The organism is Candidatus Thioglobus autotrophicus, from assembly GCF_001293165.1.
GTDB classification, from domain to species: domain Bacteria; phylum Pseudomonadota; class Gammaproteobacteria; order PS1; family Pseudothioglobaceae; genus Thioglobus_A; species Thioglobus_A autotrophicus.
In genome coordinates, this window is the sequence record NZ_CP010552.1 from 1 (window position 1) to 922746 (window position 922746).

Consider the following 922746-nt stretch of genomic DNA (forward strand, 5'->3'; position numbering starts at 1 on the left):
GTTGTTAATAACTGTATTATTTATTATTAAAGATGTTAACTTACTTACATGGGTGGTAAAAAATAACTATAATAGGTAAAAAATATAAGCAAAAATAGACAAAAAATATGGCTAATAAAACCAAAGACTATCTCACCAAAGTACGCAAAAAGACTGGCTTTTCAGACTATAAAATATCGCAAGAATACGGCATTAATCAATCCAATTTAAGTAAATATAAATCAGGAAAATCCGCCCTTTCTGAAACGCATGCTTGGCTGTTTGCTGATATTTTGAATATTAATCCTGCCGAGGTGGTTGCTAATACTAAACTTGAGCATGCAAAAATGAAAGGTGATAAACCGAAGGCTATATTTTGGCAGGAACAACTAGAAAATCTATCAAACACCTCTGAGTCTATCAAAATCGATATTGCGCAAATTAACCCTATTGTTGGCGATTTAAACAATAACGCTCAACAAATTATTGATTTAAGTGTTAAGGCCGCCCAACAAGGTACCGATCTATTGGTTTTTCCAGAATTATCATTAACAGGCTATCTGCCCGAAGATTTATTATTACGCGCTGGATTTATTCAGCAAGTTGAAGAAGTGGTTAATAAGATTAAAAATGCCATCCCTGAAACTATTGCTATTATTTTTGGCGCACCTCATCAACAAGCCAGTCATTTATACAATGCTGCCTATCTTGTTCAGGCGCAAGCGATTCAAATTTATCACAAACAACAGCTACCCAATTACAGTGTTTTTGATGAAAAACGCTACTTTAGCGCTGGTAGTGAGCCATTTGTTTTTACAATCAAAGGCCAGCGTATTGGCTTACTCGTATGTGCTGATATCTGGAATGCTGATACAGTTAGTGAAACTGTCAAATATGGTGTGAGTAGCATTATTAGCATTAACGCCTCCCCTTTTCATATGGGCAAACACCAGAGACGACTCGAGGAAGTTAAAAAACGCGTACTTGAGAATCAAGTGGAATTTATCTATGTCAACTTAGTCGGTGGCCAAGATGAAATTGTCTTTGATGGTGGCTCATTTGCTATGAACGCCAAAGCACAAATCACTCACCAATTGCCTTTTTTTGAAGCCACAACAGCTTCATTAGCAACCCCGCAAGATCCAGTACAAGAAGAAAGTATTGAAAAAACGATTTATGATGCTCTAGTACTGGCCACTAAAGATTACATTGAAAAAAATGGTGTTTTTAACGGGGTTGTTATCGGACTATCTGGCGGCATTGATTCTGCACTTACGCTAGCTATTGCTGCAGATGCCATTGGCCCTGAAAATATTAAAGCCATTATGATGCCTTACACCTACACATCAAATATGAGCCTAGAAGATGCTAAAGCGCAAGCTAGCACTATGAATATTGATTATCAAGAAATCAGCATTCACACTATGGTTGAGAGTTTTAATACTCAATTAAGTGGTGTTTTTAGCGGCATGCAAGCTGATACCACTGAAGAGAACTTACAAGCTCGAGTGCGTGGAACCCTACTGATGGCTGTCTCCAACAAACTCGAAAAAATTGTTTTAACCACCGGCAACAAATCAGAAATGGCTGTGGGTTATGCTACTTTATATGGCGATATGTCAGGTGGATTTGCGCCACTTAAAGATGTGTCAAAAACTATGGTTTACCGTTTGGCAAAATACCGAAATACCCAATCCTATATCATTCCTGGTCGGGTGATTGATCGTGAGCCTTCTGCAGAGCTTGCCCCTGATCAAGTTGATCAAGACTCTTTGCCACCATACGATGAACTAGATGCGATTCTTGAGCTGTTTATCGAGCAAAGACTTTCGGTTAAAGAGATTGTTAAACAAGGCTTTAACCAGCAAATCGTAGAGCGTATTAGCCGACTGGTGCTTAATAATGAATATAAACGCAGACAAAGCGCTCCGGGGCCAAAAATTAGCCAAAATGCATTTGGTAAAGAGCGTCGCTACCCTATGACCTCAAAATTTAAACCTTAAGAGAACACCTTTAAAATTCCTTGTGCTTTATGCGTCGTTTCTTCTAGTTCGCGATCAGCATTAGAATCAAACACAATACCTGCACCCGCTCTAAAGCTTAAGTCTTTCTGTTGTTTAATGAGTGTGCGAATTAAGATGTTGAAATCCATCTTACCATTATTACTAATATAGCCTAATGAGCCTGTATAAGCCTCTCGAGGCTCTTGCTCTAGTTCAGAAATAATCTGCATACAACGAATCTTGGGGCACCCAGTAATAGTTCCTCCTGGGAACAACGCCTCTACCAAATGCTTAATATTAACCAAAGGCTTTAGCCTACCCTGAATATTGGAAACAATATGATGTACATACGGATAGGTTTCTAAAACCATAACTTCATTCACCTCAATTGAGCCATACTCACATACCCTACCCAAATCATTACGCTCCAAATCAAGTAGCATAATATGCTCAGCTTGTTCCTTAGGATGGTTAATCAAACGCTGCTTCAGTAGCTCATCATCCTGCGCTCCTGTTCCTCTAGGATGCGTCCCTGCAATAGGACGGGTTTCAACCTTTTTGCCATCCACACTAAACAAGCGCTCAGGCGATGAAGAAATAATGCTAAAGTTTTGAAATTGAGCGAGTGCTGAAAATGGTGCTGGATTAGACTGCTTTAAAGCCTTATAGAGTTGTGTGGCAGAACAATCATTCTCGAGAGTATATTGCCAGGCACGCGATAAGTTCACTTGAAAAACATCGCCCGCTTCAATATAGCGCTTAATTTTGTCAACACCGGATAAAAACTTGACGTCTGCCTCACAGCTTAATAGACCTGCAAAATCGGGCAAGTTTTCCTCTAATTTAACTTGTTTAATATCAGCTAATAGCTGATCTATTCTTAATTGCTCACCCTGCTCATCTAGTAAATAGGTTTTGTCTAGCTGGTGATCGACAATAATCGCACTAGGGATTTTGACCGCAACTGCAATTGGCAGATTGCTATCATGCATATCTTTTGCCAGTGTTGGCTCGATTTGACCAACCAGCTCATAGGATAAATAAACAAACCACCCACCCGTAAAAGGCAAGTGTGAAAATTGAGTAGTCTCATTTACAACTTGAGAAGAAAATGCGTCTAAAAAATTAAAATCCGTTAAATTTTCTAAAACCAATTCTTGCTGTGGATGTGCAAACAAAATAGAATAGCGGTTATTGCCATTATGATTAACACTTTCTAGTAAAAAAGGATAGCGTTGAGCATTTAATTGGCACAAAGCATCCAAAGAAAAATTTGGAATTTCTAAAACTTTCATACTAATTCAACTGCTCAGACTCGCTTGCAATGGGTTTAATTGGGGCAATTTTACTAAGCAACTGCTGAGCTCGGTCGGCCACACGATGAGAGGGGAATTTGTCCAACATACTTTCAAGTAGTTTTTTAGCTTGATCAGTCTGCTTTAGCTCAACATACACCCTGGCTAATTCAAATAAAGAATTGGCATATTTATGATGCAGTGGGCTATTTTGCTGAAATGCTACAAATGTATTTTTCGCTAAAGTATGCTGCCCTTGTGCTAAATAGGTTTTGGCCAGCCAATAATGTGCATCTGAAGCATGATTGTTATCGGGATAAATATCTAAGTACTGCTTAAACAAGCTAACAGCCTGCTCATATTGATCAGTGACCAAGAGTGAGCGTGCATTGGTGTATATTTTTTTGGCTTTTTTATTATGTTCGCGCACTCGCAACATGGTTTGCTCAACCACTGCACTGGATTTTTTGTATTCCATCAAGTTAAACAATTCTGTAATTTTTTGACGACTTTCTTGCTGCTGTTGCTCTAATTGTTCAATTTTTCCTTTAAGAGATTTATTAGCACGCACTAAGCGCTTAATTTTTTTATTATGATCCACAATCACTTTTTCGGTATTAATGCCCGCAGAAACAGGCTGCCAAGAAAATGCGACCAATAAAAATATTAAGAAAAAACCCTGCATAATATTTTACTGATAAATAAACTCAACACGTCTGTTTTGCTGCCAAGCACTTTCATCGTGCAATTGCACAGTAGGGTTTTCTTCACCGAAGCTAATCACTTGAACGCGAGAAGACAACTCGTACAAGCCTAAAATCTCTTTAACTGCCAAGGCGCGATTCTCACCCAATGCTAAATTATATTCTCGAGTACCGCGCTCATCTGCATGCCCTTCTAGACGTAAATTAAGCGCTGGATTATCACGCATAAAGTTCGCATGTTTAATCACTTCTTGCGTTGCTGACTCATCAATTTCACTACCGTCGTAAGAAAAATGCAAGACAAACTTAGTATTTGAATTTTTTAGCTGAGCCACCGCCATTCGAGCAGCACTATTTTGAGCTGCTGATCGCGCGTGATTACCTGCAAACTCTTGTGGCCGAAAGCTTGAAGAGTCTGCAGCGATAACACTCTCTTGAGTGTCCGCTAAATTTTGTTGATCTGTGATTACGCTAGGTCTGGGCGCGACTTTTTCATAGAGCTGATCGATGGTTGATGTACAAGAAGAGAGTAATACGGCAACTGTCATTAATGAGGTAATTTTTAACATGTAAATCTCCTGATATTATTTAGAATAATGCGACCAATTCGGCTCTCGAACTTCACCCGCTTTACTGGTTAACTCAAAGGTTTGATGACCCAAAATAGAAACCACAGATAACACACCTGAATCACCTTTGTTAGTGGCAAAGATAATCATACTACCATTTGGTGAAAAGAAGGGAGATTCATCCAATTTGTTTTGGGTCATAACCATTAAGTCTTTCGTAGCGATATCCAACAACGCGATGCGATAATCCCTATTCACCCGGTGCACCAGCGCCAAACTCTTACCATCTGGTGAAAATACCGCCTTGGCATTATAGCTTCCTGCAAAAGTAGCACGTTTAATCTTGCCAGTTTTTAAATGCTTAATATAGACTTGCACTTGCCCCGAGCGGTTCGAGGTAAAGGCAATACGCTCACCATCTGCAGAATAACTTGCCTCTGTGTCAATACTGATATCATGGGTTAATCGCGTTAATTTCTTATCTTTAAGATGGTAAGAGTAAATATCTTTATTGCCATCTTTAGACAAGGTTAGAACAATACTTTCGCCATTAGGGTGCCAAGCAGGTGCTGAAGCAATGCCATCAAAATAAGGCAATTTTTGCGTTTTACGGCGCATAAATGGATATTGAATAAAAACCTCAGAGCGTCCATTTTTAAACGATACATAAGCAATTTTATTTTGATCAGGCGACCAAGCGGGCGATAAAATTGGGCTAGCAGCTCTCAAAATAGTTTGCGGATTTTGCGCGTCTGAATCAGCTATTTCTAGCTTGTATTCACGATTTCCTCGGCCTTTATTAGCCACAGTGACGTATGCTAAGCGTGTATCAAACGAGCCTTTTTCACCCAATAAGGCAAAATAAATTTGGTCAGACAGGTAATGGGTAATACGTCTAATACCACTATTATGTACGGCAAATTTTTTTGCATAGAGTGTTTTTTTTGAGTATACATCTAGTAGCTCAATTTCAACATTAAAAATTTTCTGACTGACTTGCTCGAGTTTGCCAATGACAATGGCTTCAACTTTTTTGGCCTGCCACTTGTCAAAATCAACCTGGCTGGTGATAATGTAATCAGCGCTGGAAGCGCTAAATTCACCAGAACGGTTAAAATTGTCGCGCATAATATGTGCAATAGATTCACCTTGTTTAGCATCTCCCTTGACTAAAAATGGAGAGATGACAATCGGAAAGGCATCTTCAGCTTTTTTTAAAACAGTGACTTCTAAAACGGCAAAAGCTGTTGCACTATAAAATGTTAAAAAAGCAGCTAGCAGTCTAATCATTCTCTTTCTTCAATCCAGTTCATTTGAATGGCTTCCAGAATTTTTTCCCCTGTTTTTTCAGCATCATCTTCAAATTCTTCCAATGCCATAACCATTTCCATCAAATCAACAAATCCAATGGTTAAAGGGTTAATATCAGGATGTGCTTCATCTAGTGCGATGGCAATATCAAGAGAGTCTGTCCAGTTCATAAAAAATACCTAAAAATAATTAACTTAATTTTAAACAAATAGCTAGTAATAATGTGCCCTTTTGACTAGGGATATCAGCCTAAATTCGACGCACACTCTGAATAAATTTAAGCGTTTTTAAGGATTGCGTGATTTCATACAAATGTTTAGAATCGACCACACTAATCACTAAATCGAGTGATTTAATGGAATTATCCTTTTCTTGCACTTCAATATGCTCAATATTGCTTTCCAGCTTTGATATCATGTTGGCAATTGAGGCAAGTGTACCGCGCTGATTATCCACATCCACCGCAACCTTAACATCAAAACTCTCGCTCTCGTCACTTTGCCAATCAATACTCAACCATTGGGCTTGCTTACTCTTTAAGCGCACCAAATTTGCACAATCAGAGCGGTGCATAACTAACCCCTTTGAAGTGGTTAAAATGCCAGAAACCTTATCCCCAGGAATAGGGTAACAACAATGAGCAAAGCTGATGGCTTTATCTCGAGTTGAGCTAATTCTGATATTTTGTACTGCGTACTTGTCATTATCGTATTGCAGCTTGTTCAACACTACTGAAACCAAAATTTCGCTTAAACCAATGCCTAAATGCAACTCCTCTAAGGAGTTACACCCCAGCTCATCCAAACAAGTTTGCCACTTTTCAGCACTAATACTAACCATATCAATCGTTAAATAATCAAGCGCATTAGAGAGTAGGTACTCACCCAGCTGAATCAGCTCAGAAGCAGATTGTGATTTTAGATAAGCCTTAATGGCAGATTTAGCTTTAGCAGTGACCGCCATTTGTAGCCAAGATGGATGAGGCTTTGCCTGTTCATCGGTAATAACCTCCACCGTTTGTCCTGAGTGTAGTCGTGCTGAAATGGGTGCACTCACTTGATCGATTTTAGCTTTAATCGTTTTATGGCCAATATTGGTGTGCACCATATAGGCAAAATCTAGCACGGTTGAACGATAAGGTAGTTGCATAATATCGCCACCTGGCGTAAATACAAATACCTCTGATGGAAATAGATCGTTCTTAGTTTCTTCTAAAAATTCAACCGAAGTGCCCGAATTTTGCTGAATATCCAACAACGAACCCAACCAATTATTCGCCAATTCAGAATCATTATCCGAATCACTCTTATAATGCCAGTGCGCCGCAATACCATATTCAGAAACAAAATGCATGTCTTCAGAACGAATTTGCACTTCGATAAAGATCTTATTAGGGCCAAATAAAATAGTGTGTAATGACTGATAGCCATTGGATTTTGGCAGAGCTACATAGTCTTTAAACTTGCCTGGTAGAGGTTTATACAAGTTATGAATAATACCAAGTGCCTGATAACACTGTGCCACATCCTTAACAATTACCCGAAAAGCATACATATCTAACACTTGAGTAAATTTCAACTGCTTATTTTTCATTTTTTTATAAATACTGCAGGGTTGTTTTCGTCGTCCGCCGATCTCCACCTCAGGCAATCCCTCTTGTACTAAACGATTATTGAGTTGCTCTTGAATATGCTTAATTACCTTGGCACGATTACCACATTGCTTTTTAATTTGGCTAACCAGCACTTTGTGACGAAAGGGATGAATAATAGCGAAACACAAATTATCCAACTCCACTCTAATACTATTCAAACCCAATCTTCTAGCAATTGGCGCATGAATTTCAACAGTTTCTTTAGCAATTCTTAGTTGCTTGTCCCTACGCATAGAGCCCAAAGTACGCATATTATGTAAGCGATCGGCCAGTTTAATTACCATAACCCTCATATCATCACTCATTGCCAAAAACAACTTACGAAAGTTTTGCGCCTGTTTATCAACAGTTGTATGGAATTCTAACCCTGTTAATTTAGAAACACCTTCAACAATATGAGCAATTTCATAGCCAAAATCATATTTAATTTCTTCATAAGTGACACTGGTATCTTCAATACAGTCGTGTAATAGTGCAGCCACAATACAGTAATAATCCAGCTGTAATTCTGCCAAAATCATGGCTACAGATAAAGGGTGAAATACATAAGCTTCGCCCGATTTTCGATACTGACCATCATGCGCCGTCGCTGCTACCACATAGGCCTGGTAAACCCCTTCCACCTGAGATTTGGGCATATACAATTCAAGCACTTCACAAAGATCGCTAATTAGAATTCTTGAATTATTTTTTGACATGTAATTTGAGTTGAATCTAGAATTAAGTTTTGCCATTATAATACTTATGCATCAGTATAATGTTGTGCATATTTATAATAAATTTACGCAATAATTCATGAAAAAACTTATTCTAATCCTGCCATTACTTAGCTTATTTCTAGGAGGCTGCTTCTGGGAAGAAGAGAAAAAACGCGAATCAATTACCAAAGGCTGGTCTCCAAAAACCTTCTTCAATCAAGCAAAAGAGCAGGTTTCAGCTGGCTCTATGGATAAAGCCATTGAACTTTTTGAGCAGCTTCAGGCAGCCTATCCTGGCTCAAAATACGCCTTACAATCTAAGTTAGAAATCGCCTACGCACTCTACAAGAGCGAAGATTACGATCCAGCTATTGAGCGCCTAAACAGCTATATTAAACTCTACCCTAATCATTTTTCCACGCCATACGCTTATTACCTGCGCGGGGTTGTTTCAGAAGACAAGTCGCGCTCAATCCTAGATGACTATATTACTGACAACGCTCAACGTGACGTTAATTCTGTACGTGATGCATTTAATTACTACTTAGCGCTAATCGATAAATTCCCTAAAACAGAATACACCGAAGAAGCCAAAACTCGCTTAATAGTACTTAGAAATATCTTGTCTCGTCATGAATTATTTGTCGCTATTTACTACACCAAAAAAGGCGCTAACATCGCTGCCATTAATCGCAGTAAATACATCATTGAAAAATACCCAAACACACCATCTGTGCCTGCTGCACTACACCTAATGGCGCACAACTACGATATTATAAAAGCCCCAATTTTGGCCAAAGATGCGCGTCGCGTCTTAAAGCAAAGCTACCCTTTATACACGCCCCACTACTCACTAGAAAACTAGTTAACACGCACCGCTCATGACCAAACTAGAGCGATCTTTCGCATTCAAAATATCTCTCATCATGGCTACACGCATGTTGGGATTGTTTATGATTTTCCCTGTTTTTTCCGTCTATGCTAATAATTACACCAGTGTTACACCTCTATTAATTGGCGTAGCCATTGGTGCATACGGCCTAACACAAGCGTTTTTCCAAATCCCGTTTGGCTATTTATCAGATAAATACGGACGTAAGCCTTTACTGATATTTGGACTTATCATTTTCTTTATCGGTAGTGTTGTTGCAGCTAATGCAGATGATATTTTCCAAGTTGTGTTCGGTAGAGCTCTGCAAGGCGCAGGCGCCATTTCTGCTGTACTAATGGCGTTTTTAGCAGACTACGTTAGTGAAGATGAGCGCCCTAAAGCCAATGCCTTTGTTGGCGTACAAATTGGCATGGCATTTATGTTGGCCTTATTATTAGGCCCTATTATTAGTCACCAGATCGGTATTTCTGGATTATTTTGGATTATTGCAGCGCTCTCAGTTGTGGCTTTGTTAGTTGTAGCTACCTTGCCACATGCTAAACCAAAAAAACAATACAGTCTATCGCTTAATAATTTTAAACGTATTCTAACGCCCGCCCTACTCAGACTCGATTTTAGTGTGTTTGCGCTACATTTAATTCTCACCAGTGCTTTTATCGCTATTCCTATTTTCTTGGTTGATAACAATATTCTCAACATTCAAGATAATTGGCAAATTTATCTACCCGTTATTGTTTTGTCTTTTGTAGGCATGATTCCAATGATCATTGTTGCGACTAAATTTCAAAAAACTAAAACCGTTTTCCTGCTCGCTATTTTCTTACTGGCATTAAGCCAAATACTGTTTTATCAAACCGCCCTAAACTACACCACATTCTTCATTATTCTAACGGTATTTTTTACCGCATTTAACGCCTTAGAGGCACTACTACCCTCACTCATCGCCAAAACAGCGAGTAGCGACAAACGCGGGCTAGCAATGGGTTTTTACGCTAGCTCACAATTTTTAGGTGCGTTTGCAGGCGGGATTTTTGGTGGATGGATTTATCACACACTCGGGCTAAATAGTGTATTCTTATTCACCACATTTATCGCACTTATTTGGTGGCTAGTTGCCCTAAGTATGAGCACCGAAAAAACTTAAAAACTAACTGGAGAAAATACAATGGCAGGCATCAATAAGGTAATTTTAGTAGGTAACTTAGGCCAAAAGCCAGAAGTAAAATTTGCATCAAATGGCAATGCAATTGCCAACCTTTCAGTAGCAACAAGCGAATCTTGGACGGATAAAAACACTGGTCAAAAACAAGAAAAAACAGAATGGCACCGTGTTAGTTTGTTTGGCAAGCTTGCAGAAATTGCAGGCCAATATTTAGATAAAGGCTCTAAAGTTTACGTTGAAGGTAAACTTCAAACCCGTAAATGGCAAGATAAATCTGGCGCTGATCGCTACACAACTGAAGTAGTAGTTTCTGGCTTTAATGGTACTTTACAAATGCTTGATCGTCGTGATGGTGCTGGTAGCGCACCTCAAGCAGGCGGCCAACAATCTGCGCCAAGTGCGCCTCGAGCACAAGCACCTACTCAAGACCCAATTACACCTGTTGACAACGGTTTTGATGATGACATTCCGTTCTAGAGTCTTACTTTAAAACTAATTCAAAACCTCGCTCCTGCGGGGTTTTTTATTGTCTTTAAGTTTTTTATACTCTTTTGATACCATGGTTATACATTCTCGCCATACCTTTGAGTCCTCGACTATTTAGCTTGGCCCATGGCTGAATATCTTGTTGATAACCCTTATGCCACGGCTGAAATGATTCGGTACCAATCTTAGCCTGAGTATGTACAGATTGTGCATAATCTTTAGCAAATGTTTGCGCAGCCATAGAGGTTCCAGCTGTTGAGATTGTTGCTGTAACCGCCATCACCATACTTTTAACTTTCATACTAGCTCCTATTTTTTAGTGGTTCACTTTTACTATACGCCTTATGTCTAATAGATTCAACCCATCTGTTTTTTCAGCATCCTATAAAATCTACACACTTACCCACCAATAGGGATAATCAGTCTTATCGATATATTAACAAATCATCTATGAGTGACAAACGCCCAACACAAATTTGGATTGACGCTGACGCCTGTCCAGTGGTTATTAAAGAAATACTCTTTAAGGCAGCTGATCGCACGCAAACTCAAATAACCTTGGTGGCAAATCATGCACTACACTTGCCACCCTCTCAATATTTAAGTTTTATTCAGGTTATACCAGGGTTTGATGTAGCTGATAATGAAATTGTTAAGCGTTTAAATTCAGGCGATTTAGTGATCACTAGCGATATACCTCTGGCGGATGAAGTGATCACTAAAGGCGGACTTGCTCTAAGCCCACGAGGGGAATTGTTTAGCGCTAGTAATATTAAATCAAAACTCAGTATGCGAGATTTTATGGATGTGATACGCTCAAGTGGCGTGCAAACAGGTGGTCCTGCACCGCTTAACCAAGCAGACCGACAAGCCTTTGCCAATCACTTAGATCGCTGGCTAAATCAATCTAAAGTCTAACGCCAAGTTGGCTTCATATAGACGCCAGGTGTTGCCTCTTCAGCCATAATCTTTCCTGGCTCCATCATCGTGCGAATACCTTGATCCATCCCCGGCATCATAAAGGCAGATTGAGATTGAGGCTGACGATATTGTTTTTGAGGCTGCATACCTGGATTAAAAGGCATCATGCTCATACCGCCAAACTGCTGGGATGGCTGCGCTTGAGGCCTTGAAGCCCCACCCATTGTCCACGGCATAGAATTATAAGCGGGCTGAGTGTATCTTTGTCTTGGGGCAGTGTATCTAGTATTGGAATATCTAGGTTGAGCATAGTCTTGACCACCCCACGGCATAGAGCGCCCAAACGACTGCATTTGCTGCGGCTGACCAAAGCTCTGAGCGCCAAATGGCGACATCATCGATGATGGATTGCTAAAATTAGCGCTCGACATTGTGCTAATAGCCAATGTTAGTCCAGCACAAGCTTTGATTATGCAACGTCCTGTGTTATTCATATAAACTCTCCTTAAGAATTAAATAGTATGAGTTTGAACTATACACTGAGACTAAGCCATCAATCTTGGTTTTTTTAATTTAAAAACAAAAAAAATGAAGACTTGTACGCCATTATTATTTTTTCGCCTTATCTCGATCATCCCAATAATTAGCTTTATTTTTTAAGATCCAGCGAACGCCGCCTTTTGGATCTTCAACATCACCCTTATATCTTGGAATCAAGTGCACGTGTAAATGCTTAACGCTCTGCCCTGCCATCTCGCCATTGTTTACGCCAATGTTATATGCATCAGGTGAAAACTCCTCATCTAGAACTAGCTTAGCCTTTTGTACGGCAACACCAATTGCCAATAACTCTGCCTCAGTTGCCTCAAAATAGGTGGCGAAATGGCGCTTTGGAATAACCAATGTATGGCCAGGAGAAGCGGGAAAATTATCAATAAAAGTGATGGTTAAATCGCACTCACCGATAATTCTTTCTTGGTTTCTTAATTCACAAAATAAACATTCTGTTGCCATACTTTTGCCTTGTTTTAAAGATAGTTAATTTGGAGAGCTATTTTACCCCAACCACCTATCTAGCGTTAAGACGCTTTTCTTTAGGCGTAAAAAAGCCGGCAATTAGCCGGCTTTCATGTCAATAGCTAAAACTTACTCAACTATTTCAGCTGCAGGTGTTGCGTTTGTTGTTTCAGCTGTTGCTGGAATGGCTTGATTGTAGCCGTAGTTCCAAGGCGCTTGGTTCATATTCATAGGGCCAAATGAGTTTGAGCCTGTACCCATCTTAAACGGAGAAGTGCTCGTACCAAAGTTAAATGGCTGACCACTGTTACCGCCATTAAATGGGTTGAAGTTTGAGTTTGTCTTCATAGGGCCAAAGTTGTTGCTATTACCCCAAGGAGCGTTGTTAAAATTAGCATTATTCATTGGCATGTTTTTACCCCAATTGCCATTGTTCGACCACGGGCCGTTGTTAAAGCTTTGACCATTCCAAGGTGTATTTCCCCAAGAGTTGTTGTTCCATGGGCTATTGTTCATATTGCCAAAATTGCCACCATTGCTCCAAGGTGTATTGCTACCAAAGTTCATAGGATCGTTGCTATTCCAGTTATTGCTAAAAGCAGTTGCACTTAGCGCTACTGTCATTAATGTTGTTGCGATGATTTTTTTCATGATTTTCCTTGTTTTATTATATTTATTTTGTTTGTGTATTGCGTACAGGTGTTGCGTTATTCCACGGGCCATTGTTCATCGGTCCAAATGAATTGTTACGGAAGTTAAGCGGCTGTGAATTACCCCATGGTGAGCGATTCCAGTTGTTATTTTGCCAAGGTGTATTATTGCCAAAATTGCGATTATTCCATGGACTGCTGTTGTTATTCCATGGGCCATTGTTATTAAAACCGTTAGAATTCCAAGGTGTATTATTGCCATCAAATTCATCCATCATATCATCCATTTCTTCACTGAACCAGTCAGGTGTAAATAGTGAATTTGGATTATGTGCAATAAAACCATTATTAGCATTATTACCACCCCAGCCGCTGTTACCCCATGGGCCATTACCAAAGCCTGCTGACGCACTCAGTGCGACTGTCATCAATGACGCAGTTATTATTTTTTTCATGTACTCTCCCCCTTTATTGTTTAATAATAAACCTTAATTATAAACCACTTACAGACATTTAATAGACGAAAAAAAACCAGCAACAAGTGCTGGCTTTTCTTAAAACTAACTAAAACTACTTAGTTGGTGCGATCGGTGCTTGTGGCGCCTGTGAACCATTCCAAGGGTTGTTGAAGTTGTTGTATGGGTTGTAACCGTTAAAGTTATTGTTGTTCCAACCATTGTTGTTGTTATTGAATTCATCATCAAACTCATCTACCATGTTTGACATTTCTTCCATGTACCAACGTGGATCCCAGTAATCGTATGGGTTGTAACCAAACATGCCGTTATCTTGTTGGTAGCCATTGTTGTTATAGTTGTTGCCATTCCATGGCATATCGTTATTGTTAAAGAATGCGTTTGCACTTAAAGAAGCTGCAACTAATGCGATTGCTAAAAGTTTTTTCATTGTCTTATCTCCATATCTAAATTATTTAAGAAACTATATTATAACACTATAATGTATATTTGCAAGCTTTAATTAAAAACCGCGACCATAAGGACTTCTAGGTTCTGAAAAATTATAATTAGCTGGATAAGGGCTGGGTACATTAGCCACTGGTGGTGCCACCCTATTGCTTACATTAGAAAACGACATAGCCGCAGGTGTATTGTAAGTGGGCCTTGGAATTTGTTGCGACTCAGCTTGAAAAGCCTGATTAGGGGTTGGCATCTTGGACATATTAAACTGGGAAGCGCCTACATTATAAGGGCGATTGTTGTATGGATAACCATACTGAGAATTACTGTTATTTGGAAACATATTGCTATCTGTGGCCTTTTCCATCCAAAACATCGGCGTCCAAACTGGCCAATCGTTGTTTTTGTAATCAGAGCCGTAGCTATTAAAATCTAAAAATGCTGACGCATTAAAGCTAGCCACCAACAATCCAACTAATAATATTTTTTTCATAAACATTTTTTTTAAAACCTGTAATTTTAATTCTATTATAAAGCTGAATTTATGATGTATGGGCACTTATAGGCTTTGGGTATAATATCGAGCATGAATACAAAACAGATATTACAAAGCCTTTTAGAGCAACGAATTTTAGTCCTTGATGGTGCCATGGGCACCATGATTCAGAAACATAAACTCAGCGAAGAAGATTATCGCGGTGAGCGCTTTAAAGATTGGCATGTTTTGGTACAAGGTAACAACGATTTACTATCCTTAACCCAGCCACAAATCATTCAAGATATCCATCGCTCGTATTTAGAAGTGGGTGCAGATATCGTAGAAACCAACACCTTTAATGCCACAAAAACCTCCATGTCTGATTATCAGATGGAGGAGTTCGCCTATGAGATTAATGTTGAAAGTGCGCGCCTAGCTAGAGCCGCCTGCGATGAATTCTCAACCGATGATAAGCCGCGCTTTGTAGCAGGTGTTATTGGACCTACTTCACGCACTTGCTCACTCTCTCCAGATGTAAACGACCCTGGCTTTAGAAATATTACTTTTGACGAGCTGGTTGAAGTTTACATGGAATCTACACGCGGACTCATTGAGGGTGGTGCAGATATTGTCCTAATTGAAACCATCTTTGATACACTGAATGCTAAAGCGGCTATTTTTGCCGTACAAGAAGTGTTTGAACAAGATGGTCTCGAATTGCCAATCATGATTTCAGGCACTATTACAGACGCTTCAGGTCGTACGCTTTCTGGGCAAATGACTGAAGCTTTTTATAATTCACTGCGTCATGCCAATCCTATTTCTATTGGCCTTAATTGCGCCTTAGGCCCTGATTTATTGCGCCAATATGTAGCTGAAATGTCACGCGTGGCAGATACCTACGTATCTGCTCATCCAAATGCCGGCCTACCAAATGAATTTGGTGAATACGATCTCGGTGCTATTACCATGGGTAAGCAAGTTAGCGAATGGGCAGAATCTGGTTTGGTGAATATTTTAGGTGGTTGTTGTGGCTCTACGCCTGAGCATATCAAGTGCATTGCCGATGCAATTAAAGACCTACCCCCTCGCAAAATCCCCACCATTAAGCCTGAATGTCGCTTGTCTGGTTTAGAAGCATTTAATATTGCAGATGATGCTTTATTTGTCAATGTGGGTGAGCGTGCCAATGTTACTGGCTCTGCTAAATTTAAGCGTTTAATTCTTAACGAAGAATACGAAGAAGCACTGGATATTTGCCGAGCACAAGTAGAAGATGGCGCTCAAGTGGTTGATATTAACATGGACGAAGGCATGCTCGATGGCAAGGCGGCGATGGTGCGCTTTATGAACCTAATCGCCTCAGAGCCTGATATTTCTAAAGTGCCACTAATGGTGGATTCTTCTAAATGGGAGATTATTGAAGCCGGCCTTAAATGTACTCAAGGCAAGGCAATTGTTAACTCCATCTCGCTTAAAGAAGGCAAAGAAAACTTTGTTAAATATGCACATCTTTGCAAGCGCTACGGCGCAGCTATTATTGTTATGGCATTTGACGAAGTCGGCCAGGCGGACACACAGGCACGCAAAATTGAAATCTGTACCAATGCCTACAATATCTTAGTTGATGAAGTGGGTTTTCCTGCTGAAGATATTATTTTCGATCCGAATATTTTTGCCGTAGCAACCGGTATTGAAGAGCATAATAACTACGGCGTTGATTTTATCGAGGCAACGCGAGAGATCACTCAAAACCTACCGTATGCCAAAATATCGGGTGGCGTATCAAATGTATCCTTCTCATTTAGGGGTAACAACCCCGTGCGCGAAGCCATTCACTCAGTATTTTTATACCATGCTGTCAAAGCTGGCATGACCATGGGTATTGTGAATGCCGGTCAGCTGGTGGTTTACGATGACATCGACCCTGAGCTAAAAAAAGCCGTGGAAGATGTGGTGCTTAATAGCGACGAGGCAGCGGGTGAGCGCTTGGTTGATATTGCTGGAAAATTCTCAGGCACGGGAGAGGCTCAAGAAAACAAAAGAGATTTAGAATGGCGCACTTGGTCAGTTGAAAAACGCCTAGAACATTCTCTGGTTAAAGGAATTACCGAATTTATTGACGAAGACACTCAAGAAGCCCTAGACAAATTAGGTCGCCCTATTTTGGTGATTGAAGGTCCGCTCATGGACGGCATGAATGTGGTTGGTGATTTGTTTGGTGATGGCAAAATGTTTTTACCGCAAGTGGTTAAATCTGCCCGTGTGATGAAAAAATCCGTTGCTTATCTAGATCCATTCTTAGAAGCAGAAAAACAAGGTTGCGGTGTTAGAACACAGGGCAAAATTCTCATGGCAACTGTTAAGGGCGATGTGCATGATATTGGCAAAAATATTGTTGGTGTAGTGCTATCTTGTAACAACTACGAAATTATTGATCTCGGCGTGATGGTACCTGCTGAAACCATTCTAGAAACCGCCATTAAAGAAAATGTTGATATTATTGGCCTTTCTGGCCTAATCACTCCATCGCTAGATGAAATGGTTTCTGTTGCCAAAGAAATGACACGTCGAGGTTTTGAACTGCCTCTGATGATTGGTGGTGCCACCACCTCCATTGCGCATACGGCCGTTAAAATTGAGCCAGAGTATGACAAAGGTGTGTTCTACGTTAAAGACGCCTCTAAAGCGGTTGGCGTTGCGACGTCACTATTATCAGATAAGCTTAAACCTACCCTGGTTAGCAATACCAAAGCAGAGTACGAGCAAGTGCGCCTTAGACGCGCCAACAAAGGCAAAAGCAAACTCATTAGCCTAGAAGCCGCTAGAGACAACAAGCCTAGCATTCAGTTTGATAATATCGTCACACCTAAACAACTCGGCGTTCATGTGTTTAAAGATTACGATCTCAATGAAATCTTTAAATTTATTGATTGGGTGCCATTCTTCCGTACTTGGGAGCTTGCTGGTAAATTCCCCGATATTCTCACTGATGAAGTGGTGGGTGAATCAGCATCTGCCTTATTTGAAGATGCTAAAGCCATGTTTAAAAAAGTCATGGATGAGAAGCTCTTACAAGCTAATGCAGTTGTAGGTATTTTCCCGGCAAATAGCGTTAATGAAGATATTGAGCTAAGTGATAAAAATGGTGAGGTGCTCATGACACTTAACCATCTGCGTCAACAACTTGATAAAAAAGGCAACACTCCTAACTTCTGTCTGAGTGATTTTATCGCCCCGAAAGACAGTGGCGTGCAAGATTATATGGGCGCTTTTGCAGTGACTACTGGTATTAATATCGATCCGCTAGTTGAAGCATATGAAGCAGATCATGATGATTACAATTCAATCATGATTAAGGCAGTAGCTGATCGCTTTGCTGAGGCTTTTGCTGAAATGATGCACTACAAGTTACGTACCGAGATTTGGGGTTATAGCGATGAAGATTTTGATAACGACAAGTTGATTGAAGAAAAATACCGCGGCATTCGCCCTGCCCCAGGCTATCCATCGTGCCCTGAGCATAGCGAAAAAGAAAAGTTATGGGATTTACTCGATGTTGAAAAAAACACCGGCATGACACTCACTAGCTCGTACGCCATGCTACCAACAGCCAGTGTTAGTGGCTGGTACTTCGCTAATAAAGACGCTAGATATTTCGGTGTGGCAAAAATCAATCAACAACAAGTTCAAGATTATGCGAACAGAAAAGGAGTTTCGGTAGATCAGGCGGAAAGACTACTTTCACCTAATTTAGAGTAACGCTAATATGCTGACTCAATAAAGCTAAGCTAAAATTCCTTTCAGCTTAGCTTAGCTTTATTGAATTCATATGCATATTTTTACTATATTCTATTTGAAGAGCATTTTTTTTAATATATGGTAATTCTCGAAAAAATCATAACGATTCAGCATGTTGCATTGGTCACAAATTTCATGATTCAAGACTGTATTCTCTCGTTTTGACAAAGCTTCGCGAATACTCATTTCATTTATATTTGACAATGTGTGTTTATGTGAGATATCGTTGTAGCAGTATAAATAAGATCCACTAGATGAAATAAATAAATCACTATTTCTTGGCACACAGTTAAATTTATTTTTCCACATCTGCTTTAAAATATCTTTGGTTGATGGAATAAAGTCCAGTTCTTGTGAATGCAAGCCATATTTCTCAATAATTTCTCTTAATTTTTTTGATGATTGCTTATGCTTATCCATTGTTCCCGCACGATTATAGAGAGTAGGTGACATTGTAAGCAATTCAACACCTTGATTTCTTAACCATTTAATTGTTTCAGGTAATGTTTCAATGCATTCAACCAAAGGAGTGAGGCTGATTCCAAGTTGCGTATTACTAAAGTATTTTTATGCAAGTATTATATTTTCCTTAACCCTTTCATGATTCAACTTAACATGTACTTTACTATAGACATGAGGGTCAATACTGGAAAATGACAAGATGAGAAGCTCTAGCTTACCATCTAAATATTTTATACGCCCTTGATCAAGAAGCTGTCCATTTGTAACCATATCAAAGCGTACAGGATGTTCACCAACAGCAGAAATATATTCCATAAATTTTGGATGAGTAGTTGGCTCACCATACCCAGCTATTACTGTACGAAAAACATCGTCTACCTTGATTCTATCAAGGGATTTATAAAAAACATCGTCTTTCATTAGCTGAGGATGTTCAATTAGGCTTTGTGGGCACATGACACAGCGAGCATTACATTTACTTGTCCATTCAAGATTAACGGCAATTTTATACGGTTTCATTATTCTTTAACCCATGGAATTAACTTTGGAATATGAGCAGAACAATTGGGAACAACCTGTTCAATTTTAACTAAAACAGCTCGTGTATAGTTTGGGAATAAATCCTTGATTTCGCCTGAAATATGAATACTCGCCTGACCATTAACTCTTAATCGCTCACCTGTTGAAAAGTCAATAAAAAAACAACCAACATGAGGATTTTGAATTATATTTCCAAGGCTCATGAAAGCACCATTACCATCAATATCTGGGAACACGAAATTTTTTTCATCTAAGATACAAATAATATCAGGGCCACCTCCCTTAAACGAACAATCGCACTCACCTTTTTTATTGCTTGTTGCCAAAAAGAAAAAGGGTGCGTTTTCTATTCGCTCAAACAAAGATTCAGGAATATGATCCCATAGTAATTCTTCTCTATGTTTCTTGTTCCAGATATGGCTTGTACGCCATTTCTGTTGCGCCTCTAATTCGCCGGCATGAAAATCTGAGTCACTCATAATATCACCACCATATATTCAAATTAATAATCAAGATAGCACTTAAATATTAAGGTAATCTTAAATTTTAGAAATAGGCTGTTTTTATCCGTTTTAGTGCTGTTTTTTTATAAACAGATTGATTTATTTTCAAGCGAGGTATTGTCTCTAACCTATATCAGTATAGATAGTGCCAATAGCAACGGCGTTAATAAAGTAACTGCGACATTTACCCCTAAAAACTGCGGATGATTGCCAATATTTTCCCTATATTTAACAGCGCCATACAAAGGAAAAAAAGCTAATAATATAGGCGCTAGAACAATTAAACTTAATATTGGTAGATAGCCCATTAACACGTAACCAATAAGCACTATCATAGCTAAAACAACAAACAAGCCATAAATTTTGTTACTTGCACTAACGCCATAGGTAATTGGAAAGTGACGGCGACCTGCATTAATATCAGCCTGGATATCAGGATATTGATTCAATAACAACAAATTATTAATCAGTAAAAATGGAATGATAGAGATCCATAGTGATAATACATAGTATTCGCCAACCAAAACAAACTGAGTGCCAATAACCATTAATACCCCAAACCCTAATCCTGGCGCTATTAAGCAAAGCCAAGGATGTTTGTTAATCCAGCTGGTATATGTCACAATTAGGACTACGCCCAATAAGCCAATTGGAGCAATTAAAAGCCCATACAGGCTAATAAAATAAATACCATCTAGTAATGTAATAAGTAGTGATACAACAGCTGTCAACCATACTGACTTAAGCCCTTCTGGATTTTTAGGCAATGCGCCACTACCACCACTAAAGTTAGTGCGCTTGGTTTCTAAATCCAAGCCACTTTTAAAATCTAAATATTCATTAAATGTATTAACACTAATGTGCGCTGATAGCCCGCCGATAACAACCAATGTTAGTAGTAATAAATCAATGCTTTTTTGTTCGTATATCACAACACTAGCGCCCAGTAATACACATATAGGTGTCAGTATTAAGAAAGGCAATCTACTAGATTGAATAATGGTTTTAATTGTCATTCAAATATTCTAGTATTATTCGGATGAGTGGATACACTCAATCAATCGCTCTACTTGCCTCGTGCAGCAGCCATTGCCACTCGTAGCATAAGTCTTATCTCGAACCTTTGTAAGTGTGGTTGCACCATTGGCAATTGCATTAATAATATCTATTTTTTTGACTTCATTGCAAACACATAAATTACGTTTTAAATTCTGCTTGAGTATTTCCGGAAGCTTATCCAGTGGGTTTGAAATAGGATTAAATTTCATGATTTTTTTACACGTTAACAAATTAAAAAACTATTGACATTCGTTAAAAATTTTTACATCACATTGACTACAGACATCTCGATTAAGGCGAGTGTAAATTGTATTGATTGCTAATTGCTTAGAATCAAAAAAGTTTGCTCTGCCAATGTTTTTAATAAAGTGCGCTTGTGCTAAAAATTGATAAACAGGCGCCTTAAGGCCAACAAAATACAAGCCACCACCCTTTCTTTTTAATCGATTATTTTCTGAAATAAGCGCTTCCATACCTGATAAGTCAATAAAATTAATGCCACTAGCAACAATCAAAATATGGTGAATATTTTGCCCATCAGATATTTTTTCAATTTTCTTTTGAATGTGGTTAATAGAGCCAAAATAAATCGACATATCGACCCGAATAATTCTTAACTGTGGGCACTGTTTGAGTGGTTTTTTACTCACATTTAAAAAGCTTCTAGAGCCTTCTGAATCAATACTATCAATCGATAAAGTTGGAATTCTTGGGGTTGAGGTTTTAGCCAAAAATAAAACCAATGATAATAGCACGCCTAAATAAATCGCAAATTCCAACTCTAGAAATAAAGTTGCCAAAAAGGTTGTTATTAAAATTGAAGTTTCAGACTTGCTATATTTAAAAATTTGTGCAATATGATGAACATCAACTAAATTATAAGCCACTAGCAAAATAACACCGCCCATAGCAGCGATTGGCAAATAGGCAGTTAGTGGCGCAATTAATAGTACAATAACCATTAAAAATAAGGCGGCAAAAATAGCTGATAATGGCGTTTTAGCGCCAGATTCATAGTTGATTCCAGACCTTGTAAAAGAGCCAGATCCTGCATAACTAGAGAAGAAGCTACCAAACATATTTGACATCCCCTGCCCCACAAACTCCTGATTAGCACTAATTCTTTGATTAGATTTAGTGGCAACTGCACGACTAATAGAAACCGCTTCAATTAAACCCAACAAGGCGATAGCAAATGCCTCAGATGCAAGCGAAGAAATAGTAGAGAATGAAAAATCAGGTGTTGATAGTGGCGGCAAATGCGCAGGTATTTCACCCACTAAAGGAATGTCACTAGCCAGTTGAAAGCGACTCAAATAAAAAGCCAAAACACTACCAATAACCATACCAATTAAAAGATTGGGTGATTTTGGCCAGAATTTTTTAAACAAGATTGCACTCAATAAAGTGCTTAATGCAATCACTAATAAGGCCATGTCAAGATTGCCAAAACCTTGAAACAAATCAACCCATGTGTGCAAAAAAGACTCGCCTTTGGGGATAAAAATACCACTAATATGCTTTAGCTGACTGGTGGCAATTAAAATAGCAGCACCTGCAGTAAAGCCAATAACCACGGTATGCGATACAAAATTAACCAACACACCAAATCTCGCTAAGCCAAAGGCAAATTGGTAAACGCCAGCCAAAAAAGTCAAAGTTAACGCCATAGATACAAACTCTGGAGAGCCAGGATCGACATGTCGACTAATGGTTGAAAATACAACAATTGAAATGGCTGTGGTTGGTCCTGAAACTAAATGATATGACGAGCCAAATAGCGCCGCAATAATTGGTGCAACCATTGCTGTATACAAACCGTACTCTGGTGGCAAGCCAGCAATGGTAGCAAAAGCAACACCCTGAGGTAAGACGACAACTGCGCCGGTTAGTCCGGCAATTAGGTCAGCTTTTAAGGTTTCTTTGTTAACAAGCTTAAACCAAGATAAAAATGGTAATAATGATACAAGCCATTTACTCATGAATGAGCTACCTCAGCAGCTCTTAAATCTTTGGCTAATTGATCAAGCGAGGCATTAATCAGCTTAAAAGCGCCTTCAGCACCGTACAACTTAGTAATTTCAAGCGCTTCATTAATCACCACTTTGTAAGGCACTTCTAGGGAATTTTGCAGCTCGTACGCACCTAAGTAAAGCACAGCATGCTCAACTGAGCCCAGCTCGTCAGTTTCTCTAGAAATGGTAGGTGCAATTAGTGCATCAAGCTCGGATCTATTTTTTAAGATATTAATAAATAAATTCGAAAAAAAGGCTTTTGAAATCTTCCCCTCTTTTTGATTTAAAAACTGTTGTTCGATTTTTAGAACTTCACCGCCCGATACCATGTATTGGTATAGTGCTTGAACGACGCGCTCACGTGAGCGATGTTTTGGGGTTATGAATGCCATGCTTAAAACTCTTGGGAATCTGCTTGTTTCATCAGATACAGCATTTCAATCATGGCCATGGTAGCTTCTTCGCCTTTGTTGCCTTTATAGCCACCAGCACGCCCTATGGTTTGATCCATATTAAGCGTTGTTAACACGCCAAATGTTGTTGGAATTTCGTAATTGTAAGATACTTCAGCTATACCTCTTGAGCATTCATTACAAACATATACATCATGCGGGGTTTCACCTTTGATCACAGCACCAAGTGTCACAATGCCGTCATATAAATTTTGGCCATTGGCTTGTTGCGCCGCTAGGCGTTTAGCCAATAGTGGGATTTCGAACGCACCTGGTGCATAAAACACATTGACGTTATCCGCATCAATACCGTATTTAGACAATGTCTCTTGCGCAGCAGAAAGTAGCTTGTCGCCAATATCTTGGTAGAAATAGCCCACAATAATGGCTACTTTACTTTCTTTCAAAAAATCGCTATTTGCATTTTTATCAAACTGAAATTTCATCTTATCCCTTTAGTGTTTAATTTCTACGTATTCGCTGACTTCTAAGCCAAACCCTTTAAGGCCATGAAGTTTTCTTGGCGAGCCAAGAATTCTCATTTTCTTAACCCCTAGATCGGACAAAATCTGCGCACCAACACCGTAGGTCTTAATATCATCGCCCATCTCACGAGAACTATTATCAATATTTTGCAAAATTGATTGGTCGCTTTGCTTTCTAAGTAGCAAGAACACGCCGCTCTGCGATTTAGAAATATGTTTAAGTGCATCATCTACACCAAAGCCTTTGGTGCTTTCATGCAAAACATCCCTAAAAGTGTCTTCCATATGGACACGTACGCAGGTGTCTTTATCGTGGGTAATTTCGCCCTTAACCAAAGCTAGATGGGTTTCATTATAAATACTGTCTAGGAATGAAATCAGTCTGAAAGAGCCATGCTCAGTTTCAAACTCACGCTCATTGATGCGCTCAATGGTTTTTTCATTTTCAATTCGGTAAGAGATTAAATCTTCGATCGTACCCCATTTAATATTGTGTTTTTCGGCAAAAATTTCTAAATCGTCGCGTCTGGCCATAGAGCCATCTTCATTTAAAATTTCAACAATAACAGAAGCAGGTTCAAACCCAGATAAGCGCGCAAGATCACAGCCTGCCTCAGTATGTCCTGCACGAATCAGTACGCCACCAGGTTGCGCCATTAGAGGGAAAATATGCCCTGGTTGAACGATATCAGCAGCTGTTGCATTAGGTGCGACTGCATCTAGTACAGTTTTGGCTCTATCTGCTGCGGAGATGCCTGTCGTTACCCCTTCTACAGCTTCGATTGAAACCGTGAAGTTGGTGCCATTGGCATCGTTATTTTGCGCCACCATGAGTGGCAAGTTAAGCTGTTTACAGCGCTCTTGGGTTAGTGTTAAGCAAATCAAACCGCGGCCATGCGTCGCCATAAAGTTAATATCTTCTTTGGTGCAAGTGGCTGCAGGAATAATAAGATCGCCTTCATTTTCACGATCTTCGTCATCCATCAGGATGATCATTTTTCCTTGTTTATAATCTTCTAAAATTTCTTCAATGGTTGCTTTTATCATGACTCTTTATTATTTAATAATTGCTCTAAGTGGCGCGCAATAATATCAACTTCTAAGTTGACTTGATCGCCTATTGTTAACTCGCCCAAGGTTGTAACACTCAAGGTATGTGGGACAATGTTTAAATCAAAGGTGTTGCCAACAATACTATTGACAGTCAAACTCACGCCATTGATACACACAGAGCCTTTTCTAGCGATGTATTTTACCAAATTATCAGGCGCGTTAATCTTAAAACGCGTTGATTCTCCTTCGCTAATTTGCTCGCTGACTTGGGCGATTCCATCCACATGGCCACTGACCAAATGACCATCAATACCTTGATTGAGTCTGAGTGCTTTTTCTAAATTGACTGCTGCGCCCTGTTCAAGCTGGGAGAAGATCGAACAATCTAGCGTTTCTTGAGAAACGTCGGCTGTAAAAAAATCTGAACCGACTTCAACAGCTGTTAAACAAACACCATTAACAGCGATACTATCGCCAATCGCGATGCTAGAAAAATCAAAATTTGTTGCCGTGAAACTAAAGACAGCACCTTTGTCATAGGCAACTTTAGTTTTAATGCTGCCAAGCGCTTGAATAATGCCAGTAAACATAAATACAATAAACGATATTAAAGGTTGCTAATTTTACGCTAGTTGCTCGTTAATCGCTTTGTTTTCAAAACAATAACAAAAGCTTGCGCCTAGCAAAACAATCAGCCAAGCTAGGTAAATCCAAAGCATAAGCAACATGAGAACAGAGAGTGTGCCATAAATGAGCTCATAGATTGGAAAGTATTGGATGTAGAGGAACATGGCATATTTAATTACCTCTAACAAAATAGCAGCAATAACGCCTGCCTTTAAGGCGTTAATGTATCTGACTTTTTCCAAAGGAACAGCATAATACAAAATCGAAAAACCCACACTAGATAGGATTAGCGGCGTGAATACGGGTGCATAGTTGATCATAGGCAGTTGATTGAAAACATCTGATGCAGCCACATAAGAGCTTAGAAATATTGACGCAGCTAAAAATATCGGCCCCAAGAACAATACAAATAAATAAGAAACAAGTCCTTTCATCCAATGGCGATGATGCACATCATGCCAAATCAGATTAATACGCTTGTCTATCTCAAATAACAAAAGCATTACTGCAAAAACTAAAAAACCAGAACTAACCCCTTTTAAAGATTGAGCCTGATTAATAAACTGCTGAATGTAAGTTTGCGCTGCGCTGTGGTTTTGTGGCAAAAGCTGAGTAAACAAAAATTGCTCTAATGACTGTTGCAGCTCTGCAAAATATGGTGATAGTGAAAAAACACTAAGACCTAAAGCTAGCCCAGGAACCAAGGCGAATAAGCTACTAAATGACAGTATGGAAGCCGAATCAAAGCTCTGACGCTTTACAAATCTTCTTAATACTGCTTTAATCATAAGCTTATTTTTGTGACTTTAAGTAATCCTCATAGTTGCCAGAATAATAATGCATACCATCTTCTTTCAACTCTACAACTTTGGTCGATAATGACGATACAAACTCTCTATCGTGACTGACAAAGATCAGTGTACCCTCATAATTTTCCAATGCAAGGTTAAGTGCCTCAATGGACTCCATGTCTAAGTGGTTAGTCGGCTCGTCCATCACCAATACGTTTGGTTGTTGCAACATAAGCTTACCAAACAACATTCTGCCTTTTTCGCCACCCGAAAGTGATTTAACACTTTTAATGATGTCGTTTTTACCGAACAACATTTTGCCAAGTACGCCGCGCATATCCTGCATATTCTGCTTCGGCTGTTTAAATTGTGCCATCCAATCAAGCACAGTCATATCTTCTTTAAAATCAGCACTATTATCTTGAGCATAATAGCCAATATTGATATTCTCACTCCACTTGATCTTGCCTTTATCAGCTTCAATCTCACCTACTAGCGTACGCAGCAAGGTGGTTTTACCAATACCATTTTGGCCAATGACCGCCACACGCTCACCCACTTCAAACAAAAAGCTAATGTCTTTTAATACATGAAGATCGTCAAAGCTTTTTTCCAATCCTTCAACTTCCAGAACATTTCTATGAAGCTTGTTTTCTTGATTGAAGTAAATATAAGGACTAACTCTTGAAGACGGCTTAATGTCATCAAGTTCAATTTTTTCAAGCTGTTTTTGACGTGACGTTGCTTGCTTGGCTTTAGAGGCATTTGAAGAAAAACGCGACACAAAATGCTTAAGCTCTTTAATTTTTGCCTCTTTTTTAGCATTATCTGACTGCATTTTTTCCTGAATGGCAGTTGAAGCCATCATAAACTGATCGTAATTTCCAGGGAAAGTATTGAGTGCGCCGTAGTCCAAATCAGACATATGCGTACACACACCATTTAAGAAGTGTCTATCGTGCGAGATAATGACCATAGTAGCTTTACGCTCATTGAGTACATTGACCAGCCAGCTAATTGAGTTAATATCCAAGTTGTTGGTTGGCTCATCCAGTAGTAGAATTTCAGGATCAGAGAATAACGCCTGAGCCAGCAAGATACGCATTTTCCAACCTGGTGCAATCTCACTCATCAGCCCGTAATGCTGCTCTTCAGGAATATCTAAACCTAGCAATAATTCACTGGCTGATGATTCAGCCATGTAGCCGTCCATTTCCGCAAATTCCATTTCAAGGTGTGCAACCTTGGTGCCGTCCGCTTCACTCATCTCTGGCAGTGCGTAGATACGATCACGCTCTTTTTTCACTTCCCACAACTTCTCATGGCCCATGATAACTGTATCAACAACACGAAACTCTTCATAGGCAAACTGATCCTGACGCAAAATACCTAGTCTCTCACCCTCGCTAATGCTTACCGTACCGTTTGAAGGCTTTAACTCACCAGTTAAAATTTTCATGAAAGTTGATTTACCACAACCATTAGCACCAATCAAACCGTAACGATTGCCGCCTTGAAACTTAATAGAGATATTTTCAAACAGGGGTTTTTCACCAAATTGCATGGTAATGTTGGCAGTAGAAATCATGAGTATAGGGCTAATTTTGAAAAACAACCATTATCCCATAATAAATTTAAAAAACTAAAGGAAATACGAGGTTGATTAGAGTCATTAAGACGTCTTTCGAGGGTTAAAATAACAAGAAACTCATCCTTATTTATAGACTTACTGAATGTTTGAAAAAACCGGTCAACTACCTGATAAACCCTTATCTATTGCTATTCTTATATTGCTACTATTTGGCTGGATACTATCATTTTCAGCCTCATTAGGTCACTTTGATAGCTACAGCTATTTCTTTAAACAAAGTGTTTATATTTTAATCGGCCTAGCATTAGCCTTTACTTGCTTAAAAATTCCCTTATATTTTTATAAAAAATATGCCAAATGGTTTTTTGTTTTTACCTTGGTTTGCTTGGCATTAGTATTTTTGCCTGAACCTATCGGTAGAACTGTTAACGGCTCAACTCGCTGGATTAATTTTGTATTTTTTAAATTTCAGCCGTCTGAAATGATGAAAATTGCTATGATTTTATACATGGCCGACTTTTTAGTAAGACAAGAAAAGGATGTTAAAAAGCCTTGGATGGGCTTAATTAAAACACTTATCATCATCTCTTCAGCCGATATATTATTATTATTAGAAATGGACTTAGGGGCCACAATTATTATCTCTTTAACGGCGCTTATCATGTTGTTTGCTGCTGGTGTTTATCTCGTGCAACTAAGCTTTGTTGGCAGTATTTTGGTGAGTGCTGTTGGCATTTGGCTGTACATGGATGGCTTAAGCGGAGGTGTACGTTGGCAGCGACTCACACAGTTTTGGCAAACAGACTTGTGGATCAATGAAAGTGATAAGGTTTATCAAACCAAGCAGGCTTTAATCGGCATTGCCCGAGGTGATTGGACAGGTGTTGGACTGGGAAATGGCATTCAAAAATACACCAAACTACCCGAGCCGCATACCGATATGATTTTCTCTATTATCGGGGAAGAGACCGGCATCATTGGCATGTTGTTTGTTATTTTTGTATTTGGCTTTATTATGCTAAAAGGTTTTAAAATTGCTAAAGGTGCACTCAAACAAAAACGCAAATATAGCTCTTTTGTTGGATTTGGTATTTGCACCTGGCTATCATTGCAATTTAGTGTTAATATCGCTATGAATCTGGGCTTAATGCCACCCAAAGGCTTTCCTTTGCCTTTAATTAGTTATGGTGGGTCGAGCATGATTTTTGTACTGATTGCGCTTGGCATTCTACTAAGAATTGATATGGAAAGTCGCTGTGAATACTCCAAACAAAAAAACTACGTTTAAAAAAAAGCTTTGGTATAAATATGAACAATCATAAAAAAATCTTAATTATGGCGGGTGGTACTGGCGGACACATTTTTCCCGCTTTGGCTATTGCCAAAGAACTCAAAAAACACCAATGCCAAGTTGAATGGTTAGGCTCTAAAAAAGGCATGGAAAATACCATTGTGCCTAAAAATAAATTACCATTGCACACAGTTAATGCAGTGGGATTACGGGGTAAAAATATCATTAGCCTGATCAAAGCACCCTTTCAACTAGCCTTAGCCACCGCGCAAGTTATCCAAGTATTTATTAAAACCAAGCCTGACATTGCACTAGGCATGGGCGGTTTTGCCTCAGGTATTGGCGGGGTTATTGCTTGGATTTTTAGAGTGCCTTTATTTATTCATGAGCAAAATGCCGTTCCTGGCACCACCAACAAACTACTCTCTAAACTTGCCACACAAACACTTCAGGCGTTTGATGGCGCATTTGATGTCTCTGTTCAAGCTCTTAGCGTGGGTAATCCAGTGGCTTTTAAAGTGAGCAATTCTCATACCAATAATAAAAAACTAAACTTACTTATTGTTGGTGGCAGTCTGGGCTCCAAGCCTATTAACGAGGTGGTTACACAGCTAAATATTCCTATTAATATTTGGCATCAAACTGGGCAATTGCACTTTGACCAAGTCCAATCTCAATATGGGAAAAAATCCGCCAAGGTAGCAGCCTTTATTGATGACATGGCAAAAGCTTATGCTTGGGCAGATGTGGTATTGTGTCGAGCCGGAGCGATGACTATATCAGAGTTGATGCTTAGCGCTACACCCAGCATTCTAATCCCTCTACCGCACGCGATTGATAATCATCAGTTTTATAATGCAAAAATATTGGCAGATAATAATGCTGGCATACTCATCGAGCAAAAACATTTAACCATTCAGACACTTGAAAAAATCTTACTCAGCCTGGACAAAGAAAAGCTAGAATCTATGTCCAATCACACACTCGCCCTTGCCAAGCCAAATGCTGCTAGAGATATTGTCGAGCGCCTTCTTGACATATAAAAAAAGCCGCATTAAAGCGGCTTTAGCTTGACTTGATTAATCAATTATTTCCATTCAGTGCAAGTGATCATCTCGCTAGTATTGCCAAATCGATCTGATTTTTTATTGGTAACGCAGCGTCTTTCAAGCGCCTTAGCAGGTACCTCTACAATACGATCAACATAGACAATCTTCTCAACAATCACTTCCTTAACTGGATTACTATCATTACAAATATCTTGCTTAATAGCTTCTAGCTTTTGCTTGGCCTTTTGATGCTGATCACTTGACCATTTTTTTGCATCACTAGGTAAGCTTGATAAAGCGCCAATACTAGAATCTACCACACCACCTAAGCAACTACCCAAATGTTCAAGGTTGTCGTAGCCATCTGTACAGTTTTTAGATTCAGCTGTCGCGCCAAATGTTATAGAGCCAAGTGTTAATGCGATTAAAAGTTGTTTTTTCATCATAATGTTAGGGTGGTTAATGGTTTGATTGACTCATATTTAAGCCTAATGTTTCAAACAAGGCTTTATCACTGCCGGTATCTGGGTTGTCTGTCGTAAGCAACTGCTCACCATAAAAAATAGAGTTTGCACCTGCAAAGAAACACAAAGCTTGCATGGCTTCACCCATGTCTGTACGCCCTGCTGACAAACGCACCACAGACTTAGGCATCATAATACGGGCAACCGCAATAGTTCTAACAAACTCACTTTCTGTTGGCGGCTCAATTTTTTCAAAAGGTGTGCCCGGGATTGGCACTAACAAATTAATAGGAACACTATCTGGATGCTTGTCTAGGTTTGCCAAAGATCTAAGCATTGAAGCTCGGTCTGACTGCTCTTCACCCAAACCCAAAATACCACCACTACAAACATGAATGTCTGCATTTTGCACTGACTCTAAAGTATCCAGTCTATCTTGGAAATTACGTGTGGTAATAACATTGGAATAGTTTTCTTCAGAGGTATCAAGATTGTGATTGTAATAATCAAGCCCCGCCTCTTTTAATGTAAAGGCTTGATCTTGTGTTAGCATCCCTAGAGTGACACAAGTTTCCATGCCCATGGCTTTTACACCTTGAATCATTGGGATAACCTTATCAAGGCTTTTATCAGTTGGATTGCGCCAAGCAGCACCCATACAAAAACGTGTTGCACCCTGGTCTTTTGCTGTTTTCGCCTGCTCTAAAACGGTGTCAATTTCCATGAGCTTTTCACGCTCAAGACCGGTGTCGTATTTAGAGCTTTGAGAGCAATAAGAACAGTCTTCTGGACAAGCGCCTGTTTTGATATTAAGCAAAGAACTGACTTGCACATAGTTGGGATCAAAATTTTCCCGGTGAATGGTATGTGCTTTGAATAATAGATCATTAAACGGCATATCAAATAGAGCTTGAATTTCATCTAATTGCCAATCGTTTCTTAATTGTGTCATGAGAATTTATTTAAAAATAAGTAGTGTTATTTTAACGCAATCAATTTGCTTGAGACATTAAAAAAGCCGTGCATTTGCACGGCTTTTTTTTTAGAGTTGAAATTAAGTACTACAAACTGTAGTACATATCAAATTCAACTGGGTGGGGCGCTGAACGCATAGCATTTACTTCTTTCATTTTAAGATCAATGAAAGAATCAATGACATTATCCGTAAACACGCCACCTGATGTCAAGAAATCACGATCAGCATCGAGTGCATCTAAAGCCTGCTCTAAAGAGTTACAAACCTTAGGAATCTTCGCTTTCTCTTTTCTAGTTAATTCATACAAATCACCATCTTGAGGCTTGCCAGGGTCAATTTTATTCTTGATACCGTCAAGGCCGGCCATTAACATTGCAGAGAATGCTAAGTATGGGTTAGCTGTATTGTCTGGAAAACGAACTTCAATACGACGACCCAATGGGTTGCCTACGTAAGGAATACGAATTGCAGCTGAACGGTTCTTAGCAGAATAAGCTAGCATTTCTGGTGCTTCATAGCCTGGAACCAAGCGCTTGTAAGAGTTAGTTGATGCATTAGTAAATGCATTTAACGCTTGAGCATGCTTAATAATGCCGCCAATGTAATATAGCGCCATTTGACTTAAGTTGCCATACTCATCGCCATCAAATAAGTTAACACCGTCTTTTGCAATTGACTGGTGAACGTGCATACCATTACCATTGTCAATCGCAATTGGCTTAGGCATAAAGGTTGCTGTTTTGCCGTACATATGAGCAACATTATGAATACAGTATTTAAGAATTTGAGTCTCATCAGCTTTTCTTACTAATGTGTTAAATTTTGCGCCAATTTCACATTGACCAGCAGTACCCACTTCGTGGTGATGTACTTCAGTTTCAACACCCATTTCTTCAATCACAAGACACATTTCAGATCTAAGATCGTGTAGTGAATCTACTGGAGGAACTGGAAAATAACCACCTTTAACATTTGGACGGTGACCTTTATTTCCACCCTCTAAATCAGAGCCAGACTCCCAGTCTGCTTCTTCAGAATGGATTTCATAAAACGCCTTACCCATGCCAAATCCTGTATCCCACTTAACACTGTCAAATACAAAAAATTCATTTTCGTTACCAAAATAAGCCGTATCACCAACACCTGAGCCTTGCATGTACTTTTCGGCGCGCTTAGCAATAGAACGAGGATCTTTTTCATAACCCTGCATATCACTTGGCTCAACAATATCACAACGTACAATTAACGTCGGCTCTTGTGTAAACGGGTCCATGACACATGCTGTTGTGTCTGGCTTTAAAATCATGTCAGATTCGTTAATTTCTTTCCAACCTGTGATTGAAGAGCCATCAAACATTTGACCCTCTTCAAATTTATCTTCATCAACCGTATGAGCAGGAACACTTACGTGGTGCTCTTTACCGTGAGTATCTGTAAAACGAAAATCAACGAACTTAACCTCGTTATCTTCAATCATCTTCATTACATCTTGTGCAGACATATTTTCTCCTTTAATTTAACTATTTGCATTAACTGACCAACTTTGTCAAGAAGCTTGCGCCGTTACAAGCATAATTCTTATGTATTGAGCTATTATTTTTATAGCAAAAACAGCGAATTATTCTACCCTATTTTCTCAACAATAAGAATAATCTCATCTGATTTTTCTTGAATTTCCAACACTTTGTGGCCATGAACCTTACACCAAGCAGGGATATCATGCAACACACCCGGGTCTGTTGCTAGCATTTCAATAGTATCGCCAACTGCTATCTTGTCAATCATTTCCCCTAGGCGAATCACTGGCATTGGGCACAGCAATCTTTTTACATCAATATTAGTTTGCATTAACCCAGTCCTGTGGCTTTAAAAACTTCTCATAAAGCTGCGCTTCTGGTGTATTTGGCTCAGGTTCATATTGATACTCCCAACGTACCAAAGGTGGCAGCGACATCAAAATTGATTCTGTGCGTCCACCCGTTTGCAAGCCAAACAAGGTGCCCCGATCATAAACCAGGTTAAACTCGACATAACGACCACGGCGGTATAGTTGAAACTGGCGCTCATGGTCACCAAATGGTGTGTCTTGTCGTTTTTCTACAATCGGTCTGTAAGCTTTAATATAGCTATCACCAACACTACGCATAAAAGCAAAGCACTCTTCGAAACTACCCTCGTTCAGATCATCAAAAAATAATCCGCCAATACCGCGCTGCTCATCACGATGCTTCATATAGAAATAATCGTCGCACCATTTTTTGTATTTTGGATATACATCCTCACCAAAAGGGTCGCAAGCCTCTTTAGCAGTTTGGTGCCAAAAAATCGCATCCTCATCAAAGCCGTAATACGGGGTTAAATCAAAGCCGCCACCAAACCACCAAATCGGCTCCTCACCTTCTTTTTCAGCAATAAAAAAACGCACATTCGCATGTGAAGTGGGCACATAAGGATTGTTTGGATGAATAACCAACGACACACCCAGCGCACTAAAACTACGCCCTGCTAGCTCTGGGCGCATTGCTGTGGCAGAAGCTGGCATATTATCACCATGAACAATCGAAAAATTAACTCCGGCTTGCTCAAACACTTTGCCCGCTGTTAATACTCGGGTTAAGCCGTTACCGCGTCCATCGGGTTTTTTCCATTCATCTTTAATGAATGTTGCTTGTGTATCTACTTGCTCCAATTGCGTGCAAATATCTTCTTGCAAGGCTAGTAAATATTTTTGAATTTGACCAATCATCTAAGCTTCTCTCCCGTGTGTAAATTAACAATGGCTGACGGATTAATATCTGTCACAACTGGCGCAATTATATAGTCTAATTGATCTTTAAAATAAACCCGTAACTTCAAGACACTTTTGGCCGTTTTTTGGCCCGAAATATTCGCACTGGTGCTAACCAATGCACTGCGAGTCATCGTGCATAAATCTTTAATGAGTTGGTTATTAGTCAATCTAATGGCTACCGTGTCATGACCGCCTAATAATAAACTCGATGTATTTCTACTGGCCTTTACAATATAAGTAGTCGGCGTATTAGTGGGTTTAATTTGCTTCAACAGCTCAACATCTTTAACATAAGTTTCAACATACTTAATATCACTCGTTAGTAAAATCAACCCCTTATTGGCTGAGCGTTGCTTTAATTCAATAAGTCGAATTAAAACATGATCAAATGGCAAGCAACTAAGCCCTTGAACGGTATCGGTTGGCAGACTAATCACGCCACCACTATTTAAAATATTGGCGGCTAATCTAGTTTTAATGCTCATGTTTTTTTCGCTCGTGGATGACACTTATCATAAACTTTTGAAAGCTCTAAAAAATCAAGATGAGTATATACTTGAGTAGACTTAATACTCGCATGACCTAAAAACTCTTGAGTCGAGCGCAAATCATGACTAGATTGTAAAAAATGCGTGGCCGCCGCATGACGCAGCATGTGCGGATAAACATTAACTTTAATACCTGCTAACAAGGCACGTTTTTTAATCATATTTTGAATTGATCTTACTCCAATCCTGTCACCATTTTTATTAATAAAAAGCGCACTGGCTTGGTGCACCTCTAAATACTTAATAATAGCCTTTTGTGCAGAACCCCCTAATGGTGTGTGTCGAGTCTTGCCGCCCTTGCCCACAACTTTTAAAAAACCTTCAGACAAATCTACATCACTCACATCCAAACCTACCAGTTCAGCCACACGCAAACCACAAGAATAAAGCACCTCGATTATGGCCACATCCCGATACTCAAATCGGGAGGTGCTGCTTGCTTTTAATAGTTGCAGTAATTGCTCATAATTTAATACACTGGGTAAATTTTGCACAATCTTTGGCGTGCGTAGTTGAACGGCGCAGTTATGCTCAAGCTGATCCTGATTAACCAAATACGTCAACAACCCCTTGATAGAGGATAGATAGCGACGAATACTTCTAGCAGAAATATTTTTATGGCGCAACTGCATGATAAATGTATTAAGTAGTTGCTCATTAAGCGCCGACCAAGTGTTGATATTTTGAGTTTTTAAAAAATTAAGCAATTGATTTAAGTCACGCTCATACGCCTGTTGTGTATTAAGCGCGTAATGTCGCTCAACTTTTAAATACAAAATAAAATCAATTATTTGCTTTTTCACTTGATTTTTCTCAGCTTGACCATATCAATACATTTTACGCATAATAAAAGGCACTGGTAAATGACTACTAAACAGACGCATTCGTTCCAAACAGAGGTTTCTCAACTCCTACATCTTATGATTCACTCTTTATATTCCAACAAAGAGATCTTCCTGCGAGAGCTGGTATCAAACGCTTCGGACGCTGTTGATAAACTTAAATTTGAATCCTTATCAAACGACACTCTAGTGGAAGGCAAAGAAAGCTTGCAAGTGCATATTGATGTTGATAAAGAAGCTGGCACAATTACTATTACTGATAACGGCATTGGCATGACACAGACTGAAGTCATGGAAAATATCGGTACTATTGCTAATTCTGGTACCAAAAAATTCCTACAAAGTCTAGACAAAAAACAAGCCGAAGATTCAAACCTAATCGGCCAATTTGGCGTAGGCTTCTACGCTTCATTCATTGTCGCGGACGAAGTTGTGCTTACCACTAGAAAAGCTGGCGATGACAAAGCTAACGGCACTATCTGGACCTCTAAAGGCGAAGGTGAGTATTCTCTAGAAACCACTACTGTGGAAGATTTTGGTACCAAAATCACCCTACACATTAAAGACGATGAAAAAGAATTCCTAGACGATTATCGCCTACGTGGCATTATCTCTAAATACTCGGATCATATTACTGTACCAATTATGATGATCAAGCCAGCAGCAGAAGATTCTGATGAGGCTATTGAATATGAAATGATTAACAAGGCCAATGCTTTTTGGATGCAAGACAAAAAAGAGCTAAAACAAGAAGATTATGATGAATTTTACAAATCTCTTACCTATGATTTTGAAGCGCCACTTGCACAACTGCACAACCGTGTTGAAGGCAAACTAGATTACACCTCTCTGCTATTTATCCCTGCTAAAGCACCGTTTGACATGTGGGAGCCAAAGCGTAAAGGCGGCATTAAACTGTATGCTAAGCGTGTGTTCATCATGGAAGACAATGAAGAACTTATGCCAATGTACTTGCGCTTTGTTAAAGGTGTAATCGATACGGCTGATTTATCTTTAAATGTGTCTCGTGAGATCCTACAAGGCAACAAAGTGGTTGACACAATCCGCAAGGCCTCAGTTAGCAGAATTTTAAAAGAACTTGAAAAAATGGCTAAAAACAAGCCAGAGAAATACGCTACCTTCTGGAAAGAATTTGGCATGGTAATGAAAGAAGGTGTGGTGGAAGATGCTTCAAATAAGGATAAAATCGCCGCGCTACTACGTTTTTCTACTACCAAGTCAGACAGCGAAGCACAAAGCGTATCTTTGGCCGAGTACATCGAACGTATGGGCGATGATCAAAAAGACATCTACTACGTTACTGCTGAAACTTTTGCAGCGGCTAAAGGCTCACCACATTTAGAAATATTCAAACAAAAAGACATTGAAGTGCTACTTCTATCTGATCGTGTAGACGAGTGGATGGTTAACAACTTTAACGAGTTTGAAGGCAAGCAACTTAAATCAATCGCTAAAGGTGATTTAGAAGATCTTGACTCCAAGGAAGAAAAAAAGGAAAAAGAAAAAACTGCCAAAGGCTTTAAAAAGACGCTAGAAGAAATGCAGAAAATTCTTGAAAATCAAGTCAAGGAAGTTAAGATTTCAAATCGTCTGAGTGAGTCCCCTTCTTGTTTAGTCGCTGATGAAAACGAGATGGGCGGCAACATGGAAAGAATTATGGCCTCACTTGGTCAAGACGTACCAGAAACCAAGCCGATTTTGGAAATCAACCCAACTCACCCTTTAGTTGAAAAACTTAAAGCCAAGGTGGATGAAAACTTAGTTAATGTTTTATTTGATCAAGCAGTTTTATCAGAAGGCGGACAACTTAAAGATCCAGCTGAATTTGTAAAACGTATGAATAAGCTAATCAACTAAACGCCGCATCATCAAACAATAAAAAGCCCGCTAACTGCGGGTTTTTTATTGCCATTTTGAAAATTTGGCAAATTTTTGATGGACAAAACTAATGAGATAACAATTCACATAAATTCAACGAATTACCAGCTTAAATACGGGTTTTATGGGTAAATTTAGCTATTTTCACCGATTAAATTACTAAAATAGGCCTTGGCCATATCTTTTAGACGAAAAAAAATCGCACAAAATGTGCGATTCGCATAATTTTGGAAATTTTTAATCTTTTTTAAAGGGTTTAATATTTCTTAAAATCCCTCTAAAAATCGCAACTTCTTCTTTTTCAGGTTCTGCTCGGCCAAAAAACCGACGCATTCGACGCATTAAAAGCGCTTTAGGGCGTTTTTCTTCAAAATAGTCAATATGCTCAAGCACTTGAGCAAGATGTGCGTAAAAACCTTCTAGTTCAATATTACTGGCAATTTCATTGGTGCTTTTTTCAAATTCTGTGGTAGTGCTATAAACGTAGTGCTGATAAGCAAATACCTGAATAGCTGAGGCAACATTAAGCGAGAAGTAATTTGGATTGCCGGGAATGGTCATCAAAATTTGACACAAATCTAGCTCTTCGTTACTTAAGCCAGAGTTTTCCGTACCAAATACCACTGCTACTTCTTGACCCTCAACAGCCATGGTTTTTTGAATTTCGCCACAAGCACCCACCACATCCATTTGCCTCCACTTAACATTGCGCTGGCGCGCACTAGCACCTATTACCAAATGTACGTCTGCTAAAGCCTCTTCGAGTGTGTCACAAACAACAGCATTAGTTAAGATATCATCTGCCCCACTCGCTCTAGCAGTTGCTACAGCTGATGGATGAGTCTTTGGACTAACCAAATACAGCGTGGAAAGATTCATGTTTTTCATCGCCCGCGCAGCCGCACCAATATTACCCGGTTCAGTGGTATTAACCATAACCACACGAACCTTATCAAAGGTATAATTCATCTCTTTTTCCATTGGTCTATTAATTATGCATCCTACGCTTAATATTGCCGTTAAAGCCGCTCGCAAAGCCGGTGACATCATTCTCAGATATCATAATCAGATTGATCTGCTAACGATCGAAAATAAAGCAGCCAATGACTTCGTTTCTGAAGTGGATAAAGCTGCTGAAGATGCTATTATAGACGAGTTGAAATATGCCTTTCCGGATCATTCAATCTTAGGTGAAGAAAACGGAGAAATTGTTGGCAAAGACAAGCGCTTTGTTTGGATCTTGGATCCGCTAGATGGCACTACTAACTATCTACACGGCTTTCCACAATATTCAGTCTCTATTGCTTTATATGAAAACGATGAAGCTACTCACGCCGTGGTTTACGACCCTTTTAAAGAAGAGTTGTTTACCGCTTCAAAGGGTGATGGCGCTTATTTAAATGAGCAAAGAATTCGTGTTACTAGTACGAACGGCTTTGAGGATACTTTAATTGGCACTGGTTTTCCATTTAAGGCACCTCAACACCTAGATGCCTACCTCGATATGTTTAAAGCGGTTCATCCAAAGGTAGCCGGCATTCGTCGTGCAGGTTCTGCCGCACTTGATTTAGCTTATTTGGCTGCTGGCCGACTCGATGGCTTCTGGGAAATAGAGCTTAATATTTGGGATATCGCTGCCGGTGCACTTTTAGTCAAAGAAGCAGGTGGTTATATTGGTGATTTTTCGGGTCGTGACAAATACCTGGAAACAGGTAACGTGGTCGCGGGCAATGAAAAAGTTTTTAAAGCGCTTTTAAAAACCATTCACCCACACCTTACAGACGACTTACAGCGCTAATTTTCTAGCGTTAACTGCTCGCCATTTAACGCTTTAGCAGCTTCACTCATTAAATACACAATCGCCGGAGAGACACTCTCTGGCAGTGGATTGTTGTCTGAATTTTCTGCTGGATAAGCGGTTCTACGCATCTCAGTACGCATACGCTTTGGATCAAGCGAATTCACTCTAATATTGGTTTTTTCGAGCTCTTCTGCTAGTGTTTTACTCAAACCCTCAATAGCAAATTTACTCACGCCATAAGCACCCCAATAAGCTTTAGCTGTGCGTCCAACTGAGGAAGATAAAAACAAAATTCGAGCATCCTTAGATTTACTCAGTACCGGGATTAAAAATTGCGTGAGCATAAAAGGTGCGTTGACGTTAATTTGCATGGTCGAATACCAAAGCTTTAAATCGTATTGCTCAATCGGCATCATTGTGCCGATAATACCAGCGTTATGAATTAGTCCGTCAAGCTGGCCAAAATTATCCAAAATATCTCTTTGCAATTGCTCGTAGTGTTCAGGTGTTGCCCCTTCCAAATCTAATGGATACAAAATAGGCTCTGCAAAGCCAGCATCTACCACTTCGTCGTAGGCAGTTTCCAGTGAACCAAGATCACGCCCAAGCATAATAACGGTTGCGCCCGCTTTGGCTAGATCTAGTGTCATCGCCTTACCAAAACCGCGATTGGCACCCGTAACCAAAATAACCTTATCTTTTAGTTCGCCCGTGGCGATTGAATAGTTTGTTGAAATTTTCATTAACCCAACTCCTTTTTACTTTGCACGCCCAACTCTTTGAGTTTTTCAGCGCGACTAATTAAATTACCCTTGCCATCAGAAAGCTTCCCGCGCGCTTCTTTGTAGCTCTTTTGCGCTTTATCCAAGTTCTTTTCAATTTCATCCATGGACTTCATAAAGCCAAATAATTTATCGTACATAGCACCAGCTTGACGCGCGATTTCTTCAGAATTTTGGTTTTGGCGCTCAGTCTGCCAGATGTGATGCACCGTTTTAAGACTCATCATTAATGTTGACGGCGAAACCAAGACAATATTCTTTTTAAGCGCTATGGTAAATAAATCAGGCTTTTGGTCAAGTGCCACCAACAAGGCTGACTCAATCGGAATAAACACAAAAATAAAATCGAGTGTTAGCACGCCTTCAAGATTTTCATACTCTTTAATACTAATGCCGTTAATATGCGCCTCAACCGAGCCCACATGTGCCTTAAGTAATGCGCTATTAGTTTGATCAGCAATGTAGTCTTTGTAAGCTTTAAGAGATACTTTGGAGTCAATAATAATGTCTTTTTCATCTGGTAAATGCAAAACCACATCTGGCTTAAAAGCTTCACCTTGCTCGTTTTTTAGCTGTTTTTGGGTATCAAACTCATGCCCTTCTCTAAGGCCTGAACTAGATAAAATCGAGCTTAGAATCATCTCGCCCCAATCGCCTTGTTGCTTGTTATCGTAAGTCAGGGCATTGGTTAGATTTTGGGTGGTTTCTTGCGCCTCTATACTGGTCTTTTTAAGGTTGTCAATTTGCGCAGAAAGTGTCGCACGCTCTTTAATTTGCTCAGTAGTAATAACCTCAATTTTGTCACGAAATTCTTTAAGTTGAGCCTGTAAAGGAGTGAGTAATTCAGAATTTTTAATACTTAAATCGTTGCGGTCTTTTTCTAAAATACTACTAGCCACTTCCTTAAAATCTTTACTCATTTGCTCTCTGGCAATATTGATCATGTCGATCTGATTTTCGTAAGATTTAATCTTTTCATCCAGGCTCACCTCTAGGTGAATTTTTTCTTTACTCAGTGTCTGTAATTGCTTATCCAAATAAATATAAACACCGATTGCACCGACTAATAAACCCAATATTAAACTTACTATATCCATTAAATTAACTCCAATAATTCTTGCGGTTGATTGATTTTATAATCATAATTCCAATCACTCTTAACTTGGCCATAACCATAAGTTACTGCCACGGTCTTAATACCGGCATTGCTGCCTGCCAACATATCGTTTTTATCATCTCCAACAAACAAACAACGCCTTGGCTCAATCGCCAATTGCGCACAAGCGTACAATAATGGCGCGGGATGTGGCTTATTAAATTCCAAGGTGTCTCCACAAACTACTACACCCGGCTGAATGTTTAGCTTTTGCAACAACAAGTGCGTTAAATTTTCGGGCTTATTGGTTACAATCCCCCAATTTATACGCTGCTTCACCAAGTTTTTTATCAATGCGCCAATACCGTCAAAAGGCGCTGAATTTAGATCAATATTCTTTGTGTAAATCTCAAGCAAGCGTTGATGCCAATTGGAAAAATTTGGATGATTCTCATCACAACCAAACCCAAATTTAATCAACGCCTTACCACCAAAAGCGACCAAAGGCTTAATTTGCTCAAAAGACTTAGCTTCTAGCCCACCCTCTTTAAGTAGGGTATTTAGTGCATAAGCCAAGTCTGGCGCCGTGTCAATTAGCGTGCCGTCTAAATCAAAAAGAATGGTATCAATATTCATATAAAACCGTTAAAATTTAACTCTACAAATTATAACGTTTACACTCGTCACTTCTCATGCTGTTTTTAAGATCATTACTGTATTTTTTAGGCTCAACGCTAGTACTTAGCTTTCTAGTCGCCTTATCTCTAGCTCTGTTCTTTTTACCGGTGAAATATCGTTATGCAATTTTGTCAAAATGGGCATTATTTTGCCTGTGGTGGCTCAAAATAACACTAAATATCAAACTCAAGGTTATTGGCAAAGAAAATATTCCAAATACGCCGAGTGTAATCGTTTCAAACCATCAGTCAACTTGGGAGACACTAGCTTTGCAAACTGTTTTTCCCCACCAAACTTGGGTACTCAAACAAGAGCTACAATGGATTCCAATTTTTGGCTGGGGCTTAGCCTTATTAAAGCCAATTATCATCAACCGTGGTGAAAAGCTAAAAGCCATTAAAAAAGTCATGAAACAAGGCTCTGCTCGAATTAAAGAAGGAATTTTTGTAGTGGTATTTCCTGAAGGTACACGCCAACCTTATAAACAATTGGGAGAATATCAAAATGGCGGCGTTGCCATTGCCAAAAAAACCAATTGTGACATTGTGCCGGTTTATCACGATGCAGGCAAGCTTTGGCCAAAAGGTAGCTTCGTTAAACAGCCTGGTACTATCACGCTCGTTATCGGCAAACCCATTCAATCAACTGGAAAAAGTGCCTCGGTACTTACCAAAGAAGTGCGAGACTGGACACTCGCCATGCAAAAATTTCATTCAAGCTTATGAATAAGGCAGTAGGCGATCTAGTAAATTATTGTAGCTAAGCTTATCTTTATATAAATCAATTAAAAGAGTGATTTTTTCCAACTGTAATTCTTGATAATCTTCCTGCTCAATAATGGCAAATCTAACATCACCCCGCCCTGCAAAATAAAGCTCTAGCTCGTTGTCAATTTTGTTTTGTTTGATTTGTTGTTGAGTGAGTTTAAGCTGGATTAATCCTTGTTTAATATCGACACTGAGCTTGCCAATAGCAGACATAATATCTTTTAGTTTGTGTTCATACTTAAGCTCAATTTGCCGACGTTTAAATCGGTATTTATCTAAATACACCTGATTAGAAATGTTGCCACTTAATGGGTAAGAAAACTCCAATTTCGTCTCAACCGTGTTTTCTCTAGATTTTGAATAACTACTGTAGTTACCTTTATTGCTGTCTATAGAGGCGCTAATCGTAAAGTCAAAATCGGCCAATTGTGAATTTTTATAAGTATCAATATAGCGATTATTCTTTTGCAACTCTAGATCAATCCGCTGTAAATCTCGAACATGTGCCTGACAATAGGGCTTAATATTATCAATTAAATCGACATAAAATTGAGTTGGTAAGGTTGGCACATCTTTAGAAAAATCAACCGCCTGAATGGCAGCAGACAGCAAGCCTGTTTGCGCTTTTAATTTAGACTTTAAGCTCAACAATAAGCGCTTCTTCTTATCAATAAATCTGCCTAAAACTTGAACGTCTTCAGCTTGAGTATTTTCAATTTTTTGGCGTATTTTTTGCAACTTTATAATCACCTTTTCAAGAGCATCAATTTTCCATTTAAATCCCACCCAATCAATAAATTCAAAGACTTTGCCTTCAATAAAATCCTCTTGTGATTCTGCCAATATTAACCTTTCATCTTCATAATCTAATACAGATAAATCATAAGTTTTTTGATCAATTACACCAGATTTATTTTTAAGCAGTGGCACTGTCCAGCTAATACTGGTGTCATTTAAATATTCCGCTGTATTTTTATCTTTTTGATAGCCGTTTTTGTCATGCATTTGCTCACCTTTAATAGGTAAAGACCGATCAAAAGAAAAATTTAATTCAGAGCCATTTGAGAAAAATTTCTTAGATAAATCGGAGGATATTTTTCTCACATTTTGATGTGTATCACGTGAGTAATCTGTACTAGAAGTGTAATCATACTTTTGCTTATCTTTATGAATATGTGCAATCTCTGCACCAACATCCCACGACCAATTTCCATAATTAGCCCGATCCCCTTCCATCTCTAGTTTTTTAATCTTAACATTGATCAACTCTTTTTCAAAAAAATCATGGCTAGCTAATAGCTGCTCTATAAACGTTTTTTGCGTATAAGCAAAAACTGAAGAGCTTAAAAATAAGGTAAATATTAGCAATAACCGCATCATTTTGAACTATTTAAATTGACTAATTATAAGCAAGATTAATTTCATATAAAAATTCATTTAGCAAACTATTTTTGGTAAAATTGTTTAGTTATTTTTTTGATAATAAAAGATGCAGGGAATACCGGCTAATATAAAACTTTTAAGCTTTGCTAAAAAAGGATTGATTTTTTCACAGACTTATGCCGTGAAAGACTTTCCAAGAATTAAAAACATTGTTTCTAATGTTGATGATAAGGTTAGCGTTAAGTTAAATTTTTATATTGAAAGCGGCAAAATTCCTTGTATTGAAGGTAGTGTGGAATTAGAAGTAGCGCTTGATTGTCAGCGTTGCTTAAAAGAAGTTAAGCTTCAGCTAAATCCCGCCTTTAAATTAGCTTTTATTATTCATGAAAATCAGGCTGAAGATTTAGACCCAAGTTTTGAGACAATTTTGAACGCGGATGAAGAGTTTTCAGCAATAGAATTTATAACGGATGAGGTGCTAATATCCATTCCAATGATACCGATGCATTCACATGAATGCCAATCGTACAAGGATAAAAGCCCAGTAATAGAGCAAAAGCGTAAAAACCCTTTTGCAGTTTTAGAACAATTAAAAAACTCAACCAAGGAGTAAAAAGATGGCTGTACAAAAAAGTAGAAAAACCCCTTCAAAAAGAGGTATGCGTCGTTCACACAATGCATTAACAAGCCCTGCATTATCAGAAGATCAAGAGACAGGTGAAACTCACCTACGTCACCACATCACTGCAGATGGCTACTACCGTGGCAAAAAGGTAATCAACACAAAAGACGTTCAAGAAGTAGAAGCTTAATAATCCCATGATTATCAAGGTATCAATTGATGCCTCAGGGGGAGATCATGGCATTCCTGTTACCGTTGAGGCAGGTATTAAAGCTCTGAGTGTATTTCAAGACTTGCAATTAACTTTTGTCGGTGATCAGTCAGCAATTGAAGCTGAACTTAATAAACACTCTCCTGCCAGTAAAACGACTGCTCGAATTCAAATTGTTCATGCTACGGAAGTCGTACTAATGAACGAATCTCCAGCAATTGCACTTCGCAAGAAAAAAGACTCTTCTATGCGTGTTGCCATTAATTTGGTTAAATCCAATACTGTAGATGCTTGTGTAAGCGCTGGTAATACTGGTGCACTGATGGCAATCTCTCGTTTTGTTCTCAAAACCATTAAAGGTATAGATAGACCTGCCATTATGGGGCGCATGCCAACCATGACTGGCCACACCCATATGCTAGACTTAGGCGCTAATGTTGATTCTAGTCCTCAAGCATTGCTCGAATTTGCCACCATGGGTTCGATTGCTGTTGAGCAAACCGAAGGCATTTCTAAGCCAACTATTGGTCTTTTAAATGTTGGTGAAGAAGAGATGAAAGGCAATGACAAGATTAAAAAAACCTCTGAGTTGCTTAAAGCATCAAATCTGAACTACCAAGGCTTTGTTGAAGGTGATGATATTTACAAAGGCACCGTTGATTTAGTTGTGTGCGATGGCTTTGAAGGCAACATTGCCCTTAAAGCCAGCGAAGGCGTTGCTAGCATGATGAGCCACTATTTAAAGCGTGCCTTTACGCGCAACTGGCTTACTAAAATTGTTGCTCTAATTGCCACACCTGTACTCAAAGATTTTAAATCAAGCCTAGATCCTGGCAAGTACAATGGCGCCAGCTTATTAGGCTTACGCGGTATTGTCGTTAAAAGTCACGGTGGTGCTGATAGTGATTCATTCTTTGTGGCAATCTGTGAAGCCTATACTGAAGTCAATGCTAAAATTATTGACAAAATCTCCTCTCAAGTTTCAATAGAATTGGAAAAAAAATGAATAAATTTGCTCGAATTATTGGCACAGGAAGCTACCTACCGCCAAACGTTGTTACCAATGACGACCTCTCTAAAACCATCGATACGACTGATGAGTGGATTACAACGCGCACCGGTATTAAACAACGACATGTTGTTTCCAATGAAAGCACCTGTGACTTAGCCGAGAAGGCTTCAATAAAAGCACTTGAAATGGCAGGTATTGACGTCTCTGAATTGGATTTAATTATCCTTGCAACCACCACGCCAGATAAGATTTTTCCAGCAACTGCCACCATGCTACAAAAAGCCATTGGCGCTTCTTGTCCTGCTTTTGACTTGCAATCTGTTTGCGCGGGATTTATCTTCGCCCTAACTACCGCTGAGCAATATATCAAAACAGGTGCTGCTAAGAATGTTTTAGTGGTTGGTAGTGAAACCATGTCAAGAATTGTAGATTGGAATGATCGCTCAACAGCAATTCTTTTTGGCGATGGTGCTGGCGCTGTTGTACTTAGTGGCAGCGAAGAAACTGGCATTCTACATTCCAAACTATTTAGTGATGGCACCTACCTATCCTCTTTACAAGTCAATAATAATTTCATCAATGAAACTGGTTTTATTGAAATGGCCGGCAACGAGGTATTTAAAATTGCCGTTAATCGCCTATCTGAGCTCGCTGAAGAGACTTTAAATGAAGTAGGCATGAGTTCAGAAGAGCTTGATTGGATGGTGCCACATCAAGCTAATATTCGTATTATCTCAAGTGTTGCTAAACGCATTAAAACACCAATGGATAAGGTGATTGTTACCTTGGAAAATCACGGCAACACTTCTGCTGCTTCTATCCCATTAGCACTTGACACAGCAGTAAGAGACGGACGAATCAAAAAAGGTGATAACCTACTAATGGAAGGTATTGGCGGCGGATTTAGCTGGGGCAGTGTTTTAGTACAATTCTAAAACGTTCTAGTTTGCAATTTCTGTGTCAATAATTGCAATATTTTTGCATCCACACTTAGCTCATTTAAACACTCGCTTGCTTGCAAATAAAGCGCTTGATAAGCTTCTTTAGAGGCTTGTAGGCCAATAATAGCAGGATAAGTTGGTTTATTTTTTTCACTATCTGAGTGCTGTTGCTTACCCAGAACACCAACAGGTGTCTCCACATCTAGCACGTCATCTTGTATCTGATAAGCCAGGCCAATAGCCTGAGAAAATACTTTTAAAGTGTGTCGATCTTGTTCGCTACATTGAGCAACAACCGCGCCTAAATCAACTGCACAACTAAGAAGAGCGCCTGTTTTCTTACGATGCATACTTTCAAGTAAGTTAATATCAACCGTGCGATCAACAATGGACAAATCAATAGCTTGCCCTTCAGCCATCTCAAAAGCAGCGTGCGTTAGAGTTGATAATAGGTCAATCTTTATCTGGCTATTTAACAAAGGATCGTTAACCAATACTTCAAAAGCCAAAGCCTGAAGTCCATCCCCCGCTAAAATGGCCTGAGCTTCATCAAAGCGCTTATGACATGAAGGTTGATTATGGCGAATATCATCATCATCCATAGCTGGAAGATCATCATGGATGAGTGAATAGGCGTGGATAAACTCCACCGCACAACTACTAGAATCTACTTGCTCTAAATTACTGCCAAACATATCTGCCACACAATAGCTTAGTATTGGTCTAAAACGCTTCCCCCCTGCTAATACACTATAACGCATCGCCTCGGTTAGCGAACCTTGGGTGGTTAAATAGTAATCGAGTTTGGTATTAACTCTAGCAACATATTGATCAAACTGCATACAAATTAACTATGAATCATTCAGAGGTGCTTCACTTGTAAAGCCATCTTGCTCAGTAAGTTTTGAGATTTTTTGGCTAGCCTTATCAAGCGCCAATTGGCAAGATTTGGTCAGCTCAACGCCTTTAGAAAAATAAGCTAATGAGTCTTCTAAACTCAAATCACCCGATTCCATTGTTTTCACAATTTCTTCTAAATCTACCAAACCCTTATTGAAATCAAATCTTTTAGTCATAATTTATCGCTTGCCTCCGCCACCTGCTTTAGAGAGTATTTTATCCATAATTCGACTGGGCAACACCCTTTTCAGCACTGCAAATAATTTAGTCGGAAAGGTAACTCGATAGTGAATTTTGGCCTTAGGCGCTTCTAGTGCATGCAAAGTACAGTTTAAAATAGATTCAGGCGACAATGTATAAGCGGCCAACTTGGTTGATTTTAAGCGTTGAATCATGCCTTGATAATTTTCTTTATAGTCACTTTTATCCATATCAACATGCGCTTTAAAGGCTAAATAAGCATTTGCTCTAAATTGCGACTCAATAGGGCCGGGCTGAATGAGTGACAACTGCACTTGAGTGTTGGTAAGCTCAAGTCTTAATGTATCAACCAACCCTTCAATGGCAAATTTTGAGGCATTATAGGGCCCTCGAAAAGGCATAGCAACAAAACCTAATACCGAGCTTAAGTAAATAATTCTACCCGTGTTATTTTTCTTCATACTTGGTAAAACTAAGTTGGTTAACTCATGCCAGCCAAAGACATTAGCCTGAAATTGAGCCTCAAGCACCTCTCTAGAAATATCTTCTAAAGCGCCAACTTGCCCGTAAGCGCCATTATGAATTAATCCGTATAAAGTATCTGTCTGCGAGAAAATCTCACGCATAGCGAGCTGAATAGAAGCAGATGAAGCGAGATCTAGCTGATACGATTCAAAGCCTAAGTGGCTGAGCTTTTCAACGTCTTGAAGTTTTCTAGCTGTTGCAAAAACACGATATCCTGCTTGTTTTAAGCCTTGAGCAAGACATAGTCCAATTCCACTAGAGCAGCCTGTGATTAAGACTGCGCGCATTATTTCTGTGCTTTGGTCCAGAAATCAGCGACGGATTTAAGCTCAGGGTTAATACTTTGAGAGCGTAGTACTAAAAAATCATACGCCATGCGAAAACCTTTACTTGCGAGAATATCTTCCACTTTTTTAGGCTGCATTTTTTCTAATCGATTTTGCATCATCCACGTGTCTTTGATACGCGCTGTTAGCCACCTTGGCAAGGACACTTGTTTAATCTGGCTAATAATCACTTCTTCAGAAGCCTGACTCATAGCCAAATAAGTGCTTTTTTGCTTTTGCTTAATCAGCTGAAAGCGTTCATTTTGCGCCTGCCATAAAAATACAGCAAACAAAAAAGCAGGGGTTACTGGCTTGTTTCTTTTAATTCTACTGGAAGTATTATTTAGCGCAATTTTAATAAACTCATTTTTACGCGTTTGCTTAAATAAATGCTTTAATAAGTCATATTTTTCTAAACGCTCAAACACTTGGAAGCCATACTCATTATGGAATAATTTAATGCACTCTTCATAGAGTCGAGCCGGGGAAATATTACTCAGTAATGACGCTTGCTGATGAATAGCCTGTTTAATTTCATCACTTAGCTGGAAATCAAGCTTTGTTTGAAACCTAACCGCTCTAATCATGCGCACGGGATCTTCCTCAAAACGCACCAGCGGCTCTCCAATAATATGAATGGTTTGATCATTTATATCTTGCAAGCCACCAATATAGTCAATTACTTCTTTAGTATTGATATCGTAATACAGTGCATTCACTCGAAAATCACGACGAACCACATCTTCCTCAACCTTACCGTAGCAATTATCACGCACAATAACACCACTTTTAGCGGTTTTTACTTGGCCCGATCTAAAGGTTGCAACTTCCAAAAATTTTCTTGCTGAGAACATAACATGCACTAGGCGAAAGCGTCTACCAATTAAACGAGAGCGTTTAAATAACTTGTGTACTTGTTCTGGCTTGGCGTTAGTGGCAATGTCAAAATCTTTAGGCTTAAGGCCTAATAATAAATCACGTACGCAACCACCAACCAAATAGACCTCAAAGCCAGCTTTGGAAATAGTTTGAACAACTTTAATGGCATCCCTATCTAGCAGTCTTTGATCGAAATCAACTGCTTGACGAATGATGTTGGTTTGCTTCTTTTTACGAAAGATGTTGAAGATTGACAATCGGCTTAGGACTCCACCCAGTTTGTTGATGTTCGGCGATAACTGTCGTATAAACACCGCCACGTACATTGAAAATCGCCTTTAGGCACATAAACCTTGGATTAGTCGCCTTCACCAAATCATTTAAAATTTCATTGGTAACCGCCTCATGAAAGGCGCCTTCATCACGAAATGACCAAATATACATTTTTAATGCCTTAAGCTCAACACAAGCCTGATCTGCAATATATTCCAAATGCAAAGTAGCGAAATCTGGCTGACCTGTTTTAGGACACAAACAAGTGAATTCCGGCATGTCAATCTGAATAACAAAATCACGCTCAGGATTGGGATTGTCAAAAACTTCAAGTTCTTTACTAGGATGTGAAGACATGGTTTCTTTAAATTGAGAAAATGACACTATTTTACACGCCTATTAAGTGTGTTGAAATAGCGATACTAAAAAGGTTTGCTGATTAATTGACTTAATTTACCGTGACGATAAGCATAAAACACAAAAATAATAAGCAACACCAATAAATGCACCCACCACAAGCCTACTAAAGGCGATATCTCGCCTCGCTCTAAGCTTGATTTGGCCATTAATAAAGCATTGTTATATAGGATAAATACCAAAACGCCTGCTAATACACCCAAATTCTTACCGCCCCGTGGCGAGGTTTTACCCAGCATAATAGCAAAAATCGATAATATAAAAACACTAACAGGTTGCGAGAGTCGCCATTGCCACTCTGCAATTTCGCCCGCTTTACTTGAAAATATTAACTCTAAAGTAGGCTTTGATTCAGTTTTAATCGTGGTGTTGACATTATGACGCTTCTCACCATCAATAATTTGTAAATCATATTGATCAAAATTAAGAATTTTTTTGTTGGCGGTTGATGGAAATCCATGATATCTAGCGCCATCTTTTAGGCGTAAATAAACGCTTTTTGTTTCTGCATCCGTGTATTTTTGCGCCTGAGTTGCTAGCGTAATAATCGGCTGACCGTTTGCCAAAGTATAGATAAAAACCTCCTCCATATTTTGAGTTGACTCACCCTCAACCTCCTTAACTTTTGACGCATAAAAAACTAGCTCACCCCCCTTGAAATCTTGAAACTCACCCTCTTTAATGAAGGAAAATTCAGAGGCGTTTTCACTACGATCCATGATCATACTGCGTTGCTGTTTTGACCACGGAACAGCAACTGTTGTTAAAAACAAAATAAAGATCAAAATAATCATTACCACTGGCTGGATAAACACCATTAAATGCTTATCGCCAATACCTAGAGAGTTCATCACGATGGCTTCAGAGTCTTTATAGGATTTACTGACCGCCAAAATAATTGCTAAAAATAAAGACAAAGATAGGATTAACGGCACATCTCGAATCATCTTAAAGCTCACCAAAGGCAATAGGTCAGCAATTGGAATACCCTCTTCCAAACTTTCTTTAATGACTAAGACTAGTTGATTGCCAAAAATGACCAGACCAATCACAATAAACACGCCGGCCGTCAACATTAATACATTGCGTATTAAGTATTTGGCAAGAATGCTATTTTGTAATTTAAACGCCTGTTTAATGGCAGAAGATACGTGCATATGCTTTAAGTATACTTAAAGCGGTGAATAATTATTTCTTTTGTGCCATCGAGGCAAAAAATTCATCATTGGTTTTGGTTAGTTTTAATCGATCTATCAAAAACTCTGCCGCTTCTACCGTATCCATAGGATGTAATATTTTTCTTAAAATCCACAATTTTTGTAATTCTTTTTCATCGGTAATTAGCTCTTCACGGCGTGTGCCAGAGGCGTTAATATTAATAGCTGGGAAGATGCGCTTTTCACTTAAACGCTTCTCTAAATGAAGCTCCATATTACCCGTACCCTTAAATTCTTGATAAATAACTTCATCCATTTTTGAGCCTGTATCGATCAATGCAGTTGCAATAATAGTAATACTACCGCCATTTTCAATATTTCTAGCAGCACCGAAAAAACGCTTAGGGCGTTGTAGTGCATTGGCATCCACACCACCAGTTAAAACCTTTCCAGAAGAAGGTGCAACAGTATTGTAAGCTCTAGCAAGACGCGTAATAGAATCCAATAAAATAATGACGTCTTTACCTTGCTCTGCACGTCTCTTAGCTTTTTGAATAACCATTTCGGCCACCTGAACATGGCGCTTTGCTGGCTCGTCAAACGTGGAGGCAATTACTTCGCCACGCACTGTTCTTGCCATTTCAGTTACTTCTTCTGGACGTTCGTCAATCAACAATACAATCAACTCACACTCTGGATGGTTGCGCGAGATTGAAGAGGCGATATTTTGCATAATCATCGTCTTACCTGCTTTTGGCGGCGCAACTAACAACCCTCTTTGACCTTTTCCAAACGGTGCGATTAAGTCAATGACTCTTGCAGTAATATCCTCTGTACCACCATTACCAATTTCTAAACTAAGTCTTTGATCTGGATGAATTGGCGTTAATGAGGCAAACGGTACTCGATTTCGAACATTTTCTGGATTTTCACCATTAACTTCTGACACTTGCACCAAAGCAAAGTATTTTTCTCCTTTTTTGGGTGCTCGAATCTTGCCCGCAACCAAATCACCTATTGACAAGTTAAAGCGTTTAATTTGATTAGGAGAGATGTAAATATCATCTGCACCCGAAGTATAAGAATCATCACTTGATCTTAAAAATCCGTAACCATCCTGCAAAATATCCAATACACCATCACCAATTACCTCTTCATTATTAGCGGCTTTTGCCTTTAGAATGATAAAGATAAGGGTTTGTTTTTTGGCTCGCGAGATATTTTCAGCACCTAATGACTGGGCTAGCTCTAATAATTCTTCTGGAGAGGATTTTTTTAACTCTGATAATTTCATGAAATTTCCATTGTGTTCTGGCAAGAATTTGCCAGATGATTGTTGCAATTAAATTGCAAATGATTTGATGTAGACCGGCTATTGATAAAAAATAGCCGGTTTAAGTTGATTAAATATTGGTGTCAATAAACGTACTGAGCTCAGCCTTTGACAAAGCACCCATTTTAGTTGCAGCCACTACACCATCTTTAAACAAAAGCATTGTTGGAATGCCTCGAATGCCGTATTTTGGTGGTGTTTGGTCGTTTTCATCTACATTTACTTTAGCAATAATTACTTTGCCATCATACTCGTCGGCTATTTCGTCTAATACCGGTGCCAATGCTTTACAAGGTCCACACCATTCGGCCCAAAAATCAACCAATACGGTTTGTGATGAATTAATAACGTCCGCTTCAAAGCTGGCGTCTGTGACTGCTAAAATTTTATCGTTCATAAGTTTTTTTTAAATGATTTTGAAATGAAAAAAGATACAACAGAACTGCTGCAATGTGAGAATTATATCACTATTTGCAGTGCTATCCAAGCTTTTATAGTCTTTCTTCTAGCGCCATCTTTAAACTAGATTGCTGTAATTTATTCAAAGGCCCATGATTAGCATCACTAATAAAAAATACATCCTCTACCCGCTCACCCATAGTTGAAACTCTAGCATTAATGAGTGAAATGTTCATTTCATACAATACATAAGCAATATTAGACAGCACTCCGATCTTGTCCAGGGTGTTGATCTCTAATTTTGTCAGCTGCCATTTTTTATCTTCACTCAAACTAATGTGTGTTTTGTTGTCAAAATAGCGATGTGAGTAATGTGATTGTAGCTTGGTAACCTTGGCCTTAGGATCGCTCAGAGCTTGTGAAATAACTTGACTTAAATCCAGTCCTTCCAGGCTTTTATCTTGCAAAATACTAAGTGTGTTATACGCCCTATCATCTTTAGTTGTTAAAATTTTGGCATCTACAATATCCAATCCAACTCGCTCTAATACGCTGACTAAATTAAAAAATAAACCCTTAAAATCGTCACATAAAACAAAAATATCAACCACATTACTTTCAGAAATTTTAGAACTAATAATAGTCGAAGATGGGTCGCTATTCAATTGTAGCGACAAATGCCAGAGCATGTCATCTAGCTCATATCGCAAATAATAATCTTTAGGCAAACACTCTAATGTTTGTTGAACACGCTCCATATCAAAGCCTTGAGCAATACAAGCCTCAATTAACACCTGTTTGCTTTTTTCAATTCTCTGACTATCACTCAATAAAATTTCGGTATCACTGTCTAGATATTGCTTAGCATGTCTAAATAATTTTCTCAATAAGACATCCTTCCAATCATTCCACAAATCATCCTTGGTCGCTCGAATATCTGCCACAGTTAATAAATATAGATATTCTAAAAATTCCAAAGAGCCGACTGCATCACAAAAGCTTTTAATTACTACAGGGTCATCAATATCTTGTTTTTGTGCAACAACCGACATCAGTAAATGCTTTTCAACCAGGCTAACCACAAGATTTGTATCTGCCGTATTAAGCTGATGACTCTTACAAAATATCCGTGCATCTTGCATGCCTAATTGTGCATGATCACCCCCTCTACCTTTAGCAATATCATGAAAAAGACCTGCCAACATTAGTAACTCTGGCTTCTTAATATGGCTGGAAATTTCACTACACAAACTAAACTCGTGGGAAAATTCACTAATAAAAAAACGTCTAAGATTGCGAATCACAAACAACGTATGCTGATCAACGGTAAAGGCATGAAACAAGTCATATTGCATGAGCCCTATAATCTTACCAAACGCTGGAATATAATGCTCAAGAACACCGTATCTATTCATGAGTTTTAAGGCTTTATTAACCCCTTGATTTTGCTGTAATAGCTCAATAAATAGACGATTATTATTGCGCTTCTTGTAATAATTTTGATCAATTAAATCTAAATCATCTTGCATTTGCCTCAAGGTTCCAGCGCTAATGCCGCGAATATAGTTATGCTTGGCAATGAGCAAAAACACCTCAATAAACGCAGCAGGATTTTGACTAAACACCTGGTCATGATTCGCATGAATATAGCCATATGAAATTCTAAACTGGCTATTTAAATATTGCGTGTTAATCACTTTATCTTCAAGTAATTGCAGCAAAATATCATTCAATCGAGCTACTTTAGTGACAGTTTGATAGTAGTCTTTCATAAAACACTCAACTGCCATTGAATCACCATCTGTATAACCCAGCATATCTGCCACTTGCTTTTGATACTGAAATGCCAAGCGATCTTCTCGACGCTTAGCAATGATATGCAATGCAAACCTTACTCGCCACAAAAACAGCTGGGAAGTTTTTAAGAGCTCATATTCATCATTGCTCAAATACTTAGTCTCCACCAACTCAAACAAAGTATTGACGCTAAAATACCATTTGGCTACCCAAGCAACTGTTTGTATATCTCTCAATCCACCTGGACTTTCTTTAATATTGGGCTCTAAGTTATAGGCGGTATTTGAAAAGTTAGCGTGTCTAGCTCGCTGCTCTTTTTGCTTTTCAATGAAAAAAGATTGTGATGACCAGTCACTGGTCTTAATCACACGCTTCATTTGTTCAAAAGTACGTTCAAGGCCAACAATTAAACGAGCCTCTAGTAAATTTGTAACAATACTTAAGTCATCAATGACGCGAACACAATCTTTAATGTCTCTGGTTGCATGACCTACTTCCAGCCCAACATCCCATAAGAATGTTAAAAATTGAGAGATTTTTTCTTGGTGAATTTGATGCGAATCGTTTGGAATTAAAATCAGTAAATCAATATCTGAATACAAATGTAACTCACTACGACCATAGCCGCCAACCGCAACCAAAGATATTTGAGCAGGCATGTCAAACCCCTGCCAAATATCTTTTAATAATTCATCAACGCCGTTTGCCCTTGCAAGCACAAACCCTTCGACAGCAATAGTGGAGTTTAAAAACCCTGCTTGTAAAGAGCGCTGTAAGTTTTGATATCGCGCCTTGTAATCATCTAATTTCATGCTTAGATGATAACTGATTAGTGAGAATGTTGAGCGATATAATCCAGTGCCATTTGTAGTCGTTTCAAGGTACGGTCCTTGCCAACTAACTGCGCCACAATATCAATATTTCCCGCATTACCATTGCCACTTAACGCCAAGCGAAATGGCTGGCCAATTTTTCCAAAACCAATATCAAGCTCAGTGCATACTTGCTTAATTTGATCTTTAATATTGTCAGCAACCCAATTATCCAAAGCACTCAGTTTGGTGAGCAATAACTCAAGAGGCTGACTATCTTTAAATTGTTTGGCTGATAATTTTTCATCAAACTCATCAAAATCTTGATAAAACATTTTCATGCCGTCAACCATTTCTACCAGGGTTTTTGAACGCTCTTGCAAATGCGCAACCACCGACTCGAGTGCAGGACCTGTCGAGGTGTCAACCGACTGATGGTCCAAATGCCAGGCCAAATTTTCAAGTAAATGCGCAACACTGGCAGACTTAATATATTCTTGATTTAACCAAAGTAGTTTTTCTTGGTTAAAGCTCGCTGGCGCTTTATTAATATCTTTTAATTCAAATAATTCTACAATTTCTGACAATGAAAAAACTTCCTGATCACCGTGCGACCAACCCAGGCGCACCAAATAATTAAGTAGCGCTTCTGGTAAAAACCCTTCATCCCGATACGCCATCACACTCACCGCGCCGTGACGCTTGGAAAGTCGTGCACCATCGCTACCCAAAATCATAGGTAAATGTGCAAATTTTGGTAGACTCCAGCCCAAAGCTTCGTATAAGTTAATTTGCCTAGGGGTATTGTTAATATGATCATCACCTCGAATAACCGTATCAATATCCATATCATGGTCATCCACAACAACGGTTAAATTATAAGTCGGCGTGCCATCACTACGTGCAATAATCAAATCATCTAACTCTTGATTGCCAATAGAAATAGAGCCTTTAACCGCATCCTTAAACGTGACAAAACCCGCTATAGGATTTTTGAAACGCACCACGCCAGAGTTTAATTTCTTGTCTCGACAACAACCATCGTACTTTGCTTTTTCGCCTTTTTCAGTTAGCTCATCACGCAGAATTTGCAAGCGCTCTTTTGAGCATTCACAATAGTAGGCGTTATCTTCATCTAACAATTGCTGAATGATTTCTTTATAACGATCAAAGCGTTCTGTTTGGTAAAAAGGCCCTTCATCGTGCTCTAAGCCCAACCAACTCATGCCGTCTAATATGGCATCAACCGAAGCTTGCGTAGAGCGCTCTCGATCGGTATCTTCAATGCGCAGTACAAACTGGCCTTTTTGCTTTTTAGCCCAAGTCCAAGCAAAAAGTGCTGTTCTGGCACCGCCTATGTGCAAATATCCTGTTGGCGAAGGGGCAAATCTTGATTTCATGGTGTATTAACTTCTGCCGCTTTATCGTACCAAAGCTGGGCTTTTTCAAGATCTTGCTCGACTTCTTTACCGTCTTCATACAGCATACCCAAGGTGTACATAGGGCCAGGAATACCAAACTCAGCTGCCTTTTCAAACCATTCAATAGCCACAGTAATGTCTTTTTCCACACCCTCGCCCGTCATATAAGCAACACCAATCATATGGTGTGCAAAAACATGGCCTTGAGCTGCAGATTTTATAAAGTTTTCCAGCCCCAAAGGTTGGTTTTCAACCATACCCAAGCCATTCATTTGCATCATGCCAAGTCGCCATTGACTCTCGGCATTACCTTGCGCTGCAAGTGGCGCTAACAGCTGATACGCCATGGTGAAATTTTTGGTGTCAAAAGCAGTAACACCGCTGGTTAAATCAGCATTATAAATATCTGTAGAATTAGAATTGTTCACAAGTTTTATCAAATATAAAAAGACAATAATTTTACACCGAGACTGTTGTTATAATGGCTAATAATTAGCAAACAAACCTTACTTTTTAAGTGGAATTTAGCCAACAAGAAAACAATCAAAACAGTGTTATATCAGTAGAGCCGGGCGGTGTTCAGCTAGCCCATACTCAGCTAAAAACACCGTGTTTTATTTCTAGAAATTTTTTCACTGAAACCAGTATTCACACGATTGAAGCTATTACAAAAACATCGCTATTTAGCCTATCCAGCCAAGATGATATCGATCTCTTAATTATTGGTACAGGCACCTCCCCGCAATTTTTATCTGCCAAACAACAAGTCGAGATACAACAAATGCAAATCGGCACTGAAAGCATGAACAGCGAATCCGCTTGTCGAAGTTTCAATCTATTATTATCAGACGTTAGGAACGTTGGTCTATTGCTATTATGAGGTTTTTAAGTATTGCTCAATTGCGCCATTATTGGCATTACTTTAAGATGGACACGCCTTTGTTTTTACTGATTATGGCCTTGAGCGCTTTTGGCCTTATGGTGCTTTATTCGGCCTCAGCAGGGTCTCTATCCACCCTTTACAAACAAGTTTTTCACTTCTCTCTGGCCATTAGCGCTATGTTAGTTATTGCGCAAATTCCACCTTATTTGTTAAAGCGATTTTCACCTTATTTAATGCTATTCGGTATTTTTCTACTCATTTTGGTTTTACTCTTTGGATCAAGTAGTGGCGGCGCACAACGCTGGCTAGATCTTGGCTTTTTACGCTTTCAGCCTTCTGAAATTATGAAGGTTATCGTACCAATTGCTATCGCCTCCATCCTCAGTGACAAAACCTTACCACCAAAACCTTTATCCATTTTCTTATCGATTATCTCCATTGTTGCTATTGTTTTGCTAATCGCCAGACAGCCTGATCTTGGCACCTCGTTACTCATTGGCGCCTCAGGTGTTTATGTGCTTTTTTTCTCAGGTATTCGTATCCAAATTCTTCGAAATAATTGGCTTAATTTTGCTGCTATTAGTGCGTTTATCGTTGCTGGCGCCTACATCGCCTGGAACTATTTACTCATGGCGTATCAAAAAAAACGCATCATGACCTTAATCGATCCAAGCTCAGATCCGCTAGGCTCAGGCTATCACATCTTGCAATCCAAAATTGCCATTGGTTCTGGCGGTATTTTTGGAAAAGGTCTAGAGCAAGGTTCACAATCTCAACTTAATTTTCTACCCGAGCACACCACTGATTTTATTTTTGCCGTCGTTGCAGAAGAGCTAGGGCTTATTGGTGTGCTATTTTTATTTATGCTTTACGGTTTGATTATTTTTAGAGCCTTTGTAATTTCATTCCAATCAGAGGATAATTTCTCCAAACTATTAGGCGCCAGCCTTACGCTTACTTTCTTTACCTATATTTTTGTCAACATAGGTATGGTGTCAGGGCTACTGCCTGTCGTTGGTGTACCTCTTCCACTCGTCAGTTACGGTGGCTCTTCGCTGATCACACTAATGTCTAGCTTTGGCATTATCATGTCTATTCGCAAACACAAAACCCCAAGATATTTACAACAATAATGCCTATATTTGTATTGATTATTTTGCTTTTTTCGCAATCTATTTTTGCCAAAACGCTGCCCGCAACAAACTTTCAAGCGACACACAACTTTATCAACAAGATGGTGAAAGAGCATCAATTTAGTAAGCCTGAGTTACTGGCAATTTTCTCTAAAGTTAATCTCATTGTTGCCGAAAAAACTCAAAAAATAGTCACCAAAAAACCTAAATTAAAACCCATGTCTTGGGATAAATATCGTTCACTGTTTATCACCGACACACGGATAAAAAACGGTGTTGATTTTTGGAACAACAACCTTGAGACTTTAAAGCGTGCTGAGAAAAAATACAATGTACCACAAGAAATTATTGTCGCTATTTTAGGCATTGAAACCAACTACGGTCACAATCAAGGCCAACACCCTACTCTGGAAACCTTAGCAAGATTGTCTTTTGGCAAGCATCGTCGCAAAAAATTCTACAAAAAAGAACTTGAAGAGTTCCTACTCATGTCTCGTGAAAATGATCTTGCCCCACTCTTAATCAAAGGCTCTTACGCAGGCGCACTCGGTTATGGGCAATTTATTTCCAGCTCTTATCGATACTACGCCGTAGATTTTGATTTTGACGGAAAAGTTGACTTATTCTCCAGTTCAGCTGATGCAATTGGCTCAATTGCTAATTATTTTGACAAACACCAATGGCATGATTTCGGCGCTTACGCCCGCCCAATCACCCTGACAAATACCCAATTAAAACAGGCCAAATCCAGCACCAACAAGCCCAAGAAAACCGCCAAATATTGGCGTAGTAAAGACTTTAACATTGATCACGACATCGACAACAAAACCAAACTTGCTTTTATCAAACTACCTCAAGAACATAAGTCAGAAACCTGGCTGACTTTTTGGAATTTTTATGTATTAACTCGTTATAATCATGACAATAGATACGCAATGACTGCTGTTCAATTATCAAGCAAAATAAAGCAACAATTCAACCAAACCAACCCATAAAATTATGCGCTTTTTACCCCTATCAAAACTCCTAATCCTTTCTATTGCAAGCATTGCACTAAACACGCAAGCAGCAATTTTCATCACTCCTAAAGCGCCAGGCATTAGTGCAGCGGCTTATACAGTGCTAGATTTTAACTCTGGAAAAACACTTGCTAGTAGCAACGCTCATGAAAAGCGCGCACCTGCCAGCCTTACTAAACTAATGACCGCTTATGTGGTTTTTCAGCTTATTAACGATGGTCGTGCTAGTCTTGAAGATGAAGTGCGCATTAGTAAAAAAGCTTGGAAAACGGGCGGCTCAAAAAGTTTTGTTGAAGTAGGCAAAAATATCAAGCTAGAAACTCTTTTAAAAGGCATGATAATCCAATCAGGTAACGACTCTGCCGTAGCACTTGCAGAGCACATTGCAGGCACAGAAGGTACATTTGCTACCTATATGAATGAATACGCACGCGAGCTAGGCATGAACAACTCACGCTTTGAAAACGCCTCAGGCCTACCTCATGCTGATCAACACACAACAGCTGCAGATATGGCGCTTTTAGCGGCCGCTACCATTCGTGATTTTCCACAGTTCTACCCATGGTACTCACAAAAAGAATTCACCTATCACGGCATCAAACAGCGCAATCGCAACAAACTACTCTGGAGTGATCATACCGTTGACGGGCTTAAAACTGGTTTTACCAAAAAAGCCGGCTACAATCTAGTTGCTAGCGCCAATCGCGTTGGTATGCGTCTAGTTTCAGTGGTACTCGGCTCAACCGGTACAGAGGCTAGAACTGCACAAACACAAAAAATCCTAGACTATGGTTTTCGTTTCTTTGAAACTCAGCACCTAAAGGGTATCACCAAAGAAGTGCCAATCGCCAGCGCTACCAAAGACACGCTTAAAGTAGGCACTTCCAGCCAAGCCAGCTTCACACTAGCACGTGGACAATTTAAGCTATCTGACCAAGTTATCCAGCTCAATAGCGGACTCTCAGCACCGATTAAAAAAGGCGATTCTATTGGTAAATTACTCATTCAGTTTGAAGGAAAAACCACTGCCAGCGTACCATTAGTGGCACTTGAAGACGCAGAGCAGGCAGGGTTCTTCTCACGTATGTTGGAGAAAGTTGGGCTTTAATGGTCTTTCTTAACGGCGAATTTATCCCTAAAAATCAAGCCTCTATTTCCGTTATGGATAGAGGCTTTTTGTTTGGCGATGGTGTTTATGAAGTTATTCCAGTTTATGCTGGCAAGGTTTTTCGCCTTAATGAGCACCTAGCTCGCCTACAAAATAGCCTCGATTCAATCCAAATTAGCAATCCATATTCAACTGAAAAGTGGCAGAGTATTTTGACTCAACTACTGGAACAAGCACCAGAGTCTGATCAATCAATCTATTTGCAAATTACCCGTGGTGCAGATACCGCCAGAAAACACCGATTCAGCGAACTAACACCGACGGTATTTATCGAGTTAAATCCGTTAGTGCCAAAAACAAAGTCAGAGTTAGAAACTGGCTACCACGCCATCATCCAACCAGATTTTCGCTGGGAAAGATGCGATATTAAGGCCACCTCACTTTTGGCCAATATTATGTATGCCCAGCAAGCCAAACAACACCAGGTAGAGGAAGTTATTCTTCATCGTGACCAAAGCATAACCGAAGGCGCTACATCAAACGTCTTTGTTATCCGAAATAACACCCTATTTACCCACCCAACTGGCAAACACATTCTTTCTGGAATTACCCGTGATTTGGTCATAGAAAGTGCATGCCATTGCGCCCTTAATATTCAAGAATCCATCATAACCATTGATGAGGTTTTTAATGCTGATGAAGTTTGGATATCCAGCTCTACACGTGAGGTTATGCCCATTACCATGATCGACTCCAAACAGATTAATAACGGCAAAATTGGCCGCCACTGGTCAAACGTTTACGATCATTATCAAGCGCTTAAAAATGCATGATAAGCACATGACAGATCGACGCCTAGACCAGCTAGAAGACTGGCTAGAAATATTTTTTGATGATGCTAATTACACCCTCTCAAAAGCCAGCGATGACGCAAGCTTTAGGCGTTATTTTCGTATTGAGCGCAGCAACCTTAGCTTTATTGCGATGGACGCTCCACCTGCAAAAGAAAACTCCAAACTTTTTGTAGAGATTGCACAACTACTGCGTGATAATAATATTCATGCACCCAAAATCATCGACAAAGATCTAGAGCAAGGCTTTTTACTGATTGAGGATCTTGGCAATACAACGTTTTTGCAAGCATTAAACCCTAGCAACAAACTAGATTTATACAAACTGGCTATTGACGAGCTTGTCAAAATACAAGCAATAGAGCTCAAAAATCAGGCGCTTAATACGTACGACGAGTCTTTACTTAAAGCTGAACTACAGCTCTTAATTGATTGGTATCTAGCAAAAGACATTGATCAAAATTTGATAAATCAACTTAAGCAATTATTTGATCAATTGGTGCAAAATTCACTTAACGCTTCGCAAGTATTTGTCCATCGAGATTACCACTGTCGAAATTTAATGACCACCAATGGAAAGATCTCTATCATTGATTTCCAAGACGCTGTTATTGGCTCAAATACCTACGATCTAGCCTCACTATTAAAAGATGCCTACATCGAGCTAAACTTAGCTGAAATACAAACTCTGCTTACTTATTTTTACCAGCAGGCTAACATTAAAATTCCTTTTGCAGAATTTGAAAAACAATTTGATCTGATGGGTTTACAGCGCCATCTTAAAATTTTAGGTATTTTTAAACGTCTATCTATTCGCGACGGCAAACACCAATATCTGGACGATATTCCTCTGGTTAAAAAATACGCCCTACAAATGGCAGATAAATATCCAGAATTTACCCTTCTCAAGGATATCCTATGATTGGCATGATTCTAGCAGCAGGACGAGGTGAGCGGATGATGCCACTCACCGAAAACACCCCAAAACCGCTTATTAAGGTTCAAAACATTGCACTCATTGAGCACGCTATTAGCGCCCTTAAAAAAGCTAATATTACTGATATTGTGATCAATATTTCTTATTTGGGTGAGCAAATAAAATCGTATTTAGGCGATGGCTCAAATTTCGGAGTTAGTATCCAATATAGCGATGAATCACAAAATGCCTTAGAAACCGCTGGCGGTATTATCAAAGCCCTACCCTTGCTAGGCAACAAACCTTTTGTGGTGATCAACTCTGATGTGTTGTGTGATTATGATCTATCCAAACTAACACTACCGATTGGCTCGCTTGCGCATTTGCTCTTAATTAACAATCCTGCGCACAACCCAAAAGGTGATTTCTCACTCATTAATAATCATCAAGTGATCTTAGCAAACAGTAGAAGTTTTACTTTTTCAGGTATTGGCGTTTACCACCCTGATTTTTTCAAAAATCATACAAACACCCAAAGTAAGCTCCCACTTTACCCGCTACTCAAAGAAGCGCTTGCTACCAACCAGCTGAGTGGCGAGTATTATCAAGGCTACTGGCAAGATGTGGGCACGCCTGAGCGTTTAGAATTGGCCAATAATCTAAAAAATTAAGGAAAAACCAGTCATTTTAAAAATTTGCTAAATTTTGACTAACCTCTAGAAAGACCATTCTTAATTCTTCAAAAAGCTTTAAATAAGCCGTTTTTAGCTTCTTTTAAACAGGATTAAATCAAGAAAATCCCAAAATTTAGCTCACCATCAAGCCATTTGCATTATTTCCGAAATTTTTAAAAAATTAATAGGCGTCATATCTCTATTAATTTATAGTTGATAGCCAATAGATATTCCAACCAATATCAGCACTGTGCCAGTAGTTCTATTTAAATACTTAATCTTATCATTTTCAATCCATTTTCCAACATAACTCGCTAAAGTTGCATAGCCTAGCATAATCACCACATCAACCATCAGCAAGGTGACAACTACAATGCTAATTTGATTTATTTGCTCTAATTCCGGCCGAATAAATAAAGGAATAAATATAATTAAAAATACCGTTGCTTTAAGATTTAACAAATTAATAAAACCTGCTTTCAAAAAATGACTGTAAGCAGTAAATTTTTTAGTGGTTTGATTATTCGCCAAATCAACATGCTTAGGCTCACTCATCCATTGTTGAACACCTAATGCCACAAGATAAACAACACCTACCCATTTAATCGATGTAAATAAAAACGCATTGGAAGTAACAAGAAACCCGATACCTATCGACACAAATATAATTTGAACACCGTAGCCAACTTGCAATCCCAGAATCGTATATATGGATTTTTTAAAACCATAGCGAATACTTTGATTAATCGTTGTAATTGCACCAGCACCTGGAGAAAGGCTAATAAAAAAAGAGGCAATGAGTAGGCTAAGCCAAGTATCGAGATTCATTATTTTTTTAGTAAAAAGGCCATATTACTGTAAAGACCTAAGTTTTTTGCTCATAATATTTATCGAATTGTTATTGGTAAAATAATTAGGTTTTATGTCCCTTTAATTTTTTTATGTTATTTATTTTTTTATCGTTCGGTTTTTACTTCATAGTAAATGTTATAAAGATCCCCGAATATTCCTTTATTGACTAATACCACTTTCCTAGAGAGAATTTCATATTTAGTATTTTGGTGACCGTTATCAACCACCCATTGTTTAAGCCACTCTAATCGTGTTTGCTCTGCTTCTTCACTGTCTATTGGATATACAGGGTCGGCAAATGCCTTGTATTTGTAGTATTCGTAATTTCCCTCAGAACGTATTGGTTCAAACTTTGTTACCATTCTGTCCATGCTTGTACATCCTGAAATAAACGCCAATGCCAATATTGCTGTGATTAATTTTAATTTTTTCATAAATTCTCCTTTTCAAACAAAATCATATTTCCAAACATCTAACACTTTAGCAATAATTTCTACATCTTTTGGTAAATCAAACGATTGATGTTATCACTAATTTCAATCACTTTATTTGTTTATTATTTTCAATAATATCGGCTAAATTGTAACCAAAAAAAAAATGATAAAAAATATGCAATATTGGAAATAAATTTTCTTTTAATTAAATAGGAGTGTTATCCTTTTTATCAAAAACCTAGTCATTTATTTCGCGTAAAATAAATTTTGGTAGTGCTTAGGGTGCGCCGACAATGAATGACTACAAACCCCGCCAGGCCCGGAAGGGAGCAACGGTAGTAGTTTTTTCAGGTGTTGGATGTTATTCTGAGTGCTGCCACTTTTAAATTATCCTTTTGAGCATGAGTGAGCATTATCAAGTCCTGGCCCGCAAATACCGCCCGCATACGTTTGGCGAATTAGTTGGGCAAACTCATGCCAAAAAAACCCTTGTTAATGCGCTTGATGCTAACAACTTGCACCATGGTTTTTTATTTACCGGTACGCGCGGTGTCGGCAAAACCACCATTGCGCGTATCTTTGCTAAATCGATCAATTGTGAGGCGGGCGTTAGCTCTACGCCGTGTGGCACTTGCCCTACTTGTTTAGAGATTGACAGAGGTCAATCGATTGATTTGATCGAACTAGATGCTGCGTCGCATACAGGTGTCGACAACATGCGCGAACTATTAGAAAACGCGCAATACATGCCCACCAAAAATAGGTACAAAATTTATCTGATTGACGAGGTTCACATGCTTTCCAAAAGTAGCTTTAACGCGCTACTAAAAACGCTTGAAGAGCCACCTGAGCATGTAAAGTTTTTGCTCGCTACCACAGATCCACAAAAACTACCAGTTACCGTGCTTTCTCGTTGTTTGCAGTTTACATTGTCACAACTTACCCACGATGAAATCCTTGGTCAGCTGAAATTTATCATGGACACTGAAAGCTTAAGCTATGAAGAAAGTGCGTTAAGCCAGATAGCTGAATTTGGCAACGGCTCAATGCGTGATGCGCTTAGTTTGCTTGATCAGTCTATCTCTTATGGCAATGGTAGCGTTACCAGTAAAGATATTAAAGCCATGCTGGGACTGGTGCATCATGATGATATTATTAGCCTAGCTCAGCATTTGTTTAATCAAGATGCTAAAGCGGTGATTGAATTTGTAAAAGAGTTGGCGCATCGTGGCGAAAACCTCACTAACGCTTTAAAAGATCTTAGTTCGTTATTTCATCAAATTTCTCTGGTACAAATTGTTGGCGGTGAAAACCCAGCTGATATTAAAACACTAGCAAGCCAGATTAGCAATCAAGATTTGCAGATTTTTTACCAAATGGCGATTAACGGTACGCGAGATATGTCGCTAGCACCGAGTGAGCAAATTGGCTTTGAGATGACTTTATTACGCATGCTGGCGTTTCATAGCGACGTGAGTGGTTCGCAAAATACAGAAAAAAAAACTCTAAAAATCACGCCTAAAGCCACTCCAAGCACACAAACTACTGACAAATCTTTAGCTGAAAAACCTCAAAAACAACAACCCGCTAAAAAACCAGAACAACCTCAAGCTAACCACTACCTAGCCATTGCTAGCCAACAAGAATGGGAAGCTATTAGTCAATCAATTAAGTTTACAGGTGGCGCCAAAATGTTGGTTAAAAACACCTTATTTGACACTTTAGCAAACAATACACTCACCCTGACACTGGACGAACAATTTACCAATTTGCTAAGTGATCATGTGCGTAAGAGTATGCTTGAAAGCTTGAGGGTGCAATACACAGATCTAAATCTAGTGATTAATCTTAATCAACTAGATTCTGAAACTTTAGCACAAAAAGAATCTAAAGCACATAAAATTTATTTGGCTAAAATTCAACACGAATTTTTAAACGATGAAGTGGTGCAACAATTAGAGCAGGCTTTTAATGCAAAAGTTGATGTTAAATCCATTAAAGAAATTACACGACACTAAATAAGGAGTAGCCCATGTTAAAAGGTGGAATGGCCGGGATGATGAAAAAAGCCCAGCAAATGCAAGATAATATGCAAAAAGCACAAGAAGAAATTAAAACCTTGAGTGCAACTGGAAAGGCAGCGGCTGGTGCGGTTGAAATTACCATCAATGGCGAACACTTAGCCACCAATATTAAAATTGACGAGATGGTAATGGATGACAAAGACATGCTTGAAGATTTAATCCTAACGGCAATGAACGATGCTACCGCTCAAATCTCTAGCGCTTCAGCGGCAAAAATGAAAGGCGCAACAGGTGGCATGAAGCTACCTGGTGGCATGAATTTACCATTTTAAGGATACTTTTTTAACTCATGATTGAAACACTGAACAAAGCTTTTTGCACCCTACCAGGCGTTGGTAGTAAAACGGCACAGCGTTTTGTTTATCATCTATTAGAACGCAATCGAGATGGTGGTTTTGAGTTGGCTAAAGCCTTGGTTGATGCTATGGAGCATGTACAGCATTGTAATTCTTGTAGAACGCTAAGTGAAAAAACCCTATGCAACATCTGCGCTAATGATGTGCGTGATGATACTCAGCTTTGTGTGGTGGAAACGCCAGCAGATATTCACGCCATTGAACAAAGCGGCGTCTATAGGGGTAAATATTTTGTACTAAGTGGCTATCTATCTCCCATTGATGGTATTGGTGCGAGTGAGCTTGGCCTGGATGAGCTCGAGCAAAAACTTGTAGAGCGGCATATTAAGGAGATTATTCTAGCGACTAATGCCACTGTTGAAGGCGAAGTAACAGCACATTATATTAGCAATATGGCAAAACAATTTGAAGTGCAAATTACGCGTATTGCACACGGCATCCCGATTGGTGGTGAGCTAGAGTATGCGGATATAAACACCATTGCCCACGCTCTATCTGGGCGTAAAAATTACACTTAGCCGATTTTTCAACCTAGCCTGTAAATATCAACAAGCTATTCGAATGTTTTAGAAAGTAGCTCAATCTCATAACCGTCAGGATCTTGTAAAAAGCCGACGATGGTTGTACCAGCACTCATCGGCCCCGCTTCTCTGACAACCTTTGCACCCTGTGCCTTGGCCTTACTAACAGCTACATAAACATCTTCTACATTAATAGCAAGATGGCCAAACCCTGTACCAATTTCATATTCATACTTACCCCAATTGTAAGTAAGCTCTAACGCCGGATGTTCAGATTCAGGCCCATAACCCAAAAAAGCCAAGGTAAATTCACCTTGAGGGTATTCTTTTTGGCGCAATAGACTCATACCCAGCACTTGTGTATAAAACGCAATTGATTTATCCAAATTTCTAACTCTAAGCATTGTGTGCAAAATTCTCATAACAACTAGTTTATAATCCAAAGATTGCTTATTATAAACACCAAATCAATGACTAATAGCTTCTCCCACTGGGACAAAGTTTATACCACCAAAGTGCATGAGCAAGTCAGCTGGCATCAAGACCATGCCACTATTTCATTAGACTGGATCTTAGAAGTCACCCAACCAAATGACGCTATTATTGATGTTGGCTGTGGGGTGTCCGTTTTGGCAGATAATTTATTAGATGAAGGCTATTCTAATCTTGCCCTATTGGAGCTCTCTACTACAGCGCTAGAGGCAACTCAAAAAAGACTAGAATCCAACCTGGATAAAGTGAGTTTTTACAATCAAAATATTTTAGAATTTTTTTCAAAAAAACGCTTCAAACTTTGGCATGATCGAGCGGTTTTTCATTTTTTAACCGATGCAAATAATCAGCAAATCTACCTGCAAAAACTCTACGATTATCTGCAGCAAGATGGTTTTTTCTTGTTAGCCACTTTTGCGACAGACGGCCCCACGCAATGCTCTGAATTAGACATTGTACAATATGACGTAGCGAAAATCACACAGCTATTGGGCGAACGCTTTAAACTGATTAAAACCACTGCCGAATTACACCCAAACCCCAATGGTGGCGCGCAAAAATTTAACTATTTTTTATTGCAAAAACAATAAACTATTTATCTGCTTGAATGGCGTCTGTTAGATCAAAATAATGATTACACGGGCCACCAAGTTTGTTAATTTCTTCAATGCAGTGACGCTTTTGCTCATGATCCAAGTCCTCAGCCACTGCTATCAAACTAGCAAGTAGTTGCTCTTGCGCCTTATCTGTTTGAATATATTGCTGAATAAGCGCCTTGGCTTGGGTGAGTTGTTGATTATTGATCATGTTGATTGAATTAATCTGAGTTTGGTTTTTTTGTCCATTTGTTTAATTTCATATTCTCGCTTTGAGGCACTCGACCTATCCTGGGTTTTTTCTTGATAAATCAACTGACATGGAGCGTTAGCGCGGGTATATTTTGCCCCGCCCTTAATCTCACCATTATGCTGACGTAAGCGCCTAGGTAAATCATTGGTAATTCCGCAATATAATGAGTTATTAGCACACTGCAATAAATACACTAACCAAGTTTTATTATCCAATTTTTTCATCCACTTATAGTATAATTGCAAAGTTTAATCCATCTTTATAAGTTAATGGAAAAAACCTACAATCCTGAACAAATTGAAGCGAAATACCGCTCACTTTGGGAAGATAAAAATCTATTCTCATCTGATGCAAATTCTACCAGTGAGAGTGCCTACTCAATCATGCTGCCGCCACCAAATGTTACTGGCTCATTGCACATGGGGCATGCTTTTCAGCATACCATTATGGATGTATTGACACGCTATCATCGAGGCAAAGGCGAACAAACCCTTTGGCAACCTGGTACAGATCATGCCGGTATTGCTACGCAAATGGTGGTTGAGCGCCAACTAGCTGCTCAAGATATCACTCGTCATGACGTTGGGCGTGAAAAATTTGTTGAAAAAATTTGGGATTGGAAAGAGCAATCTGGTGGCACAATCACCTCGCAAATGCGTAGACTTGGCTCATCAGTTGACTGGGAAAAAGAACGCTTCACCATGGATGAAGGCTTGTCTGACGCTGTCAATAAAGTCTTTGTACAGCTCCATCAAGAAGGTCTGATTTATCGTGGCAAGCGTCTGGTTAATTGGGATCCAGTCTTGCACACAGCTGTGTCTGATCTTGAAGTCATTAGTGTGGAAGAGCAGGGCTCTTTATGGCATATGCGCTACCCTATTACCAACTCTGATGAGGTGATGGTAGTAGCAACAACACGCCCTGAAACCATGCTGGGTGATAGTGCAGTTGCAGTTCATCCAGACGATGAACGCTACAAGCACCTAATTGGCCAAACCATTGACTTGCCACTAACTGATCGAAAAATCAGTATTATTGCAGATGACTATGTAGATATGGCGTTTGGTACGGGTTGTGTGAAAATTACCCCAGCTCATGACTTTAACGACTATGAAATGGGTCAACGTCATGATCTTGAGGTTATCAACATCTTAACGGATGACGCCAAAATTAACGACGTTGTGAATAGTCCGTATATTGGTATGGATAGATTTGATGCACGTAAACAAATTATTAAAGATTTAGACGAGCAAGGTTTGCTTGAAAAAATCGACCCACATAAACTCATGGTGCCTCGTGGCGATCGAACTAACGCAGTCATTGAGCCTTACATGACAGATCAATGGTTTGTCAAAATCGCCCCACTAGCACAGCCTGCAATTGATGCGGTTAAAAATGGTGATATTCGCTTTATTCCTGAAAACTGGAACAAAACCTACTTTAACTGGATGGATAATATTCAAGACTGGTGCATCTCTAGACAAATTTGGTGGGGTCATCGAATCCCTGCCTGGTACGACGACAAAGGTAATATCTTTGTAGCAAATACCAAAGAGGAGGCTCAAGCTCAAGCGGGAGAAGGCGTTAAACTTGAACAAGATAATGATGTGCTAGATACTTGGTTTTCTTCTGCACTATGGCCATTCTCTACTCTAGGCTGGCCAGAAAAAACGCCAGATCTTGCGCGTTTCTACCCAACTGATGTACTGGTTACTGGCTTTGATATTATCTTCTTCTGGGTTGCTAGAATGATTATGTTTGGGCTGAAATTTACAGGTGAAGTGCCTTTTAAAGATATCTATATTACCGGGCTTATTCGCGATGGACAAGGGCAAAAAATGTCCAAATCCAAAGGTAACGTGCTTGACCCAATTGATCTAATTGATGGCATCTCCCTAGAGGACTTACTCGCTAAAAGAACACAAGGCATGATGCAGCCAAAAATGGCTAAAAAAATCAAAAAGCAAACTCAGCAAGAATTTGCTGATGGCATCCCTGCTTTTGGTACCGATGCCCTACGCTTTACCTTTGCTGCTCTTGCTTCATTTGGTCGCGATATTAAGTTTGATTTAAAGCGTGTCGAAGGTTACCGTAACTTCTGTAACAAACTTTGGAACGCCTCACGCTTTGTATTAATGAAACTTGAAGGTGAAACAATTGATACTACAGCGTCATTATCAACCGCAGACAAGTGGATATTATCACGCCTACAAGTAACCAAGAAAAACGTTGAAAAACACCTTAAAGATTACCGTCTTGATTTAATGAGCCAAGAATTATACGAATTTGTTTGGCATGATTATTGTGACTGGTATCTTGAGTTGTCTAAGCCACTCTTGCAAGATGATGCCACCAAAGCAGGCACACAAGCTACTTTGATTAAAGTCTTAAATGAAATAGTAAGTTTATTACACCCAATTATTCCATTCATTACCGAAGAAATATTTGAACAATGCAATGCCATTACTGGTGATGATGAAATTAGCCTAATGACACAGGCTTACCCAGAGATTGACCAATCATTAAGCTCTAAAGACTCTGAGGCAGAAATTAAGTGGCTACAGACTTTTATTCTTGGCATTCGTAAAATTCGTGGTGAGATGAACATCCCTCCGTCTAAACCACTGCCTTGTTTTGTGCAAAATTTCAAGCAAACGGATGAACTCTATTTGCAAAATAATGCAAATATTTTAAATGCGCTTGCCAAAATGGAAAGTATTGATAAACTAGCTACTAACGAAGAAGCACCAGAGTCCGCCACCGCCTTAGTGGGTGAGATGAAAATTCTTATCCCGTTAGCCGGACTAATCGATAAAGAGCAAGAGGTTTTACGACTTAATAAAGAAATTGAAAAATTAGAAAAACAAAAGATGCAATTTGAAAGTAAGCTAAATAACGAAAAATTTGTCTCTGGTGCACCAGAGGCTATTGTCAATGTTGAACGCGAAAGACTTGGTGCAACCCTTGGTGCTATTAGTGATTTAAACGAACAATTAAACAAAATATCGAACTTATAATATGAAGCTTAAACTTTTGATCACCGCCCTACTACTAACAAGCTCGCTTGTCAGTGCGCAGTCATTTGTTTATATTACCGATCAGGTTGATATTCCAATGCGTGGTGAAAAGGTCTTTGGGGATAATATTATCCGTTCACTCTCCTCTGGCTCTAAATTGGCCATCTTACAAGCCACAGAAGACGGCTGGACTCAAGTTAAATTCGAAGGTTCGACGGGCTGGATTATTTCTCGTTACTTATCTAACAATCCGCCTGCTAGGGCGCAACTAGAAAAACTCAGACAAACCTACAATGCCAACAAATTACTTATTAACAAGCTGGCAAAAAGAAAAACTGAGCTTGAGACTGAAGTGCAAACTTTAAAAGTTAAAAATACCAAGTTATCTATTCAAACCAACAAATCTGTTGCTGAAAAACAGCATATTGAGGCAGTCTATAAAGATGCTTTAAAATTAGAGCATTCTAACGAAAAACTAATTACCGCAAACCTACAGCTAAAAACTGAAATTCAATTACTTAAAAATAACAGCACTACCACACAGGATTCCAGTTCTAGAAATTGGTTTATCACAGGTAGTTTTGTTCTATTCTTTGGAATCTTAATTGGCTTTATTTTTCCAAACTTTGTCAACCGCAGGAGATATTAAATGAACTTACTAAAAACCGCACTAACATTTGACGATGTATTGTTAGTACCCGCACACTCAACAACTATGCCCAAAGAAGTGAGTATGTCAACCAAGCTCACTAAAAATATCACCTTAAACACCCCAATTCTTTCAGCGGCAATGGATACGGTTACCGAGGCAAAGCTAGCCATTGCTATGGCTCAAGAAGGTGGTATTGGCATTATTCATAAAAATATGTCTAGTGTAGAACAAGCCAATGAAGTTCGTAAAGTTAAGCGCTTTGAATCAGGCATTATTCGCGAGCCAATTACTATCGGCCCGAAAGCGACTATTGCTGATGTATTTGACATGCAACAAAAATTCAAAATATCCGCCCTACCTGTCGTAGAAGGTAATACCATTGTTGGTATGATTACTGGCCGTGATGTTAGGTTTGAGACGCGTCAAGATGAGTTGGTTGAAAACCTAATGACACCACAAGACAAGCTCATTACCGTTGTTGAAGGCACAGATATGAGTGAAGTTAGATCGCTACTACACCAGCACCGTATTGAGCGCGTGGTCATTACCAATAGTCAGTTTGATCTTCAAGGCATGATTACTGTTCGTGACATTCAAAAATCAACTGATTTTCCAAATGCCTGTAAAGACGAACAAGAGCAGCTGCGTGTTGGTGCAGCTGTCGGTGTTGCAAGCGGTACAGGTGAGCGTATTGATGCATTGGTTAAAGCGGGTGTTGATGTGATTGTAATTGATACAGCGCACGGACATTCTCAAGGCGTACTGGATCGAGTTAAAAAAACCAAGGCCAAGCATCCAAATCTAAACATTATTGCGGGCAACATTGCCACAGGTGCAGCAGCGCTTGACTTAGTTAAAGCAGGTGCAGACTGTGTAAAAGTTGGTATTGGCCCTGGCAGTATTTGTACAACACGTATTGTTGCAGGTGTTGGTGTGCCGCAAATTAGCGCTATTTCAGATGTTGCAGAAGCTTTAATGGGTACTGGCGTGCCTTTAATTGCCGATGGTGGTATTCGCTATTCGGGCGACATTGCTAAAGCTTTTGCTGCTGGTGCTTATTGCGTTATGCTAGGTTCAATGTTAGCGGGCACAGAAGAGTCGCCTGGTGAGGTTGAGCTTTACCAAGGACGCTCATACAAATCTTACCGCGGCATGGGCTCAATTGGCGCTATGAACCAAGCGCACGGCTCATCAGATCGCTACTTCCAATCAGACTCAAAAGCGGATAAATTAGTACCAGAAGGTATTGAAGGTCGTGTTGCGTTTAAAGGCTCTATTCGTCCTATTATTCATCAAATGGTCGGTGGCGTAAGATCATCTATGGGCTACACAGGTTGTGAAAATTTAGACAAAATGCGCACTGATGCTACCTTTGTACAAGTAACTGCAGCTGGTATGGTGGAGTCACATGTACATGACGTTTCAATCACCAAAGAAGCGCCAAACTACCACCAATAATTCTTAGACATTTATAGAATAAGAATTTTTAGATAAAGAAAATCTTTGTTATGTTGTTTTTTCTTTTGGCGCTTTTATTGCCTCTAAAACACCATCCCAAAATTTCACTCTAGCTATTACAGCTTGCTGAGCAGCGTCAATTGACTCTTGAACTTTCTTCTCATCGCCATTACATAATCCATTAAGCAATCTTAATGACAATGGTGCATGAAAATCTTCATCTAGATGAATATGCCTATTCAGATAATAATGAAAAATTGGCGCCTGAGCCTCAGAAACGCCGATTTTTTTCAAAATTGAGCGGAACATGCAAGGGATTATATGCTCTCTACCTAATGCTAAAGCTGCTGCCACTTGATGGGATTTATCACCTTGTATAAATTGAAATGTTGTTGATGTAAATATTCTAGAAGGTTTTGGAACAACTTGAGATTCAAGAGCTGTATCAATGCCTTTAACTCTAACCGTTTCAATAAAAGCTTTAGAGGCGGATGTGTCAGCACCGATTTCCTCCATCGCTCTATGGTAAAGCTCAAAATGGCTTGAGTACTCACCAGAAATATTGGTTTCATCAGATTCCTCTTCAAGCACCAATTCATTAATAAACCTTCTAACATCACCCTCTCCTTTAGGAGTCCATGGATACTGGGTGGGTGCAATGGTATATTGCAGATATTTTATAAGAGACATAAAATCCCATACAGAATAAATATGATGCTCCATAAAGCATTGAAGATCTTCAATCGTAGAAACAGCATCATATATTGGATGATCTTCTAGCTGACTTTTAAAAGAAGCAATGATATCGCTATTGATTTTTTTTGACATAAATTTTTTATTGTTAATATTAATCAAGGTGGTCTAAACAATCCAGGACTAGATTTATCAATTAAACTAAGAGCATACGACTGATTTATAGAAAAAATCAATCAGCATTATTTTGTATTTTGCCTTAATTATTATAAATTTAATTTCTTTTTAACCCGCTATTTTAAAGTGATATTATTAGAAAAACTAAGGCCTAACATCTATACCTTTAAGCGAAGTATAATAAAATGATCAGTAATTAATTCAGGCAAAGAAAGCAGATGGTAGTGTTTATTAGTGAAATTCAGCATAATATAAAACAAAGTATAATCGTCTTTTTAAAATCTAAGCTGGTCTCAATATGCAACTGATCGAACACTACCAAAATTCTGGCTACGAAGCTGTTGCTGATGCCATCATGGACTTTTTTGATCGACGTAAAGATCTACAGCGTCCCGGTGTAGTTTTTGGAGCAGGTGGTAGTGACGCTGAGCCAGCTAAAGTCTCAACAGATATTAGTCTCGTTTCTATCAGTCGCTCTGACCCTGAGGCATTCGCACTTGGAGATCTAATCGTTCGTGGCGTGTCAGCAGGACTAGAGCGATACTTACAAGAACGACCTTTTTTTCGCCAGGTTTGTCCAGACCAGGAATTATTTGTAATGCCTATATTTAACTTACAGCGCTATGCTCCCGGTGAGGGTTTTCGTCAGTGGCACTGCGACTGGACAATTAGTGACGAAGTCACTGAGCCAGAGCATCGAGTACTGGCCTGGATCCTATATTGTGACTCTGTGACAGAAGCTGGTACCGAATTTCACTGGCAAAAGCATCATGAGTTGGCAGAGCGTGGAAAGCTTCTGATTTTTCCAGCCTCCCCCTCGCATATTCATCGTGGACGAGTGAATAATGAACTAAGCAAAACGATTGCCACTGGCTGGATCAATGCCGGGTCTCGTGATAACTTCTTAAAACGTCTGGATCGTTAATAAAGCTAAAGTAATCTAATTTTTTAAAGTTAACAATCCTAGTTATTACATGTAAACATTTACAAGCATTATGATTAATAATAAAACATCTTGATACATTTTGGAAAAATATCTGAGCAAGAATTTTTGACTGATTATTGGCAAAAAAAACCTTTGCTTATTAAACAAGCTTTGCCAAATTTTATCTCTCCGATTGCACCTGAAGAGTTAGCAGGTCTCTCTCTAGAGGAAGAGTTTGAATCACGCCTCATTACAGGATCTACTACTAGCCGACAGTGGTCTCTAACTCAAGGTCCATTTTCAGAAGCTACCTTTGAAACATTGCCAGAAAAAGAATGGACACTTCTGGTTCAAGGGGTTGATCGTCAGCTTGATGAGATACATGATTTAATCCAGCATTTTGATTTTATTCCACGTTGGCGCTTTGACGATGTCATGATTTCTTATGCTGCCCAAGGCGGAAGCGTCGGACCTCATTTTGATTATTATGATGTATTCTTACTCCAAGGTAGTGGTCAGCGTCACTGGACGTTAAGCTCACAGTTTTGCACACTTGATAATTACTTAGAAGATGTGCCACTTAGAATTATGGATAAATTCGTGCCAGAGCAAACTCTTATCGCTGAACCTGGTGATGTTTTATATGTGCCACCCAAAATAGCACACCATGGCGTGAGTATGAGCGATGATTGCACCACACTTTCTTTCGGCTACCGCTCTTATAGTACGCAAGAGCTGTTCGAGCATTCTCAAGATGTCAAAGCTGGCTACTATCAAGATCCAATATGGCAAAACCAGCAAACACCCGCCTTAATTCCCAATTCTGCCGTACAAATGGCTAACAAAATAAACGCCATTAGTACTGTTGATTTTGCAAAGTTTGTAACCAAACTTGACACGCTAGATGTGCAAATTTTGCAACAGTTCGAGTACGCCCAACAAGCTGTTAAATTTAAAGCTGACACTGTTTATCAATTACATCCAGCTTGCAAAATTGCCTATCTAAAAATAGATGGAAACATTCAAGTTTTTCTCAATGGGCTATTGATAAACACTCAAGGGCTTGATTCACAAGATTTAATGGACTTTTGCAATATGAGAGAATTACAAACTAGCAGTCTTCCAGATTTGACTCGACAACTGTTTGATTTACATGTTTTGTATGAAACTTAAATCAAATATTTATTGTGTGTTTTTACTGGTAGTTGCTGTTTGGTCAACCACACCACTGGCCATTCAATGGTCAACCTTGGGATCAAGTTTTAGCTTTAGTGTTGCCAGCAGAATGCTTATTGGTTTAATAATTTGCGCACTAATCTTACGACTTAAACAACAAAAACTATCACTACACAAACAAGCTTTGGCTAATTATGGCTATGCTGGGGCGGGTATTTTTATCACCATGAGTTTGGTTTATTTCTCAGCACTCAGCATTCCATCAGGGCTTATATCGGTAGTCTTTGGACTAACCCCTATTATCACAGGGGTGTTTGCAATGATATTACTCAAAGATAAATTCTTTTCATGGGCAAAAATGACTGGTCTTTTGTTAGGATTATCGGGGCTTTTTATGATTTTTAGTCATTCACTTGTATTTGCTGACACACTGCTAATCGGTCTGACTAGTGTTACTTTAGCCATGACCTTTCAAGCTTTCATTTCTGTCAAACTTAAGCAAATCAACGCAAAAGTATCGGCGTTAGAAACCACAACAGGTGCGCTAATGATCAGTGTTCCGCTGTTTATCATTAGCTGGCTAATTTTAGGAGCAGAGATTCCTGACACTAGCCTTAAAGCGGCACTATCGATTGGCTATTTAGCCCTCTTTGGTTCTGTTATTGGCTTTATGTCGTACTACTATCTCATAAAAAATACCAGTGTTAGAGTAGTTGGCATTGTGCCTTTGATTACGCCAATTTTTGCACTAATACTCGGATCAAGCCTGAATCATGAACAGCTAAGCATTACCCAAATTAGTGGTATTAGCTTGGTTTTATTCGGCTTAGCGGTTTACGAATACGCAGAAAAATTCTTTAAAAAAATACCGCTTATCAAGCGGTATTTAATGGCTTTATTTTCGACTTAAAACCGGGGAGTCAAACTTTAGCCCTTCCCAGCCATAGGTCATGAAATTACGAATATTTGCATGAGAATCACTCTTGGGCGAGCTTAGCACATCTTGGTAATATTGCCCAAAACAATGCAAGGTTTCCAACTGAGTTAATTGATGAATAGCAGCAAAACAAAATAACTTAGCACTCCCTTGATTTTCATCAACAGAATTTTCAGTTTCACCATTAGTGAAACTTGCTGGCGTGTAATCATAATCGTCATCGATCAGCTCGATCAAGTCTTCAAATCGCATCCTTGCGCCAGATCTTAACTCTTCTAAGTATTCTTCTTGTGTCAAACCCATTCTCCTCGTTTTATTAGTCCTAATCAGCTAAACCGTCATTGGATTTGGCTTATTGATATTTATACCGTATTTTTCAATCGCTTGCGCAATAACTGAACCATCCATCTCACCTTCGTCAACCAAAGCTTTTAAAGAAGCCAATACAACATAACTTGCATCCACTTCAAAGAAGCTTCTAAGGGCGGCGCGTGAATCAGAACGACCAAACCCGTCTGTACCTAATACTTCATAACGATTTGGCACATATTTACGTACCTGCTCAGCATAATTACGCATGTAGTCAGTGGCAACAATTACCGGACCTTTTGCATGCTCTAAACATTGAGTAATGTATGGAACCGCTGGAGCATCTGTACTAAATCGATTAACACGATCAATGGCTTGCGCTTCACGAGTAAGCTCGTTAAAACTAGTGACTGACCAAACGTCAGATTTGACATTCCAGTCATCTGCCAACATTTGTGCAGCTACCTCAACCTCTCTAAGAATTGTACCTGAGCCCATCAATTGAACTTGCAAGTCGCCTGTACCCACGGTTTTAAGTGCGTACATACCCTTAATAATACCTTCTTCAGAATTTTCTGGCATTTCAGGATGTGCATAAAGCTCGTTCATCGTGGTAATGTAGTAAAAAATATTCTCGTTTTTCTCATACATTCTTTCCAGGCCGCTACGAACAATAACGGCTAGTTCGAACGCATAAGTCGGATCATAAGATATACAATTTGGAATGGTATTTGCCACCAAATGTGAATCACCATCTTGATGCTGAAGACCTTCACCGTTTAGCGTTGTACGCCCTGCTGTACCGCCTACTAAGAAGCCTTTAGCCTGCATATCGCCCGCTGCCCAAGCCAAATCACCAACACGTTGGAATCCAAACTTAGAATAGTAAATATAAAACGGAATCATGGTGATATCATGTGTTGCATATGAGGTTGCAGCAGCGATCCAATCAGAGATTGCACCCGCTTCATTAATACCTTCTTGCAATACTTGGCCTTTTTTATCTTCCTTATACCACATGACTTTATCAGAGTCTTCTGGCTGATAAAGTTGTCCAGATGCTGAGTAAATACCCAGTTGTCTAAACAAGCCTTCCATGCCGAACGTACGCGCTTCATCTGGCACAATAGGTACAATCTTCGGACCGAGTTGCTTGTCACGAACCAAAAGCGTCATGATGCGGTTTAAAGCCATTGTGGTTGACATTTCGCGATCACCACTAGACTTAAGTAAAGCCTCAAATACACTCAATTCTGGTGCTTTAATTGCTTCTAAATTAAATGATCTTACTGGCAAAGAGCCACCTAATTTCTGGCGCTTCTGCTTCATATATTGCATTTCTGCACTATCTTCTGCCGGCTTATAAAAGTTTAATTCTTTAACATCTTCTTCTGTAACTGGCACATTAAAGCGTTTTGCAAAACGCTCAACTTGCTTAAGACCTAATTTTTTCTGTGAGTGCGTGGTATTTTGACCTTCACCAGCCTCACCCATACCGTAACCTTTTACTGTTTTAGCTAAAATTACCGTTGGCTTATCGCTGCAAGCCTTAGCTGCATGATAAGCTTGGAATACTTTAAATGGGTCATGGCCACCACGATCAAGACGATAAATCTCGTCGTCAGTCATATGCTCCACCATAGCGAGTAATTCAGGGTATTTACCGAAGAAATGCTCACGCACATAAGCGCCGTCTTTAGCTTTATAAGCTTGGTACTCGCCATCAACCACCTCTTCCATGCGCTTTCTAAGTAGCCCATTGGTGTCTTTAGCAAATAGCTCGTCCCACTTGCCACCCCAAACAACTTTGATCACATTCCAGCCTGCGCCACGGAACATACCTTCTAATTCTTGAATAATTTTTCCATTACCACGTACAGGTCCATCAAGACGCTGGAGATTACAGTTGATCACAAAAATAAGGTTGTCTAATTTTTCACGTCCTGCCATGGAAATTGCACCGAGCGATTCTGGCTCATCCGTTTCACCATCACCTAAGTAAGCCCAAACAGTACGCTTGTCTGTTTGCTTAATTTCACGATGATGAAGATACTTCATAAAGCGCGCTTGATAAATCGCCATAATTGGACCCAAGCCCATAGATACCGTTGGAAATTGCCAAAAATCTGGCATCAACCATGGATGTGGGTATGAGCTTAATCCACCCTCACCCGACTCTTGACGAAACTTTAGCATTTGCGCCTCAGTAATACGCCCTTCTAAAAAAGCACGTGAATAAATACCGGGAGAAATATGACCTTGGAAAAAGATTAAATCTGCTCCTTGATCTGCATCAGGGCCACGATAAAAATGGTTAAAACCTACTTCGTACAATGTAGCAGATGAAGCGAATGAAGCAATGTGCCCGCCTAACTCATAAGGCAGCTGATTTGCTTTTACCACCATCACCATCGCATTCCAACGCACCATAGCTGAAATTCGCGCTTCGATATCAACTTCAATATCTGTCGCGATTTCTTTGTCTTTAGCAATACTGTTTAAATACGCAGTATTAACACCTGTGGGCAATTCCATACCTTCATGGTGTGCCATATCTGTAAGCTGATTAAGGATAAATTTAGCTCTATCCTCACCTTCAAAGCGAGCAACAGACCTAAAAGCTTCTAGCCATTCTAGGGTTTCAGCCGGGTCTATGTCTTGATTATTCATAATATGATATTTTTAAAAATAGATTAATTATCCCAAAATTAGATGTCTTTAAAACTTTACTTTAGAAAATATTTTGTAAATAAAAGAGCGCCTACAAAACCAACCAATCCAAAGCCAATTTGCCACAATTCATTCAATGGAAACAACTTAACACCAATTAAAGCGCCAATGAAGAGTGCTAATAATGGCAATATATACAGTTGAAACGCTCTGTAGAATAATTCTGCAGAAGAAATTTGCATGGTGACAAAATCCCCAACCACTACGCCAGCCTCTAGTGGCTTGCTAAAAGTTGTAGCATGTCCAAAAGTACTAGCAAGTATGCCAGTACCGCATCCAGCATTCGCAGAGCAACTATGACAACCACCAGAGCGATTTACTTTCAGCACCATGGTTTGGTTTTCAATTTCGATTACTTCGAATTTTTCTTTCATTGCGATTAAAATAAACTATTTATACCGATATTTTAGCAACTTATGAGCATCTCACCATCAATCTTTAAAGCTTACGATATTCGCGGCATTGTTAAACAAGAACTCACACCTGAAGTGGTCAAGCTTATTGGCCTTGCGATTGGCAGTGAGTCTATTGCTCAAGGTGAACGCGGTGTTGTTGTTGGTCGAGATGGTCGACTTAGTGGCCCAGATTTAATGGAGTCCTTAAAAACAGGATTAAAGCAAAGTGGCTGTCATGTGGTGGATATTGGCATGGTGCCAACACCCTTAGTATATTTTGCTACTTACACCAAAGCCGCCACATCTGGGGTGATGATCACTGGCTCTCACAATCCACCAGAATACAACGGTTTTAAAATTATGATTGCTGGCGAAACCCTCTCAGGTGATCGTATTCAAGAACTTTACCAACGTATTCAAAATCAAGAATTTAGCTCAGGCCATGGCACCTCAACCAAGGTTGATATTGAAAGTGACTATATTGATCGCGTCAAATCTGACATTAAACTGAGCAAGCCACTTAACATTGTCGTAGATTGTGGCAATGGCGTTGCCGGCAATATTGCGCCTAAATTATTTGAGCAATTAGGCGCTAAGGTCACTAAGCTTTTTTGTTTAATTGATGGCAATTTTCCCAATCACCACCCAGACCCTTCCAAACTTCACAACCTGGAAGATATTATCAAAGAGGTAATTGATACTGGTGCAGATATGGGTTTTGCCTTTGATGGTGACGGCGACCGACTCGGCCTGATTGATAACAAGGGTAATGTCATCTGGGCAGATCGCCAAATGATCCTCTATTCAAGAGATATTCTTGATCGTAACCCTGGCGCCAAAATCGTGTTTGATGTTAAGTGTTCATCTCTGCTACCAAAAGATATTAGTGAGCATGGTGGTGAGCCCATTATGTCGCGCACAGGGCACAGCTTTATTAAAGCCAAACTTAAACAAACTGGTGCAGCACTTGGCGGGGAGATGAGTGGCCATATCTTCTTTAAAGAACGTTGGTACGGTTTTGACGACGCTCTTTATACGGGTGCACGCCTGCTAGAAATACTCTCAAAAACAGATCAAACTTGTGAGCAGGTCTTTGCCGATTTGCCTGATAGCATCAACACGCCTGAAATTAACATTCATTTTGACGAGCAAGGTGATCAATTTAAAGCCATGGATAAACTCGCTAAAAATGTCAGCTTTGAAGGCGCTGAGATTACCACTATTGATGGTGTTCGCGTAGACTACCCTAATGGCTGGGGCTTGGTTCGCCCTTCTAATACTACGCCATGCTTAGTATTGCGTTTTGAGGCAGATGATCAAAACACTTTAGAACAAATTCAAGAAAAATTCAGAATTTGGTTGGGTAATAACGACATTTCTACCAAAGACTTCTAATTTACATTATTTGTGAAATTTTTAGACATTCACTCCTTTTAAAATAGGTAAGACCTGTTTCATCGAGAAATCTAGTTAAAAACCACTTATTCCCTACTCTAAACAGCTTGTTTAGTCATTTAGAGCCAGAAAATTCGCCAATTTAATAGCTGATTAGAGGTTTTCCAACCCATTCGTGAAATTTGTTAAATTTTAAGAAAAGCTCTTGTTATTAATAGTTTGAAAAAACGCTGTCTGCCATTTTTGAAGTGATACTGTATTTTTTGTCTTTATCAATAAACGACAAAGAATTAGCATGCAACATTAAACGCTTAGCACCTGTTAATGCTACTCTTTGCTCACTTGATAAAGTCTTACACAAATAATCATTCGCAACTTGTTCGCTAACACCATAAATAGGATCACCCAAAATACGATGACCTATTGAGTCTAGATGCACTCTTATTTGGTGCTGCCTGCCAGTGACAGGCATGACTTTAACCAAAGTTGTGTTGTTCTGCTGATTAAATGCTATCGGCTTAACATGTGTGACTGAGCACTTGCCACTTTCAACCTCACAAGTCATTTTCACTCTAATATTACTATCAGCCTTTGAAATAGGTTTGTTAATGGTTATGTCGCTTGTTATTTCTCCTTGAACCACTGCTAAATATTCTTTGGTGAATTGTCGCTGCTCAAATAGCGTTTTTAAGCGGGTACTGGTGGGTTTGTTTTTAGCCACTAAAACCAGCCCAGAAGTTTGCGCATCTATTCGGTGGGCTAAATCTGCTTGCCCACCAAAACGATATCTAATTTCATCTAATAGACAATATTCAGTATCTTTTCGTGTGGGGTGCACCATAACCCCAGAAGGCTTATCAAAAACAGCAAAATCTTCAACCTCAAAAATAGGCTTAAGACCTCGAGTATGTCCTTCAAAAATAGCGACCTGCACATAATCACAATTCAGAATTTGTCCGTTTTTTAAGGGATTATGGCGCTCGTCAAATACTCTTTTTTTAGACAAAAGTTTTTGTGATACAGGGGCAGATAAACCCGCTTCATCGAGTAAAAATTGTTGGATTTTCCTACCTTGAATCGCTTGATATTTTTTAAGGACAAAGGGCATATTTATACAATTTTACCCATTTGGGTTTTTTAGACAACCAAAGACGCTAAACCCAAAAACGCAACAAAACCAATTACATCGGTAATGGTGGTTAAGATAACACCGCCAGCTAATGCTGGGTCAATTTTAAATTTAATTAGCAAGGAAGGTAAAAAAGCACCCGAAAAAGCGGCAAATATAAGATTAACAACAATCGCTGTGGCAATCACTAAACTAAGGATTAAATCTGAAAACCAGAGGTAAGTCGCCAAGCCAATGACTACTGACCAGAGCATGCCGTTTAACAAGCCAATGGCCACTTCTTTATTCATTAAAACTTTTAAATTAGAGGTGGTAACCCTGCCAGTGGCAATACCCCTGGTAACTAAAATAAGGGTTTGTGTGCCCGCAATACCGCCCATTGACGCTACCACCGGCATCAATACAGCCAAGGCAATTTTTTCTTGTAAGGTGGCTTCGAAAAGTCCGATAAAAAATACAGCAACAAATACCGTAATCAAATTAACACCTAGCCAAATACTACGACTTTTAGTGCTTTCAATCACAGGTGCAAAAACATCGTCTTCTTCATCCAGTCCTGCCATTGACATCACTGAGTGCTCAGCCTCATCACGAATAACATCTACCACGTCATCAATGGTGATTCGCCCAATCAGTTGATTGTTATCATCAACAACTGGCGCTGAGATTAAATCTCTTTGTTCAAACAAACTAGCAACATCGCTCTCAGGTGTGCTGGCTAAAATGGGTTTGTGCTCTTTATTAATTAAAGGTTTAATATTTTGCTCAGCTTCGTTCGTTAGCAAAGTAGAGATATGAATAGAGCCAATGTATTTATAAGTCCTATCCACTACAAACACCTGATCGGTATCAATCGGCATTTCTTTTAATAGACGCAAATATCGAATAACCGTACGCACATTAACATCGTCACGCACTGTAATTATGTCAATATTCATCAGCCCACCAGCTGAATCTTCAGGATAGGACAAGACTTGTTTTAAATGGTCGCGATGCTTGTGATCAAGCGTCAGTAATAAATTATGCAGAGCTGACTCGGGCAATTCAGGCACAATATCTGCCAAATCATCCATATCCAAGCCTTCAGTTGCCTTAACAATGCCGTCAACACTCATCTCATTAAGTAGTTGCGATAAAACATCCTCGCTTAGATCCTTTAGAATGTCGCCTTGAGTAGCGCTATCGATATTTAACCAAAGTTTAATACGATCTTTTGGTGGTACACTTTCTAATAGACGAGCAATTTCAGCCGCGTGTAAATCGGATAGCTGGGAGGTAGCTTCTTCATACAAAGAGGCCTCCAAAGATGTCATTAATCTTTGAAGGCACTCTTCGAAAGAAGTATTTTCAACTTCTGACATTAACTTTATATTCCTAATGGGTGATACTTGAAGCGCTATGCTACAAGCATCAGTTTTTTAGTTTTTCCTATGATCGTTGAGTTTTTCTTTATGCTTTCTAATTTGAGCATCGAGTTTATTAACCATTTGGTCAATAGAAACGTATAAATTATCGCTTTCGGCTTTTGCAAATAGATCTGCACCACTGACATGAAGAGTGGCTTCTGCTTTTTGTGTATCTTTGTCAACACCTAAAATCATATTTACATTGATCACATGATCAAAATGATGTTTGATTTTAGCGAGTTTCTCTTCAGAGTGTTGCTTGATTGCATCGGTGATATCAAGATGATGGCCAGAAATGTTTAATTGCATGCATGCTCCTTTATTAGTTATAAAATGCACCTATATTGTGGCATAACTTTCTTACCAATGTTGGTCTATTTATCAGTTTTTTAGGCAAATAAAAATGCTCACAAAAGCTCGTTTGCGTATATAATATTATCTTTTACCTATTTAAATATTCAGGAGATCAAGATGGATGCAATGAGTCAACAAGCTAACGAATTAAGCGCAAAGAAAATTGCCTTACAAGATACTTTTAAAACACATACAGCTGAAAATGGTTTTTCATATGAAGAATGGATCAACCCACCAGCAGGCTCTTTCTACGAAAGCTACAAGAAAGATTTAGCCGAAGTCGATAACGAAATGGCTCCACCACTACAATACCAGTCGTAATTTAAATTTCTGATTGGTACAAAAGCCCCGCTAGGGGCTTTTTTGCTTTTAAAGGAAAAGTCATCATGTCTTATTTAATGTCAAATTATGCACCACTTGCTGTTACTTTTGTTAAGGGTAATGGGTGTTATTTAACAGACGATAAAGGTGCAACTTACCTAGATGCGCTGTGCGGTGTTGGTGTCACTGGCCTTGGGCATTCCCATCCTAAAATTTCTAAAGCCATCCAATCACAAGCGCAACAACTATTACACACCAGTAATTGGTACCGTATTCAACACCAAGAAACCTTAGCTGAAACCTTGTGCAAGCTGGCCAATATGGACGGCGCATTCTTTGGTAATTCAGGTGCTGAAGCCAATGAAGCGGCGATTAAAATTGCACGCTTGCATGCGCATGCTAACCAAATTAATGAACCGATTATCCTAACAGCCAAACAAAGCTTTCATGGGCGTACCATGGCTACTTTGTCAGCGACTGGAAATCCGAAAGTTCAAGCAGGATTTGCACCACTTGTGAGTGAATTTATTCATGTTAACTTTAATGACATTAAAGCCATTCAAGAACATGAAAACAATGCTCGCATTACCGCTGTCATGTTAGAGCCAATCCAAGGCGAAAGTGGTGTGATTGTGCCTGATGCAAACTACTTAAATCAGGTTCAAAAAATTTGTCAAAAAAATAACTGGCTGCTGATTCTAGATGAGGTGCAAACTGGTATTGGCCGTACAGGAAAAATGTTTGCGCATCAATACAATCAAATTACTCCTGATGTCCTAACCCTTGCCAAAGGTTTGGGCAATGGCGTGCCTATTGGTGCCTGTCTAGCCAAAGGTAAGGCGGCTAAACTGTTAACACCAGGAACGCACGGCTCTACTTTTGGCGGCAATCCACTGGTTTGTCGCGTAGCTTTAGAGGTGCTAGATATTATCCAAAAAGATGATATTTTGAACAATGTAACTCTCATGAGTGACTACATCGTTTCTAGCTTTACAGACAAATTAAAAACGGTTGACAGTGTTCTAGAGATTCGCTCAAAAGGCTTAATGATTGCTATTGAGCTAACCAAAGAATGCTTACAACTACTGCAACAAGCCTTGGATAAAAAATTATTAATTAATATTACTGGTCAGTCTATTCGACTACTACCACCGCTCATAATCAACAAAGAGCAAGCGGATGAAATGATTGATATCATTTGTGAATTAGTCAGCGAACTTTAGCTGCAGGAGAATAAAAATGAAACATTTTATTAATTTAGATGATTTATCAACCCAAGATTTAACGGGCATTATCGACACCGCCATCGCCTTAAAAAAGCAATATAAATCTGGAGAGATTAATCAACAACTGAAAAATAAAACTCTGGCTATGATTTTTGACAAATCTTCTACGCGAACTCGAGTCTCTTTCGAAACAGGCATGACTCAATTAGGTGGTCACGCTTTGTTTTTATCCGATCGTGATATTCAGCTGGGACGTGGAGAACCTGTTAAAGATACTGCTATTGTTATTAGCTCTATGGTTGATGCAATCATGATGAGGGTTTCCTCTCATGAGGATATTAACACCTTTGCAAACAGTGGCTCTGTACCAGTTATTAACGCCCTTAGCGATGAATCTCATCCTTGTCAGCTTTTAGCTGACATAATGACTTATCAGGAGCATAAAGGTTCAATCCAAGGCAAAACAGTTGCTTGGATTGGTGATGGTAATAATATGTGTCATACCTACATGCAAGCAGCTAAAGCATTCGGCTTCAAGCTAAATATCGCCACACCCAAAGGCTATGAGCCTGACCAGGTATTTACTGATAACTATGCAGATCACATCTCATTATTTAATCAAGCCAGTGAGGCTTGCAATCAGGCTGATTTGGTTGTTACAGATGTTTGGGCGTCTATGGGTCAAGAAGCAGAACAAACTAAACGCGAGCTGGCTTTTAAAGACTTTCAAGTTGATCAAAATCTTATGAAAAACGCCAATTCTGATGCGAGCTTTATGCACTGTTTACCTGCTCACCGTGGAGAAGAAGTGGCTAGTGAAGTGATTGATGGTGAGCAAAGCTTGGTGTGGGATGAGGCTGAAAATCGCCTACACGCCCAAAAAGCTTTGTTACTGTATTTATTAGACTAGAGCTACTTATCTAGGCTTTTCATAGCGGCTTGATAAAATTTAACCCCGCGCTCAATCTTCTCTCTCCCACGAGACTCTCGCCAACGATTGGTATCTCTTAAAGAATACACGCAACCGCAATATTCTTGCTGATAGAATGCTTCACGTTTTGATAACTCCAACATTCTAGATGAGCCGCCCTGTTTACGCCAGTTAAAGTCCCAGTATGAAACCCCTGGGTAAGGATTAGCCGCTCGAGCACCACAACCATTAATTTGACCCATGTCTTTCCAACGAGAAATACCCAATGTCGATGAGATTAAATCAAACCCATGCGCTTGAGCGTGCTGCGCCGTTAGTTCAAAACGCATATCAAAACACGTTGTGCAGCGTGCGCCTCGCTCTGGCTCATTTTCTTGACCTTTAACTCGATCAAACCAATGATCTTTATCATAGTCCGCATCAATAAAATCCATACCAAGCTTTTGTGCAAAGCGAATGTTCTCTTCTTTACGTAGCTCGTACTCTTCTCTAGGATGAATATTAGGATTGTAAAAAAAGATGGTTGTCTCAATTTCAGAGGCGGCCAAAGCTTCCATAATTTCACCAGCACACGGCGCACAACAAGAATGCATGAGCAATTTTGTCTCGCCATTAGGGGTTTGTAATTTTGGACGCTTAAAGCCGCCCAAACTGTAATCTACTGCAGGCATGCTTTGACTTTTTTTAGCACTTCCCAAGCTTCACGCTTGAGTTGCTCATTTTTTAAAATATCGCTCGGATGATGTATAACAAACATATTATCATGCGCTAATGGCACCTGAGCATCCATCACTAAAACAACTTGAGCCTTATATTTGCTAAGCACTTGTGGCACTTGGTTAGCAGGAGACTGAATACATATAATATCTTGCTTGTCTAGCCCAATAGCCAAGAGCATCTTATATAAAAAATCTTGCGCCACACCTGACTGACACATCGATTCAGCACACTCAGTTTCAACCACCAAGCATTGAACTTTGACCAGCTGAGACGCTAACTCCTCTGTATTTTTACCAAGGTGTAAATACTCAGGTATATCCAGGGCACTGAGATAACGAGATCTAAGTGTTGTCACTAGATTTGAGGGTGTGCCCTATCGGTATCTGCTAGCACTTTATTAAGTGCATGCAGATAGGCTTTGGCACTAGCGATAACAATATCTGTATCAGCACCTTGGCCATTAATAATTTTACCATTATGCTCTAAGCGTACATTAACCTCACCCAATGAGTCGGTACCTTGAGTGACATTAGAGACGGAATACAGCTGTAGATTAACCTGCATATCGAGTAGTTTATTAATAGCACTAAAGGTAGCATCAACAGAGCCTGAAGTTTCGGCTGTCATACTTTTTTCATTGCCGTCAATTGACAAGACAACGGTTGCTTGATTTTTCTCACCCGTTTCACAAGTTACTTTTAATGAAACCAGTTTAATATGCTCGCTTTCAACCACTTGGGTTTCTGACACCAATGCTTGTAAATCTTCATCGAAGATTTCATGCTTCTTATCAGCCAGCTCTTTAAAACGTCTAAAGGCTTCATTCAAACTTTCTTCTGAATCAAATTCAACCCCTAGCTCGATCAATCTTGCTTTAAACGCATTACGCCCTGAATGCTTACCCAAAACTAGCTGATTAGCATTCCAACCAACATCTTCTGCGCGCATAATTTCATAAGTTTCACGGTGCTTCAAAACACCATCTTGATGAATGCCCGCCTCATGAGCAAAAGCATTAGCGCCAACAATGGCTTTATTAGGTTGCACTATAAAACCAGTTACTGAGGAAACAAGTCGAGAGGCAGACAAAATATGTGTGGCATCAATATTTGTATCACAATCAAACTCATCTTGACGTGTGCGTACAGCCATAACCACTTCTTCTAAAGCGGTATTTCCTGCGCGCTCACCCAATCCGTTAATCGTACACTCAACTTGTCTAGCGCCATTCAGTACCGCCGAAAGTGAATTAGCCACCGCCAAGCCTAAGTCATTATGACAATGCGCTGAAAAAATCGCTTTGTCTGAATTGGGGATGCGCTCAATCAAAGACTTCATGGTAGCGCCAAATTGATGAGGAATATTGTAGCCTACAGTATCTGGAATGTTGATGGTTGTTGCACCAGCAGCAATGGCTTTTTCAATAATACGACACAAAAAATCTTCATTAGAACGACCCGCGTCTTCAGGAGAAAATTCAATATCATTAGTGTATTTTGTAGCACGTTTAACCGACCTGACTGCTTGCTCAACCACTTGGTCAGGTGTCATTTGCAGCTTCATCTTCATGTGGATATCACTGGTTGCAATAAACGTATGAATTCGGGCAGAATTTGCACCTTTTAGCGCTTCTCCAGCACGATCAATATCTTTGTCTAGTGCTCTGGCCAATGAACAGATAGTGGAATCTTTAACCACGTTGGCAACCGCTTGAACTGCCGCAAAATCACCCGGTGAGGCAATGGCAAAGCCTGCTTCAATAATATCAACACGCATCTTTTCTAGCACTTTGGCAATGCGAACTTTCTCATCTTTAGTCATTGATGCGCCAGGTGACTGCTCGCCATCACGTAAAGTTGTGTCAAAAATAATTAATTTATCAGACATTTAAGTCTCCTTTTTTCATGTTTTTTTCTAATTCTGTTGTTTGTTAGTTAGCTTTAAAAGCTGCACGAGTTAATATCTGCCCTACGGCAGTAATCGTTGTAAGTCTACGAAGTAGCCTTGAAAAGAAAAATCAGTTAAATATTCCATAAATCTAATTATAAATTATTTTAAGCTTTTCTTAGCTTGTTTTTTTAAAGCGCGTTTGTTTCTAACTTCAATGGTTGTAAACACCAATCCAGATAGCGCATAAACAAAGAAAAAGATAAACAAAATAGCACTAGGCCACAATAAAACAACAATCATAATGAGTGTTGCTAGCAACAATAATTTGAAAGAAGATCGACCCTTAAGATTAATTTCCTTAAAACTGTAATAACGGATATTACTCACCATTAAAATACCAGCGGAAACCAAAATAATCCACGCACCGGCAACCAAATATTGCTCATCATAAACACTAGGGCCCATCATCTCCTTGGTCCAAACCAAGCCTGCAATTAGTGCTGCGGCAGCAGGAGAAGGCAGACCTTGGAAGTAGCGTTTATCTTGCACACCAATTTGTGTATTAAAACGCGCTAAACGTAGAGAGCCAGCGGCGACATAAACAAAAGCGCCAATCCAGCCAATCTTACCTAAGCCTTCAAATAGATAAAAATACATGAGCAAGGCAGGTGCCACACCAAACGACACCATATCAGCCATGGAGTCATATTGCTCGCCAAACTCACTTTGAGTATTGGTTAATCGAGCCACTCGTCCATCTAGACCATCCCATAACATAGCAACAAAAATGGCAATCGCCGCTTCCGCATATTGGCCCCTGGTTGCCAGGATAATAGCAAAAAATCCAGAGAACAGGCCAAAGGTAGTTAGAATGTTAGGCAGCAGGTAGACACCTCTTTTTACTTTATTGGTTTTCATGAGTTAATTATAACGCCTTAGAAATAAAAACGCCCAACTAAGTTGGGCGCTTATAAAGAATATCTAGTTCTTGGCTTGATCAACAATTTTATTCTTGTTAATCCATGGCATCATCGAGCGTAGAGATTCACCCACTTGCTCAATTTGATGTTCACGTTGAACATCACGACGAGCTGGAAGATCGCCTACATTAGCAACAAACTCTTTAGCAAATGTACCATCTTGAATTTCTGTTAAGATTTTCTTCATTTCCGCTTTAGTTTCACTAGTAATAATACGTGGACCACGCGTTACATCGCCATACTCAGCAGTGTTTGAAATTGAATAGCGCATGTTAGCAATACCGCCCTCATACATTAGGTCAACAATTAGCTTTAACTCATGTAGACACTCAAAGTATGCCATTTCTGGCTCATAGCCTGCCTCTACTAGTGTTTCAAAACCTGCTTGTACTAATGAAGTTGTACCACCACATAAAACCACTTGCTCACCAAATAGATCTGTTTCTGTTTCTTCTCTAAACGAAGTTTCTAGAATTCCTGTACGACCGCCACCAATAGCAGACGCATAAGAAAGTGCTATTGCTTTCGCATTGCCTGACGCATCTTGAGAAATTGCGATTAAATCAGGAATACCACCACCTTTAACAAATTCTGAACGAACTGTGTGGCCTGGTGCCTTTGGCGCTACCATAATAACGTCTAAATCTGCACGCGGTGTAATTTGGCCATAATGGATATTAAAACCGTGAGCAAAAGCAACCGTTGCACCTTGCTTCAAATTAGGCTCAATATTTTCTGCATAAATACTACCTTGGAACTCATCTGGTGCCAAGATCATTACTAAATCTGCCCACGCTGTTGCATCTTCAACTGATTTAACTTCCAAGCCTGAAGCGCTAGCTTTAGCTGCTGAAGCTGAACCATCTCTTAAAGCAACAACCACTTCAACACCAGAATCTTTCAAATTGTTGGCATGTGCATGGCCTTGTGAACCATAACCCACAATAGCAACCTTCATTGATTTAATAATGTTTAAGTCTGCATCTTTATCGTAATATCTATTCATTTTTTTTCCTCTATTTAAAACGCTAATTCACGTCTATTTATTTAACTTTATATTTTCTGACAAACGCCGGTCACGCCTGTTCTAGAAACCTCTATGATTTGCTCTGCACTAAATGCCTTTAGAAAATCATTAATTTTTTGACTTTTTCCTGCTAACTCTACAATATAAGCATCTTCCGATGCGTCAATAACTTTAGCATTAAAATGATCAAGCTGAGCATCTACATCAACTTGAGTGTTATTAGAAATGCTAATTTTAACGATTAATAACTCACGCTCAATATGCTCAGTAGCAGTTAAATCTGTCACTTTAACCACGTCCACTAATTTATTCACCTGCTTAACAATTTGCTCAATAATATCATCATCACCCACACTAACGATAGTCATTCTTGAAAGAGTTGGATCGTTAGTAGCTGCAACGGTTAATGATTCAATATTAAAGCCACGTGCTGAAAATAGCCCTGAGACTCTTGAAAGTGCACCTGATTCATTTTCTAATTGTATTGAAATTATGTGTCTCATACTTATACCAAGTTTAGGCCTGAATCATTTGTTGATGCCATTTCATCACGACCTGCTAGTAACATTTCATGATGGCCTGCGCCAGATGGAATCATTGGAAATACATTTTCAGTTGGATCGGTAATAATATCTAAAAATACCGTTCTATCTTTTTGCTTAAATGCTTCGATTAATGCTGGCTTTAAATCTACTTCTTTTTCTACACGAATACCGATGTGACCATAGCTTTCCGCCAATTTAACAAAATCTGGCAAAGCTTCCATGTAAGACATAGAATAACGTTTTTCATAGAAAAACTCTTGCCATTGTCTCACCATACCCAAATAACCATTATTAAGATTGATTATTTTAACTGGTGTATTGTATTGCAGCATTGTTGAAAGCTCTTGGGTCATCATTTGGATACTACCATCACCTGTTACACAAGCAACCTCCAATTCAGGCTCTGCAAGCTTTGCACCCATTGCTGCCGGTAAACCAAAGCCCATGGTACCAAGTCCACCCGAGTTAATCCAACGGCGTGGCTTATCAAATGGGTAGTATTGCGCTGCCCACATTTGATGCTGTCCTACATCACTAGTAACAATCGCTTGACCATTGGTTACTTCATATAATGTCTCAATAACTGTTTGAGGCTTAATAACACCCTCTGCTGTTTGATAAGCTAAAGAATCTACCTTGCGCCACTCATTAATTTGCTGCCACCAGGTATCAATATTTGGCAATGTTTTGCCTTTTAAACCTTGAATTAGCGCATGCAAAACATCATTTACTTGGCCAATTACGGAAACATCAACGCCCACCACTTTACCAACAGATGAAGGATCAATGTCAATATGAATGATTTTTGCATAAGGGCAAAATTTTTCTAAGTTTCCGGTAATACGATCGTCAAATCTTGCACCTACAGCAATAATACAATCCGAGTCATGCATCGCCATGTTTGACTCATAAGTACCGTGCATACCTAACATACCCAGTGACTGTTTATCAGTTGCAGGATATGCGCCTAGTCCCATTAGTGTCTGTGTAATTGGAAACCCTGTGCTACGCGTCAGCGTTGTTAACGTTTCACTAGCATTGCCAATTACACTGCCACCACCTGAATAAATAATTGGCTTCTGGGATTTTTCAATAATTGCAATCGCTTTTGCAACTTGCTCAGTGTTAATCTGAACTTCAGGCTGGTATGAGCGCATTTTAATTGTTTCAGGATAGCCTTCATATTCAATCTCAGCAATAGTGGCATCCTTAGTAATATCAATCAATACAGGGCCTGGTCGACCTGTTGTTGCAATATAAAATGCTTTTTTAATTGTTTCTGCCAAATCATTAGCATTTTTTACTAGAAAGTTATGCTTCACACAAGAGCGCGTAATACCCACCGCATCTACTTCTTGAAAGGCATCACTACCAATAACTGCAGAAGGCACTTGGCCAGAAATCACCACCATTGGAATAGAGTCTGTAAATGCAGTTGCAATACCTGTAACCGCATTTGTTAAGCCTGGTCCTGATGTCACTAGCGATACGCCACATTTACCACTAGTGCGCGCATAACCATCTGCAGCATGCACCGCACCTTGTTCATGACGAACCAATATATGATCAATTGTTGTGCAAGCATTCAGCGCATCATAAATATGCAGAACTGCACCACCCGGATAGCCAAAGATGTGCTTTACACCTTCACTTTTCAAGCAGTCAACTAATATTTGTGCACCATTTAATTTCATTATTTTAACAGGGTATAAAAAACTTGTCGATTATACCAAATGAAATACTAGGATATACTGACTATTACAAGGAATTTTGCCAATCTTCTGAATAGAATTGAATTGGCGAATTTTCTTCTTCGAAAGTCTCAATTGACCAAGTATCTGGTCTCTCTAAAATAGCTGATAATAGCTGGTCATTTAACAAGTGCCCTGTCTTATAACCCTCGTAATGTCCAATCAGATTAGAGCCTAATAAATATAAGTCGCCAACAATATCTAAAATTTTATGCTTAACAAATTCATTCTGGTAGCGCATACCGTCTTCATTTAAAACATCGTCATCACTCAGTGCAATCGCATTATTCATACTAGCACCTAGCGCTAGATTTTGTCTTTGCATCATTTCCACATCTTTCATGTAGCCAAAAGTTCGAGCGCGAGAAATTTCTTTTAAATAAGATTGCTGTGAAAAATCAATACTCAATTGCTGGCCACTTTCTTTAACTTTTTTATGGTCAAAATCAATTTCTATGGAGACTTTAAAGCCGTCATGTTTAGAGACTTGAGCCCAAGAATCACCATTTTCAACACGAACCGTCTCATGAATGACAAAAAATCGCTTGTGCTCTTCTTGCTCCTCAATACCAGCAGACTGTACTAAAAATACAAAAGGAGCGGAAGATCCATCCATAATAGGCACTTCAAACGAATCAAGCTCTACTAATATATTATCAATTCCTAAGGCGGAAAAGGCACTCATAAGATGCTCAACTGTAGAGACCTTCACACCTTGATTTTCCAGCCCTGTTGATAGCACCACTTCATTGACAAAAGCATTATGTGCACGCACTAATTTTCCACCGACATCCATACGTCTAAAGACAACGCCATGATCAATTCCAGCTGGAATAAGCGTCATGTTAACAACGCTTCCACTATGAATGCCAATACCTCTAGCCTTTACTGTTTTTTTAATGGTTCTTTGTTTAATCATGACGCTTATAGCTTGAATAATTCTTGCATTGTACCCAACAAGCCACCCTTTTGTACTTGTTCTGGCTCCTGTAAATAAGATTTTGGCGCATTACAAGTTAGTAGCCCGAGTGCAGAAAAATAGCTGGTATTGGTCAAAATCTTTTCATCGCCACTTACCAGTGCTCTATTAATTTTTGCAATTCTCGTACGCGCACGAAACTCTTTTAACAAAAAACCCTCAAAGTGTTTGATCTTGCTTGCACCGCCAATAACCACAAATCCCGATTTAATTGATCTATCAAGCTTTTCATTTTTTAAACTTCTTTTAACCAAGGTGCAAATTTCTTTATACGACTTTTCAATCACCGAAATTAGTTCACGCAACGATAAATAACGATCCTCAGTTGAATCAATTTGCTCAAATTTAACCAATCGATCTTTAATGAGAGAATCAAGTTGTAATGTGCCATAGGCTATTTTTAAGCGCTCAGCCTCATCAAACGAAGTGTCGTACGCTTGCGCAATACGATCAGTGATAGCATTACCACCCATATCAAATACCTGATTAAAAACCACCCCGCCTTTACTAAATACTGAGAGATTGCTAACACCAGCACCTATATCCAATAAACACACTCCCTTGTCTTTATCGTCTTGGCTAATACAAACTGCACTACTGGCAATTGAATCAAGAATAATCTTGTCAACGCCCAAATCACTCGCAAGCAAACTATGGCTAATATTGTTAATCGCCTGATTAGATACCGAAATTAAATGCACTTGAGCGCCTAGAACTGCCGCCTCCATTCCAATTGGAAAAGTTTCGACTTGCTCATCAATTGTAAAATTATTAACAATCGGTTCGAGATTTTTTTTATTCGTTGCCATTGCCCCTGCAGAAGAGTTTTGAATTGCCTGTAAGACATCTGCTTGAGTGATTGTTTTTGTCTTGCCATTAAAACTAATCGGACGATTTTGATTACGACTACTCAAGTGCAAATCGGAAACATTGATATCAATAAATTTAGGCTTGTGCTTGCAGTTTTTATTGACCTTGTCGATTACCTGTCGAATGGCTTGTGCAGCACTCTCAACATCAACAATTACTCCATTTTTAACACCCGCGGAATCTCCAGTAGCATGACCAAGTACATGAAATTTATTATCTTCAATGTCAGCAATTAAGATAACAATTTTGCTAGAGCCAACATCAATACTGGCAAAAAAATCAAGATCCGACAAGCACTTCTCCTTGTTCTAACCACTGATATAAATGCGCTATTTCTACCGTCTTACCACTTAACAAGCGCTTAAACTTTTTAGCATTGGGCTGGGCATGATACAAACCTAAAATATGTCGAGTCATGGATCTGACTGGTACAGCATTAGTTTGCTGTTGTTTAATATACTCAATAAACTCCAGTAATACCTGCTCTCTAGAAACAACTGAACGCTCACTCTGATAAATCTGCTGATCCACACCAGCAAGCAAATAAGGCTGATGATAAGCCGCCCTACCCAGCATAACACTATCAACATGGTCTAGATGCTCACTAGCCTCATCAAGGGTTGTAATGCCGCCATTAATACCAATCGTTAGCGTTGGGAAATCTTGTTTCACTCGATACACCCAGTCATAATTTAGAGGAGGAACGGTTCTATTCTCTTTTGGACTTAAGCCTTTAAGCCAAGCTTTTCTCGCATGAATAACAAAATTATCGCACCCCGCTTTATGCACGGTTTCAATAAAATGACTCAGCTCGTCATAACTTTCCATATCATCCACGCCAATACGAGATTTAACACTAAGTGGAATATCAATAACCGCACCCATACTCTCAATACAGTGTGCAACGGTCTCTGGCGTTTGCATCAAGCAAGCACCAAAACTACCCGATTGCACTCGATCTGAAGGGCAGCCAACATTAATGTTAATTTCATCATAACCCCAGTCTTGCCCAACTTTAGCAGCAACCGCCATTTCTTTAGGATCGCTACCACCCAATTGCAAAACCAATGGATGCTCTTGCGCATCATAATCAAGCAGACGATTTTTATCACCATGAATAATAGCTTTAGCGGTGACCATTTCTGTCCAAAGTTGTGTATTTTTAGACATCAAACGATAAAAATACCGGCAATGTCGATCAGTCCAATCCATCATTGGTGCGACTGAAAATTTAACTTGAGAGTTCATGAATGAGTGTGGTTAGTACAAAGTCAATACTGGCTTTCACAACTTGTAGTCTGTCACCCGTAAAATTTTGTGTCGTTGTAAAACACTCTCCAAAGACACAAAATCCAAAACAAACCATGCCAACTGGTTTTTCTTGACTGCCGCCCTCTGGCCCTGCAATACCAGTAATAGCAACTGAAATATCAGTCTTGGCCTGATTGATAGCGCCCTTTGCCATTTGTTTGGCGGTCTGTTCACTAACCGCTCCAAATTCTTCTAGCGTTGCTTGCATAACGCCCAACATATCCATTTTTGCCTGATTCGTATAGGTAATAAATCCTCGATCAAAATAAACAGAGGCACCACTTTGGCTGGTTAGTAAAGAACAAAGCGCGCCACCTGTACAAGATTCAGCGGCCGTTATGGTGAGCTTTTGTGCGAGCAATAGCTCGGTGAGTTGTTTCAGCTGAGACATTACTTTAAAGCCGCCTGAACAATTTCAAAAATATCATTGGACAAGTCATCACTTTGCATAATCCTTTCTAGCTGTTGTTTTTGTAGCTGCTTTAACTCAGGTGTAAAGCGCTTCCAATGGTTGTAAACTGAAACCAAGCGCGCGCCTATTTGTGGATTTGATTGGTTTAACTTTAAAATAATATCGGTAAAAAATTCATAACCGGCTTGATGATGAAAATTAATGTAATTTTGCGTAAAGCCGCCTACAACACTGCGCAATCTGTTTGGTGTATTAAAAGAGAATAACTCGTGCTGCATGAGTGATTTAATACACCCTATATCACTAGTGATCGAGCTTGATTGCGCTGCAAAGAACTTATCCATGACTTGCACGTCTTGTTTAAATGTTTGATAAAAGCTCGCTATCGCTTGATCCTTATGAGCACTATTATTGGTAATTAACGCATTAAACGCCGCTATTTGATCGGTCATGCAATTAGCTTGTTCAAATTGAGTAAGTGCCAAGCCAGAGTCTTTATCCTTACTCAGATAATACAGACAAGTATTTTTCAAAGACCGCCCACCTACTGCACTAGAGGTTAGTTGGTAAGCCTGATTATTGTTTAAGGAGTTATAAGTTTCTAGTAATAAAGCTTCAAATCGTCTTAATACTTTATGCGCCATTTGTTCACGCTTTTGATTGATATCAAACACATCAATCATAGCAACTTGCTGATGTAAAAATCGTTCAGATGGTAGTGTTAAGACCTCACTCACCAAGGATTTATCTGGTGTTGTTTGGATCAGCTTTTCAAGTGCATTAAAAAATAATTGTTCATGCGCTTTGTTAGGGGTTAAGATTAAAGATAGCCAAATTTGTTGAGCACTATCCCAAACCACATAAGCATCGCTATCATGCCCCACTAAAAATATTTTTTGCTCGAATGTTAAATCGGTTAACAAGTGAATAGGTGCGCAAAATCCTCGCAACCAAGAAGGCGTTGGCTTTGACTTTATTTGCTCAAAAACAAAGCTCTCCTTATGTTGTTTGATTGTCAGCATACCTTCCTTTAGCGCATGACCCTGATCATCTAACAAAGCGTAATTAAGTGGCAGAAAATAATCATGTCCCTTGTTTTGCTCAACCTCAACATGAAAACGCTGACTTATCTCATCATAGTTTGTCTTAATACTAACGGTTGGCGTGCCCGGTTGAGAATACCACGTCATAAATTGAGAAAAATCAAATTCATTAGCATCACTCATACTAGATACAAAATCATCGATCGTAACCGCATCACCATCGTGACGCTCAAAATAAAGTTTCATACCTTTTTGAAATCCCGTCTCACCCAAGAAGCTGTGAATCATACGAATTACTTCTGCGCCTTTTTCATAAATGGTCAATGTATAAAAATTATTCATTTCTATATAGCTTTCAGGCCTCACAGGATGTTGCATAGGACCTGCATCCTCGGCAAACTGAAATGTACGTAGCGCATTCACATCTTCAATACGCTTAATTGAGCGCGAATGCAAATCAGAGGTGAACTCTTGATCTCTAAAAACAGTCAAACCCTCTTTAAGACTTAACTGAAACCAATCCTTGCAGGTTACTCGATTACCCGTCCAATTATGGAAATACTCATGCCCAATCACCGCTTCTACATTAATAAAGTCTTTATCAGTAGCGGTTTTAGGCTCTGCCAAAACATAGGTTGAGTTAAAAATATTTAAGCCTTTATTTTCCATGGCACCCATATTGAAATCGTCAACTGCAACAATCATATAGATATCCAAATCGTACTCTAAATTAAAGCGTGACTCATCCCAAGCAAACGAGCGTTTAAGCGAATCCATGGCAAACTGAGTTTTGCTAATATTATGCGCTTCAACATAGATTTTAAGCGCCACTTCTCGACCAGAAAGTGTGGTGTAATTATCTTCCAAAACGGCAAAATCTCCCGCTACCAAAGCAAACAAATAACAAGGTTTAGACGTTGGATCGTGCCAAGTTGCTTGGCCTGAAGACGCTGTTAATAAATTACCATTACTCAGTAATACGGGATATTTGCGCTTATCGGCTGTTATGTGCGTCGTAAAAACACTCAACACATCTGGCCTGTCCAAATAATACGTAATTTGCCTAAAGCCGTGCGCTTCACACTGCGTGCAAAAGTTACCACTGGATTGATACAAGCCATTTAAGCTGGTATTAAGCTCAGGATGAATACGATTGACAATCTCTAGAACAAACTCATCTTTTAAATGACGCAGCTGCATGCCTTTATCGCTTAGTTCATAATCAACGCGCTCGCCATCTATGACAAGAGAAATTAATTCAAGATCAATGCCGTCTAAAAAAAGACTGTTGTCACCTGCCTGATATTTTGGATTTTTGTAAAAATGGATTTTTGAGCTCACCAAAGTCTCATCATCGCGCAGATCAAAACTGAGATCTGTCGTATGGATCAAATAGTTGCTTGGCTTGTAATCCTTTCTATAAATGGGTTGTGGGGCTAGATTGCTAATAACAACACTCCTAAAATAATTCTATAAATCACAAAAGGCACCAGGCCAATGGTGTCTAATAATTTGATAAAAAATACCACAGTTAGATAAGCGCTAATTGCTGCTACCATAAACCCAACAGCCAGCATACTCCAATCAACCAATTGCGGTTGTTGATACAATTCCAACAACATCAGTAAAGCTGATAACGTGATCACTGGAATAGAGAGTAAAAAAGCAAATTGCGTTGACATATTTTTAGACAAGCCTATTAATAAGCCTGCTGTAATAGTGATACCTGATCTGGACGTACCCGGAATTAAAGCCAAGGCTTGCATCACGCCAATAAAGCCCACATCTTGCCAATTTATCTCAGACCTGGGTTGCTGATTTTTAGCGTTAACCCAACTTGAAAAACCCAATAACAAGCCAAATACCAGTGTTGAGTAAGCAATAATCTCAGTTGAGCGTAAATTAAGCTCAATAAAATCTTTGAATATTAGCCCTGCTAAACCAACCGGAATCGTGCCAAGCAGCACACCCCAAGCAAGTTTTGATTGGCCGATAGTCTGAATTTTAACAACTGAATAGAAAAAATCCTGAATCAGTATGCGAATAATGGCTCGATAATAAAACACAATAGCACTCAATGTTCCCAAGTGCACAACCACATCAAATGCCAGTCCTTGATCTGGCCAATCGGTCAACTTCGGCACAAGAATTAAGTGTGCAGAAGAAGAAATTGGTAAAAATTCACTTAGTCCCTGAACGAGGGATAAGACGATTGTTTGAATGAAATCCATAATAATGACAAGTTTACAACTTATGACTCAAGTCTTGTTCTTTAAATCCAATTAATTTTACGTGAGTTGACTTGCTCAACGCTAAAACCTTAAAGCTTTCACCCATCGCACTTGGCAAAACCAACTGCTTAATCTGTTGCGCTAGAGTAATGCGTCGATTTTCATCTTCTTCAGCAAGAAGGTAGTTGTCAATACCCAGCGCAATTAAAAACAAAGCTTGTGTCGCGTACCCTGCCACCTGAAAGCCTGATGATTTCGCTTGGTCTGCGATATCTGAAAAATTAACAGATGTGGTGATATCTTGCTTACCAATATGTACAAAAGGATTATCACTGGCTTTATGCTGATAATAACAACGAAGTGTGCCGTCAAGTCTTTGCGGATGAAAATATTCATCTCTGTGCATGCCGTAGTCAATCAATAATACTAACGCTTCATCTAATACATCATATAACGAATCAACCCATGCCATTGCTCTTGGGTTTATCTCGGTTGTATAGCCCTCATCAACATCGCCAGGTAGTTTAATTTTTGGATTTTTAAAAATAGTATCACTTGGCGTCCAACTCAACTGATCCTTGGTTATATCAACACAAAGCTCATAAAACACCCCTTCTTTTTGTGTCACGCGCTTAGCAGGCATAGCATCCAAAACTTCATTAGCAATCACTACACCTTTAAAGTCTTCTGGTAATTTATCTAGCCAAACAACGCGCTCTAATAATTCTGGCAGAGCTTTAGCAAGGGTTTGTTGTTGTCGGTGTTGTAATTCGCGACTTAATTCAAGAATATAGTATTTTTTGGGCAAACATTCTAAACGACCCAACTCAAATAACACTTGGGCGGCTAAAACACCACTACCCGCACCAAACTCCAAAATATCATTATCGCCATTCAAAACTTGGGCACACTGCTTGGCTAGACAAAAGCCAAATAAATCTGATGTTTCAGGCGCAGTAATGAAATCACCTTTTTCGCCAAATTTTTCCGATCCAGAGCGATAATAGCCCAATTGAGGATAATACAATGCCAACTCCATAAATTCATCGAAACCTATAGGCGCTTGATTTTGTATAATAGTGTTTTTAATTACTTCGGTTAGCTTCATCACATCGATATTTTATATGAAAACAGCATTAGTCACAGGTGGTGCACACCGCATTGGTCAACAAATTTGTCGCACACTGCACGAAGCAAACTTTAGTGTTATTATTCACTACAACACTTCCTCGTTAGCCGCTCAAAATTTGGCTGATGAGCTTAACTTAATCCGTGCCAATTCAGCTGAAATCATTCAAGCTGAGCTTTCTAACACTAATGATATTGAGCAGCTATGCCAATCTATTGAATCACTAGATGTATTAGTCAATAACGCCTCAGTGTTCTACCCCACCCCAATAGATGAGCTAACACTCACTGATTATCAAAATATTATGAACACCAATTTAATGGGGCCACTGTTTTTATCTAGCACCCTAAAGGGGAAATTATCAAAAAATCAAGGCTCGATTGTTAATATTGTCGATATTCATGGAGATAGGCCACTAAAAAATCATGCCATTTATAACATATCTAAAGCTGCTATTGCGATGATGACAAAAACCTTAGCCAAAGAATTGGCACCCAATATTTGTGTTAATGGTGTCTCGCCTGGCTCAATTTTATGGCCCGAAAACGAAGCAGAATTAAACCAATCTCAAAAACAATCTATGCTCAATAAAATTGCCTTAAACAAGCAAGGGTCTGCACAGGATATTGCTAAAACCGTGTTATTTTTAGCGCAATCAAACTACATAACTGGCCAAATTATTGCTGTAGATGGTGGACGAAGCTTAAACCAATAAAGCTATTCAACATAAAAAACTTTACCAGTCTATAAGAACGATATTTGTGTTAAAATAAAGAAGCTTGATATTTAATTTTTATCAGCTAAAAGAATTTACAAAACGCTTCTGTGCTAAGAAAAAAACCACAGAAGTTTGATAATATTTTGGGCTTATTGTTGCCACATAAGAGAATAATTCACGGCCTTCTACGACAGAGTAGAGGGACCTGAAAAGGGTTATAAAACCCTTATAAAGAAAGGTTTTTTATCATTTATGATGAACACAAATCACACTTTAATATCAAATCAATACGTCAGTATTGATTGCCTATGTGCGCACTTAAGTCCACCACTACAAGGACTTAACCATGAATCATATTTTAATCAACGCCACTCACAAAGAAGAAATCAGAGTTGGTGTTGTCAAGAACAAAAAACTTACTGGACTTAACATTGAGACCAGTCTTAATAAAAAGACTAAAGGCAACATCTACCGTGGAAAAATTTCACGAGTAGAGCAATCATTAGAAGCAGCATTTGTCGATTACGGCAAAGAAAGACAAGGCTTTCTACCCTTTAAAGAAGTAGCAGAATCTCTCTATAATGGCGCCACACCAAAAGGTGCCAAACTCACTATTTCAGACGTTTTAAAAGAAGGTCAAGAAATTATTGTTCAGGTGGAAAAAGAAGAGCGCGGCAATAAAGGTGCTGCATTAAGCACCTATATCAACTTAGCTGGCGCCTACATGATCTTGACGCCAAACAACGCTAAAAGTCACGGCATATCCCGCCAAATAACCTCATCTGACAGGCAGTCACTCAAAGAAATTATTGGGAAAATTGTCATGCCTAAGAATTCTGGCTTGATCATACGTACTGCAGGTAGTGGCAAGAGCCTAGAGGAGCTTCAATGGGAGGTTGACTACTTATCTGATCTTTGGAAATCAATTAATATCGCAGCAGAAAAACGTCCAGCACCTTTTTTAATTTATCAAGAAAGTGATATTATTATTCGCACCTTGCGTGACCACTTACGCTCTGATACTGACAGTGTTATTATTGATGAGCTAGAGGCATTTCAAAATGCCAAAGAATTTGTCAGCTTTGTATTGCCTCAATATTTCGATCGTATTAAATTTTTTGACGTCACTGAACACTCTTTGTTTAACCACATGGGTGTCGAAAATCAAGTCAAAAGTGTCTTTAATCGGGAAGTTGCACTGCGCACTGGCGCAACTATCGTCTTTGACCCAACTGAGGCTTTGACAGCAGTTGATATTAACTCTGCACGTGCCACTAAAGGCTCTGATATTGAAGAAACTGCCTACAACACCAATCTGGAAGCGGCCAAAGAAATTGCCCTGCAATTGCAACTACGAGATATTGGTGGTTTAGTTGTTATTGACTTTATCGATATGGCAACTGAGGAGCATCGTCAAGCGATTGAAAAAGCTATGGAAACAGCTACTCAATCAGATCGAGCTCGTATTCAAATTGGTAATATTTCTAAATTTGGCCTACTCGAAATGTCCAGACAACGACTAATGAGTTCAGTGACAGAATCTGTTGAAAAATCTTGTCCTGCTTGTCATGGTCGTGGCACCACACCGACTATTCCAACTTTAGCACTATCTATTCTTAGACAGTTAGAAGATGGCTGTAATGCTAGCAATCAAACATCAAGAATCACTATCCAATCAAGCGTTGAGGTGATCACCTACATTCTCAATGAAAAGCGTCAAGATGTTACTCGATTAGAAATCAAGCACGGCATCAAGATCACTTTACTGCCTAACCCTTACATGCAGTTCCCTAATTTCAGCATTAACAAACAAAAAGGTAGTAAAAAATCTCAACATAAAAGCTATCAGGGTATTTCTAAGCCACAACAAACGCTGGCAGAAAACGGCTTGGCAGATGAGTCTGAAATTCCAGCTGTTAACATGAACCGACCACAAACTCGTGTTCCTGAAAAAACTAAAGAGGTACAAAAACTTTCTCTAATCGCAAGAATTAAAGCGGCTTTATTTGGCAAAAGAAAAAATAAACCTAGCCAGAAAAAAGCCAATACTAATAACAAGAATCGTAATAAAAACCGCAATAGAAACCGCAATAGAAACAAGCCTGCCAATCAAAACCAGCAAAACAAATCAAAGCAGCAGCAAGGTCAGGCAAAAAAGCAAGGCAATAAACAGCCTGCTAAGCAACAAAATAATACCAATCAACAACAAGGTCAGGCAAAAAAGCAAGGAAATAAACAGCCTGCTAAGCAACAAAATAACACCAATCAAGAGCAGAAAGATCAGCAAAAAAGCAAGGTATCACAAAAACCTGATACCGAGAAAGCAAGTAAGCCAAAACAAATAGCTGATAAATCAAACGTCAACAACAATCCAAGTAGCGAGTCAAAGGTGCAGCCTGATACTGCGCAACAGCCTAGGCCTCAACAACAAAAAGAAGTGACGCCGCCAACTGAATAAACAATGTACAAATTAGCAGTATTTGGCAACCCAATTGAGCATAGCTTATCACCCGATATTCATGCTCAGTTTGCTCAGCAAACAGGTGTTGAAGTTGATTACCAAAAAATCTTAGCGCCTGTTAATGATTTTTCTCAGTTTGCTACAGCGTTTATTCATAAAGGTGCAAGTGGATTCAATGTCACTGTACCATTCAAGTTAGATGCGTTTAATTTTGCCACGGAACTAACCCTGAATGCAAAAACTGCTGGTGCGGTAAACACCATCAAAATTCAAGGCTCTAAAATTATTGGCGAAAATACGGATGGCATTGGACTGGTTAACGACTTAACCAATCATCTAAATATTGAGCTTGAAAATAAGGTTGTTTTAATTTTAGGCGCTGGTGGCGCAACCCAAGGCATTCTATTGCCAATTTTGAGCAAAAACCCCAAGCGAGTCATGATTGCCAATAGAACCGCTAGCAAAGCAGAAAAACTGGCGCGAGACTTTGCAAAATATGGAAAAACTTGCGGATTTGGACTGGACAAGATTAAGGACGATCCAGTAGATATTATTATTAACGCAACCAGCGCCTCATTAGCCGGGAAAATGCCTGATATTGCATCAGGATGTGCCAATCATGCTATTTGCTATGACCTTATGTATGGCCAACAAACCCCTTTCATGGATTGGGCTAAAGCTAACAATGCTGCGGTTATTGCAGATGGATTAGGCATGCTGGTTGAACAAGCAGCCAGTAGCTTTGAGTTTTGGACAGGTGCAACACCCGATACTCGTACAGTGATTAAAAATCTACGGAGCTAAGCGCTCAATAATCCAATCTTCGCCTTGCTTAAGATAAGAAAATCGATCATGCAGGCGATTTTCTTGACCTTGCCAAAATTCAATTCTATGAGGGATGACCCTATACCCACCCCAGAAATCTGGCAACGGAATTTCGCCTTTTTTAAACTTGCTTTTCATTGCTTCAAATTGAGTAAGTAGCGCCTGTCTTGATGACAACGAGCCAGACTGGTTCGATGCCCAAGCGCCTAATTGTGAATCTTTTGGGCGAGATGAAAAGTATTTGATAGATTCCAATGTTGAGATTTTCTCTACACGGCCTGATATTTTAACCTGCCTTTCCAAATCAAGCCAAGGAAACAATAAAGCCGCATTAGGATTTTTCTGAATTTGCTGAGACTTTTTTGAATTGTAATTGGTAAAAAATACAAAGCCTCTCTCGTCAAACGACTTTAACAACACTGTTCTCACGCTAACTTCATCGCTATCACTGGTAGCGAGGCTCATGGCATTTGGCAAAGTTAGATCAGCCTCACTTGCCTGATTGATCCAAGTTTCAAATTGAGCGAATGGGCTTGCATCCATCTGTTCGCGTGATAAACCGCTGCTGGTAAATTCACGCCTTAGTGCATTTAAATCTATTGTCATTAGAAAGGTAGTTTTTTTAATATTTTATCAAAAGGTGCAAAATTATTACTCTTGGCTTCCGTTAAATGATTAGCAATTAAATATTTAATCGGTGGGAAGTTTTCAGCAAACTTTAGTACCATCCTTCTCACTTGCTTAATCATAGGTGCATCATTGGTAAACAGTGCCACAATGCCATTAGTACCAAAAAACATTAGCCTGGTTAAATTAATATGCTTCTTTTCATATAATTTTAATAATGCATTGGAGCCAATATCTTGCCCATGTACTAACGCCTCTTTAATTAAATTAGCCAAGATGTCCTGCCCTCTTAAGCCTAAATTAAACCCATGAGCGGTAACGGGGTGCATGCCAACAGCAGCATCACCAATAAGCGCAAAGCGTTTGGCAAAAAATGTTTGCGCATGGGTTGCCACTAATGGATATGAATGCCTTTCACCCGATTGAGTCATCACTCCCAATTCTGCTTTAAATGCATCTGTCACAAATTGATTAAATTCTTTTTCATTCATGTCTAATAGCGCTTGAGACTCGTTAGTCTTAACAGTCAAAACAATAGATGAGGCATTACCAATCATGGGCAATAAAGCCAAAGTTTTGCCATAATCAAAGCATTCTAATGCGATATTTTCATGTGATTTTTCATGCATCATTTTGGTCACAATCATCACTTTAGAAAAATCTTTCATCAGAGTGGGAATACCCACCTTGCGACGAATACTAGAAAAACGACTATCTGCTGCAACCACTAATTTTGTTTCAATATGCTCACCACTTGCCAAAACAACTTCTGCGCTATTTTCAAGCTGAATCACATCTTCAACCAATGTGTTGGCTTGTATGGTGATGTTTTCAGCTTTACTAACTTTGTGATACAAAGCTTGTCTAATTTGATAATTCGGCACCAAATACCCCAACGCTTCAATGGCGGCATTATCGCTTTTGAAATTTAATAATGAAGGTGAGTCGCCATCAAATACCTTGGCCTCTTTTAATGGGGAAACCTCTGTTTGATCAACCAAATCCCAAACACCTAGTTTTTTCAAGATTTTGAGCGAAAGATGTGTCAGTGCAATTTCTCTACCATCTGCTTTTGGGTGGGATATCTCTGCCAAATCTGCCCTTTCTAGTAGCAACACTCTAACATTTGCATCCAACATAGAAGATGCAAAGCTAAGCCCTGCTGGGCCGGCACCAATAACAACAATATCGTACGGAGTTTGCATATTTTATTTCACAAAATTTGAGATAATAACCCTATTATAACTACCAAGACTTCTTATGATTTATGTTGTTATCCAATTTAGCTGCATTATTTATTTAATCCTTAATACTCAGTACGAACACTTTGACTTTACAGCGCTAATCCTACTACTTGTCGCTTTGATCATTGGATTAACTGCGGTTGTCAATATGAAAGTGAGCAATTTGAATATAATGCCCACGCTCAAAAAATCACACCAGCTTAGAACAAATGGTATTTATCAGTTTATTAGACACCCTATGTATACCAGTGTGTTGCTGCTGTGCTTGGCACTGATGTTAAGCAATGTTCACTATATCTCACAAGTTGTTATGCTGATCCTACTCATCGATCTAATCTTAAAATCCAGATTTGAAGAAAAACTCCTTATAGAGCGCTTTGAAAATTACCCAGCGTATCAACAAAAAACTGGGAGATTTATCCCATTTTTATAATTCTTTTAGTTGTTGAGTAGCTTGCACATCTCCAGAATTTGACAATTTTTTAAGCCAATATCTAGCTTTTTTAATCGATGGCTGAACCCCTCTACCTTGTAAGTACAAATTAGCTACTTTTCGCCATGCTGGTCGATGGCCTTTTCTAGCTGCTGCAATGGAGAAATTATAAGTTTTGGTTAAATCCCTATTAACACCTTGGCCCAATTCATAATGCCTAGCAATGTCTAAATAGGCCGGCAAATTCCCCTGCTTAATTGACTGTTGATACAGCTTATGTGACCTTTTATAATTAGCTGGCCTGTGTGTCGATGCGTCGTAATAATTAGCCAAAACATAAGCCAGCTCTGTATTGCCATTATCAAAAGATTTTTGATACCAGTACAATGCTTTTTTGACGTCTTTTTTTACTCCATTGCCACGCTCAAAAAACTCAGCTAATTGCTGTTGGGCAAGAGCATGCTCTTGATTCGCTGACCTTAATATCCACTGATAAGCTTGCTGATAATCTTTATCATCAACATAAGCCGCGCCCAGATGATACTGCTCATCACGATGGCCAGATTGGGCCGCCTCAATACGCCATTTATTCGCTAACAAGGGGTTTTGTTTAACCCCATCGCCCTTGGCATACATTTGTGACAAGTTGTGTTGTGCATCTACATTGCCTTGATTAGCCGCTTTTTTAATCCATTGATGGGCAATCTCTGAATTACGATCAACTCCGATACCTAGATAGTACATGCTGCCTAAATAATACTGGGCTTGAGTATGGCTTCGAGCGGCAGACTCTTTTAACAAATTAATACCTTTTTTGTCATTTTGCTCAGTACCCTTGCCTTCAATATACATAAGGCCTAAGGCTGTTTTTGCTGCCAAATCGCCCGCTTTATCTGCGTGTGAAAAAGCCTTAAAAGCTTTACTATAATTTTGCTCAACACCGTCGCCATAATAGTATGCCTTAGCTCGATCATAAAGATCAGATTCGGCAAACAAGGCGCCACTAAACAGCAAGAAAAATAAAGATAATACTTTCATAAATTAAATTGTATACGATAAGTTAATACGAATGATAACAACCCAATCATTAAGTGGCTTTATTTTTATGTATATCGCCCCAAAGATAAAGTGCTTTTAATATCGGTTTCAAGCTTTTTCCATAAAGTGTTAGCGAATACTCAACTTTTGGGGGGACAACTGGATAAACCTCTCTATGCACTATCTCATCTCGCTCAAGCTCTCTAAGCTTTTGAATTAGCATTTTTTGTGTAATTCTCGGCATTAGTTTTTGCAATTCGTTAAATCTTTTCGTCTCTGATAGTAGATACCACAAGATTAATATCTTCCACTTTCCCGCTAAAATATCAATAGATGTTTCAACCGGGCATTTTTCAAGCTTTGCATTACTTTTATTATTCATTTTTTCTTATTGGTTTCCAAAAGGATAGTACCTTACAAAAAAGTAGGTTCTTCCAATGATAAACCACTTAAGTTACAATATTCAAATATATTAATAAAAAGGTAATAAACTAATGAAAGCTTTTGTAGTTGAAAAGATTAAAGACAAAGAATTTACAACCGGTGTCAAAGAAGTTGAAAAACCTATTCTGAGCGAACACGAGGTTTTAATCAAAACCTCTTACTCCTCATTAAATTATAAAGACGCTTTAAGCTCTACTGGAAATCCTGGCGTCACCATAGTTTTTCCACATATAACGGGTATTGATGTCAGTGGTATTGTGGCTGAATCTAAATCAAATCTATTTGCAGTGGGTGATGAAGTTTTGATAACTGGCTATGATTTGGGCATGAACACTAATGGTGGCCATAGTGAATTTATAAAAGCCCCAGATACCTGGGTAATCAAAAAGCCAGATAACATTTCTTTAAGAGAGCTGATGATTTATGGAACGGCTGGGTTGACGGCGGCCTTAAGTGTTAATGAACTATTAAACAATGGAATTACAAGTGGTGAAATACTCGTCACAGGCGCTACTGGCGGTGTTGGCAGTATATCTGTTGCCATTCTGTCCAAACTTGGGTTTGATGTTATCGCACTTTCTGGAAAAGAAGATCAAATCGATTATCTAAAAAGCATTGGTGCCAAAGAAATTATTTTAAGAAAAGATTTTGATATTGAAAACAAAAGGCCAATGGGCAGGGAAAGGTTCTCAGGCGTGATAGACACGGTTGGTGGAAACATACTGGCTGAAGCTCTAAAGCAAATTAAGTATGATGGCGTTGCCACCTGTTGTGGACTAACTGCTTCGCCTGTATTTAACACCAATGTATTCCCTTTTATCTTAAGAGGTGTAAGGCTAATTGGAATCGACTCAGTTGAGGCTTCGTTAGCTAAGAAAACCCAAGCCTGGGAGAAAATTGCCAGTGACTTTAAAATTAATACCTTAGAAAAATTAGTGAATGAAATATCCCTCAATGAAATTCAACAAGCTTATAAAGAAATATTAGCAGCAAAAGCAGTTGGAAGATATTTGGTCAAATTATGAGAGCAATTAGAATTCACCAGTACGGTGGCACAGAAACGCTACAACTGAATCAAATTGATACGCCTAAGATTAATACGGACGATATCTTAATTAAAGTTAAATCGTCTTCAATTAATCCAGTTGATTGGAAAATAAGAGAAGGATATTTAAAGGATTTTATTCCATATCAAATGCCCGTAACATTAGGTTTCGATGTGTCTGGTGTGGTCAGTGAAGTAGGATCTGAAGTCACTGATTTTAAAGTTGGTGATGAAGTTTTTAGTCGTCCCGATATTAGTCGTGATGGTGCATATGCTGATTATATTGCAGTAAAGGCCGATGAAGTTGCCTTCAAATCGCCCAAATTAAGTTTTGAACAGGCAGCAGCTTTACCCTTAGCGGGGATCACGGCTTGGCAATGTTTAGTCGATGTGGGTCAGCTGCAAGCAGGACAACGTGTATTAATTCATGCGGGCGCCGGTGGCGTCGGACATTTAGCTATACAAATAGCAAAAGCAAAAGGTGCAACTGTTATTGCCACGGCTTCAACAGCCAATCAAGAGTTACTCACTCAATTTGGTGCCGACCAAGCCGTTGATTATACTAAAGGATCATTACTCGAACAGATAGAGCCTGTTGATTTAGTTATCGATACAATTGGTGGAGAAGTGCAAAGCAACTCTTGGGCACTTTTAAAAGCGGGTGGAATGTTGGTTTCTATTGTCGACCAGCCAAGCGAAGAGCTAGCAAAACAACATAACGCTAAAGCTGCATTTGTTTTTATAGAGTCTAGTAGTCGAATATTACGCGAATTAAATAAGTTAGTTGAAAAAGATCAACTCCTACCATTTATTGAACATCGCTTTTCATTAGAGCAAATTGCCGATGCGCATTTGCAGAGTCAGACAGGACGAACAAGGGGAAAAATAATTATTAAAGTAAGCTAATCTAGTGCAGAATTATTAGATATTTACATTTAATAAAAAATATTTTAAGATGGTAGTCACGGTCAGATTTGAACTGACGACTTCCAGCATGTCATGCTGGCACTCTAACCAACTGAGTTACGCGACTATAAAGATTGCTATCAACAGGTGTCGATAACGAATTGGAAATTATACCCCCTTAAAAAGGGAAAAACACCTCACAAAGAGGTATTCAAATCACTAAAAACAGGTTTTAATCGTTTCCTGAATATTGCTAGCAGCCTCATATGGGTTATCAGCATTTTTAATAGGACGACCTACAACAATATAATCAGAGCCTGATTTGAAAGCTGTAGCCACATCAACCACACGTTTTTGATCGTCATCGTTGTCAACTGGACGAATACCTGGCGTAACAGCAATTAGCTTGTTGTCAACATATTGTCTTAAAAATGGCACTTCAAGACCGGAAGAAACTACACCGTCACAGCCTGCTTCAAAAGCACGCTTGGCACGAGAAATAACCAAATCTTTCACATCACATTTAAAGCCTAAATCGTCAAGATCACCACGGTCTAAACTTGTTAGTGCTGTTACTGCCAAAATTTTAAGGTCACCTTTATTTTCAGCTGCTTTTTCCATCAACCCTTGGTTACCATGAATAGTGGCAAAAGTAGCACCCGTTTGACTAAGGCGAGCAATCGTTCTGCCCACTGTTTCCGGTACATCAAAAAACTTAAGATCAACAAAGACTTTCTTATCTTTTGCGATCAACCAATCCATTAATTGAAAATACTGACCTGTCATTAGCATTTCCATGCCAATTTTATAAAAATTAACACTGTCATCTAGTTGATTAACCAAATCTTTAGCCTGATTAACTTCTGGCACATCTAATGCAAAGATAAGTCTATCTTCAAGTTTAATATCTTTCATGGTGGTTCCTATTTAAAAAATACTGCCACCAGAATAGCCATTTTCATTGGCTTTTCTAATCCAGAGTTTTGATTGTTCAATATCCTTATCGACCGACTTCGCTAAGGCATAAAAAATGCCCAAATTATACTGTGCTTTTGCATATTCCTGGTTGGCCGATTTTTGGTACCACTCAAATGCCTTAGATAAATCCTTATCAACACCCAAGCCTAAATCATAAGCCAGTGCTAATTCATATTGAGACTGTGCATCACCCTGTTCGGCAAGTTGCTTAGCCTGCTCAAAGGTTTTTTCTACTGCCATTTAATTATCGTGGAGAAATATCAATATTTACTTTAACCGTGTCACCATATGGTTTATTTTTAGTCGTGTAAGTAAATGTACGATTATCATATTCATATTCAACACGATAATGGCTTAAACGCTTAACTGATTCACTGCGATATTTTGTTTCACAAACTTCTTTACTAACCACTCTACCGGTCTTTGATTTGGCCAATTCATCATCATGTGCTAGCGAAGCACCAAGTAATGCACCTGCAGCTGTCATCGCATCTTTGCCACTTCCACCGCCAAATTGATTGCCAATCAAGCCACCAAATAATCCACCTACAATTTCGTTCGTTGCAGAGCCGTCACCGTCTCCTTGATAAAACTCCTTAATATAGCAGTCTTGATATGGCTCTCGAATCGTGTGTGTTTTGTATATTTTATCCACAGAGGTAATTTTTGCCACATCTGAATAATTACCTGCATTTACCGTTTGTACGGCAACCAACAAAGGAATTAACATTATTGTATTTATCTTCATCTAACAACTCCATTTAGTAGTTTTATAGTAATATATATTCTACGCTTTTTGATGATATTTATCTATGAATTCTCAGACATTATATTACGTATATGATCCAATGTGTTCTTGGTGTTGGGGTTTTGAAAAAACCTGGCTTCAGGTTAAACGATCACTGCCAAAATCTATAACTATTAAATATATATTAGGTGGTTTGGCACCCGATAGTAAAGAAATTATGTCTGATGAAATGCGTCAATATATTCAAGCAAATTGGCTAAAAATTCAACAATCTATCCCAGGTACACAATTTAATTTTGATTTTTGGAAACATTGCTCACCTATGAGATCAACCTACCCTGCTTGCAGAGCAGTTATAGCTGCAAAGAATCAAGGTTTAGAATATGAGCTCAGCATGCTTAATGCCATTCAGAATGCCTACTACTTACAAGCAAAAAACCCATCTAAAGATTTGACACTCATTGAACTTGCACACTCTTTAAATTTAAATATTGAACAATTTACCCAAGATTTAAATTCGACAGTAACACACCAACAGTTATTAGATGACATCACACTTGCAAAATCTCTAAGGATAACCAGCTTTCCATCGCTATTACTCAGTAGCAATCAGGGAGATAAACCAATCACTATTGATTACAATAATGCCAAACTAATTATTAACCAAATCTTAGCTTGAATAATTAGCCCAAAACGCTGATAATAGCAACCTTGCCTTCGTAGCTCAGCTGGATAGAGCAGCCGCCTCCTAAGCGGCAGGTCAGCCGTTCGAATCGGCTCGAGGGCACCATAAATTGATAAAAAAATTCGCAAATAATGCGAATGAGTAAAAATCAGCAAAAATAACTTAAAAAACAACAAAAAATCAAGCTTTAGAGTGGAAAAAAAGACCTTTTCACCTTGAAAAATCACCAAAAACACCTTTTTTACCCAAATAACACCCTAACACAAAGACAATCCAAACGGATAATTAAAAATTTGGCAAATTTTAACAATGAGTGTTTTTTTAAGGTTTTATCAATAAAAAAGTGAATTTACACTGAGTTTTTATTGCTTTACTAAGGTGCACCCCAAGAGTACTTCCTCGCTTCATTCAGGGCGCGGGATTAAAAAACTTTAAATGAACGGCTTCAATGGCTTGCTCAATCTCTTCACTCCATTCAAAATTGACAGCGTTAATGTTTTCTTTAAGCTGATCCATATTGGTAGCGCCAATAATAGTGCTGGCGCAAAACCAACGTGAATAAGTAAATGCCAGTGCCAATGTGGCTGGCGTAGTGCTTAGTTCTTCAGCTAAATCAGAATAAGCTTTAATAGCTGGCCCGACACTTGGTTTTTCATATCGCTGTGCAAAGCCGTCAAAATCATTTACTCGCCCCTGAGCTTTTGGATCGTTAATGTATTTGGCACTGAGATGGCCAAATGCCATAGGAGAATATGCTAAAAGTGGTACGTTTTCACGATAGCCCATTTCTCGCAGAGATGAGTCGTAAGTGCGATTAATTAAATTATAAGCATTTTGCATGCTCACCACGCGTGGTAAACCTTCTCGTTCAGAGGCGTTTAAAAACTGCATTAAACCCCAAGGCCACTCATTAGACAAGCCAATATGTCGAATCTTACCTTCTTTGACTAGTCCAGATAATGCTTCTAGCGTCTCAACAAAAGCTGTAAATTCTCGCTCATGCGTTGGATCAAATAAATATTGACCAAACATAGGTGTGTTACGCTCTGGCCAATGCAGCTGATACAGATCAATATAATCAGTCTGTAAGCGTTTTAAAGATCCTTCCACGGCATTGTTTAAGTTTGTACTATTAAATGCATGTTCACCATCACGAACCCAAGGCATTCCTCGCGAACTTCCAGCAGCTTTAGTGGCTAAAATAATTTTATCACGTGGCTTATTTTTTACCCAATTACCAACAATGGTTTCAGTGGAGTAAGCTGTATTTTCACGTGGGGGAACTGGGTACATTTCAGCTGTATCAATAAAGTTTACCCCTTGATCCATTGCGTAGTCAAGCTGTTGGTGTGCTTCTTGTTGTGAGTTTTGCTGACCGAAAGTCATGGTGCCCATGCAAATATTAGACACCATTAAATCGCTACTTCCAAGCTGAGTATATTTGACCATCATCTGAATATGTTTATAAAGTGCAATATATTAACATGATAAGCGAGATTCAAACTGCACGGTTGAATGTATACTGACATTTGAATTTAAATAGTCAAAGACCCTGTGAACAACATCAATTTACTTGATAAAAATAACAACTTCAATATCTTGTTAGCAGGCATTATAGGTCTTTTTATTGGTGTAGGTGTTGCCAGATTTGCTTACACATCGCTACTCCCTTCTATGCTCGATGACAAAACTCTGTCACTTACTTTTTCTGGTGTTTTGGCTTCCACTAATTACGTTGGTTATTTACTGGGTGCCCTATTTGCAGTTTTTATCAAAGACATCGATACGAAGGTTAAATACTTTAGGCTAGGACTGGTCTTATGTGTTGTTTCCACCGCCATGATGGGTGTTGCTACTCAAGATATGTGGCTAATAGTTAGTAGAATCATTGCAGGCTTTGGTGGCGCTATGGCCTTGGTAGTTGGTGCGGCGATTGTTATGGTGAAGCTTAACTTTGAAGATAAAACTAAAGCGATGGGGATTTATTTTTCTGGCATTGCTATTGCGTTAGCGGTGTCAGATATTATTGCCAGATTAGTTTTAACCATTGATACTTGGCAAGCCTCTTGGCTAATGCTAGCACTTAGCGCCGCACTAGTCTTGCCTTATCCTTGGTATATTTTATCCAGCCATCAAAAAATTAGGACAAACACAACCACCCACACCTTGAACAAAAAATTGTTTTCTAGTTTTGTAATCATCTTAATTTTGGCTTATTTTACCGAAGGTGTAGGGATGGTGGTTCAAGGCACTTTTTTACCAACCATTATTCAATCACTGCCAGGGCTAGAGTCTTTTGCTGGTTCAACTTGGTTATTGGTGGGCCTGGCTGGAATCCCTTCTTCAATTATTTGGATGCGTCTAGCGCATCAACATGGCAGTGTTAATATTATTATCATTGCCATGAGCATTCAAATAGTTGGTATTTTGATCCCAACTTTAAGTCACAATCTTTATTTAAATCTATTATCTGGTATTTTGTATGGTGGCACGTTTGTGGGGCTAGTGGCACTTTTTATGCATTTAGGCGGCAAGATTGCTGGTGAAAATCCAGTTATGCTAATGGGTGCTCTCACCGTTGCCTATGGTATTGGGCAAGTAAGCGCACCTTTATACGCTGTAACACTAACTGAGCAATCGGGTAATTATAATCATGCGCTGTACGTGACGGCCGCCCTTGTATTCAGTGGTGTACTCATGCTTTTGATAACCAAAATAGTTGGCATTAAACCTAATACACTGTAGTTTTTAGTCGTACAATACATTTAACTAACCACAAAACTAAATTATGCATCAGAAACTCGACGCCAAGGCCTTGGCACTCTCTTTAGGAATTCTATGGTCATTAGCAATATTGTCCATCTCGATTGTGGCTCTATATTCTGATAGCTATTTACATCATATAACCAGCTTTTTTTCAAGCATTTATCTAGGCTATTCACTCAGCTTGACAGGAATCTTAATTGGCATGGTGTGGGCATTTGTTGATGCTGCTATTGGTGGCTTAGTTTTGGCATGGCTATATAACAAACTAGTGAAATAACCAAGCACCTAGGTATAATTAATTTCATATTAAATACTTAGGTTAGCAGTATGTCTGGCAATTCTTTTGGAAAATTATTTACAATCACCACAGCGGGTGAATCTCACGGCGAGTCTTTAGTTGGTATTGTTGATGGCTGCCCTCCTGGAATGGATCTTTGCGAAGCTGATTTACAAGGCGATTTAGATCTAAGAAAGCCAGGCACTTCACGCCACACAACACAGCGTCGTGAAGAAGATTTAGTCAAGATTTTATCAGGCACCTTCGAAGGTAAAACTACAGGCACCTCTATCGCGTTGATCATTCAAAACACTGATCAACGCTCTAAAGATTATGGCAATATAGCCAATACATTTCGCCCAGGTCACGCTGATTACACCTACGACCAGAAGTATGGCTTTAGGGATTATCGTGGTGGTGGCAGATCTTCTGCTCGAGAAACTGCAATGCGTGTTGCTTGTGGCGGTATCGCCAAAAAATACTTAAAAGAAAATTTAGGCATTGAAATTAAAGGCTATTTAAAACAACTCGGACCTATTGAAGCTGAAACACTAGATTGGTCTGAAGTACACAACAATCCATTTTTTTGCCCTGATGCTAGTAAAGTTACAGAGCTGGAAGAGTACATGGATGCCCTGAGAAAATCTGGTGATTCAATTGGTGCTCGTGTAAATGTGGTTGCCACCAATATGCCTGTAGGGCTTGGTGAGCCAATCTTTGATCGTATTGAGGCTGATGTAGCCCATGCAATGATGAGTATCAACGCCGTTAAAGGTGTGGAAATTGGCGCTGGTTTTGAATCAGTTATTCAAAAAGGCACAGAGCACCGTGATGCGATTACCATAGACGGATTTAAATCCAATCATGCTGGTGGCACATTGGGCGGTATTACTTCTGGCCAAGATCTATTAGTATCAATGGCACTCAAGCCCACTTCTAGCTTGCGCCTGCCAATTGAAAGTATTGATAAAGACGGCAGTCCAATTGAGGTTGTCACCAAAGGTCGTCATGATCCTTGTGTTGGCATTCGCGCAACACCAATTGCCGAGGCTATGCTAGCAATGGTGATTATGGATCATGTGATGCGCCATCGTGCACAAAATACTAACGTCAAGTCTTCAACGCCTGTTGTACCAGGTTCTAGTACATAATTAATTTTTACTTTAAATTCACCAACAAGGAAAAACATGCTGTTTTCATTGATTAATAAATACGCCTCTACAAATCCTAAAAACGATATTTTATCGGGCCTAACCGTTGCTTTAGCACTAGTACCTGAAGCGGTGGCTTTTGCCATTATTGCAGGTGTTAATCCGCTGGTTGGCTTGTACGCCGCATTCACTATTGGCTTAGTAACTTCAATCGCAGGTGGTCGCCCAGGTATGATTTCTGGTGCAACTGGTGCGGTAGCTGTAGTGGTCGCCCCTCTAATTGCCATGATCCTTGAGCAAGGTGGTACACTAGAACAAGCCACAGAATACTTATTCGCCGCAGTAATTTTGGCCGGTATCTTCCAAATATTATTTGGTGTACTCAAACTGGGTAAGTTCATCCGTCTAGTACCTCATCCCGTATTCTTAGGTTTTGTAAATGGTATTGCTTTGGTTATCTTTGCTGGACAGATCAAGCAGTTTGAACTAGAAGACGGAACATGGATTACTGGTGAGCCACTAATGATTATGCTGGCTATTGCTGCAATAACCATGGCAGTCATTCATTTCTTGCCAAAAATTACCAAGACTGTGCCTGCAATCTTAGTTGCTGTTATTGCAGGAACTATCGTAGTAATTGCACTTGGTATCGAAACACGCACTGTTGGTGACATAGCTTCTATTAAAGGTGGCCTTCCTCCATTCCACATCCCTGACGTGCCATTTGATTTAGAAATGCTACAGGTAATATTGCCATTTGCAATAACAATAGCAGCAGTTGGCTTAATTGAAAGCCTGTTAACTTTAAATCTTGTTGACGACCTAACAGAAACCACAGGACAGCCAAATCGTGAAAGTATTGGCCAAGGTCTTGCCAACTCAACAACTGGCCTTTTTGGTGGTATGGGTGGTTGTGCTATGGTGGGTCAAAGTATTATTAATGTCAAATCAGGCGGTCGCGGTCGTCTATCAGGCATTGTTGCTTCGCTAGCATTGTTAGTATTTATTGTTTATTTATCTGAATACGTTGAAATGATTCCTATTGCTGTATTGATTGGCGTAATGATGATGGTGGTTATTGGAACATTCCAATGGTGTACGCTGAAGTTGTTTGGCAAGATTCCAGTGCTAGATATCATTGCTGGAATATCAGTAGCAGTAATCACCCTATGGACCAGTGACTTAGCTTTAGCAGTGGTTGTTGGTGTTATTCTATCTGCCCTATCTTTTGCTTGGGAATCAGCCAGTAAGATTTACATCAAGAAAGAACAAAATGATCAAGGTGATAATGTCTACAAAATTACAGGCACTTTATTCTTTGCCTCAAAAGAGCATTTCCAAGAATTATTTGATCCTAAATCAGATACAGATGATGTATATGTTGATTTTGGAGATGCTAGAGCATTAGATCACTCTGCTATTCAAGCGATTGATAAATTGGCTGAACGCTACAAACGAGTAGGGAAAACCTTACATTTGCAACATTTAAGCGCTGAATGCCGATTACTCCTAAAAACGGCTAAGCATCTTGTTGAAGTGAATATTCTAGAAGATCCAAAATATCATGTGGCTGACGACAAGCTAGCTTAATCAAACTATTGACTAATGCATTTTTTTGATTTATATTGACCTTCTATGAATTTATTTATTATTTAAGGAAATATAGATATGAAAAAAACTCTACTAATAGCGATGCTTATATCAAGCAGTGTCATGGCTCATCAGTCATTTCATAATTATTCGCCTAGTCATGGCCTTAATGACAATTTTTGGTCAAATTTCAATAGACAGTTTCAGCAATTTGACAACGGAATACGTACTGTTCAAAATCAAAATGCGATTACTACGCAAACTAAGCGATATTTTGATGATCAATCTAATCACTACATGATTGAAATAAAAGTGAAAGGATTGGCTAAAGAAAATTTAGATATCACCACTAGAAATAACATGATTTATATCAGTGGACGTGTGCAAATATCTGAGAAAACAGCTAACAGTTCTCGCACTTCATCGAGTAAATTCTCGCAATCTTATTCATTGCCAAATGATGCAGATACAGATAATATTAACGCTGAATTTAAAAGTGGACTTTTAACTGTCTCTATTCCAAAACTAGAAAAAGCTAAACCCTTGGTAAACAAAATTACTATTCAGTAGATCGTTTATTTACCTTTTTCGTCACCCCAAAGCAACTTATGCATTTGTACTTGCATACGCACATTAAGCTGAGCTTCAAGAATCCAATCGGCTAATTGAGTTGGTGTTATTTGATCAAACACAGGGGAGAATAAAACACCAGCTTGAGTTGGGTATTGATTTAGAATATCAACACTCCAATCAAAATCATGGCGCGATCCAATGACAAATTTAAGCTGATCTTTTGCTTGAAGTTTTGCAACATTACTGTATAAGTTTTTATCCACTTCATTTGAACAAGGTGTCTTAATATCCATCACGATAGAAACGCCTGGATTGATCTGTTCAATGTCAATACTGCCACTGGTTTCTAATGAGACTTTATAGTTATTTTTAATCAAAGTATCTAATAAAACATAACAATTAATTTGCGCCAACGGCTCTCCACCTGTCACACAGACATATTGAGTGTTGTATTGGCCAACTTCGGCCATAATTGTATCGATACTAATTAGATTGTTGCCTTTAAAGGCATACTCAGTATCGCAATAAGTACAGCGCAGTGGACAACCTGTTAGGCGAATAAAGATACTAGGTAGGCCCACTTCTCTAGCCTCACCTTGTAGTGAATAGAAAATTTCAGTAATGTTTAAATTAGTATTCATAAGGCGGTTTTAAATTGAGAATCTTTTAAGTTTTTTATTTGATTACGTACATCTGCAGCCTTTTCAAACTCTAAATCACTGGCAAGCTTATACATTTGTTTTTCTAATAATTTAATTTCTTTAGCCAGTTGCACGGGGGATAGTTGAACTATTAGCTGTTCATGATTATCTTCAGCTATTTCTTCACTGGTTAAATCTGTTTCTAAAATATTAATAATAGGCTTAACAACACCTCGTGGGGTAATGTTGTTTTCTTGGTTATGCTGCTCTTGTTTTTCACGCCTTCTCTGCGTTTCATCCATGGCTTTTTTCATCGATTTAGTAATTCGATCAGCATATAAAATTGCCTTACCGTTAACATTTCTAGCCGCCCTACCCATGGTCTGAATGAGCGATCTTTCAGAGCGCAAGAATCCTTCTTTGTCTGCATCCAATATCGCCACTAAAGACACCTCAGGTATGTCTAATCCTTCTCTGAGTAAGTTAATACCCACTAAGACATCAAATACACCAAGACGTAAATCTCGAATAATTTCAACGCGCTCAACCGTATCAATATCAGAATGTAGGTAACGAACCTTAACCCCATGTTCGTTTAAGTATTCACTTAATTGTTCAGACATTTTTTTAGTCAGTGTGGTGACCAATACTCGATCACCCACCTTAACACGCTTGTGAATTTCACTGAGTAAATCATCCACCTGAGTGCCCACTGGTCTAATTTCTATTTCAGGGTCTAATAGTCCAGTTGGGCGTACTACCTGCTCTGCAATCGTACTAGAAACATCAAACTCGTATTGAGATGGCGTTGCAGAGACTAAAATACATTGATGAATACGCTGTTCAAACTCGTCATACTTTAAAGGGCGGTTATCTAGCGCAGAAGGCAGGCGAAATCCAAACTCTACCAGTGTTTTTTTGCGCGCCCTATCGCCGTTATACATGCCACCAATTTGGCCAACAGTCACATGCGACTCATCCAAAATAATTAAGGAGTTTTCAGGCAAATAATCCAACAAAGTTGGTGGTGGATCGCCTGGTTTGCGTGAAGATAGATAACGCGAATAATTTTCAATACCCGTGCAATAACCCAGCTCACGCATCATTTCGATATCCATATGCACACGCTGAGTCAGACGCTGCTCCTCTACTAATTTATTTAAAGAAAGCAGTTCTTTTCTTCGAACCTTTAACTCATCTTTAACATCATCCAGCATATTTAAAATCTTGGATTTTGGTGTTACATAATGCGTTTGTGGATAAATGGTTATACGTTGTAAGGACTTAAGGCGCTCACCCGTTAATGGATCAAACCAATATAGTCGCTCAATCTCTTCGTCAAACATTTCAATACGTAAGGCTTGCTCTTCGGAGTCTGCTGGAAAAATATCAATCACTTCACCTTTCACTCGAAAGCAGCCTCTTAGCAAAGTAACATCGTTACGCGTATATTGCATTTGCGATAAACGTGATAATATTTCTCTCTGGTTAGAAACCTCTCCAACGCTCAAATGCAACAGCATTGACATATAACTCTCAGGATCACCCAAACCATAAATAGCGGATACACTGGCAATAATAATAACGTCGTCTCGTTCTAAAAGAGATTTGGTAGCAGACAGGCGCATTTGCTCAATTTGCTCATTAATTGAAGAGTCTTTTTCAATAAAGGTGTCAGAGGCTGGCACGTAGGCTTCAGGCTGGTAATAATCATAATACGAGACAAAATACTCCACCGCATTATGCGGGAAAAATTCTTTCATCTCAGCGTACAGTTGGGCGGCTAATGTCTTATTAGGCGCCATAATCAAGCTTGGGCGCTTGGTTTGTTTAATCACATTTGCCAGGGTAAATGTCTTGCCTGAACCGGTAACACCTAAAAGCGTTTGAAACTTCTCACCTGCATTTATACCGTCCACCAAAGTCCGAATAGCACTTGGCTGATCTCCACTGGGAGAAAATTGTGATTCTAGTTGAAATTTTTTGCCCACTACTTGTATTTTTTCATTAACATTAACACTCAATTTTAATCTATTTTTTATCAAAAATTATGTCAGAGTTACTTTCTAAAAGAGTTCAAAAAGTTAAACCTTCAGCCACCTTAGCGGTCACCGCAAAAGCCAACGAATTAAAATCTCAAGGCATTCAAATTGTGCCAATGGGTTCCGGCGAGCCAGATTTTGATACGCCTTTAAATATTCAGAAAGCAGGTATTGATGCGATTAAAAATGGGCAAACTAGATACACAGCAGTTGATGGTACGCCTGTTTTAAAACAAGCCATTGTTGATAAATTTAAACGTGAGAACAACCTAGACTATAGTGCTACCGAGGTTATGGTGTCATCAGGTGGTAAGCAGGTTTTTTATAATTTATGTCAAGCGATACTCGATAAAGGCAATGAAGTCATTATTCCAGCGCCTTATTGGGTTAGCTATCCTGATATGGTGATTTTAGCTGATGCCACGCCAGTGGTAGTAGAAACAGGGCTAGAGCAAGATTTTAAAATCACGCCTGAACAATTAGAGGCAAATATTAATAATAAAACCAAGCTATTTATTATTAACAGTCCTTCTAACCCTACTGGTGCGGTTTATACCAAAGAAGAATTACAAGCCCTGGCTAACATCCTTAAAAGTCATCCTCATGTGCTTGTTATCACTGATGATATTTATGAACATATTCGCTGGGGAAGTGACGATTTTATTAATATTGTCATGGCTGAACCCGAATTAAAAGACCGCACTATCATCCTTAACGGTGTCTCCAAAGGTTACGCTATGACGGGTTGGCGTATTGGCTATGGCGCAGGCCCAGAAACTGTCATTAAGGCCATGAAAAAGATTCAAGGACAATCAACCTCTAACCCTTGTTCTATTGCACAAGCAGCGGCTCTAGAAGCGCTAAATGGCGATCAAGGCATTATTGGTACAATGGTAAGTGCCTTCGAAGAAAGACACGAATTTATTGTTAATGCACTTAACGCCATTGATGGTATTGAATGCCCTAGATCGCAAGGTGCGTTTTACTCATTCCCAAGGGTTGAAGGTCTGATCAAACGCCTTGGCCTTAAGGATGATGTGGAGCTTTCCACTTTCTGTTTAGAAAAGCTAAATATTGCTTTGGTACCAGGCTCTGCATTTGGTGCGCCTGGCTACGTAAGATTCTCATTTGCAACTAGCATGGACAACATCAAGCTTGCTGTTGAGAAGCTCGCTCAAGTTTAATTCTTTTTAATCTTTCTGGTCTTTTTTGTAGAGATTCGATGATGAAAATCATTGTTTCTTTTTCGTGAAGGCTTTGATTTTGATGTGCTGCCAACTCTAGAATAAGGCACTAAACATTCGTCTCTATTACCGATCAAATCACCACGACCCATTTGCTTTAGCGCTTGTCGTAAAACATCCCAATTCTCAGGATCATGATAACGTAGAAAGGCTTTATGTAATTTTCGCTGCTGCCCACTACGCGGCGTTTTTACTGCCTCTGAGTATCGAGTAATCTTCTTCAGTGGGTTGAGTTCACTATGGTACATGGCAGAAGCTATCGCCATCGGCGTGGGGATAAAAGCTTGCACTTGGTCGGGCTTAAAATCGTTACGCTTCAGCCAAAGTGCCAAATTCAACATATCTTTGTCACTCGTTCCAGGGTGTGATGAAATAAAGTAAGGAATTAAGTATTGCTCCTTCCCTGCTTGTTTGGAGTAGCGCTCAAACAATGTCTTAAATTGATGGTAAGAACCAATTCCAGGCTTCATCATTTTTGACAAGGTATTGTCTTCAGTATGTTCAGGCGCAATTTTTAAGCGCCCGCCTACGTGATGAGTTACCAATTCTTTAACATACTCAGGATCACGAACCGCCAAATCATAGCGTAGACCTGAAGCAATAAAAACGCGTTTAACACCTTTTAGCTGGCGCGCACGTTTGTATAGTTTGGTCAGTGGCTCATGATCTGTTCCCAAATTTGGGCAAATACCCGGATAGACACAACTCAGACGGCGACACGCAGATTCGATTTTTTCATCTTTACATTGTAAACGGTACATGTTAGCCGTTGGACCACCAAGATCAGAAATATTACCTTTGAAATTCTCGTCAGTATCACGAATAGTTTCAATTTCACGAATCACTGAATCTTCAGAGCGACTCTGAATAATACGCCCTTCATGCTCGGTAATGGAGCAGAAAGTACAGCCGCCAAAACAACCTCGCATAATATTAATTGAATAACGAATCATATCAAAAGCCGGGATTTTCAGCTTGCCATAGGCAGAATGTGGTTTGCGCGTATAAGGCAATTCAAACACACTATCAAACTCTTCCATTGACAAAGGAATCGGCGGCGGATTAAGCCAAACATCGCGCTCACCATGACGTTGCACCAATGCCCTTGCATTGCCCGGATTTGTTTCCAAATGAAAAACACGGGATGTATGTGCATACGAATAGCGATCTTTCGCCACCTGCTCAAAAGAAGGTAGACGAATCACTGTATTTTCTCGCTTCAAGCCTTTGATACGCTGACCAAAATCAATCACCTGCAGTGCACCCTGATTAGGGTCAATTTTATTAGACTTGGTTTGGCTATTTTTATCACCGCAACCCTGCTCATCCTTAGTAGAAGTATCTGCATAAGGATCTTTTTGCGGATGATCTAGACTTTTTTCAGCATCAATTTCACTTGAATCTAATACCGTCCAACCATCAGGAATCCCTTGACGCATAAACGCTGTGCCACGAATATCAGTCATTTTCTTAATATCCTCACCCACTGCAATTCGGTGTGCAACCTCAACAACAGCGCATTCAGCATTACCAAAAAGCAACAAATCAGCCTTAGAATCGGGCAAGATAGAGCGGCGAATATTTTGCGACCAATGGTCATATTGTGCAATACGCCTCAAACTAGCCTCGATACCGCCAATAATTACAGGAATGCCCTTGTAAGCCTCTTTAGCACGCTGAGTATAAACAGTAGTCGCACGATCAGGGCGTTTTCCTGCTACAGCACCTGCGGTGTAGGCATCATCAGAACGAGGCCTTTTCTCAGCCGTGTAATGATTAACCATAGAATCCATATTGCCTGATGCAACTGCAAAAAATAAATTAGGCTTTCCTAGCTTGCGAAAGTCATCAGCAGAATGCCAATCTGGCTGAGAAATAATCCCTACACGAAACCCTTGAGATTCCAAAAGTCGGCCAATAATTGCCATACCAAAACTCGGATGATCTACATAAGCATCGCCTGTAACAATAATAATATCGCAAGAATCCCACCCCAATTTATCCATCTCTTTTCGAGACATGGGCAACAATGGCGCAGGAACAAGGTCCTTCTTATGGGGCCAAAATTTTGGGTAAGAGTAAAGATTCTTAGGCGGCAATTGCATGATGTTGAATTATACAGTAACCGCTCAATAGTTTAATAAATGCCGTTTTAGCAAAAACGATATTTTGCACTATCGATCTTTTTTTATAATCAGACATAAAAAAAGGCCTACAATCAATGTAGGCCTTTATTTAACTGGCTCCTCGAGCTGGGTTCGAACCAGCGACAAACGGATTAACAGCCCACGCAAAAACACTTAAAAACGGCTAAAAACCCTCTGTTACAACATTTAAGCAACCAACTTGAGTGTTTTTAGCTGTTTTTAAAGGTTTGTCGTCGTCAACTTGTCGTCAACTTTTTTTGGTGCTTTTCATCAAAATGATGTCAATTTATCGTCAACATTTTGTATATTGTAACCTTAAAAAATTAGTCAAATTTATTGGATTATTTTTAAACAAATTTAATATTTAAACTCTAAATCAGCCATCAAACCAACCTTCTTTTTGATGCCTAACTCTAACCACTAATATATTATTACTACTATCAACAAGATAGACAATTAAATGGGATTGAAAAGGATAAATTCTTACAGGTGGGTTAATCTCAAATCTTTGCTGAGCCAGCTCAGGATTTTGACTTAGTAGTTCAAATGTATTTGATAAAGATAAGTGATATGCTTGCGCTTGGTTAACACCGAATCCTTTGCCACCTTCAATAAAAATTGAAATAATATCTTCTTCGGCCTCAGCAGTTAGAGAATAACTGATTTATATACTACTTTTATTTAAGAGCTACTTTAGCTAACTCTTCCATAGATCGTGACCCTACACCACTCTCAAGACCTTTAGTTACCATAGCCTGCATTTGCTGAATTTTGATACTGGTATCTTGATCTTTTCTGATTAAATCTCTAACGTAATCGCTGGTATTTGTATATCTACCAGAGTTTTGCGCTTGAAACTCTACCCAAGTTTTCATTTCATTTGGTAATGAAACATTCATTGTAGCCATAACAACCCCTATATTGCTTAATATTTATGACATATATTAGCAGATATTGACAAATATTGCTATTATTGTAAAAAACTCTACTCTTGTTAGGAGTTAATTTTTGGGAGGATTACAGACCTGCACCAGATATCTCAATGATTTGTTTATTGGTGTAGCCTTCATTGATCATTAATTTAACGTAATCTAGCTTTTGTTCAACCGTGAACATTACACTTTGCTTCCTGGTTTTTACTTGTGTCATTTACTGACCTCCTTATAGTTTGTATTATAAGGCTATCTTTGTGTCCAAGTTTTTCAGACCACTACAAATTAACGGACCACTGCTCAGATTAGTACTTCTATTCAAGCAAAGTTTCTGTTAATATATTAATTCTAAAGGGGTTTATGAAAAATACCAGTACGCTCCAAACACAATAGGATGGTTCACCATGAAAAAATCAATCATAAAGAAGATAGTAGTCAGTTCGATGTTTGTATTAATGCCTGTATCAAGCTATGCCAATGATGTTGTTACTGATAAGAGTATTGCCATGGAGTTGTCTCGTGATATAGCCAATGAAACCATTAACGCCTGTCGTAAAGACGGTTACCATGTTAGTGCCGTGGTGGTTGATCGCTTTGGCTTAATGCGCGCAGCATTGCGAGATGACCTAGCATCGCGCTTTACTTTAGAAATTGCTCAGCGTAAGGCTAATATGACAGTTATGGCGTGGACGGATAGTGGTGTATTTAAAAATGCACGCTCGGACATACAGCAAGAGTTAAATCACATTGAAGGCCTTATTGTTATGGAGGGTGGGATTAAGATCACTGCCGGAGGTTATAATATTGGTGCCATTGGCGTTAGTGGTGCTCCGGGCGGAGACAAAGACGCCGCTTGTGCCCGTACAGCCTTAGGTAAGTTATCTGAACGCATTGAATTTGCAATTGATGATTAAACAACGTCAGACAGTCTAAAGACTGGCGTTTATGATTATGTAGTCATCTCTTGTGTCTAGGTTTGTCAGACCTCCCTAGAACATCTAAAAATACCCTATACCGCCCTACTAAACCACCTTTTATCACTTTAAAATGATATAGAGGGTTTTAAGTAGTTCTTTGTTGCGGTTATGTTGCGACTTTTAACCCTTATTCAGCTTTAACCAATCTATCTTAATTTAGCCACCATATTACGACCCTTTGTTATTGATCTTATTACACAGATTTATCAAATAATCCTAATCAAAATGTTTCTGAACATCCATGCTTTTGTGCAATATACGAATGACAAAAACACCCTTACTTTTGTTTTTGTAAAAAATAGCATGAGATCGATGATAAAAACAACGATAACCCAAGCCAACATGGTCATAATTTAAACCAATATTGGAATTCTTAGATAGTATTTCTAGGCACCCTTCTAAAGATTGATGATAATCCAACATAGCATCATAACCAAAGCTTTTAAAGGTGTGGTTAATTATCCCCTCAATATCCTCTATTGCTTTAGAAGATAAACTAGCCATCTATATTAAGATTCTTTTTAACCTTAATCAGAATGTCATTCATTGATAATGTACTTTCTCCACTATCCTCACCTTCTTTAAGGGCCACTTGCAATGCAGATAGTTTTTGATTGTATTCTTGATCTTTACGCACAAGATCTCGCATGTATTCACTATCGTTACCATACTGGCCCGATTCTATTTGAGATTTAATCCAAGAGTTCTGCTGCTCAGTAACTGTGATTGTTTTTCTTAACATTTTAAACCTCTTTAGCTAAAGTATGAATATATCATACCATTTATATATTGTTGTTTATATAAAAAATATATATTTTAGCAATATTGTCTTGCAACCAAAGTGGCTTAATTATCTTTGTGTCCAAGATTAATGGACCGCTACACCCCAACAAATTAAGACAATAATTTAAGATTTCTTATTTCGAACGAGTTAAACTTAACCAAAAAATCAAGGATATGGATATTTATGCGATTTTCAGTAATTTAATTATTATTGGTTATTTCTCCAATTAATTGGATATAATTGGATATTATTAGATAGTCACTCAATAGGTCCCATGAATTTAACAGCATTAAATATTACACCAGAATTACTAAAACTAATCACTGAAATTGATGAGTTTAAAGGCAGCTGGATACAGATTGGTGAAAACAATCCAGAACAATTAAACGCACTACGTTATGTGGCTACTATTGAGAGTATCGGGTCATCTACTCGTATTGAAGGATCAAAATTAAGCGATCAAGAAATCGAATCTTTATTAAGCAATATAAAACAGCAATCTTTTAATACACGAGATGAGCAGGAAGTTGCTGGATATAGTGAAACCATAGAGACCATCTATCAAAATTACTTAGACATTCCAATTACTGAGAATTACATTAAACAGCTTCATATTCAACTACTGAGACACTCAACCAAAGATGAGCGCCATAGAGGGGAATATAAGAAGCACTCAAACTCTGTTGAAGCTTTTGATAGCAGTGGCAAAAGTCTAGGCGTTGTATTTAAAACAGCTTCTGCATTTGACACACCTTTTGAAATGCAAACCCTTATCAAATGGACATCACAAACACTAGAAGATAAAAGTTTTCATCCGCTTATTATTGCTGCAGTATTTACAGTTGTGTTTCTGGCCATTCATCCATTTCAAGATGGTAATGGCAGATTGTCACGCCTACTATCAACCTTGATTATGCTTAAATCTGGATATAACTATAGCCCTTACTCTTCAATAGAAAGTATTATTGAAAAAAATAAAGAGGCCTATTATCTTGCACTACAAAGAACTCAAAAGACATTAAAAAATGATAAAGTGGATTGGACTCCATGGCTTAACTTCTTTTTATCGTCGCTTAAGCGCCAAAAGGACCATCTACAAAACAAAACTGATAATCTAAACAAGTATGGCGATCTAGATCATGAAAGTGCATTAATTATGCAATATATCGATATTAATGGTCGAATTACTATTGCACAAGCGCAAAATATAATTACGACAATCAAAAGGCCAACTATTAAAAATAGACTTAATAATCTTGTTAATACCAACCTTTTAACTCGTCACGGTAAAACTAAAGGCGTTTGGTATTCTAAAGAATAAGTCACCCTTTAAGCAAGCCATCAAAATGGAAGTGTGTTTCAAGAGGTTTTGGGGTGATAAAGTTAGCCTTTTCCCCTTTACCAAATACAGTTAATAAAAATAGTGGAATAGATTTATTGTAATAATAGTAAATTACCCTTACACCGCCACTTTTACCTTTTCCTTGCGCAGACCATCTTAATTTACGAATACCGCCTGTACCCGTCATTAAATCACCTGATTTAGCATGCTTTGCTAAATGATTAATAAGCTCATCTTTTTCTGTAGCATTTAATAACTTATCAGCTCTTTTTATAAATTCAGATAATTATACGATGGCTTGCATGTGTGTATTGTAATCCAATGGATTATAGTTATCAATTTTTTAACCTCTTTAACTTTTTTTGTCTCAAGTATTGGTTTGGTGATTTTAATAATCTTTGACATAGATTGAACTTTATAAAACTCAAAAATTCAACCTTAAAAAATACTTAACAACACACATTATTATCATCCATCTTGCCAGACAAAAAGCAGCTTAAAAATGGAATGATTTCTCACTTAAATTAGGGGGTTTTTAACGAATTTTTAAGCCTTAAAATCCATGCATAATTAGCATTAAATTTCAAAGGAATTATTGATAAAAATGTATGGAGAATTTGTCTAAGAAAAACAACAAAAAAATCTCAAAACTAAAACCCCTTAATTTGCTGAATTTTTAATAAAAAAAAGACTCAAATTAAGAAGAAAATAAAAATATTTTGAAAAATTGTTGTCACTTTGTTGTCACTTTTGACAAAAATGAAAAAGGGTTTGCAATGCAAACCCTTTAGTTGTATGGCTCCTCGAGCTGGGCTCGAACCAGCGACAAATGGATTAACAGTCCATTGCTCTACCAACTGAGCTATCGAGGAATGAAATTGAAATTATAACGGCTTTTTAAATTGAGTCAATCTAAAAAGCAGTTATTTTTGTATTTATTTTTTAATAACTAGGTGCGGGGAAACTGTTGCCTGTGGCGGGCAAAAAGCCTAAATGACCCTTTTGACCATAACCCTCAAAACGACCATTGCCACGTGCTGTGCCGTAACCATCTAATTGGCCTTTGTAATAAGCATCTGCATTACCTTTTGTGTAGCCATCTGCATAGCCAATACCGCGTGCTTCTAATTCAGCAGCGTACTTGCTATCCGCGCGAGCATAGCCTTTGTTTGAGGTTTTATTTTTATTTTCATAATAAAAACCCCAATCTGAATCGTTAACCATGTCGTTCATATTACTCAAAGGACCCCAGTTTTGATTAGCATTAAATGGACCCATGTTTGATCCGCCATCAAATGGATTAAAATTTGAACCAGATTCAAAAGGAGAAAAGTTTGAGCCGCTATCAAATAGGCCGAAATTAGAACCTGAATCCATTGGATTCCAGCTTGAGCTAGAATTGCCAAACGGGTTCCAAGAGTCCATCATGTTGTTGTTAGAAGCGTTATTGTCCCACGGCATCCATGGTGCTGCGCTAACGACTGATGACGTTAATACAATTAGGCTAAATAGTGTTTTTATCATAGTGTTCATATCGATACCCCTCTTATCTCTATAAATTTTTAATAAACATATTATACACTATTTATATTATAAAATTATAATATATTTTCACAAGACGAAAAAAAGGGTGTAAAAACACCCTTCTTGATCAACTACTAAGCAAGGAAATTACTGAGCTGCTGGCGCTTGATTACGTGAATCAATTGCTGCATTTGTTTTTGCATCAGCATAGCCTTTTGCGTATGCATCAGCAATACCTTTAGCAAAACCGTCCGCTGCACCTTTAGCGTAAGCATCAGCAACACCTTTAGCATTAGCAGAAGCAGCACCGGCATACTGGCCGTCTGTAGTAGCGTTAGACTTGTTGGCAGTCTTGTTCTTGTTGTTGTAATGGAAACCCCAATCAGAATCGTTATCCATGTTATTGCTGTTAGCAAAAGGACCGAAGTTTTGAGCACCACTAAACGGACCCATGTTTGAACCGCCATTAAACGGACCCATGTTCTGGCCGCCAGTAAATGGACCCCAGTTGTTAGCGCCATTAAAAGGACCCATGTTTGAACCACCGTCGAAAGGACCGAAGTTGCTCACGCCATTGCCGTTAGTCCAACCGTTGTTGTTATTGTTACCAAAAAAAGCTGAAGCTGCTGTTGCAGATACTAGCGTTGCAATTGCCACTGTTTTTACTAATGTTTTCATTTCTATCTCCATTTGATTAAAGTGCGAAAAACTAAATAATAGTAGAAAAAATCTCTAATATTCAATGAATTATATCAAAAATAATATAACTGTAACAAGCTTTTTAAAGACCAAAAAAAGCCACCCCTAAGGGTGGCTTTTAATACGCGACAACCGAACAAGTCAGTTGTCGTAGTCAGTGGCTAATTACTTAGCTGCTGGAACTACAGTCTCACGAGAGTCAGCTGCGATTTGTGACTTAGCATCTGCAACACCTTTAGCGTATGCATCAGCTTGAGCCTTAGCAAAAGCGTCAGCTTGACCTTTAGCGTATGCATCAGCAACACCTTTAGCGTTAGCGTCAGCAACACCAGCAAACTTACCGTCTGTAGTAGCGTTAGATTTGTTAGCAGTCTTATTCTTGTTGTTGTAATGGAAACCCCAATCAGAATCGTTGTTCATGTCATTGCTGTTAGCAAAAGGACCGAAGTTTTGAGCGCCATTGAAAGGACCCATGTTTGAACCACCGTTGAAAGGACCCATGTTCTGGCCGCCAGTAAATGGACCCATGTTAGAACCTGAGTTCATAGGACCGAAGTTAGAACCACCGTCGAAAGGACCCCAGTTTGACATGCCGTTACCGTTAGTCCAACCGTTGTTGTTGTTGTTACCAAAAAAAGCTGAAGCTGAAGTAGCTGCTACTAAAGTAGTAATTGCGATAATTTTTTTCATGTTAATCTCCTAGATTATTTTTTAAATTTTTGACACACTCATTATTGGGTGTGTTTTAAGTACTGAGCCAGTTGCTCTGTATGGTGAGTATTATACAACACTTATATTAGAAGTCAATGATATTCTAATATAAATTATCAAAAAATCTTAAAAAGGTTGATATATAAAGGTTTTAAGGGTATTAAAAATATTGAAAAAAATGAAAATTGAGTAAAAATTCATCCAAATACCTCTAAATTTAGTCAAAAATTCTGGTTTTACAGCTAAAAAATAAGCTTTTTTATTAAAATAATGAATAAAAATCAAAAAAAATACGCATTATCATAAAATTTGGCAAATTATGCGTTTGGATCAAATACCAATGTTTTGATCGGTTTGTTACATACTTATATATAGGTTATTAATAAAAGCTGAATTTTTGACATAAAAAAACCAGCTCGAAAGCTGGCTTTAAAATCAAAACACTAATTAAGTATTACTGATTTCTACTGTCAGCAGCTGCTGCTGCCTTAGCATCTGCATAACCTTTAGAATACGCATCAGCTTGACCTTTAGCAAAACCGTCCGCTGCACCTTTAGCGTAAGCATCAGCTTGTGCCTTAGCAGTTGCAGAAGCTGCACCGGCGTACTGGCCGTCTGCGGTTGCATTAGAAACATTCTTAGTTGTGTTTTTATTGTTGTAATGGAAACCCCAATCAGAATCGTTATTCATATTGTTGTTGTTGGCGAATGGACCCATGTTTTGAGCGCCATTGAAAGGACCCATGTTTGAACCACCGTTGAAAGGACCCATGTTCTGGCCGCCAGTAAATGGACCCATGTTAGAACCTGAGTTCATAGGGCCGAAGTTAGAGCCACCGTCGAAAGGACCCCAATTAGACATGCCGTTACTGTTGCCCCAACCATTGTTGTTATTGTTGCCAAAAAAAGCGGAAGCTGAAGCAGCTGCCATAATTGTAGCGACTGCTACTACTTTTGTTACGTTTTTCATTGTTTCTCCTCTAAGAGTTATTTTTATAGATTGATTACAAAGCAAATAAATTAATGTCTACTTGAAGGCCATAATACGCCACTCTATTTACTTTGCAACATTATTAGTAGAGGCTAATACTATGATATAGAGTCAATCAGTGCATCGCCAAACTCTGAGGTTGATAACAAAGTAGCACCTTCCATAAGTCGCTCAAGATCATAAGTAACCGTTTTGTTTTGAATAACGGTTGACATGGCCTCCAAAACTTGGTCAGCAGCTTCTACCCAGCCTAGATGTCTTAGCATCATTTCTGCTGAGAGAATAATAGAACCTGGGTTAACTTTATTAAGGCCTGCATACTTTGGCGCTGTACCGTGAGTCGCCTCAAAGACAGCTGTTGTATCTGATAAATTAGCACCTGGCGCAATACCAATACCGCCTACCTGAGCTGCTAAAGCATCAGATACATAGTCGCCATTTAGATTTAACGTAGCAATCACTGAGTACTCATCTGGGCGCAATAAAATTTGCTGTAAAAAAGCATCGGCAATGACGTCTTTAATTGTAATTGTTGTGCCTGTTTTTGGATTAGCAAACTCACACCACGGACCATCGCCAATTATTTTAGCGCCAAATTCTTCTTGTGCTAACTGGTAGCCCCAATCTCTAAAACCACCTTCGGTGAATTTCATGATGTTACCTTTATGCACTAGAGTGACAGAATCCTTGTCGTTATCAACTGCATACTGAATGGCTGCACGAACTAAGCGCTCAGTACCTTCTTTGGAAACTGGCTTAATACCAATGCCTGAAGTTTCTGGAAAACGAATTTTGGTTGTACCCATTTCATTTTGTAAAAAATCAATGACTTTTTTAACTTCTTCTGTGCCCGCTTGATACTCAATACCGGCGTAAATATCTTCTGAATTTTCTCTGAAAATAACCATATCAACTTTCTCAGGCGCTTTAACGGGTGTCGGTGTACCAGTAAAGTATTGCACAGGACGCTGACAAATAAACAAATCAAGCTCTTGACGAATAGCCACGTTTAAAGAGCGCATGCCACCGCCAACAGGGGTTGTTAGTGGGCCTTTAATAGAAACGCCAAATTCTTGAATAGCATCAAGCGTTTCTTGAGGTAAGTATTCACCATAGATCTCATTGGCCTTTTCACCCGCATAAATATCCATCCATTGAATGGACTTTTCACCGTTGTAGGTTTTTTCAATAACCTTATCAATGACTTTTTTCATCACCGGAGAAACGTCAGAGCCAATACCGTCGCCTTCAACATAAGTAATAATGGGATGATTTGGCACCTGAATAGTACCATTGTCAAAAGTAATTTTTTCGCCCTTTTCTGGCACTTGAATGTGTTGATAGCTCATGAGTATTCCCGGGTGTTTGGTTAGATAAGTAAACGTAGTATTTTAGCATCCTCAAGGTTCGAGTAGTATTTTTCGCGTGTATCGATCAACTCGAAGCCGTATTGCTGATAAAAGTTAATAGCCGATACATTAGAAATTCGTACTTCTAGCAAGATAGCTTGTGCATTATGCAGCTCTAAACGCTGCAACAAATCATCCAATAGTCTTTTTCCCAGTCCTTGTCGTTGCAACTGAGGGGCGATAGCAAGCGTTAAAATATCTAAAAAATCGATTGAATTTAGAGTAATCAGATAGCCAGAAATTTGCTCATTGTGCATAATCAATTGCACATGCGCATTTGGATTTGAAAACGAATCTAGTAGTTTTTGTCGACTCCAAGGTGTTGCAAAGACACTTTGTTCAATCGTCAATATTTCATCTATATCTTGACGAGTTGCCTCTTTAAAGGAAGTATTGATAAGCCTTGTTGTCAGTTTCGTTTTGGTAAAAATACCCCAACTCATTAAAACTCTGCTCTAGTTGAGTAACGTCTTGGGCCTGCAAGCCAATCAAAACCCGGCCAAAATCAGCACCATGATTACGGTAATGGAACAAAGTAATATTCCAATGACTGCCGACCTTCTTTAGAAAGTTTAACAAAGCACCTGGGCGCTCTGGAAATTCAAATCGGTACAACACTTCATGCTCACAATTACTACGTCCGCCAACCATATAGCGAATATGCGTTTTAGCAATGGAATTATCACTCATATCTAGCACATCAAATGAGCCAGATAACCGATCTAACAACGCTTGTTTTTCACTAAGGCCTTCGCTAAGCGAAACACCTACAAAAATACGTGCTTGAGAGTCTGAACCATAACGATAATTAAACTCAGTGATTGAATGATCTTCCAGCATTTGGCAAAATTTCAAAAAACTGCCAGGTTTTTCATCAATGGTAACAGCAATAATAGCTTCATTATGTTCACCAATATCAGCACGCTCTGAAATATAACGCAAACGATCAAAGTTAACATTAGCGCCTGAGACCACAGCCACCAAATTTTTACCCTGTACATTATGCTGCTTAACATATTTTTTAATACCGGCTGTTGCTAAGGCGCCAGCAGGCTCTGAGATGGAACGAACATCTTCATAGATATCTTTAATAGCCGCACAGATTTCATCATTACTCACCAAAATAACTTCATCAACCACTTGTTTGGCAATCTCAAAGGTTTTTTCGCCAATTTGTCTAACTGCCACACCATCAGCAAAACGACCGACTTCTGGCAAAATAACGCGCTTATTTTGTTTTAAGGCTTCATACAAGGTTGGAGAGTCTTGCGGCTCAACCCCAATCACGCGAATTTGTGGCGCATAGTGCTTAAGGTAAGTTGCCATGCCAGCGATCAAACCGCCACCACCTACCGGAATAAACACCATGTCTATCGTCGATAGTTGATCCAATAATTCTTTAGCGATGGTCGCTTGGCCTGCCATGACTTCGATGTCATCATAAGGATGAATAAAGACCAAATCTTGTTGTTTTTCAAGCTGTTTGGCATACTGATAGGCATCATCATAAACATCCCCATGCAAGACTACCTTGCCCCCCAACTGCTCAACCGCATTCACCTTGATCTTAGGGGTTGATAGTGGCATTACAATCACTGAATCAATGCCCAACTTTTTCGCAGATAAAGCCACGCCTTGCGCATGATTACCAGCACTAGACGCTACCACCCCTTTAGCGGCTTGTTCAGCCGTTAATGAAGATATTTTTTGATAGGCACCTCTGAGCTTAAACGCATGAATGCTGAGTTCATCCTCACGTTTTAAATAGATGTCGTTCTCTAGACGCTCAGAAAGCTGATGCGCATGAGAAAGTGGTGTGACTGTTGCCACATCATAAACGCGTGTGGTGTCGGCCAGTTTAACAATGCTGTGCATGCAACTCCTGTAAATAAGCCACATTCACAAAACTGGCTTGTGTCGGATTGCCATTGATCAATTTAAACGGCTGATCTGGCTCACCCAAATTACTAAGCGTAACAATAGCGCCGGTAAAATCATGGGTGTCAGTATATTCATTCACCGTAATCAGGGTTTTAATATTAGCCTCAGTGGTAGAAACTATACCATTATAAGAATCTTCAAAAGCCAAACATTGTGACGCATCAAGATTCATTTGCTCTAAAACATAATGATAGATATCGCCCGCTGGCTTTAAATTAGACACAACATCGCCCGCACCGATCACTTCAAACCAGTCCAGCGCTTCTTTACCTAGCGTGTTGCCAATCAATGCGTCAACATTAGCGGGCGTGGTAGTGGTGGCAATAGCAAGACGCAAGCCCGCTTCTCGAGCCTCCTTAAACAAACGCTCAACGCCTGGACGTAAAGGCATAGCGCCTTCATCCATAATACTGACATATTTTTTGGTTTTAAGTTGGTGCAGTTTTAAAGCAAAGGCGTCTAAATCTTGTGTGTCAAAATTAGGCAAATACTTATTCACATAATATTTAATACGCAATTGTCCGCCTGTGACATTCAGTAATTCATGATAAAGTTCATTAGACCACTCCCAATCTAAGCCCAATTCTTTAAAGGCCAGATTAAAAGCAACCAAATGCCCGTCTTTTTCAGTGTTAGCAAGGGTTCCGTCAACGTCAAAAATTAATGCTTCTAATGCCATAATAGTTTTATAATGAAATATGTGAAAAATAAATTGCTATTTTAAGTCACTTTAGGTATAAACATATTTTTTTTAAATGAATCTTACATCATGTCACAGACAGACTATCAAGATATTCCACATTACACTCCTAAGAAGGGAGAAGAGTTTATGAGCATTGCTCAGCTTGAACACTTTAAAAGCAAGCTTAACACTTGGAGAGATCAGCTGGTGAGTGATGCTGAATCAACTATTAGCCATATTCAAGAAGACTCAACACAAGTAGCCGATATTAATGATCGCGCAACATTAGAAGAAGAGTTTGCATTAGAGCTAAGAACTCGAGATCGTGAGCGTAAGCTAATTGGCAAGATTGATAAAACTTTGCATATTATTGAAATGGGTGATTATGGCTATTGCAAAACTTGTGGTGCTGAAATTGCACTTGTACGTCTAGAGGCTCGTCCTACGGCTGATGAATGTATTGATTGTAAAACTATTGCTGAAAAGAAAGAAGTTTAATTTACGGCTTTTTTTTCGATGTTAGGTTTTAAAAGTGCTGATAGGACTGGCACTTTTTATCAAAATCACCCACTCTTTCAATACCTTTATTTTGGGTAATTACCCCAATTTCACTGAGTTTAATCTTTAAATTTTTCTCAATCGCTTTTAGTTTTTCAAGATTTTCTGGTGCAACACTAAAGCATAGTTCGTAATCATCACCACCTGCAAGTGCTACACACCAGTCTTGGGTTTTTTGAATGTAAGATTGCACTTCTTTGTTGAGCGGTATCTGAGATAAATCAATGCGTGCACCAACGTTCGAGCGCTTAAGAATATGGCCAAGATCTTGCTCCAAGCCATCTGATATATCAATACAAGCATTTGCAACCCCGACCAATGCACATCCAAGTTCTACTTGAGGGTTGGGTGTATTAAAATGCTGTAACAGCTGATCACTCGGCGTTAGTTTTTGCTGAATTTGGCGCCAAGCGAGTGCTGCATCGCCAATGCTATTAGACACAAAAATATGATCGCCTGCTTGCGCTGCAGATCTCAGTAGCGCCCTACCTTGGCTAATCGTACCGGTGACATTAAGGGTAATACTCAGAGCCCCTTTAGTAGTATCACCACCTACCAAAGTAATCTGATATTGATTAGCCAAAACTCTAAGTGTGCTAGAAAAATCTAGCAGCCAGCTTTCGTCAAATTCAGGCAAGGTTAATGCCAAGGTAAAATATTTAGGGGTTGCACCCATGGCAGCCAAATCACTTAAGTTAACCGCTAATGCTTTATGAGCAATATCGCTGGCAGAAGTGCCTTTGGGAAAATGCACGCCTTCAATTAGCGTGTCTACGCTGGTTGCTATTTGCTGGTGAGCATCAATTGAAACTAGCGCACAATCATCGCCAATTCCTAGATCGTTTGAGTTTAAATTCTTCCAATTGAAATATTTTTCAATTAAATCAAATTCATTCATTGTGGATATTTTTGAGCAAATTTTTGCTCCACTTCCCCACGACCTGCATTAAACATTGAGCCAGAGCCCAAAACGGCTGAAACAAGTACAGCAAAAAATAAGGGTACAGTGCCGAGTAACGTCAAAATTGAACCGGTAATACTTGTCCCATCCATACTACTAACACCGCCATCACCAATCACTAGTCCGAGCGCGCTGATCAGTATGTAGAACACGTAAGCGGTGATTAAAATCTTATAGCGGTTAAGCGACATCTGCCAATGCAAATAAACCAAGTAGGCGCCGTCTTTTTTAGTCTTTTTAGTGCGTAGATAGGTGTAGAAAATAATACCCATAGAAATGACAATAGTAAGTCCAATGGCAATATTCATACTGGTATTTAATAGCTTTATCAGTCCTAACGTACCAATAACATGGACCAAAATAGTATTAACTGTGAATAACTCATGTGCTGCTTTAGCGGCCTTACGTTCTTGCTCGGTCGCATCTATTTTTATAATCATGGTGCGTAGTTTACACTATCTAAACTCAAGACTTGAGTCTTGCGTATTTTTTACATATAAGCGTTATCTGTCTGGGTATGATCAGTAACATCACGTACTGATTTAATCTCTGGAAAACGATTTCTAAGCTGTGTCTCAACACCTTGTTCTAAAGTTGCTTTAACCGATGAACAGCCTTGGCAACCACCACCAAAATTAAGAATCACATCTTTGTTCTCCGTAATTTCAACCAGATCTACAAAGCCACCGTGTGAAGCAAGTCCTGGGCTGATTTCAGCAGCCAATACGTATTTAATTCTCTCTTCTAATGGCGCATCCTCTTTCGGCTCTTCGCCTTTAGCATTTGGTGCTGTAATCGTGAGTTTTTTACCTGTGCCCTCGTCTTTTAAAGCCACTTCAGATTCTTTTAAATAAGGGAAATTAGCCTTGTCAATATAAGCTAAAAAACCTTTGTATTCAAATTTTTCATAGCCAGGTGTTAAATCTTTTGGATGACAAAAATTAAATGAAACAGTTGCTGCAGGCGTTCCTGCGCGCGTTACATCAACTTTAAGACCTAATTCTTGATCGTCTTGTTGTGCAAATAAGTCTGCAACATAATCTTGCGCTTCATCAGTAATGGTAAACATGGCTATCCTTGGTTAAAAATAATATTATCGATCAAGCGAGTTGATCCTAAAAATACCGCACATAATATCGCAATTTTGGAGGTATTGTCAGTAATAGATTTAAGGGTATTAGCGTCAAGTGCGGATAAATATTCTATTTTAAAATCTTGGCTCAATATTGTTTTCGCATCCTGTATAGCCGTTGCCAGGTTTCGACCGTTTAAAGTCTCTTGCTTAAGTTCTGTTAAAACTTGATACAACTTAAGTGCCTGCTGTTTTTGCTCTATTGATAAATACTGATTTCTAGTACTCATAGCCAGCCCACTTTGTTCACGAACAATGGCGCCAGATAGGATTTGAATTGGCAAGGATAATGCTGCTACCATTTGCTTAATAACCAATAACTGCTGGTAATCTTTCTGACCAAAAATAGCGATATCAGGCGCAATAATCTCAAACAAACGATGTACCACTTGCACCACGCCATCAAAATGTCCAGGGCGGGCATTACTGCACAAGCCCTGAGACAGGCTTCCAGCCTTTAGGTGACTTGTAAAGCCATCTGGATAAATATGTTCTTTATTAGGGGTAAAAACAGCATCAACTTGACAAGCTTCAAGCTCATACAAATCTTGCTCTAATGTATTTGGATAGTTATCAAAATCTTCATTTTCACCAAATTGTGTCGGGTTAACAAAAATACTTACCACGACTTTATCAGCATTGGCTTTAGCTTGATGAACCAAAGACAAGTGTCCGGCATGTAGCCCACCCATCGTTGGCACAAAGGCAATTACTTGACCTTGGATTTTCCAGGTTGAAACTACATCAGTCATTTGCTGATTATCTAAACAAACTTGCATCAATAGCTGTACTCATCATTCGGAAAGGTTTGGCTTTTTACTGAGTAAATATAACCTTTTACAGCGGATTCAATTGAGCTGTGTTCGGACAAGAAATTTTTGACAAATTTAGGTAAATAGCCGGTATTAATACCCAACATATCGTAACTCACCAACACCTGTCCATCACAATCAACACCTGCACCAATACCAATTGTTGGAATATTAATTGACTGGCTAACTTTCTTGGCCAACTCAGCAGGTACACACTCTAAAACCAGCGTTTCAACCCCCCAAGATTCAAGAAATTTAGCATCTGCTAAAATTCTCTGAGCGCTACTGTCATCTCTACCTTGTACTTTATAGCCGCCCATTTCAATAACCGATTGTGGCTGCAAGCCAAGATGGCCACAGACTGGAATATTGTTAGCTTGCAAAATTTTAAAAGACGCCTCGTGTTCAGCGCCACCTTCAAATTTGACCATTTGTGCACCAACACTCATCAAGCGCTGGGCATTTTCTAAGGTTTTCTCAGCGTGAGTATAGCTTTGATAAGGCATATCAGCAATCAGCAAAGCCTCTTTGATACCCTTTACAACCGCTTGCGTATGGTAAAGCATATCTTCCATAGAAACGCCCAAGGTGTTTTCACCCCCTTGAATGACATTACCCAAAGAATCACCCACCAAAATAACATCAACGCCACACGCATCAAATAGCTTGGCAAATGAGGCGTCATACGCCGTTAAGCAGGTGATTTTTTCACCTTTTTTCTTGAAAGATTGTAAGTCAGCGAGATTCATAATTTGGTTAATTGATACGCGCCTAATTCTTGAATAATATCTTCAATAGGGCCTAAAACTGGCACTTTCAAATCTGGCTCAAGCTCAGCCAGAGGTATCAGTACAAAAGCTCTATTCATCATCTCAGGATGTGGAATGACTAATTGTTTAGAGGCTACCACTTGAACCCCATAGGTAATAATATCTAAATCAATGGTTCTAGCACCCCACTTTTTCTCACGCACTCGATGCTGTTGGGTTTCAATCGCTTGACAAGCATAGAGTAATTCTAAAGGGGTTAAATGGGTATTAACTTGTGCAATCGCATTAATATAGTCAGGCTGTTTTGAATCGTCCACCGGTGGTGATTGATACAAACTCGATAGATTAACCACCTCAACATCTTTAGTTGCATGCAGAGCCATCACCGCTGTTTTGATTTGCTGCTTAGGATTGTTTAAGTTTGACCCAAGTCCAATATAAGCTAACAATGGATTAATGTCCCAACATGCTCATTAGCAGCTAATTTAACCAAAATATCTGCTTGTCGACCTGAGGCAATAACAGTATTAGTATTTGAATGAGAGGCCGTTCTAGCAGCTAACACCTTGGTGTACATACCGCCCGATCCTAATGAGCCACCCGTTCTACCCGCTACTCGCTCTAACTTCTCATCATCAACCTGAATTTTCTCAATCAACTCAGCCTTAGGATTTTTCCTTGGATCGGCATTATAAACACCGCCTTGGTCGGTCAAAATAACCAGCTGAGTGGCGCCAACTAAATTAGCAACTAGGGCTGCCAAAGTATCATTATCACCAAATTTAATTTCTTCAGTGGCAACCGTATCATTCTCATTAACAATTGGTACTGTATTTAGCTCAAGAAGCGCATTTAAGGTTGCTGAAATGTTATCACTCTGCTGAGTATCAGCTAGATTGTCATGAGTTAATAGCACTTGCGCTGTATGAATTGTGTGCTTTGAAAATAAAGACTCATAGGTTTGCACTAAGCCCATTTGCCCAACAGCAGCGGCGGCTTGAAGCTGATGAATAGCCTCTGGTCGACTTGACCAACCTAAGCGCTTTATACCTTCTGCAATAGCACCACTAGACACTAAAATAACTTCAATATCTTGATTTTTTAATTGTACAATTTGCTCAACCCAAGAACTGATGGCGTTGACATCTAGCCCTTGTCCATCATTGGTTAAGAGTGCCGATCCAATTTTGACCACCCACCTTTGTTTACTCATTAGTATTATTTTTAACCAGTATGAATAAGCCTTTGACTAAGTCTTTACAGCCCAGGCCGTTTAATGCTGAAATATTATAAAATTCACCCTTGTAACCAATGTCTCTTAACAAAGTTTTAACTACTTCATCACGCTCATCTTCAGGCAACAAATCCATCTTATTAACTGCAAGCATTCTCGGCTTGTCAGCTAATTCTGGATCGTATTTCCTTAATTCTTTCTCAATAGTTAAAAAGTTTTTAGCTGGGTCTGATGCATCTGCTGGCAAAATATCAACCACATGCAATAAAGCTTTAGAACGAGACAAATGCTTCAAGAATTCAAAACCCAGGCCAACGCCTTCACTCGCATCTTCGATTAATCCAGGGATATCGGCCATGACAATATGCTCATCATAATAAGACACTACGCCTAGTGATGGATGTAGCGTGGTAAATGGATAATCAGCCACCTTAGGGCGTGCGCTAGATATCTGACGAATCAGGCTCGATTTTCCGGCATTAGGCATACCAAGCAGGCCAATATCGGCCATCACATTCATTTCTAGGCCAATTTCACGCGCCTCACCGAGTGAACCCGGCGTGGTTTTTCTAGGTGCACGATTAATACTAGATTTAAAGCGAGTATTACCCAAACCATGAAAACCACCCTTGGCAACCAAGATTATTTGCTCATGCTCAATCATCTCGCCAATCAGCTCATCGGTTTCTAAATCATAAACTTTGGTGCCGAGTGGAATCTCCACGGTTAAATGATCAGCAGATTTTCCACGCTTATTTTGACCTGATCCAGGCTGACCATTTTTTGCTCTAAATAAACGATTGAAGCGAAACTCGCTCAGCGTATTTAAACTCTCTTGTCCACGGAAATATATATGCCCGCCATCACCGCCATCACCGCCATCTGGACCGCCATCTGGGATATATTTCTCTCGACGAAAGCCTAAGCAACCAGCCCCTCCTTTTCCAGCTTCAACACGAATACTGGCAGAATCAACAAACTTCATAAAAAACCGCTAAAATACAATAAAGCTATTATACCACCGACAAATGAATCGAACTCTATACAGCCTAGTTGGATATTTATTATTACCCATTTTAATTATTCGATTATTTGTGAAATCTATCAAGGCTCCAAGCTACAGAAAAAGAGTGTCTGAAAGACTGGGGCTTATCCAAAAAATATCCACGCCTACTATCTGGGTCCATTGTGTTTCAGTGGGTGAGTTTAGAGCCTCTATCACCCTTATTGATACCTTAATTAGTGAACATCCTAAGCATAAAATATTGGTGACTAGTACCACTCCAACAGGCTCTAGTGCACTTACACAGCATTATGGTGATAAGATTTTGCATTGCTATTTTCCATTTGATTTAAGTATTATTGTTAAGCGCTATATTAAACGCATCAATCCAGATTTATGTATTCTCATGGAAACTGAAATATGGCCAAACTTAATTCATGCTTTAAGGCAAAACAACATTCCCAGTATTTTAATTAATGCCCGATTATCGGATCGATCGTTAAAAAAATATCAAAAATTTGCACCAAAACTTATCCGTGAAACGCTCAACAACTTAACTTTAATTGCCACACAAAATCAAAACTCAGCAACTCGATTCATTCAGCTGGGTGCGCATGACAAAAAAGTAATTAACGCGGGCAATATTAAATTTGATCTAAACCCAGTGCCTAATAGCACTGTAACGCAAACCTTAAAGAAAATAGTTGGCCATCAAAAAGTTATTACTTTTGCCAGTACACATTTAGGCGAAGAGAGTCAAATTATTAATAGTTTTTTAAAAGTTCAATCTCAGCTTAATGCATTACTTGTTATCATCCCAAGACATCCTGAGCGATTTAATAGTGTGGAAAAGCTCATAAAAAACGCCTCTTTAAGTGTATCTCGTCGCTCAGATACTCACGTTGTTGGCAAAGATCATGTGCTACTAGGTGACTCAATGGGGGAAATGCTGAGCTATTTTGAAATCAGTGATATTGTGTTTATGGGGGGTAGTTTGAATGAGACAGGTGGGCACAATATGTTGGAACCAGCAGCCCTATCTAGGCCAATTATTTTTGGCCCTAATGTCTTTAATTTTGCTGAAATTTCTTCTGATTTATTGAAAAATAAAGCCAGTATTCAAGTACAAAATTCAGATGAATTATTTGAAAATCTGATTCAATTGCTTAATAATCCTGAACAGTTAAAATCGTTAGGCTCTAATGCTAAACACTATTTTGAATCTCAACAAGGTGCGGTTAAAAAAATCGCTAAACTTGTTGAGAGTATTATTTAGCATCCCAGTAACGCTGCATCTCATAATACAAAAAAGAAGCTGTCCAGGTAATAAGCACAAAACCTACCAACGCCTCCATGCCCACTAAAAACCGAATAGAGCCAAAAGGCTCAATGTCGCCAAAACCAAGTGTGGTGAAATTGCTAAACGAAAAGTAAACGCTGTCCATAAATGAGCCGTCAAAGTTACCTTGTATTTCGCCCCAAGCTTTATCTTTGCTCATCAAGAAATAGGCAATCGCAAATAGCCATATTTCCACTACGTGGGCAATTAAAGCAATAAAAACAACGGATAAAATCCTAAATCGATGTTTGATTCGAACCTTGGGGAGTAGATTAGTAGCCCGATACAAAAATTCATAATGAATTAAAACGCTGAGTGTCACAATAATGGTATTGATTAATGCTGCAAGCCACATAGGGAAAATCCTTATAATAAGAGGTGCCAATTGTACTGAAAAAATTTAGGAAAAAATCGAAATGGGCTGTTGTAATACCAAGACTGACGAAAAACCTTTATGCTATTGCTTCAACATTAGCGAAAATGCCTATTTAGAGGCAATCAAAGCTGGAAAAGGCAGTGTCTTGAAAGATTTTGTGGTGTTTCAGACCAAACACAACTATTGCAATTGTGAAAACCTTAATCCTAGCAAGCAATGCTGCCTAAAAGCCTTTAAGGCTATAGAAATTTCGCAAAAAACGTAAATACGTTTTAAGACTCCTCTTTCATATAAATTTCAGAATCATTGGCTAAAAACTCAACTGATTTTTGATCCATTTCTACTTGAATGGCATTAATCTTAGCAATTTCTGCCGCGTCCATGGTTTTAATCTCTTGAGTAATTTTCATCGAACAAAACTTAGGGCCGCACATAGAACAAAAATGTGAGGTTTTTGCAGCTTGCTTAGGCATGGTTTCGTCATGGTACTTACGCGCCGTATCCGGGTCAAGGCCTAAGTTAAACTGATCTTCCCATCTAAACTCAAAGCGTGCTTTACTTAAAGCATTGTCACGGATCTGTGCCCCTGGATGGCCTTTAGCTAAGTCTGCTGCGTGCGCAGCAATTTTGTAAGCAATAATACCTTCTTTAACATCATCTTGATTAGGTAAACCAAGATGCTCTTTTGGCGTTACGTAACAAAGCATCGCACAACCATACCAGCCGATTTGGGCTGCGCCAATCGCTGAAGTAATGTGATCATAACCGGGTGCTATGTCTGTTGTTAATGGACCTAGTGTGTAGAACGGTGCCTCACCACATTCTTCTAACTGCTTGTCCATGTTTTCTTTAATCATTTGCATTGGCACATGACCGGGACCTTCAATAAAGGTTTGTACGTCGTGCTTCCAGGCGATTTTAGTCAGCTCACCTAGGGTTTCAAGTTCGCCAAATTGTGCTGCGTCGTTTGCATCGGCAATACAACCAGGACGTAAGCCATCACCGAGTGAAAAAGTAATATCATATTGTTTCATGATTTTACAAATGTCTTCAAAATGCGTATAAATAAAACTTTCGGTATGATGCGCCAAACACCACTTAGCCATAATTGAGCCACCACGAGAAACGATGCCTGTAATACGATCAATCGTCAGTGGTACGTGTTGCAAGCGCACGCCGGCATGAATGGTAAAATAATCAACACCCTGCTCTGCTTGCTCAATTAGCGTGTCACGGAACACTTCCCAAGTAAGGTCTTCAGCCACACCATTCACTTTTTCTAAAGCCTGATAAATAGGCACAGTACCGATTGGCACCGGAGAATTTCGAATAATCCATTCACGGGTTTCATGAATGTTTTTACCCGTCGATAAATCCATAATGGTATCCGCACCCCAGCGAATACCCCAAACCATTTTATCGACTTCTTCTTCAATACTAGAGCCTAACGCCGAATTACCAATATTGCCGTTAATTTTCACCATGAAATTACGACCAATAATCATTGGCTCGGTTTCAGGGTGATTAATATTAGCAGGAATCACTGCGCGCCCGCGAGCAACTTCGCTACGCACAAATTCAGCAGTAATAATTTCAGGAATATCGGCACCAAAACTTTCGCCTTTTTGCTGGCCAATTTGATCTTTGTAATCTTGCCATTTACAATTTTCACGAATAGCAATATATTCCATTTCAGGGGTGATAATACCTTGTCTAGCATAGTACATTTGAGTGACGTTTTTACCGTCTTTAGCGCGTCTAGGAGTTTTTAAAAACTCAAAACGTAAGGCATCTAATTCAGCATCATCTAGACGCTCATTTGAAAAAGTTGAACTCATACCCTCAAGCGTTTGTGTATCTTGTCTTTCATCAATCCACTGGTCGCGGATATTGCTCAAGCCTTTACGCAGGTCAATCGCTACATTTGGATCTGTATACACACCTGAGGTATCATAAACATGGATAGGATCGTTCTTCTCAGCCAAATCACCAATAGTTTCAGTGAGTGTAATTTCACGCATTGGCACCTGAATATCGGCGCGCGAACCCTCGACATATATCTTGTGAGAATTGGGAAAAGGTTGAATAAACGCCTCTTTGACGCTTGACATGCTTGTTAAGGTTTCGCTTGATTGCTTCATTGTTGTATAATCGATGAAATTATTAGAATTTGAATTAAGATGACAATTTTAACCCATAGACCACGTCGTATGAGAAAACACGCACATACCCGTGAATTAATGCGTGAAAATACCCTCACAACGGATGATTTGATCTTTCCGATCTTTGTTATTGAAGGTGAAAATAAACGTGAAAGCATTGATTCTATGCCTGATATAGAGCGCCTCAGTATTGATCAATTATTAATTGAAGCTCAAGAATTAGTTGATTTAGGCATTCGAGCTGTTGCTTTATTTCCAGTCGTGCCCGAGGAAAAAAAATCATTGGATGCAAAAGAAGCTTTTAATCCGCAAGGTCTGGCCCAACGAGCTGTGCGTGCACTAAAAGCTCAATTTAGCGAATTAGCTGTCATTACTGATGTTGCACTTGATCCATTCACCACGCATGGACAAGACGGTCTCATTGATGAATCAGGCTATGTATTAAACGATGAAACGGTAGCAGTACTCGTCAAACAAGCATTGTCTCACGCTCAAGCGGGTGTGGATATTGTTGCACCCTCAGATATGATGGATGGGCGCATTGGTGCGATTCGTGACGCTCTGGAAGAAGACGGCTTTATTTATACCAATATTTTGTCTTATTCAGCCAAATATGCATCTCACTACTACGGCCCCTTTAGAGATGCAGTAGGTTCTGCAGCTAATTTAGGCGCTTCAAGTAAAGAAACTTACCAGATGGATCCAGCCAATTCTGACGAGGCTATTCGTGAAGTTGGCTTAGATATTGATGAAGGTGCTGATATGGTGATGATTAAACCAGGCCTGCCCTATCTAGATATTGTTTATCGCGTTAAGCAAACCTTTGGTATACCAACCTTTGCTTATCACGTTAGTGGCGAGTACGCACAAATTAAAGCAGCAAGCCAAAATGGCTGGATTGATGAAAAGAAAGTGACACTTGAAACACTACTTTCTTTTAAGCGTGCGGGTGCTGACGCAATCTTAACCTACTACGCCAAGCAAGCTGCTAAGTGGTTGAAATAACTAAGCTTATTTTAAATATTAAAATATAATAATATTCTTATATAGTTCTCAAATTAGTGTATAATGTGCGTCTAATTACACACCCAATTAATGAGAACTCATCATGGAAAACAAATCACTTTTTAGCACTATTATTTTAGCTTTTGCACTGATTGCAGGCTATTTCTTTTATAGTGAAAAACTAAACACCTTAGAACAAGAAGTTGTAGAAATCACGCAAGAGTACAATCATAAGTTAGAGGCTTTACAGCCAGTCAAATCAACAAATAACATGACTGAAAACTCGGCACTTGAAACGCTTAATAACCAGCTTATTAAAGCACAATCAGCCCTTAAAACTTCTCAAAAAAAGCTTTCTTTAGTGACTAGCAAAACCAGTGTTTTGGGTGATGAAATTTCACAAATTGGCGATGCGAGAGATCAGGTTAAAACGCTCAAGGGCTCTTTGCAATCAGTTGAGAAAAAGCTCAATATTTCTACGGAAAAACTTAGCTATCTTGAGCAAGTATTTGAAACTCAAAACAAAGCAACTGTTGAGCAAAACATTGCCAGAATTAAAGAACTTAAAGAGACTTCTAGTGGTATTGCAGTGACTGGATTAATCGTGCCAGCTATTGGCGTGGCGACATTGATCTCATACACAACTGAAGAAATTGATAACTATTGTGCCAATATTAAAAACACCATTGAGCTTGAAAATCAAGTGTTTGGTAAAGTGATTTCTCTAGATGGTACTATGCAAAAAAGCTACCACAACCAATGTGAAGTAAGCCTAAAAGATAAAATTAAAAAAGGCCTGAAAAAACTTCAAGCCCATTAAGATAACGTCTAAGCGATTCGATTATTAATTAGATCTACCACTACTTCTGGCTCTGCCAAAGTAGAGGTATCGCCCAAATTATCAAAGTCATTTTCTGCAATCTTTCTTAAGATTCGGCGCATAATTTTACCGCTACGTGTTTTTGGTAGGCCTGGTGCAAACTGGATTTTATCGACCGTTGCAATTGGACCAATCTCACTACGTACTAGCTTAACTAGCTCTGTTTTTAACGCATCGGTTGGTTCAACGCCACTCATAATAGAGACATAAGCATAGACGCCTTGTCCTTTAATATCGTGCGGATAACCTACTACTGCAGCTTCCGAAACACTCTCATGCAAGACTAGTGCTGATTCAATTTCAGCTGTGCCTAGACGATGTCCAGAGATATTTAAAACGTCATCAACTCGCCCAGTAATCCAGTAATAGCCATCTGCATCACGCTTCACACCATCACCTGCAAAATATTTGCCTGGGAAGGTTGAAAAATAAGCCTCCATAAAGCGCTCATGATTATTGTAAAGTGTACGCATTTGCCCCGGCCAAGATCTGGCTAGTACCAAAATACCTTCAGCCTCACCTTCCAGAATATCGCCTTTCTCGTTAACAACTTGTGGCTCAATACCAAAGAAAGGTTTACTGGCTGATCCAGGTTTTAAAGCAGTAGCATAAGGTAATGGCAGAATCATATGACCGCCTGTTTCTGTTTGCCACCAAGTGTCCACAACAGGACATCTAGACTGGCCAATAGTATGGTAGTACCATTCCCAAGCCTCTGGGTTAATTGGCTCTCCAACTGTACCCAAAATACGCAAACTAGAACGATCAGTTTTTTCAACAAACTCATCACCCGCACCCATAAGTGCACGAATAGCAGTTGGCGCTGTATAGAAGGTATTAACCTGATGTTTATCAATCACCTGCCAGAAACGTGAAGCATCTGGATAGGTAGGAATACCTTCAAACATAAGCGTTGTTGCACCATTGGCCAACGGACCATACACAATATAAGAGTGGCCCGTTACCCAGCCCACATCAGCCGTACACCAGTAAATATCGCCTTCTTGATAATCAAATGCATATTTATGTGTCATCGCTGCATACAGCAAATAGCCACCTGAAGTGTGTAGAACACCTTTAGGCTTGCCAGTAGATCCAGAGGTGTAAAGAATAAACAATGGCGTCTCTGCATCAAACGATTCGCAAGGACATTCGCTTGGCACATCTTCTACTAAATCATGGTACCAAACATCCTTATCACCCCACTCAACCGAGCCTTTGGTATTTTGCACGACCACAACTTTACTGATGCAATCGCAACCTTCAATAGCCAAATCAACATTTGCTTTAAGTGCTGTCGATCTACCGCCTCGCAAACCTTCGTCAGCTGTGATCACAATCTTGCACTCAGAGTCTAGAATTCTGTCTTTTAGCGCTTCAGGTGAAAACCCGCCAAATACAACCGAGTGAATAGCACCAATACGTGCACACGCCAACATCGCGTAAGCAGACTCTAAAATCATCGGCATGTAAATACAAACTCGGTCGCCTTTTTTGATACCTAAATTCTTTAAGCCATTAGCAAGCTTTGCCACTTCATCGTGTAATTGCTGGTAAGTCACTTTTTGACTCACATTAGGATCATCACCCTCCCAGATAATAGCTGTTTGCTTAGCTCTATGAGGTAGATGTCTATCAATACAATTATAGGCGACGTTTAATTCGCCACCCTTAAACCACTCTATTTTTCCTTGAGTGTAATCCACATTAGAAACTTCATTCCAGTCCTTATCCCACTGCAAGAATTCTTTTGCCTGGGTTGCCCAAAATTCATCGGCATTATTAATCGAGTCGTTATACATTGACTCATATTTTTGCTCATCACATAAAGGGGTTTTGTCTGACTGGATAATTGGATACATAATAATAGCTAATTCAATAAATTAAATTAATAATACCTAAAAACTAATTTTCCAGAAAGTTATTTACGACATCAGGTCTTTTAATTCTATCGAGTGAGAGTCGCCCATATGACTCACTTGTGCCAAAAATAATTCAGCCGTTGAGATGGCATCTTGCATGGCATTATGGGCTTTATATCTTGGCAGATTGTATTTCTCTCTTAAAGAAAACAAACGCAAACCTTCTGACTGAATGTAGCCTTTGGTATTCATCATTTTTTTAGTCTCTATTTTTAAAGTGTCCAACATCACCATAGGTAGGCAGTTAATTTTGTATAATTTTTGACAAGCGCAATTAATAAATCTTCTCTCAATATTGTCAAAATGTGCAATTACCACTCTATTACGCATTTCACTAAACAGTTGATCCATAGCATCATTCAAGCCTACTCCTTGGCTTAAATCATCATCAGTTAACTGATGAATACTCACATTTTCTTCGGTTAATGACTGCTTTGGGTTAATGAGTAAATGCCGACTTGAGGCAGCCAACAAATGCAAATCTTTAATGATGGTATACCCCATGCTAATAATTTTTTCTTTAGCGGGGCTCAATCCAGTTGTTTCAAAATCAAGCACTAAAAATTCAATATCTTTAATAGGTGTTTTTTTATCGATCAAAGGCTTGAGTAAATATTGCCTAAGTGCAGGTGATAAATTAGACCTCGATAACAATGTTTTTTGGTAATACTTAGGGAATAAGTAATAGGCCAATTTTTTCATAATATGGATGTTTGATACTGAGAACTCATAGCTGATTGCATATTAGACACAATATCAAACGCATCTTTCAGGTGCTTCTGATCCAAAGAAGATATCTCTTTAGTGGGAACAAAATTATCAATAGATTGTCCATTTTTTATTTGCCTAGATTGATGCTCAATTCGAACCAAGTTAATAAATTTATAAGCCTCAATCAGGTCATTGGCGCCAGAACTGCTAAGTGCACTAACATCCATCAATTCTCTTAATCTATCTTGGGTGTTAATCGCCCTAACTCCCTGTGATAATGCATAAACTCGAGCAAAATCAACAATGGGAACCACACCCTTTCTTTTTAAATCCAAGGTTTTTTTATCCGCACCATGACGATCTACAATAAAATTTCTAAAAAATCCTAAAGGCGGTGTATAGTGCTCAGCGTTATGTGCCATATGTGTTTGAAAAATGGTATTTTTTTTCGTTTTTCTTAAAACACTTGGTAGCAAATTATCCAGTAGCTCAGAGCTGCCATAAATACACTTCAAGTCAAAGAAAATACTAGCGTACATCAGTGCTTTTGGATCGGGGCTTGATATCCAGCTATTAAAATAGGAGCGCCAAACAGAAATACGCTGTCGCCATTTAGGATTAGTTGCCATAACCTCGCCCGGACAATAGACATAACCACACTCGTTAAGACCATCACTCACATAATTAGTCAGTTTAGAAAAATACTCTCCATGTAATTTTTCATCATAATCATCTGACAAAATAAGTAAATTATCCTGGTCGGTATGTGCAATTTGTTCAGATCTTGCAAGAGAGCCCGCTACCACCCACGCATAAGCAACAGGTGCAGGACCTAACAAGGCCTCTGCTTGCTTTAATAACTGCTGATTAATAGAGCGACCCACCGAACTGATTGAGTAAGTAATATCGTGCTCATCCATGTTGGATTCAAAGCTATGCTGCAATAAAAGCGGCACTTGCTCAGATATTTTCTTTAAATCTTCAACCGTCTCAGAAACTAGCACTTCATTAATGAGAAAAACCACATTATGACTTTGCTTTCTTAACAAGTCAGCCGCAGTAATCACGCCTACCACCTGATTATTTTTCACAATAGGTAAATGCCTAATATGTGAATTTGCCATCAATAACATTGCTTCAACGCCACTTTTATAATGCGCAATCGAGATTGGATTGGTAGTCATAATATCACTAACCGGGGATGTGATATCTAACCCAGTGGCCGCTACCTTGGTGCAAAAAGCCCTGTCAGTCACAATACCTTTCAATACATTGTCATCTGTCACCACAACCGAGGTCACATTTTTACTACTCATGAGTTGAGCAACATCACGAATACTGGTGCTAGAATCAATAGTATAGGCATCGTTTGCTCGTGACATAGAAAGTACTGAATTATCAAGCAGACTATTCTGCTTAGCAATATTTTGCACCTTAATGCTAGACTCTAACCCGGCATCAATAAAGAAATGATGGACGTTGCTCTGCTCTGAAAATAACTCAAAAAATAGTTTTTTAGGTATTTTGTAAAACAGCGTATCTTCTTGGCAACTATGCGAATACAAAACCAATTGAGCACTATAACCAAACCACTGCCTTTCACCCAGAATAGAAAACAACTGCTCATTTTCATCCTCGATTAGGACAGCACCCTTGCGCACCAAATATAAAAAATCTGGCTTAAGGGTTAGAATGTGCTTTCTTTTTCTATAGCCAATTTGTATTTCCTTAACTAAAGACGCAAGCTGCAAAGAGGTAGCACTATCAAGTGGTAGTGTCGATTTAAGAAAATCAATAACTTCTAGCTCTTCAATATCCATGGCTTAATAGTCCTTATCCTGATAAGTAAAAATAGCGGGCACTTCTGCATAAAAGACACTACCACTAACAGAAATCACAAACTGTAAATAGTCAGATTTTTTAACATCAACCAAAGAACTTTGCCATAGTTGATTACCTGGCTTTACTAGACTCATAGACTCTGGCTGAGAGTGAGCACCCTGCTCGCTAACCAAAGCAAAACTAACTTCTTGCAAAGGGGTTTCAGACTGCAAGCGAAAATGATTTTGTCCGTATTGTTGAGTATCAGAAGTTACTAACAATTCCAAATCGCCATTCACCAAATCACAATGGCCACTTTCCCAGCGACAATTTGGCTTGGCAAGCATTTTATACAATTGACCGTCTTTGGCCTTATGAGGGACTTCAGCCACATAGTAATCGACTGCAAAATAACTCATAATCGCCAAGATAGGGGCGACAATCATTGATGTAATAACGTGTTTATTTTTAAAAAACATAATTCCTTTATTTTAAATAAAAAAACACCCGGCATTGCCGGGTGTCAAAGTAAAAAACTTAAAAAGTTTTTTTAGTTAGATGCTGGAACACGAATGTTCTCAACCATCTGCTCAACCTCTGCAGGTACTTTAGCTGTACGACTCATTACAAAGAACGCAACAGCGAAGTTAACCACGGCACCAATAGCACCGAACGCATTAGGCTCAATACCTAAGAACCAGTTCGGATCCATATCACCTAAGAAAGACGTTGATTTAACAAACATGATGCCCTTGTGCTGGAATACATATAACAATGTAATACCAATACCTGACAGCATACCTGCAATTGCACCTTCTTTGTTCATCTTCTTAGAGAAGATACCCATCATCAGTGCAGGGAAGATACTAGATGCTGCTAGACCAAAGGCTAGTGCAACCGTACCTGCGGCAAAATCCGGAGGATTAAAGCCGTAGTAACCTGCAATTAAGATAGCACCAATCATTGAGATTCTAGAATATCTAAGCTCTTCCTTCTCAGTGATATTAGGTCTCCACACACCTTTTAACAAGTCATGTGAAATCGAAGACGCAATCGCTAATAATAAACCAGCCGCTGTTGATAATGCTGCTGCTAAACCACCGGCTGCAACAATTGCAATCACCCAGTTCGGCAAGCCAGCGATCTCAGGATTCGCAAGAACCATGATATCTCTATCAACTTTTACCATTTCATTCGTTTTCTTATCACCTGTGTATGAAATCAAGCCATCGTTATTCTTATCTTCAAACTTTAACAAACCAGTCGTTTCCCAGTTTTTAAACCAAGATGGACGATCAGCATATGCTAAGTTTTGCTCAGCGTTAGGCTGATCAATCGTTTGCATTAAGTTTAATCTTGCCATTGCTGCAACTGCTGGAGCCGTTGTGTAAAGTAGCGCAATAAATACTAAAGCCCAACCTGCAGACTCACGTGCTGCTTTCACTGAAGATACAGTGAAGAATCTCATGATTACGTGAGGAAGACCCGCAGTACCAATCATTAGAGATAGCGTGTAAACAAACATGTTTGTTGTGCTTAATCTAGCCTGTGTCGTGTACTCAGCAAAACCAAGTTGTGTAACCACTTGATCGAGCTTATCTAATAGATACGTACCATCTGCCATTTCACTACCTAAGCCTAACTGAGGAATTGGATTGCCTGTTAGCATGAATGAAATAAAGATTGCTGGAATTGTATAAGCAATAATCATAATCACGTATTGTGCGATTTGCGTGTATGTAATACCTTTCATACCACCCATAGTTGCATAGAAAGCAACAATCACCATACCTGATACTAAGCCTGTCTCATAATCCACTTCTAGGAATCTTGAGAATGCCACACCGATACCCTTCATTTGACCAATTACATAAGTAACTGACGCAATGATTAAACAAATTACCGCAACAACACGTGCAGTTTTTGAGTAGTAACGATCAGAGATAAACTCTGGCACTGTAAATGCACCATGCTTCCTTAAGTAAGGCGCAAGTAACATTGCTAGTAGTACATAACCACCTGTCCAACCCATTAAGAATACTGAACCGCCGTATCCATAAAATGCGATTAAACCCGCCATTGAGATGAATGACGCTGCACTCATCCAGTCTGCCGCTGTCGCCATGCCGTTTGCAACAGGATGAATACCACCACCTGCAACATAAAACTCTTTGGTCGATCCGGCTCTTGCCCAGAAGGCAATACCTATGTAGAGCGCAAAAGTTACGCCTACAAATAAAAACGTTAATGTTTGTAAATCCATATTTTTCTCCCCTTATCTATTTTTCGTCAACGCCAAACTCTTTGTCGATTTTTCCCATGCTTTTCGCATAGTAAAAGACTAAGATTACGAACGTATAAATTGAACCTTGTTGTGCAAACCAAAATCCTAGTTTATATCCGCCCATTCTGACAGTATTTAAAACATCTACTAGCACAATGCCAAATAGATATGAAACCACAAACCAGATTGATAAACATTTCACAATTAGTGCAATGTTAGCTTTCCAGTAGCTATTGTTGTTGCCGGCCATTTAGACTCCCCTTTTTGATTAAATCACTGAAAAATGATACACACTTTACCTGGGTGAAATAAACTATCATCATTCCTTAATATAGCTTTCTAGAAAGATACATTTAAGTCTTGAAAAATATCCAATAAATAGTGTTAGTCTTTGAGTAATTTTGTTAGCAAAGTGGTTAGTAGCGCTAGTTCTCGCTTAGATAGCTTAGACTCAAAGAACTGTTTGGACATGTACTGAACCTGAGGGTAATATTTTTCAATAAAGCCAATTCCTAGCTTAGTTAGTCTAACAATTTTGCTTCTTTTATCCGTTGGGTTGGCATCTCTAACAATATAGCCTTTAGACTCCAGCTTAATCAAGACCTTGGTTAGACCTCCTGAAGAGACCATGAGTGAGCTAGACAATAATGAAGGTGTTAATCGGTGCGGATAAGGGAAAGATCTGAGTAGTACCATCACTTCCAGCTCAAATACAGAGAGATTAAACTGCTCACAAACCGCCTCTACCAATAAGTTAAATTGAGAAGATGCTCGACCTAAATTAAGCACGACCATGGCTAGATTGACATCTATATCAGGCCAATTTTCATGGAAGCGAATCTCTGTATTTTCAACCTTAATCATCTTATATTGACTCTAACAGTCATTTAAAAAATAAAATTTTTGGGTCATGACAACTTAAGCGACTCTTTTCTAAACATTCCAAGCAAAACTTTATAAATATTTTGCTTGCGATTATTAAATCTAAATTCGCATTCTTTTAAGTGTAAATTAAACATACTTTTATCCATTCCTTTAAACTTTACCAATCTATTTTTAGCATAACCCCAGAATGATTCAATTCCATTAATATGTGAATTACCTCTGGCAAATTCATTCTTACTATGATGCACTCTAAAGTGCTTCTTATAACCAAAATCTACAAACCCATTATACCCGCGCCATCCATCTGAATGAATAACGCTATCAATACTAGTCTTACCCTTGATAATCCTTTGCAGGGTGGCGCTACTACAGTCTGGAACTATTTCAGTGTACACTTGATCGCCACGTTTCAATAAACCAAATACTATTGTTTTACCCCTGGCACCACGGCCGCGTTTTCCGCGGACGCGCCGTGCGCCAAAATAACTTTCGTCAACTTCAATCTGACCCACTAAAGGATCAGATTGAAGCAAAGATAACTCTAAAATTCTAAGTCTAATAGCAGTTAAATATTTGTTAATTGTTTGCCTGCTTAAACTTGTTAAATGAGAGATTTGAGTTGCACTCAAATCCTCAGAAAACAACAAAATTATTTGCCTAAATTTGGCCTCTGAAATACGTGAACGAATCACATACTTGTTTTTTACTTTCATGACGGTACTTTAACAGGTTTTTAAACATGCTTAAGTTGTCATGACCCAAATTTTTAAATGAATAATACCTAAAAATGAATAATATCTAGGAATGATTCGCCTTAAGGTATTAAACTAACAAGTGTTTAGATGATACGATGTTAAGCCGAAAATGGGCAGTTAGTCGCGTGCCATTTGGTATTTATTGCAGAAAATTACAACGCTATTGTTTTTTTATAAAGCTTGTTGAATCTCATCCAAAATAGCCGGATCGTCAATGGTTGATGGAATGACATAATCTTCACCATCTACCAATTGTCGTAGTGTTTTTCTTAGAATTTTTCCAGAACGTGTTTTAGGCAATCTTTCAACAATAACAGTGTCTTTGTAACATGCTACAGCGCCAATTTTATCTCGCATTAATTGAACCAATGCACGCTTAATGTCTGCTTGATCTGTTTCGACACCTGATTTTAAAATAGCAAAACCTAATGGCATTTGCCCTTTCAACTCATCACTTCTACCAATAACAGCACATTCTGCTACTGCAGGATGTGTGGCAATAATTTCTTCCATCTCGCCCGTAGACAGCCTGTGACCTGAAACATTAATCACATCGTCAGTACGTCCCATAACAAATAAATAGCCATCATCATCAATATAACCACCATCACCACTGACATAAAAACCGGGGAAAGTTTCTAAATAGCTCGCTTTAAATCGATTAAGATCTCCCCATACACTGGTTAAACAACTAGGAGGCAAAGGCAGCTTAATAGCAATATTACCTTGCTGATTAGCCGCAACTTCCTGACCATTGTCATCCAAAATATGCACATCAAATCCTGGCACAGGTACGGTTGAAGAACCTGGCTTAACAGGCATTTTTTCAATGCCTCGCATATTAGCAGAAATCGCCCAACCTGTTTCTGTTTGCCACCAATGATCAATGACTGGCAATTTAAATTGCTCATTAAGCCATTCATAAGTCGGTGGATCTAGGCGCTCACCAGCAGCAAACAAAGTTTCCAAAGAAGACAGATCGTATTGCTTGATAGATTCACCCTTGGGATCTTCTTTTTTAATCGCTCTAAATGCAGTTGGTGCAGTAAACAATGCCTTTACCTTATACTCAGAAACCACTCGCCAAAAAGCACCCGCATCAGGTGTCATAATCGGTTTTCCTTCAAAAAATACCGTAGTACAGCCTTGCAATAATGGTGCGTATACAATATAGGAATGCCCTACTACCCAGCCTACATCAGAAGCAGACCAAAAAACCTCACCCGGATTCATATCATAAATAGCATCCATACTATATTTCATTGCCACCGCATGTCCACCATTTTCGCGCACCACGCCCTTGGGTTTGCCCGTAGTTCCAGAAGTGTACAAAATATAAAGTAAATCAGATCCTTTAACAGGTGTGCACTGCACTGGCTGGGCTTTACTAACAACTTTTACCCAATCCAGATCACCCTCTTGAGAAAGCTCAGATGTTGCTTCAGGGCGTTGGTATACAACGACATTTTTTGGCGTATGTTCAGCAATCTTGATTGCATTGTCAATTAATGGCTTGTACTCAATAATGCGCTTTATTTCAACACCACAAGAGGCGCTCAAAATGACTTTTGGCTTAGCGTCATCAATTCTAAGAGCTAGCTCAGGTGCAGCAAAGCCACCAAAAACCACCGAATGAATTGCACCAATACGAGCACAAGCCAACATAGCAACCGCCGCCTGAGGAATCATCGGCATATAAACAATCACACGATCACCTTTTCCCACCCCCAGATCTTTTAACATACCTGCAGTTTGTGCTACTTCATCACGCAATTCACGGTAAGTGTAAGTCTTTTTTGTATCTGTAACTGGTGAATCATAGATCAAGGCTGCTTGATCAGCACGGCCGTTTTCAACATGATAATCAAGCGCCATATAAGCTGTATTCATTTCACCATCCGCAAACCAGTGATGAATACCGTGTTCATCCTGAGTTAAAACCTTTTGTGGCGATTTAAACCATTCAAGCGCTTCTGATTTTTCTTTCCAGAAGTCTTCTGGATTGTTTTTTGATGCGTTTAATTCTTGTTGATAGCTCATGTTAAATCTCCTATTATTGAACATTGCCCGGAATATAAACCGAACCTTTCATTAAAACTCTAGCACTACGACTCATAACCACTTTATTCACAACCCAATCCTCTTTATTCTTCACCGCCTCTGCGCCCACTTTTAGAGTGCCAGATGGATGCCCAAAGGTAGCTGATTTACGCACACCACCACCCGCTGCAAGGTTGACCAGTGTTCCAGGAATAACGGCGGCTGTGCCAATAGCGACAGCAGCAGTACCCATCATTGCGTGGTGCAATAGCCCCATGGATAAAGCGCGAACATTCAAATCAATATCACCTGCATTGATCTCTTTACCACTAGAAGAGGTGTAGCTTTTTGCTTGACCCACAAAAGCAACTTTGGGGGTATGTTGACGACTAGCCGCTTCTTCAATACTATCTATCAAACCCATTTTTAACGCGCCATAGCTGCGAATAGTTTCAAACATTGTTAGTGCATTTTTATCGCCATTAATGTCAGCCTGAAGCTCTGCAGCAGTGTAATCGATTGCCTCAGCATTTAAGAAAATTGTTGGAATACCTGCATTAATCATAGTCACCTTAAAGGTGCCAAACCCTGGAACTTCTAGATCATCCACTAAATTTCCAGTTGGAAACATAGCATCAGAAGAATCCACAGGACTAATAAATTCTACTTGTACTTCTGCTGCTGGAAAAGTTACCCCATCTAATTCAAAATCACCAGTTTCTTGAACTTCACCATTCGTTACAGGCACTTGAGCAATAATAGTTTTTTGGATATTTTTCTGCCAAATACGAATAGTGGCAATCCCATTTTCAGGAATACGATTTGCATCAACCAAGCCATTACTGATTGCAAAAGAGCCAACTGCAGCTGTTAGATTGCCACAATTACCACTCCAATCTACAAAAGGCTTATCAATAGATACCTGACCAAAGAGATAATCAACATCATGGTCTGATTTTGAACTTTTCGAAACAATAACAGTTTTGCTAGTGCTGGAAGTTGCACCTCCCATGCCGTCTGTTTGTTTTTTGTATGGATCAGGACTACCAATAACTCGAAGCAACATCGCATCACGTGCAGGGCCTGCAACCTTGCATGCTTCGGGCAAGTCTTCTAAATTAAAGAAAACACCTTTACTGGTACCGCCACGCATATACGTAGCAGGAATTTGAATTTGAGGTGCAAAAGTCATTATGAATTTTCCTCTAAAAAATCTTGAGCAAAGCGTTGTAGCACGCCACCAGCTGAATAAACATGCACTTCTGCTGCCGTATCTAAACGACACTTAACAGGGATATTAACCAATTCGCCATTAGCACGAGTCATCTTCACAGTTAGATCCGATCCTGGTGCAATCTCACCTTCAACATCAAAGGTTTCACTGCCATCAATACTATAAGTTACCCGTGTTTCACCTTTAATAAACTCAAGTGGCAGAACACCCATACCCACCAAGTTAGTACGATGAATACGCTCAAAACCTTCGGCAATAATTGTTTCAACACCTGCTAGACGAACACCTTTAGCCGCCCAATCACGAGATGAGCCTTGGCCGTAGTCAGCACCTGCAACAATAATAAGAGGTTGTGCGCGCTGCATATAAGTTTCAATCGCTTCCCACATGCGCATTTCTTGGCCTTCTGGCTCAACACGAGTGAGTGACCCTTGTTTAATCTCCCCTGTTTTTCCATCAGCGCCATCACGGCACATTTCATTCAATAATTTAGGATTGGCAAATGTTGCACGTTGCGCTGTTAAATGATCGCCACGATGCGTTGCATAAGAGTTAAAGTCTTCTTCTGGTAAGCCCATTTTGTGCAAATAAGCACCTGCAGCGCTTTCTAACATAATCGCATTTGATGGAGATAAATGATCCGTGGTGATATTGTCACCCAATACAGCAAGAGGCCTCATACTCTTCATAGTGCGTTCACCTGCTAGCGCGCCCTCCCAATAAGGCGGGCGAGTTATGTAAGTGCTTTTATCATCCCAGTTGTATAAAGGACTCTTTGCTTCTTGTATAGTGCCAAGATCAAACATTGGATTATAAATTTGTTGAAACATTTCTGGTTTAACACTGGTTTTTACAATTTCATCAATTTCTGCGTCTGTAGGCCAAATATCCTTTAATGTAATTGGATTGCCGTCTTTATCATTACCTAGGCTATCTTGCTCGATGTCAAAACGCATAGTGCCTGCAATTGCATAAGCAACAACCAGTGGTGGTGATGCTAAAAATGCCTGCTTAGCATAAGGATGAATGCGGCCATCAAAGTTACGATTGCCAGAAAGAACCGCAGTTGCATATAAATCACGCTCAATAATTTCATCTCGAATAACAGGATCAAGTGCGCCAGACATGCCGTTACAAGTCGTGCAGGCAAACCCTACAATACCAAAACCAAGTGCTTCAAGCTCGCTCAATAAACCCGCCTCTTTTAGGTACAGTTCAGCAACTTTTGAGCCTGGCGCAAACGAAGTCTTAACCCAAGGCTTTCGAACCAAGCCAAGCTCATTTGCCTTGCGTGCAACCAAACCAGCAGCAACAACATTGCGTGGATTAGAAGTGTTGGTACAAGAGGTAATGGCGGCAATAATAACAGCGCCGTCAGGCATTCTGCCTTTAGCTTCTTCAGCCTGAGCCTTATCAAGCTCTTTTGCGATGCCACTTGATGTAAGGTTGGCAGTTGCCAATCGACGGTGAGGGTTTGATGGGCCAGCCATATTGCGCCCAACCGATGATAGATCAAACGTTAGTACACGCTGGTATTGAGCATCAACTAGATCATCCACCCAAAGACCTGTTTCTTTTGCATACTGCTCAACTAAAGCCACCTGTTCAGGTTCACGACCCGTTAGCTTTAAATAGTCAATGGTTTGCTCATCAATGTAGAACAAACCTGCGGAAGCGCCATACTCAGGCGTCATATTAGAGATAGTTGCACGATCTCCAATGGTTAAGCTTTTAGCACCCTCGCCAAAGAATTCAAGATAAGCCGACACCACTTTCTGATTACGTAAAAACTCAGTGATCGCTAATACCACGTCAGTGGCAGTAATACCCTCTTGACGCTTACCCGTTAGCTTAACACCAATAATATTCGGCAGACGCATCATAGATGGCAAGCCTAGCATAACCGTTTCCGCCTCTAATCCGCCCACACCAATTGCCATGACACCAAGCGCATCAACGTGTGGCGTGTGTGAATCAGTGCCCACACAAGTATCAGGAAATGCAACGCCTTCACGTGTTTGAATAACGGGCGACATTTTTTCCAAATTAATCTGATGCATGATGCCATTACCCGCAGGAATAACATCAACATTTTGAAAAGAAGTTTTGCACCATTCAATAAATTCAAAACGATCTTTATTGCGACGATCTTCAATAGCACGGTTTTTGGCAAATGCATCTGCATCAAAACCAGGTGCCTCTACCGCAAGTGAATGGTCAACAATTAATTGAGTTGGAACGACTGGATTAACCTTAGAAGGGTCTCCACCTTGATCTGCAATTGCATCACGCAAACCTGCCAAGTCAACTAACGCTGTTTGTCCTAAAATATCATGACAAACAACACGAGCAGGATACCAAGGGAAATCTAAATCTTGCTTGCTATAGATAAGTTGTTTCAACGAATCCGTCAGCATATCTGGCTGACAACGGCGAACCAATTGTTCAGCAAGAATACGGGAAGTATAAGGCAGCCTGGCATAAGACCCAGAATCAATCGCTTCAACTGCTTGGCGCGTATCAAAGTAATCTAAATTTGTACCCTCAAGCTGCTTACGGTAATTTGTATTCATAAATCCTTTTATTATTAGTTGGATTAATAGTTATTTATCCACGATCGGCCAAAGGCACAAAGTCAAGATTCTCAGGGCCAATGTAGTTAGCTGATGGGCGAATTATTTTGCCGTCTTGACGCTGCTCAATCACGTGAGCACCCCAGCCTGTTGTTCTAGCAATAACAAAGAGTGGCGTAAACATAGCTGTTGGAACACCCATTTGCTCATAAGAAACAGCCGAAAACCAATCTAGATTTGGAAACATTTTCTTTTCATCCATCATCACAGATTCAATACGCTCGGCCACTTTAAACATAGTCATATTGCCATTAGATTCAGACAGTTGTTTGGCGACGCGTTTGATAACCTCATTACGTGGGTCAGAAACGGTGTAAACAGGATGGCCAAAGCCAATAATAATTTCTTTTTTAGCCATGCGTTCACGAATATCTGTCTCAGCTTCATCCGCATTGTTATAGCGTTTTTGAATGTCAGAAGCCACTTCATTTGCACCACCATGCTTTGGTCCGCGTAATGCGCCAATAGCACCGGTAATACAAGAATGGATGTCTGATTCAGTGCCAGCGATAACGCGACCTGCGAAAGTTGAGGCATTAAACTCATGCTCAGCATAAAGTATTAACGAAACATGCATGGCTTTTACCCATTCTTTAGAAGGCGACTCACCATGAAGCATATGCAAAAAATGTCCGCCAATTGAGTCATCATCAGTTTGCGTTTCAATACGCTTGCCATTATGACTAAAATGGTACCAATAAAGCAGCATTGAGCCAAAACTAGCCATTAGACGATCTAAAGCAGCTCGCGTTTCCGCTTCAGGATGATCGTCCTTTTCTGTCATACAAGTACCCATAGCTGAACAACCTGTACGCATCACATCCATTGGATGTGCTGATGGCGGAATATTCTCTAAAATAGTTTTGACAGCAGTTGGTAATCCGCGCATACCTCTTAACTTATCTTTATAAAATTTAAGCTGCGAAGCATTAGGTAATGTGCCGTGAATAATAAGGTGTGCAATTTCTTCAAATTCAGCTTTTTCTGCAAATTCAAGAATATCGTAGCCACGATAATGCAAGTCATTGCCGGTGCGGCCTACTGTACATACCGCAGTATTTCCTGCTGGCGTACCTGAAAGGGCAACTGATTTTTTCGGCTTAAATCCGGGTGTCGCTTGATTGATCTCACTCATTGTTATTTCTCCTCACTTGCAAATAGTTGGTCTAATTTTTGTTCGTATTCGTGATACCCTAGAAAGTCATACAACTCCATGCGAGTTTGCATTGTGTCAACCACATTATTCTGATGACCATCGGCTTTAATATGCTCATAGACATTTAGCGCTGCTTTGCTCATAGCACGAAATGCACTTAAAGGGTACAGTTGCAGTTTGACACCAACAGCCGCAAGCTCTTCAGATGAGAACAAAGGTGTTGCGCCAAATTCAGTAATATTGGCTAATACAGGCACATCGACCGCCTGAACAAACTCCTCGTATTGCTTTAAGGTATTAATAGCTTCTGGAAAGATCATATCGGCGCCAGCTTCCACGCAAGCAACTGCACGATCAATAGCAGATTGCATGCCTTCAACCGCTAGCGCATCTGTGCGTGCCATAATCACAAAATCCGCATCTGTTTTTGCATCAACAGCAGATTTGACACGATCAACCATTTCTTGTTGGCTAATAATCGCCTTATTAGGACGATGACCACAACGCTTTTGCATAACCTGATCTTCAATATGAACAGCGCCCGCACCCGCACGAGTAAACTCGCGCACACACCTGGCGATATTAAAAGAGCCGCCCCAGCCTGTATCAATATCAACCAATAAAGGCAACTCAGTAGCATCAGTAATGCGATAAGCATCCTCCAAGACATCCTTCATAGTGGTAATACCAAGATCTGGAATACCCATTGAACAAGCAGCAACCCCGCCACCTGAAAGGTATATAGCCTGGTGGCCCACTTTTTCTGCCATAATTGCCGAATAGGCATTAACTGCACCAACGACCTGTAATGGATTGTTATCTTCTACCGCTTGACGAAACGCATTGCCTGCACTCATATTCATTCCTTGTTTTCTTCTTGATTTAATAAATTTTCTACCATTTTCCACGCACCACTAATATGTCTACGCATTAATATCTCTGCTAGCTCAGGATCTCGATTATTAACAGCATCAACAATTGCATAATGATCATGCAAAGCGGGCTCTACTCGAAAGGGCATTTGACTGGTGCGATGACGGCACATTCTTAGTACTTGATACAATTTATTATTCAAATAATCGATCAGCCATTGATTTTGACATTTGGAAAAAATATAATAATGAAAATCCAAATCCCCTTCCTTTTGAAAATAACGCTGCCCTTCTGAGCGCTTGATAGAGCTCTCATGCTTTTCTAATAATCGATATAAATTATCAATATCGGCTTGAGACATGGCAATACATGCCAATCGTGTTGCAAACCCTTCCATAGCTTCGCGCATCTGATAAACATCTCGCATCATAGTGCTATCTAGCGTGATCACTCTAGAGCCAGAGTGTGGACGACGATCTACCAGATGAATAGATTCCAGCTTTTGCAAAGCTTCGCGCAATGGTCCACGACTAATATGATACGATTTAGCCAAGTCGGCCTCGCCTATTTTTTGCCCTTGAGGGATGACGCCAGTAATGATATCTTCTTTGATCTGCTCAAAGACATGTTCGGAAAGCGTATCCTGTTTGCTAGCTTGTAAAGAATTAATACTCATATTGTTAACAATATTTCAAATAAAAACTAAATTAAGCAAAATTCTACTAAGTTTAGTAATTATTGTCAACAATAATAAAATAAAAAATCACCATTTGAAAAAACGGGCAAAAAAAAATGACGCATAAGCGTCATTTTTATCCAATCTATAAAAGCTTTAAATCATTCTTTAGTATCAGTGACTTCAGTTACCTCATCTACACCCTCGTCAACAGCAGATGTCGATAATTCCGCTTCAATCTCTTGAGTCGTTTGTGCATCGTTCGCCTTTTGCTGTGCTGTTAGCTCTTCTTCCATAGCGTACTCTTCAGTTAAGATCGACGCATTAATAAGACCTGCTTCAATTTCTCTAAGCGCAACCACTGTTGGCTTATCTTTACCAACATCTAAAGTTGATCTATGACCGCCTGAGCTCAACTGGTGGGCACGTTTTGCAGCAACCAACACTAGCTCAAAACGATTATCTACAAAATCCAAACACTCTTCAACAGTTACTCTTGCCATAATACTCTCTAACTTTTAGTTATGATAAAATCAATCAATTTTACACGAAAATTAACGAACGCAATATTTTATGGAAAGACTAATTGTTTTAGATACTGAAACCACCGGCATCGAACCTTCTGAAGGGCATCGTATTATTGAAATCGGCTGCACTGAAATCGTTGACCGAGAAATTACTGAGAATAATGAATACCATCAATACGTCCAGCCTGAACGTAACGTTGGCGATTCGGTACGAATTCATGGTATTACTGATAAATTTCTAACAGGAAAGCCTAAATTTGAAGAAATTGTTAGTGAGTTTATGGACTACATTAAAGGCGCTACATTGGTCATTCACAACGCCCCATTTGACTTAGGATTTCTTAATCATGAACTTAAATTATTTGGATCTGATGAGCGCATTGAAGATCAATGTACGATTATCGACTCATTAGAACTCTCTAAACAACAGCGTCCGGGTACACTTCACAACCTAGATTCTTTATGTCGTCGCTTTGAAATTGACGCCAGTGCTCGAACCGTACACGGTGCACTACTCGATGCGCAAATTCTGGCACAGGTTTATCTAGCCATGACAGGCGGACAATCTACTTTATTTAGCAGCGAACAATCCTCTGATGGACAAGATCAGAAAAATCAGAAGATTATTCGAGTCAAGCGTGACATTGGCACCATTAAAGTAGTTGAGGCCAATGCACAAGAGCTTGAAGCGCACCAGAATTATTTTTCACAAACGTAATGATTAAGGATTTTTTATGAATTACCAAGATTTACGAGAATTTATCTCTGAGCTTGAAAAGCGCGGAGAACTAAAACGCATTACAACTGAAGTAGATGCTCATTTAGAAATTACTGAGATTTGTCGTCGCACCTTAGACCAACAAGGACCAGCACTCTTGTTTGAAAATGTTAAAGGCTCCAGTATCCCTGTTTTGGCTAATTTATTTGGCACTACCGGTCGTGTGGCTAGCGCTATGGGTCAAGAAGATTTAGCAGCACTTAGAGAATTGGGAAAGCTTTTAGCGGAACTCAAACAACCGGAACCACCCAAAGGTTTAAAAGACGCTATTGAAAAACTCCCAACACTCAAAAAAGTCTTAAACATGCCGGTTAAAACTGTCAAAAAAGGTTTGTGTCAAGAGGTTATTATTGAAGGTGATGAAGTAGATTTATCTCAGCTACCTATTCAAACTTGCTGGCCAGGCGATGTTGCACCGCTCATTACCTGGGGGCTAACCATCACTAAAGGCCCTTTGAAAAAACGTCAAAATCTAGGTATTTATCGTCAACAAGTCATTGGTAAAAACAAGCTTATTATGCGCTGGCTATCGCATCGCGGTGGTGCGCTGGACTTTAAAGATTGGTGTGAAAAATACCCAGGAAAGCCTTATCCAGTAGCGGTTGCTATTGGCGCTGACCCGGCCACCACGCTTGCTGCCGTAACCCCTATTCCTGACAATTTGAGTGAATACGCATTTGCCGGATTATTACGCGGCAAAAAAACCAAAGTATGTACCTGTATTGGCAACGATTTACAAGTACCTGAAAATGCTGAAATTATCTTAGAAGGTGTTATTCATCCAGACGAGATGGCAGATGAGGGGCCATATGGTGATCACACGGGTTATTATAATGAAGTGGAACGCTTTCCAGTATTTACGGTAGAGCGCATCACCCATCGCAAAAATCCAATTTATCATTCTACCTATACGGGTAAGCCAATTGATGAGCCAGCAATATTAGGCGTTGCGCTTAATGAAGTATTTGTACCTTTATTACAGCAACAATATCCAGAAATTACTGATTTTTACCTACCACCAGAAGCTTGTTCTTATCGAATGGCTGTGGTCAGTATTAAAAAGCAATATCCCGGTCATGCTAAGCGCGTAATGATGGGCGTCTGGTCATTCCTACGTCAATTCATGTACACCAAATTTGTGATTATTGTCGATGATGATATTGATGTAAAAGATTGGAAAGAGGTTATTTGGGCCATGACCACACGTGTTGATCCAACGCGTGACACCACGCTGATTGACAACACACCAATTGATTATCTTGATTTTGCCTCGCCCATTTCCGGCCTAGGCTCAAAGATGGGTATTGATGCCACCAACAAACTTCCAGGGGAGACCGATCGAGAGTGGGGCACGCCAATTGTGATGGATAGTGACGTCATTCAAAGAGTGGATGATATCTGGTCAGATTTAAAGATTGATTAATTATAAAAAATCCTAAATTTAGCTATTTACATTTCAACTTAACAAAGTATAATTCTTTTCTTTCGGAGTGTAGCGCAGCTTGGTAGCGTATCTGGTTTGGGACCAGGTGGTCGAAGGTTCAAATCCTTTCACTCCGACCATATTATTAATTTGCTCATAAACCTCTACAAATCTTTATAGATTTCAACAGAGAGGCACCTATTTCAGGTTTATGCGCCCTTAGCTCAGCTGGATAGAGCAACGGCCTTCTAAGCCGTAGGCCTCAGGTTCGAATCCTGAAGGGCGCACCAAGTTTATGGCGGGAATAGCTCAGTTGGTAGAGCCCCGGATTGTGATTCCGGTTGTCGCGGGTTCAAACCCCGTTTCTCGCCCCACTACACACCCTATTGCGATAGGGTTTAGTTAAATTTTTACCTGTTTCAATGACAACATTTTGACAACATGTAAAAATTTTTCTCCCTTTCTTCCTTTTTTTAAGCTTAAAAATAAGAGGTAGAATTGTGCGTTAATTTCAGTGAGAAATTTCTACAGATGGTGCAAATTTAAGGACATCATCAAGATGATTTGGAGATAAGTGAGCATATCTCATTGTCATTTTTAAATCGCTATGACCTGATATTCGTTGCAAAGTCAAAATATCTCCACCATTCATAATAAAATGACTGGCAAATGTATGTCGCAAAATATGAGTATTCTGCCCTACCGTTTTTTTAATTTTGACTTTCTTAAAGCATTTAGCAAAAAATTTACTATCCGCCTGATCTAATGGGAAATTTAATGTTTCATTCAATTCTTTATTAATTGGGATGTATCTATTTTTGCCACTCTTGGTATTAAAAAGATTGATTTTTCCATTTTTCAAATGTTCTGGCTGTAATCCTTTGGCTTCACCCCATCTGGTTCCACAGGTTAAGCATATTAGGCTTGCTTGATAAGTAGGCTCATGTTGTCTTAACTCTGTAAATAAATCTTGAATGTCGTCATTCTCGAGATACGACAGCTCACGTTCAGGAATTTTAATTTGCCTTATGTCTACTAGTGGGTTCTCATAGTTAATTTCATTGAGTCTTTTCAATTCATTAAAAATACTAGATAGATAGGTTTACTCATTATTTGCAGTTTTTGGTTTAATTTTTTTCAGTCTTCTAGCTCTATGGTGACTAAAGTCTTGCGCTGTTAAATTTTTAGCAACTGGATTTCCTAGTGCTTCAATGGTATGTTGCAATAACCCTACTCTACCTTGTCCATCCTTTAGTGTTTGCCCGTGAAGATCATACCAAATATCAACAAGCTGCGACAAGGTACGATTATCTTGCCTGTCACCCTGCCACGGCTTACCAGCATCCAGCTCATTTAAATAATGACGCTCATATCTTTGAGCCTCAATTCTTGTTTTAAAGGTTCGCCTATGACGCTTACCTCTGCTTAAAGATATATCAGCACAAAAAGTACCATTTGAATTTTTTCTAATCATTTTATCGCCCCATCACTAAAATTCAACAATATGATATTTAGTTGACCTTCCTCCACCAGTAGATTTTAAAATACCTTTACTTGCAAGATCTATCAAGTCTCTTGCTGCAGTTATATCAGTAGCACTCACTAAATTTTTGTATTTTTTCCTAGATATACCATCATTAAAATCTTCAGTTTCCAATAATCTACCAACCAATTTTATTTGTCTATCATTCATACTAATATGACGATATCGATCCCAAAACAAAGTTGTGCTTCTGATTTTATTGAGCTTATGCATGCTACTTTGCGCCGCCAAACTCACTTGCTCCAAAAACCAGACAATCCATTGAGTAATATCTAGCTCACCTTTTTGGCATTTTTCTAAAACTTCATAGTACTGTTTTTTATTTTTCTCTATCTCAGTTGATAATGAATAAAGCCTAATATCAGTATTCTCGGCATCTGCAAGACAGCGCTCTGCAATCATTCTAGAAAAACGTCCATTACCATCATCAAATGGATGAATAGTGACAAAGTAAAATTTTGCAATAGCTGCTTTAATATAACCAGAATTAATATTGTCAGATTGCAGCCAATTTAGGAATACATTCATTTCATCATTGATACATTGACGGTCAAGGCATGGCGCTTCAAAATGAATCTGCTCTTTGCCAAATCTACCTGAAATTACTCTCATTTGCGTGTTGCGATAATTGCCAATAATTAAATCATCAAGAATTGGCTTATCAAGAAACATCATCCCATGCCATTTAAATAGGTCATTTTCTGTTAAGGTGTTTGACGAACTTCTAATAGATTCAAGTAAAACATCAATAAAAGCCTCAGAATTTCTAGATATCTGCCCCACCTTGCCGATACCTAACCGATTGGCAATGCTTGAACGTACAGAGTCTCGATCAAGAATTTCACCTTCAATTTTTGCACTTGATAACGCCTCATCTAGTAATGATTTAGATTCTAATGCAAGTTTTTTATCCTGATCTAGTTCATTAGCCAATAGCATTAATGGAGAAACGTGACTGATTACCTCGGACAGAGCTGACATGACTATTTCAGCATCATATTCAAAATTTGGCCAATTGCCTTGTTGCCATATCCACATACTGTTACCTCATTAATGAAATAATTAAAGTTATAATAATATCATAAAATGATATGAATAATTATTTAATCGTGTCACCCTACTTTATTATTTTCATCCTTTGTCTTCTCCTTCATATGAGGATCAACCTGAGGCATTGTTTCAGAATCTCCGGTCATAATCCATGACATGTATTCAAACCCCGTTTCTCGCCCCACATTTTAAAAAAAAGGCCTTGCGGCCTTTTTTTTATCTCTAATTTTTAAAATGTATTAAACTTTTACATACAATTAGTAAAGAATTTTTTAACTGAAATATTCTTCCAATTCATCAGCACCACCAATGTATTTACCACCAATAAAAACTTGTGGTGTCGAGCTTTTACCGCTTACCGCTCTAAGAGATCTAGAAGTAATATGTTGATCAAGCTCTATCTGTTCTACATAAATACCCTGTTGATTTAATAGCGTTATCGCACGCTCACAGTGTGGGCAGCCTTTTCTACTAAACATAGTGGCAGTCTCTGGAATATTGGCATTTTTATTAATATATTGAAGCATCGTATCAGCGTCAGAAACTTCAAAAGGGTCGCCTTCTACTTCAGGCTCAATAAACATTTTCTCAATTGTGCCATCTTTAACCAGCATAGAATATCTCCAAGATCGATTGCCAAATCCTAGCTCGTCTTTATTAACCAGCATACCCATGGCTTTAGTAAATTCACCACTTCCATCGGGAATCATTAAAACGTTTTCAGCTTCTTGGTCTTTACGCCACTCATTCATAACAAAAGTATCATTAACCGATATACAAACCACTTCATCAACCCCATTGGCCTTTAAAACTGGCGCTAATTCATTGTATCTTGGTAGGTGAGAAGATGAACAGGTAGGCGTATAAGCACCAGGAAGAGCAAATACTACTACTGTTTTGTTATTAAAAATATCCTCGGTCGATAAATCAACCCACTGATGATTTTTTTGAATTTTAAAATTAATAGATGGAATTTTATTTCCTGTGTTGTTTTTTAACATTTTATTGTCCTATTTGTTTTTAATTAGTGTGCATTATAAATCTAGTTTATAATCAAGTAAAACGAATAATATCTATTAAAACAATCTAAAAAAACGATTATAAAATGCTGCCTTCTATTAAAAACCTCCAGTACCTTATTACACTTAGAGAGACGCTACACTTTTCTAAGGCATCAGAAAAATGCTTTGTTAGTCAATCAACTTTAAGTGCAGGAATCGCCAAATTAGAGCAAATCCTACAAACAACTCTAGTTGAAAGGAATAATAAAAAAGTAGTCTTCACCTCAATAGGAGAAAAAATAGTATTACAAGCAATGCTGGTCATATCAAATACTAAAGAACTGACAGATATGGCAAAAACCAACTTCCTTGAATCTGAAATAGTTGTTGGCACCATACCGACCATATCAGCTTATATTCTGCCAAATTTTTTGAGAAATATAGAAAAAATATTCCCAAAATTAAAAATATCCTTTGTAGAAGATACGAGTGATAATTTATTAGAAAAACTAAATCAAAATAAAATCGATTTTGCAATTTTTGCTTTTCCCTATGACTTGCCTGATGGTGTTGAGGGCTATGAGTTGTTCAGAGATCCCTTATGTTTGATTCAACATAAAGATCGAAAAAATGAAAAAATTGACAGTGGAGATCTATTATTACTGGAACAAGGTCATTGCCTAAGAGCTCATGTAATGCAAGGATATGCCATATCTGAAAAACAACTATCTAGTTTTTCTTGCTCTAGTGTTTCTACTTTAGTAGCTATGATTGACATGAACCTTGGTATGAGTTTTTTGCCTAAAATTGCCATTGATTTTGGTGTGCTGTCACCCTATCCAAATATAATCGCCAAGTCTAATTGCCAAGCATCAAGAGGTATTGGCATTGTTTATAGAAAAAATAACTATCAAGCTGAAAATATTAAGAAAATAGCCGAAAATTTACGAACATAATATTGACAGCTGAAATGACGGGCACCTCTTAAGTATCTATACCCATTTCTCGCAGCATTAAATACGCCTCAAGATCATCACACCCGCCCACATGCTTGTTACCTAAAAATACTTGCGGATAAGTCAGTTCATCGGGTGCCATTTTAAGCATCTCGTCGTTTGTCCAATTAACCTCATCAACTAAGCGAGTCTCATACTCAATACCCTCTTCGTCAAGCATTAATTTGGCTTGAGTACAAAATGAGCAATTTGGCTTGGTCCAAATAATATTTTTCATGATTAATCCTAGTTAGTACGTCGTATTAAAAATACGATCAACATCGTCTTTATTAAAAAACAAATGTTCATTACAAATTTCATTATGAATGGCAATTTCTCCATGTTCTTTGAGTAAGTCACGTGAATCTTGTTCGCCCAAATTCTGGATGATTTTTTCAAATCGCCCCTTATCTTTCGGACATTCGTAACTAACCCACTCAGCATTAAAAAGCTCCACTGTTTCTTCGTGGAATAGACGGTGCAATAAAGACTCTGTATCAAGGCTAGTTAATTCTTCTTGAGTAACAGTATCTGCCAAAATACCAACTCGATGCCAACCCTCGCTGTCGTATTGATCGGCATCTGGCATTCTTTGCAAGAGCATAGCACTCAAGTTATCAGGGGTTGAGCTTACCCATAATTTAGACTCTAATTGCTCAGATTGAGCAAAGTAATCTTCAAAGGTGGCAATCAAACCTTGGGCGTTTCTAGGTACTAATGATTGAAAACTGTGGTCAGTTTGTGCATTGTATAAAGTAGCAACAATTTGCCCTTCGCCTAGAATTTTATCTAAAGAGTCATCCTCTTTAATAACACCTTCTGCTCTAACCATACCGCGAATTTTTAGATCATCACTCACCTCAACCAACAACAAATTTACAATCCCATCACCCTGAATTTGTAAAGTAAGCTTGCCTTTGTGCTTCATACCATTGGCCAGAAAAATCGCCAAAGCGCTCAGCTCTGCAAATAATTGACGCACCAAAGGGTTGTAGCCTCGATTTTGAATCATATCTTGCCAAGCATCATCGAGTGATAAGTGCTGGCCGCGAACGTTCAAATCTTTAAATAAAAATCTTGTATGTATATTCATAGGTATGATTTTAATTTATACCCAGGGATACAAGTAAAAAAGTGATTGAAAGAAAAATTACCATTGATACCGACAACCAACCTTTGATTGACGCCTTAGCTGGAGCAACTAACTTATCAAAACAAAGTCTTAAAAGTGCCCTAGATAAGGGCTGTGTTTGGCTAAAAACAGGCAAAAAAATTAATCGAATTAGGCGTATTAAAAAACCCTTAAAAATAGGTAATGAAGTTTTTATTTATTTTAATGAAAAAATCTTATCTTCAATACCCGCTCAACCCACCCTGCTACTAGACAAAAACAGCTATAGCATTTGGTTTAAGCCAGCAGGTGTATTTTCTCAGGGTTCAAAATGGGGCGATCATTGCGCACTCACTCGATTGGTTGAGAAAAAACTAGATCGGCCCACTTTCTTGGTGCATCGCCTTGATCGTGCAACCAGCGGACTAATGATACTCGCCCACTCAAAAACTATGGCCAGAGAGTTGTCCAAATTATTTGCCGATAGACTAATTAAGAAAACTTACCTGGCTATTGTAGCTGGAGATTTTACCCATAAAAAAATCAGCTTAAATACTGATATCGATGAAAAACACGCTTTAAGCCACATAACCAAGCTTATGCAAAACGCACAAAAATCTTTGCTTAGCGTACATATTGAAACTGGTAGAAAGCACCAAATTAGAAAACACTTAAGTGAGATAAATTTTCCTATTATTGGTGATCGTTTATATGGCACTGCCAAGAAAAATCACCCAGAAGACTTACAATTACAAGCCGTTAATTTAGTCTTTAATTGCCCGATCGATCAACAACCAATCAACATTACCTTATCTAGTGAAGATCAGCTAAAACTCTAAATTAAGAACAATCTCGCTCCACTTCTTGATCCCAAATAGCAGGAATAATAATTCTTAGACACTCCATAACCGATAATTCTGCACAAATTGCAGGCTCTTCTGGCGCTGGCGGGTGACGATGTTTTTTAATTATGGAGGTGGCCGGCTCTTTTAAGACCGGATTTTGATCATTTTTCTGATCTTCACAACCAGAAAGAAGTAGAGTCAGTATTATAAAAATTTTAATCATTAATCGCATTGTAACCCAATAGACTTGAATCTATTGGATAATACCCACATCTAATACTCAATTAATACCAAACCAGGATCACTCATGAAAAGAATCTTTTTATTTTTAATGACCAATATTGCCATTCTCGTCTTGCTAAGCATCACACTCAGTCTATTAGGTGTTGAAGGCATTCTGGCTGAGAACGGCTCAGATCTCGACCTAAACGCTTTGCTAATTTTCTCAGCGGTGTTTGGCTTTGGTGGTGCCTTTATTTCTCTGGCAATTTCCAAATGGATGGCCAAGCGCATGACAGGCGCAGTCGTGATTAAATCCCCAAATAACAATCTTGAAAAATGGCTAATTGAAACGGTTGAAAAACAAGCTAAGATTGTCGGTATTCGTATGCCTGAAGTGGCTATTTTTCCATCTACTTCAATGAATGCATTTGCCACTGGTGCAAGCAAAAATAAAGCACTTGTTGCTGTATCTCAAGGCCTACTTGATAGCATGAATAAAAATGAAATTGAGGCAGTTGTTGGTCATGAAATGAGCCATGTGGCGAATGGTGATATGGTCACTCTAACGCTGATTCAAGGCGTGGTTAACACTTTTGTTATTTTCTTCTCACGCGTCATCGGACATTTTGTTGACCGTGTTATTTTGAAAAATCAACGCGGACATGGTATTGGTTATTTTGTTACCACGCTGTTTGCTCAAATCGTTTTGTCAATTCTAGCTTCCACTATCGTTATGTATGTTTCTAGAAAGCGTGAATTTGTGGCTGATACTGGCGGTGCTGATTTAGCAGGACATCAAAACATGATTAGCGCACTAAAGCGTCTTGGCCAAGTAGAGCCACAAGCCTTGCCTGAGCAAATGGCCGCTTTTGGCATTAATGATAAAAAAGGCTTTGCCTCTTGGTTTTCTTCTCACCCACCGATCGAAGACCGTATTGCCGCCTTAGAGGCTCGCGCAAAAGCACAAGGATAATTATGGCTATTGATATTAAATCAGCTGATGAAATAGAAAAAATGCGCGTGGCTGGGCGCTTGGCAGCCGATGTATTAGATATGATTGCACCGTATGTCAAAGCGGGTGTTAGTACCGATGAGCTCGATAAAATTTGCCATGATTATATGGTTAATGAACAAGACGTCATCCCTGCGCCGCTTAATTATCACGGTTTTCCAAAATCCATTTGCACCAGTATTAATAACGTTGTTTGTCACGGTATTCCATCGGATAAACACCTTAAAAAAGGCGATATTGTTAATATCGATATTACTGTTATTAAAGATGGCTACCATGGTGACACTTCTAAAATGTTTGTCATTGGCAAGGCCAGTGTCAAGTCTCAGCGAATTTGCCGTATTGCTCAAGAGTGTTTGTATATTGGCATTAAGGCAGTCAAACCAGGTATTAAGTTAGGAGAAATTGGCATGGCCATTGGTGCACATGCTGATAAAAACAATTGCTCAATTGTGCACGATTATTGTGGTCACGGCATTGGTCTTAAGTTTCATACAGAGCCTCAGGTTGTGCATTACAACGATGGCAACGTTGATAGCAGCCCTATTCTTGAAGAAGGCATGACCTTTACGATTGAGCCCATGGTAAATATTGGCAGTTTTGAAGTTGCCACCTCTAAAGTAGATGGCTGGACAGTGACCACCAAAGATCGTTCGCTTTCAGCGCAATGGGAGCATACTATTTTAGTCACTAAATCCGGTTATGAAATCCTCACGCTTAGAGCTGAAGAGGATATCTAGATAGGCATCTGCCTGTGCTAAAATAAACGTTTTTTATTGCTGTTTATATTTAAACCTTGAAAAACCTAAGAAACTATTTCATTTCCGGTCTACTTTTCTGGATTCCGTTAGGATTAAGCATTGTCGTTATTAAGTTCTTTTTAGAATTGATTAATGACATCGTACCGCCTGAGTATTTACCTGAGGCACTATTTAACCTTGAAGGTAGCATTCCTGGCTCTGGTATTGTTTGGGTAATACTAATTCTAATCATTACGGGTGCTTTAGTTAGTAACTTTATCGGTAAAAAATTAGTCGAATTATGGGAAAAACTCCTTAATAGAATTCCAGGATTTCGTGGCATTTACAAGGCTTTAAAACAACTCTCTGATACGGTTTTAAGCCCGACAGGCAATAGCTTTAAAAAAGCATTATTAATTGAATACCCGCGCAAAGGCCTATGGACAATCGCTTTTCAAACGGGTAATTATCAAGGTGAAATCGCCAATAAAATTGGCGAAGAAATTATCAATATTTATGTGCCAACCACTCCCAACCCAACCTCTGGTTTCTTCATTATGCTGCCTAAAGCCGAAGCGATTGAACTAGACATGAGTGTTGATGAAGCATTTAAACTAATTATCTCTACCGGCGTGGTAGAGCCAAACGAATTATCAAAAGGATAAAACTATGAGAACGAACTATTGTGGCGAACTAAATAAAGACAATATTGACCAAACCGTTGAGATTTGCGGCTGGGTAAATCGTAGACGTGACCATGGTGGCGTTATCTTTTTAGACATACGTGACAAGCGCGGCATTGCTCAGGTCGTTATCAATCCTGATAATGCTGATTTTGCGATTGCTGAAACCATCCGTAATGAATTTGTCTTAAAAATTACCGGTACTGTTATTGCTAGAGGAGAGGGTTTAGCTAATCCAAAATTAGCCTCAGGTGATATTGAAATTGTTGCCAGTCATATTGAAATCCTTAACACCTCTAAGCCAGTGCCTTTCCAGATTGATGCGACCGACACCTCGGAAGAAGTGCGCCTTAAATATCGTTACCTAGATTTGCGTAACGACGCCATGCAAAAACGTATGCGTCTGCGCTCAAAAGTTACTCACTTTATGCGTGAGTTTATGGACAGCCATGATTTCTTAGACATTGAAACACCCTTTTTAACTAAGGCAACTCCTGAAGGTGCGCGTGACTACTTGGTGCCATCGCGTACTCACCCAGGTGAATTTTTTGCCCTACCTCAATCTCCACAGTTGTTTAAACAACTGCTAATGATGTCGGGCTTTGAGCGTTATTACCAAATTGTTAAATGTTTCAGAGATGAAGACTTGCGTGCTGATCGTCAGCCAGAATTCACTCAGCTTGACGTTGAAACTTCATTTATGAATGAAGATGAAATTATGAAGATGATGGAAGAATTAACGCGCGGCATGTTCAAAGACGCCATCGATGTCGACTTAGGCGATGAATTCCCTAGTATTACCTATGCAGACGCTATGCACTTATACGGTGTTGATCGCCCTGATATGCGTATCCCAATGCAAATGACTGACATGGATGAGCTTATGCAAGGCGTTGACTTTAAAGTATTCTCTGGCCCTGCCAGTAGTGATGGCTCGCGCGTAGCTGCACTACGCGTTCCAGGTGGCGCTTCTATCAGTCGTAAGAAAATTGATAAATACACTAAATACGTTAGCATCTATGGTGCCAAAGGCTTGGCTTACATCAAGCTCAACGAAGACGGCCCTGCTTCACCAATTTTAAAATTCTTAGGCGATGATGTCACCGCTAAAGTCATTGAAATGACCGGCGCACAAACAGGTGATATTATCTTCTTTGGTGCGGATAAGACCAAAATTGTGAATGAAGCCTTGGGTAACTTACGTGAGCAATTAGCCAAAGACATGGATTTATTTGACAAACCATGGGCGCCAATTTGGGTAGTAGATTTCCCAATGTTTGACGAAAATGACGATGGCTCATTAAGCGCTATCCACCATCCATTTACCGCACCTAATGTTGATGCAAAAACTTTAGAAGAAACCGCACCAACAGCCCTATCAAGAGCTTATGATCTAGTCATTAACGGTTCTGAAGTAGGTGGCGGCTCTATTCGAATCCACCAGGTTGAAATGCAACAAACTGTCTTAAAATTATTAGGTATTTCTGATGAAGAGGCCAAAGATAAATTTGGCTTCTTGTTAGATGCTCTCGAGTACGGCTGTCCGCCTCATGGTGGTATGGCATTTGGTCTAGATCGTTTAGTGATGATCATGACAGGCTCTGACTCTATTCGTGATGTTATTGCCTTCCCTAAAACTCAAACTGCTGCTTGTTTATTAACCGACGCACCTGCTGAGGTTCCAAGAAAAGTACTACGCGAGTTAAGTGTGCAAGTGAGCTTAGCGAAAAAAGACTAATATTTGTGAGTCGTATTACCGATCAAATAAAGGCAGAGCTTAAAGCTAAAAATGCTGTTTTAGTAGCACACTATTATGTGAGTGCTGAGTTGCAAACTTTAGCTGAAGAAAGCGGCGGTATTGTTTCTGATTCTTTAGAGATGGCACGTTTTGGTCAAAATTGTAGCGCCGACACCATTGTCGTTGCAGGCGTAAAATTTATGGGCGAGACGGCTAAAATCCTCTCTCCTGAAAAAACAGTATTGGTTTTAGATGAAGGTGCCACTTGCTCTTTAGATGAAGATTGCCCGATTGCTAATTTTTCTAAGTTTTGTGATGAGCACCCTGATCGCACCGTTGTCGTTTATGCCAATACCAGCGCAGAAGTCAAAGCACGAGCTGACTGGGTAGTAACCTCGGGCAGCGCTTTAAAGGTAGTTCAACATCTTAAGAGCCAAGGCAAAAAAATCCTTTGGGCGCCTGATAAACACCTTGGCAATTATGTGCAGAGTGAAACCGGTGCAGACATGCTACTATGGCAAGGCTCTTGTGTGGTACATGAGCGCTTTAAGGCTGATGCTCTCGTTAACTTAAAAAAACATCATCCTGAAGCGGGCGTTTTAGTACACCCAGAATCACCGCAATCAGTGGTTGATTTGGCCGATGTTGTCGGCTCAACTACCGCACTCATTAATGCGGTTCGAGATCGAGATGAGCAAACTTTTATTGTGGCAACAGATAATGGCATCTTTCACAAAATGCGTGAAGTTGCACCAAACAAAACTCTAATTGAAGCACCTACTGCAGGACAAGGTGCGGATTGCGAATCATGCGCTCACTGTGAATGGATGGCAATGAATACATTAGACAACTGCCTAAGCACTTTAAAAACAGCTGGCAATGAAATAAAAATTGACCCATTGGTTAATCAAAAAGCACAAAATTCTATACAAAAATTACTCGACTTTACCGCATAACGTTTAGACATAAAAGGTAAAATTTAACCCCTATATTCACCGGAGAAAAAAATGGCAGGACATAGTAAATGGCATAACATTCAGCACCGTAAAGGCGCACAGGATGCCAAACGTGGAAAAATCTTTACCAAACTCATTAAAGAAATCGTTATTGCTGCCAAAGCTGGTGGTGGCGTGATTGAAAACAATCCAAGCCTTAGAATGGTGATTGATAAAGCACTTGCTGCCAACATGAAGCGTGACACGATTGAAAGTGCTGTTAAACGTGGCTCAGGCGACTTAGATGGTGAAAACTATGATGAAGTACGCTACGAAGGTTATGGCCTTGGTGGTACTGCTATTATGGTGGATACACTAACAGATAATCGAAATCGTACTGTGGCTGATGTGCGTCATGCTTTCACCAAACATGGTGGTAATTTAGGCACTGATGGCTCTGTTTCTTACTTATTTACCAAGCAAGGGTTCATTAGTTTTGCTGCGGGTGGCGATGAAGATAAGATTATGGAAGTAGCACTCGATGCAGGCGCTGAAGATATTATTACCAATGATGATGGCTCTATTGATGTTATCACCTCTCCTGAAGAGTTCTTTACTGTTAAAGACGCCTTGACTGATGCAGGCTTAGAAAGCGCACATTCAGAAGTAACGATGGAGCCTTCAACTCGCGTTGAGCTTAACTTAGGTGATGCGGAAAAATTTATGAAACTCATTGACCGACTAGAAGATCTTGACGACACGCAAGAGGTTTATCACAATGCAGATATTTCTGAAGAGGTTATGGCACAATTATGATTCATATTCATCAAGGTATTAGCGCACTAGGTGCTTTCAAAACCCAGGCTTTACAAACTAAATTGTCTCAAGCTCAGCCTGGTTTATCGCTATTAGGCGCTGAGTTTATTCATTTTGCCGATCTAAGTGCAAGCCTTGATGAAAACCAATCAAACCAATTAACACAGCTACTTTCTTATAGCGAGTTGCTCACAATTAACAATGCTAAATCTAGTCTTGTTATTATTCCAAGACTCGGCACAATCTCTCCTTGGTCTTCTAAAGCAACGGATATTATGCACTTATGCGATCTGGCGCAGATCAAGCGTATAGAGCGCGCTATTATTTATCATTTTGATGCTGAAATCACCAATCAAGCAAAAGTTTTAGCTTGTGTTATGGACAAAATGACAGAGTCAGAACTTAGCAATATAGAAGATGCACACACCTTGTTTGATCATTTTGAGCCTCAGCCATTTACCAGTGTTGATATTTTAACTCAAGGCAAAAAAGCCTTAGAAAAAACCAATATAGAGCTTGGCTTGGCGCTATCTGCTGGAGAGATTGATTATTTAGTAGAAAGCTTTACCAAGCTTGAGCGCAACCCAACAGACATTGAACTAATGATGTTTGCACAAGCAAATTCTGAGCATTGCCGTCATAAAATATTCAACGCTGATTGGAAAATTGATGATACCGAGCAAGCTAAAAGCTTATTCGCCATGATTCGCAACACCTACCACAAGCATCCTGAAGGCTTGTTAAGCGTTTATTCTGACAACTCAGCGGTAATGGCTGGCCATGAAGGCGAGCGCTTTTATGCAGATGAAAATGGTAAATACGTTAGTTCAAAAGAACATCGCGCCATTTTAATGAAAGTAGAAACTCACAACCACCCTACCGCTATTGCCCCGCACCCAGGTGCAGCGACTGGCTCTGGTGGTGAGATTCGTGACGAAGGTGCAACAGGACAAGGCTCCAAACCTAAAGTTGGCTTGTGTGGCTTTAGTGTTTCTAATTTAAAAATTAATGATGCCACCCAGCCCTGGGAAAAAGACCATGGTAAGCCTTCACAAATCGTATCAGCTCTTGATATTATGCTCGAAGGCCCAATTGGCGCTGCTGCTTTTAATAACGAGTTTGGTCGTCCAAATATCTTAGGTTATTTCCGTAGCTACGAGCAACAAACCCCTGATGGTGATATTCGCGGCTACCACAAGCCAATTATGCTGGCTGGTGGACTAGGTCATATTCAAGAGCAACACATTCAAAAAGGTGAAATCCCTGTCGGCAGTAAAATTATTGTTCTAGGTGGTCCGGCCATGCTGATTGGTTTAGGTGGTGGCGCTGCATCAAGTATTAAGAGTGGTGAGCAAAGCGAAGACCTAGATTTTGCCTCGGTTCAACGGGCCAATCCTGAGATGGAAAGACGCGCCCAAGAAGTGATTGATCGCTGTGCTAATTTGGGCAATGATAATCCTATTATTTCTATTCATGATATTGGTGCAGGCGGCTTATCAAACGGCCTACCTGAGTTAGTCAATGACTCAGGACGTGGTGGTAAGTTTGAGCTTAGAAATATCCCAAATGACGACAACCAAATGTCGCCACTTGAAATCTGGTGTAACGAATCTCAAGAGCGTTACGTACTTGCTATTGCCCCATCGAGCCTAGACTTATTTAGCAAAATCTGTGAACGCGAGCGTGCACCATTTGCTGTTTTGGGTGATTCAACCAAAGAACAAGAATTGGTGCTGAGTGATGAATTATTTGCCGATACACCAATCGATATGCCAATGTCAGTTTTATTAGGCAACCCGCCTAAAGTAAGTATTGAAGCGACCACACAAAATATTGATCTTAACCCACTAAACACTAGCAATATTAATCTTGATGAAGCGATTTCTAGAATTTTGCAACTACCAACTGTTGCCAGTAAAAACTTCCTAATCACCATTGGCGATCGAAGCATTACGGGTATGGTAGCGCGTGATCAGCTTGTAGGTCCATGGCAAGTGCCGGTAGCCGATTGTGCGATTTCTGTGGCTGATTATGTGAGCTACAAAGGTGAGATTATGTCTTTAGGCGAGCGCACACCACTGGCTTTATGTGATGCCAACTCTGCAGCACGCATGACTATTGGCGAGGCTTTAACCAATATGCTCGGCGGTTACGTGGAAGACATTCACGATATTAGCCTTAGCGCTAATTGGATGAGCGCTTCTGGCCACAAAGGTGAAGATGCCAAACTGTTTGAAGCCGTTAAAGCGGTCGGCATGGATTTGTGTCCTGAACTCGGCCTTACCGTGCCAGTAGGTAAAGACTCAATGAGCATGAAAAGCTCTTGGAGTGAAAACGGCGAAGATAAATCCGTTACCTCACCTTTATCACTAATCATTACCGCTTTTTCAAAAACCAGCGATGTTAGACTCCAAAAAACCCCGTTACTAGAAATGGATTCAGATTCTGAGCTATTACTCATCGACCTTGGTTTTGGCCAAAATCGTATGGGTGGTTCGTGCCTAGCGCAAGTGTACAATCAAGTTGGTGATATAGCGCCAAATCTTGACGATAGCGCCGTGTTTAAATCATTCTTCACCGTTATTAATCAGCTTAATAAAGATGGCCTAATTAGTGCTTATCATGACCGCTCTGATGGCGGCGTTATCACTACCTTGCTAGAAATGGCATTTGCCTCACACACAGGTTTAACCATCAATACAGATGCTAGCATTGAAAGCCTGTTTAACGAAGAGCTTGGTTGTGTTATTCAGGTTAAATCTGAAAACAAAAACGCCGTTGCTGACGCTTTAAAAGCAGCAGGTCTTGAGTCTTGCACGCAATTAATTGCAACGCTTAATAACTCAGATAATATTGAAATTATCACTAATGGTCAAACCGTTTACAGCCAGCCTCGTGCTACTTTACAAACACTTTGGTCGACCACTTCTTATGAGATTGCCAAACTTAGAGACAATCCTGAGTGTGCTCAACAAGAATTTGACGCTATTAGCCAATCGACAGACGGTATTAAAACAGACCTAAGTTTTGATCTTAATCAGTCTATCGTTAGTCCTTATATTAAAACCAACGTTAAGCCGAAAATTGCTATCTTGCGTGAGCAAGGTGTTAACGGCCAAGTAGAAATGGGCGCCGCTTTTGACAAGGCGCAGTTTGAGGCGATTGACGTACACATGAGTGATATCCTTTCAGGCAGACTATCTTTAGAGGATTTTAAAGGCTTGGTGGCTTGTGGCGGCTTCTCCTACGGCGACGTACTAGGCGCCGGTAGAGGTTGGGCTAGCTCAATCCTTTACAATGCTCGTGCCAAAGATGAATTTGAAGCTTTTTTTAATCGTGAAGATAGTTTCGCTTTAGGTGTTTGTAATGGTTGCCAGATGCTTTCAAATCTCACTGAAATTATTCCTGGTGCACAAAATTGGCCATGTTTTAATCGCAATGTATCAGAGCAATTTGAGGCGCGCTTCTCAAGCGTTAAAATTGGTGAATCAAACTCTATCTTCTTAAAAGATATGGCTGGCTCAACTCTGCCAATTGCCATTGCACACGGTGAAGGACAAGCCAACTTTGAAGGCAACTCTACTAATAATATTGCCCTGCAATATGTTGACCATAGTGGCGCAACTACCCAAGCTTACCCACACAATCCAAACGGATCAGAGCAAGCAACAGCAGGTGTCACCAATGATTCAGGGCGAGTTACCATTATGATGCCACATCCTGAACGAGTGTTCCGTGCAGTGCAACACTCACACCATCCTAAAGATTGGGATGAGCGTAGCCCCTGGATGAGAATGTTTGAAAATGCAAGAACTTGGGTTGATTAAAAATCTTTTAAGCTAACTAAAGATTAAACTCGGACAATAGGCTAGAGTCATTCTTTAGTTAGCGTATATTTTAAAATTTCAATCACCTGTTCTGGTGTGGTAGCCCACGCTATGGCTGACCCGTCAACTTCTTTAAGTGGATGAATGATATCTTCATTATGAAGCGTTATGTACGGTGTACCCAGTGCGGCGCAATATCCAGCATCAAAAGCGGCATTCCATTGTTTGTACTTATCTCCAAAACGGACTATAGCGATATCACAGCTCTCAATCAAAGTTTTAGTTCGTATTGCATTCACCTTTGCAGATTTATGATCACGCCAATAACTCACGCTTTCCACACCCAAAACATCGCCTGCGGCATCACTCGCATCATGATCGGTAACAGCAGAGGTAAAAGTAATGGATAAATTATGCGCCTCACACCCCTCTTTTAGGCGCTTCCTCCAGTCTGTATGTATTTCGCCTGAAAGATATACCGTTAAATTCATATTTATTCCCCTATCAACTTTTATGCTTTATCTAGTGCCTGACTAACATCAGCAATAATATCATCAATATGCTCAATGCCAACAGAAATCCTGATCAAGTCAGCACCAACTCCTGCTGCTGCAAGTTCTTCGTCGTTAAGCTGTCTGTGAGTGGTAGAGGCAGGATGGCAAGCAAGCGATTTTGCATCGCCTATATTAACTAAACGCAAAATCATGTCAAGAGAATCAATAAACTTGGTTGCAGACTCGATTCCGCCAGTAATACCAAAGCTTAGAATGCCAGAGGCTTTACCAGAAGTGATTTTTTTACAGTTTTCATTATAAGGGCTATCGGATAATGTTGCGTAATTAACCCATTCAACCTTCTCGTGCTGTTGCAGGTACTCAGCAAGTTTTTGCGCATTTTCACAATGGCGATCCATACGCAATCCAAGGGTTTCAAGCCCTTGTAAAATTTGAAAAGAATTCATGGGTGATATCGCTGCACCAGTATTTCTTAGTGGGCCAACACGACAACGACCTATATAAGCCGCCGCGCCTAAAGCCTCTGTGTATACAACGCCATGATAAGCAGGATCAGGCTCATTCAGTATAGGAAAGCGCTCCTTGTTAGCGACCCAGTCAAACTTACCAGAGTCAATGATGGCGCCGCCAATTGATGTGCCGTGGCCGCCAATATACTTGGTCAATGAATGCACCACAATATCTGCGCCCAACTCGAAAGGACGACACAAATATGGTGTAGCAACTGTATTATCAACAATTAAAGGAATGCCGTGTTTGTGTGCAATCTCTGCTAAGCGTGAAATATCAACAACATTTCCAGCAGGGTTGCCAATAGATTCACAAAATATGGCTTTAGTTTTTTCATCAATTGATTGCTCAAACTTTTCAAAATCATTGTGCTTTATCATGCGCGCCTCAACACCTTGTCTTGGCAAAGCATGGGCAAACAGATTATAAGTACCACCATAAAGCTCGCTAGTGCTAACAAAATTATCCCCCGACTCACAGATACATTGAAGTGCATAAGTAATAGCAGCCATACCTGAAGCAACACAAACAGCGCCAATACCATCTTCCATTGCAGCGATACGTTTTTCTAAAACATCTGTCGTTGGGTTCATGATGCGTGTGTAAATATTGCCCGGTACTTTAAGATCAAATAAGTCTGCACCGTGTTGAGTGTCGTCAAATGTATAAGAGCTTGTCTGGTAAATAGGCACAGCAGCTGCCTTGGTGGTTTCTTCAGATTTGTAGCCTTCGTGTAACGCTATAGATTCTAGTTTCATATGTTTTTTTAAAGTTGTAGTTTTAATTTAGTGGCAAAATACAAGCCCGTAGCGACACTTGAATTAAGCAATTGCAAGGTTAAAGTTTAGCGTATTTTATAAGCTCAACTTGTTTTATTTGTCGGTGTTGTTATGCATTTTTTACCTATATCTTGGTGCAAAAATTTAGGAAATAATGCAAATGGCAATCTAAACAGCCAATAAAACACACATTATTTACTAAAAGCGGATTAATCATGGCACTTTAAAGTATAAAGCACGGGTTTTATAAGGGTTTGGCCTAAATTTATTTTGACAATTATAAAATTTGACAATGGGGTATTTTTTAGGTTTTTATCGGGTTAAATGTCATTATGGATTATCAACTGATTCGCTCAAAACGTAAAACCTTAAGCTTGCAAATTAACAACAATGCTGAGCTTGTTGTGCGTGCGCCAAATCGATTATCTGTTAAAAGAATAGAGCAATTTATTGATGAAAAATCCACTTGGATTGATTTAAAAATGCGCGCCCGCTCAAATCAACAACTAACTAAGCCTGACTACAAACAAGGTGAGGCGTTTTTGTATTTAGGCAATACTTATCCGCTCAATATTAGCCTTGATCAAAGTACTAAACTGGATTTTAACGGGGTAAACTTTGAATCAAGCGCTGCCAATAAGGCGATATTTTTAGAATGGTATAAGGCTAAATTTAGAGAGATTGCCCTGCCTAGACTTAACTACTACGCCCAAGAACACCAGCTGGCTTATCAACAAGTCAGGCTTAAATCACAAAAAACCCTATGGGGATCGTGCAGTGGTGTGAATAATATTAACCTAAATTATTTACTGGTCAGGGCGCCTATTGCCATTATTGATTATGTTATTGTGCATGAGCTGGCGCACATTAAGCACAAGAACCACTCAAAAGATTTTTGGAATTTTGTAGCACATATGCTACCAAACTATAAAGCCAGCAAACGCTGGCTTCAAGATAATGGCCATAAGTTAAAAAACCTATAGCTATAATTTAACGTTTATTTGTCGTTAAACTTAGTTGTCGCTTCTTCCATGGCTGCTTTTAAACTGCCCATTTGAGCCATTTCAACAATAATATCACCGCCGCCTACAAGCTCACTGTTCATGTAAATTTGCGGGAAAGTTGGCCAATCTTGAAAAGCAGGTAGGTTTTGCATGACTTCTTGATCTTCAAAAATGTTCACATAAGCAAATTCAACACCGGTAGAAGCTAGTGTTTGAGCAGCTGTTGCTGAAAAGCCACACTGTGGAAACTGAGGTGTGCCTTTCATATAAAGTACTACGGGTGCGCTATCAACTTGCGCCTGAATTCTTTGCATTATGTCCATTATTTACTCCTGTATTTTTGTTTTAATTTTTTTTAATATCCGAGTATTTTACTTGTATATTATTTTTTGTGTCATTATTCTACTGTTTAACTGCTTGAGCAATGGTGTATTTTTGCCCTTGTTTGAGTTTTTTATAATTACCAAAGACGGATTTAAAATTATCTTTAATAAAATGTCGCAAGCCATTAATCGTTACAAATGTGATTTTACCGCCTGGTTTAAGGGCATCATAAGCGTCATACAAAATAATGCTCAGCTGCTCTCTGCCAACCTTGGCAGGCACATTTGACAATACTTGGTCAAAATAATTTTGCTTATTAACAGCTGAAAAAGCATCGGATAAATAAGCCTCGGCGTTATTGATGTGATTAAGCTTAGCGTTATCATTAGACAGCTCAACTGCGACAAAATCCTTATCGACCATATGCACTTCACCCTCAGGGCAAGATTTGGCCACACTCAAGCCAATCGGGCCATAGCCACAGCCTAAGTCCAGACATTTGTCATTCTTAGCAATATCAAGATACTGCATAAATAAAATAGTGCCGTCGTCGATGGCTCTAGGGCTAAACACACCCCAACGGGTTTTTAGATTTAGCTTAGATCCAAGTAAATTAGACTCGATGAGTAGATCTTGTTTGAGTTTTGGAATGTCTTGTCGACTAAACATGGTTGTTTTTTTGTTGTTGTTTTAACGCTTTTTTCTTGGCCTTGTTGGCAATAACTTGACTGGCATTATCGCCAATATGATCTTCGCCTCTGGCTTTGGCTAGCTGAATTTGCTTTTCTCTTTCTCGGTAGCGATTAACCTGATCTTCATTCTTAGAGCCGTAGCACCTTGAACAAGACACGCCTTTTTCATAATGCTGATGCGTTTTATCTTGCTCGGTAATCGGATAACGACAAGCATGGCATTGATCATACTGACCTTGCTCCAGATTATGCTTAACCGCAACACGATCGTCAAAAACAAAACACTCACCCTCCCACAAACTATTTTCTTCTGGCATTTGCTCAAGGTACTTGAGAATACCACCCTGCAGATGATAAACCGTATCAAAACCCTGGGTTTTTAAATAAGCCGTTGACTTTTCACAGCGAATACCGCCGGTACAAAACATGGCTACTTTTTTATCTCGATATTGTTCTAAATTGTTTTTGGTGTATTCTGGAAATTCTCTAAAAGTTTCAGTGACGGGATTAATGGCGCCTTTAAAAGTGCCAATTTCATATTCATAATTATTTCTTGTATCAATCAATACCACATCAGGATCGCTAATTAATGCGTTCCAATCTTGTGGAGAAACGTACGTACCCACAGACTCTTTTGGATCAATACCAGCAACACCCAATGTGACAATTTCTTTTTTGAGCTTGACCTTAAGACGCTTAAAAGGCAGCTCTTTACTTTGAGAAAATTTAATTTCTAATTGATTAAAGCGCCCATCTTTGTCTAAAAAATCGAGCAACTGATCAATAGCCTCTTGACGCCCCGATATGGTTCCATTCAAACCTTCTAAAGCAAGCAAAATAGTCCCTTTGATTTCTAGCTTAGCCATTAACTCTCTCAAAGGCTTGCTAAAATCCTCAAAATCGTCTAAACGAACAAACTGGTACAGGGCACAAACTGAAAACATAAAAACTAGTAACGAATCAAATGATGCTTATTTTACCGTAAAGGCATATTTTTCAATCTATAAAATAGAGTTATGTGCATCGTTGCAAACCCTATTAATAATAAGGTTAATATCCGTATAATATCATTCCTACTTAAAAATTTATACGAGCATTATTTGGCTCAATGATTAAATAACCAACATGAAAAGACCTGAATTACTCTCTCCTGCCGGCTCGCTAAAACATATGCGTTATGCGTATGCGTATGGTGCTGACGCTGTTTATGCAGGACAACCTAGATACTCACTACGAGTACGCAATAATTCCTTTGATTTTGACACGCTTAAACAAGGTATTAACGAGGCACATGAGACGGGCAAAAAGTTTTTTGTAGCTTCCAATATCATCCCACACAATGCCAAAATAAAAACCTACATGAAGGATATTGAGCCGGTGATTGATCTCAAGCCCGATGCACTGATTATGGCAGATCCTGGGCTAATTATGATGGTGAAGGAAAAATTTCCCGAGCAAGTTATTCATCTTTCTGTGCAGGCTAATGCCATTAATTATGCCACGGTAAAGTTTTGGAAAAATGCAGGGATTAGTCGCATCATTCTCTCGCGAGAATTATCACTCGATGAGGTTCAAGAAATTCGCCAAGAATGCCCAGATATTGAACTCGAAGTATTTGTACACGGTGCCTTATGCATCGCCTATTCAGGGCGCTGCTTACTCTCAGGCTACTTTAATCATCGAGACCCTAACCAAGGCTCGTGCACCAATTCTTGCCGCTGGAAATATGATGTTAAAGCAGCAGAAGAAACTCTTGAAGGTGATATTAAAGCGGTGGAGATAAAAGCACCGATAGATCAGGTTGTGTTATTAGAAGAAGAGGGTCGTCCAGGTGAGCAAATGCCCGCTTATGAAGATGAGCACGGCACCTATATTATGAACTCAAAAGACCTGCGCGCCATTGAGCATGTGCATACACTTACCGCCATGGGGATTGACTCCCTTAAAATTGAAGGACGCACAAAATCACACTACTACGCAGCGCGCACAGCGCAAGTATATCGCCAAGCGATTGATGATGCGGTGGCTGGACGAGAATTTAACCCAGAAGCCTTTGGTGTGTTAGAAAATCTGGCCAATCGTGGCTATACTGATGGCTTTTATCGCCGACATCAGCCTGAAGAATTACAAACTTATTTTGATAATTATTCTCGCTCACACAAGCAACAAGTGGTGGGTGAAATTCTAGACTACAAGGACGGCAAAGCACTAATTGAAGCCAAAAATAAGTTTAGCGTTGGTGACTCTGTTGAGGTAGTTTTGCCAAGTGGTTGTTTTAATATTGAAATTGAGTCAATGGTCACTGAATACAATGAAGTGCTCGAAGTTGCCAAGGGTAGTGGTTACCGAGTATGGATCCCGATGCCTGGAATAAAGCCTGAGCTTGGTTTTATCGCTCGAAATTTTGATGAAAAAATTAAAATCAAAAACAAAAATATTAAAAAAGATCCTGAGCAAAAAATCCGTCGCCCTTCTTGGTAGATCCCAAATCCACTCACGTATAATATCATTCTTTGCAACAAGGTTATATACGCGTGCTTGATCAAATTCATTCACCTCAGGATATTAAAAAACTCGATTTAGATCAGTTGCAATCCTTGGCAGATGAAATTCGAGATTTTTTAATCCAAACCATTCAAAAAACAGGTGGGCATTTAGCGCCAAATCTTGGCACTATTGAAATGACACTTGCCATGCACTACGTGTTTGATACACCTAAAGATAGCTTTGTTTTTGATGTGGGTCATCAAGCCTATACACACAAAATACTAACTGGTCGACTCAAGCAGATGCCTACTTTGCGCCAAAAAGATGGTCTTTCAGGTTTTACCAAGCGCAGTGAAAGTGAGCATGATAGCTTTGGTGCTGGACACTCTTCTACCTCAATTAGCGCAGCACTAGGGATTGCCATTGGCAATCGCCTGCACGACAATGACAAGAAATCTATTGCTGTGATTGGCGATGGCGCTTTAACAGGTGGCATGTCATTTGAAGCACTTAATCACGCCGGCGACTCAAATGCTGATTTACTGATTATTCTGAATGATAATGACATGAGCATCTCCAAAAATGTTGGTGCCATGAACAAGTATCTGACCAAGCTTATCTCTGGAAAAGTGTACTCAACCATGAAAACCAAGTCGTTGGATTTTCTTGAAAAAGTGCCCATGATTCATGAATTTGCCAGACGCTCTGAAGAGCACTTAAAAGGCATGGTATTGCCGAGTACTTTGTTTGAAGAATTAGGCTTGGATTATTTTGGACCCATTGATGGCCATGACCTACCTACACTGGTTAAAACCTTACAGAATTTAAAGCGACAAGACAAGCCTCGTCTGCTGCATATTATTACCAAAAAAGGTTATGGTCTTGAGAGTGCTGAAAAAGATCCTTGTAAATTTCACGGCGTGGCGCCTGCACAATCTCAGGCCAATACGCTACCCAGCTATAGCGATGTTTTTGGCACCTGGATTAACAATACCGCTAAGCAAAATACAGATTTAATCGCCATCACCCCTGCTATGTGCACCGGCTCAGGTATGAGCGATTTTGAAAGAGACTTTCCTGAGCAGTATTTTGACGTTGGTATTGCCGAACAGCACGCCATTACTTTTGCAGGTGGATTAGCTGTGCAAGGGTTTAAGCCAATTGTAGCCATCTACTCTACTTTTTTACAGCGAGGCTATGATCAGCTTATTCACGATATTGCCTTGCAAGATTTAAATGTGGTATTTGCCATTGATAGAGCTGGCTTAGTGGGAGCAGATGGCGCCACCCATGCAGGTAGCTTTGATTTAAGCTTTTTACGCTGCATCCCAAACCTGGTAGTAATGTCACCAAGCAATTCAGCTCAAATGTATCAAATGTTAAATACTGCATTTGCAACGTCTGGTGCATTTTGTGTACGCTACCCAAGAGGGGTATCTGCTATTGAAAGCTACGTTAGTACTGAACAAATTCAGATTGGAAAGGCCGAGGTGGTTCGACAAGGTGTTAATATTGCTATTTTAGCCTTTGGCACTCTACTGGATTTTGCCTTAGAGGCAGCAGAATCAATCAATGCAACAGTAGTTGACATGCGTTTTGTTAAGCCTTTGGATGAAGCACTGCTGATTGAGCTGAGCAAAACCCATACTCAATTTATCTCTATTGAAGATAATGCCATTAAAGGTGGCGCTGGCAGTGGTGTGAGTGAATTTTTTCATCAACAAGGTATTAACACTTCTCTTAAAATTCTTGGCTTGCCTGATATCTTTACCGAACAAGGCTCGCAAGATCAGCTACATGCATTGTACGGCTTAGATGCCCAGGCTATTATTGCCGCTAGCCAAACATGAAAAAACTCTTAAAACGCTATAGCCCCAAGCCTCATGAGGTAAGAAACCATAAACATTTAGGCTGGCTTAGCAAACACTTGCATGATCCTAGTTTGTGGAATTTTAATCGAAAATCAATCTCTAAAGCCTTTGCAGTAGGTCTGTTTTTTGCCTTTATTCCTGTGCCTTTTCAAATGCTACTAGCTGCACCAGGTGCGGTTATTTTTAGTGCCAACTTACCCTTGTCTATTGCGCTAGTATGGATTACAAACCCACTCACCATGGCGCCTATTTACTATGGCTGTTACAAACTAGGTGCTTGGTTATTGGGTGTGCAAATCGAGTCTGATGTTGTTATGTCGCTTGAATATGTTTGGCAAGTATTTGATACAATTTGGCAACCTTTCTTATTAGGCTGTTTGACAGTTTCTGCTGTTAGTGCGCTACTTGGCTACTTTGGCGTGCAGTTTGTTTATCGGTATCGAGTATACAGACGCTCAAAAAAGCTATAAATTATCCAAATTAAGTTTGATTTGAGCTCTAATTTTTGCCTCTAAAACGTCGACCAAATTTTCATTACTGACTTTTTGATCCGTCTTACCTTCTACATACATCAAATTTGGCTCTCCACCTGTCAGACCCACTGAAACGGCTTTTGCCTCACCTGGACCGTTAACCACGCAGCCAATAACAGCGGCATCAATAGGCTCACTAATATCTTCTAGTCTAGATTCTAGCTCATTAACCACTTTTATAACGTCAAATTTTTGGCGAGAACAAGATGGGCAAGCTATTAAATTAACACCCTTTTGCCTCAAACCCAATGATTTAAGAATATCAAAACCAACACGAACCTCATCAACTGGATCAGAAGCAAGCGACACTCGAATCGTATCGCCAATACCTTCAGCCAACAACAAGCCTAAGCCAATGGATGATTTGACCGTTCCTGAGCGCAAAGAGCCTGCTTCCGTAATACCCAAATGTAGTGGATTATCAATCTCAGAGGCAAGCTGTTGATAGGCGAAAACCGTCATAAATATTTCACTGGCTTTGAGTGAGATTTTAAAATTATCAAAATTAAGCCGATCTAGAATATCAATATGCCTAAATGCCGATTCAACCATTGCCTCAGGCGTTGGCTCGGTGTATTTTTTTTGTAAGTCTTTTTCTAAAGAGCCTGCATTGACACCAATCCTAATCGGAATTCCGTGATCTTTAGCGCTCGCGACCACCTCTCGAATTCTGTCTTCACGGCCAATATTGCCTGGGTTAATACGCAAGCAATCAGCCCCATACTCTGCCACCTTGAGCGCAATCTTATAATCAAAATGAATATCAGTAATCAGTGGAATATTAGCCTGTTTTTTAATCTCTTTAAAAGCCTCTGCTGCTTCCATAGTTGGTACAGAAATACGCACCAAATCAGCGCCCGCTTCTTCAATGGCTTTAATCTGCTTGAGCGTTGCAGTCACATCTGTGGTTTGTGTATTAGTCATACTCTGCACAGAAATTGGCGCATCGCCACCAATGGCAACATTGCCCACAAATATTTGTCGAGATTTTCTTCGGGTAATGCTGTGTATAGGCTTCATTGCTTTTTAAATGTTTGAATCAATTCATCTAGGCCTTTGTCACTCTTAACCCGGCGATCAATCTCAGTTTGATAGGTTTTATTAGATTTAATTATAACGCTGTTCGTCTGCTCTTCTACTGGCTTTTTTCCTTTGCTAATAACAATCAAAGTATTGTTGCTAGCCTCTTTAACAGGCATTTCAAGATACTGATAGCCGTACAGCCCCATTAATACAATAGCCAGTATTAAAATCCAAATTTTAATCCTTGGCTTACGTTTTTTTTTACTCGGGTAGTAGTCAATTCCGTCTAGCATCTGAGCGTTTGGTTTTATCTTGTACTTTGCCAGCTAGCTGTCCGCAGGCTGCATCTACATCCTCGCCACGGGTACGCCTGGTCATGGTACGAATCCCCTTGGAAGATAAAATATCTTGAAAATTATCAATGGCTCTGACACTAGAAGTTTGATAATCAGATTGTGGAAATGGATTGAAAGGAATTAAATTCACCTTGGCAGAAACTCCTTTTAAAAGCTTGGCTAGCTGCTGAGCATGCTCTGATGAGTCATTCACACCTTTTAACATAACATACTCAAACAAAATATGACGCTCTTGCGTGCCGGCATTCAGATATACATCGCACGCTTTCATGAGTGCCTCAATAGGGTATTTTTTATTAATAGGTACAAGCTCATCACGCAACGCATCATTTGGTGCATGTAGAGATATAGCCAAACTGACAGGGACTCGCTCGCTCATACGCTCTAAAGCAGGCACAACACCCGAGCTAGAAATAGTCACTCGTCGGCGTGACAATCCAAATGATAAGTCGTCTAATAATAGATCACAGGTGCTATACACAGCTTCTTCATTTAACATTGGCTCGCCCATGCCCATAAAGACAACATTAGAAATGCGCTTGCCAACTGGATTTAGATGTAAGTTGGCAATTAATACCTGGGCAATCATTTCTGCTGTAGATAGATTTCGATTAAAACCTTGATAGCCTGTTGAACAGAAAGTACAGGCAAGTGCGCACCCCACTTGGGATGAAATACACAGCGTACCCCGCTCTTTTTCTGGAATATAAACCATCTCTATATGGTTTTCACCACCAGTTTTAATCACCCATTTAATAACACCATCTAGCGCATGATTCTTGCTAACAACCTCTGGAAATTCAATACAAGCTATTTCATTAAGCTTTTCTCTTAATTTTTTACTCAGATTAAGCATTTGATCAAAATCAAATACATGATCTTTGTAAATCCACTTCATGAGTTGCTTGGTACGAAAAGACTTCTCACCCAACTCATTAAAAAATTGGTCAAGCGCTTTCTGATTAAGATTTAAAAGATTTATTTTGTTTTGCATCAATAAAAAATAGCACAGACAAACTGTGCTATTTAGACCTTATAAGTTAATAAAAATTAACGCGTTCTTGGGCAAACACCCTCAGCGCCAAAGAAATACTCAATTTCAATAGCAGCATTTTCTAATGAGTCAGAACCATGCACGGCATTTTCATCTAAAGACTGTGCAAAATCAGCACGAATAGTGCCTGCTGCTGCCTCTTTAGGATTGGTTGCACCCATAATTTCACGGTGCTTAGCAACTGCGTTATCAGCCTCTAGCACCTGAACCATAACTGGGCCAGAAGTCATAAACTCAACCAACTCACCATAAAAAGGACGCTCCTTGTGCACGGCGTAAAAACCACCTGCTAACTCCTCGTCCAAATGCAGCATTTTAGCAGCGACAATTTTAAAGCCGGCTTTTTCAAATCGAGTATAAATTTGGCCAATAACATTTTTAGCCACAGCGTCTGGCTTAATGATTGATAAAGTGCGTTCCATAGGTATCTCCCCTGAGTGATCGTTAAGACTCACATTTTACCAAACTTTAGACGTAAAAAAAGCACCCGAAAGTGCTTTTGTCACGATAAGAATTAACGCTTAGCCGTTAACTGCATCTTTAAGAGATTTACCCGCTTTAAAGGCTGCCACTTTAGAAGCTTTAATTTGAATCGTTGCACCTGTTTGTGGGTTGCGACCAGTACGTGCTGCACGATCTCTAACAACAAACGAGCCGAAACCTGTTAGTTGCACACCATCACCACTCGCCATAGCACCTGTGATTGCATCTGTCGTTGCGTTTAGTGCACGACCTGCATCTGCTTTTGAAATATTTGCTGCTGATGCGATTGCATCGATTAATTCTGACTTGTTCATCCTCTTCCCCTCGATTTATAAAAAAAATGTAAAAAAAATATTGGATTGGTGAAATACATTACCTGGTTTAAATAAAACCAATCTTAGTTCAATAAAGTTTTACTAATTATATGCAAAAAATTACTGATAAATCAATCATTTGCAAAAAAATAATCTTCTATTAAAGATTCACTATGAAATATTTATTTATTTATTTCTTTTAGCGTTCTTTGTTTGTCCCTTTGCCAGTCTCTAGATTTAACATCTTGGCGCTTGTCATGGGATTTTTTACCTTTGGCAACACCGATTTCAAGCTTAACACGCCCCTTCTTCCAATACATCTTTAAAGGTACAACGGTTGCGCCTTTTTGCTCAATTTTTTCTTTTAAGCGATTAATTTCTAAGCGGTTTAATAGGAGTTTTCTTGTTCTGGTTGCATCAGCAGTCACATGGGTTGAGGCACTTTGTAGTGCAGAAATATGGGCACCGAATAAAAACATCTCGCCGTTTTTCAAGATGACATAGCTTTCTTTAATCTGCACCTTGTTCTCTCGCAGACTTTTTACCTCCCAACCTTCCAAAGAAAGTCCAGCTTCCAAGGTTTGTTCGATAAAATAGTCATGACGTGCTTTTTTATTAAGCACAATCGTGTTTGAACTTACCTTAGGTTTTTTGGATTTTGCCATGCATCAACTCTCTAAAAGTGCTCTTGTACCTTATTCAGCTGAGCAAATGTATCAACTAGTTAACCAAGTTGATGATTATCCAAAATTTCTCAATTGGTGCTCAGATGCCTCTATTTTAAAGCAAACGAGTGCTCAAATTACAGCCTCGGTTAAGATAAATAAATCCGGATTTAATCAAAGCTTTACTACTATTAATACACTCACCCCTAATCAACGCATTGATATGCAATTAAAAGAAGGCATGTTCAAACAATTAAAGGGTGCTTGGGTGTTTACTCAGCTGAATGATAGCGCTTGTAAAATAGAGTTGACACTGGCCTTTAGCTTTTCATCAAAAATAGTGGATTTGGCTATTTCCCCTATTTTTACTAGCATTGCCAACTCACAATTAGAGGCTTTTGTTGCCAGAGCGAAGGTTGTGTACTGATGCTATATGCCTTTAATAAGCCTTATGGCGTGCTGTGTCAATTTAGCGGGGAAGGTGAGACATTGGCCAATTACATTAACACTAAAAATATCTATCCGGCTGGTCGCCTAGACAAAGACTCAGAGGGTTTATTATTGCTAACCGATGACGGCCAATTGCAACACCAAATCTCACACCCAAAATTTGACAAAGAAAAAACCTATGTGGTTCAAGTGGATGGAGAGATTAACACCCATGCACTTGAACAATTACGCGCTGGTATCACACTAAAAGATGGACTCACCAAGCCGGCCAAAGCACGTCTTATTAATGAGCCTGACTGGCTCTGGGATAGAGCTCCAGCCGTTAGATTTAGAAAAAATCTCCCCACTTCTTGGATTGAGCTCATAATCACCGAAGGAAAAAATCGACAAGTAAGGCGTATGACAGCGCAGGTTGGCTTTCCAACCCTACGGCTGATTCGCACCCAAATTGGACATTGGACATTGGACAATATTAAACTAGGACACTATGAACGTCTTTGAGCTAAGCTATAACGCCCTTATGTGCGACAACATTGCTGAAAAAATTACACGAGTTGATCAGCTTCATACGTTAAAAAATACCCAAATACTTAATTACCAATCAAGCTTTCAAATTAATGCGGTTGAGTTTCCTGGCAGACCTTTGAAGCCAACACTGGCTAGATTTCATACCATGCCAAAAAGAGGGAAATCTGATCTTGGTTTTATTGAAACCATTCATGCAATTTGCCATATTGAATTTAATGCCATTAACTTGGCATTGGACGCTACTTATCGTTTTAGAGATATGCCAGATCAATTTTATCAAGATTGGATCCAGGTCGCTTTTGAAGAGTCTCAACATTTTCAGTTACTGAATAATTACCTGGTTGAATTAGGCTATCAGTATGGGGATTTTGATGCGCACAATGGTTTGTGGAAAATGACTTTTGAAACTGACTACGATGTATTAGCAAGAATGGCTCTCGTACCTAGAGTGTTGGAGGCCAGAGGCTTAGACGCCACCCCAAAAATTCAAAAACGTTTTAAAAACTCTAACTTTAAACCTATGGTTGAGTTACTAGATATTATCTTCCAAGATGAAATTGGTCATGTAAAAATTGGCAATTTTTGGTTTCACTATTTATGCAAAAATCGCAAATTAGATCCTATTGAAACATTTGAATCACTCATTCAAAAACATATTGGGGAGTCTTTGCGTGGTCCTTTTAATATTGACGCACGTAAATCAGCTAATTTTACCGACCAAGAGCTGGCCTACTTACAGGCCAACTAAACTAGGCTAATTTAACTGCGTTAACCACTTATCAATCGTATCAATTAGCTCTACTGCTGTTTCTTTTTCTTGATAGTAATGGTCTGCTTTTTTAATCACTTTTTGTGCACTTTGTTTATTATTAGCAATATCCATTAACCACTTTCGATCTTCCGCTGAACGTCGAACACCTGGGAAATCCTTCTCACCATAAACATCAAGCACTGGCTTCAGCATAGAATCAAGTGGCATACGCTTAATGACTTTTTGTTTATAGTCAGTCGCACCCATACCCACACCAACATAGGCGTTAATTTTATCGTCGCCATATTTGTCAAAATAACTCATCGACATATGCGCACCACAACCATGTGCGATTAAGATAATATTATCCACACCACGTTGTTTGTAAAAATCAATAGCCGCTTCTATGCGCTCATGCGCATAGGGGAAAATAGGCACATAATCATAATAAGTTGCTTGCTTATCAAGCACTGGCATTTGCACTGACAAACTATGCCAGCCTTTTCCTGCCAATCCCACTCTAAGTGGTTTTACGACACTATCCCAATTGGCGTGATAACCTCGAGAATGAAGAACAATCACGCCGCCCTTGGCATTTTCTGTTTCAGCTTCCATGTAGATACTAAAGACTTCTTTATCATCAGAAAGGGGTAAATACTCCACATCACCATCCATAACTGCCTCTTCAATTTCGCCAACCATTCGATTTTCACGCTCAAAGTCAGGCTTTGCACTGGTGAATTGATTGTAGAGTTTTTGTAGAGAAGCTGGGTCAAAGCCAGATAATTTAGGCAATTCTGGAAATTTAGGAAAACTCTCCAAACCTGGAAGAAAGGCAAAAGCGTTGATAGAAAAACTTAACACTGTTATTGTAATAATTTTATTCCACATATTTTTCTTTGAGTAAATCCAATGCAGTTTGTGCATCCGGATGATTATTTTTAGCAGAGCGATTAAACCAATAATAAGCTTGCTTAATATCACTTTGTTCGAGCATTAACGAGGCCAAATTGTATTGTGCATATTCATCTTCTTGCTCGGCAGCGCTCAGCCACCAATCCTGTGCAAGCTGAATATTCTTGTCAACACCCTTGCCTTCGTAATAAAGCATGGCTAGCTCACTTTGAGCATAAGCCAAACCTTGCTTGGCTGATTTCTCAAACCAATCAAAGGCTTTATTATCGTCTTGTTCTGCACCAAGGCCATGTAGGTAACTTAGTCCAATATTATTTTGCGCAGCACTATGTCCGCCATCAGCGGCACGCATCATCCATTCAAAAGCATCATCATTACGATCCATTTGCGAATAATCGTAGCCAATTTGATACCAACGATCAAATCTTGTTTCAGCTTGCGCGAAAGAAGTTGTTAAAACATAAAAAAGGGACGCTATTAACATCCCTTTTCTTAGAACTGTCATTAACAATTATTTAACTGTTAAACCCAACAATTTCCAATCATTCATACCACCACGGTAGTATTTGATTTTGCTTTGCGGGTAACCCATTGTTAAGAGTGCGCGAATCGCCGCAGGCGACTGACCACACCATGAACCATTACAGTACAAGTATAAAGTTTTAGCACCGTCGTAATCTAATACACCATCTAAATCTTTAACACCAAACTGCTCAACCATTAACTCAACAACAGCCATCGGATCTTTAGCAAGCGCCTTAGAGTTAAGCTTAGTAAATGGCACGTTTACTGCGTGAGGAATCATGCCTTTTTTAGCCCAACCCTTAGTACGTGCATCAATGATAAGTTGAGTTGCATCACCACCAGCAATATCACGTGCAGCGTGAATAACATCTAACTCAGTCACTGTTTCAACGGCTGCAGGTGCAAACGGTTCAGTTGGCTGAATACAAAACGGTGGACAAGGACGTGAAGTCTTTGCAAATGCTGGATCTACCGTATTGCCGTTATCAGCATTACGTGAAATACCTGCAACTTCCATCACACCTTTAGTAATACCTACTGGCTTTCCAGCTTTCTTAGCAGAACTTGCTGCAGAAGAGCCGTTATTCCAGTTGTGATCAGAGCCAAAAAAGCCTGCTTGAGCACCTAACGTAAATACCGAAGCAATAGCAATTGCTAATAATTTAGTTTTCATAATAATCTCCTAGATTAAAAAGCACCCAATCATGAGTGCTCTATGAATCAATTACTTAGTTGTTAAACCTAAAGATTTCCAAGCATTCATACCACCACGGTAGTACTTAATCTTGTTCTCAGGGTAACCCATTGTTAGCAACGCTCTAATTGACGCTGGAGACTGGCCACACCATGAACCATTACAGAACAAGTATAAAGTCTTAGCATTGTTGTAATCTAATACGCCGTCAAGATCTTTAACACCAAAAGTGCCTGTTAAGATATCTACAACTGCCATAGGATCTTTAGCTAACGCCTTAGAGTTAAGCTTAGTAAATGGAACGTTCACTGCATGAGGGATTGTACCTTTTTTAACCCAACCTGGTGTACGTGCATCAACTACTAATGCTGACGTGTCGCCATTTGCAGCATCACGTGCAGCATGGATTACGTCTAGCTCAGTCACTGTTTCAACAGCAGCAGGCGCGAACGGCGCAGTAGGCTGAATACAAAATGGTGGACAAGGACGCGAAGTCTTTGCAAATGCTGGATCAATTGTTGCAGCGTTATCTTGGTTACGTGAAATACCCGCAACTTCCATTACACCTTTAACGATGCCAACAGCTTTGCCTGTTACTTTTTCAGCAGCAAATGCTGCTGAAGATGTTAATACTGCAGCGACTGCAGTTGATAATACTAATGTTTGAAGTTTCATACTTCTCTCCTCTTTTTATATAAAAATAACTCTTTATTGAGTTTTGGTTAATAGTGTTTAGCTTCAATAAAGCTAAACACTATAAATTCTATGACTAGTCGCAGCTTGGCTCTTCTTCTAAGTTGTGATTTGCAAAGAAATCCATTACACATTCTTCTTTTGCATCTTCTTCAGCGCCATCACAAAAATTTTGTGCGCCATCACGAACAATTTGTTTTTGCGCTTCAGATTGAGAATCTACTGGCAATGGTAATGGTGCAATTGTTTCACCAGCTACATGTGCAAATGTTACTGAACTTAATAATAAAATAAATAATACGGCTATTTTTTTCATTTTTTTACCTCCTTGTTGAAATACATTAAATAAATACATCACTACTACATTATTACCATATATAGCTTTGAATGCAAGTTTTTTCATGACTATCTAAATATTATAATATTATACTTTTTTAATTAATATAACTTTTTATTAGGGTATTTTTTAACCCATATTATCCATGGCTTGATTGGCTAATTCATCTGCCATATCATTACCTACATTGCCACTATGGCCTTTAACCCAATGCCAGTGCACCGTGTGTGTTTCATTAAGTGTGTCAAGGCGCTGCCATAGGTCAACATTTTTAACGGGTTTCTTGGCCGCTGTTTTCCAACCTTTTGCTTTCCAGCCTTTAATCCAATCATTAATGCCATGCATGACATATTTTGAATCGGTAAACAAATCAATAGAAATATCTTTAGATTTAATAACTTCTAGCGCTTTAATCGCTGCTAATAGTTCCATACGGTTGTTAGTTGTGTCTTTTTCATGGCCTTTTAGTTTTTTGTCATGATCGCCATATCGAAGCCAAACACCCCAGCCTCCAATGCCAGGATTTCCTCTGCAACCACCATCTGTATAGATTACTATTTTTTCCATGCTGTTTTTATTAATTATATTATTTTAGGGGGTGACAGGCCTTGCCTGTCACCTACTTTTGATCCACGTTGGTTTGTAACCAATATTCTAAAAGCGCCAAGTGCCAGAGGCGTGAACCATTAAGTGCTGTCATATATTTTTCTGGCTGATGAATGACTTTTTGTATAAATTTTTGATCAAATATTTCACGATTAATACATTGACTAGAGGTGAGAATGTCGGCCATAAAGTCTAAGAACTCTCCGCGAACGTATTTAAGCGCTGGCATAGGGAAATAGCCCTTCTTACGATCAATCACACTGTCTGGTAATAATCCTCTAGAGATTTGCTTAAGTGGATGCTTACCTTCCTCAGCCATTTTAAGGCGCGGCGGCATACTCAGCGCATGCTCAACCAATTGATAATCCATAAATGGTACGCGCGCTTCCAAGCCCCAAGCCATCGTCATGTTATCCACACGCTTAACAGGATCATCAACAATTAAGCGGGTGATATCGGTGCGAAACACTTTATCCATAAACTCATCAGCATTGGCTTTGGCAAATTCCTTATTGAGCCAGGCTTGGGTGTGATTACCTGAATGATATTTTTTATTAACAGTTTGTAGATATTCCTCGTAAGGTCTATCAACATAGTGTTTAGAAAATCGCTCAACCTCGCTGCCTGACTCTGCTTGCATACGTGGATACCAAAAATATCCCGCAAATGCCTCATCTGCACCTTGACCAGATAATACCACCTTAATATGCTTCGAGACTTGCTCAGAAAGCAGATAAAAAGCCACGGAATCTTGCCCGACCATTGGTTCGTTCATATTAGCCACTGCCTCACCTAATCTAGGCAAAACTTGTGAATTACTCACCACATATTTTTCATGGCGCGTGTTAAATTTATCCACAATCTGATCTGAGTATTCAAACTCTGAACCCGCTTCATCATCAATATCTTCAAAACCAATTGAGAACGTGCGAATATCTTCATGGCCCGCTTCATGAAGTAATGCCACCAATAACGAAGAATCTAACCCGCCAGATAGCAAAACCCCAATCGGTACATCAGCCGCATTCATGCGCTTAAGTACCGCCTTAGTGAGTAGCTCATGCGTACGCTCGATATACTCTTCAATCGATAATGCAATTTCTGGACGCTGGGCTTTGGGCTGCCAATAAGTTTTTTCTCTAATATCGCCATTCGGTTTAATCACCAAAGTCGTGGCAGGTTTGATTTTTTTAACCCCTTCTAAAATCGTATTCGGTGCCGGCACCACTGCGTGCAAAGAGAGTTGTTGTTGCAGAGCCACAGAGTTGATATCCGTATTTGCACCAATAGCAATCAAAGATTGTGTGCTAGAGGCAAAACTAAAGGCTTTATCCGTTAGATTAAAATATAGCGGTTTAATACCCATGCGGTCGCGAGCGACAAATAAATGCTGCTGAGCTTTGTCCCAAATACAAAAGGCAAACATACCATCCAAATGCAACACACAATCCTCACCCCAATGGTGATACGCTTTAATAATAGTTTCGGTATCAGAATGCGAGAAAAACTCATAGCCTTTTTTACTAAGCTCTGCTCGTAGTGCTTTATAGTTGTAAATCGTGCCGTTAAATACCAAGACCAAATCCAAGGCTTGATCAACCATAGGCTGTGCGCCAAAATTAGATAAATCAATAATGCTAAGGCGCTGATGACCAAAGCCAATACTTTGATCAGACCACACGCCCGAAGCATCAGGGCCACGACGCGCAATCTTTTGCATCATAGTGTTCAGGTCTTGAGAAGTAACCGCTTGATTGTCAAATCTTAATTGTCCACAAATACCGCACATATATTGAATAAAGAAAATGTAAAATAGCTATTTTAGCAAGGTTTTCAATCGATTTATGTCACAAACACTTTACGACAAATTAATGAGTGCGCACGTGGTACGTGAAGAAGCGACCACAGCGCTTATCTACATTGACAGACAACTTATCCATGAGGTCACCTCCCCGCAAGCATTTGAAGGCTTAGAGCTGGCCGGCAGAAAACCATGGCGCTTAGATGCTAGCATTGCTGTACCAGATCATAACGTACCCACCACTGATCGCTCTAGTGGTGTGAGTGGCATTGAAGATCCTATTTCAAAATTACAAATCGAAACGCTGGATAAAAATTGTGCAGAATTTGGCATTAATGAAATCCAAATGAACGACATTCGCCAAGGCATTGTCCATGTGGTTGGCCCTGAACAAGGTGCCACCCTACCGGGCATGAGTATCGTCTGTGGCGATTCACATACTTCTACACACGGCGCACTCGGTGCACTGGCTTTTGGCATTGGTACTAGCGAGGTAGAGCATGTTTTGGCAACGGGCTGCTTATGGCAGGCTAAATCTAAAAATCTAAAAATCGAAGTAAACGGCAGTCTTAATGAATATGTCAGCGCTAAAGATGTGGCACTCTATATTATTGGTCAAATTGGCACGGCTGGTGGCACAGGTTTTGCTATTGAATTTGCCGGCACAACCATTCAAAATTTAAGCGTTGAAGGGCGTATGACTCTATGCAACATGGCGATTGAAGCCGGCGCTCGCGTGGGCATGGTGGCTGTTGACGACAAAACCATTGAATACGTTAAGGGTCGCCCTATGGCACCAACGGGTGAGCAGTGGGATAAAGCGGTTGCTTATTGGAACACCTTACATTCTGACGAAGACGCCCATTTTGATCAAACAATTAGTTTGGATGCAAAAAATATTAAACCTCAAGTCACTTGGGGCACTTCTCCGGAGATGGTTATCGCCATTGATGGTGCAACGCCTGATCCTGCTAAAGAATCCGATCCGGTGAAAGCACAAAGCATCACCAACGCCCTAGACTACATTCACTTAAAGGCCAATACACCCATTAATACCGTCGCCATTGATAAAGTATTTATCGGCTCTTGCACCAACTCACGCATCGAAGATTTACGTATGGCTGCCAGTGTTGCTAAAAACAAGCAAGTGGCTAGCAACGTCAAGTTGGCTTTGGTTGTGCCTGGTTCAGGCCTAATTAAGGCGCAGGCTGAGGCCGAAGGCTTAGATAAAATATTTACCGATGCAGGGTTCGAGTGGCGTGAGCCGGGCTGTTCAATGTGCTTAGCCATGAACGCTGATAAGCTCGAGCCTGGTGAACGCTGTGCATCAACCTCCAATCGTAACTTTGAAGGTCGTCAAGGTCAAGGCTCATTCACGCATTTGGTTAGCCCTGCTATCGCGGCGGCGAGCGCCATTGCCGGTCATTTTTCGGAGATAAAATAATGCAAGCTTTTAAAACCCTAACCTCTATTGCTGCTCCACTTGATCGTGCCAATGTTGACACCGACGCTATCATTCCTAAGCAATTTTTAAAATCAATCAAACGCTCAGGCTTTGGCCCTAATTTGTTTGATGAATGGCGTTATTTAGATGCTGGCGAAGTTGGTATGGATAATTCCAAGCGCCCAATTAATCAAGACTTTGTACTCAATAAGCCAGAGTATCAAGGCGCTAAAATCCTACTAGCACGTGAAAATTTCGGCTGTGGTTCATCACGTGAGCACGCACCTTGGGCACTAGAAGATTACGGATTTAAAGTAATCATTGCCCCAAGTTTTGCCGATATTTTTTACAACAATTGCTTTAAAAATGGCATTCTTCCTATTGTTCAAGATAACCAAATTATGGATGAGTTATTTGCCACCAAGGGTGAGATAAGCATCGATCTTGAAAATCAATCCGTTAATGCTAATGGTAAAACTCATACTTTTGAAGTAGACGCTGAACGCAAGCGTCGCCTTATTAATGGCTTGGATGATATTGGCTTAACCTTGCAATATTCACAAGAGATTAAAACCTTTGAGAAGGCATATTTTGAAACTTATTCTTGGCTATAATCATTAAGACATGATCGCTCGCTTAACTGGAAAAATTCTCGAAAAAAACCCGCCTGAAATTCTACTAGAAGTCGGTGGTATTGGCTATGAAATACTGTGCCCAATGTCGAGTTTTTATGCAATGAGTGATCAAGGCAGTATCACATTGCATACGCATTTTCACGTTAAAGAAGATGCGCAAACTCTATATGGTTTTATCTCTAAAGATGAAAAAACACTCTTTAGAGAGTTAATTCGCGTTAATGGTGTTGGCCCTAAAGTAGCATTGGCTATTTTGTCGCATCTGAATATTGCCTCACTAATGAATGCAGTCGCCAATGAGGACGATGCACTACTTGCCAAAACCCCAGGGATTGGCAAAAAAACCGCACAAAAACTCATTGTTGAACTGAAAGATCGCCTGGCCAAGTTAGAGCTAAACGGCTCAAACCATCAAACAATTACTGCCAGCGCCAACATCAATCCAAACACTCAAAAAGCGGCTCAAGCTTTACAAGCACTTGGCTTTAAAACTAAAGAAGCGGAAAAAATGCTAAGCGCTATTAAAGATGATGCACTATCAACAGAAGAGCTTATTCGTCAAGCATTACAAAACAAATAACACCCGCAAAAAATTGGAAATAATGTGGATACAGCTAGTTTTTGCCATTATTTTTATAAAAAAGGCTAAAAAAGGCTAAAAAAGGCTAAAAAAGGCTAAAAAAGGCTAAAAAAGGCTAAAAAAAATCGTTTTATTGGTAAAAATCACCTTATTTTATAAAATTTCTGAAATTTTCAAAATTACGAGCTGATGCGTTTTTTCTTAAGTTTTTTAAACCAAGTGATAAATTCTACATTCATCAAATATAAGCATGGCAATAAAATCAGTGTCATCAGCGTGCCAAATAGTAATCCGTAGCCTAATGCAAGTGCCATCGGTTGTAAGAGATAGTCTGTACCGCCAAGACCATAAGCCAATGGAAGAATACCCGCCAGCGTGGTTAAACTTGTTAATACAACAGCGCGAAGCCTATCTTTAACACCTTTAACAATCCACTGATGAATGGTTAGTTTTTCTAAGGACTTGTCTTTCAAGTAGTTAAGATGCGATACAAGCACTAGTGAATCATTCACAATAACACCAACCAATGCTAAAACACCTAAAATCGCAAAAAAGCTTAACGCTTCGCCGTGCAGGAAGAATGCCCAAATAACACCAATAACTGAAAATGGAATAGCGCTTAGAATTATTAATGGCTGCGAGTACGAATTAAATAACAAGACTAATAATAAGAAAATACCGACAATTGCCATCAAAAAAGCTTGCTTAAAGCCATCCATAGATTTTGCAGTTTCCTTGGCACCACCCTCAGAAATAGCACGCACAGAAGGAAAGTTTTTATCTAAGTCAAGTTGTAGTAAAGCCTCTTTCATAACCTCACTAGTAGATGTCTTTTCATCATTAACACTAGCACTAAGCATAATAGATCTAAGGCCGTTATAGTGATTAAAATCAGGCTCACCAACGATTTGACGAATACTAGAAAAATTTACTAATGGAATAACACGACCATTTTTATTGACTACTTTTAACGATTTTATAAAGACTTCTGATTTTTCCAAATCACCCAAATAAAGTCGGAAATTAACATCGTTTTGTCCTTCGCGAATGTTGGTCACATCAATACCTGTGAAGGCGGCTCGTAAATAGCGATTGACAGTTGAAAAATCAATATCAAGGCGTGCCATTTTTTCAAAATCAAGTTTTACTTCAATGCGGTCCTTTCCAGGCTCGTCATCTCTATTAATATTATCCACTCCTGGAATATTTAATAAAATTTGCTCAAGTTTATTAGCTGCTTGTAGATTTTCAGAGCCTGCTTGACTGATCAGGTTAATTTCTACATCCTCACCTTGTGGAGGGCCAGGCCTTCTGACTGAAAATTTTAATTTTTCTACTTGGTCTATCTCATTTGCACTAGCTTTTAAACTCTTTAGAATCTCTTTAGAACTTTTGTTACGCTCTGAAGCTGGCAATAGTTCGATGATCATCTTTGCCTTGTGTGTAAAGTACTTGCCTACATCTGTCGTAACTGAGACCAAATCATCACCAACAATCCTATAAATTAATTCCTCTACCTGCTTAGCTTTAGCTTCTGTATTGGAGAGTGATGAGCCGGTGTTCATTGTCATGCGTGTGTTAATTGTATCAACACCTACTGCAGGAAATAAAGTGAACTTCATTTGTGTGCTTGCAAAATAAATTGAAATGACGAGCGTTATACTAAAAATTCCTATGACTAAATAGTGAAAATTCAATATCTTAGATAAAAAAACTTCAAATTTGTTTTCAAAATATTCGAACCAATAATGCTCTTTTTTCTTTTCATTTGATCCAGCTAAATGCGCAGGTAATGCAAGTGAAACTTCTAAAAAAGACAAAATGAGTGCAAAAATAATTACCAGGGGAATAACGTAAACAAACTTACCCATCATGCCGCCCATTAAAAACATGGAAGAGAAGGCTAAAATTGTTGTTAAGATTGTTGTCACTACCGGCATAATAACGCGCTTAAAGCCATGAGAAGCTGACTTAAAATTGTCTTCACCAGTTTGCTTGTAGTGATAAATACTTTCTGCCACAATGATGGAGTCATCCACCACAATACCTAACACCAAAATCATGGCTGCTAGTGAGATAAGATTGATGGTTTCGCCCGTTGCACCTAATAATGCCACTGTACCTAACAACGAAACAGGTAAGCTGATTGCAACCCAAAAAGCCGTTTTGAAAGATAAAAATGCACCCAATACTACTAATACCAATAGCAAGCCGATCAAGCCATTATTGGTCACAATATCTAATCGGTTGCGTACGTATTTAGATAAGTCAGATGAATAAAAAATATCTAACTGATTGTTATATTTGCCACCCGTTTTTTCCATGTATGCTTTAACCAAATCAACCGTGGTTATGACATCAGCTTGTGCTTGTTTTTTTACTCGCAGGATAAAACCTTTTTTACCGTTAACACGGACAATTGATTTTTCTTCAACATTGCCAGATTCAATAACTGCAATATCTTTAAGCCTAACGATTAAGCCTTCAAACGTAGATTTAACAATGACTTCGCTGACATCAGTTGCTGCATCAAATTTAGACAATACAACAATGGTTTTTTCATTTTTATCATTGTGATTACTACCCACAGTGTAGCGTTGATTCCTTTGGGTAATTGCACTCATCACTTGTGGCAAGGAAAGCTCATATTGATAAAGTTTTTCTGGATCAATATGTATTTGGATTTCTTTATCTAAATAGCCATCTTTAGTGACTTCTGATACGCCTTCAATCGACTCTATCGATTGGGCAATACTATCAACCATACCTCTTAATTCTGCGTAATCTATTTCATCACTACTAAGACTGATTTTTATAATGCTTTTTCGGGAAGTCTTGCGATCTATAACACGTGGTAAATCTACGACCTCTTCAGGTAGTGATTTAATACGATTAACGACATTACGAACCTCTTGCTTAATCTCAGATAAATCACTGACATCTTGTGAGAAGGTAATAACAATTGAAGACACACCTGCTCTAGAGGTTGAGGTAAATTTATCAATGCCAGTGACACTGCTTAATTCATCTTCAATGACATTGGTAATATTTTGTTCGACATCCTCTGGAGAGGCACCTGGATAGCTAGTGACAATTGTCATTATCTCAAAATCTACATCAGGAAATTGATCACGCTGTATATTACTAAGACTAACAAGTCCAAGCGCAATAACACTGATACTAAAAACCAGTGCTAGCTTTTTCTGCCTAACTAAAAAATCAAGGAAACCATTCATAACGCAAGATTATAACCCAAGCTTAAAAAATTTAAACCCGGGCAATCAAGAAAATTTACTTATCGTGAGCGTTTACGCTCAACCTCTTTCAATAGGCGCTTACGGATACGTGTGTTGTTTGGTGTTACTTCTACCAACTCATCATCATCAATAAACTCTAATGCTTGCTCAAGATCAAGTTTAATAGCTGGGGTTAGAGATACCGCTTCATCGGTACCTGAAGCACGAACGTTAGTCAGTTGCTTACCTTTCATGACATTAATCACCAAGTCTTTATCACGCGCATGAATACCCACAACCATACCTTCGTATACTTCCGTATTATGCTCTACAAAGAATTTACCACTCTTTTGCAGGTTGAAAATAGCGTATGCAACTGCCTTGCCTTGGTTCATTGAAATCAGTGAGCCATTCGAGCGTTGACCAATGTCACCTGGTTTTTGTGGCTTGTACGCATCAAAAGTTGAGTTCATCAGACCGGTGCCTGTTGTGGCTGTTAAAAATTCTGTTCTAAAGCCAATAAGGCCACGAGCAGGAATGTTGAATTCAAGCTTAACACGGCCATTGCCGTCAGGCTCCATATTGGTTAACTCACCCTTACGCTCACCAAGTCTTTCCATGACGGTACCTTGGTGCTGAGACTCAACATCAATCGTTAAGTCTTCAAACGGCTCACAAACAACGCCGTCAATCTCTCTTAAAATAACTTGCGGACGACCCACAGCCAACTCAAAACCTTCACGACGCATAGTTTCAATCAGTACTGATAAATGCAATTCACCACGACCAGAAACTAAAAACTCAGACGGATCTTGAGTGTTTTCAACACGCAGTGCAACGTTATAAATTAGCTCTTTATCAAGACGATCACGAATATTTCTAGAAGTGATAAACTTGCCGTCTTGACCTGCAAACGGTGAATCATTTACTCTGAAAGCCATTGATACTGTTGGCTCATCTACGCTCAGTGGCGGCAATGCCTCAATAGTTTCTGGATCACAAATGGTATCTGAAATTGAAATACCTTCAATACCTGTAATACAAGCGATATTACCTGCTTCAGATGAATCAATATCCACCTTATCTAAGCCCAAAAATCCTTGTAAATTTGCAATCTTGGCTTTTCTTTCAACGCCATCAGCGCCGACAACAACCACTTGCTGGTTCTTTTTAATCGTACCACGAGTAATACGGCCAATACCAATTGCACCAACAAATGATGAATAATCAAGAGCGGTAATTTGCATTTGCAATGGCGCCTTAATATCAACCTCTGGTGCGGCTACATTTTTAACAATGGTTTCAAACATCGGCAGCATGTCGCCTTCACGTACATCGTCTTCTAGCGTTGCATAACCATTAATACTTGAAGCGTAAATAATTGGGAAATCCAGCTGCTCATCGGTAGCACCCAGTTGATCAAATAAATCAAATACTTGGTCAATAACCCAGTCAGGGCGAGCCGCATCTTTGTCAATTTTATTAATAACAACAATTGGGTTCAAACCTTGGTCGAAGGCTTTTTTCGTCACAAAACGGGTTTGTGGCATTGGACCTTCTTGTGCATCTACTAGCAACAATACCGAATCAACCATTGATAATACGCGCTCAACCTCACCACCAAAATCGGCGTGTCCCGGGGTGTCAACGATATTAATATGGTAATCTTTCCACTTAATCGCTGTATTCTTAGAAGAAATGGTAATACCACGCTCTTTTTCAAGATCGTTGGAATCCATCATGCGGTCGGTTGACTCAAAGCGCTCATCAAATGTTTCTGATTGCTCCAATAGTTTGTCAACTAAAGTGGTTTTACCGTGGTCAACGTGGGCAATAATAGCGATATTTCTAAGTTTAGTGTTCATGCGTTAGGGGATGATTCGAAAAAGACACTATTATCCCCTAACTCTCCTATAATATTATGATTTATTAATGTGAATCAATCACTTAAGATTATGGCTAAAAAAAGTTCTTCAGGTCGTTGGATGAGCGAACACTTGAGTGATGAGTATGTCAAAAAAGCTCAAAAAGAAGGTTATCGCTCACGCGCTGTTTACAAGTTAACCGAGGCAATCGAAAAAGATAAGTTTATCAAACCAGGTGATCGTGTGCTTGATTTAGGCGCAGCACCTGGCGGATGGAGCCAGGTTGCTATCAAAATTGTTGGCAATAGCGGTCAAGTTATTGCTAGCGATATTCTAGATATTGAACCCATTGATAAAGTTGACTTCCTATGTGGCGACTTTACACATGACTCAATTTATGAAGAATTATTACGCTTAACGGGCGGTCATAAAATTGACGTGGTGCTTAGTGATATGGCGCCAAATATGAGTGGTCAGCTATCGGTCGACCTGCCAAAATCGATGTATTTATGTGAATTAGCACTCGACATGGCCATAAAAACCATCACCCCAAATGGCACTTTTTTTATCAAAGTTTTTCAAGGTGCTGGATTTGATGAATACGTTAAGTCTTGTAGGGCAGCTTTTAATAAGGTTATTATTCGCAAACCCAAAGCTTCAAGAGCACGTTCTAAAGAAGTATATTTACTGGCAAATGGATTAAAATAGTCGCATGAAAGATTTTGACGATATCCAGACACTACTAAAAGAAGACTTGGCGCAAACTGACGCCCTGCTTCAGAGTCGTTTAAGCTCGAATGTGGCTTTGATTAATCAAATGAGTGGTTATATTATTGGTGCTGGTGGCAAACGCCTACGCCCACTATTACTACTTTTATGTGCACGTGCAACCAACTATCAAGGTGAGCACCACCGCTTAATGGCAGTCGTCATTGAGCTAATTCATACTGCCACTTTATTGCACGATGATATCGTTGATGAATCTGCAACACGTCGCGGCAAAAATACCGCCAATGAAGTTTGGGGCAATGCACCTAGTGTTTTAGTGGGGGATTTTCTCTATTCACGAGCGTTTGAGATGATGGTTGAGCCTGGCTCAATGAAAATCATGCAAATTTTATCAAAAGCCACCAATGAAATTGCCCAAGGTGAAGTTTTACAACTGCTTAATTGTCAAAATTCTGCTTTAACAGAAGCGGAGTACTATCAAGTCATTGAGCGTAAAACTGCGGTGCTTTTTCAAGCGGCCACACAAATTGGCGGCATGCTTTCTGAGATTGATAGCACTCAAGAGCAAGCCTTAAAAGATTACGGCTTACACCTGGGTAATGCTTTTCAAATCATTGATGATGTACTCGACTATGAGTCTGATAGTGCCACCATGGGCAAAGAAGTAGGTGATGACCTTGCTGAGGGCAAAACTACTCTACCAATGATTTACGCCTTGGCTAACACCTCAGGCTCAGACAAGCAATTATTGGAAGAGGCTATTAACAATGCTGATAATAGCAAAATCACTCAAGTGGTGCAAATATTACAATCTGTTGATGCTTTTGGCTATACACGAACACAAGCCAAAAAATCTGCAGATTTGGCCAAATCTTCTCTTAAGGATATTAATGAGTCACCTTACAAAGAAGCGCTTATTTTGCTGTGTGATTTGTCACTTGCGCGCAAGTCCTAGTGTTATCTGACGAGCTTAAAGCTCAAATACGCGATTCATTTATTGCTCTAAAGTCTGATATGTCAGATTTTAATGTACGTCCTTCGCAAAATAAAATGATTGCTGAAATCTCCAAAACACTGTGCGGTGACTACCCAGATTCCAACAAAATTTTATGCGTAGAAGCGCCCACAGGCACGGGCAAAACCTTTGCCTATTTACTCAGTGGCATTGCGATTGCCAAAGCTAATAAAAAAAAGCTCATCGTCTCGAGTGCCAATGTCGCCCTACAAGAGCAATTACTGCTCAAAGATATTCCTGAGGCGCAAAAATACTGCCAAGTTGATTTTGAATACGCCCTGGTTAAAGGTCGCTCGCGCTATGTTTGTATTCGTAATCTAATTAACCTGTGCGAAGATAGCGCGACAGACAGCTCACTATTTGATTCAAGCTTATTATTTGACGAGCCGCCAGGCAAATACCAACTTGAAGAAATGGCTGAATTATTAGAAGACTATTCCGCTAAAAAATGGAATGGTGAAATTGATGATCTGATGCGTGCGCCTGATCATACTATTTGGCAAAAGATTAATTGTAATCGCTTTACTTGTACCGCCAAAAGCTGTGAATTCTACCAAGATTGCGCGTTTTTCAAAGCACGCAAGCAAATCACCAAGGCTGATGTAATCGTTGCCAATCATGACTTAGTGTTAGCCGATTTAGCCACAGGAAATACGGTGCTGCCAGATGTCGATGAATCAATTTTTATCTTTGATGAAGCGCACCACTTAAGCAGTAAAGCACTGTCTCACTTTTCTTTGTCTACAGGTACAGAATTTATCAAAACCAGTATTCGCCAAGCCAAAGGTGTGAGCGATCAAATGTGTAAACTTACCGAGCAAGACCTGCCCGACATTAACATCAAGCAAATTGATGATTATTTATCCGATCTCAGCACATTACTTAAAACCCTGGATTTTGACGAAGATATTTATTTGTTTGACCAAGGTATGGTCGATCAGCCTATCAAAGATATTAGTAAAAATTTGTTTATCTCGATTAGCAATATCCAAAATAAATTTTGTGCACTCAGAGAGTCTTGGGCTGATTATTTAAAAATTAAAGTCATTGATAAAAGCATTGGCGACCCTATTAATACTGCAAGTGGCGAATGCGAACAACATCTTTCAAGTATTGTAGAGCTACTCTCCTCTTTTTTAAAAAGTGACGACAGCACCCAATCTCCACATTCCAGATGGATTGAAAAAAACACTCTGGCCAACAAGAAGACCAACTACAGCTTATATAGCGCCCAAACAGATATTTCTGGCAATTTAGATGCGCTTATTTGGTCAAAAGCCACGGGTGTCATTCTCACCTCCGCAACCCTGTCCTCTTTAGGTAGTTTTGATCGACTCAACAAACAACTGGGGCTAAAAAAACCAGAAAACCAATATTTACGCTTGCCCTCACCTTTTGAGTTTGATCAAGTTGATTTTATCATTGCCAAATTTAAATCCAACCCGACTCAAGTGTTTGAACATACAAAAGAAGTGGCTAGCCAACTACTAAAACGCCTAAACGCTCAAGAAGGTTCGTTGGTATTATTTGCCTCAAATAAGCAAATGCAAATGGTGGCTGACATGGTTGAATCCAAGCTTGATTGCGATCTTTTCATCCAGGGCGAATACCCTAAAAAAACCATTTTAGAAAAACACATGACATTGCGTAAGCAAGGCCAAGGTAGTATCATTTTTGGACTCGATAGCTTTGCCGAAGGGGTTGACCTTAAGGGCGATAACCTAACTCACGTGGTAATTGTCAAACTGCGCTTTAGCGTACCCACTTCACCAATTGACAAAACCTTAGCAGATTATCTACAATCTCAAAATCGTAACCCTTTTATGGAAATCTCTCTGCCTGACGCTTCACTCAGACTGATTCAAGCCTGCGGCCGATTGATTCGCACCGAAACTGATACCGGAAAAATTACGATTTTTGATAACCGTTTAGTTTCTAAGTTTTATGGAAAGCAATTACTAGCCGCGCTACCTAGTTACAACATTGTGGTTGAGCCTTAAAATACTTGCCAAAAAAAATCACAGAATTTTTGAAGAAGGTTTAACTAAAAACGCCAAAAAGCTTTATGCAATAATGCCATTAACGTTAATATTTCTAAACGCCCTAATAGCATTGAAAAACTCAAAATCCATTTGGCACTTTCACTAATAGCGCCATAATTTTCAGCCACATCGCCCAAACCTGGGCCCAAATTATTCATACTAGCGGCAGTTGCTGAAAAACTCGTTACTTGATCCATGCCAGTGAACATTAAAGCGACCATGATCACAATAAAAGCAATAACATACAATGAGAAAAAACCCCACACTGATACCAATGTACTTTCTGCAACACTACGCTGATTGAGCTTGATGTTGATTTGTGCATTTGGATGAATAAACTTTTTAATCTCTTTCATGGCTAGCTTAAACATGAGTAGCACTCTTACCACCTTAATACCACCACCTGTTGAGCCTGCGCAAGCGCCAATAAAACTAGCAAAAATCAATAATACTGGCAGCATCAGCGGCCAAAGTGCGAAATTAGTCGAGGCAAATCCGGTGGTGGTTGCCATTGAAATACTCTGAAAAATACCGTATCTAAACGCCCCTTCTGCCGTTTGATAATGCCCGGTATTCCACAAATAAAGGGCAACAAAAAAAGTGAGAATACCCAGTGTTAATAAATAAGCTTTAAATTCAGAATCTTTAAAAAATTCTAAAATATTTTTCTTGCGCCAGACAAAGAAATGCAGAGAAAAATTAATACCTGCTAAAAACATAAATACAATAGCGACTGACTCAATCATGACAGAATCAAAATAGCCAATGGATAAATCGTGCGTGGAAAAACCACCAATCGCAACAGTGGAATAACTATGACTAATAGCATCAAAAATACTCATGCCTGCTAAATAATAAGCCAGCGCACAAGCGAGGGTAAAGCTCAAATAAATCTTCCATAGCGCCTTAGCGGTTTGAGTTAGTTTTGGCGTCAGTCGATCTTTTGAAATGCCGCTAGACTCTGCATGATAGAGCTCCATACCGCCCACACCCAGCATCGGCAAAATAGCCACTGCCAAGACAATAATACCCATGCCACCTAACCACTGCAGTTGCTGGCGATAATACAAAATAGCCATTGGCAGATCATCAAGACCCGATAAAACCGTTGCACCTGTTGTGGTTAAGCCTGACATAGACTCAAAAAATGCATCTGAGAAAGTCATACGCAAAGATTCTGAGAGTAAAAATGGCGTGGTAGCAAACAAAGACAAAACAAACCAAAAACTTACAACCACCAAAACGCCTTCACGAATTCTAAAATCCTTAGTAGAATTTCTAAACGGCAAATAAAGCACTAATCCGCTGATTAGCGTTAATGCAAAAGCGGCTAAAAATGAAGATGTCTCTTGTTGCTGATAAATACTATCCACAATAATAGGGGGCAGCTGGGTTAAGCTAAATACCATTAGCAACAAGCCAATCGTTTTAAAAACAATACTAAATTGCATAAATTATCCTAATTTAATCTAAATAACCTGCGAACATTTTCTCAACCTCATGGATCTTATTAACATCTGTTAACACCAGGAGGACATGATCACCCTCTTCAATGACTAATTTCCTTGAGCCCATAATAACTTCACTATCTCGCACAATAGAGCCAACCACTACACCATCTGGCAGGTTAATTTCTTCAATCGCTCTACCCACTACCTCTGAATGCTCTTTATCGCCATGAACAATCACTTCAATAGCTTCCGACTTACCTTGGCGTAGAGAGTGAACCATCATTGTATCTCCCTTGCGAATATGTGCCAAAATACCACTGGTGGTAATTTGGTCTGGTGAAATAACCATATCTACATCTTCACTTTGTTCAGCCAAATCTTCATAAACATTGCGCTTAACCAGGGCAATGGTTTTATGCGCACCAAGACGTTTAGCCAAAATAGACACAATAACATTAATTTCATCAGAGTCAGTTAAGGCCAAGAATAAATCAGTGTTTTCAATCCCCTCTTCCAATAATAATTCTTCATCAGACGCATTGCCTCGCAATACTAAAACGTCGTCTAATTCATCTGCAATCTTTTTAACCCGCTCTTGATTCATCTCAATGATTCGCACCCGGTGATTTGCTTCTAAATGCTTGGCCAAATTAAGCCCAATACGTCCACCACCTGCAATAATGATATTTTTATAAGCCTTATCCAGACGTCTAAATTCTTTTAGTACTTTAGAAACACTGCTTTTTTTCGTGACAAAATAGACTCGATCGCCGTCTTTAATAACCGTGTCTCCATAGGCTGGAATCGCTCGACCATTGCGATACAAACTCACAATACGCATATGAATCTTGGGTAGATGTTTATGCAACTCTTTAATTGGATTACCAACAATTGGCGTACCAGCATACGCGCGAGTTTCGACCAATTGCACCAATCCATTTTCAAATTCAAATACTTGCTCAGAACCCGGCTCTTCTACGACACGCTTAATATAGTTGGTTACTAACCCTTCTGGGGTAATCACAAAATCAATGGGTACAGCGTCGTCAGAAAACAACTCTTTGCGATGCAAATATTCTGCCGTACGTACGCGCGCAATTTTTTTGTCCACTTGATAGAGTGTATGCGCCATTTGACAGGCAAGCATATTACCCTCGTCAGATTTAGTTACTGCAATCACCATATCCATATGACGAATATCCGCCTCCTCTAAAATATTAGGGTAAGAGGCTTGACCGCAAATTGTTTTGATATCTAGGTGGCGCTGTAGATCTAGTAAATTATTATTATCTTTATCAATAATAGTAATATCGTTATCACTATCTTCACTTAAATATCGAGCCAATGTCGAGCCAACTTGTCCAGCACCTAAAATTAAAATTTTCATGATTAAGCCTTATTTTTATCGATCCCTAGATCTTTTAGTTTGCGATATAGCGTGGTTCGTTCCAACCCTGCTAATGCAGCAACTGCTGCAATATTGTAATTATTTTTTTGTAAATGATGATCAAAATATTCTTTTTCAAAAATATTTCTCGCCACTTTCAAAGGCGCATCAAAATCAATACCTGTAATACCATTGCTATTACCATTATTTTTGAAAACTTGTTCTGACAAAATTCTACGCACAAATGGCAAGATATCGTGCAAGGGTTTTTTCAAAAAATCAACTGCACCGAGTTTAATGGCTTTCACCACATCTTTATGCTCTGCATGGCCTGACATCATCACTATCGGCGTGGAAAAACCTGCCTGAATCCATTCTTCAAGCAATGACATGCCGTCTTGGCCTGGCATCCACACATCCATCATCACCAAATCAAAAGACTGCTCTTGAATGATGATCTTAGCCGCCTGCGCATTAGCAGCCAAACTCACCTGATAATTGACATCTTCTAAAGTGTCTTTCATGGTTTCTGCATTAATACTCTCATCGTCAATAATAAGAATTTTTCCAATAATATTTATCTCGTTCACGGCTCTATCCTTTTTTTTATGTTTATGCTTGATAATCAAATTCAATGGTAATTTTGGCACCTTGTGGCTTCACATTTGCAGCAAATATACGTCCGTCATGCTGCTCAACAATATTTTGCACAATGGCCATCCCTAAGCCGCTGCCCTTAACTTTTGTCGTCACATAAGGCTCGAAAACACGGTCTAGCACCTCTTCATCAAAGCCTTCGCCATTGTCGATTACACTGAGGCGCACCAAGCCCTCCTTTGGCAAATATTGGGTGACAATATTAACCTGTATAGCTTCATGAGGGGATGACTCCGCTGCATTTTTAACCAAATTAATCAACACTCTAGAAAGGCTAACCGAGTCTAATAACAACAAGGGAATATCTTTTGCTAAATCAAAAGTAACCTTCAAATCTTCTTGTTCGTCATATAAAGAAATTGACTGACTAACAATCTCATTTAAATTGCTGAGCTTGCGCTCAATTTGAGGCGTATTGGCATAATCGGCAAAAGCGCTGACCATCAGATCCATGGATTTCACTTGATCAATAATGGTATTGGTGGTTTTATCAATTACTTCCAAATCACGATCTTTTAAAGAATTCATAAAACGATTGCGTAGACGTTGCGCTGAAAGCAAGATCGGGGTTAATGGGTTTTTAATTTCGTGCGCCATACGCACCGCCACTTCGCCCCAAGCAGCTTTCTTTTGCGCACGGTTCAGCTTAGAAATGTCTTTAATAATAATCACGTAGCCCAAGGTTTTTCCTTGACTTTCAAGCTTAGCACCTTGGCATGATAATAATAAATGTCGATCTAATAAAGCCAACTCAAGACTCTCATTCCACTCGCTTTCCTGGGTTTTAAATTGATTAGCTGTTAAGGCAAATAAAGCCTCTAATTCTGGATATTTAGCACTAATTTTGGAACAGTTTCCACCCACAAACGACTGCTCGTCCTGAATATTAAACATTTTGCCAATAATCGGGTTAATGAGTCGAATGTCTTTGTTTTGATCTAAAGCGATAACGCCATACGAATATTTCAAAATAGTTTCTAAATAAAGATTATGTGTATCTAAACCCTCTTGTGAGGTTTTAATTTTTCGCGACATAATATTAAATTGATCAACCAATAAACGCACATCATCGCCATCTTTGCTTTGCTCAACACGCACGTTGTAATTACCTTTGGCCATTTCTCGCGTGGCAATTGAAAGATTATTAAGCGGCCTCATAAGCTTTTCAATCATCCTAAACACCAACATCAAGGCACTCAACACAGCCAGCAAAACCGTTGAAGAGAAATCAATCATAAAACGCTTTTGAGTGATTGAAGTGTTAAGGTCAAATTTAATACCTTTAGTACGCTTGGTAAAAGCACCAACTTGCAATAAGAAGTTTGAAAGCCCGGGGTCTGTTGCGTAAACCACATCAACTGAAGAAAAGTTTTTTTCTGGCGTCCTGGTCAAGTATCGAGTGGACATCTTAACTTGAGCAACATTCGTACCCGCATCCACAAAAATCATAACAGGCTGTATTGCAGGCAAAGGTTGGTCGTCTATCGCCATACAATTAGAAACGTCATCCGTTTTAGCAATAATTTCTGCTTGATCATTCAATAGGGCGATTTGACACGCCCAACCCTTGTCAATCAGCCCTTCTAGAAATGCTTGCATACTTATTTTATAAGTTTCTGAATCTTTCTTGAAATTACCAAATGAGGTAATTAGTGTCAATACACGTTTAGTTTGTTCGGTATAGCGCTCAACTCTAACTTGGTCTATACCTTCATATAAACCATCTACTTGTTGAATAAAGTTTTTGCTAAAACTATCAAAGGCGTTTTCAGAGTCAGCTACATTGTTTTGAATAGTTTGAAATGAAAACATATAAAACGACAAAACTGGCACAATCACCAGCATAGGAACAATTTTAATAAATGACCAAGTAAATTTTGAGCCGACAATATCGCTACCCATATCGCGCTTTAATCGGCGCACATCGGTATAAATATAGTAAGCTGCAGTCAAACTTAAAGCCACATTGTAACCAACTAAATATCCCCACCAAGTTTCGATTAACTCGGGGTTTAGACCCAAATAAAAGGTTCCTGAAATAGAGAGTAAGAAAACCGACGCCCAAAACCAAGCAGGGGGTGATTTGATAAAGTTTTTCTGTTGACGAATAGTCATTGACCTTGGTTTAAGTGATTGGTTAATTATTTGGAATTATCTCATAAATAAACCAGTCGTATCGTTACTTGTTGCTAAAATACAACAATGATTCAAACACAACAGCAATTAACTCACTTTCTCAACACCATTGAGACACAAACACATTTGGCCATTGATACCGAATTCAAACGTATTGATACTTTTTATCCTATTTTGTGCTTGGTGCAAATCGCCACCGAAAATGCAGTTGAGTGTATTGATATTTTGGCCATTGAAGATCTAGAACCTTTATTTAAAAAACTCTATCAAACAGACAGTGTCTGGATTGTGCACTCGGCTCGTCAAGATATTGAGGCTTTATATTATCTTTCCAAGCGTCTACCAACCCAGCTATTTGATACACAAATAGCAGCTCATTTTCTCAATCATCCCGCACAAATTTCTTATCAAAATCTCACTGAAATTCTTCAAGGTGTGATTTTGGACAAGGCTTATACACGCTTAGATTGGACCACTCGCCCTCTGCCTGAAGCAGCACTTGAATATGCCTTGGACGATGTGCGCTATTTGATCAAAAATTACGCGCAACTGAATGAGCAACTCACAACCGAGGACAAGCTTGATTGGCTTATGCAAGACGGTTTAGACTTATCTGATATTCGCCTATATTTGCCAAATTTGGAGCAAGCTTGGAAAAAAATAAAGGGCTTGTCGCGCTTACCAAAAAGCACGCATCAAAAAGCAGCACAACTGGCCGCTTGGCGAGAATCGCAAGCTATTGATCGTAATAAGCCCAGAAAATGGATCATGAGTGATGAGCAATTACTTGACTACAGTCTCAAAAAAACCAAGCTGTCTGACGCCAATCAATCACTTTTTAAGGATTTTTTATCGCAACAAATACAGCTTACACAAACACGTATTCAGGTTGAGGCACACCAAGCACCAAGCAAAAGTGAAAAACAACAAAAAAATGAGCTGCAAAAACTCATCAAAAAAATCGCAGTTCAGTATAATCTAGATGAAACTATCATCGCCAATGGTAAAACATTGATGAAATTTATTCGTGGTGATCAATCAGTTAGCTTTTTAACTGGTTGGCGCTATCATATTCTAAAAGAGGAGTTGGAAAATGCAAAACAGTCTTAAACCCGTATCAGCAGGTAACCTACCTGATGAAATCAATGTTATTATTGAAATCCCGGCAAATTCATCGCCAGTAAAGTACGAAATCGATAAAGAAACTGGCGCCATGTTTGTTGATCGCTTTATTTCTACACCGATGTTCTACCCATGTAACTACGGCTTTGTACCAGAAACTTTAGCCGATGATGGCGACCCAGCAGATGTTTTGGTGATCACCCCTTATCCTCTTATTCATGACTCAGTGATTACTGCTCGCCCAATTGGTGTTCTGCGTATGACTGACGAAGCTGGCAAAGATTCAAAAATCTTAGCTGTACCAACTGACAAGCTTTGCAAGTCATATCACGATATCCAAGGTATTGATGATGTGGGTGCAACGCTTAAAGATCAAATTGAGCATTTCTTTCGCTACTACAAAGATTTAGATGCTGGAAAATGGGTTGAAATTGATGGCTGGGGCGATGCAGATGAAGCAAAGGCTGAGTTGCAAGAATCCTTTGACGCTTACAAACCTTAGTCTTTGGCTCAAGCCACCAACCATTTTCAAATTATTGGTGGAGAGCATCGAGGCAGGAAATTCCCTTTCCCCGATGCACCAGGGCTAAGACCCACACCTAATAAAGTTCGAGAAACCTTATTTAACTGGATCCAGTTTGAATCGAGTGGTAAGGTTTTTTTAGATTTATTTACTGGCAGTGGTGCACTAAGTTTTGAAGCGCTTTCTCGAGGTGCTGAGCAAGTTATCAGTATTGAAAAGGATTTTAACGCTTTTCAGAATCTGGAAAAAAATCGGAAAAAACTAAAATCAGATAATTTACAGATTATTCATAGCGATGCTTTGGATTTTTTAAGCAAAAAACCCACCCAAATCTTCGATTTTGTCTTACTTGACCCGCCTTTTCACCAAAAAATACTCGAAAAAGTGCTAAAACAGCTCTCAATCGAAGGTTTTTTGACAACTGGATGCAAAATCTACCTAGAATCTGAGTTTGAAATAACCAATAATTTCTTAAATCAAGAAATTTCGCAAAAAATCAAAATCAACCAACAAAAACGCTCAGGACAAGTACACTACTGCCTAATTGAGGTATTATAAGTCTAAGCCACTACCAAACATACTCATGACAAAAAAAATCGCTATTTATCCAGGTTCATTCGATCCGATCACCAATGGTCATATTGATCTGATTAAGCGTGCCAGTAGATTATTTGATGAAGTTATTATTGGTATCACTCAAAATAGTAAAAAAACAGCCTTCATGAGTATTGATGAGCGTATCAGCTTATCTAGCGAAATTTTAAAAGAGATTGATAATGTCAAGGTTCTAAGTTTTGGTACTTTGCTGGTTGACTTTGCCCAAGCACAAAACGCGCAAGTTATTTTGCGGGGTTTGCGTGCTGTGAGTGATTTTGAGTATGAGTTCCAACTCTCAGGTATGAATAAGCATCTTAATGCCAATATCGAAACACTCTTTATGACACCGGCGGAGCAATACGCCAATATCTCTTCTTCGCTGGTTCGAGAGATTTTATCTCTCGGTGGCGATGTCAGTCATTTTGTCCCCAAAGCTGTTGAAACACTCCTAAAGACACGCCTGTAATTTTTTTATTCTTTTCTGCTTGAATTAGAAATACTCACCCCTATATAGGGTGTATATCAAATTACAAGGAGTAAAAAATGTCAAAGATTATCGGTATTGACTTAGGAACAACAAATTCATGTGTGGCCATTATGGATGGTGGCAACATTAAAATTATTGAAAATTCAGAGGGTGATCGTACCACCCCATCAATTGTTGCTTTCCCAAAAGATTCTGAAGAAGTTTTAGTGGGTCAATCAGCTAAACGTCAAGCAGTTACAAATCCTGAAAATACATTGTATGCAATTAAGCGTTTAATTGGTCGTCGTTTTGACGAAGATGCGGTACAAAAAGATATCGATCTTGTACCTTACAAAATCGTTAAGGCTGATAATGGCGACGCTTGGGTTGAAGTGAATGGCAACAAAATGGCTGCGCCTGAAATTTCAGCAAAAATTATCGGAAAGATGAAAAAAACGGCTGAAGACTATTTAGGTGAAACAGTAACTGAAGCAGTTATTACGGTTCCTGCCTACTTCAACGACTCACAACGTCAAGCGACAAAAGATGCGGGTAAGATTGCCGGTCTTAATGTTAAGCGTATTATCAACGAGCCAACAGCGGCAGCACTTGCTTACGGTGTTGACAAGCTAACTGGTGACAAAACTGTTGCTGTTTATGACTTAGGTGGTGGTACATTTGACGTTTCAATCATTGAAATGGAAGATATTGATGGTGAAAAACACTTTGAAGTGTTATCTACCAATGGTGATACATTCCTAGGTGGTGAAGATTTTGATCAGCGCATTATGGATTATTTAGTTGATGAATTTAATAAAGAGCAAGGCGTTAATCTTAAAAATGACCCAATGGCACTTCAGCGCTTAAAAGAAGCGGCAGAAAAAGCTAAGATTGAATTATCATCTTCTGAGCAAACAGAAGTTAACTTACCTTATGTAACGGCTGATGCTTCAGGTCCTAAGCACATGAATATTAAGATTACACGTGCTAAATTAGAATCATTGGTTGAAGACTTAATTAAGCGTTCAATTGATCCTTGTCAAACAGCATTAAATGACGCTGATCTTTCAGCAAGCGATATTGACGAAGTTATTATCGTTGGTGGCTCTACACGTATGCCAAAGGTACAAGAAAAGGTTAAAGAATTTTTCGGCAAAGAGCCTAAAAAAGACGTTAACCCTGATGAAGCCGTTGCTATGGGTGCTGCCATTCAGGCGGGTGTATTAGGTGGCGATGTTAAGGATGTATTACTACTAGACGTTACACCATTATCACTAGGTATTGAGACCATGGGCGGCGTTATGACTAAGCTTATTGAGAAGAATACAACTATTCCAACCAATGCATCTCAAACGTTCTCAACCGCAGCGGATAACCAATCTGCAGTAACTGTACACGTACTACAAGGTGAGCGTGAAATTGCAAGTGCTAATAAATCTCTAGGTCAATTCAACTTAGAAGGTATTGATGCGGCGCCTAAAGGCCAACCTCAAATTGAAGTCACTTTAGATATTGATTCAGATGGTATTTTGAATGTTTCTGCCAAAGATAAAACCACAGGCAAAGAGCAATCAATTACCATTAAAGCCTCAAGTGGCTTGAGTGATGAAGAAGTTGAAAATATGATTAAAGATGCTGAAGCACACGCAGATGAGGACAAGAAATTTCAAGAATTAGTTGCCTCTAAAAACATGGCTGACTCTTTAATCCATTCAACCAAGCAAACTCTGGAAGAGCTTAAAGAAGAAGTTTCTGAAGATGAAAAAACTTCAATTGAAGCGGCGATTACTGAGCTTGAAGAAGCGCTTAAAGGTGATGACAAAGAAGCGATTGATGCTAAATCACAAGCGTTAACAGAAAAAGCTCAGCCGCTTGCTGAAAAAGCACAAGCTAAAGCGGGCTCTGCAGAAGGCGCTTCTGAAGCAACAGACGCAGGTGATGACGTAGTTGATGCGGATTTTGAAGAAGTCAAAGACGACAAGTAGTCTTTAAGATTTAAATTAATCACTAACCTTCTTCAGATCTGAGTATTTGAAGAAGGTTTTTTAACTTTATAAAAAGGTAGTTATGTCACAAAGAGATTATTACGAAGTATTGGGCGTAGACAAAGGCGCAGATAATAAGCAAATTAAAAAAGCTTATAAGCGTTTAGCGATGAAGCATCACCCCGATCGAAATACAGACAATAAAGAAGCAGCTGAAGAAAAATTTAAAGAAATTCAAAAAGCCTATGCTATTTTGTCTGATGAACAGAAGCGCCAAGCCTATGATCAATTTGGCCATGCTGGTGTTGATGGTAGTGCTGGCGGTGGTTTCGGTAGTGGCGGTGGCGGCTTTGGCGGTGGCGGTTTCGGCGATATCTTTGGTGATATCTTTGGTGGTGGCGGTGGCCAGCAACAAGCTGACAATCGGGGCTCTGATTTACGCTACGACTTAGAGGTTGACTTAAAAGAAGCAGCTGAAGGTACTACCGTTAAGATCCGCATTCCTAAAAATGAAAAATGTGAACCTTGTTCTGGCACAGGCGCCAAGCCAGGCACCAGTGTTAAAACTTGTGGCACTTGTCATGGTGCTGGACAGGTGCAAATGCAGCAAGGATTTTTTGCGGTTCAGCGCCCTTGCCCGACTTGTTCTGGCACAGGGCAAAAAATCGAATCTCCTTGCGGCACATGTCGCGGTCAAGGCGTGGTGCGCAAGCAAAAAACACTATCTGTTAAAATTCCAGCAGGCGTTGATACCGGCAACCGCATTCGCCTGAGTGGCGAAGGTGAAGCCGGCGTTCGTGGCGGCCAAAGTGGCGATTTATACGTAGAAGTACACGTTAGGCCTCATGAAATTTTCCAGCGCGAAGGTGGTGATTTGTATTGTGAAGTGCCTATTGATTTTGTAACCGCCTCATTAGGCGGCTCGATTGAAGTGCCAACACTCAGTGGAAAGCTAAAAATCAAGATTCCAGCTGGCACTCAAACTGGCAAACAATTCAGACTAAGAGGCAAAGGTATTACAGCCATTCGCAGTAGTGGAGCAGGTGATTTAATTTGCCAAGTTAAACTTGAAACACCGATCAACCTAAATAAAAAGCAAAAGCAATTATTAGAAGAGTTTTCTGACTCATGTGGCAAGAAACATCACCCTGAGTCAGACTCATTTTTTGGTAAAATGAAATCATTCTTCGAATAAAAAAACAATAGGGATTATCGTGAAAATTAAGCAAATCAAAGCAAGAGAAATTCTGGACTCTAGAGGCAACCCAACCATTGAGGCAGATGTCATTCTTGACGATGGCACAATCGGTAGTGCCATGGTGCCAAGTGGCGCATCAACAGGTCAACGTGAAGCACTAGAATTACGCGATGGTGACAAATCTCGCTATTTAGGCAAAGGTGTACTAAAAGCGGTAGAATTTGTGAACACGGAAATTAACGAAACCCTTATTGGCTTTGGTATTGAAGATTTGAACAAGATTGATCAAGCGATGATTGATCTTGATGGCACAGAGACCAAATCAAGATTGGGCGCTAATGCAATTTTAGCGGTCTCTCTAGCTTCGGCTCATGCCAATGCAAACAGACAGCACAAACCTTTATATGACTCACTTGACCAAGGAGATAATTATCAACTGCCTGTACCAATGATGAATATCATCAACGGTGGCGAACATGCTAATAATAGCGTGGATATTCAAGAATTCATGATCATTCCTGCCGGCGCACCAAGCTTTAAAGAGGCTTTGCGTTACGGTGCTGAAGTATTCCATCACTTAAAATCGGTATTAGAAGCGCAAGGCATGAACACTGCTGTTGGCGATGAAGGTGGCTTTGCACCTGACCTTGCCTCTAACGAAGACGCTATTAAAGTTATTTTAGAAGCCATTGAGCTCGCTGGCTATGTCGCAGGTAAAGATATCTTTATTGGTATTGATGCGGCTAGCTCTGAATTTTACGAGAACGGCACTTACAATCTTGTATCTGAAAATAGATCGCTGACGTCACAAGAGTTTGTAGATTATTTAGCCAATTGGGTTGAAACCTATCCTATTATTTCGATCGAAGATGGTATGGACGAGAATGACTGGGAAGGCTGGGATTTACTCACTAAAAAAGTAGGCGCTCAAGTTCAGCTTGTTGGCGATGATTTATTTGTCACCAATAGTAAAATTCTTAAACAAGGTATTGACAATAATATTGCCAACTCAATTTTAATCAAAGTTAACCAGATTGGTACATTGAGCGAAACCTTCGCAGCTATGAATATGGCTGCAGAAGCAGGTTATACAGCTGTTATGTCGCATAGATCTGGTGAAACCGAAGATACAACTATTGCTGATCTAGCGGTTGCAACCGGCTGTGGGCAAATCAAAACTGGCTCTTTGTCGCGCTCAGATCGCTTGGCAAAATACAATCGCCTGTTACGCATTGAAGAAGAATTGGGTGCAAAAGCAACTTACCCAGGGCTTGATGCTTTTAAACATTTAAATTAAACTAGACTTTAATTTACTTAATACAGCATAACTGATTGGAATCACTTTCGACTTTTTGGCTAAGTATCTTGCTATTTGGCTTGATACTAGCTTCAGCCTTTTTCTCTTCTACTGAAACTTCGATGATGGCGATTAATCGTTATCGTCTCAAAGCTTTAAGTGTTACCAATAAAAATGCCAAAAGAACTGAGCATTTACTCAAAGATACTGACCACTTAATCGGCACAATTCTACTGGGTAACAACTTTGTCAATATTTTTGCCTCTAGTATTGCCACTATCTTAGCCATTAAACTCTGGGGTGAAGATTCGATTGTTTTAGCCTCACTCACCCTAACTTTTGTCATTCTGGTTTTTGCCGAAACCACACCAAAAACTTTTGCTGCCAAAAATCCTGAAAAAGTTGCCCTACCCGCCTCCATTATTATTCAATTCTTAATCCAATTGTTTAAGCCTTTTGTTTGGGTTATTGCGCAGATATCAACCCTAATCCTTAGATTATTTGGCATTCATGCAGGCCAACAAAATAATAATATCAGCTCTGAGGAGTTGCGTATGGTGGTTAGCGATGCCAAGCCTGTGATTGCTTCAAATTATCAAAAAATGCTGCTGAATATCATCGACTTAGAAAAAGTAAAAGTTGAAGACATTATGATTCCTAGGCACGAATTAATTAGCGTAGATATTAACAAGCCTGATGAGATTTTAAAACAACTTGAACGTATTCAGCATACTCGCCTACTGACTTATGACACTTCTAGTGACAATATTACCGGTGTTTTGCACATGCGTGATGTTGTGAATCTTTATGCTAAGGGAGAATTTAGCATGGAAAATGTTTTATCCTTGGTTCGCTCCCCCTATTTTGTCCCAGAAGGCACTTCTCTTGCACATCAACTTGAGCATTTTCAAACGCAAAAAAGACGCTTAGGCTTAATTGTTGATGAATACGGTGAGGTTCGTGGCCTGATTGTATTGGAAGATATCTTAGAAGAGATTGTTGGACAATTTACCTCAAACCAAAGTGAGCGTATTGATGAGATTAGCCTGCAAGAAGATGGTAGCTACCTAGTTGACCCAAGAATTAGTGTGCGCGAATTAAATACTTTGCTAAGCGTTCAACTACCAAGTGCTAAAGCTAAAACCTTAAACGGCCTTATTTTGGAAGAATTACAAACCATTCCAAAGCGAGATGTTAGCCTCAAGATTGGTGAAATTCTAGTAGAAATCTTACAAATTTCTGATCAAACTATTAAATTAGTCAAACTCACCAAACTAAACTAGCGACTGCCCCATTCGCACCACTTGTCCAGCGCTTAAATTTAATTTGTTATCTTGATTTGGCATCAGCATTACGATCGTTGACCCCATATTAAAACGCCCCATTTCCTCACCTTTTTTTAGCTCAATATTTTGATTGGTATAATCAAAATGCTGCAGCTGTTTTTGATAAGGCGGGTTAATCTGATCTGCCCAAACGGTTTGCATAGAGCCAACAAAAATAGCACCAACCAATATAAAGGCGCAGAGGCCGAATTCGGTTTGAAAATAGCAAACAACGCGCTCATTTCTAGCGAACAAATTATCAACCCCTTCAGCTGTCGCTTTGTTGACTGAGAACAAATCTCCAGGAATATAATCCATAGAAACCAGTTTGGCATCATAAGGCATATGAATACGATGATAATCTTTGGGCGATAGATAAATAGTGGCAAACAAACCTGACTCAAATTGTCCAGCGCGATAATCACCGCCTAATAGAGATGAAACCGTATAGTAACGATTTTTTGCCTGAAAGATAGTTGCATGACTAATCTCACCCGCTTGTGAAACTGCCCCATCAACAGGACAGATAATATCACTCGAGCCAATTTCGCGTGCTTGTGGCTTTAATGCGCGTGTAAAAAAATCATTAAAGTGTTGGTAATCTTCTACATTTTCACGCAATGCTTCAGATAAATTAACCTGGTAAGCTTTAACAAACCAATGGGTAAATTTATTTTTAAGCCAGACATTTTCAAGACGTGCAAAGCGAAACATAAGCTTTGATAACGCATGCTGGGGAATTAAATATTGCCACCAAGTCATCATTTTATTCGGCTAATTTTTCTTGAATAAAGGCTAAAGCATCATCATAGCTAACTTCAAGCTTATCGGATTGATTTCGAGCCTTGTATTCAATATTGCCATTATCGGCATGAGTATCACTCAATACCATTCTGTGAGGAATGCCTAATAATTCTGAATCGGCAAACATAATTCCTGCACGCTCTTTTCGATTATCCAATAAAACCTCAATGCCCGCCTCTAAACACTGCTGATATAAATTATCAGCCAATGTCTTAACACGCGTTGACTTATTGTAATTAATCGGCACAATTACCACCTGAAAAGGTGCAATTGCCTCAGGAAAAATAATACCTCGATCATCATAGTTTTGCTCAATAGCAGCAGCAATAACACGCGTCACACCAATACCGTAGCAGCCCATGGTGGTGGTAACCGCTTTACCCGATTCGCCAATCACATTAGAATTCATGGCCTTAGAGTATTTGTCACCCAACTGAAAGATATGACCCACTTCAATACCACGCTTAATAATCAACTGCCCTTTCCCATCTGGAGAATCATCCCCGGCAACAGCATTACGCAAATCAGCCTCACTAAACTCAACACCCTGCCAATTTGCCCCAGTTAGATGCTGGTCCCACTCATTAGCGCCACAAACAAAATCACAGACTACACTGGCTGAATAATCAACAATTAACTCAATGCTCAAGCCTTTGACACCAATAAAGCCTTTTTTCAGTCCGAGTGATTTAATCTCTTCATCCGAAGCCAGCTCAAACTCACCAAATAAATTGTGTGCTTTAATTTCGTTCAACTCATGGTCGCCTCGAAGCGCTAACGCCTTAAGCCCTTCTGAGGTTTTAATGATTAAGGTTTTAATACATTGGGATGGTGCAACATTCAAGAACTCAGACACTTGTTCAATACTGGTCTTTTTCTTGGTTAATACGCTTTCTTCTACCGCTTGAGCATGACAAGTAACCTCTTGCTTTGAAAAAGCCACTTTTTCAATATTGGCTGCATAATCAGATTCGTTCGAGAAGCAAATCTCGTCCTCACCACTATCTGCTAACACATGAAACTCGTGCGAAGCGTCACCACCAATCGAGCCAGAATCTGCCAATACAGGGCGGTAATCTAATCCTAGACGGTCAAAAATCTTACAATAAGTCTGATGCATTAAGTCGTAAGTTTGCTGCAATGATGCCTGATCTAGATGAAATGAATAAGCGTCCTTCATTATAAATTCACGTGAGCGCATCACCCCAAATCGAGGACGAATCTCGTCTCTAAATTTAGTTTGTACTTGATAAAAACTCATTGGCAATTGCTTGTAGCTACGAATATACTGAGCTGCTAAATGAGTAATTACTTCTTCATGGGTTGGCCCCATGCAAAATTCACGACCATGACGATCATTAAAACGCAATAATTCTGGGCCATACTCCTGCCAACGACCCGACTCTTGCCAAAGCTCTGCAGGCTGTGTCACAGGCATTAGAACCTCTTGAGAGCCGGCCTTATCCATTTCTTCACGAACAATAGACTCCACTTTTTTAAGAATTCTAACACCCATTGGCAAATATGAGTACAAGCCTGAGGCCAGCTTAGAGATAAGACCGGCTCGTATCATTAATTGGTGCGAAATAATTTGCGCGTCATTTGGCGCTTCTTTTTGGGTCGGAATTAACAGTTGTGTGGTTTTCATATAAAATGAAGGTGTGATTTTTAATAATTGTGTTAATTTTACCCGAGCAACCCTATTATGATTGATATTCAAACACTATTAATTTATGCTATTCCTGTTTTATTTGCCATTACCGTGCACGAGACTGCGCACGGCTGGGTTGCTTCCTTATTGGGCGATCATAGTGCCAGAATGCTGGGGCGATTAACACTTAATCCCATCAAGCACATTGATCTAGTGGGTACACTTGTTGTGCCGGCTTTTTTGTACTTTACGGCAGGCTTTATCTTTGGCTGGGCCAAGCCGGTACCCATTAACTATAGAGCGCTCCGATCTCCTAAGCAAGACATGCTATGGGTGGCCATTGCTGGACCGGTGAGTAATTTTATAATGGCGGCCGCCTGGCTTATTACGCTCTTTATGGCTATGAATATCGGATCGCAATTTTTGGCAGATATGGCGCAAGTAGGTATTCAAATAAATTTACTACTTGCCGTACTCAACCTACTACCTTTGCCACCTCTTGATGGAGGTCGTGTCGTGAGCTCACTACTACCGCCCAAACTGGCTTACCAGTACGATCAATTAGAGCCTTATGGATTATTTATCTTACTAGGTTTGCTGTTTTTAGGTATTTTTCAAAGTGTTATTTTGCCGATTGTAAAATTCATTCAACAGTGGGCTTATACTTTAGTGGGACTCATCTAGAATTACGAAGAGCAACTAACACTCAACCCTTGTGCCCAATCTGGCGCCTCTTGGGTGTAATCATCAAAACCTGAGTACTCTTCAAAGGGATTACTAAGTAAATCAAACAAGGTCGTAATTTTATCGTAGCGCTTCTGGTCTTCAGCTTCTCGAATGGCTTCTTCTGCTAAATAATTACGCAAAATAAACCTTGGGTTGATGCTATTCATTAGTGCCACTCTTTGGCTGGATTTTTCCTCAGTAAGGCGCTGATCATATAAAGATAGCCAGCTTGAAAAATGTGCATCAGTGGATAATTGCTCCAGATCTGCCAAGCCTCTTAAAGCGTTAGTATAGTCTTTTTTATGTTTGCGTAATAATTCGAGAAATTGATTAATTAACTGATGATCTCCCTCATGTTGCTGAGTGAGACCAAACTTTTGTCGCATTAAAGATGAATAGGTTTTGATAAGCTGTGGCTCGTAAGCTTGCAAAATAGTCTTTGCCTGTTTAGCATCGATCAAACTTGATAAGGCTTCAGCCAAACGTGTTAAATTCCACAGACCAATACCAGGCTGTTGATCAAAACTATAGCGCCCTTCATGGTCTGAATGGTTGCAAATAAACTGAGGATCATAGCTTTCTAAAAACCCAAAAGGTCCGTAATCGATAGTAAGACCTAATATAGACATGTTGTCAGTATTCATCACCCCATGTGCAAAACCCTGCGCTTGCCAAGAGGCAATCATCACTGCAGTTCTTTTAACTACTTCCATTAAAAGATCAACATACTTGTGTGGCCCTGATAATTCTGAAAAATGATGCCCAATGACAAAATCAGCCAATTTTTTAACCTGTGCGGTTTGACCACGTGAAGCGAATAATTCAAAATGACCAAAGCGAATATGCGAGGGGGCTACACGCATAACAATAGCGCCCATTTCCAAATTTTCTCGATACACCTCAGTTGAGCTACCAACTAGTGTGAGTGCTTTTGTTGTCGCAATATTAAGCCCTTGCATAGCCGCTGAGCATAGATATTCACGAATAGAAGATCGTAATACCGCTCGACCATCTCCTTGGCGTGAATAAGGCGTTATTCCTGCGCCTTTGAGCGATAACTCTTGAAGGTTAACTTGACCAATTAAGCACGAACGTCCATCACCCAACTGCGGATTAAAATAGCCAAATTGGTGGCCTGCATAGATGCTCGCAATCGGCGGGGTGTTTTCAAATTTCTGTTCCCCTGTGCTAATCTTTACCAGCTGTTCATCTGTTAATGACAAGTCTAGCTCAGTATACAGCTGAGTATTTTTATGAATTAAAAACGGATTGTCTAAAGATTGCGTGTGTATGAGTGTTGAGAAATCAGCGCCAAGTTTAGCAAAATCAAGCATCCTCTTAGCTTAGCTTTTCTCTAAGCAATTGGTTGAGTAATTTTGGATTTGCTTTACCTTGTGAGGCTTTCATGGCTTGACCGACAAAAAACCCTAAAATCTTTTCATTGCCTGATTTAAACTGCTCAACTTGAGGGGTGTTATTAGCAATAATTTCATCAATAATTACCTCAATTGCACCCATATCAGTTACTTGCTTAAGGCCTTTAGACTCAATAATATCATCAGCAGAACCTTCACCCGACCACATCGCTTTAAAAACATCTTTAGCGATTTTTCCAGAAATTGTATCATCACCAATACGTGCAATTAATTGTGACAAATCTTGCGCTGATACAGGAGAGTCTTCAATATCCAGCTGATTTTTATTGAGTGAAGCAGACAACTCACCCATCACCCAATTGGCGCATAATTTGGCATTTTTTGCATTATCTTGCAACATAATTTCAAAATAATCTGCCAACGACTTTTGTGATGTTAGTATATCTGCGTCATATTCGTTCAATCCCAATTCAGCAATAAAGCGTGCTTTTTTCTCAACAGGAAGCTCAGGCAAGCTAGCTTTAATAGAGCTCATCAGCTCATCGGTAATTTCCACGGGTAATAAATCAGGGTCTGGGAAGTAGCGATAATCATTCGCCTCTTCTTTCGAGCGCATAGAGCGTGTTTCATGCTTAACCGCATCATACAAACGTGTCTCTTGCACCACCGAACCACCCTCTTCTAAAATATCTTGCTGACGCTCTACTTCTAAATTAATAGCGCGTTCTAAAAATTTGAATGAGTTAATGTTTTTAAGCTCTGCTCGTGTACCTAGTTTTTCTTGACCCATAGGACGAAGCGACACATTGGCATCGCAACGAAATGAGCCTTCTTGCATATTGCCATCACAAATACCAATATATTGTACTAAAGCATGAATTTTCTTAGCATAGGCAACCGCCTCTTTGGCACTGCGCATATCAGGCTCTGATACAATTTCAAGTAGTGGCGTGCCTGCACGGTTTAAATCAATCGCACTAAATTCATTAAACATGTCATGGACTGATTTACCCGCATCTTCTTCTAAATGGGCACGTGTTACACCTACAATTTTTGTCGTTTCACCAACGCTAATCTCAATTTCACCTTCACCAACAATGGGTAAATCCATTTGTGAGATTTGATAACCCTTAGGCAGATCAGGATAGAAGTAGTTTTTTCGATCAAAAATATTACGCTGATTAATATGAGCGTTAACTGCTAAGCCAAACTTAATTGCCTTGTTAACCGCCTCAACATTTAACACCGGTAGCACACCGGGCAAGCCTAAATCAACCGCACAAGCTTGAGAGTTTGGCGCTTGACCAAACTGCGTACTGGCAGATGAAAAAATCTTAGATTTAGTGCTTAACTGGGCATGAATTTCCAAACCAATAACTGTTTCCCATTCCATGTTAATCCTCCTGTGGCATCTGCTGATGCCAATCAGTTTGCTGTTGGAACTGGTGGGCAATATTAAGTAATTTTGATTCAGACCAATAGTTACCAATCAGCTGTAAGCCAACTGGCAGTTTGTCGGAGAATCCTGCTGGGATGCTCATACCTGGAAGGCCTGCAAGATTTGCACTGAGTGTATAAATATCGGCCAAATACATAGATACTGGGTCTTTTACTGAGCCCAAATCAAATGCGGTTGTTGGCGATACAGGCCCCATAATAACGTCAACTTCGCCAAAGGCTTTTTTAAAGTCCTCACTAATGAGATGGCGTGTTTTTTGTGCCTTTAAATAATAAGCGTCGTAATAACCTGCTGACAAAGCATAAGCGCCAATCATAATTCGGCGTTTAACTTCAGCGCCAAAAGCCTCTGAACGTGAGCGTAAATACAAATCTTCTAAATTTTTAGGATTGTCACAACGATAGCCATAACGCACACCATCAAGTCGCGACAGATTTGATGAGCACTCACAAGGCGCCACAATATAATAAGTAGGAATAGCGTAAGCAGAATTAGGCAGGGAAATTTCTTTAACTATTGCACCCATGGCTTCAAACTCTTTGACTGCATTCATGACTTGAGTGGCCACTTCATCATCCAAACCTTCAGAGAAAAACTCCTTAGGCAGGCCGATGGTTAAACCCTTGATGGAATCATTTAAATTGGCCGTGTAATCAGGCACTGCTTGCTCAGCAGAGGTTGAGTCTTTTTCATCAAAACCAGCCATGACATTAAGAACAATCGCTGCATCCTGCGCTGTTTTGGTCATTGGTCCTGCTTGATCTAAGCTGGAAGCGTATGCAATCATGCCGTATCTTGAGACGCGGCCGTAAGTCGGCTTGAGCCCTGTAATGCCACACAAGCTAGCAGGCTGACGAATAGAACCACCGGTATCTGTACCTGTGGCAAAACAACTTAAGCCGCCTGCGACGGCAGCTGCCGAGCCGCCCGATGAGCCACCTGGAATTTTATCGGCATTCCACGGATTTTTAACGGCGCCATAAAACGAGTTTTCGTTACTCGATCCCATGGCAAATTCATCCATATTAGCCTTACCCAGCATAACTGTGTCAGCTTGATTCAGTTGATGAGAAACTGTCGCGTCATAAGGTGAGATAAAATTATCCAGCATTTTAGAGCCGGCTGAGGTTTTAACGCCTTGCGTACAAAAAATATCTTTGTGCGCATAGGGAATGCCTGTCAGAATATTAGCACTACCTGCTGCGATTTTTTCGTCAGCCGCTTGTGCTTGGCTCATGGCTAACTCGTCAGTCACCGTAATAAAGGCGTTTAAATCTGAGCGCTTAATGCGATCTAAATAATGCTGAGTAATTTCTACCGATGAAAATTCTTTATCTTTAAGGCCTTGCGCAAGCTCGGCAATGGTTTTTTTATGAATACTCATCTTATTCAATCACCGTTGGCACTAAATAATGCTTATTGCCCGTTTTTGGGGCAATAGATTGAAATAAGTCTGACTGATCATGCTCGCTCACGACGTCTGCACGCAGGCGCTGAGTCATATGTAGCGGATGAGCCATAGGCTCAATGCCGTCTGTGTTAATAGTGCCTAGCTGCTCAGCCAAACCCAGAATGGCATTTAAATCTTTGGTGTTATCTTGTAGTTCAGCAGCGCTTAATGACAAGCGCGCTAAATAAGCAATTTGAGTAACTTGCTGTTCAGACAACGACATAATTATAACATTGGAATCTTGTTAAAGATTCTAAGTGGCTTAGAGAATGAAGAGCGTAGCATGTTTAGATCACGCTGCATCCATTGCATAGAATCTTGCATGGTTGTCATGTTTTTATTCATCTCTTCCATGTTAATTAACATTGGCTCTAACGAATCCATCTTCACACTAACGTGCGTTAAATCAACCGCAATAGAATCTAATGCATTTAGTTTTAATGCGATGACATCCATGTTTTTATCAACTTTTGAAAAGCTCTTCTGCATTTGTGCCACTGAGGTTGTCATTTGATTAACATTATTTGAAAGCTTTTCAATACTAGCAACCATGGATGACATATTGCCACCCATGTTAGGATCCATAGAGTTAGCAAGGCGTGTCATATCGCTGGTGATTGAGTAAATGACGATAAAAAATCCCATGATGATCGCACTAAACACTGCCAAAGCAGGTAGGAACATGCGCTCAAATTTTGAATCAGTACGCTTATCTGCATTCTCAAGCATTTTTTCCAAATCGGAAATACTCGATGTAATCATTACCTCATCATCTTTAATAGATTCTGGTTTTTGCTTGCTGTCTGTCATTTTTTTACCCTTAATATGTGGTTAACAAAAATCCCCAATTACTTGATCTAGCTGCTCTTTTTGATAATAATCGCTTAGATATGCCTCGCCTAATTTTTTCATTAGGATCAGTCGAATATTGCCATCAATCACTTTCTTATCAACGCTCATAGCTGATAAGAACTCAGAAGCGCTAATTTTACCGTCTACGCTGATTGGTAAATTAGATTTTTCTAATAAATCTTGAACCTGATCGACATCTTGATGGCTTAAATCCCCTGCCAATTGCGACAACTTGGCCGCCATGAGCATGCCCACTGAAATAGCTTCGCCATGTAAAAACACGCCATAACCCAGTGTGTTTTCAATCGCATGACCAAAAGTATGACCTAAATTTAACAAGGCTCTTTTGCCTGATTCCAGCTCATCTTGTGCAACAATATTGGCCTTATCTGTACAAGATTGGTACACCGACTGAATGATTAAGTCCTTATTTCGTCGCATTAAGTTTTGAATGTTATCTTGCAAAAATGTTAAGAAATCAGCGTTGCCTAATAAACCATATTTGATCACTTCAGCCATGCCAGCCGCATATTGTCTATCGTCCAATGTATCTAGCGTATCCACATCAATCAGCACACACTTTGGCTGATGAAAAGCGCCAATCATGTTTTTTCCTAATGGATGATTAACCCCGGTTTTACCACCGACACTCGAATCGACTTGAGAAAGCAAGGTAGTCGGGATTTGAATAAAACTAACACCTCGTTGATAGCTGGCAGCAGCAAAGCCTGTCATATCTCCCACGACACCGCCACCCAAAGCGATTAGCGTACAAGATCGATCAAAGCGATTTTCCAATAGCGCATCAAAAATTAAGTTAACGGTATCCAGTGTTTTATATTGCTCACCGTCAGGTAGCACTACTTGCGCTACATTCAACGAACCCAGCAGGGATTTAACTTGCTCTAAGTACAAAGGTGCAACCGTGGTATTGGTCACAATCATCACCTGCTTTCCAGCAATATGATTGGTTAACAATTTTTCTTGATCTAACAACCCTTGGCCAATATAAATCGGATAAGACTTTTCCCCTAAATCAAGCTCTAATGTTTTCATTAGGCAAACTCTCGTTTTTCGCCACTACCGACAACATTTTCAACACAACGACCACAAAGCTCAGTGTGCTCGGCATTCTGAGCCACATCCTCACGATGATGCCAACAACGCACACATTTTTCATGCTTGGATTTACTCACTTCAACAAATACACCTTCGCCCGCTTCAACACTCTGTTGAGTTTTATCACTGAGTGGATGAATGCGTGCATAAGAGGTGATAAAAACAAAGCGTAGCTCATCTCCCAGTTGACTCAATGCCTGAATGGTTTTATCGTCACAATATAGATCCACTTCTGCATCAAGCGATGAGCCGATAATCTTATCGCTACGCATGGCTTCCATTTGCTTACGAATAAATGGGTTGATATTTCTTGCGGTATCGATCGCTGTATTTTGATAGCCTACTGATAAACCTTCATACCACTCACTCAAGAAAATACTTTGAGTTTTTTCCTCGGGCATATTCTGCCAAATTTCCTCAGCAGTAAATGATAATACAGGTGCCAGCCAATGAACCATCGCCTCCAGAATATGATTAAGCGCCGTTTGTGCACTACGCCTAGCTCTTGAATCTTCCCCAGTGGTGTATTGTCTGTCTTTAATAACATCTAAATAAAATCCACCCAAATCATTACTACAGAAATTCAAAATCAATTGAATGGCATGGTGAAAATTGTACTGCTCGTAAGCTTGCAAAATTTGTACTTGTAAATCTGCTGTTTTAGCGACAATCCACTTATCTAAATCTAGCATACTATCGGCAGTTAGCGTATGCTGCTGAGGATTAAAACCACTGGTATTTGCCAACATAAAGCGCAGCGTATTACGAATACGTCTGTACGAATCAGCGCTACGCTTTAAAATTTCATCAGAGACGGTCATCTCACCGGTGTAATCGGTAGAGGCAATCCATAAGCGTAAAATATCAGCACCCAGATTATTAATCACTTTTTGTGGGCTCATTACATTGCCCAACGATTTGCTCATTTTCTTGCCGTCTTTATCAACTGTAAAACCGTGTGTTAGTACTTGTTTGTAGGGCGCTTTACCATTAATAGCGACTGAGGAAATAAGCGACGATTGGAACCAGCCGCGATGCTGGTCAGAGCCTTCTAGATATAAATCAGCCACATCAGATAGACCTTCTCTGGCCTTTAGAACAGCGAAATGACTCACACCAGAATCAAACCAAACATCTAGTGTGTCAGTGGCTTTTTCATAATCATCAGCATCATCACCCAACAGCTCTTGAATGTCAGTTTCAAACCAAGCTTCAATGCCGTTTTTTTCAATCATGGCTGAAACACTAGTAAACAGCGCTTGAGTATTTGGATGTAGTTCGCCCGTTTGCTTATGAGTAAACAAAGTAATCGGCACACCCCAAAATCGTTGGCGGGAAATACACCAATCTGGGCGATTACCTACCATCAGCTCGATGCGTTTTTTACCCCAATCTGGAATCCAATCAACCTTAGGGATTTGCTCATTAACTGCATCTCTTAAGCCATTATCCTGCATAGAGACAAACCACTGTGGGGTTGCTCTAAAAATAACTGGAGTTTTATGGCGCCAACAATGCGGGTAAGAATGCATCAATGACTCATGTTTGACCAAGGCATTGTTTGATTTTAAAATCTCAATAACACTGGCATTTGCCTTAAAAATAAATTGACCAGCCAATAGCTCGGTATCTTCAAAGAACACCCCGCGACCATCCACCGGACAATTAACCGGTAAATCGTATTGTTTGCCCACAACAAAATCTTCTTGACCGTGCGCAGGCGCTGTATGCACTGCGCCCGTACCCGCATCAGTGGTGACATGATCGCCTAAAATAATTGGTACTTGTTTGTCATAAAATGGGTGCTGTACTTTCAAACCTTCTAGCTCGCTACCCGTAAACACTTGGGTGGCAACACTTGCCTCTGACTCATAGCGAGATAAAGCATCTTGGGCTAATTCTTGAGCTAATAATAGATATTCATCACCCATATCTGCCAATACATAGTTAAGCTCAGGATGTAACGCTACCGCTTCATTTGCAGGCAGTGTCCAAGGCGTTGTGGTCCAAATAACCACAAAAACAGGCTTATCGACCTTAAAAATTGCATCACCAAGAACACGGAATTTAACATCGATCGCATCTGATTGCTTGTCTTTGTATTCAACCTCAGCCTCAGCCAAAGCTGAGCCACACTCTGTACACCAATGCACAGGTTTGTAGCCTTTAGAAACATGGCCATTTTCAACAATCTTGCCCAAGGCGCGCACAATATCCGCCTCATATTGAAAATCTTTAGTTAGATATGGATTATTCCAATCGCCCAAAATACCCAAACGCTGAAAATCAAGCTTTTGTTTAGCCACTTGGGTGTCGGCATATTTACGGCATTCTGCTCTAAAAGTATTGGCATCAATCTTGACGCCAACTTTGCCTTTTTTCTTTTCAACATTATGCTCAATCGGCAAACCGTGACAATCCCAACCCGGCACATACGGTGCATCAAAACCCGATAAAGACTTTGATTTAACAATAATATCTTTTAAAACCTTGTTAACTGCATGACCAATATGAATATCGCCGTTTGCATAAGGTGGGCCGTCATGTAGAGTGAATTTAGGCTTGCCTTGATTATGTGCTCGAATTTGAGCATACAGATCATCCTCTTGCCATTTTTTAAGAAATCCGCCCTCACGATTTGCAAGATTTGCTTTCATTGCAAACTTGGTGGCAGGCAGGTTTAAGGTGGATTTGTAATCAGACATTAGCGCTAAAAAGTATAAAAACTAAAAAGCACCATTATACGTGATAGGCTTGGTTTTTTGAAAACGAAAAATAGCGATCAGCGTGCAATCACAAACTACTTTTTAGATCTAAAATAAAGCTTCAAATAAATAGCCAATGCCACAGAGCTAAGCATAAAAAAGACAGCCGCCCAAAAGACACCATCTGTATTTAATTCGTTAATAGGCATAAGCAACTCTCTTGTTATTAATCACAAGAGAATCATATAGGTTTATTGGGAATTTGAGGTGTTATTTCTTAAAGAATTTGAATCTTCTGCCAATAACAAAAATAATAAAACTAACGATCGCCAGTGCAACCATTAACAGGCTCATGTAGAACACCGTATCGGTGTTAAGTTCGTTCATAATCATTGTTGTTTCCTTTTCTTATCTTTAACAACAACATTCTATCAACAATGCAAAAATAAATATTTGACCTAAGTCAAATATTATTAGATTAACTTAAAGTTTAACGGAATTAAGCAATAACTTAACTTGTCCCGGTTTTAAATAGTCATATTCATTAGCTCTAAGATTTTCAGGCATACGAATTTCGCCAAAACGAATACGAATTAAGCGCGAAACTTTAAAGCCTAAAGACTCCCAAAGACGTCTAACTTCACGTTTTCTTCCTTCTTTAAGCACCACCTTATACCAACGATTCGCCCCTTCGCCACCACCAATAGTGACACGATTAAACTTAGCATATCCATCATCCAGCTCAATACCGGTGGTGAGTTGTTTGATATCTTCACTTTCCACTTGACCTAATACGCGAACCGCATATTCACGATCAATTTGTGAGCTAGGATGCATGAGCTTGTTAGCCAAATCACCATTATTGGTAAACAGCAACAAACCCGAAGTATTGAGATCTAAGCGTCCCACCATAACCCAGCGAGACTCCTTCGGCAACAAACTATAAACACTCTTGCGACCTTCATCGTCTTTATTAGAGCAAATGACACCCGCTTGTTTGTTGAGGATTAGCACCTTAGTTTCTTCTTCTTGATAGCGCTCAAGATCCACACTTCTACCGTCGATTTTTACTTTATCGGTTATTTCACACTTGTCGCCAATTTGCGCAGCCTTATTGTTAATCTCAATACGACCCTGTTCAATTAATCTTTCTGCCCAACGACGTGAACCATAGCCCGCAGTCGCAATCAATTTTTGTATTCTTTCAGCCATAATTAATAAGTAATCCCCATTGAACCTCTAACTTCCGCCATGGTTTCTACTGCCACTTCGCGTGCTTTTTCAGAACCTTCGTGAATAATTTGTTTGATTAATTCTGGATCAGCTTGATACTTTGCAATACGCTCTTGCATTGGCGCCAATTCAGCTTGTGCCGCTTCAATCACAGGCTGCTTACACTCGACACAACCCATTTTTGCCTGTGTACAGCCATCTACCACCCACTCACAAGTTTGGCTATCTGAATACACCTGATGCAATTGCCATACAGGGCATTTATTTGGATCGCCAGCATCCGTTAGCTTAATGCGCGCAGGATCTGTTGGCATACGCTTAATCTTCGTCTCAATAGCCTCAGCACTATCGCGCAAAGAAATAGTATTGCCATATGACTTACTCATCTTTTGCCCATCAAGGCCTGGCATTTTTGACGCCTTAGTCAACAAAGACTCTGGTTCAGGCAATATAATTTTACCCACGCCCTCAATATACCCGGCTAAACGTTCGCGATCACCCAAAGTAATATTTTGTTGCTCTTGCAATAAGGCTTGCGCTTTAACCATAGCTTCATCATCACCCGTTTCTTGGTAAGATTTGCGCAATGAACGAAACAACTTAGCTTGTTTTTTACCCATCTTGCCAATCGCCGCCTCTGCCTTTTCTTCAAAGTCTACTTCACGACCATAAATATGATTAAAACGACGTGCCACTTCACGCGTCAGCTCAATATGTGCCACTTGATCTTCACCAACCGGCACCAAACTAGCCTTATACATCAAGATATCCGCACTTTGTAAAAGTGGATAGCCCAAAAATCCATAAGTGCCTAAATCTTTAGTTTTTAGCTTGAGTTGCTGGTCTTTATAAGAGGGCACGCGCTCCAGCCAAGAAAGCGGCGTGGTCATAGACAGGAGTAAATGCAACTCAGCATGCTCTGGCACTTTTGACTGGACAAAAATTGTTGCTGTATTTGGGTTAATCCCAGCTGCCAGCCAGTCAACCACCATTTCCATGACATTCCCTTCTAGATCAATTTTGTCAGAATAGTGCGTGGTAAAAGCGTGCCAATCTGCCACAAAAAAGTAAGAATCATACTCATTTTGCAGCTCAAGCCAATTTTTCAATACACCATGATAATGGCCTAAATGAAGCTGACCTGTAGGTCGCATGCCGGATAAAACTCGATTGTCTTGCATTGTTCTAGCGTTAAATTAATAAAGGCGCATTATACCAAGGCTCTCTACGCTTGTGCGTAAAGCGCAAGCCCATCCAAAACTAAATACGGTTTAATATCAACAGTATGCTTTAATCGATAGGCGATAATTTTGGCGTCACCGCCCGTGAGGATAATTTGCAAATCACCATATTGTGTCAAATAGGTTTCAATCTGATGATTAATGACGCTCATAAACATTTGCGCCGTGCCATATTCCCAAGCATCCTTGGTATTATTCGCATTTTTTCCTAGTGTTAGCTGCTTAGAATCACTAGAAAATTGCGTAAAACTACGACGCAATACACCCAAACCCGGCATGATTAACCCGCCCTGATGTTCACCACCAGCAAGCACCAAATCAAATGTGAGCGCACTGCCTGCATCAATAATCAATCGGGTTTGGTTGGGATATTGATCAATACTCGCAATCATAGCTAAAAAACGATCTACACCCAAATCCTCAGGTGTGTCATAGGCAGATTTAAATTGTTGAAACTGTGCTGGTGATTTAAAAAATCTTGTGTTTTTTAAGCCTTTTAACAAAGACTGCTCACCAACACAAGCAGCATAAATCCGATCAGCCTTAGGTAATAATTCAGAGTCAAAGTCTAGCGCCAACGCAGAATGATACTCGCCCTTAAATAGCCACTTGACTAGCGTATTGCCAACATCAATAAATAAACGAGTTTTATACAAATGGAACTTCGTTGATCCACATGTGCGCAAAGATACTGGCAATGTAACCAAGTGCAATCACCGGCATCCATTTAAGGTGTGAGCCAAATGTGTACAAGCCTTTTGATTGGCCCATAAGCGCTACACCAGCAGCAGAACCTACTGATAACAAACTACCACCGACACCAGCGGTGAGTGTCACCAATAGCCATTGATTTAAAGACATCTCAGGGTTCATTGTCAACACGGCAAACATTACTGGGATATTATCAACTACCGCAGATAACAAACCTACCAAAATGTTTGCGTAAGTTGCGCCAAGTGAGGCATACATGAGCTCAGATGTCATGGCTAAATAACCCATAAATCCTAATCCGCCAACACTAACAATAACACCAAAGAAGAATAACAACGTATCCCACTCAGCGCCAGCTACCTTTCTAAACACATCAAATCCATCATCTTGGGTGCGCTTCTCAATTTTACGAATAAAGAATGCGGCCACCATTAGATAGCTTAAACCCAACATCATGCCCATTGCTGGTGGCAGATGCAAGAAGTTATGAAAACTTACCGCTGTTGCGATTGTGAATATAAATAATACAACAATAACCAATCCACCTATCTTAATATCGACTATTTCACCGCTAGAGGTGGCTTTTTCATTTTTAATAGCAAAATGCATGATGGCGGCTGGCACAACAAAGTTAATCAGTGACGGAATAAATAATACAAAGAATTCAGAGAATTCAACCAAACCTTTTTGCCAAACCATTAGTGTGGTGATATCACCAAATGGGCTAAATGCACCGCCAGCATTCGCCGCCACGACAATATTAATCATGGCAATAGAAACAAAACGCGGATTACTCGAACCCACGGCCAAAACAACAGCGCCCATAATAAGTGCTGTTGTCAGGTTATCTGCAATTGGTGAGATGAAAAACGCTAGAAATCCTGTCATCCAAAAAAGCTGTCTAAAGGTAAAGCCTTTTGAAACCAACCAGGCTTTTAAACTCTCAAACACCAGTCTTTCTTTCATGGCTTCAATGTAGGTCATGGCAACCAGTAAGAATAAAAATAGCTCTGAGTACTCTAATAAATTATGTCGCAATGCCACTTCTGCAGCATGATCAATCCCTTGTGAAGCATACACCCAGCCGATCAAGCCCCAGATAACACCAGCCACTAAAATCACCGGCTTGGATTTTCTAAAGTGGGTAAATTCTTCCACCATTACCAAAATATAAGCCAGTACAAACAATATTAGCGCAAAATAACCCACCCAATGATTGGTTAAATCAAGTTGAGTTACAGGGTCACTGCTAGCAAAAACAGACAGCGGCAATAAGGTTAGTAGAAATAATATTTTAGTCATTATGAATCCTAGTAAGTTGGACGTTATTTAGTGTTATTTCATCATCTTCATAAGCCACTTCAACCGTCGCCAAACATAAAGATTTTGAATCTAATTTTACACAACGCACCACCATACCGGAAGCTTTAGTAGAAGTAGAGCCCGTTACAATTAGCGCATCGCCCACCGCCACTTTTTCATTACACTCAAACGCACGCATTCGACGCTTTGATTTTCCCAAATAATGTAGGCGCGCCACCACTTCCTGCCCAGGATAACAACCTTTAGTAAAGCTCACCCCCACCTCATCAATATCCAAATTAAGCATTTGTGGCACGAATTTTTCACTCGTTACTAAGAACACTTCTGGCACTTCATTTGCAATACAAGCCTGCTCCCAAACTTCACCATTTGAAAAGTTAATGCCACTCACATCACTAACCAACGCAATAGACTGCTGAGCGTTTAACTTAAAAGGTGACAGGCCTTGCCTGTCACCCTCAAGCAAACCAAGCTGAGTTATTTCATCAGACACGTCAGTAATAACAACATCTGACATCATCTTAAACATACTAAGACGCTTGGTTACAACATCTGCTAAATCACTCGGCAAAGACACATAAAAATCATCAGATTTTTTCATTACCCAAACCAGCGCAATAATCTTACCCTGGTGCTGACAGTAAGCATTGATCTGCACCACACCCTCTTCTAAGGCATTAATATCATTAGAAAATTGCCCTTGCAAAAAAGGCTGCACATCTTTACCAGAAAGCCTTATTAAAGTTCGATTCTTAAGTTGTGTAATCATCAATAAATAAACATTATAAAACCAATATTTTAAAGTTTTTTCACTCCAATCTTACCTGAGCAGGCCTTGCCTGCTCAGGTAATTAAAACTCAAAATCATCAACATTTAATGAACGGCTCTTGTTATCTGCAAAGGCAATAGAGGCTTGCTTTATGTACGCTTTATAGTCGGTTAGTCCACCAGACTCAGTAATAATATTTTGAATTTCAGTTGGACTACAAATACTTGTACCCATCTCTTGATCTAAATATTCAAAAATACTGGACTTAACCAAATTGTTATTTGGATCGATTCCATGATGCTTATGATTTAAATTTACATAAGCCGACACTGTTGGCAGAGCGTATTCACCAGAAAGATGCGTTGCTTTAAATTTACCCTGAAATAAACCACCACTGCGCTTTTCTTCTTGATTAAAAAACATTGTATAAGACGTTCCCAATCTTTGCATAAACTGGGAAATGCCGTTATCAACCTCTTGTTTCAAAAGTAAATGATAGTGATTTGGCAATAAGCTGTAAGCAACAATACTCACTAACTGTTCGCCAATGCCATTAATATCCTTGTCTTTGTGTTTGTTTCTCTGATTGTTAAAAAACTTTGAGCTATCTGTTGTGTTTAAGACTTGCATTCGATTAAAAAAGAAATATTGCTGGGCTTTATTGCTAAATATATTACGCTTATCCACCCCGCGGTTAAACACGTGATAATACTCACCATTTACAAATTCTATATTTCTAATACTCATACTTGTTATGTTACCTGAGCAGGCCTTGCCTGCTCAGAAAAGGGGCGAAAAAAAACCCCCAACCGAAGTTGAGGGTTTCTAGTACTTAACTTAGAGTTAAGTTAACTGTTTTTTCTAAATAAGATTTAGAATTTAACAGCTAGCTCAAGGTCTAAAGTTTCTTGATCTGCGGTATCATTGTTACCAGCATCCTTATCAGTGTAAGTCGCTTCAAAAGTAGCGCCAGAAGCTAATGGACGAGTAATAACAACTTTAGTGTAGTCATCGTCAGAAGAAGTAGCAGCGTTATCTGGGTTAATAGTGTAAGACTTCAATGCAATTGTGTTACCTGCAATTGCAGTTGAAACACCGAAACCAGTCATGTCACCTACAGGAGAAGCTTGCGTACCAAAGAATGCATCAGAAGTAGTTGTACCAATGCCATCAACGTCAACATCAGCATAAGTTAAAGTGATACCGTTAGTTGTGTAATCAACTACGATTGATTCTTTATCTTGTGTAGTGGTAGCAGCTGTATCAACATCATATGCACGGTATGCGATGTTTACACCAGCAATTGAACCAGAAACCTTAGTATCTGTATCTTCATTTACAAACATTTCGTGAGAAAGTGAAACACCTTGAACAGCGCCAGATACAGTGAATGAACTTGGATTAGCTAGCTCTTCGCCATTTCTATCTTCATACTGAACCTTAACACCTGAAACAGTGTAGTCTGCAGAGAAACGACCATCAGCAATAGTACCATTACTCATGTTTGTATCAGAACTGATCCAAGAACCAGCTTTAACATTAACACCTGCAATGTTAGATTTCATGTATGCAGCTTTAGTTTGCATTGAAACAGTACCCTGTTGAGTGCCAGTAACTGAAGGTTCAACTGACGCTTGATCGTTAAATTCTTGTGTAAATACCACAGAAGTGTCACCACTCTTACCAGTAACTGTTAACGCTAAGTCAGTACCAAAAGCGTTTGAAGTGCTAGCAGCAACAGTGCCATCTGCAGAAGCAGATACATCTGTGTTAAGGTAGTTTAACTTACCAGAACCAGTGATAGAAACGTCAGCGATAGAAACTGTAGCCATAGTTGCTGCAACTGCAGCGATTAGTAATTGTTTTTTCATTTTAAAACTCCTAAATTTATAAGTTATGCTAGATTGCTCTAGCGTTTTTTCTCAACAATGTTGTCGAGATAGTGCGTATTATACGGATGTGTTTTTAAATGTCAACACTTATTTGCAAAAAAAATACAAAAAAATGCAAATATACTACAAATAGGGTGTTTTTAACCCCCCTAAACCCCTCTTAAAAGCCTTTTGTGGCGCTGTTTTAGCGGTTTTTTGATAAAAATACAACAAATGAGCAAAAATATGGCAAAAAATCCAAATGACTGTAAAACCTTGTTATTAATGGCTTTTGATTGGGTTTTTAATAGCTTATTTGTTATTTTTCACTATACATATAGATTGTTAATAAATTTTAATTAATAAAAAACCGAGAACAAGTCTCGGTTTTTTGTTTGCTTTTAAAAGTTGTGTCATCACCAGCGTGTGTAATCTTCATTGTCATCTACAAAGCTTTGAGAATGAAAGGCGGTAATTTTTTCAGGTGTATGACTAACACCTAAGAGTCCATCAATAGAAATATCCTCATCAATTAGTGGCCAATGAATGCCGTAACCAGATGGAGATACTTCAAACTCAGCACGCTCTTTATTATTGGCACCTGCTAATATTGGTGATATAGATTTTAAATCCACCTTGAAATCTTTGCCGTCAATATTTAAACAAAGACTATTGCTTTCTATACGTATATTCTTTAGTTTATGCAATTTATTCATAATACTTACTCCTTATGGAATTCATTCCATTTTAAAACAATGTAATCAAAATGTTGAAAGATAATTTTTCTAATCATTTTTCTTTCGCTTGGTGACGTATTAAATGAATAAGACTCTTGTATGTCAAACATTTCAGATTGTTTTTTTCGATCTTGCAATAAAAAACCGAGAACAAGTCTCGGTTTTCTGAATCCCAATAGTTTTAATTTTTAGTTAAATTCGAGGCGGAGGTTTTATTTAGTGCCGGCGTGTACATAATGTACACAACTAGCTAAATAAAATTCTCCAACAAAGAAGTTAGCAAAAATTAGAATCTATTTACGCGTGCCATGCAATCATGGTTAGTAACATTGGGATAGATAGAATTACGTTAATACTTGAAGCCAACGCAGCGTTTTTCTTAGCCGTTGCAATTTGCTCAGCAGTTGCCTCTTTCATACCTAAGATCTTTTGCTGGTTTGGCCAGATGATGAACCAGACGTTAAACGCCATGATTGTACCCATCCATGCGCCTAAACCGATAACCTGGAAACCTGGTGCAAGCATATATGCATTTGCAATCGCACCCTTAACGCCAAGCAATACCAAACCAAGAATTAAAGTTGTAGCGGCTGCCATACGAAACCATAGTAGTGCGCGCGGAGCAATGTATTTGCCGATTGCTGCAGGACCTGGGCCATCAGTATCAGCTAATGCTTCACCCATGCCTGGAACTTGAACGAAGTTAAAGTAGTAAAGTAGGCCGATCCATATAATGCCAGCAAACACATGTAGCCACACTGTCATACCGTAGTGACTTAGATTTTGAGCTTCTGCAATATTACCATTAAAACTAAAAAATAAAATAATTGATAAAACAAAACCCAATAGAATTTTGTTTTGTACTGAATTAATAAAACCCATCTTTCTCTCCGTTGTTGTAAAGTTGACTATTATAATAGGCTATTTAGTTGGCGTAAGTCAATTTTAGTTTTTTTACCTACTTATATGTATGCCTGAACTACCTGAAGTTGAAACTACCAAAAATGGTTTACTGCCCCTAATTAAAAATCAGCGCGTGACTTGCGCTGTTCGCCATCGGGCTAATTTGCGCTGGGAAATCCCTAAAGCGCTTAAAACTATCCTAGCTGGCGAAGTGGTTAATGGCATTGACAGACGTGGTAAGTATTTACTTATTCGCTTTGATGTGGGGACGCTGATTATTCATTTGGGCATGAGCGGCTCTATTAAAGTGGTGGATAGTAGCGAAGCATTGCTTAAGCACGATCATTTCGAGCTGGTGTTTGCACACGACAAAAGTATGCGTCTGAATGATCCGCGGCGTTTTGGTGCGGTGCTATTTTCAAAAGATGGCACGCATCCACTGCTTGATAATTTAGGGGTGGAGCCACTGACCTCTGATTTTAGCGAAACATACCTATATGTAGGGTCTCGCAAAAAAGTGCAAAATATTAAGGCCTTTATTATGGATAGCAAAGTGGTTGTAGGTGTGGGCAATATTTATGCCTGCGAGAGTTTGTTTGTCTCGGGTATTGACCCAACACGTGCGGCGGGCAGTATTTCTATGGCGCGTTATAAAAAGCTGACCCAAAATATTAAACAAATTTTAGAGTGTGCGATTAAAGCTGGTGGCACAACTTTGCAAGATTTTTCACAGGTGGATGGATCGCCTGGATATTTCGCACAGACTTTAAACGTGTATGGGTGTGAAAACAAGCCGTGCCATACTTGTGGTGGTAAAATACAACGAATCATCCAAAATCAACGTTCAACTTTTTATTGTAAAAACTGCCAATCATGAGTGATATCGATACCCCACAAGAATTATTTGAAACTAACTGTGCTATTAACTCAGAGCCGTTTGCACTGCAAAATTTAGGCAGCTATATGGAGCCTGAGTTTAGTGAAAACTGTATTGTGATTATTGATCCAGGAATGCCTGTTCATAATCGTGCGTACGCCGTTGTGCGCTATCAAAATGATATGTATTTCCGCCAATATATTGAACGCGGTGGTGATAAATTTTTAATACCTTTAAATACACAACACGACGAAATCCAGCTTAACGGCGAGTTTGAGGTGGTCGGTTGTGTGGTACAGCAAAAACAGCGCAAGCAAAAGCCGCTGCATTACTATCATCTTAATCAAGCGACTAAGAGTATGGATTTTAGTATTAGTGGCAAAATTAAAGCTAAAGAGGAATAATAATGGAAAAGAAAGTACACTTAATTTTTAGCGTAGTCATGTCTTTGTTTATGGTGCTGATCATGTCTTTTGTTGTTACTTATAAGAATGTCGGCTGGACAGATCAAACTATTGATTTATGGTTATCAAGCTTTCTTTATGCTTGGATCGTTGCATTTCCGCTTATTTTCATATTTGCACCGATTTTTAAAAAGACCATTGTAAAAATATTAACTAAATAGGTTTTTTAATAAAACCCATTCTACGTAGTCATCAGGTAATCCAAATAAGATGGGCCATGCGCCCAGATTTTTCGCCGTCACGGCGATAAGAAAAATACTTATCTTTTTGCTTGAAGGTGCATTCATCTCCACCTGTGATTGACTCAACACCTAAATCTTTTAAAATAATTCTAGCTGCTTGGTAAATATCCAGCTGATATTTGTCGCCTTTTTGTATGAATGCATCTTTGAGTTGTGCATCTTTAGCAACGAACTGCTGATAAACCTCATCACCCACTGTAAATGCCGTTTGAGAAATCGCAGGACCAAAGTGGGCTAGTAAATTGGTATCGCTAAACTTAGCAATGGTTGATTCAATCACGCCATTTAATACACCCTTCCAGCCTGCATGAACCACGCCTACTTGCGTACCATGTTGGTTAGAGATAAAAATTGGCAAGCAGTCCGCAGTTAGCACTGCACAAACTACGCCTTTTTCTTGTGTGATAACAGCGTCACCAATACACTCAGCACTTGAGGCTTCCAAGCAAATATTAGAATGAATCTGCTCTAACCATTTAGGTTCACTAGGTAAGCTGTACGCTTGAATAAGTTGCACTCGATTGCGTACCACTGTTTGTACATTATCATTGACATGCATGGCTAAATTAAAATTAGCATAGCCTGATTCACCTGAGCAGGCCTTGCCTGCTCCGAAAACTAAATGGCGAGTGGTGGAGGCCACTTGCACGTTATCTGGAAAGCCAAATTTCTGTTTGTTGCTAGATAGGGTCAAACTTTGCTAACGCTTTAAGTAAATCATCCAAATCTTTTGGTAATGGTGCTTTCCAAGACATTTCTTCACCAGAAATAGGATGCATTAATGTGAGCTTTTTAGCGTGTAAAGCCTGACGATTAAAACCCTTTAATACGTCTTTCAACGCTTCATCTGCCTTTTTCGGAAAGCGCACCTTGCCACCATACATCGGATCAGCAATCAGTGGATGTTCGATATGTGCCATATGCACACGGATTTGATGAGTTCGGCCAGTTTCTAAAATACACTTAACGTGTGTGTGGTGAGCAAAGCGGTCAATCACTCGATAATGCGTTAGCGCATCTTTACCCTCGCCCTCTTCAGCCACTGCTTGCCTAATCCTGTCTTTAGGATCGCGACCAATAGGCGCATCCACAGTGCCACCAGAAATCATATGGCCATAAACAATCGCAGAATACTCACGTGAAACCGCATGTGTTTGTAATTGTTCTACCAGGTTTTTTTGTGCCAATTCGCTACGCGCCACGACCATCAAGCCTGAGGTATTTTTATCCAAACGATGTACAATGCCAGCGCGATCAAGTGTGGCCAGTAATGGCTCGTAATGCAGTAGCGCATTAGCCAAAGTGCCAGTCCAGTTGCCCGCACCCGGGTGTGTCACTAAGCCTACTGGCTTATTGACCACAATAATATCTTCATCTTCATACACTACGTCAATGGCAATATCTTCACCTAACCAAGCGTTGGTTTTTTCTTTTTCAATGGTGAGTGCAACTATCTCACCACCCAGTACTTTTTCTTTAGCTTTAAAGGTTTTATCATTCACTAATGCTTTGCCCGAACGCACCCAAGCGGTGATTTTAGAACGTGAATAATCAGGCAACATAGCGGCCAAAGCACTATCAATGCGCTGGCCAATAAGGCGATCTGGGATAACAATGTTTAATAAATTCATGGGTGTATTTTACTGACTAATTGCCGATTTTTTTTGCAAAGTATTTTTTTGTTTTATGCGAGGAAGATTTAAAAATACAAAGGAGTTTAGTCACTCTAAACGACTGAGTATTTGAAAAATCTAACAAAGTAGAAAGCAAAAAGACGAAGCAAAAAGGGATAATTTGGCGTCGCGTAAGAGATTTGAACTCCTGTTACCAGGATGAAATCCTGGGGTCCTGGGCCGGACTAGACGAACGCGACAAAGCTATTTTAGTTGAGAATAGTACACACAGCACTTGAATATTTTTAATAGACGAAAAAAAACGGCTTGATTGAACAATCAAGCCGTTTAAGTGTATGGCATCGCCTAGGAGAATCGAACTCCTCTTACTAGGATGAAAACCTAGGGTCCTAACCGATAGACGAAGGCGACATAACATTTTCTTGCTAGCGCTGGTGGAGCTAAGCGGGATCGAACCGCTGACCCCGACACTGCCAGTGTCGTGCTCTCCCAGCTGAGCTATAGCCCCAAAACTTGGTGCGTAGCAAAAGAGGTAAATTATAACGCTGAAGTTAAAATAGTCAAGTGATTATTGGTAAAATAATTACATGAAACTAAAAATAAAAACTTTTACCGAAAAGACCTATACACTGGAAATTCTCTACCATATTGGCGCACTAGAAGATTCTATTCATTTTATCTTTGACCATGAAAGCAAAACTTGTGCAATTGTTGATCCTGCTTGGGATCCACAGCTATTTGTCGATAGAATACAAGATAAAGGCTATACACTGACTGATATTTGGCTGACTCATTGGCACTTTGACCATACCAATGCAGTGGATGAGTTAGTCGAGATGACAGGCGCAAAAGTCACTGCTGGCGTTAATGAAATGCCTTATTTTCAAATTGAAACTTTGCCAGATACGGTTGAAGATGGTGAAACCATTTTTATTGGTAAAACAGCGGCCAAAATTATCAATACACCTGGGCATAGTGCGGGCGGCATTTGTCTGCTGCTAGATGGGCATATTATTGTCGGGGACACTTTGTTTGTGTATGGTGCGGGCCATTGTAGCTTGCCAGGAGGTAACGTGCGCGAACTATATCACTCTATGCAAAAACTTAAAACCATTGATGACAATGTCATGCTCCATTGTGGGCATGATTATGGCTGCAAAATTAACACCACAATGGGTGAGCAAAAATCTGGCAACGCGTATTTACTGCTTGACAATGAAGCGGATTTTGTGAATTTTGTGAACGGCATGTCGCAAGGATTAGTACCCTATCCTACTGGGACACTGACGCTCAAAGAAGTGCAAGCCATGCTATGATTGGTTTTTTCGGTGGTTCATTTGACCCTGTGCATTTTGGTCATCTAAAAAATGCGCAACAACTCAAACGCACGCTTAATTTATCCGCCCTGTTTTTAATGCCATGTCGAGCGCCTGTACATAAAGAAGCGCTTACTTTTTCTACAAAACAGCGCTTAGAAATGCTGGAACTAGCCCTGCACGATTTCCCTAGCCTTGGCCTAGATACTCGAGAGATTAACAGAACAAGTGCATCTTATAGCATTGATTCGCTTAAAGAGATTTCACTGGAATTTCCACAAGAAAGTGTTTGTCTGATTATTGGTATGGATAGCTTTAACCAGCTATCTAGCTGGAAAGAGGTGCAAATATTTCATCAGTATTGTCATTTAGTAGTGTTGGCACGCCCTGGAGAAAAAAATAATCAAAATATCGGCCACTTTAGCCGCGCTAAAAGCCCTGAGGAGCTAACTCGTCAAAAATCAGGATTGATTTATTTTGCACAAACTGACTTGCTTGATATTTCTTCAAGTGATATTCGCGGTATTTTGTTTAACGCCTCACAAGAGGGTAAAATACCCACACAACAAAGCTTGGACAACTTACTTCCAAAGCGCATTATTAACTATCTGCAAATATTATGAGCCTAAACCTAGAACAGCAACTTAGCGTTGTTAGCGAAACCATTGATGAATTAAAAGGCGAGGATATTGTGACGCTTAAAGTATTAGACCAAAGTGCTGATATTGAGGCGATTGTTATTGCCACAGGCCGCTCTGTTCAACACGTTCGCGGTATTGCCAATAATATTAAAATTGAAGCCAAACGCTTAGGCATGAAAGTCTCTGGCGTTGAAGGCACAGAAACTGGTCATTGGGTTTTGGTAGATTTAGCAGAGGTTGTAGTGCACATTATGACTGAAAAAACGCGTGAATTCTACAAACTAGAAAGACTTTGGTCTGGCGCTGAAAACGACTAAAACTCATGAAGATTAATCTGGTTGTGATTGGCAAAAAAATGCCAGATTGGATACAAACCGGCATTAATCATTACCAAAAGCAACTACCCGCTCAGCTCAACTTTAGCCTGATTGCATTAGAAGCACAAAAGCGCAAAGGTAAAAATATTGAGCAAATAAAAGAGCTTGAAGGCGAGCTAATTCTTAAAGCTGTTAAAGACTCTCAACTGGTGATTGCTTTTGACGAACGTGGCAAACAGCATACAACCAAAGACATTGCAAAAAATCTTGGCAATTGGCAGCAAAGCGGAGAGCGTGTTTCTCTTATTATTGGTGGCGCCGATGGCTTGAGTGATAGCGTCAAATCACACGCTAATCAACTCTGGGGGTTGTCAAATTTAACCCTGCCTCATTCAATGGCAAGACTGCTCGCTGTAGAGCAGATTTATCGAGCGCATTCATTATTAACCAACCACCCCTATCATCGTGATTAGCGGTGCCTTTTGCCCTTCTGACTGCGTTGAACAATTAAAATATTTCAATCACATAGCTCCACCTATGCTTAATCAATATTTTGATTGCCCGCTTTGCAGAAGAGCAAAATACTTGCTAATGGTTAGCGGTATAATCGCATCAAAAAACAATAAACATCATTATGAAATTAGAACTGATTAGCTTTAAACTTTGCCCATTTGCACAGCGCGCTGTTATTTTACTCAATGAACAAGGTATTGATTTTGAACTCACCTATATCAATCCAATGGACCCACCTGATTGGTTTAAGGCCATCTCTCCTACTGGACAAGTGCCATTACTTAAAGCGAACGATCAAATTATTTTTGAATCTTCTGTGATTACCGAGTTTATTAACGATATCAGCACAACCGATATCCATCCAAAAGACGTCATTCAAAAAGCTAATAATCGCTCTTGGATTGCTTTTTCAGGCGATATGCTGGGCGATATGTTTGATATCGTAACTGGTGATGAAGAAAAATTTAACACAGCCAAAAAAGCACTCTTTGGCAAACTTGCTAAGATTGAATCAGTCAAAGACTCTAAGACATTCTTTAATGGCGATGAATTTAATATGATTGACGCCGCCTTTGCGCCAATTTTTATGCGTCTTTCTTGGATTAATGAGTTTACAAATAATGCGCTATCACTCGCAGAATTTAAAAATTTAAGCGCTTGGAGTGATGCTATTTTGGCGCTAGATGTTGTCAAAAATTCTGTGGTTGACGGACTAGAGGATGTTTATTATTCTAATATCGAAGGGCGTGAAGGTCACCTTTCAACTCTTTTGGTTGAAGAAGACTACTAAAAAAGACTAAATAATCGTTAGAATATTTTCTGGCGGTCTGCCAATAGCAACACCATTTGCCGTTCTGACAATTGGGCGCTCAATCAAAATTGGATTCTCAATCATTGCCTGAATCAGTGCATCTTCACTAAGCGATTCATCGTCTAAATGGTTGTCTTTATAAGGCACTTCAAACGTGCGCATTAAAGCTCTTGGCTCAAGATTAAGGTCTGTTAATAGCGCCTTTAATTCGTCAAAACTGGGTGGCGTATCCAAGTATTTAATTATTTCAAAATTCACGCCTTTTTCTTCTAAAATGCCTAGTGTTAGTCTAGATTTTGTACATCTAGGATTGTGATAAATTATTGTGCTCATCTTTAAAAGGTTATTATGAAAAAAATTATTATTATACTCGCCCTATTTGCCAGCTTTAACAACGCTCACAGCATGAGTGTTGATGACATTGTTAGTGCTGCAAAAGAGGCACAGCAAAAACAGATTATCGCACCTAAATTTTCTTTAATTGACACCCAAGGAAATACCCACACCAATCAATCAACTCAAGGCAAATATTTGGTGGTTAATTTTTGGGCAACTTGGTGTCCACCTTGTTTAAAAGAAATTCCTGCTTTTGTAGAGTTTTATGAAAACAATCAAGACAAAGTATTAATACTTGGACTAGACTACGAACAAGCAGATGCAGATGCTATTGCGCAATTTACCGATACCTTTATGGTTAATTACCCTATTGTGCTGTTTGATGCACATAACGGCGCTCAGTTTACTAATTTTGGAGAAGTGATTGGCATGCCAACAACTTACGTTTACAACCCAAAAGGTAAATTAGTTGACTTTAAAATGGGTGAAATGGATATTGAGTCTTTAACGAAGGCCATTTCAAAGTAGCCAAGTTTTCGAGGACTTTCCCTCATCTCTCACCAACCTTGGCACAAGATAACCACTCAGCTGAGCTTGTAATTGCAAGTGTAGTTGTGTTGCTTTTTCAGCACTGACTAGATAATTTTCAGCACCAGATACTTGGTCTAGCATATGTAAATAATACGGCAAAATTCCCACCTTAAAAAGCTTCAAACTAAGCTGTTTAAGACTGCCAATATCATCATTAACCCCGCTTAATAAGACCGATTGATTTAAAAACGTCACGTTTTCAATTTTTGCGATATTTTTAGAAAAGGCCTCTGATATCTCATTAGCATGGTTAATATGTGTCACTAAAACGACCTTTAGTCTGGTTTTAGCCAGTATTTTGGCCAAATAATCGGTTATTCTGCTGGGTATAACCACCAGCGAGCGTGTGTGAATGCGTAAAGTAGTCACATAGTCAAAATTTTCAATATTTTTAATCAGTTTTTCAAGCTTTTCATCGCTCAAACTTAAAGGATCGCCACCACTTAAAATTACCTCGTTGATATTTGTATCTTGAGAAATATAGCGCTCAATTTCTGCCCAGTTACTAATGGCGTCATGCTGCGTATAATTAAAATTTTGCCGAAAGCAATACTGGCAATGAATGGCGCAAACTTGTGAAGTGATTAACAATACTCGATTTCTATATTTGTGTATCAACCCAGCCACAGGTGAATTATCTTCATCCTGCAGCGGCTCTTGAGTGAAACCACTTTGCTCAATTTTAGCCTGTGGCATAACCTGCTTGAGTAGCGGGTCATTAGGGTTGTCTTGATCGATTAGCTGGGCATATTCTAAAGGAATTTTAATCGGAAAATTACGCTCTTGAAAGGCTTGAGTATTGAAAAAATCATTACTGATTTTTGCCCCTTTTAGCACCTTTCTCGCTTGCTGACTCCACTGACTCATAGGCATAAAAAAAGCCCCGTAACGGGGCTTTTACATTCGTTCTTACTTAAGTTTTAACAAAAGTTAGCGAAGTTTTCATCTGAATGCTCGCCGCCATCTTCGTAACCAGCTTCATACTCATCAGTTTTTCTTTGCTCTTCGATTTCAGGGTTGTTTAAGAAACCTGCAACCCAACCTTGAATATAGTTGTCGTTTACGCCCATTTCTTCCATTTTTTTAACGCCTTCGTAGTAAGTCATTGCTGATACTCCTTAAATAATGTTTATAATTTTGTAGCTTATATCAGAGTGTTACTTTTAACTGACATAAGAGAAAGATAATATTATAACCATTAAATGCCACAAGGCAAGAAAAAAACCATGAATTTATCAGAAATAACCAACGGTTTAAATGACAAGCAACACCAATCAGTTGCGCTTGATAACACTCAGAACGCACTCATACTAGCGGGTGCAGGCAGTGGCAAAACCCGAGTATTAACACATAGAATTGCCTATTTGGTTACCCAAAAAAATATTCATACTGACTCAATATTGGCTGTAACGTTCACCAATAAGGCTGCGGCTGAAATGCGCGAGCGCTTAGGAACGTTGCTAAGACGCTCTATTCAAAGTATGTGGGTTGGCACCTTTCACGGCCTTGCACATCGCCTTTTGCGTACGCATTATGAAAAAGCCGGCCTAACATCAGGCTTTCAAATCCTAGACGCGCAAGATCAGTATCGCATTGTTAAGCGCTTGATGAAAGAAAACAATATTGATGAATCTAAATTTCCTGTGAGAAAGGTTCAGTGGTTTATCAATCAACAAAAGGATGAAGGTATTCGCGCTCAAGATGTTGATCCTGGTTATAACTTTTTTGTTAAAAAAAGCCTTGAAGTATTTGTTTTGTATGAGGCGCATTGTCGCGCTAATGATCTGATTGATTTTGCCGAATTGCTGGTACGTAGCTACGAGCTACTCAAAAATAACGCAGAGCTTCTCGAGCACTATCAAACACGCTTTTCTCACATTTTAGTGGACGAATTTCAAGACACCAATACTGTGCAGTACAAATGGATTCAGCAATTATTTACTGGTAATAATCAAGTCTTTTGTGTGGGAGATGACGACCAATCTATTTACGGCTGGCGCGGTGCAAAAATTGAAAATATCACCAAACTAGAAACAGATTTCGCCCCCATTCAAACCATTCGCTTAGAGCAAAATTATCGCTCCACTGGCCATATCTTATCCGCTTCAAATGCGCTTATTGCCAACAACACTAATCGCATGGGTAAATCCCTGTGGACCGATGCTGGTGATGGTGATTTGATTGACGTATATGAAGCGCGCACGGAAACAGACGAAGCAGATTATGTGGTTCGTAAAATTCAAAAACTGATTAAAGATGGCGGTCGCGCTAGTGATTGTGCTATTTTGTATCGCTCCAATGCGCAGTCAAGAGTTTTTGAAGAAGTGCTGATTAAATACAATGTTCCTTATATTATTTACGGTGGTTTGAGATTTTTTGAACGCGGCGAAATTAAAGATGCACTGGGTTATTTGCGTCTCATTGAAAATACGGCTGACAATGTCGCATTTGAACGTATTGTTAACTTTCCAACACGAGGAATCGGCAATGCTACGCTGGAAAAAATACGCGAATTTGCACGCAATGAACACACCAATTTATTCCAAGCGGCACAGCAAGTATCGCCAACCTTACCAACACGAGCATCCAATGCTCTAAAGGGATTTATTGCGCTGATTGAGCAGATGGTTGATGACAGCAAACATCTAGATTTAAGCGAAAAAGTTGCGCATTTATTGAGTGCATCGGGCTTGATGAATCATTACGCTAATGACAAAACTGACAAAGCGGGTAGCAAAAAAGAAAACCTGGAAGAGTTGATATCCGCCGCCAAACAATACAAACACGAAGAAGATAGCGAAATGAACGAAGTGGTTGGCTTTATCTCACTTGCCTCACTTGATTCTAGTGGTGATGGCAATGCGCCTGCTGTGGACAATGTGCAATTAATGACGATTCACTCCGCCAAAGGCTTAGAGTTTCCAAATGTGTTTTTAGGTGGCTTAGAGGAGGATTTATTCCCTTCAAGACAATCAAAAGACGAGCCACATTTAATGGATGAGGAAAGACGATTATGCTACGTCGGTATGACTCGAGCCATGAAAAGACTCACCTTGTCATTTGCCGTTAAGAGATTTTTACACGGCCAATCTTTGTACGCTTACCCATCGCGTTTTTTAGATGAAATACCCAGTGAATATATTAATAAAGTTAAGGCAAAATTTGGTGCAACCCAAGTCAATTATCAAGAAGATGATATTTATAATCAAGATATCGAGCCTCAAGCGAATGGCCAGTTAGCTGTTGGTGCAGGTGTTAGGCATGCTAAATTTGGTTATGGCTCTGTGCTTAACTTTGAGGGTGATGGCGATAGCGCCAGAATTCAGATTAAATTTAAAACAGCCGGTACAAAATGGCTAATTGCTAGCTATGCTAATTTGGAGTTTGTTTAGTCTTTTGATATTGACTAGGTGTACAGCCATAAAATTGGCCGAATCTTCGACTAAAGTGGCTCGGATCGCTAAAACCAATGCTATAGCAAACCGTTGTAATTGATTGGCCTTTTTGCAGCATGTCCGCTGCCATTTCTAGTCGAAGTTGCCAATAAAAATCACCCGGCGTGCAGCCTAAATGACGCTTAAACGCTGTATACAATGCACTTCGACTCATGCAAGCTTTTTGGGACAGTTGGTTTATATCAAAAGGTTTGGAAATGTTACTTTTCAAATAATCTATCACGGCAGTGATGCTGTCAGCATCTGGCGCATTATGTGCATAATTTAGCAACATATCTCTACTCTGCTGTCTTAATAAGCGAGTAACCAGCTCTGAAATACCAAAACCTACTAAAACCTCTTTATCTGGATGGTTGTTTGTAAATAGCCCGACCAGGCGATTAAGTAGCTTTTGTGTATCAACCGTATGATGCAGGTGAATATTTTCAGATTGATATTCCCAATTCTTGTTCACCATACTAGAGGGAAACAAGTCTTGCATTTTGTCAGAAATTTTATCAATCCTGTCTTTAGATATTTCCACCGTTAGACAGGTTGTTGGCACGTTTTCTTGCGCTTCTGGGAAATCAATTTCAACACAACCCTTAGGTCGTATGACATAAGATTCATGTGGCAAAAATATTTGTGATTCTAAATTATCCAAGTTATGCATAATTTTTTTACCTGTAATCATGCCGCAATACATGACTTGGTCAGCACTCAAAGCAACCCTATTTGCTTTTCTATAGGTATCGTAGATGCTTAATTCGCTATCAGGACCTAAAAAAGAAACCTTGTTCTCAACCAACAATTCTCTATTTTTATATCTTTCAAGCGAGGATACATCCAAATGTTTTTTCACAATCAACAATCATTAAGCTAACCAATCTATTTTTTAACCTGTTTTAGACTGTGAGTCAAGCGTTTTGGACTGTGAGTCAAGAATATTAAAAATCACACATTTATACTGTCATGGAAAACATTATAAAACAAACGAGGGGAATACTATGATTTACGCACAACCGGGCTCTGAAGGCTCAGTCATTACATTTAAAGCACGCTATGAGAATTATATTAACGGCGAATGGACGCCGCCTGTTAAGGGCAGCTACTTTACTAACGGCACACCTGTCACTGGAGAAGGTTTTTGTGAAATACCCAGATCAACTTCGGAAGATATTAACTTAGCACTCGATGCAGCTCACGCTGCCAAAGCCACTTGGGGCAAAACATCTGTCACAGAAAGGTCAAATTTATTACTCAAAATTGCCGATAGAATTGAACAAAATCTTGAAATGCTAGCCGTTGCAGAAACTTGGGATAATGGTAAAGCAGTTCGCGAAACATTGGCAGCTGACGTACCACTGTGTGTTGACCATTTTCGTTATTATGCTGGCTGTATTCGCGCCCAAGAAGGCACTATGGGTGAGCTAGATGAAAATACGGTCTCTTATCAATTTCATGAGCCACTTGGTGTCGTTGGCCAAATTATCCCCTGGAACTTTCCTTTATTGATGGCAGCTTGGAAGCTTGCACCTGCACTAGTTACTGGTAATTGTGTTGTATTAAAGCCTGCTGAGCAAACACCTGTATCCATTTTAATACTGATGGAAATTATTGGTGATTTACTACCACCAGGCGTGCTAAATGTTGTGAATGGCTATGGTAAAGAAGCTGGACAAGCACTAGCAACCAGTACGCGTATTGATAAAATCGCTTTCACTGGGTCAACCCCAGTAGGCTCTCATATCTTAAGATGTGCTGCTGAAAATATCATCCCTTCAACCGTTGAGCTGGGTGGAAAATCACCCAACATATTTTTTGAAGATATTATGCAACAAGAGGATGACTATATTAGCAAATGTGCCGAAGGTGCTGTGTTGGCTTTCTTTAACCAAGGAGAGGTTTGCACTTGCCCTTCTCGCGCTTTAATTCAAGAAAGTATTTATGATGAATTTATTGCTATTATTATTGAACGCTCTAAGAAAATCATTCGTGGAAATCCACTTGATACAGATACTCAAGTAGGCGCCCAAGCTTCTCAAGAGCAGTTTGATAAAATTATGGATTATATGGATATTGGTGCCAAAGAAGGTGCTGAGTTGATATTGGGTGGCGGTGTTGCTCAAGTTGGCTCTGAATTTGGAAACGGCTATTATGTTGAACCAACCTTACTTAAAGGTGACAACAAGATGCGCATCTTTCAGGAGGAAATTTTCGGCCCTGTTGTGTCCGTTACTACCTTTAAAGATGAGGCGGAAGCTTTGGCTATTGCCAATGATTCTGAGTTTGGCTTAGGTGCAGGCGTTTGGACGCGTGATATAAACCTTGCTTACCGTATGGGTCGTGGTATTCAAGCGGGACGCGTTTGGACAAATTGCTACCACTTATATCCTGCACACGCTGCGTTTGGTGGCTATAAGAAATCAGGCGTAGGACGCGAAACGCACAAGATGATGCTCAATCACTACCAACAAACTAAAAACTTATTGGTAAGTTATAGCACCAGTCCTCTTGGATTTTTCTAAAAAGATGTAGCCTTAATAAGAAAAAGCTGGACAGCTAAAAAACCGCATTCATTAATGCGGTTTTTTAGTTTAATGTTTTCTTTAAATCGTCAATAGAAAAACTTTGAACAGTTTGCTCATCGGTATAAACCGGCTTCATCTTAGTATGTGTGCCCGATTGCTTTTCAATTTCAGTTTGACGGGAGATAACCAAATTTAAACAATCAGTGATCATTTTTTGTGTATTTTCTGTCAACGGATGACGCAAGCCTGGCTTGGTCATGGTGTCTTTTGCCACTGAGATTAGGGTTTTTCTCATGGCATTTAATAATCTTACTTCAAATTCTGGTGTAGTTTTATCACTCATAATAAGCTCTTAATCGTTTCTAAATGTTGTAAATAGGTTATTTTATCGGATTTATACTTTCTATTACCTTGCATTGATTGTAGCTTTTCATTCAAGCCCCAATCTTGATCGATCACCTCTAATACCATTTCTGGATGATTACAAATCAACACCATGTCACAACCGCTTGCCAATGAAGCTTTAACACGATCTTTAATATGTTCGATAAAAAAAGCACCTTGCATCGATAGATCATCACTAAAAACAAGCCCTTCAAAGCCTAGTTTATTTTTTAAGATACCTTGAATCCATTTCTCAGAAAATCCGGCGGGCTTGTCATCTACCTTTGAATAAATCACATGAGCAGGCATAACCGCATCAAGCCCCTCATCAACCAAACCCTTGAACACGGCCATATCTTGATAAACTTCCTTAGCTGGTCGATCGTCAACTGGCAATTCTAAATGTGAGTCGAGTGTGACGTACCCATGTCCTGGAAAATGCTTGCCCACGCATTTCATACCTGCCCTATGCATACCTTTGATTAATGCTTGTGCCAATTGCACCACAGCATCCGAATTGGAGTGAAAGGCACGATTACCAATGACAGAGGAGTTGCCATAATCCAAATCAAGCACAGGTGCAAAAGAAAAATCAACGTCTACTTCTAATAGCTCATAGGCCAATACAAACCCGCAAGAGCATGCATACTTTAGCGCTTTTTTAGGATTTTTATCATACAGCTCACCTAATTTTGACATGGCAGGCAGATGTGTGAATCCATTTTTAAAGCGCTGCACGCGACCGCCTTCATGGTCAACAGCAATTAAAAGGTTGGGCTTAATGGCGCGAATAGAGATAATGAGTCGTTTGATCTGATCGATGGATTCAAAATTACGACTAAATAAAATAACGCCACCAATACTAGGTTTTGCTAATTGTGTTTTTTCTATGGGGGTTAGTGTCAGCGCTGACACGTCCATCATGATTGGGCCTAATTTCATAGTTTGTCTAATTGATATAAGGCTTTACTTTGTACACTAAATACAAAATAGGCAGCCCTATTAATGTGGTTATGATAAAAAATTGACTATAGCCAAATACCTCAACAACACTACCTGAATAGCCTCCAAAAATTTTAGGCAGGAGTGTCATTAGTGAGGAAAAAATGGCATATTGAACAGCAGTGAATTTGATGTTGGTTAAACTAGATAAGAAGGCAATAAAAGCAGCGCTAGCCAGTCCAGCGGATAAATTGTCCATGGTAATTGTTGCGTACAGCCAGTTCATATTATGGCCAACATTAGCCAAAACAATAAAGAGTAAATTAGTGAGCGCAGAGAGTAGTGCGCCTAAAAACAGCACTCTAAACACCCCCCATTTGATGGCCATGACACCGCCCAAAAATCCGCCTGCAATCGTCATAAACAGGCCAAAGGTTTTGGAAACTGTGGCAATTTCTATTTTGCTAAAACCTATATCTTGATAAAAAATATTAGCCACGACACCAAGTACAATATCACTAATACGATACAAGCCAATAACGGCTAATAACAACACAGCCACACTCAGACCATAGCGATTAAAAAAATCTTTAACTGGCTCGATATAAGTGCCATTAACCATGGATTTATTAACCACATTAAGCGTGATTAATAATCGAGTGGCCATATAAGCACCAACAATTGCTAAAACCATTCTAACTGTACCAACAACAAATCCAGATAAATGTTGATTAGAAAAAACCTCGCTTAGGTATGATTTAAGTGTCTTGGTTAATTCCGCACTTAAAACAAACGTCGCAATAAACGCTGCGACCACCGTTAAAAACAGGACGAAAAACCTTACATAATCTTGAGTAGAATAACTCTCTTCAGACTGGTTATGGCTTGGTTCTTTAATAATTAGCGTAGTCGTCAGCCCAATCATCATGACTAAAATCATCACCAAGTAAGTGTTAGACCAGGCAGAAAAACTATACAGCTCTTTGGTAGAGCCAAAATAACTGGCTAAAAATAGCCCGCCTGCTCCTGCCACCAGCATCCCGATACGATAGCCAGCAACATAGGTCGCTGAAAGTAATGATTGCATATCTTTGTCGGCCGATTCGATACGATAGGCGTCAATGACAATATCTTGTGTGGCTGACGAAAAACCCAATAGAACCGCGCCATATGCCATGATGGTTAGACTATCAACACCGGCTTTTGGATCAACCGATGACATTAGAAAAATAGCGCCCATAATGGCTAATTGCGATACCAACATCCAGGCGCGACGCCGACCCAATAGCCTGGTTAAAATAGGCACGGGCAGTCGATCAACTAAAGGCGCCCAAACAAATTTAAAGGAATAGCCTAGGGCGGCCCAAGAAAAAAAAGTAATACTGGATTTGGCCACGCCCGCTTCATTCAGCCACAAACCTAGGGTTGAAAAAATAAGCAAAATAGGTACGCCAGCAGAAAAACCTAAAAACAGCATGGCAGCCACCCGTGGGTGGAAAAATAATCGAACGCTTGCTAACACTGAATCCAAGGCATACCGTCATGGCGCCAGCCATTAACATTGCCACGCTGATCCTCCTCGTCTAAATCGCCCTCAAAACCACTAACCACATGAGCAATATTAGTAAATCCATGCTTAACCAAACACTTGCCCGCATCATCAGATCGATAGCCACTACGACAAATTAAGATAATCTCAGCATCTTTTTCAATCTCAAACCTGGAAAAAGTCTTAATAAATTCAGCCTCATCAACCTCCCATTCTGGCTCATCTAGCCATGGGATTAAGATTGAATCTGGTACGCGTCCTACAAATTTATTTTCGGCTTCACAACGCACATCTACTAAAATCGCGCCCTCTGAGATGAGCTTTTTAGCTTTTTTTGGTAAATAATTTTTAATCATTGAATGACCACCTCTTCGCCTGTTTTAACCTGATTGAAGAGTTGAATGATATCACTATTTTTCATACGGATACAGCCTTTTGAGCTAGCCACCCCTAGGAGAAATTCATCAGGTGAACCGTGGATATAAATATAGCGTTGTTTGGTATTTTTATTGTGCCCTTCAACCCCATCAAGCCACAAAATACGCGATAAAATCCAATCTCGATCAGGCTGCTGCTTAAATAATGACTTTGAATAGATTTCACCCGTTGGCACTCGGCCGACTAATACCGCTCCTAAATCTAGGTCAGAGCCAATTTTTTCAGCAATTTTAAACTTTCCCAAAGGTGTACAAAAAGACCCTTCTATTTCGCCAACGCCATTGGCTGCACTACTAATTGAGTAAACTGAGTCTTGGTAGGTTAGGGTTTGATTAGCAATATTAATGGTAATCATCAGTAGCTATTATTTAGTAAAAAGTGCAATCGACTCAACGTGGGCTGTTTGCGGAAACATATCCATCACCCCTGCTGTATCAAGTTGGTAGCCTAACTCGATTAGTCTAGCAGTATCACGCGCCAAAGTGGCTGGATTACACGATACATACACCAAACGCTCAACACCGAGCTTTGGCAACAGTTCGACGATTTCAATAGCGCCAGAACGAGCTGGGTCAATCAAGGCTTTATTGTAAGTTTTACCTCTAAACCACTCAAAACCTTCCACTTCTTTAAAAAGGTCTGCTTTGTAAAAATCAGCATTAATGATTTGATTTTTTTCAGCGTTATACTTTGCCCGCTCAATCAAGCCCAAATCTCCTTCTACGCCTACTACCTGCTTGGCATATTTGGCAATCGGCAAGGTAAAATTACCCAAACCACAAAATAGGTCAATCACCTTATCTTCATCGTTAAGATCAAGCATATCAAGTGCTAAATTAATCATTTTTTGATTCAGCTTAAAATTAACCTGAGTAAAGTCAGTGGGTAAAAACTCCATGACAATATCATGATCTGGATGCGAATAGGTTAACACTGTCGGCTGATCGAGTGGTTTGACCGTGTCCGCACCCCCACTTTGAGTATAGAAGCTAACCTTTAATTCATTAGCACAATCTAAGAGTATTTGCTCATCTTGTTCAGTAAGCGGTTCAAGATGTCGCAAAATAAGCACGGTATTATTCTCAGCTACCGCCACTTCGAGTTGTGGCACCTGCGATTTAATGGATAGCTTTTCTATTGCTTGAGCCAGCACCTCAAGGTTATCACCCAAAGAGGGGTGTAAGACTTCGCAACGACTCATATTGGTAATAAAACCCGATTTTTTTTCTCTAAAACCAACCAATACTTTTTCTTTTTTAGCAACATAACGCACGCCAAGTCTTGCTTTTCGTCGATATCCCCAGCTCTGAACTTGAAGTGGCGCTAGCCAATGTTTTGGCGCAACTTTAGCCTGACCTAAAAAAGCATCTTTTAACCATTCGCCTTTAGCGCTTATTTGATCTTCACTAGAGAGATGTTGAAAAGAGCAACCGCCACAAAGCCCAAAAACTTCACATTTTGGTGTGATGCGATTATCAGCCGATTTAAGCACTTCCTTAACATCTGCTTCTTCAAACTTGGCGCGAGAAAAACTGCGATCGGCAATAACCGTTTCACCCGGTAAAGCACCTGAAACAAAAATCACCTTCTCATCAAGATGCGCAATACCGCGCCCCTCATGAGAGAGAGACTCAATGTTTAATTCGTAGCTTTTGGCTTTTGGTTTTCTTCTTCTGCCCATAACACTCTTTGGCTAATTAATTGGTCTGATTATCCAATAATTCCACCCAATGTTTAACAGGAATTTTACTGTCTTTTTGCAAATGCATTAAGCAACCAATATTTGCTGTCACAATCATCTCTGGAGCGGATGCTAAAAGATTATTCATTTTATTGCTTTTTAATTGTTTAGACAGATCAGGCTGAAAGATAGAGTAGGTTCCTGCCGAGCCACAACAAAGATGAGCATCTTTTACTGGCGCTGGCGTATAGCCTAGTTTTTGTAAAATAGAATTAACCAAACCTGCTAATTTTTGCCCATGTTGCAGCGTGCATGGCTCATGATAAGAAATATTGGCTTTTTCTAAATTTAGTAGATTAAAATCTTTATCTGATAAAAATTCAGCAATATCCTGGGTCTTGCTAGAGATGGCTTTTGCTTTTTGATAATAATCATCACCTTCTTTAAACATGGAGTCATAATCTTTCACCATTAGCCCACAGCCACTGGCACTAGAAATAATGACTTCCACATCAAACTCTAACCAGGCGTCAATATTATTCTTAATCTTGATCATTGCATCTTGATCAGCACTAAGATGTTGATCCACTGCACCACAACACTGTTTTTGCGGGGTTTCAATTGCTTCAAATCCTAATTTTGCCAAAATATTTTTAATACTATGGTTAATATTAGGCGCCAGCACAGGCTGCACACACCCACCTAACAACAAAACTTTTTTGCTATTAGCACTTGGCTTAAATGTGCTTCCTTGTTTTTTTGAGTGTCTGGCTATTCGCCCAATGGGATTAAAAAGCAGTGGCGAGGTTAGCAATTTACGCACAGAATAACGCATGACTTTTTGCCAGATTGGACGCTTTTGCTCAACAAACTCACGACCAATATCAGCCAACTTGCCATACTCAACTCCTGAGGGGCAGGTTGTTTCGCAAGATCTACAAGTAAGACAGCGGTCCAGGTGCTTAATGCTTTCTTGAGAAAATTCATTTTTTTCAAGCGAGGACTTAATCAAATAAATACGCCCACGGGGTGAATCAAGCTCTGATCCGAGCAGCTGATAGGTTGGGCAAGTAGCCAAGCAAAAACCACAATGTACACATTTTCGAATAATCTCATTAGCTTTAAAATTAGCAATTTGATGTGTTTGCATTAGTTAAATATTCCTCTTGGGTCAAACACAGTTTTTAAGCGAGCCTCAATTTCTGTTCGTAGTGCTGAGCGCTGAACAGTCTTAGGGCGAGATTTAAGCTGGCCCACATACTGACTAGGCATCACTTTAAAGCTAATTTGGGTAATCACTGCCAACTGCCCTTTTGAGCCAACCAGCATTCGTGCTACATCATAACCTGCAACGTTTTTCATCACCTGTCCACCAAAATTTAACAACTCACCTGAGCCGTCAATAATTTGCACACCTAAAACACTGTCAGATAAATCTTGTGCACCGTTAGCATAAGCAGCGCCAATGCTTTGATTTTTATCTTCAATGTAAAATGGCAAAACTTGGTCGTTTTTAGCCAGCACATCGCAAATTTCAGCAATAGGTGTACTGGCTTTTACTGTGAGTACCAACTCTTCTGAAAAATATTCTTCAATGCCCGTATGATTAAGCCAGTCACTCGTAATATGCAGTGCATCAGAGGCTTTAATTTCTTCTTGTAATTTTGCAATATTAGTTGACATTAAAACCGCTCCAACTCAGGATGGGGCAACTGCCCGTGATGCACATGCATTGCACCTAGTTCTGCACATCTATGCAACTCAGGAATCGCCTTGCCAGGATTAAGCAATGCCAAAGGATCAAATGCGGCTTTAATCTGATGAAAAATTTCTAATTCTTTGGCATTAAACTGATGACACATCGCATCAAGCTTTTCAACGCCCACGCCATGCTCTCCAGTAATACTGCCGCCCATATCCACACTCAATCTTAAAATTTCAGTACCAAATTCTTCGGTTCTTTCAAGCTCGCCTGGAATATTGGCATCATATAAGATCAATGGGTGAAGATTACCATCACCCGCATGAAAAACATTGGCCACTCTGAGTTGGTATTTTTTTGATAATTCGTTAATTTTTTCCAGCATGTCAGCCAAATGGCGTCTCGGAATAGTGCCATCCATGCAGTAATAATCAGGAGATAAGCGCCCTACAGCAGGGAAGGCAGACTTACGCCCCTTCCACAAATCTAAGCGCTCCTTTTCATTGTTTGACACCTTGATGCTAGATGCACCAGATAAAACCTTGAGCACTACTTCTAGTTCTGCCTGAACTTCAGACTCTGAGCCGTCCAATTCACACAACAATAATGCTTGTGCATCTAATGGGTAGCCTACTTGGGCGAAGCCCTCTGCCGCTTCAATGGCGAAACTATCCATCATCTCAAGCCCTGCTGGAATAATGCCCGCTTTAATAATGTCCGCAACAGAATTGGCACAATCACGCACACTATCAAACCCAGCCATCACCACTCGGGCGAGTTTTGGTGTTTGCGTGAGTTTAACGGTGATTTCCACAATAACCCCTAACAAACCTTCAGAGCCATTCATCAGCGCCAATAAGCCCAAACCCTGATCATCTCTAGATAAAACCAACTCCTCGCCATCAATGGTTAAAATTTTAACAGCTTCAACATTGTGCACAGTTAGACCATATTTTAAGCAATGCACGCCGCCTGAATTTTCCGCCACATTGCCACCAATACTACAGGCTATTTGGCTAGAAGGGTCAGGTGCATAATACAAACCATGGCTAGCCACTGCCTCACTAATGGCAATATTCCTGACACCGGGTTCCACCACGGCTAATTGTTTTTTAGCATCAATAGATTTAACTTGATTTAACTTTGATAAACCCAAAACAACCGACTCTGATAAAGGCATCGCGCCACCTGCAAGACCTGTGCCCGCACCTCGAGTAACCACTGGTGTATTGTGCGCTTTGCAGATTTTTAAAACCTGCTTAATTTGTTCAATTGTTTCTGGCAATACAACTGCCAAAGGCTTTTGTCGATAAACACTTAATCCGTCACATTCAAATGGACGAGTATTTTCCTCACCGATTAAAACAATATCTTTGGGTAATTTATCTAATAATTCATTGACCACTTTCATGTTTAGAAATTATAATCAATTTATGGCTTGATTAAGTGTTTTGGAAAGTCGCTTACTTGTTCGCATCCAACTTGCTCCATCACTTGCTGCAACTGGCGTTTAAGCATTGTAAAGGTATGATTACCCCCTTTTTTTCCAAGTGCTCCCACACCGTACATTGGCGCCCTGCCAACAAAGGTAAAGTCTGCACCAGTTGCTAATGCATTGGCAATATCAGGCCCTGAACGCAAACCAGAATCCATCATTATTTTTATTTTTCCTTTATACGCTTGCAGTCCACCAAGTGCATTAATGGTGGATTGGCCGCTATCTAGTTGGCGCCCACCATGATTAGAAACAATCAGGCCATCAAGCCCAAGTTCAACTGCCAAATTTGCCTCTTCAGGATTAACAATACCCTTGATGACGAGATTACCCTTCCAGGCATCTCTTAGGGCTTTAATCTTGTCTTCAGTCAGGCGCCCTGAAAATGTTTTATTCATAAACATACCCAAGTGTTTTATATTTAGACCTTTGGGGATGTAGGATTTCATAGTTTTAAACTCTGGTGTGCCTGCTGCCAGCTGAGACAAAGACCAAGTTGGATGGGTGCACATTTGCAGTATATTGTTAATGGTCATTTTGGGTGGAATGGATAATCCGTTTTTAATTTCCTTGGGGCGATAGGCAAATGTTGGGGTGTCTGCCAAAATAACCAATGTACGACAACCTGCATTCCACGCGCGTTCTAGTAGTTGATCTCGAAGCTTATCTTCCACCGGATGATATAACTGAAACCAAAACTTACCTTCTGTAATCTCTGCAATGGTTTCAATACTTGCTGTACCAACTGTAGAAAGCATAAAAGGCAGTTTATGATCAACAGCAGCTTGCGCTAGAATTTCACAAGATTTTGGCCACATTAAACCTTGCAGACCAATCGGTGCCATGCCAAAAGGCGCATCATAAGTTTCACCAAATAGCTCGGTCTTAAGACTTGTACCTTGGTAGTCACGCAAATAATATGGCTGCAATTGAATATCTCTAATATCTTGCGTATTGCGTTGCAAGTTTATCTCAGAAAAACAACCGCCATCCAAATATTCAAAAGCAAACTTTGGCATACGTTGTTTTGCCTTTATACGCAGCGCATCAATACTAGGGTAGTTGCTATTAAAATAATCTGTCATATTTATCATCCTACTTACCCTGCCTTATTTTTTACTTTCAGTCACTTAGGCTTAAATACCCATAGCTAAAGCGCGAGATAATTGAATACCAAACTAGGTACAAGCAATTATAATAGCCTACTTAAACTTTTTAAACAATAAGAAACCATGAAATCATTTAACCCACCTGTAAGAACCTTAATGGGTCCAGGCCCTTCTGACGTACACCCTAGAATTTTATCAGCCATGGCTCGCCCTACCATTGGCCATCTAGACCCTGCTTTTGTCGGCATGATGAACGAAACTAAAGAAGGTTTAAAATATATTTTTCAAACTGAAAATGAGCTAACTATGCCAGTTTCAGCACCAGGCTCTGCTGGTATGGAAACTTGTTTTGCCAACTTGGTTGAGCCAGGTGACAAAGTAGTGGTGTGTATCAATGGCGTCTTTGGTATGCGTATGCAGGAAAACATTACCCGCTTTGGTGGCGAAGCGATTGTGGTTGAAGATGCTTGGGGTTCTGCCGTATCAACCGATAAAGTTGAGCAAGCACTCAAAGAAAATCCAGATGCAAAAATTCTAGCTTTTGTTCATGCAGAGACCTCGACTGGCGCACAATCTGATGCCAAAACCCTATGTAAAATTGCCCATGAAAATGATTGTATTACGATTGTAGATGCAGTAACGTCATTAGCAGGTAGTGAGTTACGTGTAGATGAGTGGGAAATTGATGCGATTTACTCGGGCACGCAAAAATGTTTGTCTGCGATGCCTGGCATTTCACCTGTTAGTTTTAATGAACGCGCATTAGCCAAAGTTAGAAACCGTAAAACAGCGGTTACTTCTTGGTTCCTAGACTTAAATTTGGTTATGGGTTACTGGGGTGAAGGTGCCAAGCGTACTTACCACCATACTGCACCAGTCAATACACTATACGGCTTGCACGAATCTTTAGTGATGCTTTCAGAAGAAGGGCTAGAGAACTCTTGGGCTCGTCACCAAAAAAATCATGAAGAATTAAGAGATGGTCTTGAGGCAATGGGTATTAATTTCTTAGTTGATAAGGCTGATCGCCTACCACAGCTTAACTCGGTCTTTATTCCAGAAGGTGTGGATGACGTCGCAGTTCGCGCAACACTATTAAATGATTACAACTTAGAAATTGGTGCAGGACTTGGCGCTTACGCAGGTAAAGTATGGCGCATTGGCCTAATGGGCCACTCTTCGAGAAAAGAAAACATTACTTTATGTTTGGCTGCTCTCAAGGCGACTTTAGAAAAGTAAACTAAAAAGACAAACAAAAAAGGCGACCTTGATAGGTCGCTTTTTTTTGGATAAATGATTATTATTTTAGTTTAGCGAGTAATTCCTCTTCCGTTTCTACGCGTGCAGGATCTGGCAAACAACAATCGACTGGACATACCTCAACACATTGAGGTTCGTCAAAATGGCCAACACACTCAGTACATAAGTCGCCATCAATTTCATAGATTTCATCGCCCATATAAATTGCATCATTTGGGCACTCTGGCTCACAAACATCGCAGTTAATACATTCATCTGTAATTAGTAAAGACATTCTTATTTCCTGGTAATAAAGCAATTATAAATTAAGTGATATTTTACCGTATTGTTACCCTTATTTTTATTGTGTTTTGAGGTATCATCAATGACTGTCTTTATTTAGTAAAAATACCCTTATGTTGCGTCTATTTATCCTTCTTTCAGTCACGTTAATATCGCTCTCCTCTCAAGCAAAACTCGCCAATGGTTTGTATGCAAACCTGCATACTAATCAAGGCGATATTATTGTTCAACTTGAATTTGAAAAAACCCCGCTAACGGTTATTAATTTTGTGGGCTTGGCCGAGGGTAAAAAACACTCAAATATTCAAACTGGCAAACCTTTTTATAATGGCTTAAAGTTTCACCGTGTGATTGATAATTTCATGATTCAAGGAGGTGACCCAAAGGGCAATGGTACGGGTGGTCCAGGATATCAATTTAACGATGAAATTACCGATTTAACGCATGATCGCGAGGGTATTTTATCCATGGCAAATTCTGGCCCAAATACCAACGGCTCGCAATTTTTTATTACTCATTTGGCAACCCCACACCTAGACGGCAAGCACACGGTTTTTGGCAATGTGGTTAAAGGTATGAGTGTGGTTAATAAAATTAAGCAAGACGATTTTATCCGCAAAGTAAAAATTATTCGTGTTGGTGAAAAAGCACAAAATTTCAAAACGGATGAAGCAGCCTTTAAGGCAGAAAATGCCGCATATGCCAATAAAGAGCAACAAAAAATTGCCGCCAAAAAGGCTAAATTTCTAGCATTTGCAACTGCCAACTATCCACAGGCAAAAATCACTGATCAAGGTTATTTTGTAGAGGTTAATCAAAATGGTGGTGGTGATACACCCAATCAAGGTGACTTAGTCAAAGTTAGCCTTTCAATTGATCTAGATGATGGCACTAATATGCGCCAAGCTGGAGAGCCTTTGCCTTTTGCTGCAGGATCTGGCTCCATTATCAGTATTATTGATACCTCAGTTTTAACCATGAAAGTTGGTGAAAAACGCACTTTGATTGCGCCTTACTATCAAATTTATGGCGATAGCAAACGTGCCAGTTTATCTACAGAGACTATTTTAATTTTCAAGCTAGAACTACTCTCCATTAACGACATCTAATAATTTATTATGTTTTTAGAATTACTCGCTCTTTTAGTACAACTTGATCCTGGTTTTGGCGTTCTTAACTACCTAACGCTCAGAGCCGTCTTGGCCATGTTGGCTGCCTTATTAATTAGCCTTGCACTGGGGCACTATTTTATTAATAAATTACATCAATACCAAATTGGTCAAGTGGTTAGAGCTGATGGTCCAAAATCACATTTGAGTAAAACAGGCACGCCAACTATGGGCGGCGTCATGATTCTTTTTTCTTTTATCATTAGTTCACTGGTATGGGGCGATTGGTCTAGTTTGTATCTATGGATTGTGCTCGCTACCGCTGTTATTTTTGGCGCCGTTGGGTTTACAGATGACTATCTCAAAATCAAACGTAAAACCTCGGATGGGCTAAGCTCTCGCCAAAAAATACTTGGTCAATCACTTGGTGCTGTGGTGATTGGACTATGGATAGCCTTAAGCATAACCGACCCCATTCAAACCGAACTTCTGATTCCTTTTGTTAAGGATGTTACTATGCCGCTTGGCCTTATCGGGTTTTTACTACTAGCTTACCTTGTTATTGTTGGCTCTTCCAATGCGGTCAACCTCACAGACGGACTAGACGGACTTGCCATTATGCCGGTCATTCTTATTTCTAGTGCTTTAGCTTTATTTGCCTATATTAGTGGCAACTACAATTTTTCAAACTATCTGAATATGCCATTCATGCCTGGCACTGGCGAACTATTCGTCATTTGTAGTGCGCTTGTGGGTGCTGGGCTAGGCTTCTTATGGTTTAACACTTACCCTGCTGAAATCTTCATGGGTGATGTAGGCTCTTTAGCACTAGGTGCTATTTTGGCGGTAATCGCTATTTTATTACGTCAAGAGATTTTACTCTTTATTATGGGCGGTGTTTTTGTCGCCGAAACTCTCTCTGTAATTATCCAAGTAGCTTATTACAAGCGTACCAAAAAACGCTTCTTTTTAATGGCACCTATTCATCATCATTTTGAGCAAAAAGGCATGTCAGAGCCTAAAATTATTGTGCGCTTTTGGATGGTTACCTTAATCTTAGTACTCGTTAGTCTTGCTTCGATCAAGATACGTTAAAATACACAGATGAATAAATGGGATCAGCGTTATTTAGCACTTGCCAAAGAGGTTTCTACTTGGTCAAAAGACCCGTCCACTCAAGTGGGTGCAGTGACTGTTGGCAGCAAAAAAGAGGTGCTATCTCAAGGATTTAACGGCTTTCCTCGTGGCATTAATGATAGCGATGAACGCTACAATAACCGCGACATTAAATACCAGTTGGTTGTTCATGCTGAAATGAATGCCATTTACAATGCCACCTACTCCGGCACTTCTCTTGATGGTGCCACGCTTTATGTCTACGGCTTGCCAATTTGCTCAGAATGCGCCAAGGGTATCATTCAGGTAGGCATTAAAAAGGTCGTGGTTGAAAAATCTAAAGAACTTGATAACTGGAATGAAAGCGTTCAACTCTCGCAAAAAATGTTTGATGAAGCAGGTGTTGAATTAATTATTAACCCTAAAAACTAACTATGTCTGAAGTCTCTAAACGCCGCACGTTCGCGATTATTTCTCATCCAGACGCGGGTAAAACCACCGTCACTGAAAAACTACTTTTATATGCGGGTGCAATTAAAACAGCGGGTAGTGTTAAAGCCAGAAAAGCCAGTACCCACGCTACGTCTGACTGGATGGAAATGGAAAAAGAAAGAGGTATTTCCATCACCTCATCCATCATGCAATTTGAGTATGACAATCACGTCATCAATCTACTTGATACACCAGGACACGAGGATTTCTCTGAAGACACTTACCGCACGCTCACCGCGGTTGACTCAGCACTAATGGTGATTGACGTCGCCAAAGGTGTCGAGATGCGCACCATCAAACTCATGGAAGTTTGTCGCCTACGTGATACACCTATTCTCACCTTTATCAACAAACTTGATCGCGAAGGCAAAGAGCCAATTGATTTAATGGATGAGGTTGAAACTGTCTTAAATATTGAGTGTGCGCCTATTACCTGGCCGATTGGCATGGGTAAGCGCTTCAAAGGCGTAGTACATTTACTCGAAGATAAAGTTTACTTATACGAAACGGGTAAGAACTCTGAGATTGGCGAGAATATTATTATTGAAGGTGTTGACAATCCAGAGCTGGATAATATTCTTGGTACTGATGTTGCAAGCGAAATGCGCGACGAGGTAGAGCTCATTAGTGAAACCACCACGCCATTTGATTTAGAAGCGTTTTTATCCGGCAAACAAACGCCGGTATTTTTTGGATCAGCCATTTCAAACTTTGGTATTCAAAATTTACTCGATGGCTTTATTGAGTATGCACCAACCCCAAAAAATAGAGAGTCAAATGTTCGCGAAGTAACACCTGATGAAAACAAACTCACCGGATTTGTCTTTAAAATTCAAGCTAACATGGATCCCAAACACCATGATCGCCTAGCCTTTATGCGCATTGTTAGCGGCGAATACAAAAAAGGTATGAAGGTTTTGCAAGTTGCCACGGGCAAACAAATTAAGATTGCCAATGCGGTTACCTTTATGTCGCGCGAGCGTAGTTCGGCTGAAGTGGCTTATGCTGGTGATGTAATCGGTATTCATAACCATGGTGGCATTAGCATTGGTGACACTTTCACCCAGGGTGAAAAATTGGAGTTTAAAGGCATTCCTAATTTTGCACCCGAGCTGTTTCGTCGTGCTCAACTCAAAGATCCTCTAAAGGCCAAAGCCCTACAAAAAGGCTTAGACCAGCTCTCAGAAGAAGGTGCCACTCAAGTCTTTCGCCCAATTATTAATAGCTCACAAATCTTGGGTGCTGTCGGTATTTTACAATTTGACGTTGTCGCTCACCGCCTCAAATATGAATACGGCGTAGATTGTCAGTTTGAAACTATTGCTGTGGCCACTGCTCGTTGGGTCACAGGGGATGATAAAGATATTGAACAATTAAAGGCTAAAGCGGGTAATAATGTCGCGATCGATTCAGCAGGCATGCTTACCTACCTAGCGCCTTCTATGGTGAACCTGCAGCTCACTATGGAGCGTCATCCAAATCTAGTATTTTCAGCTACTCGAGAACATTAACACCAAGTTTAGCTAACTAGCATCAAGGCAAAATAAGGCACTAAATTAAAGACAACGATCAATAATTTATACAGGCCAATTCCGCCATAATGAATGTTGTTGAAACTTTCATTGGTAATAGATATCCAATAAGTATGCACTTGATACACGTAATCATGTGCATACTTAATGGCCAACACCCAACTGAGCAATACGGCAATGTTAATCGCCAAACTCCAGCCCAAGAAACTTTGAAAAATTGTTATTGTCATGACTATTACCTCGCTAATTCACTAACTTTTATTATAAATTTATTAAAAAAAAATCGAAAATTTTAATACTAAACCGCCTCCTGCCTAAGAATACCATTTATTTATGTAAAAAAAATGCCACTTAATTAAGTGGCATTTCGATGAGATGGCTTTAAAGAAGTTTTACGATTCTTCAGACATCTCTTGTGTGTCAGAATCATCATCTTCTGTTTCAGCAATTTTTGCCACAGAAACTAACTTCTCTCCTTTAGAAATGTTAATGAGTGTTACACCTTGAGTATTACGACCAATAACCGATACATCAGCCGCTCGAGCTCGAACCAATGTGCCTTTATTGGAAATCAACATCATTTCATCTTCGTCAGTCACTTGAATAGCGCCTACTACCTTGCCATTGCGATCAGAGGTTTTGATCGAGATAACACCCGAACCACCACGTGCTTGAGAGCGGTACTCTTCCAGCTCAGTACGCTTACCATAGCCTTTTTCAGTAGCTGTTAGAATAGGGCTTGATTCATCTGCCACAATCGCAGAGACGATCTCGTCATTAACCAATTTCATGCCGCGAACACCAATGGCGGTACGACCGACTGCACGTACATCGGCCTCTTTGAATCGAATCGATTTACCGTTCGCAGAGAACAACATAATATCGTTTTCACCGGAAGTAATTTCAACCCCAACTAGCTTATCGCCATCTCTAAGTTCAATGGCGATAATACCGCCTTTTCTCGGACGGGCAAAATTTGTTAGCGAGGTTTTCTTACACGTTCCACTACTAGTCACCATAAAGACAAACTGATCGTCGCTGAACTCAGATACTGGCAAGATGGCGTTAATTACTTCGTCTTTTTCTAGTGGTAATAAATTAATAATTGGCTTACCTTTAGCGGTTCGAGATGCCATTGGCAACTCATAAACCTTAAGCCAATGCACCTTACCTGCAGAAGAAAAACACAAGACAGTATCATGAGAATTGGCAACAAATAGCTGGTCAACAAAATCCTCATCTTTCATTTTGGTAGCTGCCTTACCCTTGCCACCACGACGCTGAGCTTGATAATCACTGAGTGATTGTGCCTTAACATAACCACCATGTGACAAAGTAACCACGCGATCTTCTTGAGCAATCAGATCTTCAAGAGTCAGATCAATTTTATGTTCGATAATTTGAGTCATTCGTGCAGTTGCAAACTCATCACGAATGGTAATTAGCTCATCGCGAATCACTTGCATAAGACGATCTGGATTTTGCAAAATATCAAGCAGGTATTTAATACGCTCTAATAATTCATTGAATTCGTCAAATATCTTGTCTTTTTCAAGACCCGTTAGACGATGAAGCTTAAGATCAAGAATGGCCTGTGCTTGCTTATCTGATAACTGATAATCACCACTAGCTTGCAAACCTAGTTCAGCTGGTAGATCTTCTGGCTTAAACATGGCCATATCGCGATCACCAATAAGCTCTTTAATGACCGAACCTTGCCAAGTTTTTGCTACTAAAGCCGCCTTGGCTTCTGTTGGATTTTGTGCTGTTTTGATTAGCCTAATAATGTCGTCAATATTGTGCAGTGCTACTGACAAACCTTCCAAAAGATGAGCGCGATTTCTCGCTTTGTTTAGGTCAAAAATAGATCGACGCGTCACCACATCTCTTCGATGTGCAATAAACGCTTCTAAGATATCCTTAAGCTTCATCAGTTTAGGCATGCCTTTATCAATCGCCACCATATTAATACCAAATACAGTCTGCATTTCGGTGAGCTTGTATAGGTTGTTAAGCATTACCTCTGGCACTTCACCACGACGCAGCTCGATCACCATACGCATACCATCTTTATCAGACTCATCTCTAAGACCGGTGATACCGTCAACACGCTTATCTTTAACCAATTCTGCAATCTTGCCAATTAATCTTGCTTTGTTAACCTGATAAGGCAGCTCAGTGACCACAATACTTTGCTTATCCTCGCCTTCTACATGCGACACCGATCGAAGGTAAATTTTGCCTTTGCCGGTTTCATAGGCTTGGCGAATACCACTAGCACCATTAATAATCCCCGCGGTTGGGAAATCTGGGCCCGGCATAACACTCAATAATTCATCAATCGTAACATCTTCATTGTCAATTGTTTTTAGACAAGCCTCAACCACTTCACGTAAATTATGTGGCGGGATGTTGGTAGCCATACCCACGGCAATACCTGATGAGCCATTAACCAAAAGGTTTGGCACGCGAGTTGGTAAAACGCTTGGCTCTGATTCTGAGCCATCGTAGTTATCATTGTAATCAACCGTATCTTTTTCAAGATCGCGCAACAACTCATGAGAGAGTTTGGTCATGCGGATTTCTGTGTAACGCATGGCTGCTGCTGAATCGCCGTCAACCGAACCAAAGTTACCTTGACCATCTACTAAGATATTACGCATTGAGAATGGTTGCGCCATTCTTACAATGGTGTCGTATACAGCAGTATCGCCATGTGGATGATACTTACCAATTACGTCACCGACAATACGGGCTGATTTTTTGTAAGATTTGTTGTAGTCGTTACCGAGTACGTCCATTGCGTATAGTACGCGTCGGTGAACTGGTTTTAGACCGTCTCGAACATCAGGTAATGCGCGCCCCACAATAACACTCATGGCGTACTCCAAATAGGAATCACGCATTTCATCTTCAATAGTAACGATTGGGAAATTCGGCTCGAAAACTTCTGGACTTTCAGTGTTCAACGTATCATCTGACATACAAAAAATTGCTTAATTAAACGAGCTTTTATTGTACCCTAAACGGCTGAATTATCACACTAAAAATGTGTAAATAAGATGGGAATTTTAGAAAAAATTTAAACCAGTAAAGCTGTGTTAAATCAAATACTTAGGTATTTTTAGTGTGTACAGATTGTGCCAGCATTTTAAGCAAAGTTTCAGTATCTTCCCAGTTAATACAACTGTCAGTGACACTAACGCCATATTCAAGCGAATCTAAAGGTCCAATCGCTTGATTGCCTTCGTTAATATTCGACTCAATCATCACGCCAAATATTTTGTCAGAACCCGATGCAATCTGCTCTGCGACATTTGCGCCTACTTTCAGTTGATTTTTAAATTGCTTCTCGCTATTGGCATGAGAAAAATCAACCATGACACGATGATTCAAACCTTCGCTTAATAGTTGCTCTGAGGCACTGTCAACATGCTTTTCTTCGTAATTAGTACCGTCAGAACCACCACGCAGGATAATGTGTGTACTTTCGTTGCCTGAGGAAGTGTAATGACTCACGCCACCTTCTTTATTAACCGATAATAAATGATGCGGACTGCAAGCTGATTTAATCGCATCAATCGCAATTCTCAGTGAGCCAGTCGTGCCATTTTTAAAGCCCACTGGGCAAGATAAGGCAGAGGCTAATTCACGATGCGATTGGCTTTCGGTAGTACGCGCACCAATAGCACCCCAAGAAATTAAATCAGAGATGTATTGTGGGGTGATAAGATCAAGATACTCTACCGCAACTGGCATATCTATGTCAGCAATATCTGTAAGCAAATGACGGGCAATTTGCAGCCCTTTGTCAATATTGAAGCTTTCATCTAGATCGGGATCGTTAATTAAGCCCTTCCAACCAATGGTGGTACGTGGCTTTTCAAAATACACACGCATTACAATAAATAAATCTTCTTTAAGCTCTTCGCGTAATGTGGCTAATTTTTTTGCATATTCACGCGCAGCAACAGAATCATGAATAGAACAAGGCCCAACGATTACCATCAGGCGCTTATCTTGACCCATTAAAATATTAGCAATGGTTTCGCGTGCTTGAAAAATACCGACTGAACCCTGCTCACTTAAAGGGTATTGCCCCATAAGATCATTAGGCGCCATAATTGGCGCACTTGAGGTAATTCTTAAATTGTCAGTATTGTATTTCATGATTTGGCTATCGTTTATTTCTGGTTTTCAATTAATGCGTAAGCTGAGTGATTATGAATTGATTCAAAATTTTCTGACTCAAGTCGGTAGTAATCAATATTGTTATTGGCATTCAAATCCACAGCAATATCACGCACTAAATCCTCAACGAATGCAGGGTTATCATACGCTCTTTCAGTCACAACTTTCTCATCTTCTCGCTTTAGAATGGCATACAATTCACAGGATGCTTTTGTCTCAGCAAGATCGATCAAATCCTCTAAATACAAAGTTTTTCCAACGGTCGCCTTGGCCTTGATGGTAATGTGAGAGCGCTGGTTATGTGCGCCATATTTTGAAATACTTTTCGAGCAAGGGCAAAGGCTGGTCACTGGTACCACCACTTTCATCATCACCTCTGTAACACCTTTGTCAAGAGAGCCATATAAAGTCACTTGATAATCCATCATTGATTCAACACCTGATGATGGGGCTTTTTTCTTTCGAAAAAATGGAAAATCTAAAATAATATGCGCCGTTTCAGATTCTAATCGATCACGAACTTTCTCAATAATCTTGCCAAAATTACCACTATCAAACTCGCACGGTCCTTCGTTTAAAATCTGAATAAAACGCGACATATGCGTACCTTTTACATTTTCAGGTAGTGTTACTGTCATGGTGAAATTACCCACCGTTGGCGACTTATTACCTTCACGATCTATATACGTAATCGGATGTGAAATATCTTTAATACCCACTCTATCAATAATAATTTGACGAGTATCTAGGTTGTTTTGAGTATCAGGTAAATCACAAGATTTCATGATTAATCCTCCGAATAAGTGACAGACGCCCGAAGTGTTTCCCAAATGGTAACCTCTTTAACACGAACATCTTGGTTGTTGATTAATTGACCGACTTCTTCATAAAAATATTTAGCAATATTTTCAGCAGTAGGGTTGAGCTCGTCAAAAGGTGCAACATCATTCAAATATTGATGATCCAGCCTTTTAACGACGACTTTTGTTTGTTGTTTAATTTCTCGAAAATCGATCGCCATGCCAACATCATCTAGCACTTTTGAAGCAACAAGTACTTCCACCTGCCAATTATGACCATGCAAGCGGGAGCAATCTCCTGGGTAATTTCTCAGCGAGTGAGCCGAGGCAAAATCTGTAACAATTTTTAGGACGAACATTTCGGAAAAATTGGCAAAAAGACTAATTATACCTTTGATAGGGGTGTTATTACACCTTGAATCTCCGGGTGATTGTTACTCAATCGCTTCAAGCGCATCAACACCTTGATAGCCTTTAGGTAGCAAGTTTCCGCGTCGAGCTCTTGAGCCAATGTAATTAGTCAAATCTTGGAATTTAATGGTTAAGTGGCGCTTTCCCGCATAAACCTTAAGATTTTGAGTTTCTAACAAGACACAAGTGCTAACAACAAACTCTGCTCTAGCTTTAAGATCTGCAGCCGGAATTTGGATTAGCTTATTACCCTTGCCTTTAGATAAAACAGGCAACTCAGAAACCAAGAAAACCAATAGTCGGCCGCGATTAGTCACCACAGCAACATATTGATTCTCTAAATCATTAACCTTAATAACACTCATCACCTTGGCACCATTTGGCACACTCAACGAAGCCTTGCCCGCTTTTTTCTTTGAGAGTAAATCACCAACCGTACCAATAAATCCGTAGCCTGCATCAGATGCTAGCAAAATATGCTGAGCATCATCACCCATCACCACATCAACAAACTCAGCGCCTGTTGGCGGAGAAAGCCTGCCAGTTAGTGGCTCGCCCTGTCCTCGTGCACTAGGCAGTGAACTCGCTAGTAATGAATAAGAGCGCCCTGTGGTGTCAATAAAAATTGCATTTTTATTGCTTCTTCCCTGCACACTGGTTAAGTAATTGTCGCCTGATTTATAATTCAACGCTGTTGGATCAATATCGTGACCTTTGGCACTACGCACCCAGCCTTTGTCACTCAGCACTACCGTGACATTTTCAGCAGCTACTAGATCATCTTCATTAAATGCCTGTGCAACACTAACGTCCGCTTTAATATAAGACCTACGCTCATCACCAAAATCATCAATAATGGCTTTTAGCTCTTTTTTGATATAGGTTTTTAAGCGATTTTCACTCGATAACAGCAACTCTAATTTATCTTTTTCAGCGGCTAATTCAGCTTGCTCTGATTGAATCTTAACTTCTTCTAGTTTGGCAAGATGGCGTAATTTAAGCTCTAAAATTGCCTCAGCCTGAATTTCTGTCAATTTAAAGTGTAACATTAAAATTGGTTTTGGCTTATCGTTTTCACGAATAATGGCAATCACTTCATCAATATTTAAGAAAGCCACCAACAAGCCTTCCAAAATATGCAACCGTGCTAGAATTTTGTCCAGACGGAAATTAAGTCGCTTAGTAACAATTTGAGTTCTATAAACCAGCCACTCTTTCAGCATTGGCACCAAAGGCTTAACTTGTGGCTTACCATCTAGACCGATCACGTTCATATTAACGCGATAATTTTTTTCTAAATCAGTAGTGGCAAATAAATGCAGCATCAAGCTATCGGCATCAACTCGATTAGAGCGTGGCACAATCACAATGCGAGTAGGGTTTTCATGGTCTGATTCATCGCGAATATCATCCACCAATGGTAATTTTTTAGCGCGCATTTGGCTTGCTATTTGAGCAATAACTTTAGAGCCAGATGTTTGGAAAGGCAGTGTTTCAATAACAATATCACCCTCTTCTTTTTGATAAGTGGCACGCATCTTAACCGAGCCATGACCCGTTTCATAGATCTGCCTTAAATCTTTTGATGACGATACAATATTGGCGCTGGTTGGATAATCAGGCGCTGGAATAATTTGCATGATTTCATCTAGATCACTAGAGGGCTTGTCTAATAGCTGAATACAAGCATTCACCACTTCTGTTAAATTATGTGGCGGCACATCTGTTGCCATACCTACCGCAATACCCGAAGTACCATTGAGCAACAAGTTTGGCACTTGTGCTGGCAAGTTTTTAGGCTCTTGAAGAGATCCGTCAAAATTATCTGCCCACTCAGCTGTGCCTTGATTAATTTCACTTAATAGTAAATCTGCATAACGAGAAAGCTTACTCTCGGTATAACGCATCGCAGCAAATGATTTTGGATCGTCCGGTGCACCCCAGTTTCCTTGGCCATCAATAAACGGATAGCGATAAGAAAATGGCTGAGCCATAAGTACCATCGCCTCATAACAAGCACTATCGCCATGCGGATGAAACTTACCTAAAACATCACCTACAGTACGAGCTGATTTTTTAAATTTAGCAGTTGACTTAAGCCCCAGCTCACTCATTGCATAGATGATACGGCGTTGTACCGGCTTGAGGCCATCGCCGACAAACGGCAAAGCACGATCAAGAATGACGTACATTGAATAATCAAGATAAGCGCGCTCTGAAAACTCTGCGACGCTTTGCTGCTCAAGGCCGATTTGGCTCATTTTCCCCCTGGAAATAACTCACTTTTATATAAAAGTTTTGAGCTATTTTAATGCAACTTTCAGATGAGAAAAGCTAAATTATGCAAAGTCTTCAGTGGTAATACACGAGCAAAAAAGGTTTCGATCACCGTAGACGTTATCGATACGCTTAACGGGTGGGAAGTATTTATTCGCCACCAATGATTCAACTGGATACAAAGCCTCTTGTCTTGTGTACGGGTAAGTCCATTCACCACTCATCTCATACGCTGTATGTGGCGCATTTTTAAGGGGGTTGTTGTCTTTATCCCAACGACCATCAATTACCTTTTGAATTTCATCGTGAATGCTTGTCATCGCTGTAATAAAGCGATCCATCTCACGCTTTGATTCACTTTCTGTTGGCTCAATCATTAGCGTGCCTGCCACTGGAAAGCTCATGGTTGGAGAATGAAACCCATAATCCATTAAACGCTTAGCAATGTCTTCTTCAGAAATGCCACTTTGCTCTTTTAATGGGCGAATATCAATAATACACTCATGCGCCACCATGCCTTGATCGCCACGATACAAAATCGGGAAACTCTGTGCCAAGGCATCTGCAATATAATTGGCACTAACAATCGCTACTTCGGTTGAGCGTTGCATGCCGTATTTACCCAAGAGCTTGATATAACTCCAAGAAATTGGCAAAATTGAAGCAGAACCGTACATTGCTGCCGATACTGCATTTGAGTCTTTTTCTAGTGGATCACCTGGCAAAAACTCAGCCAAATGCGCCTTAACACCAATCGGACCCATACCTGGGCCACCACCGCCATGTGGAATGGCAAAGGTTTTGTGCAAGTTGATATGTGAGACGTCCGCACCAAATTCACCCATACGCGTAACACCCACCATCGCATTCAGATTGGCGCCATCTAAATAAACTTGACCACCATTTGTGTGAATAATATCGCAAATTTGTTTAATCTCTACTTCAAACACACCATGGGTTGATGGATAAGTCACCATAATAGCTGAAAGATTATCAGCATGTTTTTCCACTTTGGCTTTTAAATCATTAATATCAATATTGCCCGCTTCATCGCATTTAACAATCACCACCTTCATACCAGCCATAATGGCGCTAGCCGGATTGGTGCCGTGTGCGGAAGAAGGAATAAGGCAAATATTACGATGTGCATCGCCACGAGAATCATGATAAGCATGAATCGCCAATAAACCCGCAAACTCCCCTTGTGAACCAGCATTGGGTTGTAAAGATACCGCGTCATAACCGGTTACTTCACACAAAGAATGCTCCAAATCTTTAAATAACTGCTGATAACCCTTAGTTTGCTCAGTTGGTGCATAAGGATGGAGTTTTGAAAAACCTGGCAAGCTAATCGGATACATTTGTGTCGCTGCATTAAGCTTCATCGTACAAGAACCCAGTGCAATCATTGAGTGATTGAGCGCAATATCTTTGTTTTCCAGACGCTTTAAGTAACGCATCATTTCAGTTTCACTATGATAGTCGCTAAACACTGAATGCGTTAAATACTCTGTTTGACGCATCATATTTTCAGACAAAATACCTTCTGAATCAATCAATTCACTCACCGAAAAAACACCTAAAAGGTTTAACAATTCAGCCTTAGTAGTTGCCTCATCTATGGCAATACTCAATTGCGTATCATTTAACAAGCGCAGATTAATACCCGCTTGTTGTGCTTGTGCAAATAATGCTGACGCTGCATCTGTATTGATCGTAATCGTGTCAAAAAATTGCTCAGTCGCCAGCTCGAACCCAGCCGCCTTTAAGCTCGCCGCAAGGCTAGCTGCCTTTGTGTGCACTTTGCTAGCAATTTTCTTAAGCCCCGCTGCACCATGATAAATACCATAAGCTGCTGCAAGCACAGCCAATAAAACTTGCGCTGTACAAATATTACTAGTAGCTTTATCACGACGAATATGTTGCTCACGGGTTTGTAACGACATGCGCATTGCTGGGTTGCCTAATACATCTTGCGATACACCAATAAGACGTCCAGGTACCATACGTTTAAATTCATCACGCGTGGCCAAATAAGCGGCATGCGGACCACCAAAGCCCATTGGCACACCAAAACGCTGCGAATTACCCACGGCAATATCAGCACCCATTTCAGCAGGAGTTTTAATGAGTGTCAACGCCAATACATCACAAGCCACAATCGTTAATACGCCATTATCTTTAGCCTTAGCGATATCAGAACTCAGATCACGCACTTCACCATTGGTACCAGGAGATTGCATAAGCGCGGCAAAACAGTCACTAAAATCATTATTTTGAATCTCTTCAATAACCAACTCAATCCCAAGTGGCTTAGCACGAGTTTGTAAAATAGTAATCGTCTGAGCATTGGTATTGCTATCAATCAAAAATCGATTGGATTTATTTTTACGATTAGCGCGCTTAGCCATCATCATCGCTTCCGCACAAGCGGTTGGCTCATCGAGTAGGGAAGCATTAGAAATATCCATACCCGTTAGATCGATAATCATTTGCTGGAAATTTAATAGCATTTCCAAACGCCCTTGTGAAATCTCCGCTTGGTACGGCGTATAAGCCGTATACCAACCCGGATTTTCTAAAATATTGCGCTGAATAACGCTAGGCATAAGTGTGCCGTAATAACCTTGACCAATAAAATTCGTGGCTAATATATTCTCACCAGCAAGCTTGGTTGCTAGCTCTAAACTATCGCGCTCGGTTAGACCTTCATCCACATCCATACGATTGCCAAATAAAATTGACTCTGGCACGGTTTTAACAACAACTTCATCGACTGTTTTACAGTTGATGCTATTTAACATAGAAGTGATGTCTTCAGCGCTTGGGCCGATATGTCTGTCTAAAAATTCATTGCTCATAGGATTTTCAAAATTAAAATAAATTCAAGGCGTAAATTTTATCTTATTTGTGATTAGGAATTTTGGTAGATATTGTTATAAAAAACAAGGTTTTATATTATGAAAAAAACCAGATCTTGTAGCAGCTTTATCCCGGTGGCCAAGTAAGCGCCCGCCCACCCAAACAATGAAGATGGATATGATAAACCGTTTGCCCGCCATCTTCATTACAGTTCATCACCACACGATAGCCTTCTTCTGCGAAACCCATCTCTTTCGCAATTTTGCTAGCTGTTAGTGTCAACTTACCGATTAAAGCAGCATCGTCAGCTTCATTAATCGTGGCAATGTGTTGTTTGGGAATTACTAAAAAATGATGTGGCGCCTGCGCACCAATATCATGAAATGCATAAACATCTTCATCTTCAAAGATTTTATTCGACGGAATTTCACCAGCGATAATTTTACAAAATAAACAATCAGACATACAGACTCCCTAGCGGTACTGGCGCAAATACCACCAGCCAAATACTTTTTTAGCAATATGCATGAGTCTGCAATTTGGCAACATCAAGCCGCCTTTTAAATTTCGAGAAACATACATACCTTTATTATTCGAATCAACAATACACATTAGCTCAATTTTAAAAGTATGACTAGAAGCTTTATCGTCTAAATTATCCAGTGCATTTTTTGCAGCGGCTGCCGCTTGAAGATCAGCCATATGAGCTTGTTTTGGCATCCATTCAGGACCTGGGAAAGAGCCTGAGTCACCCGCAACAAATACATTATCAAAGCCTTCAACTTCACAAAATTGATTAGCTTTTAATAGCCCACCTTCACTGCGTGTAAGGTCAGTATTATCAAACCATGTATTACCCGTCATGCCTGGCATAAATAAAATAAAATCAGCAGCAAACTCGCCACCTTCAGTCACAACCTTTTCAGCCGTAAACTGCTTTATTTTATGGCCAAGATGGGTCGTAATATTGCGTTTTTTCATCTCTGATAATATACCGTCAACCGCCTTTTCACCCAAGCGAGCGCCTGGTTTGGCGGCTGGGGTAAAAAAGGTTAGGTTAAATTTATCACGTCTGCCTTCAGCGCGAAGCTGAGTATCCAATCCAAACAAAAATTCAAACATAGGGCCGCCACGCATTGCACTAGGTTCTTTAGGGTTGCCACTAAATCCAATAGCAATATCACCACCATCCATTGATTTAACGCGATCGCGAATGTCTTCTGCAGCTTTTATACCTTCACACGGCGTAATAGCAAATTCAATACCAGGTAGTTTCTTAATAAATCGTCCACCTGAGGCAATAATAAGTGCATCGTTTTCATAGGTTCCAATCGGAGTAACCACTGATCTACCTTGGTTTTCTAGTCCAGTTACTTCGCTAACGATATGCACCACATTCATACGTTTAAAAAAATTATCAAGTGGAATCACAATGTCTTTTTTACTCGCAGCGCCCGATGGCACCCAAATAAGGCTTGGCATATAAACCAACTCTGCTCTAGGGGAAATCAGCGTTATTTCAGCCGTTTTATCTTGCTTTCGAAGGGTTTTAACAGCGGTAAGCCCGGCAAATCCTGAACCGATAATAGTAATTTTACTCATGTTTAAAGAACCTCTAAATTATTAGGTGTCATTGTACTCATATTAGCAATAGTGCCAAATCTTTCCATGGTTTTAGGCCAATTTTCATTAGCTTCCAATTGTTTTCTAAAGTTTTGTTGATGTGCTTCACTTTGCCACTTTACTAAACAATAAACTTTTCCATTTTCATCAATGCCTGAATCACGTGAAATAAATCCGTCCGCTTGAGAAATATCCTCATCAATTTCCTTGGAAAAAACTTTCCAATCATTTAATAAGTTTTTATCATTTAATTCAAACGACACTATCGCAAAATATTCGCTCATTTTCTACTCCGGTTTGTTGTGACAAAAATGCCCACTATCGGGCTCTTCGACACTTCTTGCAATATTTTCTATAAAAGCTTGCAATTCGTCAAATTCTAACACAGTTAGGATGCGCGTAACAATCTCAGGCGAAACTCTAAGCGTACAGATTGATCCATCTTTGAGTTTAACCTCCATACCAGCCGCATTCATTAGTAGACCATCACCCTCTTGTTCGAGTATTTTCTCCAGCTCGTCTTGCAGATTGTCATACAAATTTTGTAATGTATCTAGCACATCATCCTGTGTATCGTCTGCAATCGAGACAATTTCCCCCTGCACAGAGCCAAAACTTTCATCATCTTTACATTTAAATACTATTCCCACCTTTGTTAAATGGTCTTTAAATTTGGCCGAGAGAGTGGTGTCGAAAAATATATAATCTAGCATAGTAATTTTTTATTTATTGTTAAGGATATTTTAATGCTAGACCAGAATGCACTAGACACTTTATTTATTAATGCCAGAAGTCACAATGGCTGGTTAGACTCAGATGTATCTAATGAGCAAATTAACCAAATCTATGAGTTAATGAAATATGGCCCAACAGCCGCTAACAACTCACCTGCTCGTATTACCTTTGTTAAATCAGCCGCAGCCAAACAAAAGCTTAAAGCTCATCTTGATGAAGGCAATGTAGATAAAGCCATGGCCGCACCTGTTATCGCTATTATTAGCTATGATATTGAATTTTATGAAAAATTACCCTTCTTATTCCCTCACGCTGATGCTCGTAGCTGGTACGCTGGCAATGATGCAAAGATCAAATCTGCCGGTGAAATGAATGCTACCTTACAAGGTGCATATTTTATGATGGCTGCTCGCTCAGTTGGTCTTGATTGTGGCCCTATGGGTGGCTTTAATAGCGACACTCTGGATAAAGAATTCTTTGCAGATGGCAAAACAAAATCAATATTTTTATGCGCCATTGGACAGGGGGACAGTAGCAAGATTTTCCCAAGAAGTCCGCGCTTAAGCTTTGACGAGGCCTGCAATATCCTTTAAAAATTTAGCAAATTTTGCTTGCACCCCCTTGCGGGGTGAAAATGACCTGCTTGGCATGCCAAAAACAAACAAAAACCCCTTTAAAACCTTGTTTTAAAGGGGTTTTTAACGTTAATAATACTTAAAACTTCGCCCAATCTAAAAATTTGTCAAATTTTCACAATAGGCTATTTCTCATCATTTTTCTGCTCAATTTCTCTTGCTGGGCAGCCATTATGCAATAGCCATTTATCTTCATGTCCAATGGCTTTTGCAAAAGCAGGGATCTCACACTCTTTCGCTGTTTTTTCCTTAACAATCTCTTTATCTTGAGTGTCATCACTCAAACCAAAAACAGCAACTGCACCGAGTGCGATTAGCGCCCATGAAAGGGCAAATAAAGTTCGAATTCCTTTCATTTTTTTCTCCTTACAATTCTCTTGTTTTTTATTTTACAGTTATTCCACTTTGAACGCAGCATGACACGCTAGACAGTTTCTCATTAATTTTCCTGTAAATTCTGCCAAGTCTGTAATATCATCCACATCATCTAAATCCATTTCTTCTACGTTAATAATTAGTTCTTCAAACATCATGTGAGTTGGGCCACCAATACGCTCAAAAGATACCGGGGTTTTGTCTTTAACCGATTGTGGCGTTGCTCTTGCCATTCTATTACCAGAATAGCTCGCCGCCTTGATAATCATGTCTTTATCTTTTGTAGCAATACCTGTCATAATTTGCTGAATGCTGGTTAACATCTGTCTCATTTCAGCAAGAAACTCAGCTTTTTCTGCTTCATCAAGGCCTAAACTATAGCGCTTATCATGGATTTTTACCATAGGAAGTTTTAACACTACATTCATGCCTGAGTGTATTTCATCAACGTGAGCGCCAATATCATCAATGATTGCATGTAGATGCCAAGACTCGCCAGGGTGCGTATAAGTACCTTGATCATCTGCTGAGTAAAAACCTACAATAGTTGCCGCTTGATGGCCCCTTGTTTCTTTTGTCATGTGGAACATTTTTTCCTTACTGCCATGACCTCCAAACTTTGGATTTTTTCCATTAATCACATGAATCTGTAAATCTTTAAACCTACCTTCTAGCAAAAATGGAAATGGCTTTTTAACGTCTAAACCCATCTCTTTTGCTTTTGAAAGAATGGCTTTAAACAAATCTTCTTTTGCTAAGGGTTTTTTAATCTTAGTGCTTTGCCATTTATCCACACTACTGGTTGCTAGCAATACTGCTTTTTCATGAGGCGGAATGGTATGGATTGAATTACCCATACCATCTTTACCGTAATCAAGATAAATCTTACCATTTAAAACCGTAATTTCACCAGCGCCGTCTTGTATAGCGCCAACTGCGTATGAGTTGTGTTTTGGAATGGCCATTTTTAAACCAACCACACCATCGGTGTTTTTCATATGGATCATTTTTTTATAATGACCATAGCTTTTTACTTCAACTGCTTCAGCGGCGGCAATGCCACTTATAAGCAATGATAATAACAATAAAATAGATTTGTTCATTCCCTTATCCTTTTGTTAATAGTCAAATTCCATTTGCTCAAATACCCATTGGGCATTCTTGCCGGCAATGTCTTGATAGCCTGATAAAAAATGGAAATCACTTTGATCAATCTTACTTGCTTCAAGCATGTCACCATCATTTTCTAAAATATTGATAATTTTATCTTTTAAAAATTTAAGATATTGTTGTGTATTTTTTGTCGCTGTCGATAAATCAGACACCCGGCCATGACCAGGAACAATATGCTTAGGCTGAAAGCTCGCCATTTTTTCAAAAACATCAATCCAGCTTTGTGTATTTTTAGCAGGGCCGATGCCGAGCATTCTATCGTTAAAAACAATATCACCAGCAAACATCACACTTTGACTAGGCATATAAATAAAGATATCGCCCACCGTATGTGCAGCGCCAGCATGATAAAGCTCTAATTTAATGCCGCCAATTTCAATGTTTTTCTGTGTATCAAACACTTCATCTGCAAACACAGGATTAGTGCCGTCTAGGCTCTCACCAATCAAACTGCCCAATCTTGTTAGGTGATAATCAGCTCTGACTTTTTGATCATTTTGAGTTTTCTTCGAAGCAACAATTCTAGCGCCTAATTTTTGGAAATAATCATTACCCAACCAGCGATGATCTTGTCCGCCAGTATTGATCACAATTTTTATGGGTTTGTTTGTTAACGCCTGAACAGCCTGATGAATCTCTTGGGCGCCCAAATAGCTCGCACCTGAATCAATCACTACAACACCTTCATTGGTAATAATAACGCCGTGCGTTGAATTATTGCCAAAATTACTCGCTGAGCGCTGTGTAGTTTCACCCACTAAAGCATAAACATTGTCAGCCACTTTTTTCACTTCAAGTGAAGCGTATGACGCCACTGAGATAATTAACAAACTAAAAAGTAAAATCGATTTTTTCATATCATTCCCCAAAAATTAGAAATTCTATTATGCCACCAAATGCCAAGTAGAGTAGTGCTAATATGGACAAAGTAAATATAGTTTTTTGCACTAAATTTAGGATTTGGATTTTATCTCTACCTCTGCTCAAATCGCAAACCTCTCCAGGGCAATGCTTAACCTTTTCCTTATGAAAGAAGTTGTAAATTTTACAGCCTGCACAAATACCAAATACCGCCTCAAAAAATAATAAACTCAAACATAAAGCACACGTTAGGATGTTAATTGGACCACGAATATCATTAACAACCACCAAATAAAACATAATGGCTGCCAAGCTAAAGCCAATACCCCAGGCCCATCTTTTGGGTGCGGCGTCTGTGTATTCTGGTTTTTGGTTATTCACCATCCAACGCCCAATAACCATCGACGGCGCGTATTTTGGACTTAAAAAAATACGTATAAAAAAATCAAACAAAAATACCAATACTATCAGCTTAGTCGGCTCATTATTACCGGTTAAAAAACCGTTCATAAACGCCATAAAAGCAAGCAAAAAGACAATGCCAGCTGCCGCCCTTACCTCACGTTCATTAAACATAAGCTCGTCATAACCAGCTACTTTTTCACCAAATTTAATCATGATTGCCTAGTTTTTTTTACCCCTTGAATAATCATACACAAATTATAGGGATATGAATGATTTTAAATTAGACTACTTGCCCTGCTGCCCAGCCAGACGACCAGGCCCATTGGAAATTATAACCCCCAAGCCAACCAGTTACGTCAACCGTTTCGCCAATAAAATACAACCCTGACTGCTTGTTTGATTCTAGCGTTTTAGAAGACAGTTCATCGGTATTCACACCACCCGTACACACCTCAGCTGTGCGTAATCCTTCAGTGCCACTAGGCACTAACAGCCAGTGATTTAAACGATAACCAAATGCTTTTAGATCGTGCTGTTTAATTTCACCCAGGGTGATATCGGCCAATGCTTTTGCACTCAAAGTATTGGCCAAGCGCTCAGCCAAGCGCTTTGGAAAAAATTCAGCCAGAATGGTTTTAAGCTCCGCCTTGCCACGTGACTGTTGTTTATTTAGCAAATATTCACTCGCATCTAAATCAGGCAAAAGGTTAATCTCAATAGCATCGCCCTTATTCCAGTAAGAAGATATTTGTAAAATAGCGGGACCACTTAAGCCTCGATGAGTAATCAGCAACGCCTCTCTAAAGCTAGCACCATTACAAGCAACCACTGCATCTAGTGAAAGACCAGAAAGGTCTTTAAAATAGCTATTAATATCATGTTGATGAAAAGTGAGTGGCACCAAGGCCGGCTTAAAGCCGACGAACTTAAGCCCAAATTGTTTGGCAATTTGCAGGCCAAAATCACTGGCACCCATTTTTGGAATACTAGGGCCGCCCGTGGCAATGACGAGTGCTTGCGTTTGAAAATCACCTTGGTTTGTTTGCACAACATAGTCTGATTCAAACGCAACTTGGCTGATATCGCATGCCAACATCATATCAACCTGCTGACACTCATCTAGCAACATTCTAAGCACGGCACCCGATTTTTGATCGCAAAATAATTGCCCCAAGGTTTTTTCTGTCCAACGCAAATGATGGCTTTCCAATAGAGCGATAAAATCCCATTGGGTATAGCGCGATAAAGCGGATTTACAAAAATGAGTGTTGTTTGAAATGTAGGCTTCGGGCTCAATATAGAGATTGGTAAAATTACATTTTCCACCACCAGAAATAAGAATTTTTTTGCCGGCTTTAATAGCCTTATCAAGCACGAGAACTTTACGCCCACGTTGAGACGCTTGAGCAGCGCACATCAATCCTGCAGCACCAGCACCAACAATAATCACGTCGTATTGTTTCAAAAGAGTTTTTCAATGGTTTTAATAATCGCAGGAGAATCCCATTCTAGTGCACCGCGATAAGTGTAGCGAATGATGGCATTTTTATCCAGTATAAAGTTTGACGGATAGGCATACACACCCCAATCTTGGACGGCTTTGCCTTCATCGTCTAGTAGGATGGATAGATCAAATTTTACGCGTTTTTTAAAGTCGCTAATTTCGCGAGCTGACTCGCCCACATTGACTGTAATTATTTCAAAATCTTGTTGTTTTAGTTTGTCACCGAGCCTAACTAAAGAAGGGATTTCTTTAATACAAGGTTTACACCAGCTTGCCCAAAAATTGAGCAAAATGACTTTATCTTTATAATCACTTAGCTTGACTATATTGCCATTTAAATCTTTTAGTTGCAATACAATGTTTTGCTTACCTTTATAAGTCTTGAGCATTGGCTCGCTAAAGTTAAGGCTGGATTTAGTGGATTTGCGTTTTGATAGTGTTTTTGGCGAAAGTGGAGTAACAGTTGAGAGTAAATTAGCTGCTTGGATGTAGATGTTGGCTAAATCTGCTTTTACTTTTAGATCTAGTTTGGTCAGATCTTCCTCATTGCGCATATAAAACCCACCACGAACGCCTTTTAATCGGTGCACAAATACTGAACTGCCGCCCAATTTTAGGGTATTCAAGATTTCTTTAGCACGGAAATATTTAGTGCTGTACTGAGTTAAGATCATATAAATGGGTAAATTACTGACTTTAGCAACATTCACATATTCTGCCTCGGTACCTAATGCAGGTGCGCCTTTGATTAGATGCGGAGAATGGAAAATATGGCCTTTTAGGTAAGCATCATCAGGATGTTTAATTTGCCACTGATACGCAGCTTTGAGGGCGAGCTGGGCGCCTCTACCTGAGCTAACAAAGAATAATTGTTTAAAGCCTTGGTCTTGCGTGAGGCTGATCAACTCTACGAGATCATCTATACTGAATTCGTTGATACTGCTGCGATTCTTTGGCACCATGTAGCTTGTGTGTAAATCAAGTGCCCAAACGTCGTTCCCATCAAAAGCCAGCTGTTGCGCTGTTGGAATGTGGCCTTTGCCAAAACCACGCTCAGATGGAAGGTATAGATACAAGGTGTCGCCATCGGCTTTAAAAGTATCTGCTAGGATTACTTCGCCAGAGCTAAGCTCGATTTCTATTTTGTCATCAGCGATAACGATGGATGATAAAAACAAGATTGTGAGTATAAGCCACTTCATGGATAGTTATACATGTCCAAAATATAGTACAAAGTTACGCCTTCAGATGAGCGAGATGGGCCCAAAACTTTAGCAGCATACAAGTGATTAGCTGTGTCTGATTTTTCTATTGCTTGTTCGAGCGTTTCAACAATGTCGACATTATTTGCAGGCACACGCTCACGCTTGACACGAGGAATACGCACCACCGCATATTGTTCAGTAACCACCTTAATACTCGGATGAGGGTCTAGTGAATAGCCATTAATCATAAATTTCTCTATCAGTTTCAATTGAGGCAAAACCTCCCCATAGAGCAGGCGAGGAATTGCCTCTAGCAGACGCACGCTCACGCTTGACGCGAGGAATGCGCACCACGGCATATTGCTCGGTGACAACCTTAATTTTGGGATGTGGATCTAGCGAGTAACCATTTATCATATCTAATCGGTGATGATCTTTGATCCGCACACTTGGTTTGAAGGCACGGCGACATGAATTTTTGCTGGAAGTGATAGCTTCATTGCGTCAACACGACGAACAAACTCGGCTTGATCAACGCCGCCGCCAATCATTTCATTAAAGGCTTTTTCTTCCCAAATTGAGCTAACTGTTCGCCCACCATAATCATGCGCTGGGTAAACCAGGGTTGCTTCTGGCAAAGTGAATAAATATTGGATGGAGTTATATAGGTTTTCAGCAGAGCCACCTTGGAAATCACAACGCCCGCAGCTTCTGATTAACAATGCATCTCCGGTGAACACTTTATCGTTAATAGCGTAAGACATACAGCCACTGGTGTGGCCTGGGGTAGTCATGGCTTTAATTTTAAATTCGCCAAATTCTAAATACTCACCATCCTTAATTAAGATATCTGCGCAAGCCACAGGACTGGCATCACCCAGAACAATTTGTGCTTGTTTGAACTGATCTTTTAGTGGGCATGAGCTGGTAATATGGTCTGCATGGATATGCGTTTCAATAATGTATTTAAGCGTTAGTCCAAGCTCTTCAATCAGGCCAATATCTCGCTGCTTGGTTTCGCTAACGGCGTCAATAATAACTGCTTCTTTGGTTTTAGAATCAGCTAATAAATACGTATATGTTGAACTTTCTTTTTCAAATAAAGGGCGGAAAATTAAACTCATGGTAATACCTTTTTAAAGGGCTTAACGATCACACTAGCGTAAGCACCTGATGACATGTATGGATCAGCGTCTGCCCAGGCTTGTGCATCTGCCAAGCATTCAAACTCTGCAACAACCAGAGAGCCTGTAAAGCCTGCTTCGCCGGGCTCGTTGTTGTCGATGGCTGGGTGTGGACCTGCTAAGATCAAACGACCTTCGCTTTGTAAAAGCTTTAAGCGCTCAACATGTGCTGGGCGTACTGACATTCTTTTTTCTAATGAATTTTCTACATCTTGTGAAATAACAGCATATAGCATTTAAATTCTCCTTAAATATCTAGTATATCTTGCATCGAATACAGGCCTGCAGGCTTACCTTGTAACCAAGCTGATGCTCGAATAGCACCATTGGCAAATGTCATGCGTGATGAAGCTTTATGGGTGATTTCTACACGCTCGCCTTCCATAAAAAAGCTAACTGTATGCTCGCCCACAACGTCGCCACCTCGAATGGTAGAAAAACCAATGGTTTGACGATCACGAGGTTTCTCGATTCCTTCACGGCCGTACACAGCGCATTTGGATAAATCTCTGCCTAGTGCATTTGCGACTACTTCACCCATTTTAAGTGCGGTGCCAGAAGGTGCATCAACTTTATGGCGATGATGTGCTTCGACAATTTCAATATCAGATTCTTCACCAATGACTTTGGCCGCCATCTCTAGCAATTTAAGCGATAAATTTACGCCCACACTCATGTTGGGTGCAAACACTACGGGGATTTTTGTGCCCGCATCTTTAATCATTTGTAGGCCAGCATCGTCAAAACCTGTTGTACCAATTACCATGGACTTACCTGAAGCAATACAAACAGCTAGATAATCAAGGGTTGCTTCTGGGCGAGTAAAATCAACTAAAACATCAAACTGATCAATCACAGAGTTTAGGTCATCTCCCTTATCTAGGGTAACGCCTAGAGTGGTTTTATCGGACTGCTCAATGGACTGGATAATGGATTGACCCATGCGCCCTGATGCGCCAGCTACTGCAATTTTTATCATGTTTTGGTTACTCTATTAATTAAAAATCAAGCTTAAACTATTCTTGTCTAACCCTTAAATACACTGGATATTTGAAACTACCCTTTTTTGTGAAGCCGTAATATTTGAATGTAATTTTACTACCAATAGCTGGTGGGTTTGATCTGTCTTTATCCTTAAAACCAGAGCCAATTTTCAATTTCTTGCCAGAATCTGTTTGGCACAACACCGATCCCATCATATTTTGGTATTTACCTTTTCCTGGCAAAATTTCTAATATGGTGCATTCGGTATCCAAGTATTGTTTAACCTTAAGCGCTGAGGATAGTCGCCCTGTTTGATATAAAGTGCTTGGGTTGCGCACCACAACCCCCTCGCCTTTGTGACTCGTTACCTCTGTTAGGAAGTTTTGCAGTTGTTGTTTACTTTGAATTTGTGTCTGCTTAAGCACTTTAAGGTGTGGCACAGAATGGCTAAATAAATGACTTTTTAAGACTGACAATCTTTCGAGTAGCCCGCCCTGCTGATTTGGCACTTCAAAAATATTATGGGTGATTAACTTCCAACGATCATCGGCATTTTTAGTACGGACAATTGAGCTGATATTTTCAAAATCGTTACGCTTGGTCCAAAGTTCGCCATCAATAGCAAACGGCGGATAATTTTTAATAAACCATTTCGGTGGCGTGAGTTTCACACCTCCTCGGGTAAGCAGCTCTTTGCCAGTCCAAAAGCCACGAATACCATCTAGTTTTTCACTCATCACCCAACCTACAACATCTTTGCTGTCATCGTAGGTTTTGAGTAAAAATAAATCGGGCTTAGTAGCTAAAGCCACTTGAACAAGCATTAAATAAGCGAAAACTAATTTAATGCTTGTTTTAAACATAGACTTTTATAGCTCGTCTTCTAAAAAGCCATTTTGCTTAGTGATGTTATCAATATCTTGCAAGGTTTTCAGCATGTCTGCCATTCTATGAATAGGAATCATGTTTGGGCCGTCACTCAAGGCATTTTCAGGATCTGGGTGAGTTTCCATGAAAAATCCAGACACACCCACTGCTGCTGCAGCTCTTGCCAAAACAGGTACCATTTCTCTTTGTCCACCCGAGGTTAAGCCGTTACCGCCTGGTTGTTGCACAGAGTGCGTGGCGTCAAATACCACAGGGCGTCCGGTTGAACGCATAGTGGATAGACCGCGCATATCAGACACCAACGTGTTATAGCCAAACGAAGTGCCACGATCACAAATAGTGATTTGCTGATTGCCCACTTCAAAGGCTTTATCTACGACATTTTGCATATCCCACGGCGCCTGGAATTGGCCTTTTTTAATATTAACCGGAATACCTTGTCTGCAAACATTTTGAATAAAATTAGTTTGACGCACCAAAAAAGCCGGTGTTTGCATCATATCAACCACCGAGGCAACCTCATCAAGTGGCGTATCTTCGTGCACATCAGTCAGCACTGGTACGCCAATCTCATCTTTGACTTTTTGCAAAATTCGCAACCCTTCTTCAACGCCCAACCCTCTAAAACTTCCCGTGCTAGAGCGATTAGCCTTATCGTATGAAGATTTGTAAATAAAATTAATACCTAGCGCTTCCGTTACCTCTTTAAGTGTTTGCGCTGTTTCCATAGCAAGCGCTTCAGATTCGATCACACAAGGACCTGCAATCAAGAAAAAAGGCTGATCAATACCGATTTCAAAATCTAATAATTTCATCGTAGTTAAAATGGTTAAGAGTGATAAGGTTAATTATAAGCCAAACAATTCATTTAAAATGCTTAGCATTCGGAAATAAATTTCAATCATGACAAATACACCTGACATCCTCAAAAAAATTATTGCTCGCAAAGAGCAAGAAATTCAAGAAGCTATCAAGCTAATTCCATACGATAAAATGATGGAAACTGCCTATGAAGACCGCACCACGCGTGATTTTTATCAAGCACTCAAAGATAAGGCGGATCTTAAGCAAAACGCTATTATTGCTGAAATAAAAAAAGCTTCTCCCTCAAAAGGCATCTTACGTGAAGATTTTAACGTGGCTGAAATTGCTAAAAGTTATGCTCAACATGGCGCTGCGTGTTTGTCGGTTTTAACTGATAAGGACTTTTTTCAAGGCGACGATAAGTACGTTGCACAAGTAAGATCGGTTGTGACACTGCCCGTCTTGCGCAAGGAATTTATTATTGAACCTTACCAAGTATTTCAATCGCGCGTTTTAGGTGCAGACTGCATTTTGCTAATTGCTGCTTGCTTGGAAGACCAAAGAATGGAAGACTTAGCTATGCTAGCCATTTCTTGCCATATGGATGTTTTGGTTGAGGTTCATAATCTTGAAGAGCTCAAGCGTGTACAGCAACTTCGCCTGCCAATGGTTGGCATTAATAATCGTAACCTGCGCACCTTTGAGGTCACTTTGCAAACCACTATTGACCTACTTGATGCTATTGATGATGACACACTAGTAATCACCGAGAGCGGTATTCTCGGTGCAGAAGATGTCAAACTCATGAAAGAACACAATATTCACTCATTCTTAGTAGGCGAGGCATTTATGCGCCAAGAAAACCCAGGTCAAGCATTAGAGGACATCTTCTCATGAATACCACTGTCAGATGGATTGAAGGTATGATGATGGTAGGTGAGTCAGCCAGTGGGCACGCGATTGTCATGGATGGCCCAGAAGACTTAGGTGGTAAAAATCTAGGTGTTCGACCAATGGAAATGCTACTATTAGGCATGGGCGGCTGCACCACAGTTGATGTTATTTCTACACTTAAAAAAATGCGCGAAGCCGTGCGCGATTGTCGTGTTGAAATCTCAGCTCAGCGCGCTGATGAACATCCTAAAGTTTTTACTAAAATTCACCTGCATTTTATTGTTGAAGGCGAAAACCTCAATGATAAAAAAATAGCCAAAGCCGTTAGCCTGTCCGCTGATAAATACTGCTCTGCTTCTATTATGCTCGGAAAAATGGCTGTCATCACTCATGACTTTACTACCCATGCATAATCACTGGGGCTGGCTTGGAACGCTAACAGGCATTATTGGCGGACTCATGGTTGCGCTTAATTTCGAATATTCTAAGTTTGGTTATATATTCTTTATGGTTTCGGCTGTTAGTTGGCTCATCCAGGGTGCAAAAAATAATGACAAATCTTTGGTATTACTCAATACTGTTTTTGTTTGTGTTAACACATTAGGTCTTTACCGTTGGTTTTCCTAAAATCATACACACTTCAATTAGTCTTATTTTTGACGATCAACATCTTTGCTTTTGCCGAAGAAACTCAAACGCCATTGCCTGATATCACTCAAAGTATTGAAGCTATTAATTATGATATTCTAGATCTTGAAGTAAGTTATAAACTTGATGAAGGCGGCGTTGATGTGCATAACGATATAGCGGACATTAGCAACGAACTGCTTTATCATGAATACCAGCTGGGCACGCCTACAGATGAAAACAGTCAATGGAATGAATCCGAGCAAATGATTTTGGATGCAAAAATCAAACTTCAAGCGTTACAAGAAAAAATCAAACTTGAAGGGGATTGGGGGCAATTACGTTTTCGGGTCATTGACTTTAAAGGAGAAGACCCTGGGCAACTAAAGCTCAGATACAACTACGGTTTTTAAAACTATCCCCTTAAAATAATTAGCGTATAATATTTTTTTTCATGGAGAGTTGGCCGAGTGGCTGAAGGCGCGCCCCTGCTAAGGGTGTAAAGGGTTTATCCCCTTTCGAGGGTTCAAATCCCTCACTCTCCGCCATAATTAATAAACCTTTATCATTATGACTGACACACCCTTAGTAATCGCCGGAAAAACATATAATTCTCGCTTACTGGTTGGCTCAGGTAAATATAAAGATTTAGCTGAAACAAAACTCGCAACAGATGCGGCTGAGGCCAATATCATTACTGTTGCTATTCGTCGAACTAACATCGGCCAGGACGCAAACGAGCCTAGCTTATTAGATGTTATTTCTCCTGATACTTACACAATTTTGCCTAATACAGCAGGCTGCTACACTGCTAAAGATGCTGTGCGCACTTGCCAACTAGCACGTGAATTATTGGGCGGACATAATTTGGTTAAGCTTGAAGTATTGGGTGATGAAAAAACCTTATATCCAAATATTGTAGAAACACTGGCTGCTGCCAAAACCTTGGTTAACGACGGCTTTGATGTCATGGTTTACACCAGTGACGATCCAATCGTTGCTAAAGAACTCGAGAATATTGGCTGTGTTGCTGTGATGCCTCTGGCCTCACTGATTGGCTCCGGCCAAGGCATTGCCAATCCTGCTAATATCAAGCTCATCAAAGAGCAAGCGAGTGTGCCAGTGCTGGTTGATGCGGGTATTGGCTGTGCATCGGACGCCGCTAAAGCCATGGAGCTGGGTTGTGATGGCGTGTTGATGAATTCAGCAATCGCTAATGCACAAGATCCAGTTTTAATGGCTAGTGCGATGAAACACGCTGTTATTGCAGGTCGTGAGTCTTTCTTAGCAGGAAGAATGATGAAAAAGGCTTTTGCCTCAGCTTCATCACCAATGGAAAACTTAATCTAAAAAGTTTTCTTCTTGCTCTTCTGATTTTTCTAGTTTTTCTTCTACCGGCTTTTTAGTTCTTTTAGCAGGTTTTGATAATACCTCTAGAAAAAATTCATCCAAGCCTTCAACGTCCGCTTCTGAAATAACCTTATTAATTTCAGAGACGTGAATAACATCAGATGAAGCTTCAGTAGCGCCGAAACGACAATCAAAATCCCAAAAATCTACGTCTTCAGGGAGTTTTTTATTACGCTCACGCTTAATGTATTTTTTAAGCTCATGCTTAATGGCATCAGCAACTCTTGCTCTTTTCTTTTTTGGATGTTCAAAACTAAATGTTTTTTTCATGGTAATTTTGGATTAATAATTAATGCGTCAAATTATACGCACTAATCATGAGCACTCGAAAAAACCTAGAATTTAGCGTTAGGAATTGGGTGGTTATCCACCACAAAATCAATATCCTTATCGCCTCTACCACTTAAGTTCACCAAAATAGTTTGATCTTTATCCATGGTTTTAGCAATCTTCATGGCGTAAGCCACAGCGTGAGCAGACTCCAAGGCTGGAATAATACCTTCAAGTTGAGATAGTGCGTAAAAAGCATTAACCGCTTCTTTATCATCACACAAACCAACTGTAGTTCTGCCTGTTTCGTTCAAATAAGCCTGTTCTGGTCCTACTGATGGATAGTCAATCCCTGAGCCAATCGAATAAACAGGTGCTGGTTCACCGTCTTTGTCTTTTAGCATAATCGAATTAAACCCGTGCATAACTCCCTCTTCACCATAGGTTAAACTAGCAGCATGATCTCCCAGTTTGCTTCCTCGACCTAGTGGCTCAACACCGACCAAACCAACTTCTTTGTCATCGATAAATCCGGCAAAAATACCCATGGCATTTGACCCGCCACCCACACAAGCTACCACACTATCTGGCAGTTTATTCTCATGCTCTTTAAATTGCTCTTTTGCCTCAAAGCCTACGACCGATTGAAAATCTCTCACCATCATCGGGAAAGGATGTGGGCCAACCACAGAGCCAATACAATAAATAGCCTCTTCGTATTCTTGTATGTATGCGCCAAATGCTGAATCTACTGCCTCTTTTAAGGTTTTTAATCCGTCTGTTACTGTTACCACTTTGGCGCCTAAAATTTTCATTCTAACAACATTAGGATGCTCTTTTTCAACATCAACTTCACCCATGTGTATTTCACACTCCAGCCCAAAATAAGCTGCTGCTGTCGCAAGTGCCACGCCGTGCTGGCCTGCACCCGTTTCGGCAATCACTTTCTTTTTGCCTAAATGTTTTGCCAAGATAACTTCGGCCATGCAGTGATTAAGCTTATGTGCACCGGTATGGTTTAAATCTTCTCGCTTCAAATAAATCTTTGCACCACCACAATGCTCGGTTAAATTTTTTGCAAATGAAATGGGCGTTGGACGTCCTTGAAAATGTTTGCGTACATATTTTAATTCTTCAATAAATTCAGGAGAATTCTTGATATCGTTATAAGCTTTAGTAATCTCTGCAAAGGGAACTTCCAGCATCGGTGGAATGAATGAGCCGCCAAATTTGCCAAAAAAACCGTTTTCATCTGGGTGTGCATCTAGGTAAGAATCAGACATATATCACTCTCTTAAATTAACCAATAAAGCCTAAATAATACCCATAATATATATACCCATAAAAGGAATTATTTTAATTCTTAATTTTTCTCAAAAAATCAACGTTTATTAGCATTAAAATAACGATCATGGATTTTTCAAAAAAATTATCAGACTTAAAATCAAACCATCTGTATCGCACCAGAAAACTATCTACAACAGCACAAGGCGCGCAGATGGTTATCAATGGAAAATCACTGATTAATTTTTGCTCGAATGATTACTTATCTCTTGCCAATCACGCCCAAGTTAAAGAAGCCTTAAAAAAGGGGGTTGATCAATATGGCGTAGGCTCGGGATCGTCACACTTAGTTAGTGGCCATTCATCAGCTCATCATGATTTGGAAGAGGCTTTGGCTGAGTACACTGGGCAAGATCGCGGGCTATTATTTTCAACGGGCTATAGCGCAAATATTGGTGTTTTCTCCGCACTCAAAGATGAGCTTGATTGGGTCTTGCAAGATAAGCTTAATCACGCTTCTCTAATTGATGGTAATCAGCTAATTGGCTTGCCAATTCAGCGCTATTTGCATAATGATATAGCCTCTCTTGAAAAAAAATTAGAAAAACAAACGGGATCAGGCATGATTGTGACTGACACTGTGTTTAGCATGGATGGTGATCAGGCTAATATCACTGATTTGCAAAAAATCGCAAATTTTTCTAATGCAATTTTGATGCAAGATGATGCACACGGTTTTGGTATTTTTGAAGCCAATATTCCCAAAAATTCAATCTATATGGCCACTTTGGGCAAGGCAGCAGGCACAATGGGGGCTTTTGTGGCTGGAAATGATGATTTTATCGAGTTTTTGATCCAAAAATCCCGTCCTTATGTTTATACCACAGCGATGTCACCTGCAATTTGTGTCGCCACTCTAAAAAGCTTGGAACTCATTAAAAATGGCGAGCAAAAAGCTAAATTATTAGCTAATATTGATTTTTTCCGAAATTTTTCAAACGCACTTAGCTTGCCGATTGATCCTTCTAGCTCAGCCATCCAGCCACTGATCATTGGTGATAGTGAAAAAGCACTAAAGATTAGTCAAGCGCTGTTCGAAAAAGGCTTTTATGTAGGTGCCATTCGCCCACCTACTGTACCGAAAAACACCGCACGCTTAAGAATAACACTCAGCGCTGATCACACTCAAACGCAAATTGAACACCTGCTAACCCAGATTAAACATGCTTTACAGTAATACAATAGGCACAGGGAAAGACTTAGTTTTACTGCACGGCTGGGGGTTTAATTCTGAGCTATTTAATGAGCTGGTTGCGCGTTATAAAAGCCAATATCGAATCACCGTGATTGATCTTCCTGGACACGGCAGAAGCTCAGAAGTTGTGGGCGGGCTAGACGAATGGTGTAATGAAATTATTAAAATACTGCCGAATAATCCTATTTTACTGGGCTGGTCATTGGGTGGCTTGTTAGCGATCAACATTGCCACAAAAATCAGAATATCGCAACTAATTTTGCTCGCTTCTAGTCCTAATTTTGTGCAGAATGAGCACTGGCAATTTGGCATCGACGCCGATAATTTTAGGCAATTTTCTGATACGCTACAGCTCAACCCATCTAAAGGCTTAAAGCGTTTTGTGAGCTTACAAACTCAAGACAAAACTCAAATAAAAAACCTTAGCCGATCGATTGACGCCTTGCCTGCCTCAACCACTGCACTCAACCAAGGTCTAGAGATATTACTCAATACCGACTTAACCCAGCAGTTTCTAGCTCTAAGCATTGATAAAAGCATTATTTTAGGTGAAAAAGATACTTTAGTGCCTAGTACAATCGCCCATTGGTATCAGCAACAAGGCGTTGATACAACGGTGTTGAACAGCGGACATATTCCATTTTTACACCAGAACTTTACACTATGAATAAAACCAAATCAGTCGCGCCAAAACTATTGATTATTTTTAGTCTATTTTGGGTTGTGCTAGCGGTTAATCCGATTTATAGAGATATTTGGATTGCAGAAAATCTAATCTTAGTGATTAGCTTATATTTTTTAATCACTGGCTACACTAGATTTCATTTTAGCAATACCGCGTATTATTTTATTTTTGCCTTTTGCATATTACAATCAATTGGCGCCTATTATAGCTATGCAGAAGTTCCAATAGGCCATTGGGTCGCACAGACATGGGACTTAAGTCGCAACCATTTTGACCGCTTAGTACACTTTGCTTTCGGCTTTTTAATCATTCTTCCATTTAAAGAAGCGCTCGCCAGATTTGTCACCTTTGCCAATAAAAAAACGCAGTATTTTGTGCTTATTATGCTCTTTATTGGCATTGGCGGATGCTATGAAATTATTGAGTGGTGGTACGCCACTTTGTTTGAACAAGCCACTCAAGATAGTGCTTTTCTAGGTTCTCAAGGTGATGTCTGGGATGCCGAGAAAGATGTTTTGCTGGCGGGTATTGGCGCGTGGCTCTATTTAGTCTTTTTTGATAAATCATCCTCTTGATTGGTATTTTGCTTTGAATCAAGACGACATACATAGCCGTCAGCATCGCCATAATCAACAAAACTCCAATAGCGATCATGTGGGTTTTTCACCTTTCTTGCATGCTTTATAGGGCAAAAATACTGCTCTGTCATAGAGGCTATCTCACCCACATAACTCAACAAACCATTTGCATAACCACAATACATACAGCCGATTTTTTCAATAGTATTGAGATAGCCAAGCTTGTGTCGATCAATCGCAATATAGTCACGTCTTTTAATTTTTTGCACTTTGTAAACTGGAAAACAAATAGCTTGATATAAAGATACAAATAGATCCAATAAAAGCAATGGCACAATCAACACATAAATAAGAGGTGCGGTAATGATAACTAACGGATTAGCATTAAATAAATAGCGAAAACTACCTGTTTTTAGCTTCTTATGCGCTTTAAACAAAACCCTTTCAAAGATAATTCGTTTTTTATTAAATTGATAATTAAATTGTTTTCGCTTGGACTCGACATCTGTTTCTAAGTTTTTCTTAATTTGGTTAAATTGATCAATAAGATCTTGAATGGCTGAATTTGGCATAATTAGTCAACAGTTAAAATAAATAATACTTTAATTTTAACTGACTATATCAGACCCATTACTATCTATATAACTGCTATTTGAGTATAATTTCTAAAAAAAATAACAAACATTGGAGAAAACTATGGGTGCAGTTGTTGGTGTTATCATGGGTTCAAAATCAGATTGGCCAACCATGAAAAACGCAGTAGAAATGCTGGAAGCGTTTGGCGTGGCCCACGAAGTGCAGGTCGTCTCTGCACACCGCACACCTGACTTAATGTTTGAATACGCAGCCACTGCTAGTGATCGCGGCCTCAAAGTGATTATTGCTGGTGCAGGGGGCGCAGCGCACTTACCTGGTATGGTTGCTGCCAAAACCATTGTGCCGGTACTCGGTGTACCAGTTCAGTCACGTGCGCTAAGCGGCCAAGACTCTTTGCTATCTATTGCTCAAATGCCAGGCGGCATTCCAGTAGGCACGCTGGCTATTGGTGAGGCGGGTGCAAAAAATGCGGGTATTTTAGCCGCACAAATTATTGCCAATGAGGATGAGGCTGTTCGAGCCAAAGTGAGTGCATTCAGAGCGAAACAAACTCAAGATGTTTTAGACAATCCAAATCCGGCTGTATAACATATGAAAATAGGGGTACTTGGCGCAGGCCAACTCGGCAGAATGATGGCTATTTCAGGCTATCCTCTGAATCATCAATTTGGCTTTTCTGGCTACTCTGCTAACGAACCTTCGGCTTTATTGGGGCATATGTTTGCACAAGAAGATAATGCTGATAACATCGAGTCTTTGGTAGCATTTGCCGATGTAATCACTTACGAAAGTGAAAATACTGATATTGAGATGCTCAGGGAAATCAATAAAGATATTCCGGTATATCCTGGCGAAAAGTCTCTATTTACCACACAACATCGTGGCCGTGAAAAGGCTTTATTTGAACAGCTAGATATCCCTTGTGCGCCTTATAAAATGGTTAATTCATTAGCTGAGCTTGAAAAGGCAGGCACACATATTGGGCTGCCCGCCATCTTAAAAACAGCCACAGAAGGCTATGATGGCAAAGGCCAGTTTTTAATACGCCGTGAAGATCAAGTTAAAGAAGCTTTTGAGAGTATGAATGGTGTGGAATCAATTTTAGAGGGTTTTGTTAACTTTAAGCGTGAGCTGTCGTTAATTGCCGTTCGAGGCATTGATAATGATCACAAATATTATCCTTTGGTTGAAAATACACACCATGATGGTATTTTAAGATTGACCATTGCACCCGCTCAAAATATCGATCCAGAGGTTCAAAAAACGGCTGAACTTTACATGCAAACCTTACTCGATGAAATGGATCATGTAGGCGTGTTAACCATTGAACTATTTGAGACTGAAAATGGTCTTGTCGTTAATGAAATGGCGCCTCGTGTACATAATTCGGGACATTGGAGTATTGAAGGCGCCAACACTTCTCAATTTGAGAATCATATTCGCGCTATTAGCGGTATGCCTCTGGGGGATACAACGCCCACACACAACTTTAGTGCTATGGTAAATATCATTGGAAAAATAGGCCCTGTCAAAATTGCGCTTAATATGGCAAATGCACACTTACACTTGTACGATAAAACTGAGCGTGATAATCGTAAACTCGGTCATATTAATATCACTGCCGACTCATTAGTAGCGCTTGAGAAAAGTATTGAACAACTTAAAGAATTTCTACCTAACTAACTTATACAACTAGGATTTATCACATGTCAGAACAATATAATTGGCCCTCATCAATGCTCTACCACCCAACGGGCGACCCTATTAACATCAAGCCTATTGATAACAATGAATCCTTTGGTACGGATGAACTAGAAACTTTTATTGGGGGCCCAATTGATCATATCAAACTGGATAATGGTATGCTGGTTATTAATGAGCAAGGTAAAGAAATGAACCTGCCTTTGAACGATATGGCCAGTAAAAATGGTTATTCTTTATATGGAAATTTGATCTTTGTGCCAAAAATAATTCAGGCTGAGCCTGTTAAGTTTGACATTAAAAACCTTTAAAGAATTCAAGTTAGCCAAATTCTTTTTCAAGATAAGCTTTAATATCGGCTGATTCGTACATCCAAGTAACACTGCCATTGTCTGTAATCTTTAAACAAGGCACTTGGACTTTACCCGCCTCCTTTAACAACTCTTCACGGTACTGGCCACCACGAGTCTGTGCGTCTCGAGTAACAATATTAATATTTAAGCCTCTAATTACCCTTCTACTCATAATACAAAAAGGACAGGCAAAGAATTGATACAATTCGATTTTTGCCGCTTTTGCATCTGCTAGCGCTTGCGCTTGCGCATCTCTTTTAACCTTTTTAACAGGGATTAATCGACTAACCAGCGCAATCAAAGCGCCAAATCCATTTCTAAAAGCTTTTAATAATAATTTCATGGTTTTATGTCCTATTTTGGTAAGCGGTGAGTGTGTTTTCTAGCAAAGTGGCAATGGTCATGGGGCCAACGCCACCGGGTACGGGCGTCATCCAACTGGCATTTTTAGTCGCTGAATCAAAATCAACATCACCCACTAGTTTTCCACTTTCTAATCGGTTAATACCTACGTCAATCACCACAGCACCCGGCTTAATCCAATCACCTTGAATCATTTGTGGAATACCTACTGCAGCAACAACCACATCGGCACGGCGTAATTTTCCAGATAAATCTTGGGTTTTACTATTGCAAATAGTCACAGTGGCACGAGCGTTTAAAAGCTCCATCAGCATCGGCCTACCAACAATATTAGAGGCACCTACAACTACACAATCTTTGCCGACTAAGTCAATACCTATTGTTGCTAACATAGTCATCACACCTTTGGGTGTACATGGGCGCAAATAAGCCTTATTTTGCATGAGTTTGCCAATATTTTCACTATGGAAGCCATCCACATCCTTTTGTGGAGAAATGGTCTCAATGACTAAATTTGCATCCAAATGCTTAGGCAATGGCAATTGCACCAAAATACCGTCAATTTTATCATTATTATTCAAACGCCTTATTTCATCAAGAAGCTCCTGTTGGGTAATATTGGCGGATTTATTGATTTTTTCTGAATAAAAACCCACCTCTTTACAAGCGTTGTCTTTATTGCGCACGTAGACTTCTGACGCAGGATCATCGCCAACTAATATCACTGCCAAACCTGGAGCGTGGTCTAATTGTTTAACCTTTTTAGCAATATCGTTGCGTAAATTTTGGGCAATTTGCTTACCATCAATAATGTTCATACTTATTCTTTTTTTTAATGTTGTTATGTTGCTAAAGCGCTGCGAACCTGGTCTAAATCTGCTTGTGTATCAACTCCAAATCCCGTCTCAGCACATGCAATGGCTACGTGAATACCAAAACCTTCATTCAATACGGTGAGTTGCTCCAGTTTTTCAACTTGCTCAAATCGAGAGTTATCCATCTCTAAATATTGTTTAATAAACGCCGCTCGGTAAGCATAAATGCCAATATGCTTATAGCAAAGTGATAAATCAAAATCTTGCTCATCTCTAAAATAGGGAATCGGTGCGCGAGAAAAATACAGTGCCTTGCCAAACTTATCAAACACCACTTTAACGCAATTTGGATCTAGATATTGTGCCTTATCAATCACTTGCTCGCATAAAGTCGCCATTTGCATTTGGCAAGCGCTAAGGTTATTGGCAACCTGATCAATCACGCTTGGGCTTAACATCGGCTCATCACCCTGAACATTGACCACAATCTCATCATCGGAAATATTAAGTTGCGCAATAACTTCAGCAATTCTTGCAGTGCCAGAGCTGTGATCTTTATCAGTCATGCAAACGCTTGCACCAAAGTCTTCGGCCACTGTTTTAATGCGCTCGTCATCGGTTGCAATAATCACCGTTGAAGCGCTACTTTTTAGTGCATTTTCATAGGTGTGTTGAATTAGCGGCTTGCCGTGGATATCTTTGAGTAATTTGGCTGGCAGCCTACTAGATGTATAACGAGCTGGAATAATAACGCTAAAATTCATGGGTTAGTCTAGCTTTCTAGCCTCTTCTTCGAGTAACACCGGAATGCCGTCATCAATCGGATAAGCCAGGCCGCTTGCTTCACAGATTAGCTCATCACCCACCTGCTTTAAAGGTGCTTTAGATTTCGGACAAACTAAGAGTTTTAATAGAGCTTCATCAATCATAATTTTTCAGCTAATTTATTTAAAAAGTCTTTGCCAATATCAAGGTCTACTTTTAAGTAATACATCTTATCATTGGCAAACTCTCTACATTTTACCCAATCTTTAGCAGTCATGATTATTGGATAATTATCTTCAAATGCTAGATCTTGCGCTTGATACGGATAATGATCCTCAAAAGCCTGTTTTTGTACGTCGATGTTGAGCTGCGCCAAGGTGTTAAAGAAACGCTCAGGATGGCCAATACCAGCCATACCATGACAAGTTTGATTCTTAAAAAAATCAAGCGGAAATTCTTCTTCACTGCGCATATGAACAAATTTTACGGGTTTCAATTGAACAGAAACCTCTCCAGGAAATACGCCGCCATTATTAATAATGAAATCAACCTGCTTAAGTCTATTTTGTGACTCTCTCAAAGGTCCAGCAGGTAGGAAAAACTGATTACCAAAACGTCGATTACCATCAATCACTGCAATTTCTACCGTTCTGTCCATCGCGTAATGTTGCAAACCATCATCACTAATAACCAGATCAACTTGATGTTGATCAATTAAATCTTTGACCGCCTGAGATCGATCTTTATTGACCATAACTGGCACCCCAGTTGATATGACAATGAGTAACGGCTCATCACCCGATAAAGCAACATTGGTATGTGCATTAACCAATAAACTGCCTTGCGTATGAGTGCCACCATAACCTCTAGATACTACCCCAACTCGCCTGCCTTGCTGTTTAAAATATTGCACAAGCTTAATAACAACAGGGGTTTTTCCACTGCCGCCAACAGTAATATTACCCACCACTATCACTGGAACTTGAAAATGATGCGTTTGCAAAATACCCCATCGATACAAAGCTCGACGCAACTTACTTAGCGCATAAAAAACACCAGAGACTGGCCACAACAAGTAATTAACAACACCTCGAGTATTTAAATCCATTAGACTCTATTTAAAGCACTCGCCTTTATTGTCGTATTTTTTTTCGCTAAATCTAAGGACACCAGCAGAAATAGTTAGAATAAGAATAGAGACAACCATAATTAACAAATTAAATTTATCGGTTGACATTAATGCCTTCATGTCGATCACCATAAAACGAGTAATGGCAGTGATGGCGATAAAAATTAGAAAAATCACGGGCAGGCGGTGTGTTTTGAAATAAATACCCGTCATAGCGCCTAACTCTAAATAGATAAAGAGTAGCAAGATATCCTTCAAGGAAGCAAATCCAGATTCATGTTGCATGATAATGATATATTCCCCAATAGCCGACCAAACAATTGTTGCACCAATAACAAACAAGCCAACAATATGAAACGTTTCAATTAAAAAATCTCCTAATTGATCTATCCTATCTTTCAATGCAATCTTCTCCATTTTTTCTCCTCAGATATTTAGTTATTAGTAAAGTGCTAATTATGACAAAATATCACCACCATGAGTATTGAATTTGACATTTCCAACCAGTATTTACGTTCTAATCGTAAAAAAGGCTTCATTTCCTTTATTTCTGGCGTTTCTATGGTTGGCCTTATTTTAGGTGTAATGACACTTGTCACGGTTTTATCGGTCATGAACGGCTTTCATAAGGAACTTCGAGAGCGTGTACTCAGTGCTATTTCTCATTCATATATTAGCGAACATGGTGGTGCACTCAGCCATTGGCAAGATCTACAAACAAGCATCAATCAACATCCAAAAGTACTCAGCACTTCGCCTTATATTGAACAGTACGCTCTATTAAGCACTGCTAATGGCGCACAAGGTATTAGTGTCAGAGGTATTATTCCTAAATGGGAAAAGCAAACCTCTGCCCTACTGGACAAAATCAAAACTGGCTCTAGTGAATTATCAAAATCTGATATTTTGATTGGATCAGGACTTTCGGCCCAGCTAGGCGCCCAAGTAGGAGACAAAATTACCTTGTTGACTCCCAAACTATCATCCAATATCATGGGAATCCAGCCTCGATTTAAACGCTTTACTGTGACTGGAATCTTTGACGCCGGTATTAATGAATATGACAATAATTTAGCTTTTATTGCACTCGGTCAAGCTCAAAAACTATATTCGATGAAAGGCCAAGTATCTGGTATTCGCCTTAAAGTAGACAACTTATTTCAAGCCAAAAAAATCACTCAAGAGGTGGTTTCCAGCTTAGGCGTTGATAAATATTACGGTATTGATTGGACACGCCAAAAAGCAAACTTTATGAAAGCGCTTGAACTTGAAAAACAAATGATTGGCGTGATTTTGTCGTTGATTGTGGCGGTCGCTGCTTTTAATATTGTCTCTATGATGGTTATGGTAGTCACTGATAAAACGGCTGACATCGCCATTTTACGCACACTGGGCATGACCCCTAAACGCATTGTTAAAATATTTTTCTACCAAGGCTTGACCATTGGCATCATTGGCATTACCGTTGGCATCATACTGGGCGTGCTATTATCACTTAATATCGAAGTTATTATTAGTGGCATTGAAACCATACTAGGATTTGAATTCTTCCCAAAAGAGGTTTTTTATATTAATCGATTTCCTTCTGAAATTCATCTGAATGATATTGTTAAAGTGGCGCTTGGTGCTTTTATATTAGTCTTACTTGCATCGATTTACCCCGCCAAACGTGCAGGAAAAGTTACCATTGCCAAGGTGTTGAATCATGAGTAATCTAATTGAATGCCACGATATTAACTATCAGTATCGTGACGGTACTCAGAGTAACAAAATTATTCAACACCTAGATCTTGAGGTGGCAGCGGGTGAGTCTGTTGCCATTCTTGGGCAATCTGGCTGTGGAAAATCAACTCTACTTAATCTTTTGGGCGGCATTGACCAGCCTGACAGCGGGCAAATTATCATTAACGATACTGATATTAACACCCTAAATGAAACTGAAATGACTAATTTTAGGGCTAAAAATCTAGGATTTGTATATCAATTTCATCATCTACTTAAAGATTTTAACGCCCTGAAAAATATCATGATGCCTCTGCTAATCCAAGCAGATGCTCAGGCTCAAAATAAGGCTATGCAAATGCTAAAAAAGGTCGGCCTTGAAGCTAGAGCAAGCCATCTTCCTAGTGAGCTATCAGGGGGAGAGCGCCAAAGAGTGGCGATCGCTCGAGCACTTATCACGCAGCCAAAATGCTTACTAGCAGACGAGCCTACGGGCAACTTAGATGGTAAAAATGCACATGAGATTCTTGATTTAATGATGGACCTAAATCAAACGCACAACAATTCGTTAATTATTGTCACTCATGATGAAAATATTGCTGCCAGAATGCAGCGAGTTTTAGTGCTTGAAAATGGGCAATTTAGCGAATAGCTGAACTCTGCCTAGTAAGTGTGTTGTTATCATCAACATAACACAAATTCGGTGCATAGTTTTTAAGCTCATGCTCATCATAGCTTGCATAGGCAGCAATAATAAGTAAATCGCCAACTGCCGCTTTATGGGCAGCAGCACCATTCACTGAAATCACACCACTATTCTCTTTGCCTCGTATGGCATAGGTTGTAAACCGATTACCATTAGCAATATTATAAATCTGAATTTGCTCAAAAGCCTGAATGCCAGCAGCATCCAATAAAATCCCGTCAATCTCACAAGAGCCTTCATAATCAAGCTCTGAGGCCGTAGTGGTAACGCGATGTAGTTTTGCGTTTAAAAAGGTTCTTTGCATAATATGTTTATTTTAAATTTAATACCTTGGGGTTTTGCAAGTATTTTTTATTTTCTACGAAGTAAATTAAGTAAAGTTTTTTAGAATTTTCAAGGCAAATTATTTTTATAACGTAGGCGCATACACAAAGTATGCAACAAGTGATAAAACTAATTTAACACAGAAAAAATAAAAAACTAGCTTAGTAGCTGGATCATAATACCTGCGGCAATAGCAGAGCCAATCACACCTGCAACATTCGGCCCCATGGCGTGCATCAGTAAGAAGTTGTGTGGATTAGATTCCAGACCAACTTTGTTAGAAACACGTGCTGCCATTGGTACAGCAGAAACACCTGCTGATCCGATCAAAGGGTTAATTTTATTCTTACTAAATAGATTCATTGTCTTCGCCATTAATAAGCCACTTGCTGTACCGATTGCAAAGGCCACCATACCTAATAGCAAAATACCTAAAGTTTCTGGCTGTAAGAATTTGTCTGCCATTAGCTTCGAGCCAACCGCCAAGCCTAAAAAGATTGTCACAATGTTAATCAGAGCATTTTGTGTAGTATCGCTTAAACGATCTACAACACCTGATTCTTTCATCAAATTACCAAAAGCAAACATACCTAGTAATGGCGCTGCGTCAGGTAGCAGTAAAGCGACCAACATCAGTAGCATAATTGGAAAGATAATTTTTTCCGCAGTGGACACTTCTCTTAATTGCACCATTTCTATTTGACGTTCTTTTTCAGTGGTCAGTGCACGCATAATTGGCGGCTGAATGAGTGGCACAAGCGCCATATATGAATAAGAAGCAACCGCAATAGCGCCTAATAATTCAGGTGCTAATTTACTCGCAACATAAATACTAGTTGGGCCATCTGCACCACCAATAATACCAATCGCTGCTGCGTCTGTCAGACTGAAATCAAACACCCCTATGGCGGTAAGAGCCATAGCGCCCAATAGCGTTGCAAAAATACCAAATTGCGCCGCAGCACCTAATAACAATGTTTTTGGATTAGCCAGTAGCGGACCAAAGTCGGTTAATGCGCCCACACCCATAAAAATGATCAAAGGAAAAGCACCAGACTCAATACCCACCACATAAAACACGTGCAAAATACCACTGCCTTCTGCAATGCCTGCGCCAGGAATATTGGCCAAAATCGCACCAAAGCCAATTGGCAACAACAATAATGGCTCAAATTTTTTAACAATAGCTAAATAAAGTAGCAGTATGCCAATTAATAGCATAAGGCCTTGGCCCCATACCATTTGATACAAGCCTGTGTTAAGCCATAATGAATTTAATTGTTCCATAATAAGCTCTGGTTGATTAGGCTAAAGATAACAAGGCTTGACCAACAGTTACTGCGTCACCTTCTTTAATATTGATTTCTGTGACTACACCACTTCTAGCAGCTTTGATTTCTGTCTCCATTTTCATCGCTTCAAGAATCACCAGCACATCACCTTCATTAATTTTTTGATTAAGCGAAACCATCACTTTCCAAATATTACCCGAAAGTGGTGCGCCAATTGCTTCTCCGCCTGTTGCTGGTACTTCACTAACAATCTCTTTCTCAGCCGCTGGTGCAGCCGCTGTTGTTGCATCAGAAGATGCTTTCATTGAAGTAACGTCACCGCCTGCAGAGACATCAACTGTATAAGAATTACCCTTAAAAGAAACCGTGTAAGTGCCCTCTTCACTATCAGGCGCAACACAATTATTAGTTTCTTGTGGTACCGGCTCAAAGAAATCAGGATTGTTGCGATTCTCTAAAAAGGAAATACCCACTTGAGGAAATAAGGCATAGGTCATTAAATCGTCAATTTTGTTAGCAGCTAGCTGAATGCCTTTCTCAGCAACTACTTTATCAAACTCTTGCTCTAAAATATGCATCTCTGGTGCAATATTATCAGCAGGACGACATGTAATTGGCTCAGCTCCATCGAGTATTTTTACTTGCAATGCTTGGTCCACAGGTGCAGGTGTTGCACCATATTCACCTTTTAGCACACCAGCCGACTCTTTCGTAATAGTTTTGTAACGCTCACCCGTCAATACGTTTAGTACAGACTGTGTGCCAACAATTTGAGAAGTTGGCGTTACTAAAGGAATATAGCCTAAATCTTTGCGTACGCGTGGGATTTCTGCCAACACTTCATCCATCTTATCTGCTGCATTTTGCTCGCGCAGTTGGTTTTCCATGTTGGTTAGCATGCCACCAGGCACCTGAGATAGCAAGATACGCGAATCAACACCTCTTAAAGAGCCTTCAAATTGCGCGTATTTGCAGCGAATAGGTCTAAAGTAGGCATCAATCTCTTCTAGTTTTTCTAGGTCAAGTCCAGTTTTTCTAGGGCTATTTTCTAAAATAGAAACCACAGAGTTTGTTGCAGAGTGACCATAAGTCATACTCATTGAGCCAATAGCCGTATCAACACGGTCGATGCCCGCTTCAACTGATTTAATAATGGTTGCTGTTGAAAGTCCTGTTGTCGCGTGTGCATGCAACTGAATTGGAATATCAATCTCTTCTTTGAGTTGTTTAACCAAATCATAGGCAACATAGGGCTGCAATAGTCCGGCCATATCTTTAATACATAAAGAATGTGCACCCATATCTTCAATTTGCTTGGCCATATCTAGCCAAGTTTGCGCATTGTGCACAGGACTAACCGTATAAGAAATAGTTCCTTGAGCATGCTGGTCTAACTTAACTGCTTGATCAACGGCTGTTTTTAGATTTCTGACATCATTCATCGCATCAAAAATTCTAAAGACACCGACGCCATTTTCTGCACAGCGATCAACAAATTTACGTACGACATCATCACTATAGTGGCGATAACCTAAAAGATTTTGACCACGTAACAACATCTGCTGTGGCGTATTTGGCATAACCGCTTTAATTTCACGAATACGATCCCAAGGATCTTCACCCAAATAACGAATACAAGAATCAAATGTAGCACCGCCCCATGACTCGATTGACCAGTAGCCAATTTTGTCGAGCTTGTCGGCAATTGGCAACATGTCGTCAATGCGCATGCGTGTTGCAAATAAAGACTGATGTGCATCTCTAAAGACTAATTCTGTAATCTCTACTTTCTTAGTCTCAGCTTTATTTGGTTTTTTGGTCATATTTTTTAGAAAATTTAGCATAATCCTTATGCTCCCCTATGCATCTTGATTGCTTGTTCGATCACGAACTTTGTCTCTTCATCAATTTCTTGTTCAAGAGTTGTTGTATTGCTGCCATGCTCCGGCTCATCACTAATCCGAGCCTGAAGTTTTTGAATAATAACTGACATCAATTTGGTTACAAAGACTAGTAATGTCAAAAACAAGAAAACAAACCCCATACCAAACATGGTTAGGTTTAACGCTTGCGTCAAAAGATCTGCTTGTTCCATAATTACTACCCCCTATATTAATTTGGTACCGATGGACGGGGTCGAACCGTCACTCCGTGAGGAACCGGATTTTGAATCCGGCGTGTCTACCAATTCCACCACATCGGCAATAAACTGCTTTTTACTTATGTCTAAAAGTAATTCTACCCTTGGTTAGATCATAAGGTGTCATTTCAACGGTTACCTTATCTCCTGGTAAAATACGAATGTAATGTTTACGAATTTTTCCAGAAATGTGCGCTAAAACGCTGTGGCCATTTTCTAACTCAACCGTAAAAGTTGTATTAGGTAGCTTTTCTTTGACCACGCCTTCTAACTCAATGTAATCGCTTTTTGACATATATAATATAAATTCAAACCAAGTAAATTGTGAAATTTTACCCGAATACCAGCCCGTGGACAGAAAAACCGAACCACTCTTCATGATTTGAAATAAGCTATAATTAGCCTACTTTTAACTAACGTTAACTACCAATGCAATTAAGTTTTGAATTTTTCCCGCCTAGAACAGATCAAGGCAAACTAAATCTTAAACAAGTTCGTCAAGAGTTATCCGCTATTAAGCCGCATTATTTCTCAACCACGTTTGGCGCTGGCGGCACTACGCAAGAGGCAACGCTAGAAACGGTATTAGATATTCAAGCAAATGATGGCGTCTCAGCAGCGCCACACCTTTCTTGTATTGATTCTGAAAAATCTAAAATTTTAGCCTTACTAAGCCAGTATAAAGCCGCTGGTATTAATCGCATTGTTGCGCTACGTGGGGATATCCCCTCTGGTGTTCGTGATATTGGTGATTTTCATTATGCGAGCGAATTAGTAGCTTTTATTCGTCACGAATTTAATGACCACTTTCACATTGAGGTAGCGGCCTATCCAGAAATGCATCCGCAAGCCAAAAATATGAATACTGATATTCAGCATTTTGCCAATAAAATGAAAGCAGGCGCTAATAGCGCTATTACACAGTATTTTTACAATGTAGATGCCTATCTTAGGTTTGTAGACGATGTACAAAAACTAGGTATCGATGCGCCCATAACGCCTGGCATTATGCCCATCACCAATCATGACCAATTACTCAGATTTTCCAATATGTGTGGTGCAGAAATTCCACGCTGGGTTGAAAAGCGTTTGGCGGTATTTGGTGATGACTTAGAGTCTTTATCTGCTTTTGGCTTAGAAGTGGTTGATAATCTTTGCGACCAGCTCAAATCTCAAGGGGTAGAAAATTTTCATTTCTACACCATGAACAGGTCACAGCCTTCTTTAACGTTGGCTAAAAATCTACTATAAATTTTAATGAGATTGCTGGCTAACCCAGTTTTGCAATTCATTTAACGGTCGTTTGTCTTGCTTATGACAACACTTTTCAAGCACCTCTAAGCGATCACCAAGCTGCGAAAAAACCAGCTGATAATGTTGATTTTTAACTTCTTCTTTATAAAGCTTAGACTTTAAGGCTGTAATAGTCGCTATTAGCGCCTGTTCGTTTTCTTGTTTAATCGCGTCTGCTGCACCCGCTTTATACATAGCATCGGCTTTAATTTGTTGCATTTTCTGCAAATGCAGCTCTTGTTCTGAGTGCAAATTATAAGCTGGGTAAGCTAATCGAATACTATCGGTCGTGACATAACCTTCGTGCGTTTGCAATTTTCCCAAGTTGATTTGATCTTGAATATGAGCCCGACTAACACCTAATCGACGAGCAGCTTGAGAAACACTTAATTTAATCATATAACTTTTCTCCCCAGAAAAAATATTACTTTATTACCTACTAAATTAATCAACTTTTATTTAATTGTCAAGTGTATCACTTTATGCTAATACTGACACAACAGCCTGATCGCTAATATCTTGCGTGACGATTACTTGACTAAAGCCACAAGAATGTGCGTATTGTTTAATGCGCTCACTCAAAACGATTAGTGGATAATTTTTCAAATTATCCAAATGGTTTAATTGCTTTGCCAATACCATTAATCCATCCAAGTTTTCATTACTGGTAATGCTAATAAATCCTTGTGAATCTGACAAAAAAACCTTTAAAGACTGTTTATGTAGCTCGCTTAGTGTGCAAATAACACGATCATAAACTTGCGCGTACGTTACCTGATTATGTGTTTTTTCTAAGCCTATTTTGAGCGTTTCACGCCCGCCCTTACCCCTAAAAATTAAGATTTTTTTATTCTGCAAACAAGACACAGACTCAAGACTGAGCAGCGCCTCGCTAGAGGCTTTTTCTTGAGGGAAGTCGTCAACAGAGATATTATAATCATTCAGTTTTTTAGCGGTTGCCGCGCCAACCGCGAACACCGATGAATAAGAAATTTGAGCTAAAATTTTCATGCCGTGCACAACGGCATTAGCACTAATAAAAATCACCGCGTCATACTGCTTACGTTCAACCGATGCTTCAAGTGCCTTGATTTCTAGTGTGGGAAATAATAACGGCTGATGTCCGCTATCAGCCACCAAGGCTTCAAGCGCAACAACTTGCGTCAGTGGACGAGTGAGTAAAACATTCACCATTTAATGACCTAAAATCTCTGAAATGGTTCGAAGTTTATGCAAGGTATCGCTTTCTGCCTGATTACAAATCAGCACGGTGCGCATATTTATTTTAGCAACCTTTTCAACATTGGCTCGCATTCGCTTGTCATCGCCATCCCCTTGCAAATGAAAAACGGGTAGATGCGTGTAATACAAATATTGACCCATAGCTTGCTTACTTTCTAGGTTTAACTCATATTCAGTGGTTGACTGAAATGACAATCGGTAACCCTCTAACAAGCTCATAACCTCAGCACTAGGTGCTTGATCTAGTTCTGCGGATAAAATAAACAACGCTCGAGACGATTCAACTGGACTCAGTAACGCCTGTAGCGTCTTAATATCAAGCAGTTGTTGAGGTTTGATCGTTAGAACTAGCTCAAATTCCTCGTCACTATCTGCTAGCTCTTCAAAAATTAGCTCCAAGTCTTCTGAAGTATCGATTGGCAATGATAAGGCTTTAAATAACGTTGAATAATAATCAAAACGCCATTCACTCGGTAGGTCATCTGGGTAAAAATCATCAACTAAATCTAAACCGTGACGGCCAATTAAAAACTCTGTTTCACTCATCTTGTATGGCTCGGCCTTTATAATAAACAAAAATTTAACAAAAAATCAATATGACCGACATTCTACTACCAATTATTGCCTTATTATCAGGTTTTGTACTTTTAATTTGGAGTGCGGACGAATTCACAGAAAACGGCGCAAAGATTGCTAATATTTTCAAAGTTTCACCGTTGATTATTGGTCTATTGATTTTTGGCTTTGGCACCTCTGCACCAGAAATGCTGGTATCAGGCTTGGCTGCTATGGATGGCAATACCGGCTTAAGTATTGGTAACGCTGTGGGCTCTAATATTTTTAATATTGCTTTAGTACTAGGTATTAGCGCCATCATAGCACCGATTGAAGTACATGGTGATATTCTCAAAAAAGAGTGGGTCTTTTTAATGCTAGCCACCCTGGTTGCTGGCCTATTACTTTGGGATCTGCGTCTAGACGCAATTGATGGATTTGTACTACTCACGCTACTCGTTCTATTTCTAGCCTATACTTTTAAAGCGGCAAAAAATACCCAAAATCACGAATTTGACGAATTCAAACAAGCTGTTGATAAAAGCCAAACTACCAAGACTTGGATTATGCTTCTCATTGGGTTAATCGTTTTAATCTCGAGCGCTAAATTAGTGGTTTGGGGTGGTATCGAAGTGGCGCAAGCCTTTGGCGTATCTGATTTAATCATCGGACTCACTGTGGTTGCACTCGGCACCAGCTTGCCAGAATTAGCTGTTTCCGTGGCCAGTGTCTTGAAAAAACAATATGAAATGGTCGTGGGCAATGTCATTGGCTCAAACCTCTTTAACACCATTGCGGTGCTGGCTATTCCAGGTCTTATTCATCCTTCTAATATTGCCCCTGAAGTGATTGAGCGCGATTATCCCGTCATGCTACTATTAACGGTTTTACTCTTTGTTGTTTCCTACAAATTTGGTAAAAAACACATTATTAATCGATTCGAAGGTGTGGTTTTAGTAAGTGTCTTTAGTCTTTATATGTGGCAGTTATTTTGAATTTTGAATTTACACATGAATCCCAAACCATTGCTTTTGCACGCAAACTTGCTGCTTGCGCACAAGCCAGCCCGCAAGCAATTGTTATCTATTTAGAAGGTGATCTAGGCGCAGGAAAAACCACGTTTGCACGAGGATTTATCCAATTCTTCGGCTTTGATCGCGTTAAAAGCCCAACTTATTCATTAGTGGAAAGCTATCTTAATAGCGCAATTAGTATTCATCATTTTGATTGCTATCGCCTCAGCGATCCAGAAGAACTAGAATATATTGGCATTCGCGAGTATGCGCAGCCTGGACACATCCAACTGATCGAATGGGCTGAGCTTGGCAAGGGGATTATTGCACCTGCTGACTTAGTAATTAGCATCAGCGGTGAGGACAACACTCGAAAACTAACACTTAGCGCCAGTAACGACACTGGCAAACAACTCTTGCAATGCATCGATTAATTAGCCTGCTAATCGGCTTATTTTTTCTCAGTAGTGCCTTTGCTGACAATCGAACCACACTGCATGATTTTCGTTTTTGGAGCTCCCCTGAGCGTACTAGAATCGTAATTGATGTTGATCAAGGCGTTAGATTTTCAATCAATCAACAACAAAATCAATTCACCCTTGGTATTCGCAACGCCAAGCTACTAAAAGACACTTACAAAAAATTATTCTTCACCGATCAACGCATTAAAAAAACACGTGTCAAGCGCGACGACACCACCTACCAATTCAAATTTAAATTGCACGGCCAATATCAAATCAAAAGCTATACGCTTAAACCAAATGATAAATATCGCCACCACCGCTTAGTTGTAGACCTCTATGATCAAAAAAATCAAACTACTAAAGCTGTCAAAAAATCTAAAAAATCCCTTAGCAAAGCCTTAGTCAGTAAGCAGCATGGCACCAGAATTATATTAATTGACGCCGGACATGGCGGCGAAGATCCGGGTGCAATCGGCTATAAACGCTCAAAAGAAAAACGCATCACCCTCAGTATAGCCAAAAAATTAGCCAACAAGATTAATGCCACTCGCGGCATGAAAGCTGTTTTGACGCGCCGAGGCGATTATTACGTGGGTCTTACTCAGCGTATTCGCATCGCCCAAGCCAACCAAGCCTCTTTGTTTGTCTCCATTCATGCTGACGCCGTTAAAAGCAGACGCGCTAAAGGCGCTTCGGTTTATATTTTGTCAGAGCGTGGCGGGTCGACCAACTTTGCACGACGTTTAGAAAAATCTCAAAATACGGCTGATCAATTTGGCGTCAAGCAAAAGCTTAATAGCAAAGATCAATATTTAAACAAAATCCTTTGGGATTTATCCAGAAAAGACCGAGATACTCAGAGTCAAAAATTGGGCACTAAAATCTTACAACAGATGCAGAAAATTGGCCATCTGCACAAGAAAAAACCACAAAAAGCCGACTTTGTTGTCTTAAAGACACCGGCCATTCCCTCAGTATTAGTGGAAACTGCCTTTATCTCCAACCCTGAGGAAGAGAGGCGACTTAACAGCAACAAAGAACAAGATAAAATTGCCAATGCTATCTATCAAGGCATTCTGAACTACTACAAATAGTCCATTTGTGAAATTTGTGAAATTTTTAAAATCTGGGTGTTTGCAATCAACAAACACCTTGAAAACCACTCGTTTCCAAGCTTAAAATGCTATTTTTAACCCAATAAAATGAAAATTATCGATCTTTTAACAGTCGTTTTGATTATTTCCTAAATTTTTTAGCAGCTAGAATGACTAAATAATTAAGACTTCTCAGGTGCGTGATTTTCTTCTGGTGCAGTATAGTCTGGATCGTTTGGATTCATAAATACAAAGCTATAATCCTGGTCAGCTTCGATTTGATCAAAGTCAACCACCATCCCTTCTAGTAGTTCTTTTTGCTCGTAAGCCAAAATATACTCAACACCATTTGATTCTAGGTGAATATCACTATCATGGCGATCATCAAAACCCATTAAATACTGAAACCCTTCTTCGGTTTGATCTACGGCAAAGCGAATCACCATGCCTTGAGTTTCTGGATTGTGAGTTGAAAGAGATATTTCTTCTGCTGCTTTTTTGGTAATGGTAATCATAGTGATGGGTTTTTAATGGTTCGAATAAAATCGACAAATTGCTCAACCCACTGATTACCTGCCACATTACGCAGATGCGTATAACAAGCAAGTAGGTTGTATTTAAGAATGCCGTCGCGCTTATTATCCACACCCACACCACGCAAAACCTTAAAAGCGTAATGGGTTTTTGGATCAATATTATCTAGTTTGGAATAATGAAACTCATGAGCAAAAATAGTGCTCGCCACATTTTTCCAAGGATGCTCTTTAGTGGGCTCAAGTTGTACATAGCCTCGTCCAATAGGCTTAGGTGTCATGCTTGTATCTGCGTCAATTACCCCAACCATCGGATAAGAGTCCGCCTGATTGGTAATTTGTTGAGTGAGATACATTAAGCCACCACATTCGGCGTAAGTTGGCAGACCTTGCTCAATCTTGAGTTTAATATCTTTTAGTAAGGATTGATTCGCACTAAGCGCTTCTAGTTGCATTTCTGGAAAGCCGCCACCGATAAATAGGCCGTCGCACTCGGGCAATGAAGAATCTTCCAAGGTATTAAAATAAATCAGCTCAACATCTAACTCACTAAACTTATCCAAATCATCTTGATAATAAAAACCAAAACTACTATCTTTTGCGATAGCGACACGCAATTGAGGTGTACTAAGTTTTATACTTTCAGTCTGCGCTGTTTGAGTACTTTTCTCTAAGCTGATTAATTTATTTAAATCTACCTGATCTGCAATTAGCTGAGAGGCACTATTAATAAACTGCTGAGATTGAGGGGTTTCGTTAGCGGGCATTAACCCTAAATGACGCTCATCAATGATAAGCGCCTTTGAACGTCTGACTGAGCCAATAATAGGGATATCTGTATAGTATTCAATAGCTTGAACCAGCTTGGACTGATGACGCTCACCAGCGACTTTATTTAAAATAACGCCGGCAATATTAACCTCTTGATCAAAATCTTGATAACCCTTAACCAAAGCAGCAACACCTCGAGTAATACCAGTCGTATCGACCACTAAAATTACCGGAATATCTAATAACTTAGCCAGATCAGCATTTGCATCGCCACCAGTAACGCTCATGCCGTCATATAGGCCTTTATTGCCTTCAATAATGGAAATATCAGCTGTTGAGTTTTTATCGCCATATAGCTGAAGAATCTCGGCTTCAGTCATATTGTAAAAGTCAAGATTGTAACACGGCTTGCCACTGGCCTGAGTCAGCCAAATAGGATCGATATAGTCTGGGCCTTTTTTAAAAGGTTGGACGGCTAATTTTTGCGCTTTCAGAGCGCCACAAATCCCCAGACTAACGACGGTTTTGCCTGAGGATTTGTGTGCTGCGGAAAGATAAAGGGACATAGTCTGCCCTATTGTAGGCGCTTTTTAGCTTTTATGGTGCGGATCAGCAACATTGTCAGCCAAGCTTTCTGGCAAGAAAGGTAAAAACTTAACCAGATAAGTAATTGCGATTAAAGCAACTGCCATACCACCTAAGCCTAACATTAACTCCGGCAAGGTTGGTGTGTAAGCTGCAATTGTACCGTAGCCTTCCAAAATCTCTTTGCCCGGGAACAGCTCCATTGGATAAGCTTGACCGCCAATAATAATCACGTAAAGTTGAGCGATGCCACCTAAGATAATTAACACTGAAGCCAAACCCAGCATAGAGCGATTACCCTTAGTTGCTGGAGAATAAAGTAGTGCTAACGGCAGTAAACTGCCCATGATAATTTGACCATACCAGAACAACTGGGTGTAGATACCACCATCCATTAGAATGAAATTCTCAACACCAGAATTCTCAGCCAAATATAAATTACCCAAATGATAAACCGCAACAAAATACATGACAGCGGCAACAAACACACCTAATAAATTACTGAGGCGATTAACAATCGCATCACCCAATGGACGCGCCGTCCATTTGTAGCTTGCCATTAATACCAATACAAAAAACGCTAAGCCAAAAGCAAATGACATTACTACAAACATAGGCGCCATAATAACTGCATCGTAAGCTTGCCTAGCCACTAGAAATCCAAAGATTGAGCCGGTACCCGTTGTTAGAATTAGTCGCCATGTGAAAGCTGCAATACCGACTTTTCGGCTATATTTATTCATACGACGCTCGAACATCATCCACAAATAAACACCAACAATCAGGAAAAAACCGTTATATAAAATAATGTTCCAGGCAAAAATAGACTCGAAATTGTATTCAGTCATGGCAACAATTAAACGATCAGGTCGGCCTAAGTCAAGCACCAACACCATTAATCCACCAGCTAACAATGCCAAAGCCACAAGACCTGATAGGCGCGACAAAGGTTTGTATATCTTTTTATTAAAGACAGAAGCGATAGAGGCGATATTAAGCGCACCAGAAGCAGCGACAATTAAGAATAAAGCAAACACGTGTGGCAAGCCCCAAACGATATGGTTACTCATGCCAGTAACGTGATGGCCATTGTGCTCCATAAAGTAAACACTTGCTAGTGCTGCCAAAACAAAAGCGCCCAGACCTGCAATCAGTGCATAAAAACCTAAACTCTTACCTTGTGTTTGCTCGTAACGAATAATGCTCATAAACTTCTCTTAAATTCCACTGTAACGTACGCCCGTATTCAGATTTAAATCTGCACGGATTTGTGTACTTTGAACTCTCTTTAATGTCTGATGGATGTTGCTAGTTGGATCTAGTAAGTCGCCAAATATAACAGCGTCGCCATTCAGTGCTTCCACACAAGCTGGCTGCTCGCCTTTGTCAACTTTGTGAACACACATCGTGCAAGATTCAACCGTTCCTTTGCCACGAGGCATATGCTCTTTTTGGTTTGTTAGCTCTTCATGAACAAATGAACGCGCATCGTATGGACAAGCCATCATGCAGTAGCGACAACCAATACACAAGTGTCTATCTACTAAAACAATACCGTCTTCACGCTTCATTGAGGCGTTAGTTGGGCAGACATCGACACAAGGCGGTTCTTCACAATGCTGACACATAAGGGCTAAATTGCTAATTCTTTGAGTGGCTGTATCTTTCACCTTGACTTTCTTAATCCAGCTTGGCTTTTGATCGGCATTTGAATGCGTCTCTTCACCCCAACCCTGCTCTTCTTGACAGGCATTTACCATGTCATCAATATCAGTTTCAGTTAGCTTATTAGTGTCAATCAACATACCCCAGCGTTTTTCATTTGTAACTGGATTTGTTTCTTTAGGCTCAGCGGCAAAAGTTGTTAGCGAAATACCACTGGCAATCGTAGCAACACCTGCTGTGGCAACGGTTGTACTTTTAATAAATTCGCGACGATTTAATTCTTTCATTACATTTCCTCCGCTGGCGTGGTACGGTGACAAGAAAAACAATCTAGGCTTGTGCCCACTTTTTGATGACAGGTTGAGCAGAATTGATCGGGTGCATTGACCGGAATAAATTCACCACTTTCATCGACAGATGTGTGACACTCAACACATTTTTTTAATTGGACATAACCGCCACGTACGCCTTGGCGTAATGTTTTGTCACGCTTATGTAGTAAAAGCTCAGGATGCATTTTACGTTGCAGAATTAGACTCGCTGCATGGCTCATGCCTTCACGCTTATGCGCCTCTTCGCCATCATCCTTAAACTCAGTTGCTTTTTCGCCAAGATTAGGAATGTGGTGATCAGCCTGTACAACAACACTACTTAACAGCACACTTAAAAAAACAATCAATAAACGACTCATATTCACTCTCTTCAAAAAATTAAATCGTATTACTCGCCAAGACCCATCTGAATGTAGCCTGTAGGACATACGTCAGCACAAATATGACAACCAACACACTTGTTGTAATCGGTATCGACATAACGACCTAGCGTCGCCTTGTCAGCCTTAACTTTAAATACTGCATCTTGTGGACAATACATAACACAGTTGTCACACTCGAAACATAGGCCACACGACATACAGCGTGCCGCTTCTTTCTGAACTTCTTCCTCAGAATAACCAATTAATCGCTCTTCAAAGTTACCCAGAACGTTATCAACGTCAACCAGCTTATGGTTACGCGCATTACGATCTTCGTAGTCAAAGTGACCTAAGAATAATTCTGTATGAGAAATGATCGATGCATAGGCACGATCTTCATAGTTATGAATAGCGTAATCTGCTGTATCTGTCGCTTCACCAGCGGCACCACCTTTTTTATACTCTTCTGGAGATAAATCCCACTCATCAAGCTTCTTAGCAAGATCAAAGTAATGTACGTCAACTTTATTACGTGCCTTTTGGTCATGGCCAGAAAGGTAGTCATCAATACTTTCAGCAACAATACCAGCTTGGCCAATAGCCGTTGTCAATAAGTGTGGACGAACAACGTCACCACAAACAAAGAAACCTGGCTTGTTTGGCACTTGGTAGTTTTTATCAGCGTCAATAAAACCGTACTCGTTAAAGAATGAATCATCCATGCCTTCAGAATCAACTGTTTGACCAATTGCAGAAACAATCAACTCACATTCAATATCAAATTCAGAACCTTCAATTGGCGTTGAACCATCCTCTTCTAAACGCACAAAACGAAGTGCTGTAGCACGGCCTTCGCCATTAGTAATAACTTCTACCGGGCTTAGTTGGCCTTGGATTTCAACACCCTCACGGTTTGCATCATCAATTTCTTCTTGAGCTGCAGGCATATCTTCAATAGTAGAACGTGTTGTTAATAGAACATCTGCACCTAAACGATTAGAAGTATCTACAACATCGTGCGCTGTATCATTAAAAATAATATGCTCTGGACGATCCTTCTCAGCAATATTAGTAATATTACCCAAACGACGGGCAACTGATACAACGTCAATCGACGTATCACCACCACCAATACAAATCACTTTACCTGTAATATGCTGTAAGCGACCTTGGTTGTACGCTTCAAGGAATGCAACACCCGAGACACAATTTCCAGCATCGCCACCCGGAATAGGTAGTGTGCGACCGCTCATTGCGCCAATGGCAAATAAAACTGCATCAAATTCTTTTTCTAATTCTTCAACCGTTACATCAACACCTACTTTGGTATTCATTTTAGTTTCAACACCAGTTGCAAGAATACGGTCAATTTCATAACTTAGGACATCACGTGGTACACGGTAATCAGGAATACCGTACATCATCATGCCGCCTAATTGCTCATATTTTTCAAATACGGTTACGCTGTGACCTTGACGACGAAGTTGCAATGCTGCTGCTAGACCACCACAACCACCACCAATAATAGCGACTTTTTTGCCTGTATCTGCTGCTTCAATTTCAAACGTATAGCCTTCTTTTTTCGCATTATCACCAATAAATTGCTCAACTGCGTTAATACCTACCGTATCTTCAACTTCATTACGGTTACAACCATCTTCACAAGGTGCAGGACAAACACGGCCCATAACTGATGGAAATGGATTTGCAGCTGTTGAACGACGGAACGCATACTCTTGCCATGTCATGTCGCCAGTAGGCTTTTCCATGCCACGTACAATATCTAACCAACCACGAATATTGTGACCAGAAGGACAAGAGCCTTGACAAGGAGGCGTTTGAGTTACGTAAGTAGGACACTTATGAGAAGTATCTTCCTTGAAAATCATTTGATTCCATGGAACCTGACTTTCATCCTCATCTTTATATAATCTAAACGTATGGTTTTCACCTTTAGTAGATTGTCCGTAAGCATTCTTTTGCATAATAATTCTCCTTGTTTTTATTCAGTTTCTGCTTCTTCTGCTATCTCAGCATCGTCGGCTTCAGTTTGTGGCTTATCCAAAATAATTGCCGCACTCACCAATTGGTGAACACTCACAATCATGTATGGATCAAAATCAAATTTAGGTAATACTTTACTAAATTGCGACTTACAAATAGCACAGATAGCGGCCAAAGTATTAACCCCCTCATTCTTTTCTACTTGTTTAAGTGCCTGCATTCTCGGCATAGCACCTTTAACACGAATCTCCATTAGGTCATCGGTTAGCAGGCCACCGCCACCGCCACAACAGAATGTAGATTCTTTGATAGTAGATCTTTCCATGTCAACGTAATTATTACAAACCGCTTTAATTACATCACGTGGAAGAATAAATTGACCGCCCTGGATTCCGCCCATGTTTGTTGCACGTGCAACGTTACAAGAGTCATGGAAAGTAACCGTACGATCGTCATTTTCTGACTTATCAAAGTTTAGCTTTCCTCTTTGAATTAAGTCATGTGTATATTCAATAATATGTTGTGGTTGAGGGTATCTATGGTCAAGTTGATTTTGCAACTTTGATGCGTACTCATCGCTTGATTGTGCACCAGCACCAACACCACTTAAAGTGTTCCAGAAGCTATATGCTACACGCCAAGCATGTCCACACTCACCAACCATTACTCGAGAAACCTCAAGATCTAGTGCTGCCTTACGAATTCTTAAAGCAGCTTTACGCATAATATCGTAAGAACCAATAAACATACCGAAGTTAGCACCTTCAGAGGCGTAAGAACTCATTGTCCAAGAAACGCCGTCTTGATAAAAAACCTTGCCATAGCCGATAAGACCATCAATATGAGGCTCTGCAAAGAAATCAGCTGATGGTGTAATCAATAGAATTTCAGCGCCTTTTTGATCTAATGGATACTTAACTGGCGCACCAAAATCTTCTTCAACTTCTTCTTCAAGATCTAATAATGTATCCCTTAAAGCAGGCTCAGGTAGACCAAGGTTATTACCAACCGTAAGCGCCTTACCTAAAATCTGGTTACAATATTTTTGACCAACACCTACAGCATCAAGAACCTCTCTTGCCGCCATAGAAATTTCAGCAGTATCAATACCGTACGGACAGAATACTGAACAACGACGACACTGTGAACACTGGTGGAAATAGTTATACCAGTCATCAAGCATATCATCATCAAGCTCTTTAGCGCCAACCAATTTAGGAAAGTACTTACCTGCAAAAGTAAAATGACGACGGTAAACGCTACGGAATAAATCCTGACGCGCAACCGGCATATTTTTAGGATCTGAAGAGCCTAGGAAATAATGACACTTATCAGTACAAGCGCCACACTTTACACATGAATCTAGAAATACTTGAACAGAGCGATATTTAGACTTAAGCTCGCCCATTTTTTCAATGGCAACCTCTTTCCAGTTTTCAATTTTTTCACCAGGAAAGCCTAGCGGGTTTTGAAACTCTGCAACAGATTTAAATGGGCCCTCACCCTCCATCACACCAGGATTTAACTCTGGAATTTCGATGTATGTTGGTAACTCAGGGATATCAAATTCTTTAGCAGCCATATTAGTCGTCCTTACCTATAGTTTGTTCAAGTTTTACAGCGTGATCTTGTTCTTGTTTAAGCGCCCAAGGAGAAATGTGGCGCTTTTTACGTGCATCATCAACTTGATTACGTGTTGGGCTAAAGAAAACACCCGGAACATGCAGTAGCTTGGAAATTGGGAAAATTGCTAATAAAACAAATACCAAGAATAAATGCACTAAGAAATGTATCTCAGTCGGTAAATTAGCCCAGTCAAAAATTACCAGGCCACTTGCAAATGCTTTAACGGCCATCACATCTGTATGATTATCAGTAAACGTCATAATAGCACCACTAACACCAATAACAATTAGCATAAGCAGCATCAAGTAATCACTTGGTGCAGAAATATAACGAATACGCTCAACAAAAATACGGCGAACTAATAAGCCGACAAGACCAATAACCATTGCAAATGCGGCGTATTTAAATGGCTGAATTAACAAGAAAATCTCAGGTAAGTCACCTGGGATAAAATAACGCAAATGGCGAACTAAAACGAGTAGTAAGCCAAAATGAAATAAGAATCCGAATAACCAGATCCATTTGTTCGATTTAAAAAGACTTTCAAATAAAGTCACTTCACGAATCATTCTAAAAACCACACCTGTTTGTGTTAATTGGGTTGGTGCAGTTGGAATTTTTAACGGTGCCGGGGTGATCCAAAATTGATAGATCTTCTTACCCATGCCCACGATAAAAATAAATAGGGAAATGTAAAATAAAGCGGTAAATATAATGCTTATAGTTGACATATTGCTCTCAAACTTAATGTTTAAAAAATAAAAAACACCTGCAAAAATGCAGATGTTTTTAATTAGAAGTATCTAACTAGATACAACCAGTTGGCTTTGGAAGACCAGCGAAACGACAACCTTGCTTACCAGGACCGTAAGGGAACAAAGAGTAAAGGTACTTAGAGTTACCTTTGTCTTTACCCATTCTCTTAGCGATAGCCTTTGTAAGTACACGAACTGCAGGTGCAATTTGGTACTCTTCAAAATACTCACGTAAGAAATTAATAACATCCCAATGTTCGTCAGTTAATTCAACTCCGTCATCAGCAGCCATTTGCTTACAAATGTCTTCATTCCAATCTTTAAGATCTACTAAGAAACCTTCTTCATCTACTTCAGCGCCACAAATCTGTGCCATAATCGTACTCCTATATATAAATTATAGTTAAACCCAAGAAACCGCAGTTCCATGTTCAACAACTAGATCTACAAAACCTGCATAATCAACTAATTTGATATTATCTGCAAGTTTTGAAGAAATTCCTCTCGCTTCAACATCACCTTGAAGTGCAAATACTCTGCCATTAGCGGCAAGATCAGCAATCATTGATGAATTAGCGTTATTCGCTGCGTTAATTACACCATCTTCAATAAACAAAATAACACTTGTATCGTCAATTGTATTTAAGCAAGATTGTAGTGAATTACGCTCGAAAGATGATTTATTTACTGTATGTAACATATTAAACCTCTCTTAGAAACTTAAGCAAACGTCTTGTTCAGACATAATTGCTTTAAGTTCATCATTAGTAACAACTTTAATAGAAGGCTTTTCTTCCCAGTCGTCATCTTCATCTTCATACACTAAAGGCATCAAATCAGACTCAGACAAACCTCTTTCCTCTAAAGACTCTTTAGAGACATAAAGCTTGTTAATGTCATAATCACCTAGTGCGTGAAACGTTTTAGAAAAGTTTTTCATGCCAATACCATCAGTATTTTGACCTTCAACGATTTGGTATACACCATCATCCATGAAAGCTAAAGATACATCTTGCTCAAAAGCAGCAGCAATTAATACTACTTCTAATGACTCGATTGCATAAACGGTGCCAAATGAAGATCGGCGATTTAAATACATAAATTTCTTTGTAGCCATCTTAATCTCCAAATACCACTAAACGATCACTTTGAATGCCTGCTTCGATTAACTGGCCTAAACCAGAAATACGGAATGCAGGATGCAGGTTATTACCCTCAATAGAGTTTTTGCTAGCTTCTGACTCGTCAAGCATACCTCGACGAAGTGCAGCGGCAACACAAACTACTAGTTCAGGCTCACCCTCAGCATTTTTAATATCCAAAGATGCCCAGTTGTTAACAACATGGCGATCATCTTGTGGTGGCAAAGTGAAACTAGACGCATTATTCACACCATCATGGTAGAAAAATACGCGCATAATTTCATGTCCGTTTTCAATCGCTGCTTTAGCGAATTGGAAAGCCGTATCAGACGCTTGATGCTGGTACGGACCCTCGTTAACTTGAATTGCAAACTTCATATCTAATAAACCTTAGAAACGGATGTGTGCAGAAGAGTTCAGCTCATGACGTGCACCTTTCCAATCATTGATGTGGAATTTAGTGAACGGTAGGCCAGTCTTCTCAAAGAATGCAGGCCAGCCGATACGGTCAACCCATTCGCCAACTCTTTCCCAGTCGCGTGCATCTTCTTTATAAACACTCAAGATATTCTTAACAACTGCACCAACTTCCGGCCATCTTGGCGGGTTGTTAGGTAAGTTAGAAGCAACTAGCTTATGGAATGAAGGCTTAGATCTCGCATTAGAGTTCTTACCACCGATCCATAAAGCAATCTTGGAGTTTTCAGGATCATTGATCTGCATTGGAGGACATGGTGGGAAACATGCACCACAACAGATACATTTCTTCTCATCAACTTCCAATGTAGGCTTGCCGTTAACCATTGCTGGACGAATCGCAGCAACTGGACAACGAGCAACAACCGTAGGACGCTCACAAACCATTGATACTAGATCATGGTTAATCTTAGGCGGCTTAGTGTGCTGAATGTTAAGTGCGATATCGCCTTGACCACCACAGTTAATCTGACAACATGATGTTGTCATGTGTACACGATTTGGCATCTCTTCACGCGTAAACTCTTCGTGCATTTCATCCATCAGTGATTTAACAACACCTGATGCGTCAGTACCTGGAATATCACAGTGTAACCAACCTTGAGTATGAGAAATCATCGTAACTGATGGACCTGTACCACCCACAGGGAATCCTGCTTCAGTTAGTGCTGATACTAACGCATCAACTTTAGAACCGTCTGCAACCATGAATTCAACGTTCGAACGCATAGTGAAACGAACATAGCCGTCTGCATATTCATCAGCAATATCTGCTAATTTTTTAATTGTGTAAACATCCATTTGACGTGCTGTACCACAACGAACTGTGAAAATTTCTTCATTGTTCTTTGAAGTGTGGTGCAATACACCGGCGCGAGGACGGTCATGGTATGCCCATTGGCCGTAGTTACGACGCATAGTTGGGTGCATGTATTGAATAGGATCTGGAACTCCAGATTCGATTGGCATTCTTGGTGCTTCAGCCATAATAATTCTCCTAATTTATAATATATTTAATGAATACTTAAGCGTTAGCTTCAGCTTTATTCTCAAACCACTTAACTGCTTCTTCATCCCAATCGTCCATACGAACGTATGAAGATGTACGAGTAGAGTTAATCATGTTTGGATCTACATTGATACCGATACCTTCAAGGAAGTTTACAACACCAATCCGCTCAATCATTTCACCTGTGCGTTCGTGCTCTAATGCATTCTCAGCGAAAAAGTCAATGACTTCACCTGCTAGATCTTCGATTGCTTCTAAATCGTCAGCCGTATCCATCTTCATGAATGGAACAACTACCGAACCGAATAAATCACCAATCTTCAAAGTACGCTTACCACCCATAATAATCATCACACCTTTATCATCGCCAGTAGCAAGAATAGGCTCTACGTCGCCTTTAGCGATGTAGTTGTGAGTTAATGGAGAAGTAACATTTAAACAATGCATACACTTAACACAGTTTTTGTTATCAATTGTCAACGAGTTGTCGCTATTTAGCTTCATTGCTGAAGTAGGACAACGAGAAGTAATGTTGTCAACAACGTAATCAGTACCTTTGTCAGCAACCATTGCTTTCCATAAGTCTTGGTTGATTTTAATATCATCTCTCCAAGTACCAATCGTTGCAAAGTCAGCACGTTGTACTGAGTTCATACAATCGTTCGCACAACCTGAAACCTTAAATTTCATTTTGTATGGTAATGCTGGACGGTGCATGTCATCTAAGAATGCATTTACAAGAGTTCTAAGAACTGCTTGCTCATTAACGTTTGACATTTCACAACGTGAAGCACCAACACAAGACATACCTGTACGTACTGCAGGACCTGCACCACCTAAGTCAAAACCGTAGTCATTGAATGTGTTAAAAATTGTTTGAGTTGTCTCTTCCGTAGCACCTTGCAACATAATGTCACCAGATTGACCGTGGAATGCGATTAAACCAGAACCACCGTTGTCAGTAAACATATCACACATATCGCGTAATAAGTTTGACGTATAGTGCATACCTGCTGGCGGCTGAATTCTTAATGTATGAAATTCGCCAGCTGCAGGGAAAGCGTAGTCGCCATTTTCGTCTTTTAATTCGTTAAAGCGTGGAATAATACCGCCACCGTAACCAATAACACCAACTGTGCCACCTTTCCAGTAACCTTTTTTAGTTACGTAAGATGTTTCAAGTGTGCCTAGTACGTCGCGTGCCATGTCAGCACCTTTATGGGTATCATTTGCTAATCTCTTAAGACCTGTTACAAACGAAGGCCATGGACCATTTTCCAACTCATCAAGGTTGGGCGTGTTATATAGCTCTCTTGCCATTTTCTCTCTCCGATATATTTAATAAATCCCTAAAATCACAATGCTTTAGAGATGTGAACGAAACAAATTATACGTAATTGCAAGCTAATATCACTGTTTTATAGTGATATTGCTACCTATCCCTTAGGGGGTATAAATGGATTTTTTTGATAAAAAACTAAGGTTTTTATCGGGAGATTGGTCTTAAGCTAAATACTCGTTAACACGCTTGGCAACACCACGACCTTCATCAATTGCCCAAACAACTAAAGATTGACCACGACGACAATCACCTGCGGTAAATATGCCGGCTTGTGATGTTTGATATTGGTCGTAATCAGCCTTGTAATTACCACGATCATCCAACTTAATGTTTGCATCATCACTCACATAATGCTCTGGAGAAACAAAACCCATTGATAGTAATACCAACTGCGTATCCCAAGTTTTTTCACTGCCAGTTATTTCAACTAACTGGCCATTATTAAACTCCACATTAATAGTCGTTAGTCCGGTTAGCTCACCATTCGAACCTTTGATAAATGACTTAGTCATTAATTGATATTCTCTCGGATCTTTGCCAAAGGTAGATTGTGCCTCCGCATGGCCATAATCAACACGGTAGATCAGTGGCCAAAGTGGCCACGGATTATCATCTGCACGCTCCGCTGGTGGTTGAGACATTAGCTCAAAATTCACCACCGATTTAGCACCTTGACGAATAGCTGTACCAATGCAATCAGTGCCAGTATCACCACCACCAATAACAATCACATCTTTACCTTTAGCTGATAAATCCGACTCATCTGCACGCCCAGTATCTAGCAAGCTTTTAGTATTGATCGTTAAATATTCCATGGCCATGTGCACACCTTTGGCATCACGATTATCTACGGGTAAATCTCTAGCTTCACTTGCACCAGTAGTCAATATAACCGCATCAAAATCTTGCTGCAACGCCTGTATAGTAATATCTTTACCTACATTGACGTTGGTAATAAATTCTACACCACAATCTTTCATAAAATTAATACGACGATCAACTATATCCTTGCCAAGCTTCATATTCGGAATGCCGTACATTAATAAGCCACCAATACGGTCATCACGCTCAAAAACACTGACGCCATACCCCAACTTATTAAGCTCATCAGCGGCAGCCAAACCTGCGGGGCCAGAGCCTACAATTGCTATTTTTTTGCCTGTTTTGCACTCTACATCATATGGCTTGATCCAGCCTTGTTCAAAGCCTTTGTCAATAATCGCTTGTTCAATATTTTTAATGGTGACCGCTGGATTATTCATGCCAAGAACGCAAGAACCTTCGCAAGGCGCCGGACAAACACGACCGGTGAATTCTGGAAAATTATTGGTTTTTAAAAGTCTCGATAAAGCTTCTTCCCATTTGTCGTTATAGACCAAGTCATTCCACTCAGGAATTAAATTATTAATTGGACAGCCATCATCTGATTGACAAAAAGGTACGCCACAATCCATACACCTGGCACCTTGGTTTTGTAAATGTGACTCATTATGAGTACCAGTAAAAATTTCACCATAATCTTTAAGACGTAATTCAACAGGGCGATATTCCTCTGTTTTTCGATCAAATTCTTTAAAGCCAGTTACTTTTCCCATTTCTCAAAACGTATAAATCTAAAGCGCCTAATTATGCCATATTTGCCATATATATGCATCTATAAAAAAGATGGAATAGTTTATTTGCCTGACGCTATGTTTAACTGTATAATTGCCCTTTTTTAAGAATCAAATATTTAAGGATAAGTTCAAATGAATTTAATTGATCAAATTGAAAGCGAACAGCTAAGAAGCGACATCCCTGAGTTTTCAGCAGGTGACACAATTATCGTACAAGTTAAAGTACGTGAAGGTGATCGTGAAAGATTACAAGCATTCGAAGGCGTGGTAATTGCTAAGAAAAATCGTGGTATCGGTTCAGCATTTACTGTGAGAAAGACGTCTCATGGAGAAGGTGTAGAAAGAGTTTTTCAAACACATTCTAAAATGATTGATTCTGTTGAAGTTAAGCGTCGTGGTAAAGTTCGCCAAGCGAAGCTTTACTACCTTCGTGAGCTTACTGGTAGAAAAGCAAGAATTAAAGAAAAATTGGCCACTAAATAAGTTTCTCAATTTTTCTTACAAATACCGGCAATCAGCCGGTATTTTTTTGTCTAAAATTCAGACATGGAACATAACAGACAACTTATTGAACAATTTCTTGATTATTATTGGCTGTCATCGGGCGCTAGTCAGAACACCTTGTCTGCTTATCGATCTGATCTAACACTGTATTCAAAATGGCTAAATAAATCATCTTTAGAAAAATCTAGTGATGTTGATATTCTCAACTATTTTCAACACCGACAAATCAGCCCTTCTACGCAAGCACGTATATTAACCTGCCTGAGAGTTTTTTATCAGCACCTATTGTCACAAAAACGGATAAAAACCAATCCAACTGCCAAACTTAGTCACCCAAAACAAGTGCAAAAGCTACCTATTTTTTTAAGTATTAATGAAGTTGAAAACCTACTTGACGCACCAGATCGGAAAACTATTTTCGGATTGCGAGATCGAGCCATGCTAGAGCTTTTATACTCTTGTGGATTGCGTGTTTCTGAGCTCATTAATTTAGAATTTCAACAGATTAATATCAACGACGAATATATTCGAATTCTAGGCAAAGGCAATAAAGAGCGACTTTTGCCTATGGGCGAACTGGCCATGGAGTATCTTTCTCAATATGAAAAAGATGCTAGGCCTTTTTTAGCTAAAAAAGGACAAACTGACGGCTATTTTTTGTCTAATCGTGGCAGCAATATGAGTCGGCAAAACTTCTTTTATATTATTAAAGCTTATGCTCAAAGAGCAGGCATTGACAAACCATTATCGCCACACAGTCTACGTCATGCATTTGCAACGCATTTAGTACAACAAGGCGCAGATTTGCGTAGCGTACAACTGATGCTTGGCCACAGTGATATTTCTACCACGCAAATATACACTCACATTCAAAATGTTCAACTAAAACTACAGCATAGCAAGCATCACCCCAGGGGTTAACCGTCTACTAATCAAACCTTATTGTGATAATTCGGCCAATCTTTTTTGTCGATATTCTTTCAAAATAGCTTCAGTATAGCCATTTGGCTCACTCACCCCTCTATAAACCAAAGACAAGGCTGCTTTAAATGCGGTGCCATTGTAACTTGGCGCCATATTTTGATACAAAGGATCGTGTTGGTTTTGCTCATCTACAACGAGTGCCATCTCTTTAAAAACTCGCTCTATTTGCTCTTTGCTACAAATCTCATGATGCAGCCAATTAGCCATATGTTGGCTAGAAATTCTCAGAGTTGCTCTATCCTCCATTAACCCCACTTGGTCAATATCCATCACTTTCGAGCAGCCCACACCTTGATCAATCCAGCGCACCACATAACCCAAAATACTTTGAGCATTATTATTAAGCTCTGTTTGAATATCAGCCATACTTAACGTGGTGCTTGAATCCAATACTGGTGCCAATAGTAAATCTTGTTCATTAACTTCAAGCGGTGTTTGCATTAATTGTTGTTGTCTGGAAAAAACATCGAATCGGTGATAATGTGTTGCATGTAAAGTAGCAGCAGTTGGTGACGGCACCCAAGCACAATTAGCGCCCGCCTGTAAATGACCAAGCTTACTCTCAAGCATTTCACGCATTTGATCAGGCTGTGCCCACATACCTTTACCAATTTGCGCCTGTTTATACATACCACAATTTAAACCCACTTGAACATTTAACACTTCATAGGCCTTAATCCAAGGTTGACTCTTAATTTTAGACTTGGGCAACATAACGCCAGCCTGCATACTGGTGTGTATTTCGTCTCCTGTTCGATCCAAGAACCCTGTGTTGATGAAAATGACACGCTTAGCAGCCACTTTAATACACGCTGCCAGATTAGTACTGGTACGGCGCTCTTCATCCATAATGCCAATTTTAAGCGTATTAGCGTTAAGCCCTAACGCCTGTTCAACTTTCTCAAATAACTTAATACTAAACGCCACTTCATCAGGGCCATGCATTTTAGGTTTGACAATGTACACGTTGCCTTTTTTGGAATTAGCGCCTAAATTCTTAATATCATGCAAAGCAATTAGTGTTGTCACCATAGCATCTAAAATACCTTCTGGCACTTCTTGATTATCTGGCGTTTTAATTAAATCAGTGAGCATGTGATGCCCAACATTGCGCACCAACATCAAGCTGCTGCCTGACAAGGTATTGGAGTCTCCATTGGCATCGGTGTAAGTTTTGTCTGTGTTAATTTTTCTAACAACCGTTTGCTCGCCTTTACAGAACTTAATTTCTAAATCTCGCTTCATCAACCCTAAAAAATTACGATAAGCGCTAATCTTTTCCTCACTACCGACTGTCGCAACTGAATCCTCAAAGTCAATAATAGTTGTCAATGCCGATTCTAAGATAACATCTTGAACAGCCTGGGTAGCTGGATCAAGTACCAACTCAATATGAAGATTATGATGCTTAATTAAAATACTATTCTCAGTATTACCCACAAAACTCTCTAAATTTTCCAGCTGCGTGGCACTCTTATCTGCCAATATAAAGACTGGCGTCTTTGAATGCATATCAATGGCAACAACCTGAGCGTAAGATCCTGTTTTCAACGGTATCGACTCATCTAAAAATGTATTAGTCCAGTTAATAACTTGAGCGGCTCGCTCCTCACCTTTAATCTTTTTATCGATTACATCGCTACCGTACAAAGTGTCATACAAACTACCCCAACGTGCATTCAGCGCATTCAGAGCAAAACGCGCACTTGAAATAGGCACCACTAATTGAGGCCCAGCAATATGAGCAATTTCATCATCCACTGGCCCCAGATCCAACTCAAATGGTGCTGGCTTGGGCAGTAAATAACCAATATCTTGCAAAAACTGTTGATAGGCATCCAAATCAAACGCCCCTGCATTGTCTTGATGCCATTGATCAATTTTAGATTGCAGCTGATCACGCTGTAACAATAGCGCTTGATTTTGCTGTGTTAGTTCAGAAAAGATCGATAACAATTTAGGGAAAAAATCATCCACCTCAATATTCAAACCCGGCAAAACTTCTTGCCCTATAAATTGATACAAACTACGATTAACCTGAAAACCCGCTACACTCTGATACTCATTAACTAACATAATACTAACTCCTTAACAACAATAACACCGTCTTGATCGGCATATAAATAATCTCCAGGGATAAAATCTACGCCTGAAAAACTCACAGAAATGCCAGCCTCGCCTACACCTTTTTTAATGCTTTTTAACGGATGTGTACCCAATGCACGCACCCCAATTGGCATCTTATTGATCATCTCAGAATCTCGAATAAGGCCATAAACAACCACACCAGACCAATTATTCTTAACCGCTTTTTCAGCCAGTTGATCGCCCAACATTGCGCAACGTTTTGAGCCGCCGCCGTCCACCACCAAAACTCGCCCTTGTCCGTCTGTATCTAGCATTTCTCTCACTAAAGAATTATCTTCAAAACATTTAATGGTGTGGATCATGCCGTAAAAATCTATCTTGGCACCATAGCCACAATAGACTGGATCCAAGTACTGAACATTGGGGTGTAGCTGGTCTGAAATGTCGCTGGTTTTCTGCATAAGCGTTAGAGAGGTTGTGAATAAATTTGTGACATTCTGTAGCGTTGTCGATAAGGGTAATAGTCAATAATCTTGCCATTTTTAATATTATCTTGTACAGATTTCCAATAATCAGCACTCAATAATTTTTCATAGGATTTGGCGAAAATTTGCTTGCTGTCATTTTGACTAAACATAAACAATTTGAATTCTTCTGGAAAAACGTCTTCAGGGCCTACGTAATACCAAGGCTCAGCAGCCATTTCATCCTCCTCATGTCTAGCAGCTGGAATCTTTCTAAAAACAGGTTGATCCATTGTAGTAATTTCATCATAATCATAAAAAACAACCCGATTTTGACGGGTAACACCAAAATTCTTAGTGAGCATATCACCTGGGAAAATATCCGCATTAATCAGCTCGTCAATCGCTCGCCCGTAGTCATTAACAATATGCTTTAAATCTGCGTCATTGGCATTTTTCATATACAAATTAAGCGGAATCATTTTGTTTTCCATATACAAATGCTTAATAATTAACAAATCACCTTCAATCGTAACATTTGAACCCACTTTGGTTTTTAGCTCGTTAAGCAGATCTTGATTCAGATCTCGAATGGGAAAAGCAACATTGGAAAACTCCCAGGTATCCGCTAGACGACCTACCTTACAGTGGTTTTTCACAAAGAAATATTTATCTTTAACCTGTTGCTTGGTAGCCGTCTTAGGTGGTGCAAAATTGTCATTAATAACTTTGAACACATAAGGAAACATAGGAAAGGTAAAAACTGTCATCACCATGCCTTTAATACCTGGGGCAAGAATCAGCTTTTCGCCGGTACTACGGGAATATTTCAAAAACCTTCGGTATAGCAAAGTTTTTCCGTGCTTATGCAGGCCAATAGAGCTGTAAAGCTCAGCTTTAGTTTTACCCGGAAGAAGTGTTTTTAAAAAATCAACAACAGCTGCAGGATAGTCTGTATCAATGAAAAAATACGACCTAGAAAAGCTAAAGACAATCGAGATATTGTCAACATCGGTCAATAATGCATCAATATATATTCCTGTTTTTTCATCATTTAATAAAACAATTAAAACAGGGCGAACCTGATTATTCTTTAAAACAACTTCCCCTACAATATAAGCTGCCTTGCGCCTAAAGAAAGTACTTTTAACCAGTTGCAACTCAAACTCTTCATCTTCTGATAAATTTAACTGCTTAACAAATTGTTCTTTTAAACGTAAGACATCACGTGTTAAATCTTGATAGGGCGTGACAAAGTTTAGCTCGGTAAAAACAGATTGCAGTGTTTGTTCTAACTGATGGGTTTTAATATAATGACTATTAATAATTGGGTCATCCATATCAATAAAAGTCGTTGATATGGATGGCTTAACAAAAATAAAGTTATTATTATAAAAACGCTTATCAAACAATAAGCAAAAGACTGAATTGTAAAAGGTTTCAGCTAGTTCTGGCTGCTTATAATTTGACGTTAGATTGATGTAAGCAAGCTTGGTGTTAATCCAAACCTGTTCATCAAACATATCTGTATTAATCTCCTTTTTAAGCTCAAGGCAAAACTGCTTGACCTGCTTATCATAAAAATAAAGGCGCGCTCTATAATCGTCCAATAATTGTCGCCATTCACAGCGATCAAATCGAGATTTAGCTTGCACAGAGGCTTGCTGAAAAACACAATAATGCCTTTCAAAGCCCACCAATATTTTTTTGGAAGTAGACTCAGGCAGATTGCTTGATTGCGTGCTCATTTCCATCATATCACTTCATAAAGTAGTTAGCTTATATCATAGTATAAACCAACTAACTTTATCAAAAAATATCAAGTTTTAGAACTGCTCTTCTTCAGTCGAACCTGTTAATGCTGTCACTGAAGATTTACCGCCTTGAATAACTGTTGTTACGTCATCAAAGTAACCTGCGCCCACTTCTTGTTGATGTGATGCAAAAGTATAGCCCTTCTCTGCTGCTGCAAATTCTGGCTCTTGTACCTTCTCTACGTAATGCTTCATACCTTCACCTTGAGCATATTCGTGCGCCAAATCAAACATGTTGTACCACATGTTATGAATACCTGCTAGCGTGATAAACTGATACTTGTAACCCATTGCTGAAATATCTTCTTGGAAAGAAGCAATTTGAGAATCGGTTAAGTTTTTCTTCCAATTGAACGATGGTGAACAGTTGTAAGACAATATTTGGTTTGGATTTTCAGCTAAAACTGCTTCTGCAAACTCTCTCGCAAAACCTAAATCTGGTTTGCCTGTTTCACACCATACTAAATCAGCATATGGCGCATAAGAAACACCACGAGAAATTGCTTGATCAAGACCATTTTTAACCACGTAAAATCCTTCTGGAGTACGCTCACCGGTAACAAATGGCTCATCAATTGGATCTACATCTGAAGTGATTAATGTTGCCGCTTCTGCATCCGTACGTGCTAGTAGCACTGTTGGTACACCCATCACATCAGAGGCTAATCTCGCAGCATTTAATTTTTGAATTGCATCTTGAGTTGGTACCAATACCTTACCACCCATATGGCCACATTTTTTAACAGAAGCCAATTGGTCTTCAAAATGCACGCCTGATGCACCCGCAGCAATCATATTCTTCATTAATTCATAAGCGTTCAATACACCACCAAAACCTGCTTCAGCATCTGCCACAATTGGTAAGAAATAATCAACGTAGCCCTTATCGCCAGGGTTAATGCCTTTAGCATGTTGAATTTCATCGGCACGTTTAAATGTGTTGTTGATACGACGTACCATTGTTGGCACTGAATCATAAGCGTATAAAGATTGGTCCGGATACATAGTTTCCGATGTATTGCCGTCAGCAGCCACTTGCCAACCTGATAAATAAATAGCTTCAATACCTGCTTTAGCTTGTTGCATAGCTTGGCCCGCTGTAATAGCACCCATACAGTTAACATAACCTTTCTTAGAGCTGCCGTTAATTAGGTTCCATAATTGATCAGCACCATCCTTAGCATGTGTATGTTCAATTTGCTTAGATCCACGTAGTCGTACAACATCTTCAGCGCTATAGTCACGCTTAACATCTTTCCAGCGTGAATTCTCAGCCCAGTCTTTTTCTAATGCTTGAATTTGTTCTTCTCTAGTCATTGTATTTCTCCTCATTATGGATTTTATTAATTAGTTACTTTATGTGTGAGAGTCATGATACTGATTTTTTTAACTTCTTTTCATTATATAATATAGTATTTCACAATATGAATAAATAATGAGTTTTTGATGAATATTTCACTATACAAAAAATAATTCCTTAATATAATGTGAAGTTTTATAATACGAAAAAATGATCATGACAGCAATCAACCCGATAGAAAAAAAAGTTACCGCCATTGAAAAGAGTCTCATTATTTTGTCTATCTTTTCAATGGAAAAACCCTCTCTAAGCCTGAAAGAGATTTGTGATCAGGTTGGGTTTAATGCGTCAACGACCTATCGGATTTTGCATACACTATCGGAATACGGCTATATTATTAGAACAGCAGACAAAAATTACTGCATTGGCACCACACCCCTATCTTTAAGTGCCATTTATCAAAAAACTAATCAGTTAACTCAAATTAGTCCAGTGGTTGACCACATTCGAGACATGAGTAATGAAACTTCTTCATTCTTTATTCAGCAAGACAACGACAGAATTTGCCTATATCGCGCGCATTCGCGAGACATGATCAGACATAATATTGATGTTGGCACGCAACTAGAACTTAATCGTGGCGCCTCTGGCAGGGTGATCTTGGCTTATGGTCGACGCTTACAAGACAAGGCTGGTTTTTTTAAAAATATTCGCGACAAGGGTTATTATTTGTCAGTTAATGAACATAACGCCGCTTTGTTCGCTGTCTCGAAACCCATCTTATCGGAAAGTGGACAACTGATTGGTGCGCTAACTATTTCAGGGCCTATTAGCCGCTTTAACGAAGAAAGGAAGCAATTCTTTTTAGACTTGTTAACCGAGCAGATTGGACAAGTTAAAATTCTTTAGACAATTTTACAAATATTCTACGCTTAAAATTTCGTAAACAATGTCGCCTCTGGGGGCTTTTACAGTAACTTCATCACCCTCTTCATTACCCATAAGGGCGCTGGCAATAGGTGAATGGCAAGAAATTTTATGTTGGTTAATATCCGCCTCATCTTCACCGACAATCTGATAAGTAATTTCACTATCATCTTCCAAATTCATTAGACTAATCGTTGTTCCAAATACACAGCGACCATTTTGAATAAGCTTGGCCACATCAATGATTTGCATGCGTGAAAGTTTTGATTCAATTTCTTTAATTCGGCCTTCACAAAAACTCTGCTCTTCTTTGGCCGCATGATATTCTGCATTCTCTTTTAGATCGCCATGAGCACGCGCCGTAGCAATATCTTGTACAATACGAGGACGTTCAACATCTTTCAGTTTTAAAAGTTCAGCTTCTAATGCTTTTGCACCAGCAACTGTCATTGGAATATTTTCCATACTGCCCTTTCTTAGTTATTAAGAGATTGTACCGTTCTTACTGTAATCTCTTCATGCGTTTTTAAACCATCAAGCATTGCAAACGCCGCCGCTACAGTTGTCGTAAATGGCACCTTGTGCACCAATGCTTGGCAGCGAATTGCTGCAGCATCTTCAACACCTTGGGTATCTTCGGTAGAATTAATAATTAAATCAATGACATCATTTTTAATCATATCGACAATATGCGGTGAACCTTCTGATACTTTATTAACCATTTCACATTCAAGACCTGCTTCAATCAAGGTATCTCTATTACTACGAGTGGCCACCAAGCTAAACCCTTGTTGCGATAATTTTTCACCCAAACCTACTAAATCATCACGATCTAGGCGTCGCAGACTAACAAAAACAGTACCTTTTTCAGGGGCACGAGATCCTGCTGCTAATTGCGCTTTATCAAAAGCAGAAGCAAAGTCATCACCAATGCCCATCACTTCGCCCGTAGAACGCATTTCTGGGCCTAAAATTGGATCAACACCTAAGAATTTATTAAATGGAAATACCGCCTCTTTAACACTGTAATGTTTTGGAATAATTTCCTTGGTAAAGCCTAACTCTTTCAAAGATTTTCCAGACATAACGCGTGCGGCAATATTAGCCAATGGCGCACTAATGGCTTTGGAAACAAAAGGCACAGTACGTGAAGCGCGGGGATTAACCTCAATAACGAAAATTTCTCCATCTTGGTAGGCCAGCTGAGTATTCATCAAACCAACAACCTTTAACGCTTTCGCCATCGCAACGACTTGAGCGCGCATTTCATCTAAAACATCACTCTCTAATGAGTAAGGTGGCAGAGAGCAAGCAGAGTCTCCTGAGTGGATGCCTGCTTGCTCAATATGCTGCATAATGCCGCCAATGACCACATCCTCGCCATCACAAATAACATCAATATCTACTTCAATAGCATGGTCTAAAAACGAATCTAGCAACACTGGTGAATCATTGGATACTTGTACAGCTGTGTGCATATAGTGGTCTAATGAATCTTTATCATAAACAATTTCCATAGCGCGACCGCCCAATACATAAGATGGGCGTACTACCAGTGGAAAACCAATGGCATCAGCAATAGCTTGCGCTTGTTCTAATGAACGTGCTGTACCATTTAAAGGTTGCTTCAAATTAAGCTCTTGCAATAAGGCAGAAAAACGTTCACGATCTTCTGCTAGATCAATTGCATCTGGACTAGTACCGATAATCTTTGCACCGCTTTTTTCTAAAGCTTCTGCCAATTTAAGCGGCGTTTGCCCACCATAATGCACAATAATGCCATCTGGATTTTCAATATCTACCACTGCGAGCACATCTTCCAGCGTTAATGGCTCAAAATACAGGCGATCCGAAATATCGTAATCGGTTGAAACTGTCTCAGGATTACAGTTGACCATAATGGTTTCAAAACCATCTTCTCGCAATGCGAGAGAAGCATGTACACAACAATAATCAAACTCAATGCCTTGACCAATTCGATTTGGGCCACCGCCTAAAATCATGATCTTTTTCTTGTCTGTTGGATTTGCCTCACACACTTGCTGATAAGTTGAATATAAATAGGCCGTTTGTGTGTCGAACTCAGCGGCACAACTATCAACACGCTTAAAAACTGGCTTAATATTGAGCGCTTTACGGCGCTCACGCACAGAAGACTCGTTACAATTTAGTAGTTGACCAAGTCGCGCATCTGAGAAACCTTTACGCTTTAAAGCAAACATATCGTCTGCTGAAATATCCGTAAGACTAACACCGTTAATTTGCATTTCACTTGATACAATATCTTCAATTTGCGCCAAGAACCAGGGATCTACTTTAGATAAGTCAAACACTTCTTCTAAGCTCATGCCGAGTCTAAAGGCATCAGCCAAATAAAAAATACGCTCACCGCGCGCAGTAATACATTCTGAACGAATTTTATTACGTGCATCATCTGCATTTAAATCAACAATCGGATCTAATCCAACCTTGTCTGTTTCCAGGCCTCTTAAGGCTTTTTGTAATGACTCTTGGAAGGTTGAGCCCATGGCCATGACTTCACCCACTGACTTCATCTGCGTGGTTAGGCGATCATCTGCTTTGGGAAATTTTTCAAAAGCAAAGCGTGGGATTTTAGTCACAACATAATCAATACTCGGCTCAAATGAGGCTGGGGTTTTGCCGCCAGTAATATCATTATCAAGCTCGTCCAATGTATAGCCCACAGCCAGCTTAGCTGCAACCTTAGCAATCGGAAATCCTGTTGCTTTCGAAGCTAGCGCTGATGAGCGTGATACGCGCGGATTCATTTCAATAATAGTTAAACGGCCATTCTCAGGATTAAGGGCAAATTGTACATTTGAGCCACCTGTATCGACGCCGATCTCACGTAATACTGCCAAAGAAGCGTTACGCATCACTTGGTACTCTTTGTCCGTTAAGGTTTGCGCTGGGGCAACGGTAATAGAATCACCTGTATGTACGCCCATCGGATCAAAGTTTTCAATAGAGCAAATAATAATACAATTGTCTTTGGTGTCACGCACCACTTCCATCTCAAACTCTTTCCAACCTAGAATAGATTCCTCAACCAGAAGTTCATTGGTTGGAGACAGATCTAGTCCGCGCTCACAAATTTCAACGAATTCTTCTTTGTTAAAAGCAATACCACCACCTGATCCACCCATAGTAAATGACGGACGAATAACGGTTGGATAGCCAACAGTTGCCTGAACTTCAAACGCCTCTTCCAATGTATGTGCAACAGCTGCTTTTGGCATATCTAGACCAATTTTTAACATAGCTTCGCGGAATAAATCACGGTCTTCTGCTTTGTCAATTGCTTCTTTTCTAGCGCCAATCATCTCAACGCCATGCTTTTCTAAGACGCCGTGACGCTCTAAATCAAGCGCACAATTAAGTGCTGTTTGTCCACCCATAGTTGGCAAAAGCGCATCTGGCTTTTCAATCTCAATAATCTTTTCAACTGTGCGCCATTCAATCGGCTCAATGTAAGTCGCATCCGCCATTTGCGGATCAGTCATAATAGTGGCGGGATTGGAATTAACCAAAATAACGCGATACCCTTCTTCTCTTAGCGCTTTACAGGCTTGTGCGCCAGAATAATCAAACTCACAAGCTTGGCCAATCACAATAGGGCCAGCGCCGATAATTAAAATACTTTTTAGGTCGTGTCTTTTTGGCATATTTTTCTAAAGGTTAATGCTGTTAAAATTCGTCTTCTTCGATGGGTAAATTACCATCAAAAATATCAAATTTACGCTTTTGTAAGTAAGAAGATCTTATGGTGATATAAGGGTCATCTGACTGATCTAACAAGTCAGTTATCGGCAGCAGTTCAACCCTTTTATCAATAATATTCATTGCACTCGCACTGATAGCGCCCACATCTTCCATTTCGTTCACCAAATTTGCATCCGAGGTAAGATCAACATACAAGCCTGCACTATCCCTAAGTGTTGATGGGCCCATTAAAGGCAGCATAATATAAGGACCACTATCAACACCCCAGACAGCCAACGTTTGTCCAAAATCTTCATTTTCAGTGGTGAGGTTAATATCGGTTGCAATATCAAATAATCCGTATAAACCAACAGTGGAGTTAACCACAACACGGCCTAATGTGACGGCACTTTGCTCTATTTTAAATTGTAAGATTTGATTCGCTAATGTCGAGACGTCACGTAAATTACCAAAAAAGTGGCTGACTCGATTTTGTACGAAATCGGGCATGTGGTCTTGATAGGCTCGAGAAACCGGTTCAAGTAAATTGTCATCAATGGTTTCATTAAACTCGTAAATCACTCGATTGGTTTCTTCAAATGGATCCACATCTTCTGCGGGCGAAGCCATACTCAAGGTCAATAACAATAAACTTGCTAGTAGATGCTTCATGAACTCATCTCCTGAATAAAGGTATCAAATAATCCGCTAACATCATGAGGGCCAGGAGACGCTTCTGGATGACCCTGGAAACTAAACGCCTTCTTACCCGATACTCTAACGCCTTGAATAGTATTATCAAATAATGAGCGATGAGTAACTTCTAAATTATTAGGCATATTTTCTTCTGCTACTGCAAAACCATGATTTTGCGAAGTAATCATAACTTGCTTAGATTCTAGATCTTGTACAGGATGATTAGCACCATGATGACCAAATTTCATCTTCTGAGTTTTAGCGCCACTGGCTAATGCCAATAGCTGATGACCTAGACAAATACCAAACATTGGTATATTTTTTTCTAGCAGAATTTCAATATTAGCAATCGCATAATCACATGGTTCAGGATCGCCCGGACCATTTGATAAAAATACACCATCAGGATTCATAGCCAAAACATCTGCAACTGGCATTTTTGCGTTAACCACGGTTAAATCGCAGCCTCGATCAACCAGCATTCTTAAGATGTTTGTCTTGACACCATAGTCATAGACCACGACATTAAATTTAGCGTCTAAATTAGCAAACTCACCCGTTTCTAAAAAATAAGAACCTTGATTGAATTTATAAGTTTGGGTTGTGGAAACCACTTTGGCTAAATCGGTATTTTTGAGTCCTGAAAAAGCTTGTGCTTTAGCAATAGCCTCTGCCTCATCAATATTATCACCAGCAACAATACAGCCTTTAAGAGAACCCATTGAGCGCAGATGACGTGTTAAAGCACGTGTGTCGATATCACTAATGGCAACAATATTATTGACTTGTAAGTACTCATCTAATGGCTGAGTATTACGCCAATTACTGTGCAGTAGTGGCAAATCACGAATGATTAATCCAGCTGCATAGACTCTAGAAGATTCCTTATCAACTTCATTCGTACCGGTGTTACCAATATGAGGATAAGTAAGCGCTACAATCTGTTGAGTATAAGAAGGGTCGGTCAAAATTTCTTGATAACCCGTCATTGAAGTATTGAAGACAACTTCGCCCAGTGTTTCACCTGTACTGCCGATAGATTTTCCGTAAAAAATCTGACCATCTTCTAATGCTAATAAGGCAACTTGTGACACAGGATACTCCTGAATGAAAAACTTCGGGAATTTTACCATATTGTCTTGGCACCCTGAAGGGCAAATATGCAAATCTAAGGGTATAATTAATCACAAATAATGATGGAGGAATATCATGGAAATTACAGTAGATAATATCAAATGTGGCGGTTGCGCTGGCTCAATCACAAAAAAACTAACTGCAGCCTTTGATACAAATAAAATTAATATAGATATCGAACAAGGTATTGTTACTATCGACCTTGATGCTTCCAAAAAAGAGCAGCTAGTCAAAGTATTACTAGATTTAGGCTATCCAGAAACAGACTCAATACACGGATTTGATTCGGCTAAAGCAAAAGCCAAATCATTTGTTTCTTGCGCTATTGGTAAGATGGACAAATGATTATCATTGTTAATGGCCAGCAACTAGAAATCGAAAAATCAGCCACAGCTGATAATTTAATTAACCAATTAAATTATCAAGATCAGCGCATTGCTTTGGAAATTAATGAAGCTATTATTCCAAAGTCTAAGCACGATAAGTTCGAGCTAAATGAAGGTGATCAAATTGAGATTATTAAAGCCGTTGGTGGCGGCTAGACAAACCACGCTTTAGGAATTTCGTCCACACCTAAAGGTTTAACGCTAAATTGTTGAGTGACACCTACATTTAGCTTAACCTCAACTTCAACATTTGGCTGCTCTCGACCTTGCGAATAACGCGCTAGAATTTGCGCGGCAATTTTAAGATCTTCTTGATTTGGCTCGCCATCAATTAGCGCAATTGGACCATTGCAACTAGTGGGATAAAGATTGGCATATTGATTTCTATAACCTTCTAAAAACTTCACTTCCCCTTCTTCTCTAGCGACAATCATCTTAAAGCGTTGGTTAGGACGAATATGACGACCCACTTTAAGCATCATTAAATCATCAAGCTGATAATCGCGATTGCCGCGAGATTGCCACATATCAACCAATTTATCAGAATATTGCTTATCGGTTAAAAAACAACAGCCTCCTGCAGGAGTTGCATAATCATCAAATCCATAAGCCTTTGCCAAAGCCATTTGCGGCTTACGCGTGCGCCCAGAAAAATCAAGTAACTGCTCTCGATCCACCCAACCCTCTTTTTCTGCTTTAGTTTCAGGCAAGTGTTTAGCGCACAATGGGCGCAATAATAGATCATCTGCGCCTGATTCTGCTTGCACCACTGGCATAGTATCTTTACGCTGAGACATAGGGCGCTGACCCATCACCTCACCCGTAATAATAAAATCAAACTCATTTTCTTCCATCCACTCTTTGGCTTTTTTCACCATAAAGCCTTTGCAATCCAAGCAAGGATTCATATTTTTGCCATAGCCGTGCTTTGGATTTAACAAAACATCGCGATATTCTTCAATAACATCAATAATATGCAATTTAATGCCGAGTTGTTCAGCCACCCAAAGTGCATTGTTGCGCTTTTGTTTATCACTCTTTTGCTTGCGAATAGCGTGCGTATGCCCTTCTACACAAAATCCAGTAAAAAAGTTAATACCTTCAACATGAACACCTTGATCTAATAATAACTTAGTGCTCAATAGGGAATCCAATCCACCTGAAATTAGGGATACTGCTTTAATTTGTTTTTTATCTGTCATAATTTTTTCTATTTACGCTGGCCGCTAACGCAACACCATTCGTCTTTTTGCGCGACCTCTAACGCTTCAAAATACACACCATAGGCCTCAATTATCATTGGCAATTGATCTTGCATAATGCCTGATAAAGCGATATTCCCACCCGGTTTTACCAGCTGAGAAAAATGCTCACATAAGCCCACTAAAGGGTTGGCCAAAATATTTGCAATCAGTAAATCTACTGGATCCAATCTGCCTTCATCTTCTGTATGTAGCACGCAAATTTGATCTTGCGCCTGATTAACCTCAACATTACTCATGGTAGCAATAATGGCTTGCGGATCATTATCCACAGCAACTGCTGCTTTAGCCCCCAATTTCACCGCGGCAATCGCCAAAATTCCCGTACCTGAACCATAATCAATCACCGAACAATTAATAGGTGCATTGGCCTCTAAATATTGCAAGCACAGATCAGTGGTTTGATGAGTGCCCGTGCCAAATGCCAAGCCTGGATCCATATCAATAATAACAGCGTCATCTGGTAAATTTCCACTATCCTCCCACGAGGGACAAATCCATAGCCTCTTACCAAATTGCATTGCATGAAAATCTTGCTTACACTCATCTTCCCAAACACGATCTTTGAGTAATTCAAAATTGACTGTTTTAATATGACAAATTTGATCAAGCATCTGCTTTACATGCGCCTGATCAACATCTAAGGCAAATAAGGCAGTGATAGTGACATATTGCCACAAAGGGGTTTCGCCCACAGGTGGCTCAAAAATAGCGTCATTATTGGTATCGCAAAAAGTGACAGAAACACTTTCCAGGCCAGTCAGTATTTCACTGACAAAATCTGCCTGATCTTTATTTGTTTGTAAGGTGAGTTGCATCCAGTCCATAGCGCTTAAATTATACCTATGAGTAGCAAACTTCATTCCCATATAAAAAATAGCTAATACAATTAACCTTAGTTGATATAATACTCATTGTTAACAAAAAACAGAATTTACATTAACTTACTAGGAGATACCATGGCTAACGGCATTACAAAAGGCAACAGACCAGCATTAGGAAGCAGCTTAGAGGCATTAAATGCATCTAACCCTTTAAATTCAAGAGCAGGTAACGAAACTGTTACAGCAACTCAAGATTATAAAAAAGGCATGAAGTCTGCAGAAGAATTAGATGATATGAGATAAGCCCATTTATGGCTACTTAAATCATAAAGCCCTCGAAAGAGGGTTTTTTATGGCCTAAAATTCGCCCTATATCCATACAAATAAAATGTGTATTTATAAAATTTGACTTAAATCAATCTTATATAATATACCCAATTAAATTACTATGGTATTAGAAAAATGGCATTAGATAGAACAGGAAATGGCTACTTAGTAGACCCATCAATTTGGACCGAAGACATCATGCATGAAATGGCAACAGAAGATGAGATTACATTAACAGATTCTCAAGTCACTCAAATTCTTGCTGCCAGAGAGTATTTCTCTGAAAATTCTTCAGTACCTCCTATCAGAACTTTCTCAAAAGTAGTCGGTATTGACAAAAAAATTCTTTTTAAAGAGTGGCTAACAGGCCCAATGAAACCAATCACGAAATATGGAGGGATGCCACAACCAACTGGTTGCGTCTAACTCTTTGCTTTGTCTTTTTCCTTTTTACGGCGTTAGAAAATTAAAATACTCAATCATATAGATTAACTATATTCAATCGCATTTTAATTTTTTGCCTTGTAAATAGAAAAAATACTTGCAAATAGATCTGAATAAAAAACCCTCTTTTGAGGGTTTTTTATTGCCTGACCTTTATAGAAATATTTCTAAAACCACTCATTGAGATATTTTTTTAAGTCTAAAGCAGATGCTACTTACACCTCCAATTGTGATGCAATTATTAACTACACCGAGGCGTAAGAAGTGTGAAAAATAGGAGTTTATATTTAATAAATGACTATCTTGAACACTTCGACAACAAAGGTGTAGTTAATAAGTGCGCACAACTCACAATAGATCTTCAACTGAAGCAAGCGCTTCAGTTAACTTGGACGGGTCTGTGCCGCCACCTTGTGCCATATCTGGTCTGCCACCACCTTTTCCACCAACCTGTTGAGCAACGTGATTAAGAATCTTGCCTGCTTGATATTTATCTGTCAGATCTTTAGTGACGCCTGCAACCAGGGAAATCTTGTCACCACTTACTACAGCCAATACCACAACCGCTGAGCCCAGCTTGTCTTTTAACTTGTCTGCAATATCACGTAAATCTTTACCGCTCACGCCTTCTACAATAGTTGAAAGTAATTTGACACCATTTACATCAATGGCTTGTCCGGCAATATCGTCACCCTGATTACTGGCTAATTGTTTTTGGAAAGTGGCAATTTGCTTTTCTAATTCTTTTTGTTGTTTGATCAGTTGCGCCACTTTTTCAACAGCTTGTGCATTATTTGACTTAGTCATCTGTGCAATAGCACTCAAATTATTTTCGATTTGCTTGTCAAATTGATAAGCGTCATAGCCGGTCATTGCCTCAATTCGGCGCACACCTGCAGCAATACCACCTTCTGAAGTGATTCTAAATAAACCAATATCGCCCAGTTGATTGACGTGTGTGCCACCACAAAGCTCCACAGAAAAATCGTTTTTACCCATACTTAAGACACGTACAGTATCACCATATTTTTCGCCAAAAAGCGCCATGGCGCCTTTTTTCTTGGCAGTTTCAATATCGGTTACATCAGTATGGACAACTGAGTTGCCTAAAATTCGACGATTAACCATCGCCTCAATTTTATCTAAATCAGCCTTGGCAATAATTTCATCATGAGAAAAGTCAAAGCGCAATTTGTCGCTATCAACCAGCGAGCCTTTTTGAGTAACTGTTTCACCCAAAACACTACGCAATGCAGCATGCAGCAAGTGTGTTGCTGAGTGATTGCGAGCAATGCGTTTGCGTTTGCGTGCATCGACTTTAGCCTCAAGCACATCACCGACTTTAATCGTACCACTTGAAACCATGCCGTGATGTTCAAAAGCACCTGTTTTTTGCTTTTGAGTATTGCTCACATCAAATTGTACATTGTTTTGGCTAAGCACACCGCTATCACCTACTTGACCACCAGATTCACCATAAAAACTAGATTCTGACAAGATGATAATAGCGTGATCCCCAGCTTCAACTGCTTCAACCAACTCACCCTCTTTAATGAGTGCTTGTACAGTGGAAGTATTGTCTAATTGCTCGTAGCCCAAAAACTCCGTTGCAGTCGTAATATCTACGCCTTTTTGTGTGGTTTTAAAATCACCTGCTTGACGCGCACGATCGCGTTGCTTTGTCATTTCCACTTCAAAGCCATTCATGTCAATACTAAGGTTGCGTTCTCGAGCCACATCAGCGGTTAAATCGGCCGGAAAACCATAGGTATCATAAAGTTTAAACACGGTCTCGCCGTCAATTTCACTATTTGTTAAACTGGCAATCGCCTCTTCCAAGATACCCATACCTTGATCTAGTGTTTGCGCAAAACGCTGCTCTTCTCGCTTGAGTACTTTCTCAACATTTGCCAAAGATTTTTTAAGTTCTGGATAAGCCTCTTTAAATTCTAACGCCAATACAGGCGCCAAACGATAAAAGAAAACTTTAGTCATGCCGATTTTATGGCCGTGGCGAATCGCTCGGCGAATAATGCGACGTAGTACATATCCACGCCCTTCATTAGAAGGGATAACACCATCAACAATCATAAACGCGGTAGAGCGGATATGGTCTGCAATCACTCGCACCGAGGCATTATCGGGTTTGATACCGCTGCTTGCAGGTGTTAGGTCAACAATAGACTTAACTAAACTTTGAAAACAATCTATATCATAGTTGTTATTTTTATGTTGTAACACCGCAGCTAAACGCTCAAGACCCATACCCGTATCCACACAAGGAGCATCGAGTGGTTTCAAATAGCCATCTTCTTGTTTATCGTATTGGGTAAAGACCAGATTCCAAATTTCAATATAACGATCACCATCTTCATCCGCATGACCCGGAGGACCGCCAGCGATGTCTTCACCATGATCATAAAAAATCTCACTCGACGGGCCACACGGACCTGTGTCACCCATTTGCCAAAAATTATCTTTAGCGCCACAACGAGAAATGCGGTTTTTAGGAAAGCCAATTTCATTCACCCAAATAGCTTCAGCTTCATCATCCTCCTCGAAAACACTGACCCAAAGCTTCTCCTTAGGCAGACCAAGCTCTACCGTTAAAAACTCCCAGGCATATTGAATGGCTTCACGTTTGAAATAGTCACCAAATGAGAAATTTCCCAACATTTCAAAAAAGGTGTGGTGGCGTGCAGTATAGCCTACATTCTCTAAATCATTATGCTTACCACCAGCGCGTACACAACGCTGACAACTTACAGCACGCTTATAAGGACGCTTTTCCAAGCCACTAAATACATCCTTAAATGGCACCATGCCAGCATTCACAAACAATAAGGTTTTGTCATTATGCGGCACTAGAGATGAGCTCGGCTCAATAGTATGCTCTCTAGAGGCGTAAAAATCTAAGAATTTTTGTCTAATTTGTGCCGTTTTCATGCGATCAAAGCGTTATATAAAAACGTCTAATTATACTTATCTAAACGATAAGTGAAGTGTCGCCTGCGCCGTGACGGATAATTTCTAGCGTATCGCCAGATAAATCGATCACCGTGGTTGGCTCTGGCGGGCAGTAACCATCATCAATAATTAAATCCACTTGATTGTCAATGGCGTCGCGTACATCATCCACATCATAAAACTCACAACCAGGCAAAATTAACGAGACACTCATTAACGGCTCATCTAGCTGCTCAAGTAAAGCTTGCACAACACCGTGAGCAGAAATACGCAGTCCTATCGTTTTTTTCTTATCATGCAACAAGCGCTTTGGCACATCGCGCGATCCTTCCAAGATAAATGTATAAGCCCCAGGCAAAATTTTCTTAAGCAGTCTAAATGCATTATTATCCAACTTGGCGTACTCACCAATATGGGCTAAATCACGCATCATCAGGGTAAAGTCATGGCGCTTTGATAGTTGTCTAATTTGACGAATCTTTTCCAACCCTGACTTATTACCCAAAGCAGTGCCGAGCGCATACCCGGAATCCGTTGGATAGGCGATTACTCCACCCGACTTGAGCACCTCAACAACTTGAGAAACCAAACGTTGTTGAGGGTTTTGCGGATGAATAGCGATTAATTTAGCCATTACCAATCCTGCCATACGGTTTTATTCACTTTTGGCATATCTTGTAAATGGCCGATACGTACTCTTTGACTGGGCCAGCCATGATAGTCAGAACCAATAGACGATAACAACTCAAACTCTTTCGCCCACTGGCTTACCAAAGTAATTTCATCACCACTACTTGAGCCCGTGACTACTTCCACGCCATCTAACCCCGCAGCTGACAAATGACTTAATAAACGCTTCACTTTAGTATTAGTCATTCGATAGCGCAGTGGGTGAGCCAAAACTGCCTGCCCACCTGCTGCATGAATCCAGCTAATTACTTCATCAAATTCAGCCCACTTGCCGCCCACACCACCTGGTTTTTTGCCGGTTAAAAAACGCTTAAATACGCTTTTCATATCCTTACACACACCCTCTTTAACCAACATTTGAGCAAAATGCGTGCGCGTAATCATGCCTTTTTTAGCGATGGCCTGAGTTTTTTCCATTGCGCCAAATACCCCTGCACCGCCCAAGCCTCGTGCCATTTTTTCAGCGCGAGCCTGTCGAAAATCTTGATGTTGTTTAAGTCCCATTTGAAGAGTCTCGTTATTAATATCCACCCCTAGGCCTACAATATGCACAGTCATGTTGCTCCACATGGCAGATATTTCTACACCATGAATCAATTTTAAGTCACTTTCATCTGCTTGCTGTTGCGCCTCCATGAGTCCATCTGTTGTATCATGATCTGTCAGTGCAAATACGTCACAACCCTCTTTTTTGGCAAGACACACCACCTCACTGGGGGATAACACCCCGTCAGAATAATACGAGTGGTTGTGTAAATCAATAATCATAGCGACTATTATCCATTATTAATACCACTGACTGAAATTCTTTAAAAAGCAAAAAAAAAAAAACGATTTATGGTTTAAAATAACTCATTATGAAAAACTGGTATCTCATTCAAACCAAACCCCAGCAAGAGCAAATTTCCGCTCAAAATTTATCTAACCAAAACTACACAATATTTTATCCAAAAGCCATTATTAAGGGAAAAACTGTGCCGCTTTTTCCACGTTATTTATTTATTGAGCTGGATGACAAATTTCAAAACTGGACACCCATTCGCTCAACCAAAGGTGTTGCAAACTTTGTAAGATTTGGCCTAACATTCGCCAAAGTTCCAAATAAAATCATTAATATGATTAGAATTCAACAGCAGCAAACCATCGAAAAAATGATTAACATTTGCTCACATCAAAAAGGGGATGTGGTTGAGATCCAGACAGGTGCTTTCAAAGGTCAGCAAGCTATTTTTCAGAATTATAATAGTAATGACCGGATTGCAATCTTGTTAAAAATCATTGGCCAGCATCAAGAAATCGTACTTAATGAAAATGAAGTGCTCGCAATATAAGTCATCACAATACCAATCCCTTGCTTTAAAATTAAGGCATTCAACTTTAATTATTCAACCTTAAACAGTTATGTGCGGAATTGTCGGCGGTATTTGTAACAACAATATTACATCTGTATTAGTAGATGGACTAAAACGCTTAGAATATCGTGGCTACGATTCTGCTGGCGTGGTGATTTTAGATAAAAACAACAAGCTTAATCGCGCTCGATCGGTTGGTAAAGTTGTCAATTTAGAAAACAGCATTAAAGAAAAACAAGTGCCACTTAATGGCACTATTGGTATTGCCCATACACGCTGGGCTACACACGGAGAGCCTTCAAGTCGCAACGCCCATCCACACATTTGTAATCATAGTGTTAGTGTCGTTCATAACGGTATTATTGAAAATTTCCTTGAGCTTAAAACTCAGCAACTTACGCAAGGCTATAACTTTACTTCAGATACCGATACAGAGGTCATTGCGCATGCCATCCATAAGGCACTAGAAACTAGTAACACTTTACTGGGAGCGACACAAAAAGCAATCACTACTTTTGAAGGGGCTTATGGTGTTGGTGTCATCTCCCCTAAAGATCCAGGGCGTATTATTGCAGCTCGTAGTGGCTCACCCCTAGTCATTGGGCTAAGCGATAAAGGCAACTTTATTGCCTCTGATCAAATGGCCCTGTTAGACATTACCAAAAACTTTATTTTTTTAGAAGAGGGTGATATCGCTGACATTACCTTGAGTTCAGTGGCTATTTATAACAAAGATGGCAAGCAAGTAGAGCGAGCAGTCAAAACCTCAAAACTTAAAAGTGGCCAAACATCTAAAGGTGAATATGACCACTATATGCTTAAAGAGATTTTTGAGCAACCACAAGCCATTCGTGACACCTTAGAGTCGCGTATCACTAAAGACTCTGTACTCTCATCTGCTTTTGGTCATCAAGCCAAAGACATTTTCAAAAATACTAAGCATATTCAAATTATTGCCTGTGGCACTAGTTATAACGCCGGTCTAGTGGCTAAATATTGGCTAGAAGATATTGCTAAAATTCCTACCCATATTGAAGTGGCAAGTGAATATCGCTATCGTGATCCAATTATTCTAGATAACACATTGTTTGTGACCATCTCTCAAAGTGGCGAAACAGCGGACACACTAGAAGCGCTAAAAGCGGTCAAAAAACGTAGCAAGGGTAAGTGTATCCATACACTCACGATTTGTAATTCAGCAGAATCTAGCCTAACTCGTGAATCAGAGCTTACTTTCTTAACCCACGCTGGCCCTGAGATCGGTGTCGCTAGCACTAAAGCCTTTACCACGCAATTAGTATCACTTGCTCTACTTTCAGTCGCAGTTGGCAGATGTCACAAACAAGTGTCCAAGCAACAGGAAGCTAAGATTGTAGAGGGGCTTAATCGCCTACCTGGACTAATTACAAAAACACTCGAGCAAGAAGGTCCAATCAAAGAACTGGCCAAAACCTTTAAAGATAAATTTAATGCTATATTTTTAGGCAGGGGAACCATGCATGCTATCGCTATGGAAGGTGCATTAAAGCTTAAAGAAATTAGCTATATCCATTCTGAAGCCTTCCCGGCAGGTGAACTCAAGCATGGGCCAATTGCTCTGATTGATAAAGATACGCCAGTGATTGCCATTGCGCCAAATGATCAATTGCTTGATAAGCTTAAGTCTAACTTGCAAGAAGTTAAATCACGAGGGTCTGAGATGATTGTGTTTGAAGATGAGGCCGCAAAAGTAGCTCCCATGCAAGGTATGACTATTATTCCTACCACAACTGACTTAGGGCGAATAACTGCACCAATCATCTTCACTATTCCTTTGCAATTACTTAGTTATCATGTGGCGCTTATTAAAGGTACCGATGTAGACCAACCTAGAAATTTAGCAAAATCGGTTACTGTGGAATAGTTAGATAATCCCCTCTGATTTAGCAAAAGCATTAGTTGCCATAACAAAGCCCTTAACGCTACCACAATCAAATCTTTCACCTTGAAACTTATAAGCGATGACTTTGCCTTTTTTAGAAAGTGTCATTAACGCGTCGGTAATTTGAATCTCGCCATTTTTATCAGGACTGGTGTTTTCAAGTACGTCGAAGATTTCAGGGGTGAGGATATAACGGCCAATAATAGCCAGATTGGTTGGCGCATCTTCTGGGCTTGGCTTCTCCACCATAGAATTCACTCGATAAGCATTATTTAAGCCTTCTAATAACTCACCGTCAATCACCCCGTACTTATCCACCTGCGTCATTGGCACTTCTTCAATGGCAACAATACAGCAATCAGGGTGCTGTTCATAAAGTTTAGTCATTTGCAAAAGTACTGAATCACCATCACTCGTACATAAATCATCCGGCAAAATAACGGCAAATGGATCGTTGCCAATTAGCGGTTTGCCGGTATAAATAGCATGTCCAAGACCCAACATCTGCTGTTGCTCAATATAAGTAAAGTCACACTGCTCAGAGGCATGGTTAACTTCATCAAGTAATGAGGCTTTAGCTGTGCCTTTTATGCTGGCTTCTATATCTGCATGCGGCTTAAAATGATTTTCAATCGCTTGTTTGTACTTACTAGTAACCATAGCCATTGTTCTCATACCAGCACTCATAGCCTCTTCCACACCGTACTGAATCAATGGCTTAGTAAGAATTGGCAGCATTTCTTTAGGAATAGCCTTGGTGGCTGGCAAAAAGCGCGTACCATAACCAGCTACTGGAAATAAGCATTTGGTAATTTTAGTCATGATGTTTGTGTGAATTTTTCAGCTAGATTAATTTTGCCATATTCAACTCCTGGCTGATCATAAGTGTTGATTTGTAAAAAAGCACCAATACAAGAAACCAACAATTGATAACTAAACATAATTTTAGCAATATTGTATTCATCAACCGTACGAATAGAAATCACATCACAAGGAATGTCGTCTTGCTCTTGAATAGATTGAATCGTAGCATCAGCCTGCATATTTAATAACTCATTAAAAGTAAAATCTTCTGCACAACCCCATGACAAATTATCAAACTTTTTAGATGAATCTTTCGGAATGATTGTGCCATCTTTTAAATCATCAATCTTAATAAAAGTCACAGTTTTATCACGCACACCATCCATAATCATTTGCAAAAAACTATGTTGATCAACCGGCCCAACAAGGCCAATAGGTGTGAGCGCTTGTCGCGTACCATTAACATTAACCTTGCCAAGGCTTTCTGCCCAAAGTTGCACGTACCACTTGTTAAAACTTTCTAATAATGATGAATAGGAAAAAAGTACATTAATATTAAATCGACTCTTATTTTCAACCAAAAACCTGGCTTTTCTAATAATAGGCTTATAGTACTCCTCTTGCTTAAAAAAGCTATCTACCACACGCTTGCAGCCGTTAAGCAAGTTGTCAATATCCACACCAACCATCGCCAGCGGCACCAAGCCAACCACGCTAAACACTGAAAAACGCCCGCCCACATTTTTAGCCAAGTCAAAGACCTTGATATTATTATCATTGGCAAATTGAGTCAGTGAACTTTGAGCCTCTGAAATAATGGTGCAATTGGATTTGTCAATCTCCACCAAAGAGTTTAAATATTTAAACAAGCTAATAGTTTCAATAGTATTGCCAGACTTTGAAATAACTACAAACTGAGCATCTTTTAAATCAACCTTTTTTAAGCAATGATTAATTTTAAGCGGGTCAACCGTTTCTAAAAAAAGTAAGTCTTTACTGTAATTATTAGAGGGCAATAAAAATTCATAAATCGCCCTAGCACCTAAGCTAGAGCCACCAATGCCCAAAACAACAACATACTTTTTAGTAATGCTCTGCGCATACTTTTTAATCTCAGTTGTATCCTGATACGGCAAATTGTAATAGCCAATAGTTTCACGCTCAGCCTTAAGCCGCTCAAAGATCTCAAGGTTTGATTTGATTTGATAGAAATTTTTAGTGTACTTCATATATATAATAATCGATAAGAGTTATAAGTAGGATTAATTTGTTGGGGGTGTTATATTTTGTACAATAAATCACTTATTTCACACTGAGGATTAAACTCTGGAACAATTTGAATCAAAAGAGATCGTAATACTTTTTGATCGGAATTCATTGCAGCCTTTTCTAAAGAATTTAAGATTATATTTAAGTCATTCCAAGGTAGCATATCTTCTTCGGCTTTCATAATCATAGGATGTTTAGTCTTACTCACATTATTACCAATCAATAGCTCTTCAAATAACTTTTCACCAGGCCTGAGTCCGGCAATCTTAATCTCAATTTCACCACCAGGGTTTAATTCATTTTTAACCTCTAATCCACTTAAATGAATCATTTTGGTTGCCAAATCGAAAATTTTAACTGGCTGACCCATATCCAACACAAACACTTCTCCACCTTTACCCATAGCGCCAGCTTGTATCACCAACTCAACTGCTTCAGGTATTGTCATAAAGTATCTAATGATTTCTCTATTGGTAACAGTGACAGGGCCACCAGCCTTAATTTGATCTTTAAACAAAGGTATTACTGAACCACTTGAATTAAGTACATTGCCAAAACGCACCATAATAAATTTAGTGACACTCTGATTATCCGACAATGCTTGTAAAATCATTTCAGCACTTCGCTTCGTGGCACCCATTGTATTTGTCGGACGTACAGCTTTATCAGTTGATATCAATACGAACGCTTCAACATTGGAATTAATAGCAGCCTGAGCGCACTTTAATGTACCGAAGGTATTATTAACAACACCCTCAGTATTATTGTACTCTACCATTGGTACATGCTTATATGCAGCTGCATGATAGATGGTTTTTACACCAAATTTCTTACACACTCTTTCTACCCTATCTTGATTAACCACAGACCCCAATATTGGAAACACATGATCCCTAGACAACTCTTGATCGATTGCATACAAAGCTAATTCACTTTGTTCAAATAGTATGAGCTTACTAGCACCAAGTTTTATTATCTGTCTACACAATTCTGAGCCAATTGAGCCGCCTGCACCCGTAACCATTACCACTTTATCTTTGATATTTTCCTGTAGTAAAGATTGCTCTGGTTTTACTGATTCCCTGCCTAATAAATCATCAATGCTTACTTCACGCAAATCTTCAACTTTGATTTTTCCTTGCGCTAATTCAGAAACACCTGGGAGGGTTCGAACAAGTAGTGGATAAGGCTCTAAAAAATTAATAATTTCATTGAGCCTTTGATGTGATACTGAAGGCAATGCCAACAGAATCTCATCTACATTATATTTTTGCATTAATAACTCAACACGATCAATACTGTAAACTTTAATGCCGTTAACATGTTGACTAATTAAGTCTTTAGCATCATCTATAAAGGCAACAGGCTTGTACTCAGTAGAATGCATCAATGCATTGGATAATTGCCTACCTGCAGATCCAGCGCCATAAATAATTACATTTTTTTGCTTAGACAGATCGTCTACACTTGTCAATATCCATCTCGCCAGCATTCTCAACCCGCCAATTGATAATATTGCTAGTAACCAATTGATTAATATAACTGATCTTGGAATGCCTTCTATTGCAGACATAAAACCAATAATACCCCATAGAAGTGCATATAACGATACAGCCTTAATAACCGCCCACAGTGCATGCATACCTAAGAAGCGAACAATAACATGATAAAGACCAAATTGCGCAAATACTGGAATAGCAAGAATTGGGGCACCAATTATCACCCAAAATAAATCCTCTCCTGGCCAAAACCAATACCCCAGCCTTACTGAAAATGAGAAAAGAAGTATAGCTTGAATAACAATAGAGTCAGTTATCATCATAATCAACTTCTTGTTAATTCTAGAAATTTCTTTAATTTTATTAATCAATGGGACACTCCATCACGTTTTACAATTTTAGAGAAGGTCATCCAAAGTATTTTCATATCCACCCAAAAATATTGTTGGTTTAGATACTCCACATCTAACGCCACTTTATCAGGAATTGACAACTCATCTCTACCATTAACTTGCGCCCATCCTGTAATTCCCGGCAACAACTCATCCACACCTTTTTCTTTTCGCAATGCAATTAAATCATCCTGGTTATATAGTGCAGGTCTTGGACCTACAAAACTCATATCACCCTTTAAAACTGAGAACAGTTGTGGCAATTCATCCAAACTAGATCGACGCAAAAAACCACCGATTGGAGATAAATAAGAACTTGGTTTATCCAGTAAATGAGTTGCAACGACAGGCGTATCTATCAACATTGATCTAAACTTTGGCATTTTAAAAATTTTATTATTTTTTCCAACTCTATGTGACCAATAAATTGCCGACCCCTTAGATGTCAAACGCACCGCAATAAAAATGAATAACATTGGAACTGCTAAAAATAGTAAAAGCAAAACTCCAAAAAATAAATCAAAAGAGTGTTTCATTTATATTCCTCAACTTTTACAATTTAATAGATAAGCCACACTCATTTATGGGCACTATTTAAGCTCGAACGATCATGACTAAAAAAACAATACTAACTTGATACTAAAAGCTATTTAAATAAATAAACCAACCTAGGACTCAACCAAACAATAATATCTTGCACCCATGTATTTTTAAATAATTGAACCCAGTGTCTGATTATTTTTGGTTGCTGTTTAATTAACCTAGGCACATCTTTGGAGGATACTGATTTAACTAGATTTTTTTCACTATCATACACATATAGTTTATTTTTTAAAGAATACTTTTCGCTAAATTTTGGATCGACAAGATAGCCCTCTCTGATCTCAGTATAAGGAGTTATGGCTACAATAGTTTTTATTTTAGTATTATTATGAAATATTGCATTGACGTTCCACGGCATGCTAAAGAACTCAATATGGGAGTGTTCACCAAGCTTACTATAAAGGTTTCCTGTTATTATCAAAGTACTATCTGACTCTATTTCTTTTAAATCTTGATTATTTTTTATATTCTCTATAACAACCTTCTGATTTTCATTCCAATTCTTCCAATGATCACTAAGTCCAAATACTGGCGCTAAAAATATAATTAATAAAAAAATAGCTGACTTCTTATTGGCGGGCAGAAGTGCAGCTAACAAAAAAGCAATAAATAATGATCCATAAACAGTTGTTCTATTCCCCAAATTAAACGCTGAATGACTATAAAGACCAGTCAAAGCAAACATACCAAATGAAAGAAGTAAAACACTTATAAGGCCAATATACAATGATTTTGGTAACTTGCGTACTTTGGAAAATGACTTAACTCTTATGAATGAAAATATTAATATCATGGCTATTATAATTATGGAAATGAAACCTATCGACTCGATGGCATAAAACACCTTTAGCCAATATGAGGGCCCTATTGCTGATTCTAGAAAACTCAAAGGCTGAATGAGCATTTGTTTTAGAAAATCTAAAATACTTAAATCTGCATTTATTCTGCGCTCAAGTCCAGCATAATTAAACTTCATCCAAAAATAGTACGCCACATACAATATTCCTGGAGTTGCAAACACAATTGCCTTCTTGAGTTTTTTTTCATATAAGAATATAACAGTCAAACCAAACAAATAAGGAGGAGAGGCATAGCTTAAAAACGATCCAACTATAGTTACAAGAAAACCTTTTCTAATTTTATTATTTCGTATTAAGTGATGGGCATACAACAAGATTGCTGGTGCCAATATATATTGAAGTGTCATATACCAATATAAGGTAGTGTCATGCAATGGATATAGAACAAAAATAAAGGATGCAATGATTGCCCTATCATATGACATATAGTCACTAAAAAACCTAAAAATTAAATAAACACTAATGACAGAGGATAAAATTTTTATTAGGTCGTATATTATTTGATATTCATTACCTAGTACGGCATAAGCCCACCAAAGAGTATAAAATGAAATTGGATTTAATATTAATGAGCCAACTTCATCCGGTGTTTGCCCTATAAAATTCCAAAAACTATATCCATTAAAAGAATTGATGACTGTGTAATCATCTCCATGCAGCCCACTGGGCATTATTAAATACGACAAAATAAATGCAATAAAATAAAGAGGAAAATACTTAGTCATATTATTAAAAATTATCTTCTTTAAAAGTTGAAATTACATCTAATACTTGATTAATTACATAATCCACATCAAGACCAACCCATAGGGGCAATCTTACTAATCTATCAGACAAATCATTAGTATTGGAAATACCTCCATGAATGCGGCCATACTCCCATCCACCGGGAGATGAATGAAGCGGTATGTAGTGAAAATAACAATCCACACCTTTAAGCTTCATCGATTCAATAAAATACATTCTTTGTTTAATATTTTTAAACAATAAATAGTACATATGGGCATTATGAGAACAAGAATTTGGAATAAACGGTCTTTCTATCTTTTTATCTTGCGCTAATTTATGAAATGCATTGTGATACTTATTCCAAATCTCTATCCGTTTTTTTGTAATATTTTGAACCTCTTGAAGTTGTGCCCATAAAAATGCAGATACAATTTCACCAGGTAAATATGAAGAGCCAATATCGACCCACGTATACTTATCGACCTGACCCTTAACAAATTGACTACGATTGGTTCCTTTTTCTCTAATTATTTCAGCTCTTTTAACTAAAGAGGGATTGTTAACTAATAAGGCACCCCCTTCGCCAGAGGAAATATTTTTAGTTTCATGAAAACTTAAGGTACCTAAATCACCCATTGACCCTAAAGCGCGCCCTTTATAGCTCGCACCAACACCTTGTGCCGCATCTTCAATAACAAGTAATTTATGACGTCTTGCTATCTCTAAAATTGTATCCATTTCACATGCAACTCCGGCATAATGAACAGGGACAATTGCCTTGGTGTGTGAAGTAATTGCGGCCTCGATAAGTTGCTCATTAATATTTAGCGTGTCTTCTCGAATATCTACAAAAACAGGAACCCCTCCACGAAGAACAAAAGCATTAGCAGTAGAAACAAAAGTATACGAAGGCATAATCACTTCATCACCTGGATTGATATCTGCTAGTATTGCTGCCATTTCAAGCGCTGCAGTGCATGAGTGTGTGAGCAACACCTTGCAGCAGCCAGTGTAATTTTCAAGCCATTTATGGCAATATTTTGTATACGTATAATCACCTGCTAATTTATGACTATTGATTACCTTCTTAATATTTAACATCTCTGTGCCAACTATATATGGCTTATTAAAGGGGATCATAAAAATATACCTATCAAACTCAAATACTCCATAATTACACTATTCTGAAAATCTATCTATTAATTTTTATAAGCATCAAGCATTAACACCAATATGCCCAATATAATTATCAAGTATGCCAGTATTCTATAAAAACTAAACTCCTCTCCAAATAAAAAATATCCAATGAAACCCCCTAGCACAATAGTTAAAATATTGGCTGGAATAAGGACGGTAAATGGTATTTTAGATGCGGAAGCAAACCATGCCACAAGAGCAATGCCGTATAGTAATAATACAAAATAAATCTTGAAATCAAAAAGACTATCGAAAAAACTTCCATTATATTTAACTGAAATAGCCTTTAAAGAAGCTTGCACTACTGTTGTTAACAATATAGATAGTAACAAAATTCCGTAATATTTAATCATTAATAGTTTTCCGTACTATAAATTGCGGTTTTCGATTAATAGACAGATAGGAGCGCCCAATATATTCTCCAATAATCCCTAATGACGATAGAATTGCACCACCTATAAATAATTGTAAAACAATAATACTTGTCCACCCTTCAACAGTCGTGCCGTACATATAATACGTATAAATATAATATACACCTAGCATAAAGCCCAATATAGATAACAATAATCCAAAAAATGATGCAATTCTCAAAGGCATTATAGAGAAGCCTGTAGTATGTTTAAAAAATACCGATATTGATCGCCGTAAATTATAATTACCCGTGCCACTATAACGATTAAAATGCTTTACCTGCACTTGCGAAACCAAATTGGTTATTTGAAATATCAAACCATCAATATAGGGATATGTCCCTTTATATTCAAGCAATGAATCTACCACCATACGGTTAACAACTTTAAAGGGTGACAAATAAATATGCTTTGGTTTTTTTATAAAAAACTCAGCTTGCTTTGAATTAAGCATACTTCCAATATTCTTCCACCAAACTTGATGGAGATCGTCACTAAAATCGGCATAACAGACATCACAATCATTCTTTATTTTTTCTAACAAAATAGGAATGTCTGAGGGAGAGTGTTGCAAATCATCATCCATAATAACGACATAATTTCCACATGAAAGACCTAACCCTGCCATGATAGCATTATCCTGACCAAAGTTTTTTGCAAGCGATATACCTTTTACCGTAGAAAATTCTTTCGCAATCTGCTCAATTACAGACCAACTTTCATCGACACTTCCATCATTGACCAATATTAGTTCAAAATCAATGTGTAACAACTCGGCATTTACTTGTTTGGATAATTCTTTCAAAATTGATGCACTATTGTATACCGGAATAACTACGCTTACTTCCATGTTACCTCCAAAATAATATCTCTTTTTTGATCATTGACAATGTGTAATATCCAGCGATTTCCACATAACTCCGCTAGTGTCTTAATTAGCTCTTTCTTATCATAACGAAACTCTTCAGCACCATTACCAGCATTAGCAGAATGGCTAGCAATTCTTCCTATAAGGCCACCACTATTTGATAAATTATGAATTGGCTCGGAGATAATTAATCTTGAGCAAGAATTCATTATTTTTAAAAGAAATTCATCGAGCATTCCATGAAAGTGGTACAAAGATCCCGCAATAATAACAGTATCAACTGCTGGGAATGCGCTTTCCTTTTTAAGGTCTAGACAAATCGCATTAAACCCTTTTTTAATAGCAAAATTAACAAATTTTTGGTTTATATCAATCCCAGTCCAATTTACCGAATTTGCTTTACACCATTCTGCAATATGCACATCGCCATAACATAGCTCAGTAATGAATTTTTCTTTCTTTGGATCGATGAGTTTGATAATATCATCAAACCTTTCAGTATACTTCCCCAAATACAAAACATTCATTAGCAATCTATATATAAATAAATTATTGTATATTAAACTTGTCATTTTAATTAAACTTTGGCCCTTAATATTTCCTTATATAATACCGGTATAATACCGGTATTATCATACGAGCTTTAACAGATATTTCGCAATACCTCATGACCAATATGAAATTCAAATAATCGATAAATAGCATGTTGACCTATAAAATGAACCTACAGCAAAAGACAAATCAAAAAGATGTTTTATTCATATCTTTCAAGGTTCTTTTAGCCTTAAACCCTAATGCCTCTATTTTTTCAGAGGAGTAGCACTCATCAGCAAATAACTTGTCAAGCTTGTATTTAATTTTAGGATTTATTTTGGCAGCAATGCCAATTATAAACTTAGGTACATTCCATTTTGGAATTGACTTCCCAGCTATAATGCACATAGCTTTATAAATATCACGCGAAGAATATGGCTTACCATCGGTTACTATAAATATCTCTCCATTGGCACGTTCATCTTTAGCAACTAGCATAATTGCTCGAACTAAATCATTAACATGAATCATGGATTTACGATTCTGCGTATCTGGTATAGGCGGAAATAAACCTTTATTGATCAATGACAGCATTAGCCTTAAATTTCCCTTAGCATTTGGCCCATATACCAATGAAGGTCTAATTATAGACACGTGCATATTAGAATTTCGACCAATATTTAATAGCTTTATTTCTGCCTCTCTCTTTGTTTGGCCATAAATATTATCTGCCATACCTTGATCTATTTCATTCGCACACTTATTAGTAAATAATTTACCACCAGCCTTAACACTACTAATAAAAACAAAATGTTTTACGCCTGACTTAACCGCTAATTCAGCCAATCGAAGTGTTGCGCCTACATTTAGAGTGTGATATAAATTCTTAGACTTTGAGGGTTCGCGAAAATCATGGGCGTAACCAGCAAGATGAAACACCGTATCTACATCATTCATAATATCATTAGGAATATTTTCACACTGCAAGTCACAAACTACTGTTTCATGAATTGGGTGGATATTACGGGAAATAATCTTAATTGAAGAAATATCACCACTATCAAATTGTTTGCTAAAATTTAAATAAGACAATAGCTGTTGCCCAATAAATCCAGTTGCGCCAGTTATTAAAATCTTCTTGCTTGACATTATGTATTTCTATGCCTTCTGTTACATGATATTTGTTTATAGATATTTATGTGTTCTACCACTATTTTTTTTATATCAAACAGTCTCTCAGCTCTTTCTCTCCCAGCAATACCCATTTTTTTACAGTGACTTGAATCATTCAACAACTCAGAAACTGCCTTTGCAAGAGCTTTGGTATTACGCACAGGTACCAATAATCCTGTCACATCTTTTTCAATCGCATCACGACAACCCGGCACATCTGTTGTAATTATTGCACGACCACATGATGCCGCTTCAACCAACACTTTTGGAAAGCCTTCTCGATATGATGGCAAAACAACAATGGTTGCATTTGATAATACACTTTCCATATCATTCCTGTATCCCCACAATTCAACCAAACCATTTTCTTTCCATATTAATAACTCTTGCTCTTGTATTGAAGCAGGATTAAACTTATCAATCTCACCAACCAGAACAAAACGTGCAAGCACTTTGGTTTTATTAACCAATTCTGCAGCATGGACAAATTCCCTAACCCCCTTATCAACCAGTAGCCTTGCTGCAAGCAATACAATCGGCAATCCGTTAGGTGGCGGTAGTACTTTATATAGAGACAAATTTACCCCAGAGCCCTGAATTATAGTTGAATTATCAAGAGATAGGCTTGTCAATTTAGACAGTTGTTTTTTGTCATCAATATTTTGAAAAATTACTCTCTGGTTAGAATGCCCTAGTGCTAAGCGATATATAACTGAAACCACCTTGCGTCGTAACAAAGCTGTAAATCCATTGTTCATAAAAACAAAACCAAGTCCAGAGATTGCCGATACGACCGAAGGTGTGTTTAACAGACGTGTGGCTAAACCTCCTAGTAATACTGGCTTAATAGTAACTAGGTGAACAATATCAGGTGAAATTTTACGGACCAAAGAAAAAATTTCTAAGAACTCAGATGTAACTGCAAAAACGCCACTCTGACTTCTATGAAGATTTATAGGATGCACAATCAACCCTTTATCCAACAAAAAATCAAGTCTATCTGTAATTGTCGTTGCAATATGAACTTCGTACCCTTTGTCAATGGCTTCAAGAGCAATAGGCAGACGGTGTGAAATAAAAAACCAATCCACATTAACAATAAAAAGTAGCTTTCTATTGTTCAACTCTACTGCTCCTCAAGCCATGCTTGAAACATTAAAACATCCCATAATTGATGTTGCCAGTTCCTTGTTCCTGATAAATGCTCTCTCCATTTTTGTCGAATTTGCTCAGGATTGAAAAAACCCTCCTGCCTCAACCTAGACTCATCTAGTAATTCTTCAGCCCACTCTCTTAATGGGCCACGTAACCAGCTATCAATTGGGACACCAAACCCCATCTTAGGTCTTTCGATCATTTCTTTAGGAATGTATTTATACAGAATCTGTCGCAATGCCCATTTACTTTCACCATTACGAACTTTAAAAATCATAGGCATGCGCCATGCATATTCCACAACATTATGATTTAAAAATGGAATTCTTGTTTCCAACGACACTCCCATTGCAGCCCTATCAACCTTAGTTAAAATATCATCAGGAAGGTATGTTAATGTATCCATTAACATCATCTTTTGAATTTGACTTAATCGTGATATATTCGAAGTAGCACTGGTTAGTTGTGTAATAGGTTCTCTACTATTTAAAACAATAGACTCAGGATTATTCCAATGTGAAACTATTCGCAAATACAATTCATCAATTGAGGATGATTCCATAACACTTGCAGCCTTATGTATTTTTTCTCCAACTCTGTTGTAAGGCAAGAATCCAAGGAATTTATTAAAAGCTTCTGGAGAAAGTGTGGTCATCATGCTCGCCAAACCACGACGCATAGATACTGGTAGCATAGATAGCTTCCCCCATAGCTGATCAGTTAATAAGTAACGATTATAACCACAAAATAGCTCATCTCCAGCATCCCCAGATAAACTAACTGTTACGTGCTCTCTAGCAAGTTGTGAAACAAGAAAAGTCGGAATTTGAGAAGAATCTGAAAAAGGCTCATCATAAATCTTAGGCAACTTTGGGATAACATTTATAGCGTCCTGATGAGATACATATAACTCAGCATGGTCAGTATTCAAATATTTTGCCACTTCCTTGGCATACTTTGCTTCATTATACAAATCATCAGAAAAACCGATTGTAAATGTCTTAACAGGTTGGGTTGATTGTTGTTGCATCAAAGCAACAATCAAACTTGAATCTACCCCCCCAGAGAGAAAGGCACCTAATGGCACATCTGCAACCATTTGTTGCTCAACTGATTGCTTTAGAACGTCCTCCAACCCATTAACAACCTCGGTATCACCACCACTATGCAAGTTATTCAATCCCTTCATGGCGACTTCTTTTAGAGACCAATATTCAGATATTTTAGGCTCTGTATCATTAATCGAAATCGAGAGTATAGTTCCCGGCATCAACTTCGATATTTTATTGTAGATAGAATAAGGTGCTGGTATACAATTATGTCTCAGCAATAAATTAATTGCATCACGATTAATATCAAACTTAAAAGATGGGTGTTTGCGTAATGCTTTTAATTCAGAGCCAAATAAAAAGACTGTATTGACTCCTTCACCTTGCCATCCGTAATAAAGTGGCTTCTCACCAAGCCTATCTCTCGCCAACATTAAGATTGATTTAGCACGGTCCCATACAGCCAGAGCAAACATTCCCTCGCATTTCTTTAAGGTAGGCTCTAGCCCCCACACTTCAATTGCATTTAACAAAGTTTCAGTGTCTGAATGCCCGCGCCAACAACTCACTTTATCTCTCAAGTTGTACCGTATCTCCTTATGGTTATATATTTCACCATTAAAAACTATAGTATATCTACCTGATACTGATTCCATAGGCTGATGCCCAGCAGGCGAAAGATCTACAATTGATAGCCTTCTATGTGACAATGCAACACCTGCTGCTTTATCTATCCACACTCCGCCATCATCAGGACCGCGACTAATCATAGCTGTAGACATATGAGTCACTTGTTCTGATAAATCACCACTGTAATTCATTCTATTTTTTACTAAAATTCCAGCTATTCCACACATATATACCTAAAACTAATATATTGAATTATTTTTTACTTACAAAAGTAATTACTATTGATCGGATGATATAAATCATATAATGAATAAGCATTCTAACCCTACTAAGACTTGCCATATTAACAAAGTACAGTCTAATCTTAAAGTCCGGAACAAGCTCATTTAATAAAGAAGGCCTAGGGTTTAAAAATGCTGTACATTTGGCATGTGTATTTACAAATAAACCTACACCTGCCTGCCTTAATAAGAAGGAGTGTATTAAGTCCTCACAATATGCTTTTCCTTTATAAGGATAGAAATCTTCCAAAACAAGATTTTCTCTTCTATGCAGCACACAGCCGCCTGGCTGCCATTCAACTTTAACCAAGTTCGATGTTACATCGTCTGGATTAACGCCAATATTGGTACCAGCAAGAGTTACCCCGCCAGGTTTATACCCATGCCTGCCATTGACTAAATAATAATAAGTTGCCAATAAGGTGGTTTTGCTATTCTTATAAAATGGCTCGCCATTAATATTAAACAAACACGGTGATACAGTGGATACTCTTGGTAATCCTTTAAGCGAACTAACAAGTTTTTCCAGACACTGATTGTCAAGCAATATATCATCATCTGCCTGAAAAATATAGTCACCCTTTGCCTGATGAAACCCAACAATACGTTGATACACTTGACCATAGCGCTCTGCATAGATAACAGTTACATTTTTATACCTATCACTATTCTTTACAGAGTGCGAATCATTTGGAAGGCAAATAATGATTTCATCAGGATAAACACTGCTTGAATTAATACTATCCAAAGTATTGCAAAGATTACCCCCTAAACTTGGAATAACAACCGATATATTCATACAACTCTAAACCAAAACAGAAAAATAAAAAAAATAGTTAAGTTTTTTTTGCTATATATATTTTAGACTGTAAACTCATTACTATGCTTGATTTTAGCCCTTAGACCTAATTAAAAAAAGGGTCATGACAACTTAAGCGACTCTTTTCTAAACATTCCAAGCAAAACTTTATAAATATTTTGCTTGCGATTATTAAATCTAAATTCGCATTCTTTTAAGTGTAAATTAAACATACTTTTATCCATTCCTTTAAACTTTACCAATCTATTTTTAGCATAACCCCAGAATGATTCAATTCCATTAATATGTGAATTACCTCTGGCAAATTCATTCTTACTATGATGCACTCTAAAGTGCTTCTTATAACCAAAATCTACAAGCCCATTATACCCGCGCCATCCATCTGAATGAATAACGCTATCAATACTAGTCTTACCCTTGATAATCCTTTGCAGGGTGGCGCTACTACAGTCTGGAACTATTTCAGTGTACACTTGATCGCCACGTTTCAATAAACCAAATACTATTGTTTTACCCTTGGCGCCACGGCCGCGTTTTCCGCGGACGCGCCGTGCGCCAAAATAACTTTCGTCAACTTCAATCTGACCCACTAAAGTATCAGATTGAAGCAAAGATAACTCTAAAATTCTAAGTCTAATAGCAGTTAAATATTTGTTAATTGTTTGCCTGCTTAAACTTGTTAAATGAGAGATTTGAGTTGCACTCAAATCCTCAGAAAACAACAAAATTATTTGCCTAAATTTGGCCTCTGAAATACGTGAACGAATCACATACTTGTTTTTTACTTTCATGACGGTACTTTAACAGGTTTTTAAACATGCTTAAGTTGTCATGACCCTAAAAAAATATCTAATTCATTGGTTTTGATTCAAAGACAAAATACTTTTTGCTTAACAATAGCCATATTGTATCGGATTTTACATATATAAATAGATTTACACTATAATTCAAATAACATTTTTTCACAGAAACCAAATTGAATTTTAATAATAATACAAGGTTACTAGTTGTTGCAGCTCATCCAGACGATGAAGTTTTAGGTTGTGGCGGCACAATTTTAAAAGCCAAAGAAGCGGGTGCAACTGTTGCAGTTTTATTTTTGGGCGAAGGAATTTCAGCTCGATTTCCTATCGGTAAATACGATAGCCAAAAATTCAAAAATCAAACCCGACAAAGAATCAAAGAAAGTCATTGCGCATTAGAAATTTTGAAAATCGATCAATTTCAATTCGGGGATAGGCTGTGTACTCAATTTGACCAATATTCCTTATTAAGCTTAGTTAAGGAAATAGAAGAATATATATCAAATTTTAATCCAACTATACTTCTTACTCACAATGAGTCTGAAGTTAATATTGACCATAAAATAACCTACAATGCAGTTGAAGTTGCTTGCCGACCAACACGAGACTCTATTCCTAAGGAAATCTACTCTTTTGAAATTATTTGCAGTGGCTCTTTTAAATTCAACCCAACATTCAACCCTAATACCTTCGTAGATATAGAAAAATACTGGGATAAAAAAATGGAGGCATGGTCTTGTTATGCTAGTGAAAACAGAGAGTTTCCTTTTCCAAGATCCGATAAGGGGCTGCATACACTAGCTCACTACAGAGGTCTAGAGAATGGAGTTAAATTCTCAGAGGCATTTCGCCTAGAACGTGGCACCTATTAATATAGTGCCTATTTAAACTCTATCTTTTCTTATGCATACCCTTCCAAATAAGAAATAGACTTGGTTACAATAATATTGCCATCATAAAAATTCTTTGCTGCAGATAAAAACTCCTCTTCTTTGCTTGCATCATAGAATGTTGTATTTCTCCAATAATTAAGCAAATCACCAAAAGACGAGTATTTCACTCTATTCAACACTCTATTAAAATTAACATTGCCATAACAGTTAAGGAACTCCCTCTCCATTACCAACATAAACTCCTCACTAGCAAAAAACATATCATCAGGTACTTTCACGCCTATCTGACCCAAAATCTCATATAACTCTGCATTATTTCCAAGCACTGGACCAACAAGAACGAACTTTCCATCTTTATTCAATTTTTTATATAACTCGCTATGTAAAGCAACCGGATCTTTGCTGTAATAAAATCCATACGCTGTAAAAATCAAATCTACTGACTCTGATACATATCTGTCCACTTTATCAATACTAGACACATGATAAATAATATTATCTTTACCTGCCGTATTGCGGTTTTCTTCAACTGTCTCTTGATTAATATCAACACAATCCAAACTACCCCCACCCATAAGCTTAGCTAAATACTTGGTTTGAGCACCTGTACCACAACAGAGCTCTAAAATTTTTGGATTGTCTTTAACCTCTAATCTACTAAAGACCCATTCATTTAAATCCACTGTCTGATTATTCTGCGATGAAATTCTTTTCTGTAATGCAGATGTTTTTATTGCGTTTTCTTTCATTTGATATCCTTAATAATACTCGCTCGTAAATCCTTATAAAAACTAACACCCTTGTTTTAACAAACTATTTCATTTAATAAAGCATTAACATTCAAAGGCGTATAAAAATCCTGTGCAAAATCCTGTAAAGCTTGTCTAGTTTTTGCATCAATATTTTTGTTAAAAGCCAAATGTAACTCATTTTGATTTTGAACAGTTTCTTTACCTTGTTTCTGTTGATAAATAGGGTCAATACTCAACTCATCAGTTGATTGTTTATAATAAATAGGTTTTAACCCTGCATTGATAGCATTCACTATTGCAGTAGAACCACGATACAAAGCACTGTCACATTTTTGAATGTCGTCATCCAAGCTATTCTCTGAAAGATGTATATTGCTAGGCAGACTATTTAAAGAAACGCCATGTTTTCTTATATCATCAAAATTTAATAACGGGTGTAAACGCCAAATAAACTGCTGATCTGGATATTGCTTAGCATATCCCAAGCTTAGTTTAAACAATATCAAACATTCTGAAACAAGCCCTTCTGGTACAACTAAACAACACTGAGCTTCACCTGTAGTTAGATTAGGCGTTCGATGCTTGTAAGACCCTAAACAAGCAATTTTACCACTTTCAATTTGGCTTTTCTCAAATATATCTTTTGCAATTATTCCAGAAGTTAGTATGACATCAGGATTGTATTTTTCCTCCAACGGGCGTTTGATAGCATGTTGATGCTTAAACACTGCCGCATGTTGATAACCAAAACACTTAATATCAGGATTAGCCTCTCTTGCGTAATAATAAACTAAGCGCTCCCAAGCATAACCCTCATAGGTGGTAACAATAAATTTTGCACCTGTTTTTCTAACAATATCTGCCACTTGCATAGCAATTCTAAGCGTGTTAAAAGTTTCAGACGACAAATGATGGTGCAATATATCTTTTACAAGCGCTTTGTTTATTCTCAAATCCTTTAGAATCAACTTTAATTGTTTTTTAGCTTTTCTTTGAGAGAAGTGAAGTTTTATCTCTGATAAAAAATCTAAACTTGAATTTAATATAAACCTATGAACTTTGCAATCTTTCCACACACGAGATGTTCTCTGATTGTTCATCTTAATATGGTTAATTAAGGCAATGCTACTATCCTTGCCGTGTTGCAACAACTGATTTGGTAAATCTCCAAAGTAATCATCACTATCTCTCAACATTTGCTGACTATTATTCAAGTGGGATACAAACAAGATATCAGACTGAAAATTTTGTTTTTGAGTGTTGTAATGTTTTTTATTAAGAATAGACTGAAGTATTCCAATCACAGAAACTAGTCTAGACTTTACAAAGAACCAAATCTTTACTTGCTTAGATAGATTGTATTTTTTTAAGAATTCTGGATGTGCATTAAGCACATGTAAATAGGTATTAGCAACAATATATTGATTGCTGTCTTTGTGAATAAGTACTTTATCAAAAAGTGAAGTATTAAGCACTAGCAAACTTCTTTTGAACCCGCTTTAAGTCGCTTGGCGTATCAACTGAAATAGAGACATCGTTAGTTTTAACCATTTGAATACTATAGCCATGCTCAAGCAGACGATACATTTCTACACCTTCAACCTTTTCCAAACCAGCAGGTAAATTTTCACTAAATACTTGCAGTCCACTTTGTTTAAAGGCATACAAGCCTAATTGTTTGCTATATTTTGCAGTATTTGCCTTAGGGTAGGGAATAGGCTGTCGAGAATACGCCAGTGCCCGTTGATTAACATCCATAATCACCTTAACCGTATTTGTATCAACCACATCGCTAATGTCTTGCATAGATGTATAAGCATTGGCTGCTTGCACTAATGGATTGTCACAATCAATAATAGCTTGCGCTACTAACTTAATCGCTTCAGGCTCAATGAAAGGCTCGTCCCCCTGTATATTGATATAATAATCTGCTTGTATTTGACTGGCAACTTCTGCCACTCTATCAGTGCCAGTTTCATGCTTGTTGCTAGTCATTACCGTTTTTAAATTATGCTCATTAGCAACTTTAACAATACGCTGATCGTCTGTTGCGATATAAACCTCATCTAAAATATTAGACTCAAGTGCTCGTTGATACACATGCCACATCATTGGCTTGCCATTTATGAGTGCTAGCGATTTTCCAGGAAAGCGAGATGATTGATAACGGCAAGGGATAACGCCAATAATTTTCATTTAAATAATATCCATTAATTGTGTAATATTCTCTAATTTTATTATATTTTCATCATCATAAACACCGTATCTCCACAAAGCATGTGAATAATTTACATGGGTACGCTTTGCAGCCTCATAATCAACATCGATATCACCTATATAAAGCGTAACAGAAGCATTCATGTTTAGTTCTGACATTGCATGCAGTATGTGATCGGGCGCAGGTTTACCTTTTAAAGCATCATTAGATGTTGGCACAATATTCTTTTTCTTAGAATAGGTGGTGTTTCTATTAGATTTGATCATACTTGTTAAAAAAATATTACAACCTAAATTTACGAAAGATCAGTACACCACCGATAAATACATATGCTAGAGAATGCATAAAGTATCGATAATGCTCCCCACCTACAAGTGTGCTATAGACAATCAGATTTAGAAAAATAACGGTGCTTAATATTAGTAAAACAACCCCTAAAATAGACCCGTTAACTAAAAAATAAAAAAATTCACGTACTGCTAACATTAAACAGCTTTTTTTATTATTAAATCTAAACTGTAGTCGTCGCTAAACTCCACAATATCAGACTTAACTGAATATTTTTGATTGGCAATAAATCCACTTAAATTGTCGCTGGATACGGGCAGTTTAACGCCAATACTTTCAATAATTTTCATAACATATTTATCACCCCAAAACCTCTGACAACTTTTTAAAATTTCTTATATAGAACATCCTAAGAGGCCTTCTTCTTATTCTGGTTTAATTTTATACTTTCTTGGTACACGTCCATTGGTTTTTTGTAGTCTAGCGTTTGATGGAATCTTCGATGGTTGTAAAACTCAATATAGTCATCTACATCAGTGGTTAACTCATTGATATTTTGGTATTCGTTCAAATAGATTCTTTCGCATTTGGCGCTTCGCCAGAAGCGCTCAATGCAGATATTATCTGTGGCTCTACCCCTACCATCCATGGATATAGTAATACCTAGATTTTTAAGCCTTTGAGTGTGTATCTCACTGGTGTACTGGCTACCTTGATCGGTGTTAAAGATCTCTGGATATGGATACTTAGCTAGTGCATCATTGAGCACACTCATCACTAACTGAACATCCATGGTGTTAGATATTCTGTGTGATAGCACAGCTTTGCTGTGCCAATCAATGATGGCTGCCATATAGACCATGCCACCGGCAATCTTGATGTAGGTGATGTCGGTACTCCAGACATGATTAGCATGGCTAATATTAAGCCCTCTGAGCTTATAGGTGTATTTCTTATGCTCTTTGATTGGCATGGTTGTATTGACTTGTTTAACGGCCAATACAGCCTTTAAGCCCAACTCTTGACGGTAGCGAGCTACCGTATTTAAGCTGACCTTGATACCATCCTCAAGCAGTTGCTGATGCACCTTCTTCTCGCCGTAAATGGGTATCTGTTCAAACACCTTGGTGATATGACTCTTAATTGTTTGCTTGGCGTGGTTAACTCGTGGCTTGTAATACAAGCCACTTCTGTTAATGCCAAGCAGCTGACATTGATGATTAATAGAGATAGATGCTGGTGATGGCTTGAGATCAACTAATTGTTTTAGTTTAGATGAGCCCAAGCTTTTTAGCTTTTTTGCTAACCATTCCTTCTCTACGGTTACTTTACCTACCAGCGCTGTTAAGCGCTCGTTCTTCTCTTGTGATTTAATAAGCTCCTCCTTGTACTCTTTAACTGCTTTAGAGGGCTCCATAGCAATCTCTGCGTTGGCAAGGAAGGTCTTCTTCCAGTTCACTAGGTTTTGTGGAAGAATGTTATGCTTGCTGGCAATCTCTGCCAGGGTATCTGCATTTTGTAATAGTTCAAGTACTAATTTTGTTTTAAATGCTGAGCTGTAGGTTGTACGTTTTTTACTCCGAATTGTTGGGTTAAGTTTAACTCGTTCGAAATAAGAAATTTTAGATTGTTGTCTTAATTTATTGGGGTGTTATAGTTTGGTATATATTCCACTTTCGATTTTGCCTCGACGCCAGTTGGATTAAAAAATATTGTAGATCCACCAAAGTCGACCTCCCAATCAGATGAAAGATAAATAATAATATTTAGAACATGCGGTAAACCAAGATTCGGCTCAGAAGAGTGGTCTACATGAGGGCCAAGTAAACCACCAGATTCCATCTCGTGATAATTTGCCAGCTTTGAATTAGAAGCGACAAGAGTTTCAATACCGCTTAGCTTTTTAAAATTATCGACCCAGTTTTGTGTATTTAATTCATCTACGATGTTCGATACCAGATCAGGTAACTGAGAATTTGTACTGATAGACTTATTCGACTCGACACCAGATGTGAAGTTTTTACCCATTAGAATATCATTATTTTGCTGTAATGTTTCAGTTAATACCTTAAAATATTCCGTGTCAAGAAAGTCATCAAGAATGAGATAGGGGAACGGACTCGCACTAAAAAAATCATTTTTAAACTTTGAGAGTGATTTATATTTCTGATTAATAATTTCCATTTAGATATTCCTAATATTCCAAACCTTGAGTTTTTGTTTAAAGATTTTTACTTATTAATTCTTACTTGCAAATATTACAACCATCCCTTTCATCAGGTCAAAATCAATAGACCTTACATTGTAATGGGCATTTTTAAATAAAAGCAAATAATTATGATGGTAATTGGTAAAGTTATGCGCCTCATTAAGAGCGCTACTCTTTAAATTTGCATGCTTTTTGTGTGTGCTAACGGCAATTTCAACTTGGTCAAAAGTTTTATAAATCAACTCAAATATAAACTCTAATCGATCTTGCGTAAGATAATCTAGAGTGTTTTGAGATGTAAATAAAATATTATCTCCCAGTTTTGCTTTACAAATATAATCTTCTATATCTGCATACACAAAGTCAACATATTTTCTACCTTGATATTTTTCAATGTTTTTCTGAATTTGTTTTTTATTTATATCAATTCCGATAAACTTCTTACAATTTTCAATCTTTTTACTTAAGATGTTTATAAAATTTCCAGCTCCACACCCAATCTCTATAATTTCGCTAAAATTATCATGTTTAACATTGCCACTAACACATTCTGCAAATAGCTCAAAATCATTTTCATCTCTTTCATTGTGCCATTTCGCCCCCCATGAATTAGCCCAGAAGAACCTGGTAAACTTCTTATGCATCTTAAAATAAACAAATTTAGCAGGCTTTATTAACTTAAGGAATTGAATCAACTTAATTAGCATTATTCTTGTCTTTGCTCCTTATATTTTTTAAGATTTTTAATCATAGTAATTGCACTCTTATTAGGTCCACACCATCTCTATCAAGACTAATATCTTTAACCCTCGGGTCTAAAAGTAAATTTCTTATTGTCTTGCTTATCATTAAATCGCTTTTTTTAATATTAATTCAACACTTAAATTATTATCAAACTCTAAAATGTCAGTCTTTCGTTATATGCTGGCAGAATAACCACCACTTGATTATCACTCATTTAAAATAATATCCATTAATTGTGTAATATTCTCTAATTTTATTATATTTTCATCATCATAAACACCGTATCTCCACAAAGCATGTGAATAATTTACATGGGTACGCTTTGCAGCCTCATAATCAACATCGATATCACCTATATAAAGCGTAACAGAAGCATTCATGTTTAGTTCTGACATTGCATGCAGTATGTGATCGGGCGCAGGTTTACCTTTTAAAGCATCATTAGATGTTGGCACAATATTCTTTTTCTTAGAATAGGTGGTGTTTCTATTAGATTTGATCATACTTGTTAAAAAAATATTACAACCTAAATTTACGAAAGATCAGTACACCACCGATAAATACATATGCTAGAGAATGCATAAAGTATCGATAATGCTCCCCACCTACAAGTGTGCTATAGACAATCAGATTTAGAAAAATAACGGTGCTTAATATTAGTAAAAACAAATCATACTTTGAAATATTTAATGACCTTGAAAAAACAACTCTAAATAAGTAAGTGAAGAAATTTAATAATATTAGTAAATAGCTAACAAATATCAGACACCCAAAAATTATAGCTGCTATACCAATAAAACCCTGAAATGGAATCTTTATTGATGCCATTGAAAATTTAGACAAAGCCTCTAATTCACTCCAATGTGAATCTTCAGATCTCCACAAAACCTCATACGGAAAAAATGGGCCGTATAAAGAATAAACAGCGGCTTGTTTGGCAATTATGTATAACATGCCTAGCGAGTTTTCTTGAATAGCTGTCAAATACAAATCTCGAACTTCGGCACCCCAAATTGATGTCCATCTAAGAGAATATTCTGGAGCATAGCCGGATAAAAGATATGGCTTATCATTGATTACATGTTGATCATACAACAAGCTTGAAACTTGTTCTTTAGATCCAATTTTTGTTACTGCATCAACCATATTGTCAATACTAAAATTAAACTTGGCACTGTTATTATTTTCCTCCTCTTGAAAACACATGCCCCAATGTCTAGCAAGGTATATTAAATCACTTTCACTATAAGTTGGATTATCAAAACACCAGACAAACATTTTTGACGCATTGGATTTAACAATAAACTCTCGTAGCTTTACAGGGTCATGTAAAAATGAACGAGAAACCACCTGCATCATTGACACACCACTTTTAGAGCTATGATTAAAGTCTTTATTTAGGCTGTAATTTTTAACGCTAAAGGAGGCAATAACCAACATAACACTCACTACAGGAATTAGGCTAACGTTAATTATGGATGTAGAAATATTTCTATTAATGGTTTTAAATAAGCCTAATAATGCCAAACAAATAGGCACCACTACAATGTTTATTGGAAAAAGTAAAGCAAGCAATATTGATGAGAAGGATAGTATATAAACTGAAAACTTTGTCTCATCCATTATGTAATTCAAAAGTGTAAATAGAAAAAAACTAGTGAAAAACAAATTGTAATGGTCATAATGCAGACCTAACCTCCAAAACTCAAATGGGATTAAAGAAATAGACAGTAAGGAAATAAAAAAGATAGCATAATAACTATTAACAAATCTAATGATAATTGAATATATTAGGACAATTGCTATTACATCCAAAACAAAAGAGAATAAAAGCAAAACTTTATATTTTAATATAACATCATAGCTAAATAGATTTACCAGCATTGCATCGATTACTGTTATCAACGGAGATTGTACGGTTGCACTATACAAATATTCAAAAAAATGGTTATTTAAAGCGTTATAGTAACTATGCTTAAAGTGGCCGCCATCTATACTTGTAAAATCAGAAAGAAAATACACAACCGCTCTAATTAGCAATGAAACTAAAGCAATGAGAATGATAGGGTTATGCTTATATAAAAATCTATTCATTACGTAACTAATATTTTTCAAAGACCCAAAATTTAACAATAAGAAAAGACGGTATGGATAGAAATGCTACTGTGGCAATAAGGCCGAAATAATCACCATAGTGTAGGCCAAATATAGAGGAAATTAATTGTCGAGAAAATGGAGATATAGAGGAAATTAACAACATAATAAAAATATTTGAGAGTAAGAATTTTACAAAAATACCGTCTTTCTTAAAAATTATCTTTCTTTGTAAGAAAAAATTTATAAAAATAAGTGGTATGTATGACAAAATTATAGAAGAAATATAGGCAAAATCAGACGAGTCTCCTAGTATTTTATAAACTATAAATTGTAATATTAAAAGAACAGCCCCTAAAATAGACCCGTTAACTAAAAAATAAAAAAATTCACGTGCTACTAACATTAAATAGCTTTTTTTATTATTAAATCTAAACTGTAGTCGTCGCCAAACTCCACAATATCAGACTTAACTGAATATTTTTGATTGGCAATAAATCCACTTAAATTATCGCTTGAAACAGGTAGTTTAACACCAATACTTTCAATAATTTTCATAACATACAAGATAAAATATCCATTTATTTTTAACAGATATTTCTTTTTACTGTTTATTTGGATAAGTGCTTTAATTAGGTCTTCTAACTTAATCATATGTGAGTAAATATTATAATTCTTACTAATAAAATTATCTTGAATAACATCAAAGATAACACTGCACGCCTTGTCAATTGAAACGATTGGAATTAGATTTTCTTTCGAACTGACTGGAACTACAATAATGGGGGACTTATCGACGAATCTGGCAATCTTATTAAAGATCCCTCCTTTTCCTATTATTAATCCTGGACTAATAGAATATTCGTTATTCTCTAAAAAGAATTTCTCTATTTGATACTTTGATTTGCCATAATCTGAGATTGCATGCTCATGCGCGGAATATGACGATATATAGATTTGTCTTACCTCTAACTCTTTAAATGTTATAAATGTTTTTTTATACCAATTTATGAGTTTTTCACTCTCCAGAGTAGCATTATGTGACAAATACACAACAGAGGAGAAGTCATTTAACAATATTTTGCTATTAATTGCATCTCCAACTTTAAATTGGAAAATATTTTTTGATACATTTGAAGTGTGGGTAGTCCCAAAAACTTCAACACTCTTCCCTTCCAAAAATCCTGCTAATTCTTTTCCCAAAAATCCGTTTATACCAACAATTAAAACCTTTTTGTTGTTTTTCATATCAATCCATGCATTTTTTTAAAATTTTATCTGCTTTCCAATTCTATAAGAGTTTGCAATATACGACAAAGTAGGGCTTACTGGTGGCAAATAACTGAATGTTGAGCCTCCTACAACTTTTACGTGGCTTATATTTTTTAAATTACCGTCTTTTACCAGGGTTTTTGAATATAGGTCGCCAGGAATTCCACCTCCATAATGAATGTCGCTACCTAATAATATTTTTTTAGAATACGGAAACATTCCATTATTTACTATTGAAAATTTCTTTATAATTTTCTGAATTTCATGAATTTTTGATTGATATTTTTCACTGTATCTGCCACTTATTACAATATTTTTATTTTTTTTCTCAAGACTGCATTCAGCATAATCTGAAGAGACAAAACCAGCACCAAAAACCATATATTTAGAAATTATTTTAAACAAACTATCTACAACCTTATTGTTCGATACTACCCTTCCGCTTGAAACGGCCAACGAATACCCATCATAAAGATTTCCATAGAAATCAAGATTGTTCTTATTTTCTAAAATGAATGTAGCATTCCCCATACCAAAGAAAGAAAATTCAAAATTTTTAGTAAAATTAAAAAAAGAAAAGGCAAGTGCAGGTGTATTAAGAAGCTTTGCCTTTGTATTGACTACATTCTCAAGATTAGCCAATAGTTTGTAATTCTGCATAACACCGCCAGCCAATATAATATATCTACTATTTAAGATTTTTTCCTTATCGTCTTTTAAATACGTCACTCGATTTTTAGTAATTTTTGTAGCAAAAGAATCTTTTAATAACGAAATATCTAGCTTTATATTTAAGAAGTCCTGCTCTAAAGGGGACCATATACTATTCCTTTTACATCCAGCCAAGCACTGATTACATTGATTGCAATTATCTCTTACTAACAATCTAGGGTGGCCCACTTTAAAAGTATCACCAAAAAATTTACCATAAAGTTTACGTACTCTTTGAGAAATTACCACACTTTTTGTTATCTTCAAGTCAAAATAATCCGAAATATCATCTTCCTCATTCCCACTAAAAGGTAAAAATTTCTCAATCTCAGCATAACATTGGCTAAATTCGTCAAAATCTAGGTTATTATTATTTAGTGTTTTTTTGTCAAAAGTGCCTATTGATCCTCCCCACATTCTGCACATTCCTCCAATTCCATGCACACCGATATGAGAAAAATTATTTTGGATTACATTGACAAATGTATCTAGGTAATAAGATAAGGATAATAAATTCTTATCTTGTAAAAACTTAGGAGATATGCCTTTAATATTGCACTTAACCGTATTTTGTTTGTATTCAGAGGGGCACAATACTGCAATTTTTTTATCTTTAAAATCCTTATTCTTTTCCAGTCCTTTTAAAAACCCATACGAAGAAGCGCCACATCCCACCACAATCAAGTCATAATCATACATTTTGACTCCTTTAAAATAATTCTATTCTTTATTTATCGATGTATTTAATAGCTTATGCTCGTAATTAACGTTATATTGCTGGGTAATTGCATCCAGAATTAACCCTAAAGAAAGAGATAAAATTGCAATTATCCCTAGTCCAGTTGACAATACTGCTAATGGCACATGATATACATATCTATGAACAATCCAATCATCGATAACTGGATATGCCGCCGTTAAAGATAAAATAGAAAACATTAAAAAGAAAGCGCTGTAGAATTTTAAAGGCTTATAAACTCGAAATATATTAAAAATTGTAAATATAACTTTAGCCCCATCAGTAATAGTATTTAACTTAGAAACACTGCCATCAGGCCTATCTACAAAATCTATAGGAATTTCTATTATCACAAACCTTTTATCTAGACAATGTAACGTCATGTCTGTTTCTAGCTGAAATCCGTCTACCATTATTGGATAATTTTTTACGAATTTTTTATTAAAAACTCTATATCCGCTCATAATATCATTCAGCTTGCTTTTGAATAAAAAATTTATCATGTTTTTTACCAATCTATTTCCAAAACCATGAAAATTTCTTTTATTTTCTTTTTGGTAATGTCCGCAAGAATGCCTATCACCAACCACTATATCAGCATCACCATTTATAACTGGCTGCATTAACTTATGCACATCCTTTGCTGGATATGTCAAATCAGCATCAGCCATAATATAAATGGGTCATGACAACTTAAGCATGTTTAAAAACCTGTTAAAGTACCGTCATGAAAGTAAAAAACAAGTATGTGATTCGTTCACGTATTTCAGAGGCCAAATTTAGGCAAATAATTTTGTTGTTTTCTGAGGATTTGAGTGCAACTCAAATCTCTCATTTAACAAGTTTAAGCAGGCAAACAATTAACAAATATTTAACTGCTATTAGACTTAGAATTTTAGAGTTATCTTTGCTTCAATCTGATCCTTTAGTGGGTCAGATTGAAGTTGACGAAAGTTATTTTGGCGCACGGCGCGTCCGCGGAAAACGCGGCCGTGGTGCCAGGGGTAAAACAATAGTATTTGGTTTGTTGAAACGTGGCGATCAAGTGTACACTGAAATAGTTCCAGACTGTAGTAGCGCCACCCTGCAAAGGATTATCAAGGGTAAGACTAGTATTGATAGCGTTATTCATTCAGATGGATGGCGCGGGTATAATGGGCTTGTAGATTTTGGTTATAAGAAGCACTTTAGAGTGCATCATAGTAAGAGTGAATTTGCCAGAGGTAATTCACATATTAATGGAATTGAATCATTCTGGGGTTATGCTAAAAATAGATTGGTAAAGTTTAAAGGAATGGATAAAAGTATGTTTAATTTACACTTAAAAGAATGCGAATTTAGATTTAATAATCGCAAGCAAAATATTTATAAAGTTTTGCTTGGAATGTTTAGAAAAGAGTCGCTTAAGTTGTCATGACCCATATAAATATCTGCATCAATCTCTTTAAAGGCTTTTCGCATTGCAAAACCTTTACCTTGAAAAGACTCAATAAGAACCTCTCCTTTTATATTGTTTTCTATAATTGCTGATAAAGCTAACTCAAATGTTCCATCATTTGAGTTATTATCAATTACTATAATTTTAGCTTTTGGCAGCTCTTTTGCAAAATCTAAAATTGTATCGACAATTGTCAGTCTTTCGTTATATGCTGGCAGAATAACCACCACTTGATTATCACTCATTTAAAATAATATCCGATAGTTGTGTAATATTCTCTAATTTTATTACATTTTTATCATTGCAGGTTCCATACCCCCATAAAGCATGTACATAATTTACATGGGCACGCTTTGCAGCCTCATAATCAACATCCATATCACCTATATAAAGCGTATCAGAAGCATTCATGTTTAGTTCTGACATTGCATACAATATGTGATCAGGCGCAGGTTTACCTTTTAAAGCATCATTAGGTGTTTGCACAATATCAAATGCAAAGCCAAGCAAGTCTAATATTTTTTGAGTTTTAATAGTATTTTTTGAAGTAACAATACCTATTTTAATATTATTATTGGCAAGTTGCCCTAATACAGACTCAACACCCTCATAAAATTCTACTTGATCAATTAATTGGGTAGAAACATCATTAAAAGTTTTCTCGATATCAGTTTGATCTACGTTGATATTTAAAATATCTAGAATATCTTTAAATGGCCTACCAATATTAGAAAAATAATCCTCAAATTCAACATTAACATCATGTCTTTCACAAACCGCGCCCCAAGACAACTCCATATTCCTCTTTGAGTTCAGCAATACTCCATCTAAATCAAACAAAATAAGTTTTTTACCTGGGAAATGCATCTATAGGACCATTAAAGACAAAAAAACCATTTTTTAGAGTCGATTCCATTTCTGGCATATATATCCAATGAAGACAATGTATTGTTAAATATCGTAGTTTTATTATTCATCCTACCGCCCTTAATTTAGCACACTGGTTATCCATGAAAAACATCCATTTTATCGTTATCAAAACAAAATACGACAGGTCGTGCCATAATTATTTTGTTCTTAATAATCAGCTGACTAGGATTAGGGAAATCCTTAATAGGCAATATAAACACTTGCTTAGACTTTAGGGTAATGCATTTTTCTATCCAAATACTGTCATTATATAACACCCCAATAAATTAAGACAACAATCTAAAATTTCTTATTTCGAACGAGTTAAACTTAACCCAACAATTCGGAGTAAAAAATTATGAGTAAAAAACGTACAACCTACAGCTCAGCATTTAAAACAAAATTAGTACTTGAACTATTACAAAATGCAGATACCCTGGCAGAGATTGCCAGCAAGCATAACATTCTTCCACAAAACCTAGTGAACTGGAAGAAGACCTTCCTTGCCAACGCAGAGATTGCTATGGAGCCCTCTAAAGCAGTTAAAGAGTACAAGGAGGAGCTTATTAAATCACAAGAGAAGAACGAGCGCTTAACAGCGCTGGTAGGTAAAGTAACCGTAGAGAAGGAATGGTTAGCAAAAAAGCTAAAAAGCTTGGGCTCATCTAAACTAAAACAATTAGTTGATCTCAAGCCATCACCAGCATCTATCTCTATTAATCATCAATGTCAGCTGCTTGGCATTAACAGAAGTGGCTTGTATTACAAGCCACGAGTTAACCACGCCAAGCAAACAATTAAGAGTCATATCACCAAGGTGTTTGAACAGATACCCATTTACGGCGAGAAGAAGGTGCATCAGCAACTGCTTGAGGATGGTATCAAGGTCAGCTTAAATACGGTAGCTCGCTACCGTCAAGAGTTGGGCTTAAAGGCTGTATTGGCCGTTAAACAAGTCAATACAACCATGCCAATCAAAGAGCATAAGAAATACACCTATAAGCTCAGAGGGCTTAATATTAGCCATGCTAATCATGTCTGGAGTACCGACATCACCTACATCAAGATTGCCGGTGGCATGGTCTATATGGCAGCCATCATTGATTGGCACAGCAAAGCTGTGCTATCACACAGAATATCTAACACCATGGATGTTCAGTTAGTGATGAGTGTGCTCAATGATGCACTAGCTAAGTATCCATATCCAGAGATCTTTAACACCGATCAAGGTAGCCAGTACACCAGTGAGATACACACTCAAAGGCTTAAAAATCTAGGTATTACTATATCCATGGATGGTAGGGGTAGAGCCACAGATAATATCTGCATTGAGCGCTTCTGGCGAAGCGCCAAATGCGAAAGAATCTATTTGAACGAATACCAAAATATCAATGAGTTAACCACTGATGTAGATGACTATATTGAGTTTTACAACCATCGAAGATTCCATCAAACGCTAGACTACAAAAAACCAATGGACGTGTACCAAGAAAGTATAAAATTAAACCAGAATAAGAAGAAGGCCTCTTAGGATGTTCTATATAAGAAATTTTAAAAAGTTGTCAGAGGTTTTGGGGTGATAAATTAAAATCTATTACTTTAAATTCAACCTTTTTATTTTTTGAACTGGCATTGACCAAAGCAATTTCATAAGCTTTGCCCATCTCCAACAAATACTGTAAATTATATTGCCTGTTTAAAAAACTACTGCCACTTAACAGTGCTAGGCTATCATCAATCGCATCTAAATTTCCGTGCACATAAGCGCACAAAGGTGCATTTTTGTACTGATAGCTTACATAGCCACGCTCTGCAATAAATGATTGAAGCTTCAATATGCTATTCGGTATTTTTTTATGAAAAACACAGAAAGTTCCGTAATCACTGGGCAACTGTTTTAGCGTTGATAGCACTTTAGAGATATCTAATACTTGTCGATATAAACCGCTTAACTCAATTGACTTCTGATGGAAATTTTCACCATTGTTATCAAAAAAAACAATATCTACTTGATGTTGCCCTTCATCGCCAAATAGACTTGCCAAATCTAATAATTCAAAATAAGTATTCCAATCTTGATTACATCGCCAAACAAACAAGTCGCTAATCACTGATTGCGGGTTATTAGGTTTTTTCGTTAGTGGCTGGGCCAATACCCAAGGCGCTTTCTTTACTTTTCTTAATAAGTTATTAATCATTTCTTAAGCTGAGAAAGCCAGTATTCTTTTATCTGTTTTTGAGCACCAAAGCGATTACCGTGTACTACTAATGATGCAGGTGGGTGAGTATGCTCCAGACTCAATATTTCTCCACAATTATAGCTTGAAAAGTATAATGGAATAGATGCCATTTCTCGACAAATAATGACGGGTAAGCTTTTCTCATTAAACCCCATATCATTCAATGAGATTATATTTATCTGATTACTATAAGCGCTTTGAATTTTCTTAAGTTCCTTACTATGAGCATCATAAATCTCCACTACTACCTTTCTACTTTCTGGTATTTTTTCCAAATTCATAAGCAAGACATAGTTTTCAACACCCAAACCAAATTGAAGAAACGGTGAAAATGTCAATAATGATGCCTGCGACGGAAAAGGATTAATCTCACCTTGATAAACAGTTGTTGTAAATGAAGATTTTAGGCCTAGAGTCGCACGAGACATCGGCATATAAGTATGGCTACAATTCAATACTGGCAGCTCTGCACTCGTCCTAGGTAACTCTTCTTTAGACAAAGATAGCAATGCTAGTGCACCATCAGGGATTAAATCAGAAATGTCATTATGCTTCACGACTTTGTAATCCTGATATGCTAATTTTTCCAAGGCTACGCTATACCATAAATCATCTTTAATATAAGTCAAGCTAACAGTCTGCTCGCACTTATCCACTAACTCCCAATTATTTGGCGAAAAATTGTAAAGCGTAGTGCTCCCAGTGCAATAAGGGGCTTTTAATATTGGAAAATATGACATTACCCCTCCCTAATCCTACTTGACTGTATTATTTTAATCACTTACCCTGTCTGCAAAAAATAACTACGGTCTCTAAATCTTTATCTCTCATCTTGCGCCACTTTCTGCCAATAAAGCTACTCCAATAAAATCTAGTAAAGTGCTTGGAAATTTTCCCTAAAATAAATCTAACAATTGCATCTTTCAAACCTCTCTCTCCTAATTTTTTTTAAAAAATTTTAATAAAATCCTTCTATTTGCAGTGTTCAAACTTGATACATAAATATACATAAAGACTAGGAATATTTTGGAAAAGAGTAATAAATAACCATTTGTATTAACTACATCCATCTCGTTTAACAATGAGAACACCATGGAAAACAGATATACAGCATAAGCTATGAAAATTGATTTCAAATCCCAATATATTTTGATATATTTCTGTGCAAACAAAAAACCCATTATTGTTGATATAGCAGTAGTAATAGTAACTGCCCATGCTGCACCAAAAATACCCCAGTAAGAAATAAAAATAGCGTTTAAAATGATACCAATAATCAGTGAAAATAATGCTAAATATACAATAATAAGTGCCTTTTTAGCTTGAATCAACTGAGATCCAGTGATAATTCCAAAGAATATAACAGCATAATTTATAGATAAAATAATAACAACCTCAGACAGATTTACATACTTGTCTGAGAAAAATATAGTCAAAATATCTGCAGAAAATAATCCAAATAACAGCGCTACGAATATACTTAAATAAAAAAAAGGCAGAATATAATCGTTTATCTCACTAGAATTATTTTGGTGTTTATTAGCAAATAATTTTCGATGAAATTCAGGTTTAAATACTTTATCAAGAGCCACCATAACCTGAAAAACTACTAACGCAATACTTTGTCCTATATGGTACACTCCGACCAAGGCTGTGGAGCCAACTGCACCTAGCATTATCTTATCAAGCTTTGAACTTAGCACACCTAAAAATATTCTTGGCGTTAATGGCAATGATATTTTTAACATTTCCCTCAAAAGTTTCTTATTAAAGGAAAAATGCGATTCTTGATAATAAACCAGCATCAATAACAACAAGATATTTGAAATCAACATGCCATAAGCCAACGATAGTACTTTAAGTTGAGCAAAATGTAGCAAGACTATAACCACAATAAAATTAGCAATTGTCCTTATTAAAGTAAATTGCACATAACGATTAGCAAGCCCTGTATTCTTTAAAAAAATAAGGTAATACTCCGATAATTCACTCAAAGCGATACCAAGAAAAATCCATAACAATAAATGACTTTGACTTAAGTCACTTGATATTAACTGTTCTATATCCGACTCAAAAATCCATAAAAAACCAAAGATAATAATTAGATTAACTGCGACAAAAAGTAGTGCGGAATGTAAAAGTTGTGCAGATTTATCGGTTTTCTCATATGCAAAAAAGGTGCGTTCGTAGCCTCCTTTTAAACCAAAGTTTGCCAAACTAGTCGAAAATATTATCCAAACTTGTATTAGTGCGAACTGCCCTAACTCATCGGGTGTTAGATAATGTGTGGTAAACATCAACAATACCAATCCAAATATGCTGCTGATAGCAGTTTGAAACAAGTAAAGTGTGGTTTTTTTTATCGACTCAATCATTTTAAAAAATTTCTATCCACTCTTTGAATTCATTAATGCCATACCCAACATCTGTGTAACTTAAATTATCAGCCTGTGTGGCTTTTTTATAAACAGACTCCCAATTATGGATGAAAATTATAAAGTGTCGTCTGCCCGGTACAATGCAGGCCTGAAAGAATAGAATAATAGTATATTTAGTCTCTAATCCAAAGTTGATTATATTGACTACTATTCTCCAATAAAATATGTTTTTCTGATAATGTTAACCCGGCGTCTAATAGATACTTTTCGGACTGCTTACTTTGCTCTATAAAACTCTCATCAATTTCTACTAAAACACTTTTAACTGTTTTTAATATATGGCTAGCACCTTCTAAAATAAGATGTTCAATACCATCCACATCAATTTTAATATAATCCGGGCTAAGTATATTAAAAGTACCTATTGCATTATCGGCGCTCAATCCTAAAATACTATATTCAAATGAAGTATTAAAATTCTCACCATATTGATCAAAATCTACGCCAAATGCAGACAATGCACCCCCCAAACCGGGTTATTCATCTTAAATAAATTAAAATTGGTAATATTGCTCAAAGCCAATGGGAAAATAACAACTTTTTCTTGTAATTGATTTGCATGGATATTTTTTGCTAAAAATTCTAAATTAAATACTGAAGGTTCAAAAGCAAAAACTCGTGCATTTTTTTTCTTTGCCGCATAAATAGAATAAAGCCCGATATTTGCCCCGATATCCCACACTACCGCATTATTATCAAAAGAATCAATCCAATCTAGGGTTTCTGGCTCTTTCATGGCAAAGGTTCTAATTCTATAACGAATGAGTGCATTTGGTGCAAAAAATGTCATGTCAATGCCATTATATTTAATGCGCTGTTTTTTGTTAATCAGGCGATTAATTATTCTTTGTTCTAATGTCTCCATGCGATATATTAATGAAGATTTAATTTTTGTAAAAATACTCATGTCAAAAAAGATAAATGAGAGTCATTATATTATAAATATTCTTGTAGACCGACCGCTAATAACAATTAGATAAAGTAGTCTCTATCAATTAATTCCTTCAACCCATTGTTGCAACTCATCAATACTGACTAATATAGGTATACCATGCGCAGCTCTGTCATCTGCTTGGACAATACCACTAGGGTCATAGAAAACTGAAGGTCTTCCCTCGTGTTTTGCAATCAAAGCTGTAGATGTAAATGGCATCGATATACATGCCTTGGTTTTTTTAATTACCTGTGTGGCGTCTATATCAGGATCAATTTCAATATAATTTGGTTGTTTCTTTAATTTTTTTAGATTCTGCATATACTCTTCATGTGCATTTTTGTTTTTGCGCTTTATTTTATGCGCCATAATCACATCATTCTTTTCTAACACCGAATATATATCATCTAGAAATTGATTTGCAATCTTTGGGGTGTAATATTCACTTCCCAAACCTAATGAAACATAAACATCTTCATTATTTGGCGTTACATCAAATACTGCAATTGAGTTTAATGAGACATCAATCACCCCACCACTAGATGAGGTCCATATTGGCCCAACTTCTTCTATGATTGATTTATGATGACCAAATCTTTTTAGAAAATCTGTTTGAAATTTATCCCATACTAAATAGTGAGACCAGCTCATTAAATGCCTAGGACGCTGAATAGGATAGCCTGATTTGGTTTTAAAATTCTCAGTATTGGTAGAATAAAAATAAAATAAAATTCTTGAGCCTTTGTCCTCCGCCGCATAAGTCCATATCGGCCTATAGTAAGGCCCAGAACTATGAAATAAGTAATCTCTAGCTAACTCCTTATCATTGGCTAAATTAACCCTTAATAGCTTTAATAATTCACCAAGTAATATAGCTGAATAAGGCTTAATAAAAATAAAAAAGAGGCTGTAAAAAATTAAATAAACTTGTAGAAAAAAATATCTCGCAATTTGAATGCCTTCGAGATTTGGCAATCCATCAATATAAAAAACCTGTAAATTATTATATTTATAGTCACTCAAATTAGGTGCGCTATGGGCAATTGTATCAACATTTTTCACTCTTCCTTTCCACTTTAAATACCAATTAACAATATTATAGGTCTTGCTATTAGTCGGTAAGCTATCCTTTCCAATATCATGAAAAAATACATACTCTCTTAATATTTTCTTACTGTTAATTAAATAAATAATACTTTTAAACCCTTGTATTACGCCATATGCCCAAAGTAAAAATACATATCCTTGCCATAATAAGGCACAAGACAACCTATCAACTTGAACTTCCTGTTTGATTAATGCACTACGCCACTCTTTTGGTAATGGGCACCTTAATGGCTTATTTGCGCCAATACTATAAAGTATCGCCTTGTTAAAAGAATAACCTAAAACTCTCACTGTTAAAAACTGACGAATAGATAGTTCAGTATTAAAATCATGTTTACACGGAAACCCCTTTAATACTATCGTATTATTAAGTTTAGTTCTTGATAAGATATCTACTAATTTCAACAAAAAATCTAACTTATTGTCATTTTTAAGTTGCTTATAGCCTTTTTTTATTAACCCTTTTCTCTTCTTATTCATCATCTAATTTATCACCCCAAAACCTCTGACAACTTTTTAAAATTTCTTATATAGAACATCCTAAGAGGCCTTCTTCTTATTCTGGTTTAATTTTATACTTTCTTGGTACACGTCCATTGGTTTTTTGTAGTCTAGCGTTTGATGGAATCTTCGATGGTTGTAAAACTCAATATAGTCATCTACATCAGTGGTTAACTCATTGATATTTTGGTATTCGTTCAAATAGATTCTTTCGCATTTGGCGCTTCGCCAGAAGCGCTCAATGCAGATATTATCTGTGGCTCTACCCCTACCATCCATGGATATAGTAATACCTAGATTTTTAAGCCTTTGAGTGTGTATCTCACTGGTGTACTGGCTACCTTGATCGGTGTTAAAGATCTCTGGATATGGATACTTAGCTAGTGCATCATTGAGCACACTCATCACTAACTGAACATCCATGGTGTTAGATATTCTGTGTGATAGCACAGCTTTGCTGTGCCAATCAATGATGGCTGCCATATAGACCATGCCACCGGCAATCTTGATGTAGGTGATGTCGGTACTCCAGACATGATTAGCATGGCTAATATTAAGCCCTCTGAGCTTATAGGTGTATTTCTTATGCTCTTTGATTGGCATGGTTGTATTGACTTGTTTAACGGCCAATACAGCCTTTAAGCCCAACTCTTGACGGTAGCGAGCTACCGTATTTAAGCTGACCTTGATACCATCCTCAAGCAGTTGCTGATGCACCTTCTTCTCGCCGTAAATGGGTATCTGTTCAAACACCTTGGTGATATGACTCTTAATTGTTTGCTTGGCGTGGTTAACTCGTGGCTTGTAATACAAGCCACTTCTGTTAATGCCAAGCAGCTGACATTGATGATTAATAGAGATAGATGCTGGTGATGGCTTGAGATCAACTAATTGTTTTAGTTTAGATGAGCCCAAGCTTTTTAGCTTTTTTGCTAACCATTCCTTCTCTACGGTTACTTTACCTACCAGCGCTGTTAAGCGCTCGTTCTTCTCTTGTGATTTAATAAGCTCCTCCTTGTACTCTTTAACTGCTTTAGAGGGCTCCATAGCAATCTCTGCGTTGGCAAGGAAGGTCTTCTTCCAGTTCACTAGGTTTTGTGGAAGAATGTTATGCTTGCTGGCAATCTCTGCCAGGGTATCTGCATTTTGTAATAGTTCAAGTACTAATTTTGTTTTAAATGCTGAGCTGTAGGTTGTACGTTTTTTACTCATAATTTTTTACTCCGAATTGTTGGGTTAAGTTTAACTCGTTCGAAATAAGAAATCTTAAATTGTTGTCTTAATTTATTGGGGTGTTATATAAACCACTACAGAAGCCTTAAAAATTCATTTACATTTTGTAAAAAATATTATCGTTATTCACATCAAAATATATCTTCATGCAATCAAATTAAACATAAAGAATGAAGTGCGAACATTATTACACTCTATTTACAGTACTAGCAACTCTATGATTTTTTTTAAAAAATTGCTATTCTAAGTAGAATGCTTTTATAAATGGTTACAACTAGATCCTCTATCAAACCAACTAATATTTACCAATTAAACCACAAAATATTATTACATCTTTTTAATTAACTTTTCTCTTAATAACATTTCTATATTGTTAAATAAGCTCCACATAGGAACATTAAGCTTTTCAGCAATGGTTAATAAATCATTTTTGCCATCAGCGTAAACTAGCACATCCATAATATATTTAAAATTTTTGTCTAATTTGACACCTGCACCAAGAGTTGGGCGCAAGTTTCTTTTATCCATCTTTGGTTCACACAAAGTAGTTGTCCGATAGATTTCATTTTTCTCGATACATTCGAGGCATTGCTGTAATACTTCATAAGCACCATTTAGACCCTCTGCTGAAATATAATTTAAATCATCAAGAGAGGTGTGATATTGCTTGTACTTTCCATATTTAGTTCGCATAATAGATGCTATTGGCAAATCAACTCCAGGACTACAATATTGCCTTTCATCACTACCTCTATCTAAATAACTGTATCTAACAAAATCAGGATGGGTGTGTTTTAAAACATGCAGTGCTATTTTATCTGAAATAGTATTCTCAGCCCTTGAGGGTAAATAAGAATATGCATCATCATCGCCAACACAAGAAATATTATAACCAGCGACAATATTTTCTTTCATTGTGTTGAGATTTCTACTTAAATAGCAAATTGACCCAATAGTTTCAGGTATAAAAATAATCCTATAGGTATATTTTCTTGGCTGAGATTGTATCCATTTTGCTAAATAGGTAGTAACCGTTGGGCCAGATAATTCATTATTAGCCATTGAAGGATGGCAAACATAGGTAGATAAAAAGACTTCTTTTTTACTTCTCCCATGAATAATCAATTCTCCATAAGTCAAGCTACCGTCAGTTAATTCACTATCAATACACACTTGATAATCACCCTCTAACAGTGTTTTTCTTTGACGATCAGTTAAACAAAAACCCCACCTCTCTTGATAATATGAAGTTACATAAGGGATAGCATCTGGCTGCTTTGGCAATGAGTGTAAATTATTTTGTAGTTCATTTAGAGATAGTGTTTGATTTATGGGGACGGAATAACTTACAACATGCAAGTTACTATCCTTAAAATCTACAATTTTATTCCCATTCGGGTCAATCACATAAGCATCGTTAATATTCCACTCTTTTGGAATAACCCAGTCAAAACATGTAGTGTCAGTTGGAACTTCATGTACATCTAAATTAGGCAGATGCCTCTTGATAATATTTAATGTCTCTCTAACCCCTTTTCCTGTGATGCTTCTAGTTATTGGCCATAAATCTTCACAGAGTTTATATATACATATTCCTACTTTTTTCATCTATTAAATTTAACCTTTAAATATACAATTCACTCTAAATAATTTCTTGCAAAGCCCCTTTAAGGAGTTGTTTAATTGATGGGTTCTAGATCATCATACTTTGCATATCTAATAACTTCCTGAATCAGCTCACGTCTTAACAGTTTTCCTGTAGAACTTTTTGGAATCTTATCTAGAATAATTATTTCATTTGGTATTTTTACCTTTTCAAGACTTTTTACACAATATTCTTTTAGTAAATTCTTATTTAACATGCTATTTGGCTTTAAAGTAACAACACAGAAAATCAGGATTCCAAAATTAATGTGGCTCAATCCGACAACTGCAACATTAGTGACATCGGTATTTTTCTTAAAAGCCTCTTCTATTTCTCTTGGATCAATTTTTATTCCTCCTTTATTAATAAAGGTTGATTTTCTTCCCGTTAAAAATAGATATCCATTTTCATCCAAATATCCAATATCATCAGTATAAAACCATTTATTTTTAATCACTTCAGATGTTAGCTTATTATCATTGAGGTATCCTTGCATTATGTGATTTCCTTGAATTACGACTCTACCTTGCTCAAAAGGTTGATTTTTACACATATTATCATCAACAATCTTAATCTCAACATTAGGCGTGGCTTTCCCAACACTTTTGCAGAAATACATTTCTGCATCAATTGAATAGTCAATAAAAGTTGATCTAGATGCTTCTGTTAACCCATAGTACACAATAATTCTAGTATTCGGCAATAATGCTCTAATTTCTATGTTGAGTTCTGGTGGGAGAGGTTCTGAATCTATCACAATATGACGCAGAAAACTACCACATTGTTGCAGCTTCTTTGGGAATCTTTTGGACAAAATGAAATATCCACTTGGTGTACCAGGAAAGCCATTAGGCCTCTTCTCCATTAGTGTTTTAAATAACAACTGAAAATCACTGAGACCTGGCAACAAGCTAACTCGCCCACCCACAGCAATATTACAATAAACATGGCCAAGACCAAAATTATGAGATAAAGGTAGAGTTATCAATTCATGATAATCGTGCTTATATCCAACAAATTCAACTATATTACTGATAGCTGAAAGAACATTAAAATGGGACAAAACTACAGCCTTTGGATTGCCAGTGCTACCTGTAGTAAACATATAAGATGCAATAGCATTAGAATTGGTGATTATTGATTTATATTGATTACCTGAAAAATCAAATAATTCATTAAGAAAATAGCAGTGTTCAAGTTTGCTTTTGCCACTATAAATCACAGACATTGTAGATACTTGCGATGCAAGATACTTAGCTATTTTCATGTTATCTGTAATAACCACAGACAAATCAGCTTTCTCAATTGCATGCAAAAGATTTTTATACTTTATTTCTGGGTCAAGTGGAGTAACCACATACCCTCCACACAACAAGGAAAATTGAACTTCTACAAAGGTTACACTATTAATTATAACCACCCCTACAGCCTGTCCTTTCTTGATTTTTATTACGTGCGCCAAGCCTTTTGCAAGAGCTTTAGATCTAGTTAGCAATTCTTTATAAGTTAGCGATCGACAACTGTCGTCAACACACAGTTTTTCAGGGTACTGACAAGCTGAATTCTCAAGAAGTGAATAAATTGATGGTAACGCCCTAAACATAAACTTTTAATTAATTAGTATTTTTAAACCAATTGGTTGAAATATCAACATTACTGTTGCACAGATTGTCTCTTATAGCACTTCAACTAGAGGTATTGTTATAAAAAATAGACAAGAGATGCCTCTGGAACTATACTTTTTCTCTTATAAATTTTACATGTAATTATTTTGATAAAATCAATTCTGTCAAACCAGCTATAGACGCAAATTCACTGTCAAGCAAATCATCCTCTGTAAACTCAATATTATATTTTTTTTCAATATAAACAATAAGTTCGATTACCTGTATAGAATCAATGACCCCGCTTACTATAAGGTTAGTTTCAGGAGTAACATTAACATCTCCTACGGAATAATGTAAGTTTACAAACTCAATAAGCTCATTAATAATTTTTGAAAGTTTAGATGAATTTAACATAGACCTCTCTCAAAATAAAAAAATAGTATTATATAGATTCGAAATATTTTTCTTTGTTAATCAAATAATACGGGTCTTTATTAACTTCTTTAGAAAAAATTTCATAAAAGTCAATGAAATTAATACTAGATATTTTACCCCATCCTATTCGTATAGATCGATACTTATTATTATTTTCAAGCTGTTTTCGCCTTATATCATACCGGTAAGATATGCATCTATCTAGAAATCTTGCATAATAAGGAGTTGTAGTTTGTTTAGTAACGCCATTATTAAATGTGGTAATCTTAAAATTTTTATAAAAACGGTATGGTACTTGCATATCCTCTTCAACCTGATGAATTAATGTAGTATTTTCAACACCTGTGCCTACCATTAACATCAGGGTATTAAGTTCTATTAATTTGGAAAAAGTTGATTTTTTGCCAAAGCTACTTTCGCTAACTTGTTGAGTAATTTCATCTGCTTTATCACCTATTGCTGATACAGAGTGTATTGGATGCAAGGATCGCTTGGCATTATTCAGCTTCATAATCCAATTACTAAACACCCCCACTTCTGACCCCGTTTTATTAGGATCAAAAGTTAACCCTTGACAACAATTATTGGTGAATGTTGGCACTACAATTGTGCCAGAATCTCCAACAATCTCATTTAAACAATCATAAAGAAATTTATTAGGATCTTTTTGCTTTCCAAAAATCATACCAAGCGATGAGTGTACGAAAATTGTTCTGCCAGAACAAACACCAAGTGACATCAACACATGCTTTAACTCATTTTTTTTTACACTAATCATTTATTGTCTTTTTTCCAAGATATTTAAACCAAGTTGCATTATTATTATATTTTCAGAATCATGTGGCATATCAGTTTTTGTAAAACCACTTTTCTCATACGCCTTAATAGCATAAATATTATCTAAATCAACTCCAAGAAAAAACTCTCTGATACCGAGATTCTTCTGCAGCCAAATCACAGTTGCATTAATTACCTCAGTAGCTACACCCACCCCTCTCCAGCTCTTCTCGCCAATTAAAATGCCCATTGTTGCTTGATGCTCCTCAATAACAATAGGCTCATATTTGATATTGCCAATATGATTACCGCTATCACGCACAAATATACCGAGGAATAAAACAGTGTCATCATTTTCTCGTTGTGAAACATAAGATTTAACTTCTTTAATATCATGTTTTTTGCGAGTGTACCTTATTTGTGGGTTATCTTGACTACAAAGCCATTTTAAATACCTATCGCTTACGTCACCTTGATTTAGAGTTCTCAAAATAAAGCGATCAGATTGAATAGTAATACTTTTCATGTTTTTTTTATATTTCTAAAGTTGTTCATCTTTTTTATATAAATGCTTTATTTATTTTCTTTTTAACAATACATGTACTTCAGAAGAAGCGTATTTTTTATCCAGTTCAAATTGCATAGAATCAATCAATGGTGTAATCATGTCTTGGAATAAATTCCTTATTTTTTTAGAACATTGGCTTTTTTTCATGTCAATAAAAATTTGTCGATAAAGATCGATAATGTCTGCGCCAAACCACCATTCTGAAATGATATCAAACCCAAATTCATCTGCAAGATACTCCAAAGACTTCTTGGTGTATAAATGAGTATGCCCGCCACTTAATTGCCTATGAAATGCATCATTAGATATCATTTCTAAAAATACAGAAAGACTAAAAAGAGGGACTGAGATGTATATATATTTTATTCTATTATTCTTTTTTATATACTCCATAGCACCACGTGGATCTTGTAAATGCTCTAGAACACCTATTAAAGAAACAACATCGACATCAGACTCTTTAGGCAAATTGTTAGTGTCATTTATTTCATGGACAGATAGATGATCTGAACCTATCATTGTATTCCCAAAGTCTACTTGGTATCTTGAAACCTCTGTACCACTAATGTTTTTTAGTCCAATTTTATTCAAAGCACCGACAAAATACCCTGAACCTGCACCAACATCTAAATACTTCATTTTGTGGGGTGCTGCATTGTCATTCACTAATGATGTGTACAAAAACTCAGCCTTAGGGATGTAAATGCTACTTAGTCGGTAATTAAAATCTTCAATATCACTTACCTTGTAGTTCTGGGCGTAATCCTTTCCTTCATCTCCAGTATAAATAGCATTACAAAACTCATTCGTGTCTTCATATGCACCATTTAAATGAGTGCAAATATCACAAACTTTATATTCGATACCATCCTTAATAAAATCATTCTCTTTTTTTAGAGGTTTGTCGCAATTTTTACAACATAAGCGGATTGGTTGTTGTTTATAAATATTTGATATCTTTCTTTGTGCCTCTATATGCTTATCATTATCATTAAAAAATGATTTTTTTTGTTTAATTACCGATATGCTAGACTTTCCATATTGTTCAATTTTCATTGTTTAACACCCTTTAAAATTCAATTGTTTTTTACTTTTTTTATTGCTACATCACTCAACAAGATGGGGTTCAATATTTTCTGCTTCCCATCCAAAGCGAACGTAAAATAACCATATTTGTAAAAATTCTACCACCTAAACGAGGCCTATCTTGGCGGCCTTTAATCTTAACGTGTTGTTGTGCAATTTTCATATTTTGATTCGCTGCAAATATCGACAGCTCAGTACCAATTGACTTGTAAGAATCAAAGAATCCTAGCTGGTCAAAAACATCAATATGGTAAGCCTTCATTCCGCATAAAGGGTCTTCTATCCCCCACCTTCGAACAGCAACCCATGAAAAAATACTTTCTGACACTCTTTGAAGTCTACTTCTTATGCCTATAACAACAGCAAACCCCTGCTCTAATAAATCAATATACTTTTCAATAGATTCTGGACTATGCTGCCCATCAGCATCAAAAGTAATAACTGCATCACAATTTAATTCTTTTGCTTTAATAAAGCCACTGTTTAATGCATCGTCATAACCTTTGTTTTTTTTATGGCTGACCAGTACTGCACCAGCACCTATTGCTTCTTGCTCAGTATTATCAGTAGAGGCGTCATTAACAACAATAACTACTCCATATTCTTTGACTGATTGCACCACATTAGAGATTGTAGCTTCCTCATTGAATGCCGGAATAACAATAGCTATTTTATATTTGTCCATTTTATATAATCACCAGATTTAATATTTTCCACTAACTCTTTATCGAGAATCTTCTCTAATTTATAAGGCGGTAACGCATCTTCAGGACAAGGCCTAAGAAATTCTAAATCATCCTCTCGAACCATATCCCCGGCTGCTAGATCTTTTTTAAGACGGATAGATCTTCTTTGTAAGACAACAGTCTCAGCCTCATTGTCTTCTACTTTCTTTATCTCTAACCCTAATGAATTTTCTAACTCTCTAGTCCTAAAAACCATATCTTTCCAAGTATTAAAATCCATTGAAAATTTATGGTCTGGCCCTTCTCTAGTTGTGTCATCTGTAAAATGTTTCTCGATAACACGGGCACCTAGTGTCACTGCCCCTAATACTGTAGCATGTCCAGGAGTATGGTCAGACAACCCTAAAATAGTATTGGGATATTTTCTACCATATTCTTTAAGCACATTTAAATTTATATATTTGAAATTTTCTAATGATGCTGTATAGTTTGTATTGCACTGCATTAATACCACATCATTAGTGTGATTCAATAATGTAGACATAGCCATCTCTACTTCATCTATAGTTGAGGCTCCTGTTGCCAATAATACTGGCTTATTTTTAGAGGCAATATAGTCAACAATCCCTAGCCAAGTAATATCACCAGACCCAATCTTATACGCACTTAAGAAATCATCAACTTTGTCTACTAATTCATAAGAATATGGTGAAGTTAGGAAAGCTATCCCTGCCTTGTTACAAGTCTCTTTCAATACAGGTGTCCAGTCTTGATCAATTGATGCATCTTGATATACATTAAATACGCTTTTTTTCCATCTAGACTGGTGTGATTGTTGCCTATCAAGAGATTTGAATCCTTTATCGCTTACAATGGTATCAGCAGTAAAGTGTTGAAATTTAGCAGCATCTGCCCCTGCCCCTGCACAAAGATATATCAAATCCTTGGCTCGCTCTAGATTTCCGTCATGATTAGCACCTACATCTGCAATAAAGTAGGTAGGGTGATTCATGCCTACGACTTTATTTTCTATTTGAATTTCTCTCATTCTATTTCTTCTAATTCAATAAATTGTTGTTGTTATCATATTGATGCTTCATTAATTTTATCGTATCTATGACATTAGGAATGTCATATACTAAAGCCGAACTAATCTTTTTAACACTTAACGCCATATTTTTCGGTCTATTTGCTTTAAATTCTATGCTATCAACACTAACTCTGTTGATATTTTCATTAGGCAATTGGAATGTTTCAGCCATTTTTTTACCAAAATCATATTTTGAGATACTATCACTACTTACGCAATGATGCAGTCCAAATATAGGTCTTTCAATTATCTTTCCGATAATAAGCGATAAATTATCAACATGTAATGGGGAAAAATACACATCATAAAATAAACTTAATGGTACATTACCAATCAAGCTTTTAAGTATCCATTCGGCAAATGAAGTATCACCTTCCTGCGTCCAACCAATAATATTTACTCTAAGAACTAAGCCGTTATTCATCGATTGCACAGGCCTCTCTCCCATGAGTTTAGTTTTTGCATAAACATTGAGTGGATTTTCCAAGTCGGATTCACTATATGCGCCCCGCTTCTCTCCGTCAAACACTGAATCAGTTGAAATATAAATCAGCCTGCCGTCGCTAGAACCCAAATAATCCGCCATCGCTTTGGTTGTTTCAACATGAAGTTTGGTTGCTAGCTCAACATTTTCTTCACAGGTATCTACATTGACGATTGCAGCGCAATGTATCACTACATCCAGTTTAGACTTTTCTAGCCATTTATTAAGTAATGCAATATCTGTTAAGTCAAAACAATCCCACTCAATATTATCACCCTCTATACCTTTGCTTCTTGAAGTTGCAAATACTTTGTGTTTCTCTGATAAATGAGCAACAAGTGACGCGCCTAACATTCCACTTGCACCTGTAACTCCTACCTTCATCAATTCAACCTTGTAAACCCACCGTGACAAACAGGTCCATCTAATAAAGAATCTACCGATAAGTCACCATTTTCACAATCAGCTATCACTTTAAAAATCGGGTCTAATATTTGGAAATAATTATCTATCTCTTGTATCCCATGCTCTGTACAAACATAGATTACATTTGAAGCAAGAATATTGTTTTTTAGCATCTCTTGAGTTATGTAAGTTTTATACTTTAACCAATCATCAGATTGAATACCAAATCCAATCATAGACGGTAAACCATTAACCTTAATAGGTAATTGATACTTTTCACCTAAGTTTTTCCATTGATTGCCAATATCTTTGCCCGTATTAGTTATCAATTCCCATGACTTAGTTTTATCCATAACCTCTAACGTCTTTAATGCGGCTGTAGGCCCAATTCTTTCAGTCCAAAAAGTGGAGCTAATAAAAGTACTTTGAGCAACATCCATTACTTCTTTTCTTCCGATTACAGCAGTAATAGCATACCCATTACCCAAAGCCTTCCCAAAAACAGCCATATCTGGCTCAATGCCATATAATTTATGAAGCCCGCCATTGCTTTGTCTGAAGCCAGAAGTGCACTCATCAAAAATCAAAATAATATTATTTTCACTTGCTATCTTTCTTACCTTAACCAAAAAATCATCTTGAGGTTCGTCATTGCGAGAGACTTCCATTTTTATAACGCCAATATCATGATTTTGTATAATAGTTTCTAGCTCATCTATGCGATTATAGTTGAATGGAACCACACTGCCTTTAAGGTCTTTAGGAACACCTTTAGGATTTAAACCTGGTAAGAGGTGCCCTGTAAGATTATCATCGTCTTCTAGATTTGCGGATAAATACCAATCATGCCAACCATGGTAACCACAAATAGCTACTTTATCTTTACCAGATGCAGCCCTTGCTATTCTAATTGCTATTGCATTTGCCTCACCACCTGTTCTTGCCAAGCGTACCATATTTGCCCAAGGGTGAAGCTCAATCAATTTTTCAGCAAGATATACCTCTTCTGGACAGTTAAATGTAGACATGTTTCCTTTTTTAACAACATTTATAACTGCAGCATCCACTTCATCATTACCATAACCCAAGATGTTTGTGCCAATTCCCATTATTGACATATCGGTATATTCACGCCCATCCAAATCCCATACTTTGCAACCTTTAGCCTTGCTAAAATACGCTGGCCAATGATCTGGAAGAAACATTTCACTTCTCTTGGATAGCAGCATATTCCCACCTGGAATAATACGCTTAGCTCTTGACCATAATTTTTCCCCAGTACTCATAACCGCCCCCTCGTTGCGAATTAAATGCTCATTTACAGTAAATAATTTTGGTTTATTTTCTTTTAACTCTATTATTTTTTTCCATGAAAAATTTATTTCTGGGTGAAAATAATTAAAAATATTTTGCACTACAGTAAAGTCTTCAGGCTCATCAACTGTCCATCTTTCTGCAGAAAAATCCTTAGAATTTTTTAGATAAAATTTCTTAAAAGTATCAGAATTGATAATATAAGGCGTTACATGCTCTCTCTGAAAGTCTTCTTTTCCCTTTTTATGAGCTTCTTCTAGCGCCTTAATTGAAATAACTTCAACATCTAACCCATCTGGATAAGTAGGTGGCTCACGATTACTAGCATAATCTACATTAGAATCAATAAATCCCTCTATCACTTCATCAACAAGAAAACTATCTATCAATGGACAATCCCCAGTTATTCTGATAATAGCATTAGCTTTAAATGTTTTTGCTGCTTGAAAATATCTATCCAACACATCATTTTCCTCTCCAGAAAATACCTTATAACCCAAACTTTCAACATGATTAATTAATGGGATATTATTTTTATTATTTGAAGTGGCGAGTACTATTTGATCAATGTGCTTAGAATTAGACAGCCTATCAATCAACAACTCAATCATTGGGATATGATTGATTCTCATCATTACCTTATTAGGCAAACGAGCAGATCCCATTCTTGCTTGGATAATTGCTACAACTTTCATACTATAGCTTCCAATTTGTAGGATTTATCAGCATAGGGTCATCTATTATTAATTCATCTGGTATTGAATATTGAGGGCTTTTAGAGATAGAGGTAATTATTTCAGTTAGTTGGGACTTATTCTGTACTCCAACTATTACCTTGTTAATTTGCTCATAAGAATATGAAAAATTTAGCGTAGCACTCAACGGAGTTTGATTGGTGTCATTAATCCACTCATTAAACTTATTAAAGTAATCACTCCATTTATTAAAGTACGGATTTCTCTGATTTTTCTCCTGCAGTAATAGCCCCTGCAGAAAGACTGACCTAGAATGTAACTCCACTCCAGTTTGGCTCAGCTTATCAAGCCAACCAGATACCTCAAGCCTTCTGTCTAAAATATTAAAAGGTGCCTGAACAATATCCATCTTCATGTCGTAATTTTCTAACGCATCTAGTTCATCTGGATTATAGATAGACACACCAATTTTTTTAACAACACCATCATCTTTTAGCCTGGACAAACTATCAAATAATCGTCTTTTAGGCGTTTCAAGAAAATCAGTGGACTGATGTAATAATAACCCTGATACACTATTTACACACATCCTGCTTAAGGATGACTTAACATGGCCACTTACCCATAAGTCAATATTGTTCACATTTTTAGGAATAGGGGGTAATTTTGTTACAATATCAAATTGATTGACGCCCACCTTACCTAAAATATTTTCACTACTGCCATACACTGCTGCCGTATCAAGTGTATCAATATTATGACACTCTGCCTCTCTTAATATATCTTCAACTTCTGAAATTTCAACTTGACCAGATGTATTAGACACACCGTAATCCGATCCAAATTGCACCGTTCCAAGAGATAATTTCATTTTATTTAAAATGTCTTTGTTAGTTTTCTTAATAATCTATACATCTTTATAAAAGAACTTCCTTAGCTTAAGATTTGGATGAACATGTAATTTTCTAAACAAAAAGAAATTATAAGGAAGAAAGAAAAATACATAGTGTACAAAAGTCTTTAAACTCTTCTTCAAGAAATATAGGACTCCAGTCGGTTGAACATACTTTTTTAATCTTGGACTCACTATAATAGAATTTTTATTTGATAAAACATCAATCCAATCTTGATTGAATTCAACTATATTCTTAAACTCAAGGTGTTCATAATTATTGTCTAGACTGAATCTGAAATGTATGTTGCCTCTAAATGAGTTACAGATTCCACGATGTAGAATAGCAGGGTCAAAAAATAGTATATTACCGGCCTTGCACTTCGGGTAGATAGACCCCTCTATCCTATCCGAGGAGCGTTGTTTTATCTTTTCTTCAACCACCTTATCTTTTTCTATATGCGACATAGGCATAAGTTCAAGCCCTTGCTCATCAAATAAAAACATGCTAACTTGAAGATACATGCTATTTCCAACATCTGCATCTCTATGCCAATTGCCAATATGGCCAAAATCTTCTCGGGTTGTATGATATCTTGACAAATCTAATTTTAACCTACCCTCTCCCACTATGTCTTTAACACCTGTAATTAGGCTTGAAGAGTTTAAAAGTGCAGCCATACGCTTATCAAGAATATCTGAATGGAATGGCATTTCTATTCCTGCTATATTTACTACCTTACTAAGATAATCATCATAGACACGAAAGTATGGATACTCTCCACTTTCCGCCTGAGCAAGAATTTTTTTAAACGACTTTTGAGCATCTAATAAAACTTGTGAACTCTCTAGTCCAGATTCAATTAAAACATACCCAAACTTCTTAAAATAGTTCCATTCTTTATGCGTTAAAAATCTCATCTCTTCTCTTGCCAAACTACAAAAAACACCTTTATTATCATATTAGTTCGATAATTATATATTATCGATTTTATTGCGATTTTTCTCAATCCAATCTTGTAATATTTTAACACTCATCCACTCTTTATTACTGTCAGAACAATATATAAAGTCTGACTTAACCTTGACACCATTTCCAATTCTTTCTGGATCTTTAGCCCACTCGTTAATAGATGGTAAAATTTTATAATACTCTGGGTATTCATAAGTATAAAGTGCATCTTCTGAGCCAATCATCTGCTCATGTAACTTCTCACCTGGGCGAATACCAACTTCTTCTTGCTTGGCGTTCTTATTAACTGCTAATGCCACATCAGTTACCTTCATAGAAGGGATTTTCTTCACATAAATTTCACCACCCTTCATATCATCAAAGGTGTGCCATACTAGCTCGACCCCTTCTTCTAGAGAAATCATAAAACGTGTCATCCTATTATCTGTGATTGGCAATACGCCACCTTCAGAAATTGACATAAAAAATGGAATAACTGAGCCACGAGACCCCATTACATTGCCGTATCTTACCACTGAGAAAGACGTATCATGATAGCCACTATATGAATTACCAGAAATAAACAACCTATCAGATGTTAATTTGGTTGCACCATAAAGATTAGTAGGGCTACTGGCTTTATCAGTAGACAGTGCGACAATCTTTTTTACGCCTTTATCAATACAAGCATCGATCAAATTCATAGCACCAAATACATTAGTCTTTACACATTCAAATGTGTCATATTCGGCAGTAGGAACAATTTTAGTGGCTGCAGCATGTACCACATAATCAATATCATCAAGTGCTCGAAACAATCTATCTTTATCACGCACATCCCCAATCAAGAAACGCACTCTTGGGTCGTTTTTAAATAATTTTGCCATTTCCCATTGTTTCATTTCATCTCTAGAGAATACAACTATTTTCTTTGGGTTGTATTTTTCCAATGTCATTGGGATAAAGGCATGGCCAAAAGAGCCCGTCCCACCGGTAATAAGTATTGATTTATTTGTTAGCATATTGAATAATAATAGTAAATGTAATTTTCTTTTTTGTAGAGTAAAACTCTAAGTGTGGTAATAATACCTTACTCTGCTTACTATTTTGCTCTGAACAAATATTATGTGCTAGTAATTAATTCTAGAAGAATTTGTATGGATGCATATCTTGTTTACCAGTATTAAGAGTTAATCATTTCGTCATATGTTCCTACATCCACTGAGCCATTATTGTTTATTCTTATTATCCTATCACAATTTTTTAAGGTAGATAATCGATGTGCAATGATTAAAACTGTTAAATCTCTTTTCAGTTCGCTTACCTCTTTCATTACTGCACGCTCTGTATTATTATCCAGAGCACTTGTCGCTTCATCAAAAACCAGTATGTCTGTTTGCTTATAAAGCGCTCTGGCGATTCCTATTCTTTGACGCTGACCTCCAGAAAGTCGAATGCCTTGTTCACCTACAATGGCTTGGTAGCCATCTTTACTCTCGCCTATTAATTCATCAATTTTTGCTTGCTTTATAGATTTTTCCACTCGTTTTTTATTAATTTCATCTTTAGGAATTCCAAAAGCAACATTTTCTTCTATAGAATTGTCAGATAAATAAATACTTTGTGGAACGTGTGCTATATGCCTTCTCCAGGCCTGTCTATTTATTACTGTTATGACCTTATTATCAACAACAACCTCTCCCTTTGTTGGTTGGGTTAACCCCATAATAACATCTAATAGTGTGCTTTTTCCACTTCCAGTGGTACCTATAAAGCCAACACGCATGCCCTTGGTTATTTTTAAATTAATATTTTTCAACACCCAAGGGGTATTTTTTGAATATCTAAAACTTATGTTATTTAAAATAATCTCCTTTTTAAAAGGAATCTCTATTGATCGATTTTGAGTAGCATGAATAGGCAGGGGCTGGTTTAAAAGATCCAATACATCCTGATTAGATGATCTCGATCCTTGTATAGCACTATACGAACTGTATGCTTGTTGCAATGCCGGAATCAACCTTTGAGCTCCAAGTGCTAATGCTCCTAATATCGGAATTGCAGTTGTTATTCCACCTTGATTCTGAGTTAAAAAGTACGCAAGGATGGCGATTAAACTCATTCCTATGGACTCCATTACGAACTTAGGACTACCTGAAATAAACATATTATCTCCTGATGCTCGTCGCATAGGTAAGTCTGCATTACGATAAAGAGTGCAATAAAATTCTTGACTGCCATCTATAAGCACATCTCGGATTCCACCAAGACCCTCTTGTAATGATTTTACTATTGCATTTGACTGATAAGCCACAATACTACTATTCTGTTTAAGTTTTTTCCTGGTGAATTTAATTACAATCCCATAAAGCACACCAAAACCAACAACTGCAAAGAATGAAATTTGCATATTGATCACGAATAGTACACTTACAATCCCCACAAGCATAATTATCGAACTTACTAGAATAAGGGCTGGAGTCAGCCCCCCTTTAACTACCACATGTGTTTTTGTTACTATACCATTGATTACTTCACTACTATTTTTCAGTAAATGAACTGAGTACTCTTGATGTAATGTGCGACGATAAACATCTATACTGATATCTGCACCTATTGCATACGATAATCTGGTTGTCACATACAAAAGTGTTAGTCGTATTATTCCCGCAAAAATGGCTACAGTTATAAACGCAATGGTTAAAGGCAATATCAACTGGTCTGGTTTGGTTATATTCAAAAGCTGTATTGGATATTGCATAAGTGAATGCTGGTAAATTTGCTCTGGAGAAGTAAATACACCCAAGAATGGGAGGGTCAGACCAATACTAATAACCTCGGCTATACTAGCAATAAACATCAGTGCAAGCAACATATAAAGTTGCCTTTGTCGTAACTTTGACAAATGATGCCACAGACTTATTATTTGTTTCATAATGTATTTTTTCTATTATTAATATGGTTTTGCAACATGTGTAAAAAATATAACAGCATGCTTTTTAAGCAATTAAATTACTCTTATTCTTTTTACTCTCTCTAGCGTAATTGGAGCATGCAAATCTTCAACCGTATCTACTTCAACCCAGTCTTCATCAATCTGAACCGAAGCTACTTTGCCGCCAATACTAACTATAAATTGTAGTAAATCGGTCATATATGAGTTTTCAACTTCTTTTCCTAATAATTTTCCACTTTCAAGTGCGCTATGAAATGCTGACTTTATTTGCCTTACCCCTTCAGAAGAAAATTTCATTAATCCCATATATTGACCTTCTATTTCTTCAAGGGAACTTGGCTTTTGTCCAATCTCGCTAATTGTTCCATCTTTTCGTAATTTTAATGTTTCCGCGTCATCTAATGGATTTTCATTTCTCTCTCTCCAATAACCTTCCCACTTCTTATCAATAGTCACTGCAATATCCGCCTTAGACTTTATTAGAGCTTTCAATATATTTTTAGAATAAACTATATCTCCATAGCTCACAATAACATCACCCTCTAGCTCTTCTTCTGCTGAAAATAAAGTCCAAACCATATTTGTTTCAAAATACCTAGCATTCACTTTAAGTTTTATATCACCCCTTTTCAGCATCTCCGACTTATAACCACCAATTATTACTATGTCGTCTATTCCTTCAGATTTTAGGACTTCTAATTGCCTATCAATTAGACTAACACCATCAATCTCTACCATGCATTTTGGGCGATCTAACGTGTATGGGCGTAATCTCGTTCCCTCTCCAGCAGCCAATATAATAACCTTTAGATTTTTATTTACCATTATTTATCAACCTCTTAAATCTTTCTAAGTGACTTATTACAAGCCTACCTTCTCGTTCTGGGTGCCACATCCAAGCTTCCCATGGCAACTCTCTATGTCTAATTGCTTCTATATTTCCATCATCAGATTTAGCCAATACACTAAACACATCTGGGCAGCCTTCTAAAGCATAATTGTGATAACTATTTACTGATTCCACTGCCTTTATTGTACTAACTTTATCGTATTGTAATTTATGGCGAGTATTTACATGTCCAGACACCTTAATTAATTTTCCGCCAACATGTAATCCCATCATTTGCATTCCCCTACAAATCCCCAATACTGGTTTATTATGTTTCTCTGCCCACTTAAGTAAAAAATTCTCTGTCACATCTCTTTGAACAGCCGTTCCAATATCATTACCCCCAGATAATAATAATGCATTAATATTTAATAAATTTAACCACTGTTCTAATAATGGATGACCGCCAGATTCTGATGATACATTGACCAAATTATTTGGAATTGGAACAGGAATAAAGCCTGCATCAATAACCCACTCAACTAGCCTTTGATCTACTGAATCTCTCCATTCATTATAAGCGTTAACCTTGTCAATACGCTGAGTAATCCCAATCAATATGCTCACTATACTTTATCCAATATTTGAACTATCATCTCATCAGTAGTATATTTTTTCTTGCTATAATCAAACAATAAATCTGGAGACTTTGGCTCGTCAACATCTATATCCAAGCCGAATACGTGTCTTAATTTGCCAGAATCATAACTATGATAAATTCCTTTGGGGTCACGATTTCGCAATTCAGCAATAGGTACCTTTAAATAAATTTCAAAATAATTTGGCAAGTTCTCTCTATTCCACTTATACACTTCAGAAAACATTGAAATAGTAGCTATCACAACGGTTATGTTTTGATCAGAAAGAACACGGCAAAGATGCGCATATCTCATCGCAAGCAAAAAGCGTACGTCTTTATTATAATTTTTTTTAGTATAAGCATCCGCACCAAAAACTTCTCGCAATTGGTCGCCATCAAGATAAACAACTGCACTCCCTTTATCTTTAAGCGTATTGCTTATCTTTATACCTAATGTTGTCTTTCCAGATCCAGACAATCCTGTTATCCAAATAACCCTACTAATAATCTTATCCTTGTCAGTATAGTGGACTAACAATACCTGCAGCACAGTCAAGATGCACACGGTTTGCTTTCGTCAGTGAATTAAAACGCTGTTCGCCACATCCGATTGCTGCAGGCACTCCAAACTCTGCACAGCGAATTGCCATATGTGAATTAGCCCCTCCATATTTAGTAATTAAGCCAGATATTTTTTGTGAAAAAATCCAATCAAACCCAGGGTCAGCTCCCTCTATAACAACTATCTTTTCCTTTATTAAGACTCCATCTGTCCTAGAGTCTAAAAATACAAATGGAGCGGTCACTTCTTTATGGGTTATAAAATTTGGGTGGCTCACTTGAAATGGCACAATGTGAACTCCAGCTTCATCTGTTAAAACTTGTGGAAGACGTATTGATGCGCTAATATTGTGTTTATTCTCTTCTTGTACATATATGCATCTTAGTTGATCTTCTATAGATTTTTCATCACTTTCTTTTAATACTTTAAGTAGAGATGCCAATGGAACATGCGATATTTCATCTCGGCTTAAGCCATTATCTTCTGCAAAATTTGCAATTAATTCTAGTATATTGCTCAATATACGAGTAAATACAAACTTACCATACTCTCTACCAATTATTGCGTCATGTATATACTTCAGAAGATCATCTGCATTAATTGTATCAAAACCATCTTTTTCCAGCAGCTGATTTATTTTTTTCCGTTGCACATCTGATAATTCAAACTGCTTGACATTCTCCTCTTGATGATTAGGAATACATCCAGTAGATATAGAGCTCATCTGATCATATCGGTGTGATTTTATATCATAAGTCCCAGGGCGAAGGTGTCCATATTTTCCCATAAAATCACTATTAGAAATCCTCCCCAAATGTAAAGAATGCATATCATCGACTAATTCACTTGCTACAGTATGTACTCCAGACTGAATCTCATTAATCTCTGCACTAGTTAAGATAGACTCTTGCTCAAATGATAATAAAATAGTTTTTGCAATAAAACCATGCCTTGCCAAAATAGAAAATGGAATAGTTCCCAGCTGAACACAGTCATCAACCATAGAATACAAATTAAAAATATCCTTTTGGGCAACAAAGTCAACCTTGCTATATTTTTTGCTTAATGAATCTACCTTACTTAATGCGCAATTAATAGATCCATTACCATTACCACCAATCAGCTTTTTAGTATGTTGCACATGTAGCCGTCTAAACTCACCCTTTTCAGTTGCACTTAGTGCATCTCCAATTAGATTGTTAATTTTTTTGTCTATATCAAAACTGTAAGTTGTTATTGCTATGCCAAACTCAACTTTATCATGCAACTCTGGATTGTCTTTAAGTCGTCCAATCCAATGATTAACCAATTTTTTGGCAATCAATGGATTGGTATTTTTTGGCAAATAACTATTAAAACTTAAACGTGTATCAATAAATGGCTGACCCGAAAGCATCACCATCAATGGTTCGCCAGTTGATGTCATGTACCCCATTATTGACCTTGCCTTACTCCAAGCAGAGTCTGTAATAAGGGTTTGATAGAGTGAGGATGCTAAAGCTCTAGGAGCCCTACCTATCATCTCTATAGGATTCCAGTCTGGCATTTGCCCAAAAACGGTAACTTCTCCATATATTTTTCTATACCTCTCAAACTTGTTTTTGACAAACAATTGCACTCCGTGCAAAGTTGTATCAATAGCGTTTGTAATTGACCTGTCCCAATTTGGCTGCGTAGTAATTGCCCTAACTTGTAACAAATATGGCGTTAGATCTTTACCAAGTGCAAACTCTATATCAAGAAACTGACTATTCATCACTTGCTCAAGATCTTGAACTGCTTGCAATAATTTAATAAAACGCTCTGAACGTAGTTTGTTAATTGAATTACGGTGAATAAATATCGTACGATTAGAATACTCTCCATTGCCTGATGTCACTGTGTCAGTTAATCCAGACTCATCATCATAATTAATTACATAATATGGCGCACCAGTATTTAAATCATGAGTAAATACCACGCCACTCATGTTAATATTTTGTACCATCTCTTGCACCATAACTTCATCATTGGGAAGTATTTGACGCTTTTTTTTATAGCTAGAAATAACTGTTTGAACCCCCTTTCTTATTTCTTCTGGACTGTCTAGAGGAATGTTCAACACAGAGTCATATTCTCCAGCTGAGGAACTAGAGTTTGTATCTTCATCTTCAGCTGAAGATCTAATAACCAACTTGCTAGATTTAACGTTTTTTCTTATTAGATCAACTACCTTGGAAAAATCATAAGCCTTTATATAAAAGCTTATAAAATTTGGAACAACAAAGATTGACACTCTAGTTTGGACATTGCGCAAAGTGTCTGATTTTGATCCCAATTTACTTACCCTTGTGGTGTTTACTAATTTTAGTAATTATTATAATTCCAACGATAGAATTATAAACGTTTTCAGTATTAATAGTGACTCGCGCACATTAGCTAAACTGCAAAATATACTCTTATTTTTATCACTTCTTTATTTTTTTATTTAAAGTTATAAATGCATAAAATTTAACCATATCTAGAACCGCTCCAACAAAAAATAATGCCAAAAATCTAAGTGGTAGAATGCCTGGAAATAATTTCAAACCTTTGTCTCTTGGTAGAAAAATCCCTCTATATAAAAAATAAATTACAAAAGGGGTGGTGGTTACAATTTTAGTTATATGCGGTATGTAAAATAAAGAGTTGACTTGCCATCCTATAACTAACCCATTCCAAATATAAGCAATAAAAATAAAGTATGGGAGTAGAATAAAAACAGCTAACTGCCTCTGCCATTTGTAATATTCAAGTCCCCCAGAAGAACGGTAACTCACCAGCCATTTTTTTATCAATTTTTTAAAGTTTAATCTTAATAATCCATAATAATCAAGTACTATCACGCTATTATCAATAGATACTAAATTGAAATATATTGTTCTATTCATCCACTCAGAATCTTCTCCAGTTCTAACATTTTCAAGAAACTGGCCAACCTTATGAAAAACAGTTTTCTTTATAATTGATCCAGGAAGTGTTCTTATTGGATTTACACCATAAATAGAATCGCGAACATAAGTCATTAGCCCAGAATTATTAACAACATAGAGTGTAGAGCCCCAAATTATGTCTACCGCCTCGCCCGTATTTATTTGCTTTAAACAATTACTTAACCAATTGACTCTAGGGATGGTCATAATGTCAATGAAAGCTATATAATCACCACTTGCTTTTTCTACACCTATATTTCTAGCAGCACCTGGATTTAATGTTTCACTATGGCTAATAATATGAAATGCACACCTATTTTGACACATTGCTTGTAGTTGTTTTTTATCATAATCGTTCAATCCATATGAATCAACAATAATTATTTCTGATGGTGCGTATGTTTGATCTAGTACTGCATCAATACATTTTTCAATATCAATAGCATTGTGAGCAGAGGGTATAACAACACTAACCATGTATTTATTTTTAGTCATCTACTTCCAATTGAAACTGTATTAAATACAATTTTAAAACATGCTCAAGCCTTTTTTTAAAATTAAAGCGCATCAGTTTTGTATATATCCTGAAAGTCCAATGTTAAATTCTAGATAATTATATATTATAAATCTTAATCTACTTAATGGGCTTTGGGTATACGACCTACCACCCAATTCAAATACGTTAGAATTATTTATTATTTTTCTGGTTGGCAGCTTGTCAAACATACGTGCGTAATATCCTATTACATCGTCTTTATTATTAAACTTATTGCCAAAAAACAGGCTAATATTATCTGATTTTATTTTTTCATAATTCAAATTATGCATAAATAAGTCCTTATTTAAATCTAAGTCCTTTAATTCGGTAATTGACGCATGTTTATTATCATTATTAAGAAAAACTATTCCATAGTACGGGTCTATTATTGACCATTTGCCATTAACTTTAAAAATAGTTACCGCATCCTTGTAGTTGTCTTCATGAAACCAAATAAAAGCATCCACGCCAGCATACACCAATAAAACTGTCAAAAGATCAGAAAATTGATCCTCTGTACCAAGCCTTCTATCTATTATTGTCAATGGGTGACTATCAACCACATCAACGCCTTCTGGTATTTTTCTTATTTTATTCTGTACCCATTTTGATATATCTAATACTTTTTCTATGTCATTTTTGGAATTCTGAGTTATTTTATTAACAAGATAATCATAATTTAAATGCCTGCCATAGAAATTATATAGCTTTAAATATAATGGAATTTTGTATTCAATTATCTTGTAATTAATACCTATATATTGCGTTGTATTTTTACTTAAAACTATAAAAATGCTTACAATCAATACAACCAATAAGAGGAGTTTTATTTTTTTCATAATAGATATATCTATAAAAAATATGTTTTTAGATAATTTAAATATTGACCTTTGATTATTTCTTAATTCGATGCAAAATAAATGCCTTGAATGCAAAATATAAGCTTAAACCTATTGTCACATGCCAAGGTGCTAAGCGCATGCGATACAGAGTTCCTACATTTGGAATTGCAATAGATTGCACCAACAATATTACTGCACCAGTTAACAATACCGCTGCAATAATTATAATATTCTCGTTGTTATATTTGATAATCAGACCTATAAATCCGGCTATAAATGCAGCATATGCAACCAACATCTCAATGCCGGAAATTTTTCGCATAATCCCACTTCCAGGATTGACTCCTTGGGCAATCCACATATCAGGAAATGGTGCCAAATATCCAATTTGAATAGCTCGTGGAATATAATTTAGCACGTCTAATACTGAATAAAATCTAACGTTGGCATCAATCATACTGCCTGCATTTGGATAGCCATTGATAAAATTCTGCCTAACTCGATCAAATCTAGCTGGATACGTAACAAGTAATTTCTCCAATAGAGCTATAGAATTAGAATTTATAGAATTAGAATTTATAGAATTAGAATTTATAGAATTAGAATTTATAGAATTAGAATTTATAGAATTAGAATTTATAGAATTAGAATTTATAGAATTAGAATTTATGTGATTAGCCTTCGGTGGTGGAGCATAATAATCTTGGATACTTGAAAGCGACACACCCCACTGATGAATAAAAAACATGCCAGTTACAATAATCAATAATCGTTTATATCGTGTGGGTCTACGCCACAAAATCCACAACACCAAAATACTTACGCCTGCCATCCAGGCGATACTTACCACTTCCATAAAGTATGGCCTAACTATCCAAATCAGAAAAAGCCCTGAAATAGTTCGTAGAAAAAAAGATAAATACACTTTCCAGCCCTTTTGATCACCAGCTAGTAGTAACGTATTAAAGATGAGAAATACTCCAACTATGGAGAATATGTCTTTATGTAGCTGCCCATAAATCATCAATGAGCTAGGAAATAACAAAAGAGGCAGTACACCAACCCAAGTGTATTTATTCTCCTTAGCTATATATGAAATTAACCTGTGTAACTCTGCAACTGCAATACCAAATAAAATAGCATTTAATGGCAAATACATAAAAGGTTTAGAAACCCCAGTCAGTGCATAAATTGCAGCAGCTATCCCAGCTGGCGCCTGCCCAAAAAGCCTTAACTCCCACTTATCCCAGCCAGTTTCATTAATTTTATGTGCTGATTCTACTGCAATTTGATTGAACCAGACCCAATCTGCACCTTTTAATAGCCCATCTCCGGCGTGCAAATCTGGAAACACATATGGTAAAAAAATTAATTGCAATGAAAGCCCTAGTGTTAATGCCCATAAAAAAGCAATCAACCCTATAACGTATGATTTTGACAAATCAATATTCATTATTATTCTTCATATTCTTCATATTGAAAACTTTAAATTTTAACTAATTGTTTCATTGTTTAAAAATAGGATTAGTCTTTGACTAATCCTGTTAGTAGGCGAACTAGCTTATCTCCTGTAACATTTATACAATATTTATTCTCAATCAGCTTTCGCCCAACCCCCCCCATTTTAGCTCTCATATCTACATTCCTATATAGCCTTTCCAAAGCTTCAACCCACTGTTCATTAGAATCGGACAAAAATCCATTAACACCATCATCAACAATTTCTTTATTAACGCCTACCGAAGATGCAATAACAGGTAATCCACTTGCCATATATTGTATTAGTTTAAAACCACATTTACCACGTGCCCAAGGCTCATCTGGCAAAGGCATGATCCCAACATCAAAACTAGACAAACACTCAACTTCAATCTCTTCAGACCAAGGGAGAATTTTCAATGAAACTCCTGGCAATTCAATAGATCCTGCACCAATCAAAGTTACAATCACATTATCATTCTGACACATATGGGCCAATGCTGGGGCGATACTATATAGATACTTTGTGGTACTGGGAGACCCTATCCACCCAATATTAAATACATTTGATTGAAAATTAGATTTAAATACTGGATATTTTGATAAATCTACCACTGTAGGGATTAATTCTACCTGCTTGGATCCAGCAGAATGTGCATAATTAGCTAAATATTTATTTCCCACAATAACAATATTTGCAGATCTCATAACAGAACGAATTTTATTTTTAAATAGGATACGTATTAAAAAACTTTTGTGCGCATCATATCGATGGAATATAGCATCATCATAGTCAATTATCAATTTACACCCTTTATATTGAAATAACCATTCAAAAATTGCAGGAAAAAATGGTATCAATTCATATTCAATAACAACAACTGAATGGCTTGATGCACGTAAAATTGCGAGTAGGCGACGAATAAATAAACCAAAAACCAATAAGAATGGGGTGATTCCATTTTTATATTTTTCAATAAGGTATCGTTCACTAAAGAGTGGAGATATTTCATATTCCAGCCCAGACTTTCCAATCATCGGCAAATATTGGAGACTTCTGTAGCGACTGCTGGCGCCATTTCTATCATATTTTGTTAAAAAAAATATTTTCTCTTTCATTCGCAAATATAACAATAAAACATTATCCTATTGCTTCGGTGTAGATCTTTCTATAATTATTAATCCCAAATTCCAAAGAAAATATCTTTTCTGCAGTATCTCGACAGCGTTTATGTATTTCCTTATCAAGATATAAAGAATTAAGATTATCAATTGCATCAGAAATAGATGTCGCATCAATTCCATCTAAAACAATGCCCACTCTATTTTGTGTAACAACATCTGCCACATCTCCAACACCACGATTCACCACTACCGGCATGCCAGTCGAAAGAACTTCTGCCAGACGAGTTGGAGAGCGCCCAAGTTCAGACGTCTCACCCCCCTTATAGAACATTGTAGATATTGAATGCTCCTTGATTGCATTCGGAATATCTTGTGGCAAACATGAAGATATCTTCAAGCGCCTTCCTAATACATTCTTTGGATCAACAAGTGATTGGATTATTGTGGGATCGTCTTGGGATATTATCTCGAAAGTTGAATTTTGATCAATTTCAGCTAATTTATTAAACCAAATTGAAAGCCATTTAATGTCAAACCATCCGCTCAATACAGTACCAATACACCCATGTACCATGGATTTATTTTCTTGGGATTTATCATACACAAGCATAGGAAATTTATTCAAATCGACACAAGTAGGAATTACAACCAGCTCTTTATTTTTCAATTCTTTTGAGTATTTCTTATTAAGATATTTAACAGATGCATTTGTCAAAGTAACAACAGTAGATGCGTCACGCAAACACAATCGTTCAATTAAAATTATTATTTTATGTAAAAAAGAATTTCGATTAATGCGTGACGATGTTATCAACTCTTCAGGCCAAAGGGCACGCATATCAAAAATAAAAGGAACTTTGGTAACTTTATATACAATCCATGCGACGGCAGCAGGCAAGTATGAGCGCGCATGGATAAGTTTAATACTATCTTTTTTTACCACTTTTAAACAAAGAGTGAGAAATTTAATCATACTCCATGCCGATCCAATCAAAGTAGGGTGATATCTATAATATTGAGGATTCCAACAAATTCCAAGTGACTGGCATTCTTTTTTTAATCTTTCGAATCTATCAGAATTATTAACATCTTTTTCCTTTTCAAAGGTTATAAGAGAAATTTTATAGTAAGATGACAAACCTCTTAAATACGGCATAACCTGGCTCTGACCCAATGGCTCTAGAAGCCCATTACGAGTGATGTACAAAACTTTATTCATATAATCGTATAGTATCTTTTAGTTTAAAAAAATCCTAATCACAAAGATTTTTAGTTACCCACTGTCTATCTTTTTCTCCAGAATATATCAGTTTTATTTTTCCTGAATCGATAAATTCCTGAACGGCCTTATAAACACCATGGTGCTTATGATGAGGATCAGGGTACCAATCATCTCCTGCAATAACCCCTCCTTTTTTTATTTTTTGACAGAGTAAGCCTAGCTCAATAGTAGTATGCTCATACTCATGTGAAGAATCAATATACGCCCAATCCAAACTATTTGACTGGAATCTTTTTAATATATCTATGTCGCTATCTACATACAATTTAACCAGTCCACTCTCAATATCTTTCTTAAATTTTCTCAATATATTGCGTAATGCATTAATTGTACTCTTATCACCTGATGCCCACTCCCACTGAGCCTCATATTGGTACCATGGATCAATTAAATATAACAACTTTGGCTTTGTATTTTTTAATAAGACCTCGGAAAACCTGCCTTTAAAAACACCTAATTCAACACCAATGCCACCCTTAGGTATGTATTTTTCTAGTGCTGCTATTCTAATATTTATATTGGATTTGGAAAGATAGCCTTCTAGAAATTCAAATCTTACAATATATTTTTTTATAAATTTTATAATCATTTTTTTTAAACCTTGTTGTATAAATATTCCTTTAAATGCCTTTCAATGAGCCTTAGCTCATCTTTATCCAAAAGTTCCTTATATATACCGATATTTTTGCTTGAAGCGACAGAGTCATAATTTGAGTATAAACCCTTGTCAATACTCAAAAAATCACATACTTCATCGGAAACAACACTATGTCTTTCAACAAATTCTTCAAATCGAACTATTTTAATAAAATCACTATCTACAGATTCTATCCTTAACATCATTTCCTTATACCAGTCAATATATTCACTGACAGACCGAGCATTTTTATGCTTTTTTAACTCACAATACTGGTCTCTAGGATCTCTAACAACAAGAATAACCTTTCTATTAGGAAAATAATCAGTTGAATTGACTGGATTCCAGCCAGATCCTGCCTGATTAAGTAAAGTGTACTTTTTATCATGAACTCCAAACATTTTCAAATGCAATTCACGAGTTTTTTCAACAAAATCTACTCCAATGGTGGGTAAATACTTATCTTTAGCATAGTCTTTATTTATTATTTTTAGACGGTTATATATTCTCTTAAAGAATGGCGCAGTAAACCATTCCCAGTGGGAGTTATAGGGAAGCGAACTAACAACAAGACTATCAACATATAAGTCAATTAATTTATAATACGCATTGATATTATCCCCATACCCCATTCCAGGATTATATTTGGTGTGTTTACGACCTAGCTTATATGCTATTTTTTTAAATTTAACTATATTTAAATGCGCACTTGGATGACTAAAAAAAAATCCACATGATGCATGAAGTGACATTATCCCGTATGGCACTTGAGGTAAAAGATATTCCTCTCCATTAAGCGGATCGTATGAGTCACTTCTACCAGATAAAAAATCATACACTGCACCTGCGCCAGAGTAAAAAGTTCCTAAAGTTATTACGAATTTTGGAGGAAAATTTTCCTTATCACGCAAATTTAGAGTGAACTTTTTTTTTACAGATTTAGACATATAAGTCTCTTGTTGTTTTTACTTCTCGGCAGCGATTAGACATTAGCATTTTTGCAATATTAAAATCAATCATTTCATCTATGTCTATAGAGCTCTCTCTATTCATTTTATAAGAGTAAATATTATCTTGTATAAAAAAAGTTTTTTCATTCAATATTCTTTCTATCTTACAGAGGTAGATGGCGCCATTTAATCTGTAGTAACTTTCCAAATCTTGACTTCTGCTATTTAACACCTGATTATCCAAAAAATTTGACAAACTTCCACTAGATGGGATTGTATTACACCACAACGGGCTATGATCTACATTACATACACTAACTATCGCATCACATTTTTTTTGCTGTAGCAACTCTATAGACTCATCTATATTTTTAACAGTTCGCAGTGGGGAAGTTGGTTGCAAAAGGACAACATAATCATACCGTTCATCAGCCTTTTGAAAAAATTCTATCGCGTGCAAAACAACACTGATTGAGCTTGCATGGTTTGAGGAAAATTTATCTGGCCGTATAAACGGTACTTTTGCACCGTATTTTTTAGCAACTGTTGAAATTTCATTATCATCTGTTGACACAACTACATTGTCAATATATTTTGATGCTAACGCCGCTTCGATTGTCCAAGAAATTAGTGGTTTTCCCGATAAATTAAGAATATTTTTCTTTGGTATACGCTCACTCCCACCTCTCGCAGGAATAATAGCTAAAACTTTTTTTTTGCCAATCATTATGAAAATTGACTCACATCTCTTTGTGCTTGGTCAAACTGTTCTATTTGCCCAATATCTAGCCAGTATTCATGGACAGGAAACATGTTAATTTTCCCAGAATCTCTTCTTTTTTGTTCCAATAACTGAGGCATATCTAAATAACTTTTCCCATCAACCATATCAAGCATCGAAGGGTTTAATACATAAATACCTGCATTAACAAAAAAACGATGAATAGGCTTTTCTTCAATGGATATAACATACTTTCCGTTAGTTTCAACCACTCCATAAGGCACCTGAAAATCATATTCTCGTACACACATTGTTACATCTTCGCCCTCTTGAAGATGAAATCTCAACAGCTCTTTAAAATCTATCTTAGTTAACAAATCTCCATTCATCATTAATATTGGCAGTCTTGGCAAGTTATCCGGCAATAATCCGAGACTACCGGCAGTACCCAGTGGTTCATCTTCATAAATATATTTAATGCTTACATTCCAATCACTACCATCACCAAAATACTCTCGCACCATTTCAGCTTTGTAATGTGTTGAAATATAAAAATTATAAAATCCTGCATCAATAAACTGATTTATAATATTTTCAAGAATTGGTTTATTCCCTACTTTTAATAGTGGTTTGGGAGTGTTGTTAGTAAGTGGCGCCAATCTTTTTCCAAAACCTCCTGCCATCAAAAAAACTGGATTATTAAATTTTTTCTTCTCTATCAAGTGCTGTAACGTTTCTAGCCCAACAATCCTTCCATCGCTATCAACAATAGGAATTTGCAACAAATCTAACTCTTTCATCTTTGCAAGGATATTGGACTTATCACCACCTGCTAATACCACTATTGGGTTTTTATGCATAATTTCAGTTAATAAGGTATTCATTGGAAGTTGGCTGATTAATCCACGACGAATATCACCATCTGTTATAGAGCCAATCAATCGCTCGTCATCATCCACAACCATCACAATGCGTAACGATTCTTGGTTCAATATCTTAATGGCCACTTCCATTGTATCCTCCACTTTGAGGATTGTCTTTTTCCAATTATGCATAACTAATATCTACGTAATATATTTTAATTTCCATTCCAAATAGGGTTTTTTAATTCCCATTTACCATTAACCTTATTCCATAAATGCGGAGATCTGAATTTTTCAATTGCGTCATGATACTGTTGTATAGTAATATCCATATAATTACAACAATCCTGAATATATTGTTGCGGAAATTCTCCATCAAACCTTTTAATTAACGAAATTCCTTCGTCTCGAGTAATATCACCATTTCTAACTTCCTGCGCAGAATCATAAGTCGCTCTACCAATGCCAAATTTAATTGTTGTTGTATGATAATGCAGCCAGTCGATTTTATCATCCAAAGAGCTATACTTGCTAAAACTCCCCTCTGTTCTATGATCATTTGGCATAAAGTTACTATTCTCAACCGAATAGTAATAAACATCTTGAGGGTGCCATTTTATATAGTAGCCTAAATAATGAACCTCAGTTCCCGTCTTTTCTATCTCATACGGACTCACTGGAAAATAAGCCTCAAGATCAGACAATTTAAACCCAAAATCATCAATCAAGTCTTTTGCAGGAACGCCTCCCAATACCAAATCTTGTATACTTAATTCTGCGCTATAATATTTTTGATCTCTAGTGGGATTTTCATTATCTTCAATAGCATTACCATACTCAGCCTCATTCTCACCAAAAACAACCAATGGGATATCTAATAAAACTGATAATCTAGGGGCAAGATTTTTCTGGCCTAAAATAAAAGGCTGGAATGGATGTCCAAGATTTAGAAAGGAATTCTTTGTCAGAAATCGATGCAGTTTTTTATTTTGATTATAGGTGTAATTAGCAAAACCAGCATCTAGCCATGCATCAAAATTTCTTCTACCAATATCAGTATATAAAGCAGGTGGCCAAGTAATTAGTATTGGATTCATATTGTACTTATACTTCAGAATATGGGCCGCTTGAACGCTATCCTTGCCGCCACTACCTGGCACCACGACATCATATCGACCATCATTGCGTCTAAATCGATTACACAACTCTTCAAGTTCTTTGTGTCTATCTTTCCAATTTATAGACTTTTTCATCTCGGCATAACGACATGCATCACAAATCCCATCTTCACCAAAAGCTAAAGTCTTTTTCTTTTCTTTAGCTGTTTGTTTAAATTCAATAGTTGAAGATGGCCTCTGATTATTCATAGTGCACTTTTTGCAAAACTTCACTTCAAGTGGGAGGCCATATTTTCCAGTTAATTCTTTCATTTATACACCAACTATATTGCTCTTATAATTTAATAAAGTTTGATAATAACCTTATACCTGCTTCACGGCTTTTTTCTGGATGAAATTGAACTCCATAAATGCTTCCTTTATGTATTGCAGAAACAAAACTATGGTTATTGTATTTTGTTAATGCAGTAATATCAGTATAGTTAACCATCTCATACGAGTGCATAAAATAAAACTCCTCATTCTCTACACCATCTAACAAAACATTAGGATTCTTTACATTAATCTTATTAAAGCCTACGTGTGGTATTTTTCCATCACATAAGATCAGCTTTACTTCTGCACTTATCAAGCCCAAACCTTTGGTTTTGCCAAATTCAAACCCCAAGTCTGCCATTATTTGCATGCCAAGACAAATACCTAAGATTGGCTTACTAAATTCTTGTATGGGATTAATAAAATTATCATTCTCCAGTTCTTGCATGCCATCTTTAAAACTACCAACCCCTGGAATTATGAGCTTATCAACCAAACTAAAATCTGATGGTTTATTAATAACTAACGTATTACCGCCAGCCCTCTCAACAGCCTTTTTAATGCTGTGAATATTGCCAGCAATTCCATAATTCACAATTCCAATTATGTTGCTCACTATGACACCACCTCATTATTATTTAGATACTTTTTAATATCATGAATAGTTACCCTATCATAGTGTAGCAAGCTTGCTATCGCCACACCACTAGGGTGCGCCACTTCAATCAATGCTTTAATGTCCTCTAAAGAGCCAGCGCCACTTGACACAACAACGGGAATATTTACCAAGTTCACAACTTTTGACGCCAATTCAATATCAAAGCCTCTACACCTGCCATCTGTATCTACAGATTGCAATAAAACCTCACCAGCCCCTCTTTCCTCTATTTCTTTTACCCAATGTAACACATCTTTTTGGCCTTGAATACGACCACAGTCAGTATAGCACTCCCAATAATTCTCCCACTTTTTAGCCTCTATATTAACAACAATTGCCTGACTTCCAAATATTTTTGCAGCTTTGTCAATAATATCTGGATCCTTTTGAACGACATGTGTATTAATAACAACTTTATCTGCGCCCATATGGAGCATCTTGGAAAAATCATCAATGCTTTTAACGCCACCGCCAGCAGCAAACGGAATAAATAATTTATTTGCCACTTGCTCAATTTCATTAAAAAGAATTTCACGTTGATATAAAGAAGAGACTATGTCAATATAAAACAACTCATCAGCCCCTTGATCATAATATTTCTTCGCTAATTCTGATGGATTTCCCACCTTTCTAAGACCTTCAAAGTGAACTGGTTTAACCACATAGGGTGGCTTTACATCTAATTTTGCAATTATTCTAACTGTCATCTATTCAGCAACCTTAAATTAAGAGTATTTTTTATAAGTCATAAAAAGTTTTTTTAAGAATTCCATTCAAATCAAAATTTTTAATCACTTTTACAACCATTTTACTTGACCCCCCGTCTCCATAAAGATTTTTAGTGTTATCAACTATATTTTGAAAGTCTTCAGAATATGACTTATCAAATGCACTATCAATGCTCTCTTTCGTAGGCAGGCAACTTATAACGCTATCCGCTTTAATACGTCCTTTTTGTCTATCACCTATATCAATAGTTGCAATTTTAAAACTTGGCGCCTCAAGCAAGCCACTAGAACTATTACCCACAACAGCATCCATAAACTGCAAAGCGCTAAGATAATTCAACTGCCCCATTGATGCAAAGGCAATAGTATTATTGTGCTTAGCAACATAGTTATCTATCATACTGTTTATAATCCTCCCATCAGTATCACTATTAGCTTTTGTAAATATTATTTTTGTATTTTTTAACTCACTAATGGAGTCTAATAACGCTTGAAACTGAGTTCCTGACGTGGAGTTTTCAAGAGTAACTGGATGAAATGTAACCAATATATTTTTCTGACCAAGTTCAAAATTAATAATATTTACAAAATCAGATTTAGACAATAATTGTAACTTATTAATATTATCAATCCCTAAGCCGCCCACATTAAAAACTCTGCTTGGACACTCCCCTAATTGAATAATTCTATTTCTATACTCATCGGTAGCAGCAAAGTGTAAATGGCTCATCTTGGTTATTGAATGTCTAATATATTCATCAAATGCACCCTCAGTAGCCTCCCCACCATGTAAATGTGCTACAGGTATTTTTGCAATCATTGCCGCACTCACCGCCGAGAAGATCTCAAAACGGTCACCTAGAACCACCAACAAATCTGGACGTAAGTCGGCAAATGCTTTAGAACATTCAGTTATGCCTATTCCCATAGACTTGCTAATCGCCAATTTACTATCAGACAAAAGCGATATATCTACTTTTTTATCAATCGAAAAACCGTCTTTTTCAATCTGTTGGTAAGTATTGCCAAATTCTTCAAACAAGTGCATGCCAGTTGCAATAATTTGCAAATCTAAAGCGGTATCGGCATCAATTTCCTTCATTAGCCAATAAAGCAATCCGTATTCCGCCCTTGTTCCAGTAACAACGCAGATTTTTCTTTTGGTCATATTAACTCATCTGTATTGTAGTCTTTAGAGGCAACTGTTCCTATAACTTCATCCCATTGCATCGGACTAATGCCACTTCCTGGCCTTTTAGTGGCTATATTTCCATCTGTTAACAAATCGCCTTTTTTAATATTCTGACTGGCAATAATAGATTTTCTTGCAATCTCGATGTTGGCACTCTCGCTTGATGATGGTTTCTTCTTGCTACTACCTAGCGCTTTTTCAATATTCCTAATAGCATTTACCATCGCTTTCAATTCTTTCGGCTCTAATGATGCTTTATGGTCTGGGCCATCCATTGTTTTGTCCAACGTAAAATGCTTTTCTATACATGAGGCGCCCATTGCTACAGCGGCTATATCTACTTCTATACCTAATGTGTGATCACTGTAGCCAACATTGACGTCAAATTCCTTATGTATTGTCAACATTGCATTGAGATTTACATCTTCCATTGGTGTTGGATACATTGTATTTGCGTGTAATACTGTTATATTTTCTTTTAATGATCCTGAATTAATCAAAACATTTAATGCACTTTCAACCTCTTTAAGGCTTGACATACCTGTTGATAGTACAATCTGTTTATTTAATGAGCCAACATGCCTCAAATATGGCAAATTGGTAATTTCACCACTAGCTATTTTGAAAATTTGCATTCCTAAATCACTCAAGAGATTGATACTATCATGATCAAATGGTGTAGATAAAAACATTATGTCTTTCTCTTGGCAATAAGCAATCAATTCCTTATGGGTTTCCATATCAAGCTCAAGCTTTTTTAGCATATCAAACTGAGATTCTGACGCATTGGTAGTTTGCTTTTGATATTCAGCCTTCTGAGTGTTTTTAGCTACTAAATTTTCAGCCTTGAAAGATTGAAATTTAACAGCATTAGCCCCAGAATTGGCGGCTACATCAATTAATTGCTTTGCCAAATCAACTGAACCATTATGGTTAACACCAGCTTCTGCAATAATAAATACACTCATGTCACCAAACTCCCGGCCTTAATAAAGCTATTCTTACCTATTGTGATTGACTCTTTAGTTATCACACCACTACCAATAAAACATCCAGATTGCACTATAACACCGCCATTGATGGTTGCATTTGTAGAAATGTGGCAATGCTTAGATATTTGGCAATCATGCTCAATTAATACTTTCGAATTTATAATACAATTATTGCCTATTGTGGCGCTCGCATTAATTAATGCATTATGCATTATAACAACACCATTGCCAATAGAGGCATGCGAAGATACGTAAGCATTCGGAGAGGCAATGCTAGGTAGTATGAATCCAGCATCGACAGCTAAATCAAATAATTTTATTCTAAGTGATGGTGATTTAATTTGCCCAGTTGTTACTAGGGCATAATTATATTTCTTTACCAAAATAGGCAAGTCAGAATCATTACCAATAATAGGATACCCAAGGACATTGGATCCTAAAAGTTCTGGCTTATCCACTATTCCTGCAATCTTAAATCGGCCCTCTCTCTCAATAACATCAATAACAGATTTACAGTGCCCACCACCCCCAATTAAGATTATCTCTTTCATGGAATCATCACGCTACTAGGAATATTAACAACTCTTTCCTCTAGCCATTCTGAACTAGTTAAATCACCACATTGTGCACTTTCAAACATTGGCAACTTATTCATTAATGTCCAAATTGGGCGAGTCATCACACCCTGTGAATTGGTCTCATTCAAAAAATCATCTCGCTGTTGTTTATTATTAAGAATGATTGAATTAAGCCAATAGTTTGACTTTCCGCCTTTTGGCTCATTAACAAATCTATAATTACTATTATTAAAAAACTTTGCATATATAGTTGCTAATTCATGCTTTCTAAGCAAGAAACTATCAAGATTTTCTAATTGAGCAACCAATAAAGCAGCATTTAAATTTGGCATACGATAATTGTAACCAATCATATCGTGTGTGTAATCCCATTTATGTGGAACTTTTGCAGTTGTGGTTAAATGCTTGGCTTTTTTTGCCAACTCTTCATCATCTGTAATAATGCAACCACCGCCGCCAGCGGTAATAATTTTATTGCCGTTAAAGCTCATTATGCCCATTTGACCATATGTGCCAGTGTGTTTATTTTTATACATACTACCTAGGCTCTCGGCTGCATCTTCTATTAAAACAATATGATATTTATCACAAATATCTTTAATTTCATCTATTCTGCAAGGATGCCCAAATGTGTGCATAGGAATACACGCCTTAATAACCTTACCAGTTTTACTGTTAATGCATTGCTGATTTTTGATCAATGTAAAATTCTCAAGGAATTCTTTTAACGCTGACGGAGATAAACCCATCGTATCCTTATCAACATCAATAAATATTGGTAGTGCGCCACAATAATTAATTGCATTACAAGTGGCAATAAATGTAAGCGGTTGGGTAATTACTTCATCATTTTTCCTAACATTAGCAATCAGTAAAGCGACGTGCAGAGCAGATGTACCATTGCTAGTTGCTATAGCATATTTAGCCCCAGTATATTTAGCAATCTCTTCTTCAAACCTATCTACAAATCTACCTACAGATGATACAAATGTTGAGTCTATGCATTCACTTAAATACCTTTTCTCATTACCGATAAATTTTGGCTCATGTAAAGGTATAGGGCTGTTTGTTTGGTAGAGATTCTGAATAAAATCAATTACACTATCAAACATTGTATATTTCTGATTTATATTTCTTGAGATTATCTGATTTTAAAATCCAATCGATGGTCCTTTGTAAACCTTCCCTAATGCCAACTTGTGACTTAAACCCAGTTAATTTTTTTATTTTAGAGTTGTCACACAAAAGTCGGAAAACTTCTGATTTTTCTGGTCTAATGCGCTGACTATCTACAATAAATTTAACATCACTATCCATTAACTCTTTAATCATATTCAGTGTATCGCCAATACTAATTTCAAAATTAGAACCTATGTTAACTACTTGACCGATAGACTCATCACACTCTGCAAGGGCTATAAATCCACGACAAGTATCATCTACATAATTAAAATCTCTTGTTGGTGTTATATCGCCCAACTTAATTTTTGTTGCACCATTTGCAATCTGTGTAATTATTGTAGGAATAACTGCCCTAGCAGACTGCCTAGGACCATAAGTATTAAATGGCCTTGCAATAGTAACGGGTAGATTGAATGCATTATAAAAACTCATTGCCATTGCATCAGCTGCAATTTTTGTTGCACTGTATGGAGACTGGGGCTGCATTGGATGTTCTTCATCAATTGGTGTATATTGTGCTGTGCCATATACTTCGCTAGTTGAGGTGTGTATCACTCGTATATTACCTTGTTCTTTTGCTGCTTGGCAGATATTTAATGTCCCCTTGATGTTTGTATCTACATAGCTATCTGGAGCAACATAAGAGTAAGGAATAGCTATCAAAGCCGCGAGATGAAAAATAATATCTACATTTTTGGTAATAAATTTACAATAATGAGGATCTCTTATGTCACCAGTTAGTACTTCAACTTTATCCTTGCATTCAATATCCTCAATCCAGCCCCAATTATTAAAAGAATTATATTGAGAAAGTGCTTTGATTTTATAGCCTTTTTTTACAAGCAGCTCAACAAGTCGTGAGCCTATAAAGCCATCTGCCCCAGTAACAAGCGCTATTGACATAACATTACTCCAATAAATAAATAAATTTTACATAGTTAAACTTTATTTACTAAATAATTTTAATAAATAAAGTTTATAAATTCCTAAATGCCTTATCACCAATTAGCTGCGCTATCACACGATTAGCATCAGGGGAGAAATGTCCGCCACCACTGGCTACATAAGCATCATCTATATCAATTTTCTTGTATAAATCCAATGTAAGGTCAATGAAAGATATATCAGAGAACTTTAATGATGCCTTTTCGATAACATTTTGATATTGGAGTACTTGGCCGCTAATACGCTTTTTTGCAACACCTTTATCAGCAAGCAATACAAACATAGGGCTAAAATTATATTTACCGCTAAGATTGTTAAACCTATTCATTAAAGCATAAAACAATTCACTTTCATCAGCCCAAATTTGAAGGCTATAGTTTTGAGCTTTATTCCCAAATATGTTAAAACGGTTATTTTTAAAGTACTGATAATTACCATCCCACTTAGTCAGTATTTTTTTCTGCCTGTACAAATATTTTATCTCACCCTTGTTTTTAACAGGGTTGGGTAAAAAAGATAGCTTGCCATTATCGTCAATATATGCTCGCGGCTTTACCCCAAAAATATTTCCTTTTTCCAGCCAGTGTTTATAAATACTAACAGTTCTGGCCATTGTTGCAACGCAAACAATAATACATACAAAACTAGTTCTATCATTTTCTATACATCTTTCCAAACGCAATAAAGACTGATCTAAGCCATAATTTCCAACACCATAATTAGCACAATAGGTGTCATAAGTGTCGCCGAGTTGCCATGCAATGGTTTCATTATCACAAACCTCTCTACTCATTGCAAAAGAGTCACCATAAATTGAAAAGGTATTATTTTTTGTATTTTTAGATCGCGACGTAATGCGTGATCCAATTTTATCAATTGTCCAGAAAGGGGGGTCGCCTTTCAACACCCCCTTAGACACAGAGTCTTTTTTTTGCATTCCTGGTTTTGGACACCAGCCCAACTCAGCATCCCAAGTAGAAAACCTAGTAAGTTTATTGGAAGATACCTTGGGAAAATATCTAATATACCTAATGCCTTTCATGATCTTTTTAAATTTAAAGATAATGCTATCTATTAATTTAGTCATTTAATCTGAATTTATATTGTCACAATATATATAGAATGTATTTCTTCCTACTGGTACACAAGTTACGTTTCTTTTTAATATGCCATTTTCATGCATGCATGAAAAATAATTAGTCAGCTCCAAGGTGTTATCAATAATAAATTTTTTCCTTAAAGAGTGTCTCTCGTGTTTTTTTACTTTATTAAAAATAAAGTAGTCTTTTAATTTCCTAGTACTTGTGTAAAAGAATTTATTGAATTGATACCTATTATTAGAAATCTCCACACTATTCAAGTCAAAAAAAGATTTTGTTTGTACAGCTTCTAGAGAGCTCACTATGTCATTTAATGGTATTTTATCAGCAAGATAACCATCAAGATTCATCATAGACGGGTGAAATTCTGCTGGTGAAAATATACCATCCAGCAACTCATCTACATTAAAGGCAACTTTTGCAATTTTATCCACACTATTTAGTTTATATTGTGAGACTGAATTTGGTGTATATGCAATAGTGTTTTTTTTCATAAATACCGCCTCTAATCCTGTAGTGCAGCAGTTGTGTATAACAGCTTTACTTGCAAGGATCCATGGTGCAACATCATAATCAGAACTTACTATAATATTATTATAATCAGAAAAATATTCTTGAATTTTATCTATAGACTCAGATGGGTGTGGCCGAAACACAACCTTAACACCTCTTAAGCTAATTTCTTTTGCGACTTTTACAAATTCTTTAAATAAAAACTCAACTATTTTAAAATTCTCTTCATAAATCTTAGTGTTCTCGCTTTTTTCGAGAAAGCCTGTTATTGTAAACATTTGTTTCACATGCTTCCTGTTTGTATAATATGCAAAATTACTTGACATTAATACAAATTCACCTAAATCTCTCTTTATATCATCTGACAACTTATCATAATATCCATAATATCTATTCTTCCATAAATGTAATCTAGGATTTCCAACTGCAATAAATTTATCTTTCAGCTTTGGGTGTAGATTTAGCAGGTGATCGGCTTGCTTATCTCCCCATAAAAGATGCCTATCTGGAAGTTTGATGGCATCAGACGGCATATCTACGCCTATATACTCATCCAAACTTCCAACAAGAACCCCTTCTTCTTCCATATTTACTATTTTATAACCACTGCTTATAAGGTCACTGAGTATGGTTACACTATTAGACCTTGCGCTTTTCCTTACAATAGTTGCTCTAGGTATTATTTTTCCTATAGATTTTATAGTGGCCCTCTCACCAATAAAAACATGATTTCCTCTTTCTGCAAGGAGTGCAGCTACTGTTAAGCGGGAAAGCAATTCTCTTTTCTTTATCTCAACATCAAAATAGAATACTGGTCTTTCTTGATTTTTATCCATCATAATAAGTAGGCATATTGTTAAATATTGTCTTCAATTAACTTCATTGTTCTTTTCCCAGAATTTCCATCACTATTGCCAAGTACGTCATCTAATAGCTTTTTTTTGCTACTAGACAGGTACTTATTAAATTTATTTTTCTCCAGAAGATCTAAAACAATATCTCGGAACTCGCTTGAACTCCTAGGTAAATATGCAGAATCGCCTAGATAAAATACGTAATCCTTGAGAGAATCTGGGACTTCTGAAAATAACTCTGGAGAAACCACTTGACAGCCTGAAGCAATAGCTTCGAAGACTGCTGTAGTATTAAAGCCAACCACAACACTGGCATCCAATAAAAGATCATGACCGGCACCTTCATAAACTATTTTAATATTAGATGGAATGTTATCTGACAACAAACCTACCTGCATATCAGAAAATCCAGTTTTCGTCTTGAAAAAAAACTCCACATTTGGCACTTCATGTGCAATTTTAACTAAATTTTGCGTGACTTTTTTGGCTAGACTTTCAAAGTCTTTAGTGAAACCCTCTCTATTTTGTTTTTGAGTAATTCCAGCTGTGTTCTGTATCATGAAATAAACAAGTTTAGGTTTTACCGGGTTTTGTCGATCTAATCGCTGGTTATGACTCAGATCCATCCTTGAGCAACCAGTAACAACAATCTCGCTTTGACTACTTAAACCTGAACCTAGTATAGCGTCCTTACTAATCTTGTTGTACACACTAATACCATCTATATGAAACTTTAAATGCCTTTCTTTTAGAGTTGCCACCCACAACTTCGCAGATTTCTCAGTCATTAAGCATTCTTTATGAAGTAAAATAAAATTAATTTTATTTAATTTTGACGCTTCTGCTAATTCTTTTTCTGGATAATATGTTATATTAAATTCTATAAATGCATCCAAGCCAAATAATTTTTTAAACCAAAAAAGCACCTTGGACAAATGTTTTCTATAAAGTAGTTTTTTATTCTTTATGTTCGAAGTTGCGCTACGATAATCAGAATCAGAAACAAGGCCATCTAGATAAATGGTAAATATATGCTTAACTAAAGATCTTGGAAAAAGATAATATGAGTAAGGCTTAATAGAGTTTTTCAGTGCATTTTCCACATCTTCATTCCCTCCAAGTCTGGATAAAATAATTACTTTTTTCCCTTTAAATTTATAACCTCCATTATGTCTTTTTCTCAGGGAAATCCTCCAAATAATAGCTGTCAGAATGTGCAAATTTTTTCTGGTGGAAAATTTAGATATATAATCTCTACATGTAATTAAAAAAGATTTCATTTTGAAATTTAATGAAAACATTGTGCTTATTGGTGGCTCCTTTTAAGTATGTAATCAGCAAAATCTAAATCAAATTCAGTATCTATATTAACAAAATCACCTACACAAATAAGTGCTCCACTGTTATTTCCCATTGTCAATTTATCAGTCAATAAGGTTTCTCTCTTTATAACATAAACAAAACCGTTACGACTATATACAGGCTCTAATTGTTGTCTAGCAATGATTTCTTTTCCATTTACATCATAATAGTCAAGCTTTTTACCTGTAACTGTCAATTGTTTCAATGGGTGACACTTACTATCAGCTTCAGATACCGTCCATACAGAATCATAATTTTCATTAACAAGCATCTCTATAGAATCCACAATATGTTTTTTTGTTCTAAACGGTGATGTTGGTTGAAGCATAACCACTACATCATATTTTTTTTTATCCTGTCGCTCCATTTCTTTAAGAGCGTGCGTTAAAACTTGTAAGTCAGATACCCTGTCGCCAGATAACACCTCTGGCCGCCTAAATGGAGCATCGGCGCCACCCTTGATTGCCGCCTTTGCTATTTCCTCATTATCTGTCGAAACAACAACTCTATCTAAAAAATCTACAGACAATGCAACTCGAGAAGCTATTTCCACAATTGGTACATCGCCAAGTTTCTTTAAATTTTTAAGGGGTATGCCTTTACTACCCCCTCTCGCTGGGATAACAGTCAAAATATTTAAATTATTAATCATTCTTCTACCATTAATTCCATATATATATTGTCACTTTGTTTATTTTTTTCTAAAGAAGCTTTCCAAAATGCATCTTGCATATCGTCAATGCCTTCCATAGATAATTTCCCCTTTGGCTTTCCATCTCTCAACCAATATAGCATATTTGCCATGCCATATCTATGAATAAATCTAACGTTAGCAACTCTAAATCCAGCAAACTCTGCACATTTAACAAGGCTGTATTCATCAAAATACCATCAATGCTGCGTCCTATAAAAGAATTGATAAAATTTATCTTTTAACAAGGTTGTCAATACGTCATTTCGATTGGGTGTACTTATCAATAACCGGCCTCCAGGCCTGATTAATTCTTTTATTTGTTTGAGAAATTCTACTGGATTTTTAACATGTTCAATTACTTGAATAGAAAATCCATAATCTATCGTTTCTTTCTCATTTTTTATAGCTTCAGACAAACTTGGGTAGACTTTATGGCCACGATTAGATAACAACTCTAAATACGGAGCACATGGCTCTATTCCTAGTTGATTAGAGCTTACATTTTTTAACATGTCTAACAAGCTTCCGGCACCACAACCCACGTCAAGAACATTTGCACCTCTTAAAGATTTTGGGAAAAAAGCTTCTAGGGTGTAATGCTGCATCTCATCTTGTTCAATAACTGACTGATCACCTTCTAGACTCTCCTTTAATTTCCTTCTGTACTGGCCAGTTTCATAAAATTCATCTGAAATGCAATCATCCTCTCTCAATCTTTGCACTTTACAACCAGTACATTCATAAATTATTGCAGAACTCTTACACCTTCCATAAGCTCCATCTCTTATGTCACCAGTATATATTTCGTTGAATTTTTCACCACAAATTTCACACACATTATTCATAATTTAAGCTCTTTAATCAGTTTTTTGAGTGTACCTAATAAAACTTCAGGTCTACTATTAAATCTATTCCAATTTTCTCCTATCCCAATAAACTTACAGCCTATTGATAGTGCTGCTTTTTGATCTACCTCACTATCACCTATATATGCAACTTCTGATAAAGAATAATCACTCAAAAGAAGTATTGATTTCAAGTGATCTTTCTTACTGTCTGGAGACCCCATAACCCCATCAAATAATTCATTCCAGCCTCGCATATCTATAATTCTTTGGAGGGTATCTATGGGTGTAGCCGAACTCAAAAACACTTTAACTTTTCTTCTTTTTAACTCTTTAAGGGTTTTTAACGCTCCAAGAATTTCAGGAGCATTATAAATTTTACGTTCACATATCTTTGTATACAAATCAGATAGGCATATTGCACTAATGGCAGACTTATGAGGTTTTTTAAGATTTCTAATTAAAGCATTAAAAACGCTATACCTATCACCAGAATCTGGCATAGAAAACAACTTGTCAAGTATTGAGTCTGCACCAATAATATCTTTAGTGACTTCGTAAAAAGCTCTTCTTTTTATTTCATTAGATTCAACTAACGTCCCGTCGAAGTCAAAAACAACACACTTAATCACTTTTAACTAGTTCAAATCTACCCCAATTTTTCACTGCTGTCTTACGCTCACTTCGCTCAAGATCATTAATTTTTTTATCGTTATACACCGAATCATCATTGTAATGTGTTGTTGAAACCTCTTCAACTATACAGCCATCTTTTGACCAAAATTCATGCCACACCCCTGGCTGAACTAATGCAGTTTCTCCAGGACTCATCACTCTGTGGTGACCGTCTATTACACTTTCAAAAATGCCTGACAACACTTGAAATGTTTCTTCTTTGCGTTTATGAAAATGTGACGGATGCTTTTGCCCTGGAAGGACAAGAATTAATTTTTTACAATATTCACGGTTAATGCAATCAATAATCAATGCGCCCGTTTCTCTAAAATTTTCAGCACCGTAATGATGTGAAAATTCAACACCAAATTCACTATTAAGCACTATCGAAGCTTCATTTAACATGGCCTTAAATTCATGTATTGATTTTTTCAGGGCTCTGTTTTTTACATTTTTTGTAATTGTAATACTGTCTGGAAATATTGGCTCGTTAGTCTTGAACGATTTATTAATCACAACCCCTCCGTCAATCCAAGATTCACTAGATATTTGACCGGGAACAAATGGCATTGCAAAATACACATCACTAATATCTAACAAAGAGCCCTCTTTTAAGCCTTTCTTTGCAAACACGCCTCTTTGCAGTCCTTCCAATGACTTCTTTTCTATATCAGTGGTAGGCTTCTCTACGTCTTTTGTGTTTAACCCGCATAAAGCTTCTGCATATCTATATGCTTTAAACCAGATATCTAATTGTTGTGGAGTAGACGAATATAAATTTAATTTGATATCGTCAGTCTCATATCCAACATGCCTTTCAAACATCTGAGCACCTTTGGCCATTGCAATTTGAACAGGGGCAATTTCATCTTGATTTTCATGTGTAGACCAGCCAATGGTGTGGTTTTGATATCTATCTTTTAATGTGTCAATATGATTTAAATGGAAATCTTTAGTAGGTATTGGGTAAATTGAAACACAGTGCATCAATGCAAGCTCGTTGCCACGATGATCAAAGAAGCTTACAATATCATCAATATCACCTATAGCTAAGCCACCAGTAGATGCGATAATTGGCAGCATCGCCTGTGAAATTTCTTCTAATAAAGGCCAATCTTTAGCGGAACAACTAGCTACCTTAATAATATCAAATCCCATTTCTGAAATTATTGGAACTGATTCATTATCAAATGGCGTACACATAGTTAACATTTTTTCGTCTTTGACTGCATCAAATAATACACGCCATTCTTCTAACTTTAGCTGAGTTGAAAGAAATCTTGGAATATGAATATTATCACTACCTTCTACATGCTCTGGATGAATAAAAGTATCGTATTGACGAAACTGAAACTTGATTGCTGCACGTATATTGTGTTTTCGAACCATTTTTCCACACTCTTTAATAATCTTTAGGCCATGCTCAACACTGCCCTGGTGATTATTTGCCAAATCTAAAACAAACAGATTGTTAAAATCAAAACTACTCATTACTTCCCCTTCTAAATGATTAATTATTTCAATAATGTAAGAGCTTCTATTTTATAGCCTTTGCTATAATCAATAGCTACAGGGCAACTATTCTGCTCTGACATATGTGCTGCAGATATAACCAGCATTGTATCAAGTCCACGCTCTAAGGATATTGGGGAATCCTTACTATTTCCTTCTTTTAATGCTATTTCTATGTGTTGCATTTCTTGAAAAAAATCATCCGCCCTTGTTTTGGTAATTTCAGTTGTTGACTTCTCACCATCGTTTGAAGATACAATAACCGTATCAGTTCCTGGCTTATTACCACAATGCCACTCTACATACCCGTCGCTACACTGTGCACGAGCCCATTTTCTAGTTGGCTGAGTTACAACATCCTGAACCACTCTACCAATTACACCTTTTTCTGTGCGAAATTGCAATAAACATATGCTGTCATAATTCACCACACCATCTTTCACGTATTCCATATTTGCGGATACTTCTACAATCCTGCCTATATCAGATTGTTGCGCAAAACTTTGCCAAAGGTTGATTGCGTGAGAATGTTCGCCACAAGCTCCGCCACCTTTTTCCCAATATCCAAGATATGTATCTGCAGGTCCATCTAACCAAGGATGAGCGGCAAATATTCCGCCCCAATACTCACGAAACTCAACATCTAATGTTTGAACATTTCCTACTTCTTTATTCTCTAACAAACTTGACATTTTAATTGCTGATTTACTAATAGCATGATCGTACCCAACAAAAACTGAGCAATTTGCTGCTTTTGCCTCATCAAATAACTCTTGTGCCCCTTGTAAATCTGGTGAACATAGTGGCTTCTCCACCAAAACAACCTTTGCTCCTTCTTTAACTGCAGATCTGGCTAGCTCCATATGACTATCTGGGGGTGTTCCAATAATGATAAAATCATAAACACCCCTTGGAACCTCATCAAGATTATAAAGACCTATTTGGTCATCCCATTTTCCATATCTCGCAGGATAAATGTCATTTTTTGTTCTCTCTAAGGCATCTGGATCAATATCGCATATATCAACATTCCACCCCATACGTCTTGATGCCTGAGCTAAGTGATTTCCAATTGATCCTGCACCATATATTTTTATATTTTTCATTATTATATTTACCTTTTAATTAGTATTCTCACTACTTAGAGCAAAAAAAATTAAGTTTCAACCCTTTTGCTTTAGAAATTAATATCATTATAAGCCCTATTTCTTAAGTGTTAAGTTAAGTTTATTTAATATAAAATACCTACCAACCTTTATAGCTACCGCACCAAACAATATGGCTGATTAATTGAAAAATATTTAATTTAATATAGAGGGATGAATTTTATATTATTTTCAATACAGCACCAATGAAACCAAGAAAACTAATAACATCGATCGCCACGTCATTAATTCTAATTTTATATAAAATGCATTAAGTATGGTCAAAAATAATCCAAGAGTACTATTTTTAGATCGCGATGGCGTGATCAACAAAGAGGTTGGCTATCTTTATAAAAGTGAGGATTTTGAATTTATTGATGGCGTATTTACGGCGTGTAGGTATTTTCAAGCGCAGGGATATAAACTAATCATCGTTACCAACCAATCGGGCATTGCTAGAGGCTATTACCAGAAAGAGGACTTTCATAAATTAACTCAGTGGATGTTGGTGCAGTTTGGCAATCAAGGTATTGATATATTGGATGTATTTTTCTGCCCGCATGGTCCAGAATCAGATTGTACATGTCGAAAACCAAAGCCTGGAATGCTGCTAGAAGCGCGTGATAAATTTAATATTGACATGGAAAATTCTTGGATGGTTGGTGATAAAGAGGCGGATATCAGTGCTGCCAATGCAGCTGGCATTAGTAGCACTATTTTGGTTAAAAGTGGCCATCAAGTTGATGAAGTAAACTCTAGTGCAAAATTTATATTAAAATCCATTAAAGACAGCATTCAAATTATCACTTAAACCTATGACATATAGCAATACAGATTTCAATAATAAAACCATTTTAATTACCGGCGGAGCAGGTTTTATTGGTAGCAATTTAGCTTTTTATTTCCAAGATAATTATCCTGATTCACGTGTTGTGGTGTTTGATTGCTTTAGAAGTGAAGTGACCTTTGCAAATGGTAACTTACAAAGTTTTGGTCATTATAAAAATCTCATCGATTTTACTGGCGATGTAGTCTGTGGCAATATTAATAGTAAGCCTGATTTAGCGCTACTGGATGATTACAAATTTGATTACATGTTCCATCAGGCAGCAATTTCAGACACGCGTGTGTATGATCAAGAAATTGTCATGCAAACCAATGTTAACTCATTTTATGACTTGCTTAATAAAGCAAAAAATGATGATGCTGTCATGGTGTATGCAAGCTCTGCTGCCACTTATGGTAGCCTCCCATCGCCGCAAACTGTTGGCATAGAGAATCCTGAAAACCCTTATGGATTTAGTAAATATATGATGGATCAAATTGCCTATCGCTATAGTCGTGAAAATCCTGATATGACTATTGTTGGCTTAAAGTTTTTCAATGTTTATGGACCACGCGAATATTACAAGGCAAAAACCTCTTCAATGGTGATTCAACTTGGACATCAAATCTTAGATGGAAAAGCGCCAAAATTATTCGAAGGCTCAGATCAAATATTACGAGATTTTATTAATATTGAAGACGTCATACAAGCTAATATCAAAGCCTGCAACCCTAAGCAAAATGGCACTTATAACGTCGGCACCAGCAACCCTAGGAGTTTTCAAGATATTGCTGATATCTTACAACACGAACTGGGTACAGATTTGGGTACAGACTACATACCCAACCCATATGACGGTTATCAAATGCACACGCAAGCTGACATTAGCACGACACAAACCAACTTAGGTTTTGAACCAGTAGTTTCTCTAGAGGTAGGTATTAAAGCTTATATTCCTGATATTAAGCGTTTGCATGGAACGGATATTTCATAAAATATTTGCTTTAGTCATAAAGTGATAGTATAGTATCACTTTATGAAAATAGAATTAGTTACCACACTTAAACGACAGGCAACCAAGATACTCTCTGATCTGCATGCTTCTAAAGAGCCTGTACTGATCACTGAGCACGGGGTTCCTTCAGCTTATTTAATTGATGTTGATGATTATGAGCTAACAAAAAGGCGCATAGAAATTCTTGAAGGTATTGCTCGTGGCGAAACCGCAATTCTTGAAAGGCAACTGTACTCACAAGAAGAGGTTGAAGAAAAAATGGAAAAATGGCTAAAGTAATTTGGACTGAATCCGCCCTATCAGAACTCAATTTTATTGTTCAATATATTTCCCTAGATAAGCCTAGTGCCGCAAATAAATTAATTAAAAAAATTCTAAGCGCAACCAAACAGCTCGAATTATTTCCAGAATTAGGGCGAACGCCATCAGAAATTAGCCATCTAAATTATTTGGAAATCATTGTCAATCCTTGTCGAATCTTTTATCGAATAGATGATAATAAAGTCTATATTGTTTATATAATGAGAGGCAAACAAGATTTAAAAAAATACCTTCTAAATGGTTAATATGCTAAATTTACAAAACAAAACACCTAAACTATTAGTCATTGGCGATCTAATGATTGATCATTACTTATGGGGTTCGTGCGAGAGAATTTCACCCGAAGCGCCCGTACAGGTTGTAAATGTTAAAAGCGAGAGTGTGGTTCTTGGTGGTGCTGGCAACGTCATTAAAAACCTTAATGCGCTAGGCGCACAAGTTGATGTGATTAGCGTGGTTGGTGGCTGTGAAATCTCTGACGAACTTAAAGCATTACTTACTGACATTAAAGTTAGTAGTCAATATTTAATCACTCAAAAAGATCGCATTACCAGCAAAAAAAGCCGGATTATTGCCGCGCAACAGCAAGTCGTACGCTACGATAGAGAAAGTACTGATGAAATTAGCAGTGAATCACAAAAACAGATTTTAGCGTCTTTTAAAGACATTATTTCTAATTATGACTGCATTTTATTGTCAGATTATGGAAAAGGTGTATTAACGTTTGAACTCACTCAAGCCTTAATTACGCTTGCTAATAAAAATGGCAAAAAAGTATTAATCGACCCAAAAGGTTTGGATTATTCAAAATACAAAGGTGCTTATTTACTCACACCAAACAAAAAAGAAGCTAGTGAGGCCACTAATATTAATATTGTTGATGATGAAGGTCTAACTCAAGCAATCACTCAACTAAAAGACGAGTGCGACTTAGATGTTTCGTTAATAACCCTTAGTGAAGATGGTGTAGCAATTTATGACGATAATCTACGCACCCACCCAACCGTAGCTAGAGAAGTGTTTGATGTCACGGGTGCGGGCGATACTGTACTTGCTTCATTGGGTTTTGCCTTAGCTTGTGATGTTGGTATTGATGATGCTGTCAAGTTTTCCAACCTTGCCGCTGGTGTTGTTGTGGGTAAAATTGGTAGCGCTACAGCCACTTTAAATGAAATCATTGAATACGAATCAAGTTTGAATAAATCCACTAGCGACGAGCACATTAAAACGCTTGATGAAATCACCCTATTAAGTAAAGAATTAAAAGCCAGAGATAAAAAAATTATCTTTACTAATGGCTGTTTTGACATCCTACACGCTGGCCATGTACGCTACTTAGAAACTGCCAAAAGTTATGGTGATATCCTAATATTAGGGCTTAATTCTGACAGATCCGTCACTGCACTAAAAGGGGAAAATCGCCCCATTAACGTGCAATTAGACAGAGCCTATATATTAGCAGCGCTTGAGGCAGTTGATTATGTCGTAGTGTTTAATGAAGACACGCCGTATGATTTAATAAAAGCCATAAAACCACATACTTTAGTAAAAGGCGGAGACTACGAAGGAAAGCAAGTAATTGGCCAAGATATCGCTGATGAGCTGAAACTGGTACAGTTTGTTGATGGCAAAAGCACCACCAAAACCATTGAGAAAATCCAACAAGGAAATTAAAATGAAAACCGTTATCGAATTTGAATTTAATGAGCATTTAAAAACAGCTCAGGCAACTCTAGAATACATCGCCGCTCCGCTAGAAATTGCAGCTAATTTATGCATTGATAGCCTTAATCATGGTGGAAAAATTTTAATCTTTGGTAATGGTGGTAGTGCAGCCGATGCTCAACATATTGCTGCAGAACTGGTTGGACGATATAAAGTTGAACGAAAAGGTTTACCAGCTATTGCTCTGACCACTGACACTTCAGCACTAACATCAATCGGTAACGACTATGGCTATAAACACGTATTTGATCGCCAAGTTGAAGCGCTTGCTAATAAAGGTGATGTGGTTATTGGCATTAGCACTGGCGGCAGTAGTGGCAATGTGATTAGCGCACTAACACTTGCAAAAGAACTAGGATGCAAAACCATTGGCTTTAGTGGCCGAGATGGCGGCGAAATGAATACTGTTTGCGATATCAACTTAGTCGTTCCTGCTGTGGATACTCCGCGCATTCAAGAAATGCACATTGTTATCGGGCATACCATTTGCCATTTAATTGATCTAGAATTTAGTCGTTGAAGGCTTTCCTTTAGAGGGACTTAACCGAATCTAACACGTCTACTGCTTTAATGAGATTCATACAATTATGATGTCCTAATGGGCAAGTACGCTTCATACAGGGCTGACAATCTAAATTTTTCTTTACAATTAAACTTTTTTCATTCATCCATTGCGATGTTTCATCGTCTTTAGTCGGGCCAAAAATCGCCACCGTTGGCACTTCAAAAGCCGCCGCTACATGCATCGGGCCACTATCCCCCGTGATAAATAAATCAAGATGTGAAATGTGATTAATTAACTCTGGAATAGTGGTTTTTCCTGCTAAATTTTGATAATTTTTAACACTTTTTTCAAGCAATAATTTTTCGATATCCATGACAATGTCCACTTCATCCTCCCCACCAAAAATAACAATATCATATTGCCCAGACAGCTCACTAGCCACTTTTGCAAACTCTTCAGGGTGCCAACGCTTGGCACTACCGTATGATGCACCAGGATTAATGCCGAGTATCGGCAATGATGAATTGTTAATGCTTAATTTTAAATTATCCGCATGTAAAACTAATTTACCGGCAGGAAAATTAGACTTTAAGCTGTCATTGATAAAATCGTTATATTTTTCTACTTGATGGCGGTATTGATACTTGTTTTTATCGAATTGATACTTGTTTTTAGCTGATATTAAAAATTTCAGAAATTTTGTACGCAGTGAACTTCTAAACGAAAAAAATGCATCAAATTCACCTAATTCCCTTGTAATTTTGTACAAAACCCCGTATTTCTTATCTAAAACCACTGTTTTAAACACTTTTTGATGATTTTTCATCGCTTCAATCGCTACAAAAGAGCCAATAAAGGTAATTTTTACGTCATTGTCAAAATTTACGATATTTTCGATCGCCGGCGTTGCCATAACGCAATCACCTAGCCAAGTTGGCAGCTCAATTAGTATTTTCATTACTCGATTAATTTATAATGTTTTTTACCCAGATCCAATCCAAATAGCTTTTCAAGCTTGAGTGATAATCTGTGTTTTTTTTGCTTGCTGGTTAATTTATAATCAGGATTGGCTTGAAATATACCTTTTTCTTTAGGTAACCAATCTTGCATTATGGCAGGATGAGTGCCGTTAAATTCATTAATAATTTTTTGATCTATTTGAGAATAATCTATTTTTACAGGTTTAGACCCCCAATATTTATTCACCTTTTGGCTTTTTAGGTTCATTTGCTCTTCACTACGAACCCAGCCATAATGATAACAACATGCACCCGTGTGTTTTGCTTTTGGATATCTACCATTTTTATTGCTATCTAGCACCAGCCAAAATAAACCATCTGGCGCATATGACCTGACCGAATTTTTAATAATTCTAGCTTCTGACCGGTACCATCCAGGAGAGTTAAGGCAGCTGTTGGCATTGCCATAAAAATGATAAAAATCAAAGACTAGCGCTTCCACTTCGGGATTATCTACATGTGTTTGCATTGACGCTCTGATTTTATCTAAATCATCTTCATGATAAACTTCATCGCCTTCAATATAAAATGCCCAATCCCCTGTACAATTAAACTGAGCAATCATCTTCTGCTGACCATAAACATAACCACGATCATGCATATTGTCATTCCATATTGACTGAATGATACGAATTTTTGGATTTTTTATTGATTGTATAAGTGCTAAAGTATCGTCCTCACTGTCACCAACATTGATGACAAATTCATCAACAATTGAAAGGATAGATTGAATAGATTGAATAAAAGGATAGCCTAATATTTGTCCATTTTTGATAAAAGTAAAAGCACTGACTTTCATAATTTTATTTGCGTGTTACCCGATAACCCTCAATGAATAGTTCATCGATATTGCAATCAATAAAATCAACTACTGCATCATTAGGGGTTCTTACGATTGTTCTGCCATGTAAATTGAAAGAGGTATTAAGACTAACACCATAGCCGGTAATATTTTTAAGCTCTTTGAGATATCGATAATAGTTAGGATTGTCCTGCTCTTCTACAAATTGAGGTCTGGCTGTACCATCCACATGCACTGCACAAGGCAAATTCTTAATATGATCTTCTTTCATTCTAAAGGCAATGGCCATATGCTTATGAGGAAAACTCTGCTTAAATAACCTTTCTCGCTCCTCTTCTAGAATTGAAGGACAAAATGGCTGATAAGAGGGACGACGTTTAACTGTTGAGTTAATTCTTTGTCTAGTGTCTTCCATCATGGGGTTGCCAATAATAGAACGATTTCCTAGCGCCCTGGGGCCGAACTCCATCTTGCCGTGAAATAAAGAGCAGATCTTGCCTTCAGCAACAGATTTTGCAGCCTCTTCCGGCCAATTGCTCTCTAAATCTTCAACAATTATATTATCAAAACTATCGAGCGCTAATTTGACCTGCTTGCGAGAGTACTCATCTCCAAAAAATGGCATTATATGATTTTTTAGCCAATCAAGATTTTCACCCAAATCCAATGCTGTTAAAATTGCACTACCTATTGCTAGGCCATCATCACCCATGGCAGGCATTACATAAATATTTTTAAAATTAGTTCTTTCATAAATATTTAAGCTCATAATGATATTAGCAGCAACGCCGCCAGAAAGACATAAATTTTGAACTGGATATTGGCTATAAGTTACATTTAAATATTCAACAACTGTATCTTCAAGATAGGTTTGTATTACTGCACAAAAATTTTCATCGCCAATTTTATTACGCTGATCCTTAAGCCAATCTAATGTATAAAATGGAATTATTTTTTCCTTATCATACTTAATGCTTAAGCTACTTTTATCAATTTTAGTGATGCCTTTTAGTTGTGCTAGTAATACCTTATCAGCCTTACCAAAGGCTGCTAAGGCTTCAACTTTACCCTCGTCACTATTTGGCCTTAAATCCATTGCTTTGGTAAAATAATTGTATAACCTGCCAATAGACAAAAACCAATCATCCTTACCTAAAAAATCTGCTGTAGATTTTCCAATTAGCTTATATTCTTTACCATTAGTAAATAAAAACATTTTACTAAAGTAGCCATCCCCTTGACCATCTAGGGTGAGTGCTATTGCTTTTTTTCCATTAAAACTTGATAAATAATATGAAGGAATGGCATGACATAAATGGTGGTCATAAAAGAACACTTCTTTAGGGTTAATATTATGTTTTGAAAAATTATCTTTTATATATCTGGTAAATGCTAATTTATTTGTTTTTGGCGTCTCTTTAACCAACGCCCTTTTGTATTTTGCGGTGTAATATGACTTAACTGCTGAAAAATTGGTAAATAATGCCTTAAAAATTAGACGATTTTTCTCTTTTCTTGATATAGATAAATCTTTAATAAATTTAGGTTGAATAATTGACCTGATAGATTTTTCAATGTCCTTATTGTAGGTCATTTTTTCTCTTAGCTCACCATCATGGCCTTTATCTTCAAAATCACTATAAGAGTGCGCAACATAATCTACATTATGAAACTGATATTTTTCCAGTATAGGAGTGATATCCATATTATCATGCTTGATTCTGGTAACCCTCTCTGTACTCATGGCAAAAATACTTTTCTTCTGGGTATCTAATGCGCACAATGCGCTATCATGCCCACAATATTTAGTTCCAATAATTACCATTATTCAATCTCTTTAATCAACTCTAAACTACTTTGAACAACATCATACACACTGTAGCCTTGTATGGTCTCTTTATCATTAGAAAATACCGACTTGTTTAACAATGATTTTGGCGCCCACAACCTGTAATTATTCTTATTTGCAGTGTAGATTGAAACAGACGGAATATTGAAAGCAGATGCGATATGAATTATCGAGGTATCGGGAGATATAACTAAATCTAGCTCTGAGATAAGGGCTGATACCTCAAGTATTGAAAAATATGATGACACTACATAATTAAGCCCCATATATTTTATTAATTTTTCTATCTTTCCTTCATCACCTGGTTTGGAGAGGATAATTATCAAAATCTTTGCATTCTTTTGATAAATTCCTTGACATATAGCCCTTAAATTATCAGGGTTAATTTCTCCATTGTGACTATAGCCCTCTAAATTAATGCCAATTTTTATTTTTTCAGAAGATGTATTTTTAATGAAATTTTTGGCAATGCCCCTTTGATTATCACTAAGAAAAATATCATATTTAGATGATTTCGATTTTAAATTAAAAACACCCAGAGTTTCTAGACATATATCACTCCAATGATCTTTTTTATTTTCTTTAGTATAAAAATCATACACCTTTAGCTTTTCTGCATCAACATTGTATCTGCCATACTTCTTGAAAACTGACGCAACAAGTTTAGGTTTGATAATTTTGGTAATAAGTATAGCGCGAGTAACTACTTTTGCTTCAAATTCAAAACATACATCGAATTTACGCTTTCGTAATTTAAATAAAACTGGAAGGAGCTTTAACCAATTATTGGTATAAGTGTATATATTGTCAATATAAGGGTTATTACTCAATATGGCCTTATTAACACTACTTGCTAATACAGAAATACTAATATGGGGATAAGATTTTTTCAACTCTCTAAATACTGGCGTACAAACCACCATATCTCCAATTTTGTCGTACTTTAAAAAGATTACACTATCAATTCCATTTGCATCAATAACAGAAATCTGACTTCTGACTAAAGATGTTAAAAAAATACCTTTTATAGTTTTAATTAACGACATGAATAAAATTAATGCTCAACTTTTTTTAGCATGTCTAAACCAAACCTAACAACATCAGCAACACTATAATCATATAATCCGTGTTTACTTTTAGCAAAAACTGTTCTATTTAAGGTTGATGTAGGTCTCCATAGCCTGTAGCTATCAGGATTATTCTCATGTATGGATACTACTGGCTTGTCAAATGCCGATGCAATATGAACAATTGATGTATCAGGTGTAATAATTAGGTCTAGTTGCTGTATTAATGCGGAGACATCAAGAATTGTATTTGTTTTGTAGCTTTCGATAACATAATCAAGATTCATATCAATTACTTGATCGCTAATAGCGTGTGAATTTTCAGGTGTAGATAGAATGATGATTTGAATATTCTCATTGCCCTTATAAAGGCCTTCGCAAATCTCCTTTAATTTATCAAATTTTATTCTTTTATCAACTATAGCACCTTCAACATTAATACCAATTATTTTTTTATTATGAAAACCTTTTAAAAAATTTATTGCACATTGCTCTTTCTCTCTGGTAAGAAATAATTCATATTTTTTTGACTTCGCCGAAACTCCTAATGGAGATAGCACCGACAACCAAATATCTCTAAAATGCGCACTCTTTGGCCTTTCAGTGTAAAAATCATACAATGTTAGCTCGTTACCCTTGACGCCATACCTTCCATCTTTTTTTACAGAAATTATTGCTTTTGGTTTGATAATTTTTAATCGTATTATGGCATGTGGCACTACAGAATGATCAAATTCTACACAGACATCAAAATTTTTCATTCTCAATTTTAACAAAGTAAAAAGATCACTAAATAAATTATTTTTATAGTTGGTTTCTATCACATCAATATGGGGGTTATTGACTAAAACACCCTTATTAATTTTGCTAGCCAATACTGTAATAGTTACATTGGGATTCGCAAGTTTTAGCTCTCTAAAGACAGGAGTAGTTACAACCATATCTCCAATTCGATCATAACGAAAGAATAGAATTGTTTTTGCCTGCTTAATATCAAAACTAGCTGGACTCTTCCTTGTTAGCAGTCTTAATAGATAGGCTTTAAAAGGTTTTTTACTCGTTGCCATAAATTAGTCTTTAATTTTGGTTATCATCTCTAAACTAGCTCTTACAATCTCATCGACACTATAGTCAAATAATCCATGCTCGCTCTTGGAAAATACTGTTTTATTCATAGTTGAAGTTGGCTTCCAGAGTCTATAGCTGTCTAAATTATTTTCATGTATTGTTACTAATGGCTTATTAAAAGCAGATGCAATATGAACAATTGATGTGTCGGGTGTAATAATTAGGTCTAGTTTCTGTATTAATGCAGAAACATCCAATATAGAAAAATAAGATGGGATGACAAAATCAAGCCCTAATTCGACTAATAAATGATCAATTTTTTGCTTTTGATTGGGTAAGGCTAATATGATAATTTTGATATTCTGGTAACCTTTATGTATTCCCTTGCAAATTTGCCTTAGTTCTTTTAGTTGGATTTGTTTTTCCTGAAAAGAACCCTCCAAATTTATGCCTATTTTTAATTCTTTATCAAAATGAGAAAGAAATCCTTGGGCCTTTTCTCTTTCATGTTTACTTAGAAATAAATCATATTTTTCAGAAACTGGATTAATACCAAAGAAAGTCAGAGTTTGAAGCCATATTTTTCCAAAATTATCTTTTTTATTTTTTAACGTATGAAATTTATAAAGCTCTAATTCACTGCCTCTTGTGCCATACCTACCATCTTTATGTATAGAAAGAACCACTTTTGGATTTATTATCCTAAGTCTAAGAATAGAATGATAGACAACCGAATGTTCAAGCTCAATACAAACGTCGAATTTCTTTCTCCTTAAAAAGAATAGCATTTTTAAATCGTTAATGAGATTATCTTTATTATTAATGAAAATATCTTTAATATATGGATTGTATCTAATCACGCCTTGGTTAGCATTGCTCGCTATAACTGAGATATCGATGTTGGGATATGCTAACTTTAATTCTCTAAAGATGGGTGTAGTTACAAGCATATCACCAATTCTATCATACTTTAGAATAAGCACTTTCTTCACCTTGCTAAGATCGAGAGGTTTGTTATTTTTTTTAGTTAGTAACTTTAAAAGGCGAGCTTTAAATCGTTTTTCTTTGTGTGGCATATGGATACAATGATTTATTTTTGGGTCATGACAACTTAAGCGACTCTTTTCTAAACATTCCAAGCAAAACTTTATAAATATTTTGCTTGCGATTATTAAATCTAAATTCGCATTCTTTTAAGTGTAAATTAAACATACTTTTATCCATTCCTTTAAACTTTACCAATCTATTTTTAGCATAACCCCAGAATGATTCAATTCCATTAATATGTGAATTACCTCTGGCAAATTCATTCTTACTATGATGCACTCTAAAGTGCTTCTTATAATCAAAATCTACAAGCCCATTATACCCGCGCCATCCATCTGAATGAATAACGCTATCAATACTAGTCTTACCCTTGATAATCCTTTGCAGGGTGGCGCTACTACAGTCTGGAACTATTTCAGTGTACACTTGATCGCCACGTTTCAATAAACCAAATACTATTGTTTTACCCCTGGCACCACGGCCGCGTTTTCCGCGGACGCGCCGTGCGCCAAAATAACTTTCGTCAACTTCAATCTGACCCACTAAAGGATCAGATTGAAGCAAAGATAACTCTAAAATTCTAAGTCTAATAGCAGTTAAATATTTGTTAATTGTTTGCCTGCTTAAACTTGTTAAATGAGAGATTTGAGTTGCACTCGAATCCTCAGAAAACAACAAAATTATTTGCCTAAATTTGGCCTCTGAAATACGTGAACGAATCACATACTTGTTTTTTACTTTCATGACGGTACTTTAACAGGTTTTTAAACATGCTTAAGTTGTCATGACCCTTATTTTTTAATCTTTTAAATATTTATTAATGCCATCATCGCACCAATTCAATCGATTGGCAATACTATATTGTAATATAGCATCATTACCATGTAGGCTCCCCCTAGAGCTTTCATGATGAAACAAATGGTATTGAATGGCCTTAAAACGTAATGTTTTACGAAAAACTCCATAATTAAATAATCTCACAACAAATTCACTGTCTTCTCTACCCCAGCCTTCAAAATTTTCATTAAATCCATTAACTGAAATGCAATCACTCTTAAAGAAAGACATGTTGCATGTCTTTATACCTTTAAGATGTGTTTTTTTAGAAGAGAAAATTCTAGATAATTGATTAGAATACAAGCTGTTCTTTTGATTTTTAAGTCCATTATCAAGAAAATAAAAATAGGTTGTTTGATTATTTATCGCCAAATCAGTTCTTTCTTTTGTCAATAAAGATCGCTTACCCTGGATGAGATATCCTTTTTGCGCATGCTCGAGATGATCTGCAACAAAATGAGTATGGAGCACCATATCGCCATCAATCAACACTATATATTCTTGTGTTGAAGTGGCAATGGCCTTATTTCTAGATTTTGCAGCCCTAAAACCCTTGTCTTCTTGCCAAGAATGCTGAATATTTAAAATATTTTTACTCTGAAAATTATCAATAATAGCTTGAGTTTTATCATCACTACCGTCATCAGCAATAATAACTTCTGCAGGTAATACAGTTTGTCGTTCCACACTTAATAATACTAATTCGAGTGCTTTGGGGCGATTGTATGTCGTTATTATCAAACTGCATTTCATTTATTACATGCCTTATGGATCAAGAATTTAGGTAACATTTAACCACAATTAAACACCAAAAAAAATGCATGTATAAAATATCTGCCTATATTATTACTTACAATGAAATTGATAAAATCACTGACTGTATTAACAGTGTTTTATGGGTAGATGAAATTATTGTTATTGATTCTCATAGTACTGATGGTACCACTGAAATAGCTGAAAAATTGGGGTGCAAAGTCATTCATATTCCATTTGAAGGGTATGGGAAACTTAGAAATGAGGCAATTAAACACTGCTCAGGCGAATGGATTCTAAGCTTGGACTCTGATGAGAGGTGCACAACAGAGTTTCGTGACGAGGTCATGCATATCACGGAAAATAGCAACTATGATATTTACAAAGTGCCTAGAAAGAATTACTTTATGGGTCGGTGGATAAGACACTCCGGTTGGTACCCCAACTTTAGACAACCACAACTCTTTCGCAATGGAAAAATGTCTTACACTTTGGATCCTGTCCATGAAGGGTATGTTAAAAATAGTAACAAAGATGTTCAAACTACTAGAAGCTTTATCTGGCAGTTCCCCTTCAAGAACACCGAAGAAATTATGCATAAAGCCAATCGATATTCAACATTAGGCGCAAGAAAATTAAATTCAAAAGGTACTGTAGGTAGCGTTAATAAGGCTTTCTTTCACGGTCTCTGGGCTTTTATAAAGCACTATATTTTTAAATTTGGATTCTTAGATGGCGGTGCAGGGTTTGTTATTGCCTTTGGTAATTTTGAAGGAACTTTTTACCGATATCTTAAACTGTCAGAAATACAATTCAAATGGGAAAAACCTCCAACAATAAATCCTATTAACAAGGCTAGTTAGATGTTTAGGAATTTATAGGCATTATCATATTGAGTTAGAATACTTTCAACTGAAATTTTCTTAACATCTAACTCGTCAAAATTTGAGAAAGCAACGACAGAATGTGTCAATTGCATTTCAGGTGTCAATCTGGCAAACAAAGGTATGATAGGCGTACCTACGGCGTTAGCTGCATGCATCAATCCCCCATCACAGCACAATAACACCTGGGAATCTTTAATAACACTTGCTGTTTGTACAAATGTTAATTGGTTTACCATATTGACAATATTTTTTTTGCCGTGTGCACTTATCAACTCGTTAGCAATTTCCATAGCATTACTTGATCCAACCAAGGCAATGTTAAGTGCGCTTGACCTTGCAAATAACCCATCAATTACATCAGACCATTTGTCGTAGGTTCGATAATCCCACTCACCGCCTAATGCAATAGCAATATACTTATTTAGAGATTGAAATACAGGTGTAGCGACAGCATCTTTTGAAAAGTTCATTGTTGCTCTGGCAGTTGAATTTATTTCAGTTTCTGACTCCGAATACCCTAATAATTGATTCATTCGATGAAAACTAAATAAAGCCCTATTCACCTCTGGACCATTGTAATATCCATACATACCGACAAAAGGTGTCTTCGGTTGCACTTCTGATTTGATTTTCATACTCTTAGTACTGTATGAATCAATAATCACCAAATCATATTGATGATCTTTCAATTGATTTATGTTCGTTACAACTTTTGAAAAAATGTGATCTTGTTGATAAATATGTGCATTTTTAATGTCTGTAAATAAAACAACCTTTTTGTCGCTTAACATCGCCCTACTAGAAAGGTCCATAAGACTATCCCCAAGGCTTGGGGCTGATTTATTGATCCACAAAATTCGATGATGCCGCTGATAAATTTGATCAACTTCTAAATTATTTTGCCCCTTAAGCAAGAGGTACAAATAACGCTTAACAAACTTAATGTAACGCTTAACGATAGATGTATTTTTAATAAATTCTGTCGTATAGCTTGGAATATCATATCGAAAAGGGAAAGTGTATGTCCGCTTAAAACTAGAGAGTTTCATGCCATTTTCTTATTTGTTCAAATACAATCTTAGGGTTGATTTTATCGAGACATTCACTATGTCCGTGCTTGTCATCACAACCAGCATTGCCACATGCTACACAAGGCATATTAGCTTGAAATATGGTGATATTCCCATAAGTTTGTATTGGTGTATCTCGGCTTGTTGCTTTGCGTAATTGATTACACCAAGGTGACCACATTCTTAAATTTGTAGGGCCAAATATAGAAAACACAGATTTGTCTTGAGCGGCCGATATATGCATGTTTAAAGTATCTACACCAATATAACCACTCGATAAGTCACTTAATGCCATGTATTCTTCTATTGTGGTCTCTCCAATAAAATCATAAATATTATTCAAAAGGGGTAGGGTTTTTTTGATTTTATTATCAATTTTGCTTTTACCTCCGGTTATCACAATGGGGGTATTTAGATTATTTAATAAAGCCAATAATTGGTTGCGTAAATCAACAGGATAAACTTTATACTCGTATTGCGCTGATGGATGGAATATTAAAAAATGACGAATATTTCTTAATGCTAATTTTTCTTTAACGATCTTTCCCGATAAATTGCTATATTTTATTGGGATAACCGTTTTATTATGCCTAATTCCTAATAGTTGCAACGGTTTTAAATTATTGATTAAGATATGATCACTCAAATTAAAAAAATAAAATTGGCTTAATAATCGCCTCTTCCACCAAGATTTACCATTATCAGGCTCAATAGCACTAATAGAATGCTTGGCAAATAATAGTGCGTACAGAACACTCCTGTCACTAGCTGTTAAGTTGATACTTATATCATATTTATTAAATAATTTAGAAATCAACTTTCTTTCCTGCCTCCATCTATTCTCTTGTTTTTGACGGTATGAAAAGGTGTGTATTTGACGGATATTGGCAATAGTTTTTGCAATTGGCAATGTGTCATCATTCACCAATAAATCAATTTCAGAATTTTTATAATGTTGATAAAGTGATTGTATTAGAGTATTGCTGAGGAACACATCCCCATTAGATCGCTGAATAATAACTAGAATTTTTTTACTTTCTTGCAAAATCTTTATACAAGAATGAACTAAAAAATACAAATAAAAATGTTGTAAAGTGGCCTAGGAGGTAAGAGTCACTCAACATAATTACTAAAAAAAGTATCGGTAAAGCAATACCTGTGTTCTTTAAAAAAGTAGATTTATTTTCTTTAGCAAATTGCACCTGGAAATAAAAAATAGACAAGAGACTTATCAGGCCCAATACGCCTAATTGCGTTAATACGAGTATATACATATTATGTGGATTCACCGTATCTAAAGAATTGGGTGTATTAAGGGCTTTAACTTTTTTATACTCATTAGGAAAATCTCCAGTACCAATGCCAATCAAAGGATTCTCTTTAAATATCTCCCAAGAGTTCATGGCAAATACAAATCTATCACCAATAGAGGACCTAGATCCACTCCACAAGTCGGGATTTAGGGCCTCTTTAACAGCCTGATCAGTCCTTTGTTGAAAAATCTCGCTTGTCTGATAAGCAGAAAATAAAATACTAGCCACAACCACAGTTGAAACAACTAGAGCTAAGAGTTTTTTCTGATAATATTGAAAAAATAACAAAATAATCATTACAAAAAATACAACTTGTCCTGCACGACCGCCAGTAATAAACATATTAATACTCATAGTAATAGCAAAAAAAGAGTATATAAACCTGGCCATACTATTAATACTAGTGTTGAAAAATACTTCATGTAACAACAGGTAAATTGCAAATGCCAAAAATGGATTATAAGAAATATGACTCATGAAAGGGGTTGGATTTAGAACGCTAGCTGTTTTAAAAGGGTCAATAACCTCAAACCAAATTAGATAGGATGTTATTTCTGAAATTGTCATGGCTAGTAAAAAGGCTGACACATAATACTTAATGTATTCTTTTTTTGTAACTGTCAATAAGATTGGAAGAAAAATGAAAAAATCTATCATTTTCTTAACAATATGTAAACCCCATTTAATATCCTCAGTCCACAATAGTCCAGCAACATGTAAAAAAAAGAAAATAATTGATGCAACTAAAACTTTATTTGACCGGATTTTATTAAGCTTATTTTTATAATCACCTGAAAAAAGCCACAACAGGACAATACTCACCATCATCAAATTGCCGCCAGCCACCGTTAATGGCAATAAAAAAGCCAAAGCGATCAGTAAATATTGATACACTTGATCAATGCGGAAAGTATTTGAATTCATAGTAGTCAATTGATTACAAATAATAAAGTATACCAATGCTTATACTGCATAGTGCTAAAACTCTCCTTCCAAATAAACTTTATTTATTACCTTAAGAGTCTTGGATAAATTTTTATCAACAGAAAACTCTTTAGACTTTCTAATATTGTTATTCTTTTCCTTTTCTAATAATTCTGGATCTAAAAATAATTTTTCAATACTTTTAACAATAGAAAAGTCATTGGAGGTTTCCATAATCCGATTTTTACTTAAAACTTCAGAAGCACCGTTTTGTTTAGTGGTAAATACTACATTGCCAAAACTCATGGCCTCAAGTATGACATTCGAAAATGGCTCATAGTGCGTAGGTAGAATAAAAATATCACTTATAGAATAAAAATCATCAACATCATCTCTAGCACCGGTAAATATTATTTTATCTTCTATACCTAATTGCTTAGATAGGGCGTAATAATGGCGCATATTTTTTTCTTTGCCAATTACAAAAGCCATCAAATCTAAATGTTTAAGATTATGCACAATTTGAAGGAATTCTTCTACGCCTTTGCGCTTAAATCCGCTACCGACATATAACAAAAAATGCTGGTTTTTATTAATTTTAAACTCTTTAGATAACTTACGAAATGCCTGGATTGAATCCATGTCTTTATAATTAATGCCATTATAGATCACATCAATTTTATTTGGATCGATAGCATAGATATCGACAATTTCTTTTTTTATCATCTTGGAATTTGCAATAATTCTTTTAGCATTACTAAAGCATTGTTTTTCTATAAAAAGATATATTGGATGTAAGAGATTTAGCCTTGATTTATTTTGAGTCTTTAAAAATACCTTATGAACGCCATCACCAGCGCGATATATATCTGGACAAGTAATCCTTTCCAAGGAAAAGTAAAACTTACTATCTCTAAACAAACAAACTTGTAAATTAAATAAAATGACCCTTAACCATGACGGCAGAAATTTAGGAAATATAGAATTAATAATTTCATGATTAATATTTTTCTTGGTCAATAACTCAGATAATCGATGCAAGTAATTCTCAGCACCTCCATGCTTAGTTTTGTTTGCTCGTACAAAAAATATAGTGTTTACAGTTTTTTTCATGAATTGAACTTATTCTGAATTGCTTTACGACTTATAACAAAATCATCCCAAGAATCTCCTTTTTCTATTTTATTAAATAATGTCGTAACATAGTCCTTCTTTAACTTTGAATTGTCATTATGCCCAACACTTCCAATATGATACCAGCTATCATCGAGCACCATTAAATCCTCCACTACACCGACACCTGGAATGTTGATGCTTACCTGGGACGCCGATGAGAAATTCATGTTTCTATCATCATACCCATGATACAAAGAATCATAGTTACCGCCACCAGTATCTAATCCGTTTGCAAAATCATACATAAAATATAAATTTGATTTTTTAATTTTTGTGTAGTTATACATGCAATAGCCTGCCCATAAATACCATGCATCTGGGTTTTTCCTTTGTAATCCTTCTCTATGCCAGCCATAAAAATCTTGATCTTTAATTGCATTCAAGAGGCTAAAACCTTTTATCGGAATTAGATCATGGTCAATAAATGCGAAAATATTTGGTTTAATAGCTTTAACTACATTCTCATACACCCACTGCATAGCCAGCGAATGAGATCTGTTTACATGTAATGTTTTATTTTTAGGTAATGAAAAATATAATGCGTTCAAATCATGGCAAACGCTCTTTATTTTATTCTTTTTAGATTGGTCCCTAGAATTATCAAAAATAATAATTGTAGCATCCTTTATATTTTCCTTTGATATTTTCAACTGCCATTCGATTACCCAAGGCTGCTCAAATGCAATAATCAATATGATATTTTTTCCAGAAAGGTGCTTACATTTTTTTAAAAAAGAATCAAGATTTTTACCTTTTTTAGCAACATATAAAGTAGTAACAAAATAATTCCTAATATATTTAATCAAGTACTTAATTGGTTCCAATTTAACCCAGCTAATGAATTGATATGAACTAAGTTTTCTCATTATTAATGCCTTGAATTTATTGAGTAAATTTTAACTGTTTGCTTGTAATAAAATAATGTTTAAAATAAAAAAATAACAAACTAACAAAAGGATACTCTTGTCAATAAAAAAAATTTTAATATTACGTCGCAATGGTTTTGGCGACCTTATTGTGACATTACCTATGATTCAAAGTCTAAAAAATAAATACCCTGAGGCAAAAATTACATTAGTAGGTAGTTTCAGAGGTAAAAAACTCATTCCTTATATTGACACTATTGATGTTTTTTTTATAATACCAAAAGGCAATAAATACATACAAACCCTAAAAGTCTGCTTATCACTACGCAAGGAAGGGTTTGATTTGGCTTTTTCTGCAAAAGCAGCCCCTCAAAAATTAATGAATCTTGCATTATGGCTAACAGGTGCAAAAAAACGTATTGCCTATACAGATAATCATTGGAGTAGCATTTTAATTAATAGCCCTAGACTATATAAACGTAATAAAAATCAACACAATGCATTAAGTATTCTAAAAATAATTAGCCCTAAATTTAAAGAAATACCAAATAATATTTATCCGCGGATAAACGCCAAGCAAAATTCAATAACAAACTTTAAAGATAAGGTTAATCTAATTTTAGAGCCCAATTGTTTTAATCTTTTTATATCAATCAGCAACAATAGGAAAACTTCCATACTTACAAATGACAATCTCTGTCAAATTCTAAATAGATTACACAAACAACATAACAATTTACACATTATTATTTTTTATATACACGACGACATTTACCAGGCCCAAGAGTTAAAAAAATTACTGAACTCTACCTCTGAGATAGTTACCAACCAGGGTATGGGGCATTTCTTGTGCCTATTGGATATGGTTGATGCATTATTTATTGGAGATGGCGGCTTAATGCATCTAGCTGCGGCACTTAATAAAAATCAATTAGTTTTGTTTGCAAAAACCCCTGTTGAAGAATGGGGGCCAATAAGCAATAAGGCAAAATTATTAATGGATAATAATGACATTAACAATATCCCTAAAGACGTTATTAATAAAGAGCTAAATCTAATAATGAACAGAACTATTAATACTTAAGTGTTGATTAATTTAATAACTGAATTTACAGCTTGATCTATAGATATATCTTTTACTCTGTAACTTTTTGCCTGAAGTAATTTATATTTAACTCCCCACGGATACCAATGCTGAATATCGACATCTCCAAAAAAACAGACGATAGGCTTTTGGAGTGCTGCTGAAATATGCATCGCACCTCCATCAGGAGTTACAACGTAATCACATAAGGACAAACCATCTATGAGTTCCTGCAGTGTATTTGACTCTCTCCAGGTTTCTGGATATAGGCTAACAGGTAGATTTTTGCATAACTTGATGAGCTCTATGGCATTTTCGTCATCTCCAGGGTGTTTTGGATTATCTCTAGAGCCGGGAGACCAGAAAATTAAAAAAGTAAATTTTTGATTCTTACTTAATTCTTTAATAAGCTTAAAAAAATTTTTAAGCGGCCAGCGTTGACTTTCTTTTCTGGTACTTATATTAATTCCAATCACTCTTCTAGAGTCATCTATATCTTGAATATTAATATTATCACTTGGATATAGCTGCATGGGTGGAATTATGCCATGTACGCCTACTTGTTTAAACAAGTTAAATACACGCTCAACTTCATGACTGTTTTTATTTTCAACATCTAAAGCAATATCTTCTTTCTTGGCACCCTTCTTATTGTTTAAATAACCAATAATAGATTTTGGTTTGCATAGCTTTGCCAACCTCCAGTCCCTAACTCTTTCACTTGCAGAGGCAATGATTACATAATCAAATTTTGATCTACGTAGGCGTAAGATCATTTTAAATTTTTTAAGAAATATTAAAAATAATGATACGTGACTTTCTTTATGTTTTGCTTTTGTGTAAACCTCTATCTTGTTAATATCTGGATTGTTTGCTATTACATTGCGATTGTAGCTATTAACCAATAGTGTTACATTGCAACCTGGATATGTGTTTTTTAACGCTCTAATTGAAGGTGTGACGCATAATAGATCGCCGATATTATCACGGCGAATAATCAATATTTTTGAGGGGGTGATTTGTGTTGAAATCAAAGCTTACTCATAAGACTAAGATGCTGATAAATAGAATAGGATTATAGCAACTTAAGCGGATCTTTTCTAAAAATTCTAAGCAAAATTTTCTAATCTATTTTTAATGTAACCAATTGACTTATACATAAAAATTTTCAGTGTGGATTTTTATATCATGACATAGAATCATAAGCACTTCCATCTTTAGCTAAAGACTCATAAAGTGCTATTGTAGAGTTAACATCGTATATTGATAAATCGACACAATCCAAATTTGGCGGATCTTTAAGGCACTTTGATATTTTGGTTGCTAATTTTTCAACATCGCCAACTGGAGTTAGGCATTGTGGCAATTGGGAAAGTATTTCTGCTGGTCCAGATGGGCAGTCTGTGCTCACAACTGGAGTGTTGCATTCAAGTGCTTCAACAATAACATTCCCAAAACCCTCCTGATCCGAACTTAATACTAGTAAATTAGCATGTGAAATCCATGGATATGGATTTTTTTTAAACCCAGCAATAGTTACACTAGCGGTTAACCCCCTATCATCAATCATTCTTTGCAATTCATTATTAAAGGATGTAAGAAGGATTAACGAATATTGTGCATCAACTAACTGCCATGCATCTAGCAAAATATCATGTCGTTTTTGATGATTAAACCTGCCTACATGAATAACATAAGGCTTATTAGGAATACTAGAATCTTTTTGTTCTGAGGCAAGGTGAATGTCTTTAAAATTAAATGGATTATATATTCTTATAATCTTGCTTGTAATGCCAATACCCCTCAAATCGTTAATCATTCTGTCAGATATGGCTATCAACGGTTTTTTGTTATATATTTTTAAATATCTTTTTAATCGTCTTTTTGCTTTCTGAGGACTTCTGATAGATAAAGTATCAATCTCTGCACCAAGAGTGTTATCTATACGGCACCAATGATTTTTTAGATTAGCAAGACAAGCCACCTCGTTAGAAAAAGACAAAGCAGAGATAATAAGGTCGGTATCATTTGACCGAGCAATGTATTTCTTAAGGTGAAACGCCATAATGCGCTTACCTAACCATCCTCTTGTTAATTTTTCCGTTAGAACTGTTACTTTGATACCCTCATGAATTTCATATTCAATTAAATCTTCAAATATGATAAGCTCTGCTTCATGCCCGCGTTCAACTAAAGATTCTGCCAAAATGAGCAAAACCTTTTCCGCCCCTCCTCCTGATAAATTGGTGATTACAAATTTAAATTTCATTCTAAAAATTTTATGATTAAATCGATTTTTTAAAGGCCTCAAACACTTCTTTCGGAGTAATTTGCCACATACATTTCTGGTATATACATTGTCTATCTAAGCAAGGGTTGCACGTCTTTGGTTTTTGTATATATTGGTGGTTAACAGCTGAATCCCTAGGCTTGCTACCGCTCTCTAAACCAGTTACAGAAATCGTAATGGTTGGTGTTTTTAAAGCCGCAGCTATATGCAAAGGTCCAGTATCTGGTGTAATCAGTACGGCCAACTTGTCAATTAAAGCTGCCGCACCACAAATATCAAACTTTCCCGCTAAATTTAAGACTCTTTTGTTATTTATGCTTTTTTCAAGGGAATCTGTCAATTTTACCTCTGCTGGAGATCCGGTTAAGATAATATTAATATTCTCTTTATGAGTCAAAATTAGGCTGGCCAATTTACTCCAATTCTCCTCAAACCACATTCGATTTCTTGTTGTTGCGCCAACTTGGAGGCCGACATAAATAATATCATCTTGAATAACTTTTACAACATCTTGATACCAACTCTCTGCTGGGAATAGCTCCATATTAAAATTAACACTATCAATGCCAATATACTTTAATTGTTTTAATTGGTTTTCAATTGCATATTCACCGGCAACTCTTGGGGTTGTTTTATTAAAATGCAAGTGTTTAAATTCGTTAGCATTGTTGGGTATTTTAATAATATACTTACTACCGATTAAATATGCCATAGGAGTGGCTTGTGGTTCATTAGAATGTAAAATAAAAGTTAGATTAATTTTACAATTTTTAAGCTTAACAATTGTCTGAAGAAAATTTCTCCATTTCCCTCTATATAAAATAACATCGTCAATAAAAGGGTTTGTTTTAAACAACTGATAATTATTTGGATTTAAAAGTGCGGTAATTTTTACATGTGGATATTGCTCTTTAATTAACCGAAGAGCCGGGGTGGCAAATAAAGTGTCACCAATAGCAGTATTTGACATGATTAGAATATTGTCTATCTTTTTAATATCAATCTCTTTTTTTGAGACGCTCTTTCCCTTTAGAAACCAACGAAAAAACAACCTTGGTAGATCTATCTTCATAATAAAATATGCACGCCTAAACTATGCTCGCTCATAGTCATCATCAATACGAATAATATCATCCTCACCTAAATAACTACCTGTTTGTATTTCAATAATTTCTAACGGTGTGTCTTCAATATTTTCTAGACGATGCACTTTACCAAGAGAAATATAAGTAGACTGATTTTCAATTAGTTGGAAAGTTTTTTCTCCACAAGTCACTTGAGCCTTGCCTTTTACAACTACCCAGTGTTCTGAACGGTGGTTATGCTTTTGTAGAGACAACTTTTGACCTGGATTAACCAGAATTCGCTTCACTTGAAAGCCCTCACCACGATCAATTGAATCATAATAACCCCAAGGCCTAAAGATTTTTCTATGTTGGTCGGACTCTAATCGGCCACTTTTTTTGATTTTCTCAACGATATTTTTAACATCTTGTGCATGCTCTTTATTAGTTACCAAAACTGCATCTTGTGTATCCACTACAATCAAATCAGACAATCCTATTACAGACACCAAACGATTAGATGTACTATGAACGTATGTATCGCTTACTTTATCCAAGATAACATCACCTACAACCAAGTTATCATCATTATCCTTAACTTGAGAATCCCACAACGCTGTCCAAGACCCTACATCGTTCCAATTAGCATCTAAAATAACCATAGATGCGTTTTTAGTTTTTTCCATTACGGCATAGTCAATCGACTGACTTGGGCATTTTAAAAACTCTTGTTCATTCAACCTAATAAAATCCAAGTCATAGAATTCTGTTTGGCATGACTTTTGGCATGCACTAAGAATTTCTGGCTCATATTTTTCTAGCTCACTTAAATATACTGATGCTTTAAACATGAACATGCCACTATTCCAAAAATACCCTCCAGAATCAACATATTTTTTTGCAGTTTTATAGTCTGGTTTTTCTACAAATTCATCAATATCATAATAATTCTTATTTTTAGAAATGTTAGCTTTAATATAGCCATATCCTGTTTCAATTTTATTAGGTGCAATACCAAATGTTACCAACTTATTTTGTTCCGCCTGTTTTGTCGCAAGCGCAATTGCTTGATGAAATTTATCCATATCTTGAATTAAATGATCTGCTGATAATACTAACAAAATAGCGTCTTCACTTTCTTTAATAGACTTAAGTGCAGCTAATGCAATTGCTGGCGCAGTATTCCTACCAACAGGTTCCAAAATAATATTTTTAGGCTCCTTATTAATTTTACGAAGCTGCTCAGCTGCCAAAAACCTATGTTCCTCATTGCAAATTATAAGCGGATTTTCGATAGATTCTGGCAGCCTAAGAACTGCTTCTTGAAATAATGTAGTCTTACCCATTAATTCAATAAACTGCTTAGGATGCAATTTTCTTGACAAAGGCCAGAGTCTCGTACCACTTCCACCTGAAAGTATGACTGGGATAATCATATAAAATTATTTTAATAAGCCAGAAAGGTAAGGATTCATTCTTGGATCGTTATACATTTTAAACTGTCGATATATGCGATAAAACCCTTGCCCCTGTGAACAGCCATCAAGAACCTGATTAAGGCAAAATAGTAAATCATCTCTTTGAATGATAAGGCGATTCTGCTTATCTTTTGCCTCTTTCTTTTGTGTTACATCTATATCAGCTCTATTTGCCTGAATACCCATATGCAAAACTTTAAGGCTGACTATTGAAAGTCGGTCAATAATAGAGCCCGCTGTTTCACTATTAAACCATGCAGACTCTGAAACTTTGACGCCCTTTAATCGATCAAGAATATTTTCATCAATTTCCTCAATTGCATCATTTCTTTTTTGATTATATCCATCGATATTGCGCTTATTTAAGGCAATATCACTATCACTCACATTAATACGCCTTGCTTTATCTTCCTCGTCCCATAGCTGGCAGTTGTATTGGTGATTTTTTTCAAGCCAAAACCAGATACTATTTTCTTCATGAGAAACAGGGCTTTTATTTGGCCACAGGTCGCTTTGATGACAAAGGTCGTGATAATCAGAAACCTTTCTGCCGTCAATATCAATAAATAAATCTTTCACAGTAAATACTCCAATATTTTATTAGTGTTGAATTAATAGCTTATTATAGATATCAACTATTTTTTTAGACATCAAATCAAGAGAAAATTTTTCATCTATCAGTGGCCCAGTCACATTGATTTTATCATTATCTATATAATTCGATACCCCTTTTACTAACTCCAAACTAGAATTTACACCAACCAACTGAAAATTATTATTATTTAACAAGTCTTTTGTACTGCCACTACTAGTTGCAACAACAAATTTTTTCATAAACAAGGCTTGCATAACAGACTGAGGCACCCCTTCCTTAGAGTCTGAACTTAGAACAAAAATATCTATTGCTGACAATAATTCAGGAACATGCTCTATATATCCAAGCATAACAACATTATTAGACAAATTGTAATCTAAAATTAACTTATTAATTTTTTCTTTACCTGGTCCATCACCAGCAATCAAAAACTTTAATTTCTTATCTGGATATTTATTTATCAATTGTTTGGCCATTTCAATAAATAAATCATGCCTCTTAAATTGCCTTAATACTGCAACAATACCTATTATAATCTCAGATTTTTTCAGATGAAATTGTTCACGACACTTACTCCTGTTATACTTTTTTGGGTAAAAAAGATTAGTGTCAATTCCAGTTGGAATAGACTCGATCAATTCTGGCTTGATGCGATTGTATTTAATCATATCAGTCTTTACACTTTCTCCAGTTGTAAAAATATAATCAGCCAATTCATTTATAAAATTAGTACGTGAAGATCGGATACGATTAGAAAGATGCCTAGTTCGTATAAATTTAACACCTGATGATTTTGCTGCTAAGCCGCCAACCCAAGTATCTTTACCGCTATGAGTATTAACAATATTGATACCATACTCTTTAACAATTTTTCTAATTTTAAACAAAGTTTTGAGATCAGCATTACCTTTAAAAGGCATAGAAAAAACTTTAATATTATGTTCAATAGCTTTGTGTTTAATCATAGCATGCTCTCTGCATGCAAGGAAAACATCAACACCTAATTTTCGAACAGCGATCATTTCATTGATTATGCGAATTTCTTGGCCACCCCAGCCATCTGACCATTCAGTATGTAAGACTTTAACTGTTTTTTTCACCCATCATCTCCTGAATATTTTCCTTAATTATATCGACATCTAAATTCATTAAACAGTCGCTAACTTTAGTACCATTACATCCATCCTTTCCACAAGGCTGACACTTTCTACTTTCAGAAAAAACCCTGTGCTTACCCATTATCTGAAAGCCATTATTTTGAGTGTAAGAAGATTGTGTCATATTATTATCCCAAGGGCCCCAATGATTGGCACCGCTTGGACCAAAAAAAGCTAACACAGGTGTATTATTGGCAGCACTAATATGCATGATTGCAGTATCGACACCAATAAATAATTTGGCTTTCTTATTGAGCGCTGCTGTTTGCTTTAAGGATAATTCGCCAGACAGATTAATCGGATTAGATTTGCATAGTTTTACAATATTATGAACCTTACCCAACTCAACTTTGTCAGGAGCAGCAGTAATAACCACTTTAGTACTTAGCTCCATTTCACAAAAATCAATAATTTTTGCCATTATTTGGTCTGCGATACATTTAAATAGCCAGCGTGATACTGGATGTATATGTACAAATTTCTTAATGTTATTTAATTTTATGTCTACTATATCTTTATCACTGTCACTCCAAAAAATATGAACTTTTTTATTAACTATAGGGATATTAAGTACTTTTAATGGATCCAGGTTAGCTTCAAGTGTATGTCTAAACATTTGCTTTGGTAAATGGTAAGTATATGCTTTTCTAGATAGCCAGCCTTTTTTTTTATATCCAATACGTATTTTTGCTCCACTAAACCATGAAATATAACTACCTCGGTCGCCTTCGGTTAAATTTACCACAACATCATATTTTCTCTGTCTAAAAGAAAGATAAAAATTAATCTCACTAAATATTCTTTGAATTAAAGAAAGTGATTTTATTGAAGCCCTATCATAAGTAACTATATTATGTATATTATGATTTAAAGTAAGCATATCCTCCGAACCTTTGTTTATAGCAACATCTATTTCAATATTAGCATTGTTTAGTTTTAAATTTGAAATAAGTGGCTCCACCAGTAACACATCACCAATATTTCTAAATTTAAGAATTAAAATTTTCATTTAAAATACTTCCAAAAGGTATACTTCGCATACACCTTAGAAATAATAAAGCCACGCCAACCTTCAATAAAGCCTAGTCTAAAGAAGTAAATGTTTATAAAAGTCCATATAGGTGAAATAAATGCCTTAATTAAATTCTTATTTTTTCGACTTAATGTGGCATATTTTCTTTGCTTGTTGGTAAATTCACTAACCGTATCAAATGCTAAATGAAGCATATGATTTTTTAATTTTTCAGTCGTGCCTTTAATGTTCACACTTTCGTGCACAGTGTCGTTGCTAAACTTGCCTTTTTGCCTGTTAAAAAGACGAATACTATAATCTGGATATAGGCCACAGTGATGGATATATTTTCCAAAAAATTTATTCAATCTAGCAACATAATAACCATCTGACAAGGGATTCTGCAGTGTGGTTAAAATTTCTGCCTGAAGCTTAGAGGTAATTCTCTCATCAGCATCTAGAACAAATACCCAGTCATTGCTTGCCAATCCTACGGCTTTGTTTTTTTGCATGCCATATCCAAGCCAATCCTGATGCAATACCTTAGCCCCAAGCTCTTCTGAGATTGTGCAAGTATTATCTATTGAACCACTATCTAAAACCAGCACCTCGTTAGCAAATGAGGCTGATTTCAACGCATCTGCAATAAAACTTTCTTCATTTTTAGTAATAACCACAATACTCAATTTATTCATTTTCAATTGCGTCCAAACATGCATGTAAAGAATCGAGCCAAAACGGTACTGCTATCTTAAACTGTCTTTGAATCTTATGATGATCTAATACGCTATATTTAGGTCTTTGCACCTTACTACCCCACTCTTTCTCTTTTATTGGAACAGTCTTGCAACTTATCTTTTTATACTCAAATATACTTTTTGCAAAATCATACCAACTACATGAGCCCTTGACAGAATAATGATAAATTTCTGAATTAAAATTCATTTTAATTTTCTTACTTAAAATAATATGTAATAACACTTTAGCGACATCTACAGTATATGTGGGGGAGCCAATTTGATCACTTATTACCTTGACACCCTTTCCTTCTTTGCCAATTCTAAGCATTGTATTGACAAAGTTATTATCATACTCAGAATAAAGCCAACTAACCCTTATGATTATTGCATTTACTGGCATAATTTCTTTTATAGCTTGTTCTCCAGATAACTTACTCTTACCATAAACATTGATAGGGTTAGGAATGTCTGTTTCTATATAAGGCCTTTTACTTGTTCCATCAAACACATAATCAGTTGACAAATGAATTAGTTTAATTTGCTTCTTTCGTGCAATTGTCGCTAATTGTTTAACTGCATAATAATTAACTTTCTTTGTTAAATCTAAGTCTTCTTCAGCTTTATCTACTTGGGTATAAGCAGCACAATTAACAATGACATCAAAACTATTGTTATTAAAGTAACTATCAATACTATCATTATCACTTAAATCTAACTCTTGCCTGCCAGTAAAAAAAAACTTATGCTTTTGCTTGGTTTGATTAACAACTTTATTAATAGACTTACCTAATTGCCCATTCTTACCAGTAACTAATATTCTCATGGTTGTTAGCTATTTAAACAACTCTTTAGTATTTACTAAAGTTGGATGGACTTTATCCTTATCTGATAACTGCAAAAATTCGAGTGGCAATCGCCAATCAATGGCTAGATCACTATCATTAAAAGCAATTCCTTGATCATGCTCTGGTGCATAGTAATTATCCACCTTATAAGTAAACGTAGCGCTATCGCTTAGTACAACAAATCCATGGGCAAAGCCATGCGGCACAAATAATTGATGTTTGTTTTTTGAAGTGAGCTCTACAGCGACATGCTGGCCAAAAGTAGAGCTAGATTCTCTAATATCAACCACTACGTCCAGCACACTACCCTTGATAACCCTAACTAGCTTCGCTTGAGCGCAAGGTGGCAGCTGATAATGAAGTCCTCTTAATACGCCTTTAGTTGATTTGGATTCATTGTCTTGAATAAAGTTAACTTTGTAGCCTAGAACTTTTTCAAATAAATCTTGCCTAAAGGTTTCTACAAAATAACCCCGATCATCGCCGTGCACAGTTGGCTTAATAAGTATTACCTCAGGGATTGATTGAGGTGTGAATTTCAAACGACCTCCTTTGCACGTCTAAGTAAGTATTGTCCGTATTGATTTTTGTCTAAAGGCTGCGCTAGTTTTATAAGTTGCTCTTTATTAATATAACCTTGCTCAAAGGCTATTTCTTCAATACAAGCTACTTTTAGTCCTTGTCTTTTTTCAATGGTTTCAATAAAAGTTGAAGCTTCAAGTAGACTTTCATGGGTGCCAGTATCTAACCAGGCATAGCCTCTACCCATCAGTTCGACCGTTAAGCGCTCTTCACTTAAATACATTTGATTAACGGTAGTAATCTCTAGCTCACCTCTGTCAGATGGTATAACTTCAACAGCTTTTTTAACCACATCATTTGGATAGAAGTATAAACCTGTAACTGCATAGTTGCCTTTAGGGTTGATAGGCTTCTCTTCAATACTAAGCGCTTTGCCAGTGCTATCAAAATCAACCACCCCATAACGCTCAGGATCGTTCACGTGATAACCAAATACAGTCGCCATGCTTTTATCTTTTGCATTTGATACGGCATTAGCCAGAATACCAGTCATGCCGTGGCCGTAGTAGATGTTGTCACCCAAAATTAAACAAACATCGTCATTGCCAATAAAATCCTTACCTAAGGTAAATGCCTGAGCTAGGCCATCAGGAGACGGTTGTACAATATACTCAAATTTCATACCAATATCAGATCCATCACCAAGAAGCTGCTCAAATCTTGGTAGATCTTCAGGAGTTGAAATAACAAGTACCTCTTGAATGCTAGAAAGCATTAAAATCGATAATGGATAATAAATCATCGGTTTATCGTAGATTGGCATTAGCTGTTTTGACACAGCCTTAGTAAGGGGATAGAGGCGTGTACCTGAGCCACCTGCTAGAATTATTCCTTTCATGTTTTGATCACTCCCAACCTTTCCCCTTGATAGCTTCCATCCTTAACTCGATCACACCAAACAGTATTTTCTAAATACCACTGCACAGTTTTTCTAATGCCTGTTGCAAATGTTTCATCAGGCGTCCAATTTAATTCATTAGCAATTTTGGTGGCATCAATTGCATATCTTACATCGTGTCCTGCTCTATCACCGACATAGATAATAAGTTGTTCGTATTTAGTAATACCATTAAGCTTACTTGGCACTAGCTCATCTAAAATACTACAAACAGTTTCTACAACCTCAATATTTTGAAGTTCATTGTGTCCACCAATATTGTATGTCTCGCTAATTTTACCTGTAAGCGCTACATGTAGCAGTGCTCTTGCATGGTCGTCAACATAGAGCCAATCGCGTATTTGTTTACCGTTGCCATAGATTGGCAAACCTTTACCTTCTAGCGCATTAAGAATAATGAGCGGAATAAGTTTCTCAGGAAATTGATAAGGGCCGTAATTGTTAGAACAATTGGTAATCAATGTTGGGAATTTAAAAGTGCGTTGCCATGCGCGTACTAAATGATCAGAGCTTGCTTTTGCAGCAGAGTAAGGTGAGCTTGGTGCATAAGATGTCTCTTCAGTAAATAAATCATCTGTACCTTCTAAATCACCATAGACCTCGTCAGTGGATACATGGTGAAATCTAAAATATTTTTTTTTATTGCCTTCTAAGTTATTCCAATAATCCCTAGCTTCTTCGAGTAATACGTAGGTTCCAACAATATTAGTTTGAATAAACTCACCAGGGCCATCAATTGATCGGTCAACATGTGACTCTGCTGCAAGATGCATAACAATATCAGGCTGATGTTTGCTAAATACACGTCTTATTTCAGCAGCGTCACAAATATCTACTTGTTCAAATGCATATCTTGGATCATTTTCAATAGAGACTAAAGACTCTAAATTTCCTGCATAAGTAAGCTTGTCAACATTAACAACACTATGGTTAGTATTGTTAATAATGTGACGAATTACCGCAGAACCAATAAATCCTGCGCCGCCGGTGATTAGTAGTTTCATTGCGATAAGCTATCCACATACCAATCCATCGCTTCATCCATTCCTTCGGATATCATATATTTTGGCTGATAATCTAATAATGCTTGTGCTTTGTCTATATTAGCCTGAGAATGCCTAACATCCCCCGCTCTAAAGTCTCTATAAATTGGCTCTTTATTTTTTAGCCCCTCTATTCGCTGAATAAGTCTTTCTTCTATCATTTGATAAAGCTTATTAAGACTTATTCTGTCATTCAGAGCTACGTTGTATACTTGGTCAGTAGCCTTATTATTATCAGTAGTTGCTGCCAATAAATTCATTTGCACCGTATTATCAATATAACAAAAATCTCTACTGGTTTCTCCGTCGCCATTGATAAACACATCTTCCTTATTTAAGATAGCTGCTACCCATTTTGGTATAACGGCTGCATAAGCACCATTAGGATCTTGCCTTTTACCAAAGATATTGAAGTATCTAAGGCCAATAGTCTTAAAACCATATGTTTTTGCAAAGACTTGAGCGTAAAGCTCATTAACTAATTTAGTGACTGCATAAGGACTCAAAGGATTGCCAATTTTATCTTCCACTTTTGGCAGATCCGGATGATCACCATAGGTGGAGCTTGACGCTGCATAGACAAAACGCTTTACTTTTGCATCTTTGCTGGCAACTAGCATATTTAAAAAGCCGTCAATGTTTGCTCTGTTGGTGTTAATCGGATCTTCGATTGACCTGGGGACTGATCCTAAAGCCGCTTGATGCAACACATAATCAACGCCAATACAGGATTTTTTGCAATTTTCTAATTCTCTAATATCACCATTGATAAAGTTAAAATTACTGTTTAAGTTTTTACCAGTAGTCTTATTAGCATCTTCAATGGCTTGATCGATATTGTGCTGATGACCAGTGTCAAAGTTATCTAACCCTACTACTTTTTGATTAAGGATAAGTAGTTTCTCTAAAAGATTGGAGCCAATAAAGCCAGCAACGCCAGTAATTAGCCAAGTACTTTGGTTGTCTTTTAAGTGTTTTTGTAATTCTTCATATTTAGTCATTTATAGTCTTCCATATATTTAGTCATTTATAGTCTTCCATCCACTTCATTAGCATCTAGCAAGTATTTAATATCATAAAGCACATGATTACCCTTACCAAAGGCTTTTATTTGCTCTAATGATAACTCTTTAAATTCATCATGTGCAACTGCCAACAATATTGCATCATATTTACCCTCTACCGGTTGATCGATTGGCTTAATACCATATTCATGTACAGCTTCATCCTTATCAGCCCATGGATCATACACATCCACATTGCAATTAAACCCTTCGAACTCTTCAACTAAATCTACTACACGAGTATTACGAAGATCGGGGCAGTTTTCTTTAAAGGTTAAACCCATAATTAGAATATTTGCATCTACAATATGGATGCGCTTTTTAGTCATAAGTTTTGATACTTGATCAGCAACATAAGAGCCCATATTGTCATTTAGTCTACGACCTGCAAGAATCATCTCTGGATTGTAACCCACTTCAATAGCCTTGTGGGTTAGGTAGTATGGATCGACACCGATACAGTGCCCTCCAACTAAGCCTGGGCGAAATGGCAAAAAGTTCCACTTTGTGCCTGCGGCCTCTAGAACTGCTTCAGTATCAATGTCTAATTTGTTAAAGATAAGCGCTAATTCATTAATAAGAGCAATATTCACATCACGCTGGGTGTTTTCAATCACCTTGGCGGCTTCTGCTACTTTGATGCTGCTAGCTTTATGTGTGCCCGCAATAATGATCTCTTGGTACAGTTCATCAACTTGAATGGCGATTTCAGGTGTAGAGCCTGCGGTAACTTTTTTAATAGTGGTCACCCTATGCTCTTTATCTCCCGGATTGATACGTTCTGGTGAATAACCGCAGTAGAAATCTTGATTAAATTTTAAGCCTGATTGTTTTTCAAGTATTGGCACGCAAATTTCCTCAGTGGCACCTGGATAAACGGTTGATTCGTAAATTACAATGTCGCCTATTTTAAGGATTTTACCTACTGATTCACTAGATTTCTCTAAAGGAGTTAGATCAGGTCTTTTGTGTTTGTCAATTGGTGTGGGCACAGTAACAATGTAAATACCGAAATCTTTAATATCATCAAGATTGCTTGTGTAACTAAGCTGATCTGCTTCTTTAAGCTCTTGTGCTGTTGTCTCAAGAGTTACATCTATGCCATCTTTAAGCTCGTTAATTCTATTTTGATTAATATCAAAACCAATAACTTTACGTTTTTTGCCAAATTCTACTGCAAGTGGCAGCCCTACGTACCCAAGACCTATTAGCGCTATTTTTTTATTATTCATGCTTCCTATTTAATATTATTATATTGCTTATACCAAGCCGCAAAATTCTCCACACCCTGTTTAACGCTCATGCTCGGTTTGTAGCCAAATTCCTCTACCAAGTCATCAACATCAGCATAAGTATCAGGTACATCTCCAGGTTGGAGTGGTAATAATTCTTTTTCTGCAGTTCTACCGAGTGAGGTTTCTAATGCTTCGATGTAATCCATCAACTCTACTGGATTGTTATTACCGATATTATAAACTCTGTATGGAGCACTAGAGGTGGCAGGATCTGGGTTATTACTATCCCAGTTAGGGTTTATTGGTGCCGGCCTGTCAAGCACTCTAATAATACCTTCAACAATATCATCAATGTAAGTAAAGTCTCTTCTATGCTTGCCGTAGTTAAACACTGTAATGGGCTCATCATTCATAATAGCTCTGGTGAACTTCTGTAATGCCATGTCAGGTCTATCGTATGGGCCGTAAACGGTAAAGAATCTTAGTCCTGTTGTTGGTAGATCATAAAGGTGTGAGTAAGTATGAGCCATTAGCTCGTTAGCTTTTTTAGTGGCTGCATATAAGCTAACTGGATGATTAACAGCGTCATGCGTTGAGAATGGCTGTTTGGTATTTAGTCCATAAGTAGAGCTTGATGAAGCATACACAAGGTGCCCTACCTTGCTATGCCTACAACCTTCTAAGATATGGGCAAAGCCTACTAAGTTAGTATCAATATAAGCTAGAGGATTCTCAATAGAATATCGAACACCTGCTTGCGCTGCTAGATTAACCACACCTTCAAATTGATGGTCTTTAAATAGCTTAGCCATGGCTTCGCGATCTTCAAGATTCATTCTAATGTGAGTATAGTTTGGATGATCAGCATGCCTAGCAAGACGCGCTTCTTTTAGAGCAGGATCGTAATAGTCATTATGATTATCAATACCAATAACGGTATCACCTCTATCAAGTAATCTAATTGAGAGTGCTGAACCGATAAAACCTGCCGAACCTGTTACTAATACTTTCATATAATAATTCTTATTTTTAATGTGTTGTGTTGTTGTTTATTTAACTAGTCTGAGTTAAATAAATCTCTTGTATAAACCTTAGCTTTAACATCTTGTAATTCACCCACCATTCTATTAGCAACAATCACATCACTGATTTGTTTAAAGTCTTCTAAATTATCAATAATCTTTGAATGGAAGAACTCATTCTCATCTTGTTCCGATAGTACTGGCTCATAAATAACCACTTCAATACCTTTGGCTTTAATGCGTTTCATGATACCTTGAATGGAAGACGCTCTAAAGTTATCAGAACCTGTCTTCATGATTAGTCTATGAACGCCAACAACCTTCGGTTGTTTGGCAATGATAGAATCTGCGATAAAGTCTTTACGCATCGCATTAGCATCCACAATAGCACTTATTAAAGCATTCGGTACATCTGCATAATTGGCTTTGAGTTGTTTAGTGTCTTTGGGTAAGCAGTAGCCACCATAGCCGAATGATGGGTTGTTGTAGTGTGATCCAATTCTTGGATCAAGGCCCACACCTTCAATAATTTGTTTTGAGTTTAGATTGTGCGTTTCTGCGTATGAATCAAGCTCATTAAAGTATGACACGCGCATAGCTAAATAAGTATTACTAAAAAGCTTAACCGCTTCTGCTTCAGTAGAATTTGTAAATAAGACATCTATATCTTCTTTAATAGCGCCTTCTTGTAAAAGATCTGCAAATGCCTTAGCCCTGTCTGATATCTCACCGACAATAATGCGTGATGGGTATAGGTTGTCATGAAGAGCAGAGCCTTCTCTTAAAAACTCTGGTGAGAAAATGATGTTATCGATATTAAACTTATTTTTAATGCTTTGTGTGTAGCCAACCGGTACGGTTGACTTAATAACCATCACTGCACTAGGATTGATATTGATAACATCTTGAATAACCGCTTCTACGGATGAAGTATTAAAGTAGTTGTTAGTGGTGTCGTAATCAGTAGGTGTGGCAATGATAACAAAATCAGCATCTTTATAAGCCAATTCTTTGTCTAGTGTGGCAGTAAAGTTAAGGCTTTTATTAGCTAAGAAATCTTCAATCTCAGCATCAACGATTGGGGAGATTTTGTTGTTAAGTTGCTCTATCTTCTCAGGGATGATATCAAGCGCAATTACTTCATGATGTTGAGATAAAAGCATGGCGTTGGAAAGGCCTACGTAGCCAGTACCGGCTATAGCTATTTTCATGGTTTGTCCTTTAATAATTCTTTAGTTATTTTAACAATATCACTCACTTTGATCGTTTTAATTGAAAAATCATTCTTGTCAATCTTATAAGGATTGACTTTAGATTCAGACTCAAGGATGTGATTAATGTTAGTTGTATAAGTATTACGATAACCGGGTGTTGAGCCAAATAGCGTAATAGACGGAACATTGAGTGCCCAAGCCATATGAGTTGGCCCGGTATCGCCGCCAATTACTAGATCCATTTTTTCGATAAATACTTTTAACTCATCTAGCGTTAATTTATCTGCAATCTGGACTGCTGGCGCAATTTTCTGAATTTGTTGCGCCATATTTTTTTCTGATTCATTGCCCCATAGCACAATAAAATTAGCATCCAATTCTTGCGCAATTTGTGCATATTGCTCTACTGGATAAATTTTAGATTTGAAAGATGCGCCAGGGATTAATGCAATGTTAGGCTTATTATCAGAAATCACACTAGGTAATATTTTGCTATTAGAAAACAAAAATAGCTTCTTATTTAAAATTTCATCGTGTGAAATTGTTATATCTAACGCGCTGGAAATCAGGCCTATATTACGCATTATAATATTTTCATCATAATCTATATTGTAAGTATCGGTATAAAACCAAGCAGCAAATGACTCGCGTAAGGAATTCTTATCAAAACCAAAGGTTTTATCTGATGGGGTTATGCGAGATACAAGTGCAGATTTAATCAATCCTTGTAAATCAATAACCAGATCGTACCTTGGTAATTTTCTAAGTTTTTTAAATTCTGAGAATAAGAGTTTGAATGATTTTTTGTGCTTAGCTTGCTTAATATTAACCGTGTGGATATTATCAATATCAGGATTATTTATTAGGATATCTTTGAAACCCTCTTCAACAATCCAGTCAATACTTGAGTCAGGCAAATGGCGCTTGATAAATTGCAACGCGACCATGGCGTGGATAATATCCCCTAAGGCAGAAAGTTTAACGATTGCAATTCTCATAAAACAGATTTTACTACGACCTTCGCTCAATATATCAGTATGAGTGTTTAATGATATAATTCTCGCATTATTTTTTTACCCATGATTTATGAGCGAAAATACACCAACTGATAAGCCTGTTAACTTTATTCGTCATCAGATTAATGATGATCTGGATTCTGGCTTACATTCATCTATTCAAACGCGCTTTCCGCCTGAGCCAAATGGCTATTTACATATTGGCCATGCAAAATCTATTTGTTTAAATTTTGGCCTAGCTCAAGATTACAACGGTAAGTGTAACTTGCGTTTTGATGATACAAATCCTGCGAAAGAGGATATAGAGTTTGTAGAATCGATCAAGGCTGATGTAGCATGGCTGGGTTTTGAATGGGATGGTGAAATTCAATACAGCTCTAATTATTTCCCAAAATTTTATGAGTATGCACGTGAACTGATTAATAAAGGCTTGGCGTATGTATGTTTTTTAAATGCTGAAGAAACACGTGAGTATCGCGGCACCTTAAAAGAAGCTGGCAAAGATAGTCCGTATCGTGAAACTTCTGTTGAAGAAAACTTAGCGTTACTTGCTAAAATGAAAGACGGCAAATTCTCCGAGGGCGAATGTGTGCTGCGCGCCAAGATTGATATGGCCAGCTCGTTTATGTGCATGCGTGATCCAGCGCTATATCGCATTCGCTTTGATAAGCATCATCAAACGGGCAATGAATGGCGTATTTATCCGATGTATGATTTTGCACACTGTATTTCTGATGCAATTGAAAATGTCACCCACTCTTTATGCACATTAGAGTTTCAAAATAATCGACATTTGTACGATTGGATTCTTGAGCATTTAGATGATTTTGACAAACCTAATCGACCGCATCAGTATGAGTTTTCAAGGCTTAATCTTGAATACACAGTTATGTCAAAGCGCAAGCTTCAACAATTAGTAGAAGATAATCTTGTTACTGGTTGGGATGATCCACGCATGCCGACAATTTCAGGATTGCGTAGGCGCGGTTATACGCCGGCCAGTATTCGTGATTTTGTCGACCGTATTGGTATTTCTAAAGTTGATAGTATGACCGACATGAAAATCTTGGAAGATGCGCTACGTGACGATCTTAATACAGTTGCACCGCGAACCATGGGCGTCATTGATCCGATACGTGTGATTATTGAGAATTACCCTGAAGATCAAATAGAAACTCTACAAGCGCCTATTCATCCTCAAAATGAATCCATGGGCAAGCGTGAAATATTTTTCTCACGTGAGTTATTTATTGACAGAGCTGATTTTGAAGAAGTTGCACCTAACAAAAAATTCAAACGCCTAGCTATCGATAAAGAAGTACGCCTGCGTAATGCATATGTCATTAATGCTACTACTTTTGACACAGATTTTGATGGCAATATTACAACAGTGTATGCCACTTATGATGCAGATACATTGGGTAAAAATCCTGCTGATGGTCGAAAAATCAAAGGGGTTATTCATTTTGTAGAAGCTACTAAAGCTTTAAAAGCTGAATTTAGACTATATGATCGTCTATTTACACTTGAAAATCCGGGCAAAAATGATCATTTTGAGCAGTTAATTAACCCTGACTCACTTGTGAGTACCTATGGTGTTATTGAGCCTAGTATGGCTAATGCTGAGCCGGAAGTGGCTTATCAGTTTGAACGTGAAGGATATTTTTGTCGTGATAATCAATCACCTGACGAAATCGTATTTAATAAGACGGTCAGTTTGCGGGATACTTGGAATAGTTAAACTACAAAAGCTTTAAGTCGTTAGCTGTATATTGTTTAAACTTAGAATCATCACTAATTAATGAATAGTTTTTACTGATTGTTTGGGCGATTATCATTCTATCAAATGGGTCTTTATGGTGTAATGGGAGTTTAGATAACTGCAAAGCATCTTTTGAATCGAAAGGCATAACCTGTAAACCCATTGTATTAGCAGCCTGCTCAATATCAAAATCTACTTTTAATTTTCCAATGGAAGATTTAATAATAAGCTCCACCATGCTCATCGAACTTAAGTAAATATTATTATCTGTATTTTCTAGATATTGTAGATAGTTTTTGTCTATTTTAGATGGGCCATTTAAAAGCCATAGAAAAATATGTGTATCAATAATGATATTCATAATTAAACACCATAAAACAGCTCGTCAACTTCTTGTGAATCATCGTTAAAGCCTTTGGGAATGTTTATTTTTCCCTGCATTTGACCAAAAACTCGTTGCTCAGTATTTTCTTTATAAGGCACAATTTTAGCAACTTTTTTGTGACGCTTACCATACTCGATAATAAATTCTTCTCCAGAAGAAACTCGTTTTAAAATATCAGAAAAATTTGTTTTAAATTGTCCTACTTGCACAGTTTGCATTATGAGCCTCTATCTATAAATATGATTTAATTGTAACACAACTTGTCAAGTTGACAAATAAATATAAGATCTATAAATTATCAAGCCATTGGGAAACGGTATCAATCTCATTGTATTTAGTTAAATCAATCTGCAGTGGAGTGACAGACACGTAGTTATTATCAATAGCGTGAAAATCAGTGCCTACACCATTATCTGCTTCCTTGCCATTTTCACCAATCCAATATAAAGAAGCATCGTCTTTATCTTGAGTGCTTTTTTCTGACATGTGGCGCTTGCCCAAGCGAGTGGTTTGAAACCCTTGAATATCCTCATATGCCACATCTGGAATATTCACATTGAGCACAGTATCGTGTGAAAGTTGTGAGATGTGGATTTTGTTGATGACTTGTTGAGCAACTTTTCCTGCTGTTTCAAAATTCTTCCCTTCCCAGCTAGCAAGCGAAACGGCCACAGAAGGCAAGCCTAAAAATCGCCCTTCTATAGCACCGGCAACCGTGCCTGAATAGATTACATCATCGCCTAAATTAGGCCCGAAGTTAATCCCGGTTACCACTAAGTCAAACTTATCTTCTAAAAATCCACACAAAGCTAAATGCACACAATCACTTGGTGTAGCATCAATACTGTAGGTATTTGCATTGATCTTGATTGGTTTTAAAGGTTTATCAAGCGTCAGAGAGCTACTAGCCGCCGATTTATTTTCACTCGGCGCTACCACCACTACCTGATGATCTATGGATAAATATTTGGTTAAGACTTGTATGCCTTGCGCTAAGTAACCATCATCATTGCTAATGAGAATTCTCATTTTGAAATATTGAGTATAACTTTATCTTGTTTAATGCCCACTTTAACTGTGCCGCCATTTACTAGCTTACCAAATAGCAGTTCATCTGCTAACGGTTTTCGAATCTCTTTCTCAATCAAGCGCGCCATTGGGCGAGCGCCCATTTGCGCATCATAGCCATTAATCGCAAACCATTTTCTCGCTGCATCAGAGATGATGAGCGAAACACCTTTATCTTCCAGAGTAGACTCCAGCTCAAATAAGAACTTGTTCACCACATATACAATAGTTTCTTTATTGAGTGAATTGAAATAAATCACCTCAGACAGGCGATTTCTAAATTCTGGAGTAAAAGTCTTTTTCAACTCACCTTCATAATCTAGCGCATGGTCCTGCTCACTAAAACCAATTGATGCGCGTTGGACACTGTGTGCACCAACGTTTGATGTCATCACCAAAATAACATTTCTAAAATCAATTTCTCGGCCGTTGGCATCGGTCATTTTGCCGTTATCCATGACTTGCAATAGAATATTAAATAAATCTGGATGGGCTTTCTCTACCTCATCTAGTAGTAAAACTGCATACGGGTTGGAATTGACTGCTTCTGTTAATAATCCACCTTCATCGTAACCCACATAGCCTGGAGGAGAGCCGATAAGCTTAGAAATAGAGTGACGTTCCATATATTCACTCATATCAAAACGCAGAAGCTTAACGCCCATAATGCGCGCCAGTTGCTTACAAATCTCAGTTTTACCCACGCCAGTTGGGCCGGCAAACAAAAATGAACCCATGGTTTTATCTTCTTGAGATAAGCCTGAGCGTGCCAACTTGATAGCTGTAGAAAGACTATCCACAGCAGTGTCTTGGCCAAATACACCCAGCTTTAATTCAGCGGCTAAATTTTTAAGTAGTGATTTATCATCATTATTCACTTGACGCGATGGAATACGCGCAAGCTTAGCAACAATATTTTCAATATCACTGACACCAATATTAATTTTGCGCTTAGATTTAGGCTGAATTTGTTGCAAAGCACCTACTTCATCAATCACATCAATGGCTTTATCCGGCAAGCGACGATCATTCATGTAACGATGTGATAGCTCCACTGCTGACTCTAGCGCTGCGGTTGAATATTTTACTTTGTGATGATCTTGGTAATATTTTTTCAATCCATGCAAAATCTTAACCGTATCTGTTACTGACGGCTCCTCAATATCGATTTTCTGAAAGCGACGTGTCAATGCATGGTCTTTTTCAAAAACTTTACGAAATTCTTCAATCGTAGTGGAGCCCATACATCTAAGAGAACCATCTGCCAAAGCGGGCTTAAGCAAATTAGAAGCATCTAACGACCCACCCGAAACACTACCCGCACCAATCATTGTGTGGATTTCATCAATAAACAAAATCCCGTGAGGGATTTTTTCTAAATCTGTTAGAACAGCTTTTAAACGCTTTTCAAAATCACCTCGATATTTGGTACCGGCAATCAAAACACCAATGTCCAGCGAATAAATACTCGCCTCTTTCAAGACTTCTGGCACTTTTCCATCTACAATTTTTTTGGCAATACCTTCGGCAATGGCCGTTTTTCCAACGCCTGCTTGACCAACAAACAATGGGTTATTCTTACGACGACGAGATAATACTTGCACCGTGCGCAATACCTCTTCTTCTCTACCAAGTAGCGGGTCAATCTTGCCAGCTCTGGCTTTTTCACACAAGTTAACGGTGTAGGTTTCAAGCGAAGTTTTTTTAGGTTTTTTGGCTTCAGTTTCGATTGTCGTACTGTCTTCAAGCGCTTCAGGCTCGTGATTGGCAATACCCTCCATCACCTCTAGGCGAGAAATATTATTCAGCTTGAGCAAATACACGGCGTGAGACTCTTTCTCAGACAAAATACTCACCAATACATTCATAGCATAAACGGTATTTTTTTGAGCTGATTGCGCCTGATAAACACTACGCTGCAAGACTCTTTGGAAGCCCACTGTTGGCACAATATCAAGTTCAGAATCTTGTGCAATGAGTGGCGTATGCGAATCAATATACTCCTCTAGTTCCTCTCGAATCTCATCGATATTAACACGTTTATTGCGCAAAAAAGTAACCACCTCATCAATGTTAAGTAGAGCAAGCAATAGATGCTCCACAGTAACAAACTCTAGGCGGTTATTGCGCGCCTGAGTCATGATAAAGTTAATCTCTTGTTGTAGTCCTGATTCAATCATAGTATCTCTATTATAAATTAGTCGCTGAGTTCACGCAAAACACATATCAATGGTTGCTCGTTATTTCTGGAAAAATCTGTCACTTGGGTTACTTTTGTTTGGGCAATATCATGCGAATAGGTGCCACATACTCCCTCACCATCCATATGAATTTTAAGCATAATCGCATTGGCCGCCTCTTCATCTTTGGAGAAAAATCGCATCAATACTACCACCACAAACTCCATGGCTGTATAGTCATCATTGAGTAGCAAAACTTGAAACCTTTTGGGTTTTTTTAGTTTTGGCTTGGCAATTTGAGTTTTTAATTCTTCCATATTATTGAGCTGATTTTCTTTTAAGCAAGATAAAGGCAAAGACCAAAACAATGAGCGTTGGTATCGATGCAACCAAGAAATGATTGTAATCAAATCGAAGCGATAATACCCCGCCAATTCTTGAGAATAATTCAAAAAATAAACTCAGCATTAATCCCAGAAAAATCTTCTTACCAAGTGAAGCGTCACGCAATGAGCCAAAAATAAACAACATTGAAAACACAATCATCGCCATCAAAGTAAAGGGCTTAACCAAACGTTGATACAGCTCAACTTCAAATGCGTCTACCGCTAGGCCGTTTTTCGCTAAAAAACTAATTTGGTTAACCAAGTTCCAGCTGGATAAATCACGAGGCTCTTTACGCAAACTGCCAACAAACTCCTGATCAAATGCAACAGGAAGCTTGTATTGACTGAGCTTCTCAGCTTCAAATTGATAAAACTGATTTTTATTTTTACGATGAATTTTATAAAAATTAACACTATCTAGTGTTAAGTTCTGGCCATCAAATAGTGCATTATCAGCTTGGCCAACTGAGGCCAATGTTTTATTATTTTCAAGATTAACCAGCATAACATCAGCAAATGATCGCCCATCAAAGTTTTTACCAACATGAATAATTGAGTTTTTATCTTTCACCCAAAATCCTTGTTGATTTTTAGCTTGAATATTATGTCCCAAGGCTTGCGCTCGAGAGTTTTTTGCAGTTTGACTGGCGATCGGCGCAATTAACTCGCCCACCAGTATTGCTATCACCACAAACACGAGCGCTGTTTTAAGGACAACTTTAGTGATATTCATAATTGAAACACCCGAACCTCTGACAATAATCAGTTGTGACGTTGCCGCTAAATGGCCCAATGCCAATAGCGATCCCAATAAAATAACCACAGAAGAATGTCCAGAAATAACCTCTGGCAATTTCAAAAAAATATAGATCATCGCCTCAGTAGAGCTGTAGTTTGCTTGGCCAATCTCATTGACCTCGTTTAAAAAACCAAAGAATGAGTAAACACCTAGCCAAATCAGCATAACTGCCAGCGTGTAAAAAGCCATGGTTTTAATAATGTAGCGGTCTAAAATTTTCATTAAAATACTAGGTTCTTCTAGGTTTAATTAAACAATGGCACTATTATGACAAATATTCACAGCGATAGAATCCTTATTCTTGATTTTGGTTCTCAATATACGCAACTCATTGCCCGTCGCGTACGAGAAATTGGCGTGTATTGTGAATTATTCCCCTACGATGTAGATGTGGCTTTTATCAAGGATTTCAATCCTAAGGGTATTATTTTATCCGGCGGTCCTGATACAGTAACCACCGACGACTCTGCTAGAGCACCACAAATCGTATTTGATTTAGATGTGCCTATACTGGGTATTTGCTACGGTATGCAAACTATGGCCATGCAGCTCGGTGGTCAAGCTACATCAGCTAATAAACACGAATACGGTTTTGCCCAAATTCGTGCACGCAACCATTCTCCACTATTAAGTGATATCACCGATGATGTGAATGACCAAGGCCACAGCTTACTTGACGTGTGGATGAGTCATGGTATCGAAGTAACAAAATTGCCAGAGGGCTTCGAGCGCATTGCTAATACCGATAATTGCGCCATTGCTGGCTTTGCCAATACGAGTAAAAATTATTACGGATTACAATTCCACCCAGAAGTGACTCATACCAAGCAAGGGAAGCGTATTTTAGAGCGCTTTGTGGCTGACATTTGCCAATGCGAAAAACAGTGGACCACTGAAAATATCATCACCGATCTTGTTCAAAGTCTTAAAGATCAAATTGGCAATGGCAACGTCTTGCTAGGCTTGTCAGGCGGTGTTGATTCATCCGTTGTGGCTGCATTGCTACATCAAGCCATTGGCGACCAACTCACCTGTGTTTTCGTGGATAACGGCCTCTTGCGCCTTAACGAAGGCGATGAAGTGATGAAAACCTTTGCGGATAACATGGGTGTTAAAGTGATTCGTGCTAATGCACAAAAGAAATTTTATGATGGTCTTGCCAATGAAGCAGACCCTGAGAAAAAACGCAAAATTATTGGTCATGCTTTTATTGAAGTCTTTGAAGATGAAGCTAATCACCTTGACGATATTAAATTTTTAGCGCAAGGCACTATCTATCCAGATGTGATTGAATCAGCTGGCGCTAAATCTGGCAAGGCCAAAGTTATTAAATCACACCATAATGTTGGCGGTCTACCAGAAGATCTAAAGTTTGAATTAGTCGAGCCTTTAAAAGAATTATTTAAAGATGAAGTACGCACTATTGGCGTTAAGCTGGGTATTCCGGCGCACATGCTTTACCGTCACCCTTTCCCCGGTCCTGGCTTAGGTGTAAGAATCTTAGGTCAAGTTAAAGAGGAATACGCTGAAATTTTGCGCGAAGCAGATGCAATTTTCATGGACGAATTATATAAAAATGACTTGTACGATAAAGTCAATCAAGCTTTTGCGGTTTTCTTACCGATTAAATCAGTCGGAGTCACGGGTGATGAACGTCGTTATGATTATGTTATCGCTCTGCGTGCCGTTGAAACTATTGATTTTATGACCGCTCGTTGGGCGCGCCTACCGTATGATTTCTTAGATGTTGTCTCTAATAGAATCATGAATGAAATTTCTCGTGTTTCTCGCGTGGTGTACGACATATCAGGGAAGCCACCGGCCACTATCGAGTGGGAATAGTAAGTATTATAGGCCTTGCCTATAACCAAAATTATGACTGATAAAGAGTGGATGGAGCTTGCAATTCAGCAAGCTAAGCTGGCTAAAAATATAGATGAAGTGCCAGTAGGCGCCGTACTAGTGCGCGATGAACAACTCATTGCCAGTGCACATAATCAACCTATTTCAACCAACGATCCAACCGCTCATGCTGAAATTCAAGTATTGCGTGCTGCAGGCAAAAAACTCAATAATTACCGCCTACCCAATACTACTCTATATGTAACTCTAGAGCCCTGCACCATGTGTCTAGGAGCGATGATTCATGCACGTGTATCACGCGTGGTATTTGGTGCATATGATCCAAAAACAGGTGTGTGCGGCTCTTGTCAAGACCTTGCCACCAGCGCTTGTTTTAATCACTCAATTAAAACACAAGGTGGTATTCTTGCCGATGAATGCAAAGATTTATTGCAACGATTTTTTAAAAATAGGCGAAATAAGTAGATAATAAAGAACTATACTAGCTCCCTTACATTCTTGGGGGAGAAGTATGAAAATTGGTTTTTTATTGTTTTTGTTGTTGCCTATGCCACTCCTGGCAGACAATACATCTACCGGAACCAATGCGCTTTTAAACATCACCACAGGCACAAAAAACGTTGCTATTGGTGACTCTGCCATGAAAGAAAATACTAGTGGTCTTAATAATACATCGATCGGTTATTTTGGCCTGCGAAACAACACCTCAGGCAAACAAAATACCGGCATTGGCAGCTATTCTCTACGCTATAACACCACGGGAGATGACAACACTGCAGTGGGTTTTGAGTCACTCAAATATAATACCACCGGTGATAAAAATACCGCGGTGGGCAACTACGCCTTGCAAGATAATATCACCGGAACAAACAACACCTCCATTGGTAATTACTCGCTCAGTGACAATACCTCAGGCGACAAAAACACGTCAATAGGTAGTTACTCGATGCGCTCAAACTCCTCAGGAAATGACAATACTTCAGTGGGCAACTACGCCATGCGCGCCAACACTTCTGGCTCTGATAACACCGCCAGTGGCAATTATGCAATGCGCTATAATACGACCGGTTCAAACAATACAGCTTTCGGCAATCAAAGCATGAAAGCCAATACTACCGGTGGATTTAACACCGCAATTGGTGATGATGCTCAACTGGCTAACACTACCGGCTCTTACAATGTATCAAATGGTAACGGCACCCTCAACAGTAGCAATGGCAGCAACAATACAGCCGTTGGCTATCGAGCAGGCTACGTTAATTCAACTGGATCGGGTAATGTGATGATCGGGCACAAAGCAGGCTACAATGAAACTGGATCTAATAAACTCTATATCTCTAATGGTGACACTTCATCGCCTTTAATTCAAGGTGACTTTTCCACACAAGAGGTAACGATTAACGGCAACTTAACTGTCAATACTTTAAAAGATGCATCTGGCAATAATGTACTGCGTAAAGTGGGTGATGTTGTGCATATTGGTAAAAACTCTTTCACGATTGAAGATAGTTCAACCGCTAGCAGTGGCAAAGATGAAATTGCCTCTAGCATTAACGAATTGCAAATTGGCACTAGCAGCTCTCACAACACCACTGTGCTCGGAACACTTAGCGTACAAGCGCCAACTAGTGGTAATCATGCAACTACCAAAACCTATGTTGATACCGCAACCAGCGCAAATAGCACTAATATTAACAACAATACGAGTGCCATCAACCTGCACACAACTGATATTTTAAATAACTCAAATAATATTCAAAACAACACAAGCCTAATAAACACAAATACGGCTAATATCAATTTAAATAAAAATGGTATATCGCAAATTGCCGCGATGAGCGGATTAACCAGTGCACAAAATGGAAAATCACACATAAGTGTCGCTTCTGGAAACTTTAATGGGCAATCAGCCATCGCACTTGGTATATCTCATCATGATGATAAAGCTGATATTATTTATCAGTTTAAAGGATCCTCATCTGGTAGCACTTCTAGCTCCGTATTTTCAATCGGCTGGGGATTTTGAAAATAATGAAAACAGTCTATTTTTAGCCATAAATTGACAATTTTGGAAATTCTTGAAATAGGTTGTTTTTTTTACCTATTTAGCGAGTACTTTTAGTGAATTTCTAGGCAAATATATTTTCTATCGCCGAGAGCATACATCTCGGTATGCGACCCAGTAGAAAATATATTTGCCTAGAAAGTCGCAAAAAGATGAAATTAAACGGTGTACATGCCGCCATTGACGTGAAGCGTTTGTGCAGTCACGTACGCACCTGCATCACCAGCTAAAAACAACACCGAGCCTGCAATTTCTTCCACAGAGCCTAAACGCCCCATGGGGATTTGCTTAGCCAATGCTTCTTTTTGCTCTTCGGGTAGGGCGTCGGTCATGTCAGTTTTGATAAAACCTGGCGCCACACAATTAACCGTAATACCGCGCGGACCAACTTCACGCGCAAGTGACTTGGTAAAGCCCATAATGCCTGCTTTAGCAGCAGCGTAGTTGGTTTGTCCGGCATTACCCATCGCGCCCACAACTGAGGCAATAGAGATGATACGACCAGCGCGCTTTTTCATCATGCCGCGTAATACTGCTTTTGACATTTTATAAACTGATGCAAGGTTGGTATTCATAATATCATCCCACTCATCTTCTTTCATACGCATGAGTAAATTATCACGAGTAATGCCTGCATTATTAATGAGAATATCAACTGCACCATAAGTATCGGTAATATTTTTCATTACCTCAGCGATTTGATCATTGTCAGTCACATTCAGCGCCATGCCAGCGCCAGAAACGCTGTTGTCTTTAAGGGTGGCACTAATAGCATCCGCGCCCTTTTCACTGGTTGCTGTACCGATAACTGTTGCACCCGCACCACCTAAAGATAGTGCAATGGCCTGGCCAATACCTCTAGAAGCACCTGTAACTAAGACAATTTTTCCTGATAAATCTGACATATTATTCCCCTATTTAATTTCTTCTAAAGTGCTTGCAACGCTAGCCGAATCTAGCACGGCATTTGCTGTTAATGATTTTTCAATTCTTCTAGTTAGTCCGGCCAATACTTTACCTGGTCCTGCTTCAATCAATTTTTCAACACCAGCATCATGCATGGCCCTGACACTGCCTGTCCAAAGCACTGGCTTGTGTAATTGTGCCACCAATTTAGCCTTCATGTCATCAACATTGCTAGCTTTTGCACCATCAACATTATGCAATACGTCGATACTCCCCATGTTAAATGCCACCGCATCTACGGCTATTTTAAATTCAGCTGCTGCGTCGTCCATCAAAGAGCAATGTGAAGGCACGCTCACTGGCAACACCACGGCGCGTTTGGCGCCTGCTGCTTTCATGGCTTCACACGTTGCGTCTACTGCGGCTTTATTGCCAGCAATAACGACTTGGCCGTTCGAGTTAAAATTCACCGCTTGAACGATGCCCTCTCCTGCATAATCGCTACAAACTTTAACCACCACTTCATCTTCCAAACCTAGAATAGCGGCCATTGCGCCCACACCTTCTGGCACGGCCGACTGCATAAGCTGTGCACGTGTACGAACCAGGCTAATACCATCACTAAAATTAAGCGCGCCTGCCGCTACTAAAGCACTATATTCGCCCAAGCTATGGCCCGCCATGCAGACTGGCGATAGATCGGTTTCACTCGTTAGTGCACGATAAGTAGCAACACCGGCCGCCAACATCGCAGGCTGGGTATTTTGCGTCTGGTTAAGCGCTTCTTGATCATTTTGTGTAAGCGTCCATAAATCAAAGCCTAAGACGTCTGATGCCTCAGTAAAAGTGTCTTTAACGATGGGAAAGTTATCAGCCAAGTCAGCTAGCATACCTAGAGATTGAGAGCCTTGACCTGGAAAAACAATTGCGTATTTCATAATAATATTAATGACCGAAATAGCTTTATTTTAATTAATAAAAAAGCGCCCGGAAGGCGCTTTTTAAGATAATTCTTAAACGAGAACTAAACCGCTTCGATTGAAACCGTTTGACGCATGAATTTACCTTTTTTAGCAAAAACCACTTTACCGTCAGCTGTTGCAAATAATGTGTCGTCCTTACCTTTACGTACGTTAGTACCTGGGTGAACTTTAGTGCCTCTTTGACGTACTAGAATGTTGCCTGCTAATACCGCTTGACCACCAAATCTTTTAACGCCTAGACGTTTTGATTGGGAGTCGCGTCCGTTATTAGTACTACCACCTGCTTTTTTATGTGCCATGGGTTATTCTCCTATGCCTTAATTTTTGTAATTTCAATTTCAGTGTAAAGCTGTCTGTGACCTTGGGTCTTCATAGAGTGCTTACGACGACGGAACTTTAAGATTGTAACTTTCTTTCCCTTGCCTTGTGAAATAACTTTTGCTTCAACTGTTGCCTTAGCAACTAAAGGTGCGCCAACTTGAACATTGTCACCATCAGCAACCATTAGCACTTCTTTAAAAGTAACTTTTTTGCCCGGCTCAACTTCTAATTTCTCAACCTTAAGCGTTGTGCCTTCGGCTACTCTAAACTGCTGACCACCTGTTTTAAAAACTGCGTACATAATAAAACCTAAATATGAATTCGTAAAAAGACGCAATTATACGCCTTTGAGCCTATTTATGAAAGAGAGTTTTAAGTATAATTTGTATTTTTATTGATACGGATTAGAGAGTGATGATTATTTTTGAAACAAACATGGGTGATATTCATATAACAGTAGATGCTGAGAACGCACCAATCAGTGCTAAAAACTTCACTGACTACGTTGAGTCAGGTTTTTTTGATGGCACTATTTTTCACCGTGTGATTAAAAACTTTATGATTCAAGGTGGTGGCTTTAATGAAGATATGGCCCAAAAACCTACCAATGCTGAAATTGAAAATGAAGCTAAAAATGGCTTGAAGAATAACAAGTATTCTTTGTCAATGGCTCGTACTGCTGCGCCTCATTCTGCCAGTTCACAATTTTTTATTAATACCAAAGATAACGCATTTTTAGATTTTCCAGGCCAAGATGGTTGGGGCTACTGTGTATTTGGCGAGGTTACTGAAGGTTTTGATGTGGTTGATAAAATCAATGAAGTATCCACCGGTAACAAAGCAGGCCACGGCGACGTACCAAATGATGCAGTAATCGTTACCAAAGCCTACATTAAGTAATCAAATGACTATCCGCACTTTATTAATTGCGGATTTACACCTGGTGAGTCACGAGGTGGAAAAAAATCAACTATTTGAGAAATTCTGTCAGCAAGCAGAAAGCGCTGACCAGGTTTTTATTTTGGGTGATTTGTTCAACACCTGGCTGGGGGATGATTTATCTGCGCCACATTACGCACAAACCCTATTAACGCTTAAAGCCTTAAGTAGCAAAACCAAGGTTTTGATTATGACAGGTAATCGTGATTTTTTACTAGCGCATGAGTTTGCTCGTCAAACCAACTGTCAGTTGATTGATTCGCCTTATTTGCTAGAAACCAGTGGGCACCAATATGTGCTAACCCATGGTGATGAGTTGTGTACGGATGATGAATCTTATCAGCAGATGAAGTCTATCTTGCAACATCCAATTACCAAGTTTATTTTTGTTCGATTGCCAAAAAAATGGCGCCTCAAGCTAAGTGGCCAGTTGCGCCAAAAGAGTATAAATGCTCAACAAAATAAGTCTAAGGAGATTATGGATGTTAATCCGAGTGCGGTTAATGAGTTGATGAAAAAATATCCTGGTGCAGATCTTATTCACGGGCATACGCACCGACTCAATACTCACGTGGAAAAAACTTTTACTCGCTATGTTTTAGGAGATTGGTCTGCCGCTCAAGGCAATGCGATCGAAATAACTGATCAGTTAAACCGGCTTGAAATTCGCTGAACGCTCCATCATATCAATGCGAGCAACTTTCAGCATGATTCTGTCATCTGGCTTAGGAATTTGATCTTCTTTAAATTTGATTTGATCCATCAGCCCCACTTCAGGAATCATAAATAAAGCTTTATCACCACGAATATCAACCACAACGCCTTCACCAGTCCAGCTAGGGTTTTGTTTTAAAAACAAACACTTGTAATGATCATTACTAAAACGCGTTACCCGGCCAACACTAGCCAAGGCGTTGTTATTAATACCAATAATTTCTTTAACTCGAGTTTTATCCAACGTCGGCTTGCCGGCAATAAAATTCGATAATTGCTGGTGCGCCAATAAATCGTAATAACGTCTTAGTGGACTGGTAATTCTTAAGTAAGAATCCAAGCCCAAACCATAATGAGGTAATGGCTTAATGGAAGTAGCAGAGCGCTTGAAAAACTTAATTGCTTTAAATGATTCAGCTGTACTTAGATTTTCTTTTTTATCTAAGACTTCCTGCGGGAAATCACCTTCATCTTGCAGCGCATACGGCATCACAATGTCGTTTTCTTGAGCATATTGTGAAATGGTGCGCCCTGCAGTAATCATAATTTCTGCCACAAAGTCGCGACTAGGGCTAGTCTTTTGTGGCTCTATCTGCACTTTCTCATCAATATATCTAACATCAACATTAGGCAGGTTAAGGCTAATCGAGCCACTTTTTTCACGGAAGGCTTTGTGCTGACTCACAAAGGTTTGAATCTGGATAAAATCTGGATTGAGCTCTAACTCTTGATCAACTGCCTCATACGTGGTGTTGCTCACTTTAATACGACTATGCACTACTTCAATATTACTAATAATGCCTTCACTCATATTAAGCCCAATAGATAAAGCCGGCGATGTTTCGTCTTCACCAAGCGCCAATGCCTTGGTAATAGAAGTTGGTAGCATGTGAATAATTTGCTCTGGCAAATATAAATTAGAGCCACGTTCACGTGCATATTCGTCAAGCTCTGAGCCAGAATCAACAATCACAGACACATCAGCAATATGAATCCACAACTTATCGCCATCTACACTGATCGCATCATCAGCATCATTAGAACCTTCATTATCAATCGCGTAACAGGTCATATGGGTTAAATCAACGCGCTCAATTTCTGGCAAACTGGTGGCAATTTCCTCATCTTCTGGAATGCCAAATCGCGCTGGATATGGATTGAAGCTATCAGTGAAATATTTAATTTTTAGCAGGAATTTATACGCGGCTGCTTCGTTATTTTCCACCCCAACATGGTCCAAAATTTTGGCGTGTTTAGATTGGTTAAATGCTACTTTAGCCACTTCTTGCAAGTAAGGAATATCTTGTTCGTCAAAGGTATTATTGTTTAGATTATCGATACAATGTTGTAGACTTTCAGCGGCTAATTTCTCTGCCATGCGCTTATCTAAAATACCTTGCACTTGGGTACTTGGGCGCACAAAAACACTATCCTTTTGCCAGTAAAAATACAAACCTTCTTCTACCAAAAGACACGTACACCAAGCACTTTGGGCAGTGTATTCATCGAACAACCATTCGGTAATTTCTTGCAGGGTTAAGACTTCTTCTTGAAATTCTTCCAAGACACTAATATCTGCGTGCGCACAGGCTTCATTCACCTTGACAAATTCAGGGTGAATGAATCGAAAATCTTTTTCTCTGACCTTAAGGGTAGCGCCGTCTGCAAATTCTAAGTCGAACTTGTGTGTCGTAACACTAGCAATACGTGCAGGCTTGCCTTTATAGGCAACCAGTGAATTAATCAAGACTAATAAAAATTAATCGAGTGTATCTGCGTAATCTTCTGCAGACATTAAGCCTTCAATGCCGTCTGCTTTAAATTTAACTAACCAGCCATCATCATAACAACTTGAATTAACCAACTCAGGCTCGCCATCTAATTCTTCATTTGCTTCAACCACTTCAAGATCAGCAGGGGCATAAACACCGCTCGCCGCCTTAACAGATTCAACCACGCAAAACTCGTCTTCTTGAGAAGCCTCATCGCCTGCACCTGGTAATTCGACAAAAACCATGTCGCCCAATAATGCTTGGGCATGATCAGTAACACCCATTGTATAAGTGCCATCGCCGTTATCTAAGATCCATTCGTGGGTCTCAGTGTATTGTCTATCATCTCTTACTTCGCTCATATTCTTCTCCTTACTTCGTCTTTTGTCATTCTGACTACGTTATATTTATAAAATATTTAGTCATTTAGATTAGCTAAATTCCTATCATATTTTCTAAATCTGCCTTGCGGAATAATAAAATACTCGCAAGGCTGTTTCATCTATTATTTAAACTAATACTTTGCCATTTCTAACAAATGGTGGCTTGACTATTTTAGCCGAAACTAATTTATTTCGCATCTCAATTTCACACGATCCTGTTGCGCCCATTGGCACCCTTGCTAATGCAATTGCCTTGCCCATTGTCGGTGAAAAAGATCCTGAAGTTACTTCGCCATCGCCCACACTGGTTACCACTTTTTGATGATCACGAATAACACCCTTACCCTCTAGTATCAAGCCAACAATGGTTTTTTTAACGCCTTCATCTCTAAGTGCTTCTAGGGCATTGCGGCCAACAAAATTTCTATCTTCATTGGTTAAATCAATGGTCCAAGTGAGTGCCGCTTCAAGTGGAGAGACTTCATCATTCATTTCTGAACCATACAAGCTCATACCCGCTTCTAAACGCAGAGTGTCGCGCGCACCGAGTCCACACGGCTTAACACCTGCTTCGAGTAACATTTTCCAAGTAAATTCTGCTGATTTTTCAGGCAGCATAATCTCAAATCCATCTTCACCAGTATAGCCTGTACGAGCAATAAATAAGCCGCCCAAACTAGCCGCATTAAAAGGCTTTAATTCTCCAGCCACTTCCTCAACTCCTGACATTGCTGCAAAGACTTTTTCACGTGCATTTGGCCCCTGAACAGCGATCATCGCCAAATCAAATTTAGGCTCAACACTGACATCAAAGCCATCAGCTTGAGCATTAATCCAGGCAATATCTTTTTCTGTGGTGCCCGCATTAATCACCATACGATAATCTTGTTCATTCAAATAGTAAACAATTAAATCATCAACCACGCCACCAGTCTCATTCAACATACAGCTATATAACGCCTTACCTTCTGTCTTTAGCTTGTCAACATCATTGGCAATAAGTGTTTGCAAAAAAGCTTTAGCTTCAATACCTTTAAAGTCTACCACTGTCATATGAGACACATCAAACATACCTACGTCTGTTCGAACTTGATGATGCTCTTCAATTTGAGAGCCATAATTAAGCGGCATTTCCCAGCCACCAAAATCAACCATTTTTCCGCCCGCATCAACGTGCGCTTGATATAAAGGAGTATGTTTCATGATATTTTCCTATTGTTCTTGTTTCGTATATTTACTAATCATCATAACCGTAATAATGATCAAAATAAAGGTAAGACCCATGGTACCAAATAATTTGAAATTTACCCATGATTCTTCTGTGTATTGTGCCGCCAAACATAAATCTTGCGTGGTTGTTGTTGTGCAATCAAGCTCGGTTAGCTCGATTTTAGGATCCAAATCAGTGGATGAAAAAAGCAATTCTCTCGCACCCAAAGCAAGATTCACATAATAAGCATTAACCAAAGCAATACCAACAAAACCCAAGCCCCAAATCCAGCTCATTTGCTGCCAAACAGCATTGGGCAAGTCTAGCTCCTTGCCAAGCATTCTTTCAAGTAGTGGTTTTTTTCCAACCCAAATGCTGACGATTAATACTGCGGCAAAAACCACGTACAACACACTCACTTTCCACATTAAAAAAGCTGGATCTCTAAGCGCCAAAGTAACACCACCTAGAGCTACCAGCAAGCCAAAAGTAATTAAATGAGTGTTTTCAAATTTGCCCGTTTGCCAGCGTGTAATCATCATTTGTAGCGCAGTTGCACCAATCATGGCGTAAATGGCCGCATACAAACCCAGGGTTTTGTAAACAATAAAAAACAGGACAATCGGGAAAAAATCAAGTAAAAATTTCATAAGCAACTCTTTGAACAATAAACTTTACCATCTTGCAAAATGGCTTCATTTTCAGGAATATGCGTCTTGCAAACGCTACAAGAAAGCATCTTACTAGTGGAAGGCTGAGAGAGGTTATTATCAGTTGTTTTTCTAAATTTTCGCCACACACTAATGCCTAGCCAAACAATCAAAACAATAATAATTAACTTGATAATCCCCATAAAACCCCACCTTAAAAAAATAGAATTTTACCGATGCTTAGTATATAATTGCTTCTTTTTAATGTGTCTATAGTAATTACACAATTCATGCCCGGGTGGTGAAATTGGTAGACACACAGGACTTAAAATCCTGCGCCTTCACGGGCGTGCCGGTTCGATTCCGGCCCCGGGCACCAAAATTATCAAAGAAATACCTCTGAAACCCTTACTGTGTAAGGGTTTTTTTATATCTGAAATTTGAGGTGCAGACCATAGTGCAGACCACAGAGGTGTTATATCTATTCAAAAGATGTGGTATTTACTACTTCAGTAGACGTGTGCCGCTTGATATACAAGGCGAATATTCAACGAAGAGAATTTCATTTAGTTTACGTACCAGGAATAAGCGGACTGCATCGCTCGGCGCTGCGCACCTCGCATCTGAATTAGATAGTTATTGGTCAGGTATCCGTATTAAACGCATGGTGAAGAAACACATTCATCGTTACACTAAGAAGCCTGACGCAATACTAGTGGGAGTAAGTATCTCTGAGGCGCTAGAATATTACTTACGTATCAAAGGACAAACTAAACCCCAACTATTTCATCAGACTGCCACTCGAAACATCACATACATCATCAATGAACTTGGTGACCGTGATTTAGGAGAATACGCATCTTCAGATGCTGGCAAGTTCAGAGATGCATTATTGAAAAAAGGTCTAATAACGAGCAGTATCAAACGTGTATTTTCCTCAATCAAATCAGTGGTTAACTTTTCAATTAAGGAAAATGGATTAAATATCATCAATCCATTCCTTGGCGTATACGTACCTGACCTAGATGACACGATAGCACGTAAGCCAATTCCAATTCACACAATCCATAAGATACAAAAAATATGCGTATCAACTGATGATGAACTGCGACACATGATTGCTTTAATTTCAGACACAGGAGTAAGAATGGCTGAAGCGGTGGGAATAATGGCTGAAGATATAGTACTAGACAATGTAACTCCTCATATAATCATTCGTCCCAATGCAAAGCGAAGATTAAAAACCAAACAAAGTGAAAGGACTATTCCACTAGTAGGCTCATCCCTGTGGGCTGCAACACGACTGATGGAAAATCATACAGATGAGCAAGAATACATATTCAAAAGATATAATCGTACAGAAAAAAGTAATGCTGGCTCTGCTTCAGCAGCGCTAAACAAATGGCTAAAACCTTACGTTGAAGATGACATGGTTATACACTCCTTTAGGCATGCCCTGCGCGACCGCCTAAGAAAAATTGAATGTCCTAGTGATGTAATTGACAGTATAGGTGGCTGGAGCAAGGGTTCTATCGGTGAAAATTACGGTACAGGGTATACGCTAGACGTATTGTACAAGTGGATGCTTAAAATGGTTTAAGGCTAAATTTAAATATGTTAAAGCCTGAGCAATACAATCTGACAACGTTGCGTCAGGCTTCTTAGTGTAACGATGAATGTGTTTCTTCACCATGCGTTTAATACGGATACCTGACCAATAACTATCTAATTCAGATGCGAGGTGCGCAGCGCCGAGCGATGCAGTCCGCTTATTCCTGGTACGTAAACTAAATGAAATTCTCTTCGTTGAATATTCGCCTTGTATATCAAGCGGCACACGTCTACTGAAGTAGTAAATACCACATCTTTTGAATAGATATAACACCTCTGTGGTCTGCACTATGGTCTGCACCTCAAATTTCAGATATAAAAAAACCCTTACACAGTAAGGGTTTCAGAGGTATTTCTTTGATAATTTTGGTGCCCGGGGCCACCACTACCAAAAATATTCCCTTTGTAGGAATCAGAAACACCTTTTACGTGTGGAAATCATTGTAACAAAAGCAACCAGTTAAATCAATGAGGATTTCTGTGGTCTGCAGTATGGTCATCATTCAACGTGCAGTCAAACATTCCACGGTGGAAACCGTTGCCTTTTTTACGGTGTCAACCGTATCACCCACGTGTAGCCAGTAATAAATTATCTTTGACTGAAGTAGTCATTTAGGCAAAACGTACCAAGAATTAATTATTCAAATCTGTATTATTCACATCTTTTGAAAATTATTAAAAGTTACATAACTAAATAGTAATGATTTATATAAATAACTTATATAGATGATATGACTTCAAAGTTAACACTATGCGAGTTGCCTTGCAACTCGCGAATAGTACAAGTCTTTGCCCGAATATTTGAGTGAAACTTTGTTATGTATTTATTGAATCATCTGTTAACTGCAATGCTGTGGACACAATTGTATTTGTTATGTCTGTAGGTGCACGAAGTGCAGTTCCCGTATGCGGGAACTTCCTATGGACATACCTTGTCCATGGCATTGTTTGTTTATGATTACTAAGGAACTGATATGAAAACCAATTACGAATTTAAGACCCAAGTACTAACTCATTGGGAGTTGTATGTGAAAGAAACAGCACGTCTACTTCATGTGAATACTGGGTACCCAATTAACAAATCACTTACCAAGGTTGCAAAGTTCTATGATGTCGTCATTAATGAATTTATCAAGCAAACCATATACAACAAAGATGCTCTGCTTAGCCTAGGTATTTACAACATCTACCTTACTGGATTTGCTAAAGAACTAGGCACCTTCAATGTTAACAAGACCCGACGTTGTGTTTATAAATCCATCCTTGCTGTTTGTCCTTTGTTCCGTGTTCTTGGTAAAGGCGATGGTTTATCTAAGAAATTATCATCAGTTGTTGTTATCCCTTCATTCAGGAAAGTTATTAATGAAGGTATGACTAATAGTTATCTTGTATCTGATTGCATCTTCAGGGATTATCTTGATGAGATATCTGACCCATCAAGACATGAGAAGGTATATATCGATGCAGATGGCGTACAATTAACTTGCTTTATAAGTCATTGATTACTCTATAAAAATAATATTATATAGTGCTACTCTGTACACTTTATGTACACTTCTGTTAATTATTTCATATAAAAAAATATGCTATTTCCTATTAATAATTACTGTATTTAGGATTATACATACCTTCCAATAAAGAATAACTACTTGCAAGTTTAATTACGAACGTCTCGTACGTTTCATAAATAGCAAGTATGGAAGAAATAAAACAACTCAATAAGCATTGGTTCGATTCATTAACTGATAAGGACAGATTAACGTCTTTAGAGAATAAATACATTGAACTGTTAGATGGCATTAGTGGAACAGCCAAGAAAAACACACTAAGAAGAAAACTAATAAAAATCAATCGACTAATAAGAAGAAAAAAACCAACTAGGAGAAAAGCATTAACCAAAAGAAACATACCAACTAAAAGAACGTTCAGACGGAAAAAAACTGATAGGGAAATACGTAGTATAAATATACTTTCAGATGAATTTGAACGTTTAATAAATCGAACTGTATACCACTGCGAAAGACTTAGGTCTGGCTATGTAAAGATGATAAAGAAGCACAAACCAGAATGGATTGTAACTTTAACGTTTGAAGACCCACTGACTAAAGAAGTGAATGCAATTCACAAATTAATAAAATTATTAAAAATGGTTAATAAAGGTATATATGGAAAAGGCTCTAAAAATAAAAAAAATCGATTAATGGTATTCCCATTCCTTGAAAAGCACGGCATTAATCTTGGCGTGCATTTTCATATGTTAATAAAAGTAAACGTGTTGCCCAAGAAGAACAGAGGCAACGTAAAAGAAATATTTAAAGAAAAGTGGCAAAAAATCTACGGTCATGGATTTGCTACATTGGGCAAAAATGATGATTGGTTTGAAAAGATAAATAGTTTGCATGGTTCTGCGATATACGTAACCAAGCAAACTCGTAAAGATAATGACCCGTTAGTAGTGGAGTGTTTGAATTATTAGTTCCGTCCTATGCGACCTCGGCCTTTATGGCGTTCTAGTATTCATATTTTGATTGTGCTCTACAAACTCTGAAAGGTATTGTAATTTTTAAAAAAATACGATGTCTAGACCCTCAGAGTGTCTGATTGTAAATTAGATGAGAATCATTATCAATTAGATAGAACAAGTAAGATAACCAAAGCATTCACAATATAAAGATACTTCACTTGATTGTAATTGATACCACTTAAATGAACATTAATTGAATATCAACGAATCAAGGTTAATACCAAACACTTCAAGTACATAGATGTTATTGAATACACAGAGAAGCACTTCAAGTACATATCGTTGAACTTCAAATGAATATCAGTTCAATACAATCAAGAAGTTGTTATCCACTGTTTGTACTATTGAGCACGTGTACTTGATAATCAGATTGTTAATAAGACAGAGTTAAATTGTTTAATTAAAGATACACTATCTAAGATAACGTCTACATGCACCTCAGATAGGATTGATTATTGAGTTGATAAAGTGTTCCGTGGGGAACAGTTATGGTTTTTTAGTTTTAAGAGGTTTTTAATACCTGTGATAAGTCTGTTTACAGGCTTCCATTAGGTCTGAATCATTCATCCACCAATCCTCGCCATCTTGGCTAATCAATTTTCGTTCAGGAAAAACATTCATGTCCACCCATATACGTGGTGAAATGATTATTCTCATCTGCATAAATTGCTCCATCAGCAATCTTTCAGTTTCTTCAGGAGTTTCAAGTTTCTTGTTCTTTAAATAAACATGATAAGTCATCCATAGATTCATGTCTGGTTTGAATGCTAATTCTTGTGGCATTCCCATTTCTTCAACGAAGTCTTGGTCAGACATGTCGGTATAACCTTGAAGTGCCATAATATTGTAATTTTTACTCATGTTTTTTTCTTAATCAACCACCTTTAGGTGGCAATACTGTTACAACTGTTTGGTTTTTTATTACCAACTGATAGTTATTCAGTTCAATGTACTTCTCATAGCCTTCTTTCCAATTACTTACTTCGTCTTCTTTTCCAGTAGGCACAATTCTTTCATGTCTGTAACGTTCAACTGGTTGGTTCATTACACGGTCTAAGTAGCGAACCACTGCATGGTCTGTAATGTGATATCCAAATTTTCTTATATCTTTATCTTGCCTTGCTTCTTTGGAAAATTTGTCTTTATGTACGCTTTTGCTTCTATACTTTTGAGCGTTCCTTTTGTCTTTCTCATTCATAGCATCCACCTAGTCATTAGATTTGTTATCGAATTCATTTTCCAATTCTTCAAGTTCTATTGCTTCAAGTTCTTCAAGTTCGTTAATCAGTTCCTTTTGTGCAATGATTGACCTTCTCATAAAACCACTAGCAAAAAACACTAGGAATAAAAATGATAAATGGGGAAAACTACGCCACATTGCTGTTCGTGTAATAAATCGTTCAATTTCTTCATTAGATTTACCATCTTGAATTTTGTTTATAATTTCACTAGCAGAGAATGTTGCACTTCTCCATACGCTGTACCAAATATTGGGTACAGAATTTCTAGTGATTTCTATAGAGGTGTTTAATGATGACAGGTGTCCACTTCTAACGATTGGCTCACGTTCGTCAGGGTATCGCCTGCTATCTGTTATTTCTTTACCGTCTATTAAGACTTTGTACCCATAATAATCCGAGGTATTTTTTGCAAATTCTTCTACCTCTTCAATGCATTTATTAGTGTTGCCTTTTGTCAGTTTTATACACAATGATGCGTATTTATTCGCTGACTCAATGTGGTTACCAATACTAGCCCATTCTTTTGCTCCTACACTTTGGTAGAAGAAGAAATTTCCAGCATAAGTTAGCAATATTACAAGTAAATATAGAAATGCGTAGTACCTAAGTGGTCTATCTAATTTGAGAGAATTTACAACCTTTTGTATCATAATTTTCTTGTGTTAATAATGCACATGCCTCGATTATATGCTTAATTCAATATTGAGAAAAGGTCAACCTATAATACTATCAATTATCTTTTTATTCAAAAACCCTTTCTTGTCAGCAATAGAGCCGTCTTCATGATAGATAATCATGGTCTTAGGTGTGCCAAAGTTGTACTTAACTTCTTCAAATATACCGCCATCCTCGTAGTAGTTTTTTAACGTTCCGTGAAGCATTCCATTTTTGTAGTTTTCCTCTAGCATTAGTACACCACTATCGTACCAAGTCTTAGATACACCCTCTAGTTTATCATTAACAAAAAAACGTTCTAATTGTTTAACGCCATTGGGATAAAATCTAACACCTCGACCGTGCTTCTGATGCTTTTTAAAGTCTACACTACCCATTAATGAACCATCTTCAAAGTAGATTTTTGTTGTGCCTTCTAACAATCCATTTTCAAAATAACCAATAGTTTTCAACTTGCCTGATTTGTAAAAGACCTTATCGGCACCATGCATGGCACCATTTACGTACTCTTGAGAGAATTCAATAGAGTCTTTACCCCAATCATTATTAATGGTCTCTAGGTTGCCTGTGTAGGGTTGGTTAGTGCTTGGATTTATTAGTAAACCGTTGCGATAGGTTGCTTGTACATTCGCTTGTGCGACGTTTAGAGTGAGTATAAAAAGTAGTAATACGTATTTAATCATTCTATTCCTTTAAATCAAGTGACTTGTTTGCCAATAAACGATATTTGTAATGAATATCCTTATAGTTATCTAACAAAAAAGCAATTCTAAATGAGTCCCAAAGTCCGAGTACTTTCTTTTGAATACTGCCATGCTCATAAGTTTTTTTGAACCATTTAGCAGAATTTTTAACACTCTTATCTACGCCTTCACCTTTTTCATACATAAGACCGATAGTAAAAGTTGAATATGGAAATCCATTATCAGATGCTTTTTTATAATAGTACATTGCTTTATTCAGGTCTTTAGTAACAGCACCTTTTTTACCTTCTCCATTTCTGTACAGATTGCCAAGTGTATGTTGTGCATCTTCATTGTCACCTTGATTTGCAGCCATTTCATACCATTTGATAGCAGTTTTATAATTTTGTTCAACTCCCAATCCTTTATGATGCATCCAACCTAGGTTCATCTGAGATGGAACATGACCTTGCTCTGCCAATGGTTTGAATTCTTTAAGTGCTTTTATGTATTCTTTTTGCTTTAAATACCCGTATGCATCATCAAAGTCCGCATTAATTGCACCAGCAAAACTTATTAGTAAAAATATTGCTATTAATCTCATAAGTGGTTTAATTCATGTTTCTTGTCACGCATTTTTCTGAAAACCCAACAGGCTACAACCCCTGATAGTGGCAGTAAGATTACTAACCCAATTGCTACGTAAATGTGAAAAGTTATGTATGTATTATCCATAATTTATTATTTTCCTAGTTTTCCATGAAAGTTTGGCTTGCCATCATTGTCGTTAACAGTGACTTTATATCCCTTTGCTTCAAGTCTAGCAACTTTTCTACGCATCTGTCTGCCTTGGATTAATTTTTTTGCCTTTATATTAGATGTTGCTTTGCCTTGTCTTGATGCTTGCATTCTGCTTATACCCATTTTTTACTCCGTGTTCATTCTTTACTAATCCAATAATAGTTTTTACTTTGATTTATAGTTGCCTCAATAGTTCTTCCAACGACTGAAGGCCAATCAAATCCAGGTGTTAATGTTGGATTTCTAGGGTTGACAATGTTGTCAATAAAAATACCTTTATCAGTAAAAACTCTTTGCATATCACCTTGCCAATTGCTATTTAATTCACTTCCTGGTATTACTTCGATATCTTCAATATAGAATTTTCTTTGTGCCAAAAGATATGAAGGGTCACTTTTTATACTTAAATATTTACCCATGTCTCATCCTTAACGCTTGTTAATCCAATCGCAACCGCGACTATGTCTTATAACGGCGTCATAAACCGTATTATTAATAACTGAAGACCAGTCAAACCCAGGTGTTAGCATTGGATTTTCAGGGTTTGTAATGTTATCGATATAGATGCCTTTATTGGTGGTAACTTTTTGCATATTGCCACGCCAATTGCTATTGAATTCACTGCCAGATACTACTTGAACATCTTCAATGTAGTATCCAGGACTGTTTGTTTGAACTTGTCTCATAACTGTTTTTGGTCTATTTGATAAGTCACTTTCACTAATATCAGTACTGATATTCATAAACCAGTCTCGACCATAACTACCCAAGGTTGAGTACTTGATGGTTTCTCCTACTAATATCGTTGCTTGTCTAAATCTATCTTCAAGCCCACGTATCCAGTTATTAGCAACTTCGAATTCAACGCCATTTTTGTCTCGAAGTCTAACAAAAACCGCTCTCTGGTTATTTCTACCTTTGTTACCCCAATCTACGCTAATTACCGTGTAAACACCGGGATTCCATACACCACCACTATTTCGATTATCGTAAGCATTGCTTGTTGCTGACTTAAGTTCTGCAATTATTTTTTTGTATTCATTAACTTCAGATTCTTTCTTGTCAATATCAGATTGTAGGGATTGCTTTTCTTGATGTAATTTACTCAATGCCTTACTTAAGTTCTCAACTTTCTTGTTTGCATCTTCAGTAATCAGTGCAACTTCTGTATTGCTGTACTTGTCCGCCAAGTAATCAATAAATTCATCTAGAGAACGTATTTTTTGACTGTGCATCATCATCATATCATTAGTGGTAATTTTTCCACGAACTCGAGCCGAACGTAGTGTTTCAGATAAACGTGTCTCATCTTTGTTATCCATACCAAAACCCCAAACAGTTACTACTGTACTTTCGTTGTCGTTAAGCAGAACAAAGTGTCCTTTTTCAGTTTTATTGGTCTCAGGGTTTTTAAAACTAGCATCGACATGGTATCTGTTATCAACTACTTCACTTTTATTCTTAACGTTAGTTAGTTCTAATCTTTCAGTAGTACTATATGTAAATCCATATCGAAATGGAAATGAATCTAAGTTTGCGTGTCCGTTGCCTTGTACTTTTACTATCATAATTATTGTTTTTTTATTAGTGAGTTAATGATTTCTTGTATCTGTGACCAACTGTAATAATTCTATTTTCGTTAGTCGTTATAAGCGCATAAGCATTCCTAAGATTTTTAATACCTTTGTGTTCTTGCTCTAGTTTTTCCTGCACTTTCCTTGGAAAGGACAATATTGCCGTTCCATCATTCCTATATGTCTTTTTTCCATACTGAAGTAGTAAATCAACTGTTTCATTTTTAATGCCTCGTTGCTGTTGTCTTGCTTCAGTATGTTTTGTTTTGTACATAAATATTTTCTTTTTCATTTTTATATCTCTGTTGTTTTTAATAAAGTGTTTGTTTTCGCAGCATAGGGACAGACAATCCTACTGAAAGATTACAGGCTGCCTACTCATCAGAGGGCGAGTATTTTATTTGTCATTGTTAGGGTGAAATCTTTGATGGAATAAAAATATCATGAGGGCTTGGGGAATTCATAACTGGCAAACTCAAAGCCAAATCAATACTCTGTTCTTTCATATTGTTATTCCATTTCTCATATATTTCACTTTGCAAACCTATCAAATTTTATCACCCCAAAACCTCTGACAACTTTTTAAAATTTCTTATATAGAACATCCTAAGAGGCCTTCTTCTTATTCTGGTTTAATTTTATACTTTCTTGGTACACGTCCATTGGTTTTTTGTAGTCTAGCGTTTGATGGAATCTTCGATGGTTGTAAAACTCAATATAGTCATCTACATCAGTGGTTAACTCATTGATATTTTGGTATTCGTTCAAATAGATTCTTTCGCATTTGGCGCTTCGCCAGAAGCGCTCAATGCAGATATTATCTGTGGCTCTACCCCTACCATCCATGGATATAGTAATACCTAGATTTTTAAGCCTTTGAGTGTGTATCTCACTGGTGTACTGGCTACCTTGATCGGTGTTAAAGATCTCTGGATATGGATACTTAGCTAGTGCATCATTGAGCACACTCATCACTAACTGAACATCCATGGTGTTAGATATTCTGTGTGATAGCACAGCTTTGCTGTGCCAATCAATGATGGCTGCCATATAGACCATGCCACCGGCAATCTTGATGTAGGTGATGTCGGTACTCCAGACATGATTAGCATGGCTAATATTAAGCCCTCTGAGCTTATAGGTGTATTTCTTATGCTCTTTGATTGGCATGGTTGTATTGACTTGTTTAACGGCCAATACAGCCTTTAAGCCCAACTCTTGACGGTAGCGAGCTACCGTATTTAAGCTGACCTTGATACCATCCTCAAGCAGTTGCTGATGCACCTTCTTCTCGCCGTAAATGGGTATCTGTTCAAACACCTTGGTGATATGACTCTTAATTGTTTGCTTGGCGTGGTTAACTCGTGGCTTGTAATACAAGCCACTTCTGTTAATGCCAAGCAGCTGACATTGATGATTAATAGAGATAGATGCTGGTGATGGCTTGAGATCAACTAATTGTTTTAGTTTAGATGAGCCCAAGCTTTTTAGCTTTTTTGCTAACCATTCCTTCTCTACGGTTACTTTACCTACCAGCGCTGTTAAGCGCTCGTTCTTCTCTTGTGATTTAATAAGCTCCTCCTTGTACTCTTTAACTGCTTTAGAGGGCTCCATAGCAATCTCTGCGTTGGCAAGGAAGGTCTTCTTCCAGTTCACTAGGTTTTGTGGAAGAATGTTATGCTTGCTGGCAATCTCTGCCAGGGTATCTGCATTTTGTAATAGTTCAAGTACTAATTTTGTTTTAAATGCTGAGCTGTAGGTTGTACGTTTTTTACTCATAATTTTTTACTCCGAATTGTTGGGTTAAGTTTAACTCGTTCGAAATAAGAAATCTTAAATTGTTGTCTTAATTTATTGGGGTGTTATAAATTATCATTAAACAAGTCGTAATCTGTTTTTTGCCCCTCAACAACAGTATCTCTTTTAATTTTTTTAAGTTCATTGTCAAAATCAAAAAAAAGTGCAAGTCCATCATTTGAAAGTTCTGTTTGTAATTGCTCCATTTCTCTTTTCCAGCCAACTAACTTATAGTAATCAATAAATGTTTTTTCACGAAGTTCAACCAGCGTGTCATTTAATGCTTTTTCAATAATCTTAGATACTGTGAAAGAGTAGCCTGATATATCTGCATCTTTGGACGCATCACTTAATGCTGTCATAACAACCTCTGACACTCTTGCACTTGCAACTTTCTTTCCATCTGTTCTGTACGGCACACGTTTTTCTAAATAACTCATTTCTCTGTTTATTTTGTTAACTTGGAAACCATCATACCATGAAAATCATTTTTATAAAGTGTATATGTTGTAATACACAATAGCAATACAAGATAATCTTATCTAAAATACCGATAAAGTACCGTCAAATCAATATATTCCATTAAATATTAATTAATGAAAAAAATATTTATATGGCCTATAATTTTATAAAACTAAAATGGAAATTAATATGATTGATAAATTTTTTGAAACAATTAAATTAGATAGGCCGTTGGTATTCTGGTCGATTGTCTTTGCTGCGTTCGTTGGTTCAGTCTATGTTAATAACAACTACTATTACAAAAGCATCGACTTTATAGAGTCAAATCGTTTAAAAAACCTTATAAGTGTAATTGATGAATCAACATCAGTTTGTATGGAACTAACCAATCAAGATGGAAAAAGTTGCCTGCATAGAGTCACTGATTTACTTAAAAACACAAGAACCCACTATGGCGCTAAAGTTACAATTAAAGGTAAATATGGAGTGCTAGAGAGTGACAATAGAGAGTACCAAGACCATGAGAGAGTGCCTACATATTATTTGTCAAAACTAAATGCACTAGACTCAGACATAAGGGTTAGTACAAATGCCGTTCCTGAAATTTGGAGCAGTGTACGAAGGAGTATCACATTCTCAATTGAAGACATTGTCAAAGAGGATGGTTGGAGTGGGGTTTCATCTTTAATCAAATATAAAGCATGGCCAAGAAGTGCGCCAGCAATTTCATATGCATTTATTTTGTTATTTACAGTTTGGTTGTTACGTCAATCAATTATTGCAAAGATTAAGTTAGTTAGAAAATTTAGGGAGATGAAAGATGAAGATTAGTAGCCTTATTATGAGTGATGAGGACATTGCACAACACTATGAAGAGCAAGACAATGTTGTCAATTATTCTGTTGAATCACCATTTGAAAAAAAGAAATTTCTATCGGAGTTATTGCTGAAAAAACCCGATATAGAAATTAAAACACCAAAAGTATTTGGAATTAAAAAAGGTACGCATGATAGTAAAGATTATATATCAGAATTACAAAGTCGTATAAAGACACATGATGATATTGTTAAGTACGTTGCTCAAGTTCGTGGCTGTAGGTACAACCCTAGTAAGCGACAAGAGATAATCGTATCTAAGGCAAATGGTGTTTGCTGGCTCAATATTTATGAAGGTAGAAATAAAGATGCTGGATTTGGCACAGTTGTTGAACTGAAGTGTTCAGAAATACATGAAGCAGTTTCAATTACGAAATACATCGTTCATCGTATTAAATTTCTGAAAAAGTACAACATATCAGTTAAAGAGCATTATCGTGAGCAAGAACATTAGATACCTAGCAGTACTATTACTTACTTTATTGTCAGGTAATGCGCTTGCCGTAGAAAATGAAGATTACTACAATAGATTGTTCTGCAAAGAGATGGGCGGTCAGGCAGAGTACGTTCTGCCTGACAGGTCGCGTGTTGATTGTTTAACGGGCACCCATGCTTTCGAAGCAGATTGGGCTCAAGGTTTGAAAGTGTACGAATCTATCGGACAAGCACTGTACTATTCTGCTGAAACTGGAAAGCAACCAGGAATACTGTTGTTAATTAAGAAGAAAAACTCTGATAAATACATACGTAAGGTCAGACGAGTCATTGAAACGTTTAATTTGCCAATAAAATTAGTAATTCGAGACGTTCGAAGTGTTAACTAGATTTAATTAACCTTAACAATCTAAAGACGCTGATATTTCCATATCAATAAGGCTGCTTATTGATTCTCATTAAGTTATTGATTTCATAAACAATTAGTTTAACACTGTTACCTTTGACCTTAATCTCTGCCTTTATATCGGCTTTACAGTTGGCACCTGAGAATATAGTGAATTTACAACCTGCTAGTGATTTACGCGCTTGTCTGCCTGCATCCAATAAAACATCAAACGTACCATCTGCTGATTTAAAACTTAAATCAGTTTCAGACATAACGCCAATTCCAATTTCACCTGATGACGTGATTTCTGTACCACTGAATTTATTAACTGCTTGTGTCAATGTTTGTGCGTTGGCAAAGGTTGCTGATAATGCTAGTGCTAATATAATAATTTTCTTCATGTTATTGCCTCTTGTTAATTTCGCTTGTTAGTCCATCGTATTTTATCTGACTTGGATTCAACTTAAGCAAACTTGATAATGTTATTGTTTTCTGTTTTGGAACTTTGTCATTCAGCACTTTAGTGTCTAGTACATAAAAATCCCATTGGGATAAGTCTAGTGGGTTTACAGTGCCTTTATCCTTATGTGCAAGTACACAGAACACGTACACGTCTGCTTGTCTTTTTGCCTCTTCACTGCGTTTATTGTTTTCATCCCAAAGAACTGTTGGCTGTATGCCGAATATGATTTTCGATAATTCTGTTTGATTCCAACTTTGCAGGTACGCAGATGATTTAATTTCAATCTTGAGTCCTGACTTTGTTATTAAATCATACGCATCCCACTCTTCCCTTGGTTGTTCTAGTACATCTATTGTTGATGCAACGATAAACTCTGCAAGTACGCCCCTAAGCGCATTCCCTAGTAACTCAGAACTAGACCATTGCCAAAATGAAAGTACATTTAGTGGCATTTCATTTCCATCGAATACAAATGGCTCTTTGCCTGTTTTCTTTGCTGTTTTAACTGCTTGAAGTGGGTTTATTATGTATGATTTTTCTACTCTATCACTCTCGTCTTTTATGGCAACCTCTTCAGGGTTAATGACAGCATTGTATGGAATGCTTGACCATTCATAGTGAGATTCACCATCAGGTGTTTGCACTACATAAATCTGCTGCCTGATAGCAACATAACTACCGTCCTTTTTATGACCTTCCATAAGATAGTTGTAAAACCAGTAGTTGTGGTCTTTGTACGATAGGCTTTTAATAAAGTCTAGTGTGTATGGAAATTTATTCTTAATATGCCTGTTAGCAAGTTTTTTTATTTCCTTTCTACTAATTGGGCAATTTTTAACTACATCTGAGAATGCTTGATGTGAAGGCATGACGTTACTAACTTTCACTCAGACCTCTCCTAGATAACTCAGACCACATACCATCAAATAAATTTCTTGTCATTTCTTTGCATTCGAGACTACTTGCCTCGCTTTGCATTCTTTGGCTCTGCACATTCAGCATGGTGCAGAATGTTGGATAACTACAATAACTAATAGTAGTTCTTTTTAAGATATCTTTAACCTCGCTCCAATTAATTTGTATTGATTCAGTTTTTGATGCTCTGATTTTTAAGTTATCAATATCGAGTTCAAGCGCCGCTTGAATAGCCTCATATGGATTTGAAAATTTCTCAGACCATAAACTAGAGAACTCCTCCTTGACCCCCATGTACAACAACACCGACTCTTTCTTTATTACTGTGTGTTTTTCTTCTAACCAATGAAGTAGAGCATATTTGTACACCTGCTCAAGTGAGGATTTGGCGCCAATTTTCATCTCAATACTAAAGTTGGTGATTTCAGATGTAAAGAGTAAATCAGGTTGAACTAACTTGCTAAACTTCAATACATCGTATCTTCCTTGCATGTAGAAATTATCTTGTACATCAGTACGAATAATAGAGTCAGTATTGATATTGCACGTTTCATTGAGCAGTGTATTAATAAATTGAGATGGAACTATTCTAAAAAATACATTGAACATGTGATTCAATGAAACTTCCATATTTTGTATATGGTCTAGTACATCTTGTTGATTGTTGTATCTGCTCTTAGGGTTCTTGATTTTCCCTAAGTGCTGTGGCTCCCAATAATAGAACTCTGCAGTATCGTAATATTGTGATGTCCAATCTCTATCTTTCATGTATTGTTTCTACTAAACCTTTTTATAATCTCATCTTCAACATCATCAATAAGTTCATTGGTAAATTGGTCAGAGTGTGATGGAAACGGATTCTTGGGCTTATACAGGGTGTCAATCTCTTTAAAGAAACAACTGCCAATAGACTCAATTACTGTTCTTTTTCCATTTAGTTCAATGAACCATTTTTTGTCAAAGTCTCTGAACTCCATTCTACCGTTGTGCTTGCCAATGATAATTTCCTTTAGTTTTTTATATGGTGCGTTTATTTTATTCATAAGTTATTTCGGTAAATCGTTGTGTGCCAATCGATATTCATACGATTGCTCCTTGGCACATCTGTTAATAATTGTAGTGTCGTCAATAGGTGCCCCCATAGTCCAGTACACCATGCCATCTTCATCAAAATATGTAATATCCATTTTATAAAACTTTCCAACATAACCATTTGCTCTTATATGCTCAACCATTTTTATAAACAAGCCCTTATCAACTTTGTCTCGAACAATGTATTCATGTGGCCACGTCTTGGCATAGGTCTTGGCAAAAATCCAATTGGATTCTTTGATGAAGTTTTTTAGTTGTTGTACAAACTTGTTATCCACGTTTACTGCTATGACAAGGCTTCTTCGTACGCAAGACGAATCAATTCTTTGAATTTATTTAAATCACTTTTTTGCTCTATTTCACAATACACACCACTTAAATCAGCATAAACAATAAAAGACCATTCATGAGTATCTGAGCAAATTTCTTGCATCTCAGTAGGTATTTGGTCGTATTCAAGTGACATAACAATAGCAAGTTTTCCACTTCTTGGTATTACTTGAAGAAATGGTTCCAATGTATAGAATGTGAGATTCTTTTTGCCAATAATTAATGATGAGTCGGATGCTATGCTGTCAATATATGATTTTAATTGACTGAAGAGTTCAGTAGTATTTTCCTTAAATCCATCAACATCAGAGGTTGTTTTTCCATGACTTAGATGTTTGCGCTCATCTAGAGCATATTCTGATATTAATTTTGAGGAAATTTTCAATAAAGGCCATAATTGAATAGATTGATTTGCCAGTCTTTCCGCTCTAGCAATCATTTCATTTTCTGTCCAAACTTCACTTTCTCGCATATCCCGATTAAGTCTAAGTGGACTCACATCAAACCCGCCATTAATGGTTTTTTTGGTTTGATAGTCTTTATCACTGTATTCAGAGTTATAACCTGTGAGCGTTAAGTTGCCAAGTCTGTGTAGCCATGTTTGATGCACTAATTGCCAATCATCTCCAAGCATATCTTTCCACTCTTTACGCAAGTTCTCATTTTGAGGCATGATGTGCTCAATACTGAACTTAGTAGTATCAATCTTTTCTTTACTATCATTCTCAATTCGCTCTAATATGAGTCGACAGTTTGCCGACTCATATAAATCGTTATTCTTTAACGATTCAATAAATTCAACATCATTAGGGAATCTGCTATTTTTGCTGAAGCGTGCAATTGCAACAGATAGACTCTCTAATGGCTTTTCTTCGGTTATCTTTTGAGCAAGAGATGCAAATAGATTGCCATACGAGCGTGTCTGCATTCCACAAACCGACCTTCTTAGGATGTAACTCTCTAACAATCTGACAGATTTAATGAAGTCATTTTTTGATAATTTGTCTGTTTCGTGTAATTGATACAGTCGAATAATGACAGGTGTTGCAACGTCAATTAATCGTTTTAAGTCACTAAAGGCATTTTTAAGTTCATTGTCACTTTCTTGCAATAATGAATAGTTAGTATAGAAACGCACCTGATTATGAATATTGTTGAGTATTTCATCAATTGGTTTATCATTTATTTGCTCTGAAAACCATTGCTTGAACAGAACATAGACATCAACTGCCCTAACAAGAATATTGGATTTGGTCGCAAGTGTTAAGAAGTCTTGTGCAAAACGGTCAAATTTCTTCTCATAAAACCCACCGAACAGTTGTTCCATAGGGAACCATGTATTTTCATATAGTTCTGTTTGAATATCTTGTGGCTGGTTCATGAGTACGTAATTACGAATCAAGTCAGCCTGACTAAGGTCAACGCCAGTAGAGTTTAAACTTTCAAATATTGCTTGCGGGTCATCTTGGTTGATTTGCAAAAGAACCTCAACAACCTTAAGTGTTTGCAGTCCTTGATATGCAGTCTCAATGGATTCCTTATCAATAAATTGGTCACAGAAGTAATCAAAATTACGTTTCATATTATCTGAAACATCTTCTGAATCATATTTTTTATCAACCAATGCACGAAGGGATGATTTATCACGTTTGGTCAACAAAAGTTTGTAGTGCATATCTCCATCGCCAAATCTATTGGTGAGAAAATATTCTTCAATTGCATCCAATGATGTTGCAGAAACACTTTCCATTCCCAACTCACTTGCACATTTTAATAAAGCAATTATTAATAATGTAATCGTGGTTAGTCGTTGCTGACCGTCAATAACCTGCCATTTAGGAATGCTTGCTGTTGTTTCTAAATTGGAAATCAATACAACTGAACCAATAAAATGACCAGCCTGTCTTGGACTTATAATGTCCTTATATAGCAGCGCACAATGAATTTCTTTCCAGTTGTAAGTACGCTGAAAGATTGGTATTAAAAACTGCTTTGGACCTTGTATTATTTCAACTAAAGACTTGTCACTTGCTTGCATAAGGACTCCGAATAATATTAATAATGTGACTCATATTAACTTGTATAAATTAGGTAATTAATTATGCGCTAAATGGAATTCAGAATGCAACAAATCCAAGTCTGTTGGGTTTATCTGGTTTGTACCCTTGGATTAATAATTTCTCAACTAGTGGCACATCCCCCTTTCTTGCGGCATCATTAACTGTAACATCACTCTCAAATGCTACTGTATTAAATGGGATAAACAACAAAAGTGTTGGTACAAGTAAATTAATAGTTTTTTTGTACATAGTTCCTATATGTTGAAGTGATAAAATTAATATACCATTAAGATATCTAAGTTACTAATTTATGCCATTAAAAAAATACCTAACTAAGCAATGAAGTCAATAATAATATCGCTATATTTACTGCTATCTAGTTATGCAAACACTTCATTTGCAGATTTTACTAGTGCTGTAAGTAATTATAATAAAGGCAACTATAACACAGCATTTAAAGAATTTAAACATCTTGCAGAACAAGGGAATATTGGCGCTCAAACTAATTTGGGCATGATGTATGAACATGGTACAGGTACACCTAAAGATTATAAACAGGCGGCTTACTGGTATCGCATGTCTGCAAAACAAGGAGGTGCCGCTGCTCAATATAATTTAGGTGTGCTATATACAAATGGTCGGGGCGTTCCCAAGAATGATAAGCGAGCAGTTGAATGGTATAAAAAGTCTGCTGAACAAGGGTTTGCCAATGCTCAGTCTAATTTAGGCTTCATGTATGCCGAGGGTAGAGGTGGGCTACCTAAAGACAGTAAACGTGCGGTTGAGTTGTATAAACAAGCAGCGGCGCAAGGCTACTCTATAGCGCAATCTAATTTAGGCTTAATGCACGCCAAGGGTAGAGGTGGCCTACCTAAAGATGATAAGCGAGCAGTTGAATTATATAAAAAATCCGCAGAGCAAGGCTATTCCATAGCGCAATATAATTTAGGTTTAATGTATGAAAGCGGCAGAGGGGGGCTGCCTAAGGATGTTAATAAAGCAGTTTATTGGCATACAAAAGCCTCTAAACAGGGTTTTTCAGTTTCCCAATATAATTTAGGGGTGATATACTCTGAAGGTCGAAATATCCCTAAAAACTATAAGCGTGCAGTTGAATTTTATAAAAAATCCGCAGTACAAGGTTATAGTGATGCACAGTTTAACTTAGGCCTAATGTATGAATCTGGAAAAGGTGTATCTAAGGACTACAAACAGGCGGCTTACTGGTATCGCATGTCTGCAAAACAAGGAGGTGCCGCTGCTCAAGATAGCCTAGGCGTAATGTATGCTAATGGTCAAGGTGTGCCTAAAAATGATAAGCAAGCAGTTGAATGGTTTAAAAAGTCTGCTGAACAAGGGTTTGCCAATGCTCAGCATCATTTAGGTGTTATGTATGAAAGTGGCGGAGGCGGCTTACTTAAAGACGAAAAACAAGCGTCTGAATGGTACCGTAAGGCAAAAGAACAAGGTTATGTTAGCACTAAATATGATGATGCTTCAATTGCATATGAAGGCGCTAAAAAAGGTATGGCGGCAGCGGGTTGGGCTGTATTTGCTTTATTGGCACTATTACTATATAAGATTATCAACGTATTATTAATTCGATATAAGAAAAGAAAGGATGCTGCAAAAAAAATTACACAATAAAAGGAAACCCGTATGGCCATGGCTAGTTTTGTCTTTGATAGTATGTATTTGGTATTCATATAAAGTTACTGAAGGTGATGCTTCTTATGCCTTTATTTTAGGAGGGGTTTCATTCTTAATTGGAATTCCTTTATTTATAGTTATAGTTATAGATATTCTTTCAAGAATTTTCTCTAAAAAACCCTTAACAAGAGAGGTTTTTCTTGTGATTTTTATACCAATATTCGTTTATGTGTTGAATATGAGTTGGCAAGGCACACCAATGTACTGGAAGCAAAAGGCTGAGAATGGTAATAATATCGCTCCATTCATTCTTGGCGTTATGTATGACAAAGGCAAAGGAAGCACCCCTAAGGATAATCAACAGGCAGTTTATTGGTATAAAAAATCTATTGCACAAGGAGACGATATCATTGCTAATAATGCACAGCGTAATTTAGACCTTATGTATAAAAGATATCCAGGGTTAAAAGAGAAATATCAACCATACGTGTATAGCCCTGATAACTGTTTATTTGAAGTTACATTCCCAGAAAAGCCAGTAATAAATAAAGTTAGTAATGCCGTTACTGAATATGAGCAGGCTGAACTAGTAACAGAAGATTCTTTTTTTAGAACGGAATGCATTGGTTTGACGCTAGAAAACCCTATTACAGAAATAAGAGCCTCTCTTGAGGCTCTAGGAAGTGCTGATGGATTAAAAAATGTTTCTATTATTAATGACTTAAAAGACGCTCGTTACATATCTTCAAAAATGAGAGGGTATAAAAATATAGCAGAAACACCTACAACATTTAATGTTTATGCTTATTATAAAAAGAAATCATTATTATTTCTTACGGTTGCAAGTAAAAGTGTAAATTATCCTACTAATTCTATGCGTAATTTCTTATCTAGCGTAAAAGTTAAAGAATTATTTGTACTTGAACAAGATATTTATAACAATATCAAGAAAAACCTTACAACGGCAGGCATTGATAAAAATGTTTTGGACAAAATGTTGCAATCGTTTAATAGTTACGAAAAATATATACAACCTGCAAAGGAAGGGGATACTGATGCTCAATATTATTTGGGCCGTATGTATCATAAAGGCAAGGATGTTATTAAAAATGATGAAATGGCGTTTTTATGGTTTGAGAGGGCAGCAGAACAGGGGCACGCTCCTTCCCAATTCAATTTAGGGCTTATGTACGATAAAGGCGAGTCAACACCTGTGAACTATAAACAGGCTTATTATTGGTATAAAAAAGCAGCAGAACAAGGCAATCCTAATGCACAACATAACTTAGGCTCTAAGTATATTTTCGGCCTTGGTGTTGAAAAGGATTACAAAAAAGCCAAATTTTGGTATGAGAAAGCACGTGATAATTCCGATAAATATGTTACAAAGAAAGCAATTGAAAATATAGAGAAATACAAACTATCGGAATATTAACGCTTTTAATATTTTTTGAAAATTAGTTCTTCATGCATACAGTCTCTGCATAGCCCCCATCGCGAACCTCACTTCCTGGAATGTACATTTTTTAGAGAGGATATTGATGAGGTTAAGGATTACAAAGGCGATGGAAGTTCTTTTTTGGTAATTTACTTTCCAATATAATTATTAATAAAACTACTTATGACCACTAAAATTGAAAAACCAATAATTTACTCTAAAGAGGCGCCTAGACAAATTATATTCGAGGATTACAAGTCACTTAATGGGGAGTTGCCCATATTAGGTGGTTGGGGATACACTAAAGAAGATGCTGTAATTATTGATAAAAATGACCCTACCGCTTCAAAAGGCTTGCCTTTTGATGGTGTAGATATTGAGTATACTTTTGTTGAAAAAAGAATTTACGAAGAGTTGATTGTATTTAGTCTACTTGGTGAGCCACATGCTGGCATAGGATGGAAGCAACTTAGTCAAAAGTTGGAGACACACAACGAGCGTGATTACGATATATTGACATATGAAGTTACCGCACTCCCTAAGTCAGACTGGCATGAATTAAAAGAAGACTTAAAGAGTGGCGGCCCTTCAGGGGTGGATGCATATGAAGAGAAGAGAAGAGAAAAATTGATTAGTTATACAACCGAATATTGGTTTGATATTACAAGTTTTTTTGGCGCATCATCAAAGGTGGATGATAAAGAGCCATTTTAGTATAGATTTTAATGATGCCAAACAGCGCATTAAATCCATCCATACCTACCAAATTAATTATGAACATCAAAAAAATACAAAAACAACTTTCAGATTTTGCCGATGAGCGTGATTGGAATCAGTTTCACAATCCAAAGAACTTAGCAATGGCACTGTCTGTTGAAGCGTCAGAATTAGTTGAAATTTTTCAGTGGTTAACGCCTGAACAAGCCGAAGCAATCATGGGTACTGATGAAAACGAGCATGTCAAAGAAGAATTGGCAGACGTTATGATTTACTTGATTCGTTTGGCAGATAAATTAAACGTAGACATTGAGGATGCAGTTACAGATAAGATTGTTAAGAATGGCGAAAAGTATCCTGTTGACACTTCAAAAGGAAGCACTACGAAGCGCACAACGTTAAAAGAAAAGATTAAAGATTTAATTGCACTTTGATTATGTTTAACCTCTTCAAAACAAGACCTGTAAGGGCGATTAAGGTACCAAACGACTTCGAAAACTCCTCTTGCAAGTGCATCCAACAAGAGATGATAATGAGCACCGAATGGATGGATACGAGCCAATATAAAAAAGTCAAAGCGTTACTAAAGTGTCAAAATTCAAAAACAAGGCGAATAAATTTACTTAGAAATCCTCAGAGAGATTTATTCGAATAGCAATCAAATTCATTATGAAAAAACAAAGTTATGACTTAGTGGGTGACATTCATGGCCAAGCACTTGAGTTGGAAAAACTATTAGAAAAACTGTCTTATACAAAGACTGATGGCGTGTGGAAGCACACTGAATGTAAGATGATATTTTTAGGTGATTTTGTTGACCGAGGCAAGTATCAAAAAGAAGTGATTAATATTGTACGCCCCATGATTGAACAAGGCCATGCACTAAGTGTAATGGGTAATCACGAATACAATGCTATTGCTTACTACACTCAAGATAGTGATGGCAATCACTTACGCTCTCACAATAACAAACATACCAATCAACACAAGGCATTTTTAAGCGCTTATGACAACGATTCCAGTGAAAAGGAAGATGTTATTGAATGGTTTAAAACGTTGCCTCTATGGCTAGATTTAGACGGCATACGAGTTGTACATGCTTGTTGGGATTTTGACTTAATTAGCAAACTGGGCAGTTCAGAATTAACCGATGATTTACTTCACCAATCGGCAATTACAGGCACATGGCAGAATGATGCAATTGAAACCATTCTAAAGGGGCAAAGAAATCCCGTTACCAGGATGGATATGGCTTTAATGATAAGGATGGCAACCCAAGAACACACATACGTATTAAATACTGGCTAAAAGATGCAGTTACTTATCAAGATTACTTTATGGGCCCTAGTGATGTACTAAATGATATTCCTGATATCCCTGTTGTTGGTGACTATTTGCTTGAATATGACTCTCAGGATAAGCCAGTATTCTTTGGTCATTACTGGATGGAGGGTAAAATTAAACCTTTAACCGATAACATTGCCTGCCTTGATTACAGTGTAGCAAAGCCAGGTGGAAAGTTAGTTTCTTATCGATGGGATGGCGAACAGAGAATTGATAAGGATAAGTTGTATTTGTTGATAGGGGTTAATTACCAACACAAATAAAACATTCAACCTTCATCTTTACGATGAATTCAAAAATATATAATGGTATATTCAAATATCATCATTTATACCAATGAATTTAAAACACTTATTAGCACTAATCATCTTATCGACACTATCGCTCTCCCATGTTAATGCTGAGCCCAGTAGCACTGTACTAGAATTGCTACAAAGTGGCGAATTCAAACAAGCAGAAAAACTATTAATACCAATAGCAGAATCTGGTGACCTACCAACACAAGCACTCCTAGGTCAATTGTACTTGTACCAACTTGAGGATTACGACAAGGCATTTAAGTGGACATCTGTAGCAGTTGAAAATGGGCACAAAGATGCAATCTTCGACCTGGCAAATATGTATAAAGCCGGTCACGGCGTGAAACAAGACAAGCAAAAGGCATTCAGTCTTCTACTAATCTCGGCCGAACAAGGAATGGACTTTGCACAACTAGCAGTTGCAATGGCATATCAATTTGGAAGAAACGTTGATATAGATTTGGAAAAGGCAGCATTTTGGCATCATAAGGCTGCAAAAAATGACATGCAGAAGTCACATTTAGTACTCGGAACCCTGTATTACTCAGGCATTGGTCTTAAAAAAGACGTTATTGAAGCACGTTACTGGTTAAACAGAGCAGTCAAAGGCGGAGGTGGTTTTGCAGATGATGCGAGTAATTTACTTGATTTAATGGACGAAGAAAATTATGCGAGAGACAAAGATGGCTTAATTAGAAAAAGTCTCGACAAAGCAAGTTCAGGTCAATTCAATGAAGCAAGAGAATTAATCGAAGAACTGGCAACTAACGGCAATCCCAATGCACAGAATATCTTGTCATTATATTACACAGACTCTAACGGTTTAAATCAACCTAAAATCGGTAAAGAATGGCTATTCAAAGCCGCACATAATAACAATGCGGATGCGCAATACAGTATCGCATGGGACTTGTCAGAAAACTGGATAAAGATAGATATTGAAAAATTAGTTGAACTAATTTATTGGATGGAGCGTGCAGGCTATAACGGAAATGATAAAGCATATCCAAATTTAGCAATTTTGTACGATAAAAAGCATAGAGATACAATGGGTGAGATGGAGCAGGCTGCTAATAACGGCAACGCCATGGCTGCCTATAACATGGGTTGGATAAACGCTCGCGGATTGCTTACTGAAGATGGGCTGATGCAAGACGAGGACGTTGCTGAGCAGTGGTTCAAGAAGTCGGCAAAACTTGGATTCAATGATGCAGTATTAATGTTGAAACGTGGGTATTAGTTTTTAAAAAAAATTACCCCCACCAGGTGCTAGAAATATACCCGTACTTGTTAATCCCTTTATCCAGTAACCAAGCATATTCACTATCAGAAACCCAGCATAGCCACTTATAGTTTCCATAAAGTCCAATATGGCGACCACATATACTGTTATTATATTTAACCTGCTTAAGAGTCAAGTGAAGAGTTTTATAATTGCTCTTCAAATGGTCAGACTTAGCATACAAATTATTAAGCATTCTCATGTCGTAAACATATTTGTATCTATCTTCATCGGTAAACCTTTCTTTAGCCCAAGCAATACGTTCTTCTTTTGAAAAATTATTTTCTGCCCATGCTATTCGCTCTTCTTTATGGTGTTCATTTTTAAATTGCGCCTTATGGTTTTCCAAAACTTTCTTCGCAAGCCATGCATCACGTTGTTTCTTTGTGAAATTCTTTTTAGCCCATGCTTTGCGATGTGACTTAGTAAAGTTCTTCTTAGCCCACGCTCTACGCTCTTCAGGTGTATATTCTTTATACATTATTCACCTTATCCATCTTAAACACAAATCCAACCTTGTGCTCATCATAACCTTCAACGTGTTCACCACAATTGTACAACCAATCAACTTCTGCACCACTTAACCAACACAACGTCTCGTCTCCGCAATATAAGAATGCTTCAGTACGTATGTACGAGTCAGATTCACTCAGAACGAACTTAACCGTGTATTTGCCATTACAAGAGTCATTCATAAAGACAGAGGACTTCATGCACAATGAATTGAGCATGGTTAAATCAAGCATATATTCAACCTTCTCTGCCTTAGTAAAATTATCAGGGCACCTAGTACCGTATTCGTCTTCATCAAACGTTTGATGCATGTGCAACCTCCTTTAGGTTGTTATTAAATTCAACAGATACAGTCAATTTCATATCAGCAAAACGGCGCTTGACACGTTCAAATCATCAGCGCTCATGCCTTCAATATAACGCCCATCATGGATTCTCAACTTAATAACACCAATACAACTGTTGGCGTTATTAGTGCTGTTTCTGACAGGTCGCGTGTTGATTGTTTAACGGGCACCCATGCTTTCGAAGCAGATTGGGCTCAAGGTTTGAAAGTGTACGAATCTATCGGACAAGCACTGTACTATTCTGCTGAAACTGGAAAGCAACCAGGAATACTGTTGTTAATTAAGAAGAAAAACTCTGATAAATACATACGTAAGGTCAGACGAGTCATTGAAACGTTTAATTTGCCAATAAAATTAGTAATTCGAGACGTTCGAAGTGTTAACTAGATTTAATTAACCTTAACAATCTAAAGACGCTGATATTTCCATATCAATAAGGCTGCTTATTGATTCTCATTAAGTTATTGATTTCATAAACAATTAGTTTAACACTGTTACCTTTGACCTTAATCTCTGCCTTTATATCGGCTTTACAGTTGGCACCTGAGAATATAGTGAATTTACAACCTGCTAGTGATTTACGCGCTTGTCTGCCTGCATCCAATAAAACATCAAACGTACCATCTGCTGATTTAAAACTTAAATCAGTTTCAGACATAACGCCAATTCCAATTTCACCTGATGACGTGATTTCTGTACCACTGAATTTATTAACTGCTTGTGTCAATGTTTGTGCGTTGGCAAAGGTTGCTGATAATGCTAGTGCTAAATATAATAATTTTCTTCATGTTATTGCCTCTTGTTAATTCGCTTGTTAGTCCATCGTATTTTATCTGACTTGGATTCAACTTAAGCAAACTTGATAATGTTATTGTTTTCTGTTTTGGAACTTTGTCATTCAGCACTTTAGTGTCTAGTACATAAAATCCCATTGGGATAAGTCTAGTGGGTTTACAGTGCCTTTATCCTTATGTGCAAGTACACAGAACACGTACACGTCTGCTTGTCTTTTTGCCTCTTCACTGCGTTTATTGTTTTCATCCCAAAGAACTGTTGGCTGTATGCCGAATATGATTTTCGATAATTCTGTTGATTCCAACTTTGCAGGTACGCAGATGATTTAATTTCAATCTTGAGTCCTGACTTTGTTATTAAATCATACGCATCCCACTCTTCCCTTGGTTGTTCTAGTACATCTATTGTTGATGCAACGATAAACTCTGCAAGTACGCCCCTAAGCGCATTCCCTAGTAACTCAGAACTAGACCATTGCCAAAATGAAAGTACATTTAGTGGCATTTCATTCCATCGAATACAAATGGCTCTTTGCCTGTTTTCTTTGCTGTTTTAACTGCTTGAAGTGGGTTTATTATGTATGATTTTTCTACTCTATCACTCTCGTCTTTTATGGCAACCTCTTCAGGGTTAATGACAGCATTGTATGGAATGCTTGACCATTCATAGTGAGATTCACCATCAGGTGTTTGCACTACATAAATCTGCTGCCTGATAGCAACATAACTACCGTCCTTTTTATGACCTTCCATAAGATAGTTGTAAAACCAGTAGTTGTGGTCTTTGTACGATAGGCTTTTAATAAAGTCTAGTGTGTATGGAAATTTATTCTTAATATGCCTGTTAGCAAGTTTTTTTATTTCCTTTCTACTAATTGGGCAATTTTTAACTACATCTGAGAATGCTTGATGTGAAGGCATGACGTTACTAACTTTCACTCAGACCTCTCCTAGATAACTCAGACCACATACCATCAAATAAATTTCTTGTCATTTCTTTGCATTCGAGACTACTTGCCTCGCTTTGCATTCTTTGGCTCTGCACATTCAGCATGGTGCAGAATGTTGGATAACTACAATAACTAATAGTAGTTCTTTTTAAGATATCTTTAACCTCGCTCCAATTAATTTGTATTGATTCAGTTTTTGATGCTCTGATTTTTAAGTTATCAATATCGAGTTCAAGCGCCGCTTGAATAGCCTCATATGGATTTGAAAATTTCTCAGACCATAAACTAGAGAACTCCTCCTTGACCCCCATGTACAACAACACCGACTCTTTCTTTATTACTGTGTGTTTTTCTTCTAACCAATGAAGTAGAGCATATTTGTACACCTGCTCAAGTGAGGATTTGGCGCCAATTTTCATCTCAATACTAAAGTTGGTGATTTCAGATGTAAAGAGTAAATCAGGTTGAACTAACTTGCTAAACTTCAATACATCGTATCTTCCTTGCATGTAGAAATTATCTTGTACATCAGTACGAATAATAGAGTCAGTATTGATATTGCACGTTTCATTGAGCAGTGTATTAATAAATTGAGATGGAACTATTCTAAAAAATACATTGAACATGTGATTCAATGAAACTTCCATATTTTGTATATGGTCTAGTACATCTTGTTGATTGTTGTATCTGCTCTTAGGGTTCTTGATTTTCCCTAAGTGCTGTGGCTCCCAATAATAGAACTCTGCAGTATCGTAATATTGTGATGTCCAATCTCTATCTTTCATGTATTGTTTCTACTAAACCTTTTTATAATCTCATCTTCAACATCATCAATAAGTTCATTGGTAAATTGGTCAGAGTGTGATGGAAACGGATTCTTGGGCTTATACAGGGTGTCAATCTCTTTAAAGAAACAACTGCCAATAGACTCAATTACTGTTCTTTTTCCATTTAGTTCAATGAACCATTTTTTGTCAAAGTCTCTGAACTCCATTCTACCGTTGTGCTTGCCAATGATAATTTCCTTTAGTTTTTTATATGGTGCGTTTATTTTATTCATAAGTTATTTCGGTAAATCGTTGTGTGCCAATCGATATTCATACGATTGCTCCTTGGCACATCTGTTAATAATTGTAGTGTCGTCAATAGGTGCCCCCATAGTCCAGTACACCATGCCATCTTCATCAAAATATGTAATATCCATTTTATAAAACTTTCCAACATAACCATTTGCTCTTATATGCTCAACCATTTTTATAAACAAGCCCTTATCAACTTTGTCTCGAACAATGTATTCATGTGGCCACGTCTTGGCATAGGTCTTGGCAAAAATCCAATTGGATTCTTTGATGAAGTTTTTTAGTTGTTGTACAAACTTGTTATCCACGTTTACTGCTATGACAAGGCTTCTTCGTACGCAAGACGAATCAATTCTTTGAATTTATTTAAATCACTTTTTTGCTCTATTTCACAATACACACCACTTAAATCAGCATAAACAATAAAAGACCATTCATGAGTATCTGAGCAAATTTCTTGCATCTCAGTAGGTATTTGGTCGTATTCAAGTGACATAACAATAGCAAGTTTTCCACTTCTTGGTATTACTTGAAGAAATGGTTCCAATGTATAGAATGTGAGATTCTTTTTGCCAATAATTAATGATGAGTCGGATGCTATGCTGTCAATATATGATTTTAATTGACTGAAGAGTTCAGTAGTATTTTCCTTAAATCCATCAACATCAGAGGTTGTTTTTCCATGACTTAGATGTTTGCGCTCATCTAGAGCATATTCTGATATTAATTTTGAGGAAATTTTCAATAAAGGCCATAATTGAATAGATTGATTTGCCAGTCTTTCCGCTCTAGCAATCATTTCATTTTCTGTCCAAACTTCACTTTCTCGCATATCCCGATTAAGTCTAAGTGGACTCACATCAAACCCGCCATTAATGGTTTTTTTGGTTTGATAGTCTTTATCACTGTATTCAGAGTTATAACCTGTGAGCGTTAAGTTGCCAAGTCTGTGTAGCCATGTTTGATGCACTAATTGCCAATCATCTCCAAGCATATCTTTCCACTCTTTACGCAAGTTCTCATTTTGAGGCATGATGTGCTCAATACTGAACTTAGTAGTATCAATCTTTTCTTTACTATCATTCTCAATTCGCTCTAATATGAGTCGACAGTTTGCCGACTCATATAAATCGTTATTCTTTAACGATTCAATAAATTCAACATCATTAGGGAATCTGCTATTTTTGCTGAAGCGTGCAATTGCAACAGATAGACTCTCTAATGGCTTTTCTTCGGTTATCTTTTGAGCAAGAGATGCAAATAGATTGCCATACGAGCGTGTCTGCATTCCACAAACCGACCTTCTTAGGATGTAACTCTCTAACAATCTGACAGATTTAATGAAGTCATTTTTTGATAATTTGTCTGTTTCGTGTAATTGATACAGTCGAATAATGACAGGTGTTGCAACGTCAATTAATCGTTTTAAGTCACTAAAGGCATTTTTAAGTTCATTGTCACTTTCTTGCAATAATGAATAGTTAGTATAGAAACGCACCTGATTATGAATATTGTTGAGTATTTCATCAATTGGTTTATCATTTATTTGCTCTGAAAACCATTGCTTGAACAGAACATAGACATCAACTGCCCTAACAAGAATATTGGATTTGGTCGCAAGTGTTAAGAAGTCTTGTGCAAAACGGTCAAATTTCTTCTCATAAAACCCACCGAACAGTTGTTCCATAGGGAACCATGTATTTTCATATAGTTCTGTTTGAATATCTTGTGGCTGGTTCATGAGTACGTAATTACGAATCAAGTCAGCCTGACTAAGGTCAACGCCAGTAGAGTTTAAACTTTCAAATATTGCTTGCGGGTCATCTTGGTTGATTTGCAAAAGAACCTCAACAACCTTAAGTGTTTGCAGTCCTTGATATGCAGTCTCAATGGATTCCTTATCAATAAATTGGTCACAGAAGTAATCAAAATTACGTTTCATATTATCTGAAACATCTTCTGAATCATATTTTTTATCAACCAATGCACGAAGGGATGATTTATCACGTTTGGTCAACAAAAGTTTGTAGTGCATATCTCCATCGCCAAATCTATTGGTGAGAAAATATTCTTCAATTGCATCCAATGATGTTGCAGAAACACTTTCCATTCCCAACTCACTTGCACATTTTAATAAAGCAATTATTAATAATGTAATCGTGGTTAGTCGTTGCTGACCGTCAATAACCTGCCATTTAGGAATGCTTGCTGTTGTTTCTAAATTGGAAATCAATACAACTGAACCAATAAAATGACCAGCCTGTCTTGGACTTATAATGTCCTTATATAGCAGCGCACAATGAATTTCTTTCCAGTTGTAAGTACGCTGAAAGATTGGTATTAAAAACTGCTTTGGACCTTGTATTATTTCAACTAAAGACTTGTCACTTGCTTGCATAAGGACTCCGAATAATATTAATAATGTGACTCATATTAACTTGTATAAATTAGGTAATTAATTATGCGCTAAATGGAATTCAGAATGCAACAAATCCAAGTCTGTTGGGTTTATCTGGTTTGTACCCTTGGATTAATAATTTCTCAACTAGTGGCACATCCCCCTTTCTTGCGGCATCATTAACTGTAACATCACTCTCAAATGCTACTGTATTAAATGGGATAAACAACAAAAGTGTTGGTACAAGTAAATTAATAGTTTTTTTGTACATAGTTCCTATATGTTGAAGTGATAAAATTAATATACCATTAAGATATCTAAGTTACTAATTTATGCCATTAAAAAAATACCTAACTAAGCAATGAAGTCAATAATAATATCGCTATATTTACTGCTATCTAGTTATGCAAACACTTCATTTGCAGATTTTACTAGTGCTGTAAGTAATTATAATAAAGGCAACTATAACACAGCATTTAAAGAATTTAAACATCTTGCAGAACAAGGGAATATTGGCGCTCAAACTAATTTGGGCATGATGTATGAACATGGTACAGGTACACCTAAAGATTATAAACAGGCGGCTTACTGGTATCGCATGTCTGCAAAACAAGGAGGTGCCGCTGCTCAAGATAGCCTAGGCGTAATGTATGCTAATGGTCAAGGTGTGCCTAAAAATGATAAGCAAGCAGTTGAATGGTTTAAAAAGTCTGCTGAACAAGGGTTTGCCAATGCTCAGCATCATTTAGGTGTTATGTATGAAAGTGGCGGAGGCGGCTTACTTAAAGACGAAAAACAAGCGTCTGAATGGTACCGTAAGGCAAAAGAACAAGGTTATGTTAGCACTAAATATGATGATGCTTCAATTGCATATGAAGGCGCTAAAAAAGGTATGGCGGCAGCGGGTTGGGCTGTATTTGCTTTATTGGCACTATTACTATATAAGATTATCAACGTATTATTAATTCGATATAAGAAAAGAAAGGATGCTGCAAAAAAAATTACACAATAAAAGGAAACCCGTATGGCCATGGCTAGTTTTGTCTTTGATAGTATGTATTTGGTATTCATATAAAGTTACTGAAGGTGATGCTTCTTATGCCTTTATTTTAGGAGGGGTTTCATTCTTAATTGGAATTCCTTTATTTATAGTTATAGTTATAGATATTCTTTCAAGAATTTTCTCTAAAAAACCCTTAACAAGAGAGGTTTTTCTTGTGATTTTTATACCAATATTCGTTTATGTGTTGAATATGAGTTGGCAAGGCACACCAATGTACTGGAAGCAAAAGGCTGAGAATGGTAATAATATCGCTCCATTCATTCTTGGCGTTATGTATGACAAAGGCAAAGGAAGCACCCCTAAGGATAATCAACAGGCAGTTTATTGGTATAAAAAATCTATTGCACAAGGAGACGATATCATTGCTAATAATGCACAGCGTAATTTAGACCTTATGTATAAAAGATATCCAGGGTTAAAAGAGAAATATCAACCATACGTGTATAGCCCTGATAACTGTTTATTTGAAGTTACATTCCCAGAAAAGCCAGTAATAAATAAAGTTAGTAATGCCGTTACTGAATATGAGCAGGCTGAACTAGTAACAGAAGATTCTTTTTTTAGAACGGAATGCATTGGTTTGACGCTAGAAAACCCTATTACAGAAATAAGAGCCTCTCTTGAGGCTCTAGGAAGTGCTGATGGATTAAAAAATGTTTCTATTATTAATGACTTAAAAGACGCTCGTTACATATCTTCAAAAATGAGAGGGTATAAAAATATAGCAGAAACACCTACAACATTTAATGTTTATGCTTATTATAAAAAGAAATCATTATTATTTCTTACGGTTGCAAGTAAAAGTGTAAATTATCCTACTAATTCTATGCGTAATTTCTTATCTAGCGTAAAAGTTAAAGAATTATTTGTACTTGAACAAGATATTTATAACAATATCAAGAAAAACCTTACAACGGCAGGCATTGATAAAAATGTTTTGGACAAAATGTTGCAATCGTTTAATAGTTACGAAAAATATATACAACCTGCAAAGGAAGGGGATACTGATGCTCAATATTATTTGGGCCGTATGTATCATAAAGGCAAGGATGTTATTAAAAATGATGAAATGGCGTTTTTATGGTTTGAGAGGGCAGCAGAACAGGGGCACGCTCCTTCCCAATTCAATTTAGGGCTTATGTACGATAAAGGCGAGTCAACACCTGTGAACTATAAACAGGCTTATTATTGGTATAAAAAAGCAGCAGAACAAGGCAATCCTAATGCACAACATAACTTAGGCTCTAAGTATATTTTCGGCCTTGGTGTTGAAAAGGATTACAAAAAAGCCAAATTTTGGTATGAGAAAGCACGTGATAATTCCGATAAATATGTTACAAAGAAAGCAATTGAAAATATAGAGAAATACAAACTATCGGAATATTAACGCTTTTAATATTTTTTGAAAATTAGTTCTTCATGCATACAGTCTCTGCATAGCCCCCATCGCGAACCTCACTTCCTGGAATGTACATTTTTTAGAGAGGATATTGATGAGGTTAAGGATTACAAAGGCGATGGAAGTTCTTTTTTGGTAATTTACTTTCCAATATAATTATTAATAAAACTACTTATGACCACTAAAATTGAAAAACCAATAATTTACTCTAAAGAGGCGCCTAGACAAATTATATTCGAGGATTACAAGTCACTTAATGGGGAGTTGCCCATATTAGGTGGTTGGGGATACACTAAAGAAGATGCTGTAATTATTGATAAAAATGACCCTACCGCTTCAAAAGGCTTGCCTTTTGATGGTGTAGATATTGAGTATACTTTTGTTGAAAAAAGAATTTACGAAGAGTTGATTGTATTTAGTCTACTTGGTGAGCCACATGCTGGCATAGGATGGAAGCAACTTAGTCAAAAGTTGGAGACACACAACGAGCGTGATTACGATATATTGACATATGAAGTTACCGCACTCCCTAAGTCAGACTGGCATGAATTAAAAGAAGACTTAAAGAGTGGCGGCCCTTCAGGGGTGGATGCATATGAAGAGAAGAGAAGAGAAAAATTGATTAGTTATACAACCGAATATTGGTTTGATATTACAAGTTTTTTTGGCGCATCATCAAAGGTGGATGATAAAGAGCCATTTTAGTATAGATTTTAATGATGCCAAACAGCGCATTAAATCCATCCATACCTACCAAATTAATTATGAACATCAAAAAAATACAAAAACAACTTTCAGATTTTGCCGATGAGCGTGATTGGAATCAGTTTCACAATCCAAAGAACTTAGCAATGGCACTGTCTGTTGAAGCGTCAGAATTAGTTGAAATTTTTCAGTGGTTAACGCCTGAACAAGCCGAAGCAATCATGGGTACTGATGAAAACGAGCATGTCAAAGAAGAATTGGCAGACGTTATGATTTACTTGATTCGTTTGGCAGATAAATTAAACGTAGACATTGAGGATGCAGTTACAGATAAGATTGTTAAGAATGGCGAAAAGTATCCTGTTGACACTTCAAAAGGAAGCACTACGAAGCGCACAACGTTAAAAGAAAAGATTAAAGATTTAATTGCACTTTGATTATGTTTAACCTCTTCAAAACAAGACCTGTAAGGGCGATTAAGGTACCAAACGACTTCGAAAACTCCTCTTGCAAGTGCATCCAACAAGAGATGATAATGAGCACCGAATGGATGGATACGAGCCAATATAAAAAAGTCAAAGCGTTACTAAAGTGTCAAAATTCAAAAACAAGGCGAATAAATTTACTTAGAAATCCTCAGAGAGATTTATTCGAATAGCAATCAAATTCATTATGAAAAAACAAAGTTATGACTTAGTGGGTGACATTCATGGCCAAGCACTTGAGTTGGAAAAACTATTAGAAAAACTGTCTTATACAAAGACTGATGGCGTGTGGAAGCACACTGAATGTAAGATGATATTTTTAGGTGATTTTGTTGACCGAGGCAAGTATCAAAAAGAAGTGATTAATATTGTACGCCCCATGATTGAACAAGGCCATGCACTAAGTGTAATGGGTAATCACGAATACAATGCTATTGCTTACTACACTCAAGATAGTGATGGCAATCACTTACGCTCTCACAATAACAAACATACCAATCAACACAAGGCATTTTTAAGCGCTTATGACAACGATTCCAGTGAAAAGGAAGATGTTATTGAATGGTTTAAAACGTTGCCTCTATGGCTAGATTTAGACGGCATACGAGTTGTACATGCTTGTTGGGATTTTGACTTAATTAGCAAACTGGGCAGTTCAGAATTAACCGATGATTTACTTCACCAATCGGCAATTACAGGCACATGGCAGAATGATGCAATTGAAACCATTCTAAAGGGCAAAGAAATCCCGTTACCAGATGGATATGGCTTTAATGATAAGGATGGCAACCCAAGAACACACATACGTATTAAATACTGGCTAAAAGATGCAGTTACTTATCAAGATTACTTTATGGGCCCTAGTGATGTACTAAATGATATTCCTGATATCCCTGTTGTTGGTGACTATTTGCTTGAATATGACTCTCAGGATAAGCCAGTATTCTTTGGTCATTACTGGATGGAGGGTAAAATTAAACCTTTAACCGATAACATTGCCTGCCTTGATTACAGTGTAGCAAAGCCAGGTGGAAAGTTAGTTTCTTATCGATGGGATGGCGAACAGAGAATTGATAAGGATAAGTTTGTATTTGTTGATAGGGGTTAATTACCAACACAAATAAAACATTCAACCTTCATCTTTACGATGAATTCAAAAATATATAATTGGTATATTCAAATATCATCATTTATACCAATGAATTTAAAACACTTATTAGCACTAATCATCTTATCGACACTATCGCTCTCCCATGTTAATGCTGAGCCCAGTAGCACTGTACTAGAATTGCTACAAAGTGGCGAATTCAAACAAGCAGAAAAACTATTAATACCAATAGCAGAATCTGGTGACCTACCAACACAAGCACTCCTAGGTCAATTGTACTTGTACCAACTTGAGGATTACGACAAGGCATTTAAGTGGACATCTGTAGCAGTTGAAAATGGGCACAAAGATGCAATCTTCGACCTGGCAAATATGTATAAAGCCGGTCACGGCGTGAAACAAGACAAGCAAAAGGCATTCAGTCTTCTACTAATCTCGGCCGAACAAGGAATGGACTTTGCACAACTAGCAGTTGCAATGGCATATCAATTTGGAAGAAACGTTGATATAGATTTGGAAAAGGCAGCATTTTGGCATCATAAGGCTGCAAAAAATGACATGCAGAAGTCACATTTAGTACTCGGAACCCTGTATTACTCAGGCATTGGTCTTAAAAAAGACGTTATTGAAGCACGTTACTGGTTAAACAGAGCAGTCAAAGGCGGAGGTGGTTTTGCAGATGATGCGAGTAATTTACTTGATTTAATGGACGAAGAAAATTATGCGAGAGACAAAGATGGCTTAATTAGAAAAAGTCTCGACAAAGCAAGTTCAGGTCAATTCAATGAAGCAAGAGAATTAATCGAAGAACTGGCAACTAACGGCAATCCCAATGCACAGAATATCTTGTCATTATATTACACAGACTCTAACGGTTTAAATCAACCTAAAATCGGTAAAGAATGGCTATTCAAAGCCGCACATAATAACAATGCGGATGCGCAATACAGTATCGCATGGGACTTGTCAGAAAACTGGATAAAGATAGATATTGAAAAATTAGTTGAACTAATTTATTGGATGGAGCGTGCAGGCTATAACGGAAATGATAAAGCATATCCAAATTTAGCAATTTTGTACGATAAAAAGCATAGAGATACAATGGGTGAGATGGAGCAGGCTGCTAATAACGGCAACGCCATGGCTGCCTATAACATGGGTTGGATAAACGCTCGCGGATTGCTTACTGAAGATGGGCTGATGCAAGACGAGGACGTTGCTGAGCAGTGGTTCAAGAAGTCGGCAAAACTTGGATTCAATGATGCAGTATTAATGTTGAAACGTGGGTATTAGTTTTTAAAAAAAATTACCCCCACCAGGTGCTAGAAATATACCCGTACTTGTTAATCCCTTTATCCAGTAACCAAGCATATTCACTATCAGAAACCCAGCATAGCCACTTATAGTTTCCATAAAGTCCAATATGGCGACCACATATACTGTTATTATATTTAACCTGCTTAAGAGTCAAGTGAAGAGTTTTATAATTGCTCTTCAAATGGTCAGACTTAGCATACAAATTATTAAGCATTCTCATGTCGTAAACATATTTGTATCTATCTTCATCGGTAAACCTTTCTTTAGCCCAAGCAATACGTTCTTCTTTTGAAAAATTATTTTCTGCCCATGCTATTCGCTCTTCTTTATGGTGTTCATTTTTAAATTGCGCCTTATGGTTTTCCAAAACTTTCTTCGCAAGCCATGCATCACGTTGTTTCTTTGTGAAATTCTTTTTAGCCCATGCTTTGCGATGTGACTTAGTAAAGTTCTTCTTAGCCCACGCTCTACGCTCTTCAGGTGTATATTCTTTATACATTATTCACCTTATCCATCTTAAACACAAATCCAACCTTGTGCTCATCATAACCTTCAACGTGTTCACCACAATTGTACAACCAATCAACTTCTGCACCACTTAACCAACACAACGTCTCGTCTCCGCAATATAAGAATGCTTCAGTACGTATGTACGAGTCAGATTCACTCAGAACGAACTTAACCGTGTATTTGCCATTACAAGAGTCATTCATAAAGACAGAGGACTTCATGCACAATGAATTGAGCATGGTTAAATCAAGCATATATTCAACCTTCTCTGCCTTAGTAAAATTATCAGGGCACCTAGTACCGTATTCGTCTTCATCAAACGTTTGATGCATGTGCAACCTCCTTTAGGTTGTTATTAAATTCAACAGATACAGTCAATTTCATATCAGCAAAACGGCGCTTGACCACGTTCAAATCATCAGCGCTCATGCCTTCAATATAACGCCCATCATGGATTCTCAACTTAACGTACTCATCGAACCCAGAAAAAGCAGTATCCATGGCGTAACGTTCAAAATGTTGGAACTGATAAGCCATCAATTTAGAAGAACTTAACTTACCACTATTGCTATGAAGATAAGGCAAATCATGAAGTTCAGGATGTGCCTTAACAACAGCAGTAGTAATTTTTTTCATATCAGATGAATACCCAGTGATGAATTCGTGATTCAAAAAGCGTGCTCGATGGATTTTGTTTTGTAATAAAGTGTTAATAGCATTATCTTTGTAATCAATAATACGGGCGCCAAAACCAATTGATGTAATACACTGTTTGATGATTTTAAGATAAGAATCAGTAACGGGTTTACAATCACATTTGCTATCACATTCACATTCAGTACCAAAATCACAATAAAAGTTAGCATCGGACTCATCCACGTTAAATACTTTCTTGGTGATTTCAACACGCATACTTGCCTTCTCATCACTGAATAACTTCAAGTAATTACAACCCACACCATGTTTATTTGCTTGTCGCATAAGGAACTCATTAGAGCAACTATCAATATCCACCTCAATTGCATTAGGCAGTGCTGCTTTACGTAGTTCCTTAGGAGCACCTTGTAAGTTAAGACACCTGTAATACAAACGTCCAAAATTGCTTTCATTAGGGATATGCGGTAGATAACCAAACACCTTATGTACGTGCAATAGGTAATTAGCCACTCTAACAGTATGCTTCTTCTTGAAGCCACTACGAGCACTACGTAATGAATCTGCATCGATATATACCTTCTCATGTCTTGATGGGTCAGATATCTCATCAAGATAATCCCTGAAGATGCAATCAGATACAAGATAACTATTAGTCATACCTTCATTAATAACTTTCCTGAATGAAGGGATAACAACAACTGATGATAATTTCTTAGATAAACCATCGCCTTTACCAAGAACACGGAACAAAGGACAAACAGCAAGGATGGATTTATAAACACAACGTCGGGTCTTGTTAACATTGAAGGTGCCTAGTTCTTTAGCAAATCCAGTAAGGTAGATGTTGTAAATACCTAGGCTAAGCAGAGCATCTTTGTTGTATATGGTTTGCTTGATAAATTCATTAATGACGACATCATAGAACTTTGCAACCTTGGTAAGTGATTTGTTAATTGGGTACCCAGTATTCACATGAAGTAGACGTGCTGTTTCTTTCACATACAACTCCCAATGAGTTAGTACTTGGGTCTTAAATTCGTAATTGGTTTTCATATCAGTTCCTTAGTAATCATAAACAAACAATGCCATGGACAAGGTATGTCCATAGGAAGTTCCCGCATACGGGAACTGCACTTCGTGCACCTACAGACATAACAAATACAATTGTGTCCACAGCATTGCAGTTAACAGATGATTCAATAAATACATAACAAAGTTTCACTCAAATATTCGGGCAAAGACTTGTACTATTCGCGAGTTGCAAGGCAACTCGCATAGTGTTAACTTTGAAGTCATATCATCTATATAAGTTATTTATATAAATCATTACTATTTAGTTATGTAACTTTTAATAATTTTCAAAAGATGTGAATAATACAGATTTGAATAATTAATTCTTGGTACGTTTTGCCTAAATGACTACTTCAGTCAAAGATAATTTATTACTGGCTACACGTGGGTGATACGGTTGACACCGTAAAAAAGGCAACGGTTTCCACCGTGGAATGTTTGACTGCACGTTGAATGATGACCATACTGCAGACCACAGAAATCCTCATTGATTTAACTGGTTGCTTTTGTTACAATGATTTCCACACGTAAAAGGTGTTTCTGATTCCTACAAAGGGAATATTTTTGGTAGTGGTGGCCCCGGGCACCATATTTATTAAAAACCCAATCAAATTTCTAGGTTTGATTGGGTTTTTTTATTTGTGCATTTATAAAATATTTCGTATAATCAACCTATGATTAACCCTCTAAATTAACCATTATGAAAAAACACATCATTTCCACTAACAAAGCGCCACAAGCTATTGGTACCTATTCTCAAGCAGTTTGTGTAACGGGTGGCTCAACAATTTATCTGTCAGGCCAAATTCCACTAATTCCTGAAACTATGGAAATGGTAGAAGGCGATATTGGTGCACAAATTAACCAAGTATTTAAGAACTTAACCGCTGTTTGTGAAAAATCAGGTGGCAGTCTGAATGACCTTGTTAAACTTAATATTTTCTTAACAGATTTGAGCAATTTTCCAACAGTAAATGAAATTATGGCGCAATACTTTGACGAGCCTTATCCAGCTCGCGCCGCCGTTGGTATTAAAGAATTACCCAAAGGTTCACAAGTAGAAATGGACGGGGTTATGGTCATTGAACCATGCGACTACAGCTACTAAAATATATTTCTAGAATTAAATCTTTGCCCAATTGTATTGTTAGCTCTATACTCAAGCATTCATCTATTTAACCTATGCATAGCCTAGATGATCCAATAATCAGTCTAAACGGATTAGGCCCTAAGGCACAGGAAAAGCTGAATGCAATTGGTCTTTATAATTTGGGAGATTTTTTATTTCACCTGCCCAATCGTTATCAAGATAAAACCAAATTTACCCCACTCAACGAAGCGCAAGTTGGCTCAGATATATTAGTCGAGCTAACTATCGATCGTATCGAAGAGGTACCGACGCGTCAGCGTCAATTACTTTGTTATTTGTCAGATGATCATCAGCGTACTTTACTACTGAGATTTTTTCACTTCAATCAGCACCAAAAACAACAACTCACTCGAGGTGAGCTGATTCAGTGTTTTGGAGAATTAAAGATTGGGCGAGATGGCTTAGAAATTCACCATCCAGAATATCGACTTATCTCCAAAGGCCAGCCAACTCTTATCGAAAAAACCCTAACGCCAGTTTATCCTTTAACAGGCAGTATTCATCAGCCACAAATTAAAAAATGGATTAATATTGCTTTAGAAACCTTGAAAAAAACAGATTTATTTGACCATTTTGAAAATTTGGCAAAAAATTCTATGCCGACTTTAAAGCAAGCGTTAAATACCCTACATCACCCACAAATTACCGATAATATTGACCAAATTGCTAATTTTAGGCACATTTCGCAACAAAGACTCATTATTGAAGAGCTTTGCGCCCAACAATTGAGCTTACTAAAGCTGAAAAATGAGCGAAAACAAGCGATTTCCAATATTTTCAAAATTTCTGAATTTTTACCCACTCAATTATCCGCCAACCTGGGTTTTGATTTAACAACAGCTCAACAACGCTGCATTGATGAGATTAATACAGACTTAGGAACAAATCAACCAATGCTTAGGCTTTTACAAGGCGATGTTGGTTCTGGAAAAACCATTGTTGCAGTATTTGCCTGTTTGCAAGCCGTTGAAAATGGTTTTCAAACGGCCATTATGGCGCCAACAGAAATCTTAGCCAATCAGCATTTGCATGGATTTAGTGATTATTTAACGCCCCTCGGTATACAGATTGCTTTTTTAACAGGCTCGCAAAATAGCCAACAAAGAAATGAGCAATTAGCGCTCGTTCGCTCTGGTGTGGCTCAAATTGTGATTGGCACACACGCGCTTTTTCAAGAAGCAGTGGCGTTTGATAATCTGGGCTTGGTTATCATTGATGAGCAACATAAATTTGGCGTGCATCAAAGATTATCGCTGGCGCAAAAAGCCCGCAATACGCCACATCAACTAGTGATGACGGCCACACCCATTCCCCGTTCACTAACCATGAGCGCCTATGCAGATCTAGATTCATCCATCATTGACGAACTGCCACCCGGCAGAAGCCCTATTCAAACTGTGGCACTAGCCAATGACAAAAAAGAAAAAGTATTGGATAAAATTAGACAAGTTTGCCATGAGGGCAATCAAGTTTATTGGGTTTGCACTTTGATTGAAGAGTCCGAAGTTTTGCGTGCCCAATCCGCCACTAACACACAGCTATATTTGACAGAAAATCTACCGGATCTTTGTGTTGTGCTCATTCACGGAAGAATGAACAAGCAAGAAAAAAACGATATTATGCTGCGTTTTAGCACGGGTGAGATTGATGTACTAGTAGCAACCACGGTCATTGAAGTCGGTGTTAATGTGCCAAATGCCTCACTCATGGTGATTGAAAATGCAGAAAGACTAGGCTTAGCGCAACTGCACCAACTCCGCGGTCGTGTTGGACGTGGATCTGATGCAAGTATTTGTATTCTTATGTATCAAGCACCGCTCAGCAGCAACGCGATTGAGCGCTTGGATATTCTACGACAAACCAATGATGGCTTTAAAATTGCCAATAAAGATTTAGAATTACGCGGCCCAGGTGAGATATTAGGCACCCAGCAAACCGGTATTGCAGAGATGAAAATTGCCAATATTGTGCGTGACGGCTACTTACTCAAACAGGTCAATTATTATGCAGCCGAGCTTTTGCGCCTTGATGAGGGAAAACAACAAGCGCTTATTCATCGCTGGATTACACACGACAAGTCACAATACGCCAATACTTAGCTTAAAATATTAGTATGATTGATACTCAAACACTCGTTTGGCAAGATTTAGCGCTGAGCAAAAAAGCGCCCGCTGCCGTACAACTTTGGCTAGATGACAATACCTCGTTAACGGCCAAACTCAAGCAACAATTTTCAGATTTTTCGGTGCGCGTCCTGTCTCAACAACAAGCCACTCCGCATGCACATGAAGCCAGTATTATTAACACTTCTAAAACTTGCACCATTCGAGAGGTGGAATTATTGGGCAATGGCGCGGTGGTGGTTTTTGCACGCTCCATCATTCCTTTGAGTGATGACACTCAAGAGATTTTGGATATTGGCTCCAAACCGCTGGGCGAGATTTTGTTTAACAATCCAAATATCAAACGCGGCGCGATGCAAATTACCCAAATTGGTCATATTTGGGGTAGGAGATCTACCTTTACCATTGGTCAAACCTCGTTATTAGTGAGTGAATTTTTTATGGAAAAATTATATGCGTGATCAAATTTTTAGCCAAGACAATGACTTGGTCGATTTCACCTTTGATACTAACGTAGCTAATGTCTTTGATGATATGGTGAGACGCAGCGTCCCTGGCTATCAATCAATGATTGAGATGATTGGCTTATGCGTTAAAACATACGGCCAAGACCATACCAACTACTACGATTTAGGCACTTCAACGGGGGCTACTGCTGTTGCACTTGGTGTTAATAATACCCATCAAAACACCCAAATTATTGCTGTAGACAATTCTCCAAGCATGGTGGATAAATGCGAAAAAACACTCAACAACAAAGTTGATCATGCGCAGGTAATTTGCGCTGATATTGAAACACTTGAGATTAAAAATGCCTCGCTTGTGGTGCTAAATTTAACCCTACAATTCATAGCGCCAGACAACAGACAAGCCTTGATTGATAAAATTTACCAAGGCCTAAATAAAGGCGGTGCGCTCATTATTTCTGAAAAAATTCATTTCAATGATCCGCAAAAACAACAACAAATGACGGAATTACACCTGGATTTCAAACGCGCTAATGGTTATAGCGAACTAGAAATTGCCGCCAAACGCCAATCAATTGAAAATGTATTAATTACTGATAGTCAAGAAACACACTTGGAGCGCCTTCAGCTTGCAGGATTTAGCACCCAAGCTTGTCATTTTCAGTGTCTTAACTTTGCCTGCTTTTTAGCGGTAAAATAGGCCTCACTATGTTACTCATGATTGACAATTACGACTCTTTTACCTACAACTTGGTGCAGTATTTTGGCGAGCTTGGACAAGAGGTTGAAGTGCACCGTAATGATGAAATAACGCTAGATGAAATTGAAGCGCTTCAGCCTGAATTTTTGGTTATTTCGCCTGGCCCTTGTACGCCCAATGAAGCTGGAATTTCGATTGATGCCATTCAACACTTTAGTGGGAAAATCCCAATAATGGGGGTTTGTCTTGGTTTTCAAGCTATGGTTCAGGCTTTTGGCGGCGATGTTATTGGTGCCAAGAAAATTATGCACGGTAAAATCTCAAAGGTTCACCATACCAACAAAGGCATGTTTTCTGATCTTAAAAATCCACTCAATGCGACACGCTATCACTCTTTGGTCGCCGATCAAACCACCTTGCCAGATTGTTTTGAGATAACCGCCTGGACCGAAAATAACGAAAATACCCTAGATGAAATCATGGGTATTCGTCATAAAGAATTTGCACTAGAAGGTGTGCAGTTTCATCCCGAATCTATCTTGACCGAACAAGGTCATGAGATGTTAAATAACTTTTTACAAGGAAAAACACTATAACTATGGAAATTATCGATTTTTTATTCGCTGAGGATCAGCTGTTTACAACCATCACTTTACTTGTTTTAATTGCTCTATTAGTCGGCAATATTGTCACTGATAAATTAAAAAAATACGAAGATATTGACGCCAATGCTGCTACTTCTCTAATGGATGACGACAATCTCATTATTTTGGATGTAAGAGAGCAAAAAGAGCGAAAAGCAGGCTATATTGATCACGATATTCACATTCCTTTAAGCAAAGTTAAGTCCCAATTAGACCAGCTTGATAAAAACAAAACTATTTTGGTTTATTGTCGTAGCGGATCTCGCTCAGCCCATATTGCTGGCTTATTAACCCGCAATGAATACGAAAATGTGTACAACCTAAAAGGCGGCATTCAAGCTTGGAAAAGAGCTAAACTACCTATAAAAACCTAATCCTGAGGAAATAAAAAATGAAGAAAAATAAAATTTATTGCTCTGATGCCTGCCCTTTTTGTCAGCGCGCTTATCAGCTATTAGAAAAACGCGGTATTCCCTTTACAAAACACCATGTCAAAAGCCCGAGTGACTGGGATGAAGTGATGGAATTAACAGGCAGAAGCACTGTGCCACAGGTGTTTATCAATGGTGTGCATGTCGGTGGCTTTGACGATCTAAGCGCGGCTGACCAATCAGGCAAGCTAGATAAAATATTAGCTCAGTAATGAGTAACAATCTTAGTATTATTGGTGCAGGTGCTTGGGGTAGTGCGTTAGCCATTGCTTTAAATGAAAAATTTGATAGCATTTATTTGCATGCACACACAGCGCTTGAATCGACCTCATTAAAACCTCAACACCCCGCCCTACCCCAACCTTATAGCAACAACATTCAAATTGTACATGGTTATCATGAAATTACCCAATGTCGCAATATTCTGATTGCCACACCAAGCTATGCTTTTAGTGAAGTCTTACAAACTTTAAAACCTTTGCTCAATAATGAGCAGCAAATCGCTTGGGCAACCAAGGGTTTTGATACCGTTGCCCAGTGCTTTTTATATCAAAGCTTTGAACGCATATTGCCTAATCACCAAGGTTGTATTTTATCTGGGCCTAGCTTTGCATTTGAAGTTGCTAGTCAAAAACCAACCGCCCTAGTTTCTGCCTCTAAAGACAAAAAAACTCGACAACATTGGGCTGATTTAATCAGCACCAAAACCTTGCGCGCCTATACCAATGACGACATAATTGGCGTCGAAGTTGGCGGTAGTGTTAAAAACATCTTAGCTATTGCTGCTGGCATAGCCTCGGGTCTAGGCTACGGTATTAATACACAAGCAGCACTTATTACTCGAGGTTTAGCAGAAATGACACGTTTGGGCGTAAGCCTAGGCGCCAATGAATCCACATTTGTTGGGCTATCTGGTCTTGGCGATTTAGTACTCACTTGTTCTGATGATCTTTCTAGAAATAGGCGCTTTGGTAAAGAGCTGGCCAAAGGTCATAATATAGAGCTCGCACTAAGTAATGTAGGCGCAACTGTTGAAGGGCTTAACACCTTAAATTTAATTCTTTCGATTGCCGCTAAACAGCAAATAGAGATGCCAATTTGTGAGCAAGTATCCTACGTGACTCAAGGAAAATCAAGCTCTACTGAGGCTGTTAACTACCTGATGTCACGAGAGCAAATTGATGAATGAAGCTTAGTCTTCTACGTCATGGCGAGAGCATTGGCGGACGTATTTATCGTGGCAATCAAGACGATCCACTCACTGAGAAAGGCTGGCAACAAATGCTTGATGCCACTCGACATCAGTCATGGGATTTAATCTTATCTTCGCCTCTAATACGCTGCCAAGCATTTGCTCAGCATCTACACGAACAACAAAAAATACCGCTCGAGATTATTAAGCATTTTTCAGAATTAGGCTTTGGTGATTGGCAAGGCTTAAGTTCAGCAGCCATTGGACAAAATCTGGTGGATAATTTCAAACAAGATCCTGTCAAAAACCCGCCGCCAAATGCGGAAGATCTCTATGATTTCCAGCATCGAGTCTTGACAGCCTTTAATACAATCATCGCCAAACAGTCTCAATCTATGCTTATTGTCGCCCACGCCGGCGTGATACGAGTGATTAAATCTCATCTACTCAACTTACCGATCGAAAAAATGTTTACAATAGAAGTCCTTAGTGCTTCTTGTGAAAATTTTGAAATTTAACTCTGCATTACTAACATTCTTATTATTTACCTCGCCCATTCAAGCGAATGAATTCTGGGGGCTTGAGTCATGGATGAATTCTCTTAAAACCCCCGACTTTACAAAAATTAAAGATGTTAACCAGCGCAAACAAGCTTTTTTTGAATATTTATTGCCAGAGATTAACAAGCAAAATGAAAAAATAGTTCAACTCAGGCATGCTCTTAAAACGGACAATATAAATTCGTTTAAATTACAAAAAATTTACAACCGCTATCGCGTTAAAGAAGGGGATATTGATACACTTTTGATGCGTGTAGACATAATACCAGCCTCTCTCATATTGGCACAAGGTGCTTATGAGTCTAACTGGGGAAGATCACGCTTTGCGAAATACTATCATAATTTTTTTGGTCTTTGGTGCTTTGAAAAAGGCTGTGGTATTGTTCCTTTGAAACGCGACAAAGCGGCCACGCATGAAGTGGCCAAATTTTCATCCTTAGACAAAAGTGTCGAATATTACATGCGATCTATTAACCGTAACTCTGCCTATGCAACGCTAAGAAAAATTCGAAAAAATAAACGCGATAAGCAAGCTCACATTACAGGACTTGCGCTAGCTGAAGGATTGGAAAATTATGCTGAAATTGGTTACGAGTATGTTGAAACCGTGCAATCTATTATTCGCTACAATAAGTTATCCCAGTATGACTATAAATCCTAGGCAATAAAAAACCCGCTAAATGCGGGTTTTTTATTGTTTGTCGAAAAAGGTTTAACGCTTTGAGAACTGCTCGCTCTTACGTGCCTTCTTACGGCCAACTTTCTTACGCTCTACAACTCTTGCATCACGTGTTACAAAACCTGCTTTACGTAAATCAGCTCTTAGATCGCCGTTGTACTCCATTAGTGCACGGGTAACGCCCAAACGAATTGCGCCCGCTTGACCTGTGTCACCACCGCCTGTCACAATAATGTTGAAATCAAACTTATCTCTCATTTCAACGGTATCTAATGGTTGGTTAATAATCATTGAAGAAGTTTCACGACCAAAATATTCGTTCATTGGACGTTTATTTACTGTAAATACACCTTTACCTTTTGTCATGTAAACACGAGCTACTGATGTTTTTCTTCTGCCTGTTGCGTAAAATGTTTCTGTCTTTGCCATAATAATTCTTACCTTAAATATCTAAAACTTGCGGCTGTTGTGCACCATGTGTGTGCTCAGTACCTGCAAATACTTTCATCTTTCTAAACATATCTCTGCCTAGAGGACCTTTTGGCAACATGCCTTTAACAGCCTTGTTGATAATTTCTTCTGGTTTTTTAGCTTGTAAATCTTTGAATGCAATTGACTTCAAGTTACCAACATAACCCGTATGGTGATGATACATCTTGTCATCAAATTTCTTGCCCGTTACTTTAACTTTTTCAGCGTTAACAATAACAATGTAATCACCTGTGTCTGTATGTGGCGTGTACTCAGCCTTATGCTTGCCACGAAGGCGAGATGCAACTTCCGTTGCTAAACGACCTAACGTCTTACCATCGGCGTCTACTAAGAACCAATCTCTTTTTACTTCGTGTGCTTTAGCGCTAAATGTTTTCATAATAATGCGTGTCTATCTTCAATCAGAATAATCGGACTATTATAATCACTTTTAAGTTGTGATGTTAGCTTATCGATGAATATTCTTGTTAAAAACTTAGTACCAAAGTTAATGATTGGAGATTATGATATCACTTACAAACTTCTTAAAAAAACAATAATGATTAATTCTCACGCACATTTAGATTTTGACAGCATGAACATCATTGCAGAAAATGCCGTTGCTATTGTGCCTAGTATTGGCAAACAAAACTGGATTGATGTGCAGATGTATCCGTATTTTGCGCTTGGCGTTCACCCCTGGGAAGTCGAATCACATTCACAGCAAGATCTTGACTATTTAGAATATTTAATTAAATGCAACAACCCGATTGCTATTGGTGAATGTGGACTAGATTATCTTAAAGATATTGATAAGGAAACACAATTGTATTTTTTCAACTTTCAATTGGAACTTGCTGAAAAATATGATTTACCCCTTGTTATTCATAGCGTCAAAGCAACTGAAGATATTATTTTTTTACTTAAAAAATATCCCAAATTAAAAGGCGAGATTCATGGCTTTTCTGGCAGTGAAGTTCAGGCGCAACAGCTTACAAAAATGGGTTTTTATCTAGGATTTGGCTTACAAATAACTAATCAAAAATCAGCCAAAATTCGACAAATTATTGCTAATTGTCCACTCGAATTTATACTGATTGAAACCGATGATCAAAATCCAAACGACTTGCAATTAGTTGCAGCAGAAATTGCCCTGCTTAAACAAATATCGATAGACACTATCATCACTCAATGTGATAATAATGCCATTTTATTGTTCAACTTAAAATAATGGCTGGAAGCTGTGCTCGTACTGAAATTTTATTAGGTCAACAAGGTTTGGCTCGATTAGCCGAATCTCATGTTGTGATTGTCGGCTTGGGCGGCGTCGGTGGCGCTTGCGCTGAAAGCTTATGCCGTGCAGGTGTTGGCACACTGACCTTAATAGACTTTGATATTATTGAAAAAACCGATTTAAATCGCCAGGTCATCGCCCTTAACTCAACCTTAGGGCTTAAAAAAGTAGATGCATTGGCAGCTAGGCTTCATGATATTAACTCCGATACCGTTCTTATTAAACGCGATGAATTTATCGATCTGGAAAAAGCGGAAGCGATTGCCATTGAAAATGAATTTGATTTTGTCGCAGATTGTATTGATGCTATTGCTTACAAAACTGTGCTCATTGATAGTTGCACAAAAGCAGAAAAGGCGATTATATCCAGCATGGGTGCAGGCGGGCGGCTTGATCCCACCCAAGTGCAAATCTCACGCATGGATAAAACGCAAAACTGCGCCTTAGCAAGAGAAATGCGTAAACAGCTTAGAAACATCAGGGCTTCAATGAAGTTTCCTGTGGTGCACTCCACAGAGCTACCAATCAAAGCCCTGCCCCACAAAGCAGTCGCTGTTACAGATACCGCGCCTGCTGGCAGACCCAGAGCCGTAAATGGCGCTATTTCTTATATGCCTAATATTTTTGGACTGATGATGGCAGGACATATTATTCAAACCCTATTAAAATCTAAATAAAGGAAAGCTTTGTTTGCCGCTTAAGTGAATAACAAGGAGAAAAAATGGTTAGTACCGAAACCCCAGTTTGCAATTTCAACACGCCAGCAATTAACTTTGTATTAAAAGGCACTGACAATCAATGGCATAGCTTAGAAAGTTGCAAGGGTAAAAAAGGCTTGCTTATTATGTTTATTTGCAATCATTGCCCTTACGTTAAAGCCATTATTGATCGCATTATTCGCGATACTCAGGCGCTTAAAAAAACAGGGATAAATACCGTCGCCATCATGTCTAACAACCCCGATGAGTATGAGGCAGATTCTTTTGAAAATATGCAAAAAATTTCTGCAGAAATGCACTTCCCTTTCCCCTATTTAATAGATGAAACACAAGCGGTTGCCAAGGCTTACGGTGCGGTCTGTACGCCAGATTTCTTTGGCTATAATGCCAATTTAGAATTGCAATATCGGGGTCGATTAGATGCCTCTCGCAAAGAAAGTGCTGCTATCGATGTAAAACGTGATCTATTTGACGCCATGACTCAAATAGCCAAAACAAGCAAAGGCCCTCTAGTGCAAATCCCATCAATGGGCTGTTCAATTAAGTGGCATTAAATTGACACAACTCAATACCTTAAACATAATAAATAGCTAATATATATTAGGAACCTAAAGCTCTTAATAGGTATAATTGCGATCTTTGCTTGTCTTATAATTTCCCCATGTCTGAACAAAACACCAACACCGCGTCACCCAAAAAATTTAGTGACCTAGGCCTTTCTGATTCAATTCTAGGTGTACTAGAATCAATTGGTTACGAAACGCCATCCCCCATTCAAGAGCAGTGTATTACGCACTTATTAAATGGCGAAGATATTATCGGACAAGCGCAAACAGGCACAGGAAAAACGGCCGCTTTTGCACTGCCATTATTAGACAACATTGATCTAAGTCTTAATGCGCCTCAGCTGTTAATTTTGGCGCCGACGCGCGAGCTAGCTATCCAGGTTTCAGAAGCAGTTCAGACTTATGCACGCGGCATGAAAGGTTTTCACGTATTGCCAATTTATGGCGGTCAATCATACGACATTCAATTACGCCCCCTAAAGCGTGGTGTGCATTGTGTGGTGGGCACGCCAGGTCGTGTTATGGATCATATTAAAAAAGGCACACTTAAATTAGACAAACTCAAGTCTTTTGTACTTGATGAAGCTGATGAAATGCTGAAAATGGGCTTTATTGATGATATTAAATGGGTCATGGAGCGCATTCCAGAGCAGCGTCAAATTGCACTTTTCTCAGCCACCATGCCATCGGTTATCAAGCGTGTTGCTGAAGAATTTTTAAACAAGCCTAAAGTTGTTAAAGTTAAAACCAAAACAGAAACTGCAACGAACATCGAGCAAAAATATTGCTTGGTGGGTGGCCTCAGTCAAAAATTAGATGCACTAACTCGAATTCTAGAAGTAATAGAATTTGACGCAATGATTATTTTCGCTAGAACTAAAACTTTAACGGTTGAATTAGCGGAAAAATTAGCTGCAAGAGGGTTTACTGCAGAAGCTATCAATGGCGATATTCAGCAAAGCCAGCGAGAGAAAATCATTAACAAATTTAAAAAAGGTAGTATTGATATTTTAGTTGCGACTGATGTTGCAGCACGTGGATTAGATGTACCGCGCATCTCTCACGTAGTGAACTACGACATCCCTCAAGACGCTGAAACCTACGTACACCGTATTGGTCGTACAGGTCGTGCAGGTCGTTCAGGTGAGGCGATTTTATTCGTATCACATCGCGAACGTCGCATGCTCAACAATATTGAACGCGTGACTCGTCAAAAAATTACACCAATTGAATTGCCAACAGCAAAAATCATCAATGAAAAGCGTGTTAATGATTTTAAAAAGAAAATTACTGAAACTATTAGCAATCGAGATTTAAGTGTTTTTGAGAAGTTAGTTGGTGAATTCCAAGAAGCTAATGAAGAAGTAACACATATCAAAATTGCCGCAGCATTGGCACATATCGCCCAAGGCAATGAGCCTTTGTTTTTATCTGAAAAAGAGCCTAGCTTTGGCAGAGACCAAAAACCTGGCGAAGAAAAGATAGTTCCTGTACAAGCTAACTCGCTAAAAAATAACCCGCAAATTCCAATGCGCCGCTACAAAGTTGCAGTAGGCAACAATAACAATATTAAGCCCGGCAACATTCTTGGCGCTATTGCCAATGAAGCAGACATGGATAGCGAATTTATCGGCTCTATTCAAATATTTGACAACTTCTCAACGGTAGACCTACCTGATGAAATGCCAAAAGAGACTTTTGAGGTATTGAAAAAAACCATTGTTAATGGCAATCGTTTAAATATTGAAGCACTCACTGAGGAAAACAACAAAGCAACCGTTGGCGGCTCTAATCAAGGTAAGCGCAACTTTGGTCGCAAGAAATTCTCTAAAGACTCGAGAGGCGGCTACAAAGGCTCTAAAGATGGTGGCAGAGGTGATAGTAGAGGCAAAGGCAACAGGGATGATAGAGGAAATCGAAAGCCTAAATTTTCACGCTCAAAACCTAAAAAATAAACCCTAGACTAATTTAACCCTTTAAAGGGTTGAAACTACGTTAAAATACACGTGCTGGTAAAGTATACAGCTGCTATTTATATTGTTTGACTGATGTTCTCATCTTTTCTAAGTTATAAATGTGGTCTATTTTTTCGGTATTTTTTTAAACTTATAGGAGACATCATGTCTACAACAGGAAAGGTAAAGTGGTTTGACGCTAAAAAAGGTTTTGGTTTTATTGAGCAAGAAAGTGGTGACGATGTATTCGTTCACTTCCGTGCAATCCAAGGCGACGGTTACAAATCTTTAGAAGAAGGTCAAGAAGTAGAATTTGACTTAGAAGATGGTGCTAAAGGTCCTCAAGCGGCTAACGTACATCCTCAGTAGTTTTTCACTAAACTATTGAAACTAAAAAACCCAGCATAAACGCTGGGTTTTTTATTGCCAAAAATTCGTTAAAATAAGCCTATGAAAACATTTTATTGGTACGACTACGAGACTTTTGGTATTAGCCCAAAAACAGACAGAATTTCTCAATTTGCAGGCATTCGAACAGATGAAAATCTCAATATTCTTGATGAGCATATGTTTTATTGTAAGCCAACTCATGACTGCCTACCTTCGCCTGAAGCCTGCGCCGTTACTGGTATTAGCCCGCAATTGTGCGAGCAAAAAGGCATGATCGAGCATGAGTTTATTAAAAAAATTCATCAAGAGTTTTCAACACCTAATACTTGTATTGCTGGCTACAATTCAATTCGCTTTGATGATGAATTTACCCGCTACACGCTTTATCGTAATTTTCTAGACCCTTATGCTTGGCATTGGCAAAATGGCAACACCCGTTGGGATATTCTCGATGTAGTACGGCTGTGTTACGCACTTAAAAAAGACGCAAGTCTTAAATGGGTTCACGATGATAACGGCAAGCCGATTTTTAAACTCGACCAACTCTCCCCTGCCAATGGTATTGAGCATACTAATGCGCATGATGCGCTAGCCGACGTGCGTGCTACCATTGCCATTGCCAAAATTATTAAAGACACACAACCGCAACTATTTGATTACGCCTTTAGTTTGCGCGAGAAAAAGACTGTGGAGAAAAAAATCAAACTGTTTGAGCCAATGCTACATACATCAGGCATGTATCCAGCGCAAAAATCTTGCACACGCTTATCAGTTGCTTTGGCTTATCATCCAGAATATAAAGATCGTGCGATTGTATTCAATCTAGACCAAGATCCATCCATACTGTTAGAGTTAAACACCGAAGAATTAAAAGCACTGATATTTACCAAGCAATCAGAATTGCCCAATGGTGTCGAACGCTTACAAATCAAAGACTTGATTTTTAATAAAAGCCCCATGTTTGTACCTAATATCTACAAAATAGAGCCCAAGGTTGTTGAACAATTGCAAATTGATATGGATACCTGCATGCAACATTTAAATTTTATTAAAAACAACCAAGTGGCCATAGAAAAAGTAATCCATGATCTATACCGAAATGACCAAGATTTTGCTGGCAATGATGATGTTGACCAATCTTTGTACGGTGGTTTTATGGATAATGCGGACAAACGCCTTGGCGAGCAAATTCAGAGATTGAGTCAAACAGAGCTTCAAGATTTTCATCCAAAATTTAAAGATAAAAAACTCTCAGACTTGCTTATATATTTTAAAGCGAGAAATTATCCAGAATCTTTAACAGAGAATGAGGCTGAAAAATGGTTTGAAATAGTACAAGGTAGAGTGCAAGCTGGTGAAAATGGCTATTTATCAATTGATGCGTATTTTCAACGTATTAATGCCATGCGCGAGCAACATCCAGAAAAAGAAAATCTTTGGAAACAGCTTGAAAGCTATGGAGAGTCCTTCTTCTGATCTTTAATACCAATACAGCTTGAGCTATTATCTCGCTCTTTTTGCTATTAAATCAGATATCGGGTATAATCTTTGGCTATTGAGAAATTAACACAGAGAAGAAAATGAACGCTGAGACTCGTTTTGAAATGTTTGAAAGGCTGTTAAAAAAGATACCTAATCCAACCACAGAATTAAACTACTCAACCCCGTTTGAGCTATTAGTAGCAGTCACTTTATCTGCTCAAGCAACGGACAAAAGTGTTAACAAAGTAACAGACAAACTGTTCCCTATTGCCAATACACCAGAGGCGATTTTTGAGCTCGGTGAAGACACACTTAGAGACACCATTAAAACCATCGGCCTGTTTAACTCAAAAGCCAAGCATATTATCCAAGCTTGTAAAATTCTAATCGATAAATACGACTCAAACGTACCTGAGACTCGCAAAGAATTAGAAGCACTTCCAGGCGTTGGTCGCAAGACGGCAAATGTTGTTTTAAATACGGCATTTGGCCACCCTACCATCGCAGTTGATACCCATATTTATCGTGTTGCTAATCGCACCGCGATTGCCAGTGGTAAGACGGTACTTGAGGTAGAAAAGAAATTGGTTAAATTTATTCCTGATGAATACCGAGTGCCTGCACATCACTTAATGATTCTACATGGTCGTTACACGTGTAAAGCTCGCTCTCCGCTATGCACAGAATGCATCTTGCTTGATTTGTGTGAATACGAAGAAAAAAACCTCTAATCTGAGTAGTGCTCTACACCCAAGATAGAACAGAGCAAAGGAAGTTTTTAGCCGCTGCTTGGGAGAAATTTTTAGCCAAGCAACTACTAGATCCTTTAGAAGATCAGCTCACGCAAGTGATTAAAATTCATCCTGAATATCACTCGCTGATTAAAGATATAGAATCTGATTATTTTCCAGAGCAAGGTGAAGTTAATCCTTTCTTGCACATCAATCTACATTTGTCATTGCGAGAGCAGTTATCAATTAATCAGCCACATGGTATTCAAGAGATTTATCAAAAAATTCTAAAAAAGAATCAAGATTCTCATCAAACAGAGCACCAAATGATGGACTGTATTGCTGAGATGATTTTTTCAGCACAAAAGAATAATGCGCCTATGGATCACCAAGCCTACCTGCAATGCTTAAAGTCTATTTGCCGTTAAAAATTTGTTAATGCTGATCAGAATTTAGCAACGCTTTAGCCTTTCCAATTAACAAAATTGGTTAACATTTGCAAGCCATCATGCTGAGATTTTTCAGGATGAAACTGCACTGCAAACATATTATCTTTGGCAACGGCGCAGGTAAAGTCTATGCCGTAATGAGTCGTGCCAGCCACTGTTGAGACGTCTGCTTCTGACACGTAATAACTGTGCACACTATAAAAACGTGAATTATCATCAATATTGTGCCAAAGTGGATGATCCATCGATTGTTTCACGGTATTCCATCCCATATGTGGGATTTTTAGATCACTTTTGGCAAATTTAACCACATTGCCAGGAATAATCGACAAGCCTTCTGTGCCGCCATTTTCCTGAGAATGATCAAACAGTAATTGCATGCCTAGGCAAATTCCCAAAAAAGGTTTTTCATGGGCAGATTTTTTAATAATATCAGTCAAACCATGTTCATTAAGCGCTTGCATGCATGCACCCATCGCCCCTTGACCTGGGAAAACAATTCTATCTGCTTCATTAATTAACTCAGCATTATCTGTAATTAAGACTGTATCGTTTGGGGCGACATGCTCAATGGCTTTTTGCACACTACGCACGTTACCCATGCCATAATCAATAATCGCAATAGTTTGCATTAGAGTGGCTGCCTAAAGAGAGCCTTTAGTCGAAGGGATCGCACCTGCTTGACGCTCATCAACTGTAATCGCCATTCTCAGTGCGCGTCCAAATGCTTTAAAAATGGTTTCTGCTTGGTGGTGCGAGTTAACCCCTTTTAAGTTGTCGATATGCAGTGTCACTAGCGCGTGATTCACAAATCCAGTAAAAAATTCTGAAAATAAATCTACATCAAATGTACCAATTAAAGCACGTGTAAAGCTCACATTAAGATCTAATCCGGGGCGGCCAGAAAGATCTAACACGACACGAGACAAAGCCTCGTCCAAGGGAACGTAAGAATGCCCATAACGAGTTAAGCCCGCTTTGTCGCCCACTGCCTGTGAAAAAGCCTGACCTAAAGTAATGCCAATATCTTCCACACTATGGTGATCATCAATTTGGGTATCGCCATCACATTTAATGGTTAAATCCATCAATCCGTGACGCGCTACTTGATCCAACATGTGGTCTAAAAATGGCACGCCTGTGTCAATATTTGACTTACCAGTACCATATAGATTTAGCTCTACCGCAATGTCGGTTTCATTAGTTTTTCTTGATACTTTAATCATGCTTATTATTGTTTATAAATATTCTTCAATTAAAATTTCAGCAATTTGAATAGTGTTCAATGCTGCTCCCTTACGGATATTATCAGAAACTACCCATAAGTTTAGGCCTTTCTCATGAGAAATATCTTCACGAATACGACTCACAAACGTATCGTCGTGATTAGTTGCTTCCACAAACGGGGTTGCATAGCCGCCATCTTCACGCTTATCCATCACCGTTACACCATTTGCCTCTGACAAAAGTTTAGTTGCTTCTTTGGCACTAATCTTTTTCTTTGTTTCAATATTAATTGCTTCAGAGTGGCCATAAATAACTGGCACACGTACAGCGGTTGGGTTAACCAGAATATTTTCATCCTCAAAAATCTTTTGAGTCTCCCATACCATCTTCATTTCTTCTTTGGTATAGCCGTTGTCTTGGAAAACATCGATATGCGGAATCACATTAAAAGCAATTTGCTTTGGATAAACTTCAACATCCACATCGGTATTACCACCTAGGAGTTTTGTTGTTTGGTCAATTAACTCAGAAATCGCTTCTTTGCCAGAGCCTGATACTGCCTGATAAGTCGCTACATTAATACGCTCAATACCCACTGCATCATAAATTGGCTTTAACGCCACCAACATTTGAATGGTTGAGCAGTTAGGATTGGCAATAATATTACGCTGTGTATAGCCTGCAATTGCATGAGGATTGACCTCAGGCACTACTAACGGGATGTCCTTGTCACGGCGAAAATGTGCGGTATTATCAATAACGATACAACCTGCTTCAGCTGCAATTGGCGCATACTTTTCAGAAATATGACCACCTGCTGAAAATAAACCCACCTGAGCTTGTGAGAAATCAAAGGTGTCTAAATCTTGAACTGTCCAGCTTTTTCCCTGACAAAACACTTTCTTGCCCGCAGAGTTGGCACTTGCAAGTGGATATAGATTATCAATAGGGAAATCACGTTGTTCTAAAATAGAAAGGATGGTTTCGCCCACAGCGCCTGTTGCGCCAACAACAGCAACATTAAATTTCTTGCTCATAAGTATTGAAATAAAATCAAAAAAATAAAACCAATATTATACGTGATTTTAACAAATGCTATCAGGCTTGAAACAAGTGCCGCTTTAGCCTTTATCTAAACAATATTGTCAATATCGATGTATTGATAATCAAGCGCGAACTCTTGGCTGAGATGTTGGCATAATGCCTGCACACCATAACGCTCGGTAGCATGATGCCCTGCTGAAATAAAAGCAATATCGTTTTCTTTACAAATGGCTGGGATCTGCTCTGATACTTCACCTGTTATAAAGCAATCTGCGCCTACATCGATCGCATGCTCAATATAGCTCTGTGCGCCGCCACTACACCAAGTGATTTTCTTGATTGATTTACGCTTTGGTCCAAACACCAGTGGCGTACGCTGAGTAATGCTTTGAACAGATTGAGCCACATCTTCCAGGGTTGAATCTACTTCGCCTTGCCACACTAGCGTATCGCCAATTGGCTCAGGGTTTTGAATATTAAAACGCATAGCCAATTGAATATTATTACCCACGATCGGGTGTGCATCTAAGGGCAAATGGTAGGCAAATAAATTAATATTATTATCCAGCAAGGCTTTAATTCTATTTCTCTTAATACCAGTTATGACCGAACTTTCATTTTTCCAAAAAAATCCATGATGAACAAATAATGCATCTGCTTGTTCATCAATAGCACGCTCAATTAAATCTTGATTGGCGCTAACACCCGCAATAATTTTACTAATGTCTGATTTCCCTTCAACTTGAAGCCCATTTGGGCAATAATCAGAGAAGTTAGAGACATTTAGATACTTATCTAAATATTTTTCCAGTGTTTTATTGTTCATGATAAAACCTCTTTACAATTTGCAAAAATTGCTGATTTTGAGCATGGTCGCCCACTGTCACTCGCAAGCAATCTGCAAGCTTTGGTGCACTACTCAAATTTTTAATTAGTATGCCATTAGCCTTTAAATAATCAAACAGGGCTTGGGCTTGGGGCGCTTTAAATAAAATAAAATTAGCCTGTGATGGATAAACTTGCAACGCTTCAATATTCGTCAATGCCTCTGATAGGATTTGTCGTTGCTCAATAATAATAGCCGCATTGCGATTGATTTCATCTTTTTCTGTTAATAAAAAATTCGCACTCACCTGGGTGAGGGTATTAATATTGTATGGTAAGCGCAGTTTGTCTAATTCTGCAACCGTTTCTTCAGCAGCTATTAACAAACCCAGGCGTAACCCAGCAAAGCCGATTTTAGAGACGGTTCGCAATACCACTAAATTAGGATATTTTTCAATATCGCCCATAAAACTATCACCCGCATAAGCGTAGTACGCCTCGTCCAACACTACCATAGCTTTAGTCGAGCTGATAATCGTCTCAATTGATTTTCGATCAAATGTATTGCCAGTTGGATTATTAGGATAAGCAATAAAAATCAACTTAGGTGTGTGCGTATTGATTGCTGCAAGCATCTTATCTAAATCAAGCTGATAATCTTGCGTGAGCGCCACACCTTGATAGTTCAGATGGGTAAATTTAGCAATCATCCCGTACATTACAAAGCTTGGCTCAACACTCAAAATAGTGTCATCAGCCTCACAAGCCAGTGCTAACAATTGAATTAGCTCATCAGAGCCATTACCCAATAAAACACCAAACTCCTTAGGGATACTCATCAAATCCCTAAGCGTTTTGTTTAGCTCTTCAGCACCTGGATTAGGATAGCGATTAAGCTGTGCATCGGCCAAATATGCCAAATATTGGCCAATCAATTCATCAGGTAGTGCAAACGGTGACTCCATCGCATCAAGCTTAATCATATCTTCTGCCGGCGGCACATGATAAGCCTTAATTGCTTGAATGTCAGCTCTTAGCCATTTTCTTATAAAACTCATGTTAAGGCCTTATTCTATTGGGATGATATTGCATTTTACCTATTCGTTTAGCGTTTAACAAAGTTTGATAGGTGTAGTCTAGGGCGCGCTTAACGCCAACGCTTACATCAAGTTTAGAGGCGATGAGCGCACTGATTGCACTGGCCAATGTACAGCCAGATCCATGATAATCCCCAGGTAGTTTATGATACGAAAAACGCTCACACAATTCGCCCTGATGATATAAACGATGCTCAATCATTTTCTCAGAGGCGTCTGTTGTGGTGAGTAGTACCCACTCACAAGGCAAAGATTTAACCGCCTCCTGCTCATTAAGACCAGGAGCTAATCTTTCTAGTTCTGCGACATTTGGCGTTAATAAGAAAACTTTAGGCAGTAATACCTGCTTAAGCGCATGCAGAGAATCTGGCGCTAACAACTCATCCGCAGTACTGGCTTTAAGAATGGGATCCAATATAACAGTATGATTTTCGTTAAGCCAACTGGCGATAGCTTGTATCTGCTCAATAGAAGATAACAAACCAATCTTAATAACATGAATATCAATATCTTCTACTAGTGCATTTAATTGTTTAACGATTAAATCTTGATCTACCGTCTGAATCTCACTAACACGCTGTGTATTTTGGACGGTTAGTGTGGTTATGATGGGTAGTGGCGTGACACCAAATTGATTAATAGTTTCAATATCAGCAGCAATCCCTGCACCACCACAAGGATCCAAGCCCGATAAAACTAAAACACGATCAAGCACCCGGGCTAGTTTGACTCTTTTTCAATTAAATAATCAGCCACTTTAAACATCTCTAGCTCACCACCTGCGTGAGAAGCATCTGTCCAGTATTTACCGTTAATAACAAGGGCTGGCACGCCAGAAGTATGATATTTCACTGTATTAACTTTTGATTTATTCACCTTAATACGCACCGAAAAAGATTTAAATGCGCCATTTGCCTTATCTTTATCAACACCCTGATTAACCAACCAATCGACAAAATCAGCCTGATCAATAAAAGCGGTTTTATGCAAATGAATCGCTTCAAACAATTGCCCATGCAGACGTTCAACTTCACCCAATTGCTCTAGTACATAATAAAAAATAGCACCATTCATCCAGCGGTCTGAAAAAACTGCTGGCTGGCGAACAAAAGCTGTGTTGCTTGGTAATTTTTTGACCCAACTATCTAATACAGGCTCCACATTAAAACAATGTGGGCAGTAATACCAAAACAATTCCCGCACCTCGACTTTCGCGCCCGTTGTGGTTTTAACTGGCTTATCCAGCGCAATATAATGTTCGCCTTCCGTGTATGTTTCGGCAAAAATAGCTGTGGAAAAACTGAGTAAAAATATCGATAGAATGAGTCTTATTTTTGGCATAAATTTCTCTAAATTATGGAAGAATTTTTTCAATATTATACTGCGATAACTCAAACTGATTGTCTGTTTGAAAAGACTGCCACAATTGCTGGTAAGTCTGATTAGTTAACGGATGAATCTCACCGCCACTCAACTGCGCTAAAGGCGCTAATACGAACGAATATTTTAAAATATCATCTCTAGGGAGGTTGGCATCTGCATCAACAGCATCATCATAAGTTACCAAATCAAGGTCAATCAGCCGAGAAGAAAATTTAGGCTGGATGCGATCTCGACCAAAAGTTTTTTCGATATTTTTTAAAACAGCGTTAACATCTTCAACACTCAACTGCGTACTGGCGTTAACGCCCACATTGTAAAAATCGTCACCATCAAAACCTTCAGCGGGTGATTCAAAAATATCGGAAATTTTGATAATGGTGAAATTTAGCCGCAAATAATCCATCGCACCGGCAATATTCGCCTCTCGATTTTGATTTGAGCCAATATTTATGTGAATTTTAGCCATTTTTACGTCGATTAATGATCACACCTACGCCTTGGGCGCCTGTAACTGCCTTACCTTTGTTTAAAGTTAGCTTAACTTGCTCAACAGGAAATTCACTCAAAATAATTTGGCAAATTTCTTCAGCGAGCGTTTCTACTAGCTGAAATTCACTATTTTTAACAAAATCAATCAAACGCTTTGAAACTGCTTTGTAATCGAGTGTTTGATCGATATGATCGGTCTGGCTGGCCGGGAAAATATCAAAACCCATCTCAAGATCTAGTGTCATATCTTGACGAATTTCACGCTCCCAATCGTAAATACCAATCACACAATCAATTTTTAATCCTTGTATAAATACAATATCCATGCTTAAATTAATTCCAAATAAATAATACTGAAAATTATATGCTACCCCTACTCATCATTTCTGCTTATCTAATCGGCTCAATTTCTATGGCTATTATTATTTGTAGAGCGCTCGATTTACCCGATCCAAGAACCCAAGGCTCTAACAACCCAGGTGCCACTAATGTGCTTCGAATTGGCGGTAAAAAAGCAGCAGCTGCAACGCTTGTTGGAGACGGACTAAAAGGCTTTGTTCCAGTTGCCATTGGCCAATATTTGGGTCTGGAGACTCAAGCATTAGCACTGATTGCACTTGGCGCTTTTTTAGGCCATGTATATCCAATATTTTTCGGTTTTAAAGGCGGTAAAGGTGTGGCCACCTTTATTGGTAGCTTGTTAGCGCTTAGTTATTTTGCTGGTTTAGCATTCATCGTAACTTGGCTATTTGTCGCCAAAGTGCTCAAAATTTCATCTTTATCAGCACTAATTGCCACCTTACTAACGCCACTTTATTTTTACCTAATAGACGGCGATATTGAAGCAACCTTTATTGTAGGCATTCTGTGTCTGTGGATTTTTTATACGCATAAGAGCAATATTAAACGCATGCTTTCTGGAGAAGAAGACTCCATTAAGTCTTAATATTAACGCCCCGTTTGAGTAAATAAAAGGCCGCCACTGCCAGCACTAAAATCATCGAAGATAAGACAGTCATCGACACCCAAAAATCTGTAGTAGAGCTCCCCAAAAACCCCATTCTAAAGCTATCTACCATATAGTAGATTGGATTAAATTTGCTCAAATCTTGCCAGAATTCTGGCAAGATTTCAACACTATAAAACATACCGCCCAGATAGGTCATGGGCATTAAAATAAAAGTTGGAACAATGGAAATATCATCGAATGATTGAGCAAAAACCGCATTAATAAATCCGGCCAATGAGAACAAAATAGCAGTTAATAAAAAGGTTATAAGCACAATCCAAACGTTGTCAATATGCAAATCTACAAAGAAAGATATAGCGATAAAAACTCCCAGTCCGACTGTAAAGCCACGAGCTATACCGCCTGAAATATAACCCAGTAAAATTACCCAATAAGACACCGGTGAGATTAATAATTCTTCAATACTGTGATTAAATTTGGCCAAGAAAAAAGAAGCCACTGTATTGGCATAAGAGTTTTGGATAACCGTCATTAAAATAATCCCTGGGATAATAAAATGCAGATAGTCAACCCCCTGCATATCACCAATGCGCTCACCCATTAGACCACCAAAAATAAGCAAATATAGAGACGTAGTAATAATCGGTGGGAAAATGGTTTGTACCCAAATGCGAGAAAAACGCAAAATCTCTTTAACAACAATAGTTTTATAAGCAATCCACATAATCAGTTGGCCTTTGATGTTAAGCGCAAAAACAACGTTTCTAGTCGATTTTGTGCACTTCTAACATGTTCGATTTCAATCGACTGAGCACTCAGCGCACTCAGCGCTTGACTAATACTCTCGTGCTCTAAGATCACTTGTATTGAATGCGTATCTAGTTGCTCTATTTTAAAACCAAATTCAGGTAGTGTCTCAGGCAGCGGCTGAACACTTTCCAAAATTAAAGTCTGTTGTGAGACTCGAGCCAATAGTTTTTTCATACTGGTTTGTTCAATAATTTTACCTTTATCTAAAATGGCAATATTACGACACAAAGACTCCGCCTCCTCTAAATAATGCGTAGTAAGAATAATTGTCATACCTTGCGCATTCAACTCTCGCAAAAAATTCCACATTGAACGACGAATCTCAACATCCACACCAGCACTAGGCTCATCTAAAATCAGAATTTTAGGTTGATGGATTAGAGCCCTTGCCAACATTAGCCGCCTTTTCATGCCGCCCGACAATGATTTTGCCATATCCGAGCGCTTCTCCCAAAGCTCCATACGTTTTAATAAAATCTCTGCCTGAGCTTTGGCATGAGGGCGATCAATGCCATAATATCCCGCTTGATTAATTAAAATCTCTTCAATGGGTTCAAACGGATTAAAGTTAAACTCTTGTGGCATCAGGCCAATAAGTCGTTTAACGTCGTTTAGATATTTTGACTGGTCTTTGCCCAACACTTGCACTTCGCCTGAAGACTTATTCAGTAAAGAGCAGATAATGCCAATCATGGTGGTTTTACCTGCGCCATTACTGCCTAATAATGCAAAAAAATCGCCCTGCTTAATACTTAAATTCACACTCGATAATGCCTGTATATTATTGGCATACGTTTTAGTTAAATTAGAAATTGAAAGTGCTTCTAGCATGCAATATGAGTCCAGTAAAAAATCATTCAAGTGAATGATTAAAAGTATTTTAACATTTATCCCCTTTTATCGGCTGTTTTTGCGATAATTATCACCTTTAATTGAGTGATGAAATTTGCATTATGTCTGCGATGAAAAATATAGAATTACCTGATATTGGTGACTTTGATGAAGTTGAAGTTATTGAGATTTTAGTGAGTGTTGGCGACAAAATCGCAGCTGAAGACAGCATTATAACCTTAGAAAGCGATAAAGCTTCTATGGAGATTCCCACACCTCATGCAGGTATAGTGGCTAGTATTAATGTCAATATTGGCGACAAAATTAAACAAGGCGACATACTTATTGCGCTAGAAAATAGCGAAGCGGATGAAAAAACCACTCAGCCAGAAGCTCAAAAAGTGGACAAACCCAAGCAAACAACATCCGAAATAGTAGCAGTTAATGTGCCTGATATTGGTGACTTTGATGAAGTTGAAGTGATTGAAATATTAGCCGCTGTTGGTGATGAAGTATCTCAAGAAGATAGCATTATAACGCTAGAAAGTGACAAAGCTTCTATGGAGATTCCGACACCAGTTGCTGGAAAAATTGTTGATATCAGTGTTAACTTAGGCGATAAACTCAGCTTGGGCGACCTTATTCTTAATATTGAAACAATCGGTGGTGAGTCTTCATCTGCAACACTAGATACAACACCCGCCTCAACACCGACTGCCGTACCTGAAAAACTTGCTACAGTTGCCGCTCCAATTGCAAAAACAGCTAAGCCAGCACTAGATCAATCTGTCTCAATGCAGCCAAAAGGCGACTCTCACGCCTCTCCCTCGATTCGAAAAATGGCTAGAGAAATCGGTGTTGATTTAAGTCGTGTCACTGGAACAGGACAAAAAGGTAGAATCTTAGATAAAGACCTTAAGGCTTATGTAAAACAGATTCTTACCTCTGGTGGTGGTAGCGCTCTACCTAAAACACCTGTGATTGATTTTTCTAAATTTGGCGACACTGAAACACTCGCCTTATCTCGAATCAACAAACTCTCTGGCAAACACTTAACTGCTTGCTGGCTTAACATTCCACACGTCACTCAATTTGATGAAGTTAATATTGATCAAATGGAAGCCTTCAGACAAGAGCAAAAAAGCAAAGGCGTCAAATTAACGCCGCTTGTGTTTATTATGAAAGCGGTTATTCAAGCACTCAAAAAACACCCACGCTTTAACGCTTCTTTGGATGAATCTGGTGAAAACCTTATTATTAAAAAATACTTTAATTTAGGTATTGCCATGGATACTCCAAACGGCTTAGTTGTTCCGGTTATTAAAGATGTTGAGAAGAAATCATTAACCGAATTAGCAACAGAGCTCGCAGAAACCTCGGTCAAAGCACGTGATGGCAAACTCAAACCTGGAGATATGCAGGGTGCAGGGTTTACTATTTCCAGCTTAGGTGGCATTGGTGGCACGCAATTCACACCGATTGTCAATGCGCCAGAAGTCGCCATTTTAGGGGTGTCGCGCTCACAAACCAAACCTGTATGGGATGGTAAGAACTTCATTCCAACACTAACCTTGCCGCTCGCCCTATCTTACGATCATCGTGTAATTGATGGCGCTCAAGGCGGGCGTTTTATGGCGGATTTACACTCAATATTAAGTGACATTAGAGAAATTTTATTATGATTACCAAAACTCAAGTTGTTGTTATCGGATCAGGCCCAGGCGGCTACACTGCAGCATTTAGAGCGGCAGATCTTGGCAAGCAAGTAACATTAATTGAGCGTTATGATGCCCTTGGCGGTGTTTGTTTAAACGTAGGCTGTATTCCTTCTAAAGCACTCTTGCACACCGCTCAAGTGATTAACGAGGCACATGAAGCACCGAATTTGGGTGTTACTTTTAACGAGCCAACGATTGATATTGATGGCGTGCGCAGCAATAAGGAAAATATTGTTGGCAAACTAACGGGTGGCATTAAGGCTTTAGCTAAAGCGAGAAAAGTAAACGTTGTGACGGGTTATGGAAAATTTATCTCCAATAATCAAATTGCTATTGAGAATAGTGACGAGATTATCGAGTTTGAACAGTGCATTATTGCTGCAGGCTCTAGAGTGACCAAAATCCCCGCTTTCCCATTTGACGATCCACGAGTAATGGACTCAACAGACGCTCTAGAGCTTACCGATGTACCAAAGCGCTTGCTAATTGTGGGTGGTGGTATTATTGGTTTAGAAATGGCGACTGTATACGAAGCGCTAGGCAGTGAAATTACAGTTGTTGAACTATCCGAGCAACTCATTGCTAGTGCTGACAAAGACATTGTTAATCCACTATTCAGACGTATTAAAAAACGCTATGCAAATATCTTTCTAAATACCAAAGTGACGAGCATGGAAGCACTAGAAGCAGGCATAAAAGTTGGCTTTGAAGGTAAAAAATCACCAGAATTTGACACCTTTGACAAGGTGCTGGTCTCTATTGGTCGTACGCCTAATGGCAAACTTATCGATGCTGAAAAATCAGGTGTTGAAGTGGACGACTGGGGATTTATCCATGTTGATAAACAAATGAAAACCAACGTAGAAAATATTTATGCAATCGGCGATATTATCGGCCAACCCATGTTGGCTCATAAAGCCGTACACGAGGCGAAAGTAGCCGCTGAAGTTATTTGTGGCCACAAATCTGGTTTTGATGCACTCACCATTCCATCGGTTGCCTATACAGACCCTGAGGTTGCTTGGACAGGCAAAACTGAAAAAGAGCTAAAAGCCGAAGGTGCAGATTATGAAAAAGGCGTCTTTCCATGGGCAGCAAGTGGTCGCAGCTTAAGTATTGGCAGGTCTGAAGGTGTGACTAAAGGACTATTTGATGCTAAAACAGGCAAAATTTTAGGCATGGGTATTTGTGGTACAAATGCTGGAGAGCTAATTGCAGAAGCAACTTTAGCCATTGAAATGGGTTGCGATATGTCAGATATTGCGCTCACCATTCATGCCCACCCAACCTTAAGTGAAACCACAGCATTTGCTGTAGAAATGGCTGAAGGTACGATTACCGACTTACTACCACCAAAAAAACGATAAAAAAATGGATATCAAACAAGCTAGAAAAAACTCGATTGACAACCAAATTCGTCCCTGGGGAGGCTTAGATTATATTGCCAATAATGCTTTAGAATCTATCCCCAGAGAGGAGTTTGTGCCTGATCATTATAAAAATCTTGCATTTGCTGATATTGAAATCCCGCTAACAGACAAAGCAAAAATGCTTTCACCGAAAATGGAAGGCCGCTTGTTAGATGCGCTCAACATCCAAAAAAATGAAACCGTGTTAGAAGTGGGCACAGGTAGCGGCTACTTAACAGCTGTTTTATCAAAATTATGTCAGTCTGTTACCAGTATTGAAATTAATGAAACACTCAGTCAAGGCGCCCAAGAGAAGTTAAAGCAGCTTAATATTAACAATGTCACATTAGAGGTTGGTGATGCCTCAAAAGGCTGGAGACGCTCTACAGACTTTTTCGATGTGGTTGTAATCAGCACTTCTGTGCCAAAAATCACCGGGCGATTTTTTCACCTACTTAATGTTGGTGGGCGTATTTTTGTGGTTGAAGGTACCGGAAAAGCCATGAGTGCAAAGGTTGTTACTCGTCTCAGCGAGCACAAATGGGAAACCAAATCTCTGTTTGAAACGCAGCTAGATGTTATGCGAGGTCTAGAGACGCCGGCAAAATTTGAGTTCTAATTGTTTTAAAAATTAACCAATACTATGAATATGTTTTTTAACTTTGTTTTAAAAAAGTCTATTTTAGGCATAACCCTGCTACTTATTATTGCAGGGTTTTTTGTTTCTCAAATACCCAATTTTCAACTCGATGCTTCTTCAGACTCTTTGGTGCTTGAAGGTGATGAGAATCTGGCTTTTTATCAGCGTGTTAAGAAAAATTATGGATCGGATGATTATTTAGTCATTTCCTATCAGGTAAAAAATGATCTACTTGATCCAAAACAACTAACCCACTTATCCAAACTTAAACAAGATTTGGTAGCCATTGAGCAAGTTAAGTCTGTCACCAGCATTTTAGATGTACCACTATTTCGCTCACCGCCTTTATCGTTAGTAAATTTAGCCGATGAGAATATCACCATTGAAAACGGTAATGCCAATCTAGAATTGGCCGCCAATGAATTCATAACATCGCCGTTATATGCCAATAACCTAGTCAGTAAAGATGGCAAAACAACCGCTATTTTAGTCACCCTTAAAGACAACCAAAGATTTAAAGAGCTTCGTGCAACTCGTGATCAAATGCGCATTCAGCGAGCAAACAACACTTTAAGTGCTAACGATATAAACAAGCTGAAAACCATTGAAAGGCAAGTTTTGCGTAACACCACTACACAAAGTGGCCTGCAAGCACAAACCATTGCTGAAATTCGCTCAACCATTAACAATTATAGAGACAAGGCGCAGTTATTTTTAGGTGGACTACCTATGATTACCACTGATATTGTTAGCTATATTAGTAATGATTTAATTGTTTTTAGCTTGGCAGTTATAGGCTTAATGACCATTGTGCTTGCGCTTATTTTTAGAGGTGTCCGTTGGGTGGTTACCCCTATTTTTGTCAGTCTTACTTCTGCACTTATTATGACTGGTGTTATCTCATTATTAGAATGGAAAGTTACAGTTATATCTAGCAACTTTTTTTCACTCTTATTAGTATTAACACTCTCAGTGATCATTCACCTAGTTGTACATTATCGAGAATCTGCCCAAAACAATCCAGATGCTGAACTAGAATTTCTCATCAAAGGCACAGTGCAAAAAATGTTTAAGCCTTGTTTATTCACAACGCTAACAACATTTGTTGCCTTTGGCTCTTTTTTAGTTAGTGGTATTAAGCCTGTTATAGACTTTGGCTGGATGATGTCTATTGGAGTTGCTATTGCTTTAGCAATATCATTTTTGATGTTTCCATTATTAATGAGTCTAATGCCAAAAGCAAAAATCAAGACACATAAAACTAAAATTGGCGCCACAAACTCACTGGCTAAGTTCACTGAACATTTTGGCAGCCATTTAATTATCTTTCTAATTGTTATTATGGGCATCTCTGGCCTTGGTATTAGCAAGCTAACAGTAGAGAATCGTTTTATTGATTACTTTAAAGAAAGCACTGAAATTAACCAAGGGCTCACATTGATTGATGAAAAGCTTGGTGGCACCATTCCATTGGAAATTATTTTTGATGACTTAGCAGAAGACTACTGGTTTGATGAAGATCTTAGAGCAGAAATTCATGAAATTCATACTTATCTTGATTCATTAGATGAAACTGGAAAAGTATTGTCTATTGATACTTTAATGCAAGTCTTAACGCAAGCTAATGATGGTGACAAGCTTAATGGATTTTTCTTAAATATTGTAAGAGGACAAATACCTGAAAGCGCTAAAAAACATGTACTTTACCCATACATATCTGAAGATAATGGTCAATTGCGTATAGTTATTAGAGTTTTGGAAACTAATAAAAATCTCAATCGCAATGATCTTATTAATAAAATTCAACACCATATAGCTAATAATCTAGGTTTTAAAGAGGATAGTTTTCATCTAACTGGCATGCTTGTTCTATATAACAACATGCTTCAAAGTTTATTTGACTCTCAAATTAAAACCATTGCCATGGTTTTTGCAATGATCTTCTTAATGTTTTGGTTTATATTTAAATCATTTAGTTTATCCATTATAGCAATTATTCCAAATATTATCCCATCGACACTAATTTTGGGCGTCATGGGATTATTCAACATACCGCTAGATTTAATGACCATTACCATTGCCGCAATTGCAATTGGAATCGGTGTTGATGATGCTATTCATTATGTCTATCGTTTTAAAGTAGAATTTAAAAAAGATGGTAATTATCTAGCAACCATGTATCGTGCACACAATAGTGTGGGTTTAGCAATGTTCTATACTTCGTTGACAATTACATTGGGCTTTTTAATCTTAGTGCTTTCAAACTTTATTCCAAGTATCTATTTTGGTATATTTACTGCGATTGCAATGATTAGTGCAATGTTTGTAAATCTGACTTTATTGCCTAAATTAATATTAATATTTAAGCCAAAAATTTAATTTCTTTTCAATGTCTAAAAAGCATCAATTTGACATCTTAATTATCGGCACAGGTAGCGCTGGGTTAATGAGTGCACTGCAACTTTCAAGAAACCTTTCTGTTGCACTTGTTGCCAAAGACGACCTACTAGAGGGTAGCTCTTTTTATGCTCAAGGTGGTATTTCAGCGGTATTAGATGCGCATGATAATTTTGATTCCCATGTTGCTGACACACTTGCCACGGCTGCTGGTTTGGCTGAAAAAACAGCGGTAAAATTTATGGTAGAAAGCGCGCCAGCTGCCATTGCTTCATTAGAGCGCTCAGGTGTTCGCTTTACTAAAGATAGCGACCGCTACCATCTCACGACCGAGGGCGGCCACACACATAGGCGCGTGGCTCATGTTGCAGATAAAACAGGTCAGTCTATTCAGGTAAATCTCTTAGATAATGTCAAACAATGCGCCAACATTACTTTGTTTGAAAACTACATTGCCATTGATCTACTTATACAAAATAAGCAATGTTGTGGCGCCTATATTCTTAATAAGAATACTCATCAAGTTGAGAGTTTTATCGCCCATAAAACCATACTAGCTACCGGAGGCGCCTCCAAAGCTTACCTGTATACTTCTAATCCAGACACCTCAACTGGAGACGGTATTGCTATGGCCAGTCGTGCAGGTTGTGACATTATGAACATGGAATTTACTCAATTTCATCCTACTTGTCTTTATCACCCCCATGCGAAATCTTTTTTGATTTCAGAAGCCATTCGCGGAGAAGGTGGTAAATTACACTTGCCTAGTGGCGAGATGTTTATGCAAAAATATGATTCACGGGGTGAGCTAGCACCTAGGGATGTTGTTGCTAGAGCCATTGATTCAGAAATGAAATCCGGCGGCCTAGATTGTGTTTATTTAGATATCTCCTTTAAAGGCGAAAGCTGGATCAAACAACACTTTCCCACCATTTATGAAAAATGTTTAACATTTGGCATAGATATTTCCAAGACCTCTATTCCCGTGGTGCCAGCGGCGCACTATACTTGTGGTGGCATCGATACCAACCTCCAAGGATTAACCAATATTGCTAACTTGTACGCCATTGGTGAAGTGGCTCATGCGCGGGTACATGGCGCTAATCGCATGGCTAGTAATTCTCTTTTAGAGTGTATTGTCTTTGCCAAATCGTGCGCTCAAGATATTAACCAGAAAAAATTGCAGAGCGATCATTGTCACTTCGATCCTTGGGACGCTTCTCGTGTCGCCCCTTCTAAAGAAAAAGTCGTGGTGACACATTTATGGGATGAAGTGCGCTTAATTATGTGGAATTTTGTCGGCATTGTACGCTCTGATAGGCGCCTAAATTATGCTCAACATCGACTGGAACAAATTGAAACAGAAGTTGATGAATACTACAGTTTATATCTCATATCGAGTGATTTAATTGAGCTAAGAAACTTAGTTAAAACAGCTCAAATTATCATTAAATCAGCACTCTCTAGAAAAGAAAGTCGGGGACTACACTTCAACGAAGATCATCCCAAGCAGTCTGAGCAAGCAAAAAACACTATAATATAACCATGCTACTCCCTATCCTACATTACCCAGACAAGCGCCTTAGAACTAAAGCCACGCCGATTGAAAACGTTGATGAGACGATTCGCTCACTCGTCAAAGATATGTTTGAAACTATGTATGATGCGCCCGGTATTGGGCTAGCGGCGACACAAGTTAATCACCATGTTCGCCTGATTGTCATTGATACCTCAGAGGATAAGTCTCAACCCCTATGCCTGATCAATCCTGAGATTATTGAAAAAGATGGTGAGCTCGAATGGGATGAGGGCTGTTTATCAGTGCCAAACTATTATGAGTGTGTGACGCGAGCTAATCATATTAAAGTAAGGGCTTTAAACGAACACGGTGAAATATTCGAGCTAGAAGCAGAAGAATTGCTAGGCGTTTGTATTCAACATGAAATCGACCACCTAGACGGCATTCTATTTGTCGATCACCTTTCCAAACTCAAACAAAGACGCTTACTTGAGAAAACCAAAAAAGCACAAAAATAACCCCGCTCGTGTCAGTTCAAATCGGTCCCTACAAACTTGATTCTATCGCACTCTTAGCGCCTATGGCGGGTACCAGTGATAAACCTTTTAGAATGCTATGCAGATCTCTAGGCGCAGGGCTTACCACCTCAGAAATGGTGGTTATACAAGATCATTTACTCAACACCAATAAATCTAAATATCGCCTTAATTTTGAAGGTGAAAAAACACCGATTAGCATTCAAATCGCAGGATCAGAAGCGCAAGAACTAGCACTAGCCGCACAAAAAGCAGTTGAATTTGGCGCCGATATTATCGATATTAACATGGGCTGCCCTGCCAAAAAAGTCTGCAATAAAGCCTCCGGATCAGCACTCATGCAAAACGAGACATTGGTTAAGAATATTTTAGAATCAGTGGTCTCGGCGGTTAGCATCCCAGTAACTTTAAAAATGCGCACTGGCTGGGATTCTGATAATAAAAATGCACCAACCATTGCTCAAATTGCCGAGCAAGCCGGCATTCAAATGCTTAGTGTACATGGGCGTACTAAGGCGGACAAATACAACGGCATGGCAGAGTATGACACCATCAAATCTGTGGTTAATCAAGTCAGCATTCCTGTGATTGCTAATGGCGATATCACCAGCGCCCAAAAAGCGCAACAAGTTTTGGACTATACGCAGGCTGCTGGTATTATGATTGGGCGGGCCGCTCAAGGCAATCCTTGGATATTTTCTGAGGTTAATCATTATCTTAACAGTGGGAAAATCTCAGATCCAGTCCCACTTAAAGAGCAAAAATCCACGATTCTTGAGCATATTGCACAAATTCATGTGTTTTATGGTGATTTTTTGGGATTGAGGCTCGCCAGGAAGCACATTCTTTGGTATGCTACGCACCTTGATAAAAACCACATGCAGCAATTTTGGCAAACCATTAACAAAATTACCGATCGTGAACAGCAATTTACACTTTTTGAGAACTATTTAAACCAGCTATGAACCCCACTGATTTACCGGCTTGTATCAATGCAAAATTAGCTCGTTACTTCGAACAACTCGATGGCGAGCAAGCATCTGGCGTCTATAAAATGGTGATGAATGAAGTAGAACCTGTGACAATCAAATTTGTTTTGGAACTGGTTAATCATAATCAAAGCGAAGCTTCTCGCATCTTAGGTATGAATCGCGGCACACTCAAGAAAAAAATCGAACTCTATAAGCTCTAAAACTCTATAATAACCTTTGTAATTAAAACCCATTCTCTCAAAGGAACAATATGTCTATACAACGCGCCTTAATCAGTGTTTCTGATAAAACTGGTATTCTTGAATTAGCTCAAACATTAGCCAGCAAAAATATTGAAATTCTTTCAACAGGTGGTACGGCTAAACTCCTAGCAGATAACGACATTCCTGTTATTGAAGTATCAGACTACACTGGCTTTCCTGAGATGATGGCGGGTCGTGTTAAAACCCTAAATCCAAAGATTCATGGTGGCATATTAGCACGCCGAGGGCTTGATGAAGATGTGATGGCGCAGAACGATATCAATCCAATTGATTTGGTCATCGTTAACCTTTACCCTTTCCAAGCAACCATTGCCAATCCAGATTGCACACTAGAAGATGCGATTGAAAATATTGATATTGGCGGCCCTGCCATGTTGCGCTCAAGCGCTAAAAACCATGCATCAGTAACCGTTGTTGTGGACGCTGCAGATTATCAAACAGTTATCAATGAAATTAACGAAAATGGCAATACAACTCTTGAAACTCGTATTAAGCTTGCCCTTAAAACCTTTGAACACACGGCGCAATACGACGGTGCCATTGCCAACTATTTAGGCAAAGAAGAGGATGGGTTTTCTAATACTATGAACCTACAATTTCATAAAACCCAATCAATGCGCTATGGTGAAAATCCACACCAATCTGCTGCGTTTTATAAAGAGAGCAACATTACCGAAACCTGTGTCGCCTCAAGCACACAATTCCAAGGCAAAGAAATGTCGTACAACAATATGGCAGATGCAGACGCTGCACTAGAATGTGTACGCAGTTTTGATGAGCCTGCTTGTGTGATTGTTAAGCACGCCAATCCTTGTGGTGTCGCCGTTCGTAGTAATATTTTTGACGCCTATGATGACGCTTTTAAAACCGATCCAACCTCAGCATTCGGCGGCATTATTGCCTTTAACCGTAATCTTGACATTAAAACCGCACAAACTATTATTGATCGTCAATTTGTAGAAGTGATCATTGCCCCAAGTGTAGATACTGATGCCAAAGAAGCGCTATCAACCAAGAAAAATGTACGTGCACTAGAATGTGGCGACTTGGCAAAAGCACAAGCTTCACTTGACTTTAAGCGTGTCACAGGTGGCTTATTGGTACAAGATAAAGATCTTGGTATTATTACCGAAACTGACATTAAATGTGTGAGCGAACTAGCGCCAACCGCTGAACAAATTCAAGACTTACTATTCGCCTGGAAAGTGGCTAAAACTGTTAAATCAAACGCCATTGTTTACGTTAAAAACCGAATGACTATTGGTGTTGGCGCCGGGCAAATGTCACGCGTCTATTCGGCCAAAATTGCTGGCATTAAGGCTGCAGACGAGGGTTTGGTTGTCCAAGGCTCGGTGATGGCATCAGACGCCTTTTTCCCATTTAGAGATGGTATTGACGCCGCCGCCCAAGCTGGTATTAAAGCTATTATTCAGCCAGGCGGTTCAATGCGCGATGACGAAGTGATTGCAGCAGCTAATGAACACGGCATTGCCATGGTCTTTACCGGCATGCGTCATTTCAAGCACTAGGAGAAATTATGCCAATAGAAACTATGAATGTTTTTCCAATGATTCATTCAATTACCATCGATAAAGAAAATGATTTAGTGACTGAGTTGGTACAAGATATTAATGATGCAGAAGGTATTCGACAGAATTTATTAGAATCTGTTGCCACGGTTAGAATGTATGAAAGAATAAAATTCTACCCATTAGCGCCACCCACTTTTATTGAAGATGTTATGGGTAGCTTTGCACAAATGGGGCTTAGCCGACACATTACTATTTCGGATAATACTTATCATGAGATTAATGGCTATCTTGGTTGCACGCGTGTATGGGAGCTTCCGTTGGTACTCAGAGATCAAGTTGAAAAATCCTTGGTTGGCTATGAAGTAGAATACGACTCAGAAACCTGGGAAATTTTAGATATTGTTCAACTAGAGGCATAATTATGAACTTAACCGATCACATTAAAGATATTGTTGACTTTCCACAAAAGGGCATTGTCTTTAAGGATATTTCACCCTTATTAGCCAATCCAGAAGCTTTTGCATATGTGGTTGATAATATTGCTAACAAATACAACACCAATTCAATTGATAAAATTGTTGGCCTAGATGCCAGGGGATTTATCTTTGGTGCGGCAGTTGCTTATAAAATGGGCGTGCCTTTTGTCATGGTTCGTAAACCTGGCAAGCTTCCAGATCAATGTATCAGCGTTGATTATCAACTTGAATATGGTCAAAACACATTTGAAATTCATGAAAATTCTATCCATGAAAATGACAACGTATTAATTGTTGATGACTTATTAGCCACAGGCGGCTCAGTTAAAGCGGTTGTTCAATTGATTGAAGAGTTAAAGGCAGAAGTAATTGCCCTGGAATGTGTCATTGAACTGTCTTTTTTGAACGCTAGAAATAGCTTAGGCATCGATATTAATGCGCAAATTACCTATGGCTAGTATCGGCATTGTCTGCGCTATGCACGAAGAAGTGCAAAAAATTGTCACTGCGCTGAATCTTAAAAAACTAACAACAAATTCAAACTTTGCTATTTATCAAAATCAGCAAATAACACTGATTGAATCTAGCATTGGAAAAGTTGCCAGTACTCTGGCCACTTGCACTTTAATCGAAAATTATAATATTGATCGTTTGATCAATATTGGTCTTGCAGGTGCACTAAAAACAACCCCTGTTGGATCGGCTTATTTTGTCAGCTCAGTAACGCAGCATGATGCGTTCATCCCCTTTGAGCAATATCAAGCTGACATGTATCAAAGCATCAATTGCATGGTACCAACAAATGCCGCCAACGCCATGACTCTAACCACAGGTGATCAATTTATTGACAACATGCATCATGCCAATAGCGATGCTGATATGGTTGATATGGAGGGGTTTGCTATTGCTTATGTGGCCAACAAATATAAGCTGCCCATTACCATGATTAAAGGCATCTCTGATGATGCTAATGGTGCCAGTGAAGAAGTTTTATTCAAAAACCTTAATGCAGCTATGGATCAGACTATTGTCTTATTAAAGCAAGCAATTTAGTTAAGAAAGAATTCTCACTCTAAATGTTCTACCTTTAAGCTTGTCGCTTTGAATTTTCTTTAAAGCGGGCTTTACCAATGCAGACTCTACTGCAACATAAGACCAATTGCTAGAAACTGTAATTTTGCCAATTTTGTCGCCAGGAATGCCGCCCTTACCTGTTAGGCCGCCCACAATATCGCCAGGGCGGAGTTTTTGTTTTTTGCCGCCATCAATCTTTAGAGTGGTCATTGCTGGCTTTTTAATCGGCTTATCAAGATAAGTATCACTCGGCAGCTCATCTGTACTAATATCAATTTCCAAAGCGTCTAATTTTCTAGTTTCTCTGTCACTATAAAGAGTGGCTGCAATACCACTACGCCCCGCTCGCCCAGTACGGCCGATACGATGAACATGAATCTCAGGATCATGAGCAAGATTAAAGTTAATCACCATATCTAATGCATCAATATCTAAGCCGCGTGCTGCCACATCGGTAGCCACCAAAACTGATACACTCTTATTAGAAAATCGAATCAATGCCTGATCGCGCTCACGCTGATCAAGATCACCATGAATGGCCAGCGCATAAAAGCCGTAATGAGCTAATTCATCAGCCACGTCTTGTGTGTCAAGCTTAGTATTGCAAAAAACCAAAGCTGAATCAGGCTTATGCTTTGCTAGCAATATACGCAAAGCGTTCATACGCTCGTCATCTGTATTGGTTTGATAAAAATATTGTTTAATGGTTGAAGCTTCATGCGTTGAGGGCGCATTCACCACGGCTGGATTATTCATCACACGCATAGCAATATCTTCAATTTCTTGCGGATAAGTCGCACTAAACAACAAAGTTTGTCGATTGCTAGGGATTTTTTCAACAATGTCATCAATCGCATCTTGAAAGCCCATATCCAGCATGCGATCTGCCTCATCAAGCACTAACATTTCAACATGATCAAGCTTGAGTGTTTTTTTACGTAAATGCTCCTCAATACGCCCAGGCGTACCCACAACAATATGTGCACCATGTTCTAGCGAACCAATTTGCGGGCCAAATGGCGCGCCACCACAAAGCGTTAAAATCTTAATATTGTGAATGGCTCTGGCTAATTTTCGAATTTCACTTGCCACTTGATCGGCCAACTCTCGAGTCGGACACAAAACAATTGACTGAATCTTGTATGACTTAACATTCAACTTATGCAAAAGCCCCAAACCAAAAGCCGCCGTCTTTCCAGAGCCCGTCTTGCCTTGACCAATCACATCTTTACCCTCTAGAATCAAAGGCAGGCTAAGCGCCTGAATCGGGGTCATTTGTTCATAACCTAGGGTACTAAGGTTTTTTAACAAACCAGCTTGAAGACCTAACGAGGAAAAATCTGATGTACTCACAATAATAATGCCAAAATAAATATGTGTTGAATTTTACACGCTAAATGCCTGCTAAAGTCCAAAGGCCTTTTTAATCCCATCCAAAATCATATCAACAGCAATAATGGTTAATAAAATCCCCATCAGTCGCTCAATAGCAGCAAAAGCTTTATGACTAATATGCTGGCTAAATTTTTCAGAAAAAATTAAAATTATCCCCACTAAGCTCCAAGCCACCAACAAAGCGACACTCCAATCCATCCACCGGCTTGGATCGTTTGCCATAATCAATATTACCGCAGCAATCGCAGAAGGGCCTGCAATTAATGGTACAGCCAAAGGCACAACTAACGGCTCACCTTCTGGGGTATTGGCAAAAATATCTTCAGAGCCAGAAAAAATCATTTTTAAAGAAATCAAAAACAATACAACGCCACCCGCTACACCTAATGAAGATTCTGATATTTGCAATAACTGCAAAATATATTTGCCTGAAAACATGAATATTAACAAAATCAGAAAAGCTATTAACAACTCTCTAATAATAATAGCTCGACGTCTTGTTGCTGGAAGATTCTTCAACAAGCCCAAGAAAATAGGTACATTGGCAAAAGGATCCATAATCAAAAACAGCAAAAAAATAGCAGAAGCAATCGTCATAAACCCTCTCCAGAATACATAATCATTTTCTTAATCAACGATATTAATATCGACACCCTTTTCTAACAACTCGGCCTGTCTAGCGCGCAGATAAGTGCTAAATTTTGGATAATACTGATAATGCTTACCACGGACATACTTCAACACCGTATTAAAATGAAAGCTATAGAGCTTGCCATCAATTTTGGTGATATTTTCACCCTCATCAAACAGCAAAATACCCGGGCGATAATTTAAATCATAATCTTTAACCATTTGCCTTGGTGAGGTGAGCTTGCCGTCAAAGCCTATAATTTTCTGGTCCGAGTAAGCATCAAAACGCACAAACAAATATTTATCCAGCTCAGCTTTAACATCTGCTCGATTAATCAAATTTTGATGAAAATCTTCGCACGCTGTACAGTCTTTATCTTCAAATAGTATCGCCACTGGCTGATCAAACTCTTGGAAATTAGACGCCACTTGCAAGCTCGCATGATCAATAAAAGTATAGGCTTGGCTGGCATTTTGCTGGGCTTCGATATAATTTGATAACGTCGTATTTTTGTAAGATTTACTAGCCACATATTCTAGCACTTGCCTAAAAGCGGCAACATCACGATAGCCATTTGTTCTAAAGGCTTGCTTGCCACTCTCATCTAAAAAAAATAATGGTTGGCGTATATTTTACCGCCAGCATTTCGCTGAGTGCTTGCTCAGTTTTGCTTTCAGATTCACTCATGGTAATTTCTCTCGACCCCCTGATATTCACCGCAACGACAGAAAAATGTTTTTTAATAAAAGCTAAATTTTCACCACTTTTAAAATTTTGCGTCAGCATGGCGTCGCAATATGGGCAACCGTCTAAATGAAAATACAATAAAACCGTTTTGTTTTCATCAAGTGCATCCTGTGCATCTTCAGCCACATCCAAAAAACTATCGGTAAACCAGCTAGGCACATCGTAAAGCGCACCCCCAACAACCTTGCCTGAATCAGCATAAGTATTGATAAAAAAAATGCAATAACCAATATAAAAATTCGACGCATTAATACCATAAAATAACCTTAGTTTAAAAACTCAACCGTCTAATATTACACCTATTAAAACTATGTATATGCCTTTATTAAAACAAAAAAGTTTAATATTGCCAGTGCAAAAGGTGATAATAATGATTGTCTGTTGTGTTTGTGACTGGCTACGTCCCCTGAGCCGATAAATAAACAACTAAGGATATGAGATAGGCTGCTATTGTGCAAGCCCACCACGTAGTGGGAAGCCTGCGGTAGACTTCGAATTTCCGCCTTGAACCTTACTGGTTCAGGTTTTATGCCATCACGGCACAACGGATTTTAACTTCTTCGGCTATAATGCAAATATGAAAGCACTACGCCAACTCCTTCGACAAAAAAGACTCGACATCAACCCTTCCGATCGTGTCAAATTTGCCAAACAGTTATTATCTCAATTACAAAAAATAGCAAATTTTGAGAATGACCAAAAAGTTGCTCTTTATTTACCTAATAACGGTGAAATTAACCCAAAATACATTGAAAACTTCCTAAAAAATCAAGGAATTAGCACTTATTTGCCTATATTAGACGACAAAAGTCTTAATTTTGCAAAAATTGGGGAAAATTTCAGAAAAAACCGATTTGGCATTAAAGAGCCAATTTCTACTGATATTATTAACGCAGATCAGCTCGATATTCTATTTATGCCATTAGTAGGCTTTGATAAAGATAAAAATCGCATTGGCATGGGTGGTGGCTTTTACGATCGCACACTAGCCTTTAAAAAACAGCAAAAAATGGCTAAAAATCCCAAGCTTATTGGGTTAGCTTTTGATTGTCAACAAGTCGAGCAGTTAGAAGTACAAGAATGGGACGTTCCACTCGATGTGATTATTACACCCAGTCAAATTCTTTAAGAATTTCCTAATGCGTGCTTTTGTAAAAACGATTTTAACGTAGGATTTTCGTTAATAATATTCATGCCGAAACCGCGCAGCCATCTGAGTGGCTCATTATTTTCTTTATAAATCCAGTTTAGCCCTGTCATGGTTTTTGCCATTAGCTCGTTATCGAGCCTTCTAGCTCTAGCGTAGTTTCTTAATGTAGAATAATCGCCTAATGGCTTCGATGAAGACTGTAATTGTTGTGATAATTCAATAATATCTGAAAAACCAAGATTAACACCTTGACCAGCAAGCGGATGAATATTATGCGCCGCATCGCCAATCAAGGCTAGATTTTCTTGCACATAGTCCTTGGCGCTGCGCTCAATCAGTGGAAAGGCTTGGATATCGCTCACTAGCTCAAACTCACCAAAACGATACTCCACACCTGCTGATAATCGCTTAGCAAAGGCCTCTTTAGACAACTGCATTAACTCGTCTGCCAATGTATTTTCAGCGGACCAAACAATCGAAGCCTGATGCTCACTGAGTGGCAAAAGGGCAATAATACTATCAGACAAGAATCGCTGCCAAGTCGTATCCTTGAAACCTTGTAAAGATTTAATATTGCAAACGATGGCTTTTTGCTGGTAGTCATTTTCGCTAAATTCAATACTGGCTAGATCTCTCACGCGTGATCTAGCGCCATCTGCACCAATCAGTAGTTGGCAAGCTAACGCAGTGTTGTTATCTAGCTGAACTTGATAGCCTGTTGTTGTTTTTTCAAGGGTGGTGACTTTAGCATTGATAAATTCAACATCGGTCTTTTCTAGCGCTGAAAATAAAGCTGACTGAATAACGTCATTCTCAATAATGTGGCCTAGATGATCAAGGTTTTCATCTTGAGCATGAAAATCTAGAGAGCCATGAGAATTCTGATCCCACACGCTGGTATGGCTAAAAGCATGCTTGCGTTTGATTAAATCCCAAGCGCTAATATTTTTCAGCAGTTTTTCTGAAGTTGGGGTGATGGCACTCACGCGGGTATGATAATCAGCTTGCAACTCTGGATTGGGATTATTAGGCTCGATAATGGCAATTTTATAATCAGTTTTCGCCATTGATAAAGCAAAGGCCTGACCCACCATACCACCGCCAACAATGATAATATCGTAGCTCACTCGCCCTCTCCGGCAATTGTCATCTGATTAATCAGTACTGAACCAACCTTAATATTACCTCGATGATCTACATCGGTACCAACATGCTCAATACCTAAGAGCATGTCTTTTAAATTACCAGCAATGGTAATGCCTGATACCGGGTATTGGATTTCACCATGTTCTACCCAAAATCCTGTTGCACCTCGAGAGTAATCTCCCGTCGTGCCATTCACACCCTGACCCATTAATTCTGTCACCACCAAACCTTTATCCATGGATTTAATCATATCATTTAAATCCCCTGAATATTGATGCTCAATAATCAAATTGTTAACACCGCCCGCATTAGCGGTAGTTTGCAAGCCTAATTGATTGGCCGAATATTGGCTTAGGACATAGCTTTGCACTCGTCCATCTTTTACAAAATGCTGTTTTCTTTTAAGTACACCGTCACGGTCAAAAGCTTTGGCACCAATGGTTTTTTGAGCGAATGGATTTTCTAAAATGGAAAGTGTGTCTGGCAATACCAATTGGTCGAGACTGTTTAATAAAAAAGTTGATTTTTTGTACTGACGAGAGCCGCCCAGCGCACTTATTAATTGTGAAAAAATCCCGCCAGATACTCTGGGTGAAAAAATAACAGGGCATTTTTGTGCCGCTAAAGATCTAGCGCCGAGCTTGCTTATGGCAATTTTTGCCACTTGATCGCCCACCCATTCTGGTGTTTGCAAATCTTGTGCATCAAGTGCTATTGTGTATTCATAAGCTGTTTGCATGTCCATACCTTGCTTGGCAATAACACTACAATTCAACGAGTGTTTGGCACCTTTTTGTATGCTCATCATGCCATTCGAATTTGCATATAAACCTTCGCCTTGATAACTAGACACCTCAGCACCATCAGAATTATCAATAGCGCCATATTCCAAAGCTTGCGACTCACAGCGTGTGGCCAAATCGATACTATGGCTAGGATCTAACTCCCAAGGGTGGTATAGATCCAAATCAGGCACTTCAAAGGCCATTAACTCTTTTGGTGCTAGACCGCTAAATGGGTCGTGCTGGGTATATTTAGCAATAAGACAGGCAGATTCAACGGTTTTTAAAATACCGCTTTCACTTAAATCGACACTTGATGCATGACCCTTGGCATGGCCCATATAAACATTAACATCCAAAGACTTATCAAGGTGATATTCCAGAGTCTCAACCTTGCCTAAACGCACAGCGGTAGAGACACCTGAGCTGGCGCTTAAGGACATCTCATAATCGCTCACGTTGTGGCGTTTAAGGACTTGAATAACTTGTTGTGCGGTTTGCTCTAACGACATCATAGGCTAGGTTAGGTAATCTAAATCAGTTGGTTGTTGAAAGGTATTAATACTTTGTGGTTGAGGGTTATTATCTCTGGGCGACTTAGCGTCCAACATGGAATTAATCGGCATCCATAAGGCCGCCACACCCAAGCCGATAATTAATAATCCTGATGTTTTTCTAACCCAAGGCTTTTGCACAAGATGTGTTAACTGGTTAGACAGGCTAGCCATTAACAATAAACTGGGTAATGTACCTAGGCCGAATGCCAGCATAATCAAACCGCCTTGAGTAGCTGAGCCCGATACAATGGCAAAACTCAGTGCCCCATAAACCAAGCCACAAGGAATACCGCCCCATAACAAGCCTGTGAAAAAAGCAGATTTTAAGTCTTTAACAGGCAAAAAACGCTTAGTTAGTGGTTGTAATAATGCCCAAAATTTTGCGCCAAATTTTTCCAGTAGTTGAATGCCTGATGACCAGCCACCAATATACAAACCCACCATAATCATAAGCACGCCCGAAAAAATTCTCAGCGCTTTATCAAAGGAGCTCATTTGCAAAGTTTGCGCCAATACTGCGCCTAATAGGCCAAATACAACCCCCATTAGGATGTAACTTAGAATTCGACCAAGGTTGTAATTTAGGTGAAAAAGTGCCACTTTGCTAGGATTTGATCTCACTTGTGGATCTAGACCTGCTGTTAGCATGGCGACCACACCACCACACATACCTAAGCAATGAACACCGCCTAGCAAGCCCATCAAAAAAACACTAATCAGAACATCCATTAACTGGCGTTTTGACTGTCTAAGCGTTCAACTTCTAGCAAATGAATGCGGCGTGAATCAGTTTTTAAGACTTTAAACTTAAACCCTTGCAAGCTAATTTCGTCCATTTGTTCAGGCAAGCGGGTGAATCCAGAGATGACCACGCCAGCAATTGTATCAATATCTTCAGCGATGAGCTTAATGTCAAAAAATGCCTCAAACTCTTCGACTGGTGTGTTGGCTTTTAGCAAAAAACGCCCATCACCAAAATCAATAATATTGTCTTCTTCAAAGTCGTGCTCATCTTCAATTTCTCCCACGATTTGCTCTAATACATCTTCCAGCGTTACCAAGCCAGCAATTTCGCCATACTCATCCATGACAATAGCCATATGTGATTTTTTTTGTTGGAATACTCTCAGCAAAGCGCCCAATGTTTTACTCTCAGGAACCAAAATGGCACTACGTAGATATTCCTTGTAGTTAAACTCAGCACGCTTATCACCCGCTAAATAACTCAACAAATCTTTGGCTAAGATAACGCCTTGAATTTTATGGCGCTTAGAGTTAATAATTGGAAAACGGGAATGCGCCGATTTGATCATAATATCAAGCAGCGTTTTGGTATCAGCATTATGCTCGATGGTCACCATTTTTGATTTTGGCACCATGACATCGCGCACCTCCATATTCTCCAGCTGCATCGTGCCTTCGATAATGCTTCGACTATGAGAGTCGATAATATGGCTTTCTTCAGCCTCTTTAAGAGCTTGCAATAACTCTTCGTTTGAACCAAGAGGCGTGTGGAAAAATTTCTTAATAAGTCGTTTTAGAAAAGACTTTGTCGAGGGAGGTTGGTCGTCAAACATGTATTAGAGCTTTAAGTTAAAGGAGTATTTTACCAAAAATTAGGATTTTTTACCACTACGCATATTTTTGCCTTGGGCGGCGCGCTCTTTACGCACTTGCTTAGGATCTGCAATCAGTGGCCTATAGATTTCAACACGGTCTTTTTCACGCAGAATTGTATCTAATTTGGCAATTTTCCCAAAAATACCCGTCTTATCTTTCATTAAATTAATTTGAGGGTAAAGCGTTAACAGGCCTGAAAGTTCGATTGCTTGTTTTAGCGTTGTGCCTGCATCAACTTCTATATTTAATAGCGTTTGTTTGTTTTCTAATGCGTAGGCAACTTCAATATGCATTAACTTTGCTGATCGCATAAACGTTGTGCTTTGGCAAAGTCCAGCGTACCTTCATAAATAGCGCGCCCAGTAATAGCACCGCCAATGCCGTGATGTGATTGTGCCAATAAATTAGTAATATCGTCCATATTGGTGATTCCGCCAGAAGCAATAATATCAATTGAAGTTTGCTTGGCCAAATCGGCAGTTGCCTCAACATTGACACCTTGCATCATGCCGTCGCGTGCAATATCGGTATAAACAATTGAGCTGACGCCATCTTGTTCGAACTTTTTAGAAAGCTCGACCACATGCAAATCGGTTTGTTTAGCCCAGCCTTCAGTGGCAACTAGGCCATTATTAGCATCCAAGCCGACAATCACTTTCCCAGGGAACTCGCGACATAATTCAGAAACAAATTCAGGATGCGTCACCGCCATGGTGCCAATAATTAGATAGCTAATGCCAGCTTCGATATAAGTATTGGCAATCTGCATATTGCGAATGCCGCCACCAATCTGCACAGGAAGATTTGGGAATTCTTTGGTGATTTCTGTGACGCTGGCAGCGTTAATAGGCTTACCTTCAAAAGCGCCATTTAAATCAACTAAATGCAAACGTTTTGCACCTTGATCAACCCATTGGGCAGCCATTTTAACAGGATTGTCTGAAAACACTGTGGTGTCGTCCATTAAGCCTTGTCTTAGGCGTACACATTGTCCATCTTTTAAATCAATTGCGGGAATAATTACCATTTTTTTATCCGTTATGTCGCCGATACCCAATGGCTTCAATTAGATGGCGCTGCTCAACTTCTTGGGCATGATCTAAATCAGCAATGGTTCTAGCCACTTTTAAAATTCGGTGATAAGCTCTTGCCGAAAGGTGCAGTTTGTCAATCACACTCTCTAATAATTGCTTATTATCTTTATCTAAAATAATCAGGTTATCAATCTCGTCTGGACTTAGACGATCATTTAATTTACCCTGTCTGTTTAGCTGCATATTATAACAATCTAATACACGTGCTCTAATGGTTTCGCTATTTTCTATTGACTCACTTTTTTGAGCTAATAGCAGCTCTTTTGGCAAAGGTGGAACCTCTAATACCATATCAATACGGTCTAATAATGGGCCCGAAATTTTAACTTGGTATTTTCGAATTTGATCCTGCGTACAATGACACTTGCTAGTACCATCGCCATAATACCCGCACGGACAAGGGTTCATGGCAGCAACCAACTGAAAATTAGCCGGAAAAGTGACTTGTTGTTGTGCCCGTGAAACATGTATCTCGCCACTCTCTAAGGGTTGTCTTAAAGTTTCTAAAACCTGGCGCGGAAATTCAGGCAACTCATCTAAAAACAACACCCCTTCATGCGCAAGAGAAATCTCTCCCGGCCTAGGGTAAGAGCCGCCGCCAACCAATGAGACGGCTGAAGATGAATGATGTGGCGCTCGAAATGCTCGACGATACATTTGCGAGCTATCTAGTATTTTTCCAGCAATGGAATAAATAGAAGCCCTTTGTAAAGCTTTCTCAGTGCTCAAGGGTGGTAGTATCGAAGGCAGCCTTTCTGCCAACATGGTTTTGCCAGAGCCTGGTGTACCGCGCAATAAAATATTATGCCCGCCACTAGCCGCAACTTCCAATGCGCGTTTAGCCTGATATTGGCCTTTAACCTGCGAAAAATCATTCGCATAAATTGCTTGAAATTCACTCGGGGTTGAGCACTGCTCAGGCTCGCCCACACCTGATAAAAATTCACAAACTTGCAACAAATGCTTAGCTGGAAATATTTTTGCCTGTTCAGCCAGAGCACATTGTGCATAATCATCAGCGGGAATAACCAGTGTGTGTTTGGCCTTGTGCGCCTCAATAATAGCCGGCAGTAGGCCCTCAGTCGTATGCAACAAGCCGTCCAAACCTAGCTCGCCATAGAATTCAATCTTTGTTATATCAACTTCAGGTTTAACTTGGCCAGAGGCCAGCAGTATGCCAAGTGCAATAGGCAAATCATAGCGTCCACCACGCTTGGGCAGGTTGGCCGGTGCCAAGCTAACAGTAATACGCCCTTTGGGGGATTTAAAACGTGAATTAATCAGAGCAGATCGAACTCGATCTTTACTTTCTTTGAGTGCACCTTCAGGCAATCCAACAATAGAAAACCCAGGCAAGCCACCAGAAATATGCACTTCAATGGTAACTATTGGCGCATCAAGCCCTGTTGAGGCGCGCGTAAAAATTTTAGCCAGTTGACTCACACCGCCTCCAAATCTTCTAGACTCCATCTGGGTTGAATGGTGATTTCATCACTGTTTGTTGCCTGTCCTTTACTTAGGCGAAGATGCCCTGCAAGCGCGATCATAGCGCCATTATCAGTGCAAAATTCTTGGCGCGGATAAAACACCTGAGCACCTTGCTTTAAACCCATTGCATCTAACTCTTGGCGTAGCGCTAGATTAGCGCTAACACCGCCTGCTACTACCAATGTTGCTCTGCCTGTTTGCTCTAAAGCGCGGCGACATTTAATCATCAAGGTTGAGGTTACTGCCACCTCAAAGGCTTTGGCAATATTAGCCTTTTGCTCAGGATATTTAGCAAACGTATTGCGTGCAAATGTTTTCAGGCCACTAAAACTAAAATCCAGCCCTGGACGATCAATCATAGGTCTTGGAAACTTAAAAGCATTTGCATCACCCTGCTGGGCGAGTTCGGCTAAAGCTGGGCCGCCTGGATATCCCAAGCCTAAAATTTTGGCCGTTTTATCAAAGGCTTCGCCAACTGCATCGTCTAGAGATTCGCCCAAAATCTGGTACTCACCAATCGCCTTAACATCAATCAACATAGTGTGTCCGCCCGATACTAATAAAGCCACAAACGGAAAGCTAGGCACCTTCTCTTCTAACAAAGGTGCCAATAAATGCCCTTCCATATGGTGTACACCAAGTGAAGGGATTTTAAGACTCCAGGCCAATGATTTTGCCACTGCACTACCCACCAACAAAGCCCCGGCAAGACCAGGGCCTGCCGTATACGCAACGCCACTGATATCGCTTAATGTTAAGTGTGTATCAGCAAGCACTGATTTAATTAATGGCAGGGCGCGCTGAATATGATCGCGAGATGCTAGCTCAGGAACCACGCCGCCATATTCGCAATGAATCTCTACTTGAGAAAACAACTGGTGACCAATCAGGCCTTTTTCACTATGATATAGGCCGATGCCTGTTTCATCACAAGAGCTTTCAACACCTAAGGTAATAAAGGGCTTAATAGCCGACACTAGACTCGCCTAAATAGACTTTTTTAACTTCTGAATTATCAAGAATAGCTTGTTTATCGCCCCTGGCAATAATATTCCCACCATGTAAAACATAGGAGTGATCACAAGTATCAAGCATTTCTCGATAATTATGATCTGTAATTAACACGCCAATACCTTTATCCTTTAAATGGTAAATAATTTGCTGAATATCGCCCACAGAAATTGGGTCCACCCCTGCAAATGGCTCATCTAGTAGGACAAATTTTGGATCCATTGCTAGCGCTCTAGCAATCTCAACTCGACGCCTTTCTCCACCTGAAAGACTCAGGCCGTCAATATGACGAATATGTTCAATATGAAATTCAGATAACAACTCTTCTAGACGATGCTTTCTTTGCGGCTTATCTAAGGCACTATTTAATTCCAAAACAGCCAAAATATTATCCTCAACTGACAGCTTTCGAAAAATTGAAGGCTCTTGTGGTAAATATCCTAAGCCCAATTTAGAGCGTTTATGCATAGGCATTTTGCTCACCTTAACCCCGTCAATAAAGACTTGGCCTTTATCTGCCCGAACCAAGCCACATGCAATATAAAAACAGGTCGTTTTACCAGCGCCATTAGGACCTAACAAGCCCACAATTTCACCGGACTTAACCTCAAACGAGACGTCGGAAACCACTTCACGTCGGGCGTATTTTTTAGAGATATGGGTAACAGTGAGTGTGCTTGATGACATGATAAATTGATTTATTTTCTATAAGATATCTTACCCTAAATAAGTCGGATTTGTTTAGAGCTACAGACCTCAATCAACTGTCCATTCACCTCTACTATTAGCATTCCTTGGGAATTAATACCCTTGACTACGCCAATCAATTTTTGATTATTTATATCCAACTCTACTTGCTTATTTGTTAAATAATCCACTTGTTGCCATGACTTTAGAAAATAAGCAAGGCCGTGAGAGGCGAATAATTGGCAATTTTTTAAAATATGGTTGATTAATAAAGCGGATAAATCTTCAATAGCTGGCGGCTTTTGGATGATACTGGCTAAATCAATCCAAGGGGAGTCGCATTCAAAATTTTGCCTCAAATCATAATTTAAACCAAGCCCGATAACAACAGATTGATATTGGCCTTGTAATGTATTTTCAATTAAAATACCCGCTAGTTTTTTCTGACCAACAAATACATCATTTGGCCATTTAAGCTTTACTTGGCTAATACCGAGCGCTTCCAGTGCGCTAACCACACCAAGCCCAATCACTAAACTCAAGCCGTTCAGCGATAAATCTACGCCAAAAACATGGCGAATAGACAACAACACACTAGCATCTTTTTGACTCAGCCAGCTACGATCATACTGACCTTTCCCCTGTGTTTGCTCACTAGTAATGCAAATTTGGGTGGTTTGTGAAAATGCGAGCGCCGACAGGTAGTCATTCGTACTCGCTATTGAATCAAAAGCAAAACACTCAACTGCTGGTTTAATTTGAGCGGCTAGATTAGAATAATTAGCCATGTGATAACCAGCAATACTAATGAAAGCCAAACTGCCGCTGAACCCATATCTTTAGCAGCGCCTGATAAGGCGTGATAGTCGTCTCCAATACGATCTATTGCTGCCTCAATGGCAGAATTAAGCATTTCTACAATTAACACCAAAAAAACAACAGCAATGAGTGCGAATTTTTCCAGAGGAGAGCTGCCTAAAATCAATGCTAACGGGATCAAAACAAACGCCAACCAGACTTCTTGCCTGAAAGCGGCTTCAGATTGATAGCAGGTTTTAAGGCCTTTTATTGAAAATTCAAACGCCTTAAAAATTCTCTTAAGACCAACAGCTTCATTTTTCACAAGTGGCTCATTAGATGGTTAAAATAGTTAAATCAATTTTACACATAAGTTTAATTATGAAAATAGCATTAGGCGTTGAATACATGGGCACTGATTTTCATGGCTGGCAATTGCAAAAGTCAGGCATTCGTACTGTGCAACAGGTGGTTGAAAAAGCACTTTCAAAAATTGCTGATCATCCAGTGAGGGTTTTTTGCTCGGGTAGAACTGATGCAGGTGTGCATGCTATTGAACAAGTTATTCATTTTGAAACTCACGTTGATCGCGAAGACAAGGCCTGGCTGTTTGGGGGTAATGTCAACTTGCCTTATGATGTGAATTTCACCTGGGCAAAACGTGTTGATGATGACTTTCATGCTCGTTTTAATGCGCATGCCAGGCGCTATCATTACAAAATTCATAATGCCAAAGTGCGCTCTGCCATTATTGGCCGACACTCTCTCTGGGAGCCAAGAGCACTTAATATTGAGGATATGAGTGAAGCAGCACAATACCTTCTAGGAGAGCATGACTTTTCTGCTTTTAGAGGGAGCTTATGCCAGGCGAAATCTCCTATTAAAACCATTGAATTTATTCGCTTAAGTAGGCACAATGACGAAATATTACTAGATATTAAAGCCAATGCGTTTTTACATCATATGGTTAGAAACATTGTTGGCACACTACTCAAGGTGGGCAAGGGTGAGCGCCCTGTCGAATGGGTGCAAACCGTATTAGCCTCGAAACAACGCAAAGAGGCTGGTGCAACAGCCCAGCCTCAAGGTTTATATTTTGTTAAAGCGTTTTACGAATCTAGAACACAAGGTTCATCATTGTCATCATAACAATCAAGAATAAGACCGTCATTACACCACCTGCCTTAATAAAGTCAGCCACCTTATAGCCACCTGGACCCATAATGAGCGCATTAACTTGGTGCGTTGGAATCAAGAACGAGTTAGATGTTGCAATAGCTACTGTGAGTGCATAGATGGCTGGATCTGCACCCACCTGAATAGCAATATTAACTGCAATTGGCACCAAAAGAATAGTAGCACCAACATTGGACATAACCAAAGTGAAGAAAGTTGCTAGTACAGCAATCGACGCCAAAATAACCCAAGGTGCCATATCGCCAACCACTTTCACAGTTTCCTGAGCAATCCATAAAGCCGTACCTGTTTTAGAAACAGCCAAGCCTAGTGGAATTAAACTGGCTAACAAAAATACTGTTTTCCACGAAACCGCTCTATAGGCTTCTTCAATTTTAAGCACCTTCGTCAGAATCATGCCTAGTGCACCAGTCATTAATGCAATAGAGAGTCTAATATCTGTAAATAAAATTAAAAATAGGGCGATAGCAAAGAAAATACCAGCCCATTTAACCTTTTCAGGGCGAGACTCTTCTTGCACAGGATACTCTGATGTAACAACAATAAAATCGGTGTTATTTTGTAGGCGCTCTAAGTCTTCCCAACATACATGCGAAACCAGGGTATCGCCTGATTGAAATGGAAGGTCACGAATCCCTTCACCCTCTTTTAAAGTTTTACCACCACGATGGAGTGCAACCATGGCAAGGCCGTAAGTTTTTCTAAGCCAAACATCTCGTGCAGTTTTGCCGATCAGTGTTGAATTTGGTGGAATGACCAGCTCAGCAGTACCGCAGTTTTGTGTTGACAGAAGGTCTGAAAATTTTTCAATTTTATCGGATAGATCTAGTTTGAAGCCTTCAACAAAGCTATCTAAATCTTCTTTAGAGGTTAGTAATCCAAGCGTCATATTGGCTTCAATAGCAGTACTACGATCAACTGAATCGTGCCCAACTAAGCTATTATTATTAGCATCTTGAATGGCAACAATTCTGACGCGTGAAATGGTTTCAATATCGTCAAGTTTCATGCCCACCAAATCGCTGGTTGCAGGTACGCTTACTTCAAATAAATCGTAATTAATTTTATAAACTTCTTGAAAATGCTCAATCGCAGATACTGACTCTGACTGATCTTCTTTAACTGTTGGCAATACCCATTTCCCAGCTACCACAAAATAAATAATACCCGTTGCCACTAAAGCAATACCAATTGGCGTCACTGAAAACAAACCCCAAGTTTCCATCTGATTTTCAACAGGCAAACCTTGGTTCGTTGTTAGAATCAAGTCATTCAGCAAGATCAATGGACTTGACCCTACCATGGTCATCGTACCACCCAAAATCGCCGTGAAACCCATTGGCATTAAAAGCCTAGACATTGGAACACCTGAGCGAGAAGAAATCCTGCTCACTACTGGAATAAATAAGGCCGCTGCGCCCACGTTTTGCATAAAGGAAGAAATAAATCCCACCGTTGAAGAAACAATCGGAATAATTCTTGTTTCAGAGCGTCCGCCTACTCTCAGAATAAAAGCAGCCACTTTAGTCATAAGCCCTGTCTTATCAAGACCGGCACCAATAATCATCACGGCCACAATTGACATAACTGCATTCGATGAAAATCCATCAAATAATTGTTCATTATCAACCAAACCACTCTCAAGACCCATTAGGGTATAAACCAACGGCAGTGATGTTAAGCCTAATACAACCATAATCGTAATAGCTGCCTCATCCACCTCTACCACTTCAAAGGCAAAAAGGAAAATGGTTAATAATAAAATACCTAGCATCCAAGCAATTGGCGCTGTAGGAGCAACAAGAGCGAGCCACAAGCCAAAGACTAGAAATATAATAGCTGCAATTATTTTTTTATTTAACATGAATTCCCTCGCTCTTAAGATCAGATAATAAGCCTATTATTATAATGTATTTATAATATTATTGATTGCTAACATTCTTAAAAACTCCCAATTAAAGCCAAAGAAGTGCCTATTATTTGTATTTTAATGGCAAATTATTCATTTTTTAAATCCATACTTTTAAATGTTTACTGGCATGATTATGATAAAATTTTGTCAAAAATATAAGTTGAATCAACCAAGCAAGGAAAAATGTGTAATCAACACGACCGTAACGAAGACATTAATCAACTGTTTATTAACAATAATAAATGGGTAGATGAAATCAATCAGCGCGATGCGTCATTCTTTTCTAACCTCTCTAAACAACAAGCACCTGATTACCTGTGGATTGGCTGTTCTGATAGCCGAGTCCCAGCCAATGAACTAGTAAAAATGGACCCTGGAACTATTTTCGTACATCGTAATATCGCTAACTTGGTTAACTCAAGTGATATGAATATCTTGGCTGTCATTCAGTATGCGGTTGAAATTCTTAAAGTTAAACACATTATTGTTAATGGACATTACGGCTGTGGTGGCGTCCAAGCGGCTATCAATACTAGTAATCCTGATCTCATTGACAACTGGATTAGAGCCATACGTAAGTACTATCAACGCGCCAAAAATGAGCTAAAAAACCTCTCTAAAGAGGAGCAGGTTGACAAGCTTTGTGAGATTAATGTGGTTGAACAGGTGCGCAATATATGCCATATTCCGGTTATTAAAAAAGCTTGGAGAGATGGTCAAGCTTTGTCTGTTCACGGCTTTATTTATGATATTAAGGACGGACACTTACACAATCTAAATGTCACTATTGACAATAGCGATGATGCTGAAAAAATGGTCTCTAGAGAGTCAAGTTTTTAAAGATTAAAAAAATCAATAATCTCTGCTAGAAATTCTCATCCCAGTCAACCAAAATTTGGCGCTTATCCATATCAATTGATATTAAAAATGGTTCAATATAAGGCACCCAGTGCTCTTTATTGTCCTTGCTTGACGAGGACTCTGTTCCAGCGCTAACAACCATGACTTTATTAGAGCCGGTATCAACCATATAAGCAATCTCACCCAAAACAATCCCTTGGCAATTAACAACTTCTAGCCCTGTTAATTCATCCCAATAATATTCTCCTTCTGGCAGCTTGGGTAATTGCGATTTTTCAATATACAGCTCAGTGCCGATATAGTCTCTAGCTACCTCGCGATCATTAACGTTTTTAAGCTGTGCAACAATCGTTTTGGCCTGAACCCGTCCTTTGACAATTTCTAAGGTAGTCCAGGCGCCATTTACTTTAATGTGCCAAGGCTGATAAGAAAGAATATTTTTTCTAGGATGGGCGTGAGAAAATATTTTCACCCATCCCTGGACGCCAAAAAGGCCATTAATCTGTCCGATCAATAGCCTTTTATTGTCGAGAGGTTGGTCCACTACTTACTCAGCAGCCGTCTCTTCCTCTGTTGCTGCTGCCGCTTCTGCTTCTGCAGCCGCTTTAGCCTCCGCAGCTTCAGCTGCTTTCGCTTCAGCCTCAGCTTTCGCTTCTTCATCAGCTTTTGCCTTAGCTTCAGCTGCTAGCTTAGCTGCAACTGCTGCCGCTCTAGCTTCTTGAGCCGCAACACGCTTTTCACGAATTGAAGGATCTTTAAATTCTTTTACAAGTTGTTTAACACGATCAGACACTTGTGCACCTTTTGATGCCCAGTAATCTAATCTGTCTTCTTCGATAGTAAGCCTAACCTCTTGTCCACGAGCAACTGGATTAAAATATCCGATACGCTCGATATAACCACTGTCTCTACGCTTTCTAGAGTCTGTTGCTACAATTGAATAAAAAGGTTTTTTCTTGGCTCCACCGCGGGCTAGTCTAATTTTAACCATGGGTTTTTTGCTCCTGTGTTTATTAAAAGCTTACACCGAAAAGGTATAAGACGCGAGATTATATCAGTTTTTCTAGTGCTTCTGCTAGTTTTTGTGCATCACCTGTGTAGTTCATCGGGGTGAGTTCGGCGAGCGCTTGCTTAGCATCCTCTGGCATATCCAAATCTTTTACAAATTCTGCTAAAACTTGTGCATCAATACTATTGCCACGTGTGAGCGCTTTTAGCTTTTCGTATGGATTCTCAATACCGTAGCGACGCATCACTGTTTGAATAGGCTCTGCCAACACCTCCCATGACGAATCTAGATCTTGATGTAGGCGTGCTTCATTGGTTTCTAATTTGCCAATGCCTTTGGCAATTGACGCGTAAGCCACTAAACAGTGTGCACAGCTAACCCCTAGATTTCTTAGTACGGTTGAGTCTGATAAATCACGCTGCCAACGAGAAATGGCTAATTTATCTGCCAAATGTGTATTAATGGCATTGGCAAGTCCTAAATTTCCTTCGCCATTTTCAAAATCAATAGGGTTAACCTTATGCGGCATAGTTGATGAGCCAACCTCACCTTCAATGGTTCTTTGCTTGAAATAACCCAAAGACACATAACCCCAAATATCACGACAAAAATCAATCAAAATTGTATTAAAACGATTCATTGAATGAAAATATTCAGCCATATAATCGTGCGTTTCGATTTGAGCTGTGTACATGGCATAATTTACGCCCAGCCCTTCAATAAACTGCTGAGAAATACTCTGCCAATCCAGTGTTGGATAGGCGGACAAGTGTGCATTAAAGTTACCTACTGCACCATTAAATTTACCCATAATTTTGACATTCTCTAACTGCTCAATTTGTCTTTTTAAGCGATACGCAAAGTTAGCCATTTCCTTGCCGACTGTTGTTGGAGAAGCAGTTTGGCCATGCGTGCGTGACAACATTGGAATGGCCGCATTATCTTTCGCCATCTTGCCAATCAACAACAATACAGTTTGCATTTGCTCAAGCATTACTTGACGCCCATCAATGAGCATTAGCGCATGGGATAAATTGTTAATATCTTCTGATGTACAAGCAAAATGAAAAAACTCGCTCACTGCATTGAGCTCTGCATTCTCTTTAATTTGCTCTTTTAAAAAATACTCTACTGCCTTAACATCATGATTTGTCGTGCGCTCAATATCCTTGACAGCTTGTGCATCGGCTAATGAAAAATTGGTCGCAATATCGCTTAAAAATTGGGCTGCTTCTGGGCTAAATGCAGGCACTTCTTTAATATTTGCATTATTAGACAGGGTTTGCAGCCATTTAACTTCAATTAAAACACGGTATTTAATCAGACCAAATTCACTAAAAATAGTGCTAAGCGCATTGGTTTTATCGAAGTATCGCCCGTCAATTGGGGAAATGGCAGTAAGGTGAGTCAGGTTCATAAGCGTGCCTATTAGCTAAAAACTGCCTTGTATTTCATAATATGACAAATAAAAACTATAATATGAAAAACTTGGTAGTAATAAAATGATAGAATTATACGCTTTATTACTGACGAGAAAACACAATGAAATCAGCCTACCTTCAACACGTTAACGAACGTCAACAAGATAATTTACCACCTTTAGCATTAAATGCTGAGCAAGTTGCTTCAGTGGTTCAGCACCTAATTCAGGGCGATGAAGATGAATTTTATTTAGACCTGCTCACTAACCGTGTGCCACCAGGTGTTGATGAGGCTGCCTATGTGAAGGCGGGCTTTTTAGCGAGCATTGCCAAAGGTGATCAGCCTTGTAATGCAATCGACCAAAAACAAGCTACTTTCTTATTAGGTACCATGGTGGGTGGCTACAATATTGAGCCAATGGTTGGCTTACTAGATAACGATACATTGGCACCGATTGCTGCAACTGGCTTATCTCATACACTACTCATGTTTGATGCGTTTTATGATGTCAAAGACAAGGCAGATGCAGGTAATTTGGTCGCCCAACAAGTATTACAATCTTGGGCAGACGCCGAGTGGTTTACGAGTCGTGACAAAGTCGCTGAAAAAATCTCAGTAACAGTCTTTAAAGTAACTGGAGAAACCAACACGGATGATTTATCTCCTGCACCTGACGCTTGGTCTAGACCTGATATCCCGTTGCACTCTTTAGCGATGTTAAAAATGACACGCGACGGCATCAATCCAGAAGAACATGGCAAAGTAGGTCCAATTAGCCAAATTGCAGCATTGCAAGAAAAAGGCTTTCCACTTGCTTATGTGGGCGATGTTGTCGGCACGGGATCCTCACGCAAATCCGCGACCAATTCAGTTTTATGGTTTATGGGCGATGAGATTGCCTACGTACCTAATAAAAAAGACGGTGGCGTTTGTTTGGGTGGAAAAATTGCACCTATCTTTTTTAATACCATGGAAGACTCTGGCGCCCTACCAATCGAGCTAGATGTCGCTCAATTTAATATGGGCGACGTGATTGATATTTACCCTTATGAAGGTGTTGTTAAAGAGCATGGCACTGATAAAGTTTTGAGCACTTTCGAGTTAAAGTCAGATGTGATTCTTGACGAGGTTCAGGCTGGCGGCAGAATCCCTCTAATCATTGGTCGCGGCCTAACAGCCCGCGCTCGCGAAGCGCTAGAGCTTGAGCCTTCAACCCTATTCCGCTTACCTGTAGAAATACAAGACACAGGTAAAGGCTACTCATTAGCACAAAAAATGGTGGGCAAGGCCTGTGGCGTTGAAGGTATTCGCCCAGGTACTTATTGTGAGCCAAAAATGACAACAGTAGGCTCTCAAGATACCACCGGGCCAATGACACGAGATGAATTAAAAGATCTGGCGTGTTTAGGGTTTTCAGCAGACTTAACCATGCAATCTTTTTGCCATACAGCCGCCTACCCAAAGCCAGTTGATGTAGAAACACACCACACGCTGCCCGACTTTATTATGAACCGTGGCGGTATCTCTCTACGTCCAGGTGATGGCATTATCCACTCTTGGTTAAATCGTATGTTATTGCCAGACACAGTAGGTACAGGTGGCGATTCACACACACGCTTCCCTATTGGTATTTCTTTCCCAGCAGGCTCTGGTTTGGTGGCATTTGCCGCTGCCACTGGTGTTATGCCACTAGACATGCCAGAATCAATTTTGGTACGTTTTTCTGGTGAAATGCAGCCGGGCATTACCTTGCGTGATATGGTTAACGCTATTCCTCTTAAAGCTATTGAAAAAGGCTTACTAACCGTTGCCAAAGAAGGCAAAGTTAACGCCTTCTCTGGTCGAGTATTAGAAATTGAAGGCCTGCCTAATCTTAAAGTTGAGCAAGCTTTTGAATTATCCGACTCTGCCGCTGAACGTTCGGCTGCTGGTTGTTCTATTTATTTAGACGAAGCGCCAATTATTGAGTATTTAAACTCTAACGTAGTCATGCTCAAATGGATGATTGCACAAGGATATGGCGATAAGAGAACCATTGCACGTCGCATTCAAGCCATGGAAAAATGGCTGGCCAACCCTAAACTCATGAAAGCAGATGCTGATGCAGACTACGCAGAAGTCATTGAAATCAACATGAGCGACATTAAAGAGCCAATTTTGGCTTGTCCTAATGATCCTGATGACGTTAAAACACTCTCTGACGTTGCTAATACCAAGATTGATGAAGTGTTTATCGGCTCATGCATGACCAACATTGGCCACTTCAGAGCAGCAGCCCAGCTATTAAAAGGCAAGTCTGAAATAAACACCGAACTTTGGATTGCACCGCCAACTCGTATGGACGAAAAACAATTAAAACAAGAAGGTGTATATGATGCCTTTAGTGCTATTACTGAGCATACTGAAATGCCTGGTTGTTCACTATGTATGGGTAACCAAGCGCGTGTTAAAACTAACGCAACTGTCGTATCGACTTCAACTCGAAACTTCCCAAATCGTCTAGGTGATGAAACTAATGTGTATTTATCCTCTGCCGAAGTAGCCGCTATTTCTGCAAAACTTGGCTATATTCCAACTGCGCAAGAATACTTATCTGCAATGAAGGGTATTGAGCCAATGGAAGCACAAATTTATCAATATCTAAATTTTGATCAAATTGATGAATACGAAAAGCAAGCAACTACCGTGCCTGTAGAAAATATTCTAAATTCATAAAATCAAACGGCATGTTTTAAATGGCATGCTGTTTTCATTAGGACAATAAAAAAGCCGCTATTTAAGCGGCTTTTTTATTGTCTGTAAAAAGGGAAAGATTATTTAATCTTAGCCTCTTTATAGATAACGTGTTGTCTTACAACAGGATCAAACTTCTTAACCTCAACCTTTTCTGGGTGAAGACGCTTGTTCTTAGTTGTTGTGTAAAAATGGCCTGTCTTAGCCGATGATACTAATTTAATTTTCTCTCTCATATCTTACTCCTAAACCTTTTCGCCACGTGCGCGGATTTCTTTAAGCACGACTTCAATGCCTTTTTTATCAACAATTCGTAAACCTTTAGCTGTTAGCTTTAGTTTAACAAAACGATTCTCACTTTCCACCCAAAAACGGTGTGTGTGAAGATTCGGATAAAAACGACGACGCGTTCTGTTGTTTGCGTGTGATACATTATTACCACTAATTGGGCGCTTACCAGTTACTTGACATATCTTTGCCATGACTCACCTTTCAAAAATCTAAAAGAAACGAATTATACTTAAAATTATTTCACTTTCCAGGCTAAATTTTATAAAAATTCTATTTACTATTGCTTTGATTGGCTGTATCATACCCCACTTCGGAGGGATGGCAGAGCGGCTGAATGCACTGGTCTTGAAAACCAGCAAGGATTAATCTCCTTCCAGGGTTCAAATCCCTGTCCCTCCACCACATTACCCCTTATGTAGCAACGATTACCAAGTAATTTTTTAAAAGTTTCACTACATTTTCACTACATACAAAAAAAACACCCCATTAATTCACTAGCTTTTTTAGCTCTAGATATTGTTATTTTTTGTTAAGAATTAATTTGCTGGCTGAGAGATTTTTCCATCGATTTGAAAGAATGCATATGGATAACGATATACCTTATTTATGAATAAAGCATAAATAGTTATAAATCAACCACAGGTGCATACTTTATTACATCATTTAGATGGTCTGGAGATAAATGGGCATACCTCATAGTCATTGTTAAGGTGCTATGGCCTAACACCTTCTGCAAGCTCAAAACATCGCCACCATTCATAATAAAATGACTGGCAAAGGTATGTCTCAATATATGTGTACTTTGTCCTTGAGCTTTTTTAATGCCCGATCTTTCATAACAACTCGCAAAAGTATTCTTATTAGCCGCTAATGGTAGATCTAATTGAGCTTCTAATTTTGGATTAATTGGAATATATCTATTCTTACCACTTTTAGTATTAAATAAACAAATCTTGCCGTTTCTAATATGCTCAGGTTGCAAGCTTCTAGCCTCTCCCCACCTTGTGCCGCAAGTTAAGCATATCAAAGCACACAGGTAAGTATCTTTATATTGTTTAAGCTCTTTAAATAATTTTTTTATTTCTTCATCATCAAGATAAAACAACTCCCTCTCTGGAATCCTGATAGTGCGAACTTCTGCCAAAGGATTTGGATAATTTACTTCTTTCAGGCGTCTCAATTCATTAAACACACTTGATAAATAAGTTTGCTTGTTATTAATTGTTTTTGGCTTGTGTACCTTTAGTTTTTTAGCTCGATAATGTGCAAAATCTTTAGCAGAAAAATCTGAAGCAATAGGGTTGCCCAAATCATTAGCTACCTTCTTTAATAGCGCTTTACGCTGCTCTCCATCTCTCAAGCTTTGACCGTGCATTGCGTACCATGCTTCAATTAAATCTAACAACGTTCTATTGTCTTTTTTTACGCTTGCCCAGTCTTTGTTTTGATAGACCTCCGTAATAAAATTACGCTCATAGCCTTGGGCTTCTTGCCTAGTTTTAAAGCGTTTTTGTATGCGTTTATTTCGCCCTTGAGTAATATCAACGGTAAATGTGCCATTTGGATTTTTTCTGACCATTTTTTACCTCATTAACGTCATTATTTACACAACCCTTTGAATAGGATTAATACTGTGGTAATTTTCAACATTACAATTAGTTAAATCATAGCTGTCTTGTAAATTAAGCCAATATTGCGGGGAGTTGTTAAAGTATTTACCAAGTCTGATTGCCGTATCACTACTAATTGATCGCCTTCCTTTTAAGATGTCACTAATGCGCGTCTGTTGCACAAAAATATCTTTAGATAGGCGATAAGCAGTAATGTTGTAATCTTCTAGCAACTCTTGTAAGAATTCACCTGGATGGAAGTTATTTTTAATCATGGTTATTTCTCCGTTTAATAGTAATTAACAATTTCAACATCATAAGCATTGCCGCCTATAAAAATAAAAAATACCCTGTACTGTTGGTTAATCCTTATACCGCTCTGCCCCTTTCTATCGCCAAATAATCCTTCTAAGTGATTTGATGATGGCAAACACAAATCATTTAAACAAGTAGCACTGTCTATTTGCACCAATCTCATTAATGCTCTTTTAATAATATGGCTAGGAATCGATTTATGCTTGCCATCAGTTGCAAATTTTTCAGTTCTTTTGTCAGCGTAACTTTTTATCATATTTTTGTTATATAGTATCGTATTGAAATACTATTGTAAAACAATACTATTTTAAACTACTTTACCAATCTCATCCTTCACCTCTTCCTTAATGTGAGGATTAACCTGAGGCATGCATTCATCATCATCCGTCATTAGACACTGCGAATGTTCTGGAAATGCAGAGCACAACTTTTTGGCAAATTTAGCTTTATGAGTAGGTGTTAATACTATTCTTTCTAATTTTAAAAAAACTACAAAATCAATACATACAACAAAAATATAGATATAATCGAACTAGATTTAATTTAACTTGGGAATAAAAAAATGAGAATGAATAAAAAAGGTTTTACATTAATTGAATTATTAATCGTAGTTGCGATTATCGGTGTTTTAACTGCAGTAGGAATGCCTATGTATCAAGGTTATATTGCAACTGCAAAGGTTAATACGTCCAAAGAGAATCATGCCAGAGCTCGTGATTTTATTGCAGCATCATTTACTAAGTGTGCAACAGGACCAACAACGGGAATTCCTTTAAAAACAGATGACGCAGGTGCAACAACTGATGTTTTATGTAGTGAGAGTGCAGCAGATTTTGCAAGTGCATTTATACTTCACTTTAAAAGTGACGGTTGGAAAAATCCTCATGATGGTAATCAATTCTGCTGTAGCGCCGCTGCGCCAAAATTAAAAAGTGGTCCAAATACACAAATAACAGCCTCTGGAAACATCTTAACAATAAAGACAAATGTAGGTAAAGAGGATGGAACAGATGACAACAAAACCAATACCGTTATAAAAGAGTAGTACACCTCTCTTTGTTAACCTAACAAAAAGCAGAATAAGTCTTAGAATTTGTTCTGCTTTTTTTAACTTCAAAAAAACCATGTTAAAAACTAAAAAACCATCTTTTACATTAATTGAATTACTTATTGTTGTTGCAATATTAGGCGTTATTACTGCTATTGGAACCCCTATTTACAATGGGTTTATTAGCTCTAGCAAGGAAATTACCGCAAAAAATAGCCTTCGTAATATCTGCTTAGTTCAGGCAGATTATTTTTCTGAAAACAGTAATTACTTACTAACAAGCGTAGATACGACAGTAAAGATTAATGACAATCTCTTTGGTAAAAAAACCTTAAATGAAAATGAATCTGAAGGAGGATATCAATATTCTATTACTAAATCACCAGGTGGGTATCAAGCAAAAGCAACGCCAAAAGACACATCGTCAGACTTAACACCATATTGTGTTGATCACACTGATGGCCCGCCATTCTCTTGCTAATAACTTAAAGAGTTTGTCCCATTTGAAACATTGGAGTATACATCGCTACCAAAATAAAACCAACAGTAACACCCATAAATACAATCATGATCGGCTCCAACATTGAGGTTAGCTGAGTAATAGTAACATCCATCTCTTCTTCATAATAACGGGCAATTGATTCAAACATCTCCTCCATGTTGCCGGTCCTTTCCCCGACTGAAGTCATTGCGGTAAAAGTAGCTGGAAAAATAAAAGGATTCTTCTCAAAAAGTACTGATAGCGGCTCACCTGAGAAAACCCCTTTTTTAACCTCAATCATGGCTTCTTTGATAATAATATTATCATTAGAAGTGGCAGCAATATCCAAAGATTCGATTACTGGTACGCCTGCAGCAGTTAGGTTGCCTTGAATCATTGCAATTTTAGATAGCGCTGATTTTTGAATTAATTCACCAAAAAGAGGGAGTTTTAAAATAAATTTATGCCAGCTACGTCTAATCTTATAATTACTCTTAACAAGGGCTGATAAAGAAACACTTATCGCCATAAATACAACTGCTAGCAATCCTCCCCCCATTGGATTTCGCATAAATTCACTAATATCTACCACTATTTGCGTAGTTGCCGGCAATCCACCTGGAACACCTTTAAACATATCTTGAAATACAGGAACAACAAACACCATCATTAAGATAATAACTGCCATTGCTACTACAAGTAGCACTATAGGATAAGTCAAGGCGCCTTTAATGCTAGATCGAATCTTCTCATCCTTCTCCATACCAATCACTAATTTACTTAAAAATAAATCAACCTTGCCGCTCGACTCGCCCGCTCTTAATAGATTAATGTAAACGTTATTAAACACATAAGAGTGTTTTGCAAAGGAGTCTGAAAGTGGTGTGCCGGATTCAACATCATTGTGTATCTGAGTAATAACTTGTTTTAAAGTCGGATTTATCGTTTGTTTTTCAATCATAGAGATAGTCTCTAAAATCGGCAAACCTGCACGTATCATGGTTTCTAATTTTTTGGTAAAAGCAATAACTTCATGAATGGGGACTTTTTTCTTAATTCGTTTAACTTTCTTACCTGCGCCATCATCCAACTCAACTTCTTCCCCCGAAACCCTCTCCAAAGAAGTGATAATGATCTTGTCTTCTTTTAACTTGAATGCTGCCTCATCTTTATTGAGTGCCTCAACCTTGCCATCAGTATATTGATTACCTTGTATTCCTTTATATTTATATACTGCTGCCATAAATCACCTTTAATGCTTATTCAGACATGAGTATGCGTTGATACTCTTTTAAGCTAATAGCCCCTTCTAATAAAAATCCTCTGCCTACTTCTTGCATAGTGGAAAAATGGTCCTTTTCTTTAGCAATTTTTAAAAGTTCTGGTGTGGTTAATCCGCTCAAAACACCTTGTTTAATATTATCAGTCACTCTAAGTACTTCGTATATACCTTTACGCCCTTTATAGCCTGTTTTGTTGCATTTAGAGCACCCTTTGCCATAACAAAGTTGTGTTCTAGATGCCTCCTCTGGAGTAAAGCCAATTGACATTAATTGCCCTTGTGTGACAGACTCGTCCTGGGTTTTGCAAGCTTCACAAACTTTACGTGCTAATCTTTGCGCCACTATCAATGTTAAAGATGACGTTATTAAGTAAGGTGCTAGCCCCATATTAATTAGACGGGTGATTGTACTAATAGCGTCGTTAGTATGTAATGTAGAAAGCACTAAATGCCCTGTTAATGCAGCTTTTATAGCGATATCAGCAGTTTCTTTATCACGAATTTCGCCCACCATTACTACTTCTGGATCTTGGCGTAAAAATGAACGCAATGCTGCTGAAAATGTCAGTCCAATGTCTTCTTTGACATGCACTTGCCCTACGCCATCGATAGTAAATTCCACAGGGTCTTCCGCAGTAAGTATATTAATATCATCTTTATTTATTCTACCTAGTGCAGCGTATAAAGTGGTAGATTTACCACTACCAGTAGGGCCTGTTACTAACACCATGCCTTGTGGCGCATCTACTGCATCTTTAAAAGCTTGCTCATCTTCTTCTAAAAACCCTAATGTTTCTATGGTTAAGGAAATAGAACTGGTATCTAAAATACGCATAACTACTCGCTCACCAAAGCTTGTTGGTAATACCGATACACGAAAATCAACTTCTTTTTTTCCAGCCTGTAAACTCATTGCACCGTCTTGCGGCAACCTACGCTCAGCAATATCAAGCTTTGACATAATCTTAATACGCGTCACAATAGCGGCATAATTCTCAAAAAGGTCTTTATCTTGATCTTTTTGATCTATCAATACACCATCCAGTCTAAAACGCATCCTACCAAACTTTTTATAAATCTCTAGATGTACATCACTCACTCCCAATTTAATTGCCCTTTTCAAAGCCTTATCTACAAAATCAATAACAATACTTGAGCGCGCTTGATTTTGACTAACCTCTTCCTCAACAATACTCTCCCTATCTTTCTCATTTTGAGTTAAAGGAATATCGTTTAAATTTGCTAAAAACTCATCAACCTGGCTAAAAGTAGTAATATAGGCATGTATTTTTTTATCAGTTAGGAGTCTAATACTTGCCATAATGTTCAGAGCAGAAGGCTCTGAAATCACTACATCTAACGTTCCACCCTTATCACGGATAGGAATTACCCTATTTTCACAAATAAACTTTTTAGGTAGTATGCTAATAACAGATGAATCCACAATCTTATCATCTAATAAATTTATGTAGTCCAGTTCATAAGTTTCAGAAAGCGCATTAACAATTAACTTCTCACTAGTAAAATTGTGCTCAATTATTGTATCTATCAAGCCTTTACCACCCTCATTACTGGAGATAGTGGCATGCGAAAGCTGCTCATCAGTAATCAAGCCATAACCAACTAAAAAAGAAGCTATTTGCTTTGCTGCTTCAATAGGAATGCCTAACTTCATAAGCTTAAATAATACGAGGGGCTAAGAAAATAAGCAGCTCTTTTCGAACATCGGAATCTTTTTTATAACTAAATAGACCGCCAATTAAAGGAAGATCTCCAAAAAATGGGACTTTATTAGTTGCATCAACTGTTGTCTGTGTAAACACACCGCCAATTACAACAACAGTGTTATCTTTAACTAATAACGTAGTGATGATCTCACGCTTATTAATTGCAGGGGCTGTATTACTCTTACTGTAATCAGGTGAATTTTTTTCAACCTTTACTTTTAAAATTACATTGCCATCACCAACAATAGATGGTGTTACCGTTAACTTAACTCCTGCTTCTCTAAACTCGTAATCTGTTCCACCGCCATCTGCTGATGATGGATAAGGTATCTCATCACCCTGAATAACAATGGCCTCCTCATTATCAAGTGTAAACACCCTTGGGTTAGATAATACTTTTGTAACGCCGTCTTTTTCAGAGGCTGATAATTCTATTTTTAGATTAGTTGAAGATGTTGCCAACATAAAGCCTATGCCACCCAATGGAGATGTAAGACCATTATTTGATAATAATCCTGTACCACTACTATATGAACTTGCGGTTCCATCAGCCTGCGTACCACCTCCAGTTCCGGCCGCTGTAAGTGCGTAACGATCACCATCAACATTGCCTAGATTATTGGCACTCATGCCAAATTTAGCGCCCAACTCTTTACTAAAGTCATCTGTCGCTTCAACAATAAAAGCCTCAATTAAAACTTGCCTCGTGCGGACGTCCACTTCTTTAATCAAACGCGCAATCAGATTTAACTCTGATTTAGTTGCCTGAACAATAAGTGAATTTAAGCGATCATCGATGGTAACCCTTATATTCTTAGATTTACTAACAGAGTCGGGGCCACTACTTCCAACAGAGTCCATTACACTCTCAATTTCAGATTTTATATCGACTGCTTTGGTGTAATATAAGCGAAATATTTCAGTATAAATTGGCTCAATAGCGCGCTGCGCATCACGAGTCTTTTGCAAGTCTTCAATTCTTTTGCGATCAAATTCCTCTTGCGCCACTAGTACACCCTGGTTATGAATACGAATAATATTCGCCTTCTCATCGACGTGTTTAGCTAATTTCTTAGTTTTTAGGACTGAATCTAGGGCTTTATCCCATGGTACATTTACCAACTTTGCGGTAACTTTTCCATCAACCTCATCGCCCACTAGGATATTTTTACCTGTAATCTCTGAAAACATAACAGCCATATCTTGAATGCTTACATTTTCAAAATTAATAGTAATAGGAAACACGCTATTATTAGCATCACTAACATTAATATAATTCTTTCTTTCTTCTTTATTAATTTGCCTTCTTTCATTATTGCGAATTTTTTTCTCAAGTTCAGAGTCTACTTGAATCACAGGGCCAAGAGAAACAGTTCTATCAACACTTTCAGTCCTTTCTTTCATAAATTTTTCAGGCTCAAGAAGAGCTTTTTGCCCTCTCATTTCATTTGTAGTACATGATGATGTCAATACTACAAAAAATAAAATAAAAAATACTCTACTAATTCTTATCATTGCTAACACTCCTATTTCTAACCAATAAAGAAACTACTTTATCTTTTTCTGTAACCTCAATGCCGCGCTTATTAATGCCTGTTATTTTTCCATTAGCATTGCCGAGTGTATCATTCACTCTAACAAAAAAATCTTCTCCATTTTTTATTTTAACCATGGCAATATCACCCTCATTTGAGGCAATCAATGCCATCAATATATAATTATTAACTGGGTATTTTTTTAGTGGATGTACGCCTTCTAACACTTCACCATTAGGATAAGCATTAACCCCTCCGCCTGATCCAGATGTGATATCTTCAAACGGATTCCTACTTTCATTTGCCACCACGGTTACTGCCGTTGATAAAAAAACACTTAAAATAATAATAAATAATTTATTTTTCATAACACTACCCTCCAGAATTTATAGTTTTTTCAGATTCATTAGCTGGTAATCGGTAAGTTGCCAGTGTGGCAGAAACCTTAACTTCACCTTTTTTAGTTTTAGACTCTAATACAATAATTTTTTCTACATCAATATTAATAATTTTCTTCAATTCTGCCAGACCCTTTCTAAACCTTGTGTAGTTAGAATAATTGCCGCTAATTTCAAATCTTACCTTGAACTCATAGTAAGCTACTTTTTTTACTTCATCCTTCGCACTCTTTTTCTTCGAACTGAGTCCTTTTTGTACTTCAAAAACTGGAATTTCACCCACTTTTTCTAGCTTTGAAATCATAAGCTGATTACTAAGTGCCAACATACTGATATGGCGGTACAAATCCTCCAATTCTTTGTCAGTATGGAATAACTTAGTTCGACTGTTAAAATCTTTTTTTGAGGCTTTGAGTTTGATCTCCTCTTTAGTAATTCTAACGGATAAAACTGCTATATCATTTTTTAAATTATTAACTTGAGAAATTTGCCTTTTTTGTTGCTCTAATTTTTCTTGCATTGGCACATACACATATACTACATACAAGACAATCACCAATAGCACCAATACACCGGAAATTATAATTTTTGCATACGGGCCATCCATTAGAGCAGATGAAGAGCCTCTTTTAGATCTTTTTTTGGCAAACAAACTCTTAATCAACTCACCAACATCCATATCCATATTAATTGCCATTGAGTTTCTCCTTATTTTCAAGTGTTTTCTGCTTGACCAATCCACACCTTATAGAAAATGACTTATAATTTCGCTTATTTTTTACTTGTATCGACATTGTTAACAAAGAAGCTTTATCTATTACGCTAGATTCTCCCAAATTTTCAATAAACTGTAATATATTTTGATCACTGATTGACAATCCAGAAAGGGTTAATATATTGCTTCCAGTATAATTTATTCTATTTAATGACACGCCCTGAGGAACTGAAGCATTAACATCTAACAACACAGAATACATAAAAGCCTGGTTAGAGGTAATATTCTTGCTAGCTTCAAGCATTCCGCTAAGCTCTTCCCTATCACTCTTGAGCTCATTAAGAATTGTCAATTTGGCTTGCTTTTGTTTTTTAAGCTCTTGATACTCAATTAATTGTTTTTCACCTTCTTCAATATTTGCATCATCATTGAAAAAACTCCAGGCAGCAGTAAAAATAGAAAGAGCTACAAATATTACAACACCCCAGCGAGATAGAAATTTCATTTTTTCTTGATTTTTTACACCGTCTCTATTAGGTAGTAAGTTAATATTATTAGTACCTGTGACATACTCATAATAACCAAACACGTCAAGCTTACGAGTTGCCAGGCCTAATACAGAAGAGAATACGGATAAATTAGATTCTGCCAATATTTTTTCTTTTAAATTTTCAGGTAGGGTGACTGTTTTAAGAGCGTCAAATATTTTGATACTAATATTGGGCAATGCTTCTTGCAAATTATCAATAATATTATTAATATTAGATATTGTTGAAGAAATCAATATAGAGTCAATTGGCTGAATTTTATATTTTGATTGATATGAAGAAAGCATTTGATTAACTTGCATTGCAAATCGATCGATAATCTTTTTTTGCAATAAAGGGTCAATATCAGAAGTAGCCAACAAGCTTCTATCTTTGTCAGAAAGGTAAATATCTGAAATAAATGGAGAGTCTTCATGCAAAATCAATATGTAATTCTCATTAAGACCAAACTCTAAAATTGCGATTGGCGCATCTCCTTTAGTTAAGTCCTTGCGAAGCTCTAATGCATTACGAATTGCAAAACAACGAACATCCACTACTACGGGATTGAGTCCCGCCTGCCTAACAATATCCAAATAATGATCAATATCATCTAATTTAGAAGCTACAAATAACAAGTCCATTTGATTTTCAGCTGTATTGCGCTTAAGAACCTGCCAAAATATGGAATAGTCTTCTAAATTATCGGTAAGTTGCACAGCATTCTCCCACAGAGAATTTGTGTCCACCGCCTCTTGAAGCTCTTCATCGCTCATGAGTGGCAGGGTAACCACCTTAATAATCGCACTACTAACAGGAATAGAAACCGCAGCATTGGTGGTGGTTATTTTAGCTGATGCTATAGTTTGAACAAGCTTATTAACGTACTGTTCGGCTTGACTTTTAATAGAGTTCGTATCTGTAGCATCATCAATATACTTATAACCTAATTTTGTGAGTAACCACTTATCATCATTGCCACTTAACTGAGCCAGTCGAATACATCCAGGAGTAATATCTACACCCACAAGATCTTCTTGCTCTACGCTAAGCTTACTTAGGTAGTTCATTAACTTTTTAATTAACTTTTTAAACATATTGCTTTACTTTTGATTGGTCTAAATAATTCACTATAAATACTGCATTTTGATCCATTGTATACCATTATCATTTGTAAGTTATTTATATTAAAGTATTATAATAATACAATTTAAAATACCTGTCTCCAAGATTCTGTAGAGACACTTGATGGTGGAGTGGTCACTGATCCACCACCATCACCACCTTCTACCTTCCCCCTATAAATATCTGGTCCTCCACCTTCAAAAGCAGCCTCACTCTCTTTTCGATTACTAACAATTGTGTAAAAATTTCCTTTGTAAATAGTGGTTTCTCCTACAATACCAATGCCGAGATCGATAACACTCGACCCGTCAGTAAGTGAAGTTCCACATTTTTTTTCAAGTTTTATTAAATTTGATTCGCCATCCACTCGACATGTTTCACTCTTAACTGGACTATAAACTGAAAAATATGCATATTTTGCATCCACAGCGGCCTCTGCTGTAACCTTAGACCATTGCCTATCTGGTAGGATGTTAGATAAATCCCGATACCAGCCTCTTTTACCTTCTCCAGGGCAGCTGCCTGTAAAGCCATCTTCTAACGAAGATGCTGTATAAGAGATGGTACCGTCAGTATTTACATGCTTAGGAAAATCCGTGTCTCGAATACCAAATATCCTATTATTGATTGTATCGTCCGTTCGTTGTAATCTAATAATATCCCCAGTGCCGGTATAATGATATGGAGTACCATCGACAAAACTATTAGTCAACTTGTGGTACATTAATCGATCATTTGCCAGTGTAGCTTGAGCATTAAGGTGATTTTCAGCAATAAATATGTCTGAATCAACCTTATCTACATCTGGATTTTTATCAGAATGCGCAAGATCTAGCTTCCATGTTTTTCCTTGTAAATCAGACACATATGCCAAAATACCGTAATAATTCGCACCACTGGCACTATCAGCACTAATTGCTGAAATAGCAGCAACTACACCATTAGCGATATCACTTTCAGAGGAGCTAGCTAATTCGATCGACTTAAGTACTGTTCCTTGCTTATCTGGCAAAGAGGCGCTTGGCTCGAGGTCAATAATATATATATATCTTGCATAGCCAGCAGACTCTTCATCAGCTCCTGCATAACCGCCACCCAAAACTGCCACCCATTTTAATTCATCGTTATAAGGTATTAATGTAATAAATGGTCGCGTCCAAGCTTCACTTAATTTAGAGTAATTAAGTCCGTCTGGAACAACCTCTTTAACATAGTCATAAGTCGTTAATGTGCCATCAGAAGCCCAGTAATCAACTACTCTCTTTGAGCCGTCATGTAAAAACGAAAATAAATGCGATGGACTGTCAGGATCTGTAATATCAATCGCATAATAACCTTTGCCGCCATAACCAAGACCAGCCATCAAAACGGTTCGCCATTGATCTTTATAATAAATATCTTTAATCGTGGGTGTGCCGTCCACAAGGTAAATGGAGTTGCTCTTACCTTTGACTCCATCACTACCTTTGGTTTTATGCATTTGTCGCAATTTGTCTAGTACTGGTGGTGGCACAAAGGCCCATAATTCTTCTAAAGATTCGGTATCAAAAGCATGCAGCATGCCGTCATTAGCAGCTGCATAAATCACCTCTTTTCTACTTACATTGGCAGCAATAAAATCAGAATATGGCTTAGTTCTGGTTTTTTTATAATATGCTCTAGACTTCTCAGAGGTGCTTGTATCAGAATTACTAGGCGGTATGGAAAGCACTAAATTTGCATGATAAATATCGGCTAACTTCCAGTCTCGTTCTTCTGTAAAGTTAGCATCTCCATCTTCATCATAAGAATCATGCCCTCTTATAAAATTAACGATATCATCCACTTCATCATCAACTGCTATTTCGGTATCTCTATATAAGGCAGTTTTAAGAACACTACGATTAGTTGTTGTAAAATTGTCATTACCTTTTGTAGAGGTTAGCACTCCATTTGTTGCTGTCCAAATATTTCTTTTAGAGGGTTTTTTATCTCTTAATAAAACACCCGCATCAATCGCAATAGATGTTGATACATCGCCTTTATTATCGCCATCAGTAATTAAATCTCTTCTATATAAGTGTCCCTTCCACTGCTGATCTTTTCTGTATTCAAAAGTTGTGTTATACAACCTATCCTTATAAGCTAAAATTTTTCCAGTCGCTTGCACTCTATCCAGGCTTGGCAAAGTTGCAGCCTTTGGTGGTAAATCGGTAGCCAGCTTAACGCCGCTCACCCCTTTAAATGCAAAAATAAAGGTAATTCCATCTCTTGAAGCTCTAGATGCTCCTAATGAATAAAGATCAGCACCAACGGCCTTAATAGCTTCTAGTGCTTTCACTCGTGTATTAGCCACACCGTAATACATCATAAATGAAACAGACTCACCACACTTTAAATCAGGAAATTGAAAGGTAAAAGAAGATCCATGATCTTGAGGTCCATTATGATCAAAATCAACATTCTTTGTGCTTCCTCTCCATGATAAATTTCTACATCCTCGTAACGGATCAGGGGTCTCAAAACCATTATCACATGACTCAATTAGCTTTGGAAAGCTTGAAGCTGCTATAGATTTACTAACACCGCCATGACTTACATACTCCCGAAACTCCGTAGGTGGAATATCCCAGTCCATGGTTCTTCTATAACGGACATTGTTTACCACCCCATCTGAGATATTGCTAATGGTAACTAGCCCTTGAAAAAGCGTATGTTGTGCTTCTGGTGCAGGCCCATAATCATGAGTGATTTGTAATATTTCACTGTCTTTAATAGGCGTTGACCCATATCCAGTCGGGCCCATCTTAGTTACCGATTTAATATTAGCGATACTAGGCTCAAATGAATCAAGCGTTAAGCCGTAAATACCACCCGTATCAACAGCCGCTCTCCCGACATAACCATTGCCGCTTACGCCCCAGCCTTCGCACAAACAGCCAGGAGAGGTGGCATCTTGCCAACTACCCACTGCCCTGCTTTTTCCACTTGGCCATTTATACGCCAACCCTGTTGCACCGGCATTAGAGACTATATTTCCAGTTCGTGTATTTAGATGGCCATGCTTATTAACGCCCAAAGCTATTGTTCGACTTTCAGAAACAACAGAGTTGTAAATAATTGCTCCTGTGGTTACATCAGAATATCGATGCCACGAATAAGTTTGCATTGATAGTAACAACAAAGACACTAATAAAATTATATTTTGATAAATTTTAAAATTTTTCATAATAATTACCTTTCTAATTAATTTTAACTATTTCTTCAACAATGGTTACATTTGGGTTATCTGAGTCACAACTACTCGAACTAGTCACACATGCTTTTGATCGAATCTTGTAATAAGAAATGTTAGAAATTATCACTCCTGTTCCAGCATCATCACTAACATCGTACCCCTCCTCTCCGTCGCCTGAGCCACTACCACTAACACTACCGCCTTCAGTCTCAGTTGAAACTGTACTTAAGCGAATAACTTCACACCGATAATAATGGGTACTCAATCGACTATCACTCGTCACGCTACTATCTATTCGTATTGGAGAATCGCCCATATATTTTTCACCAATAACCTTACAGACTGAACCTTCTGCAAAGCCCTCACAAGGGGTGCGAATTTCTTTTTCCGCGTTCAACCAGCGCTTAGCTTCAGCAATACAAGACTCTGCCGAATAAAGTGTTTCGCTGTTGCTGTTGTTCGACCTTACTTGATTTGCTGTTTTTTTTGTTTCATAAAATAACCCAATCCCCATAGTCGTCATCACCAGCAGTAACACCAGTGTAATAATGATAACAAAGCCTTCTCGTGATGAATGTTGAACTATAGGTTTCATAAAAGAATATTCCTAACTGCAACCGTTGAGAAAAAAACGTTGCGTTTATACTTGTCATTAAACTCAAAGTTGTAATTGCCAATATGATGCTCTTCATCTGTCACTTTGGTATAGGGTTTATTATCAGAATGAAGCTTATTTTTTGACCTGAGAGTAAGCTTAATATTGACCAATGATTCTTTGCCAGTTCTATTATTTTTAAACGCTAATGCGCGTACACCAATCACCGTTCCTCTAGTATTTCTATTTGTCTCTTGAATGCCCCATTCACCTGTGGATGGATTGTATACCCGTATAATGCCGCCAATTGATGCGCCTGTATAAAGGAGGCCATCAGGTCCAAATGCCAATGCGGTTACATCAATCACCGTTCCTCTAGTATTTCTATTTATCTCTTGAATGCCCCATTCACCTGTGACCGGGTTATATGCTCTTATAATGCCTGTATTTGATCCTGTATAAAGTAAACCATCAGATCCAAACGCTAATGCGCGTACACCAATCACCGTTCCTCTAGTATTTCTATTTGTCTCTTGAATGCCCCATTCACCTGTGGATGGATTGTATACCCGTATAATGCCGCCAATTGATGCGCCTGTATAAAGGAGGCCATCAGGTCCAAATGCCAATGCGGTTACATCAATCACCGTTCCTCTAGTATTTCTATTTATCTCTTGAATGCCCCATTCACCTGTGACCGGGTTATATGCTCTTATAATGCCTGTATTTGATCCTGTATAAAGGAGGCCATCAGGTCCAAATGCCAATGCGGTTACACCAATCACCGTTCCTCTAGTATTTCTATTTGTCTCTTGAATGCCCCATTCACCTGTGGATGGATTGTATACCCGTATAATGCCGCCAATTGATGCGCCTGTATAAAGGAGGCCATCAGGTCCAAATGCCAATGCGGTTACATCAATCACCGTTCCTCTAGTATTTCTATTTATCTCTTGAATGCCCCATTCACCTGTGACCGGGTTATATGCTCTTATAATGCCTGTATTTGATCCTGTATATAAATTATAAATATTAGTAATATTAGAAAACTGTAAATCCTCAACAAAATCAGCTAACACTTGTTCAGTGCCACTTTCTTCTGTTGCAAGTATTGTTCCATCTCTTCCAAGTACGTCAATTTTTTTATACAAACGATAACGAGTGGTGTCACTATCTAAAAGCTCATAATCAACCTTCTCTTTGCCTGGAAACTCTCTTACTGAATAAGCGATTCTTTTACGCTCTACACCATCTTCTGCATCTGTGGAATGATCATAAATAACACTTACACCGTCACAACAAACGTTATTACTTTCACTTAATACTAGTTGACTGGTAATACCGGTAGAAAAAATCTTGGGTCATGACAACTTAAGCGACTCTTTTCTAAACATTCCAAGCAAAACTTTATAAATATTTTGCTTGCGATTATTAAATCTAAATTCGCATTCTTTTAAGTGTAAATTAAACATACTTTTATCCATTCCTTTAAACTTTACCAATCTATTTTTAGCATAACCCCAGAATGATTCAATTCCATTAATATGTGAATTACCTCTGGCAAATTCATTCTTACTATGATGCACTCTAAAGTGCTTCTTATAATCAAAATCTACAAGCCCATTATACCCGCGCCATCCATCTGAATGAATAACGCTATCAATACTAGTCTTACCCTTGATAATCCTTTGCAGGGTGGCGCTACTACAGTCTGGAACTATTTCAGTGTACACTTGATCGCCACGTTTCAATAAACCAAATACTATTGTTTTACCCCTGGCACCACGGCCGCGTTTTCCGCGGACGCGCCGTGCGCCAAAATAACTTTCGTCAACTTCAATCTGACCCACTAAAGGATCAGATTGAAGCAAAGATAACTCTAAAATTCTAAGTCTAATAGCAGTTAAATATTTGTTAATTGTTTGCCTGCTTAAACTTGTTAAATGAGAGATTTGAGTTGCACTCGAATCCTCAGAAAACAACAAAATTATTTGCCTAAATTTGGCCTCTGAAATACGTGAACGAATCACATACTTGTTTTTTACTTTCATGACGGTACTTTAACAGGTTTTTAAACATGCTTAAGTTGTCATGACCCAAAATCTTATTTCCTGAAGAGTCTCGATGCTCATACCCTGCCATACGAATATCGCGCTCAATAATTCGCATAATAGCTCTACCCGAGGTATGCATATCAGCAATGCCAATGTTCTTTTCATATTGGGTTTTCACCATATCGTATGAGGCATAAGCAGCAATAATAACGATTGAACTAACAGCAAGTGCCACTAGCATTTCAACCAAAGTAAAGGCTTTTCTATTCAGCAACATTGAACACCCTCTTAATTACAACCGTATTTTTATCACGCTTACCACTTAATTTTATCAGCACGACATAAACATCTTTTCCATCAATTGTTTTTCTAACAACACGAATTTTTCTATCACCCGTGGTTCTTTCACCCATTTTTTTGCACCAACTTTTTAATCGGTTAAGATGATCTTCGGTTGATGCTGTTAGTGTCATATCATCACACCTAGTAACAAGATCTTTACCTTCATAAAAGCTAGCAACAGTAGATAAGTCTTTCTTTTCACTGTGTAGTGTTTCAATAATTTCACTGGCGTGGTAATTAGATTTTTCTTTATCAATAGAATCGTTCATTACTCGATTAGAAGTAGCAACTAGAGAATACACTCCCGCAAATCCAATGGCCAGAATAACCACTGAAACCAGTACCTCAACGAGTGTAAATGCTGACTTATTGTTCATATTTAAATAATCCTACATTTCCTGCCATGGCAGACTAGCGCTTTCAGAGATTTTCACTCTTTTAAACTCTTGAATAAAGCCTGTTGCACCAAAGATATTATTTTTATATTCATATTTTTTTCCACCATTGTCAAACTCTCCACCACATTGACGAGTAATAGTATAGCTTGCAGTAGTTGCACTACCATCCGCATGGAAGCACGTATTAATTGTGGAATCTGTTAAAGAGCTTTTGCCAATATCAGTAGTAAATGTATCGATAATACCCACTCCTGTAATGTCAGCTCCGCAACTACTTTTTATACCTTGTGGTCCCACCTTGACAGATACCAAAGCATTAACACCACTTCTATCAACAACAGCCATAATGGAGCTATTACGATTGACAGCTTCTGAGCGAAGCGTAGATAAAAAACCATTCAACTTAGAAAAATCATTTTTGACATCTTGACGGCAATACCAGCCATTTAAATTAGGGGCTGCCACCCCTGCTAAAATACCTAACACAGCGATCACTACTAATAATTCAATTAGTGTAAATGAAAGTCGATCACCCTTAATGGGCGCCATCAACGCCTTCCTGGGTTACCTGTCCACTTGCTATTAATTGCTCGATAGCATGATCCATTGTCACCATGCCTTCGCCTCGGGCTGTTTGCATAATAGATTCAATTTGGAAAATCTTGCCTTCACGAATAAGGTTTCTAACTGCATGATTACACACCATAATTTCAAAGGCTGCTGCGCGTCCTTGTCCATCTGCAGTTTTAAATAAGCGCTGTGTCGCCACCATTTGCAAAGATTGTGAAAGTTGCGCCCGAACTTGACCTTGTTGTTCAGCGGGAAATACATCGATAATTCGGTTAATGGTATTTGGCGCGCCAGAAGTATGCAATGTGCCAAATACTAAATGCCCCGTTTCAGCGGCGGTAAGCGCCAGCTGAATGGTTTCACGATCACGCATTTCACCTACTAAAATTACATCAGGATCTTCACGCAATGATGCACGAAGTGCACTTGCAAATGATTGCGCATCACGCCCCACTTCACGTTGAGATACTGTACATTCTTTAGAATGATGGATGTATTCGATTGGATCTTCTACAGTAAGAATATGACCTTTACGTGTTGCATTGATCTCACCAATAATAGCAGCAAGAGAAGTGGACTTACCCGAGCCTGTTGGCCCAGTAACCAAGATTAAGCCATTGGGCTTTTCAGCCATTTCTTGCATAATGAATGGTAATTTAAGCGATTCCATGGTGGGGATTTCAGTTTCAATTTTTCTGAGTACGGCTGAAAGGCCATCAGAGGTGTAGAAGAAATTGACACGAAAACGATAATTTCCAACTTCAATGGCTAAATCGACATCGCGAATTTCATCAAGGTGAGTTTTTTGATCTTCTGTGAGCACGTTATTAGCGAACTCCTTAAGTGCTTGTGCAGATATGATATCTTCACTCGGTTTAGTCATCTCGCCATTAATACGCAGAATTAACGGCTGATCCTCCTTAAGATGAATATCAGAAAATTTATATTCATTAGCATATCGCTCTATAACATCAAACATCACATTCCCCAAAAAAAATGACTTACTATTTATATGAATTTTTATTGTAGCATTAAACTGAGCATTATTCAGCTAAAATGGCTCATATGGGCATCTATTTAATTGCATTTGCAGTCGGACTAATTTTTGGTTCATTCTTAAATATGCTGATTCACCGACTTCCTCTAGGTGTTTCTCTGTTTGATCCTATTGGTTCTGAATGCCCACACTGTCATTATCAAATTAAGTGGTATGAAAATATCCCTGTTATTTCTTATTTGTTTTTAAAAGGAAAGTGCTCTAGTTGCTCTGGACAGATATCTATTGTTTATCCTATTGTTGAGCTAATTACTGGTGTAGTCACTGTATTACTTTACCAACATCAATGGTTTGATGTAGATCTGATATTAACTATTGTGCTGTTCTACACACTGATTGTACTTTCATTCATTGATTTTAAATATAAAGCTGTGCCTGATTATTTACTCATCATCGTACTACTACTCACTTTGATTGTTGGCGATTGGAAAAATACCTTAATCTTTATGGGTGGCTTTGTTTTATTAGAACTCATTCTAACTTTCTATATTCAAACCATCAAGGCAAAAATTACCAAAAACAAGGAGCTAGAAAATCAAAGGGCACTCGGTGAAGGTGATATGCCCATTGCTGGAGTAATTGGTGGCTTACTAGGAGTTCACTTAGGAATTTCTGCCATATTCCTCGCCACTATACTTGCGCTTATTCCTGCTATTTATGGACTGATAGTCAAGAAAGAAATAGAAACCCCATTTATTCCTTTTTTATCTTTAGGCTTACTCATCACTCTAATAACTGGGTTTAATTTGTTCACCTTATTCATCTAAAAATCGATGACAACATTTTGACAACATGCATTCCAAATCATACCAAAACACGCCAAGTTGAATTTTAAAAATACTTTAGTGGCAGTGTATACTGGGATATAGCATTATACAAGTCAGGTTCGAGCCCCGTTTCTCGATTTCTTGACAGATCTTTTTATCAAGAGCTATTTTCACTATAAAATTCGATAAAAAGTTTCACTACATTTTCACTACATCTATCATAAACATAGTTAAATACAGGCAATAACAATTTCAAAAACCCTTATACAGCGCTGTATTTAACTGTGCAATACATTGAAAACAGGATTCAAATCCCTGTCCCTCCACCATATTATTGCTTTTATACATTGAGAGTATTAACTCCCAATAATCTCTTTATCAGCAACCCAGAAACTCTGGCTTATCGCCTTCACTGTTTAAACTGAAAATACCAACTGTTTCTTGATTTTCAAGTGATGAAATAATGCTTGGGCGTTTTTTCTCATTAAGAAATTTTTTAGCTTATACTGTCATTAAAAACTGGGGCACACCCCCTTATATTCTGATCATTGTCTTTTTCTGGGGAGTTAGATGACAACCACTCGATACACTATATCTGGTATGACTCAAAGCGGTCAAAAATTTAGACCGAGTGATTGGACTGAGCGATTAGTTTGTACCCAACCCGAACAGTTAAAACGCTATAGCGGGCACTTAAAAATTCGACGAATTAACGGTATTAAATCTATCGTTTTTGATGATCAACTAAAATACGCTTGTGCTTTTACATTTGAGCGTCTTGTGTCTTTTGCCAAAACCAATCATTTAGTCTTTACCGAAGAAACTATTGAAGGTGGGACGCCTTAATCAACATAAGGCCCGTGTTGGTAAATAGGCTCCTTATGTGGCAGCCCGCTACAAAACATAAATTCACTATCTGTTGTTGCTTTAATCAATAAATCTTGCTGTGTTTCAGCATCAATTAATAGCGCCTGAGTGGCTTCAATTGTATGCTCGCCAAGCAGTAAGCTACCTGATAGAACATAAATTATTGCTTGCAAACCCTGATCAAGCGGTAGTTGATAATGATGATCCTTTAATAGATTAAAATGCTGATAGTTAATAGCAGTATGTAATGTAATCTTAGATTCTGTATTAACAATCGTTCGATAGCTGCCACCCTGAAAAGTGGTAACAGCAAGATCTTTGGCTAAAACTTCCTGATAACTTGGGTCAATATTTTTTAAACGTTTAGGTAGATTGATCCACAATTGAATGCCTGCATTTAGCTCTTTTTCTGCAGGCATTTCTGAGTGCACTATTCCCTTTCCTGCACAAAAAACTTGCGCACCGCCTGTACTGACAAAGGAATTGTTACCTAAATTATCTTGATGGCGCATACCGCCTTCCAACATGTAAGTAATGGCCTCAAAGCCTCGATGAGGGTGATCAGGAAAGCCTTGGCCGGTGGCAATATTAAAGTTATCCCATAATACAAATGGGTCACAGTTCATGCGCCCACTGATAGGAAACAAGCGATTAACGACAACACCCTCACCCTCGAGCGCTTCTTGTGCGTTGATTTTGATGATCATGCCAAACTCCTATAACACGACATTCCAATGCAATACTAGCATGGTTATAGAAATCTTACAAGAAACAACATCAACGAATGTCGCTTTTTCTTAGCCTTTACAGCAAGCTTAAAATATGGTTTTGTTAACTAAACACCATATTGACTTCGATAAGCCTCAATACGCTCAATTAACACTTCATCGTCGCCTTGCTTTAGGTAATCAATTAAGTGACCTAGGTTAATAATACTCAGTACTGCTATACCGAAGTTTTCTTCCACCTCTTGAATGGCTGACTTATCATCCTTACCTTTTTCCTGACGGTCAACTGCCACAATCACACCTTTGGCAGTTGCACCATTGGCAGTAATAATATCCATCGCTTCACGAATGGCAGTGCCTGCAGTAATCACATCATCAATGATTAAAATATCACCCTCAAGTGCATGACCAACAATATCGCCACCCTCGCCATGAGTCTTAGCCTCTTTGCGATTAAAACTATAAGGCACATTCATCCCGAATGAATCATTAAGCGCCATAGCCGCAGCGGTTGCTAGTGGGATGCCTTTATAAGCCGGGCCAAACAATACATCAAATTCTAGCGCACTTGCTTGAATAGCTTGGGCATAAAATTTACCCAACTTTGATAAATGCTCGCCCGTGTTAAAAGCGCCAGCGTTAAAAAAGTAAGGGCTTACCCTGCCTGATTTCAGGGTAAATTCACCAAACTTGAGTGCGCCGATTTCCAACATAAAATCTACAAAGTCTTTTTGATACTGTTCCATACATTCCTCTAAATCATTAAAATATTTCCAATGAAGAGAATTATAACGGCTAATGTCAACGGCATTCGTGCAGCTGAACGAAAAGGTTTTTTTGCCTGGATGAAAACTCAAGACGCTGATGTGGTTTGTGTGCAGGAAATTAAAGCGCAAGAAGACCAATTGGATGAGCGTTTTTATCCTGAAAATATTCACACCTACTACAAGCCAGCTGAGCGCAAAGGCTACAGTGGCACAGGCTTATATTGCAAGCAAAAACCCGATCGAGTTATTTTCAGCCCTTGGGAAGATTTTGATTTTGAAGGACGCTTTATTCAAGCCGATTTTGGCAATCTGAGTGTTATCTCAATTTACATCCCCTCTGGCTCGGCCAAGCAAGAGCGTCAAGATTACAAAATGGATTTTATGACAGAGCGCTTTTTACCTTATCTTCAAGATTTACAAAAAGATGGGCGCCAGTATATGATTTGTGGCGATATCAATATTGTGCATAAAGAGATCGATATCAAAAATTTCAAAGGTAATAAAAATCGTTCTGGCTGTTTGCCTGAGGAACGCCACTTTATGGATCAACTCTTTACGCAAGAAAAATTTGTGGATGCATTTCGAGAAGTAAACCAAGAAGCCGAGCAATACACTTGGTGGTCAAACCGAGGACAAGCTTGGGCCAATAACACCGGCTGGCGCATTGATTATCAAATACTCAGTAACAATTTACAAGGCTGCGTTCAGAATGCCAGTGTATACAAAAGCGAGCGCTTTTCAGACCATTCCCCCCTAATTATTGATTACGATTTATGAGTTTAGATAATAATAAAACCATTAGAAAAATTCAAAGTTTCGTTAAGCGCTCTGGCAGATTAACTGAAGGGCAAAAATATGGCCTTAATGATCTTTGGCCAAAATACGGCCTTGATCCAATAGCTGATCAGATTATTGATTTTCAAACGGTATTTGCAAAACGCCAAGATGTTATCTTAGAAATTGGCTTTGGCAATGGCGATTCATTATTGCAAATGGCCATCAACGAGCCTGAGCATAATTTTTTAGGTATTGAGGTTTATGAAGCGGGCGTTGGGCGTTTGATTAATGAAGCACATAAACATAATTTAACCAACCTAAAAGTTATCAAGGAAGATGCGGTAGAAATATTAAAAAACAACATTGCTGATGATAGCTTGTCTGGATTTCAGCTATATTTTGCAGACCCTTGGCATAAGAAAAAGCATCATAAGCGCCGTATTGTGCAAGCTGAATTTATGGATATTATCTCTAGTAAGTTGATAAACGGTGGATTTGTCCACATGGCAACTGATTGGGAGAATTATGCCGAACACATGATGGAAGTGCTCGAAGTGCACCCGCACTTTAAAAACACACTGAGCGCCCATACCTATTCATTAAGACCTGAACGTCGTCCAATTACAAAGTTTGAAAGGCGTGGCGAGCGATTAGGGCACGGTGTTTGGGATTTAATTTTTGACTGCGAGAAATAATATGATCTTTCCTTTATTTGTAATCATGACTTTGCTTGAAATTTATGTACTGGTTTCAGTGGGCGAATCCATCGGCGGACTGTCAACCGTTTTACTAGTCGTTGTCACGGCACTGATCGGCTCAATTCTACTCAAACAACAAGGTTGGTCAACCATGGCCAAAGCACAAAGTGCCATGGCCAATGGTCAAACACCAGCATTTGAAATGCTAGAAGGTGTAGTCATACTTATTTCAGGCGTCTTGCTATTAACCCCTGGGTTTATCACTGACGCCATTGGTCTATTGGGATTAATACCTTTTTCTAGGGCTTATTTTATTGATAATCTATTAAAGAAAAACGCTCAAAAGATATTTACAAAAAATAGTGCCTCGTTTGTACATAAATCGCCAGCAGATAAACAGTCAAATACTCAAAAAAATAAAACCCTTGAGGGTGAATTTTGGGAGGATTAAAAACTCTTGAGCAATGGCTTGCTTGGCAAGAATCTCTACATTCTCAAGAAATAGATCTCGGTTTAGAGCGTATTCAAAGCGTCTACTCAAGACTCTTTCCCGAGGGCGTTCCCTTTACCACTATTACGGTAGCTGGCACCAATGGCAAGGGCTCGACCATTGCTTTGATTGAAAGTATTTATCAACAAAGTATTTTTACAGTGGCCAAATTTACCTCGCCACATATCCTAAGCTATAACGAGCGCTTTGTTATGAATGGCATACAAGCAACGGATGATCAAATTTGTACAGCCTTTGAGGCAATAGAACAGGTTCGTAATAACACCTCGCTAACCTATTTTGAGTTTTCAACCTTAGCTGCGCTACTTATTTTTGCCGAGCAAAAAATTGATGTTGCTATTTTAGAAGTTGGCTTGGGTGGACGCTTAGACTCAACCAATGTGGTTGATACCGACATGGCCGTTATTACCAATATCGCCATTGACCATGTAGATTATTTAGGTGCTACGCGCGAGCTCATTGGCCATGAAAAATCAGGCATTATGCGTGCCAATATACCTTGTATTTGTGGTGACACCAACCCACCAGAGTCTCTCGCTAAACACGCCAATACCGTTGGCGCCTTATTGGAATTTGTACAGCAGCCTTATGCTGGCGAATTATTACTTACTGGTGATCATCAGCGACAAAACGCCGCTTTGGCTGCACTATGCGTCCATAAACTTCAGGCAAAGTTTAGCATTGATAATCAGGCACTCTCCCAAGGTCTTAAATCTGCTCAAATCGAAGGGCGTTTTCAAACTCAAACAATCAATAACAAGTTGGTCATTTTTGATGTTGCGCACAATGAAGCGGCCGTTCAAGCCTTGGCCCGAGAGCTAGCCAAAGACCAGCAGCCAACACTGGCCATATTTGCAGCCCTTAAAGATAAAAATATTGCGCATATGATTAATGCCATCTCACCTCAGATTGAGCAATGGCTACTTGTGCCTTTGGAAGTGCATAGGGCAACTGACATGAATTTTTTACTCAATCAGTTCTCACTTAAAGAAACTGCCCGTGCTTGTAGCAGTATGAGTGCAGCTATTGAGCGCGCATTGCAACAGCACTCTTGTCAACGTATTGTTATTTTTGGCTCTTTTCACGTTGTATCAGCTGCATTAAAAATACTTAAGTGATGCTTGATTGTAAAATCTTGTAAAATTGGCGCATATCACAAAGTGTTCTCCGGAGAGAGTCGATGAATGAGTTTTTTACCAGTATTTGGAATGTAATTGATCTATTGGTTTGGTCTGATTGGGCAACGCTCGCTATTTTAATCACATTCTTAGTATTAGGCTTTAAGCGAGGCATGGCCAAAGAGTTAATTAATCTTGCTTTTTTGTTACTGGCAATTGTGCTTGCTTGGTTGTTTTACCAGCCTTTAGCGACAAGTAAAGCCGTCACCTGGCTGCTACTTTCTCACCAATCACATATGGCCATTGCCTTTGGCATTCTTTTTGTTGGCGTACTACTTATTAAAAAATCTCTTTATAAACTCACCAACATCTCCTCTCAAATTAGCAATCCTTGTGCTTTAAATAAGCTTTTTGCCTATTTTGTATTCCTAAGTATTACAGCAACACTCAGTTGGTATTATTTAGATATTATTGCAAATCTAGGCATTATGGAGATTGTCGTCACCAATAGCTCAACACGAGTCGGCCTAGCTTTTACCATTACTTTTGCCATTATTATTGGCGCCTGCGTCGGTCTGTCTAACATGCTTAATATTTCGATTGACTCCTCAAAGCCTTGTGTCTTATCAACCTTATTTAAAAAAATTCTTGATACGCTACATGCTCTTGACCGCTTGTTAAATGCTAAAAATATTAGTGGCAATAGTAATAATTTTGGCGGTCTGCTGGTGGGTTTGATTAAGGGTAGTTTGGCCATTCTAATCATGGTGCTCGTCTTTCAAAGCATTGACAGTATTTCGCAACAACACTATTGGATTGAAGCAAACGGTGCATTAAGGTTTTTTCAAGATATCGCCTCAGATATTAAGCCTGCTTTATCAGAACACTTACTATTTATCGTAAACGAATAAGGAAAACTCTATGTGCGGCATTGTTGGCATTCTTTCTACTACTAAAAAAGACACGGCAGTTTATATCTATGACGCCTTAACCATTCTCCAGCATCGTGGCCAAGATGCTGCAGGCATTGTGACCGCACACAAAGGTCGATTCTACATGCGTAAATCCAATGGCCTGGTTAAAAATACTTTCAGAACCAAGCATATGGCTTTTTTGTTAGGTGATATGGGTATTGGTCATGTACGCTATCCGACAGCGGGCAGTTCAAGTGGTGCAGAAGCACAGCCTTTTTATGTTAACTCTCCCTACGGCATTGCCTTTGCTCACAATGGCAATCTAACTAACACCAAAGAGTTGGCCAAAGAATTATTCGAACAAGACCGAAGACATATTAACACCAATTCTGATTCTGAAATTTTACTAAACATCTTTGCCAGTGAACTTGACAAGCAAAAAAAGCAGCACATAAACGAACAAGATATTTTTGCTTCGGTAAAAAAAGTTCACCAGCGTGTTCGTGGCGCTTATGCCACCATCGGCATTATTCCAGGATTTGGTATTTTCGGCTTTAGAGATCCAAATGGCATTCGCCCACTTATTCTTGGAAAGCGTACCACTAAAGGCGGTACAAAACATATGCTTGCCTCAGAAAGTGTTGCATTAACAGCGCTTGGGTACGAAATAACCCAAGATATAAAGCCTGGGGAGGCGGTGGTTATTGATCGAGAAGGTAATATTATGGTGCAGCAATGTGCGCAACAACCAAAATATTCGCCTTGTATCTTTGAGTTTGTCTACTTTGCCAGACCTGACTCGGTCATTGACGATATTTCTGTTTACAAGGCCAGACTGAGAATGGGTGAACGCTTAGCAGCCAAAATCCATAAAGAATGGGATGGTGAAAAAATTGATGTTGTCATCCCTATTCCTGATACTTCGCGTGTTTCAGCATTGCAGCTTGCTAGCGAACTTAAGATTAAATACTCTGAGGGTTTAATTAAAAATCGCTATATTGCCCGAACATTTATCATGCCTGGACAGAAGCTACGTAAAAAATCTGTCAGACAAAAACTCAGTGCTATTGAACTTGAGTTTAAAGGCAAAAATGTCCTTCTAGTAGATGATTCAATCGTGCGCGGAACTACCAGTGAACAAATTGTAAAAATGGCTCGAGATGCTGGCGCTAAAAAAGTCTTTTTTGCCTCTGCCGCTCCCGCTGTTCGCCATCCTAATGTTTACGGCATTGACATGGCCAGCGAAAAAGAGTTTATTGCCCACAACAAAACCACGGAAGAAATCTGCCAAGCTATTGGCGCTGATCGCTTGATTTATCAAGACTTAGATGACTTAATTTGGTGTGTTCAACAAGGTAATAAAAAAATTACCCAGTTTGATTGCTCTTGCTTTAATGGGGAATACGTCACCGGTGATATCAACCAAAAATACTTAGACAACATTGAAGCCATTAGAGCGGACACTGTGAAAGAAAAAAACCACACCAACGAAAGCTCTGAACTCATCTGCAATGATGTAGAATGAATCTTATTTGTTAAATTTTTAAATCTAATGACAACTCTAAACTTCGATACTAAAGCAATTCGAGAGGGCTATCGGACAACGGGCGAACAAGAGCATTCTGAAGCCATATTTATGACTTCAAGCTTTGTGTTTAACTCAGCGGAACAAGCGGCCAATCGATTTTCTAAAGAAGAGCCTGGCAATATCTATGCGCGCTTTACCAACCCAACTGTCGATGCTTTTGAGAGAAAACTAGCAGCACTAGAGGGTGCTCAAGCTTGTGTGGCCACCGCTTCTGGCATGGCTGCTATTTTTGCCACACTTATGGCGCTCTTAAAATCAGGCGACCATATTATTGCCTCTCGCAACATGTTTGGCACAACCATTGTCTTATTAAATACCATTGTTACAAAATTCAACATCAGTATCAGTTATGTCGATCTATCAGATCTGTCTGCTTGGGAGGCAGCGATTAATGACAAGACAAAACTTTTCTTATTAGAAACACCCTCTAATCCCTTGGGGCAAGTAGTTGATATGAGCGCCCTTAGTAAAATCTCTAAAGCGCACGATATCTTATTGGCGGTTGACAATGCTGTCCTCACACCTGCACTGCAAAAGCCACTCGATCTGGGCGCGGATATTGTTATTCACTCTGCCACTAAGTATATTGACGGCCAAGGCCGTTGTTTAGCGGGCGCGGTATTAGCCACTGAAGATATTATTGAACAAGTGCATGGCTTTGTACGTGCCACAGGCCCGAGTTTAAGTGCCTTTAACGCCTGGATTGTACTTAAAGGCCTGGATACACTAAGCTTAAGAATGAAGGCACACTCAGATAATGCCATGAAATTAGCAACTTGGTTAGAGCAACAGACAACTGTAGAAAAAGTTCATTACTTAGGCTTGGAGTCACATGCACATCACCAGCTGGCCAAACACCAACAATCTGGCTTTGGCGGTATTGTTTCGTTTGAAATTAAAGGTGGCCGTGAAGCGGCATTTAAACTTGTCAATGCTACAGAAATTTTTTCTATCACTGCTAACTTAGGTGATACAAAATCTACTATTACACATCCATCAAGCACAACACACGGTCGCTTAACAGATGAAGAAAAATCAAGTGCTAATATTTCCGAAGGGTTGATCAGACTTTCTATTGGACTTGAAGATGTCAACGACTTGATAGCAGATATAAACAAAGGACTTTGATGTATAATTTCATCAAAAATGACATAAGGTAGATCTATGCAAAACTCATATTCATACGAAGAATTAATTCAATGCGGTAATGGCGAATTATTTGGCCCAGGCAATGCCCAATTACCACAACCACCGATGCTGATGTTTGATAGAGTCACTCACATCTCAGATGAGGGCGGAGAGCATGGCAAAGGTGAGATTATCGCAGAATTAGATGTCCATCCTGATTTGTGGTTTTTTGGTTGTCACTTTAACGATGATCCAGTCATGCCGGGCTGCTTGGGATTAGATGCTATGTGGCAGTTAATCGGCTTCCATTTGGGTTGGTTAGGTGGCCCTGGGCGCGGACGTGCACTGGGTGGTAGTATTAAATTTACTGGCCAAGTTTTGCCAACGGCTAAAAAAGTTACTTACCGTATTAACCTTAAACGTGTCATTGCTCGTAAACTTTACATGGGTATTGGCGACGCTGTCATGGAAGTAGATGGCAAGGTGATTTATGAAGCCAAAGATTTAAAAGTAGGCTTGTTCACTGATACGAGTGCTTTCTAATGAATAGAGTAGTCATCACCGGAATGGGAATTGTTTCTAGCTTGGGCGCAAATTGCAATGAAGTTTTAGAATCTTTAAAAACAGCAAAATCTGGCATTAAGTTTGATGAAAAACAAGCTGAAATGGGACTTAGATCACATGTCTCTGGACAAGTGGCTGAAGTCAATCCTAGTGAAATTATTGACCGAAAGATGATGCGCTTTATGGCAGATGCTGCTATCTACAATGCTATTGCATTGGATCAAGCCATCAAACAATCTGGCCTAACTGAAGAACAAGTTTCAAACCCACGTACCGGCCTTATTATGGGATCTGGTGGCGCCTCTAACCAAAATGTAGTTGAAGCAGCAGATATTTTAAGAGAGAAAGGTATTAAACGTGTTGGACCTTATCGTGTTCCACGCACCATGGGTTCAACAACTTCAGCTTGCTTATCAACCATGTTCAAAATTAAAGGCATTAATTACTCAATCAGCTCGGCTTGTTCTACTTCTGCCCACTGTATTGGTAATGCGATGGAACAAATCCAAATGGGTAAGCAAGATATCGTATTTGCGGGTGGCGGTGAAGAGCTAGATTGGTCGCTTACAATGTTATTTGACGCCATGGGCGCACTATCTTCTAAATACAATGAAACGCCTGAAAAAGCATCGCGTGCTTACGATGCTGATCGTGACGGCTTTGTAATTTCTGGCGGTGGTGGCGCATTGGTTCTTGAATCATTAGAACATGCTCAGGCACGTGGTGCGACTATTTTAGCCGAGTTGACTGGTTATGGCGCCACCTCCGATGGCTTTGACATGGTTGCACCATCAGGTGAAGGTGCAAAGCGCTGTATGGAGCTTGCTATTTCTACTGTTAATGGTCCAATTGATTATATCAATGCACATGGTACCTCGACACCAGTTGGTGATACGAAAGAGCTTGGTGCTATCAAGGAAGTCTTTGGCGATAATATTCCGAATGTTGGCTCAACCAAATCTTTATCGGGCCATGCACTAGGTGCAGCTGGCGTTAACGAAGCTATTTATTCATTACTAATGATGCAAAATAGCTTTATGGCTGAATCTGTTAACATTGAAAACCTTGATGAAGCTGCTGAAGGTGTTCCTATTGTTCAGTCAACTACCATTCAATCAATTAATCGAGTGATGTCGAATAGTTTTGGCTTTGGAGGCACAAATGCTTGCTTAGTATTTGAAAAATTCAAAGCATAAATCAATCTAACTAAATAGATAAAAAAGGCCGCTTAATTTGCGGCCTTTTTAATAGATGGAATACCAGTTAACAAACTAAGGCCTAGTGTCAACCTCTTGTTTTTCCTTCTCAGAAGGAAGCATATCCTCTTTTGTAATACCCATAGCAAGAATCATTGAGCTAGCAACGTAGATCGAAGAATAAGTACCAATAAGTACGCCAATTAATAGCGCCATTGCAAAGCTATGAATAATCTCACCACCCAAAAAGAACAAGGCTACTAGCACTAACAAAGTCGTTAATGACGTCATAATTGTTCTAGATAAAGTTTGATTAAGCGCACCATTAATAATAGTTGCTGGATCTACATGGCGAGTCGAAAGAAAGTTTTCGCGAATTCGGTCAAACACCACAATCGTATCATTAAGAGAGTAGCCGATCACCGCCAAAATTGCCGCCAAAACCGTTAAATCAAATTCAAATTGAAATAGCGAAAAGAAGCCCAGCGTGATAATAACATCATGAATAAGGGCAGAAATAGAGCCCAGTGCAAAACGATATTCAAAGCGAAATGCGACATAAATTAAGATACCTATCAATGCATATAGCATTGCCAAGCCGCCATCATTGGTCAACTCCTCTCCAACCTTAGGGCCAACAAATTCAACACGTCGAATATCTACATCACTACCTAGTAATTGAATGATCTTAGTACTTAGCTTAGCACTTGAAATTGACTGCGGCTCAAGACGTATTAATATTTCATTGGTAGAACCAAAGTACTGAACATTAGCCCTATTAAAGCCAGCCTCAGCCATTGTCGCTCTAACTTCAGATAGATCTACACCTTGTTTGTAGCCAACCTCGATTAAAGTTCCACCCGTAAAGTCGATACCTAGTTTTAGGCCATTGGTGGTTAATGTAAAAATACTAAGCACAACCAGCATCGCTGAAAAAATAATAGCATAGGTACGCTTGCCAACAAAATCAATGCTTGGAACATTTAAAGCTTTTAGGCTCATATTGATATCTCCTCTAATTTTTTACCGCCATAAATCTTGTTGATGATGGCGCGTGAGACAATAATGGCCGTAAACATAGAAGTCACAATACCAATAGACAAAGTAATAGCGAAACCCTTAATTGGGCCTGTACCGAAACTAAACAGCACTAAGGCGGCAATTAGCGTGGTAATATTAGCATCTGCAATCGTTAACACCGCCTTATCATAACCAGCAGCAATGGCTTTTTGAATATTACCATTTGAGCCCAGCTCTTCTTTAATACGCTCAAAAATAAGCACATTCGCATCAACTGCCATACCCACAGTTAGCACAATGCCAGCAATACCTGGCAAGGTTAGCGTTGCTTGCAATAATGACAAGAAAGCCACAATCATGACCAAATTAAGCGTCAAGGCAATGTTTGCTACCAAGCCAAAAACACGGTAACGCATTGCCATAAAGATCAATACCAAAATAAAACCAACAATCACACTCATCACACCTTTGGCAATATTATCTGCACCCAGACTTGGGCCAATAGTGCGCTCTTCAATAATTTCAATTGGCGCTGAAAGTGAGCCCGCTCTTAATAAAAGTGCCAAGTTTCTGGCCTCACGTGCGCTATCAATACCGGTAATTTGAAAACGTGATGAAAAGGTGCCTTGAATAGTAGCGGCATTAATAATATCCTGTGTTTTCGAACGATTTTTAACCAACTTGCCATTCTTCAACACCGTCTCAACTTTGTTTTCAATAAAGACTACCGCCATGCGATGATGTAAATATCTTTTGGTTGTATCTAGCATGGCTCGACCACCTGCACTATCTAGTGTGATATTAACCATAGGCGTGGCATTCTCTGAATCCACACCAGAAGCAGCGCCTGTAATATTCTCACCTGTTGCAATAACACGTGTTTTTAACAGTAGCGGGCGTCCGTCTCTAAAATAATAAAGCTTAGAGCCAATTGGTGCTCGGCCAGATTGAATGGCGGTTTGTGGATCATTTTTTTCATCAACTAGACGAAACTCTAATGTGGCTACCGCACCCAAAATCTCTTTTGCACGCGCTGTATCTTGCACACCTGGAAGCTGAACAACAATACGCTCTAGGCCTTGTTGCTGAATAATAGGCTCCGCCACACCCAGCTCGTTCACTCGATTTCTTAATGTGGTAATATTTTGCTTCAGCGCATGACTCTTGGCCTCAGCCAAAGCACTATCACTAATACCAATACTTACATATAAGTCATCTTCATGAGCAATATCCAAAACCAGCAAATCATCTAATTCAGATTTGATTAAATCTAGTCCCGCTGCTTTTGTTGTTGGCGTTTTAAAATGCACCAATAGCGCGCTGCCTTCTTTCTTGATACTTTTATAGAGTCGATCTTGTCGCAATAATGTACGCAATTCATTGTAAGATTTATCAAGCGACGTATTTGCCACTGCTTGCATATCAACTTCTAGAAGAAAATGCACGCCACCACGAAGATCCAAGCCAAGCGACATTGCCTTGCCGCCAAGGCCTGATAGCCATGATGGAACAGATGGTGCCAAATTAAGAGCCGTTACGTAGTTACGCCCCAAATCCTGCTTTAGAATCTCTTTAGCGCTGAGCTGGGATTTGCTATCCTCAAACCTTGCCAACACTCGACGCCCAACCAACTCAAGTGATTTATAATTCACTTTTTGGCTATCAAGTATCGTTTTAACTTTGTCTAAGTCAGATTCAACAACAGCCGCGTCACCCGCAGCAGAGATTTGCACCGCTAAGTCTGATCCAAAAACATTCGGCAGGGCGTATAACGCTGACAACAATAAAAAGAATGCGATTAACGTATTCTTAAGTGCAGAAAATTGATTCATGAAAAGCCTTTGATTAATTAAATTTTGGCACTACCCTTAGGTAACTTTTGATTAATGCCTTGCTTTTGCACTTTAACCACGACATTTTGAGCAATTTCCAAAGTTGCAAAAGATTCATCAACCGACATAACTTTTCCGACCACACCGCCATTAGTGACCACTTCATCGCCCGCTTTTAAAGCGCCCAATAAAGTTTTGTGCTCTTTTGCACGCTTTTGTTGAGGTCTGATGAGTAAAAAATACATCAGCACAAACATGATAATCAAAAATGGTAGGCCACCCATTGGATCGCCTAAACCAGTAGTCGCTTCTTCTGCAAAGGCAGGGGTAATAATCAAGTCTAATAAATTCATTTTTTCTCCTATTAATTAATAATCTCTAAACCACCCATGTAGCTTTGCAACACGGTTGGAACTTTAATACTGCCATCAGCTTGCTGATGGTTTTCTAACACAGCTACCAGTGTTCGACCCACCGCAAGGCCTGAGCCATTTAGGGTGTGTAATAACTCTGATTTATTGGTTTCTTTATTTTTATATCTGAGTTGTAAGCGACGCGCCTGAAAATCTTCAAAACAAGAACAAGAAGAAATTTCTCTATAAGCACTTTGACCAGGCAGCCACACTTCTAAATCATAAGTTTTGGCCGCTGAAAAACCCAAATCACCTGTGCATAAATTTACCTTTCGATAAGGCAACTCTAGAGCCTGCAAAATACCCTCAGCATGAGAGGTCAAAACTTCCAAAGTCTGGTAAGAATCTTGAGCTTTGACCACCTGCACCAACTCCACTTTCTCAAACTGATGTTGCCGGATTAAACCACGCGTATCACGCCCATAAGCACCTGCTTCAGATCTAAAGCTAGGCGTATGACCAACAAATTTCAAGGGTAAATCTTTTTCATTCACTATTCTGTCACGCATCATATTGGTAATTGGTACTTCACCCGTAGGAATTAAATACAATGTTTTAGCCTCGCCCTCTTCACCGTGCAAATGGGTTTTGAATAAATCCGCCTCAAACTTTGGTAGTTGGCCCGTACCCGTTAAAGATTCGGCATTCACCAAATACGGCACATAAGCCTCAACATAGCCATTCACTTCGCTGTGCTGATCCAGCATAAATTGCGTGAGTGCACGATGAAGGCGAGCCATTTTGCCAGTCATAACTGAAAAACGCGAGCCTGAAATTTTTGCCGCTGTCTCAAAATCAAGTCCGTGCATCTCGCCCAGATCAACATGATCTTTAACGGCAAAATCATACACGCCCGGCTCACCCCATTTCGCCACTTCAACATTATCGTCCTCAGAGTTGCCAGCAGGTACTGACTGATGAGGAATGTTTGGCATTGATAAGGCAATTTCATCAATCTGGGCTTGAATTTCTTGCAGCTCAGATTTAGCAGCGTCCAGCTCATCGCCTAGGTCTGAAACCGCAGCTAGCAGGGGCTTAATATCCTCACCAGCGGCCTTAGCTTTACCAATAGATTTAGACTGCGTATTACGCAAGCTTTGCAGCTCTTGGGTTTTAACCTGATTTTTTTTGCGACTATTTTCTAATTCAGTTAACACCTTGATATCAAAAGAAAAATTACGTCTACTAAGTGCCTGTGCGACTGCTTCCACATCATTTCTTAGTTGCTTTCTACTTAGCATTGTTATATAATGATTTCCTTATATTGGTTTGAAATTCTTTTAGACCTAAGATTTCAAATAAAATTTATTACGGAAATTATACTATGTTTAACTCTTTTTCAGCTGCTGATGCATGCAAACTATTGGCCAACGGCGCACAACTTGTAGACGTTCGCACCACCGCAGAATTTTCTCGTGGCGCCCTGCCTAACGCAATCAGCCTGCCACTTCAAGGCATCATGAATGCTAAGAATGTCATCGACAAAGACAAGACAATTATCTTATATTGTTTAAGTGGTGCGCGCTCAGCCACAGCTAAAAACTATCTGACGCAAATGGGTTTTGCAGAAGTCCACGACCTCGGCTCTTTTAAAAACTACAACTGCGAATAATTTCCCTTTGTAATTACAAGCAATTACCTCGACATTGCTTGTTAAAATTCTCTTATTCAGAATCAGTAATAATGCTAAATGAGAGTTAAAAGCACCTGGCACAAAACCCAAGTAAAAACCATTGACGATATCGCTGGTGCACTCGCATTTAATGCTTGGCGCATCACTAAAAATCAACTGACTGATTTAATCAATGAGGCCTATGTAATTGAAAAAGAACAAGTGTTTAATGTCATTCAAGAATATTTGTGCTATTTAATCCAATGTGTCGATAGATTAACCTTTGACATCCTTGATGCGAAAAAACGCCAAGAGTTAATCATTGCACTCGCCAAACAATCTGCTGATTATTATCATGAAAATAAAGGCGAGCGTATTGGCCCGGGCGACCATTGGCAGGAGTTTATCCAAACCTACAACTCACGCTCTCAAGATTATAGCGATTACGGCTTTCAAGATGGCGAACCTAATTATTTGTTCATGCGCTATTTTGGCGAAAAAATCCAACAGGCTATGACAGCAGCAGATGACAAATGGATTATTCAGCAAATGGTTGAAATTCAAGCGCCCAAAGCTTTTAAAGCTATCCAAAAAAGCGTCAATGATTTGGTGGCCGTCAAACAGATTATCTCAAAAGAAGAGAAAGTGGCGCAAAAAAAGAACAAAGTCCCGCGCTCTAAACGTGAATCTACTCGTCAAGATATCGCCTATAACAACAAATCTTCCAGCGATCATATCGTTTAGCTTGCAATCTCACCTAGTCGCCCCTAGATATTAACCATAGTTCATAAAAATTAGGAAGTGCGAATGATTACCATGTGTACACATTGTGGCGGACTCAACAACATACCGCTTGACAAACTTAACAACAATCCAAATTGTGGCAAATGTAAAAATCCACTATATACAGGCGAGCCAATTTCAATGACAGGCACACAACTCACCCGTGCTATTGAAAAAACAGACGAGCTTCTGGTTGTTGACTTTTGGGCAACTTGGTGTGGCCCATGCCAACAGTTCGCCCCAACTTTTAAACAGGCTGCCAATCAGCTAGAGCCAAAAGCACGCTTTATCAAAATTGAAACCGAAGCTGAACAGGCGATTGCCGCCAAATATTCAATTCGCTCAATCCCTACTTTGGTTCTGTTTAAAAATGGCCAAGAAATTGATCGTGTTTCGGGCGCACTAAGTGCACCAGATCTCACTAATTGGATCAATCAACATAGCTAAACTGGCTATTCTGAAAATTTACGAAATTTATACAAAAGTGGGAATAAACACCTGTTTTTTAGACAAATATCGTTAAAAAATGGGCATTTTTGGATAATTTAATGGATTTTTAAAGCTAATTTGCATTATTCCCAAAATTTTTATACAGTTTGCACCAAAAACATATAGAAAAAAGTGCCTGTAAATATACTCACCAGAGGATTACCTTTCCACAGGTGAATAGCCGCAGTCATGAAAACCGCAACAATAGTACTAAGACCTGTATAAGCCTGAAAATCAACCCCTTTTAAAACATAAATCACCAAGATGCTCATGACCATCGGCGGGGTGTATTTGGCAATCATATCCATCAGTGGATGATTGTGTCGCTGATGAAAGAAAATGAAAGGCAGTAAGCGTGTGGCGAAAGTTGCTAGCGCCATAACCACAATCACCAATAGTATGTAGCTTATGTCATTCATAAGTGTCTTTTTGGCTTAGCTTGATTGTTATTAATAACGCAATAGATAAAACAATTGAGAGTAGCAGCATTTGCTCTGAAAAAAAATAAATCGCTAAAAGTGAAGAAAAAATCGCAACAATAAATGGCAAAGGCTCTTTTATTTTTTTCCATTGTTCTATCAGTAAAACAACAAATAAAGCGGTAAGCGCAAAATCCATGCCTTGGGTGTTAATTTGAATACTGGCGCCAATCCAAGCGCCAAGTGTACAGCCAATAACCCAATAACTATGGTTTAATGCGGTAATGCTAAAATAATAATCGATAGGCTGTATACCATGTGGCGACTCTATAGTTGTGACTAGCGAGTAAGTTTCGTCGGTCAATCCAAAAGCTAGGTAGATTTTCTTAAGATTCCAGTCTCCAAACTTTTTAAGCATCGACAGACCATAAAAAATATGCCTAGAATTTAACAAAAAAGTAGCAATAAAAATTTCAAACAAACCGGCACCAGCTGCCAATAAGCCAATCACCATAAACTGTGCGGCACCTGCGTAAACAAAAACCGCCATCAGTGTGGCAAAATACCAGGCGTAGCCCAGGTCGTTAAATAAAATACCAAAAGCCACGCCTAGTGGCATATAGCCAAACAAAACTGGCAGGCTACTTTTAAAAATTTGTTGGTTCACAGTATATTAATTAAGCGTCGCTAAGATAGCTTTTAACCCGGGCTTGTTAGCAAAAATCTCTTCCTTGCTCAAACCGTCCATCTCGTGTGGAAAAATAAGCCAATCATTAGTTTGATACATGAAGTATTCAGGCGTTATCTCTGTTTTGTTATTATCTGGCTTATACCACGGCACTGCAATGCGAATATCATCAGGGGTATTTTTTCGAGATTTTTCACGTAGCGTCTCAATAATGGCTTGAATACTTCGCCCAGAGTCAAACACATCATCAACCAACAGCAGTTTATCTTCAGCATTAATATGACGAATTAAATAATCCAAACCATGCACTTGAACTTGGTCTTTTTGATTATTAATACCCTCATAAGAGGAAGTGCGAATAGCGATATGATCCGTATCATTGCCAAGATAAGCTAATATTTCTTGAATGGCAATTCCCACAGGCGTTCCGCCTCGCCAAACACCAACAATAAAATCTGGGCGAAAGCCGCTATTATGAATCGCAACGCCCAATCTAAATGAATCTAGCAGCAATTCATCAGCGGAGATGTAGGTTTTCTCAATAGACATTTTTTATAAAAATATAAACTTAGCAATAAATAAGGCACTCACCACATACATGCCAGAACTTAAAGCGTCCGCTTTTCCTGTGAATAGTTTCATCACCACATAACTAATAAAACCAAAAGCAATACCCTGAACAATTGAAAAAGTAAACGGCATTATTAGTACGGTTACTAGCACTGGAACGGCTTCTGTTAAATCAGCCCAGTCAATTTTAGCTAGACCAGCAGACATTAATACCGCCACAAATAATAGTGCAGGTGCTGTTGCATACGAAGGCACGATAGAAACCAGTGGTGCAAAAAATAAAGCAACAAAGAATAAGCCCGCTGCCACAACAGCCGTGAGGCCGGTACGTCCGCCAGCACTAATGCCTGAACCAGATTCAATAAAGCTGGTGGTGGTTGAAGTGCCTAAACCTGCACCAACAATAGTTGCAACACTATCGGCAGTCATGGCTTTTTTCATGTTCGGCAGCTTTCCATCTTTATCAAGCATATTGCCTTGATGCGCAACTGCAATTAAGGTGCCTGATGTATCAAAAAGATCAACAAAAAGAAAGGCAAAAATAACACCAATCATTGCTATGTCAAAGGCGCCGGCAACATCAAGCTTCATATAAGTTGGCTCAAGTGATGGTGGCATAGAAACAAACCCAGAAAACTCAACCATACCCATCATTAAAGCCACAATAGTAATGGCGATAATAGTAATCATTACCGCGCCAATGACTTTTCTATAAGCCAAGATAGCAATCATTAATAAGCCAAATAACGTTAACAATGATTCCGGTCTAGTGACATCACCTAGTGTCACAAAAGTGGCTGGATGATCAACCACCAGTCCTGAATTTTTCAAAGCAATGAGTGCTAAGAAAAATCCAATACCAGCAGCGATCGCATAGCGCAATGTCATTGGGATACTTTCAACAACCCACTGTCTTAGCTTAAAGATACTAATCAAAAAGAAGATGATTCCAGAAAACAGTACGGCGCCTAAAGCAATTTCCCAAGTGTAGCCCATTCCCATAACAACACCAAAGGTAAAAAAGGCACTTAGTCCAACACCAGGTGCTAGAACAACTGGATAGTTTGCATACAAGCCCATAATTAACGAACCTACAATAGCGGCAATAATAGTCGCTGTAAACACAGCGCCTTTATCCATTCCCGCCATGCTTAACACGTCTGGATTTAAGACAATAATATAAGACATGGTTAAAAAAGTTGTAATGCCGGCAATAATTTCGGTTTTAATCGTACTGCCACGATTGACAATATCAAAGTATTTGTTGAGCATGGTTTTGTTTTCCCAATATTTATTTAGGGTCATGACAACTTAAGCGACTCTTTTCTAAACATTCCAAGCAAAACTTTATAAATATTTTGCTTGCGATTATTAAATCTAAATTCGCATTCTTTTAAGTGTAAATTAAACATACTTTTATCCATTCCTTTAAACTTTACCAATCTATTTTTAGCATAACCCCAGAATGATTCAATTCCATTAATATGTGAATTACCTCTGGCAAATTCATTCTTACTATGATGCACTCTAAAGTGCTTCTTATAATCAAAATCTACAAGCCCATTATACCCGCGCCATCCATCTGAATGAATAACGCTATCAATACTAGTCTTACCCTTGATAATCCTTTGCAGGGTGGCGCTACTACAGTCTGGAACTATTTCAGTGTACACTTGATCGCCACGTTTCAACAAACCAAATACTATTGTTTTACCCCTGGCACCACGGCCGCGTTTTCCGCGGACGCGCCGTGCGCCAAAATAACTTTCGTCAACTTCAATCTGACCCACTAAAGGATCAGATTGAAGCAAAGATAACTCTAAAATTCTAAGTCTAATAGCAGTTAAATATTTGTTAATTGTTTGCCTGCTTAAACTTGTTAAATGAGAGATTTGAGTTGCACTCGAATCCTCAGAAAACAACAAAATTATTTGCCTAAATTTGGCCTCTGAAATACGTGAACGAATCACATACTTGTTTTTTACTTTCATGACGGTACTTTAACAGGTTTTTAAACATGCTTAAGTTGTCATGACCCTTTATTTAAATTCTGGATAGTTATATCCTAAATCAAGGATAAGGTGTAAAAAAAGTAAAAAAAAACCCCAGAATCATAACGATTCTGGGGTTTTTTAGAATTAAAGCCTAGCAATGTCCTACTCTCACATGGGGAGACCCCACACTACCATCGGCGCTAAGTGGTTTCACTTCTGAGTTCGGAATGGGATCAGGTGGGTCACACTTGCTATTGTCACTAAGCAAACTGGTTGCAACACTGTAATAAATACAGTATTTGCGAATTTAAAAGTTTTTATATCTTGATTAAAAAATCAATCTGAGATATAACAATTAATACATTTATAAAGTTTGAACACTTACTCAGTGTATTGCATGACACATCAACACAAAAATTATGGATTGAACAGTAACTGCTCAAATAATTTGGGTGTTATATGGTCAAGCCTCACGATCAATTAGTATACGTTAGCTTCAAGTATCACTACTCTTCCACACCGTACCTATCAACCTCGTAGTCTTCGAGGGATCTTTAGGAGAGTTAAACTCTCAGGGAGACCTTATCTTGGGAGGGGCTTCCCGCTTAGATGCTTTCAGCGGTTATCCTTTCCAAACATAGCTACTCGGCAATGCGACTGGCGTCACAACCGAAACACCAGAGGTTTGTCCATTCCGGTCCTCTCGTACTAAGAACAGCTTCCCTCAAGTCTCCAACGCCCACGGTAGATAGGGACCGAACTGTCTCACGACGTTCTAAACCCAGCTCGCGTACCACTTTAAATGGCGAACAGCCATACCCTTGGGACCTGCTTCAGCCCCAGGATGTGATGAGCCGACATCGAGGTGCCAAACACCGCCGTCGATGTGAACTCTTGGGCGGTATCAGCCTGTTATCCCCGGCGTACCTTTTATCCGTTGAGCGATGGTCCTTCCACTCAGAACCACCGGATCACTAAGACCTAGTTTCCTACCTGCTCGACGTGTCAGTCTCGCAGTCAAGCACCCTTTTACCTTTGCGCTCATTGCACGATGTCCGACCGTGCTGAGGGTACCTTTGCGCTCCTCCGTTACTCTTTGGGAGGAGACCGCCCCAGTCAAACTACCCACCATGCATTGTTCCCGATCCAGATAATGGACCAAGGTTAGAACCCCAACCATACCAGGGTGGTATTTCAAGGATGACTCCACTCTAACTAGCGTTAAAGTTTCAAAGTCTCCCACCTATCCTACACAAGTAGGATCAGAGTTCAATGCAAAGCTGTAGTAAAGGTGCACGGGGTCTTTCCGTCTGGCCGCGGGTATACTGCATCTTAACAGCAATTTCAATTTCACTGAGTCTCGGGTGGAGACAGTGTGGCCCTCGTTACGCCATTCGTGCAGGTCGGAACTTACCCGACAAGGAATTTCGCTACCTTAGGACCGTTATAGTTACGGCCGCCGTTTACTTGGGCTTCGATCAAAAGCTTCGGACGAATCCTAACCTCATCAATTAACCTTCAAGCACCGGGCAGGCGTCACACCCTATACGTCCACTTACGTGTTTGCAGAGTGCTGTGTTTTTAATAAACAGTCGGAGCCACCTGGTATCTTCAACTCTTTTCAGCTTCATCAGCTAGTGATTTCACCTACAAAGAGCACACCTTCTCCCGAAGTTACGGTGTCATTTTGCCTAGTTCCTTCACCCGAGTTCTCTCAAGCGCCTTAGAATTCTCATCTCGTCCACCTGTGTCGGTTTGGGGTACGGTTTCATATAACCTATAGCTTAGAGGATTTTCCTGGAAGCATGGTATCACTCACTTCGCCCAAAAGAGGGCTCGTTATCACGCCTTGAAATAGAGGTTCCCGGATTTTCCTAAGAACCATTTCTACACGCTTGAACTTGGACAACCATCGCCAAGCTGAGCTAACCTTCTCCGTCTTCCCATCGCAGTTATATGAAGTACAGGAATATTAACCTGTTTCCCATCGACTACGCATTTCTGCCTCGCCTTAGGGGCCGACTAACCCTACGCCGATTAACGTTGCGTAGGAAACCTTGGACTTCTGGCGAGGGGGTTTTTCACCCCCTTTATCGTTACTCATGTCAGCATTCGCACTTCTGATACCTCCAGCATCCCTCACAGGACACCTTCAACGGCTTACAGAACGCTCTCCTACCATCGCAATAAATTGCGATCCATAGCTTCGGTATGTAGTTTTAGCCCCGTTAAATCTTCCGCGCAAACCGACTCGACCAGTGAGCTATTACGCACTCTTTAAAGGAATGGCTGCTTCTAAGCCAACCTCCTGGCTGTCTGGGCCTTTTCACATCGTTTCCCACTTAACTACAATTTTGGGACCTTAGCTGATGGTCTGGGTTGTTTCCCTTTCCACTACGGACGTTAGCACCCGCAGTGTGTCTCCCATGCTCATACTTTCAGGTATTCGGAGTTTGCAATGGTTTACTAAGTCTTGACGACCCGCTAGCCATAACAGTGCTCTACCCCCTGAAGTAATACATGAGGCTCTACCTAAATAGATTTCGGAGAGAACCAGCTATCTCCGGGTTTGTTTGGCCTTTCACCCCTATCCACAGCTCATCCCCTCATTTTTCAACATAAGTGGGTTCGGGCCTCCAGTTAGTTTTACCTAACCTTCACCCTGGCCATGGATAGATCACCCGGTTTCGGGTCTACTCCCAGCTACTAATCGCCCATTTAAGACTCGGTTTCCCTACGGCTCCCCTATTGGTTAACCTTGCAACTGAGAAGTAAGTCGCTGACCCATTATACAAAAGGTACGCAGTCACGGAATAAATCCGCTCCTACTGCTTGTATGCATACGATTTCAGGTTCTATTTCACTCCCCTCCCGGGGTTCTTTTCGCCTTTCCCTCACGGTACTTGTTCACTATCGGTCATTAGAGAGTATTTAGCCTTGGAGGGTGGTCCCCCCATATTCAAACAGCGTTTCACGTGCGCCGCCTTACTCGATTTCACATTAATTAAATTTTCCTATACGGGACTATCACCCTGTATCGTTGAACTTTCCAGAACATTCTAGTAATTTAAAAAATGCTTAAGGGCTGTTCCCCGTTCGCTCGCCGCTACTAAGGGAATCTCGGTTGATTTCTTTTCCTCTAGGTACTTAGATGTTTCAGTTCCCTAGGTTAGCTTCAGTGACCTATGTATTCAGTCAAAGATAATGGTCTGATGACCACTGGGTTTTCCCATTCGGAGATCTCCGGGTTAAAGCTTATTTATCAGCTAACCGAAGCTTATCGCAGATTATCACGTCCTTCATCGCCTTCTAATGCCAAGGCATCCGTCGTATGCACTTATTCACTTGACCATATAACCCCAAAGTATCTGAGTTACATGGTTCTTATTCACCAAGAAGTCACAAATTGTGATAAATCACAATCGGTGAATTCTATATTTATTTATCAAAGAGAGAAATTAATCTCTCAATGAGAATCCATTTTTTTTGAAATTGTTGTGTCAATGCAATACACCAATGATAACTGTCATCACAACAGTTATCGCGTTGTTATATTGTATATTTACAAACTTTACTTCATGTATTAAATTGTTAAAGAGCTCCAAACCCGAGGGCTTGGTATAAAAACTTAAACAAAGTAACAGTAACGTTAACTTGTTTAAGTTTTTAAACTTTAGATTAAGTGGTGGAGCCAGGGAGGATCGAACTCCCGACCTCTTGCGTGCAAGGCAAGCGCTCTCCCAGCTGAGCTATGGCCCCAAATAAGTTATGATAATATCATAAAATGGTGGGTCTGGGTGGATTTGAACCACCGACCTCACCCTTATCAGGGGTGCGCTCTAACCAACTGAGCTACAGACCCTGAAAAAACGTAAATACGTTTCTAGGGAACACTTAGTCTATCTTCTTTAAATTTTATCAAATAACTTGTTGTGGACACTCATACTTTTCTTAAGGAGGTGATCCAACCCCAGCTTCCGCTAGGGTTACCTTGTTACGACTTTACCCCAGTCATGAATCACACCGTGGTAACCGTCCCCTGTAAACAGTTAGACTAGCTACTTCTGGTGCAACCCACTCCCATGGTATGACGGGCGGTGTGTACAAGACCCGGGAACGTATTCACCGTGGCATTCTGATCCACGATTACTAGCGATTCCGACTTCACGGAGTCGAGTTGCAGACTCCGATCCGGACTACGAAAAGGTTTATGAGATTAGCACCACCTCGCGGCTTAGCAACCCTTTGTCCTTCCCATTGTAGCACGTGTGTAGCCCTGGTCGTAAGGGCCATGATGACTTGACGTCGTCCCCGCCTTCCTCCGGTTTATCACCGGCAGTCTCCTTATAGTTCCCACCATGATGTGCTGGCAAATAAGGATAGGGGTTGCGCTCGTTACGGGACTTAACCCAACATCTCACGACACGAGCTGACGACAGCCATGCAGCACCTGTATCACGGTTCCCGAAGGCACCAATCCATCTCTGGAAAGTTCCGTGTATGTCAAGACCAGGTAAGGTTCTTCGCGTTGCATCGAATTAAACCACATGCTCCACCGCTTGTGCGGGTCCCCGTCAATTCCTTTGAGTTTTAACCTTGCGGCCGTACTCCCCAGGCGGACAACTTAACGCGTTAGCTTCGCCACTAAGAGGTAAACCCTCCCAACGGCTAGTTGTCATCGTTTACGGCGTGGACTACCAGGGTATCTAATCCTGTTTGCTACCCACGCTTTCGTACCTCAGTGTCAGTATTAGTCCAGAAAGCTGCCTTCGCCATTGATGTTCCTTCAGATATCTACGCATTTCACCGCTACACCTGAAATTCCACTTTCCTCTCCTATACTCTAGTTTGCCAGTTTCAAATGCAGTTCCCAGGTTGAGCCCGGGGCTTTCACATCTGACTTAACAAACCACCTACGCACGCTTTACGCCCAGTAATTCCGATTAACGCTTGCACCCTCCGTATTACCGCGGCTGCTGGCACGGAGTTAGCCGGTGCTTCTTCTAAAGTTAACGTCAAGGCTAAAGAGTATTAATCTTTAGCTTTTCTTCACAATTGAAAGTGCTTTACAACCCTCAGGCCTTCTTCACACACGCGGTATTGCTGGATCAGGCTTGCGCCCATTGTCCAATATTCCCCACTGCTGCCTCCCGTAGGAGTCTGGGCCGTGTCTCAGTCCCAGTGTGGCTGATCATCCTCTCAGACCAGCTAAAGATCGTCGCCTTGGTGAGCTTTTACCTCACCAACAAGCTAATCTTACGCAGGCTCATCAAATAGCGAAAGCTTATAAATAGAGGCCCTCTTTACTCCGTAGAGATTATGCGGTATTAATCCGGATTTCTCCGGGCTATCCCCCACTACTTGGCAGATTCCTACGCGTTACTCACCCGTCCGCCACTCGACGCCTGTTAGCAAGCTAACATCGTTTCCGTTCGACTTGCATGTGTTAAGCATACCGCCAGCGTTCAATCTGAGCCAGGATCAAACTCTTCAGTTTAATTCTAACTATTTAGAACATTGGCAACATTTATAAATAAATGCGCTTTGCGTTCAATTTTTTTAAAAGCTTAATTGCTTTAGTTTTTTATGTGCACTTGCACAATTTAATGTACGAGTGCCCACACAAGTTATTTGATAGTTTTTTAAAGAGCTACTGCAAAAAAATGTAATTGTTATGCAGTGAAAGATGGAAATTATACAGCGTTAAATCTTCTTGTCAACACTTATTTTCAACTTTCTTTGCAATAAACTTTTTACTGTTTTGGTGCAGTGAAAGCGCAGAATTATACTAAGTATTTCCCTGTGGTCAAGTGTTATTTGATTTATTTCTTAAATTAATTTATTGAGGCGACAGTTTATCCTTTGAAACCGCTCTATTAAGCCATTCATCGGCCTCATCAATATCAACAATATTTTGTTGTGCGTCAATCATTTCCATGTCATTATCGTTCCAACCCTTGATACCCATTTTTAATGAACGCACATTTTCAAACCCCATTGTTTGCATTGTTTGCGCTGCTAGGGCACTTCTATTGCCAGATCGACAAATAACCACGACATTTTGGTCGCGTGCTTTAGCCAGCTTTGGCACAGTATCGTCATAATTCCAAACACAGGCACCTTCGAGTACGCCTCTAGGAATATGCAATGAATTCTTAATGTGCATTTTCTGAAATTCGTCTGCTTCTCTAATATCTAACAAGATAAGTTCTGGCGTGCTTTCAATTTCCTCTTCTAAGTCCCAAGGAAAAACCTCATCGACTGTTGTTAATGCTGTTTCAACTAACTGCTGGTATTGATCCGTCATATTCTACTTTATTTGCAATAACCCTTTTCAGTCACCATAACTGCCACCTCGACTCGCGAGGATAGAGAAAGCTTCTTTAAAATTGATTTAACATGTAATTTGACCGTACCATCTGAAATGCCTAATTCTCTAGCGATGACTTTGTTACTATGGCCAATTGATACCTGGCAGGCAACTTCCTTTTCACGATTGGTTAAAACTTCAAATGAGGTTTCGCTCTCAGTTAGCTCATTGCGTAGGACTTTGGCCAGAATATGCGTCATATCTTGTGCCACAACAATTGAACCTTTGGCGATTTCATTCAGTGCTTCAACGAGCTCATCAGGGTCCATGTCTTTTAGTAAATAGCCTTGGGCACCGTATTTAAGACAATCTCGTAAATCCGTCTCTTCGGTACTGGTTGTGAGCATAACCACTGGCGCTGAAATCTGGCGCTCTTTTAAGATCTTCAAAACCTCAATACCTGACATTTGTGGCATACGTAGATCTAGCAAAATAATATCCACCTCTAGCGATGCAATCTCTTCTAAACCTTGCGTAGGCGATGAAGCGGCACTAGCCAAGATATCCTTTGACTCCAATAAAGCAATCAAACCATTTCTAAATAGAGCATGGTCATCGATAATATATATATTCATAGTCTTTTACTTAGAAAAATTAACAGTAATTCGGGTGCCTTCATCAACCTCGGACTCAACCTCGATCTTAGCGCCAATTCTCTGGGCGCGCTCTTTCATAATATTCATACCAATATTATTCCCCATTATTTCACTAGCGCCTTGGTCTTTTACAAAACCAATGCCATCATCCTCGATAAGCAACTGACAATTTGGTTTGGCGGTTAGTAAAATTCTCACATTGCGAGCACCAGCATGCTTGCGGATATTAGACAAAGCCTCTTGAGTAATACGCATGATCTGCATCTCTACTTCAGGATCAACCTTAATCTTGCCTTTAATTTGCAAGAATGTTGCAATACCTTCTTCTGATTTAAAACGATTCACCAGATTCTCTAATGAAACTTCAATGCCTTTAGGATCTAGTGGCACTCGAAAATTACACATCAACTCTCTTAACTCTTGATTTGCTTGGGTAATATTAGTTTGTAAAGCTTCAATCTGATGATGTGCATCTAACTGTTTCGCCTGCTTTAAGGAATTACCCAATACACTAACCTGCAGCTTAAGACTATAAATGGTTTGCGCCAAAGAATCATGAATTTCTTGCGATAAGAACAGTCGCTCTTGTGACAGCTCCATGCGTTTAGTTTGCTCATTTAAAGTAGATTTGTCTAACGCAATGGCAATATTTTCAGCAATAGACTCTAACAATGCCCTTTCATCAAAAGAAAGTGAAGGCTCACTATCAAAGAATAAATTAAATATACCCAGTGTTTTCCCGTGATGACGTAACGGAATAAAAATGGTACCAACATCGGCCACCTTTCTAGACTCCTGACCCACACATTTGGCACAAGAATGTACACTAAACTGCACACCTGCTTCTTTAGCCATGGCCACCTCACCACAAAAACAATCACTGCTTAATACTTGCAGCTCCTGGCCTTGTGGATCAATCACTCCATGCTGGGCAACTAGATACAACTCTCCATCTTCTGCCAAACTTCTGGCGGCACCAGAGCTGGCGCCGGTCATGCTGACAAACATGCCTAAAAAATACTCAAACAACTCGTCAGTCGAATGCAGTTGATTAAGCTTTGATGACACACTATAAAGTGTTTCCAGAGAGGCTGACTTATGACTAAGACGCTGAATTTGCTTCTTAAGGATATTTTCCATGTCATCATAAAGATGCTGATTTTCATCAATCAAATGATTAATAGCGGTTGCTACTGGTTGAAACGTTGTATCGTGATCTTCGTCCAAGCGCATGCTTTGATTGGCTTTAAAGCCTGAAACCCAGGCTTGTAAATTGGAAAAAGGCAATAGAAAATCTTTACGAATTGAGAGGTATAAACCAAGATAGACAAACAAAATCAAAGCTACCAAAAGTGCGTCAATCATATTTTTAGTCGCATAAAGCAGCGTAATTTCAGTCAGTAGAAATGGTGACAATAGCGCCGTCACCATAAAATAAAGATAAAATTTATACTGAATTTTCATGATCTTATTTACCAATACAAAAAGAGGAAAAAATTTCACCCAATAAATCGTCTGAGGAGAACTCGCCGGTAATGCTAGCCATGGCTTGACCAGCATGACGAAGATCCTCTGCCATCAGCTCTATAGCACCGCCATCAAGTTGGATTAGAGCGTTATCAATTGCATTTAACGATTCTTCAAGTGCGATAATATGGCGCTTACGGGCCAATACCACACCCTCTGCACCACTATCAAAACCGGCCATATCTGCTAATTCTTGCCTTAACAAATCAATACCTTGTATATCTTTAGTACAAATAGATAGCTGGGTTTTATTCTGTTCAACCTGTCTTTCAACCGCTTCGCCCGTCAGATCAATTTTATTCTTAATAATCAGTAGTTTTTTCGCATCGATAGCATCGGGCAATATCGAAAAATCAGGACTTTGATCTTGCGCGTCATACATTAATAGCACGACATCCGCCTGAGCAATCGCATCGCGTGCTCTTTTAATGCCTTCTTTCTCCACCACATCCTCACTCTCATGCAATCCTGCAGTATCGATAATATTAAGTGGCATACCATTAATATGTATGGTTTCGCGCAGCACGTCTCTGGTGGTGCCGGCAATATCTGTCACAATAGCGCTGGAACGTTGAGTAAGTGCATTCAATAAAGAGGATTTGCCCGCATTGGGTTTACCTGCAATAGCGACATTGAGACCTTCACGCAAAATAGCGCCTTGCGTAGCGGCGTGTAAAATTTGTTGAATTTCAGCTTTAATGGCTTGAGTTTTTACTTGCACTTGCTCAGATTGCAAAAAATCAATCTCTTCGTCTGAAAAATCAATCGTCGCTTCTACAAAAATACGTAGATTAATGATGGATTGAGTTAGGGCGTTTACTTGCTTTGAAAACACCCCCGATAAAGACCTGAGTGCAGAGCGAGAAGCCTGCTCAGAATTAGCATCAATAATATCTGCCACGGCTTCGGCCTGCACCAAATCCATTTTTCCATTTAAAAAAGCGCGCTTGGAAAACTCGCCTGGCTCGGCCGGCTTAGCACCCAAAGCAATACTAGCTTCGATTAAAGAACGCATGACACTCAAGCCACCATGGCCTTGAAATTCAAGCACATCTTCACCAGTAAAAGAGTTTGGCCCTGGGAAAAATAATGCAATACCTTGATCAACTTCCACATGGTTGTTGTCAAAAAATGACCCGTAATGTGCATAACGAGGCTTGGGTACAAACCCCAACATTTTTTGAGCAATGGCTTGACTAAGTGGGCCAGAAACACGCACGACGCCAATACCGCCCTTGCCAATACTACTGGCCAATGCACAAATGGTTGACTCGTTACTATCCATACTCAAACCTGATTAAAGTATTGCGCTAAATATTGATCGAAACTCAAGGTATCTGCCACTTCTATTTCACGCTGTTGCTGGCAAGATGTCTGCGCTTGTCCGTCTAAATAATCAAAATGCGCCTGATTAACATCCTGAACTAAAAAATCTTGACGATATTGCTTAGCATACTGATTAATATAATCAAAAAATCCCTGATTTTGGCTTTTCATGTTGTTGAGTGTTTGTGCAGAAGGAGTTAGCTCCGGATCGTCAAAACGTTTCACAATATCACTTACTGCTTGGACGTATGGCGCACCAAACAACGTAGCACACAGACTCAAATCTACAGCAAGTTGTTCGCCAAATTCAGCAATTGAAATCTCTTTAGCCTGATGTTTAAGCTTTATATTTGGCTTGCGACCTTCGTGCGCAATCAGCTGATCATTACTGTCAATTTCAAATTGTTCCCTGGTGGAAATAGCAGGAGAATCTTTTAAGAGACAAAATAGTAAAAATACTTCCAAGAAATGAATTTGCGTCTCGTCGATGCCCATTGGCAATGCAGGATTAATATCTAGCGATCTTAACTCAACATAAGCAATACCTTTAGCGCTCAAACTATCCAGTGGTTTTTTGCCAGACTCTATTAGAGGCTTGGGCCTAACAGAAGCATAATATTCGTTTTCAATTTGCAGTGTATTAGCGTTCAGCTGTTGATACTCTCCATCAGCCTTAAGGCCAAACTTCTCATAATCACTGCATGGGGTTGCCATACCTGCTTTAAGTGAATTTACATAGTGGCTTAATGAATTATAGTTGGCTTTTACGCCCGCCTCATCTTCGCGCAAATTTTGATAGCCAATATCACCCATACGCAAGGAAGTTGCATAAGGCTTATATAAAGTTGAGTCATTAAACTCTACCAAAGAATGCTGATGATAACCCTTTAAAAATGATTTACAAACAGCCGGCGAAGCGCCAAATAAATAAGGCACAATCCAGCCATAGCGTACCACGTTTCGAGTGAGCGCCATATAGGCCCCATCTTTATTTTGGTCATTTTCTGATAGTGCACAGAATTTTTCAATAAATTCTTCAGAAAATGAGTAATTAAAATGAATGCCAGCAATCACCTGCATCACGCTACCATAGCGATTCGCCAAACCCTGGCGGTAAACCGTTTTCATCTTGCCGCGATTACTCGAGCCGTACTGAGCAATAGGGATATAAGTCTTGCCACGCATCACACACGGCATGCTCGCCGGCCAAAAACTTTGATCTTTAGGCAAGCGACAATACAAATAATGCTGAGTATCTTGCAAAAAATCCAGCACAGAGCGTGCACTGGATAACGGTGGCGTGACTAATTCTAACAAAGACTCAGAAAAATCCGTGGTGATATTCGGGTGCGTTAGTGCGCAACCCAAAGCGCTCGGGTGTGGCGCTTGCGACAGCCCGCCTTTTTTAGAGACGCGCAAACCTTCTTTTTCGATACCCATTAAATTACCCGAAAGTAATTGCGCATGAGGCTTGAGTAATTGAATTTTTTGCTCTATGTTCAAAGGACTTACAAATTAAAATAAAGCTTATTTTACCATTAGCTGATTTAAATGAAGACAATCAAGGCCGTCGTCGGTGTACTGCAAAATTCTGCCAACGAAATACTCATTGCCAAGCGTCAAGCACATCAATTTATGTCTGGATTTTGGGAGCTCCCCGGCGGAAAAATTGAGCCCAACGAGTCTGAACAACAAGCCATTATTAGAGAGTTAAAAGAAGAATTGGGCATTATCGTTACGGATTTATCGATCCACCAAACCATGGTTTATCAATACACGGATAGAATAGTGGAATTAAGCATTTACACTATTAATCAATATCAAAACACCCCTGAAGGCATTGAGGGTCAAGAAATAGTTTGGACAAACATTAAAGACCTGTCTCAATACAAATTATTACCAACCATGACAGCCTTTATTAACTCTATCACTCTGCCTAACAAATATTGGATCACTCCATCAAGCAATCATCAAAGCGAAGCATGGACGAGAAAATTTGACGAAAAACTTAAACAAGGCATTGGCCTTATTCAACTTAGAAGCAAAGTTGATATAAATAGCAACTTTATCGCAGAACTTTACAACAAATGCACGCAAAATAACGTCAAATTACTCCTAAATATTCCAAACAAAACCTTCAATGAGTCCTATTGTGACGGCTGGCATCTCACCACCGGTGAAATGCTTAAAATACATAATAGACCTTGTGCTAACGATAAAATACTTGGGGTTTCAACACACGATTTAACAGAAGCCTTAAAAGCTCAAGAAATCGGTGCAGATTTTGTGGTTATCTCACCCGTTCAAGCCACTCAAACTCACCCAGATACCTCCCCAATAGGCTGGGAAGCTGCTGGAGAAGTCATCAAAAAACTCAACATTCCTGTGTACTTTCTCGGTGGTATGACGATTAACGATTTAAATAAAACTCTAAAACTGGGTGCCCAAGGTATAGCTGGGGTAAGTGCTTTTTAATCTTTGTATCAAGTTAGGCTCTAGCCAAAGTGAGTACATCACAAGATTTAACGCCTGCTTTAAGTACAGTTTTTGCCAGTTCATTCAGGCTTGATCCGGTGGTCATGACGTCATCAACCAACAAGACTTTTTTATAGTTTAGCAGCTTTGCGCTAAAGGCATTTTTAATTTCACTTTGTCGCTCTTGAAGGTCTAGCGTGGATAAGGCTCGAGTTGCCTTGGTTCGTTTTACGCTTTTTTGATCAATCAAAATATTGGATTTTTTAGCAATAATTCTTAATAGCTCATGCGTTTGATTGTAGCCCCTTTCACGCAAGCGCTGTTTGCTGAGTGGTAGCGGAATAATGGCGTCATAATCACCTTGTTGACGAATAATGCTCAAGTATTTATTGTGCAATTTATGCGCAAAAAAATCACCAATACACAGTTGATGATCAAACTTGAAGCGTTTGATAAGTGTTGTGCAACTGCTCGCATAATCATAAACAGTATAGGCTTTGGAGAAAAGGGGTGCTTGTGCCAAACAAGTAGTGCAAAAATGCAGCTGAGTATTTATTGGTGTGGCGCAAGACTGGCATCGGTACTTAGCACTCACTAAGCTTTGCTCGCACTCTGTGCACACGCAAAAATCTGAATATTGCATACACAACATGCAAGTCTGCTTAGGAATAAAGGGCTTTATCCGCGTGTAAATACCCATGTTGTATCATCTGACATGTCTTGTTGAAAACGATAATCTTCCAGACTAAAAGCTTTGAGATCTTGTGGATTTTCAATGCGATTTTTAACCATATACTGCACCATCAAGCCACGAGCTCGCTTGGCATAAATGCCGATAATCTTATACTTATCACCTTTAAACTCTTTAAAAACGATATTAATAATTTGTGCTTTTAGGGACTTTTGATCAATGCCTTTAAAATACTCATTGGAAGCTAAATTAATAATCACTTCTGACTCGTCTTCATTGAGTAATTCGGAGATTTTACTACCCCAAAACTCATACAAATTTTTGCCTTTGGGGTTTTTGAGCTTGGTACCCATTTCTAGCCGATAAGGTGCAATCAAATCTAGTGGTCTAATCACGCCATACAAGCCTGATAGCATGCGCAAATGATCTTGTGCAAATTCTAGGTCTTTTTTTGATAAATTAGGCACATCAATACCCGTATAAACATCGCCCTTAAAGGCTAAAAGTGCCTGCTTGGCATTGCTAAAATCAAATGGCGTGGAGAAGTCTTGAAAGCGTGTGTAATTTAAGTGGGCCAATTTTTCACTAATAGACATCAGCTTAGAAAGCTCTTCCCGGGTTTTCTGTTTAAGGATTTTAACCAATACCTCTGATTCGTCTAATTGACGTGTTAAGGTACGATCTTGTATATCAGGCGTGGAAAAATCTTGAGTTTTAGAGGGGGAGATAACCGCTAACATGGCTGTATTTTTTTTGATCCATAATAGGTAAATATTCTACCTGATAACGCCAAGCAAATGCACTTTGACACTAGGGGATTTCAGGCGAAATGAATAGCTGTTTTAGGTTATAATTATGAGGTTTTTTTGATTTTTTATTTTGTAAATTTATACCTATGAAAACCCCATTATTACACTTGCCAAAAGCTCACGGTCTTTACTCACCTAACAATGAAAAGGAGAACTGTGGCGTTGGCTTTATTGCCCATGTTAAGGGTCAGCCTTCACACCAGATTACGCTAGATGCACTAGAAATGCTCAGCAGAATGGATCACCGTGGTGGTTGTGGTTGTGAAGCAAATACAGGCGATGGCGCGGGTATCTTAACTAACATCCCACATGATTTCTTTACGGCCGAAATCCAAACTTTATTTGGCCAGACTGTTGCACAAGGTGACTATGGCGTGGGTAACATATTTTTGCCACAAGATAGCACACAACGCGCTCATTGCATGAGCCTAATGGAAGCTGCTATTAGCAATGAAGGACAAGTATTTATTGGCTGGAGAGATGTACCTGTTGATACTCAAAAGGCTGATGTTGGCGATATTGCTCGAGAGTCTCAACCGATTATTAAACAATTGATTATTGGTAAAGCCAAAGGTATCGATACCAAAGCCTTTGAGCGTGCTTTATTTATTATTAGAAAACAAACATCGCATACCATTCGTACTGACGAGACACTGACTGAAGCCATGCTGTTTTATGTATGTAGCTTATCAACTAGTATTATTATCTATAAAGGTATGTTAATGGGTTCGCAGGTTCTGGATTTTTATTCAGATTTATCGAATCCTGAATATTCAACTTATCTGGCCATGGTGCATTCAAGATTCTCAACCAATACTTTCCCATCGTGGGATCGCGCACAACCGTGTCGCTACATGTCTCATAATGGTGAAATCAACACACGCCAAGGAAATTTCAACTGGATGCGTGCTCGTGAAGGCACACTTGAGAGTGAATTTTTTGCAGATAATTTAGAAAAAACACTACCTGTTATTGAAACAGAAGTGTCTGATTCGGGTAGTTTTGATAACGTCTTAGAATTTTTAATGATGAATGGGCGCACTTTGCAAGAAGCGGTGCTAATGATGGTGCCTGAAGCTTGGCAAAATGACGCTAACATGAGTGATGAAAAGAAGGCGTTTTACGAATATTTCTCCAACGTTATGGAGCCGTGGGATGGTCCTGCTTCAATCGCCTTTACTGATGGTCATCAAATTGGTGCGGTATTGGATCGTAATGGCCTGCGCCCTTCACGCTACTACCTAACCCATGATGATCGTGTCATTATGGCATCAGAAGTGGGCGTGGTTGATGTAGCAACAGACAATGTCAAAACCAAAGGCAGATTGCGCCCGGGTAAAATGTTCTTGGTTGATTTTGACAAAGGTGTGCTGATTGATGATGAAGCCATTAAGGCCGACTTTGCTGCTAAAAACCCCTACCGAGAATGGCTCAACGCTCAACAAATTCACTTGTCAGACTTAGGCTGTGAAAAAGAGGCTCATGGATTTCATCCCGATTCTTTAATTCACCGTCTACAAGCATTTGGCTATAGCACTGAAACCTTGCAATTTATGCTATTGCCACTGGTCAATGAACTGCGCGATCCAGTTGGCTCCATGGGTAACGACTCAGCGCTTGCTTGCTTATCTGACCAGTCACGTATTATCTATGATTACTTTAAGCAATTATTTGCTCAAGTAACTAACCCAGCTATTGATTCCATTCGTGAAGAGGTTGTAATGTCACTGCGCTGCTCCATTGGACCTGAAGGCAATCTTTTAGCCAACAATCCAAAAAATGCGCACCGTTTAGTGGTAGACCACCCCATCCTTACCAATGAAGAAACAGCAGCACTTAGACATTGCAATCATTTAGGTTGGACCAGTAAAACTATTGATATTACTTACGATATTAACAGTGGCAAGAAAATCTCCACATTGCTTGATGAGATCTGTGCCAAAGGCTCGAAAGCTATTAAAGACGGACATAGTTTAATTATCCTATCAGATCGCAATATTGGCAGTAATCGCGTCGCCATTTCGAGTCTTTTAGCCTCTTCAGCGCTTCATCGTCATCTAGTCTCTAGCTCTGAGCGTACTCAAGTAGGAATCATTGTAGAAACGGGCGAAGCTCGTGAAGTGCATCATTTTTGTCTAATGACTGGTTTTGGTGCAGATGCAATCAATCCATATCTAGCTTTTGAAGCGCTTTGGCAAGCACGTCGTGACAACATGATCGATGCTGATAGTGACGACGCTATCATTGCCTCATATCGCAAAGGTGTTGCCAAAGGCATGCTAAAAGTCATGGCTAAAATGGGTATCTCTACTTTAGAGTCTTACAAAGGGGCGCAAATTTTTGAAGCAGTGGGTTTGGCACCTGAAATCATGGATAAGTGTTTCTTTGAAACCGCATCACGTATCGATGGTGTCGGTTTTGACATTCTGCAAGCAGAGGGTGAAAAACGCCATCAGCACGCTTATAAAGCTATTTCTTTGGATAACAAAGGCCAATATCACTGGCGTAGTGGCGGTGAACAACATATGTGGGATCCAAAAACCATCTCTAATTTACAGCTAGCTGCTCGAAATAATGACGAGTCAGCTTATTGGGCTTTTGCCAAACACGCCAATGAAGAAGGTACGCGCAATTCAACTCTGCGTGGACTCATGTCATTTAAGCAAGGAAAATCAATTTCTATTGATGAGGTTGAGCCTGCTCAAGAAATTGTCAAACGCTTTGCCACAGGAGCGATGAGCTTTGGCTCAATTTCTGCTGAATCTCATGAATCGCTTGCGATTGCCATGAATCGCTTAGGGGGTAAATCCAATACTGGTGAGGGTGGTGAAGACGCAAAACGTTGGACGCCTGATGCCAATGGTGATTCGCGCCGTAGCGCCATCAAACAAGTTGCTTCAGGGCGTTTTGGTGTCACCATTGATTATCTAAATAATGCAGACGAAATCCAAATTAAAGTCTCGCAAGGTGCTAAACCTGGTGAGGGTGGTGAGCTACCTGGATCAAAAGTAGACGAAGGTATTGCTGCTATTCGTCACTCAACACCAGGTGTGGGTTTAATCTCCCCGCCACCGCATCACGATATTTACTCTATTGAAGATCTATCGCAATTAATCTTTGATCTTAAACGTTCTAATCCAGAGGCGCGTATTAGTGTGAAGCTGGTGGCAGAAGTGGGCGTAGGTACGATTGCAGCTGGCGTGACTAAAGCAAAATCTGACCACATTGTGATTGCTGGCCATGATGGCGGTACTGGTGCATCACCGCTAACGAGTATTAAGCATGCGGGCTTGCCATGGGAATTAGGCCTAGCAGAAACTCACCAAACTCTAGTCATGAATGATCTTCGCTCGCGCGTGGTGATTCAAACAGACGGCCAACTGAAAACAGGTCGTGACGTAGCCATCGGTGTATTATTGGGCGCAGAAGAGTTTGGCTTTTCAACCGCGCCACTGATTACTATGGGTTGTATTATGATGCGTAAATGCCATCTTAATACTTGTCCAGTAGGCATTGCAACACAAGACAAAGCATTGCGCAAGAAATTTACTGGCAAGCCAGAACATGTTGTGAACTACCTCTTTATGGTGGCACAAGAGCTACGCCTTATTATGGCTGATCTTGGCTTTAAAACCGTCAATGAGATGATTGGTCGCGTAGATATGTTGGAGATGAATCAAGCAATCGAGCACTGGAAACAAGGCACGATTAATTTAGATGCCTTATTAACGCCGGCACAAAAGCCGCATGCGAATACCAGTACCTACCAAACTGAAGTTCAAGATCACCAATTAGAACTACATCTTGATAACACACTATTTGAACAATCTAAAGCAGTGATTGATGGTACTAAGGCCGTGAAAATTACCAGCAAAATTACCAACGTCGATCGTGCTGTTGGCGCTATGTTATCGTCACGCTTAGTAAAAGCTCGTGGTGGAAACACACTAGCAGATGACAGCGTACAGGTTAAGTTTACTGGCTCTGCTGGTCAATCACTTGGTGCATTCACTGCTAAAGGTATCACGCTTGAAGTAGAGGGTGATGCCAATGATTATGTCGGTAAAGGCTTGTCAGGCGGTAAAGTTATTGTTTATCCTCCTAAAAATTCAACCTTTAACGCTGAAGATGAAATCATTGCCGGTAATGTATGTGGCTACGGCGCAACAGGCGGTGAAATCTACTTATCAGGCTGTGTATCAGAACGTTTCTGTGTGCGTAACTCAGGTGTAACAGCCGTGGTTGAAGGTATTGGTGATCATGGTTGTGAATATATGACTGGTGGGCGTGTGGCTATTTTAGGAGAAGTTGGTCGTAATTTTGGTGCAGGTATGAGTGGCGGTATTGCTTATGTTTACAATCCACACGATACTTTCAAAGATATGGTCAACCCGATCATGATCGACCTAGATTCAATGGATGCTGAAGCTCAAACCGAGCTAAAAAGCTTTATCTCTAATCATGCTCAATACACGGGCTCAAAAGTAGCCCAACGTATTCTTGATCATTGGGATGAGGAGATTCAGCATTTCATTAAAGTTATGCCTAAGGACTACAAACGAGTGCTGGCTGAAAATGCTGAGAAATAGCTAAAACAAAAAAGGGCTACTAGATAAGTAGCCCTTTTTTATTGTTAAAATTTTTACTAAATCGGTATCGTGTCAATCACATCAGCCGCTTCATCAATAGCCTCGTCAATACTCTCACCCACCACTGGGATAATAGAAATCACCGCGCCACCGACGCGCATAGGCACAGTAACGACTTTGGTTAGTACGCAGCTTGATAGCATCAGAGCTGATAACAATAAAGCGAATGTTTTAAATAGCATTACTTTCTATCCAGAATTGTAAAATGATAAGTATGCTGATTTTTTTCATCTGGCTGATGCGACTCTCTAAAACTTTCCACAAAATTACTACGATCAAACTTAGGGAAATAGGCGTCGCCCTGATAAGAGCCTGCGATTTGAGTAATATACAAACGATCAACACTCGGCAACATCTGCTCATAAAAAGAAGCGCCGCCCATAATCATCACTTCCTCATCACCTTTGGCCAGATCAAGTGCGCGCTCAATACTATCTACCACTTCACACCCCTCAGCACTAAAACCAGCATTGCGACTAACAATGACATTGCGACGATTAGGCAAGGCAAAGCCAATGGATTCATAAGTTTTACGCCCCATAAGTACGGTTTTACCGGTGGTGGTTTTTTTAAAATAACCTAAATCAGCTGGCAAATGCCAGGGCAAGGCATTATCCTTACCAATCAACTGATTATCATCCATTGCCACAATAATTGATAAGCGCATGAAAAAGCCTTAAATAACGTAAAATAACCTCTATTTTACAAACACCGGAAACACTCGTGGCATTAATTCTCGCTTCATCTTCTCCTTTTCGTCAAACACTACTTAATAAGCTAGGTCTTGAATTTTCAGTCGTGTCTCCCAATGTAGATGAATCCAGAAAACCAGAGGAGACACCAGAGCAATTAGTTTATCGATTGGCACAGGACAAGGCTCGCGAAGTGGCTAAATCTCATGACGGGCTCATTATTGCCTCTGATCAAGTGGCCACGTTGCCCGGTGCCTTGGCGACAGATGAGAAAATACTGGGTAAGCCCCATACCCATGAAAATGCCATTAAACAGTTAAGTTCTTGTTCTGGTAATATCGTGACTTTTAGAACTAGTTTATGTCTTTTAAATACAAATAGCGGAAATATACAAACCCTTGTTGAAAACTTTAAAGTTGTTTTTAAAGATTTAAGCAGTGCACAAATCGACAATTATCTTAAAAAAGAACAGCCTTATAATTGTGCGGGCAGCTTCAAATCAGAGGGCTTGGGTATTGGTTTGTTTAGTCGTCTAGAGGGCAACGATCCCAATACTTTAATTGGTCTGCCGCTCATTCAGCTCATTAAATTCTTGGAAAATGAAGGCATCGATATTCTTAGCTCAAAAGCCTAGCATCAATGCCCTACTTATATCCTAATAATGCCAGCCCTTTAAATTCTGGCCTGAAAACCTATTGGGGCTCTTTGTATGGCAGTGCCGATGCGCTGGCTTTAATCGAGTATGCTCAGCAACAGTCTCAGGTTGTCTTGCTTATCGCCAATGATATTGCTCACCTTGACACACTATACCAATCTCTAAATTTTTACAATGATACGTTGAAGATTCTCAAATTTGATAACTGGGAAGTATTGCCGTATGATCAATTTTCACCACATCCAGATATCACCTCAAACCGTCTTGCTACTCTATCTAAACTTAGGCAACTAAAACACGGCATTGTGCTCACCACATTGGAGACTCTATTTTCCCATTTGTGTCCAATTGAGTTTAGTGAAAAGTACAGCTTCGATCTGAAAATAGGTGACAACATAGATCCTGTTTCACTCAGCGAAAAACTGCTAAAAATTGGCTATAACCGTGTCACAACTGTGATGGAACATGGTGAATTTAATATTCGTGGCTCATTAATTGACTTGTACCCAATGGGCGCAAGCAAACCTTATCGACTCGATCTATTTGACCAAGAAGTAGAAACCATACGCACCTTTGACACCTCAACCCAGCGTAGTGAATCACAGGTGGACGCAATTGCACTATTGCCAGCAAGAGAATTTGCCACGGATGAATCAAGTATTGAATTATTCAAGCACAACTACAATCAAGCTTTTAGTAAACAAGGCTTTATCTATACCGAAATTAGCGAAGGTCGACTGCCTGGCGGAATTGAGTTTTATTTACCGCTATTTTTTAATGCCACCAATACACTGTTTGACTATCTACCCAGCACGCTCACCATTGCCACCACTGCTGGATTTTCGACATTGGTAGATCAGACTTTTGCTGATATCCAATCCCGATTTGATCATGCCAAACAAGATTTAGATCGTCCTCCTCTAGCTATTAATCGTGTATTTTTAAGTAAAGAGCGTCTATTTTCTGCCATCAAGCAACACCCACAACTGATTATCAGCCCTTCAAAACTCGAAGACAAGGCTGGGAATCTGAATTTTTCCTCAAAACTTTTACCGCCACTACGCATTGACCCGCAGGCTAAAAATCCGCTGGCCAAATTAGCTAGCTTTACAGCACGCTTTAAACAAAAAATACTCATCGTTTGCGAATCTCAAGGTAGGCAAAGTGTCTTAGAAGAGTTGCTAAAAAATCATCATCTTGAGGCGCACCAAACCCAAGACTGGCAACATTTTTTAGCCAGTGATGAATTACTTAATATTACCCATCAAGCACTTTCTCAAGGGTTGTTAAGTCCTGAACTGGCCGTCATTACCGAGGACAATTTATTTGGCCAAGAAGTAGTACAACAACAACGCAGGCGCCGTGCTAAACATAAAGATTTTGACGAGGCAATTAAAAGTCTAGTCGAGATTAAAACGGGCGACCCAATCGTGCATGAAAACTACGGGGTGGGACGTTATTTAGGCTTAAAAACACAAACTTATGACGGTCAATCTCAAGATTTTTTACAACTTGAGTACGCTGGCGGTGCCAAGCTGATGGTGCCCATGACCTCACTAAATCTTATTTCCCGTTATTCCGGCGCATCGCCAGAAAGCGCACCCTTGCACAAACTCGGCACGCCGCAATGGAGCAAGGCCAAACAAAAAGCCGGCGAAGCCTTGCACGATGTGGCCGCCGAATTGCTAGAGATTTATGCTAAACGTGAGTCACAAACTGGCTTTGCTTTTCCAGAGCCAAATGATGCTTATTCTTCTTTTGTATCGAGTTTTGCTTTTGAAGAAACGCCTGACCAACTTAAAACTATGGGCGAGGTTTTGGCAGATATGCGCTCACACAAGCCGATGGATCGTTTGGTATGTGGCGATGTAGGCTTTGGCAAAACAGAAATTGCCATGCGCGCTGCATTCTTAGCTGTGGAAGCCGGTAAGCAAGTAGCCATTCTTGTGCCCACCACATTACTAGCCAATCAACACTATCAATCATTTGTTGATCGATTTAGCGACTACCCAGTAGAAATTGCCGCACTCTCACGCTTTCAAACGCCAAAAGAGCAAAAACTCATTATTGAAAAGCTCAACACGGGTCAAGTGGATATTGTCATTGGCACCCATAAGATTATCCAAGGCAGTATTAAATACAAAGATCTTGGACTGATCATTATCGATGAAGAGCATCGCTTTGGTGTTAAGCAAAAAGAAGCTTTGAAGAAACTTCGTGGACAGAGTGATATCCTCACCATGACGGCCACACCGATTCCGCGTACTTTAAATATGGCACTTGGTTCACTCAGAGAATTATCCATTATTGCTACGCCGCCTGCCAAGCGTAGTGCTATTCAAACCTTTGTGCAAGAGTGGCAGGATGATAATATCAAAGAAGCTATCAGCCGTGAGTTGCACCGTGGTGGGCAAATTTTTGTTTTACATAATGATATTGACTCGATTGACAACATGGCGCAAAGTTTGTCAGAACTCATGCCAAATGTACACGTTCGAATCGCCCATGGGCAAATGCCAACGCGTGAACTTGAGCACATCATGAGTGATTTTTATCATGCGCGTTTCCAAATTTTGGTGTGTACCACCATCATTGAAACCGGTATTGATATCCCTAATGCCAATACCATCATCATTAATAATGCCCAAAATTTTGGCCTCGCACAATTGCACCAATTGCGCGGGCGTGTGGGACGCTCACATCACAGGGCCTATGCCTACTTGATTATTAAATCGCATCAATCACTCTCTAAAGATGCCAAAAAACGCCTTGCTGCCATTGAATCTTTAGAAGAGCTGGGCGCTGGGTTTATGCTTGCTAATCATGATTTGGAGATTCGTGGCGCAGGCGATTTGCTCGGCGACAATCAATCAGGGAAAATTAGCGAAATTGGTTTTAATCTTTACCACGATTTACTCAAGCGTACGATTGAGGCAATGCGTGCAGGGCGAAAGATTAACCTGGATGATCCGATTAATCATGAAATCCAAATAGACTGTGGATTGCCTTCCATTATTCCTCAGAGTTATCTGGAAGATGTGCATGAACGCTTAGTTTTATATAAGCGCATCGCCGGTTGTAAGACTAATAACGAACTAAAAGAATTACAAATTGAGATGATTGATCGTTTTGGATTATTGCCAGACTCTACCAAGCATTTATTTGCCAATACACGACTCAAACTTTTTTGCGAAAAAATCGGAATTGATGAAATTAATCTTTATGATGACAAGGCCATCATCACTTTTGGTACTAAAAACACCATAGAGCCAATCAAAATCATTCAATTGATCCAAAAACAGCCTAAAAATTACCAACTCAAGGGTCAAAACCAGTTAATTGTGAAAGAAAGCATGCCTGAAGATATCAGGCGTATCGAGCTAGTAGAAAATTTGTTAAAAAAGCTAAATTAGCTTGTTTTTTATCAATTGCGGGGTGAAAAATTTAAATATTAGGTAGATAAATACAATGCCACCCAAGATATCACTCATTAAGTAGGTTTGGATAAATAACGAGGGATCGGGGATAATTTTGCCATTCATTGGATAAACAAACACCTTAGCCACTGTTGCTACAAGCGAGGCCAAAATCACCAAAAACATGACATGCGCGTAGTTAATCTTGCCAGAATCAAAGAAATCTGACAAATGAAAAAATCGCATCATTAAAATTGAGGCAATCGGTGCGACACTATCAATCAGCTTTCCTAAGTAGCTATAGATATGTATTGCTTCCCAAACGCCGCCTTTACTGATAAAAGTGGCTAGAAAATAGCCCACCACCACGCCTGGTAAAGATTTAAAACCAAATAACAAAGGCGCAAGTATAGCCGCGCCCATTGGCAGCCAAATATAATTACCGATGGAAATATCCACGTGATCAAAAGGCACAATGATTAATCTGGAGATGAGCACCGCCACAAAGGCAATTAGGTTGTAAGTGAGAAATTGCTTCATTGTTTAATTAAAAATGTTGATATTCTACTTACCACATAAACAAACACCAAACCACCCAGCATATCTCCTATCAGATAAGTTGAGAAAAATATAGCAGGATCTGGAGCAATTGGTAACACACTCATATAGATAAAAAATTTAGATAAGGTATTAATGAAAGCGGTGAGGATAATCAGAAAAACAACGTGGTGAAAATTCAGCTTTTGGCCATCAAAGAATTTTGATAGATTGAATAGTCTCATCATTAACATGGCAACTATTGGCGCCAAAGAGCCAACTACCACATGACCTGTAAACCCTGGAAAACCTAAGCCAGACCAACTGTCCCAAAAGAAATATCCGAACAAAGTGTTGGCGATTGCTATCCCGGGCAGAACGCCAAAACCAAACAACAGGTAAGAAAAAATACTCGCACCTATCGGTAAAAATAGCAAATTGCCACTGGCAAAGCTGTCATTCGCCAAACCCTCTACCATTAATAAAGAGGTAAGAGACAAGGTAAGGGCGACTAGATTGTACTTAAAAATTAACACACATGGAACCTAAGGATAATATGGCTCAAATTATACTAGAAAATTAGATTGATTTTTGTGGGAAAAACCCTTTAAGTATTGGCACTATAACATGCAAAGTTAAGTAAATAACCACCAGGCCACCCAGAGCGTCACCCGTAATATAATGGGTGATAAAGGTCACAGCGTTAATATTGAGGGTGAGATCTTGTGTATAAGCAAAAAACTTTAATAAAGCGCTAATCACTGATGTAAATGCAATTAAGAACAGCACATGTCGAAAATCAACTTGGCCTAAATTGGAAAAATTACTCACCCGAGTTTGTTTCATGATACACATAGCCACAATTGGAGCAATTGCACCCGCACAAGCTGACAGCATGCCAATGAAGAAGTGGCCATTCCAAGAATTCATTAAAACAACGCCGCCAACAAAACAAGCGGCGATAACACCTGGAAATACACGATAGCCAAATAGCAAATACATCAATATTTTTGCACCGAGTGGTAAATACAAATAATGACTCAATACAATTTCACCACTGTTTTCAAACGTACCAGCCCACGTCATCACATACGCCATTGAAAAAACACTCATAAAGGCTATGAGGTTTTCAATAAAGTAGTTTTGAAATTTTTCAGTCATGGTGAGAATGATACCTGTTTAACGCCAATTTTACAATTTTGGGAAATGGCATTCTCACCAAAGAAGTGTAGATTACTTATTGTAAGTTAGGATCATTGAGCGCTTATCAAGGCTAGATTGTGTCGCAGTAATAATATTTTCACTCAGTAAAACACCCACAGCTCTCTTGATTGTAGAGAGTGAATACTTAAAAAAGTATGCGTCTTTGGTAATTCTAGTGATGTTAGCATCCTTAGAATGCACCACAAACTCTAATACGGATTTTTCTACTTCTGACAATTTGTCAAAACCCATTTCACGCTCGTAAGTATCTAGTGAACGTCTTAATTCAAATAATTTTTCTAATGCTTTCATTTTTTTTCCACCTCTCCTCAAAGGATCTAATAACAAAGGGTATTATAACCTATTATTTTTTTCGTATAACCTATTATTTTACTATGTTATTAAAACTGGCTAAATTCCTTATGGTAACAGCACTTCACCATAATTATCCTGATAAAGTTTCTCGATATCTGCCAAGGTAAAGGTGTGATTTTGAGTACCAAGGTGTGCAACCTTGATCGCGCCCAAAAGCCCTGCCAACTGTCCGGTGGCTTTCCAGCTTAGGTCATTCATAATACCGTATAACAAACCAGCTCGATAGGCATCGCCACAGCCCGTTGGATCTTGAGTAGCAGCCGCTTTAGCAGGTGCGATTTGTGTGAGCTTATTATTGGCGTGAATCTCGCTACCCTGGCTACCTTTGGTGATAATCAAAGCTTCTACTTTTGCAGCAATGGCGCTCAAACTAAGCCCGGTTTTATCTTGCAACATCTGCGATTCATAATCATTAACTGCCACATAAGTTGCTTGCTCAATAAATTTAATCAGCTCTTCACCGGAGAACATTGGCATGCCTTGGCCTGGATCAAAAATAAAAGGCACTTGTGCCTCTGCAAATTGTTGGGCATGTTCGATCATACCGTCACGCCCATCTGGAGAAACAATACCAATATCTGCCACACTCACATCACTGACTTTATTCTCATGCGAATTGCTCATGGCGCCCGGGTGAAAGGCGGTAATTTGATTATCATCCATATCCGTTGTGATAAAAGCTTGGCCAGTATAACTACCCTCAATCACTTTCATATGTGTGGTGTTCATATGGTGTTTTTCCATCCAATTCATATAAGGGGTGAAATCTTCACCCACCGTTGCCATAGGAATAGAATTAGCACCGAGTAAATGTAAGTTGTAGGCAATATTGCCACCACAACCACCAAACTCTTTGCGCATGGTAGGCACTAAAAACGAGACGTTCAGCATATGCACCTTATCCGGCAGAATATGATTTTTAAATTGATCGTGAAAGACCATGATTGAATCAAAGGCGTATGACCCACAAATAAGTGCTGTTTTTTCCATGTTTTTATTTCCTTTTTTTTATTTCTCAGTAGGATTTAACCTGTTATTTTTTTATCTTAACGCTTCTGGCACTGGAAAGTGTACGTTTTCTTGTGCGCCACTGACTTCTTGCAATTCATCTGCACCGTGATCATATAAATAGTTAACCACTTCTTGCACTAACACCTCTGGCGCCGAAGCACCCGCTGTTACCCCTACAATATTGGCATTTTTTATCCAATCTTTCTCAATTTCATTCGCCCCATCAATCAGATGAGCAGGGATACTCATTTTATCGGCAATCTCACGCAATCGATTTGAATTAGAAGAATTGCTAGATCCCAATACCAACAAGACGTCGGCTGAACGCATTAAGGATTTAACCGCATCTTGCCTGTTTTGCGTTGCATAGCAAATATCATCCTTTTTAGGGGCACGAATATGAGGGAATTTACCCTTTAGGTGGTCAACAATATGCTGGGTATCATCCACCGATAAAGTGGTTTGCGTCGTATAAGAAATATCGCTATTTTTTGCAATCGTTAATTGATCAATATCAGCTGTATTTTCCACCAAAGCCACTTGCTGACCTGCGCTTGATTGACCTAAAGTTCCCTCCACTTCAGGATGGCCTTTATGTCCAATTAAGATAACTTGATGATTTTGTTTTTGTTTGCGCGCTACCTCTTTGTGCACCTTGGTGACTAGAGGGCAAGTAGCGTCATAAATAGTTGCCTCAATATTCTGGGCTTGCATGCGTACCATCTGAGAGACCCCATGCGCACTAAAAATAACCACCTGCTGTTCAGGCACTTCACTAATCTCTTTAACAAAAATAGCGCCCTTGGCTTTGAGATCATTAACGACGAATTTATTATGCACAACTTCATTGCGCACATATACTGGCTTGCCATGCAGGCTCAATGCTCGTTCCACAATTTCAATAGCGCGATCCACGCCCGCGCAAAATCCACGTGGATTAGCTAACAGGATTTTCACGAGGCTATATCAAGAATTTTGACCTGGAACGACACATCGGCGCCTGCAAGTGGATGATTAAAATTAACTCGCACTTGCCCATCTTCAATTTGATCAATACAGCCAACATAAGCATCGCCTGCAGGCGTTTGGAATTCAACTGCTGCATCTAGCTCAAAATTAAAATCTGACGGGAAATCGTCACGCGACATAAACTGGAAAGCTTCATCATAACGCTCACCAAATGCCTCAGAAGCGCTAAGCAAAAAAGTTTGTAATTCGCCCAATTTGGCATCAAGCACACATTTTTCTAGACAAGGATCAAGCTGCCCATCACCCACCTCGAATACTAAAGGCTCATCCCAAGCCTCATCGACCAAAGCGCCATTTGCATGACTGAGTTTGTAGTGAATGGTGTAATTAGCCATTATTAAACGTCATGGCGCTTAATAGAGTGTGTACTTGTTGGCGTAATTCATGGCGATGAACAATGAGATCAATAGCGCCTTTTTCTAATAAAAATTCACTGCGCTGAAAACCCTCAGGAAGCTCTTCGCGCACAGTTTGCTCCACCACTCTAGGGCCAGCAAAACCAATTAAAGCATTCGGTTCAGCAATATGGACATCGCCCAACATCGCAAAACTGGCTGAAACGCCGCCCATAGTTGGGTCAGTTAAGATGGAAATAAAGGGTACTTTTTGGTCATTTAATAGCTTAACCATCAAAGAAGTTTTGCTCATTTGCATTAGCGAGAACAAACCCTCTTGCATGCGTGCACCACCAGAGGCAGAAAAACAAATTAAAGGTGCTTTGGTTTTAATACTTTCTTGAGCGGCGCGCACAAACTTCTCACCCACCACAGAGCCCATTGAACCGCCCATAAATTTAAACTCAAAGGCAGCGACAACAACAGGCAGGCCATTTAAAGTGCCTTTTTTAACTACTAAAGCGTCTTTTTCATTGGTAGCCTTTTGCGCTTGCAAGTAACGATCTTTGTATTTTTTCTGATCTTTAAACTTTAATGGATCAACAGCAACTAAATTAGGCGCGATTTCTTCTTGACCTTTTTTATCCAAAAAGCTCTCAAGTCGAACTCGAGCCGAGATACGCATATGGTAGTCACATTTTGGGCAAACATAGGTCGCTTCTTTTAGCTCTTCAACGTAAAGCGTTGCCTCACATTTTGGACACTTACTCCACAAACCTTCTGGAATATTCTTTTTAACAACATTAGTGATTGAGGGTAAGATTTTTTCTAGCCAGCTCATGTCTAAATCCTTGTTCTAATTATTTAATGGCACAGGAAATTTCATTTGCTAAATTTCCAACACTTTCTAACATTTTAGCCTTATCGTCTGCATATTGTTCAACAAATGCAACCAATGACGATCCAACAATTACCGCATCGGCATTTTCAGAAATAGCTTTGGCCGTTTTCGCATCTTTAATACCAAAACCTACGCCCACAGGTAAATTAATATATTGTCTAATTCTAGAGAGGTTATTTTTAACCACGTCAATATCCAAATGCCCAGCGCCTGTTACGCCTTTGAGCGATACAAAATACACAAAACCAGAAGCGATTGTTGCTAAAAATTCAATGCGTGCATCGGTTGTGGTTGGTGCTACCAAGAAAATAAAATCAACACCTGTCGCATCAAGACTCTGCTTAAGATCGTGCGCCTCTTCCGGCGGCATATCCACCACCAGCACGCCATCTACACCACTTGCGCTTGCATCCGTGGCAAATGCTTGATAGCCACTTTTTTCTGCGTTGCTGTGCGCAGCATAGACTTCAATTGGATTAAGATAGCCCATCAACACCACCGCTGTGGTGTTATCAACAGCTCTAAATTTTTTAACCAATGCCAATACATCCCTTAAGCTAACTCCTGCTGCAACCGCACGTTCATGCGATTTGGCAATCATCGGCCCATCTGCCATGGGATCAGAAAACGGCACACCAAGTTCAATAACATTAGCGCCGTTGGCCACCAAAGTCAACATTAGCTCATAGGTATTATCCAGGCCACTATCCCCTGCGGTAATAAAAGGAATAAAAGCTTTATGACCTTGAGGTAGATTGGCAAATACTGAGGCTAATCTTGACATGATTATTTGGCACTAAATTCGTGCACGGCGTCAACAAGAACTTTCATATTTTCCGGATCAACATCTGGCGTAATACCGTGACCTAGATTAAAAATATGGCCTGTATCTCCTTTAAATTGGTCTAACACTTTTTTCACTTCTGCTCTAATAATCTCAGGTGTTGCGTACATAACAGCCGGATCCAAGTTACCCTGAATAGCCACCTTATCGCCAATTTGGCGCTCAACATCACCCAACTCTACTGTCCAGTCAATGCCAACACCATCACAACCTGTCGCTGAAATTTCGCCTAAGTGTTTGCCGCCATTTTTACTAAACAAAGTGATTGGCGTATTAGGATGTTTGGCCTTAACACCGCTCACAATTTTTTGCATATAGTCCAACGAAAAGTCTAGATAATTTTGCTTGGATAAAACCCCGCCCCAAGTGTCAAACACCATTAGGCTATCGGCGCCACTTTGTACTTGCTGATCCAGATAAGCAATCACGCTGTTGGCGAGTTTATCCAGCAATAAATGCAGCATTTGTGGCTCGTTAAAAAGCATGGCCTTAATCTTGGCAAAAGTCTTACTACTACCGCCTTCAATCATATAAGTGGCCAAAGTCCAAGGACTACCACTAAAGCCAATGAGTGGCGCGCGCGTGCCCAAAGCAGACTTGATAGTGGAAACGCCGTCAAATACATAAGTCAGATCGTTGTTAACTTCTGCAGGAATAGCCTCAATATCCGCCAAAGTTTGAATTGGTCGTTCGAATTTTGGCCCTTCACCCTCACTAAAATACAACCCCAATCCCATGGCATCAGGAATGGTGAGAATATCTGAAAATAAAATAGCAGCGTCCAAATCAAAACGATCAATCGGCTGCATCGTTACTTCACAGGCAAGCTCTGGATTCTTACACAGACTCATAAAATCACCGGCTTGTTTACGCGTTGCTCGATACTCGGGCAAATAACGCCCTGCTTGACGCATAACCCAAATCGGCGTGCGTGTTGTAGGCTTTTTTAATAAGGCGTTTATATAATCAAATGACATAGAATTAAGGATAAAAATTGAATGCCATAATTATAACGATATTTAGCTTTACATCCTATTCAATCGGGCATAAAAAAAGCCACATAAATGTGGCTTTTTGTTTAAATCTGTTAGGATTATCGCTTGAATGCACCAAAACGTGATTTAAACTTCTCGACACGACCAGCACTGTCCATAATTTTTTGCTTACCTGTGTAAAAAGGATGACAGCTTGAACATACATCTAGGTGTAATTCTTCTTTGCCTACCGTTGAGCGAGTATCGAATGTATTACCGCATGAGCAAACTACTTTAACGGCGTCGTAATTAGGATGAATATCTGTTTTCATGTTTGTATGTAAGTTTAAATCTCAAAAGAGAGCAAATTATATACTATTTGCATCTATAGCGCTTTATTTTTTATCAGTTTGTTTTTATTTCTTTCGAAGACGCGCCGCATTGCCAATCACGATGAGTGAACTAATTGGCATAGCAATAGCGGCAAACAGCGGTGTGACCTTGGCCATCATCGCCAATGGCACCATTAGTGCGTTATATAATAAAGCAAAAGTAATATTTTGTTTAATGGTTCGACTGGTGCGTTGAGCCAGGGTAATCATGGCCAAAATTGGCGATAAAGTTGATTTTAACAACACCACGTCAGCATGATTAACTGACACGTCACTACCTGAGCCAATCGCCATACTGGTATCAGCCTGCACTAACGCCGGTGCATCATTCACCCCATCGCCAATCATTAATACCTGATGTTGTTGTTGTAATTGCTTAATATAGCTTGCCTTATCCTCGGGTAATGCTTGCGCCACCACATGCTTAATCCCTAAATAATCAGCCACTTTTTGTGTCACTACTTGGCTATCACCACTCAGAATACTAACTTGTTTTCCGGTGGCTAACAGTTGGGCAATCGTCGCTTTGGCATCTGCTTTAATCTGATCAGATAAGGCTACAAACCCCAGCACCTGGTCTTGAGTCGAACACCAAATACAACTAGAGCCTTGCAACTCAATTTGTTGAGAATTTTTTAGCATGTCAGCGTCCACCTGTTGGCTGCTGTCCACAAACGACAATTTGCCGATTTTATAAGCAACTCCATCAATACTGGCACTAACACCTTGGCCCGGCGTGGATTGAAAGTCGTTCGTTGTTAACAATGCCTGTTGGTTTTCAACGACGATGGCTTGCGCCAAAGGGTGCTCTGAATATTTTTCAATGCTGGCCATAATTTGCATTAAATCAGATTTTTTAGCCTGCTGTTGAGCGGGAGAATAGACAACCTGTTCAACCTTAAACTCGCCCAACGTTAGTGTCCCGGTTTTATCAAAAACAACCCAATCAACCTGATTTAGCACCTCTAACGTATCGCTATTTTTAATCAGCATTTTTTCTTTAATAGCCGCACCGCTCGCCACCGCAATACTCATTGGCGTGGCCAATCCAAAAGCACAAGGGCAGGTAATAATCAGCACGCTAGTCGCGCTTAATAAGGCTAAGTCAAAGTCTTCTGGATACCAATAAACAAAAGTGGCAAGCGCGAGAAATATAGTCACGCCAACAAAATACGGAATAATTCGATCGATACTACAAACCACAGCACTTTTATTATGTTGAGTGTTTTCAACCAAACTCACAATCTTACCCAGCACAGATTGTTTGAGTGTTTGGCTCACCACAATCTCTAAAGCGCCTTGGCCATTCACCGAACCGGCAAATACTTCATCACCTATCTTTTTAGCCACAGGCCTAGATTCGCCACTGAGTAGCGATTCATCGGTATCGCTTGCGCCTGAGCGTACATAGCCATCAACTGGAATGCGCTCACCCGGTCTAATTAACACCTGGTCATTAATATTAATCGCGGCAATTGGAGTGATAATTTCGTCTTTATCTTTAATCACTAACGCGACTTTTGGTTGTAATTGTTGCAGTGAGCTAGACGCTGAAATAGAGGATTTTTTGGCTGAACTTTCTAGGTAGCGTCCAATCAAAATGACGAAAATAAAATTCACCACCGTATCAAAATACACCTCGCCTTTAGCAGAGAAGCCGAGCAGTACATAGACCGAGTAAAAATACGTCGTCAATGCGCCAATGCTAATCGGCACATCCATATTCATCAGGCCGTTTCTAAGCCCAGTATAAGCACTTTTTAAAAATCCAGAGCCTGAGTAAAACAGCGTAGGTGTCGCCAAGGCAAATCCTAACCACTGAAAATACTGATGATACTTACCTTCGCTAGCGCCGGTATACAGGGCAATAGAAATCCACAATAAATTCATCATGGTAAAGGCGGCAAATCCAATCTTATATAGCATGGCTTTGTTCGATCTATTGGCGAGCTGCTCCGCTATATTTTGCTCAAATGGCATGGCACTATAGCCCAAATCTGCCAAACGTTGCATAATCTGAGACAGCTGAATATCGCCCTCATTCCAACTAAGTCGAATGCGTTTGTCGGTTAAATTGGCGCGCACCCAGTTCACACCCGTCAAAGAGTTAAGGGCTTTTTCAATCAGCCATACACACGCCGCGCAGTGAATGGTGTCGCTAATTAAGGTGATAATTTTTTCACCCTCGGGTGCAGATTCTAAAAAAGGCTGCTGAAAAGCTGGCGCGTCATAAAACTCAAGCGGATACTCGAGTGTCACCGCAGGTAACATCGAACTAGTTTGCTGAGAATAAAACGCACCTAAGCCACTTTGATGAATTATTTGACACACACTGGCGCACCCAGCACAACAAAAATCTTGGGGCGCCTGCTCAATATTTGCCTGAATGCGGTTATGGCTAGTGACTTCCAGTCCGCAATGAAAACACGTGTTACTCATACGACGCAATTTTATTGTATTTAAAGGCTTATGCGTTTACAATATGATCCAAGTTAAAACGATTTTTTCTGTATGAAACGCATCCTATTATTAATTCTACTTAGCGCCCTTGGCACCTCTAGTATAGCAGGCGAGCAAATTCGACTCTACAAGCAGTACGTGGTAGGCATGCCTAAAGTTTTTTTACAAAAAGCCCATCCATTAGAAGACTGCTCTGCTAGGTACGAACAAGGCACCTTGTGCTTAAAAAACCATTCTTTAGCAGGTGAAGAAGCTGAGCTGGCCTTTCGCTTTCTAAATGATCGCCTGGTTTCTACCGTATTGATGCTACCGCTAACAGATGTCAGCAAAGTTAAAAAAATGTTCCATGCGCTTAAAACCCAATTTGACTTAGTTTTAATTGAAGATGGGAAAGAAAAATTCGACATCCTCGAGGTCAGTGCCAATACCTTTAATAAAGATGAATTTACCCAAATGATTGCCGATTTTGAAAATGAGGCATATCAAAATCATAACATTAAGTACACTTTTATCAGCAAAGAAGAATTTGTAGCACAATCTAGAAAATCTCATAATTTTGCTGATATTTTTAAAAACGCACCGCTACAAATGCGCGCTGCCACTTACAGCGTTGGACGTAAAGACGGGCAAGTTATCGCCACCATTAGCTTTATTGTGCCGGGTATTACCGAAAGCTATCTTGATCAAAATCCAATTGTTGAAGACTTTTAAATGACTAATATTCACGCCATTATTCTGGCAGCGGGCAAAGGCACGCGCATGAACTCATCCAAGCCTAAAGTCTTGCAAACTTTAGCAGATAACACACTCTTGGGTCATGTACTCAAACAAGCCAAATTAATCAGTCAGAAAATCCATGTAGTGTATGGATTTGGCGGTGCACAAGTTCAGCAAACTATTAATGATAACCATATTAACTGGGTTGAACAAAAACAGCAATTGGGCACAGGACATGCGGTGCAACAAGCAACACCCCATATTGAAGATAATTCAATATCGCTCATCTTATATGGCGATGTGCCACTTATTCAACGCGCAACACTGGAGCAGCTAATTAGCGCTTGCAAAACATCGGGTATTGCTCTTTTATCCGTGATTTTAGAAAATCCAACAGGATACGGTCGCATCATTCGCGACAACAACATCATTCAAGCCATTGTCGAGCAAAAAGATGCAAGCGCTGAACAGCTCAAAGTCTGTGAAGTTAATACCGGCATCATGGCAGTTCGAACAACACTGCTTAAAAAATATTTAAATAGTCTAGATACAAACAATGCCCAAGGCGAACTCTACCTCACTGATATCATTGCATCTGCCGTTAATGATGGCAAAACTATTTCCTCGGTTATTACCACCGACGAGTTTGAGGTGGCTGGCGTCAATGACAAAACTCAACTCGCCGAACTCGAACGTATCTATCAACAACAAAAAGCCGCTAAATACATGCAGCTTGGCCTGAGTCTAAAAGATCCGTCGCGCTTTGATTGTCGTGGCGAATTAAGCTTTGGACAAGATTGCGAAATTGACTTTAACACCCTCATTGAAGGTGTAGTCACACTGGGCAATAATACAACAATTGCGCCGAACTGCTGTATAAAAAACTCTAAAATCGGTGATAACGTCACAATATTGGCAAATTCAGTGATTGAAGATGCTGTCATTGGCAATGGCGCTTCAATCGGCCCATTTGCACGCATTCGCCCGCAAGCTAACATTGGAGAAAACGCTAAAATTGGTAATTTTGTCGAAGTTAAGAAATCTACCATCGGTAAAGGTTCAAAAGTGTCACACCTTAGCTATGTGGGCGACAGCACAGTTGGCAAAGGCGTTAACATTGGCGCAGGCGTCATTACTTGCAACTATGACGGCGTCAATAAACATCAAACCATCATTGGTGACGGTGCCTTTATTGGCTCAGACTCGCAGCTCGTCGCACCTATTAGCATTGGCAAGAACGCCACGATTGGCGCAGGATCAACCATCACTTCAAGTGCGCCAGAAGGCCAACTAACCTTAAGCAGATCAAAACAAAGACTTTTTCCAAGCTGGAAAAGACCAGTCAAACAATAAATGCTAACCTTACCTAGAAATGTCTGGCTACTCACAGCCGGACTTGCGCTGTTCATGTCACTGAGTGTCTTTGTGATTTTTCTAGGCGGTATTATTGGTCAAAATTTAGCACCCATGGATAGCCTGTCAACCTTACCTGTTGCTTTATTAGTGGTTGGCACAGCCAGTGGCATCATCCCTATTAACCGCATTATGTCTATCTTTGGCAGACGTCGAACTTTTTTAGGTGTTTGTATTTACACCCTAGGCATTATTACACTGGCCATTGTGGCGCTCAATAGTCAGTCTTTTTACTTATTCTGCACAGCCACTTTTTTATTTGGCATTACCACAGCAACTATGAACCAATTTAGATTTGCTGCGATTGAAAGTGTTGATCGTCACTTGAGCGCGACAGCTACTTCAGCTGTGCTGATTGGTGGCCTAGTTTCCGCCTATTTGGGGCCAGAGATTGCTCTATTAGGGCAAGACCTATTTAGCATTCAATTTGCTGGCTCTTTCGCTTTACTGAGTCTTTGTTTTGTTCTGGCCTTTGCACTACTGTGGTTTTATAAGCCCAATCATGTCACTTCAACAAACCATTCATCCTCAGGCAGAGAGTTACGCAATATCATCAGACAACGCGTTTTCATCGTCGCCATGTCGAGCGCAGCCGTTGGCTATGTGGTAATGAGCTACATCATGACAGCAACACCGATGAGCATGCACGTGATCGATGGGTTCTCTTTAGAGCATACCAAGTTTGTTATTCAGTCGCATGTTATTGCGATGTTCCTTCCTTCGCTATTTACTCCTTGGATTGTTAAGCTATTAGGCCTAAGTAAAATGATGATTGTCGGCGTTTTACTGTATTTTATTTGTGTTGCCATTGCCCTCTCAGGTCATGCACTAGACAACTACTGGATAGCGCTTATTTTGCTAGGACTGGGCTGGAATTTTTTATTCATTGGCGGCACTAGCTTGCTGCCCCAGTCTTACACTGATTCTGAAAAATTCAAAGTCCAGTCAGTTAACGACTTTTTAATTTTCAGCCTACAAGCCGTTGCCTCACTTTCTGCCGGCTGGTTTGTGTTTAACTTTGGCTGGGAAAGTGTGTTGTTATCTGTCGTACCCCTATTGGTAGTACAACTACTATTATTACTTTGGTGGCTGAAGGTTAAAGCTTAATAATTAAGCTTTGTCTATCCCAAACAATCTCAGCCTCACCTTAAAAACAGCCAGTGCATAGTCTATGCTTAACCCCTTATTTTAGTGCTGATTGCATAAAATCAGTATGTGTATAATCAATCGAATTAATCTGGTGTGGCTATAAATATACTAGTATGATTAAGCCATAATAACTAACTTTATTAGCAAATATTTTATATGTTTATTAGTGTTTTAGAATTATTCAAAGTCGGCATTGGACCGTCAAGCTCTCATACCATGGGGCCCATGGTAGCTGCGCATGCTTTTATTAATCACGTACGTGCACAGCCCACTCAGACCGACACCCACATTCGCTGCACATTAAAGGATTCTTTGGCGCACACAGGTATTGGCCATTCAACTGATTTGGCCATTATATTGGGCCTACATGACTACTTGCCTGAAAGCTTATCCCAGATCGATGTGGAAGCGCTCAGCCATCAATTACGACGCAAAAAAACGCTTGAACTAACAGAGAATTTTAACGTGGGATTTGATACTGAAAAATCGCTTATTTTTGACAAGAAGCACTCACTACCTCAGCATCCAAACGGCATGGTATTTAACTGGCTGGACAATTCAGAAAAAATACTACTTTCAAAAACCTACTTTTCTATTGGCGGTGGATTCATCACCACATTGGAAAACATTGATCAGCTTCAAGCCCCTATGCTCAGCAAAACTCACGCACAATGCCCCTATGCATTTGACTCAGCCGATGCTATGCTGCTCATGTCAAAACAGAGCAATTTATCGATTGCGCAAATGAAATATGCCAACGAAACCCAGAGCCTTTCCAAAAAATCACTAGAACAGGGCTTGGATAAAATTTGGCAATCTATGGAGATCTGTGTCGAAAAAGGCTTGCAAGGCGAGGGTATACTGCCTGGTGGCTTAAACACACCTCGGCGCGCTAAAAATATACATCAGCAGCTAACACGAGATCCAGACAATGCAGATGCAAATGATTGGCTCTGTGCTTATGCAATGGCTGTGAATGAGGAAAATGCCTCAGGTCATATGGTAGTCACAGCGCCAACCAATGGCGCCGCTGGAATTATTCCGGCTGTTTTATATTACTTGGTGCATCATCAAAATGCTGAGCAGCAACAAATCTATGATTTTTTACTAACCGCCGCTGCAATTGGCGGATTAATCAAACACCGAAGCTCTATCTCAGGCGCCGAAGTAGGCTGTCAGGGTGAGGTTGGCTCGGCCTCTTCGATGGCAGCGGCTGGACTTTGCGCTGCTAAAAAAGGCAGTAGTGCACAAATTGAAAACGCTGCAGAAATTGCCCTAGAGCATCACCTAGGCTTAACCTGCGATCCTGTTAAAGGCTTGGTGCAAATTCCGTGTATTGAGCGCAATGGCTTTGGCGCAATTAGCGCCTATCTCGCCGCCTCTCTGGCATTAAGAGAAAGTGGAGAGCATTTAATTTCCCTAGATCGCTGTATCGAAACCATGAAAAAAACAGGACTTGACATGTCTAGCAAATACAAAGAAACTTCTCTTGGCGGCTTAGCGCTCAGCATGACTGAATGTTAAGCCAATAGCCTTAATCGCTTAAAAATTTTGGAAATTTCCCAAATGGGCTTATATTAGTAAAAAATGCTAAAAATAGGTAGTTTTAGGGTAAAAATAGATAATAATTACGATAAATATCGATTTTTTAACAAAAAATAGGCTGTTTATCGCTAAAAACTATAAAAAATATACCAATATCTGGACTCATTCGCAAAATCTGCGAAATTTTAATGATAAATTGGATTTTTACCAGATTTTAAAGTGGTAATTTTTTCCAAAATCAAGCCGTAAGGAATTTGAAAAGTCAGGAGCTTATAAATTATAAGCGACTGCTTTTGAAAATTTCGACAACAAAGCGTTTGGAAAAAAGTACCCTTTAAAATTCGATGCCTTCAATTTCAGCAATCGTGTGGATGTCCTTATCACCACGCCCTGAAAGGTTGATGATAATATGCTGATCGGGTGTTAATGTTTGCGCAAGCTTGAAGCCGTAGGCCACCGCGTGAGAAGACTCGAGTGCAGGCAAAATACCTTCAACTTTGGTTAGCGTGTGAAAGGCGTCTAGCGCTTCGTCATCAGTAATGGCAACATAATGTGCGCGACCTGAATCTTTCAAATAGGCATGCTCAGGCCCAACACCGGGATAATCTAGCCCGGCAGAGATTGAGTGGCCTTCAATAATTTGCCCGTCTTTATCTTCCATCAAATAAGTACGATTACCGTGCAACACACCAACACTGCCTGCACATAAAGGTGCCGCATGTGCAGTTGGACCTTTTTCAAGGCCGTGCCCTGCTGCTTCTACACCGTAGATTTCAACTGATTTATCATCAATAAATTCATGAAAAAGACCAATTGCATTTGATCCACCGCCCACACAAGCTACCAATGCATCTGGCAAACCGCCCACTTGATCGGCAAACTGCTTTTTCGCTTCTTTGCCAATAATACTTTGAAAATCGCGCACCATCATTGGATAAGGGTGCGGACCTGCGACGGTGCCAATGATATAAAAAGTGTCATCAATATTAGTAACCCAGTCGCGCATAGCTTCATTAAGCGCATCTTTTAGAGTTTTTGAGCCCGACGTTACTGGAATGACTGTTGCTCCGAGTAACTTCATACGAAAAACATTCAAAGCTTGGCGCGCAACATCCACCTCACCCATATAAACCACACACTCAAGCCCTAGCCTAGCTGCCACGGTCGCTGTTGCAACGCCGTGTTGGCCTGCACCAGTTTCAGCAATAATGCGTGTCTTTCCTAGACGCTTTGCCAATAAAGCCTGACCAATCGTGTTGTTTACTTTATGTGCACCGGTATGATTTAAGTCTTCACGTTTGAGGTGAATCTGCGCACCGCCGAGTTTTTGGCTTAAATTTTGCGCATGATATAGTGGCGTAGAACGCCCCACATAATGCTTGAGATCGTGCTCAAACTCGGCTATAAAATCTGGATCATCTTTAAATTTTTCATAAGCATCCTTAAGTTCGGTAACAGCTGTAACCAGTGTTTCTGGCATAAATGCGCCGCCATATTGTTCGAAATGACCCTTATCGTCGGGTAAATTGTAATTACTCATAAGTTTGCTTGTTGAATGAATTGTTGTATTTTTTCAAGATCTTTAACGCCTTTTGCGCTTTCTACACCGCTGGATACATCGAGCGCATAAGGATTGACTTGATTCACCGCCTGAGCAGCAGTTTCAGGGTTAAGCCCTCCTGCCAAAATAATCGGCAACTCAATATCTACTTGAGCCAACGACCAATCAAAACGCTCGCCCGTACCGCCATAATTCGTTGGGTGGTAAGCATCTAATAACAGACCGCTGGCCTGCTGATACGCTTGTGCGAGTTGGGGAATGTTTGTCTGCTCATTGACCCGCAAAGCCTTAATATACGGCATAGCATATTGTGCGCATTCTAGCGGCGATTCATCACCATGAAATTGCAAAGTATCCAGTGGCACTTCACACAACACCTCATCAATAAAATATGAATCGGCGTTAACAAATAAGCCTACCCGATTAATAAAAGGTGGCAATGCCTGAACAATTTCTAGGGCGCGCTCAACCTCAACATAACGCGGAGATTTTTGATAAAAAACCAAGCCAATTGCGTCAATACCCAGCAAGGACGCATCACGTGCATTTTGAGCCTGAGTAAAACCACAAATTTTGATTTTCATTTATTTTCCTTCAGCGTCTAACTTGGCTCTAATGGTATCACGATCAACCCACCAGTTGTCACCAACGAGCTGCTCAACCGCGCTAGAAAGCTTGGGCAAGAATACTTCTGGCTTATCTAATTGCAGGGTTTTACGCCATAAATCAAAGGTTGATTGGTCAGTCACATGCGAATGCTCATCGGCAACCGAGGCAATCATCTGTGAGGCAAAGAACGTTAAGTCGTCATTTGCACCGCGACGAATAGAAACAATATAGTGAGCTACTGCAGCAGCGTAGGCTTTAGTATCAGCACCCTTTGGCGACTCCTCTACTAAATGTTGTAGCATGGCCACGGTAATTTCTGGATCAATTGGGAAAGTAACGCTCAACCATAAAGCATGGCCCAATGCCTTTAATGCATCAGGACCTTCTGATAAAAACATCGCATCACAAGCTTCTGTTGCCAATTCCCAAAGCTCGTTGTCTTTCGCCAGATCAAAGGCTGCCATCGCCTTTTCCCAAGCATCCGCCCCCTTGTAACGCTCAACTTGAATGCGGGCAATTTCTAGCAAGGTGTTAATACGCTCCTCAACTGGCGTGTCTGGCGTTTGCTCAGAAAGCTGTTTTTCAAAAAACTCTAGGCGTGCGACCAGCTGCTCTTCGTTAGCATACAAATCTTCGCCGTCTTCTGCGTCAAATATTTGTTCTTTATTTAGGTATTTTCCCATGGCTTTTCCTTTAGTAAAAGGCCGCTTCTAGGCGGTCTTCCCAGTTATCTGGCACATCTGCATAATCGGGCTTCACATCCATACGGAAGAAGCGCTCATCAGAAGCTTTTGAGATGGTTTTAAGTACTACCACTAGCTCTTCAAAGCTATCAATTTGCGGATTTCCGATCATTATTTCGCTAATTAGTAACATAACATTTGATATTTAACAATAAATGCTTTGCATTTTACACCGACAAGGTGAAAAAAGGCTGTGTGATAATAAGGCTATGGCGCCCTATTACTTTTTCTTAGCGGGCTTTTTGGTAGATTTACTCGTAGATTTTTTAACTGTCGATTTTTTTGGCGCAGCTTTTTTGCGTGTTTTGGTTTTTGGCTTAAGCTTCCCAGAAATAGCCTTCTTACACTCTTCCAGGGTTAGATCAACAGGCTCTTTATCACCAAATACTTTTTTAATGGTAATATTTTTTTGCCCTTTTCCACGCTTTTTACCATTCCAAATATACGGTCCAAAGCGACCATTTAGGACTTGAATTTCAGACTCATCGAAGGTTTTAATAATGCGCTCTGCATCAAATTTTTCCTTGGCTGCAATTAGTTCTAACGCCGTTGTCAAATCCACTTCTTCTGGTATATGTTCTTTTAGAGAGACGTATTTTTTACCGTATTGAAGGTAAGGTCCAAAACGTCCATAGTTGGCTTTAATCACGCCATAATCATCTGTTTCACCAACGGTGCGCGGCATGTTGAATAATTCTAACGCCTCATCCAAAGTAATGGTTTCAATGTCAAGCGTACCTCTCAGTGCTGCAAAAGTAGGCTTGTCTTCATCGTCTTTATGACCAATTTGTGCAAATGCACCATAACGCCCAAAGCGAACACTGACCGGTTTTCCAGATTTTGGATCTTCGCCCAACTCACGCATACCATGTGTTTCTTCTCTAGAAATATCTGCTGCTGCTTCAATTTGCGCATGAAATGGATCATAGAAGTTTTTCACCACATTTTTCCAAGGCACATTTTGCGTCGCAACCGTGTCAAAATCACTTTCTAATTTGGCGGTAAATTCGTAATCAATAATATTACTAAAGTTTTTCACTAGAAAGTCATTTAACAAATAAGCAACATTCGTCGGAAAGAGTTTGTTCTTTTCAGCACCTGTTGTTTCACTAGGCCTTGACTCAACCACCGTATTGTCTTGTATCTCAATCAGTTCGTACTCACGCTCATAACCCTCTCGAGTTTCTTTGCTGACATAATTACGATCCTGAACCGTGGAGACCATAGTGGCAAAGGTAGACGGCCTACCAATACCCATTTCTTCCACTTTTTTAACCAACGAGGCTTCGGTATAACGCGGCTTGGCGCGAGAAAAACTCTCTCTTGCAGAGAAGCTAGCAAGGGTTAAAGCATCACCCTCACTCAAGTCAGGTAGCAATTTATCGTCAGCAGACAGATAATCATAAACTTTTAAAAAGCCTGGGAATGTTAAGATTTCACCGTTGGCCACAAATTGCTCATCTGCATTGGATGCCACGACTTTAATCTGGGTTTTTTGTAATTGTGCATCGCTCATTTGCGAGGCAAGTGTGCGCTTGTAAATAAGGCTATATAGTTTGGCCGTTTGCTCATCTACCCCATAAATACTTGGTTTGGTCAGATCCGTTGGGCGGATTGCCTCATGCGCCTCTTGTGCACCTGAATCTTTAGTCTTAAAGCGTCTGGTATGGTGATATTGTTCACCAAACTCTTGCTCAATCACCTTGCCTGCTGCTTCAATTGCAGTTTCTGATAGGGTGAACGAGTCTGTTCTCATGTACGTAATCGATCCTTCGCGATACAAATTCTGGGCAATGGTCATGGTTTGCTTAACCGAAAATCCCAATTTTTGCGAGGCTTCTTGTTGTAAAGTTGAGGTGATGAAGGGCGCTTTTGGCGAACGTTTTGAAGGTTTTTTCTCAATCGAGATAACCTTCAATTCTGCTGATAATAACTTGGTGGCAAAAGCGAATGCCTCTGTCTTAGAGTCAAAATCTTTATTGAGCTTAACATCAACTACTTCACCACTTGCATTTACCAGTTCAGCTTTAACTTTGTAAGTTGATACCGAGGTGTGCTGAGTAATCTCTCTTTCTCTTTCAACCACAAGACGCATCACCGGAGACTGTACACGCCCCGCTGAACGCGCCCCTGAGATTTTGCGCCATAATACCGGCGAAATTTCAAAACCTACTAAGCGATCAATAATTCGGCGTGCTTGTTGCGCATCTACTAAATGATAGTCCACCGTTCTTGGTGCGGTAATGGCGCTAGTAATCGCGCCTTTAGTAATTTCGTGAAAAACGATTCTAGCGGTATCTTTTGGAAGTTTGAGTGCTTCTAGCAAATGCCAAGCAATGGCCTCACCTTCGCGATCCTCATCCGTTGCTAGGTACACTTTTTCTGCTGACTTAACCGCTTTGCGCAATTCGGCAACAACTTTCTTTTTATCAGCTGTTACTTCATAGGTAGGCTCGAAGTTATTTTCAATGTCGATACCCATGTTCTTTTTTGGCATATCGCGAATATGGCCAATACTTGACTTAACAACATAATCTTTGCCCAAAAATTTTTCAATCGTTTTGGCCTTGGCAGGGGACTCAACGATAACTAAGTTCTTAGCCATTATTGTAAGGTACGGTTTTCATCAAGAAACACAATAGACTCAAGCCATTGAGCCGATATTTCGCCGTCGACACTATTGCCCAATACCATCATAACTACCCATTTCAGATCTTCTAATTCAATGCCAGTGTCGCCCAGTGACATTACTTGCTCAATAATCATTTCACGTTGATTAGCGTCTAGCTGGCCTACATTTTCCATAAACAGTAAAAAACCACGCGCCTTAGCATCCAATTTTGATTGCTCAGCATCTGTATAAATACGCATGCTGGTTTGATGAATTAAATCAAATGGCTTAATTTTTCCGTCTTGCAAGGTGGCGATATTTTCCAACCAGCTTAGCGCCTTATCAATACCTGCAACATCAAAGCCGGCATCTGATAGGTGAGCCTTTAGCTCACTATCGTTAATTTCGTGTGCGTTGTTCTGTTCCGCTTCTTCGAAAAGATAATCGAACATATAAGTAAGAACGTCGAGAATATTATGTGTCATGTTATAAATTTTATTTAATTAATACGTAGCCTTGTGCGTGCGTTTTTTCTAGCTTGCCTGCTAACTCTAACAAGAGTAACTCTTGAGATACTACCTGTGGGCTGAGTCGGGTTTTTTCAACCAACTGATCAACACTCAAAGGTTCATAGCTGAGACATTTTAATACTTTAGACCCAGTTTTGTCCATCTCTTTTATAGAATCGGTATTTTTCTGTGGCAGTATATCACTCAATGAGTCCTTTGGTAGCTCCTCAACAATGTCATTTACACTGCTAACCAGCTTAGCACCTTGATTAATCAAATAGTGACATCCTTCAGACAAAGGGTTGTGAATTGAGCTGGGAATAGCAAATACTTCTTTACCTTGCTCGGCGGCCAGTTTGGCAGTAATCATCGTGCCGCTCTTAATACTTGCCTCAACCACTAGCGTGCCCAGACTCAAACCACTAATAAGTCGATTACGCCTAGGAAAGTTACTGGCCATGGGGGATGTGCCAATAAAAAATTCAGATATAAGTGCGCCCTGCATAGAAATTTGGTGTGCTAAAGACTTGTGTTTTGCTGGATAGATTCTATCAAGCCCTGTACCACACACAGCAATGGTTTTGGCGCCCTGCTCTAATGCGCCGATATGTGCTTGTGCATCGATACCACTAGCCATTCCAGAGGTAATGACCAAGCCCAGTTTGGCCAAATCAGCTGCAAATTGTTGTGCATTTTGCTCGCCACCTGTGGTGGGATTTCTACTGCCAACAATAGCCAACTGAGGATCCTGAAGACAATCAACATCACCCCTAACATAGAGTATCGGTGGCGGATCAGAGATGGTTTTTAATTGGGATGGATAACGTTTATCAATTAAGGTTAAGATGTGACAATTCTCTTTTTGCATCCAATCAAGATCCGCTTGCACAAGGGCCACATCAGCAGACGCCAAATAAGTCAGTGTTGGCTTTTTAAACAAACCAGTATTGAGTCTGTCACTATGGCTGGCAAGAAACACTTGTTGTGGCGTTTCAAAATGTTGCAACGCTTTATAGAATGTTTTAATGCCTAAATGTGGCGCTTTTAACAATAACAACCAATAAACCAAATCCATTAACGACCTTATCTAAAATCTTGAATAGGGGTCATTGTAGCATCTATATTAGTCTACAAGCTATATTCGTCACAGTTAATGCCAAGCGCAGTAAGTTATGGTAAAATTGCAAGATTTTATTGAACAATATCCGTTATGAAGCAAAAGAGAACCTTTCAACCAAGTGTTATTAAGCGTAAGCGTAAGCACGGTTTCAGATCAAGAATGAGTACTAAAGCAGGCCGTGCAGTTGTTAATGCGCGCAGAAGAAAGGGACGTAAGCGCTTAACAGCTTAAACCATTCAGATGTCTTTTAGATTAACTCGCCAATCTAAAGTATTAAAACCTAGCGACTATAAATCCATTTTTAATCATGGAAAAATGACTAGGGGAAAATATTGGCAAGTTATGTCTATTAAGACGGATGATTCTCCGGCCAAACTTGGTCTGGCAATTTCTAAAAAAGTACATCGTTTAGCGGTTCAACGTAATCGCTTCAAACGATTAGCGCGTGAAGCCTTTAGGCTTAGACAAGCTCAGCTAGGGAATTGGGAGTTTGTGGTCATGGCTAAGCGCTCGAAGCCTGCTAATAATGCCGTTATCACGCAGGACTTGGCTACTTTATTTAATAAAGTAGTTGGCAAATAATGCGCTATCTATTATTAATACCGATTAAACTCTATCAGCTACTGATCAGCCCTTTTCTCGGTTCTAATTGTCGTTTTCAGCCTACCTGTTCTCAATACGCCTACGATTCTGTCAAAGATCATGGCTTGATAAAAGGCTTTATATTAGCTGCAAAACGTATCGGCAAATGTCATCCTTGGCACGAGGGTGGCCTTGACCCAGTACCTAAAAAATAACTTAACTTTAATTAAAAATAAATCCGATGAATAATCAAAAATTTTTCCTTATTATTGCCATACTTCTTAGTATTTTCTTACTCAATGAGCAGTGGGATAGACAACATGCAACTGATGCCAATGGTGACTTAATCTATCAAGCAAAAACTGAAAACACTGTAGACGCCTCTATTAGCAAAAATGCTAACGTGCCAAGTGCGATTCGCACCAACCCAACCCCTAACGTTCCAGCGACAAAAACTACTCATAATGGCGAGTTTGTAACGGTCATTACTGATTTGCTAACATTAGAAATTAGCCACAAAGGCGGTACTATTACTAACGCTTGGCTCAATGATTATCCAATTGAATTAGGCTCTATTGCCAATTTTCAACTACTAAGTGATACGCCTAATGAACTATTCCAGGCGCAAAGTGGTTTATTGCCAAGTGAGCAAATGCCAACACATCACTCTGTCTTTAACGCAGCTCAAACACACTACCAAATGCAAGGTGATACACTGGTAGTGCCATTAACATGGATTGGTGAAAACGGCGCTGTCGTCACTAAAAACTACCACTTTAGCAAAGGTAGTTATATGGTCAATATCGATTACCAAGTAAGCAATAACTCAAATAATCCGCTGGATGTTACCAGCTACACTCAATTAGTGCGCAATGCACTAGACCAGTCAAACATGATGATGCCAACCTATACCGGTGGTGCTAAATATGACGACCAAGAAGTGTATGAAAAAATTGAGTTTGATGAATTCAACGAACAACCAGAAACCACTTCTAAAGGTGGCTGGTCAGCAATGATCCAGCATTATTTCTTTGTGGCCATGATTCCTGAAGCCCAAAATACACACAATTATTCTGCCAAAGTCAACAACGGAAAATACTTACTAACGATTGTTAATTCTGCTCAAAATATTGCCCCTGGCGCAACTGCCACACTTGGAAAGAATGCTTTATATATTGGCCCTAAAGAACAAGCACATATTGATGATTTAGCGCCCGGTCTCGACAAAACCGTTGATTACGGTATTTTGTTTATTATTGCCAAGCCACTTTCAGAAGTATTGAACTGGATTTATGCCTATGTCGGGTCATGGGGTTATGCCATCATTATTCTCACCATCTTGATCAAGCTAGCCTTCTACAAACTCAGTGAAAAATCTTACCGTTCAATGGCAGGCATGAGAAAACTCTCCCCAAGGTTGGCCAAGTTAAAAGAAACGTATGGCGACGATAAAGAGAAAATGGGTCAAAAGACCATGGAGCTATACCGCAAAGAAAAAATCAATCCAGCGGCTGGTTGTTTGCCAATCTTAGTGCAAATTCCAGTTTTCATCTCTCTTTATTGGGTGCTATTAGAAATGGTTGAATTACGCCAAACCCCTTTTTGGTACTTGCTTGACTTGGCTGCGCCAGACCCATTCTACATTTTGCCACTCATCATGGGTGCCTCTATGTTTGTACAGCAAAAGCTAAATCCGCCGCCGCCTGACCCAATGCAAGCCAAAATTATGATGGCACTACCATTCGTCTTTACCATCTTCTTCTTGTGGTTCCCATCAGGACTGGTTCTTTACTGGGTGATTAACAATATCTTGTCAATTGCACAACAGTGGTTTATCAATAAGCGCATTAATGGCTAACGTCATCGCCTCAACGGATGACTACCAATTTTGGCGAGATGAAAAGCTTGCCAACGCTCAGACTGATATTGAAAGCTGCCTAATAGAAGTCAGTAACCCTGCTCAACTATCAACGGCTGAAAAATCACAAATCGCCTATTTATGTCGTGTTAATAATTTTGCATTATTTCACACGCCTACTCAACCAAACTACGAATCTAGCATGGTCAGCTTTAATAAGCAGTTTGGCTTAAAAGCATTTGATCAGCATTTATATGTTCAAAATCAGGGCTTGGCTCATATCACTCAAAGTGATCAAGCAGATCAAGCGGAGTTTATTCCTTACACAAGCCGTGCTATTGGCTGGCATACAGATGGCTATTACAATGCACCTGAAGAACGCATTCGTGCGTTCTCTTTATTTTGTGTTAGGCCAGCGCAAATGGGAGGCGAAAATCAATGGATTGATCAACAAATGGCCTATTTACTCTTGAGAGAACAGAATCCAGATGTGACAAAAGCACTGACCCATGCTCAAGCTATGAGCATACCCAAACATGTGGTCAATGGCCAAACTAGGCGAAAAACTTCCATTGGGCCTATTTTTTTCACCGATGAAATGACTGGTCAACTTTATATGCGCTACACTCAAAGAAAGAAAAATATCGACTTTTATGATTCTGCTGAAATCAGGCAAGCGGTTGAAATTTTAGACCTGTTTTTAGCCAGTAGCACACCTTATCATTTCACTCACACCATGAGCGCCAATCAAGGGATTTTGTGCAACAATGTTTTGCATAAACGCTCGGCTTTTACCGACCGGCAAGATACACCCAGATTAATGCTGAGAGGGCGCTATTTTAATCGCGTACAATCTTAATTATGATTTCAGGCCATCAACTAGATATTGCAACACAAAGACCCTCTGATAATTTCAATCAACGCCCAGATGGCACGAACATCACTCTGGTCGTTATTCACAATATTTCACTACCTCCGGGGGAGTTTAACAATAACTATATTGAGGACTTTTTTACCAACCAATTACAAACTGATCAACACCCCTATTTTGAAACACTAAAAGAGGTTAAAGTTTCTGCACACTTGTTAATTAAACGTGATGGTCGCATTATTCAATTTGTAGATTTTGATCAGCGTGCTTGGCATGCAGGGCGCTCGAGTTTTAACCAAATTGATGACTGCAATAACTATTCAATTGGTATTGAGTTAGAAGGTACAGATAATAGCCCTTACGAAACGCTACAATATCAGTCATTAAATCAAGTATTATCAATTTTAAAAGCGCACTATCCCATTACAGACATTCGAGGTCATAGTGAGATCGCGCCAGGCAGAAAAACTGACCCTGGCCCTGCATTTGACTGGAGAAAATTAAAATGAAATTATTAAACAAAGCCTATCTTCGTGCAAAAAAAATTAAGCTAATCATTTTTGATGTTGATGGCGTGCTAACCGATGGTGGCCTGTATTTTTCCGATGAAGGAATCGAGCTGAAACGCTTTAATTCGCTAGATGGTTTGGGCATCAAACTCTTAAAGAAAAGTGGTGTTGAGCCAGCTGTAATCAGCGCAAGAGACACGCCAAATGTGGCCCATCGCATGAACAATCTAGGTATTGAACACTTCTATCAAGGTCAAAATGATAAGCTGATTGCCTTTAACGAACTCTTAAAAAAACTTTCTCTTAAGGCTGAACAAGTGGCTTACGTAGGTGACGATGTAATTGATCTACCCGTTATGCGTAATATTGGCTTACCAATTGCAGTTGCTAATGCTCATGACTTAGTTAAAGATAACGCCTGCCTAATCACGCAAAAGCGTGGCGGACATGGTGCTGTTAGAGAAGCTTGTGACTTTATTTTAAAAGCACAGGATAATTACGATTCAGCTATGGGTGCTTACTTGGTATGACTGCTTTTCAAAAACTCTGCTACGATACACTTAAGCACCACGTCCCTGCAGGGTCTGTTACCACCTACGGTAATTTAGCTAAACTCATGAAACACCCTAAAGCCTATAGAGCAGTGGGCACAGCCATGAATAAAAATCCTAATGCGCCTGAGGTACCTTGCCATCGAGTGGTTAAGTCTAATGGCGAACTGGGTGATTATGCTTTTGGCTCAAACTTAAAACAAAAACGCCTTCAAGAAGAAGGCGTTCAGGTCGTTAATAACAAGATTGTCAACTTTAAAGATATCTGTCTTTAAATCTTTTTACCTCTCATCTTCGAAATCATTTGTAGTTGAGCCATTGATTCAGCTAACGCAGCCTGTGTTGAAGAGATATCTTGATCAGTATCAGCATTTTCCATTGCCTCCTCTGCTCTTTGCTTCGCTTCTAACGCTTTTGACTCATCTAAATCATGTGCACGAATAGCCGTGTCCGAGAAAATTGTTACGACCGTTGGCTGCACTTCAACAATACCGCCAGATACATAAATAGACTCAAAGCCACTTTCAGTTTCAACACGCACCTCACCAGGTCGTAGCGTTGATAATAGTGGTAAATGCTGAGGATAGATACCTAGCTCACCATTACTACCCGGTGCAAACACACACTTAACTTCACCTGAATACAGGGATTCAGTGGCGCTGACGATATCAACCTGGATCATTGACATTTACGCACTCTCCGCAGCTCGCGCGCGAACTTCTTCAATGGAGCCCGTCATATAAAATGCCTGCTCAGGAATATCATCTAACTCACCATTAAGAATTGCCTGGAAGCCAGAAATAGTGTCTTTAAGTGATACATACTTACCTGGAGAACCCGTAAACACTTCTGCCACAAAGAATGGTTGAGATAAGAAACGCTGTACTTTACGAGCACGGGATACCGCTTGTTTGTCTTCTTCAGATAGCTCATCCATACCCAAAATTGCAATAATGTCTTTTAATTCTTTATAGCGCTGTAAAACACCTTGAACGCCACGCGCAATATCATAATGCTCTTGACCAACAATTAACGGATCAAGCTGACGAGAAGTTGAATCTAGTGGATCTACCGCAGGGTAAATACCTAGTTCAGCTACTTGACGTGATAATACAACAGTTGCATCTAAGTGAGCAAAGGTTGTTGCAGGTGATGGGTCAGTTAAGTCATCCGCAGGTACATATACCGCTTGAATTGAAGTAATTGAACCCTTCTTAGTAGAAGTAATACGCTCTTGTAATGCGCCCATTTCTGAAGCCAATGTTGGCTGGTAACCTACCGCTGATGGCATACGACCTAATAATGCTGATACTTCTGTACCCGCAAGCGTGTAACGGTAAATGTTGTCAATAAATAACAAGACATCACGACCTTCATCACGGAAATACTCGGCCATTGTTAGACCTGTTAGAGCAACACGTAATCTATTTCCCGGTGGCTCATTCATTTGGCCATACACTAGAGATACTTTATCCAAAACGTTTGATTCTTTCATCTCGTGGTAGAAATCGTTACCCTCACGAGTACGCTCACCCACACCGGCAAATACAGAGTAGCCTGAGTGCTCAATCGCAATGTTACGAATAAGCTCCATCATGTTAACGGTCTTACCAACACCCGCACCACCAAATAAACCAACTTTACCACCCTTAGCGAATGGACAAACTAAGTCAATTACCTTAATACCTGTTTCTAATAATTCTGCAGCAGGAGCAAGCTCATCATAAGCGGGTGCTGGACGGTGAATAGCCCAATTAGCTTCCTCACCAATATCACCTGCATTATCAATAGGCTGGCCTAATACATTCATGATGCGGCCTAGTGTCTTAGTGCCCACCGGAACTTGAATAGGAGCGCCTGTGTTAGTTACCTCAATGCCACGCTTTAAGCCTTCAGAGCCACCCATCGCAATACCACGAATTGTATTATCGCCTAATTGCTGCTGCACTTCAATTGTCAGGCCTGTCTCGGTAACAACCAAGGCATCATAAATATTTGGAATATTGTCTGCCGGGAATTCGACATCAATAACCGCACCAATAATTTGTGTAATTTTTCCGCTGCTCATTTTGCTTTTCCTTTTTTAAAACTCTATTTGTTTAATTCTATACTGCGGCTGCACCACTAACAATCTCAGAAATTTCTTGAGTAATTGCCGCTTGCCTTGCCTTATTGTAAACCAATTCTAATTCATCAACCATATCACCAGCATTATCAGTCGCACTCTTCATGGCGATCATTCGTGATGACTGCTCACAAGCAATATTTTCGACCAAACCCTGATAAACGATTGCCTCAATGTATCTAACTAACAAAGCGCTTAGCGCCTCTTCTGCATCAGGCTCGTAAATATAATCCCAACGATGACTCATGCCTTCTGCTTCTGAAGCAACCATTGGAATCAATTGTGCCGTTGTCGGCACCTGAGTCATGGTGTTTTCAAATTTATTGTAGGCAACTGACAATTGTTGAATTTCATCATTATCATAGGCATCCAGCATCACTTTAACCGTACCTAAAAGGTCGTCAAAGTGTGGCGCATCACCAAGGCCTGTTAAGACAGAATTAATTTTTAGGCCTGAATTCTTGAAAAATGAAGTGGCTTTTTTACCAATGGTGCAAATATCAACTTCGATACCTTTCGCTTGATAATCAGCAACTTCTTTTAATAGACTTCTGAATAAATTAGTATTTAGACCACCACATAAGCCTCTATCGCTAGAGATGATAATGATACCAATACGCTTAAGCTCACCAACCTCTTTCATATAAGGATGCTCAAACTCTGGGTGTGCGTTCGCCAAATGACCAATCACCTTGGTGATTTTTTCAGAATAAGGGCGTGACGCAATCATTCTATCTTGGGCCTTTTTCATTTTAGACGCTGCCACCATTTCCATGGCCGATGTGATCTTCTGAGTATTTTTAATACTCGCGATCTGCGTTCTAATTTCCTTTCCAGCTGCCATATTATTTATTTACCAAGTGTGGTTTGCCTTAAAATCATCAATTGCTGCTTGTAATTGGCCAGCAATATCATCGTTATAATCACCCGTCTCATTAATGTTGTCCATTAATGCTGATTGATTAGAACCCATGTATGTTAGCAAGGCTCTTTCAAAGTCAACCACTTTGTTTGCCTCAAGATCGTCTAAAGATCCAGAGTTTGCAGCAAACAATGAAGTCGCTAATTCTGCTACAGATAATGGCTGGTATTGATCTTGCTTCATCAACTCTGTTACACGTTGACCACGATCAATTTGCGCCTTTGTTTCTGCATCAAGGTCTGAGGCGAATTGAGCAAAAGCTGCCAATTCACGGTACTGCGCCAAGTCAAGACGAATACCACCGCCTAACTTCTTAATAATATTTGTTTGCGCTGCACCACCAACACGTGATACTGAAAGACCCGCATTAATCGCTGGCCTGATACCGGCATTAAACAAGTCAGTTTCTAAGAAAATCTGACCATCTGTAATTGAAATCACATTCGTTGGTACAAACGCTGATACGTCGCCACCTTGAGTTTCAATAATTGGCAATGCTGTTAGTGAACCTGTTTTACCTTTAACTTCACCATTTGTCATTTGCTCAACGTACTCAGCATTCACACGCGATGCACGCTCTAATAAACGAGAGTGCAAGTAGAATACATCACCCGGGTACGCTTCACGTCCTGGTGGACGCTTAAGAAGCAATGATACTTCACGGTAAGCCCAGGCTTGTTTTGTTAAGTCATCATAAACGATTAGTGCATCTTCGCCACGATCACGGAAGTACTCTGCCATTGAACAACCTGCATATGGTGCAATGTACTGAAGTGCTGGAGATGAAGCAGCGCCAGCATTAACAATAATTGTATTTTCTAATGCGCCATGCTCTTCTAGTTTACGTACAACAGCTGCTACTGAAGAATCCTTTTGACCAATAGCAACATAAACACAACGAATGCCTGTGTCTTTTTGATTAATAATTGCATCAATTGCTACAGCAGTCTTACCTGTTTGACGATCGCCAATAATAAGTTCACGCTGGCCACGACCAACTGGAACCATTGCGTCAATCGCTTTAACACCTGTTTGAATTGGCTGATCAACTGACTTACGCTCAATAACGCCTGGTGCCATAACCTCTAATGGAAGAGAGCTGTTAGTATCGATAGCGCCTTTACCGTCAATCGGCTGACCTAATGGATTAACCACACGACCAAGCATCGCTTCACCAACTGGAACTTCAACCAATCTGTTGGTACATTTAACAACATCACCTTCAGATAAGTGAAGGTAAGCGCCTAGTACAACTGCACCCACTGAATCTTGCTCAAGGTTAAGCGCCATACCGAAAGTATTACCCGGAAATTCAAGCATTTCACCAAATTGAACATCAGCCAGTCCATGAATTCGAACAATACCGTCACTAACACTAACAATTGTGCCTTCAGTGCGCGCTTCTGCTGCAAAGTCAAAACCTTCTATTTGTTTTTTAATTAAATCACTAATTTCACTGGCGTTTAATTGCATAACTCTTCCTTTTATATAAATTTATAATTAATGTGTTGTAAGAAGCAAGTTGAGCTCATCAGTTCGAGCTTTGATCGACATGTCGATCACCTTGTCTCCTAGTTTAATAATCAGACCGCCAATCAGCGAATCATCAATAGTTGTTTCAATACTAACACCGGCATTGTACTTTTCACTAAGATCGGCAACAATACTTTTTTCTTCAGCAGCTGTTAACTTATAAGCACTAATCACATGGAAAGCTTTCGCTTCATCAAATGCATTAGAGCGGTCTTCAAATAAAGACAAAATACTTGGTAACGCTTCTGTACGGCCATTGTCCAAAATTAATGACAAAAACTCATTTTCTTTAGTGGCTAGCTTTCTGTTAACCACGCTGGCAACAAGCTTTTGAATAGTGCTACTTTTATCTTGTTTAGTCGCATTTGGAGACTCAAGATAGTCTTGCAATTGCTCATCAATAACTAAAGATGCCGCTGCCTCTAATACCGCTTTCCAGTCATTATGTGACTTGTCTTGCTGTGCAATTTCAAAAACTGCATTAGCGTATGGCTTGGCGATTGTAACTAATTCCATAATTGATTACTATAGGGTTTGTGACAATTTAGTTAACATGGCTTTATGCGTCTTGCCATCAACCTCTTTAGATAAAACAGCGTTCACACCCTGCATAACCAAAGTAGATACCTGATCTTGCAATTCATTGCGAACACGCACTTTATCTTGCTCAAGCTCTGCTGCTGCTTGCGACTTAACCTTCTCGGCCGCTTGCAAAGCAACATCTTTGGCCTCTTCAACCATATTAGAAGCTTGCTTTGAGGCATTAGCAATAATTTCAGAAGCCTGGTCTTTAGACTGGCTAATTAATTCTTGTGCTCTTTGCTCGGCTTCCGCTTGCTCAGACAATCCACGTTCCGCTGCTAGCAAACCACCTTCGATACGCTTTTGACGCTCTTCCATGGCCGCAATAAGCGGTGGCCACACATACTGCTTGACCATATAGACAAAAATGAAAAATGCAATTGATTGACCAATTAATGTAGCATTTATGTTCATAAGACTTACCTTGTACTTAGATTAAAACGTTAAAAACTTATGCAACAGCAAATAGTACGTATAGACCTAAACCAACAGCAATCATTGGTACCGCATCTACAAGACCCATGAAAATAAAGAACTGAGTTCTTAACATTGGGATAAGCTCTGGCTGACGTGCTGCACCTTCTAGTACTTTAGCACCTAATAGACCAATACCAATCGCTGCACCTAATGCACCCATACCCATCATGATGCTTCCTGCAACATATAAAATTGCGCTTTCCATTACCATATCATTTCTCCTGTGAAATTATATAAAAAAATTAAAAATTAGTGCTCATTGTCATGAGCCATATCCATGTACACAATGGTTAGTGTCATGAAAATAAAGGCCTGTAACGTGATAATCAAGATGTGGAACAATGCCCAGCCTACTTGTAGTAACCCGCCAAACACACCAAAGCCAATACCGACGCTATACATAATAGCAATTAGAATAAAGATAATCTCGCCAGCATACATATTACCAAATAAACGTAGGGCTAACGAGATGGGCTTAGAGATAAGTGCAACACCTTCTAACAATAAGTTAGCCGGCAATAGCCATTTACCAAATGGGTGGAACAATAACTCTGACAAAAATCCACCTATGCCTTTATGTTTAACACTGTAATACAAAATTAGTATAAAAATAGACAGCGCCATGCCGAATGTAATGTTTGGATCTGTTGATGGTACTACTTTAAAGAATGCAGCATGCGGATCGCCGCCCATTGCACCAACTGAAATAGCAGCAAGTTGTGGTAACCAATCAACTGCGATAAGATCCATAAAGTTCATCAGGAAAATCCAAGAAAAAATCGTCAACGCCATGGGTGCTACTAATTTATTCTTGTGCTTAAAAGAGTCACGAACACTGAAGTCAATAAACTCAATCATCATTTCAATGAAGTTTTGAAAGCCTGAAGGTACGCCTGTTGCTGGTTTTTTTACGGCAGAACGAAATACAAAATAAAATACTAGTCCAGTTACTAATGACCAGAACATTGAATCAACATTGATCGACCAAAAGCCCATTGCTTGCGCTTCTGCTGCTGTATGGGCAAAGCCCCAATGACCATCTACCTGACCATAAGTTAGGTTCTGTAGATGATGCTTAATATATTCTGATGATGTTATGGTTTCAACTGACATTGTTTGTAAAAAGCAAGACTCAAATTAATAATAAAAAAACTCAATATAACACTCAATGGATCTAATCGTTGCATGGCAAATACCAGCAAAATACCGACCAACATAAGTCGCTCTATTAAGGAAATCCTAGCCAAGTTAACAACCTGCTTAGGATCCATAATATTTTTGCGCTTAAGTTGCTGCATACGCCAATACAACAAGCCTTGGTTCATAAGAGCAATCAAGCCCCCAACAACAATTTCCATAGGTTTGGTGATTATACATAAACCGATACACCATCGTGAAATATATTTTTATATTATGAATATTTTTATATTATGAATATTTTTATATTATGAATATTTTTATATTATGAATATTTTTACAAGGGATTATTTTTAATTAGGTTCGAATTGACTATTAATATCAGGGTTTTCTAATGCATTTGACATTGGCTGACGACCCGCGAATAATGAACCCTTTACGCGAAATCTTGTTGAGGAGAATTATATGGCGCACATTGTTGTGATTGGCGCGAGCACGGGTGGATTGCCCTTTGCTTACGATATCAAAAAAACATTAGGAAGCGGTCACCAAGTGACTGTTATCTCTAATAACCCAAACTTTAACTTTATCCCTTCTAACCCTTGGCTTGCAGTTGGCTGGAGAAGTGAAGAGGATATTAGTTTCGAATTAGAGCCACGCCTTAAACGTAAAGATATTAATCTAATCGTTGGTGAAGCAACCAAAATCAAGCCGAACGATAATCAAGTCATGGTTGGCGATCAAGTTGTTGATTATGATTATTTAGTCTTAGCTACTGGCCCTAAGCTGGCTTTTGATGAAGTAGAAGGTCTTGGTCCTGATGGACACAGCGTATCTATCTGTACAACAGCACATGCAAAAGTTGCTTCTAGTGAATGGGAGACTTTTTGTAATAATGGTGGCGGCCCAATTGTGGTTGGCGCAGTACAAGGCGCCTCATGCTTTGGCCCGGCTTATGAATTTGCAACCATCATGGATACAGATTTGAAAAAACGTGGTATTCGTGATAAATGTCCTATGACGTTTGTGACTGCTGAGCCATATATTGGCCACTTGGGCCTTGGTGGTGTTGGCGACTCTAAAGGCTTACTAGAGTCAGAATTCAGACAACGTCATATTAAATGGATTACCAATGCAAAAGTTGCCTCTGTAAGTGCTGACACGGTCACTGTTGACGAGGTAGATGATGCCGGCAAAACCATTAAAACCCATGAAGTAGCCACCAAACACACCATGCTGTTACCAGCATTTAAAGGCGTAGATGCAGTCGCAAAACTTGCAGAAGTTGACGCAGGATACGTTAATCCACGCGGGTTTGTCATGATTAATAGCCATCAACAATCTCCTGTTAAAGATAATATATTTTCACTCGGTGTGAATGTTGCTATTCCACCTGTAGAAGCTACGCCAGTCATGTGTGGTACGCCAAAAACAGGCTATATGATTGAATCCATGGTGACTGCTATTGTGCACAACATTGAAGACATGATTGCGGGCAATGCACCCTCACACATTCCAACTTGGAATGCAGTTTGTATTGCCGACATGGGTGATACTGGCGCCGCCTTTGTTGCCATGCCACAAATTCCACCCAGAAATGTCACCTGGGCAAAGAAAGGTAAAATGATGCATTTGGCCAAAATCGCCTTTGAGAAATTCTTTATTCGTAATATGAAAACTGGAAACTCAGAGCCAGCCTATCAAAAATACATCTTTAAAATGTTAGGCATTGAGCGCCTCAAAAAGAAATAAACGTTTAATAAAAAAGCCGCTTTCGCGGCTTTTTTATTGGTTAATTTTTGTCAAGCTTGACTACTAGCAATCATTTCAGCCGCCGCTACCCTGGCCTTATCAGTAATAGTAGCGCCACCTAAAATACGCGCTACCTCCTCGGTCCTTTGTTGATGATCAAGTTGCTCAACCGTAGTTTGTGCACCCTCTTCATTTTGAGACTTGCTCACTCGTAAATGTTGATGTCCAAAAGCTGCCACTTGCGCTAAATGAGTAATACAAATAATCTGATAATGCTTAGCAAGTTCCTGTAGTTTTCTACCTACAACCTCAGCCACTGCACCACTAATACCCACATCAACCTCATCAAAAATTAAAGTTGGGGTGTATTCGCTATCGCTACTCACCACTGAAATAGCCAATGATATACGTGACAATTCACCACCCGAAGCCACCTTTTTAAGCGCCTTAAAATCTTGGCCCATATTGGTTTTTACCAAAAACTCAACGGCTTCGTGGCCATTCAAATGCACTCCGTCAGATTTCTCATTCAACCCCACTTTAAACTCACTGCCTGGCATACCTAGCACCTGCATCGCCTCACTAACTCGTTGAGACAATTCACCTGCTTTTACTTGTCGAGCCTTAGACAACTTATTGGCCTTACCTTGATATTTTTTAGCCAGTGCATCGAGCTGCTTGGTCATTTCATCAATAGAACTTGCACCACCACCAATCTCTTCTAGTTTTAGAGTTAGCTGATCACGCACTTCTAGCAATTCCTCAATAGTACAATTATGCTTTCTTCCCAAAGCGTACAACTCAGAAATTCGATCTTCCATTTCTTGGGCGCTTTGCTCATCGGTTGATAATTGGCTCAAATATTGCGTTAGCTCATACACAACCTCTTGAGTTTGCACTTGTGCAGAGCTCAACAATTCAAATCCAACCTGAAGCCTATCGTCCATTTCCAGCGCTTCGGATAGTTGTGAGCTGAGTGTTAAAAGCTGCGCATTGGCGCCCACCTCACTTTCTAGCTGATTCAGAACACTGGATGTTTTTTCAGTGATCGTTTGTGCATTAGCACTGGTTTTAAAGTTAGCCTCAATGGTGTTAAGCTCGTCTTGATCCAACATTGCTTCATTTAGCTCTTCCAGCTGATGCGAGTATAGTGCTTGTTGCTGCTCAATAATATCTTGATTATTCAGCAAATTATTGACTTTTTCATTCAATAATTTATGCGCGATAACCACTTCATTCAGCGCTTGCTTATCAGCGTCCAACTGTGCAAATCCATCTAACAAACGCATTTGCTGATCTGGTCGTAGCAACAATTGGTGCTCGTTTTGACCATGAATATCTAATAGTAAGTCGCCCACATTACGCACGGTAGACAAGGGTACGCTATTGCCATTAATAAAAGCTTTCGAGCGGCCATCGCTGGTAATGACTCGGCGCAAAATGCATTCGCCTTCATCCTCTAAAGCGTGCTCAGTCAAAAAATCCTGCACGGTTTGATTGTGTTCTAGCGCAAAAGCTGCACTAATATCAGCTTTATCTTTGCCGTGGCGTACCAAATTAGAATCAGCGCGCGCACCCAAGGCCAAGCCTAATGCTTGTAAAAGAATGGATTTTCCCGCGCCCGTTTCACCCGTAACCGCGCTCATGCCTGGCTCAAAAGATAAATCAAGTCGTTCAACAACGGCTAAATTTTTAACGGATAACTGCGACAACATAAACTATGTACGCCTATGAAAGCTTTGATCCCCAATGTAGTTTTGAACGAATAATTTCGAAATAATCATAGTCTTTCGGATGTAGCAAGTGCACAAAACTGCCATGCTGACGCACACGAACCTCTTGACCTAGCTCAATTGGAAACGATGCTTGTCCATCGATATGCACACTCACGCCTGCGCCTGCGTCCTTAACTCGAACCACCACCTCACTGCCACCTGGCACCAATAGTGGTCGATGACTCATCGTATGTGGACAAATAGAAACTAAACCAATTGCATTGACGCCTGGGTGCATAATCGGCCCACCACTCGACAAAGCATAGGCCGTAGAGCCTGTTGGCGTGGTAATAATCAACCCATCTGCACGTTGATTATTAACAAACTTATCATCAATATAGACATCAAATTCTATCATTTTCAGTGCGTCTTGGCGATTGACAACGGCGTCGTTAAGTGCCACACTCTGATGAATAACTTGCCCGTCTTGCTCTATCTGACAAGATAACAAGCAGCGATCCTCTTTGGTAAATTCACCTTGTAAAACCTGCGCAACAATGTCAAGCATCTTACCAACTGACACATCTGCCAAAAATCCAAGACGGCCTAAGTTAACCCCTAAAATAGGAATATTGTTATCCACAAAAGTACGCGCTGTATTAAGCAAAGTACCGTCGCCGCCCACCACAATAATCAAATCTGCCTGCTCCGCAATTAGTTCATTGCCAAGCACAACGCCTACACCTTTATTTTGTAGAAATGCGCTCAACTCTTCAGCGATACCGTCGCTAACAGAGTCATTGGGTTTAGTGATAATGCCGATTGTATTAAACATTGTTATATTTTGCTATTGAATTCTTTAAAATAGCCACTATATAATCGACTAATAATTAGCTACAAATATACATTAATTGGACAACAAAATGACAAAAAAGCAAGACCAAGACGAAAGTGTTGAAAAAATCGACGATGAAAACATTGAGGCAACCGAGCAAGAAGCGCCAGAGGATGATCTAGCAACCCAGCTAGAAACTGCACAGCAGTCTGCTAAAGACAACTGGGACAAGGTACTTCGCGCTCAAGCGGAAATGGAAAACCTTAAGCGTCGCAATGCTAAAGATCTTGAAAACGCTCACAAATTCGCTCTCGATGGTTTTGTCAAAGCACTGCTCGAGGTTAAAGATTCCCTAACTATGGGGCTAAAAACCGCTCAAGATGACAACGCTTCGGTAGATAGTATCACCGAAGGCTTAGAAATGACAGACAAAGTCTTTTTATCAACGCTTGAAAAATTCGGCGTTGAATTGCTCAACCCTACGGGCGAAGCATTCAATCCAGAATTCCACGAAGCCGTGACCATGATCCCAATGCCGGATAAAGAGTCTAACTCAGTACTAGAAGTGGTACAACATGGCTTCACTTTAAACGGTCGTTTAGTGCGTCCAGCTATGGTGGTGGTGGTTCAGTAAAATCTGGATTTAATTCCTTTTTAAATATCTTTCAAAAATCTTCGATTTTCGTTTTGATACTTTTCTACTTGTTTAGAAGAGTATCAAAAAGGTAACACCTCTCCATAAATCTACCAATTCACACTAAATCTCATTCGTTGTATTTTCTAAACTCGCTACACTCAAACACCGAGAGTGCCACCATTCATCTCGATAAGTATTTATTAGTAAATTTTATAAAGAACAATAAAAAAGCCTGGTCAGCTTGTCAAGCTTCGACAAAAAATTATAATGCTGCTTTTTTACTTATCTTTACAAGTCGATATTCCAAAAACAGAATACAAGGGGCATTTACAAAATAATGCTGTCACAATTGGAATAACGCCAATTGCCCCTAGCCATGTGTTTAATCGTAAGCCAGCTAGAATTAAGAATACACCAAGCACAATTCTAAAAGTTTTATCTATTTTTCCAATATTGCATTCCATCAATAACCCTCTGTTGTAGTTAAAATTTTCTAGTATCTTTTATTAATCTGCTTGGGTATCCATGTATTAAAATCACCCTTTCATCTGTCTTAAATATAGGATTGTTTCTATTAATCTGCACAACAGTTAATAGCATATCGGTTTCAGTCTGGATTACATATTCCGTTGCTTCATGAGTATTTGAATCTTGTTCTACCATCTCCCCAACAATTGCACCTGCAATTATTCCAGCAAACACCACGCCAGCATTATCACTATTGTTATCTGCGATCAATCCTCCAGTAGTGCCACCAATAAGTGAACCTTTTCCAGATATATCAGCCTGAACAACCACCATCTGGTGAGATATTACCACCGCTCCAACTGAGCGCTTTGCATTTCCAATTGTCTCGACTCTATATTTTCCCTGACCATCTATAGTTGCGCATGCTGATAAATATAACAGGGTTATTGTGGTAACAAATAATTTTAAAATAACTTTCATCTATTTTCCTGCAAATACAGGCTTTGCTAAATCAGCTTGATCTAAACTATGAATAAAATCAGCTATATTGTTTCTAATTGCGCGGTTTACTGATTCTCTCGCTCTCACAATACCCATAAATGCATAATCCATTGGTACAACACCTTTGCTTTCAATTAATTCAGAATACAACATAGCCCCATTACCCCTATCTATTACTTCATAAATTGCACCAACCTTTGTCTCCATGTCAAAACCAGCATCTGGGGCGTCAACTTCAACAATACGCACTGACAGATTAACTTTTATCGATTGATCATCCTGAAACACTAGGGATCTGTTTAATGCATCGGTTAATCCACTTTTCCAAATTGGTGGTAATGTAGAGTTTGTTTCCATGGTTTTTTGCTGAGCTTGTGGGGCGAATCCAACTGTCAAAGATTTTAGTTCTGCATTTTTTCTATGATCCACCATACCCACATCCTGAACATTAAAATCTAGTGGTGGTATTGTTTGACACCCAGAGAGTAACATAGCTAAAAATAATAATGCAAACATATTTTTAATAGTATTCTTCATAATTAATCCTTTTTTATCGACTAGTTTCAATTGTACTCCACATTAATTAATTAATGATTCAAAAGCAAGGGTTATTTAGAAACAAATAATTTTGAAAAATATCAAATTCACTTGGCTAAAATCGCTAAAAAACCTTATTTACAGTACAAATAAAATCAATTTAACTTTAAAATAAGGCGCTTTAACACCATAAATCGAAAATTTCGGAAATTTTGCAAATGGGTCTTTTAAAGGTTAAAAATAAACGCTATTTTACTATTCGCAAGTTTATGATATAATTTTCGCTCAATTTTGACCTCAAAACATTTAAAAAATATGGGGCTAAATTTTTTATTAACCATTCCCAAGGAAACATTATGAAATTAATTCTTTTAGGTGCTCCAGGTGCCGGCAAAGGTACTGTTGCAAAATTACTAACTAAAATTGACGGTTCAGTTCAAATCTCTACAGGCGACATTTTACGTGGTGCAGTAGCAGCAGGTACAGAACTAGGCAAGCAAGCGCAAGCGGCAATGAACGCTGGTGACTTGGTATCTGATGATTTAATTATGGGCATTATGGAAGAGCGCTTACAAGAAGACGATTGTAAGTCTGGCTACTTATTAGACGGCTTTCCACGCACTATTCCACAAGCAGAGGCTTTGAAAACTTTACTTGAAAAAATGGGTGAAAAATTAGATGCAGCTGTTGAAATTGACGTACCTCGTGATGTAATCCTTGATCGTTTAACAACGCGTCGTACTTGTGAAAGTTGTGGCGCAATTTACAATACCAAGTCTAATCCGACTAAAGTTGAAGGTATTTGTGATAAGTGTGGCGGTGCGGCAGTGCAGCGTGAAGATGAAACAGAAGAAGCAATCAGCAATCGTTTGAACGTATATAACGACCAAACTGCGCCTTTAGTAGGTTTTTACAAAAATGAAGGCCTGTTGTTGAGTGTTGATGCGACTTCATCTGATGCGGTTATTGATGCTATTCAGGCAAAAATTGGCCAATAACTACTAATCTGTTTGTGTTTTAAATAGATTAATTAGCTCTAAAAACCCTAGATGTGATTCACATCTAGGGTTTTTTTTTGCCTAAAATTACTGAATCGTGCCAAAGGGGTTTGTCTTAATTCACTATATGACTTATAATTCACCTAGATATCCTGAGGAGAAATTCATGAAGCGTTTTTTATTGCCATTATTTTTGTTGTTACTTTCTACTTTCGCTCAAGCGCAAGAAGAGTTATTGCCAGCTGACAAGGCATTCGCCTTTAAGGCTAGCGTGGTTAATGATGAGATTGTGCTAGACTGGAATGTTGCCAAAGGTTATTATCTTTATAAAGAAAAAGTCAAGATATCAAGCGATTCTTCTGCACAACTAGGCGTTGCCAAATTCCCGCCAGCCAAAATTAAAAACGATGAGTTTTTTGGAAAAGTAGGGATTTATAGAAAATCTGTCAAGGTAAAAATTCCTGTATTAGAAGGAGATTCTGACTCTTTATTACTCAATGTAACTTTTCAAGGCTGTGCGGATTTAGGGGTTTGTTATCCACCCATTACCAAAACAGTTGCACTAGATATTAGCGCTTTGAAAAAGCCTTCTTTGGCGGATAATGCCTTTGATATATTCTCTCAGGCTAAGCAGAGCGCACAGTCTGTGGTTGATAAAATCAAGCCAATTTCTGATGAGCCTTTGCCTGCTGATCAGGCCTTTGCCTTTAGCGTTAGCGCTCTTGATGCCAATACACTTATTGCCTCGTGGGATATTCATCCTGAGTACTACCTATATCATGACAAATTCTTTGTCGATGTTCAAGGAGCAGAGTTTGATACGATTAATTTTCCCGAGGGAAAAATCAAAGACGATCCTTTATTTGGCAAAGTGCAAATTCACAAAGGTAAGTTAGAGATTATCCTGCCGCTTAAAAACATTCAAACTCAAAATATTAGCTTTACAGCTCGCTACCAAGGCTGCTGGACAGGTGGAATTTGTTACCCGCCACAAGAAAAAATAACAGGTCTAACACTGCCTATTCAAAATGAAACGCTAACAACTAATACCAATCAACAGCCATCTAACTCAACGCCTGCAGCAGCCAACTCGTCAGATGCACTGAATGAAACTGACCAGATTGCCGCCTTATTGCAACAAGACAATATTTTCTGGGTATTAGTAAGTTTCTTTGGCTTTGGCTTGTTGTTGTCATTAACGCCTTGTGTATTCCCGATGATTCCAATTTTATCAGGCATTATTGTTGGCCAAAAAGGTGAAATCACCACTCGAAAAGCGCTAATTATGTCGATCGTGTTTGTCTTAGCCATGAGTGTTACTTATTCCATTGCCGGCGTTCTGGCTGGATATTTTGGCGAAAATCTGCAAGTGTTATTCCAAACGCCTTGGATATTGGTAGTCTTTAGCTTGGTATTTGTTGCTCTGGCCTTTTCAATGTTTGGCTATTATGAAATTCAACTGCCGGCCAGTCTACAAGCCAAAATTGCCAATATGAGCAACAAACAAGAAGGCGGACATCTGATCGGTGTGGCGGTGATGGGCTTTTTATCAGCGCTTATCGTTGGCCCTTGTGTCGCACCTCCTTTGGCGGGCGCACTGATTTATATCGGTCAAACTGGTGATGCTTTGTTGGGTGGATTATCGCTATTTGTCATGAGTTTAGGTATGGGTGCACCACTGATCTTAATTGGTGCGGGCGTATCAAAACTACCTCGAGCAGGTGGCTGGATGGATAAGGTTAAATACATCTTTGGTATTCTCATGTTGGCCGTTGCTATTTGGCTGATTGAGCGTATTATCCCGTCCATTGCCTCACTAGCATTATGGGCTGCAATCTTCAGTATTTCTCCTATTGCCATGGGCGTACTTAATAAGCTCACTGATACACCAAGTGCCTGGGGACGCATCTTTAAGGCGATTGGCTTATTGATTATGTTCTACGGTATTTTACTGTGGGGCTTGGTGGCGCGCGGTGGTGGCGACATGCTAGCGCCACTAGCAGGCTGGGGCGGATCTAATACCCAAGTAGAGCAGGTACACATCTCGTTTGAAAAAATCAAAAGCATTGAGGATCTTGATCGAGTTTTAGCCAGATCTCAAAAAAATAATCAAATTGTTATGCTAGATTTTTATGCAGACTGGTGTATTTCTTGTAAAGAGTTAGAGCGCTTTGTGTTTAGCAATAGCGAGGTTGTAAGCAACATGAAAAATGTTATTTCAGTGCAAGCTGATGTCACAAAAAATGATGCTCTTGATAAAGCTCTAATGGCCAAATTTAATATTATTGGCCCGCCGGGAATTTTGTTTTTTAAAGCCGGTGTTGAGAACCGCTCTCAACGCATTGTTGGTGAAATCAACGCTCAAGGGTTTTTGGAGCACTTAAACAAGGTCAAGTAAAAAACTTAGTCGCTAAAAGTCGTCCAAAGCTAACTATCGTGCATGATGTTGGTGGTAAAATCAACTTTATTTGAAACTTGTTATCAGTGTTATGGACATCTTATTGCTAAATGGCCCAAATCTAAATATGCTCGGTACACGCGAGCCAGATCATTATGGCGCACAAACACTTGATGATATTGTTCAGCACTTAACGCAATTGGCAACTGACGCTAAACTTAGCTTGGATCATCATCAAGATAATTCTGAAGTGGGACTGATTGACAAAATTCATGCAGCCAGTCGTAATGGCACAAAGTATATTATTATTAATCCAGCAGCCTTCACACACACATCAGTCGCCTTGCGTGATGCGATGTTAGCTGTTGGTATCGAATTTACTGAAATTCACCTGTCAAACGTTTATAAGCGTGAAGACTTTCGTAAAAAATCTTATTTTTCAGATATTGCACAAGGGGTTATTTCTGGCTTTGGCGCACAAGGCTATGAATTTGCAATGAGTGCAGCAATCAAACATATTAAATCAAAGGGGTAAAAAATGGACATTCGCAAAGTAAAAAAATTAATGGAATTACTAGAACAATCTGGCATGGCAGAGATTGAAATTCATGAAGGTGAAGAATCCGTTCGCATCTCTCGCTATGGTGACGCACCAATGGCTGGCACGCCTATGGCAATGCCAGCACCAGTTGCAGCTGCACCAGTTGCAGCTGTTGAAAGCGTTGCAGCTGTTGACCCTATCAAGGCGATTGACGGACACCCACTTACCTCGCCAATGGTAGGTACATTTTATGGCGCCGCTTCGCCAACTTCTGACGTCTTTGTTAGTATCGGTCAACATGTGAATCAAGGTGATACCGTTTGTATTGTTGAGGCCATGAAAATCATGAACCAGATCGAAGCAGATCAATCAGGCACTGTTACTGAAATCTTGTGTCAAGATGGCGATGCAGTAGAATTTGGACAAACATTGGTTGTTATTAAATGATTACAATGAATAAGATTCAAAAGGTTCTAATTGCCAATCGCGGTGAGATTGCGCTTAGAATTTTACGAGCTTGTAAAGAGCTTGGCATTAAAACTGTTGCCGTTTACTCAACAGCAGACAAAGATCTTAAGCATGTACGCCTAGCTGATGAAGCTGTTTGTATTGGCCCACACCCCTCAGTAGAAAGTTATTTAAATATTCCTGCTCTCATTGCTGCAGCAGAAGTAACTCATGCGGATGCCATTCACCCGGGCTACGGGTTTTTATCAGAAAGTGCTGATTTTGCACAACGCGTTGAAGAAAGCGGTTTTATTTTTATTGGCCCAAGAGCTGAAAATATTCGCGTTATGGGTGACAAAGTTGCTGCGATTGAAGCCATGCAAAAATCAAGCGTGCCTTGTGTGCCCGGCTCTGATGGCGCATTAGGCGAGGATCCAATCAAAAATATGGAAATTGCCCGTAATATTGGCTTGCCAATTATTATTAAAGCTTCTGGTGGTGGTGGTGGTCGTGGTATGCAGGTGGTAGAACAAGAATCTGACTTACTCGGCTCAATTGAACTTGCCAAGTCTGAAGGCTTAAGCTTCTTTGGTAATGCAGAAGTCTATATGGAAAAATTCCTAACCACGCCTCGCCATGTAGAAATCCAAATTTTAGCAGACGAACATGGCAATGCTGTGCACCTCGGTGAGCGCGACTGTTCGATGCAGCGTCGTCACCAAAAAGTGGTGGAAGAAGCGCCTGCACCAGGTATCACACCCGAGCTACGCAACAAGATTGGCTCAGTTTGTGCTGATGCTTGTAAAGCGATCAATTATCGCGGTGCAGGTACGTTTGAATTTCTATTCGAAAATAATGAGTTTTACTTTATTGAGATGAACACTCGTGTGCAAGTTGAGCACCCAGTGACGGAAATGATCACTGGTGTTGATATTGTACGTGAGCAAATTCTGATTGCCGATGGGCAAGCGTTATCATTTACGCAAGAGGATGTTAAGATTAAGGGCTTCTCAATTGAGTGTCGTATTAATGCTGAAGACCCCAACAACTTTATGCCTTCTCCTGGAAAGATCACGCAGTATCATGTTGCGGGTGGCCTAGGTGTACGCGTTGATTCACACGTTTACAACGGCTATACTGTGCCACCACATTATGATTCAATGATTGGCAAACTAATCACCTTTGCTGATACACGTATGGGTGCGATTGTTAAGATGAAAAATGCACTAGATGAAATGGTGATTGACGGCATTAAAACCAACATTCCACTGCAAAGAAGAATTATGGAAGACCAGGTATTTCAACAAGGTGGTATGAATATCCACTATCTTGAAAAAATGCTGGGCGAATCACACTAAGATTTTAAAAAATTATGATTAAAGCAGGCATTATTGGCGGCACTGGCTATACCGGCGTCGAGTTACTCAGATTACTTCATAATCATGAAGGTGTAGAAGTAATAGCAATTAGCTCTCGCTCAGAAGCCGGGCAATTAGTTGGTGATTTTTTTCCTTCTCTAGCCGGACAAACAGATTTAGCTTTCACCGCACCGGGTGATGCCATTTTAAATGAGTGTGATGTAATCTTCTTTGCAACACCGCACGGTGTGGCGATGAAGACGGCTAGCAGCTTTATTGACAAAGGCATTAAAGTAATTGATTTAGGTCCAGACTTCCGCCTGCGTGATAAAGATGAATATGCACAATGGTACGGTTTGGAAAATTTCCAAGACGATCTACTCGCCTCCTCAGTGTACGGGCTTTCTGAAATTAATCGCGAGCAAATTAAACAGGCGCAGTTAATCGGCAATCCAGGCTGTTTTCCAACCACTGTCTTGTTAGCCCTTAAACCCTTGATTGAAAATAAGCTGATTAACTTATCAAGCATTATTGTTGACTCTAAAACGGGCGTCAGTGGTGCAGGTCGTGGTGCAAATCAAGCCATGCTATTATGCGAAGCCAGTGAATCTATTAAGGCTTATGGTGTCAGTGGCCATCGTCACTATCCAGAAATAAAACAAGAATTAAGTTTATTGTCAGGTGGCGAGCCCATTGGTCTGACATTCATTCCGCACTTAGTACCAATGATTCGTGGCATGGAGTCCACAATTTATGTGGACTTATTGGATACTGATACTGATGTACAATCAGTGCTTGAAGCTGCCTATAAAGACGAGCATTTTGTGACCGTTATGGGCGCGGGTGTTGTGCCTGAAACGCGCAGCGTTAAGTCGAGCAACTTCTGTCAAATTGCTGCACAAAAAGCGGTTGGCGGTAAATTAATAATCACCTCCGTGATCGATAATTTGATCAAGGGTGCAGCAGGACAAGCAATACAAAACATGAATATTATGTTCGGTCTTGATGAAAAATCAGGCTTATCGTCTATTGGCCTGTTGCCTTAAATTATAGGAGACACTATGTCAGAAGTATTAGAAGAAGCAGATATTATTTTCAGCGACAATGCTGCCAATAAAGTAGCGACACTGATTACCGAGGAAAAAAATGATAACTTGCGTCTGCGTGTTTATATTACAGGTGGTGGTTGCTCGGGCTTCTCTTACGGCTTTACCTTTGATGAAGAGCACAAAGAAGGAGATTCTGGTGTTGAGAATAACGGCGTTCAGCTGGTGATAGACCCAATGAGCTATCAGTACCTTATTGGCGCAACAGTTGACTATCTTGAAGACTTGCAAGGGTCTCGATTCATTATTCACAACCCTAACGCTAAAACCACTTGTGGCTGTGGCTCATCTTTTTCAGTTTAATAAATTAACACCTGAATTTATATTATGAAGTTATTTTTTATATAGTGAATAACCTAGGCCAATTAAGGGTAATCTACTGAATGACAATTAATAAAACTGTGGCTACCCTACTATACAAACGCGTACAGTAGCCAAATGAGGAGATAATATGATTGAATACATTCCAGGTCTTGCAGGCATTCCAGCAACAGAGTCTGCCATTTCGTCCATTGATGGAGAAAAAGGCATCTTGGCTTATCGCGGATACTCTATTAAAGATCTTGCTAAAAATGCTTCGTTCGAAGAAGTGGCTATGCTGCTTCGAGATGGTGAGCTGCCAAGTGCCAACAAACTAAAAGAATTTCGCTGCGTACTGCATAAGCGTTATGAAGTTAAACGCAATATTCGACAAATGATGTGGGCACTGCCCGCAACTGGCCATCCAATGGATGTTTTACAAACTGCCATTGCAGCCATGGCCACCTTCTATCCGGGTGCAGGCGCTAAAGATCCAGATTCAGCCTTTACCCAAAGCGCACTGACAAAAATCATCGCCAACATGAGTACTTTGGTGGCAATGTGGGCACGTATTAGCGCAGGTTATGACCCAATTCCGCCTAGCAAAAACATGTCCTATGCAAAAAACTTCTTGTACATGTCTTTTGGTGAAGAGCCAGATGATGACATTGTCCAACTGTTTGATGCGTGTTTAATTTTGCATGCCGAACACACCATTAATGCCAGCACCTTCTCAGCTATGGTAACTGCCTCAACACTGACCAACCCTTTTGCCTCAATCTCTGCAGCAGTAGGCACCTTGGCCGGATCTCTACATGGAGGCGCAAACGAAGATGTGCTTAATATGTTGGATGAGATTGGCGATACAAAAAATGTTCGTGGTTATATTGAAAACCGCCTAAAAAACAAACAAGTAATTATGGGCATGGGGCATCGCGAATACCGCGTTAAAGACCCGCGTGCCACCATCTTGCAAGAAATGATCGAGGCCTACATTAAAAAATCAGGTATTACTTTATCTAAACGCTTTGAAACAGCCTTAGAGGTTGAGCGGGTTTGCGAAGAGTTGCTATCTGCAAAGGGCGTATACCCTAATGTAGACTTCTACTCGGGTATTTTGTATTCAGAAATTTTTAAAATTCCGAAAGAACACTTCACCCCAATTTTTGCTATGGCTCGTTCTGCTGGCTGGGCCGCACACTGGCACGAACAAGTAGGGCATAATCGCATCTTCCGACCGACCCAAATATATATCGGTCACGATTTTAGAGACTATCCAGCTAAATAAATTTATGGACAATACCACACATTTCGGCTTTAAAGATGTAGCCACCGATGATAAACAAAGCCTCGTTAAAGGGGTTTTTGACTCGGTTGCTAGCAAGTACGACTTGATGAATGACGTTTTATCTTTTGGTGCCCACCGTTTATGGAAGCGCTACACCATAGCATCTTCCAATGTAAAAACTGGCGACAAGGTACTCGATATCGCCGGTGGAACTGGTGATTTAGCTATTGAGTTTAGAAAAAAAGTGGGTGAGTCTGGTCAGGTTATTTTGTCTGATATTAATGCTGCAATGCTGGGTGAAGGGCGAAAAAATCTAATCAACCAGGGTATTTTTGGTGTCGATTATATTCAGCTTAATGCTCAATATCTACCCTTTGAAAGTAACACGTTTGATTGCGTGTCTATTGCTTTTGGCCTTAGAAATGTCACTGACAAAGACCAGGCGCTACGTGAAATGCACAGAATTCTAAAGCCGGGCGGTTGTTTATTAATTTTAGAATTTTCTAAAACAGATTCCGAGCTACTGAAAAAATTCTATGACTTTTATTCCTTTAATGTCATGCCAAAATTAGGCGGTATTATTGCTGATGATGAAGATTCATATCAGTACTTGGCAGAGTCTATTCGCAAACACCCTGACCAAGAAACCTTGAAAGACATGGTGTTAGAAGCGGGCTTCGGTTTTTGCGAATACCACAACCTTTCAGGTGGTATTGTGGCCCTACATAAAGGCATAAAAACCTAACACAGATTATGCAGCACTTTGTTCTTGAGCAGGCACTAAACCTATTAATTCAAAATGGCTCGATTGATATCAAGCCTTTAGAATCAAAAGTGATTCGCTTTAGTCTGCTTGACTTGTGGCTGGATGTTAATTTTATTTGTCTTAATAACCGAATTTTTGTCAGTAGCGATACCAGCGTAAGCAGTGATGTTGAGATTAAACTCAAGCCTAGTGTTTTCTTTGCTTTATTTAAGGGCGAAGATTTAACTGACCTACTCAGACAAGATAAGATTCATATTCATGGAGATGTAAAAACCGCCCAGCTGCTAGTAGATTTACTATCCGCAACTGAGCTGGATTTAGAAGAGTTACTCTCGCAATATACCGGCGATATTGTTGCCCATGAAGTAGGAAAAACAGCCAAAAAAATTAAGAAAATGACCCAACACTCGTCTAACCCGCTCGAAGCGCTCAAAGATGGATTAAGCGAGCTATTGATTCAGCCAAAAGTTTCAAAAAAATACACCAATCCACGCCATTAAGCATGCGTAGTTTTTTTCGATTTTTAAAAATTTCTCAAGTGTTGATGCGTTATCGATTAGACGCCTTGGTACTTTCAACACCCTTTCTAAAAGGTTTTAAACCACTTCTATATTTAACTCCGTGGTATTATTTTCCGATTAAAAAGTATTCAAGAGGCCAAAGAATTCGTTTGGCACTTGAGGCACTAGGGCCTATTTATATCAAATTTGGACAAACACTGTCTACTCGCCCCGACTTGCTGCCTGAAGACATCAGCTTAGAGCTAAAAAAATTACAAGATAGTTGCCCCGCCTTTAGCACGCAACACGCAAAGCGCTTAATCGAAGAGGCTTTAGGTGGGAAAATTGAACAGCTTTTCAAAACATTTGACGAACAACCTCTTGCCAGCGCCTCCATTGCCCAGGCGCATACGGCCACCACTTTAGAGGGGGAAGAGGTGGTTGTTAAGGTTGTGCGTCCAGATATTGATAAGCTGATTGCTCGTGACATTAAACTAATGTATGCCTTGGCAACTCTATTTAATAAGCACCCTTTGGCGAAAAAAATTCGACCTATAGAAGTGGTGGAAGAGTTTGAAGCTATTATTATCAATGAGCTAGATATGCGCATTGAAGCAGCACATTGCGACAAAATTAGACAAAACTTTAAGCATTCTGACCTGCTCTACATTCCTAAGGTCTATCATCATTTAAGCCAGATTAACGTACTCACAACTGAGCGCATTTATGGCACACCAGTTGGTGAAATCGATACACTCAAAGCCAACAATATTGATATGAAACGCTTGGCTGAAGAAGGGGTTATTATCTTTTTCACACAAGTATTCAAGCATAACTTTTTCCATGCCGACATGCACCCTGGCAATATTTTTGTCTCTGACACGGGTCAATACATTGGTGTTGATTTTGGCATTATGGGCTCGTTAAGCGAGGATGATAAAGACTTTTTGGCAGATATATTTTTGGCGTTTTTTAATCAAGACTATCAAAAAGTAGCCCAAGTCTATATTGACTCTGGCTGGATTGGTGTGCATACGGATGAGAAGGCTTTTGAGGCCGCTGTTAAAAAAATATGCGACCCAATGTTTGACAAGCCACTAGGCGATATATCTTTTGGGCAGGTGTTGCTAGACTTAATTCAAGAAGCCAAAAATTTTGACATCAAAGTTCAACCCCAGCTGTTATTATTAGACAAAACCCTGCTTAATATTGAGGGACTGGGTAGACAACTTTACCCACAACTAGACTTATGGTCCACTGCCAAGCCATTTTTAGAAGATTTAATGAAAGAGAGATATAGCGTGAAAAACACCTTTGAAAAACTAAAAGAAGAAGCACCTCAACTATTAAAAGATATTCCTGAGCTGCCTGCGCTTACGATTAATGCGCTTAAGCAGCTTAACAAAATGAAAGACATTAACAAGCTCTATGCGCAACAAACTGAGCAAATTGTCACCCAACTGCAAAGCAACGCCAACCAACAAACTGCCGCTATATTTGCCGGCTCACTGCTAATATTATCGGGTGTATTTGCAGTAAATACTCTATGGCTTGCCAGTGGTATTAGTGCCTTGGTGACCCTGCTATTCTGGATCAAGTCTAGATAGTCTTTCAGGCGTGCTGTATTTAGGGTAAAATTAATCCCTTGATATATTTGGTCGCAAAATATATGAACTAAGTCAACACCCTTATTATGGTGTTTTTTTTATTTTACGGAGTACAAACATGAGTTTAACAATCAATGCAACAAAACGCGAAGATCAAGGTAAAGGTGCGAGCCGCCGCCTACGTCGCGCTGAACAGATCCCTGCAATTATCTATGGTGCTGGCAAAGCTCCAAGCAACATTACCCTAGGTATTCACGAAATTACACACCTATTAGAAAAAGAAGAGTCGTACACTTCTGTTCTAGATCTAATGGTTGGCAAGAAAAAAGAGGCAGTGATCATTAAAGACTTACAGCGTCATCCTGCAAAAAATATTGTAACTCATGTTGACTTTTTGCGTGTTAACTTAAAACAAGCGCTTGTTACCAATATTCCTCTACACTTTCTTGGTGCTGATGAAAATGAAAGCATCCGTCTTGGTGCTATCCTGAATCAATTTGTTACTTCTGTTGAAGTATCATGTTTACCAGCTGACCTACCGACTTCAATTGACGTAGACATCACTAACTTAACATTAGGTGATCACATTAGTCTAACTGGTCTGAACATCCCTAAAGGTGTTACCTTAACAGCGCTAACACATGGTGATATTGAAGCGCACGACCAAAGTGTTGTAGCGGTTCAAGAAGCTAAAAAGATGGCTGAAGTTCAAGATGATGCACCAGTCGCGCCTGAGACTGAAGTGGCTGGCGATGAAGCTAATGCTGACAACGCAGAAGGCGACGAGTAATCTCTAATTAAAGAATTATGGCCATTAAACTGATTGTTGGCCTGGGGAATCCAGGCAAAGACTATCAGTCACATCGTCATAATGTTGGGTTTTGGTTTTGTGATACGCTGGCCAATTTATACTCAGCTACCTTTAAAAAAGAAGCAAAATTTTTCGGCGATGTGGCACAAGTCACTATTGCTGGTGCCAGTGTTCGCCTATTAAAACCTACCACATTCATGAACAGGTCGGGCCAGTCGATTCAAGCTCTAGCAAAGTTCTATCAACTCGAAGCTGATGAGATACTAGTCGTACATGATGAGCTCGATTTAGAGGTTGGCACGGCCAAGCTCAAGGCAGAGGGTGGACATGGCGGACATAATGGCTTGCGTGACACTATTAAAGCCTTAGGCACGAAGAGCTTTTATCGACTTCGCCTAGGCATTGGTCATCCTGGCAATAAACTGCAGGTGGCTGATTATGTTCTGCATGCACCCAATAAAATCGAACTAGAAAATATTCAAAATGCCATGATAGATGCGCTGCAAATCATGGAAGAGGTCGTTAAAGGCAATATAGATCAAGCCATGAAACACTTACATACAAAATAATAAGCGCGATTCTTTAGTCTAATAGGAGAAAAAAATGGGATTTAAATGTGGTATTGTTGGGCTGCCTAATGTTGGGAAATCAACCCTATTTAATGCATTAACCCAGGCTGGTATTGCATCAGAAAACTATCCTTTTTGTACCATCGAGCCTAATGTAGGCATCGTGCCAATTAATGACAAGCGCCTAACTCAATTGGCTGATATCGTTAGCCCTGAAAAAATATTGCCAACAACTATGGAATTTGTTGATATTGCCGGGCTGGTTGAGGGCGCCTCTAAAGGCGAGGGACTAGGAAACCAGTTTTTAACCAATATTCGCGAAACAGATGCGATTGTCCACGTGGTTCGTTGTTTTGAAGACGAGGATATTATTCATGTTTCTGGCAAAATATCCCCTTTGGACGATATTGAAATTATCAATACAGAGCTTATTCTAGCTGATTTGGATGTAGTTGAAAAATTATTACAAAAAGCCGTTAAAAATACCAAGTCTGGGCAAAAAGATGGCCTACCTCTAAGAGAGATTTTAGAAAAAATTCTACCCACACTTGAAGCTGGAAAAAGCGCACGAAGTCTCGATTTTGACGAAGAAGAATTAAAACTACTACGCGGCTTTCAATTGCTTACGATTAAGCCAGTATTGTATATGGCCAACGTCAGTGAAGATGGTTTTGAAAACAATCCTCATTTGGATGCAGTTAGAAAATTTGCAGAATCTGAAAATGCACAAGTTGTGCCTATTTGCGCAGATATTGAAGCCGAAATTTCAGAGCTAGACGCAGATGAGAAACAAGACTTCCTAGATGAAATGGGTCAAACAGAATCCGGCCTTGATCGCCTAATCAGTGCAGGATATACGCTACTGGGTTTGCAAACCTATTTCACTGCTGGCGTTCAGGAAGTGCGCGCCTGGACTATTAATATTGGTGATAGCGCACCACAAGCAGCAGGGAAGATTCACGGCGACTTTGAGAAGGGCTTTATTCGAGCAGAAACTATTGCTTTTGACGATTTTGTAGAATTTGGCGGCGAAAAAGGCGCCAAAGAGGCAGGGAAGCTCCGCTCTGAAGGCAAGGAATATATCGTTCAAGATGGCGATGTGGTACACTTCTTATTTAATGTTTAACCGAAACACTTAAGGTTTATTTACACATGATGAAATCCAAAAAAGACACTAAACTCTTATTAATTTTAGACGGTTGGGGACACTCCGAAGTCACAGAGAATAATGCGATTGCACAAGCTAAAACACCCGTTTGGGATAGGTTTAATCAGGACTTTCAGCACTCACTCATATTAACCAGTGGCGAGCAGGTTGGCCTACCCGGCGAGCAAATGGGCAACTCTGAAGTAGGCCATCTAAACCTGGGCGCAGGTCGCGTGGTCAAGCAAGATTTTACCCGTATTCACAATGAAATAAAAAACGGTGATTTCTTTAGAAATCCAACACTTAGAAATTCCCTTGAGTATGCCAACGATAACAACAAGGCTGTCCATATCATGGGCCTATTGTCTGATGGTGGCGTACATTCTCATGAAGAGCAAATTCATAGCATGCTGGAAATGACGCAAAAATACGGCTGTCAAGATGTCTATTTACACATATTTACTGATGGTAGAGATTGCGCCCAAAAGAGTGCCAAACAATATATTCAAAAACTAGAAGATAAAATCAGTGAACTGGGCGTTGGTGAGATTGCCAGTATTATTGGCCGCTACTTTTCTATGGATAGAGATAATCGCTGGTCACGTATACGCTGTGCTTATGAACTTATTTCCAAGGGCAAATCAAAATTCTTGGCAAAAACCGCCCTAGATGCCATCGATCAAGCTTACGAGCGCGGTGAAACCGATGAATTTATTCAATCAACTGTTATTAATGCGCCAACCAAGATTAACGAGGGCGATGTTCTTATTTTTATGAACTATCGAGCAGATCGCGCTCGTCAAATTACCCAAGCTTTTACCGATGAAAATTTCCAAGGGTTTTCACGTGGAACCTTTGTATCTGGCCAGTTTGTTTGCCTAACTGAGTATAAAAAAGACTTCAATCTGCCTGTTGCCTACCCTTCTTCCAAGCTTAATAACGTACTTGGGGAATATTTGGCTGACCTAGGTATGACACAGCTTAGAATTGCCGAAACCGAAAAATACGCGCATGTTACCTTCTTTTTAAACGGCGGCATAGAGCGACCATTTAATGGCGAAGACCGTGTCTTGATCCCTTCTCCTGAAGTGGCAACTTACGATCTGAAACCAGAAATGAGTGCCTTTGAGCTAACCGATGAGCTGGTTGAAAATATTGAAAGTCAAAAATATAATTTAATTATCTGCAACTTTGCCAATACTGACATGGTTGGACACTCTGGAAAGCTTGATGCGGCTATCAAATCTGTGGAGGCGGTGGACGCCTGCCTAGGTATTATTTATCAAGCCATTAAAACCATTAATGGCGAAATGTTAATTACAGCAGATCATGGCAATGTGGAGCAAATGGTCAATCCAAAAACTCAAGAGGTGCATACTGCCCATACAAACAATCCTGTTCCGTTAGTTTTTGTCAGCCCTAGAAAAGCGACAATAGCCGAGCCTTGCCAAGGCGCTTTGTCAGATATTGCGCCTACTTTACTCGCTATGATGGATGTTGATAAGCCTAGCGAAATGACTGGCGAAAGCTTGCTAACTTTTAAGTAAAATATACGACATATTATTAAAATAATTTAGGAGAAAAACATGAAACAAGAAAATTTTATTGCACCCTCGATTCTAGCGGCAGACTTTGCCAGACTAGGTGAAGAAGTTGACAATGTACTGCGTGATGGTGCTGATATTGTTCACTTTGATGTCATGGACAACCACTACGTACCAAACTTAACAATTGGTCCATTGGTGTGTGAAGCGCTTAGAAACCATGGTGTGACTGCGCCGATTGATGTTCACTTAATGGTTAAGCCAGTTGATAGATTGATTCCTGATTTTGTCGCAGCCGGCGCCTCTTACATCACCTTTCATCCTGAAGCGTCTGAACATATTGACAGAACCCTGGGCATGATTCAAGAAAGTGGCTGTAAAGCAGGTTTAGTATTCAACCCAGCAACACCACTACATGTCTTAGAAAATGTGATGGATAAACTAGATATGATTTTACTGATGTCTGTAAACCCAGGCTTTGGCGGACAGTCTTTTATTCCTCATACACTAGAAAAATGTCGCCAAGTGCGCAAACTCATCGATGCAAGTGGCAAAGACATTCGCTTAGAAATTGATGGCGGTGTTAAGGTTGATAACATTCGTGAAGTCGCAGAAGCTGGCGCAGATACGTTTGTAGCTGGATCAGCTATCTTTAATACAGATGATTACAAGGTGACAATTGATGCCATGCGTGCAGAGCTTGCCAAGGCAAAATAGTCAATGCTTGTTAGCGTCTAAGTGCTTGATACATCAGTGCTAATTCGGTATAATTACTTTTTTTAAGATTTTACTTGGGCATTATAAGTTCTAAGAAAAAATCTAAAGTTGAGTTAGGCGCTTGTAAATCAAGCGCCTAACTCGTTTTAATGTATCACACAGCTCGACATAGTAATCAGGGTGCTCTCAAAAAATAGGGTTGATTATTAGAAGCTGTGGAAGGGAGTGTTATAAAAAAACACTCTACCAACCCCCCGGAGAAATAAAAATGGCAAAAACGTCAATGAAAAAAATGCTTGAAGCAGGTGTTCACTTTGGTCACCGCTCACGCTTCTGGCATCCAAAAATGGATCAATACATCTACGGTACTCGTAATGGTGTTCATATCATCAACCTAGAAAAAACCTTACCAATGTTTAATGATGTGCTTAACTTTGCATCAAAAACAGCGGCGGCTGGCGGATCAATTCTATTTGTGGGTACCAAGCGTGCTGCAAGCGACATCATGAAAGAAGAAGCAATGCGTTGTGGAATGCCTTATGTTAATCATCGCTGGTTAGGTGGCATGATGACAAACTACAAAACTATTAAAGCATCTATTAAGCGCTTAAAAGATCTTGAATTTTTAGCAGAAGAAAACTTCTCACAATTTGGCAAGAAAGAAGCGTTAATGATGACTCGTGAAATGGACAAATTAGAGCGTAGCCTTGGTGGCATTAAAGACCTTGGCGGCATTCCTGATGTTGTATTTATCATCGATATTGGTCATGAAAAAAATGCGATTGCAGAATCTAAAAAATTAGGCCTTCCAATTATTGGTATCGTAGACACAAACCATAATCCAGAAGGTATTGATTACGTTGTGCCTGGCAACGATGACTCTATCAGAGCCATTGGTTACTACGCACGAGAAATTGCTAATGCAGTACTAGAAGCAAAAGCTGCTGCGGGTACGCACACTAAAACTGCTGTTAAAAAGAAAGCGCCAGCTAAAAAAGTAGAAGCGCCAGCTGCAACTGAGACAAAAGCTAAAGTAGAGAAAAAAGTAGAAGCTAAAGTAGAGGCGCCAAAAGTTGAAGCAGCTAAAACTGATCTGAATGGCATGCTAAAAGCAGAACTAGTAGCACTTGCTAAAGAAAAAGGTGTTGAAATCGCTAGCAAGGATACCAAAGCAGACATTATTGCAAAGCTTGGTTAATTCATAAACTATTGTCTCTTCACCATCGGTGTAGAGACATGATATATAGGAGATAATTATGGCAATTACAGCTGCCTTAGTTAAAGATCTAAGAGAAAGAACTGGTGCAGGCATGATGGACTGCAAAAAAGCCTTGAATGAAACTAATGGCGACATGGAGGCTGCAATCGATTTAATGCGTACATCTGGTGCAGCAAAAGCTGCCAAGAAATCAGGACGTGTTGCTGCTGAAGGCCTTGTTAAAGTAAATATCAGCGATGACAAAAAAACGGCAACTATTTTAGAAGTAAACTCAGAAACTGACTTTGTTACTAAAGGTGATGATTTTATCGGCTTTGTTGATACATTAGGTGCATTAGCACTCAAAACAACGCCTGCTAATATTGAAGAGTTTATGACTCAGACATTAGAAAACGGCGATTCTCTTGAGAAATCTCGTGAAGATATTGTTGCTAAAGTTGGTGAAAATGTTTCAATCAGACGCGTTGAAACCATTACGGTTGACTCAGGTGTCATTGGTGCCTACAAGCACGGCGAGCGTATTGCGGTCTTATCAGTCTTAGAAGGTGGTGATGAAGCACTGGCGAAGGACGTTGCTATGCATGTAGCAGCAACACGCCCTGAGTGTGTGTCAGAAGATCAGCTTGACCCTGAATTACTGGAAAGAGAAAAGGCTATTTTTGTTGAACAAGCCCGCGAATCTGGCAAGCCAGACAACATCATTGAAAAGATGATTGGCGGCCGCATGAAGAAGTTTGTTAACGAAGTAACTCTTTATGGACAAGCATTCGTTAAAGATCCAGACACAACGGTTGGTGCGCTTGCAAAAGCAAACAATGCTAAAGTCATCTCATTTGTCCGCTATGAAGTTGGCGAAGGTATTGAGAAGAAAGAAGAAAACTTTGCAGATGAAGTAGCCGCTCAAATGAAAGGTTAATACCCAACATTTAGTGATTAAAAGGCGCCTTTGGCGCCTTTTTTATTGCTTCAAATAAGGCGCAATTTTTCATCCAAACATTGGCTAGTATTGCACGCTTGCACAATCAGCTCTTGATGATACTGGCGCCTAATCAATCTTTGTAATTGCGCCAGCTCTTCATCACTCATCAAACTCGGGTGCCTGGTAATACGCAATTGCTGATCAACACCCGACTCTAATAACAGCTCCAAAGATTGCCAAGCCCTCTGCGCTGAGTGTGGCGTTTGTGTTACAAGGTCATAATGCAAAGGCAGGTGCTTGATATCAAAACCCACCCAATCAACCAACGGCAAGCAACGCCTAAGGCGTTGTGGGTAAGCGCCTCCTGTATGTAGGCCCACCTTAAACCCTAATTCCTTAACTTGCGTTATCGCCTGCAATAAGTCGCTTTGCAAGCAAGGCTCTCCACCACTAAATACAACCGCATCCAGTAGCCCTTGCCTTGCCTTGATAAATTTAAGAATATCATCCCAGTCAAATGCTGTGGGTTTGTTGGCAGCAATTAAATCATGATTATGGCAATATCCACATCGCCAAGGGCAGCCCTGTGTAAACACAACACAAGACAAATTATCTGGATAATCAATCGTTGTTAACGGCTCAAAGCCACCAACATGGATAGCCATACTATCTGTCTGCCGACTCTTTAAAGTTGACGCGCTCCGCATGCTCAGATTGCTTGCCCGGGTTAAAACTAGTCACCGGCCGGTGATAGCCCATAACCCGCGTCCACACTTCGCACACTTGTCTTTCACTATTGGTTAACAACACTTCTTGCTCTTTCATGGTTTTCTCCTTGGTTTTTTAATTTTTTATTGGCCAATAGTGTTTCATCACACTTTGGGCAGTATTCGTGTTCACCGCTCAGGTAGCCGTGTTTAGGGCAAATCGAAAAAGTTGGGGTAATGGTAATATAAGGAAGTCGAAAATTCATTAATGAGCGCTTCACCATTTTCATGCAGGCTTCGCCACTACTAATTCTTTCACCCATATATAAGTGCAGCACGGTACCACCGGTATATTTTCCCTGCAGTTCGTCTTGTTTTTCTAATGCCTCAAAAGGGTCTGAGGTATAGCCAACTGGCAGTTGGGATGAGTTAGTGTAATAAGGCTTATCGGCCTCACCCGCCTGTAGAATATCCGGGTAACGCTTCTGATCTTCTTTGGCAAAACGGTATGTTGTACCTTCTGCTGGTGTCGCTTCTAAGTTAAACATATGTCCTGTTTGCTCTTGAAACTCAACCATACGCATACGAATATGGTCTAAAAATTCAACAGCCATTGGATAGCCTCCCGCAGAAGTAATATCCTCTTGGTCGTTGCTAAAATTACGGATCATCTCATTAATACCATTAACGCCAATGGTTGAGAAATGATTTCTTAATGTTCCTAGATATCTTTTGGTATAAGGAAATAAGCCGTTATCCATCAATTTCTGCACCACTTTTCGTTTAACTTCCAAAGAGTCCTTGGCCATAAGCAACAATTTATCCAGCTGCTCATATAAGCCTTTTGTATTATTCTTATAAAGATAGCCCAAGCGTGCGCAATTAATGGTCACCACACCCAAAGATCCGGTTTGTTCTGCTGATCCAAATAGGCCGTTACCACGCTTTAACAACTCATTCAAATCAAGTTGCAAGCGACAACACATCGACCTCACCATATTAGGCTTGAGGTCAGAATTTAAAAAATTCTGGAAATAAGGCAGGCCATATTTAGCGGTCATATCAAATAAACGCTTGGCATTTTCACTTTCCCAAGGGAAATCCGGAGTCATGTTATAAGTAGGTATTGGAAAGGTAAATACGCGACCTTTAGCATCGCCTTCCGTCATCACCTCAATATAAGCTTGGTTAATCATATCCATTTCTACTTGCAGATCACCATAAGTAAATGGCATTTCTTCGTCGCCCATCATCGGCACTTGGTCGCGCAGGTCCTCAGGACAAACCCAATCAAAGGTCAGGTTAGTAAAAGGCGTTTGCGTCCCCCAGCGAGAGGGGACATTTAGATTATAAATCAACTCCTGAATACTCTGCTTAACCTCGTTATATCCTAAATCATCCAAACGAATATACGGCGCCAAATACGTATCAAACGAGCTAAATGCTTGAGCACCAGCCCATTCGTTTTGTAGCGTACCCAAAAAGTTAACCATTTGTCCTACCGCACTACTTAAATGCTTTGGCGGGCCCGCCTCAATACGCCCTTCAACCCCATTCAACCCTTCTCTTAATAAAGTTCGCAACGACCAACCCGCACAATAACCTGCCAGCATATCCAGGTCATGGATATGCAAATCCCCTTGACGATGTGCATGACCAACTTCAGGCGCATAAACATGGCTTAACCAGTAATTTGCGATAACCTTGCCTGATACATTCAATATTAACCCGCCCAGAGAATACCCCTGATTGGCATTGGCATTAACACGCCAATCTGCTCTATCTAAATACTCATTGATGGATGATGCAACATCGACCAAGGTCTTTGTATCATCTCTAAGGGTTTTATGTTGTTGGCGATAAGCGATGTAAATTCTAGCTGTCTTAATAAAATTTGAAGCGATTAACGCTTGCTCTACAATATCTTGAATGCGCTCAATACTTGGATTGTTATTGTTCTGGTGATCTAAAACCTGTAGCACCTGCTCGGTTAATAATTCTGCTTGAGCGTCACCCAACTCTTCACTAACCTGGCCCGATCTAACAATGGCTAAATAAATTTTCCTGGCATCAAATAAAGCGCTGCTGCCGTTTCTTTTGATAACGCCCTGTGGCATATTGGTATGCGTTGTGTCCATATTACTCCCCCGATTCATATTAATAAAAAACTATTTTTTAAGATATTAACTACATCTAGTGTTTGAATATTATAAAACAACTACATATAGTGTTATATTGACGCAAATCAATAAACCAAAATTATTTTTATTGTTTGATTTTGGTCAATCAAAATCTAGCCACTTCGTCCTATAATAAAAAACAATCAAACCCATTAAATTGCCTTATGAGCTTTATTCGTCCGCCTATTTTTTTACCTATAGCAACGCTCACGCAAGTCAGCAAAACGATCAATAACAAAATAATCGTCAGCCTGTTTAACCAAATATTTTCACAAGCAATTAAAACAGGAGATTTAGATTTCTTAGAAGGTCGTTGGGTTCTAATTGAGATTCTAGACATGGGGCTAACATTCAATCTAGGGTTTAATAATCAGCGACTGATACAAGCTCAACAAAACCAAGTGTTTGATTTAACTATTAGCGCCCGTAGTTGTGACTTCCTCGACCTTATGAGTAAAAATAAAGATCCAGACACCTTGTTTTTTCAACGAAAAATCAATATGCAAGGTTCAACTGAACTGGGGCTTTATGTAAAAAACTTTCTCGATGCTTTTGATGTTGAGGTACATTGGGCTAGCGCTGGCGTCGACAAAATACTGCAAAACACTTATCCAATACTCAGCAAACTTTTATGCCGTAAATCTTAAGTATCACTCTCGAGCATGAAGCCGAACACCGTCGATGCAATGCACGACTTAATCAAAGAGATACAAAAGACTCTGCCTATGGATAAGATCAAAGCAGACTTCTGTTCTGACACTTGTTCGGGCTGCTCACTCAAACTCATCACCTTTCTATCGACTGAAATTGAACATTGGCAATTTCAGCTCAACCAAGGCATTATTCCCAATTTTTCTGATTTAAATAAATTGGCAAAAATGGCCAAAAAAATTCAAGCAGTATTATTAAAAAATCACCTTATTTAGCTTGATTTTGGTCAATGACATTGGCTGTCGACCCGATTACACTGACATTTTTTTCACAATAAACGCCATGCAGCTTGCCAAACAGACTCTTTCAGTAACTTCTCCTTTTGCCCTAGACAATGAAGATCTTTACCAACGCTGGAGAGATAAAAAATCCTTTGCTTATCCCAATAGAATCTCTGAGCTATTTATCGAGGTTAAAAACCCAAAACAGCTTAGTAAGGGCGAACATGCTGCCATTTTGGCGTTAACTCAAAAAACCAATATGGCGATCTATATTGGCAATACTGGCAACAACCCTTCTGTCGAAATTCCCATCGCGATAGCCAACCAATTTGGCCTCAAACAAATCAACAAAAATTGGCTGGCTGACGATACAGGTCTCACCTCTCTCAAAGTAGCCAATGATGATATTAGAAAAAAATACATTCCTTATACCAACAAACTCATTCATTGGCATACAGATGGCTATTACAACACCCCTGATCAACAAATTCATGCGTTGAACTTACACGTTGTTCAGCAAGCTGCCAGCGGCGGTGAAAATCAGCTGATGGATCATGAAATTGCTTATTTATTATTACGCGAAAAAAATCCTGATTATATTCGTGCATTAATGGCAAACGATGTTATGACCATTCCTGCAGGCACCAATGCAGATGGTAGTGCCAGACCTGATCGCTCCGGACCTGTATTTAGTATCAGTAGTCGGGGAAATTTACACATGCGCTACACGGCAAGAACTAAAAATATACGCTGGTCTAGTACACCCCTTGTTAAAGAGGCGCTTGAATTTCTGCAACAAATTCTCAATCGTCAACACTCGTCCTATGTCTTTAAAGGCTTGCTAGAGCCGGGCATGGGTTTAATCAGTAACAATGTATTACACGATAGGGCGGCCTTTACAGAAGACGCCCAACACCAGCGCCATTACTATCGGGCACGATATTTTGACCGCCTAGCAAACACCGACTTTAAAGGGTAGCTGCTAACCTCTTAAAATTGGTTGTTGCAACTCAACACCACTCATGCCCGGTTTATCAAACCAATAGCCGTCACACTGCTGATATGCACTAAAAGGCTGTAGCAACCCTAATGCCTGATGAATGCTAATATTTTGGGCAATTCTATCCTTAAAAATTTGGATAATTTCTGCCGTATTGGTAAACTGAGGGCTAATTCTTACAACATCTACACCCATATCCTGCATTTGATCCATCTGGGAAATAAGATTAAAAGTATTGGCTGACAACGTCTGGATACCGTTCATCATCAGAAAAGACTGCTGCTCTTGAGTGGTCAATAATAGCCCGTCTTCATGCATCAAACACTTATACTGACAATCATCCTTATCAAGATCATAAGCTCTAGCGGTGAAGCACCGCGCCGAAAATGCCAACGGCATTTGACCAAAAACAAACACCTCAGTTTGCAACTCTGGGCTTATCCCTGCCATCATTTGTTGCAAAGCCTCTTGAGATAACTCAAGCGGAAAGCACCAACGCACAAGGCCTTTTTTTGCCAACAGATTAAGACTTGGTGCATTATATAAATTAACACTGGGCCCCGTCACAAATGGCATATTTTGTTTACTTCTTAAACCAATAGCGGCATAGTCATTCGCCTCTATCAAATAATCTTCTTGCTGGCAAATACGCCCCAGTTGCTTGAGCTCAGAGTCAGCCTCTAATAAAGTGAGTGTTGAAAATACTACCTCTTTACCTGCATCACGCAATTGGTTAGCAATCATCAACCAGTCATTTATTTTAAGTTGTCTACGCTTAGAACAAACCACCTCTCCCAAATAAACAATATCAACCGGGGTTTTGGCAATCGCCTTGTAAAAATCAAAAACTTTTTGTCTGTCCCAATAATAATAAATAGGTCCTAATGAAATCTTCATTGCCAACTCCGGTGATAGGCGCCCAACGTGGTTTGAAAGCCTTCAGATATGTCGCTAAGCGCCTGATTCCATTCAGATTTAGTCTGATAGTTGCCTGTTTCTAGCTGCTGAATTGCCGCCGACCATGTCTGGGCGACAGTTTTAATGTAAGCACTAGATCGCTGCCGACCCTCAATCTTAATGGCTTTAACGCCAATCTCTTGCAGCGTGGGTAGAATCTCCAACGTATTTAAACTAGTTGGCTCTTCAAGTGCATAATAAGTGTTGTTCATAGATTCAAATCGACCTTTACACAAAGTCGGGTAACCTGCAGGCTCGTGCTTTTCATAGGCATCTATCAACACACCGCCCAGTCTGGTTTCTAGCTTAATATCGTTCTCAATATATTCAACATGGGAGGCTGGCGAACAAGCCCCATAAGTATTAGGCGAGCGCCCAGTTGCATAAGAAGAAAGAATGCACCGGCCCTCTACCATGACACACAAAGAGCCAAATCCAAAGACTTCTATGTCTACAGGCGAAGAATCAATAACTTTCTTGACTTGCGCCACAGATAAAACCCGAGGCAGCACAGCACGCTTAATATTAAAATTTTGATAATAAAAATCAAGCGCCTCATAGCTAGTAGCCGAACCCTGTACTGATAAATGTAGGTTTAAATCTGGATATACTCGAGCGGCATATTCCATCAGTCCAATATCGGCCAAAATAATAGCATCCGCCCCTATTCTAGCAGCACGATCAATGGCGTCTATCCAGCGTTGCCAAATATTTGGCTGTGGATAGGTATTAATTGCCACGTATACCTTTTTACCGCGTGCATGAGCATAATCAACCCCCTGTGCAGCACGCTGTTCATTAAAGTTGAGGCCCGCAAAATGACGAGCATTGGTATCATCTGCAAAGCCAATATAAACCGTATCGGCGCCTTGATCAATGGCCACTTTAAGTGCCGGTAAATTACCCGCAGGACAAACTAATTCCATCTAATTTTCTCCTGATTTTGTGCCTTAAGTTCTGCCTCAATAGCATTTAAAACCGCCCACTTTTTATGACACCATGCGGGTGCCAACAATTGTTGCTTATTGGCTGTGCCCGTGAGTCGGTGATACACGATCGACTTTGGCGCCATGCGTATCAATGCCACAACGGCTTTTACATAGTACGCCATTGTCATAGGCTGATACTCGCCTCTGCGCCATTCATTGGCAAGCTGGGTACCTTTAACCACATGTAGTGGATGGAATTTTAGCCCATCAACTCCCAATGCCAACACACGCTCTAGTGTGGTTTTAAAATGACTTTCATCTTCACCAGGCAATCCAAGAATTAGATGCGTACAAACTCGAATGCCTTTGGCTCGGGCTGCCAGCAAAGTTTTTTTATATGCTTCAAACCCATGGCCTCGATTAATGCGCGCCAAGGTTTCATCAAAGGCTGATTGCAGGCCTAGCTCAAGCCAAATGTCATAGCCCTGATTTTGATAATCAACCAATAAATCAATCACTTCATCGGAGACGCAATCAGGTCGAGTGCCAATAGACAAGCCGATCACATCTTGTTCAGATAGTGCTCGACCATACAGATCTCTTAAGGTTTTTAGGTCTGCAAAGGTGTTAGTATAAGCCTGAAAATACGCAATATATTTCTTAGCACCGGTACGCTTAAGCAACACTTCACGGCCATTTTGAATTTGCACTAAGATTGGATCTGGCTGTCGCCCATTCGGGCTAAAGGTTGCATTATTACAAAACGTGCAGCCGCCTATACCGATAGAGCCGTCCCGATTAGGACAACTAAGTCCCGCATCAATAGCCACCTTATGTACACGCTCTTGGTAAGTTCTTAACAAGGATTGCCCTAAAGTGTTTACATAATCAGACAGCAACCTAACCCTCGCAATAACTAAAGCTTGTATTGTAAAAGTGAATGGCATTTGATGGATTGACGTAAATCAACTATCTGACTTTTTATTAGACGAAAAAAAACCACTCAAAAGAGTGGCTTTTTAACTAAAAGCGCGAGAGCTAGCTCAGGCGCTTAACGTGAGTGCTAATTACTTAGCAGCTGTTTCACGTGAGTCTGCAGCAGCGTTACCTTTAGCATCTGCGTAACCTTTAGCGTATGCATCAGCTTGAGCCTTAGCAAAAGCGTCAGCTTGACCTTTAGCGTATGCATCAGCAACACCTTTAGCGTTAGCGTCAGCAACACCAGCAAACTTACCGTCTGTAGTAGCGTTAGATTTGTTAGCAGTCTTATTCTTGTTGTTGTAATGGAAACCCCAATCAGAATCGTTGTTCATGTCATTGCTGTTAGCAAAAGGACCGAAGTTTTGAGCGCCATTGAAAGGACCCATGTTTGAACCACCGTTGAAAGGACCCATGTTCTGGCCGCCAGTAAATGGACCCATGTTAGAACCTGAGTTCATAGGACCGAAGTTAGAACCACCGTCGAAAGGACCCCAGTTTGACATGCCGTTACCGTTAGTCCAACCGTTGTTGTTGTTGTTACCAAAAAAAGCTGAAGCTGAAGTAGCTGCTACTAAAGTAGTAATTGCGATAATTTTTTTCATGTTAATCTCCTAGATTATTATGTAGTTATAACATCTTCATTATTGATGATGTTTAAAGTGCTGAACTCGTGTTCTGCATGGGGAGTATTATATAACATATATATTAGAAGTCAATGATATTCTTATACTTTTTTTAAAAAACCCTATAATTCCTTGATATAACAGGATTTTATTCGATAAAAAAATATTAGAAAAAATGAAAATCACCGCCAAATAAACACTAAAAACCTTCAAAAAACCCAAAAAAAGGGGCTTTTCTTAAAAATTTAGGGTTTTTATCAGGCAAATATGGCCCAATTAATAAAATATAGCAGATTTTGCTAATGCGCCTTTTAGCATTGTATTTTTTGTCAGAAACAAAAAAACCGCTAATAATAGCGGTTTTAATAAAAATTCCTATTGTTATTATCTATTGATCGCTGCCAACTCGCGGCGTCGAAGCAGCGGCAGGCGACAGACCATTGTAAACACCATTCGTTAAGCGGGAACCATCACCATAACGATTCAGTTGCTCTCTAACTGCCTTTTCAATATCTTCAGACTGCGTTTGTATACGCTGATAACCCTCATTAAAGTTGACCGGCATCTCATTCACAAAAAATGTTTTACTGCCCGAACCTTTAATCTGCTCTAGGGTTCTACTAAAATCAGTCTCTTGCAGCCAATTGCTTGGTTGAATCTGATTAGGCATAACCCTCATGGCGTTATTAGGCTGAAACTCGGGATTTTGACGATAGCTTTTAAGCGAATTTGGGCGCGCACCATAACGACTCATGTTTCTAGCGTCGTTAGCCGGAGAGTACTGCACACCTGTTGACATAGGATTCCAGTTCGAACCATTGCTCCAAGGGGTGGTGCTGGTATAACCGGTACCATTTCCAAACGGTGAAAAACTATTGGTATCGAAAAATGCAACAGCATTAAGTGAGGTGACACCAAGGATGCTCAATATAAGGCTTATCTTTCTCATTATCTTCTAAAGAATTGATTAAAGTATATTATTATACCATAATATAGAATAAATGCCAAATTCTCTCTAGAAGGTGTGGCTCAGCTTGGTGAAAATTCGATCGTTTTCTTGGTAGCTATCGATCATTGGATTGTCTCCGCCGATATAATCGATCACGCCACCACTAACAGATATTTGATCATCAATGGCATAATCAAGTGTGATTCTAGCCGAACCCCCATCTTGGGCCGAGTCACCCATTGCACTAAGTATAACGCTTAAATCTAGGGTTTGATTAAAATACGCCTGATTAAAACGAATGACCTGCTGATATTCTTCTTCACGCTTATAGCCATTGAGCGCACTATTAATCGTGGCCACATAATCATGAATTTTTCTCAGCGCGATTTCATAACCAATTGAGCCATCAGTAATGCCGTTATATTCTATACCCAACAACACGTCAGTTCTAGCGCTATCAACCGTGGTGTTTGCATCGGTATTGTATTTAATTTGGTCAAAATGTGCTGCCTCGGCCTTGAGCAAAAAGCTATCAACAACCTGGTTGTAAGCAGCGCCCACCATTTTGGACTTATTATCATAATAAAGTGTATCGCCTTTTAAATAGGCTTTATCAATATAAGTATCGGCAAAATACAGCCCCATATCGTAGCCTTCGAAGGCGCCAGTTAGGCTTAGTGCTACGCCGGCATTGTCTAGCTGGTCGTCTGGCGTATGGGTTGGTTTATCAGCCGCGGACTTAAAGTCTGAGTATTGGGCAGGGTTTTCTGTGAATCGATTTTCATGCAAGGCGATGGCTGAAAAATTATACTCATCGACATAATAATCCAGCTTGCTCATGGTTCTACCTAGGCGTAGATTTTTAATATCGACCAAACCAGGTATGCGATTATCCAAAGGATTTAAAACATCAGTAATACGGATAGAGTCTGACTTGCCCCAAACCACAATCTGCCTGCCCACTTTAAAATCAAGCTTCGAGTTTAGACTGCCTTCTAGCGTTAGCTCATTTAGATTAATCTCATTTTCATAGCCACTGGGGGTTGCGGTGTAATTACTACCGTCAAGATCATAGATGAAATCATGCGCGCCTTTAAGGTTGCCCTTAATGTTGTTGCCATTGTCCAGCTTATATTCACCAATCACATCCACCCATGACTTAAGTAGCGATAAATCCTGATCATTATCTATATTGTAATGTGCCTCTAGATCAATTGAGCCATATAACACACCTTTGGCTGCTGGGGTATTATCAATAGCTATCGTGACAATGTCAGTGTCAAAACCGTCGTCGTCAAAGCCGTCTTCAGCACCAACCATTAGTGAGGTGGCCAATAGGAGGCCAGCGATCAAGCTTTTCATTGATTACAAGCCTTTCTCAATAGCACGAATGGTAAACATATCGTCGTCAATAGCTGTATTCACGGTGACGGCTGAATTTGTCAAAATAGTTTTGTGCAGGGTTTGTGAGCCTTGCTTAGTGGTCATAGTGGTTTGCATGGCCACCCAAATACCGTCAATCTCTTCCATTTTGCGCACGTCCATATATTTAATACGGCTGGCTTTTTTCAGATAAAACTTAGCACGGGTTAGTACGTAATTATCCTTGCGCACATACAAAACACTCTTGGTATAACCTGTTTCATCAATCACGTCTTGATTAACAGGCAAGGCTTCAATCTTCCAAACTTGCTCCTCACCCTGAGTACGCTTAATGGTGCTTTCTCCTAACAACTTGTAGCTGTAATCATCCAACTCTTTATCGGTCATGTCTGAATATGAGAAGTCACTGCCCATAAAAGCAGCGTCTTTATCACTAGCTGGAATACGCTTGGTTTTTTTCAAGGCTGGCAAATACATCCACTGATCGTCGTCTTTGTCATCGCCACTATAGTCGTAGGTTAAAAATGAAGTGTTTTTAACGTCGCTAGGTGATAAAAAGAAAATGGTTTTATGCTCGGTATTAGCGTCAACATCTTTTGAAAACGTACGCATTTGACGAATACGCTGCTTATTGTTTTTATCAATCAGCGTCATTTGCATGGTGGACACCATGCTCGCACCATCATCTCTAGCATCTGCTTTGTCCATAATACTGCGAGCCTGATCTGCGGCAAACGCACTAGATACACCTAGTAGGGCGCTGAACGTTACTAATAGTAATTTTTTCATTACAAATCTCCTTTGTTGTGAATCATCAGCTTCATGATAGCGGGCACCAAGAAGAAGTCAGCCAGTAACGCGATAAAGATTGCGCTGGCAGTCAATATACCAAAATTAAACATTGAACTCATTGAAGCAAACAACAACACTAAGAATCCAACTGAAAGCACAATTGATGTCACTGTAATTGCCCTACCAGTACCCATAAGTGTCAGTCTTACTGCTTTATCAACATCATTATGCTCAAGCTCATAGCGTCTAAAGTTATGCATAAAATGCACCGTATCATCGACTGCTAGGCCTAAGGCAATAGCACCAATCAACATGGTAAACATATCTAGTGGCATGTCGAAAACCACCATAATGGTTGATAAGAACAGGATTGGTAAAATATTTGGAATCATACTAATCAGACCAATTTTGATATTACCAATGAGCAGTACCATCATGATAGTGACTAGGCCAAAAGCAATCACATAGCTAACTGCACTCGAATGAATAGATTTCTCCATAATCACTGACAATAAGGTGGTGATACCAGTGAGCTGTACTGTCGCCACACCCTTGAACTCTTGATCAAGTTGCTGTTGAACTTGCATAATAAAGCCGTTATATTCAAGCGCGTCGATATACGGCGCCTTAACTGTAATGCGTGCCTTTGAAAAACTGGCATCAACAAAATCTTCCAAATCATCACTGCCACTATTTTCAAATAAAAACAGCTCTTGGGCAATCAAATCTTTATCTTGAGGGATGCTGTAGAATTCTGCTTGGTTTTCGTTAAGCGCTCGATTAGTCTCTTTAAGCACGTCAACTAAGCTCAAGGTCTTGCCGACAAAATAAGTACCGGTTTGAATGCTGTTCAAATAATCTGTAGCATTTTGGATTTTATTGAGCATAGCTGGATCATATAGGCCGTTTTCTTTGCCTGTATCAATCACAATCTCTAGTGTGATCGAACCCTTGAGCTTATCATCCACTACCTCGGTTGCCACTCTTGAGGCGTGATCTTCTGGAAACCAAACCAGTGGGTAATGCGAAAATCTAAGCTGTGAGGCAAAGACGATTGCCACCACAATCATCAACCCACTAATGGCAATAATAGCTTTTGGATAACCCGTTGAAATACGACTAATACTCAACAACATTTTGTCCATCTGCGTATGCTCCTGTGCATCTTCCTTGGCGGTATGCGGCTTAATGCTCATACTAGCAATGAGTGCTGGCAACAACACCAAATTAAACAACAGGCCAATCAACACACCGCTACTGGCAAAAACACCCAGATCTGCCACGGGGGATAGCTCTGAAAATGAGAAAGACCACAAACCTGCCGCTGTAGTGAGTGATGTCATCACAATCGCTAATCCAGAGTGGCCCATGGCGTAACGCAAAGAAGCCTTTCTATCTTGAGTTTTGGAAAGATCTTTATAAAAAATAGCCAACAAATGAATGGCGCCGCCGGTAATAACGGCCAATAAAAAGGAGGGCATTATTTGGGTCACAATGGTAAATGGCGTGGATGTTATGGCCATCATTGACAAAGTAACCGAAATGGTAAAGGCAACAGAGATCAACGGCAACAATACACCTGAAACTCGTTTAAACAACAAGGCTAAAACAATCACAATCATTACAATCATTTTTGTAATAAAGCTCTTGGTATCAGCCATCATACTTTGCTTAAGCGTGCCTGCAATCACGGCAGAACCAGTTAGATAAATCTCAAAATTATCAGCTTCAAACTCTTTAACAATCGCCTGAGTTTTTTGAACAATAACTGTATTTTCAGCGTCTGACAAATAGAGCTTTGCTGCGGGCGCAATATTAATCGGCTCATCTGCAAACTCGTCTTCTTCCTGCTCAACTATTAGCTTACCCTCTGCATCAAAAGAAGAGTAGGTCTGAGTATCAATCACAATGGTGGTAAAGGTCTGATCTTCACTAAATAATAAGTTTTCTAGCAAAGGATTGTTGAGCGCTCTTTGTTTTTGCGGCTCAATCTGTTGTTGCGAGTCTGGCAAGACTTCGAATAAATCCTCAACAATCAGGCTTTCTTCGTCACCATAAGTGTTTCTCGCATTAATTAGGGAGTTTACATCGGTAATATAAGGCAGTTCTGCCTCAAGGTTTTTGTGCAGTTTTTCTAGCTTTTTGAGGAAATTCAGATCAAAAACATTCTCTGTTTTGATGGCAACCAGGAGTTTTTCGTCCCGACCAAACTGATCTCTAAACTCATCATAGGCCACGCGCATAGAATCGGTTTTATGCAAAAACCCTTCTGTAGAGGTGTCCATGGTTAAATTTGGCAACTGTGTGCCAAAAGCCGCCACTAATAATAAAATAGCTAGAATGGTTTTTTTACTATGGGTAAAAATTAAATCTGAAAAACTTTCAAATTTTCTTTCGGTTCGATGACGCCAGTTCATAACAGCTATCTCCAATTCACAAAAATGTAGCAATTGTAATCCAAATTAACCTGAGGTTTTTACTTAGATTACAAAATATAGGGGCCACTTAGGGTAGCGAATCCCGCACTTATTAGGTGCTACAGATCAAAAAAAGAGGGAGAATTAAGAACTGCAGTTCTCTTTGATTTGGTTCTTAAACTGACCACAATCTTCTTTGTAGAATATTTCTCTTGAAGGTCCCTTGGAACTCTTCTTGAGTAATAATAAGTGCTACCTCTTATGTGGAGATAGGATGTATTTGTGTGCAACACTTTGGCATACCCCTCTAATGTAATCAAACGGTTAAACGTTGATACACTGCGGGTTTCCGAGGTGTTACACAGGAAATATGGTGCCGATGGCCAGAGTCGAACTGGCACGAGCGTAGCTCACTACCCCCTCAAGGTAGCGCGTCTACCAATTCCGCCACATCGGCAAAAAAATTATAGCGATCTAATAATCAGGAACGTCGCTTGAATCAGATGACGCTGGTGCAATCATTGGCACATCTGAAGGTGTCATTGAAACTGCTTGCTCCATAATACTGCTTGGCTCGCCACTAGCGCCAGTTTCATTAGTTGCCAAATAAGCCAGTGTCAAGCTGGTGGCAAAAAAACCAAAAGCAACACTAGCAGTGAGCTTATACATAAATGAATTAGCACCTCGAGCACCAAAAACTGAGCCAGATGCACCCGCACCAAAAGCAGCGCCTGCGTCTGCACCTTTACCATGTTGCATTAAGACAAGTGCGATTAAACCTAATGCCAATAGCACATGAATAATTAAAATGATTTGAAATGACATAATTAACCCGCTTTACAAATTTGTAAGAAATCTTCTGCTTTTAATGAGGCGCCGCCAATAAGACCACCATCAATATCTTCACAACCAATTAGCTCCGCCGCATTACCAGGATTCATACTACCACCATATAGGATAGGTGTAGTCTGAGCAACGCTTGCGTCGTTCTGTGTTAGCATTGAACGAATAAAGGCGTGCGCATCTTGAGCTTGTTGTGGGCTTGCTGTAACACCTGTGCCAATGGCCCAGACAGGCTCATAAGCAATAATAATATTTTTAAAAGCACCAATGCCAACACGATCAATCACCGCCTGAATTTGACGAGAGACAACCGCTTCCATACTGCCAGCTTCTCTCTGCTCAAGTGTTTCACCAATACAGAAAAGCGGCGTTAGGCCATTGTCAAGTGCAACTTGTACTTTGCTGGCGACAATTTCATCAGTTTCGCCATATAGACTTCTACGCTCAGAGTGACCAACAATCACATATTGCGCGCCAAAATCTTTAATCATGTCTGCACTCACCTCACCCGTAAAAGCGCCTGATGCATTTTCATTTAAGTCCTGTGCACCTAGATGTAGTTGAGAATGAGTAATTAATGCCTCAACCTGTGACATATACGGAGAAGGTGCGCAAACAATAACGTTTGAATCAACATCCGCCATGCCAGAAAGAATGCCCATAATTAGTGTATTAACCGTTTCTTTTGAGGCATTCATCTTCCAATTGCCCGCAACAATAACTTGACGCATAATAACTCTCTAAATCAAAAGGATTGAATGTTACGCTATTTAGCGATAAAAATCAATGACCAAAAGCTTTAGTGTGATGACTTAGAGCCAAAATAGAGCGCCAGTGACACCATTAAAATACCAAGTGCGAAATACACCAAATCTAGTGCGCCAACAAAAGTCATGGATAGTGACACTTCAAAAAAAGTCACCACCAAAATCATCAGGATCACCTTAGCAAGCTTAGACTTTAAGTCATCCAACGAATTAATCACCAACACCTTTGATGATCGGCCGCTTTCTTTAGCTTCATCAATATCACTGATAAACAATTCATACAGGCCTAATGCAAAAATCAACAAAATTGTTGCCAACAAAAATCCGTCAATGGAGCCTACTGTATGTGCCACCATTTCAATTTTTAAAGCTTTTTTTACCTCAACTGTTGCCCCAACATAATCACTCGCATGAGCGATCAAATTAGTCACGTCAATTGCGGTAATAACAAACAACATTAAAGAAAGTAAAAGTGAGGAAACCACGGCTGCTAAAACCATTAATCTAGAGCTCCACAGCAACTTTTCAAAATACTTTTCTAAACCACTCATCCACTTCTCTCTCAAAACAATATAATGCTTAAGTATATCATTACTTAATTTTAAATTTTACTTATGTCAAAAACTTGGGCGCAATGTTTAAGCACACTAAAAGACACGGTGTCTTTGTCTGAATATAGTGTTTGGATACACCCATTAAAAGTGCTGGAGGACCAACATACCTTGTCTTTATTAGCGCCCAACACCCAAGTTAAAAATTATATTAGTAAAAACTTAAAAACCCAAATTAAAAATGCTGTTGCTCAACACAATAAGAATCTAAAAATTTTTATTGGGGTAGCACCCAGTGCAAACCCTGAAAAAGCAAACTATAAAAAACACTCAACACCCTTGTTTGAAGACTACACTTTTGACAACTTAGTACTAGGAAGTGCCAATCAAATGGCTTACGGGGCTACTAAACAAATTGCAGAAAACATAAAAGGCTCCCCCTACAACCCTTTTATTATTTATGGTGGATCCGGGCTAGGAAAAACACACCTTATGCAGGCTGCTGGTCACTTGGCCAGATTTCAAAATCCAGATATGAAGGTTTTGTACGTACCGCTCATGGATTTTGTCAGAAATATCACCTCAAGCTTAAGACACAACACCATTGAAGATATCAAGGCTTTTTACCAATCTGCTGACTTATTACTGGTTGACGATATTCACCTAATTGCTGGTAAAGAAAAATCACAAGAAGAATTTTTCCATATTTTTAATTTTTTATTCAATGGAAAAAAACAAATTATTTTCACCTGTGACCAACCACCTAAAAATATAAAATCTTTAGAAGAGCGCCTAAAAACAAGATTTTCACAAGGGTTAAACCTACACTTAACGCCGCCTGAATTGGAAATGCGTGCAGCTATTTTATTAAAAAAATCACAAGATAAAAAGATTAATATCAATCTAACTGAAGACTTAGCCCTCTACATTGCTGGACATATAACTTCTAATGTTAGAGACTTAGAAGGAGCCTTATTAAAACTAAAGGCTTTTGTCGATTTCTCCAAAATCACGCAAGCTTTTATCTCAAAAGAAATAGTAGATGCCGCTTTAGGCGACCTCATCAAACCTGCTATTAAAAATATAGAAGTGAATGATGTACAAAAAGAAGTTGCCAAACATTACGCATTAACCATATCTGACTTAAGTTCAAAATCACGAAAACAACACGTTGTACTAGCTAGACAAATGGCGATTTATATTTGCCACGAACTCAGTGCTTTATCCCTTAATAAGATTGGAAAGCAATTTGGAAATAGAGATCATTCAACAGTTATACACGCCATCAAAAAAATTCAAGAAAAGTTAGAAAACAGCGATATAAAAAACGATTACGACCTAATAAAACTTAAATTAGCCAACTTATAAACATTTCCACAAGTACACTTAACGACACATAAGTGGATAACTCTAACAACTTTAATGAAAACTAAATTTTATAACCATATACACATTTTTTTACATAAAATACTAACAAGATATCAACTACTTAAATGATTAATTTTTAAAGAAAAATGTCACTTATTAACCAAAAACAACCCCTCTAATAATAACAATAACTTTTAATTAAAAGGATTTTCAGAATGAATACTCAACTAACCGTTAAAGAACTACTCGAGCCGTTGCAAACAGTTATTGGTGTTGTTGAAAAAAAACAAACACTACCTATTCTTTCACATGTACTTATCCAATTAAAAGATAACCTATTAACACTAACAACAACTGATATGGAAATTGAGATTCGTGCATCTCACCCCATACAAACTCAAGAGGAAATTGCTTTTACTATTTATGCAAAAGATTTAATTGATATTATTAGAAAACTTCCTGAAAAAACGATAATTGAATTTATTATTGAAGAATCAAAAATATACATAAAAACCAATAAAAACTCTTTTGAATTAAACACTTTTAATCACCAAGATTTTCCTTTTTTACCAAAAATTGAAAATACCGATATTATTAAAGTTAATCGTCAACAACTTAAAGAGCTTATTGAAAACACAAGTTTTTCAATGGGAAATCAAGATATTAGAGCTTATTTAAATGGATTATATTTTGAAGTAGATCAAAACAAAGTAACCGTTGTTGCAACAGATGGCCATAGACTATCTATTGGTGAAATACAACAATTAAACAGTTTAAGTGATAAAAAAACAGTTATTTTGCCAAGAAAAGCTGTTTTAGAATTAACCAAAATATTAAACAAAAGCGAACACAATGAGGTTGATATCCATTTATCAAACAACTACTTTTATTTGGTAAGCGATGATACAACAATTATTAGTCGATTAATTGACGGTAATTTCCCAAATTATTCACAAGTGCTACCAACTGATTTTGAAAATACAATTGTTATTGATCGTTTAGAGTTTTTAAACTCACTTCAACAGGCTTCAATTTTTGTTGAAGAGCGTACAAAAGGTGTTAAGTTAGTGTTTAAAAATTCACAATTAAATATTTTTTCTCATTCTGAAAGAGGACAAGCTAAAACTCAGATTAGTACCAAAAACTTTGATAAAGAAATTGAAATTGCTTTCAATATTCATTATTTAATCTCTATTTTAGAAAAATTACAAACAAATGAAATAAACATGGTTGTGCCGGGTGGTGAAAATCAATCTTGTATGTTGAGTAGTCCAGACGATGAAACTTACCAATATGTCGTTATGCCAATGCGCATTTAATTATAGTTATTCTTTACAGTGGCAATTATTCGTAAACTGGCTATTACCCAGTTTCGTAATCTTAATCAACAATATCTCCAACCAGGAAATCGATTAAATCTGTTTATTGCTGATAACGCCCAGGGTAAAACAAATCTGATTGAGGCAATTTATTACTTAGGCCATAATAGATCTTTTAAAACAAAATCCATTAAAGAATTAATCCAGCTTGAACAGCAAAAATTTCAACTTGACGCCCAAGTTGATAATTATCGTATTAAATTAGAAAAATCTAAACAAAAAACAACGATTGATATTGATCAGTTACGGTTAAAAAATAGTAGTAATTTATCTAAAATTTTACCCATTCAGATTATCACACCCGATAAAGGTTTTGTTGTTAATGGTACGCCAAAAAACAAACGTTCCTATTTAGATTGGGGTGTGTTTCACGTGGAACCAAGTTTTTTAGATGATTTTAAAAAATACAACAAAACCTTAAAAAACATTAATACTTTATTATCTCAACAAAAAACACAAGCGTTAGATAATTGGTTTTTAGAAATTTCAAACCTATCTGTTAATATTAATCAGCTACGATATGATTACATTCAACAATTAAAAAATACAAATTCAAATGAATTAGTTAAGGAATTATCAAGCTTATTTCATTCAATAGATTCTTTTGATTATGAGTTTAAATCTGGATGGCCAAAAGAGGTTGATGCTTTTGATCGTGATAGTATCTACCAATATTTGTTAAAAAATAAAGCCTACTTACTAAAATCTAAGCACTTAAACTATGGCCCTCATAAAGCTAGCCTTAAGTTTTTTTTAAATAAAAAAGAAGAATGTTTTTTATCAAGAGGGGAGCAAAAAACCTTATCAATTGTTTTTTGGTTAACACAGGTTTCGTTATTAGTAAAAAATAATATTCACCCTATTGTTCTAATAGATGACATCTCTTCAGAATTAGATACAACGAAAATTAAAACGATTTTGCATTATTTAAATCATTTAAAAATTCAAACCTTTATGACAGATATTGGTAAGGATTTATCGTTTATTGAAAATGAAAATCCTATTTTATTTACAATTAAAAAAGGAATAATAAAACCTCAATAAATATTGTTATTTTTACTTTATTTATAGCTGTAAACCCTTTCGTAATAACAAATTATATAAACAACTCAATGGCTAAAAAAAAATGTATGGTTGCCTGCATTTCCATTGCCCATGGTATAATAATTTTATTTTTTTCAAGCACTTATGTCTGAAGATCAATCGCAAGAATATCAAGCCTCTAATATTAAAGTTTTAAAAGGTTTAGACGCTGTTAGAAAACGACCGGGTATGTACATTGGTGATACTGATGATGGCACAGGCCTACATCACATGGTATTCGAAGTGGTTGACAATGCAATCGATGAAGCTTTAGCGGGGCACTGTTCTAAAATTAAGATTATGATCCATGAAGATCAATCTGTTTCTGTTTCAGATGATGGTCGTGGTGTTCCAGTTGACATTCATCCTGAAGAAGGTGTATCTGCTGCTGAAGTAATTATGACTGTACTTCATGCAGGTGGTAAGTTTGATGACAACTCTTATAAAGTTTCAGGTGGCCTACATGGTGTTGGTGTTTCTGTTGTTAATGCCTTAAGTGAATGGGTTAAGTTAACAGTGTATCGTCATGGTGAAATTCATGAGCAAAGTTATACATTAGGTGTGCCTGATGAGCCAATGAAAGTAACCGGTAAAACTGATAAAACCGGTACTACTATTCACTTTAAACCTTCTAAAGATGTTTTTGCAATTACCGAATTTAAATACGAAACATTAGCAAATCGTGTTCGTGAATTATCTTTTTTAAATTCTGGTGTTTATATTGAAATTGAAGAGCCAGCAACTGACAACAAAGATATTTTTCAATTTGAAGGCGGAATTAAGGCTTTTGTTGAACATTTAAATAAAGCCAAAACTCCTATTCATACAGATATTATTTCAATTTCTGCAGAGCGTGACGATATTACTATTGATGTTGCCTTGCAGTGGTCAGATGCTTATCAAGAAAGTATTTATTGTTTTACTAATAATATCCCTCAGCGTGATGGTGGATCACATTTGGCTGGCTTTAGAGGTGCGCTAACTAGAACACTCAATAATTATATTGATAACTCTGGCATGGCCAAAAAAGAAAAAATTTCAATTACAGGTGAAGATACTCGTGAAGGTTTAACTGCGATTGTTTCTGTTAAGGTTCCAGACCCAAAATTTTCTTCCCAAACAAAAGACAAATTAGTTTCATCAGAAGTTAGAGCGCCGGTTGAGTCAGCACTTAATGAAAAACTAGGAGATTATCTTTTAGAAAACCCAAACGAAGCTAAAATTATTGTTGGAAAAATTTTAGACGCTTCGAGAGCTCGTAATGCAGCGCGAAAAGCCAGAGAAATGACCCGACGTAAAGGTGTACTAGATATCGCCGGTTTACCGGGAAAATTGAGCGATTGCCAAACAAAAGATCCTGCTGAGAGTGAAATCTTCCTGGTAGAGGGTGATTCTGCAGGTGGATCTGCGAAACAAGGTCGTGATCGACGCACCCAAGCTATCTTGCCTTTAAAGGGTAAAATTTTAAATGTTGAAAAAGCACGCTTTGAAAAAATGCTGTCTTCAGCAGAAGTTGGTACATTAATTACCGCACTGGGTTGTGGTATTGGTAAAGAAGAATATGATATCGAAAAACTTCGTTATCATAAAATTGTGATTATGACGGATGCGGATGTTGATGGCGCACACATCCGTACATTACTACTAACTTTCTTTTATCGTTATTTACCTGAGTTAATTGAAAAGGGTTATTTATACATTGCTCAACCCCCTCTTTATAAAATTAAAAAAGGCAAGCAAGAGCGCTATTTGAAAGATGATCAAGAGTTAAACGATTATTTATTGCAAGAAGCAGTTAATGAGGCTAATTTATTCTTTAGTGCTGATGCGCCAGCAATATCAGGCGTTGCGCTTGAGAAAGCAGTCAAAGATTATTATAAAATAATTACCATTATTGGAAAATTATCTAAACACTACCATTCTGATTTATTAAAAGCTATTGCAAATTCTGCAGCAGTTGATGATTTATCGAATAAAAAATCAATGGAAGATTGGTGTCAATTAATCACCACTAAACTAAACCAAGATTTAACACCTGCGCAAAAGCATAGCGTTGTATATGAACAAGGTGATGTTAAACATGCGCTATGTGTTTATGGTGTTGATACTGATCAAACTACCCTTGGTCAAGCGTTTTTTGATTCAATGGATTATCAGACCATTAAGGAATTTTCTAGTGAAATAGAAAGTGCTATTGATGAGCAATCATATGTAGAAAAGAAATCTAAACAAACCCAAGTAAACAATTTTGGTGAAGTAGTTGATTTTCTCATTGAAGATGCTAAAAAAGGGCAAAGCTTCCAACGCTATAAAGGTTTGGGAGAGATGAATCCAGAACAGCTTTGGGAGACTACAATGGACCCAGAGCAAAGAACCCTACTCAAAGTTAAAATTGAAGATGCAATTGTTGCTGATGAGGTGTTCTCCACCTTGATGGGTGACGAGGTTGAGCCTCGTAGAAACTTTATTGAAGACAACGCCCTATCAGTCGATAATTTAGATTTTTAAAAATAAACAAAAATCAGTTAACTTTATCAAAAAAACTCCTTTATACCCCCTAAGAGATAGGATTGGTATCACTATAAAATAGCGGCACTTATTTGTAATTAAGTATAATTTATTTTAATTTATATCTTAGAAAACTTAGGAAAATAATATGTCTAAAAAACATCCAGTTGTTGTTGTAACCGGGTCATCTGGTGCTGGAACAACATTCGTAAAACGTGCATTCGAGCACATATTTTCACGTGAAAAAATAAACTCATTGATTGTTGAGGGCGATAGTTTTCATATGTACGATCGTGCCGCTATGAAAGAAAATGTGAAAAAACAAGAAGCACTCGGCAATAATTTCTTTTCTCATTTTGGTCCAGATGCTAATTTATTTGACAAAATTGAAGAAACATTTAAGGATTATGGTCAGACTGGCCAGTGTGATCGTCGTTATTATTTGCATTCTGATGAAGAGGCCGAAGAGCATAATGCACGCTTAAACACTAGCTTAACACCAGGTCAATTTACACCTTGGGAAAAAGTTGGCACTGATACAGACGTGTTGTTTTATGAAGGTTTGCATGGTGCTGTTGTTACAGACGATGTTGATATGGCCCAATATGCTGATCTTAAGATTGGCGTAGTACCTAGTGTAAATCTTGAGTGGATTCAAAAGATTCATCGTGATAATGCTGAAAGAGGCTATTCAGCAGAAGAAACGGTAGATACTATTTTGCGTAGAATGCCTGATTATATTAACTATATTACACCGCAATTTTCACAAACAGATATCAACTTTCAACGTGTTGCAACTGTTGATACTTCAAATCCTTTTATTGCTCGTGACATTCCAACACCTGACGAAAGTTTTGTGGTGATTCGTTTTAAAGACCTGGAAAAAACACCAGTTGACTTTACTTACCTGACTAGTATGATTAACGGCTCGTTCATGTCTAGACGTAATACAATAGTTGTTCCAGGCGGCAAGATGAGCTTAGCAATGGATATTATTTTATATCCAATTATTAAGAAAATGATTGAAGATAAGTAGGCTACGCTTCGCTTAAATAAAAACCCTAATTACTTTAGAGTAATTAGGGTTTTTTAATGTCAAAAAATCAACAACAATATACAGACACTACAAGCCTCACTAATCTTCTGTATTGTAGTTTTAGCTATTTGACAACGATGTTGACCAGCTTGTTTGGAACCACAATCACTTTAACAATAGTTTTATCTGTTGTGAATTTTATAACATTCTCATCAGCTAAAGCTTGAGCTTCAACAGTGGCTTTATCTGTACTTGCAGAAAGCATGAGTTTGGCACGTAACTTGCCGTTAACCTGAACAATTATTTGAACCTCATCTTGTACAAGTGCTGACTTATCGATAGTTGGCCATGGCTCGTTAATAATAGCCTCTGTATTGCCCAATTCATTCCAAAGATAATGACAGATGTGAGGAGCAATTGGACTAAGGGTTTTGAGTAAAATATTAACAGACTCTTGACGAACAGCCATAGAGCTTTCATCAATGTTGTTAAATTTAGATAACGTATTGCTAAGCTCCATTAACGCAGCGATAACCGTATTAAACAAATGTCTGCGATCCATGTCATCAGTGATTTTACTAAGTGTCTGGTGAGTTTTATGGCGCAAGTCTTTTTGATCTTTATTAAGATTATCCAAAGAACCAATACTGTTGTTTTTACTATCCTCGATAAAACCATTAACCAGTCGATAAACTTTATTAACAAATCGATGTGCGCCTTCAAGGCCTGAATCACTCCATTCAAGATCTTGTGTGGGTGGCGCTGCAAATAAAATAAATAGGCGCACTGTGTCTGCCCCATATTTTTCAATCATCTCCGCAGGATCAACTGTATTGCCTTTAGATTTACTCATTTTGGCACCATCTTTAAGCACCATGCCTTGAGTCAATAAGTTTTTAAAAGGCTCATCATGGGTGATTAAACCTTCGTCACGCAATAATTTGTTAAAAAATCTTGCATATAAAAGATGCAGAATGGCGTGTTCAATACCACCAATATATTGGTCGACTTCCAGCCAATAGTCAGCACGCGCATCAAGCATTGCGTTATCATTATCAGCACACGCATATCTTGCAAAATACCATGAAGACTCAAAAAATGTATCAAATGTATCGGTTTCACGCACTGCTTCCCCGCCACATTTGGGACAGCTTGTTTCGTAAAATTCAGGCATCTTTTTAATGGGTGAGCCGACACCATCAAATGCAACTTCCTCTGGCAGGATAATTGGTAAATTTTCTTCTGCTACTGCAACTGAGCCACAGCTGGAACAATTGACAATAGGAATGGGACAGCCCCAATAGCGCTGACGAGATACGCCCCAATCGCGCAAGCGATAGTTGGTTTGCTTTTCACCTAGGCTTGATCCCTGTAGTTTTGTTGCAATTGCTTCAAATGCCTGGTCAAAATTAAGACCGTTAAATTCAGCAGAATTACATAAAACCCCTTTATCGGTAAAAGCACTTTGATCGATATCATGCTCGCCCTTGATAGGCTTTATAACCTCTAGCATTGGGATAGAATATTTTAGCGCAAATTCATAATCACGCTGATCATGAGCAGGAACACTCATGACAGCGCCCGTACCGTAACCCATTAATACAAAATTTGCAATCCAAATTGGCACTTCTTTATTTGTTAATGGGTGGGTGCAGGTTAATCCAGAATTAACTCCCATTTTTTCCATCGTTTCCATGGCAGCTTCAGAGGTTTCCATGGTGCGACATTGTTCAATAAATTCTTGCACTTTTGGGTTGTCTTTACCCGCTTCGAGTGCCAAAGGATGCTCGCTGGCAATGGCTAAATAGGTAACACCCATGAGTGTATCAGGGCGTGTTGTATAAACTTTTAGCGCATCAGCGTTTGAGCGATTAAAGCTAATTTCCAAACCTGTTGATTTTCCAATCCAGTTTCTTTGCATGGTTTTAACTGCATCAGGCCAGCCATCGAGTGCATCTAGCGAATCAAGCAATTCATCGGCATAATCGGTAATACGCATAAACCATTGGGAAATTTCTTTTTTCTCAATCAGTGCATCAGAGCGCCAGCCACGACCATCAATCACTTGTTCGTTAGCTAGAACGGTTTGATCCACTGGATCCCAATTAACCACAGCATTTTTTTTATAAACCAGACCTTTTTCAAATAATTTGACAAATAGCCACTGTTCCCATTTATAGTATTTTGGATGGCAGGTTGCTATTTCACGTGACCAATCGTAGCCAAAGCCCAATTGTGATAATTGCGTGCGCATGTAGTCAATATTTTCATAGGTCCATTTTGCTGGTGCTACTTTGTTTTTTAAGGCAGCATTTTCAGCAGGTAGGCCAAACGCGTCCCAGCCAATCGGCTGCATAACATTTTTACCCTGCATTTTTTGAAAGCGAGAAATGACATCGCCAATTGAATAATTTCGCACATGGCCCATATGCAGACGTCCAGATGGGTATGGAAACATACTTAAGCAGTAGTATTTCTCCTTGGAAGGGTCTTCAACTACCTCAAAAGATTTATTATCTGTCCAGTATTTTTGGGCTTGAATTTCAATTTCTTGAGCGTTGTATTCTGAGTTCATGGGTTTTATTTGTTTGAGTCGGTATCACAGGGTGAGACGGCAGAATTAAGCTGTAGTGTTCCAACTAGATCACTAACACTATCTAAATTATGCTCGATTAAGTATTGACTAATACCGGCATTAATTTTTGGACAAACCAGTGGATCGTAAAATAGAGCTGTGCCAATGCCAACAGTCGAAGCACCTGCAATAATAAATTCGATGGCGTCATTAGCCGTCATAATGCCACCCTGACCAATAATAGGGATGTTGTATTGCTGACTCACTTGATACACTTGATGCACTTTTAAGAGGGCAACCGGTTTGATGGCTGGACCCGATAAACCCCCTTGATTATTGCCAATAATTGGACGTCTGGTTTGAGTATTAATCGACATACCCATGAGCGTGTTGATCACCGCTAGTCCATCAGTGCCCGCATCAATACAGCGCTGAGCGCTGAGTGCAATATTGGTTTGATTGGGAGATAGTTTGGTAACAAGAGGTTTTGTGGTATTTTTACGGCAAATGTCAACCACTCGATAAGACATCTCTGGGTCATTACCAAATGCCACCCCGCCTTCTTTGACATTCGGACAAGAGATATTAATCTCAATTGCATCAATATCAGAATCATCAAAACGCTTGGCAATTTCGCCATACTCTTCAACTGAGGAGCCTGAAATGTTAATAATGAAACGGGTTTCGGCTTTGTCTAGTGTTGGCATGATTTCATTAATCACAACATCAGCGCCTGGATTTTGTAATCCAATCGCGTTAATCATACCCTCAGGGGTTTCTGTAACACGACTAGGGATGTTGCCAAGACGAGGCTCTAGAGTTGTTCCTTTAAGGCAAATAGCGCCGACATCTGTATTAGAAAAGCCTTCGATCCTAGTGTATTCCTCACCGAAACCGACACAGCCAGATAGAAGAACAATTGGGGAGTCTAGATCTAGACCGCAGAACTGAGTTTTTAAGTTTTTATGCATACGCGGTATTATACATTTTTGCTGTTAAAATTAGTAATTATGAAAGGCTTGTTTATTAGTGGGAGTGGCACTGACGTTGGAAAAACGTTTATTGCTCAACACCTCATACATCTGTTAACTCAATCAAGATTGGTTTCTGTCAGAAAGCCTGTTGAAAGTGATTGCCGCAAGGTTGATGGAGGCTTGGTAACCAAGGACGCCCTCAAGCTATTAGCTGCGAGTAATGTTGCGGATGATATTGATACAGTGTGCCCTTATAAGTTTTTACAGTGTAGTAATGCTGAAAGCGCCAGTAAAGCAGAAAACGTTAAATTATCTCTTGAGCAATTAGTCGATGCTTGTGCGAGCGATACATTTGTTGTTGTTGAAGGTGCAGGCGGGCTGTTGTCGCCATTGGCAGAAGATACGCTTAATATTGATTTGGCTAAGTCGCTAGCACTGCCGCTGGTTATTGTGGTCAAGGATGGGTTGGGCGCTATTAACCAAGCCTTACTAACAATTAAGGTGGCGCGCCAATATCAACTTGAAATTAGCTGTGTTGTTTTAAATCAGTTTGAGCCCAACACGCTTAATAATGCCAGTGCTATTAAGCATTATGGGCAATGTAGGGTTGTTCTTTATAATCAGGCGTTGAGCGCTCAATTTAACCAGCAAATGAGTGAAATATTAGCATTAGATGGGCCTTTCTTAGTCTAGTAGTGTCAATCCAGGTTTGTGCTCAGATTCTACTGGCTGCTGCTGGGTTTCAAACATCATACCCTCGCCATTTTCTCCTGCATAGATACTCAGTACCGCATGGGTCGGTATATAAACATCAACAGATTGGCCTGAGAACCGAGCTTTAAAATTGATACTCTCATCAGCCAAGATAAGAGATTCAGTTGCAGAGCTGGCAATGTTAAGAACAATCTTATCTTGTTGAATAAACTGCTTAGGCACAACAACTGCTGGATGACTACAATCAACTAGAATATGTGCTGTTAGATCAGAGTCTTCCATCCATTGGTGGTAGGCTCTAATTAAGTAAGGCGTAACAGAAACCACAGCTAAATTTTTAGTTGTACTCTTTTTCGCAATCCGTTAAGCATGCTTTAAAAGAGTCTCTTGCAAAGAGTCTTTTGGCGTAGTCGGTAACTGCTTTTCCTGGCGCACCTAAATCGATATCTAATTTCTTTAAACGCCATAATAAAGTCGCTAAACAAGCGTCAACAATGGTCATTTCATCACTTTTAAAGAAAGGCTTGTAAGCAAATAAAGGCACTAATTCGATTAAATTGCTCTTTAAAATTTTGCGAGCTTCGTCAGCTTCTTTTTTGCTACCTGTTTCAATGGTATTGGCCAATTCAAACCAACAGCCTGCAGAACGGGTAAATCTAAAAATCATCAAACGTTTCTCAGATTTTTCGATTGGATCAACGGGTAATAATGGTGGGAACGGAAATCTTTCATCCAGGTATTCCATAATGACAGATAGATCATAAAGAACAATACCGCGATCAAATAAAGTTGGTAGTGATTGGCATGGATTTAATTCTAAAATCTCTTCTGGCATCTCATCAATCTTGAGATTAAATACATCTCTTTCAATGTTTTTTTCAGCCATAATAAAGCGTACTACATGTGATTCAATCTCTTGCGGAGAAGAGTACAGCGTTGTTGAAGACGGGTTAGGTTTTGTTAACATAAGTTTCTACCTTTTTAAAATCAAAAAAACAGCATCCCTTATTTTAAAGGACACTGTTGTGGGTTGTGATGTTGATAATTTAGCTAATCTTTAGCACGCCATTTTCCATACTTAACATCTTTCCAGTACTCTTTTTTCAATAAGTAAGAAAGAATAAATAGGATGAATAAAAAGCCCAGGACTTTAACGCCAATCTCGTATCTAATCAGTTTTACAGGTTCCGAGACATAGTCTAGGAAGTTGGTAATATCTCTTACCTCTCGATTAAAGTCTTGTTCTGATTTGTCTTGCTTTGATTGCCATAGGACATCCGGCATTGAGGCGTTTTCTAGTACATGATTGTTGACACCATAAGGGCGCGTATCATCTGCATAAAATCCTTTTAAGTAAGTGTAAATCCAGTCTGTTCCTCTTGCTCTAGCTGTTAGTGATAAATCAGGTGGCGTTGTACCAAACCACTCTTTTGCACCATCAACAGGCATTGATGAAAATACCGTACTACCTGTTTTGTCAGCATTGAACATCAGGTTTGCAGCCATATCAGCTTCATCGATGTTTAAATCTTTAGCAATACGATTGTAACGCATTAGCTCAATCGAGTGACAGCCTGAACAGCTGTTCATGAACGATTTAGCGCCTCGTTGCAATGAATCTTCATCGGTTATATCAGTATTAGCATGATCTAAATGAACGCCAGCGCCGGATGCATTAACGTTAAAAGAGATAATGATTGCTGCAACTGTAGACAGTGTTGTTAGGAATGTTTTCATATTAATGCTCCGTCGTTCTTTCAGGTACTGGCTTGGTTTTACCAATTGAAGTAAACCAAGGCATTAGAATAAAGAATGCAAAGTAAAGTGCGGTGAAAATTTGCGCCATTAGACTGTACAGTGGTGTTACTGCCTGCATACCAAGCCAACCCAATACAATAAAAGTAATGACAAAAATTGTCAATGCTGCTTTATAAGGCCATGAACGGTATCTAATTGACTTAACTTTAGAGCGGTCCAACCATGGCAATGCAATCAGAATTAAGAGTGCAGCAAACATAGCTAACACACCTGGCAGTTGCGATCCAAACATCGGTGGAATAGCTCTTAACACCGAATAGAACGGTGTTAAATACCAAAGAGGTGCAATGTGATCAGGCGTTTTAAGCGGATTCGCTTCAACAAAGTTTGGAGCCTCCAAAAAGTAGCCGCCTAATGCCGGTGCAAAGAAGACAATCGAAGTAAAAATCATCAAGAATACAACCACGCCCATAATGTCTTTAACACTATAGTATGGGTGGAATGGTATGCCGTCTTTCGGTATGCCGTTAGCATCTTTATTTTGTTTGATTTCAACGCCATCTGGATTGTTTGAGCCAACCGTATGTAAAGCTACAATGTGCAAAAATACCAAAATAACCAAAATTAAAGGAATGGCGATTACATGTAGAGAGAAGAATCGATTTAGTACCGGGTCTCCGACCGCATAGTCACCCAAAATAAACTCTAAAATTAGCTCACCTACAATTGGGAATGAGCCAAATAAGTTAATAATAACTTTAGCACCCCAGTAAGACATTTGGCCCCACGGAAGTACGTAACCCATAAAGGCTTCAGCCATTAGGGCGATGTAGAGCACCATGCCAAGAATCCAAATCAATTCTCGAGGCGCTTTATATGAACCGTAAAGCATGCCACGATACATGTGTAGATAAATAACTACAAAGAAGGCAGAAGCACCTGTTGAGTGAATGTAGCGAATCAACCAACCCCAGTCAACATCACGCATAATATATTCTACTGATGCAAAAGCAAGCGCTGCATCAGGTTTGAAGTGCATGGTTAAGAATACGCCAGTTAGGATTTGAATAACCAATACTAAGATTGCTAAAGAGCCAAAAAAGTACCAAAAATTAAAGTTTCTAGGTGTGTAGTATTCGGCTAAATGCTCATTCCAGACTTTGGTCAGCGGGAATCTTTGATCTATCCAGTTTTTATTGTTGTCCATTTTCTCTCCAATAATTATGCTTGTGGATCAACACCTAAGCGAACAAGCGTGTCTGATACAAAGTGATAAGGTGGGATAGCTAAGTTGATTGGCGCCGGAACATTTTTGAAAACGCGTCCTGCTAAGTCAAATTTAGAGCCGTGACAAGGGCAGTAAAATCCACCCTGCCACTCGTCGCCACCTAAATCTGCCGCACCCAATTCAGGGCGATAAGTAGGGGAACAACCTAAGTGTGTGCAAATACCAATAATAACGGCAATTTCAGGATTAATAGAGCGCCAGGTATTTTTGGCGTAATCAGGCTGCTGAGGCTCGTCATTGTTTGGATCAACTAAAATATCGTCTAATGTATCCAATCTTGCGATTGTATCGGTGTCACGCTTAAAGATCCATACGGGTTTTTTGCGCCAAAGTACACGAACAAGCTGACCCTCTTCTAATTTTGAGATGTCTACATCAACAGGTGCGCCAGCTGCTTTTGCGCGTGCTGATGGCATCCAAGATGATAAAAACGGCACCAATACAAAACCAACGCCAACAGCGCCAACAACGCTGGTGGCACCCGTTAAAAAGCGCCTTTTCTTTAAGTCTATTTCTTGTTCCGACATAAAATTTCAGTCCTTTATTTTAAATGTTTATAGAATAAATCTACATTGAAAAACCCAATAATTATACTGTAATATTCTTATTGTATGATAAACAATTGGCGTGTTATTGCGTTATTGCTTGATAGAGACCTTTATGTTTATGCGGTCTATTTTGCCAGCTAGAGAAACAGATTGTAAAAGCGTTAGTAATTCATGAGTCTGTTGTTTTGCTCGCGAGGCGATAGCGGGATTACTGGCGATTAGGGTAGCTGCGCCGTCTTTAATTAAACAGAGTTCCAGGGTTTTTAAAGTCTCCGGCAATTTAGGCGTGAGCTGTGCATTGATCTCGTTGTAAATTTTAGCTTGAGCAAACAACTGACCAAGATCACCATTGGGAGAAAAATTTGAAATATTAGTTGTTGGTTTATACGGACACATTTGATGCAAAGGCTAGTTTATCTATGAGAAAATAGGATTTTTTTGTAAAATAGTTCTTTAGATTCTAATGAGTATTATAAATAAAATTTTATCTAAGATTGTCGGCTCTAGAAATGATCGATTGGTTAAGCAATTAAGCAAGACTGTTGCAAGTATTAATGCACTAGAAACTGATATGCAAGCCTTGAGTGACGAGCAGTTGCGAGCAAAAACCCAAGAATTTAAAGAGCGCTACTCAAATAAGACATCATTAGATGATTTGTTAATAGAGGCTTTTGCAGTCATGCGCGAAGCCAGCACAAGAGTACTAGGCTTAAGACACCATGATGTACAGCTTATTGGTGGCATGGTGTTAAATGACGGCAATATTGCAGAAATGGGTACCGGCGAGGGCAAAACTCTAGTGGCAACTCTGCCCGCCTATCTAAATGCATTAAGTGATAAAGGCGTACATGTTGTTACTGTGAATGACTACTTGGCTGAACGTGACGCGCAGTGGATGGGCAAAGTGCTTGAATTTTTAGGATTAAGCGTTGGTATTATTGCCTCCAATAGATCTCCAGAAGAGAAGCAGGCGGCTTACGCATGTGATGTGGTGTACGCAACTAATAATGAGCTGGGCTTTGACTATCTACGTGACAATATGGCCTTTACCACGGATCAAAAAGTGCAACGAGCGTTAAATTTTGCTATTGTTGACGAAGTGGATTCAATTTTGATTGATGAAGCCAGAACACCTTTGATTATTTCAGGCCCTGCAGCAGATTATGCCGAAGTGTACAAGGCCATTAATCATATGATTCCTAATTTTACCAAGCAAGTTGAGAGTGGCGAAGGTAAGGAAATTATCGTAGAAGTGGCTGGAGACTATACAGTTGATGAAAAGCATAAACAGGTATTTTTGACAGATGACGGCCATTCGAAAGCAGAAGACTTGCTGATCGATGCGGGCGCACTAGCCGCAGGCGCGAGTCTTTATGATGCAAGCAATATTTTGTTAATGCAGCACATTAATTCGGCCCTTAGAGCACACATCTTGTTTCAAAAGGACGACCACTATATTGTTGATGGCGACGAAATTGTGATTGTCGATGAGTTTACTGGTAGAACTATGCCGGGGCGTCGTTGGAGTGAGGGCTTGCACCAGGCAATTGAGGCTAAAGAAAATGTCAGTATCAAGAAAGAAAACCAGACACTAGCCTCAATCACTTTTCAAAATTATTTCAGATTGTATGGAAAGTTGTCTGGCATGACAGGTACGGCAGACACTGAAGCGGTTGAATTTCAAGATATTTATGGCTTGGAGACTGTGGTTATTCCGCCTAATGAAATCTCACAAAGAAACGACAGAACGGATCAAATTTACCTGACGTTAGAAGAAAAATTAGAGGCTATTGCCAATGATGTGGGCAGTTGTCAGAAAACAGGGCAGCCTGTGTTGGTAGGTACTAGTAGTATTGAGAATTCAGAAGCGATTTCTGCATTACTCACTAATAAAAAGATTAAGCATGAGGTGTTAAACGCCAAACAACATGAGAGAGAGGCGATCATTATTGCTAATGCTGGTGCGGTTGGTGCAGTCACCATTGCTACTAATATGGCAGGACGTGGCACCGATATTGTATTAGGTGGAAAACTGCCTGATGATGCAACAGAACAACAAAAACAAGACTGGCATGGTGAAAACTCTAAAGTGATTGCTGCTGGTGGCTTGCATATTGTTGGCACGGAACGCAACGAGTCTCGTCGTGTTGATAATCAATTGCGTGGCCGCTCTGGTCGTCAAGGCGATGTAGGCTCAACCCGTTTTTATCTGTCATTAGAAGACAATCTAATGCGCATTTTTGCCAGTGAAAAAATGGCGACAATGATGCAAAGATTGGGCATGGAAAAAGGCGAGGCCATTGAACATAAGATGGTTAATCGAGCCATTGAAAACGCTCAGCGAAAAGTTGAAGGCATGAACTATGATGCGCGTAAGAACTTACTAGAATACGATGATGTCGCCAACGACCAGCGCAAGGTTATCTACACATTACGCGACGAGTTGATGGATACAGACGATGTTCAAAATCGATTTATTAGTATTAGAAAGAGCGTTATTAGTGCTTTATTTTCAGGCTATATTACCTCAGAACAAGCCGAGGAAGACTGGGATGTTGAAGGCTTGCATAACGCCTTAAAGTCAGATTATAAGGCAGATTTTCCTTTGCAACAGTGGCTTGATGAAGGGGTTGATGTTGATGAACTGGAAAGTAGAATTATTGAAGGTTTGAGTGCAATTTGTGACTATAAAGAGGAAATGGTTGGTGGCGAATCTATGCGTGGATTTGAAAAAGCAGTGATGTTGCAAACGCTTGACCATTATTGGAAAGAGCATTTGGCTGCTATGGATTATTTGCGACAAAGTGTTAACTTGCGCGGCTATGCTCAAAAAAACCCGACCCAAGAGTACAAACGTGAATCTTTTGCTATGTTTACAGAGCTGTTGGATACCATTGATATTGAAGTCGTCAAGTCTTTATCAAGCGTAACTATTAATGAAAATACCGATGCTGCTGATGTTGAACAACAAGACAATCAAGCCGCTGAAGCGCAGCATGAAGAGCTTGGCACAACCGGTGTTGATGATCATGAAGTAGCAGCAGTAGAACAGCAAACTTATCAGCGAGAAGATGACAAGGTGGGTCGCAACGACCCTTGTCCGTGTGGGTCAGGCAAAAAATATAAAAACTGTCATGGCTGATACGGACAACGCCCAATATTACATTGGGTTGATGTCCGGCACTAGTCTAGACGGCGTTGACGGTGTTATTATTGACGGCAATACCCAGAAGATAATTAATCAAGCGTATATGCCCTATTCAGAGCAGCTTAAGGATAGTTTGCGTCAGTTGACACAAAGCGGGCAAACTTCATTGCAAAATTTAGCTGAAATCGATATTCATGTGGCAGAATTTTTTGCCGATACGGCCTTGTTATTGCTGTCTAATTCCGGTCTTGTATCTGAGCAGATTGTGGCTATTGGCTCACACGGGCAAACCATTTACCATCAAGGCGGCAAATATTCTATGCAAATTGCACATGGTGCATTGATAGCGCAAAAAACTCAGATAACAACGGTTGCAGATTTTCGCATGCAGGATGTTGCTGCTGGCGGTCAGGGCGCGCCACTTACGCCAGCGTATCATCAGCACCTGCTTAATGGTAAGTCCGGTATGGTGATTAACTTAGGCGGCATGGCAAACTTAACGCAACTCAGCGGCAATCAGGTTGTCGGATTTGATACCGGGCCGGCAAACACACTACTGGATAATTGGATCAAGCGCTGTAAATCGCTAGACTACGATCGCGATGGTTTATGGGCTAGAAGTGGGCTGGTTGACCAAGCTTTGTTAGAGAGAATGCTAACAGATGCTTATTTTCAGAAAAAACCGCCTAAAAGTACAGGTCCGGAATATTTTAACCTTACTTGGCTGGATAAGTGCTTATCGGGCGATGAGGCGCCCGCAGATGTTCAAAGAACCTTGTTAGAGTTGACGGCGCTGAGTGTTTCTCAGTATATACCGGCAGGAGTCGATGTCTATTTATGTGGCGGTGGTGTTCATAATGCCTTTTTGGTGGAACGTTTAAACTATCTAAATCTGTCTAGTAATATCATGGATACTAGCGAGCTAGGCATACATGTCGATTATGTTGAAGCGGCTGCCTTTGCTTTTTTTGCACAGCGTACTTTAGCCGGAAAAACCTCAAACTTAACCCAGGTGACCGGTGCAAAACAAACGAGAATATTAGGAGCGATCTATGCAATTTAAACTACTTCAACCAGACGACTGGCATCTACATGTCCGCTCTGGAGAGGCGCTAAAGTCTGTTATTGGTATGAGTGCTAAGCAAATGGCAAGAGCCATTATTATGCCAAACCTAAATCCACCAGTTACTAGTGCCGAGCAAGCACAAGCATACCGTAACGAAATCCTTGCTGCATTGCCTGCTGATACTGAATTTGACCCTTTGATGGTGCTATATTTAACCAATAATACCAGCGCTAAAGATATTGAAAATGCAGCTAAAAGCCCTTTTGTCAAAGCGGCCAAGCTCTATCCTGCAGGCGCGACAACAAATTCTGATAGTGGCGTGACTGATATTAAAAACATCTATCCAGCGCTAGAGATGATGAGCAAAACAGGCATGCTGCTGCTGGTGCATGGAGAAGTGACACATGTTGATATTGATATTTTTGATCGTGAGGCAGTATTTATTGATCGAGTGTTGAGTCAAATTGTTAAAGACTTTCCGGCGCTTAAAATTGTCTTTGAGCATATCACTACAAAGGATGCGGTTGACTTTGTTTTGGCCAGTGATCAGCAGGTAGCAGCTACGATTACCCCGCATCATTTACTGGCAAATCGTAATGATATGCTGGTTGGCGGCATTCGCCCGCATTACTTCTGTCTGCCCATTCTTAAGCGAGAAAATCCGCACCAAATAGCCTTATTGGACGCAGCTACTAGCGGCAATGAGAAATTTTTCTTAGGAACAGACTCTGCGCCACACGCCAAAGATGCCAAAGAGTCAGCTTGTGGTTGCGCCGGTATTTTAAGCGCACATTGTGCGATCGAGCTTTATGCAACGGCGTTTGAGTCAAGAAATGCATTAGACAAACTGGAAGGTTTTGCCTCAAAGTTTGGTCCCGATTTTTATGGTCTGCCGCGCAATACTCGCACTATTACTCTAGCCAAGAAAGACTGGACTGTGCCAGAAAGCTATGAATATGCAGGCTCAACTATTGTGCCATTTATGGCGGGGCAAGTGTTGTCTTGGCAGTTAGTTTAGCGTTTGTTGAAAGAAATCTTTAGCGATTTCAACATCTAGTTTAATTTGTTCTTTAAGCTGCTCAAAAGAGTCAAACTTTTGTTCTTCTCTGATTTGCTGCTTAAAGATAACGTTGGCAAATTCACCGTAAACTGTTTTCTTAAAATTAAACAAAAACACCTCTAGCAGGATGTTTTCACCATTAACCGTGGGCCGTTTGCCGATGTTACAAACACCATTAAAGGTTTTTCCAAGTAGCTGAACCTGTACAGCAAAAACCCCTAAAACTGGGCTGATATTGCGTTTAATGGGAATATTGATGGTTGGAAAGTCAATGGTTCTGCCCAGTTGTTTGCCGTGAATAATTTTCCCACAAATGGCAAAATCTCGACCTAGCATTTGCGAGGCCTGTGGGAGTGCGCCTTGTGCTAAAAACGTGCGAATTTTTGTACTGCTGGCTCGTTGAGAATGACACAGAACGCTTGGTGTGCTTTCTACTTCAAACGCATATTGTTGAGCAAATGACTGTAATAGTTTGAAGTTTCCTGTTCTTCCCGAGCCAAATCTAAAATCATCACCAATTAGACAAAACTTCATTCCCAGCTTCTCTAGTAAGATTTTTTGTATAAAGTCATCCGCACTAAGCTTGGAAAATGGCTGATTAAAAGTAATGATTAAATGAGTGTCCAGCCCCAGCTTTTCCAGCAGCAACTGTTTTTGCTTAAAGCCGGTTAATAGGGCCTGATCACGACCAAAAAAACTTTGCGGCGTAGGGGAAAACGAAATGAGCACAGAAGGCAAGTTTAGTGTTTTTGCTTGAGCCACTAGGCGTGAAATAATCTGTTGATGGCCTATATGGACGCCATCAAAATTACCAATAGTCACAACACTGCCTGAAAGGTTTGTTAAATTATGCAGTCCGCGAATAATATTCATGCGCCTATTTTAATCTATTTGCCTGATAAAACTTACTTGCGTTTGAGTTGTGGGTTTTATTGATTAATGAATGCTCAAAGCGCCCCGTTCTTAAAATTTACGAAATATTTGACGATGCGTTTTTTAGCGGGTTTTTTTTAAGATGTTATTGGCATATAAAGCCGTTTTTAAGGTTTTTAGGGATTAAAGTCTTTATTTAGCAGTCTAAAACTCGATTTTTTAATTCTTTTTCAGTCATTTTTACTGATTTTTTGTCCATTTGCATTATTTCCAAAATTTTCAATTGTCTGCTGAGCACGTCATTTGGGAAATCAGGGTTTCAACTGGTTTTGGCACGCCAAATTTTAAGTTATCGGGTGGATAGAATTCTGCCTGAGTCGAATAACAGTTAATCATAATTGGATGAATGTGCAAATGATAATGCGTAAAGGTGTGCTTAAAAATTGGCAAATGTTTGGCAATTTCAGCGAGTGGATCAAACTGTAGTATGGATTTCTCAATCGATTGTACGTTATCTTCACATTCTACAAAGCTCCATAATCCGCCCCAAATCCCTTTATTTGGGCGTTTTTGTAGGTGAATTTTATTATCGTTAGTGAAAATCAGCATAGCGATAGAGCGACTCGGCTTTAGTTTTTTTGGCTTGGCTTCAGGGTAGTGTGCCTGCGTTTGGTTTTTATAAGAGCCGCACATTGTACTAATCGGGCAATGCGAACATCTGGGCTGAGTGCGTGTGCAAAGTGTTGCACCCAAATCCATAATCGCCTGTGTGTAGTGAGCAGTTCGAACACCAGGTGTATGATATTCGGCCAAGCGCCACAGTTCTTTGAGCACACTGCTTTGGGCGTAATGCCCCTTGAGCTGATATACTCTTGATAAAACCCGCTTTACATTGCCGTCTAAAATAGCCTGTCTTTGGTTGAATCCGAGCGCTAGTATGGCGCCGGCAGTAGATTTTCCAATACCAGGAAGGGCAAGTACCTGTTCAAATATTTGCGGGAAATTGCCCTGATAGTCGCGCATAATAATTTTGGCAGTTTTATGCAGATTTCTGGCTCTAGCATAATAACCTAGTCCGGCCCACTGAGCCAGAACAGCATCTTCTGATGCATCGGCTAGGCTGTTTAGCGTGGGGAAATGGTGGATAAAGCGATTAAAATAATCAATCACAGTGTCTACTTGAGTTTGTTGTAGCATGACTTCGCTCAGCCAAATATGATAGACATTTGGCTTGGCTTTCTGTTCTATCTGCCCTCCCAGAGGACTCCTCCCAGAGGACTGCTGTAAATCGCATGTACTGTATGTCGCCTGCCCTCCCAGAGGACTGCTGTATGTCGCTTGCCAAGGAAGATTGGTGCGTCCATGAAGATCAAACCAAACGAGTAGCTGACTAGCAAGTGATGACAAGGCCTTATTTAAGTTTTAAAGGGTCTTTAGGATCGATGTTGTCCATAAAGGGTTTGTTGACATCTTCATGGGTGGTTTGATACATGCAGCCGATCCAGTTGCTAATTATTTGGCGTGTAGCATCATGCCAGGTATTATCCAGTGTTTGACTAATCAAGCCTTCAGGAAAGTCGCTAATGTCGAGCTCACCAGCGATCAATTTGGTTTTGTATTCGTTTAAGATAGCCTTGTTTTGTTCACCCAAATAATGCATAGGCACAATGGGATAATCGGCGCGAGAGCCTGATAAATACGCCATAATTTCACGCTTGTACTCTTTAAGTAAGCTAATAGTGTCATATTCAGGGTGCCCTTGAAAAAAGACAATACGCAATAAGTCTTCGCTGACGCATAAATGCGCACCAACCTCACTATCAACCAAAATCTTAATACCGGCTGCTGCAAACTGCTGCTTGGTAATTTCATTAAAGCGCGAATGAGGCACATTAAAATTGGTGTTAACGCCACTGACCAGAGGATGGCTGCGGTCCGCAATTTGATGCTTGAAGACACCCCAGCACTTTTTGCCAATGGCCTGGCGTTTTTGTTGATAGCGAAACTCCATCACCGCATGAGTGGCTAGACAAGAGCATAAAGTCGAGGTGACATTAGTATACGACCAATCAATCACTGTTTTAAGGTCATGATAAAAAGGCGCTTTTTTTAGGTCAGCTTGCTCAACATGTGCACCAGTAATAATGAGCGCATCTAGGCCTTGGGCCTTGATCTCATCAAAACTCTGATAATGTTCGCTAATGTGTTTGGCGGCTTTGTCGCCACGTTTAACAGAGGGTAGTGTGAAAGGATGTAAATAAAATTGCGCAATTTGGTTAGACTGACCAATTAGGCGGAAAAACTGGCGTTCTGTCGCTTCTAAAGCCGCATCAGGCATTAAGTTTAGCAGGCCAATATGCAGCTCACGAATCACTTGGTGATTGGCGCGATCCTTGCTTAAAACCACCTCTCCTTCAGATTTGAGTCGTGCAAAAGAAGGGAGCTTTGAGTGGGCGATTAAAGGCATTAGGACATGGCTCCTGCAATTAGCTCAAGCACCTCATCAGCACGGCGACATTGATATAAATCTTCACTGTCAATGGTGTAGCCATACTGCTGTGCAATTTGCTCATATTTGGGCTTACGGTGTTCTAATAAGCGCGGAAATATCCAACGTACAAAGGCATCTGGATTAATTTGTGCGACATAAGTTAGCTGGTTTTCTGCTAAATAAACAGCCAGTTGTTCTTGTAAAAATTCGCCTTGGTAATACAAAGGCTTGGGGTGTGTTTGAGCGCGCTCAATCAGCGTACTTTCGTTGGTTTTGCTGGCACGAATATATAAGATTGTTGTGTGTTTGGCCAGCGTTTTATAAACATCTTCGTTGTCTAATTCGCACAAACTGCCGCCCGCATCATTAATAAAGTTACCCGTGCCTTGTTGTTGCGCTCTAGTAATAAAGCTGGGTACATCTAACATGGTTTGTATTTCAGCTTGTTTGTGTAAGGCTTGGCGACGTGTAAACTCATCAATTGGCAGTCCGCCTAATTCAGGATTTCCAACCTTTCCTAAAAAGGCGGACGCTGAAGATAGATTGTCAAAGGTGATATTATTTTGAATGCTGATTGATTCGTTTTCTAATAGGCTTTTAAGCCAATCATCCTGCTTTACTCTGTCGATTACGTTAGCGAGAATGTCGTTATTAAGGTATTGGGCGCCAATGCGATAGTCGCCTGAGTAGTGAAAATAGGCATCTTGCTTTGACAGGAGTTTGGCCAAGTGTGTTTTGCCAACGCCTGACATGCCTAGCAAGGTTAGGCGTTTTTCTGGAGCGTTGATAAATTCGTTAGCAGATAGTTTCATGTGTTTTGATTTTAACGCCAATTTTTTATCTATAGCAACCCATCTGCTTTAAACATGTCGCGAATGCCACGAATGGCTTGACGGGTTCGGTGTTCGTTTTCAATCAAACCAAAGCGTACATATTGATCACCATAGTCACCAAATCCAACACCTGGCGAGACGCCCACTTTGGCTATTTTGAGTAGTTTTTTGGTAAATTCAAGTGAGCCCATAGATTGGTAAAATTTAGGAATTTTGGCCCAAACAAACATGGTGGCTTTGGGTGGGGTTACCTCCCAGCCAATACCATTTAGACCACTGCACAAGACGTCACGACGGTCTTGATACATATCTGATATCTCTCGAACACAGGTTTGGTCGCCTTCCAGTGCTTCGATAGCGGCGACTTGAATAGGGGTAAACATGCCATAATCCAGATAAGATTTTATTTTTGCTAGTGCGCCAACTAAAGTTGGATTGCCCACCATAAAGCCTACGCGCCAACCCGGCATGTTGTAGCTTTTAGACAGCGAGAAAAACTCAACAGCAATATCTTTAGCACCCTTAACTTGCATAATGCTTGGGGCGACATAGCCGTCAAAAGCGATATCAGCATACGCCAAATCTTGCACAACCCAAATTTCGTGCTCTTTGGCGATTTTAATAACTTTTTCAAAAAACTCTAATTCCACACACTCCGTGGTTGGATTGGAAGGATAGTTTAGTACCAACATTTTTGGCTTCGGCCAAGTATTTTTGATTGATCTTTCTAGCTCGGTTAGAAAGTCATCATCTGGGCCGCAAGGTACGTGCTGAATGTCTGCACCAGCAATCACAAAACCATATGGGTGAATAGGATATGCAGGATTAGGCACTAAGACGGTATCGCCGGCGCCTACGACTGCTTGAGCTAAGTTAGCCAAACCTTCTTTGGATCCAATGGTCACGATGGCTTCTGTTTCTGGATCGATATCAACATCAAAACGCTTTTTATACCAGTTGGAGATTGCTTTGCGCAAACGTGGAATGCCGCGCGATGTTGAGTATCGATGTGTATCTTTTCGACGAGCCGCTTCAACCAGTTTTTCAACAATATGATCGGGCGTTGGCTGATCTGGATTACCCATGCCAAAGTCAATAATATCTTCCCCACGCGCTCGCGCCTTTGATTTTAGCTCGTTAGTAACAGCAAAAACATAAGCGGGAAGTCTTTTAATTCTAGGAAAGTCGTCGTTCATAATATTTTTATTGAATGGCTAAAAGCTCAACATCAAATACCAATGTTGCATCAGGTGGAATGATACCGCCCGCGCCCATTTCTCCGTAAGCTAGTTTTGAAGGAATGGTGAGCTTGCGCTTGCCGCCCACTTGCATGCCGTCAACACCTTGATCCCAGCCAGGAATCACCTGACCAACACCCAGCTGAAAGTTAAAAGGGTCGTTGCGATCAACGCTTGAATCAAATTTTTTGCCGTTGGTTAGCCAGCCTGTATAGTGCATAGAAACGTGGTCGCCCGCTTTGCAAGCAACGCCTTCACCCGGTGCTAATTCTTCAATGATTAAATCTGCCATAGTCTTTTTCCTAATAAGTTAGTGTTATATTGTAAGCGCCAAATTTTCTAATATTAAGCACACCACAGTCCAGTATTAAATACTGTGCCTTGATGCCTTTTAAAACACCAGTGATTATTGGTGTTTTATCAAAATTTAGTGAGCTAATTTTGCTGGGATATTCTACCACAGGGTAGTTTATTTCTAAAGCTTCATTGTTAAGCGCCTGGGCACCCGTAGAATTAATCGTGCTTTTTATTTTATCCAGTAACTCGTCTCTAATGAGGGGCAAGTTAACAGGATCCACTTCATTGTTCAGCATTTTTCGCCAATTGGTTTTGTCATTGACAAACTGTTTGAGTGCCATCTCAAGTATGCCTGACTTTAGACGGGTATCGACCTCTAAAATAGGCAGAGCGCTGAGCGCACCCTGGTCAATCCATCTGCTTGGTGTGTTGCTTTTGCGCGTAATGCCAACCTTAGTGCCTGAAGAGTTGGCCAAGTAAACAAGGTGAGGTGAGAAGCAATTATCTAGCCCCCATTGAGGCTCACGACAAGTGCCTAGATGATGATGGCAAGTTTCGGGCTTCATAATGCATAAGTCACAGCTCGCTAGCTTTTGAGAGCAGGGATAGCAATAGCCCTGAGAGTAGCTTTTATTGGTTTTTTTGCCACAGTGAGCGCAGTGAATCAGCTGGTTGAAGCTTAGTGTAATTTCCTCGCCCACCAGGTCGTTCATATTAAGCAGCTTATCCCCAATGGGCAATTGGTATTGAGCGACCCCCTTATTGAGGTGGGTGTGCATTTTTTGAATTGTGCCACTTAATTGCATTAAATTTATTGGGTTAGTAGCTGCTGCACCTGCTGGTATTGTTCGGCTGTTTTATTAATAATATGCTGAGGCAGTGTTGGGGCTGGCGGGGTTTTGTCCCAGTCTAGTGTTTCTAGATAGTCGCGAACAATTTGCTTGTCAAAACTCTTTGGACTCGTACCTATTTGATAATCTTGTGCCGACCAAAAGCGCGATGAATCTGGTGTTAGCACTTCATCCATTAAAGTGAGCGTGTTGTTTTCATCTAGGCCAAATTCAAATTTGGTGTCGGCAATGATGATGCCACGCTCAAGCGCAAACTCAGCAGCAAACTGGTAGAGTGCGAGACTGGCTTGTTTAACTTGTTGAGCCATGTCTTCGCCTAAAATATCAATGGTTGTTGCAAAATCAATATTTTCATCATGTTCGCCAACAGCTGCCTTACTAGAAGGTGTGTAGAGTACTTCTGGGAGTTTTTCTGCTAATTGTAAATTATTAGGCAGGGCGATGCCGCACACGCCACCAGTACGCTGATAGTCTTTCCAGCCCGAGCCAATAATGTAGCCACGAACAATGGCCTCTACTGCCAAAGGCTTTAGTTTTTTGACAATAATACCGCGCCCTTCAATCTGTTTGGCTTCTTGAGTATTTAGCACACTATTTAAAGGTTCGTGAGTTAGGTGGTTTGGCAGAATATGGCTGGTTTTGTCAAACCAGAAGTTAGCCACTGAGGTTAGTACTGCGCCTTTTTTAGCAATGCCTTCATCAAAAACCACATCAAAAGCACTTAAACGATCAGTGGTTACAATTAGCATGCGTTTATCGTCGATATCATAGATATCTCTTACCTTGCCTTTTTGAATAAGAGGTAGGCTTAAATTGGTTTTGAATAGAGTTTCCACAGCGTTTCCTTTGACAAATGATTGCAATAAATATTTGCTCTATTTTAATCGATTGTCTGACTTAAAATTATGATAACTTTTGCCGTGGTAAAATGTCTTGTAAAAATGCCATGTTAAAAAAAATACCTATTTTTATTCTACTGTTAAGCTTTTATGTTGGCGCATCTCCGCTTTCAGATGGCGCTCTACGTCTAATACAAATTGGCAGTGAAATTGGCTCCAAAGATGTGGTTCTTAGAGGGCAATCATTATTGTTAAAAGGCGCGTTTGATCTGAATGATTTTGATGCTATGTATGAAGCATCAAAACAACTTAGACAAGGTAATGAGCTTATGGGGTACGCCCCTCAGGAGCGTGAAGCTAACCAGATTCTGATTAAATTAGTGCGCAGAAGTTATGATGCGGCACTTTATGAGTATGCGCTCTATCTATTGGACGGCGGACATGGGTTTATTAAAAATGAATTTTTAGCGCTTAACCTGTTTGAGGAGTCGTTTAAAGTGCACGGCAATGCTAAATCTGCCATGATGGCAGCCATTATTCGCAATGAGTCATTAGTGCCAGGCACGAAAAAATTACAGCGTATTGATGAGCTTATTCTTTTTGCTATATTAAACAAGGTTGCTGGCGCACAGGCTTATCAGGCCACATATATTGAAAAAGATTATTTATCAGACCTGACCCCTAAAAATTGGCGCCATTGGATTGAATCTCAATCGCTATAGACTGGCCAAAATCCTGTTAACCTGCTCACGAAAGCGCCACAATTCTGAGCGAGTAATCTTCTTTTGTTTGGGTAATTTGTAGCTTAATGGATTTTGACGCTCCCCTTTGAAGCGTAATTCATAGTGTAGATGTGCACCTGTAGACCTGCCAGTTGAGCCAACATAGCCAATTATTTGACCTTTTTTGACCGAGCCCCCTTTGCGCAGAGATCGGGCATATTTAGAAAGGTGTGCATAAACCGTGGTGTAATTAACCCCGTGTTGAATCATCACAGCTTTTCCCAGGGCGCCCTTCCAGCCTTTTAGTTTAACAATCCCATCAGCAGTTGAAACAACGGGCGTTCCGCGGTCAGCGGCATAGTCGACAGCTCTATGTGGGCGATAGGTTTTCAAGATGGGATGATAGCGTTTTAATTGAAACTTGGAGCTAATGCGTTTGTATTTAAGAGGTGCTCTTAAAAAAGAAGAATTGAGTGTGTAACCGTATCGGTCGTAATAGCGACTTTTGCCATTTTTATCGGTGTGCAAAAAGGCTTCAATACGCTTATTGTTGCCTTTATAAATAATGCCAATCGGTTTTTTGGAGCCGTCTGTGATAATAAAAAAACGATCGCCCTTGTGTAAATCAGAGTTAAAGTCAAGTCGCCACGACAAAGCCCCAACCACTGTATTAACAACGCTCAATCCTAATCCTGCTTTTTGCGCATCATGGCCGAAAGAATTATTAATAACAACGGTAACAATTGAAAGGGGTTTGAGATTTTTTTCGCTGTGGTTGGCGGCGCTCACAAAGCGCGTGCCAACGAGCAAAATCTCTATTGATTTCTTGCTATGCGGGCGATAACTGAGCGACTTAAAACGGCGATTATTGTGCAATTGGATGGTGATTTTTTCTCCAATATTGAGCTGATTTAATTGTTGGTTTTTGGGGCTGTCTGAGAGTAGATTGGCCAATAATCGATTTGACAGGCCCAATCGAGAGAAGTACTTACTGAGTGAGTCGCCCGACTTGACGGTAAAATGATATTCATTGTTTGCGGCAAGAGCGGCGCCAGAATTAATAAGCAGTAAAAATAATAAAGCGCTGGCTAAAAATCTACGCATAAGCTTTTACAACCTCTGTAGCAATGGCGCGTGCATTTTGATCATTGCTGATAACAGCATTGAGAGTTTCTGGCTGAGTGTGCTGAGCTTGCTCTAGGGTTTTTTCAATAACGCTCGCGATATCGACAAATTTTATTTGGCCACCAAGAAAGCTGGAGACAGCAATTTCATTGGCTGCATTGATTGTCCCCATAGCGCTACCACCTTGCTCTAATGCCTCAAAGGCTAAGCGCAAGCAAGAAAATTTAGCAAAATCTGGTGTGTAAAACTCTAAAGGAGAATTTTGCGTTAAATCTAGTGCGGGCACGCCAGAGATTATTCGATCAGGATAGCTCATAGCGTATGAAATAACAGTGCGCATGTCTGGATTGCCAAGTTGCGAAAGCGTTGAGCCGTCTTCAAAATAAACCGAAGAGTGAACAATACTTTGCGGATGAACAACTACGTCAATACAGTGGGAAGGCAAACCAAACAAATAGTGCGCTTCAATAACTTCCAAACCTTTATTCATCATGGTGGCCGAATCAACAGATATTTTTCGTCCCATTGACCAATTTGGGTGGGCACAGGCTTGTTCAGGCGTCATTGACTCAAGTGCGGCAAGAGGTGTATGTAGAAACGGTCCACCGCTGGCGGTAAGTTGAATTTTACTTAGGCCTGAGCTGCCACCTTGTAAGCATTGAAAAATTGCACTATGTTCTGAATCAACAGGAATAAGTTCAGCCTGATTATCTTTAACTGCCTGCATAAAAATATCGCCAGCCAGCACCAAGGATTCTTTATTGGCCAGCATGATGCGCTTGCCCGCTTGGGCGGCGGCTAAACTTGAGGCCATGCCAGCAGCACCCACAATCGCTGCCATTACGTAGTCAGTTTGCTGATGTGCCGCAATCTCATCCAATGCTTTGGCGCCTGAAAGGACCACGGTGTCACCTTGGATTTTGTTTGATAAGGCTTCTGCAGCATCTGCATCCGACATGACCGCAAAAGTGGGTTGATAGGTTTGACATAGTTGTAACATTGATTGCCAATTTGTATGAGCACTTAATGCAAAAATATTAAACGTATCCGGATGTAAATCAACCACAGACAGCGTGCTTTGCCCAATGGATCCGGTAGCGCCAAGTAAAGTGATATTAATCATATAAGGCTAAGGCCCAGTAGGAAAAATGGTGCAGCCGCTGTTAGAGAGTCAATACGATCAAGAATTCCACCATGACCGGGCAGTATATTGCCACTATCTTTAATGCCAGAGGTGCGTTTAAACAAGCTTTCATATAAATCGCCCAGAACCGAGACACTAGAAACCACAACGGCCAACAATAAATAACCTGGGTACAAATCGATACTGATATTTTGCTGTTGTAAGAATGCCAACATAACGATCAGAGCGAGTCCGATACCACCTATGACGCCCTCGATTGATTTTCCAGGACTGACATTTGGCGCTAGCTTGTGCTTTCCAAAGGCTCTGCCAACAAAGTAGGCGCCCGAGTCAGCGCCCCAAATAAGCAGCATGAGTAATAAAAAATGAGCGCCACCATGGATTGAGTGTAGATTAGTTAAAGCAACCCACATCGGTACCAGTAACATCACGCCGCCCATGACTCTAACAATGCCAGATCCGTACCAAGATTGCGAGTGCTTTGGATAGCTCACAACCCAGTATAGGTTTAGCCCCCACCAAATGACAGAGACCACTAAAATCGCTTGTAAGTTTATGACATTTTGCGCATGTTGTGCTGCAATTAATGCACACCCAGTTATGCCAAAAGCAACTAGAGTCCTATACAGGGGTTGTTCAATTTTGATAAGGCGGGCAAACTCCCAGGCGCCGAGCGTAACAAATAGCAGGAGCAAGAGAGAGAAATACTCTGTTGGCAAGGCAAAGATTGCCCAAATAAATAACGGTGCCAATATTAAAGCGGTTAAGATTCTTTGTACTAACATTAATTTTCCTTGCGTGAGCCAAAACGACGATCACGATAATTAAAACTTTCAATAGCTTTTTGTAACTCGGTGGCGTCAAAATCTGGCCACAATGTGTCTGTAAAATATAGCTCGCTGTAGGCGATATCCCATAATAGGAAGTTGCTAATTCTCAGCTCTCCACTACTACGAATGAGCAAATCAACAGCTGGTTCGTTCGCCAAACAGAGGTAGTTTGAAAACCCTTCGATGGTAATATCTTCAGGCGTAATATCACCCTTAACCACTGCCTCAGCCGCTTGTTTTGCAGCGTGTGCAATATCCCATTGGCCACCATAATTAGCCGCAATAACCAGCGTAAGGCCTGTATTTTCTGACAACTGCGCCTGTGCTTCAATGGCTGTTTTCTGTACATTTTCTGGAAATAGTGATAAATCGCCAATAATCTTTAAGCGTACATTGTGTTTGTTTAATTTTTTTACCTCTTGTTTAAGGACGCTCAAAAATAATTTGAATAATAAGGACACTTCTTCAGTGGAACGGTTTTTATTTTCACTACTGAAGGCGAACAAAGTCAAAGTTTGCACACCCATTGCGCCACACGCTTTAACCACAGTCCGTACTGCTTTAACACCTTGTTGATGGCCAACAATACGAGGCAGGCTACGTTTAGACGCCCAGCGGCCGTTGCCGTCCATGATAATTGCAATGTGCTTTGGAATGTTCATAATAATTGAGAATTATACCTATAGAGTCATAATTGGCCACATAACAAACTTTGGGAGGTAAAATCTACTCCATGAGTTTAGCAAAAAGAATTATTCCTTGTTTAGATGTGCGTGATGGCCGTGTGGTTAAAGGCGTGCAATTTGTTGATATTAAGGATGCTGGAGATCCTGTTGAAGTGGCTAAAGGCTATGACGAACAAGGTGCAGATGAGATTACTTTTTTAGATATTACCGCGTCACACGAAGGTCGTGACACCACCATTCATATGGTTGAAAGTATTGCCGAGCAAGTCTTTATTCCACTAACCGTGGGTGGCGGCATTCGAAAAGCAGAAGATGTTCGCGTCATGTTAAATGCGGGTGCTGATAAAGTGGCTGTTAATTCAGCAGCTATTTTTAATCCAGAGCTGATTCACGAGTTGGGCCAGCAGTTTGGTTCACAGTGCATTGTGATCGCCATTGATGCGAAAAAAGTATCAAACACACCTGATAAATGGGAAATTTTTACCCATGGCGGTCGCAAGCCGACTGGCATTGACGTGGTAGAGTGGGCGATAAAAATGACAGAAGGCGAGCACGGTGCGGGAGAAGTGCTACTCACTTCTATGGATTGTGACGGCGTTAAAACAGGTTTTGATCTTGAGCTTACCAAAGCGGTATCAGAGGCAGTGAGCGTACCTGTTATCGCCTCAGGTGGCGTGGGTAATTTAGAGCACCTATCTGAAGGCGTGGTAAAAGGTGGTGCTGATGCGGTTTTGGCGGCTAGTATTTTCCATTTTGGCGAATATACAGTAAAGCAAGCAAAACTAGCCATGCAGGCAAACGGAATAGAAGTCCGACTTTAAAAAAATTTAAAGCTACTTTTAATTAATAATCCAAGTATATTATTAATTAAATTTGGGTCATGACAACTTAAGCATGTTTAAAAACCTGTTAAAGTACCGTCATGAAAGTAAAAAACAAGTATGTGATTCGTTCACGTATTTCAGAGGCCAAATTTAGGCAAATAATTTTGTTGTTTTCTGAGGATTTGAGTGCAACTCAAATCTCTCATTTAACAAGTTTAAGCAGGCAAACAATTAACAAATATTTAACTGCTATTAGACTTAGAATTTTAGAGTTATCTTTGCTTCAATCTGATCCTTTAGTGGGTCAGATTGAAGTTGACGAAAGTTATTTTGGCGCACGGCGCGTCCGCGGAAAACGCGGCCGTGGTGCCAGGGGTAAAACAATAGTATTTGGTTTGTTGAAACGTGGCGATCAAGTGTACACTGAAATAGTTCCAGACTGTAGTAGCGCCACCCTGCAAAGGATTATCAAGGGTAAGACTAGTATTGATAGCGTTATTCATTCAGATGGATGGCGCGGGTATAATGGGCTTGTAGATTTTGGTTATAAGAAGCACTTTAGAGTGCATCATAGTAAGAGTGAATTTGCCAGAGGTAATTCACATATTAATGGAATTGAATCATTCTGGGGTTATGCTAAAAATAGATTGGTAAAGTTTAAAGGAATGGATAAAAGTATGTTTAATTTACACTTAAAAGAATGCGAATTTAGATTTAATAATCGCAAGCAAAATATTTATAAAGTTTTGCTTGGAATGTTTAGAAAAGAGTCGCTTAAGTTGTCATGACCCTTTATTTATTATCGCTCTAAGATTGCTCTTTAAACGTTGAGCTGTTTTTAGGCGGCAAATAGAGGCGCTTACCATTCATTTAAATTCAAAAAATTGATTTATATCAAGAAACAATCGTATAATTAACGGTATCATAGCGGCAAATGTAGAATTGCATTGTGATTCTTTATGGCTTGTAAAAAACAAGAGTATTAATTCAAAAAGAGGACTGTTCATGAATTTAACAGAAAAGTATGATTTAGGTGTCGTTAAATGGTTTACGATTATGTCGACTGTTTATTTAGTGGTAGGTACATTATTAGGTGTATACATCGCTTCTGAGTTGGCATTTCCATATCTTAATGATTTAGGCACTGACCTACCATATTTCCAGTTTGGCCGTCTAAGACCACTACACACTAACGCGGTAATTTTCGCCTTTGGTGGCTCAGCATTGATGGCTACAGCCTTTTACATCGTACAAAGAACCAACCAGGTTCGCCTTTGGTCAAACAAAATGGCTTGGTTTACGTTCTGGTCTTGGAATACAGTTATCGTACTGGCAGTGGTAACATTACCTCTAGGCTTAACACAATCTAAAGAGTACGCCGAGCTTGAATGGCCAATTGATATTTTAATTACACTATCATGGGCGTCTTACTTATACAATTTCATTATGACTATCCATATTCGTGACCGCAATAAAGTGCCACACGTCTATGTTGCCAACTGGTTCTTTATGGGCATGATGGTGATGGTCACCTACTTACATGTTGTTAACAACTTATCAATCCCAGTAGATTGGTTTAAATCTTATTCAATTTTCTCTGGCGTACAAGACGCTATGATCCAATGGTGGTGGGGTCATAACGCCGTTGGCTTCTTCTTAACAGCTGGCTTCTTAGGCATTATGTACTACTTTGTGCCTAAGCAAGCAGAACGTCCAATTTACTCGTACCGTTTATCAGTAATTCACTTTTGGGCGTTAATGTTCGGTTATGTGTGGCTAGGTGCTCACCATTTACAATACACAGCCTTGCCAGATTGGGCCGGTTCATTAGGTGCAACCATTTCATTGGCAATGATCATTCCATCATGGGGTGGTGCATTAAACGGAATCTTGACCCTTTCAGGTGCATGGGATCGTTTACGTGAAGACTACATTCTACGTTTTTTAATTATGTCATTAGCTTTCTATGCGATGTCTACTTTCGAAGGGCCAGTGATGGCGGCTAAAAACGTAAATGCTTTATCGCACTATACGGACTGGACTATTGGTCATGTGCATTCGGGTGCTTTAGGTTGGAACATCATGGTAGCGGCAGGTGCGCTATACCACATGATCGAAAAAATGTATAACGTTAGACTGAATCAAAAACTATTAGCAACGCACTTTTGGATTCATACGATTGGCACGGTTACATACATTGTTGCAATGTGGGTATCGGGCATCATGCAAGGCTTGATGTGGAGAGCTTATGATGAGTACGGAACGCTAGCGTACACATTTGCGGAGTCTGTTTCTGCGATGCACCCATACTATGTCATGAGAGCATCAGGCGGTGTATTAATCTTTACCGGTGCAGTTATCATGTTAATCAATATTGTTAGCACAATTCGCCAGTCGAATTCTGTGCAAACAGCTAACGCATAAGAGGAGATAGATCATGTCAAATCATAACGGAAAAGAAAGTTTACAAGTAAAGTTTGAAAAGAACATTTTTGCTATGTACCTGTTTATGGCTCTAGCAGTTTCATTAGCAGGCATTGTGCAAATCGTGCCCTTGTTTACTAATCCAGAAGCAGTTAAAGATGAAGTTACCTTGGCAGATGGCAGTACGCAGAGCCTTTTATGGCAAAGAGCTGAAGGTCAATCTTTAGAAGACTGGAAGCCAGGTGATGGTGTACGTCCTAATACCCCGTTAGAGGTTGCAGGCCGTGATATTTATCAGCGCGAAGGTTGTTTCTTATGTCATTCACAAATGATTCGTCCATTTAGAGATGAGAAAGAGCGTTATGGTCATTTCTCATTAGCGGTAGAGTCTAAGTATGATCACCCATTCCAATGGGGCTCTAAAAGAACAGGTCCTGATTTGGCGCGCTTAGGTGCTAAATACTCAGACGAGTGGCATATTCTTCATTTGCGCCATCCTCAGGCTTTAGTGCCAGAGTCGGTTATGCCTAAGTATAAGTTCTTGGATGATGCAATGGTTGATGGCGAGGAAATTGCCACGCATATGAAAGGATTGTCAAAGGTAGGTGTTCCTTATACAGAAGCTGACATTGCAAGCGCAGTACAAGCGGTTTCAGGCAAAACTGAAATGGATGCTATGGTTGCATACTTGCAGTCATTAGGCGCGATGATTAAATTTGAAGATGGCGTTACCTACCGCGAATAATGACTTTAGTTGATAAAATTGGCGCTGTTACAGCAGTAGTAGTATTTATTTTATTAGCAAGCGCTTATTTTTATTCTTTTAGACCAAAAAATAAGCAGCAATTTGAAGACTTACGAAATTTCGTCAATGATGATGACGAACGTTAAGAGGAGAAAATAATGAGCAAACATGAAAACCCGTACCCAGGTGAGAACAACACAGGACACTTTTGGGATGAAGAGCAAGATTTAAGAGAGTTAAATAATCGTCCACCAAGATGGTACATGCAAGCTATGATGATTGGCATTGTAGCTGTTGTTGTTTATTCATTCTACTATCCAAGTATTCCATGGTTTGGCGATCATTATAAGGGCGCTGCAGGATGGACTCAAATTACAGAAATGAATGAGAGTGTGGCAGAGCTTGAAGCATATCGTGAAAAAAGATTTGCAGCCACTGAAAAGGCGATTGCAGACTCTTCGCTAGAAGATATTGTGCGTGACGATGAACTAAGAACTTACGCTGTCAAAACTGCAAAAACATTATTTGGTGATAACTGTGCCGCTTGTCATGGTGCAGGTGGTCAAGGTAATGCTGGATTCCCAATTTTAGCGGATGATGACTGGCTATATGGCGGGTCACTAGCTAAGATTGAACAAACAATTGCTAATGGTCGAAAAGGTAATATGCCAGCGCGTATGCTTGGTATTACCGATGCACAAGCGGATGAATTGGCAACCTTTTTAATTGAGACAGGCAAAGGCGCTCAAGGCAAGCCAAATCCTGCTTCAAAGGCACTTTACTTGAGTAAAGGTTGTATTGGTTGTCATGGTCCAACAATGGGCGGTAATCAGATGTTAGGCTCAGCTAACTTAAGCGATAGTATTTACCGTTTTAAAGCAGAGGATCAGCACGCTTCAGTGGTTCGCACCATTCTTCATGGTGTTAACCAAGGGAATGATGCACAGACACAAGATGCGATAATGCCAGCATTTGGCCACTCTAGCGTGATCGATGCAGTGCAGCTTAAAAAGCTTGCTGTTTATGTACATCAGCTAGGCGGCGGTACACCCGTTCCAGCGCTTAAAGCAGCAGCTAAATAGCAATAAACCACCTAGATTTTTCAAGGAAAAGACGGGTGGGATTGTTGTAGAAAATATCTCTTAACTGAGGTATTTTTTTTTGCCATTAAAAATATACAAAATACCGAGTTATTTTTTAATAATAGCAATAACTTATTGGTATAATTTGCGTTATTGCCGAAGTAGCACAGTTGGTAGTGCAACTGATTTGTAATCAGTAGGTCACCAGTTCGAGTCCGGTCTTCGGCACCATATCTAAAACCCATAGTTAAAACTATGGGTTTTTTCGTTTTAAATCTTAATTATTGACTCTAAATTGGGCAATTAGAGTTGTTTGACAACAATAATTCTAATTGCTTGATCTGCATCAATTTTTTTATATACAAACCTCTATAAACTTGACAACGAAACTCGGGTAATAACCACAAATCATTCATGGTTATTATCCATTGTTTATTTTTGATTAATAAAAGGAGGGTTGTATGTCACAGGGATTTACAAAGTCCATGGCTCGAAATATTTTTTATGGCGGGTCAATGTTCTTTTTCTTGTTACTTTTGGTGTTGACGTTTGACACGGTGAAGTCTTTGCCGCAAACAGACAACAGAGAAAATTTAACTGAGCAGGTCGCTAAAGGAAAGCATGTTTGGGAGAATAATAACTGTATTGGTTGTCACACGTTAATGGGTGAAGGCGCGTACTTTGCGCCAGAGCTTGGTAATGTTTATAAGCGCATGGGAAATAGTAAAGAAGCGATTATTGCCTTTATTAAGTTCAGGCCAAAAAACGGCATACCAGGAAGACGTAGCATGCCACAATTTAACTTAACAGATGACGAGCTTGATGCAGTTGCAGAGTTTTTGAAATACGTTTCAGAGATCAACAATCAAAATTGGCCGCCTAACATTCAAGGATAAGAGGAATTGATATGAAATATACTTCTCAAATGGTTGCAAAGCCATACTTTATTGCCGCAATTGCACTGTTCGTAGGGCAGATTTTGTTTGGCGTTATTATGGGCATGCAATATGTCGTCGGTGATTTTCTATTCCCAGAAATCCCTTTTAATGTCGCACGTATGGTGCATACTAATCTTCTGATTGTCTGGCTACTATTTGGCTTTATGGGTGCCGCATACTATATGGTGCCTGACGAAGCTGAAACAGAACTGCACAGCCCGTTATTGGCTAAAGTGATGTTTTGGATTTTCTTGGCAGCGGGTGTTGTAACTATATTAGGGTACCTATTGGTGCCTTACGCAACCCTTGCTGAGATTACCATGAACGATCTATTGCCAACAATGGGACGTGAGTTCCTAGAACAGCCCACCATTATTAAAATTGGTATTGTAGTTGTTGCTTTAGCTTTCTTATACAACATTGGTATGACGATTCTTAAGGGTAGAAAGACAGTTATTAACCTGGTGCTAATGATTGGATTAGTTGGTCTGGCGGCATTCTTCCTGTTTGCTTTTTACAACCCTGACAACATCGTACTTGATAAACTATTTTGGTGGTTTGTTGTTCATCTATGGGTTGAAGGTGTTTGGGAGCTTATCTTGGGTTCATTGTTGGCTTACGTGCTTATTAAGACAACGGGTGTCGACCGTGAAGTAATCGAGAAATGGTTGTATGTCATTATTGCCATGGCACTCATTACGGGTTTAATCGGTACAGGACATCATTTCTTCTGGATCGGTACACCAGGTTACTGGCAGTGGTGGGGTTCAATCTTCTCAGCTATGGAGCCTATTCCATTCTTTATGATGACTATTTTTGCCTTCAACATGGTGAACAAACGTCGTCGCCAGCATCCTAATCAAGCCGCTGTATTATGGGCATTGGGTTGTTCAGTAATGGCATTCTTGGGCGCGGGTGTTTGGGGCTTTATGCACACACTATCATTTGTGAATTACTATACACATGGTTCTCAAATTACCGCAGCACACGGACACATGGCTTTTTACGGTGCATACGTGATGATTGTATTAGCAATTATTTCATACGCTATGCCGATGCTTAATGGCCGTAAGGTTGCTAATAGCATGAAGGCCCAAGTAGTAGAGATGTGGTCCTTCTGGTTAATGACCATCTCTATGGTGTTTGTTACTTTGTTCTTAACTGCTGCCGGCATTTTGCAGGTTTATTTACAAAGAATGAATGGAGATGCGTCACTACCATTTATGGTGGTTCAGGATAAGATTGAGATCTTCTACTGGATGCGTGAAGGCGCAGGCATCATATTCTTAATTGGCTTGATTGTTTATGTAGCAAGCTTCTTTGTTGGTAGAGACCAGCCTGAAGCAGAAATGCCTAAATAAACTTTTTAATTAGGATAAGGGGCCGTCTGTTTAACCTCAGACGGCCTTTTTTTTGAATGAATATAAGTAAACGACAATGACTAAAGTAACAAGATATCCGCCCGGTGAGATTATCATTTGGCTGTTTATTATGGCTGAGCTACTAGTGTTTGGTTTATTTTTTGCAGCCTATGCAATAACCCGTATTGATAATATTGAACTGTTTGAGTTGTATCAGCAAAATCTAGATACAACAGCAGCGCTATACAATACGATAGCGCTATTGAGCAGCAGTTATTTTGTTATTAGGTCAGTTATAGCCATCAAGGCAGATGAGCAAAAAAACGCCTATCGATGGATGTTGTTAGCGGTTGTTATGGGTTTGGTTTTTATTGTTATCAAGACTGATGAGTTTGCTCATCATATTGATAATGACATTACCTTAAGCACCAATACGTTCTACATGTTTTATTTATCATTGGCATTTTTTCATTATTTGCATGTGGTTCTAGGGCTGGTTATTTTAGGTGTATTGGCGCGCAATATGAACCAAGGCGTGTACTCTTCTAAAGAGAATTCCAGTGTGGAAACGGGCGCTAGTTATTGGCATATGGTTGATTTAGTTTGGCTAATCTTATTTCCTTTGGTTTATGTAATGTGATGAAGATAAAAAAACAATCAACAATCGTAGAGACAGTAGTTTTTTTGCTATTGATAGTGCTAACCTTGGTGACTTATCAGGTTGGCAAAATGGGGCTGTCTGGCGTTAACATATCCTTAGGTGTGTTTGCTATTGCTCTTTTTAAGGGCGCGCTAATTAGCGAGCATTTTATGCAACTAAAACACGCTAGCGGTCTTTGGCGCTGGATGATTTTAATTTGGCTTATACTGTTGGGTATTGTTATTTACCTAGCATTTACGGCATAGAGAAAATATTATGAATAAACAAAAACAAGACAAAATTCCTTTTTACAAGCCGCAAGGTAATGAAGTAGAGCTGTTTGAACACGCTTATAACAATCAACTGCCATTGTTGATCAAGGGCCCAACAGGTTGCGGAAAAACTCGATTTATTCGCCACATGGCCGCCAAGCTAGATCGACCACTTTATACAGTTGCTTGTCATGATGACTTGACAGCGGCTGATTTAGTGGGCAGACACTTAATTAACGACAAAGGTACTTATTGGTGTGATGGCCCATTAACAAAAGCAGTGAGAGAAGGTGCAATTTGCTATTTGGATGAAGTGGTTGAAGCGCGCAAAGACACAACGGTTGTACTGCACCCCTTAACAGATGACAGGCGTATCTTGCCAATTGAGCGCACCGGTGAGACACTCAGTGCGCCTGAAGAGTTCATGCTGGTTACCTCTTACAATCCAGGCTATCAAAACTTGCTCAAAGGCATGAAACCCAGTACAAGACAGCGTTTTGTTGCTATGAGTTTTGATTTTCCAGATGTGCAAACAGAGATTTTTGTACTCTTGGCAGAAACTGATCTTGACAAAGCCACGGCAGAAAAACTGGTTGGCTTGGCTACTTCTATGCGCGCACTTAAGGATCATGATCTTGAAGAGGCTGCCTCTACTCGACTGTTGATCTATACGGCTACCTTAATTGCCAGCGGTATGCCAATATTGGACGCTTGCAGAGCAGCGTTGGTTGAGCCACTAACTGATGACCAAGAAACCATCGACGCTTTAATGGAAGTTGTTAATGCCACACTCGGATAATAAAAGCACCGCTTTAGCGATTCGCTTTGAGGTGCTGTATTTGCTTAACTTATTGCTATTGCCAGGTATTGCTTTTTTGATCTTGGCTTGGTTTTATCGCCAACATAAAGCGCATCCATCTACTTTGGTTAGATCACACTTGCAGCAAACTTTTTTTACCAGTCTAATTGGCGGCGCACTTATTGTTCTAGTTATTGCTCTACTATTAGTGTTTGGCGGATTTTCTAGCTCTTATATATGGATGTGGATTATTTTGTATTTCACTTTGGCGCACTCAACGCTAGTGGTATTTGGCGCCCTGGGATTAGCAAAGGCCATGTCATCGCAATCATGGCGTTATCCAATCATTGGCTTGCCTTTGCCTAAGGATAATTAAATGGAAGAGCGAGTTGGTGAAATTTGGCATAATTTTATTACGCGTCTAGCGGATAAAAATTATCCGGATGCTGAAGTTGAGCTGGTTAATATTAAAAAAACCATTGGCATTTTCTTTCGCGCCTTGGGTGGAGATGGCTCGCTCAGCGTGGCACAAACAGATGAAAGTGAATACACCTCAGAGCGTAGTTTTTTAAAACGTATTGCTCGTAGTAGTGAGAAATACGAGTTTGCTTGGATAGATGAAAACTCACTGCGCCTTCCTAAGGTGATTGATTATTTCCCAACCAAAGCGCTTAATAAAGATTTATATCTTTGGTTGGCGGCACTCGCCTCAATTTCTAAACAATCCGATAGCTGGATTATTGACAATCAATTGCGTACTCAGTGTGCATTAGCGGCGTTTCCAGGCCTAAAAAATCTATACCAAAGACTATTAACTGCACATTTAGAGCAGCGCCCAGAGCTAGACAAGATATCCAAAGACGAACAAAAAACAGAGAGTATTATCCTGCAAGCGCTTAATCATTCTGGCAGTGTTGTTGCATTGCCAAAAAGCAAATACATGCCTAGGCCAGTCACACTTTGGCTGCATCCAAATCCACCTAATGCGCTTCAAAAAGGTGATCAAGAAAACTTAAAAGACAGCGACAACCAAAGAACAGATAAGCAAAAAGACGCCACCGATATTGGCAAGAAACAAGCTAAGCGTGTTGATAGCCCAGATGAGGTTCGAGGCTTGATTACCGTGCGCATGGAAAACCTGTTTACTTGGGGTGAGTTTGCCAATATGGATAGGTCCACCGATGATGATGAAGATCCTGAAAATGCCAAAGATGTTGCTAAAGATTTAGATGGGCTGGCCATTGCCAGAAATCAGCGCGCCTCTAAAGTACAAATGAAATTTGATCTTGATTTGCCTTCAGAGGCCATGGATGATGAAGTGCTGGAAGAGGGTGTTTTGTTGCCAGAATGGGATTGGAAAAAACAAACCCTAATTCAAGACAAGTGCCAAGTAGTGAGTATGGTGTCGACCCAACAGCAAGACACAAGCCTGCCAGACCATTTAAAGGCTACTGCTAAAAAGTTACGTAACCAATTTCAAGCTATTACACCAGCACGTACTTGGCATTACGCACAAAGCGATGGCCAAGAAGTAGACTTGGATGCTTATTTGAAATTTAAGTCAGATTTGATGGCTGGACAACATGATGGAAAGTCAAACCTGTATAAAGAGCTGAGCAGTGGCGCTAGAGATTTGTCTTGTTTGTTGTTGGCCGATTTATCCTTATCCACGGACACTTGGGTAAATAATGACTCGCGCGTGATTGACGTGATTCAAGATAGCTTATATTTGTTTGCTGAAAGTTTAAACGCCACAGGCGACCGATTTGGTATGGTTGGGTTTTCTTCTAGAAAGACCAATCCTATTCGTATTCACACACTCAAAACTTTTGATGAAAAATACAGCGGCAAAATTCGATCACGAATTGCACAGATTAAGCCAGGCTATTACACGCGCATGGGCGCTGGCATTCGTCATGCCGCCAATCTTTTAAAAGAACAGGTTGCTACTCAGCAATTGCTACTTATCTTAACGGATGGCAAGCCTAATGATTTAGACATGTATGAAGGGCGCTACGGCATTGAAGATACTAAGCAAGCTATTTTGTCTGCTCGAGCTATGGGGCTTAAAGTTTTTTGTGTAACAATTGACGAAAAGGGTAATGACTATTTACCTAATTTATTTGGCACTAATGGCTATGCACTGGTTAGAAAGGTAACTGACTTGCCAAAAACGCTGCCAATGCTCTATGCGCGATTAACACTTTAAATTTACCCGTCTAAAATCAAAAAATCTGAATTTTTTATAAGTATAAGAAGAAAAGCCAGAAAACGTCGTTTTTAACGAATAAACAAGGTTTTTAAGGCCTGTTTTGGTGTCAAAACCCCTATTATTGTTAGATTAGAGGCTGATTTGGATTATTTCTGAAATTTTTACAATACGCTTAGTGATGGGCGCATTCACTGGTTTTAAAAAAGGCACAATTCGAGCCTGTTACCGGATCGCAATAAGTGCATAGTTCGTCACCATTATCCAGTCTGATTTTTTTGTTGTCTAAGAAGACGCCTTCTTTTTTTAGTTCAGATAGTGCTCTAGAGAATGATTCTGGTTGCATGCCCAAATAAGCAGCAGTTAGAGATTTGGGATATGGCAACTCAAAAGTGGCGTTAACCTTAGAGTGCACCAAGTACCAGCCAACTTTTTCCTTGGCTGTTTTAAGTTTTAAGACCTCTGCACTAAGCATGAGACTTTGTACGCTATCGGCTAAAAATTGAACAATATTGAGCGAGAACTGATGATGGCTGGCCATCATTTTGGCAATTGCTTCTTGGGTAAAGTAAAACAGGGTTGTATTTTTTACAAAATCTGCTGCTACGTCATAATGTGGAGAGAAATGCATAGGCGAGACGACATCTTTTTTATCGACTATTTTTAGCACGATTTCATCGCCACGCTCATCAATTTTGGTGAGTTTAAATAGGCCCTCAAAATTAATATACACCCTAGCATGCTCTTTGGCATTAAAAGTGACAATTTCACTTTTATGAAATTGTTTAATTTGTAAAGTGTCAAATAGCGGCTGTAATTCTTCTTTAGTTAGGTTGTTGAAAATGGGCAACCTGAGAAGATAGCTATGATAACGTTCGAGATGTTTTTTAGTAGGAATCATGGGTGGAATTGTAGCAGAGAAGTGGAGATATGGTTCAAATTATTTATTATTTATTGATTTAGATCAAGGGTTTATTATTGATTATTGATACAATTAAATCCTCTCCCCCGGGGTTGATCGAACAATTGGCCCCACCCTATTAAAACAAGTCCCTGTTGAATGTCTCAGGGATTTTTTATGAGCAGAGTAACATGAGTTTATTTGATTTGGCACTGATTAAAAAATATGATCGCTCTGGACCGAGGTATACCTCTTACCCAACGGCGAATAATTTCTCAGCATTTACTCAAAACGATTATCAAAATCAAGTGAAGTTGAGTAACGAACGCCAAGGGCCGATTTCGTTATATTGCCATATTCCATTTTGCAATACTGTGTGTTTTTATTGTGGCTGTAACAAGGTTGTTACCAAAGATAAAAGCAAAGCCGAGCCTTATTTAGACGCCTTATTTAAAGAGATTGATAGGCAAGGCGCCCTGTTTGATTCTAAGCGTCAAGTAGAGCAAATGCATTTTGGTGGTGGTACGCCTACTTTTTTATCAAACCAACAAATTGTACGTCTTAGTGAAAAGCTTCAAAGTGTTTTTAATTTTTCAAAACACGGCGAATATTCGATTGAAATTGACCCGAGAGGGGTTGATGAAGACACGATTAAAGCCTTGGCAAAGGCACGTTTTAATCGTATTAGTCTAGGTGTACAAGATTTTAATGCAGACGTGCAAAAAGCGGTTAATCGTATTCAGAGTTTTGAGCAAACGCGCTCTGTGATTGATCTGGCTCGCGATAACGGTTTTCAGTCAATTAGTGTTGATTTGATTTACGGCTTGCCAAAGCAGTCTGTTGAAAGTTTTAAAACCACACTTAATCAGATTAACGAGTTGAAACCTGATCGAATATCTTTGTTTAATTATGCACACTTGCCGGAGTTATTTAAGCCGCAGCGACGTATTGATGTTCTAGAGTTGCCAAATGCGGATGAAAAGCTGGCTATTTTTCAATATTCGATGGATTTTTTACTGGATCAAGGCTATGTTTATATTGGCATGGATCATTTTGCTTTGCCAGAAGACCCTCTGGCCATTGCTCAGCAGCAAGGGCACTTGTATCGGAATTTTCAGGGTTATTCCACGCATGCTGATTGTGATATTGTCGGCCTAGGATTAAGCTCTATTGGCCAGGTTGGTGATAGCTTTTCTCAGAATGAGAAAAATCTAGAGCAGTATTATGCAAGAATCGAGTCGGGGGATTTACCCGTTATTAAGGGTCAGATGATCCAGGCTGACGACAAAATTAGACGCGCCGTTATTATGGATTTGATTTGCCATTTTGAGCTGGATTTTGCCAAAATTGAAACAGCCTTTAATATTAATTTTAACGACTACTTTACTGATTCTTTAGAAGGCTTACGCGAGATGCATGATGATGGTCTTATTGAGCTGACCGGGCATTCAATTAAGGTGATGGAAAAAGGCAAGTTGTTGATTCGTAATATCTGCATGGTATTTGATGCCTACCTAACTAGTAGTAAAACCCAGTTTTCTAAAACGATCTAATAATATCAAAATCGTTGGTTAAGTCCAATGCAAAGGTGTTTTTTTCTAGATTAGGGTTGAGTATCATCTCGCTAAAAACCACTTGAATGTTTTGCCCTAAGGTGTTTGTTAGGCGCAGCGCATGTAGTGAGTTGTTGCGAAACCCGAAGCTAAGTTGGTTGCTTTGCTGAGTTTGGTACCAATTAACGCCGAGTTTGCTGTGGGTGTATTTTGGCAAATTTTTAAGCTGTTCAGGGCGATTAATAAGCCAATATAAAGGTGTGCCCTTTAACTCGCTAATAGCTCGCTGACTGGCCTGCTCCAGCTCAGTATCGACCAGCCATAATTCTTGATTATGTAGTAATAAAGTTTGTTCAATGGGTGAGTTGGTTTGCCAAATAAAAGACGCAGGCCGCTCAAAGCGTAGATAGCCAGAAGTCTTACTAATAGGCGTATTAGCATCGTTATAAGTTTGCTGTGTAAAGTCAGCACTCAGCGTTTCGAGCGAACTAAAAAACGCCTCGAATTCATTATTAGCCATAGCGATACTACAGAAGCATAAGGCCAGTGCGCCTAGAAAATTAGCCATCGGTACTGATTGGTTCTGGCGCCAATACTTGGCGGTTGCCTGCACTATTCATGGTGCTTACAACACCAGCTGATTCCATGTCTTCGATAATACGCGCTGCACGGTTGTAGCCAATACGCATACGGCGTTGTAAGCTGGAAATAGAGGCTCTGCGTGATGAAGTAACGATTTGCACTGCCTCATCATACAATGGATCCATTTCCCCACCAGAGCTTGAGGTGGTGCCCGTGCTTTCATGCGAATCTTGTGATTCGCTATGGGCGTTTAAAATACCATCAAGATAGTTAGTTTCTGAATTTTCCTTTAAGAAATTAACCACGCGTAAAATTTCATCATCATCAACAAAGGCGCCGTGTACGCGAGTCAGGTGTGCCATACCAGGGCTCATATAAAGCATGTCACCCATACCGAGTAATTGTTCAGCACCGCCCTGATCAAGGATAGTGCGAGAATCAACCTTGCTAGAAACCTTGAAGGCAATGCGAGTTGGCACGTTGGATTTAATCAAACCGGTAATCACATCAACACTTGGACGCTGTGTGGCGATGATAATATGAATGCCAGCAGCTCGTGCTTTTTGAGCTAGGCGCACAATCAATGCCTCAACGCGCTTGGCTTTGGCACGATCCTCTTGAGCCAAAGCGCCTAGCATGTCGGCGTATTCATCAATCACTAGCATGATGAGTGGGAGTGCTTCTAATTCTGGCGCCACTTCACCCTCTTCAGCGGTATTTTTATTGAAGCTTGGGTCTAGTAATGGTGTGCCTTGCTCTTTGGCTTTTTTGAGTTTTTCATTAAAACCATCGATATTGCGAACACCAAACTTTGCCAGCAACGAATAACGACGCTCCATCTCATTAACACACCACCAAAGCGCTGAAGCTGCTTCATTCATGTCGGTCACAACAGGTGTTAATAGGTGTGGTATATCTGCATAAATAGCCAACTCAACAATTTTAGGGTCGATCATAATAATACGAACCTCGTCCGGCTTAGCCTTGTAAAGTACGCTTAAAATCATGGCGTTTAAGCCAACTGATTTACCCATGCCTGTGGCACCTGCCACTAACAAATGTGGCATTTTTGCCAGATTTGCAACAATAGGGTTGCCGTTAATGTCCTTGCCTAGTCCCATGGAAAGTGTTGAGCTAGAGTTGGCAAATGCTTCAGAAGCGAGCACTTCTTTCAGGCTGATCATCTCTCGCACTTCATTGGGAATTTCCAGGCCAATAACCGGTTTGCCAGGAATAACATCCACAATACGCACACTTTCAACCAATAAAGCACGTGCCAAATCTTTATTGAGATTCATGATTTGTGAAACCTTAACACCGGGTGCTAAGGAGAGTTCAAATTGGGTAACGACCGGTCCTGGAGTGACCGTGGTAATGGTCACGTCGAAGCCAAAATCTTTGAGCTTTATTTCGACTTGGCGCGACATGTCTTCCAATACTTGCTTGGAAAATCCACTATTCTTATTGGCTGGTTCATCGAGTAAGTCCAAACTTGGCAAGCCTGCAACTGTCGCAGTGTTAAAGAGATTTGAAGAGGCGATCTTTTTGATTTTTTTGGATTGAGTGTTTTTTACTTTAGCCACGACGCTAGGCTTTGTTATTGGCTTAGGCGTGATTTTAAGTTTTTCTGGTTTATTGAGTTTTGCCTTGGCTCGCTGCGTTTGAATTTTGGCCAAAAAAGCACCTAAAGTATTATGAGTCGAAGAAAAAATATTAATCCAAGAAGCGCTAGCCACAATGCTAAAACTCACCATCATAATGCCTAAGTAAACAACCAATGAAGCGCCACCAAATAGCAGGCCAAAGTAGTCGTGCATGCTAATCCCTAGGTAGCCACCTGAAGCGCCAGTATGGGTAAAATTTTGAGCTAGAAAGGCACTGCTAAAAGCAATTAAAATTATCAGCGCAAGATTGCGAATGACGATAAGCATCTTGGGTGATTTGGGCTGTTCTGCAGTTTTATGTACGCACCAGCCAAACCAGGTAAGTGCGATGGGAATAATGTAGGCGCTAAAGCCAAAAATGGATAGGGAGATATCACTTAAATAAGCGCCAAATATACCTGCCAAGTTAGCGACTGAGGTGTCGAGCGCTATATCGCCAGACCAAGGGTTTTCATGGGGAGAGTGGGTAAAAAGTGCTGCAAAATACACCAGACCGATTGCCACCAAAGTAATAAATAATATTTCGCTACTGGCTTTTGTGCGTGGCTTTTGTCGGTTTTTTTTGGCTTTTATTGAGGTATTTTTTTTCAAGGGGATTTGCGCTTGCTTTATAATGTTTGAATCTAAAAGACTGATTTTGGTCTGGTTATAAGTATAAAGGATTGAAGTAGAAATGAGTGAAAATAAACATTGTAAGGTATTAATTGTAGGCTCTGGTCCTGCAGGCTATTCAGCAGCTGTTTACGCAGCACGCGCTAATTTAAATCCGGTTATGGTAAGTGGTATGGAGCAGGGCGGCCAACTAATGACAACCACCGAAGTCGACAATTGGCCGGGTGATGATGCTGGCGTCCAAGGCCCTGAGCTAATGGAGCGCATGAGAAAACATGCTGAGCGCTTTAATACCGAAATAATTAATGACTATATTACGACAGTTGATTTTTCAAAGCGTCCATTTACACTAACAGGCGGTGCAACAACCTATACAGCAGATTCAGTTATTATTGCGACAGGCGCATCGGCACGTTATTTGGGCTTAGAATCTGAAGAGGCTTTTAAAGGCAAGGGCGTATCTGCTTGTGCAACTTGTGACGGATTTTTCTACCGTGGACAGAAAGTTGCTGTTGTTGGTGGTGGCAATACTGCAGTTGAGGAGGCATTATTTTTGGCCAATATAGCCGACCACGTCACCATTGTTCATCGAGGTGAGAAATTCTCTAGTGAGAAGATTTTATCTGACCAACTGATTGAGAAATCAAAAACAGGCAATATCACCATTGAGTACAATCAAAATTTAGACGAAGTATTGGGTGACAATATGGGCGTTACTGGATTGCGCCTAAAGAGCAACGATGGCGACACTAAAGAGATTGACGTACACGGCGTGTTTATTGCGATTGGACATACGCCAAATACCGGCATATTTGAGGGGCATTTAGAGATGAATCACGGCTATCTGCAAGTGCAAAGTGGCACGCAAGGTAATGCAACACAAACCTCAGTTGAGGGCGTGTTTGCAGCAGGAGATGTGGCAGATCATATTTATCGTCAAGCAATTACTTCGGCTGGCTCAGGTTGTATGGCGGCTTTAGATGCTGAGAGATTTTTAGGCGAATAGTTTTTAGTTCACGTACAGGATTTATTGGTATAATTCTGACTTTTACGGCCACATAGCTCAGTTGGTAGAGCAAGGGATTGAAAATCCCTGTGTCCCTAGTTCAATTCTAGGTGTGGCCACCATATTTAAAATATTAAGCACCTTAATTGGTGCTTTTTATTGTCTGAGTCTTTAATGATTAATATTTGCAATGTTCAATACTATTGCAAATTGTAGACCCGCTAGAAAGAGAATGGTCATTCTTATAAGATGTTAAAGTGAGAGTATGAGCACCTACCAGTGTTGATAGTGATAGGGCTGATACTAGTAATAGGCGTTTCATTATTTATAAAAACCTTCTACGTTATTAAAATTTTTAACGGATGAGTAATCTCTCATCATGATAACTCTACCATTGTGCTTAACGACAATATGCTTATAGCGGCCGTTATTACCACCATTGCGATCAAACTCCATTGCCTTGCCAATGCAGCCCTCTACAGTCGGACAAATCTTGGAGCAAGTGCTCTGTGTGTTGTCATTTCTATGTACAGTGATTGTGGTTAGTGCACTAGCAAGTGTTGGTAATAGTACAGTTAATGATGCGATTAGTTTAAATTTGTTCATGGTATTCTCCAGTCTAATAAATAGGTGTTTGCACCTTGTTAAATCAATATATTATAATATGTTTATATTGTAGAGCAAGATTCAAAATAAACCCTACCTGAAAAAGTGTGGAATACCGCTATATAGATGACCTCAAAACAGGTATCAATAATAAGGGGTTATTGGGCGATCTTTAGCAGAATGAGTTACAAAGCTTATTGTCTGGGAGGCGCTATATTAGTGGCTGTTCTATTTTAAATAGGGTGAATTTTAGTGCTTTAAATATTTATATAATAGAACCATTATATTATTAACTTGACATATTATGATTTCATGATATAATAGTTCACATGTCGGCACTCTCCCCCAAGAATTATTCTCTCCTCAAGAGATAAGGTGTCGACATACTAATTAACTGAGACAAACATTATGAAAACAATTTTAAACATTCTTGCCTTGACAACACTACTTGCAACCAACGTTGCCGCTGAAGTGTCAGTGCCTTATGGCGTGTTTAATCCGTTAGCCATGTTTGAGCAGTCAGCACACCAACAAGCACACCAGACAAACTCAGCGTTTTACAACTACGGCAATCAAAGTTATGACTTTGTGGTCAATGCGACGCCAGCGCTAGCACCTAAAGTACCAACGCAGTTAGCAAGCTTAGAGCGTTAAGCGTTAGTAGACAACTGCTGCGTTAATAGCCACTGTGCTAGGCATAACTAGCAAATCACTTTTTACTCGAATTTTAAGATAATCTTGGGTTGGCTCGTTGAGCATTCGGGCTGTAAAGGTGTTGTTTTTGTAGGATAGTTTGACTCGATATCCTTTAAGTACCTTTGCCACTTCTTTTTGATAGCTTACATTCCAACATCTAGGTTTGCCAGAATCACAGGGTGTTGCTACTTTTTTCAAGGTGTAGTTCATATAAATTGGCTCAATGCCTATTACATCTGCCTTAATGACTTCAGTGGTATGATTAGTGGCCGAGGCGCCACCGATTAAGGTGAAAAATAAGAGGACAATGGTGGCAATTTTTTGAGCAGGGAATAACCGTGTTGACTTTTTTAACATTAGTTGTTAGGCCTTTTTTGTAAAAATAATCATAAACTATATTATATATTTATAATATTATGGTATAATAATAAACAGAAGATCATTTTATTCTCTCCCCCGAGATACATATTTAATGATTTTCTATTAGGTAGTCGTTTTTTTTATTCTCCTCAAGTTTAGTTAGGCGGCTACCTCCTCCTCAAGATTTATCCCCTTATTTGCGTGCCATGATATACACTTGCAACAGCTTTGCAATACTATCATTAGAGCATAATTTTATGATATTGTTATATTACTAAAATTTAAAGTGTTTAAGTGCAGACGGTAGCTGTATTTAAGCGATTAATGCAGTGTTTCTGGGCTGATGTAGTCCTGCTTAGAAGGTTGTAATGTCTCTTGAATTAGTAGTGTTCCCATGCGTACAAACTCGATGATTTCATTTAAATCTTGCGCATTTTGTTCAGTATCGATCAAATCGGCATCGAGTTGAGAAATTTCAGAAAAATCCTTGATCATTTCAAGTGCATCTTCATCTGTGGTTGAGATCTTTTGCAGTCCTAATCCAACTAAATAACCTTGGCACCATTCAATTAAGGTATTAGCCTGCTCGCCCAATCGAGCGTCCTCATCAGCAATGAGTAGTTGAAAATCAAGGGTTGCATCATTAAGCTGAGAGAGGGTTTCATTAAAGATTTGAGCTAAGGCTTCATGCGCTGATTTTTCATTAAGATTGGTGAGATCAATGCTTACCAAAACCTCATTCAGCCAATCGTCTAAGTTAAGCTCGGGCCTGACACAGGCAAAGCCACACAAAATTCCGTGCGCACTAGAGATGGTGTCATCGGTATTGAGATGATGTAGGGTTGACTTAAGTTCGTCGTAGTCTAGTTGATCATTCATGAGTTTTGAGCCAATATTTGCATAACAGCCATGCGTACTGCAATACCGTTAGTTACTTGTTGTAGGACGATAGATTGAGGGCAATCAGCAACCGCAGAGTCAATTTCAACGCCACGGTTGATTGGCCCTGGGTGCATAACCAAACAATCTTTTTTAGCCAATGCTAGACGTTCAGGTGTCAGACCGTAATTGTCAAAATATTCTTGTTCGTTGGGAATATCTGCCTCAATCATGCGTTCTTTTTGTAGACGTAGGACAATAATTACATCACAATCTTTAAGGCCTTCATCAATATTATCAAAGCATCTAACAGCCTCGCAGCGACTTGAATCATGTTGCAGGCCTTCAGGAGCGATTAGACGAATATCAGAGGTTCCTAGTGTTTTAAGCGCCTGAATATCTGAATGGGCAACACGAGAATGAGTAATATCTCCCACAATAGCAACCGATAAATCTTCAAAATTTGACTTGCGCTGACGAATACTGAGCATATCCAATAAGGCTTGTGTTGGATGGGCATTAATGCCATCGCCAGCATTAAGAATGGACACGCCTTCTAGGTGTTGAGCAACATGGTGCGGTAAGCCAGATTGTTTGTGACGAATAACAAACATGTCAATTTGCATCGCTTTAAGTGTATGCATAGTATCCATCAACGCTTCATTTTTCTTTAAAGCAGAGTTAGCCAGATCTACGTTAATCACGTTGGCGCTGCTACGCATAGCGGCGATTTCAAAGGTATTTCTAGTTCGGGTCGATGGCTCGAAAAATAAGTTGGCGACGGACATATCATCCAGCGCTTTGGATTTTTTTAAATTGCCCTTGCTGTCAATAAGATTGTCAGCTTTGTCGAGAATATCAACTAAGTAAGATTTGGGTAAATTTTCCAGACCTAAAAGATGGATTAACTTGCCAGAATCGTCTAGTTGGGCTTGGTTGCTAATCAAATCTTTTTTCATGAATCTCCTAACCAGGTTTGTAATATTAGCGCTGCTGAGAGCTTGTCCACCTCGCCGCGACTGGCATTTTTGTGATGGTGATTATATTTTAGTTGTTTTTTGGCTTCATTTGATGATAAATACTCATCCACAAAAACCATGTCAATGTTGTAACGTGCACTCAGTTTTCGGCCAAATGATTTGGCGATAAAGGTCATTTCTTGTTCTTTTCCGTCTTGGTCATAAGGCACGCCAACAACAAATAAATCGATTGTGTGTTGCTGAATAATTGCATCAAAACCTTTCCAATTGGTTGCACCATTTTTGTGATGCGACACTACATCAAGACCGTTGGCTTGATGGGTTAAACTGTTAGCAATAGCAACACCTGTACGCTTGGTGCCAACATCAAAGCCTAGATATGTTTCGATTTTCATTTGAGCTGTTGTAGGAGTTGATAGCCAACATAGCCATCGATTGGCAGTGTATTGGCGCGCTGATAGGCGCGAGTAGCGTTGCGAGTTTTGGGCCCTGATATGCCGTCGGGCTCGCCAGTGTCAAAGCCGAGTTGGTTTAATTTAGTTTGTATGTGCATAATATCATCACGACTTAAAGATGACTCCTTGATGGGTATGGCAACCAGTTGATTAGCACCTGCTAATCGATCAGATAAATGGCCTACAGATAAAGCGTATAAGATAGATTGATTCCAGCGTAGGATTGCACGGAAATTTTGGTAAGTTAGAAAGGCCGGCCCTTGGTAGCCCATTGGTAATATTAATGAAGCCTGCATGTTGGAGTTGGGCAGGGTTTGCCCATCAGCTGTTTTTACACCCAAGGCGCGCCATTCGTTCACCGTTTTTTTAACACTTAGTGTGGCTAACTGATAATCAAAAGATGAAGGAATGCTGACTTCCCTGCCCCAGCGCTGTCCTCGTTTCCAGCCTATTTTTTGTAAGAAATTAGCCGCGCTGGCAAAAATATCCGCCGTATTATCCCACAACCCTATTTCACCATCTTGATCTGCATCTATGCCATAGGCCGCAACATTGGTGGGCATAAATTGCACATTTCCCATGGCGCCTGCCCACGAGCCTTGAGCATTTATTGGGATTTTATGCTCATCAATCAAGCTGAGTAAGGTGAGCAGCTGTTCGGTAAAAAAATCGCGACGACGCTCATCATAACTTAGTGTGGCAAGAGAACGAACCAGGCTTAAACTGCCCGTATTGTTGCCGTAGTTGGTTTCCAGCCCCCAAAAAGCCACGATAATATGGGGCGGTACACCATATTTTTGATAGTTATTTTGCAGAATTTGCTGATGTAGTTTGAGTTTTTGTGTGCCATTATGCAGGCGATATTCACTAACTCTGGAGCCTAGGTAGCGCCAAAAATTTTGGCTAAATTCTGCCTGGGTTTGATCAAGTTTAAGCACTTTTGGATTAGGTGTTAAGCCTGAAAATGCTTGATTAAGGGTCGCTGTGGAGACGCCCCGGGTAATTGCCTGTTGACGAATATCCGACAAAAATTCTTCAAAGGATTGGCCTTCAGGCACAAGTTTTGGCGCTAGGGTATCATTGGCAAATACCGAGTAAGAAAACAATAAACAAACAATCAATCTAAACATAACAAAATTATAATGCCTAAGCTACTGAGTATCTTTGTCTTTTTGGGGTTAAGTGCCTGCCAGCCTATTGTTCAAACTGAGAAAGTGGCAGGCCGTACGATGGGAACGACGTACACTGTTAAGGCACAAACTAATACGCTTAATCAGCAGGCTATTGAGCGACGCTTGAGTCAAATTAACCAAATTTTTTCTAGCTGGAATCAGAATTCTGAGCTCTCTTTATTAAACCGTCAGTCTGTCAATCACCCGATAGAATTATCTGATGAAATGGCTTTTGTATTGACACAAGCGCTTAGCTTGCATGAACAAACTGAAGGATTTTTCAGCCCCACCATGGGCGCGCTAATTGATCTTTGGGGTTTTGGTGTGGATGGTGTTGAGCGTCATCCTAATCAGCCGATGATTGAACAAGCATTGGCAAAATCATCCGCACGACACTTAACCTTAAGCGGATCAAAATTTGAAAAGGAGATAAATATCCAGCTGAATTTGTCAGCCATCGCTAAAGGCTATGCAGTTGATGAAATTGCCAAATTATTGAAAAACCAGAATATTGAGCGCTTTATGGTAGAAATTGGCGGTGAAATTAAAGCTCAAGGTAGCTGGTCAGTTGGTATTGAGGCGCCCACAGGGCAAGCACCTATTGCTGTGAATCTAATGGATGAGTCGATTGCAACATCGGGGAATTATCGCCAATATTTTGTTTGGCAAGGTAGGCGTTATGCGCATATTTTAGATCCACATACTGGCTTGCCAGTTGAGAGCGACTTATTTTCAGCAAGTGTTATCCATCCAAGTAATATGCTGGCAGATGCTTATGCCACAGCAATGATGGCGATGGGTAGTGTTAAGGCTATTAAAATGGCACAACAACTCAACCTTAAGACAGTATTAATTTTAAACAAATGTAGCGATCCTTGTTTGTCGCAAAATATTATAAAAATTGGATTATGACACCACTTGCAGAAACGCTTAGACCTAAGAATTTACAAGATTTTTGCGCGCAAGATCACCTACTAAAGGATACCCATCCACTTAAACAAGCCATTAATAATAAACAGCTACATTCAATGATTTTGTGGGGGCCGTCTGGTGTTGGCAAAACCACCTTGGCACGTATTATATGCGCTCAAGTTGACGGTTATTTTGTGCAGTTGAGTGCAGTATTAGATGGCGTTAAAGAGCTAAGGGCGGTTGTTGAAAATGCTAAAAAGTATCAAAATATTGGCCAGTCAACGGTATTGTTTGTGGACGAAATACACCGATTTAACAAGGCGCAGCAAGATGCATTTTTGCCACATATTGAGTCTGGCCTAATTACTTTGATTGGCGCAACAACCGAAAATCCATCCTTTGAGCTCAATCGGGCACTACTTTCGCGCATGAGTGTGTATGTGCTTGAAGCGCTCGATGAGAAAGGATTGATGCAAATATTACAACGCTGCTTGACACAGCTAAATTTAACACTTGATAAGGCTTCACAAGAAAGAATTGTGGCCAGCAGTGGTGGCGATGCAAGGCGTTTGATTAACAGCGTTGAGAAAATTGAGCAAGCGAAACTAACCCAACTAGATGCACAAAGTATTGGGCAATTTTTACAAGATAAAGTAGCTACTTTTGATAAGGGTGGTGATATTTTTTACCAACAATTATCGGCTTTTCATAAGTCGGTGCGTGGCTCATCTCCGGATGGCGCACTATATTGGATGGCAAGAATGTTGGTGGGCGGATGTGATCCAAAAACTATTGCCAGGCGTTTATTGGCGATTGCTTCAGAAGATATTGGCAATGCCGACCCAAGAGCGCTTGAAATTTCTTTAAATGCTTGGAACGTGTATGAGCGACTGGGCGATAAAGAGGGTAATCGTGCGATTGCGCAAGCAGCGGTTTATTGCGCTGTTGCACCGAAGTCTAACGCAGTTTATAAGGCTTTCAATCAAGCCATGGCCGAAGCCCAAGAAACAGGCGACCTGCCCGTGCCAAAACACTTATGCAACGCACCAACAGAGTTGATGAGTGAGCTGGGCTATGGGCAGAATTATCGCTATGCTCATGATGAGCTAGAGGGTATTAGCCAAGGCCAGGCGTATTTTCCTGAAGCATTGGGTGAGCAAAGCTATTATCAGCCAACTGATCGTGGATTAGAGATTAAAATTGCAGAAAAACTTAGAAAAATACGAGGAGAATTATGACCCTATTACCCACTGTTTTAGCCATTGGCGCGGGCGCTACTATCGGCGCCACTATGCGTTATTATTTAACGCAATTTATGAATGCAACCATGGGCTCTGCTTTTCCTTATGGCACGCTAAGTGCTAATATTATCGGCTCTTTTTTAGCCGGTATTTTGGTGGTCATTGTGATCGAAAAAGCCGCCTTAAATGAGGTTTATAGATTAATGCTACTAATTGGCTTAACCGGATCTTTAACGACGATGTCGACTTTATCTTGGGAATCAGTTGAGATGATTAGTCTGGGTCATTATGCCCAGGCAGCACTTAATATTTTATTAAATGTCTTGCTGTCGCTAACAGCAGCAGGCGCTGGCGTTATCTTGACTCGGTATTTTTTACCTAATTAGATAGGTGCGAATGAAGCTTTTCTTGGATAACGTCGAATAGAGTAGCTGCAATATTTAGGTTAAATTGGGCGTCTAGTTCGCGAATACAAGTCGGGCTAGTCACATTGATTTCGGTGATATAGTCACCAATTACATCAAGTCCAACAAACATTAAGCCCTTTTCTCTAAGGGTGGGCGCAATTTGCTCACACAAGTAACGATCTCTGGCACTTAATGGCTGTCCAACACCCGTTGCACCAGCTGCTAAATTACCTTTAAAACTACCCTTTGCAGGCATACGAGCTAAGGCGTAATCAATGGGTTGGCCGTTGATCAGTAAAATGCGCTTATCACCTTGGGCAATTTCTGGCAAGAATTCTTGGGCCATGATGGGCGTATTACCTTGATGAGTTAGATAGTTAAGCACTTTATTGATATTGTCATCACCCTGCTCAAGTTTAAAAATATCTTTACCACCCATGCCGTCAAGCGGTTTAACCACGCTAATACCTTGTTTTTTAATGAATTCTTTGATTTGTTCTGGATTGCTGCTGACCAGGGTGTCGGCAAGACAATGTGGAAAATTGAGTGCAAATAATTTTTCGTTAGCATCACGTAAGGATTGGGGTTTATTAACAACCAGTACGCCACTTTTTTCCGCTTGCTCTAAAAAGTAAGTGGCATAAATATAGTTCATGTCAAAAGGCGGATCTTTGCGCATGAGAACAACATCAAAACTCTCGAGTAATAGCGCAATCTCTGCTTCCTTTTTATACCAATTTGTCGTAGTATCAAAGACTTGGGTTTTGGCGCAAGTTGCCCATATTTTTCCGTCTTGTGCAAATAGTTGCGGGGCATCAAAAGTGTAGATTTCCCAATGTCGTCTAGTCGCTTCGAGCATCATGGCAAAAGAGGAATCTTTATAAGGTTTAATGTCTTTAATGTCATCCATCAAGACAGCGAGTTTAATTGGCTTCATGCCGTTTATTATAGGTTATCTACAGCGAGTTTACTTAAGCTTGATTTAAGCCGTTGATAAGTCAGCATAAATTGTGTAGAATATTACGCTGAGGAGAAACAAAAGCTTGGCATATACAACCCTAACATTAGAACATCCAGAAACCAAAGAAGTCCGGTATGCGCCTGTGGGCTTTTCATGGACCTCATTGTGCTTATTTTTCTGTCCAGCAATTTATCGCCGCGACTGGAAGTCTTTCGCACTCATGCTGCCCCTATGTGTGCTGACTTTAGGCTTGGCAAATATTATGTTTTTCTTTACTTATAATCGACTCTACGTCAAGCATTTACTGTCCCAGGGTTATAAAATTACGGTGCACGGCGTTAGTGGCGTCAATCAGTCTTATTTGTGAAAAATCGAAAATTAAGCTAGACAAACAAGTAAGAACAGCATATAATCACGCCACTTTAGTGCGGGGTGGAGCAGTTCGGTAGCTCGTCGGGCTCATAACCCGAAGGTCATAGGTTCAAATCCTGTCCCCGCTACCAAATTAAGTCTTTTTTGGTCTTTATGGTCATTAAAGCAAGCAAAGACCCCCTTTTTAGGGGGTTTTTGTTATGCAAAGAAAAGTGTTTAGCAAAAATAAAGCGATGGAAGATATTGGTAAACAAACCAATGACCCCAGTTGCTTAGAAAGGCTTTTGCTATGTAAAAAAAAGTGATAACAGTCGATTAGAAGTATTAAATAAAAAACAAAATAAATGGCAAAGATTACAGAAAAAATTACTGATTTAATCAATCCTACTCTTGAAGATATGGGTTATGAGTTAGTGGGTGTGGAGTATGTTGCTAGTGGAAAACACAGTACTTTACGTATTTTTATTGATACCGATCAGGGTATTGGTATTGAAGATTGTGAAAAAGTATCACATCAGCTTAGCGCTATTTTTGATGTTGAAGATCCGATTGCAAGTCAGTACAATTTAGAAGTATCTTCGCCAGGTATTGAAAGACCTTTATTTCATATTGGCCATTACCAGCGTTTTTTAGGCAACGATGTTGCCTTGCGCCTGGTTAGACCGATTGAAGGCCAGCGTAAATTTAAAGGCGCTATTGGTAGTGTTAGTGAAGTTAACAATACCATCGAATTAGTAACAGAATTAGGTCCGATTACATTGGACATTGATATGATTGAAAAAGCGAACTTGGTCGCTGACTTTTAGGAGAAAAACATGGACGGTAAAGAATTATTTTTGATAGTTGAAGCAATCTCTAATGAAAAGAACATCTCAAAAGAGGATGTTTTTGAATCATTAGAAGAGGCACTAGCAGTTGCTACAAAAAAACGCAAAGAGATTGATGCTCATGTAGAAATTGACCGTAAAACTGGCGAATTTCATACCTTTAGACAGTGGATGGTTATCGATGACAAAGAAAACTTTGTTGATGATGATGGTACGCCATTTGATCCAGAATTGCATATTTATGAAAAAGATGCCAATGGTGTTGCTGTAGATGATTTTGTACGCGAGCCGATTGAAACTGAAGCGTTTGGTCGTATTGCGGCGCAGATCGTTAAGCAAGTTATTATTCAGAAAGTTCGTGAAGCAGAAAGAGAAGTTATTGTTCATGATTACACTCAACGTGTTGGCGAGGTGATTATGGTAACGGTTAAGCGTGTTGATCGCGGTAATGTGTATGTTGACATGGGCGGTGTTGATGGCATGATTTCTAAATTTGACCTAATCCCAAATGAGTCAGTACGTAAGAATGATCGATTAAGAGCTTATATTAAAGAGGTTAAGTCATCTGTACGTGGTGCGCAAATTTTCTTATCTCGCACTGTTCCAGAGATGATGATCCAGTTATTTGAAATGGAAGTGCCTGAAATTTCAGAAGGTGTGATTGAAATTATGGGCGGCGCTAGAGATCCAGGATTGCGCTCAAAACTTGCGGTTAAGGCAAAAGATAAACGCCTAGACCCAATTGGCTCTTGTATTGGTATGCGTGGTGCACGCGTTCAAGCAGTTTCAAACGAGCTGAATGGTGAGCGTGTTGATATTATTCTTTGGGATGAAGATCCTGCACAATTTGTGATTAACGCGATGGCGCCAGCAGAGGTAAGCTCTATTGTAGTTGATGAAGATCGTAACGCAATGGATATTGCAGTTGAAGAAGATCAACTAGCCTTAGCGATCGGCCGTGGTGGTCAAAATATTAAATTAGCAGCACGCTTAACAGGCTGGAAGCTAAACGTCATGTCAACTGCAGATGCAGATGAGAAGCAAGCTGAAGAAGCGCAAAAAGCCAGTGGCAAACTTGCTGATAAACTAGGTGTTGATGGCGAAGTGGCTGGTGTACTATTAGAAGAGGGCTTTACCAGTGTTAGTGATATTGCAGATGCAGACGCGGCAACATTGGAAGGTATTGAAGAGTTTGATGCTACTATGGTTGAAGAGCTACAAGAGCGCGCAGCAGATGCACAACTGGTGCAAGCATTGGGCGATGCTGATGCTTCTGAGGCTTTAACGAGTGTTGAGGGTGTGGATTCTGATTTAGCTGACGCCTTGATTGAAGCGGAAATAACAACGGTTGATGATTTGGCAGAGCTGTCTATTGACGAGTTGCTTGAGATTCAAGTTATGGACAAAGAAAAAGCCTCAGGTGTTATCATGACGGCAAGAGAAAATGAAGGATGGTTTGATTAATAACGATAATTAGTAAGAAGCGTTCATTTAATCATTATAAAAACAGGCAAGCATTATGGCACATACAGTTGAAACTTTATCCAAACTACTGAAAAAGACACCCGATGAGGTAATTACCATTCTAACGAATGCGGGCATTGAGGGTAAACAAGCAGATTCTGATATTTCCGCTGAGGAAAGAAAGATTTTAATGGGTAGCTTATCAAAGCGCTCATCGAGTAAATCTAGCATATCGGTTTCTCGCAAACCTAGTGGCAAAACCACCAATAGCACCAGTGGCGGTGTTAAGGTTCAAGTTAAGAAAAAGCGCGTCAAACAAGTAGTGGCTGAAGCTGAAACCGAAACAGGCGTCAACGAAGCGGCATTAGCCGCGCAAGCTGCACTAGATGCAGGACGTGATGCAGATGAAAAATTATTAGCACAAGATGCCAAGCGCTTAGAAATGGTGCGCTTACAAAAAGAGCAAGCTGATGCATTAAAGACGCAAAAAGACACGGCCAATCAAGAACAAGAAACTGCTAAAACAGAAGACAAGGTAGAAGAGAAAGCAGCGGAAAAGTCTAAAGAGGCAAAGCCAGCGGAAGATAAAAAACCGCAAAGATTGCGTAATACGGCTAACAATAAAGCCCCTGGGCGTAAACAACTACATGTTGCCAGACATAATCCAAATCGCAAACTGAAAAAGAAAGACAGAACTCGATTAAGCCAAAAGATTCAAGAAGAGCAGGCACAACATGGCTTCCAAAAGCCAGTTGAAAAAGTCATGCATGAAATTGCTGTGCCAGAGAATATTAAAGTGAGTGATCTTGCACAGAAAATGACCACCAAGGCCGGCGAAGTTTTAAAGGTGTTGATGGGTATGGGTGTTATGGCCACCTTAAACGACGTTATTGACCAAGACACTGCCTTATTAGTGGTCGAGGAAATGGGGCACAAAGGAGTTGTCAGCGTTGAAGAAACGATTGAAGATGTATTAGTTGAAAAGTCAAAGCCAATAGGTGATGAAACAGCTAGACCGCCAGTGGTTACTATTATGGGCCACGTTGATCACGGTAAAACATCATTATTAGACTATATTCGTCAAGCTAAGATAGCAGATGGTGAAGCGGGCGGCATTACTCAGCATATTGGCTCATACCAGGTTGAAACCGCTAACGGAAAAATTACTTTTATTGACACACCAGGACACGCAGCTTTCTCAAAAATGCGCTCACGTGGTGCAAATGCAACAGACCTTATTATTTTGGTTGTGGCGGCTGATGATGGCGTGATGCCGCAGACGATTGAGTCTATTAAGCACGCTAAAAAAGCTGGCGTTCCAATCATCGTTGCTATCAATAAGATTGATAAAGAAGGTGCAGATCTAGACAAGATTAAGCAAGTACTGTCAACACATGATGTGATCTCAGAAGACTGGGGTGGCGATGTTATGATGGTGCCAGTATCAGCTCATACTGGCGAGGGTATTGACGCACTGCTTGAAGCAATTACGCTAACGGCAGAAGTATTAGAGTTTTCAGCAGTGGCCAAAGGCCCAGCAAACGGTACTGTGCTAGAAGCTCGATTAGAAAAAGGCCGTGGTAAAGTAACCACGATTTTAGTACAATCAGGCACTTTAAAGAAAGGCGATATTATGATTGCCGGCCTAGAATACGGCAAGGTCAAACAAATTGTTAACGACCAAGGAAAGGTTCTTAAAGAAGCTGGCCCATCAACACCAGTTGAGGTGTTAGGTTTGTCTGGTGTGCCAAATTCTGGTGACGAAGTCTTGGTGGTTGAAAGTGAGCGTAAAGCGCGCGAAGTAGCCGACTTTAGGAAAACCAAAGAGCGCGAAGCAGAGCTGCAAAGACAGCAAGCTTCGAAGATGGAGAACTTCTTACAGAAGATGGAAGAAGGCGATGTTTCAACGGTTAATGTATTACTTAAGTCAGATGTTCGTGGCTCAGCCCAGGCATTAGTTGAGGCTCTAGAAGAGTTATCAACGGACGAAGTGAGAGTTAAAGTAGTATCAAGCGGTGTTGGTGGTATTAGTAATACTGACATTACACTAGCAGCTACTTCAGAAGCTTTAGTGCTTGGCTTTAATGTTCGTGCTGATACTATGGCTAGAAAAATGGCAGATAGCGAAGGTGTTCGTATTGAGTATTACTCAATTATCTATAACTTAATCGATGATGTTAAAGCTATTATGAGCGGCCTATTAAGCCCAGCACTCAGCGAAAATATTATTGGTATTGCCAATGTGAAAGATGTATTCAGATCACAAAAACTTGGCGATATTGCTGGTTGTATGGTTCAAGAAGGTGTGGTTAGAAGAGACTCGCCAATTCGTGTATTGCGTGACAGCGTTGTTATCTTTGAGGGTGAGTTAGAGTCATTAAGACGCTTTAAAGATGACGTTAAAGAGGTTAAGTCAGGTACTGAGTGTGGTATCGGTGTTGCAGGTTATAACGATGTTCAGCCGGGTGATCAGATTGAGGTCTTTGAGCGTATTGAGACGGCTCGTACTTTATAACCCTAATGGCACAACAAGATTCCTTTAGAATTGAACGCATTAACGAGTTGGTTCGCCGTGAATTAGTAACGTTATTAAAAAACGAAACTAAAGACCCTCGACTGGCTAACGTGGTTATTACCGATGTGCTAACTAGTCGTGATTTGAGTGCTGCCAAGGTTTATTACACAGTATCTGAGCAAGATCAGAAAGAGGTTGAGATATTGTTGAATAAAGCCTCAGGATTCTTTCGTTCGCGCCTTTCAAAAACAGTTGATTTGCGTCATACACCTGCGTTGAGATTTATGTTTGATCCTGCACCTAATACCGGTGCAAGAATAGACGACCTACTTTCTAAGCTGTAAATCTAGCCATGTCACGGCGCAACCCAAAGGGCAGAGATATTAATGGTATTGTCTTGTTGGATAAAGACACCGGACTAAGCTCCAATGCCGCCCTACAAAAGGTTAAACGACTTTTTTCTGCTAAAAAAGCAGGGCATACAGGTAGTTTAGATCCGCTTGCTAGTGGCATTTTGCCGATTTGTCTAGGTCAGGCAACCAAGGTGGCTCAATTTTTACTTGATGATAATAAGCGCTATTTTGTTCGTGGCAAGCTGGGGGAGAATACCGATACGCTCGACTGTGAGGGGGAAGTTGTGCAAACCCAGGAACATAAGCACTTAAGCGAAGCGACTATCAAAAAAGCCACCATGAGTTTTGTTGGCGACATCTTGCAAATTCCACCCATGTATTCAGCACTAAAGAAAGACGGCCAACCGCTGTATAAACTAGCACGCCAAGGTATTGAGATTGAGCGCCCGCCCCGCCCCGTAACTATTCATAATATTGATTTTATCAGCTATGACAAAGGCATTATCACCCTAGATGTGAGTTGCTCTAAGGGTACTTATATTCGTAGTTTAATTCAAGATATTGGTAATCAGCTGGGCTGTGGTGCGCATGTCATTGAGCTTAGGCGTACAGGGTTTGCGCATATTGATATTAGTGAAACCATTAAATTTTCTGAACTAGAGACGCTTGTTACTGAAGATTTTAAATCTCTCGACGCGTATATTTTTCCCAGTGAACAGATGTTGCCTAATATTCAAAATGTTAGCTTAGATGTGCAACAAACTATAGATATTAAATACGGGCGAAGCATTCTTTCAGAGCAAAAAACTGAGCAGCATACGGTTAAATTGTTTGATCCTCAACAACAGTTTTTAGGCATTGGCGAATTAACACCAGATGGTGTCATTGCACCCAAACGTCTTTTTGTTTAATCTATAATTTAACCTATGAATACGGGAGATAATAAAAAAGGCGCCTTGGTAGGCTACGGCTTTGATGATAACTTAATGCGTAGCGTTAAGGGTGACGAAGGTCTGAAAGACAGTGTGTATAACCGTGAGCGCACCCAAAGCATTGTTGATGACAATATCGAAGAGTTGATGGATGTGGTTTTATTTTTGCTGTTATCGACCGGCATCTATCGTATTGTTATTGGTTTAAATAACGGCGAAATTAAAACCTCCTCTGTGTTTGATCCATTTAATGTTGAGATTCACCTTGCTGAAGATTTGCTGGTGCCTGATTATGTCTTTAATCATTTTGGTATGATTGCCTTGGACGAAAAAGAGGCATTAATTAAACGCTATTATCAAATGCTTGAGCACGATCGAGCGTTTGACTATTTATCTGATGAGTGGCAAGCGGCTTTTCATCAACGTAACAAGGATATGAAACAACTAACGGATGAGGGTGAGCTTAGATATATTGTTGATCATATTCCAGAGCTTAGAAATTTAGATGGTTATTATTTGCGCTCAGCCGTGATTAATTTATTTAACTCGACCATTTCTATGTCATTTAACTGTGATGGTACACAGATTATGTCGCATAAGAAATTTAGAGAGTTTATCGAAGAATACGTATAGGAAAAAATATGAAAGTTTTAGTAATTGGCGCAGGCGGCCGCGAGCATGCCTTAGCTTGGCAGTGTGCTAAGTTTGATAATGTTAAAGAGGTTTTTGTGGCACCGGGCAATGCGGGTACCGAGCTAGAAGATAAGCTGACCAACGTTGATATCGGTGCTGAGGATATTAACGGTCTGATTAAATTCGCCCAAGATAATCAAATTGATATCAGCATTGTTGGCCCGGAAGCGCCACTAGTAATTGGCGTAGTAGATCGTTTTCAAGCGCAAGGACTGGCTATTTTTGGCCCAACTGAAGCCGCTTCACAACTCGAAGGCTCAAAAGCATTTTGTAAAGATTTTTTGGATCGTAACAATATTCCAACCGCCTATTATGATGTTTTTACTGAGGTTGATCCTGCGGTTAAGTACGTACAAGAAAAAGGCACACCGATTGTTATTAAGGCAGATGGTTTGGCCGCAGGCAAAGGCGTTATCATTGCCAATACTGAAGCTGAAGCAGTTGTTGCAATTAACGATATGCTAGAAGGAAATCGCTTTGGCGAAGCGGGTTCACGTGTTGTTATTGAAGAGTTTTTAGTTGGCGAAGAGGCTAGTTTTATTGTGATGGTAGATGGCAAAAATATCTTACCAATGGCCACCTCGCAAGACCATAAAGCGCGAGATAATGGCGATCAAGGCCCGAACACAGGCGGCATGGGTGCTTATTCTCCAGCGCCAATTGTGACCGATGAGATATTTCAAGATGTCATGGAACGTGTTATTCGTCCAACAGTTGACGGCATGGCAGCTGAGGGAAATTCTTATACCGGATTTTTATACGCCGGGCTGATGATTGACCAGCAGGGTAACTCCAAAGTACTAGAATATAATTGCCGTTTTGGCGATCCTGAAACTCAACCTATTATGATGCGCCTTAAGTCTAATCTGGCAGAATTATGTCTATTGGCCACCCAAGGTAAATTGGACGAAGCAGAAATTAAGTGGGATAATCGCTCGGCTATGGGTGTAGTGTTAGCAGCCAATGGCTATCCAGATGCTTACCCGTCTGGCGAGGTTATTGGCTTGCCTACGGATAGTAGTGACGCCAAAGTATTTCATGCAGGCACCAAAATACAGGGCGCCAAGGTGCTTACTAGTGGTGGGCGAGTTTTGTGTGCAACAGCTTTGGGTGCAGACACTAAGCAAGCGCAAACTAATGCTTACCAGCTGCTTGAGAAAATTGATTGGCCAAGTGCTTATTATCGAACCGATATTGGCTTTAAAGCGCTTTAGAGTCAACCCTTGATTTAACACCCAGTGCGATAAGATGGGTGTAATATGTTAAGCATTAGATCGGGTATTTTGATACGGTATTTTTACTTGAGGGCGTATGAAAGTTTTAGTTGCAGGTAGTGGAATTATAGGCATTACTTCGGCCTATTATTTGGCAAAATCTGGCCACGAAGTGACTGTCATCGAGCAAGAGTCAGAGCCGGCACTAGGAACAAGTTTTGCCAATGCGGGGCAGTTATCATACGGCATGTCATCGCCTTGGGCAGGGCCTGGAATTCCTATCAAGGCCATGAAATGGCTAGCGGCAAAGTATGCGCCTTTAATTATCAACCCAAAACTCACCCTATTAACGCTTAAGTTTTTATTTAGAATCTTAAAAAACTGCACTGCCAGTCGTTATGAGATTAATAAATCTCGTATGGTTCGAGTCTCAAAATGCTCTCAGCAGGCCATTGTTGAAATGGTTCAAGAACATGATTTTGATTTTGAGCTAAGAAGCCATGGCTTGTTGCAAGTTTTTAGAACGCAAGCGCAGCTTGATGCCGCCAAAAAAGATATGGCAGTTTTGGATGCTTATCAGGTTAAGTATGAGTTACTAGATGTAGAGGGCTGTATTAAGGCCGAACCCGCGCTTGTCCATGTCAAGGAGAAAATCAAGGGCGGGTTGCGCTACTTGGAAGATCAGAGTGCTAATTGCTTTTTGTTTGCCAACCATTTAACAAAAATTTGTAAGCAAATGGGGGTGAAGTTTGAGTTTAATGTGAGTATTCAGCAGATTAACGCCAAGCACAAAAAAATTACCAGCATTCAAACAGATCAAGGCAATTATCAGGCTGATAAATATGTAATTGCTTTGGGCAGTCAATCAGCTGACATCTTGGCGCCACTCGGCATACATCTGCCAATCTATCCAGTTAAGGGCTACTCTATTACCTTGCCTATTAAAAACGATGCAGACGCGCCACAGGGTACACTAATGGATGAAACCTACAAAGTAGCCATTACCAGGCTAGGCGACATTGTGCGTGTTGCCGGTATTGCTGAGCTAACAGGATACGACAAAACACTGTCAGATTCTGGCGACCGCATAACCCAGTTTGTACTCCATGACTTATTCCCCAAAGCGACAGATCAAGTGCCAGATGACCAACTTTGGGCAGGCTTGCGCCCTATGACGCCTGATGGAACACCCATTATTGGTAAAACACCTTATGATAATTTATTATTAAACACCGGACACGGAACGCTAGGCTGGACCATGAGCTTAGGTTCTGCAAAGGTGATTAATTCACTTGTATCTGAGCAGACACCCGAGATAGACATCGAAGGTCTTAGCATGTTTCGATACCAATAAATTCCAAGAACTCTATGATTATTATTGGCGTTGATGAAGCAGGTCGTGGCCCATTAGTGGGCTCGGTGGTTGCGGGTGCCGTGGTACTGCCAAGCAAGTTTGAGCTGCCCGAACTAACCGATTCTAAAAAACTCAGTGAGAAAAAGCGAGAAACCTTATACGCCCTTATTACTCAGCAATGTCAATGGGCGGTGGGCGAGTCTAGTGTACAAGAGATTGATGAAATTAATATTTTGCAAGCTACAATGCTAGCGATGAAGCGCGCTGTAGAAAATCTCAATCTTAAATATGACCAAGTTTTAGTCGATGGCAATCGCTGCCCTGATGTGCAATATTGCACGGCAATCGTTAAAGGGGATTTAACAGAACCTGTTATTTCAGCAGCATCCATTATTGCTAAAGTGACTCGTGATAGGCAAATGTTGAAACTAGATAAGCAATATCCTCAGTATGGATTTGCTCAGCATAAGGGTTACGGTACTAAAATACACCTAGCGGCGCTCAAACAGCATGGCGCTATTCAAGGCCAGCACCGAGCTTCGTTCGCTCCAATTAAACGTTTAATCGGTTAAAAAGGCGTGCCTTCCATGGCACTACCACCATTCAATTCTTGAATTTGGCGTTTTAATTCTGCTTTTTTAGCATCAAGCTCTGCTTGTTTTTTCAATAGCTCGGCTTTTTTCTGCGCCGCTATTTCTCTTTGTCGATCGCGTTCAATTTCAGCGGCCGGGCGAGTCTTCAAGTAATCAAAACGCTTAACAATTTTTTTGGCCCACTTGGCTTTAGAGGCAACTTTAACTGCTTTTTGCGCCTCACGCTGTGTCACCGCACCCATTAGGTAAACCGTTTGGCTCTCAGTCATCACCCTGACAAGGGTTGGATGAAACACCTCTTGGTCATGAAACAAGGTCTCCACTTGTGCAGTGATAGCCGCATCTTTAGAGCGACTTAACAGCCCGCTGTTTGGACCAACGGTTATTTCGTTAAATACTTGTTTGATTTTTGGATCTTGAATTTGGGCTTGTTCAATTGTGTACTTAAGTACTGCATTACTAGGTACTTCACCGGTAATTAGCACGCTTTTGTTATACACCATAAAGTTAAGATGTACATCCTCTAAGGCGCTATCTTGGTTTGGCCAAGCGAGCATTCTAAACATAATGGTTCTATCATCTAGTACTTCACCTGCACTGCGTCTGTCATTAGTGGTGGTGATAATGGTGCTCATCGTTGAAGCACCTTGAATAACAGGCAAACACCCTGTTAATAACAATGAGTTGGCAATTAATACAGCAGAAATCAGTAATTTTTTCATAAATAATTAGCCTTCAAAGGCGTCTTTAATCCAGTTTATTTTAGGATATTTTAAATCAGATTCTAGTCCCACAACATCAAACCGACAGATATATTCATCAAACTCATCGTGTTGTTGCAAGTAGCGTTGTGCACTGCGAATAATTTTTGCCTGCTTGCTAGAGGTAACGGTGTCAGTGGCCGATCCAAAGCGTGTATTTTTTCGATAACGAACTTCAACAAAAACCAATACTTGCTCGGCTTTATCAAGCATAATAATATCTATTTCACCAACCTTGGTAAGATAATTTTGTTCAATTAACGTTAGACCCTGCTGAATAAGATATTTCAGCGCAATGTCTTCTGCTTGATTGCCAACTTGTCTTTTAATACTAAACATGATCGGAACACTTTATATTGTTGCCACCCCTATTGGAAATCTAGATGATATCACTTTTAGGGCAATTGAAACTCTAAAAAATGCAGACGTTATCTTGGCGGAAGACACGCGCCATTCCAGGCGCTTGCTTAATCATTACGACATCAAAACCGATTTGCGCGCTTTTCACGAGCACAATGAAACGCAAAAAGCTCAGTTGGTAATCAGCGAGCTGCTCGAAGGTAAAAACATGGCACTTATTAGCGATGCGGGTACGCCACTGATTAGTGACCCTGGTTATGTACTGGTACGCGAAGCCAAAAAAGCCGGGGTGATGGCCTCACCCATTCCGGGCGCGAGTGCGATGATCAGCGCCATGAGTGTGGCTGGTATTGCCAGTGACCAATTTGGATTTTTTGGTTTTTTACCCAACAAACAAACCGCCAGAATTAAAGCTATCCAGGCTATTGCACACATTGATCAAACCGCTATTTTTTATGAATCACCCAAGCGCATTTTAGCGTGTGCGCGCGACCTACAAAGCGTTTTGGGCGACGATCGAATTGTGTGTTTTGCCAAAGAGCTGACCAAATCTTTTGAAACCATTAAAACTGATACCCTGCCTAATTTGATTAACTACCTAGAAGCAGACCAAGCGCATCAAAAAGGCGAATTCGTGGTTTTAATTTCCAGTATCGATAAAAACAACAAAGTTATCGGCGAGGAGCAATTAGACAAAATACTGCCTATTTTGCTGATGGAAATGGGCGCTTCAAAAGCCGCCAAGCTGGCCGCTAAAATAACGGGTATTGACAAAAAACATTGCTACCAAAGGGCAATTGACCTATAAGGATTTATTATGGATTTCTACACCCGACATATTTTCTTTTGTAATAATCAACGCAAAGACGGTAAAAGCTGTTGCTCTCAGTTGGGCGCTAAGCAGATGTATCGTTATGCCAAAGATAAGTGTCGAGAAGAGGGAAAAATGGGTGAAGGCAAAATTGGCGTTAGCGAATCACGCTGTTTAGGCAGGTGTGAGCATGGGCCGGTGGCAGTTGTGTATCCAGATAATGTTTGGTACCAATATATTGACGAAGAGGATATTGATGAAATCATTGATGAGCACTTAATCGCCGGAAAACCCGTTAAACGCTTACAGATTGATTAATTTTTGATATAAATTTTGCACTTTTTGCTTTAATTCGAAAATTTCCGAATTATTTTCAATCACATCAATGGGTAGCTGATCTGCTAGTTTTAGCCTGTTTTCTGCACTTGTTTGTGTATAAATAAGCGATTTTGCAGAGTTTTTATCAATATTTTCACGTTTTATTAGTCTTTTTAGCTGATTTTGCTCATTACAATCAATAATAATGGCTCTATCAAACAAATAAGCTAAATTTTTCTCAACTAGTAGCGGTATTTCGACAATAATAAGCGATTTTTTGCTATTTTTTATTGCCATTTGCATTTTTTCCAATATTTTTGGATGCAAAATGTCCTCAATTAGCTGTTGATTGGCTTTATTATCTAGCAAAATTTCTCGTAAAACCTTGCGATCAAGGCTTTTATCCGCCTCAAGAATGCTATCACCAAAGTGATCAACGAGTTCGCTTAATCCCGCACTCCCAGGCACAACTACTTGCCGAGAGAGCTCATCAAGGCTGATTACCTCAGTGCCAAGATTTTCAAATAATTGGGCAACGTTAGATTTTCCGCAGGCGATTCCGCCTGTTAGTGCAATTTTAATTGGTGACATAATAGAGTTGATTTTATCAATATATTGGCCTCGGACTATTGACATTTGCATCAAATGTCTTGATAATACACGCTCTTTGGTTATGTAGCTCAGCTGGTTAGAGCACAGCATTCATAATGCTGGGGTCGGTGGTTCAAGTCCACCTATAACCACCATATACAATAAGGGGTTTAGTGTTTTTTCACTAAGCCCCTTTTTATTGGGCTACCACTGGGCTACCTTTTGGCAGATTTAACCTTGCTTTATTAATATTGATAAAACCTTGTTATGACGCTATTTGTTCACCAAATGGTGCTTTCTTTCCGCCTCCATCAATAAAGTACTTTAATGGTTCTTTGTCAATTGGCAAGTGTGAGTATAGGTACGTGTTCTTTTCCAAACCTTGAACTTGTCCGCTTCTACGGGTTTATCTTTACTCAAAGTCTACATCAGGGTCTATGAACTCCACTTTAAAATTCATGTCCATACCGCCTGTAATATCTAACTCTTGCTTATCACCCCACCCACGCTTGCCACCTTTCCGTTTTAGGATTGTCTCGCAAGCCTTGAATTTGATACTCTCATTATCTGACACTACAAGCTCCATCATTCCTCTCTCAGCTAAGTCTAAATTACTCTCTTTAATGTCGTCTACTTGGTCAGGGTCTTTCATTGCCCTCTCATGTACTGCTTGACGTGAATAAGTATCACCTGCAACTTTAGCAATAGCGTCTGCTGTGGCTTGAAAATTAGCATTATTAATTCTTAGTAATTCCCAGAAATCTTCGTTAGTAATTTTCATATATATTGCGTATTTGTCAGGTTTGTCAGGTTTTACCATTAATTTATAAGCATCATTTCAAAGAATAATATTACCACTTACTTAAAAAGATCAGCTAACAGCAGTAAATACTAATCATTAAATTACAGCATCAGAAATTAATAGGTAGTTATGAGATGTAAATGGATATAATTAAAAATGAACTACTTAATATAAGGTGTTTTTATGAAAAAAACTATATTTTCGCTAATGATTTTATTTTTTAGTCTTGGCATCCAAGCAGCACAACTAAATATAAAAGTTAGTCATAAAGTAATTGATGGCAAAGTATTTATTAATGGTTTTACAAATCTGCCAGAAGGCACAAAGGTTGGAGTTGAGGTTTCATCAGCTGCTGATGACTATTCTGCACAGAGCTATAAATTATATGTGAATAGTAGCGGCTTATTTCAAAGTGAAGGTTTTACTGATTTAGGAAATCCTCTTGTCGGTAGTTACAACGTTGAGGTAATAAGTCGTATTAATAAATTTTGGCAAAATGAAGAAATATTAACTAAATTAGCTAGATTTGAAGGCAATGGAGTACAGGGTGACAAAATATCACTCAAGTATTCAATGTTCATTGATGCGGCTCAAGGTGTAAATTACACAGTTATTGAGAAGACCAACCTAGAGCAAGTGAAAGGCAGTATTAGCATAAGACTTGAAAAGAAAGTCTCAAAGGATTCTTTGCGTAAGTTAGCATTGAAATTACGAGAAATTCAGCCAAGAAAATATGACCGATTATTTATTACATATTACCTGCCAAACATGAAGCCAGGCTTTGGCGCATGGGCGAGTACCCATTTTAATCCAGATTTGAAAGTGGTTATATTGGGCTTAACAATTGAAGAAGAGAGTGTGTTAATAAATGAGTCTAAGACTCCCCTTGGGGAAATAATTGGTGAATGGATTGATGAGTCTCCTTATGCCGGTTCAAAGTACGCCTTAATCAAGAAAAATAAAAAAATCATCATGGTGCGAAAATTTGCAGATGGTAGTCATTCAGAAATAGAAATGATTCAAAAAAACCAGTCAGGCAGGATTCGGTTTGAGAGAAAGAAGAAAATTCATGATGATTATTTTCTAATTGAAAGAGATGGGAGTTTAGGTTCATATGATGACCTAGGACTCATCAGTAAAATGCGCATTATTAAATAATAAATTACATAGGGCTCTTATCTAATGAGTAAAAAAGAAAACAATGGTTGGTTTAAAAAAGATATAGGAATATTTCCGTTAATAATTGTATTAGCAATAGTTATGTCTTGGTTTCCTGATGATGATGACAATAAGGATGCTACACAAGTTAAGGCAGCTACAGTTCAAAAGGTTGATGTGACTGACCAACAAAAAAACAAGTTTGAAAGTTGGGCGCTTAATAATACCGAAGTGACAAGCCTCACCTATCCTGAAGATAGTGATTGGCAATTATGGATTACCCTATCAGACAACAAACACTCTTACACCACAAAAGAGGATGTTAAAACTATCGCCTCAACAACAGCAAGGTACTACAAATTACAAACAGGCTATAAGGGTCTTGTGATTGTAACTGTTTGGCGTAATGACTCTGTTTACGCTAAAGGAAGGGACTACTGATTATGAAAAGTTTAATTTTGATTCTTACTATGTTATTTATTACTTCGTGTGCTTCAATTGAGTCAAGACCCCTTACTTGGCATCATTATGGCATTCAGGTGGACAGTGAATCTTATGATGACAAATATATTAGAGGCGTCTCTTATCTTCCATCAGTAATGAATCAAAAGATTTATGCCTGGGCTTCTTTAAGTGAATATGGTCATTACTTTAAACTGCAAGTTCATAATAAGTCCAACAAGCCTATCAGTTCAAATTATTTTTTAGATCAGTTTGAGTTATTTACCAAAGACGGTGCAAAGTATATTCTTGAGCCAACAGGTGGGATAGCACGATATCCTGAAAAAAAATATATCAATCCACAGGATACTGTTTGGTTTTCTGTAAACACCCCAAAAGGGCTGAAACACGAAGATGACATAGCCAAAATTGTTATAAAACTGGGTTATGATGCAAGAATAGTGCTTAAGCCAAAGCCTTCAAAAGGCGTTCAATAATTATGAAATTTCAAAATAAAGACAATGGCTATATTGAAGAAACGTCACTTACATTTTTATGGGTGCTGTTTTTTGGAGTGTTTTATTTTTTATATAAAAAGATTTGGAATCACGCACTGATTAGTCTTGGTTTGGCAATTATTACAGCGGGAATATCGTGGTTAATATATCCATTTTTTGGTAAAGAAATTGTGCGTAAACACTTTTTAAGAAACGGCTGGGTTGAAGTGTCAGATACTGGAGAGCAGATAGATAGTAATATTGAAGTTAAGAATAAGACTGGTGATTATGTAATTATTGCAATAATAATTATCTTGGCATTGGCTATTGCTGGTCAAATGATGGGGTAAATTCTTTACAAAAGGAGTGATTAACAATGAAACATATAAAAATAATGCTAATGATGGGATTTATGGCGATATCTGTAACAACCAATGCGGCCACTAATACCGAGGTTGTTGGAATGTTAGAGGGATATGTAGAAACGTGCAATAAGAAAAAAACCTCTATTGGGCATATGTTCATTGGCAAGGCTATTACTAACTTTGGCAAGGGAGGCATTCAGCAAAGGGCAGATAGATTAAGAGCTTCTGACGAATATCAGAAGGGTAAAAACCTTGTAAGTCTGGACTTTTGTATAACAATAGGATTCTTGTTAGAAGATATGGGGTTATCAAAAGCAACCACGGATAAATAGCACTATTGGTTAATGACTATACCCACAACTATCATTGGAATAACTCACTACCTGAGCTTCACCTAAAGGGTTTAGTCTGTAGTGGTCCGTTAATCTTGGACACATTTCAAGCCACTTTTTCCAATTCAGCCATCTTCTGAGCGGGTGTCATATACCCAATCGCTGAATGAATCCTTTTGTAGTTATAAAAGTAAATATAACTTTCAACATTTTGCACTACCTCGTAATGATTTGCAAAGCTTTGATGGTTTAATCGCTCAGCTTTGTAGTGGTCTGACAAACTTGGATACAAAGATAGCCTTATAATACAAACTATAAGGAGGTCAATAAATTACCTCTTCCCTTGCCTCCTTCATATTATGTTTATCAAGAAAGTAGTAAGGCTTTGGCACAACCGAACGGTGTCCATTCTTATACCACTTAGCTTTGATTTGTTGGTTCAAAGCAAAAGAGTTTCTTATCTTATCTCCATCAATAAAGAAAGCACAATGATAGTGCTGAATCTTTGACCTTTCTACTTCTCTCACCCAAACATAACCAACGTACTTGGTCTTGTACTTTCGTTTTATTCTTTGAACTTGTGCTTTTATAAAGGTTGTTATCTGCTTATTGTCATCACAATATTGTCGAAGGTGTAAATCAAACCTTAATACAAAGACACGCTTATATCTCGCTATCATTTTGTCCAACTCAACAACAAACTTTTCAATAATAAGTGGATAAACTCCTAGCTTTTCGGTTGAGTTTATTTTTAATTCCTCACCGTTAATGTTTAAGAAAGAACCATAATGCTCCTTCTTCCTGTTTCTCTTAGTCATACTCTTTACTCCATTAGATAAAAGGAACTACCGTCATTAATCAGTCGCTCCCAAGCAATCTCTTTTGATTAAAAATTAATTACTTAGGAGAAACTGTTTGGTTAATTGAGGGGATTACAAAGCGTGTGCTTTTTCCTCTAGTAGGTAGTCAGCTAATTCACAATCTTCATTGTTGAATCTGTACTCGTTGACTTTAACTTTTTTGCCATAGCGAGTATCGACTTCTATCATCTTCCTTGGAATTATGAAACCACAGTTGCGACAGAGTTCGCTAATGTGTGTATTCAGACAAGTAGTACCTATCATCATAAAGGCTTCTCTGCTTGTGAGAGAATTCCCATCACTCAAATACTCGACAATGTTATACTTTGCGTTACCGGATTTTAGGTAGCCCTTCTCCAACTTGGTCGTTTCAGAGGGGTTTTTATTATCTACTCCATTCATTACACTTCCTCCTTCACACGGATTGAATTAACCTTAACCATACCGTTATGGTCGTGGGTATTCTCTTCAATGTAGGTTTCAATGTCGGAACTTTTATAACGAACGGCATTACCAATCTTGATAAATGGAAGTCCAGTTCCAAGTATTCTTTGATTAGATAATGTCTTAGGTGCGAACCCTAAAATATCTGCGAGTTGCTTTGTTGTAAACAGTCTATTAATTGTCATATGTTTCTTACTCCAATATTATTAAAATCACTCCTGTTGGGAGTGGCTGTATAGGACTAAATTTTCTAGCCTATAGTAATATTGTCGCACGATAGGGGTGTAGGCGGTATTACCCACCCATTACCCTATTAATCCCTATTGGAATAGTGGTTTCAGGCTTTTTGATTTTTTTTAAAAGTGGAGTAAATACCCTTTTTGGTAGGGGTGGGAAGTGTAGGGTAGTTCAAGCTAATTTAAGGGCTATATGGATGTCGAATTTTGCTAGTGCGGTAATGGTATTCCTTCACTAGAAAAGTGCTCGTAGTACCTAGGTATTACACCCTAAATCTTGTTGTTTTCTTGTTGTATTATTGCCCTTCTTTTAACAAAAGAAGGAATATAAAGTGCCTAGTTCATTAGTAGACAAAATGAGTCAAATGCAACCAAATCAACAAAAAAAATGTATAGTTTTGAATGCTTTAAGTTTTTGTAATATAAAACCTACCAGTATAGTGTTTACTGACACTTGTATTTTTTTCATTACAAAACTCATCTATCGCTATTTTAGCGCCTGGCCACTTTTTGGCATCCTTGCCAAAATCATATTCATCAAGCAAGATTATTGCATTATCTTGAAGTAATGGCCAAAAGAATTCTAAAATCGCCTTTGTAGGCTCGTAAATATCTACATCTAGATTTAAAAGGGAAACAGGTGATTCATCATAATATTCAAATGAATCAGGTATCCAGCCTTTGATAAGAGAGATGTCATTATCATCTAAATTTTGAGCACCTAGATCAATAAGATTTTGCTTTACCCAATCAACTGTAAATTTTGCATATTTTTTATTATAGCGATCATATGAACTAGAAAAAATACTGCCATCCTTTGAATTTGGTGAAGAGAATCCCTCAAATGAGTCAAATCCCCATATCTTTCTCGAGCAATTAAACTCCTTTTGTAGATTTTTAAAGAATGCTAAAGTTCCTCCTCCAGCAACTCCACATTCAACAATATTTCCAGAAATAGAAATTGTTTTCATAAACATTTCGTAGTGAAAAAGACGTCTAATTTGACTAGGTGATAGTCCTGACCAAAATTTCTCAACATTATCACTATCTTTTAATGATATTTTATATCCTAATTTGTCAAAAAAAATATATATAGCTTTCTTTACGAATTTTTTCATATCTTATCTAATAAAACAATTTAAATATATTTTAACTCATTTAGAAATTAAAGTTTTGTTAAAAATGTGAGGGAGAGTATATAAATACTACTGTTATATCGATTGGGCTCCCCCACTAGGTATCAAAGTCTAAATAAATATGCGAGTGATGGTGGTTATTTATCGTTATAAATCAATGAGTTAACTAGTAAATAATTGGTAGATATATATTAAATATATAATTATCACAGTTAATCCTACTGGTAGCCATATGGTAGCCCAAGTATTATTTTGATTTAAGTGAAATGGCTTAAAGCCTTTAAATAGATGGTGGTTATAGGTGGACTTGAACCACCGACCCCGGCATTATGAATGCTGAGGTCGGTGGCTCAAGCTTGCCTATATCCACCATCTGTTTGAGCGTCTCTTTTCAGAGGTGCTTTTTGCCACATATCTAAGCCATAAAAATCCAGATAATCCAGCAAACAAGGAAGCTAATAAAATTCCAACTTTGGCTTGAAAAATGAGTTCAGGAGTTTTTAGAAATGCCAGGTCTGCTATAAATATAGACATGGTGAAGCCAATACCGCCTAAAAGTGCGATGCCAAAAATTTGACTCATGCTACTTTGATCTGGAAGTTTGGCGATTTTTAATTTTATAGCGAGCCAAGAAACGCCAAATATTCCAACTACTTTTCCTAAAATAAGGCCTAAGATAATTCCCATTGATATGGGTTCAATAATAACAGCGCCAATCGAACTGAAATCTATCGCAATACCTGCGTTGGCTAGTGCAAATAAAGGGATAACTACTAAAGCGACTGGAAGGTGTAAGTCGTGTTCAAGCCTGGCAGCTGGAGATCTGACAGCATTAATTTTATCCTGCAGATTGATGAGAATGGCCTTTTGATTTTCATGCAGCATGTGGTTTTCACATGGGGGATACTTGTCATATTTATCGAGTAATTCTTTAGTATCTTTAGAGAGACTTGAGGAAGTGTGTTTGGGTTTTGAAGGGACTGCCATGGCAGCAATAACGCCTGCAATAGTCGCATGAACGCCCGACTCAAACACAAAGAACCACATGAGAGTGCCCATGACAAAATAAGGCAAAATCATATGAATACCAAAACGATTAAAGATGACTAAAATTAAAAAAGCAACACCAGATAAGGCGAGCGGCACAACGTGAATTTGATCGGTATAAAATACTGCAATCACTAAAACCGCGCCTAGGTCATCAACAATGGCCAGTGCAACTAAAAATGTTACCAATGCTGTAGAGACTCTTTTGCCTAATAGGACTAATACACTAATTGCAAAGGCGATGTCTGTCGCCATAGGCACCCCCCAACCGCCGGAGCCAATCTCGCCTACATTGAGGCTGAGATATATTAATGCAGGAAAAACCATGCCGCCAATAGCGGCCATAATAGGCAGGGCTGCTACTTTTATATTTGACAATTCTCCTACTAAGATTTCTCTTTTTATCTCTAGTCCAATCATAAAAAAGAATAAAGTCATCAGACCGTCGTTGATCCAATGATGAATGCTGTGTGATAGCTTCCATGAACCAATATTAAGATCTATTTTTGTATGGAATAGATGTTCGTAGTTTTCTGTTAATGGCGTATTGGCTAAAATTAATGCTAATACCGTCATAAACATTAAGATTTTTCCAGTTGTGGTTTGGGCATGAATAAAATGCTCAAACGGTGTTGAGATTTTCTCAAAGGCCTTTTCCCATGGGGCGTATAACTTCATTTTATCTCACTTAAATTTGTATTGTAAATAGGACTTTATAATACCTAATGAATTAATAAGTTTGGGTTATCCTATTTTTTTAGGGAGAAACCCCGTTACATCAACGCCCAGCGCCAGCCTTGAAATTTTCCTAGTTTCTGAGTATAATTGCTCTCTTTTGCATTCAAGGAAATTTAATATGCCATCACGCAGAGATCTAGCAAACGCGATTCGCGCCCTAAGTATGGACGCCGTTCAAAAAGCCAATTCAGGCCACCCAGGTGCACCAATGGGCATGGCAGATATTGCTGAAGTGCTTTGGAACGACCATATGAAGTACAACCCAACTAGCTCTAAGTGGGCTGATCGCGATCGTTTTGTTTTATCAAATGGCCACGGTTCAATGTTGATGTATTCGTTACTACATTTAACGGGTTTCGAATTAAGAATGGATGATATTAAAGATTTCCGTCAATTACACGCTAAAACTGCAGGCCACCCTGAGTATGGTTATGCTGAAGGTATTGAAACGACAACGGGCCCATTAGGCCAAGGTATCACTAATGCTGTTGGTATGGCAATTGCTGAGCGCACATTAGGCGCACAATTTAACAAGCCGGGTCATACGATTGTTGATCACCACACCTATGCCTTCATGGGCGACGGTTGTTTAATGGAAGGTTTGTCACATGAATCATGTGCAATGGCTGGCACATTAGGTTTGGGCAAGTTAATTGCATTCTGGGATGATAACGATATTTCAATTGATGGCCATATTGGTGATTGGATGGAAAAAGGCGTTCCAGGACGTTTTAATTCATACGATTGGCATGTTGTTGCTGTTGATGGTCATGATGCAGATGCAATCAGCAAAGCAATTACTGAGGCTAAGGCTGTTACTGATAAGCCATCTTTAATCTGTTGTAAGACAGTTATTGGCTTTGGTTCACCAAATTTATCTGGCACACACGATTGTCACGGCGCGCCATTAGGTGACGAAGAAATTGCAGCAACACGTAAAGAATTAGGCTGGGATTCAGCACCATTCGAGATTCCTGCTGACATCTACGCAGGTTGGGACCATAAAGAGCAAGGCGCTACTGATGAAGCAGCTTGGAATGATGCTTTTGCAGCATACAAGGCTGAGTTCCCTGCAGATGCAGCTGAATTTGAGCGTCGTATGGCCGGTGATTTACCAGCTAACTTTGAAATGGAAATGGATAAGTTCATTGCTAAGACTCAAGAAGAGATGCCAAAGATTGCTTCTCGTCAAGCATCACAAAAAGCTATTGAGGCAATGGGGCCATTACTACCAGAAATGTTTGGTGGCTCAGCTGACTTAACCGGTTCTAACCTAACCAACTGGTCAGGTACGGTTAAGGTTAATGCAGACAATGCTAATGGTAACTACATGTCATGGGGTGTGCGCGAGTTTGGTATGGCACACATGATGAACGGTATGGTTCTGCATGGTGGCTTTAAAGTTTACGGTGCAACCTTCTTCATGTTTATGGAGTTCATGCGTAATGCACTACGTATGTCTGCCTTAATGAAGATCGGCACGATTTACGTTTACACACATGATTCTATTGGCTTGGGCGAAGATGGTCCAACACACCAGCCAGTTGAGCAACTAGCAACAATGAGAGTTATTCCTAACTTTGAAACGTGGAGAGGTTGTGATGCAACTGAGTCTGCTGTTTCATGGAAAGAGGCAGTTATTAGAGATAACGGCCCAACTGCTTTAGTATTCTCACGTCAGGCGCTAGCGCCAAACGAGCGAACAGCTGAGCAAGTGGCTAATATCTCGAAAGGTGGTTATGTACTTAAAGACTGTGCTGGAACACCTGATGTTGTCATAATTGCAACGGGTTCAGAAGTTGGCTTAGCGGTTGAATCTGCAGCAGCGTCAAGCAAAAATGTTCGTGTTGTTTCTATGCCTTGTCCTGAAAGATTTGATAAGCAAGACGGCGAATACAAAGAAAGTGTTTTACCAACAGGTGTTAAGCGTGTTGCAATTGAAGCTAGTATTGACAATGGTTGGTACAAATATGTTGGTTTAGATGGCGCTATCGTTGGTATGAAATCATTCGGTGAGTCTGCACCAGCAGATCAATTATTTAAAGAATTTGGCTTCACAGTAGAAAATGTTGTAAACACTATTGATGGGCTTTTTTAAAGACGGCTGTTGTGGCAGTTGTTCTTAATTTTATTAACAAAGTAAAGGAGTAGAAAAATGACAATTAAAGTAGGTATTAACGGTTTTGGTCGTATTGGCCGCATGGCATTTCGTGCAATTAAAAAGGACTTCCCTGAATTAGAAGTAGTCGGTATTAACGACTTATTAGAAAATGATTACTTAGCATACATGCTTAAGTACGATACAGCACAAGGTCGTTTTGACGGTGAAGTAGCGGTTGAAGGAAACAACTTTATTATCGATGGCAAGAAAGTTCGTCTTTCAGCTGAGCGTAATCCTGCAGACCTTAAGTGGGATGAAATTGGTGCAGAGATCGTCATCGATTGTACGGGTTTCTTCTTAACTGAAGAGTCTTGTCAGGCACACATTGATGCGGGTGCTAAGAAAGTTGTTCAATCAGCGCCTTCTAAAGATGGTACGCCAATGTTTGTATACGGTGTAAACCACGAAGAATACGCAGGTCAAGCAATCGTTTCAGCAGCTTCTTGTACAACTAACTGTCTAGCGCCAATTGCAAAAGTTATCGACGATAACTGGGGCTTAAAGCGTGGTTTAATGACGACGGTTCACGCATCTACTGCAACGCAGAAGACTGTTGACGGTCCTTCAATGAAAGATTGGAGAGGTGGACGTGCAGTATTTGAGAACATCATTCCTTCATCAACAGGTGCTGCTAAGGCAGTAGGCGTGGTATTGCCTAAGCTTAACGGCAAATTAACAGGTATGGCTTTCCGTATTCCTTCGGTTGACGTTTCGGTTGTTGATCTAACTTGTGAGTTAGATAAGCCTGCAACTTACGAAGAAATTTGTGCAGCCATGAAAGAAGCTTCTGAAGGTTCTATGAAAGGCACATTAGGTTATACAGAAGAAGCGGTTGTTTCTTCTGACTTCCGTGGCATTAGCCAATCTTCAATCTTTGATGCTGGTGCAGGTATTGCGCTAGACGATACGTTTGTAAAGGTTGTGTCTTGGTACGATAATGAGTATGGTTACACATGTAACATGCTTCGTTTAGTACAGCACGTAGCTTAATATTTAAAACAACGGCTTGCTTAGGCGGGCCGTGTTTTTATATGCCAGATTTAATCATCAAAGACTCTCAACTTAGTGTTGAAGAAGTCATTGAAAAATTAAAAGAAGCAGTTCCAAACAATAAGTTTGGAATTTTGCATTCTTACGATATTAAACAAACACTGGCTGGAAAAGGCCAAGTATTGGCAGAAGAGTGCCATGTGTTTGAAATTTGCAACCCAGTGGTGGCAAAGAATATCCTCGAGAAGGATATGAATTTGGCAAGTGTTTTACCTTGTCGAATTTCGGTATATACAATGGATGGCGCCACTAAAGTAGGAATGGCGTCACCCACTAAACATATTGCTCAATTGACGGATTTAGATTTATCTCTAATCATCGATCCAGTTGAGCAAGCATTGATCAACATTGTTGATCAGTCAATTGCATAAATAACTAGGAGAAAAGAATGTCAGTTATCAATTTATCAGATCTAGATCTAAGCTCTAAAAAAGTCTTAATTCGTCAAGATTTAAACGTCCCTATTAAAGACGGTGTTGTTACCAGCGATAAGCGTATTAAGGCTTCTGTGCCAACTATTAAGATGGCTATGAAGCAAGGCGCAAAAGTGCTACTTATGTCGCACCGTGGTCGCCCGACTGAAGGTGAATATAGTGATGAGTTTACTTTGCAGCCAGTGGCAGATCGCTTAACAGAAATCTTAGGCGTAACAGTGCGTTTAGAAAAAGATTGGTTAAATGGTGTTGAGATGAATGACGGTGAAGTAGTTTTATGTGAGAACGTCCGTTTTAATGAAGGCGAAATGGCAAATGACGACGCACTATCAAAGCAAATGGCTGCGATGTGTGACATCTTTGCCATGGATGCATTTGGTACGGCGCACCGTGCGCAGGCTTCTACACATGGTGTAGCCAAGTATGCGCCAATTGCTTGTTCTGGTCCGCTACTTTCAGGCGAGCTTGAAGCATTAGGCAAGGCACTCGATAATCCTAAGCGTCCAATGGTGGCGATTGTTGGTGGCTCTAAGGTGTCAACCAAGCTAACCGTATTAGAATCTTTATCTAAAATTGTTGATCAATTGGTTGTTGGTGGCGGTATTGCCAATACTTTCATTGCGGCTCAAGGCCACAATGTGGGCAAATCATTATGTGAAAACGACCTTATTCCTACTGCACAAAAATTAATGAAGGACTGTGAAATTCCTGTTCCTACAGACGTTGTTTGTGGCAAAGAGTTTTCTGAGACAGCTGCAGCTGAAACTAAGAATGCAAATGAAGTGGTTGATGACGATATGATTTTTGATATTGGTCCAAATTCAGCACAAGAATTAGCAGATATTATGAAAAATGCTGGCACAATCGTTTGGAATGGTCCAGTAGGCGTGTTCGAGTTCGATCAGTTTGAAGGTGGTACAAAAACAATTGCAATGGCAATTGCTGAGTCTGATGCGTTTTCAATTGCAGGTGGTGGCGATACACTAGCGGCAGTTGATAAATATGATATTGAAGACAAGGTTAGCTACATCTCAACTGGCGGCGGCGCATTCTTAGAATTCTTAGAAGGTAAAAAATTACCAGCAGTAGAAATTCTAGAGCAAAGAGCGGCGGAGTAAAGCTTGATCAGAAGAACTAAAATATTAGCAACTCTAGGTCCGGCAACAGATAGACCAGGAGTTTTAGATAGTATTCTGGCAGCGGGCGTCAATGTCGTGCGCGTGAACTTTTCCCATGGCTCTGAAGCAGAGCATTTGGGCCGGGTTAAAGCGGTTCGTGACTGGGCGCATGCAAACGATACTTATATTGGTGTACTGATGGACCTTCAAGGTCCTAAGATTCGCACCGCATCTTTTAAAGATGGTATAAAAATTACCTTAAATAATGGTGATCATTTTGCGCTTGATGCGGATCAGGATGAATTATCAGGCGATCAGGCTTCTGTTGGTATTGCTTATAAAACACTACCTCAAGAGGTTAAGCCAGGCAATATTTTAATCCTGGATGACGGAAAAATTGTTCTACAAGTAAGCAGTATCGACGGTAATAAGATTAACACTCTGGTTACTCAGGGCGGTATCTTGTCTGATAAGAAAGGTATTAATTTACGTGGTGGCGGCTTGTCTGCTAATGCGCTTACTGAAAAAGACAAAAAAGATATCTTTACGGCTGCAAAAGCTAAAGCTGACTATGTTGCTTTATCATTCCCGATTAATGGTGATGATGTTCGTGAAACTAAAGCCTTACTCTCTAAAGCGGGTTGTGAAGCAGGCGTTATCTCAAAAATTGAGCGTGCAGAGTCGTTAGAAAAAGACACCATTCTTGATATTATTAATGAATCTGCCGGCATTATGGTGGCACGTGGTGATTTGGGTGTTGAAATTGGTGATGCACAACTACCAGCACAACAAAAACGCCTCATTCAAATGGCGCGAGCGAATGATCGCATTGTTATTACTGCGACGCAAATGCTTGAGTCCATGATTGAAAATCCAATCCCAACACGAGCCGAAGTTTTTGACGTGGCTAATGCGGTACTTGATGGTACTGATGCGGTGATGCTGTCAGCAGAAACAGCAGCTGGAAATTTTCCTGAAAATGCAGTACGCACTATGGCAGAAGTTTGCCTTGAAGCAGAGAAAAATCCAATTGCCAAAGAGTCACATCATCGATTGAATGAGTCGTTTGAGTATATTGATGAAACTATTGCTATGAGTGCTATGTACGCCGCTAATCATTTAGGGGCAAAGATTGTAGTATCGTTGACTCAGACTGGAAAGACGGCCATGTGGATGTCTCGAATTAGCTCAGGTATTTCAATTTATGCGATGTCAGACAATATTCAGACGTTGCGCAAGGTTACTCTGTATCGTGGCGTATATCCATGCAGTATTGATAAAGACACCAGCTCAGAATGGTCAGATGTTAACCAAAAAGTTATTGATACACTGATAAAAAACAGTGTTGTTGAGGATAGAGATTTGGTAGTATTGACCAAAGGAATGTATAAAGATAAATCAGGTGGAACCAACATGATGAAGATCCTTCGTGTCGGCGATGCTAACTATTAAAAAAAAGTAATCAAGTAAAGGAGAAAATATGTTAATTTCATTAAGAGAATTATTAGACCATGCTGCAGAAAACAGCTACGGCATGCCGGCGTTTAACGTTAACAACATGGAGCAGGTTCATGCGATCATGGAAGCGGCTGATAGAACTAATTCACCCGTTATCATGCAGGGTTCTGCAGGTGCACGTGGTTATGCAGGCGAGCCGTTCTTACGTCACTTAATTATTGCAGCCACTGAAATGTACCCACATATCCCAGTAGTTATGCATCAGGATCATGGTTCAGAGCCAGCAGTTTGTTTGCGCTCAATTCAGTCAGGTTTTTCATCAGTGATGATGGATGGCTCTTTAGAAGCAGACTGTAAAACACCATCTTCATTTGAGTACAATGTTGACGTGACTAAAAATGTTGTGGCAATGGCTCACGCCGGTGGTGTTTCAGTTGAAGGTGAATTAGGTTGTTTAGGTTCATTAGAAACAGGTGAAATGGGCGAGGAAGATGGCCATGGCGCTGAAGGTAAATTAGACCTTGATATGTTATTAACAGGTGTTGAAGAAGCGGCTGATTTTGTTAAGGCAACTAACGTTGACGCTTTAGCGATTGCTATTGGTACATCGCACGGTGCTTACAAGTTTACTCAAGAGCCAACAGGTGAAATTTTACGTATTGACCGTATTAAAGAAATTCATGCGCGTATTCCGGACACACATCTCGTGATGCACGGTTCTTCATCAGTGCCACAAGATTGGTTAAAGATCATCAACGACTTTGGTGGTGATATGGGCCAAACTTATGGTGTGCCAGTGAGCGAAATTCAAGAAGGTATTAAAAATGGTGTGCGTAAAGTTAACATCGATACCGACTTGCGTATGGCTTCTACCGGTTCGATTCGTAAGCACTTAGCTGAAAACACAGCAAACTTTGATCCACGTAAATTCTACAGAGAAGCAACAACTGCTATGAGCGATATCGTTGCAGCACGCTTTGAAGCATTTGGTGCAGCAGGGCAAGCAGATAAAATTACCGTGACTTCATTAGATGAAATGAGTCAAAAGTATGCAGCAGGTGAGTTGGACGCAAACGTTAAGTAAGCGCCTAACGATCAAGTATCAGAAGGGCTCGTTTATGACGAGCCTTTTTTATTTCTAAGGGAAATTAATGAGTCAAAAACCACACTATTCAGTCATTGTTATTGGTGGCGGGCACGCAGGCACGGAGGCTGCGCTCGCCTCTGCACGCATGGGGGTTGATACACTGCTGGTTTCTCATAATATCGAAACCTTGGGGCAAATGAGCTGTAACCCTGCGATTGGCGGGATTGGTAAAGGACACTTGGTAAAGGAGATTGACGCCATGGGCGGTGCGATGGCTAGTGCTATTGACAAAGCTGGCATTCAGTTTCGCACTTTAAATGCTTCAAAAGGTCCTGCGGTTCGAGCAACACGAGCGCAAGCTGACCGAGTATTGTACAAGGCAGCCATTCGCTATACTTTAGAAAATCAAGAAAGCCTGTCTTTATTTCAGCAAGCGGTCGATGATTTGGTGATTGAAAATGACGTGGTAACTGGTGTCATAACGCAAATGGGGCTTACCTTTACGGCCGATAAAGTGATTTTAACCTCGGGTACTTTTTTGGGCGGTATTATTCACATTGGACAGAAAAATTTCCAAGGTGGGCGAGCGGGTGATGCACCTTCGAACCCTTTGTCTAGAAAATTGCGTGAATATGATTTGGGCGTGGGACGTCTAAAAACAGGCACCCCGCCAAGATTAGACGGACGCACATTGGACTACTCTCTGATGCAAGAACAGCCAGGTGATCAGCCACTACCCAGTTTTTCTTTTATGGGAAAGCCGTCAGATCATCCAGAGCAAATCTCGTGTTTTATTACCCATACTAATGAAAAGGCACATGACTTTATCCGTGCCGGGCTAAAAGACTCACCAATGTACACGGGTAATATTGAAGGTATTGGCCCAAGATATTGCCCGTCTATTGAGGATAAAGTTGTGCGATTTGAAGAACGAAATTCGCATCAAATTTTTGTAGAGCCAGAAGGCTTAACCACGAATGAAGTTTATCCAAATGGCATTTCAACTTCCTTACCCTACGAGGTTCAGGTAGATTTTATCCATTCGATTAAGGGATTCGAGAATGCACAGATTGTGCGCCCTGGTTATGCCATTGAATATGACTTCTTTGATCCACGCGGTCTAAAGCAAACACTAGAAGTTAAGCGTATTGCAAATTTGTATTTTGCAGGTCAAATTAACGGCACGACGGGCTATGAAGAGGCGGCAGCGCAAGGGTTATTGGCAGGTGTTAATGCCGCATGCGCCGTTCAGGGTAAGGATGCTTGGCTGCCAAAGCGTGATGAAAGTTATATTGGCGTTATGGTGGATGATTTAATCACCAAAGGCACGAACGAACCGTACCGCATGTTTACTTCGCGAGCTGAATATCGATTGCTTTTGCGTGAGGATAATGCCGATGAACGGTTGTGCCCTATCGCTCGGAAGTTGGGCCTTATTAGTGAAGATAGATACCGAGCGTTTGAGCAAAAATACGCAGCCGTTGATCATGAAAAACAGCGTCTAGAAAGCACTTGGATTCAAGCTGGCGACACACAGGCGGATGCAGTATTGGGTCAGAAGCTTAACCATGAATATTCGTTATTGGAGCTACTAAAACGCCCTAAGGTGAATTATAAAATTCTCAGTCAAATTGATTCTGGACAGCCGTACTTAACTGACGACAAACTAATTGGCGTGGTGGAAAATCAGATTAAATACGCAGGCTATATTAAGCGCCAATTGGATGAGATTGAAAAATACCGTAAAAATGAAAATACTCGCCTACCTGCTGACATGGATTACAATTCGATTCAGGCTCTGTCTGCAGAAGTGCGCCAGAAGCTGACGCAGCACCAGCCGGAAACCATTGGCCAGGCCAGTCGAATCCAAGGCGTTACGCCTGCCTCTATCTCTATTCTATTGGTTTATCTCAAAACGTATAAAAAGCTATGAGTGTTAAAACCTTACTAATAGAGGGCGCAAAACAGATGGATATTGAGCTTGAAGATCAGCAAGTATCTAGTTTATTGGCGTATTTAGAGCTTATTGTTAAGTGGAATAAAACCTATAATTTAAGCGCTATTCGTCATTTGGAGGATGGTGTAAAAAAACACTTGCTCGACAGTCTTTCGGTGATTCCTTACATTAAGCAAGAGCCACTGCTTGATGTGGGTGCTGGTGCGGGCCTACCAGGCATTGTTATTAGTATTATGAGGCCCAATCTAAATGTGAGCGTGCTCGACAGTGTTGGTAAGAAATGCCGTTTTATGCAATTTGCAAAAACCCAGCTAGGCCTTAAGAATCTTACTGTGGTGAATCAGCGAGTTGAGGATTATCAGCCTGAACAGTGTTTTGGTCAGATTACCTCGAGAGCATTTGCAGAAGTTGAAAAAACCTTAAGCCTGACAAAGCATTTATTGTGTGATAATGGTCATTATTTGCTGATGAAAGGAGATCATTTTGCCGACGAGGCGCTTGAAGGCTTTAGCCTTAAAGTGCATAAAATTCGAGTGCCTTATGTATCTGATCAGCGTTATTTTTTAGAAATACAGCCCCATTAAAATATGAAAAAAATCCTTTATTATTTATTAGCATTGATCCTTATTGGCGCTATCGCCTTAGTGACTTGGTTTGACACACTGGCTAAAGGTGTACTCGAATCTTATGCACAAAAATCAGTTGGATCTACTGTCAGCGTTGGTGAATTTAGAAGTGACTGGGATCAAGCTCAGGTAAATATTGACTTTATTGAGGTAGCAAATCCAGCGCATTTTTCCAATAAAAATGCCTTCGTTTTAAATCACCTGAGCGCCTCGCTCTCTGAGCAAACTCAAGATAAGCTTGTGGTTTTAGAAGTACTTGAGTTTGACGGCCTGTTATTTACGTTAGAGCAAAATAACAGCCAAGTAAATTTGGTTGAGTTGTTAAAACAACTAAACCAACAATCTAAAAATGCCAAGCGTGATATCTCTAGCAAGCAAGCCTCAAGCCAAAGCCCAGATTCTATTCAGGCTTATCGTGTGATCATCAAACAGCTAAATTTTGTTAACACTCAGCTCTTTATTGATACACAATGGTTTAAAGAAACTGTTGTGGTACCTGATGTGCTTATTCATAATTTTGGCGGGCAAGGCGGTATTCCGCTGACGCAGATCGGTGTGGAAATTATGAAAGTTGCACTAACGCGTATTCAAGCTGAAGTTGAGAAAAATGGCTTAAGACTTAGTGAAAAAGAAATTAAAGAAAGCGTTAATCGTCAATTGCGCAAAAAGCTAAATACGCTAACGGATGATCTAGATGATCAGAGTAAAAATTGGCTAAAAAAACTCGGGCTATAAGATGCATATTGTCGATTCCCATTGCCATATAGACCGTGTTGATTTTGAGCAGTTTGGCGGTAGCATTGAGAGTATGCTGGCGCATGCAAACGAAATGTCTGTTAAAGAGTTTCTCTGTGTTTGTATTGATTTAGAGCATTTTGATGAAGTCTTTTCGCTCGCTAAAAATCATACACCGATTTATGCCTCTGTCGGCGTACATCCAACTGAACAAGAAGGTCAAGATCCAAGTGTTGATGAGTTATTAACCTTGGCAAAACATGAGAAAATTATCGCTATCGGCGAAACAGGACTGGATTATTTTCATGTTGAAAAAGAATCTGCAGATTGGCAGCGAGATCGTTTCAGGCGTCATATTGCTGCGTCTAATCAATCGGCTAAACCGATGATTATTCATACGCGAGATGCCAAAGCCGACACCATTCAAATTATGACTGAGGAAAAAGCACAAGCGGGTGTTATGCATTGCTTTTCTGAAGATTGGGCAACCGCCAAAGCGGCACTTGATTTGGGTTTTTACATTTCATTTTCTGGGATTATCACTTTCAAAAGTGCAGGTGCATTGCGCGAAGTGGCTAAAAAAGTACCTGCAGATCGACTTCTTGTAGAGACAGATGCACCTTATTTAACCCCTGTTCCAAATCGTGGCAAGCCTAATTCCCCGGCTTATACTTATTATGTTGCGCAAAAATTGGCCGAAATTCGAGGTGTGAGTGTTGAAGAGATTGCAGGCGCTACCACTCAAAATTTTAAGCGTTTGTTCTTTTCCAGCTAATGGCCGTTTCTTTTCAAACAATTGACGAATTTTCTCAAGGCCAACGCCTAGATAATTTTTTAGTTAAGATTCTTAAAGGCGTTCCAAAATCTCATATTTATCGTGTTATTCGTAAAGGCGAAGTGCGAGTGAACAAGGGCAGGAAAAAAGCAGACTACAAACTGCAACTAGATGATGTTGTGCGCATTCCACCTATTAATGTGAGTGAGAAAAAACCTGTACATGTTTCGGATAGTCTAAAGAAAGTCTTATTAGACGCTATTATTTACGAAGACAAGGGTTTGCTCATTGTTAATAAGCCAAGTGGCGTGGCAGTTCATAGTGGCAGCGGCGTCGATACTGGTGTGATTGAGGCGCTCAGATCAGTATATAAAGAGCCTATTGAGCTGGTGCATCGTCTTGATCGAGCAACCTCAGGTGTCCTGTTGATTGCTAAAAAACGCAGTGTGCTGAAAAATTTGCATGAGCAGCTGGCAAAACACGAGATGGAAAAACGCTATACCGCTTTAGTGAAAGGTGTTTGGTCAAAAAAACGCCACACCATTGATGCACCGCTTTATCAAAATTCAAGATATACGGTTGTGGATAGCAAGGGCAAGCATGCGGTTAGTCATTTTCAGCCACTTAAAAATTTTACTCAAGAGGGCTTTGCTGCTTCCTTGGTCGAAGTGACGATTGAAACAGGGCGCACGCACCAAATACGTGCGCATGCGCAATATGCTGAGCATGCGATTGCGTGTGATGATAAGTACGGTGATAAAGAGTTTGATCGACAAGTCAAGTTTCGAGGGCTTAAGCGTTTATTTTTACACGCACACCAGCTCACTTTTACCAATCCATTAACCGGCGATATTCAAAAAGTGAGTGCACCATTGTCGATTGAATTGAAACAATTTTTAAACAAACTATGAATGCTTACTTCCGCTTGATGCGCCTAGATAAGCCTGTTGGTATTTACTTGCTTTTATGGCCGACTCTGTGGGCATTGTTTTTAGCTGAAGATGGCTGGCCAGAACCTAGGCTATTGGTTATTTTTATATTGGGTGTAGTATTGATGCGTTCAGCAGGCTGCGTGATTAATGATTATGCTGATCGAAAAATTGACCAATTTGTAAAGCGCACTCAGCATCGCCCGATTACGTCCGGGGAAATTTCAGCGAAAAATGCATTGCTATTATTTTTTGGATTGGTTGTCATGGCTTTTGGGCTGGTATTGTTTACCAACATCTTGACGATTAAACTGGCTTTTATAGCGGTATTTTTAGCAACTTTATATCCATTTACCAAGCGCTGGACGCACCTACCTCAATTTGTTCTAGGGGCGGCTTTTGCTATGAGTGTGCCCATGGCATTTTCAGCAAGTAGTGGCGTGGTACCAAGCGCCGCTTGGTGGGTTTTTTCAGCGACGCTTATCTGGACAGTGATTTATGACACCATGTACGCTATGGCAGATCGAGAAGAGGATTTAAAAATTGGGGTAAAGTCTACCGCGGTTTTATTTGCACATTACGATCGCCTGATTTTGGCTGGATTACAAATAGCGCTTATTGGTGTCTTGTTAACAATTTCAGAAATTTTTAAAATGGATGTTTTTTACGATATTTCTGTTGTTTTGAGCGCTATATTAATGATTTATCATCAATTTTTAATCAAAAATCGAGAAAAAACAGCCTGTTTTCAAGCTTTTTTGTATAATAATTACATTGGACTGCTAATTTTTATCGGAATAGCGCTATCTGTGAACCAATAGCTGTTTCAGCGTTAAAAATTTCGCATTTTTTCAAAATATAGTGTCATAAATACCACTTTTTGGCAGTTTTTCATCAAAAAAGCTTGACATTAGTCAAAAAACACTCTAAATTGTTAACAATCCGATCATAAAGGTTGGGTTGTTAATATAACTAAAAAGAGAGGAAACTATGTTTGATACTATTATAGGTACAATCAAAAAACTAACCGAAGCAGGTATTGCGTTAATCGCTTTAGCTGTTGTGGTTCAGGTAATCTTCGGTACAGGTGCTACAGGTGTGCCGTTTATTGGTGGCGATGTTATCGGCACCATTACGGGCATCGTGGCTAGTCTTGGCTCACACGGGCTAGTTGGCCTAGCATCCGTTGCTGTGATCTACGCTTTGTTCACGCGCCAGTAATTAACAACATAAACAACCAAAAAAAACCCGCCGAAAGGCGGGTTTTTTTTGGTTTAATGAATTAAATAAGCCCAGGCAATGCCTAAAAATTCATGAATAGCAATTTGTGTTTTTTTGAAATCACTGATATTTGGTAGTGTTAACCAAGACTTGTTACTGCCATGAAAGTCAGTAGGTGCTGCGATAGGATTCATGCCCAAGCTGTTAAATATCATCATAGCTCTAGGCATGTGAGAGGCAGAAGTAACTAAAATAAATGGTTTATTATTGGTGATATCTTGAATAAAAACAGCTTCTTCCTTAGTGTCTCTTGGGTGGCCACTAATAATAATATTTTGAGTGTCAATACCTATAATTTTTGCAATTTCAGCATTGATTATGGCATTGGGTGTTTGGTTTCCGGGTCCAGCATAGCCTGTAAAAACTAGGCTTAATTTAGGATTGTTAAGCTGTTTGAAAATTCTAGCGCCTTCAAGAGTTCTTTTTAACCCAGAAGAGCTAATTTGGCTCGATATAGGCTGATTATCATCTTCATGATGACCACTCCCCAGTACATGAATATAGTGAATATCATCACTTTCACTATATTTGGTATATTGACTTTCTAGTTGTTTAACGAGGGTGTTAGCAATTGGCGGATAGCTAAAAACGAACAACAGGACTAAAGAAAAGCTTAATAGTACTTTTGCCTTTGAGTAATTAGATTTATATAGAAAAAACAATCCTAATAAAGACAGAGAAAGAATCAATCCTAATGGCTCAATAAAGAAGGCAATAGCTTTCTTTATTGAAAATAAAACTTCCATTAACAGAAGTTAAATTCCTCTTAGCAGTTCATTAATGCTAGTTTTAGAGCGTGTTTTAGCGTCTACTTGTTTAACGATAACTGCGCAATACAGTGAGTAAGACCCATCTTTAGAAGGTAGGTTGCCTGAAACAACTACAGAGCCTGCAGGAATGCGACCATAGCTAACTTCTCCTGTTGCACGATTAAAGATTTTGGTAGATTGGCCAATGTAAACACCCATTGAAATCACAGAGCCTTCCTCAACAATCACACCTTCAACAACTTCTGAGCGAGCGCCAATAAAACAGTTGTCTTCAATAATGGTTGGGCTGGCCTGAAGTGGCTCTAAAACACCACCAATACCAACACCACCAGAAAGGTGAACGTTTTTACCAATTTGTGCACATGAGCCAACCGTTGCCCAAGTGTCAACCATAGTGCCAGAATCGACGTAGGCGCCAATGTTAACGTAAGACGGCATAAGTACAGTATCTTGAGCAATGTATGAGCCACGACGCGCGCTTGCTGGTGGCACGACGCGCACACCTGTTGCTTTAAATTCATCGGCAGACATGTCAGCAAATTTAGAAGGGACCTTGTCATAGTACTGAGTAAAGCCACCTTGCATAGGCGTGTTATCTTCAATTCTAAAAGAAAGTAGTACAGCTTTTTTAAGCCATTCGTTTACTGTCCATTCGCCGACACTTTGTCGCTCAGCAACACGAGCCTCACCTGAATCAAGCATGCGAATTGCTTCATTAACGGCCTGCTTAACTTCAGGCGTGACATTTTGTGGGTTGATATTTGCTCTATCTTCAAAAGCTGCTTCGATAATCTCTTTCATGGTCATTTTGGTCGTAAAAATTGGACATTATATCAGATGCGTGTTTTTAATAGGTGCTGGCAGTTTTATGGTCTTTAATTGATTGAAATCAAGAAAAAAAACAGGAAAAATGTTATGATGTTGCAGTTCTTCTAAACACCGATAAAAAGTAGCTATGAGTGATAATAAAATCCAACTTGAAAATTTGTATGAAGAGGGTGATCAATGGGTTCAAAACCTAGGTGATGAAACCATTCATGCAAAACGCATGGGCGGCATATTTCGCAACTTTAAGTGGTTGGCTATTATTTTTTGGACACCATTTTTTATCGGCCCATATTTGACTTGGAACGATAAGCAGGCCATCCTTTTTGATATGGAAAATAGACAATATCATTTGTTCGATATTACCATTTTCCCACAGGATATTTGGATGTTAACCATGGTCTTGTTATTCTTAGCAATTTTGCTAGCAGCGATGACTACCGTGCTTGGGCGCGTTTTTTGTGGTTATTTTTGTTTCCAAACGATTTGGACAGATATTTTTACCTGGGTAGAGACTAAGGTTGAAGGTACGCCAATGAAGCGCCGCAAGCTAGATAAGGCGCCTATGAGTTTTTACAAGCTAAAAACCAAGCTGATTAAGCATGCTATTTGGATGTCCATCGCCCTGTTTTCTGGCGTTACTTGGATGTTGTATTTTGGCGTAACTTGGGCGGATTATTTCAATGCAGATATTAGCACCATCACTTTAACAATCACCGTTACGATTGCGTCAGGTGCTTATATTTTTGCCGGATTTATGCGCGAACAAACTTGTCTGTGGGTTTGTCCGTATGCGCGTATTCAGGGTGCGATGGTAGACAACCAGAGTGTTATGCCCACTTATGATCATTATCGTGGTGAAAATCGGGGCAAATTGAAAAAAGGCGAATTTGTTGACGGTAATGGAGATTGTATTGATTGCAATCAATGTGTGGCCGTGTGCCCAACGGGTGTTGATATTCGCAAGGGTCAAGAGTATGGTTGTATTACTTGCGGCTTGTGTATCGATGCGTGTGACTCAGTGATGGAAAAAGTGGGTAAGCCAAAAGGCTTAATTCGCTATACTTCTTTAGCTGAGCTGGAGTATAAGCAAGCGCCTAAGCCACTGTATAAAAGACCGCGAGTGATTGTTTATGGTTCAATTTTAGTGGCTGCTTTATCGATACTGGCTTATGGCATGAGCACTTTAGCTCCAATGGATTTAAAAGTTTTACATGATAGACAGCCATTGTTTGTGCAGTTGTCAGATGGCTCTATTCGTAATAAATATGAGCTTAAAGTGATGAACAAAACTGATAAAGATATGCAGGTTGATATTAGCTTTGAAAGTCCAATTAAAGGGCTGAAATTCAAAAATTCATTAGATTTAGTCACTATTCCGACAGGTAACGTTAAATCTATTTTTGTTTATTTGTCTGCTTATGAAAATAATGTGGGTGATGATTATGAGGTAACTTTTGTGGTTAAAGGCGCGCAATCTACATTAGAATATAAGACTTCATTTTTCACTCCGAGAAGCATGCGATGAGCGTACAAAAATCCCCAGTAATGATGTTAATGTTGGTGCTGTTTGTTGCCTTAGTTGGTGCAACAGTTTGGCGCATTATAACTGCCCTAGAGACGCACCCAGGCTTGGTAGTGGCTGATGCGTATGAGACAGGCGAACGCTATGGTAGTACCTTAAAAAAGCGTAACGAGCTCATTCAGCAAGGCTGGAAGCTAGAGCTAGTCTTGCCTGAAACCATTACTCATGGCGTTAAGCAAACTTATCGTGCCATTAGCACCAAGCAAGCGGTGCGCCTGAATAAGGCAGATGCCACGGCTTATTTTTACCGACCATTGGAAATGAAGCATGATTTTTCAATGCCGATGACTAAAACCAGCGACGGCGCTTATCAGCTAGAAGTTAGCTTGCCACTTAAAGGGCGTTGGGATTTGTTGGTTGAGATATCTAAAGGTAGTTTTCTGCAGCAAAATTCTGCACGTATGTTTGCAGAGTAAGCTTTAATCCTCGTGGCAGTGATTGTGGTGATGTTCATAAGTTGCCATTAATTCATCCATTTGGTCAGAGAATAGGTCGTTAAATTGAGCGTCTTTTAGGATTGATTCTGGCTGGCCCATGCAGCAAATATGGTGATAAAGGCACAATACCTGAGTAGATTCTTTCATCACGCGATGTAAGTCGTGTGAAACCATTAGCACTGCGCAACCTTGTTGTTGATGAATATCCTGAATAAGCTTATACAGGTGCATTTGACCATTGACATCTAGATTTTGAGCCGGCTCATCTAAAATGAGTACATTGGGTTTGGCGAGTAAGGCTCTTGCAAGTAATACCCGCTGCATCTCACCTCCCGACAAACTTTTTAGCTCACTAGCAAGAATTGGCTCAATGCCGGTTAATTGGGCGGTATCTGCTAAAAAATCTGCACTGACTTTCTGATTTAGCTTTAAAAACCCAGTAACAGTAATCGGAATAAACTCATTCGGAATAAATTTTTGTGGGGTGTAGCCGAGTCGAACTTTGCTTGATTTTTTAACACTACCCGAATCTGGCTTAATCAAGCCTAGTAAAATTTTAATTAAGGAGCTTTTGCCAGCACCATTCGGACCAATGAGGGTAATAAATTCACCGGCTTTAAGCTCAAAACTTACTTGATCCAAAACTGATTTTGTGTGGTGGCTCAGACTAACTTGGTCAACATGGATGAGTGTTTCTGACATAGACTTAAAAATTGCTAAAGTAATGTTATTTTACAACTTAAGCAGCAGATAAAAATTGGTAAAATTAGCGCATGTCACATAAGCTCATATTACTAGATGGCTCGGCTTTTTTGTTCCGCGCCTACTTCTCTACACTCAAACAGCACCTAAGCAATCAAGAGGGTTTTCCAACGGGTGCCATGTTTGGCGTGGTAAACGCCATTAAGCGTTTGCAAAGACAGTACCCTGAAGCCAAGCTAATTGCTATTTTTGATGCTAAAGGTAAAAACTTTCGTCATGAACTCTATCCGCAATACAAAGCCCACAGAAAGCCAGCAGATGATGATTTAGTGATGCAAATCGAGCCTTTGTATGAGATTATTCGCGCTATGGGTTTTCATTTTATGTGTGTACCTGGCGTAGAAGCAGACGATGTTATTGCCACGTTGAGTCGTTGCGCTGATCAGCATAGTATTAAAACCATGATTGCCAGTGGTGATAAAGATTTAATGCAGCTGGTGAGTGAAAATATCTCTCAATTAGATATGACTGGCAGTACTTATAATCGCGATGGTGTGATTGAAAAAATGGGTGTCGCACCTGAGAAGATTTTAGATCTATTGGCGCTTACGGGTGATAGTGCTGACAACATTCCTGGCGTACCAAGTGTTGGCCCCAAAACGGCTATCAAATGGCTTCAGGCATATCGAGATCTTGACGGCATTAAAGAAAATGCACATGAGATTAAAGGTAAAGTGGGCGAAAAGCTACGCGACAATTTCGATTTATTAGACTTATCTCACCGATTGGTGAGTCTGAAATTTGACGTAGACTTACCTTGTAATATTTTAGAAAGCGAGCCAGGTGAGGATAGTGCTAAATTAGCTGATTTGTATCTGCAGTATGGGTTTTCCATGTGGCATAAGCAGTTAGGAGATGTGGATACTTCTTCTGCGAATGAAACTGCCGAACAGCCGCATGAAGTCTCTAAGCCTGCACAAAGTTTACTAGAGGGTTATTCACAAACCACTGTATTAGATGAGGCGATATTTACCACTATGGTCGAGCGCCTCAAGCGCTGTAAGCGTTTTGTGGTAGATTTGGAAACCAACTCGCTGGATTACATGAATGCCAAAATTGTAGGCTGGGTCTTTTTAATTGAACGCGATAGTTTTTATATCCCTGTTGCTCATGATTATTTAGACGCACCTAAGCAATTGGACTTTTCCAAGGTTATGGAAACGCTAAAACCTATTTTGGAAGAAGCGAGTATTGGCAAGGTAGGGCAAAATCTCAAATATGATGCCCATGTTTTGGCCAATTATCAAATTGATTTAAACGGCATTACAGATGACACAATGGTTAAGTCGTATGTGTTAAATTCAGTAGCAACACGCCACAATATGGACGATTTGTCTGAGCATTACCTGAACCACCAAACCATTGCGTTTTCTGAGGTAGCCGGCAAAGGTAAAAAACAAATTACCTTTAATCAAGTATCGTTAGAGGTGGCTAGCCCTTATGCTTGCGAAGATGTGATTGTGACAGATTTACTCAATCAGGTGTTGGATGAGAATTTGGCCCAGTATCCTAAGTTGGTTAAGCTATATCAGCGTATTGAACTGCCAATGGTTAAGGTGTTATTGGCGGTCGAGCGCAATGGTGTTAAGCTAGATGTGAGCTCGTTGAGTATGCAACAACTAGAGGTAAAATCTCAGATGGATCGCATTCAAGCGCAAGCATACGAGCTTGCAGGTGAGGTGTTCAACCTAGAATCACCTAAGCAAATACAGCAGATTTTGTTTTCTGAAGAAGGCTTGGGTTTGGAGCCGAAAAAGAAAACACCAAAAGGTGCACCCTCTACCAATGAAGAGGCGCTTAAGTTGCTAGACCATCCTTTAGTTGATTTGATTTTGAGCTATCGAACCCTAACCAAGCTCAACTCTACTTATTTAGAAGCACTACCCAAGCAAATTGATTTGCATACTCAGCGACTACACACCTCTTATCATCAGGCAGTGACAGCGACAGGGCGGCTATCTTCGTCTAATCCAAATTTGCAAAATATTCCTATTCGATCTGAGCTGGGTGCACGTATTCGTGGCGCCTTTGTGGCTAGTGAAGGCTGTGTGATTATTGCTGCGGATTATTCTCAAATTGAGCTAAGAATTATGGCGCATATCTCCCAAGATGTTAATTTATTAGACGCTTTTAAGCATGATCAGGATGTGCATAGTGCGACCGCTGCCACCATGTTTAAAGTGGCTATTGATGAAGTAACCAAGGAGCAACGTCGTCGAGCTAAGGCGATTAATTTTGGCCTGATTTATGGCATGAGCGCTTTTGGTTTGGCCAAGCAAATCGATGTTTCACGCACAGAGGCTAAAGAATATATTGATGCCTATTTTGAGAACTATCCAGGCGTGGCTCAGTACATGGAAGATACGCGAGAATCTGCTAAGATTCAAGGCTATGTTGAGACAATTATGGGCAGGAGGTTGTATCTGCCACAGATTAATGCTAAGAATAAAATGCTACAGCAGCATGCACTAAGAACAGCGATTAACGCACCAATGCAGGGCTCAAGTGCTGACATTATTAAAAAAGCCATGCTGGATGTGCATGACTGGATTGGTAAAAATAATAACGACATCAAAATGATTATGCAAGTGCATGATGAGTTAGTTTTTGAAGTGAGTGCTGATCAAGTAGAGGTGTTTTCTCAAAAAATAAAAGACTTAATGGAGGGTGCTGTTTTGCTCGATATCCCCTTAAAGGTGGATGTCGGCACGGGCAACTCTTGGCAACAAGCACACTAATTAAAAAAAAGACAAAAAACAGGTTTGATATGAAGCAACAATTACAACAACTCCTAACCCAGGCACTGCAAGCATTGATCGATGAGGGTGTTTTAGAAAGTGCGCCAAGCGAGATTCGACTGGATCATTCTAAGGACAAAACGCAAGGAGATTTTGCTTCGAATATTGCCATGGTTTTGTCTAAACAAGCTCGATGTGCTCCTAAGGTTTTGGCCGAAAAGATTGTGGCTAAACTGGCCAATGCCAGTGAAATTGATAAAGTGGAAATTGCTGGACCCGGTTTTATTAATTTTTTCATGTCTCAAGGTTCAAACAATCAGGTGTTGGAAGATATTTTGGCTCAAGGTGATGCCTTTGGTTTGTCTGATGTCGGCCAAGGTCAGCGTATTTTGCTGGAATTTGTCTCTGCTAATCCAACAGGGCCACTGCATGTGGGTCATGGTCGAGGTGCGGCTTATGGGGCGACAGTTTCTAATCTATTGCGCGCCGTTGGCTTTGAGGTGGATAACGAATACTATGTGAATGACGCTGGACGACAAATGGATATTTTGACAACGTCAGTTTATTTGCGCTATTGTGAGGTAAATATTTTCCCAGATAATGCTTATAAAGGCGATTACATTGTTGATATCGCCAAGCAAATTAGCGGTGTGGAAAAACACGATATTGCCAAAGGCGTGTGCAAGGATGAAAAAGACGGTGGCGACAAAGAAAAACATATTGATGAGCTGATTGCCAATTGTAAGAAAAAATTAGGAAAGGGTTATCAGCAGATTTTTAGATTGGCAATCGATAGCATTTTGGGCGGCATTAAGGCGGATTTATCTGAATTTGGCATTGAGTACAATCAATGGTTTTCAGAGCAATCTTTGGTAGATTCTGGTTTATCTGAAAAGACGGTTAAAGCGCTACAAGCATCCGGCCATATTTATGAAAAAGATGGCGCTTTATGGTTTAAAACCACAGATTTTGGCGACGATTTAGATCGTGTTGTGGTGCGTGACAACGGTATCCATACTTATTTTGCCTCGGACATTGCCTATCATTTAGAAAAGTTTGAGCGTGGTTATGACAAAATCATTAATATCTGGGGTTCAGATCATCATGGCTATATCGCTAGAGTTAAAGCGTCCATTGCAGCATTAGGGCATAATCCAGATAAGCTGGAAATTCTACTGGTGCAATTTGCCAACTTATATCGTGGTGGTGAAAAAGTTGCAATGTCAACCCGTAGCGGTTCATTTGTGACGCTGGAAGAGTTGCGTCATGAGGTCGGTAATGATGCAGCACGCTTTTTCTATGTACTGAGAAAATCAGAGCAACACATGGATTTTGACCTAGACTTGGCCAAATCCAAAACTAATGAAAACCCCGTATTCTATATTCAATATGCTCATGCACGTATTTGTTCGGTGCTTAAACAAGCGCAATCAACAAAAGATGATACTGCCGAATTATCGCGCCTAACCAGTGATACGGAAATGGCCTTAATTAAAGAATTAAATCGTTATAAAGGGGTTTTGCAGACCAGTGCCGTTAATTATGAGCCCCATGTTCTAGCCCATTATTTAAGAGATTTGGCCGGTGAATTTCATAGTTATTACAATAACAGTGAGTTTTTGGTGGATGAGGCTGAACTCCGAGAAACCAGGGTATTATTAATTAGAGCCGTCAAGCAAGTGCTGGCAAATGGTTTAGGAATTTTGGGCGTTAGCGCACCAGATTCTATGTAGGCTGGTATAGACTTTGAGCATGGATGACCAAGTACAGAGAGCTCAAGCCTTAGATACAACACGTTCTTTTTTAATTCAAGCGCCAGCAGGCTCGGGAAAAACCGAGTTACTAACGCAGCGCTACTTAAAACTCTTATCTATTAGTGACTCGCCAGAAGGCGTATTGGCCATGACATTTACCAAGAAAGCGGTGAGTGAGCTGAAAGCCAGAGTAATTGAAGCGCTCAAATCTGCTGCAAGTATACGCCCAGAGCAAGCACACAAACAAAAAACCTACGATTTGGCTGTGGCAGTATTAGCCCAGTCGAGTGCAAATGGCTGGGATTTAATTAACATGCCACAGCGACTCAAAATCTCTACTATTGATGGTTTGTCGAGTTTAATTACTAACCGCTATCCACAGCCAAAATCCTGGGTTAATAAGCAAATTATTACCCAGGTTTGGCAGCAAGATAACCTCTATCTGCAAGCGGCTGAGCAGACGCTACTGAGTATTGATACTAAGGAATTTGGTCCGTGTATACGCAACACGCTATTGTATTTGGATAATCATGTAAATCGTTTTTATCAGCTGATAACCTCTATGCTGAAAAAGCGCGATCAGTGGCTAAACAAACTCTATTTGCAAGATACGTTAAATATTCAAAATTTAGAAAATAGTGCGGCCATTATTATTAACCGTCATTTAGAGCAATTGTTAGCGCAGGCTGAGCCTCATTTTAACACTGAGTTTTTCACTGCACTGGATGTCAATACGCAGGCAGATATAGCCAGTATTGGCCAACTGCCAACTGCGAGTGTTGATAGCCTGCCTCAATGGAAAATTTTGGCTAATTTTTGCCTTACAACTTCGGGTGATTGGCGTAAACAACTCACTAAAGCTAACGGTTTTCCACCAGAACTGAAGGATCAAAAACAAGCTGCACTTGAGGTCTTGGCAGAATTAGCCAATCAACCCGCCTTACAAACACTACTCTATAACGTGCATAAGCTGCCAGATGTGAATTTTGATACGACACAAATCCAAGCGTTGGATGATATCGCCCAAGTCTTAAAAATTGCAGTTGCCCAGCTACGTGTTTTATTTGATGAGCAACAAGTCACTGATTTTATTCAAGTGGCACTTGATGCAGACCAAGCATTAAGCCAACAGGAAGCGAGCGATATCGCCTTATTTTTAGACTATAAGATTCAGCATTTACTGGTTGATGAATTTCAAGATACATCCAGTACGCAGTTTTCCCTGATTGAAAAATTGATTGCAAGCTGGCAGCCAAATGACCACAGAACTTTGTTTTTGGTGGGCGACCCTATGCAGTCAATTTACCTATTTAGACAATCTCAAGTGGGATTGTTTTTACAGGTGCGCGCCCAAGGTATTGCCAATATTCGCCCTGAATTTTTACAATTAACCACCAATTTTCGCTCTTCAAAAGCCGTGGTGGAAGCTAACAATGAGATTTTCGCTAAAATATTTCCTGCGCAAGAAGACGCCTACTTGGGTGCTATTTGCTATTCACCTTCTGTGGCTGCGAATGATCATCTGGATCCAGCCATTCACATGCATGCTTGCGCCTATCAGGAAGATGAGCGTGAAGCGCAAATTGTTTTAGATCTTATTCAAAATAATCCAAGTAAACAGATTGCTGTTTTGGTTAGAAGTCGCTCTCATTTAAAACATATTGTGCCCAAACTAAAAGCGGCAGGTGTTGGGTTTGAGGCGCTTAAAACCACACCTCTCAAGGAAGAATTATTCACTAAGGATTTATTAAGCCTCACCCGTGCTTTATTACATTTAGGTGATAAAACTGCCTGGCTTAGTTTGTTACGAGCGCCTTGGTGTGGGCTTCTATTAGAAGATTTATTGATACTATCTCAAAGTGATGATCAAGTCATTTTAGAATTGATTTCCAATCAAAAAGTATTGCAAAGTCTTAGTGAAGATGGGCAAAAACGTGCGCATCATATTGCCATGGCTTTAGAACAGGCTACTGGGCAACGTGCAAGATTTGGTTTTGCGCAAACCCTTGAATTCGCGCTATACCAACTTATGCCAAAGTTGAGTTTGTCGGTTAAAGAGTCGATGATTAAAGACCAATTTATGCAAATTATTCATGAATGTGAATCACAGCAACAGCTTAATATTGGCACCATTAATCAAATGTTAGCTGAGCTTTATGCGCCGAGCGCACCTGCTCGTGTTCAGCTGATGACTATTCACGAGTCTAAAGGCCTAGAGTTTGATTGGGTGATTATGCCTGGACTCGGAAAATCCTCAAAAAGCAATCAATCACCTATTATTCATTTGCAGCAGTCGCCCGACCAATCTTTATTATTAGCCCCGATGAAGTCGTATGTACACACTCAACAGAGTGCCACGTATGAGTACCTTAAATATGTTGAGTCTCAGCAAAATAACAATGAAACCTTGCGTCTACTATATGTTGCGATGACGCGTGCTAAGCAGGCTATTCACTTGTTGGGCACTGTTAGCAGAAGCAATAAAGCCAGTAAAAATACTTTTCTGGCTTTATTGGCGTCGAAATTCCAGCCACAGTTTGATGAAGTTAGACCGACAGTCATCGAGACAGATCAAGTGGAAAAAGTGGCGCCAGCATTAGTGCGTTATGTAGAGCTTTCCGATTATCAACAGCTTGAAGATTTTGCCCATGAGCGTCTTGATTTACAGCTGAGTATTGAGTTGCAATTTAAAAGTTTGTTAGGCACTTTGCTGCATCAATATTATGAACAAGGGCAATTCTCACCTGATCAATCCAGTATTAAACTGCGACTGATAGAGGCTGGATTTGCTCAACAGGATTTAGACCAGCAGGCAGCGCTTATTACGCATATGCTTAATCAGACTCAGCAAGATCCGCAGTTTGAGTGGCTTTTTAAAGTTCGAGAATCCACCCAAGTTGAGGCTGAGTTTATCATTGATAATCGTAGTATTATTATTGACCGGTTGTTTATTGCGGATGATATTTTATGGATTATTGATTTTAAAACCGCCATTCGATCAGAGCATGAGTCAATCGATCAATTTGTTAACAGACAAAAATTGGCGCATACTAAGCAATTATTATTCTATAAACAGGCGCTTGCAAATATTTATTCGAACGATATTCAATGCGCGCTATACTGCCCTGCTGTGCAGAAAATCATACAAATTAATTAACCGTTAAAATTTAGAAAATTTTACAATTCATCTTATTAACGTGTTTTATTTGAACAAGGTATTAATCATTGCCACCGCATCACAGCCTGCATCTAACGCTTGTTGTTGATTGTTAAAATCAATACCACCAATACCCACAATAGGAATATTGAGCACCGCTTTTGCTTTGGTAATAGTGTCGAGTGAGCACTTAGGCGCATCCGGCTTAGTGTTAGATGGAAATAGCGCACCAAAAGCCACGTAGTTTGCCCCTTGGTGCTGTGCCTTTATTGATAAATCAATATGGTTATAACAAGACACGCCAATAATGGCACGCTCGCCTAATTGTTGGCGTGCGTATTGTATAGTGCTGTCATTTTTTCCCAAATGGACACCGTCGGCATCGACTTTTTGAGCTAGGTTAATATCATCATTGATGATAAATAAAGTATGATGTTGTAAACACAATTGGCGTAGTTTTGTTGCCTCTCTGAGTTTGAGATCAGCATCAATGCTCTTACGTCGATACTGCAAAATGCTGATATGATGCTGAGTTATTATTTTTTCAATTTGATCGAGGTTAAGAGAAATATCGGGGGTAATGGCGTAAATACCACGGATTTTTTCAACTGAATTTGACATAATGAATTTTCAATTAAGGCACAATTTATTAATTACCGTCTTCATTATAGTGACTATCGCTACTATGTGGCTTTTGATGCGCGGCCTGTCTTATTCATTTGAGCAGTTGAGTTCTGCTGATGTTATTGAATTGGACAAGCGTCAAGCGCCTGTCGAGAAGGCCTATGTAGAAAAAATTGATAACTTTGCACTGCAAGAATTTGACATCCAACAACATCTATCTCATTTTGTTGAGGCAGATAATTACTATAATTTTAAAGATGAGCCAGCTTTGTTGGTCAATCCTAAAGTGACAACTTATGATCAAAATGGTGTGCTGAATTACATCTTAACCTCTAAGCGTGCGCATTATTTAGAGAGTGGTGAGGTGAGTTTTAAGGGAGAGGTAGATATCTCGTCAAGTAGTGGGATTAGTCATAAAATGAATACTCAAGAGTTATTGGTTAACACCAATACGGACAATCTTTTAAGTCGTAAAGAAGTGACTTATCTAGGTGAAAATACCAAAATCATCTCTGAAGGTATGACTCTGCAGGCTAAGACCGATAAAATGCAGCTCACTGGCGATACGGTTATTCATCAAGACAGTGGCCAAAAAGTACTCACTAAAGATTTGCATATTGATCAATCCAATCAGCAAAAACACTATTACTCAGATAATAAAACAACCTACTTATCTACAGAAAACAAGATTTATGCACAAGGCATGGATATGCAAAATCAAACAACTCAATTGTTGGGGCAAGTTAATATTTTGCAAAATTCAGGATCGACTATTGATACTAAAGATTTGACGGTTGATCAGTCAAACGATGTAGAGATATATAAAACAGATAACAGTATTCATTACCAATCAAGTGTGGCGGATATTCGTGCCCAAGGTATGCACTATGATGCCGCTCAACAAAAAATCCAATTTACAGGTGGCGTGGTAGGGCAGTATGATTAATAAGCTATTTTTGATTCTCTGCCTCATGCCTAGCATTGCCATAGCCTTGTCAAATGATGCCGAACAACCGATCAAGGTCAAGGCTCAAACGGTACTTATTGATGAAAAAAAAGGCCTGAGTGTGTATACCGGTAAAGCCAGTGTGGTCCAGGGTTCGTTAATTTTGAGCGCTGAGAAAATCCGTCTGTTTAGCAATCAAACAGAAGTCACCAAAGTGATCGCCAAGGGCAATAAAAAACAGCGCGCACATTACCAACAAAGCCAACCAAATCAGCCGCGTTTTATTGAAGCGACAGCAGATAATATTACCTATCTAATTCGTCAGGAATTGGTACGCTTAAGAGGTCATGCGCATTTGGTGCAAGGCTTTGACTCGTTTAGTGGCGGGACATTAGATTATGATATTAAAAACGATAAAGTCATTGCTAACAAGTCTAAAGACGGCACTCAAAGAGTCAAGTTTAAAATTAAACTTTAGCTTATATATCATTAGGGATATATAAACGTATCTCTATATCGAGGTCGTGTCAAAAATCAGAGTAGGTATAATTTTCTATCTTTAAAACATTAATAGGATTTGTACTATGTCAAAATTAGTCCCACCACATGGTAGTGATACACTGAATGCTTTAGCATTGTCAGGTGATACGCTAACAGCAGAATTAGCAAGAGCCGAATCTCTGGCAAAAATTACATGTTCTTCTAGAGAAGAAGGTGATGTTGTGATGTTGGGTATTGGTGGTTTTAATCCTTTAGAAGGTTTCATGGGCAAGGCAGATTGGCAAGGTGTTTGTGACAACATGACAATGGCCAATGGTTTATTCTGGCCAATTCCAGTAACGCTATCAACTGATGATGAAGCGGTTAAGGCCGGTGATGAAATTGCTATTGTTAGCAGCAAGTCAGGCGATATTATTGCCACAATGACAGTCACTGAAAAGTACACAATTGATAAAGACCACGAGTGTGAAACAGTTTTTAAAACAACTGAAGATGCACATCCAGGTGTTGTTATGGTTAAGGCGCAAGGAAAATATAATCTTGCCGGCCCTATCAAAGTATTATCAGATGGTGGCTTCCCTGAAAAGTTCGGTGCTTTATATATGACACCAGCAGAGACGCGTGCTTATTTTGATGAAAAAGGTTGGAAAACAGTTGCCGCATTTCAAACGCGTAACCCAATGCACCGCTCACATGAATACTTAGCAAAAATTGCAGTTGAGATTTGTGATGGTGTAATGATTCATTCAGTATTAGGCGGCCTTAAGGCTGGCGATATTCCTGCTGACGTTCGTTCAGAGGCAATTTCAACATTAATTGAAAACTACTTTGTACCAGGTACAATTCTACAATCTGGCTACCCATTAGACATGCGTTATGCAGGTCCTCGTGAGGCGCTATTGCACGCATTATTTAGACAAAACTATGGCTGTTCACACCTAATCGTTGGTCGTGATCATGCAGGTGTTGATGACTATTACGGCCCATTTGATGCACACAATATCTTTGATGAGATTGCTGAAGATGCGTTAATCACACAACCGCTGAAAATCGATTGGACATTCTGGTGTCATGAATGTGGTGGCATGTCTTCAATGAAGACTTGTCCACATGAAGCCAAAGATCGTGTTCTTTTATCGGGTACTAAGGTACGTAAGATGCTATCTGAAGGCGAAGATCTTCCAGAAGAATTCTCACGCCCTGAAGTGGCTAAAGTATTACAAGCTTACTACGCAACGATCAAAGAAGAAGATAAGGTGGAAGTTAAGTTAAGCGGCCACTCAGCGAAGTAAAATAAACACCAGGTAAAGGGCTCTTAGCAAATAAGAGCCTTTTATTTGAAACCAAACTTTTAAATAAGTATAATAGTTGGATTTTGACGAAAACGTAACGTACGTTGAGATAGAAAAAGACTGTAAAAAAAAGAGTTAATTGAGAAATTAGCATAAACAGAAGTAATTGATTTAACCCAAGGAGGATGAAACTATGATCAATTTCGATACAACACCAATCGCTTCATTATTAGAAGCGGGATATAGTTATGCAGATATGCAAAACTATGTAACCATTATGATTGCCCTAGTGGTAATTATGACAATTGCGGACTTAATCCATAAAGGAAGTAAGACGTATTTTGACAATGCAGGCGCAAAAGCAGAGGCTCTATTAGCTGCTGGTGACGCGGACTGTTCAGTTGGTAAAGAAGATACTAGACTAACGCAACTTAGCGCTGGTGATAAAGCAGGTATTCTTGTAAGCACGTTAGTAACTGATGTTGCTTCAGCTGGCGAGTTTGCTAATCCAGTTCGTCGTTTGGTTCACATCTTAACAATGTATGGTTTCATCCTATTCAATGCGGCAACTGCAATGATTATTTTTGGTGAAGCAACTACGACTACATTAGCGCAAGTATGGAATACAGGTGCAGTTATGTTGTTTATCGGTACTTTCTGGTTCTGGTTCTCATTTAAAGTAGATGGACAAGCGGAAGGTGTTTCTTGGACAAGTGTTACACTAAGAAAAGACATGTTCTCATTAGCATTAATGGCAACATCAGTTACTGCGATCGGTTGGTCTTACACAGGCGGTGGTACAGGCGTTTGGTTTGCACTAGTTATCCTTTCTACAGCCTCATTATTTGGCGGCGTTTACTGGTCTAAATTCTCTCACATGTTCTTTAAGCCTGCTGCTGCTTTCAACAAGCGCGTTATTAAGGCGAACGGTACAAACGAGAACTTGCCGCATGAAACTCGATTTGGCGGCAAAACTGCTGCAGACGATGAGTTCCAGCAAAACAGACACTCTATGGAGCTTCTTAAAGATGCGCCAATGGACATGGGTCTTGGTATTAAGCGCGAAGCGCCTAAGCACTACTAAATTAATTAATTAAATAAGAGAGGAAATAATATGCCAACTTTTGTATATATGACTCGTTGTGATGGTTGTGGACATTGTGTAGATATCTGCCCATCTGACATTATGCACATTGATGATAAATATCGTCGTGCTTATAACATTGAACCTAATATGTGTTGGGAGTGTTACTCATGTGTTAAAGCATGTCCACACCAAGCTATTGACGTACGTGGTTACGCAGACTTTGCACCATTAGGTCATAGTGTACGTACTATTCGTGATGAAGAAAAAGGTACGATCGCCTGGAGAGTTAAATTCCGTGACGGCCGTGTTAAGAACTTCTTATCACCGATCACTACTCAACCATGGGGAACTAAGATTCAGGACTTCAGAGACTTAGAAGAGCCTAGTGCTGAAATGCGTAACTCTGAGTTATTAGCGTTCGAACCTAAGTATATCCGTATGGATGACGGTGGTTTACACACGCTAGAATCTAACAAACTATCATTAAAAGCAGGAGCAGAGTACCATGAAAGCCTATAAAACTATTGTAGAAGACAACATTGACATCCTTGTTGTTGGTGCTGGATTAGGTGGTACTGGTGCCGCTTATGAAGCTAGATACTGGGGCCGTAACAAAAAAATCGTAATTGCTGAAAAGGCAAACATCAACCGTTCAGGTGCTGTTGCTCAAGGTCTATACGCGATTAACTGTTACATGGGTACTCGTTTCGGTGAGAACAACCCTGAAGATCACGTTCGTTATGCACGTATTGACTTGATGGGTATGGTTCGTGAAGATTTACTATTCGATATGGCTCGTCACGTTGACTCTGCGGTTCATAAGTTCGAAGAGTGGGGCTTACCATTAATGAAAGACCCTAAGAGAGAAGACATTGGCGCATACATGCGTGAAGGTAAGTGGCAGATCATGATTCATGGTGAATCATACAAGCCTATTGTTGCTGAAGCTGCTACTAAGCAAGCTGACAAAGTGTACAACCGTATTATGGTTACTCACTTGTTAATGGACGATGCACAAGATAACCGTGTTGCAGGTTGTGTTGGTTTTAACGTACGTACTGGTAACTACCACGTCTTTAAATCTAAGGCAACTATTGTTGGTGCTGGTGGTGCTTCTAACATCTTTAAGCCTCGTTCAGTAGGTGAAGGTGCAGGTCGTGTATGGTACGCTCCATGGTCTTCGGGTTCTGCATATGGTCTATTGATCGAAGCGGGTGCGAAGATGACACAAATGGAAAATCGTATTGTACTTGCTCGATTTAAAGATGGTTATGGCCCTGTTGGCGCATACTTCTTACACTTGCATACGTACACTCAAAATGGTTATGGTGAAGAGTATGAATCAAACTGGTTCCCTGCATTAGAGGAAATGGTTGGTAAGCGTTACTTGAACACTGAAGCGTCTCACGTTTCAGCACGTCCAATTCCGACTTGTCTACGTACTTCTGCTATCATTTCTGAAATGAACGCAGGTCGTGGTCCAATTCATATGGTAACAATGGAAGCCTTCCAAGACCCTCATTTAGAAGAAGTTGGGTGGGAGAACTTCCTAGGTATGACTGTTGGTCAAGCGGTATTATGGGCTGCAACAGACATTGATCCTAAATACATCAACCCTGAGTTAACAACTTCTGAGCCGTACGTTATGGGTTCACACGCAACTGCTTGTGGCGCATGGTGTTCAGGTCCTGAAGACCTATCTCCTGAAGAGTACTTCTGGGGCTACAACCGTATGACTTCTGTTGAAGGTCTATTTGGTGCAGGTGATGCAGTTGGTGGTACACCACACGCATTCTCATCAGGTTCATTTACTGAAGGTCGTCTAGCTGCTAAAGCTGCTTGTCAATACATTGATGATGGCAAAGGTGAAGGTATTGTTGTTTCTGATAAGCAAATTGCTGATCGTAAAGAAGAAATTTACCGTCCACTTGAGACTTACAGAATTGGCCGTAACGAAATCGTTGCTGGTACTGTTTCTCCAAGCTACATCCTTCCGATGCCTGGTCTACAGCGTCTTCAGAAGATTATGGATGAGTACTGTGGTGGTGTAACCGTTTCTTACATGACTAACGATAAGCTTCTAAACATGGGTATGCAGAAAATGTCTATCATGGAAGAAGACCTAGAGAAGTTAGGTGCTGAAGATATTCACCAGTTAATGCGTGCATGGGAGCTTAAGCACCGTCATCGTACTTCTGAGTGTGTATTCCAGCATACGTTCTTCCGTAAGGAAACTCGCTGGCCTGGTTACTACTACCGTGGTGATGCAATGAAGCTTGACGATGACAACTGGCATGTATTGACAGTTTCTCATCGTGATCGTGAAACAGGTGAGTACACAATGGCTAAAGCGCCTTGTTACCATTTGGTTAACGATGAGTAAAGATAAATAGAAAGTAAATTTCTATTTTGATAAAAAGACCAACCTATTGCAGGTTGGTCTTTTTTATCTATTGTAGGTTTTAAAAAAAAGACTTACAATAGATAAAAAATAATTTATTACCCTCAAGGGGTGCAAAAAAGTGGAACAATTAGTATGAATATTATAGATAAGACAGACGAAGAAATTTTGGCCATCGCTCACCCAATGTGGGATGACCTAATAAAATTTTCTAACAATGCAAACTATGGCGCTTTTACGCGTAACTTCTCAGAAGACTTTCTTCGCGGTGCGAATGAGGTTGAAATGGGCAAACAGTTTGCTCGTAGCGAGCTAACTAAAGGCTTGGAAAAAGGCGCTGATTACTTGGGCATGATTCGCCGTGGCGAGCATGTGACTGTTTTATACAGACAAACCAACAATGGCAAGCTTAACGCTGAGAAAAAAGGCGAATACCTAGGTAGACTAGTTCTTGGTTATGAAAGTGATGTGGTTAAGATTTTTGGCGCAACTATTTTTTAGAAGTTATGAGTGATTTTATTGAAGAGTCAAAATATGTTGAACTGATCTACAAAGTTGTTGATCAGAAAACAGGCAATGTGTTTTCTAATATCGAATATCCTGTTGGCTATGTACATGGTGCAAACGATGTACTGGGCAAGGAAGTCTTAGCCGAACTTGAGGGTCGTGAGCAAGGGGATATTATTGAGATTAATATTGATGTTGAGAAGCTTTATGGCCCTCGCGACGAGTCTTTGGTGTTCATTGATAAAATCGAAAACGTACCGCAAGAATACCGCAAAATGGGCACCAAAGTGGTAATGGAAAATAAAGATGGACAACCTAAAGATTTTTTAGTTACCAAAGTGGACGATAAAACCGTCACTATCGATGGCAACAACCCACTCTGTGGCAGAGACGTTAAATTTGTTTTGGAGATCACTTTAGTAAGAGATGCAACCATTGAAGAAATGGAAGCGGGTGGCACAACAGATAGTGAGCCAAGCCTAGAAGAAATATTACAGCAGAATTGATATGAGTGTTGAATTTACCGAATCAGAGCTAACAACTATTCAAAATAATGTGAATAATCGCTGGCGCAATGAAGCAAAAGAAGTTCATTTGGCCGATATTGAAATCACTAAAGAAGATGAAGATAATCCAACCTTATTTCCTGCTGCTGTGTGGGAAGATCCAAACTCAACCTTTATTATCATTAAACTGGATGATTTTAAATATAAGAGTTTTTTCTATTATTTAAAAGACAAGCGCTTTGATACTGGTCAGGACGAATATACCGATTTACATGAATGTACTGACAAACTGCTTAAAGCCCAGGCTGACTTTGTCTTAACTAAAAATACCAAGGGCTTAAATGTCCAGCTTCATAAGGGTACAGGTATTTAGCTCGGTAAACCGAATCATTAAAGTAAGGAGTGCGAAAGCGCTCCTTTTTTATTGACAACACTTTATGTTAGACGAAAAAAAAGAGCGCTTTCGCACTCCTTTTTATGTGATCTATTGATTATTACAAAAGAGGAATAATCATAATAGCCACAATATTGATAATCTTAATCAATGGATTGATTGCCGGCCCGGCTGTATCTTTGTACGGGTCTCCTACTGTGTCTCCAGTTACAGCTGCTTTATGAGCGTCTGAACCTTTGCCACCAAAGTTACCATCTTCAATGTATTTTTTAGCATTGTCCCAAGCACCACCACCAGTAGTCATTGAAATAGCGACAAAGATGCCAGTTGCAATAGAGCCAATTAGCAGGCCGCCTAACGCTTCTGCACCTAGCAATAGGCCAACAGCTACTGGGAATAAAATTGGCAAGATTGACGGCAGAATCATCTCTTTAATTGCTGATTTAGTTAACATGTCAACCGCTTTAGAGTAGTCTGGTTTTTGCGTGTAATCCATAATACCCGGCATCTCTTTAAATTGACGACGTACTTCATTAACAATACCACCTGCAGCACGTCCTACAGCTTCCATGGCCATGGCGCCAAATAGGTAGGGCACAAGTCCGCCTAAGAATAAGCCAATAATAACTTTATGGTTAGATAAATCAAAGGCCATATTTTTAAATTGCTCAAGCTGTCCCAGTTCATGGGTAAAGTCTGCAAATAAAACTAATGCTGCAAGACCTGCAGAGCCAATCGCATAGCCTTTTGTGACTGCTTTTGTGGTATTTCCAACCGCATCCAGAGGATCGGTAATACTGCGAATCTCCTCAGGAAGTTCAGCCATTTCAGCAATACCACCCGCATTATCAGTAATAGGTCCATATGCATCTAGGGCAACAATCACGCCTGTCATAGAAAGCATTGCAGTTGCAGCAATGGCAATGGCATATAAGCCACCCAGGTCAAACGCTCCCCAAATGCTCGCACATACAGCCAATACAGGTAGGGCGGTTGATTTCATCGATAAGCCTAACCCTGCAATAACATTGGTACCATCACCCGTTAAGGAAGCTTTGGCAACGTGTTGTACCGGTGGACGTTCGGTTGAGGTGTAATACTCTGTTACCACAACCATAACTCCTGTTAATGCTAAACCAATCAGTGAGGCGTAGAATAACTCTAGCCCCATACCCATGTTAGTGGTGACATAGTAGAATGCAACGCCCGCTAAGCCGGCAGAAACAATCAAGCCTTTGTAAAGTGCACCCATAATAGAGCCACCTTCAGATACTTTTACAAAAAATGTACCAATAATTGATGCAATAATTGATACTGCGCCTAGGGCTAATGGATAAAGAATAGCATCATTACCCAAGCCTAAAACGCCCGCTAACATCATTGTTGCCACAATGGTTACTGCATAGGTTTCGAATAAGTCTGCTGCCATGCCTGCACAGTCTCCTACGTTGTCACCGACATTATCAGCAATGACAGCTGGATTACGTGGATCATCTTCAGGGATTCCTGCTTCAACTTTACCTACAATATCAGCGCCAACATCTGCACCCTTGGTAAAAATACCGCCACCTAAGCGTGCAAAAATTGAAATCAGTGAGCCACCAAATGCCAGACCAATTAAAGCGTGTAGTGCATCTGCTTGTGCCACATCGTTAGCCAGTAGTCCCGCATAAAATCCAGACACTCCAAGTAGTGCCAAACCAACAACTAACATGCCAGTCACTGCGCCACCTTTAAAAGCTACTTGGAAAGCAGCGTTCACACCATTCTTTGCCGCTTCAGCAGTACGAGAATTTGATTTAACAGATACATTCATGCCGATATAGCCAGTTGCGCCAGATAGTACAGCGCCAATTAAAAATCCAAGTGCAACAGAATAACTGAGCGCTTGAGAAATAATGACTAATAGAACAACACCAACCATGGCAATGGTGGTGTATTGGCGATTAAGATAGGCTTTTGCCCCTTCAGAAATGGCGTCTGAAATTTCTTTCATTTTATCTGAGCCTGGGGATTGTTTGTAAATCCAGCTCATAGTATATAGGCCGTATAAGACGGCAATAAGGGAGGCTACGATAGCCATTTGAAGTATATCCATTATTTATTTTCTCCTCTAGTTGTTATGTTTTTTTATTTTCTCCCGTCAGAATTGTACTGTAAATTACATGAGTTGGCATTTAAAATCCAAAAAAAAGCCCAATAATCGGGCTTTTTTCATTAGTTTGTTATATTACTTGATTAAGGTCAATCTTTTTTCCAATGCTTAGTTTCAATCCCTTCGCCTAAATCTGCCTCAACTAATCTAGAGCGTAATTTTAAGAGTTTTTCTAATAAAGCAGGTTCTGCTGCTTCATAGGCTTTAGCATCTGGAGTTCGATTAACCACCACACCAAGCAACTCAGTAATTGCGTTACCAATCGAATTTTGTGAAATGGTTACAATTAGCTTACCTTGGTCATTACGGTAAATGAGTTGTTTAAAGGCAGGTTGCCAGCGAATGGATGAGGAATATTTGGCATCTTTAATACACTTGTCACGCACTTTTTTAGCAGCAGATAAGAAGCACGTATTGAACAATAGCGTGTTTTCGATGAGTTCAGGAAAATAAGCCTCCTTAGGTACGGCTGAGTTTCGACAAGAAACTTGAGCAAAAAAAGTTCTATAAAAATCAAGAAAACCTTTTAAAACTAGATCGTACTCATCCCAAAATTTGACATTTTTAAGACTCTCGATACCGCCAGTAACCTCCCAACTTGGCAAGCCTTGTGGGTAGCCTGTTAGTGCTAATCCTGACGCCTCACCGGTGACAGGCTTTAAAATTTCAAAATTAAGCTTAGATTGAAACTCCGCATAAACATCTTCCATGTAATTCGCAAACAGCGAATGCTGACCGCCATCGGTCAGGTTGGGGTTTTTTGGATCAGCAAGTTCCGCATTTTTCAGCTGTTCTTTGTCAAATACAATAAAGTGATTGTGCAGCATGCGAATACTCGGGACACCTGGCGAGGTAATCGGCCAAGTTGAATCGAGTGAAGCCTCGCCTGCAAGAACTAAATGTTTGTCAGCATCTGGAAATTCTTCCAACATAAAGCCAATAATAATTTGGTTCATACGGTTCCAAACATTTTTGATATTATTGGGCACTTGCGTACGTCTAACTGGGCGACCTAACGGGTTTAAAACACTTTTAGAGGTGTTATAAATAATGGAGCAGTCAAATAAATTTGAATGTCCGAGTGCCTTACGATAGAGTAGTAAGTCTTCATTATTGGTGAGTAGGCCATTATTCTGCGCTAAATCTTTTAGATTCTCAGATGAGTTGAAAAACTCATTGGGCTTCATGCCTTCGGGTACATCGAGTGGGATAGGTCTAAAAGGAACGCTTATTTGTCTTGGGCCAATTGTCATAATAGTAGAGTGTTAAATAAATTATAAAAAAGGCTTATGTCATACTTGACATAAGCCTTTGGTTTTTCTAGAAAAAATGAGCGTTTATCCTAGCTGAGCGATAACACGATCTCTCACCTCATCAAGCGATCCAACGCCAATAGCAGCACCATATTTAGGCGCTTCATCGTCACTTTTCATCCACGCTTGATAGTAGTCTACCAAAGGTTGAGTTTGCTCATGATAAACATCTAGACGTGAGCGAACCGTATCTTCGTTGTCATCAGCACGCTGAACCAGCGCTTCACCAGTAATATCATCAATACCTTCCACTTTTGGCGGATTGTAAATAACATGATAAGTACGACCAGAAGCTAAATGTGCACGACGACCAGACATACGGGCAATGATATCTTCATCAGGCACTTGAATCTCAACAACATAATCAACTTTAACATTGTCAGTTTTTAGAGCTTCTGCTTGAGCGATGGTTCGTGGAAAGCCGTCAAATAAGAAGCCATTTGCACAGTCATCCTCTTGAATTCTTTCTTTCACTAGGCCGATGATAATATCATCAGAGACCAGCCCGCCCGCATCCATTACTTTTTTAGCTTCAATGCCTAGAGAGGTTCCAGCTTTAACGGCAGCACGTAGCATGTCGCCAGTTGAAATTTGAGGAATTGAATACTTCTCACAAATATTAGTTGCTTGAGTGCCTTTTCCTGCGCCTGGAGGTCCTAGTAAAATAACGTTCATCGTGCTTTCCTATGCGCTATTAAACTTCGAAAGTTGGTAGTTTTTTCGCTACCTTTTCTTTCTTCATTACAACGTAATCTGGAAGTCCATTCTTGTATGGAGGGTAGTTTTCACCTTCAATTAATGGCTGTAAGTATTCACGACATGCGTCAGTAATGCCAAAGCCATCTTCAGAGATGTATTCCATTGGCATCATTTTTTCAACGTTAGCAATATCTTTTAACTCGCCCATGCCAATTTCCCAAGTGTATGGGTTATTTGATGTACGAATAATAGCTGGCATTACTGAGTTTTTACCTTGCATTGCAAGCTCGACAGCTGCTTCACCTAGTGCGTATGCTTGCTCAACATCAGACTCTGATGCTAAGTGACGTGCAGCACGTTGCAAGTAGTCAGCAACAGCCCAATGGAACTTGTGACCTAATGCATCTTTAATTAGTTGAGCTACAACTGGAGCAGCGCCGCCTAATTGTGCATGACCAAAGTCATCACGAGTGCCTTGCTCGGCTAAGAATCTACCATCTGGCCATTGCGTACCTTCAGATACAACAATTGTACAGTAGCCAAATTTCTTAACGTTTGCATCAACTTTAGCTAGGAATTTCTTTTCATCAAACTTAACTTCAGGGAATAAAATAACCACTGGAATTGAATCATCTAGTAAGCCACCTGCAGCAGCGATCCAACCAGCGTGACGACCCATAACTTCTAGGACGAAAATCTTAGTTGAAGTTGCACACATTGAAGCCACGTCAAAACTAGCTTCCATTGTAGATACTGCAATGTACTTGGCAACTGAGCCAAAACCCGGGCAGTTGTCTGTTACTGGTAAATCGTTATCCACTGTTTTAGGAACGTGGATCGCTTGAATTGGGTAGCCCATTGACTCAGATAACTGAGAAACTTTTAAACAAGTGTCAGCTGAATCGCCACCACCGTTGTAGAAAAAATAGCCAATATCGTGCGCTTTAAATACTTCGATTAATCTTTCGTATTCAGCTTTGTTAGCTTCTAAAGATTTCATTTTATAACGACAAGAGCCAAAGCCACCTGAAGGTGTATGCTTAAGTGCAGCAATATCCGCATCTGATTCTTTAGATGTGTCAATTAAGTTTTCCATTAAGGCACCAATAATGCCGTTTTGACCGGCATAAACTTTGCCAATTTTTTCTGGATATTTGCGAGCTGTTTCAATCACACCACATGCAGAAGAGTTAATTACTGCAGTTACACCGCCTGATTGTGCATAAAAAGCATTTTTCATTATCGTTCCTATTTACTTATAAAAGCCGTCAATTATACATTGCATATGGTGAAATACTTGATTTTTTACTAAGGCTATTGTTTATAACTCGTTAAAATTATAAGGTTCGATGTGCCAATTTTGTGCAGATTTTATGGTTAGTAGTAGGCATTTAGAACTACCATGATTGCGTGTTGAGCCTGCTGCTCCCGGGTTAACAACCCAGGGGCTTGTATCTTGTTCTATCAGTTGTTTGTGTGTATGCCCGTAAACAATCATTTTGGCATTTGGATGTGCTTCTCTGAGTGAGCTATGTGAAGGATGGCGCTGGCCGTACATATGCCCATGGTTGACGACCAACGTGCCACCTGGCAAGTCAAGCAACTCTGTGGTTTTTAATTGAACTAAGTGACTATCATTATTACCCTGAACAGCTACCAGTTTTTGCTTGGGCGTTAGTACGGATAGTGTTTTTTCGTCAACAATATCACCCGCATGAACAACAATATCACACTGACTAAATAAACTGACAATATGCGGATGGATAAAGCCATGCGTATCTGAAAGAATGCCAATTTTTAAAGGAAGGTTCATGCTGTAAGATTATACGCCAACTAGTTTTCAGATAAAATCAAGTCGTGACATTTTGTTCCATTATTTGGTGAAAAAATAAACAATTTTGATACGTATTAATAGGCATAATATTGCCATTCATAAAATGAATAAACTTGAGGGGAGTGGGTAAAGTCACGTTGAAAATGACTTTATTTTTGTTGATACTATCAATAGGAGATTAGCATGGCAGTATTATTTTCAGACGATTGGATGAACCAATTAAAAGACGAGTGGAATGGATCCGAAGAAGTTAGAGGCAAGTTGGCGGAGATTAATTTTTCTTCAACGATTGCGTGTGGCTTTAAAGGCGATGGCACACCAACCGGTATTTTCGTAGTTGAAAATGGCGAGTGTGTTAAAGCGGGTGACTACAATGGGGAGAGTGTTGATTGGGACATGCGTGCCGATAAGAAAAACTGGATGAAATGGTTGGACAAGCCGTTAGGCATGGCATCCATGGGTATGGCAGTTACTATGGGTAAGCTAAAGTTTGAAACAGGTGATTTTGGCGCAATGATCAAAGATCCAAGAATGGCAACGCCTTTTGTTAAAAGTTTTGCTTTAATGGGTGCGATTGGCGGCGAGTAATCACTGACTAATTGTGATCAATTGAAACCCGCTTATAAGCGGGTTTTTTATGCGTGATGCTTTAATGGTATTGCTTGCTCAAAGGTTTCAATATTGATAAATCCGTCCACAGGTTTGGTTTTGATTTTGGAGCTGGGCTTGCTAATGGCAACAACTGTGCCAATGCCAAATTTTTGAGCAGAATTAAGCACACTAATAGAATCGTCAAAGAAAATACTGGTTTTTTTGTCAAAGCCAATGGCTTGCTCTAGTTGCTGCCAAAAGCTTTGATCTTCTTTTGGTGCGTTGTAGTCATGTGAAGAAATAATGTCGTCAAAATAGCTTTCTAAATTAGTGACTTGCATCTTTAGTTGCACGGTTTTTCGATGGGCATTGGTGACTAGATAAATGCGTTTATTGTGTATTTTGGCTTGAGCTAAAAACTCCAATACAAAAGGGTGGATTTGAATGAGGTGAGACACATCTTCTTTAAGCTTAGCAATGTCCAATTTAAATATGTTTTGCCAATAGTCTAAGCAATACCAATGTAAGTTGCCTTGCTGTGCTTCCAGCATTGGATAAATCTTATCTTTAGATTGCTGATGGGTAAGACTGTGTTTGTTAGCGTACACCAAAGGTAGGTATTCCATCCAAAAATGCAGGTCAAAATTAAGATCTAACAAGGTACCATCCATGTCTAGCAAGATGGTATCGATGGCCGCCCAGTCGATGTTATTTTCTACGCCAGCTGGTGCCATTTGAAGTGTCCTCTAAAACAATGCCAAGTTCCGTTAGCTCGTCTCGAATTTGATCAGAAGTGGCAAAGTCTTTGTTTGCTTTCGCCTCATCTCTTAGTCTAATTTTCTCATCGATGTCCTCATCAGACAAGGCCACGCCTTGTTTAAGAAAAGCATCTGCCTCCATTTGTAAGAGACCAATATAACCACCGAGCTTTATTAGTAGCTGTGCTAAAGCGCTAGCCTGATCGATATCCTTGCTGCGCTCGGAGTTAATGAGTTTGGCCAACTCAAATAAAATACTTAAAGCAATGGGTGTATTGAAGTCATCATCGAGAGCCTTATTAAAGCGGGTTTCAAAATCAAAACGCTGTGATACTTCATCAGTAGCGGCGTCACTAGCGTGCAAGCCTCGAATCGCAGTATAAAGACGGGTTAGTGAAGATTTGGCATTATTAAGATTGACATCAGAAAAGTTGAGTGGCGAGCGATAATGCGAGCTCATAATAAAATAACGCAAAGTCTCTCCGTCATAGCTTTCTAGCACGCCACGAATGGTGAAAAAATTATTGAGTGATTTGCTCATTTTTTCATCATTAATATTAACAAATCCAACATGCATCCAGGTGTTTACAAAACTACAATTGTTGGCACCTTCAGATTGAGCAATTTCATTTTCATGATGCGGAAAAGATAAATCCATGCCACCGCCATGAATATCAAAATGATTGCCTAAGTGATGAGTCGACATGGCCGAGCATTCAATATGCCAACCGGGTCGTCCATCACCCCAAGGTGAGGCCCAGCTTGGCTCTGTTGGTTTGGCCATTTTCCACAGCACAAAATCAAGCGGATCTTTTTTGTCGGAGTCAATTTCAACTCTTGCGCCCGCTTCCAAGTCGTCTAGGTTTTTGCCACTAAGCTTACCATAGCCAGCAAATTTGCGCACTGAATAATACACATCACCATTTTTTGCTTGATAAGCCATGCCTTTTTCTATCAACGCCTCGATCATGTAAAACATCTGATCAATTGCCTCGGTCGCACGTGGCTCAATGTCAGGCGCTAAGATGCCAAGTGCGCGCTCATCTTCATGCATAGCGTCAATAAATCGATTGGTTAAGCTGTAAATATCCTCTGAATTTTCAATCGCGCGAGCAATGATTTTATCGTCAATATCGGTAATATTACGCACATAGGTAACATTGGGAAAATTGCGTCTTAAGTGACGAGTGATTACATCAAACATCACCAAAACTCGCGCATGACCCATATGGCAATAATCATAGACCGTCATGCCACAGACATACATGCCTATTTTGTCAGGATCGATAGGATGAAAAACTTCTTTTTGTTTACTGAGAGTATTGTAGATTTTAAGCATGCTGACATTTTACGTGAGTATTTGTCTATGTTTTAGCTTGTCACGGTTAAACCCTTATTTTTTATAAGATATACGTAGGTTCGTCGTTGTATAATCTATGGGTTTATTAATTAATTATTGGAGAAGATATGAGCGTTTTAGTAACTCAACAAGCACCAGATTTTACCGCTGCAGCCGTTTTGGCGAATGGCACAATCGTTGACGATTTTCAACTATCAAGCCTAAAGGGCAAAAAAATCATGGTATTTTTCTACCCATTAGATTTTACTTTTGTCTGCCCTTCAGAAATTCTAGCACACCATCACCGTGTGGCTCAATTTGCTGAAAAGGGTGTTGAAGTTGTCGGTATTTCAGTTGATTCACAATTCACGCATAATGCTTGGCGCAACACAGCGCCAGCAGACGGCGGCCTAGGTGCAATCGATTTTCCATTAGTAGCTGATACTGATCATTCGATTATGCAAGCTTACGGCATTGTACATCCAGCGGGTATTGCACTGCGCGCTTCGTTCTTAATTGACGAAGAGTTTACTGTGCGTCATCAAGTTGTGAACGATCTACCATTAGGTCGTAATGTTGATGAAATGTTACGCATGGTTGATGCGCTTGATTTCCACACAACGCATGGTGAAGTTTGCCCAGCAGGCTGGAACAAAGGCGACGAAGGCATGAAAGATACACCAGAAGGTGTGGCCGAATATTTGGCCAAAAATGCTGATGATCTATAAGAGTTAATCAGTTTGATTAAAGGGAGTGAATCGCTCCCTTTTTTTACGTATTTAATAACAGGAAATAACAATGAAAAAATTTAAATGTATGGTGTGTGGCTGGGTTTATGATGAAGCTAAAGGCTCTCCAAAAGAAGGTATTGAGCCAGGTACTAAGTGGGACGATGTTCCTCAGGATTGGGTATGCCCAGATTGTGGTGTGACCAAGGATCAATTTGAAATGGAAGAAATCTAGTAAAATAGCATTTTTTAAGATTCATACAAAGGAAGAAGCATGTCAAAAATATTAGTATTGCCGGGTGACGGTATTGGTCAAGAAATTGTTGAGCAAGCGCTTAAGGTAATTAACCATTTAAACGCAAATAATAATCTGAACATGGAGTTAGTGCACGGTCTCATTGGCGGCACAGCTTATGATGAAACTGGCTCGCCACTACCGCAAGCAACATTAGACGCTGCTAAAGAGTGTGATTCTATTTTACTGGGCGCTGTTGGTGGTTATCAGTGGGAAGCGCTAGAGCGCGATCTTCGTCCTGAGCGTGGTCTTCTGGGCTTGCGTGCTGAAATGGATTTATTCTCAAATCTTCGCCCCGCTATTTTGTATCCGCAACTGGCCAGCGCTTCAACTCTAAAAGAAGAGATCGTTTCTGGCTTGGATTTAATGATTGTTCGTGAATTGGTATCTGGCATTTATTTTGGTCAGCCTCGCGGTATTGAAATGCGTGATGGTGAGCGTTTCGGCTTTAATAGTGCAACCTACTCTGAGTCTGAAATTCGTCGTATTGGTCATTCAGCTTTCAAAATTGCGCAAAAACGTGGATCACGTGTTTGCTCAGTCGATAAGGCTAACGTGCTCGAAGTCTGCGAGTTATGGCGCGAAGTGATGGAGGAAGTGGCTAAAGATTATCCAGATGTTGAACTCTCACATATGTATGTGGATAATGCTGCGATGCAGTTAGTCAGAGCACCAAAGCAATTTGACGTGATGGTGACATCGAATTTATTTGGTGACGTACTGTCTGATTGCGCCGCTATGCTTACGGGTTCTATTGGCATGCTGCCAAGCGCCTCTTTAAATAAAGATGGGTTTGGTATGTATGAGCCGATCCATGGTTCTGCTCCAGATATTGCTGGCCAAGATATTGCCAATCCACTAGCCACTATTTTGTCAGTTTCAATGATGTTGCGTTACTCACTTAATCAAGTAACGTTGGCTGATAAAATTGATTCCGCAGTGAATACAGTGCTTGATCAAGGCTACCGCACAGCAGACATTGCCAGTGAAGGTGACACGGTTATTGGCACGAGTCAAATCGGTGATTTAGTCGTTGAAGCGCTTCAAGGATAATCATGAAAATTGTCGTCTACTCAACTAATACTTGCCCAATTTGCGTTAAAACCAAAGAGCTACTAAACAAGTGGAATCTACCGTTTGAGCAAAAGATGATTGACGAAGATCGCGCCCATATGGCAGAATTTTCCAAAGTGACTAATGGTGCCAGAATGGTGCCACAACTCACGATTGATGGCAAGCATATTGGAGGGTTTAGCGACCTAACAGAGTTACACATGGACGGCTTCTTCGATTAAATAAGGGTAATTTTTTCCAAATTCTTTGTTGTCGCAATTCTCAAAAGCAGTCACTTACTAAATGTAAGCTCCTGCCTTTTTAAATTTCTTACGCTTCGACTTTGATAAAAATTACCACTTATTCTGTTATTTAAGAATACAATATAGTTCATGGAAAGCTAAGAAAGACTAGCAGAGATAGTGCTACTATTAATTTAAAAGAGACTATATGAAAACAATACTTAGTTTATTTATGCTGGCAGTTTCTTCTCTGATGGATATGGTGGTGGATTTTTTGTGGGTGGCGAAGATTACAGTCGAGTGATATCAGGCACAGCAATTTATTTAAAATAAATTCGAGCGAAACCCCTTTGAGTCCATATTAGAAATCTAGTGTTTCAACCTCTTGTAGCATTTTGCCAATATGCTTGCCTATTTGCTCATCAAATGCAGCCCAATTTTTGTAAGCCTCTAGCTTTTTAAGCGCTTCAGGCTTTATTTCATAGCCAGACAAGTCCTCTTCATAGCCTTTTTCCGCCTGCTGTTTGATGATAGCTAAATAGTCTAAAAAAGAATTGATGGCCACATCAGGATTGCCTGTTTGACCATGTCCAGGGACGTAATTTTTAAAGTTAAGGTCAACCGCATAGTCTAGCGCTTTAATATTGCTATGCATGTCAGAGCTGGCATCAAAAGAGCCTAAGAAATCAATAATGGCATTGTCACCCAAAAATAAAGTTTGGCTGCCAACATGCTCAATCATGATGTCAGTATCTGTATGAGCTTTTTGCGTCGGACTGTGAATGATAAATTGCTCTGAGTCCAGCGTCATTTTCTGCAAGTGTGCCACACTATCGGTTGGATAAACAGCTTTTGTATTTTTGGTATAGCCTTGTGTATTGTCATTCATGATATCTAGCCAAAAATCAGTTTCGCCTTCATGAGCTTGTTTGAGCATCTGCGCGTGAGCGTAGATTTTGACCGCTGGATAGCGTTCAACGATGGCCTGATTACCGAGCCAATGATCGCCATGTGCATGGGTATTAAATACGGCAATAATAGGTTTTTTGGTGATTTTTTCAATTTCAGTAATGACTTTTTTGCCAATATGATAAGCACTGCCTGGATCAATCACAATCACCCCTTGGTCGCCAATAATCATTGCAGGATTATTCATAAAGCCTTTGTTGTCAACGCTGGGTGTGCCTACGGGCCCGTGAATAACAAAGACATTTTTTGCAATAGGCTCAAATTGGTATTGCCCAACTTTGTCGATTGTCCAAGCATTAACAAGACTAGATAAAAATAGTGTTAGTAATAGAAGTGCTGTTTTCATAGTGTTCTATAGTCGAAAAATAAGTAAAGACGATACGCTCTTTTTTGTAAGAATTTTGAAAAATTTGCCAAATAATAAGAATGGCCGCAAGTTGAGCCAGTGGTTGGATATAAATGGGCAATAATTGCCATATATTCCCGAAAAAAACCCATTTTTTGCTTAAAAATGGATGTTTTTAGCTGTTTATTGGCAATAATTGATTGATTTTTGCGTGTGGATGAAAAATTTTGGAAATTTTAATTATGAATGCTCAATCTTGTTTTTTGTATTACAATTCACGCTTATGAAAGACTTTGTTGCTAATAATAAGCATTTGAAGAAATTGGTAGAGGGTAATAAGCGTTATATCGCCTCCCATCTTCAGCACCCAGATCAATCCAGTGAAAGGCGTTTCGAGCTTAAATATGGACAGCATCCTTTTGCCATTATTTTGGGTTGCTCAGATTCGCGCGTACCACCTGAGGTTATCTTTGACCAGGGTTTGGGAGATTTGTACGTGGTTCGTGTTGCTGGCAACGTGTTGGATGAGGTGGTTATGGCTAGCATTGAATACGCAGTATTGCATGTGGGAGTTTCGCTGATTATGGTGATGGGGCATTCTCAATGTGGCGCTGTACAGGCAGCGTGTGCACATGAACAGCTTGAGGGCAGTCTGCCTGCTTTGGTGCAGGCATTCAATCCAGTACTTGAGCAAGTAAAAGGTCAGCCGGGCAATTTGGCTGAAAATGTGGCTTTGGCCAATGTTGTTCATGTGGCAGAAAAACTCAAACAAACGGGGGTGCATTTTTTAAAAATGTTTGACGAAAACCAGCTGACAATTGTGCCAGCGTATTATGATATTGACACAGGTAAAGTGGAGTTATTAAGCGAATGAATTTAGATGTTACGCAAGAATTATTAAACAGTTTATATTGGATTTCTCTGGTAGCTGTGGTGGTGTCATCGGCTTCTGGTGTGCTCAAGGCTGGTTTTAGAAAATTTGATTTATTTGGGGTGGTGATTATTGCTATTACCACTGGATTGGGCGGCGGCTCTTTAAGAGATATGTTGTTAGATATTGATGTATTTTGGATACAAGATCAGATCTTTTTTATTGTTTCATTGGCCAGCGCGTTGATCATATTTATTGGCGCTCGTTTCGTGTCAATTTCGCCAAAATTTTTCCTAATTCCTGACGCAGCTGGATTGGCAGCATTTAGTATTGCCGGAACCATGGTAGCATTAACCGCAGGCGCACCTTGGTTGGTGGCGAGTTTCATGGGCGTTATCACCGGCACAATGGGCGGTGTTTTTAGAGATTTGCTGTGTAATGAAACGCCGATTGTATTTAAGAGTCCACTGTATGCGACTGCTGCTTGGCTGGGTGCTTTAGGGTTTATTGCGCTAGTACACTATGAAGTGGGCGTGGTGTTTAGTGCAATTATTGCTGGCCTTTGTATTTTTATCACGCGATTAATCGCCATTCGACTTAATTTGGGCCTGCCTAAATTTCAACTAAAAGAATAAAAATGGCAAAAAAAATGACGACCTATTGGGCCGTCATTTTTAGTTTGAAACTAAAGGCATTTAAATATCTAGCGCCTCAATCTCCAATAGCATTTTGTTGATATGCTTGCCGAGCTGTTCATCATAGCCACTCCAATCCCTATAATTTGCTAAATGATTATTAGCAAAAGGTTTGATTTCATAGTCGGCTAAATCCTCTTCAAAACCTTTTCTAGACTCTTGTTCAATCACTTTAAGGTAGTTTAGATATGGGTCAATCGCTTGAGTGACATTTCCTGAGTAGCCATGTCCAGGAACATAAGTATCAATAGTTAGATTTTTCGCATAATCTAAAATTTTGATATTATCTAGCATGTTTGATTGTCCATCAAATCTGCCCATTCTGTCAGTAAAAGCATTATCTCCAGTAAAAAGGGTTTTAGAATTTACATGCTCAATCATGATGTCCGAAGAAGAATGAGACGAAGGAAGTGGTGAGTGAATGACTAATTTCTGCCCTTCAATATTTAGTGTGTCCTTGTGGCTTATTGAATACGTTGGTATGACAGCAATTGTGCCTTTGGCCTTGCTTGTAATATCGCTATATACTTTTATCCATCTTTGGGCTTCGCCATATTCCGCTTCACGAATCATATTCATATGTGCGTAGAATTTAGCGTTTGGATACTTATCTTTTATAGAATGATTGGCCAGCCAATGATCGCCATGTACGTGCGTGTTTATGACAGCTACAACAGGTTTTGATGATATTTTTTCAATTTCGTTAAGAATGTTATCACCAACAAATTTTGAACTACCAGGGTCAATTATAATTAAACCATTGTCACCTTCAATAAAAGCAGGATTGTTCATAAAACCGTGATTTAGTTCGCTAGGGCTGGCAATAGGACCGTGTATAACATGCACTTGCTTGTTTAATTTTTCAAATTTAAAGTCACCCACATCATCAATTGTCCAAGCATGAATTGTTGACGATAGTGCCAAAGTAAATAGTAATGCTAATTTTTTCATATCTCTCTCCTCTATGTTGAATTGCCCATTATAGCTAATGTTATAATTCTATTTATGCGAAAAAAACCCATACTAAGCAATGTTACTGACATTGCCACCACTCGATTTTTCAATATTCAGTCAATGGATGTTGAGTTTTCAAATGGAGAGAAGCGTCAATATGAACGCCTAAAGCCGCCAGGCAACGGTGCAGTTTTAGTCATTCCAATGTTGGATGATGAGACAGTGTTGATGATTTATGAATATTCTGGCGGCACAAATCGCTACGAGTTGGCGCTCACTAAAGGCAAAATTGATGATGGTGAAACACCCTTAGAAGCGGCCAATAGAGAGCTCATTGAGGAAATTGGTTATGGCGCTAAAAAACTCACTTATATGAAATCTATGAGTATTGCGCCAGGTTATCAGTCGAGCGAAACGCATATTGTTTTGGCACAAGATTTATATCGAGAGTCAGCTGAGGGGGACGAGCCGGAGCCGCTGGAAGTAGTTAAGCACAAGCTGAGCAATTTAGAAAGCTTGGTTTATGATGATGATTTGACTGAGGCAAGAAGTATTGCCGCACTATATATGGCCAAAGAGGCAATTAAACGGCAATTAAGTGATTGATATTCCTCAGGATTTTGTTCTCGCATCGGCGAGCACGCCTTTTCCTGCTACTGAGCGAGCCCTCAAAGAACCTAACGGCCTGATTGCTATCGGTGGTGAGCTATCAACTCAACGTTTATTAGAGGCTTATAGTCAAGGTATTTTTCCTTGGTATAGCGAGCAGGATCCCATACTTTGGTACAGTCCAAATCCTAGAATGGTGATGACGTCAGATAGATTGCATGTGTCTAAAAGTCTGCAAAAAACGCTAAATTCTGATAAATTCCAAATAAAAGTTGATACAGATTTTGAGCAAATTATTCATCATTGCAAAACGGTCGAACGCAAAGATCAGACGGGCACTTGGATTGATCAAGCGATGGTTGACGCCTATACCGATCTATATCAGCAGGGTTTTGTTCGCTGCGTTGGCGTGTATCAAGAGTCTAGGCTGGTGGGCGGTCTTTATGGCGTGTCATTGGGCAAGGTGTTTTTTGGTGAATCGATGTTTTCTTTAGTAGCGGACAGCTCTAAAGTAGCCTTTGTGCATTTACTGAAAAACATGGGCTATTCATTGGTTGACTGCCAGGTTGAAAGTCCACATTTAAAAAGCCTTGGTGCCTTTAATGTTGAGCGCCACGCGTTCATTCAAAGTCTTCAAGAATTGCTGTAAAATAGCGACTAATTTTATAAATAACCAAGAGAAAATTAAAATGATCAAATTAACAGCGCTAATGTTTATTGTTGTCGGTCTTTCAGCTTGTGGAAAAATGGGTGAATTAGAGGCAGTTAAAGCGCAAGCTATTGATGCATCTACAACACAAACTACAGTTGCGCCAGAGTTGGATATATTGCCGCACAACTCAAAATAACGGTTGAGCTTTTCTTACAAAAATAAATCTTTACACGCCGAATCTGTTGATATTGCAGATTTGATGGATCGTTACGGCTCGCCGTTATACGTTTATTCACGAACTGATATTGAAAATAATTGGCGTGAGTTTGATTCGGCTTTTGGCGATCATCCGCACTTGGTGTGTTACGCAGTTAAAGCTAATTCTAATATTGCCGTGCTTAATGTGCTGGCTAAAATTGGCGCCGGATTTGACATTGTTTCAATTGGCGAATTGGAACGTGTTTTGGCAGCAGGTGGACAAGCCTCAAACTGTGTATTTTCAGGTGTTGCCAAAACGCAGGTGGAAATCAAACGTGGCCTCGAGGCTGGCATTCGTTGCTTTAATGTGGAATCTGCTGCAGAGTTAGGGCGTATTGAACAAGTGGCGAGTGGCATGAATGTGCAAGCGCCAATTTCCATTCGCGTCAATCCGAATGTGGACGCAAAAACACATCCATATATTTCTACAGGCCTAAAAGAAAACAAATTTGGCGTGGATATTGACGATGCGCTCGTACTCTATAAAACGGCGCAACAATCCAAGTATTTGTCGATTAAAGGTTTGGACTGTCACATTGGCTCCCAGCTCACTGATGTATCGCCATTTTTAGATGCACTGGATAAGGTACTGGGTTTGATCGAGATACTTAAAAACCAAGGTATTGACATCGAACACCTAGATTTAGGCGGCGGTGTTGGCATTGTCTATGATGATGAAACGACAATCGATATTGCTGCTTATATTGCTGCAGTTTTAAAGAAAGTTGGAAATTTAGAAATTATATTGGAGCCAGGACGCGCTATTGTCGGTAATGCGGGCGCCTTTATCACCAAAGTTGAGTTTCTAAAGCGAAATTCAGACAAGTCGTTTGCGATTATTGATGGCGCGATGAACGACTTATTACGACCCGCTTTTTACAATGCCTATCATCAAGTGTTGCCTGTGCGTGAAAATGCTCAGGGAATTGAGTCTAATTGGGACTTGGTAGGTCCGATTTGCGAAACCGGTGATTTTTTAGCCAAAGATAGGGTGCTGTCTTTATCTGAGGGCGATTATCTCGCCATTATGTCTGCAGGCGCGTACGGTTTTACCATGAGTTCTAATTACAATTCCCGACCCCGTGTAGCGGAGGTAATGGTGTCAGATAATACACATCACTTGATTCGCAAGCGGGAAACCATTCAAGATTTATTTAATACAGAGATACTAATCAATGACTAAGCTTACCAACAATCAAAAGAAATTTTTACGCTCTAAAGGGCACAGCCTTAAACCAGTCGTTATGTTGGGCCAACATGGTCTTACTAAGGGTGTATTGGCCGAGCTGGAGTCGAGTTTAGAAACACACGAACTATTAAAGATTAAGGTTCGTGGTGATGATCGTGAAGATAAACAACGCGTCATCGATGAGATTCTTAAAACAACACGTGCGCATTTGGTGCAAGTGATTGGTAATGTTATGGTTATTTATCGCGCTTTTGATAAAGAACCTCAACTTATCCTTCCAAGAAAATAACCCACATGACCAAGATTGCAATTAGTGCTGCTGAAACCTCAGGCGACCTAATTGGATCTACGCTGGTTCAAGCATTAAAAGCTCAAGATTCAACACTTCAAATTGAAGGCTTGTGCGGTGAAAAAATGCAAGCTCAAGGGTGCAAGCAACGCTGGAATATGAATCTGGTTAATGTCATGGGCTTTAGCGAGGTGTTAAAAAAATTACCTTCACTATTAAGCTTAAGAAAAGCTATGATCGCGTATTTTTCGATCAATAGGCCTGATGTTTTTATTGGGGTAGATGCGCCAGATTTTAACTTCGTTATTGAAAAAAAACTTAAAAAACAAGGGGCTAAGACAGTTCATTTTGTTTCTCCTTCGGTTTGGGCATGGCGCGCATCACGCGTTAAAAAAATTAAACGTGCCAGTGACTTGATGTTGTGTCTATTTCCTTTTGAGGTTGACTTTTACACACAACATAATCAAAGAGCGGTATTTGTCGGTCACCCTTTGGCAGAAAAGCTCACCCCTAGAAAAAACCACCAAGCCGGTAAGAATATTTTGCTTATGCCTGGCTCAAGAGCAGGAGAGGTTAAGCGCTTATTGCCAGAAATGTTGTTGGCTGCAAAATCTATGGCAGAGCAAGATCCAGCTCTCAGCTTTCATTTGGCATTGGCTAATGATGAGCTATTGGAATGGGCTCAAGCGCTAATTGCTCACCAAGATGTTAGCTTGTCTATTAATGAAGCACACGAACGCATGCAAAGTGCAGATTTAGTGCTGGTGGCCTCAGGTACAGCGGCACTTGAATTAGCACTAGTTGGCGTGCCAATGGTGGTCGTGTACAAGCTATCTAGACTGAGTTATTTTATTGCCTCTAATTTGATGACCAGTCGGTTTATTAGCCTGCCCAATGTGATTGCCAATAAGCCTCTAGTTCCAGAGCTAATCCAAACAGAGGCAAATGGCAACAACATAGCTAAACATGCTTTGCAAATTTTAGATGGTGATCATGCTGAGTTGAGCCGTGAATTTGGAAAAATACACCAGAGTTTATGTCTAAATTCTAGCCAAGAATCGGCCAAACTTATTCTTGAATTTATTCATGAATAAAGAATTTCAGAAAATGGTTGACTTGGCGTTAGTCGAAGATTTGGGCTCTGGTGATGTTTCGGCGAGTTTGTTGTCTGATGAACAAGCTTTTGCAACGATTATTTGTCGAGAATCGGCCGTTATTTGCGGCATTGAATTTGCTCAGGCTGCGTTCTCATCTTTGGATAAAAATATCGATATTGACTGGAAAATTAAGGATGGCGACCCAGTGCAAGCTTCTCAAGTTTTGGCCACCTTATCAGGCTCTTCAAAATCGATTATTAGCGGGGAGCGAGTAGCGCTTAATTTTTTGCAGACATTGAGCTCAGTTGCGACACAGACCAGATTATTGGTTGATAAAATTGCCCATACAAAAGCACAATTACTAGATACAAGAAAGACATTGCCAGGACTGCGCCTGGCACAAAAGTATGCGGTTAAATGTGGTGGCGGCATGAATCATAGGCTGGGGTTGTATGATTGTGTAATGCTCAAAGAAAACCATATCATTGCTTCGGGCGGTATTGCTAAGGCTGTTAAAAAAGCGAGGGATAATTACCCTAAGCTTGATTTGATTGTTGAAGTAGAAACATTGGAGCAATTAGCAGAAGTGCTAGAGTTGACAGGTGTGAGCAGGGCACTATGTGATAATTTTTCGCATCAAGCGCTTGAGCAAGCTGTGCAAATGGCTACTGGCAAACTACCGCTTGAGGCTTCTGGAAATATTGACGAGAGTACGATTGCATCGGTAGCAGAAACTGGTGTTGATTTTATTTCAACGGGCAGTATTACTAAAAACATTCAGGCGATTGATTTATCGTTACGTTTTTCCTGAAGCAAAGAACACAGGACTTTTTAAACTGTCTTGGGTGTTATAGCGCAGAGGCTTATTGTCTTCACCCACAACACGCCCGCCAGCAGCCTCCAAAATACACCCGCCAGCAGCCGTATCCCATTCAGAACAAGGGCCAAATCGTGGATAGTAGTCGTATTCACCTTCGGCAATTTTACAAAATTTTAGCGCACTACCTAAATGATTGATGCGGTATAAACCGAGTTTATTTAGATGGTCATGTAGTTTTAAATTATGAGATGAGTAATGGCCAGTAACCACTTCTAAAGGTTTATTTTGAGCAACTGCTTGAAGTAGTGTGGTTGTGTTATTGTTGAGTTTGAAAGCTCGGGCCTGATCATTGGTAAAGTAGTGAGTTTTACTAAGAGGCGCATAAATAAAGCCGAAAATAGGGCGATTATTCTTGATATAGGCAATGCAAATGCAAAACTCTCCAGTTTGCTCGATAAAATCTCTAGTGCCATCCAGTGGGTCTATCAGCCAGTATTCATCCCAGCTTGAGCGCTCAGAAAAATCAACCGGTTCAGACTCTTCAGAAAGAATCGGTGTGCCTGGGGTTAACTGGCTTAGTGTTTCAGACAATAATTGGTGTGCTTTTTGATCAACAACAGTTAAAGGTGTTTGATCTGACTTAGCTTCAATGGTTAGACTGGTTTTGTAATACGACATAATCATCTCTCCGACTTGCGTGGTGAGTGTGATTAAGTGGGGTGTCAGTGTATCAAACATCATGATATTATCATACCCTTGAGGATGAGAAATACTACTAAATATGGTGGGCCTACTTGGACTTGAACCAAGGACCAATCGATTATGAGTCGAGTGCTCTAACCAGCTGAGCTATAGGCCCGATAAAACGGATTTTTTAAGAATCTAAAAAGCTTTGAAGTTTATGGGCACGAGAAGGGTGTCGTAATTTTCTCAGCGCTTTGGCTTCAATTTGACGAATACGTTCACGTGTTACATCGAATTGTCGGCCTACTTCTTCTAGCGTGTGATCGGTGTTCATGTCAATACCAAAGCGCATTTTGAGTACTTTTGCTTCACGAGGAGATAGGTTGGCTAGCAGGTCGCCTGTTGTTTCTCTGAGACTTTCTTTGGTGGTAATTTCCACTGGTGAAGATAAGTTGGTATCTTCAATAAAGTCACCAATGTTGGAGTCTTCATCGTCACCCACTGGAGTTTCCATTGACAAAGGTTCTTTGGCAATTTTTAAAATTTTGATAATTTTGTATTCTGGCAACTCCATTTCAACAGCCAACTCTTCTGGAGAAGCTTCACGACCAAATTTTTGTAATAATTGACGACGTACGCGATTGAGCTTGTTAATGGTTTCAATCATGTGCACTGGAATACGAATCGTGCGTGCTTGGTCGGCAATTGAACGTGTAATAGCTTGGCGAATCCACCAAGTTGCGTAGGTTGAGAATTTATAACCACGACGATACTCAAACTTATCAACTGCTTTCATCAGGCCAACATTGCCTTCTTGAATTAGGTCTAAAAACTGCAAGCCACGATTTGCGTATTTTTTGGCAATCGAAATAACCAATCTTAGATTGGCCTCAATCATTTGTGATTTGGCCTTTTTAGCGCGTCGGTCACCTTTGCGGTAGAGTTTATTAAGCGCTTTTAGTTCGGCAACTGTGAGTTGCATTTCTTCTTCATACTCATGCAAATTTTTCTGCGCATAGAAGATTTCATCTTTAACTGAATCAAGTGCTGAGGCAAGTTTTTCGTCTAATTTTGCATTTTTGAGCCAGTCATAATTGGTTTCATTGCCAGCAAATATCTCGAAAAACTGAGCTCTTTCCATGCCCGCATAAAGACAGGCATTTTGGATAACTTTTTCTTGTTTTTTAATCTGGGCGACACGATCACAAATAACTTCCATCATGGTTGAAACCAATTTTGGTGCTAGGCGTAAGTCCGATAAGCCTTTGGATAGTTGCTCACGTGCAGCCACGGTTTTTTTGTGGCGAAAGCCGTGTTTTTCATTGAGTTCTTGGTAGCCTTGAGAGCAGCTTAAAACGGTTTCAAAACGGGTATATATCTTATCTTCATCAGGGCCTGTATATTCCATTTCTTCCATGTCTTCGTACTCTTCGTCATCATCAAACTCGCCGGCATCGAAGGCCGCTTTTTTGGCTTCAAAATCTGCCGCGTCACCTTGGTAGCCAATGATCACATCGGTCATTTTACACTTGCCTTCTTCTAGACGTTTATGCGCCTTGAAGAAGTAATCAGTGATTGATGGGTAAAGCGTAATGGCTTGCATAATTTCAAACACGCCGGCTTCAATTTCTTTGGCAATGCGAATTTCATCTTCTTGATCTAATAGATCTACAACACCCATTTCACGCATGTACATTCTGACTGGATCGGTTGTTCGTCCAAATTCAGAATCAAGAGCGGCTAGTGCAGCGACAGCTGCTTCTGCAGAAGTAGATTGAGCTTTAGCGCCCGATTCTACAACCAAGGTGTCAGCATCGGGCACTGAGTCAGAAACTGTAATATCGAGTTCTTCTAAAATGGTAACAATAGGCTCTACTTGTTCTTGCGTTAGTAAGTCTTCAGGCAAGATGTCGTTAATTTCAGAGTAGGTTAAATAGCCTTTCTCTTTACCAACTGTAATAAGTTTTTGTAGTGCTTGCTTGTGTGCTTTTGTAGTAGATTTCATAGAGTAACGTGTTATGACAGACCAAATGATGGATTATACACAAAGTTACCTATTAAAAATCATAGCCTTGTGTGCTTTTAAAATGAAGGGTTATTGTATATCGGCAAAAATATTAATAATAGATTGTTCTTCACTGATGCGTTTGATAACTTCTGCCATGATTGGTGCGATAGACAGCTGTCTGATCTTATGGCATTTGGCAGCATCAGCGGTGAGTGGGATGGTGTTTGTAGTGACTAGCTCATCGAGCTCAGAATTCTTAATATTGCTAATAGCGTTGCCAGAAAGCACTGCGTGTGTTGCGTATGCAACCACTTTTTTCGCGCCTTTTTCTTTCAGAATTCCAGCCGCTTGACATAAGGTTCCAGCGGTATCAACCATGTCATCAATTAAGATACAAGTTTTACCTTCAACATCGCCAATGACATTCATCACTTTCACCATATTAGGTGCAGGACGACGTTTGTCAATAATGGCTAAATCTGCATCATTGAGTTTTTTGGCCGCTGCACGCGCACGCACAACACCGCCTACATCTGGAGAAACCACTACAATATCTTCGTGATTTTGGCTGATAATGTCATCCAATAGTACAGGTTGAGCGTAGATATTGTCAATAGGAATATCAAAAAATCCCTGAATTTGATCGGCATGTAAATCAACCGTTAAAATTCTGTCAATGCCTGAAGACTCAACCATCTTGGCGGCGAGTTTTGCAGTAATAGGAACACGGGTTAAGCGAGAGCGACGATCTTGTCGTGAATAGCCAAAATAAGGCACAACTGCCGTAATTCTTGCCGCCGATGAGCGCTTTAAAGCATCTGCCATGACTAATAATTCCATCAGCGTTTCCGCGGGAGAGGGTCCACACGTTGGCTGAATGATAAAGACGTCACAGCCACGAACATTTTCTAAAATTTCAACCTGTGATTCACCGTCGCTAAACCTACCAACAACAGCCTTTCCTTGTGCAATATTTAAACTAGAGATAATTTCGCCAGAAAGTAACGGATTTGCGTTACCACTAAAAATTTTGATCGTGTCAAGAGACATAGGTATGGTTGGTTGTTGAGAATTGATTAAATTATACTAGGTTACGATGACAAAAATAGCATTTGCTGAGGGATTACGTGAGTAAATTTAGGCAAATAAAAGACATAAAAAAAGCTGCATCTTAATGCTAAGATGCAGCTTTTTGAAAATGGCTGGGCTGGCAGGATTTGAACCTGCGCATGACGGGATCAAAACCCGTTGCCTTACCGCTTGGCGACAGCCCATTTAAGGATCGGAGAAGTATTTATTGCTTGCGCAGTAAAACTCATCCATTCTTTTGGCATTTTTTTAAATGCTGCCAGAGCATCGTTTTGAGTGGAAAATTCAGCAAAAACACAACTGCCCGTTCCACTCATTCTTGCTTTTCCTATCAGATTAGTGCAGTGGTTAAGCTGTTCTAATGCAAGCCTGATTTCATCTGTTTGCTCGATGGCTGCTTGTAGACAATCATTATGAGTATTTACAAGCTCAGAGAAGTCCGATATTTTCCCTATCATCGGGCTCATTGTCAATGCTTTATGCGAGAAAATTTCTGATGTGGAGGTATGTTGATTGATAAACACCACTAAAAAGTAATGATTTGGGGTGTTTACAGGGCTTAGGATTTCTCCCACGCCTTCCGCCCAAGCACTCTGAGCATTGATAAATATAGGTACATCTGCACCTAATTCTAAGCCTAGTGCCATTAATTGCTGCTGATTCAGGTTGGTATTCCAGAGGTGATTTAATGCGACCAGCGTAGTTGCCGCATCAGAGGATCCACCTCCTAAGCCGCCACCAGCAGGAATGTGCTTTACAATAGAAATATCGCAACCCAGCTGTGTATGAGTGTTTTTTTGCAAAAGTTTGGCGGCGCGTATGATTAGATCGGATTCTGGTGTGACATTCTCATTTCCAGAGGCTCTATTAATAGTGCCTTGGTCAGTTACCGAAAACTGCAGTTCGTCATAATAATCTAGCAGTTGAAAGATGGTTTGGAGGTTGTGATAGCCATCTTTGCGCTTGCTATTAATATGTAAAAATAAATTAATTTTTGCCGGTGCAAGCCATACCTTAGGAGGGTTAAACATCAATAAAGACGTCTCGGTAGTATTTTAATTCATCAATTGAATCGCGAATATCAAGTAGTGCTAAGTGCGCAGGCTCACCTGTTCGAATCATTTTCGCTTCAGGTTTCCAGCGTACTAAAAGCTCTTTTAGAGTGCTAACATCAACATGACGATAGTGGAAAAACTTTTCTAATTCAGGCATGTAATTGTATAAAAAACGCCTATCTTGGCAAACAGTGTTGCCACACATAGGTGAGGTGCCAGCAGTTACGTATTTTTCTAAAAACTCGATGGTTTGTTTTTCTGCTTGTTTGGTGGAAATAACACTATCTTTGACACGCTGAACTAGGCCAGATTTGGTATGGTGCTCGGTATTCCACTCATCCATGCCTGCTAGAATTTCACTACCTTGATGAATGACCAAAGCAGGCCCTTCTGCCAAAATATTAAGATCTTTATCCGTCACAATGGTGGCGATTTCAATAATCACGTCACGCTCTGGCAATAGGCCGGTCATTTCTAAGTCAATCCAAATTAAATTTGTTTCTTTGTTCATGTTTTTTGTCCTTTAACAGCCGGTTGATTCACGCACAAAATCGTCTAGTTTTTGATGAGCTGTGCCTTTATTTAAGATATTGAGTGCTTTGTCTATGCCGCCTTGTAGGGAATTACTTAGGCCACACACATAAATGGCTGCCCCCGCATTGAGTGCAATAATATTTTTAGCGGAGCCTTCCTTGCCATCAAGCGCTTGTTGAATTAGCACTAGAGAATCTTCTGCATCATTGGCTTTAATATCATTTAAATTACCAAGTGGCACGCCAAAATCAGTTGGGTTGATGGTATAAGTGGTGACCACGCCATTATTTAGTTCAGCAACAAAAGTGTCGTCTGCAATAGAGATCTCATCCAAGCCATCTTTGGAATGTACGACCATCACATGCTTAGAGCCTAGACTCTTTAAAACATTGGCAATCGGTTCAACCAATTCCTTACTGTATACCCCCATCACTTGAGTGGGTGCTTTAGCAGGGTTAGTGAGAGGCCCAAGTACGTTAAAAATAGTTCTAACAGCCAGTTCTTTGCGCGGACCAATAGCGTACTTCATGGCCGAATGGTGTGCCGGTGCAAACATAAAGCCAACGCCAATTTTATTGACACTATTGCTGATTTGCTCTGCACTCATATCTAAATTAACGCCCGCTGCTTCTAAAACATCTGCACTGCCTGATTTTGATGAAATGGAGCGGTTGCCGTGTTTAGCAACTGAGCCACCAGCAGCAGCAACGACAAAAGCACAAGCGGTAGAAATATTAAACAAGCTAAGTCCATCGCCACCTGTGCCACAAGTATCAACCAAGTGCCTAGTGTTTTTAACCTCAACACCTTTGGCGAGTGAGCGCATAACTTTGGCACTGGCAGTAATTTCGGCAACGGTTTCACCTTTCATAGCAAGACCGACCAAAAAAGCACCAATTTGCGCATCAGTGGTTTTGCCAGTCATAATATCTGTCATCACATCATGCATCTCATTTTCATTGAGATCTTTTTTTGCAATAACTGCCTTAATCGCTTGCTGTATGTTCATAGGTTTGTTTGGCTCATGAGAGTTTCGATATCGTTAATTGTTTTAATGAGATTTTTCGTTAATACGGTATTACCTTCATTGGTGACCAAAACATCGTCTTCAATTCGAATGCCGATATTGTGATACACAGGGTCGATTTTAGCATCCTTGCGAATATAAATGCCAGGTTCAACAGTTGTTACCATGCCTTTTTCAAATACCCTGTGTTGCTGATTATCTTGATATTTTCCCACATCGTGTACATCCATACCCAGCCAGTGTCCTGTACCATGCATATAAAATTTTGACAAACAGTCTTTAGGTGATAACAGACCCAATGCCTCCAGCCCTTGTTGAATAATATCAGAGGCGATTTTATGTGGCTTGTGAATATTTGCGCCTGGCTTAATGCTATCAATAGCGGCCAGTTGTGCGTCGAGCACAATTTGGTAGATTTGTTTTTGTGGCTCGCTAAATTGGCCACTCACCGGAAAGGTTCGAGTGATGTCGCTGGCGTAATAGTCAAGCTCACAGCCGGCGTCAATCAGCACCAAATCACCAGATTTGAGCACTTGATTATTGTCGATATAATGCAATATGCACCCGTTTTTACCGCCTGCCACAATGGGCGTGTAGGCGTGTTGCGTATTGTTTTTAGCAAAGTGCGCATCAAATACACTTTGTAATTCATATTCAAACATATTGGGGCTCACCTGAGTCATTGCTAAGGTATGTGCAGCACAAGAGATATCAGCTGCTTTTTGCATGGTTAGAATTTCTGACTCCTCTTTAATCAGGCGCATTTCATGTAGTGGCATTTGCAGACTTGTTGGATTGTATTGAGCGAGTAATTTAGTCAGTTTTGAGTCTAATTCGCAAGGTTTTGCATCAAAGTAAACAGAATGACCGGCAGGAATAAGTTGTGTTAATTCTACTTCTAATTGATTGATATCAAACGCATGGTCAAGATTTAAGACACTCGGCGCTTCAAGTAAGCCTACACGCGCCCCGTCCCAGATTTCACGAGCAGGGTCTTTAGGGCGTAGAAACATACAGTAGCTATCTTTGCTAATAACAGCAACAGCCTCTGGCTCTTGAAAGCCCGTTAAATAGAAAAAATCACTATGCGGGCGAAAGGGGAAGCTCACATCGCCATTTCTAAATTGCTCAGGATTAGTTGATATAATTAGTACACAATTATCATCAAATTGGCTTAGCAGCTCTTGTCGTCTGTTTTGATGTATCATTATTTTTCAGTTCTTTTAAGTAGCGCAAAGATACCATGAAACACGTTCGCTTGTACCAAGATACCCCTTTGAAAATTAATGATAATAGAATTCTTGATGAATATGCCTCTCATCATTTAGCCAAGGTTTTGCGCTTTCCTCAAGGGCAAGAAATCACCTTATTTAACGGTGATGGCCATGATTATAAAGCAAGCGTGCTAAGCGTTAAAAAGCAATGTGAAGTGCGTATTAATAGTTGTGCTCCCAATTTAAGCGAATCAAAATTAAATCTTATTTTGGCACAAGGTGTGGCCAAGGGTGAAAAGATGGATTTTTTAATGCAAAAGGCGGTGGAGCTTGGTGTTAATCAAATTATTCCTATTTTTACTGAGCGTTGCGTGGTTAGACTAAAAGCTGAAAAATTAAATAAACGTATGCAACATTGGCGCAAAATTATCATTGGCGCCTGTGAGCAATCTGGTAGATCAGTGGTTCCAGAATTACTCAATCCACTAGATTTGACCGACTTAATGGCGCGTAATTGTCCCCATGTATTTGTCTTGCATCATCGAGCACAAAAATCATTATTAGAGTTTGATCAACCCGACCAAGCAACGATTCTTATAGGTCCTGAAGGTGGTTTGAGTGATGATGAAATTACTTACACAATGCAGCAAGGCGCGCAGCCATTGCTACTAGGTTCTAGAGTGCTGAGAACAGAAACCGCCTCGTTGGCCGCAATTGCCAATATGCAAATGCTATGGGGTAGTTAGAATGGCCAGTGCTTTTTGAATAGGCTCGAGTACCGGGGCTAGCTTTTTACGAATGGCAGATCCCGTTAGATTATGAGCTGAAATAGTGCTAACCACCAAACGCTCGTTCACACCTGCTAATAACAATCTAGCATTGAGCTGATTTTGCTCTGTGTTAGATGTCAAATCCAAGCTTTTAATTTGAATATTAATTTTATCAATAGTATCTTGCATGATGATTTTCTCATGAGATAAATATTTTCCCAAGGCTTCCAAGGCTCTATAAAGTACGTATTCCTGGTTGATTTTTTTAAGAATATGCGCCAAAGTTGTTAAAAAAATTTGTGATTGCTCGCTGTTAATGATTTGCAGGTCAGGATGTTGATAGTTAAGAGCTTGAATGTTGAGTTCGTTAGGCAGCTTGCCTTGCATTCTCTCAACAAAGCCTACCAAGAAGGCTGTTTTTCTTTGACCTTGTTGCCAAAGTCTTGCTTTGGCTTTTTGATCAATTAACCCGTCTTGTAGCACCAAGCTGGTTGTGTCAATTAGCTGTTCGGTTTCATTGACAAAAGGTAGGAATTCAAGCAAATACTCAGCAATTTCTCGACCTGTTTCAGTATGGGTAACAAACGTTTTGGTGAGTAAAAATCGGCCAATTTCAGCCTGATTATCAGTATTGGTAGCGCACCACCAAGTCAGTTTGAGTAGTTGATCATCCAGATTGGTTGAATTGGCAACCGCTACAACAGCTTCAACCTCACCCAGTTTAAGTAGTGAGGTCAAGTTTGAAGATTCAACCTGACCCATTCTTGACCAACGCTTTAAATAAGAAGGGTAGCCGCCCATGGCACCAAGTACTTGAGTAACCAATAGTTTTTTAACCTCCTTGATATAAGCTGCACTATCACCACTGGGTTTTAGCTCAATAGTCTGCTCTTTTAGTTGTGTATTCAATCCAACTACGACTAATTTATAAGTATCGATGCGAATGGCAATCGAGGTAGCAATTAAAACGTTTAGTTTTAGTATATCTTCAGGCTCAAGCATTTAGTAGTCTGTTCAATTGTGACAAGGAGTGAGAGGAAAGTGAATCTTTAAAAATAACCAAAGAGCGCTTACCAAGGCTGATTATCACCAGGAATTGAGATTGATAGGCGCAGTAAACACAGGGATATTGGCGATTACGGCCTAATTTATCAGTTGTTATGAGTGTTTTATCCTTTAAAGAAAATGAGAGGATGGTATTTGATTTTTTTAGCAAAATATTTAAATTTAGCCAATAAAAATGCATAATTAATGCAGCACTCAATGCAAGACTGGCGTAGTTGTTAAAGCTATAAAGCCAAATCACAATGAGTGCAAATAGATGCACAAGTATTGAGATACGCACGTATATTCTCGAGGTTTGAAGTTTAAACGTAACCGTTTCAGTCGCTATCACTTAGTTCTGACGCTAGCTTGCCAGCTCTATCAAACGCAGCACGCATCGCGTGTGTAACGATCATTTCAAAATTTTGATCTTGAAATGATTCAATCGCAGCTTGGGTAGTGCCATTTGGAGAAGTGACATTGGCACGTAATTCTCTTGGTGATTCATTGCTAGTATTGGCCATCATGCTAGCACCCAAAGCAGTTTGTATACTAAGCGTTTGTGCTGTTGCTTCATCCAGCCCGAGTGCAACACCTGCTTTTGCCATGGACTCAATCATTAAGAAAAAATAAGCTGGGCCACTGCCAGATAAGGCGGTTACAGCGTCTAACATACCTTCTTCCGACACCCACAGACTTTGACCTACACTGTTAAGAATGCTAGTGGCTAATTCTTTTTGCACATCGTTCACACATTTGTTTGCAAATAATCCTGTCACTCCTTGGTTTAATAAGGCCGGTGTGTTGGGCATGGTGCGTACAACGGCATTATCACCACCAAGCCAGCGGTCTATGTCGTGTGCACGCACGCCTGCTGCAATTGAAATTATCAGTGTATTGGGCTTGAGCGCGCCTTTTAACGCCTGGCAGACGTCAGCCAATACTTGAGGCTTGACTGCCAATATCAAGACGTCACAACAACAGGCAAGCGCTAGATTATCCGTAAATACTTCAAGGTTAAACTCTTGCTTTCGCAGGGATAATAGCGACGCATTCGTATCGCTGATTTTAATATTTTCAGTAGAAAAACCAGTATTAATCAATCCAGAAATAATAGCATAAGCCATATTTCCTGCGCCAATAAAGCCAATGGTTGTTGAGTTTTTCATTACAATGTTTTTTAAATTTAGTCTAAAGACTATTCTACCAAAATAACTAAAGAGGTATCCAAGTGAGTGCAAAAAAATTCAATCCAAAATTAATTATGATCGACGTCGATGGCACCTTGGTAGACAGTGTTCCAGACTTGGCATATTGTGTTGATGAAACCATGAAGGCCATGGGTAAGAAGCCTTGGGGCGAGGCACAAGTTCGCCATTGGGTGGGTAACGGCGTGCCAAAATTAGTTGAAAGATCTTTAACAGGGGAGCTAGAAGGGACGCCTAATCAGGCTGAATATGATCAAGCTTATCCAATATTTTTAGAGCTGTATGCGGTTAATACATCGGTACGTTCATGTTTGTATGAGGGTGTTGAAGAGGGCTTGGCTTATATGAAAGCACAAGGCTATACACTCGGCTGTGTGACCAATAAAGCTGAGCAATTCACTTTGCCTATTTTAAAAGATTTGGGTATTTTTGATTATTTTGGTATCGTAGTGTCTGGCGACACTTTAGCGAAGAAAAAGCCTGATCCATTGCCACTTCTTCATAGTGCTGATTTTTTCGGTATCGATCCAAAAGATTCGCTTATGCTGGGTGATTCAGTCAGTGATGTTAAGGCGTCACGCGCAGCTGGGTTTGATATTATCTGCATGTCATACGGTTATAACCACGGCAACGATATTCGCGATACCAATCCAGACTTAGTCATTGATTCTATGGCTGAGCTTAAAAATTATTTATAATTTTTTGGAAAATAAATCCTCCTCTTGATCATACGCACAGACCTCAACAGTTTCGTGCGTATTATAAATATCATGCGTAAAATGCATCTGTATGGATACATTTGATCAAAACCATATTTGGCACCCTTATGCCAAAATTCCTAACTCTGTTAAAGCGCACAAGGTGCTTTCAGCTGAGGGTGTTTATCTTAATTTAGAGGACGATAAGCGTGTTATTGATGGCATGAGTTCTTGGTGGAGCACCATTCATGGCTACAACCATCCGACACTAAACCAGGCGCTGACAACACAATTAAGCAAAATGTCACACGTGATGTTCGGTGGTTTAACGCATGATCCTGCAATCGAGCTTGCTAAAACCTTAGTTGATATTACGCCTGAAAATCTTAGCAAAGTCTTTTTTACAGATTCAGGTTCTGTCGCTGTGGAAGCAGCACTGAAAATGGCCTTGCAATATTGGCATAATAAAAGCCAAGCTAAAAAACACAAATTTATCACTATTCGTGGCGGTTATCATGGCGATACTTTTGGCGCTATGAGCGTGTGCGATCCAGACAATGGCATGCACCATTTATTTTCAGGTGTTTTACCACAACATTTTTTTGTCAAAAGCCCATCAATGGTGTCAATGGATGAGGCCTTGGCAGATTTAGAAATAACCCTCAAAGCGCATTCAGACAATATTGCCGCTATGATTTTAGAGCCTGTGGTGCAAGGTGCAGGTGGTATGAGAATTTATAATCCTCAATATTTAACCAAAGCCAAAGCGCTATGTCAGCAACACCAAGTGCTATTTATTTTGGACGAAATCGCCACAGGATTTGGACGTACAGGTGAATTGTTTGCATTAGAATATGTCGATGTTGAGCCAGACATTTTGTGCTTAGGTAAGGCGCTAACAGGCGGCTATATGACTTTGGCTGCAACCCTGACAACGGATGAAATCTCCCAAAGGGTTGGCACACTCATGCATGGCCCTACTTTTATGGCCAACCCACTAGCTTGTAGTGTGGCCAATGCTAGTATTGAGTTATTGTTAAATTCTCCATGGCAGGATAATATTGCTGATATTGAGACTGTTTTGAGTGGTGAGTTGTCTTCATTGAAGTCACATGATAAGGTCGCTGATGTGCGTATTTTGGGCGCTATTGGCGTGGTCGAATTAACCCAAGAAATAGATGTAGAGAAGGTTCAAAATCAACTAATTGAACATGGCGTATGGCTTAGACCTTATGGTAAGCTACTGTATACCATGCCACCTTTTACTATTAGCAAGCAAGAGTTGTTGCTAATTACCAAAGCCATTAAAATCGTTATTGAGGAATTATGAAAAAAATCATTTTACTATTAAGTTTATTAGCCTTCACAGTCCAAGCTAATGATTATGAAAAAGTTAGTGTTGATATGGCTGCTGAAAAACTCAACGGTAGTGCTTACTACATACCTGGCTTGTCCGGCGCTGCTACTGAATACGAGGGCTTTATCTCCAATGCCGGTTTTGTAGTCACCAGCGAAGGAGTGGTGGTATTTGACGCTTTGGGCACACCGTCACTCGCTAAAGCCATGCTTGACGAAATCCGAAAAGTGACTAACAAGCCTATTAAGCTAGTGATTGTGAGCCACTATCATGCGGACCATATTTACGGCCTACAAGTATTTAAAGAACAAGGGGCTGAAATCTGGTCGCCTAAAGGTACTTGGGACTATCTTGATTCTGAAACCGCTCCCAACTTGCTAGAATCTAGACGTACGTCACTTTACCCATGGGTTAATGACGAAACTTATCTGGTTAAGCCCGATCGAATTATTGATCAAGATACAAAGTTTAATTTAGGCAATCATCAATTTCTACTGACTTATTTTGGCAAAGTGCATTCAGAAGGCGATATGTCTTTATTGAGTTTGAATGATCAAACACTCTATAGTGGCGATATTATTTTTGAAGGGCGCATCCCCTTTGTGGGCGACGCCGATATTATAAAATGGTCAAAAACGCTCGATCGAGTGCGCAATATTGAGATGGAATATTTTGTTCCTGGACATGGCTCTGCTTCAGATCAGCCACAAGAAACTATGGATCTCACCTACCGATACCTAAATTTCCTGCTTAAGCAATTAACCACTGTTGTTGATGAGATGACACCTTTTGATGAAGCTTATCAAGCCATTGATTGGTCAGAATTTGAAGACGAGCCAGCTTTTGATGCAGCTAATCGTAAAAATGCCTATGCCGTTTACTTGTATTTAGAACGTGTCATGGAATAGCTATTGTTTGTGTGTAGATTTAAGTTTTTATTAGCCGCTCTATTTTTTGGATTATCTTTATCCGCTGTTGCTAAAAATATTTCAATTGCTGTTTTAGCCTTTTCAGGTGAGGAATATGCACGCACTTCCTGGCAACCGACAGTTGACTATTTGAATGCTCATATATTAAAGCATCGATTTAGACTTATCCCTATAGAGCCAAGCAACATAGAATATTTAGATCAATTGGTGCAGCAGCAGAAAGTTGATTTTATTATTACCCAGCCCGTTACTTTTGTTGAGCTACAAGTAAAATATGGTGCCACCAGCATCCTCACCTTGGTAGATGCATCCAAATCATCTGAATTTGGTTCGGTTATTTTTTCCAGGTCTGATAGCGATATTGTTAATTTTCCTCATATAAGAGGCAAGTCTATTGCTGGCGCCAACCCAAAAGGATTGGGAGGCTGGCTTATCGGGTACAACGAATTAAAGCAGCATAATGTTGACGTCATTAATCAATCCAAAGTATCTTTTTTAGGCGTGCAAGAGAATATCGTTCGTCGTGTTTTGGATGGTTCGGTTGATGTTGGCATTGTGCGTACTGGTGTACTTGAAAGACTCGCTAATAGCAAAAACTTAGATTTGGCAAAGCTAAGAGTACTTAATCAGAAAAAAGTCAAAGATTTTCCTTGTTTGTTGAGTACGTCGTTATATCCAGAATGGGCCTTTGTTAAAGCAAGCCATACCTCTAAGCTTATTGCTAAGCAGGTGGCTTCTACGCTTTTATTGATGACACCTGGCTCCAAAGAGGCGACCGCTAGAGGCTATTGGGAGTGGGTAACACCGATTAATTATCAGCCTATTCACGATCTCATGAAAAGCCTACGTGTAGGTGTTTATCAGGATTTTGGCAAGGTTAGTTTTGTTCAATATATTAAAGATAATCTCGTTTTATCATCCATGTTTTTTATCGTATTGATTGTATTGGTAATGACAGGGTTATGGGTATTAAGACTAAACAATCGACTAAAAATCATTAATTATTTTATAGAGCAGCAAAATAATATGATTCTTGACTCAGTATCTGAGGGGATTTATGGTGTTGATTTAGCTGGAAAATGCACCTTTATTAATCAGGCGTTAACCGACATATTGGGCTGGGACAAGCAAGATATGTTAGGAAAATTGCAGCATGAAATTCTTCATCATACGCATGCAGATGGCACGCCCCACCCTAGTAATGAATGTCCAGTTTATGAGACATTTATGGATGGAGAAGCCCGGTTTATTGATAAAGATACTTTTTGGAAAAAGAATGGGCAGAGTATTTCTGTTGAATATAGTGCCACCCCTATTAAAGATAAATTGGGAAATATTGTTGGTAGTGTTGTTGTTTTTAAAGACATCACCCAACAAATTGAACATCAAAAATTACAAAAAAAATATGAGCAGGATCTCGAGCATGTAAGCAGACTCAATACCATGGGTGAAATTGTAACGGGCATAGCGCATGAGTTAAATCAGCCGTTAACAGTTATATCAACCATGGCTTTTACAGGAGCGGGGCTCATTAAATCCAAGCAGTATGATGCGGATAAGTTTCTAGATATTTTTAGCATGTTATCAAAGCAGGCTGAACATGCGGCCAATGTGATTAAACACATGCGCAAAATGAGCAATAAGGATCAGTCTGATTATGCATTGATCGATATTAACGCAAGAATTAAGGGCGTGATTACATTGTTGCAAGCGCTTATTAAAGATAATAACATTCAGCTTAGGCTCGATTTAAATCAAACGCTGCCTTTGGTATTTGCGCAAGCAGTGCAAATTGATCAAGTAGTCTTAAATCTATGTAAAAATGCAATTGATGCCATGGATGGCAGTGATAAGCATAAAGTCCTGGGTATCAAGACAAGATGTCTAGATAAAACGATAGAAGTTGCTATTATGGATACTGGTAACGGTATTGATGCTGATATTGTTGAGCATTTATTCGACCCCTTCTCAACGCTCAAGAAAAATGGCATGGGCATGGGTTTATCGATTAGCAGAAGTATTATTGAACGACATTATGGCAATCTATATGTGGCAAAATCGACACACAATATGACTACTTTTAAATTTACACTACCCATTAAAGCGCCTCATGAATAAAGCTACTATTTTTATTATTGACGATGATCAACAGGTTAGAGCGGCCTTGTCTTTATTAATGGAGTCTGTAGGCTGGAAAGTGAAATTGTTTGCAACAGCTGTCAGTTTTTTAGAACAGTTTGATGGCGACATTCCTGGCTGCATTATTACCGATATTAGAATGCCTATGATGAGCGGCTTGGATTTGCAAATAAAGCTAAAAGAGTACCGTATTTCACCTCCGGTTTTAATGATTACAGGCCATGGAGATATAACTATGGCGGTGCGTGCGATTAAAGAAGGCGCATTAGATTTTATTGAAAAGCCGTTTAATAATCAGTATCTTTTGGACCGAGTACACCAAGCTATTGAAATTGATAGTGATAATAGGGAAGCAGTATTGCGCGTCCTAAAAGTTAAGGAAAAATATAATCAGTTGACCGATAAGGAAAAGCAAGTATTTGGGTGGATTATCAAAGGTGCTCTAAGTAAACAAATTGCTGAAGAAGTGTTTGTTACTCAATCGGCAGTTGAGGCTAGACGGTCAAAAATTATGGAAAAAATGAATGCCGATAATATTTCTGATTTAATGAAAATGGCCATGGTTATGGGCATGGTAAATACTTAGTCAAAAACTAACTTTATCGAATTTATTTTTTATCCCAGTTTAGATTGTTGCATGCATGGCATGTTTCTTTGAGCAGGCCAATCTTCACCAGTAAAGCGTGAATTTTACAGCCTACACAGTATCCCAATATCGCCTCTAACCACATAAATAGCAAGCAAACTGAAACGAGAATAATGCCTAATCCTGCAGGCATATATCGTTCTGTAGTCGGCAGTAGATTCAGTTGAAAAACTGAGTTCAATCCATGTGCAAACACCACGGGATTAAAAAATATAATACAGGTGATTACCATGCCAATGCCAATACTCCAGGCAAATCGCTTGGGAGCTATGGGCACCCAAACAGGTGGATGGTTTTTAGCAAGATAACTACTAATAAGAATACTGGGTGAAAATCTGGAAGTAGATACAAACATGCTAACGATCATTTCAAATAAGACATAAAACAAAACTAAAGTTTGTGTTGAGTACTCATAAGTTCTCTTGACCGCCTCGACTGCGTAGATAATTTGATCATCCCAATTGGTGTCATAGGTGTCAGTAGCGGTACTAACATCAACCACCCACTTTGAAGTGTAAGCCACATCATATAACATCAAACCCATATACACAGGTACAAGTAAAAGTATTCCTGCACGAATACGAACAGCAACTTCATTAATATAAATAACAGAAGCATCTAGATCTTGAAACCAGAGATTTTTCACTATTTTAGATAATTGACTTTTCATGATTTTTTAATAAGTTTGTGCAATCATCTCTTGTCTTGAGAAGAAAGTTAAAGGCATTGAAGTAAATTGACGCTAATGCCGGATTGTTTATTTTGATACTTTGGATATTTGCAGTGTCTTTCCCAGATTATCAATAGATTCGAAATGAATCTCATCGCCTTTTACACCTGGAATCTTAAACTGAAAAAATGGATTTTCAGAAATACTTCCACCAATCGCTGCTTTGGCGGCCAAACGATTATTCTTCTTTAAGATTAGGTTAGTGATGTGATTCTCTGGAACGATTTTCCCACTCTTATCTTTTCGATTGCCACTTTCCATTGGATGCTTAATTAGCACCCTAACAGTAATAAATCCCGCTCTTGACTTAGCTTTTAGTTTGATTTTTGCCATAATTCTTTCTGGAGTATTGTACTAACCTCCGCATCCTCCTAAGGTGACCTTGACAGTCTTGTTTCTAATAAAGCTTCCTGATGCTGTGCCCACAACAGCTGTTACAACTGATGTTTCTGCCATTTTGATGCGCGTTGTAATAAAAGCAGACGCCTCTAAGATTTCAAAATATGCAGATAATGGCACTTTGTTGTTATGCACATAAATCGCAATATTTTTAACGGCGGGCATATGGCTAGCATCGATTGTAATAGGTACCATGGCGCCATTTTCGGCAATCTCTGGTGCCTTTAATATAAACTCACCCTCTTGAGCGTTAGACAATTGTCGTTGAGTTTTTTTGGACAGTTCTTTAAACTCTGATGTATTGGCAAAGGCTTTAATAGGTGTCAGCAATCCAAAACTAACCGCAGTCGCGACTGAAGTAATGGCGATAGATTGCTTTAGAAATAATCTTCTATTCATTGTGCACTCTCTTTAAGTGTCAACACACAGGTAAAACCCCTGTGTGTTGATGTTATTAAGGTCTTAAGTAGGCAAAACCTTTGGCTTGAAGATGTGCAATCTCTGCAACACCACTGGGAACGATGTCAGTTCTTTCAGCATCGTAAAGTTGGTCTGTATCAATCTTCTTGCCTTTTAGCGTATTTGCGCACACTTTAAAGGTAACACCTTGTTTTTTTAGATTGGCAATAGAAGCTTGCTGCTTGTTTGTGGCATTTCCAACTGGAAGCTTAGTGCTACTAGCCTCTTCTGGTAATAGCAACATTGACAAGCCTTTGCCGTGCATAATAACTCGAAGATCTAGGTTTTTTGCGCCGACAGCATTGATATGGTTTTGGATATTTCTAAGTGCGCCTGTTTGTCGCTTAGCACCGTCATAGTTAACATGGTAGGCAATTCTCTGCGTGCCATAATCTCCAGCATTAGCTATCGATGATAAGCCAAATGCCATGCTAAGTGCTATAAGCCCTGTTACCATTTTATTTATTGTTGTTTTCATTTTCTCTCCCTATTTATATTAAATGTCTTTTTTAAGTCAAGCATATGGCTCGACCGATTTCAATTGTATAGAACTGGGAAAATAATAGAATTAGGGCTTATACCAATAATGTTGGTAGTTATTTGAACGGATGTCGTTTAATCAATCGGATCTACATCTAAATACCAGCGAACTTTATTTTTAAGCTTGATGGTATCAATGTGCTGGCTAAAAGTGGCGAGCATTTGATGAAGTGCTTTTCTGTCATTTGATTGCAAGTACAAATTGAAGTAATAATAATCTGCCTTTTTTTCAATTGAATTGGCTACAGGCCCCCAAATTTCTACCGTATCAAGCTTAACACTTTTTAAGAGACCGGCCACCTCGCGCAAAAAATCCTCAGCATTTTGTTTATTTTTAGCATTCGCACATAACAACGCTTGATGAGCGAATGGTGGCATCATGGCACTTTGTCGCTGCTTAAGTAGGCCACTGGCAAATTGTGTATAGCGATTTGAAAGGACATAATGAAACATTGGATGATCTGGGTAGCGTGTTTGAATCGCCACCTCGCCTTGATCGCCACTGCGACCAGCACGCCCTGAAACTTGAATCAGAAGCTGCGCCAAATATTCAGTGGCACGGAAATTGGTGGATAAAAAACCACCATCAATATCCAATATACCCACCATGGCTAAATTAGAAAAGTCATGGCCTTTGGCCAACATTTGCGTGCCAACAATAATGCATGGCTCACCAGAATTAATTTTTTCTAAGTGTTCGGCTAGGGCTTTTTTGCGTCGTGTGGTGTCGCGATCAATACGGATAATAGGCGTATCGGCAAAGTGTGAACCTAGGGTTTCTTCGAGTCGTTCTGTACCGTAACCATAAACCTCTAAGCTTTGTTCGCCACACTCAGGACAGGCTTGTTCTGGCATTTGTTCATCGCCACAGTGGTGACACTTGAGTCGATTGATATGTCGATGATAAATCATGGAAGCATGGCAATGGTTACACTCAGATTTCCAACTACATTCTGTACAAAAGTAAACTGGCGCATAGCCACGCCTGTTAATAAACAACATCACTTGCTTGCCTTTAGACAAGTATTGCTGCATTTTTTCAACGAGCAGTTTAGACAAAGCACCATCAGTATGCGAGCGCATGTCAATCAGGCTAACTTTTGGCATCACCACGCCACCAGCTCGATTGGCCAAAGTTAGGCGCGTGAGCTTATTATCCATAGCGTTTTTTAAAGTTTCCAAGCTCGGCGTAGCTGTACCTAATATCAGCGGAATTCCAACTTGCTTGGCACGAATAAAGCTAAGATCTCGCGCTGAATAACGAAAGCTTGATTGTTGCTTAAATGAGCCGTCATGCTCTTCATCAATAATAATCATGCCAAGATTTGGCATGGGCGCAAAGATGGCGCTTCGTGTGCCTAAAACCACACCAGCGTCTCCACTTTTGGCCATAAGATAAGCATCAAGCTTTTGGGTTTCATTTAGTTGTGAGTGAATAGCTACGACACGGGTTTTTAGGCGCTGTTCAAAGCGCGCTATCATTTGTGGCGTTAGGCCGATTTCCGGTACCAATACTAATACTTGTTGACCTTGATTAAGCACCTCTTGGGTGATGCGCAGGTAAACTTCAGTTTTTCCACTGCCGGTAACACCGTGAAGCAGAAAGCCGTGATACTTATGTTGTTCAGCCAAAATGGCTTCAATAGCTAGTGTTTGCTCCTGGGTAATTTCAAAGTCAGGCTGGCTGGTTTTAAGCGGCAAGCCAATAACTTTTTTGATCTTTGCTTCTTTGCCAAGACGCAAATTTTTGGGCATGGCTGCCAACAACACCTCGCCAACAGGATGGTGATAATATTTAGCTGCCCAAAAAAGAAAATCCAGAATGGGTTTATCCAGAATCGGCATTTCGTCCAGAACTTCCACGATAGATTTCAGCTTGTTAAAATCACTTTTATCTTTATTGGCAAGCGCAATTCCAATGACTTTTTTAGCACCAAAAGGCACTTTAACACGCGCGCCAACAGCAACTTCATGATCACTTTGGTAATCAAAAGTTTTGTTTAATGGAACGGCAATAGCAACTTCAATGATTGGCATGAATGCTGGAATATTAACCACGTAAAATAAATCATTTTATCAATTAAATCTTGGGCATGATTGTTATTCAAAATAGTATTGACGTTAATAGTATTAATGAAGCAGAGTTTTCCAATACGCTACAAAGCGTACTAGATGAGCTTAACGTAAGCGATAGTGAGCTACTCGTGCGCTTTGTGGATAAGATAGAAATTCAGCAGTTAAATAAAACCTATCGTCATCAGGATAAAGCCACCAATGTATTGTCTTTTCCCAGCGATTTGCCGATTGAAATTGAAGAGGCGATTTTAGGTGACGTGGTTATATGTGTTGCAGTTGTGACTGAAGAGGCGCAAGCGCAAGGAAAAACTTTTGAGAATCATTTGCTGCATATGGCCATTCACGGAACGCTGCATTTATTGGGATTTGACCATATTGAAGAATCAGATGCTGAAAAAATGGAAGCGCTTGAAGTAAAAATTTTGGAAAAAATGCAAATCAGCAATCCATATCAATAATTAAGGTTTATTCAGCGTGCTCCATGCGTCCAAGGCGCTCCATAGCACGTAATTCATCGTTAATATAATACATTTTGAGTGAATTTCGCTCCCAAGGCGGTATTCCCGCTTCTTGCAAGACCTTTTTCAGAGATTGTGAGTGTTTTTTGCCGGGTAACTTGATGCGTTGACCTTCGGCTCGATAACGAATGGAAAAATTTGGCAAATTTTCTAATTCAGTGTGAATTGGGCATTTTTCTGATATTTTTTCAGTTGTGTTATTAATAAAATACAAGGATTGCTGGTAACGCCTTACTTCAAACTCATCCCATCTAACTAATGGCGTTGCATCGGCTTTGGCAGATAACAGCTCAATAATCTGATCGAGGATTTTGTCGCTTGGCGCTAAAAAATTTAACTGATTAAGTTGATGGCGCAATACGTTTTTAATTCTATGCAGCTGAAGTGTTGTCAATGCATCAATTTGCAGGCGATTATTAGCATCAAGCAGATTGTTAGTCTGAATATCAAGCTCAGCTAATTCACGCATGAGTTTGAGCGCTTCTGACTGGTGTTTGGCGCTACGAGCAAGGGATTTTGTCAAATTTTGATAGATTTTTGATAATAGAGGGATTATCTCTAAACGCAGTAAATTTCGCCTAAAATTAGTATCTTTGTTGCTATCGTCTTCAATCCAGTTGAGTTTGTGCTGGGTAGCGTAGTCAATCACCTGCTGTTTTCCAATCCCGAGCATGGGGCGGTAGTGAACACCTAGTCCCAAAGGTTTTTGTGGTGGCATTGAGGCTAATCCAGCAACACCAGCGCCTCGAAACAATTGCAAAAGCAAAGTTTCTGCTTGATCGTCCTGATGATGTGCAGTGCACAAAATTTCATCTTGATTTAAATCACATGATAATGAAAAATAGCGTTTTTTACGGGCATTTTCTTCGATGTTAGATGTTTTTTCTAGATAAAAGTCGATATTTTTATAAGGGATGTTGAGGCTTTTACATATCTGTTGGCAAAAAGCATGCCAATGATCACAATGCTCAGATAAGTGATGGTTGCAATGTACAACTCTGAGTTGTTTGGGAAAGTGGGTGTGTAAATAGTGGAGTAAGACGACCGAATCCATGCCGCCACTCAAGCCTAGGACAATATTTTTGCCCTGAAGATAGCTGTCTTTAGTCTTTAAATTGTCCAAACCCAAGGAGTTTTTCTTGTCTTGCTGAAAGCAGGTCGGCCGTAGCAATTTTTTTAATAGCGTTTAGTTCTTGCACTAAAGCAGCTTTCAATAAAGACTGAGCTTCTGACGGATCACGATGGTTGCCACCCAATGGCTCATTAATAATAACGTCAATTAATCCCTCTTTTTTAAGGTGTTCTGAGGTGAGCTTTAAGGATTCAGCAGCAATGTTTGCTTGGCTGGCATCTTTATATAAAATAGAGGCGCAACCTTCTGGCGAAATGACTGAGTAGATTGAGTATTCGAACATCATCATGGTGTCGGCTACGCCAATTGCCAAAGCGCCACCAGAGCCACCTTCGCCAATAACCACGGAGATAATCGGTGTGGCTAGGGTTGACATCTCGAATAGATTTTTGGCAATGGCTTCGCTCTGTCCGCGCTCTTCTGCGCCAATGCCTGGATAAGCGCCGGGCGTGTCAATAAAGGTAATGACAGGCAGATTAAATTTTTCAGCCATTTTCATTAAACGTAGCGCCTTACGATAGCCTTCAGGGCGTGGCATGCCAAAATTATATTTGAGTTTTTCTTGGGTTGATCGACCTTTTTGTTGGCCAATAAACATTACTGGTTGGCCGTCTAATTTGGCAATACCGCCCACAATAGCATGGTCATCGCCATAAGCACGATCACCATGTAGCTCGGTAAATTCTTCAAACACTTCATCAATATAATCTAGTGTGTAAAGACGTTTAGGGTGGCGCGCTAGTTGAGAAATTTGCCAATCAGATAAAGAAGAAAATATCTTTTTTGTGAGGCTACTGCTTTTGCTCTTTAAGGCCTTCATTTCATCGGCAATATCAGCCTTATCTTGAATGTTGTAAAGCGCATTAATTTTTTCTTCTAGTTCGGCAATTGGCTGTTCAAAATCAAGATAATCTAAATTCATAAGGCATTAAAATAAATGTTTAAATAATGATTGAATTATAGCAGATGGAACTATTAACACTACTATCTTTAATGTTTGCCACGTTTGTGTATGCCATCTCTCCGGGCCCCGGGATATTTGCCGTATTAGCCACCTCAACACGTTATGGCCCTATTGCGGCTTTGTGGCTTTCTATTGGGCATGTGATCGGCGATATCCTGTATGTTTCAATTGCCATGTTTGCGCTTACATTTTTGGCGCAAACCATCGAGCAAAGCATGGTTTTTGTGAAAATGTTTGGTGCGACATATTTGCTCTATATTGGCTTTCAACAATATCGCTCAATGGGGGTTAGTTTTAAAGAAGACAAGAGTCAGAAGTCAATCATCCATCTGCTTTTTTCTGGGTTTATTGTGGGCGGAACTAACCCAAAAACCATTATTTATTACTTATCTTTTTTGCCTATTTTTATCGATTTAAATAATCTAACGCTAATGACTGAGGTGCAAGTTATTGTGGTGGTGGGCGTGACAGTTTTGTTGGTATTGAGTTTGGCTAATATTCTTGGACTAAGGCTGAGAAAATCTGTCAAAGATCCTAGCGTGATTCAAAAGGTTAATAAAATAACAGGTATAACTATGATGTTAGTCGGTGTTTTTGTGGCATTATATTAAAGCCAATGACATTACTTGATTTCACCTCTTTATTTTTAATTGCCTTTGTGTTTGTGATTACACCTGGGCCGGGCACTTTGGCGGTATTTGCCAAGAGTATGGCACAAGGGTTTGTGCCGGCTTTTTATTTATCACTTGGTATGGTGCTGGGCGATTTGGTGTATTTGGCCGCAGTACTTTTTTCGCTGGATTTATTTGCCGAGGTTATTACACCACTCATGGATTATGTTAGGGTTCTTGGCGGGCTTTATTTAATTTATTTAGGCTATGGCGCTTGGAATGCGCACAAAGTAAAGCTAAGCTCAAAGTCTAAACACAAGACGAATGCTAAGGAGTTTTTAACGGGGCTAATAATTAGCCTAACCAATCCTAAAGTGATGATTTTTTATATTGCTATTTTGCCAGCCTTTATTGACCTATCTCAAGTTAGCATACTCTATGCTTTAGAAATTTTAGCCACCGTTGGCGTGGGGCTTATTGTCGGTATTAGCGTGATTAATATTACTGTTGGAAAGATTAAGAAAATATTTGCCAAGCCAGGAATGGATGTGCGTATTAATAAAATTAGTGGCACGATTATGGTTTCTGTTGGTGTTTTGTTGGGCTTGTCATGAGTAATGATCGCCAGCTATCCCTTTGGATTGTGCTTGCTATGTTGTTCTGGGGCGCCTCTTGGCCGATTGCGAATGTGCTGTCAAATTACATTAACGTGCATGAATTTATAAGCTATCGCTACATCATTACAACCATCACTATGGTGCCTGTGTTGTGGTGGATGAAATTAAGCTTTAAGATTAGTTTTCAACATTTTTTGGTGGCCTGTGCCGCAGCTATTCTACTGATTTATTATTCTAAATATTATTTCTTAAGTACTAAATATGGCGCCCCAGGATTGGCAGGTGCGGTAGTAACGACGCTGATGCCAGTATTGGTGTATTTGCTGATGATGTTTAGTAAGCAGAAGAAAACCCAAAACAAGGATTGGCTGGCTTTATTGTTGGGTGTTTTTGGGGTTTTGGTTACCATGAATATTTGGCAGTTTCAGCTCAGTGAGATTATAAGCGGTACCAGTGTGTATCTATTGGCCGCAGCAACTTGTTGGGCTTTGATGTCTATTGTTACCACCTATGCCAAGTCAGTTGTACCTGCAACACTGAGTTTTTATATTTATTTGATGACAGCGCTTTTTGATTTAACCTTCTTTTTTGAGCCAACTCACGGCTCTATCTTGGCTATGGATAGTGTATTTTGGCTTAGTTTTTTGATTGTTACGATTGGCTCCACGACATTTGCCACTACCGTTTATTTTTTAGGTATTCAAAAATTAGGCTCCAAGCAAGCCAGTGTATTTACTTTTTTAGTGCCATTTTTTGCCGTTGGTTTAAGTGTGCTATTTTTAAACGAAAATTGGTATTGGACAACCATACTCGGCGCACTAATGACAATCGTTGCTCTGATTATATTAAACAATATTAAGCTTGGATTTTATAATAAAGGCCATGATTAGCACTTGGAAAAGGGGTGTTATTACAGCCATTTTTAATGAAAAAAATAAGTGAAAAATTGAGCATATTTTGAGAAAATGTCCAATAAGCTCCCAAAAAATGAGCTTCTTGAATAAAAAATAAACGCAATTAATGTTATGATTGACACAAAAGAGTGGAATAAATGGATGTAATTTATTGGTTGATACCGAGTATGATTTTTGTCGGCGTTGTGCTTGTAATCCTTTTAATGATGGGGGTTAAGAGTGGGCAGTTTGAAGATCTGGAAGGAGAAGGTCAGCGTATTTTATTTGACGATGATCAAGATAATCCGCCCGCCAAAAAAAAATCCAAATAAGGGGTTGACACTTGTGTGTTTTTATAGAAAATTCGCATTTAACTAAACAACAAAAAAACAGGTAGCAAATATGGCTAAAAGTATTATTGATGGTTTATTTGGAAAATCTCCAATTAGCCCACTCCAGCATCATATGACCAGTGTACATTCGTGTATTGCCGAATTAAAAGATTTTATGGTTGCTATTCATGCCCAAGATTGGGACAAGGCTGAAGAAATTCGCTCAAAAATCGGCGATAAGGAAGGCGAGGCTGATGTTTTGAAGAAAAAGCTACGCCTAAGTTTACCCTCTACCTTCATGATGCCTTTCTCTCGTAGAGATTTGCTTGATTTGTTGCTTATTCAAGACTCTATCGCCAACCTGACTAAAGATGTATCAGGCCTGATGATTAATCGAAAAATGACTTTGCCAAATGAAATCTTTGAGGATGTTATTGAGCTGACCAGTGTTTGCATTAAAACTTCAGCAACGGCGCTTAAAGCGGTTAATGAGCTGGATGAACTATTAGAAACTGCCTTTGGCAATCGTGAACGCAAAGTGGTTGGCTCTATCATTAGTGATATTAATGAATTAGAAAGCGAATCAGACCGAATTCAACACGTGATCCGAACCAAATTATTTCCATTAGAGGCTGATTTACCTCCTGTTGATGTGATGTTTTATTATCGCGCTGTAGAGTGGCTTGGTGAGTTAGCAGATGCGGCGCAAAAAGTCGGCTCTCGACTAGAAGTATTGCTCGCAAAATAATCAGTTAAAAGGACTCTATTATGGAAATTATTGCAAATTACGGTGATATTTTATTAATGTTGGCAGTGGCTTTTGGCTTATTTATGGCTTGGGGTGTGGGTGCTAATGATGTGGCTAATGCCATGGGAACTTCGGTAGGTTCTGGTGCGATTACTATTAAACAAGCGATTATTATCGCTGTTATTTTTGAATTTGCGGGCGCTATCTTGGCCGGTGGAGAGGTAACAGCAACCATTCGTAAAGGTATTTTAGATGCAAATATTTTTACCGATAGCCCACATTTATTGGTCTACGGTATGTTGGCTTCACTATTAGCAGCAGGCACGTGGCTGATGGTTGCCTCTAATTTAGGCTGGCCGGTGTCAACCACACACTCTATTGTTGGCGCTATTGTTGGTTTTGGCGCTGTGGGTGTTGGAGTTGATGCGGTTGCTTGGGGCAAGGTTGGTAATATTGCCATGAGTTGGATTGTTTCCCCAATTTTGGCAGGATCCATTGCTTTTATGCTCTTTAGAAGCTTGCAAAATCTGATTATTGACACCAAACATCCATTTGATAACGCTAAAAAATACGTACCGTTTTATATGTTTTTAGTGGGTTTTGTTATTTCACTTGTGACTATTTTTAAAGGCCTTAAGCATGTTGGCTTAAGTTTTGATCTGTCAACTAGCTACATGTTGGCATTTGGTTTTGGGCTGTTGGTTATGTTGGTCGGCACGCTTATTATTAGGCGTATTCATGTTGATCCTAATGAAAATGATGACTTTCACTTTACCTCTATGGAAAGAATTTTCAGTGTACTAATGATTATTACTGCAGCGGCAATGGCGTTTGCTCATGGATCAAATGATGTTGCTAATGCGATTGGTCCATTAGCAGCGATTTATAGTGTTATTGAAAGTGGCGGACTAATTGGTGCGAAAAGTGCCTTGCCTATTTGGGTGTTGTTAGTTGGTGGTGGTGGTATCGTATTTGGTCTAGTGACTTATGGTCATAAAGTTATTGCCACAGTGGGAACTGGTATTACTCAGTTAACCCCTTCAAGAGGTTTTGCTGCAACTTTAGCGGCAGCTGCCACTGTTGTAATTGCATCTGGTACTGGCCTTCCAGTATCAACCACGCAAGTGTTAGTGGGCGCAGTTTTAGGTGTTGGTCTGGCAAGAGGTTTGGCAGCATTGGATACTCGCATGATTAACAAAATTTTTCTTTCATGGTTGATCACATTGCCAGCTGGCGCAATGATGTCAATCATATTTTTCTTTATGCTTAAGGGCATGTTCGGAGCTTAAAAAAATGACATTAGATGAAATTCAAGCAAAACTAGAAGCAGGTGTTCAGGACTCAACCGTCACCATGCAAGGTGACGGTTGTAATTGTTCTACAGTTGTAGTGTCAAATGTTTTTGAGGGTATGTCGTTGCTAGCTCGTCAGAAAATGGTGCTGGCAACTGTTCGTCCAGAAATTGATTCTGGTGAATTACATGCATTAACCATTAAAGCAAGAACACCTGAAGAAATGAGTTAATAGCTATTCGTCTTCATGTTTCGCTGATATATAAACATTTTCATCAAAGTCAATTGTTGTTGTGATATTAATCGGTCGACAGCAAACTGAACAGTCCTCAATATAACTTTGATCAGGCTCAGAACAATCGACCTCTATATCGATAAACTCCCCACAATAAGGGCACATAATTGAATGATCTTGTAGCTCAATCATCAATAGTTCGATCTTTTAGATCTTTAGTGATGGCTTTTTTAAGGTCATTTGAGTAGTTAATCCAGCCAGTTATTTCGTCGCTATGTCGCTTACAGCCTACACAATATCTGTCTTTGTTGTATTTGCAAATTCCAATACAAGGGCTTTTAATAGCTTGGTAATTATTCATACGAAGTATTATAGATTGCTCTTACAAGGTAAATGTAAAATAGGCACCTTTATATTTATGCGCAACAAATTATGGGTTTTACAAAATTAGGCTTATCAGATGCTATTCTAGAGGCTGTTAAAAAACAAGGCTACGATACACCTTCCCCCATTCAAGAGAAATCTATTCCTTTGGTTTTAGAAGGCAAAGATGTGATGGCTGCCGCGCAAACAGGGACAGGAAAAACAGCTGGTTTTACCTTGCCAATTTTGCAGCTTTTGTCAAAAGGTCAGCCGACTAAATCAAACCAAGTTCGCGCTCTAATACTGACACCAACTCGTGAACTTGCCGCTCAAGTGCAAGATAGCGTGAATACTTATGGCAAGCATTTGCCGCTTAAGTCAGCTGTGGTTTTTGGCGGTGTTAAGATTAACCCGCAAATGCAAAAGCTACGTGGCGGTGTTGATATTTTAGTGGCAACACCGGGGCGCTTGCTAGATCTTCATTCGCAAAATGCTGTCAAGTTTGACGAACTTGAAATCATCGTATTTGATGAAGCAGATAGAATGCTAGATATGGGTTTTTTGCCAGATATTAAGAGAATTTTAAAGACGTTACCGCCTAAAAGACAGACGTTAATGTTTTCAGCGACGTTTTCTGATGAGATCAGAAAATTGGCAAAATCTCTGGTTCATAATCCAGTAGAAATTTCAACTGCGGTGCGCAATACAACAGTTAAATCGGTTAAACAGTGGATTCACCCTGTTGATAAGTCTAAAAAACAAGCGCTATTAACTCAATTAATTCAGGATCATGCTTGGTATCAAGTGCTAGTGTTTAGTCGTACTAAGCATGGCGCTAATCGTATTGCCACACAGCTCGGAAAAAAAGGCATTAGTGCGGCTGCGATTCATGGCAACAAATCTCAAGGTGCTCGTACACGAGCCCTGGCAGATTTTAAAAATGGTAAGGTTAATGTCTTGGTAGCCACTGATATTGCCGCACGCGGTATTGATATTGCTGAGCTGCCACACGTGGTTAATTTTGACTTGCCAAACGTACCAGAAGATTATGTGCATCGTATTGGTAGAACGGGACGCGCTGGTTCAAAGGGTGAGGCAATCTCGCTTGTCAGTGCGGATGAAGCGAAGCAGTTATTTGATATTGAGCGTCTAATTCAAAATAAGTTGGATCGTATTATGGTGGACGATTTTGTGCCAGATCACAACCTGCCAGAGTCGCTTAAAAATCAACCAGCACCAAAGAAGAAAAAACCCAAAAAGGATAACAGTCGCAACAAGCCTAGATACGGAAAAAATAGCAACTCTAAAGATAAAAAAGACAATAAGAAAAAAAGCTTTTGGGATAACAAGCCAAAGAAAAAACCTAAAAAAAGTAATACTTAAGCAGGACGATAGTTATGAGTTGGTGGACAACAGTTTTAGGTGGTGCGTTTGGCTTTATGCTTGGTGGGCCTTTAGGTGCGATGCTTGGCGCGGCATTTGCGGGCAATTTCTCTAAAGGGAAGTCTAGTTTTGGTGGATTTGATAAAGATCATCATCTGGGCGATCAGCAGCGTGTTCAGGCAGCATTTTTCAGCAGTTTATTTTCAGTGATGGGCTATATTGCCAAAGTGGATGGCAAAGTATCAAAAGAAGAGATTCTCTTAGCTCAGCAAGTAATGCAGCATATGCAATTAGCAGATGATATGCAGAAAGTTGCAAAAGAATTGTTTAACCAAGGTAAGCATAAAGACTTTAATCTAGATGAAGTGCTTGAACAGTTCCGCGTCGAAAGCCATAGACGTACCCATCTGGTGCGTATGTTTTTAGAGATTCAAATTCAAGCTACTTATGCTGATGGAATTTTGGATGATCAAGAGTATGATGCCCTTAGATATATTGCGCAAAAACTACATTTTCCCCTGCATGAGTTAGAAAATCTAATTCAACAATTTAACGCCACCAGAGGTCATGCAAGCCAACTAACAGTCGATGATGCTTACGTAGTGCTTGGTGCAGATAAGAATCTTACTGACAAAGAATTAAAACGAGTTTATCGTCGATTGTTAGCACAACATCATCCAGACAAGTTAGTGGCTAAAGGCTTGCCAGAAGAGATGATGAAAATTGCCAAAGAAAAAACACAAGGCATTATTAGTGCCTATGAACTTATTAAAAAACAACGTGGTATGCACTAATCTAGTTAAAAACAATGGAAAAAATATGAAAATTAAACCAATCACTTTCTTAATTGCATTTGCAGCTTCTGTATCTTCTCAAGCAGGAATTTGGGAAAAAATGACAACGATGGGCGCTACAACTATTAAGCCATCATCTGAGTATTTGATCGAAACTGCTGGTTGGAATATTCGTGTTTACGAATGGATCCCGGCGGATAACCCTGATACCCGCTGTATGTTTGCAGCAGGCTCAGAAAAGGGTGGTGTGGCTTGTTACTCAATCAACGATTAAACTGATGTTTGAATTATTTATCCTTGGCTTTATTATTGCGATTGTTGTTTATCTGATTAGAGGTAAAGTTTAATTATTTCAGTTCGATTAGTATTTCATTTCGACGTAAAAATGGCAATGTCCATGGTGGGTTGTAAAACGCATAAATAGGGCTATTCTGAGTTTGTAGCCCGTTATCTAATATGTATTGTGTTAATTTTAATTCATGTTGCTGGATGTTATCCTCAGAGGATAAGCCCGAAAATTTAATGACAACGAATTTCTGTTGATCAATTTTTTTAATTTTAACCGCAGGGTTTTCTGGTTTTGGTAAGGTATCTAATGAATGCTCAGCCGGCATTATAAATCGAACAATCCATCCATTTTCTGACTTTTGCTGAGTGACTGGTGCAGTCATGCTAATTTTCGTTTGTTGCTGGTTATTGCCAAAAATATAATCAGCAATTAATTTAAACCCTTCATTAATAGATAATTTTCTAGTATTTTTAACAACCACTTCCGAAACAATTAATGCACTATATTGCCTAATTTCGATAGGTGAGTTTTGCTCAATAACATCATATTTTGGCTGCTCTACATCACTCATAATTACTCCGGATAAGATAAATATAATTAGCAAAACACCACTAACACTTATTAATATTTTTATTAACTGTTTTTTCATATCTTGTTAATTCATATTGCAGTATTTAATTCTTTTAAATCGCCAGTTCGCAAATTTTTTATAAGCAAATCGCAATATAGATCTGATTACCGGAAAAGAAGTTATAGTTGCTAATATCCTAAACTTAGGTAATTTAGACCAGATTAAAATGAATGCATCCAAGCCTAAAGATAGTTCATTTTTAGAATTTTTAACATGTAATACTTTTAATGCCTCTGCTAGTGAAAAATTTTCTTTAGATAAATCAAGGCCTGATTCAGTGACATCTACCCATTCAAAAACATCCTTTGAGGCAATATTTTTGTAATGATTAATTTCTTTTGAGCAAACGCTACATTTACCATCATAAAATACTTTAATCATCAGTTACAACTCTTTCATAATTGATCTGACGGTATCAATATCTTTGTCTCCTCTACCCGAGAGATTGACAATGATATTCTTATCTTGGCCTAACTCTTTGGCAAGTTTTATAGCATAAGCAACAGCATGAGAAGATTCTAATGCTGGCAAGATTCCCTCTACTTTCGTTAAAGTGTGAAATGCAGCCAATGCCTCATCATCAGTAATTGATGCATATGAAGCTCTACCAGAATCTTTTAAATAAGCATGTTCTGGGCCAACACCTGGATAGTCTAATCCGGCAGAAATTGAATGCGTTGCCCCAATTTGTCCTTTATCATCACAAACTACATATGTTCTATTTCCATGAAGAACGCCAGGCCTTCCTTTGTTTAAAGGCGCTGAATGCTGATCAGTATCTAATCCGAAGCCCGATGCTTCAACACCATAAATACCGACTGAAGTATCATCGACAAATTCATGAAAAAGCCCTATTGCGTTTGATCCTCCACCTACACAAGCCACTAAGGCATCAGGTAAACCGCCTACTTGTTCATTAAATTGTGCCTTGGCCTCTTTTCCAATCACAGACTGAAAGTCTCTAACCATCATTGGGTAGGGATGAGGGCCAGCAACAGTGCCGATAATATAGAATGTGTCATCAACATTAGTTACCCAGTCACGCATCGCTTCGTTGAGAGCGTCTTTAAGTGTTTTCGAGCCTGATGTAACAGGAATAACAGTTGCACCCAGCAGCTTCATACGAAAAACATTTAGTGCCTGGCGAGCCACATCAACCTCACCCATATAAACGACACACTCTAATCCTAAGCGAGCAGCAACGGTTGCGGTTGCAACACCATGTTGGCCTGCGCCAGTTTCAGCAATAATTCGAGTTTTCCCCATTCGCTTAGCGAGTAATGCTTGTCCAATGGCATTGTTTATTTTATGAGCACCAGTATGATTTAAGTCTTCACGTTTAAGATAAATCTGTGCACCACCAACTTTTTGGCTTAAATTTTTAGCATGATAAAGTGGAGTAGAGCGACCAACATAGTGCTTTAAATCATCATCAAATTCAGCTTGAAATTCTGAATCTTTAAGGGCTTCAGCATAATTATGCGCTAAAGATTGCAGTGGCTCAAACAGCGTTTCTGCTGAAAAATTTCCACCATAGTCGCCAAAGTGACCCTTTATATCTGGTAAATTATAAGACTTGGGCATTATTGGCGTCCTCCTTGAGCATAAACAGCTGCTTTGATTAATAATTCAGCAATTTCACTACGAGCACCAAGATAACCCGAAACTGTAATCTCAACAGCAGGATTGTTCTTTTGACCAATTGCAATCTCTTCAGGAATATCTTCCGTCACATGTCTTCCAGCCGATAGAAAATAAGGTACTACAGTAATGTGAGTAGCACCACATTTCACGCAATCATCTATTGCACCAGGTATAGATGGCTCTGCTAATTCTAAAAAACCATGTTTAACTAAATCAAACTTTCCATCAGTGAGTCGTTGCATTTGTAAAGCCAACTGCTTAACCTCAGTATTTGAAGATTCTTTTCTGCTTCCGTGAGCAACTAATAATAATGCATTCATTGTAAATTCTCCTGTGTCATTTCATTGATATAATTTTCTTATATCTTAGTTTAGCCGCATGAGCCGAGTCTGAAATCGAAACAATTGGCGTGGTTAGTATGTTTTTTTTTGGCAAATATTTATTGATATAATCGCCCTTTTTATCATATTTTTGCGTTTGTATTGTCGGGTTAAATATACGGCTAAATTGTGCCGAATAGGGTGCTGTTCCAGCTACCCATTGCCACCCCATAGAATTAAGAGCAAGGTCAGCATCAACTAAGCTATCCCAAAACCATGTAGCACCCTTGAGCCAGTGTATACCTAGGTTTTTGGTTAGAAATGAAGCGACAATCATTCTTGATCTATTGTGCATCCATCCTTCTTCACGAAGTTGTTGCATTGCTGAATCTATGATTGGAATTCCAGTTTTCGAAGTCTTCCAGAGTTCAAACAATATATCATCACCATTCCATAAAACATCACTGTCACAATAGCTATAGGCTGATTTAAAGTAAGTATCAGAATTATGAAATAAAGTATATTTTGCAAACTCTCTCCATGCCATCTGTTTAATAAACGTATGAATACTTAATTCACATGACTCATGAGCACTATAAAGTTCTTGGGTAAGTCTCTGGTACAAGGCAGCTGTAGAAATTTCTCCAAAATTAATAGCTGCAGAGATTTTAGCTGTTGCATCATCAGACATAAAATCTCTATGGTCTTTATATTTAAAGAGATTAGTTTGAATAAATTTATCCACATTATCTAATGAGTTGCGCTCACCAGGTTGCCAGTATTTATCAAATTTCTTATACCAATCCTTTTCAGGTAGTAATTTTAAATCTAATACATTAGTATTTTTTTCACCCGAATTAAAGTATTTTTTTAAAGGGATATTACATTGTTGACTTTCTAATATTTCTTGGCCCACAAACTGCTCAAACTTATTCCAGAAGGGGGTGTAAACTTTATAGTAGCCACCATCATTGGTCTTAATTTGTTCTGGGCTTATAATTGTATCTCTACCAATATAACTCAATTGGCAGTTTTTTGGTAATCGCTTGTTAACTTCTTGATCAATCTTAAGTTGAATAGGATTATTGGACTCAGTGCAAAATATACGTTCAATTTTATCTTGGTCTATTTTTTTCTTGAAAAATTCGGCCGTATCTTCTCGATAGAAGTTTAAAGTAATGCCAATTTCTAATAAGTCCTTTTCTAAAGCAATGAGACTCTTATGAAGATACCATTGTGCGGCCTCTCCAATATACCAATCAGTATCTTTTGGAATAATATAAACAGCTTCTAAATTAGATGAACAATCAATGGCTTTTTTCAGAGTGATATTATTCTGAATGCGCAAATCATTTCTAAACCAGATTAAATTATTCATGATATTGATGTCGCATTTGTTGTCGAAAAATATTAACAGCTACCGCGCTATTATTGCCTAGAAATTTAACCCCTAAAGGCTCTAAGGTGGATCGGATTATTCGATCAACAACAGTAAAATTCTCTAAAGTAGAATGAGCTTTTTGGCTGTCTTCATTGAACGCCCCTACAGTAGCTATAGTCTCACCAAATAAGAAAACAGGAATATTAAGACTTTTAATTGATTGACTAAAATCATCTAATTGCTCAATCAAATGCTGATTTGGCATAATAAATAAAGCCTTTGCAGCAGACTTTTCTACTACTGAGGCGATGTTATTTAGTGGCAGAAGGCTTCCAAAAAACATCGCCTGATAACCCTGTGAGATAATCATATTACTCACTAACATTAATTCCGTCTCATGCTCTGGAGGGCCAGAGAATATGATTTTTTTAGCATTATGAGAAAGGCAGTTATCATGATGAAATCTTGAAGAAAATCGGACTTGCAGCCATTTATTAAAAAATCCTGACTCTGCGATTAATAAATCATTTTGTCGATAGTATTCAAGCAACGGTCTTATAAATTTTTCAAACACTATTTCGATTGGATACAATGAACTAATCTCATTAAATACAGAATCAACACGCGCGTAACTATAATCAGATACCGCTGTTTTGATATCATGAATTGGTGCTTGCCAAATATTCTTTGTATCTTCTAATAAACTAGCATCTGAAGCAGATTGAATGATTTTTTTAATACTAGTAAATCCATGACCATCATTTATCAGCTGCTTGATTCTCTCCACAATATCAACATCTTCTTTGGTATATAGCCGATGTCCTTTTGGTGTTCTTGCGGGTTTTAATAAGCCATAGCGCCTTTCCCAGGCTCTTAATGTCGATGCATTTACTCCAGTAATGGAGCCCAATTCTCTAATTGGGAATAGTTGATTATTTTTCATAGTAAGACTAATTATACAATAAATTTATTTTTGTATAAGTATTTGTCGAGGTTGTTGTATATAATTTAAATTATGGAAAATTTCGACAACAATAAAACTAAGCCAAATATAGGAATTAGCGCCTGTTTAATGGGACATAAGGTTCGCTTTGATGGCAGCCATAAAAACAATAAATTTGTTAATGAAGTGGCTAACCATTATTTTAATCCTGTTACTGTTTGCCCTGAAGTGGGTTCCGGAATGGGCACACCTAGACCACCAATACATTTGTACAATTCTAATCAAGGAATTCTCTTAGTAGATAGGGATGATCATGCTATTGATTATAGTGAACCTATGCATGAATTTGCACAGCAGGAGTCTTTACTATTAGCCGATCAGTTGAATGGCTTTATCTTTAAAAGTAAATCACCTAGCTGTGGCATTGAAAGGGTGCCGATCTATCAAGATGGCAATAAAATGCCTGATTACAGTGGCATTGGAGCATTCACTCAAATTTTTACACAAGTTAATCCAAATATTCCAATCGAAGATGAAGGTCGACTGAATGATAGTAAGATTAAAGAGAATTTTTTAGAGCGGGTATACGCACATTATCGTTTTTCCATGACTGAAAATACCATTAGTGACTTGCTAGACTTTCATGCATCTTATAAATACTCTATTATGGCAAGAGGGTCTCAATATCCCTCCATATTAGGAAGAATCGCTGCTAGTGCTCGCCATGATAATATAGAAGAAATTCGAGATGTATATTTCAAAGAGTTTATGCAAATAATGAAGATTCAAGCTTCAAGAAGCAAGCATATTAATACCATGCAACATATAATGGGATACTTTAAAAATGAATTAGATGCTGATTCAAAACAAGAGTTGTTATCTGTTTTTGATTCCTATAAAAATTATGAAGCGCCACTATCAACACCTATGGCACTTTTAAACTTATTTCAAAGAAGGTATAAAAATAATTATTTATCAACTCAATATTATCTTAACCCTTATCCTAAAGAGTTGGCGCTTAGAGCCAACATTTAGTTAGGAGAATTATGTATAAATGTACGACACGTTATGAGCCTATTGGACAGGACAAAATTGGAGTTTTGGTTACTAACTTAGGCACGCCAGATGCCCCAACTAAATCCGGGCTTAAAATCTATTTGAAAGAATTCTTGTCAGACACAAGAGTAGTTGAGCCACCTCCAGCTAGATGGATTTGGAAGATGATATTAAATTTCATTATTCTTAATTTTAGACCTAGACTATCCGCCAAATCGTATCAGTCAGTTTGGGGCGCTTTCGGTAGTGGTTCGCCATTATTTGATATTTCTAAACAGCAGGAAGAGTCACTCCAGATACAATTTGACAAAATTCATCCAGGTAAGTATCAAGTAGAACTAGGTATGCGTTATGGCAATCCTTCGATCAAATCTGCATTAAGAATTTTAGAAAAAGCAGAATGCGATAAAATTATTGTACTACCTTTATATCCTCAGTATGCGTCAGCAACTACAGGATCAACTTTTGATGCAGTTGCCGATGAAATAAAAACTTGGAGAAGGGTTCCTGAGATGCGATTTGTTAATCATTATTTTAATGATGAGCGCTACATTAGCGCATTAGCAAACAGCGTAAAAGACTTTCAAAAGGAAGGCGAAAAGCCCGATTTATTATTAATGTCCTATCATGGGATACCAAGAAGATATTTTAATAATGGAGATAGCTACCCATGTCATTGTTGTCAAACAACTTATCTATTAGCCAAAAAGCTAGAGATGGAGCCAGATACATACAAAATGACGTATCAATCTCGTTTTGGTAGAGAAGAGTGGATGAAAGACTATACCGATGAGACTCTTAAAGGGTTACCAGGCAAGGGTGTTAAAAATATTCAGGTTATTTGTCCAGGGTTTTCTGCTGATTGTCTTGAAACTATTGAAGAGATCGAAGAAGAAAATAAAGAATATTTTATGCAGGCTGGTGGTGAAAAATATCAATACATTCCTGCATTGAATAACCGACAAGACCATATTGATTGCTTATATGGTATCGTTGAAGACAAAACCCAAGACTGGTTAAAGCAGTGAACATCTTAATTTTAGGAGGTACTGGCCTTGTCGGTCAGGCACTTCATGAAACCTTACAAGATGATCATCAAGTACAAGCTTTTGGAAGAGGTATATACTCCTCCACAAAACTCTTAACTGAGAAGATTGAATGGTCAGATATTCTAATTCAACTAAGTGGTGCTTCTGTTGCCAAAAGATGGACTGCAAGATACAAACAAGAAATTTGGGATAGCCGTATTAAAACCAACCAGCAATTGGTTGATATTTTTTCCACATTAAAAAACAAGCCCAAGCTAATTTTTGCTTCTGCAGTAGGGTTCTACCCTGAGTCTTATTGCGACGCCGCCCTAGATGAAAGTTGTAGCGAGCCTGGCTCAGACTACTTGTCTTTGCTATCTACTCGTTGGGAAGAGCTTGCTAAAGAAATTTCAAATGATGCGTTAATCTTTAGATTTGGCGTAGTTCTAAGTAAGAAATCAGGCGCATTAAAAGAAATGCTTCCTATGTATAAGTTTGGACTTGGAGGCCCTATTGGATCAGGAGAGCAGTGCTTTCCTTGGATCTATATTAAGGATTTAGTTCGTGCATTTTCTTATGGAATTAATAAAGATTTAACTGGAATTTATAATTTAACCTCTCCAAATTTAATTACTCAGAAGACATTTGGAAAGACATTTGCTAAAACATTAAGACGTCCATTTTATCTAACGACTTTTGAATGGCAATTAAAGCTTATATTTGGTGAGGGATCCCAGGTTCTAACTAAAAGTTTAGCGATCAAGCCTACTAAGCTTTCTGAGCAAGGTTTTATTTTTAAATACCCAAAAATTGAAAACACCTTAAAAGATATTTTTAATAATTAGATAAGTGTTAATAGTTGTACAAAAATAAATAAATTGTATAACAATTATTAAATATTTTAGGTATATTGGGAATCTAAATAAAATAAAACAAGGATAGTTATGAATAAGAATATTGGTACTACTGATAAATTTTTAAGACTTATTGTCGGAATCGCACTTGTTATTGCAACTGCTTCAGGCAATCTTCCAGTATGGGGTTGGGTTGGTGTTGTTTTAATAGTGACGGCATTAGTTAATTTTTGCCTACTTTATAAGATTTTTGGCATTAGCACCCGCGGCGATAAATAAAGTTAAGTCTAAAAAATAATATAAAAAAAGCCGTTAAAAAACGGCTTTTTTTATTGATTTGGTGGAGATGGCGTACATTAAACTGCTTACTTAACCCATTGATTTATAATTAAAAAAAGACCTCAGTTGGGGCTCTTACATACAATTCTACATACATTTTTTCGGCTAAATTTCAACATTTAGCTATATAGGTTATTTGTAAATAACCAGTGTTTTAAATTCACATGAGCGCTCTTCTTAAATTTAAAAAAAGTTACATAACATAATAGTATGAATGTTAGTTGTGTTATGTGTTTGTTTGTAAAAAAAAAGTAGCGAGCGTTAGCGTTGCTACTGGGCGTTGCGTAGCAACCCCTTCTAAGGATTGTTTATTGTGAAGAAGATTGAATTTAAGACTAAAGTTATTTCTAATTGTGAATTATATGTTTCTAATACTGCACGTAAGTTAAGTGCTGAAACCGGTTACCCTTTAAGTAAGGCTTTATTGAAAGTAAGCCATTTCCTAGAATTGGCTGTTTTTGAATTTATTAGATGTGAGCTTAGTACCGATAGTGATTTAGTTGCTTTAAAAAGGCGTTATATTAGCAAGTCGAAACTTGCTAATAGTTTAGGTACATTTAGAGTTTCCAAGAAAAGATTTTGTGTGCTTAAGACTGTCAACTCAATTAACCTTTTATTTTTTGATGTTGCGGTTGGTTCTAAAGTTACAGGTAAAACCTCATTAGTGCAAGCAACTAATTTCTTCCAAAAAATACTTGATGAAGCAAATACTAATAGTGCGATTGTAACGAGTGCGATGTTTGATGAGTTTATTGATGATTTGGCAGACCCATTAAAATATGACAAGGTTTATATTGATGCCAATTCTTTACGTCATGCTGTGACTCAGTACCATAAGGCTCATGATATAAAAGTTGCTAATAGTTTGTTACATTTCCATACCGTGCTTGGTTACTTGCCACACATTATTAATGAAAGCCCATTTGGACGTAAATATTATCGCGGTATTAATTTACAAGGCGCTTCAAAGAGAATTCGACAAGATGCTTTGCCAAACGCTATTGAAATTGATATTAATAGTGCTTCCAATGAATGGCTCATGCAACAGGCTAAGTTGTACGGTTTAGATTATTCTTTGATTGCGGAGTTTAGTAAGCATAAAAAATTAGTAAGGATAGGCATCGCTATTGATGTATTTGGTAAAAATTATTCAGATGACGAATTTAATAATATCAAGCAGTGCATTACCGCTATCGGCTTTGGCGCTCGCATGAATAATATAAGAGGGAATGCTATTCACGACATTATAAAAAACGGGGTTCGTCGTAGTAAGTTCACAAAGAATTGGTTTATTAAGGGGTATTGTCAGGAAATGGTTGAGATTGGTAAGGCCGTTTATAGGGCAAACAAAGATCAGTTAAAAGATGTAGATTGCCTGTATTCTGTAACCAAGACAAATAGGAAGTTATTTAAGAAGGCGAAATTAATGGCTTATTTATATCAGCATTTTGAACGAGATGCGATGGATACTGCTTTTGCTGGGTTTCAAAATAATATTAAGTTGATGGTACATGATGGGTGTTATGCTGAAGGTCTGAGCGATAAAGACATTGACATAATTAAGCGTAGATTTAGAAAGAATAGTTTAACTGTGTCAGTGGGTGGTTAATAGCTAAATAATGACAATTGTTTACCTGTTTGGACAATGCCTAATCCTAAGAGTGGATGATAAATTGCGACTAATTGTTGAAATTAACCTCAATGGTTTATAATGAAACATATGGTTTATAAATTTAACAATATAAAAACAATATTATTTTTCACTCTGTTTAGTGTAGGCACTCAGGTGAGTTTTGCCACCTGGGATAATAAAATTTCACAGTTTGTTAATGATATTGTCAATGTCAATCCTCAAGAAGGTTCTGTGTATGTAAGTGAAATTCTTGACTCGTCACAAAATAGAATTTATCTTCCATTTTCTAATCGAATACATGAGGTTTTAAGCTCATCGCTTATCAAAAGCGGCATTTCAGTCACTAACAAATATTTTGACGCCAACCTTGTGCTAGCAATTAGTTATACAAAATCATTTAAAGGGTTGTCTTTGTATGGCAGCGTAATGAATAGCGAAGGAAAAAACATTTCTAGTGGCTCAATGTTTCTTAAATCAGAAGCATTGCCTAGCAACTGGCAGAATAGATCGCTAAGAGATATTTCTTATGAAATCGCAGGTAAGTTTGATGAGCAGTTGGCCGGACAAAGAGTTAATGCTGTAATTTCTGGATTGACAGGTGGAAAATCTAATTCTGATGAATTTATTAGTGATTTTACTGTTGCTATGAATCAATATATGGTGGAAGATCTCAACAACCTTCCTTCTATCATTGTTAAAGATAAGTCTAATATCAATCAACAAGTAAACAGGCTGAAAGGTAGGTTTAGAGTGGGTGGCAACAAAGTAAATTTAAACTATAAGCTATCAAAATCAGACGGAACAGTTATTGCAACTGCCTCAACTGAATTCACAATGAGCACATCTATTCCGCAAGGTATGTCAATGTATCCTAGTAACAAGAATATTGTTAAAGATACATTTGATAATATTGATCCAAATGAAGGAGGGATATCTGTTGCTGCTTGGGTTAATCATGAAAGCGCTGTTTATAGAGATGGAGATCGTTTAGAGATAAGCATTAGGCCAGATGTTGATGCTTACATTAGAGTGTTTTACGTTACTGTTGATGGCACAATCTGCCAGATAAAGCCAATCTCTGAAAAAGACTCAGGGTTTCTTTCGGCAGGCACCATACATGTAATTGGCGGTAAGGCTGACAATGAATTAGAAGAACTTATCATTACTGATGAGACGATAGGTCAAGAAACGATTAAGATTTTTGCATCATTAACCCCAATTGAAGAAAGGTTTTTACCAATAAAACGAGTCGAAGGGGTAGACTATGCTTGTATGGACGATGATTACAAATCTTTAAAGATCGGGATGGCGAAAGCATTGCAAAAGAGGCGCAATATATATCCAGTAAATGAAATTAAAATACTAGTTAAGTAACTAAATAGGAGAAATAAAATGAATTCAATAACAGCACAGCTCTCAAAAAGTATTGTATTAATTATGAGCTTAATATTGATGGCGGGATGTCAAGCCAATAAGACTACGGCTATCCAATTAAATGAGGCGACTTTATTAGACAAGCCATTTCCACAACAAAATGAAAAACAGTTTATCTATAACTTCGAAGACCATAAAACAGCTGTTTCAGAAGACATTGAAGATGAGAATGAGGCTGTAAAAAAAGCGGCACAGAAGGCTGTAGCAGAGTTAAAAATTAAGGCTTTAAGGCAAACAGCAAATGAGATAAATTCAATTCTTGTAAGTCCTTTGTCAGGTAAAGAGCTAGATTTACGCATTAAGAAGGCAGCATCAATTAATGCGGACTTTGTTGATGAGTTTAAGTTGCTAGAGCAAGAGACTGATTCGACTCAAATGCTGTTTACGACAACTCGACCAAAAAATGTAATTTTAACTGGTTATTTTAAGATTAACAGAGCTGCGCTGAAGAGCTTTATAGTTGATACGGTAAAAACGGTAACCACATCTGTTAGTGAAAAAGATGTCCTTTCAGTTTCAGTTCCTACTAGCACCAAAAATACATTTATTGCATCGTTTAATAATGTGACTAAAAGAGTTCCAGATGATGCAGTCAATCATGAAGCTACGAGGACAAAGCTTGTTAATGAATTAAAGTTAAAAGCAATAAATGAAGCGGCAGATGAAGTTAATCACGCACTATCTCAGCCAATGGATTTTGATGAATTTAATCGTGCTATTACGAAGGCAAATAAGAATTTCTCAGATTATATTTCTGAGTGGAAGTTAACCAATCAAGTAGTTGATCAGAAAAATACTTATCTTGGCACTACTGAAAGTGTTCGCCTGAGTGGCTGGTTTGCAGTAGATAAGACTAAACTACGTAGAGCTTTAGTTGATGGGCGTGCAATTACAACTGTCGCAAAATATCGTACTTATGTTGAAGCGTTTTGGAATGTAGAGGATAAAGATGTTAATCCTGAAGTTATGAGTGTTGTAATTGGCAACATTGAAGATCAATTTTCACAGAGTGGTTATGAGGTTGTTGAATTTGAAAGGATTAAAGGTGATCTAGTTGAGTTGTTGAATAAAGAAGAAGTGTCAGGTATCTATTCTAGTAATGAACTCGAAAGGTTTAATGCAAATCTTGAATTAAGAAATATTGATTCTAAGTTTGAAAATGGTAAAAGAGTCCTCGCTGAATATGCCGACTTATTAATTGGTGTAACTATTAACTCTATGGAGGTTAGTAATCGCATGATGAAAGTTAGACTTACAGTGGATGCGACATTATTTGAGAATGGCGAATGGATGAAGTTAGCTAGTACGGACCATACAGGGTCTATTCCTTATGTTCGAGGTGATACAGAAGGTTTAATTGCCATAGCAAAACGTGTAGCTCTTTCAGCAGCTGCAGATCTTGAGAAAAAAGCAAGAAAACAGATCTCACTTAGAAAAACTAAGGAAAGTATTAAGTTAGATGAAGAGCGTGAATTCACTCTAGTGTTTAATACTTTAGATTCTAGCTCATTTAGCGCTTTGAGAAAAACAGTAAAAAGTGGTTCCGACTGGGCTTATAAGGGAGCAGATCCTAAAAATAAAATCATTAGACTTGGTTATAGAGGACAAATTGATGGGCTATCTGATGCTATTGAAGACTTCTTATCAGGCTCTAGTCTAAAACTAGGCGACCCCGAGTTTTCAATTGGACGTAACCGTATTATTTTTGGTAAGGAGTAAGTTATGAAAAAGCTATTTTCTACTTTACTTATACTGGCCACGCTATTTTCTAATGCAAGCTGGGCAGAAGGCACTAAGACGCTATTGATTTCTGATTCTAAGGAGTTAATGAGTGAGGCCAAAAGTTATTTCTCTGATGTTTTAAATGTCATGTCATCTGATGTTGA

Annotated in this window: 979 protein-coding genes, 22 tRNA genes, 3 rRNA genes, 2 other RNA genes and 3 pseudogenes (1 of these 1009 only partly in view); 383 read left to right on the forward strand and 626 right to left on the reverse strand. The window is 39.0% G+C overall.

Features of this window, described 5'->3' with window-relative positions; genetic code table 11:
• Nucleotides 1-107 precede the first annotated feature (107 nt).
• Nucleotides 108-1982: an NAD+ synthase gene (locus tag SP60_RS00005; protein ID WP_053950688.1), complete on the forward strand. Its 1875-nt coding sequence runs from the start codon at nucleotides 108-110 to the stop codon at nucleotides 1980-1982.
• Here SP60_RS00005 and SP60_RS00010 read toward each other — a convergent pair.
• From SP60_RS00010 to SP60_RS00035, 6 genes are all read right to left on the reverse strand, one after another.
• Nucleotides 1979-3277, reverse strand: a complete 1299-nt coding sequence (locus tag SP60_RS00010) for an aminodeoxychorismate synthase component I (protein WP_053950689.1) — start codon at nucleotides 3275-3277, stop codon at nucleotides 1979-1981. The genes SP60_RS00005 and SP60_RS00010 overlap by 4 nt on opposite strands.
• 1 nt (nucleotide 3278) lies before the next feature.
• A complete protein-coding gene (locus SP60_RS00015) occupies nucleotides 3279-3935 on the reverse strand; it encodes a tetratricopeptide repeat protein (protein WP_233487264.1) in 657 nt (218 codons plus the stop codon).
• Between the two features lie 33 nt (nucleotides 3936-3968).
• On the reverse strand, nucleotides 3969-4550 hold the full coding sequence (locus SP60_RS00020) for an OmpA family protein (RefSeq protein ID WP_053950691.1): 582 nt from the start codon (nucleotides 4548-4550) through the stop codon (nucleotides 3969-3971).
• A gap of 15 nt (nucleotides 4551-4565) precedes the next feature.
• The gene (tolB, locus tag SP60_RS00025) at nucleotides 4566-5840 is read right to left on the reverse strand and encodes a Tol-Pal system beta propeller repeat protein TolB (protein ID WP_053950692.1); all 1275 of its coding nucleotides are present in this window, start codon (nucleotides 5838-5840) and stop codon (nucleotides 4566-4568) included.
• The gene (gene iscX / locus SP60_RS00030; protein WP_053950693.1) at nucleotides 5837-6031 is read right to left on the reverse strand and encodes a Fe-S cluster assembly protein IscX; all 195 of its coding nucleotides are present in this window, start codon (nucleotides 6029-6031) and stop codon (nucleotides 5837-5839) included. Before iscX ends, tolB begins: the two co-directional genes overlap by 4 nt.
• A gap of 79 nt (nucleotides 6032-6110) precedes the next feature.
• Nucleotides 6111-8213, reverse strand: a complete 2103-nt coding sequence (locus tag SP60_RS00035) for a RelA/SpoT family protein (protein ID WP_053950694.1) — start codon at nucleotides 8211-8213, stop codon at nucleotides 6111-6113.
• A gap of 97 nt (nucleotides 8214-8310) precedes the next feature.
• Between SP60_RS00035 and SP60_RS00040 the strand changes: the two genes are divergently transcribed.
• The 3 genes from SP60_RS00040 to ssb are packed head-to-tail and all read left to right on the forward strand — an operon-like array spanning nucleotide 8311 to nucleotide 10744.
• Nucleotides 8311-9078: an outer membrane protein assembly factor BamD gene (locus tag SP60_RS00040; protein ID WP_053950695.1), complete on the forward strand. Its 768-nt coding sequence runs from the start codon at nucleotides 8311-8313 to the stop codon at nucleotides 9076-9078.
• A 16-nt stretch (nucleotides 9079-9094) separates the two neighbouring features.
• Nucleotides 9095-10249 carry an MFS transporter gene (locus tag SP60_RS00045; RefSeq protein WP_053950696.1) on the forward strand — a complete coding sequence of 385 codons (1155 nt, stop codon included), beginning with the start codon at nucleotides 9095-9097 and terminating at the stop codon, nucleotides 10247-10249.
• Nucleotides 10250-10270: 21 nt separating this feature from the next.
• Nucleotides 10271-10744: a single-stranded DNA-binding protein gene (ssb, locus tag SP60_RS00050; RefSeq protein ID WP_053950697.1), complete on the forward strand. Its 474-nt coding sequence runs from the start codon at nucleotides 10271-10273 to the stop codon at nucleotides 10742-10744.
• A gap of 64 nt (nucleotides 10745-10808) precedes the next feature.
• Here the strand turns inward: ssb and SP60_RS00055 are convergent, their stop codons facing one another.
• A complete protein-coding gene (locus SP60_RS00055; protein WP_053950698.1) occupies nucleotides 10809-11054 on the reverse strand; it encodes a hypothetical protein in 246 nt (81 codons plus the stop codon).
• A 149-nt stretch (nucleotides 11055-11203) separates the two neighbouring features.
• Between SP60_RS00055 and SP60_RS00060 the strand changes: the two genes are divergently transcribed.
• Complete coding sequence (locus tag SP60_RS00060; RefSeq protein ID WP_053950699.1) at nucleotides 11204-11671, forward strand: YaiI/YqxD family protein; 468 nt, start codon at nucleotides 11204-11206, stop codon at nucleotides 11669-11671.
• On the opposite strand, the gene SP60_RS00065 is transcribed toward SP60_RS00060, so the two are convergent.
• From SP60_RS00065 to SP60_RS00090, 6 genes are all read right to left on the reverse strand, one after another.
• Nucleotides 11668-12168: a hypothetical protein gene (locus SP60_RS00065; RefSeq protein ID WP_053950700.1), complete on the reverse strand. Its 501-nt coding sequence runs from the start codon at nucleotides 12166-12168 to the stop codon at nucleotides 11668-11670. The two genes, SP60_RS00060 and SP60_RS00065, sit on opposite strands and share 4 nt — an antisense overlap.
• A gap of 115 nt (nucleotides 12169-12283) precedes the next feature.
• The gene (locus tag SP60_RS00070) at nucleotides 12284-12688 is read right to left on the reverse strand and encodes an HIT family protein (protein ID WP_053950701.1); all 405 of its coding nucleotides are present in this window, start codon (nucleotides 12686-12688) and stop codon (nucleotides 12284-12286) included.
• Nucleotides 12689-12820: 132 nt separating this feature from the next.
• Nucleotides 12821-13342 (reverse strand): hypothetical protein, encoded by a 522-nt coding sequence (locus SP60_RS00075; RefSeq protein WP_053950702.1) that lies wholly within the window; start codon nucleotides 13340-13342, stop codon nucleotides 12821-12823.
• A gap of 22 nt (nucleotides 13343-13364) precedes the next feature.
• Nucleotides 13365-13796: a hypothetical protein gene (locus tag SP60_RS00080; protein ID WP_144418551.1), complete on the reverse strand. Its 432-nt coding sequence runs from the start codon at nucleotides 13794-13796 to the stop codon at nucleotides 13365-13367.
• Nucleotides 13797-13911: 115 nt separating this feature from the next.
• On the reverse strand, nucleotides 13912-14247 hold the full coding sequence (locus SP60_RS00085; RefSeq protein ID WP_053950704.1) for a hypothetical protein: 336 nt from the start codon (nucleotides 14245-14247) through the stop codon (nucleotides 13912-13914).
• Nucleotides 14248-14319: 72 nt separating this feature from the next.
• Nucleotides 14320-14751 carry a hypothetical protein gene (locus SP60_RS00090; protein WP_144418552.1) on the reverse strand — a complete coding sequence of 144 codons (432 nt, stop codon included), beginning with the start codon at nucleotides 14749-14751 and terminating at the stop codon, nucleotides 14320-14322.
• A gap of 93 nt (nucleotides 14752-14844) precedes the next feature.
• On the opposite strand from SP60_RS00090, the gene metH reads away from it, so the two are divergent.
• Complete coding sequence (gene metH / locus SP60_RS00095; protein ID WP_053950706.1) at nucleotides 14845-18498, forward strand: methionine synthase; 3654 nt, start codon at nucleotides 14845-14847, stop codon at nucleotides 18496-18498.
• Nucleotides 18499-18588: 90 nt separating this feature from the next.
• Here metH and SP60_RS00100 read toward each other — a convergent pair whose 3' ends face one another.
• From SP60_RS00100 to SP60_RS00155, 12 genes are all read right to left on the reverse strand, one after another.
• Complete coding sequence (locus SP60_RS00100; protein WP_144418553.1) at nucleotides 18589-18990, reverse strand: hypothetical protein; 402 nt, start codon at nucleotides 18988-18990, stop codon at nucleotides 18589-18591.
• Nucleotides 18991-19104: 114 nt separating this feature from the next.
• A complete protein-coding gene (locus SP60_RS00105; RefSeq protein WP_053950708.1) occupies nucleotides 19105-19518 on the reverse strand; it encodes a radical SAM protein in 414 nt (137 codons plus the stop codon).
• The gene (locus SP60_RS00110; RefSeq protein WP_199401932.1) at nucleotides 19518-20018 is read right to left on the reverse strand and encodes a pyridoxamine 5'-phosphate oxidase family protein; all 501 of its coding nucleotides are present in this window, start codon (nucleotides 20016-20018) and stop codon (nucleotides 19518-19520) included. The genes SP60_RS00105 and SP60_RS00110 overlap by 1 nt, the downstream gene beginning before the upstream one ends.
• Nucleotides 20019-20170: 152 nt before the next feature.
• Nucleotides 20171-21058, reverse strand: a complete 888-nt coding sequence (locus SP60_RS00115) for a prenyltransferase (protein WP_053950710.1) — start codon at nucleotides 21056-21058, stop codon at nucleotides 20171-20173.
• A gap of 15 nt (nucleotides 21059-21073) precedes the next feature.
• Nucleotides 21074-21310, reverse strand: a complete 237-nt coding sequence (locus SP60_RS00120; RefSeq protein ID WP_053950711.1) for a (2Fe-2S)-binding protein — start codon at nucleotides 21308-21310, stop codon at nucleotides 21074-21076.
• A 30-nt stretch (nucleotides 21311-21340) separates the two neighbouring features.
• Nucleotides 21341-23083, reverse strand: a complete 1743-nt coding sequence (locus SP60_RS00125) for a SulP family inorganic anion transporter (protein WP_053950712.1) — start codon at nucleotides 23081-23083, stop codon at nucleotides 21341-21343.
• Nucleotides 23080-23508: a transcription antitermination factor NusB gene (gene nusB / locus SP60_RS00130; RefSeq protein WP_199401933.1), complete on the reverse strand. Its 429-nt coding sequence runs from the start codon at nucleotides 23506-23508 to the stop codon at nucleotides 23080-23082. The genes SP60_RS00125 and nusB overlap by 4 nt, the downstream gene beginning before the upstream one ends.
• A gap of 2 nt (nucleotides 23509-23510) precedes the next feature.
• Nucleotides 23511-24014, reverse strand: a complete 504-nt coding sequence (gene ribH, locus SP60_RS00135) for a 6,7-dimethyl-8-ribityllumazine synthase (protein ID WP_053950713.1) — start codon at nucleotides 24012-24014, stop codon at nucleotides 23511-23513.
• A gap of 9 nt (nucleotides 24015-24023) precedes the next feature.
• Entirely contained in the window at nucleotides 24024-25100 is a 1077-nt protein-coding gene (ribBA, locus tag SP60_RS00140; protein WP_053950714.1) for a bifunctional 3,4-dihydroxy-2-butanone-4-phosphate synthase/GTP cyclohydrolase II, read from the reverse strand.
• Nucleotides 25097-25696 (reverse strand): riboflavin synthase, encoded by a 600-nt coding sequence (locus SP60_RS00145; RefSeq protein ID WP_053950715.1) that lies wholly within the window; start codon nucleotides 25694-25696, stop codon nucleotides 25097-25099. The genes ribBA and SP60_RS00145 overlap by 4 nt, the downstream gene beginning before the upstream one ends.
• 33 nt (nucleotides 25697-25729) lie before the next feature.
• A complete protein-coding gene (locus SP60_RS00150) occupies nucleotides 25730-26521 on the reverse strand; it encodes a YihY family inner membrane protein (protein WP_053950716.1) in 792 nt (263 codons plus the stop codon).
• 4 nt (nucleotides 26522-26525) lie between these two features.
• Nucleotides 26526-28112 carry an ABC-F family ATPase gene (locus tag SP60_RS00155; RefSeq protein WP_053950717.1) on the reverse strand — a complete coding sequence of 529 codons (1587 nt, stop codon included), beginning with the start codon at nucleotides 28110-28112 and terminating at the stop codon, nucleotides 26526-26528.
• A gap of 145 nt (nucleotides 28113-28257) precedes the next feature.
• Here SP60_RS00155 and ftsW point away from each other — a divergent pair, with 145 nt between their 5' ends.
• Together ftsW and murG are read left to right on the forward strand one after the other, a co-directional pair.
• Nucleotides 28258-29403, forward strand: a complete 1146-nt coding sequence (ftsW, locus tag SP60_RS00160; RefSeq protein WP_053950718.1) for a putative lipid II flippase FtsW — start codon at nucleotides 28258-28260, stop codon at nucleotides 29401-29403.
• A gap of 20 nt (nucleotides 29404-29423) precedes the next feature.
• Nucleotides 29424-30449: an undecaprenyldiphospho-muramoylpentapeptide beta-N-acetylglucosaminyltransferase gene (gene murG / locus SP60_RS00165; RefSeq protein WP_053950719.1), complete on the forward strand. Its 1026-nt coding sequence runs from the start codon at nucleotides 29424-29426 to the stop codon at nucleotides 30447-30449.
• Nucleotides 30450-30493: 44 nt separating this feature from the next.
• Here murG and SP60_RS00170 read toward each other — a convergent pair whose 3' ends face one another.
• The 7 genes from SP60_RS00170 to SP60_RS00200 form a co-directional block, all read right to left on the reverse strand.
• A complete protein-coding gene (locus SP60_RS00170) occupies nucleotides 30494-30898 on the reverse strand; it encodes a hypothetical protein (protein ID WP_053950720.1) in 405 nt (134 codons plus the stop codon).
• 16 nt (nucleotides 30899-30914) lie between these two features.
• Nucleotides 30915-31871, reverse strand: a complete 957-nt coding sequence (bioB, locus tag SP60_RS00175) for a biotin synthase BioB (protein WP_053950721.1) — start codon at nucleotides 31869-31871, stop codon at nucleotides 30915-30917.
• Between the two features lie 109 nt (nucleotides 31872-31980).
• Nucleotides 31981-33396 (reverse strand): type I glutamate--ammonia ligase, encoded by a 1416-nt coding sequence (glnA, locus tag SP60_RS00180; RefSeq protein WP_053950722.1) that lies wholly within the window; start codon nucleotides 33394-33396, stop codon nucleotides 31981-31983.
• 122 nt (nucleotides 33397-33518) lie between these two features.
• Nucleotides 33519-33743: a sulfurtransferase TusA family protein gene (locus SP60_RS00185; protein ID WP_053950723.1), complete on the reverse strand. Its 225-nt coding sequence runs from the start codon at nucleotides 33741-33743 to the stop codon at nucleotides 33519-33521.
• Nucleotides 33733-34641, reverse strand: a complete 909-nt coding sequence (gene hemF, locus SP60_RS00190) for an oxygen-dependent coproporphyrinogen oxidase (RefSeq protein WP_053950724.1) — start codon at nucleotides 34639-34641, stop codon at nucleotides 33733-33735. Before hemF ends, SP60_RS00185 begins: the two co-directional genes overlap by 11 nt.
• A complete protein-coding gene (locus tag SP60_RS00195) occupies nucleotides 34638-35171 on the reverse strand; it encodes an L-threonylcarbamoyladenylate synthase (protein WP_053950725.1) in 534 nt (177 codons plus the stop codon). Before SP60_RS00195 ends, hemF begins: the two co-directional genes overlap by 4 nt.
• A complete protein-coding gene (locus tag SP60_RS00200) occupies nucleotides 35168-36037 on the reverse strand; it encodes a tyrosine recombinase XerC (protein WP_053950726.1) in 870 nt (289 codons plus the stop codon). Before SP60_RS00200 ends, SP60_RS00195 begins: the two co-directional genes overlap by 4 nt.
• 60 nt (nucleotides 36038-36097) lie before the next feature.
• Here SP60_RS00200 and htpG point away from each other — a divergent pair, with 60 nt between their 5' ends.
• Complete coding sequence (gene htpG, locus SP60_RS00205) at nucleotides 36098-37954, forward strand: molecular chaperone HtpG (protein WP_053950727.1); 1857 nt, start codon at nucleotides 36098-36100, stop codon at nucleotides 37952-37954.
• 258 nt (nucleotides 37955-38212) lie between these two features.
• Here the strand turns inward: htpG and SP60_RS00210 are convergent, their stop codons facing one another.
• Nucleotides 38213-38944, reverse strand: coding sequence for an RNA methyltransferase (locus SP60_RS00210; protein ID WP_199401934.1), 732 nt, complete (start codon nucleotides 38942-38944; stop codon nucleotides 38213-38215).
• 25 nt (nucleotides 38945-38969) lie between these two features.
• Here SP60_RS00210 and SP60_RS00215 point away from each other — a divergent pair, with 25 nt between their 5' ends.
• Entirely contained in the window at nucleotides 38970-39773 is an 804-nt protein-coding gene (locus tag SP60_RS00215) for an inositol monophosphatase family protein (protein WP_053950729.1), read from the forward strand.
• On the opposite strand, the gene SP60_RS00220 is transcribed toward SP60_RS00215, so the two are convergent.
• From SP60_RS00220 to SP60_RS00230, 3 genes are read right to left on the reverse strand one after another with little or no spacing between them, the layout of a single operon-like run.
• Complete coding sequence (locus SP60_RS00220) at nucleotides 39770-40519, reverse strand: YciK family oxidoreductase (RefSeq protein ID WP_053950730.1); 750 nt, start codon at nucleotides 40517-40519, stop codon at nucleotides 39770-39772. The two genes, SP60_RS00215 and SP60_RS00220, sit on opposite strands and share 4 nt — an antisense overlap.
• Nucleotides 40519-41655, reverse strand: a complete 1137-nt coding sequence (locus tag SP60_RS00225) for a DNA recombination protein RmuC (protein WP_053950731.1) — start codon at nucleotides 41653-41655, stop codon at nucleotides 40519-40521. The genes SP60_RS00220 and SP60_RS00225 overlap by 1 nt, the downstream gene beginning before the upstream one ends.
• Nucleotides 41655-42290, reverse strand: coding sequence for an HAD family hydrolase (locus tag SP60_RS00230; protein WP_053950732.1), 636 nt, complete (start codon nucleotides 42288-42290; stop codon nucleotides 41655-41657). The genes SP60_RS00225 and SP60_RS00230 overlap by 1 nt, the downstream gene beginning before the upstream one ends.
• Before the next feature lie 56 nt (nucleotides 42291-42346).
• Here SP60_RS00230 and SP60_RS00235 point away from each other — a divergent pair, with 56 nt between their 5' ends.
• The gene (locus SP60_RS00235) at nucleotides 42347-43057 is read left to right on the forward strand and encodes a lysophospholipid acyltransferase family protein (protein WP_144418555.1); all 711 of its coding nucleotides are present in this window, start codon (nucleotides 42347-42349) and stop codon (nucleotides 43055-43057) included.
• On the opposite strand, the gene SP60_RS00240 is transcribed toward SP60_RS00235, so the two are convergent.
• Nucleotides 43052-44479 carry a TolC family protein gene (locus SP60_RS00240; RefSeq protein ID WP_053950733.1) on the reverse strand — a complete coding sequence of 476 codons (1428 nt, stop codon included), beginning with the start codon at nucleotides 44477-44479 and terminating at the stop codon, nucleotides 43052-43054. The two genes, SP60_RS00235 and SP60_RS00240, sit on opposite strands and share 6 nt — an antisense overlap.
• A 109-nt stretch (nucleotides 44480-44588) precedes the next feature.
• On the opposite strand from SP60_RS00240, the gene SP60_RS00245 reads away from it, so the two are divergent.
• Genes SP60_RS00245 through SP60_RS00260 form a run of 4 tightly spaced genes read left to right on the forward strand, consistent with a single transcriptional unit; the run spans nucleotide 44589 to nucleotide 47262 of the window.
• Complete coding sequence (locus tag SP60_RS00245) at nucleotides 44589-45095, forward strand: YceD family protein (protein ID WP_053950734.1); 507 nt, start codon at nucleotides 44589-44591, stop codon at nucleotides 45093-45095.
• Nucleotides 45096-45099: 4 nt separating this feature from the next.
• The gene (gene rpmF / locus SP60_RS00250; RefSeq protein ID WP_053950735.1) at nucleotides 45100-45294 is read left to right on the forward strand and encodes a 50S ribosomal protein L32; all 195 of its coding nucleotides are present in this window, start codon (nucleotides 45100-45102) and stop codon (nucleotides 45292-45294) included.
• Nucleotides 45295-45301: 7 nt separating this feature from the next.
• On the forward strand, nucleotides 45302-46321 hold the full coding sequence (plsX, locus tag SP60_RS00255; protein WP_053950736.1) for a phosphate acyltransferase PlsX: 1020 nt from the start codon (nucleotides 45302-45304) through the stop codon (nucleotides 46319-46321).
• On the forward strand, nucleotides 46318-47262 hold the full coding sequence (locus tag SP60_RS00260; protein ID WP_053950737.1) for a beta-ketoacyl-ACP synthase III: 945 nt from the start codon (nucleotides 46318-46320) through the stop codon (nucleotides 47260-47262). The genes plsX and SP60_RS00260 overlap by 4 nt, the downstream gene beginning before the upstream one ends.
• Here the strand turns inward: SP60_RS00260 and SP60_RS00265 are convergent.
• The 11 genes from SP60_RS00265 to SP60_RS00315 form a co-directional block, all read right to left on the reverse strand.
• Nucleotides 47259-48110 (reverse strand): polyprenyl synthetase family protein, encoded by an 852-nt coding sequence (locus tag SP60_RS00265; protein ID WP_053950738.1) that lies wholly within the window; start codon nucleotides 48108-48110, stop codon nucleotides 47259-47261. The two genes, SP60_RS00260 and SP60_RS00265, sit on opposite strands and share 4 nt — an antisense overlap.
• A 9-nt stretch (nucleotides 48111-48119) precedes the next feature.
• The gene (locus tag SP60_RS00270) at nucleotides 48120-48344 is read right to left on the reverse strand and encodes an exodeoxyribonuclease VII small subunit (RefSeq protein WP_053950739.1); all 225 of its coding nucleotides are present in this window, start codon (nucleotides 48342-48344) and stop codon (nucleotides 48120-48122) included.
• A 3-nt stretch (nucleotides 48345-48347) separates the two neighbouring features.
• Complete coding sequence (locus SP60_RS00275; RefSeq protein ID WP_199401935.1) at nucleotides 48348-49181, reverse strand: SDR family NAD(P)-dependent oxidoreductase; 834 nt, start codon at nucleotides 49179-49181, stop codon at nucleotides 48348-48350.
• On the reverse strand, nucleotides 49181-50350 hold the full coding sequence (gene pcnB / locus SP60_RS00280) for a polynucleotide adenylyltransferase PcnB (protein WP_417903487.1): 1170 nt from the start codon (nucleotides 50348-50350) through the stop codon (nucleotides 49181-49183). The genes SP60_RS00275 and pcnB overlap by 1 nt, the downstream gene beginning before the upstream one ends.
• A complete protein-coding gene (queF, locus tag SP60_RS00285) occupies nucleotides 50331-50729 on the reverse strand; it encodes a preQ(1) synthase (protein ID WP_053952168.1) in 399 nt (132 codons plus the stop codon). Before queF ends, pcnB begins: the two co-directional genes overlap by 20 nt.
• A 65-nt stretch (nucleotides 50730-50794) precedes the next feature.
• Nucleotides 50795-51946, reverse strand: a complete 1152-nt coding sequence (gene lptF / locus SP60_RS00290) for an LPS export ABC transporter permease LptF (protein WP_053950741.1) — start codon at nucleotides 51944-51946, stop codon at nucleotides 50795-50797.
• A gap of 31 nt (nucleotides 51947-51977) precedes the next feature.
• Nucleotides 51978-53240, reverse strand: coding sequence for a transcription termination factor Rho (gene rho / locus SP60_RS00295; protein WP_053950742.1), 1263 nt, complete (start codon nucleotides 53238-53240; stop codon nucleotides 51978-51980).
• 109 nt (nucleotides 53241-53349) lie between these two features.
• Nucleotides 53350-53676: a thioredoxin TrxA gene (trxA, locus tag SP60_RS00300; protein ID WP_053950743.1), complete on the reverse strand. Its 327-nt coding sequence runs from the start codon at nucleotides 53674-53676 to the stop codon at nucleotides 53350-53352.
• 94 nt (nucleotides 53677-53770) lie between these two features.
• Complete coding sequence (glnD, locus tag SP60_RS00305) at nucleotides 53771-56287, reverse strand: [protein-PII] uridylyltransferase (RefSeq protein ID WP_053950744.1); 2517 nt, start codon at nucleotides 56285-56287, stop codon at nucleotides 53771-53773.
• Nucleotides 56288-56304: 17 nt separating this feature from the next.
• On the reverse strand, nucleotides 56305-57687 hold the full coding sequence (gltX, locus tag SP60_RS00310) for a glutamate--tRNA ligase (RefSeq protein WP_053950745.1): 1383 nt from the start codon (nucleotides 57685-57687) through the stop codon (nucleotides 56305-56307).
• Complete coding sequence (locus SP60_RS00315) at nucleotides 57684-58136, reverse strand: tetratricopeptide repeat protein (protein ID WP_053950746.1); 453 nt, start codon at nucleotides 58134-58136, stop codon at nucleotides 57684-57686. The genes gltX and SP60_RS00315 overlap by 4 nt, the downstream gene beginning before the upstream one ends.
• 89 nt (nucleotides 58137-58225) lie before the next feature.
• Here SP60_RS00315 and SP60_RS00320 point away from each other — a divergent pair, with 89 nt between their 5' ends.
• From SP60_RS00320 to murU, 7 genes are read left to right on the forward strand one after another with little or no spacing between them, the layout of a single operon-like run.
• Nucleotides 58226-58588, forward strand: a complete 363-nt coding sequence (locus tag SP60_RS00320) for an Mth938-like domain-containing protein (protein ID WP_053950747.1) — start codon at nucleotides 58226-58228, stop codon at nucleotides 58586-58588.
• A complete protein-coding gene (rodA, locus tag SP60_RS00325) occupies nucleotides 58585-59724 on the forward strand; it encodes a rod shape-determining protein RodA (RefSeq protein WP_199401936.1) in 1140 nt (379 codons plus the stop codon). Before SP60_RS00320 ends, rodA begins: the two co-directional genes overlap by 4 nt.
• Complete coding sequence (mltB, locus tag SP60_RS00330) at nucleotides 59724-60719, forward strand: lytic murein transglycosylase B (RefSeq protein WP_053950749.1); 996 nt, start codon at nucleotides 59724-59726, stop codon at nucleotides 60717-60719. Before rodA ends, mltB begins: the two co-directional genes overlap by 1 nt.
• 4 nt (nucleotides 60720-60723) lie before the next feature.
• Nucleotides 60724-61851 carry a D-alanyl-D-alanine carboxypeptidase family protein gene (locus SP60_RS00335; protein WP_053950750.1) on the forward strand — a complete coding sequence of 376 codons (1128 nt, stop codon included), beginning with the start codon at nucleotides 60724-60726 and terminating at the stop codon, nucleotides 61849-61851.
• Nucleotides 61851-62684 carry a D-amino-acid transaminase gene (dat, locus tag SP60_RS00340; RefSeq protein ID WP_144418556.1) on the forward strand — a complete coding sequence of 278 codons (834 nt, stop codon included), beginning with the start codon at nucleotides 61851-61853 and terminating at the stop codon, nucleotides 62682-62684. Before SP60_RS00335 ends, dat begins: the two co-directional genes overlap by 1 nt.
• Complete coding sequence (locus SP60_RS00345) at nucleotides 62677-63624, forward strand: aminoglycoside phosphotransferase family protein (RefSeq protein ID WP_053950751.1); 948 nt, start codon at nucleotides 62677-62679, stop codon at nucleotides 63622-63624. The genes dat and SP60_RS00345 overlap by 8 nt, the downstream gene beginning before the upstream one ends.
• The gene (murU, locus tag SP60_RS00350; RefSeq protein WP_053950752.1) at nucleotides 63621-64289 is read left to right on the forward strand and encodes an N-acetylmuramate alpha-1-phosphate uridylyltransferase MurU; all 669 of its coding nucleotides are present in this window, start codon (nucleotides 63621-63623) and stop codon (nucleotides 64287-64289) included. Before SP60_RS00345 ends, murU begins: the two co-directional genes overlap by 4 nt.
• Nucleotides 64290-64499: 210 nt before the next feature.
• Here the strand turns inward: murU and SP60_RS00355 are convergent, their stop codons facing one another.
• Both SP60_RS00355 and SP60_RS00360 read right to left on the reverse strand, forming a co-directional pair.
• Entirely contained in the window at nucleotides 64500-65120 is a 621-nt protein-coding gene (locus SP60_RS00355; protein ID WP_053950753.1) for a LysE family transporter, read from the reverse strand.
• Between the two features lie 128 nt (nucleotides 65121-65248).
• The gene (locus SP60_RS00360; RefSeq protein ID WP_053950754.1) at nucleotides 65249-65578 is read right to left on the reverse strand and encodes a hypothetical protein; all 330 of its coding nucleotides are present in this window, start codon (nucleotides 65576-65578) and stop codon (nucleotides 65249-65251) included.
• 277 nt (nucleotides 65579-65855) lie between these two features.
• Here SP60_RS00360 and ffs point away from each other — a divergent pair.
• From ffs to recR, 4 genes are all read left to right on the forward strand, one after another.
• Nucleotides 65856-65951, forward strand: an RNA gene (gene ffs / locus SP60_RS08200) — signal recognition particle sRNA small type.
• Between the two features lie 28 nt (nucleotides 65952-65979).
• Nucleotides 65980-67596, forward strand: a complete 1617-nt coding sequence (gene dnaX / locus SP60_RS00365) for a DNA polymerase III subunit gamma/tau (RefSeq protein ID WP_053950755.1) — start codon at nucleotides 65980-65982, stop codon at nucleotides 67594-67596.
• 14 nt (nucleotides 67597-67610) lie between these two features.
• Nucleotides 67611-67934: a YbaB/EbfC family nucleoid-associated protein gene (locus SP60_RS00370; protein WP_053950756.1), complete on the forward strand. Its 324-nt coding sequence runs from the start codon at nucleotides 67611-67613 to the stop codon at nucleotides 67932-67934.
• 17 nt (nucleotides 67935-67951) lie between these two features.
• The gene (recR, locus tag SP60_RS00375; protein WP_053950757.1) at nucleotides 67952-68536 is read left to right on the forward strand and encodes a recombination mediator RecR; all 585 of its coding nucleotides are present in this window, start codon (nucleotides 67952-67954) and stop codon (nucleotides 68534-68536) included.
• A 35-nt stretch (nucleotides 68537-68571) separates the two neighbouring features.
• On the opposite strand, the gene gloA is transcribed toward recR, so the two are convergent.
• Complete coding sequence (gene gloA / locus SP60_RS00380) at nucleotides 68572-68961, reverse strand: lactoylglutathione lyase (RefSeq protein WP_053950758.1); 390 nt, start codon at nucleotides 68959-68961, stop codon at nucleotides 68572-68574.
• A gap of 48 nt (nucleotides 68962-69009) precedes the next feature.
• Here gloA and SP60_RS00385 point away from each other — a divergent pair, with 48 nt between their 5' ends.
• Nucleotides 69010-69621 (forward strand): methyltransferase domain-containing protein, encoded by a 612-nt coding sequence (locus SP60_RS00385; protein WP_053950759.1) that lies wholly within the window; start codon nucleotides 69010-69012, stop codon nucleotides 69619-69621.
• Between the two features lies 1 nt (nucleotide 69622).
• Here the strand turns inward: SP60_RS00385 and SP60_RS00390 are convergent, their stop codons facing one another.
• Both SP60_RS00390 and SP60_RS00395 read right to left on the reverse strand, forming a co-directional pair.
• Nucleotides 69623-69838: a hypothetical protein gene (locus SP60_RS00390; RefSeq protein ID WP_053950760.1), complete on the reverse strand. Its 216-nt coding sequence runs from the start codon at nucleotides 69836-69838 to the stop codon at nucleotides 69623-69625.
• Nucleotides 69835-70104, reverse strand: a complete 270-nt coding sequence (locus SP60_RS00395; protein ID WP_053950761.1) for a GIY-YIG nuclease family protein — start codon at nucleotides 70102-70104, stop codon at nucleotides 69835-69837. Before SP60_RS00395 ends, SP60_RS00390 begins: the two co-directional genes overlap by 4 nt.
• A gap of 45 nt (nucleotides 70105-70149) precedes the next feature.
• Here SP60_RS00395 and SP60_RS00400 point away from each other — a divergent pair, with 45 nt between their 5' ends.
• Genes SP60_RS00400 through guaB form a run of 3 tightly spaced genes read left to right on the forward strand, consistent with a single transcriptional unit; the run spans nucleotide 70150 to nucleotide 75007 of the window.
• Nucleotides 70150-72897 carry a valine--tRNA ligase gene (locus SP60_RS00400; protein ID WP_053950762.1) on the forward strand — a complete coding sequence of 916 codons (2748 nt, stop codon included), beginning with the start codon at nucleotides 70150-70152 and terminating at the stop codon, nucleotides 72895-72897.
• A 1-nt stretch (nucleotide 72898) separates the two neighbouring features.
• Nucleotides 72899-73546: a TIGR04211 family SH3 domain-containing protein gene (locus tag SP60_RS00405; protein WP_053950763.1), complete on the forward strand. Its 648-nt coding sequence runs from the start codon at nucleotides 72899-72901 to the stop codon at nucleotides 73544-73546.
• The gene (guaB, locus tag SP60_RS00410) at nucleotides 73547-75007 is read left to right on the forward strand and encodes an IMP dehydrogenase (protein ID WP_053950764.1); all 1461 of its coding nucleotides are present in this window, start codon (nucleotides 73547-73549) and stop codon (nucleotides 75005-75007) included. It begins immediately after the preceding gene.
• Nucleotides 75008-75055: 48 nt separating this feature from the next.
• On the opposite strand, the gene SP60_RS00415 is transcribed toward guaB, so the two are convergent.
• Nucleotides 75056-75835, reverse strand: coding sequence for a DUF3050 domain-containing protein (locus SP60_RS00415; RefSeq protein ID WP_053952170.1), 780 nt, complete (start codon nucleotides 75833-75835; stop codon nucleotides 75056-75058).
• A gap of 340 nt (nucleotides 75836-76175) precedes the next feature.
• On the opposite strand from SP60_RS00415, the gene SP60_RS00420 reads away from it, so the two are divergent.
• The 3 genes from SP60_RS00420 (at nucleotide 76176) to SP60_RS00430 (ending at nucleotide 78888) form a co-directional block, all read left to right on the forward strand.
• Nucleotides 76176-76802 carry a 2OG-Fe(II) oxygenase gene (locus tag SP60_RS00420; protein WP_053950765.1) on the forward strand — a complete coding sequence of 209 codons (627 nt, stop codon included), beginning with the start codon at nucleotides 76176-76178 and terminating at the stop codon, nucleotides 76800-76802.
• Between the two features lie 153 nt (nucleotides 76803-76955).
• Nucleotides 76956-77975 carry a cupin domain-containing protein gene (locus SP60_RS00425; RefSeq protein WP_158403304.1) on the forward strand — a complete coding sequence of 340 codons (1020 nt, stop codon included), beginning with the start codon at nucleotides 76956-76958 and terminating at the stop codon, nucleotides 77973-77975.
• Nucleotides 77965-78888 (forward strand): DMT family transporter, encoded by a 924-nt coding sequence (locus tag SP60_RS00430; RefSeq protein ID WP_053950767.1) that lies wholly within the window; start codon nucleotides 77965-77967, stop codon nucleotides 78886-78888. Before SP60_RS00425 ends, SP60_RS00430 begins: the two co-directional genes overlap by 11 nt.
• Here the strand turns inward: SP60_RS00430 and SP60_RS00435 are convergent.
• Genes SP60_RS00435 through SP60_RS00445 form a run of 3 tightly spaced genes read right to left on the reverse strand, consistent with a single transcriptional unit; the run spans nucleotide 78874 to nucleotide 82328 of the window.
• On the reverse strand, nucleotides 78874-79218 hold the full coding sequence (locus tag SP60_RS00435) for a HopJ type III effector protein (protein ID WP_053950768.1): 345 nt from the start codon (nucleotides 79216-79218) through the stop codon (nucleotides 78874-78876). The genes SP60_RS00430 and SP60_RS00435 overlap by 15 nt on opposite strands.
• A 27-nt stretch (nucleotides 79219-79245) precedes the next feature.
• Nucleotides 79246-81894 (reverse strand): pyruvate dehydrogenase (acetyl-transferring), homodimeric type, encoded by a 2649-nt coding sequence (gene aceE / locus SP60_RS00440; protein WP_053950769.1) that lies wholly within the window; start codon nucleotides 81892-81894, stop codon nucleotides 79246-79248.
• A 56-nt stretch (nucleotides 81895-81950) separates the two neighbouring features.
• Complete coding sequence (locus tag SP60_RS00445) at nucleotides 81951-82328, reverse strand: SoxR reducing system RseC family protein (RefSeq protein ID WP_053950770.1); 378 nt, start codon at nucleotides 82326-82328, stop codon at nucleotides 81951-81953.
• 42 nt (nucleotides 82329-82370) lie between these two features.
• Here SP60_RS00445 and SP60_RS00450 point away from each other — a divergent pair, with 42 nt between their 5' ends.
• Nucleotides 82371-83744, forward strand: a complete 1374-nt coding sequence (locus SP60_RS00450; RefSeq protein WP_053950771.1) for a phosphomannomutase/phosphoglucomutase — start codon at nucleotides 82371-82373, stop codon at nucleotides 83742-83744.
• Nucleotides 83745-83955: 211 nt separating this feature from the next.
• Here the strand turns inward: SP60_RS00450 and SP60_RS00455 are convergent, their stop codons facing one another.
• From SP60_RS00455 to hpf, 3 genes are read right to left on the reverse strand one after another with little or no spacing between them, the layout of a single operon-like run.
• On the reverse strand, nucleotides 83956-84852 hold the full coding sequence (locus SP60_RS00455) for an RluA family pseudouridine synthase (RefSeq protein WP_053950772.1): 897 nt from the start codon (nucleotides 84850-84852) through the stop codon (nucleotides 83956-83958).
• A gap of 29 nt (nucleotides 84853-84881) precedes the next feature.
• Complete coding sequence (gene mgtE, locus SP60_RS00460; RefSeq protein WP_053950773.1) at nucleotides 84882-86234, reverse strand: magnesium transporter; 1353 nt, start codon at nucleotides 86232-86234, stop codon at nucleotides 84882-84884.
• A 57-nt stretch (nucleotides 86235-86291) separates the two neighbouring features.
• Nucleotides 86292-86588, reverse strand: a complete 297-nt coding sequence (gene hpf, locus SP60_RS00465; RefSeq protein WP_053950774.1) for a ribosome hibernation-promoting factor, HPF/YfiA family — start codon at nucleotides 86586-86588, stop codon at nucleotides 86292-86294.
• A 162-nt stretch (nucleotides 86589-86750) separates the two neighbouring features.
• Here hpf and SP60_RS00470 point away from each other — a divergent pair, with 162 nt between their 5' ends.
• The 3 genes from SP60_RS00470 (at nucleotide 86751) to argF (ending at nucleotide 89090) form a co-directional block, all read left to right on the forward strand.
• Nucleotides 86751-86954 carry a hypothetical protein gene (locus SP60_RS00470; RefSeq protein ID WP_053950775.1) on the forward strand — a complete coding sequence of 68 codons (204 nt, stop codon included), beginning with the start codon at nucleotides 86751-86753 and terminating at the stop codon, nucleotides 86952-86954.
• 65 nt (nucleotides 86955-87019) lie between these two features.
• Complete coding sequence (locus tag SP60_RS00475) at nucleotides 87020-88177, forward strand: aspartate aminotransferase family protein (RefSeq protein WP_053950776.1); 1158 nt, start codon at nucleotides 87020-87022, stop codon at nucleotides 88175-88177.
• 16 nt (nucleotides 88178-88193) lie between these two features.
• The gene (gene argF, locus SP60_RS00480) at nucleotides 88194-89090 is read left to right on the forward strand and encodes an ornithine carbamoyltransferase (protein WP_053950777.1); all 897 of its coding nucleotides are present in this window, start codon (nucleotides 88194-88196) and stop codon (nucleotides 89088-89090) included.
• 2 nt (nucleotides 89091-89092) lie between these two features.
• Here the strand turns inward: argF and SP60_RS00485 are convergent, their stop codons facing one another.
• The 14 genes from SP60_RS00485 to SP60_RS00550 all read right to left on the reverse strand — a co-directional run bounded on the left by SP60_RS00485 (nucleotide 89093) and on the right by SP60_RS00550 (nucleotide 103978).
• A complete protein-coding gene (locus tag SP60_RS00485) occupies nucleotides 89093-89782 on the reverse strand; it encodes an epoxyqueuosine reductase QueH (RefSeq protein WP_053950778.1) in 690 nt (229 codons plus the stop codon).
• On the reverse strand, nucleotides 89770-90186 hold the full coding sequence (locus tag SP60_RS00490) for a uracil-DNA glycosylase family protein (RefSeq protein WP_053950779.1): 417 nt from the start codon (nucleotides 90184-90186) through the stop codon (nucleotides 89770-89772). Before SP60_RS00490 ends, SP60_RS00485 begins: the two co-directional genes overlap by 13 nt.
• Nucleotides 90186-91718: a 2-isopropylmalate synthase gene (locus SP60_RS00495; RefSeq protein WP_053950780.1), complete on the reverse strand. Its 1533-nt coding sequence runs from the start codon at nucleotides 91716-91718 to the stop codon at nucleotides 90186-90188. The genes SP60_RS00490 and SP60_RS00495 overlap by 1 nt, the downstream gene beginning before the upstream one ends.
• 162 nt (nucleotides 91719-91880) lie before the next feature.
• Nucleotides 91881-92639 (reverse strand): CDP-diacylglycerol--serine O-phosphatidyltransferase, encoded by a 759-nt coding sequence (gene pssA / locus SP60_RS00500; RefSeq protein ID WP_053950781.1) that lies wholly within the window; start codon nucleotides 92637-92639, stop codon nucleotides 91881-91883.
• 63 nt (nucleotides 92640-92702) lie between these two features.
• The gene (gene ilvC, locus SP60_RS00505) at nucleotides 92703-93707 is read right to left on the reverse strand and encodes a ketol-acid reductoisomerase (protein ID WP_053950782.1); all 1005 of its coding nucleotides are present in this window, start codon (nucleotides 93705-93707) and stop codon (nucleotides 92703-92705) included.
• A gap of 47 nt (nucleotides 93708-93754) precedes the next feature.
• Nucleotides 93755-94231 carry an acetolactate synthase small subunit gene (ilvN, locus tag SP60_RS00510; protein ID WP_053950783.1) on the reverse strand — a complete coding sequence of 159 codons (477 nt, stop codon included), beginning with the start codon at nucleotides 94229-94231 and terminating at the stop codon, nucleotides 93755-93757.
• A 2-nt stretch (nucleotides 94232-94233) separates the two neighbouring features.
• Nucleotides 94234-95967 carry a biosynthetic-type acetolactate synthase large subunit gene (ilvB, locus tag SP60_RS00515; protein ID WP_053950784.1) on the reverse strand — a complete coding sequence of 578 codons (1734 nt, stop codon included), beginning with the start codon at nucleotides 95965-95967 and terminating at the stop codon, nucleotides 94234-94236.
• Nucleotides 95968-96031: 64 nt separating this feature from the next.
• Nucleotides 96032-96943: a UDP-3-O-acyl-N-acetylglucosamine deacetylase gene (lpxC, locus tag SP60_RS00520; RefSeq protein ID WP_053950785.1), complete on the reverse strand. Its 912-nt coding sequence runs from the start codon at nucleotides 96941-96943 to the stop codon at nucleotides 96032-96034.
• A gap of 5 nt (nucleotides 96944-96948) precedes the next feature.
• On the reverse strand, nucleotides 96949-98166 hold the full coding sequence (gene ftsA / locus SP60_RS00525) for a cell division protein FtsA (RefSeq protein ID WP_053950786.1): 1218 nt from the start codon (nucleotides 98164-98166) through the stop codon (nucleotides 96949-96951).
• Nucleotides 98153-99121, reverse strand: coding sequence for a tRNA dihydrouridine(20/20a) synthase DusA (gene dusA, locus SP60_RS00530; RefSeq protein WP_053950787.1), 969 nt, complete (start codon nucleotides 99119-99121; stop codon nucleotides 98153-98155). The genes ftsA and dusA overlap by 14 nt, the downstream gene beginning before the upstream one ends.
• Nucleotides 99105-99575: a CinA family protein gene (locus SP60_RS00535; protein ID WP_053950788.1), complete on the reverse strand. Its 471-nt coding sequence runs from the start codon at nucleotides 99573-99575 to the stop codon at nucleotides 99105-99107. The genes dusA and SP60_RS00535 overlap by 17 nt, the downstream gene beginning before the upstream one ends.
• Nucleotides 99575-102088 (reverse strand): aminopeptidase N, encoded by a 2514-nt coding sequence (pepN, locus tag SP60_RS00540; protein WP_053950789.1) that lies wholly within the window; start codon nucleotides 102086-102088, stop codon nucleotides 99575-99577. The genes SP60_RS00535 and pepN overlap by 1 nt, the downstream gene beginning before the upstream one ends.
• Nucleotides 102076-102870 carry an undecaprenyl-diphosphate phosphatase gene (locus tag SP60_RS00545; RefSeq protein WP_053950790.1) on the reverse strand — a complete coding sequence of 265 codons (795 nt, stop codon included), beginning with the start codon at nucleotides 102868-102870 and terminating at the stop codon, nucleotides 102076-102078. The genes pepN and SP60_RS00545 overlap by 13 nt, the downstream gene beginning before the upstream one ends.
• A gap of 13 nt (nucleotides 102871-102883) precedes the next feature.
• Nucleotides 102884-103978, reverse strand: coding sequence for a class I SAM-dependent methyltransferase (locus SP60_RS00550; RefSeq protein ID WP_053950791.1), 1095 nt, complete (start codon nucleotides 103976-103978; stop codon nucleotides 102884-102886).
• A 16-nt stretch (nucleotides 103979-103994) separates the two neighbouring features.
• On the opposite strand from SP60_RS00550, the gene SP60_RS00555 reads away from it, so the two are divergent.
• The 3 genes from SP60_RS00555 to aroE all read left to right on the forward strand — a co-directional run bounded on the left by SP60_RS00555 (nucleotide 103995) and on the right by aroE (nucleotide 107982).
• On the forward strand, nucleotides 103995-104714 hold the full coding sequence (locus tag SP60_RS00555; RefSeq protein WP_053950792.1) for a pteridine reductase: 720 nt from the start codon (nucleotides 103995-103997) through the stop codon (nucleotides 104712-104714).
• A gap of 349 nt (nucleotides 104715-105063) precedes the next feature.
• Nucleotides 105064-107175, forward strand: coding sequence for an Rne/Rng family ribonuclease (locus tag SP60_RS00560; RefSeq protein ID WP_082319606.1), 2112 nt, complete (start codon nucleotides 105064-105066; stop codon nucleotides 107173-107175).
• A gap of 3 nt (nucleotides 107176-107178) precedes the next feature.
• Complete coding sequence (gene aroE / locus SP60_RS00565; RefSeq protein ID WP_053950793.1) at nucleotides 107179-107982, forward strand: shikimate dehydrogenase; 804 nt, start codon at nucleotides 107179-107181, stop codon at nucleotides 107980-107982.
• Here the strand turns inward: aroE and pdxH are convergent.
• Together pdxH and ubiM are read right to left on the reverse strand one after the other, a co-directional pair.
• Entirely contained in the window at nucleotides 107971-108603 is a 633-nt protein-coding gene (gene pdxH, locus SP60_RS00570; protein WP_053952171.1) for a pyridoxamine 5'-phosphate oxidase, read from the reverse strand. The two genes, aroE and pdxH, sit on opposite strands and share 12 nt — an antisense overlap.
• A gap of 5 nt (nucleotides 108604-108608) precedes the next feature.
• Entirely contained in the window at nucleotides 108609-109835 is a 1227-nt protein-coding gene (ubiM, locus tag SP60_RS00575; protein WP_053950794.1) for a 5-demethoxyubiquinol-8 5-hydroxylase UbiM, read from the reverse strand.
• Nucleotides 109836-109890: 55 nt separating this feature from the next.
• Here ubiM and SP60_RS00580 point away from each other — a divergent pair, with 55 nt between their 5' ends.
• Nucleotides 109891-110307 carry a methyltransferase family protein gene (locus tag SP60_RS00580; protein ID WP_053950795.1) on the forward strand — a complete coding sequence of 139 codons (417 nt, stop codon included), beginning with the start codon at nucleotides 109891-109893 and terminating at the stop codon, nucleotides 110305-110307.
• Here the strand turns inward: SP60_RS00580 and SP60_RS00585 are convergent.
• On the reverse strand, nucleotides 110302-111345 hold the full coding sequence (locus SP60_RS00585; protein ID WP_053950796.1) for a tetratricopeptide repeat protein: 1044 nt from the start codon (nucleotides 111343-111345) through the stop codon (nucleotides 110302-110304). The two genes, SP60_RS00580 and SP60_RS00585, sit on opposite strands and share 6 nt — an antisense overlap.
• Nucleotides 111346-111394: 49 nt before the next feature.
• Nucleotides 111395-111727, reverse strand: a complete 333-nt coding sequence (locus SP60_RS00590; protein ID WP_053950797.1) for a winged helix-turn-helix transcriptional regulator — start codon at nucleotides 111725-111727, stop codon at nucleotides 111395-111397.
• A 112-nt stretch (nucleotides 111728-111839) separates the two neighbouring features.
• Here SP60_RS00590 and SP60_RS00595 point away from each other — a divergent pair, with 112 nt between their 5' ends.
• A complete protein-coding gene (locus SP60_RS00595) occupies nucleotides 111840-112814 on the forward strand; it encodes a YhdH/YhfP family quinone oxidoreductase (RefSeq protein ID WP_053950798.1) in 975 nt (324 codons plus the stop codon).
• Nucleotides 112811-113740: an NADP-dependent oxidoreductase gene (locus SP60_RS00600; RefSeq protein WP_053950799.1), complete on the forward strand. Its 930-nt coding sequence runs from the start codon at nucleotides 112811-112813 to the stop codon at nucleotides 113738-113740. The genes SP60_RS00595 and SP60_RS00600 overlap by 4 nt, the downstream gene beginning before the upstream one ends.
• A 50-nt stretch (nucleotides 113741-113790) precedes the next feature.
• On the opposite strand, the gene SP60_RS00605 is transcribed toward SP60_RS00600, so the two are convergent.
• The 4 genes from SP60_RS00605 to SP60_RS00620 all read right to left on the reverse strand — a co-directional run bounded on the left by SP60_RS00605 (nucleotide 113791) and on the right by SP60_RS00620 (nucleotide 115466).
• Nucleotides 113791-113867: transfer RNA gene (locus tag SP60_RS00605), tRNA-Val, on the reverse strand.
• 92 nt (nucleotides 113868-113959) lie between these two features.
• Nucleotides 113960-114655, reverse strand: coding sequence for an orotidine-5'-phosphate decarboxylase (gene pyrF / locus SP60_RS00610; protein ID WP_053950800.1), 696 nt, complete (start codon nucleotides 114653-114655; stop codon nucleotides 113960-113962).
• Nucleotides 114656-114667: 12 nt separating this feature from the next.
• Complete coding sequence (locus tag SP60_RS00615) at nucleotides 114668-114958, reverse strand: tetratricopeptide repeat protein (RefSeq protein WP_053950801.1); 291 nt, start codon at nucleotides 114956-114958, stop codon at nucleotides 114668-114670.
• Between the two features lie 4 nt (nucleotides 114959-114962).
• A complete protein-coding gene (locus SP60_RS00620) occupies nucleotides 114963-115466 on the reverse strand; it encodes a glycine zipper 2TM domain-containing protein (RefSeq protein ID WP_053950802.1) in 504 nt (167 codons plus the stop codon).
• A gap of 64 nt (nucleotides 115467-115530) precedes the next feature.
• Between SP60_RS00620 and SP60_RS00625 the strand changes: the two genes are divergently transcribed.
• Nucleotides 115531-116145, forward strand: a complete 615-nt coding sequence (locus tag SP60_RS00625; protein ID WP_053950803.1) for a DsbA family protein — start codon at nucleotides 115531-115533, stop codon at nucleotides 116143-116145.
• 34 nt (nucleotides 116146-116179) lie between these two features.
• Nucleotides 116180-116256, forward strand: a tRNA-Arg gene (locus SP60_RS00630).
• A gap of 303 nt (nucleotides 116257-116559) precedes the next feature.
• Here the strand turns inward: SP60_RS00630 and SP60_RS00635 are convergent.
• Nucleotides 116560-117564, reverse strand: a complete 1005-nt coding sequence (locus tag SP60_RS00635; RefSeq protein WP_233487268.1) for an aldo/keto reductase — start codon at nucleotides 117562-117564, stop codon at nucleotides 116560-116562.
• 141 nt (nucleotides 117565-117705) lie between these two features.
• Here SP60_RS00635 and SP60_RS00640 point away from each other — a divergent pair, with 141 nt between their 5' ends.
• From SP60_RS00640 to SP60_RS00660, 5 genes are all read left to right on the forward strand, one after another.
• The gene (locus SP60_RS00640) at nucleotides 117706-118896 is read left to right on the forward strand and encodes a YbfB/YjiJ family MFS transporter (RefSeq protein ID WP_053950804.1); all 1191 of its coding nucleotides are present in this window, start codon (nucleotides 117706-117708) and stop codon (nucleotides 118894-118896) included.
• Nucleotides 118897-118939: 43 nt separating this feature from the next.
• Nucleotides 118940-119194 (forward strand): bacteriophage holin, encoded by a 255-nt coding sequence (locus SP60_RS00645; RefSeq protein ID WP_053950805.1) that lies wholly within the window; start codon nucleotides 118940-118942, stop codon nucleotides 119192-119194.
• Nucleotides 119195-119244: 50 nt separating this feature from the next.
• Nucleotides 119245-120345 carry a chorismate synthase gene (gene aroC, locus SP60_RS00650; RefSeq protein WP_053950806.1) on the forward strand — a complete coding sequence of 367 codons (1101 nt, stop codon included), beginning with the start codon at nucleotides 119245-119247 and terminating at the stop codon, nucleotides 120343-120345.
• Between the two features lie 39 nt (nucleotides 120346-120384).
• Nucleotides 120385-121935 carry a SulP family inorganic anion transporter gene (locus SP60_RS00655; protein WP_053952173.1) on the forward strand — a complete coding sequence of 517 codons (1551 nt, stop codon included), beginning with the start codon at nucleotides 120385-120387 and terminating at the stop codon, nucleotides 121933-121935.
• Nucleotides 121936-122013: 78 nt separating this feature from the next.
• Nucleotides 122014-122505, forward strand: a complete 492-nt coding sequence (locus SP60_RS00660) for an Hsp20/alpha crystallin family protein (RefSeq protein ID WP_053950807.1) — start codon at nucleotides 122014-122016, stop codon at nucleotides 122503-122505.
• A 5-nt stretch (nucleotides 122506-122510) separates the two neighbouring features.
• On the opposite strand, the gene queE is transcribed toward SP60_RS00660, so the two are convergent.
• Complete coding sequence (queE, locus tag SP60_RS00665; RefSeq protein ID WP_053950808.1) at nucleotides 122511-123149, reverse strand: 7-carboxy-7-deazaguanine synthase QueE; 639 nt, start codon at nucleotides 123147-123149, stop codon at nucleotides 122511-122513.
• Entirely contained in the window at nucleotides 123146-125140 is a 1995-nt protein-coding gene (gene uvrB, locus SP60_RS00670; protein WP_053952174.1) for an excinuclease ABC subunit UvrB, read from the reverse strand. Before uvrB ends, queE begins: the two co-directional genes overlap by 4 nt.
• 59 nt (nucleotides 125141-125199) lie before the next feature.
• Between uvrB and SP60_RS00675 the strand changes: the two genes are divergently transcribed.
• Complete coding sequence (locus SP60_RS00675; protein WP_053950809.1) at nucleotides 125200-126375, forward strand: pyridoxal phosphate-dependent aminotransferase; 1176 nt, start codon at nucleotides 125200-125202, stop codon at nucleotides 126373-126375.
• Here SP60_RS00675 and SP60_RS00680 read toward each other — a convergent pair.
• The 4 genes from SP60_RS00680 to SP60_RS08480 all read right to left on the reverse strand — a co-directional run bounded on the left by SP60_RS00680 (nucleotide 126372) and on the right by SP60_RS08480 (nucleotide 129731).
• Nucleotides 126372-128540: a YgiQ family radical SAM protein gene (locus SP60_RS00680; RefSeq protein WP_053950810.1), complete on the reverse strand. Its 2169-nt coding sequence runs from the start codon at nucleotides 128538-128540 to the stop codon at nucleotides 126372-126374. The two genes, SP60_RS00675 and SP60_RS00680, sit on opposite strands and share 4 nt — an antisense overlap.
• Before the next feature lie 418 nt (nucleotides 128541-128958).
• Complete coding sequence (locus SP60_RS08205) at nucleotides 128959-129246, reverse strand: type II toxin-antitoxin system RelE/ParE family toxin (protein WP_082319672.1); 288 nt, start codon at nucleotides 129244-129246, stop codon at nucleotides 128959-128961.
• Nucleotides 129247-129259: 13 nt separating this feature from the next.
• Entirely contained in the window at nucleotides 129260-129490 is a 231-nt protein-coding gene (locus SP60_RS00685; RefSeq protein ID WP_053950811.1) for a type II toxin-antitoxin system ParD family antitoxin, read from the reverse strand.
• A 109-nt stretch (nucleotides 129491-129599) separates the two neighbouring features.
• Nucleotides 129600-129731, reverse strand: a complete 132-nt coding sequence (locus SP60_RS08480) for a hypothetical protein (RefSeq protein ID WP_257720054.1) — start codon at nucleotides 129729-129731, stop codon at nucleotides 129600-129602.
• Nucleotides 129732-129918: 187 nt separating this feature from the next.
• Here SP60_RS08480 and SP60_RS00690 point away from each other — a divergent pair, with 187 nt between their 5' ends.
• Nucleotides 129919-130428 carry a GlcG/HbpS family heme-binding protein gene (locus tag SP60_RS00690; RefSeq protein WP_053950812.1) on the forward strand — a complete coding sequence of 170 codons (510 nt, stop codon included), beginning with the start codon at nucleotides 129919-129921 and terminating at the stop codon, nucleotides 130426-130428.
• 279 nt (nucleotides 130429-130707) lie between these two features.
• On the opposite strand, the gene SP60_RS00695 is transcribed toward SP60_RS00690, so the two are convergent.
• Nucleotides 130708-130995 (reverse strand): type II toxin-antitoxin system RelE/ParE family toxin, encoded by a 288-nt coding sequence (locus tag SP60_RS00695; RefSeq protein ID WP_053950813.1) that lies wholly within the window; start codon nucleotides 130993-130995, stop codon nucleotides 130708-130710.
• On the reverse strand, nucleotides 130988-131233 hold the full coding sequence (locus SP60_RS00700) for a type II toxin-antitoxin system ParD family antitoxin (protein WP_053950814.1): 246 nt from the start codon (nucleotides 131231-131233) through the stop codon (nucleotides 130988-130990). The genes SP60_RS00695 and SP60_RS00700 overlap by 8 nt, the downstream gene beginning before the upstream one ends.
• Nucleotides 131234-131549: 316 nt before the next feature.
• Here SP60_RS00700 and SP60_RS00705 point away from each other — a divergent pair, with 316 nt between their 5' ends.
• Entirely contained in the window at nucleotides 131550-132596 is a 1047-nt protein-coding gene (locus SP60_RS00705; protein ID WP_053950815.1) for a Fic family protein, read from the forward strand.
• A gap of 1 nt (nucleotide 132597) precedes the next feature.
• Here SP60_RS00705 and SP60_RS00710 read toward each other — a convergent pair whose 3' ends face one another.
• The 10 genes from SP60_RS00710 to SP60_RS00755 form a co-directional block, all read right to left on the reverse strand.
• Nucleotides 132598-132804, reverse strand: a complete 207-nt coding sequence (locus SP60_RS00710) for a hypothetical protein (protein WP_053950816.1) — start codon at nucleotides 132802-132804, stop codon at nucleotides 132598-132600.
• Between the two features lie 609 nt (nucleotides 132805-133413).
• Nucleotides 133414-133489 (reverse strand) — tRNA-Asn (locus SP60_RS00715).
• Nucleotides 133490-133559: 70 nt separating this feature from the next.
• A complete protein-coding gene (locus tag SP60_RS00720) occupies nucleotides 133560-134150 on the reverse strand; it encodes a hypothetical protein (protein WP_053950817.1) in 591 nt (196 codons plus the stop codon).
• 138 nt (nucleotides 134151-134288) lie between these two features.
• The gene (locus SP60_RS00725) at nucleotides 134289-134819 is read right to left on the reverse strand and encodes a hypothetical protein (protein WP_053950818.1); all 531 of its coding nucleotides are present in this window, start codon (nucleotides 134817-134819) and stop codon (nucleotides 134289-134291) included.
• A gap of 186 nt (nucleotides 134820-135005) precedes the next feature.
• The gene (locus tag SP60_RS00730) at nucleotides 135006-135530 is read right to left on the reverse strand and encodes a hypothetical protein (RefSeq protein WP_053950819.1); all 525 of its coding nucleotides are present in this window, start codon (nucleotides 135528-135530) and stop codon (nucleotides 135006-135008) included.
• Nucleotides 135531-136005: 475 nt separating this feature from the next.
• Entirely contained in the window at nucleotides 136006-136521 is a 516-nt protein-coding gene (locus SP60_RS00735; RefSeq protein ID WP_053950820.1) for a hypothetical protein, read from the reverse strand.
• A 119-nt stretch (nucleotides 136522-136640) separates the two neighbouring features.
• Nucleotides 136641-137891 (reverse strand): NADP-dependent isocitrate dehydrogenase, encoded by a 1251-nt coding sequence (gene icd, locus SP60_RS00740; protein ID WP_053950821.1) that lies wholly within the window; start codon nucleotides 137889-137891, stop codon nucleotides 136641-136643.
• 20 nt (nucleotides 137892-137911) lie between these two features.
• Nucleotides 137912-138394, reverse strand: a complete 483-nt coding sequence (gene rimI / locus SP60_RS00745) for a ribosomal protein S18-alanine N-acetyltransferase (protein WP_053950822.1) — start codon at nucleotides 138392-138394, stop codon at nucleotides 137912-137914.
• Entirely contained in the window at nucleotides 138333-139826 is a 1494-nt protein-coding gene (gene ilvA, locus SP60_RS00750) for a threonine ammonia-lyase, biosynthetic (RefSeq protein ID WP_053950823.1), read from the reverse strand. The genes rimI and ilvA overlap by 62 nt, the downstream gene beginning before the upstream one ends.
• Complete coding sequence (locus SP60_RS00755; RefSeq protein WP_053950824.1) at nucleotides 139810-140571, reverse strand: HAD-IA family hydrolase; 762 nt, start codon at nucleotides 140569-140571, stop codon at nucleotides 139810-139812. Before SP60_RS00755 ends, ilvA begins: the two co-directional genes overlap by 17 nt.
• A gap of 90 nt (nucleotides 140572-140661) precedes the next feature.
• On the opposite strand from SP60_RS00755, the gene dksA reads away from it, so the two are divergent.
• A complete protein-coding gene (dksA, locus tag SP60_RS00760) occupies nucleotides 140662-141072 on the forward strand; it encodes an RNA polymerase-binding protein DksA (RefSeq protein WP_053950825.1) in 411 nt (136 codons plus the stop codon).
• 28 nt (nucleotides 141073-141100) lie between these two features.
• Here dksA and thiL read toward each other — a convergent pair whose 3' ends face one another.
• From thiL to cgtA, 8 genes are read right to left on the reverse strand one after another with little or no spacing between them, the layout of a single operon-like run.
• Complete coding sequence (thiL, locus tag SP60_RS00765) at nucleotides 141101-142030, reverse strand: thiamine-phosphate kinase (RefSeq protein ID WP_053950826.1); 930 nt, start codon at nucleotides 142028-142030, stop codon at nucleotides 141101-141103.
• A complete protein-coding gene (locus tag SP60_RS00770; protein ID WP_053950827.1) occupies nucleotides 142027-142533 on the reverse strand; it encodes a hypothetical protein in 507 nt (168 codons plus the stop codon). The genes thiL and SP60_RS00770 overlap by 4 nt, the downstream gene beginning before the upstream one ends.
• A 50-nt stretch (nucleotides 142534-142583) precedes the next feature.
• On the reverse strand, nucleotides 142584-143162 hold the full coding sequence (locus tag SP60_RS00775; RefSeq protein ID WP_053950828.1) for an NfuA family Fe-S biogenesis protein: 579 nt from the start codon (nucleotides 143160-143162) through the stop codon (nucleotides 142584-142586).
• 2 nt (nucleotides 143163-143164) lie between these two features.
• Nucleotides 143165-144004, reverse strand: coding sequence for a pantoate--beta-alanine ligase (gene panC / locus SP60_RS00780; protein WP_053950829.1), 840 nt, complete (start codon nucleotides 144002-144004; stop codon nucleotides 143165-143167).
• Nucleotides 144004-144786: a 3-methyl-2-oxobutanoate hydroxymethyltransferase gene (gene panB / locus SP60_RS00785; protein ID WP_053950830.1), complete on the reverse strand. Its 783-nt coding sequence runs from the start codon at nucleotides 144784-144786 to the stop codon at nucleotides 144004-144006. The genes panC and panB overlap by 1 nt, the downstream gene beginning before the upstream one ends.
• Nucleotides 144783-145256 carry a 2-amino-4-hydroxy-6-hydroxymethyldihydropteridine diphosphokinase gene (folK, locus tag SP60_RS00790; RefSeq protein ID WP_053950831.1) on the reverse strand — a complete coding sequence of 158 codons (474 nt, stop codon included), beginning with the start codon at nucleotides 145254-145256 and terminating at the stop codon, nucleotides 144783-144785. Before folK (SP60_RS00790) ends, panB begins: the two co-directional genes overlap by 4 nt.
• Nucleotides 145250-146020, reverse strand: a complete 771-nt coding sequence (gene proB / locus SP60_RS00795) for a glutamate 5-kinase (protein WP_053950832.1) — start codon at nucleotides 146018-146020, stop codon at nucleotides 145250-145252. The genes folK (SP60_RS00790) and proB overlap by 7 nt, the downstream gene beginning before the upstream one ends.
• Nucleotides 146013-147026 carry an Obg family GTPase CgtA gene (cgtA, locus tag SP60_RS00800; protein ID WP_053950833.1) on the reverse strand — a complete coding sequence of 338 codons (1014 nt, stop codon included), beginning with the start codon at nucleotides 147024-147026 and terminating at the stop codon, nucleotides 146013-146015. The genes proB and cgtA overlap by 8 nt, the downstream gene beginning before the upstream one ends.
• Before the next feature lie 43 nt (nucleotides 147027-147069).
• Here cgtA and waaA point away from each other — a divergent pair, with 43 nt between their 5' ends.
• Entirely contained in the window at nucleotides 147070-148320 is a 1251-nt protein-coding gene (gene waaA / locus SP60_RS00805; protein ID WP_053950834.1) for a lipid IV(A) 3-deoxy-D-manno-octulosonic acid transferase, read from the forward strand.
• On the opposite strand, the gene SP60_RS00810 is transcribed toward waaA, so the two are convergent.
• Both SP60_RS00810 and thiC read right to left on the reverse strand, forming a co-directional pair.
• Nucleotides 148313-148738 carry an ion channel gene (locus tag SP60_RS00810; protein WP_053950835.1) on the reverse strand — a complete coding sequence of 142 codons (426 nt, stop codon included), beginning with the start codon at nucleotides 148736-148738 and terminating at the stop codon, nucleotides 148313-148315. The genes waaA and SP60_RS00810 overlap by 8 nt on opposite strands.
• 293 nt (nucleotides 148739-149031) lie before the next feature.
• Nucleotides 149032-150900: a phosphomethylpyrimidine synthase ThiC gene (thiC, locus tag SP60_RS00820; protein WP_053950837.1), complete on the reverse strand. Its 1869-nt coding sequence runs from the start codon at nucleotides 150898-150900 to the stop codon at nucleotides 149032-149034.
• Nucleotides 150901-150939: 39 nt separating this feature from the next.
• Between thiC and hemB the strand changes: the two genes are divergently transcribed.
• Entirely contained in the window at nucleotides 150940-151926 is a 987-nt protein-coding gene (gene hemB, locus SP60_RS00825) for a porphobilinogen synthase (protein WP_053950838.1), read from the forward strand.
• Nucleotides 151927-152029: 103 nt separating this feature from the next.
• Nucleotides 152030-152746, forward strand: coding sequence for a hypothetical protein (locus SP60_RS00830; protein ID WP_053950839.1), 717 nt, complete (start codon nucleotides 152030-152032; stop codon nucleotides 152744-152746).
• 8 nt (nucleotides 152747-152754) lie between these two features.
• Here SP60_RS00830 and acs read toward each other — a convergent pair whose 3' ends face one another.
• From acs to rpoZ, 15 genes are all read right to left on the reverse strand, one after another.
• On the reverse strand, nucleotides 152755-154668 hold the full coding sequence (acs, locus tag SP60_RS00835) for an acetate--CoA ligase (protein ID WP_053950840.1): 1914 nt from the start codon (nucleotides 154666-154668) through the stop codon (nucleotides 152755-152757).
• 63 nt (nucleotides 154669-154731) lie between these two features.
• Nucleotides 154732-155430, reverse strand: a complete 699-nt coding sequence (locus SP60_RS00840) for an exonuclease domain-containing protein (protein WP_053950841.1) — start codon at nucleotides 155428-155430, stop codon at nucleotides 154732-154734.
• Entirely contained in the window at nucleotides 155427-157259 is a 1833-nt protein-coding gene (locus tag SP60_RS00845) for a putative nucleotidyltransferase substrate binding domain-containing protein (protein ID WP_053950842.1), read from the reverse strand. Before SP60_RS00845 ends, SP60_RS00840 begins: the two co-directional genes overlap by 4 nt.
• Before the next feature lie 3 nt (nucleotides 157260-157262).
• The gene (locus tag SP60_RS00850; RefSeq protein ID WP_053950843.1) at nucleotides 157263-157739 is read right to left on the reverse strand and encodes a hypothetical protein; all 477 of its coding nucleotides are present in this window, start codon (nucleotides 157737-157739) and stop codon (nucleotides 157263-157265) included.
• A 71-nt stretch (nucleotides 157740-157810) separates the two neighbouring features.
• A complete protein-coding gene (locus tag SP60_RS00855) occupies nucleotides 157811-159523 on the reverse strand; it encodes a sodium:solute symporter family protein (protein ID WP_053950844.1) in 1713 nt (570 codons plus the stop codon).
• A gap of 16 nt (nucleotides 159524-159539) precedes the next feature.
• The gene (locus SP60_RS00860) at nucleotides 159540-159794 is read right to left on the reverse strand and encodes a DUF4212 domain-containing protein (protein ID WP_053950845.1); all 255 of its coding nucleotides are present in this window, start codon (nucleotides 159792-159794) and stop codon (nucleotides 159540-159542) included.
• A gap of 134 nt (nucleotides 159795-159928) precedes the next feature.
• On the reverse strand, nucleotides 159929-160408 hold the full coding sequence (locus tag SP60_RS00865) for a MarR family winged helix-turn-helix transcriptional regulator (protein WP_053950846.1): 480 nt from the start codon (nucleotides 160406-160408) through the stop codon (nucleotides 159929-159931).
• A gap of 44 nt (nucleotides 160409-160452) precedes the next feature.
• Nucleotides 160453-161142 (reverse strand): IS1595 family transposase, encoded by a 690-nt coding sequence (locus SP60_RS00870; protein ID WP_053950847.1) that lies wholly within the window; start codon nucleotides 161140-161142, stop codon nucleotides 160453-160455.
• Nucleotides 161143-161355: 213 nt separating this feature from the next.
• Nucleotides 161356-163224 (reverse strand): propionyl-CoA synthetase, encoded by a 1869-nt coding sequence (locus SP60_RS00875; protein WP_053950848.1) that lies wholly within the window; start codon nucleotides 163222-163224, stop codon nucleotides 161356-161358.
• Nucleotides 163225-163237: 13 nt separating this feature from the next.
• A complete protein-coding gene (gene prpF / locus SP60_RS00880; RefSeq protein WP_053950849.1) occupies nucleotides 163238-164416 on the reverse strand; it encodes a 2-methylaconitate cis-trans isomerase PrpF in 1179 nt (392 codons plus the stop codon).
• Entirely contained in the window at nucleotides 164416-167031 is a 2616-nt protein-coding gene (gene acnD, locus SP60_RS00885) for a Fe/S-dependent 2-methylisocitrate dehydratase AcnD (protein ID WP_053950850.1), read from the reverse strand. The genes prpF and acnD overlap by 1 nt, the downstream gene beginning before the upstream one ends.
• A 34-nt stretch (nucleotides 167032-167065) precedes the next feature.
• Nucleotides 167066-168226, reverse strand: coding sequence for a bifunctional 2-methylcitrate synthase/citrate synthase (prpC, locus tag SP60_RS00890; protein WP_053950851.1), 1161 nt, complete (start codon nucleotides 168224-168226; stop codon nucleotides 167066-167068).
• A gap of 2 nt (nucleotides 168227-168228) precedes the next feature.
• The gene (gene prpB, locus SP60_RS00895; protein ID WP_053950852.1) at nucleotides 168229-169104 is read right to left on the reverse strand and encodes a methylisocitrate lyase; all 876 of its coding nucleotides are present in this window, start codon (nucleotides 169102-169104) and stop codon (nucleotides 168229-168231) included.
• Between the two features lie 2 nt (nucleotides 169105-169106).
• Complete coding sequence (locus tag SP60_RS00900) at nucleotides 169107-169796, reverse strand: GntR family transcriptional regulator (protein WP_053950853.1); 690 nt, start codon at nucleotides 169794-169796, stop codon at nucleotides 169107-169109.
• 161 nt (nucleotides 169797-169957) lie between these two features.
• Nucleotides 169958-170299 (reverse strand): DNA-directed RNA polymerase subunit omega, encoded by a 342-nt coding sequence (rpoZ, locus tag SP60_RS00905; protein WP_053950854.1) that lies wholly within the window; start codon nucleotides 170297-170299, stop codon nucleotides 169958-169960.
• A gap of 70 nt (nucleotides 170300-170369) precedes the next feature.
• Between rpoZ and dnaQ the strand changes: the two genes are divergently transcribed.
• The 5 genes from dnaQ (at nucleotide 170370) to SP60_RS00930 (ending at nucleotide 172898) form a co-directional block, all read left to right on the forward strand.
• On the forward strand, nucleotides 170370-171041 hold the full coding sequence (gene dnaQ / locus SP60_RS00910; protein WP_053950855.1) for a DNA polymerase III subunit epsilon: 672 nt from the start codon (nucleotides 170370-170372) through the stop codon (nucleotides 171039-171041).
• A gap of 16 nt (nucleotides 171042-171057) precedes the next feature.
• On the forward strand, nucleotides 171058-172524 hold the full coding sequence (ubiD, locus tag SP60_RS00915) for a 4-hydroxy-3-polyprenylbenzoate decarboxylase (protein WP_053950856.1): 1467 nt from the start codon (nucleotides 171058-171060) through the stop codon (nucleotides 172522-172524).
• 63 nt (nucleotides 172525-172587) lie between these two features.
• Nucleotides 172588-172664 (forward strand) — tRNA-Pro (locus SP60_RS00920).
• 73 nt (nucleotides 172665-172737) lie between these two features.
• Nucleotides 172738-172814: transfer RNA gene (locus SP60_RS00925), tRNA-Arg, on the forward strand.
• 8 nt (nucleotides 172815-172822) lie between these two features.
• Nucleotides 172823-172898: transfer RNA gene (locus SP60_RS00930), tRNA-His, on the forward strand.
• A 137-nt stretch (nucleotides 172899-173035) separates the two neighbouring features.
• Here SP60_RS00930 and SP60_RS00935 read toward each other — a convergent pair.
• From SP60_RS00935 to SP60_RS00950, 4 genes and pseudogenes are all read right to left on the reverse strand, one after another.
• Nucleotides 173036-173554: a tyrosine-type recombinase/integrase gene (locus SP60_RS00935; RefSeq protein ID WP_470249858.1), complete on the reverse strand. Its 519-nt coding sequence runs from the start codon at nucleotides 173552-173554 to the stop codon at nucleotides 173036-173038.
• A pseudogene (locus SP60_RS00940) lies at nucleotides 173552-173998 on the reverse strand (phage integrase); the annotation flags it as partial. The gene SP60_RS00935 and the pseudogene SP60_RS00940, both read right to left, overlap by 3 nt.
• Before the next feature lie 15 nt (nucleotides 173999-174013).
• Nucleotides 174014-175105, reverse strand: coding sequence for a Fic family protein (locus tag SP60_RS00945; RefSeq protein ID WP_053950859.1), 1092 nt, complete (start codon nucleotides 175103-175105; stop codon nucleotides 174014-174016).
• Nucleotides 175106-175389: 284 nt separating this feature from the next.
• Complete coding sequence (locus tag SP60_RS00950; RefSeq protein ID WP_053950860.1) at nucleotides 175390-176118, reverse strand: glutathione peroxidase; 729 nt, start codon at nucleotides 176116-176118, stop codon at nucleotides 175390-175392.
• Nucleotides 176119-176222: 104 nt separating this feature from the next.
• Here SP60_RS00950 and SP60_RS00955 point away from each other — a divergent pair, with 104 nt between their 5' ends.
• Entirely contained in the window at nucleotides 176223-177074 is an 852-nt protein-coding gene (locus tag SP60_RS00955; RefSeq protein WP_053950861.1) for a LysR substrate-binding domain-containing protein, read from the forward strand.
• A 28-nt stretch (nucleotides 177075-177102) separates the two neighbouring features.
• Here the strand turns inward: SP60_RS00955 and SP60_RS00960 are convergent, their stop codons facing one another.
• Nucleotides 177103-177351 carry a glutaredoxin domain-containing protein gene (locus SP60_RS00960; protein WP_053950862.1) on the reverse strand — a complete coding sequence of 83 codons (249 nt, stop codon included), beginning with the start codon at nucleotides 177349-177351 and terminating at the stop codon, nucleotides 177103-177105.
• A gap of 12 nt (nucleotides 177352-177363) precedes the next feature.
• Entirely contained in the window at nucleotides 177364-178206 is an 843-nt protein-coding gene (hslO, locus tag SP60_RS00965; RefSeq protein WP_053950863.1) for an Hsp33 family molecular chaperone HslO, read from the reverse strand.
• Nucleotides 178207-178247: 41 nt separating this feature from the next.
• Between hslO and SP60_RS00970 the strand changes: the two genes are divergently transcribed.
• Nucleotides 178248-179063, forward strand: a complete 816-nt coding sequence (locus SP60_RS00970; RefSeq protein WP_082319609.1) for an RluA family pseudouridine synthase — start codon at nucleotides 178248-178250, stop codon at nucleotides 179061-179063.
• 1 nt (nucleotide 179064) lies between these two features.
• Here the strand turns inward: SP60_RS00970 and SP60_RS00975 are convergent, their stop codons facing one another.
• On the reverse strand, nucleotides 179065-179292 hold the full coding sequence (locus SP60_RS00975; RefSeq protein WP_144418557.1) for a hypothetical protein: 228 nt from the start codon (nucleotides 179290-179292) through the stop codon (nucleotides 179065-179067).
• Nucleotides 179293-179376: 84 nt separating this feature from the next.
• Here SP60_RS00975 and htpX point away from each other — a divergent pair, with 84 nt between their 5' ends.
• Genes htpX through purL form a run of 7 tightly spaced genes read left to right on the forward strand, consistent with a single transcriptional unit; the run spans nucleotide 179377 to nucleotide 189042 of the window.
• Nucleotides 179377-180264 (forward strand): protease HtpX, encoded by an 888-nt coding sequence (htpX, locus tag SP60_RS00980; RefSeq protein ID WP_053950866.1) that lies wholly within the window; start codon nucleotides 179377-179379, stop codon nucleotides 180262-180264.
• A 2-nt stretch (nucleotides 180265-180266) separates the two neighbouring features.
• Nucleotides 180267-181043, forward strand: a complete 777-nt coding sequence (gene map / locus SP60_RS00985) for a type I methionyl aminopeptidase (RefSeq protein WP_053950867.1) — start codon at nucleotides 180267-180269, stop codon at nucleotides 181041-181043.
• Between the two features lie 56 nt (nucleotides 181044-181099).
• On the forward strand, nucleotides 181100-181708 hold the full coding sequence (locus SP60_RS00990) for a DUF502 domain-containing protein (protein ID WP_053950868.1): 609 nt from the start codon (nucleotides 181100-181102) through the stop codon (nucleotides 181706-181708).
• Nucleotides 181709-181712: 4 nt separating this feature from the next.
• Complete coding sequence (gene aspS / locus SP60_RS00995; protein WP_053950869.1) at nucleotides 181713-183464, forward strand: aspartate--tRNA ligase; 1752 nt, start codon at nucleotides 181713-181715, stop codon at nucleotides 183462-183464.
• Nucleotides 183465-183469: 5 nt separating this feature from the next.
• On the forward strand, nucleotides 183470-184420 hold the full coding sequence (nadA, locus tag SP60_RS01000; RefSeq protein WP_144418558.1) for a quinolinate synthase NadA: 951 nt from the start codon (nucleotides 183470-183472) through the stop codon (nucleotides 184418-184420).
• A 51-nt stretch (nucleotides 184421-184471) separates the two neighbouring features.
• Entirely contained in the window at nucleotides 184472-185215 is a 744-nt protein-coding gene (locus SP60_RS01005) for a YebC/PmpR family DNA-binding transcriptional regulator (RefSeq protein WP_053950871.1), read from the forward strand.
• Nucleotides 185215-189042 (forward strand): phosphoribosylformylglycinamidine synthase, encoded by a 3828-nt coding sequence (purL, locus tag SP60_RS01010; protein ID WP_053952175.1) that lies wholly within the window; start codon nucleotides 185215-185217, stop codon nucleotides 189040-189042. The genes SP60_RS01005 and purL overlap by 1 nt, the downstream gene beginning before the upstream one ends.
• Nucleotides 189043-189089: 47 nt before the next feature.
• Here purL and SP60_RS01015 read toward each other — a convergent pair whose 3' ends face one another.
• Together SP60_RS01015 and SP60_RS01020 are read right to left on the reverse strand one after the other, a co-directional pair.
• Nucleotides 189090-189533: a YtoQ family protein gene (locus SP60_RS01015; protein WP_053950872.1), complete on the reverse strand. Its 444-nt coding sequence runs from the start codon at nucleotides 189531-189533 to the stop codon at nucleotides 189090-189092.
• A 20-nt stretch (nucleotides 189534-189553) separates the two neighbouring features.
• Nucleotides 189554-190825, reverse strand: coding sequence for an O-acetylhomoserine aminocarboxypropyltransferase/cysteine synthase family protein (locus SP60_RS01020; protein ID WP_053950873.1), 1272 nt, complete (start codon nucleotides 190823-190825; stop codon nucleotides 189554-189556).
• A gap of 353 nt (nucleotides 190826-191178) precedes the next feature.
• On the opposite strand from SP60_RS01020, the gene SP60_RS01025 reads away from it, so the two are divergent.
• On the forward strand, nucleotides 191179-191829 hold the full coding sequence (locus tag SP60_RS01025; RefSeq protein ID WP_053950874.1) for a M48 family metallopeptidase: 651 nt from the start codon (nucleotides 191179-191181) through the stop codon (nucleotides 191827-191829).
• A 14-nt stretch (nucleotides 191830-191843) separates the two neighbouring features.
• Here SP60_RS01025 and grxD read toward each other — a convergent pair whose 3' ends face one another.
• From grxD to trhO, 3 genes are all read right to left on the reverse strand, one after another.
• Entirely contained in the window at nucleotides 191844-192173 is a 330-nt protein-coding gene (gene grxD / locus SP60_RS01030; protein ID WP_053950875.1) for a Grx4 family monothiol glutaredoxin, read from the reverse strand.
• Between the two features lie 79 nt (nucleotides 192174-192252).
• Nucleotides 192253-192843: a class I SAM-dependent methyltransferase gene (locus tag SP60_RS01035; RefSeq protein WP_053950876.1), complete on the reverse strand. Its 591-nt coding sequence runs from the start codon at nucleotides 192841-192843 to the stop codon at nucleotides 192253-192255.
• On the reverse strand, nucleotides 192836-193810 hold the full coding sequence (gene trhO / locus SP60_RS01040) for an oxygen-dependent tRNA uridine(34) hydroxylase TrhO (protein ID WP_053950877.1): 975 nt from the start codon (nucleotides 193808-193810) through the stop codon (nucleotides 192836-192838). Before trhO ends, SP60_RS01035 begins: the two co-directional genes overlap by 8 nt.
• A 181-nt stretch (nucleotides 193811-193991) precedes the next feature.
• Here trhO and trhP point away from each other — a divergent pair, with 181 nt between their 5' ends.
• The 3 genes from trhP to SP60_RS01055 are packed head-to-tail and all read left to right on the forward strand — an operon-like array spanning nucleotide 193992 to nucleotide 197694.
• Nucleotides 193992-195347, forward strand: coding sequence for a prephenate-dependent tRNA uridine(34) hydroxylase TrhP (gene trhP / locus SP60_RS01045; protein ID WP_053950878.1), 1356 nt, complete (start codon nucleotides 193992-193994; stop codon nucleotides 195345-195347).
• A gap of 53 nt (nucleotides 195348-195400) precedes the next feature.
• Nucleotides 195401-197203, forward strand: coding sequence for a 1-deoxy-D-xylulose-5-phosphate synthase (gene dxs, locus SP60_RS01050; RefSeq protein WP_082319610.1), 1803 nt, complete (start codon nucleotides 195401-195403; stop codon nucleotides 197201-197203).
• Entirely contained in the window at nucleotides 197200-197694 is a 495-nt protein-coding gene (locus SP60_RS01055; RefSeq protein WP_053950880.1) for a DUF2062 domain-containing protein, read from the forward strand. Before dxs ends, SP60_RS01055 begins: the two co-directional genes overlap by 4 nt.
• Here SP60_RS01055 and ispG read toward each other — a convergent pair.
• The 6 genes from ispG to smpB form a co-directional block, all read right to left on the reverse strand.
• Entirely contained in the window at nucleotides 197689-198777 is a 1089-nt protein-coding gene (ispG, locus tag SP60_RS01060) for a flavodoxin-dependent (E)-4-hydroxy-3-methylbut-2-enyl-diphosphate synthase (protein ID WP_053950881.1), read from the reverse strand. The genes SP60_RS01055 and ispG overlap by 6 nt on opposite strands.
• Nucleotides 198774-199073, reverse strand: coding sequence for a hypothetical protein (locus SP60_RS01065; protein WP_053950882.1), 300 nt, complete (start codon nucleotides 199071-199073; stop codon nucleotides 198774-198776). Before SP60_RS01065 ends, ispG begins: the two co-directional genes overlap by 4 nt.
• On the reverse strand, nucleotides 199057-200130 hold the full coding sequence (gene rlmN / locus SP60_RS01070; protein ID WP_053950883.1) for a dual-specificity RNA methyltransferase RlmN: 1074 nt from the start codon (nucleotides 200128-200130) through the stop codon (nucleotides 199057-199059). Before rlmN ends, SP60_RS01065 begins: the two co-directional genes overlap by 17 nt.
• A gap of 56 nt (nucleotides 200131-200186) precedes the next feature.
• Complete coding sequence (gene ndk, locus SP60_RS01075) at nucleotides 200187-200618, reverse strand: nucleoside-diphosphate kinase (RefSeq protein WP_199401941.1); 432 nt, start codon at nucleotides 200616-200618, stop codon at nucleotides 200187-200189.
• 93 nt (nucleotides 200619-200711) lie between these two features.
• Nucleotides 200712-200987 (reverse strand): HU family DNA-binding protein, encoded by a 276-nt coding sequence (locus SP60_RS01080; protein ID WP_053950885.1) that lies wholly within the window; start codon nucleotides 200985-200987, stop codon nucleotides 200712-200714.
• Nucleotides 200988-201169: 182 nt separating this feature from the next.
• A complete protein-coding gene (smpB, locus tag SP60_RS01085) occupies nucleotides 201170-201652 on the reverse strand; it encodes an SsrA-binding protein SmpB (RefSeq protein WP_053950886.1) in 483 nt (160 codons plus the stop codon).
• On the opposite strand from smpB, the gene SP60_RS01090 reads away from it, so the two are divergent.
• Genes SP60_RS01090 through SP60_RS01100 form a run of 3 tightly spaced genes read left to right on the forward strand, consistent with a single transcriptional unit; the run spans nucleotide 201651 to nucleotide 203378 of the window.
• Complete coding sequence (locus tag SP60_RS01090; RefSeq protein ID WP_053950887.1) at nucleotides 201651-202079, forward strand: type II toxin-antitoxin system RatA family toxin; 429 nt, start codon at nucleotides 201651-201653, stop codon at nucleotides 202077-202079. The two genes, smpB and SP60_RS01090, sit on opposite strands and share 2 nt — an antisense overlap.
• On the forward strand, nucleotides 202079-202603 hold the full coding sequence (locus SP60_RS01095) for a pseudouridine synthase (protein WP_053950888.1): 525 nt from the start codon (nucleotides 202079-202081) through the stop codon (nucleotides 202601-202603). Before SP60_RS01090 ends, SP60_RS01095 begins: the two co-directional genes overlap by 1 nt.
• 19 nt (nucleotides 202604-202622) lie before the next feature.
• Nucleotides 202623-203378 (forward strand): ferritin-like domain-containing protein, encoded by a 756-nt coding sequence (locus SP60_RS01100; RefSeq protein ID WP_233487270.1) that lies wholly within the window; start codon nucleotides 202623-202625, stop codon nucleotides 203376-203378.
• 6 nt (nucleotides 203379-203384) lie between these two features.
• On the opposite strand, the gene SP60_RS01105 is transcribed toward SP60_RS01100, so the two are convergent.
• The 7 genes from SP60_RS01105 to SP60_RS01135 all read right to left on the reverse strand — a co-directional run bounded on the left by SP60_RS01105 (nucleotide 203385) and on the right by SP60_RS01135 (nucleotide 208940).
• Nucleotides 203385-204272 carry a DUF3530 family protein gene (locus tag SP60_RS01105; RefSeq protein WP_053950890.1) on the reverse strand — a complete coding sequence of 296 codons (888 nt, stop codon included), beginning with the start codon at nucleotides 204270-204272 and terminating at the stop codon, nucleotides 203385-203387.
• A complete protein-coding gene (locus SP60_RS01110; RefSeq protein WP_082319612.1) occupies nucleotides 204262-204801 on the reverse strand; it encodes a tetratricopeptide repeat protein in 540 nt (179 codons plus the stop codon). Before SP60_RS01110 ends, SP60_RS01105 begins: the two co-directional genes overlap by 11 nt.
• Before the next feature lie 6 nt (nucleotides 204802-204807).
• Nucleotides 204808-205494: a rhodanese-like domain-containing protein gene (locus SP60_RS01115; protein ID WP_053950892.1), complete on the reverse strand. Its 687-nt coding sequence runs from the start codon at nucleotides 205492-205494 to the stop codon at nucleotides 204808-204810.
• 51 nt (nucleotides 205495-205545) lie between these two features.
• Nucleotides 205546-206190: a rhodanese-like domain-containing protein gene (locus tag SP60_RS01120; protein ID WP_053950893.1), complete on the reverse strand. Its 645-nt coding sequence runs from the start codon at nucleotides 206188-206190 to the stop codon at nucleotides 205546-205548.
• Nucleotides 206191-206284: 94 nt separating this feature from the next.
• Nucleotides 206285-206611, reverse strand: coding sequence for a hypothetical protein (locus tag SP60_RS01125; RefSeq protein ID WP_053950894.1), 327 nt, complete (start codon nucleotides 206609-206611; stop codon nucleotides 206285-206287).
• A 63-nt stretch (nucleotides 206612-206674) separates the two neighbouring features.
• A complete protein-coding gene (rnhA, locus tag SP60_RS01130) occupies nucleotides 206675-207112 on the reverse strand; it encodes a ribonuclease HI (RefSeq protein WP_053950895.1) in 438 nt (145 codons plus the stop codon).
• 52 nt (nucleotides 207113-207164) lie between these two features.
• Nucleotides 207165-208940, reverse strand: a complete 1776-nt coding sequence (locus SP60_RS01135) for an N-acetylglutaminylglutamine amidotransferase (RefSeq protein ID WP_053950896.1) — start codon at nucleotides 208938-208940, stop codon at nucleotides 207165-207167.
• Nucleotides 208941-208995: 55 nt separating this feature from the next.
• Between SP60_RS01135 and leuC the strand changes: the two genes are divergently transcribed.
• The 3 genes from leuC to ruvA are packed head-to-tail and all read left to right on the forward strand — an operon-like array spanning nucleotide 208996 to nucleotide 211611.
• A complete protein-coding gene (gene leuC / locus SP60_RS01140; protein WP_053950897.1) occupies nucleotides 208996-210396 on the forward strand; it encodes a 3-isopropylmalate dehydratase large subunit in 1401 nt (466 codons plus the stop codon).
• The gene (gene leuD, locus SP60_RS01145) at nucleotides 210396-211010 is read left to right on the forward strand and encodes a 3-isopropylmalate dehydratase small subunit (protein WP_053950898.1); all 615 of its coding nucleotides are present in this window, start codon (nucleotides 210396-210398) and stop codon (nucleotides 211008-211010) included. Before leuC ends, leuD begins: the two co-directional genes overlap by 1 nt.
• Nucleotides 211011-211020: 10 nt before the next feature.
• Nucleotides 211021-211611, forward strand: a complete 591-nt coding sequence (gene ruvA, locus SP60_RS01150; RefSeq protein ID WP_053950899.1) for a Holliday junction branch migration protein RuvA — start codon at nucleotides 211021-211023, stop codon at nucleotides 211609-211611.
• Between the two features lie 179 nt (nucleotides 211612-211790).
• Here ruvA and SP60_RS01155 read toward each other — a convergent pair whose 3' ends face one another.
• On the reverse strand, nucleotides 211791-214847 hold the full coding sequence (locus tag SP60_RS01155) for an efflux RND transporter permease subunit (protein ID WP_053950900.1): 3057 nt from the start codon (nucleotides 214845-214847) through the stop codon (nucleotides 211791-211793).
• Nucleotides 214848-214906: 59 nt separating this feature from the next.
• Complete coding sequence (gene typA / locus SP60_RS01160; RefSeq protein ID WP_053950901.1) at nucleotides 214907-216712, reverse strand: translational GTPase TypA; 1806 nt, start codon at nucleotides 216710-216712, stop codon at nucleotides 214907-214909.
• Between the two features lie 90 nt (nucleotides 216713-216802).
• Between typA and rlmE the strand changes: the two genes are divergently transcribed.
• From rlmE to dinG, 3 genes are read left to right on the forward strand one after another with little or no spacing between them, the layout of a single operon-like run.
• Nucleotides 216803-217420, forward strand: coding sequence for a 23S rRNA (uridine(2552)-2'-O)-methyltransferase RlmE (gene rlmE, locus SP60_RS01165; RefSeq protein ID WP_082319613.1), 618 nt, complete (start codon nucleotides 216803-216805; stop codon nucleotides 217418-217420).
• 4 nt (nucleotides 217421-217424) lie between these two features.
• Nucleotides 217425-218396 carry a polyprenyl synthetase family protein gene (locus tag SP60_RS01170; protein ID WP_053950902.1) on the forward strand — a complete coding sequence of 324 codons (972 nt, stop codon included), beginning with the start codon at nucleotides 217425-217427 and terminating at the stop codon, nucleotides 218394-218396.
• Nucleotides 218396-220456: an ATP-dependent DNA helicase DinG gene (gene dinG, locus SP60_RS01175; RefSeq protein ID WP_053950903.1), complete on the forward strand. Its 2061-nt coding sequence runs from the start codon at nucleotides 218396-218398 to the stop codon at nucleotides 220454-220456. The genes SP60_RS01170 and dinG overlap by 1 nt, the downstream gene beginning before the upstream one ends.
• Nucleotides 220457-220500: 44 nt before the next feature.
• Here dinG and SP60_RS01180 read toward each other — a convergent pair whose 3' ends face one another.
• Genes SP60_RS01180 through SP60_RS01195 form a run of 4 tightly spaced genes read right to left on the reverse strand, consistent with a single transcriptional unit; the run spans nucleotide 220501 to nucleotide 226108 of the window.
• The gene (locus SP60_RS01180; RefSeq protein ID WP_053950904.1) at nucleotides 220501-221949 is read right to left on the reverse strand and encodes a TrkH family potassium uptake protein; all 1449 of its coding nucleotides are present in this window, start codon (nucleotides 221947-221949) and stop codon (nucleotides 220501-220503) included.
• 13 nt (nucleotides 221950-221962) lie between these two features.
• Nucleotides 221963-223336 carry a Trk system potassium transporter TrkA gene (gene trkA, locus SP60_RS01185; RefSeq protein ID WP_053950905.1) on the reverse strand — a complete coding sequence of 458 codons (1374 nt, stop codon included), beginning with the start codon at nucleotides 223334-223336 and terminating at the stop codon, nucleotides 221963-221965.
• A 2-nt stretch (nucleotides 223337-223338) separates the two neighbouring features.
• A complete protein-coding gene (locus tag SP60_RS01190) occupies nucleotides 223339-223926 on the reverse strand; it encodes a response regulator (protein WP_053952177.1) in 588 nt (195 codons plus the stop codon).
• Between the two features lie 22 nt (nucleotides 223927-223948).
• On the reverse strand, nucleotides 223949-226108 hold the full coding sequence (locus SP60_RS01195) for a sensor histidine kinase (protein ID WP_053950906.1): 2160 nt from the start codon (nucleotides 226106-226108) through the stop codon (nucleotides 223949-223951).
• 87 nt (nucleotides 226109-226195) lie between these two features.
• Between SP60_RS01195 and SP60_RS01200 the strand changes: the two genes are divergently transcribed.
• The 8 genes from SP60_RS01200 to SP60_RS01235 all read left to right on the forward strand — a co-directional run bounded on the left by SP60_RS01200 (nucleotide 226196) and on the right by SP60_RS01235 (nucleotide 234600).
• Nucleotides 226196-227239 (forward strand): ribonuclease D, encoded by a 1044-nt coding sequence (locus SP60_RS01200; RefSeq protein WP_053950907.1) that lies wholly within the window; start codon nucleotides 226196-226198, stop codon nucleotides 227237-227239.
• A complete protein-coding gene (gene ppa, locus SP60_RS01205; protein ID WP_053950908.1) occupies nucleotides 227223-227753 on the forward strand; it encodes an inorganic diphosphatase in 531 nt (176 codons plus the stop codon). Before SP60_RS01200 ends, ppa begins: the two co-directional genes overlap by 17 nt.
• Before the next feature lie 3 nt (nucleotides 227754-227756).
• The gene (gene rsmD, locus SP60_RS01210) at nucleotides 227757-228332 is read left to right on the forward strand and encodes a 16S rRNA (guanine(966)-N(2))-methyltransferase RsmD (protein ID WP_053950909.1); all 576 of its coding nucleotides are present in this window, start codon (nucleotides 227757-227759) and stop codon (nucleotides 228330-228332) included.
• A 25-nt stretch (nucleotides 228333-228357) separates the two neighbouring features.
• Nucleotides 228358-228837 (forward strand): pantetheine-phosphate adenylyltransferase, encoded by a 480-nt coding sequence (gene coaD, locus SP60_RS01215; protein ID WP_053950910.1) that lies wholly within the window; start codon nucleotides 228358-228360, stop codon nucleotides 228835-228837.
• Between the two features lie 77 nt (nucleotides 228838-228914).
• Entirely contained in the window at nucleotides 228915-230822 is a 1908-nt protein-coding gene (gene dnaK, locus SP60_RS01220) for a molecular chaperone DnaK (protein WP_053950911.1), read from the forward strand.
• 82 nt (nucleotides 230823-230904) lie between these two features.
• Nucleotides 230905-232017 (forward strand): molecular chaperone DnaJ, encoded by a 1113-nt coding sequence (gene dnaJ, locus SP60_RS01225; RefSeq protein WP_053950912.1) that lies wholly within the window; start codon nucleotides 230905-230907, stop codon nucleotides 232015-232017.
• Nucleotides 232018-232036: 19 nt separating this feature from the next.
• The gene (eno, locus tag SP60_RS01230) at nucleotides 232037-233317 is read left to right on the forward strand and encodes a phosphopyruvate hydratase (protein WP_053950913.1); all 1281 of its coding nucleotides are present in this window, start codon (nucleotides 232037-232039) and stop codon (nucleotides 233315-233317) included.
• A gap of 35 nt (nucleotides 233318-233352) precedes the next feature.
• The gene (locus SP60_RS01235) at nucleotides 233353-234600 is read left to right on the forward strand and encodes an HlyC/CorC family transporter (protein ID WP_053950914.1); all 1248 of its coding nucleotides are present in this window, start codon (nucleotides 233353-233355) and stop codon (nucleotides 234598-234600) included.
• Here the strand turns inward: SP60_RS01235 and asd are convergent.
• Nucleotides 234592-235404: an archaetidylserine decarboxylase gene (gene asd, locus SP60_RS01240; RefSeq protein ID WP_417903486.1), complete on the reverse strand. Its 813-nt coding sequence runs from the start codon at nucleotides 235402-235404 to the stop codon at nucleotides 234592-234594. The two genes, SP60_RS01235 and asd, sit on opposite strands and share 9 nt — an antisense overlap.
• 4 nt (nucleotides 235405-235408) lie before the next feature.
• Entirely contained in the window at nucleotides 235409-237094 is a 1686-nt protein-coding gene (locus SP60_RS01245) for a proline--tRNA ligase (RefSeq protein ID WP_053952179.1), read from the reverse strand.
• A gap of 57 nt (nucleotides 237095-237151) precedes the next feature.
• On the opposite strand from SP60_RS01245, the gene SP60_RS01250 reads away from it, so the two are divergent.
• Entirely contained in the window at nucleotides 237152-237781 is a 630-nt protein-coding gene (locus SP60_RS01250) for a site-2 protease family protein (RefSeq protein ID WP_053950915.1), read from the forward strand.
• Between the two features lie 2 nt (nucleotides 237782-237783).
• Here SP60_RS01250 and SP60_RS01255 read toward each other — a convergent pair whose 3' ends face one another.
• From SP60_RS01255 to SP60_RS01330, 17 genes are all read right to left on the reverse strand, one after another.
• Entirely contained in the window at nucleotides 237784-239157 is a 1374-nt protein-coding gene (locus SP60_RS01255) for a protein adenylyltransferase SelO (protein WP_053950916.1), read from the reverse strand.
• 4 nt (nucleotides 239158-239161) lie between these two features.
• A complete protein-coding gene (gene gatB / locus SP60_RS01260; protein ID WP_053950917.1) occupies nucleotides 239162-240592 on the reverse strand; it encodes an Asp-tRNA(Asn)/Glu-tRNA(Gln) amidotransferase subunit GatB in 1431 nt (476 codons plus the stop codon).
• A 1-nt stretch (nucleotide 240593) separates the two neighbouring features.
• Entirely contained in the window at nucleotides 240594-242036 is a 1443-nt protein-coding gene (gene gatA, locus SP60_RS01265; RefSeq protein WP_053952180.1) for an Asp-tRNA(Asn)/Glu-tRNA(Gln) amidotransferase subunit GatA, read from the reverse strand.
• A gap of 7 nt (nucleotides 242037-242043) precedes the next feature.
• On the reverse strand, nucleotides 242044-242331 hold the full coding sequence (gene gatC, locus SP60_RS01270) for an Asp-tRNA(Asn)/Glu-tRNA(Gln) amidotransferase subunit GatC (RefSeq protein WP_053950918.1): 288 nt from the start codon (nucleotides 242329-242331) through the stop codon (nucleotides 242044-242046).
• Nucleotides 242332-242333: 2 nt separating this feature from the next.
• Complete coding sequence (locus SP60_RS01275) at nucleotides 242334-242918, reverse strand: hypothetical protein (RefSeq protein ID WP_053950919.1); 585 nt, start codon at nucleotides 242916-242918, stop codon at nucleotides 242334-242336.
• Between the two features lie 21 nt (nucleotides 242919-242939).
• Nucleotides 242940-244016, reverse strand: coding sequence for a 3-dehydroquinate synthase (gene aroB / locus SP60_RS01280; RefSeq protein WP_053950920.1), 1077 nt, complete (start codon nucleotides 244014-244016; stop codon nucleotides 242940-242942).
• Nucleotides 244016-246784 (reverse strand): isoleucine--tRNA ligase, encoded by a 2769-nt coding sequence (gene ileS, locus SP60_RS01285; RefSeq protein WP_053950921.1) that lies wholly within the window; start codon nucleotides 246782-246784, stop codon nucleotides 244016-244018. Before ileS ends, aroB begins: the two co-directional genes overlap by 1 nt.
• Before the next feature lie 270 nt (nucleotides 246785-247054).
• Nucleotides 247055-247177, reverse strand: coding sequence for a hypothetical protein (locus SP60_RS08485; protein WP_257720055.1), 123 nt, complete (start codon nucleotides 247175-247177; stop codon nucleotides 247055-247057).
• 90 nt (nucleotides 247178-247267) lie between these two features.
• The gene (locus SP60_RS01290) at nucleotides 247268-247996 is read right to left on the reverse strand and encodes a pseudouridine synthase (protein ID WP_053950922.1); all 729 of its coding nucleotides are present in this window, start codon (nucleotides 247994-247996) and stop codon (nucleotides 247268-247270) included.
• A 2-nt stretch (nucleotides 247997-247998) separates the two neighbouring features.
• A complete protein-coding gene (locus SP60_RS01295; RefSeq protein ID WP_053950923.1) occupies nucleotides 247999-249198 on the reverse strand; it encodes a tryptophan--tRNA ligase in 1200 nt (399 codons plus the stop codon).
• Between the two features lie 44 nt (nucleotides 249199-249242).
• Nucleotides 249243-249914, reverse strand: a complete 672-nt coding sequence (locus SP60_RS01300; RefSeq protein WP_144418561.1) for a type III pantothenate kinase — start codon at nucleotides 249912-249914, stop codon at nucleotides 249243-249245.
• Entirely contained in the window at nucleotides 249907-251271 is a 1365-nt protein-coding gene (nhaD, locus tag SP60_RS01305) for a sodium:proton antiporter NhaD (protein ID WP_053950925.1), read from the reverse strand. The genes SP60_RS01300 and nhaD overlap by 8 nt, the downstream gene beginning before the upstream one ends.
• Nucleotides 251264-252061, reverse strand: coding sequence for a CAF17-like 4Fe-4S cluster assembly/insertion protein YgfZ (gene ygfZ / locus SP60_RS01310; protein ID WP_053950926.1), 798 nt, complete (start codon nucleotides 252059-252061; stop codon nucleotides 251264-251266). Before ygfZ ends, nhaD begins: the two co-directional genes overlap by 8 nt.
• 82 nt (nucleotides 252062-252143) lie before the next feature.
• Nucleotides 252144-252809, reverse strand: coding sequence for a transposase (locus SP60_RS01315; protein WP_053950927.1), 666 nt, complete (start codon nucleotides 252807-252809; stop codon nucleotides 252144-252146).
• Nucleotides 252810-252934: 125 nt separating this feature from the next.
• Nucleotides 252935-253933 carry a hypothetical protein gene (locus SP60_RS01320; protein ID WP_053950928.1) on the reverse strand — a complete coding sequence of 333 codons (999 nt, stop codon included), beginning with the start codon at nucleotides 253931-253933 and terminating at the stop codon, nucleotides 252935-252937.
• Nucleotides 253934-254349: 416 nt separating this feature from the next.
• The gene (locus tag SP60_RS01325) at nucleotides 254350-254649 is read right to left on the reverse strand and encodes a DUF2442 domain-containing protein (protein ID WP_053950929.1); all 300 of its coding nucleotides are present in this window, start codon (nucleotides 254647-254649) and stop codon (nucleotides 254350-254352) included.
• Between the two features lie 318 nt (nucleotides 254650-254967).
• Entirely contained in the window at nucleotides 254968-255552 is a 585-nt protein-coding gene (locus SP60_RS01330) for a urate hydroxylase PuuD (RefSeq protein ID WP_082319614.1), read from the reverse strand.
• 88 nt (nucleotides 255553-255640) lie between these two features.
• On the opposite strand from SP60_RS01330, the gene mutM reads away from it, so the two are divergent.
• The 3 genes from mutM to SP60_RS01345 are packed head-to-tail and all read left to right on the forward strand — an operon-like array spanning nucleotide 255641 to nucleotide 257075.
• Nucleotides 255641-256450 (forward strand): bifunctional DNA-formamidopyrimidine glycosylase/DNA-(apurinic or apyrimidinic site) lyase, encoded by an 810-nt coding sequence (mutM, locus tag SP60_RS01335; protein ID WP_053950930.1) that lies wholly within the window; start codon nucleotides 255641-255643, stop codon nucleotides 256448-256450.
• Nucleotides 256447-256854 (forward strand): S24 family peptidase, encoded by a 408-nt coding sequence (locus SP60_RS01340; protein WP_053950931.1) that lies wholly within the window; start codon nucleotides 256447-256449, stop codon nucleotides 256852-256854. Before mutM ends, SP60_RS01340 begins: the two co-directional genes overlap by 4 nt.
• 2 nt (nucleotides 256855-256856) lie before the next feature.
• The gene (locus SP60_RS01345) at nucleotides 256857-257075 is read left to right on the forward strand and encodes a DUF2798 domain-containing protein (protein ID WP_144418562.1); all 219 of its coding nucleotides are present in this window, start codon (nucleotides 256857-256859) and stop codon (nucleotides 257073-257075) included.
• Between the two features lie 31 nt (nucleotides 257076-257106).
• On the opposite strand, the gene pgeF is transcribed toward SP60_RS01345, so the two are convergent.
• The 5 genes from pgeF to SP60_RS01370 form a co-directional block, all read right to left on the reverse strand.
• The gene (gene pgeF, locus SP60_RS01350) at nucleotides 257107-257850 is read right to left on the reverse strand and encodes a peptidoglycan editing factor PgeF (protein ID WP_053950933.1); all 744 of its coding nucleotides are present in this window, start codon (nucleotides 257848-257850) and stop codon (nucleotides 257107-257109) included.
• Nucleotides 257837-258787, reverse strand: a complete 951-nt coding sequence (rluD, locus tag SP60_RS01355; RefSeq protein ID WP_053950934.1) for a 23S rRNA pseudouridine(1911/1915/1917) synthase RluD — start codon at nucleotides 258785-258787, stop codon at nucleotides 257837-257839. The genes pgeF and rluD overlap by 14 nt, the downstream gene beginning before the upstream one ends.
• Nucleotides 258788-258951: 164 nt before the next feature.
• A tRNA-Glu gene (locus tag SP60_RS01360) sits at nucleotides 258952-259029 on the reverse strand.
• 97 nt (nucleotides 259030-259126) lie between these two features.
• Nucleotides 259127-259201: transfer RNA gene (locus tag SP60_RS01365), tRNA-Glu, on the reverse strand.
• Between the two features lie 21 nt (nucleotides 259202-259222).
• A tRNA-Ala gene (locus SP60_RS01370) sits at nucleotides 259223-259298 on the reverse strand.
• A gap of 79 nt (nucleotides 259299-259377) precedes the next feature.
• On the opposite strand from SP60_RS01370, the gene SP60_RS01375 reads away from it, so the two are divergent.
• The 5 genes from SP60_RS01375 to SP60_RS01395 all read left to right on the forward strand — a co-directional run bounded on the left by SP60_RS01375 (nucleotide 259378) and on the right by SP60_RS01395 (nucleotide 262367).
• Nucleotides 259378-260106: an MBL fold metallo-hydrolase gene (locus SP60_RS01375; RefSeq protein ID WP_053950935.1), complete on the forward strand. Its 729-nt coding sequence runs from the start codon at nucleotides 259378-259380 to the stop codon at nucleotides 260104-260106.
• On the forward strand, nucleotides 260103-260729 hold the full coding sequence (nadD, locus tag SP60_RS01380) for a nicotinate (nicotinamide) nucleotide adenylyltransferase (RefSeq protein ID WP_053950936.1): 627 nt from the start codon (nucleotides 260103-260105) through the stop codon (nucleotides 260727-260729). The genes SP60_RS01375 and nadD overlap by 4 nt, the downstream gene beginning before the upstream one ends.
• Nucleotides 260726-261064 (forward strand): ribosome silencing factor, encoded by a 339-nt coding sequence (rsfS, locus tag SP60_RS01385; RefSeq protein ID WP_053950937.1) that lies wholly within the window; start codon nucleotides 260726-260728, stop codon nucleotides 261062-261064. The genes nadD and rsfS overlap by 4 nt, the downstream gene beginning before the upstream one ends.
• A 5-nt stretch (nucleotides 261065-261069) precedes the next feature.
• Complete coding sequence (gene rlmH / locus SP60_RS01390; protein WP_053950938.1) at nucleotides 261070-261537, forward strand: 23S rRNA (pseudouridine(1915)-N(3))-methyltransferase RlmH; 468 nt, start codon at nucleotides 261070-261072, stop codon at nucleotides 261535-261537.
• A gap of 161 nt (nucleotides 261538-261698) precedes the next feature.
• Nucleotides 261699-262367 carry a glutathione S-transferase family protein gene (locus SP60_RS01395; protein ID WP_053950939.1) on the forward strand — a complete coding sequence of 223 codons (669 nt, stop codon included), beginning with the start codon at nucleotides 261699-261701 and terminating at the stop codon, nucleotides 262365-262367.
• A 6-nt stretch (nucleotides 262368-262373) separates the two neighbouring features.
• Here the strand turns inward: SP60_RS01395 and arsC are convergent, their stop codons facing one another.
• Nucleotides 262374-262721: an arsenate reductase (glutaredoxin) gene (gene arsC, locus SP60_RS01400; RefSeq protein WP_053950940.1), complete on the reverse strand. Its 348-nt coding sequence runs from the start codon at nucleotides 262719-262721 to the stop codon at nucleotides 262374-262376.
• A 15-nt stretch (nucleotides 262722-262736) separates the two neighbouring features.
• On the opposite strand from arsC, the gene SP60_RS01405 reads away from it, so the two are divergent.
• Entirely contained in the window at nucleotides 262737-263252 is a 516-nt protein-coding gene (locus tag SP60_RS01405; protein WP_053950941.1) for a TlpA family protein disulfide reductase, read from the forward strand.
• On the opposite strand, the gene SP60_RS01410 is transcribed toward SP60_RS01405, so the two are convergent.
• A complete protein-coding gene (locus tag SP60_RS01410) occupies nucleotides 263244-264182 on the reverse strand; it encodes a KamA family radical SAM protein (protein ID WP_053952182.1) in 939 nt (312 codons plus the stop codon). The genes SP60_RS01405 and SP60_RS01410 overlap by 9 nt on opposite strands.
• A gap of 53 nt (nucleotides 264183-264235) precedes the next feature.
• Nucleotides 264236-264421 carry an Alvin_2107 family globule sulfur oxidation protein gene (locus tag SP60_RS01415; protein WP_053950942.1) on the reverse strand — a complete coding sequence of 62 codons (186 nt, stop codon included), beginning with the start codon at nucleotides 264419-264421 and terminating at the stop codon, nucleotides 264236-264238.
• Nucleotides 264422-264541: 120 nt separating this feature from the next.
• Between SP60_RS01415 and uvrD the strand changes: the two genes are divergently transcribed.
• Complete coding sequence (uvrD, locus tag SP60_RS01420) at nucleotides 264542-266707, forward strand: DNA helicase II (protein ID WP_053952183.1); 2166 nt, start codon at nucleotides 264542-264544, stop codon at nucleotides 266705-266707.
• Here the strand turns inward: uvrD and SP60_RS01425 are convergent.
• Nucleotides 266688-267611 (reverse strand): helix-turn-helix domain-containing protein, encoded by a 924-nt coding sequence (locus SP60_RS01425; protein WP_233487275.1) that lies wholly within the window; start codon nucleotides 267609-267611, stop codon nucleotides 266688-266690. The genes uvrD and SP60_RS01425 overlap by 20 nt on opposite strands.
• Nucleotides 267612-267756: 145 nt before the next feature.
• On the opposite strand from SP60_RS01425, the gene exaC reads away from it, so the two are divergent.
• Nucleotides 267757-269277 carry an acetaldehyde dehydrogenase ExaC gene (gene exaC / locus SP60_RS01430; RefSeq protein ID WP_053950943.1) on the forward strand — a complete coding sequence of 507 codons (1521 nt, stop codon included), beginning with the start codon at nucleotides 267757-267759 and terminating at the stop codon, nucleotides 269275-269277.
• Between the two features lie 64 nt (nucleotides 269278-269341).
• Here exaC and SP60_RS01435 read toward each other — a convergent pair whose 3' ends face one another.
• From SP60_RS01435 to SP60_RS01480, 10 genes are read right to left on the reverse strand one after another with little or no spacing between them, the layout of a single operon-like run.
• Nucleotides 269342-269623 carry a hypothetical protein gene (locus SP60_RS01435; protein WP_053950944.1) on the reverse strand — a complete coding sequence of 94 codons (282 nt, stop codon included), beginning with the start codon at nucleotides 269621-269623 and terminating at the stop codon, nucleotides 269342-269344.
• Nucleotides 269620-270606, reverse strand: a complete 987-nt coding sequence (nagZ, locus tag SP60_RS01440) for a beta-N-acetylhexosaminidase (protein ID WP_053950945.1) — start codon at nucleotides 270604-270606, stop codon at nucleotides 269620-269622. The genes SP60_RS01435 and nagZ overlap by 4 nt, the downstream gene beginning before the upstream one ends.
• 7 nt (nucleotides 270607-270613) lie before the next feature.
• Nucleotides 270614-272137, reverse strand: coding sequence for an AmpG family muropeptide MFS transporter (locus SP60_RS01445; protein WP_053950946.1), 1524 nt, complete (start codon nucleotides 272135-272137; stop codon nucleotides 270614-270616).
• A complete protein-coding gene (locus SP60_RS01450; RefSeq protein WP_053950947.1) occupies nucleotides 272122-272511 on the reverse strand; it encodes a rhodanese-like domain-containing protein in 390 nt (129 codons plus the stop codon). The genes SP60_RS01445 and SP60_RS01450 overlap by 16 nt, the downstream gene beginning before the upstream one ends.
• Nucleotides 272508-272948, reverse strand: coding sequence for a L,D-transpeptidase (locus tag SP60_RS01455; RefSeq protein WP_053950948.1), 441 nt, complete (start codon nucleotides 272946-272948; stop codon nucleotides 272508-272510). The genes SP60_RS01450 and SP60_RS01455 overlap by 4 nt, the downstream gene beginning before the upstream one ends.
• Nucleotides 272949-272957: 9 nt before the next feature.
• Entirely contained in the window at nucleotides 272958-274274 is a 1317-nt protein-coding gene (rlmD, locus tag SP60_RS01460) for a 23S rRNA (uracil(1939)-C(5))-methyltransferase RlmD (protein WP_053950949.1), read from the reverse strand.
• A 16-nt stretch (nucleotides 274275-274290) separates the two neighbouring features.
• A complete protein-coding gene (gene glcF, locus SP60_RS01465) occupies nucleotides 274291-275424 on the reverse strand; it encodes a glycolate oxidase subunit GlcF (RefSeq protein WP_053950950.1) in 1134 nt (377 codons plus the stop codon).
• A complete protein-coding gene (locus tag SP60_RS01470; protein WP_053950951.1) occupies nucleotides 275424-275957 on the reverse strand; it encodes a glycolate oxidase subunit GlcE family protein in 534 nt (177 codons plus the stop codon). Before SP60_RS01470 ends, glcF begins: the two co-directional genes overlap by 1 nt.
• The gene (locus SP60_RS01475; RefSeq protein ID WP_053950952.1) at nucleotides 275957-277387 is read right to left on the reverse strand and encodes an FAD-linked oxidase C-terminal domain-containing protein; all 1431 of its coding nucleotides are present in this window, start codon (nucleotides 277385-277387) and stop codon (nucleotides 275957-275959) included. Before SP60_RS01475 ends, SP60_RS01470 begins: the two co-directional genes overlap by 1 nt.
• A 20-nt stretch (nucleotides 277388-277407) precedes the next feature.
• The gene (locus tag SP60_RS01480) at nucleotides 277408-278556 is read right to left on the reverse strand and encodes an alpha-hydroxy acid oxidase (RefSeq protein ID WP_053950953.1); all 1149 of its coding nucleotides are present in this window, start codon (nucleotides 278554-278556) and stop codon (nucleotides 277408-277410) included.
• A 147-nt stretch (nucleotides 278557-278703) separates the two neighbouring features.
• Between SP60_RS01480 and SP60_RS01485 the strand changes: the two genes are divergently transcribed.
• A complete protein-coding gene (locus tag SP60_RS01485; protein ID WP_053950954.1) occupies nucleotides 278704-279819 on the forward strand; it encodes a pyridoxal-phosphate-dependent aminotransferase family protein in 1116 nt (371 codons plus the stop codon).
• Nucleotides 279820-279880: 61 nt separating this feature from the next.
• Here SP60_RS01485 and SP60_RS01490 read toward each other — a convergent pair whose 3' ends face one another.
• Nucleotides 279881-280114, reverse strand: coding sequence for a YfhL family 4Fe-4S dicluster ferredoxin (locus tag SP60_RS01490; protein WP_053950955.1), 234 nt, complete (start codon nucleotides 280112-280114; stop codon nucleotides 279881-279883).
• Between the two features lie 121 nt (nucleotides 280115-280235).
• On the opposite strand from SP60_RS01490, the gene SP60_RS01495 reads away from it, so the two are divergent.
• Genes SP60_RS01495 through SP60_RS01510 form a run of 4 tightly spaced genes read left to right on the forward strand, consistent with a single transcriptional unit; the run spans nucleotide 280236 to nucleotide 284350 of the window.
• The gene (locus tag SP60_RS01495; protein WP_053950956.1) at nucleotides 280236-281231 is read left to right on the forward strand and encodes a peptidylprolyl isomerase; all 996 of its coding nucleotides are present in this window, start codon (nucleotides 280236-280238) and stop codon (nucleotides 281229-281231) included.
• A gap of 9 nt (nucleotides 281232-281240) precedes the next feature.
• On the forward strand, nucleotides 281241-282326 hold the full coding sequence (gene mraY / locus SP60_RS01500; protein WP_053950957.1) for a phospho-N-acetylmuramoyl-pentapeptide-transferase: 1086 nt from the start codon (nucleotides 281241-281243) through the stop codon (nucleotides 282324-282326).
• 9 nt (nucleotides 282327-282335) lie between these two features.
• Nucleotides 282336-282779: a deoxycytidylate deaminase gene (locus SP60_RS01505; RefSeq protein ID WP_053950958.1), complete on the forward strand. Its 444-nt coding sequence runs from the start codon at nucleotides 282336-282338 to the stop codon at nucleotides 282777-282779.
• Nucleotides 282780-282781: 2 nt separating this feature from the next.
• Complete coding sequence (locus SP60_RS01510) at nucleotides 282782-284350, forward strand: peptide chain release factor 3 (protein ID WP_053950959.1); 1569 nt, start codon at nucleotides 282782-282784, stop codon at nucleotides 284348-284350.
• Nucleotides 284351-284358: 8 nt separating this feature from the next.
• Here SP60_RS01510 and SP60_RS01515 read toward each other — a convergent pair whose 3' ends face one another.
• The 11 genes from SP60_RS01515 to SP60_RS01565 all read right to left on the reverse strand — a co-directional run bounded on the left by SP60_RS01515 (nucleotide 284359) and on the right by SP60_RS01565 (nucleotide 297248).
• The gene (locus SP60_RS01515) at nucleotides 284359-284601 is read right to left on the reverse strand and encodes a DUF6868 family protein (protein WP_053950960.1); all 243 of its coding nucleotides are present in this window, start codon (nucleotides 284599-284601) and stop codon (nucleotides 284359-284361) included.
• Nucleotides 284602-284763: 162 nt separating this feature from the next.
• Nucleotides 284764-287355 carry a DNA gyrase subunit A gene (gene gyrA / locus SP60_RS01520; RefSeq protein WP_053950961.1) on the reverse strand — a complete coding sequence of 864 codons (2592 nt, stop codon included), beginning with the start codon at nucleotides 287353-287355 and terminating at the stop codon, nucleotides 284764-284766.
• 130 nt (nucleotides 287356-287485) lie between these two features.
• Nucleotides 287486-288541 (reverse strand): 3-deoxy-7-phosphoheptulonate synthase, encoded by a 1056-nt coding sequence (locus SP60_RS01525; protein ID WP_053950962.1) that lies wholly within the window; start codon nucleotides 288539-288541, stop codon nucleotides 287486-287488.
• Nucleotides 288542-288555: 14 nt separating this feature from the next.
• The gene (folE2, locus tag SP60_RS01530; protein ID WP_053950963.1) at nucleotides 288556-289347 is read right to left on the reverse strand and encodes a GTP cyclohydrolase FolE2; all 792 of its coding nucleotides are present in this window, start codon (nucleotides 289345-289347) and stop codon (nucleotides 288556-288558) included.
• A gap of 2 nt (nucleotides 289348-289349) precedes the next feature.
• Entirely contained in the window at nucleotides 289350-289721 is a 372-nt protein-coding gene (gene queD, locus SP60_RS01535) for a 6-carboxytetrahydropterin synthase QueD (RefSeq protein ID WP_053950964.1), read from the reverse strand.
• Nucleotides 289722-289796: 75 nt separating this feature from the next.
• Nucleotides 289797-292034: a DNA topoisomerase IV subunit A gene (parC, locus tag SP60_RS01540; protein ID WP_053950965.1), complete on the reverse strand. Its 2238-nt coding sequence runs from the start codon at nucleotides 292032-292034 to the stop codon at nucleotides 289797-289799.
• A gap of 78 nt (nucleotides 292035-292112) precedes the next feature.
• The gene (gene gcvP, locus SP60_RS01545; RefSeq protein ID WP_053950966.1) at nucleotides 292113-294911 is read right to left on the reverse strand and encodes an aminomethyl-transferring glycine dehydrogenase; all 2799 of its coding nucleotides are present in this window, start codon (nucleotides 294909-294911) and stop codon (nucleotides 292113-292115) included.
• A gap of 127 nt (nucleotides 294912-295038) precedes the next feature.
• On the reverse strand, nucleotides 295039-295377 hold the full coding sequence (locus SP60_RS01550; protein ID WP_053950967.1) for a histidine triad nucleotide-binding protein: 339 nt from the start codon (nucleotides 295375-295377) through the stop codon (nucleotides 295039-295041).
• 9 nt (nucleotides 295378-295386) lie between these two features.
• On the reverse strand, nucleotides 295387-296514 hold the full coding sequence (locus SP60_RS01555; RefSeq protein WP_053950968.1) for an NAD(P)/FAD-dependent oxidoreductase: 1128 nt from the start codon (nucleotides 296512-296514) through the stop codon (nucleotides 295387-295389).
• A 2-nt stretch (nucleotides 296515-296516) separates the two neighbouring features.
• Nucleotides 296517-296819, reverse strand: a complete 303-nt coding sequence (locus SP60_RS01560; RefSeq protein WP_053950969.1) for a hypothetical protein — start codon at nucleotides 296817-296819, stop codon at nucleotides 296517-296519.
• A gap of 3 nt (nucleotides 296820-296822) precedes the next feature.
• On the reverse strand, nucleotides 296823-297248 hold the full coding sequence (locus SP60_RS01565; RefSeq protein WP_053950970.1) for a hypothetical protein: 426 nt from the start codon (nucleotides 297246-297248) through the stop codon (nucleotides 296823-296825).
• 33 nt (nucleotides 297249-297281) lie between these two features.
• Here SP60_RS01565 and SP60_RS01570 point away from each other — a divergent pair, with 33 nt between their 5' ends.
• The gene (locus SP60_RS01570; RefSeq protein ID WP_053950971.1) at nucleotides 297282-297863 is read left to right on the forward strand and encodes a malonic semialdehyde reductase; all 582 of its coding nucleotides are present in this window, start codon (nucleotides 297282-297284) and stop codon (nucleotides 297861-297863) included.
• 167 nt (nucleotides 297864-298030) lie between these two features.
• Here the strand turns inward: SP60_RS01570 and SP60_RS01575 are convergent, their stop codons facing one another.
• The 13 genes from SP60_RS01575 to kdsA form a co-directional block, all read right to left on the reverse strand.
• Nucleotides 298031-298261, reverse strand: coding sequence for a lipocalin/fatty acid-binding family protein (locus SP60_RS01575; protein ID WP_053950972.1), 231 nt, complete (start codon nucleotides 298259-298261; stop codon nucleotides 298031-298033).
• A 39-nt stretch (nucleotides 298262-298300) separates the two neighbouring features.
• Nucleotides 298301-299383: an acetolactate decarboxylase gene (locus SP60_RS01580; protein WP_053950973.1), complete on the reverse strand. Its 1083-nt coding sequence runs from the start codon at nucleotides 299381-299383 to the stop codon at nucleotides 298301-298303.
• A 15-nt stretch (nucleotides 299384-299398) separates the two neighbouring features.
• Nucleotides 299399-300310 (reverse strand): MBL fold metallo-hydrolase, encoded by a 912-nt coding sequence (locus SP60_RS01585; RefSeq protein ID WP_053950974.1) that lies wholly within the window; start codon nucleotides 300308-300310, stop codon nucleotides 299399-299401.
• A gap of 1 nt (nucleotide 300311) precedes the next feature.
• Nucleotides 300312-300932: a DUF4395 domain-containing protein gene (locus tag SP60_RS01590; protein WP_053950975.1), complete on the reverse strand. Its 621-nt coding sequence runs from the start codon at nucleotides 300930-300932 to the stop codon at nucleotides 300312-300314.
• A gap of 67 nt (nucleotides 300933-300999) precedes the next feature.
• Nucleotides 301000-302184, reverse strand: coding sequence for a BaiN/RdsA family NAD(P)/FAD-dependent oxidoreductase (locus SP60_RS01595; RefSeq protein WP_053950976.1), 1185 nt, complete (start codon nucleotides 302182-302184; stop codon nucleotides 301000-301002).
• On the reverse strand, nucleotides 302181-303425 hold the full coding sequence (locus SP60_RS01600; protein ID WP_053950977.1) for a TlpA disulfide reductase family protein: 1245 nt from the start codon (nucleotides 303423-303425) through the stop codon (nucleotides 302181-302183). The genes SP60_RS01595 and SP60_RS01600 overlap by 4 nt, the downstream gene beginning before the upstream one ends.
• Nucleotides 303422-303676 carry a hypothetical protein gene (locus SP60_RS01605; protein WP_199401938.1) on the reverse strand — a complete coding sequence of 85 codons (255 nt, stop codon included), beginning with the start codon at nucleotides 303674-303676 and terminating at the stop codon, nucleotides 303422-303424. The genes SP60_RS01600 and SP60_RS01605 overlap by 4 nt, the downstream gene beginning before the upstream one ends.
• Entirely contained in the window at nucleotides 303669-303875 is a 207-nt protein-coding gene (locus SP60_RS08365; protein ID WP_158403306.1) for a hypothetical protein, read from the reverse strand. The genes SP60_RS01605 and SP60_RS08365 overlap by 8 nt, the downstream gene beginning before the upstream one ends.
• Complete coding sequence (locus tag SP60_RS01610; protein ID WP_053950978.1) at nucleotides 303848-304552, reverse strand: MBL fold metallo-hydrolase; 705 nt, start codon at nucleotides 304550-304552, stop codon at nucleotides 303848-303850. The genes SP60_RS08365 and SP60_RS01610 overlap by 28 nt, the downstream gene beginning before the upstream one ends.
• Complete coding sequence (locus SP60_RS01615) at nucleotides 304549-304848, reverse strand: YciI family protein (RefSeq protein WP_053950979.1); 300 nt, start codon at nucleotides 304846-304848, stop codon at nucleotides 304549-304551. The genes SP60_RS01610 and SP60_RS01615 overlap by 4 nt, the downstream gene beginning before the upstream one ends.
• Nucleotides 304849-304859: 11 nt before the next feature.
• Nucleotides 304860-305591 (reverse strand): 4-hydroxy-tetrahydrodipicolinate reductase, encoded by a 732-nt coding sequence (gene dapB, locus SP60_RS01620; RefSeq protein ID WP_053950980.1) that lies wholly within the window; start codon nucleotides 305589-305591, stop codon nucleotides 304860-304862.
• A gap of 37 nt (nucleotides 305592-305628) precedes the next feature.
• A complete protein-coding gene (locus SP60_RS01625; RefSeq protein WP_053950981.1) occupies nucleotides 305629-306459 on the reverse strand; it encodes a DNA ligase in 831 nt (276 codons plus the stop codon).
• Nucleotides 306460-306465: 6 nt separating this feature from the next.
• The gene (kdsA, locus tag SP60_RS01630; RefSeq protein WP_053950982.1) at nucleotides 306466-307299 is read right to left on the reverse strand and encodes a 3-deoxy-8-phosphooctulonate synthase; all 834 of its coding nucleotides are present in this window, start codon (nucleotides 307297-307299) and stop codon (nucleotides 306466-306468) included.
• A gap of 88 nt (nucleotides 307300-307387) precedes the next feature.
• Between kdsA and trpC the strand changes: the two genes are divergently transcribed.
• The 6 genes from trpC (at nucleotide 307388) to SP60_RS01660 (ending at nucleotide 310159) form a co-directional block, all read left to right on the forward strand.
• On the forward strand, nucleotides 307388-308185 hold the full coding sequence (gene trpC / locus SP60_RS01635; protein WP_053950983.1) for an indole-3-glycerol phosphate synthase TrpC: 798 nt from the start codon (nucleotides 307388-307390) through the stop codon (nucleotides 308183-308185).
• Nucleotides 308182-308595 carry an OsmC family protein gene (locus SP60_RS01640; RefSeq protein ID WP_053950984.1) on the forward strand — a complete coding sequence of 138 codons (414 nt, stop codon included), beginning with the start codon at nucleotides 308182-308184 and terminating at the stop codon, nucleotides 308593-308595. Before trpC ends, SP60_RS01640 begins: the two co-directional genes overlap by 4 nt.
• On the forward strand, nucleotides 308588-308809 hold the full coding sequence (locus SP60_RS01645) for a hypothetical protein (RefSeq protein ID WP_053950985.1): 222 nt from the start codon (nucleotides 308588-308590) through the stop codon (nucleotides 308807-308809). Before SP60_RS01640 ends, SP60_RS01645 begins: the two co-directional genes overlap by 8 nt.
• Before the next feature lie 29 nt (nucleotides 308810-308838).
• Nucleotides 308839-309222, forward strand: a complete 384-nt coding sequence (locus tag SP60_RS01650) for a hypothetical protein (protein ID WP_053950986.1) — start codon at nucleotides 308839-308841, stop codon at nucleotides 309220-309222.
• A 43-nt stretch (nucleotides 309223-309265) separates the two neighbouring features.
• Nucleotides 309266-309357, forward strand: a tRNA-Ser gene (locus tag SP60_RS01655).
• Between the two features lie 22 nt (nucleotides 309358-309379).
• Entirely contained in the window at nucleotides 309380-310159 is a 780-nt protein-coding gene (locus SP60_RS01660) for a thiazole synthase (RefSeq protein WP_053950987.1), read from the forward strand.
• Here SP60_RS01660 and SP60_RS01665 read toward each other — a convergent pair.
• Nucleotides 310151-310489 carry a DUF6172 family protein gene (locus SP60_RS01665; RefSeq protein ID WP_053950988.1) on the reverse strand — a complete coding sequence of 113 codons (339 nt, stop codon included), beginning with the start codon at nucleotides 310487-310489 and terminating at the stop codon, nucleotides 310151-310153. The two genes, SP60_RS01660 and SP60_RS01665, sit on opposite strands and share 9 nt — an antisense overlap.
• 65 nt (nucleotides 310490-310554) lie before the next feature.
• Nucleotides 310555-311772 (reverse strand): tryptophan synthase subunit beta, encoded by a 1218-nt coding sequence (gene trpB, locus SP60_RS01670; protein ID WP_053950989.1) that lies wholly within the window; start codon nucleotides 311770-311772, stop codon nucleotides 310555-310557.
• Nucleotides 311773-311900: 128 nt separating this feature from the next.
• Between trpB (SP60_RS01670) and SP60_RS01675 the strand changes: the two genes are divergently transcribed.
• The 3 genes from SP60_RS01675 to SP60_RS01685 are packed head-to-tail and all read left to right on the forward strand — an operon-like array spanning nucleotide 311901 to nucleotide 314288.
• Nucleotides 311901-313010: an aminotransferase class I/II-fold pyridoxal phosphate-dependent enzyme gene (locus SP60_RS01675; RefSeq protein ID WP_053950990.1), complete on the forward strand. Its 1110-nt coding sequence runs from the start codon at nucleotides 311901-311903 to the stop codon at nucleotides 313008-313010.
• Nucleotides 312997-313695, forward strand: coding sequence for an alpha/beta fold hydrolase (locus SP60_RS01680; protein ID WP_053950991.1), 699 nt, complete (start codon nucleotides 312997-312999; stop codon nucleotides 313693-313695). Before SP60_RS01675 ends, SP60_RS01680 begins: the two co-directional genes overlap by 14 nt.
• Nucleotides 313692-314288 (forward strand): DUF2238 domain-containing protein, encoded by a 597-nt coding sequence (locus tag SP60_RS01685; RefSeq protein WP_053950992.1) that lies wholly within the window; start codon nucleotides 313692-313694, stop codon nucleotides 314286-314288. The genes SP60_RS01680 and SP60_RS01685 overlap by 4 nt, the downstream gene beginning before the upstream one ends.
• On the opposite strand, the gene SP60_RS01690 is transcribed toward SP60_RS01685, so the two are convergent.
• A complete protein-coding gene (locus SP60_RS01690) occupies nucleotides 314255-314863 on the reverse strand; it encodes a hypothetical protein (protein WP_053950993.1) in 609 nt (202 codons plus the stop codon). The two genes, SP60_RS01685 and SP60_RS01690, sit on opposite strands and share 34 nt — an antisense overlap.
• Before the next feature lie 124 nt (nucleotides 314864-314987).
• Between SP60_RS01690 and purE the strand changes: the two genes are divergently transcribed.
• The 3 genes from purE to SP60_RS01705 are packed head-to-tail and all read left to right on the forward strand — an operon-like array spanning nucleotide 314988 to nucleotide 316900.
• Entirely contained in the window at nucleotides 314988-315476 is a 489-nt protein-coding gene (gene purE / locus SP60_RS01695) for a 5-(carboxyamino)imidazole ribonucleotide mutase (RefSeq protein WP_053950994.1), read from the forward strand.
• Nucleotides 315477-315479: 3 nt separating this feature from the next.
• Nucleotides 315480-316571: a 5-(carboxyamino)imidazole ribonucleotide synthase gene (locus SP60_RS01700; RefSeq protein WP_053950995.1), complete on the forward strand. Its 1092-nt coding sequence runs from the start codon at nucleotides 315480-315482 to the stop codon at nucleotides 316569-316571.
• A 23-nt stretch (nucleotides 316572-316594) separates the two neighbouring features.
• The gene (locus SP60_RS01705) at nucleotides 316595-316900 is read left to right on the forward strand and encodes a DUF3846 domain-containing protein (protein WP_053950996.1); all 306 of its coding nucleotides are present in this window, start codon (nucleotides 316595-316597) and stop codon (nucleotides 316898-316900) included.
• 10 nt (nucleotides 316901-316910) lie between these two features.
• On the opposite strand, the gene SP60_RS01710 is transcribed toward SP60_RS01705, so the two are convergent.
• Genes SP60_RS01710 through SP60_RS01730 form a run of 6 tightly spaced genes read right to left on the reverse strand, consistent with a single transcriptional unit; the run spans nucleotide 316911 to nucleotide 320431 of the window.
• Entirely contained in the window at nucleotides 316911-317285 is a 375-nt protein-coding gene (locus tag SP60_RS01710) for a glutaredoxin domain-containing protein (RefSeq protein WP_053950997.1), read from the reverse strand.
• A 4-nt stretch (nucleotides 317286-317289) separates the two neighbouring features.
• On the reverse strand, nucleotides 317290-318123 hold the full coding sequence (gene folD / locus SP60_RS01715) for a bifunctional methylenetetrahydrofolate dehydrogenase/methenyltetrahydrofolate cyclohydrolase FolD (protein WP_053950998.1): 834 nt from the start codon (nucleotides 318121-318123) through the stop codon (nucleotides 317290-317292).
• A gap of 23 nt (nucleotides 318124-318146) precedes the next feature.
• Nucleotides 318147-318884 carry a 3-deoxy-manno-octulosonate cytidylyltransferase gene (kdsB, locus tag SP60_RS01720; RefSeq protein WP_053950999.1) on the reverse strand — a complete coding sequence of 246 codons (738 nt, stop codon included), beginning with the start codon at nucleotides 318882-318884 and terminating at the stop codon, nucleotides 318147-318149.
• A 3-nt stretch (nucleotides 318885-318887) separates the two neighbouring features.
• On the reverse strand, nucleotides 318888-319049 hold the full coding sequence (locus SP60_RS08210; RefSeq protein ID WP_082319615.1) for a Trm112 family protein: 162 nt from the start codon (nucleotides 319047-319049) through the stop codon (nucleotides 318888-318890).
• Complete coding sequence (gene lpxK, locus SP60_RS01725; RefSeq protein ID WP_053951000.1) at nucleotides 319046-319993, reverse strand: tetraacyldisaccharide 4'-kinase; 948 nt, start codon at nucleotides 319991-319993, stop codon at nucleotides 319046-319048. The genes SP60_RS08210 and lpxK overlap by 4 nt, the downstream gene beginning before the upstream one ends.
• 6 nt (nucleotides 319994-319999) lie before the next feature.
• The gene (locus SP60_RS01730) at nucleotides 320000-320431 is read right to left on the reverse strand and encodes a phosphate-starvation-inducible protein PsiE (RefSeq protein ID WP_053951001.1); all 432 of its coding nucleotides are present in this window, start codon (nucleotides 320429-320431) and stop codon (nucleotides 320000-320002) included.
• Nucleotides 320432-320491: 60 nt separating this feature from the next.
• Between SP60_RS01730 and SP60_RS01735 the strand changes: the two genes are divergently transcribed.
• A complete protein-coding gene (locus tag SP60_RS01735; RefSeq protein ID WP_053951002.1) occupies nucleotides 320492-321727 on the forward strand; it encodes a lipoprotein-releasing ABC transporter permease subunit in 1236 nt (411 codons plus the stop codon).
• Nucleotides 321720-322388 (forward strand): ABC transporter ATP-binding protein, encoded by a 669-nt coding sequence (locus SP60_RS01740; protein WP_053951003.1) that lies wholly within the window; start codon nucleotides 321720-321722, stop codon nucleotides 322386-322388. Before SP60_RS01735 ends, SP60_RS01740 begins: the two co-directional genes overlap by 8 nt.
• Here SP60_RS01740 and panD read toward each other — a convergent pair.
• The 6 genes from panD to infA form a co-directional block, all read right to left on the reverse strand.
• Nucleotides 322378-322746: an aspartate 1-decarboxylase gene (gene panD, locus SP60_RS01745; RefSeq protein ID WP_053951004.1), complete on the reverse strand. Its 369-nt coding sequence runs from the start codon at nucleotides 322744-322746 to the stop codon at nucleotides 322378-322380. The genes SP60_RS01740 and panD overlap by 11 nt on opposite strands.
• 176 nt (nucleotides 322747-322922) lie before the next feature.
• Nucleotides 322923-324053, reverse strand: coding sequence for a sodium ion-translocating decarboxylase subunit beta (locus tag SP60_RS01750; RefSeq protein ID WP_053951005.1), 1131 nt, complete (start codon nucleotides 324051-324053; stop codon nucleotides 322923-322925).
• Between the two features lie 16 nt (nucleotides 324054-324069).
• Nucleotides 324070-325881 (reverse strand): sodium-extruding oxaloacetate decarboxylase subunit alpha, encoded by a 1812-nt coding sequence (gene oadA, locus SP60_RS01755; RefSeq protein ID WP_053951006.1) that lies wholly within the window; start codon nucleotides 325879-325881, stop codon nucleotides 324070-324072.
• 26 nt (nucleotides 325882-325907) lie between these two features.
• Nucleotides 325908-326153: an OadG family protein gene (locus SP60_RS01760; protein WP_053951007.1), complete on the reverse strand. Its 246-nt coding sequence runs from the start codon at nucleotides 326151-326153 to the stop codon at nucleotides 325908-325910.
• Between the two features lie 23 nt (nucleotides 326154-326176).
• Nucleotides 326177-326261: transfer RNA gene (locus tag SP60_RS01765), tRNA-Leu, on the reverse strand.
• A 13-nt stretch (nucleotides 326262-326274) separates the two neighbouring features.
• Nucleotides 326275-326493, reverse strand: a complete 219-nt coding sequence (gene infA / locus SP60_RS01770) for a translation initiation factor IF-1 (RefSeq protein ID WP_010645628.1) — start codon at nucleotides 326491-326493, stop codon at nucleotides 326275-326277.
• Nucleotides 326494-326627: 134 nt separating this feature from the next.
• On the opposite strand from infA, the gene metF reads away from it, so the two are divergent.
• Nucleotides 326628-327449, forward strand: a complete 822-nt coding sequence (gene metF / locus SP60_RS01775; protein WP_053951008.1) for a methylenetetrahydrofolate reductase [NAD(P)H] — start codon at nucleotides 326628-326630, stop codon at nucleotides 327447-327449.
• Nucleotides 327450-327452: 3 nt separating this feature from the next.
• Here metF and SP60_RS01780 read toward each other — a convergent pair whose 3' ends face one another.
• The 3 genes from SP60_RS01780 to SP60_RS01790 all read right to left on the reverse strand — a co-directional run bounded on the left by SP60_RS01780 (nucleotide 327453) and on the right by SP60_RS01790 (nucleotide 329279).
• Nucleotides 327453-327890: a hypothetical protein gene (locus tag SP60_RS01780; protein ID WP_053951009.1), complete on the reverse strand. Its 438-nt coding sequence runs from the start codon at nucleotides 327888-327890 to the stop codon at nucleotides 327453-327455.
• An 81-nt stretch (nucleotides 327891-327971) separates the two neighbouring features.
• Nucleotides 327972-328685 (reverse strand): uroporphyrinogen-III synthase, encoded by a 714-nt coding sequence (locus SP60_RS01785; protein ID WP_233487278.1) that lies wholly within the window; start codon nucleotides 328683-328685, stop codon nucleotides 327972-327974.
• Nucleotides 328686-329279: a hypothetical protein gene (locus SP60_RS01790; RefSeq protein ID WP_053951010.1), complete on the reverse strand. Its 594-nt coding sequence runs from the start codon at nucleotides 329277-329279 to the stop codon at nucleotides 328686-328688. It lies immediately after the preceding gene.
• Between the two features lie 50 nt (nucleotides 329280-329329).
• Here SP60_RS01790 and SP60_RS01795 point away from each other — a divergent pair, with 50 nt between their 5' ends.
• The 3 genes from SP60_RS01795 to SP60_RS01805 are packed head-to-tail and all read left to right on the forward strand — an operon-like array spanning nucleotide 329330 to nucleotide 331859.
• The gene (locus tag SP60_RS01795; protein WP_199401939.1) at nucleotides 329330-330283 is read left to right on the forward strand and encodes a calcium/sodium antiporter; all 954 of its coding nucleotides are present in this window, start codon (nucleotides 329330-329332) and stop codon (nucleotides 330281-330283) included.
• Nucleotides 330280-330735, forward strand: coding sequence for a tRNA (adenosine(37)-N6)-threonylcarbamoyltransferase complex ATPase subunit type 1 TsaE (gene tsaE / locus SP60_RS01800; protein ID WP_144418565.1), 456 nt, complete (start codon nucleotides 330280-330282; stop codon nucleotides 330733-330735). Before SP60_RS01795 ends, tsaE begins: the two co-directional genes overlap by 4 nt.
• Entirely contained in the window at nucleotides 330723-331859 is a 1137-nt protein-coding gene (locus SP60_RS01805) for an N-acetylmuramoyl-L-alanine amidase family protein (protein WP_053951011.1), read from the forward strand. The genes tsaE and SP60_RS01805 overlap by 13 nt, the downstream gene beginning before the upstream one ends.
• 182 nt (nucleotides 331860-332041) lie before the next feature.
• Here SP60_RS01805 and SP60_RS01810 read toward each other — a convergent pair whose 3' ends face one another.
• The 15 genes from SP60_RS01810 to SP60_RS01880 all read right to left on the reverse strand — a co-directional run bounded on the left by SP60_RS01810 (nucleotide 332042) and on the right by SP60_RS01880 (nucleotide 346057).
• A complete protein-coding gene (locus tag SP60_RS01810) occupies nucleotides 332042-332374 on the reverse strand; it encodes a HesB/IscA family protein (RefSeq protein WP_053951012.1) in 333 nt (110 codons plus the stop codon).
• The gene (locus tag SP60_RS01815; RefSeq protein ID WP_053951013.1) at nucleotides 332371-333729 is read right to left on the reverse strand and encodes a cobyrinic acid a,c-diamide synthase CobB; all 1359 of its coding nucleotides are present in this window, start codon (nucleotides 333727-333729) and stop codon (nucleotides 332371-332373) included. The genes SP60_RS01810 and SP60_RS01815 overlap by 4 nt, the downstream gene beginning before the upstream one ends.
• Before the next feature lie 24 nt (nucleotides 333730-333753).
• Nucleotides 333754-334956 (reverse strand): NrfD/PsrC family molybdoenzyme membrane anchor subunit, encoded by a 1203-nt coding sequence (gene nrfD, locus SP60_RS01820; RefSeq protein WP_053951014.1) that lies wholly within the window; start codon nucleotides 334954-334956, stop codon nucleotides 333754-333756.
• Nucleotides 334957-334965: 9 nt separating this feature from the next.
• On the reverse strand, nucleotides 334966-335700 hold the full coding sequence (dsrO, locus tag SP60_RS01825; RefSeq protein ID WP_053951015.1) for a sulfate reduction electron transfer complex DsrMKJOP subunit DsrO: 735 nt from the start codon (nucleotides 335698-335700) through the stop codon (nucleotides 334966-334968).
• A complete protein-coding gene (locus SP60_RS01830) occupies nucleotides 335700-336104 on the reverse strand; it encodes a cytochrome c3 family protein (protein ID WP_053951016.1) in 405 nt (134 codons plus the stop codon). The genes dsrO and SP60_RS01830 overlap by 1 nt, the downstream gene beginning before the upstream one ends.
• A 29-nt stretch (nucleotides 336105-336133) precedes the next feature.
• Nucleotides 336134-338092 carry an NAD(P)-binding protein gene (locus tag SP60_RS01835; protein WP_053951017.1) on the reverse strand — a complete coding sequence of 653 codons (1959 nt, stop codon included), beginning with the start codon at nucleotides 338090-338092 and terminating at the stop codon, nucleotides 336134-336136.
• A 17-nt stretch (nucleotides 338093-338109) separates the two neighbouring features.
• On the reverse strand, nucleotides 338110-339693 hold the full coding sequence (gene dsrK / locus SP60_RS01840; RefSeq protein WP_053951018.1) for a sulfate reduction electron transfer complex DsrMKJOP subunit DsrK: 1584 nt from the start codon (nucleotides 339691-339693) through the stop codon (nucleotides 338110-338112).
• A 1-nt stretch (nucleotide 339694) separates the two neighbouring features.
• A complete protein-coding gene (locus tag SP60_RS01845) occupies nucleotides 339695-340468 on the reverse strand; it encodes a respiratory nitrate reductase subunit gamma (protein WP_053951019.1) in 774 nt (257 codons plus the stop codon).
• Nucleotides 340469-340544: 76 nt separating this feature from the next.
• A complete protein-coding gene (locus SP60_RS01850) occupies nucleotides 340545-340868 on the reverse strand; it encodes a TusE/DsrC/DsvC family sulfur relay protein (RefSeq protein WP_053951020.1) in 324 nt (107 codons plus the stop codon).
• A 27-nt stretch (nucleotides 340869-340895) separates the two neighbouring features.
• Nucleotides 340896-341192, reverse strand: coding sequence for a sulfurtransferase complex subunit TusB (tusB, locus tag SP60_RS01855; protein ID WP_053951021.1), 297 nt, complete (start codon nucleotides 341190-341192; stop codon nucleotides 340896-340898).
• Between the two features lie 12 nt (nucleotides 341193-341204).
• Entirely contained in the window at nucleotides 341205-341609 is a 405-nt protein-coding gene (gene tusC / locus SP60_RS01860) for a sulfurtransferase complex subunit TusC (RefSeq protein ID WP_053951022.1), read from the reverse strand.
• A 1-nt stretch (nucleotide 341610) separates the two neighbouring features.
• Nucleotides 341611-342012, reverse strand: a complete 402-nt coding sequence (gene tusD / locus SP60_RS01865; RefSeq protein WP_053951023.1) for a sulfurtransferase complex subunit TusD — start codon at nucleotides 342010-342012, stop codon at nucleotides 341611-341613.
• 12 nt (nucleotides 342013-342024) lie between these two features.
• Nucleotides 342025-343098 (reverse strand): dissimilatory-type sulfite reductase subunit beta, encoded by a 1074-nt coding sequence (gene dsrB, locus SP60_RS01870; RefSeq protein WP_053951024.1) that lies wholly within the window; start codon nucleotides 343096-343098, stop codon nucleotides 342025-342027.
• A 37-nt stretch (nucleotides 343099-343135) separates the two neighbouring features.
• On the reverse strand, nucleotides 343136-344440 hold the full coding sequence (gene dsrA, locus SP60_RS01875) for a dissimilatory-type sulfite reductase subunit alpha (RefSeq protein ID WP_053951025.1): 1305 nt from the start codon (nucleotides 344438-344440) through the stop codon (nucleotides 343136-343138).
• Between the two features lie 183 nt (nucleotides 344441-344623).
• Nucleotides 344624-346057: a glutamate synthase subunit beta gene (locus SP60_RS01880; RefSeq protein ID WP_053951026.1), complete on the reverse strand. Its 1434-nt coding sequence runs from the start codon at nucleotides 346055-346057 to the stop codon at nucleotides 344624-344626.
• Nucleotides 346058-346210: 153 nt separating this feature from the next.
• On the opposite strand from SP60_RS01880, the gene rplS reads away from it, so the two are divergent.
• Both rplS and xerD read left to right on the forward strand, forming a co-directional pair.
• The gene (gene rplS / locus SP60_RS01885; RefSeq protein ID WP_053951027.1) at nucleotides 346211-346561 is read left to right on the forward strand and encodes a 50S ribosomal protein L19; all 351 of its coding nucleotides are present in this window, start codon (nucleotides 346211-346213) and stop codon (nucleotides 346559-346561) included.
• Nucleotides 346562-346624: 63 nt separating this feature from the next.
• Nucleotides 346625-347503: a site-specific tyrosine recombinase XerD gene (gene xerD, locus SP60_RS01890; protein WP_053951028.1), complete on the forward strand. Its 879-nt coding sequence runs from the start codon at nucleotides 346625-346627 to the stop codon at nucleotides 347501-347503.
• Nucleotides 347504-347521: 18 nt separating this feature from the next.
• Here the strand turns inward: xerD and SP60_RS01895 are convergent, their stop codons facing one another.
• The 4 genes from SP60_RS01895 to aceA all read right to left on the reverse strand — a co-directional run bounded on the left by SP60_RS01895 (nucleotide 347522) and on the right by aceA (nucleotide 353249).
• Nucleotides 347522-349642: a malate synthase G gene (locus SP60_RS01895; RefSeq protein ID WP_053951029.1), complete on the reverse strand. Its 2121-nt coding sequence runs from the start codon at nucleotides 349640-349642 to the stop codon at nucleotides 347522-347524.
• Nucleotides 349636-350115 (reverse strand): ribonuclease E activity regulator RraA, encoded by a 480-nt coding sequence (rraA, locus tag SP60_RS01900; RefSeq protein WP_053951030.1) that lies wholly within the window; start codon nucleotides 350113-350115, stop codon nucleotides 349636-349638. Before rraA ends, SP60_RS01895 begins: the two co-directional genes overlap by 7 nt.
• A 5-nt stretch (nucleotides 350116-350120) precedes the next feature.
• The gene (aceK, locus tag SP60_RS01905; protein ID WP_233487279.1) at nucleotides 350121-351875 is read right to left on the reverse strand and encodes a bifunctional isocitrate dehydrogenase kinase/phosphatase; all 1755 of its coding nucleotides are present in this window, start codon (nucleotides 351873-351875) and stop codon (nucleotides 350121-350123) included.
• 69 nt (nucleotides 351876-351944) lie between these two features.
• Nucleotides 351945-353249, reverse strand: a complete 1305-nt coding sequence (gene aceA, locus SP60_RS01910; protein WP_053951031.1) for an isocitrate lyase — start codon at nucleotides 353247-353249, stop codon at nucleotides 351945-351947.
• Nucleotides 353250-353448: 199 nt separating this feature from the next.
• Here aceA and SP60_RS01915 point away from each other — a divergent pair, with 199 nt between their 5' ends.
• Nucleotides 353449-354141 (forward strand): IclR family transcriptional regulator, encoded by a 693-nt coding sequence (locus tag SP60_RS01915; RefSeq protein ID WP_144418566.1) that lies wholly within the window; start codon nucleotides 353449-353451, stop codon nucleotides 354139-354141.
• A 6-nt stretch (nucleotides 354142-354147) separates the two neighbouring features.
• Here SP60_RS01915 and greA read toward each other — a convergent pair whose 3' ends face one another.
• From greA to carA, 4 genes are read right to left on the reverse strand one after another with little or no spacing between them, the layout of a single operon-like run.
• Nucleotides 354148-354624: a transcription elongation factor GreA gene (gene greA / locus SP60_RS01920; RefSeq protein ID WP_053951032.1), complete on the reverse strand. Its 477-nt coding sequence runs from the start codon at nucleotides 354622-354624 to the stop codon at nucleotides 354148-354150.
• 11 nt (nucleotides 354625-354635) lie between these two features.
• The gene (gene carB / locus SP60_RS01925; RefSeq protein ID WP_053951033.1) at nucleotides 354636-357845 is read right to left on the reverse strand and encodes a carbamoyl-phosphate synthase large subunit; all 3210 of its coding nucleotides are present in this window, start codon (nucleotides 357843-357845) and stop codon (nucleotides 354636-354638) included.
• Nucleotides 357846-357867: 22 nt separating this feature from the next.
• On the reverse strand, nucleotides 357868-358554 hold the full coding sequence (locus tag SP60_RS01930; RefSeq protein WP_053951034.1) for an MlaA family lipoprotein: 687 nt from the start codon (nucleotides 358552-358554) through the stop codon (nucleotides 357868-357870).
• Nucleotides 358551-359672 carry a glutamine-hydrolyzing carbamoyl-phosphate synthase small subunit gene (gene carA, locus SP60_RS01935; protein WP_053951035.1) on the reverse strand — a complete coding sequence of 374 codons (1122 nt, stop codon included), beginning with the start codon at nucleotides 359670-359672 and terminating at the stop codon, nucleotides 358551-358553. The genes SP60_RS01930 and carA overlap by 4 nt, the downstream gene beginning before the upstream one ends.
• A 115-nt stretch (nucleotides 359673-359787) precedes the next feature.
• On the opposite strand from carA, the gene SP60_RS01940 reads away from it, so the two are divergent.
• Together SP60_RS01940 and thiS are read left to right on the forward strand one after the other, a co-directional pair.
• On the forward strand, nucleotides 359788-360057 hold the full coding sequence (locus tag SP60_RS01940) for a heavy-metal-associated domain-containing protein (RefSeq protein ID WP_053951036.1): 270 nt from the start codon (nucleotides 359788-359790) through the stop codon (nucleotides 360055-360057).
• Entirely contained in the window at nucleotides 360054-360254 is a 201-nt protein-coding gene (thiS, locus tag SP60_RS01945) for a sulfur carrier protein ThiS (protein WP_053951037.1), read from the forward strand. Before SP60_RS01940 ends, thiS begins: the two co-directional genes overlap by 4 nt.
• Here the strand turns inward: thiS and SP60_RS01950 are convergent.
• Nucleotides 360251-361300, reverse strand: coding sequence for a tRNA (5-methylaminomethyl-2-thiouridylate)-methyltransferase (locus SP60_RS01950; RefSeq protein ID WP_053951038.1), 1050 nt, complete (start codon nucleotides 361298-361300; stop codon nucleotides 360251-360253). The two genes, thiS and SP60_RS01950, sit on opposite strands and share 4 nt — an antisense overlap.
• Nucleotides 361301-361308: 8 nt before the next feature.
• The gene (gene prmA, locus SP60_RS01955; protein WP_053951039.1) at nucleotides 361309-362187 is read right to left on the reverse strand and encodes a 50S ribosomal protein L11 methyltransferase; all 879 of its coding nucleotides are present in this window, start codon (nucleotides 362185-362187) and stop codon (nucleotides 361309-361311) included.
• A 132-nt stretch (nucleotides 362188-362319) separates the two neighbouring features.
• Here prmA and SP60_RS08370 point away from each other — a divergent pair, with 132 nt between their 5' ends.
• Together SP60_RS08370 and SP60_RS01960 are read left to right on the forward strand one after the other, a co-directional pair.
• On the forward strand, nucleotides 362320-362487 hold the full coding sequence (locus SP60_RS08370) for a hypothetical protein (RefSeq protein ID WP_158403309.1): 168 nt from the start codon (nucleotides 362320-362322) through the stop codon (nucleotides 362485-362487).
• A gap of 159 nt (nucleotides 362488-362646) precedes the next feature.
• Complete coding sequence (locus SP60_RS01960) at nucleotides 362647-362937, forward strand: TusE/DsrC/DsvC family sulfur relay protein (protein ID WP_053951040.1); 291 nt, start codon at nucleotides 362647-362649, stop codon at nucleotides 362935-362937.
• Between the two features lie 366 nt (nucleotides 362938-363303).
• Here SP60_RS01960 and alaS read toward each other — a convergent pair whose 3' ends face one another.
• From alaS to SP60_RS01975, 3 genes are read right to left on the reverse strand one after another with little or no spacing between them, the layout of a single operon-like run.
• Complete coding sequence (alaS, locus tag SP60_RS01965; protein ID WP_053951041.1) at nucleotides 363304-365901, reverse strand: alanine--tRNA ligase; 2598 nt, start codon at nucleotides 365899-365901, stop codon at nucleotides 363304-363306.
• Between the two features lie 40 nt (nucleotides 365902-365941).
• Nucleotides 365942-366556 carry an L-threonylcarbamoyladenylate synthase gene (locus SP60_RS01970; protein WP_053951042.1) on the reverse strand — a complete coding sequence of 205 codons (615 nt, stop codon included), beginning with the start codon at nucleotides 366554-366556 and terminating at the stop codon, nucleotides 365942-365944.
• Nucleotides 366556-367380: a PHP domain-containing protein gene (locus tag SP60_RS01975; RefSeq protein ID WP_053951043.1), complete on the reverse strand. Its 825-nt coding sequence runs from the start codon at nucleotides 367378-367380 to the stop codon at nucleotides 366556-366558. Before SP60_RS01975 ends, SP60_RS01970 begins: the two co-directional genes overlap by 1 nt.
• A gap of 89 nt (nucleotides 367381-367469) precedes the next feature.
• On the opposite strand from SP60_RS01975, the gene SP60_RS01980 reads away from it, so the two are divergent.
• Nucleotides 367470-367943: a transcription termination/antitermination NusG family protein gene (locus tag SP60_RS01980; RefSeq protein ID WP_053951044.1), complete on the forward strand. Its 474-nt coding sequence runs from the start codon at nucleotides 367470-367472 to the stop codon at nucleotides 367941-367943.
• A gap of 70 nt (nucleotides 367944-368013) precedes the next feature.
• Nucleotides 368014-369867 (forward strand): glutamine--fructose-6-phosphate transaminase (isomerizing), encoded by a 1854-nt coding sequence (gene glmS, locus SP60_RS01985; protein WP_053951045.1) that lies wholly within the window; start codon nucleotides 368014-368016, stop codon nucleotides 369865-369867.
• Here the strand turns inward: glmS and galU are convergent, their stop codons facing one another.
• The 14 genes from galU to SP60_RS02055 form a co-directional block, all read right to left on the reverse strand.
• Nucleotides 369868-370707, reverse strand: coding sequence for a UTP--glucose-1-phosphate uridylyltransferase GalU (gene galU, locus SP60_RS01990; RefSeq protein WP_053951046.1), 840 nt, complete (start codon nucleotides 370705-370707; stop codon nucleotides 369868-369870).
• On the reverse strand, nucleotides 370704-371918 hold the full coding sequence (locus tag SP60_RS01995; protein ID WP_053951047.1) for a glucose-6-phosphate isomerase: 1215 nt from the start codon (nucleotides 371916-371918) through the stop codon (nucleotides 370704-370706). Before SP60_RS01995 ends, galU begins: the two co-directional genes overlap by 4 nt.
• 50 nt (nucleotides 371919-371968) lie before the next feature.
• A complete protein-coding gene (locus tag SP60_RS02000) occupies nucleotides 371969-373828 on the reverse strand; it encodes a polysaccharide biosynthesis protein (protein ID WP_053951048.1) in 1860 nt (619 codons plus the stop codon).
• The gene (locus tag SP60_RS02005; protein WP_053951049.1) at nucleotides 373825-374385 is read right to left on the reverse strand and encodes a sugar transferase; all 561 of its coding nucleotides are present in this window, start codon (nucleotides 374383-374385) and stop codon (nucleotides 373825-373827) included. The genes SP60_RS02000 and SP60_RS02005 overlap by 4 nt, the downstream gene beginning before the upstream one ends.
• A 110-nt stretch (nucleotides 374386-374495) precedes the next feature.
• On the reverse strand, nucleotides 374496-376037 hold the full coding sequence (locus tag SP60_RS02010) for a hypothetical protein (RefSeq protein ID WP_144418567.1): 1542 nt from the start codon (nucleotides 376035-376037) through the stop codon (nucleotides 374496-374498).
• Nucleotides 376038-376041: 4 nt separating this feature from the next.
• Entirely contained in the window at nucleotides 376042-377181 is a 1140-nt protein-coding gene (rffA, locus tag SP60_RS02015; protein WP_053951051.1) for a dTDP-4-amino-4,6-dideoxygalactose transaminase, read from the reverse strand.
• A gap of 59 nt (nucleotides 377182-377240) precedes the next feature.
• Nucleotides 377241-377591, reverse strand: a complete 351-nt coding sequence (locus SP60_RS02020) for a hypothetical protein (protein ID WP_053951052.1) — start codon at nucleotides 377589-377591, stop codon at nucleotides 377241-377243.
• Nucleotides 377584-378501: a glycosyltransferase family 2 protein gene (locus tag SP60_RS02025; RefSeq protein WP_053951053.1), complete on the reverse strand. Its 918-nt coding sequence runs from the start codon at nucleotides 378499-378501 to the stop codon at nucleotides 377584-377586. Before SP60_RS02025 ends, SP60_RS02020 begins: the two co-directional genes overlap by 8 nt.
• Entirely contained in the window at nucleotides 378492-379091 is a 600-nt protein-coding gene (locus SP60_RS02030) for a hypothetical protein (RefSeq protein WP_053951054.1), read from the reverse strand. Before SP60_RS02030 ends, SP60_RS02025 begins: the two co-directional genes overlap by 10 nt.
• 169 nt (nucleotides 379092-379260) lie before the next feature.
• On the reverse strand, nucleotides 379261-380202 hold the full coding sequence (locus SP60_RS02035) for an NAD-dependent epimerase/dehydratase family protein (RefSeq protein ID WP_053951055.1): 942 nt from the start codon (nucleotides 380200-380202) through the stop codon (nucleotides 379261-379263).
• Nucleotides 380202-381350: a glycosyltransferase family 4 protein gene (locus SP60_RS02040; protein WP_053951056.1), complete on the reverse strand. Its 1149-nt coding sequence runs from the start codon at nucleotides 381348-381350 to the stop codon at nucleotides 380202-380204. The genes SP60_RS02035 and SP60_RS02040 overlap by 1 nt, the downstream gene beginning before the upstream one ends.
• Nucleotides 381351-381352: 2 nt before the next feature.
• On the reverse strand, nucleotides 381353-383287 hold the full coding sequence (gene asnB / locus SP60_RS02045) for an asparagine synthase (glutamine-hydrolyzing) (protein WP_053951057.1): 1935 nt from the start codon (nucleotides 383285-383287) through the stop codon (nucleotides 381353-381355).
• A gap of 25 nt (nucleotides 383288-383312) precedes the next feature.
• The gene (locus tag SP60_RS02050) at nucleotides 383313-384140 is read right to left on the reverse strand and encodes a glycosyltransferase family 2 protein (RefSeq protein WP_053951058.1); all 828 of its coding nucleotides are present in this window, start codon (nucleotides 384138-384140) and stop codon (nucleotides 383313-383315) included.
• A gap of 122 nt (nucleotides 384141-384262) precedes the next feature.
• Nucleotides 384263-384952 (reverse strand): IS1595 family transposase, encoded by a 690-nt coding sequence (locus tag SP60_RS02055; protein ID WP_053951059.1) that lies wholly within the window; start codon nucleotides 384950-384952, stop codon nucleotides 384263-384265.
• Nucleotides 384953-385137: 185 nt separating this feature from the next.
• Between SP60_RS02055 and SP60_RS02060 the strand changes: the two genes are divergently transcribed.
• Nucleotides 385138-385836 carry a PIG-L deacetylase family protein gene (locus SP60_RS02060; protein ID WP_053951060.1) on the forward strand — a complete coding sequence of 233 codons (699 nt, stop codon included), beginning with the start codon at nucleotides 385138-385140 and terminating at the stop codon, nucleotides 385834-385836.
• A 29-nt stretch (nucleotides 385837-385865) separates the two neighbouring features.
• On the opposite strand, the gene SP60_RS02065 is transcribed toward SP60_RS02060, so the two are convergent.
• The 13 genes from SP60_RS02065 to SP60_RS02125 all read right to left on the reverse strand — a co-directional run bounded on the left by SP60_RS02065 (nucleotide 385866) and on the right by SP60_RS02125 (nucleotide 397555).
• Nucleotides 385866-386606 (reverse strand): class I SAM-dependent methyltransferase, encoded by a 741-nt coding sequence (locus tag SP60_RS02065; protein ID WP_053951061.1) that lies wholly within the window; start codon nucleotides 386604-386606, stop codon nucleotides 385866-385868.
• A gap of 56 nt (nucleotides 386607-386662) precedes the next feature.
• Nucleotides 386663-388084, reverse strand: coding sequence for a glycosyltransferase family protein (locus tag SP60_RS02070; protein ID WP_053951062.1), 1422 nt, complete (start codon nucleotides 388082-388084; stop codon nucleotides 386663-386665).
• Nucleotides 388077-388805 (reverse strand): 3-deoxy-manno-octulosonate cytidylyltransferase, encoded by a 729-nt coding sequence (gene kdsB, locus SP60_RS02075; protein ID WP_053951063.1) that lies wholly within the window; start codon nucleotides 388803-388805, stop codon nucleotides 388077-388079. The genes SP60_RS02070 and kdsB (SP60_RS02075) overlap by 8 nt, the downstream gene beginning before the upstream one ends.
• Nucleotides 388806-389093, reverse strand: coding sequence for an HAD family hydrolase (locus SP60_RS02080; RefSeq protein WP_053951064.1), 288 nt, complete (start codon nucleotides 389091-389093; stop codon nucleotides 388806-388808).
• Between the two features lie 219 nt (nucleotides 389094-389312).
• Nucleotides 389313-389465, reverse strand: a complete 153-nt coding sequence (locus tag SP60_RS08375; protein ID WP_158403311.1) for a hypothetical protein — start codon at nucleotides 389463-389465, stop codon at nucleotides 389313-389315.
• A 59-nt stretch (nucleotides 389466-389524) separates the two neighbouring features.
• A complete protein-coding gene (locus SP60_RS02085) occupies nucleotides 389525-390736 on the reverse strand; it encodes an IS3 family transposase (protein WP_144418568.1) in 1212 nt (403 codons plus the stop codon).
• A 14-nt stretch (nucleotides 390737-390750) separates the two neighbouring features.
• Nucleotides 390751-391299 (reverse strand): 2OG-Fe(II) oxygenase, encoded by a 549-nt coding sequence (locus tag SP60_RS02090; protein WP_053951065.1) that lies wholly within the window; start codon nucleotides 391297-391299, stop codon nucleotides 390751-390753.
• 54 nt (nucleotides 391300-391353) lie between these two features.
• Nucleotides 391354-391968, reverse strand: coding sequence for a class I SAM-dependent methyltransferase (locus SP60_RS02095; protein ID WP_158403313.1), 615 nt, complete (start codon nucleotides 391966-391968; stop codon nucleotides 391354-391356).
• A 306-nt stretch (nucleotides 391969-392274) separates the two neighbouring features.
• Nucleotides 392275-392571 carry an HAD family hydrolase gene (locus SP60_RS02100; protein WP_053951067.1) on the reverse strand — a complete coding sequence of 99 codons (297 nt, stop codon included), beginning with the start codon at nucleotides 392569-392571 and terminating at the stop codon, nucleotides 392275-392277.
• Between the two features lie 16 nt (nucleotides 392572-392587).
• Nucleotides 392588-394162, reverse strand: coding sequence for a hypothetical protein (locus SP60_RS02105; protein ID WP_053951068.1), 1575 nt, complete (start codon nucleotides 394160-394162; stop codon nucleotides 392588-392590).
• 405 nt (nucleotides 394163-394567) lie between these two features.
• Complete coding sequence (locus SP60_RS02115; RefSeq protein ID WP_053951070.1) at nucleotides 394568-395410, reverse strand: NAD-dependent epimerase/dehydratase family protein; 843 nt, start codon at nucleotides 395408-395410, stop codon at nucleotides 394568-394570.
• 18 nt (nucleotides 395411-395428) lie between these two features.
• Entirely contained in the window at nucleotides 395429-396844 is a 1416-nt protein-coding gene (locus SP60_RS02120) for a hypothetical protein (protein WP_053951071.1), read from the reverse strand.
• 21 nt (nucleotides 396845-396865) lie between these two features.
• A complete protein-coding gene (locus tag SP60_RS02125) occupies nucleotides 396866-397555 on the reverse strand; it encodes a glycosyltransferase family protein (protein WP_053951072.1) in 690 nt (229 codons plus the stop codon).
• Nucleotides 397556-397611: 56 nt separating this feature from the next.
• Here SP60_RS02125 and SP60_RS02130 point away from each other — a divergent pair, with 56 nt between their 5' ends.
• Nucleotides 397612-398301, forward strand: a complete 690-nt coding sequence (locus tag SP60_RS02130; RefSeq protein WP_053951073.1) for an IS1595 family transposase — start codon at nucleotides 397612-397614, stop codon at nucleotides 398299-398301.
• Here SP60_RS02130 and SP60_RS02135 read toward each other — a convergent pair.
• Nucleotides 398250-398567, reverse strand: coding sequence for a glycosyltransferase (locus tag SP60_RS02135; RefSeq protein ID WP_053951074.1), 318 nt, complete (start codon nucleotides 398565-398567; stop codon nucleotides 398250-398252). The two genes, SP60_RS02130 and SP60_RS02135, sit on opposite strands and share 52 nt — an antisense overlap.
• Nucleotides 398560-399162 carry an HAD family hydrolase gene (locus SP60_RS02140; protein WP_158403315.1) on the reverse strand — a complete coding sequence of 201 codons (603 nt, stop codon included), beginning with the start codon at nucleotides 399160-399162 and terminating at the stop codon, nucleotides 398560-398562. The genes SP60_RS02135 and SP60_RS02140 overlap by 8 nt, the downstream gene beginning before the upstream one ends.
• Nucleotides 399163-399589: 427 nt before the next feature.
• Between SP60_RS02140 and SP60_RS02145 the strand changes: the two genes are divergently transcribed.
• Nucleotides 399590-400762, forward strand: coding sequence for an IS3 family transposase (locus SP60_RS02145; RefSeq protein ID WP_082319619.1), 1173 nt, complete (start codon nucleotides 399590-399592; stop codon nucleotides 400760-400762).
• Nucleotides 400763-400793: 31 nt separating this feature from the next.
• Here SP60_RS02145 and SP60_RS02150 read toward each other — a convergent pair whose 3' ends face one another.
• The 50 genes from SP60_RS02150 to SP60_RS02390 form a co-directional block, all read right to left on the reverse strand.
• Nucleotides 400794-401429 carry a hypothetical protein gene (locus tag SP60_RS02150; RefSeq protein WP_053951076.1) on the reverse strand — a complete coding sequence of 212 codons (636 nt, stop codon included), beginning with the start codon at nucleotides 401427-401429 and terminating at the stop codon, nucleotides 400794-400796.
• Nucleotides 401426-402211 (reverse strand): hypothetical protein, encoded by a 786-nt coding sequence (locus SP60_RS02155; RefSeq protein ID WP_053951077.1) that lies wholly within the window; start codon nucleotides 402209-402211, stop codon nucleotides 401426-401428. The genes SP60_RS02150 and SP60_RS02155 overlap by 4 nt, the downstream gene beginning before the upstream one ends.
• A gap of 198 nt (nucleotides 402212-402409) precedes the next feature.
• On the reverse strand, nucleotides 402410-403846 hold the full coding sequence (locus SP60_RS02160; protein WP_053951078.1) for an oligosaccharide flippase family protein: 1437 nt from the start codon (nucleotides 403844-403846) through the stop codon (nucleotides 402410-402412).
• Between the two features lie 176 nt (nucleotides 403847-404022).
• Nucleotides 404023-404367 (reverse strand): FkbM family methyltransferase, encoded by a 345-nt coding sequence (locus SP60_RS08305; protein ID WP_158403318.1) that lies wholly within the window; start codon nucleotides 404365-404367, stop codon nucleotides 404023-404025.
• Nucleotides 404349-404816, reverse strand: coding sequence for an FkbM family methyltransferase (locus SP60_RS08310; RefSeq protein ID WP_144418570.1), 468 nt, complete (start codon nucleotides 404814-404816; stop codon nucleotides 404349-404351). Before SP60_RS08310 ends, SP60_RS08305 begins: the two co-directional genes overlap by 19 nt.
• Nucleotides 404817-404900: 84 nt before the next feature.
• Complete coding sequence (locus SP60_RS02170; RefSeq protein ID WP_053951079.1) at nucleotides 404901-406433, reverse strand: polysaccharide biosynthesis PFTS motif protein; 1533 nt, start codon at nucleotides 406431-406433, stop codon at nucleotides 404901-404903.
• A gap of 57 nt (nucleotides 406434-406490) precedes the next feature.
• On the reverse strand, nucleotides 406491-407663 hold the full coding sequence (locus tag SP60_RS02175; protein ID WP_082319619.1) for an IS3 family transposase: 1173 nt from the start codon (nucleotides 407661-407663) through the stop codon (nucleotides 406491-406493).
• A 348-nt stretch (nucleotides 407664-408011) separates the two neighbouring features.
• Complete coding sequence (locus tag SP60_RS02180; RefSeq protein WP_053951080.1) at nucleotides 408012-409292, reverse strand: DUF4910 domain-containing protein; 1281 nt, start codon at nucleotides 409290-409292, stop codon at nucleotides 408012-408014.
• Nucleotides 409293-409363: 71 nt separating this feature from the next.
• Complete coding sequence (locus SP60_RS02185) at nucleotides 409364-410932, reverse strand: class I adenylate-forming enzyme family protein (protein ID WP_053951081.1); 1569 nt, start codon at nucleotides 410930-410932, stop codon at nucleotides 409364-409366.
• Nucleotides 410933-411095: 163 nt separating this feature from the next.
• Nucleotides 411096-411350, reverse strand: a complete 255-nt coding sequence (locus SP60_RS02190) for an acyl carrier protein (protein WP_053951082.1) — start codon at nucleotides 411348-411350, stop codon at nucleotides 411096-411098.
• Between the two features lie 28 nt (nucleotides 411351-411378).
• The gene (locus SP60_RS02195) at nucleotides 411379-412149 is read right to left on the reverse strand and encodes an AAC(3) family N-acetyltransferase (protein WP_053951083.1); all 771 of its coding nucleotides are present in this window, start codon (nucleotides 412147-412149) and stop codon (nucleotides 411379-411381) included.
• Nucleotides 412150-412674 (reverse strand): GNAT family N-acetyltransferase, encoded by a 525-nt coding sequence (locus tag SP60_RS02200; protein ID WP_053951084.1) that lies wholly within the window; start codon nucleotides 412672-412674, stop codon nucleotides 412150-412152.
• 51 nt (nucleotides 412675-412725) lie between these two features.
• A complete protein-coding gene (locus SP60_RS02205; protein ID WP_053951085.1) occupies nucleotides 412726-413772 on the reverse strand; it encodes a class I SAM-dependent methyltransferase in 1047 nt (348 codons plus the stop codon).
• Nucleotides 413773-413842: 70 nt separating this feature from the next.
• Entirely contained in the window at nucleotides 413843-414487 is a 645-nt protein-coding gene (locus SP60_RS02210) for a glycosyltransferase family 2 protein (protein WP_053951086.1), read from the reverse strand.
• Entirely contained in the window at nucleotides 414469-415536 is a 1068-nt protein-coding gene (locus SP60_RS02215; protein ID WP_053951087.1) for an N-acetylneuraminate synthase family protein, read from the reverse strand. Before SP60_RS02215 ends, SP60_RS02210 begins: the two co-directional genes overlap by 19 nt.
• Before the next feature lie 10 nt (nucleotides 415537-415546).
• The gene (locus SP60_RS02220) at nucleotides 415547-416446 is read right to left on the reverse strand and encodes an SDR family oxidoreductase (RefSeq protein ID WP_053951088.1); all 900 of its coding nucleotides are present in this window, start codon (nucleotides 416444-416446) and stop codon (nucleotides 415547-415549) included.
• Nucleotides 416446-418476: an aminotransferase class III-fold pyridoxal phosphate-dependent enzyme gene (locus tag SP60_RS02225; RefSeq protein ID WP_053951089.1), complete on the reverse strand. Its 2031-nt coding sequence runs from the start codon at nucleotides 418474-418476 to the stop codon at nucleotides 416446-416448. The genes SP60_RS02220 and SP60_RS02225 overlap by 1 nt, the downstream gene beginning before the upstream one ends.
• 1 nt (nucleotide 418477) lies before the next feature.
• On the reverse strand, nucleotides 418478-419347 hold the full coding sequence (locus SP60_RS02230; RefSeq protein WP_053951090.1) for an aldo/keto reductase: 870 nt from the start codon (nucleotides 419345-419347) through the stop codon (nucleotides 418478-418480).
• Between the two features lie 36 nt (nucleotides 419348-419383).
• Nucleotides 419384-420304, reverse strand: a complete 921-nt coding sequence (locus SP60_RS02235; protein WP_144418571.1) for a phytanoyl-CoA dioxygenase family protein — start codon at nucleotides 420302-420304, stop codon at nucleotides 419384-419386.
• A gap of 39 nt (nucleotides 420305-420343) precedes the next feature.
• Complete coding sequence (gene pseB / locus SP60_RS02240) at nucleotides 420344-421342, reverse strand: UDP-N-acetylglucosamine 4,6-dehydratase (inverting) (protein ID WP_053951092.1); 999 nt, start codon at nucleotides 421340-421342, stop codon at nucleotides 420344-420346.
• 161 nt (nucleotides 421343-421503) lie between these two features.
• Nucleotides 421504-423195, reverse strand: a complete 1692-nt coding sequence (locus SP60_RS02245) for an ABC transporter ATP-binding protein (protein ID WP_233487281.1) — start codon at nucleotides 423193-423195, stop codon at nucleotides 421504-421506.
• A gap of 132 nt (nucleotides 423196-423327) precedes the next feature.
• Nucleotides 423328-424101, reverse strand: a complete 774-nt coding sequence (locus SP60_RS02250) for a phosphocholine cytidylyltransferase family protein (protein ID WP_053951094.1) — start codon at nucleotides 424099-424101, stop codon at nucleotides 423328-423330.
• Nucleotides 424091-424732 (reverse strand): gamma-glutamyl-gamma-aminobutyrate hydrolase family protein, encoded by a 642-nt coding sequence (locus SP60_RS02255; RefSeq protein WP_082319620.1) that lies wholly within the window; start codon nucleotides 424730-424732, stop codon nucleotides 424091-424093. Before SP60_RS02255 ends, SP60_RS02250 begins: the two co-directional genes overlap by 11 nt.
• Entirely contained in the window at nucleotides 424732-425310 is a 579-nt protein-coding gene (locus SP60_RS02260) for an adenylyl-sulfate kinase (RefSeq protein ID WP_335337619.1), read from the reverse strand. The genes SP60_RS02255 and SP60_RS02260 overlap by 1 nt, the downstream gene beginning before the upstream one ends.
• Complete coding sequence (locus tag SP60_RS02265; protein WP_053951095.1) at nucleotides 425264-427624, reverse strand: PEP/pyruvate-binding domain-containing protein; 2361 nt, start codon at nucleotides 427622-427624, stop codon at nucleotides 425264-425266. The genes SP60_RS02260 and SP60_RS02265 overlap by 47 nt, the downstream gene beginning before the upstream one ends.
• Before the next feature lie 130 nt (nucleotides 427625-427754).
• Nucleotides 427755-428753, reverse strand: a complete 999-nt coding sequence (locus tag SP60_RS02270; RefSeq protein ID WP_053951096.1) for a glycosyltransferase family 2 protein — start codon at nucleotides 428751-428753, stop codon at nucleotides 427755-427757.
• Between the two features lie 72 nt (nucleotides 428754-428825).
• Nucleotides 428826-429635 carry a transglutaminase-like domain-containing protein gene (locus SP60_RS02275; RefSeq protein ID WP_053951097.1) on the reverse strand — a complete coding sequence of 270 codons (810 nt, stop codon included), beginning with the start codon at nucleotides 429633-429635 and terminating at the stop codon, nucleotides 428826-428828.
• Nucleotides 429636-429690: 55 nt separating this feature from the next.
• A complete protein-coding gene (locus SP60_RS08380; RefSeq protein WP_053951098.1) occupies nucleotides 429691-431091 on the reverse strand; it encodes a hypothetical protein in 1401 nt (466 codons plus the stop codon).
• Nucleotides 431092-431162: 71 nt separating this feature from the next.
• The gene (locus tag SP60_RS02285; RefSeq protein ID WP_053951099.1) at nucleotides 431163-432236 is read right to left on the reverse strand and encodes a glycosyltransferase family 4 protein; all 1074 of its coding nucleotides are present in this window, start codon (nucleotides 432234-432236) and stop codon (nucleotides 431163-431165) included.
• 22 nt (nucleotides 432237-432258) lie between these two features.
• A complete protein-coding gene (locus SP60_RS02290) occupies nucleotides 432259-433461 on the reverse strand; it encodes a glycosyltransferase (RefSeq protein WP_053951100.1) in 1203 nt (400 codons plus the stop codon).
• A gap of 34 nt (nucleotides 433462-433495) precedes the next feature.
• Nucleotides 433496-434113 carry a class I SAM-dependent methyltransferase gene (locus SP60_RS02295; protein ID WP_053951101.1) on the reverse strand — a complete coding sequence of 206 codons (618 nt, stop codon included), beginning with the start codon at nucleotides 434111-434113 and terminating at the stop codon, nucleotides 433496-433498.
• A gap of 5 nt (nucleotides 434114-434118) precedes the next feature.
• Nucleotides 434119-435108: a sulfotransferase family protein gene (locus SP60_RS02300; protein WP_053951102.1), complete on the reverse strand. Its 990-nt coding sequence runs from the start codon at nucleotides 435106-435108 to the stop codon at nucleotides 434119-434121.
• Nucleotides 435101-435838 carry an acylneuraminate cytidylyltransferase family protein gene (locus SP60_RS02305; RefSeq protein ID WP_053951103.1) on the reverse strand — a complete coding sequence of 246 codons (738 nt, stop codon included), beginning with the start codon at nucleotides 435836-435838 and terminating at the stop codon, nucleotides 435101-435103. The genes SP60_RS02300 and SP60_RS02305 overlap by 8 nt, the downstream gene beginning before the upstream one ends.
• Nucleotides 435838-436887, reverse strand: a complete 1050-nt coding sequence (locus SP60_RS02310; RefSeq protein ID WP_053951104.1) for a nucleotidyltransferase family protein — start codon at nucleotides 436885-436887, stop codon at nucleotides 435838-435840. The genes SP60_RS02305 and SP60_RS02310 overlap by 1 nt, the downstream gene beginning before the upstream one ends.
• Before the next feature lie 23 nt (nucleotides 436888-436910).
• Nucleotides 436911-438125 carry an N-acetyl sugar amidotransferase gene (locus tag SP60_RS02315; RefSeq protein ID WP_053951105.1) on the reverse strand — a complete coding sequence of 405 codons (1215 nt, stop codon included), beginning with the start codon at nucleotides 438123-438125 and terminating at the stop codon, nucleotides 436911-436913.
• 22 nt (nucleotides 438126-438147) lie between these two features.
• The gene (hisH, locus tag SP60_RS02320; protein ID WP_082319623.1) at nucleotides 438148-438744 is read right to left on the reverse strand and encodes an imidazole glycerol phosphate synthase subunit HisH; all 597 of its coding nucleotides are present in this window, start codon (nucleotides 438742-438744) and stop codon (nucleotides 438148-438150) included.
• Nucleotides 438744-439493: an imidazole glycerol phosphate synthase subunit HisF gene (hisF, locus tag SP60_RS02325; RefSeq protein ID WP_053951106.1), complete on the reverse strand. Its 750-nt coding sequence runs from the start codon at nucleotides 439491-439493 to the stop codon at nucleotides 438744-438746. The genes hisH (SP60_RS02320) and hisF (SP60_RS02325) overlap by 1 nt, the downstream gene beginning before the upstream one ends.
• Before the next feature lie 31 nt (nucleotides 439494-439524).
• Nucleotides 439525-440682 (reverse strand): UDP-N-acetylglucosamine 2-epimerase, encoded by a 1158-nt coding sequence (neuC, locus tag SP60_RS02330; RefSeq protein WP_082319624.1) that lies wholly within the window; start codon nucleotides 440680-440682, stop codon nucleotides 439525-439527.
• Nucleotides 440679-441674, reverse strand: a complete 996-nt coding sequence (gene neuB, locus SP60_RS02335; protein WP_053951107.1) for an N-acetylneuraminate synthase — start codon at nucleotides 441672-441674, stop codon at nucleotides 440679-440681. Before neuB ends, neuC begins: the two co-directional genes overlap by 4 nt.
• The gene (locus tag SP60_RS02340; RefSeq protein ID WP_053951108.1) at nucleotides 441671-442249 is read right to left on the reverse strand and encodes an acetyltransferase; all 579 of its coding nucleotides are present in this window, start codon (nucleotides 442247-442249) and stop codon (nucleotides 441671-441673) included. The genes neuB and SP60_RS02340 overlap by 4 nt, the downstream gene beginning before the upstream one ends.
• Nucleotides 442246-443388, reverse strand: a complete 1143-nt coding sequence (locus SP60_RS02345; RefSeq protein WP_053951109.1) for a LegC family aminotransferase — start codon at nucleotides 443386-443388, stop codon at nucleotides 442246-442248. Before SP60_RS02345 ends, SP60_RS02340 begins: the two co-directional genes overlap by 4 nt.
• Complete coding sequence (locus tag SP60_RS02350) at nucleotides 443381-444361, reverse strand: NAD-dependent 4,6-dehydratase LegB (RefSeq protein WP_053951110.1); 981 nt, start codon at nucleotides 444359-444361, stop codon at nucleotides 443381-443383. The genes SP60_RS02345 and SP60_RS02350 overlap by 8 nt, the downstream gene beginning before the upstream one ends.
• Nucleotides 444362-444434: 73 nt before the next feature.
• Entirely contained in the window at nucleotides 444435-445490 is a 1056-nt protein-coding gene (locus tag SP60_RS02355) for a hypothetical protein (protein ID WP_053951111.1), read from the reverse strand.
• Entirely contained in the window at nucleotides 445491-446855 is a 1365-nt protein-coding gene (locus SP60_RS02360) for a surface carbohydrate biosynthesis protein (RefSeq protein WP_053951112.1), read from the reverse strand.
• Nucleotides 446856-446872: 17 nt separating this feature from the next.
• Entirely contained in the window at nucleotides 446873-448150 is a 1278-nt protein-coding gene (locus SP60_RS02365; RefSeq protein ID WP_158403320.1) for a hypothetical protein, read from the reverse strand.
• 26 nt (nucleotides 448151-448176) lie between these two features.
• Nucleotides 448177-448884 (reverse strand): acylneuraminate cytidylyltransferase family protein, encoded by a 708-nt coding sequence (locus tag SP60_RS02370; RefSeq protein ID WP_053951114.1) that lies wholly within the window; start codon nucleotides 448882-448884, stop codon nucleotides 448177-448179.
• A gap of 239 nt (nucleotides 448885-449123) precedes the next feature.
• Nucleotides 449124-449771 (reverse strand): class I SAM-dependent methyltransferase, encoded by a 648-nt coding sequence (locus SP60_RS02375; protein WP_053951115.1) that lies wholly within the window; start codon nucleotides 449769-449771, stop codon nucleotides 449124-449126.
• Nucleotides 449768-450403, reverse strand: a complete 636-nt coding sequence (locus SP60_RS02380) for an HAD family hydrolase (protein ID WP_053951116.1) — start codon at nucleotides 450401-450403, stop codon at nucleotides 449768-449770. Before SP60_RS02380 ends, SP60_RS02375 begins: the two co-directional genes overlap by 4 nt.
• A complete protein-coding gene (locus SP60_RS02385; protein WP_082319625.1) occupies nucleotides 450396-451937 on the reverse strand; it encodes a D-lyxose/D-mannose family sugar isomerase in 1542 nt (513 codons plus the stop codon). Before SP60_RS02385 ends, SP60_RS02380 begins: the two co-directional genes overlap by 8 nt.
• Nucleotides 451938-451960: 23 nt before the next feature.
• On the reverse strand, nucleotides 451961-453064 hold the full coding sequence (locus tag SP60_RS02390) for a Gfo/Idh/MocA family protein (RefSeq protein ID WP_053951118.1): 1104 nt from the start codon (nucleotides 453062-453064) through the stop codon (nucleotides 451961-451963).
• Nucleotides 453065-453380: 316 nt separating this feature from the next.
• Between SP60_RS02390 and gmhB the strand changes: the two genes are divergently transcribed.
• Genes gmhB through gmhA form a run of 6 tightly spaced genes read left to right on the forward strand, consistent with a single transcriptional unit; the run spans nucleotide 453381 to nucleotide 457510 of the window.
• A complete protein-coding gene (gene gmhB, locus SP60_RS02395; protein WP_053951119.1) occupies nucleotides 453381-453914 on the forward strand; it encodes a D-glycero-beta-D-manno-heptose 1,7-bisphosphate 7-phosphatase in 534 nt (177 codons plus the stop codon).
• Between the two features lie 4 nt (nucleotides 453915-453918).
• Nucleotides 453919-454923, forward strand: coding sequence for an ADP-glyceromanno-heptose 6-epimerase (gene rfaD / locus SP60_RS02400; protein WP_053951120.1), 1005 nt, complete (start codon nucleotides 453919-453921; stop codon nucleotides 454921-454923).
• A 42-nt stretch (nucleotides 454924-454965) separates the two neighbouring features.
• Nucleotides 454966-455223: a type II toxin-antitoxin system Phd/YefM family antitoxin gene (locus SP60_RS02405; protein ID WP_053951121.1), complete on the forward strand. Its 258-nt coding sequence runs from the start codon at nucleotides 454966-454968 to the stop codon at nucleotides 455221-455223.
• Nucleotides 455211-455510, forward strand: coding sequence for a type II toxin-antitoxin system RelE/ParE family toxin (locus SP60_RS08225; protein ID WP_082319675.1), 300 nt, complete (start codon nucleotides 455211-455213; stop codon nucleotides 455508-455510). The genes SP60_RS02405 and SP60_RS08225 overlap by 13 nt, the downstream gene beginning before the upstream one ends.
• A gap of 1 nt (nucleotide 455511) precedes the next feature.
• The gene (rfaE1, locus tag SP60_RS02410) at nucleotides 455512-456939 is read left to right on the forward strand and encodes a D-glycero-beta-D-manno-heptose-7-phosphate kinase (RefSeq protein WP_053952196.1); all 1428 of its coding nucleotides are present in this window, start codon (nucleotides 455512-455514) and stop codon (nucleotides 456937-456939) included.
• Between the two features lies 1 nt (nucleotide 456940).
• Nucleotides 456941-457510 carry a D-sedoheptulose 7-phosphate isomerase gene (gene gmhA, locus SP60_RS02415; protein ID WP_053951122.1) on the forward strand — a complete coding sequence of 190 codons (570 nt, stop codon included), beginning with the start codon at nucleotides 456941-456943 and terminating at the stop codon, nucleotides 457508-457510.
• A gap of 10 nt (nucleotides 457511-457520) precedes the next feature.
• Here gmhA and waaF read toward each other — a convergent pair whose 3' ends face one another.
• Genes waaF through SP60_RS02455 form a run of 8 tightly spaced genes read right to left on the reverse strand, consistent with a single transcriptional unit; the run spans nucleotide 457521 to nucleotide 465937 of the window.
• Complete coding sequence (gene waaF / locus SP60_RS02420) at nucleotides 457521-458453, reverse strand: lipopolysaccharide heptosyltransferase II (RefSeq protein ID WP_053951123.1); 933 nt, start codon at nucleotides 458451-458453, stop codon at nucleotides 457521-457523.
• Nucleotides 458453-459313 carry a glycosyltransferase family protein gene (locus SP60_RS02425; protein ID WP_053951124.1) on the reverse strand — a complete coding sequence of 287 codons (861 nt, stop codon included), beginning with the start codon at nucleotides 459311-459313 and terminating at the stop codon, nucleotides 458453-458455. The genes waaF and SP60_RS02425 overlap by 1 nt, the downstream gene beginning before the upstream one ends.
• A gap of 4 nt (nucleotides 459314-459317) precedes the next feature.
• A complete protein-coding gene (locus tag SP60_RS02430; RefSeq protein WP_053951125.1) occupies nucleotides 459318-461141 on the reverse strand; it encodes a carbamoyltransferase N-terminal domain-containing protein in 1824 nt (607 codons plus the stop codon).
• Complete coding sequence (locus SP60_RS02435) at nucleotides 461141-462211, reverse strand: glycosyltransferase family 9 protein (protein WP_053951126.1); 1071 nt, start codon at nucleotides 462209-462211, stop codon at nucleotides 461141-461143. Before SP60_RS02435 ends, SP60_RS02430 begins: the two co-directional genes overlap by 1 nt.
• Nucleotides 462212-462219: 8 nt before the next feature.
• Nucleotides 462220-463299, reverse strand: a complete 1080-nt coding sequence (locus SP60_RS02440) for a glycosyltransferase family 9 protein (RefSeq protein ID WP_053951127.1) — start codon at nucleotides 463297-463299, stop codon at nucleotides 462220-462222.
• 3 nt (nucleotides 463300-463302) lie between these two features.
• A complete protein-coding gene (locus SP60_RS02445) occupies nucleotides 463303-464376 on the reverse strand; it encodes a glycosyltransferase family 9 protein (RefSeq protein ID WP_053951128.1) in 1074 nt (357 codons plus the stop codon).
• Between the two features lie 25 nt (nucleotides 464377-464401).
• The gene (locus SP60_RS02450; RefSeq protein WP_053951129.1) at nucleotides 464402-465091 is read right to left on the reverse strand and encodes an IS1595 family transposase; all 690 of its coding nucleotides are present in this window, start codon (nucleotides 465089-465091) and stop codon (nucleotides 464402-464404) included.
• Between the two features lie 54 nt (nucleotides 465092-465145).
• Nucleotides 465146-465937, reverse strand: coding sequence for a glycosyltransferase family 2 protein (locus tag SP60_RS02455; RefSeq protein ID WP_053951130.1), 792 nt, complete (start codon nucleotides 465935-465937; stop codon nucleotides 465146-465148).
• Between the two features lie 68 nt (nucleotides 465938-466005).
• Between SP60_RS02455 and SP60_RS02460 the strand changes: the two genes are divergently transcribed.
• The gene (locus SP60_RS02460; RefSeq protein ID WP_053951131.1) at nucleotides 466006-466800 is read left to right on the forward strand and encodes a glycosyltransferase family 2 protein; all 795 of its coding nucleotides are present in this window, start codon (nucleotides 466006-466008) and stop codon (nucleotides 466798-466800) included.
• On the opposite strand, the gene SP60_RS02465 is transcribed toward SP60_RS02460, so the two are convergent.
• Genes SP60_RS02465 through SP60_RS02485 form a run of 5 tightly spaced genes read right to left on the reverse strand, consistent with a single transcriptional unit; the run spans nucleotide 466797 to nucleotide 472173 of the window.
• On the reverse strand, nucleotides 466797-467873 hold the full coding sequence (locus SP60_RS02465) for a glycosyltransferase family 9 protein (protein ID WP_053951132.1): 1077 nt from the start codon (nucleotides 467871-467873) through the stop codon (nucleotides 466797-466799). The genes SP60_RS02460 and SP60_RS02465 overlap by 4 nt on opposite strands.
• Nucleotides 467860-468939 carry a glycosyltransferase family 9 protein gene (locus tag SP60_RS02470; protein ID WP_053952197.1) on the reverse strand — a complete coding sequence of 360 codons (1080 nt, stop codon included), beginning with the start codon at nucleotides 468937-468939 and terminating at the stop codon, nucleotides 467860-467862. Before SP60_RS02470 ends, SP60_RS02465 begins: the two co-directional genes overlap by 14 nt.
• A complete protein-coding gene (locus SP60_RS02475) occupies nucleotides 468926-470131 on the reverse strand; it encodes an O-antigen ligase family protein (protein ID WP_053951133.1) in 1206 nt (401 codons plus the stop codon). Before SP60_RS02475 ends, SP60_RS02470 begins: the two co-directional genes overlap by 14 nt.
• Before the next feature lie 54 nt (nucleotides 470132-470185).
• The gene (locus SP60_RS02480) at nucleotides 470186-471244 is read right to left on the reverse strand and encodes a glycosyltransferase family 4 protein (protein ID WP_053951134.1); all 1059 of its coding nucleotides are present in this window, start codon (nucleotides 471242-471244) and stop codon (nucleotides 470186-470188) included.
• Nucleotides 471241-472173 (reverse strand): hypothetical protein, encoded by a 933-nt coding sequence (locus SP60_RS02485; RefSeq protein ID WP_053951135.1) that lies wholly within the window; start codon nucleotides 472171-472173, stop codon nucleotides 471241-471243. The genes SP60_RS02480 and SP60_RS02485 overlap by 4 nt, the downstream gene beginning before the upstream one ends.
• Nucleotides 472174-472270: 97 nt before the next feature.
• Here SP60_RS02485 and SP60_RS02490 point away from each other — a divergent pair, with 97 nt between their 5' ends.
• Entirely contained in the window at nucleotides 472271-473257 is a 987-nt protein-coding gene (locus SP60_RS02490) for a glycosyltransferase family 9 protein (protein WP_144418574.1), read from the forward strand.
• On the opposite strand, the gene SP60_RS02495 is transcribed toward SP60_RS02490, so the two are convergent.
• The 17 genes from SP60_RS02495 to waaC all read right to left on the reverse strand — a co-directional run bounded on the left by SP60_RS02495 (nucleotide 473254) and on the right by waaC (nucleotide 490494).
• Nucleotides 473254-474291 (reverse strand): glycosyltransferase family 9 protein, encoded by a 1038-nt coding sequence (locus SP60_RS02495; protein ID WP_144418575.1) that lies wholly within the window; start codon nucleotides 474289-474291, stop codon nucleotides 473254-473256. The two genes, SP60_RS02490 and SP60_RS02495, sit on opposite strands and share 4 nt — an antisense overlap.
• A gap of 152 nt (nucleotides 474292-474443) precedes the next feature.
• A complete protein-coding gene (locus SP60_RS02500; RefSeq protein WP_053951138.1) occupies nucleotides 474444-475526 on the reverse strand; it encodes a glycosyltransferase in 1083 nt (360 codons plus the stop codon).
• Between the two features lie 16 nt (nucleotides 475527-475542).
• Nucleotides 475543-476619, reverse strand: coding sequence for a glycosyltransferase family 9 protein (locus tag SP60_RS02505; protein ID WP_082319626.1), 1077 nt, complete (start codon nucleotides 476617-476619; stop codon nucleotides 475543-475545).
• Nucleotides 476620-476640: 21 nt separating this feature from the next.
• On the reverse strand, nucleotides 476641-478047 hold the full coding sequence (locus SP60_RS02510) for a mannose-1-phosphate guanylyltransferase/mannose-6-phosphate isomerase (RefSeq protein ID WP_053951140.1): 1407 nt from the start codon (nucleotides 478045-478047) through the stop codon (nucleotides 476641-476643).
• A 6-nt stretch (nucleotides 478048-478053) separates the two neighbouring features.
• The gene (locus SP60_RS02515; RefSeq protein WP_053951141.1) at nucleotides 478054-478668 is read right to left on the reverse strand and encodes a DUF4254 domain-containing protein; all 615 of its coding nucleotides are present in this window, start codon (nucleotides 478666-478668) and stop codon (nucleotides 478054-478056) included.
• A gap of 21 nt (nucleotides 478669-478689) precedes the next feature.
• Nucleotides 478690-479784 carry a glycosyltransferase family 4 protein gene (locus tag SP60_RS02520; protein WP_053951142.1) on the reverse strand — a complete coding sequence of 365 codons (1095 nt, stop codon included), beginning with the start codon at nucleotides 479782-479784 and terminating at the stop codon, nucleotides 478690-478692.
• Nucleotides 479768-480850, reverse strand: a complete 1083-nt coding sequence (gene rfaQ, locus SP60_RS02525; protein WP_053951143.1) for a putative lipopolysaccharide heptosyltransferase III — start codon at nucleotides 480848-480850, stop codon at nucleotides 479768-479770. The genes SP60_RS02520 and rfaQ overlap by 17 nt, the downstream gene beginning before the upstream one ends.
• Complete coding sequence (locus SP60_RS02530; RefSeq protein ID WP_053951144.1) at nucleotides 480847-481548, reverse strand: glycosyltransferase family 2 protein; 702 nt, start codon at nucleotides 481546-481548, stop codon at nucleotides 480847-480849. Before SP60_RS02530 ends, rfaQ begins: the two co-directional genes overlap by 4 nt.
• Nucleotides 481541-482416, reverse strand: coding sequence for a dTDP-4-dehydrorhamnose reductase (gene rfbD, locus SP60_RS02535; RefSeq protein WP_053951145.1), 876 nt, complete (start codon nucleotides 482414-482416; stop codon nucleotides 481541-481543). The genes SP60_RS02530 and rfbD overlap by 8 nt, the downstream gene beginning before the upstream one ends.
• A 9-nt stretch (nucleotides 482417-482425) precedes the next feature.
• Entirely contained in the window at nucleotides 482426-482980 is a 555-nt protein-coding gene (gene rfbC / locus SP60_RS02540; protein ID WP_053951146.1) for a dTDP-4-dehydrorhamnose 3,5-epimerase, read from the reverse strand.
• Nucleotides 482977-483858, reverse strand: coding sequence for a glucose-1-phosphate thymidylyltransferase RfbA (rfbA, locus tag SP60_RS02545; protein WP_053951147.1), 882 nt, complete (start codon nucleotides 483856-483858; stop codon nucleotides 482977-482979). Before rfbA ends, rfbC begins: the two co-directional genes overlap by 4 nt.
• A complete protein-coding gene (gene rfbB / locus SP60_RS02550; protein ID WP_053951148.1) occupies nucleotides 483855-484922 on the reverse strand; it encodes a dTDP-glucose 4,6-dehydratase in 1068 nt (355 codons plus the stop codon). The genes rfbA and rfbB overlap by 4 nt, the downstream gene beginning before the upstream one ends.
• Entirely contained in the window at nucleotides 484919-485962 is a 1044-nt protein-coding gene (locus SP60_RS02555) for an NAD-dependent epimerase/dehydratase family protein (protein WP_053951149.1), read from the reverse strand. The genes rfbB and SP60_RS02555 overlap by 4 nt, the downstream gene beginning before the upstream one ends.
• A 26-nt stretch (nucleotides 485963-485988) precedes the next feature.
• On the reverse strand, nucleotides 485989-487257 hold the full coding sequence (tviB, locus tag SP60_RS02560) for a Vi polysaccharide biosynthesis UDP-N-acetylglucosamine C-6 dehydrogenase TviB (protein WP_053951150.1): 1269 nt from the start codon (nucleotides 487255-487257) through the stop codon (nucleotides 485989-485991).
• Nucleotides 487258-487262: 5 nt separating this feature from the next.
• A complete protein-coding gene (locus SP60_RS02565; protein ID WP_053951151.1) occupies nucleotides 487263-488273 on the reverse strand; it encodes an NAD-dependent epimerase in 1011 nt (336 codons plus the stop codon).
• Nucleotides 488274-488317: 44 nt separating this feature from the next.
• Nucleotides 488318-489493 (reverse strand): nucleotide sugar dehydrogenase, encoded by a 1176-nt coding sequence (locus SP60_RS02570; protein WP_053951152.1) that lies wholly within the window; start codon nucleotides 489491-489493, stop codon nucleotides 488318-488320.
• The gene (waaC, locus tag SP60_RS02575; RefSeq protein WP_053951153.1) at nucleotides 489490-490494 is read right to left on the reverse strand and encodes a lipopolysaccharide heptosyltransferase I; all 1005 of its coding nucleotides are present in this window, start codon (nucleotides 490492-490494) and stop codon (nucleotides 489490-489492) included. The genes SP60_RS02570 and waaC overlap by 4 nt, the downstream gene beginning before the upstream one ends.
• A gap of 88 nt (nucleotides 490495-490582) precedes the next feature.
• On the opposite strand from waaC, the gene SP60_RS02580 reads away from it, so the two are divergent.
• Nucleotides 490583-492253, forward strand: coding sequence for a glutamine--tRNA ligase/YqeY domain fusion protein (locus SP60_RS02580; RefSeq protein ID WP_053951154.1), 1671 nt, complete (start codon nucleotides 490583-490585; stop codon nucleotides 492251-492253).
• Between the two features lies 1 nt (nucleotide 492254).
• Here SP60_RS02580 and SP60_RS02585 read toward each other — a convergent pair whose 3' ends face one another.
• The 6 genes from SP60_RS02585 to lptG form a co-directional block, all read right to left on the reverse strand.
• Nucleotides 492255-492635, reverse strand: coding sequence for a type II toxin-antitoxin system VapC family toxin (locus tag SP60_RS02585; protein WP_053951155.1), 381 nt, complete (start codon nucleotides 492633-492635; stop codon nucleotides 492255-492257).
• A gap of 2 nt (nucleotides 492636-492637) precedes the next feature.
• Nucleotides 492638-492877, reverse strand: a complete 240-nt coding sequence (locus tag SP60_RS02590; RefSeq protein WP_053951156.1) for a type II toxin-antitoxin system Phd/YefM family antitoxin — start codon at nucleotides 492875-492877, stop codon at nucleotides 492638-492640.
• A 70-nt stretch (nucleotides 492878-492947) separates the two neighbouring features.
• Nucleotides 492948-493688, reverse strand: a complete 741-nt coding sequence (surE, locus tag SP60_RS02595) for a 5'/3'-nucleotidase SurE (protein WP_053951157.1) — start codon at nucleotides 493686-493688, stop codon at nucleotides 492948-492950.
• The gene (gene clpA, locus SP60_RS02600; RefSeq protein WP_053951158.1) at nucleotides 493685-495907 is read right to left on the reverse strand and encodes an ATP-dependent Clp protease ATP-binding subunit ClpA; all 2223 of its coding nucleotides are present in this window, start codon (nucleotides 495905-495907) and stop codon (nucleotides 493685-493687) included. The genes surE and clpA overlap by 4 nt, the downstream gene beginning before the upstream one ends.
• 17 nt (nucleotides 495908-495924) lie before the next feature.
• The gene (gene clpS / locus SP60_RS02605) at nucleotides 495925-496224 is read right to left on the reverse strand and encodes an ATP-dependent Clp protease adapter ClpS (protein ID WP_053951159.1); all 300 of its coding nucleotides are present in this window, start codon (nucleotides 496222-496224) and stop codon (nucleotides 495925-495927) included.
• Nucleotide 496225: 1 nt separating this feature from the next.
• The gene (gene lptG / locus SP60_RS02610) at nucleotides 496226-497314 is read right to left on the reverse strand and encodes an LPS export ABC transporter permease LptG (protein ID WP_053951160.1); all 1089 of its coding nucleotides are present in this window, start codon (nucleotides 497312-497314) and stop codon (nucleotides 496226-496228) included.
• A gap of 45 nt (nucleotides 497315-497359) precedes the next feature.
• Between lptG and guaA the strand changes: the two genes are divergently transcribed.
• The 3 genes from guaA to SP60_RS02625 are packed head-to-tail and all read left to right on the forward strand — an operon-like array spanning nucleotide 497360 to nucleotide 500981.
• On the forward strand, nucleotides 497360-498934 hold the full coding sequence (gene guaA, locus SP60_RS02615; RefSeq protein ID WP_053951161.1) for a glutamine-hydrolyzing GMP synthase: 1575 nt from the start codon (nucleotides 497360-497362) through the stop codon (nucleotides 498932-498934).
• Nucleotides 498935-498967: 33 nt separating this feature from the next.
• Complete coding sequence (gene tadA, locus SP60_RS02620) at nucleotides 498968-499420, forward strand: tRNA adenosine(34) deaminase TadA (RefSeq protein ID WP_053951162.1); 453 nt, start codon at nucleotides 498968-498970, stop codon at nucleotides 499418-499420.
• Nucleotides 499421-499466: 46 nt separating this feature from the next.
• The gene (locus SP60_RS02625) at nucleotides 499467-500981 is read left to right on the forward strand and encodes a YadA-like family protein (protein ID WP_053951163.1); all 1515 of its coding nucleotides are present in this window, start codon (nucleotides 499467-499469) and stop codon (nucleotides 500979-500981) included.
• 197 nt (nucleotides 500982-501178) lie between these two features.
• On the opposite strand, the gene fabG is transcribed toward SP60_RS02625, so the two are convergent.
• The 4 genes from fabG to rplU form a co-directional block, all read right to left on the reverse strand.
• Nucleotides 501179-501925 carry a 3-oxoacyl-ACP reductase FabG gene (fabG, locus tag SP60_RS02630; RefSeq protein ID WP_053951164.1) on the reverse strand — a complete coding sequence of 249 codons (747 nt, stop codon included), beginning with the start codon at nucleotides 501923-501925 and terminating at the stop codon, nucleotides 501179-501181.
• A gap of 9 nt (nucleotides 501926-501934) precedes the next feature.
• Nucleotides 501935-502864, reverse strand: a complete 930-nt coding sequence (gene fabD / locus SP60_RS02635) for an ACP S-malonyltransferase (RefSeq protein ID WP_053951165.1) — start codon at nucleotides 502862-502864, stop codon at nucleotides 501935-501937.
• Nucleotides 502865-502950: 86 nt separating this feature from the next.
• Nucleotides 502951-503208 carry a 50S ribosomal protein L27 gene (rpmA, locus tag SP60_RS02640; RefSeq protein WP_053951166.1) on the reverse strand — a complete coding sequence of 86 codons (258 nt, stop codon included), beginning with the start codon at nucleotides 503206-503208 and terminating at the stop codon, nucleotides 502951-502953.
• Nucleotides 503209-503219: 11 nt separating this feature from the next.
• Nucleotides 503220-503531: a 50S ribosomal protein L21 gene (gene rplU, locus SP60_RS02645; RefSeq protein ID WP_053951167.1), complete on the reverse strand. Its 312-nt coding sequence runs from the start codon at nucleotides 503529-503531 to the stop codon at nucleotides 503220-503222.
• A gap of 113 nt (nucleotides 503532-503644) precedes the next feature.
• On the opposite strand from rplU, the gene SP60_RS02650 reads away from it, so the two are divergent.
• Both SP60_RS02650 and SP60_RS02655 read left to right on the forward strand, forming a co-directional pair.
• Complete coding sequence (locus SP60_RS02650; RefSeq protein ID WP_053951168.1) at nucleotides 503645-504130, forward strand: peptidylprolyl isomerase; 486 nt, start codon at nucleotides 503645-503647, stop codon at nucleotides 504128-504130.
• Nucleotides 504131-504134: 4 nt separating this feature from the next.
• A complete protein-coding gene (locus SP60_RS02655; RefSeq protein WP_053951169.1) occupies nucleotides 504135-504842 on the forward strand; it encodes a UDP-2,3-diacylglucosamine diphosphatase in 708 nt (235 codons plus the stop codon).
• Here SP60_RS02655 and SP60_RS02660 read toward each other — a convergent pair.
• The 5 genes from SP60_RS02660 to SP60_RS02680 all read right to left on the reverse strand — a co-directional run bounded on the left by SP60_RS02660 (nucleotide 504819) and on the right by SP60_RS02680 (nucleotide 509101).
• The gene (locus SP60_RS02660; protein WP_053951170.1) at nucleotides 504819-506630 is read right to left on the reverse strand and encodes a ribonuclease catalytic domain-containing protein; all 1812 of its coding nucleotides are present in this window, start codon (nucleotides 506628-506630) and stop codon (nucleotides 504819-504821) included. The two genes, SP60_RS02655 and SP60_RS02660, sit on opposite strands and share 24 nt — an antisense overlap.
• A gap of 12 nt (nucleotides 506631-506642) precedes the next feature.
• Nucleotides 506643-507017, reverse strand: coding sequence for a glycine cleavage system protein GcvH (gene gcvH / locus SP60_RS02665; protein ID WP_053951171.1), 375 nt, complete (start codon nucleotides 507015-507017; stop codon nucleotides 506643-506645).
• A 147-nt stretch (nucleotides 507018-507164) separates the two neighbouring features.
• A complete protein-coding gene (gcvT, locus tag SP60_RS02670; RefSeq protein ID WP_053951172.1) occupies nucleotides 507165-508241 on the reverse strand; it encodes a glycine cleavage system aminomethyltransferase GcvT in 1077 nt (358 codons plus the stop codon).
• 9 nt (nucleotides 508242-508250) lie between these two features.
• Nucleotides 508251-508898: an inner membrane-spanning protein YciB gene (locus tag SP60_RS02675; RefSeq protein WP_053951173.1), complete on the reverse strand. Its 648-nt coding sequence runs from the start codon at nucleotides 508896-508898 to the stop codon at nucleotides 508251-508253.
• A complete protein-coding gene (locus SP60_RS02680; RefSeq protein WP_053951174.1) occupies nucleotides 508895-509101 on the reverse strand; it encodes a PP0621 family protein in 207 nt (68 codons plus the stop codon). Before SP60_RS02680 ends, SP60_RS02675 begins: the two co-directional genes overlap by 4 nt.
• Nucleotides 509102-509190: 89 nt before the next feature.
• On the opposite strand from SP60_RS02680, the gene SP60_RS02685 reads away from it, so the two are divergent.
• Both SP60_RS02685 and SP60_RS02690 read left to right on the forward strand, forming a co-directional pair.
• Nucleotides 509191-509277 (forward strand) — tRNA-Leu (locus SP60_RS02685).
• Between the two features lie 78 nt (nucleotides 509278-509355).
• A complete protein-coding gene (locus tag SP60_RS02690; RefSeq protein ID WP_053951175.1) occupies nucleotides 509356-510498 on the forward strand; it encodes a DUF6538 domain-containing protein in 1143 nt (380 codons plus the stop codon).
• On the opposite strand, the gene SP60_RS08510 is transcribed toward SP60_RS02690, so the two are convergent.
• A complete protein-coding gene (locus SP60_RS08510) occupies nucleotides 510460-510810 on the reverse strand; it encodes a DUF6538 domain-containing protein (RefSeq protein WP_417903484.1) in 351 nt (116 codons plus the stop codon). The genes SP60_RS02690 and SP60_RS08510 overlap by 39 nt on opposite strands.
• A 673-nt stretch (nucleotides 510811-511483) precedes the next feature.
• Here SP60_RS08510 and SP60_RS02695 point away from each other — a divergent pair.
• The gene (locus SP60_RS02695; RefSeq protein WP_053951176.1) at nucleotides 511484-512011 is read left to right on the forward strand and encodes a hypothetical protein; all 528 of its coding nucleotides are present in this window, start codon (nucleotides 511484-511486) and stop codon (nucleotides 512009-512011) included.
• A gap of 194 nt (nucleotides 512012-512205) precedes the next feature.
• Nucleotides 512206-512985, forward strand: coding sequence for a hypothetical protein (locus tag SP60_RS02700; protein WP_053951177.1), 780 nt, complete (start codon nucleotides 512206-512208; stop codon nucleotides 512983-512985).
• Nucleotides 512986-513546: 561 nt separating this feature from the next.
• Here the strand turns inward: SP60_RS02700 and SP60_RS02705 are convergent.
• The 11 genes from SP60_RS02705 to SP60_RS02755 all read right to left on the reverse strand — a co-directional run bounded on the left by SP60_RS02705 (nucleotide 513547) and on the right by SP60_RS02755 (nucleotide 520244).
• On the reverse strand, nucleotides 513547-513894 hold the full coding sequence (locus SP60_RS02705) for a hypothetical protein (RefSeq protein ID WP_053951178.1): 348 nt from the start codon (nucleotides 513892-513894) through the stop codon (nucleotides 513547-513549).
• Nucleotides 513895-513907: 13 nt separating this feature from the next.
• Nucleotides 513908-514231, reverse strand: a complete 324-nt coding sequence (locus SP60_RS02710; RefSeq protein ID WP_144418577.1) for a hypothetical protein — start codon at nucleotides 514229-514231, stop codon at nucleotides 513908-513910.
• Between the two features lie 9 nt (nucleotides 514232-514240).
• Nucleotides 514241-514924, reverse strand: a complete 684-nt coding sequence (locus tag SP60_RS02715; protein WP_053951180.1) for a hypothetical protein — start codon at nucleotides 514922-514924, stop codon at nucleotides 514241-514243.
• Between the two features lie 63 nt (nucleotides 514925-514987).
• Nucleotides 514988-515632 (reverse strand): toxin-antitoxin system YwqK family antitoxin, encoded by a 645-nt coding sequence (locus tag SP60_RS02720; protein WP_053951181.1) that lies wholly within the window; start codon nucleotides 515630-515632, stop codon nucleotides 514988-514990.
• A gap of 1 nt (nucleotide 515633) precedes the next feature.
• Nucleotides 515634-516236, reverse strand: a complete 603-nt coding sequence (locus SP60_RS02725) for a tetratricopeptide repeat protein (protein ID WP_053951182.1) — start codon at nucleotides 516234-516236, stop codon at nucleotides 515634-515636.
• Between the two features lie 137 nt (nucleotides 516237-516373).
• The gene (locus SP60_RS02730; RefSeq protein ID WP_053951183.1) at nucleotides 516374-516556 is read right to left on the reverse strand and encodes a hypothetical protein; all 183 of its coding nucleotides are present in this window, start codon (nucleotides 516554-516556) and stop codon (nucleotides 516374-516376) included.
• Between the two features lie 14 nt (nucleotides 516557-516570).
• Nucleotides 516571-516852 carry a hypothetical protein gene (locus SP60_RS02735; protein WP_053951184.1) on the reverse strand — a complete coding sequence of 94 codons (282 nt, stop codon included), beginning with the start codon at nucleotides 516850-516852 and terminating at the stop codon, nucleotides 516571-516573.
• Nucleotides 516853-516861: 9 nt separating this feature from the next.
• Nucleotides 516862-518001: a coiled-coil domain-containing protein gene (locus SP60_RS02740; protein WP_053951185.1), complete on the reverse strand. Its 1140-nt coding sequence runs from the start codon at nucleotides 517999-518001 to the stop codon at nucleotides 516862-516864.
• A gap of 16 nt (nucleotides 518002-518017) precedes the next feature.
• Nucleotides 518018-518299, reverse strand: coding sequence for a hypothetical protein (locus SP60_RS02745; protein WP_053951186.1), 282 nt, complete (start codon nucleotides 518297-518299; stop codon nucleotides 518018-518020).
• Nucleotides 518300-518613: 314 nt separating this feature from the next.
• Nucleotides 518614-519786: an IS3 family transposase gene (locus SP60_RS02750; protein WP_082319619.1), complete on the reverse strand. Its 1173-nt coding sequence runs from the start codon at nucleotides 519784-519786 to the stop codon at nucleotides 518614-518616.
• A gap of 83 nt (nucleotides 519787-519869) precedes the next feature.
• Nucleotides 519870-520244, reverse strand: coding sequence for a hypothetical protein (locus SP60_RS02755; RefSeq protein ID WP_053951187.1), 375 nt, complete (start codon nucleotides 520242-520244; stop codon nucleotides 519870-519872).
• Between the two features lie 211 nt (nucleotides 520245-520455).
• On the opposite strand from SP60_RS02755, the gene SP60_RS02760 reads away from it, so the two are divergent.
• From SP60_RS02760 to SP60_RS02770, 3 genes are read left to right on the forward strand one after another with little or no spacing between them, the layout of a single operon-like run.
• Nucleotides 520456-521097: a hypothetical protein gene (locus tag SP60_RS02760; RefSeq protein ID WP_144418578.1), complete on the forward strand. Its 642-nt coding sequence runs from the start codon at nucleotides 520456-520458 to the stop codon at nucleotides 521095-521097.
• Nucleotides 521087-521596 carry a hypothetical protein gene (locus SP60_RS02765; RefSeq protein WP_053951189.1) on the forward strand — a complete coding sequence of 170 codons (510 nt, stop codon included), beginning with the start codon at nucleotides 521087-521089 and terminating at the stop codon, nucleotides 521594-521596. Before SP60_RS02760 ends, SP60_RS02765 begins: the two co-directional genes overlap by 11 nt.
• Nucleotides 521580-521966: a hypothetical protein gene (locus tag SP60_RS02770; protein WP_053951190.1), complete on the forward strand. Its 387-nt coding sequence runs from the start codon at nucleotides 521580-521582 to the stop codon at nucleotides 521964-521966. Before SP60_RS02765 ends, SP60_RS02770 begins: the two co-directional genes overlap by 17 nt.
• Nucleotides 521967-522009: 43 nt before the next feature.
• Here the strand turns inward: SP60_RS02770 and SP60_RS02775 are convergent, their stop codons facing one another.
• From SP60_RS02775 to SP60_RS02805, 7 genes are all read right to left on the reverse strand, one after another.
• Nucleotides 522010-522366, reverse strand: coding sequence for a hypothetical protein (locus SP60_RS02775; protein WP_053951191.1), 357 nt, complete (start codon nucleotides 522364-522366; stop codon nucleotides 522010-522012).
• A gap of 1 nt (nucleotide 522367) precedes the next feature.
• Nucleotides 522368-523315, reverse strand: coding sequence for a hypothetical protein (locus SP60_RS08430; protein WP_233487285.1), 948 nt, complete (start codon nucleotides 523313-523315; stop codon nucleotides 522368-522370).
• On the reverse strand, nucleotides 523305-524111 hold the full coding sequence (locus SP60_RS02785; protein WP_053951192.1) for a hypothetical protein: 807 nt from the start codon (nucleotides 524109-524111) through the stop codon (nucleotides 523305-523307). The genes SP60_RS08430 and SP60_RS02785 overlap by 11 nt, the downstream gene beginning before the upstream one ends.
• Nucleotides 524108-524386, reverse strand: coding sequence for a hypothetical protein (locus tag SP60_RS02790; RefSeq protein WP_053951193.1), 279 nt, complete (start codon nucleotides 524384-524386; stop codon nucleotides 524108-524110). The genes SP60_RS02785 and SP60_RS02790 overlap by 4 nt, the downstream gene beginning before the upstream one ends.
• Nucleotides 524387-524389: 3 nt before the next feature.
• Complete coding sequence (locus SP60_RS02795) at nucleotides 524390-524713, reverse strand: hypothetical protein (RefSeq protein WP_053951194.1); 324 nt, start codon at nucleotides 524711-524713, stop codon at nucleotides 524390-524392.
• Nucleotides 524714-524721: 8 nt separating this feature from the next.
• Nucleotides 524722-526803 (reverse strand): DUF262 domain-containing protein, encoded by a 2082-nt coding sequence (locus SP60_RS02800; RefSeq protein WP_053951195.1) that lies wholly within the window; start codon nucleotides 526801-526803, stop codon nucleotides 524722-524724.
• Nucleotides 526804-526882: 79 nt separating this feature from the next.
• Complete coding sequence (locus tag SP60_RS02805) at nucleotides 526883-527074, reverse strand: hypothetical protein (protein WP_053951196.1); 192 nt, start codon at nucleotides 527072-527074, stop codon at nucleotides 526883-526885.
• A gap of 90 nt (nucleotides 527075-527164) precedes the next feature.
• Between SP60_RS02805 and SP60_RS02810 the strand changes: the two genes are divergently transcribed.
• From SP60_RS02810 to SP60_RS08230, 7 genes are all read left to right on the forward strand, one after another.
• On the forward strand, nucleotides 527165-528472 hold the full coding sequence (locus SP60_RS02810; RefSeq protein WP_053951197.1) for a tetratricopeptide repeat protein: 1308 nt from the start codon (nucleotides 527165-527167) through the stop codon (nucleotides 528470-528472).
• On the forward strand, nucleotides 528447-529910 hold the full coding sequence (locus SP60_RS02815; RefSeq protein ID WP_053951198.1) for a tetratricopeptide repeat protein: 1464 nt from the start codon (nucleotides 528447-528449) through the stop codon (nucleotides 529908-529910). The genes SP60_RS02810 and SP60_RS02815 overlap by 26 nt, the downstream gene beginning before the upstream one ends.
• Nucleotides 529911-530096: 186 nt before the next feature.
• Nucleotides 530097-530627, forward strand: a complete 531-nt coding sequence (locus SP60_RS02820) for a hypothetical protein (RefSeq protein ID WP_053951199.1) — start codon at nucleotides 530097-530099, stop codon at nucleotides 530625-530627.
• Nucleotides 530628-530686: 59 nt separating this feature from the next.
• Complete coding sequence (locus tag SP60_RS02825) at nucleotides 530687-531064, forward strand: nucleotide pyrophosphohydrolase (RefSeq protein ID WP_053952199.1); 378 nt, start codon at nucleotides 530687-530689, stop codon at nucleotides 531062-531064.
• Between the two features lie 235 nt (nucleotides 531065-531299).
• On the forward strand, nucleotides 531300-531938 hold the full coding sequence (locus tag SP60_RS02835; RefSeq protein WP_053951201.1) for a metallophosphoesterase: 639 nt from the start codon (nucleotides 531300-531302) through the stop codon (nucleotides 531936-531938).
• 29 nt (nucleotides 531939-531967) lie between these two features.
• Nucleotides 531968-532237: a hypothetical protein gene (locus SP60_RS02840; RefSeq protein ID WP_053951202.1), complete on the forward strand. Its 270-nt coding sequence runs from the start codon at nucleotides 531968-531970 to the stop codon at nucleotides 532235-532237.
• Nucleotides 532238-532310: 73 nt separating this feature from the next.
• On the forward strand, nucleotides 532311-533513 hold the full coding sequence (locus tag SP60_RS08230) for a tetratricopeptide repeat protein (RefSeq protein ID WP_082319629.1): 1203 nt from the start codon (nucleotides 532311-532313) through the stop codon (nucleotides 533511-533513).
• Nucleotides 533514-533526: 13 nt separating this feature from the next.
• On the opposite strand, the gene SP60_RS02850 is transcribed toward SP60_RS08230, so the two are convergent.
• Together SP60_RS02850 and SP60_RS02855 are read right to left on the reverse strand one after the other, a co-directional pair.
• On the reverse strand, nucleotides 533527-534036 hold the full coding sequence (locus SP60_RS02850; RefSeq protein WP_053951203.1) for a hypothetical protein: 510 nt from the start codon (nucleotides 534034-534036) through the stop codon (nucleotides 533527-533529).
• Nucleotides 534029-534379: a hypothetical protein gene (locus SP60_RS02855; RefSeq protein ID WP_053951204.1), complete on the reverse strand. Its 351-nt coding sequence runs from the start codon at nucleotides 534377-534379 to the stop codon at nucleotides 534029-534031. Before SP60_RS02855 ends, SP60_RS02850 begins: the two co-directional genes overlap by 8 nt.
• A gap of 117 nt (nucleotides 534380-534496) precedes the next feature.
• Here SP60_RS02855 and SP60_RS02860 point away from each other — a divergent pair, with 117 nt between their 5' ends.
• A complete protein-coding gene (locus SP60_RS02860) occupies nucleotides 534497-534802 on the forward strand; it encodes a hypothetical protein (RefSeq protein WP_053951205.1) in 306 nt (101 codons plus the stop codon).
• A gap of 43 nt (nucleotides 534803-534845) precedes the next feature.
• Here the strand turns inward: SP60_RS02860 and SP60_RS02865 are convergent, their stop codons facing one another.
• The 8 genes from SP60_RS02865 to SP60_RS02900 form a co-directional block, all read right to left on the reverse strand.
• Nucleotides 534846-535142: a hypothetical protein gene (locus SP60_RS02865; RefSeq protein ID WP_053951206.1), complete on the reverse strand. Its 297-nt coding sequence runs from the start codon at nucleotides 535140-535142 to the stop codon at nucleotides 534846-534848.
• Nucleotides 535143-535328: 186 nt separating this feature from the next.
• Complete coding sequence (locus SP60_RS08320) at nucleotides 535329-535514, reverse strand: hypothetical protein (protein WP_144418580.1); 186 nt, start codon at nucleotides 535512-535514, stop codon at nucleotides 535329-535331.
• 190 nt (nucleotides 535515-535704) lie between these two features.
• Complete coding sequence (locus SP60_RS02875; RefSeq protein WP_144418581.1) at nucleotides 535705-536148, reverse strand: hypothetical protein; 444 nt, start codon at nucleotides 536146-536148, stop codon at nucleotides 535705-535707.
• A complete protein-coding gene (locus tag SP60_RS02880) occupies nucleotides 536138-536944 on the reverse strand; it encodes a hypothetical protein (protein WP_053951192.1) in 807 nt (268 codons plus the stop codon). Before SP60_RS02880 ends, SP60_RS02875 begins: the two co-directional genes overlap by 11 nt.
• Complete coding sequence (locus SP60_RS02885) at nucleotides 536941-537219, reverse strand: hypothetical protein (protein ID WP_053951193.1); 279 nt, start codon at nucleotides 537217-537219, stop codon at nucleotides 536941-536943. Before SP60_RS02885 ends, SP60_RS02880 begins: the two co-directional genes overlap by 4 nt.
• A gap of 3 nt (nucleotides 537220-537222) precedes the next feature.
• On the reverse strand, nucleotides 537223-537546 hold the full coding sequence (locus tag SP60_RS02890) for a hypothetical protein (RefSeq protein ID WP_053951194.1): 324 nt from the start codon (nucleotides 537544-537546) through the stop codon (nucleotides 537223-537225).
• A gap of 8 nt (nucleotides 537547-537554) precedes the next feature.
• The gene (locus tag SP60_RS02895) at nucleotides 537555-539636 is read right to left on the reverse strand and encodes a DUF262 domain-containing protein (RefSeq protein ID WP_053951195.1); all 2082 of its coding nucleotides are present in this window, start codon (nucleotides 539634-539636) and stop codon (nucleotides 537555-537557) included.
• A 79-nt stretch (nucleotides 539637-539715) separates the two neighbouring features.
• Complete coding sequence (locus SP60_RS02900; protein WP_053951196.1) at nucleotides 539716-539907, reverse strand: hypothetical protein; 192 nt, start codon at nucleotides 539905-539907, stop codon at nucleotides 539716-539718.
• 90 nt (nucleotides 539908-539997) lie between these two features.
• Here SP60_RS02900 and SP60_RS02905 point away from each other — a divergent pair, with 90 nt between their 5' ends.
• The 6 genes from SP60_RS02905 to SP60_RS08235 all read left to right on the forward strand — a co-directional run bounded on the left by SP60_RS02905 (nucleotide 539998) and on the right by SP60_RS08235 (nucleotide 545689).
• Nucleotides 539998-540648, forward strand: a complete 651-nt coding sequence (locus tag SP60_RS02905) for a tetratricopeptide repeat protein (protein ID WP_053951209.1) — start codon at nucleotides 539998-540000, stop codon at nucleotides 540646-540648.
• Nucleotides 540623-542086, forward strand: a complete 1464-nt coding sequence (locus SP60_RS02910; RefSeq protein ID WP_053951198.1) for a tetratricopeptide repeat protein — start codon at nucleotides 540623-540625, stop codon at nucleotides 542084-542086. Before SP60_RS02905 ends, SP60_RS02910 begins: the two co-directional genes overlap by 26 nt.
• A gap of 186 nt (nucleotides 542087-542272) precedes the next feature.
• Nucleotides 542273-542803, forward strand: coding sequence for a hypothetical protein (locus tag SP60_RS02915; protein WP_053951199.1), 531 nt, complete (start codon nucleotides 542273-542275; stop codon nucleotides 542801-542803).
• Nucleotides 542804-542862: 59 nt separating this feature from the next.
• Nucleotides 542863-543240 (forward strand): nucleotide pyrophosphohydrolase, encoded by a 378-nt coding sequence (locus tag SP60_RS02920; RefSeq protein ID WP_053952199.1) that lies wholly within the window; start codon nucleotides 542863-542865, stop codon nucleotides 543238-543240.
• Nucleotides 543241-543475: 235 nt separating this feature from the next.
• Nucleotides 543476-544396: a metallophosphoesterase gene (locus SP60_RS02930; RefSeq protein WP_053951210.1), complete on the forward strand. Its 921-nt coding sequence runs from the start codon at nucleotides 543476-543478 to the stop codon at nucleotides 544394-544396.
• A gap of 90 nt (nucleotides 544397-544486) precedes the next feature.
• The gene (locus SP60_RS08235) at nucleotides 544487-545689 is read left to right on the forward strand and encodes a tetratricopeptide repeat protein (protein ID WP_082319629.1); all 1203 of its coding nucleotides are present in this window, start codon (nucleotides 544487-544489) and stop codon (nucleotides 545687-545689) included.
• A 13-nt stretch (nucleotides 545690-545702) separates the two neighbouring features.
• Here the strand turns inward: SP60_RS08235 and SP60_RS02940 are convergent, their stop codons facing one another.
• The 3 genes from SP60_RS02940 to SP60_RS02950 are packed head-to-tail and all read right to left on the reverse strand — an operon-like array spanning nucleotide 545703 to nucleotide 547933.
• Nucleotides 545703-546212, reverse strand: a complete 510-nt coding sequence (locus tag SP60_RS02940; RefSeq protein WP_053951203.1) for a hypothetical protein — start codon at nucleotides 546210-546212, stop codon at nucleotides 545703-545705.
• Nucleotides 546205-546555, reverse strand: a complete 351-nt coding sequence (locus SP60_RS02945; protein ID WP_053951204.1) for a hypothetical protein — start codon at nucleotides 546553-546555, stop codon at nucleotides 546205-546207. Before SP60_RS02945 ends, SP60_RS02940 begins: the two co-directional genes overlap by 8 nt.
• Entirely contained in the window at nucleotides 546539-547933 is a 1395-nt protein-coding gene (locus SP60_RS02950; RefSeq protein ID WP_053951211.1) for a hypothetical protein, read from the reverse strand. The genes SP60_RS02945 and SP60_RS02950 overlap by 17 nt, the downstream gene beginning before the upstream one ends.
• Before the next feature lie 718 nt (nucleotides 547934-548651).
• Here SP60_RS02950 and SP60_RS02955 point away from each other — a divergent pair.
• From SP60_RS02955 to SP60_RS03000, 10 genes are all read left to right on the forward strand, one after another.
• On the forward strand, nucleotides 548652-549059 hold the full coding sequence (locus SP60_RS02955; protein WP_053951212.1) for a deaminase RidA: 408 nt from the start codon (nucleotides 548652-548654) through the stop codon (nucleotides 549057-549059).
• Between the two features lie 74 nt (nucleotides 549060-549133).
• Nucleotides 549134-551200: an ATP-dependent DNA helicase RecG gene (recG, locus tag SP60_RS02960; protein ID WP_053951213.1), complete on the forward strand. Its 2067-nt coding sequence runs from the start codon at nucleotides 549134-549136 to the stop codon at nucleotides 551198-551200.
• Nucleotides 551201-551214: 14 nt separating this feature from the next.
• Nucleotides 551215-551685, forward strand: a complete 471-nt coding sequence (locus SP60_RS02965) for a chorismate--pyruvate lyase family protein (RefSeq protein ID WP_053951214.1) — start codon at nucleotides 551215-551217, stop codon at nucleotides 551683-551685.
• Nucleotides 551678-552391: a carboxy-S-adenosyl-L-methionine synthase CmoA gene (gene cmoA, locus SP60_RS02970; RefSeq protein ID WP_053951215.1), complete on the forward strand. Its 714-nt coding sequence runs from the start codon at nucleotides 551678-551680 to the stop codon at nucleotides 552389-552391. Before SP60_RS02965 ends, cmoA begins: the two co-directional genes overlap by 8 nt.
• Before the next feature lie 8 nt (nucleotides 552392-552399).
• Nucleotides 552400-552987, forward strand: a complete 588-nt coding sequence (locus SP60_RS02975) for an anthranilate synthase component II (RefSeq protein WP_053951216.1) — start codon at nucleotides 552400-552402, stop codon at nucleotides 552985-552987.
• Between the two features lie 2 nt (nucleotides 552988-552989).
• Nucleotides 552990-553409, forward strand: coding sequence for a rhodanese-like domain-containing protein (locus SP60_RS02980; protein WP_053951217.1), 420 nt, complete (start codon nucleotides 552990-552992; stop codon nucleotides 553407-553409).
• Nucleotides 553410-553426: 17 nt separating this feature from the next.
• Entirely contained in the window at nucleotides 553427-553678 is a 252-nt protein-coding gene (gene grxC / locus SP60_RS02985) for a glutaredoxin 3 (protein WP_053951218.1), read from the forward strand.
• A complete protein-coding gene (locus SP60_RS02990; protein ID WP_053951219.1) occupies nucleotides 553678-554655 on the forward strand; it encodes an NAD(P)H-dependent glycerol-3-phosphate dehydrogenase in 978 nt (325 codons plus the stop codon). Before grxC ends, SP60_RS02990 begins: the two co-directional genes overlap by 1 nt.
• Nucleotides 554652-555176: a histidine phosphatase family protein gene (locus SP60_RS02995; protein ID WP_053951220.1), complete on the forward strand. Its 525-nt coding sequence runs from the start codon at nucleotides 554652-554654 to the stop codon at nucleotides 555174-555176. The genes SP60_RS02990 and SP60_RS02995 overlap by 4 nt, the downstream gene beginning before the upstream one ends.
• Nucleotides 555166-555879 carry a glucosaminidase domain-containing protein gene (locus SP60_RS03000; protein WP_158403322.1) on the forward strand — a complete coding sequence of 238 codons (714 nt, stop codon included), beginning with the start codon at nucleotides 555166-555168 and terminating at the stop codon, nucleotides 555877-555879. The genes SP60_RS02995 and SP60_RS03000 overlap by 11 nt, the downstream gene beginning before the upstream one ends.
• Before the next feature lie 51 nt (nucleotides 555880-555930).
• Here SP60_RS03000 and rpsI read toward each other — a convergent pair whose 3' ends face one another.
• Both rpsI and rplM read right to left on the reverse strand, forming a co-directional pair.
• Nucleotides 555931-556326: a 30S ribosomal protein S9 gene (gene rpsI, locus SP60_RS03005; protein WP_053951222.1), complete on the reverse strand. Its 396-nt coding sequence runs from the start codon at nucleotides 556324-556326 to the stop codon at nucleotides 555931-555933.
• A gap of 13 nt (nucleotides 556327-556339) precedes the next feature.
• Nucleotides 556340-556768, reverse strand: coding sequence for a 50S ribosomal protein L13 (rplM, locus tag SP60_RS03010; RefSeq protein WP_053951223.1), 429 nt, complete (start codon nucleotides 556766-556768; stop codon nucleotides 556340-556342).
• Nucleotides 556769-556843: 75 nt separating this feature from the next.
• Between rplM and SP60_RS03015 the strand changes: the two genes are divergently transcribed.
• The 8 genes from SP60_RS03015 (at nucleotide 556844) to SP60_RS03050 (ending at nucleotide 563933) form a co-directional block, all read left to right on the forward strand.
• Nucleotides 556844-557599 carry a TatD family hydrolase gene (locus SP60_RS03015; RefSeq protein WP_053951224.1) on the forward strand — a complete coding sequence of 252 codons (756 nt, stop codon included), beginning with the start codon at nucleotides 556844-556846 and terminating at the stop codon, nucleotides 557597-557599.
• Nucleotides 557599-558339, forward strand: coding sequence for a tRNA threonylcarbamoyladenosine dehydratase (locus SP60_RS03020; RefSeq protein ID WP_053951225.1), 741 nt, complete (start codon nucleotides 557599-557601; stop codon nucleotides 558337-558339). Before SP60_RS03015 ends, SP60_RS03020 begins: the two co-directional genes overlap by 1 nt.
• A 44-nt stretch (nucleotides 558340-558383) precedes the next feature.
• Nucleotides 558384-558935 (forward strand): thioredoxin family protein, encoded by a 552-nt coding sequence (locus SP60_RS03025; protein ID WP_053951226.1) that lies wholly within the window; start codon nucleotides 558384-558386, stop codon nucleotides 558933-558935.
• 107 nt (nucleotides 558936-559042) lie between these two features.
• A complete protein-coding gene (locus tag SP60_RS03030; RefSeq protein WP_053951227.1) occupies nucleotides 559043-560902 on the forward strand; it encodes a DEAD/DEAH box helicase in 1860 nt (619 codons plus the stop codon).
• A gap of 165 nt (nucleotides 560903-561067) precedes the next feature.
• Entirely contained in the window at nucleotides 561068-561271 is a 204-nt protein-coding gene (locus SP60_RS03035) for a cold-shock protein (protein WP_053951228.1), read from the forward strand.
• An 81-nt stretch (nucleotides 561272-561352) separates the two neighbouring features.
• Nucleotides 561353-562768: an exodeoxyribonuclease I gene (gene sbcB / locus SP60_RS03040; protein WP_053951229.1), complete on the forward strand. Its 1416-nt coding sequence runs from the start codon at nucleotides 561353-561355 to the stop codon at nucleotides 562766-562768.
• 104 nt (nucleotides 562769-562872) lie between these two features.
• Complete coding sequence (gene nth / locus SP60_RS03045; RefSeq protein WP_053951230.1) at nucleotides 562873-563505, forward strand: endonuclease III; 633 nt, start codon at nucleotides 562873-562875, stop codon at nucleotides 563503-563505.
• A gap of 8 nt (nucleotides 563506-563513) precedes the next feature.
• Entirely contained in the window at nucleotides 563514-563933 is a 420-nt protein-coding gene (locus SP60_RS03050) for a DUF1841 family protein (RefSeq protein ID WP_053951231.1), read from the forward strand.
• Nucleotides 563934-563968: 35 nt separating this feature from the next.
• Here SP60_RS03050 and hisH (SP60_RS03055) read toward each other — a convergent pair whose 3' ends face one another.
• From hisH (SP60_RS03055) to folB, 9 genes are all read right to left on the reverse strand, one after another.
• Entirely contained in the window at nucleotides 563969-564586 is a 618-nt protein-coding gene (gene hisH, locus SP60_RS03055) for an imidazole glycerol phosphate synthase subunit HisH (RefSeq protein ID WP_053951232.1), read from the reverse strand.
• Nucleotides 564587-564598: 12 nt separating this feature from the next.
• Complete coding sequence (gene hisB, locus SP60_RS03060; RefSeq protein WP_053951233.1) at nucleotides 564599-565180, reverse strand: imidazoleglycerol-phosphate dehydratase HisB; 582 nt, start codon at nucleotides 565178-565180, stop codon at nucleotides 564599-564601.
• A 12-nt stretch (nucleotides 565181-565192) separates the two neighbouring features.
• Nucleotides 565193-566218, reverse strand: a complete 1026-nt coding sequence (locus SP60_RS03065; RefSeq protein WP_053951234.1) for an aspartate-semialdehyde dehydrogenase — start codon at nucleotides 566216-566218, stop codon at nucleotides 565193-565195.
• Nucleotides 566219-566313: 95 nt separating this feature from the next.
• The gene (locus SP60_RS03070; protein WP_053951235.1) at nucleotides 566314-567051 is read right to left on the reverse strand and encodes a Nif3-like dinuclear metal center hexameric protein; all 738 of its coding nucleotides are present in this window, start codon (nucleotides 567049-567051) and stop codon (nucleotides 566314-566316) included.
• Nucleotides 567041-568108 (reverse strand): histidinol-phosphate transaminase, encoded by a 1068-nt coding sequence (gene hisC, locus SP60_RS03075; protein ID WP_053951236.1) that lies wholly within the window; start codon nucleotides 568106-568108, stop codon nucleotides 567041-567043. The genes SP60_RS03070 and hisC overlap by 11 nt, the downstream gene beginning before the upstream one ends.
• A 1-nt stretch (nucleotide 568109) precedes the next feature.
• On the reverse strand, nucleotides 568110-568862 hold the full coding sequence (gene thiD / locus SP60_RS03080) for a bifunctional hydroxymethylpyrimidine kinase/phosphomethylpyrimidine kinase (protein WP_053951237.1): 753 nt from the start codon (nucleotides 568860-568862) through the stop codon (nucleotides 568110-568112).
• Nucleotides 568863-568867: 5 nt separating this feature from the next.
• Nucleotides 568868-569488: a thiol:disulfide interchange protein DsbA/DsbL gene (locus SP60_RS03085; protein ID WP_053952201.1), complete on the reverse strand. Its 621-nt coding sequence runs from the start codon at nucleotides 569486-569488 to the stop codon at nucleotides 568868-568870.
• A gap of 13 nt (nucleotides 569489-569501) precedes the next feature.
• A complete protein-coding gene (folK, locus tag SP60_RS03090; RefSeq protein WP_053951238.1) occupies nucleotides 569502-569996 on the reverse strand; it encodes a 2-amino-4-hydroxy-6-hydroxymethyldihydropteridine diphosphokinase in 495 nt (164 codons plus the stop codon).
• Nucleotides 569989-570345 (reverse strand): dihydroneopterin aldolase, encoded by a 357-nt coding sequence (gene folB, locus SP60_RS03095; protein WP_053951239.1) that lies wholly within the window; start codon nucleotides 570343-570345, stop codon nucleotides 569989-569991. The genes folK (SP60_RS03090) and folB overlap by 8 nt, the downstream gene beginning before the upstream one ends.
• A 38-nt stretch (nucleotides 570346-570383) precedes the next feature.
• On the opposite strand from folB, the gene plsY reads away from it, so the two are divergent.
• Nucleotides 570384-570965: a glycerol-3-phosphate 1-O-acyltransferase PlsY gene (gene plsY / locus SP60_RS03100; RefSeq protein WP_053951240.1), complete on the forward strand. Its 582-nt coding sequence runs from the start codon at nucleotides 570384-570386 to the stop codon at nucleotides 570963-570965.
• On the opposite strand, the gene SP60_RS03105 is transcribed toward plsY, so the two are convergent.
• Complete coding sequence (locus tag SP60_RS03105) at nucleotides 570955-571713, reverse strand: ABC transporter permease (protein ID WP_053951241.1); 759 nt, start codon at nucleotides 571711-571713, stop codon at nucleotides 570955-570957. The two genes, plsY and SP60_RS03105, sit on opposite strands and share 11 nt — an antisense overlap.
• Before the next feature lie 2 nt (nucleotides 571714-571715).
• Complete coding sequence (locus SP60_RS03110) at nucleotides 571716-572630, reverse strand: ABC transporter ATP-binding protein (RefSeq protein WP_053952202.1); 915 nt, start codon at nucleotides 572628-572630, stop codon at nucleotides 571716-571718.
• A 122-nt stretch (nucleotides 572631-572752) separates the two neighbouring features.
• Between SP60_RS03110 and SP60_RS03115 the strand changes: the two genes are divergently transcribed.
• From SP60_RS03115 to SP60_RS03170, 12 genes are read left to right on the forward strand one after another with little or no spacing between them, the layout of a single operon-like run.
• Nucleotides 572753-574312, forward strand: coding sequence for a dihydrolipoyllysine-residue acetyltransferase (locus SP60_RS03115; protein ID WP_053952203.1), 1560 nt, complete (start codon nucleotides 572753-572755; stop codon nucleotides 574310-574312).
• Nucleotides 574312-575715, forward strand: a complete 1404-nt coding sequence (gene lpdA / locus SP60_RS03120; RefSeq protein WP_053952204.1) for a dihydrolipoyl dehydrogenase — start codon at nucleotides 574312-574314, stop codon at nucleotides 575713-575715. Before SP60_RS03115 ends, lpdA begins: the two co-directional genes overlap by 1 nt.
• A 4-nt stretch (nucleotides 575716-575719) precedes the next feature.
• Nucleotides 575720-576376, forward strand: a complete 657-nt coding sequence (locus tag SP60_RS03125) for a protein-L-isoaspartate O-methyltransferase family protein (RefSeq protein WP_053951242.1) — start codon at nucleotides 575720-575722, stop codon at nucleotides 576374-576376.
• A gap of 24 nt (nucleotides 576377-576400) precedes the next feature.
• Nucleotides 576401-578776, forward strand: a complete 2376-nt coding sequence (locus tag SP60_RS03130; RefSeq protein ID WP_053951243.1) for an efflux RND transporter permease subunit — start codon at nucleotides 576401-576403, stop codon at nucleotides 578774-578776.
• Nucleotides 578777-578786: 10 nt separating this feature from the next.
• Nucleotides 578787-580337, forward strand: a complete 1551-nt coding sequence (nadB, locus tag SP60_RS03135) for an L-aspartate oxidase (protein ID WP_053951244.1) — start codon at nucleotides 578787-578789, stop codon at nucleotides 580335-580337.
• Nucleotides 580338-580339: 2 nt separating this feature from the next.
• Nucleotides 580340-580831 (forward strand): peptide deformylase, encoded by a 492-nt coding sequence (gene def, locus SP60_RS03140; protein WP_053951245.1) that lies wholly within the window; start codon nucleotides 580340-580342, stop codon nucleotides 580829-580831.
• A gap of 8 nt (nucleotides 580832-580839) precedes the next feature.
• Nucleotides 580840-581814 carry a tRNA dihydrouridine synthase DusB gene (gene dusB, locus SP60_RS03145; protein ID WP_233487287.1) on the forward strand — a complete coding sequence of 325 codons (975 nt, stop codon included), beginning with the start codon at nucleotides 580840-580842 and terminating at the stop codon, nucleotides 581812-581814.
• On the forward strand, nucleotides 581811-582041 hold the full coding sequence (locus SP60_RS03150) for a helix-turn-helix domain-containing protein (RefSeq protein ID WP_053951246.1): 231 nt from the start codon (nucleotides 581811-581813) through the stop codon (nucleotides 582039-582041). Before dusB ends, SP60_RS03150 begins: the two co-directional genes overlap by 4 nt.
• A 50-nt stretch (nucleotides 582042-582091) precedes the next feature.
• Nucleotides 582092-583633: a bifunctional phosphoribosylaminoimidazolecarboxamide formyltransferase/IMP cyclohydrolase gene (gene purH / locus SP60_RS03155; protein ID WP_053951247.1), complete on the forward strand. Its 1542-nt coding sequence runs from the start codon at nucleotides 582092-582094 to the stop codon at nucleotides 583631-583633.
• 8 nt (nucleotides 583634-583641) lie between these two features.
• The gene (locus SP60_RS03160) at nucleotides 583642-584055 is read left to right on the forward strand and encodes a hypothetical protein (protein WP_053951248.1); all 414 of its coding nucleotides are present in this window, start codon (nucleotides 583642-583644) and stop codon (nucleotides 584053-584055) included.
• Nucleotides 584056-584057: 2 nt separating this feature from the next.
• Nucleotides 584058-584570: an adenine phosphoribosyltransferase gene (locus SP60_RS03165; protein WP_053951249.1), complete on the forward strand. Its 513-nt coding sequence runs from the start codon at nucleotides 584058-584060 to the stop codon at nucleotides 584568-584570.
• Nucleotides 584548-585165, forward strand: coding sequence for a 5'-methylthioadenosine/S-adenosylhomocysteine nucleosidase family protein (locus SP60_RS03170; protein ID WP_082319631.1), 618 nt, complete (start codon nucleotides 584548-584550; stop codon nucleotides 585163-585165). The genes SP60_RS03165 and SP60_RS03170 overlap by 23 nt, the downstream gene beginning before the upstream one ends.
• Here the strand turns inward: SP60_RS03170 and dbpA are convergent, their stop codons facing one another.
• The 4 genes from dbpA to SP60_RS03190 all read right to left on the reverse strand — a co-directional run bounded on the left by dbpA (nucleotide 585166) and on the right by SP60_RS03190 (nucleotide 588118).
• A complete protein-coding gene (gene dbpA / locus SP60_RS03175; RefSeq protein ID WP_053951251.1) occupies nucleotides 585166-586539 on the reverse strand; it encodes an ATP-dependent RNA helicase DbpA in 1374 nt (457 codons plus the stop codon). It lies immediately after the preceding gene.
• A gap of 51 nt (nucleotides 586540-586590) precedes the next feature.
• Complete coding sequence (locus SP60_RS03180; RefSeq protein ID WP_053951252.1) at nucleotides 586591-587178, reverse strand: MarC family protein; 588 nt, start codon at nucleotides 587176-587178, stop codon at nucleotides 586591-586593.
• 30 nt (nucleotides 587179-587208) lie between these two features.
• A complete protein-coding gene (locus SP60_RS03185; protein WP_144418582.1) occupies nucleotides 587209-587742 on the reverse strand; it encodes a thioredoxin family protein in 534 nt (177 codons plus the stop codon).
• A 70-nt stretch (nucleotides 587743-587812) separates the two neighbouring features.
• Complete coding sequence (locus SP60_RS03190) at nucleotides 587813-588118, reverse strand: thioredoxin family protein (RefSeq protein ID WP_053951254.1); 306 nt, start codon at nucleotides 588116-588118, stop codon at nucleotides 587813-587815.
• A 213-nt stretch (nucleotides 588119-588331) separates the two neighbouring features.
• On the opposite strand from SP60_RS03190, the gene ssrS reads away from it, so the two are divergent.
• Nucleotides 588332-588514: non-coding RNA, 6S RNA (ssrS, locus tag SP60_RS08240), on the forward strand.
• A 22-nt stretch (nucleotides 588515-588536) separates the two neighbouring features.
• Complete coding sequence (locus SP60_RS03195) at nucleotides 588537-589088, forward strand: 5-formyltetrahydrofolate cyclo-ligase (protein ID WP_053951255.1); 552 nt, start codon at nucleotides 588537-588539, stop codon at nucleotides 589086-589088.
• Here the strand turns inward: SP60_RS03195 and SP60_RS03200 are convergent.
• The 11 genes from SP60_RS03200 to SP60_RS03250 are packed head-to-tail and all read right to left on the reverse strand — an operon-like array spanning nucleotide 589085 to nucleotide 598617.
• Entirely contained in the window at nucleotides 589085-590236 is a 1152-nt protein-coding gene (locus tag SP60_RS03200; protein WP_233487289.1) for a UbiH/UbiF/VisC/COQ6 family ubiquinone biosynthesis hydroxylase, read from the reverse strand. The genes SP60_RS03195 and SP60_RS03200 overlap by 4 nt on opposite strands.
• Nucleotides 590233-591552: a metalloprotease PmbA gene (pmbA, locus tag SP60_RS03205; protein WP_053951256.1), complete on the reverse strand. Its 1320-nt coding sequence runs from the start codon at nucleotides 591550-591552 to the stop codon at nucleotides 590233-590235. The genes SP60_RS03200 and pmbA overlap by 4 nt, the downstream gene beginning before the upstream one ends.
• Nucleotides 591553-591555: 3 nt before the next feature.
• Complete coding sequence (locus SP60_RS03210; protein ID WP_053951257.1) at nucleotides 591556-592323, reverse strand: sulfite exporter TauE/SafE family protein; 768 nt, start codon at nucleotides 592321-592323, stop codon at nucleotides 591556-591558.
• Nucleotides 592323-593171 carry a CorC family transporter gene (locus SP60_RS03215; RefSeq protein ID WP_053951258.1) on the reverse strand — a complete coding sequence of 283 codons (849 nt, stop codon included), beginning with the start codon at nucleotides 593169-593171 and terminating at the stop codon, nucleotides 592323-592325. The genes SP60_RS03210 and SP60_RS03215 overlap by 1 nt, the downstream gene beginning before the upstream one ends.
• 39 nt (nucleotides 593172-593210) lie before the next feature.
• Nucleotides 593211-593507, reverse strand: coding sequence for an RnfH family protein (locus SP60_RS03220; protein WP_053951259.1), 297 nt, complete (start codon nucleotides 593505-593507; stop codon nucleotides 593211-593213).
• On the reverse strand, nucleotides 593507-594241 hold the full coding sequence (gene hisA, locus SP60_RS03225) for a 1-(5-phosphoribosyl)-5-[(5-phosphoribosylamino)methylideneamino]imidazole-4-carboxamide isomerase (RefSeq protein ID WP_053951260.1): 735 nt from the start codon (nucleotides 594239-594241) through the stop codon (nucleotides 593507-593509). The genes SP60_RS03220 and hisA overlap by 1 nt, the downstream gene beginning before the upstream one ends.
• 4 nt (nucleotides 594242-594245) lie before the next feature.
• Complete coding sequence (locus SP60_RS03230; protein ID WP_053951261.1) at nucleotides 594246-595778, reverse strand: YifB family Mg chelatase-like AAA ATPase; 1533 nt, start codon at nucleotides 595776-595778, stop codon at nucleotides 594246-594248.
• A complete protein-coding gene (tsaD, locus tag SP60_RS03235) occupies nucleotides 595748-596773 on the reverse strand; it encodes a tRNA (adenosine(37)-N6)-threonylcarbamoyltransferase complex transferase subunit TsaD (RefSeq protein ID WP_082319633.1) in 1026 nt (341 codons plus the stop codon). The genes SP60_RS03230 and tsaD overlap by 31 nt, the downstream gene beginning before the upstream one ends.
• A complete protein-coding gene (lptB, locus tag SP60_RS03240) occupies nucleotides 596760-597494 on the reverse strand; it encodes an LPS export ABC transporter ATP-binding protein (RefSeq protein ID WP_053951262.1) in 735 nt (244 codons plus the stop codon). Before lptB ends, tsaD begins: the two co-directional genes overlap by 14 nt.
• Nucleotides 597495-597529: 35 nt before the next feature.
• Nucleotides 597530-598282: a biotin--[acetyl-CoA-carboxylase] ligase gene (locus SP60_RS03245; protein WP_053951263.1), complete on the reverse strand. Its 753-nt coding sequence runs from the start codon at nucleotides 598280-598282 to the stop codon at nucleotides 597530-597532.
• Nucleotides 598261-598617, reverse strand: a complete 357-nt coding sequence (locus SP60_RS03250) for a diacylglycerol kinase (protein WP_053951264.1) — start codon at nucleotides 598615-598617, stop codon at nucleotides 598261-598263. The genes SP60_RS03245 and SP60_RS03250 overlap by 22 nt, the downstream gene beginning before the upstream one ends.
• Before the next feature lie 56 nt (nucleotides 598618-598673).
• Between SP60_RS03250 and truA the strand changes: the two genes are divergently transcribed.
• On the forward strand, nucleotides 598674-599441 hold the full coding sequence (truA, locus tag SP60_RS03255) for a tRNA pseudouridine(38-40) synthase TruA (protein WP_053952208.1): 768 nt from the start codon (nucleotides 598674-598676) through the stop codon (nucleotides 599439-599441).
• On the opposite strand, the gene SP60_RS03260 is transcribed toward truA, so the two are convergent.
• Nucleotides 599410-601353, reverse strand: coding sequence for an SLC13 family permease (locus tag SP60_RS03260; RefSeq protein WP_053951265.1), 1944 nt, complete (start codon nucleotides 601351-601353; stop codon nucleotides 599410-599412). The genes truA and SP60_RS03260 overlap by 32 nt on opposite strands.
• A gap of 231 nt (nucleotides 601354-601584) precedes the next feature.
• Here SP60_RS03260 and SP60_RS03265 point away from each other — a divergent pair, with 231 nt between their 5' ends.
• The gene (locus tag SP60_RS03265; RefSeq protein WP_053951266.1) at nucleotides 601585-602241 is read left to right on the forward strand and encodes a carbonic anhydrase; all 657 of its coding nucleotides are present in this window, start codon (nucleotides 601585-601587) and stop codon (nucleotides 602239-602241) included.
• Between the two features lie 25 nt (nucleotides 602242-602266).
• On the opposite strand, the gene rimM is transcribed toward SP60_RS03265, so the two are convergent.
• The 3 genes from rimM to purB are packed head-to-tail and all read right to left on the reverse strand — an operon-like array spanning nucleotide 602267 to nucleotide 604688.
• Nucleotides 602267-602806 (reverse strand): ribosome maturation factor RimM, encoded by a 540-nt coding sequence (gene rimM, locus SP60_RS03270; RefSeq protein WP_053951267.1) that lies wholly within the window; start codon nucleotides 602804-602806, stop codon nucleotides 602267-602269.
• Between the two features lie 3 nt (nucleotides 602807-602809).
• Nucleotides 602810-603253: a 30S ribosomal protein S16 gene (gene rpsP / locus SP60_RS03275; protein ID WP_053951268.1), complete on the reverse strand. Its 444-nt coding sequence runs from the start codon at nucleotides 603251-603253 to the stop codon at nucleotides 602810-602812.
• Nucleotides 603254-603311: 58 nt separating this feature from the next.
• Nucleotides 603312-604688: an adenylosuccinate lyase gene (gene purB / locus SP60_RS03280; RefSeq protein WP_053951269.1), complete on the reverse strand. Its 1377-nt coding sequence runs from the start codon at nucleotides 604686-604688 to the stop codon at nucleotides 603312-603314.
• Between the two features lie 125 nt (nucleotides 604689-604813).
• Here purB and acnB point away from each other — a divergent pair, with 125 nt between their 5' ends.
• Nucleotides 604814-607408, forward strand: a complete 2595-nt coding sequence (acnB, locus tag SP60_RS03285; RefSeq protein WP_053951270.1) for a bifunctional aconitate hydratase 2/2-methylisocitrate dehydratase — start codon at nucleotides 604814-604816, stop codon at nucleotides 607406-607408.
• 98 nt (nucleotides 607409-607506) lie between these two features.
• Here the strand turns inward: acnB and rpmG are convergent, their stop codons facing one another.
• Nucleotides 607507-607662, reverse strand: a complete 156-nt coding sequence (gene rpmG, locus SP60_RS03290; RefSeq protein WP_053951271.1) for a 50S ribosomal protein L33 — start codon at nucleotides 607660-607662, stop codon at nucleotides 607507-607509.
• Between the two features lie 9 nt (nucleotides 607663-607671).
• Nucleotides 607672-607908: a 50S ribosomal protein L28 gene (rpmB, locus tag SP60_RS03295; protein WP_053951272.1), complete on the reverse strand. Its 237-nt coding sequence runs from the start codon at nucleotides 607906-607908 to the stop codon at nucleotides 607672-607674.
• Nucleotides 607909-608029: 121 nt separating this feature from the next.
• Here rpmB and SP60_RS03300 point away from each other — a divergent pair.
• A tRNA-Ser gene (locus tag SP60_RS03300) sits at nucleotides 608030-608119 on the forward strand.
• 223 nt (nucleotides 608120-608342) lie between these two features.
• On the opposite strand, the gene SP60_RS03305 is transcribed toward SP60_RS03300, so the two are convergent.
• Genes SP60_RS03305 through SP60_RS03315 form a run of 3 tightly spaced genes read right to left on the reverse strand, consistent with a single transcriptional unit; the run spans nucleotide 608343 to nucleotide 609898 of the window.
• Nucleotides 608343-609296 carry a phage integrase gene (locus SP60_RS03305; protein ID WP_053951273.1) on the reverse strand — a complete coding sequence of 318 codons (954 nt, stop codon included), beginning with the start codon at nucleotides 609294-609296 and terminating at the stop codon, nucleotides 608343-608345.
• A gap of 24 nt (nucleotides 609297-609320) precedes the next feature.
• Complete coding sequence (locus SP60_RS03310) at nucleotides 609321-609602, reverse strand: HigA family addiction module antitoxin (protein ID WP_053951274.1); 282 nt, start codon at nucleotides 609600-609602, stop codon at nucleotides 609321-609323.
• Between the two features lie 14 nt (nucleotides 609603-609616).
• Complete coding sequence (locus tag SP60_RS03315; protein ID WP_053951275.1) at nucleotides 609617-609898, reverse strand: type II toxin-antitoxin system RelE/ParE family toxin; 282 nt, start codon at nucleotides 609896-609898, stop codon at nucleotides 609617-609619.
• A 306-nt stretch (nucleotides 609899-610204) separates the two neighbouring features.
• Here SP60_RS03315 and SP60_RS08495 point away from each other — a divergent pair, with 306 nt between their 5' ends.
• Both SP60_RS08495 and SP60_RS03325 read left to right on the forward strand, forming a co-directional pair.
• On the forward strand, nucleotides 610205-610687 hold the full coding sequence (locus SP60_RS08495; protein ID WP_053951276.1) for a type IV pilin protein: 483 nt from the start codon (nucleotides 610205-610207) through the stop codon (nucleotides 610685-610687).
• 79 nt (nucleotides 610688-610766) lie between these two features.
• Nucleotides 610767-611171, forward strand: coding sequence for a type IV pilin protein (locus SP60_RS03325; protein WP_053951277.1), 405 nt, complete (start codon nucleotides 610767-610769; stop codon nucleotides 611169-611171).
• 4 nt (nucleotides 611172-611175) lie between these two features.
• Here SP60_RS03325 and SP60_RS03330 read toward each other — a convergent pair whose 3' ends face one another.
• The 14 genes from SP60_RS03330 to SP60_RS03395 all read right to left on the reverse strand — a co-directional run bounded on the left by SP60_RS03330 (nucleotide 611176) and on the right by SP60_RS03395 (nucleotide 626635).
• A complete protein-coding gene (locus SP60_RS03330) occupies nucleotides 611176-612414 on the reverse strand; it encodes a type II secretion system F family protein (RefSeq protein WP_053951278.1) in 1239 nt (412 codons plus the stop codon).
• A 16-nt stretch (nucleotides 612415-612430) separates the two neighbouring features.
• The gene (locus SP60_RS03335; protein ID WP_053951279.1) at nucleotides 612431-614128 is read right to left on the reverse strand and encodes a GspE/PulE family protein; all 1698 of its coding nucleotides are present in this window, start codon (nucleotides 614126-614128) and stop codon (nucleotides 612431-612433) included.
• Between the two features lie 4 nt (nucleotides 614129-614132).
• Nucleotides 614133-615695, reverse strand: a complete 1563-nt coding sequence (pilQ, locus tag SP60_RS03340; RefSeq protein WP_053951280.1) for a type IV pilus secretin PilQ — start codon at nucleotides 615693-615695, stop codon at nucleotides 614133-614135.
• Complete coding sequence (locus SP60_RS03345; RefSeq protein ID WP_053951281.1) at nucleotides 615682-616083, reverse strand: pilus assembly protein PilP; 402 nt, start codon at nucleotides 616081-616083, stop codon at nucleotides 615682-615684. The genes pilQ and SP60_RS03345 overlap by 14 nt, the downstream gene beginning before the upstream one ends.
• Nucleotides 616084-616087: 4 nt before the next feature.
• A complete protein-coding gene (gene pilO, locus SP60_RS03350; protein ID WP_053951282.1) occupies nucleotides 616088-616810 on the reverse strand; it encodes a type 4a pilus biogenesis protein PilO in 723 nt (240 codons plus the stop codon).
• Nucleotides 616800-618425, reverse strand: coding sequence for a pilus assembly protein PilM (pilM, locus tag SP60_RS03355; RefSeq protein WP_158403324.1), 1626 nt, complete (start codon nucleotides 618423-618425; stop codon nucleotides 616800-616802). The genes pilO and pilM overlap by 11 nt, the downstream gene beginning before the upstream one ends.
• A gap of 140 nt (nucleotides 618426-618565) precedes the next feature.
• The gene (locus SP60_RS03360) at nucleotides 618566-621688 is read right to left on the reverse strand and encodes a pilus assembly protein (protein ID WP_053951284.1); all 3123 of its coding nucleotides are present in this window, start codon (nucleotides 621686-621688) and stop codon (nucleotides 618566-618568) included.
• Nucleotides 621689-621701: 13 nt separating this feature from the next.
• Entirely contained in the window at nucleotides 621702-622292 is a 591-nt protein-coding gene (locus SP60_RS03365; protein WP_053951285.1) for a hypothetical protein, read from the reverse strand.
• On the reverse strand, nucleotides 622289-623443 hold the full coding sequence (locus SP60_RS03370) for a WD40 repeat domain-containing protein (protein ID WP_053951286.1): 1155 nt from the start codon (nucleotides 623441-623443) through the stop codon (nucleotides 622289-622291). The genes SP60_RS03365 and SP60_RS03370 overlap by 4 nt, the downstream gene beginning before the upstream one ends.
• Nucleotides 623444-623653: 210 nt before the next feature.
• On the reverse strand, nucleotides 623654-624343 hold the full coding sequence (locus SP60_RS03375) for an IS1595 family transposase (RefSeq protein WP_053951129.1): 690 nt from the start codon (nucleotides 624341-624343) through the stop codon (nucleotides 623654-623656).
• The gene (locus tag SP60_RS03380) at nucleotides 624288-624623 is read right to left on the reverse strand and encodes a PilW family protein (RefSeq protein WP_053951287.1); all 336 of its coding nucleotides are present in this window, start codon (nucleotides 624621-624623) and stop codon (nucleotides 624288-624290) included. The genes SP60_RS03375 and SP60_RS03380 overlap by 56 nt, the downstream gene beginning before the upstream one ends.
• Nucleotides 624610-625065 carry a type IV pilus modification PilV family protein gene (locus SP60_RS03385; RefSeq protein WP_053951288.1) on the reverse strand — a complete coding sequence of 152 codons (456 nt, stop codon included), beginning with the start codon at nucleotides 625063-625065 and terminating at the stop codon, nucleotides 624610-624612. The genes SP60_RS03380 and SP60_RS03385 overlap by 14 nt, the downstream gene beginning before the upstream one ends.
• Before the next feature lie 12 nt (nucleotides 625066-625077).
• Complete coding sequence (locus SP60_RS03390) at nucleotides 625078-625635, reverse strand: pilus assembly FimT family protein (protein ID WP_053951289.1); 558 nt, start codon at nucleotides 625633-625635, stop codon at nucleotides 625078-625080.
• Nucleotides 625622-626635: a type IV pilus twitching motility protein PilT gene (locus tag SP60_RS03395; protein ID WP_053951290.1), complete on the reverse strand. Its 1014-nt coding sequence runs from the start codon at nucleotides 626633-626635 to the stop codon at nucleotides 625622-625624. The genes SP60_RS03390 and SP60_RS03395 overlap by 14 nt, the downstream gene beginning before the upstream one ends.
• A gap of 86 nt (nucleotides 626636-626721) precedes the next feature.
• Between SP60_RS03395 and SP60_RS03400 the strand changes: the two genes are divergently transcribed.
• Both SP60_RS03400 and SP60_RS03405 read left to right on the forward strand, forming a co-directional pair.
• Nucleotides 626722-627480, forward strand: a complete 759-nt coding sequence (locus SP60_RS03400) for a prepilin peptidase (RefSeq protein WP_053952209.1) — start codon at nucleotides 626722-626724, stop codon at nucleotides 627478-627480.
• A 570-nt stretch (nucleotides 627481-628050) separates the two neighbouring features.
• Nucleotides 628051-628326 (forward strand): DUF3579 domain-containing protein, encoded by a 276-nt coding sequence (locus SP60_RS03405; RefSeq protein WP_082319634.1) that lies wholly within the window; start codon nucleotides 628051-628053, stop codon nucleotides 628324-628326.
• Here the strand turns inward: SP60_RS03405 and SP60_RS03410 are convergent.
• A complete protein-coding gene (locus SP60_RS03410; RefSeq protein WP_053951292.1) occupies nucleotides 628323-629054 on the reverse strand; it encodes a pirin family protein in 732 nt (243 codons plus the stop codon). The two genes, SP60_RS03405 and SP60_RS03410, sit on opposite strands and share 4 nt — an antisense overlap.
• Before the next feature lie 128 nt (nucleotides 629055-629182).
• Nucleotides 629183-629821 (reverse strand): orotate phosphoribosyltransferase, encoded by a 639-nt coding sequence (gene pyrE, locus SP60_RS03415; RefSeq protein ID WP_053951293.1) that lies wholly within the window; start codon nucleotides 629819-629821, stop codon nucleotides 629183-629185.
• A 30-nt stretch (nucleotides 629822-629851) separates the two neighbouring features.
• Between pyrE and SP60_RS03420 the strand changes: the two genes are divergently transcribed.
• The 9 genes from SP60_RS03420 to fabB all read left to right on the forward strand — a co-directional run bounded on the left by SP60_RS03420 (nucleotide 629852) and on the right by fabB (nucleotide 638336).
• Nucleotides 629852-630619 carry an exodeoxyribonuclease III gene (locus SP60_RS03420; RefSeq protein WP_053951294.1) on the forward strand — a complete coding sequence of 256 codons (768 nt, stop codon included), beginning with the start codon at nucleotides 629852-629854 and terminating at the stop codon, nucleotides 630617-630619.
• Nucleotides 630616-631314 carry a tRNA (guanosine(46)-N7)-methyltransferase TrmB gene (gene trmB, locus SP60_RS03425; protein WP_053951295.1) on the forward strand — a complete coding sequence of 233 codons (699 nt, stop codon included), beginning with the start codon at nucleotides 630616-630618 and terminating at the stop codon, nucleotides 631312-631314. Before SP60_RS03420 ends, trmB begins: the two co-directional genes overlap by 4 nt.
• A 1-nt stretch (nucleotide 631315) precedes the next feature.
• The gene (locus SP60_RS03430; RefSeq protein ID WP_053951296.1) at nucleotides 631316-631768 is read left to right on the forward strand and encodes an FxsA family protein; all 453 of its coding nucleotides are present in this window, start codon (nucleotides 631316-631318) and stop codon (nucleotides 631766-631768) included.
• On the forward strand, nucleotides 631756-632946 hold the full coding sequence (locus SP60_RS03435) for a bifunctional folylpolyglutamate synthase/dihydrofolate synthase (protein WP_053951297.1): 1191 nt from the start codon (nucleotides 631756-631758) through the stop codon (nucleotides 632944-632946). Before SP60_RS03430 ends, SP60_RS03435 begins: the two co-directional genes overlap by 13 nt.
• 62 nt (nucleotides 632947-633008) lie before the next feature.
• On the forward strand, nucleotides 633009-633857 hold the full coding sequence (locus SP60_RS03440) for a CvpA family protein (protein WP_053951298.1): 849 nt from the start codon (nucleotides 633009-633011) through the stop codon (nucleotides 633855-633857).
• Nucleotides 633858-633867: 10 nt separating this feature from the next.
• Complete coding sequence (gene purF, locus SP60_RS03445; RefSeq protein ID WP_053951299.1) at nucleotides 633868-635385, forward strand: amidophosphoribosyltransferase; 1518 nt, start codon at nucleotides 633868-633870, stop codon at nucleotides 635383-635385.
• Nucleotides 635386-635412: 27 nt separating this feature from the next.
• Nucleotides 635413-636576, forward strand: a complete 1164-nt coding sequence (locus SP60_RS03450; RefSeq protein WP_053951300.1) for an O-succinylhomoserine sulfhydrylase — start codon at nucleotides 635413-635415, stop codon at nucleotides 636574-636576.
• 36 nt (nucleotides 636577-636612) lie between these two features.
• On the forward strand, nucleotides 636613-637119 hold the full coding sequence (fabA, locus tag SP60_RS03455) for a 3-hydroxyacyl-[acyl-carrier-protein] dehydratase FabA (RefSeq protein WP_053951301.1): 507 nt from the start codon (nucleotides 636613-636615) through the stop codon (nucleotides 637117-637119).
• A complete protein-coding gene (gene fabB / locus SP60_RS03460; RefSeq protein WP_053951302.1) occupies nucleotides 637119-638336 on the forward strand; it encodes a beta-ketoacyl-ACP synthase I in 1218 nt (405 codons plus the stop codon). Before fabA ends, fabB begins: the two co-directional genes overlap by 1 nt.
• Before the next feature lie 75 nt (nucleotides 638337-638411).
• Here fabB and secF read toward each other — a convergent pair whose 3' ends face one another.
• From secF to serS, 4 genes are read right to left on the reverse strand one after another with little or no spacing between them, the layout of a single operon-like run.
• Entirely contained in the window at nucleotides 638412-639338 is a 927-nt protein-coding gene (secF, locus tag SP60_RS03465; RefSeq protein ID WP_053951303.1) for a protein translocase subunit SecF, read from the reverse strand.
• Nucleotides 639335-641188, reverse strand: a complete 1854-nt coding sequence (gene secD / locus SP60_RS03470; RefSeq protein ID WP_053951304.1) for a protein translocase subunit SecD — start codon at nucleotides 641186-641188, stop codon at nucleotides 639335-639337. Before secD ends, secF begins: the two co-directional genes overlap by 4 nt.
• Nucleotides 641189-641205: 17 nt before the next feature.
• Nucleotides 641206-641541 carry a preprotein translocase subunit YajC gene (gene yajC / locus SP60_RS03475; protein WP_053951305.1) on the reverse strand — a complete coding sequence of 112 codons (336 nt, stop codon included), beginning with the start codon at nucleotides 641539-641541 and terminating at the stop codon, nucleotides 641206-641208.
• Between the two features lie 11 nt (nucleotides 641542-641552).
• Nucleotides 641553-642842: a serine--tRNA ligase gene (gene serS, locus SP60_RS03480; protein ID WP_053951306.1), complete on the reverse strand. Its 1290-nt coding sequence runs from the start codon at nucleotides 642840-642842 to the stop codon at nucleotides 641553-641555.
• 83 nt (nucleotides 642843-642925) lie between these two features.
• On the opposite strand from serS, the gene SP60_RS03485 reads away from it, so the two are divergent.
• The 3 genes from SP60_RS03485 to trxC all read left to right on the forward strand — a co-directional run bounded on the left by SP60_RS03485 (nucleotide 642926) and on the right by trxC (nucleotide 644443).
• Complete coding sequence (locus SP60_RS03485) at nucleotides 642926-643213, forward strand: rhodanese-like domain-containing protein (protein ID WP_053951307.1); 288 nt, start codon at nucleotides 642926-642928, stop codon at nucleotides 643211-643213.
• A 78-nt stretch (nucleotides 643214-643291) separates the two neighbouring features.
• Complete coding sequence (locus tag SP60_RS03490; protein WP_053951308.1) at nucleotides 643292-643957, forward strand: hypothetical protein; 666 nt, start codon at nucleotides 643292-643294, stop codon at nucleotides 643955-643957.
• A gap of 63 nt (nucleotides 643958-644020) precedes the next feature.
• Nucleotides 644021-644443, forward strand: a complete 423-nt coding sequence (gene trxC, locus SP60_RS03495) for a thioredoxin TrxC (RefSeq protein ID WP_053951309.1) — start codon at nucleotides 644021-644023, stop codon at nucleotides 644441-644443.
• A gap of 140 nt (nucleotides 644444-644583) precedes the next feature.
• Here trxC and SP60_RS03500 read toward each other — a convergent pair whose 3' ends face one another.
• From SP60_RS03500 to gshA, 15 genes are all read right to left on the reverse strand, one after another.
• A complete protein-coding gene (locus tag SP60_RS03500; RefSeq protein ID WP_053951310.1) occupies nucleotides 644584-644904 on the reverse strand; it encodes a branched-chain amino acid transporter permease in 321 nt (106 codons plus the stop codon).
• Nucleotides 644897-645571: an AzlC family ABC transporter permease gene (locus SP60_RS03505; RefSeq protein ID WP_082319635.1), complete on the reverse strand. Its 675-nt coding sequence runs from the start codon at nucleotides 645569-645571 to the stop codon at nucleotides 644897-644899. The genes SP60_RS03500 and SP60_RS03505 overlap by 8 nt, the downstream gene beginning before the upstream one ends.
• Nucleotides 645572-645577: 6 nt before the next feature.
• A complete protein-coding gene (locus SP60_RS03510; protein ID WP_053951311.1) occupies nucleotides 645578-646141 on the reverse strand; it encodes a phosphoribosyltransferase in 564 nt (187 codons plus the stop codon).
• A gap of 3 nt (nucleotides 646142-646144) precedes the next feature.
• Complete coding sequence (locus tag SP60_RS03515; RefSeq protein WP_053952211.1) at nucleotides 646145-647434, reverse strand: NCS2 family permease; 1290 nt, start codon at nucleotides 647432-647434, stop codon at nucleotides 646145-646147.
• Between the two features lie 29 nt (nucleotides 647435-647463).
• On the reverse strand, nucleotides 647464-648153 hold the full coding sequence (locus SP60_RS03520; RefSeq protein ID WP_053951129.1) for an IS1595 family transposase: 690 nt from the start codon (nucleotides 648151-648153) through the stop codon (nucleotides 647464-647466).
• A gap of 152 nt (nucleotides 648154-648305) precedes the next feature.
• Nucleotides 648306-648421: ribosomal RNA gene (gene rrf / locus SP60_RS03525) — 5S ribosomal RNA — on the reverse strand.
• A 194-nt stretch (nucleotides 648422-648615) separates the two neighbouring features.
• Nucleotides 648616-651507, reverse strand: a 23S ribosomal RNA gene (locus SP60_RS03530).
• Nucleotides 651508-651839: 332 nt separating this feature from the next.
• A tRNA-Ala gene (locus tag SP60_RS03535) sits at nucleotides 651840-651915 on the reverse strand.
• A 26-nt stretch (nucleotides 651916-651941) separates the two neighbouring features.
• Nucleotides 651942-652018 (reverse strand) — tRNA-Ile (locus SP60_RS03540).
• A 90-nt stretch (nucleotides 652019-652108) separates the two neighbouring features.
• Nucleotides 652109-653653: ribosomal RNA gene (locus SP60_RS03545) — 16S ribosomal RNA — on the reverse strand.
• The 16S, 23S and 5S rRNA genes sit together here with 2 tRNA genes alongside, the layout of an rRNA operon.
• Before the next feature lie 342 nt (nucleotides 653654-653995).
• Nucleotides 653996-654463 carry a rhodanese-like domain-containing protein gene (locus SP60_RS03550; RefSeq protein ID WP_053951312.1) on the reverse strand — a complete coding sequence of 156 codons (468 nt, stop codon included), beginning with the start codon at nucleotides 654461-654463 and terminating at the stop codon, nucleotides 653996-653998.
• A gap of 8 nt (nucleotides 654464-654471) precedes the next feature.
• Nucleotides 654472-655101, reverse strand: coding sequence for a response regulator (locus SP60_RS03555; protein WP_053951313.1), 630 nt, complete (start codon nucleotides 655099-655101; stop codon nucleotides 654472-654474).
• 6 nt (nucleotides 655102-655107) lie between these two features.
• The gene (locus SP60_RS03560) at nucleotides 655108-656586 is read right to left on the reverse strand and encodes a GAF domain-containing sensor histidine kinase (RefSeq protein ID WP_053951314.1); all 1479 of its coding nucleotides are present in this window, start codon (nucleotides 656584-656586) and stop codon (nucleotides 655108-655110) included.
• A gap of 4 nt (nucleotides 656587-656590) precedes the next feature.
• Nucleotides 656591-657934: a tRNA uridine-5-carboxymethylaminomethyl(34) synthesis GTPase MnmE gene (gene mnmE, locus SP60_RS03565; protein WP_053951315.1), complete on the reverse strand. Its 1344-nt coding sequence runs from the start codon at nucleotides 657932-657934 to the stop codon at nucleotides 656591-656593.
• 2 nt (nucleotides 657935-657936) lie between these two features.
• Nucleotides 657937-659478, reverse strand: a complete 1542-nt coding sequence (gene gshA / locus SP60_RS03570; protein WP_053951316.1) for a glutamate--cysteine ligase — start codon at nucleotides 659476-659478, stop codon at nucleotides 657937-657939.
• 48 nt (nucleotides 659479-659526) lie between these two features.
• Here gshA and SP60_RS03575 point away from each other — a divergent pair, with 48 nt between their 5' ends.
• Entirely contained in the window at nucleotides 659527-660450 is a 924-nt protein-coding gene (locus SP60_RS03575; RefSeq protein WP_053951317.1) for a Nudix family hydrolase, read from the forward strand.
• A gap of 13 nt (nucleotides 660451-660463) precedes the next feature.
• Here SP60_RS03575 and SP60_RS03580 read toward each other — a convergent pair whose 3' ends face one another.
• Both SP60_RS03580 and yaaA read right to left on the reverse strand, forming a co-directional pair.
• Nucleotides 660464-661102: a ComF family protein gene (locus tag SP60_RS03580; RefSeq protein WP_144418583.1), complete on the reverse strand. Its 639-nt coding sequence runs from the start codon at nucleotides 661100-661102 to the stop codon at nucleotides 660464-660466.
• Nucleotides 661103-661128: 26 nt separating this feature from the next.
• Nucleotides 661129-661881: a peroxide stress protein YaaA gene (gene yaaA / locus SP60_RS03585; RefSeq protein ID WP_053951319.1), complete on the reverse strand. Its 753-nt coding sequence runs from the start codon at nucleotides 661879-661881 to the stop codon at nucleotides 661129-661131.
• Nucleotides 661882-662036: 155 nt separating this feature from the next.
• Between yaaA and gltB the strand changes: the two genes are divergently transcribed.
• Nucleotides 662037-666539, forward strand: coding sequence for a glutamate synthase large subunit (gltB, locus tag SP60_RS03590; protein WP_053951320.1), 4503 nt, complete (start codon nucleotides 662037-662039; stop codon nucleotides 666537-666539).
• A 56-nt stretch (nucleotides 666540-666595) separates the two neighbouring features.
• On the opposite strand, the gene SP60_RS03595 is transcribed toward gltB, so the two are convergent.
• Together SP60_RS03595 and folA are read right to left on the reverse strand one after the other, a co-directional pair.
• Nucleotides 666596-666781, reverse strand: coding sequence for a DUF6726 family protein (locus SP60_RS03595; RefSeq protein ID WP_053951321.1), 186 nt, complete (start codon nucleotides 666779-666781; stop codon nucleotides 666596-666598).
• Complete coding sequence (gene folA / locus SP60_RS03600; protein ID WP_053951322.1) at nucleotides 666781-667266, reverse strand: type 3 dihydrofolate reductase; 486 nt, start codon at nucleotides 667264-667266, stop codon at nucleotides 666781-666783. Before folA ends, SP60_RS03595 begins: the two co-directional genes overlap by 1 nt.
• A gap of 56 nt (nucleotides 667267-667322) precedes the next feature.
• On the opposite strand from folA, the gene SP60_RS03605 reads away from it, so the two are divergent.
• Together SP60_RS03605 and mfd are read left to right on the forward strand one after the other, a co-directional pair.
• Nucleotides 667323-667925, forward strand: coding sequence for a Maf family protein (locus tag SP60_RS03605; RefSeq protein WP_053951323.1), 603 nt, complete (start codon nucleotides 667323-667325; stop codon nucleotides 667923-667925).
• Nucleotides 667926-667930: 5 nt separating this feature from the next.
• The gene (gene mfd, locus SP60_RS03610) at nucleotides 667931-671359 is read left to right on the forward strand and encodes a transcription-repair coupling factor (protein ID WP_053951324.1); all 3429 of its coding nucleotides are present in this window, start codon (nucleotides 667931-667933) and stop codon (nucleotides 671357-671359) included.
• Here mfd and SP60_RS03615 read toward each other — a convergent pair.
• From SP60_RS03615 to SP60_RS03670, 12 genes are all read right to left on the reverse strand, one after another.
• A complete protein-coding gene (locus tag SP60_RS03615; RefSeq protein WP_053951325.1) occupies nucleotides 671351-671902 on the reverse strand; it encodes an MASE1 domain-containing protein in 552 nt (183 codons plus the stop codon). The two genes, mfd and SP60_RS03615, sit on opposite strands and share 9 nt — an antisense overlap.
• On the reverse strand, nucleotides 671899-672435 hold the full coding sequence (locus tag SP60_RS03620) for a hypothetical protein (RefSeq protein ID WP_144418584.1): 537 nt from the start codon (nucleotides 672433-672435) through the stop codon (nucleotides 671899-671901). The genes SP60_RS03615 and SP60_RS03620 overlap by 4 nt, the downstream gene beginning before the upstream one ends.
• A 43-nt stretch (nucleotides 672436-672478) precedes the next feature.
• Nucleotides 672479-673060, reverse strand: a complete 582-nt coding sequence (locus SP60_RS03625) for an MASE1 domain-containing protein (protein WP_053951327.1) — start codon at nucleotides 673058-673060, stop codon at nucleotides 672479-672481.
• Nucleotides 673061-673132: 72 nt separating this feature from the next.
• Nucleotides 673133-673414 (reverse strand): hypothetical protein, encoded by a 282-nt coding sequence (locus tag SP60_RS03630; RefSeq protein ID WP_053951328.1) that lies wholly within the window; start codon nucleotides 673412-673414, stop codon nucleotides 673133-673135.
• Between the two features lie 108 nt (nucleotides 673415-673522).
• Nucleotides 673523-674467: a carbohydrate kinase family protein gene (locus SP60_RS03635; protein WP_053951329.1), complete on the reverse strand. Its 945-nt coding sequence runs from the start codon at nucleotides 674465-674467 to the stop codon at nucleotides 673523-673525.
• 51 nt (nucleotides 674468-674518) lie between these two features.
• Nucleotides 674519-675445 (reverse strand): 4-hydroxy-3-methylbut-2-enyl diphosphate reductase, encoded by a 927-nt coding sequence (ispH, locus tag SP60_RS03640; protein WP_053951330.1) that lies wholly within the window; start codon nucleotides 675443-675445, stop codon nucleotides 674519-674521.
• Nucleotides 675442-675852 carry an FKBP-type peptidyl-prolyl cis-trans isomerase gene (locus SP60_RS03645; RefSeq protein ID WP_053951331.1) on the reverse strand — a complete coding sequence of 137 codons (411 nt, stop codon included), beginning with the start codon at nucleotides 675850-675852 and terminating at the stop codon, nucleotides 675442-675444. Before SP60_RS03645 ends, ispH begins: the two co-directional genes overlap by 4 nt.
• Complete coding sequence (accD, locus tag SP60_RS03650; protein WP_053951332.1) at nucleotides 675845-676693, reverse strand: acetyl-CoA carboxylase, carboxyltransferase subunit beta; 849 nt, start codon at nucleotides 676691-676693, stop codon at nucleotides 675845-675847. The genes SP60_RS03645 and accD overlap by 8 nt, the downstream gene beginning before the upstream one ends.
• Nucleotides 676694-676712: 19 nt before the next feature.
• Entirely contained in the window at nucleotides 676713-677537 is an 825-nt protein-coding gene (gene trpA, locus SP60_RS03655; RefSeq protein WP_053951333.1) for a tryptophan synthase subunit alpha, read from the reverse strand.
• 2 nt (nucleotides 677538-677539) lie between these two features.
• Nucleotides 677540-678574 (reverse strand): uroporphyrinogen decarboxylase, encoded by a 1035-nt coding sequence (gene hemE / locus SP60_RS03660; protein WP_053951334.1) that lies wholly within the window; start codon nucleotides 678572-678574, stop codon nucleotides 677540-677542.
• A 116-nt stretch (nucleotides 678575-678690) separates the two neighbouring features.
• Nucleotides 678691-678903, reverse strand: coding sequence for a 50S ribosomal protein L31 (gene rpmE, locus SP60_RS03665; protein ID WP_053951335.1), 213 nt, complete (start codon nucleotides 678901-678903; stop codon nucleotides 678691-678693).
• Nucleotides 678904-678987: 84 nt separating this feature from the next.
• Nucleotides 678988-681402: a heavy metal translocating P-type ATPase gene (locus SP60_RS03670; RefSeq protein ID WP_053951336.1), complete on the reverse strand. Its 2415-nt coding sequence runs from the start codon at nucleotides 681400-681402 to the stop codon at nucleotides 678988-678990.
• A gap of 72 nt (nucleotides 681403-681474) precedes the next feature.
• On the opposite strand from SP60_RS03670, the gene SP60_RS03675 reads away from it, so the two are divergent.
• The 4 genes from SP60_RS03675 (at nucleotide 681475) to SP60_RS03690 (ending at nucleotide 686226) form a co-directional block, all read left to right on the forward strand.
• Nucleotides 681475-682134, forward strand: a complete 660-nt coding sequence (locus tag SP60_RS03675) for a hypothetical protein (protein WP_053951337.1) — start codon at nucleotides 681475-681477, stop codon at nucleotides 682132-682134.
• Complete coding sequence (gene glmU, locus SP60_RS03680) at nucleotides 682135-683493, forward strand: bifunctional UDP-N-acetylglucosamine diphosphorylase/glucosamine-1-phosphate N-acetyltransferase GlmU (protein WP_053951338.1); 1359 nt, start codon at nucleotides 682135-682137, stop codon at nucleotides 683491-683493.
• Nucleotides 683494-684660, forward strand: coding sequence for an MFS transporter (locus tag SP60_RS03685; protein ID WP_082319636.1), 1167 nt, complete (start codon nucleotides 683494-683496; stop codon nucleotides 684658-684660). It begins immediately after the preceding gene.
• A gap of 198 nt (nucleotides 684661-684858) precedes the next feature.
• Nucleotides 684859-686226: an L-serine ammonia-lyase gene (locus tag SP60_RS03690; RefSeq protein ID WP_053951339.1), complete on the forward strand. Its 1368-nt coding sequence runs from the start codon at nucleotides 684859-684861 to the stop codon at nucleotides 686224-686226.
• Nucleotides 686227-686581: 355 nt separating this feature from the next.
• On the opposite strand, the gene trpB (SP60_RS03695) is transcribed toward SP60_RS03690, so the two are convergent.
• The 7 genes from trpB (SP60_RS03695) to dprA form a co-directional block, all read right to left on the reverse strand.
• On the reverse strand, nucleotides 686582-687787 hold the full coding sequence (trpB, locus tag SP60_RS03695) for a tryptophan synthase subunit beta (protein ID WP_053951340.1): 1206 nt from the start codon (nucleotides 687785-687787) through the stop codon (nucleotides 686582-686584).
• The gene (locus tag SP60_RS03700; protein WP_053951341.1) at nucleotides 687784-688392 is read right to left on the reverse strand and encodes a phosphoribosylanthranilate isomerase; all 609 of its coding nucleotides are present in this window, start codon (nucleotides 688390-688392) and stop codon (nucleotides 687784-687786) included. The genes trpB (SP60_RS03695) and SP60_RS03700 overlap by 4 nt, the downstream gene beginning before the upstream one ends.
• Nucleotides 688393-689100: a hypothetical protein gene (locus SP60_RS03705; RefSeq protein WP_053951342.1), complete on the reverse strand. Its 708-nt coding sequence runs from the start codon at nucleotides 689098-689100 to the stop codon at nucleotides 688393-688395.
• Nucleotides 689101-689110: 10 nt separating this feature from the next.
• Nucleotides 689111-689293, reverse strand: a complete 183-nt coding sequence (locus SP60_RS03710; RefSeq protein WP_053951343.1) for a hypothetical protein — start codon at nucleotides 689291-689293, stop codon at nucleotides 689111-689113.
• A gap of 87 nt (nucleotides 689294-689380) precedes the next feature.
• Nucleotides 689381-691765, reverse strand: a complete 2385-nt coding sequence (topA, locus tag SP60_RS03715) for a type I DNA topoisomerase (RefSeq protein ID WP_053951344.1) — start codon at nucleotides 691763-691765, stop codon at nucleotides 689381-689383.
• Nucleotides 691765-692256, reverse strand: a complete 492-nt coding sequence (locus SP60_RS03720) for a Smg family protein (RefSeq protein WP_053951345.1) — start codon at nucleotides 692254-692256, stop codon at nucleotides 691765-691767. The genes topA and SP60_RS03720 overlap by 1 nt, the downstream gene beginning before the upstream one ends.
• Nucleotides 692257-692266: 10 nt before the next feature.
• The gene (gene dprA, locus SP60_RS03725) at nucleotides 692267-693355 is read right to left on the reverse strand and encodes a DNA-processing protein DprA (RefSeq protein ID WP_053951346.1); all 1089 of its coding nucleotides are present in this window, start codon (nucleotides 693353-693355) and stop codon (nucleotides 692267-692269) included.
• Between the two features lie 135 nt (nucleotides 693356-693490).
• Here dprA and rpmH point away from each other — a divergent pair, with 135 nt between their 5' ends.
• From rpmH to SP60_RS03765, 8 genes are read left to right on the forward strand one after another with little or no spacing between them, the layout of a single operon-like run.
• Nucleotides 693491-693631 carry a 50S ribosomal protein L34 gene (rpmH, locus tag SP60_RS03730; protein WP_053951347.1) on the forward strand — a complete coding sequence of 47 codons (141 nt, stop codon included), beginning with the start codon at nucleotides 693491-693493 and terminating at the stop codon, nucleotides 693629-693631.
• A 9-nt stretch (nucleotides 693632-693640) separates the two neighbouring features.
• The gene (gene rnpA, locus SP60_RS03735; protein WP_053951348.1) at nucleotides 693641-693982 is read left to right on the forward strand and encodes a ribonuclease P protein component; all 342 of its coding nucleotides are present in this window, start codon (nucleotides 693641-693643) and stop codon (nucleotides 693980-693982) included.
• Nucleotides 693982-694197: a membrane protein insertion efficiency factor YidD gene (gene yidD, locus SP60_RS03740; protein ID WP_053951349.1), complete on the forward strand. Its 216-nt coding sequence runs from the start codon at nucleotides 693982-693984 to the stop codon at nucleotides 694195-694197. Before rnpA ends, yidD begins: the two co-directional genes overlap by 1 nt.
• Nucleotides 694198-694223: 26 nt before the next feature.
• Nucleotides 694224-695840 carry a membrane protein insertase YidC gene (yidC, locus tag SP60_RS03745; RefSeq protein ID WP_053951350.1) on the forward strand — a complete coding sequence of 539 codons (1617 nt, stop codon included), beginning with the start codon at nucleotides 694224-694226 and terminating at the stop codon, nucleotides 695838-695840.
• Nucleotides 695833-696699 (forward strand): TauD/TfdA family dioxygenase, encoded by an 867-nt coding sequence (locus SP60_RS03750; RefSeq protein ID WP_053951351.1) that lies wholly within the window; start codon nucleotides 695833-695835, stop codon nucleotides 696697-696699. Before yidC ends, SP60_RS03750 begins: the two co-directional genes overlap by 8 nt.
• Nucleotides 696700-696701: 2 nt before the next feature.
• Nucleotides 696702-697220 carry a 1,6-anhydro-N-acetylmuramyl-L-alanine amidase AmpD gene (gene ampD, locus SP60_RS03755; RefSeq protein WP_053951352.1) on the forward strand — a complete coding sequence of 173 codons (519 nt, stop codon included), beginning with the start codon at nucleotides 696702-696704 and terminating at the stop codon, nucleotides 697218-697220.
• Nucleotides 697217-697750 (forward strand): 3-deoxy-manno-octulosonate-8-phosphatase KdsC, encoded by a 534-nt coding sequence (gene kdsC, locus SP60_RS03760; RefSeq protein ID WP_053951353.1) that lies wholly within the window; start codon nucleotides 697217-697219, stop codon nucleotides 697748-697750. The genes ampD and kdsC overlap by 4 nt, the downstream gene beginning before the upstream one ends.
• Nucleotides 697747-698046 carry an MGMT family protein gene (locus tag SP60_RS03765; RefSeq protein ID WP_053951354.1) on the forward strand — a complete coding sequence of 100 codons (300 nt, stop codon included), beginning with the start codon at nucleotides 697747-697749 and terminating at the stop codon, nucleotides 698044-698046. Before kdsC ends, SP60_RS03765 begins: the two co-directional genes overlap by 4 nt.
• On the opposite strand, the gene SP60_RS03770 is transcribed toward SP60_RS03765, so the two are convergent.
• Genes SP60_RS03770 through SP60_RS03810 form a run of 9 tightly spaced genes read right to left on the reverse strand, consistent with a single transcriptional unit; the run spans nucleotide 698043 to nucleotide 704768 of the window.
• Nucleotides 698043-698459, reverse strand: coding sequence for a F0F1 ATP synthase subunit epsilon (locus SP60_RS03770; RefSeq protein ID WP_053951355.1), 417 nt, complete (start codon nucleotides 698457-698459; stop codon nucleotides 698043-698045). The two genes, SP60_RS03765 and SP60_RS03770, sit on opposite strands and share 4 nt — an antisense overlap.
• Nucleotides 698460-699839: a F0F1 ATP synthase subunit beta gene (gene atpD, locus SP60_RS03775; RefSeq protein ID WP_053951356.1), complete on the reverse strand. Its 1380-nt coding sequence runs from the start codon at nucleotides 699837-699839 to the stop codon at nucleotides 698460-698462.
• A 37-nt stretch (nucleotides 699840-699876) separates the two neighbouring features.
• Nucleotides 699877-700740, reverse strand: a complete 864-nt coding sequence (gene atpG, locus SP60_RS03780; RefSeq protein WP_053951357.1) for a F0F1 ATP synthase subunit gamma — start codon at nucleotides 700738-700740, stop codon at nucleotides 699877-699879.
• A gap of 9 nt (nucleotides 700741-700749) precedes the next feature.
• The gene (gene atpA, locus SP60_RS03785) at nucleotides 700750-702291 is read right to left on the reverse strand and encodes a F0F1 ATP synthase subunit alpha (RefSeq protein ID WP_053951358.1); all 1542 of its coding nucleotides are present in this window, start codon (nucleotides 702289-702291) and stop codon (nucleotides 700750-700752) included.
• Nucleotides 702292-702318: 27 nt separating this feature from the next.
• Entirely contained in the window at nucleotides 702319-702867 is a 549-nt protein-coding gene (locus SP60_RS03790) for a F0F1 ATP synthase subunit delta (RefSeq protein ID WP_053951359.1), read from the reverse strand.
• 9 nt (nucleotides 702868-702876) lie between these two features.
• Nucleotides 702877-703347, reverse strand: a complete 471-nt coding sequence (locus SP60_RS03795) for a F0F1 ATP synthase subunit B (protein ID WP_053951360.1) — start codon at nucleotides 703345-703347, stop codon at nucleotides 702877-702879.
• A gap of 37 nt (nucleotides 703348-703384) precedes the next feature.
• The gene (atpE, locus tag SP60_RS03800; RefSeq protein WP_199401940.1) at nucleotides 703385-703621 is read right to left on the reverse strand and encodes a F0F1 ATP synthase subunit C; all 237 of its coding nucleotides are present in this window, start codon (nucleotides 703619-703621) and stop codon (nucleotides 703385-703387) included.
• A gap of 38 nt (nucleotides 703622-703659) precedes the next feature.
• On the reverse strand, nucleotides 703660-704523 hold the full coding sequence (gene atpB / locus SP60_RS03805; RefSeq protein WP_053951361.1) for a F0F1 ATP synthase subunit A: 864 nt from the start codon (nucleotides 704521-704523) through the stop codon (nucleotides 703660-703662).
• Nucleotides 704505-704768, reverse strand: coding sequence for an ATP synthase subunit I (locus SP60_RS03810; protein WP_053951362.1), 264 nt, complete (start codon nucleotides 704766-704768; stop codon nucleotides 704505-704507). The genes atpB and SP60_RS03810 overlap by 19 nt, the downstream gene beginning before the upstream one ends.
• 244 nt (nucleotides 704769-705012) lie before the next feature.
• On the opposite strand from SP60_RS03810, the gene SP60_RS03815 reads away from it, so the two are divergent.
• Nucleotides 705013-706299, forward strand: a complete 1287-nt coding sequence (locus SP60_RS03815; RefSeq protein WP_053951363.1) for an NAD(P)/FAD-dependent oxidoreductase — start codon at nucleotides 705013-705015, stop codon at nucleotides 706297-706299.
• Between the two features lie 50 nt (nucleotides 706300-706349).
• Here SP60_RS03815 and recN read toward each other — a convergent pair whose 3' ends face one another.
• Nucleotides 706350-708014: a DNA repair protein RecN gene (gene recN / locus SP60_RS03820; RefSeq protein ID WP_053951364.1), complete on the reverse strand. Its 1665-nt coding sequence runs from the start codon at nucleotides 708012-708014 to the stop codon at nucleotides 706350-706352.
• A 13-nt stretch (nucleotides 708015-708027) separates the two neighbouring features.
• Complete coding sequence (locus tag SP60_RS03825) at nucleotides 708028-708849, reverse strand: NAD(+) kinase (RefSeq protein ID WP_053951365.1); 822 nt, start codon at nucleotides 708847-708849, stop codon at nucleotides 708028-708030.
• An 88-nt stretch (nucleotides 708850-708937) separates the two neighbouring features.
• On the opposite strand from SP60_RS03825, the gene grpE reads away from it, so the two are divergent.
• Nucleotides 708938-709483, forward strand: coding sequence for a nucleotide exchange factor GrpE (grpE, locus tag SP60_RS03830; protein ID WP_053951366.1), 546 nt, complete (start codon nucleotides 708938-708940; stop codon nucleotides 709481-709483).
• 281 nt (nucleotides 709484-709764) lie between these two features.
• Here the strand turns inward: grpE and SP60_RS08245 are convergent, their stop codons facing one another.
• From SP60_RS08245 to SP60_RS03845, 3 genes are read right to left on the reverse strand one after another with little or no spacing between them, the layout of a single operon-like run.
• On the reverse strand, nucleotides 709765-709950 hold the full coding sequence (locus SP60_RS08245; protein ID WP_082319637.1) for a YgaP family membrane protein: 186 nt from the start codon (nucleotides 709948-709950) through the stop codon (nucleotides 709765-709767).
• Between the two features lie 19 nt (nucleotides 709951-709969).
• Nucleotides 709970-710434 carry a hypothetical protein gene (locus SP60_RS03840; RefSeq protein WP_053951368.1) on the reverse strand — a complete coding sequence of 155 codons (465 nt, stop codon included), beginning with the start codon at nucleotides 710432-710434 and terminating at the stop codon, nucleotides 709970-709972.
• Entirely contained in the window at nucleotides 710435-710992 is a 558-nt protein-coding gene (locus tag SP60_RS03845; protein ID WP_053951369.1) for a hypothetical protein, read from the reverse strand. It abuts the gene before it with no gap.
• A 356-nt stretch (nucleotides 710993-711348) separates the two neighbouring features.
• Here SP60_RS03845 and SP60_RS03850 point away from each other — a divergent pair, with 356 nt between their 5' ends.
• From SP60_RS03850 to tsf, 18 genes and pseudogenes are all read left to right on the forward strand, one after another.
• Entirely contained in the window at nucleotides 711349-711990 is a 642-nt protein-coding gene (locus tag SP60_RS03850) for an adenylate kinase (RefSeq protein WP_053951370.1), read from the forward strand.
• A 166-nt stretch (nucleotides 711991-712156) separates the two neighbouring features.
• Nucleotides 712157-714388 carry a protein-disulfide reductase DsbD gene (locus tag SP60_RS03855; protein WP_053951371.1) on the forward strand — a complete coding sequence of 744 codons (2232 nt, stop codon included), beginning with the start codon at nucleotides 712157-712159 and terminating at the stop codon, nucleotides 714386-714388.
• A 91-nt stretch (nucleotides 714389-714479) separates the two neighbouring features.
• Nucleotides 714480-714923, forward strand: a complete 444-nt coding sequence (gene aroQ, locus SP60_RS03860; RefSeq protein WP_053951372.1) for a type II 3-dehydroquinate dehydratase — start codon at nucleotides 714480-714482, stop codon at nucleotides 714921-714923.
• Between the two features lie 3 nt (nucleotides 714924-714926).
• Entirely contained in the window at nucleotides 714927-715376 is a 450-nt protein-coding gene (gene accB, locus SP60_RS03865; RefSeq protein ID WP_053951373.1) for an acetyl-CoA carboxylase biotin carboxyl carrier protein, read from the forward strand.
• A 5-nt stretch (nucleotides 715377-715381) separates the two neighbouring features.
• On the forward strand, nucleotides 715382-716734 hold the full coding sequence (accC, locus tag SP60_RS03870) for an acetyl-CoA carboxylase biotin carboxylase subunit (RefSeq protein ID WP_053952214.1): 1353 nt from the start codon (nucleotides 715382-715384) through the stop codon (nucleotides 716732-716734).
• A 14-nt stretch (nucleotides 716735-716748) separates the two neighbouring features.
• Nucleotides 716749-717780, forward strand: a complete 1032-nt coding sequence (gene argC, locus SP60_RS03875; RefSeq protein ID WP_053951374.1) for an N-acetyl-gamma-glutamyl-phosphate reductase — start codon at nucleotides 716749-716751, stop codon at nucleotides 717778-717780.
• A gap of 15 nt (nucleotides 717781-717795) precedes the next feature.
• Complete coding sequence (erpA, locus tag SP60_RS03880; RefSeq protein WP_053951375.1) at nucleotides 717796-718143, forward strand: iron-sulfur cluster insertion protein ErpA; 348 nt, start codon at nucleotides 717796-717798, stop codon at nucleotides 718141-718143.
• Between the two features lie 148 nt (nucleotides 718144-718291).
• Nucleotides 718292-719428 carry a citrate synthase gene (locus SP60_RS03885; RefSeq protein ID WP_053951376.1) on the forward strand — a complete coding sequence of 379 codons (1137 nt, stop codon included), beginning with the start codon at nucleotides 718292-718294 and terminating at the stop codon, nucleotides 719426-719428.
• A gap of 4 nt (nucleotides 719429-719432) precedes the next feature.
• Nucleotides 719433-720173, forward strand: a complete 741-nt coding sequence (gene ubiE / locus SP60_RS03890) for a bifunctional demethylmenaquinone methyltransferase/2-methoxy-6-polyprenyl-1,4-benzoquinol methylase UbiE (protein WP_053951377.1) — start codon at nucleotides 719433-719435, stop codon at nucleotides 720171-720173.
• 8 nt (nucleotides 720174-720181) lie between these two features.
• Nucleotides 720182-720694 (forward strand): SCP2 sterol-binding domain-containing protein, encoded by a 513-nt coding sequence (locus SP60_RS03895; RefSeq protein ID WP_053951378.1) that lies wholly within the window; start codon nucleotides 720182-720184, stop codon nucleotides 720692-720694.
• Nucleotides 720695-720696: 2 nt separating this feature from the next.
• Complete coding sequence (ubiB, locus tag SP60_RS03900; protein WP_053951379.1) at nucleotides 720697-722301, forward strand: 2-polyprenylphenol 6-hydroxylase; 1605 nt, start codon at nucleotides 720697-720699, stop codon at nucleotides 722299-722301.
• Between the two features lie 118 nt (nucleotides 722302-722419).
• Nucleotides 722420-723091 carry a 50S ribosomal protein L25/general stress protein Ctc gene (locus tag SP60_RS03905; protein WP_053951380.1) on the forward strand — a complete coding sequence of 224 codons (672 nt, stop codon included), beginning with the start codon at nucleotides 722420-722422 and terminating at the stop codon, nucleotides 723089-723091.
• A 17-nt stretch (nucleotides 723092-723108) separates the two neighbouring features.
• Entirely contained in the window at nucleotides 723109-723681 is a 573-nt protein-coding gene (gene pth, locus SP60_RS03910; protein WP_053951381.1) for an aminoacyl-tRNA hydrolase, read from the forward strand.
• Nucleotides 723682-723715: 34 nt separating this feature from the next.
• Nucleotides 723716-724807, forward strand: a complete 1092-nt coding sequence (gene ychF / locus SP60_RS03915; RefSeq protein WP_053951382.1) for a redox-regulated ATPase YchF — start codon at nucleotides 723716-723718, stop codon at nucleotides 724805-724807.
• Between the two features lie 29 nt (nucleotides 724808-724836).
• Nucleotides 724837-726375 carry a 2,3-bisphosphoglycerate-independent phosphoglycerate mutase gene (gpmI, locus tag SP60_RS03920; protein WP_053951383.1) on the forward strand — a complete coding sequence of 513 codons (1539 nt, stop codon included), beginning with the start codon at nucleotides 724837-724839 and terminating at the stop codon, nucleotides 726373-726375.
• 39 nt (nucleotides 726376-726414) lie between these two features.
• Nucleotides 726415-727089: a ribulose-phosphate 3-epimerase gene (rpe, locus tag SP60_RS03925; protein ID WP_053951384.1), complete on the forward strand. Its 675-nt coding sequence runs from the start codon at nucleotides 726415-726417 to the stop codon at nucleotides 727087-727089.
• Between the two features lie 268 nt (nucleotides 727090-727357).
• Nucleotides 727358-728119, forward strand: a pseudogene (gene rpsB, locus SP60_RS03930) (30S ribosomal protein S2); the annotation flags it as partial.
• Nucleotides 728120-728345: 226 nt separating this feature from the next.
• The gene (tsf, locus tag SP60_RS03935) at nucleotides 728346-729224 is read left to right on the forward strand and encodes a translation elongation factor Ts (RefSeq protein ID WP_053951386.1); all 879 of its coding nucleotides are present in this window, start codon (nucleotides 728346-728348) and stop codon (nucleotides 729222-729224) included.
• Nucleotides 729225-729274: 50 nt separating this feature from the next.
• On the opposite strand, the gene SP60_RS03940 is transcribed toward tsf, so the two are convergent.
• Genes SP60_RS03940 through SP60_RS03950 form a run of 3 tightly spaced genes read right to left on the reverse strand, consistent with a single transcriptional unit; the run spans nucleotide 729275 to nucleotide 732072 of the window.
• Complete coding sequence (locus SP60_RS03940) at nucleotides 729275-729892, reverse strand: anaerobic ribonucleoside-triphosphate reductase activating protein (RefSeq protein WP_053951387.1); 618 nt, start codon at nucleotides 729890-729892, stop codon at nucleotides 729275-729277.
• A 1-nt stretch (nucleotide 729893) separates the two neighbouring features.
• Complete coding sequence (gene nrdD, locus SP60_RS08475) at nucleotides 729894-730037, reverse strand: anaerobic ribonucleoside-triphosphate reductase (protein WP_250635865.1); 144 nt, start codon at nucleotides 730035-730037, stop codon at nucleotides 729894-729896.
• Nucleotides 730021-732072: a ribonucleoside triphosphate reductase gene (locus SP60_RS03950; protein ID WP_053951389.1), complete on the reverse strand. Its 2052-nt coding sequence runs from the start codon at nucleotides 732070-732072 to the stop codon at nucleotides 730021-730023. The genes nrdD and SP60_RS03950 overlap by 17 nt, the downstream gene beginning before the upstream one ends.
• Before the next feature lie 206 nt (nucleotides 732073-732278).
• Here SP60_RS03950 and ubiT point away from each other — a divergent pair, with 206 nt between their 5' ends.
• The 3 genes from ubiT (at nucleotide 732279) to SP60_RS03965 (ending at nucleotide 734025) form a co-directional block, all read left to right on the forward strand.
• Nucleotides 732279-732761: a ubiquinone anaerobic biosynthesis accessory factor UbiT gene (ubiT, locus tag SP60_RS03955; protein ID WP_144418585.1), complete on the forward strand. Its 483-nt coding sequence runs from the start codon at nucleotides 732279-732281 to the stop codon at nucleotides 732759-732761.
• 15 nt (nucleotides 732762-732776) lie between these two features.
• Nucleotides 732777-733040: a hypothetical protein gene (locus tag SP60_RS03960; RefSeq protein WP_053951391.1), complete on the forward strand. Its 264-nt coding sequence runs from the start codon at nucleotides 732777-732779 to the stop codon at nucleotides 733038-733040.
• Between the two features lie 67 nt (nucleotides 733041-733107).
• Nucleotides 733108-734025 carry a TauD/TfdA family dioxygenase gene (locus SP60_RS03965; RefSeq protein WP_053952215.1) on the forward strand — a complete coding sequence of 306 codons (918 nt, stop codon included), beginning with the start codon at nucleotides 733108-733110 and terminating at the stop codon, nucleotides 734023-734025.
• A gap of 3 nt (nucleotides 734026-734028) precedes the next feature.
• Here the strand turns inward: SP60_RS03965 and SP60_RS03970 are convergent, their stop codons facing one another.
• The 13 genes from SP60_RS03970 to SP60_RS04025 form a co-directional block, all read right to left on the reverse strand.
• Entirely contained in the window at nucleotides 734029-734943 is a 915-nt protein-coding gene (locus SP60_RS03970; protein WP_053951392.1) for a U32 family peptidase, read from the reverse strand.
• On the reverse strand, nucleotides 734940-735929 hold the full coding sequence (gene ubiU, locus SP60_RS03975) for a ubiquinone anaerobic biosynthesis protein UbiU (RefSeq protein ID WP_053951393.1): 990 nt from the start codon (nucleotides 735927-735929) through the stop codon (nucleotides 734940-734942). The genes SP60_RS03970 and ubiU overlap by 4 nt, the downstream gene beginning before the upstream one ends.
• Nucleotides 735920-736879, reverse strand: coding sequence for a tRNA modification radical SAM protein MnmL/YtqA (gene mnmL, locus SP60_RS03980; protein WP_082319638.1), 960 nt, complete (start codon nucleotides 736877-736879; stop codon nucleotides 735920-735922). Before mnmL ends, ubiU begins: the two co-directional genes overlap by 10 nt.
• Before the next feature lie 120 nt (nucleotides 736880-736999).
• Nucleotides 737000-737515 carry a hypothetical protein gene (locus tag SP60_RS03985; RefSeq protein ID WP_053951394.1) on the reverse strand — a complete coding sequence of 172 codons (516 nt, stop codon included), beginning with the start codon at nucleotides 737513-737515 and terminating at the stop codon, nucleotides 737000-737002.
• Between the two features lie 409 nt (nucleotides 737516-737924).
• Complete coding sequence (locus SP60_RS03990) at nucleotides 737925-738485, reverse strand: hypothetical protein (protein ID WP_053951395.1); 561 nt, start codon at nucleotides 738483-738485, stop codon at nucleotides 737925-737927.
• A 66-nt stretch (nucleotides 738486-738551) separates the two neighbouring features.
• The gene (locus SP60_RS03995) at nucleotides 738552-739847 is read right to left on the reverse strand and encodes a DUF1302 family protein (RefSeq protein WP_053951396.1); all 1296 of its coding nucleotides are present in this window, start codon (nucleotides 739845-739847) and stop codon (nucleotides 738552-738554) included.
• 3 nt (nucleotides 739848-739850) lie between these two features.
• Nucleotides 739851-740657 (reverse strand): outer membrane lipoprotein-sorting protein, encoded by an 807-nt coding sequence (locus SP60_RS04000; protein WP_053951397.1) that lies wholly within the window; start codon nucleotides 740655-740657, stop codon nucleotides 739851-739853.
• Complete coding sequence (locus tag SP60_RS04005) at nucleotides 740657-743077, reverse strand: efflux RND transporter permease subunit (RefSeq protein WP_053951398.1); 2421 nt, start codon at nucleotides 743075-743077, stop codon at nucleotides 740657-740659. Before SP60_RS04005 ends, SP60_RS04000 begins: the two co-directional genes overlap by 1 nt.
• A gap of 119 nt (nucleotides 743078-743196) precedes the next feature.
• Nucleotides 743197-743478, reverse strand: a complete 282-nt coding sequence (locus tag SP60_RS08515) for a DUF6538 domain-containing protein (RefSeq protein WP_417903485.1) — start codon at nucleotides 743476-743478, stop codon at nucleotides 743197-743199.
• Nucleotides 743449-743534: transfer RNA gene (locus tag SP60_RS04010), tRNA-Leu, on the reverse strand. The genes SP60_RS08515 and SP60_RS04010 overlap by 30 nt, the downstream gene beginning before the upstream one ends.
• 17 nt (nucleotides 743535-743551) lie before the next feature.
• Nucleotides 743552-743902 (reverse strand): preprotein translocase subunit SecG, encoded by a 351-nt coding sequence (gene secG / locus SP60_RS04015; protein WP_053951399.1) that lies wholly within the window; start codon nucleotides 743900-743902, stop codon nucleotides 743552-743554.
• Nucleotides 743903-743904: 2 nt separating this feature from the next.
• On the reverse strand, nucleotides 743905-744651 hold the full coding sequence (gene tpiA, locus SP60_RS04020; protein WP_053951400.1) for a triose-phosphate isomerase: 747 nt from the start codon (nucleotides 744649-744651) through the stop codon (nucleotides 743905-743907).
• A 68-nt stretch (nucleotides 744652-744719) separates the two neighbouring features.
• A complete protein-coding gene (locus SP60_RS04025) occupies nucleotides 744720-745238 on the reverse strand; it encodes a YqhA family protein (protein WP_053951401.1) in 519 nt (172 codons plus the stop codon).
• 63 nt (nucleotides 745239-745301) lie between these two features.
• On the opposite strand from SP60_RS04025, the gene dnaA reads away from it, so the two are divergent.
• The 5 genes from dnaA to SP60_RS04050 all read left to right on the forward strand — a co-directional run bounded on the left by dnaA (nucleotide 745302) and on the right by SP60_RS04050 (nucleotide 752612).
• Nucleotides 745302-746606 (forward strand): chromosomal replication initiator protein DnaA, encoded by a 1305-nt coding sequence (gene dnaA / locus SP60_RS04030; RefSeq protein ID WP_053951402.1) that lies wholly within the window; start codon nucleotides 745302-745304, stop codon nucleotides 746604-746606.
• A gap of 215 nt (nucleotides 746607-746821) precedes the next feature.
• A complete protein-coding gene (gene dnaN, locus SP60_RS04035) occupies nucleotides 746822-747925 on the forward strand; it encodes a DNA polymerase III subunit beta (protein ID WP_053951403.1) in 1104 nt (367 codons plus the stop codon).
• A gap of 18 nt (nucleotides 747926-747943) precedes the next feature.
• Nucleotides 747944-749029 carry a DNA replication/repair protein RecF gene (recF, locus tag SP60_RS04040; protein WP_053951404.1) on the forward strand — a complete coding sequence of 362 codons (1086 nt, stop codon included), beginning with the start codon at nucleotides 747944-747946 and terminating at the stop codon, nucleotides 749027-749029.
• A 144-nt stretch (nucleotides 749030-749173) separates the two neighbouring features.
• On the forward strand, nucleotides 749174-751576 hold the full coding sequence (gene gyrB, locus SP60_RS04045; protein ID WP_053951405.1) for a DNA topoisomerase (ATP-hydrolyzing) subunit B: 2403 nt from the start codon (nucleotides 749174-749176) through the stop codon (nucleotides 751574-751576).
• Between the two features lie 148 nt (nucleotides 751577-751724).
• A complete protein-coding gene (locus tag SP60_RS04050; RefSeq protein ID WP_053951406.1) occupies nucleotides 751725-752612 on the forward strand; it encodes a phosphoribulokinase in 888 nt (295 codons plus the stop codon).
• 124 nt (nucleotides 752613-752736) lie between these two features.
• Here SP60_RS04050 and leuS read toward each other — a convergent pair whose 3' ends face one another.
• Together leuS and SP60_RS04060 are read right to left on the reverse strand one after the other, a co-directional pair.
• A complete protein-coding gene (leuS, locus tag SP60_RS04055) occupies nucleotides 752737-755187 on the reverse strand; it encodes a leucine--tRNA ligase (protein WP_053951407.1) in 2451 nt (816 codons plus the stop codon).
• A gap of 5 nt (nucleotides 755188-755192) precedes the next feature.
• On the reverse strand, nucleotides 755193-756158 hold the full coding sequence (locus tag SP60_RS04060; protein ID WP_053951408.1) for a dihydroorotate dehydrogenase: 966 nt from the start codon (nucleotides 756156-756158) through the stop codon (nucleotides 755193-755195).
• Nucleotides 756159-756197: 39 nt separating this feature from the next.
• Here SP60_RS04060 and bioD point away from each other — a divergent pair, with 39 nt between their 5' ends.
• Nucleotides 756198-756854 (forward strand): dethiobiotin synthase, encoded by a 657-nt coding sequence (bioD, locus tag SP60_RS04065; RefSeq protein ID WP_053951409.1) that lies wholly within the window; start codon nucleotides 756198-756200, stop codon nucleotides 756852-756854.
• Here the strand turns inward: bioD and SP60_RS04070 are convergent.
• The 6 genes from SP60_RS04070 to SP60_RS04095 form a co-directional block, all read right to left on the reverse strand.
• The gene (locus SP60_RS04070; protein WP_144418586.1) at nucleotides 756846-757202 is read right to left on the reverse strand and encodes a ClpXP protease specificity-enhancing factor; all 357 of its coding nucleotides are present in this window, start codon (nucleotides 757200-757202) and stop codon (nucleotides 756846-756848) included. The two genes, bioD and SP60_RS04070, sit on opposite strands and share 9 nt — an antisense overlap.
• A gap of 10 nt (nucleotides 757203-757212) precedes the next feature.
• Nucleotides 757213-757842 (reverse strand): glutathione binding-like protein, encoded by a 630-nt coding sequence (locus SP60_RS04075; protein WP_053951411.1) that lies wholly within the window; start codon nucleotides 757840-757842, stop codon nucleotides 757213-757215.
• An 83-nt stretch (nucleotides 757843-757925) separates the two neighbouring features.
• A complete protein-coding gene (locus tag SP60_RS04080) occupies nucleotides 757926-758612 on the reverse strand; it encodes a cytochrome c1 (protein WP_053951412.1) in 687 nt (228 codons plus the stop codon).
• 1 nt (nucleotide 758613) lies between these two features.
• Entirely contained in the window at nucleotides 758614-759840 is a 1227-nt protein-coding gene (locus SP60_RS04085) for a cytochrome b (RefSeq protein WP_053951413.1), read from the reverse strand.
• Nucleotides 759841-759854: 14 nt separating this feature from the next.
• Nucleotides 759855-760448: a ubiquinol-cytochrome c reductase iron-sulfur subunit gene (gene petA / locus SP60_RS04090; protein ID WP_053951414.1), complete on the reverse strand. Its 594-nt coding sequence runs from the start codon at nucleotides 760446-760448 to the stop codon at nucleotides 759855-759857.
• 111 nt (nucleotides 760449-760559) lie between these two features.
• Nucleotides 760560-760865, reverse strand: coding sequence for a hypothetical protein (locus tag SP60_RS04095; protein ID WP_053951415.1), 306 nt, complete (start codon nucleotides 760863-760865; stop codon nucleotides 760560-760562).
• 67 nt (nucleotides 760866-760932) lie between these two features.
• Here SP60_RS04095 and secA point away from each other — a divergent pair, with 67 nt between their 5' ends.
• The 3 genes from secA to pyrC are packed head-to-tail and all read left to right on the forward strand — an operon-like array spanning nucleotide 760933 to nucleotide 765701.
• Nucleotides 760933-763611 (forward strand): preprotein translocase subunit SecA, encoded by a 2679-nt coding sequence (secA, locus tag SP60_RS04100; protein ID WP_053951416.1) that lies wholly within the window; start codon nucleotides 760933-760935, stop codon nucleotides 763609-763611.
• Nucleotides 763604-764680: an anhydro-N-acetylmuramic acid kinase gene (locus SP60_RS04105; RefSeq protein ID WP_053951417.1), complete on the forward strand. Its 1077-nt coding sequence runs from the start codon at nucleotides 763604-763606 to the stop codon at nucleotides 764678-764680. The genes secA and SP60_RS04105 overlap by 8 nt, the downstream gene beginning before the upstream one ends.
• Complete coding sequence (pyrC, locus tag SP60_RS04110) at nucleotides 764670-765701, forward strand: dihydroorotase (protein WP_053951418.1); 1032 nt, start codon at nucleotides 764670-764672, stop codon at nucleotides 765699-765701. Before SP60_RS04105 ends, pyrC begins: the two co-directional genes overlap by 11 nt.
• Here pyrC and ribF read toward each other — a convergent pair.
• From ribF to SP60_RS04150, 8 genes are all read right to left on the reverse strand, one after another.
• On the reverse strand, nucleotides 765693-766616 hold the full coding sequence (ribF, locus tag SP60_RS04115; RefSeq protein WP_053951419.1) for a bifunctional riboflavin kinase/FAD synthetase: 924 nt from the start codon (nucleotides 766614-766616) through the stop codon (nucleotides 765693-765695). The two genes, pyrC and ribF, sit on opposite strands and share 9 nt — an antisense overlap.
• Nucleotides 766617-766895: 279 nt before the next feature.
• On the reverse strand, nucleotides 766896-768023 hold the full coding sequence (gene mutY, locus SP60_RS04120; RefSeq protein ID WP_053951420.1) for an A/G-specific adenine glycosylase: 1128 nt from the start codon (nucleotides 768021-768023) through the stop codon (nucleotides 766896-766898).
• Nucleotides 768024-768027: 4 nt separating this feature from the next.
• Nucleotides 768028-769083, reverse strand: a complete 1056-nt coding sequence (metA, locus tag SP60_RS04125) for a homoserine O-succinyltransferase MetA (RefSeq protein WP_053951421.1) — start codon at nucleotides 769081-769083, stop codon at nucleotides 768028-768030.
• Nucleotides 769083-769919, reverse strand: a complete 837-nt coding sequence (locus tag SP60_RS04130; RefSeq protein ID WP_053951422.1) for a P-loop NTPase family protein — start codon at nucleotides 769917-769919, stop codon at nucleotides 769083-769085. The genes metA and SP60_RS04130 overlap by 1 nt, the downstream gene beginning before the upstream one ends.
• A gap of 29 nt (nucleotides 769920-769948) precedes the next feature.
• Nucleotides 769949-771136, reverse strand: a complete 1188-nt coding sequence (alaC, locus tag SP60_RS04135) for an alanine transaminase (RefSeq protein ID WP_053951423.1) — start codon at nucleotides 771134-771136, stop codon at nucleotides 769949-769951.
• A 7-nt stretch (nucleotides 771137-771143) separates the two neighbouring features.
• Complete coding sequence (locus tag SP60_RS04140; protein ID WP_053951424.1) at nucleotides 771144-771470, reverse strand: FKBP-type peptidyl-prolyl cis-trans isomerase; 327 nt, start codon at nucleotides 771468-771470, stop codon at nucleotides 771144-771146.
• A gap of 10 nt (nucleotides 771471-771480) precedes the next feature.
• Nucleotides 771481-772281 carry a DUF2797 domain-containing protein gene (locus SP60_RS04145; RefSeq protein WP_053951425.1) on the reverse strand — a complete coding sequence of 267 codons (801 nt, stop codon included), beginning with the start codon at nucleotides 772279-772281 and terminating at the stop codon, nucleotides 771481-771483.
• A 5-nt stretch (nucleotides 772282-772286) separates the two neighbouring features.
• Complete coding sequence (locus SP60_RS04150) at nucleotides 772287-773162, reverse strand: phosphoribosylaminoimidazolesuccinocarboxamide synthase (RefSeq protein ID WP_053952217.1); 876 nt, start codon at nucleotides 773160-773162, stop codon at nucleotides 772287-772289.
• A 110-nt stretch (nucleotides 773163-773272) separates the two neighbouring features.
• Between SP60_RS04150 and SP60_RS04155 the strand changes: the two genes are divergently transcribed.
• A complete protein-coding gene (locus SP60_RS04155) occupies nucleotides 773273-773887 on the forward strand; it encodes a hypothetical protein (RefSeq protein WP_144418587.1) in 615 nt (204 codons plus the stop codon).
• Here SP60_RS04155 and SP60_RS04160 read toward each other — a convergent pair.
• From SP60_RS04160 to uppS, 4 genes are read right to left on the reverse strand one after another with little or no spacing between them, the layout of a single operon-like run.
• A complete protein-coding gene (locus tag SP60_RS04160) occupies nucleotides 773882-774991 on the reverse strand; it encodes a peptidoglycan DD-metalloendopeptidase family protein (RefSeq protein ID WP_053951427.1) in 1110 nt (369 codons plus the stop codon). The two genes, SP60_RS04155 and SP60_RS04160, sit on opposite strands and share 6 nt — an antisense overlap.
• A complete protein-coding gene (dxr, locus tag SP60_RS04165; RefSeq protein WP_053951428.1) occupies nucleotides 774984-776135 on the reverse strand; it encodes a 1-deoxy-D-xylulose-5-phosphate reductoisomerase in 1152 nt (383 codons plus the stop codon). Before dxr ends, SP60_RS04160 begins: the two co-directional genes overlap by 8 nt.
• Entirely contained in the window at nucleotides 776132-776941 is an 810-nt protein-coding gene (locus SP60_RS08325; RefSeq protein ID WP_053951429.1) for a phosphatidate cytidylyltransferase, read from the reverse strand. Before SP60_RS08325 ends, dxr begins: the two co-directional genes overlap by 4 nt.
• On the reverse strand, nucleotides 776941-777648 hold the full coding sequence (gene uppS, locus SP60_RS08330) for a polyprenyl diphosphate synthase (RefSeq protein WP_053951430.1): 708 nt from the start codon (nucleotides 777646-777648) through the stop codon (nucleotides 776941-776943). Before uppS ends, SP60_RS08325 begins: the two co-directional genes overlap by 1 nt.
• A 71-nt stretch (nucleotides 777649-777719) precedes the next feature.
• Between uppS and hisF (SP60_RS04180) the strand changes: the two genes are divergently transcribed.
• From hisF (SP60_RS04180) to SP60_RS04240, 14 genes are all read left to right on the forward strand, one after another.
• The gene (gene hisF / locus SP60_RS04180) at nucleotides 777720-778493 is read left to right on the forward strand and encodes an imidazole glycerol phosphate synthase subunit HisF (protein WP_053951431.1); all 774 of its coding nucleotides are present in this window, start codon (nucleotides 777720-777722) and stop codon (nucleotides 778491-778493) included.
• A 101-nt stretch (nucleotides 778494-778594) separates the two neighbouring features.
• Nucleotides 778595-779284: an IS1595 family transposase gene (locus SP60_RS04185; protein ID WP_053951073.1), complete on the forward strand. Its 690-nt coding sequence runs from the start codon at nucleotides 778595-778597 to the stop codon at nucleotides 779282-779284.
• Between the two features lie 217 nt (nucleotides 779285-779501).
• Complete coding sequence (gene ccoN / locus SP60_RS04190; protein WP_053951432.1) at nucleotides 779502-780920, forward strand: cytochrome-c oxidase, cbb3-type subunit I; 1419 nt, start codon at nucleotides 779502-779504, stop codon at nucleotides 780918-780920.
• 13 nt (nucleotides 780921-780933) lie between these two features.
• Complete coding sequence (gene ccoO, locus SP60_RS04195) at nucleotides 780934-781665, forward strand: cytochrome-c oxidase, cbb3-type subunit II (protein ID WP_053951433.1); 732 nt, start codon at nucleotides 780934-780936, stop codon at nucleotides 781663-781665.
• Entirely contained in the window at nucleotides 781665-781811 is a 147-nt protein-coding gene (locus SP60_RS08335; RefSeq protein WP_144418588.1) for a cbb3-type cytochrome c oxidase subunit 3, read from the forward strand. The genes ccoO and SP60_RS08335 overlap by 1 nt, the downstream gene beginning before the upstream one ends.
• Nucleotides 781812-781823: 12 nt before the next feature.
• Complete coding sequence (gene ccoP / locus SP60_RS04200) at nucleotides 781824-782747, forward strand: cytochrome-c oxidase, cbb3-type subunit III (RefSeq protein WP_053951434.1); 924 nt, start codon at nucleotides 781824-781826, stop codon at nucleotides 782745-782747.
• Between the two features lie 155 nt (nucleotides 782748-782902).
• Nucleotides 782903-782978 (forward strand) — tRNA-Thr (locus SP60_RS04205).
• A gap of 230 nt (nucleotides 782979-783208) precedes the next feature.
• Nucleotides 783209-783643 (forward strand): c-type cytochrome, encoded by a 435-nt coding sequence (locus tag SP60_RS04210; RefSeq protein ID WP_053951435.1) that lies wholly within the window; start codon nucleotides 783209-783211, stop codon nucleotides 783641-783643.
• An 11-nt stretch (nucleotides 783644-783654) separates the two neighbouring features.
• Nucleotides 783655-785046 (forward strand): cbb3-type cytochrome c oxidase subunit I, encoded by a 1392-nt coding sequence (locus SP60_RS04215; RefSeq protein WP_053951436.1) that lies wholly within the window; start codon nucleotides 783655-783657, stop codon nucleotides 785044-785046.
• A gap of 76 nt (nucleotides 785047-785122) precedes the next feature.
• The gene (locus SP60_RS04220) at nucleotides 785123-785686 is read left to right on the forward strand and encodes a cytochrome c oxidase subunit 3 family protein (RefSeq protein WP_053951437.1); all 564 of its coding nucleotides are present in this window, start codon (nucleotides 785123-785125) and stop codon (nucleotides 785684-785686) included.
• Nucleotides 785686-785952 carry a cytochrome C oxidase subunit IV family protein gene (locus SP60_RS04225; protein ID WP_053951438.1) on the forward strand — a complete coding sequence of 89 codons (267 nt, stop codon included), beginning with the start codon at nucleotides 785686-785688 and terminating at the stop codon, nucleotides 785950-785952. The genes SP60_RS04220 and SP60_RS04225 overlap by 1 nt, the downstream gene beginning before the upstream one ends.
• 10 nt (nucleotides 785953-785962) lie before the next feature.
• A complete protein-coding gene (locus tag SP60_RS04230; protein ID WP_053951439.1) occupies nucleotides 785963-786757 on the forward strand; it encodes a CbbQ/NirQ/NorQ/GpvN family protein in 795 nt (264 codons plus the stop codon).
• Complete coding sequence (locus SP60_RS04235) at nucleotides 786741-787133, forward strand: magnetosome magnetite crystal formation protein family (protein WP_053951440.1); 393 nt, start codon at nucleotides 786741-786743, stop codon at nucleotides 787131-787133. The genes SP60_RS04230 and SP60_RS04235 overlap by 17 nt, the downstream gene beginning before the upstream one ends.
• Nucleotides 787134-788966 carry a nitric oxide reductase activation protein NorD gene (locus tag SP60_RS04240; protein WP_053951441.1) on the forward strand — a complete coding sequence of 611 codons (1833 nt, stop codon included), beginning with the start codon at nucleotides 787134-787136 and terminating at the stop codon, nucleotides 788964-788966. It abuts the gene before it with no gap.
• A 175-nt stretch (nucleotides 788967-789141) separates the two neighbouring features.
• Here the strand turns inward: SP60_RS04240 and SP60_RS04245 are convergent, their stop codons facing one another.
• A complete protein-coding gene (locus SP60_RS04245) occupies nucleotides 789142-789816 on the reverse strand; it encodes a Crp/Fnr family transcriptional regulator (RefSeq protein WP_158403327.1) in 675 nt (224 codons plus the stop codon).
• A 242-nt stretch (nucleotides 789817-790058) separates the two neighbouring features.
• Here SP60_RS04245 and hemN point away from each other — a divergent pair, with 242 nt between their 5' ends.
• Entirely contained in the window at nucleotides 790059-791420 is a 1362-nt protein-coding gene (gene hemN / locus SP60_RS04250; RefSeq protein ID WP_053951443.1) for an oxygen-independent coproporphyrinogen III oxidase, read from the forward strand.
• Here hemN and SP60_RS04255 read toward each other — a convergent pair.
• Both SP60_RS04255 and SP60_RS04260 read right to left on the reverse strand, forming a co-directional pair.
• On the reverse strand, nucleotides 791407-791988 hold the full coding sequence (locus tag SP60_RS04255) for a LolA family protein (protein ID WP_053951444.1): 582 nt from the start codon (nucleotides 791986-791988) through the stop codon (nucleotides 791407-791409). The two genes, hemN and SP60_RS04255, sit on opposite strands and share 14 nt — an antisense overlap.
• Nucleotides 791981-794257 (reverse strand): DNA translocase FtsK, encoded by a 2277-nt coding sequence (locus SP60_RS04260; protein ID WP_053951445.1) that lies wholly within the window; start codon nucleotides 794255-794257, stop codon nucleotides 791981-791983. The genes SP60_RS04255 and SP60_RS04260 overlap by 8 nt, the downstream gene beginning before the upstream one ends.
• Before the next feature lie 82 nt (nucleotides 794258-794339).
• On the opposite strand from SP60_RS04260, the gene trxB reads away from it, so the two are divergent.
• Entirely contained in the window at nucleotides 794340-795284 is a 945-nt protein-coding gene (trxB, locus tag SP60_RS04265; protein ID WP_053951446.1) for a thioredoxin-disulfide reductase, read from the forward strand.
• A 46-nt stretch (nucleotides 795285-795330) separates the two neighbouring features.
• Nucleotides 795331-795406: transfer RNA gene (locus SP60_RS04270), tRNA-Phe, on the forward strand.
• Nucleotides 795407-795605: 199 nt separating this feature from the next.
• Here the strand turns inward: SP60_RS04270 and SP60_RS04275 are convergent.
• Nucleotides 795606-795890, reverse strand: coding sequence for a hypothetical protein (locus tag SP60_RS04275; protein ID WP_053951447.1), 285 nt, complete (start codon nucleotides 795888-795890; stop codon nucleotides 795606-795608).
• A gap of 408 nt (nucleotides 795891-796298) precedes the next feature.
• Here SP60_RS04275 and SP60_RS04280 point away from each other — a divergent pair, with 408 nt between their 5' ends.
• Nucleotides 796299-796544, forward strand: a complete 246-nt coding sequence (locus tag SP60_RS04280; RefSeq protein WP_053951448.1) for a hypothetical protein — start codon at nucleotides 796299-796301, stop codon at nucleotides 796542-796544.
• Nucleotides 796545-796547: 3 nt separating this feature from the next.
• On the opposite strand, the gene SP60_RS04285 is transcribed toward SP60_RS04280, so the two are convergent.
• From SP60_RS04285 to SP60_RS04305, 5 genes are all read right to left on the reverse strand, one after another.
• A complete protein-coding gene (locus SP60_RS04285) occupies nucleotides 796548-796943 on the reverse strand; it encodes a hypothetical protein (RefSeq protein WP_053951449.1) in 396 nt (131 codons plus the stop codon).
• A 324-nt stretch (nucleotides 796944-797267) separates the two neighbouring features.
• Nucleotides 797268-797825, reverse strand: a complete 558-nt coding sequence (locus SP60_RS04290) for a UPF0149 family protein (protein ID WP_053951450.1) — start codon at nucleotides 797823-797825, stop codon at nucleotides 797268-797270.
• Nucleotides 797822-798784, reverse strand: coding sequence for an aspartate carbamoyltransferase catalytic subunit (locus SP60_RS04295; RefSeq protein ID WP_053951451.1), 963 nt, complete (start codon nucleotides 798782-798784; stop codon nucleotides 797822-797824). The genes SP60_RS04290 and SP60_RS04295 overlap by 4 nt, the downstream gene beginning before the upstream one ends.
• Nucleotides 798781-799200, reverse strand: a complete 420-nt coding sequence (gene ruvX / locus SP60_RS04300; protein ID WP_053951452.1) for a Holliday junction resolvase RuvX — start codon at nucleotides 799198-799200, stop codon at nucleotides 798781-798783. Before ruvX ends, SP60_RS04295 begins: the two co-directional genes overlap by 4 nt.
• Entirely contained in the window at nucleotides 799197-800390 is a 1194-nt protein-coding gene (locus SP60_RS04305; protein WP_053951453.1) for a lytic murein transglycosylase, read from the reverse strand. Before SP60_RS04305 ends, ruvX begins: the two co-directional genes overlap by 4 nt.
• A 12-nt stretch (nucleotides 800391-800402) precedes the next feature.
• On the opposite strand from SP60_RS04305, the gene SP60_RS04310 reads away from it, so the two are divergent.
• From SP60_RS04310 to crcB, 3 genes are read left to right on the forward strand one after another with little or no spacing between them, the layout of a single operon-like run.
• Complete coding sequence (locus SP60_RS04310; RefSeq protein ID WP_053951454.1) at nucleotides 800403-801344, forward strand: FAD:protein FMN transferase; 942 nt, start codon at nucleotides 800403-800405, stop codon at nucleotides 801342-801344.
• Complete coding sequence (locus SP60_RS04315) at nucleotides 801341-802582, forward strand: replication-associated recombination protein A (protein WP_053952218.1); 1242 nt, start codon at nucleotides 801341-801343, stop codon at nucleotides 802580-802582. Before SP60_RS04310 ends, SP60_RS04315 begins: the two co-directional genes overlap by 4 nt.
• Complete coding sequence (gene crcB, locus SP60_RS04320) at nucleotides 802579-802971, forward strand: fluoride efflux transporter CrcB (RefSeq protein ID WP_053951455.1); 393 nt, start codon at nucleotides 802579-802581, stop codon at nucleotides 802969-802971. Before SP60_RS04315 ends, crcB begins: the two co-directional genes overlap by 4 nt.
• On the opposite strand, the gene gshB is transcribed toward crcB, so the two are convergent.
• Nucleotides 802964-803929 carry a glutathione synthase gene (gene gshB, locus SP60_RS04325; RefSeq protein WP_053951456.1) on the reverse strand — a complete coding sequence of 322 codons (966 nt, stop codon included), beginning with the start codon at nucleotides 803927-803929 and terminating at the stop codon, nucleotides 802964-802966. The genes crcB and gshB overlap by 8 nt on opposite strands.
• 106 nt (nucleotides 803930-804035) lie before the next feature.
• Between gshB and SP60_RS08340 the strand changes: the two genes are divergently transcribed.
• From SP60_RS08340 to rnhB, 11 genes are all read left to right on the forward strand, one after another.
• Nucleotides 804036-804320, forward strand: coding sequence for a hypothetical protein (locus tag SP60_RS08340; protein ID WP_144418589.1), 285 nt, complete (start codon nucleotides 804036-804038; stop codon nucleotides 804318-804320).
• Nucleotides 804321-804379: 59 nt separating this feature from the next.
• Nucleotides 804380-804456 (forward strand) — tRNA-Met (locus SP60_RS04330).
• Between the two features lie 213 nt (nucleotides 804457-804669).
• Nucleotides 804670-805131: a ribosome maturation factor RimP gene (rimP, locus tag SP60_RS04335; RefSeq protein WP_053951457.1), complete on the forward strand. Its 462-nt coding sequence runs from the start codon at nucleotides 804670-804672 to the stop codon at nucleotides 805129-805131.
• A gap of 9 nt (nucleotides 805132-805140) precedes the next feature.
• Nucleotides 805141-806616, forward strand: coding sequence for a transcription termination factor NusA (nusA, locus tag SP60_RS04340; RefSeq protein ID WP_053951458.1), 1476 nt, complete (start codon nucleotides 805141-805143; stop codon nucleotides 806614-806616).
• A 55-nt stretch (nucleotides 806617-806671) separates the two neighbouring features.
• Nucleotides 806672-809131: a translation initiation factor IF-2 gene (gene infB / locus SP60_RS04345; protein WP_053951459.1), complete on the forward strand. Its 2460-nt coding sequence runs from the start codon at nucleotides 806672-806674 to the stop codon at nucleotides 809129-809131.
• A gap of 5 nt (nucleotides 809132-809136) precedes the next feature.
• Nucleotides 809137-809475 (forward strand): 30S ribosome-binding factor RbfA, encoded by a 339-nt coding sequence (rbfA, locus tag SP60_RS04350; protein ID WP_053951460.1) that lies wholly within the window; start codon nucleotides 809137-809139, stop codon nucleotides 809473-809475.
• Between the two features lie 8 nt (nucleotides 809476-809483).
• A complete protein-coding gene (gene truB, locus SP60_RS04355; RefSeq protein WP_053951461.1) occupies nucleotides 809484-810395 on the forward strand; it encodes a tRNA pseudouridine(55) synthase TruB in 912 nt (303 codons plus the stop codon).
• Between the two features lie 15 nt (nucleotides 810396-810410).
• Nucleotides 810411-811049, forward strand: coding sequence for a hypothetical protein (locus tag SP60_RS04360; RefSeq protein ID WP_053951462.1), 639 nt, complete (start codon nucleotides 810411-810413; stop codon nucleotides 811047-811049).
• An 8-nt stretch (nucleotides 811050-811057) separates the two neighbouring features.
• The gene (gene purD, locus SP60_RS04365) at nucleotides 811058-812323 is read left to right on the forward strand and encodes a phosphoribosylamine--glycine ligase (protein WP_053951463.1); all 1266 of its coding nucleotides are present in this window, start codon (nucleotides 811058-811060) and stop codon (nucleotides 812321-812323) included.
• Between the two features lie 97 nt (nucleotides 812324-812420).
• Nucleotides 812421-813677 (forward strand): D-amino acid dehydrogenase, encoded by a 1257-nt coding sequence (locus SP60_RS04370; RefSeq protein WP_053951464.1) that lies wholly within the window; start codon nucleotides 812421-812423, stop codon nucleotides 813675-813677.
• A gap of 14 nt (nucleotides 813678-813691) precedes the next feature.
• A complete protein-coding gene (gene rnhB, locus SP60_RS04375) occupies nucleotides 813692-814249 on the forward strand; it encodes a ribonuclease HII (RefSeq protein WP_053951465.1) in 558 nt (185 codons plus the stop codon).
• Here rnhB and SP60_RS04380 read toward each other — a convergent pair.
• Nucleotides 814246-814992: a BON domain-containing protein gene (locus SP60_RS04380; protein WP_053951466.1), complete on the reverse strand. Its 747-nt coding sequence runs from the start codon at nucleotides 814990-814992 to the stop codon at nucleotides 814246-814248. The genes rnhB and SP60_RS04380 overlap by 4 nt on opposite strands.
• Nucleotides 814993-814998: 6 nt before the next feature.
• Entirely contained in the window at nucleotides 814999-815370 is a 372-nt protein-coding gene (locus SP60_RS04385) for a YraN family protein (RefSeq protein ID WP_053951467.1), read from the reverse strand.
• On the opposite strand from SP60_RS04385, the gene rsmI reads away from it, so the two are divergent.
• On the forward strand, nucleotides 815369-816199 hold the full coding sequence (gene rsmI / locus SP60_RS04390) for a 16S rRNA (cytidine(1402)-2'-O)-methyltransferase (protein WP_053951468.1): 831 nt from the start codon (nucleotides 815369-815371) through the stop codon (nucleotides 816197-816199). The two genes, SP60_RS04385 and rsmI, sit on opposite strands and share 2 nt — an antisense overlap.
• 9 nt (nucleotides 816200-816208) lie before the next feature.
• Entirely contained in the window at nucleotides 816209-816520 is a 312-nt protein-coding gene (locus SP60_RS04395; RefSeq protein ID WP_053951469.1) for a (2Fe-2S) ferredoxin domain-containing protein, read from the forward strand.
• On the opposite strand, the gene coaE is transcribed toward SP60_RS04395, so the two are convergent.
• Entirely contained in the window at nucleotides 816506-817111 is a 606-nt protein-coding gene (gene coaE, locus SP60_RS04400) for a dephospho-CoA kinase (protein WP_053952219.1), read from the reverse strand. The genes SP60_RS04395 and coaE overlap by 15 nt on opposite strands.
• 78 nt (nucleotides 817112-817189) lie before the next feature.
• Between coaE and SP60_RS04405 the strand changes: the two genes are divergently transcribed.
• Nucleotides 817190-817266: transfer RNA gene (locus SP60_RS04405), tRNA-Met, on the forward strand.
• 257 nt (nucleotides 817267-817523) lie between these two features.
• Here SP60_RS04405 and SP60_RS04410 read toward each other — a convergent pair.
• Complete coding sequence (locus SP60_RS04410; protein WP_144418590.1) at nucleotides 817524-817892, reverse strand: hypothetical protein; 369 nt, start codon at nucleotides 817890-817892, stop codon at nucleotides 817524-817526.
• Nucleotides 817893-818096: 204 nt separating this feature from the next.
• Here SP60_RS04410 and SP60_RS04415 point away from each other — a divergent pair, with 204 nt between their 5' ends.
• The 5 genes from SP60_RS04415 (at nucleotide 818097) to SP60_RS04435 (ending at nucleotide 820706) form a co-directional block, all read left to right on the forward strand.
• Nucleotides 818097-819071, forward strand: a complete 975-nt coding sequence (locus tag SP60_RS04415; RefSeq protein ID WP_053951471.1) for a hypothetical protein — start codon at nucleotides 818097-818099, stop codon at nucleotides 819069-819071.
• Nucleotides 819072-819095: 24 nt separating this feature from the next.
• Nucleotides 819096-819512 carry a hypothetical protein gene (locus SP60_RS04420; protein ID WP_053951472.1) on the forward strand — a complete coding sequence of 139 codons (417 nt, stop codon included), beginning with the start codon at nucleotides 819096-819098 and terminating at the stop codon, nucleotides 819510-819512.
• A gap of 2 nt (nucleotides 819513-819514) precedes the next feature.
• On the forward strand, nucleotides 819515-820009 hold the full coding sequence (locus tag SP60_RS04425; RefSeq protein WP_053951473.1) for a hypothetical protein: 495 nt from the start codon (nucleotides 819515-819517) through the stop codon (nucleotides 820007-820009).
• Between the two features lie 2 nt (nucleotides 820010-820011).
• Entirely contained in the window at nucleotides 820012-820359 is a 348-nt protein-coding gene (locus tag SP60_RS04430) for a DUF2628 domain-containing protein (protein ID WP_053951474.1), read from the forward strand.
• 62 nt (nucleotides 820360-820421) lie between these two features.
• On the forward strand, nucleotides 820422-820706 hold the full coding sequence (locus SP60_RS04435; protein ID WP_158403329.1) for a hypothetical protein: 285 nt from the start codon (nucleotides 820422-820424) through the stop codon (nucleotides 820704-820706).
• A gap of 106 nt (nucleotides 820707-820812) precedes the next feature.
• On the opposite strand, the pseudogene SP60_RS08440 reads toward SP60_RS04435, so the two are convergent.
• The 6 genes and pseudogenes from SP60_RS08440 to nhaA form a co-directional block, all read right to left on the reverse strand.
• Nucleotides 820813-820971, reverse strand: a pseudogene (locus SP60_RS08440) (IS3 family transposase); the annotation flags it as partial.
• 58 nt (nucleotides 820972-821029) lie between these two features.
• Nucleotides 821030-821524, reverse strand: a complete 495-nt coding sequence (locus SP60_RS04445; protein WP_053951477.1) for a YagK/YfjJ domain-containing protein — start codon at nucleotides 821522-821524, stop codon at nucleotides 821030-821032.
• A 114-nt stretch (nucleotides 821525-821638) separates the two neighbouring features.
• On the reverse strand, nucleotides 821639-821968 hold the full coding sequence (locus SP60_RS04450; RefSeq protein ID WP_053951478.1) for a helix-turn-helix domain-containing protein: 330 nt from the start codon (nucleotides 821966-821968) through the stop codon (nucleotides 821639-821641).
• Nucleotides 821968-822195, reverse strand: coding sequence for a helix-turn-helix domain-containing protein (locus tag SP60_RS04455; protein ID WP_053951479.1), 228 nt, complete (start codon nucleotides 822193-822195; stop codon nucleotides 821968-821970). The genes SP60_RS04450 and SP60_RS04455 overlap by 1 nt, the downstream gene beginning before the upstream one ends.
• Nucleotides 822196-822653: 458 nt before the next feature.
• Nucleotides 822654-823364, reverse strand: coding sequence for a TylF/MycF/NovP-related O-methyltransferase (locus tag SP60_RS04460; RefSeq protein WP_053951480.1), 711 nt, complete (start codon nucleotides 823362-823364; stop codon nucleotides 822654-822656).
• Nucleotides 823365-823742: 378 nt separating this feature from the next.
• Nucleotides 823743-825107, reverse strand: a complete 1365-nt coding sequence (gene nhaA, locus SP60_RS04465; RefSeq protein ID WP_053951481.1) for a Na+/H+ antiporter NhaA — start codon at nucleotides 825105-825107, stop codon at nucleotides 823743-823745.
• A 178-nt stretch (nucleotides 825108-825285) separates the two neighbouring features.
• Here nhaA and tkt point away from each other — a divergent pair, with 178 nt between their 5' ends.
• The 13 genes from tkt to SP60_RS04530 all read left to right on the forward strand — a co-directional run bounded on the left by tkt (nucleotide 825286) and on the right by SP60_RS04530 (nucleotide 838718).
• On the forward strand, nucleotides 825286-827265 hold the full coding sequence (gene tkt / locus SP60_RS04470) for a transketolase (RefSeq protein ID WP_053951482.1): 1980 nt from the start codon (nucleotides 825286-825288) through the stop codon (nucleotides 827263-827265).
• Between the two features lie 57 nt (nucleotides 827266-827322).
• Complete coding sequence (gap, locus tag SP60_RS04475) at nucleotides 827323-828318, forward strand: type I glyceraldehyde-3-phosphate dehydrogenase (protein ID WP_053951483.1); 996 nt, start codon at nucleotides 827323-827325, stop codon at nucleotides 828316-828318.
• A gap of 41 nt (nucleotides 828319-828359) precedes the next feature.
• Nucleotides 828360-828749: a DUF302 domain-containing protein gene (locus SP60_RS04480; RefSeq protein ID WP_053951484.1), complete on the forward strand. Its 390-nt coding sequence runs from the start codon at nucleotides 828360-828362 to the stop codon at nucleotides 828747-828749.
• Between the two features lie 17 nt (nucleotides 828750-828766).
• Complete coding sequence (locus SP60_RS04485; RefSeq protein ID WP_053951485.1) at nucleotides 828767-829930, forward strand: phosphoglycerate kinase; 1164 nt, start codon at nucleotides 828767-828769, stop codon at nucleotides 829928-829930.
• Nucleotides 829931-829933: 3 nt separating this feature from the next.
• The gene (pyk, locus tag SP60_RS04490; RefSeq protein ID WP_053951486.1) at nucleotides 829934-831382 is read left to right on the forward strand and encodes a pyruvate kinase; all 1449 of its coding nucleotides are present in this window, start codon (nucleotides 829934-829936) and stop codon (nucleotides 831380-831382) included.
• Nucleotides 831383-831410: 28 nt separating this feature from the next.
• Nucleotides 831411-832472, forward strand: coding sequence for a class II fructose-bisphosphate aldolase (gene fba, locus SP60_RS04495; RefSeq protein WP_053951487.1), 1062 nt, complete (start codon nucleotides 831411-831413; stop codon nucleotides 832470-832472).
• 67 nt (nucleotides 832473-832539) lie between these two features.
• Nucleotides 832540-834408 carry a tRNA uridine-5-carboxymethylaminomethyl(34) synthesis enzyme MnmG gene (gene mnmG, locus SP60_RS04500; protein ID WP_053951488.1) on the forward strand — a complete coding sequence of 623 codons (1869 nt, stop codon included), beginning with the start codon at nucleotides 832540-832542 and terminating at the stop codon, nucleotides 834406-834408.
• Nucleotides 834405-835016: a 16S rRNA (guanine(527)-N(7))-methyltransferase RsmG gene (gene rsmG / locus SP60_RS04505; protein WP_053951489.1), complete on the forward strand. Its 612-nt coding sequence runs from the start codon at nucleotides 834405-834407 to the stop codon at nucleotides 835014-835016. Before mnmG ends, rsmG begins: the two co-directional genes overlap by 4 nt.
• Nucleotides 835017-835019: 3 nt before the next feature.
• Nucleotides 835020-835793: a hypothetical protein gene (locus tag SP60_RS04510; protein ID WP_053951490.1), complete on the forward strand. Its 774-nt coding sequence runs from the start codon at nucleotides 835020-835022 to the stop codon at nucleotides 835791-835793.
• 1 nt (nucleotide 835794) lies between these two features.
• Complete coding sequence (locus SP60_RS04515; RefSeq protein ID WP_053951491.1) at nucleotides 835795-836568, forward strand: TatD family hydrolase; 774 nt, start codon at nucleotides 835795-835797, stop codon at nucleotides 836566-836568.
• A complete protein-coding gene (locus SP60_RS04520; RefSeq protein WP_053951492.1) occupies nucleotides 836568-837479 on the forward strand; it encodes an RluA family pseudouridine synthase in 912 nt (303 codons plus the stop codon). Before SP60_RS04515 ends, SP60_RS04520 begins: the two co-directional genes overlap by 1 nt.
• Entirely contained in the window at nucleotides 837476-838318 is an 843-nt protein-coding gene (ubiA, locus tag SP60_RS04525) for a 4-hydroxybenzoate octaprenyltransferase (protein WP_053951493.1), read from the forward strand. The genes SP60_RS04520 and ubiA overlap by 4 nt, the downstream gene beginning before the upstream one ends.
• 169 nt (nucleotides 838319-838487) lie before the next feature.
• Nucleotides 838488-838718, forward strand: a complete 231-nt coding sequence (locus tag SP60_RS04530; RefSeq protein WP_053951494.1) for a hypothetical protein — start codon at nucleotides 838488-838490, stop codon at nucleotides 838716-838718.
• Between the two features lie 53 nt (nucleotides 838719-838771).
• Here the strand turns inward: SP60_RS04530 and SP60_RS04535 are convergent, their stop codons facing one another.
• Both SP60_RS04535 and dapD read right to left on the reverse strand, forming a co-directional pair.
• Entirely contained in the window at nucleotides 838772-839524 is a 753-nt protein-coding gene (locus SP60_RS04535) for a YdcF family protein (RefSeq protein WP_053951495.1), read from the reverse strand.
• A 9-nt stretch (nucleotides 839525-839533) separates the two neighbouring features.
• A complete protein-coding gene (gene dapD, locus SP60_RS04540; protein ID WP_053952220.1) occupies nucleotides 839534-840349 on the reverse strand; it encodes a 2,3,4,5-tetrahydropyridine-2,6-dicarboxylate N-succinyltransferase in 816 nt (271 codons plus the stop codon).
• Between the two features lie 154 nt (nucleotides 840350-840503).
• Between dapD and ccoG the strand changes: the two genes are divergently transcribed.
• Both ccoG and SP60_RS04550 read left to right on the forward strand, forming a co-directional pair.
• A complete protein-coding gene (ccoG, locus tag SP60_RS04545; protein ID WP_053951496.1) occupies nucleotides 840504-841901 on the forward strand; it encodes a cytochrome c oxidase accessory protein CcoG in 1398 nt (465 codons plus the stop codon).
• Entirely contained in the window at nucleotides 841898-842374 is a 477-nt protein-coding gene (locus SP60_RS04550) for a FixH family protein (RefSeq protein ID WP_053951497.1), read from the forward strand. The genes ccoG and SP60_RS04550 overlap by 4 nt, the downstream gene beginning before the upstream one ends.
• A gap of 3 nt (nucleotides 842375-842377) precedes the next feature.
• On the opposite strand, the gene SP60_RS04555 is transcribed toward SP60_RS04550, so the two are convergent.
• A complete protein-coding gene (locus SP60_RS04555) occupies nucleotides 842378-843097 on the reverse strand; it encodes an ATP-binding cassette domain-containing protein (protein ID WP_053951498.1) in 720 nt (239 codons plus the stop codon).
• A gap of 71 nt (nucleotides 843098-843168) precedes the next feature.
• On the opposite strand from SP60_RS04555, the gene polA reads away from it, so the two are divergent.
• Genes polA through SP60_RS04570 form a run of 3 tightly spaced genes read left to right on the forward strand, consistent with a single transcriptional unit; the run spans nucleotide 843169 to nucleotide 850806 of the window.
• Nucleotides 843169-845895 (forward strand): DNA polymerase I, encoded by a 2727-nt coding sequence (gene polA / locus SP60_RS04560; RefSeq protein ID WP_053951499.1) that lies wholly within the window; start codon nucleotides 843169-843171, stop codon nucleotides 845893-845895.
• 29 nt (nucleotides 845896-845924) lie between these two features.
• Nucleotides 845925-847628, forward strand: coding sequence for an arginine--tRNA ligase (gene argS, locus SP60_RS04565; protein ID WP_053952221.1), 1704 nt, complete (start codon nucleotides 845925-845927; stop codon nucleotides 847626-847628).
• 19 nt (nucleotides 847629-847647) lie between these two features.
• Nucleotides 847648-850806: a UvrD-helicase domain-containing protein gene (locus SP60_RS04570; protein ID WP_053951500.1), complete on the forward strand. Its 3159-nt coding sequence runs from the start codon at nucleotides 847648-847650 to the stop codon at nucleotides 850804-850806.
• A gap of 45 nt (nucleotides 850807-850851) precedes the next feature.
• On the opposite strand, the gene thiE is transcribed toward SP60_RS04570, so the two are convergent.
• Complete coding sequence (gene thiE / locus SP60_RS04575; RefSeq protein WP_053951501.1) at nucleotides 850852-851427, reverse strand: thiamine phosphate synthase; 576 nt, start codon at nucleotides 851425-851427, stop codon at nucleotides 850852-850854.
• 1 nt (nucleotide 851428) lies between these two features.
• Between thiE and lptC the strand changes: the two genes are divergently transcribed.
• From lptC to SP60_RS04620, 9 genes are all read left to right on the forward strand, one after another.
• Entirely contained in the window at nucleotides 851429-852376 is a 948-nt protein-coding gene (gene lptC, locus SP60_RS04580; RefSeq protein WP_233487231.1) for an LPS export ABC transporter periplasmic protein LptC, read from the forward strand.
• A gap of 25 nt (nucleotides 852377-852401) precedes the next feature.
• Nucleotides 852402-852854, forward strand: a complete 453-nt coding sequence (gene lptA, locus SP60_RS04585; protein ID WP_233487233.1) for a lipopolysaccharide transport periplasmic protein LptA — start codon at nucleotides 852402-852404, stop codon at nucleotides 852852-852854.
• A gap of 106 nt (nucleotides 852855-852960) precedes the next feature.
• A complete protein-coding gene (gene sat / locus SP60_RS04590) occupies nucleotides 852961-854169 on the forward strand; it encodes a sulfate adenylyltransferase (protein WP_053951503.1) in 1209 nt (402 codons plus the stop codon).
• Nucleotides 854170-854425: 256 nt separating this feature from the next.
• Nucleotides 854426-855253: an adenylylsulfate reductase gene (locus SP60_RS04595; protein WP_082319679.1), complete on the forward strand. Its 828-nt coding sequence runs from the start codon at nucleotides 854426-854428 to the stop codon at nucleotides 855251-855253.
• A gap of 30 nt (nucleotides 855254-855283) precedes the next feature.
• On the forward strand, nucleotides 855284-855775 hold the full coding sequence (gene aprB, locus SP60_RS04600; protein WP_053951505.1) for an adenylyl-sulfate reductase subunit beta: 492 nt from the start codon (nucleotides 855284-855286) through the stop codon (nucleotides 855773-855775).
• Entirely contained in the window at nucleotides 855762-857639 is a 1878-nt protein-coding gene (gene aprA, locus SP60_RS04605) for an adenylyl-sulfate reductase subunit alpha (protein WP_053951506.1), read from the forward strand. The genes aprB and aprA overlap by 14 nt, the downstream gene beginning before the upstream one ends.
• Before the next feature lie 153 nt (nucleotides 857640-857792).
• Entirely contained in the window at nucleotides 857793-858158 is a 366-nt protein-coding gene (locus tag SP60_RS04610) for a hypothetical protein (protein ID WP_053951507.1), read from the forward strand.
• A gap of 5 nt (nucleotides 858159-858163) precedes the next feature.
• Nucleotides 858164-858670 carry an FKBP-type peptidyl-prolyl cis-trans isomerase gene (locus SP60_RS04615; RefSeq protein ID WP_053951508.1) on the forward strand — a complete coding sequence of 169 codons (507 nt, stop codon included), beginning with the start codon at nucleotides 858164-858166 and terminating at the stop codon, nucleotides 858668-858670.
• 1 nt (nucleotide 858671) lies between these two features.
• On the forward strand, nucleotides 858672-859043 hold the full coding sequence (locus SP60_RS04620; protein WP_053951509.1) for a hypothetical protein: 372 nt from the start codon (nucleotides 858672-858674) through the stop codon (nucleotides 859041-859043).
• A 121-nt stretch (nucleotides 859044-859164) separates the two neighbouring features.
• Here the strand turns inward: SP60_RS04620 and SP60_RS04625 are convergent, their stop codons facing one another.
• From SP60_RS04625 to SP60_RS04645, 5 genes are all read right to left on the reverse strand, one after another.
• Nucleotides 859165-861162 carry a sodium-translocating pyrophosphatase gene (locus tag SP60_RS04625; protein WP_053951510.1) on the reverse strand — a complete coding sequence of 666 codons (1998 nt, stop codon included), beginning with the start codon at nucleotides 861160-861162 and terminating at the stop codon, nucleotides 859165-859167.
• A gap of 146 nt (nucleotides 861163-861308) precedes the next feature.
• The gene (locus SP60_RS04630; RefSeq protein WP_053951511.1) at nucleotides 861309-862472 is read right to left on the reverse strand and encodes a hypothetical protein; all 1164 of its coding nucleotides are present in this window, start codon (nucleotides 862470-862472) and stop codon (nucleotides 861309-861311) included.
• An 84-nt stretch (nucleotides 862473-862556) separates the two neighbouring features.
• A complete protein-coding gene (gene adk / locus SP60_RS04635) occupies nucleotides 862557-863207 on the reverse strand; it encodes an adenylate kinase (protein WP_053951512.1) in 651 nt (216 codons plus the stop codon).
• Between the two features lie 19 nt (nucleotides 863208-863226).
• The gene (locus SP60_RS04640; RefSeq protein WP_053951513.1) at nucleotides 863227-864471 is read right to left on the reverse strand and encodes a 6-phosphofructokinase; all 1245 of its coding nucleotides are present in this window, start codon (nucleotides 864469-864471) and stop codon (nucleotides 863227-863229) included.
• Nucleotides 864472-864552: 81 nt separating this feature from the next.
• The gene (locus SP60_RS04645; RefSeq protein WP_053951514.1) at nucleotides 864553-865044 is read right to left on the reverse strand and encodes a metallophosphoesterase family protein; all 492 of its coding nucleotides are present in this window, start codon (nucleotides 865042-865044) and stop codon (nucleotides 864553-864555) included.
• A 204-nt stretch (nucleotides 865045-865248) separates the two neighbouring features.
• On the opposite strand from SP60_RS04645, the gene SP60_RS04650 reads away from it, so the two are divergent.
• Nucleotides 865249-865653 (forward strand): hypothetical protein, encoded by a 405-nt coding sequence (locus SP60_RS04650; protein ID WP_053951515.1) that lies wholly within the window; start codon nucleotides 865249-865251, stop codon nucleotides 865651-865653.
• A 47-nt stretch (nucleotides 865654-865700) separates the two neighbouring features.
• Here the strand turns inward: SP60_RS04650 and yrfG are convergent, their stop codons facing one another.
• Complete coding sequence (gene yrfG, locus SP60_RS04655; protein ID WP_053951516.1) at nucleotides 865701-866390, reverse strand: GMP/IMP nucleotidase; 690 nt, start codon at nucleotides 866388-866390, stop codon at nucleotides 865701-865703.
• Nucleotides 866365-867753 carry a cysteine--tRNA ligase gene (gene cysS, locus SP60_RS04660; RefSeq protein ID WP_053951517.1) on the reverse strand — a complete coding sequence of 463 codons (1389 nt, stop codon included), beginning with the start codon at nucleotides 867751-867753 and terminating at the stop codon, nucleotides 866365-866367. Before cysS ends, yrfG begins: the two co-directional genes overlap by 26 nt.
• Nucleotides 867754-867881: 128 nt before the next feature.
• Between cysS and SP60_RS04665 the strand changes: the two genes are divergently transcribed.
• The 4 genes from SP60_RS04665 to SP60_RS04680 all read left to right on the forward strand — a co-directional run bounded on the left by SP60_RS04665 (nucleotide 867882) and on the right by SP60_RS04680 (nucleotide 870071).
• Complete coding sequence (locus SP60_RS04665; protein ID WP_053951518.1) at nucleotides 867882-868481, forward strand: peroxiredoxin; 600 nt, start codon at nucleotides 867882-867884, stop codon at nucleotides 868479-868481.
• A 70-nt stretch (nucleotides 868482-868551) separates the two neighbouring features.
• Entirely contained in the window at nucleotides 868552-868716 is a 165-nt protein-coding gene (locus tag SP60_RS04670; protein WP_053951519.1) for a rubredoxin, read from the forward strand.
• 39 nt (nucleotides 868717-868755) lie between these two features.
• On the forward strand, nucleotides 868756-869829 hold the full coding sequence (leuB, locus tag SP60_RS04675; protein WP_053951520.1) for a 3-isopropylmalate dehydrogenase: 1074 nt from the start codon (nucleotides 868756-868758) through the stop codon (nucleotides 869827-869829).
• Between the two features lie 2 nt (nucleotides 869830-869831).
• The gene (locus SP60_RS04680) at nucleotides 869832-870071 is read left to right on the forward strand and encodes a glutaredoxin family protein (RefSeq protein ID WP_053951521.1); all 240 of its coding nucleotides are present in this window, start codon (nucleotides 869832-869834) and stop codon (nucleotides 870069-870071) included.
• A 361-nt stretch (nucleotides 870072-870432) separates the two neighbouring features.
• Here SP60_RS04680 and SP60_RS04685 read toward each other — a convergent pair whose 3' ends face one another.
• Nucleotides 870433-871386, reverse strand: a complete 954-nt coding sequence (locus SP60_RS04685; protein WP_053951522.1) for an MBL fold metallo-hydrolase — start codon at nucleotides 871384-871386, stop codon at nucleotides 870433-870435.
• Nucleotides 871387-871669: 283 nt separating this feature from the next.
• On the opposite strand from SP60_RS04685, the gene SP60_RS04690 reads away from it, so the two are divergent.
• Nucleotides 871670-872260 (forward strand): carbonic anhydrase, encoded by a 591-nt coding sequence (locus SP60_RS04690; protein WP_158403332.1) that lies wholly within the window; start codon nucleotides 871670-871672, stop codon nucleotides 872258-872260.
• Nucleotides 872257-872892 (forward strand): trimeric intracellular cation channel family protein, encoded by a 636-nt coding sequence (locus tag SP60_RS04695; protein ID WP_053951524.1) that lies wholly within the window; start codon nucleotides 872257-872259, stop codon nucleotides 872890-872892. Before SP60_RS04690 ends, SP60_RS04695 begins: the two co-directional genes overlap by 4 nt.
• 60 nt (nucleotides 872893-872952) lie before the next feature.
• Here the strand turns inward: SP60_RS04695 and SP60_RS04700 are convergent, their stop codons facing one another.
• Entirely contained in the window at nucleotides 872953-873903 is a 951-nt protein-coding gene (locus tag SP60_RS04700; RefSeq protein ID WP_053951525.1) for an MBL fold metallo-hydrolase, read from the reverse strand.
• Nucleotides 873904-873957: 54 nt separating this feature from the next.
• Between SP60_RS04700 and nudE the strand changes: the two genes are divergently transcribed.
• From nudE to nadC, 7 genes are read left to right on the forward strand one after another with little or no spacing between them, the layout of a single operon-like run.
• Complete coding sequence (gene nudE, locus SP60_RS04705) at nucleotides 873958-874512, forward strand: ADP compounds hydrolase NudE (protein WP_053951526.1); 555 nt, start codon at nucleotides 873958-873960, stop codon at nucleotides 874510-874512.
• On the forward strand, nucleotides 874505-875164 hold the full coding sequence (gene aat / locus SP60_RS04710) for a leucyl/phenylalanyl-tRNA--protein transferase (RefSeq protein ID WP_053951527.1): 660 nt from the start codon (nucleotides 874505-874507) through the stop codon (nucleotides 875162-875164). Before nudE ends, aat begins: the two co-directional genes overlap by 8 nt.
• A gap of 40 nt (nucleotides 875165-875204) precedes the next feature.
• On the forward strand, nucleotides 875205-875363 hold the full coding sequence (locus SP60_RS08385) for a hypothetical protein (RefSeq protein ID WP_158403334.1): 159 nt from the start codon (nucleotides 875205-875207) through the stop codon (nucleotides 875361-875363).
• A 3-nt stretch (nucleotides 875364-875366) separates the two neighbouring features.
• Entirely contained in the window at nucleotides 875367-876608 is a 1242-nt protein-coding gene (gene lysA / locus SP60_RS04715; RefSeq protein WP_082319641.1) for a diaminopimelate decarboxylase, read from the forward strand.
• Nucleotides 876601-876903 carry a ribosome assembly RNA-binding protein YhbY gene (yhbY, locus tag SP60_RS04720; protein ID WP_053951528.1) on the forward strand — a complete coding sequence of 101 codons (303 nt, stop codon included), beginning with the start codon at nucleotides 876601-876603 and terminating at the stop codon, nucleotides 876901-876903. Before lysA ends, yhbY begins: the two co-directional genes overlap by 8 nt.
• A gap of 5 nt (nucleotides 876904-876908) precedes the next feature.
• Entirely contained in the window at nucleotides 876909-877997 is a 1089-nt protein-coding gene (gene lpxB, locus SP60_RS04725) for a lipid-A-disaccharide synthase (protein ID WP_053951529.1), read from the forward strand.
• Entirely contained in the window at nucleotides 877990-878811 is an 822-nt protein-coding gene (gene nadC / locus SP60_RS04730) for a carboxylating nicotinate-nucleotide diphosphorylase (protein ID WP_053951530.1), read from the forward strand. The genes lpxB and nadC overlap by 8 nt, the downstream gene beginning before the upstream one ends.
• Here nadC and cysQ read toward each other — a convergent pair.
• The 9 genes from cysQ to SP60_RS04770 all read right to left on the reverse strand — a co-directional run bounded on the left by cysQ (nucleotide 878797) and on the right by SP60_RS04770 (nucleotide 886425).
• Complete coding sequence (gene cysQ / locus SP60_RS04735; protein WP_233487235.1) at nucleotides 878797-879561, reverse strand: 3'(2'),5'-bisphosphate nucleotidase CysQ; 765 nt, start codon at nucleotides 879559-879561, stop codon at nucleotides 878797-878799. The genes nadC and cysQ overlap by 15 nt on opposite strands.
• A gap of 41 nt (nucleotides 879562-879602) precedes the next feature.
• Nucleotides 879603-879679: transfer RNA gene (locus SP60_RS04740), tRNA-Ile, on the reverse strand.
• 15 nt (nucleotides 879680-879694) lie between these two features.
• Nucleotides 879695-881509, reverse strand: coding sequence for an RNA polymerase sigma factor RpoD (gene rpoD / locus SP60_RS04745; RefSeq protein ID WP_053951531.1), 1815 nt, complete (start codon nucleotides 881507-881509; stop codon nucleotides 879695-879697).
• A gap of 90 nt (nucleotides 881510-881599) precedes the next feature.
• On the reverse strand, nucleotides 881600-882562 hold the full coding sequence (locus tag SP60_RS04750; RefSeq protein ID WP_053951532.1) for a ribose-phosphate pyrophosphokinase: 963 nt from the start codon (nucleotides 882560-882562) through the stop codon (nucleotides 881600-881602).
• 149 nt (nucleotides 882563-882711) lie between these two features.
• Nucleotides 882712-882786, reverse strand: a tRNA-Gln gene (locus SP60_RS04755).
• Complete coding sequence (ispE, locus tag SP60_RS08255) at nucleotides 882766-883632, reverse strand: 4-(cytidine 5'-diphospho)-2-C-methyl-D-erythritol kinase (protein ID WP_082319642.1); 867 nt, start codon at nucleotides 883630-883632, stop codon at nucleotides 882766-882768. Before ispE ends, SP60_RS04755 begins: the two co-directional genes overlap by 21 nt.
• Nucleotides 883625-884167: an oligoribonuclease gene (gene orn, locus SP60_RS04760; protein ID WP_053951533.1), complete on the reverse strand. Its 543-nt coding sequence runs from the start codon at nucleotides 884165-884167 to the stop codon at nucleotides 883625-883627. Before orn ends, ispE begins: the two co-directional genes overlap by 8 nt.
• A gap of 12 nt (nucleotides 884168-884179) precedes the next feature.
• On the reverse strand, nucleotides 884180-885199 hold the full coding sequence (trpD, locus tag SP60_RS04765) for an anthranilate phosphoribosyltransferase (RefSeq protein ID WP_053951534.1): 1020 nt from the start codon (nucleotides 885197-885199) through the stop codon (nucleotides 884180-884182).
• Nucleotides 885196-886425, reverse strand: a complete 1230-nt coding sequence (locus tag SP60_RS04770) for an aminopeptidase P N-terminal domain-containing protein (RefSeq protein ID WP_053951535.1) — start codon at nucleotides 886423-886425, stop codon at nucleotides 885196-885198. Before SP60_RS04770 ends, trpD begins: the two co-directional genes overlap by 4 nt.
• Nucleotides 886426-886460: 35 nt before the next feature.
• On the opposite strand from SP60_RS04770, the gene SP60_RS04775 reads away from it, so the two are divergent.
• Complete coding sequence (locus SP60_RS04775; RefSeq protein WP_053951536.1) at nucleotides 886461-887177, forward strand: 16S rRNA (uracil(1498)-N(3))-methyltransferase; 717 nt, start codon at nucleotides 886461-886463, stop codon at nucleotides 887175-887177.
• On the opposite strand, the gene SP60_RS04780 is transcribed toward SP60_RS04775, so the two are convergent.
• Together SP60_RS04780 and proC are read right to left on the reverse strand one after the other, a co-directional pair.
• The gene (locus SP60_RS04780; RefSeq protein WP_053951537.1) at nucleotides 887163-888203 is read right to left on the reverse strand and encodes a hypothetical protein; all 1041 of its coding nucleotides are present in this window, start codon (nucleotides 888201-888203) and stop codon (nucleotides 887163-887165) included. The genes SP60_RS04775 and SP60_RS04780 overlap by 15 nt on opposite strands.
• A gap of 380 nt (nucleotides 888204-888583) precedes the next feature.
• Entirely contained in the window at nucleotides 888584-889414 is an 831-nt protein-coding gene (gene proC / locus SP60_RS04790; RefSeq protein ID WP_053951539.1) for a pyrroline-5-carboxylate reductase, read from the reverse strand.
• 62 nt (nucleotides 889415-889476) lie between these two features.
• Between proC and SP60_RS04795 the strand changes: the two genes are divergently transcribed.
• The 5 genes from SP60_RS04795 (at nucleotide 889477) to SP60_RS04815 (ending at nucleotide 895162) form a co-directional block, all read left to right on the forward strand.
• Nucleotides 889477-890151, forward strand: a complete 675-nt coding sequence (locus SP60_RS04795) for a phosphoglycolate phosphatase (protein WP_082319643.1) — start codon at nucleotides 889477-889479, stop codon at nucleotides 890149-890151.
• A 91-nt stretch (nucleotides 890152-890242) separates the two neighbouring features.
• Nucleotides 890243-891481, forward strand: coding sequence for an adenosylmethionine--8-amino-7-oxononanoate transaminase (gene bioA, locus SP60_RS04800; protein WP_053951540.1), 1239 nt, complete (start codon nucleotides 890243-890245; stop codon nucleotides 891479-891481).
• Nucleotides 891478-892416, forward strand: a complete 939-nt coding sequence (locus tag SP60_RS04805; protein WP_053951541.1) for an MBL fold metallo-hydrolase — start codon at nucleotides 891478-891480, stop codon at nucleotides 892414-892416. Before bioA ends, SP60_RS04805 begins: the two co-directional genes overlap by 4 nt.
• Before the next feature lie 9 nt (nucleotides 892417-892425).
• Nucleotides 892426-894555 carry a PhnD/SsuA/transferrin family substrate-binding protein gene (locus tag SP60_RS04810; RefSeq protein ID WP_158403337.1) on the forward strand — a complete coding sequence of 710 codons (2130 nt, stop codon included), beginning with the start codon at nucleotides 892426-892428 and terminating at the stop codon, nucleotides 894553-894555.
• The gene (locus SP60_RS04815; RefSeq protein ID WP_053951543.1) at nucleotides 894548-895162 is read left to right on the forward strand and encodes a response regulator transcription factor; all 615 of its coding nucleotides are present in this window, start codon (nucleotides 894548-894550) and stop codon (nucleotides 895160-895162) included. The genes SP60_RS04810 and SP60_RS04815 overlap by 8 nt, the downstream gene beginning before the upstream one ends.
• A 22-nt stretch (nucleotides 895163-895184) precedes the next feature.
• Here the strand turns inward: SP60_RS04815 and SP60_RS04820 are convergent, their stop codons facing one another.
• The 5 genes from SP60_RS04820 to priA all read right to left on the reverse strand — a co-directional run bounded on the left by SP60_RS04820 (nucleotide 895185) and on the right by priA (nucleotide 899387).
• A complete protein-coding gene (locus tag SP60_RS04820) occupies nucleotides 895185-895892 on the reverse strand; it encodes a DUF4395 domain-containing protein (RefSeq protein ID WP_053951544.1) in 708 nt (235 codons plus the stop codon).
• Between the two features lie 87 nt (nucleotides 895893-895979).
• Nucleotides 895980-896285, reverse strand: a complete 306-nt coding sequence (gene soxZ, locus SP60_RS04825) for a thiosulfate oxidation carrier complex protein SoxZ (RefSeq protein WP_053951545.1) — start codon at nucleotides 896283-896285, stop codon at nucleotides 895980-895982.
• Between the two features lie 21 nt (nucleotides 896286-896306).
• Nucleotides 896307-896750 (reverse strand): thiosulfate oxidation carrier protein SoxY, encoded by a 444-nt coding sequence (gene soxY / locus SP60_RS04830; RefSeq protein WP_053951546.1) that lies wholly within the window; start codon nucleotides 896748-896750, stop codon nucleotides 896307-896309.
• A gap of 55 nt (nucleotides 896751-896805) precedes the next feature.
• Nucleotides 896806-897288, reverse strand: a complete 483-nt coding sequence (locus SP60_RS04835) for a DsrE family protein (protein ID WP_053951547.1) — start codon at nucleotides 897286-897288, stop codon at nucleotides 896806-896808.
• A gap of 137 nt (nucleotides 897289-897425) precedes the next feature.
• The gene (priA, locus tag SP60_RS04840) at nucleotides 897426-899387 is read right to left on the reverse strand and encodes a replication restart helicase PriA (protein WP_053951548.1); all 1962 of its coding nucleotides are present in this window, start codon (nucleotides 899385-899387) and stop codon (nucleotides 897426-897428) included.
• Nucleotides 899388-899443: 56 nt separating this feature from the next.
• Between priA and ybeY the strand changes: the two genes are divergently transcribed.
• A complete protein-coding gene (gene ybeY / locus SP60_RS04845) occupies nucleotides 899444-899884 on the forward strand; it encodes an rRNA maturation RNase YbeY (protein WP_053951549.1) in 441 nt (146 codons plus the stop codon).
• Nucleotides 899885-899891: 7 nt separating this feature from the next.
• Here ybeY and tilS read toward each other — a convergent pair whose 3' ends face one another.
• Together tilS and SP60_RS04855 are read right to left on the reverse strand one after the other, a co-directional pair.
• Nucleotides 899892-901067, reverse strand: a complete 1176-nt coding sequence (gene tilS, locus SP60_RS04850) for a tRNA lysidine(34) synthetase TilS (protein ID WP_053952226.1) — start codon at nucleotides 901065-901067, stop codon at nucleotides 899892-899894.
• Nucleotides 901048-901998 (reverse strand): acetyl-CoA carboxylase carboxyltransferase subunit alpha, encoded by a 951-nt coding sequence (locus SP60_RS04855; protein ID WP_053951550.1) that lies wholly within the window; start codon nucleotides 901996-901998, stop codon nucleotides 901048-901050. The genes tilS and SP60_RS04855 overlap by 20 nt, the downstream gene beginning before the upstream one ends.
• A gap of 44 nt (nucleotides 901999-902042) precedes the next feature.
• Between SP60_RS04855 and SP60_RS04860 the strand changes: the two genes are divergently transcribed.
• From SP60_RS04860 to SP60_RS04890, 7 genes are all read left to right on the forward strand, one after another.
• Nucleotides 902043-902651: a LysE family translocator gene (locus SP60_RS04860; protein WP_053951551.1), complete on the forward strand. Its 609-nt coding sequence runs from the start codon at nucleotides 902043-902045 to the stop codon at nucleotides 902649-902651.
• 5 nt (nucleotides 902652-902656) lie between these two features.
• Entirely contained in the window at nucleotides 902657-903265 is a 609-nt protein-coding gene (locus tag SP60_RS04865) for a LysE family translocator (protein WP_053951552.1), read from the forward strand.
• On the forward strand, nucleotides 903262-904158 hold the full coding sequence (locus SP60_RS04870) for a DMT family transporter (RefSeq protein WP_053951553.1): 897 nt from the start codon (nucleotides 903262-903264) through the stop codon (nucleotides 904156-904158). The genes SP60_RS04865 and SP60_RS04870 overlap by 4 nt, the downstream gene beginning before the upstream one ends.
• A gap of 161 nt (nucleotides 904159-904319) precedes the next feature.
• On the forward strand, nucleotides 904320-904493 hold the full coding sequence (gene ccoS, locus SP60_RS04875) for a cbb3-type cytochrome oxidase assembly protein CcoS (RefSeq protein ID WP_053951554.1): 174 nt from the start codon (nucleotides 904320-904322) through the stop codon (nucleotides 904491-904493).
• A 70-nt stretch (nucleotides 904494-904563) separates the two neighbouring features.
• Nucleotides 904564-905241 carry a TIGR00153 family protein gene (locus tag SP60_RS04880; protein ID WP_053951555.1) on the forward strand — a complete coding sequence of 226 codons (678 nt, stop codon included), beginning with the start codon at nucleotides 904564-904566 and terminating at the stop codon, nucleotides 905239-905241.
• Between the two features lie 20 nt (nucleotides 905242-905261).
• Nucleotides 905262-906530 carry an inorganic phosphate transporter gene (locus SP60_RS04885; RefSeq protein ID WP_053951556.1) on the forward strand — a complete coding sequence of 423 codons (1269 nt, stop codon included), beginning with the start codon at nucleotides 905262-905264 and terminating at the stop codon, nucleotides 906528-906530.
• A 4-nt stretch (nucleotides 906531-906534) separates the two neighbouring features.
• Entirely contained in the window at nucleotides 906535-906765 is a 231-nt protein-coding gene (locus tag SP60_RS04890; protein ID WP_053951557.1) for a BolA family protein, read from the forward strand.
• Nucleotides 906766-906768: 3 nt separating this feature from the next.
• Here SP60_RS04890 and SP60_RS04895 read toward each other — a convergent pair whose 3' ends face one another.
• On the reverse strand, nucleotides 906769-906960 hold the full coding sequence (locus tag SP60_RS04895; RefSeq protein WP_053951558.1) for a CPXCG motif-containing cysteine-rich protein: 192 nt from the start codon (nucleotides 906958-906960) through the stop codon (nucleotides 906769-906771).
• The gene (locus SP60_RS08260) at nucleotides 906953-907129 is read right to left on the reverse strand and encodes a DUF1289 domain-containing protein (RefSeq protein WP_082319644.1); all 177 of its coding nucleotides are present in this window, start codon (nucleotides 907127-907129) and stop codon (nucleotides 906953-906955) included. The genes SP60_RS04895 and SP60_RS08260 overlap by 8 nt, the downstream gene beginning before the upstream one ends.
• 71 nt (nucleotides 907130-907200) lie before the next feature.
• Here SP60_RS08260 and SP60_RS04900 point away from each other — a divergent pair, with 71 nt between their 5' ends.
• The 3 genes from SP60_RS04900 to SP60_RS04910 are packed head-to-tail and all read left to right on the forward strand — an operon-like array spanning nucleotide 907201 to nucleotide 909582.
• Complete coding sequence (locus SP60_RS04900; RefSeq protein ID WP_053951559.1) at nucleotides 907201-908514, forward strand: DEAD/DEAH box helicase; 1314 nt, start codon at nucleotides 907201-907203, stop codon at nucleotides 908512-908514.
• 14 nt (nucleotides 908515-908528) lie between these two features.
• On the forward strand, nucleotides 908529-909308 hold the full coding sequence (gene djlA / locus SP60_RS04905; protein WP_053951560.1) for a co-chaperone DjlA: 780 nt from the start codon (nucleotides 908529-908531) through the stop codon (nucleotides 909306-909308).
• Nucleotides 909309-909333: 25 nt separating this feature from the next.
• Nucleotides 909334-909582, forward strand: coding sequence for a hypothetical protein (locus SP60_RS04910; protein WP_144418594.1), 249 nt, complete (start codon nucleotides 909334-909336; stop codon nucleotides 909580-909582).
• 73 nt (nucleotides 909583-909655) lie between these two features.
• Here the strand turns inward: SP60_RS04910 and SP60_RS04915 are convergent, their stop codons facing one another.
• From SP60_RS04915 to SP60_RS04940, 6 genes are all read right to left on the reverse strand, one after another.
• The gene (locus SP60_RS04915; RefSeq protein WP_053951562.1) at nucleotides 909656-910168 is read right to left on the reverse strand and encodes an SOUL family heme-binding protein; all 513 of its coding nucleotides are present in this window, start codon (nucleotides 910166-910168) and stop codon (nucleotides 909656-909658) included.
• An 84-nt stretch (nucleotides 910169-910252) separates the two neighbouring features.
• Nucleotides 910253-910609 carry a thiol-disulfide oxidoreductase DCC family protein gene (locus SP60_RS04920; protein ID WP_053951563.1) on the reverse strand — a complete coding sequence of 119 codons (357 nt, stop codon included), beginning with the start codon at nucleotides 910607-910609 and terminating at the stop codon, nucleotides 910253-910255.
• 3 nt (nucleotides 910610-910612) lie between these two features.
• A complete protein-coding gene (gene trpB / locus SP60_RS04925; protein WP_053951564.1) occupies nucleotides 910613-911812 on the reverse strand; it encodes a tryptophan synthase subunit beta in 1200 nt (399 codons plus the stop codon).
• A complete protein-coding gene (locus SP60_RS04930; RefSeq protein WP_053951565.1) occupies nucleotides 911812-912192 on the reverse strand; it encodes a sirohydrochlorin chelatase in 381 nt (126 codons plus the stop codon). The genes trpB (SP60_RS04925) and SP60_RS04930 overlap by 1 nt, the downstream gene beginning before the upstream one ends.
• 16 nt (nucleotides 912193-912208) lie before the next feature.
• Nucleotides 912209-913570, reverse strand: coding sequence for a cryptochrome/photolyase family protein (locus tag SP60_RS04935; protein WP_053951566.1), 1362 nt, complete (start codon nucleotides 913568-913570; stop codon nucleotides 912209-912211).
• Complete coding sequence (locus SP60_RS04940) at nucleotides 913563-914516, reverse strand: MerR family transcriptional regulator (protein ID WP_053951567.1); 954 nt, start codon at nucleotides 914514-914516, stop codon at nucleotides 913563-913565. The genes SP60_RS04935 and SP60_RS04940 overlap by 8 nt, the downstream gene beginning before the upstream one ends.
• Before the next feature lie 72 nt (nucleotides 914517-914588).
• Between SP60_RS04940 and SP60_RS04945 the strand changes: the two genes are divergently transcribed.
• The 8 genes from SP60_RS04945 to SP60_RS04980 all read left to right on the forward strand — a co-directional run.
• Nucleotides 914589-915551, forward strand: coding sequence for a YbgA family protein (locus SP60_RS04945; RefSeq protein ID WP_053951568.1), 963 nt, complete (start codon nucleotides 914589-914591; stop codon nucleotides 915549-915551).
• An 11-nt stretch (nucleotides 915552-915562) separates the two neighbouring features.
• Nucleotides 915563-916600: a ferrochelatase gene (gene hemH, locus SP60_RS04950; RefSeq protein ID WP_053951569.1), complete on the forward strand. Its 1038-nt coding sequence runs from the start codon at nucleotides 915563-915565 to the stop codon at nucleotides 916598-916600.
• Nucleotides 916597-917445: a TIGR01777 family oxidoreductase gene (locus tag SP60_RS04955; RefSeq protein ID WP_053951570.1), complete on the forward strand. Its 849-nt coding sequence runs from the start codon at nucleotides 916597-916599 to the stop codon at nucleotides 917443-917445. Before hemH ends, SP60_RS04955 begins: the two co-directional genes overlap by 4 nt.
• Before the next feature lie 99 nt (nucleotides 917446-917544).
• On the forward strand, nucleotides 917545-917733 hold the full coding sequence (locus SP60_RS04960; RefSeq protein WP_053951571.1) for a YgaP family membrane protein: 189 nt from the start codon (nucleotides 917545-917547) through the stop codon (nucleotides 917731-917733).
• Nucleotides 917734-918106: 373 nt separating this feature from the next.
• Nucleotides 918107-919402 carry a hypothetical protein gene (locus SP60_RS04965; RefSeq protein WP_053951572.1) on the forward strand — a complete coding sequence of 432 codons (1296 nt, stop codon included), beginning with the start codon at nucleotides 918107-918109 and terminating at the stop codon, nucleotides 919400-919402.
• A gap of 177 nt (nucleotides 919403-919579) precedes the next feature.
• Nucleotides 919580-920800 (forward strand): DUF4384 domain-containing protein, encoded by a 1221-nt coding sequence (locus SP60_RS04970; protein WP_158403340.1) that lies wholly within the window; start codon nucleotides 919580-919582, stop codon nucleotides 920798-920800.
• Between the two features lie 18 nt (nucleotides 920801-920818).
• Nucleotides 920819-922579, forward strand: a complete 1761-nt coding sequence (locus tag SP60_RS04975) for a hypothetical protein (protein WP_053951574.1) — start codon at nucleotides 920819-920821, stop codon at nucleotides 922577-922579.
• Between the two features lie 3 nt (nucleotides 922580-922582).
• Nucleotides 922583-922746, forward strand: partial view of a S1C family serine protease gene (locus tag SP60_RS04980; protein WP_053951575.1) — the beginning only. Its footprint extends 2227 nt past the window's final position; the window shows 164 of its 2391 coding nt (coding positions 1-164); its start codon is at nucleotides 922583-922585; its stop codon lies off the right edge, out of view.

Excerpts from the sequence above, each read along its gene's own strand:
- SP60_RS00005 (WP_053950688.1), top strand. The coding sequence starts at position 108 with ATGGCTAATAAAACCAAAGACTATCTCACCAAAGTACGCAAAAAGACT.
- SP60_RS00010 (WP_053950689.1), bottom strand. The coding sequence starts at position 3,277 with ATGAAAGTTTTAGAAATTCCAAATTTTTCTTTGGATGCTTTGTGCCAA.
- SP60_RS00020 (WP_053950691.1), bottom strand. The coding sequence starts at position 4,550 with ATGTTAAAAATTACCTCATTAATGACAGTTGCCGTATTACTCTCTTCT.
- tolB (WP_053950692.1), bottom strand. The coding sequence starts at position 5,840 with ATGATTAGACTGCTAGCTGCTTTTTTAACATTTTATAGTGCAACAGCT.
- iscX (WP_053950693.1), bottom strand. The coding sequence starts at position 6,031 with ATGAACTGGACAGACTCTCTTGATATTGCCATCGCACTAGATGAAGCA.
- SP60_RS00035 (WP_053950694.1), bottom strand. The coding sequence starts at position 8,213 with ATGTCAAAAAATAATTCAAGAATTCTAATTAGCGATCTTTGTGAAGTG.
- SP60_RS00040 (WP_053950695.1), top strand. The coding sequence starts at position 8,311 with ATGAAAAAACTTATTCTAATCCTGCCATTACTTAGCTTATTTCTAGGA.
- SP60_RS00045 (WP_053950696.1), top strand. The coding sequence starts at position 9,095 with ATGACCAAACTAGAGCGATCTTTCGCATTCAAAATATCTCTCATCATG.
- ssb (WP_053950697.1), top strand. The coding sequence starts at position 10,271 with ATGGCAGGCATCAATAAGGTAATTTTAGTAGGTAACTTAGGCCAAAAG.
- SP60_RS00055 (WP_053950698.1), bottom strand. The coding sequence starts at position 11,054 with ATGAAAGTTAAAAGTATGGTGATGGCGGTTACAGCAACAATCTCAACA.
- SP60_RS00060 (WP_053950699.1), top strand. The coding sequence starts at position 11,204 with ATGAGTGACAAACGCCCAACACAAATTTGGATTGACGCTGACGCCTGT.
- SP60_RS00065 (WP_053950700.1), bottom strand. The coding sequence starts at position 12,168 with ATGAATAACACAGGACGTTGCATAATCAAAGCTTGTGCTGGACTAACA.
- SP60_RS00070 (WP_053950701.1), bottom strand. The coding sequence starts at position 12,688 with ATGGCAACAGAATGTTTATTTTGTGAATTAAGAAACCAAGAAAGAATT.
- SP60_RS00075 (WP_053950702.1), bottom strand. The coding sequence starts at position 13,342 with ATGAAAAAAATCATCGCAACAACATTAATGACAGTAGCGCTAAGTGCA.
- SP60_RS00080 (WP_144418551.1), bottom strand. The coding sequence starts at position 13,796 with ATGAAAAAAATAATAACTGCGTCATTGATGACAGTCGCACTGAGTGCG.
- SP60_RS00085 (WP_053950704.1), bottom strand. The coding sequence starts at position 14,247 with ATGAAAAAACTTTTAGCAATCGCATTAGTTGCAGCTTCTTTAAGTGCA.
- SP60_RS00090 (WP_144418552.1), bottom strand. The coding sequence starts at position 14,751 with ATGAAAAAAATATTATTAGTTGGATTGTTGGTGGCTAGCTTTAATGCG.
- metH (WP_053950706.1), top strand. The coding sequence starts at position 14,845 with ATGAATACAAAACAGATATTACAAAGCCTTTTAGAGCAACGAATTTTA.
- SP60_RS00100 (WP_144418553.1), bottom strand. The coding sequence starts at position 18,990 with ATGTCACCTACTCTCTATAATCGTGCGGGAACAATGGATAAGCATAAG.
- SP60_RS00105 (WP_053950708.1), bottom strand. The coding sequence starts at position 19,518 with ATGAAACCGTATAAAATTGCCGTTAATCTTGAATGGACAAGTAAATGT.
- SP60_RS00110 (WP_199401932.1), bottom strand. The coding sequence starts at position 20,018 with ATGAGTGACTCAGATTTTCATGCCGGCGAATTAGAGGCGCAACAGAAA.
- SP60_RS00115 (WP_053950710.1), bottom strand. The coding sequence starts at position 21,058 with ATGACAATTAAAACCATTATTCAATCTAGTAGATTGCCTTTCTTAATA.
- SP60_RS00120 (WP_053950711.1), bottom strand. The coding sequence starts at position 21,310 with ATGAAATTTAATCCTATTTCAAACCCACTGGATAAGCTTCCGGAAATA.
- SP60_RS00125 (WP_053950712.1), bottom strand. The coding sequence starts at position 23,083 with ATGAGTAAATGGCTTGTATCATTATTACCATTTTTATCTTGGTTTAAG.
- nusB (WP_199401933.1), bottom strand. The coding sequence starts at position 23,508 with ATGGCATTCATAACCCCAAAACATCGCTCACGTGAGCGCGTCGTTCAA.
- ribH (WP_053950713.1), bottom strand. The coding sequence starts at position 24,014 with ATGAAATTTCAGTTTGATAAAAATGCAAATAGCGATTTTTTGAAAGAA.
- ribBA (WP_053950714.1), bottom strand. The coding sequence starts at position 25,100 with ATGATAAAAGCAACCATTGAAGAAATTTTAGAAGATTATAAACAAGGA.
- SP60_RS00145 (WP_053950715.1), bottom strand. The coding sequence starts at position 25,696 with ATGTTTACTGGCATTATTCAAGCGCTTGGCAGCATTAAAACTAAAGTT.
- SP60_RS00150 (WP_053950716.1), bottom strand. The coding sequence starts at position 26,521 with ATGATTAAAGCAGTATTAAGAAGATTTGTAAAGCGTCAGAGCTTTGAT.
- SP60_RS00155 (WP_053950717.1), bottom strand. The coding sequence starts at position 28,112 with ATGATTTCTACTGCCAACATTACCATGCAATTTGGTGAAAAACCCCTG.
- ftsW (WP_053950718.1), top strand. The coding sequence starts at position 28,258 with ATGTTTGAAAAAACCGGTCAACTACCTGATAAACCCTTATCTATTGCT.
- murG (WP_053950719.1), top strand. The coding sequence starts at position 29,424 with ATGAACAATCATAAAAAAATCTTAATTATGGCGGGTGGTACTGGCGGA.
- SP60_RS00170 (WP_053950720.1), bottom strand. The coding sequence starts at position 30,898 with ATGAAAAAACAACTTTTAATCGCATTAACACTTGGCTCTATAACATTT.
- bioB (WP_053950721.1), bottom strand. The coding sequence starts at position 31,871 with ATGACACAATTAAGAAACGATTGGCAATTAGATGAAATTCAAGCTCTA.
- glnA (WP_053950722.1), bottom strand. The coding sequence starts at position 33,396 with ATGTCTGCACAAGATGTAATGAAGATGATTGAAGATAACGAGGTTAAG.
- SP60_RS00185 (WP_053950723.1), bottom strand. The coding sequence starts at position 33,743 with ATGCAAACTAATATTGATGTAAAAAGATTGCTGTGCCCAATGCCAGTG.
- hemF (WP_053950724.1), bottom strand. The coding sequence starts at position 34,641 with ATGATTGGTCAAATTCAAAAATATTTACTAGCCTTGCAAGAAGATATT.
- SP60_RS00195 (WP_053950725.1), bottom strand. The coding sequence starts at position 35,171 with ATGAGCATTAAAACTAGATTAGCCGCCAATATTTTAAATAGTGGTGGC.
- htpG (WP_053950727.1), top strand. The coding sequence starts at position 36,098 with ATGACTACTAAACAGACGCATTCGTTCCAAACAGAGGTTTCTCAACTC.
- SP60_RS00210 (WP_199401934.1), bottom strand. The coding sequence starts at position 38,944 with ATGAATTATACCTTTGATAAGGTTCGTGTGGTTATGGTTAATACCACT.
- SP60_RS00215 (WP_053950729.1), top strand. The coding sequence starts at position 38,970 with ATGCATCCTACGCTTAATATTGCCGTTAAAGCCGCTCGCAAAGCCGGT.
- SP60_RS00220 (WP_053950730.1), bottom strand. The coding sequence starts at position 40,519 with ATGAAAATTTCAACAAACTATTCAATCGCCACGGGCGAACTAAAAGAT.
- SP60_RS00225 (WP_053950731.1), bottom strand. The coding sequence starts at position 41,655 with ATGGATATAGTAAGTTTAATATTGGGTTTATTAGTCGGTGCAATCGGT.
- SP60_RS00230 (WP_053950732.1), bottom strand. The coding sequence starts at position 42,290 with ATGAATATTGATACCATTCTTTTTGATTTAGACGGCACGCTAATTGAC.
- SP60_RS00235 (WP_144418555.1), top strand. The coding sequence starts at position 42,347 with ATGCTGTTTTTAAGATCATTACTGTATTTTTTAGGCTCAACGCTAGTA.
- SP60_RS00240 (WP_053950733.1), bottom strand. The coding sequence starts at position 44,479 with ATGATGCGGTTATTGCTAATATTTACCTTATTTTTAAGCTCTTCAGTT.
- SP60_RS00245 (WP_053950734.1), top strand. The coding sequence starts at position 44,589 with ATGCAGGGAATACCGGCTAATATAAAACTTTTAAGCTTTGCTAAAAAA.
- rpmF (WP_053950735.1), top strand. The coding sequence starts at position 45,100 with ATGGCTGTACAAAAAAGTAGAAAAACCCCTTCAAAAAGAGGTATGCGT.
- plsX (WP_053950736.1), top strand. The coding sequence starts at position 45,302 with ATGATTATCAAGGTATCAATTGATGCCTCAGGGGGAGATCATGGCATT.
- SP60_RS00260 (WP_053950737.1), top strand. The coding sequence starts at position 46,318 with ATGAATAAATTTGCTCGAATTATTGGCACAGGAAGCTACCTACCGCCA.
- SP60_RS00265 (WP_053950738.1), bottom strand. The coding sequence starts at position 48,110 with ATGCAGTTTGATCAATATGTTGCTAGAGTTAATACCAAACTCGATTAC.
- SP60_RS00270 (WP_053950739.1), bottom strand. The coding sequence starts at position 48,344 with ATGACTAAAAGATTTGATTTCAATAAGGGTTTGGTAGATTTAGAAGAA.
- SP60_RS00275 (WP_199401935.1), bottom strand. The coding sequence starts at position 49,181 with ATGCGCGCAGTCTTAATCACAGGCTGCTCTAGTGGAATTGGACTATGT.
- queF (WP_053952168.1), bottom strand. The coding sequence starts at position 50,729 with ATGTCTTCACATCCTAGTAAAGAACTTGAAGTTTTTGACAATCCCAAT.
- lptF (WP_053950741.1), bottom strand. The coding sequence starts at position 51,946 with ATGCACGTATCTTCTGCCATTAAACAGGCGTTTAAATTACAAAATAGC.
- rho (WP_053950742.1), bottom strand. The coding sequence starts at position 53,240 with ATGAAATTATCAGAGTTAAAAAAATCCTCTCCAGAAGAATTATTAGAG.
- trxA (WP_053950743.1), bottom strand. The coding sequence starts at position 53,676 with ATGAACGATAAAATTTTAGCAGTCACAGACGCCAGCTTTGAAGCGGAC.
- glnD (WP_053950744.1), bottom strand. The coding sequence starts at position 56,287 with ATGAAATTAGATGATTACAAGGCGCGATATCAAAACTTACAGCGCTCT.
- gltX (WP_053950745.1), bottom strand. The coding sequence starts at position 57,687 with ATGAAATCAAGATTTGCCCCTTCGCCAACAGGATATTTGCACATAGGC.
- rodA (WP_199401936.1), top strand. The coding sequence starts at position 58,585 with ATGAGGTTTTTAAGTATTGCTCAATTGCGCCATTATTGGCATTACTTT.
- mltB (WP_053950749.1), top strand. The coding sequence starts at position 59,724 with ATGCCTATATTTGTATTGATTATTTTGCTTTTTTCGCAATCTATTTTT.
- SP60_RS00335 (WP_053950750.1), top strand. The coding sequence starts at position 60,724 with ATGCGCTTTTTACCCCTATCAAAACTCCTAATCCTTTCTATTGCAAGC.
- dat (WP_144418556.1), top strand. The coding sequence starts at position 61,851 with ATGGTCTTTCTTAACGGCGAATTTATCCCTAAAAATCAAGCCTCTATT.
- SP60_RS00345 (WP_053950751.1), top strand. The coding sequence starts at position 62,677 with ATGCATGATAAGCACATGACAGATCGACGCCTAGACCAGCTAGAAGAC.
- murU (WP_053950752.1), top strand. The coding sequence starts at position 63,621 with ATGATTGGCATGATTCTAGCAGCAGGACGAGGTGAGCGGATGATGCCA.
- SP60_RS00355 (WP_053950753.1), bottom strand. The coding sequence starts at position 65,120 with ATGAATCTCGATACTTGGCTTAGCCTACTCATTGCCTCTTTTTTTATT.
- SP60_RS00360 (WP_053950754.1), bottom strand. The coding sequence starts at position 65,578 with ATGAAAAAATTAAAATTAATCACAGCAATATTGGCATTGGCGTTTATT.
- dnaX (WP_053950755.1), top strand. The coding sequence starts at position 65,980 with ATGAGTGAGCATTATCAAGTCCTGGCCCGCAAATACCGCCCGCATACG.
- SP60_RS00370 (WP_053950756.1), top strand. The coding sequence starts at position 67,611 with ATGTTAAAAGGTGGAATGGCCGGGATGATGAAAAAAGCCCAGCAAATG.
- recR (WP_053950757.1), top strand. The coding sequence starts at position 67,952 with ATGATTGAAACACTGAACAAAGCTTTTTGCACCCTACCAGGCGTTGGT.
- gloA (WP_053950758.1), bottom strand. The coding sequence starts at position 68,961 with ATGAGAATTTTGCACACAATGCTTAGAGTTAGAAATTTGGATAAATCA.
- SP60_RS00385 (WP_053950759.1), top strand. The coding sequence starts at position 69,010 with ATGACTAATAGCTTCTCCCACTGGGACAAAGTTTATACCACCAAAGTG.
- SP60_RS00390 (WP_053950760.1), bottom strand. The coding sequence starts at position 69,838 with ATGATCAATAATCAACAACTCACCCAAGCCAAGGCGCTTATTCAGCAA.
- SP60_RS00395 (WP_053950761.1), bottom strand. The coding sequence starts at position 70,104 with ATGAAAAAATTGGATAATAAAACTTGGTTAGTGTATTTATTGCAGTGT.
- SP60_RS00400 (WP_053950762.1), top strand. The coding sequence starts at position 70,150 with ATGGAAAAAACCTACAATCCTGAACAAATTGAAGCGAAATACCGCTCA.
- SP60_RS00405 (WP_053950763.1), top strand. The coding sequence starts at position 72,899 with ATGAAGCTTAAACTTTTGATCACCGCCCTACTACTAACAAGCTCGCTT.
- guaB (WP_053950764.1), top strand. The coding sequence starts at position 73,547 with ATGAACTTACTAAAAACCGCACTAACATTTGACGATGTATTGTTAGTA.
- SP60_RS00415 (WP_053952170.1), bottom strand. The coding sequence starts at position 75,835 with ATGTCAAAAAAAATCAATAGCGATATCATTGCTTCTTTTAAAAGTCAG.
- SP60_RS00420 (WP_053950765.1), top strand. The coding sequence starts at position 76,176 with ATGCAACTGATCGAACACTACCAAAATTCTGGCTACGAAGCTGTTGCT.
- SP60_RS00430 (WP_053950767.1), top strand. The coding sequence starts at position 77,965 with ATGAAACTTAAATCAAATATTTATTGTGTGTTTTTACTGGTAGTTGCT.
- SP60_RS00435 (WP_053950768.1), bottom strand. The coding sequence starts at position 79,218 with ATGGGTTTGACACAAGAAGAATACTTAGAAGAGTTAAGATCTGGCGCA.
- aceE (WP_053950769.1), bottom strand. The coding sequence starts at position 81,894 with ATGAATAATCAAGACATAGACCCGGCTGAAACCCTAGAATGGCTAGAA.
- SP60_RS00445 (WP_053950770.1), bottom strand. The coding sequence starts at position 82,328 with ATGAAAGAAAAATTCGAAGTAATCGAAATTGAAAACCAAACCATGGTG.
- SP60_RS00450 (WP_053950771.1), top strand. The coding sequence starts at position 82,371 with ATGAGCATCTCACCATCAATCTTTAAAGCTTACGATATTCGCGGCATT.
- SP60_RS00455 (WP_053950772.1), bottom strand. The coding sequence starts at position 84,852 with ATGCCCTTTGTCCTTAAAAAATATCAAGCGATTCAAGGTAGGAAAATC.
- mgtE (WP_053950773.1), bottom strand. The coding sequence starts at position 86,234 with ATGTCAGAAGTTGAAAATACTTCTTTCGAAGAGTGCCTTCAAAGATTA.
- hpf (WP_053950774.1), bottom strand. The coding sequence starts at position 86,588 with ATGCAATTAAACATTTCTGGCCATCATCTTGATATCACCGATGCAATC.
- SP60_RS00470 (WP_053950775.1), top strand. The coding sequence starts at position 86,751 with ATGGATGCAATGAGTCAACAAGCTAACGAATTAAGCGCAAAGAAAATT.
- SP60_RS00475 (WP_053950776.1), top strand. The coding sequence starts at position 87,020 with ATGTCTTATTTAATGTCAAATTATGCACCACTTGCTGTTACTTTTGTT.
- argF (WP_053950777.1), top strand. The coding sequence starts at position 88,194 with ATGAAACATTTTATTAATTTAGATGATTTATCAACCCAAGATTTAACG.
- SP60_RS00485 (WP_053950778.1), bottom strand. The coding sequence starts at position 89,782 with ATGCCTGCAGTAGATTACAGTTTGGGCGGCTTTAAGCGTCCAAAATTA.
- SP60_RS00495 (WP_053950780.1), bottom strand. The coding sequence starts at position 91,718 with ATGTCTGATAAATTAATTATTTTTGACACAACTTTACGTGATGGCGAG.
- pssA (WP_053950781.1), bottom strand. The coding sequence starts at position 92,639 with ATGAAAACCAATAAAGTAAAAAGAGGTGTCTACCTGCTGCCTAACATT.
- ilvC (WP_053950782.1), bottom strand. The coding sequence starts at position 93,707 with ATGAATAGATATTACGATAAAGATGCAGACTTAAACATTATTAAATCA.
- ilvN (WP_053950783.1), bottom strand. The coding sequence starts at position 94,231 with ATGAGACACATAATTTCAATACAATTAGAAAATGAATCAGGTGCACTT.
- ilvB (WP_053950784.1), bottom strand. The coding sequence starts at position 95,967 with ATGAAATTAAATGGTGCACAAATATTAGTTGACTGCTTGAAAAGTGAA.
- lpxC (WP_053950785.1), bottom strand. The coding sequence starts at position 96,943 with ATGATTAAACAAAGAACCATTAAAAAAACAGTAAAGGCTAGAGGTATT.
- dusA (WP_053950787.1), bottom strand. The coding sequence starts at position 99,121 with ATGAACTCTCAAGTTAAATTTTCAGTCGCACCAATGATGGATTGGACT.
- SP60_RS00535 (WP_053950788.1), bottom strand. The coding sequence starts at position 99,575 with ATGTCTCAGCTGAAACAACTCACCGAGCTATTGCTCGCACAAAAGCTC.
- SP60_RS00545 (WP_053950790.1), bottom strand. The coding sequence starts at position 102,870 with ATGGATTTCATTCAAACAATCGTCTTATCCCTCGTTCAGGGACTAAGT.
- SP60_RS00550 (WP_053950791.1), bottom strand. The coding sequence starts at position 103,978 with ATGAAGCTAACCGAAGTAATTAAAAACACTATTATACAAAATCAAGCG.
- SP60_RS00555 (WP_053950792.1), top strand. The coding sequence starts at position 103,995 with ATGAAAACAGCATTAGTCACAGGTGGTGCACACCGCATTGGTCAACAA.
- SP60_RS00560 (WP_082319606.1), top strand. The coding sequence starts at position 105,064 with ATGAATCATATTTTAATCAACGCCACTCACAAAGAAGAAATCAGAGTT.
- aroE (WP_053950793.1), top strand. The coding sequence starts at position 107,179 with ATGTACAAATTAGCAGTATTTGGCAACCCAATTGAGCATAGCTTATCA.
- ubiM (WP_053950794.1), bottom strand. The coding sequence starts at position 109,835 with ATGCAAACTCCGTACGATATTGTTGTTATTGGTGCCGGCCCAGCAGGG.
- SP60_RS00580 (WP_053950795.1), top strand. The coding sequence starts at position 109,891 with ATGATTTATGTTGTTATCCAATTTAGCTGCATTATTTATTTAATCCTT.
- SP60_RS00585 (WP_053950796.1), bottom strand. The coding sequence starts at position 111,345 with ATGAAAGTATTATCTTTATTTTTCTTGCTGTTTAGTGGCGCCTTGTTT.
- SP60_RS00590 (WP_053950797.1), bottom strand. The coding sequence starts at position 111,727 with ATGAATAATAAAAGTAATGCAAAGCTTGAAAAATGCCCGGTTGAAACA.
- SP60_RS00595 (WP_053950798.1), top strand. The coding sequence starts at position 111,840 with ATGAAAGCTTTTGTAGTTGAAAAGATTAAAGACAAAGAATTTACAACC.
- SP60_RS00600 (WP_053950799.1), top strand. The coding sequence starts at position 112,811 with ATGAGAGCAATTAGAATTCACCAGTACGGTGGCACAGAAACGCTACAA.
- pyrF (WP_053950800.1), bottom strand. The coding sequence starts at position 114,655 with ATGAAAGATATTAAACTTGAAGATAGACTTATCTTTGCATTAGATGTG.
- SP60_RS00615 (WP_053950801.1), bottom strand. The coding sequence starts at position 114,958 with ATGGCAGTAGAAAAAACCTTTGAGCAGGCTAAGCAACTTGCCGAACAG.
- SP60_RS00620 (WP_053950802.1), bottom strand. The coding sequence starts at position 115,466 with ATGAAGATAAATACAATAATGTTAATTCCTTTGTTGGTTGCCGTACAA.
- SP60_RS00625 (WP_053950803.1), top strand. The coding sequence starts at position 115,531 with ATGAATTCTCAGACATTATATTACGTATATGATCCAATGTGTTCTTGG.
- SP60_RS00635 (WP_233487268.1), bottom strand. The coding sequence starts at position 117,564 with ATGGTGTCTAATATTTGCATGGGCACCATGACTTTCGGTCAGCAAAAC.
- SP60_RS00645 (WP_053950805.1), top strand. The coding sequence starts at position 118,940 with ATGCATCAGAAACTCGACGCCAAGGCCTTGGCACTCTCTTTAGGAATT.
- aroC (WP_053950806.1), top strand. The coding sequence starts at position 119,245 with ATGTCTGGCAATTCTTTTGGAAAATTATTTACAATCACCACAGCGGGT.
- SP60_RS00660 (WP_053950807.1), top strand. The coding sequence starts at position 122,014 with ATGAAAAAAACTCTACTAATAGCGATGCTTATATCAAGCAGTGTCATG.
- queE (WP_053950808.1), bottom strand. The coding sequence starts at position 123,149 with ATGAATACTAATTTAAACATTACTGAAATTTTCTATTCACTACAAGGT.
- SP60_RS00675 (WP_053950809.1), top strand. The coding sequence starts at position 125,200 with ATGTCAGAGTTACTTTCTAAAAGAGTTCAAAAAGTTAAACCTTCAGCC.
- SP60_RS00680 (WP_053950810.1), bottom strand. The coding sequence starts at position 128,540 with ATGCAATTGCCGCCTAAGAATCTTTACTCTTACCCAAAATTTTGGCCC.
- SP60_RS00685 (WP_053950811.1), bottom strand. The coding sequence starts at position 129,490 with ATGGCTACAATGAATGTTTCATTACCAAATGAAATGAAAACTTGGGTA.
- SP60_RS08480 (WP_257720054.1), bottom strand. The coding sequence starts at position 129,731 with ATGACACAAGTAAAAACCAGGAAGCAAAGTGTAATGTTCACGGTTGAA.
- SP60_RS00690 (WP_053950812.1), top strand. The coding sequence starts at position 129,919 with ATGAAAAAATCAATCATAAAGAAGATAGTAGTCAGTTCGATGTTTGTA.
- SP60_RS00695 (WP_053950813.1), bottom strand. The coding sequence starts at position 130,995 with ATGGCTAGTTTATCTTCTAAAGCAATAGAGGATATTGAGGGGATAATT.
- SP60_RS00700 (WP_053950814.1), bottom strand. The coding sequence starts at position 131,233 with ATGTTAAGAAAAACAATCACAGTTACTGAGCAGCAGAACTCTTGGATT.
- SP60_RS00705 (WP_053950815.1), top strand. The coding sequence starts at position 131,550 with ATGAATTTAACAGCATTAAATATTACACCAGAATTACTAAAACTAATC.
- SP60_RS00710 (WP_053950816.1), bottom strand. The coding sequence starts at position 132,804 with ATGACGGGTACAGGCGGTATTCGTAAATTAAGATGGTCTGCGCAAGGA.
- SP60_RS00720 (WP_053950817.1), bottom strand. The coding sequence starts at position 134,150 with ATGAACACTATGATAAAAACACTATTTAGCCTAATTGTATTAACGTCA.
- SP60_RS00725 (WP_053950818.1), bottom strand. The coding sequence starts at position 134,819 with ATGAAAACATTAGTAAAAACAGTGGCAATTGCAACGCTAGTATCTGCA.
- SP60_RS00730 (WP_053950819.1), bottom strand. The coding sequence starts at position 135,530 with ATGAAAAAAATTATCGCAATTACTACTTTAGTAGCAGCTACTTCAGCT.
- SP60_RS00735 (WP_053950820.1), bottom strand. The coding sequence starts at position 136,521 with ATGAAAAACGTAACAAAAGTAGTAGCAGTCGCTACAATTATGGCAGCT.
- icd (WP_053950821.1), bottom strand. The coding sequence starts at position 137,891 with ATGAGCTATCAACACATTCAAGTGCCAGAAAAGGGCGAAAAAATTACT.
- rimI (WP_053950822.1), bottom strand. The coding sequence starts at position 138,394 with ATGAGTTGGGGTATTTTTACCAAAACGAAACTGACAACAAGGCTTATC.
- ilvA (WP_053950823.1), bottom strand. The coding sequence starts at position 139,826 with ATGCACAGCATTGTTAAACTGGCCGACACCACACGCGTTTATGATGTG.
- SP60_RS00755 (WP_053950824.1), bottom strand. The coding sequence starts at position 140,571 with ATGGCATTAGAAGCATTAATTTTTGACGTTGACGGAACCCTTGCTAAC.
- dksA (WP_053950825.1), top strand. The coding sequence starts at position 140,662 with ATGTCACAGACAGACTATCAAGATATTCCACATTACACTCCTAAGAAG.
- thiL (WP_053950826.1), bottom strand. The coding sequence starts at position 142,030 with ATGAATGAATTTGATTTAATTGAAAAATATTTCAATTGGAAGAATTTA.
- SP60_RS00770 (WP_053950827.1), bottom strand. The coding sequence starts at position 142,533 with ATGATTATAAAAATAGATGCGACCGAGCAAGAACGTAAGGCCGCTAAA.
- SP60_RS00775 (WP_053950828.1), bottom strand. The coding sequence starts at position 143,162 with ATGTTTACCATTACTGATGAAGCGCAAGATTATGTTGCAGACTTATTT.
- panC (WP_053950829.1), bottom strand. The coding sequence starts at position 144,004 with ATGCAAGTTTGTTTAGATAATCAGCAAATGACTGATGTAGTTTCAACC.
- panB (WP_053950830.1), bottom strand. The coding sequence starts at position 144,786 with ATGAATCTCGCTGACTTACAATCTTTCAAGAAAAAAGGTGAAAAAATC.
- proB (WP_053950832.1), bottom strand. The coding sequence starts at position 146,020 with ATGAGTAAACAAAGGTGGGTGGTCAAAATTGGATCGGCACTCTTAACC.
- cgtA (WP_053950833.1), bottom strand. The coding sequence starts at position 147,026 with ATGAAGTTTGTTGATTCTGCCAGTATTCGTGTTGAAGCTGGAAAAGGA.
- waaA (WP_053950834.1), top strand. The coding sequence starts at position 147,070 with ATGAATCGAACTCTATACAGCCTAGTTGGATATTTATTATTACCCATT.
- SP60_RS00810 (WP_053950835.1), bottom strand. The coding sequence starts at position 148,738 with ATGTGGCTTGCAGCATTAATCAATACCATTATTGTGACACTCAGCGTT.
- thiC (WP_053950837.1), bottom strand. The coding sequence starts at position 150,900 with ATGAAGCAATCAAGCGAAACCTTAACAAGCATGTCAAGCGTCAAAGAG.
- hemB (WP_053950838.1), top strand. The coding sequence starts at position 150,940 with ATGACAATTTTAACCCATAGACCACGTCGTATGAGAAAACACGCACAT.
- SP60_RS00830 (WP_053950839.1), top strand. The coding sequence starts at position 152,030 with ATGGAAAACAAATCACTTTTTAGCACTATTATTTTAGCTTTTGCACTG.
- acs (WP_053950840.1), bottom strand. The coding sequence starts at position 154,668 with ATGTATCCAATTATCCAGTCAGACAAAACCCCTTTATGTGATGAGCAA.
- SP60_RS00840 (WP_053950841.1), bottom strand. The coding sequence starts at position 155,430 with ATGAAAAAATTGGCCTATTACTTATTCCCTAAGTATTACCAAAAAACA.
- SP60_RS00845 (WP_053950842.1), bottom strand. The coding sequence starts at position 157,259 with ATGGATATTGAAGAGCTAGAAGTTATTGATTTTCTTAAATCGACACTA.
- SP60_RS00850 (WP_053950843.1), bottom strand. The coding sequence starts at position 157,739 with ATGTTTTTTAAAAATAAACACGTTATTACATCAATGATTGTCGCCCCT.
- SP60_RS00855 (WP_053950844.1), bottom strand. The coding sequence starts at position 159,523 with ATGGATTTACAAACATTAACGTTTTTATTTGTAGGCGTAACTTTTGCG.
- SP60_RS00860 (WP_053950845.1), bottom strand. The coding sequence starts at position 159,794 with ATGGCCGGCAACAACAATAGCTACTGGAAAGCTAACATTGCACTAATT.
- SP60_RS00865 (WP_053950846.1), bottom strand. The coding sequence starts at position 160,408 with ATGATTAAGGTTGAAAATACAGAGATTCGCTTCCATGAAAATTGGCCT.
- SP60_RS00870 (WP_053950847.1), bottom strand. The coding sequence starts at position 161,142 with ATGAAAGTAAAAAACAAGTATGTGATTCGTTCACGTATTTCAGAGGCC.
- SP60_RS00875 (WP_053950848.1), bottom strand. The coding sequence starts at position 163,224 with ATGAGCTATCAACAAGAATTAAACGCATCAAAAAACAATCCAGAAGAC.
- prpF (WP_053950849.1), bottom strand. The coding sequence starts at position 164,416 with ATGACTTTTGCACCTCAAATTCAAATTCCTGCTACGTATATGCGTGGC.
- acnD (WP_053950850.1), bottom strand. The coding sequence starts at position 167,031 with ATGAATACAAATTACCGTAAGCAGCTTGAGGGTACAAATTTAGATTAC.
- prpC (WP_053950851.1), bottom strand. The coding sequence starts at position 168,226 with ATGAGTGAGATCAATCAAGCGACACCCGGATTTAAGCCGAAAAAATCA.
- prpB (WP_053950852.1), bottom strand. The coding sequence starts at position 169,104 with ATGAGTGCAGGCAATGCGTTTCGTCAAGCGGTAGAAGATAACAATCCA.
- SP60_RS00900 (WP_053950853.1), bottom strand. The coding sequence starts at position 169,796 with ATGAGTATTAATTCTTTACAAGCTAGCAAACAGGATACGCTTTCCGAA.
- rpoZ (WP_053950854.1), bottom strand. The coding sequence starts at position 170,299 with ATGGCAAGAGTAACTGTTGAAGAGTGTTTGGATTTTGTAGATAATCGT.
- dnaQ (WP_053950855.1), top strand. The coding sequence starts at position 170,370 with ATGGAAAGACTAATTGTTTTAGATACTGAAACCACCGGCATCGAACCT.
- ubiD (WP_053950856.1), top strand. The coding sequence starts at position 171,058 with ATGAATTACCAAGATTTACGAGAATTTATCTCTGAGCTTGAAAAGCGC.
- SP60_RS00945 (WP_053950859.1), bottom strand. The coding sequence starts at position 175,105 with ATGTGGATATGGCAACAAGGCAATTGGCCAAATTTTGAATATGATGCT.
- SP60_RS00950 (WP_053950860.1), bottom strand. The coding sequence starts at position 176,118 with ATGTTAAAAAACAACACAGGAAATAAAATTCCATCTATTAATTTTAAA.
- SP60_RS00955 (WP_053950861.1), top strand. The coding sequence starts at position 176,223 with ATGCTGCCTTCTATTAAAAACCTCCAGTACCTTATTACACTTAGAGAG.
- SP60_RS00960 (WP_053950862.1), bottom strand. The coding sequence starts at position 177,351 with ATGAAAAATATTATTTGGACCAAGCCAAATTGCTCATTTTGTACTCAA.
- hslO (WP_053950863.1), bottom strand. The coding sequence starts at position 178,206 with ATGAATATACATACAAGATTTTTATTTAAAGATTTGAACGTTCGCGGC.
- SP60_RS00975 (WP_144418557.1), bottom strand. The coding sequence starts at position 179,292 with ATGATTAAAATTTTTATAATACTGACTCTACTTCTTTCTGGTTGTGAA.
- htpX (WP_053950866.1), top strand. The coding sequence starts at position 179,377 with ATGAAAAGAATCTTTTTATTTTTAATGACCAATATTGCCATTCTCGTC.
- map (WP_053950867.1), top strand. The coding sequence starts at position 180,267 with ATGGCTATTGATATTAAATCAGCTGATGAAATAGAAAAAATGCGCGTG.
- aspS (WP_053950869.1), top strand. The coding sequence starts at position 181,713 with ATGAGAACGAACTATTGTGGCGAACTAAATAAAGACAATATTGACCAA.
- SP60_RS01005 (WP_053950871.1), top strand. The coding sequence starts at position 184,472 with ATGGCAGGACATAGTAAATGGCATAACATTCAGCACCGTAAAGGCGCA.
- SP60_RS01015 (WP_053950872.1), bottom strand. The coding sequence starts at position 189,533 with ATGAATTTAACGGTATATCTTTCAGGCGAAATACATACAGACTGGAGG.
- SP60_RS01020 (WP_053950873.1), bottom strand. The coding sequence starts at position 190,825 with ATGAAACTAGAATCTATAGCGTTACACGAAGGCTACAAATCTGAAGAA.
- SP60_RS01025 (WP_053950874.1), top strand. The coding sequence starts at position 191,179 with ATGGATTATCAACTGATTCGCTCAAAACGTAAAACCTTAAGCTTGCAA.
- grxD (WP_053950875.1), bottom strand. The coding sequence starts at position 192,173 with ATGGACATAATGCAAAGAATTCAGGCGCAAGTTGATAGCGCACCCGTA.
- SP60_RS01035 (WP_053950876.1), bottom strand. The coding sequence starts at position 192,843 with ATGTTTAGTCGACAAGACATTCCAAAACTCAAACAAGATCTACTCATC.
- trhO (WP_053950877.1), bottom strand. The coding sequence starts at position 193,810 with ATGTTTTCAGTTTGTGCCCTGTACCAGTTTGTTCGTTTAGACGATTTT.
- trhP (WP_053950878.1), top strand. The coding sequence starts at position 193,992 with ATGAAAAGACCTGAATTACTCTCTCCTGCCGGCTCGCTAAAACATATG.
- SP60_RS01055 (WP_053950880.1), top strand. The coding sequence starts at position 197,200 with ATGAAAAAACTCTTAAAACGCTATAGCCCCAAGCCTCATGAGGTAAGA.
- ispG (WP_053950881.1), bottom strand. The coding sequence starts at position 198,777 with ATGAAGCCTATACACAGCATTACCCGAAGAAAATCTCGACAAATATTT.
- SP60_RS01065 (WP_053950882.1), bottom strand. The coding sequence starts at position 199,073 with ATGCTAGACGGAATTGACTACTACCCGAGTAAAAAAAAACGTAAGCCA.
- rlmN (WP_053950883.1), bottom strand. The coding sequence starts at position 200,130 with ATGCAAAACAAAATAAATCTTTTAAATCTTAATCAGAAAGCGCTTGAC.
- SP60_RS01080 (WP_053950885.1), bottom strand. The coding sequence starts at position 200,987 with ATGAACAAGTCAGAATTAATCGATGCAATCGCATCAGCAGCAAATATT.
- SP60_RS01090 (WP_053950887.1), top strand. The coding sequence starts at position 201,651 with ATGCATCAACTCTCTAAAAGTGCTCTTGTACCTTATTCAGCTGAGCAA.
- smpB (WP_053950886.1), bottom strand. The coding sequence starts at position 201,652 with ATGGCAAAATCCAAAAAACCTAAGGTAAGTTCAAACACGATTGTGCTT.
- SP60_RS01095 (WP_053950888.1), top strand. The coding sequence starts at position 202,079 with ATGCTATATGCCTTTAATAAGCCTTATGGCGTGCTGTGTCAATTTAGC.
- SP60_RS01100 (WP_233487270.1), top strand. The coding sequence starts at position 202,623 with ATGTGCGACAACATTGCTGAAAAAATTACACGAGTTGATCAGCTTCAT.
- SP60_RS01105 (WP_053950890.1), bottom strand. The coding sequence starts at position 204,272 with ATGTGGAATAAAATTATTACAATAACAGTGTTAAGTTTTTCTATCAAC.
- SP60_RS01110 (WP_082319612.1), bottom strand. The coding sequence starts at position 204,801 with ATGACAGTTCTAAGAAAAGGGATGTTAATAGCGTCCCTTTTTTATGTT.
- SP60_RS01115 (WP_053950892.1), bottom strand. The coding sequence starts at position 205,494 with ATGAAAACTAAATTATTAGCAATTGCTATTGCTTCGGTATTTACGTTA.
- SP60_RS01120 (WP_053950893.1), bottom strand. The coding sequence starts at position 206,190 with ATGAAACTTCAAACATTAGTATTATCAACTGCAGTCGCTGCAGTATTA.
- SP60_RS01125 (WP_053950894.1), bottom strand. The coding sequence starts at position 206,611 with ATGAAAAAACTTGCATTCAAAGCTATATATGGTAATAATGTAGTAGTG.
- rnhA (WP_053950895.1), bottom strand. The coding sequence starts at position 207,112 with ATGGAAAAAATAGTAATCTATACAGATGGTGGTTGCAGAGGAAATCCT.
- SP60_RS01135 (WP_053950896.1), bottom strand. The coding sequence starts at position 208,940 with ATGTGCGGTATTTGTGGACAATTAAGATTTGACAATCAAGCGGTTACT.
- leuC (WP_053950897.1), top strand. The coding sequence starts at position 208,996 with ATGTCACAAACACTTTACGACAAATTAATGAGTGCGCACGTGGTACGT.
- leuD (WP_053950898.1), top strand. The coding sequence starts at position 210,396 with ATGCAAGCTTTTAAAACCCTAACCTCTATTGCTGCTCCACTTGATCGT.
- ruvA (WP_053950899.1), top strand. The coding sequence starts at position 211,021 with ATGATCGCTCGCTTAACTGGAAAAATTCTCGAAAAAAACCCGCCTGAA.
- SP60_RS01155 (WP_053950900.1), bottom strand. The coding sequence starts at position 214,847 with ATGAATGGTTTCCTTGATTTTTTAGTTAGGCAGAAAAAGCTAGCACTG.
- typA (WP_053950901.1), bottom strand. The coding sequence starts at position 216,712 with ATGAACACTAAACTTAGAAATATCGCTATTATTGCCCACGTTGACCAC.
- rlmE (WP_082319613.1), top strand. The coding sequence starts at position 216,803 with ATGGCTAAAAAAAGTTCTTCAGGTCGTTGGATGAGCGAACACTTGAGT.
- SP60_RS01170 (WP_053950902.1), top strand. The coding sequence starts at position 217,425 with ATGAAAGATTTTGACGATATCCAGACACTACTAAAAGAAGACTTGGCG.
- SP60_RS01180 (WP_053950904.1), bottom strand. The coding sequence starts at position 221,949 with ATGCAATTTAGTATTGTTTTTAAAACGATTGGCTTGTTGCTAATGGTA.
- trkA (WP_053950905.1), bottom strand. The coding sequence starts at position 223,336 with ATGAAAATTTTAATTTTAGGTGCTGGACAAGTTGGCTCGACATTGGCT.
- SP60_RS01195 (WP_053950906.1), bottom strand. The coding sequence starts at position 226,108 with ATGACTATTCGTCAACAGAAAAACTTTATCAAATCACCCCCTGCTTGG.
- SP60_RS01200 (WP_053950907.1), top strand. The coding sequence starts at position 226,196 with ATGATTCAAACACAACAGCAATTAACTCACTTTCTCAACACCATTGAG.
- ppa (WP_053950908.1), top strand. The coding sequence starts at position 227,223 with ATGCAAAACAGTCTTAAACCCGTATCAGCAGGTAACCTACCTGATGAA.
- coaD (WP_053950910.1), top strand. The coding sequence starts at position 228,358 with ATGACAAAAAAAATCGCTATTTATCCAGGTTCATTCGATCCGATCACC.
- dnaK (WP_053950911.1), top strand. The coding sequence starts at position 228,915 with ATGTCAAAGATTATCGGTATTGACTTAGGAACAACAAATTCATGTGTG.
- dnaJ (WP_053950912.1), top strand. The coding sequence starts at position 230,905 with ATGTCACAAAGAGATTATTACGAAGTATTGGGCGTAGACAAAGGCGCA.
- asd (WP_417903486.1), bottom strand. The coding sequence starts at position 235,404 with ATGACTTGGTGGCAATATTTAATTCCCCAGCATGCGTTATCAAAGCTT.
- SP60_RS01245 (WP_053952179.1), bottom strand. The coding sequence starts at position 237,094 with ATGAAAACCACACAACTGTTAATTCCGACCCAAAAAGAAGCGCCAAAT.
- SP60_RS01250 (WP_053950915.1), top strand. The coding sequence starts at position 237,152 with ATGATTGATATTCAAACACTATTAATTTATGCTATTCCTGTTTTATTT.
- SP60_RS01255 (WP_053950916.1), bottom strand. The coding sequence starts at position 239,157 with ATGCTTGATTTTGCTAAACTTGGCGCTGATTTCTCAACACTCATACAC.
- gatB (WP_053950917.1), bottom strand. The coding sequence starts at position 240,592 with ATGGAATGGGAAACAGTTATTGGTTTGGAAATTCATGCCCAGTTAAGC.
- gatC (WP_053950918.1), bottom strand. The coding sequence starts at position 242,331 with ATGTCGTTGTCTGAACAGCAAGTTACTCAAATTGCTTATTTAGCGCGC.
- SP60_RS01275 (WP_053950919.1), bottom strand. The coding sequence starts at position 242,918 with ATGACAGACAGCAAGCAAAAACCAGAATCTATTAAAGATGATGAGGTA.
- aroB (WP_053950920.1), bottom strand. The coding sequence starts at position 244,016 with ATGAAAACATTAGAGCTTGATTTAGGGGAAAAGTCTTATCCGATTTAT.
- ileS (WP_053950921.1), bottom strand. The coding sequence starts at position 246,784 with ATGTCTGATTACAAATCCACCTTAAACCTGCCTGCCACCAAGTTTGCA.
- SP60_RS08485 (WP_257720055.1), bottom strand. The coding sequence starts at position 247,177 with ATGATTATGAACGAACTTAACACCGATACGGTGTTCTACATGAGCCTG.
- SP60_RS01290 (WP_053950922.1), bottom strand. The coding sequence starts at position 247,996 with ATGGCTGAAAGAATACAAAAATTGATTGCGACTGCGGGCTATGGTTCA.
- SP60_RS01295 (WP_053950923.1), bottom strand. The coding sequence starts at position 249,198 with ATGCAAGACAATCGAGTTTTATCCGGCATGCGACCTACAGGTCAGCTT.
- nhaD (WP_053950925.1), bottom strand. The coding sequence starts at position 251,271 with ATGACTAAAATATTATTTCTACTAACCTTATTGCCGCTGTCTGTTTTT.
- ygfZ (WP_053950926.1), bottom strand. The coding sequence starts at position 252,061 with ATGATTACACAACTTAAGAATCGAACTTTAATAAGGCTTTCTGGTAAA.
- SP60_RS01315 (WP_053950927.1), bottom strand. The coding sequence starts at position 252,809 with ATGAGTATTAGAAATATAGAATTTGTAAATGGTGAGTATTATCACGTG.
- SP60_RS01320 (WP_053950928.1), bottom strand. The coding sequence starts at position 253,933 with ATGAAAAAACAATTACTAATCGCTGCAGTTGCAGCAACTATGGCTACA.
- SP60_RS01325 (WP_053950929.1), bottom strand. The coding sequence starts at position 254,649 with ATGAATAAATTGCATAAACTAAAGAATATACGTATAGAAAGCAATAGT.
- SP60_RS01330 (WP_082319614.1), bottom strand. The coding sequence starts at position 255,552 with ATGGGTTTTATTAATTCAGTACAAAACAAAATTCTATTGGGTTTTGTT.
- mutM (WP_053950930.1), top strand. The coding sequence starts at position 255,641 with ATGCCTGAACTACCTGAAGTTGAAACTACCAAAAATGGTTTACTGCCC.
- SP60_RS01340 (WP_053950931.1), top strand. The coding sequence starts at position 256,447 with ATGAGTGATATCGATACCCCACAAGAATTATTTGAAACTAACTGTGCT.
- SP60_RS01345 (WP_144418562.1), top strand. The coding sequence starts at position 256,857 with ATGGAAAAGAAAGTACACTTAATTTTTAGCGTAGTCATGTCTTTGTTT.
- rluD (WP_053950934.1), bottom strand. The coding sequence starts at position 258,787 with ATGAATTTATTAAACATTGTTATCCCAGATCGCCTTATTGGCCAGCGC.
- SP60_RS01375 (WP_053950935.1), top strand. The coding sequence starts at position 259,378 with ATGAAACTAAAAATAAAAACTTTTACCGAAAAGACCTATACACTGGAA.
- nadD (WP_053950936.1), top strand. The coding sequence starts at position 260,103 with ATGATTGGTTTTTTCGGTGGTTCATTTGACCCTGTGCATTTTGGTCAT.
- rsfS (WP_053950937.1), top strand. The coding sequence starts at position 260,726 with ATGAGCCTAAACCTAGAACAGCAACTTAGCGTTGTTAGCGAAACCATT.
- rlmH (WP_053950938.1), top strand. The coding sequence starts at position 261,070 with ATGAAGATTAATCTGGTTGTGATTGGCAAAAAAATGCCAGATTGGATA.
- SP60_RS01395 (WP_053950939.1), top strand. The coding sequence starts at position 261,699 with ATGAAATTAGAACTGATTAGCTTTAAACTTTGCCCATTTGCACAGCGC.
- arsC (WP_053950940.1), bottom strand. The coding sequence starts at position 262,721 with ATGAGCACAATAATTTATCACAATCCTAGATGTACAAAATCTAGACTA.
- SP60_RS01405 (WP_053950941.1), top strand. The coding sequence starts at position 262,737 with ATGAAAAAAATTATTATTATACTCGCCCTATTTGCCAGCTTTAACAAC.
- SP60_RS01410 (WP_053952182.1), bottom strand. The coding sequence starts at position 264,182 with ATGAGTCAGTGGAGTCAGCAAGCGAGAAAGGTGCTAAAAGGGGCAAAA.
- SP60_RS01415 (WP_053950942.1), bottom strand. The coding sequence starts at position 264,421 with ATGACTTACTACGAAGGCGTTAAAAAAATGGAAGAAATGGGCGTAAAC.
- uvrD (WP_053952183.1), top strand. The coding sequence starts at position 264,542 with ATGAATTTATCAGAAATAACCAACGGTTTAAATGACAAGCAACACCAA.
- exaC (WP_053950943.1), top strand. The coding sequence starts at position 267,757 with ATGATTTACGCACAACCGGGCTCTGAAGGCTCAGTCATTACATTTAAA.
- SP60_RS01435 (WP_053950944.1), bottom strand. The coding sequence starts at position 269,623 with ATGAGTGATAAAACTACACCAGAATTTGAAGTAAGATTATTAAATGCC.
- nagZ (WP_053950945.1), bottom strand. The coding sequence starts at position 270,606 with ATGAAATTAGGCCCAATCATGATGGACGTGTCAGCGCTGACACTAACC.
- SP60_RS01450 (WP_053950947.1), bottom strand. The coding sequence starts at position 272,511 with ATGATTAAAAATTATTTACCAAAAAAAGCTAAAAAGCTCATCTCAGAG.
- SP60_RS01455 (WP_053950948.1), bottom strand. The coding sequence starts at position 272,948 with ATGATTACCATTAATATTGCTAATCAAACCCTAACCTACCAAGACTCA.
- rlmD (WP_053950949.1), bottom strand. The coding sequence starts at position 274,274 with ATGGGCAGAAGAAGAAAACCAAAAGCCAAAAGCTACGAATTAAACATT.
- glcF (WP_053950950.1), bottom strand. The coding sequence starts at position 275,424 with ATGCAAACACATCAAATTGCTAATTTTAAAGCTAATGAGATTATTCGA.
- SP60_RS01470 (WP_053950951.1), bottom strand. The coding sequence starts at position 275,957 with ATGTCAACTAATATTGCAAAATTACAAGAAGAAATTAAAGCCTCTGAT.
- SP60_RS01475 (WP_053950952.1), bottom strand. The coding sequence starts at position 277,387 with ATGAAAGTGGTCAATGAATTATTAGATAAATTACCCAAAGATATTGTT.
- SP60_RS01480 (WP_053950953.1), bottom strand. The coding sequence starts at position 278,556 with ATGACAGATTATTTTAATAGCAACTACCCTAGTATTGATGCGCTGCGT.
- SP60_RS01485 (WP_053950954.1), top strand. The coding sequence starts at position 278,704 with ATGAAATCATTTAACCCACCTGTAAGAACCTTAATGGGTCCAGGCCCT.
- SP60_RS01490 (WP_053950955.1), bottom strand. The coding sequence starts at position 280,114 with ATGTCTTTACTAATTACAGATGAATGTATTAACTGCGATGTTTGTGAG.
- SP60_RS01495 (WP_053950956.1), top strand. The coding sequence starts at position 280,236 with ATGTTGCGTCTATTTATCCTTCTTTCAGTCACGTTAATATCGCTCTCC.
- mraY (WP_053950957.1), top strand. The coding sequence starts at position 281,241 with ATGTTTTTAGAATTACTCGCTCTTTTAGTACAACTTGATCCTGGTTTT.
- SP60_RS01505 (WP_053950958.1), top strand. The coding sequence starts at position 282,336 with ATGAATAAATGGGATCAGCGTTATTTAGCACTTGCCAAAGAGGTTTCT.
- SP60_RS01510 (WP_053950959.1), top strand. The coding sequence starts at position 282,782 with ATGTCTGAAGTCTCTAAACGCCGCACGTTCGCGATTATTTCTCATCCA.
- SP60_RS01515 (WP_053950960.1), bottom strand. The coding sequence starts at position 284,601 with ATGACAATAACAATTTTTCAAAGTTTCTTGGGCTGGAGTTTGGCGATT.
- gyrA (WP_053950961.1), bottom strand. The coding sequence starts at position 287,355 with ATGTCAGATGATACGTTGAACACTGAAAGTCCAGAAGTTTTCGAGCCG.
- SP60_RS01525 (WP_053950962.1), bottom strand. The coding sequence starts at position 288,541 with ATGAAATACAATACTGACAATTTAAGAATTACCTCAAGTGCGCCAATT.
- folE2 (WP_053950963.1), bottom strand. The coding sequence starts at position 289,347 with ATGAAATCTTGTGATTTACCTGATACTCAAAACAACCTAGATACTCGT.
- queD (WP_053950964.1), bottom strand. The coding sequence starts at position 289,721 with ATGTTCGTCCTAAAAATTGTTACAGATTTTGCCTCGGCTCACTCGCTG.
- parC (WP_053950965.1), bottom strand. The coding sequence starts at position 292,034 with ATGAGCCAAATCGGCCTTGAGCAGCAAAGCGTCGCAGAGTTTTCAGAG.
- gcvP (WP_053950966.1), bottom strand. The coding sequence starts at position 294,911 with ATGAGCAATGAATTTTTAGACAGACATATCGGCCCAAGCGCTGAAGAC.
- SP60_RS01550 (WP_053950967.1), bottom strand. The coding sequence starts at position 295,377 with ATGTCTGATTGTTTATTTTGTAAAATTATCGCTGGTGAAATTCCGTCG.
- SP60_RS01555 (WP_053950968.1), bottom strand. The coding sequence starts at position 296,514 with ATGAGTAAAATTACTATTATCGGTTCAGGATTTGCCGGGCTTACCGCT.
- SP60_RS01560 (WP_053950969.1), bottom strand. The coding sequence starts at position 296,819 with ATGAGCGAATATTTTGCGATAGTGTCGTTTGAATTAAATGATAAAAAC.
- SP60_RS01565 (WP_053950970.1), bottom strand. The coding sequence starts at position 297,248 with ATGCTAGATTATATATTTTTCGACACCACTCTCTCGGCCAAATTTAAA.
- SP60_RS01570 (WP_053950971.1), top strand. The coding sequence starts at position 297,282 with ATGCTAGACCAGAATGCACTAGACACTTTATTTATTAATGCCAGAAGT.
- SP60_RS01575 (WP_053950972.1), bottom strand. The coding sequence starts at position 298,261 with ATGAAAGGAATTCGAACTTTATTTGCCCTTTCATGGGCGCTAATCGCA.
- SP60_RS01580 (WP_053950973.1), bottom strand. The coding sequence starts at position 299,383 with ATGAACAAATCTATTTTATTGTTATTATCATTGCTTATAAGTGGCATT.
- SP60_RS01585 (WP_053950974.1), bottom strand. The coding sequence starts at position 300,310 with ATGAAAAAATCGATTTTACTTTTTAGTTTGTTAATTATCTCAGTGGCG.
- SP60_RS01590 (WP_053950975.1), bottom strand. The coding sequence starts at position 300,932 with ATGATTAAATTTGGTGAAAAAGTAGCTGGTTATGACGAGCTTATGTTT.
- SP60_RS01600 (WP_053950977.1), bottom strand. The coding sequence starts at position 303,425 with ATGAAGTGGCTTATACTCACAATCTTGTTTTTATCATCCATCGTTATC.
- SP60_RS01605 (WP_199401938.1), bottom strand. The coding sequence starts at position 303,676 with ATGATTAATGGCTATTCACTAGACCCTCATCCGAGTATTAAGGTGGTT.
- SP60_RS01610 (WP_053950978.1), bottom strand. The coding sequence starts at position 304,552 with ATGAGTTTAATTTTCCGCCCTTTATTTGAAAAAGAAAGTTCAACATAT.
- SP60_RS01615 (WP_053950979.1), bottom strand. The coding sequence starts at position 304,848 with ATGCTATATGCTGTTATTTCACAAGATGTAGAAAATTCATTAGAAAAA.
- dapB (WP_053950980.1), bottom strand. The coding sequence starts at position 305,591 with ATGATAAAAATTGCAGTAGCTGGCGCATCAGGGCGCATGGGTCAATCC.
- SP60_RS01625 (WP_053950981.1), bottom strand. The coding sequence starts at position 306,459 with ATGTTTAAAACAAGCATTAAATTAGTTTTCGCTTATTTAATGCTTGTT.
- kdsA (WP_053950982.1), bottom strand. The coding sequence starts at position 307,299 with ATGAAATTATTAGATTTTGAAATCGGTATTGATCAGCCTTTTTTCTTG.
- trpC (WP_053950983.1), top strand. The coding sequence starts at position 307,388 with ATGACAAATACACCTGACATCCTCAAAAAAATTATTGCTCGCAAAGAG.
- SP60_RS01640 (WP_053950984.1), top strand. The coding sequence starts at position 308,182 with ATGAATACCACTGTCAGATGGATTGAAGGTATGATGATGGTAGGTGAG.
- SP60_RS01645 (WP_053950985.1), top strand. The coding sequence starts at position 308,588 with ATGCATAATCACTGGGGCTGGCTTGGAACGCTAACAGGCATTATTGGC.
- SP60_RS01660 (WP_053950987.1), top strand. The coding sequence starts at position 309,380 with ATGACTGACACACCCTTAGTAATCGCCGGAAAAACATATAATTCTCGC.
- SP60_RS01665 (WP_053950988.1), bottom strand. The coding sequence starts at position 310,489 with ATGAAAAAAACATTTAGTTTTGAACATCCAAAAAAGAAAAGAGCAAGA.
- trpB (WP_053950989.1), bottom strand. The coding sequence starts at position 311,772 with ATGTCTGATTCTTACCTAGATGCACACCCAGATGAAAACGGTTTTTTT.
- SP60_RS01675 (WP_053950990.1), top strand. The coding sequence starts at position 311,901 with ATGGATTTTTCAAAAAAATTATCAGACTTAAAATCAAACCATCTGTAT.
- SP60_RS01680 (WP_053950991.1), top strand. The coding sequence starts at position 312,997 with ATGCTTTACAGTAATACAATAGGCACAGGGAAAGACTTAGTTTTACTG.
- SP60_RS01685 (WP_053950992.1), top strand. The coding sequence starts at position 313,692 with ATGAATAAAACCAAATCAGTCGCGCCAAAACTATTGATTATTTTTAGT.
- SP60_RS01690 (WP_053950993.1), bottom strand. The coding sequence starts at position 314,863 with ATGCCAAATTCAGCCATTCAAGATCTTATTGATCAATTTAACCAAATT.
- purE (WP_053950994.1), top strand. The coding sequence starts at position 314,988 with ATGGGTGCAGTTGTTGGTGTTATCATGGGTTCAAAATCAGATTGGCCA.
- SP60_RS01700 (WP_053950995.1), top strand. The coding sequence starts at position 315,480 with ATGAAAATAGGGGTACTTGGCGCAGGCCAACTCGGCAGAATGATGGCT.
- SP60_RS01705 (WP_053950996.1), top strand. The coding sequence starts at position 316,595 with ATGTCAGAACAATATAATTGGCCCTCATCAATGCTCTACCACCCAACG.
- SP60_RS01710 (WP_053950997.1), bottom strand. The coding sequence starts at position 317,285 with ATGAAATTATTATTAAAAGCTTTTAGAAATGGATTTGGCGCTTTGATT.
- folD (WP_053950998.1), bottom strand. The coding sequence starts at position 318,123 with ATGAACATTATTGATGGTAAGCAAATTGCCCAAAATTTACGCAACGAT.
- kdsB (WP_053950999.1), bottom strand. The coding sequence starts at position 318,884 with ATGAATTTTAGCGTTATTATTCCAGCTCGTTATACATCTAGTAGGCTG.
- SP60_RS08210 (WP_082319615.1), bottom strand. The coding sequence starts at position 319,049 with ATGATTGATGAAGCTCTATTAAAACTCTTAGTTTGTCCGAAATCTAAA.
- lpxK (WP_053951000.1), bottom strand. The coding sequence starts at position 319,993 with ATGGATTTAAATACTCGAGGTGTTGTTAATTACTTGTTGTGGCCAGTC.
- SP60_RS01730 (WP_053951001.1), bottom strand. The coding sequence starts at position 320,431 with ATGGAGAAGATTGCATTGAAAGATAGGATAGATCAATTAGGAGATTTT.
- SP60_RS01735 (WP_053951002.1), top strand. The coding sequence starts at position 320,492 with ATGAGTATTGAATTTGACATTTCCAACCAGTATTTACGTTCTAATCGT.
- SP60_RS01740 (WP_053951003.1), top strand. The coding sequence starts at position 321,720 with ATGAGTAATCTAATTGAATGCCACGATATTAACTATCAGTATCGTGAC.
- panD (WP_053951004.1), bottom strand. The coding sequence starts at position 322,746 with ATGCAAAGAACCTTTTTAAACGCAAAACTACATCGCGTTACCACTACG.
- SP60_RS01750 (WP_053951005.1), bottom strand. The coding sequence starts at position 324,053 with ATGGAACAATTAAATTCATTATGGCTTAACACAGGCTTGTATCAAATG.
- oadA (WP_053951006.1), bottom strand. The coding sequence starts at position 325,881 with ATGACCAAAAAACCAAATAAAGCTGAGACTAAGAAAGTAGAGATTACA.
- SP60_RS01760 (WP_053951007.1), bottom strand. The coding sequence starts at position 326,153 with ATGGAACAAGCAGATCTTTTGACGCAAGCGTTAAACCTAACCATGTTT.
- infA (WP_010645628.1), bottom strand. The coding sequence starts at position 326,493 with ATGTCAAAAAGCGATTACATTGAGTTAGAAGGCGTGGTCAAAGAAAAG.
- metF (WP_053951008.1), top strand. The coding sequence starts at position 326,628 with ATGCAATTAAGTTTTGAATTTTTCCCGCCTAGAACAGATCAAGGCAAA.
- SP60_RS01780 (WP_053951009.1), bottom strand. The coding sequence starts at position 327,890 with ATGATTAAATTAAGTGTTTCTCAAGCTGCTCGTCGATTAGGTGTTAGT.
- SP60_RS01785 (WP_233487278.1), bottom strand. The coding sequence starts at position 328,685 with ATGGTGAATGTTTTACTCACTCGTCCACTGACGCAAGTTGTTGCGCTT.
- SP60_RS01790 (WP_053951010.1), bottom strand. The coding sequence starts at position 329,279 with ATGAGTGAAACAGAGTTTTTAATTGGCCGTCACGGTTTAGATTTAGTT.
- SP60_RS01795 (WP_199401939.1), top strand. The coding sequence starts at position 329,330 with ATGACCGACATTCTACTACCAATTATTGCCTTATTATCAGGTTTTGTA.
- SP60_RS01805 (WP_053951011.1), top strand. The coding sequence starts at position 330,723 with ATGCATCGATTAATTAGCCTGCTAATCGGCTTATTTTTTCTCAGTAGT.
- SP60_RS01810 (WP_053951012.1), bottom strand. The coding sequence starts at position 332,374 with ATGATTACCATTACCAAAAAAGCAGCAGAAGAAATATCTCTTTCAACT.
- SP60_RS01815 (WP_053951013.1), bottom strand. The coding sequence starts at position 333,729 with ATGTCCCTTTATCTTTCCGCAGCACACAAATCCTCAGGCAAAACCGTC.
- nrfD (WP_053951014.1), bottom strand. The coding sequence starts at position 334,956 with ATGAGCATTATTCGTTACGAGCAAACACAAGGTAAGAGTTTAGGTTTT.
- dsrO (WP_053951015.1), bottom strand. The coding sequence starts at position 335,700 with ATGAAAGAATTAAATCGTCGCGAATTTATTAAAAGTACAACCGTTGCC.
- SP60_RS01830 (WP_053951016.1), bottom strand. The coding sequence starts at position 336,104 with ATGAGTCGTTTATTGATTGTTTTTTTAAGTGTGCTGTTAAGTAGTGTT.
- SP60_RS01835 (WP_053951017.1), bottom strand. The coding sequence starts at position 338,092 with ATGCAAAAGAATGCTTACGGACAATCTACTAAAGGTGAAAACCATACG.
- dsrK (WP_053951018.1), bottom strand. The coding sequence starts at position 339,693 with ATGGCTGCTAAAGAATTTGATATCCCTGAGTTACCAACATACATCGAA.
- SP60_RS01845 (WP_053951019.1), bottom strand. The coding sequence starts at position 340,468 with ATGTCAACTATAAGCATTATATTTACCGCTTTATTTTACATTTCCCTA.
- SP60_RS01850 (WP_053951020.1), bottom strand. The coding sequence starts at position 340,868 with ATGGCACAGATTTGTGGCGCTGAAGTAGATGAAGAAGGTTTCTTAGTA.
- tusB (WP_053951021.1), bottom strand. The coding sequence starts at position 341,192 with ATGTTACATACAGTAAATAAATCATCTTTCGAGCGTAATTCACTACAA.
- tusC (WP_053951022.1), bottom strand. The coding sequence starts at position 341,609 with ATGGCTACAAAGAAATTTATGTATTTAAATCGCCGATCTTCATTTGGC.
- tusD (WP_053951023.1), bottom strand. The coding sequence starts at position 342,012 with ATGAAGTTTGCAATTCAAGTTAACGAGGGTCCGTACCAGCATCAAGCG.
- dsrB (WP_053951024.1), bottom strand. The coding sequence starts at position 343,098 with ATGGCTGAAGCACCAAGAATGCCAATCGAATCTGGAGTTCCAGATCCT.
- dsrA (WP_053951025.1), bottom strand. The coding sequence starts at position 344,440 with ATGGCAAGAGAGCTATATAACACGCCCAACCTTGATGAGTTGGAAAAT.
- SP60_RS01880 (WP_053951026.1), bottom strand. The coding sequence starts at position 346,057 with ATGGGAAAAGTAACTGGCTTTAAAGAATTTGATCGAAAAACAGAGGAA.
- rplS (WP_053951027.1), top strand. The coding sequence starts at position 346,211 with ATGAATTTAATTGATCAAATTGAAAGCGAACAGCTAAGAAGCGACATC.
- xerD (WP_053951028.1), top strand. The coding sequence starts at position 346,625 with ATGGAACATAACAGACAACTTATTGAACAATTTCTTGATTATTATTGG.
- SP60_RS01895 (WP_053951029.1), bottom strand. The coding sequence starts at position 349,642 with ATGTTAGTTAATGAGTATCAGAGTGTAGCGGGTTTTCAGGTTAATCGT.
- rraA (WP_053951030.1), bottom strand. The coding sequence starts at position 350,115 with ATGCAGAAAACCAGCGACATTTCAGACCAGCTACACCCCAATGTTCAG.
- aceK (WP_233487279.1), bottom strand. The coding sequence starts at position 351,875 with ATGATGGAAATGAGCACGCAATCAAGCAATCTGCCTGAGTCTACTTCC.
- aceA (WP_053951031.1), bottom strand. The coding sequence starts at position 353,249 with ATGACTAGAGAAGAACAAATTCAAGCATTAGAAAAAGACTGGGCTGAG.
- SP60_RS01915 (WP_144418566.1), top strand. The coding sequence starts at position 353,449 with ATGACAGCAATCAACCCGATAGAAAAAAAAGTTACCGCCATTGAAAAG.
- greA (WP_053951032.1), bottom strand. The coding sequence starts at position 354,624 with ATGGAAAATATTCCAATGACAGTTGCTGGTGCAAAAGCATTAGAAGCT.
- carB (WP_053951033.1), bottom strand. The coding sequence starts at position 357,845 with ATGCCAAAAAGACACGACCTAAAAAGTATTTTAATTATCGGCGCTGGC.
- SP60_RS01930 (WP_053951034.1), bottom strand. The coding sequence starts at position 358,554 with ATGAAGCATCTACTAGCAAGTTTATTGTTATTGACCTTGAGTATGGCT.
- SP60_RS01940 (WP_053951036.1), top strand. The coding sequence starts at position 359,788 with ATGGAAATTACAGTAGATAATATCAAATGTGGCGGTTGCGCTGGCTCA.
- thiS (WP_053951037.1), top strand. The coding sequence starts at position 360,054 with ATGATTATCATTGTTAATGGCCAGCAACTAGAAATCGAAAAATCAGCC.
- SP60_RS01950 (WP_053951038.1), bottom strand. The coding sequence starts at position 361,300 with ATGACAGATAAAAAACAAATTAAAGCAGTATCCCTAATTTCAGGTGGA.
- prmA (WP_053951039.1), bottom strand. The coding sequence starts at position 362,187 with ATGGACTGGATGCAACTCACCTTACAAACAAATAAAGATCAGGCAGAT.
- SP60_RS08370 (WP_158403309.1), top strand. The coding sequence starts at position 362,320 with ATGGCTAACGGCATTACAAAAGGCAACAGACCAGCATTAGGAAGCAGC.
- SP60_RS01960 (WP_053951040.1), top strand. The coding sequence starts at position 362,647 with ATGGCATTAGATAGAACAGGAAATGGCTACTTAGTAGACCCATCAATT.
- alaS (WP_053951041.1), bottom strand. The coding sequence starts at position 365,901 with ATGAAAACGGCACAAATTAGACAAAAATTCTTAGATTTTTACGCCTCT.
- SP60_RS01970 (WP_053951042.1), bottom strand. The coding sequence starts at position 366,556 with ATGGCTAAATTAATCGCTATTCATCCGCAAAACCCTCAACAACGTTTG.
- SP60_RS01975 (WP_053951043.1), bottom strand. The coding sequence starts at position 367,380 with ATGATTATTGATTTACACAACCACTCGTATTATTCTGACGGGGTGTTA.
- SP60_RS01980 (WP_053951044.1), top strand. The coding sequence starts at position 367,470 with ATGAAAAACTGGTATCTCATTCAAACCAAACCCCAGCAAGAGCAAATT.
- glmS (WP_053951045.1), top strand. The coding sequence starts at position 368,014 with ATGTGCGGAATTGTCGGCGGTATTTGTAACAACAATATTACATCTGTA.
- galU (WP_053951046.1), bottom strand. The coding sequence starts at position 370,707 with ATGACTAAAATTACCAAATGCTTATTTCCAGTAGCTGGTTATGGTACG.
- SP60_RS01995 (WP_053951047.1), bottom strand. The coding sequence starts at position 371,918 with ATGAAGTACACTAAAAATTTCTATCAAATCAAATCAAACCTTGAGATC.
- SP60_RS02005 (WP_053951049.1), bottom strand. The coding sequence starts at position 374,385 with ATGAAACACTCTTTTGATTTATTTTTTGGAGTTTTGCTTTTACTATTT.
- SP60_RS02010 (WP_144418567.1), bottom strand. The coding sequence starts at position 376,037 with ATGACTAAGTATTTTCCTCTTTATTTTATTGCATTTATTTTGTCGTAT.
- rffA (WP_053951051.1), bottom strand. The coding sequence starts at position 377,181 with ATGATCCCCTTTAATAAGCCATATATAGTTGGCACAGAGATGTTAAAT.
- SP60_RS02020 (WP_053951052.1), bottom strand. The coding sequence starts at position 377,591 with ATGATTAAATATTACGGAATTTTGTTACTATCTATATTGTTAACAACA.
- SP60_RS02025 (WP_053951053.1), bottom strand. The coding sequence starts at position 378,501 with ATGGAAGTAAGCGTAGTTATTCCGGTATACAATAGTGCATCAATTTTG.
- SP60_RS02030 (WP_053951054.1), bottom strand. The coding sequence starts at position 379,091 with ATGACAAGTTTAATATACAATAATTTATTTATATATAGATTGCTAATG.
- SP60_RS02035 (WP_053951055.1), bottom strand. The coding sequence starts at position 380,202 with ATGTCAAGCAAGAAGATTTTAATAACTGGCGCAACTGGATTTATTGGG.
- asnB (WP_053951057.1), bottom strand. The coding sequence starts at position 383,287 with ATGTGTGGAATAGCTGGAATTTTAGTAAAAAATAGAATGAATTACAGT.
- SP60_RS02050 (WP_053951058.1), bottom strand. The coding sequence starts at position 384,140 with ATGAATATATCGGTTGTTATTCCAAGTTTAGGGGGTAATCTTTGCAAT.
- SP60_RS02055 (WP_053951059.1), bottom strand. The coding sequence starts at position 384,952 with ATGAAAGTAAAAAACAAGTATGTGATTCGTTCACGTATTTCAGAGGCC.
- SP60_RS02065 (WP_053951061.1), bottom strand. The coding sequence starts at position 386,606 with ATGAAAGAAAACGCAATAAAAACATCTGCATTACAGAAAAGAATTTCA.
- kdsB (WP_053951063.1), bottom strand. The coding sequence starts at position 388,805 with ATGAAAATTATTGGCGTTATCCCTTGCCGTTATCAATCATCTCGCTTT.
- SP60_RS02080 (WP_053951064.1), bottom strand. The coding sequence starts at position 389,093 with ATGATCAAATCTAATAGAAACACCACCTATTCTAAGAAAAAGAATATT.
- SP60_RS08375 (WP_158403311.1), bottom strand. The coding sequence starts at position 389,465 with ATGAAAATTATTGAAAGTATTGGCGTTAAACTGCCCGTATCCAGCGAC.
- SP60_RS02090 (WP_053951065.1), bottom strand. The coding sequence starts at position 391,299 with ATGGAAATTATTAATCAGAAATATAAATCACTCTCAAAGTTTAAAAAT.
- SP60_RS02095 (WP_158403313.1), bottom strand. The coding sequence starts at position 391,968 with ATGCATAAGAAGTTTACCAGGTTCTTCTGGGCTAATTCATGGGGGGCG.
- SP60_RS02100 (WP_053951067.1), bottom strand. The coding sequence starts at position 392,571 with ATGATCAAATCTAATAGAAACACCACCTATTCTAAGAAAAAGAATATT.
- SP60_RS02105 (WP_053951068.1), bottom strand. The coding sequence starts at position 394,162 with ATGAATAGATTTTTATATAAGCATAACCCTATCATTCTCATTGCTTTA.
- SP60_RS02115 (WP_053951070.1), bottom strand. The coding sequence starts at position 395,410 with ATGAAAAACAACAAAAAGGTTTTAATTGTTGGTATAAACGGATTTTTG.
- SP60_RS02120 (WP_053951071.1), bottom strand. The coding sequence starts at position 396,844 with ATGTATGATTATGACTTGATTGTGGTGGGATGTGGCGCTTCTTCGTAT.
- SP60_RS02125 (WP_053951072.1), bottom strand. The coding sequence starts at position 397,555 with ATGGCTGATGCTGATTTGACATATCCAGCAAAGGATGTGCATAAGTTA.
- SP60_RS02130 (WP_053951073.1), top strand. The coding sequence starts at position 397,612 with ATGAAAGTAAAAAACAAGTATGTGATTCGTTCACGTATTTCAGAGGCC.
- SP60_RS02135 (WP_053951074.1), bottom strand. The coding sequence starts at position 398,567 with ATGAGTGATAATCAAGTGGTGGTTATTCTGCCAGCATATAACGAAAGA.
- SP60_RS02145 (WP_082319619.1), top strand. The coding sequence starts at position 399,590 with ATGAGTAAAAAACGTACAACCTACAGCTCAGCATTTAAAACAAAATTA.
- SP60_RS02150 (WP_053951076.1), bottom strand. The coding sequence starts at position 401,429 with ATGATTAATAACTTATTAAGAAAAGTAAAGAAAGCGCCTTGGGTATTG.
- SP60_RS02155 (WP_053951077.1), bottom strand. The coding sequence starts at position 402,211 with ATGTCATATTTTCCAATATTAAAAGCCCCTTATTGCACTGGGAGCACT.
- SP60_RS02160 (WP_053951078.1), bottom strand. The coding sequence starts at position 403,846 with ATGATTGAGTCGATAAAAAAAACCACACTTTACTTGTTTCAAACTGCT.
- SP60_RS08310 (WP_144418570.1), bottom strand. The coding sequence starts at position 404,816 with ATGAGTATTTTTACAAAAATTAAATCTTCATTAATATATCGCATGGAG.
- SP60_RS02170 (WP_053951079.1), bottom strand. The coding sequence starts at position 406,433 with ATGATGAATAAGAAGAGAAAAGGGTTAATAAAAAAAGGCTATAAGCAA.
- SP60_RS02175 (WP_082319619.1), bottom strand. The coding sequence starts at position 407,663 with ATGAGTAAAAAACGTACAACCTACAGCTCAGCATTTAAAACAAAATTA.
- SP60_RS02180 (WP_053951080.1), bottom strand. The coding sequence starts at position 409,292 with ATGAAAAAAGTAGGAATATGTATATATAAACTCTGTGAAGATTTATGG.
- SP60_RS02185 (WP_053951081.1), bottom strand. The coding sequence starts at position 410,932 with ATGTTTAGGGCGTTACCATCAATTTATTCACTTCTTGAGAATTCAGCT.
- SP60_RS02190 (WP_053951082.1), bottom strand. The coding sequence starts at position 411,350 with ATGTTAAATTCATCTAAACTTTCAAAAATTATTAATGAGCTTATTGAG.
- SP60_RS02195 (WP_053951083.1), bottom strand. The coding sequence starts at position 412,149 with ATGATTAGTGTAAAAAAAAATGAGTTAAAGCATGTGTTGATGTCACTT.
- SP60_RS02200 (WP_053951084.1), bottom strand. The coding sequence starts at position 412,674 with ATGAAAAGTATTACTATTCAATCTGATCGCTTTATTTTGAGAACTCTA.
- SP60_RS02205 (WP_053951085.1), bottom strand. The coding sequence starts at position 413,772 with ATGAAAATTGAACAATATGGAAAGTCTAGCATATCGGTAATTAAACAA.
- SP60_RS02210 (WP_053951086.1), bottom strand. The coding sequence starts at position 414,487 with ATGGACAAATATAAAATAGCTATTGTTATTCCGGCATTCAATGAGGAA.
- SP60_RS02215 (WP_053951087.1), bottom strand. The coding sequence starts at position 415,536 with ATGAGAGAAATTCAAATAGAAAATAAAGTCGTAGGCATGAATCACCCT.
- SP60_RS02220 (WP_053951088.1), bottom strand. The coding sequence starts at position 416,446 with ATGAAGGTAGGAGTTACAGGTGCAAGTGGAATGTTAGGCGCGTCACTT.
- SP60_RS02225 (WP_053951089.1), bottom strand. The coding sequence starts at position 418,476 with ATGAAAGTTGTAGCAATTATCCAAGCAAGAATGGGATCTGCTCGTTTG.
- SP60_RS02230 (WP_053951090.1), bottom strand. The coding sequence starts at position 419,347 with ATGAAATTATCTCTTGGAACGGTGCAATTTGGATCGGATTACGGTGTG.
- pseB (WP_053951092.1), bottom strand. The coding sequence starts at position 421,342 with ATGCTAACAAATAAATCAATACTTATTACCGGTGGGACGGGCTCTTTT.
- SP60_RS02245 (WP_233487281.1), bottom strand. The coding sequence starts at position 423,195 with ATGTTGCTTGCACTGATGTTTATTGCTAGTATAGCCGAGGTTATTAGT.
- SP60_RS02250 (WP_053951094.1), bottom strand. The coding sequence starts at position 424,101 with ATGGTAAATAAAAATCTAAAGGTTATTATATTGGCTGCTGGAGAGGGA.
- SP60_RS02270 (WP_053951096.1), bottom strand. The coding sequence starts at position 428,753 with ATGACTAAAAATAAATACATGGTTAGTGTTGTTATACCCTCTGCTCAC.
- SP60_RS02275 (WP_053951097.1), bottom strand. The coding sequence starts at position 429,635 with ATGAAAAAAATAAAACTCCTCTTATTGGTTGTATTGATTGTAAGCATT.
- SP60_RS08380 (WP_053951098.1), bottom strand. The coding sequence starts at position 431,091 with ATGAATATTGATTTGTCAAAATCATACGTTATAGGGTTGATTGCTTTT.
- SP60_RS02285 (WP_053951099.1), bottom strand. The coding sequence starts at position 432,236 with ATGAAAGAGAAAATATTTTTTTTAACAAAATATGATAGAAATGGCGCC.
- SP60_RS02290 (WP_053951100.1), bottom strand. The coding sequence starts at position 433,461 with ATGAATAAAGTTTTGTACATCACTCGTAATGGGCTTCTAGAGCCATTG.
- SP60_RS02295 (WP_053951101.1), bottom strand. The coding sequence starts at position 434,113 with ATGATTATAAAATTTATAAAAAAATATATTGTAAGATTTGAATTTCTA.
- SP60_RS02300 (WP_053951102.1), bottom strand. The coding sequence starts at position 435,108 with ATGTCTAAATCTGTAAAAAAAAAGTTCACTCTAAATTTGCGTGATAAG.
- SP60_RS02305 (WP_053951103.1), bottom strand. The coding sequence starts at position 435,838 with ATGATTGGCAAAAAAAAAGTTTTAGCTATTATTCCTGCGAGAGGTGGG.
- SP60_RS02310 (WP_053951104.1), bottom strand. The coding sequence starts at position 436,887 with ATGCATAATTGGAAAAAGACAATCCTCAAAGTGGAGGATACAATGGAA.
- SP60_RS02315 (WP_053951105.1), bottom strand. The coding sequence starts at position 438,125 with ATGAAAGAATTAACTGGAAAATATGGCCTCCCACTTGAAGTGAAGTTT.
- hisF (WP_053951106.1), bottom strand. The coding sequence starts at position 439,493 with ATGACAGTTAGAATAATTGCAAAATTAGATGTAAAGCCACCCTATGTG.
- neuC (WP_082319624.1), bottom strand. The coding sequence starts at position 440,682 with ATGACCAAAAGAAAAATCTGCGTTGTTACTGGAACAAGGGCGGAATAC.
- neuB (WP_053951107.1), bottom strand. The coding sequence starts at position 441,674 with ATGAGTGTATTTATTATTGCAGAAGCTGGTGTTAACCATAATGGTTCA.
- SP60_RS02340 (WP_053951108.1), bottom strand. The coding sequence starts at position 442,249 with ATGAAAGAGATAATCTTAATTGGGGGTGGTGGGCACTGTAAATCTGTT.
- SP60_RS02345 (WP_053951109.1), bottom strand. The coding sequence starts at position 443,388 with ATGTTTGATAGTGTAATTGATTTTATTCAGAATCTCTACCAAACAAAC.
- SP60_RS02350 (WP_053951110.1), bottom strand. The coding sequence starts at position 444,361 with ATGTCAATAGCGCTTGTTACTGGGGCAGATGGCTTTATAGGCTCACGA.
- SP60_RS02355 (WP_053951111.1), bottom strand. The coding sequence starts at position 445,490 with ATGACTAAATTAATAGATAGCATTATCTTTAAATTTAAAAAGATCATG.
- SP60_RS02360 (WP_053951112.1), bottom strand. The coding sequence starts at position 446,855 with ATGATGGATAAAAATCAAGAAAGACCAGTATTCTATTTTGATGTTGAG.
- SP60_RS02365 (WP_158403320.1), bottom strand. The coding sequence starts at position 448,150 with ATGAAATCTTTTTTAATTACATGTAGAGATTATATATCTAAATTTTCC.
- SP60_RS02370 (WP_053951114.1), bottom strand. The coding sequence starts at position 448,884 with ATGATTAATAATTTAAATATTTTGACTGTTATCCCAGCGAGAGGGGGT.
- SP60_RS02375 (WP_053951115.1), bottom strand. The coding sequence starts at position 449,771 with ATGAATAATGTGTGTGAAATTTGTGGTGAAAAATTCAACGAAATATAT.
- SP60_RS02385 (WP_082319625.1), bottom strand. The coding sequence starts at position 451,937 with ATGAGTAGTTTTGATTTTAACAATCTGTTTGTTTTAGATTTGGCAAAT.
- SP60_RS02390 (WP_053951118.1), bottom strand. The coding sequence starts at position 453,064 with ATGAAAAATATAAAAATATATGGTGCAGGATCAATTGGAAATCACTTA.
- gmhB (WP_053951119.1), top strand. The coding sequence starts at position 453,381 with ATGGTCAAAAATAATCCAAGAGTACTATTTTTAGATCGCGATGGCGTG.
- rfaD (WP_053951120.1), top strand. The coding sequence starts at position 453,919 with ATGACATATAGCAATACAGATTTCAATAATAAAACCATTTTAATTACC.
- SP60_RS02405 (WP_053951121.1), top strand. The coding sequence starts at position 454,966 with ATGAAAATAGAATTAGTTACCACACTTAAACGACAGGCAACCAAGATA.
- SP60_RS08225 (WP_082319675.1), top strand. The coding sequence starts at position 455,211 with ATGGCTAAAGTAATTTGGACTGAATCCGCCCTATCAGAACTCAATTTT.
- rfaE1 (WP_053952196.1), top strand. The coding sequence starts at position 455,512 with ATGCTAAATTTACAAAACAAAACACCTAAACTATTAGTCATTGGCGAT.
- gmhA (WP_053951122.1), top strand. The coding sequence starts at position 456,941 with ATGAAAACCGTTATCGAATTTGAATTTAATGAGCATTTAAAAACAGCT.
- waaF (WP_053951123.1), bottom strand. The coding sequence starts at position 458,453 with ATGAAAATACTAATTGAGCTGCCAACTTGGCTAGGTGATTGCGTTATG.
- SP60_RS02425 (WP_053951124.1), bottom strand. The coding sequence starts at position 459,313 with ATGAAAGTCAGTGCTTTTACTTTTATCAAAAATGGACAAATATTAGGC.
- SP60_RS02430 (WP_053951125.1), bottom strand. The coding sequence starts at position 461,141 with ATGGTAATTATTGGAACTAAATATTGTGGGCATGATAGCGCATTGTGC.
- SP60_RS02435 (WP_053951126.1), bottom strand. The coding sequence starts at position 462,211 with ATGTCGTTAATTAAAACTATAAAAGGTATTTTTTTAACATCTTTAGTC.
- SP60_RS02440 (WP_053951127.1), bottom strand. The coding sequence starts at position 463,299 with ATGGCAACGAGTAAAAAACCTTTTAAAGCCTATCTATTAAGACTGCTA.
- SP60_RS02445 (WP_053951128.1), bottom strand. The coding sequence starts at position 464,376 with ATGCCACACAAAGAAAAACGATTTAAAGCTCGCCTTTTAAAGTTACTA.
- SP60_RS02450 (WP_053951129.1), bottom strand. The coding sequence starts at position 465,091 with ATGAAAGTAAAAAACAAGTATGTGATTCGTTCACGTATTTCAGAGGCC.
- SP60_RS02455 (WP_053951130.1), bottom strand. The coding sequence starts at position 465,937 with ATGAAATGCAGTTTGATAATAACGACATACAATCGCCCCAAAGCACTC.
- SP60_RS02460 (WP_053951131.1), top strand. The coding sequence starts at position 466,006 with ATGTATAAAATATCTGCCTATATTATTACTTACAATGAAATTGATAAA.
- SP60_RS02465 (WP_053951132.1), bottom strand. The coding sequence starts at position 467,873 with ATGAAACTCTCTAGTTTTAAGCGGACATACACTTTCCCTTTTCGATAT.
- SP60_RS02475 (WP_053951133.1), bottom strand. The coding sequence starts at position 470,131 with ATGAATTCAAATACTTTCCGCATTGATCAAGTGTATCAATATTTACTG.
- SP60_RS02480 (WP_053951134.1), bottom strand. The coding sequence starts at position 471,244 with ATGAAAAAAACTGTAAACACTATATTTTTTGTACGAGCAAACAAAACT.
- SP60_RS02485 (WP_053951135.1), bottom strand. The coding sequence starts at position 472,173 with ATGAGAAAACTTAGTTCATATCAATTCATTAGCTGGGTTAAATTGGAA.
- SP60_RS02500 (WP_053951138.1), bottom strand. The coding sequence starts at position 475,526 with ATGAAATTTAAATTTGTAATCACCAATTTATCAGGAGGAGGGGCGGAA.
- SP60_RS02505 (WP_082319626.1), bottom strand. The coding sequence starts at position 476,619 with ATGAAGATAGATCTACCAAGGTTGTTTTTTCGTTGGTTTCTAAAGGGA.
- SP60_RS02510 (WP_053951140.1), bottom strand. The coding sequence starts at position 478,047 with ATGATTATCCCAGTCATACTTTCAGGTGGAAGTGGTACGAGACTCTGG.
- rfaQ (WP_053951143.1), bottom strand. The coding sequence starts at position 480,850 with ATGAAAATTTTAATTCTTAAATTTAGAAATATTGGTGATGTGTTACTG.
- SP60_RS02530 (WP_053951144.1), bottom strand. The coding sequence starts at position 481,548 with ATGAATAAATTGAGTATTGTGGTTATTACTAAAAATGAAGAAAGTTTT.
- rfbD (WP_053951145.1), bottom strand. The coding sequence starts at position 482,416 with ATGAGAATATTAGTTACTGGTAAGAATGGGCAATTAGGTAAGTCTATT.
- rfbA (WP_053951147.1), bottom strand. The coding sequence starts at position 483,858 with ATGAAAGGAATAATTCTAGCAGGTGGCTCAGGTACACGCCTCTATCCC.
- rfbB (WP_053951148.1), bottom strand. The coding sequence starts at position 484,922 with ATGAAACTACTAATCACCGGCGGCGCAGGATTTATTGGTTCTGCGGTA.
- SP60_RS02555 (WP_053951149.1), bottom strand. The coding sequence starts at position 485,962 with ATGACTAAATATGAAGAATTACAAAAACACTTAAAAGACAACCAAAGT.
- tviB (WP_053951150.1), bottom strand. The coding sequence starts at position 487,257 with ATGAATAATAAAAAAATAGCGCTAATAGGTCTTGGGTACGTAGGGCTG.
- SP60_RS02565 (WP_053951151.1), bottom strand. The coding sequence starts at position 488,273 with ATGAAAGTATTAGTAACAGGTTCGGCAGGTTTTATCGGTTCAGCACTC.
- SP60_RS02570 (WP_053951152.1), bottom strand. The coding sequence starts at position 489,493 with ATGAAAATAGCTATAGCCGGTACTGGCTACGTAGGCCTTTCCAACGCC.
- waaC (WP_053951153.1), bottom strand. The coding sequence starts at position 490,494 with ATGAGAATTGCAATCGTTAAACTTTCTGCCTTAGGGGATATTATCCAC.
- SP60_RS02580 (WP_053951154.1), top strand. The coding sequence starts at position 490,583 with ATGAGCGAAAATACACCAACTGATAAGCCTGTTAACTTTATTCGTCAT.
- SP60_RS02585 (WP_053951155.1), bottom strand. The coding sequence starts at position 492,635 with ATGAATATCATTATTGATACACATATTTTTCTATGGCTTTTAAATGGC.
- SP60_RS02590 (WP_053951156.1), bottom strand. The coding sequence starts at position 492,877 with ATGCAAACTGTGCAAGTAGGACAATTTAAAACAAATTTTTCTGATATT.
- surE (WP_053951157.1), bottom strand. The coding sequence starts at position 493,688 with ATGAGAATTCTCATTAGCAATGATGATGGTTACTTAGCGCAAGGCATA.
- clpA (WP_053951158.1), bottom strand. The coding sequence starts at position 495,907 with ATGATTGAATCAGGACTACAACAAGAGATTAACTTTATCATGACTCAG.
- clpS (WP_053951159.1), bottom strand. The coding sequence starts at position 496,224 with ATGGAAGAATTAAAAACTCAAATTGCCAAGCCAAAACTAAAAAAACCC.
- lptG (WP_053951160.1), bottom strand. The coding sequence starts at position 497,314 with ATGAAAATTTTAGACCGCTACATTATTAAAACCATGGCTTTTTACACG.
- guaA (WP_053951161.1), top strand. The coding sequence starts at position 497,360 with ATGACAAATATTCACAGCGATAGAATCCTTATTCTTGATTTTGGTTCT.
- tadA (WP_053951162.1), top strand. The coding sequence starts at position 498,968 with ATGACTGATAAAGAGTGGATGGAGCTTGCAATTCAGCAAGCTAAGCTG.
- SP60_RS02625 (WP_053951163.1), top strand. The coding sequence starts at position 499,467 with ATGAAAATTGGTTTTTTATTGTTTTTGTTGTTGCCTATGCCACTCCTG.
- fabG (WP_053951164.1), bottom strand. The coding sequence starts at position 501,925 with ATGTCAGATTTATCAGGAAAAATTGTCTTAGTTACAGGTGCTTCTAGA.
- fabD (WP_053951165.1), bottom strand. The coding sequence starts at position 502,864 with ATGAAATACGCAATTGTTTTTCCAGGTCAAGGCTCTCAATCTCTAGGT.
- rpmA (WP_053951166.1), bottom strand. The coding sequence starts at position 503,208 with ATGGCACATAAAAAAGCAGGTGGTAGTACTAATAACGGACGCGACTCC.
- rplU (WP_053951167.1), bottom strand. The coding sequence starts at position 503,531 with ATGTACGCAGTTTTTAAAACAGGTGGTCAGCAGTTTAGAGTAGCCGAA.
- SP60_RS02650 (WP_053951168.1), top strand. The coding sequence starts at position 503,645 with ATGATTATTTTTGAAACAAACATGGGTGATATTCATATAACAGTAGAT.
- SP60_RS02655 (WP_053951169.1), top strand. The coding sequence starts at position 504,135 with ATGACTATCCGCACTTTATTAATTGCGGATTTACACCTGGTGAGTCAC.
- gcvH (WP_053951171.1), bottom strand. The coding sequence starts at position 507,017 with ATGAGCGAAGTAAGAGATGATAGACAATACACTGAGACCCACGAATGG.
- gcvT (WP_053951172.1), bottom strand. The coding sequence starts at position 508,241 with ATGAAACATACTCCTTTATATCAAGCGCACGTTGATGCGGGCGGAAAA.
- SP60_RS02675 (WP_053951173.1), bottom strand. The coding sequence starts at position 508,898 with ATGAAATTTTTACTTGATTTTTTCCCGATTGTCCTGTTTTTTATTGTT.
- SP60_RS02680 (WP_053951174.1), bottom strand. The coding sequence starts at position 509,101 with ATGGGGATTATCAAGTTAATTATTATTGTTTTGATTGTTTGGCTAGGC.
- SP60_RS02695 (WP_053951176.1), top strand. The coding sequence starts at position 511,484 with ATGAAAACCAATTACGAATTTAAGACCCAAGTACTAACTCATTGGGAG.
- SP60_RS02700 (WP_053951177.1), top strand. The coding sequence starts at position 512,206 with ATGGAAGAAATAAAACAACTCAATAAGCATTGGTTCGATTCATTAACT.
- SP60_RS02705 (WP_053951178.1), bottom strand. The coding sequence starts at position 513,894 with ATGAGTAAAAATTACAATATTATGGCACTTCAAGGTTATACCGACATG.
- SP60_RS02710 (WP_144418577.1), bottom strand. The coding sequence starts at position 514,231 with ATGAATGAGAAAGACAAAAGGAACGCTCAAAAGTATAGAAGCAAAAGC.
- SP60_RS02715 (WP_053951180.1), bottom strand. The coding sequence starts at position 514,924 with ATGATACAAAAGGTTGTAAATTCTCTCAAATTAGATAGACCACTTAGG.
- SP60_RS02720 (WP_053951181.1), bottom strand. The coding sequence starts at position 515,632 with ATGATTAAATACGTATTACTACTTTTTATACTCACTCTAAACGTCGCA.
- SP60_RS02725 (WP_053951182.1), bottom strand. The coding sequence starts at position 516,236 with ATGAGATTAATAGCAATATTTTTACTAATAAGTTTTGCTGGTGCAATT.
- SP60_RS02730 (WP_053951183.1), bottom strand. The coding sequence starts at position 516,556 with ATGGGTATAAGCAGAATGCAAGCATCAAGACAAGGCAAAGCAACATCT.
- SP60_RS02735 (WP_053951184.1), bottom strand. The coding sequence starts at position 516,852 with ATGGGTAAATATTTAAGTATAAAAAGTGACCCTTCATATCTTTTGGCA.
- SP60_RS02740 (WP_053951185.1), bottom strand. The coding sequence starts at position 518,001 with ATGATAGTAAAAGTACAAGGCAACGGACACGCAAACTTAGATTCATTT.
- SP60_RS02745 (WP_053951186.1), bottom strand. The coding sequence starts at position 518,299 with ATGAAAAAGAAAATATTTATGTACAAAACAAAACATACTGAAGCAAGA.
- SP60_RS02750 (WP_082319619.1), bottom strand. The coding sequence starts at position 519,786 with ATGAGTAAAAAACGTACAACCTACAGCTCAGCATTTAAAACAAAATTA.
- SP60_RS02755 (WP_053951187.1), bottom strand. The coding sequence starts at position 520,244 with ATGAGTTATTTAGAAAAACGTGTGCCGTACAGAACAGATGGAAAGAAA.
- SP60_RS02760 (WP_144418578.1), top strand. The coding sequence starts at position 520,456 with ATGATTGATAAATTTTTTGAAACAATTAAATTAGATAGGCCGTTGGTA.
- SP60_RS02765 (WP_053951189.1), top strand. The coding sequence starts at position 521,087 with ATGAAGATTAGTAGCCTTATTATGAGTGATGAGGACATTGCACAACAC.
- SP60_RS02775 (WP_053951191.1), bottom strand. The coding sequence starts at position 522,366 with ATGAAGAAAATTATTATATTAGCACTAGCATTATCAGCAACCTTTGCC.
- SP60_RS02785 (WP_053951192.1), bottom strand. The coding sequence starts at position 524,111 with ATGAAAGATAGAGATTGGACATCACAATATTACGATACTGCAGAGTTC.
- SP60_RS02790 (WP_053951193.1), bottom strand. The coding sequence starts at position 524,386 with ATGAATAAAATAAACGCACCATATAAAAAACTAAAGGAAATTATCATT.
- SP60_RS02800 (WP_053951195.1), bottom strand. The coding sequence starts at position 526,803 with ATGCAAGCAAGTGACAAGTCTTTAGTTGAAATAATACAAGGTCCAAAG.
- SP60_RS02805 (WP_053951196.1), bottom strand. The coding sequence starts at position 527,074 with ATGTACAAAAAAACTATTAATTTACTTGTACCAACACTTTTGTTGTTT.
- SP60_RS02810 (WP_053951197.1), top strand. The coding sequence starts at position 527,165 with ATGAAGTCAATAATAATATCGCTATATTTACTGCTATCTAGTTATGCA.
- SP60_RS02815 (WP_053951198.1), top strand. The coding sequence starts at position 528,447 with ATGCTGCAAAAAAAATTACACAATAAAAGGAAACCCGTATGGCCATGG.
- SP60_RS02820 (WP_053951199.1), top strand. The coding sequence starts at position 530,097 with ATGACCACTAAAATTGAAAAACCAATAATTTACTCTAAAGAGGCGCCT.
- SP60_RS02825 (WP_053952199.1), top strand. The coding sequence starts at position 530,687 with ATGAACATCAAAAAAATACAAAAACAACTTTCAGATTTTGCCGATGAG.
- SP60_RS02835 (WP_053951201.1), top strand. The coding sequence starts at position 531,300 with ATGAAAAAACAAAGTTATGACTTAGTGGGTGACATTCATGGCCAAGCA.
- SP60_RS02840 (WP_053951202.1), top strand. The coding sequence starts at position 531,968 with ATGGGCCCTAGTGATGTACTAAATGATATTCCTGATATCCCTGTTGTT.
- SP60_RS08230 (WP_082319629.1), top strand. The coding sequence starts at position 532,311 with ATGAATTTAAAACACTTATTAGCACTAATCATCTTATCGACACTATCG.
- SP60_RS02850 (WP_053951203.1), bottom strand. The coding sequence starts at position 534,036 with ATGTATAAAGAATATACACCTGAAGAGCGTAGAGCGTGGGCTAAGAAG.
- SP60_RS02855 (WP_053951204.1), bottom strand. The coding sequence starts at position 534,379 with ATGCATCAAACGTTTGATGAAGACGAATACGGTACTAGGTGCCCTGAT.
- SP60_RS02860 (WP_053951205.1), top strand. The coding sequence starts at position 534,497 with ATGGATTCTCAACTTAATAACACCAATACAACTGTTGGCGTTATTAGT.
- SP60_RS02880 (WP_053951192.1), bottom strand. The coding sequence starts at position 536,944 with ATGAAAGATAGAGATTGGACATCACAATATTACGATACTGCAGAGTTC.
- SP60_RS02885 (WP_053951193.1), bottom strand. The coding sequence starts at position 537,219 with ATGAATAAAATAAACGCACCATATAAAAAACTAAAGGAAATTATCATT.
- SP60_RS02895 (WP_053951195.1), bottom strand. The coding sequence starts at position 539,636 with ATGCAAGCAAGTGACAAGTCTTTAGTTGAAATAATACAAGGTCCAAAG.
- SP60_RS02900 (WP_053951196.1), bottom strand. The coding sequence starts at position 539,907 with ATGTACAAAAAAACTATTAATTTACTTGTACCAACACTTTTGTTGTTT.
- SP60_RS02905 (WP_053951209.1), top strand. The coding sequence starts at position 539,998 with ATGAAGTCAATAATAATATCGCTATATTTACTGCTATCTAGTTATGCA.
- SP60_RS02910 (WP_053951198.1), top strand. The coding sequence starts at position 540,623 with ATGCTGCAAAAAAAATTACACAATAAAAGGAAACCCGTATGGCCATGG.
- SP60_RS02915 (WP_053951199.1), top strand. The coding sequence starts at position 542,273 with ATGACCACTAAAATTGAAAAACCAATAATTTACTCTAAAGAGGCGCCT.
- SP60_RS02920 (WP_053952199.1), top strand. The coding sequence starts at position 542,863 with ATGAACATCAAAAAAATACAAAAACAACTTTCAGATTTTGCCGATGAG.
- SP60_RS02930 (WP_053951210.1), top strand. The coding sequence starts at position 543,476 with ATGAAAAAACAAAGTTATGACTTAGTGGGTGACATTCATGGCCAAGCA.
- SP60_RS08235 (WP_082319629.1), top strand. The coding sequence starts at position 544,487 with ATGAATTTAAAACACTTATTAGCACTAATCATCTTATCGACACTATCG.
- SP60_RS02940 (WP_053951203.1), bottom strand. The coding sequence starts at position 546,212 with ATGTATAAAGAATATACACCTGAAGAGCGTAGAGCGTGGGCTAAGAAG.
- SP60_RS02945 (WP_053951204.1), bottom strand. The coding sequence starts at position 546,555 with ATGCATCAAACGTTTGATGAAGACGAATACGGTACTAGGTGCCCTGAT.
- SP60_RS02950 (WP_053951211.1), bottom strand. The coding sequence starts at position 547,933 with ATGAAAACCAATTACGAATTTAAGACCCAAGTACTAACTCATTGGGAG.
- SP60_RS02955 (WP_053951212.1), top strand. The coding sequence starts at position 548,652 with ATGAAAAAACACATCATTTCCACTAACAAAGCGCCACAAGCTATTGGT.
- recG (WP_053951213.1), top strand. The coding sequence starts at position 549,134 with ATGCATAGCCTAGATGATCCAATAATCAGTCTAAACGGATTAGGCCCT.
- SP60_RS02965 (WP_053951214.1), top strand. The coding sequence starts at position 551,215 with ATGATTGATACTCAAACACTCGTTTGGCAAGATTTAGCGCTGAGCAAA.
- cmoA (WP_053951215.1), top strand. The coding sequence starts at position 551,678 with ATGCGTGATCAAATTTTTAGCCAAGACAATGACTTGGTCGATTTCACC.
- SP60_RS02975 (WP_053951216.1), top strand. The coding sequence starts at position 552,400 with ATGTTACTCATGATTGACAATTACGACTCTTTTACCTACAACTTGGTG.
- SP60_RS02980 (WP_053951217.1), top strand. The coding sequence starts at position 552,990 with ATGGAAATTATCGATTTTTTATTCGCTGAGGATCAGCTGTTTACAACC.
- grxC (WP_053951218.1), top strand. The coding sequence starts at position 553,427 with ATGAAGAAAAATAAAATTTATTGCTCTGATGCCTGCCCTTTTTGTCAG.
- SP60_RS02990 (WP_053951219.1), top strand. The coding sequence starts at position 553,678 with ATGAGTAACAATCTTAGTATTATTGGTGCAGGTGCTTGGGGTAGTGCG.
- SP60_RS02995 (WP_053951220.1), top strand. The coding sequence starts at position 554,652 with ATGAAGCTTAGTCTTCTACGTCATGGCGAGAGCATTGGCGGACGTATT.
- rpsI (WP_053951222.1), bottom strand. The coding sequence starts at position 556,326 with ATGGCAAAGACAGAAACATTTTACGCAACAGGCAGAAGAAAAACATCA.
- rplM (WP_053951223.1), bottom strand. The coding sequence starts at position 556,768 with ATGAAAACATTTAGCGCTAAAGCACACGAAGTAAAAAGAGATTGGTTC.
- SP60_RS03015 (WP_053951224.1), top strand. The coding sequence starts at position 556,844 with ATGAATATTCTTGTTAAAAACTTAGTACCAAAGTTAATGATTGGAGAT.
- SP60_RS03020 (WP_053951225.1), top strand. The coding sequence starts at position 557,599 with ATGGCTGGAAGCTGTGCTCGTACTGAAATTTTATTAGGTCAACAAGGT.
- SP60_RS03025 (WP_053951226.1), top strand. The coding sequence starts at position 558,384 with ATGGTTAGTACCGAAACCCCAGTTTGCAATTTCAACACGCCAGCAATT.
- SP60_RS03030 (WP_053951227.1), top strand. The coding sequence starts at position 559,043 with ATGTCTGAACAAAACACCAACACCGCGTCACCCAAAAAATTTAGTGAC.
- SP60_RS03035 (WP_053951228.1), top strand. The coding sequence starts at position 561,068 with ATGTCTACAACAGGAAAGGTAAAGTGGTTTGACGCTAAAAAAGGTTTT.
- sbcB (WP_053951229.1), top strand. The coding sequence starts at position 561,353 with ATGAAAACATTTTATTGGTACGACTACGAGACTTTTGGTATTAGCCCA.
- nth (WP_053951230.1), top strand. The coding sequence starts at position 562,873 with ATGAACGCTGAGACTCGTTTTGAAATGTTTGAAAGGCTGTTAAAAAAG.
- hisH (WP_053951232.1), bottom strand. The coding sequence starts at position 564,586 with ATGCAAACTATTGCGATTATTGATTATGGCATGGGTAACGTGCGTAGT.
- hisB (WP_053951233.1), bottom strand. The coding sequence starts at position 565,180 with ATGATTAAAGTATCAAGAAAAACTAATGAAACCGACATTGCGGTAGAG.
- SP60_RS03065 (WP_053951234.1), bottom strand. The coding sequence starts at position 566,218 with ATGAGCAAGAAATTTAATGTTGCTGTTGTTGGCGCAACAGGCGCTGTG.
- SP60_RS03070 (WP_053951235.1), bottom strand. The coding sequence starts at position 567,051 with ATGAACAATAAAACACTGGAAAAATATTTAGATAAGTATCTAAATGTC.
- hisC (WP_053951236.1), bottom strand. The coding sequence starts at position 568,108 with ATGAGTTTTATAAGAAAATGGCTAAGAGCTGACATTCAAGCAATTAAG.
- SP60_RS03085 (WP_053952201.1), bottom strand. The coding sequence starts at position 569,488 with ATGCCAAAAATAAGACTCATTCTATCGATATTTTTACTCAGTTTTTCC.
- folK (WP_053951238.1), bottom strand. The coding sequence starts at position 569,996 with ATGGCTAAAATTCACATAAATATTGGCTCAAATCAAAATCGAGAGGCG.
- folB (WP_053951239.1), bottom strand. The coding sequence starts at position 570,345 with ATGGATATTGTATTTATACAAGGATTAAAAATTGATTGTGTGATTGGT.
- plsY (WP_053951240.1), top strand. The coding sequence starts at position 570,384 with ATGCTACCCCTACTCATCATTTCTGCTTATCTAATCGGCTCAATTTCT.
- SP60_RS03105 (WP_053951241.1), bottom strand. The coding sequence starts at position 571,713 with ATGTGGATTGCTTATAAAACTATTGTTGTTAAAGAGATTTTGCGTTTT.
- SP60_RS03110 (WP_053952202.1), bottom strand. The coding sequence starts at position 572,630 with ATGCTAGAAGCACTTTCAATTTCTAATTTAACTAAAACGTATGCCAAT.
- SP60_RS03115 (WP_053952203.1), top strand. The coding sequence starts at position 572,753 with ATGTCTGCGATGAAAAATATAGAATTACCTGATATTGGTGACTTTGAT.
- SP60_RS03125 (WP_053951242.1), top strand. The coding sequence starts at position 575,720 with ATGGATATCAAACAAGCTAGAAAAAACTCGATTGACAACCAAATTCGT.
- SP60_RS03130 (WP_053951243.1), top strand. The coding sequence starts at position 576,401 with ATGAATATGTTTTTTAACTTTGTTTTAAAAAAGTCTATTTTAGGCATA.
- nadB (WP_053951244.1), top strand. The coding sequence starts at position 578,787 with ATGTCTAAAAAGCATCAATTTGACATCTTAATTATCGGCACAGGTAGC.
- def (WP_053951245.1), top strand. The coding sequence starts at position 580,340 with ATGCTACTCCCTATCCTACATTACCCAGACAAGCGCCTTAGAACTAAA.
- SP60_RS03150 (WP_053951246.1), top strand. The coding sequence starts at position 581,811 with ATGAACCCCACTGATTTACCGGCTTGTATCAATGCAAAATTAGCTCGT.
- purH (WP_053951247.1), top strand. The coding sequence starts at position 582,092 with ATGTCTATACAACGCGCCTTAATCAGTGTTTCTGATAAAACTGGTATT.
- SP60_RS03160 (WP_053951248.1), top strand. The coding sequence starts at position 583,642 with ATGCCAATAGAAACTATGAATGTTTTTCCAATGATTCATTCAATTACC.
- SP60_RS03165 (WP_053951249.1), top strand. The coding sequence starts at position 584,058 with ATGAACTTAACCGATCACATTAAAGATATTGTTGACTTTCCACAAAAG.
- SP60_RS03170 (WP_082319631.1), top strand. The coding sequence starts at position 584,548 with ATGCGCAAATTACCTATGGCTAGTATCGGCATTGTCTGCGCTATGCAC.
- SP60_RS03180 (WP_053951252.1), bottom strand. The coding sequence starts at position 587,178 with ATGACGATTGCTTCTGCTATTTTTTTGCTGTTTTTGATTATGGATCCT.
- SP60_RS03195 (WP_053951255.1), top strand. The coding sequence starts at position 588,537 with ATGAAAGCACTACGCCAACTCCTTCGACAAAAAAGACTCGACATCAAC.
- pmbA (WP_053951256.1), bottom strand. The coding sequence starts at position 591,552 with ATGATGTCGTTAGAGCAAACCGCACAACAAGTTATTCAAGTCCTTAAA.
- SP60_RS03210 (WP_053951257.1), bottom strand. The coding sequence starts at position 592,323 with ATGGATGTTCTGATTAGTGTTTTTTTGATGGGCTTGCTAGGCGGTGTT.
- SP60_RS03215 (WP_053951258.1), bottom strand. The coding sequence starts at position 593,171 with ATGTTTGACGACCAACCTCCCTCGACAAAGTCTTTTCTAAAACGACTT.
- SP60_RS03220 (WP_053951259.1), bottom strand. The coding sequence starts at position 593,507 with ATGCATATTGAAGTTGCCTACGCATTAGAAAACAAACAAACGCTATTA.
- hisA (WP_053951260.1), bottom strand. The coding sequence starts at position 594,241 with ATGGTAATTATTCCCGCAATTGATTTAAAAGATGGACAATGTGTACGC.
- SP60_RS03230 (WP_053951261.1), bottom strand. The coding sequence starts at position 595,778 with ATGGAGTCTAGAAGATTTGGAGGCGGTGTGAGTCAACTGGCTAAAATT.
- lptB (WP_053951262.1), bottom strand. The coding sequence starts at position 597,494 with ATGTCATCAAGCACACTCACTGTTACCCATATCTCTAAAAAATACGCC.
- SP60_RS03245 (WP_053951263.1), bottom strand. The coding sequence starts at position 598,282 with ATGGCTAATTATTCTAATCTAGCCGCTCAAATTAAACCAGCAGTTGAG.
- truA (WP_053952208.1), top strand. The coding sequence starts at position 598,674 with ATGAAAATAGCATTAGGCGTTGAATACATGGGCACTGATTTTCATGGC.
- SP60_RS03260 (WP_053951265.1), bottom strand. The coding sequence starts at position 601,353 with ATGTTAAATAAAAAAATAATTGCAGCTATTATATTTCTAGTCTTTGGC.
- SP60_RS03265 (WP_053951266.1), top strand. The coding sequence starts at position 601,585 with ATGTGTAATCAACACGACCGTAACGAAGACATTAATCAACTGTTTATT.
- rpsP (WP_053951268.1), bottom strand. The coding sequence starts at position 603,253 with ATGGTTAAAATTAGACTAGCCCGCGGTGGAGCCAAGAAAAAACCTTTT.
- purB (WP_053951269.1), bottom strand. The coding sequence starts at position 604,688 with ATGAACCTGACTCACCTTACTGCCATTTCCCCAATTGACGGGCGATAC.
- acnB (WP_053951270.1), top strand. The coding sequence starts at position 604,814 with ATGAAATCAGCCTACCTTCAACACGTTAACGAACGTCAACAAGATAAT.
- rpmG (WP_053951271.1), bottom strand. The coding sequence starts at position 607,662 with ATGAGAGAGAAAATTAAATTAGTATCATCGGCTAAGACAGGCCATTTT.
- rpmB (WP_053951272.1), bottom strand. The coding sequence starts at position 607,908 with ATGGCAAAGATATGTCAAGTAACTGGTAAGCGCCCAATTAGTGGTAAT.
- SP60_RS03305 (WP_053951273.1), bottom strand. The coding sequence starts at position 609,296 with ATGGTCAGAAAAAATCCAAATGGCACATTTACCGTTGATATTACTCAA.
- SP60_RS03310 (WP_053951274.1), bottom strand. The coding sequence starts at position 609,602 with ATGATTAAAAATAACTTCCATCCAGGTGAATTCTTACAAGAGTTGCTA.
- SP60_RS03315 (WP_053951275.1), bottom strand. The coding sequence starts at position 609,898 with ATGATAAAAAGTTACGCTGACAAAAGAACTGAAAAATTTGCAACTGAT.
- SP60_RS08495 (WP_053951276.1), top strand. The coding sequence starts at position 610,205 with ATGAGAATGAATAAAAAAGGTTTTACATTAATTGAATTATTAATCGTA.
- SP60_RS03325 (WP_053951277.1), top strand. The coding sequence starts at position 610,767 with ATGTTAAAAACTAAAAAACCATCTTTTACATTAATTGAATTACTTATT.
- SP60_RS03330 (WP_053951278.1), bottom strand. The coding sequence starts at position 612,414 with ATGGCAGCAGTATATAAATATAAAGGAATACAAGGTAATCAATATACT.
- SP60_RS03335 (WP_053951279.1), bottom strand. The coding sequence starts at position 614,128 with ATGAAGTTAGGCATTCCTATTGAAGCAGCAAAGCAAATAGCTTCTTTT.
- pilQ (WP_053951280.1), bottom strand. The coding sequence starts at position 615,695 with ATGATAAGAATTAGTAGAGTATTTTTTATTTTATTTTTTGTAGTATTG.
- SP60_RS03345 (WP_053951281.1), bottom strand. The coding sequence starts at position 616,083 with ATGAAAAATAAATTATTTATTATTATTTTAAGTGTTTTTTTATCAACG.
- pilO (WP_053951282.1), bottom strand. The coding sequence starts at position 616,810 with ATGGCAATTAATATGGATATGGATGTTGGTGAGTTGATTAAGAGTTTG.
- pilM (WP_158403324.1), bottom strand. The coding sequence starts at position 618,425 with ATGAACTACCTAAGTAAGCTTAGCGTAGAGCAAGAAGATCTTGTGGGT.
- SP60_RS03360 (WP_053951284.1), bottom strand. The coding sequence starts at position 621,688 with ATGAAAAATTTTAAAATTTATCAAAATATAATTTTATTAGTGTCTTTG.
- SP60_RS03365 (WP_053951285.1), bottom strand. The coding sequence starts at position 622,292 with ATGAAACCTATAGTTCAACATTCATCACGAGAAGGCTTTGTTATCATT.
- SP60_RS03375 (WP_053951129.1), bottom strand. The coding sequence starts at position 624,343 with ATGAAAGTAAAAAACAAGTATGTGATTCGTTCACGTATTTCAGAGGCC.
- SP60_RS03380 (WP_053951287.1), bottom strand. The coding sequence starts at position 624,623 with ATGTTGCTGAATAGAAAAGCCTTTACTTTGGTTGAAATGCTAGTGGCA.
- SP60_RS03385 (WP_053951288.1), bottom strand. The coding sequence starts at position 625,065 with ATGAACAATAAGTCAGCATTTACACTCGTTGAGGTACTGGTTTCAGTG.
- SP60_RS03390 (WP_053951289.1), bottom strand. The coding sequence starts at position 625,635 with ATGGCGCCCATTAAGGGTGATCGACTTTCATTTACACTAATTGAATTA.
- SP60_RS03395 (WP_053951290.1), bottom strand. The coding sequence starts at position 626,635 with ATGTTTGATGTTATAGAGCGATATGCTAATGAATATAAATTTTCTGAT.
- SP60_RS03400 (WP_053952209.1), top strand. The coding sequence starts at position 626,722 with ATGGGCATCTATTTAATTGCATTTGCAGTCGGACTAATTTTTGGTTCA.
- SP60_RS03405 (WP_082319634.1), top strand. The coding sequence starts at position 628,051 with ATGACAACCACTCGATACACTATATCTGGTATGACTCAAAGCGGTCAA.
- SP60_RS03410 (WP_053951292.1), bottom strand. The coding sequence starts at position 629,054 with ATGATCATCAAAATCAACGCACAAGAAGCGCTCGAGGGTGAGGGTGTT.
- pyrE (WP_053951293.1), bottom strand. The coding sequence starts at position 629,821 with ATGGAACAGTATCAAAAAGACTTTGTAGATTTTATGTTGGAAATCGGC.
- SP60_RS03420 (WP_053951294.1), top strand. The coding sequence starts at position 629,852 with ATGAAGAGAATTATAACGGCTAATGTCAACGGCATTCGTGCAGCTGAA.
- trmB (WP_053951295.1), top strand. The coding sequence starts at position 630,616 with ATGAGTTTAGATAATAATAAAACCATTAGAAAAATTCAAAGTTTCGTT.
- SP60_RS03430 (WP_053951296.1), top strand. The coding sequence starts at position 631,316 with ATGATCTTTCCTTTATTTGTAATCATGACTTTGCTTGAAATTTATGTA.
- SP60_RS03440 (WP_053951298.1), top strand. The coding sequence starts at position 633,009 with ATGAATGAGTTTTTTACCAGTATTTGGAATGTAATTGATCTATTGGTT.
- purF (WP_053951299.1), top strand. The coding sequence starts at position 633,868 with ATGTGCGGCATTGTTGGCATTCTTTCTACTACTAAAAAAGACACGGCA.
- SP60_RS03450 (WP_053951300.1), top strand. The coding sequence starts at position 635,413 with ATGACAACTCTAAACTTCGATACTAAAGCAATTCGAGAGGGCTATCGG.
- fabA (WP_053951301.1), top strand. The coding sequence starts at position 636,613 with ATGCAAAACTCATATTCATACGAAGAATTAATTCAATGCGGTAATGGC.
- fabB (WP_053951302.1), top strand. The coding sequence starts at position 637,119 with ATGAATAGAGTAGTCATCACCGGAATGGGAATTGTTTCTAGCTTGGGC.
- secF (WP_053951303.1), bottom strand. The coding sequence starts at position 639,338 with ATGAGCCTAAAAGCTTTAAATGTTCCAAGCATTGATTTTGTTGGCAAG.
- secD (WP_053951304.1), bottom strand. The coding sequence starts at position 641,188 with ATGAATCAATTTTCTGCACTTAAGAATACGTTAATCGCATTCTTTTTA.
- yajC (WP_053951305.1), bottom strand. The coding sequence starts at position 641,541 with ATGAATTTATTAGACTTGATTATTACCCCTGCCTTTGCAGAAGAAGCG.
- serS (WP_053951306.1), bottom strand. The coding sequence starts at position 642,842 with ATGCTAAGTAGAAAGCAACTAAGAAATGATGTGGAAGCAGTCGCACAG.
- SP60_RS03485 (WP_053951307.1), top strand. The coding sequence starts at position 642,926 with ATGTTTAACTCTTTTTCAGCTGCTGATGCATGCAAACTATTGGCCAAC.
- SP60_RS03490 (WP_053951308.1), top strand. The coding sequence starts at position 643,292 with ATGAGAGTTAAAAGCACCTGGCACAAAACCCAAGTAAAAACCATTGAC.
- trxC (WP_053951309.1), top strand. The coding sequence starts at position 644,021 with ATGATTACCATGTGTACACATTGTGGCGGACTCAACAACATACCGCTT.
- SP60_RS03500 (WP_053951310.1), bottom strand. The coding sequence starts at position 644,904 with ATGAATGACATAAGCTACATACTATTGGTGATTGTGGTTATGGCGCTA.
- SP60_RS03510 (WP_053951311.1), bottom strand. The coding sequence starts at position 646,141 with ATGTCTATTGAGAAAACCTACATCTCCGCTGATGAATTGCTGCTAGAT.
- SP60_RS03515 (WP_053952211.1), bottom strand. The coding sequence starts at position 647,434 with ATGCTCAACAAATACTTTGATATTGTCAATCGTGGCAGTACGATTAAA.
- SP60_RS03520 (WP_053951129.1), bottom strand. The coding sequence starts at position 648,153 with ATGAAAGTAAAAAACAAGTATGTGATTCGTTCACGTATTTCAGAGGCC.
- SP60_RS03550 (WP_053951312.1), bottom strand. The coding sequence starts at position 654,463 with ATGACGGATCAATACCAGCAGTTAGTTGAAACAGCATTAACAACAGTC.
- SP60_RS03555 (WP_053951313.1), bottom strand. The coding sequence starts at position 655,101 with ATGAATATATATATTATCGATGACCATGCTCTATTTAGAAATGGTTTG.
- SP60_RS03560 (WP_053951314.1), bottom strand. The coding sequence starts at position 656,586 with ATGAAAATTCAGTATAAATTTTATCTTTATTTTATGGTGACGGCGCTA.
- mnmE (WP_053951315.1), bottom strand. The coding sequence starts at position 657,934 with ATGGATAGTAACGAGTCAACCATTTGTGCATTGGCCAGTAGTATTGGC.
- SP60_RS03575 (WP_053951317.1), top strand. The coding sequence starts at position 659,527 with ATGAAGACAATCAAGGCCGTCGTCGGTGTACTGCAAAATTCTGCCAAC.
- SP60_RS03580 (WP_144418583.1), bottom strand. The coding sequence starts at position 661,102 with ATGTTGTGTATGCAATATTCAGATTTTTGCGTGTGCACAGAGTGCGAG.
- yaaA (WP_053951319.1), bottom strand. The coding sequence starts at position 661,881 with ATGTTAGCGGTTATCTCCCCCTCTAAAACTCAAGATTTTTCCACGCCT.
- gltB (WP_053951320.1), top strand. The coding sequence starts at position 662,037 with ATGAAAACCCCATTATTACACTTGCCAAAAGCTCACGGTCTTTACTCA.
- SP60_RS03595 (WP_053951321.1), bottom strand. The coding sequence starts at position 666,781 with ATGCTATTTAAAACATTCGCTTTATTGTTATCAGCTCTGATGCTATCA.
- folA (WP_053951322.1), bottom strand. The coding sequence starts at position 667,266 with ATGCGCTTATCAATTATTGTGGCAATGGATGATAATCAGTTGATTGGT.
- mfd (WP_053951324.1), top strand. The coding sequence starts at position 667,931 with ATGCCCTACTTATATCCTAATAATGCCAGCCCTTTAAATTCTGGCCTG.
- SP60_RS03615 (WP_053951325.1), bottom strand. The coding sequence starts at position 671,902 with ATGAAGCAATTTCTCACTTACAACCTAATTGCCTTTGTGGCGGTGCTC.
- SP60_RS03625 (WP_053951327.1), bottom strand. The coding sequence starts at position 673,060 with ATGACTGAAAAATTTCAAAACTACTTTATTGAAAACCTCATAGCCTTT.
- SP60_RS03630 (WP_053951328.1), bottom strand. The coding sequence starts at position 673,414 with ATGAAAGCATTAGAAAAATTATTTGAATTAAGACGTTCACTAGATACT.
- SP60_RS03635 (WP_053951329.1), bottom strand. The coding sequence starts at position 674,467 with ATGGAAAAAACAGCACTTATTTGTGGGTCATACGCCTTTGATTCAATC.
- SP60_RS03645 (WP_053951331.1), bottom strand. The coding sequence starts at position 675,852 with ATGGCTAATTACACCATTCACTACAAACTCAGTCATGCAAATGGCGCT.
- accD (WP_053951332.1), bottom strand. The coding sequence starts at position 676,693 with ATGAGCTGGCTAGAAAAAATCTTACCCTCAATCACTAATGTTGTTAAA.
- trpA (WP_053951333.1), bottom strand. The coding sequence starts at position 677,537 with ATGTCAAGATTAGCCTCAGTATTTGCCAATCTACCTCAAGGTCATAAA.
- hemE (WP_053951334.1), bottom strand. The coding sequence starts at position 678,574 with ATGTCATTTGATTATATAAACGCCTTATTAAAAAAGCCTACAACACGC.
- rpmE (WP_053951335.1), bottom strand. The coding sequence starts at position 678,903 with ATGAAAACAGATATTCATCCTAATTACGACGCCGTTAAAGTAGTTTGC.
- SP60_RS03670 (WP_053951336.1), bottom strand. The coding sequence starts at position 681,402 with ATGAGTAACACGTGTTTTCATTGCGGACTGGAAGTCACTAGCCATAAC.
- SP60_RS03675 (WP_053951337.1), top strand. The coding sequence starts at position 681,475 with ATGAAACGCATCCTATTATTAATTCTACTTAGCGCCCTTGGCACCTCT.
- glmU (WP_053951338.1), top strand. The coding sequence starts at position 682,135 with ATGACTAATATTCACGCCATTATTCTGGCAGCGGGCAAAGGCACGCGC.
- SP60_RS03685 (WP_082319636.1), top strand. The coding sequence starts at position 683,494 with ATGCTAACCTTACCTAGAAATGTCTGGCTACTCACAGCCGGACTTGCG.
- SP60_RS03690 (WP_053951339.1), top strand. The coding sequence starts at position 684,859 with ATGTTTATTAGTGTTTTAGAATTATTCAAAGTCGGCATTGGACCGTCA.
- trpB (WP_053951340.1), bottom strand. The coding sequence starts at position 687,787 with ATGAGTAATTACAATTTACCCGACGATAAGGGTCATTTCGAACAATAT.
- SP60_RS03700 (WP_053951341.1), bottom strand. The coding sequence starts at position 688,392 with ATGAAAATCAAAATTTGTGGTTTTACTCAGGCTCAAAATGCACGTGAT.
- SP60_RS03705 (WP_053951342.1), bottom strand. The coding sequence starts at position 689,100 with ATGGGAAAATACCTAAATAAAGAACAAATATTTGACGCAGAAGACGGC.
- SP60_RS03710 (WP_053951343.1), bottom strand. The coding sequence starts at position 689,293 with ATGTTACTAATTAGCGAAATAATGATCGGAAATCCGCAAATTGATAGC.
- topA (WP_053951344.1), bottom strand. The coding sequence starts at position 691,765 with ATGGCTAAGAACTTAGTTATCGTTGAGTCCCCTGCCAAGGCCAAAACG.
- SP60_RS03720 (WP_053951345.1), bottom strand. The coding sequence starts at position 692,256 with ATGACACATAATATTCTCGACGTTCTTACTTATATGTTCGATTATCTT.
- dprA (WP_053951346.1), bottom strand. The coding sequence starts at position 693,355 with ATGGATTTGGTTTATTGGTTGTTATTGTTAAAAGCGCCACATTTAGGC.
- rpmH (WP_053951347.1), top strand. The coding sequence starts at position 693,491 with ATGAAGCAAAAGAGAACCTTTCAACCAAGTGTTATTAAGCGTAAGCGT.
- rnpA (WP_053951348.1), top strand. The coding sequence starts at position 693,641 with ATGTCTTTTAGATTAACTCGCCAATCTAAAGTATTAAAACCTAGCGAC.
- yidD (WP_053951349.1), top strand. The coding sequence starts at position 693,982 with ATGCGCTATCTATTATTAATACCGATTAAACTCTATCAGCTACTGATC.
- yidC (WP_053951350.1), top strand. The coding sequence starts at position 694,224 with ATGAATAATCAAAAATTTTTCCTTATTATTGCCATACTTCTTAGTATT.
- SP60_RS03750 (WP_053951351.1), top strand. The coding sequence starts at position 695,833 with ATGGCTAACGTCATCGCCTCAACGGATGACTACCAATTTTGGCGAGAT.
- ampD (WP_053951352.1), top strand. The coding sequence starts at position 696,702 with ATGATTTCAGGCCATCAACTAGATATTGCAACACAAAGACCCTCTGAT.
- kdsC (WP_053951353.1), top strand. The coding sequence starts at position 697,217 with ATGAAATTATTAAACAAAGCCTATCTTCGTGCAAAAAAAATTAAGCTA.
- SP60_RS03765 (WP_053951354.1), top strand. The coding sequence starts at position 697,747 with ATGACTGCTTTTCAAAAACTCTGCTACGATACACTTAAGCACCACGTC.
- SP60_RS03770 (WP_053951355.1), bottom strand. The coding sequence starts at position 698,459 with ATGTCAATGATCCAGGTTGATATCGTCAGCGCCACTGAATCCCTGTAT.
- atpD (WP_053951356.1), bottom strand. The coding sequence starts at position 699,839 with ATGAGCAGCGGAAAAATTACACAAATTATTGGTGCGGTTATTGATGTC.
- atpG (WP_053951357.1), bottom strand. The coding sequence starts at position 700,740 with ATGGCAGCTGGAAAGGAAATTAGAACGCAGATCGCGAGTATTAAAAAT.
- atpA (WP_053951358.1), bottom strand. The coding sequence starts at position 702,291 with ATGCAATTAAACGCCAGTGAAATTAGTGATTTAATTAAAAAACAAATA.
- SP60_RS03790 (WP_053951359.1), bottom strand. The coding sequence starts at position 702,867 with ATGGAATTAGTTACAATCGCCAAGCCATACGCTAATGCAGTTTTTGAA.
- SP60_RS03795 (WP_053951360.1), bottom strand. The coding sequence starts at position 703,347 with ATGAACATAAATGCTACATTAATTGGTCAATCAATTGCATTTTTCATT.
- atpE (WP_199401940.1), bottom strand. The coding sequence starts at position 703,621 with ATGGTAATGGAAAGCGCAATTTTATATGTTGCAGGAAGCATCATGATG.
- atpB (WP_053951361.1), bottom strand. The coding sequence starts at position 704,523 with ATGTCAGTTGAAACCATAACATCATCAGAATATATTAAGCATCATCTA.
- SP60_RS03810 (WP_053951362.1), bottom strand. The coding sequence starts at position 704,768 with ATGGAAATTGTTGTTGGGGGCTTGATTGCTCTTATGAACCAAGGCTTG.
- SP60_RS03815 (WP_053951363.1), top strand. The coding sequence starts at position 705,013 with ATGGCGCACATTGTTGTGATTGGCGCGAGCACGGGTGGATTGCCCTTT.
- recN (WP_053951364.1), bottom strand. The coding sequence starts at position 708,014 with ATGTTGTCGCAGTTATCCGTTAAAAATTTAGCCGTTGTTGAACGACTT.
- SP60_RS03825 (WP_053951365.1), bottom strand. The coding sequence starts at position 708,849 with ATGTTTAATACAATCGGCATTATCACTAAACCCAATGACTCTGTTAGC.
- grpE (WP_053951366.1), top strand. The coding sequence starts at position 708,938 with ATGACAAAAAAGCAAGACCAAGACGAAAGTGTTGAAAAAATCGACGAT.
- SP60_RS08245 (WP_082319637.1), bottom strand. The coding sequence starts at position 709,950 with ATGGAATGCAATATTGGAAAAATAGATAAAACTTTTAGAATTGTGCTT.
- SP60_RS03840 (WP_053951368.1), bottom strand. The coding sequence starts at position 710,434 with ATGAAAGTTATTTTAAAATTATTTGTTACCACAATAACCCTGTTATAT.
- SP60_RS03845 (WP_053951369.1), bottom strand. The coding sequence starts at position 710,992 with ATGAAGAATACTATTAAAAATATGTTTGCATTATTATTTTTAGCTATG.
- SP60_RS03850 (WP_053951370.1), top strand. The coding sequence starts at position 711,349 with ATGAAATTAATTCTTTTAGGTGCTCCAGGTGCCGGCAAAGGTACTGTT.
- SP60_RS03855 (WP_053951371.1), top strand. The coding sequence starts at position 712,157 with ATGAAGCGTTTTTTATTGCCATTATTTTTGTTGTTACTTTCTACTTTC.
- aroQ (WP_053951372.1), top strand. The coding sequence starts at position 714,480 with ATGGACATCTTATTGCTAAATGGCCCAAATCTAAATATGCTCGGTACA.
- accB (WP_053951373.1), top strand. The coding sequence starts at position 714,927 with ATGGACATTCGCAAAGTAAAAAAATTAATGGAATTACTAGAACAATCT.
- accC (WP_053952214.1), top strand. The coding sequence starts at position 715,382 with ATGAATAAGATTCAAAAGGTTCTAATTGCCAATCGCGGTGAGATTGCG.
- argC (WP_053951374.1), top strand. The coding sequence starts at position 716,749 with ATGATTAAAGCAGGCATTATTGGCGGCACTGGCTATACCGGCGTCGAG.
- erpA (WP_053951375.1), top strand. The coding sequence starts at position 717,796 with ATGTCAGAAGTATTAGAAGAAGCAGATATTATTTTCAGCGACAATGCT.
- SP60_RS03885 (WP_053951376.1), top strand. The coding sequence starts at position 718,292 with ATGATTGAATACATTCCAGGTCTTGCAGGCATTCCAGCAACAGAGTCT.
- ubiE (WP_053951377.1), top strand. The coding sequence starts at position 719,433 with ATGGACAATACCACACATTTCGGCTTTAAAGATGTAGCCACCGATGAT.
- SP60_RS03895 (WP_053951378.1), top strand. The coding sequence starts at position 720,182 with ATGCAGCACTTTGTTCTTGAGCAGGCACTAAACCTATTAATTCAAAAT.
- ubiB (WP_053951379.1), top strand. The coding sequence starts at position 720,697 with ATGCGTAGTTTTTTTCGATTTTTAAAAATTTCTCAAGTGTTGATGCGT.
- SP60_RS03905 (WP_053951380.1), top strand. The coding sequence starts at position 722,420 with ATGAGTTTAACAATCAATGCAACAAAACGCGAAGATCAAGGTAAAGGT.
- pth (WP_053951381.1), top strand. The coding sequence starts at position 723,109 with ATGGCCATTAAACTGATTGTTGGCCTGGGGAATCCAGGCAAAGACTAT.
- ychF (WP_053951382.1), top strand. The coding sequence starts at position 723,716 with ATGGGATTTAAATGTGGTATTGTTGGGCTGCCTAATGTTGGGAAATCA.
- gpmI (WP_053951383.1), top strand. The coding sequence starts at position 724,837 with ATGAAATCCAAAAAAGACACTAAACTCTTATTAATTTTAGACGGTTGG.
- rpe (WP_053951384.1), top strand. The coding sequence starts at position 726,415 with ATGAAACAAGAAAATTTTATTGCACCCTCGATTCTAGCGGCAGACTTT.
- tsf (WP_053951386.1), top strand. The coding sequence starts at position 728,346 with ATGGCAATTACAGCTGCCTTAGTTAAAGATCTAAGAGAAAGAACTGGT.
- SP60_RS03940 (WP_053951387.1), bottom strand. The coding sequence starts at position 729,892 with ATGGCTATCCATGTTGGTGGCTTTGAGCCGTTAACAACGATTGATTAT.
- SP60_RS03950 (WP_053951389.1), bottom strand. The coding sequence starts at position 732,072 with ATGGACACAACGCATACCAATATGCCACAGGGCGTTATCAAAAGAAAC.
- ubiT (WP_144418585.1), top strand. The coding sequence starts at position 732,279 with ATGAGCTTTATTCGTCCGCCTATTTTTTTACCTATAGCAACGCTCACG.
- SP60_RS03960 (WP_053951391.1), top strand. The coding sequence starts at position 732,777 with ATGAAGCCGAACACCGTCGATGCAATGCACGACTTAATCAAAGAGATA.
- SP60_RS03965 (WP_053952215.1), top strand. The coding sequence starts at position 733,108 with ATGCAGCTTGCCAAACAGACTCTTTCAGTAACTTCTCCTTTTGCCCTA.
- SP60_RS03970 (WP_053951392.1), bottom strand. The coding sequence starts at position 734,943 with ATGAAGATTTCATTAGGACCTATTTATTATTATTGGGACAGACAAAAA.
- ubiU (WP_053951393.1), bottom strand. The coding sequence starts at position 735,929 with ATGGAATTAGTTTGTCCTGCGGGTAATTTACCGGCACTTAAAGTGGCC.
- mnmL (WP_082319638.1), bottom strand. The coding sequence starts at position 736,879 with ATGCCATTCACTTTTACAATACAAGCTTTAGTTATTGCGAGGGTTAGG.
- SP60_RS03985 (WP_053951394.1), bottom strand. The coding sequence starts at position 737,515 with ATGAAAAAAATTATCGCAATTACTACTTTAGTAGCAGCTACTTCAGCT.
- SP60_RS03990 (WP_053951395.1), bottom strand. The coding sequence starts at position 738,485 with ATGAGAAAGATAAGCCTTATATTGAGCATCCTTGGTGTCACCTCACTT.
- SP60_RS03995 (WP_053951396.1), bottom strand. The coding sequence starts at position 739,847 with ATGAAAAGCTTGATCGCTGGCCTCCTATTGGCCACCTCACTAATGGTT.
- SP60_RS04000 (WP_053951397.1), bottom strand. The coding sequence starts at position 740,657 with ATGAAAAAATTACTATTAGTAACGTTCAGCGCCCTACTAGGTGTATCT.
- SP60_RS04005 (WP_053951398.1), bottom strand. The coding sequence starts at position 743,077 with ATGAACTGGCGTCATCGAACCGAAAGAAAATTTGAAAGTTTTTCAGAT.
- secG (WP_053951399.1), bottom strand. The coding sequence starts at position 743,902 with ATGTCATTTCAAATCATTTTAATTATTCATGTGCTATTGGCATTAGGT.
- tpiA (WP_053951400.1), bottom strand. The coding sequence starts at position 744,651 with ATGCGTCAAGTTATTGTTGCGGGCAATTGGAAGATGAATGCCTCAAAA.
- SP60_RS04025 (WP_053951401.1), bottom strand. The coding sequence starts at position 745,238 with ATGAGTGGTTTAGAAAAGTATTTTGAAAAGTTGCTGTGGAGCTCTAGA.
- dnaA (WP_053951402.1), top strand. The coding sequence starts at position 745,302 with ATGTCAAAAACTTGGGCGCAATGTTTAAGCACACTAAAAGACACGGTG.
- dnaN (WP_053951403.1), top strand. The coding sequence starts at position 746,822 with ATGAATACTCAACTAACCGTTAAAGAACTACTCGAGCCGTTGCAAACA.
- gyrB (WP_053951405.1), top strand. The coding sequence starts at position 749,174 with ATGTCTGAAGATCAATCGCAAGAATATCAAGCCTCTAATATTAAAGTT.
- SP60_RS04050 (WP_053951406.1), top strand. The coding sequence starts at position 751,725 with ATGTCTAAAAAACATCCAGTTGTTGTTGTAACCGGGTCATCTGGTGCT.
- leuS (WP_053951407.1), bottom strand. The coding sequence starts at position 755,187 with ATGAACTCAGAATACAACGCTCAAGAAATTGAAATTCAAGCCCAAAAA.
- SP60_RS04060 (WP_053951408.1), bottom strand. The coding sequence starts at position 756,158 with ATGCATAAAAACTTAAAAACTCAGTTCTGCGGTCTAGATCTAGACTCC.
- bioD (WP_053951409.1), top strand. The coding sequence starts at position 756,198 with ATGAAAGGCTTGTTTATTAGTGGGAGTGGCACTGACGTTGGAAAAACG.
- SP60_RS04075 (WP_053951411.1), bottom strand. The coding sequence starts at position 757,842 with ATGTTAACAAAACCTAACCCGTCTTCAACAACGCTGTACTCTTCTCCG.
- SP60_RS04080 (WP_053951412.1), bottom strand. The coding sequence starts at position 758,612 with ATGAAAACATTCCTAACAACACTGTCTACAGTTGCAGCAATCATTATC.
- SP60_RS04085 (WP_053951413.1), bottom strand. The coding sequence starts at position 759,840 with ATGGACAACAATAAAAACTGGATAGATCAAAGATTCCCGCTGACCAAA.
- petA (WP_053951414.1), bottom strand. The coding sequence starts at position 760,448 with ATGTCGGAACAAGAAATAGACTTAAAGAAAAGGCGCTTTTTAACGGGT.
- SP60_RS04095 (WP_053951415.1), bottom strand. The coding sequence starts at position 760,865 with ATGTGTCCGTATAAACCAACAACTAATATTTCAAATTTTTCTCCCAAT.
- secA (WP_053951416.1), top strand. The coding sequence starts at position 760,933 with ATGAGTATTATAAATAAAATTTTATCTAAGATTGTCGGCTCTAGAAAT.
- SP60_RS04105 (WP_053951417.1), top strand. The coding sequence starts at position 763,604 with ATGGCTGATACGGACAACGCCCAATATTACATTGGGTTGATGTCCGGC.
- pyrC (WP_053951418.1), top strand. The coding sequence starts at position 764,670 with ATGCAATTTAAACTACTTCAACCAGACGACTGGCATCTACATGTCCGC.
- ribF (WP_053951419.1), bottom strand. The coding sequence starts at position 766,616 with ATGAATATTATTCGCGGACTGCATAATTTAACAAACCTTTCAGGCAGT.
- metA (WP_053951421.1), bottom strand. The coding sequence starts at position 769,083 with ATGCCTTTAATCGCCCACTCAAAGCTCCCTTCTTTTGCACGACTCAAA.
- SP60_RS04130 (WP_053951422.1), bottom strand. The coding sequence starts at position 769,919 with ATGAAACTATCTGCTAACGAATTTATCAACGCTCCAGAAAAACGCCTA.
- alaC (WP_053951423.1), bottom strand. The coding sequence starts at position 771,136 with ATGAACGACGACTTTCCTAGAATTAAAAGACTTCCCGCTTATGTTTTT.
- SP60_RS04140 (WP_053951424.1), bottom strand. The coding sequence starts at position 771,470 with ATGGCAGATTTAATCATTGAAGAATTAGCACCGGGTGAAGGCGTTGCT.
- SP60_RS04145 (WP_053951425.1), bottom strand. The coding sequence starts at position 772,281 with ATGCAATTAAGTGGCACAATTCAAAAAATGCACACCCACCTCAATAAG.
- SP60_RS04155 (WP_144418587.1), top strand. The coding sequence starts at position 773,273 with ATGTTAAAAAAAATACCTATTTTTATTCTACTGTTAAGCTTTTATGTT.
- SP60_RS04160 (WP_053951427.1), bottom strand. The coding sequence starts at position 774,991 with ATGCGTAGATTTTTAGCCAGCGCTTTATTATTTTTACTGCTTATTAAT.
- dxr (WP_053951428.1), bottom strand. The coding sequence starts at position 776,135 with ATGATTAATATCACTTTACTTGGCGCTACCGGATCCATTGGGCAAAGC.
- SP60_RS08325 (WP_053951429.1), bottom strand. The coding sequence starts at position 776,941 with ATGTTAGTACAAAGAATCTTAACCGCTTTAATATTGGCACCGTTATTT.
- uppS (WP_053951430.1), bottom strand. The coding sequence starts at position 777,648 with ATGAACATTCCAAAGCACATTGCAATTATCATGGACGGCAACGGCCGC.
- hisF (WP_053951431.1), top strand. The coding sequence starts at position 777,720 with ATGAGTTTAGCAAAAAGAATTATTCCTTGTTTAGATGTGCGTGATGGC.
- SP60_RS04185 (WP_053951073.1), top strand. The coding sequence starts at position 778,595 with ATGAAAGTAAAAAACAAGTATGTGATTCGTTCACGTATTTCAGAGGCC.
- ccoN (WP_053951432.1), top strand. The coding sequence starts at position 779,502 with ATGAATTTAACAGAAAAGTATGATTTAGGTGTCGTTAAATGGTTTACG.
- ccoO (WP_053951433.1), top strand. The coding sequence starts at position 780,934 with ATGTCAAATCATAACGGAAAAGAAAGTTTACAAGTAAAGTTTGAAAAG.
- SP60_RS08335 (WP_144418588.1), top strand. The coding sequence starts at position 781,665 with ATGACTTTAGTTGATAAAATTGGCGCTGTTACAGCAGTAGTAGTATTT.
- ccoP (WP_053951434.1), top strand. The coding sequence starts at position 781,824 with ATGAGCAAACATGAAAACCCGTACCCAGGTGAGAACAACACAGGACAC.
- SP60_RS04210 (WP_053951435.1), top strand. The coding sequence starts at position 783,209 with ATGTCACAGGGATTTACAAAGTCCATGGCTCGAAATATTTTTTATGGC.
- SP60_RS04215 (WP_053951436.1), top strand. The coding sequence starts at position 783,655 with ATGAAATATACTTCTCAAATGGTTGCAAAGCCATACTTTATTGCCGCA.
- SP60_RS04220 (WP_053951437.1), top strand. The coding sequence starts at position 785,123 with ATGACTAAAGTAACAAGATATCCGCCCGGTGAGATTATCATTTGGCTG.
- SP60_RS04225 (WP_053951438.1), top strand. The coding sequence starts at position 785,686 with ATGAAGATAAAAAAACAATCAACAATCGTAGAGACAGTAGTTTTTTTG.
- SP60_RS04230 (WP_053951439.1), top strand. The coding sequence starts at position 785,963 with ATGAATAAACAAAAACAAGACAAAATTCCTTTTTACAAGCCGCAAGGT.
- SP60_RS04235 (WP_053951440.1), top strand. The coding sequence starts at position 786,741 with ATGCCACACTCGGATAATAAAAGCACCGCTTTAGCGATTCGCTTTGAG.
- SP60_RS04240 (WP_053951441.1), top strand. The coding sequence starts at position 787,134 with ATGGAAGAGCGAGTTGGTGAAATTTGGCATAATTTTATTACGCGTCTA.
- hemN (WP_053951443.1), top strand. The coding sequence starts at position 790,059 with ATGAGTTTATTTGATTTGGCACTGATTAAAAAATATGATCGCTCTGGA.
- SP60_RS04255 (WP_053951444.1), bottom strand. The coding sequence starts at position 791,988 with ATGGCTAATTTTCTAGGCGCACTGGCCTTATGCTTCTGTAGTATCGCT.
- trxB (WP_053951446.1), top strand. The coding sequence starts at position 794,340 with ATGAGTGAAAATAAACATTGTAAGGTATTAATTGTAGGCTCTGGTCCT.
- SP60_RS04275 (WP_053951447.1), bottom strand. The coding sequence starts at position 795,890 with ATGAACAAATTTAAACTAATCGCATCATTAACTGTACTATTACCAACA.
- SP60_RS04280 (WP_053951448.1), top strand. The coding sequence starts at position 796,299 with ATGAAAACAATTTTAAACATTCTTGCCTTGACAACACTACTTGCAACC.
- SP60_RS04285 (WP_053951449.1), bottom strand. The coding sequence starts at position 796,943 with ATGTTAAAAAAGTCAACACGGTTATTCCCTGCTCAAAAAATTGCCACC.
- SP60_RS04290 (WP_053951450.1), bottom strand. The coding sequence starts at position 797,825 with ATGAATGATCAACTAGACTACGACGAACTTAAGTCAACCCTACATCAT.
- SP60_RS04295 (WP_053951451.1), bottom strand. The coding sequence starts at position 798,784 with ATGAAAAAAGATTTGATTAGCAACCAAGCCCAACTAGACGATTCTGGC.
- ruvX (WP_053951452.1), bottom strand. The coding sequence starts at position 799,200 with ATGAAAATCGAAACATATCTAGGCTTTGATGTTGGCACCAAGCGTACA.
- SP60_RS04305 (WP_053951453.1), bottom strand. The coding sequence starts at position 800,390 with ATGTTTAGATTGATTGTTTGTTTATTGTTTTCTTACTCGGTATTTGCC.
- SP60_RS04310 (WP_053951454.1), top strand. The coding sequence starts at position 800,403 with ATGCCTAAGCTACTGAGTATCTTTGTCTTTTTGGGGTTAAGTGCCTGC.
- SP60_RS04315 (WP_053952218.1), top strand. The coding sequence starts at position 801,341 with ATGACACCACTTGCAGAAACGCTTAGACCTAAGAATTTACAAGATTTT.
- crcB (WP_053951455.1), top strand. The coding sequence starts at position 802,579 with ATGACCCTATTACCCACTGTTTTAGCCATTGGCGCGGGCGCTACTATC.
- gshB (WP_053951456.1), bottom strand. The coding sequence starts at position 803,929 with ATGAAGCCAATTAAACTCGCTGTCTTGATGGATGACATTAAAGACATT.
- rimP (WP_053951457.1), top strand. The coding sequence starts at position 804,670 with ATGGCAAAGATTACAGAAAAAATTACTGATTTAATCAATCCTACTCTT.
- nusA (WP_053951458.1), top strand. The coding sequence starts at position 805,141 with ATGGACGGTAAAGAATTATTTTTGATAGTTGAAGCAATCTCTAATGAA.
- infB (WP_053951459.1), top strand. The coding sequence starts at position 806,672 with ATGGCACATACAGTTGAAACTTTATCCAAACTACTGAAAAAGACACCC.
- rbfA (WP_053951460.1), top strand. The coding sequence starts at position 809,137 with ATGGCACAACAAGATTCCTTTAGAATTGAACGCATTAACGAGTTGGTT.
- truB (WP_053951461.1), top strand. The coding sequence starts at position 809,484 with ATGTCACGGCGCAACCCAAAGGGCAGAGATATTAATGGTATTGTCTTG.
- SP60_RS04360 (WP_053951462.1), top strand. The coding sequence starts at position 810,411 with ATGAATACGGGAGATAATAAAAAAGGCGCCTTGGTAGGCTACGGCTTT.
- purD (WP_053951463.1), top strand. The coding sequence starts at position 811,058 with ATGAAAGTTTTAGTAATTGGCGCAGGCGGCCGCGAGCATGCCTTAGCT.
- SP60_RS04370 (WP_053951464.1), top strand. The coding sequence starts at position 812,421 with ATGAAAGTTTTAGTTGCAGGTAGTGGAATTATAGGCATTACTTCGGCC.
- rnhB (WP_053951465.1), top strand. The coding sequence starts at position 813,692 with ATGATTATTATTGGCGTTGATGAAGCAGGTCGTGGCCCATTAGTGGGC.
- SP60_RS04380 (WP_053951466.1), bottom strand. The coding sequence starts at position 814,992 with ATGAAAAAATTACTGATTTCTGCTGTATTAATTGCCAACTCATTGTTA.
- rsmI (WP_053951468.1), top strand. The coding sequence starts at position 815,369 with ATGATCGGAACACTTTATATTGTTGCCACCCCTATTGGAAATCTAGAT.
- SP60_RS04385 (WP_053951467.1), bottom strand. The coding sequence starts at position 815,370 with ATGTTTAGTATTAAAAGACAAGTTGGCAATCAAGCAGAAGACATTGCG.
- SP60_RS04395 (WP_053951469.1), top strand. The coding sequence starts at position 816,209 with ATGGATTTCTACACCCGACATATTTTCTTTTGTAATAATCAACGCAAA.
- coaE (WP_053952219.1), bottom strand. The coding sequence starts at position 817,111 with ATGTCACCAATTAAAATTGCACTAACAGGCGGAATCGCCTGCGGAAAA.
- SP60_RS04410 (WP_144418590.1), bottom strand. The coding sequence starts at position 817,892 with ATGAAAATTACTAACGAAGATTTCTGGGAATTACTAAGAATTAATAAT.
- SP60_RS04415 (WP_053951471.1), top strand. The coding sequence starts at position 818,097 with ATGAAAAAAACTATATTTTCGCTAATGATTTTATTTTTTAGTCTTGGC.
- SP60_RS04420 (WP_053951472.1), top strand. The coding sequence starts at position 819,096 with ATGAGTAAAAAAGAAAACAATGGTTGGTTTAAAAAAGATATAGGAATA.
- SP60_RS04425 (WP_053951473.1), top strand. The coding sequence starts at position 819,515 with ATGAAAAGTTTAATTTTGATTCTTACTATGTTATTTATTACTTCGTGT.
- SP60_RS04430 (WP_053951474.1), top strand. The coding sequence starts at position 820,012 with ATGAAATTTCAAAATAAAGACAATGGCTATATTGAAGAAACGTCACTT.
- SP60_RS04435 (WP_158403329.1), top strand. The coding sequence starts at position 820,422 with ATGGCGATATCTGTAACAACCAATGCGGCCACTAATACCGAGGTTGTT.
- SP60_RS04445 (WP_053951477.1), bottom strand. The coding sequence starts at position 821,524 with ATGACTAAGAGAAACAGGAAGAAGGAGCATTATGGTTCTTTCTTAAAC.
- SP60_RS04450 (WP_053951478.1), bottom strand. The coding sequence starts at position 821,968 with ATGAATGGAGTAGATAATAAAAACCCCTCTGAAACGACCAAGTTGGAG.
- SP60_RS04455 (WP_053951479.1), bottom strand. The coding sequence starts at position 822,195 with ATGACAATTAATAGACTGTTTACAACAAAGCAACTCGCAGATATTTTA.
- SP60_RS04460 (WP_053951480.1), bottom strand. The coding sequence starts at position 823,364 with ATGAAAAAATTCGTAAAGAAAGCTATATATATTTTTTTTGACAAATTA.
- nhaA (WP_053951481.1), bottom strand. The coding sequence starts at position 825,107 with ATGAAGTTATACGCCCCATGGGAAAAGGCCTTTGAGAAAATCTCAACA.
- tkt (WP_053951482.1), top strand. The coding sequence starts at position 825,286 with ATGCCATCACGCAGAGATCTAGCAAACGCGATTCGCGCCCTAAGTATG.
- gap (WP_053951483.1), top strand. The coding sequence starts at position 827,323 with ATGACAATTAAAGTAGGTATTAACGGTTTTGGTCGTATTGGCCGCATG.
- SP60_RS04480 (WP_053951484.1), top strand. The coding sequence starts at position 828,360 with ATGCCAGATTTAATCATCAAAGACTCTCAACTTAGTGTTGAAGAAGTC.
- SP60_RS04485 (WP_053951485.1), top strand. The coding sequence starts at position 828,767 with ATGTCAGTTATCAATTTATCAGATCTAGATCTAAGCTCTAAAAAAGTC.
- fba (WP_053951487.1), top strand. The coding sequence starts at position 831,411 with ATGTTAATTTCATTAAGAGAATTATTAGACCATGCTGCAGAAAACAGC.
- mnmG (WP_053951488.1), top strand. The coding sequence starts at position 832,540 with ATGAGTCAAAAACCACACTATTCAGTCATTGTTATTGGTGGCGGGCAC.
- rsmG (WP_053951489.1), top strand. The coding sequence starts at position 834,405 with ATGAGTGTTAAAACCTTACTAATAGAGGGCGCAAAACAGATGGATATT.
- SP60_RS04510 (WP_053951490.1), top strand. The coding sequence starts at position 835,020 with ATGAAAAAAATCCTTTATTATTTATTAGCATTGATCCTTATTGGCGCT.
- SP60_RS04515 (WP_053951491.1), top strand. The coding sequence starts at position 835,795 with ATGCATATTGTCGATTCCCATTGCCATATAGACCGTGTTGATTTTGAG.
- SP60_RS04520 (WP_053951492.1), top strand. The coding sequence starts at position 836,568 with ATGGCCGTTTCTTTTCAAACAATTGACGAATTTTCTCAAGGCCAACGC.
- ubiA (WP_053951493.1), top strand. The coding sequence starts at position 837,476 with ATGAATGCTTACTTCCGCTTGATGCGCCTAGATAAGCCTGTTGGTATT.
- SP60_RS04530 (WP_053951494.1), top strand. The coding sequence starts at position 838,488 with ATGTTTGATACTATTATAGGTACAATCAAAAAACTAACCGAAGCAGGT.
- SP60_RS04535 (WP_053951495.1), bottom strand. The coding sequence starts at position 839,524 with ATGGAAGTTTTATTTTCAATAAAGAAAGCTATTGCCTTCTTTATTGAG.
- dapD (WP_053952220.1), bottom strand. The coding sequence starts at position 840,349 with ATGAAAGAGATTATCGAAGCAGCTTTTGAAGATAGAGCAAATATCAAC.
- ccoG (WP_053951496.1), top strand. The coding sequence starts at position 840,504 with ATGAGTGATAATAAAATCCAACTTGAAAATTTGTATGAAGAGGGTGAT.
- SP60_RS04550 (WP_053951497.1), top strand. The coding sequence starts at position 841,898 with ATGAGCGTACAAAAATCCCCAGTAATGATGTTAATGTTGGTGCTGTTT.
- SP60_RS04555 (WP_053951498.1), bottom strand. The coding sequence starts at position 843,097 with ATGTCAGAAACACTCATCCATGTTGACCAAGTTAGTCTGAGCCACCAC.
- polA (WP_053951499.1), top strand. The coding sequence starts at position 843,169 with ATGTCACATAAGCTCATATTACTAGATGGCTCGGCTTTTTTGTTCCGC.
- argS (WP_053952221.1), top strand. The coding sequence starts at position 845,925 with ATGAAGCAACAATTACAACAACTCCTAACCCAGGCACTGCAAGCATTG.
- SP60_RS04570 (WP_053951500.1), top strand. The coding sequence starts at position 847,648 with ATGGATGACCAAGTACAGAGAGCTCAAGCCTTAGATACAACACGTTCT.
- thiE (WP_053951501.1), bottom strand. The coding sequence starts at position 851,427 with ATGTCAAATTCAGTTGAAAAAATCCGTGGTATTTACGCCATTACCCCC.
- lptC (WP_233487231.1), top strand. The coding sequence starts at position 851,429 with ATGAATTTTCAATTAAGGCACAATTTATTAATTACCGTCTTCATTATA.
- lptA (WP_233487233.1), top strand. The coding sequence starts at position 852,402 with ATGCCTAGCATTGCCATAGCCTTGTCAAATGATGCCGAACAACCGATC.
- sat (WP_053951503.1), top strand. The coding sequence starts at position 852,961 with ATGTCAAAATTAGTCCCACCACATGGTAGTGATACACTGAATGCTTTA.
- SP60_RS04595 (WP_082319679.1), top strand. The coding sequence starts at position 854,426 with ATGCAAAACTATGTAACCATTATGATTGCCCTAGTGGTAATTATGACA.
- aprB (WP_053951505.1), top strand. The coding sequence starts at position 855,284 with ATGCCAACTTTTGTATATATGACTCGTTGTGATGGTTGTGGACATTGT.
- aprA (WP_053951506.1), top strand. The coding sequence starts at position 855,762 with ATGAAAGCCTATAAAACTATTGTAGAAGACAACATTGACATCCTTGTT.
- SP60_RS04610 (WP_053951507.1), top strand. The coding sequence starts at position 857,793 with ATGAATATTATAGATAAGACAGACGAAGAAATTTTGGCCATCGCTCAC.
- SP60_RS04615 (WP_053951508.1), top strand. The coding sequence starts at position 858,164 with ATGAGTGATTTTATTGAAGAGTCAAAATATGTTGAACTGATCTACAAA.
- SP60_RS04620 (WP_053951509.1), top strand. The coding sequence starts at position 858,672 with ATGAGTGTTGAATTTACCGAATCAGAGCTAACAACTATTCAAAATAAT.
- SP60_RS04625 (WP_053951510.1), bottom strand. The coding sequence starts at position 861,162 with ATGGATATACTTCAAATGGCTATCGTAGCCTCCCTTATTGCCGTCTTA.
- SP60_RS04630 (WP_053951511.1), bottom strand. The coding sequence starts at position 862,472 with ATGACAATTGGCCCAAGACAAATAAGCGTTCCTTTTAGACCTATCCCA.
- adk (WP_053951512.1), bottom strand. The coding sequence starts at position 863,207 with ATGAACGTTATTTTACTAGGACCTCCAGGCGCAGGAAAAGGCACTCAA.
- SP60_RS04640 (WP_053951513.1), bottom strand. The coding sequence starts at position 864,471 with ATGAAAAATGCTTTTTATGCACAATCAGGCGGTGTAACTGCAGTAATT.
- SP60_RS04645 (WP_053951514.1), bottom strand. The coding sequence starts at position 865,044 with ATGAACCTTCCTTTAAAAATTGGCATTCTTTCAGATACGCATGGCTTT.
- SP60_RS04650 (WP_053951515.1), top strand. The coding sequence starts at position 865,249 with ATGGCAGTATTATTTTCAGACGATTGGATGAACCAATTAAAAGACGAG.
- yrfG (WP_053951516.1), bottom strand. The coding sequence starts at position 866,390 with ATGGCACCAGCTGGCGTAGAAAATAACATCGACTGGGCGGCCATCGAT.
- cysS (WP_053951517.1), bottom strand. The coding sequence starts at position 867,753 with ATGCTTAAAATCTACAATACTCTCAGTAAACAAAAAGAAGTTTTTCAT.
- SP60_RS04665 (WP_053951518.1), top strand. The coding sequence starts at position 867,882 with ATGAGCGTTTTAGTAACTCAACAAGCACCAGATTTTACCGCTGCAGCC.
- SP60_RS04670 (WP_053951519.1), top strand. The coding sequence starts at position 868,552 with ATGAAAAAATTTAAATGTATGGTGTGTGGCTGGGTTTATGATGAAGCT.
- leuB (WP_053951520.1), top strand. The coding sequence starts at position 868,756 with ATGTCAAAAATATTAGTATTGCCGGGTGACGGTATTGGTCAAGAAATT.
- SP60_RS04680 (WP_053951521.1), top strand. The coding sequence starts at position 869,832 with ATGAAAATTGTCGTCTACTCAACTAATACTTGCCCAATTTGCGTTAAA.
- SP60_RS04685 (WP_053951522.1), bottom strand. The coding sequence starts at position 871,386 with ATGAAAACAGCACTTCTATTACTAACACTATTTTTATCTAGTCTTGTT.
- SP60_RS04690 (WP_158403332.1), top strand. The coding sequence starts at position 871,670 with ATGAAAGACTTTGTTGCTAATAATAAGCATTTGAAGAAATTGGTAGAG.
- SP60_RS04695 (WP_053951524.1), top strand. The coding sequence starts at position 872,257 with ATGAATTTAGATGTTACGCAAGAATTATTAAACAGTTTATATTGGATT.
- SP60_RS04700 (WP_053951525.1), bottom strand. The coding sequence starts at position 873,903 with ATGAAAAAATTAGCATTACTATTTACTTTGGCACTATCGTCAACAATT.
- nudE (WP_053951526.1), top strand. The coding sequence starts at position 873,958 with ATGCGAAAAAAACCCATACTAAGCAATGTTACTGACATTGCCACCACT.
- SP60_RS08385 (WP_158403334.1), top strand. The coding sequence starts at position 875,205 with ATGATCAAATTAACAGCGCTAATGTTTATTGTTGTCGGTCTTTCAGCT.
- yhbY (WP_053951528.1), top strand. The coding sequence starts at position 876,601 with ATGACTAAGCTTACCAACAATCAAAAGAAATTTTTACGCTCTAAAGGG.
- lpxB (WP_053951529.1), top strand. The coding sequence starts at position 876,909 with ATGACCAAGATTGCAATTAGTGCTGCTGAAACCTCAGGCGACCTAATT.
- nadC (WP_053951530.1), top strand. The coding sequence starts at position 877,990 with ATGAATAAAGAATTTCAGAAAATGGTTGACTTGGCGTTAGTCGAAGAT.
- cysQ (WP_233487235.1), bottom strand. The coding sequence starts at position 879,561 with ATGATGTTTGATACACTGACACCCCACTTAATCACACTCACCACGCAA.
- rpoD (WP_053951531.1), bottom strand. The coding sequence starts at position 881,509 with ATGAAATCTACTACAAAAGCACACAAGCAAGCACTACAAAAACTTATT.
- SP60_RS04750 (WP_053951532.1), bottom strand. The coding sequence starts at position 882,562 with ATGTCTCTTGACACGATCAAAATTTTTAGTGGTAACGCAAATCCGTTA.
- ispE (WP_082319642.1), bottom strand. The coding sequence starts at position 883,632 with ATGTTTAACCCTCCTAAGGTATGGCTTGCACCGGCAAAAATTAATTTA.
- orn (WP_053951533.1), bottom strand. The coding sequence starts at position 884,167 with ATGAACAAAGAAACAAATTTAATTTGGATTGACTTAGAAATGACCGGC.
- trpD (WP_053951534.1), bottom strand. The coding sequence starts at position 885,199 with ATGAACATACAGCAAGCGATTAAGGCAGTTATTGCAAAAAAAGATCTC.
- SP60_RS04770 (WP_053951535.1), bottom strand. The coding sequence starts at position 886,425 with ATGATACATCAAAACAGACGACAAGAGCTGCTAAGCCAATTTGATGAT.
- SP60_RS04775 (WP_053951536.1), top strand. The coding sequence starts at position 886,461 with ATGAAACACGTTCGCTTGTACCAAGATACCCCTTTGAAAATTAATGAT.
- SP60_RS04780 (WP_053951537.1), bottom strand. The coding sequence starts at position 888,203 with ATGCTTGAGCCTGAAGATATACTAAAACTAAACGTTTTAATTGCTACC.
- proC (WP_053951539.1), bottom strand. The coding sequence starts at position 889,414 with ATGAAAAACTCAACAACCATTGGCTTTATTGGCGCAGGAAATATGGCT.
- bioA (WP_053951540.1), top strand. The coding sequence starts at position 890,243 with ATGGATACATTTGATCAAAACCATATTTGGCACCCTTATGCCAAAATT.
- SP60_RS04805 (WP_053951541.1), top strand. The coding sequence starts at position 891,478 with ATGAAAAAAATCATTTTACTATTAAGTTTATTAGCCTTCACAGTCCAA.
- SP60_RS04815 (WP_053951543.1), top strand. The coding sequence starts at position 894,548 with ATGAATAAAGCTACTATTTTTATTATTGACGATGATCAACAGGTTAGA.
- SP60_RS04820 (WP_053951544.1), bottom strand. The coding sequence starts at position 895,892 with ATGAAAAGTCAATTATCTAAAATAGTGAAAAATCTCTGGTTTCAAGAT.
- soxZ (WP_053951545.1), bottom strand. The coding sequence starts at position 896,285 with ATGGCAAAAATCAAACTAAAAGCTAAGTCAAGAGCGGGATTTATTACT.
- soxY (WP_053951546.1), bottom strand. The coding sequence starts at position 896,750 with ATGAATAGAAGATTATTTCTAAAGCAATCTATCGCCATTACTTCAGTC.
- SP60_RS04835 (WP_053951547.1), bottom strand. The coding sequence starts at position 897,288 with ATGAAAACAACAATAAATAAAATGGTAACAGGGCTTATAGCACTTAGC.
- priA (WP_053951548.1), bottom strand. The coding sequence starts at position 899,387 with ATGCCAATCATTGAAGTTGCTATTGCCGTTCCATTAAACAAAACTTTT.
- ybeY (WP_053951549.1), top strand. The coding sequence starts at position 899,444 with ATGATTGTTATTCAAAATAGTATTGACGTTAATAGTATTAATGAAGCA.
- SP60_RS04855 (WP_053951550.1), bottom strand. The coding sequence starts at position 901,998 with ATGAATTTAGATTATCTTGATTTTGAACAGCCAATTGCCGAACTAGAA.
- SP60_RS04860 (WP_053951551.1), top strand. The coding sequence starts at position 902,043 with ATGGAACTATTAACACTACTATCTTTAATGTTTGCCACGTTTGTGTAT.
- SP60_RS04865 (WP_053951552.1), top strand. The coding sequence starts at position 902,657 with ATGACATTACTTGATTTCACCTCTTTATTTTTAATTGCCTTTGTGTTT.
- SP60_RS04870 (WP_053951553.1), top strand. The coding sequence starts at position 903,262 with ATGAGTAATGATCGCCAGCTATCCCTTTGGATTGTGCTTGCTATGTTG.
- ccoS (WP_053951554.1), top strand. The coding sequence starts at position 904,320 with ATGGATGTAATTTATTGGTTGATACCGAGTATGATTTTTGTCGGCGTT.
- SP60_RS04880 (WP_053951555.1), top strand. The coding sequence starts at position 904,564 with ATGGCTAAAAGTATTATTGATGGTTTATTTGGAAAATCTCCAATTAGC.
- SP60_RS04885 (WP_053951556.1), top strand. The coding sequence starts at position 905,262 with ATGGAAATTATTGCAAATTACGGTGATATTTTATTAATGTTGGCAGTG.
- SP60_RS04890 (WP_053951557.1), top strand. The coding sequence starts at position 906,535 with ATGACATTAGATGAAATTCAAGCAAAACTAGAAGCAGGTGTTCAGGAC.
- SP60_RS04895 (WP_053951558.1), bottom strand. The coding sequence starts at position 906,960 with ATGATTGAGCTACAAGATCATTCAATTATGTGCCCTTATTGTGGGGAG.
- SP60_RS08260 (WP_082319644.1), bottom strand. The coding sequence starts at position 907,129 with ATGAATAATTACCAAGCTATTAAAAGCCCTTGTATTGGAATTTGCAAA.
- SP60_RS04900 (WP_053951559.1), top strand. The coding sequence starts at position 907,201 with ATGGGTTTTACAAAATTAGGCTTATCAGATGCTATTCTAGAGGCTGTT.
- djlA (WP_053951560.1), top strand. The coding sequence starts at position 908,529 with ATGAGTTGGTGGACAACAGTTTTAGGTGGTGCGTTTGGCTTTATGCTT.
- SP60_RS04910 (WP_144418594.1), top strand. The coding sequence starts at position 909,334 with ATGAAAATTAAACCAATCACTTTCTTAATTGCATTTGCAGCTTCTGTA.
- SP60_RS04915 (WP_053951562.1), bottom strand. The coding sequence starts at position 910,168 with ATGAGTGATGTAGAGCAGCCAAAATATGATGTTATTGAGCAAAACTCA.
- SP60_RS04920 (WP_053951563.1), bottom strand. The coding sequence starts at position 910,609 with ATGATTAAAGTATTTTATGATGGTAAATGTAGCGTTTGCTCAAAAGAA.
- trpB (WP_053951564.1), bottom strand. The coding sequence starts at position 911,812 with ATGCCCAAGTCTTATAATTTACCAGATATAAAGGGTCACTTTGGCGAC.
- SP60_RS04930 (WP_053951565.1), bottom strand. The coding sequence starts at position 912,192 with ATGAATGCATTATTATTAGTTGCTCACGGAAGCAGAAAAGAATCTTCA.
- SP60_RS04935 (WP_053951566.1), bottom strand. The coding sequence starts at position 913,570 with ATGAATAATTTAATCTGGTTTAGAAATGATTTGCGCATTCAGAATAAT.
- SP60_RS04940 (WP_053951567.1), bottom strand. The coding sequence starts at position 914,516 with ATGAAAAATAATCAACTATTCCCAATTAGAGAATTGGGCTCCATTACT.
- SP60_RS04945 (WP_053951568.1), top strand. The coding sequence starts at position 914,589 with ATGGAAAATTTCGACAACAATAAAACTAAGCCAAATATAGGAATTAGC.
- hemH (WP_053951569.1), top strand. The coding sequence starts at position 915,563 with ATGTATAAATGTACGACACGTTATGAGCCTATTGGACAGGACAAAATT.
- SP60_RS04960 (WP_053951571.1), top strand. The coding sequence starts at position 917,545 with ATGAATAAGAATATTGGTACTACTGATAAATTTTTAAGACTTATTGTC.
- SP60_RS04975 (WP_053951574.1), top strand. The coding sequence starts at position 920,819 with ATGAATTCAATAACAGCACAGCTCTCAAAAAGTATTGTATTAATTATG.